This is a genomic window from Arthrobacter sp. TmtSoilC48 (assembly GCF_059739425.1).
This window is the reverse complement of record NZ_AP046049.1, coordinates 3368647-4291392: the sequence shown is the minus strand read 5'-3', so window position 1 is coordinate 4291392 and position 922746 is coordinate 3368647. Positions and strand designations below refer to the sequence as shown.

The 922746-nt window shown below is 62.3% G+C and carries 806 protein-coding genes, 7 tRNA genes, 3 rRNA genes, 5 pseudogenes and 6 riboswitches (2 of these 827 cut by a window edge); of the genes and pseudogenes, 493 read left to right on the top strand and 328 right to left on the bottom strand.

Annotation, left to right across the window (positions count from 1 at the left end; all coding sequences use genetic code 11):
* Positions 1 to 237, top strand: partial view of an MFS transporter gene (locus AC6I97_RS19735; RefSeq protein ID WP_224093599.1) — the end only. The gene continues 1089 nt to the left of window position 1, outside the view; 237 of the gene's 1326 nt are visible here — the last part of the coding sequence; the start codon falls outside the window, past its left edge; it ends in the stop codon at positions 235 to 237.
* A gap of 13 nt (positions 238 to 250) precedes the next feature.
* Positions 251 to 1801 (top strand): acyl-CoA synthetase, encoded by a 1551-nt coding sequence (locus AC6I97_RS19730; protein ID WP_497946247.1) that lies wholly within the window; start codon positions 251 to 253, stop codon positions 1799 to 1801.
* A 152-nt stretch (positions 1802 to 1953) separates the two neighbouring features.
* On the opposite strand, the gene AC6I97_RS19725 is transcribed toward AC6I97_RS19730, so the two are convergent.
* A complete protein-coding gene (locus tag AC6I97_RS19725) occupies positions 1954 to 3216 on the bottom strand; it encodes an IS110 family RNA-guided transposase (RefSeq protein ID WP_497944496.1) in 1263 nt (420 codons plus the stop codon).
* Positions 3217 to 3550: 334 nt separating this feature from the next.
* On the opposite strand from AC6I97_RS19725, the gene AC6I97_RS19720 reads away from it, so the two are divergent.
* The 4 genes from AC6I97_RS19720 (at position 3551) to AC6I97_RS19705 (ending at position 6961) form a co-directional block, all read left to right on the top strand.
* Entirely contained in the window at positions 3551 to 4045 is a 495-nt protein-coding gene (locus AC6I97_RS19720; protein ID WP_224093600.1) for a DUF805 domain-containing protein, read from the top strand.
* A 123-nt stretch (positions 4046 to 4168) separates the two neighbouring features.
* Positions 4169 to 5386 (top strand): L-2-hydroxyglutarate dehydrogenase, encoded by a 1218-nt coding sequence (gene lhgD / locus AC6I97_RS19715; RefSeq protein ID WP_497946242.1) that lies wholly within the window; start codon positions 4169 to 4171, stop codon positions 5384 to 5386.
* A 432-nt stretch (positions 5387 to 5818) separates the two neighbouring features.
* Positions 5819 to 6121 (top strand): DUF4193 domain-containing protein, encoded by a 303-nt coding sequence (locus AC6I97_RS19710; RefSeq protein ID WP_224093604.1) that lies wholly within the window; start codon positions 5819 to 5821, stop codon positions 6119 to 6121.
* A gap of 294 nt (positions 6122 to 6415) precedes the next feature.
* The gene (locus tag AC6I97_RS19705) at positions 6416 to 6961 is read left to right on the top strand and encodes an AMIN-like domain-containing (lipo)protein (RefSeq protein WP_497946240.1); all 546 of its coding nucleotides are present in this window, start codon (positions 6416 to 6418) and stop codon (positions 6959 to 6961) included.
* Positions 6962 to 7059: 98 nt separating this feature from the next.
* Here AC6I97_RS19705 and AC6I97_RS19700 read toward each other — a convergent pair whose 3' ends face one another.
* From AC6I97_RS19700 to AC6I97_RS19690, 3 genes are read right to left on the bottom strand one after another with little or no spacing between them, the layout of a single operon-like run.
* Positions 7060 to 8607 (bottom strand): APC family permease, encoded by a 1548-nt coding sequence (locus tag AC6I97_RS19700; RefSeq protein ID WP_224093606.1) that lies wholly within the window; start codon positions 8605 to 8607, stop codon positions 7060 to 7062.
* Between the two features lie 12 nt (positions 8608 to 8619).
* Complete coding sequence (locus AC6I97_RS19695; RefSeq protein ID WP_224093607.1) at positions 8620 to 9645, bottom strand: agmatine deiminase family protein; 1026 nt, start codon at positions 9643 to 9645, stop codon at positions 8620 to 8622.
* Positions 9642 to 10670 carry a nitrilase-related carbon-nitrogen hydrolase gene (locus tag AC6I97_RS19690; protein WP_224093620.1) on the bottom strand — a complete coding sequence of 343 codons (1029 nt, stop codon included), beginning with the start codon at positions 10668 to 10670 and terminating at the stop codon, positions 9642 to 9644. Before AC6I97_RS19690 ends, AC6I97_RS19695 begins: the two co-directional genes overlap by 4 nt.
* Positions 10671 to 11035: 365 nt before the next feature.
* On the opposite strand from AC6I97_RS19690, the gene AC6I97_RS19685 reads away from it, so the two are divergent.
* A complete protein-coding gene (locus AC6I97_RS19685) occupies positions 11036 to 11257 on the top strand; it encodes a hypothetical protein (RefSeq protein ID WP_224093621.1) in 222 nt (73 codons plus the stop codon).
* 83 nt (positions 11258 to 11340) lie between these two features.
* Here the strand turns inward: AC6I97_RS19685 and AC6I97_RS19680 are convergent, their stop codons facing one another.
* Positions 11341 to 12567, bottom strand: a complete 1227-nt coding sequence (locus AC6I97_RS19680) for an amidohydrolase (RefSeq protein WP_497946230.1) — start codon at positions 12565 to 12567, stop codon at positions 11341 to 11343.
* A gap of 108 nt (positions 12568 to 12675) precedes the next feature.
* Here AC6I97_RS19680 and AC6I97_RS19675 point away from each other — a divergent pair, with 108 nt between their 5' ends.
* Positions 12676 to 13326: a cyclodeaminase/cyclohydrolase family protein gene (locus AC6I97_RS19675; protein WP_497946229.1), complete on the top strand. Its 651-nt coding sequence runs from the start codon at positions 12676 to 12678 to the stop codon at positions 13324 to 13326.
* Between the two features lie 34 nt (positions 13327 to 13360).
* Here AC6I97_RS19675 and AC6I97_RS19670 read toward each other — a convergent pair whose 3' ends face one another.
* Positions 13361 to 14911, bottom strand: coding sequence for an MFS transporter (locus AC6I97_RS19670; protein ID WP_497946226.1), 1551 nt, complete (start codon positions 14909 to 14911; stop codon positions 13361 to 13363).
* Between the two features lie 73 nt (positions 14912 to 14984).
* Between AC6I97_RS19670 and AC6I97_RS19665 the strand changes: the two genes are divergently transcribed.
* The 13 genes from AC6I97_RS19665 (at position 14985) to AC6I97_RS19605 (ending at position 32121) form a co-directional block, all read left to right on the top strand.
* A complete protein-coding gene (locus AC6I97_RS19665) occupies positions 14985 to 15524 on the top strand; it encodes a TetR/AcrR family transcriptional regulator (protein ID WP_224093623.1) in 540 nt (179 codons plus the stop codon).
* A 92-nt stretch (positions 15525 to 15616) separates the two neighbouring features.
* Positions 15617 to 15714, top strand: a riboswitch (glycine riboswitch).
* Between the two features lie 185 nt (positions 15715 to 15899).
* Positions 15900 to 18767 (top strand): aminomethyl-transferring glycine dehydrogenase, encoded by a 2868-nt coding sequence (gene gcvP, locus AC6I97_RS19660; protein ID WP_497946224.1) that lies wholly within the window; start codon positions 15900 to 15902, stop codon positions 18765 to 18767.
* A 12-nt stretch (positions 18768 to 18779) separates the two neighbouring features.
* On the top strand, positions 18780 to 19913 hold the full coding sequence (gcvT, locus tag AC6I97_RS19655) for a glycine cleavage system aminomethyltransferase GcvT (protein ID WP_497946223.1): 1134 nt from the start codon (positions 18780 to 18782) through the stop codon (positions 19911 to 19913).
* A 290-nt stretch (positions 19914 to 20203) separates the two neighbouring features.
* Positions 20204 to 20590: a glycine cleavage system protein GcvH gene (gcvH, locus tag AC6I97_RS19650; protein WP_223935990.1), complete on the top strand. Its 387-nt coding sequence runs from the start codon at positions 20204 to 20206 to the stop codon at positions 20588 to 20590.
* A gap of 434 nt (positions 20591 to 21024) precedes the next feature.
* Positions 21025 to 22443, top strand: coding sequence for an L-serine ammonia-lyase (locus tag AC6I97_RS19645; protein ID WP_497946221.1), 1419 nt, complete (start codon positions 21025 to 21027; stop codon positions 22441 to 22443).
* Positions 22444 to 22481: 38 nt separating this feature from the next.
* Positions 22482 to 23303: a DNA/RNA non-specific endonuclease gene (locus tag AC6I97_RS19640; protein ID WP_497946219.1), complete on the top strand. Its 822-nt coding sequence runs from the start codon at positions 22482 to 22484 to the stop codon at positions 23301 to 23303.
* Positions 23304 to 23535: 232 nt separating this feature from the next.
* Positions 23536 to 23928, top strand: coding sequence for a hypothetical protein (locus tag AC6I97_RS19635; protein ID WP_497946217.1), 393 nt, complete (start codon positions 23536 to 23538; stop codon positions 23926 to 23928).
* A 56-nt stretch (positions 23929 to 23984) separates the two neighbouring features.
* The gene (locus tag AC6I97_RS19630) at positions 23985 to 24857 is read left to right on the top strand and encodes a hypothetical protein (RefSeq protein ID WP_497946215.1); all 873 of its coding nucleotides are present in this window, start codon (positions 23985 to 23987) and stop codon (positions 24855 to 24857) included.
* A complete protein-coding gene (locus tag AC6I97_RS19625; protein ID WP_497946213.1) occupies positions 24857 to 25996 on the top strand; it encodes a peptidoglycan-binding protein in 1140 nt (379 codons plus the stop codon). The genes AC6I97_RS19630 and AC6I97_RS19625 overlap by 1 nt, the downstream gene beginning before the upstream one ends.
* 2 nt (positions 25997 to 25998) lie before the next feature.
* Positions 25999 to 27975: an ABC transporter ATP-binding protein/permease gene (locus AC6I97_RS19620; protein ID WP_497946212.1), complete on the top strand. Its 1977-nt coding sequence runs from the start codon at positions 25999 to 26001 to the stop codon at positions 27973 to 27975.
* Positions 27976 to 28097: 122 nt separating this feature from the next.
* Positions 28098 to 29186 carry a lipid II:glycine glycyltransferase FemX gene (locus tag AC6I97_RS19615; protein WP_497947221.1) on the top strand — a complete coding sequence of 363 codons (1089 nt, stop codon included), beginning with the start codon at positions 28098 to 28100 and terminating at the stop codon, positions 29184 to 29186.
* Positions 29187 to 29292: 106 nt separating this feature from the next.
* On the top strand, positions 29293 to 30606 hold the full coding sequence (locus AC6I97_RS19610) for a peptidoglycan bridge formation glycyltransferase FemA/FemB family protein (RefSeq protein ID WP_309926876.1): 1314 nt from the start codon (positions 29293 to 29295) through the stop codon (positions 30604 to 30606).
* Between the two features lie 27 nt (positions 30607 to 30633).
* The gene (locus AC6I97_RS19605; RefSeq protein ID WP_224093640.1) at positions 30634 to 32121 is read left to right on the top strand and encodes a threonine/serine exporter family protein; all 1488 of its coding nucleotides are present in this window, start codon (positions 30634 to 30636) and stop codon (positions 32119 to 32121) included.
* On the opposite strand, the gene AC6I97_RS19600 is transcribed toward AC6I97_RS19605, so the two are convergent.
* Both AC6I97_RS19600 and AC6I97_RS19595 read right to left on the bottom strand, forming a co-directional pair.
* Positions 32118 to 32957, bottom strand: coding sequence for a siderophore-interacting protein (locus AC6I97_RS19600; protein WP_497946211.1), 840 nt, complete (start codon positions 32955 to 32957; stop codon positions 32118 to 32120). The two genes, AC6I97_RS19605 and AC6I97_RS19600, sit on opposite strands and share 4 nt — an antisense overlap.
* A 52-nt stretch (positions 32958 to 33009) precedes the next feature.
* Positions 33010 to 33777 (bottom strand): uracil-DNA glycosylase, encoded by a 768-nt coding sequence (locus AC6I97_RS19595; protein WP_497946208.1) that lies wholly within the window; start codon positions 33775 to 33777, stop codon positions 33010 to 33012.
* A 108-nt stretch (positions 33778 to 33885) separates the two neighbouring features.
* Between AC6I97_RS19595 and AC6I97_RS19590 the strand changes: the two genes are divergently transcribed.
* The 5 genes from AC6I97_RS19590 to AC6I97_RS19570 all read left to right on the top strand — a co-directional run bounded on the left by AC6I97_RS19590 (position 33886) and on the right by AC6I97_RS19570 (position 38463).
* Positions 33886 to 34221, top strand: coding sequence for a DUF3263 domain-containing protein (locus tag AC6I97_RS19590; RefSeq protein ID WP_396133470.1), 336 nt, complete (start codon positions 33886 to 33888; stop codon positions 34219 to 34221).
* A gap of 48 nt (positions 34222 to 34269) precedes the next feature.
* The gene (locus AC6I97_RS19585; protein ID WP_224093649.1) at positions 34270 to 34890 is read left to right on the top strand and encodes a LytR C-terminal domain-containing protein; all 621 of its coding nucleotides are present in this window, start codon (positions 34270 to 34272) and stop codon (positions 34888 to 34890) included.
* A 189-nt stretch (positions 34891 to 35079) separates the two neighbouring features.
* Positions 35080 to 35283: a cold-shock protein gene (locus tag AC6I97_RS19580; protein ID WP_216926027.1), complete on the top strand. Its 204-nt coding sequence runs from the start codon at positions 35080 to 35082 to the stop codon at positions 35281 to 35283.
* Between the two features lie 313 nt (positions 35284 to 35596).
* Positions 35597 to 37222: a chaperonin GroEL gene (groL, locus tag AC6I97_RS19575; RefSeq protein WP_224093650.1), complete on the top strand. Its 1626-nt coding sequence runs from the start codon at positions 35597 to 35599 to the stop codon at positions 37220 to 37222.
* Between the two features lie 197 nt (positions 37223 to 37419).
* Complete coding sequence (locus AC6I97_RS19570; RefSeq protein ID WP_497946197.1) at positions 37420 to 38463, top strand: RNase H family protein; 1044 nt, start codon at positions 37420 to 37422, stop codon at positions 38461 to 38463.
* A gap of 157 nt (positions 38464 to 38620) precedes the next feature.
* Here AC6I97_RS19570 and AC6I97_RS19565 read toward each other — a convergent pair whose 3' ends face one another.
* The 4 genes from AC6I97_RS19565 to AC6I97_RS19550 form a co-directional block, all read right to left on the bottom strand.
* Positions 38621 to 38911 carry a WXG100 family type VII secretion target gene (locus AC6I97_RS19565; RefSeq protein WP_224093660.1) on the bottom strand — a complete coding sequence of 97 codons (291 nt, stop codon included), beginning with the start codon at positions 38909 to 38911 and terminating at the stop codon, positions 38621 to 38623.
* A 170-nt stretch (positions 38912 to 39081) separates the two neighbouring features.
* Entirely contained in the window at positions 39082 to 40527 is a 1446-nt protein-coding gene (locus AC6I97_RS19560; protein WP_497946191.1) for a sensor histidine kinase, read from the bottom strand.
* A 2-nt stretch (positions 40528 to 40529) separates the two neighbouring features.
* Positions 40530 to 41240, bottom strand: coding sequence for a response regulator transcription factor (locus tag AC6I97_RS19555; protein ID WP_026543233.1), 711 nt, complete (start codon positions 41238 to 41240; stop codon positions 40530 to 40532).
* A 67-nt stretch (positions 41241 to 41307) separates the two neighbouring features.
* Complete coding sequence (locus tag AC6I97_RS19550) at positions 41308 to 41943, bottom strand: LysE/ArgO family amino acid transporter (protein WP_224093663.1); 636 nt, start codon at positions 41941 to 41943, stop codon at positions 41308 to 41310.
* 68 nt (positions 41944 to 42011) lie between these two features.
* Between AC6I97_RS19550 and AC6I97_RS19545 the strand changes: the two genes are divergently transcribed.
* Both AC6I97_RS19545 and AC6I97_RS19540 read left to right on the top strand, forming a co-directional pair.
* Complete coding sequence (locus AC6I97_RS19545; protein ID WP_497946188.1) at positions 42012 to 42917, top strand: LysR family transcriptional regulator ArgP; 906 nt, start codon at positions 42012 to 42014, stop codon at positions 42915 to 42917.
* Between the two features lie 83 nt (positions 42918 to 43000).
* Positions 43001 to 43225: a hypothetical protein gene (locus tag AC6I97_RS19540; protein ID WP_224093669.1), complete on the top strand. Its 225-nt coding sequence runs from the start codon at positions 43001 to 43003 to the stop codon at positions 43223 to 43225.
* 23 nt (positions 43226 to 43248) lie between these two features.
* Here AC6I97_RS19540 and AC6I97_RS19535 read toward each other — a convergent pair whose 3' ends face one another.
* The 5 genes from AC6I97_RS19535 to AC6I97_RS19515 form a co-directional block, all read right to left on the bottom strand.
* Positions 43249 to 45360 (bottom strand): multicopper oxidase family protein, encoded by a 2112-nt coding sequence (locus tag AC6I97_RS19535; protein WP_497946184.1) that lies wholly within the window; start codon positions 45358 to 45360, stop codon positions 43249 to 43251.
* Positions 45361 to 45372: 12 nt separating this feature from the next.
* A complete protein-coding gene (locus AC6I97_RS19530) occupies positions 45373 to 45846 on the bottom strand; it encodes a hypothetical protein (RefSeq protein WP_224166558.1) in 474 nt (157 codons plus the stop codon).
* 186 nt (positions 45847 to 46032) lie between these two features.
* Complete coding sequence (locus AC6I97_RS19525) at positions 46033 to 47691, bottom strand: DNA repair helicase XPB (protein ID WP_224093677.1); 1659 nt, start codon at positions 47689 to 47691, stop codon at positions 46033 to 46035.
* A gap of 10 nt (positions 47692 to 47701) precedes the next feature.
* Positions 47702 to 50173, bottom strand: coding sequence for a helicase-associated domain-containing protein (locus tag AC6I97_RS19520; RefSeq protein ID WP_497946177.1), 2472 nt, complete (start codon positions 50171 to 50173; stop codon positions 47702 to 47704).
* A gap of 87 nt (positions 50174 to 50260) precedes the next feature.
* Complete coding sequence (locus AC6I97_RS19515; protein ID WP_224093684.1) at positions 50261 to 50476, bottom strand: hypothetical protein; 216 nt, start codon at positions 50474 to 50476, stop codon at positions 50261 to 50263.
* A 233-nt stretch (positions 50477 to 50709) separates the two neighbouring features.
* On the opposite strand from AC6I97_RS19515, the gene AC6I97_RS19510 reads away from it, so the two are divergent.
* Together AC6I97_RS19510 and AC6I97_RS19505 are read left to right on the top strand one after the other, a co-directional pair.
* Positions 50710 to 51093 (top strand): cold-shock protein, encoded by a 384-nt coding sequence (locus tag AC6I97_RS19510; RefSeq protein WP_216926040.1) that lies wholly within the window; start codon positions 50710 to 50712, stop codon positions 51091 to 51093.
* An 8-nt stretch (positions 51094 to 51101) separates the two neighbouring features.
* Positions 51102 to 51740: a DUF3027 domain-containing protein gene (locus AC6I97_RS19505; RefSeq protein ID WP_224166560.1), complete on the top strand. Its 639-nt coding sequence runs from the start codon at positions 51102 to 51104 to the stop codon at positions 51738 to 51740.
* An 82-nt stretch (positions 51741 to 51822) separates the two neighbouring features.
* Here the strand turns inward: AC6I97_RS19505 and serC are convergent, their stop codons facing one another.
* On the bottom strand, positions 51823 to 52953 hold the full coding sequence (serC, locus tag AC6I97_RS19500) for a phosphoserine transaminase (RefSeq protein ID WP_497946173.1): 1131 nt from the start codon (positions 52951 to 52953) through the stop codon (positions 51823 to 51825).
* A 304-nt stretch (positions 52954 to 53257) separates the two neighbouring features.
* On the opposite strand from serC, the gene AC6I97_RS19495 reads away from it, so the two are divergent.
* The 10 genes from AC6I97_RS19495 to AC6I97_RS19450 all read left to right on the top strand — a co-directional run bounded on the left by AC6I97_RS19495 (position 53258) and on the right by AC6I97_RS19450 (position 66672).
* A complete protein-coding gene (locus tag AC6I97_RS19495; protein WP_497946171.1) occupies positions 53258 to 53953 on the top strand; it encodes an iron-dependent transcriptional repressor DtxR in 696 nt (231 codons plus the stop codon).
* 199 nt (positions 53954 to 54152) lie between these two features.
* Positions 54153 to 54382: riboswitch (cyclic di-AMP (ydaO/yuaA leader) on the top strand.
* Positions 54383 to 54388: 6 nt separating this feature from the next.
* Positions 54389 to 55219: a M23 family metallopeptidase gene (locus AC6I97_RS19490; RefSeq protein WP_224093692.1), complete on the top strand. Its 831-nt coding sequence runs from the start codon at positions 54389 to 54391 to the stop codon at positions 55217 to 55219.
* A gap of 145 nt (positions 55220 to 55364) precedes the next feature.
* Positions 55365 to 55528, top strand: a riboswitch (cyclic di-AMP (ydaO/yuaA leader).
* 4 nt (positions 55529 to 55532) lie between these two features.
* A complete protein-coding gene (locus tag AC6I97_RS19485) occupies positions 55533 to 56261 on the top strand; it encodes a C40 family peptidase (protein ID WP_263422282.1) in 729 nt (242 codons plus the stop codon).
* Positions 56262 to 56359: 98 nt separating this feature from the next.
* On the top strand, positions 56360 to 57112 hold the full coding sequence (locus tag AC6I97_RS19480; protein WP_224093696.1) for an NlpC/P60 family protein: 753 nt from the start codon (positions 56360 to 56362) through the stop codon (positions 57110 to 57112).
* Between the two features lie 327 nt (positions 57113 to 57439).
* Complete coding sequence (locus tag AC6I97_RS19475) at positions 57440 to 57940, top strand: HNH endonuclease (RefSeq protein ID WP_216926047.1); 501 nt, start codon at positions 57440 to 57442, stop codon at positions 57938 to 57940.
* 42 nt (positions 57941 to 57982) lie between these two features.
* Positions 57983 to 58903 (top strand): NTP transferase domain-containing protein, encoded by a 921-nt coding sequence (locus AC6I97_RS19470; RefSeq protein WP_497946159.1) that lies wholly within the window; start codon positions 57983 to 57985, stop codon positions 58901 to 58903.
* Positions 58900 to 60240: a molybdopterin molybdotransferase MoeA gene (locus AC6I97_RS19465; RefSeq protein WP_497946158.1), complete on the top strand. Its 1341-nt coding sequence runs from the start codon at positions 58900 to 58902 to the stop codon at positions 60238 to 60240. The genes AC6I97_RS19470 and AC6I97_RS19465 overlap by 4 nt, the downstream gene beginning before the upstream one ends.
* Before the next feature lie 57 nt (positions 60241 to 60297).
* Entirely contained in the window at positions 60298 to 62607 is a 2310-nt protein-coding gene (locus tag AC6I97_RS19460) for an FdhF/YdeP family oxidoreductase (RefSeq protein WP_497946156.1), read from the top strand.
* A gap of 1 nt (position 62608) precedes the next feature.
* Positions 62609 to 63475 (top strand): formate dehydrogenase accessory sulfurtransferase FdhD, encoded by an 867-nt coding sequence (gene fdhD / locus AC6I97_RS19455; RefSeq protein ID WP_224093708.1) that lies wholly within the window; start codon positions 62609 to 62611, stop codon positions 63473 to 63475.
* 170 nt (positions 63476 to 63645) lie between these two features.
* The gene (locus AC6I97_RS19450) at positions 63646 to 66672 is read left to right on the top strand and encodes an alpha-mannosidase (RefSeq protein WP_309926932.1); all 3027 of its coding nucleotides are present in this window, start codon (positions 63646 to 63648) and stop codon (positions 66670 to 66672) included.
* Positions 66673 to 66774: 102 nt separating this feature from the next.
* On the opposite strand, the gene AC6I97_RS19445 is transcribed toward AC6I97_RS19450, so the two are convergent.
* The 5 genes from AC6I97_RS19445 to AC6I97_RS19425 all read right to left on the bottom strand — a co-directional run bounded on the left by AC6I97_RS19445 (position 66775) and on the right by AC6I97_RS19425 (position 70739).
* Positions 66775 to 67608, bottom strand: coding sequence for an amino acid ABC transporter ATP-binding protein (locus AC6I97_RS19445; protein ID WP_309926934.1), 834 nt, complete (start codon positions 67606 to 67608; stop codon positions 66775 to 66777).
* Positions 67595 to 68254: an amino acid ABC transporter permease gene (locus tag AC6I97_RS19440; protein ID WP_224093714.1), complete on the bottom strand. Its 660-nt coding sequence runs from the start codon at positions 68252 to 68254 to the stop codon at positions 67595 to 67597. The genes AC6I97_RS19445 and AC6I97_RS19440 overlap by 14 nt, the downstream gene beginning before the upstream one ends.
* Positions 68255 to 69070, bottom strand: a complete 816-nt coding sequence (locus AC6I97_RS19435) for an amino acid ABC transporter substrate-binding protein (RefSeq protein ID WP_309926938.1) — start codon at positions 69068 to 69070, stop codon at positions 68255 to 68257.
* A gap of 242 nt (positions 69071 to 69312) precedes the next feature.
* Entirely contained in the window at positions 69313 to 70020 is a 708-nt protein-coding gene (locus AC6I97_RS19430; protein ID WP_309926940.1) for a hypothetical protein, read from the bottom strand.
* A complete protein-coding gene (locus AC6I97_RS19425; RefSeq protein WP_309926942.1) occupies positions 70017 to 70739 on the bottom strand; it encodes a hypothetical protein in 723 nt (240 codons plus the stop codon). The genes AC6I97_RS19430 and AC6I97_RS19425 overlap by 4 nt, the downstream gene beginning before the upstream one ends.
* Positions 70740 to 71018: 279 nt before the next feature.
* Here AC6I97_RS19425 and AC6I97_RS19420 point away from each other — a divergent pair, with 279 nt between their 5' ends.
* Together AC6I97_RS19420 and AC6I97_RS19415 are read left to right on the top strand one after the other, a co-directional pair.
* Positions 71019 to 72680, top strand: a complete 1662-nt coding sequence (locus AC6I97_RS19420; RefSeq protein ID WP_224166571.1) for an ABC-F family ATP-binding cassette domain-containing protein — start codon at positions 71019 to 71021, stop codon at positions 72678 to 72680.
* A 2-nt stretch (positions 72681 to 72682) separates the two neighbouring features.
* Positions 72683 to 74599 (top strand): ABC transporter ATP-binding protein, encoded by a 1917-nt coding sequence (locus AC6I97_RS19415; protein ID WP_309926945.1) that lies wholly within the window; start codon positions 72683 to 72685, stop codon positions 74597 to 74599.
* A 48-nt stretch (positions 74600 to 74647) separates the two neighbouring features.
* Here the strand turns inward: AC6I97_RS19415 and AC6I97_RS19410 are convergent, their stop codons facing one another.
* The 3 genes from AC6I97_RS19410 to AC6I97_RS19400 form a co-directional block, all read right to left on the bottom strand.
* Entirely contained in the window at positions 74648 to 75073 is a 426-nt protein-coding gene (locus AC6I97_RS19410) for an NUDIX hydrolase (protein ID WP_497946143.1), read from the bottom strand.
* Positions 75070 to 75531, bottom strand: a complete 462-nt coding sequence (locus tag AC6I97_RS19405) for a DUF6314 family protein (protein WP_497946140.1) — start codon at positions 75529 to 75531, stop codon at positions 75070 to 75072. Before AC6I97_RS19405 ends, AC6I97_RS19410 begins: the two co-directional genes overlap by 4 nt.
* A gap of 1 nt (position 75532) precedes the next feature.
* Positions 75533 to 75605: transfer RNA gene (locus AC6I97_RS19400), tRNA-Arg, on the bottom strand.
* Between the two features lie 106 nt (positions 75606 to 75711).
* On the opposite strand from AC6I97_RS19400, the gene AC6I97_RS19395 reads away from it, so the two are divergent.
* On the top strand, positions 75712 to 76503 hold the full coding sequence (locus AC6I97_RS19395; RefSeq protein WP_497946138.1) for a DUF998 domain-containing protein: 792 nt from the start codon (positions 75712 to 75714) through the stop codon (positions 76501 to 76503).
* A 543-nt stretch (positions 76504 to 77046) separates the two neighbouring features.
* Entirely contained in the window at positions 77047 to 77862 is an 816-nt protein-coding gene (locus AC6I97_RS19390) for a DUF998 domain-containing protein (protein WP_497946135.1), read from the top strand.
* On the opposite strand, the gene AC6I97_RS19385 is transcribed toward AC6I97_RS19390, so the two are convergent.
* Positions 77801 to 78427, bottom strand: coding sequence for a hypothetical protein (locus AC6I97_RS19385; protein WP_224166577.1), 627 nt, complete (start codon positions 78425 to 78427; stop codon positions 77801 to 77803). The two genes, AC6I97_RS19390 and AC6I97_RS19385, sit on opposite strands and share 62 nt — an antisense overlap.
* A 33-nt stretch (positions 78428 to 78460) precedes the next feature.
* Between AC6I97_RS19385 and AC6I97_RS19380 the strand changes: the two genes are divergently transcribed.
* From AC6I97_RS19380 to AC6I97_RS19320, 13 genes are all read left to right on the top strand, one after another.
* Positions 78461 to 79306: an inositol monophosphatase family protein gene (locus AC6I97_RS19380; RefSeq protein ID WP_497946131.1), complete on the top strand. Its 846-nt coding sequence runs from the start codon at positions 78461 to 78463 to the stop codon at positions 79304 to 79306.
* Between the two features lie 78 nt (positions 79307 to 79384).
* On the top strand, positions 79385 to 81937 hold the full coding sequence (gene pcrA, locus AC6I97_RS19375) for a DNA helicase PcrA (protein WP_309926957.1): 2553 nt from the start codon (positions 79385 to 79387) through the stop codon (positions 81935 to 81937).
* A 23-nt stretch (positions 81938 to 81960) separates the two neighbouring features.
* Positions 81961 to 82650 carry a hypothetical protein gene (locus AC6I97_RS19370; protein WP_224166580.1) on the top strand — a complete coding sequence of 230 codons (690 nt, stop codon included), beginning with the start codon at positions 81961 to 81963 and terminating at the stop codon, positions 82648 to 82650.
* Positions 82651 to 82914: 264 nt separating this feature from the next.
* Entirely contained in the window at positions 82915 to 84084 is a 1170-nt protein-coding gene (gene sucC / locus AC6I97_RS19365) for an ADP-forming succinate--CoA ligase subunit beta (RefSeq protein ID WP_224093741.1), read from the top strand.
* A 12-nt stretch (positions 84085 to 84096) separates the two neighbouring features.
* Positions 84097 to 84999 carry a succinate--CoA ligase subunit alpha gene (gene sucD, locus AC6I97_RS19360; RefSeq protein WP_224166581.1) on the top strand — a complete coding sequence of 301 codons (903 nt, stop codon included), beginning with the start codon at positions 84097 to 84099 and terminating at the stop codon, positions 84997 to 84999.
* Between the two features lie 221 nt (positions 85000 to 85220).
* Positions 85221 to 85625: a tautomerase family protein gene (locus AC6I97_RS19355; protein ID WP_224166582.1), complete on the top strand. Its 405-nt coding sequence runs from the start codon at positions 85221 to 85223 to the stop codon at positions 85623 to 85625.
* A gap of 162 nt (positions 85626 to 85787) precedes the next feature.
* Entirely contained in the window at positions 85788 to 86807 is a 1020-nt protein-coding gene (iolC, locus tag AC6I97_RS19350) for a 5-dehydro-2-deoxygluconokinase (RefSeq protein ID WP_497946123.1), read from the top strand.
* Entirely contained in the window at positions 86804 to 87775 is a 972-nt protein-coding gene (locus AC6I97_RS19345) for a Cgl0159 family (beta/alpha)8-fold protein (RefSeq protein ID WP_309926966.1), read from the top strand. Before iolC ends, AC6I97_RS19345 begins: the two co-directional genes overlap by 4 nt.
* Positions 87776 to 87815: 40 nt before the next feature.
* Positions 87816 to 89741, top strand: a complete 1926-nt coding sequence (gene iolD / locus AC6I97_RS19340; protein WP_497947216.1) for a 3D-(3,5/4)-trihydroxycyclohexane-1,2-dione acylhydrolase (decyclizing) — start codon at positions 87816 to 87818, stop codon at positions 89739 to 89741.
* A 41-nt stretch (positions 89742 to 89782) separates the two neighbouring features.
* Positions 89783 to 91294 carry a CoA-acylating methylmalonate-semialdehyde dehydrogenase gene (locus tag AC6I97_RS19335; RefSeq protein WP_497946120.1) on the top strand — a complete coding sequence of 504 codons (1512 nt, stop codon included), beginning with the start codon at positions 89783 to 89785 and terminating at the stop codon, positions 91292 to 91294.
* Between the two features lie 85 nt (positions 91295 to 91379).
* The gene (locus AC6I97_RS19330) at positions 91380 to 92297 is read left to right on the top strand and encodes a sugar phosphate isomerase/epimerase family protein (protein ID WP_224093752.1); all 918 of its coding nucleotides are present in this window, start codon (positions 91380 to 91382) and stop codon (positions 92295 to 92297) included.
* A gap of 51 nt (positions 92298 to 92348) precedes the next feature.
* Entirely contained in the window at positions 92349 to 93362 is a 1014-nt protein-coding gene (locus AC6I97_RS19325; RefSeq protein WP_224093755.1) for a Gfo/Idh/MocA family protein, read from the top strand.
* Between the two features lie 10 nt (positions 93363 to 93372).
* The gene (locus AC6I97_RS19320) at positions 93373 to 94245 is read left to right on the top strand and encodes a sugar phosphate isomerase/epimerase family protein (RefSeq protein ID WP_224093757.1); all 873 of its coding nucleotides are present in this window, start codon (positions 93373 to 93375) and stop codon (positions 94243 to 94245) included.
* Between the two features lie 60 nt (positions 94246 to 94305).
* Here the strand turns inward: AC6I97_RS19320 and iolB are convergent, their stop codons facing one another.
* Complete coding sequence (iolB, locus tag AC6I97_RS19315; RefSeq protein ID WP_497946112.1) at positions 94306 to 95199, bottom strand: 5-deoxy-glucuronate isomerase; 894 nt, start codon at positions 95197 to 95199, stop codon at positions 94306 to 94308.
* A gap of 17 nt (positions 95200 to 95216) precedes the next feature.
* Positions 95217 to 95957, bottom strand: coding sequence for a GntR family transcriptional regulator (locus AC6I97_RS19310; protein ID WP_224093760.1), 741 nt, complete (start codon positions 95955 to 95957; stop codon positions 95217 to 95219).
* 309 nt (positions 95958 to 96266) lie between these two features.
* Here AC6I97_RS19310 and AC6I97_RS19305 point away from each other — a divergent pair, with 309 nt between their 5' ends.
* The 3 genes from AC6I97_RS19305 to AC6I97_RS19295 all read left to right on the top strand — a co-directional run bounded on the left by AC6I97_RS19305 (position 96267) and on the right by AC6I97_RS19295 (position 99325).
* Positions 96267 to 97262 carry a substrate-binding domain-containing protein gene (locus AC6I97_RS19305; RefSeq protein WP_224166586.1) on the top strand — a complete coding sequence of 332 codons (996 nt, stop codon included), beginning with the start codon at positions 96267 to 96269 and terminating at the stop codon, positions 97260 to 97262.
* 64 nt (positions 97263 to 97326) lie between these two features.
* Complete coding sequence (locus tag AC6I97_RS19300; protein WP_224166587.1) at positions 97327 to 98385, top strand: ABC transporter permease; 1059 nt, start codon at positions 97327 to 97329, stop codon at positions 98383 to 98385.
* Between the two features lie 13 nt (positions 98386 to 98398).
* On the top strand, positions 98399 to 99325 hold the full coding sequence (locus AC6I97_RS19295) for an ATP-binding cassette domain-containing protein (protein ID WP_224093764.1): 927 nt from the start codon (positions 98399 to 98401) through the stop codon (positions 99323 to 99325).
* Between the two features lie 63 nt (positions 99326 to 99388).
* Here AC6I97_RS19295 and AC6I97_RS19290 read toward each other — a convergent pair whose 3' ends face one another.
* Positions 99389 to 100390 carry a LacI family DNA-binding transcriptional regulator gene (locus AC6I97_RS19290; RefSeq protein ID WP_497946105.1) on the bottom strand — a complete coding sequence of 334 codons (1002 nt, stop codon included), beginning with the start codon at positions 100388 to 100390 and terminating at the stop codon, positions 99389 to 99391.
* Positions 100391 to 100549: 159 nt separating this feature from the next.
* Between AC6I97_RS19290 and AC6I97_RS19285 the strand changes: the two genes are divergently transcribed.
* The 3 genes from AC6I97_RS19285 (at position 100550) to AC6I97_RS19275 (ending at position 103860) form a co-directional block, all read left to right on the top strand.
* On the top strand, positions 100550 to 101737 hold the full coding sequence (locus tag AC6I97_RS19285; RefSeq protein WP_497946103.1) for a Gfo/Idh/MocA family protein: 1188 nt from the start codon (positions 100550 to 100552) through the stop codon (positions 101735 to 101737).
* The gene (locus tag AC6I97_RS19280; protein WP_497946101.1) at positions 101734 to 102753 is read left to right on the top strand and encodes a sugar phosphate isomerase/epimerase family protein; all 1020 of its coding nucleotides are present in this window, start codon (positions 101734 to 101736) and stop codon (positions 102751 to 102753) included. The genes AC6I97_RS19285 and AC6I97_RS19280 overlap by 4 nt, the downstream gene beginning before the upstream one ends.
* A gap of 81 nt (positions 102754 to 102834) precedes the next feature.
* Entirely contained in the window at positions 102835 to 103860 is a 1026-nt protein-coding gene (locus AC6I97_RS19275; protein ID WP_497946099.1) for a Gfo/Idh/MocA family oxidoreductase, read from the top strand.
* 355 nt (positions 103861 to 104215) lie between these two features.
* Here the strand turns inward: AC6I97_RS19275 and AC6I97_RS19270 are convergent, their stop codons facing one another.
* Entirely contained in the window at positions 104216 to 107116 is a 2901-nt protein-coding gene (locus AC6I97_RS19270) for a chitobiase/beta-hexosaminidase C-terminal domain-containing protein (RefSeq protein WP_497946097.1), read from the bottom strand.
* A gap of 127 nt (positions 107117 to 107243) precedes the next feature.
* Positions 107244 to 108047 carry a gamma-glutamyl-gamma-aminobutyrate hydrolase family protein gene (locus tag AC6I97_RS19265; RefSeq protein ID WP_309926998.1) on the bottom strand — a complete coding sequence of 268 codons (804 nt, stop codon included), beginning with the start codon at positions 108045 to 108047 and terminating at the stop codon, positions 107244 to 107246.
* A 74-nt stretch (positions 108048 to 108121) separates the two neighbouring features.
* Between AC6I97_RS19265 and AC6I97_RS19260 the strand changes: the two genes are divergently transcribed.
* Positions 108122 to 109258 (top strand): LOG family protein, encoded by a 1137-nt coding sequence (locus AC6I97_RS19260; protein ID WP_497947214.1) that lies wholly within the window; start codon positions 108122 to 108124, stop codon positions 109256 to 109258.
* 34 nt (positions 109259 to 109292) lie between these two features.
* Here AC6I97_RS19260 and AC6I97_RS19255 read toward each other — a convergent pair whose 3' ends face one another.
* The 3 genes from AC6I97_RS19255 to AC6I97_RS19245 form a co-directional block, all read right to left on the bottom strand.
* Complete coding sequence (locus tag AC6I97_RS19255; protein ID WP_497946095.1) at positions 109293 to 110207, bottom strand: matrixin family metalloprotease; 915 nt, start codon at positions 110205 to 110207, stop codon at positions 109293 to 109295.
* 117 nt (positions 110208 to 110324) lie between these two features.
* A complete protein-coding gene (locus tag AC6I97_RS19250) occupies positions 110325 to 111137 on the bottom strand; it encodes a matrixin family metalloprotease (protein WP_497947211.1) in 813 nt (270 codons plus the stop codon).
* A gap of 144 nt (positions 111138 to 111281) precedes the next feature.
* Positions 111282 to 112445, bottom strand: coding sequence for a VIT1/CCC1 transporter family protein (locus AC6I97_RS19245; RefSeq protein ID WP_497946093.1), 1164 nt, complete (start codon positions 112443 to 112445; stop codon positions 111282 to 111284).
* A gap of 278 nt (positions 112446 to 112723) precedes the next feature.
* Between AC6I97_RS19245 and AC6I97_RS19240 the strand changes: the two genes are divergently transcribed.
* Positions 112724 to 112918, top strand: a complete 195-nt coding sequence (locus AC6I97_RS19240) for a hypothetical protein (protein WP_224093790.1) — start codon at positions 112724 to 112726, stop codon at positions 112916 to 112918.
* 9 nt (positions 112919 to 112927) lie between these two features.
* Here AC6I97_RS19240 and AC6I97_RS19235 read toward each other — a convergent pair whose 3' ends face one another.
* The gene (locus tag AC6I97_RS19235) at positions 112928 to 113227 is read right to left on the bottom strand and encodes a hypothetical protein (RefSeq protein WP_224093798.1); all 300 of its coding nucleotides are present in this window, start codon (positions 113225 to 113227) and stop codon (positions 112928 to 112930) included.
* Positions 113228 to 113242: 15 nt separating this feature from the next.
* A riboswitch (SAM riboswitch) is annotated at positions 113243 to 113362 on the bottom strand.
* A 162-nt stretch (positions 113363 to 113524) separates the two neighbouring features.
* A complete protein-coding gene (locus AC6I97_RS19230) occupies positions 113525 to 115066 on the bottom strand; it encodes a sodium:solute symporter family protein (RefSeq protein WP_497946091.1) in 1542 nt (513 codons plus the stop codon).
* 265 nt (positions 115067 to 115331) lie between these two features.
* Between AC6I97_RS19230 and AC6I97_RS19225 the strand changes: the two genes are divergently transcribed.
* Positions 115332 to 115907, top strand: a complete 576-nt coding sequence (locus AC6I97_RS19225; RefSeq protein ID WP_224093801.1) for a helix-turn-helix domain-containing protein — start codon at positions 115332 to 115334, stop codon at positions 115905 to 115907.
* 34 nt (positions 115908 to 115941) lie between these two features.
* Here AC6I97_RS19225 and AC6I97_RS19220 read toward each other — a convergent pair whose 3' ends face one another.
* Positions 115942 to 117915 carry an APC family permease gene (locus tag AC6I97_RS19220; RefSeq protein ID WP_497946089.1) on the bottom strand — a complete coding sequence of 658 codons (1974 nt, stop codon included), beginning with the start codon at positions 117913 to 117915 and terminating at the stop codon, positions 115942 to 115944.
* Positions 117916 to 118147: 232 nt separating this feature from the next.
* Between AC6I97_RS19220 and speB the strand changes: the two genes are divergently transcribed.
* The 8 genes from speB (at position 118148) to AC6I97_RS19180 (ending at position 128995) form a co-directional block, all read left to right on the top strand.
* Positions 118148 to 119218, top strand: coding sequence for an agmatinase (gene speB / locus AC6I97_RS19215; RefSeq protein ID WP_224166600.1), 1071 nt, complete (start codon positions 118148 to 118150; stop codon positions 119216 to 119218).
* On the top strand, positions 119215 to 120918 hold the full coding sequence (locus tag AC6I97_RS19210; protein ID WP_497946087.1) for a thiamine pyrophosphate-binding protein: 1704 nt from the start codon (positions 119215 to 119217) through the stop codon (positions 120916 to 120918). Before speB ends, AC6I97_RS19210 begins: the two co-directional genes overlap by 4 nt.
* A 140-nt stretch (positions 120919 to 121058) precedes the next feature.
* Positions 121059 to 121541: a MarR family winged helix-turn-helix transcriptional regulator gene (locus tag AC6I97_RS19205; protein WP_224166602.1), complete on the top strand. Its 483-nt coding sequence runs from the start codon at positions 121059 to 121061 to the stop codon at positions 121539 to 121541.
* 75 nt (positions 121542 to 121616) lie between these two features.
* Positions 121617 to 123605, top strand: coding sequence for an MFS transporter (locus AC6I97_RS19200; protein ID WP_497947208.1), 1989 nt, complete (start codon positions 121617 to 121619; stop codon positions 123603 to 123605).
* A gap of 316 nt (positions 123606 to 123921) precedes the next feature.
* Positions 123922 to 125655 (top strand): ABC transporter ATP-binding protein, encoded by a 1734-nt coding sequence (locus AC6I97_RS19195; RefSeq protein ID WP_224091220.1) that lies wholly within the window; start codon positions 123922 to 123924, stop codon positions 125653 to 125655.
* Positions 125652 to 127727, top strand: a complete 2076-nt coding sequence (locus AC6I97_RS19190; RefSeq protein ID WP_497946083.1) for an ABC transporter ATP-binding protein — start codon at positions 125652 to 125654, stop codon at positions 127725 to 127727. The genes AC6I97_RS19195 and AC6I97_RS19190 overlap by 4 nt, the downstream gene beginning before the upstream one ends.
* A gap of 74 nt (positions 127728 to 127801) precedes the next feature.
* Positions 127802 to 128218, top strand: a complete 417-nt coding sequence (locus AC6I97_RS19185) for an acyl-CoA thioesterase (RefSeq protein WP_224093867.1) — start codon at positions 127802 to 127804, stop codon at positions 128216 to 128218.
* Positions 128219 to 128227: 9 nt separating this feature from the next.
* Positions 128228 to 128995, top strand: coding sequence for a copper homeostasis protein CutC (locus tag AC6I97_RS19180; RefSeq protein WP_497946081.1), 768 nt, complete (start codon positions 128228 to 128230; stop codon positions 128993 to 128995).
* Between the two features lie 14 nt (positions 128996 to 129009).
* Here the strand turns inward: AC6I97_RS19180 and AC6I97_RS19175 are convergent, their stop codons facing one another.
* From AC6I97_RS19175 to AC6I97_RS19165, 3 genes are all read right to left on the bottom strand, one after another.
* Positions 129010 to 131598: a GH32 C-terminal domain-containing protein gene (locus AC6I97_RS19175; RefSeq protein ID WP_497946079.1), complete on the bottom strand. Its 2589-nt coding sequence runs from the start codon at positions 131596 to 131598 to the stop codon at positions 129010 to 129012.
* A 125-nt stretch (positions 131599 to 131723) separates the two neighbouring features.
* Positions 131724 to 132929: a NosD domain-containing protein gene (locus tag AC6I97_RS19170; protein WP_497946078.1), complete on the bottom strand. Its 1206-nt coding sequence runs from the start codon at positions 132927 to 132929 to the stop codon at positions 131724 to 131726.
* Positions 132930 to 133108: 179 nt separating this feature from the next.
* A complete protein-coding gene (locus AC6I97_RS19165) occupies positions 133109 to 133291 on the bottom strand; it encodes a hypothetical protein (RefSeq protein WP_497946075.1) in 183 nt (60 codons plus the stop codon).
* A gap of 395 nt (positions 133292 to 133686) precedes the next feature.
* Between AC6I97_RS19165 and AC6I97_RS19160 the strand changes: the two genes are divergently transcribed.
* From AC6I97_RS19160 to AC6I97_RS19130, 7 genes are all read left to right on the top strand, one after another.
* The gene (locus tag AC6I97_RS19160) at positions 133687 to 134967 is read left to right on the top strand and encodes an ABC transporter substrate-binding protein (protein WP_224091232.1); all 1281 of its coding nucleotides are present in this window, start codon (positions 133687 to 133689) and stop codon (positions 134965 to 134967) included.
* Positions 134968 to 135052: 85 nt separating this feature from the next.
* Positions 135053 to 135940, top strand: a complete 888-nt coding sequence (locus AC6I97_RS19155) for a carbohydrate ABC transporter permease (RefSeq protein ID WP_224091233.1) — start codon at positions 135053 to 135055, stop codon at positions 135938 to 135940.
* Positions 135940 to 136893 carry a carbohydrate ABC transporter permease gene (locus tag AC6I97_RS19150; protein WP_224166609.1) on the top strand — a complete coding sequence of 318 codons (954 nt, stop codon included), beginning with the start codon at positions 135940 to 135942 and terminating at the stop codon, positions 136891 to 136893. Before AC6I97_RS19155 ends, AC6I97_RS19150 begins: the two co-directional genes overlap by 1 nt.
* Before the next feature lie 47 nt (positions 136894 to 136940).
* Positions 136941 to 138350: a right-handed parallel beta-helix repeat-containing protein gene (locus AC6I97_RS19145; protein WP_497946065.1), complete on the top strand. Its 1410-nt coding sequence runs from the start codon at positions 136941 to 136943 to the stop codon at positions 138348 to 138350.
* 15 nt (positions 138351 to 138365) lie between these two features.
* Positions 138366 to 139418 carry a LacI family DNA-binding transcriptional regulator gene (locus tag AC6I97_RS19140; protein WP_497946061.1) on the top strand — a complete coding sequence of 351 codons (1053 nt, stop codon included), beginning with the start codon at positions 138366 to 138368 and terminating at the stop codon, positions 139416 to 139418.
* Positions 139415 to 140959, top strand: a complete 1545-nt coding sequence (locus AC6I97_RS19135; protein ID WP_497946059.1) for a glycoside hydrolase family 32 protein — start codon at positions 139415 to 139417, stop codon at positions 140957 to 140959. Before AC6I97_RS19140 ends, AC6I97_RS19135 begins: the two co-directional genes overlap by 4 nt.
* 67 nt (positions 140960 to 141026) lie before the next feature.
* Positions 141027 to 143033: a DUF5107 domain-containing protein gene (locus AC6I97_RS19130; RefSeq protein ID WP_497946057.1), complete on the top strand. Its 2007-nt coding sequence runs from the start codon at positions 141027 to 141029 to the stop codon at positions 143031 to 143033.
* Between the two features lie 103 nt (positions 143034 to 143136).
* On the opposite strand, the gene AC6I97_RS19125 is transcribed toward AC6I97_RS19130, so the two are convergent.
* Entirely contained in the window at positions 143137 to 144873 is a 1737-nt protein-coding gene (locus tag AC6I97_RS19125) for a M23 family metallopeptidase (RefSeq protein WP_497946056.1), read from the bottom strand.
* 189 nt (positions 144874 to 145062) lie between these two features.
* Here AC6I97_RS19125 and AC6I97_RS19120 point away from each other — a divergent pair, with 189 nt between their 5' ends.
* The 3 genes from AC6I97_RS19120 to AC6I97_RS19110 all read left to right on the top strand — a co-directional run bounded on the left by AC6I97_RS19120 (position 145063) and on the right by AC6I97_RS19110 (position 148888).
* Positions 145063 to 147297 (top strand): McrB family protein, encoded by a 2235-nt coding sequence (locus tag AC6I97_RS19120; RefSeq protein WP_497946054.1) that lies wholly within the window; start codon positions 145063 to 145065, stop codon positions 147295 to 147297.
* 79 nt (positions 147298 to 147376) lie between these two features.
* Complete coding sequence (locus tag AC6I97_RS19115; RefSeq protein ID WP_497946052.1) at positions 147377 to 148585, top strand: 5-methylcytosine restriction system specificity protein McrC; 1209 nt, start codon at positions 147377 to 147379, stop codon at positions 148583 to 148585.
* A gap of 57 nt (positions 148586 to 148642) precedes the next feature.
* Positions 148643 to 148888, top strand: coding sequence for a PLDc N-terminal domain-containing protein (locus AC6I97_RS19110; RefSeq protein WP_224091244.1), 246 nt, complete (start codon positions 148643 to 148645; stop codon positions 148886 to 148888).
* A 3-nt stretch (positions 148889 to 148891) separates the two neighbouring features.
* Here the strand turns inward: AC6I97_RS19110 and AC6I97_RS19105 are convergent, their stop codons facing one another.
* Positions 148892 to 150562, bottom strand: coding sequence for a sensor histidine kinase (locus AC6I97_RS19105; protein WP_497946049.1), 1671 nt, complete (start codon positions 150560 to 150562; stop codon positions 148892 to 148894).
* A gap of 100 nt (positions 150563 to 150662) precedes the next feature.
* Here AC6I97_RS19105 and AC6I97_RS19100 point away from each other — a divergent pair, with 100 nt between their 5' ends.
* From AC6I97_RS19100 to AC6I97_RS19085, 4 genes are all read left to right on the top strand, one after another.
* Entirely contained in the window at positions 150663 to 151406 is a 744-nt protein-coding gene (locus AC6I97_RS19100; protein WP_497946047.1) for a response regulator transcription factor, read from the top strand.
* Between the two features lie 104 nt (positions 151407 to 151510).
* Positions 151511 to 152101, top strand: coding sequence for a molybdopterin-dependent oxidoreductase (locus AC6I97_RS19095; RefSeq protein WP_224166630.1), 591 nt, complete (start codon positions 151511 to 151513; stop codon positions 152099 to 152101).
* 10 nt (positions 152102 to 152111) lie between these two features.
* Complete coding sequence (locus tag AC6I97_RS19090; protein ID WP_224166631.1) at positions 152112 to 152849, top strand: ferredoxin reductase; 738 nt, start codon at positions 152112 to 152114, stop codon at positions 152847 to 152849.
* Positions 152846 to 153178 (top strand): DUF6510 family protein, encoded by a 333-nt coding sequence (locus tag AC6I97_RS19085; RefSeq protein WP_224166632.1) that lies wholly within the window; start codon positions 152846 to 152848, stop codon positions 153176 to 153178. Before AC6I97_RS19090 ends, AC6I97_RS19085 begins: the two co-directional genes overlap by 4 nt.
* Before the next feature lie 33 nt (positions 153179 to 153211).
* Here AC6I97_RS19085 and AC6I97_RS19080 read toward each other — a convergent pair whose 3' ends face one another.
* The 20 genes from AC6I97_RS19080 to bioB form a co-directional block, all read right to left on the bottom strand.
* On the bottom strand, positions 153212 to 153445 hold the full coding sequence (locus AC6I97_RS19080; RefSeq protein ID WP_497946043.1) for a hypothetical protein: 234 nt from the start codon (positions 153443 to 153445) through the stop codon (positions 153212 to 153214).
* Positions 153446 to 153651: 206 nt separating this feature from the next.
* Positions 153652 to 154080, bottom strand: coding sequence for a RelB antitoxin-like protein (locus AC6I97_RS19075; RefSeq protein ID WP_224091255.1), 429 nt, complete (start codon positions 154078 to 154080; stop codon positions 153652 to 153654).
* 60 nt (positions 154081 to 154140) lie between these two features.
* Positions 154141 to 155058: an NADP-dependent oxidoreductase gene (locus AC6I97_RS19070; protein ID WP_497946038.1), complete on the bottom strand. Its 918-nt coding sequence runs from the start codon at positions 155056 to 155058 to the stop codon at positions 154141 to 154143.
* Between the two features lie 85 nt (positions 155059 to 155143).
* Entirely contained in the window at positions 155144 to 155446 is a 303-nt protein-coding gene (fdxA, locus tag AC6I97_RS19065) for a ferredoxin (protein WP_497946035.1), read from the bottom strand.
* Positions 155447 to 155452: 6 nt separating this feature from the next.
* Positions 155453 to 156931 (bottom strand): aldehyde dehydrogenase family protein, encoded by a 1479-nt coding sequence (locus AC6I97_RS19060; RefSeq protein ID WP_497946034.1) that lies wholly within the window; start codon positions 156929 to 156931, stop codon positions 155453 to 155455.
* Between the two features lie 28 nt (positions 156932 to 156959).
* Positions 156960 to 157772: an SDR family oxidoreductase gene (locus tag AC6I97_RS19055; RefSeq protein WP_497946032.1), complete on the bottom strand. Its 813-nt coding sequence runs from the start codon at positions 157770 to 157772 to the stop codon at positions 156960 to 156962.
* The gene (locus AC6I97_RS19050; protein ID WP_497946029.1) at positions 157772 to 158737 is read right to left on the bottom strand and encodes a dihydrodipicolinate synthase family protein; all 966 of its coding nucleotides are present in this window, start codon (positions 158735 to 158737) and stop codon (positions 157772 to 157774) included. The genes AC6I97_RS19055 and AC6I97_RS19050 overlap by 1 nt, the downstream gene beginning before the upstream one ends.
* An 82-nt stretch (positions 158738 to 158819) precedes the next feature.
* Positions 158820 to 159626, bottom strand: a complete 807-nt coding sequence (locus tag AC6I97_RS19045; RefSeq protein WP_497946028.1) for an enoyl-CoA hydratase-related protein — start codon at positions 159624 to 159626, stop codon at positions 158820 to 158822.
* Positions 159623 to 160876 (bottom strand): CaiB/BaiF CoA transferase family protein, encoded by a 1254-nt coding sequence (locus AC6I97_RS19040; RefSeq protein ID WP_497946026.1) that lies wholly within the window; start codon positions 160874 to 160876, stop codon positions 159623 to 159625. The genes AC6I97_RS19045 and AC6I97_RS19040 overlap by 4 nt, the downstream gene beginning before the upstream one ends.
* Positions 160873 to 162237 carry an FAD-dependent oxidoreductase gene (locus AC6I97_RS19035; RefSeq protein WP_224166641.1) on the bottom strand — a complete coding sequence of 455 codons (1365 nt, stop codon included), beginning with the start codon at positions 162235 to 162237 and terminating at the stop codon, positions 160873 to 160875. Before AC6I97_RS19035 ends, AC6I97_RS19040 begins: the two co-directional genes overlap by 4 nt.
* Before the next feature lie 10 nt (positions 162238 to 162247).
* Positions 162248 to 163579: an MFS transporter gene (locus AC6I97_RS19030; RefSeq protein ID WP_497946020.1), complete on the bottom strand. Its 1332-nt coding sequence runs from the start codon at positions 163577 to 163579 to the stop codon at positions 162248 to 162250.
* A gap of 163 nt (positions 163580 to 163742) precedes the next feature.
* Positions 163743 to 164342, bottom strand: coding sequence for a helix-turn-helix domain-containing protein (locus tag AC6I97_RS19025; protein ID WP_223936112.1), 600 nt, complete (start codon positions 164340 to 164342; stop codon positions 163743 to 163745).
* An 89-nt stretch (positions 164343 to 164431) separates the two neighbouring features.
* On the bottom strand, positions 164432 to 164812 hold the full coding sequence (locus AC6I97_RS19020; RefSeq protein WP_224091274.1) for an Hpt domain-containing protein: 381 nt from the start codon (positions 164810 to 164812) through the stop codon (positions 164432 to 164434).
* 333 nt (positions 164813 to 165145) lie between these two features.
* The gene (locus AC6I97_RS19015; protein ID WP_224166643.1) at positions 165146 to 165646 is read right to left on the bottom strand and encodes a very short patch repair endonuclease; all 501 of its coding nucleotides are present in this window, start codon (positions 165644 to 165646) and stop codon (positions 165146 to 165148) included.
* Between the two features lie 10 nt (positions 165647 to 165656).
* The gene (locus AC6I97_RS19010; protein WP_497946015.1) at positions 165657 to 166811 is read right to left on the bottom strand and encodes a cytochrome P450 family protein; all 1155 of its coding nucleotides are present in this window, start codon (positions 166809 to 166811) and stop codon (positions 165657 to 165659) included.
* A complete protein-coding gene (gene bioD / locus AC6I97_RS19005; RefSeq protein WP_497946013.1) occupies positions 166808 to 167491 on the bottom strand; it encodes a dethiobiotin synthase in 684 nt (227 codons plus the stop codon). The genes AC6I97_RS19010 and bioD overlap by 4 nt, the downstream gene beginning before the upstream one ends.
* Positions 167488 to 168651 (bottom strand): 8-amino-7-oxononanoate synthase, encoded by a 1164-nt coding sequence (locus tag AC6I97_RS19000; protein WP_497947204.1) that lies wholly within the window; start codon positions 168649 to 168651, stop codon positions 167488 to 167490. The genes bioD and AC6I97_RS19000 overlap by 4 nt, the downstream gene beginning before the upstream one ends.
* An 8-nt stretch (positions 168652 to 168659) precedes the next feature.
* Positions 168660 to 170024 carry an adenosylmethionine--8-amino-7-oxononanoate transaminase gene (bioA, locus tag AC6I97_RS18995; RefSeq protein WP_497946012.1) on the bottom strand — a complete coding sequence of 455 codons (1365 nt, stop codon included), beginning with the start codon at positions 170022 to 170024 and terminating at the stop codon, positions 168660 to 168662.
* Positions 170021 to 170128, bottom strand: coding sequence for a biotin synthase auxiliary protein BsaP (gene bsaP, locus AC6I97_RS18990; RefSeq protein WP_497947200.1), 108 nt, complete (start codon positions 170126 to 170128; stop codon positions 170021 to 170023). Before bsaP ends, bioA begins: the two co-directional genes overlap by 4 nt.
* Positions 170129 to 170262: 134 nt before the next feature.
* Positions 170263 to 171297, bottom strand: coding sequence for a biotin synthase BioB (bioB, locus tag AC6I97_RS18985; RefSeq protein WP_309927112.1), 1035 nt, complete (start codon positions 171295 to 171297; stop codon positions 170263 to 170265).
* Between the two features lie 208 nt (positions 171298 to 171505).
* Between bioB and AC6I97_RS18980 the strand changes: the two genes are divergently transcribed.
* Together AC6I97_RS18980 and AC6I97_RS18975 are read left to right on the top strand one after the other, a co-directional pair.
* Entirely contained in the window at positions 171506 to 173182 is a 1677-nt protein-coding gene (locus AC6I97_RS18980) for a purine-cytosine permease family protein (protein WP_497946009.1), read from the top strand.
* Positions 173183 to 173298: 116 nt separating this feature from the next.
* Positions 173299 to 174312 carry an SDR family oxidoreductase gene (locus tag AC6I97_RS18975; protein ID WP_497946008.1) on the top strand — a complete coding sequence of 338 codons (1014 nt, stop codon included), beginning with the start codon at positions 173299 to 173301 and terminating at the stop codon, positions 174310 to 174312.
* Between the two features lie 65 nt (positions 174313 to 174377).
* Here AC6I97_RS18975 and AC6I97_RS18970 read toward each other — a convergent pair whose 3' ends face one another.
* Complete coding sequence (locus AC6I97_RS18970; RefSeq protein WP_497946007.1) at positions 174378 to 175553, bottom strand: zinc-dependent alcohol dehydrogenase; 1176 nt, start codon at positions 175551 to 175553, stop codon at positions 174378 to 174380.
* A gap of 134 nt (positions 175554 to 175687) precedes the next feature.
* Between AC6I97_RS18970 and AC6I97_RS18965 the strand changes: the two genes are divergently transcribed.
* The 12 genes from AC6I97_RS18965 (at position 175688) to AC6I97_RS18910 (ending at position 186902) form a co-directional block, all read left to right on the top strand.
* Positions 175688 to 175909, top strand: coding sequence for a hypothetical protein (locus AC6I97_RS18965; protein WP_224091288.1), 222 nt, complete (start codon positions 175688 to 175690; stop codon positions 175907 to 175909).
* A gap of 237 nt (positions 175910 to 176146) precedes the next feature.
* Positions 176147 to 176662: a hypothetical protein gene (locus AC6I97_RS18960; RefSeq protein WP_497946003.1), complete on the top strand. Its 516-nt coding sequence runs from the start codon at positions 176147 to 176149 to the stop codon at positions 176660 to 176662.
* A gap of 69 nt (positions 176663 to 176731) precedes the next feature.
* Positions 176732 to 177322, top strand: a complete 591-nt coding sequence (locus AC6I97_RS18955) for an SIS domain-containing protein (RefSeq protein ID WP_497946001.1) — start codon at positions 176732 to 176734, stop codon at positions 177320 to 177322.
* 90 nt (positions 177323 to 177412) lie between these two features.
* Complete coding sequence (locus AC6I97_RS18950) at positions 177413 to 178483, top strand: alkene reductase (RefSeq protein WP_497945999.1); 1071 nt, start codon at positions 177413 to 177415, stop codon at positions 178481 to 178483.
* A 227-nt stretch (positions 178484 to 178710) separates the two neighbouring features.
* Complete coding sequence (locus AC6I97_RS18945; protein WP_224091297.1) at positions 178711 to 179409, top strand: GntR family transcriptional regulator; 699 nt, start codon at positions 178711 to 178713, stop codon at positions 179407 to 179409.
* 181 nt (positions 179410 to 179590) lie between these two features.
* Positions 179591 to 180592 carry a sugar phosphate isomerase/epimerase family protein gene (locus AC6I97_RS18940; RefSeq protein ID WP_497945998.1) on the top strand — a complete coding sequence of 334 codons (1002 nt, stop codon included), beginning with the start codon at positions 179591 to 179593 and terminating at the stop codon, positions 180590 to 180592.
* Positions 180593 to 180595: 3 nt separating this feature from the next.
* Positions 180596 to 182344 (top strand): dihydroxyacetone kinase subunit DhaL, encoded by a 1749-nt coding sequence (gene dhaL, locus AC6I97_RS18935; RefSeq protein ID WP_224091299.1) that lies wholly within the window; start codon positions 180596 to 180598, stop codon positions 182342 to 182344.
* A gap of 2 nt (positions 182345 to 182346) precedes the next feature.
* Positions 182347 to 182829: a ribose-5-phosphate isomerase gene (locus tag AC6I97_RS18930; protein WP_224091300.1), complete on the top strand. Its 483-nt coding sequence runs from the start codon at positions 182347 to 182349 to the stop codon at positions 182827 to 182829.
* A gap of 2 nt (positions 182830 to 182831) precedes the next feature.
* Positions 182832 to 183821, top strand: coding sequence for a 3-hydroxyacyl-CoA dehydrogenase family protein (locus AC6I97_RS18925; RefSeq protein ID WP_224091301.1), 990 nt, complete (start codon positions 182832 to 182834; stop codon positions 183819 to 183821).
* A gap of 19 nt (positions 183822 to 183840) precedes the next feature.
* Positions 183841 to 184605 (top strand): SDR family NAD(P)-dependent oxidoreductase, encoded by a 765-nt coding sequence (locus AC6I97_RS18920; protein ID WP_224091302.1) that lies wholly within the window; start codon positions 183841 to 183843, stop codon positions 184603 to 184605.
* Positions 184606 to 184761: 156 nt separating this feature from the next.
* Complete coding sequence (locus AC6I97_RS18915) at positions 184762 to 186111, top strand: MFS transporter (RefSeq protein ID WP_224166659.1); 1350 nt, start codon at positions 184762 to 184764, stop codon at positions 186109 to 186111.
* Between the two features lie 2 nt (positions 186112 to 186113).
* Entirely contained in the window at positions 186114 to 186902 is a 789-nt protein-coding gene (locus tag AC6I97_RS18910; protein ID WP_497945994.1) for a triose-phosphate isomerase family protein, read from the top strand.
* A 70-nt stretch (positions 186903 to 186972) separates the two neighbouring features.
* On the opposite strand, the gene AC6I97_RS18905 is transcribed toward AC6I97_RS18910, so the two are convergent.
* The gene (locus AC6I97_RS18905) at positions 186973 to 190530 is read right to left on the bottom strand and encodes a TM0106 family RecB-like putative nuclease (RefSeq protein ID WP_497945993.1); all 3558 of its coding nucleotides are present in this window, start codon (positions 190528 to 190530) and stop codon (positions 186973 to 186975) included.
* A 108-nt stretch (positions 190531 to 190638) separates the two neighbouring features.
* Between AC6I97_RS18905 and AC6I97_RS18900 the strand changes: the two genes are divergently transcribed.
* On the top strand, positions 190639 to 191094 hold the full coding sequence (locus AC6I97_RS18900) for a nucleoside deaminase (RefSeq protein ID WP_309927142.1): 456 nt from the start codon (positions 190639 to 190641) through the stop codon (positions 191092 to 191094).
* A 99-nt stretch (positions 191095 to 191193) separates the two neighbouring features.
* Here the strand turns inward: AC6I97_RS18900 and AC6I97_RS18895 are convergent, their stop codons facing one another.
* On the bottom strand, positions 191194 to 193464 hold the full coding sequence (locus AC6I97_RS18895) for a hypothetical protein (RefSeq protein ID WP_497945989.1): 2271 nt from the start codon (positions 193462 to 193464) through the stop codon (positions 191194 to 191196).
* A 338-nt stretch (positions 193465 to 193802) separates the two neighbouring features.
* Here AC6I97_RS18895 and AC6I97_RS18890 point away from each other — a divergent pair, with 338 nt between their 5' ends.
* The gene (locus AC6I97_RS18890; RefSeq protein ID WP_224091308.1) at positions 193803 to 194237 is read left to right on the top strand and encodes a CBS domain-containing protein; all 435 of its coding nucleotides are present in this window, start codon (positions 193803 to 193805) and stop codon (positions 194235 to 194237) included.
* A gap of 53 nt (positions 194238 to 194290) precedes the next feature.
* On the opposite strand, the gene AC6I97_RS18885 is transcribed toward AC6I97_RS18890, so the two are convergent.
* Positions 194291 to 194587: a hypothetical protein gene (locus AC6I97_RS18885; protein WP_223936138.1), complete on the bottom strand. Its 297-nt coding sequence runs from the start codon at positions 194585 to 194587 to the stop codon at positions 194291 to 194293.
* Between the two features lie 90 nt (positions 194588 to 194677).
* Here AC6I97_RS18885 and AC6I97_RS18880 point away from each other — a divergent pair, with 90 nt between their 5' ends.
* Positions 194678 to 197155 carry a Tex family protein gene (locus AC6I97_RS18880; protein ID WP_497945987.1) on the top strand — a complete coding sequence of 826 codons (2478 nt, stop codon included), beginning with the start codon at positions 194678 to 194680 and terminating at the stop codon, positions 197153 to 197155.
* A gap of 92 nt (positions 197156 to 197247) precedes the next feature.
* Here AC6I97_RS18880 and AC6I97_RS18875 read toward each other — a convergent pair whose 3' ends face one another.
* Positions 197248 to 197655 (bottom strand): DUF1622 domain-containing protein, encoded by a 408-nt coding sequence (locus tag AC6I97_RS18875; protein WP_224093875.1) that lies wholly within the window; start codon positions 197653 to 197655, stop codon positions 197248 to 197250.
* Between the two features lie 134 nt (positions 197656 to 197789).
* Positions 197790 to 198704: an MSMEG_6728 family protein gene (locus AC6I97_RS18870; protein WP_497945986.1), complete on the bottom strand. Its 915-nt coding sequence runs from the start codon at positions 198702 to 198704 to the stop codon at positions 197790 to 197792.
* 82 nt (positions 198705 to 198786) lie between these two features.
* Between AC6I97_RS18870 and AC6I97_RS18865 the strand changes: the two genes are divergently transcribed.
* From AC6I97_RS18865 to AC6I97_RS18855, 3 genes are all read left to right on the top strand, one after another.
* A complete protein-coding gene (locus AC6I97_RS18865; RefSeq protein ID WP_497945985.1) occupies positions 198787 to 199818 on the top strand; it encodes an adenosine deaminase in 1032 nt (343 codons plus the stop codon).
* Between the two features lie 155 nt (positions 199819 to 199973).
* Positions 199974 to 200822 (top strand): pullulanase X25 domain-containing protein, encoded by an 849-nt coding sequence (locus tag AC6I97_RS18860; RefSeq protein ID WP_224166667.1) that lies wholly within the window; start codon positions 199974 to 199976, stop codon positions 200820 to 200822.
* Between the two features lie 108 nt (positions 200823 to 200930).
* A complete protein-coding gene (locus AC6I97_RS18855; protein ID WP_497945984.1) occupies positions 200931 to 201245 on the top strand; it encodes an acylphosphatase in 315 nt (104 codons plus the stop codon).
* A gap of 9 nt (positions 201246 to 201254) precedes the next feature.
* Here AC6I97_RS18855 and AC6I97_RS18850 read toward each other — a convergent pair whose 3' ends face one another.
* Genes AC6I97_RS18850 through AC6I97_RS18835 form a run of 4 tightly spaced genes read right to left on the bottom strand, consistent with a single transcriptional unit; the run spans position 201255 to position 203667 of the window.
* The gene (locus AC6I97_RS18850; RefSeq protein ID WP_224166669.1) at positions 201255 to 201647 is read right to left on the bottom strand and encodes a type II toxin-antitoxin system VapC family toxin; all 393 of its coding nucleotides are present in this window, start codon (positions 201645 to 201647) and stop codon (positions 201255 to 201257) included.
* Positions 201644 to 201910, bottom strand: a complete 267-nt coding sequence (locus AC6I97_RS18845) for a type II toxin-antitoxin system Phd/YefM family antitoxin (protein WP_224166670.1) — start codon at positions 201908 to 201910, stop codon at positions 201644 to 201646. The genes AC6I97_RS18850 and AC6I97_RS18845 overlap by 4 nt, the downstream gene beginning before the upstream one ends.
* A 58-nt stretch (positions 201911 to 201968) precedes the next feature.
* Positions 201969 to 202871, bottom strand: coding sequence for a ribokinase (locus tag AC6I97_RS18840; protein ID WP_497945979.1), 903 nt, complete (start codon positions 202869 to 202871; stop codon positions 201969 to 201971).
* Positions 202872 to 202893: 22 nt separating this feature from the next.
* Positions 202894 to 203667 (bottom strand): GntR family transcriptional regulator, encoded by a 774-nt coding sequence (locus AC6I97_RS18835; RefSeq protein ID WP_497945975.1) that lies wholly within the window; start codon positions 203665 to 203667, stop codon positions 202894 to 202896.
* A gap of 133 nt (positions 203668 to 203800) precedes the next feature.
* Here AC6I97_RS18835 and AC6I97_RS18830 point away from each other — a divergent pair, with 133 nt between their 5' ends.
* A complete protein-coding gene (locus tag AC6I97_RS18830; protein WP_497945973.1) occupies positions 203801 to 205231 on the top strand; it encodes an MFS transporter in 1431 nt (476 codons plus the stop codon).
* 94 nt (positions 205232 to 205325) lie between these two features.
* Complete coding sequence (locus AC6I97_RS18825) at positions 205326 to 206324, top strand: nucleoside hydrolase (RefSeq protein ID WP_497945971.1); 999 nt, start codon at positions 205326 to 205328, stop codon at positions 206322 to 206324.
* 86 nt (positions 206325 to 206410) lie between these two features.
* Here the strand turns inward: AC6I97_RS18825 and AC6I97_RS18820 are convergent, their stop codons facing one another.
* Entirely contained in the window at positions 206411 to 207163 is a 753-nt protein-coding gene (locus tag AC6I97_RS18820) for an ArsR/SmtB family transcription factor (protein ID WP_497945969.1), read from the bottom strand.
* 98 nt (positions 207164 to 207261) lie between these two features.
* Here AC6I97_RS18820 and AC6I97_RS18815 point away from each other — a divergent pair, with 98 nt between their 5' ends.
* Positions 207262 to 208113, top strand: coding sequence for a carbohydrate kinase family protein (locus AC6I97_RS18815; RefSeq protein ID WP_497945968.1), 852 nt, complete (start codon positions 207262 to 207264; stop codon positions 208111 to 208113).
* An 18-nt stretch (positions 208114 to 208131) separates the two neighbouring features.
* Here AC6I97_RS18815 and AC6I97_RS18810 read toward each other — a convergent pair whose 3' ends face one another.
* The 3 genes from AC6I97_RS18810 to AC6I97_RS18800 all read right to left on the bottom strand — a co-directional run bounded on the left by AC6I97_RS18810 (position 208132) and on the right by AC6I97_RS18800 (position 209852).
* Complete coding sequence (locus tag AC6I97_RS18810) at positions 208132 to 208488, bottom strand: hypothetical protein (RefSeq protein WP_497945967.1); 357 nt, start codon at positions 208486 to 208488, stop codon at positions 208132 to 208134.
* Positions 208489 to 208623: 135 nt separating this feature from the next.
* Positions 208624 to 209055: a VOC family protein gene (locus tag AC6I97_RS18805; RefSeq protein ID WP_497945966.1), complete on the bottom strand. Its 432-nt coding sequence runs from the start codon at positions 209053 to 209055 to the stop codon at positions 208624 to 208626.
* Positions 209056 to 209090: 35 nt separating this feature from the next.
* A complete protein-coding gene (locus tag AC6I97_RS18800) occupies positions 209091 to 209852 on the bottom strand; it encodes an SDR family oxidoreductase (RefSeq protein ID WP_497947198.1) in 762 nt (253 codons plus the stop codon).
* Between the two features lie 168 nt (positions 209853 to 210020).
* Here AC6I97_RS18800 and AC6I97_RS18795 point away from each other — a divergent pair, with 168 nt between their 5' ends.
* The 4 genes from AC6I97_RS18795 to AC6I97_RS18780 all read left to right on the top strand — a co-directional run bounded on the left by AC6I97_RS18795 (position 210021) and on the right by AC6I97_RS18780 (position 212554).
* Positions 210021 to 210710: a hypothetical protein gene (locus AC6I97_RS18795; protein WP_224091340.1), complete on the top strand. Its 690-nt coding sequence runs from the start codon at positions 210021 to 210023 to the stop codon at positions 210708 to 210710.
* Between the two features lie 75 nt (positions 210711 to 210785).
* Positions 210786 to 210914 carry a hypothetical protein gene (locus AC6I97_RS18790; protein ID WP_263433774.1) on the top strand — a complete coding sequence of 43 codons (129 nt, stop codon included), beginning with the start codon at positions 210786 to 210788 and terminating at the stop codon, positions 210912 to 210914.
* Between the two features lie 147 nt (positions 210915 to 211061).
* The gene (locus AC6I97_RS18785; RefSeq protein WP_224091342.1) at positions 211062 to 211319 is read left to right on the top strand and encodes a helix-turn-helix transcriptional regulator; all 258 of its coding nucleotides are present in this window, start codon (positions 211062 to 211064) and stop codon (positions 211317 to 211319) included.
* Positions 211316 to 212554 carry a type II toxin-antitoxin system HipA family toxin gene (locus tag AC6I97_RS18780; RefSeq protein WP_224091344.1) on the top strand — a complete coding sequence of 413 codons (1239 nt, stop codon included), beginning with the start codon at positions 211316 to 211318 and terminating at the stop codon, positions 212552 to 212554. Before AC6I97_RS18785 ends, AC6I97_RS18780 begins: the two co-directional genes overlap by 4 nt.
* A 72-nt stretch (positions 212555 to 212626) precedes the next feature.
* Here AC6I97_RS18780 and AC6I97_RS18775 read toward each other — a convergent pair whose 3' ends face one another.
* Positions 212627 to 213058, bottom strand: coding sequence for a hypothetical protein (locus tag AC6I97_RS18775; RefSeq protein ID WP_224091345.1), 432 nt, complete (start codon positions 213056 to 213058; stop codon positions 212627 to 212629).
* Positions 213059 to 213330: 272 nt separating this feature from the next.
* Between AC6I97_RS18775 and AC6I97_RS18770 the strand changes: the two genes are divergently transcribed.
* The gene (locus tag AC6I97_RS18770) at positions 213331 to 214068 is read left to right on the top strand and encodes a GAF and ANTAR domain-containing protein (protein WP_224166683.1); all 738 of its coding nucleotides are present in this window, start codon (positions 213331 to 213333) and stop codon (positions 214066 to 214068) included.
* A 27-nt stretch (positions 214069 to 214095) separates the two neighbouring features.
* On the opposite strand, the gene AC6I97_RS18765 is transcribed toward AC6I97_RS18770, so the two are convergent.
* A complete protein-coding gene (locus AC6I97_RS18765; RefSeq protein WP_497945965.1) occupies positions 214096 to 214578 on the bottom strand; it encodes a hypothetical protein in 483 nt (160 codons plus the stop codon).
* A 212-nt stretch (positions 214579 to 214790) separates the two neighbouring features.
* Between AC6I97_RS18765 and AC6I97_RS18760 the strand changes: the two genes are divergently transcribed.
* From AC6I97_RS18760 to AC6I97_RS18745, 4 genes are all read left to right on the top strand, one after another.
* The gene (locus AC6I97_RS18760; RefSeq protein ID WP_497945962.1) at positions 214791 to 216164 is read left to right on the top strand and encodes an MFS transporter; all 1374 of its coding nucleotides are present in this window, start codon (positions 214791 to 214793) and stop codon (positions 216162 to 216164) included.
* 350 nt (positions 216165 to 216514) lie between these two features.
* Positions 216515 to 216871, top strand: a complete 357-nt coding sequence (locus AC6I97_RS18755) for an ArsR/SmtB family transcription factor (protein WP_497945960.1) — start codon at positions 216515 to 216517, stop codon at positions 216869 to 216871.
* Between the two features lie 24 nt (positions 216872 to 216895).
* On the top strand, positions 216896 to 217876 hold the full coding sequence (locus AC6I97_RS18750; RefSeq protein WP_497945959.1) for a TIGR03086 family metal-binding protein: 981 nt from the start codon (positions 216896 to 216898) through the stop codon (positions 217874 to 217876).
* Between the two features lie 43 nt (positions 217877 to 217919).
* On the top strand, positions 217920 to 218258 hold the full coding sequence (locus AC6I97_RS18745) for a YciI family protein (protein WP_224166687.1): 339 nt from the start codon (positions 217920 to 217922) through the stop codon (positions 218256 to 218258).
* A gap of 29 nt (positions 218259 to 218287) precedes the next feature.
* Here the strand turns inward: AC6I97_RS18745 and helR are convergent, their stop codons facing one another.
* Positions 218288 to 220483: an RNA polymerase recycling motor ATPase HelR gene (gene helR, locus AC6I97_RS18740; protein ID WP_497945958.1), complete on the bottom strand. Its 2196-nt coding sequence runs from the start codon at positions 220481 to 220483 to the stop codon at positions 218288 to 218290.
* Positions 220484 to 220751: 268 nt separating this feature from the next.
* Between helR and AC6I97_RS18735 the strand changes: the two genes are divergently transcribed.
* Genes AC6I97_RS18735 through AC6I97_RS18725 form a run of 3 tightly spaced genes read left to right on the top strand, consistent with a single transcriptional unit; the run spans position 220752 to position 223254 of the window.
* On the top strand, positions 220752 to 221744 hold the full coding sequence (locus tag AC6I97_RS18735; protein WP_497945956.1) for an NADP-dependent oxidoreductase: 993 nt from the start codon (positions 220752 to 220754) through the stop codon (positions 221742 to 221744).
* Positions 221745 to 221772: 28 nt separating this feature from the next.
* The gene (locus AC6I97_RS18730) at positions 221773 to 222618 is read left to right on the top strand and encodes an alpha/beta fold hydrolase (RefSeq protein ID WP_497945954.1); all 846 of its coding nucleotides are present in this window, start codon (positions 221773 to 221775) and stop codon (positions 222616 to 222618) included.
* A 27-nt stretch (positions 222619 to 222645) separates the two neighbouring features.
* The gene (locus AC6I97_RS18725) at positions 222646 to 223254 is read left to right on the top strand and encodes a TetR/AcrR family transcriptional regulator (protein ID WP_497945953.1); all 609 of its coding nucleotides are present in this window, start codon (positions 222646 to 222648) and stop codon (positions 223252 to 223254) included.
* Positions 223255 to 223272: 18 nt separating this feature from the next.
* Here the strand turns inward: AC6I97_RS18725 and AC6I97_RS18720 are convergent, their stop codons facing one another.
* Positions 223273 to 223680 (bottom strand): hypothetical protein, encoded by a 408-nt coding sequence (locus tag AC6I97_RS18720; protein ID WP_497945952.1) that lies wholly within the window; start codon positions 223678 to 223680, stop codon positions 223273 to 223275.
* Between the two features lie 234 nt (positions 223681 to 223914).
* Here AC6I97_RS18720 and AC6I97_RS18715 point away from each other — a divergent pair, with 234 nt between their 5' ends.
* The 3 genes from AC6I97_RS18715 (at position 223915) to AC6I97_RS18705 (ending at position 225663) form a co-directional block, all read left to right on the top strand.
* Positions 223915 to 224379: a hypothetical protein gene (locus tag AC6I97_RS18715; protein WP_497945950.1), complete on the top strand. Its 465-nt coding sequence runs from the start codon at positions 223915 to 223917 to the stop codon at positions 224377 to 224379.
* Between the two features lie 210 nt (positions 224380 to 224589).
* A complete protein-coding gene (locus AC6I97_RS18710) occupies positions 224590 to 225216 on the top strand; it encodes a DUF305 domain-containing protein (protein ID WP_497945947.1) in 627 nt (208 codons plus the stop codon).
* A gap of 174 nt (positions 225217 to 225390) precedes the next feature.
* Entirely contained in the window at positions 225391 to 225663 is a 273-nt protein-coding gene (locus tag AC6I97_RS18705; RefSeq protein ID WP_497945945.1) for a hypothetical protein, read from the top strand.
* 28 nt (positions 225664 to 225691) lie between these two features.
* On the opposite strand, the gene AC6I97_RS18700 is transcribed toward AC6I97_RS18705, so the two are convergent.
* The 13 genes and pseudogenes from AC6I97_RS18700 to AC6I97_RS18640 all read right to left on the bottom strand — a co-directional run bounded on the left by AC6I97_RS18700 (position 225692) and on the right by AC6I97_RS18640 (position 235763).
* A complete protein-coding gene (locus AC6I97_RS18700; protein WP_497945944.1) occupies positions 225692 to 226057 on the bottom strand; it encodes a hypothetical protein in 366 nt (121 codons plus the stop codon).
* A gap of 55 nt (positions 226058 to 226112) precedes the next feature.
* A complete protein-coding gene (locus tag AC6I97_RS18695) occupies positions 226113 to 226520 on the bottom strand; it encodes an SRPBCC family protein (protein WP_497945941.1) in 408 nt (135 codons plus the stop codon).
* Positions 226517 to 226831, bottom strand: a complete 315-nt coding sequence (locus AC6I97_RS18690) for an ArsR/SmtB family transcription factor (protein WP_224166700.1) — start codon at positions 226829 to 226831, stop codon at positions 226517 to 226519. The genes AC6I97_RS18695 and AC6I97_RS18690 overlap by 4 nt, the downstream gene beginning before the upstream one ends.
* 71 nt (positions 226832 to 226902) lie before the next feature.
* Positions 226903 to 227088, bottom strand: a complete 186-nt coding sequence (locus tag AC6I97_RS18685; RefSeq protein ID WP_497945938.1) for a hypothetical protein — start codon at positions 227086 to 227088, stop codon at positions 226903 to 226905.
* A gap of 321 nt (positions 227089 to 227409) precedes the next feature.
* A pseudogene (locus AC6I97_RS18680) lies at positions 227410 to 227813 on the bottom strand (transposase); the annotation flags it as partial.
* 52 nt (positions 227814 to 227865) lie between these two features.
* A pseudogene (locus tag AC6I97_RS18675) lies at positions 227866 to 227994 on the bottom strand (IS110 family transposase); the annotation flags it as partial.
* A gap of 410 nt (positions 227995 to 228404) precedes the next feature.
* Positions 228405 to 229415, bottom strand: coding sequence for an SIS domain-containing protein (locus AC6I97_RS18670; protein WP_497945935.1), 1011 nt, complete (start codon positions 229413 to 229415; stop codon positions 228405 to 228407).
* Positions 229416 to 229447: 32 nt separating this feature from the next.
* Entirely contained in the window at positions 229448 to 230224 is a 777-nt protein-coding gene (locus AC6I97_RS18665) for an ATP-binding cassette domain-containing protein (RefSeq protein WP_309927228.1), read from the bottom strand.
* Between the two features lie 9 nt (positions 230225 to 230233).
* Positions 230234 to 231451, bottom strand: coding sequence for an alanine racemase (locus AC6I97_RS18660; protein WP_309927230.1), 1218 nt, complete (start codon positions 231449 to 231451; stop codon positions 230234 to 230236).
* Between the two features lie 12 nt (positions 231452 to 231463).
* Positions 231464 to 232438 (bottom strand): ABC transporter permease, encoded by a 975-nt coding sequence (locus AC6I97_RS18655; protein WP_309927232.1) that lies wholly within the window; start codon positions 232436 to 232438, stop codon positions 231464 to 231466.
* The gene (locus tag AC6I97_RS18650) at positions 232435 to 233421 is read right to left on the bottom strand and encodes an ROK family protein (RefSeq protein WP_309927234.1); all 987 of its coding nucleotides are present in this window, start codon (positions 233419 to 233421) and stop codon (positions 232435 to 232437) included. The genes AC6I97_RS18655 and AC6I97_RS18650 overlap by 4 nt, the downstream gene beginning before the upstream one ends.
* Complete coding sequence (locus tag AC6I97_RS18645) at positions 233418 to 234494, bottom strand: phosphotriesterase family protein (protein WP_309927236.1); 1077 nt, start codon at positions 234492 to 234494, stop codon at positions 233418 to 233420. The genes AC6I97_RS18650 and AC6I97_RS18645 overlap by 4 nt, the downstream gene beginning before the upstream one ends.
* Before the next feature lie 129 nt (positions 234495 to 234623).
* Positions 234624 to 235763 carry a substrate-binding domain-containing protein gene (locus AC6I97_RS18640; protein WP_309927238.1) on the bottom strand — a complete coding sequence of 380 codons (1140 nt, stop codon included), beginning with the start codon at positions 235761 to 235763 and terminating at the stop codon, positions 234624 to 234626.
* 243 nt (positions 235764 to 236006) lie between these two features.
* Between AC6I97_RS18640 and AC6I97_RS18635 the strand changes: the two genes are divergently transcribed.
* Positions 236007 to 237215, top strand: coding sequence for an ROK family transcriptional regulator (locus AC6I97_RS18635; RefSeq protein WP_309927240.1), 1209 nt, complete (start codon positions 236007 to 236009; stop codon positions 237213 to 237215).
* 593 nt (positions 237216 to 237808) lie between these two features.
* Here the strand turns inward: AC6I97_RS18635 and AC6I97_RS18630 are convergent.
* A complete protein-coding gene (locus AC6I97_RS18630; protein ID WP_497945927.1) occupies positions 237809 to 238486 on the bottom strand; it encodes an IS30 family transposase in 678 nt (225 codons plus the stop codon).
* Positions 238487 to 238732: 246 nt separating this feature from the next.
* On the opposite strand from AC6I97_RS18630, the gene AC6I97_RS18625 reads away from it, so the two are divergent.
* Positions 238733 to 240067: a hypothetical protein gene (locus tag AC6I97_RS18625; RefSeq protein ID WP_497945925.1), complete on the top strand. Its 1335-nt coding sequence runs from the start codon at positions 238733 to 238735 to the stop codon at positions 240065 to 240067.
* A gap of 101 nt (positions 240068 to 240168) precedes the next feature.
* A complete protein-coding gene (locus AC6I97_RS18620; RefSeq protein WP_497945922.1) occupies positions 240169 to 243063 on the top strand; it encodes an NPCBM/NEW2 domain-containing protein in 2895 nt (964 codons plus the stop codon).
* Between the two features lie 66 nt (positions 243064 to 243129).
* Here AC6I97_RS18620 and AC6I97_RS18615 read toward each other — a convergent pair.
* Positions 243130 to 243537: pseudogene (locus AC6I97_RS18615) on the bottom strand (substrate-binding domain-containing protein); the annotation flags it as partial.
* 61 nt (positions 243538 to 243598) lie between these two features.
* Positions 243599 to 243844, bottom strand: a complete 246-nt coding sequence (locus AC6I97_RS18610; protein ID WP_497945919.1) for a hypothetical protein — start codon at positions 243842 to 243844, stop codon at positions 243599 to 243601.
* 564 nt (positions 243845 to 244408) lie between these two features.
* Between AC6I97_RS18610 and AC6I97_RS18605 the strand changes: the two genes are divergently transcribed.
* The 5 genes from AC6I97_RS18605 to AC6I97_RS18585 all read left to right on the top strand — a co-directional run bounded on the left by AC6I97_RS18605 (position 244409) and on the right by AC6I97_RS18585 (position 255359).
* A complete protein-coding gene (locus tag AC6I97_RS18605) occupies positions 244409 to 246172 on the top strand; it encodes a hypothetical protein (protein ID WP_497945918.1) in 1764 nt (587 codons plus the stop codon).
* A gap of 8 nt (positions 246173 to 246180) precedes the next feature.
* Positions 246181 to 247635 (top strand): hypothetical protein, encoded by a 1455-nt coding sequence (locus tag AC6I97_RS18600; protein ID WP_497945916.1) that lies wholly within the window; start codon positions 246181 to 246183, stop codon positions 247633 to 247635.
* Between the two features lie 9 nt (positions 247636 to 247644).
* The gene (locus tag AC6I97_RS18595; protein WP_497945915.1) at positions 247645 to 253245 is read left to right on the top strand and encodes an ATP-binding protein; all 5601 of its coding nucleotides are present in this window, start codon (positions 247645 to 247647) and stop codon (positions 253243 to 253245) included.
* A gap of 84 nt (positions 253246 to 253329) precedes the next feature.
* The gene (locus tag AC6I97_RS18590) at positions 253330 to 254826 is read left to right on the top strand and encodes a DNA cytosine methyltransferase (RefSeq protein WP_497945913.1); all 1497 of its coding nucleotides are present in this window, start codon (positions 253330 to 253332) and stop codon (positions 254824 to 254826) included.
* A gap of 134 nt (positions 254827 to 254960) precedes the next feature.
* Positions 254961 to 255359 (top strand): very short patch repair endonuclease, encoded by a 399-nt coding sequence (locus tag AC6I97_RS18585; RefSeq protein WP_497947195.1) that lies wholly within the window; start codon positions 254961 to 254963, stop codon positions 255357 to 255359.
* A 1592-nt stretch (positions 255360 to 256951) separates the two neighbouring features.
* Here the strand turns inward: AC6I97_RS18585 and AC6I97_RS18580 are convergent.
* Genes AC6I97_RS18580 through AC6I97_RS18570 form a run of 3 tightly spaced genes read right to left on the bottom strand, consistent with a single transcriptional unit; the run spans position 256952 to position 258880 of the window.
* On the bottom strand, positions 256952 to 258052 hold the full coding sequence (locus AC6I97_RS18580) for a hypothetical protein (protein WP_497945911.1): 1101 nt from the start codon (positions 258050 to 258052) through the stop codon (positions 256952 to 256954).
* Positions 258049 to 258723 carry an RNA polymerase sigma factor gene (locus tag AC6I97_RS18575; RefSeq protein ID WP_497945910.1) on the bottom strand — a complete coding sequence of 225 codons (675 nt, stop codon included), beginning with the start codon at positions 258721 to 258723 and terminating at the stop codon, positions 258049 to 258051. Before AC6I97_RS18575 ends, AC6I97_RS18580 begins: the two co-directional genes overlap by 4 nt.
* A 1-nt stretch (position 258724) precedes the next feature.
* Positions 258725 to 258880 (bottom strand): hypothetical protein, encoded by a 156-nt coding sequence (locus tag AC6I97_RS18570; RefSeq protein ID WP_497945907.1) that lies wholly within the window; start codon positions 258878 to 258880, stop codon positions 258725 to 258727.
* A 497-nt stretch (positions 258881 to 259377) separates the two neighbouring features.
* Here AC6I97_RS18570 and AC6I97_RS18565 point away from each other — a divergent pair, with 497 nt between their 5' ends.
* The 3 genes from AC6I97_RS18565 to AC6I97_RS18555 all read left to right on the top strand — a co-directional run bounded on the left by AC6I97_RS18565 (position 259378) and on the right by AC6I97_RS18555 (position 262737).
* Positions 259378 to 260769 (top strand): APC family permease, encoded by a 1392-nt coding sequence (locus tag AC6I97_RS18565; RefSeq protein WP_497945904.1) that lies wholly within the window; start codon positions 259378 to 259380, stop codon positions 260767 to 260769.
* Between the two features lie 163 nt (positions 260770 to 260932).
* Complete coding sequence (locus tag AC6I97_RS18560; RefSeq protein WP_497945902.1) at positions 260933 to 261547, top strand: dihydrofolate reductase family protein; 615 nt, start codon at positions 260933 to 260935, stop codon at positions 261545 to 261547.
* Between the two features lie 341 nt (positions 261548 to 261888).
* Positions 261889 to 262737, top strand: coding sequence for an esterase/lipase family protein (locus AC6I97_RS18555; RefSeq protein ID WP_497945900.1), 849 nt, complete (start codon positions 261889 to 261891; stop codon positions 262735 to 262737).
* A 411-nt stretch (positions 262738 to 263148) separates the two neighbouring features.
* On the opposite strand, the gene AC6I97_RS18550 is transcribed toward AC6I97_RS18555, so the two are convergent.
* The 5 genes from AC6I97_RS18550 to AC6I97_RS18530 all read right to left on the bottom strand — a co-directional run bounded on the left by AC6I97_RS18550 (position 263149) and on the right by AC6I97_RS18530 (position 269470).
* A complete protein-coding gene (locus AC6I97_RS18550) occupies positions 263149 to 265569 on the bottom strand; it encodes a hypothetical protein (RefSeq protein WP_497945899.1) in 2421 nt (806 codons plus the stop codon).
* A gap of 540 nt (positions 265570 to 266109) precedes the next feature.
* A complete protein-coding gene (locus AC6I97_RS18545; protein ID WP_497945898.1) occupies positions 266110 to 267354 on the bottom strand; it encodes a flavin-containing monooxygenase in 1245 nt (414 codons plus the stop codon).
* Entirely contained in the window at positions 267344 to 268117 is a 774-nt protein-coding gene (locus AC6I97_RS18540) for an alpha/beta fold hydrolase (protein ID WP_497945897.1), read from the bottom strand. The genes AC6I97_RS18545 and AC6I97_RS18540 overlap by 11 nt, the downstream gene beginning before the upstream one ends.
* Positions 268118 to 268173: 56 nt before the next feature.
* The gene (locus tag AC6I97_RS18535; RefSeq protein ID WP_309927335.1) at positions 268174 to 269037 is read right to left on the bottom strand and encodes an SDR family NAD(P)-dependent oxidoreductase; all 864 of its coding nucleotides are present in this window, start codon (positions 269035 to 269037) and stop codon (positions 268174 to 268176) included.
* Positions 269038 to 269104: 67 nt separating this feature from the next.
* Complete coding sequence (locus tag AC6I97_RS18530) at positions 269105 to 269470, bottom strand: TfoX/Sxy family protein (RefSeq protein WP_224091411.1); 366 nt, start codon at positions 269468 to 269470, stop codon at positions 269105 to 269107.
* A gap of 354 nt (positions 269471 to 269824) precedes the next feature.
* On the opposite strand from AC6I97_RS18530, the gene AC6I97_RS18525 reads away from it, so the two are divergent.
* Positions 269825 to 269971 carry a hypothetical protein gene (locus AC6I97_RS18525; RefSeq protein WP_224093962.1) on the top strand — a complete coding sequence of 49 codons (147 nt, stop codon included), beginning with the start codon at positions 269825 to 269827 and terminating at the stop codon, positions 269969 to 269971.
* Between the two features lie 182 nt (positions 269972 to 270153).
* Here the strand turns inward: AC6I97_RS18525 and AC6I97_RS18520 are convergent.
* From AC6I97_RS18520 to AC6I97_RS18490, 7 genes and pseudogenes are all read right to left on the bottom strand, one after another.
* Positions 270154 to 270423: pseudogene (locus AC6I97_RS18520) on the bottom strand (EamA family transporter); the annotation flags it as partial.
* Positions 270424 to 270707: 284 nt separating this feature from the next.
* Entirely contained in the window at positions 270708 to 271244 is a 537-nt protein-coding gene (locus tag AC6I97_RS18515) for a GNAT family N-acetyltransferase (protein WP_224091413.1), read from the bottom strand.
* Positions 271241 to 271480 carry a type II toxin-antitoxin system TacA family antitoxin gene (locus AC6I97_RS18510; protein WP_497947191.1) on the bottom strand — a complete coding sequence of 80 codons (240 nt, stop codon included), beginning with the start codon at positions 271478 to 271480 and terminating at the stop codon, positions 271241 to 271243. The genes AC6I97_RS18515 and AC6I97_RS18510 overlap by 4 nt, the downstream gene beginning before the upstream one ends.
* Positions 271481 to 271527: 47 nt before the next feature.
* Positions 271528 to 272784 carry a Wadjet anti-phage system protein JetD domain-containing protein gene (locus tag AC6I97_RS18505; protein ID WP_224091420.1) on the bottom strand — a complete coding sequence of 419 codons (1257 nt, stop codon included), beginning with the start codon at positions 272782 to 272784 and terminating at the stop codon, positions 271528 to 271530.
* A 43-nt stretch (positions 272785 to 272827) separates the two neighbouring features.
* The gene (locus tag AC6I97_RS18500) at positions 272828 to 276235 is read right to left on the bottom strand and encodes an ATP-binding protein (protein WP_497945891.1); all 3408 of its coding nucleotides are present in this window, start codon (positions 276233 to 276235) and stop codon (positions 272828 to 272830) included.
* Positions 276236 to 276237: 2 nt separating this feature from the next.
* Entirely contained in the window at positions 276238 to 276828 is a 591-nt protein-coding gene (locus AC6I97_RS18495; protein WP_224091422.1) for a DUF4194 domain-containing protein, read from the bottom strand.
* Positions 276825 to 278267, bottom strand: a complete 1443-nt coding sequence (locus tag AC6I97_RS18490) for a DUF3375 domain-containing protein (RefSeq protein ID WP_497945888.1) — start codon at positions 278265 to 278267, stop codon at positions 276825 to 276827. Before AC6I97_RS18490 ends, AC6I97_RS18495 begins: the two co-directional genes overlap by 4 nt.
* A 300-nt stretch (positions 278268 to 278567) precedes the next feature.
* Between AC6I97_RS18490 and cspE the strand changes: the two genes are divergently transcribed.
* The 5 genes from cspE to AC6I97_RS18465 all read left to right on the top strand — a co-directional run bounded on the left by cspE (position 278568) and on the right by AC6I97_RS18465 (position 285395).
* Positions 278568 to 278771 carry a transcription antiterminator/RNA stability regulator CspE gene (cspE, locus tag AC6I97_RS18485; RefSeq protein WP_011773907.1) on the top strand — a complete coding sequence of 68 codons (204 nt, stop codon included), beginning with the start codon at positions 278568 to 278570 and terminating at the stop codon, positions 278769 to 278771.
* A 253-nt stretch (positions 278772 to 279024) separates the two neighbouring features.
* Positions 279025 to 279573 carry a hypothetical protein gene (locus AC6I97_RS18480; RefSeq protein ID WP_497945886.1) on the top strand — a complete coding sequence of 183 codons (549 nt, stop codon included), beginning with the start codon at positions 279025 to 279027 and terminating at the stop codon, positions 279571 to 279573.
* Between the two features lie 345 nt (positions 279574 to 279918).
* Complete coding sequence (locus tag AC6I97_RS18475; protein ID WP_497945884.1) at positions 279919 to 282477, top strand: helix-turn-helix transcriptional regulator; 2559 nt, start codon at positions 279919 to 279921, stop codon at positions 282475 to 282477.
* Between the two features lie 83 nt (positions 282478 to 282560).
* Complete coding sequence (locus AC6I97_RS18470; RefSeq protein WP_224091431.1) at positions 282561 to 283826, top strand: APC family permease; 1266 nt, start codon at positions 282561 to 282563, stop codon at positions 283824 to 283826.
* 309 nt (positions 283827 to 284135) lie between these two features.
* Positions 284136 to 285395 carry a plasmid pRiA4b ORF-3 family protein gene (locus AC6I97_RS18465; protein ID WP_224091432.1) on the top strand — a complete coding sequence of 420 codons (1260 nt, stop codon included), beginning with the start codon at positions 284136 to 284138 and terminating at the stop codon, positions 285393 to 285395.
* Between the two features lie 13 nt (positions 285396 to 285408).
* On the opposite strand, the gene AC6I97_RS18460 is transcribed toward AC6I97_RS18465, so the two are convergent.
* The 9 genes from AC6I97_RS18460 to AC6I97_RS18420 all read right to left on the bottom strand — a co-directional run bounded on the left by AC6I97_RS18460 (position 285409) and on the right by AC6I97_RS18420 (position 291942).
* Positions 285409 to 285837 carry a MarR family winged helix-turn-helix transcriptional regulator gene (locus AC6I97_RS18460; RefSeq protein WP_224091433.1) on the bottom strand — a complete coding sequence of 143 codons (429 nt, stop codon included), beginning with the start codon at positions 285835 to 285837 and terminating at the stop codon, positions 285409 to 285411.
* On the bottom strand, positions 285837 to 286253 hold the full coding sequence (locus AC6I97_RS18455) for an SRPBCC family protein (RefSeq protein ID WP_497945881.1): 417 nt from the start codon (positions 286251 to 286253) through the stop codon (positions 285837 to 285839). Before AC6I97_RS18455 ends, AC6I97_RS18460 begins: the two co-directional genes overlap by 1 nt.
* An 81-nt stretch (positions 286254 to 286334) precedes the next feature.
* Positions 286335 to 287072 (bottom strand): hypothetical protein, encoded by a 738-nt coding sequence (locus tag AC6I97_RS18450; protein WP_497945878.1) that lies wholly within the window; start codon positions 287070 to 287072, stop codon positions 286335 to 286337.
* Between the two features lie 120 nt (positions 287073 to 287192).
* Positions 287193 to 287498, bottom strand: coding sequence for an Rv3202a family protein (locus AC6I97_RS18445; RefSeq protein WP_497945875.1), 306 nt, complete (start codon positions 287496 to 287498; stop codon positions 287193 to 287195).
* A gap of 49 nt (positions 287499 to 287547) precedes the next feature.
* Entirely contained in the window at positions 287548 to 287769 is a 222-nt protein-coding gene (locus tag AC6I97_RS18440; RefSeq protein WP_497945873.1) for a hypothetical protein, read from the bottom strand.
* Between the two features lie 65 nt (positions 287770 to 287834).
* On the bottom strand, positions 287835 to 288296 hold the full coding sequence (locus AC6I97_RS18435; protein WP_224091446.1) for an Hsp20/alpha crystallin family protein: 462 nt from the start codon (positions 288294 to 288296) through the stop codon (positions 287835 to 287837).
* A 159-nt stretch (positions 288297 to 288455) separates the two neighbouring features.
* Complete coding sequence (locus AC6I97_RS18430) at positions 288456 to 289343, bottom strand: SGNH/GDSL hydrolase family protein (RefSeq protein ID WP_497945867.1); 888 nt, start codon at positions 289341 to 289343, stop codon at positions 288456 to 288458.
* A gap of 86 nt (positions 289344 to 289429) precedes the next feature.
* Positions 289430 to 290779, bottom strand: coding sequence for a UDP-glucose dehydrogenase family protein (locus AC6I97_RS18425; protein ID WP_497945865.1), 1350 nt, complete (start codon positions 290777 to 290779; stop codon positions 289430 to 289432).
* The gene (locus tag AC6I97_RS18420) at positions 290776 to 291942 is read right to left on the bottom strand and encodes a glycosyltransferase family 4 protein (RefSeq protein ID WP_309927365.1); all 1167 of its coding nucleotides are present in this window, start codon (positions 291940 to 291942) and stop codon (positions 290776 to 290778) included. Before AC6I97_RS18420 ends, AC6I97_RS18425 begins: the two co-directional genes overlap by 4 nt.
* A gap of 282 nt (positions 291943 to 292224) precedes the next feature.
* Here AC6I97_RS18420 and AC6I97_RS18415 point away from each other — a divergent pair, with 282 nt between their 5' ends.
* A complete protein-coding gene (locus AC6I97_RS18415) occupies positions 292225 to 293997 on the top strand; it encodes an FG-GAP-like repeat-containing protein (RefSeq protein WP_497945861.1) in 1773 nt (590 codons plus the stop codon).
* A gap of 119 nt (positions 293998 to 294116) precedes the next feature.
* Here AC6I97_RS18415 and AC6I97_RS18410 read toward each other — a convergent pair whose 3' ends face one another.
* Positions 294117 to 294761, bottom strand: coding sequence for a hypothetical protein (locus tag AC6I97_RS18410; protein WP_309927369.1), 645 nt, complete (start codon positions 294759 to 294761; stop codon positions 294117 to 294119).
* Between the two features lie 279 nt (positions 294762 to 295040).
* Complete coding sequence (locus tag AC6I97_RS18405; RefSeq protein ID WP_309927371.1) at positions 295041 to 295478, bottom strand: MerR family transcriptional regulator; 438 nt, start codon at positions 295476 to 295478, stop codon at positions 295041 to 295043.
* A gap of 142 nt (positions 295479 to 295620) precedes the next feature.
* On the opposite strand from AC6I97_RS18405, the gene AC6I97_RS18400 reads away from it, so the two are divergent.
* The 3 genes from AC6I97_RS18400 (at position 295621) to AC6I97_RS18390 (ending at position 297087) form a co-directional block, all read left to right on the top strand.
* The gene (locus AC6I97_RS18400; protein ID WP_224091460.1) at positions 295621 to 296043 is read left to right on the top strand and encodes an Hsp20/alpha crystallin family protein; all 423 of its coding nucleotides are present in this window, start codon (positions 295621 to 295623) and stop codon (positions 296041 to 296043) included.
* A gap of 226 nt (positions 296044 to 296269) precedes the next feature.
* Complete coding sequence (locus tag AC6I97_RS18395) at positions 296270 to 296713, top strand: J domain-containing protein (protein WP_309927373.1); 444 nt, start codon at positions 296270 to 296272, stop codon at positions 296711 to 296713.
* Positions 296710 to 297087: a hypothetical protein gene (locus AC6I97_RS18390; RefSeq protein ID WP_224091464.1), complete on the top strand. Its 378-nt coding sequence runs from the start codon at positions 296710 to 296712 to the stop codon at positions 297085 to 297087. Before AC6I97_RS18395 ends, AC6I97_RS18390 begins: the two co-directional genes overlap by 4 nt.
* Before the next feature lie 29 nt (positions 297088 to 297116).
* Here the strand turns inward: AC6I97_RS18390 and AC6I97_RS18385 are convergent, their stop codons facing one another.
* The 3 genes from AC6I97_RS18385 to AC6I97_RS18375 form a co-directional block, all read right to left on the bottom strand.
* Complete coding sequence (locus AC6I97_RS18385; RefSeq protein WP_216924834.1) at positions 297117 to 297356, bottom strand: NfeD C-terminal domain-containing protein; 240 nt, start codon at positions 297354 to 297356, stop codon at positions 297117 to 297119.
* Complete coding sequence (locus AC6I97_RS18380; protein ID WP_224091468.1) at positions 297349 to 298833, bottom strand: flotillin family protein; 1485 nt, start codon at positions 298831 to 298833, stop codon at positions 297349 to 297351. Before AC6I97_RS18380 ends, AC6I97_RS18385 begins: the two co-directional genes overlap by 8 nt.
* A gap of 311 nt (positions 298834 to 299144) precedes the next feature.
* Positions 299145 to 299615, bottom strand: a complete 471-nt coding sequence (locus AC6I97_RS18375) for a DUF4383 domain-containing protein (RefSeq protein ID WP_497945855.1) — start codon at positions 299613 to 299615, stop codon at positions 299145 to 299147.
* Between the two features lie 128 nt (positions 299616 to 299743).
* On the opposite strand from AC6I97_RS18375, the gene AC6I97_RS18370 reads away from it, so the two are divergent.
* The gene (locus AC6I97_RS18370) at positions 299744 to 301075 is read left to right on the top strand and encodes a cell division protein PerM (RefSeq protein ID WP_224091470.1); all 1332 of its coding nucleotides are present in this window, start codon (positions 299744 to 299746) and stop codon (positions 301073 to 301075) included.
* A 68-nt stretch (positions 301076 to 301143) separates the two neighbouring features.
* Here AC6I97_RS18370 and AC6I97_RS18365 read toward each other — a convergent pair whose 3' ends face one another.
* A complete protein-coding gene (locus AC6I97_RS18365; RefSeq protein WP_309927383.1) occupies positions 301144 to 301593 on the bottom strand; it encodes a hypothetical protein in 450 nt (149 codons plus the stop codon).
* 11 nt (positions 301594 to 301604) lie between these two features.
* Here AC6I97_RS18365 and purN point away from each other — a divergent pair, with 11 nt between their 5' ends.
* Entirely contained in the window at positions 301605 to 302174 is a 570-nt protein-coding gene (gene purN / locus AC6I97_RS18360) for a phosphoribosylglycinamide formyltransferase (protein WP_224166759.1), read from the top strand.
* 420 nt (positions 302175 to 302594) lie between these two features.
* Positions 302595 to 303230, top strand: coding sequence for an endonuclease domain-containing protein (locus tag AC6I97_RS18355; protein WP_497945850.1), 636 nt, complete (start codon positions 302595 to 302597; stop codon positions 303228 to 303230).
* Between the two features lie 61 nt (positions 303231 to 303291).
* Here AC6I97_RS18355 and AC6I97_RS18350 read toward each other — a convergent pair whose 3' ends face one another.
* The 3 genes from AC6I97_RS18350 to AC6I97_RS18340 form a co-directional block, all read right to left on the bottom strand.
* Positions 303292 to 304644, bottom strand: a complete 1353-nt coding sequence (locus tag AC6I97_RS18350; protein WP_497945849.1) for an MFS transporter — start codon at positions 304642 to 304644, stop codon at positions 303292 to 303294.
* 72 nt (positions 304645 to 304716) lie between these two features.
* Positions 304717 to 305676 (bottom strand): N-acetylmuramic acid 6-phosphate etherase, encoded by a 960-nt coding sequence (gene murQ / locus AC6I97_RS18345; protein WP_497945848.1) that lies wholly within the window; start codon positions 305674 to 305676, stop codon positions 304717 to 304719.
* Positions 305651 to 306598 carry an N-acetylglucosamine kinase gene (locus tag AC6I97_RS18340; RefSeq protein WP_497945846.1) on the bottom strand — a complete coding sequence of 316 codons (948 nt, stop codon included), beginning with the start codon at positions 306596 to 306598 and terminating at the stop codon, positions 305651 to 305653. The genes murQ and AC6I97_RS18340 overlap by 26 nt, the downstream gene beginning before the upstream one ends.
* Before the next feature lie 176 nt (positions 306599 to 306774).
* Here AC6I97_RS18340 and purH point away from each other — a divergent pair, with 176 nt between their 5' ends.
* Entirely contained in the window at positions 306775 to 308445 is a 1671-nt protein-coding gene (purH, locus tag AC6I97_RS18335; RefSeq protein WP_497945844.1) for a bifunctional phosphoribosylaminoimidazolecarboxamide formyltransferase/IMP cyclohydrolase, read from the top strand.
* A gap of 102 nt (positions 308446 to 308547) precedes the next feature.
* On the opposite strand, the gene AC6I97_RS18330 is transcribed toward purH, so the two are convergent.
* Positions 308548 to 309549, bottom strand: a complete 1002-nt coding sequence (locus AC6I97_RS18330; RefSeq protein WP_224166765.1) for a trypsin-like serine peptidase — start codon at positions 309547 to 309549, stop codon at positions 308548 to 308550.
* Positions 309550 to 309869: 320 nt separating this feature from the next.
* Between AC6I97_RS18330 and AC6I97_RS18325 the strand changes: the two genes are divergently transcribed.
* Positions 309870 to 312089, top strand: coding sequence for an NADP-dependent isocitrate dehydrogenase (locus AC6I97_RS18325; RefSeq protein ID WP_497945842.1), 2220 nt, complete (start codon positions 309870 to 309872; stop codon positions 312087 to 312089).
* A 58-nt stretch (positions 312090 to 312147) separates the two neighbouring features.
* Here the strand turns inward: AC6I97_RS18325 and AC6I97_RS18320 are convergent, their stop codons facing one another.
* The gene (locus AC6I97_RS18320) at positions 312148 to 313248 is read right to left on the bottom strand and encodes an FAD-dependent oxidoreductase (protein WP_497945840.1); all 1101 of its coding nucleotides are present in this window, start codon (positions 313246 to 313248) and stop codon (positions 312148 to 312150) included.
* 156 nt (positions 313249 to 313404) lie between these two features.
* On the opposite strand from AC6I97_RS18320, the gene AC6I97_RS18315 reads away from it, so the two are divergent.
* On the top strand, positions 313405 to 313845 hold the full coding sequence (locus AC6I97_RS18315; RefSeq protein WP_224091487.1) for a DoxX family protein: 441 nt from the start codon (positions 313405 to 313407) through the stop codon (positions 313843 to 313845).
* A 96-nt stretch (positions 313846 to 313941) separates the two neighbouring features.
* Here AC6I97_RS18315 and AC6I97_RS18310 read toward each other — a convergent pair whose 3' ends face one another.
* Positions 313942 to 315012, bottom strand: a complete 1071-nt coding sequence (locus AC6I97_RS18310) for a Gfo/Idh/MocA family protein (protein ID WP_224166768.1) — start codon at positions 315010 to 315012, stop codon at positions 313942 to 313944.
* Positions 315013 to 315151: 139 nt separating this feature from the next.
* Between AC6I97_RS18310 and AC6I97_RS18305 the strand changes: the two genes are divergently transcribed.
* The 3 genes from AC6I97_RS18305 to AC6I97_RS18295 are packed head-to-tail and all read left to right on the top strand — an operon-like array spanning position 315152 to position 318161.
* Positions 315152 to 316249 (top strand): efflux RND transporter periplasmic adaptor subunit, encoded by a 1098-nt coding sequence (locus AC6I97_RS18305; protein WP_497945838.1) that lies wholly within the window; start codon positions 315152 to 315154, stop codon positions 316247 to 316249.
* A gap of 2 nt (positions 316250 to 316251) precedes the next feature.
* A complete protein-coding gene (locus AC6I97_RS18300) occupies positions 316252 to 316983 on the top strand; it encodes an ABC transporter ATP-binding protein (protein ID WP_224091492.1) in 732 nt (243 codons plus the stop codon).
* Positions 316980 to 318161: an ABC transporter permease gene (locus tag AC6I97_RS18295; protein WP_224091494.1), complete on the top strand. Its 1182-nt coding sequence runs from the start codon at positions 316980 to 316982 to the stop codon at positions 318159 to 318161. The genes AC6I97_RS18300 and AC6I97_RS18295 overlap by 4 nt, the downstream gene beginning before the upstream one ends.
* Here the strand turns inward: AC6I97_RS18295 and AC6I97_RS18290 are convergent.
* Positions 318139 to 318831 (bottom strand): ABC transporter ATP-binding protein, encoded by a 693-nt coding sequence (locus AC6I97_RS18290; protein ID WP_224091496.1) that lies wholly within the window; start codon positions 318829 to 318831, stop codon positions 318139 to 318141. The genes AC6I97_RS18295 and AC6I97_RS18290 overlap by 23 nt on opposite strands.
* 2 nt (positions 318832 to 318833) lie before the next feature.
* Positions 318834 to 320261: an ABC transporter permease gene (locus tag AC6I97_RS18285; protein ID WP_497945832.1), complete on the bottom strand. Its 1428-nt coding sequence runs from the start codon at positions 320259 to 320261 to the stop codon at positions 318834 to 318836.
* A gap of 300 nt (positions 320262 to 320561) precedes the next feature.
* Here AC6I97_RS18285 and AC6I97_RS18280 point away from each other — a divergent pair, with 300 nt between their 5' ends.
* Complete coding sequence (locus tag AC6I97_RS18280; protein WP_497945828.1) at positions 320562 to 322088, top strand: pectate lyase family protein; 1527 nt, start codon at positions 320562 to 320564, stop codon at positions 322086 to 322088.
* 112 nt (positions 322089 to 322200) lie between these two features.
* Here AC6I97_RS18280 and AC6I97_RS18275 read toward each other — a convergent pair whose 3' ends face one another.
* From AC6I97_RS18275 to AC6I97_RS18260, 4 genes are all read right to left on the bottom strand, one after another.
* On the bottom strand, positions 322201 to 323298 hold the full coding sequence (locus AC6I97_RS18275; RefSeq protein ID WP_224091499.1) for a substrate-binding domain-containing protein: 1098 nt from the start codon (positions 323296 to 323298) through the stop codon (positions 322201 to 322203).
* 53 nt (positions 323299 to 323351) lie between these two features.
* Positions 323352 to 324620: a multiple monosaccharide ABC transporter permease gene (gene mmsB / locus AC6I97_RS18270; protein WP_224091500.1), complete on the bottom strand. Its 1269-nt coding sequence runs from the start codon at positions 324618 to 324620 to the stop codon at positions 323352 to 323354.
* A gap of 44 nt (positions 324621 to 324664) precedes the next feature.
* Positions 324665 to 326221 (bottom strand): multiple monosaccharide ABC transporter ATP-binding protein, encoded by a 1557-nt coding sequence (mmsA, locus tag AC6I97_RS18265; RefSeq protein ID WP_224091501.1) that lies wholly within the window; start codon positions 326219 to 326221, stop codon positions 324665 to 324667.
* A gap of 129 nt (positions 326222 to 326350) precedes the next feature.
* Positions 326351 to 327541 (bottom strand): ROK family transcriptional regulator, encoded by a 1191-nt coding sequence (locus AC6I97_RS18260; protein ID WP_224166775.1) that lies wholly within the window; start codon positions 327539 to 327541, stop codon positions 326351 to 326353.
* 254 nt (positions 327542 to 327795) lie between these two features.
* Between AC6I97_RS18260 and AC6I97_RS18255 the strand changes: the two genes are divergently transcribed.
* A complete protein-coding gene (locus AC6I97_RS18255) occupies positions 327796 to 328602 on the top strand; it encodes a carbon-nitrogen hydrolase family protein (protein ID WP_309927426.1) in 807 nt (268 codons plus the stop codon).
* On the opposite strand, the gene AC6I97_RS18250 is transcribed toward AC6I97_RS18255, so the two are convergent.
* Both AC6I97_RS18250 and alr read right to left on the bottom strand, forming a co-directional pair.
* A complete protein-coding gene (locus tag AC6I97_RS18250; protein WP_497945812.1) occupies positions 328599 to 330224 on the bottom strand; it encodes a PucR family transcriptional regulator in 1626 nt (541 codons plus the stop codon). The two genes, AC6I97_RS18255 and AC6I97_RS18250, sit on opposite strands and share 4 nt — an antisense overlap.
* The gene (gene alr / locus AC6I97_RS18245; RefSeq protein WP_497945809.1) at positions 330214 to 331461 is read right to left on the bottom strand and encodes an alanine racemase; all 1248 of its coding nucleotides are present in this window, start codon (positions 331459 to 331461) and stop codon (positions 330214 to 330216) included. The genes AC6I97_RS18250 and alr overlap by 11 nt, the downstream gene beginning before the upstream one ends.
* Before the next feature lie 140 nt (positions 331462 to 331601).
* Between alr and AC6I97_RS18240 the strand changes: the two genes are divergently transcribed.
* Positions 331602 to 333083: an amino acid permease gene (locus AC6I97_RS18240; protein ID WP_497947187.1), complete on the top strand. Its 1482-nt coding sequence runs from the start codon at positions 331602 to 331604 to the stop codon at positions 333081 to 333083.
* Positions 333083 to 334789, top strand: a complete 1707-nt coding sequence (locus AC6I97_RS18235; RefSeq protein WP_497945806.1) for a flavin monoamine oxidase family protein — start codon at positions 333083 to 333085, stop codon at positions 334787 to 334789. The genes AC6I97_RS18240 and AC6I97_RS18235 overlap by 1 nt, the downstream gene beginning before the upstream one ends.
* A gap of 85 nt (positions 334790 to 334874) precedes the next feature.
* Here the strand turns inward: AC6I97_RS18235 and AC6I97_RS18230 are convergent, their stop codons facing one another.
* The 3 genes from AC6I97_RS18230 to purU form a co-directional block, all read right to left on the bottom strand.
* Positions 334875 to 335393 carry a gamma carbonic anhydrase family protein gene (locus tag AC6I97_RS18230; RefSeq protein WP_497945802.1) on the bottom strand — a complete coding sequence of 173 codons (519 nt, stop codon included), beginning with the start codon at positions 335391 to 335393 and terminating at the stop codon, positions 334875 to 334877.
* Between the two features lie 72 nt (positions 335394 to 335465).
* Positions 335466 to 336131, bottom strand: a complete 666-nt coding sequence (locus AC6I97_RS18225; protein ID WP_497945799.1) for a class I SAM-dependent methyltransferase — start codon at positions 336129 to 336131, stop codon at positions 335466 to 335468.
* Between the two features lie 21 nt (positions 336132 to 336152).
* Positions 336153 to 337013 carry a formyltetrahydrofolate deformylase gene (gene purU / locus AC6I97_RS18220; RefSeq protein WP_497945797.1) on the bottom strand — a complete coding sequence of 287 codons (861 nt, stop codon included), beginning with the start codon at positions 337011 to 337013 and terminating at the stop codon, positions 336153 to 336155.
* 35 nt (positions 337014 to 337048) lie between these two features.
* Positions 337049 to 337134: riboswitch (ZMP/ZTP riboswitch) on the top strand.
* A 114-nt stretch (positions 337135 to 337248) separates the two neighbouring features.
* On the opposite strand from purU, the gene glyA reads away from it, so the two are divergent.
* From glyA to AC6I97_RS18150, 14 genes are all read left to right on the top strand, one after another.
* Positions 337249 to 338541: a serine hydroxymethyltransferase gene (gene glyA, locus AC6I97_RS18215; RefSeq protein WP_497945794.1), complete on the top strand. Its 1293-nt coding sequence runs from the start codon at positions 337249 to 337251 to the stop codon at positions 338539 to 338541.
* Between the two features lie 160 nt (positions 338542 to 338701).
* Positions 338702 to 339595 carry a bifunctional methylenetetrahydrofolate dehydrogenase/methenyltetrahydrofolate cyclohydrolase gene (locus AC6I97_RS18210; protein ID WP_497945792.1) on the top strand — a complete coding sequence of 298 codons (894 nt, stop codon included), beginning with the start codon at positions 338702 to 338704 and terminating at the stop codon, positions 339593 to 339595.
* A gap of 104 nt (positions 339596 to 339699) precedes the next feature.
* The gene (locus tag AC6I97_RS18205; RefSeq protein WP_497945789.1) at positions 339700 to 340848 is read left to right on the top strand and encodes a sensor histidine kinase; all 1149 of its coding nucleotides are present in this window, start codon (positions 339700 to 339702) and stop codon (positions 340846 to 340848) included.
* Positions 340845 to 341510: a response regulator transcription factor gene (locus tag AC6I97_RS18200; RefSeq protein ID WP_309931659.1), complete on the top strand. Its 666-nt coding sequence runs from the start codon at positions 340845 to 340847 to the stop codon at positions 341508 to 341510. Before AC6I97_RS18205 ends, AC6I97_RS18200 begins: the two co-directional genes overlap by 4 nt.
* A gap of 150 nt (positions 341511 to 341660) precedes the next feature.
* Positions 341661 to 341981 carry an SHOCT domain-containing protein gene (locus AC6I97_RS18195; protein WP_497945786.1) on the top strand — a complete coding sequence of 107 codons (321 nt, stop codon included), beginning with the start codon at positions 341661 to 341663 and terminating at the stop codon, positions 341979 to 341981.
* Between the two features lie 149 nt (positions 341982 to 342130).
* On the top strand, positions 342131 to 343060 hold the full coding sequence (locus AC6I97_RS18190) for an ABC transporter ATP-binding protein (RefSeq protein ID WP_224093888.1): 930 nt from the start codon (positions 342131 to 342133) through the stop codon (positions 343058 to 343060).
* A 40-nt stretch (positions 343061 to 343100) separates the two neighbouring features.
* Entirely contained in the window at positions 343101 to 343940 is an 840-nt protein-coding gene (locus AC6I97_RS18185; protein ID WP_224167479.1) for an ABC transporter permease, read from the top strand.
* Positions 343937 to 344770: an ABC transporter permease gene (locus AC6I97_RS18180; RefSeq protein WP_497945784.1), complete on the top strand. Its 834-nt coding sequence runs from the start codon at positions 343937 to 343939 to the stop codon at positions 344768 to 344770. The genes AC6I97_RS18185 and AC6I97_RS18180 overlap by 4 nt, the downstream gene beginning before the upstream one ends.
* Before the next feature lie 65 nt (positions 344771 to 344835).
* Positions 344836 to 345402: a hypothetical protein gene (locus tag AC6I97_RS18175; RefSeq protein WP_224091521.1), complete on the top strand. Its 567-nt coding sequence runs from the start codon at positions 344836 to 344838 to the stop codon at positions 345400 to 345402.
* A 10-nt stretch (positions 345403 to 345412) separates the two neighbouring features.
* Positions 345413 to 346246, top strand: coding sequence for an exodeoxyribonuclease III (locus AC6I97_RS18170; protein ID WP_497945782.1), 834 nt, complete (start codon positions 345413 to 345415; stop codon positions 346244 to 346246).
* Positions 346247 to 346267: 21 nt separating this feature from the next.
* On the top strand, positions 346268 to 347392 hold the full coding sequence (gene trpS, locus AC6I97_RS18165) for a tryptophan--tRNA ligase (protein WP_224166789.1): 1125 nt from the start codon (positions 346268 to 346270) through the stop codon (positions 347390 to 347392).
* A 4-nt stretch (positions 347393 to 347396) separates the two neighbouring features.
* Positions 347397 to 348074 carry a 2'-5' RNA ligase family protein gene (locus AC6I97_RS18160; protein ID WP_224166790.1) on the top strand — a complete coding sequence of 226 codons (678 nt, stop codon included), beginning with the start codon at positions 347397 to 347399 and terminating at the stop codon, positions 348072 to 348074.
* Positions 348001 to 349086, top strand: a complete 1086-nt coding sequence (locus AC6I97_RS18155) for a YihY/virulence factor BrkB family protein (RefSeq protein ID WP_497945780.1) — start codon at positions 348001 to 348003, stop codon at positions 349084 to 349086. The genes AC6I97_RS18160 and AC6I97_RS18155 overlap by 74 nt, the downstream gene beginning before the upstream one ends.
* A 25-nt stretch (positions 349087 to 349111) precedes the next feature.
* Entirely contained in the window at positions 349112 to 349264 is a 153-nt protein-coding gene (locus AC6I97_RS18150; RefSeq protein ID WP_224091527.1) for a hypothetical protein, read from the top strand.
* Between the two features lie 94 nt (positions 349265 to 349358).
* Here AC6I97_RS18150 and AC6I97_RS18145 read toward each other — a convergent pair whose 3' ends face one another.
* Positions 349359 to 351575 (bottom strand): hypothetical protein, encoded by a 2217-nt coding sequence (locus AC6I97_RS18145; protein WP_497945778.1) that lies wholly within the window; start codon positions 351573 to 351575, stop codon positions 349359 to 349361.
* A gap of 117 nt (positions 351576 to 351692) precedes the next feature.
* Here AC6I97_RS18145 and AC6I97_RS18140 point away from each other — a divergent pair, with 117 nt between their 5' ends.
* On the top strand, positions 351693 to 352994 hold the full coding sequence (locus AC6I97_RS18140) for an ABC transporter substrate-binding protein (protein WP_497945777.1): 1302 nt from the start codon (positions 351693 to 351695) through the stop codon (positions 352992 to 352994).
* 76 nt (positions 352995 to 353070) lie between these two features.
* On the opposite strand, the gene AC6I97_RS18135 is transcribed toward AC6I97_RS18140, so the two are convergent.
* From AC6I97_RS18135 to sdhC, 5 genes are all read right to left on the bottom strand, one after another.
* Positions 353071 to 353847, bottom strand: a complete 777-nt coding sequence (locus AC6I97_RS18135; RefSeq protein ID WP_497945775.1) for an alpha/beta hydrolase family protein — start codon at positions 353845 to 353847, stop codon at positions 353071 to 353073.
* A gap of 127 nt (positions 353848 to 353974) precedes the next feature.
* The gene (locus AC6I97_RS18130; RefSeq protein ID WP_497945774.1) at positions 353975 to 354757 is read right to left on the bottom strand and encodes a succinate dehydrogenase iron-sulfur subunit; all 783 of its coding nucleotides are present in this window, start codon (positions 354755 to 354757) and stop codon (positions 353975 to 353977) included.
* Complete coding sequence (gene sdhA / locus AC6I97_RS18125) at positions 354757 to 356556, bottom strand: succinate dehydrogenase flavoprotein subunit (protein WP_224091532.1); 1800 nt, start codon at positions 356554 to 356556, stop codon at positions 354757 to 354759. The genes AC6I97_RS18130 and sdhA overlap by 1 nt, the downstream gene beginning before the upstream one ends.
* A gap of 106 nt (positions 356557 to 356662) precedes the next feature.
* On the bottom strand, positions 356663 to 357139 hold the full coding sequence (locus tag AC6I97_RS18120) for a succinate dehydrogenase hydrophobic membrane anchor subunit (protein ID WP_216924882.1): 477 nt from the start codon (positions 357137 to 357139) through the stop codon (positions 356663 to 356665).
* A 3-nt stretch (positions 357140 to 357142) separates the two neighbouring features.
* The gene (gene sdhC / locus AC6I97_RS18115) at positions 357143 to 357523 is read right to left on the bottom strand and encodes a succinate dehydrogenase, cytochrome b556 subunit (protein ID WP_089594138.1); all 381 of its coding nucleotides are present in this window, start codon (positions 357521 to 357523) and stop codon (positions 357143 to 357145) included.
* Between the two features lie 264 nt (positions 357524 to 357787).
* Here sdhC and AC6I97_RS18110 point away from each other — a divergent pair, with 264 nt between their 5' ends.
* Together AC6I97_RS18110 and AC6I97_RS18105 are read left to right on the top strand one after the other, a co-directional pair.
* On the top strand, positions 357788 to 358921 hold the full coding sequence (locus tag AC6I97_RS18110) for a mannose-1-phosphate guanylyltransferase (RefSeq protein ID WP_224091533.1): 1134 nt from the start codon (positions 357788 to 357790) through the stop codon (positions 358919 to 358921).
* Between the two features lie 108 nt (positions 358922 to 359029).
* A complete protein-coding gene (locus AC6I97_RS18105) occupies positions 359030 to 360235 on the top strand; it encodes an amidohydrolase (protein WP_497945772.1) in 1206 nt (401 codons plus the stop codon).
* Between the two features lie 50 nt (positions 360236 to 360285).
* Here AC6I97_RS18105 and AC6I97_RS18100 read toward each other — a convergent pair whose 3' ends face one another.
* On the bottom strand, positions 360286 to 361455 hold the full coding sequence (locus AC6I97_RS18100; RefSeq protein ID WP_497945770.1) for an IS30 family transposase: 1170 nt from the start codon (positions 361453 to 361455) through the stop codon (positions 360286 to 360288).
* A gap of 131 nt (positions 361456 to 361586) precedes the next feature.
* Between AC6I97_RS18100 and AC6I97_RS18095 the strand changes: the two genes are divergently transcribed.
* From AC6I97_RS18095 to AC6I97_RS17990, 22 genes are all read left to right on the top strand, one after another.
* Positions 361587 to 362021: a MarR family winged helix-turn-helix transcriptional regulator gene (locus tag AC6I97_RS18095; protein WP_497945768.1), complete on the top strand. Its 435-nt coding sequence runs from the start codon at positions 361587 to 361589 to the stop codon at positions 362019 to 362021.
* 53 nt (positions 362022 to 362074) lie between these two features.
* A complete protein-coding gene (locus AC6I97_RS18090) occupies positions 362075 to 362506 on the top strand; it encodes an organic hydroperoxide resistance protein (RefSeq protein ID WP_216924886.1) in 432 nt (143 codons plus the stop codon).
* The gene (locus tag AC6I97_RS18085) at positions 362503 to 363528 is read left to right on the top strand and encodes an NADP-dependent oxidoreductase (protein ID WP_224091539.1); all 1026 of its coding nucleotides are present in this window, start codon (positions 362503 to 362505) and stop codon (positions 363526 to 363528) included. Before AC6I97_RS18090 ends, AC6I97_RS18085 begins: the two co-directional genes overlap by 4 nt.
* Before the next feature lie 248 nt (positions 363529 to 363776).
* Positions 363777 to 364883 carry a BMP family lipoprotein gene (locus AC6I97_RS18080; RefSeq protein ID WP_497945767.1) on the top strand — a complete coding sequence of 369 codons (1107 nt, stop codon included), beginning with the start codon at positions 363777 to 363779 and terminating at the stop codon, positions 364881 to 364883.
* Positions 364884 to 365066: 183 nt separating this feature from the next.
* Entirely contained in the window at positions 365067 to 366587 is a 1521-nt protein-coding gene (locus tag AC6I97_RS18075; RefSeq protein WP_497945766.1) for an ABC transporter ATP-binding protein, read from the top strand.
* Positions 366577 to 367938 (top strand): ABC transporter permease, encoded by a 1362-nt coding sequence (locus AC6I97_RS18070; RefSeq protein ID WP_497945764.1) that lies wholly within the window; start codon positions 366577 to 366579, stop codon positions 367936 to 367938. The genes AC6I97_RS18075 and AC6I97_RS18070 overlap by 11 nt, the downstream gene beginning before the upstream one ends.
* Entirely contained in the window at positions 367935 to 369224 is a 1290-nt protein-coding gene (locus tag AC6I97_RS18065; protein WP_497945760.1) for an ABC transporter permease, read from the top strand. Before AC6I97_RS18070 ends, AC6I97_RS18065 begins: the two co-directional genes overlap by 4 nt.
* 2 nt (positions 369225 to 369226) lie before the next feature.
* Positions 369227 to 369640 carry a cytidine deaminase gene (locus tag AC6I97_RS18060; protein ID WP_224091549.1) on the top strand — a complete coding sequence of 138 codons (414 nt, stop codon included), beginning with the start codon at positions 369227 to 369229 and terminating at the stop codon, positions 369638 to 369640.
* A complete protein-coding gene (locus AC6I97_RS18055) occupies positions 369637 to 370947 on the top strand; it encodes a thymidine phosphorylase (RefSeq protein ID WP_497945757.1) in 1311 nt (436 codons plus the stop codon). The genes AC6I97_RS18060 and AC6I97_RS18055 overlap by 4 nt, the downstream gene beginning before the upstream one ends.
* Positions 370948 to 370958: 11 nt before the next feature.
* Entirely contained in the window at positions 370959 to 371627 is a 669-nt protein-coding gene (locus AC6I97_RS18050; RefSeq protein ID WP_309931629.1) for a DedA family protein, read from the top strand.
* A gap of 193 nt (positions 371628 to 371820) precedes the next feature.
* The gene (locus tag AC6I97_RS18045) at positions 371821 to 372528 is read left to right on the top strand and encodes a DedA family protein (RefSeq protein WP_497947181.1); all 708 of its coding nucleotides are present in this window, start codon (positions 371821 to 371823) and stop codon (positions 372526 to 372528) included.
* A gap of 28 nt (positions 372529 to 372556) precedes the next feature.
* Positions 372557 to 373699 carry an adenosine deaminase gene (locus AC6I97_RS18040; protein ID WP_224166802.1) on the top strand — a complete coding sequence of 381 codons (1143 nt, stop codon included), beginning with the start codon at positions 372557 to 372559 and terminating at the stop codon, positions 373697 to 373699.
* Positions 373677 to 374375: a MazG nucleotide pyrophosphohydrolase domain-containing protein gene (locus tag AC6I97_RS18035; protein WP_497945753.1), complete on the top strand. Its 699-nt coding sequence runs from the start codon at positions 373677 to 373679 to the stop codon at positions 374373 to 374375. The genes AC6I97_RS18040 and AC6I97_RS18035 overlap by 23 nt, the downstream gene beginning before the upstream one ends.
* Positions 374376 to 374491: 116 nt before the next feature.
* Complete coding sequence (gene eno / locus AC6I97_RS18030) at positions 374492 to 375772, top strand: phosphopyruvate hydratase (RefSeq protein ID WP_216924896.1); 1281 nt, start codon at positions 374492 to 374494, stop codon at positions 375770 to 375772.
* A 180-nt stretch (positions 375773 to 375952) separates the two neighbouring features.
* Complete coding sequence (locus AC6I97_RS18025) at positions 375953 to 376741, top strand: FtsB family cell division protein (RefSeq protein ID WP_497945750.1); 789 nt, start codon at positions 375953 to 375955, stop codon at positions 376739 to 376741.
* 69 nt (positions 376742 to 376810) lie between these two features.
* Positions 376811 to 377494, top strand: a complete 684-nt coding sequence (locus tag AC6I97_RS18020) for a DUF501 domain-containing protein (protein ID WP_497945747.1) — start codon at positions 376811 to 376813, stop codon at positions 377492 to 377494.
* Positions 377491 to 378447: a Ppx/GppA phosphatase family protein gene (locus tag AC6I97_RS18015; RefSeq protein ID WP_497945746.1), complete on the top strand. Its 957-nt coding sequence runs from the start codon at positions 377491 to 377493 to the stop codon at positions 378445 to 378447. Before AC6I97_RS18020 ends, AC6I97_RS18015 begins: the two co-directional genes overlap by 4 nt.
* Positions 378444 to 379817 carry a S8 family serine peptidase gene (locus AC6I97_RS18010; RefSeq protein WP_497945744.1) on the top strand — a complete coding sequence of 458 codons (1374 nt, stop codon included), beginning with the start codon at positions 378444 to 378446 and terminating at the stop codon, positions 379815 to 379817. Before AC6I97_RS18015 ends, AC6I97_RS18010 begins: the two co-directional genes overlap by 4 nt.
* A 38-nt stretch (positions 379818 to 379855) precedes the next feature.
* Positions 379856 to 381319, top strand: a complete 1464-nt coding sequence (locus AC6I97_RS18005; RefSeq protein ID WP_224166808.1) for an NAD(P)/FAD-dependent oxidoreductase — start codon at positions 379856 to 379858, stop codon at positions 381317 to 381319.
* A gap of 60 nt (positions 381320 to 381379) precedes the next feature.
* Complete coding sequence (locus AC6I97_RS18000; protein WP_497945741.1) at positions 381380 to 382300, top strand: N-acetyltransferase; 921 nt, start codon at positions 381380 to 381382, stop codon at positions 382298 to 382300.
* Between the two features lie 21 nt (positions 382301 to 382321).
* Positions 382322 to 382395 (top strand) — tRNA-Leu (locus tag AC6I97_RS17995).
* Positions 382396 to 382633: 238 nt separating this feature from the next.
* On the top strand, positions 382634 to 383989 hold the full coding sequence (locus AC6I97_RS17990) for an ABC transporter substrate-binding protein (RefSeq protein WP_224166810.1): 1356 nt from the start codon (positions 382634 to 382636) through the stop codon (positions 383987 to 383989).
* Positions 383990 to 384199: 210 nt separating this feature from the next.
* Here the strand turns inward: AC6I97_RS17990 and AC6I97_RS17985 are convergent, their stop codons facing one another.
* The 4 genes from AC6I97_RS17985 to AC6I97_RS17970 are packed head-to-tail and all read right to left on the bottom strand — an operon-like array spanning position 384200 to position 388403.
* Positions 384200 to 384970: an ABC transporter ATP-binding protein gene (locus AC6I97_RS17985; RefSeq protein WP_224091581.1), complete on the bottom strand. Its 771-nt coding sequence runs from the start codon at positions 384968 to 384970 to the stop codon at positions 384200 to 384202.
* Positions 384967 to 386031, bottom strand: a complete 1065-nt coding sequence (locus AC6I97_RS17980) for an ABC transporter ATP-binding protein (protein ID WP_396133576.1) — start codon at positions 386029 to 386031, stop codon at positions 384967 to 384969. Before AC6I97_RS17980 ends, AC6I97_RS17985 begins: the two co-directional genes overlap by 4 nt.
* Positions 386028 to 386996: a branched-chain amino acid ABC transporter permease gene (locus tag AC6I97_RS17975; protein ID WP_216924904.1), complete on the bottom strand. Its 969-nt coding sequence runs from the start codon at positions 386994 to 386996 to the stop codon at positions 386028 to 386030. Before AC6I97_RS17975 ends, AC6I97_RS17980 begins: the two co-directional genes overlap by 4 nt.
* A 9-nt stretch (positions 386997 to 387005) precedes the next feature.
* Positions 387006 to 388403 carry a branched-chain amino acid ABC transporter permease gene (locus tag AC6I97_RS17970; RefSeq protein WP_497945739.1) on the bottom strand — a complete coding sequence of 466 codons (1398 nt, stop codon included), beginning with the start codon at positions 388401 to 388403 and terminating at the stop codon, positions 387006 to 387008.
* Between the two features lie 279 nt (positions 388404 to 388682).
* Between AC6I97_RS17970 and AC6I97_RS17965 the strand changes: the two genes are divergently transcribed.
* Positions 388683 to 389606 carry a Bax inhibitor-1/YccA family protein gene (locus AC6I97_RS17965; protein ID WP_224091585.1) on the top strand — a complete coding sequence of 308 codons (924 nt, stop codon included), beginning with the start codon at positions 388683 to 388685 and terminating at the stop codon, positions 389604 to 389606.
* Positions 389607 to 389698: 92 nt separating this feature from the next.
* Here AC6I97_RS17965 and AC6I97_RS17960 read toward each other — a convergent pair whose 3' ends face one another.
* Genes AC6I97_RS17960 through galT form a run of 3 tightly spaced genes read right to left on the bottom strand, consistent with a single transcriptional unit; the run spans position 389699 to position 393308 of the window.
* The gene (locus AC6I97_RS17960; RefSeq protein ID WP_497945737.1) at positions 389699 to 390937 is read right to left on the bottom strand and encodes an acetyl-CoA C-acetyltransferase; all 1239 of its coding nucleotides are present in this window, start codon (positions 390935 to 390937) and stop codon (positions 389699 to 389701) included.
* Between the two features lie 53 nt (positions 390938 to 390990).
* On the bottom strand, positions 390991 to 392151 hold the full coding sequence (galK, locus tag AC6I97_RS17955; protein WP_497945733.1) for a galactokinase: 1161 nt from the start codon (positions 392149 to 392151) through the stop codon (positions 390991 to 390993).
* The gene (galT, locus tag AC6I97_RS17950; protein ID WP_224166814.1) at positions 392148 to 393308 is read right to left on the bottom strand and encodes a galactose-1-phosphate uridylyltransferase; all 1161 of its coding nucleotides are present in this window, start codon (positions 393306 to 393308) and stop codon (positions 392148 to 392150) included. The genes galK and galT overlap by 4 nt, the downstream gene beginning before the upstream one ends.
* A gap of 81 nt (positions 393309 to 393389) precedes the next feature.
* Between galT and AC6I97_RS17945 the strand changes: the two genes are divergently transcribed.
* Genes AC6I97_RS17945 through AC6I97_RS17930 form a run of 4 tightly spaced genes read left to right on the top strand, consistent with a single transcriptional unit; the run spans position 393390 to position 397582 of the window.
* Positions 393390 to 394373 (top strand): aldose 1-epimerase family protein, encoded by a 984-nt coding sequence (locus AC6I97_RS17945; RefSeq protein WP_497945731.1) that lies wholly within the window; start codon positions 393390 to 393392, stop codon positions 394371 to 394373.
* A gap of 57 nt (positions 394374 to 394430) precedes the next feature.
* Positions 394431 to 395711, top strand: coding sequence for an AI-2E family transporter (locus AC6I97_RS17940; RefSeq protein WP_224166816.1), 1281 nt, complete (start codon positions 394431 to 394433; stop codon positions 395709 to 395711).
* A 3-nt stretch (positions 395712 to 395714) separates the two neighbouring features.
* On the top strand, positions 395715 to 396953 hold the full coding sequence (ilvA, locus tag AC6I97_RS17935; protein ID WP_224091594.1) for a threonine ammonia-lyase: 1239 nt from the start codon (positions 395715 to 395717) through the stop codon (positions 396951 to 396953).
* Between the two features lie 14 nt (positions 396954 to 396967).
* Positions 396968 to 397582, top strand: coding sequence for a rhomboid family intramembrane serine protease (locus AC6I97_RS17930; RefSeq protein WP_497945730.1), 615 nt, complete (start codon positions 396968 to 396970; stop codon positions 397580 to 397582).
* A 135-nt stretch (positions 397583 to 397717) separates the two neighbouring features.
* Here AC6I97_RS17930 and greA read toward each other — a convergent pair whose 3' ends face one another.
* A complete protein-coding gene (gene greA / locus AC6I97_RS17925; RefSeq protein WP_216924913.1) occupies positions 397718 to 398212 on the bottom strand; it encodes a transcription elongation factor GreA in 495 nt (164 codons plus the stop codon).
* 151 nt (positions 398213 to 398363) lie between these two features.
* On the bottom strand, positions 398364 to 398822 hold the full coding sequence (locus AC6I97_RS17920; RefSeq protein ID WP_309927469.1) for a DUF4307 domain-containing protein: 459 nt from the start codon (positions 398820 to 398822) through the stop codon (positions 398364 to 398366).
* Positions 398823 to 398899: 77 nt separating this feature from the next.
* Between AC6I97_RS17920 and mca the strand changes: the two genes are divergently transcribed.
* From mca to AC6I97_RS17905, 3 genes are all read left to right on the top strand, one after another.
* Positions 398900 to 399805, top strand: coding sequence for a mycothiol conjugate amidase Mca (mca, locus tag AC6I97_RS17915; protein WP_497945729.1), 906 nt, complete (start codon positions 398900 to 398902; stop codon positions 399803 to 399805).
* A gap of 109 nt (positions 399806 to 399914) precedes the next feature.
* Positions 399915 to 400214 (top strand): hypothetical protein, encoded by a 300-nt coding sequence (locus tag AC6I97_RS17910; protein WP_497945727.1) that lies wholly within the window; start codon positions 399915 to 399917, stop codon positions 400212 to 400214.
* The gene (locus AC6I97_RS17905) at positions 400192 to 402351 is read left to right on the top strand and encodes a thioredoxin domain-containing protein (protein ID WP_497945726.1); all 2160 of its coding nucleotides are present in this window, start codon (positions 400192 to 400194) and stop codon (positions 402349 to 402351) included. The genes AC6I97_RS17910 and AC6I97_RS17905 overlap by 23 nt, the downstream gene beginning before the upstream one ends.
* Here AC6I97_RS17905 and trhA read toward each other — a convergent pair.
* Positions 402344 to 402985: a PAQR family membrane homeostasis protein TrhA gene (trhA, locus tag AC6I97_RS17900; RefSeq protein ID WP_497947178.1), complete on the bottom strand. Its 642-nt coding sequence runs from the start codon at positions 402983 to 402985 to the stop codon at positions 402344 to 402346. The two genes, AC6I97_RS17905 and trhA, sit on opposite strands and share 8 nt — an antisense overlap.
* 108 nt (positions 402986 to 403093) lie before the next feature.
* On the opposite strand from trhA, the gene AC6I97_RS17895 reads away from it, so the two are divergent.
* Entirely contained in the window at positions 403094 to 403900 is an 807-nt protein-coding gene (locus AC6I97_RS17895) for an isoprenyl transferase (RefSeq protein ID WP_224091617.1), read from the top strand.
* 237 nt (positions 403901 to 404137) lie between these two features.
* Positions 404138 to 405532: an RNA 5'-3' helicase PhoH2 gene (phoH2, locus tag AC6I97_RS17890; protein ID WP_224091618.1), complete on the top strand. Its 1395-nt coding sequence runs from the start codon at positions 404138 to 404140 to the stop codon at positions 405530 to 405532.
* A gap of 125 nt (positions 405533 to 405657) precedes the next feature.
* Here phoH2 and AC6I97_RS17885 read toward each other — a convergent pair whose 3' ends face one another.
* Together AC6I97_RS17885 and AC6I97_RS17880 are read right to left on the bottom strand one after the other, a co-directional pair.
* Positions 405658 to 406302 (bottom strand): GNAT family N-acetyltransferase, encoded by a 645-nt coding sequence (locus AC6I97_RS17885; protein ID WP_497945719.1) that lies wholly within the window; start codon positions 406300 to 406302, stop codon positions 405658 to 405660.
* 136 nt (positions 406303 to 406438) lie between these two features.
* Positions 406439 to 407245, bottom strand: a complete 807-nt coding sequence (locus AC6I97_RS17880; RefSeq protein WP_497945718.1) for a hypothetical protein — start codon at positions 407243 to 407245, stop codon at positions 406439 to 406441.
* 62 nt (positions 407246 to 407307) lie between these two features.
* On the opposite strand from AC6I97_RS17880, the gene AC6I97_RS17875 reads away from it, so the two are divergent.
* The 3 genes from AC6I97_RS17875 (at position 407308) to AC6I97_RS17865 (ending at position 408967) form a co-directional block, all read left to right on the top strand.
* Positions 407308 to 407853: a prepilin peptidase gene (locus tag AC6I97_RS17875; protein ID WP_497945716.1), complete on the top strand. Its 546-nt coding sequence runs from the start codon at positions 407308 to 407310 to the stop codon at positions 407851 to 407853.
* A 129-nt stretch (positions 407854 to 407982) separates the two neighbouring features.
* Complete coding sequence (locus tag AC6I97_RS17870) at positions 407983 to 408486, top strand: META domain-containing protein (RefSeq protein WP_497945712.1); 504 nt, start codon at positions 407983 to 407985, stop codon at positions 408484 to 408486.
* Between the two features lie 4 nt (positions 408487 to 408490).
* A complete protein-coding gene (locus AC6I97_RS17865) occupies positions 408491 to 408967 on the top strand; it encodes an NUDIX hydrolase (protein ID WP_497945710.1) in 477 nt (158 codons plus the stop codon).
* 128 nt (positions 408968 to 409095) lie between these two features.
* On the opposite strand, the gene AC6I97_RS17860 is transcribed toward AC6I97_RS17865, so the two are convergent.
* The 3 genes from AC6I97_RS17860 to AC6I97_RS17850 all read right to left on the bottom strand — a co-directional run bounded on the left by AC6I97_RS17860 (position 409096) and on the right by AC6I97_RS17850 (position 411965).
* Positions 409096 to 410523 (bottom strand): class II fumarate hydratase, encoded by a 1428-nt coding sequence (locus tag AC6I97_RS17860; protein ID WP_497945709.1) that lies wholly within the window; start codon positions 410521 to 410523, stop codon positions 409096 to 409098.
* An 87-nt stretch (positions 410524 to 410610) separates the two neighbouring features.
* A complete protein-coding gene (locus AC6I97_RS17855) occupies positions 410611 to 411225 on the bottom strand; it encodes a carbonic anhydrase (protein WP_224091623.1) in 615 nt (204 codons plus the stop codon).
* Between the two features lie 56 nt (positions 411226 to 411281).
* Entirely contained in the window at positions 411282 to 411965 is a 684-nt protein-coding gene (locus AC6I97_RS17850; protein ID WP_497945706.1) for a DUF4245 domain-containing protein, read from the bottom strand.
* Positions 411966 to 412165: 200 nt separating this feature from the next.
* Here AC6I97_RS17850 and glpX point away from each other — a divergent pair, with 200 nt between their 5' ends.
* Positions 412166 to 413188, top strand: coding sequence for a class II fructose-bisphosphatase (glpX, locus tag AC6I97_RS17845; protein ID WP_216924934.1), 1023 nt, complete (start codon positions 412166 to 412168; stop codon positions 413186 to 413188).
* Positions 413189 to 413348: 160 nt separating this feature from the next.
* Here the strand turns inward: glpX and AC6I97_RS17840 are convergent, their stop codons facing one another.
* The 5 genes from AC6I97_RS17840 to AC6I97_RS17820 are packed head-to-tail and all read right to left on the bottom strand — an operon-like array spanning position 413349 to position 418990.
* Positions 413349 to 414284, bottom strand: a complete 936-nt coding sequence (locus tag AC6I97_RS17840; protein WP_224091625.1) for a lipid II:glycine glycyltransferase FemX — start codon at positions 414282 to 414284, stop codon at positions 413349 to 413351.
* A 3-nt stretch (positions 414285 to 414287) separates the two neighbouring features.
* On the bottom strand, positions 414288 to 415538 hold the full coding sequence (gene manA / locus AC6I97_RS17835; RefSeq protein WP_497945702.1) for a mannose-6-phosphate isomerase, class I: 1251 nt from the start codon (positions 415536 to 415538) through the stop codon (positions 414288 to 414290).
* Positions 415539 to 415590: 52 nt separating this feature from the next.
* The gene (locus AC6I97_RS17830) at positions 415591 to 417231 is read right to left on the bottom strand and encodes an LCP family protein (RefSeq protein WP_497945700.1); all 1641 of its coding nucleotides are present in this window, start codon (positions 417229 to 417231) and stop codon (positions 415591 to 415593) included.
* Between the two features lie 11 nt (positions 417232 to 417242).
* Complete coding sequence (purE, locus tag AC6I97_RS17825; RefSeq protein WP_224091629.1) at positions 417243 to 417806, bottom strand: 5-(carboxyamino)imidazole ribonucleotide mutase; 564 nt, start codon at positions 417804 to 417806, stop codon at positions 417243 to 417245.
* Positions 417803 to 418990 carry a 5-(carboxyamino)imidazole ribonucleotide synthase gene (locus AC6I97_RS17820; protein WP_224166831.1) on the bottom strand — a complete coding sequence of 396 codons (1188 nt, stop codon included), beginning with the start codon at positions 418988 to 418990 and terminating at the stop codon, positions 417803 to 417805. The genes purE and AC6I97_RS17820 overlap by 4 nt, the downstream gene beginning before the upstream one ends.
* 225 nt (positions 418991 to 419215) lie before the next feature.
* Here AC6I97_RS17820 and AC6I97_RS17815 point away from each other — a divergent pair, with 225 nt between their 5' ends.
* Complete coding sequence (locus tag AC6I97_RS17815) at positions 419216 to 419782, top strand: GtrA family protein (RefSeq protein ID WP_224091633.1); 567 nt, start codon at positions 419216 to 419218, stop codon at positions 419780 to 419782.
* 2 nt (positions 419783 to 419784) lie between these two features.
* Here AC6I97_RS17815 and AC6I97_RS17810 read toward each other — a convergent pair whose 3' ends face one another.
* A complete protein-coding gene (locus AC6I97_RS17810) occupies positions 419785 to 420480 on the bottom strand; it encodes a TIGR03089 family protein (RefSeq protein ID WP_224166832.1) in 696 nt (231 codons plus the stop codon).
* A 366-nt stretch (positions 420481 to 420846) separates the two neighbouring features.
* Between AC6I97_RS17810 and AC6I97_RS17805 the strand changes: the two genes are divergently transcribed.
* The 3 genes from AC6I97_RS17805 to AC6I97_RS17795 are packed head-to-tail and all read left to right on the top strand — an operon-like array spanning position 420847 to position 426486.
* Positions 420847 to 421392 (top strand): WhiB family transcriptional regulator, encoded by a 546-nt coding sequence (locus AC6I97_RS17805; protein WP_263422286.1) that lies wholly within the window; start codon positions 420847 to 420849, stop codon positions 421390 to 421392.
* 29 nt (positions 421393 to 421421) lie between these two features.
* On the top strand, positions 421422 to 424796 hold the full coding sequence (locus AC6I97_RS17800) for a glycosyltransferase (protein ID WP_497945696.1): 3375 nt from the start codon (positions 421422 to 421424) through the stop codon (positions 424794 to 424796).
* Complete coding sequence (locus AC6I97_RS17795) at positions 424789 to 426486, top strand: DUF5719 family protein (RefSeq protein WP_497945694.1); 1698 nt, start codon at positions 424789 to 424791, stop codon at positions 426484 to 426486. Before AC6I97_RS17800 ends, AC6I97_RS17795 begins: the two co-directional genes overlap by 8 nt.
* Positions 426487 to 426507: 21 nt before the next feature.
* Here the strand turns inward: AC6I97_RS17795 and AC6I97_RS17790 are convergent, their stop codons facing one another.
* A complete protein-coding gene (locus AC6I97_RS17790) occupies positions 426508 to 427026 on the bottom strand; it encodes a metallopeptidase family protein (RefSeq protein WP_224091639.1) in 519 nt (172 codons plus the stop codon).
* A 141-nt stretch (positions 427027 to 427167) separates the two neighbouring features.
* Here AC6I97_RS17790 and AC6I97_RS17785 point away from each other — a divergent pair, with 141 nt between their 5' ends.
* The 5 genes from AC6I97_RS17785 to AC6I97_RS17765 all read left to right on the top strand — a co-directional run bounded on the left by AC6I97_RS17785 (position 427168) and on the right by AC6I97_RS17765 (position 431879).
* Positions 427168 to 427545, top strand: a complete 378-nt coding sequence (locus tag AC6I97_RS17785; protein ID WP_497945692.1) for a DUF3499 domain-containing protein — start codon at positions 427168 to 427170, stop codon at positions 427543 to 427545.
* A gap of 181 nt (positions 427546 to 427726) precedes the next feature.
* Positions 427727 to 427945 carry a Trm112 family protein gene (locus AC6I97_RS17780; protein ID WP_224091642.1) on the top strand — a complete coding sequence of 73 codons (219 nt, stop codon included), beginning with the start codon at positions 427727 to 427729 and terminating at the stop codon, positions 427943 to 427945.
* A 55-nt stretch (positions 427946 to 428000) separates the two neighbouring features.
* The gene (gene ahcY, locus AC6I97_RS17775; RefSeq protein WP_497945691.1) at positions 428001 to 429479 is read left to right on the top strand and encodes an adenosylhomocysteinase; all 1479 of its coding nucleotides are present in this window, start codon (positions 428001 to 428003) and stop codon (positions 429477 to 429479) included.
* A gap of 146 nt (positions 429480 to 429625) precedes the next feature.
* The gene (locus AC6I97_RS17770) at positions 429626 to 430846 is read left to right on the top strand and encodes a L,D-transpeptidase (protein ID WP_497945689.1); all 1221 of its coding nucleotides are present in this window, start codon (positions 429626 to 429628) and stop codon (positions 430844 to 430846) included.
* A gap of 208 nt (positions 430847 to 431054) precedes the next feature.
* Complete coding sequence (locus tag AC6I97_RS17765) at positions 431055 to 431879, top strand: pentapeptide repeat-containing protein (RefSeq protein ID WP_497945688.1); 825 nt, start codon at positions 431055 to 431057, stop codon at positions 431877 to 431879.
* A gap of 29 nt (positions 431880 to 431908) precedes the next feature.
* Here AC6I97_RS17765 and AC6I97_RS17760 read toward each other — a convergent pair whose 3' ends face one another.
* Positions 431909 to 432712 carry an RDD family protein gene (locus AC6I97_RS17760; RefSeq protein WP_224091645.1) on the bottom strand — a complete coding sequence of 268 codons (804 nt, stop codon included), beginning with the start codon at positions 432710 to 432712 and terminating at the stop codon, positions 431909 to 431911.
* A gap of 114 nt (positions 432713 to 432826) precedes the next feature.
* On the opposite strand from AC6I97_RS17760, the gene AC6I97_RS17755 reads away from it, so the two are divergent.
* Complete coding sequence (locus tag AC6I97_RS17755; protein WP_497945687.1) at positions 432827 to 433822, top strand: stage II sporulation protein M; 996 nt, start codon at positions 432827 to 432829, stop codon at positions 433820 to 433822.
* A gap of 154 nt (positions 433823 to 433976) precedes the next feature.
* Entirely contained in the window at positions 433977 to 435089 is a 1113-nt protein-coding gene (locus AC6I97_RS17750; RefSeq protein ID WP_224166841.1) for a TIGR01906 family membrane protein, read from the top strand.
* A 12-nt stretch (positions 435090 to 435101) separates the two neighbouring features.
* Here AC6I97_RS17750 and AC6I97_RS17745 read toward each other — a convergent pair whose 3' ends face one another.
* Both AC6I97_RS17745 and AC6I97_RS17740 read right to left on the bottom strand, forming a co-directional pair.
* Entirely contained in the window at positions 435102 to 436934 is a 1833-nt protein-coding gene (locus AC6I97_RS17745) for an AMP-dependent synthetase/ligase (protein WP_224166842.1), read from the bottom strand.
* Between the two features lie 10 nt (positions 436935 to 436944).
* Positions 436945 to 438588 carry a dolichyl-phosphate-mannose--protein mannosyltransferase gene (locus AC6I97_RS17740; RefSeq protein ID WP_497947174.1) on the bottom strand — a complete coding sequence of 548 codons (1644 nt, stop codon included), beginning with the start codon at positions 438586 to 438588 and terminating at the stop codon, positions 436945 to 436947.
* 274 nt (positions 438589 to 438862) lie between these two features.
* On the opposite strand from AC6I97_RS17740, the gene rsmI reads away from it, so the two are divergent.
* The gene (gene rsmI, locus AC6I97_RS17735; protein WP_497945681.1) at positions 438863 to 439810 is read left to right on the top strand and encodes a 16S rRNA (cytidine(1402)-2'-O)-methyltransferase; all 948 of its coding nucleotides are present in this window, start codon (positions 438863 to 438865) and stop codon (positions 439808 to 439810) included.
* A 160-nt stretch (positions 439811 to 439970) separates the two neighbouring features.
* Complete coding sequence (locus tag AC6I97_RS17730) at positions 439971 to 441452, top strand: NAD-dependent succinate-semialdehyde dehydrogenase (protein WP_223936356.1); 1482 nt, start codon at positions 439971 to 439973, stop codon at positions 441450 to 441452.
* 172 nt (positions 441453 to 441624) lie between these two features.
* On the opposite strand, the gene AC6I97_RS17725 is transcribed toward AC6I97_RS17730, so the two are convergent.
* Genes AC6I97_RS17725 through AC6I97_RS17715 form a run of 3 tightly spaced genes read right to left on the bottom strand, consistent with a single transcriptional unit; the run spans position 441625 to position 446777 of the window.
* Positions 441625 to 444129, bottom strand: a complete 2505-nt coding sequence (locus AC6I97_RS17725) for a transglutaminase TgpA family protein (RefSeq protein ID WP_497945677.1) — start codon at positions 444127 to 444129, stop codon at positions 441625 to 441627.
* Complete coding sequence (locus tag AC6I97_RS17720; protein WP_497945675.1) at positions 444126 to 445676, bottom strand: DUF58 domain-containing protein; 1551 nt, start codon at positions 445674 to 445676, stop codon at positions 444126 to 444128. The genes AC6I97_RS17725 and AC6I97_RS17720 overlap by 4 nt, the downstream gene beginning before the upstream one ends.
* Positions 445677 to 445688: 12 nt before the next feature.
* Entirely contained in the window at positions 445689 to 446777 is a 1089-nt protein-coding gene (locus AC6I97_RS17715) for an AAA family ATPase (RefSeq protein ID WP_497945674.1), read from the bottom strand.
* Between the two features lie 158 nt (positions 446778 to 446935).
* Here AC6I97_RS17715 and AC6I97_RS17710 point away from each other — a divergent pair, with 158 nt between their 5' ends.
* The 5 genes from AC6I97_RS17710 to AC6I97_RS17690 all read left to right on the top strand — a co-directional run bounded on the left by AC6I97_RS17710 (position 446936) and on the right by AC6I97_RS17690 (position 453035).
* Positions 446936 to 447832, top strand: coding sequence for a TatD family hydrolase (locus AC6I97_RS17710; protein WP_497945671.1), 897 nt, complete (start codon positions 446936 to 446938; stop codon positions 447830 to 447832).
* 294 nt (positions 447833 to 448126) lie between these two features.
* Positions 448127 to 449269, top strand: a complete 1143-nt coding sequence (locus AC6I97_RS17705; protein WP_224091692.1) for a resuscitation-promoting factor — start codon at positions 448127 to 448129, stop codon at positions 449267 to 449269.
* A gap of 26 nt (positions 449270 to 449295) precedes the next feature.
* On the top strand, positions 449296 to 450177 hold the full coding sequence (rsmA, locus tag AC6I97_RS17700) for a 16S rRNA (adenine(1518)-N(6)/adenine(1519)-N(6))-dimethyltransferase RsmA (protein ID WP_497945670.1): 882 nt from the start codon (positions 449296 to 449298) through the stop codon (positions 450175 to 450177).
* Positions 450174 to 451166 carry a 4-(cytidine 5'-diphospho)-2-C-methyl-D-erythritol kinase gene (locus tag AC6I97_RS17695; protein WP_497945669.1) on the top strand — a complete coding sequence of 331 codons (993 nt, stop codon included), beginning with the start codon at positions 450174 to 450176 and terminating at the stop codon, positions 451164 to 451166. The genes rsmA and AC6I97_RS17695 overlap by 4 nt, the downstream gene beginning before the upstream one ends.
* Before the next feature lie 36 nt (positions 451167 to 451202).
* Positions 451203 to 453035, top strand: coding sequence for an ABC-F family ATP-binding cassette domain-containing protein (locus AC6I97_RS17690; RefSeq protein ID WP_497945668.1), 1833 nt, complete (start codon positions 451203 to 451205; stop codon positions 453033 to 453035).
* 683 nt (positions 453036 to 453718) lie between these two features.
* On the opposite strand, the gene AC6I97_RS17685 is transcribed toward AC6I97_RS17690, so the two are convergent.
* Complete coding sequence (locus AC6I97_RS17685; protein WP_224167487.1) at positions 453719 to 454318, bottom strand: TetR/AcrR family transcriptional regulator; 600 nt, start codon at positions 454316 to 454318, stop codon at positions 453719 to 453721.
* A gap of 263 nt (positions 454319 to 454581) precedes the next feature.
* On the opposite strand from AC6I97_RS17685, the gene AC6I97_RS17680 reads away from it, so the two are divergent.
* From AC6I97_RS17680 to sufU, 11 genes are all read left to right on the top strand, one after another.
* Positions 454582 to 454653: transfer RNA gene (locus AC6I97_RS17680), tRNA-Gln, on the top strand.
* 124 nt (positions 454654 to 454777) lie between these two features.
* Positions 454778 to 456277, top strand: coding sequence for a bifunctional UDP-N-acetylglucosamine diphosphorylase/glucosamine-1-phosphate N-acetyltransferase GlmU (glmU, locus tag AC6I97_RS17675; protein WP_497945663.1), 1500 nt, complete (start codon positions 454778 to 454780; stop codon positions 456275 to 456277).
* 2 nt (positions 456278 to 456279) lie between these two features.
* On the top strand, positions 456280 to 457260 hold the full coding sequence (locus AC6I97_RS17670) for a ribose-phosphate diphosphokinase (RefSeq protein WP_159697849.1): 981 nt from the start codon (positions 456280 to 456282) through the stop codon (positions 457258 to 457260).
* Positions 457261 to 457360: 100 nt separating this feature from the next.
* Positions 457361 to 457486, top strand: coding sequence for a hypothetical protein (locus AC6I97_RS17665; protein ID WP_263433777.1), 126 nt, complete (start codon positions 457361 to 457363; stop codon positions 457484 to 457486).
* 76 nt (positions 457487 to 457562) lie between these two features.
* Positions 457563 to 458138: a 50S ribosomal protein L25/general stress protein Ctc gene (locus tag AC6I97_RS17660; RefSeq protein WP_224091717.1), complete on the top strand. Its 576-nt coding sequence runs from the start codon at positions 457563 to 457565 to the stop codon at positions 458136 to 458138.
* A 178-nt stretch (positions 458139 to 458316) separates the two neighbouring features.
* Positions 458317 to 458901, top strand: coding sequence for an aminoacyl-tRNA hydrolase (gene pth / locus AC6I97_RS17655; RefSeq protein WP_497945654.1), 585 nt, complete (start codon positions 458317 to 458319; stop codon positions 458899 to 458901).
* 142 nt (positions 458902 to 459043) lie between these two features.
* Positions 459044 to 461785, top strand: a complete 2742-nt coding sequence (locus AC6I97_RS17650) for a helix-turn-helix transcriptional regulator (protein WP_497945651.1) — start codon at positions 459044 to 459046, stop codon at positions 461783 to 461785.
* 38 nt (positions 461786 to 461823) lie between these two features.
* Positions 461824 to 464487, top strand: coding sequence for an AAA family ATPase (locus AC6I97_RS17645; RefSeq protein WP_497945647.1), 2664 nt, complete (start codon positions 461824 to 461826; stop codon positions 464485 to 464487).
* Positions 464488 to 464955: 468 nt separating this feature from the next.
* The gene (locus tag AC6I97_RS17640) at positions 464956 to 467394 is read left to right on the top strand and encodes an ATP-binding protein (RefSeq protein ID WP_497945645.1); all 2439 of its coding nucleotides are present in this window, start codon (positions 464956 to 464958) and stop codon (positions 467392 to 467394) included.
* Between the two features lie 115 nt (positions 467395 to 467509).
* Positions 467510 to 468838: a cysteine desulfurase gene (locus tag AC6I97_RS17635; protein ID WP_497945642.1), complete on the top strand. Its 1329-nt coding sequence runs from the start codon at positions 467510 to 467512 to the stop codon at positions 468836 to 468838.
* Between the two features lie 59 nt (positions 468839 to 468897).
* Positions 468898 to 469350: a Fe-S cluster assembly sulfur transfer protein SufU gene (gene sufU, locus AC6I97_RS17630; RefSeq protein ID WP_223936373.1), complete on the top strand. Its 453-nt coding sequence runs from the start codon at positions 468898 to 468900 to the stop codon at positions 469348 to 469350.
* 45 nt (positions 469351 to 469395) lie between these two features.
* On the opposite strand, the gene nhaA is transcribed toward sufU, so the two are convergent.
* The 4 genes from nhaA to AC6I97_RS17610 all read right to left on the bottom strand — a co-directional run bounded on the left by nhaA (position 469396) and on the right by AC6I97_RS17610 (position 473212).
* On the bottom strand, positions 469396 to 470694 hold the full coding sequence (gene nhaA / locus AC6I97_RS17625) for a Na+/H+ antiporter NhaA (RefSeq protein WP_497945637.1): 1299 nt from the start codon (positions 470692 to 470694) through the stop codon (positions 469396 to 469398).
* Positions 470695 to 470858: 164 nt separating this feature from the next.
* Positions 470859 to 471080: an SCO4848 family membrane protein gene (locus AC6I97_RS17620; protein ID WP_224166858.1), complete on the bottom strand. Its 222-nt coding sequence runs from the start codon at positions 471078 to 471080 to the stop codon at positions 470859 to 470861.
* Between the two features lies 1 nt (position 471081).
* Positions 471082 to 471579 carry a DUF2505 domain-containing protein gene (locus AC6I97_RS17615; RefSeq protein ID WP_224091751.1) on the bottom strand — a complete coding sequence of 166 codons (498 nt, stop codon included), beginning with the start codon at positions 471577 to 471579 and terminating at the stop codon, positions 471082 to 471084.
* A gap of 49 nt (positions 471580 to 471628) precedes the next feature.
* A complete protein-coding gene (locus AC6I97_RS17610; protein WP_497945633.1) occupies positions 471629 to 473212 on the bottom strand; it encodes an SDR family oxidoreductase in 1584 nt (527 codons plus the stop codon).
* A 57-nt stretch (positions 473213 to 473269) separates the two neighbouring features.
* Here AC6I97_RS17610 and mfd point away from each other — a divergent pair, with 57 nt between their 5' ends.
* From mfd to AC6I97_RS17590, 4 genes are all read left to right on the top strand, one after another.
* Positions 473270 to 476902, top strand: a complete 3633-nt coding sequence (gene mfd, locus AC6I97_RS17605) for a transcription-repair coupling factor (protein WP_497945631.1) — start codon at positions 473270 to 473272, stop codon at positions 476900 to 476902.
* Positions 476903 to 476906: 4 nt separating this feature from the next.
* Positions 476907 to 477716, top strand: a complete 810-nt coding sequence (locus AC6I97_RS17600) for a metal-dependent hydrolase (RefSeq protein ID WP_224166861.1) — start codon at positions 476907 to 476909, stop codon at positions 477714 to 477716.
* A gap of 126 nt (positions 477717 to 477842) precedes the next feature.
* Positions 477843 to 478640 carry a glycosyltransferase gene (locus tag AC6I97_RS17595; protein ID WP_497945630.1) on the top strand — a complete coding sequence of 266 codons (798 nt, stop codon included), beginning with the start codon at positions 477843 to 477845 and terminating at the stop codon, positions 478638 to 478640.
* Complete coding sequence (locus AC6I97_RS17590; RefSeq protein WP_497945628.1) at positions 478637 to 480073, top strand: glycosyltransferase family 4 protein; 1437 nt, start codon at positions 478637 to 478639, stop codon at positions 480071 to 480073. The genes AC6I97_RS17595 and AC6I97_RS17590 overlap by 4 nt, the downstream gene beginning before the upstream one ends.
* Before the next feature lie 123 nt (positions 480074 to 480196).
* Here the strand turns inward: AC6I97_RS17590 and AC6I97_RS17585 are convergent, their stop codons facing one another.
* The 11 genes from AC6I97_RS17585 to AC6I97_RS17535 form a co-directional block, all read right to left on the bottom strand.
* Entirely contained in the window at positions 480197 to 480424 is a 228-nt protein-coding gene (locus AC6I97_RS17585; protein ID WP_224091770.1) for a hypothetical protein, read from the bottom strand.
* Positions 480425 to 480476: 52 nt separating this feature from the next.
* Complete coding sequence (gene deoC, locus AC6I97_RS17580) at positions 480477 to 481169, bottom strand: deoxyribose-phosphate aldolase (protein WP_224091772.1); 693 nt, start codon at positions 481167 to 481169, stop codon at positions 480477 to 480479.
* A gap of 129 nt (positions 481170 to 481298) precedes the next feature.
* A complete protein-coding gene (locus AC6I97_RS17575) occupies positions 481299 to 482174 on the bottom strand; it encodes an FAD-dependent oxidoreductase (protein WP_497945623.1) in 876 nt (291 codons plus the stop codon).
* Between the two features lie 142 nt (positions 482175 to 482316).
* Entirely contained in the window at positions 482317 to 483678 is a 1362-nt protein-coding gene (locus AC6I97_RS17570) for a patatin-like phospholipase family protein (RefSeq protein ID WP_497945621.1), read from the bottom strand.
* Entirely contained in the window at positions 483675 to 484169 is a 495-nt protein-coding gene (locus tag AC6I97_RS17565) for a hypothetical protein (protein WP_497945619.1), read from the bottom strand. Before AC6I97_RS17565 ends, AC6I97_RS17570 begins: the two co-directional genes overlap by 4 nt.
* Positions 484166 to 484648 carry a DUF1772 domain-containing protein gene (locus tag AC6I97_RS17560; RefSeq protein WP_224166867.1) on the bottom strand — a complete coding sequence of 161 codons (483 nt, stop codon included), beginning with the start codon at positions 484646 to 484648 and terminating at the stop codon, positions 484166 to 484168. The genes AC6I97_RS17565 and AC6I97_RS17560 overlap by 4 nt, the downstream gene beginning before the upstream one ends.
* Positions 484645 to 485631: an acetoacetate decarboxylase family protein gene (locus tag AC6I97_RS17555; protein WP_497945615.1), complete on the bottom strand. Its 987-nt coding sequence runs from the start codon at positions 485629 to 485631 to the stop codon at positions 484645 to 484647. The genes AC6I97_RS17560 and AC6I97_RS17555 overlap by 4 nt, the downstream gene beginning before the upstream one ends.
* The gene (locus tag AC6I97_RS17550; RefSeq protein ID WP_497945611.1) at positions 485628 to 486683 is read right to left on the bottom strand and encodes an alpha/beta fold hydrolase; all 1056 of its coding nucleotides are present in this window, start codon (positions 486681 to 486683) and stop codon (positions 485628 to 485630) included. Before AC6I97_RS17550 ends, AC6I97_RS17555 begins: the two co-directional genes overlap by 4 nt.
* Positions 486680 to 488710, bottom strand: a complete 2031-nt coding sequence (locus tag AC6I97_RS17545; RefSeq protein WP_497945609.1) for a hypothetical protein — start codon at positions 488708 to 488710, stop codon at positions 486680 to 486682. Before AC6I97_RS17545 ends, AC6I97_RS17550 begins: the two co-directional genes overlap by 4 nt.
* Positions 488707 to 491439 (bottom strand): GMC oxidoreductase, encoded by a 2733-nt coding sequence (locus AC6I97_RS17540; protein WP_497945606.1) that lies wholly within the window; start codon positions 491437 to 491439, stop codon positions 488707 to 488709. Before AC6I97_RS17540 ends, AC6I97_RS17545 begins: the two co-directional genes overlap by 4 nt.
* Before the next feature lie 149 nt (positions 491440 to 491588).
* The gene (locus AC6I97_RS17535; RefSeq protein WP_224091845.1) at positions 491589 to 492014 is read right to left on the bottom strand and encodes a hypothetical protein; all 426 of its coding nucleotides are present in this window, start codon (positions 492012 to 492014) and stop codon (positions 491589 to 491591) included.
* A 196-nt stretch (positions 492015 to 492210) separates the two neighbouring features.
* On the opposite strand from AC6I97_RS17535, the gene AC6I97_RS17530 reads away from it, so the two are divergent.
* On the top strand, positions 492211 to 492807 hold the full coding sequence (locus AC6I97_RS17530; protein ID WP_224167488.1) for a dihydrofolate reductase family protein: 597 nt from the start codon (positions 492211 to 492213) through the stop codon (positions 492805 to 492807).
* A gap of 160 nt (positions 492808 to 492967) precedes the next feature.
* On the opposite strand, the gene AC6I97_RS17525 is transcribed toward AC6I97_RS17530, so the two are convergent.
* A complete protein-coding gene (locus AC6I97_RS17525) occupies positions 492968 to 493987 on the bottom strand; it encodes a LacI family DNA-binding transcriptional regulator (protein ID WP_497945603.1) in 1020 nt (339 codons plus the stop codon).
* 133 nt (positions 493988 to 494120) lie between these two features.
* Here AC6I97_RS17525 and AC6I97_RS17520 point away from each other — a divergent pair, with 133 nt between their 5' ends.
* A complete protein-coding gene (locus AC6I97_RS17520; RefSeq protein ID WP_497945601.1) occupies positions 494121 to 495569 on the top strand; it encodes a sugar porter family MFS transporter in 1449 nt (482 codons plus the stop codon).
* A gap of 71 nt (positions 495570 to 495640) precedes the next feature.
* Here the strand turns inward: AC6I97_RS17520 and AC6I97_RS17515 are convergent, their stop codons facing one another.
* Positions 495641 to 496315: a haloacid dehalogenase type II gene (locus AC6I97_RS17515; RefSeq protein ID WP_224091862.1), complete on the bottom strand. Its 675-nt coding sequence runs from the start codon at positions 496313 to 496315 to the stop codon at positions 495641 to 495643.
* A gap of 60 nt (positions 496316 to 496375) precedes the next feature.
* Positions 496376 to 497560 carry an N-methyl-L-tryptophan oxidase gene (solA, locus tag AC6I97_RS17510; protein ID WP_497945596.1) on the bottom strand — a complete coding sequence of 395 codons (1185 nt, stop codon included), beginning with the start codon at positions 497558 to 497560 and terminating at the stop codon, positions 496376 to 496378.
* A 167-nt stretch (positions 497561 to 497727) separates the two neighbouring features.
* Between solA and AC6I97_RS17505 the strand changes: the two genes are divergently transcribed.
* The 4 genes from AC6I97_RS17505 to otnC all read left to right on the top strand — a co-directional run bounded on the left by AC6I97_RS17505 (position 497728) and on the right by otnC (position 501352).
* Positions 497728 to 498630 carry a LysR substrate-binding domain-containing protein gene (locus AC6I97_RS17505; protein ID WP_497945593.1) on the top strand — a complete coding sequence of 301 codons (903 nt, stop codon included), beginning with the start codon at positions 497728 to 497730 and terminating at the stop codon, positions 498628 to 498630.
* A 100-nt stretch (positions 498631 to 498730) separates the two neighbouring features.
* Positions 498731 to 499447: an aspartate/glutamate racemase family protein gene (locus tag AC6I97_RS17500; protein ID WP_497945592.1), complete on the top strand. Its 717-nt coding sequence runs from the start codon at positions 498731 to 498733 to the stop codon at positions 499445 to 499447.
* Positions 499440 to 500726 carry a 3-oxo-tetronate kinase gene (gene otnK, locus AC6I97_RS17495; protein ID WP_497945591.1) on the top strand — a complete coding sequence of 429 codons (1287 nt, stop codon included), beginning with the start codon at positions 499440 to 499442 and terminating at the stop codon, positions 500724 to 500726. Before AC6I97_RS17500 ends, otnK begins: the two co-directional genes overlap by 8 nt.
* On the top strand, positions 500723 to 501352 hold the full coding sequence (otnC, locus tag AC6I97_RS17490; RefSeq protein ID WP_497945590.1) for a 3-oxo-tetronate 4-phosphate decarboxylase: 630 nt from the start codon (positions 500723 to 500725) through the stop codon (positions 501350 to 501352). Before otnK ends, otnC begins: the two co-directional genes overlap by 4 nt.
* 12 nt (positions 501353 to 501364) lie before the next feature.
* Here the strand turns inward: otnC and AC6I97_RS17485 are convergent, their stop codons facing one another.
* From AC6I97_RS17485 to nirB, 8 genes are all read right to left on the bottom strand, one after another.
* Positions 501365 to 502900, bottom strand: a complete 1536-nt coding sequence (locus tag AC6I97_RS17485) for a glycoside hydrolase family 32 protein (protein ID WP_497945588.1) — start codon at positions 502898 to 502900, stop codon at positions 501365 to 501367.
* Between the two features lie 35 nt (positions 502901 to 502935).
* Positions 502936 to 503823, bottom strand: coding sequence for a carbohydrate ABC transporter permease (locus AC6I97_RS17480; protein WP_497945585.1), 888 nt, complete (start codon positions 503821 to 503823; stop codon positions 502936 to 502938).
* Position 503824: 1 nt separating this feature from the next.
* Entirely contained in the window at positions 503825 to 504787 is a 963-nt protein-coding gene (locus tag AC6I97_RS17475; RefSeq protein WP_497945583.1) for a carbohydrate ABC transporter permease, read from the bottom strand.
* Between the two features lie 86 nt (positions 504788 to 504873).
* Positions 504874 to 506169: a sugar ABC transporter substrate-binding protein gene (locus tag AC6I97_RS17470; protein WP_497945577.1), complete on the bottom strand. Its 1296-nt coding sequence runs from the start codon at positions 506167 to 506169 to the stop codon at positions 504874 to 504876.
* A 141-nt stretch (positions 506170 to 506310) separates the two neighbouring features.
* Entirely contained in the window at positions 506311 to 507330 is a 1020-nt protein-coding gene (locus AC6I97_RS17465; RefSeq protein ID WP_224091879.1) for a LacI family DNA-binding transcriptional regulator, read from the bottom strand.
* Between the two features lie 183 nt (positions 507331 to 507513).
* Positions 507514 to 508671 carry a uroporphyrinogen-III synthase gene (locus AC6I97_RS17460; RefSeq protein ID WP_497945570.1) on the bottom strand — a complete coding sequence of 386 codons (1158 nt, stop codon included), beginning with the start codon at positions 508669 to 508671 and terminating at the stop codon, positions 507514 to 507516.
* 10 nt (positions 508672 to 508681) lie between these two features.
* Positions 508682 to 509716: a uroporphyrinogen-III C-methyltransferase gene (cobA, locus tag AC6I97_RS17455; protein WP_497945566.1), complete on the bottom strand. Its 1035-nt coding sequence runs from the start codon at positions 509714 to 509716 to the stop codon at positions 508682 to 508684.
* An 8-nt stretch (positions 509717 to 509724) separates the two neighbouring features.
* The gene (nirB, locus tag AC6I97_RS17450) at positions 509725 to 512370 is read right to left on the bottom strand and encodes a nitrite reductase large subunit NirB (RefSeq protein ID WP_497945564.1); all 2646 of its coding nucleotides are present in this window, start codon (positions 512368 to 512370) and stop codon (positions 509725 to 509727) included.
* Between the two features lie 282 nt (positions 512371 to 512652).
* On the opposite strand from nirB, the gene nirD reads away from it, so the two are divergent.
* The gene (gene nirD, locus AC6I97_RS17445) at positions 512653 to 513021 is read left to right on the top strand and encodes a nitrite reductase small subunit NirD (protein ID WP_497945563.1); all 369 of its coding nucleotides are present in this window, start codon (positions 512653 to 512655) and stop codon (positions 513019 to 513021) included.
* Positions 513022 to 513039: 18 nt separating this feature from the next.
* Here the strand turns inward: nirD and AC6I97_RS17440 are convergent, their stop codons facing one another.
* The 3 genes from AC6I97_RS17440 to AC6I97_RS17430 form a co-directional block, all read right to left on the bottom strand.
* Entirely contained in the window at positions 513040 to 514785 is a 1746-nt protein-coding gene (locus AC6I97_RS17440; protein ID WP_497945562.1) for a phospho-sugar mutase, read from the bottom strand.
* Positions 514786 to 514885: 100 nt separating this feature from the next.
* A complete protein-coding gene (locus tag AC6I97_RS17435; protein ID WP_497945561.1) occupies positions 514886 to 516523 on the bottom strand; it encodes a glycoside hydrolase family 32 protein in 1638 nt (545 codons plus the stop codon).
* A gap of 93 nt (positions 516524 to 516616) precedes the next feature.
* Positions 516617 to 518218, bottom strand: coding sequence for a glycoside hydrolase family 68 protein (locus AC6I97_RS17430; RefSeq protein ID WP_224166879.1), 1602 nt, complete (start codon positions 518216 to 518218; stop codon positions 516617 to 516619).
* Positions 518219 to 518721: 503 nt separating this feature from the next.
* On the opposite strand from AC6I97_RS17430, the gene AC6I97_RS17425 reads away from it, so the two are divergent.
* Positions 518722 to 519393, top strand: coding sequence for a hypothetical protein (locus AC6I97_RS17425; protein ID WP_497945560.1), 672 nt, complete (start codon positions 518722 to 518724; stop codon positions 519391 to 519393).
* On the top strand, positions 519390 to 520685 hold the full coding sequence (locus AC6I97_RS17420) for an Ig-like domain-containing protein (RefSeq protein WP_497945559.1): 1296 nt from the start codon (positions 519390 to 519392) through the stop codon (positions 520683 to 520685). Before AC6I97_RS17425 ends, AC6I97_RS17420 begins: the two co-directional genes overlap by 4 nt.
* A 7-nt stretch (positions 520686 to 520692) precedes the next feature.
* On the opposite strand, the gene AC6I97_RS17415 is transcribed toward AC6I97_RS17420, so the two are convergent.
* Positions 520693 to 521493 carry a purine-nucleoside phosphorylase gene (locus AC6I97_RS17415; protein WP_224091904.1) on the bottom strand — a complete coding sequence of 267 codons (801 nt, stop codon included), beginning with the start codon at positions 521491 to 521493 and terminating at the stop codon, positions 520693 to 520695.
* A gap of 128 nt (positions 521494 to 521621) precedes the next feature.
* Here AC6I97_RS17415 and AC6I97_RS17410 point away from each other — a divergent pair, with 128 nt between their 5' ends.
* A complete protein-coding gene (locus AC6I97_RS17410) occupies positions 521622 to 523031 on the top strand; it encodes an NAD(P)H-quinone dehydrogenase (RefSeq protein ID WP_224091906.1) in 1410 nt (469 codons plus the stop codon).
* 28 nt (positions 523032 to 523059) lie between these two features.
* Here the strand turns inward: AC6I97_RS17410 and AC6I97_RS17405 are convergent, their stop codons facing one another.
* From AC6I97_RS17405 to AC6I97_RS17390, 4 genes are all read right to left on the bottom strand, one after another.
* Positions 523060 to 523809: an MBL fold metallo-hydrolase gene (locus AC6I97_RS17405; RefSeq protein ID WP_497945558.1), complete on the bottom strand. Its 750-nt coding sequence runs from the start codon at positions 523807 to 523809 to the stop codon at positions 523060 to 523062.
* Between the two features lie 104 nt (positions 523810 to 523913).
* Positions 523914 to 525479, bottom strand: a complete 1566-nt coding sequence (locus tag AC6I97_RS17400) for an FAD-dependent oxidoreductase (RefSeq protein WP_497945557.1) — start codon at positions 525477 to 525479, stop codon at positions 523914 to 523916.
* On the bottom strand, positions 525476 to 527722 hold the full coding sequence (locus AC6I97_RS17395) for a molybdopterin oxidoreductase family protein (RefSeq protein ID WP_497945556.1): 2247 nt from the start codon (positions 527720 to 527722) through the stop codon (positions 525476 to 525478). Before AC6I97_RS17395 ends, AC6I97_RS17400 begins: the two co-directional genes overlap by 4 nt.
* The gene (locus tag AC6I97_RS17390; protein WP_224091923.1) at positions 527723 to 529135 is read right to left on the bottom strand and encodes an MFS transporter; all 1413 of its coding nucleotides are present in this window, start codon (positions 529133 to 529135) and stop codon (positions 527723 to 527725) included. It lies immediately after the preceding gene.
* A gap of 293 nt (positions 529136 to 529428) precedes the next feature.
* Here AC6I97_RS17390 and AC6I97_RS17385 point away from each other — a divergent pair, with 293 nt between their 5' ends.
* On the top strand, positions 529429 to 530838 hold the full coding sequence (locus AC6I97_RS17385; RefSeq protein WP_497945555.1) for an MFS transporter: 1410 nt from the start codon (positions 529429 to 529431) through the stop codon (positions 530836 to 530838).
* A gap of 83 nt (positions 530839 to 530921) precedes the next feature.
* Here the strand turns inward: AC6I97_RS17385 and AC6I97_RS17380 are convergent, their stop codons facing one another.
* Positions 530922 to 532793, bottom strand: coding sequence for an acetyl/propionyl/methylcrotonyl-CoA carboxylase subunit alpha (locus AC6I97_RS17380; RefSeq protein ID WP_224091928.1), 1872 nt, complete (start codon positions 532791 to 532793; stop codon positions 530922 to 530924).
* A 60-nt stretch (positions 532794 to 532853) separates the two neighbouring features.
* On the bottom strand, positions 532854 to 533510 hold the full coding sequence (locus AC6I97_RS17375) for a Maf family protein (RefSeq protein WP_224166883.1): 657 nt from the start codon (positions 533508 to 533510) through the stop codon (positions 532854 to 532856).
* 155 nt (positions 533511 to 533665) lie between these two features.
* Here AC6I97_RS17375 and AC6I97_RS17370 point away from each other — a divergent pair, with 155 nt between their 5' ends.
* Complete coding sequence (locus tag AC6I97_RS17370) at positions 533666 to 534328, top strand: HAD family hydrolase (protein ID WP_497945554.1); 663 nt, start codon at positions 533666 to 533668, stop codon at positions 534326 to 534328.
* A 166-nt stretch (positions 534329 to 534494) separates the two neighbouring features.
* Here the strand turns inward: AC6I97_RS17370 and AC6I97_RS17365 are convergent, their stop codons facing one another.
* A complete protein-coding gene (locus tag AC6I97_RS17365) occupies positions 534495 to 537020 on the bottom strand; it encodes an MMPL family transporter (RefSeq protein ID WP_497945553.1) in 2526 nt (841 codons plus the stop codon).
* Position 537021: 1 nt separating this feature from the next.
* Positions 537022 to 537741, bottom strand: a complete 720-nt coding sequence (locus tag AC6I97_RS17360) for a TetR/AcrR family transcriptional regulator (RefSeq protein WP_497945550.1) — start codon at positions 537739 to 537741, stop codon at positions 537022 to 537024.
* A gap of 98 nt (positions 537742 to 537839) precedes the next feature.
* On the opposite strand from AC6I97_RS17360, the gene AC6I97_RS17355 reads away from it, so the two are divergent.
* Positions 537840 to 539204, top strand: a complete 1365-nt coding sequence (locus AC6I97_RS17355; protein ID WP_497945548.1) for an HNH endonuclease — start codon at positions 537840 to 537842, stop codon at positions 539202 to 539204.
* A 39-nt stretch (positions 539205 to 539243) separates the two neighbouring features.
* Here the strand turns inward: AC6I97_RS17355 and AC6I97_RS17350 are convergent, their stop codons facing one another.
* The 5 genes from AC6I97_RS17350 to AC6I97_RS17330 form a co-directional block, all read right to left on the bottom strand.
* Positions 539244 to 539696, bottom strand: a complete 453-nt coding sequence (locus tag AC6I97_RS17350) for a YbjQ family protein (protein WP_224166887.1) — start codon at positions 539694 to 539696, stop codon at positions 539244 to 539246.
* Positions 539697 to 539798: 102 nt separating this feature from the next.
* Positions 539799 to 541232 carry a dicarboxylate/amino acid:cation symporter gene (locus AC6I97_RS17345; protein WP_497945545.1) on the bottom strand — a complete coding sequence of 478 codons (1434 nt, stop codon included), beginning with the start codon at positions 541230 to 541232 and terminating at the stop codon, positions 539799 to 539801.
* Between the two features lie 106 nt (positions 541233 to 541338).
* Positions 541339 to 543021, bottom strand: a complete 1683-nt coding sequence (locus AC6I97_RS17340; RefSeq protein WP_497945542.1) for a DUF885 domain-containing protein — start codon at positions 543019 to 543021, stop codon at positions 541339 to 541341.
* A 74-nt stretch (positions 543022 to 543095) separates the two neighbouring features.
* Positions 543096 to 543284 (bottom strand): acyl-CoA carboxylase epsilon subunit, encoded by a 189-nt coding sequence (locus AC6I97_RS17335; protein ID WP_224093913.1) that lies wholly within the window; start codon positions 543282 to 543284, stop codon positions 543096 to 543098.
* 44 nt (positions 543285 to 543328) lie between these two features.
* Positions 543329 to 544912, bottom strand: coding sequence for an acyl-CoA carboxylase subunit beta (locus AC6I97_RS17330; protein ID WP_216925413.1), 1584 nt, complete (start codon positions 544910 to 544912; stop codon positions 543329 to 543331).
* Between the two features lie 216 nt (positions 544913 to 545128).
* Here AC6I97_RS17330 and AC6I97_RS17325 point away from each other — a divergent pair, with 216 nt between their 5' ends.
* From AC6I97_RS17325 to AC6I97_RS17245, 17 genes are all read left to right on the top strand, one after another.
* Positions 545129 to 546037 (top strand): SDR family oxidoreductase, encoded by a 909-nt coding sequence (locus tag AC6I97_RS17325; RefSeq protein ID WP_309927651.1) that lies wholly within the window; start codon positions 545129 to 545131, stop codon positions 546035 to 546037.
* A gap of 56 nt (positions 546038 to 546093) precedes the next feature.
* On the top strand, positions 546094 to 547032 hold the full coding sequence (locus AC6I97_RS17320; protein ID WP_497945541.1) for a biotin--[acetyl-CoA-carboxylase] ligase: 939 nt from the start codon (positions 546094 to 546096) through the stop codon (positions 547030 to 547032).
* Positions 547025 to 547639: a PH domain-containing protein gene (locus tag AC6I97_RS17315; RefSeq protein WP_224166892.1), complete on the top strand. Its 615-nt coding sequence runs from the start codon at positions 547025 to 547027 to the stop codon at positions 547637 to 547639. The genes AC6I97_RS17320 and AC6I97_RS17315 overlap by 8 nt, the downstream gene beginning before the upstream one ends.
* The gene (locus AC6I97_RS17310) at positions 547629 to 548807 is read left to right on the top strand and encodes an adenylate/guanylate cyclase domain-containing protein (RefSeq protein ID WP_224091990.1); all 1179 of its coding nucleotides are present in this window, start codon (positions 547629 to 547631) and stop codon (positions 548805 to 548807) included. Before AC6I97_RS17315 ends, AC6I97_RS17310 begins: the two co-directional genes overlap by 11 nt.
* Positions 548808 to 549578: 771 nt before the next feature.
* Positions 549579 to 555668 carry an Ig-like domain-containing protein gene (locus AC6I97_RS17305; protein WP_497945540.1) on the top strand — a complete coding sequence of 2030 codons (6090 nt, stop codon included), beginning with the start codon at positions 549579 to 549581 and terminating at the stop codon, positions 555666 to 555668.
* Between the two features lie 54 nt (positions 555669 to 555722).
* Positions 555723 to 556694 (top strand): AAA family ATPase, encoded by a 972-nt coding sequence (locus AC6I97_RS17300; protein ID WP_224091994.1) that lies wholly within the window; start codon positions 555723 to 555725, stop codon positions 556692 to 556694.
* A gap of 106 nt (positions 556695 to 556800) precedes the next feature.
* Positions 556801 to 558018 carry a DUF58 domain-containing protein gene (locus tag AC6I97_RS17295; protein WP_497947164.1) on the top strand — a complete coding sequence of 406 codons (1218 nt, stop codon included), beginning with the start codon at positions 556801 to 556803 and terminating at the stop codon, positions 558016 to 558018.
* Positions 558015 to 560534, top strand: coding sequence for a transglutaminase-like domain-containing protein (locus tag AC6I97_RS17290; RefSeq protein WP_497945539.1), 2520 nt, complete (start codon positions 558015 to 558017; stop codon positions 560532 to 560534). The genes AC6I97_RS17295 and AC6I97_RS17290 overlap by 4 nt, the downstream gene beginning before the upstream one ends.
* On the top strand, positions 560527 to 561912 hold the full coding sequence (locus AC6I97_RS17285; protein ID WP_497945538.1) for an RDD family protein: 1386 nt from the start codon (positions 560527 to 560529) through the stop codon (positions 561910 to 561912). The genes AC6I97_RS17290 and AC6I97_RS17285 overlap by 8 nt, the downstream gene beginning before the upstream one ends.
* Positions 561909 to 562811, top strand: coding sequence for a PP2C family protein-serine/threonine phosphatase (locus tag AC6I97_RS17280; RefSeq protein ID WP_497945537.1), 903 nt, complete (start codon positions 561909 to 561911; stop codon positions 562809 to 562811). Before AC6I97_RS17285 ends, AC6I97_RS17280 begins: the two co-directional genes overlap by 4 nt.
* On the top strand, positions 562798 to 564477 hold the full coding sequence (locus AC6I97_RS17275; protein ID WP_497945536.1) for an FHA domain-containing protein: 1680 nt from the start codon (positions 562798 to 562800) through the stop codon (positions 564475 to 564477). Before AC6I97_RS17280 ends, AC6I97_RS17275 begins: the two co-directional genes overlap by 14 nt.
* The gene (locus AC6I97_RS17270) at positions 564474 to 566186 is read left to right on the top strand and encodes a serine/threonine-protein kinase (RefSeq protein ID WP_497945534.1); all 1713 of its coding nucleotides are present in this window, start codon (positions 564474 to 564476) and stop codon (positions 566184 to 566186) included. Before AC6I97_RS17275 ends, AC6I97_RS17270 begins: the two co-directional genes overlap by 4 nt.
* Positions 566187 to 566234: 48 nt before the next feature.
* Positions 566235 to 566939 carry a hypothetical protein gene (locus AC6I97_RS17265; protein WP_224092011.1) on the top strand — a complete coding sequence of 235 codons (705 nt, stop codon included), beginning with the start codon at positions 566235 to 566237 and terminating at the stop codon, positions 566937 to 566939.
* A complete protein-coding gene (locus AC6I97_RS17260) occupies positions 566936 to 571396 on the top strand; it encodes a type VII secretion EssC family protein (protein ID WP_497945532.1) in 4461 nt (1486 codons plus the stop codon). Before AC6I97_RS17265 ends, AC6I97_RS17260 begins: the two co-directional genes overlap by 4 nt.
* 67 nt (positions 571397 to 571463) lie before the next feature.
* Positions 571464 to 573761 carry an NAD-dependent DNA ligase LigA gene (ligA, locus tag AC6I97_RS17255; protein ID WP_497945531.1) on the top strand — a complete coding sequence of 766 codons (2298 nt, stop codon included), beginning with the start codon at positions 571464 to 571466 and terminating at the stop codon, positions 573759 to 573761.
* A complete protein-coding gene (locus AC6I97_RS17250; RefSeq protein WP_497945529.1) occupies positions 573758 to 574582 on the top strand; it encodes an inositol monophosphatase family protein in 825 nt (274 codons plus the stop codon). Before ligA ends, AC6I97_RS17250 begins: the two co-directional genes overlap by 4 nt.
* A 33-nt stretch (positions 574583 to 574615) precedes the next feature.
* On the top strand, positions 574616 to 575824 hold the full coding sequence (locus AC6I97_RS17245; RefSeq protein ID WP_309927700.1) for an AAA family ATPase: 1209 nt from the start codon (positions 574616 to 574618) through the stop codon (positions 575822 to 575824).
* 44 nt (positions 575825 to 575868) lie between these two features.
* Here AC6I97_RS17245 and AC6I97_RS17240 read toward each other — a convergent pair whose 3' ends face one another.
* The 5 genes from AC6I97_RS17240 to AC6I97_RS17220 all read right to left on the bottom strand — a co-directional run bounded on the left by AC6I97_RS17240 (position 575869) and on the right by AC6I97_RS17220 (position 580556).
* Positions 575869 to 577236 carry an LLM class flavin-dependent oxidoreductase gene (locus AC6I97_RS17240; protein ID WP_309927701.1) on the bottom strand — a complete coding sequence of 456 codons (1368 nt, stop codon included), beginning with the start codon at positions 577234 to 577236 and terminating at the stop codon, positions 575869 to 575871.
* A gap of 67 nt (positions 577237 to 577303) precedes the next feature.
* The gene (locus AC6I97_RS17235) at positions 577304 to 578047 is read right to left on the bottom strand and encodes an ABC transporter ATP-binding protein (protein ID WP_224166902.1); all 744 of its coding nucleotides are present in this window, start codon (positions 578045 to 578047) and stop codon (positions 577304 to 577306) included.
* Positions 578023 to 578952: an ABC transporter permease gene (locus AC6I97_RS17230; protein WP_497945526.1), complete on the bottom strand. Its 930-nt coding sequence runs from the start codon at positions 578950 to 578952 to the stop codon at positions 578023 to 578025. Before AC6I97_RS17230 ends, AC6I97_RS17235 begins: the two co-directional genes overlap by 25 nt.
* 2 nt (positions 578953 to 578954) lie before the next feature.
* On the bottom strand, positions 578955 to 580073 hold the full coding sequence (locus AC6I97_RS17225; RefSeq protein ID WP_497945524.1) for an ABC transporter substrate-binding protein: 1119 nt from the start codon (positions 580071 to 580073) through the stop codon (positions 578955 to 578957).
* A 165-nt stretch (positions 580074 to 580238) separates the two neighbouring features.
* On the bottom strand, positions 580239 to 580556 hold the full coding sequence (locus AC6I97_RS17220) for a hypothetical protein (protein WP_497945523.1): 318 nt from the start codon (positions 580554 to 580556) through the stop codon (positions 580239 to 580241).
* A 52-nt stretch (positions 580557 to 580608) separates the two neighbouring features.
* Here AC6I97_RS17220 and AC6I97_RS17215 point away from each other — a divergent pair, with 52 nt between their 5' ends.
* Positions 580609 to 581121 (top strand): GNAT family N-acetyltransferase, encoded by a 513-nt coding sequence (locus AC6I97_RS17215; RefSeq protein ID WP_224166906.1) that lies wholly within the window; start codon positions 580609 to 580611, stop codon positions 581119 to 581121.
* 69 nt (positions 581122 to 581190) lie between these two features.
* On the top strand, positions 581191 to 581583 hold the full coding sequence (locus AC6I97_RS17210) for a RidA family protein (protein ID WP_497945522.1): 393 nt from the start codon (positions 581191 to 581193) through the stop codon (positions 581581 to 581583).
* Positions 581584 to 581596: 13 nt separating this feature from the next.
* Here AC6I97_RS17210 and AC6I97_RS17205 read toward each other — a convergent pair whose 3' ends face one another.
* Together AC6I97_RS17205 and AC6I97_RS17200 are read right to left on the bottom strand one after the other, a co-directional pair.
* Positions 581597 to 582256 (bottom strand): response regulator, encoded by a 660-nt coding sequence (locus tag AC6I97_RS17205; RefSeq protein WP_224092025.1) that lies wholly within the window; start codon positions 582254 to 582256, stop codon positions 581597 to 581599.
* Positions 582249 to 584021: a sensor histidine kinase gene (locus AC6I97_RS17200; RefSeq protein ID WP_497947162.1), complete on the bottom strand. Its 1773-nt coding sequence runs from the start codon at positions 584019 to 584021 to the stop codon at positions 582249 to 582251. The genes AC6I97_RS17205 and AC6I97_RS17200 overlap by 8 nt, the downstream gene beginning before the upstream one ends.
* 198 nt (positions 584022 to 584219) lie before the next feature.
* Between AC6I97_RS17200 and AC6I97_RS17195 the strand changes: the two genes are divergently transcribed.
* The 6 genes from AC6I97_RS17195 (at position 584220) to arr (ending at position 590313) form a co-directional block, all read left to right on the top strand.
* Entirely contained in the window at positions 584220 to 585674 is a 1455-nt protein-coding gene (locus AC6I97_RS17195; protein WP_497945521.1) for a CitMHS family transporter, read from the top strand.
* A 156-nt stretch (positions 585675 to 585830) separates the two neighbouring features.
* Entirely contained in the window at positions 585831 to 586127 is a 297-nt protein-coding gene (gatC, locus tag AC6I97_RS17190) for an Asp-tRNA(Asn)/Glu-tRNA(Gln) amidotransferase subunit GatC (RefSeq protein WP_017199363.1), read from the top strand.
* Positions 586128 to 586132: 5 nt separating this feature from the next.
* On the top strand, positions 586133 to 587701 hold the full coding sequence (gatA, locus tag AC6I97_RS17185) for an Asp-tRNA(Asn)/Glu-tRNA(Gln) amidotransferase subunit GatA (protein WP_224166909.1): 1569 nt from the start codon (positions 586133 to 586135) through the stop codon (positions 587699 to 587701).
* Positions 587701 to 589209: an Asp-tRNA(Asn)/Glu-tRNA(Gln) amidotransferase subunit GatB gene (gene gatB, locus AC6I97_RS17180; protein ID WP_497945520.1), complete on the top strand. Its 1509-nt coding sequence runs from the start codon at positions 587701 to 587703 to the stop codon at positions 589207 to 589209. Before gatA ends, gatB begins: the two co-directional genes overlap by 1 nt.
* Positions 589210 to 589304: 95 nt before the next feature.
* The gene (locus AC6I97_RS17175; protein ID WP_309927721.1) at positions 589305 to 589865 is read left to right on the top strand and encodes a DUF5666 domain-containing protein; all 561 of its coding nucleotides are present in this window, start codon (positions 589305 to 589307) and stop codon (positions 589863 to 589865) included.
* Positions 589866 to 589902: 37 nt separating this feature from the next.
* Positions 589903 to 590313, top strand: a complete 411-nt coding sequence (gene arr, locus AC6I97_RS17170; RefSeq protein WP_309927723.1) for an NAD(+)--rifampin ADP-ribosyltransferase — start codon at positions 589903 to 589905, stop codon at positions 590311 to 590313.
* A gap of 63 nt (positions 590314 to 590376) precedes the next feature.
* On the opposite strand, the gene AC6I97_RS17165 is transcribed toward arr, so the two are convergent.
* Positions 590377 to 591390, bottom strand: a complete 1014-nt coding sequence (locus AC6I97_RS17165; RefSeq protein ID WP_309927725.1) for a formylglycine-generating enzyme family protein — start codon at positions 591388 to 591390, stop codon at positions 590377 to 590379.
* 212 nt (positions 591391 to 591602) lie between these two features.
* Here AC6I97_RS17165 and AC6I97_RS17160 point away from each other — a divergent pair, with 212 nt between their 5' ends.
* The 5 genes from AC6I97_RS17160 (at position 591603) to AC6I97_RS17140 (ending at position 597624) form a co-directional block, all read left to right on the top strand.
* Positions 591603 to 592628 (top strand): ABC transporter permease, encoded by a 1026-nt coding sequence (locus tag AC6I97_RS17160; protein ID WP_497945519.1) that lies wholly within the window; start codon positions 591603 to 591605, stop codon positions 592626 to 592628.
* A gap of 31 nt (positions 592629 to 592659) precedes the next feature.
* Positions 592660 to 593583: a carbohydrate ABC transporter permease gene (locus AC6I97_RS17155; RefSeq protein WP_309927728.1), complete on the top strand. Its 924-nt coding sequence runs from the start codon at positions 592660 to 592662 to the stop codon at positions 593581 to 593583.
* A gap of 69 nt (positions 593584 to 593652) precedes the next feature.
* Positions 593653 to 595311: a type 2 periplasmic-binding domain-containing protein gene (locus AC6I97_RS17150; protein ID WP_497945518.1), complete on the top strand. Its 1659-nt coding sequence runs from the start codon at positions 593653 to 593655 to the stop codon at positions 595309 to 595311.
* 47 nt (positions 595312 to 595358) lie between these two features.
* A complete protein-coding gene (locus tag AC6I97_RS17145) occupies positions 595359 to 596411 on the top strand; it encodes a LacI family DNA-binding transcriptional regulator (protein WP_497945517.1) in 1053 nt (350 codons plus the stop codon).
* A gap of 28 nt (positions 596412 to 596439) precedes the next feature.
* Positions 596440 to 597624, top strand: a complete 1185-nt coding sequence (locus tag AC6I97_RS17140) for a Gfo/Idh/MocA family protein (protein WP_309927734.1) — start codon at positions 596440 to 596442, stop codon at positions 597622 to 597624.
* On the opposite strand, the gene AC6I97_RS17135 is transcribed toward AC6I97_RS17140, so the two are convergent.
* Positions 597621 to 598550, bottom strand: a complete 930-nt coding sequence (locus AC6I97_RS17135) for a LysR family transcriptional regulator (protein WP_497945516.1) — start codon at positions 598548 to 598550, stop codon at positions 597621 to 597623. The two genes, AC6I97_RS17140 and AC6I97_RS17135, sit on opposite strands and share 4 nt — an antisense overlap.
* A 107-nt stretch (positions 598551 to 598657) precedes the next feature.
* Between AC6I97_RS17135 and tdh the strand changes: the two genes are divergently transcribed.
* The 15 genes from tdh (at position 598658) to AC6I97_RS17060 (ending at position 616653) form a co-directional block, all read left to right on the top strand.
* Positions 598658 to 599704 carry an L-threonine 3-dehydrogenase gene (gene tdh, locus AC6I97_RS17130; RefSeq protein ID WP_224092059.1) on the top strand — a complete coding sequence of 349 codons (1047 nt, stop codon included), beginning with the start codon at positions 598658 to 598660 and terminating at the stop codon, positions 599702 to 599704.
* 47 nt (positions 599705 to 599751) lie between these two features.
* Positions 599752 to 600945, top strand: a complete 1194-nt coding sequence (locus AC6I97_RS17125) for a glycine C-acetyltransferase (RefSeq protein WP_309927737.1) — start codon at positions 599752 to 599754, stop codon at positions 600943 to 600945.
* Positions 600946 to 601199: 254 nt separating this feature from the next.
* Positions 601200 to 602297 carry an NAD(P)/FAD-dependent oxidoreductase gene (locus AC6I97_RS17120; RefSeq protein WP_497945515.1) on the top strand — a complete coding sequence of 366 codons (1098 nt, stop codon included), beginning with the start codon at positions 601200 to 601202 and terminating at the stop codon, positions 602295 to 602297.
* Between the two features lie 11 nt (positions 602298 to 602308).
* The gene (hutI, locus tag AC6I97_RS17115) at positions 602309 to 603547 is read left to right on the top strand and encodes an imidazolonepropionase (RefSeq protein WP_497945514.1); all 1239 of its coding nucleotides are present in this window, start codon (positions 602309 to 602311) and stop codon (positions 603545 to 603547) included.
* A gap of 100 nt (positions 603548 to 603647) precedes the next feature.
* Complete coding sequence (locus AC6I97_RS17110) at positions 603648 to 605162, top strand: sensor histidine kinase (RefSeq protein ID WP_497945513.1); 1515 nt, start codon at positions 603648 to 603650, stop codon at positions 605160 to 605162.
* Positions 605159 to 605842 (top strand): response regulator, encoded by a 684-nt coding sequence (locus AC6I97_RS17105; RefSeq protein ID WP_224092072.1) that lies wholly within the window; start codon positions 605159 to 605161, stop codon positions 605840 to 605842. The genes AC6I97_RS17110 and AC6I97_RS17105 overlap by 4 nt, the downstream gene beginning before the upstream one ends.
* Positions 605843 to 605996: 154 nt before the next feature.
* Complete coding sequence (locus AC6I97_RS17100; RefSeq protein WP_224166918.1) at positions 605997 to 607973, top strand: APC family permease; 1977 nt, start codon at positions 605997 to 605999, stop codon at positions 607971 to 607973.
* 18 nt (positions 607974 to 607991) lie between these two features.
* The gene (locus AC6I97_RS17095) at positions 607992 to 608390 is read left to right on the top strand and encodes a hypothetical protein (protein ID WP_497945512.1); all 399 of its coding nucleotides are present in this window, start codon (positions 607992 to 607994) and stop codon (positions 608388 to 608390) included.
* Between the two features lie 93 nt (positions 608391 to 608483).
* A complete protein-coding gene (locus tag AC6I97_RS17090) occupies positions 608484 to 610469 on the top strand; it encodes an APC family permease (protein ID WP_497945511.1) in 1986 nt (661 codons plus the stop codon).
* Positions 610459 to 611940 carry a TrkH family potassium uptake protein gene (locus tag AC6I97_RS17085; RefSeq protein ID WP_497945510.1) on the top strand — a complete coding sequence of 494 codons (1482 nt, stop codon included), beginning with the start codon at positions 610459 to 610461 and terminating at the stop codon, positions 611938 to 611940. The genes AC6I97_RS17090 and AC6I97_RS17085 overlap by 11 nt, the downstream gene beginning before the upstream one ends.
* Positions 611941 to 612142: 202 nt before the next feature.
* On the top strand, positions 612143 to 613060 hold the full coding sequence (locus tag AC6I97_RS17080; RefSeq protein WP_224092089.1) for an SIS domain-containing protein: 918 nt from the start codon (positions 612143 to 612145) through the stop codon (positions 613058 to 613060).
* Between the two features lie 8 nt (positions 613061 to 613068).
* Positions 613069 to 614004: an ROK family protein gene (locus AC6I97_RS17075; RefSeq protein ID WP_497945509.1), complete on the top strand. Its 936-nt coding sequence runs from the start codon at positions 613069 to 613071 to the stop codon at positions 614002 to 614004.
* A complete protein-coding gene (locus AC6I97_RS17070; RefSeq protein WP_497945508.1) occupies positions 614001 to 615002 on the top strand; it encodes a 1-phosphofructokinase family hexose kinase in 1002 nt (333 codons plus the stop codon). The genes AC6I97_RS17075 and AC6I97_RS17070 overlap by 4 nt, the downstream gene beginning before the upstream one ends.
* Positions 614984 to 615838, top strand: a complete 855-nt coding sequence (locus AC6I97_RS17065) for a class II fructose-bisphosphate aldolase (RefSeq protein ID WP_497945507.1) — start codon at positions 614984 to 614986, stop codon at positions 615836 to 615838. The genes AC6I97_RS17070 and AC6I97_RS17065 overlap by 19 nt, the downstream gene beginning before the upstream one ends.
* 23 nt (positions 615839 to 615861) lie before the next feature.
* Entirely contained in the window at positions 615862 to 616653 is a 792-nt protein-coding gene (locus AC6I97_RS17060; protein WP_224092101.1) for a DeoR/GlpR family DNA-binding transcription regulator, read from the top strand.
* Positions 616654 to 616694: 41 nt separating this feature from the next.
* On the opposite strand, the gene AC6I97_RS17055 is transcribed toward AC6I97_RS17060, so the two are convergent.
* Entirely contained in the window at positions 616695 to 617351 is a 657-nt protein-coding gene (locus AC6I97_RS17055; protein ID WP_309927761.1) for a histidine phosphatase family protein, read from the bottom strand.
* A gap of 112 nt (positions 617352 to 617463) precedes the next feature.
* Here AC6I97_RS17055 and AC6I97_RS17050 point away from each other — a divergent pair, with 112 nt between their 5' ends.
* Positions 617464 to 618231, top strand: a complete 768-nt coding sequence (locus AC6I97_RS17050; RefSeq protein ID WP_497945506.1) for a CPBP family intramembrane glutamic endopeptidase — start codon at positions 617464 to 617466, stop codon at positions 618229 to 618231.
* A gap of 177 nt (positions 618232 to 618408) precedes the next feature.
* Here the strand turns inward: AC6I97_RS17050 and AC6I97_RS17045 are convergent, their stop codons facing one another.
* Positions 618409 to 619047 carry a VOC family protein gene (locus tag AC6I97_RS17045; RefSeq protein ID WP_216925364.1) on the bottom strand — a complete coding sequence of 213 codons (639 nt, stop codon included), beginning with the start codon at positions 619045 to 619047 and terminating at the stop codon, positions 618409 to 618411.
* A 187-nt stretch (positions 619048 to 619234) separates the two neighbouring features.
* Between AC6I97_RS17045 and AC6I97_RS17040 the strand changes: the two genes are divergently transcribed.
* Both AC6I97_RS17040 and metX read left to right on the top strand, forming a co-directional pair.
* Entirely contained in the window at positions 619235 to 620590 is a 1356-nt protein-coding gene (locus AC6I97_RS17040) for a bifunctional o-acetylhomoserine/o-acetylserine sulfhydrylase (RefSeq protein ID WP_497947158.1), read from the top strand.
* A 151-nt stretch (positions 620591 to 620741) separates the two neighbouring features.
* A riboswitch (SAM riboswitch) is annotated at positions 620742 to 620856 on the top strand.
* A 14-nt stretch (positions 620857 to 620870) separates the two neighbouring features.
* Positions 620871 to 621992, top strand: a complete 1122-nt coding sequence (metX, locus tag AC6I97_RS17035) for a homoserine O-acetyltransferase MetX (protein WP_224092107.1) — start codon at positions 620871 to 620873, stop codon at positions 621990 to 621992.
* A 6-nt stretch (positions 621993 to 621998) separates the two neighbouring features.
* Here the strand turns inward: metX and AC6I97_RS17030 are convergent, their stop codons facing one another.
* Genes AC6I97_RS17030 through AC6I97_RS17020 form a run of 3 tightly spaced genes read right to left on the bottom strand, consistent with a single transcriptional unit; the run spans position 621999 to position 624554 of the window.
* A complete protein-coding gene (locus AC6I97_RS17030) occupies positions 621999 to 622400 on the bottom strand; it encodes a hypothetical protein (protein WP_497945505.1) in 402 nt (133 codons plus the stop codon).
* A gap of 43 nt (positions 622401 to 622443) precedes the next feature.
* Entirely contained in the window at positions 622444 to 623679 is a 1236-nt protein-coding gene (locus AC6I97_RS17025; RefSeq protein WP_497945504.1) for a winged helix DNA-binding domain-containing protein, read from the bottom strand.
* Positions 623680 to 623708: 29 nt separating this feature from the next.
* Positions 623709 to 624554, bottom strand: coding sequence for an SGNH/GDSL hydrolase family protein (locus AC6I97_RS17020; RefSeq protein ID WP_224092127.1), 846 nt, complete (start codon positions 624552 to 624554; stop codon positions 623709 to 623711).
* 68 nt (positions 624555 to 624622) lie between these two features.
* Between AC6I97_RS17020 and AC6I97_RS17015 the strand changes: the two genes are divergently transcribed.
* Positions 624623 to 625273 (top strand): alpha/beta hydrolase, encoded by a 651-nt coding sequence (locus AC6I97_RS17015; protein ID WP_497945503.1) that lies wholly within the window; start codon positions 624623 to 624625, stop codon positions 625271 to 625273.
* 67 nt (positions 625274 to 625340) lie between these two features.
* On the opposite strand, the gene AC6I97_RS17010 is transcribed toward AC6I97_RS17015, so the two are convergent.
* Entirely contained in the window at positions 625341 to 625568 is a 228-nt protein-coding gene (locus AC6I97_RS17010; RefSeq protein ID WP_224092129.1) for an RNA-binding S4 domain-containing protein, read from the bottom strand.
* A 23-nt stretch (positions 625569 to 625591) separates the two neighbouring features.
* Between AC6I97_RS17010 and AC6I97_RS17005 the strand changes: the two genes are divergently transcribed.
* The 10 genes from AC6I97_RS17005 (at position 625592) to AC6I97_RS16960 (ending at position 637115) form a co-directional block, all read left to right on the top strand.
* The gene (locus AC6I97_RS17005) at positions 625592 to 626596 is read left to right on the top strand and encodes a DMT family transporter (protein ID WP_497945502.1); all 1005 of its coding nucleotides are present in this window, start codon (positions 625592 to 625594) and stop codon (positions 626594 to 626596) included.
* Positions 626597 to 626733: 137 nt separating this feature from the next.
* On the top strand, positions 626734 to 628119 hold the full coding sequence (locus AC6I97_RS17000; protein ID WP_216925355.1) for a glycine--tRNA ligase: 1386 nt from the start codon (positions 626734 to 626736) through the stop codon (positions 628117 to 628119).
* 2 nt (positions 628120 to 628121) lie between these two features.
* Positions 628122 to 629084, top strand: coding sequence for a GNAT family N-acetyltransferase (locus AC6I97_RS16995; protein ID WP_497945501.1), 963 nt, complete (start codon positions 628122 to 628124; stop codon positions 629082 to 629084).
* A 213-nt stretch (positions 629085 to 629297) separates the two neighbouring features.
* On the top strand, positions 629298 to 630671 hold the full coding sequence (locus AC6I97_RS16990) for an FAD-binding oxidoreductase (protein ID WP_497945500.1): 1374 nt from the start codon (positions 629298 to 629300) through the stop codon (positions 630669 to 630671).
* A gap of 54 nt (positions 630672 to 630725) precedes the next feature.
* Positions 630726 to 632198, top strand: a complete 1473-nt coding sequence (locus AC6I97_RS16985; RefSeq protein ID WP_497945499.1) for a YibE/F family protein — start codon at positions 630726 to 630728, stop codon at positions 632196 to 632198.
* Positions 632199 to 632240: 42 nt separating this feature from the next.
* The gene (dusB, locus tag AC6I97_RS16980; protein ID WP_497945498.1) at positions 632241 to 633422 is read left to right on the top strand and encodes a tRNA dihydrouridine synthase DusB; all 1182 of its coding nucleotides are present in this window, start codon (positions 632241 to 632243) and stop codon (positions 633420 to 633422) included.
* A gap of 64 nt (positions 633423 to 633486) precedes the next feature.
* Complete coding sequence (locus AC6I97_RS16975; protein WP_224092138.1) at positions 633487 to 634803, top strand: deoxyguanosinetriphosphate triphosphohydrolase; 1317 nt, start codon at positions 633487 to 633489, stop codon at positions 634801 to 634803.
* A 68-nt stretch (positions 634804 to 634871) separates the two neighbouring features.
* Positions 634872 to 636767, top strand: a complete 1896-nt coding sequence (gene dnaG, locus AC6I97_RS16970) for a DNA primase (protein ID WP_497945497.1) — start codon at positions 634872 to 634874, stop codon at positions 636765 to 636767.
* 86 nt (positions 636768 to 636853) lie between these two features.
* Positions 636854 to 636926 (top strand) — tRNA-Asn (locus tag AC6I97_RS16965).
* A gap of 116 nt (positions 636927 to 637042) precedes the next feature.
* Positions 637043 to 637115, top strand: a tRNA-Asn gene (locus AC6I97_RS16960).
* 46 nt (positions 637116 to 637161) lie between these two features.
* On the opposite strand, the gene AC6I97_RS16955 is transcribed toward AC6I97_RS16960, so the two are convergent.
* From AC6I97_RS16955 to AC6I97_RS16935, 5 genes are all read right to left on the bottom strand, one after another.
* Positions 637162 to 637569, bottom strand: coding sequence for a hypothetical protein (locus AC6I97_RS16955; RefSeq protein ID WP_224166936.1), 408 nt, complete (start codon positions 637567 to 637569; stop codon positions 637162 to 637164).
* 42 nt (positions 637570 to 637611) lie between these two features.
* Positions 637612 to 638895 carry an alpha/beta hydrolase gene (locus AC6I97_RS16950; protein ID WP_497945496.1) on the bottom strand — a complete coding sequence of 428 codons (1284 nt, stop codon included), beginning with the start codon at positions 638893 to 638895 and terminating at the stop codon, positions 637612 to 637614.
* Positions 638896 to 638920: 25 nt separating this feature from the next.
* Positions 638921 to 641419, bottom strand: a complete 2499-nt coding sequence (locus AC6I97_RS16945) for a bifunctional lysylphosphatidylglycerol flippase/synthetase MprF (protein WP_497945495.1) — start codon at positions 641417 to 641419, stop codon at positions 638921 to 638923.
* A gap of 110 nt (positions 641420 to 641529) precedes the next feature.
* On the bottom strand, positions 641530 to 641709 hold the full coding sequence (locus tag AC6I97_RS16940) for a YMGG-like glycine zipper-containing protein (protein ID WP_216925346.1): 180 nt from the start codon (positions 641707 to 641709) through the stop codon (positions 641530 to 641532).
* A 56-nt stretch (positions 641710 to 641765) separates the two neighbouring features.
* The gene (locus AC6I97_RS16935) at positions 641766 to 642995 is read right to left on the bottom strand and encodes a multidrug effflux MFS transporter (RefSeq protein WP_497945494.1); all 1230 of its coding nucleotides are present in this window, start codon (positions 642993 to 642995) and stop codon (positions 641766 to 641768) included.
* A gap of 176 nt (positions 642996 to 643171) precedes the next feature.
* Here AC6I97_RS16935 and AC6I97_RS16930 point away from each other — a divergent pair, with 176 nt between their 5' ends.
* The 5 genes from AC6I97_RS16930 to AC6I97_RS16910 all read left to right on the top strand — a co-directional run bounded on the left by AC6I97_RS16930 (position 643172) and on the right by AC6I97_RS16910 (position 647061).
* Entirely contained in the window at positions 643172 to 644020 is an 849-nt protein-coding gene (locus tag AC6I97_RS16930) for a phage holin family protein (RefSeq protein ID WP_224092165.1), read from the top strand.
* Positions 644021 to 644069: 49 nt separating this feature from the next.
* Positions 644070 to 644693, top strand: a complete 624-nt coding sequence (locus AC6I97_RS16925; protein ID WP_224166941.1) for a CDP-alcohol phosphatidyltransferase family protein — start codon at positions 644070 to 644072, stop codon at positions 644691 to 644693.
* Complete coding sequence (locus tag AC6I97_RS16920) at positions 644693 to 645598, top strand: DMT family transporter (RefSeq protein WP_224092167.1); 906 nt, start codon at positions 644693 to 644695, stop codon at positions 645596 to 645598. Before AC6I97_RS16925 ends, AC6I97_RS16920 begins: the two co-directional genes overlap by 1 nt.
* Positions 645599 to 645709: 111 nt before the next feature.
* Positions 645710 to 646906: a glycosyltransferase gene (locus AC6I97_RS16915; protein ID WP_224092169.1), complete on the top strand. Its 1197-nt coding sequence runs from the start codon at positions 645710 to 645712 to the stop codon at positions 646904 to 646906.
* Between the two features lie 81 nt (positions 646907 to 646987).
* Positions 646988 to 647061 (top strand) — tRNA-Ile (locus AC6I97_RS16910).
* A gap of 65 nt (positions 647062 to 647126) precedes the next feature.
* Here AC6I97_RS16910 and AC6I97_RS16905 read toward each other — a convergent pair.
* The gene (locus AC6I97_RS16905; protein WP_497945493.1) at positions 647127 to 649895 is read right to left on the bottom strand and encodes an AAA domain-containing protein; all 2769 of its coding nucleotides are present in this window, start codon (positions 649893 to 649895) and stop codon (positions 647127 to 647129) included.
* A 213-nt stretch (positions 649896 to 650108) separates the two neighbouring features.
* Between AC6I97_RS16905 and AC6I97_RS16900 the strand changes: the two genes are divergently transcribed.
* On the top strand, positions 650109 to 651299 hold the full coding sequence (locus tag AC6I97_RS16900) for an acyl-CoA dehydrogenase family protein (RefSeq protein ID WP_497945492.1): 1191 nt from the start codon (positions 650109 to 650111) through the stop codon (positions 651297 to 651299).
* A 22-nt stretch (positions 651300 to 651321) separates the two neighbouring features.
* Here AC6I97_RS16900 and AC6I97_RS16895 read toward each other — a convergent pair whose 3' ends face one another.
* Positions 651322 to 651816 carry a M23 family metallopeptidase gene (locus AC6I97_RS16895; protein WP_497945491.1) on the bottom strand — a complete coding sequence of 165 codons (495 nt, stop codon included), beginning with the start codon at positions 651814 to 651816 and terminating at the stop codon, positions 651322 to 651324.
* A gap of 422 nt (positions 651817 to 652238) precedes the next feature.
* Here AC6I97_RS16895 and rpsB point away from each other — a divergent pair, with 422 nt between their 5' ends.
* The 6 genes from rpsB to AC6I97_RS16865 all read left to right on the top strand — a co-directional run bounded on the left by rpsB (position 652239) and on the right by AC6I97_RS16865 (position 657115).
* Positions 652239 to 653081, top strand: a complete 843-nt coding sequence (rpsB, locus tag AC6I97_RS16890; RefSeq protein ID WP_309927806.1) for a 30S ribosomal protein S2 — start codon at positions 652239 to 652241, stop codon at positions 653079 to 653081.
* A 121-nt stretch (positions 653082 to 653202) separates the two neighbouring features.
* The gene (gene tsf / locus AC6I97_RS16885; RefSeq protein ID WP_224092177.1) at positions 653203 to 654039 is read left to right on the top strand and encodes a translation elongation factor Ts; all 837 of its coding nucleotides are present in this window, start codon (positions 653203 to 653205) and stop codon (positions 654037 to 654039) included.
* A 121-nt stretch (positions 654040 to 654160) separates the two neighbouring features.
* Positions 654161 to 654898 (top strand): UMP kinase, encoded by a 738-nt coding sequence (pyrH, locus tag AC6I97_RS16880; RefSeq protein ID WP_224092194.1) that lies wholly within the window; start codon positions 654161 to 654163, stop codon positions 654896 to 654898.
* Positions 654899 to 655015: 117 nt separating this feature from the next.
* On the top strand, positions 655016 to 655573 hold the full coding sequence (gene frr, locus AC6I97_RS16875) for a ribosome recycling factor (RefSeq protein WP_216925335.1): 558 nt from the start codon (positions 655016 to 655018) through the stop codon (positions 655571 to 655573).
* The gene (locus AC6I97_RS16870) at positions 655573 to 656508 is read left to right on the top strand and encodes a phosphatidate cytidylyltransferase (RefSeq protein ID WP_497945490.1); all 936 of its coding nucleotides are present in this window, start codon (positions 655573 to 655575) and stop codon (positions 656506 to 656508) included. The genes frr and AC6I97_RS16870 overlap by 1 nt, the downstream gene beginning before the upstream one ends.
* Before the next feature lie 22 nt (positions 656509 to 656530).
* A complete protein-coding gene (locus tag AC6I97_RS16865; RefSeq protein ID WP_497945489.1) occupies positions 656531 to 657115 on the top strand; it encodes a DivIVA domain-containing protein in 585 nt (194 codons plus the stop codon).
* A 13-nt stretch (positions 657116 to 657128) separates the two neighbouring features.
* Here the strand turns inward: AC6I97_RS16865 and AC6I97_RS16860 are convergent, their stop codons facing one another.
* Genes AC6I97_RS16860 through AC6I97_RS16840 form a run of 5 tightly spaced genes read right to left on the bottom strand, consistent with a single transcriptional unit; the run spans position 657129 to position 661612 of the window.
* The gene (locus AC6I97_RS16860; RefSeq protein ID WP_497945488.1) at positions 657129 to 657797 is read right to left on the bottom strand and encodes a hypothetical protein; all 669 of its coding nucleotides are present in this window, start codon (positions 657795 to 657797) and stop codon (positions 657129 to 657131) included.
* Positions 657798 to 657845: 48 nt separating this feature from the next.
* On the bottom strand, positions 657846 to 659312 hold the full coding sequence (locus AC6I97_RS16855; protein WP_497945487.1) for a sodium/solute symporter: 1467 nt from the start codon (positions 659310 to 659312) through the stop codon (positions 657846 to 657848).
* Positions 659309 to 659671, bottom strand: a complete 363-nt coding sequence (locus AC6I97_RS16850) for a DUF485 domain-containing protein (protein ID WP_224092202.1) — start codon at positions 659669 to 659671, stop codon at positions 659309 to 659311. The genes AC6I97_RS16855 and AC6I97_RS16850 overlap by 4 nt, the downstream gene beginning before the upstream one ends.
* Positions 659668 to 660387, bottom strand: coding sequence for a LytR/AlgR family response regulator transcription factor (locus AC6I97_RS16845; RefSeq protein ID WP_224166951.1), 720 nt, complete (start codon positions 660385 to 660387; stop codon positions 659668 to 659670). The genes AC6I97_RS16850 and AC6I97_RS16845 overlap by 4 nt, the downstream gene beginning before the upstream one ends.
* A gap of 22 nt (positions 660388 to 660409) precedes the next feature.
* The gene (locus AC6I97_RS16840; protein ID WP_309927816.1) at positions 660410 to 661612 is read right to left on the bottom strand and encodes a sensor histidine kinase; all 1203 of its coding nucleotides are present in this window, start codon (positions 661610 to 661612) and stop codon (positions 660410 to 660412) included.
* 242 nt (positions 661613 to 661854) lie between these two features.
* Between AC6I97_RS16840 and AC6I97_RS16835 the strand changes: the two genes are divergently transcribed.
* Both AC6I97_RS16835 and AC6I97_RS16830 read left to right on the top strand, forming a co-directional pair.
* Positions 661855 to 662235: a DUF485 domain-containing protein gene (locus AC6I97_RS16835; protein WP_224092207.1), complete on the top strand. Its 381-nt coding sequence runs from the start codon at positions 661855 to 661857 to the stop codon at positions 662233 to 662235.
* On the top strand, positions 662232 to 663863 hold the full coding sequence (locus AC6I97_RS16830) for a monocarboxylic acid transporter (protein ID WP_497945486.1): 1632 nt from the start codon (positions 662232 to 662234) through the stop codon (positions 663861 to 663863). Before AC6I97_RS16835 ends, AC6I97_RS16830 begins: the two co-directional genes overlap by 4 nt.
* Positions 663864 to 663940: 77 nt before the next feature.
* Here the strand turns inward: AC6I97_RS16830 and AC6I97_RS16825 are convergent, their stop codons facing one another.
* The 5 genes from AC6I97_RS16825 to AC6I97_RS16805 all read right to left on the bottom strand — a co-directional run bounded on the left by AC6I97_RS16825 (position 663941) and on the right by AC6I97_RS16805 (position 667588).
* A complete protein-coding gene (locus AC6I97_RS16825; protein ID WP_497945485.1) occupies positions 663941 to 664960 on the bottom strand; it encodes a PHP domain-containing protein in 1020 nt (339 codons plus the stop codon).
* A gap of 70 nt (positions 664961 to 665030) precedes the next feature.
* On the bottom strand, positions 665031 to 665627 hold the full coding sequence (locus AC6I97_RS16820; RefSeq protein WP_497945484.1) for a hypothetical protein: 597 nt from the start codon (positions 665625 to 665627) through the stop codon (positions 665031 to 665033).
* A 61-nt stretch (positions 665628 to 665688) separates the two neighbouring features.
* Positions 665689 to 666096 (bottom strand): DUF4383 domain-containing protein, encoded by a 408-nt coding sequence (locus AC6I97_RS16815; RefSeq protein ID WP_223936509.1) that lies wholly within the window; start codon positions 666094 to 666096, stop codon positions 665689 to 665691.
* Positions 666097 to 666226: 130 nt separating this feature from the next.
* The gene (locus AC6I97_RS16810) at positions 666227 to 666967 is read right to left on the bottom strand and encodes a hypothetical protein (RefSeq protein ID WP_497945483.1); all 741 of its coding nucleotides are present in this window, start codon (positions 666965 to 666967) and stop codon (positions 666227 to 666229) included.
* Positions 666968 to 667117: 150 nt separating this feature from the next.
* Positions 667118 to 667588: an Lrp/AsnC family transcriptional regulator gene (locus AC6I97_RS16805; RefSeq protein WP_224092218.1), complete on the bottom strand. Its 471-nt coding sequence runs from the start codon at positions 667586 to 667588 to the stop codon at positions 667118 to 667120.
* 194 nt (positions 667589 to 667782) lie between these two features.
* On the opposite strand from AC6I97_RS16805, the gene pdhA reads away from it, so the two are divergent.
* The 3 genes from pdhA to AC6I97_RS16790 are packed head-to-tail and all read left to right on the top strand — an operon-like array spanning position 667783 to position 671377.
* A complete protein-coding gene (pdhA, locus tag AC6I97_RS16800; RefSeq protein ID WP_396133494.1) occupies positions 667783 to 668952 on the top strand; it encodes a pyruvate dehydrogenase (acetyl-transferring) E1 component subunit alpha in 1170 nt (389 codons plus the stop codon).
* The gene (locus AC6I97_RS16795; protein WP_497945482.1) at positions 668952 to 669962 is read left to right on the top strand and encodes an alpha-ketoacid dehydrogenase subunit beta; all 1011 of its coding nucleotides are present in this window, start codon (positions 668952 to 668954) and stop codon (positions 669960 to 669962) included. The genes pdhA and AC6I97_RS16795 overlap by 1 nt, the downstream gene beginning before the upstream one ends.
* Positions 669959 to 671377, top strand: coding sequence for a dihydrolipoamide acetyltransferase family protein (locus AC6I97_RS16790; protein ID WP_497945481.1), 1419 nt, complete (start codon positions 669959 to 669961; stop codon positions 671375 to 671377). Before AC6I97_RS16795 ends, AC6I97_RS16790 begins: the two co-directional genes overlap by 4 nt.
* A 99-nt stretch (positions 671378 to 671476) precedes the next feature.
* Here the strand turns inward: AC6I97_RS16790 and AC6I97_RS16785 are convergent, their stop codons facing one another.
* Positions 671477 to 672349 (bottom strand): NAD-dependent epimerase/dehydratase family protein, encoded by an 873-nt coding sequence (locus AC6I97_RS16785; RefSeq protein ID WP_497945480.1) that lies wholly within the window; start codon positions 672347 to 672349, stop codon positions 671477 to 671479.
* Between the two features lie 323 nt (positions 672350 to 672672).
* Between AC6I97_RS16785 and AC6I97_RS16780 the strand changes: the two are divergent.
* Positions 672673 to 672837: pseudogene (locus AC6I97_RS16780) on the top strand (IS256 family transposase); the annotation flags it as partial.
* Positions 672838 to 672910: 73 nt separating this feature from the next.
* Here AC6I97_RS16780 and AC6I97_RS16775 read toward each other — a convergent pair.
* Together AC6I97_RS16775 and AC6I97_RS16770 are read right to left on the bottom strand one after the other, a co-directional pair.
* Positions 672911 to 674938: an HNH endonuclease signature motif containing protein gene (locus AC6I97_RS16775; RefSeq protein ID WP_497945479.1), complete on the bottom strand. Its 2028-nt coding sequence runs from the start codon at positions 674936 to 674938 to the stop codon at positions 672911 to 672913.
* An 80-nt stretch (positions 674939 to 675018) separates the two neighbouring features.
* Complete coding sequence (locus tag AC6I97_RS16770; RefSeq protein WP_497945478.1) at positions 675019 to 675669, bottom strand: SACE_7040 family transcriptional regulator; 651 nt, start codon at positions 675667 to 675669, stop codon at positions 675019 to 675021.
* 119 nt (positions 675670 to 675788) lie between these two features.
* Between AC6I97_RS16770 and AC6I97_RS16765 the strand changes: the two genes are divergently transcribed.
* Genes AC6I97_RS16765 through AC6I97_RS16735 form a run of 7 tightly spaced genes read left to right on the top strand, consistent with a single transcriptional unit; the run spans position 675789 to position 683724 of the window.
* A complete protein-coding gene (locus tag AC6I97_RS16765; RefSeq protein WP_497945477.1) occupies positions 675789 to 677399 on the top strand; it encodes a carboxyl transferase domain-containing protein in 1611 nt (536 codons plus the stop codon).
* Between the two features lie 2 nt (positions 677400 to 677401).
* Complete coding sequence (locus AC6I97_RS16760; RefSeq protein ID WP_497945476.1) at positions 677402 to 679603, top strand: acetyl/propionyl/methylcrotonyl-CoA carboxylase subunit alpha; 2202 nt, start codon at positions 677402 to 677404, stop codon at positions 679601 to 679603.
* A complete protein-coding gene (locus tag AC6I97_RS16755; protein WP_497945475.1) occupies positions 679600 to 680763 on the top strand; it encodes an acyl-CoA dehydrogenase family protein in 1164 nt (387 codons plus the stop codon). Before AC6I97_RS16760 ends, AC6I97_RS16755 begins: the two co-directional genes overlap by 4 nt.
* Positions 680764 to 680783: 20 nt before the next feature.
* Positions 680784 to 681572, top strand: coding sequence for a CoA transferase subunit A (locus AC6I97_RS16750; RefSeq protein ID WP_497945474.1), 789 nt, complete (start codon positions 680784 to 680786; stop codon positions 681570 to 681572).
* Positions 681569 to 682321, top strand: coding sequence for a CoA transferase subunit B (locus tag AC6I97_RS16745; protein ID WP_275965343.1), 753 nt, complete (start codon positions 681569 to 681571; stop codon positions 682319 to 682321). The genes AC6I97_RS16750 and AC6I97_RS16745 overlap by 4 nt, the downstream gene beginning before the upstream one ends.
* Positions 682318 to 682803 (top strand): MaoC family dehydratase, encoded by a 486-nt coding sequence (locus tag AC6I97_RS16740; RefSeq protein WP_223948528.1) that lies wholly within the window; start codon positions 682318 to 682320, stop codon positions 682801 to 682803. Before AC6I97_RS16745 ends, AC6I97_RS16740 begins: the two co-directional genes overlap by 4 nt.
* 45 nt (positions 682804 to 682848) lie before the next feature.
* A complete protein-coding gene (locus AC6I97_RS16735) occupies positions 682849 to 683724 on the top strand; it encodes an HpcH/HpaI aldolase/citrate lyase family protein (protein ID WP_497945473.1) in 876 nt (291 codons plus the stop codon).
* 70 nt (positions 683725 to 683794) lie between these two features.
* Here AC6I97_RS16735 and AC6I97_RS16730 read toward each other — a convergent pair whose 3' ends face one another.
* The 7 genes from AC6I97_RS16730 to AC6I97_RS16700 are packed head-to-tail and all read right to left on the bottom strand — an operon-like array spanning position 683795 to position 691117.
* Positions 683795 to 684898 carry a Gfo/Idh/MocA family protein gene (locus tag AC6I97_RS16730; protein ID WP_497945472.1) on the bottom strand — a complete coding sequence of 368 codons (1104 nt, stop codon included), beginning with the start codon at positions 684896 to 684898 and terminating at the stop codon, positions 683795 to 683797.
* The gene (locus AC6I97_RS16725; RefSeq protein WP_497945471.1) at positions 684883 to 685584 is read right to left on the bottom strand and encodes a ThuA domain-containing protein; all 702 of its coding nucleotides are present in this window, start codon (positions 685582 to 685584) and stop codon (positions 684883 to 684885) included. The genes AC6I97_RS16730 and AC6I97_RS16725 overlap by 16 nt, the downstream gene beginning before the upstream one ends.
* Positions 685585 to 685641: 57 nt before the next feature.
* Positions 685642 to 686646 carry a sugar phosphate isomerase/epimerase family protein gene (locus AC6I97_RS16720; protein WP_497945470.1) on the bottom strand — a complete coding sequence of 335 codons (1005 nt, stop codon included), beginning with the start codon at positions 686644 to 686646 and terminating at the stop codon, positions 685642 to 685644.
* Between the two features lie 10 nt (positions 686647 to 686656).
* Positions 686657 to 687916: a Gfo/Idh/MocA family protein gene (locus AC6I97_RS16715; protein WP_497945469.1), complete on the bottom strand. Its 1260-nt coding sequence runs from the start codon at positions 687914 to 687916 to the stop codon at positions 686657 to 686659.
* A 42-nt stretch (positions 687917 to 687958) separates the two neighbouring features.
* Positions 687959 to 688864, bottom strand: coding sequence for a carbohydrate ABC transporter permease (locus tag AC6I97_RS16710; RefSeq protein ID WP_497945468.1), 906 nt, complete (start codon positions 688862 to 688864; stop codon positions 687959 to 687961).
* Between the two features lies 1 nt (position 688865).
* Positions 688866 to 689795 carry a carbohydrate ABC transporter permease gene (locus AC6I97_RS16705; RefSeq protein ID WP_224092251.1) on the bottom strand — a complete coding sequence of 310 codons (930 nt, stop codon included), beginning with the start codon at positions 689793 to 689795 and terminating at the stop codon, positions 688866 to 688868.
* On the bottom strand, positions 689792 to 691117 hold the full coding sequence (locus AC6I97_RS16700; RefSeq protein ID WP_224166969.1) for an extracellular solute-binding protein: 1326 nt from the start codon (positions 691115 to 691117) through the stop codon (positions 689792 to 689794). The genes AC6I97_RS16705 and AC6I97_RS16700 overlap by 4 nt, the downstream gene beginning before the upstream one ends.
* 247 nt (positions 691118 to 691364) lie before the next feature.
* Between AC6I97_RS16700 and AC6I97_RS16695 the strand changes: the two genes are divergently transcribed.
* The gene (locus tag AC6I97_RS16695) at positions 691365 to 692450 is read left to right on the top strand and encodes a LacI family DNA-binding transcriptional regulator (RefSeq protein WP_497945467.1); all 1086 of its coding nucleotides are present in this window, start codon (positions 691365 to 691367) and stop codon (positions 692448 to 692450) included.
* Here AC6I97_RS16695 and AC6I97_RS16690 read toward each other — a convergent pair.
* On the bottom strand, positions 692447 to 693934 hold the full coding sequence (locus AC6I97_RS16690) for a lipase maturation factor family protein (protein WP_497945466.1): 1488 nt from the start codon (positions 693932 to 693934) through the stop codon (positions 692447 to 692449). The genes AC6I97_RS16695 and AC6I97_RS16690 overlap by 4 nt on opposite strands.
* A 92-nt stretch (positions 693935 to 694026) precedes the next feature.
* Between AC6I97_RS16690 and dxr the strand changes: the two genes are divergently transcribed.
* The 5 genes from dxr (at position 694027) to AC6I97_RS16665 (ending at position 699012) form a co-directional block, all read left to right on the top strand.
* Positions 694027 to 695211: a 1-deoxy-D-xylulose-5-phosphate reductoisomerase gene (dxr, locus tag AC6I97_RS16685; RefSeq protein ID WP_497945465.1), complete on the top strand. Its 1185-nt coding sequence runs from the start codon at positions 694027 to 694029 to the stop codon at positions 695209 to 695211.
* Between the two features lie 45 nt (positions 695212 to 695256).
* Positions 695257 to 696588 carry a M50 family metallopeptidase gene (locus AC6I97_RS16680; RefSeq protein WP_497945464.1) on the top strand — a complete coding sequence of 444 codons (1332 nt, stop codon included), beginning with the start codon at positions 695257 to 695259 and terminating at the stop codon, positions 696586 to 696588.
* Positions 696589 to 696661: 73 nt separating this feature from the next.
* Complete coding sequence (locus AC6I97_RS16675) at positions 696662 to 696955, top strand: YciI family protein (RefSeq protein ID WP_224166974.1); 294 nt, start codon at positions 696662 to 696664, stop codon at positions 696953 to 696955.
* A 49-nt stretch (positions 696956 to 697004) separates the two neighbouring features.
* Positions 697005 to 698171: a flavodoxin-dependent (E)-4-hydroxy-3-methylbut-2-enyl-diphosphate synthase gene (gene ispG, locus AC6I97_RS16670; protein ID WP_216925300.1), complete on the top strand. Its 1167-nt coding sequence runs from the start codon at positions 697005 to 697007 to the stop codon at positions 698169 to 698171.
* Positions 698134 to 699012: a GNAT family N-acetyltransferase gene (locus AC6I97_RS16665; RefSeq protein ID WP_224167497.1), complete on the top strand. Its 879-nt coding sequence runs from the start codon at positions 698134 to 698136 to the stop codon at positions 699010 to 699012. The genes ispG and AC6I97_RS16665 overlap by 38 nt, the downstream gene beginning before the upstream one ends.
* Before the next feature lie 60 nt (positions 699013 to 699072).
* On the opposite strand, the gene AC6I97_RS16660 is transcribed toward AC6I97_RS16665, so the two are convergent.
* The 3 genes from AC6I97_RS16660 to AC6I97_RS16650 are packed head-to-tail and all read right to left on the bottom strand — an operon-like array spanning position 699073 to position 701194.
* Complete coding sequence (locus AC6I97_RS16660) at positions 699073 to 699684, bottom strand: TetR/AcrR family transcriptional regulator (protein ID WP_497945463.1); 612 nt, start codon at positions 699682 to 699684, stop codon at positions 699073 to 699075.
* Positions 699681 to 700424, bottom strand: a complete 744-nt coding sequence (locus AC6I97_RS16655; RefSeq protein WP_224092267.1) for an ABC transporter permease — start codon at positions 700422 to 700424, stop codon at positions 699681 to 699683. Before AC6I97_RS16655 ends, AC6I97_RS16660 begins: the two co-directional genes overlap by 4 nt.
* Positions 700425 to 700432: 8 nt before the next feature.
* Positions 700433 to 701194, bottom strand: coding sequence for an ABC transporter ATP-binding protein (locus AC6I97_RS16650; protein WP_497945462.1), 762 nt, complete (start codon positions 701192 to 701194; stop codon positions 700433 to 700435).
* A 501-nt stretch (positions 701195 to 701695) separates the two neighbouring features.
* Here AC6I97_RS16650 and AC6I97_RS16645 point away from each other — a divergent pair.
* Entirely contained in the window at positions 701696 to 703507 is a 1812-nt protein-coding gene (locus AC6I97_RS16645; protein ID WP_224092270.1) for a proline--tRNA ligase, read from the top strand.
* Entirely contained in the window at positions 703504 to 704298 is a 795-nt protein-coding gene (locus AC6I97_RS16640) for a sulfite exporter TauE/SafE family protein (protein WP_497945461.1), read from the top strand. The genes AC6I97_RS16645 and AC6I97_RS16640 overlap by 4 nt, the downstream gene beginning before the upstream one ends.
* Here the strand turns inward: AC6I97_RS16640 and AC6I97_RS16635 are convergent.
* The 3 genes from AC6I97_RS16635 to AC6I97_RS16625 form a co-directional block, all read right to left on the bottom strand.
* Complete coding sequence (locus AC6I97_RS16635) at positions 704291 to 705289, bottom strand: aminoglycoside phosphotransferase family protein (RefSeq protein WP_497947152.1); 999 nt, start codon at positions 705287 to 705289, stop codon at positions 704291 to 704293. The two genes, AC6I97_RS16640 and AC6I97_RS16635, sit on opposite strands and share 8 nt — an antisense overlap.
* Positions 705290 to 705338: 49 nt before the next feature.
* On the bottom strand, positions 705339 to 706067 hold the full coding sequence (locus AC6I97_RS16630) for a VIT1/CCC1 transporter family protein (RefSeq protein WP_224166978.1): 729 nt from the start codon (positions 706065 to 706067) through the stop codon (positions 705339 to 705341).
* A 97-nt stretch (positions 706068 to 706164) separates the two neighbouring features.
* A complete protein-coding gene (locus tag AC6I97_RS16625; RefSeq protein WP_497945460.1) occupies positions 706165 to 707223 on the bottom strand; it encodes a DUF4439 domain-containing protein in 1059 nt (352 codons plus the stop codon).
* Between the two features lie 115 nt (positions 707224 to 707338).
* Here AC6I97_RS16625 and rimP point away from each other — a divergent pair, with 115 nt between their 5' ends.
* Together rimP and nusA are read left to right on the top strand one after the other, a co-directional pair.
* A complete protein-coding gene (rimP, locus tag AC6I97_RS16620; protein WP_224092279.1) occupies positions 707339 to 707950 on the top strand; it encodes a ribosome maturation factor RimP in 612 nt (203 codons plus the stop codon).
* Positions 707950 to 708930, top strand: coding sequence for a transcription termination factor NusA (nusA, locus tag AC6I97_RS16615; protein WP_224092281.1), 981 nt, complete (start codon positions 707950 to 707952; stop codon positions 708928 to 708930). The genes rimP and nusA overlap by 1 nt, the downstream gene beginning before the upstream one ends.
* 157 nt (positions 708931 to 709087) lie before the next feature.
* Here the strand turns inward: nusA and AC6I97_RS16610 are convergent, their stop codons facing one another.
* Positions 709088 to 709291, bottom strand: a complete 204-nt coding sequence (locus AC6I97_RS16610; RefSeq protein ID WP_309928041.1) for a hypothetical protein — start codon at positions 709289 to 709291, stop codon at positions 709088 to 709090.
* Between AC6I97_RS16610 and AC6I97_RS16605 the strand changes: the two genes are divergently transcribed.
* The 4 genes from AC6I97_RS16605 (at position 709211) to AC6I97_RS16590 (ending at position 713632) form a co-directional block, all read left to right on the top strand.
* Positions 709211 to 709465: a YlxR family protein gene (locus tag AC6I97_RS16605; RefSeq protein WP_497947149.1), complete on the top strand. Its 255-nt coding sequence runs from the start codon at positions 709211 to 709213 to the stop codon at positions 709463 to 709465. The genes AC6I97_RS16610 and AC6I97_RS16605 overlap by 81 nt on opposite strands.
* Before the next feature lie 152 nt (positions 709466 to 709617).
* Positions 709618 to 712494, top strand: a complete 2877-nt coding sequence (gene infB, locus AC6I97_RS16600; protein ID WP_224092285.1) for a translation initiation factor IF-2 — start codon at positions 709618 to 709620, stop codon at positions 712492 to 712494.
* A gap of 76 nt (positions 712495 to 712570) precedes the next feature.
* Positions 712571 to 713074 carry a 30S ribosome-binding factor RbfA gene (rbfA, locus tag AC6I97_RS16595; RefSeq protein ID WP_497945459.1) on the top strand — a complete coding sequence of 168 codons (504 nt, stop codon included), beginning with the start codon at positions 712571 to 712573 and terminating at the stop codon, positions 713072 to 713074.
* Between the two features lie 75 nt (positions 713075 to 713149).
* Positions 713150 to 713632, top strand: coding sequence for a nucleoside deaminase (locus AC6I97_RS16590; RefSeq protein ID WP_497945458.1), 483 nt, complete (start codon positions 713150 to 713152; stop codon positions 713630 to 713632).
* Here the strand turns inward: AC6I97_RS16590 and AC6I97_RS16585 are convergent.
* Positions 713626 to 714822 carry a pyridoxal phosphate-dependent aminotransferase gene (locus AC6I97_RS16585; protein WP_497945457.1) on the bottom strand — a complete coding sequence of 399 codons (1197 nt, stop codon included), beginning with the start codon at positions 714820 to 714822 and terminating at the stop codon, positions 713626 to 713628. The genes AC6I97_RS16590 and AC6I97_RS16585 overlap by 7 nt on opposite strands.
* Positions 714823 to 714856: 34 nt before the next feature.
* Here AC6I97_RS16585 and truB point away from each other — a divergent pair, with 34 nt between their 5' ends.
* The 5 genes from truB to rpsO all read left to right on the top strand — a co-directional run bounded on the left by truB (position 714857) and on the right by rpsO (position 718100).
* The gene (gene truB, locus AC6I97_RS16580; protein ID WP_224092291.1) at positions 714857 to 715789 is read left to right on the top strand and encodes a tRNA pseudouridine(55) synthase TruB; all 933 of its coding nucleotides are present in this window, start codon (positions 714857 to 714859) and stop codon (positions 715787 to 715789) included.
* A gap of 2 nt (positions 715790 to 715791) precedes the next feature.
* Positions 715792 to 716145 carry a hypothetical protein gene (locus tag AC6I97_RS16575; RefSeq protein WP_224092294.1) on the top strand — a complete coding sequence of 118 codons (354 nt, stop codon included), beginning with the start codon at positions 715792 to 715794 and terminating at the stop codon, positions 716143 to 716145.
* 20 nt (positions 716146 to 716165) lie between these two features.
* Positions 716166 to 716621 carry a hypothetical protein gene (locus AC6I97_RS16570; RefSeq protein WP_497945456.1) on the top strand — a complete coding sequence of 152 codons (456 nt, stop codon included), beginning with the start codon at positions 716166 to 716168 and terminating at the stop codon, positions 716619 to 716621.
* Between the two features lie 67 nt (positions 716622 to 716688).
* Entirely contained in the window at positions 716689 to 717672 is a 984-nt protein-coding gene (locus tag AC6I97_RS16565) for a bifunctional riboflavin kinase/FAD synthetase (RefSeq protein WP_224092300.1), read from the top strand.
* Between the two features lie 158 nt (positions 717673 to 717830).
* The gene (gene rpsO, locus AC6I97_RS16560) at positions 717831 to 718100 is read left to right on the top strand and encodes a 30S ribosomal protein S15 (protein ID WP_144652206.1); all 270 of its coding nucleotides are present in this window, start codon (positions 717831 to 717833) and stop codon (positions 718098 to 718100) included.
* Between the two features lie 47 nt (positions 718101 to 718147).
* On the opposite strand, the gene AC6I97_RS16555 is transcribed toward rpsO, so the two are convergent.
* Positions 718148 to 718342, bottom strand: coding sequence for a hypothetical protein (locus tag AC6I97_RS16555; protein ID WP_224092302.1), 195 nt, complete (start codon positions 718340 to 718342; stop codon positions 718148 to 718150).
* Here AC6I97_RS16555 and AC6I97_RS16550 point away from each other — a divergent pair.
* The 3 genes from AC6I97_RS16550 to AC6I97_RS16540 all read left to right on the top strand — a co-directional run bounded on the left by AC6I97_RS16550 (position 718341) and on the right by AC6I97_RS16540 (position 722572).
* Entirely contained in the window at positions 718341 to 720590 is a 2250-nt protein-coding gene (locus AC6I97_RS16550; protein WP_224167498.1) for a polyribonucleotide nucleotidyltransferase, read from the top strand. The two genes, AC6I97_RS16555 and AC6I97_RS16550, sit on opposite strands and share 2 nt — an antisense overlap.
* 75 nt (positions 720591 to 720665) lie before the next feature.
* Positions 720666 to 722009: a M16 family metallopeptidase gene (locus AC6I97_RS16545; RefSeq protein ID WP_497945455.1), complete on the top strand. Its 1344-nt coding sequence runs from the start codon at positions 720666 to 720668 to the stop codon at positions 722007 to 722009.
* A 101-nt stretch (positions 722010 to 722110) separates the two neighbouring features.
* A complete protein-coding gene (locus AC6I97_RS16540) occupies positions 722111 to 722572 on the top strand; it encodes a DUF1579 family protein (RefSeq protein WP_497945454.1) in 462 nt (153 codons plus the stop codon).
* A gap of 35 nt (positions 722573 to 722607) precedes the next feature.
* On the opposite strand, the gene AC6I97_RS16535 is transcribed toward AC6I97_RS16540, so the two are convergent.
* Positions 722608 to 722874, bottom strand: coding sequence for a MoaD/ThiS family protein (locus AC6I97_RS16535; protein WP_224092308.1), 267 nt, complete (start codon positions 722872 to 722874; stop codon positions 722608 to 722610).
* Between the two features lie 4 nt (positions 722875 to 722878).
* On the bottom strand, positions 722879 to 724003 hold the full coding sequence (moaA, locus tag AC6I97_RS16530; RefSeq protein WP_497945453.1) for a GTP 3',8-cyclase MoaA: 1125 nt from the start codon (positions 724001 to 724003) through the stop codon (positions 722879 to 722881).
* A 204-nt stretch (positions 724004 to 724207) separates the two neighbouring features.
* Between moaA and AC6I97_RS16525 the strand changes: the two genes are divergently transcribed.
* The 9 genes from AC6I97_RS16525 to AC6I97_RS16485 all read left to right on the top strand — a co-directional run bounded on the left by AC6I97_RS16525 (position 724208) and on the right by AC6I97_RS16485 (position 731876).
* Entirely contained in the window at positions 724208 to 724939 is a 732-nt protein-coding gene (locus tag AC6I97_RS16525; RefSeq protein WP_224093930.1) for a response regulator transcription factor, read from the top strand.
* Positions 724926 to 726155, top strand: a complete 1230-nt coding sequence (locus AC6I97_RS16520; protein ID WP_497945452.1) for a sensor histidine kinase — start codon at positions 724926 to 724928, stop codon at positions 726153 to 726155. The genes AC6I97_RS16525 and AC6I97_RS16520 overlap by 14 nt, the downstream gene beginning before the upstream one ends.
* On the top strand, positions 726152 to 727729 hold the full coding sequence (locus AC6I97_RS16515) for a molybdopterin-dependent oxidoreductase (protein ID WP_497945451.1): 1578 nt from the start codon (positions 726152 to 726154) through the stop codon (positions 727727 to 727729). The genes AC6I97_RS16520 and AC6I97_RS16515 overlap by 4 nt, the downstream gene beginning before the upstream one ends.
* Before the next feature lie 58 nt (positions 727730 to 727787).
* Positions 727788 to 729020 carry a molybdopterin molybdotransferase MoeA gene (locus tag AC6I97_RS16510; RefSeq protein ID WP_497945450.1) on the top strand — a complete coding sequence of 411 codons (1233 nt, stop codon included), beginning with the start codon at positions 727788 to 727790 and terminating at the stop codon, positions 729018 to 729020.
* Positions 729008 to 729562: a cyclic pyranopterin monophosphate synthase MoaC gene (gene moaC, locus AC6I97_RS16505; protein WP_224092331.1), complete on the top strand. Its 555-nt coding sequence runs from the start codon at positions 729008 to 729010 to the stop codon at positions 729560 to 729562. The genes AC6I97_RS16510 and moaC overlap by 13 nt, the downstream gene beginning before the upstream one ends.
* Positions 729559 to 730062, top strand: a complete 504-nt coding sequence (locus tag AC6I97_RS16500; RefSeq protein WP_223948552.1) for a MogA/MoaB family molybdenum cofactor biosynthesis protein — start codon at positions 729559 to 729561, stop codon at positions 730060 to 730062. Before moaC ends, AC6I97_RS16500 begins: the two co-directional genes overlap by 4 nt.
* Positions 730052 to 730507 (top strand): molybdenum cofactor biosynthesis protein MoaE, encoded by a 456-nt coding sequence (locus AC6I97_RS16495; RefSeq protein ID WP_224092333.1) that lies wholly within the window; start codon positions 730052 to 730054, stop codon positions 730505 to 730507. The genes AC6I97_RS16500 and AC6I97_RS16495 overlap by 11 nt, the downstream gene beginning before the upstream one ends.
* A gap of 117 nt (positions 730508 to 730624) precedes the next feature.
* Positions 730625 to 731383 (top strand): 4-hydroxy-tetrahydrodipicolinate reductase, encoded by a 759-nt coding sequence (gene dapB, locus AC6I97_RS16490; RefSeq protein ID WP_224092335.1) that lies wholly within the window; start codon positions 730625 to 730627, stop codon positions 731381 to 731383.
* A gap of 4 nt (positions 731384 to 731387) precedes the next feature.
* A complete protein-coding gene (locus AC6I97_RS16485) occupies positions 731388 to 731876 on the top strand; it encodes a hypothetical protein (protein WP_497945449.1) in 489 nt (162 codons plus the stop codon).
* On the opposite strand, the gene AC6I97_RS16480 is transcribed toward AC6I97_RS16485, so the two are convergent.
* Complete coding sequence (locus AC6I97_RS16480) at positions 731852 to 733087, bottom strand: heparan-alpha-glucosaminide N-acetyltransferase domain-containing protein (RefSeq protein ID WP_497945448.1); 1236 nt, start codon at positions 733085 to 733087, stop codon at positions 731852 to 731854. The genes AC6I97_RS16485 and AC6I97_RS16480 overlap by 25 nt on opposite strands.
* Before the next feature lie 71 nt (positions 733088 to 733158).
* Positions 733159 to 733707 carry a TOPRIM nucleotidyl transferase/hydrolase domain-containing protein gene (locus AC6I97_RS16475; protein ID WP_497945447.1) on the bottom strand — a complete coding sequence of 183 codons (549 nt, stop codon included), beginning with the start codon at positions 733705 to 733707 and terminating at the stop codon, positions 733159 to 733161.
* A gap of 76 nt (positions 733708 to 733783) precedes the next feature.
* Here AC6I97_RS16475 and AC6I97_RS16470 point away from each other — a divergent pair, with 76 nt between their 5' ends.
* From AC6I97_RS16470 to AC6I97_RS16440, 7 genes are all read left to right on the top strand, one after another.
* Positions 733784 to 734119 carry a hypothetical protein gene (locus tag AC6I97_RS16470; RefSeq protein ID WP_497945446.1) on the top strand — a complete coding sequence of 112 codons (336 nt, stop codon included), beginning with the start codon at positions 733784 to 733786 and terminating at the stop codon, positions 734117 to 734119.
* Positions 734120 to 734193: 74 nt separating this feature from the next.
* Positions 734194 to 735105, top strand: a complete 912-nt coding sequence (dapA, locus tag AC6I97_RS16465) for a 4-hydroxy-tetrahydrodipicolinate synthase (RefSeq protein ID WP_224166993.1) — start codon at positions 734194 to 734196, stop codon at positions 735103 to 735105.
* A gap of 27 nt (positions 735106 to 735132) precedes the next feature.
* The gene (locus tag AC6I97_RS16460; RefSeq protein WP_224092342.1) at positions 735133 to 736824 is read left to right on the top strand and encodes a ribonuclease J; all 1692 of its coding nucleotides are present in this window, start codon (positions 735133 to 735135) and stop codon (positions 736822 to 736824) included.
* Positions 736825 to 736897: 73 nt separating this feature from the next.
* On the top strand, positions 736898 to 739762 hold the full coding sequence (locus tag AC6I97_RS16455) for an FtsK/SpoIIIE family DNA translocase (protein WP_497945445.1): 2865 nt from the start codon (positions 736898 to 736900) through the stop codon (positions 739760 to 739762).
* Between the two features lie 9 nt (positions 739763 to 739771).
* Positions 739772 to 740374, top strand: a complete 603-nt coding sequence (gene pgsA, locus AC6I97_RS16450) for a CDP-diacylglycerol--glycerol-3-phosphate 3-phosphatidyltransferase (protein WP_497945444.1) — start codon at positions 739772 to 739774, stop codon at positions 740372 to 740374.
* On the top strand, positions 740371 to 740883 hold the full coding sequence (locus AC6I97_RS16445) for a CinA family protein (protein WP_497945443.1): 513 nt from the start codon (positions 740371 to 740373) through the stop codon (positions 740881 to 740883). Before pgsA ends, AC6I97_RS16445 begins: the two co-directional genes overlap by 4 nt.
* Before the next feature lie 138 nt (positions 740884 to 741021).
* Complete coding sequence (locus AC6I97_RS16440) at positions 741022 to 741456, top strand: helix-turn-helix domain-containing protein (RefSeq protein WP_216925260.1); 435 nt, start codon at positions 741022 to 741024, stop codon at positions 741454 to 741456.
* Between the two features lie 120 nt (positions 741457 to 741576).
* Here AC6I97_RS16440 and AC6I97_RS16435 read toward each other — a convergent pair whose 3' ends face one another.
* On the bottom strand, positions 741577 to 742134 hold the full coding sequence (locus AC6I97_RS16435; RefSeq protein ID WP_497945442.1) for a MarR family winged helix-turn-helix transcriptional regulator: 558 nt from the start codon (positions 742132 to 742134) through the stop codon (positions 741577 to 741579).
* Between the two features lie 32 nt (positions 742135 to 742166).
* On the opposite strand from AC6I97_RS16435, the gene AC6I97_RS16430 reads away from it, so the two are divergent.
* The 6 genes from AC6I97_RS16430 (at position 742167) to dapF (ending at position 747819) form a co-directional block, all read left to right on the top strand.
* Complete coding sequence (locus AC6I97_RS16430; RefSeq protein WP_224092350.1) at positions 742167 to 742391, top strand: DUF3046 domain-containing protein; 225 nt, start codon at positions 742167 to 742169, stop codon at positions 742389 to 742391.
* 270 nt (positions 742392 to 742661) lie between these two features.
* Complete coding sequence (recA, locus tag AC6I97_RS16425; RefSeq protein WP_224166997.1) at positions 742662 to 743702, top strand: recombinase RecA; 1041 nt, start codon at positions 742662 to 742664, stop codon at positions 743700 to 743702.
* Entirely contained in the window at positions 743692 to 744234 is a 543-nt protein-coding gene (locus AC6I97_RS16420) for a regulatory protein RecX (protein ID WP_224166998.1), read from the top strand. The genes recA and AC6I97_RS16420 overlap by 11 nt, the downstream gene beginning before the upstream one ends.
* 98 nt (positions 744235 to 744332) lie before the next feature.
* Entirely contained in the window at positions 744333 to 745862 is a 1530-nt protein-coding gene (miaB, locus tag AC6I97_RS16415; protein ID WP_497947145.1) for a tRNA (N6-isopentenyl adenosine(37)-C2)-methylthiotransferase MiaB, read from the top strand.
* 20 nt (positions 745863 to 745882) lie between these two features.
* Positions 745883 to 746788 (top strand): tRNA (adenosine(37)-N6)-dimethylallyltransferase MiaA, encoded by a 906-nt coding sequence (gene miaA / locus AC6I97_RS16410; RefSeq protein WP_224092353.1) that lies wholly within the window; start codon positions 745883 to 745885, stop codon positions 746786 to 746788.
* Positions 746789 to 746850: 62 nt separating this feature from the next.
* The gene (gene dapF, locus AC6I97_RS16405) at positions 746851 to 747819 is read left to right on the top strand and encodes a diaminopimelate epimerase (protein ID WP_224092354.1); all 969 of its coding nucleotides are present in this window, start codon (positions 746851 to 746853) and stop codon (positions 747817 to 747819) included.
* On the opposite strand, the gene AC6I97_RS16400 is transcribed toward dapF, so the two are convergent.
* Entirely contained in the window at positions 747800 to 748414 is a 615-nt protein-coding gene (locus tag AC6I97_RS16400; RefSeq protein ID WP_224092356.1) for a class I SAM-dependent methyltransferase, read from the bottom strand. The genes dapF and AC6I97_RS16400 overlap by 20 nt on opposite strands.
* Positions 748415 to 748904: 490 nt before the next feature.
* Between AC6I97_RS16400 and hflX the strand changes: the two genes are divergently transcribed.
* Positions 748905 to 750467: a GTPase HflX gene (gene hflX, locus AC6I97_RS16395; RefSeq protein WP_497945441.1), complete on the top strand. Its 1563-nt coding sequence runs from the start codon at positions 748905 to 748907 to the stop codon at positions 750465 to 750467.
* The gene (locus AC6I97_RS16390; RefSeq protein ID WP_497945440.1) at positions 750460 to 752517 is read left to right on the top strand and encodes an ATP-dependent DNA helicase; all 2058 of its coding nucleotides are present in this window, start codon (positions 750460 to 750462) and stop codon (positions 752515 to 752517) included. Before hflX ends, AC6I97_RS16390 begins: the two co-directional genes overlap by 8 nt.
* A 9-nt stretch (positions 752518 to 752526) precedes the next feature.
* Here AC6I97_RS16390 and lexA read toward each other — a convergent pair whose 3' ends face one another.
* Complete coding sequence (gene lexA, locus AC6I97_RS16385; protein ID WP_224093932.1) at positions 752527 to 753270, bottom strand: transcriptional repressor LexA; 744 nt, start codon at positions 753268 to 753270, stop codon at positions 752527 to 752529.
* A gap of 356 nt (positions 753271 to 753626) precedes the next feature.
* Between lexA and AC6I97_RS16380 the strand changes: the two genes are divergently transcribed.
* The 8 genes from AC6I97_RS16380 to AC6I97_RS16345 all read left to right on the top strand — a co-directional run bounded on the left by AC6I97_RS16380 (position 753627) and on the right by AC6I97_RS16345 (position 759837).
* The gene (locus tag AC6I97_RS16380; RefSeq protein ID WP_224167002.1) at positions 753627 to 753986 is read left to right on the top strand and encodes a LysM peptidoglycan-binding domain-containing protein; all 360 of its coding nucleotides are present in this window, start codon (positions 753627 to 753629) and stop codon (positions 753984 to 753986) included.
* A 77-nt stretch (positions 753987 to 754063) separates the two neighbouring features.
* Entirely contained in the window at positions 754064 to 755182 is a 1119-nt protein-coding gene (locus tag AC6I97_RS16375) for a histidinol-phosphate transaminase (RefSeq protein ID WP_224092364.1), read from the top strand.
* Positions 755183 to 755228: 46 nt separating this feature from the next.
* Entirely contained in the window at positions 755229 to 755855 is a 627-nt protein-coding gene (hisB, locus tag AC6I97_RS16370) for an imidazoleglycerol-phosphate dehydratase HisB (RefSeq protein WP_216925246.1), read from the top strand.
* Positions 755852 to 756613 carry an imidazole glycerol phosphate synthase subunit HisH gene (gene hisH / locus AC6I97_RS16365; protein WP_309927954.1) on the top strand — a complete coding sequence of 254 codons (762 nt, stop codon included), beginning with the start codon at positions 755852 to 755854 and terminating at the stop codon, positions 756611 to 756613. The genes hisB and hisH overlap by 4 nt, the downstream gene beginning before the upstream one ends.
* The gene (locus AC6I97_RS16360) at positions 756614 to 756772 is read left to right on the top strand and encodes a CG2302 family histidine operon protein (RefSeq protein WP_216925244.1); all 159 of its coding nucleotides are present in this window, start codon (positions 756614 to 756616) and stop codon (positions 756770 to 756772) included.
* A 34-nt stretch (positions 756773 to 756806) separates the two neighbouring features.
* The gene (gene priA / locus AC6I97_RS16355; RefSeq protein ID WP_497945439.1) at positions 756807 to 757550 is read left to right on the top strand and encodes a bifunctional 1-(5-phosphoribosyl)-5-((5-phosphoribosylamino)methylideneamino)imidazole-4-carboxamide isomerase/phosphoribosylanthranilate isomerase PriA; all 744 of its coding nucleotides are present in this window, start codon (positions 756807 to 756809) and stop codon (positions 757548 to 757550) included.
* Positions 757550 to 758479 carry an SseB family protein gene (locus tag AC6I97_RS16350; RefSeq protein ID WP_497945438.1) on the top strand — a complete coding sequence of 310 codons (930 nt, stop codon included), beginning with the start codon at positions 757550 to 757552 and terminating at the stop codon, positions 758477 to 758479. The genes priA and AC6I97_RS16350 overlap by 1 nt, the downstream gene beginning before the upstream one ends.
* Positions 758480 to 758532: 53 nt before the next feature.
* Positions 758533 to 759837 (top strand): MFS transporter, encoded by a 1305-nt coding sequence (locus AC6I97_RS16345; RefSeq protein ID WP_497945437.1) that lies wholly within the window; start codon positions 758533 to 758535, stop codon positions 759835 to 759837.
* A gap of 158 nt (positions 759838 to 759995) precedes the next feature.
* Here the strand turns inward: AC6I97_RS16345 and AC6I97_RS16340 are convergent, their stop codons facing one another.
* Positions 759996 to 760412, bottom strand: coding sequence for a DUF1844 domain-containing protein (locus AC6I97_RS16340; protein ID WP_224167005.1), 417 nt, complete (start codon positions 760410 to 760412; stop codon positions 759996 to 759998).
* A gap of 381 nt (positions 760413 to 760793) precedes the next feature.
* Between AC6I97_RS16340 and infC the strand changes: the two genes are divergently transcribed.
* From infC to AC6I97_RS16315, 5 genes are all read left to right on the top strand, one after another.
* Entirely contained in the window at positions 760794 to 761816 is a 1023-nt protein-coding gene (infC, locus tag AC6I97_RS16335; RefSeq protein WP_497945436.1) for a translation initiation factor IF-3, read from the top strand.
* Positions 761817 to 761935: 119 nt separating this feature from the next.
* Positions 761936 to 762130: a 50S ribosomal protein L35 gene (gene rpmI / locus AC6I97_RS16330; protein WP_059387794.1), complete on the top strand. Its 195-nt coding sequence runs from the start codon at positions 761936 to 761938 to the stop codon at positions 762128 to 762130.
* A 119-nt stretch (positions 762131 to 762249) separates the two neighbouring features.
* Positions 762250 to 762930 (top strand): 50S ribosomal protein L20, sunset domain variant, encoded by a 681-nt coding sequence (rplT, locus tag AC6I97_RS16325; RefSeq protein WP_224092379.1) that lies wholly within the window; start codon positions 762250 to 762252, stop codon positions 762928 to 762930.
* Positions 762931 to 762956: 26 nt separating this feature from the next.
* On the top strand, positions 762957 to 763877 hold the full coding sequence (locus AC6I97_RS16320) for a TrmH family RNA methyltransferase (RefSeq protein ID WP_497945435.1): 921 nt from the start codon (positions 762957 to 762959) through the stop codon (positions 763875 to 763877).
* 92 nt (positions 763878 to 763969) lie between these two features.
* A complete protein-coding gene (locus AC6I97_RS16315; RefSeq protein WP_223936600.1) occupies positions 763970 to 764887 on the top strand; it encodes a cation diffusion facilitator family transporter in 918 nt (305 codons plus the stop codon).
* Between the two features lie 93 nt (positions 764888 to 764980).
* On the opposite strand, the gene AC6I97_RS16310 is transcribed toward AC6I97_RS16315, so the two are convergent.
* Positions 764981 to 766192, bottom strand: a complete 1212-nt coding sequence (locus tag AC6I97_RS16310) for an MFS transporter (RefSeq protein ID WP_497945434.1) — start codon at positions 766190 to 766192, stop codon at positions 764981 to 764983.
* Between the two features lie 134 nt (positions 766193 to 766326).
* On the opposite strand from AC6I97_RS16310, the gene AC6I97_RS16305 reads away from it, so the two are divergent.
* Positions 766327 to 766761 (top strand): (deoxy)nucleoside triphosphate pyrophosphohydrolase, encoded by a 435-nt coding sequence (locus tag AC6I97_RS16305; RefSeq protein ID WP_224092383.1) that lies wholly within the window; start codon positions 766327 to 766329, stop codon positions 766759 to 766761.
* A gap of 20 nt (positions 766762 to 766781) precedes the next feature.
* Here AC6I97_RS16305 and AC6I97_RS16300 read toward each other — a convergent pair whose 3' ends face one another.
* Positions 766782 to 767876 carry an Rv2578c family radical SAM protein gene (locus AC6I97_RS16300; protein ID WP_497945433.1) on the bottom strand — a complete coding sequence of 365 codons (1095 nt, stop codon included), beginning with the start codon at positions 767874 to 767876 and terminating at the stop codon, positions 766782 to 766784.
* A gap of 77 nt (positions 767877 to 767953) precedes the next feature.
* On the opposite strand from AC6I97_RS16300, the gene pcp reads away from it, so the two are divergent.
* Positions 767954 to 768601: a pyroglutamyl-peptidase I gene (gene pcp / locus AC6I97_RS16295; protein ID WP_497945432.1), complete on the top strand. Its 648-nt coding sequence runs from the start codon at positions 767954 to 767956 to the stop codon at positions 768599 to 768601.
* Here the strand turns inward: pcp and AC6I97_RS16290 are convergent.
* Positions 768570 to 769202, bottom strand: a complete 633-nt coding sequence (locus AC6I97_RS16290) for an SIMPL domain-containing protein (RefSeq protein WP_497945431.1) — start codon at positions 769200 to 769202, stop codon at positions 768570 to 768572. The genes pcp and AC6I97_RS16290 overlap by 32 nt on opposite strands.
* Complete coding sequence (locus AC6I97_RS16285; RefSeq protein ID WP_224167012.1) at positions 769199 to 769618, bottom strand: hypothetical protein; 420 nt, start codon at positions 769616 to 769618, stop codon at positions 769199 to 769201. Before AC6I97_RS16285 ends, AC6I97_RS16290 begins: the two co-directional genes overlap by 4 nt.
* A gap of 148 nt (positions 769619 to 769766) precedes the next feature.
* On the opposite strand from AC6I97_RS16285, the gene pheS reads away from it, so the two are divergent.
* From pheS to AC6I97_RS16265, 4 genes are all read left to right on the top strand, one after another.
* Positions 769767 to 770828: a phenylalanine--tRNA ligase subunit alpha gene (gene pheS, locus AC6I97_RS16280; RefSeq protein ID WP_497945430.1), complete on the top strand. Its 1062-nt coding sequence runs from the start codon at positions 769767 to 769769 to the stop codon at positions 770826 to 770828.
* A 2-nt stretch (positions 770829 to 770830) separates the two neighbouring features.
* The gene (pheT, locus tag AC6I97_RS16275) at positions 770831 to 773374 is read left to right on the top strand and encodes a phenylalanine--tRNA ligase subunit beta (protein ID WP_497945429.1); all 2544 of its coding nucleotides are present in this window, start codon (positions 770831 to 770833) and stop codon (positions 773372 to 773374) included.
* A gap of 352 nt (positions 773375 to 773726) precedes the next feature.
* The gene (locus AC6I97_RS16270; RefSeq protein ID WP_497945428.1) at positions 773727 to 774410 is read left to right on the top strand and encodes a nuclease-related domain-containing protein; all 684 of its coding nucleotides are present in this window, start codon (positions 773727 to 773729) and stop codon (positions 774408 to 774410) included.
* Positions 774411 to 774415: 5 nt separating this feature from the next.
* On the top strand, positions 774416 to 775069 hold the full coding sequence (locus AC6I97_RS16265; protein ID WP_497945427.1) for a 4'-phosphopantetheinyl transferase family protein: 654 nt from the start codon (positions 774416 to 774418) through the stop codon (positions 775067 to 775069).
* Here the strand turns inward: AC6I97_RS16265 and AC6I97_RS16260 are convergent.
* From AC6I97_RS16260 to AC6I97_RS16245, 4 genes are all read right to left on the bottom strand, one after another.
* A complete protein-coding gene (locus tag AC6I97_RS16260; RefSeq protein WP_497945426.1) occupies positions 775066 to 776406 on the bottom strand; it encodes a M1 family metallopeptidase in 1341 nt (446 codons plus the stop codon). The two genes, AC6I97_RS16265 and AC6I97_RS16260, sit on opposite strands and share 4 nt — an antisense overlap.
* Before the next feature lie 13 nt (positions 776407 to 776419).
* Positions 776420 to 780376 carry a Pls/PosA family non-ribosomal peptide synthetase gene (locus AC6I97_RS16255; RefSeq protein WP_497945425.1) on the bottom strand — a complete coding sequence of 1319 codons (3957 nt, stop codon included), beginning with the start codon at positions 780374 to 780376 and terminating at the stop codon, positions 776420 to 776422.
* Positions 780377 to 780463: 87 nt separating this feature from the next.
* Positions 780464 to 781429 carry a quinone oxidoreductase family protein gene (locus tag AC6I97_RS16250; RefSeq protein ID WP_497945424.1) on the bottom strand — a complete coding sequence of 322 codons (966 nt, stop codon included), beginning with the start codon at positions 781427 to 781429 and terminating at the stop codon, positions 780464 to 780466.
* Positions 781430 to 781514: 85 nt separating this feature from the next.
* Complete coding sequence (locus AC6I97_RS16245) at positions 781515 to 782603, bottom strand: fatty acid desaturase family protein (protein WP_224167019.1); 1089 nt, start codon at positions 782601 to 782603, stop codon at positions 781515 to 781517.
* A gap of 178 nt (positions 782604 to 782781) precedes the next feature.
* Between AC6I97_RS16245 and argC the strand changes: the two genes are divergently transcribed.
* From argC to AC6I97_RS16200, 9 genes are all read left to right on the top strand, one after another.
* Complete coding sequence (gene argC, locus AC6I97_RS16240) at positions 782782 to 783813, top strand: N-acetyl-gamma-glutamyl-phosphate reductase (protein ID WP_497945423.1); 1032 nt, start codon at positions 782782 to 782784, stop codon at positions 783811 to 783813.
* Entirely contained in the window at positions 783810 to 784976 is a 1167-nt protein-coding gene (gene argJ / locus AC6I97_RS16235) for a bifunctional glutamate N-acetyltransferase/amino-acid acetyltransferase ArgJ (protein ID WP_497945422.1), read from the top strand. Before argC ends, argJ begins: the two co-directional genes overlap by 4 nt.
* A gap of 10 nt (positions 784977 to 784986) precedes the next feature.
* Positions 784987 to 785946 (top strand): acetylglutamate kinase, encoded by a 960-nt coding sequence (gene argB / locus AC6I97_RS16230; RefSeq protein ID WP_497945421.1) that lies wholly within the window; start codon positions 784987 to 784989, stop codon positions 785944 to 785946.
* On the top strand, positions 785943 to 787208 hold the full coding sequence (locus tag AC6I97_RS16225; protein ID WP_497945420.1) for an acetylornithine transaminase: 1266 nt from the start codon (positions 785943 to 785945) through the stop codon (positions 787206 to 787208). Before argB ends, AC6I97_RS16225 begins: the two co-directional genes overlap by 4 nt.
* Positions 787205 to 788209 (top strand): ornithine carbamoyltransferase, encoded by a 1005-nt coding sequence (gene argF / locus AC6I97_RS16220; RefSeq protein WP_497945419.1) that lies wholly within the window; start codon positions 787205 to 787207, stop codon positions 788207 to 788209. The genes AC6I97_RS16225 and argF overlap by 4 nt, the downstream gene beginning before the upstream one ends.
* Positions 788209 to 788745: an arginine repressor gene (locus AC6I97_RS16215; protein WP_497945418.1), complete on the top strand. Its 537-nt coding sequence runs from the start codon at positions 788209 to 788211 to the stop codon at positions 788743 to 788745. Before argF ends, AC6I97_RS16215 begins: the two co-directional genes overlap by 1 nt.
* Before the next feature lie 72 nt (positions 788746 to 788817).
* On the top strand, positions 788818 to 790023 hold the full coding sequence (locus tag AC6I97_RS16210) for an argininosuccinate synthase (protein ID WP_224092452.1): 1206 nt from the start codon (positions 788818 to 788820) through the stop codon (positions 790021 to 790023).
* On the top strand, positions 790023 to 791438 hold the full coding sequence (argH, locus tag AC6I97_RS16205) for an argininosuccinate lyase (protein ID WP_497945417.1): 1416 nt from the start codon (positions 790023 to 790025) through the stop codon (positions 791436 to 791438). Before AC6I97_RS16210 ends, argH begins: the two co-directional genes overlap by 1 nt.
* A 76-nt stretch (positions 791439 to 791514) precedes the next feature.
* Positions 791515 to 792252 (top strand): maleylpyruvate isomerase family mycothiol-dependent enzyme, encoded by a 738-nt coding sequence (locus AC6I97_RS16200; protein ID WP_497945416.1) that lies wholly within the window; start codon positions 791515 to 791517, stop codon positions 792250 to 792252.
* A gap of 647 nt (positions 792253 to 792899) precedes the next feature.
* Here AC6I97_RS16200 and AC6I97_RS16195 read toward each other — a convergent pair.
* Positions 792900 to 794390 carry a DNA-3-methyladenine glycosylase 2 family protein gene (locus AC6I97_RS16195; protein WP_497945415.1) on the bottom strand — a complete coding sequence of 497 codons (1491 nt, stop codon included), beginning with the start codon at positions 794388 to 794390 and terminating at the stop codon, positions 792900 to 792902.
* A gap of 94 nt (positions 794391 to 794484) precedes the next feature.
* On the opposite strand from AC6I97_RS16195, the gene AC6I97_RS16190 reads away from it, so the two are divergent.
* From AC6I97_RS16190 to rrf, 6 genes are all read left to right on the top strand, one after another.
* On the top strand, positions 794485 to 795132 hold the full coding sequence (locus AC6I97_RS16190; RefSeq protein WP_309928040.1) for a DNA-3-methyladenine glycosylase: 648 nt from the start codon (positions 794485 to 794487) through the stop codon (positions 795130 to 795132).
* 99 nt (positions 795133 to 795231) lie between these two features.
* Entirely contained in the window at positions 795232 to 797460 is a 2229-nt protein-coding gene (locus AC6I97_RS16185) for a HelD family protein (RefSeq protein ID WP_309928009.1), read from the top strand.
* A gap of 37 nt (positions 797461 to 797497) precedes the next feature.
* Entirely contained in the window at positions 797498 to 798808 is a 1311-nt protein-coding gene (gene tyrS, locus AC6I97_RS16180) for a tyrosine--tRNA ligase (protein WP_497945414.1), read from the top strand.
* Positions 798809 to 799764: 956 nt separating this feature from the next.
* Positions 799765 to 801287 (top strand): 16S ribosomal RNA (locus AC6I97_RS16175).
* A gap of 575 nt (positions 801288 to 801862) precedes the next feature.
* Positions 801863 to 805018: ribosomal RNA gene (locus tag AC6I97_RS16170) — 23S ribosomal RNA — on the top strand.
* 145 nt (positions 805019 to 805163) lie between these two features.
* Positions 805164 to 805280, top strand: a 5S ribosomal RNA gene (rrf, locus tag AC6I97_RS16165).
* Together the 16S, 23S and 5S rRNA genes form the textbook arrangement of a ribosomal RNA operon.
* Positions 805281 to 805572: 292 nt before the next feature.
* On the opposite strand, the gene AC6I97_RS16160 is transcribed toward rrf, so the two are convergent.
* Positions 805573 to 806772: a hypothetical protein gene (locus AC6I97_RS16160; RefSeq protein WP_497945413.1), complete on the bottom strand. Its 1200-nt coding sequence runs from the start codon at positions 806770 to 806772 to the stop codon at positions 805573 to 805575.
* Between AC6I97_RS16160 and AC6I97_RS16155 the strand changes: the two genes are divergently transcribed.
* The 9 genes from AC6I97_RS16155 (at position 806725) to xerD (ending at position 816080) form a co-directional block, all read left to right on the top strand.
* Entirely contained in the window at positions 806725 to 807591 is an 867-nt protein-coding gene (locus tag AC6I97_RS16155) for a hypothetical protein (RefSeq protein WP_497945412.1), read from the top strand. The two genes, AC6I97_RS16160 and AC6I97_RS16155, sit on opposite strands and share 48 nt — an antisense overlap.
* Positions 807584 to 808570 carry an HAD-IIA family hydrolase gene (locus AC6I97_RS16150; protein WP_224167030.1) on the top strand — a complete coding sequence of 329 codons (987 nt, stop codon included), beginning with the start codon at positions 807584 to 807586 and terminating at the stop codon, positions 808568 to 808570. Before AC6I97_RS16155 ends, AC6I97_RS16150 begins: the two co-directional genes overlap by 8 nt.
* Before the next feature lie 9 nt (positions 808571 to 808579).
* A complete protein-coding gene (locus AC6I97_RS16145) occupies positions 808580 to 808843 on the top strand; it encodes a hypothetical protein (protein ID WP_224167031.1) in 264 nt (87 codons plus the stop codon).
* Between the two features lie 3 nt (positions 808844 to 808846).
* Positions 808847 to 809659, top strand: coding sequence for a TlyA family RNA methyltransferase (locus tag AC6I97_RS16140; RefSeq protein WP_224167032.1), 813 nt, complete (start codon positions 808847 to 808849; stop codon positions 809657 to 809659).
* Between the two features lie 13 nt (positions 809660 to 809672).
* Positions 809673 to 810767: an NAD kinase gene (locus AC6I97_RS16135; protein WP_224167033.1), complete on the top strand. Its 1095-nt coding sequence runs from the start codon at positions 809673 to 809675 to the stop codon at positions 810765 to 810767.
* A 3-nt stretch (positions 810768 to 810770) separates the two neighbouring features.
* Entirely contained in the window at positions 810771 to 812510 is a 1740-nt protein-coding gene (gene recN / locus AC6I97_RS16130; protein WP_497945411.1) for a DNA repair protein RecN, read from the top strand.
* 146 nt (positions 812511 to 812656) lie between these two features.
* The gene (gene pyrG, locus AC6I97_RS16125; protein WP_224167035.1) at positions 812657 to 814402 is read left to right on the top strand and encodes a CTP synthase; all 1746 of its coding nucleotides are present in this window, start codon (positions 812657 to 812659) and stop codon (positions 814400 to 814402) included.
* A gap of 53 nt (positions 814403 to 814455) precedes the next feature.
* Positions 814456 to 815118 (top strand): NUDIX domain-containing protein, encoded by a 663-nt coding sequence (locus AC6I97_RS16120; protein ID WP_224089477.1) that lies wholly within the window; start codon positions 814456 to 814458, stop codon positions 815116 to 815118.
* Between the two features lie 2 nt (positions 815119 to 815120).
* On the top strand, positions 815121 to 816080 hold the full coding sequence (gene xerD, locus AC6I97_RS16115; RefSeq protein ID WP_224167502.1) for a site-specific tyrosine recombinase XerD: 960 nt from the start codon (positions 815121 to 815123) through the stop codon (positions 816078 to 816080).
* Positions 816081 to 816088: 8 nt separating this feature from the next.
* Here the strand turns inward: xerD and AC6I97_RS16110 are convergent, their stop codons facing one another.
* Entirely contained in the window at positions 816089 to 816874 is a 786-nt protein-coding gene (locus tag AC6I97_RS16110) for a hypothetical protein (protein ID WP_224167036.1), read from the bottom strand.
* Positions 816875 to 816948: 74 nt separating this feature from the next.
* Here AC6I97_RS16110 and AC6I97_RS16105 point away from each other — a divergent pair, with 74 nt between their 5' ends.
* Positions 816949 to 817443: an 8-oxo-dGTP diphosphatase gene (locus AC6I97_RS16105; RefSeq protein ID WP_497945410.1), complete on the top strand. Its 495-nt coding sequence runs from the start codon at positions 816949 to 816951 to the stop codon at positions 817441 to 817443.
* 112 nt (positions 817444 to 817555) lie between these two features.
* On the opposite strand, the gene AC6I97_RS16100 is transcribed toward AC6I97_RS16105, so the two are convergent.
* From AC6I97_RS16100 to AC6I97_RS16065, 8 genes are all read right to left on the bottom strand, one after another.
* Positions 817556 to 818695, bottom strand: a complete 1140-nt coding sequence (locus AC6I97_RS16100) for a bifunctional 2-methylcitrate synthase/citrate synthase (protein WP_224089483.1) — start codon at positions 818693 to 818695, stop codon at positions 817556 to 817558.
* Positions 818696 to 818769: 74 nt separating this feature from the next.
* Entirely contained in the window at positions 818770 to 819675 is a 906-nt protein-coding gene (gene prpB / locus AC6I97_RS16095) for a methylisocitrate lyase (RefSeq protein ID WP_497945409.1), read from the bottom strand.
* The gene (locus AC6I97_RS16090; RefSeq protein WP_497945408.1) at positions 819676 to 821196 is read right to left on the bottom strand and encodes an MmgE/PrpD family protein; all 1521 of its coding nucleotides are present in this window, start codon (positions 821194 to 821196) and stop codon (positions 819676 to 819678) included.
* Positions 821197 to 821218: 22 nt separating this feature from the next.
* Positions 821219 to 821860 (bottom strand): GntR family transcriptional regulator, encoded by a 642-nt coding sequence (locus AC6I97_RS16085; protein ID WP_224089489.1) that lies wholly within the window; start codon positions 821858 to 821860, stop codon positions 821219 to 821221.
* A 71-nt stretch (positions 821861 to 821931) separates the two neighbouring features.
* Positions 821932 to 823032, bottom strand: a complete 1101-nt coding sequence (locus AC6I97_RS16080) for a class I SAM-dependent methyltransferase (protein WP_497945407.1) — start codon at positions 823030 to 823032, stop codon at positions 821932 to 821934.
* 147 nt (positions 823033 to 823179) lie between these two features.
* Complete coding sequence (locus AC6I97_RS16075) at positions 823180 to 824805, bottom strand: LuxR C-terminal-related transcriptional regulator (protein ID WP_497945406.1); 1626 nt, start codon at positions 824803 to 824805, stop codon at positions 823180 to 823182.
* A gap of 57 nt (positions 824806 to 824862) precedes the next feature.
* Positions 824863 to 825576: a response regulator gene (locus tag AC6I97_RS16070; RefSeq protein WP_224167041.1), complete on the bottom strand. Its 714-nt coding sequence runs from the start codon at positions 825574 to 825576 to the stop codon at positions 824863 to 824865.
* A complete protein-coding gene (locus tag AC6I97_RS16065; protein ID WP_497945405.1) occupies positions 825573 to 827219 on the bottom strand; it encodes a sensor histidine kinase in 1647 nt (548 codons plus the stop codon). Before AC6I97_RS16065 ends, AC6I97_RS16070 begins: the two co-directional genes overlap by 4 nt.
* Positions 827220 to 827358: 139 nt before the next feature.
* Between AC6I97_RS16065 and AC6I97_RS16060 the strand changes: the two genes are divergently transcribed.
* The 10 genes from AC6I97_RS16060 to AC6I97_RS16015 all read left to right on the top strand — a co-directional run bounded on the left by AC6I97_RS16060 (position 827359) and on the right by AC6I97_RS16015 (position 837122).
* A complete protein-coding gene (locus AC6I97_RS16060; RefSeq protein WP_224167043.1) occupies positions 827359 to 828705 on the top strand; it encodes a cation:dicarboxylate symporter family transporter in 1347 nt (448 codons plus the stop codon).
* Positions 828706 to 828967: 262 nt separating this feature from the next.
* A complete protein-coding gene (locus AC6I97_RS16055) occupies positions 828968 to 829867 on the top strand; it encodes a ParA family protein (RefSeq protein WP_224089498.1) in 900 nt (299 codons plus the stop codon).
* Between the two features lie 8 nt (positions 829868 to 829875).
* The gene (locus AC6I97_RS16050; RefSeq protein WP_497945404.1) at positions 829876 to 830787 is read left to right on the top strand and encodes a segregation and condensation protein A; all 912 of its coding nucleotides are present in this window, start codon (positions 829876 to 829878) and stop codon (positions 830785 to 830787) included.
* 7 nt (positions 830788 to 830794) lie between these two features.
* Complete coding sequence (scpB, locus tag AC6I97_RS16045) at positions 830795 to 831436, top strand: SMC-Scp complex subunit ScpB (RefSeq protein ID WP_497947136.1); 642 nt, start codon at positions 830795 to 830797, stop codon at positions 831434 to 831436.
* A 142-nt stretch (positions 831437 to 831578) separates the two neighbouring features.
* The gene (locus tag AC6I97_RS16040; RefSeq protein WP_224089499.1) at positions 831579 to 832784 is read left to right on the top strand and encodes a pseudouridine synthase; all 1206 of its coding nucleotides are present in this window, start codon (positions 831579 to 831581) and stop codon (positions 832782 to 832784) included.
* 3 nt (positions 832785 to 832787) lie between these two features.
* On the top strand, positions 832788 to 833894 hold the full coding sequence (locus tag AC6I97_RS16035; RefSeq protein ID WP_224089501.1) for a prephenate dehydrogenase: 1107 nt from the start codon (positions 832788 to 832790) through the stop codon (positions 833892 to 833894).
* On the top strand, positions 833894 to 834607 hold the full coding sequence (gene cmk / locus AC6I97_RS16030; protein WP_216922906.1) for a (d)CMP kinase: 714 nt from the start codon (positions 833894 to 833896) through the stop codon (positions 834605 to 834607). Before AC6I97_RS16035 ends, cmk begins: the two co-directional genes overlap by 1 nt.
* Entirely contained in the window at positions 834597 to 835343 is a 747-nt protein-coding gene (locus AC6I97_RS16025) for a lysophospholipid acyltransferase family protein (protein ID WP_497945403.1), read from the top strand. Before cmk ends, AC6I97_RS16025 begins: the two co-directional genes overlap by 11 nt.
* A gap of 10 nt (positions 835344 to 835353) precedes the next feature.
* Positions 835354 to 836904, top strand: coding sequence for a ribosome biogenesis GTPase Der (gene der / locus AC6I97_RS16020; protein ID WP_216922908.1), 1551 nt, complete (start codon positions 835354 to 835356; stop codon positions 836902 to 836904).
* A 141-nt stretch (positions 836905 to 837045) separates the two neighbouring features.
* Positions 837046 to 837122: transfer RNA gene (locus AC6I97_RS16015), tRNA-Pro, on the top strand.
* 181 nt (positions 837123 to 837303) lie between these two features.
* Here the strand turns inward: AC6I97_RS16015 and AC6I97_RS16010 are convergent.
* Positions 837304 to 837750, bottom strand: coding sequence for a MarR family winged helix-turn-helix transcriptional regulator (locus tag AC6I97_RS16010; protein WP_216922909.1), 447 nt, complete (start codon positions 837748 to 837750; stop codon positions 837304 to 837306).
* A 174-nt stretch (positions 837751 to 837924) separates the two neighbouring features.
* On the opposite strand from AC6I97_RS16010, the gene AC6I97_RS16005 reads away from it, so the two are divergent.
* Complete coding sequence (locus AC6I97_RS16005) at positions 837925 to 839133, top strand: MFS transporter (RefSeq protein ID WP_497945402.1); 1209 nt, start codon at positions 837925 to 837927, stop codon at positions 839131 to 839133.
* An 87-nt stretch (positions 839134 to 839220) separates the two neighbouring features.
* Here AC6I97_RS16005 and AC6I97_RS16000 read toward each other — a convergent pair whose 3' ends face one another.
* Positions 839221 to 839802 (bottom strand): hypothetical protein, encoded by a 582-nt coding sequence (locus AC6I97_RS16000; protein ID WP_497945401.1) that lies wholly within the window; start codon positions 839800 to 839802, stop codon positions 839221 to 839223.
* 117 nt (positions 839803 to 839919) lie between these two features.
* On the opposite strand from AC6I97_RS16000, the gene gcvH (AC6I97_RS15995) reads away from it, so the two are divergent.
* From gcvH (AC6I97_RS15995) to AC6I97_RS15975, 5 genes are all read left to right on the top strand, one after another.
* Complete coding sequence (gene gcvH / locus AC6I97_RS15995) at positions 839920 to 840306, top strand: glycine cleavage system protein GcvH (protein ID WP_216922914.1); 387 nt, start codon at positions 839920 to 839922, stop codon at positions 840304 to 840306.
* A 138-nt stretch (positions 840307 to 840444) separates the two neighbouring features.
* Positions 840445 to 840921, top strand: coding sequence for an FHA domain-containing protein (locus AC6I97_RS15990; RefSeq protein WP_224089510.1), 477 nt, complete (start codon positions 840445 to 840447; stop codon positions 840919 to 840921).
* A 23-nt stretch (positions 840922 to 840944) separates the two neighbouring features.
* A complete protein-coding gene (gene ftsR, locus AC6I97_RS15985) occupies positions 840945 to 841661 on the top strand; it encodes a transcriptional regulator FtsR (RefSeq protein ID WP_224089512.1) in 717 nt (238 codons plus the stop codon).
* Positions 841661 to 842164, top strand: coding sequence for a bifunctional nuclease family protein (locus AC6I97_RS15980; RefSeq protein ID WP_224089514.1), 504 nt, complete (start codon positions 841661 to 841663; stop codon positions 842162 to 842164). Before ftsR ends, AC6I97_RS15980 begins: the two co-directional genes overlap by 1 nt.
* A gap of 236 nt (positions 842165 to 842400) precedes the next feature.
* Entirely contained in the window at positions 842401 to 842994 is a 594-nt protein-coding gene (locus tag AC6I97_RS15975) for a MerR family transcriptional regulator (RefSeq protein WP_275965381.1), read from the top strand.
* A gap of 91 nt (positions 842995 to 843085) precedes the next feature.
* Here AC6I97_RS15975 and AC6I97_RS15970 read toward each other — a convergent pair whose 3' ends face one another.
* The gene (locus tag AC6I97_RS15970) at positions 843086 to 843895 is read right to left on the bottom strand and encodes a ParA family protein (protein ID WP_224167044.1); all 810 of its coding nucleotides are present in this window, start codon (positions 843893 to 843895) and stop codon (positions 843086 to 843088) included.
* Positions 843896 to 844199: 304 nt separating this feature from the next.
* Here AC6I97_RS15970 and AC6I97_RS15965 point away from each other — a divergent pair, with 304 nt between their 5' ends.
* Complete coding sequence (locus AC6I97_RS15965) at positions 844200 to 847595, top strand: pyruvate carboxylase (RefSeq protein ID WP_224089517.1); 3396 nt, start codon at positions 844200 to 844202, stop codon at positions 847593 to 847595.
* 70 nt (positions 847596 to 847665) lie between these two features.
* Here AC6I97_RS15965 and AC6I97_RS15960 read toward each other — a convergent pair whose 3' ends face one another.
* Positions 847666 to 849477, bottom strand: a complete 1812-nt coding sequence (locus AC6I97_RS15960; RefSeq protein ID WP_224089519.1) for an AMP-dependent synthetase/ligase — start codon at positions 849475 to 849477, stop codon at positions 847666 to 847668.
* A gap of 187 nt (positions 849478 to 849664) precedes the next feature.
* Here AC6I97_RS15960 and AC6I97_RS15955 point away from each other — a divergent pair, with 187 nt between their 5' ends.
* Complete coding sequence (locus AC6I97_RS15955; protein ID WP_224089521.1) at positions 849665 to 850723, top strand: ROK family protein; 1059 nt, start codon at positions 849665 to 849667, stop codon at positions 850721 to 850723.
* Between the two features lie 30 nt (positions 850724 to 850753).
* On the opposite strand, the gene AC6I97_RS15950 is transcribed toward AC6I97_RS15955, so the two are convergent.
* Genes AC6I97_RS15950 through AC6I97_RS15940 form a run of 3 tightly spaced genes read right to left on the bottom strand, consistent with a single transcriptional unit; the run spans position 850754 to position 852889 of the window.
* Entirely contained in the window at positions 850754 to 851314 is a 561-nt protein-coding gene (locus AC6I97_RS15950) for a hypothetical protein (protein ID WP_309930554.1), read from the bottom strand.
* A complete protein-coding gene (locus AC6I97_RS15945; RefSeq protein WP_309930555.1) occupies positions 851301 to 852104 on the bottom strand; it encodes an alpha/beta hydrolase in 804 nt (267 codons plus the stop codon). Before AC6I97_RS15945 ends, AC6I97_RS15950 begins: the two co-directional genes overlap by 14 nt.
* Positions 852101 to 852889, bottom strand: a complete 789-nt coding sequence (locus tag AC6I97_RS15940; RefSeq protein ID WP_224167047.1) for an alpha/beta hydrolase — start codon at positions 852887 to 852889, stop codon at positions 852101 to 852103. The genes AC6I97_RS15945 and AC6I97_RS15940 overlap by 4 nt, the downstream gene beginning before the upstream one ends.
* 109 nt (positions 852890 to 852998) lie before the next feature.
* Here AC6I97_RS15940 and AC6I97_RS15935 point away from each other — a divergent pair, with 109 nt between their 5' ends.
* Positions 852999 to 853784, top strand: a complete 786-nt coding sequence (locus tag AC6I97_RS15935; protein ID WP_309930558.1) for a lysophospholipid acyltransferase family protein — start codon at positions 852999 to 853001, stop codon at positions 853782 to 853784.
* 72 nt (positions 853785 to 853856) lie between these two features.
* Positions 853857 to 855260, top strand: a complete 1404-nt coding sequence (locus tag AC6I97_RS15930) for a class II 3-deoxy-7-phosphoheptulonate synthase (protein ID WP_224089531.1) — start codon at positions 853857 to 853859, stop codon at positions 855258 to 855260.
* An 82-nt stretch (positions 855261 to 855342) separates the two neighbouring features.
* Here the strand turns inward: AC6I97_RS15930 and pknB are convergent, their stop codons facing one another.
* Both pknB and AC6I97_RS15920 read right to left on the bottom strand, forming a co-directional pair.
* A complete protein-coding gene (pknB, locus tag AC6I97_RS15925; RefSeq protein WP_309930560.1) occupies positions 855343 to 857436 on the bottom strand; it encodes a Stk1 family PASTA domain-containing Ser/Thr kinase in 2094 nt (697 codons plus the stop codon).
* Between the two features lie 76 nt (positions 857437 to 857512).
* Positions 857513 to 858847: a lytic transglycosylase gene (locus tag AC6I97_RS15920; protein ID WP_497945400.1), complete on the bottom strand. Its 1335-nt coding sequence runs from the start codon at positions 858845 to 858847 to the stop codon at positions 857513 to 857515.
* Between the two features lie 269 nt (positions 858848 to 859116).
* Between AC6I97_RS15920 and AC6I97_RS15915 the strand changes: the two genes are divergently transcribed.
* Positions 859117 to 859470 (top strand): Rv2175c family DNA-binding protein, encoded by a 354-nt coding sequence (locus tag AC6I97_RS15915; protein WP_216922937.1) that lies wholly within the window; start codon positions 859117 to 859119, stop codon positions 859468 to 859470.
* Positions 859471 to 859586: 116 nt separating this feature from the next.
* On the opposite strand, the gene AC6I97_RS15910 is transcribed toward AC6I97_RS15915, so the two are convergent.
* Positions 859587 to 860681, bottom strand: a complete 1095-nt coding sequence (locus AC6I97_RS15910; RefSeq protein WP_497945399.1) for a polyprenyl synthetase family protein — start codon at positions 860679 to 860681, stop codon at positions 859587 to 859589.
* Positions 860678 to 861247 (bottom strand): hypothetical protein, encoded by a 570-nt coding sequence (locus tag AC6I97_RS15905; protein ID WP_224089538.1) that lies wholly within the window; start codon positions 861245 to 861247, stop codon positions 860678 to 860680. The genes AC6I97_RS15910 and AC6I97_RS15905 overlap by 4 nt, the downstream gene beginning before the upstream one ends.
* 75 nt (positions 861248 to 861322) lie before the next feature.
* On the opposite strand from AC6I97_RS15905, the gene dinB reads away from it, so the two are divergent.
* The 23 genes from dinB (at position 861323) to dnaE (ending at position 888347) form a co-directional block, all read left to right on the top strand.
* The gene (gene dinB, locus AC6I97_RS15900) at positions 861323 to 862585 is read left to right on the top strand and encodes a DNA polymerase IV (RefSeq protein WP_497945398.1); all 1263 of its coding nucleotides are present in this window, start codon (positions 861323 to 861325) and stop codon (positions 862583 to 862585) included.
* A 237-nt stretch (positions 862586 to 862822) separates the two neighbouring features.
* Positions 862823 to 863191 carry an SCO2097 family morphological protein gene (locus tag AC6I97_RS15895; RefSeq protein WP_224167050.1) on the top strand — a complete coding sequence of 123 codons (369 nt, stop codon included), beginning with the start codon at positions 862823 to 862825 and terminating at the stop codon, positions 863189 to 863191.
* Between the two features lie 446 nt (positions 863192 to 863637).
* Positions 863638 to 864069: a division/cell wall cluster transcriptional repressor MraZ gene (gene mraZ / locus AC6I97_RS15890; RefSeq protein ID WP_216922947.1), complete on the top strand. Its 432-nt coding sequence runs from the start codon at positions 863638 to 863640 to the stop codon at positions 864067 to 864069.
* 136 nt (positions 864070 to 864205) lie between these two features.
* Complete coding sequence (rsmH, locus tag AC6I97_RS15885) at positions 864206 to 865234, top strand: 16S rRNA (cytosine(1402)-N(4))-methyltransferase RsmH (RefSeq protein WP_224089544.1); 1029 nt, start codon at positions 864206 to 864208, stop codon at positions 865232 to 865234.
* Positions 865231 to 865887, top strand: a complete 657-nt coding sequence (gene ftsL / locus AC6I97_RS15880; protein ID WP_497945397.1) for a cell division protein FtsL — start codon at positions 865231 to 865233, stop codon at positions 865885 to 865887. Before rsmH ends, ftsL begins: the two co-directional genes overlap by 4 nt.
* A gap of 42 nt (positions 865888 to 865929) precedes the next feature.
* Positions 865930 to 867726 carry a peptidoglycan D,D-transpeptidase FtsI family protein gene (locus AC6I97_RS15875; RefSeq protein ID WP_224089548.1) on the top strand — a complete coding sequence of 599 codons (1797 nt, stop codon included), beginning with the start codon at positions 865930 to 865932 and terminating at the stop codon, positions 867724 to 867726.
* Between the two features lie 104 nt (positions 867727 to 867830).
* Positions 867831 to 869468 (top strand): UDP-N-acetylmuramoyl-L-alanyl-D-glutamate--2,6-diaminopimelate ligase, encoded by a 1638-nt coding sequence (locus AC6I97_RS15870; protein ID WP_497945396.1) that lies wholly within the window; start codon positions 867831 to 867833, stop codon positions 869466 to 869468.
* Between the two features lie 6 nt (positions 869469 to 869474).
* On the top strand, positions 869475 to 870965 hold the full coding sequence (locus AC6I97_RS15865) for a UDP-N-acetylmuramoyl-tripeptide--D-alanyl-D-alanine ligase (protein ID WP_497945395.1): 1491 nt from the start codon (positions 869475 to 869477) through the stop codon (positions 870963 to 870965).
* On the top strand, positions 870962 to 872071 hold the full coding sequence (gene mraY / locus AC6I97_RS15860; RefSeq protein ID WP_224089553.1) for a phospho-N-acetylmuramoyl-pentapeptide-transferase: 1110 nt from the start codon (positions 870962 to 870964) through the stop codon (positions 872069 to 872071). The genes AC6I97_RS15865 and mraY overlap by 4 nt, the downstream gene beginning before the upstream one ends.
* The gene (gene murD, locus AC6I97_RS15855; protein ID WP_497945394.1) at positions 872053 to 873642 is read left to right on the top strand and encodes a UDP-N-acetylmuramoyl-L-alanine--D-glutamate ligase; all 1590 of its coding nucleotides are present in this window, start codon (positions 872053 to 872055) and stop codon (positions 873640 to 873642) included. Before mraY ends, murD begins: the two co-directional genes overlap by 19 nt.
* A gap of 2 nt (positions 873643 to 873644) precedes the next feature.
* Positions 873645 to 874946, top strand: a complete 1302-nt coding sequence (ftsW, locus tag AC6I97_RS15850; RefSeq protein ID WP_224167054.1) for a putative lipid II flippase FtsW — start codon at positions 873645 to 873647, stop codon at positions 874944 to 874946.
* A 6-nt stretch (positions 874947 to 874952) separates the two neighbouring features.
* Complete coding sequence (gene murG, locus AC6I97_RS15845; protein ID WP_497945393.1) at positions 874953 to 876071, top strand: undecaprenyldiphospho-muramoylpentapeptide beta-N-acetylglucosaminyltransferase; 1119 nt, start codon at positions 874953 to 874955, stop codon at positions 876069 to 876071.
* Positions 876068 to 877438, top strand: a complete 1371-nt coding sequence (gene murC / locus AC6I97_RS15840) for a UDP-N-acetylmuramate--L-alanine ligase (RefSeq protein ID WP_497945392.1) — start codon at positions 876068 to 876070, stop codon at positions 877436 to 877438. Before murG ends, murC begins: the two co-directional genes overlap by 4 nt.
* Positions 877431 to 878291, top strand: a complete 861-nt coding sequence (locus AC6I97_RS15835) for a cell division protein FtsQ/DivIB (RefSeq protein WP_497945391.1) — start codon at positions 877431 to 877433, stop codon at positions 878289 to 878291. The genes murC and AC6I97_RS15835 overlap by 8 nt, the downstream gene beginning before the upstream one ends.
* Positions 878292 to 878507: 216 nt before the next feature.
* Complete coding sequence (gene ftsZ / locus AC6I97_RS15830) at positions 878508 to 879728, top strand: cell division protein FtsZ (RefSeq protein WP_216922971.1); 1221 nt, start codon at positions 878508 to 878510, stop codon at positions 879726 to 879728.
* Between the two features lie 24 nt (positions 879729 to 879752).
* Positions 879753 to 880463 (top strand): purine nucleoside phosphorylase YfiH/LACC1 family protein, encoded by a 711-nt coding sequence (locus tag AC6I97_RS15825; protein ID WP_497945390.1) that lies wholly within the window; start codon positions 879753 to 879755, stop codon positions 880461 to 880463.
* A complete protein-coding gene (locus AC6I97_RS15820; RefSeq protein ID WP_497945389.1) occupies positions 880456 to 881214 on the top strand; it encodes a YggS family pyridoxal phosphate-dependent enzyme in 759 nt (252 codons plus the stop codon). Before AC6I97_RS15825 ends, AC6I97_RS15820 begins: the two co-directional genes overlap by 8 nt.
* An 85-nt stretch (positions 881215 to 881299) precedes the next feature.
* Complete coding sequence (locus AC6I97_RS15815) at positions 881300 to 881833, top strand: cell division protein SepF (protein WP_216922977.1); 534 nt, start codon at positions 881300 to 881302, stop codon at positions 881831 to 881833.
* 107 nt (positions 881834 to 881940) lie between these two features.
* Positions 881941 to 882228: a YggT family protein gene (locus tag AC6I97_RS15810; protein ID WP_223936713.1), complete on the top strand. Its 288-nt coding sequence runs from the start codon at positions 881941 to 881943 to the stop codon at positions 882226 to 882228.
* A 171-nt stretch (positions 882229 to 882399) separates the two neighbouring features.
* Complete coding sequence (locus tag AC6I97_RS15805) at positions 882400 to 883095, top strand: DivIVA domain-containing protein (RefSeq protein ID WP_216922981.1); 696 nt, start codon at positions 882400 to 882402, stop codon at positions 883093 to 883095.
* A 99-nt stretch (positions 883096 to 883194) separates the two neighbouring features.
* On the top strand, positions 883195 to 883800 hold the full coding sequence (gene lspA / locus AC6I97_RS15800) for a signal peptidase II (RefSeq protein WP_224167060.1): 606 nt from the start codon (positions 883195 to 883197) through the stop codon (positions 883798 to 883800).
* Positions 883793 to 884719, top strand: coding sequence for an RluA family pseudouridine synthase (locus AC6I97_RS15795; RefSeq protein ID WP_224167061.1), 927 nt, complete (start codon positions 883793 to 883795; stop codon positions 884717 to 884719). Before lspA ends, AC6I97_RS15795 begins: the two co-directional genes overlap by 8 nt.
* 70 nt (positions 884720 to 884789) lie before the next feature.
* On the top strand, positions 884790 to 888347 hold the full coding sequence (dnaE, locus tag AC6I97_RS15790; RefSeq protein ID WP_224167062.1) for a DNA polymerase III subunit alpha: 3558 nt from the start codon (positions 884790 to 884792) through the stop codon (positions 888345 to 888347).
* Between the two features lie 30 nt (positions 888348 to 888377).
* On the opposite strand, the gene AC6I97_RS15785 is transcribed toward dnaE, so the two are convergent.
* Positions 888378 to 888878, bottom strand: a complete 501-nt coding sequence (locus AC6I97_RS15785; protein ID WP_309930603.1) for a flavin reductase family protein — start codon at positions 888876 to 888878, stop codon at positions 888378 to 888380.
* Between the two features lie 115 nt (positions 888879 to 888993).
* Between AC6I97_RS15785 and AC6I97_RS15780 the strand changes: the two genes are divergently transcribed.
* The 3 genes from AC6I97_RS15780 (at position 888994) to nrdR (ending at position 891602) form a co-directional block, all read left to right on the top strand.
* Positions 888994 to 889524, top strand: coding sequence for a hypothetical protein (locus AC6I97_RS15780; protein WP_497945388.1), 531 nt, complete (start codon positions 888994 to 888996; stop codon positions 889522 to 889524).
* A gap of 4 nt (positions 889525 to 889528) precedes the next feature.
* Positions 889529 to 890902 carry a histidinol dehydrogenase gene (gene hisD / locus AC6I97_RS15775; protein WP_497945387.1) on the top strand — a complete coding sequence of 458 codons (1374 nt, stop codon included), beginning with the start codon at positions 889529 to 889531 and terminating at the stop codon, positions 890900 to 890902.
* 196 nt (positions 890903 to 891098) lie between these two features.
* Positions 891099 to 891602 carry a transcriptional regulator NrdR gene (gene nrdR, locus AC6I97_RS15770; protein ID WP_224089570.1) on the top strand — a complete coding sequence of 168 codons (504 nt, stop codon included), beginning with the start codon at positions 891099 to 891101 and terminating at the stop codon, positions 891600 to 891602.
* On the opposite strand, the gene AC6I97_RS15765 is transcribed toward nrdR, so the two are convergent.
* From AC6I97_RS15765 to map, 3 genes are all read right to left on the bottom strand, one after another.
* Positions 891599 to 892363, bottom strand: coding sequence for an SDR family oxidoreductase (locus tag AC6I97_RS15765; protein WP_497945386.1), 765 nt, complete (start codon positions 892361 to 892363; stop codon positions 891599 to 891601). The genes nrdR and AC6I97_RS15765 overlap by 4 nt on opposite strands.
* A 10-nt stretch (positions 892364 to 892373) precedes the next feature.
* Entirely contained in the window at positions 892374 to 893177 is an 804-nt protein-coding gene (ppgK, locus tag AC6I97_RS15760) for a polyphosphate--glucose phosphotransferase (RefSeq protein WP_275959816.1), read from the bottom strand.
* Positions 893178 to 893249: 72 nt separating this feature from the next.
* Positions 893250 to 894128 carry a type I methionyl aminopeptidase gene (gene map / locus AC6I97_RS15755; protein WP_216922995.1) on the bottom strand — a complete coding sequence of 293 codons (879 nt, stop codon included), beginning with the start codon at positions 894126 to 894128 and terminating at the stop codon, positions 893250 to 893252.
* Positions 894129 to 894236: 108 nt separating this feature from the next.
* Here map and AC6I97_RS15750 point away from each other — a divergent pair, with 108 nt between their 5' ends.
* The gene (locus AC6I97_RS15750) at positions 894237 to 894401 is read left to right on the top strand and encodes an SPOR domain-containing protein (protein ID WP_216922998.1); all 165 of its coding nucleotides are present in this window, start codon (positions 894237 to 894239) and stop codon (positions 894399 to 894401) included.
* A gap of 34 nt (positions 894402 to 894435) precedes the next feature.
* Here AC6I97_RS15750 and panB read toward each other — a convergent pair whose 3' ends face one another.
* Positions 894436 to 895341, bottom strand: coding sequence for a 3-methyl-2-oxobutanoate hydroxymethyltransferase (panB, locus tag AC6I97_RS15745; protein WP_224089572.1), 906 nt, complete (start codon positions 895339 to 895341; stop codon positions 894436 to 894438).
* A 188-nt stretch (positions 895342 to 895529) separates the two neighbouring features.
* Between panB and AC6I97_RS15740 the strand changes: the two genes are divergently transcribed.
* The 6 genes from AC6I97_RS15740 to AC6I97_RS15715 all read left to right on the top strand — a co-directional run bounded on the left by AC6I97_RS15740 (position 895530) and on the right by AC6I97_RS15715 (position 901751).
* Entirely contained in the window at positions 895530 to 896870 is a 1341-nt protein-coding gene (locus tag AC6I97_RS15740) for a glutamine synthetase family protein (RefSeq protein WP_224089573.1), read from the top strand.
* Positions 896871 to 896879: 9 nt separating this feature from the next.
* Positions 896880 to 899891, top strand: coding sequence for a bifunctional [glutamine synthetase] adenylyltransferase/[glutamine synthetase]-adenylyl-L-tyrosine phosphorylase (locus AC6I97_RS15735; RefSeq protein ID WP_497945385.1), 3012 nt, complete (start codon positions 896880 to 896882; stop codon positions 899889 to 899891).
* Between the two features lie 8 nt (positions 899892 to 899899).
* Positions 899900 to 900472 (top strand): GNAT family N-acetyltransferase, encoded by a 573-nt coding sequence (locus AC6I97_RS15730; protein WP_497945384.1) that lies wholly within the window; start codon positions 899900 to 899902, stop codon positions 900470 to 900472.
* 62 nt (positions 900473 to 900534) lie between these two features.
* Positions 900535 to 900750 carry an AsnC family protein gene (locus AC6I97_RS15725; RefSeq protein WP_216923798.1) on the top strand — a complete coding sequence of 72 codons (216 nt, stop codon included), beginning with the start codon at positions 900535 to 900537 and terminating at the stop codon, positions 900748 to 900750.
* Positions 900751 to 900829: 79 nt separating this feature from the next.
* The gene (locus AC6I97_RS15720; protein WP_497945383.1) at positions 900830 to 901099 is read left to right on the top strand and encodes a hypothetical protein; all 270 of its coding nucleotides are present in this window, start codon (positions 900830 to 900832) and stop codon (positions 901097 to 901099) included.
* A gap of 298 nt (positions 901100 to 901397) precedes the next feature.
* Positions 901398 to 901751: a hypothetical protein gene (locus tag AC6I97_RS15715; RefSeq protein ID WP_224089577.1), complete on the top strand. Its 354-nt coding sequence runs from the start codon at positions 901398 to 901400 to the stop codon at positions 901749 to 901751.
* A gap of 156 nt (positions 901752 to 901907) precedes the next feature.
* Here the strand turns inward: AC6I97_RS15715 and glnA are convergent, their stop codons facing one another.
* Positions 901908 to 903332, bottom strand: a complete 1425-nt coding sequence (gene glnA, locus AC6I97_RS15710) for a type I glutamate--ammonia ligase (RefSeq protein WP_216923010.1) — start codon at positions 903330 to 903332, stop codon at positions 901908 to 901910.
* 325 nt (positions 903333 to 903657) lie between these two features.
* Here glnA and AC6I97_RS15705 point away from each other — a divergent pair, with 325 nt between their 5' ends.
* Complete coding sequence (locus AC6I97_RS15705) at positions 903658 to 904095, top strand: RDD family protein (RefSeq protein ID WP_224089578.1); 438 nt, start codon at positions 903658 to 903660, stop codon at positions 904093 to 904095.
* A 120-nt stretch (positions 904096 to 904215) separates the two neighbouring features.
* On the opposite strand, the gene AC6I97_RS15700 is transcribed toward AC6I97_RS15705, so the two are convergent.
* The 3 genes from AC6I97_RS15700 to lipB form a co-directional block, all read right to left on the bottom strand.
* Positions 904216 to 904977, bottom strand: coding sequence for a DUF4191 domain-containing protein (locus AC6I97_RS15700; RefSeq protein WP_224089580.1), 762 nt, complete (start codon positions 904975 to 904977; stop codon positions 904216 to 904218).
* 113 nt (positions 904978 to 905090) lie between these two features.
* Complete coding sequence (lipA, locus tag AC6I97_RS15695; RefSeq protein ID WP_223936751.1) at positions 905091 to 906098, bottom strand: lipoyl synthase; 1008 nt, start codon at positions 906096 to 906098, stop codon at positions 905091 to 905093.
* Entirely contained in the window at positions 906095 to 906763 is a 669-nt protein-coding gene (gene lipB, locus AC6I97_RS15690) for a lipoyl(octanoyl) transferase LipB (RefSeq protein WP_224089582.1), read from the bottom strand. Before lipB ends, lipA begins: the two co-directional genes overlap by 4 nt.
* Before the next feature lie 148 nt (positions 906764 to 906911).
* On the opposite strand from lipB, the gene AC6I97_RS15685 reads away from it, so the two are divergent.
* A complete protein-coding gene (locus AC6I97_RS15685; protein WP_497945381.1) occupies positions 906912 to 908597 on the top strand; it encodes a serine/threonine-protein kinase in 1686 nt (561 codons plus the stop codon).
* Between the two features lie 57 nt (positions 908598 to 908654).
* Here AC6I97_RS15685 and AC6I97_RS15680 read toward each other — a convergent pair whose 3' ends face one another.
* Entirely contained in the window at positions 908655 to 909554 is a 900-nt protein-coding gene (locus AC6I97_RS15680) for a TIGR01777 family oxidoreductase (RefSeq protein WP_497945380.1), read from the bottom strand.
* 97 nt (positions 909555 to 909651) lie between these two features.
* Here AC6I97_RS15680 and AC6I97_RS15675 point away from each other — a divergent pair, with 97 nt between their 5' ends.
* Positions 909652 to 913161, top strand: coding sequence for a S41 family peptidase (locus tag AC6I97_RS15675; RefSeq protein WP_497945379.1), 3510 nt, complete (start codon positions 909652 to 909654; stop codon positions 913159 to 913161).
* 131 nt (positions 913162 to 913292) lie between these two features.
* Here the strand turns inward: AC6I97_RS15675 and AC6I97_RS15670 are convergent, their stop codons facing one another.
* The 5 genes from AC6I97_RS15670 to AC6I97_RS15650 all read right to left on the bottom strand — a co-directional run bounded on the left by AC6I97_RS15670 (position 913293) and on the right by AC6I97_RS15650 (position 919532).
* Positions 913293 to 913721 carry an OsmC family protein gene (locus AC6I97_RS15670; protein WP_497945377.1) on the bottom strand — a complete coding sequence of 143 codons (429 nt, stop codon included), beginning with the start codon at positions 913719 to 913721 and terminating at the stop codon, positions 913293 to 913295.
* A gap of 187 nt (positions 913722 to 913908) precedes the next feature.
* Entirely contained in the window at positions 913909 to 914262 is a 354-nt protein-coding gene (locus tag AC6I97_RS15665; RefSeq protein ID WP_224089587.1) for a hypothetical protein, read from the bottom strand.
* 177 nt (positions 914263 to 914439) lie between these two features.
* Positions 914440 to 916212, bottom strand: coding sequence for a 2-oxoglutarate dehydrogenase, E2 component, dihydrolipoamide succinyltransferase (gene sucB / locus AC6I97_RS15660; RefSeq protein WP_497945376.1), 1773 nt, complete (start codon positions 916210 to 916212; stop codon positions 914440 to 914442).
* Positions 916213 to 916326: 114 nt separating this feature from the next.
* Positions 916327 to 917709 carry a dihydrolipoyl dehydrogenase gene (gene lpdA, locus AC6I97_RS15655; protein WP_224089588.1) on the bottom strand — a complete coding sequence of 461 codons (1383 nt, stop codon included), beginning with the start codon at positions 917707 to 917709 and terminating at the stop codon, positions 916327 to 916329.
* A gap of 299 nt (positions 917710 to 918008) precedes the next feature.
* Complete coding sequence (locus AC6I97_RS15650; RefSeq protein ID WP_497945375.1) at positions 918009 to 919532, bottom strand: leucyl aminopeptidase; 1524 nt, start codon at positions 919530 to 919532, stop codon at positions 918009 to 918011.
* Between the two features lie 334 nt (positions 919533 to 919866).
* On the opposite strand from AC6I97_RS15650, the gene AC6I97_RS15645 reads away from it, so the two are divergent.
* The 3 genes from AC6I97_RS15645 to AC6I97_RS15635 all read left to right on the top strand — a co-directional run.
* On the top strand, positions 919867 to 920805 hold the full coding sequence (locus AC6I97_RS15645; RefSeq protein WP_224089589.1) for a proteasome assembly chaperone family protein: 939 nt from the start codon (positions 919867 to 919869) through the stop codon (positions 920803 to 920805).
* A 35-nt stretch (positions 920806 to 920840) separates the two neighbouring features.
* Positions 920841 to 922202, top strand: a complete 1362-nt coding sequence (locus tag AC6I97_RS15640) for an MFS transporter (protein WP_224089590.1) — start codon at positions 920841 to 920843, stop codon at positions 922200 to 922202.
* Between the two features lie 118 nt (positions 922203 to 922320).
* Positions 922321 to 922746, top strand: the beginning of a protein-coding gene (locus AC6I97_RS15635) for a DUF4192 domain-containing protein (RefSeq protein WP_224089591.1). Its footprint extends 843 nt past the window's final position; 426 of the gene's 1269 nt are visible here — the first part of the coding sequence; its start codon is at positions 922321 to 922323; its stop codon lies off the right edge, out of view.

Here is a 922746-nt window from a genome sequence, read left to right as displayed (position 1 = left end):
TTTGTGTCGGAGCAGTTTGGGACCACGTCCCGCTACACCGGTGCCGCCGTCGGATACCAGTTGGCCACGCTGATAGGTGCCGGCTTCACCCCCGGCATCATCGCAGGCCTGTACAAGGACTCCGGCCAGAGCATCGTCCCCGTGGTGGTGTTCCTGTCAGTCATGGCACTGGTGTCGATTGTGTTCATCCTGCTGACGCGGGAGTCTAAGAATAACGACCTCACTTCGGTCAGTTAGGAGCACTGCAAACATGGACAACAACGGAGTTGGTTCCTGGCTGCACCGTCGCCGGATCAAGTCGGGACCCAAGACGGCACTCATATCCGGGGCACGCACGCTGAGCTACGGCGAACTCGCCGACCGGACAGACCGGCTGGCAAACGCCCTCAAGGACAGGGGAGTGGGCAAGGGAGACAGAGTCGCTTTCCTCGGCGAGAATCATCCTTCCTTCGTGGAGACCTTCTTCGCCTGTGGGCTGCTCGGCGCGATCTTTGTCCCGCTGAACACCCGGCTCGCCGCCCCCGAATTGCAGTTCCAACTCCAGGACTCCGGGTCAAGGGTCCTGGTCAACGCCGAGGCCCTGGAGACCCTGGCGACCTTTGCCGTCGAAGAAACCCCGGTGACCCATCGCCTGGTGGTGGCCGCCGACGACGCCACGGAAGTTTACCCTGCAAAGCTGCCATCCGGCGTCGAACGCTATGACGAAGTGCTTCAAGCGGCGGCCTCGACGCCGCAGGACGAGGCCGTCAGCCTGGACGACGGCGCCATGATCCTCTACACCTCAGGAACCACCGGCAAGCCCAAGGGCGCCCTGTTGACGCACGGGAACATCACCTGGAACTGCATCAACACCGTAGTGGACATGGACCTGAACCGGAACGACGTCGCCCTGATGATCTCGCCACTGTTCCACGTGGCCTCTTTGGACATGGGTTTGCTGCCCATGCTGCTCAAGGGAGCAACGGTGGTGCTGGAAACCAAGTTCGAGGCCGGCAAGGTGCTGGGACTCATCGGGCAACATGGGGTCACCACGCTCAACGGAGTCCCCACCACGTTCCAGATGCTCTGCGACCATCCTGAATGGCCGACGGCGGACCTTGGCTCCCTGGACAAGCTCACCTGTGGTGGTTCGGCGGTTCCTCGGCGGGTCCTGGATGCCTACGAGGAGCGCGGCATTGGCTTCACGAGTTGTTACGGCATGACTGAGACGGCGCCCGGAGCCACCATGCTGCCTGTCTCAAGGTCCAAGGACAAAGCTGGATCTGCCGGCTTGCCCCAGTTCTTCACCGACGTCCGTATCACCGATCCCTTGGGCGGGCCCACGCCTGCCGGGCACGTCGGTGAGATCCAGATCTCCGGGCCCAACGTGATCAAGGAGTACTGGAACCGCCCTGACGCCACGGCGGAAAGCTACGCTGATGCCCGCTGGTTCCGGTCCGGCGACATGGGCTTCCAAGACGACGAGGGCTTCCTGTTCATTTCGGACCGCATGAAGGACATGATCATTTCAGGTGGCGAGAACATCTACCCTGCGGAAGTCGAAGCCGCGATCGCCGAACTCGATTCCGTGGGGAGCGTCGCTGTGATCGGCATCGAGGACCCCAAATGGGGCGAGGTGCCGCGAGCCATCGTCACCCTGCGGGAGGGTGCCTCGCTCAGCGAAGAGCAGCTGCGCTCGCACCTGGAAGGGCGGCTTGCGCGCTACAAGATTCCCAAATCCGTAGTGTTCGTTGACGAAATGCCGCGAACGGCCAGCGGGAAGATCCGCAAAATGGAGCTACGAAAGCAATTCGCGTCCTGACCCCGGGTGTTCTCTCACGTCTTGTTGTATGTGAGAGAACATCGGCTCTAAAGGGTTGGTATGTGAGAGAAGGTTGGCGCAAAAGGGTTGGTATGTGAGAGAACGTTGGCGCAAGAGGGTTGGTATGTGAGAGAGTGCCCCTATGTTTTTCGTCAAGCGGTTGCGGGTGTTTGGGGTTGGTATAGGGTCCCGTCTCTGAGCATGGCGTAGAGGGTGTCGCAGCGGCGTCGGGCGAGGGCGATAAGGGCTTGGCTGTGGTGTTTGCCTTCGGCGCGTTTGCGGTCGTAGTAGGAGCGCGATTGCGGGTCTTTGAGGGCTGCGAAGGCGGAGAGGTAGAGGGTGCGTTTGAGGACTTTGTTGCCTTTGCGGGAGGCGCGGTCTGCCCGGATGGAGGACCCCGAACGCCAGGTCACGGGGGCCAGGCCGGCGTAAGAGGCCAAGTGCCCCGCGGTCGGGAAGTCTTTCCCGGCGACTTCGGTAAGGATCCGTGCTGCGGTCCTGATGCCCACTGCCGGCAGAGACATCAGGACCGGGTAAAGAGGGTGGGCCTCCACAAGGGCCTCGACCTGGGCGTGAACCATGGCGCGTCCTTCATGGAGCCTGGCGAGCATTCCGGCCAGTTCCGGGAGCACGATCGTTGCGGCGTTCGTCCCAACAACCGTGACTGTTTGCCGGCCGAGGGCGTCGATGATCTCATCTGCCAGGCGTTCGCCCATGCGCGGGGCGAGCTTGGTCAGCCGGTTCGCGATCCGGCGCCTGCCGGCGTGACGCAACGCTTCAGGGGTGGGCCAGGTCCGCAGCAGATCCTGGACCGCGGGATGATCCAGCCTGGGACCAAGCACCCGCTCAAGCGCCGGGTGGATCTGGGTCAACAGCCCACGGATCCGGTTGGACGTGGCCGTGGCCTGCTTGGCCAGATCATCATCGAACCCGCACAGCATGCCCAACTCGGCCAACTGCTCGTCAGCGAGCCGGACCGAGCGCAGGGTGTGCGGCATGGTCCGGGCCGCGTCGGCGATGATGAACGCGTCGCGGGCATCGGTCTTGGCCTCCCCGGGATGCAGGTCCGCGATCCGGCGCATCGCCAAACCAGGCAAATACCCCACCAGAACACCGGCGGCCTGGGCCACCGCGACCGGCAACGCACCAATGGTCGCTGGCTGGTCAACTACCAGCAGGATCCGGCCGTGATGCTCCAACTCGGCCAGAATGTCTTGGATCCTGGCCTCGTCGTTAGGCAGCGCCCGGTCCAGCAGCTTCTTTCCCGCCCGGTCCACGGCAACGGCATGATGCTCGCCCTTGCCCACATCCAGTCCGATGAACACCTCAACCGTTTCGTGTTCTGCGATCACGTTGGCACCTCCAGTCGTAGTCAGCTCCCGTGCTGGCCTGTCCGCGGTGTCAGGGCCCGGCATCCACGTTACGCACGACGTTCCCACACTGTCCTGCCCCTATAAGCGGTCTCCCCGACACCTGCCAACCCCGGTGACAACACTCTCAAGATCATCAACAACAGAGGATCACAATCATGCCGGGATCAGCAGGCCAGCACACCCACATCCTGCACCAGGAAACGGGCTACGAAAAAGGTAACGGGATTGGGGCGACATAATCCGTCAACGGACTAAATCCCGGTTAATTTTGTCCATCGACCTGCATAAATACTGCGGAGAGCACTACGATGAGCAACGACTCTTCACAGAGTTTAGGTCTCACTGCATTATTCACACCTAACCCCGGGGGAACACCTTGAGTTACCAGCAACAGCCACAGCAAACCCAGCCGTATGGCGCACAGACCGGCGAACCGCCGCTGTGGGCTCCCTACTATGGCGCACCCATCGGCGCCGCCGTAAAGCGTTTCTTCAAGAAGTACACCGCCTTCACCGGCCGTGCGAGCCGCAGCGAATACTGGTGGGTGGCCCTCGCTTTGGGTGTCATCGGCCTCGTACTGCAGATCCTTACCGGCATCCTCGGTGCTGCAGGTTCTACAGTCTCGGCAAACGGAACGGCAGTTCCCGGCCCGGGCGCAGTTGTAGGACTTATTTTGATCTTTGCGTTCTACCTGGCGGTACTCATTCCGTCCATTTCGTTGCTGGTCCGTCGTCTGCACGACGGCAACTTCAGCGGCTGGCTCGCCTTGCTCGGCCTCATTCCGTTCCTTGGCGGACTCGCAATTCTGGTTCTCGCACTCCTGCCGTCCAACCCGGCCGGCCAGCGCTTCGACCAGCCCAGTGCTGTCTAGCACTTCACGCACTAAGTAAAAGGGGCGGCACGCGACGTGCCGCCCCTTTTTACGTGTCCGGGGAACCACTCCATGGAATGCTGTGGAGTGATGCGGACCAATCCCCAACGACGAGGAGTTCCCATGTCTGCGAACGTAACGCCGAAAAACATCAAACGCTGCGCGGTCATTGGTGGCGGAATCATCGGCGTGGCTGTTGCCCGGGAATTGGCCAACAAACTCGACGGCGTCCAGGTCACCGTTTACGAAAAGGAAGACCAGCTCGCCAAGCACCAGACCGGTCACAACTCCGGGGTGGTCCATGCCGGGCTCTACTATGAACCCGGCGGGCTGAAGGCAACTCTGTGCCGCAGGGGTGTGGAACTGCTTCGCGAATTCTGTGCCACCAAGGATCTGCCGTACGAGGCCTGCGGCAAGTTGGTGATCGCCCAGACCTCCGCAGAGTCGAAGCGGCTGGAGAACATCTTCGCGCGGGCAACCGCCAATGGAGTGCCGGGCGCACGCATGCTGCGCGCTGACCAAATAGGGGAGGTGGAGCCGAACGCCGTCGGGCTTTCTGCTTTGCACTCGCCGGAAACGGCGATCGTGGACTACAGGGCCATCACGAATGCGCTCGCCGACGACGTCCGTGACGCAGGCGGGCAGATCCGGCTTGGGCAGGAAGTCACCTCGCTGGAACAGCAGGGGAGCGGCGTCGTTGTCCACACGAAGGATGGGGGCGAGCATTACGATCTTGTGGTGGCATGCGCCGGGCTTCAATCCGACCGGTTGGCGAAAGCCACTAGAGAGCCCGCAACGCCGCGCATCGTTCCCTTCTTTGGGCAGTACTTCCTCCTTGGCAAGGAAAGCCGCGCAAAAGTCAGGGGCTTGATTTATCCGGTGCCGGACCCCAAGCATCCCTTCCTTGGCGTGCATCTCACCAAAAGGATCGACGGCGAAATGATGCTGGGTCCCAACGCTTTCATCTCCTTCGGGCGCGAGGCCTATTCGTGGAAGGACATCGATGTGCGCGACGTCTTGAATTACACCCTGTTTCCAGGTTTCTGGAATTTTGCCCGGCACAATGTGCCATCGGCGGTCCGCGAATTCCAGACCGTGGTCAGCCGGAAGAAGTTCATTAAGGAGGCCGTACGCTTTGTTCCGTCGTTGGAGGGTGCCACTGTTCTTCCCGGCACGCGCGGCGTCCGTGCGCAGGCCATGAATGCTGACGGTTCCCTGGTGGATGATTTTGTGATTTCACGATGCCGGGACACGGTTTTGGTGCGGAATGCACCGTCACCTGGGGCTACGTCGTCGATGGCGATTGCGGAGTACGTCGTGCAGCAGGCTCTGCAGGACTAAATGCAGAAAAGGGGAAGTTAACAAGCCCGTGACCCTGCAGAAACCGGCCCCACATGACGTGTGGATACCTTTGCCGCATGAAAGCATCATGGTTGGCCGGACATATCGCGAAGATTGGCTCCAGGATCGGCGAATGGATTGAGGCCGCATACGTCCTGGATTGTGTGGAACCCGTAAACGATCCCGGGGGCCAAGGGGCTCAGGGGCGCCCCGCTGATTGGACGTGGTTGCCGGCGCTTAGCGGGGTTACGGTCGCCAGTGCGCAGGCCATTCAATCCCACTCGGGAATGGTCCGCCGTAACCCCTAAAGGTTCGCTTGAAAGCTGCTGAATGTTGTTTTGGGCACACTTTTCGTCCAACGCGGATGCTATGCCCTAAACTGCTTCACTGAGGTGCCTGAAATGGCACTATGCAGCAACGAAAGCGAACCCAATGGCTACTGATTACGACGCACCCCGCAAGACAGAAGAAGAGACTCCCGCGGACTCGCTTGAGGCTCTTCAGGCGTCCCGCGCAGCCGGTGCCCAGATTGCAGTCATCGACATCGACGAAAACGACACCGCGGAAGGTATCGACCTCCCGGGCGCCGATCTTTCCGGTGAAGAACTGACCGTTGTGGTGGTACCCGAACAGTCTGACGAATTCACGTGTTCTTCCTGCTTCCTGGTCCGCCACAGGTCCCAGGTTGCCTTGGAAAAGAACGGCCTTAAGTATTGCAAGGACTGCGAGGGCTAATCCCAGGCACCGCAAAGCGTCGAGCCCCGTCAGGCCAATGGATGGTCGGATGGGGCTTTTGCGTGTCCGCAACTCTTTGTAACGCCCAGGTGTCGTTATCTTCGATTACGAACCTATGCATGAAGACCCACTAACTGGTCCCTGAACCGGCGTAAATGTCCCCTTCCATGACTCTCCTGTGACCACCCCGGAGTCGTTTTAACGGTTGTGCGCCGAAGCGGCCACAACCCATCCAAACAACCCAAGCGACTCCTACTGTTGAAGTATCAACTTCGCCTGAAGGGGGCACAAAAAATGAGGAAATTTGGAGCGGGTTTGGCAGCAGTCCTCGCAGCTGCCGGACTCGGTCTGGTGGCACCGGGGCCGGCCTCGGCATCACCATATTGCGGGATCATGTGGGGCTCGCTGGCCAAGGCCGACCCCGATATGAGCGCCGCCAACGTCACCAACGTCCGTACGGGCCAACAGACCTGTTACGACCGCCTGGTGATCGATATGACCGGCAAGGTGGCCGGCTATTCAGTGCAGTATGTCCCGGTAGTGGTCCAGGATGCCACCGGCTATCCAATCCCCGTGCTCGGTGATGCTGACCTGCAGATTATGGTGACGGCTCCGTCCTATGACCAGAACGGCCAACTCACGTACGCTCCGGCTGCCAAGGCTGAACTGTCCAACGTTTCCGGGTACCAGACGTTCCGTCAGGTGGTTTATGCGGGCAGCTTCGAAGGAACTACGAGCATAGGTTTGGGCGTCCGTGCCCGGCTTCCGTTCCGCGTCTTCACGTTGGACGGGCCCGACGGCGGTTCGCGCCTTGTGGTGGACGTCGCCCACCGTTGGTGATTGGGTAGCCCGGCTAACGCGAGAACGCAGGAAAGCGGCCAGTTCGTCCGGAGATTTCCGGGGTACTGACCGCTTTCCTGCGTCTTCGCGTTGAGGAACTACTCGGGGACCACCAGGGCAGGGGTGTCCTTGCGGATGGTCTCACCGCGGAAGAAGCCGGGACGGACGCGGGACATGATCAGCATGAACACGGCACCCAGGGCAAGGATTCCGATGCCGAGCACGAACACGAGCCCCACTCCGAAGATTTCCGAACCACTGCCAAACTCCGGGGCCCAGCTGTCCACCGCGGTCTGCAGGAAGACAACAAACAGGCCGACCCCACCCAGAAGCGGGCAGAAGAGACGCAGGAAGAAGTTCCGGGCACTGGAGAACACGCTGTTCCGGAAGTACCAAACGCAGGCGATGGCCGTGAGTCCGTAGTAGAAGCAGATCATCAAGCCAAGGGCAAGGATGGTGTCGTTGAGGACGTTCTCACTGATCACGTGCATCACGGCGTAGAAGCCCGCGGACAGGACGCCCGCTGCAATGGTGGCGAAGCCCGGCGTCGAGAACTTCTTGCTCATGTGGCTGAAGCGCTCAGGCAAGGCGCCGTAGTGCGCCATGGCCAGCAGGCTGCGGGAGGGCGAGGTGAACGTCGACTGCAGGGAAGCCGCCGAGCTGGAGAGGACGGCGAGGGACATCAGGATCGCGAACGGACCCATGACCGGAGACGCGAGGGCCGTAAAGACGTTGGCGTGGTTTTCCTCATTGTTCAGGCCGATTCCGGTGTCTCCGACGCCTGCGAACATCATGGTGGCGATGGTGACCAGGAGGTAAATGCCCAGCACGATGACGGCGGTCAGGGTGCCTGCGAGGCCGGCGGTCTTCTTTCCGTTGGCGGTTTCCTCGTTGACTGTGAGGCAGACATCCCAGCCCCAGTAAACGAAGATCGAGAGGGAGATGCCGGCTGCGACCTGGCCGAAGGTCTCAATCTTGGTGACGTCGAACCAGTCCCAGCTGAAGGGAACGGCGGTCTCGGACGTGGACCAGTTGGCGAATGCCATGGCAACGAACAGGCCGAGCACCAGCAACTGGAAACCGACCAAGCCGTACTGCACGATCTTGGTGGTGTGCAGGCCGCGGTAGCTCACCCAAACAGCCAGCGCTACAAAGACGAAGCAGGTGGCAACATTGAGTACCTTGTTCGAGGCGAGGTCGGCCAGCTCGGCCGAGCCCGTAACCTGGGCCAGGAAGAGGTAGAAGAAGTCAACAGCGACGCCCGCCAGGTTGGACAGGACGATAATGTTCGCCGCGAGCAGGCCCCAGCCGCCCATCCAGCCCACCCAGGGGCCGAAGGCCTTGGTGACCCACGTGAAGGTGGTGCCGCTGTCCGGGGAATCTGCGTTGAGTTCCCGGTACGCCAGGGACACCAGGATCATCGGAATGAACCCGATAAGGAAGATCACGGGCAGTTGCAGCCCGGCTTCGTTGACGGTTGGGCCAAGCGCGCTGGTGAGCGTATACGCCGGGGCGATGGTGGAAATGCCAAGAACGACGACGGCGAGGAGCCCCAACTGCCCCGTCTTCAGTCCCTTGCCGCTGATGTCGTGCGACGTGCCGGCCGGGCTGGTGCCTGCGGCCGTGCTACGGATTGTCTGGCTCATGAAGGGCCCTTTCTAGATGGCCGTAGGCTGCTGCTGCGTAATGCAGTGGATGCCGCCGCCCCGGGCGAAGAGTTCGCGCGCGTCAACACTGACAACGCGGCGTCCGGGGTAGGCGTCGGCGAGGATGCGGAGTGCTTTCTCGTCCATGAGGTCATTGAAACTGCATGCGATGACCCCTCCGTTGACCACGAGGTGGTTGATGTAGCTGTAGTCCACATAACCTTCGTCGTCGGTAAGGGTTTCCGGGGCGGGAACTTCGATGATGTTCCAGTCCCGGCCTGCTGCGTCATGGGTTGTGCGCAGGAAGTCGATGATTTCCCGGGAGACGTTGTAGTCCGGGTGTTCCGGGTTCTGCTGGGAGTGGACCAGCAGTGTGCCGGGGCTGGGGATTGCTGCCACAATATCGACGTGCCCGCGCGTGCCGAACTTCTCGGAGTCGCGTGTGAGGCCACGGGGCAGCCACACCACATGCGTGGCGCCGATGGTGCGGGCAAGTTCCCCTTCGATGTCGGCCTTGGTCAGGCCCGGGTTGCGGCCTTGGTCAAGCTGTACGGTTTCGGTGACCAGGACGGTGCCTTCGCCATCAACTTGGATGCCGCCGCCCTCGTTCACGATGCCCGACGGAATGTGGTGGGCATTGGCGCGGCCGCTGACCTCCGCAGCAATGAGCGAGTCCTTGTCCCATGCGGCCCAATCCTGGCCGCCCCATCCGTTGAAGATCCAGTCCACGGCGCCAAGCTGCTTGTTGGCATCGAGCACGAACGACGGCCCGATGTCCCGCATCCAGGCGTCGTTGAGCTCGGCGGTGAGTACCTCGACGCGAGGGTCCAGGTAGCGCGCGGCAGTGTCGACGTCGTCGGGGTGTACCACCATGGTGACCGGCTCGAATTCAAGGATGGCGTTCGCGACGGCGGCCCACGTGGATCGCGCTGCGTGGGCCTCTTCCTCGGTGTCACCCAAGGTGTAGCCGCCGGTCGGGAAGGCCATCCAGACGCGGTCCTGGGGAGCGGTCTCGGACGGCATGCGCCAGGCGCTCATGCGGAGACTGCCTGGTACGGCGAGGCCTCGGCTGTGGAGCCGAGCGGGGCGTTGGGGTTGACCGGTTCGGTGAGGCGGCCGTACGTTTCCGGGCGACGCGTGGCCAGGAAGGGGAAGAGCGTGAGCCAATCCTTGCGCTGGTCCAGGTCAAGATCTGCAACCAGCACGGCGGATTCGTCGCGGGGTGCCTGGACCAGGATGCGGCCGTAGGGATCGGAGATGAAGGATGAACCGTAGAAGTTCAGTGTGCCCTCGCTGCCGTGGCGGTTGGGGGCAATCATGAAGAGTCCGTTGGCGATGCCGTTGCCCACGATGACCTGCTGCCAGAGCGGCTGGGTGTCGAAGTCGGGGTGGTCCGGCTCGGAACCGATGGCCGTGGGGTAGACCAGGATCTCTGCTCCGCCCAGGGAGTACATGCGTGCCAGCTCCGGGAACCACTCGTCCCAGCACGTGGGCATGCCAAGGCGTGCGCCGCCGAGTTCTGCCGGAGCGTGCACTGCATAGGCGTCCTCGGCGGCCGGGCCTTTGCGGAAGAACTTGTCCTCGTAGTAACCGGCCGTGACAGGGATGTGGAGTTTGTGGGTGCGTGCGACGAGTTCGCCAGCGGGGGAGACGAGGATGGCTGTGTTGAGTCCCAGGCCATCGTCCGTGCCGTCCGGGTTTTCGGCACGCTGGTAGAGCGATGCGTGCACCGAGACGCCGTACGTCCTGGCAGCCGCTGCGGCGAACGTGAAGGTTGGGCCCGTGAGCAGGTCTTCGGTGATGTCCGAAGGGCGGATACCAGCGGCCGGGTTGTTCTCCGGCCGGGTGTCTGCAGGGTAGCGGGAAAGAGTCAGTTCAGGCAGGAAAACAACACTGGCTCCCAGCTTGGCTGCGCGTTCGATTCCCTCGTTCAGTTCGGCATGCAGGACTGCTTCATCAGCGTGCCAGCGGTGCTGAACGACGCCGACCCGCAGTGGGGTGCGGGTGGACGGCTCGGTGCGGGCCAGGGAAGTCGGGGCTTCGAGGCGGGTAATTTCAATCATGGGGGCATGTACTCCGGTGAGACGACAGTCACTAAATGAATAGCGTTCATTTAGTATGGCGGTAGTCACGGCTGGATGCAAGGGGGTACCGGATCGAGGTCTCCCCAGATGGCATTTGATGCCAATGTTTCCGGCCACCATTGGCATCAAATGCCATCTCGGCGGGGTTATCGCTTTGGTCGCGCCCTGACATGCATGCGCTCGCCCTGCTGCCCAAAGAGGGTAAGGAGTTCCACGGGTTCCTTTATGGCGACGGCGGCCAGCCGCGTTGAAGGCCTTGTTTCACGGTGAGTTGCATTAATTAGCAGTCGACTTACGGTCCAGGTGCGAGGACGATTAAAGAACAGCCACTAAGGAGGTTGGGTATGTGCTACTCGTACTACGAGGGCTATGAGAGGCGTACGAAGAAGGACTCCGTGCGCACGCCCGAGATGCACAAGCCTGAGACCAGCAAGGATCAGGCACCTGAGGCCCCTGCCGAGAAGAGCCCGCAGACAGAAGGAACGTTGTGGACTTTCCTGGCGCGTCGTCGCAGGGAATTTGAGGTTTCAGAACCGAGGATCGACCGCATCCGCGAGAAGGTCTAGGCGTTTTCGAGCAAGACCCCGTCCAACGGACAATTCACCACCGGGTGCGGCGGTGAATTGTCCGTTAGGCGGGGTTTTTGCTGCTATCTTCCCGAAGTCTCCAGGAATTCGAGGGCCGCAGTAACCAGTGCTTCCGTGCCAAGGGCCAAGGTCGGCTGGATGATCGGGGCAAAGTAGGGCGAGTGGTTCGACGGAACGTCCTCGGGCAAGCGACCCGTCGTCGCCCATTCCTTGAAGTGGGTGGCCTCGATCCCGCCCAGGAACCAAAACACGAGGGGCGCGCCGGCCGCCGTCGCGAGTTCCCCGACGTCTTCACTGCCTGAGACCGGGCCGGGGTCCATGATCCTTGCGGCGCCGAACTTATCGCGAAACGCCGAAGCGATCCTTCCGGCGGCCGATTCATCATTGACCGTCAGCGGGTAGCGCTCCTCATAGTGGAAGTCGGGTTCCTTCAGGGCGCCTGAGGCAGCAGCTTCACTTCGAACGATGCGCTCGATCGAGTTCAGGACTTTCTCCCGTGTGGGCTCGCTGAAGGATCGAATGCTGAGGCCCAGGGTTGCGGTCTCGGGAATGATGTTGTTCTTTGTTCCCGAATGGATTTGCCCAACGGTAACCACTGCAGAATCGCTGGCGGCCAGTTCCCGGGACACCACTCCCTGCAGGCGCATGGTGGCTGCCGCAGCCATGAGGACTGGATCAACGGTGGTTTCAGGCCGGGAGCCATGGCCGCCGCGCCCATGCAACGTCACGTTGAGGGAATCCGCTGAAGCCATGGCCACGCCGGAACGGATGCCGAACCATCCGGCAGGAAAGGGCGCCACGTGCTGGCCGAGGACCACGTCCGGCTTGGGGACCAGGTCAAAGAGCCCATCCGCCACCATGGCCTGGGCGCCGCCGCCCCATTCTTCGGCCGGCTGGAAGACCGCGATCAGCGTGCCCTGCCAGTCCTGCCGCTTTGCGGCCAACGCTTCCACTGCTCCGAGGAGGCAGCTGACATGTACGTCGTGTCCGCACGCATGCATGATCGGCACCTCACGGCCTTCATGGTCGACGCCGACTGCCGCACTTGCGTAGTCCAGCCCGGTGTCCTCCTTGACCGGTAACGCGTCCATATCCGCACGAAGCATCACCACGGGTCCAGGGCCATTGTCCAGGACTCCTACAACCCCCGTTTTCCCCACGCTGCGGTGGACCAGCAGCCCCAAGTCCTCAAGGTGTCCGCTGATGATCCCGGCTGTTCTGACCTCTTGGAAGGAAAGCTCCGGGTTCGAGTGCAGATCACGGTAGAGGGCTTCCAGGTCAATGCTCATGGGGAATTTTCCTTAACAGGTCGACGCCGCAGGGTCTGGCCAGTGTATCGACGTCATCAGGCAACGACGCCGACCCACACCTTTGCGCTTCAGGGCAAACTTGGTTGCATGGAATCTTCACAAGAGATCACTACCCAAGGCTCAACAGTCGAGGATTGGACCAAGGCCCTGGCAGAGTCCAGCGGATCACCGGGTGGAGGCGCGGGAACCGGCGTGATGCTGGCCGTTGCAGCGTCCCTGGCGTCCATGGTCGCAGGTTACACAGAGGCGCCCGGGCGGGAATTGGCCGAGCTGCACGTCCGGGCCCGCTCCCTCCGCGAAGCCGCCCTTAAGCTGGCTGACGAGGACGCAACGGCGTCGAAGGCTTTCGGTGCGGCCTTCCGGCTTGATCCTGGTCCGGACCGGGAGCAGGCAATCCACCGCGCATCCGTCGATGCTGCCAAGGCCTCCGCTGTGCTCGGCGACCATGCCATCGACGCCATCGAGGACCTGGGATGGCTTGCTGCCCACGGGAACCCAGCACTCATTGCCGACGTCGTGGTGGGGTTTGGAGCCCTCAGGGCAGCCATCGCAGGAGCCCGCACCAACGTGAGCTTTGATCTCGGATCGCTCAGATCCGCAGGCGCGACGCTTGATGAAATCAAGGAAAAGCACCCTGGATTGTGGGCAACGGTAGGCCGGCTCAGCGATGCCCTGGACCGGATTGACGAGCTGGTGGCCGCCGTAGATGACAAGGCTGCACCTACTGACGGCCACTGATTCCCGACGGAACGCCGGCCTACTGCACGCTCGCTTACCGCGCCTTGGGCACCCTGCGGAGCACGACGGCGGCAAGCACTGCCGCTCCGGCCATCAGTACCAGCCCAATCGCCGCAGTGATGTGGACGCCGGACTCGAAGGCTACCCGGGCGGCGGCTGTCAGTGCATCGGACAATGGAGCGGGTAGTGCAGCTGCGGCATCCACGGCGCCGGCCAGCGTTTCACCCGCGTTCCCTGCCGCCTGCGTGGACAAGCCCTCCGGGATGACGAGGTTGTGCTGGTAGGACGCGGTGAGGATAGAGCCCAGCACGGCCGTTCCCAGGAGCGAACCCAGTTCGTATCCGGTTTCGGAAATTGCGGACGCCGCTCCGGACTTGTCGGCCGGTACGGAGCCGAGGATGAGGTCGTTGGAGATGGTCTCCGCTGCGCCAACGCCAACGGCCAGGACAGTCAAAGCTGACAAGAGGAACATCGGTCCGCTGCCGTGGTCACCCACAGCCACCACTAAATAGCCTGCAGCGCTGAGGGTAAGTCCGCCGGCCACTACGAATCCCGGCCGGATGCGCTTTACCAGCGGGACCACCACCAGGCCGGCGACGACCGTTGCCAGGAGCGCCGGAATCATTGCAATGCCCGCTTCCATGGGGGACTGGCCTTCAACCAGCTGCAAGTGCTGGGCGAAGAAGTAGATGAAGCCCGTCATGGAAAACAAGGACAGGACGTTGGCCACGATCGCCGTGCTGAACACCCTGTTGCTGAACAGGCGGACATCCAGCATTGGGTTCTCAAGTTGGCGCTGGCGACGGACAAACAGAACGCCCATCACCAGGCCGAAGACCATGAAGGCCGCTGCCGACACCCCGAATCCGTGAACAGCGAATTCCTTGATGCCGTACACGAACGGAGCCATCGTGATCACGGACAGCCCGATACTGGGCACGTCAACGCGGCCGGGGTTGGCGTCCTTGGATTCGGGAATGAGGACCCTGCCGAAGGCGAGGAGCGGCAGGAGCAGGAAGGTCGCCACCAGGAAGACAGCACCCCACCAGAAGTGCTCAACCAGCCAGCCACCGAAGATCGGGCCAAGGGCAGCGCCACCAGAGAATCCGGCGGCCCATACGGCGATCGCGAGCCGCCGGCGGTTCGGATCAGCAAAGATGTTCCGGATCAGGGACAGGGTTGAAGGCATCAGCATCGCGCCGAACACGCCAAGTGCTGCGCGGCCGGCAATCAGCCATTCCGCGGAAGGCGCGAACGCCGTAGCAGCCGAAACCGCAGCGAAGCCGGTGCTGCCGATCAGCAGCAGCCGCCGTCGTCCGATCCTGTCGCCCAGGTTGCCCATGGAAACCAGCAACGCCGCCAACACGAGCGGGTAGGCGTCGATGATCCATAGGAGCTGCACGCCACCCACGTCCAGGGAGCGGGCAATTTCGGGCAGGGCGAACGTGAGCGCGGTGTTGTCGACGGCCACCAGCAGCACCGGGAACATCAGGAGTGCCAGGGCCGTCCAGTCGCGCCAAGGTGCGCCTCCACCCATGACGGGACGAGCGGAACGGGGAGCTTGGGTCGAGGACGGCGTGAACATGACAGCTACTGTACCGTCCAGACGGTACAGTTTCAAATTAAGCGCCGTCGACCCCGTAGGGAATGATGTACACATGCCACGAAAACCAGTTGCCAGGGATGCGGTCCTGGATGCCTACGAAGCCCTCCTCATCGAGGTGGGGGAGCGGGCCGCCACCCTCGATGCCGTTGCCAAGCGGGCGGGCGTCTCCAAGGGCGGGCTGCTTTATCACTTCCCCAGCAAGGAATCGCTGATCAGCGCCCTGCTTGAGCGCCTGGATCGGTTGGCTCAGGAAGACGTCGAGCAAATGAAGGCTGCGCCGGACGGCTCTGCGGTTTACTTCATCCGCTCCTCCCTATGGGCGGGAACCCCCATGGATCGGGCTTTGGTCGCTGCCACAAGACTGGCCGAAGTTGCGCATGAGGAGACCCGCCGCAGGTTTGCCGGAATCCAGCAGCAGTGGTTGGACGTCCTGGCCGAGGATGTTGGTCCGGAGGTTGCCAAAGCCGTCAGTTACATGGGCGACGGCCTGTATTTCAATGCCATGTTCGAGGGTGGCCAGGAAGGCGGCAAGGCCGGGCGGGAGGCCGACGTCGAGATCCTCCTTGGCATCCTGGACCGGCTCCGCAAGTAGCGGGCCATCCATTTGCGGCGACGCCCCCGACGTAGGACAATTGAGCCTTGTGGTGCGTCTTCACAGGGGCCCGCAAAAATTGAATATGCCTTTGATCTGCGGCGGGAGAGTCCCGCAAGCAAGTGATGCGGGCGCCGTAGGAGCAAACCCTCCCCAGGAATCTCTCAGGCCCACGCACCGCCGCGGCGAGGCAACTCTGGAAAGTAGCAGGCCTTTTGCCGCGCCCTCTTGGCGCGGAAGAAGTGCTGTGCTCACCGACGGTGCAAGCGATCGTTGTTCAAGCAACACGCGGAAACTCTCAGGTCCAATACAGAGCGGGGAGGAACCCGAGCCGCTGTGGCGTACCCAACGCCGCCCAAGTAATGGAGTTCCTTCGTGACGGTTAGTTCAGCCTCCACCACCTTCGTCGACCGGCACATTGGCGCCCGCCGCCAGGCCGACATTGAAACCATGCTCAAGACGGTCGGCTACGACACCGTCGATTCTTTGGTTGATACAGCCGTTCCCAACGACATCCGCCAGGACGTTGCCCTCACCCTTGAAAACGCGCTCAGCGAAGTTGAGGTGCTGGCCGAGCTGCGCAAGCTTGCGTCCAAGAACAAGACCGCCGTCCAGATGATCGGCCAGGGCTACTACGACACCGTCACGCCGCCGGTTATCCGACGCAACATCCTGGAATCCCCGGCCTGGTACACCGCGTACACGCCCTACCAGCCGGAAATCTCCCAGGGCCGCCTCGAAGCTCTGCTGAACTTCCAGACAATGGTCCAGGACCTCGTGGGCCTGCCGATCGCCAACGCCTCCCTGCTGGACGAAGCAACGGCAGTGGCCGAAGCCGTGCTGATGATGCGCCGCGCCAACAAGAACAAGGCCGCCCATGACGGCAAGACGGTCCTCGACGCCGACTGCCTTCCCCAGACCATTGCCATCGTGAAGGGCCGTGCCGAGGCACTCGGCTTCGAGGTTGAGGTCGCTGACCTTTCGCTCGGCCTCCCGGAAGGCGCCATCAACGGCGTCGTCCTGCAGCAGCCCGGCGTTTCCGGCCGCGTGTTCGATCACTCCGCCGTCATCGCTGACGCCAAGGAACGTGGCGCGCTCGTCACCGTGGCTGCAGACCTGCTCTCGCTGACGCTCATCACGCCTCCGGGCGAGCAGGGCGCCGATATCGCCGTCGGCTCCGCCCAGCGCCTGGGCGTTCCGCTGTTCTTCGGCGGCCCCCACGCCGCCTACATGGCCGTCCAGAAGGGCCTCGAGCGTTCCATGCCGGGCCGTCTGGTGGGCGTTTCCAAGGACGACGCCGGTGTCCCCGCTTACCGCTTGGCGCTGCAGACCCGTGAGCAGCACATCCGGCGCGAGAAGGCCACGTCCAACATCTGCACGGCCCAGGCCCTGCTTGCCATCGTCGCGTCCATGTACGCCGTCTATCACGGTCCCGAAGGCCTGAAGGCAATCGCCGAGACCGCCCACGGTCACGCGCGCACGCTTGCAGCGTCCCTGAAGGGCGCCGGCGTCGAGGTCCTTCACGGTTCCTTCTTCGACACCATCACCGTCCGCGTTCCCGGCAAGGCTGCCGGGATCGTTGCCGCTGCCGAGGCCAAGGGAATCAACCTGCGCAGCATTGACGCTGATCTGGTGGGCATTTCTGTTGACGAGACCACTACCTCAGAGATTGTCGGCGGCGTCCTGGATGTCTTCGGCGCCTCGGTCACCGAATCCGCTGAAGGTTTTGCGCTGGAATCTTCCGTTGAGCGTACGAGCGACTTCATGCAGCACCCGGTATTCAACACGCACCGCTCCGAAACCCAGCTGCTGCGCTACATCCGCAAGCTTTCGGACCGCGACCTCGCACTGGACCGCACCATGATTCCGCTGGGTTCCTGCACCATGAAGCTGAACGCAACCGCCGAGATGGAAGCAATCTCCTGGCCGGAGTTCGCCTCGATCCACCCGTTCGCTCCGGACTCCCAGACCGCTGGCTGGCGTGAACTCATTGCCGACCTTGAATCCCAGCTGACCGAGATCACCGGGTACGATCAGGTTTCCATCCAGCCGAACGCCGGTTCCCAGGGTGAGCTCGCCGGCCTCCTTGCGATCCGCGGCTACCACCTTTCCCGCGGCGACGAGCAGCGCAATGTGTGCCTCATCCCTGCTTCTGCCCACGGCACCAACGCGGCCTCGGCTGTGCTCGCTGGCATGAAGGTAGTAGTGGTGGCCACCGCTCCTGATGGCACCATCGACCACGTGGATCTCAAAGCCAAGATCGAAGCCAACCGGGACGCCCTTTCGGCCATCATGATCACCTACCCGTCCACGCACGGTGTTTACGACGCCGACGTCCGGGAAGTTTGCGACGCGATCCACGAAGCCGGCGGTCAGGTCTACATCGACGGCGCAAACCTCAACGCACTCGTTGGGCTCGCCCAGCCGGGCAAGTTCGGCGGCGACGTCTCCCACCTGAACCTGCACAAGACCTTCTGCATCCCGCACGGCGGCGGTGGACCCGGTGTTGGTCCGGTTGCGGCAAAGGCACACCTGGCACCATTCATGCCTGGCGACGCTGCTTCCTGGACCGAAGGAAACGACGTTCCGATTTCGGCATCCCGTTTCGGTTCGGCCGGTGTGCTCCCGATTTCCTGGGCTTACGTGAAGCTCATGGGTGGCCAGGGGCTCACCGAAGCCACCAAGTCCGCGCTGCTTGCTGCGAACTACGTTGCCTCCCGCTTGGATGAGCACTTCCCGGTTCTTTACACCGGCGAAGGCGGTCTTGTTGCCCACGAGTGCATCCTGGATCTCCGCGAACTGACTGCCCGCACCGGCGTCACGGCTGAGGACGTGGCCAAGCGCCTCATCGACTTCGGTTTCCACGCTCCCACCTTGGCGTTCCCGGTTGCGGGCACTTTGATGGTGGAGCCGACCGAGTCCGAGGACCTTGCCGAGATCGACCGCTTCATTGAAGCCATGATCACCATCCGTGCCGAAATCGAGCAGGTTGCCACCGGCGATTTCACTGTTGAGAACTCGCCGCTGCGCAACGCGCCGCACACGGCTGCCGCCGTCGTGAGTTCTGCATGGGACCGCGCATACCCGCGTGAGCAGGCCGCGTTCCCAGTCCACCACCTGAAGCAGGACAAGTACTTCCCGCCGGTCGGACGCATTGACGGCGCTGCTGGCGACCGCAACCTGGTGTGCTCCTGCCCACCCCTTGAAGCGTTCGAGGACAACACCGCAGACTTCGAGAACTAAAGGACTGACTCAATGACTGAGAACTACACCGCTCTCTACGAGCAGCACAAAAAAGCCGGGGCCTCGTTCACGGACTTCGGCGGCTGGCAGATGCCGCTCAAGTACGAGTCCGAACTCGCCGAACACCACGCAGTCCGTAACGCAGCTGGCCTCTTCGACCTCTCGCACATGGGCGAAGTCTGGGTGACAGGACGGGACGGGGCAGCGTTCCTGGACTACGCCCTGGTGGGCAAGATCTCCGCCATGGCCGAGGGCAAGGCCAAGTACTCGCTGATCTGCCAGGAAGACGGCGGCATCATCGACGACCTCATCACGTACCGTCGCGGCGAGGACAAGTTCCTCGTGGTGCCGAACGCTGGCAACGCCAAGGTAGTGGCTGAGGCGCTGTTGGAGCGCGCAACTGGTTTTGACGTGGTTGTTCAGGACGCCTCGGCCGAGACCTCGCTGATTGCTGTCCAAGGTCCGCGCGCCGAAGCCATCCTCCTGCGCCTCGTGCCCGCAGAGCAGCACGCGCTGGTCACCGAACTGAAGTACTACGCCGCTGTTGAGGTGCCCTTCACGTTCGACGGCGGTACTCAGGACCTGCTGCTTGCCCGCACCGGCTACACCGGTGAAGACGGTTTCGAGATCTTTGTGTCCAACGACTCCGCTGCTGCCCTCTGGCAGGCCATCGCCGACGCCGCGGAAGAAGGCGAGCTCACTCCCGCTGGCCTCGCTTCCCGCGACTCCCTGCGCCTCGAAGCCGGCATGCCGCTCTACGGCAACGAACTGTCCCGCGAAGGAAACCCGTTCGCCGCAGGACTCGGTCCCGTGGTCGCACTTTCCAAAGAAGGCGACTTCGTCGGCAAGGAGGCACTCGCTGCGCTCAAGGCCGACGGCGCCGGCTCCACCAGCGGGCGCAAGCTCGTAGGCCTCAAAGGCCTGGGCCGCCGCGCTGGCCGCAGCCACTACCCGGTCCTCAAGGATGGTGCAGTGGTAGGCGAAGTCACCTCCGGCCAGCCCAGCCCGACACTTGGCTACCCGGTAGCGCTTGCCTACGTGGATGTTGAGCACAGCGAGCTTGGGACCGCGTTGGACATTGACCTTCGGGGTAAGAGCGAGCCGTTCGAAGTCGTTGCATTGCCGTTCTACAAGCGCCAAAAGTAGGCCGGGTCGGGTCCCGACACGCCTTAAGCCCGGCGGGGCCGACCTCCTCTGCATGCTCGGTCGCGATGGCGCCCGCTGGGCGGACGCGACGCTCCCTTGGACGCATGCTGCCGGAGGCCGGCCCCGCAAGGGGCGTGCACCTCACCAGGACGCGTGGCCACTTTGGCGATTCGTGAACCGCTTAATGCTGGGGGAGTGGCAACCTGCCGGGGGCTGGCCCGCGGGGTAATTCGGTGCCCCACCATCCAACCCAGCCATAGTTTTTTGATCAACCACAGTAAGGAAACAGAATGCCCAAAGTAGCGCCTGAACTTCAGTACTCCGACGAGCACGAGTGGGTTTCCCGCGGGGAGGGGAACCTGGTGTCTGTTGGCATCTCCGAGGTTGCAACCGACGCGCTGGGCGATATCGTGTACGTGGATCTGCCTGAGGTTGGTTCCACCGTGACTGCCGGTGAGACCTGTGGCGAGGTTGAGTCCACGAAGAGTGTTTCCGACCTCTACTCGCCGGTCACTGGTGAGGTCACCGAGATCAACGACGCCGTAGTGGGCGATCCTGCCCTGATCAACAACGATCCCTATGGCGCCGGCTGGCTCTTCAAGGTTGCGGCTGAGTCCGACGGTCCGCTGCTTTCGGCCGAGGAGTACGCCTCCAAGAACGGCGGAGACCTCTCGTAGGGTCAATGGTTGGCCCGTCGGGGCCGACGTCCTCCGCGTGCTCGGTCGCGAAGACGCCCGCTGGGCGGACGTGACGCTCCCTTGGACGCACGCTTCCGGACGCCGGTCCCATGGGCCCGTTCCCGCAGCCGATGAGGTATTGCCAGTCCGTTTCGTGGGGTTGCTGCGGGAGATGCCGTGCGCACGGCATGTTCGGCAGGGGAGCCCCGAAATGGCCGCTGGAGTCCGCGGAGGACGTTGGCTCGAAGCGCCCATACAGCGCCCACTGTGGCGTAGCGTGGGATTGTAGGAACTAAATAATTTGCGACGCCGGGTTGCCGCCTTTGGGGGCCATCCGGCGTCGTGCTTCGGTCGCCTGCCGCCATAAGCGGGGGCCGGCCCTCCGGCAGGACCATCTGCCGGACCGTTTTCAAGCTTTGTTAAGGGATCCAGCCATGGCTGTTGGTGTTTTCGATCTGTTCTCTGTGGGTATTGGCCCGTCGAGTTCGCATACTGTGGGGCCGATGCGTGCTGCTGCGGTGTTCGCTGGCGAGTTGCGTGAGTCCGGGGTGCTGGATTCGGTGGCGGGGTTGCGGGTTGATTTGTATGGGTCGTTGGCTGCGACTGGCCGTGGCCACGGGACGATGACTGCGACGCTGTTGGGTTTGGAGGGTTACCATCCGGAGTTGATCCTGCCTGATGAGGTGGAGGAGCGGTTGGCTGCGATCGCTGAGACGGGTGTGCTGAATCTTGCTGGTGCTGGCGTTGCTGGTGCGGGGGTGCAGTTGCCGTATGCGGTGGAGGATATGGTGTTGCATCCGTTGACGGTGTTGCCGCGGCATACGAACGGGATGAAGTTTGCTGTGGTTGATGCTGAGGGCGCCACGTTGCGGGAGGCGACGTTTTTCTCGGTTGGTGGCGGGTTCATTGTCCGTGAGGGTGAGGAGGACGCGGCGCGGGCTGAGTTGGAGGAGACGAAGGCGGAGTTGCCGTTGCCGTTCCGGACGGCTGCTGAGTTGCTGGGTCGGTGTTCCTCGAAGGGGTTGGGGATCAGCGACATCATGTTCATCAATGAGCGCGCGTCCCGGTCTGAGGAGGAGATCCGGGAGGGTTTGTTGCATATCTGGCATGTGATGGAGGCGTGTGTTGAGACGTCCCTGAAGCGTGAGGGTGTGTTGCCCGGGGGGTTGAGGGTCCGTCGTCGTGCTCCGGACTGGCTGGAGCGGTTGTTGAAGGAGGACAAGGACCGTAACGATCCGAAGTATTGGCAGGAGTGGGTGAACCTGATCGCGTTGGCGGTCAATGAGGAGAACGCTTCCGGCGGGCGGGTGGTTACGGCGCCGACGAATGGTGCGGCGGGGATTATCCCGGCGGTGTTGTATTACGCGTTGCATTATGCGCCGGGCATGGACAAGGCCACCCAAAAGGATAAGGACGATGTGGTGGTGAAGTTCCTGCTGGCTGCGGGGGCGGTGGGTGTGTTGTACAAGGAGCAGGCGTCCATTTCGGGGGCTGAGGTGGGCTGCCAGGGCGAGGTCGGCTCGGCGTCGTCGATGGCTGCTGCGGGGTTGGCCGAGGTGATGGGTGGTACGCCGGGTCAGGTGGAGAACGCGGCGGAGATCGCGATGGAACACAACCTGGGGTTGACGTGTGATCCGATCGGGGGGTTGGTGCAGATTCCCTGTATTGAGCGGAACGCGATCGCGGCGGCGAAGGCGATCAACGCCGCGAAGATGGCGTTGTGGGGTGATGGGACGCACCGGGTGTCCCTGGATGAGGTGATCGTGACCATGCGCGAGACCGGCAAGGACATGTCCTCCAAGTACAAGGAAACCGCGATGGGCGGCCTGGCCGTCAACGTCGTCGAATGCTGAGTCTGTTCGCTGTCTGTCCCTAGTGCCATGCTGTATCCATGAGCGGGGGATACGACAAGGATTTTTTGCGGGCACGCGTTGAACTGCCCAGTCCGTCGGCAACGACGATTCTTTTGGACTACACGCACTTCTCCGTGCGCTTCCGGGCTCCCCGGAAGCTCGCGGCGATCGTGGGTGTCAACATCAGCGGCGGGGAACTGAGCTCTCTGGCCCGGGAAGGGACTTGGCATTTCGATGACAGGATCCCCAAGGAGCAGCAGGCTGGCCCGGACGTCTACAAAAACAATGCGTTCGATCGCGGCCACCTGGTTCGTCGCCTGGATCCCGTCTGGGGCGATCCGGCAACGGCCAAGAAGGCCAACCAGGACACATTTGCCTTTACCAATGCCGCGCCGCAAGTGGACGACTTCAACCAGGGCAAGGAACTGTGGGTTGGGCTCGAGGACCACGTGCTGGGCCATGCGGACGCGCACGATGCCAAGATAACCGTGTTCACCGGGCCCGTTCTTCTCGACGACGACCTCCCGTACAGGGGCGTGCAGGTTCCGCGGAAATTCTGGAAAATCGCCGTATGGACCAACGACGCCAAGCTGGCCGCCGCCGGGTTTGTGCTGGACCAATCGCCATTGCTGGGCAAGGTTGAACTGAAGAAAGCGATCGATCAACGGCTCCTGGAAGGCGAACCGCCGCCCCTGGGGCCGTTCCGGACCTTCCAGGTTCCCATCGGACAGATCGCTGACCTTACCGGTCTGAGCCTCACCCGGCTGGCCAACGCGGACCGCCTTGTGAGCGGCCAGCGGGAACTCGGCAAGGAACCCAAAGCCATCAAGTTGGAGAGCGCTGAGCAGATCCGGCTATAACGGCACGAACGCCCCCTCTATACGTGTCGCTGCCATGAGCTTCGTGACGCCCAAAGATGACTATTTCTGATAATTCTGCAAATATTTCGACTCTGATTGTCAGAATCATCATCCTGATTGACGTTCCATCCTCACGTCGGTATTTTCAGTTCTGCTGGGGGGCGCCATTGTGGAACGAATCGACAATGAACGGGTCACCAGAAATTCACTACTAGAGAGATGGACTGGTGACATGAGGAAAATTGCCAAATTTCTGGCCGCATCGGCTGTAGTAGTTCCCGTTTCAATTGGCGTGGGTGCGGGCGCGGCAAATGCCTGGGCTGATCAGACCTGCGCCAACGGTAAGGTCTGTTTGTTTCAGAGTTCAGTGTGGAACGGAACGAAGTACTCTAACAACTACGCGGCAACTTACGTCGGTGACGCTGCTAATGATCCGACATCAAATATTGTGGGATACACCACTAATCCAGCCTATAGGTACGTCATGTTCTACGAGCACCTGAACTTCGGCGGAAACTCATTTTACATGAAGGAGGGGCAAGCAATCAGCTATCTGGCCGATATTGCCTACCCCGGTGGCGGCAACTGGGACAACCGCATCTCAAGTCACGACGAAGCCTACTGATGCCGCCTAACAAGCGGTACAGCGGTCGCACTAGGTAGAAAAGTTGAGGAGGCAAAATGGCGCGGTATCCACTGGGTCTGATCGTGTTGGTAGTTGCATTGGCCGGATGCAGCGTCAATTCGCAGCCCGCCGGACTGGATGCCGCCTCCTTGCCTTCCGTGGACCGGGCAGCATTTTCCGGCGTGCATGCAAAACTTGATCCGGCGACGGCGACCATTTCTTTGCCCATGGATGCGTATGAAGCGACGCCCGATGAATCAATGCTCATAACGGCAGCCAACATGTACGTCATTGAAGATTGCATGAAAAACGCCGGTGTCATCATGCCGGAGAAGCACGGCGACCTGACAGTTAAGGCTGACCAATCGTATGGCGTTTGGGTTCCTGAACTTGCGGCAAAGTACGGGTATGACAAGCCGATCATCCGTACCATAGCGGGCATTTACGATTCCAAAACGAGGGAATCAGCAGACGCAAATGTGAAGAAGTACTTTGAATGCGATAACGCCACTATGTCCAGTCAGATACCTCCTTTCCGTAGCAGAATCGCGGGTCAGGACTCATTGCTAACGAACATTAGCAACGACTCGAATGCATTATCTGAGCGGGATCCAGAGTGGGGCAAAGCACGCGATGACTGGATTGCTTGCCTCAAAGAAGCCGGAATTTCAATGCGGCAGGATTCACCCGATGCCTGGGTTCCTTCATACCCTTCGGACAAGCAAGGCGAAATCAGGACAGCTGTACAAGACGCGGGCTGCAAGCAGGAAACCAAGGTAATGCAGCGCATCTCGGATATCCGGGCGCAGTATCAATCTGCCCTGATCGCCGCCAACCAAGCCGCCATGAACAGGCTCGCCGTTGATAAAACCGAGGCTCTGGCAAAAGCCAGGACGATTTTGCGGCAACACGGCAAGGGCGGCGCTTGATGCCGATGCAGCAGGACGCGGTAGTCAAGGTGCCGCGGGTTCCTCGATTCCGGCGGATCATTGGCTTCCTGGTCATAGTCATGGCAGGAATGGCAGGTGCCTTCCTTGCCGGAGGTTACATAAAGTCACCCCAGTCTGCAGCCCTCGACTCCATCAACATTCCAGTCCAGGTGACCGCCACGGTGGAGCGCAGGGCTTTGGCGAGCACACTGGTCGTCCCCGGGAGCATGACTCCGGGAACGTCGGTGGGCATCGCAGCATCAGTACCTTCAGGGACTGAACGCGCCGTCATCACGAGCATGCTGGTTGCCGTTGGTGACACGCTAAAGCCCGGCACGATCGTTGCGACTGTGTCCGGGCGCCCTCTTATTGTTATCTCAACGTCCGTCCCCCTGTATCGCGACCTCAAAGATGGTGACAACGGTCAAGACGTTTCCGCGTTGCAAAAGTGGCTTCAATCCATGGGGTATCTGCCCAGCATGACCGGAGTATTTGATAAGTACACCCAAGAATCCGTGGCGGCTCTGTACCGTGACGTTGATCAGCCAGCACCAAAATCCGACGACAAGAAGACCATGGTCCGGTGGAGGGAGTTTGTTCAAATTCCTGGTGATGAGGGCTCGGTGACGAGCATTGCTGCTTCAGGAGCCGTGCTGACGGACAATCTCTTGGTAGCAACAGTGCAAACTGCCCCGGACGTGGTGGTGGGACGGGCGTCCATTACCCAGGCTGAAGCTCTCAAAGCTGGCCAGGCCGTCGCGCTTGAAGCCAGTGGTTACAACGCTCAGGGCGTCATTCAGAGCATCGGGGTTTTCGACCAAGGCAATGCGGAAAAGGGGACGCTTCCCGGAATGGACATCATCGCCTCTGTTCCCGAGGACCCCAACAAGCCAAAACCCGGTCAGCCTGTCTCTATCAACGTGAAGGAGCCGGTCCAGGAGACCTTGGCAGTTCCCCTGACTGCCATCAAACAGGACGACACCGGGACGTACGTGATGGTGCCGAGTTCGAAAAAGGACACTGGTGAGGGCGCATCGGTGGAGAGAATTGACGTGACAGTGACGGGGCAGCGCGATGGCTGGGCTGCTTTGGCCGAGACATCGGACCTCGAGCCTGGAACCGCCGTCGACGTATCGTGAACATGCCAACGCCCGGCGGGATTCCCCTGCTCCGCTTGGAACGCATCGGGCGCTCCTATGGCGGAGCCGATGTACCCACCGCTGCCCTTCAAGATGTCAATCTTGAGATTGGTGAGGGTGAGTTTGTTGCGATCATCGGCCCCTCAGGCTCCGGCAAGTCAACGCTCCTGAACATTCTTGGGCTGTTGGACCGCGCATCAGAGGGCACGTACTTCATCAACGGTGCCGATGTGTCACTGATGGCGGAGAAACAGCGCGACGTGTTGCGATCGCGGATGTTTGGATTTGTCTTCCAAGCCTCGCATGTGATGTTGGATGAATCGTCAGCACGAAATGCGGCGCTCGGCCTCCGTGTTCAAGGTGTCCGCAACGTGGAGCGGGAGTTGCAGGTGACGGAGGCCCTGCGTCGGGTTGGGTTGCTGCACAGGACGGACGTGCCCGGCAAGAACCTCTCTGGAGGGGAAAGGCAACGTCTTGCCTTGGCGCGGGCCCTCGCGACCAGGCCCAGGATCCTGTTTGCAGACGAGCCGACTGGAAACCTGGACAGTGGCAATACGCAGAGTGTCATCGCGGATCTCAAAGCCTTGAATCAGACGGGCGTGACCGTCGTCGTCATAACGCATGATCCGATCGTCGCCGCCGCGGCAGACCGGCAGATCGTTATCAACGACGGACGGTTGGAAACGCCCGATGCACAGAGTTCGCAAGGCTCGGCCCATCATGAGGCCAGGGGTGGACGCCCGGATTCAGCTGAAATTCTCGCCGCAGCGCCTCTTGGGCGACGGCTCAATCTACTGGCGGACGAGATCTATGATGCCTTGGCGTCCCTTACCTCCAGGACAGGTAAAGCAATCCTGCTCATTCTGGCGTTCATGCTGGGATCCGGTGGACTGGTTGCCTCGGTTGGACTTAGCCAAAGCGCCTCCGCGCAGGTTTCCGAGCGCTTGGCCGAAGCCGCATTGGATGAACTGCAAGCCTCGAGGAGTCCCTCGGGGGTTCAACCCGGAAACCCTGACCTCGCAGGTTTGCGGGATCAGCAGAACAAAATAGCGGCCCTTCATGGAGTCGTTGCGGTTGGTTTGCGCGTTGAGATGGCGACTTCCGAATTCCGACCCACACGCTTTCGGCCAAATACAGGCATCCAAGAGGACGACTTCGCGGGATCCCTCTTGGCCGTGGATTCCACGTTTCTGGAACTTAGCGAGGCCGTAGTTGAACCGGCCTCTGCGCTGTCTCTTCTGGGCGAGTCCTTTGGAAAGCCAGTGGCAATAGTGGGACAGGACACGGCCACGCGTTTGGGGATACCTTCTGCGGGTCCAGGCCAGAAAATTTGGATCGGTGGGCAGCCGGTTCCCGTCGTGGGCATACTCAGCCAGACCGGAAGGAACCCTGTTCTGGCAGACAGCATCATCCTGGGGATCGGGGCCTACCCGTCCACTGCTTCTGATAACCCGGTATTTGTGGTCCGCACCCTCCCTGGGTTTCCAGCGCCACTGGCCGACGTGATTCCTTTAGCCCTCGACGCCGCCCATCCCGAGCACTTCACAGTAAACACCGTGGCCGACCTTCGCTCGCTCCGAAGAGGTGTGAACAATGATTTGGGCGTATTGATCAGTGTCATCTCCTGGGTGTTGCTCGCTCTTGCCTGCCTGAGCGCTGCTACATCCATGTATTTGACCGTGCAAACACGAAGATCGGAGATCGCTCTCCGTAGAGCCCTCGGTACGAGTCGCGCCAGCATTGCCCGGATGTTTATCCTTGAGGGCTTGCTGGTGGGATTGGGTGGGGGCCTGGCGGGGGGAGCGGTGGGGGTGCTCGGCGTCCTGGCCTTTTGCCTGAGCCAGGAGTGGACGCCGGTGCTGGGACCTGAATCAGTGTGGACTGGGATCGCTGCCGGCGCAGCCACCGGTGTTCTTTCTGCGGTGTATCCGGCTATTGCGGCGTCCAGAGCGGATCCGGCGCAGGCAATTCGCGCCTAGCTCGAACGGGCAACTCACGGAGAGTCAAGCTATTTTCCTACGCCCGATAGACTTGGGGCTGCATGTCCGCATGCGCACTTGCTTCTGAGCACCGATTTGAACACTGCACCAACCCCCTGAGATTGGACACGGCCACCTTGCGAGAATTTACCGCCCGCTTTGCCACCGCCGAGGAAATCGATAACTGGGACAAGCACGTCACAGCCAACCCCAATGGCGGCAACATGCTGCAGTCGGACGCCTATGCGGCAGTCAAGGATGGCAACGGCTGGTTGGTCCGCCGCTTGGTTCTGGAGACCTCCGAATACTCCAGCTACAACTTGCTTCTTGAGAAGAAGTTCCCTGTCCTTGGCCGCCTGTGGTACCTGATCAAGGGCCCGGACGCCGCCTCTGTGGATGACATCAACCCCATGCTGACCGCAATCGCTGCGCTGGCCCGTGAACAGAAGATGAACGTCTTCACCATCAAGATTGAGCCCGACGTCGTGGACTCGCCTGAGGTGGCGGCTCAACTGAAAGCCGGGGGCTTGGTTAAAGCGCCAAATATCCAGTCCAACGACTCAACAGCGCTGCTGGATATTTCGGCCCCCGCCAACGAAGTGTTGCGGAGCATTTCATCGCGGGCACGCAACGCCGTCCGCAGGGCAGAACGTGAAGGATGCGAAGTTCTCCCAGCTGAGCCTGGCGAGGAGACCTACCGCAAGCTCTACGCACTGATGCAAGACACCGTGAACGCCAAGGGTGCTATGCCGTTGCGGAGTTATGAGTACTACTCCCGTTTCTGGCACGAATTCTGCAGCCGCGGGCAGGGGCACTTCTTCTTTGTCTATGAGGACGGTGCACCCAGCGTCGGTGCTTTCGTTATCAACTATGGCTCCAAAGCAACCTACAAGGATGGCGGCTCCACGCAGAACCGCAAGCAATACGGTGATTCGCATCTGGTCCAATGGGCAGCTATCCAGCGGATGCAGGATCTGGGCTGCGTTGAGTACGATTTCTGCGGCACGCCACCTGCCGCCCGGATCAAGGACAAGACCCACCCACTATTTGGCATGGGCTTGTTCAAAACGAGTTTCACCAAGACCGTTACGGACTTCGTAGGCTGCTACGACCTCGTCCTCGGACGAATCCGGCATAAGCTCTGGCTCAAGGGTGCCGAACGCGTCTTCCGCCGGCTGGAAACCATGCGCACCGGCGGACAGTTCTACTAAGAACCGGCACCAACCCAACACACTTCAGGCCCGCCCCGGCCACCAACGGGTGCAAATCTATCTAGGTGAGGTAATTTCTTTGACTCCGATTGAGGCTGGAACCGGCATGGAATTCGTGATTCTCAATGACGCTGATTTCGAGACATTCGCAAAGGGACACCCGCAAGGCAGCTTCATCCAGTCCGTAGACCTGGCGCGGTTCCAGCGTGCCCGCGGCCAGGAGGTGGAGCTCTTTGGCGTAACCCGCGGCGGCAGCCTGATTGCCGCCGGAAAGCTCGTCTACACAGCCAACCGTTTTGGCTACAAGGTCTGCGACTGCGCAAAGGGACCACTGCTGGACTACAACGACGCCGAAACGGTGCGGTTCGTCGTCGAGCAGTTGAAAAAGCATGCGGCCTCCAAGAAGGCTGCTGAGCTGCGGATCTCGCCAAACGTCAAGTACATCGCCCGCGACGAGGACGGGGCGGAGCACCCGGAGGTTGAGGACAACCGTCCACTGCTGAATGAACTGGCAGGGTTGGGCTTCAAGCACCAGGGCTTTGACATGAATTTCGCGAACATCAATTGGATGTTCGTCAAGAAGCTGGACGGGATCGCCGATTCCGAAGAGCTCATCATGGGCATGAACTACCGCACGCGCAAAGCCATTCGGAAGGCCGAAAAGAACGGCGTTTACCTGGAGCAGGCCACGCTGGAAACGCTGGACGACTTCTACAACGCGCTGAGCACGGCCGGCGACGAAAAGGGCTTCACCTACCGCGAGCGTGAATACTACGAAGGACTGCTCCGCAATACCTCGGATGAGTTCACCAAGCTCATGATGGCCAAGATCAATATCCCCGAATACCGGGCGTCCATCACCGAGCGCCTGGATGCCGAAGCCAAGACTCTCGCGGACCTCAAACGAGAGGTCGAGGAAACCGGGAGCAAGAAGAAGGCCAACCGGGTCAAGGTTGTCCAGGATCTCGTGGACAGCTACGAGCGGAGCCTGAAGGACATCGAACGCTTCCCCGACTCGGTTGGAGTGGCTACGGTTGCGGCAATCCACTTCGCATGCTCCGGCGATGAAATCGTGTGCGTGATCGGCGGAACGGTGCAGGACTACATCTACTTCAACGGGGCAACGTCGCTCTACTGGGGCATGATGCTGCACGCGCTGAACAATGGCTACTCGCGGTACAACTTCTATGGCACGTTCGGCATTCAGGGCCAGGATGAAACCGGTCACGGCGGCTACGAATTCAAGAAGGGCTTCGGCGGCGAAGTGGTCCAACTGGTGGGCGACTTCGTTGTACCGGTGAATCTGCCGGTCTTCACTGCTTACCAGGCGGTCAGGAAGCTTGCAGCTGCCGCCAAGACGGTACTGGCAAAATTGCCGGAGCCCGGAAACCTGCTGAGGAAATTTCGGGTGAAGAACTAATCAACGAAGCCAAGGGAGGAACACTGCGTGACTGAACGCCCTGAGGGCTCCGGCGGCAGGCCTCACACTGACGGCTTGCCCAAGACCCAGCCGATGCGGCCATCGCAAATCCGGCAGAACGCCAATGCCAAACGCATGCTGATGCGCTTGGTGCAAGGCGATAGTCCGCCCACAGCCCCCATGAACATCGTGGACCGGCTCGCGGGAAGTCCGTACGCCAACCCAACTATCCAGGTTGTCGGCGTCGACGCTTCAGCGCGCAAGACCATCGACTTCGCCCTGCATCTGGCCGAAGTCATGTTCCGCTACGGCGCAGGCGCCCTTGAAGTTGAGACCAGCATGATTGCCGTGACTGCCGCTCTTGGCTTGAAGAACGTCGAAGTGGACATCACCAACCAGTCGGTGGCCATCAACTATGCACCGAAGGACCAGACCCCCATCACGTTGTTGCGCGTGGTGCGCTCGTGGACCAACAACTACGCCGGCCTGGCCCAAGTGCATCAACTGGTCACGGACATCGTGGCCGGAGGCGTTGGCCGCGACGAAGCAGTCCGTCGACTCAACGACATCGTCCGGAGCGCCAAGCCCTTCCCTCGCTGGATGGTGACCGTTGCCTTCGCTGTGTTCGCCGCGGTGTTCGTGGGCGTACTGGGCGGTGGTCCGGGCGCATCAGCCCTGGCATTTGGCTCCAACTTGCTCATCAGCCTGGTTGCGCGTCAACTGAGCCGGTGGCGCACCCCGGACTTCTTCATCACCCTGTCGTGCTCGTTCCTGGTTACATTTATCGCCCTCATGCTGCGTTGGGCGGGCGCGGACATCGCTCCGTCCATTGTGGTTGCGGGCGGGATCCTGTTGTTGCTTCCCACAGGCAGGCTTGTGTCTTCCGTTCAGGACGCCATCAACGGCTTCCCCGTCACGGCCGCCGGACGATTCCTCTCCACGTTGCTCACCTTCGGCGCGATCGTCGCCGGTATCGCCGTAGCGGTTGTGGTCGGGACCCTCATGGGCAGCGAAGTCCTGGACGTCACCAAAACATTCCCGGACGCGTATCCTTTGTGGGGCCAAGCCATCCTGATCGCGATCGCCGTAGTAGCTATCGGGGTCACCGAACAGACGCAGATGCGTTTGTTACTCCCGACGGCGGCAGTCGGCCTGGTTGGCTTCTTCGTCTTGTGGGGGGCTACCACAGCCGGGTTTGGCGACCGCTTGTCGCCGGCAGTTTCGGCTGTGGCTATCGGCCTGCTGGCTCGGGTAGTGGCGCTGAAACTTGGTGCTCCCCAACTTGTGGTGGCTGTTCCGGCCGCGCTCATTCTGCTGCCCGGTCTAACCATATTCCGTTCGATGTATGTATTGACCATCGAGGAAGCGGACATTCTGCAGGGCGCCGGGGGCATGTTGAACGCAGGCGCGATCGTCCTGGGAGTGGCAGCAGGCATCGTGCTCGGCGACAACCTGGCAAGGCCGCTTACGAAGGGACTATCCAGCAACGAGCGCCGCAGGGTACGGCGCCGCTAGATCTGCCCTACGGGGAGCTTCTTCTCTGCCTGGAACACTTCCTCTACCCGGCCCTGGGCCCAGTAGCCGGAGAGTGAAACCTGCGAACGCTCCAGGCCGCGCTGGGTGAAGAAGATCTGCCGCAGGCCCTTCATGTAGCCCCTCTCGCCATGCGCAAAGACATCTACGCGGCCGGGCAGCCACTGCACGTCGCGAAGCGCGTCCAGCAACACCTCGCTTGATCCGGCCGGCACTCCGTTGCGCTGGAGCCAACGGAGTTCCAGACCGGCAGGAGCGGCGATAGGCAGGATGTCCTCGGCGCTGTCCACCTCAAGCAACGCATATCCGCGGGCTTCCGGGGCGAGGGCCTCTATGCAGGCTGCAATGGCTGGAATCGCGGCGTCATCGCCGGCGAAGAGGTGCCAATCGGCGTCGGGCGCGGGGTTGTAGCCGCCGCCGGGCCCGGTAAAAATCAGGGAGTCTCCGGGTTCTGCTGCCGCCGCCCAAGGCCCTGCCAGGCCCTCGTCGCCATGGACTACGAAGTCAATCGCCAGTTCCCGTTCTTCAAGGTTCACCCATCGGATGGTGTACGTCCGGGTGTGAGGCCATTGCTCACGTGGCATTGACTCGCGGATTCCCCACAGGTCCAGCGGAAGCCGGTAATCAACGCCGGGCTGCGGAAAAACTATCTTGACGTATCGGTCCACGTATTCGTTGTTGGCGTAGTCGCTGAACCCTGGGCCGCCGGCGACGATCCGCACCATGTGGGGTGAGAGCCATTCTTTGCGCAGGACGGTCAGGTTAACCTGCGGGCGCGTGTTCCGGGTGGCGGACGAGGTAACGGGGAGAGCAGCCATGTAGGCAAGCCTAAGCTAATTCATTGGGTGCCACCTGGGTATGAGTCAAAGGTTACAAGATGGGTAGTTCCCAATTGACGGGCTCTGCGCCCTGTTCCATCAACAGTTGGTTGGTGCGGCTGAAGGGCTTGGAACCAAAGAAACCACGGGATGCTGAGAGGGGACTCGGGTGCACTGACGTGATTGCCGGTGTACCATCCAGCAGCGGCATGACCGCTTCGGCGTCCTTCCCCCACAGAATCGCTACCAGCGGACTACGGCGTCCCGCGACGTCGGTGCGATGGGCTACCGCCCTGACGGCCGCCGTCGTGATTGCCTCCCAGCCTTTGCCGCGGTGTGAGCCGGCGTTTCCCGCTGCGACGCTAAGGACGCGGTTCAGCAGCAAGACGCCTTGGTCCGTCCAGGCTGTGAGGTCGCCATGGATGCGCGGCGGGAGCCCAAGGTCGTCGTGGAGTTCACGATAGATATTTGCCAGGCTCCGGGGGATCGGCCGCGTATGCCGCGAGACGGCAAAGGAAAGCCCGACGGCGTGTCCCGGGGTTGGGTACGGGTCCTGGCCAAGGATGAGTACTTTGACGTCGGCCAGTGGTCGGCAGAAAGCCCGGAGCAGGTTGGTAGCCGGGGGTAGGACCTGGATCCCTTGGGCAACCTGACCCGCAACAAAGGCCAAAGCTTCACGGAGTTGGCCTTCCACGGGTCGCAAGGCGTCCGCCCAATCCGCGGCCATCAGCTCTTCCAGGGGTCGGTCAACAAGCTCGTCGAAGCCCGGATCGGCAACGCCGGCAGGTTCCAGGTCAAACAGTGCATCCTCGCCAGTCACCCTGTCATTGTCCCCTCCATGGCATCGGCGGTGCGAATGACAGCGTTGTTATTCGCCCGTAACATGGGTGTAGGACATTTTCCCCCAACCAGCGTCAAGGAGTGTGCCGTGGCAGAACCAGCACCGGAACCAATGGCGCCGCAGTCTACCGGTTTGGCACTTGAAGACCTGGCGGCAGAGACCCGCAGCGACTCACCTTTAAGTGACCGTGATCAGCAAATGTTGGCCTTGGAGCGGCAATGGTGGAAGTACGCCGGCGCCAAGGAACAGGCGATCCGTGAGCTCTTCAATCTCTCCGCCACCCACTACTACCAGATCCTGAACGCACTTATCGATACCGAAGATGCGTTGGCCCACGATCCCATGCTTGTGAAGAGATTGCGTAGACTACGTACGTCGCGCCAACGTGCGCGGACAGCGCGCCGCCTGGGGTCCGACGCGTAAATCGCCCGGCTGATAGTCAGCAGCAACCAGCAAGGACAAGGCTTCACCATGACCAAATTTGCCAAGGATGAATTCGACCGGGTCCCACAGAACAGCTCCCGGCAGGGTGTTCACCGTGACGCCCAAGAGACAGCCCGCCCCAATTTGTGGCCGGTCTTGACCGTCGGAGCCGTCGCACTGGTGCTGGGACTCGTCGCTTTCCTTATACTTCCGCGGCTTGGCCTGGTTGCCCCCGGTGCGTCCGCAAGCGTTTCGACGCCGGCGCCCCAGCAGAGTGAAACTTCCCCTTCGGCTGCACCTACCGAATCAAGCAACGCGCCCATCGCTTCCGGTGAGCCGAGCCCGGGCACCACACCTTCCGGCGAAGCCTCGGCAACTCCTTCTGCTGCACCGGTGGACAAAACCGTTGCAGTTGCCGTCTACAACGGCACGGCGACGGCCGGGCTTGCGAGCCGCGTCGCAGGGCTGGTCCAAGGCGATGGCTGGACGCTGGGAACTGTGGGGAACTGGGGAGGCCTGCCGCAACAGTCTTCCGTGGTCTTCTACAACGTTCCCGGCCAGAAGGCGAACGCAGAAGCGCTGGGCAAGCTCCTGGGTATTTCCGCCGTTGTTGAATCTCCTGAAATCCAGCAGCCGCTGGTTGTTGTTGTGGGACCTGGCTACCAGTAGTTCCGCCGATCTTCGAGCATTTTCCCGGGGTTCCAGCCTCGAAAGTGGCAACTCGGTTAAGCCTCAATAACAAAAGTCATGGTGGACCCCTCCGCAGCAGCGCGCGGCGAGTGACTGTGGTTACAGTGGATTGATTCCGGTCCGGAGATCCCGGCAACCGGTCTTGGCTACTGTGAAAGTGTGGGCATCATGGCTTTGGGAACCGTCAAATGGTTCAATGCCGAAAAAGGGTATGGATTCATCACTGTGGATGACTCCGGCGACGACGTCTTCGTGCACTGGTCCGCGATTCAGATGGAAGGCTTCCGCGCTCTTGAGGAAGGCCAGCGGGTGGAGTTCGAATTAGGCGAAGGTCAGAAGGGTCCGCAGGCCGAAAGTGTCCGCGTTGCATAGTCCCCTCGGCCGTCGCGTCAGCTAACGGCTGAAACCCCTTTGTTTATAGCGCAAAGTGGCGCTTCTGCTTGCACTCTCCCCGGTCGAGTGCTAATTATTGATTTAGCACTCCTACGCTTCGACTGCTAACTGCGGCCCGGTTTACGCCGGCAGTAGATGGCTCCCGGAACGTCAGGAGGATCAAGAAACACCTTGGTGGGGTGAGGTCCGGAGCGCGGGGCATACAGAGGCCGCAAGCAAAGGACCGTCCGTCGCGGGCACCCTATCTGACAGGTTCCTTCTTAACGACTGTCCCGAAAGGACTACCGCCGTTATGGCCAAGATCATTGCATTTGATGAAGAGGCACGCCGCGGCCTCGAGCGGGGCCTGAACATCCTCGCCGACGCCGTCAAGGTCACCCTCGGCCCGCGTGGACGCAACGTCGTCCTCGAAAAGAAGTGGGGCGCCCCCACGATCACCAACGATGGTGTTTCCATCGCCAAGGAGATCGAGCTGGACGATCCTTACGAGAAGATCGGTGCTGAGCTGGTCAAGGAAGTTGCCAAGAAGACGGATGACGTCGCTGGCGACGGTACCACCACCGCTACGGTTCTCGCCCAGGCACTGGTCAAGGAAGGCCTGCGCAACGTTGCCGCCGGCGCCGACCCCCTGTCCCTGAAGCGCGGCATCGAGAAGGCCGTCGAGGCCGTCATCACCGAGCTGCTCGCCTCCGCCAAGGAGATCGAGACCAAGGAAGAGATCGCAGCTACGGCTTCCATCTCCGCCGGCGACCCGGAAATCGGCAGCCTCATTGCCGAGGCCCTGGACAAGGTGGGCAAGGAAGGCGTCATCACGGTCGAAGAGTCCAACACCTTCGGCCTGGAGCTCGAACTCACCGAAGGCATGCGCTTCGACAAGGGTTACATCTCCGCTTACTTCGTCACCGACGCTGAGCGCCAGGAAACGGTCCTCGAAGACCCGTACATCCTGATCGTGAACTCCAAGATCTCCAACGTGAAGGAACTTGTCACGGTCCTGGAGAAGGTCATGCAGTCCAACAAGCCGCTGCTGATCATCGCTGAAGACATCGAGGGCGAGGCCCTGGCCACCCTGATCGTCAACAAGATTCGTGGCACCTTCAAGTCTGTTGCCGTCAAGGCTCCGGGCTTCGGTGACCGCCGCAAGGCACAGCTCGCCGACATCGCCATCCTCACCGGTGGCCAGGTCATCTCGGAAGAGGTTGGCCTCAAGCTGGAGAACGCTGGACTCGATCTCCTCGGTACCGCCCGCAAGGTTGTCGTTACCAAGGACGAGACCACCATCGTTGAAGGTGCCGGCGACGCCGACCAGATCGCAGGCCGTGTTGCCCAGATCCGCGCCGAGATCGAGAACTCCGATTCCGACTACGACCGCGAGAAGCTGCAGGAACGCCTGGCCAAGCTGGCCGGCGGCGTTGCAGTCATCAAGGCCGGTGCCGCAACCGAGGTTGAGCTCAAGGAACGCAAGCACCGCATTGAGGACGCTGTCCGCAACGCCAAGGCTGCTGTTGAAGAAGGCATCGTTGCCGGTGGTGGCGTTGCCCTCATCCAGGCTGGCGCCAAGGCATTCGCCAACCTCACCCTCCAGGGTGACGAAGCAACCGGTGCCAACATCGTCAAGGTTGCCATCGATGCTCCGCTGAAGCAGATCGCCTTCAACGCCGGCCTCGAGCCGGGCGTTGTTGCAGACAAGGTTCGCGGCCTGCCTTCCGGCCACGGCCTGAACGCTGCCACGGGTGTCTACGAAGACCTGCTGGCTGCTGGCGTCAACGACCCCGTAAAGGTCACCCGCTCGGCTCTCCAGAACGCTGCTTCCATCGCTGGTCTGTTCCTGACCACCGAGGCTGTAGTTGCCGACAAGCCTGAGAAGAACGCTCCGGCTGCCGGTGGCGACGACATGGGCGGCATGGGCGGCTTCTAAGCCTCCTAAGCTGTAGCGTCACGCTTTAGAGCAAACGACGGCGGTCCTCACCATTTGGTGGGGGCCGCCGTCGTTTGCGTCGGCGCCCAAGCAGGTAGCAGCAGATGCCCTTTTCAGCGTTCAAAACGGCATCTGCTGCTACTGAGTTGGGCGCTAGCACGCTTTCAGTGTCTGTGCGGTCTGGCAGGATTGAAGGCATGACGATTATTGCTGCCGCCGATGGCTCTGCCCTCGGCAATCCCGGGCCGGCCGGTTGGGCCTGGTACGTTGACGATTCCTGTTGGCGCGCCGGAGGTTGGCCACACGGCACCAACAACATGGGCGAGCTCATGGCTGTCCTGGACCTGTTCCGTTCCACGGCCCACATACCGCAGGAAGAACTGCTGATCCTTTGCGACAGCCAGTACGTCATCAACTGCATCACCAAGTGGATGCCCGGGTGGAAGCGGAAGGGCTGGCGGAAGGCTGACGGAAAGCCCGTGCTGAACGTTGACCTCCTCAAGGACATCGACCAAGCAATCGTCGGGCGCAAATACACGTTTGAATGGGTCAAGGGTCACGCCGGACATGACCTCAACGAGGCAGCAGACGAGCGCGCACGCGCCGTAGCCACCGCCTTCCAGCAGGGCACGGCAGCTCCTATCGGACCGGGGTTTACGGGCTCACACCAAGTCTTGGCCGAACCTGTTCCTGCCGCAGCGGCCGCCGGCACCGGGGCCGTTCCTACAGCCGGATCCGTACGCACAGTAGGGGCCGTTCCCACGACCACTCCAGTTCCGCCGGCCAGAGCCGGGCGCGGATTCCAATCCCACTCGGAACCCACCCTGTTTGGGGAGTCGGGTATCTTCGGCCAGCCGGATCTTTTCAGTGAACTGGACGAGGATGCGTCCGCGCGGGAATTGCCCGCGGAGGAAGTCGTGGTTGCCCTGGAGCGCGAACTCCTGCGCCCCGATGTGAGGACTGACATCGGCAGGATTGGAGTATTGCTTCATCCCGACTTTGCCGAGATTGGCAGCTCCGGTCGCTTCTGGACCCGGGACGCCATGATGGTCGCCCTCGAGGAGGACCCCGGCGAACCGATTGAACTGGAAGTTCTTAGCGCCGATCGCTTGAGTGAGAACACGATCCTGCTGAACTACCGCAGTTTCGCGCACTCAGGTTCGGCCCTCCGCAGTTCCGTTTGGCTCCTGGACCGAGGCCAGTGGCGGCTCCGATTCCACCAGGGAACCCCCGAAAACTGACCCAACCGGAAGCAAACAGGAAGCACGGCAGAGGAAGTACAGCTCAGGAAGCAACGGGCTTTAATGACCTGCGGGGCGGCTGCACAGGGGGAAGACAGCCGGCCCCGCAGGAGCTTATAGCTAGCTGGACCGTGAATGTAGCTTGATCGTGGAGCCCTTAGTAGGCGAACCGCTGCGTGTTGCCCTGCTCCACTTCGAGGTAGCTTGCGGCTGCCGACGCCAAAGCCATGTTGATGGAAGCCAGTGAAGCCTCGACTTTGTTTTGCGTCAGGGACCATTCAAGGACAAGCGATTGGAAGTTGGTTGCCGCGGAGCCTTTCCACGTGGCTTGGAGCTCGTCCAGTCCTAGTTTCATGGCTTGCACGTCCGTGCTGATGCGGTCAACGGTTGCTTTAACGTTGGACGACTTGAGCTGAAGGAGCTCTGTGTCGACGGAAATGACGCTCATGGGTGATGCCTTTCGACGATGATGTTCCGCTGCTCGCGGCGGTGTGCGTGGCCACAACATCGAGCCTAGGCAGCCGCTTGGGGGCGGGGAACAATCATTCGTCGCTATGTGGATAACCGCTCCGTTGATGAGCCGTCATACAGGTAATGCCAATGCGGGGGACACCCGCGTTACTGCGATATCAGCTCCGCGGGCTCCTCGCGGAACGGGAGGCTGACCACCAAAGTTGCGCCGCCGCCGCCGGTCTCTTTCACCCGGACGCTGCCCCCATGCGAGCCAACGATGGCGGCCACAATGGCCAGTCCAAGGCCACTGCCGCCGGTCTCGCGGGTGCGGGAGGTATCGGCACGGTAGAAGCGTTCAAAGATCTTGTTCGTCTCAGCCTCCGGAATGCCGGCCCCGTGATCCCGTATTTCGATGACCGAAAGCGTGCCCTCAGGACTGCTCCGTACACCAACGGCGAGTTCTATGGGGGTACCGTCTGGCGTGTAGCGCAGGGCGTTGCCCACCAGGTTGCCGATTACCTGCCGGAGCTTGGCCTCATCGCCGTGGACCGGGGCCGGGGTGGGGGACGATCCGTCGAGACCGATGAGCGTGATGTTCCGGTTGCCGGATGAGGCCTTGGTATCCACCACGGCGTCGTGCGCCAACAACTGAAGGTCCACAGGCTTGAGCTGCAACGGCCGCTGCTCGTCCAGCCGGGCCAGGAGGAGCAGGTCTTCCACCATGGAACCCATCCTCTTGGCTTCGCTTTCGATTCTGCCCATGGCGGTGGCGACGTCTTCGGGAGTCGCCAGCGCGCCGTGGCGGTAAAGCTCAGAGAAACCGCGAATGGTGACCAAGGGTGTCCGGAGCTCATGGGAAGCATCCGCAGCGAAGCGGCGCATCCGGGCTTCAGAAGCGGCGCGCGCCGCAAAGGAGGCCTCAATGTGGGCCAACATTGCGTTCAGCGAAGCGCCGAGGCGGCCCACCTCTGTATGGGGGTTGTCGATTTCCACGCGTCGTGAGAGGTCGCCTGCGGCGATGGCTGCGGCTGTCTTCTCCACCCGGGCCAGGGGCCTGAAGGATCGTGCCACAGTCCATGTAGCGATGAAGAACGCCAGAACCAGGGTCAGCAGGCCAACACCAACCACCACCAGTACGGCGTGTTCCATGACTTTGTCCACGGGCGTCAACGGCAGGCCGATAATGACCACGCCGTTCTGCCCGTTGGCCACGACGCCCACGGCGACGACACGCCAGTTGCTGCCGGCGGTGCCACTCACTTGGAACGGGGCATTGCCGCGCGCTTTGGCCTCGGCAGGAGTGATGTTCGCGATCGCCGGACGGTCGCTTTGCATGCCGCCAAAGGGATACGGCGAAAGCCCCGGAACATACAGGGTCAGCGAGTAGTCCGTGGGGACGGCAGGGTTCGGCTCGGACAGCTTGTCGAATGACTGCTGGTCCTGGGCCAGTGCGACGGCGGCCTTGAGTTTGTCATCAACCTGGCCTTGCAGGTAGCTCTTGACGAGCGTCAGCGTGCCGGCGCCCGTCGCGGCCAGCGCGAGGAGGAGCAGTCCCATGATGATGGCGACGAGCTGCGACCTCAGGGACGCCGCTTTCCAGCGTTGCAGCAAGGTCAGCGCTTCTCTGCCGTTCGCAGCACGTAGCCCACTCCGCGCTTGGTCTGGATGAGGGCTGCGGCATCGGGGTCGATGTCCACCTTGCGGCGCAGGTAGGAGATGTACGACTCAACGATCGAGGCGTCGCCATTGAAGTCGTATTCCCAAACGTGGTCCAGGATCTGTGCCTTGGAGAGAACGCGGTTGGGGTTCAGCATGAGGTAGCGCAGGAGCTTGAACTCGGTGGGGGACAGCTCAATGACCGTGCCGCCGCGCCGGACCTCGTGGGCGTCGTCGTCGAGTTCGAGATCGTCCACGCGGATCACGGCGTCGTCATCCTCAAGGGGCTGGGTCCGGCGCAGTACGGCGCGGATGCGGGCCACTACTTCGTCAAGGCTGAAGGGCTTGGTGACGTAGTCGTCCCCGCCCACAGTCAGGCCCGTTACCTTGTCCTCGGTGTCGTCCTTCGCCGTGAGGAACAGGACCGGGAAGTGTTTGCCTGCGGCACGGAGCCGACGCGTCACTGTGAAGCCGTCCATGTCGGGCAGCATGACGTCCAGGACCGCGAGGTCGGGGGCGTGGAGGTCGGCGGCGGCCAGGGCTTCGCGCCCATTGGATGCGGCAACGACCTCGAAACCTGCAAACCGCAGGGACGTGGAGAGAAGCTCGCGGATGTTGGGTTCGTCGTCGACGACAAGGAGCTTGGCTTCGGGGCCGTTCTTTTTCATGACACCCATGATGCTCCCAGTTTCTGTGAGTTATCTGGATGCTTGATGTGAGAAGACTGCGCGCCGCTTAGACTCCGAGGGCGAGTCCTGCGCCGAGGGCTCCCATGGTCACAGCGATCCCGCCGTCCAGGATCCGCCAGGACTTGGGCCGCGCGAAGAAGCCGCGCAGGAACCTGGCACCGAAGCCCAGGGAGCAGAACCAGAGGACGCTTCCCAGCATCGCCCCGGCTCCGAACCACCATTGCAAAGAACTGCCTTGGGCACTGGCCAGCGAACCAATAAGCGCGATGTCCAGGTAGACATGCGGGTTTAGCCACGTCAGCGCCAGTACGGTGGTGAGTACAGCGGCGAGGCCACGTTTGGTGTCGCCACCGGTGGACGGCGTATCGGAAGAATCGAGCGCCTGTGGGCGAAGGGCGCGACGCGCAGCAAGAACCCCGTAAGCCACCAGGAATGCCGCGCCGACAAAGCGCAAGATCACGACGGCGGCAGGAGCGGCCGCGATCAGTGCGCCTGTACCAAGCACGCCAGCGGCGATAAGAAGGGCGTCTGAGAGTGCGCATACTGCGACGACCGCACCTACGTGTTTGCCAAGGATTCCTTGTCGCAGCACGAAGGCATTTTGGGCACCGATAGCAACGATGAGGCCAAGACCGGTCGCAAGGCCGAGGCCTGCCGAGTTGAAGAAGTCAGAGAAAGTCACCCTTGAAAACTATGGGGCGAACGAAACTTAGACCAGCTAATGTTTTTCACGTCGCATAAGATCTTCTTATGCCACAGTTTCCTTCTGAGCAGTTGTTGACGTTCGCCACCGTACTTTCGGAAGGCACACTGGATGCGGCAGCGCGCCGGCTGCACATCACGCCGTCGGCCGTGTCCCAACGCTTGAAGGCGCTTGAGCAATCGTCCGGAAGGGTCCTGCTCCAGCGGAGCAATCCCGCGCAGGCCACGGAAGCGGGCGAAGTGGTGCTTCGCCTTGCCCGCCAAGTAGGCCAGCTGGAGGCAGATGCAGGCGTCGAGTTGGGTTTGGGCGCGGACGGTCCGCAGCTGGCTGTGCCGATCGTGGTGAATGCGGACTCGCTTGCGGTCTGGTTCCTGCAAGCACTTGCCCGTGTGCCCAGCGATCTCAACATCACCTTTGACCTGCACCGCGACGACGAACAACACTCCACCTCGATGCTGCGTTCGGGGACCGTCATGGCTGCGGTCACGGCCACTCCGGACCCGGTGCAGGGCTGCCGGGTGGAGAGCCTCGGAGTCATGCGTTACCGGGCAGTGGCAGCTCCGGTCTTTGTGGACCGCTGGTTTGCGGACGGGGTGGACGGAGGCAGGCTCAATACAGCACCGGCCGTGGATTTCGACCGAAAGGACACCTATCAGTGGGCTTTCGTGGAATCGTGGCCGGGTGCTTCAAAGGCACAACAGAAGGGGCCGCGACACTACGTGCCGGCTTCACAGGACTTTGGCGATGCCATTCGCCTGGGCTTGGGCTGGGGATTGATTCCGGAGGTTCAATGCGGGCCGGACATTGCCGACGGGCGCTTGATTGAACTCGCTCCCGCGCGCCCCTTTGATGTTCCGCTCTACTGGCAGCGCTGGAAGACGGCATCAAAAGTGCTCGACGTCGTCAGCTCCATAGTGCGCGAAGTCTCCGCCGAGTACCTTCGAACGCCCTAGCCCGGGACATCCCCAAGGCTTAAGATCTGAACACGCCCACGGATGCTCCTAAAAATGTCAGTGCCCCATTCCAAACTGGAAGCATGGCAAAAGAAGCAGCCCCCATCAGCATTCATCACAATGAAAAAGCCGCGGACGTCGAGTTCCACGTGACGTACCTGGATACAGACTCGGGCCACATTCGGCGCGAGGAATTTCCGGACCTGGCATCGGCCGAGCGCTTCGCCAGCGCACAGCTCCATGACGCCGACTGCTGGGCAGTAGTGGATCACGTTGCCATCCCGCATGCCAGCCGCATGGTGGCCTGAGGACGAACGCTACACCAGCCGTCCTATTCAGGCCGGTTGTGGGAATGGCCACCGTGTACGAAGTCGGATGACACGCCTTCGTACTTCAGCAGCATCATCATTCCCTCTGCAGCATGGTCCAGGTTGTGGCAGTGATCCATCCAGATGCCCGGATTGTCAGCGTGCAGCAGCAGCTCCCATACGTCGCCCGGCAGCACGTCCACGGTGTCAAGCATCAGCGGCGATCCACTTGGGGCCACGCCGTTCCTGCTGAGTACTTGAACGTGGTGTCCGTGGGGATGCATGGGGTGCGGCTCCGCGGTGCGGTTGACGATCGTCACTTTTACGGTGTCCCCTTCGGCCACTTCAATGGATGGCACCAGGGGATAGGCTGCGCCGTTCACCGTAAACGCGTAGCGCGGAATTCCGTCAACAAAGCGGAACTGGCGATCCAACACCAGCACTTCCTCCCGGACATTTTCCGCGGGTGCCGGTGTGCCGACCATAGGTTCACCGTAGTCCAGGAGATCCAGGACGGGCGTCGTCGCAAAGATGCCCGGCTCGGCCTTCTCAGGGACGCCAACCGCCTTCACAGGGATGTCGGCTTCTTTCATTGCGGCGTCAGAGCTGGATGGAGCAACCACGACGACGGCGCTGGCTGCCGAGTCAGAGCGGACCGTCACCGCGGATTCGGGCATCGTGAACGTGACGTCCATCCTTCCCCCGGCTCCCAGCCGCAATAGCTTCCCCTTGACCTCCTGGGGCTGGTTCACCTCCGTTCCGTCCACGGCTGCAACCTTGAACGCCGTTCCATCCAGAAGGTAGCGCTGCGGCAGGGAATCAGTGTTGATGAGGCGCACGCGAACGCTCGAGCCGGGGACGGCCGCGTGCACACTGCTACGGTCTGAGGAGCCCAGCAACCCCAGACCGTCGAGGTCGTGTCCTGCCACCACAATGTCGGTATCCGCGCGAGGCAGTGTGGGGCTGTGCACGACGAATGTGCCGTAGAGGCCCTTGCGGACACCTTCGGCTGAATCTTGGTGCGTGTGGTACCAATACGTGCCGGCCTGCGCCGCAAGGAACCGGTAGGTCATGGACTGCCCGGGCATGACGGCGTCCTGTGTTGCCCCGGCCACGCCGTCCATGGCGTTGGGGACGTCGTAGCCGTGCCAGTGCAGAGTTACGCCAGCGCCCACGTCCTGGTTCCTCAGCTCAACTTCCATGACCTCGCCCAGTTGGGCTTCGATGCCAGGGCCCGGGAGGCTGCCAAAGGTCCATGCATCAGTAGACTCCCCGGAGGGCAGGGTTATGTGTTCGGTGCGGGCAGTGAGTTCGTAGCGCCGGACCACGGCATTGTCAGGGAGGTCGCCCACCAGGCTGGTTACCGGAGTTGGGGCCACCACTGGTGCAGTGGTGACACCTCGGTGATGACCGATTGCGGCTGCAATCACCGCGCCATCAGCGGAACGGCTACCCAACCAGGCAAAGACTCCCGAGCCCAAAGCGGTGCAGGCCATGAGTCCGGCGACTGCAGCAGCCGCCGTCCTGCGCCTGCGAACCATGCGGCCCCGGCCGGGTGAAACGGTGCCGCCGGGCGGAGCGGCAGGAGCGGACGGGCGCGGGAAGTGAGGGACCAGCGCGTGCCTGGCCAGCATCACGGTCCCAGCAACCAGGAACAGGAGAACCACCAGCGTCCAGGGGGCGGGAAATGGGCCGAGGACAAAGGTCAGCGCAAGTGAAGCAATTGCCGAAGCCGCGGCGGACACCATGGCGAGGACAGCCCATTCCTGGGTTCGGCCAGCGCGTCCGGGTAGCTTGCCCGAACGTGGTGGGCCGGTGTTCCGCCTCCTCAGCAAGTACGGAACACCGGCCATCGCGGCCCAAGCCGCGGGGATGGCGGTCAAAGGCAGGCTGATGGTTGTGCGTTCGCTGGCAAACCACCAACTGCCCGCCACCAAAGCGGGGAGCAAGGCATAGCGCGCCGCAGTGGCAACGACGGCCAGGCCCAGCAGAAGAAGCGCCAAGTCGACACCGCGTGGCTTGACTGGCCTCCTGTCAGCTGTTGAAGAAATGGCCATCCAGGCGGCGGCCATCCAGGCGCCGGCGGCGAGGATGGCCAGCACCAAATCGACGGCCAGTAGCTGTGAAATATTCACAGCCGCCGCTCATCACGCCGTAGCGGAAGAGGCGGAAGCATCCGAGGCTGCTGCCTTGGGTGGAAGGGGCTGGGGATTAAGTGCAAGGGCGCGGGCACGCCTGAACAACCAGTAGGACATGAAGATGATCAGCAGCCCCGTGATGGGGTGAATGGAAGCCACCCACGAGCCGGAGGGCGTGATGAAATCCTCCGACGAGCCAGTGAGCATGCCGCCGATAATAAAGATAAACAGTTGCACCCATGTCATTAGGAAGATTCCGGCGGCCAGCCAGATGGTCCGGGATCCGGCCTTGGCAATTGCCGCGACGATCACGGCCAGCAATGCCGAATAACGCAGCACATATTGGCCGTTCATGACGTGATAAACGCCCGCTTCGCGCTGGGCTTCAATAGTGTTTTGGAAATGGAAGTAGCCGGCGAAAAAGAGCTGGGCAAGGCCTGATAGCAGGATGATCGCCGACAGGACCAGGAGGGTTTTACGCATAAGGAGTCCTCTGGTAAAAAATCACAGATTCTTCAAGGCCTTCGAATCGCCGGCACCCTGGCTGCGGGATTCCCCCGTTACCGACGACTGGCCGCCAGGCTGCCTGGACCAAGGGCAACCCTAAAGGGCGGAGAGCTTCACTTGGAATCCTAAAATTGCTGGAGATAAATAGCAATGGCCCGGCGATTATTCCTCTGCGGGGGCGTCTTTACCCACATCCTTGGCGTCCATGATCCGGTAGGCATACCCCTGTTCGGCGAGGAACCGCTGGCGCTTGGCCGCGAAGTCCTGGTCCAAAGTGTCGCGGGCCACAAGGGAGTAGAACCGGGCCGAACGGCCGTCTTGCTTTGGCCTGAGCAGGCGGCCCAGTCGTTGCGCCTCCTCCTGCCGGGACCCGAATGAACCCGAAACCTGGATGGCGACTGAAGCCTCCGGAAGGTCGATGGAGAAGTTGGCCACTTTGGACACCACGAGAGTCTGGATCTCGCCTTTACGGAAGGCATCAAAGAGTTTCTGCCGGGCTTTGACGCTGGTTTCCCCCTTGATCAACGGAGCATCCAGCCGCTCGGCGATCTCGTCCAGTTGGTCTATGTACTGGCCGATGACCAGCAGTTGCTCGCCCTTGTGCGCCGCCACGAGCTGCTCCACCAGTCGGGTCTTTGTCTCGGAGGTTGCGCACAGCCGGTATTTGTCGGCGTCATCGGCCATGGCGTAGGCCACCCGCTCGTCGCGGGGTAAATCGACGCGGACTTCAACGCAATCCGCCGGTGCGATGTAGCCCTGCGCTTCGATGTCCTTCCATGGAGCGTCGTAGCGCTTGGGCCCAATCAGGCTGAAGACTTCACCCTCCCTGCCATCCTCGCGCACCAGTGTGGCCGTCAGTCCGAGCCTTCGCCGGGCCTGCAGGTCCGCCGTCATTCGGAAGATCGGGGCGGGCAACAAGTGCACCTCGTCATAGATGATCAGGCCCCAGTCATGACCGTCCACGAGTTCAAGGTGCGGGTAAAGTCCACCGCGCTTGGTAGTGAGTACCTGGTAGGTGGCGATGGTGACGGGCCTGACTTCCTTGACCGCACCCGAATATTCGCCGATCTCATCTTCGGTCAAGGACGTCCGCTTGAGCAGTTCGTCCTTCCACTGCCGTGCCGAAACCGTGTTGGTGACCAGGATCAGCGTTGTAGTGGAGGACGTCGCCATGGCGGCCGCGCCCACCAAGGTCTTTCCCGCACCACAAGGAAGAACGACGACGCCGCTGCCGCCGGCCCAGAAGTTCTCCGTGGCCAACTTTTGGTAAGGGCGCAACTGCCAGCCTGTTTCATCGAGCATGATCAGGTGCGGCTGCCCGTTGACGTATCCGGCAAGGTCTTCGGCCGGCCATCCCAACTTGAGGAGCAACTGCTTGAGCTGGCCTCGCTGCGAGGAATGAACCACCACAGTCTCGCCATCGATCCTGGGCCCAAGGAGCGGGGAGATCTTCTTGGCGCGGATGACTTCCTCCAGTACGGGGTAGTCGTCAGTGCGCATCACCAAACCATGCTGTGGATCCTTTTCGAGGCGAAGCCTGCCATAGCGGGACATGGTCTCTTCGATATCGATCAACAATGCATGCGGGACCGGGAAGCGGGAGTACTTCAGCAGCGTATCCAACACCTGCTCGGCGTCGAGTCCGGCGGCCCGGGCGTTCCACAGCCCAAGAGGCGTCAGCCGGTAGCTGTGCATGTGCTCGGGAGCGCGCTCCAGTTCAGCAAATGCCGCAATGGCGTGCCTGGCTTCCGTGGCGAGCTCGTGGTCGACTTCCAACAGAATGGTTTTGTCGCTTTGTACGATCAGTGGACCGTCGGTCACTCTTGCATCCTCACTTGTGCAGCTCTCCTGCTGGTTCTACATCGATGATCCGGTGGATGGACAGTACACGCTCAGTTTCCTTGCCGGGATCGAAGACCCGCACGCGGCCACCGGAGACGGAGACAGGGACCACTGTTTCGATGTTCGCATTGCCCAGGCTGTCCACCACGTTCATGGTGACCGCCTGTTTGAGGCGGATGGCCTTCTGCAGCGTTTCCAGGCCGAGCTGTGTGGAAGCTTCGCCTGTCGCATCAGCCGGGACGCCACGGTGCTGCCGCAAGACCGAAAGCTGGGCTTCGACGTCGTCGTCCGGTGGGGCCGTCCGCGGTGCCGTATAGACCGGACGCGCGCTGCCCGGCACTGCCGCTGTCCGTTTAAAGCGGACGACGGCGGGTTCCGCGTCCTGGACGGCAGGCGAAAGTCCCAGCTCGCGCAGCACACGTGCAGTCTCCTTGGGGCTGGCAGAGGACGTCAGCACGGTCGGAGCGATCCGAACCAGGCTCAGTGCAGACGTGCGGGCCTCCTGCAACAGGTCAGTGATGGCGGATTCGTCGTCGCTTTGGATGAAGCTGGCACTGGAACCGATTCGCAAACGTCCGTGTCGGGATGCTGTGTCCTGCACCAGGTACTCGAGCGGTTGCGGTACGTCCGTGGCTGAATGCTCCCGGAGGAACGTCAACAGCGATTCCGCATCCTGGCCGGCGTCGAGGGCCCTGCGGATGGTTGCCGTGGAAAAACGGTAGATTGACGCGGGGCCCTGGCCCTCGGCGTCGGCCATGAGCAGCAGCGTTTCGCTGAGTTCGGGCGCGAGATAACCGGGTGCCACGGCAGTGAGGTCCGCCTGCAGGAGGATGTGGTTGACCGCGGCTGGCAGGTGTTCACCGAGGAGGGTCATTGCCTCCTCCGGATGGCCGAGCGCGATGGCAGACCCCAACTGTGTGAAGGCCCCGGAGCCCATCAAGCCCAACAAAGTGGCTTCTTCCAGGATCCCCCTCACCAGGGAGCTGAACCGGCGGGACATGCGGGGCTGCGTCCATTCCGCGCGTTGCAGCACCGCGCGCGCGTCAAGGACAGGTGCTTTGCCATCCGGAGCGGCCGCCTCAGCGGTCAGTTCATTGAGGATCTCCAGGATCCTGCGCCGGACCACTGGAGCGTCGGGCCTTTGAGCCTCGGCGGACAATGCATTGATGGTGCTGCCGGCGGAACCTGGATGGGATGGCGAACCGGACGTCGACCCCGGGAGGGGCTGGCCCACCATCGAAGGTGCCCGCTCGCTGGCCAACCAGGCGTTCACCAGCCAGAGCCACTGTTCCTGTCGCGGCAGGGAAAGCCATTCCAACGACGGCGGCTGGATCCACGTGGAACTGTCAACGTCCAGCCGCAGAAGGCCGGCCAGTGCGCAGAACTCCAGCAGGAGGGCAGTTTCGTGGACGCCGCACCGGATGGATTCTGCAAGTCGCCGCAGCTCACGCACGCCTACGCCGCCGCTCCGGAGGGTTGCCAATGGCTGCTCACGAACCGCGAACAGCACCTCGCTGGTGAGCCGTAGTGTCTCGGCGATGGCGCCCATCGCGGCGTTGCGTCGGAGGGCAGCACTCGTGTGGCCCAGTTCCGGAACCGGAGGGGTCAGGGTGAAGTCGTCAATGATCGCACCACCGCGCAGTGCTATGCCGACACTGTGCGGCAATTCGACGTGGCCGGCGTCCAATGGAACCAACAGGCCGCGGGCCAGCAGCCAGTCAACAGGCCCGACGTCGGCGCTTTCGTGGGTTACGGAGGCCCGGCGTTGAGCTTGGGGGACCGCGCCCATGGCCCAACTGCCGAACTTGTCCAGTAAGCCGACGGTCCTTTCGGGCGCAGTGGCCAGAATGGCGCGCACATTCTCTGCACTTGACGTCCAGCGTTGCAGGGACAAGGCTGCGTCCATTGGCGTGCTGGCGGGGTGGATGTCCAGGCCGCACTGATGGAGCTCGGCTACGAGCTGGACCACGCGTTGGGCGAAAGCCGGCTGCAACCTGACCAGCTCTGTGTAGCTTCGGCCCAGGCCGGCCGGATAGATGCCGATCACGTCCTTCAGGCTTCCAACTGGAAGGTAGAACCGTTGCCGGGAACTCGGTTGTGAGTTTGCTGCCGCAGGAGGATCGGCCCGGTGGATAAGCGCCAACTCCTGAAGCTTTGCGAGAATCGGTTCCAGTGCAGACAGCGTGGAACCAGCAATGACCTTCTTGAGCCCGGCAGCGGAAACACTGTGCCCGGTATCGGCATTCGTGCACAGATGAAGCGTTTCCAAAACCTGCATTTCGGGCTTCGTCAGCCGCTCCAACGCCCGTTGCACGCTGACCCGCGCACTTGCCCGGGCTGCCAAGGCAGCGAAGTCCGGGGCCATGGGAGAAATCAGGTCGGGTCGCGCGGCAAACAAGGCCCGCAGCGAATTGTCGCTGCGCGCTTCCAGTTCCTTGCTGAGCGCGCGAATGAGGGACATCAATCCAACGTTACCGCCACCGGGCCGCTCGTGCGTGGCCAGGGCAAAGCTGCCCCGGTTGATTTGCTATTGACGGTGCTTCATTCGCTACTGCCGGCGCCGTTGACGGATGGCGTCCAACACCAGGACCACTGCAAGCATGAAGGCAACCGGCAGCCCATAGAGGGCGGTGGACGTGATCCACACCGGCGCAACTCCACTGTTAAAGGCGATGGCCATGACCGCGCCCACTGCGGCCAAGGACAGGACGGCGATCATGGCGGCAACGATCATGAGGGGGCGGCGGTAACCCGGGGAAGTCATGCGCCTAACGCTAGCAGCAGGGCCACACGGACCAGGCCCATGGGCAAAGGCACCGCAAGCGTGAAGCAAAGGCGCCGCAAAGCGGCGGCAAAGCATGAATAGGTGGTCCGGCAGGATAACCTTGAAGTAACAGACCAACACGGACCGTGCTGTCTCCCTCGATCCCGCAAATCCCTGCGGATGCGGTGGCGGCACGACGTGTCTCCACAGCAAGAACGAAGAAGGTTGATTACGTGCCCACCGGCAAGGTCAAGTGGTATGACAAGGAAAAAGGCTTCGGATTCCTCGCGGCTGAGGACGGCCAGGAGGTATTCCTGCCCAAGACGTCACTGCCCGCAGGCGTAACCGAGCTCAAAGCCGGTACGCGTGTGGAATTTGGCGTGGCAGATGGCCGTCGCGGTGCCCAGGCATTGGGCCTTCGGGTCCTGGACAAGACGCCCTCCATCGCCAAGGCCAAGCGGATGAACGCCAAAGACCTGGCGCCGTTGGTGCAGGACCTCGTGACCGTGCTGGATAACCTGTCCGGTACTTTGTCTTCCGGCAAGTACCCCGAAGGCAACAAGGCCAAGGCCATCGGTATGGCTCTGCGCAAGGTTGCCGACGAGCTGGAAGCCTAGGAACCGCCATGACTTCGGAATCCGCACAGGACACACAGGCCGGAAGGGACGCACAGGCCAGCCCTGGGGCCGTCACTTCTGCCGCCGACGTCCCTGTCACCGGGGGGAATCCTGTCAACGGGCAAGCCCCTGAAAACAGCGACACCCCTGCGCGGAAGCCGGTCGCAGCGAAGCCGCGGGCAGGCATCCCGGTGTGGCGCACTGGCAAGCCGGATGCGTTCCTGGCCGCCGCCGTCGACGTCGCGCGGGAAGCGGTGGAGACTATCGCGAACCCGGGCGAGGTAGGTGCCCACGTAGGCGCAAAGTCCGAGGGCGACCGCGTGGTCACGCACTTGTTCGAGTCCAAGCTTGCCGGATACGGCGGGTGGCAGTGGTATGCCGTGATCACGCGCAATTCCCGGTCGAAGATCGTCACAGTCAGCGAGCTGGGGCTCCTGCCCTCCGAGGATTCCATCCTTGCCCCGGAATGGGTCCCGTGGGCAAAGCGTGTCCGCCCGGAAGACGAGACACCCTTGGTGGAGGAGACGGTGGAGGAAGTGTCCGAGGAAGCCGTGCAGGCCGAGGAAGACGCTGCCGCCGAAGCCGCCGATCCTGACGCGGTGGATAACGACGACGATGACGACGACGTCGCCCGCCTGGGCGATTAACGGCAGCGGCGCCGTCCGGGAAGAACCCTGACGACGCCGTTTCCTGCCTTGCGCGGAATTCCGCGACAGTTACTTCTTCAGTTTATTTCTTGAGTTCGCCCACGACGTAGTCGATGCTGGCGAGCAGGGCCGAGATGTCGTCCGGTTCGATAGCGACGAACGTGGCAATGCGAAGCTGGTTTCGTCCAAGCTTGCGGTACGGCTCGGTGTCCACGACGCCGTTGGCCCGCAGGATCTTGGCGATTGCCGCGGCGTCGATGGAGTCATCGAAGTCGATCGTGGCGATGACGTTGGAGCGGTCCTCAGCCTTCGCGACGAACGGTGTTGCGTACTCGGACGCCTCGGCCCAGGAGTAAATGCGGCTGGCAGAGTCTGCCGTGCGCTTGCTGGCGAAGTCCAGTCCACCATTGCTGTTGAGCCACTGCACCTGCGCATCCAAAGTCACCAGCGTGGACAGTGAAGGTGTGTTGTACGTCTGGTTCAGTTTGGAGTTGTCGATAGCGGTCTGCAGGTCCAGGAAGTCCGGAATCCAGCGGTCGCTGGCCTTGATCCGGGCCGCGCGCTCCAACGCTGCCGGGGAGAACAGGCCCAGCCACAGGCCACCGTCAGAGGCGAAGTTCTTCTGCGGGGCGAAGTAGTAGACATCCGATTCGGCGACGTCGACGTCCAGCCCGCCGGCGGCTGAAGTGGCGTCCACCAGGACGAGCGAACCGTCATCGGCGCCTTCGACGCGCTTTACAGGGGCTGCAACACCGGTTGAAGTCTCGTTCTGGGGCCAGGCATAGACGTCAACCCCGGCCTCCGCCTGGGAGACCGGCCGCGTGCCGGGCTCGGACGTGATGATGGAGGATGCATCCAGGAAGGGGGCTTTGTTGGTGGCCGCGGCAAACTTGGAACCGAATTCACCGAAGGAAAGGTGCTGGGCCTTTTTCTCAACGAGCCCAAAAGCTGCTACATCCCAGAAAGCAGTGGAACCGCCGACGCCGAGGACAACCTCGTAGCCCTCGGGTGCACGGAAGAACTGGCTGAGTCCTTCGCGGACCGAACCCACCAGGTTCTTGACCGGCGCCTGACGGTGGGACGTGCCAAGAATGGTGGTCGATGCGGCAGACAGGGCCTGGACCTGTTCCGGGCGGACCTTGGACGGTCCCGCGCCGAATCGTCCGTCCTTGGGCAGCAGGTCGGCGGGAATAGTGATGCTGTTGTCGCTCACGTGTGGCTCCAATGGGTATCGGTTAGAGAGGGGGAGGTGGGCAGGTGGCATCGGCTGCCCCTTCGACTCCCTCATTCTGCCTGACCGGACCCAGCGTCAGGAATCTGCGGGTGTCATAGTCCGCCACGTGGAATGCCGGATCACCACAGGCATTTCGACCCAGGGAAAAATTATCCAGAGTAATTCCAAATAAGCTAGGCTTGGATTGACGTTCCGGAGGTGTCGGTTGCACACCGTCCACCTTGGCTGGGACGCGGTACGGTGGAGATTACGCAAGAAATGCGTTCGAGGAGAGCTGAGCTGGATGACGGATCTGATCGATACCACTGAGATGTATCTTCGGACCATTTTGGAGCTTGAAGAAGAGAACATCGTGGCTCTTCGCGCACGCATCGCGGAGCGTCTGCGGCACTCGGGTCCCACGGTTTCCCAGACCATTGGACGCATGGAGCGTGACGGCCTGGTGATTGTGTCCAACGACCGCCACCTGGAGCTGACCGAAGTCGGGCGCAAGCGGGCCACCGAGGTCATGCGGAAGCACCGCCTTGCCGAGAGGCTCCTGGCGGACGTCATTGGTCTGGACTGGGCGTACGTTCATGACGAAGCATGTCGCTGGGAACACGTCATGAGCGAACGGGTGGAACGGCGGCTCTATGAGTTGTTGCAGCACCCCACAGAGTCACCATATGGCAACCCTATTCCGGGCTTGGAAGCCCTTGGCGGCCTCGCCAACCAGCCTCTTTCCCGCCTGGACGTGAACCTGCTGCATGCGATGGACGGGTACGCTGCCGATTCGCGTGTAGTGGTCAGCCGGCTTGCTGAACCCATCCAGGTTGAGCCCGAGCTCCTCACCCAGCTCGATGAAGGCGGAATTCGTCCTGGCGCAACCGTCTCCTTGGAACGGGTGGGGGAGTACATCTCCGTCCGCGTTCCGGGCATTGAAGGAGCACTGGAGCTGCCTCCCGAGGTCGCTGCGCACGTCTTCGTCGCCGTCAGCTGACTCTGACTTGCCCTGACCACGGGAGTGTCGGATCTCACTTTGTGGTGGTTGGCGCGCGTATGACCTGCGGCTTTCCGCGACTGATGATATGGAGCACCCGCAACACGGTCGTTTTGGAAAGATAACGAATTTATTACTGCGGGCTTTAATCACCTATAGTTATCTACTAGCGCCGATACCAAAGCGTTACCTGATCTGGAGCCGAGCTCTGCCAGCAGATCAGGTGTGTCATCAACTACTGGCAGAGGCGGGGGAACCACAAGCGGCTGCCTAAAGAAGCAGCCTTGGGGTGAAGTCCGCAGCAGAAGTGCCTACTAACGCAAGTCCTTCCGGGGATACCTGTGTGCCGTTTGCGCTTCGTGCGGACCGGGTCTTTGAACTCTCTGACCCGAATCCGACAGCTAACTTCGCAGGCTTTCCAGAGAGGAACAGAGTTTGACATCGCAGAACGTCAGGGGCCGTCGCCGTGCGTCCGGCCCCACTGCTGAGCTGCGGCCAGCCCGCGCCGCAATGGAGATCCGGCCACGCGACACCCCGCGTCAGGTGCGCCGCCGTAAGAGCCCGTTGCGCCAGGTAGCCGACTTCGCGTCAGCCAGTGGTGTAGGGCAGAAGGCCGGTGTCGCGCTTGCAGCCACCGGACTTGCCCTGACTGTAGGTCTGCCTGCCACAAGCCCCGTCATGGCCACGTCGGAATCGGGCCAGACCGAGGCGGCGCTCTCCGTGCCCGGTGGCAGCCAGCCCGAAGTTTCTGCAGCAGCCTCTGCCAAAATCGATTTCAGTCGTGCCGCAGTGGCCACCGCCGCTGACCCGGACGGCAAGCTCAAGCAGCTGTTGAGCGCCCAGTCAGCGGGGAGCATTCAGCGTGCTTCCTCACTTGGCACCTTGGGAAGTCCTCTGGACAAGCTGGTCACGGCATCGCCGTTTGGCTACCGCGTCAGCCCCCTTACCGGCGGCACCGGTGACTTCCACCGTGGCCAGGACTTCGTGGCCCAGTGCGGAACCGCCGTCCACGCCGCCGCTGCAGGCAAGGTCACGTTCGCCGGGTGGCATGAGTACGGCGGAGGCAATCGCGTTGTGATTGATCACGGCAACGGCCTTGAGACCACGTACAACCACCTGTCGTCCTTCAACGTCAAGGTGGGGCAGACTGTCAGCCGCGGCGATACCGTCGCGCTGAGTGGCACCACAGGAGCATCTACCGGCTGCCACCTCCACTTCGAGGTCCAGGTAAACGGCGAAGTCGTAGATCCCATGGGCTGGCTCTGAGCAATTTGATGGTTGTCTCTCGCATCCATGACACGCCCCGTGACCTGAATGTGACATTCACGAACATCTGTTGTACCGTCTAAAGCGCATCGGCTTTTTAGGGGGCCGGTGCACTTGAGTGGATTGCCTAGCTCTGCCACCACTCGAGGTCCGTTCGCAAAAATCGTCTGGCAGGGGCGGGGGAACCAATTTTGGTCTTCGAGTCAGAAGACCTTGGGGTTAAGTCGCAGAAGCTTCCTTGAAGCCGCGCGGCCGGATGACTCCCATCCGAATCCGACAGCTCACCTCGCAGGCATTGGGAGAGGCTACCTTCGTGTCATCACGCACTACCCCTGCGCGCCATCGCGCCGAATTGGTTCGCACGAACCCGTTGAACACCCTTTCCAAGGCTGTCTCAACCAATGCAGGCACCGTAGGCCGCCAAGCCGCCGTTCTGGCCGCAGCCTCGGGGCTCGTTCTCAGTGTTGGACTCCCGGCCCAGGCCGCTGACACCGACGTTTCGAAGTCGGAATCTTCCAGCACCCAGCAGTTGGTCGCCACCGCAGTTGTTACCGCGGAGCCCACCGCAACGGTTTCCTTCGAAAGCCCCGTTGTGGTCACCAAGGAAGCTCCCAAGGTTCAGCGGGCCTCCCAGCGCACGTCGACCGAAGACCAAGCGAACAGCACCCTCGGTGCCCTGTCCTCCAAGGCCAAGGATGCTGCTTCAAGCGCGGCAGCCTCCGGACTTGCAGCAATTGCCTACACCGGCATCGGCCACCCCTACGTTTGGGGCGGCACTTCCCCCAACGGCTGGGACTGCTCCGGATTTACCCAGTGGGTTTACGCCCAGGCCGGCATCAGCATCCCCCGCGTCAATGCCTGGACGATCATGACCCCCACCAGCACCCCTGCCCCTGGCGACCTCGTCGTTCAGAACGGCGGAGCCCACGTGGGCATCTACGTCGGCAACGGCATGATGATCAGCGCTTTGAACCCCAGCCAGGGCACGCTCCTGCACTCCGTGGCCTCCACCGGCACATCCTCGTTCTACACCCTCCGCTAGGAAATCCCATTCGGGGTAAGCCAGCATGCCCCCCAAGTGCTGGCAGCCCATAACCCGCGTGCGGTCCCAGCGTGCGCGGCTACGAAAAGAGAGTAATCATGACCAGTGCAAACAAGGTTGCACGGCATAGAGCTGAGGCCCCCAAGACCAGCTCACTTGCCGTCATTGCCAAGGCTGTCAGCGACAACGCCGGTGGCGTTGGCCGTCAGGCAGCAGTGATCGCAGCTGCGTCGGGCCTTGTCCTGACCAGCGGAGTTGCTGCCAATGCTGCGGACACCAACGTTCAGCGGGAATCTACGTCTGCTTCCACCCTTGACGTGCAGTCGGTTGCCCAGGCCACCATTGCTGCTGATTCCAGCGTTGCCATCTCCTATGAGCGCCCTGTGGTCAAGACTGAGGAAGCCCCGGCTCCCGTCGTCCAGAAGGCGACCGCCAAGGAAGCTCCGGCTGCCGGTGGCACCGCAACTTTGGCGGTCAACGCTGACGCGTCCGCAGCCAAGGCGCCCGCTGCATCCAGCGGCCTCGGTGCAGCTATCGCTGCAGCGGCCTACGCACAGCTCGGCGTCACACAGGACTGCACCATGCTGGTGACCAACTCGCTGGCCGCGGTCGGTATTCACTTCCACGACTGGCCGGCCGGCTACCTCTCCCTCGGCCGCACGGTCAGTGCAGCTGAAGCCCAGCCTGGCGATCTCGCTTACTACGCCAACGGCGGCTATGGCGGAATGGCACACATCGCTGTTTACGTCGGCAACGGCATGGCAGTCCACGGTGGATGGAACGGATCCACCACGGCACTGTTCAGCGTGAACGTTGGCTCCGGCCCCGTTTTCATCCGCGTCAACGGCTGATCACTTACTTCACGGAACACCCCGCAGGCTCAGGTCGGCGGGGTGTTCTGCTTTAATCACCGGTTTTCGTGGCAGCCAGAGAAGCGGGCTGCCGACACCCAAATCCGGGGGGGCGCAAGTCCGATTCCGTGGCCTCAGGGAATGTGCGCGTCCTCTGCAAGGTGTCCCGCGCATGAATTTTCGCCAACACCACAGCCGAAACGACAGAAAAATTCGTTGATACGGCATACAAGTGCTTACCCTTGTGTTGTCGATCCACAGCCCGTACAAGCAGAGGGCAGCCGGCCCTCGTGCCCCTGACGGGTGCGGCCGTGAAGAGGTACGTGCATGCGCACACTCGTTCTGAATGCTGGATATGAACCGCTGGCGGTAGTAACCTTCCGCCGGGCGCTGGTCCTTGTGCTGACTGGAAAAGCTAGCGTAGTGGCCGAAGGCGACGAGCCTGTCGTCGGGCCACAGGAGATTCTCGGACGACCATCCGTGATCCTTCTTAATCGCTACATCCGGCCCCGGTACAACAGGATCACCGCCGTGAGCCGCCGCGGGGTACTCCGCCGCGACGGCCATCGCTGCGCCTACTGCGGGAAAACAGCCCACACCATAGACCACGTCCACCCCAAATCCAGGGGCGGCGCGGATTCCTGGGAAAACCTGGTTGCGGCGTGTTTGAAATGCAACAACGCCAAGAGTGACCACACGCTCGCCGAGATGGGTTGGAAACTTCGTTTCAAACCCGGCGTGCCCACAGGAACCATGTGGCAGATCAAAGAACTCGAGAAACCTGCGCCGGACTGGGACCCGTTCCTGTTGCCGGAATCCGCCGCCTGATCGATTTCTGTTGCCCTCCCGCCGTCCGGGTACTCTGGGCGGATGGAGTTCAACGCTGTGATTCTGGCGGGTGGCAGGGCCACCCGCCTCGGTGGCGTGCCCAAGCCCGGATTGACGTTCGACGGCGCCAGCCTCCTTTCGCATGCCCTGCAGGCCGCACGAGGAGCCTCCGCTGTGGTTGTGGTTGGTCCGGACACCTCTGGTATCGGCGGTGTCCTGCCTGATGGAGTTCTTAGTGCCCGGGAGGAGCCGGCCTTTGCTGGCCCTGCCGCTGCGATTGCTGCCGGTCTGGCGGCCCTTCATGAGGCGGCGGCTCTTCGGCAGGCAGTCAACCCAGCGCCATGGACGCTCGTCCTGGCTTGCGACATGCCGCACGCCGCCAGGGGCATTGCGCCCCTGTGGGAAGAACTGCGTGCGCACCCCGAAGCGGAGGGCGCCATGGCCGTTTCAGCCGATGGCCGGCAACAGCCTCTCCTGGGGGTTTACAGCACCCGGGCTTTGGAAAGGGAAGTTTCCGCAGCTTCTGCAACTTCGGGGTTAACGAACTCTTCAGTGTTCCGGCTGCTTGCTAGGCTGAACCTGCTGGCCGTTACTGTTCCCGATGGGTCTACCGATGATGTGGACACATGGGAGGACGCTGCGGCCCTGGGCATACACAACGAGCAGGAGGCGGACATGAAGAGCCAGGAAGAGACGCTCGAGGACTGGTGCCGCACACTGTTGCAGGCCTTTGAGCTTGAGGGCGTTGAAGTGGATATCAATGAAGTCCTCGCAGTGGCAGGAGTTGCCGCCCACTCCGTGGTGCGGCCTGCCGCGCCCCTGACTACGTTCATCGCCGGTTACGCTGCTGGTATGGCCAGGGGGATCGGCCAGGCGGCGGACGACACCGCCATGAGCGCCGCCCTTGACCTGGCCCGCCAGGTTGCCAAGCAATACCTGGAGCCCGGGACTGAGGCGGAATGACCGAGGCCCCCGGACAGGGCCACCACGCGGCACACACATGGCATGAGGCCCGGCAGCGCGCCTTCGACGTCGCTGCTCCGATCCCGCCAAGCCCGGTGCCACTGAAGGCCGCCTTGGGAAGGACGCTTGCCTCGGACGCGGTCGCCGTACAGGACATGCCGCACTACGCGTCCTCCGCCATGGACGGCTGGGCCGTCAACGGAACAGGTCCTTGGATTCTTGTTGAGCCCGGACACAGGCTTGCTCCCCACCAGGCCAGTCCCATCGTTACCGGGGGACTCATTCCGCCAGGCGCGAAGGCTGTTTTGCGCACCGAGAGCGGGGTCATTACCACCGACGACGACGGCCTTCCAATCCTTGCGCTTGGCGGGGCAGCGAAGCCGGGGGAGCCCCGCAATGGCCAGCACATCCGCAAGGCTGCCGAAGAAGCTGCAGAAGGGGACGTGCTGCTCAAAGCCGGAACCATCCTCAATCCTGCGCACATCGCCTTGGCTGCCCTGGCCGGCCTGGATGAGCTGGAGGTCCTGGGGAAACCCTTGGTTCGGTTCCTCCTGACGGGCTCGGAAGTTGTGACGCAGGGCGTTCCCGTACCGGGCAAGGTCCGCGATACCTTCGGACCCCAGCTTGGCGCCGTCGTCGAACTCTTGGGTGGCATTCCAGGGGAGCAACTTAAGGTAGGCGACAACTACGACGACTGGCTTGCGGCTTTGCAGGACACCGAGCCTGAACCTGCAGAACCATATGCCACAGCGGAGCCGCCGGCCGACGTCGTTATTACTACGGGCGGGACCGGACGCTCGGGGACGGACCATTTCAGGAGAGCCGTGGCTGAACTGGGTGGCCGGCTGCTGATCGATGGCATTGCCATGCGTCCGGGGCACCCTGCCGTATTGGCGGAGCTTCCGGACGGACGCTTCGTGCTGGGCCTGCCCGGGAATCCGCTTGCCGCCATGATGGCGCTCTTCACGGTTGGCGGGCCGCTGCTCGCAGCGCTCGGCCACAGGAACCTGGAGGACGTTGGTGAGGTTCCCAGCGGTGCGATGATCGACGCCGATCCTGGACGGACGCGCCTGATGCCTTTCAAACTGGTCTACGGATTGGCATCGCCCGCGCAGCACGCAGGTCCTGGAATGATGCGCGGGCTGGCAGGAGCGGATGGCGTCCTGGTGGTCCCGCCACACGGTGTCCAGATGGGGGAGCTGGTCCCCGCCTTTCCCTTGCCTTGGGGCAAACCCCTGCCCATGCCCAAAGCGGGTGAAGGGAAACGAAAGGCGCCGGCCCGGCAACAAAAGAAGGCCCCTTCCGGTCCCGTTGACTGGAGCGCGCTGGAATCCTGAAGGTCCCCGGATGGACGCAGGTGGTAACGGGGTGCCCGGGCTTGCAATGATGGACCCATGAACAGGCATGCTCCCGAACAGGACATCAATGAAGATGACCTGCAAATCCACCCGCCCAAGAAAGCTGCGGCAGGCCTCAAGGCTGTCACTGTCGCCCTTGAAAGGGGCTACTCCCAGGCAGGAGTAGCCCGCACGGTCCGCTCCATGCTCAGGGTTAACCAGCATGACGGCTTTGATTGCCCGGGCTGCGCCTGGCCGGAATCCATCACGGGACGCCGGAGTCCCGCTGAATTCTGCGAGAACGGCGCCAAGGCAATCGCTGAGGAAAGCACCACGCGGACGGTGGGGGCCGAATTCTGGGCAGCACATTCCATCGCAGATCTTGAAGACAAGACCGAATACTGGTTGGGAAGCCAAGGACGGATCGCCGAGCCCGTAGTCCTCAAACCGGGGGATACCCACTATTCCCCGATCAGTTGGACTGATGCCTTTGCCTTGATCGGGGAGCATATCAATGCCACCACGCCCGATCGCTGTGTTTTCTACACCTCCGGCCGGACGGCCAATGAGACCGCGTTCATGTACCAGTTGTTTGCCCGCAGCCTGGGCACCAACAACCTGCCGGACTGCTCCAACATGTGCCATGAGTCCTCGGGCAGCGCGCTGAACCCGACCATCGGAATCGGCAAGGGAACTGTTTCGCTGGAAGACATCCACCACGCTGAACTGGTGTTCGTGGTGGGCCAGAATCCCGGGACCAACCATCCCCGCATGCTGTCCGCGTTGCGTGACTGCAAGAACAACGGCGGAAAGATCGTTGCCGTGAACCCGCTTCCGGAAGCGGGACTGCTGAACTTCAAGGACCCCCAGTCCCTCAACGGCGTGATCGGGGGCGGCACTACTATCGCCGATGAGTTCCTCAAGATCAAGGTCGGTGGCGACCTCGCTCTGTTCCAGGCGCTGGGCCACTTGCTCCTGGAGGAAGAGAAGCGGAACCCGGGGACGGTGGTCGATAAGTCATTTATCGGAAAGCAGACCGAGGGCTTCGAAGCGTACGCGAAGGCACGGTCCCAGCTGGACTGGGATGAGACTGAGCGCGCAACCGGCTTGTCGCGCGGGGAAATCGTCACTGTGGCGGGGCTGATGGCCAAGTCCAAGGCAACCATTATTTGCTGGGCGCTTGGCTTGACCCAGCAGCCGCACTCCGTGGATACGCTGAAGGAGATCATCAACCTGCTCCTGCTCCAAGGCAACTTCGGTAAGCGTGGAGCCGGCGCGTGCCCTGTGCGTGGCCACTCGAACGTCCAGGGTGACCGCACCATGGGTATCTGGGAGAAGCCACGCGAACCCTTCCTTGCCGCGCTGGACAAGGAGTTTGGATTCCGGATGCCCCGCGAGCATGGATATGACTCCGTGGAGACCCAGCACGCCCTGGAAAAGGGGGAGGTGGATGTCTTCGTTTCCATGGGCGGAAACTTTGCTGCAGCCGGTTCTGACACATCAGCATTGGAAGCCGGGCTCAAAACAGCCGGCCTGACTGTCCACATCTCAACCAAACCGAACCGGGCCCACGTGGTGCACGGAAAGACATCCCTGATCCTGCCCACGCTTGGACGCACGGACACGGACGACAAACACCCCAAGGGCAAGCAGTTCCTCTCCGTAGAGGATTCGATGTCGGTCATCCACAAGACGCAGGGCAGGCTGGCTCCGATCTCGGAGCACCTCCTGAGCGAACCCGTCATCGTGGCCCGCATGGCGCAAGCGACACTCGGGGATGACCACGGCGTTGACTGGCGCGCCATGGCTGAGGACTATGACGTGATCCGGGACCACATCTCACGCGTTATTCCGGGGTTCGAGGACTTCAACGCCAGGGTCCGCACGAAGAACGGTTTTGTCCTCCCGAACCCGCCACGGGATACCCGTACCTTCGCCACTGACATCGGCAAAGCACGGTTCACGGTTAGTCCGCTTGAGTATCTTCAAGCTCCAGAGGGCCACTTGATCCTGCAGACGGTTCGTAGCCACGACCAGTACAACACCACGTTCTATGGCCTTGACGACCGCTACCGCGGAGTCTCGGACGCCCGCAGGGTGATCCTGGTCCATGAGGAAGACCTCGCTGGCCTGGGTTTCAAAGACCGTGACCTGGTGGATGTCATTTCCACGTTTGCCGGCACGGAGCGGCGGGCCAACAAGTTCCGGCTGATCGCATACCCCACAGCCAAGGGCTGCGCGGCCGCATACTTCCCGGAAGCCAACGCCCTGGTGCACCGCGAGCTTGTGGCCCGCGAATCGAACACGCCCGGCTACAAGGCCATGACTGTGCGGTTCGTAAAACACCCAGAGGAGAACGGATCCTGACATGGGACGTGTGACCCAGCGCCGAAAGCTGCATAAGTTCGTTCTTGACGGATCGCCCCAGGCCCTGGAACACCCTGTCCGGTACAAAGAAGACGTCCTCGCGGTCGAGGAGCCCCTGGAGATCCGCCTCGGCGATATGTCGTTCTCGGTGACCATGCGGACCCCCGGAGACGACTTCGACCTGGTGGCGGGGTTCCTTGTTTCCGAGGGCATCATCTGGGAGCCGGGGCAACTCGTTTCCGAACGTTTCTGCGCAGGGGAGGACGAGAACGGCGTACAGACCTTCAATGTCGTGGACGCACAGCTGCGACCCGACGTCGAACGTCCGGATACGGGCCGTAACGTCTACACTTCAAGCTCCTGCGGCATTTGCGGCACCGACTCGATCGACGCCGTCCGGAAGTCCTCGCGGCACAGTCCTGCGGACGACGACGTGACCATCCCCGTAAAAGCGCTGGCTGCCCTCCCGGACCGGTTGCGTGAGGCGCAGGCGGTCTTCGCCAAAACAGGCGGCGTCCATGCCGCGGGCCTTTTCAGGGTTCACGACGACGGTACTTCCGAGCTGTTGTGCCTGCGGGAAGACGTTGGCCGCCACAACGCCGTGGACAAAGTGGTGGGTTGGGCTTTGCGGGCAGGCAAGCTGCCGCTGAAAGGAACAGTTCTTCAAGTATCCGGCCGGGCGTCGTTCGAGCTCGTCCAGAAGGCTGCCATGGCGGGCATTCCCGTCCTTGCAGCGGTCAGTGCTCCATCGAGCCTGGCGGCCGAGCTCGCGGACGAAACGGGGATCACGTTGGTGGGCTTCAGCCGCAGTACCAGCCTGAATGTGTACGCGGGGAGGGACAGGATCGTAGGGGTGGAGGCCGGCTGAGGCCCCATTCGTTGCGGATAGTCCTCGATCACTTGGCTATTGAGCTGGAACAACGTAGATTTTATCCATCGATTGGAATCGCCGTGTCCTCTAATAACGCCGTCCATCACGTACCGGCCCGCCAGCCGGCCATGACGCTTTGCCACCAGCCAATGCCTAAGGGGTTTTAATTGCACGACGACCGCCGGATCACTGAACAGCGTCTCGATCGATTCGTTCGGGAACGTCTTCTTCCGGCCATTTACGGTAGGTCCGTCCCGCTGCAGCTGAGCAGCTGGGACGCGCCCGGAGAACCCGTGCCCGCAGCGGAGGCCATGCGCCAGCTTTTCACGCCCCAGGAGCCGGGGGCACCTTGGGGTAAGCCGTGGAGTACCAAGTGGCTCCGGCTCCAGGGTGAAGTTCCGGAAGGCTGGGGTTCAGCCGAGGGGACGGCGGTGGAAATCATCGTGGACCTCGGTTTCAACAGCGACGTGCCGGGGTTCCAATGTGAAGGCACGGCCTGGCGTGCCGATGCCAGCATCATCAAAGCGATCTCGCCGCGTAACTACCACGTTCCGCTGAAGCTGCTCGGCGGCGGATTGTCCGTTGACTTCTATGTTGAGGCGGCAGCCAACCCGGATGTGGCGCAGGGTTGGTCATTTGCGCCTACCCTTTTGGGGGATAAGGCGACCTCGGGCGGGGAACCCCGGTATCGCCTGGGCCGGATTGCCATTGCCGAACTCAACGAGACGGTGTGGGAACTCAACCAGGACGTTTGGACATTGAGCGGGCTCATGCACGAGCTCCCCATGGACCTGCCGCGCCGCCACGAAATCCTTCGGGCCCTGGAACGGATGCTGGACATCATGGATCCGGATGACGTCGCGGGAACGGCTGCCGCAGGCCGCGAGGCATTGGCAGAAGTGCTGAGCCGGCCCGCCTATGCTTCGGCCCACGAACTTGTGGCAACTGGCCATGCGCACATCGATTCTGCATGGTTGTGGCCTGTCCGTGAAACCATCCGCAAGTGTGCCCGCACGTTTTCCAACGTGGTGGCCCTCATGGACGAGGACCCCGACTTCGTCTTCTCGTGCTCCTCAGCCCAGCAGATGGCCTGGATCAAGGAATTTTATCCCGAGCTCTTTGTCCGCATCCGGGAAAAGGTCAGGGCCGGGCAGTTCGTTCCCGTCGGTGGGATGTGGGTTGAATCGGACACCAACATGCCCGGTGGCGAGGCCATGGCGCGCCAGTTCGTGGAAGGCAAGAGCTTCTTCCAAAAGGAATTCGACGTGGAGTGCCAGGAAGCATGGCTGCCCGATTCCTTCGGTTACTCGGGAGCACTGCCACAGATCGTCAAGTCGGCAGGTTTGCGATGGTTCCTTACGCAGAAGATTTCCTGGAACAAAGTGAACCTGATGCCGCACCACACCTTCACCTGGGAAGGCATTGATGGCACCCGGTTGTTCACTCATTTCCCGCCCGTAGACACGTACAACGCAGAGCTCCACGCCCGCGAGCTTGCGCATGCGGAGCGCAACTACCGTGAGCACGGCCGCGGAACCATGTCACTGGTTCCCTTCGGTTATGGCGACGGCGGTGGCGGTCCAACCCGTGAGATGGTGGCCGCAGCACGCCGCACCGCAGATCTTGAAGGTTCGCCCAAGGTCCGGATGGGCACGGCCAAGGACTTCTTCACGGCGGCCGAAGCCGAGTACCGCAACCTCCCGGTGTGGGTGGGCGAGATGTACCTGGAGATGCACCGTGGAACGTACACCAGCCAGGCGAAGACCAAGCGCGGCAATCGGCGCAGCGAACACCTATTGCGTGAAGCAGAACTGTGGTGCTCCACGGCCGCAGTGCGCCTTGGCGAGGCATATGCCTATCCCGAAACGGAGCTCAAGAGGCTCTGGCGGTTGGTGCTCCTGCAGCAATTCCACGACATCCTGCCGGGCAGTTCCATTGCGTGGGTCCACCAGGACGCCGAGCGGAATTACGAGGCGATCGCCCGCGATCTCGAGGTCATCATCGGCCAGGCCGCCCAGGCGCTTGTCGGCCAAGGAGACAAGCAGTTCCTGCTCAATGCGGCCCCGCACAAGAGGGGCGGCGTGCCGGCACTGGCCGTTGGGGAAGCGGTGAAACCGGAGGCAGGTGTTGATGCCGGCGAGAAGGGTGGCGGCTACATCCTGGACAACGGAATCATCCGCGCTGTCGTGGACAGCGACGGCTTGCTGACCTCGCTCATGGACCATGCCACTGGCCGTGAGGCGATGGTGCCCGGTCAGCCCGGCAACCTGCTTGAGCTGTTCAGGGATACTCCCAATGAATGGGACGCCTGGGACATCGAGGAGTTCTACCGGCGCAACGTCACCCAACTGACCCAAGCGGAAACCATCGATCTTGAGCGCACGGAGGAAGGCGCCGTCGTGGTGGTCAAGCGTACGGTTGGTGCCTCCACCATCACGCAACGGATAACGCTCGACGCCGGTGCGGAGTCGCTGGGGATCTCCACCACAGTGGACTGGCAAGAACGCGAAAAGATGCTCAAGATAGCCTTCCCACTGGATGTCCGCGCGGACCGCTCGGCCTCCGAGACCCAGTTTGGCCATGTGTTCCGGCCGACCCACACGAACACATCATGGGATGCTGCGAAGTTCGAGATCTGCGCGCATCGCTGGATCCACGTTGCCGAGCCTGGTTATGGCGTAGCCGTCAGCAACGCTTCCAGCTACGGGCACGACGTCACCAGAGCTGTCCGCGGAGACGGGGGGACGACCACCACCGTCCGTGTCTCGCTGCTGCGCTCCGCCAGGTTCCCGGACCCTGAAGCAGACCGCGGCGAGCACACACTTGAGCTGTCCCTTAGGCCTGGAGCAGGGATCGGGGATGCCGTGGAGGAGGGCTACCGCACCAACTTGAAGCCCCGCTATGTCACTGGTGCCAAGCCAGTGGAACCTCTGCTGTCCGTGTCCAACCCTGCCTTGGTAGTGGAGGCAGTGAAGCTGGCTGAGGATGGCTCCGGAGACGTCATTGTGCGTCTTTACGAATCCTTGGGACAACGCTCAGCCGGTGTTGTCAGGGCCAATTTTGAAGCTCATGGCGTCCTGGCCACGGACCTGCTGGAGCGGCCGGTAGAGGCCCCTGGAGTGAGTGTGGGGCAGGACGCAGCCGAGCTGGTCCTGCGCCCGTTCCAATTGGTCACCTTGCGGTTCGCCCGATAAAGGCTGGGCGCGCCTGAAGGCCGGGCGCGCCTGATGGCTGGGTGGCCTGATGGCTGGGTGGGCCTGGTGGCTGGGCGGGCCGGGGCGACCGCGCGAAGAGCTTTAGACGTCGTGCTGGAGCCGCTTCACGAACAGCTTGGTCCGTTCCTGCCGGGGTGCGCGCAGCACTTCGGCAGCAGGGCCCCGCTCCACCACAACGCCGCCATCCATGAAGATGACCTCATCAGCCACATGTTGGGCGAAGGCCAACTCATGCGTCACGATCACCATGGTCCAGCCTTCCTCGGCGAGTTCCTTGATGACGCCCAGGACGTCACCGACGAGCTCGGGATCCAATGCCGAGGTTGGCTCGTCGAACAACAGCAGCTGGGGCTGGAGCGCCAACGCACGGACGATGCCCACGCGCTGCTGTTGTCCGCCGGAGAGCTCGAACGGATAAGCATCCCGCTTGTCAGCCAGGCCAACCCGCTCAAGCAATCGCTCGGCTTCAGCGATGGCCTCTGCCTTCGGGCGCTTCTGTACCTGGACCGGACCCTCGATGATGTTCTTCAGGACAGTCATGTGCGGGAACAAGTTGTAGTGCTGGAACACCATGGCACTGCGGTCCCGCAGCGCAGCGATCTCCCTCTTGCCCACTTTGGCGCCGAAATCGATCGAGAGGCCGTCAGACGTCTCGCTTGCAGGGCCGGAGCCGGGGCCCGTGCCGCCAAAGGTGACAGTACCGGCGTCGGGAATTTCAAGGCCGTTAAGCGAGCGCAAGACAGTGGTCTTGCCCGAACCTGAGGGACCGATGAGGGCCACCACCTGGCCGCGCCGGATGTCGATATCGATGTCGCGGAGCACTACGTTGTTGCCGAAGGCTTTAGCGAGGTTCCGGGCCTTGAGGACCGAGGTGACGCGTGGTTCGCGCTGTTGAGGTGCATCAGTGGGCGACATAACGGTCCAATCTCCGTTCCACGGCGGACTGCGCGGTGGAAAGGACCAGGCAGATGACCCAGTAAACCAGGGCTGCCTGCAGGTACAGGGCCATGAACTCCTGGCTGAACGCAGCGATTTGCTGGGCGTTGCGGAAGAGTTCAGTGACCAGGATGAGTGAAGCGAGCGAAGTGTCCTTAACCAGGGAAATGAAGGTGTTGGACAAGGGTGGAACGGACACGCGTGCCGCTTGCGGAAGGATGATGCGCACCAGCGCTTGGGGGCGGGACATCCCGATGGTGTGACCGGCTTCCCATTGTCCCTTGGGCACTGAAAGTATCGCAGCCCGGATGATCTCGGCAGCGTAGCCGCCCACGTTCAAGGAGAAGGCGATGATGGCGCTCGGCCAGGGATCCAGTCGGATGCCAATGCTGGGAAGGCCGAAGAAAATCACGAACAGCTGCACCAGCAGAGGAGTACCCCGGATAACCGAGACGTAGAAGCGACCTATGCCGGACAGCAGCCAATTCGAGCTCAGCCGCAACAGCGCCACCACCAAGGCCAACACCAGGCCCACAGCAAAGGAGGCCAGCGTAAGGGGGATGGTGCCCGTTACGGCACCGCTGATGATCGGCCCGAAGGAACTCCAGATGAGGTCCCAGTTCATTTATTTGGTGACATCCGCACCGAAGTACTTTTCGGAGATCTTCGTCAGGGTTCCATCTGCCCGGAGGTCATCCAGCGCCTTGTCTACAGCCTTGGTCAGCTCTGTGGAACCCTTCCGGAACACCATGGCGCTCTCGGTCTTGTCCGGCGCTTCGGCGGCCACCTTCAATCCGGAATCGGGTGTGGTTTTCGCGTAGTCCAGGTAGGTGAGTTTGTCGTTCACCGTTGCGTCCACGCGTCCCTGCTGTACGAGGGTGGCCGACTGGGCCCAGCCTTCCACTGCCTGAACGTTGGCGCCGGCCTCTACGGCCATCTTGTAGAAGTTGCTGGTCAGCGACTGCGCGGTGGTCTTGCCCTTGAGGTCGGCGAAGCTGTTGATGCTGGAATTGTCCTTCTTGGTCACTACAACGCCGGTGGAGACGGTGTAGGGCTTGGAGAACTCGTACTTGGCTTTGCGCTCGGCATTGATGGAGATCTGGTTGGCGATGGTATCGAAGCGCTTGGCGTCCAAGCCCGCAAAAATGCCATCAAATTGCGTCTCTTGGAAGCTCGCCTTCACGCCCAGCTTTTCAGCCACCGCTTTGGCAATCTCGACGTCGTAGCCCGTCAGTTCACCAGCGCCCTCGGCATGGAAGCTGAACGGGCGGTAGGTTCCTTCCGTTGCGATGACGAGTTCGCCCTTGGATTTCACATCGGACAAGGATGTATCGCCACCGGACTGGGCTGGAGTGGGACCGCCACCGCAGGCAGAGAGCGCAAGGGCGGCGGCGGCCAGGGTAGCGGCGAAAAGAGAACGGCGGGAGCGAAGGCTGGTCATGGAGCCATCTTAGTCGCGGGCCAATGCGGATTCCCGGCAGGGAAGGCTTGGAGACTTGTGGAAGGGGTGGTTAAAAAGGCTGAGTGGGGGCGGTCCCCAACAGCCCGCCACCACTCATCCCCCCAATTGTGATCACGTGGGCGCCACATTCACCGGAAACCCGTTCTCTGATTCCGGTGCCAGGCTGCAACCGCGTTCACACATTCATGATTGTGCCACGATCTAATGGTTTTGTGAAAGTCTTACGCTGTGCGTCTTGCTTTGCGTCTGGCAAATGCCTTGGAAAACCAGATCCCGGCGAGCCCAATGGCCGTGGCCAGCACGGCGGAGTAGTTAATCAGGGAACGCAGCCACAGGTGCACCAGCGGGATCAGTGGGAAGAGCTGGGACAGCAACAGCAACGCCAGCCCAACAAACAGGAGGGCCGAGGCGGCACGCAGCAGCGCAGGGTAGCGGCCTACGACGGTCCGCCAGATTGCGGGCAACAAACAGGCTGATACATATCCGGGATAGAAGCGGCCCAGAGCCGCGTAAGCCTCCATGGATGGTCCCCAGGTCAGCCCTGTCATGCCCACCGTGGAACCGCGCGTGTCTGTGATGGCAAAGAAGAACGTGGTCAGTGCCACCGTGATTCCCAGGACCGTCAGCCCCCAAGGGCCACGAATAGCCCGTTCCGCTGATCTGGAAGCGAAACCCATGGCAATCTTGATGCCCATCAGCAGGAAGGTGCCGTAGAGCAGGAACCGCAGAATCAGGTTCGTTACGTTAACGCCGCCGAGCAGGGCATCGATGGCAAGGTACGGGCCTTCGATGCTGAGGAGGATATCCAGGGTGATCAGCGCGAAAATGTAGAAAACCACCCGGTTCTCACCCCTGAGCAGGCTCGGAATCCGCGCGATGGTGATCGCCAGGCACACAATCAGCGTTGCCCAAGGCAGGACAGCCGTCATCCGAGATTCTCCCAAATTCGTTCAGTTCGTTCGTGGTCTTGTTCCTGACGGCGCAGCGTTTTGCCCAGCGCCTGGAGTCGTTCGCCTGCCAGGGTCACCAGCTCGCCCAGCGTCATCCGGTCGAGTGCTTCCTGGCGTCCGTTGGGCGACCAGCCGGCTTCGGCTTCGGTGATCAGCCCTCCGGCGACCAGCCCGCCCGCCGGTCCGACGCCGGCAGCCCGCGACGTCGCGATGGCCAGCTCGGGAGGAAGCCTGTTGGCTGTCAGGTGGGCGGAGAAGTTCTGTGGTGCGATCCCGGTGGCTTCGCTGACCCGGTGCCGCAACTCGCCGTCGTCGATTGCATCCACCCAGTTGCGCACCGCGGTGGGGTGCGGTGTTGGCGATAGTCCCGTGACGGAGACGGACCCCGGCTCACTGCGTTCCACCACCGCGCGCAACAAATCCATGGTGGCTATCTGGCTCACCAGTTCATCAGGCGTGGGTGGGACGGGATCGCCCCGAAGGTCTGCGTAGAGGTCAAACGTGGCCAGGGCTTGGACGGGACTGATGTGGTAACCCCGGCTGATGCTGACCAGCGTTGACTCCGCCACCTTGCCGCGGACCAGCTGTTGGGCCAGCGTTGTCCGTTTTATCCCGGAAATCCTGCAGACGTCCGCTGTGCTGGCGTTGGGTGCAACGCCGTGAAGCCAGCGTTGGAACGCCTTGGACGGTAAGGGCATGGAGGGCTTTCTGGGGTATTTCAAACGGGCAAGTCCGGCATCTTCCAAAAAGGAACCGGAGCGAAGGTACGGATTGATTTTACGCCGACGCCACATTGAATTATGCTTGATGCTTGAACCCGTTGGTCCGTACACCCCCCAAGTCCGGACCAGCGGGTTTTTCCATGCCCTTGGGAATCACGGGCATGGAAGCCGCGTTTGATAGATGAACCCACGCTTGTTTGCCGTGCTGGTGATGTAGACGCGAGCGCCGTGTTGGCGCTGCGAGAGGAATAGAGAATGACTGCAACCTTGGTGGCCAAGGATCTTGCCGGTGGCCACGGCCACCGCACGCTCTTTTCGAAGCTTTCCCTCACCGTTGCGCCGGGTGATGTGGTGGGCGTCGTCGGAGCGAACGGCGCTGGCAAATCCACGCTTCTGCGCATCCTCTCAGGCGTGGACCAGCCGCAGGAGGGGACCGTCAGCCTGGCTCCGTCGGACGCCTTTGTGGGCTGGTTGCCCCAGGAACACGAGCGCACCGCGGGCGAAACCATCGCAGCATACATTGCGCGCCGCACGGGCTGTGCACAGGCCACCGCAGAAATGGAGGCCACAGCCGAGGCACTCGGTTCCGGTGCTCCAGGAGCAGATGATGCATATTCTTTGGCCTTTGACCGCTGGATGGCATCCGGTGCAGCAGACCTGGAGGACCGCATTCCTGCTGTATTGGCGGATCTTGGGCTTGAACTTGGCACCGATGCCCTCATGACAGGGCTCTCCGGGGGGCAGGCTGCCCGGGTTGCTTTGGCTGCGCTGCTGCTCAGCCGCTTCGATGTTGTTCTTCTTGATGAACCCACCAATGACCTGGACCTTGATGGCCTGGCCAGGCTGGAAGCGTTCGTGCAGGGCCTGCGCGGAGGAGTGGTTCTGGTGTCCCACGACCGTGAGTTCCTGGCCCGCTGCGTCACCACCGTAGTGGAACTGGACCTCGCCCAGAACTCCGTGGCTGTCTACGACGGCGGCTACGAAGCATTCCTCGAAGAGCGCGCCGTCGCCAAGCGCCACGCCCGCGAACGCTACGAAGAGTTTGCCAACACCAAGGCCGATCTTGTGTCCCGCGCACGGACCCAGCGCGAGTGGAGCTCCCAGGGCGTCCGCAATGCGATGAAGAAGAACCCTGACAACGACAAAATCCGCAGGGCAGCGAGCACGGAGTCTTCCGAAAAGCAGGCACAGAAGGTCCGCCAGATGGAGTCGCGTATCGCCCGCCTCACCGAGGTGGAGGAGCCGCGCAAGGAATGGCAACTGCAGTTCAGCATCGGTCAGGCACCCCGCTCAAGTGCCGTCGTCGCCACTCTTCGTGACGTGGTGGTCCGGCAAGGCGATTTCACGCTGGGACCGGTCAACCTGCAACTCAACGGCGGTGAGCGCATCGGCATCACCGGGCCCAACGGCGCCGGTAAGTCCACTCTCCTGCGCTTGCTGCTGGGCACCCGGAAACCGGACGACGGCGAGGCCTCCATGGGCGCGTCTGTCGCCATCGGCGAAATCGACCAGGCCCGCGGACTGCTCGACGGCGGACGGCAGCTTGGCGACGCCGTCGAAGCTGTGCTGGTGGACTGGAATAGTGCCGACGTCCGCACGCTCCTGGCCAAGTTCGGCCTCAAAGCGGACCACACCTCGCGGACAGTTGACTCTCTGTCCCCGGGGGAGCGTACGCGCGCCGCGCTGGCCCTCCTGCAGGCCCGGGGCGTGAACCTGTTGGTGCTGGATGAACCCACCAACCACCTTGACCTCCCTGCGATCGAGCAACTTGAAGAAGCGCTGGAAAGCTACGAAGGCGCCCTCCTGCTGGTCACCCACGACCGGCGACTGCTGGAGAACGTTCGGCTCGATTCGCGATGGCACCTGGAAAACGGCCGTGTCCAGGAGCTTCACCACATCCCCGGCCAGGAGAAGTAACCATGAGCATGGATGGCGTTGCCTGGAGCTCGCTGCACAAGATCACGCGTGCCCAGAGCGGCTCGCAACCGTTCTCGAAGGAAACGCTGAAGCGCGTGCTTGGCTTTGCCGCGCCCCACAAGGGCAAGCTCACAGCCTTCGTCATCGCCTCGATTGCGGGAGCCTTCCTGGCCGTCGCCACGCCAGTGCTTGCCGGGCAAGTGGTTGACGCGATCATTGCCAAGGCAGGCGTGGGCACGGTGATCTGGCTGGCCGTCCTCATTGCGGTTGTGGCTGTTGGCGAGGCTGGAATCGGACTCGTGACCCGATGGCTGTCCTCCACCATCGGCGAGGGCGTCATTGTGGACCTCCGTACCCGCGTGTTCGACCATGTGCAGCGTATGCCCATCGCTTTCTTCACCCGGACACGGACCGGCGCGCTGGTCAGCCGCCTGAACAACGACGTCATCGGGGCGCAGTCAGCGTTCGCAGGCACCTTGTCCGGCGTGGTGAGCAACGTCGTGGCGCTCGCCTTGACCCTTGTGGTCATGCTCAACACGTCCTGGCTGGTCACCGTCCTGGCCATGGTGTTGCTGCCGATCTTCCTCATACCTGCCCGACGCATGGGTTCCAAACTGGCGGACCTCCGACGCGAGGCAGCGGCACACAACGCTGCCATGGGTACGCAGATGACCGAAAGGTTCTCCGCTCCCGGCGCCACATTGGTAAAACTTTTCGGCAGGCCGGACGAGGAATCCCGGGAGTTTGCTGCCCGGGCCGGCCGCGTGCGTGACATCGGCATCCGCACCGCCATGCTGCAGTTCACCTTCGTCACCGCGCTGACGTTGGTCTCGGCCTTGGCTCTGGCCCTCGTTTACGGATTGGGCGGCTGGCTTGCCCTCGGTGGACAACTGGCGCCAGGCGATGTTGTGGTCCTGGCCCTTCTCCTTACGCGTCTCTACGCTCCGCTCACCGCGCTCTCCAACGCGCGCGTGGAAATCATGAGCGCACTTGTCAGCTTCGAGCGGGTCTTCGAGATCCTGGACCTGCAACCCCTCATCACGGAAAAGCCGGACGCGGTGGCCCTTCCGTCCGGACCTGTCGCCGTGGAATTCCACGACGTCCGCTTTTCCTACCCGTCGGCGGACAAAGTGTCCCTCGCCTCCTTGGAAGACGTGTCAACCTTGGACACGCGCGGCGGCGAGGAAGTGCTGCACGGTATCAGCTTCCGCGTTGAGCCGGGCCAGACAGTGGCATTGGTGGGCTCGTCCGGCGCAGGAAAGTCCACAGTGGCCCAACTGCTGTCCCGCCTCTACGACGTCGATTCCGGTGCCGTGCGTCTGGGTGGGCGCGGACCTGGCACCGGCGTGGATGTCCGGGATCTCCGCTTTGACTCCCTGCGGGACACCCTGGGAATGGTGACCCAGGACGGCCACCTTTTCCACGAAACCATTGCCTCCAACCTGCGCCTGGCCCGGCCGGATGCCACGGAAGAAGACATGTGGGAGGTGCTCAGGCGTGCACGCCTGGAACCCATGATCCGATCCCTTCCGGACGGCCTGGAAACAGTTGTTGGGGAGCGTGGGTACCGGCTCTCCGGTGGAGAAAGGCAACGTCTCACCATCGCACGTTTGCTCATCAAGCAGCCGCGCGTGGTGATTCTTGATGAGGCAACCGCAGCGCTGGACTCCACCAATGAAGCCGCCGTCCAGGCAGCCTTGGGGGAAGCGCTCGAGGGGCGTACCGCCGTCGTGATTGCCCACAGGCTGTCCACCATCCGTGCCGCGGACGTCATCCTGGTGGTAGAGGACGGCAGGATCGTGGAACGCGGCACGCACACGGAGTTGCTTGTTGCCGACGGCCGCTATGCCGAGTTGTACCGGACCCAGTTCGCGGAAGCCACGGCGGTGGCCGAGGAAGCTGTTCCGGAGCCCAACTGAGTCGCATTTGTGCGCGTTTTGAGTGCTCAAAACGCGCACAAATGCGACCTACTTGGGTGACCTACTTAGGCGAGGCGAGGCGAGGGCAGGAAGGACGTGGTCCGTCAGCAGTGGTGCGAGATCCCCGGGCAGAGATGCTGTGAGGTCCAGCCAACGGACCTCGGCGATCTCGGCGGAAGGGTGCGCTTCCCAGGTTCCAGGAGCCGTGAAAACTGTGGCCTCAATGTTGGTTGCGGCCTCGTTGGCAGCCACCGCGAGCCAGGCGCCCAGGGGTTCAAGCTCCCACGGGGCGATCTCGATGCCCACTTCCTCGAGCAACTCGCGGGACGCAGCCTCGGCAGCTGTTTCACCGGACTCGGGTTTGCCGCCCGGGTGCATGAATTTGTCCGTGCCCCGTTTGCGGACGGTCAGAAGCTGGCCCTCCTTGTTGTAAACGCACACGGCGCTGACCACGATCACATCAGTAATGCTCATGCTTGCCTCCCGGCGTTCGTTCGGACCAGATGCGATTCCAGCAGCAGATCCTTTGCGGGACCGCGGACATCCCAGGTGAAACTGAACGCATCCGGGCCTTCCCAGGTGTACTTCACGTAATAGTCATCGGGATCGCACCAATGTTTGTCCTGGTTGGCCTGCTCCGCAAAGCTCATCACATGGAATGGCCGGCCATCGGGGAAGAAGACGTCCATGGAATTTGGTCCAGGGCCTGGCTTGAGGAGATACTCGCGGAACGCCGGGCCTGTGTGGGTGGGCCAGTGCATGGTTCCGTCTTCGCGGTAGTGAAGGCCATCGCCGTCGGGCTCTTCCGTGTACTGCACGACGCCGGTAAAAGTTCCGCGGGTGCCGGAGGCCCTGTCCAGGAGAGTCCGCTCCACATTCCACGTGCCGGCCAAATAGGCACGCAAGTCCTGGATGGGCTGCTGCTGGTTCAAGTGCCCTCGATTGGAATCGAACCAACGACACCGGCTTTAGGAGAGCCGTGCTCTATCCACTGAGCTACGAGGGCCTGCGTGTCCATCCCCGGGAGTACCGTTACGGAGCTCCTTGGCCGGACACGACTACAAGCATACAAGCTGCCGGGCCAGTGCCCGAACACGGCTAGGCTGGCCGTCATGAGAGGGCATGCGACACCACCGGAAACCACCGGCACATTCCTCCCGGATGTCCGCGCGACACGGGCAAACATTGGCGGCTGGGCCCAGTTGAGTGTGGTCCAGTATTTCGTTGCCGAGGCTGCTGTCATCGAGGCCTGGGCCGGTCCTGAACCCTACAGCAGAGCTACCGGGTTCATCAGCGACCTCGGCGCAGTATCGTGCGGGGTCTACGAAGACCGGGCAGTCTGCTCCCCTTTACATGGGCTGATGAACGCCTCTTTTGTAGTGCAGGGCCTGGCATTGATCCTTGGTGCGGTGTTCCTGACAGCAGGGCTTTTGTGCGTGGCAGCGCGTCCAGGTGTGCATGCCCAGCGCTTCCACACCGCCACAGCCGACAAAGAGCCCCGGACCCGGGTCTTGGCCAAACCATGGATCATGGCTGTGGCCATCCGAATACTCACGGGTGTTTCAGGCGCCGGGACGGTCATCGTTGGCCTGGTTCCAGAGGATGTGGGCTCCCCATGGCATTTTGCCGGCGCCCTCATGTTCTTCGTCGGCGGTGGCTTCGCATTGCTTCTGCTGGGCATCCTCTGGTTCCGGCAGACCCCGATGAGCTGGTTCATCGCCGCCTGCGGCGCCCTCTGTATCGGGGCACTCATCGTTGGCGGGATCACGGGAATGGAGGTGCCCCAGCCCGGAACACTGGAGAGACTGATGGGCTACCCGGTCACCATTGGCTTGGCAGCTGCCGGCCTGGTCATCGCCCAGCGCGTGCAAACGGTGCGGAAAGCGGCGAAGGCCCTGCGGTAAATCCGGTCCTGCGGTAAAACTGCCCTGGGGGGGCAGGAGCGGGACGGTGACCGTGGACGGATGCCACAGCCACCGCTCCCGGTTAGGGGATGCTCTGCCAGAACCAGCGGATCAGGTCAACCGAAAGTCGGATGACATTCACCATAAGGTTCAAAGCGCCCCAAGGCTTCTCGCGCTTTCGCTTCGAAGTCATCGGACACCTCCTCCCGTAGGAAAAGGTGCAATCACGGACCATAAGAATGCCACTTGCCCAAATTCTGCAAGCGCGTCATTAGAGAAAATCCGCTCGGGGGCCTAGTCTTGATGTGTGAGCACCAAGGACTAGACCCTTGATCGCACAACATAGGTGCCCTGCGCCTAAACAATGACCCGCTTGCCGGCGGGTCAATTGTTTTAACGAAGGGGTGGGCGGTTGGCCCACTGGGATAACACTATCGTTTTTATTTTGCCCGCTTCCTCCGCCTTGCGCATCCGGCGTCAGCCGTCAGCCGTCAGTGCCGTTGAAAGCGTGCGTCCGCGGGACTCCGGGACTATTCTGACGCTATGACGACGGCGGGTGGTCCGCTCGGCAGGGACCGGGGACTTCTGCCTGACCTCGCTGGCCGGCGCGAGCTGATTGGGGGTTGGGCCGCGATTACCCTCATCCACTATTTCGTGGTGGAAGCCATGGCGATGGCTGTGTGGCAAGGCAATCCAGGCTATGACCGGCGCGCCCACGTCATCAGTGATCTTGGCGCGGCCCACTGCGGTCCCTTCAACGGTTACGAGGTGTGCTCGCCGCTTAATTGGCTGATGAATGCCTCGTTCGTGCTCCAAGGGGTTGCCATGGTCCTCGGGGCGGTGCTGTTGAGCTCGGCTGTCCTCTCTGTGGCGGCTGAATCCGGTGCCCGGGTTATCCGGCCGGGAATGGCATCACCAGCCGCGGCATTTCCCTGGATTGCGGCCGGGGCAGTCAGGGTGCTGGTCCTCGTAGCGGGCATCGGCCAGGCAATGGTTGGCCTGATCCCGGAAGACACCGACCTGGCGCTGCATCTGACCGGCGCGGGACTGTACTTCATCGCCGGACCCCTGTCCTTGGTGATACTGGGTCTGGTATGGCGGGGGCACACGCAGATGTGGGGGATGGTGCTCTTGTTCGGGGTTGTTTCCCTGGGAGCAACCATCTACGTCCTTGCGGTGCAGTTGCGCGTCGAGGAGCCGGGCGCCATCGAGCGCACCATGGCGTATCCGATCATCCTGGGGTTGTCCTTGGTGGGCCTGATAGTGGCTCACCGCGTCACAAGGGAACGGAAAGCTGTCAGGGCTGTTTCGCGTTCTTCCGTCCAAGGAACACAGCCGCCACGCCGCACAGCAGGCTGATCAGGAACAGTACCCACGACGCAATGGTGACGGCGGAGGCCAGGGCAACCTGACCGGCGTCGGGCGTTTCCGTAGCCAGCATCGAATCAATGGCGACGTTGGACCACAAGTGAGCCACGGCGAAAAGCAGGGGAGCGGCCCACAATGCCCAGCGCCACGACTTTCGGGCAACGTTGGTGCCGATGAGCAGGAGCCAACTGAAGCCGAAGATCAGCGGAAAGAGCGTGCCGGCAGTCTTATGGACGTAGTTCAACTGGCCTCTGGCGGCCTCGTCCATCGCGGCGCGAAGCTGGGCGACGTAGTCCTGGGAGAACCCGCCGATCAGCGAATCCGGCATGGCGAGCCCGCCTGAAAGCTGCGTCATTTGGTTCAGCGTCAACAAGTGCAGGTACCAGAACAGGAACAAGCTGGCCACAACTCCTGCGATGACAATCAGCTTGGAGTTGCTCTGCGCCTTCTCGGGGGTCCGCCGCGTGGTGGGATTGATCACGGGTGGGAGGGTGTGCTCAGGGACCACCGCCTTGGCTCCGTGCTTCTTGATGCGCTGCGCTGGTGTCTTGGCCATGTCATTCATTATCCCGCCACATAAGCTGGGACCATGACCACCGGCAGGCACACCGCAACTGAACTCGATCCATCACTTGATGACTACCAATTGGCCACCGCGCTGGTCCGCGAGGCAGGGCAACTGGCGCTGCTCATGCGGATGGGCGGACTACAGGGCACGCGCAAGACGTCAGTGTCCGACGTCGTCACGGCAGCCGACCATGCGGCCGAGGCTTACGTCTTGGAACAGTTGCAACGCTGCCGCCCGGAGGATGGCATCCTGGGCGAGGAAGGCACTTCTGTTGCCGGTACCAGTGGCCGGACCTGGGTGATCGATCCTGTGGATGGAACCTACAACTTCCTGCATGGCTCCACGTACTGGTGCTCGGCCATTGCCCTTAAACGCGACGATTCAGATCACGGCGGCAATCCCGTTGCTGATCCCTCCGTAGTGCTCGGGGCCATCTACCAGCCCGAACTGGACAAGCTCTGGCTAGGCGGCGAAGAGCATCCGGCCAGCCTGAACGGAGAACGCATTTCAGGTTCCGGAGACCTCTCTGTTGGCCAAATCTGCGCAGCAACCTACATCCACCCCACCTGGTTGGCGGACCCCCGCACTGCCATGCCCTGGCATGCCGCTGCCGTCTCCGCCGCATCACTGCGGATGTTCGGTTCAGGCTCGTGCGACCTCGGCCGTGTGGCTGATGGCGAACTCGGCTGCTGGTTCCAGCACAGCTGCCCGGAATGGGACTGGCTCCCAGGCAAGGCGATCGTCCGCGCTGCAGGCGGCGACACCGCCGTCGTGCAGGTCAACGGGATTAACTGGTTCATCGCAGGAGGCCCGACGGCGGTCCGCGAGCTGAGTGGGGCCCTCACCTCAGTACCGCAGTTTGCGTAGTTTTTTGATCGCCTGGGCGGTGCTCTCGTTGGGGGTGGCCCTTGAGTGTCAGAGGCACCGCCTAGACTGGTAGTCACCATGGATATGTTGTTCGACCCCTACGCAGACGGCCCCTTCAACGCAGGCTCCAAAGCCGCTACCAAGGCTGCCCCGGAGCTTTCGCACGCGGGCGGCGGCGCATCCCGTGCCCGGTTCGGTGAGGGCAGCGGTGGGTCCAGCACTGGAACAAATGAACGTCCTGCCTCCGGTGGTTGGGGTAACCAGGAGGCCGGTAGGCTTCCGTCCGCCGACGCCCTCCTCCAAGGCTTGAACCCACAGCAGGAAGAAGCCGTGAAGCACGCCGGCAGTCCGTTGCTGATCGTTGCGGGTGCGGGCTCAGGCAAAACCCGTGTGTTGAGTAACCGGATCGCCTACCTGATCGCCACCAAGCGTGCCCACCACGGCGAAATCCTGGCAATCACCTTTACCAACAAGGCCGCCGCGGAGATGCGCGAACGTATCGAAGCCCTGGTGGGTGGGCGGGCCAAGGCCATGTGGATCTCCACGTTCCACTCCTCCTGTGTTCGCATCCTGCGCCGCGAGGCTGCAAATGTGGGCCTGAACTCGAACTTCTCCATCTACGACTCCGCGGATTCCCTGCGCCTGATCACACTTGTGTCCAAGAACCTGGACCTTGATCCCAAGAAGTTCCCGCCCAAGGCCATCCAGCACAAGATCTCCGCTCTTAAGAACGAGCTCATCGACGCCGACTCCTATGTCTCCTCGGCAAACCACAACGACCCCTTCGAGCAAGCCGTGGCTGACGTGTTCAAGGGCTACACCCAGCGCCTGCGCCAAGCCAACGCCATGGACTTCGATGACCTCATCGCGGAGACCGTCTACATGTTCCGGGCCTTCCCCGCGCTCGCCGAGTCGTACCGCCGTCGCTTCCGGCACGTGCTGGTGGATGAGTACCAGGACACCAACCACGCCCAGTACGCCCTGGTGAGGGAAATCGTTGGCCTGGGCACTGATACTGACGTGGAGCCCAGCGAACTCACGGTGGTGGGAGACTCCGATCAGTCCATCTACGCATTCCGTGGTGCGGACATCCGCAACATCGTGGAGTTCGAAGCCGACTACCCCAATGCGCGCACCATCAAGCTGGAGCAAAACTACCGCTCCACGCAGAACATCCTCACCGCCGCCAACTCCGTGATTTCCCGGAACCCCAACCGCCAGGAAAAGCGGCTGTGGACGGCAGAAGGAGACGGCGAGAAGATCGTGGGCTACGTCGGAGAGAACGAGCACGACGAAGCCCAGTTCATCGCCAAGGAAATTGACCGGCTTCAGGACGAGGAAGGGCTGCGTCCTGGCGATGTCGCCATCTTCTACCGCACCAACGCCCAGTCAAGGTCCATTGAAGACGTGCTGGTCCGGGTGGGCCTGCCGTACAAAGTTGTGGGCGGCACGCGGTTCTACGAACGCAAGGAAATCAAAGACGCCCTGGCTTACCTGCGCGTCCTTGTGAACCCTGACGACGACGTCAATCTCCGCCGTGTCCTGAACGAACCCAAACGGGGGATCGGCGACCGCGCCGAGGGTGCCGTCGCTGCCTTGGCTGAACGCGAGCGGACGTCCTTTATGGCTGCCGCCCGTCGTGCTGACCAGGCGCCCGGCATGGCAACGCGTTCGGTGAACGCCGTCCTTGGCTTTGTGAAGCTGCTGGATGACCTTGCTGAGGTGGCTTCCGGGTCCGGTGCTGCCGCAGCCCTGGAGGCTGTCCTCGAGCAGACCGGATATCTTGCCGGTTTGCGCGCGAGCAACGATCCCCAGGACGAGTCCCGCGTGGAGAACCTCGCCGAATTGGTGGCCGTAGTCCGCGAGTATGAACGCGACAACCCGGACGGTTCGCTGGGCGAATTCCTGGAGCAGGTTTCCCTGGTGGCCGACGCCGACCAAATTCCTGATGCTCCCGGCGGGGACATTGACGCCGCGGTGGCCGAAGCCAAGCGCATGGGCGTTGTCACGCTCATGACGTTGCACACGGCCAAAGGCCTGGAGTTCCCGGTGGTCTTCCTGACCGGCATGGAGCACGGGATCTTCCCGCATCAGCGCTCGGCCACGGACCCCAAGGAACTGGCCGAAGAACGCCGCCTGGCCTACGTGGGCCTTACCCGTGCACGCAAACGGCTCTACGTCACGCGCTCCGAGGTGCGCAGCATGTGGGGCCAAAGCCAATACAACCCCGCCAGCCAGTTCCTGGAGGAGATTCCCTCCGAGCTGGTGGACTGGAAACGTGAAGGCATGAGCCGGCAAGCGGCAGGTGGCGGTTGGGGAAATGCTCCCATCGGCTCCAATCGCTACGGCGGCTCTTTCTGGGGTGCAGGCACGTCACGCGGGGTTGCCGCCAGCCCAACTGCCGGTTTCGACGCCGACGTCCCGGCCGCCGTCGCACGCAACCGGGTGCAGCCGCAAAAGGAAGTCATTTCCGTGGTGGTGGGGGACAAGGTCAACCACACAAGCTTCGGCAACGGCGTTGTGCTCGGAGTCGAAGGCTCGGGTGACAAGACAGTCGCCAAGGTGAAGTTCGACGTCGGTGAGAAGCGCCTGCTGCTGCGGTACGCGCCCCTGACCAAACTGGATGCCTGACGCCTCACGGCATAATTGGTGGCATGCGACGGACTGTATTGGGGATTCTTGCCGCTTTGCTCCTGGTGTTGGCCACGGGCTGCTCGTTCGCCACGAAGGACCCTGACTACGTTCCGCCGGCGCCGTTGCCTCCGCTGGAACAGCTCAAGGAGGTCCCGGTTACCGAGCAGACCGCTCTGGCCGCCGGCGAGGGCGTCACCGCGTTTGTGACGCCGGACCGCAACATCGTGTGTGCCATGACCTCCTCCAGGGGCGGCCACCTCAACATCCCCTATGAGGCGAACACGTATTCCGATGCGGCCAACAACAAGTTCGCCGTGGTGCCTGTGGTCCATTGCGAATTGGCGAAGTATGCCAAACCTGAGCCAACCGACGTCGCAGACGACTGCGGTGGCACAGGGCTGGGTTATCTCGGTGGCACGGTTCTCCTGACGCCGGACAAGGCCGTCTATGGCTCATGTCGTTCCGGCGTAACACAAATGGAGTCTGAGTTCGGGCCCAAGGGGAGCCGGAGCGGCCCCATCTCCAAGCTGCCTGAGCTGGCCGACGGCCAGAACATCGAACGCAACGGCCTTCGGTGCTCGGCCTATAACGACGGCGTTGCCTGCGGGAATGTCTCCGGTGGCGTGGCGTTCTTTGTCAGCAGGCAGGGCTACCAACTGATTTCCGACGGCGGCAAAGAGGTCACGGGGAACCTGAAACAGGCGTCGTGATCGCCGTTGAACAGACGATGAACGGCCAAAAAACCGCGTCATTCTGCGAGTTTTCTACGCGCGATAGAAGTGTAAGGTTACTCACTTAACCGGTAGTGTGTAGCTGGCGGGACTCCTCAAAGGGCTAAAGTTCCGAGAGGACCTTACGCAATGTGACCGGCTTCAATCCTGGTTGTTACCGCGTACTTTCCGCAGCTGGCTATCGCGGTCATCGCGGTTCCCGGCTGAACAGAAAACTACTTCGACGTAGAAGGACACTAAACCGTGGACCTGTTTGAATATCAGGCGCGCGATATGTTCGAAGCGCACGGTGTACCCGTGCTCGCCGGCATCGTGGCGCACACTCCTGAAGAAGCAAAGGCAGCTGCCGAGAAGATCGGCGGCGTTACTGTCGTAAAGGCACAGGTTAAGGTTGGTGGCCGCGGCAAGGCTGGCGGCGTCAAGGTTGCCAAGACTGCCGAAGAGGCGCTTGAGCACTCCACCAACATCCTGGGCATGGACATCAAGGGCCACACCGTTAATAAGGTGATGATCGCCCAGGGTGCGGACATCGCCGAGGAATTCTACTTCTCGGTCCTGCTGGACCGCGCCAACCGCAACTACCTGGCCATGTGCTCGGTTGAAGGCGGCATGGAAATTGAGCAGCTGGCTGTTGAGCGTCCCGAGGCCCTGGCCAAGATCGCCATCGATCCCGCTGTGGGCATTGACCAGGCCAAGGCTGACGAGATCGTCGCAGCCGCAGGTTTCGCTGAAGAACTGCGCGGCAAAGTGGCCGACGTCATTCTGAAGCTCTGGGACGTTTTCAAGAAGGAAGACGCAACCCTGGTTGAGGTCAACCCACTGGTGCGCACCGGCGCAGGTGACATCATTGCCCTCGACGGCAAGGTTACCCTCGACGAAAACGCGGACTTCCGCCACGTGCACCACGCACTGCTCGAGGACAAGGAATCGGCTGACCCGCTCGAGGCCAAGGCAAAGGCGCAGGACCTCAACTACGTCAAGCTGGACGGCGAAGTAGGCATCATCGGCAACGGCGCCGGTCTTGTGATGTCCACGCTGGACGTCGTTGCTTACGCTGGTGAAAACCACGGCAACGTCAAGCCCGCCAACTTCCTGGACATCGGCGGTGGAGCTTCCGCCGAAGTCATGGCCAATGGCCTGGACGTCATCCTGGGCGACTCCCAGGTCAAGAGCGTGTTCGTCAACGTCTTCGGTGGCATCACCGCTTGTGACGCTGTGGCAAAGGGCATCGTGGGTGCGCTTGCAGAGCTGGGATCCGCTGCGAACAAGCCGCTGGTCGTTCGCCTCGATGGCAACAACGTCGAGGAAGGCCGCCGCATCCTGACCGAGGCCAACCACCCGCTGGTTACCCTGGCCGCCACCATGGACGAGGGCGCCGACAAGGCCGCCGAGCTCGCCAACGCAGCTAAGTAAAGGGACGCGACAATGTCTATCTACCTCAACAAAGACTCCAAGGTCATCGTTCAGGGCATCACCGGCGGCGAAGGCACCAAGCACACCGCACTGATGCTCAAGGCCGGCACCAACATTGTTGGTGGCGTCAACGCCCGCAAGGCCGGCAGCACGGTCCTGCACGGCGAAAAGGAAATCACCGTCTTTGGCACCGTCAAGGAAGCCATCGCTGAAACCGGCGCAGATGTCTCCATCGTCTTCGTTCCGCCGGCATTCACCAAGGACGCCGTGGTTGAAGCCATCGAAGCCGGCATCGGCCTCGTTGTAGTCATCACTGAAGGCGTTCCGGTTCAGGACTCCGCCGAATTCTGGGCACTCGCCCAGTCCAAGGTTGACGCCGACGGCAACCAGATCACCCGCATCATCGGGCCGAACTGCCCCGGCATCATCACCCCGGGCGAAGCCCTGGTCGGCATCACCCCGGCAAACATCACGGGCAAGGGCCCCATCGGCCTCGTGTCCAAGTCCGGTACCTTGACCTACCAGATGATGTACGAGCTCCGCGACCTCGGGTTCTCCACCGCCATCGGCATTGGTGGCGACCCCATCATCGGCACCACGCACATCGACGCCCTGGCTGCGTTCGAAGCCGACCCGGAGACCAAGGCAATCGTCATGATCGGCGAAATCGGTGGTGACGCTGAAGAGCGCGCTGCTGACTTCATCAAGGCCAACGTCACCAAGCCGGTTGTTGGCTACGTTGCAGGCTTCACCGCTCCTGAGGGCAAGACCATGGGCCACGCAGGCGCCATCGTCTCCGGCTCCGCAGGAACCGCACAGGCCAAGAAGGAAGCCCTCGAAGCTGCAGGCGTGAAGGTCGGCAAGACGCCGTCCGAAACTGCCAAGCTGCTGCGCGAGGTTTACGCAACCCTCTAGTACCCAAAGCAACGCGGGGTCACTTACGGCCCATTCCTGACTGTGGAATGGGCTCAAAGTGACCCCGCGTTGCTCTTTAAAGCACGACGGCGGCTCCGCACCTTTCCCACGGAAGGTGGCGGGGCCGCCGTCGTGCTTTAACGCGCGTTGTGGGCCTATACCTTCCCGCCTGAATCTTTGTTAGTATGTCAGGACAAACTACTTCCAAGGAGCGCGCAAACATGCCATTGGTAAGAATCGACGTCAATCAGGGCAGGTCGGCGGACGAATTGGTCGCCATCAGCCGGGCCATCCACGATGCAATCGTCTCTGAGTATGAGATCCCTGAGCGTGACTACTTCCACATCCTCACTGAACATCCGGAGGGGCAAATCGTGGCCCAGGATGCCGGGTTGGGTTTTGGGCGGAGCCTTGGCGTGATCATGATCCAGATCTTCACCCAGGGCGGCCGCAGCCAGACGGCGAAGAGCTCGCTCTTCGAGGCCATCACCGAAGGGCTTGGTGGGCTTGGTGTCAAGGGTGAGGATGTCTTCATCGGCTACATGGAGAACTCTCCTGGCGACTGGTCTTTCGGCTTCGGGCGCAGCCAATATGTCTCCGGAGAATTGGCCATCCCACGCAAGTAGATACAGTCCGTGTCATGTTGTAAATATGTCAGTACAAACCTTTGACAGGACATGAAATCTGGGGCAAAGTAGTCATGTGGCCCCGCTCACTGAGGGGTGGCAAGGCATTGGGGCCCAGCGCTCAAAGGTTCAGAGTTCACAAGAGAAAGGTCAACGATCATCGTGACCCACGAACTGCTTACGATCGGGCGCATCAGCGTTGATATCTACCCGAACGATATTGGGGTGGACCTGGAGGATGTGACGTCCTTCGGCAAGTATTTGGGAGGTTCGCCCTCCAACGTGGCGGTCGCTGCTGCGCGCCACGGCCGCCGCGCCGGTGTCATCACCCGCACGGGCGACGACGCGTTCGGAAGCTACCTGCACCGGGAACTGCGCAAGTTCAATGTTGATGATTCGTTCGTCTCCCCGGTCAAGGAGTACCCCACAGCGGTGACTTTCTGCGCGATCAAGCCGCCGGAAGATTTCCCTCTCTACTTCTACGGACGCTTCCCCACGGCACCGGACTTGCAGATCAAAGCCGAGGAGTTGGATCTGGCTGCTATCAGGGACGCGGGCATTTTTTGGTCCACGGTGACAGGCCTCTGCCAGGAACCCAGCCGCAGCGCGCACATCGCCGCCCACGAGGCCCGGCCCCGGACTGCTTTGAAGGAAGGCCAGTTCACCATCCTGGACCTGGATTACCGGCCGATGTTCTGGGATTCGGAAGAGGAAGCCCGCGCACAAGTTGCCAGGATCCTCCCGCACGTCACAGTCGCGATCGGCAACGACAAAGAGTGCGCGGTAGCCGTAGGTGAGGGGACGCCGGATGAGCAGGCAGACCGCCTGCTGGCAGCCGGCGTCGAGATCGCGGTGGTGAAGCTCGGCCCGGAAGGCGTCATGGCCAAGACCCGCACTGAGCGTGTCGTCTCAGCCCCTGTTCCGGTGGAAACCGTCAATGGCCTGGGCGCCGGGGACTCCTTCGGCGGCGCTTTCTGCCATGGCCTGCTGTCCGGCTGGCCGTTGTCCGAGGTGCTGGATTACGCAAATGCCGCGGGTGCGATCGTTGCCTCCCGCGTATCCTGCGCGGATGCGATGCCGACGCCGGATGAGGTCACCTCGCTGCTCGCGGAACGCGGCCGGCGGATCCCGGGAGCTTCCACGCCGGCAGCACCCACGTTCGCAGAAGGAGCAGTCCGTTGAGCCTGAACGATGACCCCCGCCGGTACGAGCACTTGAGCCGCATCCGGCTCGAGGACCCGGAAGCCGTCGCACGCGCGGCTGCCACCCGGCGTCGCCACCCTGGGTTGAAGCACGGGGTCCAGAACTTCATTGTTGCGGCGGACCATCCGGCCCGTGGTGCCCTGTCGGTTGGGCCGGAGCCGATGGCAATGGCCGATCGCCGGGACCTCCTGGACCGGCTGCAGATCGCCCTCGCCAATCCGGCCGTGGATGGAATCCTTGCCTCACCGGACATCATGGATGACCTGCTGCTGCTGGGTGCTTTGGATGGCAAACTGATCTTCGGTTCGATGAACCGTGGTGGCCTGGCTGGCCTGGTCAACGAGTTCGATGACCGGTTCACCGGCCACACAGCTGCCGCCTTGCAGGCACTCGGTGCCGACGGCGGCAAGATGCTCACGCGTATCTGTCTGGGAGACCCGGACACGGTGGCCACCCTTGAAGCGACCGCAAAAGCCATCGATTCGTTGGCCGAACGTAAGCTCATCGCCATGGTGGAGCCGTTCCTGTCGGTGCGTGACGCCCATGGCAAGGTCCGCAACGACCTCCGCGCGGACGCCGTGATCAAGTCCGTTGGTATCGCCGAGGGCCTGGGTTCCACGAGTGCCTATACGTGGATGAAACTGCCCGTGGTGGCCGACATGGAGCGCGTCATGGCCTCCACCACCCTTCCTACTGTGCTGTTGGGTGGTGACCCCGACGGCTCCCAGGACGAAGTCTTCGCCAGTTGGCAGGCCGCCCTCGCGCTCCCGGGCGTCCGCGGCCTCACGGTGGGCCGGACGCTGCTCTACCCGCACGACGGCGATGTGGCGGGTGCGGTGGCGACAGCCGCCTCGCTGTTGAACAGCACTGCACCTTCGACCGGGCCTGCACCAGCTGCGGGGGAGCACACCTCGTCAGACCGTATTCCAGTGAAAGTATCGGAGTAGCCCCGCCATGCGGACCTCAACAGGAACAGCAACCCGTCGGATGACCGTGGCGCAGGCCGTGGTCGAGTTCCTTTCCAAGCAGTACACGGTGGATTCCATCGGTGGCCAGGAGTACCGTGAGCGCCTCATCCCGGGCATGTTCGGTATCTTCGGGCACGGCAACGTTGCCGGCGTTGGCCAGGCGTTGAAGCAGTACCAGGCCACGGACCCGTCCATCATGCCTTACTACCAGGGCCGCAACGAACAAGCCCAGGCACACCAGGCAGTTGGCTACGCACGGCACACGCGTCGTCGCCAGACCTTCGCGATCAGCACTTCCATCGGTCCGGGTTCCTCGAACCTGCTGACGGGGGCTGCCTTGGCAACCACCAACCGCCTGCCTGTGCTGCTGCTGCCGAGCGACACGTTCGCCACCCGTGCCGCGGATCCCGTGCTGCAGCAGTTGGAGCTGCCGTACGCATACGACATCACAGTCAATGATGCCTTCCGCCCGCTGTCCAAGTTCTTTGATCGGGTGTCCCGGCCGGAGCAGTTGTTCTCGGCGTTCCACCACGGCCTGCGTGTCCTGACTGACCCGGCCGAGACCGGTGCAGTCACGATCTCCCTGCCGCAGGACGTCCAGGCCGAAGCCCTCGACGTTCCGGAAGAGTTCCTGGCCGAGCGTGAGTGGCGAATCCGCCGTCCCGAGGCCGAGGACGATGACATCCGACGCGCTGTTGAGGCCATCCGTGCAGCCAAGCGCCCGTTGATCATCGCCGGCGGCGGCGTGCTCTACGCCTACGCCAACGAGGAACTCGCAGCCTTTGCCGAACTCACCGGCATTCCGGTGGGGAACACGCAGGCGGGCGTCGGCGTCCTGCCATGGGACCACAAGTTCTCCCTTGGTGCCATTGGCTCAACGGGCACGACGGCGGCCAACGCCATCGCTGCCGAAGCGGACCTCATCATCGGCATCGGCACGCGCTACGAAGACTTCACCACTGCGTCCCGCACGGCGTTCCAGAACCCGGACGTGAAGTTCGTGAACATCAACGTCGCCCCGATCGATGCGTACAAGCACGGCACCACCATCCCGATAGTCGCTGACGCCCGCAAGGCCCTCGGGAAGCTGAACCAGGCGCTGGGCGGCTACCGCGTTGGTGCTGATCTGGAAGAGAAGGTCGCAGCCGAGAAGAAGCGCTGGAACGCGATCGTGGACGAGGCCTTCGACACCCGGTACACGCCGTTGCCGGCCCAGAACGAGATCATCGGCGCCACGAACAAGGCCATGGATGACCAGGACGTCGTTATTTGCGCTGCGGGCTCGCTTCCTGGTGACCTGCACAAGATGTGGCGCGTCCGCGACCCGTTCGGCTACCACGTGGAATACGCCTACTCCTGCATGGGCTACGAAATCCCGGGCGGGCTGGGCGTAAAGCGCGCCGCTCTGGCCGAAGCCGCTGCCGGCGGTCCCAACAGGGACGTCGTCGTGATGGTGGGGGACGGTTCGTACCTGATGATGCACACCGAACTGGTCACCGCCGTCGCCGAACGCATCAAACTGATCGTGGTCCTGATCCAGAACCACGGCTACGCCTCCATCGGTTCACTGTCCGAGTCGCTCGGTTCCCAGCGATTCGGGACGCAGTACCGGGTCCTTGACAAGGAACAGCACAGTTTCGACGCCGGTGAGCACCTGCCGATCGACCTGGCCACCAACGCCGAGTCCCTGGGCGCGAAAGTCATCCGGATCGAACCGTGCGAGAACGTCATCGAATCCCTCGGCGCTGCCATCAAGGAAGCCAAAGCAGCCCCCGAAACCGGCCCGATCGTCATTCACATCGAGTCCGATCCTCTGCTGGACGCCCCCGGCTCGGAGTCCTGGTGGGACGTTCCCGTCTCCCAGGTCTCGGACCTCGAATCCACCCAGCAGGCCTACGAGACCTACACGCAGCACAAGAACCGCCAGCGCAAACTGCTCGGCTAACCTCCCCCAAGCTAACGTCCCACAGATCAAAGGAAGTCCGCATGTCGACGACGACCACACTGACCACCATTAACCATTTCATCAATGGCGCCGAGTCCACGGGCGAGGGCGACCGCACCCAGCCGGTGTACAACCCGGCCACCGGCCAGGTGTCCGCTGAGTTGCGCCTGGCGAACGAGGCTGACCTGAACACTGCGGTGGCTGCTGCGAAGAAAGCTGCGGAGTCTTGGGGTGATATTTCGCTGGCGAAGCGCACGGGTGTGTTGTTCAAGTTCCGTGAACTCGTGGCCGGGCACGTGGATGAGCTTGCTGAGTTGATCACGGCCGAGCATGGCAAGGTCCTCTCGGATGCGAAGGGTGAGATCGGCCGTGGCCTGGAGGTGATCGAGTTCGCCTGTGGGATCCCGCAGCTGCTCAAGGGTGACTATTCGGACCAGGTCTCCACCGGAATCGATGTCTTTTCCTTCCGCGAACCGTTGGGTGTCGTGGCGGGTATTACGCCGTTCAACTTCCCGGTGATGGTGCCGTTGTGGATGGCCCCGATGGCTATCGCCACGGGTAACGCGTTTATCCTCAAACCCTCCGAGCGGGACCCGTCCGCGCCGATGCTGCTCGCGAGCCTGTGGAAGCAGGCGGGGTTGCCTGATGGGGTGTTCCAGGTCCTGCACGGCGGGAAGGAAACAGTTGACGGGCTGCTGACCCACCCGGACGTGGACGGCATTAGTTTCGTGGGTTCCACCCCGATCGCGCAGTACGTGCATGAGACGGCCACGAAGCACGGCAAGCGTGTGCAGGCCTTGGGCGGGGCGAAGAATCATGCCATCGTGATGCCCGACGCGGACCTGGACAACGCCGCGGACCACCTCGCGGCTGCCGCGTTTGGTTCCGCGGGGGAGCGGTGTATGGCGATCTCGGTTGCCGTGGCTGTGGGGGATGCTGCGGAGTTGCTGGTGAAGAAGGTTCAGGAACGTGCGTTGGCGGTGAAGGTCGGCAACGGTACCGAACCCGGCGCGGAGATGGGTCCGGTCATCACCCCGGCTTCGAAGGAACGCATCGTCGGGATTGTCACCGAGGCCGAAACCGCCGGTGCGGCGATGGTGGTGGACGGCCGTGACCTGGTGGTCCCGGGCCATGAAGACGGGTTCTGGGTCGGCCCCACCGTGATCGACCACGTCAAGACCGAAATGAGCGCCTACACGGAGGAAATCTTCGGACCCGTCCTGGTGGTGGTCCGCGTCGCCGACCTGGAGGAAGGCATCGCGCTGATCAACGCCAACCCGTACGGCAACGGCACCGCGATCTTCACCTCCTCCGGTGCGAACGCCCGCAAGTTCCAGCGCTCGGTCACGGTCGGGATGGTGGGTATCAACGTGCCCCTGCCCGTCCCGGTGGCCTACCACTCCTTCGGCGGCTGGAAGAACTCCCTCTTCGGTGACAAGCACATCTACGGCCCCGAAGGCGTCTCCTTCTACACCCGCGGCAAAGTCATCACCTCCCGCTGGCCCGAACCCACCCACGCCTCCGAAGCCTCCTACAACTTCCCCTCCAACTAACCCATCCCCACCGCCACCCTCGCCTCGCAAGCTCGGCCAGGGAACCCTGGCGGTGTGGGCCCTGATAGAGAAAGACACCGCTGTCATGACTGACGTCGAGAACAAGCTCATCATCGGCACCGCTCCCGATTCCTGGGGTGTGTGGTTTGCGGATGACCCCCAGCAGACTCCGTGGGAACGGTTCCTGGACGAGGTTGCTGAATCCGGATACAAATGGATCGAACTGGGTCCGTACGGCTACCTGCCGAACGACCCCACCCGCTTGGCAGAAGAGCTCAAGCAGCGCGACCTCCAGGTCACTGCAGGAACGGTGTTCACTGCCTTCCACCGTGGTGCCAGGCAGTACGACGAAGCCTGGGAGCCGGCACGCAAGGTGGCCGAACTGACTGCGGCAATGGGTGGCGAGCACATTGTGGTTATCCCGGCTATGTGGCGCGACGACGTCACGGGTGAGGCCGTAGAGAATGGCGAACTGACCGACGAGCAATGGGCTGATCTCTTCGCAGGCCACAACCGGATGGGCAAGGTCCTGTTGGAGGACTTTGGCCTGCACCAGCAGTTCCACTCCCACGCTGACTCGCACGTTGGCGCGCAACAGGACATCGAAACCCTGTTGGCAGCAACAGATCCGCAGTACCTGAACCTTTGCCTGGACACGGGCCACGCGGAATACTGTGGCGCTTCTAGCCTTGAGCTCATCAAGAATTACCCGGACAGGATCGGCTACCTGCACCTCAAGCAGATCAACCCGGAGATCCTGGCAGAGGTCAACGAGAAGAACATGACCTGGGCTGCTGCCAACCTGGCCGGCGTCATGACCGAGCCGCCCAACGGGCTTCCGGACTTGCGCGCCGTTATTGAAGCTGTGGAAGGCCTCAACCGGCCGATCTTCGGCATCGTGGAGCAGGACATGTACCCGGTAGCGTTCGATGTACCGATGCCCATCGCCAAGCGAACACGCAACTACCTGCTTTCCTGCGGCTCGCGCACGCGGGTCCAGTAGCTCCCGCACGCGGGCCCTGTAACAAGAACGAACCTCACGAAGGATAGAAAAGTGACAAAGATTCTCCGCGTTGCCGTCATCGGCGCAGGCCGTATGGGTGCCGACCACATCAAGCGCCTGAACACCCGCATCCACGGCGCTGAAGTAGCCGCCGTCGTCGATGTTGACCTTGCCCGCGCGCAGGCTGCCGTTGAAGGAATCGACGGCGCCGTGGCACTGTCCAGTGCCGATGAGGCGCTGAACAATGGTGACGTCAACGCCGTCCTGATCGCCACGCCGGGCTTCCTGCATGAGGAAATCCTGTACAAGGCCTTGGAGAAGGACTTCCCGATTCTCTGCGAGAAGCCGCTGACACCGGATGCAGAAAGCGCGTGGAAGGTTGTCCAGGCTGAACTGGCGTTGGGCCACAAGCGCATCCAGGTGGGTTTCATGCGCCGCTTTGATGCCGAGTATTCGGCGCTGGGTTCGATCATCCGCAACAGCGAATTGGGGGAGCTGTTGATGTTGCACCACCAGCACCGCAACCCCACCACGCCGGAGGGCTTCACCAACGAGATGCTGATCAACGACTCCGTGGTCCATGAGTTCGATGCCATCCGCTACTTCACCGGCGAGGAAATCACGTCGGTGCAGGTCCGTCTGGGTAAGCCGACGCGCAACGCCCCGAATGGCCAGCACGACCCCCAGCATGTGTTGCTTGAAACTGAATCGGGAGTCTTGGCCGACGTCGAGATCTACGTCAACGCAAAGTTCGGCTACCAGGTTGCCACTCAGGCGTCCTTCGAGGACGGCATAGTGAGCATCGGCGGGGACAGCGGCCCGTACATCCAGACCTCTGGCAAGTGGGGCGGGAGCGTCACCCCGGGCTTCGAGGAGCGTTTTGGAGCAGCGTACGACGTCGAGGTGCAGGCTTGGGTGGACGCCGCCCTCCGCGGCGAAATCGGCGGCCCCACCGCTTGGGACGGCTACGCCACGGCCGCTTGCTGCGAGGCCGGCGTCGAAGCGCAGAAGTCGGGCGAAAAGGTCAAGGTCCAGTTGAACACCAAGCCGGATCTCTACAAGTAGGGACACGGACATGAAGATTGCCCTTGATCCCACACCGTTCCATCACACGCACAGCCTTCTGGAGTTCCCGCGCGTCGCCGCGGATCTCGGCTACAAGTACCTGCAGATGACGCCGCATGCGGACCTCATCCCGTTCTTCAACCACCCGAAGGCTGATGACGAGCTCGTGGGCAAGTTGAAGGCAGCGTGCAAGGACACTGGCGTTGAAATCGCCTCCGTCCTGCCCGTCCTGCGGTGGTCCGGACCCGATGAGGACGCCCGGGAAGCTGCGGTCCGGTACTGGAAGCGGGCCATCCAGATCGCCGTGGACCTCGGCGTCCAGACCATGAACACGGAGTTCAGCGGCCGTCCGGAGAAGGCCGAGGAGTCTGAACGCGCCTTCTACCGCTCCATGGAGGAACTCCTGCCGATCATCGAGCGCGAAGACATGGACGTGCTCATTGATCCCCATCCGGATGACTTCGTGGAAGACGGACTGGCCGCGCTGCGCGTGATCCGGGGCGTGAACTCCCCGAACATTGGCATGGTCTACGTTGCCTCCCACACGTTCCACATGGGCAACAAGCCGTTGGAGATCATGCGGGCGGCGGGCGACAAACTCCGCTTGGTGCATGTATCCGACACGATGAACCACCACGCCTCCCACGGCCTCAGGTACATCACCAACCCGCCGGGCAACGCTGTCCGCGTCCACCAACACCTCAAGATCGGTGACGGGGACGTGAACTGGGACGAGTTCTTCGGTGGCTTGAAGGAGATCGGATTCCTGGACAAGGAGAACACCGTGATGGTCTCCAGCGTCTTCGCGGAAGACGAGAACGCCGAGGACGTTTCCAGGTACCAGCTCAAGACGATGAACGACTACATCGCCCAAGCCAAATAGTGCTCAACACCAAGAATGCCCCTGTGACCAAGAGTCACAGGGGCATCTGTTATCCATGCGTCAGGCCGTAAAAGGGAGCCTGGCATCCACGTCCTGGCCTTCCCAGGTCTGGCGGATCCAGCCGTGGTGCGGGTCGTCGCTGATGAGCCAGTCACGGACCCGTCCGGGGCCGGCCATGACGTTGAGGTAGTAGAGGTCGTAGCCCGGAGCTGCCATCGCCGGCCCATGCCAGCCGTAGGGAACCAGGACAACATCACCGGTCCGGACTTCCGCGGAGACGTCGATGGGCCGGTCGTCAGAGGCGTAGACCCGGGCGTAGCCGATTGCGTCTGAATCCGCGGGGGCTGGGGAGTCCGGGGCCACCCGCGTTTCGAAGTAGTAGATCTCCTCCAGGCTGGTCTCGCCTTCCTTCTCCTCATCGTGCTTATGCGGAGGGTAGGAGGACCAATTGCCGGCAGGTGTGATGACCTCGCAAACAATAAAGCGATCAGCTTCCAGCGCTGCCGGTGTGCCGAAGTTGTGGACCTGCCGGGAGCAGTTGCCGGCGCCCCGCAGCTCCACGGGGGTCTCGGCCGCCGTGATCAGGCGAGTAGGGTAGTCAGCCTTGGCCGGTGCCGTCGCAACCGCAACCCGGCCGCCGTCGTGCGAACTGATGGTGACGGCCCTATTGATGCCTGTGTACAGGACGTCACTTGGCCCGTGGAAAACCGACTGCCGGCCCGCGAGGCTGTACTCGCCGTCGTCGACCGTTACGGTGAACGAACCGCTCAACGGAACCACAATGCGCTCTTCTCCAGCGGAAGGAAGCTCGACGGCGGCACCCGCCGCGAGCGTCGCCACCTTCAGTCCCGTATGGGCCCAGCCGTCGATCGCGAGAGTGGAATCGGAAGCGCCGAGCGAGATGTCCCATTTGCCGTCAGTGGCTGTTCCCAGCGGGTAGACCCAGTTGGCCATAAGTTTGTGTCCTTGCGTTAGCGCTGTACGAGTGTCATTTCAAAGCTGTAGGAATCGGCGCGGTAAACGTGGTGTCCGGTTTCAACCATGCGTCCGGTATCGTCCACCGCGGTACGTTCCATGGTGACCAAGGCTGATCCGACCTCGGCTTCGAGGAGTGGGGCCTGGTAGTCATTGGCGATCATGGCGCCGATGCGCTGGGATGCCAATCGGAAGTTCACGCCACCGCGGCGAAGGATGGAATAGAGTCCCTCGCTGGAGAGCTGGGCTTCATCCATGCTGGTGATGTCATCACGGACCCAGTTCTCCATGAGCGCCAGGGGCTTGCCGCCAACTTTGCGGAGGCGGGTGAAGTGGTAGACCTTTGACCCAGGAGGCAGCTGAAGCGCGGTGAGCGTTGCGGCGTCGGCCTCCACGTGGGAGAAGCTAAGCACGTCCGTGGTGGGCTTCTTGCCGTTGTTACTGAGGTCATCAAAAAGGCTGGAGAGCTCCAGTGGCCGCCGGACCTGGCTTGAAACAACCTGCGTTCCCACGCCGCGCTTACGGACCAGGAGGCCCGAACGGACCAGTTCGTCCATGGCCTTTCGCATGGTGGGGCGGGACAGATTGAGCTGTGCAGCAAGGTCGATCTCGTTGTCCAACCGGCTGCCCGGCTCCAGGACGCCGCTGTGGATGGCGGCTTCGATTCCCTGGACCACTTGGTGGTAGAGCGGCACCGGGGACGAACGGTCGATGCTGAGGCTGAGTTGGTTCGCCACTGGTTTCTCCTAGCCTGCGGAAGCCCGGCCGGGAAAAGCAGTATCCCGGCCGGATGGATGAGTATGTCCGCTCATGTTCTCTTGATAGGACATACTGCCTTTTTCTGATAATAGCAGCCGGGCTGTGCTGGTCAAGGAAATGGCTTCACGTCCTGTCGTGGTGCCATCTACTCGAGGAGCTTACGTTAAAACATCCTAATGTCAGGACAAAGTATTGACAAAGTGTGAGGCGAGTCACCATGATCGAGGTAGCAGGCGATCCGGGCACGAGTCCCCGGACGCCCGAAGCTGACATCAAAGGAGATAACGGTGGCAAAATTCTCGTGGCGCAAAGCGGCGGTCGTCGCAGCAGTGGTTCCATTGGTGGCCCTGAGCGCCTGTTCGAGCCAGGGCGGAAAACCGGCAGATTCCGGCGGAGGTGCAGCCGCCGGGCAGGTGGCCAGCACGGCGCGCATCAAAGTAGCCCTTATTACGCATGCGGCGGCCGGGGACACGTTCTGGGATATTGTCCGCAAGGGCGCAGAAGAAGCATCGAGCAAGGACAACGTAGAACTCCTGTACACAAGCGATCCCGAAGCCGGACGCCAGGCGCAGCTTGTTCAGCAGGCCATCGACCAGAAGGTGGACGGCATTGCTGTCACGCTGGCAACCCCGGACGCCTTGAAGGATGTCCTGAAAAAGGCCACCGCTGCGGGCATCCCGGTTGTGAGCCTGAACGCCGGTGAATCCGTTTCCAGCCAGCTGGGCGCTTTCACTCACTTCGGATCGAACGAGCAGCTTGCAGGCGAAGCGGTGGGCACCCGTCTCGCTGCAGAAGGCTACAAGCACCCCGTTTGCGTCATCCAGCAGCAGGGTCACGTCGGCCTGGAAGCGCGCTGCGCCGGCGTGAAAGCAAAGGTGCCGGCAACAGAAATCCTCTACGTCGATGGCAAGGACATGACCGCGGTCCAGTCGACGGCTACAGCGAAACTCCAGGCGTCCAAAGATGCCGATGTGATCATCGGTCTTGGCGCCCCCATCACCCTCACCCTGCTCAAGTCCGTCACTGACGCAGGCAGTTCGGCCAAGGTGGCCAGCTTCGACCTCAATGCCGATCTCGCCCAGAAGATCGTTGACGGCCAAGTGATCTTCACCGTTGACCAGCAGCCATGGCTTCAGGGCTACATGTCTGTCGATGCCCTGTGGCAGGCAAAGCGCGGCGGTTTCAAGATCGGCGGCGGCCAGCCTGTTCTGACCGGGCCAACCATCGTGGACAAGACCAACGCCTCAGATGTCCTCAAGTTCGCCCAGCAGGGCGTCCGCTAGATCCAGGCATCCGGCTGCGCGGCGGGGAACCGTCGCGCAGCCTGACCAACAAGGAGTCATTCCTATGGCAAATACAACAACTCTGCCGCCGGCGGGGGCCAAGGCCCCTGGCGACGAACGGGTCGGACGCCGTAGTCCGATCCAAAAGTTCCTGGCGAGACCCGAGGTCGGTGCACTGGTCGGAGCCGTAGTTCTTTTCATTTTCTTCGCCTCCGTTTCCCAGACGTTCACGCAACCGAACGCGCTGGCCACCGTGCTCTACGGTTCATCGACCATTGGCATCATGGCAGTAGGGGTTTCCCTGTTGATGATCGGCGGTGAGTTCGACCTTTCCACAGGTGTGGCCGTGATCTCCTCCGCCCTCACCGCCTCGCTCTTCAGCTGGAACTTCTCACTGAATGCATGGGTTGGTGTCACGTTGGCACTGGTTGTCTCGCTGGGCATTGGATTCATCAACGGCTGGATTCTCGTCAAGACCAAACTTCCGAGCTTCATCGTCACCCTGGCGACCTTCCTCATGCTGACAGGCCTCAATCTGGCACTCACCCGCCTTATCGGCGGCAGCGTCTCCTCGCCGTCGATCTCCAAGCTGGACGGGTTCGAATCGGCACGGGCGGTCTTCGCCTCCTCCATCAGCATCGGCGGAGTGGAAGTCAAGATCACGGTGTTCTTCTGGATCATCCTGGTGGCAGTGGCATCGTGGATCCTGTTGCGCACCCGCGTAGGCAACTGGATCTTCGCCGTGGGCGGCGACGCCAATGCTGCCCGCGCCGTTGGTGTCCCGGTGACCAAGACCAAGATCGGCCTCTTTATGGCTGTTGGTTTCTGCGGCTGGATCCTGGGCATGCACAATCTCTTTGCCTTCGATGCCGTGCAGTCCGGTGAAGGTGTTGGCAACGAGTTCCTCTACATCATTGCTGCCGTCATCGGTGGGTGCCTCCTGACAGGCGGCTACGGCTCGGCCGTAGGTGGCGCTATCGGTGCGTTCATCTTTGGCATGGCCAACAAGGGCATCGTGTACGCACAATGGAATCCAGACTGGTTCAAGTTCTTCCTGGGCTTGATGCTCCTGCTGGCCACTATCGTGAACCTGATCGTCAAGCGCCGGGCAGAGCTCAAGTAAAGGGGCCGGAACAATGAACGCACAACAGATCGACCAGCAGACATTGCTGAAAAACGAGAAGGACCCGTTGACGCACACACCCGTGCACCTGCTTTCGCTCGAGGGAGTAGGCAAGCACTACGGCAACATCATCGCCCTGCGCGATGTAACCATGGCGGTGGACAACGGCCGGGTCACCTGCGTCCTGGGAGACAATGGGGCCGGAAAGTCAACGCTGATCAAGATCATCGCGGGCCTGCACCAGCATGACGAAGGCACATTGCAGGTGATGGGCGATGACCGGAAGTTCAATTCACCAAGGGACGCCCTCGACGCCGGTATCGCCACCGTGTATCAAGACCTGGCAGTGGTTCCACTGATGCCCATTTGGCGTAACTTCTTCCTTGGCTCGGAACTGATCAGCGGATTCGGTCCGTTCAAGAGCATGGATGTCCAGAAGATGAAGGACATCACGCTGAAGGAGTTGGCGGAGATGGGCATCGACCTCCGCGACGTTGACCAGCCCATCGGCCAGCTCTCGGGCGGCGAACGCCAGTGTGTCGCCATCGCCCGGGCCGTGTACTTCGGCGCGAAGGTGCTGATCCTGGATGAGCCCACAGCCGCCCTTGGCGTGAAGCAGTCCGGCGTGGTGCTTCGGTACATCCTGCAGGCCCGCGACCGCGGCCTCGGCGTCATCTTCATTACCCACAACCCGCACCACGCCTTCCCTGTGGGGGACCGCTTCCTGCTGCTCAAGCGGGGCAAGTCGATCGGCTATTACGACAAGAAGGACATCACCTTGGATGAGCTGACGGCCCAGATGGCCGGCGGTGCAGAGCTGGCGGAGTTGGCCCATGAGTTGGAGCAGCTCGGCGGGCATTCCGATGCGCTTGAAGAGGTCAAGGCCGAAGTGGCGGGTGTGGCTGATGCTGCCCCGGAGGGTGCCACGAAGCGGCACTAGGCTTGTTCGGCGGACTTCTGCCCGGAGCGCCTGATGGCTCCGGGCGGAGTCGTGTCCGGTTCGTTAGCGAACGGCCGACGTCGTGCCGCGAAGTACAAGCGTCGGCTCAATGAGCTTCCGCTCCGGCTCCAGCGTTGGATCTTCGATACGGGCCAGCAGCCTTCGCGCTGCGTCCACGCCCACAAGGTCGCTTCGGTTATCGATGGACGTGAGGTCCAGGAAGCGCGACTTGGCCAACGGGGAGTTGTCGTACCCGATCACTGAAATGTCCTTGGGGACTGAAAGTCCGCGGGCCTTGATGGCGGCGAAAGCGCCGAGCGCCATGGTGTCGTTGGCGGCGAAGATTGCTGTGGTGTCCGGGTGGTGGTCCAGAAGCCAACAGGCGGAGCCGTATCCGTCTTCTTCCGACGTTCCTGCAGACTCGCCGATGACGACTTCGACGCCGGCAGCGTCCAGGGCGCGTTGGTAACCGGCGCGCCGGTGTGCTGACGCGCCGTCGGACCCTGAAAGGTGGCCGATGCGGCTGTGGCCCAACCCCAGCAGGTGGTCCGCTGCCATGGAGCCCCCGCGGTCGTCGTCGTTGGTTATCAGGTCCACACCTGTCGGGATGCCATTCCGCCATCCGGCAACCACGGTGGGGACCCACGTTTTGGTGAGCATGGACTCGCTGGGTTCGGCCGCAAGGACCAGGGCATCCACGTGCATGGCCAGCAGGCCGTCCGTCGCTTCCTTGATGCGGTTCTCTCCTGGCCGCGAGTCCGCGAGCATGACCTGGTAGCCGAGGTCTGAAAGAACCGATTCCATCCCACGGAGGAGGTCTACAAACCAGAGATTCCGGTAATCGTCGATCACCAGGCCAATGCTCTTGGTGCGGTTGCTGGCGAGGGTTGTGGCAGCGCGGCTGGGCCGGTAGCCAAGATCGTGGATGGCCTTTTGGACGGCGTCCCGACGCTTTTCGCTGATCTTCCCCGGGTCCTTGAGGAACAAGGAAACCAACGACGGCGAGACTCCGGCCTGGGTGGCGACGTCGTAGAGGGTGGGGCGTCGGGTCTGTGCGCTGTTCAACGGAATCGGTGTGCCTTTCTTGTCTGTCCTTGAGGATAGTCGGTTAAGGATTGACAGGACATATAGACATAGTTACGCTCAAACCCAGTGCAAAAATTGTAGCGCTACAAAATGCCGTCCTGCGCCCCGCGCGGCGGCGAAATTTCAAAGGAGAAATCAATGGCTGAAAGCCTCGGCGTCGCCGTCATCGGTGCAGGCATGGCGGGCAAAGCCCATGCTGCTGCATACCGCACGGCATCTGCCCTCTACAGCCCCGTGCTGCCCCCGGTCCGCCTGGTCTCGATCGGTGACGTCAACGCCGAATTCGGTTCCCTCGCTGCCCGCCGTTTTGGCTACGAGCGCAACGACACGTCCTGGCAGGCCATCGCAGAAGCTGACGACATCGACGTCGTCAGCGTGGTTATCGCCAACTCGCTGCACCGCGAAGTGGTGGAAGGCCTGCTCGCTGCCGGCAAACACGTTCTCTGCGAAAAGCCCCTCAGTGACACGTTGGAAGACGCCCGCGCCATGGCTGACGCTGCCCGCGCTGCTGAAACCCGTGGAACACTGGCCCGTATCGGCTTCACGTTCCGCCGGACTCCGGGCATCGCCTACATCCGTGACCTGATCCGCAGTGGCGTCCTGGGTAATGTCCTGCACTTCAGTGGCCGGTACTGGACCGACTACGGCTTCAGCCCTTCGGCTCCCATGAGCTGGCGCTACAAGGGCGGCCCCGGCTCCGGTGCGCTTGCCGACGTCGGAAGTCACCTGACGTATGTCTCCGAATTCCTGTGTGGCGACATCAAATCCATCAGCGGTGGCCGGCTCGCCACGGCGATCGACAAGCGGCCCCTGCCTCTCGCGGCCGTCACGGGCCACGACCACGTTGCCGTCAGTGACACGTTCGAGGCCGTCGAGAACGATGACTACGCGGCCTTCAATGCAGAGTTCGCGAATGGTGCTGGAAGCTTCGAAGTTTCCCGCGTCGCAGCCGGTCACGCCAACGGCCTCCAGTTTGAGGTCTTCTGCGAGAACGGCGCCGCCAAGTTCGACCAGCGCCGGCCGTCCGAAATCCAGCTGTTCCTCAACGATGGTTCCGGAAATGAAAACGGCTACCGTCAAGTCAGCCTCGGCCCCGGCCACCCCTACATCGCCGGCGGCCTCGCCATGGACGCCCCGGAAGTTGGCTTCGGCCAGAACGACGCCTTCGGCTACCAGGCACGGGCATTCCTCGAAGAGGTCGCAGGCCTCAACGAAGAATCATCCCTGCCCCGCTGCGCCACCTTTGACGAAGGTGTCCGCAACATGGAACTCCTCGGAGCCGTCACCGAATCCGCCCTTAACAACGGAAAGAAGATCACGCTATGAAGCTCGGCGTCTACAACGCGATCCTGCACGACCGTCCGCTCCCGGAAGCACTGAAGGTCATTGCCGATCTGGGCCTCACGGGCATCGAGATCAACACCGGCGGGTTCCTGCCTGCCGTGCACGTCCCCACTTTTGACCAGATCCTGGAAAGCGACGCTGCGCGCGACGACTACCTGGCGATCTTCGAGGGCACCGGCGTTTCCATTGCGGGACTGAACTGCAACGGCAACCCGCTGCACCCCAAGCGTGAGATCGGCGAAAAGCACGCGGAAGACATCCGCCGCTCCATTCGTTTGGCCCACCGCCTCGGCCAAAACCGCGTGGTCACCATGTCCGGCCTGCCAGGCGGAGAACCAGGAGCCACCACCGTCAACTGGGTGGTCAACGCCTGGAACTCTGCGGCCCTGGATGTGCTGGATTACCAGTGGGGCGTGGCTGCTGAGTTCTGGAAGGAAACCGACCGCCTCGCTGCCGACCACGACGTCAAGGTGGCGCTGGAACTGCACCCGCAGAACATCGTCTTCAACACCGCCGATGTCTACAAGCTGATCGAGCTCACCGGCGCCACCCATGTGGGCGTTGAACTGGACGCTTCCCACCTGTTCTGGCAGCAGATGGACCCGGTGGCCGTGGTCCGAGAACTCGGGCCTCTCGTGTTCCAGGCCGCTGCCAAGGACGTCCGCGTCAACAAGGAAAATGCTGCGCTCTACGGCGTGCTGGACAACAGCTTCCGCCGGCTCTCACCGGATGAGCCCCGCACCAACCTGGGCGGCGACGAGTGGGCCAACGAATGGCCCAAGAACTCCGCCTGGGACTTTGTTGCCTTGGGCCGCGGGCACGACACAGCGTTTTGGACCGAGTTCCTCCGTGCCCTTTACGAGGTTGACCCCAACATGCTGGTCAACATCGAACACGAGGACGTTTCCCTTGGCCGCATCGAAGGACTTGAAGTTGCGGCAAAGGTCCTTAAGGAAGCCGACGCGGCACTGAACGCCTCTGCGGCTAGTGCCATTTGACAGGACAAACTGACAAGGTTTAGTGTCGCCTCAAGAATCCCTCTTAAGACTCAACTTCTGCTGCACTGACGGAGACAGATAATGATCAAGCAAGTGACCCTTGGCCTGGTGGGTGTTGGCCGGATCGGTGTAATGCATGCCAGGAACATCACCTCGCTCAACCAAGTCCTGAACCCGGAAGGTGTCCAGGTCCAACTCAAGCTGACCGACGTGGCGGAGGAGCACGCCCGTTCTGTGGCCGCTGACTTTGGAGCGGAATTCGTGGCTTCAGTGGCGGAGCTGATCTCTTCGGGGGTGGACGGGCTGGTCATCGCAACCGGAACGGCGACACACCCGGACCTCATCCGCGCGGGCGTCGATGCTGGAATCCCGGTGTTCTGTGAGAAGCCCGTGGCCGTGAATGTGGCGGATTCCTTGCCAGTCCTTGAGTACATCCGCGACAAGGATGGAACCGTGCAGATCGGCCACCAACGCCGATTCGATGCCGGCTACCTGGAAGCCAAGCGCGCCTACGAAGCCGGGGAGTTGGGCTGGATCCACTCCGTCCGCGCCCTCACCTGCGACATGACCCCGCCGCCCGTTCAGTTCCTGGCAACCTCGGGCGGGCTGTTCCGGGACTGCTCCGTCCACGATTTCGACATCCTTCGCTGGCTCACGGGCAAGGAAATTGTGGAGGTCTATGCCAAGGGCTCCAACAATGGCGACCCCGCGATCGGTGAGGTGGGCGACGTCGATACCGCCCTGGCGGTAGTAACGTTCGACGACGGCACGGTGGGTACGGTTTCGGCCAGCCGTTACAACGGGGCCGGGCATGACGTGCGGCTGGAACTTCAAGGCTCGGAAGGCTCGGTGGTGGTTGGCATGGATGACCAGATGGCTGTCCGTTCAGCTGAGCCAGGGGTTGCGTTCCCGTCCGGCAAGTCCCATCAGACCTTTGCTGAGCGCTTCGACCAGGCGTACCGTTCCGAGATGGCTGCGTTCGTGGAATTGGTCCTGGGAGAGCGCAAGAATCCATGCACGCCCGAGGACGCCGTCGCTGCTTCCAAGGTTGCTGACGCCGCCCAGGAATCCCTCGAAACCGGCGTCCCGGTCCGCGTCGCCCCCTGATCTTCTCTCACATCCTGCGGCCTTTTTACCATCGTTCTCTCACATCCTGCGGCCTTTTCCCATCGTTCTCTCACATCCTTGGGGATTGCCGGCTTTCCTCTCTCCCTTGCTTCAGGAAAGCCACGACGCCGGCACTTGGCCCTGGTGCCGACGTCGGGTCCTACCGCGCGCGGGAGCTGAGCGAGGATCGGCCAAAAAGGGGTCCGATGTGCGAGAGGATCGGCCGGAAGGGGGCCCGATGTGCGAGAGGATCGGCCGAAAGGGGGGCCGATGTGCGAGAGGATCGGACGTAGCTGACGCGGGCCGGATGAGTCTGGGGGAAAACTCCGACCCGCGCCAGGTCTATGGGGGCTGATCAGGCGATGACCTTCATTGCCTGCCAGCCCGAGCCGAGGCTGACGGGCGGAACGTTGCTGAGCGTTCCGCTTCCCGATCCGGGATAGAGCCACAAAGTGTCTCCGATGCGGCCTACGACGTCGTTCTTGCCGTCGCCGTCAAGGTCCCGTGGTCCGGCCAGCGCAGTGCGGGTTCCCCAGCCCGTCCCGATCTGCGTCCATTGCAGCCAGCCCCCGGAACCATTGCCCGGATATAGCCATAATGCGCCTGTATCGGTGCGCCGCGCCAGTACATCTGCCTTGCCATCACTGTTGAAATCGCCGGTGCTGAAGATGGCATTCATGACGCCCCAACCCCAGCCGACTGTGTAGGGAGTCCGCTGTCCTCCAGCACCATTTCCTTCATACAAGCGGAGGTCGCCATTGCTGCGGCGTCCCATGAAATCGGGTATTCCGTCACCGCTGAAATCCCCTGGTGAGAAGAGCTGTGTCATGGTGCTCCAACCGGTGCTGACTTGCTTCCGTGCGCCAAAACTGCCGGCACCGTCACCGGGGTAGAACCACAGCACGTCCCCGGATCGTGCCAGGACGTCCGGTTTTCCGTCGCTGTTGAAGTCGCCAGGGGTGATGGTGTCCGTGTTGGTTGACCAGGCCGGCGCAGGCAAGGCGAGTTGCCTGGGGGAGAGCCCGCCCGCGCCGTTGCCCGGGTACAGGTACAGGTTGCCGGCGGTGTCAGCCGCAAGGACGTCAGCGCGGCCGTCGCCGTTGAAGTCATGGGCCGACGGCGGTCCGGCTATGGGAACGGTGTACGTCTGGGTACCGACGGAGGACGTGTTGCCTGCCGCGTCCACGCCTATGTATTTCAACGTCAGGGTGGAGCTGCCCATCACGATCGGGCTGGAGTACTTGATGTTGGAAGCAGACTCCGTCGCCGTTGGGGTGCTGCCGTCGGTGGTGTAGTAGATGGCCGCCCCAGGCTCGTTGGCTGTCAGCGTGATCGTGGCGCCGCTGGCCAAGGCCCGCGAGGTGGGATTGGCCGTCACCACCGGAGCTGTCGTGTCCGGCGGGATCGTGTAGGTCTGCGTTGCGATGTCGGACGTATTTCCGGCCGTATCTTTGGCAAAGTACTTCAGGGTCATGGGGTCCGGCCCATTGAACGTTATCGGCGCGGTATACAGCAGGCCGGCGGTGAGGGGATCGGTGCCGTCCGTGGTGTAGCGGATTTCCGCCGGTTCGTTGGCGGCCAAGGTGATGGTGGTACCCGCTGCGTAGGCACCGCCCACAGGGCTGGCTGTCACCACAGGCTTGGTGATATCAGGGCCTGTCGAATACGTCTGGGTGGCCACGGCAGACGAATTATTCGCGCCGTCAACGGCGAAGTACTTCAGGGTCATCGGGCCGTTCAGCGGGATGGGACTGGCGTACTTGCCGCTCGCCGTGGTGGGGTTGCTGCCGTCCGTGGTGTAGTAGATCGTCGCCGTCTCATTGGCGGAGAGGGTGATGGACTGGCCCACCGCGTATGTTCCACCCGGAGGTGTTGCCGTGACCACGGGGGCGACGTTGTCCGTTCCGAGATAGGCCTCGAACTCGGCCAAACCGGCGTTGGTGGTGGTGGAGCTGACTGAAGTGATGTTCAAACGGACCGAGCTCACGGTCTTGGACGGGAAGTTGATGGTGAGCCCGGAACCGTTGTTGGGAAGCGCCGGGACTGCCACAGTGCTTCCATCCGAGAACAACAGGTTTCCTCCGGTCACTTGGTCGGAGAGGAGCGGCCGGTCGAACAAGGTCACCGAGTTGATGGTCCTTGTGGGGGAGAAGTTGTATTGAATCCAGCTGCCCGCCTTTTCAGCGGCTGTCACCCATTCACGCGTTGCGTCCATGGGGGTGCCCCACGCATACCCATCCCGGGCTTTTTCCGGGCTCTGGGCTGTTGCTTTCTGGGATGACGCCGTGACGGTGGTCCCTGCCGATTTCGCAGCGTTGCCCACCCATTCAATGGCTGTGATGTATTGCCGTTTCAGCCACTCATCGTAGGGGGAATCGGGGCAGCCTTCCCCGGGACTGCTGCAGATGTACATGTCGAAATCCGCGAACCGCACGAAGGTGTCCACTTTCGTGGTGAGTTCGGCACCGGTCACGTTCTGGGGGTACTCGTCAATCACGTAGGCGTCGTAGGCCAGGGAGGTGTGTGGGCCGGTGTAGCTGCGCGTAGCCAGTTGGGCGAATTTGGCGGTTGCCCAATGGTCGCTGTGATCGTAGGGGCTGTTGAAGTTGCCGGTCCAGTCCTGCGTGCGGAACGTGGTCGGTTGGAAGTTGGCCACCAGCCGGTTCAGTGCGGTCTGGAACTGCGACTTGGTAAAAGTGGCTGCGTTGTCCACGGGCCTGATGGAGGAAAGCCGTCCGTCCCAGAGTTTGAGGATGCTTTGGTCGTTGTACGCCGCACTGCCGTCACCGTTCGGGAAACCATCGGGAAGGCGCATGAACACCACCGAGATATTGGGTGCGCCATTGAGGGTTTGCATGGTCAGCGGACGGTTGGGAACCCCTGCATCCGAGGTGGTCCACGAATCAGACACTCCTGCCATCTTGGAGTAGCTGGCCCTGATTCCAGCTTCCAGGCTCTTCCAATACACGGCACCCTCGCCAGCCTCGCCCGCCGTGGTGAATACCGTTTGGACGCAGCGTTTGGCCTGGATGTCCCTCATGAAGTCCGGACTGAGGAAAAGCAGGTCATCGTCCGTGTGAGCCACGATCTGCATGGCCCCGCCGGTTCCTGCGCACGGCGGAACGGCCGCCGACGCAGGGGCGATGGAAAATGCGACGAGTCCCGCGAAGGCCAAAGCCGGAGCAAGCATCAAGCCCAGGAAGCTGAAGAGACGGGGTTGCCGATTCGGACGACGGACGTATTTTGGACGGTCCACAACCATGCTCCTTTGAGCAGATGTTGGGCCCCCCAGCCGGCAAACTTACGACGCCCACGGGACGTCATTCGAATGGAGTTATGCGCTGGCCGAGCTTTCAGCAGAGCTGAAAGCGATGCAGTGAGCGCTACTGTACTCCTCCAGGCCGGGCCTGGGTAGGGTTCCGGCACACTTCTACGAACGCTTTAAAAGGTGCCAGCCGCTCGTTATCGGGAAGCTGGGACGCCTCCGGATGCCATTGCACCGAGGCAACCCAACGGGAAGGATCTTCAAGCGCTTCCACGGTGCCGTCGTCGGCGATCGCTGTAACCACCAGCCCTTCGCCCACCCTGGCCACCGCCTGGTGATGCCCCGAAGCAATCTTGATGGAAGTCCCCTCCGGAGCGCCATAGAGTGCGGCGGTCTTCGATCCTGGTGCAAGCACAACGTCATGCCATGCCCACTCACCGGCACTGGGGTCGTCCGGATCCAGGCCATTGTGGTTCACGGCAGACGGTGCCATGTCCTGGATCAACGTCCCGCCGTAAAGGACGTTCAACAACTGGTGGCCGCGGCAGATCCCCAGCAGCGGAAGGCCGGCGTCGATCGTGGCCCGTGCGACGTCAATGTCCAGGTGATCCTGTTCCGGGTTGACGTCATACACCGAATCCTCCGGGTCCTGGCCATAAAGACGCGGTTCCAGGTCCCCGCCACCGGGCAGCAGCACGCCGTCGAGCGTTTTCATGACAGAAGCCAGACGCCCGGCACTGTCGGCCGACACAGGGGTCAGCAACACCGGCTGCGCACCCGCTTCACGGAGCAAATCCACAATAAATGTGAAGAGTTGGTTGGCTTCGCCCACGCGGGCGTCGGGATTGTCCGAGCTGCTAAGGCGAATCGGAACTCCGATACGCGGCCGGGCGCCAGCGCCGCCCTCATCTGAAGTCTTCATGCTTCATCATGCAACGGAACATCGCCCTGCGCGTAAACGGGACTCAAGCCGTTGAGCACTACTACGCTGATGCCATGAATCCCTCCGGTGCCTTGAACCCAAGTCCGCGGACGCTCGACGTCGAAAGCATCGTTCATTTCGACAAACTGGTTACGTCCGGGGCGGGATCCATGCACGGCTGGCACGCGCAGTCGCTGGACCTTCGCGGACGCTCGCGGGAATTGAAAATGCTGGACCCGCAGGGCGCGATCTTCCTCGGATGCACTTTCGACGACGGCATCGAGGAGAGCCTTCGAAGCCGCGGCGCGCTCATCTTTCCCAAGATGCGCGGCGTGCCCTTCAACCCCTATCGAGGCACCCTCTACACGGCCAGGGAACTTTACGAGGACATCTCCACTGCAGAGTATGAAGCCACCCTGGATGCGAGGATTTACCAGTGGAGCATCCTTCCGGGAAAGCGGGCAAGCCTTGACGCAACGCTCGCCGCGGCCCTGCACGACCACGCGATCGGCGACGCCCTGGACGAGCTGCTGCAAGACGGGGACCTGGCAGGCACCAAACTCGTGGGCGTCATGGGCGGACACGCAGCGCAACGCGGAACCAAGGAATTCGCCGACGCCGCGCGGCTGGGGCGCTTGCTCGCGCAAGCCGGATTCACAGTGGCAACCGGCGGTGGCCCTGGCGCCATGGAAGCAGCCAACATGGGCGCCTACCTCAGCGGACTGCCCGACGCCGATTCCACCACAGCGCTGCACACGCTCGCTTCCATACCGGGGTTCAGGCCCTCGGTGACGGCTTGGGCGCGGCAAGCAGCCGCCGTCGTCGAACGTTACCCGGAAGGCACAGCGACGCTGGGGATACCCACCTGGTTCTACGGCCATGAGCCACCCAACCTGTTCGCCACGCACATCGCCAAGTACTTCGCCAACGCAATCCGCGAAGCGATCCTCCTGGAGCTTTGCAACGGCGGAATCGTGTTCCTGCCCGGTTCTGCCGGAACCGTGCAGGAGATCTTCCAGGACGCGTGCGAGAACTATTACGGTGCCCCCGAAACCATCACTCCCATGGTCCTGGTGGGCCGCGAGCATTGGGAACGGACCTACCCGGCCTGGCCGATGCTGCGAAGCCTCGCGGCCGGGCGGCCCATGGCGAACAGAATCTTCCTGGTGGACACGGTGGAGGACGCGCTCGCGGTCGTGGCCGCGGGCTAAAAGTCCTTGCTGCGGCTAGAAGTCCTTGCTGCAGCTAGAAGTCCTTGCTGCAGGGGCCTGAGCCGAGTTGGGCAAGGCCCGTCTTGTCCCCGGCAGCGTACTCGCGAACCCACGAGGCTTGGTCGTACATCAGCTGGCGGGGGTCATCCACATGGTCCAAGCCAAGAACGTGTCCAAGTTCGTGCATGATCACGGCCGTGCCCACTTCCTTGCCCTGGGGTGTGTCCATGATCCCGGCAAACTGCGGTGCATCCAACGACACCGACCCGGTCACGTAGGCCTTATAGCCGTTGCTCAGGCCGATGGAGGAACTTCCGCCCAAGCCCACCGTTTGTCCGGTCAGCCGCGGCACCTGCTCCGGTGTGGTCCAGGCAATGAGCACCGGCGCCCAGCGGTCCCCGTATGTGGTGGGCTGGTACCCGGCCCTGTTGGTGCTGGGGATTTCGGACGTCGGACCGTCATAAATGAACTGCAGCCCGGAGGCGAGGCTGGCCTGCCGAACTGCTTCCTCCACCATCGAATACCAGCTTGTTGGGGCCAGGTTTGAGTTCACGACGTAGTGAATCGGCCGGCAAGGGGAGTAGGCAAGGGGAGTGCCGTCTTCCTTGACGACCAGGAATTTGTAAGAAGTGCTGGTCCGTTGCAACGGCGCCGGCGTGCCCAGGGGAGCGTCTGCTTCCTCAAATCCGGGCAGCGGATCCTGACGCTGGCCAAAAGGAACCAGCCCGGGCCGCGGCGCCTGGCTCTGCGTCGTGGAATCGGACCAGAACCTTTGAAGTTCGCCGCTGAAGTAGGCGCCGGCGCAGACCAAACCAAGGATGCCGAACAGGAACAGGATGGCCGCGATGCTGCTGTGCTTGATGGGAGGCCTGGGCGGCGGCTTGGCTTCCGGGTGGTAAGGCGGCGGGGGATAGGGGTCTGGCCACTCTGGCGACCCATAAGGTTCCATCGAACCCCCTCACGGGACGGCCCAATCGGACGGTGGGGCGCCGCCGTCGGCCGCTTCCGTCAGGATAGAACCCATGGGACCGCGAGTCCATGCCGATTCCTGGGAAGCTGCGCTGCTTCAGATGTCCTTGCGGCAAGGAGCCGAGGCCAGGAGGTGAAGGCCGTTCAGGTCGCCGGCAGCCAACCCGTCAGGGGCGCCGATCTCCGGGTACATCAGCTGAACCGGATCATCAACATGATCCAAACCCATGACGTGCCCCAGTTCGTGCTGCATGACCGCCAGCACGTAGTCCGAACCGCCCTCCTCGGCCAGAAGCTCCGCCACTTGCGGGGTGTCGAGCTCCAGGCTGCCCGTGATGTAGCTCTTGGGACCGTTGTTGAGTGAGTACATGGTGCTGCCGCCCGTACCGATGACGGTCTCAGCCAGCGCCGGAGCGGCCTCGGGCGTGGTCCACGAAATGAGCAAGGGTGCCCACCGGTCACCATACTTGGACGGTTGGTAGGGTTCCCGTTTAGTGGTGGGCAACTCATCGGTGCTGCCATCGTTGATGAACTGGATTCCGGACGCCGCGGAAATATTGGCGATTGCGGTGGCAAGCAGTGAATCCGTACCCTCAGGCGCGGTGGCGTCGTTCACCACGTAGTGCAGGGGACGGCACGGCGAGTACCCAACCGGAGTGCCGTCGTCGTTGGTTGCCAGGAACTTATATGAATCGCTGGCGTTGGCTGGGGGCGGCGGCGATGCCAGCGGGGCGTCCGCCTCGTCGATTCCTGGAGGCGGCGCGTCCAGGGCGCGTGCCGGGGTCTGTTGGATCGGCTCGCTTTTGGGCGAATTGGGCAGGGCCACGCCCGGAAACAGCCCGATGATCCGGGGATCGCCGTGGAGCAAACCGCTGACAAGGACGGCCACCACCGCGGCGACACCGGCCATGAGGACGCCGCGAAGAATTCGGAGGGTTGTGCCCGCACGACGGTGTTTTGGCGCGCGCAATGGCGGCTGCTCCGAATCCACGGTTCTCCATTCCCTACGCCCCGGTCACGCGGGGCCGCGCGGAGGACGAACCAACATTACCGCCTAGACGATCATCGTTCCGAACGCGAGGCCAAGCCCGTAGGTGGCGGCCGCGGCGCCCAGGCCGATCGCCAGCTGCCGGAAGCCACGGCTCAGCGGTGAGGTCCCGGACAACAGCCCGACGACGGCGCCGGTCGCCAGGAGCGCGATCCCCACCAGCACACCGGCTACTATCAGTGCCGCCACACCCGTGATGCCGAAAATAAACGGAAGGATGGGCACGACCGCACCCGAGGCGAAGAAGCAGAAGCTGGACATCGCAGCGCCCCAGGCAGACCCCACGGTTTCGTGGTTGTCAGCGGGTTGCTCCTTCTCCGGTTGCAAGGAGAGGCTGGGATCGCAGTCGCAGCTGAAGAGTCCCATGCGTTCGGCGGCACGGTGCTCGGCTGCCTCACGGGTCATGCCGCGGGCCAAGTACACCAGCACAAGCTCGTTGTGCTCGATGTCCAAAGAAGGGGCGGCTGTGAGGGTTGCCTGCGTGGGCAGCGTGGCGCTGAGCAACTCCCGTTGCGAGCGGACCGAAACGTACTCGCCAGCACCCATGGACAGGGCGCCGGCCAGCAAACCGGCCACGCCACTCATGAGGACCACCGGGCTGGGAACGCCGGTTGCTGCCATACCCATAACCAGTGAAAGGTTGCTCACCAGGCCATCGTTGGCGCCAAAAACAGCGGCACGGAAGGTACCGGAGAGCCTGTTGCGGCCACGCGTGGCAAGGCCCCTGACAACTTCTTCGTGGATTTGTTCGTCGGCAACCATGGCTGGAGTCGCGGCAGGTTCGGCTCCGTAGGGGGAGCGGCCTTCCGCGCGCTGCGCCAACGCGAGGACGAACACGGAACCAAAGTGCCGGGCCAGGAAGCCCAGCAGCTGGCTGCGGGTGGAAGCTCCCTTCGGCATTCCGGCGTGTTCTCCCAAGAGCTTGAGCCAGTGTGCCTCGTGCCTTCCCTCGGCCTCGGCCAGGGCGAGCAGGATCTGCCGTTCTTCGCCGTCACGACGCTGGGCGAGTTCCCGGTAGACGGCGGCTTCGGCACGCTCGTCGGCCAGGTATTGACGCCAGCGCCTGATGTCCGCCGGTGTGGGCCGGGCTGGTTGGGACGGTGTTCCGGATCCGGGGGCGGGGTCCGGAGCGGGGCTCGACGAACCGTGGGATTCCTGGTGCTTCTGCACTTTTTCTCCTGTGCTGGGTGGGGTAGTTGCGGCCCCATTGCACGCCCACTGTACCGCTTATTGGCGGGGATTTTTGGCCGGTATTCCTTAGCTGGAATGTTCGGCATGCCTTAATTTTCGAAGCTGCAATCCTCTGCCTGGAGCCTTTCCCTGGGTCCATGTGGGCCGTTGCCTTGACCCTCTTCAGGCACAGTGCTCAGATGGAAGGACAGGGGCGGGGGCCCTCCCCGCACTCGGTCAGCAGGCTGCTTGCCAGCCCACCAGACGGAGGTTGCAGCATGGACACCACCGAACCGCACGCCAACCACCCCGAACGGGAGACCATCGAGTCGGATCCCGCCTACGATTACAGCGATGACCAGGAAGTCGACGAACCCTGGGTGGAGGAAATCGACGTCCCGGATGACGACGAGCGGGTTGTCCCCCTGGATGAAACCGAAGAATTCCGCGGGGAAGAAGACGAGGAATTCTAGGACCGTTTCTTAGGCAGGGCCATCTTCACCGAAGGTGAAATGCCGCTCCAGTCCCGCCGGACGCCCGAGCGCTGCAACAGTCACCGTCAACGTCCTCGACGATTCACACCACCGCGATGGACGCACAGCCTGGGCAAGGGCATGCGCCAACAGGCGCGCTTCGGGGTGCCGGAACCGGGCCAGGCCACCGTTCAGGAACAGCGTCACCGTCCCAAGGACAAGGTCGACGCCGGGAATCACCGGAACAGTGGGCGCTTCGGTTTTGGTGGGGCTGCTTTGGCTTGGGGTGGTAACGCCTTGGTACGGCAAGGACTGCTCCTTTGGGGAGTGCTCTTGCCCGCTCGGTTGTCTCTGGTCCGGGGCGGGCCGCTTCCTCATCCGAACCACCCGTGAACATGGGGTTGGTGTGTGGCCAGTCGGAGCTTGGCGCCACCTCTCTTGAAGCTGGGACCACTGTACTGGAGGAGTGCTGTCCGGGAGAAGTGTGGCCCTCGGATCCGCTCGCCCCCGCACAGCGCAACGGCGGCGCTGCCCCGGGAAGGGGCGGCGCCGCCGTCGAACATTGCTTTGTTCAGTTCTTATCTGATGCCTTGCGGCCCTGGGCCGTTAGCTGGCGTTGTGGCTGCTGACGGGGTGGGCTTCCAAGGGCAATTCGTCAGATACCGCTCCGGCCACGCGCTTTTCCCAAGCGGCCCGGACTTCGGGTTCGGTGGGCGGCGTGAGGAGGGAAATCACCACGTAGGCGACGAACGAGGCCGCGAGGCCGTAGTAGATGGGCTCGTTGGCGTAGACGCCATCGACGCTTGGAATGACTCCAGTGGCGAACAGAATCAACAAGGCCAACGTCAATACCGAGCCCACTGCCATGGACCATGCAGCAGCGATACCAGTGCCGCGCTTCCACACCAGGCCGCCAAGAATCGCGACGAGGAGGCCGCCCACAAGGATGTCGTAAGCAATGGTGAGGGCAACAACCACGTCCTGCGCGGCCATGGAGATCAGCACCGCGACGATGCCCAGGCCAAGAACCCAGTAACGGTTGGCCTTGACGTCGTGCTCGGGGTTTTCGGTGTCGTCCGTGTTGATGGTCTTGCCGAACCAGCTGGCCACGAACGGAACAACATCTGCGCGGGCCACCGTGGCGGCGGCAATCAGGGCACCCGAAGCGGTGGACATCATGGCTGCAACAGCTGCGGCCATGACCAGGCCGCCGATGCCGATGGGCAGGATGTGGGTTGCCACTTCGGCGTAGACCACGTCCTTGCCGAGGTTGGCGACATCGATATTGGGCAGTGCTACGCGGGCGGCCAGGCCGATCAATGCACCGGCCACACCGTAGAGGATGCAGTAAACGCCGGCGGTCGCTCCACCCCAGCGTGCAACCTTGGGAGTCTTGGCCGTGAAGACGCGCTGCCAGATGTCCTGGCCGATCAGGAGTCCGAGTGTGTACACGACGAAGTAGGTGATGATCGTCTGGACGCCGATTCCGTCGATCTGGAAGAAGCTCGCATCGACACGCTCACGGATGCCGTCCAGTCCTCCGGCCGCGTTCATGACGAACGGGAGCATCAGGAAGAAGATGCCTACGGTCTTGATGATGAACTGGACCTGGTCGGCCAAGGTGATGGACCACATGCCACCGATGGTCGAGTAAACAAGCACAATTGCACCGCCGACGGCGATCGCCATCCAGCGTTCCCAGTCGAAGAGGACCACAAAGATGGTGGCGTATGCGCCGGTGGATGTGGCACAAAGCATGAGGGTGTAGGCCAGCATGACGATTCCGGAGGTCTGCGTGGCCTTGCTGCCGTAGCGAAGGCTCAGCATTTGGGAGACCGTGTAGATCTTCAGGCGCTGGATAGTGCCGGCGAAGAGCAAGCTCAGGAGGAGCACGCCGGCGCCGATTGCGACTACCAGCCACATACCTGAGATGCCGAACTTGTAGCCCAGGCCGACGCCGCCGACGGTGGATGCCCCACCGAGGACAACTGCGGCCATGGTGCCGGTGTAAAGGAAAGGTCCAAGGCGGCGGCCGGCCACCAGGAAGTCGCTGTTGTTCTTGGTGCGGGACTTGCCCCACCAGCCGAATGCAAGCATGGCAAGCAGGTACACCACCACAATGGCGATGTTTATGAACGATGAGTCCATGAGTGGCTCCTTGGAGCTGGTGCACGGAGGTTGGGTTTTCGACGATACGCCTGGGAAGCGTCGAAGTCTCCGTGCTGGTGATGGGAGATTGGGGATCGTGTTGTGCCTCACAGACAACACTTGTTGCCTATGAGGATATGTTGTGATGGGAGTAACAGTCAAGGGGCTTTGGTCATCCTCGGGCTGTTGAGGGCTCCAGCGGCCCCTGGTCCCGCTACTATTGCTGCAATGACAGGGCCGAATGACAGGCCTGAAAGGTTCGTGAATGAAGGCTCTCCCCGTTGAACCAAGCAACGTTCCCGTTGCCATTGGTTCCAGAATCCGCGCAGCCCGCCAGGCGCAGCGCCTCACCATTGAGCAAGTGGCGGACGCAACTGGTTTGACCAAGGGCTTCCTCAGCCGTGTCGAGAGGGATCTGACGTCACCGTCGGTCGCTTCACTTGTAACCCTTTGCCAGGTCCTGTCCGTGTCGGTAGGAGACCTGTTTGCCGCTCCCGAAACGCACCTGACCAGGCGCGACGACGGTCCCCGGATTTCGCTGGGCGGCCAGGGCATTGTGGAGCGTTTGTTAACGGCCCGTTCGGAGCGGCGCCTGCAGATCCTTCAGGCCACCATCGAGCCACGGGGCCGTGGTGAGAACGAGCTCTACGCCGTGGACTGTGACGTTGACGTCCTTCACGTGGTGAAGGGACGCATCAAGCTCATCCTGACCAACGAGGAGTACGACCTCGAAGAAGGGGACACCCTCTCCTTCCCGGGCAGGGAACCCCACACCTGGGTCAATCCCACGGACGAAACCGTCGAGGTCCTCTGGATTCTGGTGCCCGCAGCCAGTAAGTAGCTCTTGCCCGCTCCTGCGGGGTGCTGCGGCGGGGTCAGCCCACGTGGACCCAGGGGCGCCGGGTGATGTCGGGCTCAGCCTCACGCAGTACCTCGCGGGTCACCGGCGCGATCTCGCCCTCGCCAAAGAAAAGGAACCTGCTGAGGTTGGAGATGGGGTTGCCCTCGGTCCAGCGGAAGTAAATGTGCGGCATGAAACCCGTAACGTCGCGGATGTGCAGCAGGACAGCGGCAAGGGTGTTGGGCACGTTGTTGCTGTGTACTTCCAGGATCTTGAAGCCGTGCCGTTTCTTGCCCACAACCTGGAGCTCCTGCTCGAAGTCCGAGCTGTCGTCAACAATGATCTCGATGAATACCGCATCGCAATCCAGCGGCAGGTGGTTGGCCTGCTGCGCGTGTTGGAGCTTCTCCCGGTACCGTCCGGCGCTCAGGTGCTTTGGTTCATGGGCGATGATCCGAACAGGGCCGTCTGCGTTGTTTGCAGTGAATTCGAGTGCAGTCTGGTCCATTTTGATATGCGTGGCACGGAGCTCAAAGGCACGCCGGATCCTGGAGATGAAGCTCACCACCATGATGCCCAGAATGAACAGCGCGGCGATCTTCAGGCCGTCCGGGCGCTCGATCGAGTTGACCACGGTTGTGTAGATGAAGACCAGGGAAACCACTCCGAAGCCGATGAACTGTGCCCGTTGTTTCTTTCTCCGGGCGGACAGGGTCACGGCGATGGAGGCGGACGTGATCAGGACGAGTACACCCGTGGCATAGGCGCCACCCTGGGCGTTGACGTCGGCTTGGAAAATAATCGTCACGATGAAGGCGATGACTGTGAAGACCAGGACGAGTGGGCGCAATGCGCGGACCCACGCTGGAGCCATGCCGTAGCGCGGCAGGTACCTGGGGACCAGGTTTAGGAGGCCCGCCATGGCCGAGGCTCCGGCAAACCAAAGAATAGCGATGGTACTGACGTCGTACACCGTGCCAAATCCGTCGCCCAGGAACTTGTGGGCGAGGAAAGCCAGGGCACGGCCATCAGCCTTGCCGCCGGGTTCGAATTCAGCTGCCGGGATCAGCATGACGGTGGTGAAGCTGGACGTTATGAGGAACGAACTCATGATGATGGCGGCGGTGGTCAGGAGCTTGTGGGCGCCCTTGATCCGTCCCGCCGGCTTGGCTTCAGTATCGGAAGGATCTCCCTTGATCTGCGGCATGACTGCGACGCCGGTCTCGAACCCTGAGAGGCCAAGGGCCAGCCGCGGGAAAACCAGCAGTGCAAGGGCAATCATCAGGATGGGATCACCGTGGGATGTGTTCAGTGCGGTCCACCAGTCTGAGATGACCCGGGACTCGGTGAAGACATGGCTGATGGAAACGATGACGACCACAAGGTTCAGTGCCAGGAAGGCGGCGACCAGGACGACGGCCACGTTGATGGCTTCCTTGAATCCGCGCAGGAAGACGATGCCCAGTCCTGCAATCAGGGCCAGGGTGATGACAACCTGCTGGCCTTCCAGGAAGTGTGGAGCGAACGGGTTCTCAATGAGGTGGGCGGTGGCGTCGGCGGCGGAGAGCGTGATGGTGATCATGAAATCCGTGGCCGCAAAGCCGAGGAGTGCCAGGACGAACAACTTGCCACCCCACCGGGGGAGCAGACGCTCGAGCATGGCAATGGAACCCTCGCCGCGAGGACTTTCCCTGGCGACTCGACGGTATACAGGCAGTGCGCCAGCCAAGGTGACGAAGACCAGCAGCAGCGTTGCCAATGGCGACAGTAATCCCGCAGCCAGGGCCGCGATGGCAGGCTGATAGCCCAGCGTTGAGAAGTAGTCCAGGCCTGTCAGGCACATGACCTTCCACCAAGCTTGCGGTTTGTGGGCTTCCGCAGGCTTTCCGTGGGGACCCTGCCGCTTGCCCGAGGTATCCGGCATTCCTTCAAGCAGCCATGATTTGAGGTGGAATGCCTTTTTGTGCCGGTCGGCAGGGTCGGCTGGCGGCCTCGTCAGGGTGGTCACGTTGTCCTTCCGGGCAGCACGGTGCTGCTCACGCAAAGGAGCGTATGGCCGCATTCTGCGCCTGGACCCCGGTTTTTATGGAATCTTTACGCCGGATGTGACCGGCATCTCATAGGGCCCGGACCGTGAAGGAAACTTGTAAACATATGATGCTTATTAGGAAACTTTGAGTGTATGATGGGTGTCACAGTTACTGATTCATCTCGACCTATCCACTAAGGAGTGGCGCATTTTGGAAGAGCTCCGTATTGAGGCCAACGGGAACCTTGGTCCCATCGATTCGTCCCGCATCCCGCGCTACGCCGGTGCTGCCACCTACGCCCGCCTGCCCCGCCTGGACCAGGTCTCCAAGGCTGACGTCACCGTTGTCGGCGTGCCCTTTGACTCCGGTGTTTCCTACCGCCCCGGCGCCCGCTTCGGCGCGAACCATGTGCGTGAGGCCAGCCGCCTGCTGCGCCCGTACAACCCTGCCTGGGATGTCAGCCCCTTCGAGAACATCCAGGTGGCGGATGCCGGCGACATGGCGGTGAACCCGTTCAACATCAACGAGGCCATTGAGACCATTCAGCAGAACGCGCTTGACCTTACGGCCAGCGGGAGCAAGCTGGTCACCCTGGGTGGCGACCACACCATCGCCCTTCCGCTCCTGAGGGCAGCAGCGGAGCGAGCCGGTGAGCCAGTGGCCATGCTCCACTTCGACGCACACCTGGACACCTGGGACACCTACTTCGGTGCGGAATACACGCACGGTACGCCGTTCCGCCGCGCAGTGGAAGAAGGCATCCTGGACACGGAGGCCATCAGCCACGTGGGTACCCGCGGTCCGCTGTATGGCAAAAAGGACCTCGACGACGACCACCGCTTTGGCTTCGGAATCGTCACCTCCGCTGACGTCTACTACCAGGGTGTCCTGGAGACGGTGGCCAAGATCCGCGACCGCATCGGAAGCCGTCCGCTGTACATCTCCGTGGACATCGACGTCCTGGATCCCGCACACGCCCCCGGCACCGGTACCCCCGAAGCAGGCGGCATCACCAGCCGGGAACTCCTTGAGATCATCCGTGGCTTCCGTGGCATGAACCTCGTTGGTGCTGACATTGTGGAAGTTGCCCCGGCTTATGACCACGCGGAAATCACGGGCGTGGCCGGCAGCCACGTTGCTTATGAACTGGTAACCCTCATGGCGGACAACGCAGTGGAAGGCGACCGTCTCGGTGCGCCAAACGGCTACGCCCAGCAGGCCCTCGGTGCCCGCATCGCGGAACTCGCCCAGGCAACCGGCACCGCAGGAGAAACGCGATGATCGATTTCGATCCAGGCACTGCGGCGCCAACCCGGGGTACCGATCAGCGCAACGGTGGGGACCTCGTCGTCGAGACCCTCGAGGCGCTGGGTGCCAAGACGGTCTTCGGTATCCCCGGACAGCACGCTTTGGGCCTCTTTGACGCCATGGGCCGCGGCAACCTGCACTTCGTGTCTTCGCGTGTGGAGAACAATTCGGCGTTTGCGGCTGATGGCTACTCCCGCGCCACCGGCGAGGTGGGCGTGCTGTTCCTGTCCACCGGTCCGGGTGCGCTCACCTCACTTGCTGGTTTGCAGGAGGCGTATGCCACCGGTGTTCCGATGGTGGTTGTTGCCAGCCAGATTCCGCTTGAGGGCCTGGGTGCTCGCCGCAAGGGCATGCTGCACCAGTTGGACGACCAGAAGGCTTCGGCCGCGAACGTCACCAAGAGCCAGCGCCTGATCCAGCATGCCTCGGGCATCCCGTCCGCCATCCAGGACGCCTGGACCGAGGCCATTTCCTCGCCGCAGGGGCCGGTGTGGATCGAGATTCCGCAGAACGTCCTGCTGGATCCCATCATGGTCCCGCCGGTGGAGGACGCGCTCGCCGAGGCAGCAGACAACCCGCCGCGCGTCGAGCTGATCCGCGAGGCCGTGAAGTGGCTTTCGACGGCGGAACGTCCGGCGATCATCGCAGGCGGCGGTACGCGCCGTGGCCGGGCTGAGAAGTCGCTGCTGTCCATTGCCGAGCAGCTGCGCGCCCCCGTCATTTGCACCCCTGGCGGCAACGGTGCATTCCCGTGGAAGCACGAGTTATCGCTGCAGTCGTGGATCGAGGACCGGTACATGACCGATGTCCTTGAAGATGCCGACGTGCTGATCGTCATCGGTTCATCCCTCGGTGAGGTTACGTCCAACTACTTCACGTTCGAACCCCGCGGCCGCATCATCCAGATCGACGCCGAACCGCGCGTCCTCGAATCCAACCGGCCAGGCTTGGGCATCCGTGCGGACGCCGGCCAGGCCCTGGCAGCCTTGGACGAGGCGCTGGCAGCAGCTGGTGCCGCGGACACTGTGACTCGGTCCTGGCACGGCACCAGCCCGGAAGATGTGGTCAAGGAGTCCCTGGCCAAGGTCAAGGCACGCCTTGAATCCCAGGATCTGGCCAAGGAATTGAAATTCATGTCGGATATCCGCGAAGCGGTTCCGGCCGACATGCAGACCTTCTGGGACATGACCATCTCCGCGTACTGGGGATGGAGTTGCTGGGACGCCCGCGAGGGCCAATTCCACTCAGCCCAAGGTGCCGGCGGCCTCGGCTACGGCTTCCCGGCAGCCATCGGCGGTGCCGTGGGCCTGGAAACCACCGGCAAGCCCGGCAGGGTGCTTGCTGTTTCCGGTGACGGTTCCTCGATGTACTCCATCTCGGAGTTGGCCACGGCGAAGCAGCACAATATCCCGGTCACCTGGCTGATCGTGGACGACGGCGGCTATGGCATCCTCCGCGAATACATGGTGGGTGCTTTCGGAAAGGCCACGGCCACTGAGCTCGCACGCCCGGACTTCGTGAAGCTGGCCGAGTCGTTCGGTGTTCCGGCGCGCCGGGTTTCCCCGGAGGAAGTGGGGGACGCGCTCAAGGCGTCCTTCGAGGCGGATGGTCCCAACGTCGTCGTGGTTGAGACGCTGCTAAAGATGTTTGGCCCGACCCACCTGGACCACTAAGAACCCAAAGCAATCAAGCCCCCGCACGTTTTCCGTGCGGGGGCTTGATTGCTTTAACAGCCCAGGCTCTTCTTTAGTTTCCCAAAGCAATCAATATGGGTTATAGTTGCTCTAGGCAAACAAAAAAGGGGTGTTCTTCCATGTCAGTCGGTTCTGCCACAGCAACCGATCTTGTGCATCAAATCTTCGACCTCCAGCGCACCCTGCGCTGCGTGGTGACCGCCCACATGGCCCGCGTTCCCGACGTCGGGATGGCAGTCCAGGGCGTCATGCGCTTTATCGGCGAGGGGGAGACCCGGGCAACGGCGCTGGCTGCGCGCCTGGGTGTCAGTGCGCCGGTCCTCAGCAGGCATATCGCCGAACTCGAGGATCTTGGCTTCGTCGCCAGGCGGCCTGATCCGGCGGACGGCAGGGCCCAGCTCCTTGCCCTGACGGAGGATGGCGCGGCCAAGCTGCGCGACTTCGAAGAACAACGCAGCGTGAGGCTGCGGGATTACCTGGCGGACTGGAGCGAGGCGGACGCTCTCGAGGCCTCCCAGGTCATCAACAAACTCACGACGTCCCTCAAGGACTCAATCCGGGCAACGGCGGCCGGCTCCACGACGACTACTCACACAGCTTAGGAGCCACGCATGGCCACACCAGTTCAGAATGCCACCCCACTTCAGAATGCCACCCCGGGGCAAACCGCCGCACCCATGACGCACCGGCAAATCATGGAAGCCCTCACAGGTCTCCTCGCGGCCTTCTTCACGGCGATCCTCAGCAGCACAATCGTCGCCAACGCGCTGCCAACCATCATGTCCGAACTCAAGGGCACGCAAACCGATTTCGCCTGGGTCATCACCGCCGCTTTGCTGGCGAACGCCGCCACCACGCCCATCTGGGGAAAGCTCGCTGACCTCTTCGACAAGAAGCTCCTGGTCCAGCTGAGCATCATCATTTTCGTGGCGGGCTCCGTCATGGCCGGCTTGTCCGAGACGATTCCGCTGCTGCTTACTGCGCGTGTCATTCAGGGCATCGCCATGGGTGGCCTCACCGCCCTGGCCCAAGCAATCATCGGTTCCATGATTCCGCCGCGCGACCGCGGCAAATACTCCGGCTACATGGGTGCCGTCATGGCGGTGGGCACTGCCGGCGGCCCGCTGCTGGGTGGCTTCATCGTGGACAGCCCGCTCGGCTGGCGCTGGACGTTCTTCGTCTGCGTGCCGCTGGCCGTCGTTGCGCTCATCCTGCTTCAGGTGACCCTGAAGATCCAGCACATCAAGCGCCCCGCCAAGATCGACTGGCTCGGCTCCATCCTCTTGACTTCGGGCGTGAGCCTGCTCCTGATCTGGGTTTCGTTCGCCGGCAACCCGGACTACTACGACTGGTTCTCCTGGCAGTCAGCACTCATGGTGGGCGGTGGCGTAGCGCTGCTGGCGCTCCTGGTACTGGTGGAAACCAAAGTTGCCCAGCCGATCATTCCACTCAAGATCATCTCCGAGCGCACCACGGCACTTGCCATCATCGCTTCCATCGCGGTCGGTATCGCCATGTTTGGTTCGTCCACCTTCCTGGGCCAATACTTCCAGGTTGCCCGTGGCGCCACGCCGACTGAGGCAGGGCTGCTCACGCTGCCAATGATCGCCGGCAACCTTATTGGTTCTGTGGCATCGGGCATCCTGATCAGCCGCTTTGGCAAATGGAAGCGGTTCCTGATCGCCGGCTCCGTGCTCCTGATCGGCGGCCTCGCATTCGCCGGCACGATGGACCACACCACAGAACTCTGGATCGTAGCCATCTACACCGGTGTGTTCGGCCTCGGCTTGGGCATGCTGATGCAGAACCTGGTGCTCGCCGTGCAGAACACCGTTCAAGCGAAGGACATCGGTACGGCCAGCGCTTCGGTTGCGTTCTTCCGCTCTGTAGGCGGCGCAATCGGTGTGTCCGTCCTGGGTGCCATCATGTCCAACCACGTGAAGGACCTGGCCGTTGAGGGGATGGCCGCCGCGGGCATTCCGGTCCAAGGCGGCGGGTCCGGTGCCAGCATGGACCTGGCTGATATGCCGGCGCCCATCGCGGAAATCATGCGCGCCGCTTACGGCGACGCCACTGCCCAGATCTTCCTGATCTCCGCCATCATCAGTGTGGTGGCACTCCTGGCTGTGCTGTTCATCAAGGAACGCCCCCTGCGGCGCACCGTTGACGCGGCGCCCGAGTCCGAACTCATGGCGACGGCGTCCGGAGATGCTGCCATGTCGTTGGATACAGCTACCTTGGATGCGGGGAAAGCGGACGACGGCGGCGCCCGCCTGGGTGCCGATCGCTCCGTCCCTGGGGCCAGCCGCCAGGTTCGGTCCACGGACTCCGGATCCGATCTTGACCTCGAATTTGCGCGGATCCTGACCCAGGAACGCCCCCACGCCACGGTTGACGTCAAGGAGGTCCAGGAGCAGCTGTCCCGCACCCAGTACGTCCTGGCGGAACAGCAATTGCAGCTCAGCCGGGCCAACGTTGAGCTGCAGGCACGGTTGCGGGAGCAGCAAACCATCGCGGCGCAGCAGGCGAGCACCGCAGAGGAACTCGCCGCGATCCGTAAGGAACTCAAGCGCGAACGCAGGCAGCAGGAGCGAATGGCTTTGCTGCTCCTCCAAGGCGTCGAAGCGCGGGAGGCGCGGCCGGACCACGGCAGGCACGCGGGCTAGACACCACGGATCCTGCCCTTGTTCGAAACTCCTGGCGTACTAAGCAGGCTGTGGCGAACGAGGGCGGGACCGAAGCGCCGGCTGTGACCAGCCGGCGTTTTTGTTGCCTACAGCGGCTGATCCGGCCAGCATCGGCTGTGATGGCTGCGCCAGCGGGAGCAGATCCGACACGGGACATACTCCGCTGGGATGATCTTTTCCCCGGGTTGTTTCGCCGAGGCAACGGATTTCGTAGAGTAGGGAGGCTAATACTGTCAGCCCTTGCTGCAACACTTCTCTTACTTCATTCACGCACTCTTTCTAAGGACCCGTGGGCATGCTTGTCACCCTTATACGGCGCTACTCCAAGCCGTATTTGCCGCAGATAGTGGCCGTCCTCATATTCCAGTTGGCGTCCACTATTGCCACGCTCTACCTCCCAAGCCTCAACGCCAAAATCATTGACGAGGGAGTCTCCCGCGGCGACACCGATTTCATTTGGCGCACGGGCGCCATGATGCTCGCCGTCGCACTCGGCCAGGTGCTCACCGCTGTCGCAGCCGTGTACTTCGGTGCACGGACGGCAATGGCGATCGGCCGGGACCTCCGGCGCAGCGTCTACCGTCAAGTGAGCAGCTTTTCCGCACAGGACGTGAACCGTTTTGGTGCTCCCACACTGATCACCCGTGGCACCAATGATGTCCAGCAGGTCCAGATGCTGGTGCTGATGGGCCTGAACTTCATGGTCTCCACACCCATCATGTGCGTGGGTGGCATCATTATGGCCCTCCGCGAGGACCTCAGCCTGTCCTGGTTGGTCTGGGTTTCCGTGCCCATCCTGGTGGCAGTGGTGGGCTACCTCGTGGTCCGGTTGATGCCGCTCTTCCGGTCAATGCAGGCCAAGATAGATGCCATTAACGGTGTGCTCCGCGAGCAAATCATTGGTATCCGTGTTGTCCGTGCCTTTGTCCGTGAACCCTATGAGGCCAAACGTTTCGGTGATGCCAACCAGGATCTCACCGCCGTCTCCGTGAAGATCGGCAATCTCTTTGTCCTGATGTTCCCCGCGATCGGCATGATCCTGCACCTGTCCACTGCTGCGGTGCTGTGGTTCGGCGGTCAGCGTGTGGACTCCGGTGATATGCAGGTAGGCTCCCTCACGGCCTTCCTGCAGTACCTCCTGCAGATCCTGATGGCAGTCATGATGGGCACCTTCATGGCCATGATGATTCCCCGTGCTTCCGTCTGTGCAGACCGCATCGGCGAGGTCCTGGACGTGGAGCCTTCCATCCACAACCCGGCTTCCCCCGTGGTTCCGGCGGAAAAGAAGGGCCACGTGGAGTTCCGCGATGTCACCTTCAAGTACCCCGGGGCCGAGGCACCGGTGCTGAGCAACATTTCCTTCACCGCTGAGCCGGGCAAGACCCTGGCCATCATCGGTTCCACGGGCGCAGGCAAGACCACCCTGGTCTCCCTGCTGCCGCGGCTTTACGATGTCGCTTCAGGTGACGTCCTTCTCGACGGCGTCCCCGTCACCGAACTGGACGCGTCGGAGATCACCAGCCGCGTCTCGGCTGTTCCGCAGAAGCCGTACCTTTTCTCCGGCACCATCGAGCACAACCTGCGCTTTGGCAAGCCCGAAGCTACCGACGAGGAACTGTGGGAGGCGCTGGAGACGGCGCAGGCCAAGGGCTTCGTAGAGGAAAAGTCATCCGGCTTAAACCGGCGCATCGCCCAGGGCGGCACCAACGTCTCCGGCGGCCAGCGCCAGCGCCTTTCCATTGCAAGGGCCCTGGTGACCAAGCCGAATGTCTATCTGTTTGACGATTCCTTCTCCGCATTGGACGTCGCTACCGACGCCCGGCTCCGTAAGGCCTTGAAGGCCAAGACGCAGGACGCCACAGTGATCATCGTCGCGCAGCGAGTCTCGACCATTGCCGATGCGGACGAGATATTGGTCCTGGATAACGGCCGGATCGTGGATCGCGGAACGCACGATGAACTGCTGGAAACCTCTCCTACGTACCAGGAAATCGTTGAATCCCAGCTGAGTGTAGAGGAAGTCGCATGAGCGAGCAGGACCAGCAGAAGAAGCGTAGCTGGGCTGCCAAGGCAGAGGCCGCGAAGAATGCCAAGGCCACGGCCGAGGCAGACGTGGCAACCGAGGCACTTGACGATGACGTCGTGGAGGAGGAATACGTCCCGTCCGAGGCAGATGGCGGTATGTTCGGCAATCTTCCAGCCAAGAAAGCCAAGGAGTTCTGGCCATCGGCCAAGCGCCTCATGGGCCTGTTGAAGCCTGAGAGGGTTGGCGTTTATGTCGTGATCGGCCTTGTGGTGGTCTCGGTGGTCCTGAACGTGATTGCCCCCAAGGTTTTGGGCACCGCGATGGACGTGATCTTCGGCGGCGTCATGGGCAAGCAGCTCCCGCCAGGCGTCTCGCAGGAACAGTTCGTAGAGCTCATGCGCCAGCAAGGCCAAGAGAACTTTGCGGACATGGTCTCCAAGATGGAACTCACCAACGGGATCAACTTCCCCAAGCTGACGTTCCTCATTTCGATCGTCCTCCTGATGTACTTTGTGGCCAACATCTTCCTGTGGGCACAAGGCTGGCTGCTCAACAGGATCGTCATGCGCGTCATCAAGCAGCTCCGTAATGACGTCCAGGCAAAGCTCAACAGGCTGCCGTTGAACTACTTCGACACCCGTCAGCGCGGCGACATCCTTTCCCGCGTGACCAATGACGTCGACAACGTCCAGCAGGGCCTTCAGCAGGCGTTCGCACAGTTGGTTAGCTCGGTGCTCACCGTAGTGGGAATCACCGTGATGATGTTCATCGTGTCCTGGGAACTGGCATTGATCGCGTTGATCGCCTTGCCGCTTTCCGGTGTCATGGCTGGCTTCATTGGTGCCAAGAGCCAGAAGCTCTTTGCTGCACAGTGGAAGAACACCGGCTCGCTGAATGGCCAGATCGAGGAATCATTTTCGGGACACGATCTCGTCAAGGTGTTCGGCCGCGATGCTGACATGCTGGTGCGCTTCGATGAACGCAATGAGGCCTTGTACAAGGCGTCCTTCGGCGCCCAGTTTGTGTCGGGTGTCATTTTCCCGGCCATGAACTTCGTGTCCTACCTGTCCTACGTCGGCATTGCGGTGGTTGGTGGCCTGCGGGTTGCCTCCGGCTCCATGAGCCTTGGCGACGCCACAGCGTTCATCCAGTACTCGCGTGAATTCACCCAGCCGCTAGGCCAGATCGCCGGTATGGCCAACATGCTGCAGTCCGGCGTTGCCTCGGCCGAGCGCGTCTTTGAATTCCTTGACGCTGACGAAGAAGTTGAAGAGACCGGTACACGCCATCTGCCAGCCAAGACCGACGGCCATGTGGAGTTCGAGCATGTCTCGTTCAGCTACGTGGAGGACAGGCCCCTCATCGAGGATCTCTCCTTCAGTGCGGAGCCTGGGCACACGGTAGCGATCGTCGGGCCTACGGGAGCTGGAAAGACCACCTTGGTGAACCTGGTAATGCGCTTCTACGAGCTCAATGCCGGTCGTATCACCTTGGACGGCGTGGACATCAAGGATCTCAGCCGCTCCGAGCTGCGATCCAAGGTGGGCATGGTTTTGCAGGACGCATGGCTCTTCGGCGGGACCATCTACGACAACATCAAATATGGCAACCTTGACGCCACCGAGGAACAAATCATGGAAGCGGCCAAGGCCACTTACGTGGACCGCTTCGTCCGGGCTCTGCCGGACGGTTACCAGACGATCATCGATGAAGAAGGCAACAACGTCAGCGCCGGTGAGAAGCAGCTCATCACGATTGCCCGTGCTTTCGTCTCCGATCCTTCGCTGCTGATCCTTGATGAAGCTACGAGCTCAGTGGATACACGTACTGAGCTGCTGCTACAGAAGGCCATGGCTGCGCTCCGCACGGACCGGACGAGCTTCGTCATCGCCCACCGGTTGTCCACCATCCGCGACGCCGATACCATCTTGGTGATGGAGAACGGGCGGATCGTTGAGCAGGGCAACCACAACCAGTTGCTGACGCTCCAAGGTGCCTACTACCGCCTGTACATGTCCCAGTTTGCCGGTGAGGAAGAGACCGCCGTGGATGACTCGACGGCGGTGCACAGCTGAGCGCGAATTCCCTGAGTACCGGATTGCACTCCCGGGATTCCGTGGAACCCCAGCGCATCGAGGTACTCGTACCCATGCGCTGGGGTGACATGGACGCCTACGGGCACATCAACAATGTGCAGATCGTTCGGATGCTGGAAGAAGCCCGAATCGCGGCTTTCGGACCACCCCGGGGCGCTGGCCTTCCGGGCGTTGAACCACCGGCGGCCCTCTTCAATGATGTTGAGGAGGGCACCATGACGTTGGTTGTGGAGCACAAGGTCCGGTATGTGCGGACTTTGGAATACCGCAACATCCCGGCCGTGGTGGAGATTTGGGTTGGCGCCATCAAGGGGGCCAGCTTCGATCTTCACTACGTCATCAAGGACCCCGTCACACAGGAAGAATGCGTCAAAGCCAGTACCCACCTGGCCTTCGTGGCAGAGGCTACCGGCAGGGTCCTCAGGCTCACTCCGGACCAGAAGGAAAAGCTGGAGCGGTACCGCGCGTAGAGTTTCACCATGAAACTTGAAATCGCGGTGGTGAGCGCGACGGGTGCCGGTACGGCCGCATCCGAAGGTGCCGATCGGATTGAGCTCTGCAGCAGTCTGGAACTTGGCGGCATCACGCCAAGCCAGGGACTACTGGAGGCCAGCATTGAACATGTTGACGGACGCCTTGAGATCCACCCGCTGGTGCGTTGCCGCCCCGGCGATTTCCACTATTCCGCCTCGGACGTGGACACCATGGTGCACGAAGTACGTCACCTGCTGGCTCAGGGCGCCCACGGGGTAGTAGTGGGCGCCCTGACCGCAGAAGGCGATATCGATGTTCACGCGGTCCAACGGCTGGTGGATTCTGCCCGGCAGGCGAGCCCTGAAGCGCAGCTGACCTTCCATCGCGCGATCGACCAATCACGGGACCCGTTGGCGGCCCTTGATCAACTGCTGGAACTCGGGTTCACGCGGGTACTCACGTCTGGCCACGAGGCCACAGCAGGTGCAGGCCTTGCCACCCTTTCCGAGATGGTGGAGCGGGCGGGAGGAGCACTCGAAATCATGGCAGGAGGCGGCTTGCAGCTCGGCGATATTCCGGCGATGCACGCGGCCGGCCTCTCAGCAGTTCATATGTCCGCCAAGAGAACCGTCTCTACGCTGGGCCAGCGAACCATATCCCTTGGCACGCAGGACGGCGCCGACCCCACCGCCTATACCGTGACAGACCGGGAAACGGTCCGCATGGCGCGGGCCGAGATCAACGCGCTGGAACTCGGTGCTCCTCCGGCATAGTTTCCACTGCTGGGTCAGCCTCCCCACATTGCCTGGTTCAGGGGAGTTACCGTCAGGCTTTCGAGCCGTGCGGTTCCTCCTTCCGAGAAAACCGAGATGCTGGTGGCCCCAGCGCTTGGAAAGACCTGGTCCGTGATGGTGGTCAGGCCGTCCTGGGCGAAGAGCTCCACTGATGCACGGTCCACGTACAGGCGCAGGCGGAGCCTGCCATTGATCAACTCGACCCGCGGATCCTCTACTGAGCTGAAAGCTGGATGGAATCCCTCGTTGCCCGAGTTGGTCCTGTCGACGGAGAGCCGTTTTGTGGCCGGAACGTAGCCGATGCGGGTTGCTTCGGTTCCGTTATCGAGGACTTTCACGCCAAACGCCGATGCCGTCCCCGGAGAGAACTCGGCGTCAATCTGCACCACGTCACCTGTAATGGGAAGTGTGGTTGTTCCTGACGCGATGTCCTGGGCTGACGCCGTGTATGCGGCCGCAGTGTTCTTCAATGCATCGGCCTGGGACACCACCTGCTGTCGCAGCCGCGGACCCGCGGACATCTGGGTTAGTACCACTTCACGTGGCAACGCCATGGTTCCGCGCCACGTGGTGGTGGGAGTGTCCTGACCGTAGTCCCAGTTGTTCATCCAGCCCAGCATGATGCGCTTGCCGTTGGGAGCATTGTTGAAGGACACCGTGGCGTAGTAGTCCCTGCCCCAGTCCAGCCAATCGTGCTGCTCAAGATGGGAGGCATCGGAGGAAACGAACTCGTCGGCCAGGATGTGTCCCCAGCCGCCGCGGTTGTTGTCCACGATCTTGATGGTGGCCTGGCTGCCCTTGTAGGCGCTGACGTCCCAGGCTTTCCACTCCAGATGTTCGGAATCGCTGCCGGTGGCGGTACGGACGGTCTGGCCATTGACCACAAGGTTCACTGTGGTTTCAGCGCTCCTGGGCTTCGCCTGCTCCGAGCCCAACACCATGTTGTCCAGAGTGAGGTGGCCCCAGGGCCCCGTTGCGTTATCAACAATTCGGATGCGGGCGATCTGGCCGTACCAGGGGGAAACGTCCCAATTCTGCCAGTTCAGGTCCCCTGAATTCGTACCGGTGGCAGTGCGCACAGGCACGCCGCCAACCAGCAGCTCAACCTGGAGTCCGCCGCCGCTGCGGTTGCCGCCGCCCAGGAGGAAGCCGATGTTGGTGTTGGTCAGGTAAAACTCAGGGGACGTGATGGTGCCGACGTTGTTGTCCTGGTACGGGCCGCCTTCGAACGTGTTGATCCGTTTTCCAATGGCGAATTCACCGCCCGACGTCGAGGGGTTAAGTGCCGCCTGGAAGTCACCCGATAGCTGCCAGCCAGCTTGCGTGAGCGTTCCGGGGTAGTCGAAGCCGTCGAAGAGCAGATAGCCCGGAGGCGCCTGGTTTCCTGACTGCTTGCCGGCTTCCTGCGGGTGTTTACCGCCGCCGGCGAGGAAGTTGAGGTAGTCCTTGTCCAGCATGAAAGGTGCTGATTCCATGGTGCCCACGGGAGCATCTCCACCGTGGAAGCCGTTAACCAGCCCGGCTCCGATGTTGCCGGTAACCGCCATCTGTCCAGAAAGACTTCCGGAGGCGGGGGCGCTTCCCCAAGGCCCGGAACTGTTCGAAGGATCGTTCTGGATGTTCCAGCCGCTGTAATTGCCACTGTTGAAACCGGCAAGGACGTTTCCGGGGGGAAGCTGGCCCGGGGGATCGATATTTTCGGCGGCGAAGGAAGTGCCGTTGAAGGTTCCTACGAAGTATTGTCCGCCGCTGCCGCCTGCGACGGCTCCGGGGTTGAAGTTCACCGAGAGGACCCACTTGACGTTGTTCGGGTCACCATCGACGGCGAGTGGGAACAGATCAGGGCATTCCCACTGCCCTCCGGTGGCATTTGCGGGACCGAAGTCATCCAGATAGTTCCATTGCTTCAGGTCATTGCTTTTATAGAAGAGGACGCGGTGCTCGTCGGCTTCAACGGCTGCCATGACCCAGTAGTCCGGGCCGGTGGGGGAGTCGTACCAGAAGACTTTGGGGTCGCGGAAGCTTGACGTGTTCCTGTTCAGGACCGGGTTGTTGCCGTACTTGGTCCAGGTCTGTCCGTCGTCGGTGCTGAATGCCAATGACTGGGCCTGTTTACCGGCGAGGGTGGGGTGGGCCGCAGTGTAATTGCTCGTGTAGATGGCCACCAATGGCGGATTCTGGACACTCCCCAGCCCGCTGGTGTTCTGGGTGTCCACCACTACTGATCCGGAGAAGATTTCCTCGACCACCTGGCCGGATGCGTTGAAACCCCGTGGAATGGCGAGTGGTTGTTCCTCCCAATGGATCAGGTCGGTGGAGGAAGCGTGGCCCCAGCTCATGTCTCCCCACCGTGTTCCGTTGGGGTTGTACTGGTAATACATGTGGTATTTCCCGTTGTGGAAGACGAGTCCGTTGGGATCGTTCATCCAGTTCGCTTCCGGAGTGTAGTGCAGGTACGGCCGGTATTGCTGGGTGGCCGGATCAGGATCGGTGGCCTGGGCGGTGGTGGCAACGGAGAATGAGGCAGCGGTGAGTGCCACGGCCGCCCCAATCGACTTGAGGGCTTTGGTGCGTCTTGTCATCGTTGACAGACCTTTCGTCAGGGGCTTGCGTTGCAGGATGACGACGGCCGGCCCGCCTGATGGGGCGACGCCCGCCGTCGTGCTATTCGCTATTCATATTCACGTCGTGCGATGACGCCGTGCAGTTACGGCGTTGCCCTGAACGCGTAGTTGGACGCGTAGCGAACCACCTGGTTGCTATCGCCGCTGTCCAACACTTTGGACCCGGAAGTCGATGCGTCCAGGACCACTGTGTGCACCGCGATGGCCGAGACGGTGTTGTTGGTGGCGATGTAGTTGTTGTTACCGGATGCCACCAGGATGATGGTGGGCGTCTGCCCCGACGGCGTGACCGATCCCGAGGCGACGTCGTAGCTGAAGTGGTTTCCAATGACGGTGTTGTTGCTGCCCGCTATGTGCACCAGGCCGAACAGATCATCCAAACCGTTGTTGTAAGGCTTGAGGGGATCGAACGGTTCCATCTGGCGCAGGAAGTGGTTTGCGCCAACGAGGTTTTCGGTGCAGCTGCCCTCGAAGTTCACCATGCCGGGGTAGAAGGCATGAAAGCGGTTGGACGTAATGGAGGAGCGCGTGCAGTCCTTGAAGTGCACGCTGCTCTTACCCCGGGGGAAAACGTTGTTGCCCGTGACCAGCAAGCCCATGTGCCCCTCGGCGAAGATCGAGAATCCCACGAAGCCTGCGCCAATAAGGTTGTCGGTGACTTTCGAGGCCTGGCCCGATCCTGTCAATTCCACGCATGATCCACATTCAGCAAGGAAGTTGCTGCTCACGCTCAGGGCATCTGTATCCCTCACCACAAGCCCGTGCTCGAGGTACACCATTCCCATGCGCTCCACCCGGCAGGAATCGTTGGCAGAATCGAAGCGGATGCCTGTTTTCCCGTTGGTGTAGTCGTTCTCGTTGGAGCCGAAGGAGACTCCGTCAAGGCAGAAGTTCTCGAACACCACCCCACTGATTCGTGGATCACCTGTGCGGTAGACCCGGAAGGCGTCCGTGTTCCCGTCAGTGTTTTCCACCCTGACGCGGCTGGCGCCGGGGTTGATCTCGTGCCAGCCCGATGTGTTGCCGGCGTTGTAGCGGATGCTCAACGAAGTGAAGCCATGGCCCGATCCACGGATGGTCAGGAAGCTGATGTCCACATTCACCCTGGTCTTCAGGGAGTAGTCTCCCGGCGGGATGTAGATGACAGCACCTGGCTTGGACGCCTGGCTGGTCTGCTGGCTCTTGATGTCAGCGATGATGCTGTTGATGATGAGCCCGATGTCGTTGTACGGGGTGGCGGACGGATTCCCTGGAACGCTCCAGGTGGTGACGTCGTAGACGGTGGTCAAAGCTGGTTCTCCTCACATCGTTGGGGGACTGAACTGTGCTGCTTCTCTTCAAGTGCGTCCGGAACCGCCGGCGCCGCGCTCTGCATGCTCGCTCGTGCCTCGCTTAGACGCATGCTGCCGCACGCCTCCGGTGGTTCCGGGTGGTTCTAAAGGCGGGTGGTTCTACAGAGACGGTTGCTTTACAAAACGCCGATCAGGTGGCGGTGCCCTTGGGGCTGAGTACCGGCGTCGGGCGTTGCGGCCACCTGCCCTGGTGCCGCGGAAGCAGCGCTGCCCGTGGCTGCCATGGCGAAGGCAACTGCTGCCGATGCGGTAAGCGCGCGGAGTACACTTCGTCGGCTGATGTCCGGGATGGGTTTCATGCGTTCTCCTGTGAATAGGGTCCCCAAGCGGGGAAGCTGGCGAGAGGTGGGACGAGAGGTAGGAAGGGACCGGACCAGGGGTGGAAACCGGCGGACGGTATAACAATCTGCCTAAAGAGCTGGCGTCGGCCTAAAGAACAGGCGTGAGCCGGAAGAGGCACAACGGGTGCCAAAACCTGCCCACATCAGCCAAAATGTGCCAAAACGGTTTAGCTGCCTGCGACGATGACTCTAGGGGTGGGCCATCAAGCTCGTCAAGAGCTTGGGGGAGCCAAAATGTGACGCTTGACATACCCCGGAAATCGGGCCTATGGTGTTGCCAAGTCGTTTTGGCAAAACGATTCTTCATCCCCACAGAATCTTTCACATCCCGTTCAAAGAGAAAGTCGACAGCGATGTCCACTCGAAAGACCATCTCCAGACTCGTCACACTCGGCGGCCTCTGCACTGCCGTCGCACTAGCAGCTACGGGTTGCGGTGCCGGGGGCCCCGCACCAACATCCGGAAGCGCGTCCAGCACTGTCAACGTCCTGGTGGAAGCAGGCGGCCACGCCGAGCTCACAGGCGTTGCCGAGCAATGCAAGAAAGACACCGGCCTCAACGTCAACTTCGTCGAACTGCCCTATGACGGTATGTTCAACCGGCTCTCCAGCGAGTTCTCCTCCGGCAACGTTTCCTTCGACGTCGCGGCGTTGGACTCCGTGTGGCTCCCCAGCTTCAAGGATGCAGTCCAGCCAATCGATGAACTGTTCACAGATGAAGCGAAGAAGGACATCTTCCCCGCCCTCGTGAAGGAAGCCAACGTTGATGGCCACTTCATCGGCATGCCTGCCTGGACCAACGCAGAGATCATCCTGTACCGCAAGGATCTCTTCGAGGACGCCAAGAACAAGGCAGATTTCAAGGCAAAGTACGGCTATGAACTGGCAGCTCCCACCACGTGGAAGCAGTACCAGGACATTTCCGAATTCTTCACCAAGGACGGCATGTACGGCACGGACGTGAAGGGCGCCGTGGAAACGGAATGGCTCGCACACGTCCTGCAGGCAGGCTCGCCAATGGTCCTTGATGCGAACAACAACGTGGTCATCGATAACGCTGCCCACAAGGAAGCGCTCGACTTCTACGTCAGCCTCACCAAGTCCGCCCCTCCTGGTGCTGCACAGGTTGACTGGGCGGCGGCACAGAACCTGTTCAACCAGGGCAAGACCGCTATGACCCGCTTCTGGGCACACGCCTACCGGCAGATCCCCAAGGACTCTCCCGTAGCAGGCAAGGTTGGAGCTGCAGCGATGATTGGCGGCAGCGCCGGCGTCGCGGGTGTTCCGGGCCCGTGGTACCTGTCAGTACCCAAGGCGACCAAGAACGCTGATGCCGCCAAGAAGTTCATCAAGTGCGCGTACGACCACAACAGCATGGGTGTGGAATCCAGCCTTGGACTCGCCTCCCGCATCTCAGCATTTGAGAAGTACCAGAACCAGCCAGGCTACGAGAGCTTCAAACCGCTGATTGAAACGCTCAACGGCAAGGCAACCGCAACGCGTCCGGCAACAGCCAAGTGGCAGCAGATTGTGGACACCGTGCTGGTGCCGCTCCTGCAGAAGGCTGTGGCCGGCGGCGACTCCGCCACCCTCCTGGCTGACGCCAAGAAGCAGATCCAGGACCTCCTCAAGTAAAGGCTCCGCGGCCGGCACCAGCAGACTCAGCCGGTGCCGGCCGCGGCCCCAACCAACAGAGCCCCAACAAACAGAAGAGAAAATCGTGCGTATCTCCGATCGCCGCTTCGCCCTATACCTGATGACCCCAGCGGCGCTGTTCCTGGCCGTGTTCGTGGCCTACCCGCTGTTCCGCCTCGTCGCGGACAGCTTCTTCAAGATCTCGCCCATCGCGGGCGGCCCGCGTGACTTCGTCGGATTCCAAAACTATGCGGCAGCGTTCGCCTCCGAAGCCTTTATGGGTGCCGGCTGGCGGACCCTGGCTTACACAGTGGTGGTGGTGACGCTCGAGTTCGCGCTCGGCCTTGGGATGGCTCTCCTGTTCACCACGCTGGGACGCAAGTCCCAGATTTGGCGAACGGTGTTCCTTTACCCGCTGATGATTGCGCCGATCGTGGCCGGCCTGCTCTGGAAGTTCCTGATGATCGATAACTTCGGCCTCATCGGAACCCTCCTGCACCAAGCGGGCATCCTCTCAAACCCAAACCAGATCGGCTGGCTCTCGGACCCGGATATCGTGCTGTTCTCGGTAGCCGTCCCGGATATCTGGCTCACGACGTCCTTTATGTGCCTGGTGCTGTTCGCCGGCCTCCAAAACATCCCCGGCGACCTCATCGAGGCAGCCCGCCTGGACGGCGCCAAGGCACCGGCGCTCCTGTTCCAGATCATCCTTCCGCTCCTCCGCCCGGTGATCGCCGTGGCACTGGTGGTCCGCGGAATCGATGCCGCCCGGGCCTTTGACACAATCCTGATCCAAACCAACGGCGGCCCGCAGTCCGCCTCCGAAACCATGAGCCTGTTGATCTACCGGACCATGATCCGCTTCGGCGATCCCGGCCTGGCCAGCGCCATGGGCACTATCTACCTGCTGGCGATGCTCGCCGTCGCATTCTTCGCGGTGGCCACCATCTGGCGGCCAGGAAAGGACAACTGATGCGCGTCGCCGAACGAACAAAGCCCGACGGCGGGAAGGCGCCTGCCGTGAGTGCCAGGAGTTCCGTTTCAACCGCCACGCATGTTGCCCCGCGCAAGCGCCGCGGCGTCAACCGCGAAGGCCTGGAAGCCGGCCGCCGCAGCACCAGGACCATTCTGTGGATCCTGCTGGCCGCGGCCATGGTGCTGTACGGATTCCCGTTCCTGTACCTGCTGTTTACGTCTTTCAAGACCCCGATCGACACCATCGCCGTTCCACCTACCATCCTCCCCAAAGAATGGACCCTGGAGAATTACGCGAACGCCCTTGGCCGTAGCGGTGTGCTGGCTTCATTCATCAACAGCATCCAGACCGCGATCATCAGTACCCTGTTGTCGTTGGTCCTGGCTGTCCCGGCGGCCTATGGCATCACGCGCTACAAGACTCCGAGCGGCCGGGTGTTCATCATGGCCGCGCTGGTCACCCGCATGGTGCCGCCGGTAGCAATCGGCATTCCGCTGGCATCCATGATGGCTTCGGCTGGTTTGGCGGATACCCCGATCGCATTGTCCATTGCCCACACCACCATTTCCTTGCCGCTGTCCATCTGGCTGATGTCCAGTTTCTTCGAGGCCGTTCCCCGCGACCTGGAAGAGGCAGCAACGGTGGATGGCTGCAGCAGGCTCGGCGCGCTCTGGCGGGTAGTGATCCCGGTGGTTTCCGGAGGCATCGCCGTCACCGCGATCTTCGCCTTCCTCGCATCATGGAACGAGTTCCTCTTCGCACTCCTGATGACCGCCATCCGATCCCAGACGACCCCAGTGGTCATCGCGAACTTCCAGACCCAGTTCGGCCTGGACTGGGGATCCATGACGGCGCTGGCCGCCGTTTACTCCATCCCGGTCATCCTTCTCACCCTTCTCTTGCAACGCAAGATTGTCGCAGGCATGACGCTCGGCGCCGTTAAGGGCTGAGAAACCGTCAAGGGCTGGGAAACCACACCACAAAAAGGGCAGAAGCTATGTCAAGCAACAACTACTACGACGTGACTACGTGGCCGGTCGGCAACCCGTCCGAAGACGTCGGCGAGGTCATCAACAGCATCATCGCCGATATCAAGGACCGGCAGGCAGCTACCGATGTGAACAACGGAGGAAAGCCGGGAGCGGTGATCTACCTGCCACCCGGGGACTACCACCTCCGTACGCAGGTGGTGATCGATATCAGCTTCCTCAGGATCCAGGGCTCGGGACACGGCTTTACGTCTTCGAGCATCCGGTTCAACGTTCCCGAAGAGGAGTGGCCTGATCTGCATGAGCTGTGGCCCGGAGGAAGTCGCATTATTGTCGATCTTCCGCCCGCTTCGGACGGGGAGGGCGCGGACGGGGAGGGCTCGGACGAAGCCAAGGGGGCGGCCTTCTACATTGAGCGAAGCGGGAGCCCCCGGATCAGCTCGGTGGAGTTCTCCAACTTCTGTATCGACGGCTTGCACTTCACCCCCGACGGCTCGGGGCTGCCAGCGGAAAACACTTACGTGAATGGCAAGACCGGTATTTATGTGGCGAGCGCCAACGACTCATTCCGCGTCACGGGGATGGGGTTCATCTACCTTGAGAACGCCCTCACGATCCATAACGCCGACGCGCTTTCCATTCACGATAACTTCATCGCCGAGTGTGGAAGCTGCATCGAGTTGCGCGGTTGGGGACAGGCGTCCAAGATCACCGACAATTTGATCGGGGCAGGTTTCAAGGGCCACTCGATCTACGCCAGGAACCATGGCGGGCTCCTGATAACCTCGAACAACATCTTCCCCAGGGGTGCGAGCAGCGTCTATTTGGACGGCGTCACGCGTTCAAGCGTCACCAACAACCGTCTGCATTCGTTCTACCCCGGGATGGTGGTGCTTGCCGCGAACAGTTCCGAGAACCTGGTGGCAACGAACCATTTCCTGCGTGACCATGAGCCCTGGACACCCTTCCTGGGAGTCGATAACGGGCTGGACGATCTTTACGGGCTTCTCTGCGTTAGCGGGAGCAACAACTCTGTGGTGGGCAACCACTTCTCCGAGGTCATCGACGCACAGAGCATCCGTCCCGCAGGTGCGACGCCGGTCATCATCCGTTTGCTGGAGGGGGCTGGAAACTTCGTCTCCAACAACCACGTGGTGGCGATGGACGTTCACTCCACATCCAGTGATTCCTGCTTCTCTGCCCAGGTGGACGCCCTGCTGACCACAGGTGCTTCCGACGGGCTCGCCGTTACGGCCGTCCTGGTCGAATCCGGATCCGCCCGGAATACGGTCCTGGATTCCGGGACTGACGCGCAGGTTATTGCAGACAGGGCTGTCAACGCCTTGAGGGCCACACCGACAGTCGGTTTCCAGGCGGCACATGCTGATTCGATCGCAGGATCAGCACCAACATCATGAGGACGTGGGGGACCAATGACCAATAGATCAGTGGGTATCAAGGATGTGGCGGCAGAGGCCGGGGTTTCGGTCACCACCGTCTCCCACGTCCTGAACGATGTTGCCTACGCCCGGGTGGGCGCCAGAACCAGGGAGCGGGTGCAGGAAGCCGCACACCGTCTGGGGTACGGCCCTAACCGGCTGGCACAAGCCCTGCGGACGCAACGTTCAGGAATGATCGGGTTCATCAGCGAGGAAATCGCTACCACGCCGCATGCAGGCAGGATCATCCTCGGCTCAGAGGAAACTGCCAAGCGCCGGGGCTACAACATCATGATCATCAACTCCACCAGCACCAGCTCCCAGGAGTCCAAGGAAAGCCAGGTGGCGGACCTGCTGGACCGGCAAGTGGACGGCATCCTGTACGCCACGATGTATCACCGGAAGCTGGCTGTGCCCAGGAATCTGGCAGGACTGCCTGCAGTCCTGGTGGACTCCGAAGACATCAGCCACACTGTTTCCTCCGTCATCCCCGACGAGGTGGGCGGAGCAAGGTCGGCCGTGCAGACATTGATCGACGCCGGCCACACCCGGATCGGGATGCTGAACAACACCGACGACGTGCCTGCAACCCACTCCCGGTTGCGCGCCTTCAAGGAAACGTTGGCAGACGCAGGGCTGCCGTTCCACGAAGAACTGGTCCAGTCCGAGCATTCGGAGATGCCTGGTGGCTACCAGGCGGCGCTGCGCCTGCTGAAACCGGAGAGCCGGCCAACGGCCGTGTTCTGCTACAACGACCGCATGGCCATGGGCGCCTACCGGGCCGCTGCGGAACTCGGTCTCAGGATTCCGGAGGACATCTCCTTCGTCGGTTTCGACAACCAGGAGCTCATTGCCGAAAACCTTTACCCTGCGCTGACAACGGTGGCACTGCCGCACTACGAGATGGGCGCATGGGCAACGGAAAACCTGATCGATGCCATCGAAGGGAAAACCGACCTGCAGCTGTTCGCCACCCACCCCACAGTTCTTCCCTGCCCCATGGTTCTTCGCGATTCCGTCGCATCCCTCCCGAAAGACCTCCGATGACTGAAACAACAACCCACCGTGCCGGTCCCGGCGAAGACGCCGCCCCATCGGTGCGCCCGATCCTTCACTACACGGCCAGGAACACCTGGCTGAACGACCCCAACGGACTGGTTTGGCACGGGGGCCTCTACCACCTCTTCTACCAAAACAACCCGTTCGATAACGTCTGGGGCAACATGTCCTGGGGGCATGCCACCTCAACAGACCTCCTGCACTGGACTGAACACCCGGTTGCCATCGCCTGCGACGATGAAGAAGACGTGTTCTCCGGCAGCATCGTGGTGGACCACGGCAATACGTCGGGCTTCGGCACAGAGGAAGATCCGGCGTTGGTGGCCATCTACACGAGCGCCTTCAAGGAAGGCTCGACGCATCAGGGGACACAGGCACAGTCCCTCGCGTTCTCCACAGATGGCGGCATAACCTGGAGCAAATATGCAGGCAATCCGGTGCTTGGCCGGGGCTCGGCCCATTTCCGGGATCCCAAGGTTTTCCGCTATGAGGGATCTGCCGGGTCCTGCTGGGTGATGGTGGCCGTGGAGGCCCAGCATCAGCAGGTTGTTATGTACCGCTCGGACAATCTGAAGGACTGGGAATACCTGAGTACTTTCGGCCCCGCGAACTCGTCGGAAGGCGAATGGGAATGCCCGGACTTGTTCCCGCTCCCCGTCGATGGCAATCCGGAGAACGTCAAGTGGGTCCTGGTGGTTAACGTCAATCCTGGTGCCGTGGCCGGTGGCTCGGGAGGGCAGTACTTCGTGGGCCACTTCGATGGCGTGCGGTTCACTGCCGATCCTGATTCGCTCGTTTCACCGGACGCTGACGGGACCATCGATCTCAGGCAATGCCTGTGGCTGGACTGGGGACGCGACTACTATGCAGCGGTCTCCTTCAGCGACACTCCGGACAACCGCCGCATCATGATCGGTTGGATGAACAACTGGGACTATGCCAACTCCTTGCCTACGGCCCCGTGGCGCTCGGGCATGTCGCTTGCCCGCGAGGTTGAACTCGCGACTGTAGAGGGCTTGCCGCGCCTGGTGCAGCAGCCGGTGCTTCCGCCGGTGTTGCCGCTGGATTCCGGGACGCCGGCCAACATTCTTCAGGATGCCGAACTTCACGACTCCGCGGTGCAACTGCCCGACGCCATGACCGGATCAGCCCAGCTGATCGAGGCTGAGATCCTGCCCGGCTCGGCCCGGACCATTGCGTTCAGGCTTTTGTGTGCCCCGGACGGCAGCGCCGCAACGGTTCTCAGCTTTGATGCCGTAACGAGTCAGCTCATCCTGGATCGCCGCAATTCAGGCAACACTGCTTTCCACGAAAAGTTTGCGTCGGCCGAGTCGGCGCCAGTGAAGCTCGACGGCGGTGTGCTAAGGCTGCGTATTATCGTGGACCAGTCGGTGGAGGTCTTCGCCCAAGACGGCAGCGTTGTCCTGAGTGATCTTGTTTTTCCCCTGCCCGGGAGCCTGGGCACAGATCTGCGCGTGGAAGGCGGCACGGCCACTGTCCGGAAACTGGCCGTCAGCTCACTGTCCTGATCCCGAGGCTCCCCGAACGGTAGAGGGAGGTCTGGCGCCGGCTGCCCGGTCCGAGGAGACTGTGGGTGTGGACGTTGATTCCTCACGAACGGATACGGACATGGCCGCCACGTCACCTTCCCATCCCACTGTCACCACCATTTCTCTGACGATGGCCGATATTGGCCCACTGAACCCCTTGCCCGTGGTGGCCGCGGAGCTCGATCAGCCGTACACCGTGGGCGAGGGAGTGCCGGAAGAACTTCAGGCGGCCGCCCGCTACGGTGTAGTGCCCAATGTGTTCCCGTACCTCATGCAGGATGGCTATAGCCGGGAGGCGGCACCCAAGGAGCTGCCCGCCGTCGTGCTTGAGAACAGCAAACTCAAGGCGACCGTCATACCGTCCCTGGGCGGCCGTATTTGGGAATTGTTCGATAAAGCGACGGGAAAGCAGCTCCTCCACACGCACGACGCGCCCCAGCTGGCCAACATCGCGCTGCGAAAGGCGTGGTTCGCGGGAGGCTTGGAGTGGAACATTGGCACGCGCGGCCACTCGCCCACCAGCTGCGATCCACTGCACACGGCGATCGTCCACACCGCCGACGGAAAGCACATCCTTCGCGTGTGGGAGTTCGAACGGCTCCGGGAAGTGGTGTTCCAAGTGGACATATGGTTGCCTGCCGAATCGGAGGTGCTGTTCGCGGCGGTGCGCATCCGCAACCCGAATGACCATGACGTTCCCATGTACTGGTGGAGCAACGCAGCCATTCCGGAGACGGACCGCACCCGGGTGATCGCGCCGGCCGAGGAAGCATTTGGCAGCGACTACGCCACGGACATCACCCGCGTCCGGCCGACAAACCACAACGGCTACGACGGCACGTGGTTGGTCAACAGCCCGCATGCCGCCGATTTCTTCTTTGATATTGATCCATCCGAACGTCGCTGGGTTGTGGCTGCGGACGACGACGGCGATGGGCTGGCGATGCTATCCACGAGCCGGCTGAGGGGCAAGAAGCTTTTCGTCTGGGGACAAGGCCAGGGCGGTAAACGGTGGCAGCAGTGGTTGAGCCCGGGTGCCGGCCCTTACGCCGAGATCCAGGCTGGCTTGGCGAGAACCCAGTTTGAGCATTTGTCCATGCCGGCGGGTGCGGAATGGTCGTGGGTGGAAGCGTACGGGAACGGGCATCTGGACCCGGAAACGTCCCACGGATCGGATTGGGATGCGGCCGTGGCCCATGCCGGCCAGCGGCTTGAGGAGCTCCTTGCGCACGAGGACCTGGAGGCAATGCTGCCCGCCGCCGTCACCGATGCTGACGTCCCGCCATCCACCATGGTGCTCCGCGGCAGTGGCTGGGGAGTGGTGGAGCGAGCGCGGCGCCGCAGGACGGGCAAGGGCTGGATTGACGAGAGCGGCACCCCGTTCGTAGATGAAAGCATCACGGCGGAGCAGGAACCATGGCTGGAACTGCTGAAGGGAAAAGCGTTCGACGGCGCAACCACCTTTGTTGCCGGTGCTGACTGGGAGGAGCTGCTGGCGGGACAGGAAAGTCCTGAGGCGCGCTTCCACGTGGCCACCATGAGGCATGCCAGGCAGGATCTGGAGGGAGCCAAGGCGGCCTACCGTGGGGTGCTTGCTGCCGGGGGCGTTCAGCAGCGGACTTTGGCGCTCGCACATCGCGGATTGGGGTTGGCGTTATTGGCCGACGGCATCGATGGCGAGGGTCTGGATGAACTCAGGAGCGGTGTTCAGGCCGACCCCTCCAACAGGGCATTACTCACCGAGGCGGTGACACTCAGCATCCGCCATGACCACCCGGCCCAGGCGCTGCAACTGCTGGAGTCCGAGCCCAGGCTGGAGTCCGAGCGCAAGCTGGAGTCCGAGCGCAAGGAGGGCGCCGCCGTCGGGCGTTTGAGGTTCCTCAAGGCCCTGGCGCTGGCCCGCGTGGGCAAGGCAGGCGATGCTGCAGCCATCCTGCGCGAAGGGGTAGAGATACCGGACCTCCGCGAGGGCGAGGATGCCATAGCGGCGCTGTGGGAAGAAGTCTGTCCCGGTGAGCCAGTGCCCTTCGACTACCAATTTGGAATGCACTAGGGGACTGCTTTCGCGCCATTCCAAAGGGAAGGCGCTATCCCGTCTTCGGCCTGAAAATGCCGGGCGGGGGGAGTAAGAAATCAACCCTTGACGGGCGGACACGCTACGGAGTTAGTGCCGGGGTGGGCGTAGCCGTGATGGTTGCGGTCGCTGTGGGGTCGGTAGTTGGGGTCGCTGTGATGGTTGCGGTGGGAGCGGCCGTAGCTGTTGGCGTGGGTGAAGCTGTGGGTATAGGCGTTGGGGCGGGTTCAGCCGTTGCTGTCGGAGTGGGTTCTGCGGTTGCCGTTGGGGTCGGCGTTGGGGAAGCGGTCGCTGTTGGGGTCGGTGTTGGTGAAGCGGTCGCTGTTGGGGTCGGTGTTGGTGAAGCGGTTGGAGTCGCGGTCGGTGTTGGTGAAGCGGTTGGTGTCGCGGTCGCTGTTGGGGTCGGTGTTGGTGAAGCGGTCGGCGTGGGCTCAGCAGTTGCAGTGGGCGTCGGCGTCGGCGAAGCGGTTGGGGTAGCTGCGGGTGCTGGAGGCGGCGCAGCCGGCTCGGGAGCCGACGTCTCCGGCTCGCCAAGTGCGATCCCGAGCGACCACACCGGAACCTCGCCAACCGGCGTCGTTCCTGTTGCAGGTGAGAAGCTTGTGAGCCTGAGCAGATCCACGGACGACTCTCCATCCAGCGGGATCAGGCTCCACGACGATGGATCCACCAGCACGCCATTCACAATCGTTTCAAAGTGGAGGTGGCATCCGGTCGACGAACCAGTGGAGCCGACCAAGCCGATGACGTCCCCGGCTTCAACTACCTGCCCCTTGCGCACGGCGCTCGCCTGCAGGTGGTTGTACGTAGTGATAAGCCCGTTGCCGTGATCGATCTCTATCCGGTTGCCTCCGCCCCAGGCATGCCAGCCCACCTCGCGCACGTAACCGTCATCGGCAGAATGAACCGGTGTGCCACAGGCCGCTGCGAAGTCCTGCCCGGTATGGAATTCCCCAGGAGCACCCGTGATGGGACTGGTGCGCAGTCCAAAAGGTGAACTGGGACGCAGGTTCAGCAGGGGTGACATCAACATGCCTGGTCCTGGCCGCACATGACGGGACGCGGGATTCCCAACCGATGTTTGCCACGAAGCAGCGCCGGAACAGGGGAGTGTCAGCGGACCCTGGGAACTCAGGAAGCCCACGATTTCCTGGGCCAGCTGCCGGTACTTGGTGTAGTGGTCCGAATCCTGGTTCCGCTGTACCTGATGGATGGCCAGGCTGGAAGGCAGAAGCTGCCAGTCCTTGATGCCCTTCAGGGCAAGGAAGAAACTGGTTGCGCTAACGAACGGATCCATTCGATCGGCATAGGAGCCCCATGCCCCGTTGGCGCGCTGCTGGAACAACCCGCGGGAGTCCGGCCCTGCGGCGTCGCCGTAATCCTTGCTTTCAAGGGAAGATTCGCCAAGCGCGGCTTGTACCCCAAGAATTTGGGCATCGGATGGCAGGCCCAGCTTTTCCGCAGCCACCATGATGGCCGAAGCATTACGGAGCTGGACGTCTGAAGGGGCGCCGGTGGTGGATGCCGGTCCAAACCCTGTCTGTTGACACAGCGTAGTGCCCAAGGGGTTGGCAGCCGCAGGCTCAACAGTTCCCGAAGGGTTGGTGGCTGGACTCGGAGTGTCGTTCGTGGACCAGTTCGCTGCTGAGGGCGCATCGCCGGATGAATCTGCCCGGATCTGCTGGACGGCTGGGGGCGCCGGGGTGACCGCTCCGGATTGGAAGCAGCCAAGCATGACAGCGGCCGCGATAACCGCTAACGGAAAGCGGGCGTGCCCACGGAGCCGCGCCGGGCCTTTGTCAGGAGTCTTGCTGTTCACCAAACCCGCTCCTGACATGGATCCGTGCCCGGCGAAAAGTGTTGGAGGTCCACACCATTGTCTGGATCCGATCACTGCATGTTACGGGTACTGCATGTCTATGGGAATGACACGCCCACGTCAAGGCTTTGCGCATACTGCAGTGCTCCAAATCCAGATGCTTGGCTAAGTCAAACAAGGTAAGTTGGCATGGTGACCCCCTCCGTGAAGCCTGCCATTGACCGCGCCCCCGGAATCTCCAAGGAGATCGAGGACGCGGCCTGGTATGTGCTGGGCCCGGCACTTCAAGGGAGACCTTCAGCGCTGGACGGGCGCACGCTGACCTGGACGGCAGACGCCGCCGGGGAGCTGCTGGAACGCCTCGAGCGCGGGGTGGAAGATTCCAAAGCGCCCATGATGACCAACCTCCGGCAAAACCTTGAAGGCGCCTCCCGGGAGGCCAAGCTGCTGGCCGTGGAGTTGCTCTTCCTTCAGTCCTTGCCGCTGGCCCATGAGGTCAAGTCGCTCAGAGTGAAGCGTGCCCGTGTGGCCGAGGCTGCCTCCTGGGTAGAGCCGCCGATCGAGTTGCCGGAACAGCTCTACGAGGGCATGACGGACCACGGCGTGATCCGCGACCGTACCGCCGAGTTCAACTGGACCATTTGGGACCACCTGAAATGGCTGTGCCGCTTTGTTGCGCACGTTGACAGCCAAAGCACGGAGACCATCAACCAGGCGCTCGCTGATCCTTTGAAGTTCCATGAACTTGCGGTCGGAACACCAGAGGACCAGCCGGCCCTGCGCCGCAGTATTGAGTATTTGGTATGGCCCAGCTACTTCGAGCCTGTGGTGGCTGACGTGGAGCGCCGGGAGATTCGTGACGCTTTCGCCTCACTCGTTGGTGGCGCCGGGGGCGATACCGAAGAGGACGTGACTGCGGACATCCATCGGATCCGGCTGCACCTGGACGAACAAGCCGGCCAGCGCATTGACTGGTACGCACGCCAGCTGGTCAGCCAATGGCGGAAGGTGGGGGACCCCGGCCGCCGCTCCTGGTTGCTGCGTACCCATCACGACAACGCCGACCTGCTGGCCGCCTGGGTTGCTGAAGAGAAAGCCACCCTGGACGTTGAGCACCTCCGCTCGCTAACTGCAGGAGTCACTGCCGGTGTGGTCCAGCATGCCGTGGACGAGGATTACAAGCACCTGGGCTATGTGGAGCGCGAGGACACCAAGACGGCGGTCTTCGCCTTCCTCACGGTGATGAAACCCGGTGACCTTACGCTCTACCAGCACGCCGGACGTGTCCGGGTGGGAGTCGTCCTTGGCGAGCCCGAACACCACGAGGACAACCGCCGCATCCGCCGCAAGGTCCGCTGGTTCGATGACAGTTACGCCATTACCGAACTCCCACGCCATGCGCAGCGGCAATTGTCCACGCCCGGGATCATCGTGGACGTCACAAGGGTCATTCAGGCGTTGCAGGAACTCCTTCCGGTAGAAGCCGAAACCGATGGCGAGGACGAAGCGCCGCCCACCGCCGTCGTCGAGGTTGTCCAGCAGGGTTTCCGGCCGTTGACGGAAGAGTTCGCAGCTTCCCTTCACATGGACCTCGAGCCGCTGAAGGAAATCGCCGAGCTGCTCGAAGAGAACCGCCAACTGGTTCTTTACGGACCTCCAGGTACCGGCAAAACGTACCTTGCCAAGCACCTCGCTGCCGAGCTCGCCGGCGACAGCACCGATGAACGCGTGAAGCTGGTGCAGTTCCATCCGTCGTACGCGTACGAGGATTTCTTTGAGGGTTACCGGCCGGACAAGACCGACGACGGCCAGGTCTCCTTCAAGCTCGTGGCCGGACCGTTGCGTCGGCTCGCGGAGGAAGCTGCCAAGCCGGAGAACGCGCACAAGCCGTACTTCCTGATCATCGATGAGATGAACCGTGCCAACCTGGCCAAGGTCTTCGGCGAGCTGTACTTCCTCCTTGAGTACCGTGACGACCGCATTTACCTCCAGTACAGCCCCAACGAGCCCTTCAGCCTGCCGGACAACCTGTACATCATCGGCACCATGAACACAGCTGACCGTTCCATCGCCATGATGGACGCCGCCATTCGTCGTCGTTTCGCGTTCATCGAACTGCATCCCAAGGTGGAACCGGTCAGGGGCTCGCTGCGGCGCTTCCTTCAAGCCCGCGGCCTGGGCACGCTCAACGCGGATCTCCTGGACGCCCTCAACGACGCCATCGATGACTGGGACCGGGACCTGATGATCGGGCCGTCCTACTTCATGAAGAACGCTGCCCAAAACCCCACAGGGCTTCGCCGGATTTGGAAGTACGAGCTCATGCCGTTGCTGGAGGAGCACTACCACGGGCAACTGAACCGCGCGCAGTTGGAGGAACGCTTCGGCCTGGACCAATTGCTGGGACGACTTGCTGCCCGCTAAGGCCGTCCCGCCACGCCCGCGGCGGCCACCGGCAAGTGCCGGTACGGCGCGTACGGCTGCCGGGACCCGGCACATCGTCATGGACGAGCTCTCACGGGGAGTCGTTGACAAGCTCGACCCCCCAACCGCTGCGTTCATCAACGCCAGCGGGCTGGCGAAAGCGTCACCGATTGGCATGGGCCTCTACAGGATCGAACCCGTCGGCAAAGTCGGCTCGGTAAGGACTTCCACCGTCCAGCTCGAGGTTCGCCCCAAGGACCGGCTGGGCCTCAGCCGCTTGCTTTTCCTCCTCAGCTACGCCGGCGATCAAGGCTTCCGCGACCACTCGGTGGAAGCCGTTGAGCACCCTGATCTCTGGAGTGCCCTGGCCGAATCGCTGGCCCAGCTGGCTGACCGTGCGCTGAGCCGCGGCGTCCTTCAGGGCTATCTCACCATCGATGAATCGCTGCGGACCGTGAAAGGCCGCATCCGCATCTCGGACCAGATCTCCCGCAGGCCCGGAATGATGGTGCCCTTGGAAGTGTCCTACGACGAATTCACCGAGGACATCGCCGAAAACCGCATCCTTCGCGCTGCCTTGGAACGGATGGGGAAGGTGCCAGGCGTCCGGGCCGATGTCCTGAGCCGCTTGCGCCAACTGAAGGGAAAGCTCGACGCCGTCACCCGCCTTCAGTCCGGAGCCCCCCTGCCGCCCTGGCGGGCCAACCGAATGAATCTCAGGTACCACGCCGTTCTGCGGCTCTCGGAGGTCATCCTGCGCAATGCCTCGGCCGAGGCCGGAGAAGGGAAGCAGCAGACCGCTTCCTTTGTGGTGGATATGGCACAGGTTTTCGAGGAGTTCGTGGGCACGGCTTTGCGGCATGCGATGAATGCCTATCCTGGGGAAATGCGCCTCCAGTATGGGGCGCTGCTCAATGAGGCTGTCCGGGACACGGATCGCCTGATAGTCCGCCCCGACGCCGTGCACTTCCTCGGTGGGAGGCCCGTGGTGGTGTACGACTCCAAGTACACGGCGGCAGGAGATGCCGGCGCTTCACTGAACGCGGACCATTACCAATTGCTGGCGTACTGCACCGCACTTCGGGTCCCCACGGCATGGCTTGTCTACGCTGGACCGGGGGAGATGAAGCTGCGCAGGATCCTGAACACGGACATCGACATCGTGGAGTATCCGCTGGACCTGTCCCGGCCGCCGTCGGAGATCCTGGCCGCCGTGGCCGACCTCGCGGAACAATCGTGGGGCGAGGTAGTGCGTCAGGCTGTGGCGGGAAGAACGGCCTCAGACTAGCCTGAGATCGTCGGCTCAATGAACTCCGGCGCAGTGGAAATTTTCGAGGGAGGCATCATGGCTCGCAGGAAATCGTGGCGCGATATGAGCAAGGGCCAGCGGATCATGCTCATTGTCAGCGGAGCCATAAACATGGCCCTGCTGGGTGCAGCGCAACGGAGCATCGGAAAGACCCCCGACTCCAGAATCAGGGGGAAGAAGGCGGTGTGGCGCGCTGTTTCGTTCATCAACTTTTTCGGACCGGTGAGCTACTTCCTCTTCGGCCGCCGTCGTGATGCCGCAGTAGCAGGCACAGCGCGCTAACGCTCAGGCGGGCATCTTCACGAGGAAGGTTGTGCCCCGGCCCGGTTCGCTTTCCAGCGTGATGGTTCCGCCGTGCGCTTCAACGATCGCCTTGCTGATGGGCAGTCCAAGCCCGACGCCGGGAATGGTGCTGTTGCGTACGCCGCCGGCCCGGAAGAACTTGGTAAAGGCCTCGGACTGCTCTTCTTCCGTCATGCCCATGCCGGTATCGGAGACGCGGCAAAACACAAAATCCTGGTCCTCCCACGCGGCAACTTCCACGTCTGCGCCTTTGGGGGAGTACTTGATGGCGTTTGATACCAGGTTGTCCAGGACCTGGGCTATTCGTGAGGAGTCCACGTGGGCCTCCAAGGACTCAGGGACATCCATGGACAACCGGATGCCCGCTTTGGCTGCCCGGGGACCGGCTGAGCTCACGCTTCCCCGGACCAGCTCAGCCACGTCCACCGTGTGCGGCTGAATGACCATTTGGCCCGAACGCACTGCCAACAAATCCGATACCAGGGTAAGCAGCCGTTCGGCGTTCCTTCGAACGATGTCGAGTTGCCTCCGGGACGACGGATCCAGGGAACGGGGATCATCCAGCAGGAGCTCCACGTAACCAAGGATGGACGTCAGCGGCGTACGGAATTCATGGGAGACGTTGGCGACGAAGTCGTCCTTGGCGGCCAGGGCGTTGACCAGATCAGTGACGTCGCTGAAGACAACAACCGAGCCGGCGAAGTTCCCGTCGTCGTCAACCATGGGGCGGGCGCTTGTGGTGAAGGCACGCTGGTCTGCTCCGGAACCAAGCCACACTAGTTGATCCGTGAACCTTTCCCCCAGGACCGCGCGTCGGACTGGACGGCGGTCAGTGGGCAGCGGCGTGGTCCTGTCCTGGTCGAAGACGAGCAGTTCGGATTCGTTCGGATCGTCATTGCCTGGAGGTGTTGCCAGCGAGTGGGTCTGGCGCTGGCGGCGGTTCATGAGGACGTCATGACCTTCGCCGTCCACTGCCACCACACCCAGCGGCAGGGCTTCCATGACCGTGTTGAGGAGCCGCTCCTGTTTGGTGGTGACGTCCAGCGCTTTCTTGAGTTCCTCATCCTTCTGCTCCAAGGCCCGTTGTTGGCGCACCATGCTCAGGGTCAACACGCTCACGGACACGCCGATGCCAAGTATCAGGATCGGGAAGAGCAGGGGTTTGGTGAGGTCCTGCTCGGTGAAGGATCCCTTGACGAACAAGGGAGCCCAAACGATGCAGAGCGGACCCACGAATGACAAGGCAATCGCCAGCCTTGGATACAGGCCGGACGCACACAGCCAAATGACGGGCAGGACCACCAGGACACTGAGCCCCGTGAGCGCTTCCTGCCCGCCTTCCCTGCCGAAGGAAATCGACACCATATCCAGGATCGGTATCACCAGGAAGCTGGGGAACGGCAGCCGGTGCCACGGCACGATGACGCACATCGCCAACAGGAATGCCTGGCTGAGCAGGAAGAGGAGGAACAGGGGATTCTCAAGGGTGGCAGGGAAAAACAGCCACACCAGAATCGCCGAAATGCACACACAGACGGACAGCGGCAACTGGCTGAGAACCACCCTCATTCGCAGGGTGTGTTCGTGGAAAGAGCGCCGGAAAACCAGGAGCTTTTTCTTCTCGCCAAGATCCCAGGTGCTTGGGCGGGTCACGGCGCAACCACCTGGAATGGAGAAGAAAGTCGGTTCATGAGATCAGCCTAACCATAATGGTTATACTTCGAAGGGTTATCGAAGGGGCTGAGGGGCAGCGATGAGTGAAGTACGTGTGGGGCTGGTCATTGAAGATGACCAGGATATTCGCGAATTGGTGCGTGTGGTCCTTTCCCAAGCGGGATTTGATGTCCATGTTGCATCCACTGGATCCGCGGGCGTCACGTCAGCCCGCGAACTGAATCCAGACGTCATAACCCTGGACCTGGGGCTGCCCGACATCGATGGTTTCGAGGTGGCACGCCAGATCCGGAAGTCCTCGGACGCCTACATCATCATGCTCACTGCCCGTGCGGAGGAACTGGACACCCTCATGGGCCTTGAGGCCGGCGGTGACGATTACCTCACCAAGCCCTTCCGTCCCCGCGAACTTCGCGCACGTGTCGAGGCCATGATGCGGAGGCCCCGCGCGTCGTCGGAGTCCAAAGCCGCCGTGGAAGCAACAGACCCTGAAATGACCCACAACGGCCTTGCAGTTTCGGCCGGCTCCCGGACGGCAGTCCTGCACGGCAAGGAACTGAGGCTCACCCGCACCGAGTTCGACCTCCTGCTTGCCCTCCTCGAAACCGGCCGGATTGTGCGGACAAAAGCAGATCTGGCGCGGCGCCTTCGCAACGAACCCTACGACGTCGGCAGTTATGTCAGCGACGCCGACGAGCGCGCCGTTGAGGTACACATGGGCAACCTGCGCAAAAAACTTGGCGACAGCATCCAGAACCCGCGCTGGCTCGAGACCGTGCGCGGCGTTGGATACCGGCTGGCGCCGCTGGCACAGGGCAACTAAGGATCACTGCCCACCCTGTGCCGCTGGACCGCGCCCGGAGGTTGCCCTATGGTTGGGGCATCAACGGTCGTTGGCCGGTGGAGCTCCATCGCGGAGGGTGCATCATGGGTATTATTTCTTCCGGTTTCCGTGGGCGACGGTCCGAAAACCCTGCGTTGCCTCCGGGACAGCATGAAACGCAGGATTTTCCTGTTCTGACCGCTGGACCCGCCCCGCTCATTCCCGTTCAGGAGTGGGAGTTCTTCATTACTGCGGAGGATGGCCAGCGTCTGGCATGGTCCTGGGATGAGTTCATGGCCTTGCCGCAGGAGGAGATCACCGAAGACATTCACTGCGTAACCAGTTGGTCAAAATTGGGAACAGTGTGGCGTGGAGTCTCAGTGGACACGCTTTTTGAAAACGTGGAGACCACCCGTGACTTCGCCACTGCCCATTCCTTCGGCGGCTACACAACCAATGTTCCGCTGTGGGACCTCCTGGGCGGTAAGGCTTGGGTGGCTTGGGAGTTCGACCACGAACCACTTGAACGGGCGCATGGCGGTCCGGCGCGGCTTTTGGTGCCGCACTTGTATTTCTGGAAAAGCGCCAAGTGGATTCATGGTCTGGAACTGACGGAGGAAGACGTTCCCGGCTTCTGGGAGTCGAACGGGTACCATCTTCACGGCAATCCGTGGAGCGAGGAGCGGTACTCGTGAGGCCTTTGCCGTGAGTTCTGTATGGCGGGTCGCTGAAGTGGTGGGCGGGGAACCGGAAAACGCCACTGCCCGGACCATTAGGCTGCGCGTGGATGGTTTGATGGGATATCTGGCCGGCCAACACATTGACATCCGCCTCACCGCCGAGGACGGGTATACGGCCATCCGGTCTTACTCGGTGGCATCGGCAAGTGCCGACGAGCATCTGGAAATCACCGTTGACGAACTGCCCGACGGCGAAGTGTCGCCTTACCTTGTCCGGGACCTGGCGGTCGGAGACCGGTTGGAAATCCGGGGACCGGTGGGTGGCTGGTTTGTCTGGCGGCAGGGCAACGCGAACCCGGTGCAGCTGATCGGGGGAGGGTCGGGTGTGGTGCCGCTGATGTCGATGATCCGTGCCCATCAGGCATCCGACAGCGAAGCCCCTTTCCGGTTGCTCTATTCCCTCAAGGCTCCGGAAGCTGCGCTCTACCGTGACGAGCTGCATCGTTTGGATCGGGAATCAGCCAAGCTGATGGTCGATTATGTCTACACGCGTTCGACGCCGGAGGGCTGGCCGGCAGCGCCAGGCCGCCTTACCTCCGAGAGCCTTTTGGGCAAGATCTTCCCAACAGAGGAGAAACCGGATGTTTTTGTTTGCGGCCAGACAGTCTTTGTGGAGACCGTTTCGGACTGGCTTGTAATGGCCGGTTATCGGCCGGAGTCGATCAAGACCGAGCGGTTTGGCGGGACGGGAGGTATCCGGTGACCAGCGCCGATGACTTCCCCGTCCCCGGGTCCGAAGACCCGGACATTGCAGCAGGATCCCATGACCCCATTCCGTATGTGGACGGCAACGCCGCTGCCGGCGCCTTGTCCGAAGTCTTCCGGATCGACATCATCGCGGCGCTCGGGCGCTGCAGGCATTGCGGTTCCATCAGGGCTTTTGGCGAGGCCATGGTCTTCACCGACGCGCCCGGCATTGTGGTCCGGTGCCGCGACTGCCAGGGCGTCCTGCTGCGATTGGTCCAGACACCAACGCGTTATTGGCTGGATCTGAGCGGCCTCAGCTACTTGGAGATCGACCGCGAAGAATAAGGGTTGCCCAATCCCGAAGACGTGGACTTGGGCCTATTTCCCGGGCGTGACGGTTGAGGTCCAGTAGGCGTTCATTGCCTCTACGGCTTCTTCCTTACTCATGGTGGCAACAGTCGCCTCAGGGATCTTGGCTGTCTTGGTCAGGAGTATGACAAGCTCGAGAGGCAAGGCCGTAGTCGGCGCTTCGGGTAGGCCGCGGTCTGGCAGATCACCGTCCTTCACGCACCCCCAGAACTCGTCCGGGGTGACGTCCAGTTGATTCTTCAAAATTTCACCCCAGAGGGAAGGACCATAAGCGGTCCGGTCCACTGGCCGTGAGATGCGAGTCCGAAGAATTCTCCCGTCATGTAAGGCGAGCTCATAGGTGGCGTGGTGACGGACCTTCTGGCCCTTGGCGTTGAGCACAGGTTGCCATTCCTCCGTCCTGCAGAAAGTCTCGTGATCATCTCGGGTGCCTGGGGGATATTTTTGGCTCACTTCTTGCTACCGGTCAGCCATGCGGCCAGTTCCTCATCAGTGGAGGAGTCAATCAGTTGTACTAAAGCCCAGTTGCCTCGATGGTTTGATGCCATGCGGAGGTGGTCCTCCCAGTCTTCAGCGTATTCACGAAGAGCGTCGATTAGATCAATGGTCGCTTCTTCCAACGTCGTCCCCTCGGCTGCCAGGGGCAAGCCGGGCAGGAACATGGCCCATGCCCCGTCCTCGTTGACGACCTGCGCTTTTGCCGGAAGGTTATTCACTAAGAATTCCTTGAACAAGCTGGTGTTCACGACAGAGGCGGAGCTCTCTCCACGCTCAATGATGGACAGGCCGCCGCGATCGCTAGTATCCAAAATTGTCTTGAAGGACTTGCGGGCGCCGGCGAAACCGAAAGTCCGCCGCTCGTGTGTAGGAGTGCTCATACATACAACGATGAGCCATGTACATGATGTACGTCAACTCTAACGTCTGGATCGTGTCCCCTACCGACGCATCTGGATGATCGTCTTCCCATTCCGGCGTGCGGCCGGGGTAAGGGCATTGATCGCGTCGTCGAATTCCCCGATGTTTCCGATGTTTGTCCGAAGCCGTCCGTCTCGGATTCGCTGGACGATCTCACCCAGTTGGGCACGATCCGACTCGACAACGAAATCCACTGCCAGACCATCTTTAGGGCGTGCTTCAACCGGCCCGGTGATGCTCACCAGCGTTCCGCCGGGCCGGATCAGGGCCGCTGACTGCTTCTGGATATCGCCACCGATCACATCGAATACCAGGTCAACCGCGCTGATATCCTGCAAGGTGTCGTTGGCGAGATTGATGAACTCGTGCGCTCCAAAGTCGAGGGCCTTCTGCCGATCGGCAGTTCGTCCGGTGCCGATGACGTAGGCGCCCGCTTCACGTGCCAGCTGTGTCACCATCGTTCCGACTGCCCCAGCGGCGCCGTGCACGAGCAGGCTCTGCCCCGACTGGATGCGGCCATGGATAAACAAGCCCTGCCAGGCGGTCAGGCCAGAGATGGGCAGGCTCGCGCCAACTGTGAAGGGGACGTCGCCCGGCAGCGGCGCAAGGTTACGTGCTTCCATCGCCACGTACTCCGCCAGGGTCCCATCCCGGTGCCAGTCCGCAAGGCCAAACACGCGTTGACCCACAGTCAATCCTGTCGTCCCATAACCGAGCGAGGTTACGACGCCGGCCACCTCGTGCCCAATGATGGAGGGTGTCCGGTCCCGGCCGGCTCTATCAGTCCAGGTCGAGGGCCATTCCACCTCGGTTGGGACGAATCCCGAGGCATGAATCTCAACAATGACATCATTTATGGCCGCCGCCGGCCGCGGCCGTTCGGCCATCTTCAGCCCGGCCATTCCCGCAGACTGATCCGACACAATAACTGCTTTCATCAAAAACTCCTGTCCTCGATCCTGGCCAACACCGCGGATTCACATTTAACAGCCCCGGACAACCGGGCACCACAACCGGCGCCGCCTAACTGCCCACCCGCAACGGCTCCGCCATCACCACAGGATGATCGCGGCCCACGTCCTCGCGGAAATCGGCCTCGAAGAACTCCGCGTTCGCCCTGACGTAATCCGACCATTCGTCAGGGACATCCTCCGCATAGTAGATCGCCTCTACGGGGCACACGGGATCGCATGCCCCGCAGTCAACGCACTCGGACGGGTGGATGTAGAGCGAGCGTTCACCTTCGTAGATACAATCCACCGGGCACTCGTCAATGCACGCCTTGTCCTTCACATCCACGCAGGGCTGTGCGATCACGTAGCTCATGGCGCACTAAATACCGGTGTAGACGGTCTTGCCCCAGGTGTAGAAGTCCAGGGCGGACCTGCCTTGCTCGCGGAAGGTGTTGGTGGAGGAATCCTTCACGCCGCCGAACGGAACGTTCAGGTCCAGCCCGGCAGTTGGGCGGTTGATCTTCACGACACCTGCCTGCGCGCGGGCTGCGAAGTCCGTGGCGAGGGCCAGGGAGTCCGTGCAGATGCCGGCGGTGAGCCCGTAGCGGGAGTCATTGATGGCTGCGAGGCCGGTTTCATAGTCTGCCACTTCCAGAACGGCCACCACTGGCCCGAAAATCTCATCGGTCACGGCTGCGTCGTCGAACGGCAGTCCGGTGAGGATCGCCGCCTGGAAGAACAGCGCGCCGGTGGGGTCGCCGTCGTACTGTCCGTGCAGGAGTGTGGCCCCGCGTTCGACGGCGGTGCGCACCGCTGCCTGGTCCTGCTCGAATTGCTGCCTGCTCACTACGGCACCCATCCGGACCTCGCCATCAAGCCCGTCACCGGTGGTGTAGGCGGCGGCCTCCTGAACCAAGGCATCGAGGAAGGCGGAGCGGATGCCGGGTGTCACGTAGACGCGGGACGTCGCGGTGCACGCCTGTCCCGTCAGGCCGAATGCACCGGCAGCTACTACCTGCGCAGCTTTGCGGGGGTCGGCGTCATCCAGCACCAGCACGCCATTTTTGCCGCCCATTTCGAGTTGGACCCGGGCGCGCCGGGCATTGAGGATCTCCTGCAGCCCAAGGCCAACATTGGTGGAGCCGGTGAACGACAAGCCGGCGATGCGGGGATCGCGGGCCAGGGCGTCACCCACCACGCGCCCCTTGCCGTGCACCACGTTGAACACCCCGGCGGGCAGCCCGGCGTCCTGCAGTGCACGTGCCAGGTGGGTAGTGGACAACGGAGTGAGCTCGGCCGGTTTGATGACCACGGTGTTTCCGCTGATCAGTGCGGGGGCTGTTTTCCATGCGGGGATGGCGATGGGGAAGTTCCACGGCGTAATGAGTCCCACCACACCCAAAGCCTCACGGCGCGTGGTGATGGTGGTGTCCGGCAGGCCGCTCGGCAGGACTTCGCCCGTTGCCGCCCAGCCCAGCGAACCGAAGAAGCGCAGCACGTCCGAGGCGCGCCTGACCTCCCCCTTTGCCTCCGCGAGTGTTTTTCCTTCTTCACGGACAAGGTCCTCGGCGATCGCGTGTTGGCGCTCGTTGAGCAGGTTTCCAGCCGCGATGAGGATGGCGCCCCGGGCTGGTGCGGGCAGGGCCGCCCATGACGGCTGGGCTGCGGCGGCCGCGGTAATAGCGGCGTCCACGTCCTCGACGGTGCCGCTGGGTGATAGCGCTGCGAGTTCGCCTGGCCGGGCCGGATTCATTCGCTGCGTGTCCGCGTCTCCGAGCCACTGGCCATTGATGAGGTGCTGTGCGGTAACCCTCTGCGGGTCGGTGATCGCCTGGGGGTCAACTGCTGTGGAAGTCATGATGTTCCTTAGGATTTCGGGAGGGAGGCTAGAGGCTGCGGATCAGTCCGCCGTCGCACCTGAGCGCGACGCCGGTGATGTACGACGCCGGCGCGCTGCACAGGAAGGCGGCAGCGGCACCGAACTCCGCAGGTTCTCCATAGCGTCGGGCGGGGATGGTCTTGCGGGATTCGAGCTGGATGTCTTCCAACGTGGTCCCGCGTCGCTTGGCGGCGGCGTGGTCAAGTTGCGTGACCCTGTCCGTGGCGATGCGGCCCGGCAGGAGCAGGTTCACGGTGACCTCGTCCAGGGCAACTTCGGCAGCGAGGGTCTTGAGGTAACCGGCAAGGGCAGCACGTCCAGTGTTGGAGACGGCTAGGTTGGGCAGCGGGGCTGTCACGCCGCTGGACCCGATAGCCAGGATCCGGCCCCACCGCCGTTCCCGCATCCCGGGAAGCACCTGGGAAACCAAAGCGTGCTGCGGTTTGACCAGGAGATCAAACGCCGCCGCAATGTCATCGGAGCTGAGCGTGGCTGCGGCACCGGGTTTGGGGCCAGGGCCGTTGAGGACGAGGATGTCGATGGGTCCCAAATCCGCGACCGTCTGTTCGACTGCCGATTCGATGCCCTCGGGCGTTGTGAGGTCTGCTTCGATCGCCACGGCGTCGAAGCCGCTCGGACCCAGTGAGCCGGTTCCGTACGCGGCCTGCAGTTCCGCGACAATCTCCTTTGCACGGTCCCGACGGCGGCCCACGATCGCCACGCGAACGCCTTCGGCAGCCAGGGCACGCGCTACAGCCAGGCCCAGCCCACCCGTGGAGGCGGCAACCAAAGCGGTCTTGCCCGCGATTCCGAGATCCATCACAGGCTCCTTGCAAGGGTCGTAGCATTTTCAAGGGCTGCAGCTGCCTCACCAAGATGTGTGCCCATACTCCCGCGCAGGGCTTCGGGAAAGCCCGCTGCAGGGGCACGAACGCCCGAGTCCTTGATGAGTCCCCGTTCGCGCAGGCACTCCTTGCGAATAGCCAGCGCCACCTTCGCCTGCTGCTCAAAGTTGATCAGCGGCAGGTAAGGGAGCAGTTCGCGCCGGGCTGCTTCATAGCCGTCCTGCTGCCACGCCCGCACACAAGCTATGAGGGCTTCAGGGTAGGAGAAACCAGTCATTGCGCCTGCTGCGCCGGCCATCAGTTCATCCAGCAGTCCCTGCCCGCCGAGGCCACCAAAGACTGAAACCCCGACGCCGGCACTCAGTTCTGCGATCGCGACGCTGGTGGGAGGTGCTTCAGCCTTGACGGCTATGACGAAGTCACAAGAGGTCACCACCCGGATCAGAGCGGGGGCGGGGATGCTGACGCCACTTGCCAACGGATAATCCTGAAGGACAACCTTGGCGCCAGTAGCCTTGTGGATGGCATCCAAGTGCGCAATCACTGTCTCGGGCTTGGCCGAGTTAGCCTGCACCATCACAGCTGCCAGGCGTTTTCCGGCAACATCCTGGGCGGCCCGGACTTCCTCAATGGCAGGCCGGGTGGCCAAGGCGGTCACGCCCACCACCAACGGCAGCCCGGTGCATTCGACGACGGTTTCCAGGACCTGGCGGCGCTCCTCGGCGGTCAATGCGGCTGCTTCGCCGAAGACCCCCAAGACCGTGAGCCCCGTGGCGCCAATGGACTCGTAGTGCTCAACGAGTTCGGCCAAGCTGTCCAGGTCCACGTCCAGCGTGCTGCCTTGGAATGGTGTGGCAACAACGCCCCACACTCCAGGAGCCAAAGATTCACGGCGCGGTACAGGGTGTTTTAGGGATTCGCGCGCGACTGATGACGGCATCGGTATCTCCTCTTGTTCGTTCGAAAATGGTGTTCTGCTGGCGAAACGGGCCAGCACTAGAGCCGGATCACAGAGCCGACGATCAGCGCCCAGGCCAGACGGGCGAGCGCTTTTCCTGGAAAGCGCGCACTCCCTCGGCGGAGTCTTCGCTGTCCAGCGCCGCCATGAGAGCGGGCAGGCGCAGGCCGCGGGCTTCCTTGGCCGTCAGGTGGGAAGTCTGGGTGACCATCTGCTTCACGGCCCGGACTGAGGTGGGGGCGCACGCAAGGATCTGGTCCACCCAGCGCTGCACCGCGGCGTCGAGCTCTTCTGCAGGAACTACTTCGTTGACCAGCCCCATGGACTGCATCTCGGCAGCGTCTGCCTTTCGGCCCGTCAGGAGCATTCCCATGGCCTGGGTGTGGGGGATGCGCCGCACCAGCTGGTGGATGCCGCCGTCGAGCGCCAATCGCCCAACCCGAGGTTCCGTCAAGCCGAACTTCGCTGTGTCGACTGCCACCACGATGTCGGCACCCAGCACAATTTCCATGCCGCCGCCCAGGGCGTAGCCGTTGACCCGGGCGATGACGGGGATATCCAAGGTGGTGCGCAGGCTCAGCCCGCCGAAGCCGTTGGGGTCCAGTCCGGCCCAATACTCCAGGCCGGTTTTGTCCACGGCCGACGCCGACATGTCAGCACCAACGCAGAAGGCGCGGGACCCGGCACCGGTAACAACAACTGCACGCACTGAAGGATCGTTCTCCAGCTGGGCCCAGATCTCGTTGAGCCGTGCATGCGTGGTGGCGTCGACGGCATTGAGGACGTGCTGGCGGTCGATGACCACCGTGGCCACGTGGTTCTGGATGGTCAGGGTGACGGTATCCACCTGAGCTTCAGCCACAGCGGTCATCGCAGGACTCCCAACTGCTGCAGGCGCTCGATCGTCGCTTGATCGAAGCCGTTCTCCAGCAGAACCTCTACGTTGTGCTCGCCAAGCCGCGGTGCGGTGCGGCGAATAGTGGGAGGGGTGGCGGAAAGCCGGATCGGCGCATTCAGCATCCGCACCGTGCCCACAGAGGGGTGTTCGGCTTCCACGATCATGCCGTTGGCCTCGGTTTGTGCATCAGCCAACGCCTGTTCCAGGGTGTGCACCGGAGCATTCAGCAGCCCCTGTTCCTCAAGCCGGTGTGTCCAATACTCGGTGGTATTGGTGGCGATGCGCTCGCGGAAGATGGCCTGCAATGCCGGCTTGTTCTTGAATTGCTGCTCAAGGTTGGAGAATTCGGGCCGCTGGGTGAGGTCCTCGTCCAGGCCAAGTGCTTCAGAAATCCTGGCCAGGGGATCGGGCGTGAAACCACCCACCATGCACACGGCGCCGTCGGTGGTTTCGAAGACACCGCTCAGCGGCATGGCGCCCCAGTTGACCTCGTAGCCGCGGTTGAGCTGCATGCACGCTTCCTGCATTTGCAGGTGCAGCATGGAGTCGTACATGGTCACCTCCACCTTCTGGCCCACCCCCGATGCCTCGCGTGTGCGCAGTGCCAGAAGGATGCCCTGCATGAGGTGCATGCCGGTGATGTAGTCGCACAGGGTGGTGGGATAGATGGAGGGCTTGGTGTCATCGGATTCCCTACGCCACATCACTCCGGAGTAGGCCTGCGCGATGGCATCCTGGCCGCCCTTGTGGGAGTAGGGTCCTTCGGGGCCGAAGCCGGTGCCGGAGGCCCAGATGATCCCGGGATTCTGTTGCTTGAGGTCCTCGTAGCCGAAGCCCATCCGTTCCATGACTCCGGAGCGGAAATTGCTGACCACTACGTCGGCATCAGCAATGAGCCGGTGCAGCACCTCGCGCCCTTCCTCAGTGCGGGTGTCCACGGAGACGCTGCGCTTGTTCCGGTTGATGGACAGGAAGATCGGGTTGTCCTGGCCGTCCTGGTCCGGGAAGGAATTGCGCGAAATGTCGCCTGCGCCGGGACGTTCCACCTTGATGATGTCCGCACCGTAATCGCCCAGCAGCTGGGTGCATGACGGGCCCATGAATACTTGGGTGAAGTCCACGATTTTGATGCCGTCCAGCGGAAGCGGCGTGGGTACCGGAGCCCCGGCGGCGAGTGCCGCCGTCGTGCTTTCCGCTGTCTGTTCCAGAATTACGGTGCTCATGCCGGCACCGCTGCGGTTGCGTCGACGGTAGCGTTCGACGACGGGACGTCGCCTGGGTCAGCACCATGCCGGCGCATGCCCTGCTGGATATCCAGCGCGGAGACGTCGCGGACCAACACGTTGTTTTCCACGGCGAGGGCCGCTGCAACGCCGACGGCCTGTCCCATTGCCATGCAAGGCGGGATCTCGCGCGACATTTTCTGTGCCTCCGGAGTGGCGGAGTAGTGGCGGCCGGCGACCAGCAGCTGGTCCACTTCCTTGGGGAGCAGCGAGCGGTATGGGTAGTAGTAGTCACGGCCGCGGGCAACGGTGTCCGCGAAGTGGCGGCGCTGGGTGACGTCGTCCTTGGTCATGACGTACTCGCCCTGCAGGAGCCGGGTTTGGCGGACACCCATTTGGGAGGCGACATCGAGCATGTAGCAGTTTTCGAAGCCGGGCAGGTTCGCGCGGACGTACTCCACGGCCTCGGAGATCCGGTCCCGGGCCGCGAACTCCGCGGCAGTCATGTCGGCGGGATCGACGCCGTCGAAACCGGACATGTGCGGGGCGTTGCACCAGACCACGCCGTCGATGGGTGTCTTGAGCCACCACAGTTCCCAGGCGCCGCCGAGGAGGCGCTTGATCTTGCGGTTGATGGCGCGGGCTTCCTTGGGGTTGGCCTGTTCGAAGGCTTCGGCAGCGTTGGTATCCACGTTGCCCAAACGGAAGACGAGGGTGGTGAGGTAGTTGTCCTTGGCATAGCTGGCGCCGGCGCGGGAGGCGACGTCGATGTCGCCGGTGGTGTCGATCACGACGTCGGCCATGAAGGCCTGCGGGCCGAGTTTCGTTTCGCAGATGACGCCCTTGATCACGCCGTTGTCCACGATGGGACGGGAGAACCAGGAGTGCAGGCGGAGGTCCACGCCGGCCTCGCGGACGAGGTCGTTGGAGACGCGCTTCCAGCCGTCGGGATCGAAAGCGGCTGCATAGCAGATGGGCTTCGGGTTGGTGTGGGAGTGGAAGTCGAAAGTGCCGTAGCGGCCCCATTTGTTCCAAAGTTCCTCGGAGGTCTTGCGGTCATCGGCGGGCGGGACGATTGCCAAGCCCAGCTTCTGGAGGCGCTCCACGTATTCGGAGACGATGCCGGTGACGGTGATTTCCTGGCCGTTGATCATGTCATCGAGAACCAGGACCATGCCGCCGGAAGCGAGTCCGCCCAAGGATGAGTAGCGTTCCAGGAGCGTGACCTTTGCGCCGGAGCGGGCGGCGGTAACCGCTGCAGCGACGCCTGCGGGACCACCACCGACTACCAGGACGTCGGACCGTGAGATGACCGGGGCGGTGAGGTCCGCCGTCGTAGTGCTGAGTTCAAGCGAGTTCATGATGAAGTCCTTACTTTCCGACGAAGATGCCGTTGGAGCGGCGTGCGGCGAGGTAGAAAACGATGCTGAGGATGGAGAGGACGGCCACGTAGACCGGGAAGACCCATGTGAGGTTCAGGGATTGGAACCAGACCAGAAGGTAGGAGGCAGTGCCGCCGAAGAGGGCGACGCCGATGCCGTAGCCCAGCGCAACGCCGGTGCCGCGGATGTTCTTGGGCATCAGGGATGAGCTCACCACGTTGTAAAGGGTCATGTTAAGGACCAGGACGATCGAGCCACCCAGGAGGACTGCTGCGAATCCGCCAATGCCCGGCTGGACGTACATCAGCATGAGGAACACGGACGGGATGGCGAGGATGCGGGTCACCAGGAACCAGCGGGACATTGCTTTGCCGTCGGCCAGCTTGCCGATGACCCAACTGCCCACTACGAGGATGATGGCCAGGATAGTGGTGAGGGCGAAGACCGCGGTGGGATCTTCCTTGAAACCGCTGCGGGCTGCGGTGGGAAGGCCAACGTTCCAGGCGTAGTTGTAGGCCTGTGCTGCACCCACCACGAAGATGATGGCAAGAACGGAGAGCCAGTGCTTTCGGACTCCGGACCACACTGTGCCGGGGGTGTTGGTGGCCATTTCCTCGGGCTTGAGGGTTTCCGGCAGCGCACGGCGGAGGTAGAGCACCACGAAGCCGAAGAGCGCGCCGATGATGAACGGGACGCGCCAACCCCACTCGGCCATTGCGGCTCCGCCCAGGACCAAGCTGCACAGGAAGCTGATCAGGGAGGCCAGCAGGATGCCGATGTTCACATAGAACGACATGATGCCGGCTACGTAGCCTTCGCGGCCTTCCGGAGCGAGCTCCACAGCGTGGGAGGTGGAGAGTGGGGCTTCGATTCCTGTGGAAATACCCTGCAGGATGCGGCACACCAGCAGGATAATGCCGGCCCAGGCGCCGATCGTGGCGTAGTTGGGCGTGATGGCAATGATCAGCGTGGTGCCGGCCATGAGCATAATGGACAACAGCATGACCCGACGCCGGCCGATCCGGTCTGCGAGCGTCCCCAGCAGTATGCCGCCAAGGGGGCGGAAGGCGAACCCGACGGCGAACACGGCCAATGCATTCAGAGTGGCGGAGAGTGGCTCGGAGTTTGGGAAGAAGTTCGGACCGATGAAGGCTGACAGGAGGCCGAAGACCATCCAGTCGTACCATTCAAGGGCGTTGCCGAGGCCCAACCCCAAGAGTCCTTTGCGGACCTGCGGAGTGAACTTTGGGTTCTTTGTGGGGGAGGAGTGGCTGGTGCTTGGTGACGGGACGGCGTTGTCCGTCGTTTGGGTGTTGAGCATGGAAGTGTCCTTACGCTGACGCCCCGGAGGGCGTGGGAGGGTATGACGCAGGAACGCCTGTTGGAGGAGGCGCTTCGTGCGAAAGTGGCAAGGATTGTCTGCGGCCACGGTTCGTGTCCGGACAGTTAAGGGAAAACGCTGGCGCCGTTAAGGGGCAGCAGTGTTACCACGCGTGTGGTGCGTTGACCCAGATGGCTACGCATACCTCTTCGTAGCTGTTTTTGTACCAGTGGGGGATCTCTGAGGAGTAGGTGATCGAGTCGCCCTCTTCCAGGCTGTAGCAGACGCCGTCCAGATAGACGTCCTTACGGCCGGAAATGATGTAGCAGAACTCTTCACCACTATGGGTAAAAGGGGTTGCGCTGGTGTCGTGCCCTGGGGGCGTGCTGATCCACTGCGCTTCAATGCTTCCGTCGCGGTTGGGAGTCAGCAATTCATGTACGGCTTCGCCCACGGATTCACGGGTGACGTTCTTGAGGTTGCGTCGCTCGGATCTGCGGACCACAGGTGAGGTGGACTGGTCCTGGCCAATGAAGAATCTCCCTACAGGGATGTCCAGGCCGTGGGCCAATTGGGCGAGGGTGGTGAAGGAAGGGTTGGCCATTCCGCGTTCGATTTGGCTGACGATCGCCTGGCTGAGGCCGGTGATGTCCGAGAGCTGGGCGAGGGTCATGCCCTTTGCCTTGCGCATGGTGCGCACCTTGTTCCCCACAGTTGCCAGCAGTTCGCTGGTGGCTGGCGGTGCAGGAGTCTCGGTAGTCATTGCCGCATCCTTCGTTGGTGAGCTAACTCACACAACTATAGTGAAGATTTTCAGCGAGTCAATGGTTTTCTTTATTTTCGTGAAGATCTTTACGAGATCGAGGGTTGGAGTTCGCAAATCGTACCGAACACGAAGGCCTCGATCGTCTGCACTTGCTCCCTCAGTTCCTGAAGGTGCCCGGCATTGGGGAGGAGCCTGATGCTGATTTCCAACTCCGTGGCCAAACGGCGCATGCAGATGGCCCCCACCATGTGGCTTGAAGTCTTCAGGCTCAGTACAGCGTCCATGGCGTCTTCAATGTCCAGGTTGTTCAGTGCGTGATGCAGGCGGCCAACCCGCCACGGCAGGAGATCGATGTAGTTGCGGACGAACCTGGTGACGATGGACCGGTCTCCGCCAAGCTCTGCCTGGAGTTCGGTGAGGACGGTGGGATCAACCAGTGAGTCTGTGCACTCGTCATACTCAGACACCAAACCCCTCCCGCCTCCGAACAATAGATGCACGATTCAACAGTAGGTCCCGGGGAACTATCGAAATGCCCCAATGCGAAAGCTTGATCCAATCTTGAGCGGACTCAGAGGGAGTCTTGATCGAAGTCGCTGAAAGTAAGTAAAGGAAATGGAGTAATTGCCGAAGCGGGGGGATCAAGGCGTGGGTAAAGGATTGGAAATCAGCATGAACGGTGATGTTCGACCCTCAGCGGGGCTCATGGTCATCATCGTGTTGTGCCTGACGGTGCTGCTGGGTATTGGTGGAACGTCGGCGTATGCGTTGTGGGAGCAAGGGTCACACAACAGCACTAATCAATCGGACTCCGCTGGGTCCGCCGGGAATGCCGGGCCGAAGGCGCCATAGGGCGAATGGCCCTCCAACGGCCCCTCCAGGAACCCCGTCAGGCGTTCTTCGAGGACTGAGCTGTCCCGCAACTCGCACTCCCACACCGTCAGGACGTCCCAGCCGGCAGCGCGCAGCTGTTCCCTCTGTATCTGATCGCGTTCACGGGTCCGCGTGCGCTTGGTTTCCCAGAAGGCCGCATTGGCAGTGGGGGAGTGCAGGCCGACCTTGCAATCATGGAAGTGCCAGAAGCAGCCGTTGACGAAAATGACCTTACGACGGCCGGAGAACACCAGATCCGGCCGACCCGGCAGCTTGGTCCCGCCGGCTTGCCCATGCAACCGGTAGCGGTACCCCTTGGCATGCAGGAGTTTGCGGACCAGTAACTCGGGCTTGGTGTTTTTGCCCCTGATCCTGGACATGTTTCGGCTACGCTGCTCCGGCGTCAGCAAGTCCCGGCTCTCGCCCATACAGTCCAGCCTACCCAGGGATTACTGTCACGGTCCGGGGAGCCTGGAACGATAGCAAACGGAGCCATTCGGGGTTGGGGTCCCCGAGCCGGATCCCCTTCAGCGCCGCGGTGGTTTCCTGAACCACGACGACGGTCTCCAGCTCGGCGAGTTTGGCACCAAGGCATCGATGGATTCCGGAGCCGAAGGCCAAGCCGTAGGGCGTGGGTCCCTGATGGTCGGTGGCTTCCCCGGCAGACTCACCGCTGCCTTCACCGGCCGCCCAGGGAAAGCCGTGGTTCCCGGTCAGCTCCACCAGGATTTCTTCCCCGGCGAGCACTGGCTCGCCATTCAGCTCGGTGTCGCGGGCGGCCACCCTCCGCCAAGTGGGCACGGAAGACTCGGTGGCCAGCACATGACGAACAATCCCGCGGGCTTTGGCGCTGGAAGAGGCTTCGTCCCAGGAGATTCCGCGCGAGCCCTCGGCCAGACGGAAGAGCGTGGTGCTGATGAGCTGCGTAGTGGTCTCCTGGCCTGCGATGAGCAGGAAGTAGCCCAAGGAACAGATCTCCGGCGTGCTGAGGCCGTGGTCTGCAAGTGCCCTGAACAGGTTTGTTGTACCGGGAACTACCGGTGCCTCCACCGATTCCAGGACCAGCTCGCGCAGCCAGCTGTAGAAGTCCGCAGCGGTCTGGGCCAGCTCGAGCTGCCGTTCAGAATCCGGCCAGCCCCAGAACAACTCAAGGGAGTCCAGGCTCCACGCTTTCAACCGGGGGAGGTCGCGAACGGGAAGCCCCAGCATCTCCAACATGATGACTGCCGGCGGATACACGGCCACTGCCTGCACCAAATCAACATTTCCCGCAGAATCAAGGACCTGGGCTGCGGCCGCGGCCGACTCCCTGGAGAGCTGCCGGATGCGCGGTTCCATGGCGGCCACCTTGGCAGGCGTGAAGAAGCCCGCCACTACCTTGCGGATAGCTGCATGTGAGGGGGAGTGGTTGCTGGCCAGAACGGGTGGAAGGGCGAAGCGCGCCTTCTGCAGGACGCGGAGAGCCTGACCGCTCAGGGGTGTCACTGCCAGAAGCGCATTGGCAGGGCTGAAGTCTTCGGGCCGGTGAAGGACCTCGCGGACGGTGTCCGGATCGCGCAGCACCTTATAGGGGCATGCAGTAACGGTGCTCATGCCGGCACCCCGGCAAGCCAGGAGGGCGCGTGATCGCGGAACTCGCCCGGGTCCATTCCGGCGGCTTCCTGCCGGATGGCACCCAGCAGCGGCACCGGCCAGTCGGAGATGGTGGCGCGGTTGCTGCGCTCCACAGCGCCAGGGACAGCAGGCCAGCTGCCAAGCACAACACCGACCACCGGTAGGCCCCGCCGATCGAGGGCTTCGAGCGTCAGCGCCGTGTGGTTCAACGTGCCCAGCGACGGCCGTGCCACAACGGCGAAGCCAGCCGAATCGCCCAGGAGGGTGCCCAGGTCAGCCAGGGTCCCGCCGTCGTGGTCCAACTCAACCAGCACCCCGCCTGCACCTTCCACAAGGACGTGGTCGTGCGTGTTGGCCAGTGCACGGATTCGCCGGGCATGCGAAGCAAGCTGCGGCAGCACCACCTCATCACAGGCAGCCGCGGGGACGGGAGCCAACGGCTGTTCGAGTACGATGCCGGCCTCGGCCGTAAGCGGGCCGGCAAGCCGCACTACTTCCGCGCAGTCCGAATCGCCGTCCCCGTTGCCGCTTTGGCAGGGCTTGTAGACCGCTACCGAGCAGCCGCGTTGCTTCAGCGCCGCGGCGAGTGCCGCCGTCGTGATGGTCTTCCCGACGCCGGTATCGGTACCGGTCACCAGGATGATGCGGGGAAGTTTCATGAGGTTCGCTCCAGGATGTCGCGCAGCACTGCGCAGGCGTGGTCGAGGTCGGTGGGGGTGAGGTTGGCACGGGCCGTGAGTCGCAGGCGGGAGATTCCGTCCGGCACCGATGGTGGCCGGAAACAGCCCACCTGGACGCCGGCAGCGTACGCGGCCTGGCTCGCAGCCAAGGCAGCTTCCGCTGAAGGCATGGGGATGGATTGCACCGCTCCGGCACACCGCTCGACGGCGGCTGGGAGTTCCAGCGCGGGTTGCAGTCGGGCGGCGAGAGCGGCTGCGTTGTGATGGACGGCCGCGGCGCGCCAAGGTTCCTGCCGGATGATCCCGACGGCGGCCACGGCAGCAGCCGCTGCGGGCGGGGCCAACGCGGTGTCGAAAATGAAACTCCGCGAGCGGTTCACCAAGTGCTCCCGCAGCAGGCTGGAGCCGAGCACCACCCCGCCCTGGCTCCCCAATGCTTTGGACAAGGTGGCCGTGCGGACAACGCCCGGATGGTCCGCGAGGCTGGTACCCGCCACCGCGCCCCGCCCCTGAAAGGCGCCAACGCCGGCAACGCCCAGGCTGTGTGCCTCGTCGATCAGCAGCACGGCATCGTGTTCCTGGGCCAGGCTGAACAACTCCTGTAGGGGAGCGGCATCCCCGCCCACACTGTAGATGGACTCCACAACAACAAGGGCCCGCGGCTGTGTCCGTTCCGCCAGGAGGCGTGCCGCATCCGCAGCGTCATTGTGCTTGAATTCCCGCATCTGGGAGCGGCTCAGCCTCAAACCATCGATCAACGAGGCATGGCAGTACTCATCTGCCACAATCAACGTTCCGGGACCACCCAAAGCCGTGGTGACACCCAGGTTGGCGAGGTAGCCGGAGGAGAACACCAACGCAGCTTCCGCTCCGGTGAACAGGGCAAGGTGGTGCTCCAACTCAAGATGCAGCTCCGTGGTGCCGGTGACCAACCGGGACGATGCAGCGCCAGTGCCCCAGCGCCTGATCGCGTCCATGGCAGCCGCCGCCAGGCGTGGATCCGTGGACAGGCCCAGGTAATCGTTGCTTGCGAGGTCGATCATCCGGCGAGGTCCGCCCTGCGGGCCTCGCACTGTCGGCCTCCGCACGAGTCCACGGCGCTCGCGGACCTCTGCCTGTTGCTCCAGCCAGGCGGTCATGGAGAGGCTCATGCTCTGGCCCCCAGCCTGTCTGCGGCCGCGGAGACTGCCGCCACCATGCCCGCGGTGATGGTCCTGATCTGGGAGGTTGAGCTGATGTACGGCGGCATCGTATAGACCAGGTTGCGGAACGGACGGATCCACACTCCCTGCCTGATCGCAGCCCGGGTCACTGCAGCGACGTCCACCGCGTCCGCCAACTCAATGACGCCCACAGCGCCGATAGTACGGACGTCCCTCACGCCGTCGAGCCCCACCGCCGGGGCCAAGCCCTCCGCGAGGCCTGCGCCCACGCGGTCAACGTCTGCGCGCCAATCCCCGTCCCGCAGTAGTCCGAGGCTCGCGTTGGCCACGGCACACGCGAGCGGGTTGCCCATGAATGTGGGACCGTGAAGTAGTGCACCAGCACCACCATTGGAGACCACCCGGGCAACCTCACCCGTGCACAACGTTGCGGCCAGCGTCATGTACCCACCCGTGAGCGCCTTGCCGACGCATAGCATGTCCGGGACAACGCCGGCATCGTTCGCCGCGAACAACTCGCCTGTTCGTCCGAAACCAGTGGCGATCTCGTCCAGGATGAGCAGCAGGCCATACTCGTCAGCCACCTCACGGAGGATTCGCACACACTCTGCCGGGTAGATGAACATCCCTCCGGCCCCTTGCAGGACAGGTTCCACAATGATCGCGGCGAGCTCGTTGGAATGCTCACGTGCCAGCTCCTCAACTGATGTCCGCCACTCACTGATAACTGCTGGGCTGGCCGTCGCCGCGGCTGGAGGACGCGGCGCGAACACGTTATCCGCCAGCAAACCAGGGAACGCGGAGTGCATACCGTCAACGGGATCACACACGCCCATCGCCGCGAACGTGTCGCCGTGATAGCCGCCGCGGACCGTCAGGAAACGCTGCCGTTGTGGACGCCCGGACGCTGTTTGGAACTGCACCGCCAGCTTCAGGGCAACCTCCACTGAGATGGAACCGGAATCAGCCAGGAACACGCGCTCCAACCGACGGCCGGGCTCGCCTGGTGCCAGCGCCAGCAGGTTCTCCGCAAGATCCACTGCAGGCTGATGCGTCAGCCCACCGAACATCACATGGCTGAAGGACTCCAACTGGCGCTGAACCGCGGCATCCAGCACAGGATGGCGATACCCATGGATCACCGACCACCACGACGACATTGCATCCAGTACCTCATGCCTTCGGCCGTCCTCGTCCCGAAGCCGCAGCGCCACGCCGTCGGCCGCTTCAACTTCCCAGAGCGGCAGCGTCCCGGACGCCGGAGCGTAAGGATGCCACAGGCTCGCCCGATCGCGCTCGATCAAGGAACCTCGCTCGATCAGGGACTCCCGCTCGATCAGCGACGTCATCGGGACAACCGTCCGTGACGCGAGCACTCTGCCGACCATCCCAGCGGCGTCACCTGGACCTTCATCCGGCGGCGGCACTGCGCACAATACCTGGGCGGTTCCATCGCCAACCGTTGGTTGCAGCCCTGGTGGGGGTCCGACGTCGGGTGGGGGTCCGACGTCGGGCGCTCGCCTTGGGTGCCGGCAAGCGCGCCCCCGCAATGCCCGCAGTAGTCCGCCGTCATTGCGCCAACCGCGGTCATAGTGACTTCTGGAGTTCCTTGATGGGCATGTTGAGCTCCACCAGGAGGTTCAGGTCGGCGGTGGCGGGGCGGCCCAAGGTGGTGAGGTAGTTGCCCACGATCACGGCATTGATGCCGCCGAGCAAGCCATCGCGGGTTCCGAGATCCCCGAGGGTCAGTTCGCGGCCGCCAGCGTAGCGGAGCACTGTGCGGGGCATGGCGAGCCGGAAGGCGGCGATGGCGCGGAGGGCGTCCTTGCCGTCCATGATGCCCTGGTTTTCCAGCGGCGTTCCAGGGCGCGGATTGAGGAAGTTCAGCGGAACTTCGTGCGGTTCCAAAGCCGCCAGCTGGGCGGCGAGTTCGGCCCGCTGCTCCAGGGTTTCGCCCATGCCGATCAGGGCGCCGCAGCACAGTTCCATGCCGGCGGCCTTGACCATGTTGCAGGTGTCCAGCCGTTCCTCGTAGCTGTGTGTGGTGACGACCTCGGGGAAGTAACTGCGGGCGGTTTCGAGGTTGTGGTTGTAGCGGTGGACGCCCCACTCGGCCAGCTGGTCGACCTGGCGTTGGGTCAACATCCCCAGGGAGCAGGCGATGTTGATCTCAACTTCCTCGTTGATGCGGTCAATCGCGAACTTGATCTGGTTCATGAGCTTGATGTCCGGGCCACGCACAGCTGCGACGATGCAGAACTCCGTGGCGCCGGTGGCGGCTGTTTCCTTGGCGGCCTTCACCAGCTCGGGGATATCCAACCAGACGCCTCGGACAGGGGAATCGAACAGGCCGGACTGGCTACAGAAGTGGCAGTCTTCAGGGCAGCCGCCGGTCTTGATGGAGATGATGCCTTCAACCTCGACGTCCTCGCCGCAGTGCTTCAGCCGGACCTCGTGGGCGAGCTGCATGGCCGCGGGTATCGCTTCGTCAGGAAGTTGGAGGATCTCCACAAGCTGGGCTTCGTTGAGGCCTTCACCACGCTCAAGGACCTGCTCGCGTGCGATGTCCAGGATGGCGTAGGCAGCGCCTGCTGGGGTTCGATCAGTTGTTTGGGTCGTCATGGACTTGACGGTATCCGTGGGCGCGTTACGCGATTTTGTGGGGTCCGCACAAAGTGGACTCACGGTTTTTGGAGCGCCCTTATGGCTTAGGGGTGAAAGAGCTGGTGCAGAAGTTACAGCTGTGAAACATCGTTGTGACTGATTTGACCCGCCGCGTGACTAGCGTCGTTGGCGAAGCACCGACCACGAATCTTGAAAGTGAGCCCGGATGAGCGACGTTCTGACAGACACCCAAAGAGCTACGACGGCGGGGAACGCCGATGCGATGAGCGCGGCGAAGGAGAGCCTGGAAGACTACACGCTCCGGTTCGCCCCGCGCTCCTACCGGAAGTGGAGCGCGGGTGTGGTGGCGACCAGTGCGCTGGGCGGGATCGCCTACCTGGCTGACTTCTCGATCGGGGCAAACATCGGCATCGCCTACGGCACCGTGAACGCGATCGTCGGCATCATCGTGGCCGCAGTGATCATCTTCGCCACGGGCTTTCCGCTGGCGTACTACGCCGCCCGCTACAACATCGACCTCGACCTCATCACGCGCGGGTCAGGCTTTGGCTACTACGGTTCAGTGGTCACGAACATCATTTTCGCGACCTTCACCTTTATCTTCTTTGCGCTCGAGGGTTCCATCATGGCCCAGGGCCTGCAATTGGGGCTTGGCGTCCCGCAATGGCTTGGCTATGCCGTGTCCACCATCATCATCATTCCGTTGGTGATCTACGGGATGAAGACCCTTGCTACTTTGCAAGTGTGGACCACGCCCTTGTGGCTGCTGCTCATGGTGGTTCCCGTTGGCTATCTGCTGCTGTCACACCCGGAGAGCATCGACGTCTTCTTCGCGTACACCGGTGCTTCGGGCGGGGGCGGCACCAATCTCGCCTCCGTGATGCTGGCTGCCGGTGTTTGCCTTTCGCTGATGGCCCAGATCGCCGAGCAGATCGATTACCTGCGCTTCATGCCACCCAAGACCGCGGAGAACAAGGGCGCTTGGTGGCGTGCCGTAATTCTTGCCGGACCCGGTTGGGTTATTTTCGGTGCCATCAAGCAGGTGGTGGGCATGTTTATTGCCATTTATCTGATCGCCCGGCTGGACCCCGCCGCGTCCGTGCACGCCAACGAACCAGTCCACCAGTTCCTGGGCGTGTACCAGGAGATGATGCCTGCGTGGCTCGCGATGTCCCTTGCCGTTGTGTTGGTGGTCATCTCGCAGATCAAGATCAACGTCACCAACGCCTATTCCGGCTCGCTTGCCTGGACCAATTCGTTCACCCGCATCACCAAGACCTACCCGGGCCGCATGGTGTTCGTGGTGGTCAACCTGGTGATCGCGTTGGTCCTCATGGAATCGAACATGTTCGAGTTCCTCAACACGATCCTTGGCTTCTACGCCAACTGCGCCATGGCCTGGGTGGTCACAGTCGCCTCCGATATCGCCATCAACAAGTACCTCCTGAAGATCTCGCCCAAGGTTCCTGAGTTCCGCCGGGGCATGCTTTACGCCGTCAACCCGGTCGGTTTCGTTTCCATGCTGGTGTCGGCGGGGGTGTCCATCGCGGTCTTCTTTGGGGCTTTCGGTGCCGCAGTGCAGCCGTACTCGCCAATTTTCGCCGTCGTCCTTGCTTTGGTACTTCCCCCGGTCCTGGCTTTGGCAACACGTGGCCGTTACTACCTCCGCCGCACCGATGACGGGATTGACCTTCCCATGTTCGACGCCGACGGAAACCCCAGCGACGAGAAGCTCCTCTGCCACGTCACCGGACTTGAGTTCGAACGCCCGGACATGCTCCGCTCAGGCCAGGACGGTCCCGACGGCGAACCCCGCTTCATCTCTTCCCTTGCCTTGTCCACGGATAAGTCAGGCGCACTGGTGCTGCCGGCCCAAAAATAGGCCCGCTGCCCCAAGTAGGTCGCATTAGATGTCGTTTTGGGCCCTCAAAACGGCATCTAATGCGACCTAGTTGGGCTGACGCTGTGTGCGAATAGTCAGGGTGCTTAGAATGAGGCATGGCACAGGATGAGCGGAACGAAGAGGCCGGGCAGGGCGAGGAATCCAGGCAGGTCGAGTCAACAACCGACCTCGACGAGGACATCGTGATGGCGTTGGAAAACCACGTCCTTAACCCGGCGGAGGATCCTGAAGACGCGTCAGATCCACGGACGATGTATCCGTCGGGGGAGTTCGAACCGCAAACCCAGGACTACCCGGGCTGGACCGAGGCAATGATCCCGCGCCCGGATCACGGGGAGCAAAGCTACGTGGGCCATCACCGGATGATGGGATTCCGGACCCTGATTACTGGCGGCGATAGCGGGATTGGGAAGGCCGTAGCCATTGCCTTCGCCCGTGAAGGCGCAGATGTGGCGTTCACGTATTTGCCGGAAGAGGAACAGGACGCCGAATTGACCGTCCAGTTGATCGAGGCCGCGGGCAGCCGTGCCCTCGCGCTGCCGGGAGATCTGCGGGACGAGGAATTCTGCCAGGAAGTCATCGCCCAAACCATCGAGGAATTTGATGGGCTGAACGTTCTGGTCAACAATGCAGGTTTCCAAATGACTACCAGCGAGGGGATCGAAGACCTCAGCAGCGAACAGTTCGACCGGACCTTCAAGAGCAACGTCTATGCGCTCTTCTGGCTTACCAAGGCGGCCTTGCCCCATTTGCAGCCGGGGTCCTCGATCATCAACACCTCATCGATCCAGGGCTACCATCCGAGTCCCTCGCTCATCGATTACGCCGCCACCAAGGCAGCCATCAACAGCATGACATTCTCGTTGGCAGAGTCCCTCGGTCCTAAGGGAATCCGGGTCAATGCGGTAGCTCCGGGGCCGGTGTGGACCCCATTGCAGCCACCAACCCAGCCGGAGGAAAAGATCGTAAAGTTCGGGCAGGACACACCCCTCGGCCGGGCCGGTCAGCCTGCTGAACTTGCCGCGACGTATGTGCTCCTGGCGACAGAGGAGTCCAGCTACATTTCCGGCTCGGTTATTGGGGTTACCGGCGGGAGGCACCTCGCATAGGGAGCCTCCTGGTATCCAGCCGGTATAGCCAGCCAGGCAGTTCCACCGCCAGGTCCTTCACGAGATCAGGGCTTGAGCACCACTTTGATGCAGCCGTCCTGCTTCTTCTGGAATTTCTCGTACAAGTCAGGTGCATCGTCCAGGCCACCAGTGTGGGTGACCAGATGCATGACTCCCAGCGGATCGGCGTCGTCCTCTACCAAGGGGAGCAGCTGGTCAGTCCAGTTGCGGACGTTGCATTGCCCCATGCGGAGTTGGACTTGCTTGTCGAACATGGTCATCAGCGGCATGGGATCGGCCTGGCCACCGTAAACGCCGCTGAGTGAAACGGTGCCGCCGCGCCGCACCATATCCACAGCTGTGTGGAGGGCAGCAAGGCGGTCCACGCTCATCGTTTCCATGGCTACCTGCGCCGGCTTGTCAGGGAGCAGGGAAACCGCCCGGTGCAGGAATGATGCGACCGGGGAGCCGTGGGCTTCCATGCCCACTGCATCCACTACCGCGTCGGGGCCCCGGCCGAGGGTCTGTTCGCGGATCCGGGCGGCAACGTCCGGGCCGTAGTCCATCGTCTCCACCCCATGTTCTTCCGCCATGACCCGGCGCTCGGGAACGGGATCTACGCCAATGACACGGAAACCCTTGTGGACGCCAATTCTGGAGGCGAACTGGCCCACGGGGCCGAGTCCCATAACCGCCAACGTGCCGCCCTCGGGGACGTTCGCGTATTCCACGGCCTGCCACGCAGTGGGCAGGATGTCCGAGAGGAACAGATAGCGCTCGTCCGGGAGGTCTGAATCTACTTTGATGGGCCCATAGTCCCCGAAAGGCACACGCAGGTACTGTGCTTGGCCGCCCGGGACAGAGCCGTAGAGTTCGGAGTATCCAAAGAGTGCGGCCCCTGTGCCCTTGGCTTTGACCTGCGTGGTTTCGCACTGCGACTGGAGGCCTTGGTTGCACATGTAGCACCGGCCGCAGGAGATGTTGAAAGGCACAACTACCCGGTCGCCCTTCTTGAGCCGGTGGACCTCCGGACCCACTTCTTCGACGATTCCCATGGGCTCGTGGCCGATGACGTCGCCCTTGTGCATGTAGGGGCCGAGGACTTCATAGAGGTGCAGGTCCGAGCCGCAAATGGCTGAAGATGTTATTCGGACGAGGACATCCGTGGGTTCCTGGATGGTGGGATCGGGGACATCAATAACGCTCACTGAGCGTCTTCCTTGCCACGTCACTGCTTTCACAATCGCTCTCCCTGCTTTGGGGGCTGGAGGTGTCCCGCGCTGCAGGAGACCTTCCCAGCGAAGCAGAGTTGGCAGCGGCGCACAAGGTCTTCGGTAGCCTCGACAGCCCCGGATGCCCGGCCTAGATTGAGGCTATGAGCGAAGCATCGAGCGAACCGGACCAAACGTCTTCCGAAAGCGCAGCGCCCTCTGAAGCCTCAAAGCCCGCGGTACCTGCCGACGTCGAGCATGAGGGCAGCAGCGCCGGGACGGGTGACTTCACTACCGAAGTGGACCCTACCTTCATCCCTGATGAAAGCGGCGAGACGCCGGAGGAGAAGCGCGCCCGGGAGCATCCAGAGCCGACGGGCAGCTAAACGCGCCTGATTTTGCAGCAGTAGAACGACGGCGGTCCGCGGCGACCGTCCCGGGTCATCTGCGCGCGCCACTTAGTAAGTAACCTGATAATTGGTGTTAAGCTGAGAGGAGATAGCTGTCTACGTGATCAGAAAGCGTTTGGAACGAGCACGGGATGGGTACAACTTTGGGTACTAAGCACAGCATGGGCTAGGGGCGGCGCCCAAACAAAGCCGTTCGCGAGGGAGGCAATCCACATGGACACAGGACAACTGGTATTGATCATCGTGTTGGCCGTCGTCGTAGTCGCAGCTGTGATTATTGCGGTAGTAGTTGGGCGTAAGAAGAAGACGGAGCTCAATCGCCGTCGCGCAGGGGAACTGCGCGAGAAGGCAGACCAGGAGGCCGTCGGCGCACACCAGGCGAAGGCCCAGTCGGCACAAGCCGAGGCTGCTGCCGTTCAGGCAGAAGTCGAGGCCAACCGGCTCCGGCGCGAAGCCGATCGGCACGCGGAGAAAGCCGAAGAAGCCAGTGGCCGCGTTGAGGAGCACCTGCGCCATGCCGACAAGGTGGACCCCGATGTCAGGACCGGCCGCGACCGGGAGAACGACACCGATCGTGAACGTGACCGTGACATGGGTTCGCGTGACGAACGGCTAACACGGGATCGCTCGGCACGGGAAAGTGTCAGGGAAGAGCCTTTGCGGGACGACTCTGTGGGGGACGCATCCAGGCGGGACAGTTCCAGGCGGGACGGAGATAGGAACGTGTAAGTTCCTACGGTGAAACGGAGGCAGGAAGTGAGCATCGTGGTAAGGCGACCGGGACAGGTGGTGCGCCCGATGGATTCAAGGCAAAACAGGCATGCAGTTGACGTCGTTCTTGGCCATTTGGGCGAGATCGGCCCAGCGGTAGCGGCCCTGCGCCGTGAATCGTCGCGGCTCGCTGAATGGGGTGAGGAATTGGCCCGTGTCCGTATTCGTGGCGGAAGCGTTTTTGCTGCCGGCAGCGATGGGTCTGCCCACGAGGCACAGAGATTCACCTCCGAACTGGCGGCCCACGATGCTAATCATGGTTCGCCTGGCGATGGTTCTGCCTTCAAGGCCATATCTGTCAGCAATAGCGCCAATGACGGCGACCGCGCAAGCATCAGCGACCAGATTCGAGGGCAGGTTCGCCGCGGCGATATCGTGGTGTTGCTCGCTGCGAAGGGAATCACGGATGATCTCCGGGAGGCCGCTGCCGCTGCCAAGGCCGCCGGAGCACGTGTTTGGGCGTTGACCGGCAAGGAGTCCAAAGACCTTGCCCAGGCGGTCAACGAGGCGATCTGCATCGACACTGATCCGCCGCATGCTGAAGAAGCGCACCTTGTTGCCGTGCTGGCCCTTTGCGAATGCTTCGACGACGCCATGAAGCTACGGGGCCAGGGCTAAACAGCCTGTGATCTGCCTCTCACCAGGAATAGTTGCAGACGCTGCACAGTTGCCCAGAATGAACCTGATTCATTCTGAAAGGAACTGCGCATGCTGTTTTCCCCCTTGGCCCTCGGTGAGCTTGAACTTCCCAACCGACTCGTGATGGCGCCTTTGACCCGGCTGCGGGCCGGTGCTGAGGGAGTCCCGGGGTCACTGATCGCCGAACACTACCGGCAGCGCGCGTCCCTTGGTTTGATCGTCAGCGAGGGAACATACCCGACGCCGGCCGGTCAGTCGTACCCGGGCCAGCCTGGCCTGGTGACGGAAGCGCAAATTGCAGGGTGGAAGACGGTCACCGACGCCGTTCACTCGGAGGGTGGACGCATTTTCGCCCAGATCATGCACGGTGGCCGCGTTTCGCACGCGGACATCACAGGCGGCCACGAAATCGTGGGCCCGAGTGCTGTTGCCATCGAGGGCGATGTCCGCACGCCCAATGGCAAGCAGCCTTACCCGGTGCCCCGCGAACTCCGCACCGATGAGCTGCCGTCAGTCATCCAGGAGATCGTCACTGCTTCCAAGAACGCGATCGAGGCAGGATTCGACGGCGTGGAACTCCACTCCGCCAACGGTTACCTGCTGCACGAATTCCTTGCGCCCAACTCCAATATCCGGACCGACAGCTATGGTGGGTCCCCGGAGAACCGCGCGCGCTTTGTAATCGAGACCGTCAATGCGGTGGTTGAGGCACTGGGTGCAAACCGCGTGGGCATCCGCATCTCCCCGGAACACAATGTGCAGGGCATCGCCGAGACGGATGCAGCCGACGTCCGCGCTACCTACGAAGTCCTCGTGGAGACTATTGCGCCGCTCAACCTGGCGTACCTCAGCATCCTGCACCACGACCCCAAGGGCGCCCTGGTCCAGGATCTTCGCGAACGCTTCAACGGCACCTTCCTGGTGAACACTGGATTCAGCCAAATCACGACGCGCGAGGAAGCTCTTGCATTGGTGGCCGATGGCCTCGCGGACGGTGTTGTGGTTGGCCGCCCAGCCATTGCCAACCCGGACCTCGCGCGCCGCTGGCGTGAAAGCCTTCCGCTCAACGAGCCGGATGCGTCCACGTTCTATGCCGAGGGCGCAAAGGGTTACACGGACTACCCGTTCTACGCCAACTAACCCCGCAGAACCCAGCAAGACCGCGACGTCGGCACTCACGCGAGTGCCGGCGTCGTGCTTTAACGTGTGCCTGCCCAACTAGGTCGCAGCAGCGCGCGTTTTGACGGCTCAAAACGCGCGCTGCTGCGACCTAGTTGGGGGAGTGGGGGCGGAATGTGACAGGGTGAGATAGCTGGTGCGGGAGACGTCCCGGGCTTGTGCGCGCCCGTTCCTATAGGATTTGTGGCATGTCTGAACCTTCGCCGGCTCTTGCCCGCCCCGGCTTTCCCGTCAGCCGCCAGGTGTTGGCCGATCACGTTTATGAAGCCCTCCTCGAATGGCTCATGGATGGTCGGCTCGAACCCGGGGCGGCCGTCAGCATTGACGGAATGGCGCGGGAACTGGACGTTTCCCCCACTCCGGTACGTGAGGCGCTGGCGCGACTGGAGCATACGGGCATGGTGCGGCGCGTGGCGCTGAAGGGGTATCGCGTTGCCCCCGTGTTCACGCGGGAGGACTTTGCGGAACTCATGGAAGCACGGCTTTCGATTGAGCCTGTGAATGCCCGCCTGGCGTGCGAGCGAATGACTTCGGAAGGCTTGGACGCATTGAAGCAGGCTGTTGAGGATCTCAAGACGGCACCCAGGGGCGGTACGTTTGCCGAGTACCGCAGCTACCTCGAGGCTGACGAGCGTTTCCACCAGTTGATCGCAGCGCAAGCCAGGAACCAGTTCCTCCTCGCCGCTTACAACACACTGGGCGGTCAGATCCAGCGCTTCCGGTTGTTTGGGGGAGTGGGCATCACGGATGCGGAGCAGGCTATCGCCGAACACCAAGCCGTGCTCGACGCGATGTCCAGCGGAGATCCGGGGAAAGCGGCGGAGGCAATGATCCAGCACGTGGAAAAGGTGCGGGGTAGGGCCATGGCTGACGCGCCTGAAGACTGAACAACCACCGATCCGTAAGGGCTCGCCGCGAACGCGGCGGGCCTTTTTCATGTGCAGCGTGACCGCTTTCACAGACATATGTAAGACATATAGGATCTAGGAAGTTTCGCGAAAAGGGTTGACAGCTTTGCTTGGTTCGTAAATCCTATAGGAAACAGGATTTCACGAAGGAGTGTTCACCATGGCGTATACCGCCGAGAATTGGCCCATCACCGCGGCCCTCCTGCAGTTCCCCGGCACCGACGCTGCGGGGCGGCACATCAACGACGCCGATGCTTCCGTGTGGGCGGGCGTCCTCCAGGAAGTGAAAGAGGCGGGCTTTGCCAACGCGGACCTCACCGACAGTTGGGTCCGTCCGGGCGATCTCAGCACGGATCGGCTGACCGAGTTCAAGCAGACGGCTGACGAAGTGGGAATCGGAGTGCCCGTCATCTCGGCAATCCGCCGAAGCGTCATCCACCAGACGGACTGGGCCGACAACCTCGCCTACAGCCACCGCACCATCGATGCCGCTGCGGAGCTCGGATGCGAGGTTGTCTCCTTCGGACTTCACCAGGCCATCACGCCGGAGCAGCAGAAGCAGTTGTGGTTCTGGACGGTGGAGGGTTACAAGGACCCGGTAGGGGACAAGGAGCTGTGGGGCAACGCCGTGACCCGCCTTCGTGAACTTGGCAAGCACGCAGCAGAAGCCGGAATCCTCATCTCCCTGGAAATGTACGAGGACACCTACCTCGGCACCGCTGATTCCTCCGTACAGTTGGTCCAGGACATCGGTCTGGACAACGTCGGCCTCAACCCGGACCTGGGTAACCTGATCCGCCTGCACCGTCCCATCGAGGACTGGCGTGAGATGGTGGCCAAGACCCTGCCGTACTCCAACTACTGGCACATGAAGAATTACATCCGGGACGAAGATGTGGCCCGTGACAGCTACATCACCATGCCCGCACCCATGGAAAGCGGCCTGATCAACTACCGCGAGGCATTCAAGTTCGCTCTCTCGGTCGGCTTCCAGGGCATCCTCTGCACCGAGCACTACGGTGGCGACGGGCTCAGCGTCACGGCCAGCAACCAGGAATACCTGCGCCGCCACGTCCTGCCGAAGACCGAGGGTTACAAACTCGGCACGAGCCAGGTCGCGCAAGGCCGGCAACAGCCCGCGACAGAATTCGCAGGAGTCTAAGGAATGACACAGATTTTCGACAACCCGGCAGACTTTGCCGATGAGGCCCTGGACGGCTTCGTGGCTGCCAACCGCGGCTATGTTGCCAGGGTGGATGGCGGCGTGGTCCGCTCCACCGAAGTACCTGCCGGGCAAGTGGCGTTGGTGGTCGGCGGCGGTTCCGGGCACTACCCGGCCTTCGCCGGATTGGTCGGCCCCGGACTCGCAACAGGCTCGGCCTGCGGCAATATGTTCGCCTCCCCGGCGGCCGGCCAGGTATACCGCGTGGCCAAAGCGGCCAATGCCGGAGGTGGGGTTCTGCTGAGCTACGGCAATTACGCTGGCGACGTCCTGCACTTCGGGCAGGCACAGCTCCGCCTCAACGCCGAGGGCATCGAAACGCGCACTGTCACCGTCACTGACGACATCGCCAGTGCACCCATCGATCAACTAGGGAAGCGCCGCGGCATCGCGGGCGATCTGACAGTCTTCAAGATTGCCGGTGCCGCCGCCGAAGCGGGACTGAACCTTGACGACGTCGAGCGTTTGGCCATCAAGACCAACTACCGGACCCGGTCCCTCGGCGTGGCTTTCGACGGTTGTACGCTGCCTGGTGCCAAGGATCCGCTGTTTCACGTCCCGGCCGGGCAGATGTCCCTGGGCCTTGGAATCCACGGTGAGCCCGGCATCTCTGAACTCCCGATGCCCACCGCGTCCGAGCTTGCACAACTTCTGGTTTCGAAGCTGCTCGCGGACAAGCCCGAGGACGCGGGGGATCGCGTGGTGGCGATCGTCAACGGCCTGGGCACTGTGAAGTATGACGAACTCTTCCTGCTGTTCGGTAAGGTCGAAAAGCTGCTCATCACCGCTGGCCTCACCGTTGTTGAACCGGAATGCGGCGAGCTGGTGACCAGTTTGGACATGTCCGGACTGTCCCTGACGCTGCTCTGGCTGGACGATGAACTCGAACAGTACTGGGCCGCGCCCGCCGATACTCCCGCTTTCCGCAAGGGCAGCATGGCACCCCGCGCAGCACGCGCCGAGGCAGCGATCGTCGACGCCGAAACCGCCGACGTCGAACAGCCCACCCCGGCCGCGGCGGAACTTGGGCGGCAGGCCGTGGCGGTTCTCGGCCAGGTCCGCGATGTCGTCGTCGAACACGAAGACGAGCTCGGCAAGCTGGACGCTATCGCCGGCGATGGTGATCACGGAATCGGCATGCGTCGCGGCGTCGACGCTGCGGCTGCTGCGGGCGAGGCCGAGTCGGGCTCATCGGTAGCGCGGGTCCTTGCAGCGGCCGGCGAGGCCTGGAGCGAACGGGCAGGCGGAACATCCGGCGCGCTGTGGGGTTCGGCGGTCATCGCGGCCGGCCAAGCACTCGGCAACCGCGAATCGTATTCGTCCCGCGACGCCGCCGCCGCGGTGAAGGCCTTCGTCCTGGCCATCACCGAACTCGGCAAGGCCGAGCCCGGAGACAAGACCATGGTGGACGCCCTCCTGCCATTCCGGGACGCCTTCCTGACAGAGCTCGACGGCGGTGCTCCCGTTGATCGGGCACTGGCAGCAGCCGCTGCGGCTGCTGAATTGGCCGCCGCGCAGACCGCTGAACTGCGGCCGCTCAAGGGCCGGGCCCGCCCACTTGCCGAGAAGAGCCTCGGCCATCCGGATCCCGGCGCAGTCTCCTTTGGCCTGATCGCCACAAGGATCTCCCAACACATTGATTCACTACTGGCCAGCGCTGCTTCAGCGTCTCCGGCCGGAAACGGAGCCTAAGAATGAGCGACACACAAGGCTGGCGCATCGTCGTCGGCAACGACGAAGCCGGAGTGGAATACAAGCAGGCACTCCTGGCATTGCTGGAATCCGACCCGCGCGTTGCAGCAGTGACCGATGCCGGAGTCGGTGCCAACGATTCAACGGCCTATCCGCACGTTGCAGTCGATGCCGCCCGCAAGGTAGCTGACGGTGAGTTCGATCGGGCCCTCCTGATCTGCGGCACCGGGCTGGGCGTGGCCATTGCGGCCAACAAGGTCCCCGGAATCCGTGCGGTGACCGCCCACGACAGCTACTCGGTGGAACGCTCAGTGTTGAGCAACAATGCGCAGGTCCTCACGCTCGGGCAGCGGGTGATTGGCTTGGAACTGGCCAAGAAGCTCGTAGGGGAGTGGCTCGGCCACCGCTTTGACCAAAACTCATCCTCCGCCGCGAAGGTGGACGCCATTTGCTCCTACGAGCCCAACTACACGAAGGCAGTTTGATCATGACCATTCCTGAAGCAACCGAGGGCACCGCGAAGAACGCAGCCCGGAAGATCGCCGTCGTCGGCTCCGGTTACATGGGTGGCGGCATCGCCCAGGTCCTGGCGCTCGGCGGAGCGCGCGTGGCTTTGGCTGATGTCTCTGCCGAGATCGCGCAGAAGAACTTCGACCGCCTCCTGGTTGAGTCTGACCAGTTCATTGCCGATGGCCTTTTCCCTGAAGGTTCCACGGAGATCCTCAAGCAGAACCTGTGGGCCGCGAAGGACATTGAGGAAGCCGTTGCGGACGCCGACTTCATCGAGGAATGCGTTCCCGAGGTCTTGGAAATCAAGCACCAGACGCTCGCCCGGATCAGCGCAGCTGCCCGCCCGGATGCCCTGATTGGCTCCAACACCTCAACGATTTCCATTGCCTCCCTGGCAGAAGCCGTGACCAACCCCGAGCGGTTCCTGGGCGTTCACTTCTCCAACCCGTCGCCGTTTATCCCCGGCGTCGAGGTCATTCCGCACGCCGGCACCGACGCCGCCACGGTAGCCGCTTCCCGCGAGCTGGTCCACGCGGCCGGCAAGCAGACCGCCGTCGTGAAGGACGTTACGGGTTTTGTGCTCAACCGCTTGCAGTACGCGCTGTTCCACGAAGCTGCGCAGCTGGTGGAGCAGGGCATCGCAACAGCGGACGACGTCGACACCCTGGTGCGTACGACGTTCGGCTTCCGCTTGCCGTTCTTTGGTCCGTTTGCGATCGCGGACATGGCCGGTTTGGACGTTTACAACTTCTGCTACAAGTCCCTGCAGACCGGCTTCCCGGAGCGGTTTGCGACGCCGAAGATCCTCTCGGACCTCGTGGAGGCAGGCAAGCTCGGCACCAAGACCGGCGCGGGCTTCCTCAACGTCCCCGCCGAGCGCACCCCGGAACTCATCGCATACCGGAACAAGGCCTACGTCGCCATGCAAAAGCTCATTGAAGAGCTCGGCCCGGCACCCATCAACTAACTTTTTCAGGAGAAAACACATGTCTTTCCCCGCTGAACGCACCGCCATCGTCACCGGCGCCGTTTCCGAGCGCGGCATCGGCCGCGCCACAGTGAACTACCTGGCCGCCCAAGGCTGGAACATCGGCATCATCGATCTGGATGACGCCGCCTGCAAGGCTGCAGCCAAGGAAGTTGCTGCAGAATACGGGATCCAGGCCCACGGAGTCGGCGCGAACGTCGCCAGCGAAGCCGAAGTCCGGGCCGCCATCGATGACCTGGAAGCGGAGCTGCCGCAGATCGTCGCCCTGGCCAACGTTGCCGGCGTCAGCTCGCCCATCGGATATCTGGAACTCGAACCTGCCGAGTGGGACCGCGTGCTGAACATCAACCTCAACGGTGTCCACTACGCCACCCGCCGGGTGGCCGAATCCATGGTCAAGAACCGGATCGGCCGCATCGTGAACATCTCGTCGGTCTCCGCCCAGCGCGGTGGTGGCACGTTCTCCAAAACCCCCTACTCGGTTGCCAAAGCCGGTGTGATCGGCCTGACCCGTGCCACAGCCCGGGAACTGGGCGAATACGACATCACCGTCAACGCGATCTCACCAGGCCCCATCGACACCGACATCATGGGCGGCACGTTGAGCCAGGAACGCAAGGACGAACTGACCAAGGACCTCGTGGTGAACCGCGTGGGCTCCACCAGGGACATCGCCGCCGCCATCGCCTTCCTCATCAGCGAGGACTCCGGATACATCTCCGGCCAGACGCTGAATGTGGATGGCGGGCTGTACATGCACTAGGGCGGGTCATGAAGACCTGGACCAGAGAACGCAAGATCTACCTTGCCGTGGGCATCCTTGCCTGCGCAGTGGGCATGGTGCTCATTTTCTTCCCGCGCTGATGGCGCGCTTCTAAGCCATCGCAACCCCAACTGAATTGCTCAAAGAGGAGTTTCAATGTCCGTTGCCTCAACTTCCACCAAGGAGTTGCTGGATTCACCGATTCTGAAGTCGGCCATATCCAAGGCTTCGCTACGGCTGATGCCGATGCTCGTCATCCTGTACGTGGTGGCATTCCTTGACCGCACCAACGTGGGCTTCGCCGAAGCTGCCCTTGGGGTGGACAAAGGTATCACCGCAGGTGCTTACGCACTGGGTGCCGGTATCTTCTTCATCGGCTACGCATTGTTCGAGATCCCCAGCAACCTGCTGCTCACCAAGTTCGGCGCGAAAGTCTGGCTCGCGCGCATCGCCATCACCTGGGGCGTAGTGTCCGCGTGCTTCGCCTTCGTCCAAGGTGAGACGTCTTTCATCATTCTCCGCTTCCTGCTGGGTGTCACCGAGGCAGGTCTCTTCCCGGGCGTCATCATGTTCCTCGCCGCCTGGTTCCCCAACAAAGTGCGGGTGAAGATGTTCGCCATCTTCTATCTGGCTCAGCCTCTCTCCCAGATGCTGGGTGCTCCGCTGTCCGGCTGGCTCATCAACATCGGTGACCAGGTTCCTGGCGTCGCAGGCTGGCAGGTCATGTTCTTCGTTGAAGGTTCGTTGGCCATCGTGGCCGGCATCGCGTCCTTCTTCTTCCTCATCAACAGCCCACAGGACGCCAAGTTCCTGAGCAAAGAAGAGAAGGTAGCCCTGACTGATGTCATGGCACTGGAAGACACCGTCAAGGAAGAATCAGGTCCGCGCGGTGTGCTGGCTTCCATGCGTAACGGCCGGGTCTGGTACTTCACCGTCATCTACTTCTGCCTGCAAGTAGCTGTCTATGGCGTCACGTTCTATTTGCCGCAGCAGGTGTCCCAGCTCACCGGCCAAAAGGTGGGGCTCGCCGTCGGACTCCTTGCCGCTATCCCATGGTTCTTCGGCATCTTTGCCTGCTACTTCGTTGGCAAGGCTGCAAACACTGTGGCACGCCGCCGCCGCTGGGGGACCGCATTGTTCGTCTCCACAGGCCTCTGCATCTTCGGTTCCGCCTGGGCCGGCGCCAACCACCTTCCGGCGTTGGGCATCATCTTCATCACGCTGGCGGTGTGCAGCTTCCTGTCGACCGGTCCTATTTGCTGGTCGTATCCGACCGCGTTCCTCACCGGAACTGCTGCGGCTGCCGGTATCGGGCTGATCAATTCCCTGGGCAACCTTGGCGGTTTCGTCGCACCGATCCTTCGCACCACGGTCAACCAGGTCACGGCCTCGGACACGGGCACCATGGGTGTTTACGCCCTGGGTGTCCTGCCCTTCCTGGCCGCGCTGATGATGTTCGGCACCCGGGCCTTCACCAACAAGGCCGACGAGTTGCTGGACAAGTAGCCGTGGACAAGACTGCCTTTGATTTCCTCGATGCTCCTGTCGGGGCCTTGTTCATCGGTGTCAGTACCAAGATGTACATGGGCTACGCGCAAAGTTTGGCGTGGCTGGAGCAGTTGCTGGCAGAAGTGGACGCCCGTCCGGCCCTTGCGGCCGGGCGGGTAGTCCCGTTTGTGATCCCTTCATTCCCGGTGCTGCCCGCAGCGTCCGCGAAGCTTCAGGGGTCGAGAATGGTCCTTGGGGCACAGAACTGTGGTTGGTCGGAAGGGCCGTGGACTGGCGAAGTCTCCCCGTCGATGCTTGCCGAGCTTGGTGTCGGCCTGGTGGAGATCGGCCATGCGGAACGGCGCCGCCACTTTGCCGAAGACGATGCCATGGTGGCCCTGAAGGTTCGTGCCGCCGTCGACGCTGGCCTGACGCCATTGCTGTGCGTCGGAGAGAGCGTGGTAGATGAACCTGGAACTGCCGCCGAGGCCGTGTTCAGGCAGGTTAAGGCGGCCGTGTCCGGGGACTGGTCCGTCGCTTCCCAATTGGTGATCGCCTACGAACCCGTGTGGGCGATCGGTGCTGCAGAGCCGGCGTCGGCTGCCTACGTTTCCCAGGTTGTGGCTGAGCTGCGGGTATTGCTCGCTGCCCACGGGGTGAAGCAGCTGCCCATCATTTACGGTGGCTCGGCGAAGCCGGGTCTCCTGCCACAGCTGGAAGGGGTTTCCGGGCTCTTCCTGGGCCGCTTCGCGCACGACGCCACCAACTTCGGCCGTGTGCTGGACGAGGCCCTCTCCCTGCCCAAGTAAGTCGCAGCAGATGCCCTTTTGAGCCCTCAAAACGGCATCTGCTGCGACTCAGTTGGGCGGGACGAAGCGCTTAGGTGACCCCGCGCTGGCAAAGGGCCACAAAGCCGCCAAGGTTCTCCAGACCCTCGGGATGCGTCGGGAGGTAGTTGGTGAGTTCGGGTGAACGCACGACGACGGCACGCCACTGCCCGCGTGACACCGCCACGTTGATCCGGTTGCGCAGGAGCAAGAATTCCATGCCGCGCGGTACCTCCCCTGCGGCTGATGCGGCCATGGAGACGATAACCACCGGCGCTTCCTGGCCTTGGAACTTGTCTACCGTTCCCACCCGGACCTTGGTGAGCCCGGCCTCGCGGAGCTGGTGCTTGATGAGCTGGACCTGGGCGTTGTAGGCGGCGACCACGAGGACGTCGGTCTCCATGAGGGGCCGCGGGCCTTCCTCCTCTTCGGAGGGGTCTAGCCACTGAAGACCCAGGTGGGCCCGGACCTGGCGAACCACTTCTGTCGCTTCCTCGGGCGAAGAGCTCGAGTTCCCTGTGTGGTCAACGTAGACGCAGGAAATCCCGGGCCCTGCTCTATCCAGCTGACGCTTCGAAGCCGCGGGGGCCGCTTCCAGACGGCCGTCGTACGACAAGTCCGAAACAGCAGAGCAGAGGGCCGGATGCATGCGCCACGACAAGGCAAGGAAGTAGCCAAGCTCCGGTGGAAGGGTGTTGTAACCATCGGACAGCCAGCCCAGCGCGGACTCGTCAACCGGTTCAGGGTGTATTCCCTGGGTCACCTGGGGAAGCTGCTGGGGGTCTCCGAGCAGCAGGAGGCTCTTTGTGGCCCGGCTGACGGCCATGGTATTGGCCAAGGAAAACTGTCCGGCCTCGTCAATGACCAGCAGGTCCAGGGAACCCGCGGGAACGGAACTTCCCACCATGGTCCAGGACGTTCCACCGATCAGGGCTCCGCCAGGCTTGGATAGGATGTCCTCCACGTCGCCCTTGGCGCACCCGTTCCACGGCACAGGTTCGTTGTGCTTGACTTCCTTGGCCACCCGCAACGGATCCACTCCGGCTTTCTCCACCGCTGCACAAAGCATGTGTTCCACCACGGCGTGGGATTGCGCCACGACGCCAACTTTCCAACCATCTGCTACAAGCCGGGCCAAAACGCGGGCACCAACATAGGTCTTTCCGCTGCCGGGAGGGCCTTGGACTGCCAGGTACGAGTTGTCCAAATCCTTCACAGCAGCGGTGATGGCGTCGATGTACCCATCGGGACCCGGTTCCACGGCGGGCAGCGACGCGAGCGTGCGAAGCTTAGGTGGTTGTCGTCGAACCAGATCCAGCGAACAATCCCGCGGCCACAACGGCAGGGAGGCCCGGAGCTTTGTTGCCAGTGCTGCCAATGCGGCTCTCTGCCCGGTGGTGTAGAGGGGCTCGTCAGGCGTCAAAGCAATGGGCAGCTGCTTGAACTCGGTGGAGTCGTTGCGCAGGCTTTCCTCCATGATCACGGACTCAAGCTCGCCTTCTTCGCCCACCTCAATGACCTCGGTCTTGCTCCAACCAGCCCTACCCAGCACTGATGATTCCTTTCCGACCAAGGCGTCAGGCAGCGGGGGACCATACATCCGGAAGTACGTCTTGCCAGGCTCCAACCCGGCACCGTCACCGGAACGGCCAATGAGTTTCACTGTCCGTACGCGGTTCCGGCGAGGCGGGCGCTTGGCCCAGTCCTGCAGCACTTCCGCATGGTCAACCGTAAAGATGTCGCGGCCGTCTTCCCACTGGGAGGTTGGCTTTTCCAAGCGGTCGAAGTGCCCCCACCAGTGCTGTTTGTCCTCACGACGGTGGTACCCAACGCCCGCTGCCACAATTGCTATCGCCCGGGAAGCCGCTGATGCCCTTTCTTCCCCAGGGAGCCCGTCAAGGTAGTCGAACAGCGCTTTTTCCTCCGGCGCAGCCTGGTACTTGTCCTCCTCAGGCGTGGGCTCCTCCTGCGTTATGGAGCCTGGCACGATGGATCGCTCGGCGGCGCGGGCTAGAAGCCAATTGCGCAGCTCCAAGGTTGAGAGACAGTCGTACTCGTTGTAGTCGCGGATGCTTTCAAGGATGGCTGCGGCCTGCTCAGCCTGCCCGGTGTCCCTCGCCGTGCAGAAGTCCGCGTAGGCAACCACGGAGGCACCGGCGTCGGTCACGTCTCCGGACCGGAGGTGCTGGCCCATATAGAGGGGTTCAAGTTTCTTGATGCTGTACGAGTTCTCGGAAACGCGGATGCTGTGGCGGACGGTGTCGTAAAGGTCCACCAGGACGCCTTGCTTCAGGAGGTCGTCGACGGCGGTTTCGCCCACCACGTGCGTCAAGGAAAGGTTGCGAAGGGCCGTCTTCTCGTAAGCGGCGTAATGGTAAATGTGCATGCCCGGGTACGTAGCCCGGCGTTTGGCAACGTACTCCAGGAAATCAACAAAAGCCTGGCCCTCCTCCTCCCGGGAATGAGCCCAAAATGGACGAAACACCGGTTGGGCGCCGGGCTCTGCCGGGTTTTCGATGACGCCGAAAAGGTACTCGAGGCCCCATTTGCCCGTGACGGGATCCTGCCACAAAGGATCGCCCTCGAAGTCGAAGAAAATATCGCCGGGATCCGGTTCCGGGAGCCTGCCGAGGGTGTTCTCCGGCAGGATCTTATAGCTGACAGTTTTGGCTTCGCCTGCTTTGTCCGTGTACTTCACTGTCCCGTCCGGAGTCCCTACGCCGGTCTGCAACTGTGCTTGCTCGCGCAGCCGAAGCAAGGTGGGATCAGGGGCATCGGGGAGTGCCGCGAGCTGGTCGATCGTGGTGACTCCGGCCTCTATCAGCTTCTTACGGCGGCTTATTCGCATTCCGGCAACCATGAGGAGGTCCCGATGCAGTTTTACTTGCTCGGCACAGTAGTCGCAGCGGCCGCATGCGGAGAAGCGGGAGTCGCCCCATTCGATGGGTCCTGAAGCAGCCCGATGGGCCGTGGTCATTCCAAGAAAGCGTTCGCGGCGTTCCTTGAAGACTGGCAAAATCTCCGCGAGCGGGTGATCGCTGTGCACGCGGTTGCCCAGGACCAAGGTGACTGTGGGATCCGGCGTAATACCTGCCTGAAGAAGTTGATCGCCATAGGCAGCCAGCTGCAAAAGTGCAGTGACCTTGGCATGCCGTGCAAGCTTTGTGTCGAAGACGGCGTACTGACCGCCGGGACGCTTGACCAGGAAGTCGGAACGGCCGTGGAATTGGCCGTCAAAGAACGCGGCCTGGAACACGATGTCCGCTCCGGAACGCAAGGCCTCGATGGATTCCGCATGCTTGGCCAAAAGGGTGGCGCGGTCCATGGCGGAGGCGGGAACGACGTCGTAAACGCCCTGTCCTGTTGCTGGGTCCCAGGGCCCGAACTCGGCCACGAACTCGTCCAAGACCCTGTGCTCATGGACATCGCCGAGCTTGGCCGTGCGATCCAACATGGCATCTGCCGCGAACTCAGCTTTGGGGGAGCGGCCCAGTTTTTCGTCGAGTTTCCGGAGCAGCTGGTACTCACAGGTGGCAGCGATGACCAGATCACTGGCTGAGAACACCAAATCCTGCGGCGCGCCAGCTATCTCCGAATCGAGAAAGAACACCGTGACCTACTCCCTGTTGCCGGATGAACCCCTGTTGCCGGATGAACCACTCCGAAGTGGACCATGAAGCCAAGCTATCAGCGGCCTCCGACAATTTAGACTGCACCCATGACTGAAACAGCACCGACCACCGTCGATCCCGCTTTCGAAGCCGCCTACGAGGCCGCACAAAAGAGTCTCAGCGAGGGCGGGATCCCTATTGGCGCCGCCTTGGCCCGCGGTGGGAAGATCATCGCGAGCGGGCACAACGAACGTGTCCAGCATGGCGATCCGATCGCGCATGGCGAGATGTCGGCGTTGCGCGCTGCCGGCCGGCAAAAGACTTACCGGGATACGACGCTTTACACCACGTTGGCGCCGTGTGCGATGTGCACCGGAACCATCATCCAGTTCAAGATTCCGCGCGTGGTGGTGGGCGAAGCGAAGACGTTCCCGGGGGAATTCGATCTCCTGCGTTCGCGTGGTGTTGAAGTGGTGGTCCTCGATGACCCCCGGTGCGTGGAGATGATGCGTACCTTCCAGGATGAACACCCGGAACTCTGGGCGGAGGACATCGCGGAGTAGACACGAAGGGAGCGACGGCGGCACCCATCTTTTCGAGCGATGGAGCGTGCCGCCGTCGCCGGCTGCGGAGGAGCCACATGCCAAACGGTCATCCGACGACTATTTGGCAGGCTTCCTCGGAGCCGACCGGCGGGAACGGGCCGCCGGAGTTGATGGGATCAGTTCCTTGACCTGTGCCAGGACGGTGGGGTTTACGCCGCGGGCGCCCAGGTCTTTGGCGAGGGTTTCCACTTCTGACTTTGCGGCCGCGGTGTTGTCCGCCTTCACGTGCAATTCCGTCCGCAGTTCCACGAGCTTCCTGTAGGCCAGGTTGTTCGCTGCGCCGCTGCCCTTCTGGTAACTCGCCAGCCCGGCATCCGTCAGCGCCAGCGCCCGTTCAGGATCGGCGCTATGGTGTTTCACCATTTTGTCTTCCTTGCGGCGATAGAAGTCATCACCAACGGATTGCGCGACGGCGGTAGCCGCCTTGACGCCCAAAGGTTCACCGCTGAATCGCTCGGCTGCCTCGCTCAGGGCGTCCAGCCCTTTGCTCAGGTGGGGTGACATGGACCCTTCGAAGGCGAGCGTGAGTCCTACTTCCCGCGTGAAGAACTCCGGTGCAAACCGGTCCTCCTCCCGTGTGACCGGGAAGCCGACCCGCAAAGGCAAGGTGTTGGACGCCTGGACGATGCCCTCCGTTGAATAGATCGCGCGGACCAGGTACTGGCCGGGCTCGTCGAACGCGAAGCCTTGCACTCCAAATGCCAGCTGGACCAGTTGGCTGTAGCGGTCGCTGCCATCACTCGTGGCGCCGGCGGCAGGCTCCAGGGTCACCGGTTCAGGGAGGCCATAGAAGCAGACCACTGATTCATGCAGTACCACCGTTCCGTCCGGCTTCTGCACGTAAACAGTGGTGTTTCCGAACCTGGGATCCAGCCGCCCGTCCACCACTACTGGTACATCGCTGGTGTTCCGCAAGCGGAATTCGATGGACACAGGCTCCATGTAGTCGAAGTGGCTCTTGGCTGAGAGGGTCAGTTCAACATCGCTGCCCGGCCCGGAGACGGTCATGGAGCCGGCAGGGGATTCCAGATGCCCACCGGAAGCCCAAGGATCTCCACCCATAATCACGGATGCACGGTCGCCATGGCGCATGTGGAGCAGTTCGTCGTCGTCGAACCGGAACCGGAAGTTGCCCCAGAAGGTATCGGCGCCGTTGCGCTGATCGTATTTCCAGTCGTAGTTCATCCAGGACAACGAATCCGGCCTCGCCTTGTCCCAGGCATGCAGGAAGTTGAAAGCGTGCCCTGCCTCGTGGACCCACGTGTACAGGAAGTGGCGCATGGCCCAGGCCTGGTCCTGCGTGGTGGGGTTCGAGACAAGGTTGGTGAACCAGGAGTGGTTGCGGAAGACTGCAAAACCCTGGCGATCCGGACCGCGGCCCGCGCCGCCAAAGCCTGCAGCGGCGTCGAACATGATGCCACCAACTCCGGCGCTGTCGAAGAGGCCGGCCTGCACGCCCCAAAGGTTCCAGGCAGGCCATCCGGAGTTGAACTTGCCGAAGGAGGTTTCCATGGCGTCGTGAAGTTCACCGACGTTCCACGAGGCGAAGCCGGCTGCACTGTCATCGATCACTGTGTGGACCGGATCGATGGTGACGGCGATTCCCGCGTCCAGGTACGAGGATTCGATGGTGATGGTGCGCTCAGCCAGGTCTGCTGGGCGGTTGTTATGTGAATGGCTGTTGTAAACGGGCGCCTTGGGTTCGATGTCCACGGACGTGCAGTAGTCGAGTTCAAGGTTCATATCGCGGAAGCAGCCCGAACGGTAGGCGCAGGCGTATGGCTGCCCGGCAACGCCGCCCGCCGTGAACGTGGCCACTGCGCCGGTGATCGCGCCGTGGGACCAGGACACATCGATTTCCACTGTTGTGGCGGGGTGCGTGCCTTTCCAGTAACGGACCGTTCCAGTGATGTGTGCATGCGCACGGGTCATGGTGACCACCGGGGCGTCCACGATCCAGGACTCCACATACGTCTTCACGAGTTGGTTGAGCCCACCTGCTTTGACCCAGCGGGTGCTGTATAGATCGCCACTGACTTTGTTCAGCACCGGGGATTCCACGCTCTGGCGGGGATCGACATCCAAGCGGAGGTCCAGCGCGCTGCCGACAGGACCGTTGCCTGCCTGGTTGCCTTCATAACGACCGCTCACGGGAGCGGAGCGCCAGCACCTCCAAAATTCTTCGGAGGGCCATGCCAAGGTGCTGGGCTGGGGGCCATAGGTGTGGGGTCCAAAAGCGTCAGCCCCACGAGTGGGTGGGAACGGGATTTCAGAGGGGTTGCCGGGGACAGGGTTGTAGTGGGTGCCGGGGACGTTGGGGGTGTCCATGTGAGGATCTTTCTCGCTCTGCAAGCAGTCAATATGCGTTCGCCCATCACGGGATGTACCGGATGGACGGCATGACGGTTCAGGGCGGGGCGATGCAGGTGAGGAGTCCCAAAGGGGTGAAAGTGGCCATGCCCAGAAGCCGTGTGTAACCCAAAATGAGGATACTCCAACGAATGGATTATATCTAGGGAGGCGTCTTAATTTTCTGCCCGGCAACCTGCCGGATCGCCTAGTCAGCCGCAGCCGCCAAGCGTAGGCTGGCAGCATCGGCGTCGGTGCCGAAAGGACCATCCCGGAGGACCCCGCGTCGATGAACCCCATTCGATGAAGGAGGACCCATGAGTGTCGTACGTGAATTCATGACCACAAATGCCCAGTGCATCCCGGAGGACCAGACTCTCCAGGACGCCGCCCGCATGATGAGGGATCTGGACTGCGGTTCACTTCCCATCTGCGGCAATGACGGCAAGCTCACCGGCTTCATCACCGACCGCGACATCGTGGTCAAGTGTCTGGCCGAGGGAAAGGACGCCCGCGAAGTCCGGGCCCGCGACCTCGCCACTGGTAAGCCGTATTGGATTGACGCTGATGCCAATGTTGACGAAGCCATCGCCATGATGGAAGAGCATCAGGTTCGCCGTCTTCCCGTCATCAAGGATCACCAGCTCGTAGGCATCATCAGCCAGGGAGACATTGCCCGCAACCACTACGCAGAACAGCGCGTGGGCGAAATGGTGGAGCACATTTCCGCCAAGGAGCATATGTCCCACTAGCGGCCGACCAGCCACAGTAATCCAGGTAATCCAGCCGCCGCGAAGCGCTCCCGTTAGAGGAACGCCTCGCGGCCCGTTCCTTCGCGCAGCACGAGTTCGTCATTTTCTATCGAGACGATCAGGCTCCTGGGTTTACCAGCGAGCTTTTTCGTTGCGCTGAGCTTTCTGCTTCGGACTTCAACTCCCACCGTGGCGCCTTTCGCCGGCAGCTCCACCGTGATTTCGTCGGCCATTCCCAACAGCATCTTGGTGGACACATCCCGTTCGGACACAGCTTCCTTGCCGTTGACGGTCACGCTCACGTCATCGGAAACAAACCCGTCCTGAAGGATGATGAGCAGTTCCTGCATGGTCCAACTACAGCACTAACAACGCTCCCGGCATAGGCCTTGCGGAGCCCGGACCTGAAAACTGTCGGTCATGTGAGGCAAACTGTCAGGGTGACTCAATCTCTCCAGCACCAGTCAGCCGATTCTGCCATCCATCAACTCATCGCCAACGAACTCGGCGTGAAGGCCTGGCAGGTCAAGGCCGCGGTGGAACTGCTCGACGCCGGATCCACCGTTCCCTTCATCGCCCGCTACCGTAAGGAAGTCACCGGGACGCTCGATGACACCCAGCTGCGCGATCTTGAGGAGCGCCTCCGGTACCTGCGGGAGCTGGAAGAGCGGCGCAAGACCGTCCTGGAGGCGATAGCAGCCCAAGGCAAGCTGACCCCGGAACTGGAAGCCGCCGTCGTGGGTGCTGACACCAAGGCGAGGCTGGAGGATATCTACCTTCCCTTCAAATCCAAGCGCCGCACCAAGGCCCAGATAGCCCGCGAAGCCGGGCTGGAACCGCTGGCCGACGTCCTGCTCGCCAACCCGCAGCTGGACCCCGAAACCGAGGCCGCCAAGTACCTCAACGCCGAGCACTCCATTGAGGACGCGGCAGCAGCGCTCGCCGGCGCCCGCGCCATTCTTGTGGAGCGCGTTGCCCAGGATCCTGACCTGGCCGAGGACCTGCGCGAGCGGCTCTGGAAGCAGGGGCGCATGGTCTCCCGCGTCAAGAAAGGCATGGAGGCCGAAGGCCAGAAGTTCAAGGATTACTTCGAGTTCACGCAAGTCCCGTCAGGCATGCCGTCGCACCGGGTGCTCGCCCTGTTGCGGGGTGAAAAGGATGGCGTACTTGAGCTGGACCTGGCCGAAGCAGACCCCGCCGACGACGACGCCCTGGCCGCCGCCCGTAGCCGCTACGAGAACGCTGTGGCCAAGTGCCTTGGGGTCGCCAACCACGGCCGTCCCGCCGATCTCTGGCTCACCCAGACTGCCCAGCTCGCCTGGCGCGGCCGCATTCTGGACCGTCTCACCACGGATCTTCGCGGACGGATGTTTGCAGACGCCGAGGATGAGGCTGTCCGCGTGTTCGCCGCAAACCTGCGCGACGTGTTGCTCGCTGCGCCTGCAGGCAATCGCTCCACGCTCGGCCTGGACCCGGGACTCCGCACGGGAGTCAAGGTGGCAGTGGTGGACGGCACGGGCAAGGTGGTTGCCACGGACACCATCTATCCCCACGCGCCGGCAAAGAAGTGGGACGAGGCTTTGGCCACGCTCGGCCGCCTGGCAAAGCAGTACAACGTGGAACTCGTGGCAATCGGCAACGGCACGGCGTCGCGGGAAACGGACAAGCTGGCCACCGAGCTCATCAAATCCCTTGAAGCCGCGGGTTCCAAGGGTGTCCAGAAACTCGTTGTTTCCGAGGCCGGTGCTTCCGTTTACTCGGCATCGGCCCTGGCAGCTTCCGAGCTCCCCGGCATGGACGTTTCACTCCGTGGTGCGGTCTCCATTGCGCGACGACTTCAGGATCCGCTGGCCGAACTGGTGAAGATCGAACCGAAATCCATCGGCGTGGGCCAGTACCAGCACGACGTCACCGCAGCGAAACTGGACCGCTCACTGGATGCCGTGGTGGAAGACTGCGTGAACGCCGTAGGCGTCGACGTGAATACAGCGTCGCCCGCGCTGCTTAGCCGAGTGGCCGGCGTCGGGCCTTTGCTGAGCGAAAACATTGTGGCGTACCGCAATGAGAATGGCCCGTTCGCCAAGCGGAGCGACCTCAAGAAGGTACCGCGACTGGGCGCGAAGGCGTTCGAACAGTGCGCCGGCTTCCTTCGGATCACCGGGGGAGCGGAGCCGTTGGATGCTTCCAGCGTGCACCCCGAGGCCTACTCCGTTGCGCGCAAGATCCTCGTCGCGGCCGGAGGCGAGCCCACCACTTCACTGGATCCGCAGGCATTCGTGGACGGCACGTTCGGACTGCCCACCGTCAAGGACATCATGTCCGAGCTCGAGAAGCCGGGCCGCGACCCCCGTCCCGCGTTCAAGGCGGCGTCATTCTCGGAGGGGATTGAAAAGATCTCCGACCTCAAGCCGGGCATGATCCTGGAAGGCACCGTCACAAATGTTGCCGCTTTCGGTGCTTTCGTGGATGTCGGGGTGCACCAGGACGGTCTGGTCCATGTGTCCGCGCTGTCCAACAAATTCGTCTCGGACCCCCGCGAGATCGTGAAATCCGGTCAGGTGGTGCGGGTCAAGGTGCTTGAGGCCGATCCCGAGCGCAAGCGCATCTCCCTGACCTTGAGGCTCGACGACGAACCCGGCACTGCGGGCGGCCGGCATTCCGGTGGACGTTCCTCGGGTGGAGGCAACCCCGGTGCGCGGGATGCTGGAGGCCAGCGCTCGAGTGGGCAGTCCAATCAGCGCGGCGGCGGCCAGCCCGGTCAGCGAGGTGGCGGGCAGCCAGGCCAACGTTCGGGTGGTCCGCGGGGTAGTGGGCAGCCGGGCCAGGGTGATCGTCGCCAGGGCAAACCCCAGCAGTCTGAAGCTCCAGCCAACACAGCCATGGCCGAAGCACTTCGTCGGGCTGGGCTCGGGAAGTAGCCGGCGACCAATGTCCGATGGACGGCACCCCCTAACGGACTATTCACCACCGCGTGCGCTGGTGAATAGTCCGTTAGTGGGTGACAAGTGGGCTAGGGGGTTGCTGAGGGCGTCGGCTCCCGCAGGTGGGCATCGCCGTCGTGCTCTTTTTCCTTCTGCCACGGCCAGCGGCCAGTGATCTCCAGCTCGAGGGAGAAACTCAGGAATGTCCGGATCAGCACGATGATCGCCAGGACGCCCACGCTCTCGAATGTGGGGGTTACTGCGACGGTGCGGATGATGTCGGCTGCCACGAGGAGTTCCAGGCCCAACAGGATGGACCGTCCCAGCAGTTGCCGGTAAGCGCGATAAGGCGAAAACGGGGCGAGGCCGCTGGCTCGTTTGGGCTGGTAGCCGCGGAGGGCAAGCGGAATCGAAACGAGCGCTCCAACAACCATGACGGCCACGCCGGCAAAGTCCATGTACCGGCCAACTACTTCGATGATGTGCTGGAAATCCATGGTCCTCCCCGGATGGTGCGCGCCGTGTGCCTCCACCGTCTCATACGGCGCCACGAAATCGACCCATAACAACGACGGCGGCACCTGGGTTCCGCGTAAAAACGAAACCCACGTGCCGCCGTCGCGCGTTGGTGTTACTGTGCCGGTGCGGGGACCGGGAAGAAGACCCGGGGATCCTGCAGCAGTGCCGGGTAATCGAAATCGGTGCGCTTGACCACGTCGGTGACTTCGAAGTTGCGGGCGAACTTGCCTTCAACCGTGATAGGCCTTCCATGGATCAAGCCGACAGCGAAGATCTGGCCGTCATCGAACGGGACGGCGATCTCGGTCTTGCCGGGAAGCGTATTGAAGGCCGCTTCCTGGGCTTGGCGTTTCCGCGTGGGCTTCTTCTCCAGCACCTTGGCGGGACGCTTCTTGGGGCCCTTGAGTTGGCGGCGGGACTTCTCTTCCGCGTACACGAATTGGTACTCATCGGATTCCGAAGCTGCGGCAGCCTTGGCCTTGCCATGCGGCGGCATGCTCACGGTGGTGAGCTGTTCAGGACGGAGTTCCTCCACGTTGGCGCGCAGGATCCAGAGACGGTCCTCTTCAGGGTCTTCGGGGTGGAACTCGTGCTTGGCCTCGGGCCAGATGTATTCCAGTTTCTCTTCGACGCCCGGGAAGAGCGGTCCGTAGAACTTGGGGTCTTTCCCAAGGAGCTTGGAACGGTGGCTGAGGTGCAGGTCCTCGTAGCCCAGCCATGGCGGCATGATGATCCTGGAGGCGTAGTCCGGGTGCGCGGCCTGGGGTGCGAACTCCGCGATGTTGTTGCGGGTGTTGTCCGGGTGGCCGCGCTGGATCCACTCGTCGGCCATCGCCAGGCCATACATGGTGAGCGCGGGGACGTGGCCCATCCACATACGGACGGCGGGGTGCTGCTGCCAACCGTACTCCGGGATGACCAGTGCGCGGAGGACCTGGAGGGCTTCGACGCGCTGTTTGCCGAGCCTTGAGGTGTCGAGCGCCGCGGCGCTCTCACGGAAATCGGCGAAAGGGAGGAAAGTCTGCATCCTTTCAGTTTGGGGGTCCCGCGGCGAAGAACCAAGTTGAGTGCTCCGGGACACGTGCACGGATGGGGCCTAGAGTTGTCGAGTGGAAACTTTTGGCGAGAAAACGACGACGACGGCGCCCCCGGTTGCCGAACTGCACCTGCACATCGAAGGGACTCTCCAGCCAGAGCTGATCTTTGCCCTGGCCGAACGCAACGGCATTGAACTGCCGTATGAAGACATCGAAGAACTGCGTGAGAGGTACGAATTTACGGATCTGCAGTCCTTCCTTGACCTGTACTACGAGAACATGGCCGTCCTGCAGACCGAGCAGGACTTCACTGACATGACCCGCGCCTACCTTCAGCGCGCCGCAGCCGGGGGAGTGCGCCACGCGGAAATCATGATGGATCCCCAGGCACACGTGTCCAGGGGTGTGCCGCTTGAGGTGTGCGTCAACGGTGTCGCGAATGCGCTGGCGACGTCGGAGGAAGACTTCGGCGTTTCGACACTCCTGATTGCAGCGTTCCTCAGGGACATGTCCCAGGCATCCGCACTTGAGGTGTTGGACCAGTTGCTCGCGATGCACGCCCCCATCGTCGGCATCGGGCTGGATTCAGCGGAGGTGGGCAATCCGCCGTCCAAGTTTGAGCGCTTGTACCAGCGTGCCGGTGACGCCGGTTTGCGCAGGATCGCCCACGCGGGCGAGGAAGGGCCGGCCGCTTACATCACCGAGGCGCTGGACTTGCTGCACGTGGAGCGGATCGATCACGGTATCCGCTGCATGGAAGACACGGAGGTGGTGCAGCGGCTCGTCGCGGAGCAGGTGCCCCTGACCGTTTGCCCGCTATCCAACGTTCGTTTGCGTGCGGTGGACAAGCTGGCTGATCACCCACTGCCGGAGATGCTTGCCATCGGTTTGAACGTTTGCGTGAACTCGGATGACCCTGCCTACTTTGGCGGCTATGTGGACGACAACTTCGAGCAGTTGGCCAAGGTCCTTGAGTTCTCGGTTCCGGAGCAGGCCACTTTGGCGGCAAACTCGATCCGATCCTCGTTCGCCAGCGACGCCCGGAAAGCCGTATTGCTGGATGAAGTGACCGAGTGGGTCAAGGCGTCTGCGCCTGCCCAATAAACCCTGAATTGGCGCCGGAGGCGAGACTCGTCGATCACTTCCGGCCCTTGGAATGTCATACTCGGTCACGACACACGGTGTTTACCAATATCAGTCGCGCGAATTAACAATTCATTGGCAAACTGCAAGGGATTATCCACCGTAGAAGGAGAAGCATGGGCGCGAACACCGCCGAGAACACCAACCTTCGTCTGAAGGCCGTACTGGACATCCTCGCTGAGGGCGTATGGTCTGGAGCCACGCTGAACGCAGGGGAAGTCCTGGCAGAGGCCATCGGACGCGTTCCTTTCAACGATCATGAGGCTGAACTTCTCAGTGGGGGCATTCCCCGCGGCCACAAAACCCTGACGTCGGCTTCGGCCAAGCTGGTCAAGGCCGGTTGGCTGGTCAAGGGACGTTCGGGCTGGACCATCCCGGAAGACGGCTTGCGGGCGACGGTCGCCTTCCCTGACGTTTCGGCTTTTGCAGAGGCCCTCGACGCCGGAACACCGGTACCAGCCGATGTTCCCGTGCCTACGGCCCCTCCCGCCAAGGCCAAGACGAAGCGCGCGGCAACGTCGAAGAAGGCCGCAGCTCCGAAGGCTGCCGCTAGCAAGGCTGCCACCACGAAGGCTGCCGCTACCAAGGCTGCGCCGGCCGCGAAGAAGGCTTCCACTCGTAAGGCTCCTTCGAAGGCAGCGGCGGCTCCCGCCGTCGAGACCCTGCCGCAGCCGGACGCCGTCGCGATCGCGGGTGACTTCAACAAAATCCTGGGCGCTCCGGAAGACTGGGCTCCCCAGTACGACGAAGTCCAGATGGAGTTCAACCCGCTGGTTCAGGTATGGACCCTGACCGCAGACCTGCCGGCCGGTTTCTATACCTATAAGATCGCGCTGAACCGTTCGTGGGACGAGAACTATGGTGCGTTCGGCGTCCGTGACGGCGCCAACCACGAGCTAAACCACGACGGCGGCCCTGTCACGTTCACGTACAGCCACGCAACGCACGACATCGTGACGGCCTAGTTCCAGGTTCCTCCAAGTCCCAACTCCAAATTTGCTCCACGTTGGAGTTGGGACTTGGAGCAACGGGTCGCCCTGACGCAGGGTGACGCGCGGGGTTACATTAGGTCCATGGCTGAGTCCCCAGAAACGCACGCCGGTCCTGCCAACGATGCTGTGAGGCTCACGGCTCGCGTGAGCGGCGTGGTTCAAGGCGTCGGATTCCGGTACTGGACCGCGCGAAAAGCGGACGAACTCCTCCTCACCGGTACGGTGCGCAACCGTTACGACGGCTCTGTGGAACTCGTGGCCGAGGGATCCACGGCGCATGTTGGCCGCTTCCTGGACTGGCTTAACTCACCACGCGCTCCAGGCAGGGTGGAGAACGCCGAATCAGACGTTTCCCCGGCGACGGGGGAGTTCGACGAGTTCCGCATAGTGGGCTAAACCTTCTAGTCAGGCCCCGGGAGAGGACGTTGTGAGCCCAGACTCCACTCCTGCCAGCAGCAGTTCCTGGTCGTAGGCGACCAGACTGTCGACTTGGAGCCTGATGGCTGTAGCAAGGTGGATTGCATCAGCGCTCCGAAGTCGTCTGGGCGAGGCCGCGGCATACATGAGGTCCGAGCGCGTCACGTCGACCAGATTAATACCTGCGAGGACGCTATTAACCACTTCGAACGGCAGGTCCCTACGACGGGCGGCGCAATGGAGTTCCGTATATAAGAGCATTGAGGCAACAAGCTGCCCTCCGGCAGCAGTTATGTCCGAAAGGTGAGCGGCTGCCATAGCTGACTCACGCTCTTCCACTACGAGTTTTAGTACGGCTGAAGTGTCAACATAAACGATCACCGATCCCCCCGCAGATCCGCCAAAATCCCCGCAGTATCCATCTCACTGGCACCACGCGGAAGAATCTTGAAGTCGACGGGACTCGTGGTGGCTGGCCGCACGCTGCCAGCTTGCAGCAAGCGTTCAAACGGCGAAGCCGACGGCGGAATCAGTGTTGCGGCAACTTCACCATTATTGGTGACATCGATGATTTCGCCGTTCTTTACCCGCTCCAGGATCTTGCTGCTCTGATTGCGTAGTTCACGGTGCGGAATTGTTGTCATGGTTGACCTCCGTAGCAATCGTAGCACCTCCCCACAGGAAGCCGCTGGACTGCACAGCTCAGGCGGTCTGCGCAGTATGTCCTGTCGCCTCGATGTAGTGCGCCAACGTCTTCAACGCAGGCTGTGACGAAGCATCCCGCACAGCGTCCGCACCTACGGCGTTGGCCACTGCCAGGGCATGGCTGTGCTCAAGTCCGGAGCGAAGGGCCAGGACCAGCGCGGCGCAGAAAGCATCGCCGGCTCCGATCGTGTTCGCGATGTCCGTGACCCTAACCGCAGGAGCTTCGGCTACCCGTTCGCCGTGCTCGAAGATCGCCGAGCCCTCGCCGCCATACGTCACCGCAACAAGGGGTGCCGTGCGAAGGGCGGGGATCAGGGCGTACTCGGTTTCATTGACGATCACCAGGTCGCAGCGTTCCAGGAGTTCCGGGAGGATGGGCGCGGCGGGTGCCGCGTTGAGGGCAAAGTAGCCATTGGTTCGCCGGGCGGCTTCAAGCACTACGCTCTGGTCCACTTCAAGTTGGCACAGCACGGCTTCCTCGTCGGCGAACGAGACTCCATGCACGGACACTTCCCCATTCGCGCCGGGGCACACAACGATCTGGTTCTCGCCATCGCCGTCCACCAGGACCAGCGCCGTGCCCGTGGCAGCATCCACCTGCGCGATGTCCTGGACGTCGACGCCGGCACTCGCCATTGCTTCGAGGAGGCTGCGGCCTGCTTCGTCCCGGCCTACTGCCCCCACCATGCGGGAGGCGCCGGCGAGCCGGGCTGCAGCCACGGCCTGGTTGGCGCCCTTGCCGCCGGGCTGCTGGCGGAGGACGGCCCCGCCGACGGTTTCGCCCGGCGTCGGGAGGCGGTCTGTGGTAGCCGTGATGTCGAGGTTGATGCTGCCTACAACGGTGAGTGCGGTGCTCGCAGGAGTCAAAATGGGCGCAGAAGACTGAGGGGAGGAGCTCATGGATGGACCTTTTCGGGAGGATTCAGGAGGACTGGATGACGGAGAGGTGACCGGCCTTGGCGGCCACGAGGCATTTGGCCAGGTAGAACGGAGACCCGTTGCGGCGGACGTACTGAGTTAGGACCAGGACCGGCTCGGACGGGCGAAGGTCCAGCAACTTGGCGCGGCTGGGACCGGCGGTGCTCAGGCTGATTTCGCATTCGCCAGGTCCAAGTGACGCCCCCGGAAGCCCGCTAAGGACCTCCAAAAGGGTGGAAGCCGAAAGGGTGGGAGCTTCCGCCGCTTCTGAGAGGGCCTCGGCCTCGGGGATTCCCTGGGCGACGTTTTCCTGCAGGTGTGCCACGGGCTCGCCATTGCGGATCAGCACGCTTTCCCAAAACCAGCAGTCTTCGCCGGGCTGAACGCCGATTCCGGGCGCCACGAATTCCGAGGCAGGCTGTTTGATCGCCGCAACGCGCTTGACCTGGATGTCCTGGTCCGTCCCGCCAAGGAGTTGATCGAACGGGCGGATGTGTTCGATGCCGATCCGTGGCAGCGAATCGGCCACGAATCGTCCGACTCCACGCCGTGCCCTGGTGAGTCCGTCTTCCTCCAGCAGCATCAGCGCTTCCCGGATCACGGTGCGGCTGACGTCCATCATGGCCCCCAGCTCGGTCTCAGTGGGGAGCAACGAGCCGGGAGGGAGGAGTCTGGTCCTGATTGCCTCGGCTATGCGTGAGTATGCCGCAACGCGCAAAGGCTGGCCGGGTTGCGGCGCAATGGGTCGGGACAGGAACTGGACGGCATTGTCGGTCAAGGGTGCCTCACTTGGTTTGGTTACGGACACTGTACCGGAAAAATGTGATAGGTTGCACAAGCTCGTAATACATGCTTGTATAACAACTCACATCTCGTGGCGCCGCCAGCGCCCTCGGACAAGGGAGTTTGATGTGAATATCCCCAACACCGCGGTAGAGGCGCAGCCTTCCGAAACCGCAGCAGCGACGACGGACACCCGCCCCGGCGGTCGTGCTGCAGCCCTGCTGATCACCACGCTGGTTCTCGCCGTACTGTCGTTCCAGCTCAACGCCAGCATGATCACCCCGGCACTCCCGCACATCGGTTCCTTCTTTGGCGAGACGCCCGAGGCAGTGGCGCAGGTGCAGTCCATGTTCTTCCTTGCGGGCGCCATCTCCGGACCCGTGATTGGACGCTGGAGCGATTTCATCGGCCGACGCACCGCACTGCTCTTGGTCCTGGCCATCATGGGCGCTGGAACTGTGCTGTGCATCTTCGCCCCGAACCTGCCGCTGTTGGTCACCGGTCGCTTCATGCAGGGTGTTTCCAGTGCCATCTTCGCGCTCTCCTACATCGTGCTCAACGAATACTTGCCTGCCCGACTCTTCGGCACGTCCATCGGCATCATCGCTGCCATCAACGGCGGTGTGGGCGGTGTTGATGGCTACTTCGGTGGACTGATGGCTGAAACGCTTGGCTTCCAGTCGATCTTCGTTGCCGTGCTCGCCCTGGCCGCGATCGCCGTCGTCTGCGTCATCAAAGTAGTCCCGGGCGGGAAGTCCGCTGTGGCTCCGGGCCGGATGGACTGGTGGGGTGCAGGCTCGCTGTCTGTGTTCCTCGTGTTCATCACGTACTTCGTTTCTACAGGTTCTTCGGCCGGTTGGACCTCGCCTGCCGCGCTTGGACTGCTCGCAGGTAGCATCGCGTCCTTCACCGCGTTCTGGCTCATCGAGAAGAAGCGCTCCACGCCGCTGGTCGCAGTGCACCACCTCCGTTCGCGCCAGGTATGGCCGGTCATCGCCACCACTGTGCTGACGCTCGCTGGCATCTTCGCGATCATCAACTTCACAGTGGTGCTTCTCAGCCAGGACAAGGACAACGGCTTCGGTTTGTCGGCCTCGGTCGCAGCATTGCTGTTCCTGACTCCGGCAGCCCTGATTGGCGTGTTCGCGGCCCCGCTCGCCGGCTGGATTGCCGACCGCCGCGGCTGGATCAAGACGGTCCGCGTCGGTACAGCCACCAGCCTGGCCTGCGCCATCGCGGCAGCCCTTTTCGCCGACAACCAAGTAGCCGTCCTCATCGCCATTGCAGCCTTGGGCATCTTCTACAACGGATTCTTCCTCACTGCGATCAACGGACTATCCGTCCTGCTCTCGCCCAAGGAGGCACCGGCGGCACTGCCGGGAATCAACGGCGCCTCCTTCGGCATCGGGGCGAGCCTCGGCGTCGTGGTTGTTGCCCCGTTCGCTGGGCAAGGGACCGCAGCCGGGTACTCGGCGGCGCTCTGGATCTCGGTATCCATCACCGTCCTCGCCTTCCTTGTCAGCCTGTTCATCACGGCACCCAAGGGCGAAAAGATCTAACGCCCGACGGCGGCACGCGACACCGCGCGTTCGCCACGTTCCTCTTCAGACGCTCCTCTTCACAACTGCCCGCATCATCCTGAAACGAGAGACCATGATCCAGACCACCGCAGCTCCCTTCTACCTCGACTGCGATACGGGAATCGACGACGCCCTCGCCCTCGCCTACCTGCTCGCAACCCCGCGGGCGGAACTCGTTGGCATCGGCACCGTGAGCGGCAATATCAGCGCCGCCGGTGGTGCCCGTAACACCCTGGACCTACTGAAACTGGCCGGGCATCCGGACATCCCCGTGGCGATCGGTGCGCATGATCCGCAGGTCGGCAGCTTCCACGGCGGTGCACCGCACGTCCATGGCGACAACGGAATCGGCGGGGTGGAGCTGGTTCCGTCGGATCGTGAGCCCGTTGAGGCGACTGCTGCTGAGCTGCTGGTGCAGCTGGCACACAAGCATGCCGGGGAGCTGCGTATCGTGGCGATCGGTCCGCTGACCAACATCGCCGAAGCACTCCGGCTGGAGCCGAAGCTGCCGGAGCTCATTGCTGAAATTACCATCATGGGCGGCGCCGCCTTGGCCCCGGGAAACATCACTCCCGTTGCTGAAGCCAACATCGCCAACGACCCCGAGGCTGCGGCCGAAGTACTCGCCGCCGAGTGGAACGTGACCCTGGTTCCGCTGGACGTCACCATGACCAACGTCCTGGAGGAAACCCACCGGCAGGAGCTGCTGGAATCCGAGCACTCCGTTTCGAAGGCACTTGGCGAAATGCTTGGCTACTACTTCGGCTTCTACGTGGACATCTTCGGGCGGGCTTGCTCAGCGATGCACGATCCCCTGGCTGCTGCCATTGCCGTCAGGGGAGTGGAGTTGACGGTGGCGCCTACCGTTCGCGTGGAGGTGGACACAACAAACGGTCCCAGCCGGGGACAGACCGTGTGCGACCTCCGTGGACGGTACCTCGGGTTCCCCGACCAGCGTGGTGGGCGTTGCCGCGTAGTGCTGGAAATTGGCGAAGACTTCGCTCCGCACCTGCTGGGCACCATGCAGGCAGCCTGGCTCTCCGAAGAGGAGCTCACCGCTCCCGTCGCCTAACTGACGGGAGGCAATACGTAGCGACGACGACGGCGGGAAGGTCCCGCCGTCGTCGGGGTTTAAGCAGTTCCCATGGTTTAACGTGCCTAGGCGTACATGAGTGAGCCGGGCGTTGTCAGCGTTTCGCCTGTTTCGAGCCACGTCTTGAGCCCGGAGAGGATCATGGGCCAGCCGCCGTAGAGCTGCTCGTTGGCGCCTTCGCGGAGTTGATCGTGCGTAACGGTGAGGTGGCAGGAATCGCCTACGGGTTCGATTTCCCAGGTGATCCGCGACGTTCCTTCAGCTTTGACGTCCTCGCCCCACAACGCTTGCATCGTCTGGACCAGCCGCCGCGGGGGATCGACCTCGATGTTCTCGCCTTCGCCCAGGGGCTCCTCCGCTTTGACGTTCCGCATTTCAAACCGGCCGCCGGGAGTCCAGTCCGCCGTGAACGTGTTCCCGAACTGGTACTTGCTGCGGATTTCGCTGTTGGTGATGGCTTCCCAGAGCCGTTCCGGAGTGGTCTTGATGTAAATCTCGAAGATCTTTTCCATGGGACTTTCCAATCTGGATTTGAGGTCGCTGAGTGCAGCGGCCCATGGTTCTGCGTATTTGCTCACCCAGCGGTCATGGATGAGCCTGATGGGGACGGGGTTCAGGAAATGCAGCTTTTCACGTCCTCGGCGGCGCGTGACCACCAGTCCGGCATCCTCCAACAGTTTGAGGTGCTTGGCGATGCCGAAGCGGGTCATCTCGAACTGGGCTCCGAGTGCGGAGGCGGATTGCCCGTCCTCCCGGAAGAGTTCGTCGAGCAGTTCCCGCCGGGTGGGGTCTGCCAGTGCCTTGAACACGGCGTCCATGGGTTTAGAATAGGTGACCATTTAGTCACGTGTCAACGGTTTTGGACTTGCCGTCTTGTTTCCGCGGACAGAGTCCTGGACCGTGCTTGGATAGTCGCATGCCTGCTACTCCGAGCGTTGCCGTCTGCGGCCCGGCCTCGTGGAACCAGCTCATCCTCCTGGATCACCTCCCCGAGCCCGTCCCGCACATGCAGTTCGCGCGACGCGCCTGGGAGACAGTCGGCGGAACGTCGGCGGGGAAAGCGGTGCACCTTGCGGACCTGGGCATCGGCGTGCAGTTGTGCTCCCCACTTGGAGCGGACGACGACGGCGGGCGGATCCTCCGCGCGCTCACCAAGGCCGGCGTCACCGTAGAGGAGATTGCCTCCGACCGAACGGAGCGCCACGTCAACCTCATGACCGACGACGGCAGCCGCGTATCGCTCTACGTCTCGGTGCCTTCCGCCCCGGCCGAGGAGGATCTCGCGACAGCGGCCGCGGCGGTGGCTGCAGCTGATCTTGCCGTTATTGACCTCAGCGAATTTGGGGTGCTGCTGCTGGAGCGCGAAGAGGTTCACCAGACGCCTTTATGGGTGGACCTTCATGATTACGACGGAACCTCGGCGTTCCATGAGCCGTTCCTGAGCGCGGCCGGGGTGGTGTTCATGAATGACGACAGGACAGATGATCCCTGGGCGCTGATGCATTCCTGCCTTGCGCGCGGGCCCCGGTTGGCCGTGTGCACTCTCGGTGCGGAAGGTGCTGTCGCCTTGGAAGCTGACGGTACTCAACATGAGATTCCAGCCGTTCCCGCGAACGTGGTGGATACGAACGGCGCCGGCGATGCGTTCATGGCCGGCTTCCTCGCTGCGACCCTGCGCGGCGCACCGGTTTTTGATGCCCTCGAGGCGGGGGCGGTTCAAGCCCGCGTCGCGATTGAGAGTGAGCATCTGCATCCGGTGCTGGGGTAGTGAACTTAACGACCGTCACTATGGTTCGGTCTTGCTATCCCCGTGAACCGCGCGGATCCCACCCGGCTCCTTCACGAGCACGTCGGCCCCCTCTTTGGCCGTCATGACTGCCTCCAGCAAGTGGATGCTAAACAACCTCAAGGACGCTTCCTCAACAGAGACGTCCGGCCACAAAGCATCCCTATCCGACTCGGGCAGTTGAATGCGATCCCACAGCTCATCCGGCTGAATCGGCATCCTGAAAGGCCTGGAGCTTCCACGGTCATCGGTAAAGACAATCTCGAATTGCCGGTCGACTTCGTTGAAATTGGCCGTCAGCTCGCGGTCGTTCATTTTCGATAGCAGGGCAATTAGGCGCTCAGCTGGGGTAGTCATCAAGCTCGTCCTCGAAGGCTCATGGGCAGGATATGCCGCAATATTTCGCTCGTTTCAGGGCCCGAGGCGAAGGGTTTGGTACGGCCCGGGCGTCGTGTTTGATGACGTCGTCAGCGAAGGTCGGCGGGAAGACGCTCATCCGAAAACCACCGTGCCGTCGTCGTCGATTCTCCAGCCCGGGTTGTGCGCGATTTCCCAGATGATGCCGTTCGGATCCTTGACGTGGCCGTGGAAAATGCCCCCGAAAGCGCTGGACTGGGCAGGCTTCAGCAGGGTTGCGCCGGCAGATACCAGTTGCTCGATGGTGCTGGAAACTTCGGCTGCGGAATCGACGTTGTGCGAGAGCGTTACGCCGCTGACACCGTCGTGTTGGGCGCTGCCGGCCAGGTCCTGGTCGAACTTTTCCGCATCGAATAACCCGAGCACCAACCCCGGTCCAACCTGGAAGAAGATAATCTCCCTAGGCACGTCCATGAGCGGATCCCAACCGAGCCCGTCCTTGTAGAACGAACGGGCACGGTCGAGATCCGCGGTGGCAAACGTGATGAAGTGCAGTCGCTGGTCCATACGGCCATGCTAGCGACAGGGTACGACGGCGGGACTTAGCTCAGGTGCTGACGGGCGCCGTTGAGGTGGGAAGCCGGCGCTGCGAAGAGAGCAGAGACATGGTCGCCTAGCTCGTTGACGTGGGTGTAGCCCGGAAACTTGCGGTGCGGAGCAGCTGCCTTCATGGCATCGTCAAGGAGCGCCTTGACCACGAACACCACTGCGGCCGACGTCTGTTCTTTGGGTTCAGTCTTGTGGCCGGACTGGGCTGCCTCGAAGCCGTCTGCGACACCGAGAACCCATGCTTCGGAGGCGGCCTTAATTGCGGCATAGCTGGCGCCCGACGCTGTGGGCTTTGCCGCAGCGACAGCCGAAACAATGGCCAGGCGTCCACGCGGCGATGCTTCCAAATCGGAGTAGAACGCGCGCGAGGTGTTGCGGAGGGTCGTCATGATGCTGGTGTGCAGGACGTCCCAGTCCGCGTCCTTTTGGCCAACGATTCCTTCGCCGCCACGCCATCCGCCCACAAGGTGGATAAGACCATCCACGGATCCGAACTCACTCCTGACGGAACCTGCCAGGGCCTCTACCGATTCGGGGTCCGAAAGGTTGCAGGTGTACGGCACCACACCTTCGTGGGAGGCCGCGAGTACTTCAAGGCGGGCAGCGTCAAGATCCACGGCGGCCACACGGGCTCCAGCAGCAACCAGCGAGCCGACCACGGCTTGACCCGCGGCACTGGTGGATCCCGCAACGACGACGTTGAGGGGCTGAGTGGATGGGGTGCCGGATGCCACGTCGTTGTGGTCATTCGTGATTGGCAATGTGTGTCCTTCCAAAGGAAAAAGTGGTCAGAAGGAGCCTACCTAGTGATGAAGCTGACTTATCAATAAACGGCCTGAGCATAAGAATCTCTCATGCTCGCGTAGCTTTGACTCTGTCTGAGCGCACGGACGAGGTTGGCTCGGAAGTGGGAGGATGAATCTGTGGAACCCCTCTTCGACTTCCTGGGCAGTTACTGGTGGCTCATTTTCCCTATCGGCGGGATGGCCGGCGGGTGGGCAAGGTCATGGTCCAAAGCCAGCGAAGAGCGCCATCGCCGCAAGGTGGAGTTGTACAAGCTGAAGAACCAGCTTGCGGTGCACGAGCAAGCCAACCAGGCCGAGGTTGTCTCGTTGATGGCAACTCACGATGCCGTGAACCATAAATGGTTGGACTACGAGCTGGACGTTGGGAAGCTCATCGACTACCCGCTGATGACTGACGTCCGCGAACCTCTGACTGTCGCATTCCTCCGAGCCAAAAAGGAAGCGGACGGACTGCGGCCAGCCGCGGCAAAGGACATAACGACGCCGGCTCGGCTGGCTGAGTATCGGGCCGCCGTCCACAGCTTCGAACTCGCTTTCGATGTGGCCGAACGCGAAGCCAGGCGCATCAAGGACAGCAACTTCACTGGCCCGGAACGTCAAAGACTGGCAACGGCGCGGAAGCTGCTGCGTATTGCAGAAGACTCCGCAGCTACCCCGGCAGAACGTCAAACGGCGTACAAGCGTGCGCGCAAGGAACTCGATGGCCTGATCGTCCTTCCGGAGGCGACCGTTGCTGCCCTCGAAGGCAGAATCGCTGGAATGCTCGGCGCGCGGCAAGACCCTGACACGGACGCACGGATCGCTTGACGGGGACAGCGTCTTCGCTTTCTGACCTTCTTTGAATCCCGGGCGGCCGTCTTGCATGGGCAGCCCGTGGTGCAGATGGCTGAGACGGCTATGCGGGCGCTGCTTCGGCATCTTGAAGGCGACGAGGAGTTGCCGCAGCGGATCGAGCTCGGAACGGAGCTTGTGGTGCGGGGTTCCACCGCGGCCCCACGTCCGGGCAAGTAGCCCTAACGTCTGTTTTCGGTTTCAAAGCCCTGCCTCGGGAGAGCGGCCTGGGGGCACGACTATGTCCCAGATATTGAACAACAGACCGCTCATCAGTAAATGTTCATTATCATCAACATTTCTTGAAAGGGCCGATATGGTGAATATATGCAACATTCTGAGGAGACGCCCTTCTTTCGAGCTATTGATGCCAAGTCCTTTGGAGCGGCTATCCGTGGTGCCCGTCAAGAACGCGGATTGACCCAGGGTGAGCTGGCCACGGCCATCAAGGCCAGTCGGCACACAATTGTGCGCCTGGAGCAGGGCGAGAATGTCTCCTTGGAGACGGCCATGGCCGCCGTGCGAACGCTAATGCGGGACGTTGCTTTAATTCCACGCTTCGCAAGACTGGACGTGAAGAGGTGAATGCAGGGAAGCGTCTGGCGGTTTGGCTCCATGGGCGACACATCGCCTGGCTGACGGGCACATCGATGCGGCCCAAACTGGAGTATCTTCCTGAGGTTGTCGCCGAGTACGGCGCGGGGGCGGCACTACTCTCCCTGTCCCTACCACTCCGGCGGGAAGCGATGGTGGGGCCTGAGGTCTACAACTTCTTCGACGGACTGCTGCCCGAAGGTCAGGTCCGGGCGCATCTTGCGTCCATGGCAAAGTCTTCCACCACTGACATTAAGGCGCTCTTGGCGAAGGTGGGTGCCGACTGCGCTGGAGCGGTCCAAGTACTGCCGGAAGGGGTGGATCCCTCGGGCGTTGGCGGGCTGCTCGAAATGTCGGACGCGGAAGTCGTAGCCGCCGTTGAGTCCCTTCCCACCTGGGACCTACCGGACGACTTTGCCATCTCAACATCGCTGGGAGGTGTTCAGTCCAAGGTTCTGCTAACTCGGCAAGGTGACAAGTGGTGTTGGCCAGCCAATGGAGCGGGCTCAACCCACATCATAAAGCCGGACCCCCTGGATTCCCCCATTCCACATCTCCTTGCCGCAGAGCACTGGGCGCTGGAGCTGGCCAGTACTGCTGGATTGGCATCAGCAAAAACATGGATCCAGCATTTCGGAAGTCGGGATGCATTGATTGTTGAGCGGTATGACCGTACGGCCGAAAGCGTCCGAATTCACCAGGAGGACTTTACCCAGTTGTTAGGCCTCTCCTCGGCGGCGAAGTATGACCAATCGACCACCGCGCCTTCGCGCTTGACCAAGGTTGTCGAAGTGGCGGCATTTCACTCAAGAAGTCCTGAGGTTTTCATGACTGATTTGCTGAAAGTGGTTACCTTCAACGTCCTCATTGGCAACGGCGAAGCGCACTCAAAGAACTATTCCATCCTCATTGGCGAATCAGGTGAAGTTACTCTAGCGCCCGTGTACGACGCGGCGCCCACCTTGTTGCTGTACGCGCGTAGCTCGAACGCCGGTCACTCCATCGCGGGGCAGGCGCGGCTCAACTACATCACGCTTGATCACCTGCGGCGGGAAGCTGCAGCCTGGGGTCTGGATATGGACGTTGCGCGTGGAGTCATCGAGGAAACCGTGAAGGCTCTCGCGCAGGCCGGGGTTCCTGCACCGCAAGCAATCCAACACTTGCCTGACCTTATAGCCAGACGTGCCGACGACCTTTTGGCGGGCAAGTCGGCCAGGCGGGAGTAGCAAGTCGGCCAGGCGGGAGTAGGTGCCCACACGGCGATTGGTCGTTGACGTCCCGGGCGTGGTGCTTTCGTCTCAGCCCCGGCCCATGCTCGTCGATGGGTCCTGGTCACCCTCGGACGGGTCTGCCCGGAGTTCGTCCGGGGTTCCATCAGGCAGGCCTGCGGGTCCGGGGACGTCGCCGGATGCGGCGGGTACGTCGCGGTCGCCTTCCCGGTCCTGGTTCATGTCGCTGTCTGTTACTCCGGCAGTGCGGGCTGAGGGTTCCTCGTGGGCCTCGCCGTCGCCGGCCACAGCGAACGAGCGGCCCGACGTTCCCTGCGCCTGCTCTTCAGGCGTGTCCGAGTCCATCGCGTTGGATCCTTCGCTGATGGAGGAGTGGACATGGATGTCGTCGTCCTTCTCGTTTGGCTCCGGAACCTGCCCTTTGTCAACGGGATCGGACGTGCCGGCCAGGTCTTCCATCGCGTTTTCGGCGGCTTTACGGATGCTGTCTTCAACGCCCATCAGAGGTTCTCCTTTTCACGATTGGGTCCGGTGGCCGGACTCGAATAATAAAGTAAGCCTACTTACTTTCTGTTCGATGTGACACCCCGCCCGGATTGACAAAGTGGGCCCCGGTTTGATTCATGTATGTGCAGGTCAGCGCATGTCGTGCCGCACTTTGTACCGTTGAACGTTGGGCGATATGGTGTCTTCAGACCGTTTTGCAGAGGGCGGCAATATTCGCTCCTTTGCTGTCTGCTGGGGACGCTTTTCAGTCAGTAGGAACGTGCCACATGGTCAACCCCCGCCCCGAGCAGGAAGCTCTCCAGAACGGATATTTTCTGGATCTGGTCCTGGGCAGTGAAGACGTCGAGGCTTTTCTCGGCGATCTCGCTTCTTTCTCGGCAGAGAGCCTCTCTCACCGCAAGTCTCCTGTTTATTGCGGCATTACAGTCCTTCGTCGCAAGAAGTCGGCCACGGCCGCAAGCAGTGATGACCGTGCCCGCGTCATGGACGAACTCCAAAACACCTTCGAAGGCCCTTGTCTTACGGCCATGGACAAGCTGACCTCAGTTTTGGTCCCGGATCTTCTTCGCGAACACCGTTGGCCGGAGTATGTTCAGGCCGCCTCCCATCAGGGGCTTCGGTCCATCTTGAGCGTGCCGCTGCTGGTCGAGGGGGATACCCGCGCTGCCCTGAACCTCTATTCAGAGCGGACCAATGCATTCAGTGACGATGATGTGGAACGCGCCGAAGTATTCGCTTCGCACGCTTCGAAGTCTCTGCGGCTCGCCTTGAAGATCGCGCAACTCAGCGATGCGCGGAATGATCTCGCCGCTGCGATGCAGTCTCGCACGGTGATCGACCTCGCGGTGGGTGCGATCATGGCGCAGAACCACTGCAGCCAGGAAGAGGCCTTCACCATCCTGCGGACTGCCTCCAGCAATCGGAACATCAAGCTGCGGCATTTGGCCCAGTCGATCATCGCCGCCGTGTCCTCGGGGAAGATTACGACGCACTTCGAGGAGTAGGGGGACGATGAGTTTGGGGGTGGTGTTTCACCCCACCCGCGTCCACGGATTGGCTGTATTGACTGCCTTGCACGGGACGCAGTCTCCGGAAACGTGTTTCAACACAAGCATCTTGCCTTCGACGGCCCACTCATATACCTCTTGGGCCGGCTGACCCTTCGCAATTGTCATTCGATTGCCATCAGTGGACCACGTGTCTTCAACATGCGCATTCGCGGGTGCCGGGCAGTCTGGCAGAGGCTTCTGATCAATCGCGAATTTGCCATCTTCCTTGAATTCCCAGCTGAACGTCCCAGTGTTGTCACACAGGAATTCCTGCTTGAAATCGGGCACGACCCGTAGGGCATCCTCCTTCGTGACTGTGGAAGCCCATGTTCCGACCAATGCATGTTTTTGATCCGGTGTGGCTGCTGGTGCACAGGATGCAAGCAGGATGGTGACCAGAATCGCAACGGCGATTCCGGCTGTGGAGATCGCAGTTTCCTTGGCGGCGCGTGTCTTGTGGTTCATGATTGCTCCGCTCCTCCGCGTCGCCAATTTGTCTCGAGCCCAGTCAGACGCAGATTTTCCTGGAAAGAACGCTACTCCCGACGGTTCCATGGCACCAGAGCCTGCATTGACGTGAGTGCAGCCGCCATACTGGTTGCCCTCAGACGGTCTTCTCTGTCCGCCCCGCGAACGTGTTTCGTAACCCGAAGCAACTATGGAGCAGACTTGGGTGGGTGACGACGAATAGACCCCGGCCCGGCCTCGCCATTGCTGCGTTGAGCCTTGGGACGGCGCTGAACCCGCTGAACTCGTCGATGATCGCGGTCGCGCTGGTAGTGCTGCGGCAGGATTTCGCGCTCGACGTCGCCACCGTTACCTGGGTGATCACGTCGTTCTACCTCGCGTCCGCGGCCGGCCAGCCGCTCATGGGCAGGCTCGCTGACCGCTTCGGCCCCCGACGCTTGTTCACTTTCGGCATGGCTCTGGTCGCCGTCACCTGCGCCATCGCGCCGTTCCTTCCCAGCTTCGCTTTGGTGTGTGTGGCCCGCGCGCTGATGGCGGTGGGGACCGCGACGGCGTATCCCTCGGCCGTCGTGATGGTCACCGAACTGAGCAAGCTGGCTAACTTACCGTCCACCCGGCCGCTGGGCAGGATCCAGATGGCAAACACATCAGCTGCTGCCGTGGGTCCGGTGGTCGGCGGATTGCTGGTGAGCTTGGTCGGTTGGCAGGCGCTGTTCGCGATCAACGTGCCAATCGCGCTGCTTGCGCTGATTGTGGTGCACAAGGCTGCGCCGGCCGACTCTGGACGGGAAACGGGCAGGCTGTTGGCTCTGATCCGCGACTCCGACATCCCCGGCATCCTCGCATTCGTCACGTCACTCATGCTCGCGATGATGGCGTTACTGAACGTGATGCCGGCCTACCGTTGGTGGCTCTTGGCCGCTGCGACTGTGATCGGTGCGCTTTTCGCCTGGCGCGAGCTGCGCTTCCGCCCGCCGTTCCTTGACCTCCGCCTGCTGGGCAGGAACCGGCCACTGTTGCTGGTGTACTTGCTGTTCGTGGTGTTCAGCGGCGTCTACTACTTTGCCTTCTTCGGACTGCCGCAATTGCTGCAGGAGGCAGGTCATTACGACGCCGGTGTAGTAGGCCTGCTCATGCTGCCCCTTGCGGCATTGTCGGTTGTGGTGACGCCACTGACGGTGCGGCTGATGGAGCGGTTCGGCGTCCGTTCCGTCCTGATCGCCGGTGTGCTGATTCTGACTGTTGCTGCAGCCGGTCTTGGCGCGCTCACGTTGTCGCTGTGGGCGCCTTTGGTGTTCGTGCTGACCGCAATGATGGGCATCCCCTATGGGTTGGTGAGCACGGCCTCGAACCAAGGGCTCTACGTTTCTGCCCGCCCGGAAGAACGGGGGGTAGCTGCCGGAATCTTCCAGACCTGCCGCTACCTTGGCGCGATCACTGCAACCGTGCTGATCGGCGTTCTATATGGCTCGGGCGTGAATCAAGCGAACTGGGGACTCATGGTCCTGGTGATGCTGGGCCTGAACGTGCTGGTGTTGGTGCTCGCCGTGATGTGGCGGAAGCCCACCGCGGACACGCGATAAAACAACTGACCCAAAGAATCGGGCCTTCCGCGACACGTTCCGGCATTCACTCGTACTCAGCACTGCAATAGTTACGCCCCGGATTGCAGGAGAAGTAGATGCTTGGACTCGAAAATACCCCGGAAATTCCCAGTGGCTCGCCAGCGCCCGAATTGTGGCTGCTGCTGGTCACAGTTGCCATTCTTGTGACCCTGGTGGCTCTCGCCGCAGTGGTCGTTTCCCGTTTGGCGTTGCCACTCTCTGCCTTGTTGCAACGAGGACGTCGTGGGAGGGGGCCGCGGCATCGCAGCTCCCGCAAGCGGGAGCTGCCCCGGGGGAGGCACTAGCCACATGCCTTGCTTAATACGTTAGTGACCACTAACGTATTACTTGTGTTGGATGCCCTGGAGATAGCTGCCGAGCCCAATCGGCGTCGGCTGCTTCATCTCCTGGCAGGCAGCGAGAAGGCGGTCAGTGATTTGGCGGCTCATTTCGAGGTCAGCCGGTCCGCGGTTTCACAGCACCTGTTGTTGTTGGAGAAAGCGGGCCTGGTGATGGCCCGCAAGGAAGGGAGAAACCGGTACTACAGGCTCGATCCCCAGGGGATGGGCCGGCTCCGTGATCTTGTTTCCCAGTTCTGGACCAACGAACTGGACCTGCTGGCTTCCGATGCCGCCGCTCTTGCCCAACGGCGGGGCGACCAGCATCAACAACACCCAGACCACTAATAACTTCCAAAGGCGAGGACGCACATGAGTTTCGACAAAACCATCCACCTGCCGGTCACAGCCGACGAGGCCTTCGCCCTCATCACCCAGCCCGAGCGACTGCGGCGCTGGCAAACGGTCGCAGCCCGGGTGGACCTCAGGATCGGTGGGGATTTCCGCTGGACCGTTACCCCCGGCCACCATGCCGCCGGAACGTTCCAGGAAATCGAACCGGGCAAGCGCGTCGTCTTCACGTGGGGCTGGGAAGGCGGGGGCGATCTGCCTCCGGGTGCCTCGACCATCAGCATCACCTTGGAGCCGGATGCCGACGGAACGTCCCTGCGGTTGCTGCATGAAGGGCTCACCGAGGAGCAGGAGACATCCCATGCGATGGGCTGGAACCACTATCTGGATCGTCTGCTGGCTGAGGCTTCATCGAAGGACGGCGCTGGCCGCGACGACTGGGCATGGGCACCTGATCCCATCAACCAGCTGAGCTCAGCTGATGCGTCCCTGGCGATCCTTCTTAGCGTGCTTCGCAACGTCACTCCCGGGGACACAGCGAAAGCCACGCCCTGCGAGGAGTTCAACGTCAGCGAGTTGCTGGACCACTTGGCCGCATCGCTGAAGGGCATCGGCCGTGCGCTCGGTGCAGCATCCGTGGACCGCGCGGACGCGTCGCCCGAGGTGCGGATCGCTGAATTGGCCCAGCCCGCGCTGGAAGCCTTCAGCAAGCGCGGTCTTGAGGGAACCGTAGACATGAAGTTCGCCGAATTGCCGGCAACCACGGTCGCCGGGATCCTGAACCTCGAACTGCTCGTCCACGCCTGGGACTTCGCCAAGGCGACGGGACAGCAAGTGGAGGTGTCCGACGTCGTCAGCGATTACGTGACGGAACTTGCCCGGCAGACCATCTCCGAGCAGGTCCGCTCCGGCGGCAGCTTCGCGCCAGAGCAGCCGACGGCGGAGACAGCCAGCAGCCTGGAACGGCTCGTAGCCTTCACCGGCCGCACAGTCACCCTGTAAACCTCCTTAACCCCAAAACAAACAGCAGGAAAGAAGGACCATCATGTCCAAGTATGTTTTCATCTACCACGCACCGATGACCCCCGCAGAGGCAGCCCCGCCGTCACCGGATGACATGGCAGCCGTCATGGGGGAGTGGAATGCGTGGGGTGCCAAGGTGGGCGATCGCCTGGTGGACTTCGGCACGCCGCTGGCCAACGGAGTCCGCGTGGCCTCCGACGGCAGCACGTCGCCCAGCAAGCGTGAAGTGGCCGGCTACAGCATCCTCGAAGCCGACAACCTCGACGCCGCAGTCGAGCTCGCCAAAGTCCACCCGCACCTGAACATGCCCGGTGGCTGTGAGATCGAAGTCCACGAGGCGCAGGAAATCCCTGGAATGTAGCTCGCGTTCCTCAGCGATTGGCGCGTTCCTCAATGATTGGTCAGGGCCGACCCGGCAGTGGTGAGAATGATCAGCTGCTGGGTGGCCCTGGTCATCGCGACGTAGCGGTCTACGGCTCCTTCGATGCCTGTGCCGAAATCCTCTGGATCGATCAGGACCACGAGGTCGAACTCCAGTCCCTTCACTAGTTCCGGCGCCAGCCAACGCAGGCGCGCCGACGCTGGGAGCGAGCCGCGTCCGACGTCGTTCTTGCTGATGACGCAAGCGATTCCTTCGGCGTGCGCATCAAGCCATGTGGTGAGGATCGAGTCCAGCTCTGCAGCGGATCCGTGGATGACAGGGAGGTCGCTGCTTCGGATGGATGTGGGGACGTTGGCGTCGGGTAGGGCGGCCTTGATGACAGGTTCGGCCTCGGCCATGACTTCCTCGGGCGTGCGGTAGTTGATGCTGAGATGCGTCAGGTTCACGTTGGTCAACCCGACGCGCTCCAGGCGTTCCTGCCAGGACTCAGTGAATCCGTGCCTGGCCTGCGCGCGGTCACCGACAATGGTGAAGCTCCGGGACGGGCAGCGTTGCAGGAGCATCTGCCACTGGGCGTCGGTCAGTTCCTGGGCCTCGTCCACCACCACATGGGCGAACGGGCCGGCGAGCTGGTCCGGGTCCACGATCAATACTGACTCGTCCATGAGCTTCTCCTGCATGTCCTCGCCGCGCAGCATGGACATGACCAGCATTTCGGAATCGTCAGCGGCTACGAGGTCTTCCACAACGCGATCCATGAGTTCACGTTCGGCGGCGGCCTCGGCCTTCTGTCGACGCCTTCGTTTGGATGCTTCAGGATCGCCCAGCCGTTGCCGGGCTGCGTCCAAGAGGGGCAAGTCCGACACAGTCCAGGCGTTCGGATCGGCCCGCTGAAGCCTTCCCGCGTCCTCAGTACTGAGCCAAGGGGCGCACAGACGCAGGTACGCCGGCACCCGCCAAAGATCGGCCACGAGATCCGTGTAATGAAGCAGCGGCCACGCCCGGCTGAACGCTTCCACCAGATCCGGATTCCGGGCGAAGGACCGCCGAAGCAAGTCCTCCGGAACCTCGTCCGTATCGAACTTGTCCACCAAAATGGTGAGCAGTTCCTCCCAGACTTCCTCGCGCGCCTCATTGTGGGGAGTGCCTGGTGCTGGCACGTCGAAGGCCTCGGCCCAGTCGTCTGCGCTGAGCCAGACGTCGGCCCAGGGCGTCTCGACTTCCAGGCCCTCCTTCGGCGGTGACTCGTAGAACCTCACGGCCGGCTCGATCGCCTTCACCAGGTCCGCCGAGGATTTCAGACGGGCAACTTCGTCGTCGGCTTCAAGGGCAGCATCGGCTCCCTCAGGCACGAGGTCGCGCAGGGTGCAGGTCTGCACGCCCTCCTCACCAAGGCTGGGAAGGACATCGGCAACGTACGCCAGGAAGGGCCGGTGGGGGCCGACGAACAGGACGCCGCCCCTGCGGTGACCGAGCCGGGGGTCCGAGTAGAGGAGATAGGCCGCGCGGTGCAAAGCGACCACAGTCTTACCTGTACCGGGACCGCCGTCGACCACCAAAGCACCCCGGGAAGATGCGCGGATGATGGCGTCCTGGTCCGCCTGGATAGTGCCGAGCACGTCCCGCATCCGTGCCGAGCGGCTGCTGCCCAGGCTGGCGATGAAGGCTGAAAGGTCCTCAAGCGCAGCGGTGCCGCCGGGCAATTCCGCCGAGGCCGGGTCTTCCGTGAACGCCTCGTCCCAGTAGTCAGTAACCCGGCCACGGGTCCAGCGATAACGACGGCGGGCCGCCAGACCCATCGGGTTGGCGTGGGTGGCTCCAAAGAAAGGCTCGGCGGCGGGCGAACGCCAATCGATCAGCAGCCTGCGGCCGTCACTGTCCGTGAGGCCGAGTCGTCCAATGTAAAGGGGCTCCGCGTTGTCCTTGCTGACGATCCGGCCAAGGCAAAGGTCCAGGCCGAAACGACGCAGTGCACGCAGCCGACCGGTCAGCCGACGGGTTTCAACGTCCTTCTCCACGGCCTCCTGGCCGAAGCGGCTTGGGGCTTTGCGTATGGCATCGAGCTGATCGGATAGCTCGGAGATGGTCTGCTCAAGGCTTTCAGCGATGGCTGCGAAATGCTGCTCATCGGCAGCGATCAGGGCTGGATCTGCTTTGGGTGCGAGGTGCTCGGGAAGGTTGAACGCGCTGGTTGTGAGGGGCACGTTGTCAGCTCCTTTCTGGGCTGATGACGCCGGAACCGCGCGTCTGAAACAGCGCGTACTCCCGGCGTCGGCTCTCAATTTTGCAGCAACCCCTGGGCCTTGCGGCAAGCCCCCCAGTGCCGTATAGATTGAAAGTGAGGAGACACAACGTGTCTCCTTTTTTCGTGCCTTTTGCTGGGCTGTTTAGGGGTCTCGGCCTTCTCTTGACTTAAGAACTGAGTAAGCTCAGAATTGAGTCAACTCAGTTATTTAGTCAGGAGCACCCCCCATGAGAGCCTTCGTCCTCAAAAAGTACAAAGAACCCCTGCAGGAAGTTGACGTTCCGGAGCCGTTGGTTGGGGAGCATGACGTGCTGGTCCAGGTGAAGGCAGCCGGTCTGAACCAGTTGGACGAGAAGATCCGCCAGGGGGAGTTCAAGCAAGTTCTCCCGTACAGGCTGCCCCTGATCCTAGGCAATGACCTCGCCGGCGTGGTGGTCAGTGTTGGTGCGAAAGTCCGGTCCTTCAAGCCGGGCGATGAGGTGTTCGCCCGCCCGGACAAGGATCGCATCGGCACCTTTGCCGAACGGATCGCTGTGGCCGAGACGGACCTTGCCATCAAACCGGCGTCGATCAGTATGGACGAGGCGGGATCCCTTCCACTGGTGGCCTTGACCGCCTGGCAGGCGCTCGTTGAACGCGGCAAAGTTGGCCCGGGCCAGAAGGTCCTGGTCCATGCGGGGGCCGGGGGAGTGGGCTCCATCGCGATCCAGCTGGCCAAGTACCTTGGGGCCACCGTTGCTACAACGGTCAGCGCCGCAAACGCGGACTTTGTCCGCGAGCTCGGGGCCGACGTCGTCATTGATTACCGGACGGAGGACTTCGCGGAAATCCTCCATGGCTACGATCTCGTTCTGGATAGCCTCGGCGGTGAGAATCTGGAGCGGTCGCTGAAGGTCCTCAAACCGGGCGGTAAGGCCATCGGCATCTCAGGCCCGCCGGATCCCGGCTTTGCCCAGGAGCTCGGAGCAAACGCCGTGATGAAGGGCGCTGTCGCGCTCATTAGTGCCGGCATCCGGCGTAAGGCCCGTCGTCTCGGCGTTACCTACGAGTTCCTCTTCATGAGCGCCAACGGCAGCCAGCTGCGCGAGATTGCCGCGCTGATCGACGCCGGGGAAATCCGCCCCGTGGTGGGCCGCGTAGTTCCGTTTGACCAGACGCCGGACGTCCTTGCGGAGCTGGACAAGGGCGGCGTCCGTGGCAAAACAGTCGTCAGGCACTAAGTAAATCCACTAGTCAGGAACAAACATCATGAGCAATGTCATCACCGCCTACAAGGACGCACCGGTCAGCACTGTTACGGCCGGCGGCGTCACCTACAGTTACCGTGAGCTGGGCCCGAAGGGTGGAATTCCCGTCGTCTTCCTGGTCCACCTCGCTGCCACGATGGACAACTGGGATCCGCGCATCATCGACCCCATCGCCCGGAAGCACCACGTGATCACCTTCAGCAACCGCGGTGTCGGTGCCACAACCGGCAACGTTCCGGGCACCATAGAGGAGATGGCGGAAGACGCCGCGACCTTCATCAAGGCGCTCGGGCATCAGAAAGTCGACCTCTTTGGATTCTCGCTCGGGGGCATGATTGCCCAAGCTTTGGTGCTCAAATACCCGGAGCTGGTGCGCAAGCTTGTTCTTGCCGGCACTGGTCCTGCAGGTGGGAAGGACATCGACAAGGTGGCCCGCGTAACCTACTACGACGTCCTGCGAGCAACACTGACCCGGCAGGACCCCAAGGAATTCCTGTTCTTCAACCGCAATGCTGCAGGCAAGCCCGCCGCGAGGGCATTTATCCAGCGACTCAACGAGCGCACCGCCAACCGGGACGCACCCATCAAGACCAAAGCCTTTCAGACGCAGCTGAAGGCCATCAAGAAGTGGGGCCGCACGGAACCGGCCAACCTGGGCGCGATCACCCAGCCGACCCTCATCGCCAACGGCGACAACGACCGCATGGTTCCGTCCCGACTCTCCGACGATATGCACCTCCGGATTCCGGGCAGTGAACTGGTCATCTACCCGGATTCAGGGCATGGCGGCATCTTCCAGTACCACCAGGAGTTCGTGCCCGTCGCCCTCGAATTCCTGGGCCGATGATCCAGCAACCGCTGATACGGTATTTGAATGCAGGCTGTGCCCCAGACCCTTGGCCGACGCGAGCGGAATAAGCAGGAGAAACTTGACCGCATCACCGCTGCGGCCCGCGAGCTCTTCACCCAGTACGGCGTAGACGAGGTCACCACCCAGCAAGTGGCTGAAAAGGCCGACGTCGGATCGGGAACCTTGTTCTTGTACGCCAGGACGAAGGCGGAGCTGCTTCTCCTTGTCCACAACGTCAAATACGCTGAAGCGCTCAACTCGGGCGTCGCCGCCGCGGAACAGGAAGAAGCTGTCCTTGACGGGATCATGGCGATCATTCGACCCATTATTAAATGCAACCGGGTCCAGATCGAGAACGGCCGGACCTACCTGAAAGAGATCGTCTTCGGCGATCCCAGCGAACCGCATCACGCTGAGGCACTTGCCCTGACTATTCGCACGGAAGCTGCCATCGCAGAGGTGTTGCGGCGGGATGAGCAATTGACGGCCCGGGACCCAGCGAAAATTGCCAGGGTCATCTCGGCGATCATGTTCGTCAGCATGAGCTCCTCCGCCAATAGCGGTCTCACGGACGAGCAGGTCGGAGATGAGATCCGCGATCAGATCAACGTGGTTTTGGCCGCAGGGAGCTAGCGGCCGCAGACGCAGTCTCTAGTGGGAGTGCCCGTGCCCGTGGTGGTCGTGGGCGCCTTCGGTCGTCATTCCCGTAGCCGCGGCAAGATGGTTCCAGCCGGCGTCGCTCAGTGCGTGGTAGGCGATATGGAGTTCCTTGGCAGGCTCGCCAACGGAGGCCGTGTCGCGCCTTTCAAGGACAGCGATCAGCTCGTCTGCCGCATGGGTGAACCGGCTGGCAGCGGCCTGCAGATCCGGCGGCCAAGTGATCGCTGCGACGGCGATGTGTGCGTTGCGGATCAACGCAGCCCAGTTCCGGTCGATCTTTGGGTCAGGGCCGGTGAGGGTGGTTGCGATCCCGTGGAATCCGACGTTGTCGATATAAGTCAGTGACGCCAGCAACCCGGCCGGTGTCACCGGCTGTGCGCCTGCATCTGATGGGTCCATGGCAGCCTCCAACGGGTCCTTCCTCCAAGGATGCCTTCAATGCTTCACCTGCTCAAGGGCATCGGCGCGGCCTGTTTGGGAGATGCAAACGAGTCCTTCCAAGAAGCCGACGCCGATCACACCTTGCGCAGGTTGGGGTGCCAGTTGACGGGTAGGCTGAAACCGACCATCGTTGACCGTCATCATCGTTGACGCGGCACATCGTTGACCCGGCACGCGCAAGGAAGGACTGTTGTGGAACCACGCCCGACCATAACCAGGTTCTTCCTCAGAGCAGGCCTTCTGGCCGCGGTCCTGGCATTGATCGCCGGACTGTTGGGCATGCACGTCATGGTCGGCCCCCACTCCCTGCACACCGCCGTCATCACCACTGCGCCGGACACAGCCGCTACGGCCGTCCCAGCCCCTGGCGATGCCGCAAAGCACACCGGCCATGCGGGCGCGTCGCAGTCTGTGAGCGGAGACACCGGAATGGCGCCGCTGGCGCTGTGTTCCTGCTCCGGGAACTGCTCATCTGCGCATGTGGCGGGCGGTTCCTGCATCCCTTCAGTCGGGCCCGGCGGTCTGGCTGCGCCGGTTCGGGACAGCACAACCACAGCGCCGTCCACCTTCCAGATCCAGGCCCATCCTTCCGGCACACTGTGGTCTTACCAGCCCGGAAGTCCTTCACCGGGTGAATTGTCGATCAGCAGAACATAATCGGTCGCCCGCGCCGAGATCAGCGCCGCGCCAAAATCAGCGCCGCGCCAAGATCAGCGCGCCCGGATGACTGGGCTGCCCGAATACTTGGGCAGCGGCTCTCTTCTGCTGCCCCAGGCAGTGCCACTGCCCAGCGGCTTCTGCTGGGCATCGCCAGAACCTTTCCGAGTGGACGCATCGACGCCCACCCCTCCTTGTGAAGGACCACTTATGAACACCCAAAAACTCTTGCCCCTGTCCGCAGTTGCCCTCGCGGCGGCCTTGGCCCTTGCCGGTTGCAGTACCGGCACCCCGGGTTCGACCGGGACCTCCATGCCGGGGATGGATCACGGCTCCATGGGCTCCTCCAGCCCCGCTGCGTCAACGTCATCGCAAGCTGCGGGAGACCACAACGGAGCGGATGTGATGTTTGCCCAGATGATGATTCCCCACCATGCGCAGGCCGTGGAAATGAGTGACATGATCCTGGCCAAACAGGGCATCCCCAATGAAGTCAGCGCCCTCGCCACCCGCATTAAGGACGCCCAGGGACCGGAGATCGAGAAAATGACTTCCTGGTTGTCCGGCTGGAACCAGTCGACGCAGATGCCCGGCGGCCACAGCATGGAAGGCATGATGGGCGCCGATGACATGGCGAAACTCCAAGCAGCCCAAGGTGTCGACGCCGCAAAGCTGTTCCTAACCCAGATGATCGCCCATCACAAGGGTGCGGTGGTGATGGCCCAAACTGAAACCAGCAGCGGTCAAAATGCCGATGCGGTGCAACTGGCCAAAGACATCGTGACCGCGCAGGAAGCTGAAATCAAGGAGATGCAGCAACTGCTGACCACCCTCTAAGCAAGGCTCTGGCTGTCGGCCCGAACAGGGCCGGCAGCCCCTTGCAGCCTTGCTCCTCTACCGCAACCACGGTTCGGACGTCGTGAAAATGCCTAGATAACAATGTCCAAGTCACCAGCCCGCATATCGCATCGCGGCCTTCCGGACGGCAGGTAAATGTGAAATCTTCAGACCATGACCGACGATGATTTGACCGAGCTTCGGGCCCAGGCAGACCAGGGCAGCCAGGACGCCATTGACCAGCTTGTGGAACTGGCCGCTGAGCGCGGCGACCTTGAGGAGCTGCGTCGTTTTGCCGCGCGGGGGAGTACCGACGCCGTGGACCTCCTCATTGAGCTTGCCTCAGAACGTGGCGATGTGGAGGAACTTCGACGCCTCGCCGACGGTGGAAGCCGGACAGCAGCCGAGGTCCTCGCGGAACTCGAAGAAGAATACGGCACGGAATGAGAGCCCTTGGCGTCAGACTTGCCTGGGGCTACGGCCGAGGCAATTTGCGGTCAACGAGGTATGCGGAGAACACGAGGACGCTCAATCCCACGAGTACCGCACCGTAGTAGAAGAGGACGCCGGGAAACCCGAAGTGCACCTCTAGCACCCCGCTGAGAAACAGCTGCGCGGCGATGCCGACCAGAATGAAAACTGCGGCGATGCGTCCAATCTTCGTGCCCTTGGACAGGCCGGTGCCGCGGGGAAAGCCCGCCACGAAGTCAGACACACTGAACTGATCGCCCAGGCTCAGTCTCTTTTCATTGGCTTCCTTGAGGAGTCCGGGAATCATGCTTTCAGCGACTCCCCGTCGCCTCAATGCGTAAACAAGATCTTGTTGTGTGCTGGTTTCCATCGACTTACTCCATTCCGGCGTGATGCGGTTAGACAACATCCTTGGTGCACGCGCCCTAACTAACGCTGGCCAGGACTTGGTCGATGCGCGCCAGGAGACCCGGCCAGCCGTTGCCCATACCTTCAATAGCTTGCCGCCCCATAGGGCTGTCCAGGTTGAAGCCGGCGTGCTCGAAGTGAAAGATGGTGCCGGTTTCGGTGGCTTCCAAGGCCCAGGTGATGGTGGTGTCCAGAACGCCCTCTGCGAAGACGAACGTGATGGAGGTGCCGGGTTCGACGGCGGTGACTTCGCATTGCTGCTGGCCCCAGCCACCCATGTCCATCGTGAAGCGGTGGCCCATCACGGGTGCGATGTCGCCGGCAGCCCACCAGCGGGCGAGCAGTTCCGGGGTTGTCAGGGCAGCCCACACTGCCTCTTTGGCGTGCGGGAACGTGCGCTCGAGTTTGATGGCATTTTCGGTCATGGAGTGTTTTCCTCATCCAGTAGTTCGGCCAGGGCGTCGAGCCGCTGGTTCCAATATTGCTCGTAGTTCTTCAGCCAGTTGCTGGCTTCTCGCAGGCCCTGGGCCTCAAGGTGGTAGATCCTGTGCCGGCCTTGCCGTTCCTCGCGGATCAGGCCAGCTTCCCGCAGGACCGCCAAATGCTCTGACGCCGTAGATCGACTGAGGTCCAGGCGGCCCGTGAGATCGCCCGCCGTCAAGGGACCCTCACGGAGGCTATCGAGGATGGTGCGCCGCGAAGGGTTCGCGAGGGCGCCGAAGACGTCGGGTAGCACCCGATGATGATATGTCGGAAATTTCCGAAATGACAATCCGGGCTGGACTTGCCGGGCCAAAGATAGGGAGATCAGACCAGAGCCGTCATGATGTTCCAGCCTTCGCCGATCTGTTTCCGGGGTTCCAGATGGCGGCTTCCAATGCCGGGATAGAGCCAGAGGATGCCGTTCGTATCCCGGGCAATGATCTGCGAGTATCCCTCGCAATTGTTCTCGAAGTTGCCGGTGGCGATGATTGCTGGGCGGTTTCTAACCAACGTCGCAACAGATCTGAGACGAAACTAGCAGCCACGAGATGGTTCGAATGCCAGTTCGACAGGCCTGCCATGCCTGGCGGGTAAGAGACCCGCATCAATAAGCGTGTGGTTCTACATCTTGGTCGCAACACCAATGTTGAATTAGGTAGGGAAACCGGTGTTTACGCTTCTGGTCCAGCCGGACAGTTCGTGCCGATGACAAAGACCGTATTCCTGCCGTTTTCGGTTTGGGTCTTCAGGGTTTCAGTCAGTTTCATCTCCGAAATCGGGGTTGGTTGCTCACCGTCTGCTCCGGAGGGCTTGGTTACTGCTCCGATGCGGTCAATAACCGCATTGGCAGGAACTGATGGGGGTGTCCCTCTGTTTTTCGTCAAGCGGTCTGGGCGGTTTTTCTTCGTAGAGGGTGCCGTGTTTGAGCATTGAGAAGATGACGTCGCAGCGGCGGCGGGCCAGGCAGATGACCGCGGCGTTGTGTTTCTTTCCCTGGGCCCGTTTCTTTCGTAGTAGTCCTTGGACGCCGGGTGGTGGCAGCTGGCGATCCAGGCGGATCTGAAGGGCACGTTCTTGAGCTGTTTGTTGCCGGGACGGGCAGGGAATTCCCCGCGGATCGAGGTGCCTGAACGCCGTGTGACGGGTGCGATGCCTGCGTAGGCTGCAAGGCGGCCGGCGGAGGCGAAGGTGCTTGCGTCGCCGATGCTCAGGAGTACGGTTGCGGCGGTCTTGATGGTCAACGATCACCAGCACCCTGCCGTGTTGCTGCAGGCGGGTGAACAACTCACGGAGCGTGGTCTCGTCCTGCGGCAAGGGCTTGTCGAAAATCCGCTCGCCCGAGCGGTCCAGGGCGGTCGCGTGATGTTCGGATTTCCCAACGTCCAGCCCGCAGAAAACAGCGAATTCCTCGTCCATACGCGCCTCTTCGCGTCCTCTGGCCGCAGTCACGACACCCGATGCTGGCACCCACGTTACAAAGAGACCTCTCCCTCAAAAAGGGCCGGCCCTGTCCCTATCAGCAGTCAACGCTTGTCTCCGGATCCGGCGACAACACCCCCCGGATCATCAGTGACAGGGCAAGAAAGTCATACCGGGTCCAGCGACCAAATCCCCGGCTCTCGGGGACTCAATAAATGTAACGGGGGGAGTTGCCGGCGCTGCTGCGCATCCAGCCAATGTAGTCGTTGTTATAAGTGCCGCTGCAAGGAAAACTTTGTTGAGGGCTTTCAATAAGTGAGATCCTTCGATGGTCGGACGAACGCTGTTCGGCGTGATCGCGGCAGGCGGAGGCCTGCCGCGACCGGCATGGGAATCCTGGTAAGTGGCTATACCGTTTTAGTGACTTTCTTCAGCCCTGCGGGCCGATCGGGGTCTATGCCGCGTGCAAGGGCCAGTTTCAGGGCCAGTTGCTGGAGTGGGATGATTTCGATGAGAGGAATGAGAGCGGGATCGATTCGCTTGGAAGCGTTACCCGCGGGGGTTTCAAGATCGATGACGGTGCCGCCCAAGGCGCGTGAGGCCTGCATGAAGCTATGTACGGATTCGCGTCCGCCTGGAGATGCTGTTAGGGCTATTACCGGCGTGCCTGGCACGACCTGGCCCATCGGTCCATGGGTAGCATCGGCTGCACTCCAGCCTGATGCTGCAATGGAGTTGGTCTCCATAAGCTTGAGTGCACCCTCTTTCGCCGTGGCCATTGAGTAGCCACGGCCAACGATGAGGATCCTCTCGGCGTTGGCGATGACTTCTGTGAACTCCTCCGCGGGGCCTCGGTAGTCGGCTATGACGCCTGCAGCTACTTCTGCTGCTGCTTCTACCTTGTGGGCGATCTCCGCCCAGATGCCCCCACCGGCAAGGCTCAACGTCAAAAACAAGGTGAGCAGTTCGGCGGTGTAAGTTTTGGTGGCGGCGACCGATAGCTCAGGGCCAGCGCTCAGGCAAACATGAACATCAGCCAGGTCAGCGAGAGAACTGCCATTGCTGTTGGTCAATGCGATAACTGGGACGCCGTTGTTTTTCGCTGCGGTGACGGTATGCAGCAAGTCCGGTGATTCGCCGGATTGCGACACCGCTATGACCACCGAGTTGGGATACCGCAGCTGGGTTCCAAAAGCAGTCACGGTGCTTGGAGTTGAAAGCATAGCGGGGATTTTCAGAAGGTTGTGCGCTAGATATTGACCGTACATGGCGGCATGGTCGCTGGATCCGCGAGCAACGAATACCAGCAGTTCCGGTTGGGAGCGGCGCAGAAGCGCTGCTGCTGCGGTGATGTTGTTCTGCTGGTGGTCAATAAGATCCAGCCAGCGTGCAGGTTGCTCTGCGATTTCGGAGCGCATGTGTGCGCCGGGTTGCAGTCTGTCTCCAGTGATCACGATGCCAGCCCGGTGATCATGGCGACAAGCTCGTTGTGTGACGTATCTGCCAGTGTCCGCGTGGCCACCTGGGTTCCGCGCCGCAGGACTGTGACACGGTCAGCGATCCGGAAGACCTGGTCCATGTTGTGGCTCACGATGAGCACAGCGGCGCCGCGGGCCTTCAGTTTGAGGATTACCTCTTCGACTTTGGCCGTTTCGGCCACCCCGAGGGCCGCTGTGGGTTCGTCCATCAGCACCAGTCCGCTGGCCCAATGGGTGGCCCGGCAGATGGCTACGCCCTGGCGCTGGCCGCCGGAGAGATCACTCAGCGTCGCTTTCGCTGATGGAATACGGACATCGAGTGTGTCCACGAGCTCCTGGGTTTGCCTGGCCATGGCCTTGCGGTCCAGAAGCCGCAGGGGGCCCTTCGTCAGTTCCCGTCCAAGGAACATGTTCATGTAAACAGGCTGGTCCTCGACCAATGCAAGGTCCTGGTACACAACTTCGACGCCTTTAGCCCGTGCGTCGGAGGCGTCACGGAAGCTGACCTGCTCGCCGTTCAGCCATATCTCGCCCTCGGTGGGCTGATAAAGGCCTGAGATGATCTTGACGAGGGTGGATTTGCCCGCGCCGTTGTCGCCGACCAAGGCGACGATTTCGCCGGCCTGGACTTCCAGGTCGAAGGTCTTGATGGCCACGACACCGCCGAAGCTTTTATGGATGCCTTTCAAACGCAATGGCGGGGTGGATGTAGGAACAGTGGTTTCCGCTGCTGACGGCGTGAGTGTCATTGTGGTGTCCTATTCTGTGGGGGTCATAGCCGAGGCAAGGGTCAAGGGGGCGGAGCCGTCTGCGGCCCATACACCTTCGACGTGGGGTTTTCCGGCGGAGATTCCCGAGATGGCTGCGGTCAGTGCGCGGGTCACGAAGACCTGCGGCCGGAAACCGAAGATGACGGTGTCTCCTTCGGCGATATGTTTGTCAGCCGTCGGGATGGTGGCGTAGTAGTCGATGGCTTCCGCTGCGGGCATGTCGACGGGAAGCGCTGGCGCTGCGCTGACGTCGTCTCCGCGGCCGACAACGAGCGCCGGGGTGGTGCTCTTCCCCAGCACGGGGTCAACGTAGAAGCCTCCGCCAAAAACGTAAGCTTTGTTGTTCCACAGATGCGAGACTTCGGTGACGTAGGCGATGGCAGGTTCTTCGACGAGGTCCGTCACAGCGTGCAGGGGTGTTGTGCCGGTAAGACCATGACCTGGTTCGACCTGCGTTGCCCCGTCCCGCGCCAGGCCCTCCAAGACAGACACGGAGGTTGTCCCCGGGGCGTTGATCTGAAACCCAACCCGACCGGAGGCGGTCAGGAGCTTGGCGGCCCTCATCAGGGTTCCCCGGTTTGGTGTGGGCATGGCCGTGCCGGTGTCCGGGTCAAACAAGGTTGCCGGGAAGGTCGTAATGCCTCCGAAGCGAACGCCCGGAATCGAATCGATGAGGTCTGCAGCCGCCACAATTTGTTCTAGGGCGAAGCCGCCTTCGTGGCCGGTGTAGAACCTGTCACCGGGTGCCGCTACCCGCAGTAGAACGTCCTGCGTACGGCCGCGTTTGAGGGCCGCAGCACCAGCTTCCCGGGCCTTGGCTTCACTGAAGACGGTCCAGTACAAAGGTTCCAGGGAAGCGGCCTGGTCCGCCTCGTGCCGTGGAATCTGCACGAGGTGTCCGAGGTGCCCGATACGCAGGCCTCCGCTGGCGGCGGCAATGGCGCATTGAAGATCAACACCGACAGCATGCGTCAACCCCACCCGGACCAGGGCACGGGAGACGTCGGGATTCCTCCCGATCTGTTTGGTCATGGCGAAAGCTGTGAGTCCCAGCCGGGCTGCTTCGGAGGCGAAGGCCTTGGCATTGCGTTCCACGGCGTCGAGGTCGATGGCGTAGCAGTTTACGGGCAGCTCGCCAGCTGCATGAAGTTGGGCGACTGCACGGAGAAATTCCGGGTTGCGTCGTCGTAACAGGTCAAGGAACATCTGTCAGCCTTTCTAGCTCTTTTTGCCGCGCAGGGAGAAGGACACAGCGATGAGGATGATGATGCCGCGGACGATCATCTGTTGGGAGACGTTCAATCCGGCGAGGATGAGTCCGTTATTGATCATGCTCATGAGGAGGCTTCCGATCAGGGCACCAACTACGGTGGCCTTGCCCCCGAAGAGACTGGTGCCGCCTACAATGACAGCTGCGATTACCGTCATTAGATCGGTTTCGCCGAGTGTGTAGCGGGCACCGTGGAGGCGTCCGGCGTAGAGAAGGCCTGCGAGGGCTGCAGTCATGGCGCTACCTACGAAGACCATCATTCGTACGCGGTTGACCTTGATGCCGCTGACCCGCGCGGCTGAGGCGCTGTTGCCGACGGCAAGTACATGCGCCCCGTATCGGCGTTGCCTCAGCAGGTGCCAGCCCACCAGAACGGCTGCAGCCGTCCACCACAGCATGATGGGGAGCCCCAGAAGGTCACCGCCGCCAAAAAGCCAGACAAAGGCCTTATCGGTGACCGGGACGGACTGGAGGTCAGTGAGCTGACGGGCCAGTCCTGCCAGAAGGCCCATGCTCGCAAGGGTAACCAGGAAGGATGGCAGCCTGATGACGGTGACAAAGAAGCCGTTGACCAGACCGACTGCCAGGCCGATCGCCAGTCCCGCCAGCGCAGCAATCCACCATTGTCCGGTGCCCTGAAGTACTACCGCTGTCGTGAGTGCAGAAAGGGCAACTGTCGATCCGACGGACAGGTCGATTTCTCCTGTTCCGAGGACGAAAACCATGCCGATCGCCATGACTGTGATGGGCGCAGCCTGGATCACGATATTGAACAGATTCGTTGAGTTGAGGAAGACGCTGCTCTGGGTCACTGCGAAGAACAGGAACACGATGGCGAAGCCGATGTAGACAACGTAGTTGTTCCACGCCACCCCCTTGACCTGATCCAGTAGTTTGGGTTTTTCGAGAGTTGGGATGCTCATCTTGCTTGTCCTTTCTGGGTAGTGTCCGGCCATGAGGCGCCGACACGTACGGGCACGGTAGAGGCCGTGCCTCCGGCTTGGAGGGCGAGTTGGAGGGCTCCGGCCAGTGGTGCCCGTTGTCCGAGTTCGCTTGTGTAGATGTTGAGGGAAGATCCATGGCGCTGCAGCCAAGTCCTGATGAAAGGCAACAACTCTTTCCTGCCGCCGATACCGCCTCCGATGACAAAGATCTCCGGATCGAGAACGGCATTGACCGCCACCAAGGCTGCTGCCAGCCAGCGGCTTTCGGTATCAAGGGCTTCGATGGCTGCCGCGTCGCCCTTTGTGGCAAGGGCGAATATTTCCGGGGTTGTAAGACGTCGGCCTGATGCTGCGAAATAGCGGGCGTCGAGACGGTCTCCGGCTACGACCTCCTCAAGCGGACCGCGAACATGGTTTTCCGGGGCGAGGGCGTCCGTTCCCATGGGTAGGTAGCCGATTTCCCCGGCCGCTCCGCTGGATCCCCTCACGAGCCGTCCATCTGCTATAATCCCCATCCCGATTCCGGTTCCGACTGAGACGAACACAAAGTCGGAATGACCCCTTCCGACTCCATAGTGGAGTTCCCCCAAGGCAGAGATGTTGACGTCGTTTTCCAAGACCACTGGATGTTTCAACCGCTCGGAAAGGGCCGGGCCGAGGGAGACGTTGCTCAGTGCCGAAAGATTCGGCGCTTGGGACAGGTGATTCCCTTCGCTGTCCGGTACGCCGGCGGCGCCAATCCCGGTCGCCAGGATCTGATCTGATGTGGCGCCAATGTCGGCGCAAAGTTCCTCCGCGAGCCTGGCAATCTGTTCCACAACGTCAATGCCACCGGCGCTGGTAGGCGTTCTTCTTTCCGCCAGGATCATTCCGCTGGAGTCGGCGATGCCGGCGCTGAGCTTCGTTCCGCCCAGGTCGACTCCGAGGACGTACCCGGGGTGCAAGTAAGTCGGGGCGCTCATGCGCTCTGTCCTTGAGTCAGAACCCGCAAGGGGTTTGCGCGCAGTATCTGATCCGCGTCCGTGGCAGAGAGCCCGTGTTCCATGGCCATGGGGATGAAGACAGCGCCCAGATAGTTGTATCCCCACTCACCATGAGTGGAGGGGTTCAAGTAAACCTCAGCACCCGTAAGGTCCTGGGAAAGGAAGATTTGTCCTGCATATCCGCGCGAGGTGAGCTTTGCGAGGTTCGCTGCTCTGTTGGCGTCGCCGCGGTAGTAGGCGCGCTTGGTGAATTCGCCTTCGTGCGGCTGCGCTGGCCCGGGTTCCAGAACGAAATCCCAAAATTCTTTGCCGATGGTGTCGAAGGCTATGTTGACTCCGGTGTCGAGGACGCGTAGTAGGTAGTCGAATTCGGGCTGGATGTCCATGTGCCCAATCACGACGCGGCTAAGGTCGGCGCCCTCCTCCTGAAGGATGGAGAGCTGTTCAAGGGCCATGGTCCCGTGAGTGGTGTGGGTTGTGAGAGCCACTCCGGTGGATTTGTGAGCCCGTGCTGCTGCTCGAAGACACTTCTCTTCGTGGGCTGTGATTTCGTTGAGCCCTGTGGCTTGCTCACCGAGGATGCCCGCCTTGACCGTTGTTGAACCGATGCCGGAGGTTACGTCCAGAATGAACCGCTCCGTCATTTCATTAACCGATGCTGCGGTGGTCCACTCTGGGCTGTAGGGCTCCAGATACACGGAGCTGCCGGCCACGATGTGGACCCCGGACTGCTTCGAGATCTCCTGCAGGATCGGCAGATTCTCACCGAAAGCGGACCTGCCCACGACGCTGTAAGGACTCAAATCAACGATTGTGTCGAATCCCAGCCTGCTCAGGCCGCTAAGGGCCCGGACTCCGTGGGCGACCTGATCACTGCAGTAGCTCTCGTCTGTGGGTTCGACAACCAACGCACGGGGATCGGCAAGCGTTTCTGGACGCCCACCGGAAAGCCAGGGCCCCGGGACCAGGGAGGTCAGATGTTCATGGTGGAGAATTTTGCCAAGATGGCCCGGGTCCACTGGCCCCAGCACGGTCTGCACAAATTGTGGCAAGTACGTTTCCTTCAGGAGGGTGCCCAGCGGGCACGGTTATCGAGAGGGTGGCAGGTGGTTCAGGAGCGTTCCTGCCCACCCGCCTGGTGCCAACAGCCGCTTAGCTGGTCGCGGTGCTGGCGAAAGAATTTACTTACCGGTGACGCTTTGCGGAGGCTCGACGCCGTAGTCGTCCTTCCATCCCTGGACAAGGTTGTCTTTGGTGACCTTGGTCGGCGTCGTGGCAACAAGCGCGGGGGCAGTCTTGCCCAGCACACCGTAGGCTGATGCAGTCGCCAGGCCCTTACCGAGGGAAATCGAGCTGTTTCCAACGAGTCCCACGGCGTTACCATCTCGCGCCATGTCCGCTGCGAGGGTTGCATCCAGGTCGTTGGTTACGACTTTGACGTCGGAACGACCGGCGTCCCGAAGAGCGGCGAGCACGCCTTGGGCAGCGGTGGCCCACGGGACATAGATGCCCTTGATGTTCGGGTTGCGAGCGATCATGGCTGCAGCAAGCTCTTGAGTTTTGGCTTCATCAGTGAACCCCACCTCAGCGACGATCTTTTCGCCCGGGTAGAGGAACTGGGTCCAGGACTTGAACGCTTTGTCGCGCTGGTTCGTGAACCAGAAATCAGCATCGTGATACATGTAGCCGATGTCGCCCTCACCACCCAGCGCATCCCCCAGGATCGTGGCGTTCATTTTCCCTGCGTCAGTAAGGGATTCAGTCACAATCGATACAAACTCGTTACCTGCGTGGTAGTTGGCCGGCGGTGTCGTCATAACAACGAGCTTTGTGCCCTTGTCCACGGCTGGTTTGAAGGTTGCTTCGGCAGAGACCGGATCGACGGCAATGGTCACGATGATGTCGGGTTTGAGAGCCAACACCGTTTGCAGGTTGTTCGCCTGGGTTGCAGCGTCGAAGTTGGCCTGTGTGCTGGCTACGACGTCGATGCCCAAGGCCGTGAACTCTTCCCGGGCGCCCTTTTCGACAGCAGAGACGAACTCAGACGAGGTGTGCCACACGAACGCAGCTTTGAACTTGCCGCTCTTGACCTTGGCTTTCTCATCGTCCGTCAGCACCAGATCCGTGATCTTGCCTGGCTTTTCACCATTGGGACCTGCAAACTCCAGGCTCGGCTCGGAGACCTGGGCGGCCGTGCTGGAGGAGTCACTTGGTGAACCGCCCTGGGCCGAGCACCCGGATAGAGTCAGCGCCAATGCGGACAGTCCAACAGCGAGCCAGCGTACGCCCTGGGCGCGTGCCGTAAACCTTGAAGATTTCATGAAGTTCCAGACCTTCCTTGAGCTTTGTCGTAGGGAAGCCGGCCGTCCAGTTGCCGGCTCCCGCCAACAGCATTGGGACGGAAGCGTCCTCGACTTGATACACATCAGTTTGATTTCAAGCTGCAATCAAAGTCAATGGTTAGGGTCAAAAAATTTCAAAAACGGCCCACGTTGGCCCGTTTTTGGAGGGCGTCCGGTATCTTTGGCTTCAAGATGATTTGAATTCCGGAAGGAGTTGGCTGCGTGCAGAGTCCCAAAGCCACGAACCGAAGCGCGGTACTTGCCGAAGTGCTCAGGGCTGCCCCGGCCAGTCGAAAGCAAGTCGCCGAGGCGACAGGTATCTCCTCGGCCACGGTCACCCGCGTGGTGGATCAACTCCTAGCCGAGGGCGTCCTACGTGAGGGATCGGAAATAGTCTCGGAAAACAGGGGCCGACGGGCAGTGCTGCTGGATCTGGTGGCAGACCGATCCTATGTGCTTGGCATCGACCTCGGCGCCTCGAACACCCGCTTCATCCTCGCCGACCTCAATGCCAGACCAGTTCTCGTCTGCGAAGTCCAAACACCATCAGACCTGGACACACTCAGACTGGCAGACTGGCTCGCCGGTGAGGTGCGCAGCGCCTGCGGAAAAAAGTGGCCACTGGTGGATTCCATTTGCATGGGACTTCCGGGTGCTGTCAGCCGCGTTGATGGCTCTGTCTCCAACGCGACCCATTTGCCCCAAGTCGACGGGACCGTGTTCCTCGAAGCATTTGAGGGCACGGTACAACTGAAATTACTAACTGACAACGATGCGAACCTGGCTCTGCTAGGGGAACAACGCTTTGGTGCTGCCCGCACGTCACCCACCGCAGCCATGCTGACCCTGGGGACGGGCCTTGGTGCCGGGCTCGCGATCGATGGCAACGTCCTCAAGGGTTCCCACGGACTCATCGGCGAGTTCGGTCAGCTGCCCATTGGCCCACTTGGCGGGAGACTCGAACATATGGTCACCGGCCCCGGCATATTGCAGCGTGCACACGAAGCCGGACTGCCGCTGAACACACCAGCTGACCTATTCGCCGAAAACGCCGGGCACCTCCATTCCCTGCGCGCACACTTTGACCACGCGCTTATGATCGTCCTCACCGCGATTTCGGTGTCGTGTGACCCTGAGACTATTGTCCTTGGAGGCGGAATTGCGAAGTCGCTGACTACCAGTCTTAGCCGATACCAAGCCACCTTGGAGCGAAACCTTCGCGTCTCTCCCACGCTCGTTCCAGCTGAGCTTGGAGACTTTTCGGGGGCAGCAGGAGCCGTCGTTTCTAGCCTGCGTGCCATCTACGCCGACTTGGGAATTCAGCCGGAATTTCTCGCCGATCTGCCGGCAACCCAGGCCCTGACGCCGAGCAGCATAGGCAAAGCCCGTATGATTTCACCTCAAAAAAACGTTCATCTTGGTTCGATATAGGCCAGGGTCAGTGAACCCGCACTCTTGTCTTTGCTGAGTCCGTTCAGCGAGGACTCGTTGAACTCTTCCGCCCATGGGTGCCCGGCTGTGCTGGGCGTAAGCTGGCGCCCCAGCTCACGCCTTATCCGCATCGACAAAACGTAGAGCGGCCGACGCAACTGCCCGTCAACCCGCAGTAGGCCGCTCCCGCGGCTTGTTCGCCTTAAGAGAGGACTAGTGCACGGTTTGCAGTCCTCTTACTTTGTTGTCGACTCTTCTTTGCGGCACGGCTCATACTGCCCAGCGGGAAGTCTGGGGAGTACCTGGTGCGGGGTAAAATTCGTAAGACCGCTGCTTGGCATGCCCAGGACTATTTTCGGGGCATTTGCTTTCGGTATGAAGCCGTCGCGGGACCAAGTTCAGCCAGTGATTATCGGGCGGCATCAGTCGCCGCCGTGCGGTGGAATCTGAAACAGTCCGTTGCGCTGGACCAATCGAGAACTGCCCGCGGCCGGCTGTTGATCTGATCGGCGGCGAAATCGACCTCCTCCGGCCCTACGGCGCTCAGGTCCTCTCCCTTTTGGAAATACTGGCGGAGCAATCCGTTCGTATTCTCATTCAATGCACGTTTTCTCATTCAATGCACGTTGCCATGGGCTGGCTGGATCACAGAAGTACACCTGGATCCCCAACGCCGAGGTCACTTCTGCATGCTTGGCCATCTCGGACCCACGGTCCCATGTCAGCGTCCTCCGCATGCTTGCCGGCAAAGCCGCAAGAGCCTCGATGAGTTGGTCCCGCATGTTCTCTGATCGACTTTCCGGCCGGAGCGTGAACGCGATCAAAAAGCGTGATGTACGTTCTACCAACGTGACAATCGCTGATCTATTGGCCTTGCCCATGATGAGATCGCCCTCCCAGTGGCCGACCTCCTCCCGCCCGGCAATATGAGCCGGACGATCCCCGATCTTCAGGGCATCCGTGATGTATTGGCGCGACTTCACTTTCGTTCTCGATCGGGGCCGTCGACTGAACTTTCCGGAACGCAACAGTCGAGCCGAGCCTGACGGCATGGGACGAATACTCAGGACCATCTTGAACCGGGGCTTCTTCCAGCCGCCAAGGCCGTCACCGGGATACACCCAGAGATCGCCTGCTGTGTCACGGGCAAGAACGTCGTGAAAGTAGCTCGTATTGATGCTGACGTAATCCCAGTTGTTGTTGGGGACGTTCAAAGCCCGCGTCGCTTGCGCAGGAACCACTGCGAGCCCCAGGAAAAAGGCCGCAACCATGGCCGCAGCTGTACCAAGGAAAAGTCCGTGTCGGCGGCTTCCAACCCGTCGCGATAAACGAGTTATGCGCCGTGCACTTGTAGTCGACCCTGATCGGAACATCACTGTTACCCCCATTAGCAACATAGCCATCACGCGATGGACCGGAGCCTAGCCGGATCGCCGAAGTTTTGTTAGGGGCTGGCGGAAAGCCCTGTCATCCTAGAGACATTCAGGTTTCACCGGTCGGGACGGAATCGAGGAGCTATGAAGCGGGTTCGCTACTTCACAGCGGCAGCAGCGGTTGCCGTCCTGCTACTCACCGGATGCACGGCCACAGCGGACCCCAGCTCACCGCCGTCGGGCGCGTCAGCAACCCCTACGGGCGCTGCCTCATCGACAGGCTCGCCATCCGCAACGCCTCCGGCGGCGCTGGCAAAGCTCGCCAGGATTCCCTGGGACGGTGGACCTGATTTTTACAAGAAGTTCAGCAAGGCCGACGCCGCAGGGTGGGATGACCCGGGCTTCTTCCCCATCGGAGTCTGGTACGCATCCGCGAACGGCGAGCAGATGCAGTTCGACAAAGCTCATGGCATCAACTTCTACGTCCAATTCAACCCTGACACTGACTATTCGCTGTTCGACCAGCACGGCATGTTCTCGCTGATGAAAACGAAAAACGCACCCGATAACTGGGCCCAGCTCCCGGGCAACTACGTCGACGACGAGGTAGATGGCCGGTTCGGTTGGGATGAGGGCGTCGTGCACATGAACCAGACCATCAAAGAGTTGAAGGCCAAGGAGGAGGGTCGGTTTACCTACGCCAACTGGACTCCGTCCCTCATCAGCTACGACGCGCCCATGGACATCACCAAGCGGTACTGGGAGACCGTGGACGTGTCCTCGACGTCCAACTATTACTACGCAGGTGCCTGCCGCGATTGGCGGCTGCGCACACCGCAGGGATACAACCCGACGACGACGGCCACCTGCCAGACGTCGTCCGCGTACGCGAAAGCCATGCAGGTCATGCAGGAGGTCAACGCAGCGAGGGGTGTGTACTCGCCCATCTGGATGGTCCCGACCGTGCTTAGCCCGGAAGGGGAGCACGACCTGTCCGACCAGATGACGCCGGACAGGGTGAAGGCGCAGGTGTGGGCGATGCTCATCCACGAGTCGCGCGGCATTGTGTGGTTTACCCAGTCGCCCGGCGGTGGGTCCGATAACCCGTGCATGTCGGGGGATGCGCTCGCCGATGTCCGCATCCACAACACCGCCTGCTCCCGGGACCAAGTGCAGGCCATGGGTGAGATCAACGCAGAAGTGAAGGCCCTGGCACCCGTTCTGAACACGCAAAGCTATGTATGGAACTTTGGCGACGGGTTGGACACCATGCTGAAAAGCTACAACGGGGACGCCTACATTTTCGCGATGACGCAGGACGCGCTGACCGGGCAGCGGACCTTCACCCTGCCAACGGGTGTCACTCCCAAGACGGTTGAGGTTGTGAACGAGAACCGCACCATCGCCGTGAAAGACGGGAAGTTCACGGATGATTTTCCCGTTGAATCCACGCATCACGTCTACAAGGTGAGGCTGTAGGGGCGCTGCGCCCGGCCTGTTCAGTCCTGTGCATTTCGTTGCCCTTCGCAGTGCAACCGCAAGAAACTCCTTGAGGAAACCCACTCAATGAGGAGCCTCACTTGCACCCACGAACCTTGGCCAGAAGTCTGGCCGCAACCACCGCATCCGCAGCGCTCATAGCTGCCACGCTGGTAGCCGCCGGAGTCGCAGCCAGCCCCGTAGCAACCGCAGCCGAGCTGACTCCGCCGCCTACCGGCGTCGTGTATGCCAGTGACGTTCCATGGTCCAGCATGACGAACGGTTGGGGGCCGGCCGAACTGGACATGAGCAACGGCGGCCAAGCGCTCGCGGACGCCAATCGCGCGCCGCTGACGATTGGCGGCACCGTGTACGCGAAGGGTCTGGGCACCCACGCGGCGTCGTCCATTACGTATAACCTCGGCGGGCAGTGCCGGCAGTTCCTCGCCCAGGTGGGTGTGGACGATACCCAGGGTGATCGCGGCCGGGTGGACTTCAAGGTCCTGGTGGATGGACTGGAGCGTTTCGCGGGGGAGCGGAAGGGAACGGACGGAGCTCTGCCAGTCAACGTGGATCTGAGGGGCGGCACCTCGCTGCAGCTGAAGGTGGAGGCCGGCCCGGAAGGGAACGGCAACGATCACGCCGACTGGGCTGAGGCCAAGATCAATTGCTCCGACGCGTTCCTCGCCGCGCCGCTGCGTATCGAGGGCTCAGCCGGGACGAACCTCAACTCGCTGGTCCCGGGGACCCCGGCTACCGTCGTCGTGCGTGACCTTCAGCCGTTGAGCCCCGTCAGTCTCAGCCTCCGGGGCGAAAACGTGGCCGACGCCGTTGCTGACGCCACCGGCGTTGCGATCATCACCTTCGTGGTACCTGCTGGAGCCGGAGGCGGGACGACTGAACTGGTCGCCACCGGCACTGGCCCCTTCGACGTGGCCACCACGGGCAGGATCGGCGCGTTGATCGTGCAGATCAGCGATGCGAAGTTCTATGTCGACTGCTCCGCGGCCACTCCCGGTGACGGCAGCCAGGCCAGCCCGTTTAACTCGATCGCCCAGGTCAACGGCCACGGCGCGTTCAACGCCGGCGAATCGGTACTCTTCCGGGCTGGCACTGACTGCACCGGAGCGCTCACGCCCGCGGGCACCGGCGTCGCGGACCACCCGATCACATTGTCCGCTTATGGCGATGGCGGCAAGCCCACCATCAACGGCAACGGCGCGATGGCAGCCATCCAGATCACCAACGCCAGCCATTGGACGGTCAGCGGACTGCATGTGGTGAACCCGTCGGACACTCCGGTGCGCAGGGTGGGCATCCTCTTTGAGAACAGCGGAACGGCACAGACTGCCGGGATCGTGGTCACGGGAAACCATGTGGAAGACGTGGCCGGCTGGCGCAACAAGGCCACGAACGGCGCCGGGTTCGCCCAGTCTGCCGGCATTATGGTGCGCACCTGGGGCAAGGGCTCGGTGGACGGCATCACCATCACTGACAACGAGGTGAACGATGCCGCCGGCGGTGGCGTGAAGATCTCCGCCCCGGACACCACCGAGCGCTACAACACCAAGGTCTACGTAGCGCGCAACAAGATCCACGACGTGGGCGGCGACGCGATCGTGATCCATAACTCCGACGCACCGCTCATCGAGTACAACAGCGGACTCAACCTCGGCCAAGGCGCCCACCCCTATGAAGGCGGCAACTTCGCCGGCATGTGGCCGTACAACTCCAAGAACCCTGTATTCCAATTCAACGTTGTGGGCAACAGCAGCACCTCTGTGTACGACTCCACGGCATGGGACTGCGACATGAAGATCGTGGGAACCTGCCTCTTCCAGTACAACTACTCGTACGGGAATGCGGGCGGCTTCTACCTGAACTGCGTCTCGAACTGCGGCGGTGGTGTCACTGCGGCAAACGTGGTGCTGCGGTACAACATCGCTCAGGACGACTGCCGGTTGGGCGGCAGCAGCAGCGGTACGGGCAAGCACTACATCTACAACAACACCTTCTACTGCCCGTCGCGCGTCTTCCTGGACGACATGACCGGCCCGCGCGAGGTCCGCAACAACCTCTTCGTGGCACCGGGCGGCGGTTTGAAAACCGCGTCGGCTGTTTATGCGAACAACGCGTACTTTGGCGGTATTTTGCCTCCTGCTGGTGAGACTGGTTCGGTGCTGGGGGATCCTCGGTTGGTTGCTGGCGGGAGTGGGCAGACTACGCTTTCCGTTCCGGGTTATCGGCTGCTTTCCGGGTCGCCTTTGTTGGGTGCTGGCGTTGCGATTAACGACGACGGCGGCAGGGACTTCTTCGGTAACGTCACCTCTGGTGCGGCTTCCGTTCCGAATATCGGCGCTTACCAAGGGCCGGGCGTTGCTCCCGCCGCGTTGCCCTTTGGTTCGTTGGTGAATCAGACGTCCGTGGCGAATGCGGCCAACCCACGGAACGGTGCTGTTACTGCTGACCGGCGGACGTTCTCGGAGGAGGCTCTGGCGGAGGCTGGGCTTGGCTCGGGCGAGCGGTATTCGGCGTTTGGGGTGTCATCCGTTTGGCATCCGACGGCTGTGGGGACGCCGGATACCTTGAAGGCTGCTGGGCAGGAAGTTGCTGTTTCTGGCAAGGGGCGGACCTTGTTGGTGACGGGGTTCTCCACGGGGAACGTGTCTTCGGGTGTCGCGACGGTTCATTTCACGAATGGGCAGAAGCGTGACGTGGTTCTGTCGTTGCCGAACTGGCTCTCGGGAGTCCCCTCGGATACGAGCGTGGTTGTTGCTACGTCGGCCTATCACCAGCGGCACACGCAGGCTTACATTGGCGGGCCTTCGACGGTTGTGCGGGTGGATGAGCCAGCTCGGGTGTTTGCCACGAAGATCGACATTCCGCCGGCGTTCGAAGTGTCTAGCGTGACGCTGCCGCAGGGGAGTGCCCTGGTGGATGAGGGGCTGAACATCATGGATATCGCGGTGGGGAATCTGCCGGTGGGGTTGGGGTGATTCTGGCTGGTTCGGTGAGGTAGGGCTTTTGTGGGATCCGCTGGGGAGGCGGGTCCTGCGCCTGACGCACAGCGTGTTCAGCCTGTGTCCGCTTCTTCGAGTGGCTGGCGACATTTGACTGAGCGGAGTGTGGATGTAGTGGAAGGTTGAGGTGTTGTTGAAGGCGAGTGGTCGGACGTCCTCAGGAATGTGCCTGCCGCGGCCTGGGAGCTCGTTGACTACGGCTGTGCCGATTCGTCGCTCACGGCGAAGATGGCGGTCTTTCGTATGCTGCTGACAGTGTGCGCCGCTTCCGTAGGAGAAGCTGCCCGTGGCGGTGACGGGAGGGCATTGGGCTTCGGTCATAGCGCGGAGGTAACCGCGTTCGCGTGGGTGGGCGTGTAGACAGAGCTGGGGTCGCCGACCTGGAGCCCGATGACCCGGTGGCCGAGGGCAGCTTTTCAGAGCGCCGAGGCAAAGCCGTATCTGGAACACAACCTTGCGTGAGCGCTACGGCAACTACATAGCTGAGCCTATCGGCGTTCGGCTTGCGTTATCAGGGCTGCTTCAGCTCAGGGAACGTGCGAAGAATCAATTTATAAAGCTCCGCCGCCGCATGTTGGTCGAACTGAATAGTCTGGCTGACCTTCCCGGCAATCTTTCTTTCCTGTGATCCATACGTGTTCAGTGTCAAAAGCTTTGCGCCGTCATCCGAATACGCTAGATGGAACGTGCATTCGGTTTCAGTCGGATGCTGACGAGAATTGCTTGCGCCCTCCTCGATTCTGCGTACAAGAGCCATTCCTTGATCGTACGCCTACCGCGAGCTGAAGACTTGCTTCCCGCCTAATTGATAGCAGGCACGCTAGGTACGTGCTTGCTGTGAGTTCTGCGCCATGACTCTTCGATGTGACAGGTTCAGACCGATGATCCGACTAATCTCGCTTCGTCGATGTAGGTTATTTAGGACACGGGAATCTGCCCGTGCGTTGGTCGCTCCTTGGGCCTGGACTGGTGAGGATCCAACCCGTCTTCTGTTGTCGAACCAGCAGGGCACGGAAATCTCTATTGAAGGGACTAAAGCATGGTCGTTGCGCACGATTCCCGTTATGCCCTATGGGAAGTCCTCGGTAGTCTTTGGGACCGTGCAACAGGCGGAGCCGACGTAGCGGCCAGACCCGACAAGAAGGTTGACGAAGTCTGGCCTTCCGCTACCAGACCGCCGGGCGTAAGCGCTGCTCTTTCCTGGTTGTCGTCGAAATCGCCGAGCGCCATCCCACGGATACTCCTTCTGGTCGGAGGACCAGGCGCCGGCAAGTCCCACGCAACGTCGACTGCCGTGGAGGGCATGACGAGGACCTCAACTGTGGAACGCGGTCTGGCCCAGCGCACGTATGAATATACCGATGGCAGCCGCAATCTCTTAGTAGTTAACGATGCCACCATCAGTGATACGAGACACGGCACTCCACTGGTAGCGGACATTGACGGTGCTTTGGCCGGTGACCTCCGTGAGGGGCTTCGCACTGACGTTATGGCCTGTATTAACCGAGGGATATTGATTGAGGAACTTAGCCAGCTGCCAAGCGACGAAGAAAGCGCCGGAGCGCTAGTCGTCTCCTGGCTAACCCACGATCGACTTCGACTTGGTGCTTTTACGCTCGATTCCAGTGTGCGGCTGCCATACGGGCGGTCGGCCGAACTCAAATACGGCGGCTCTCCTCTTGCGCATGTAGTCGTCGTTTTCGTTGATGAGTGCTCACTTTTCGAGGCGAGCCCCACGATGTCTATCGTTGACAACGAGCTGCGGGAAGTTTCGGGTTACAGGATTCGACGTCTCGCCGACCGAACTGGGCTCTTAGCCGAGGATGGGCAAGTACCTGCTGCGGATCTCCTGGATGCGGTGGTTGCATCCATTGACAGCCGTTTAGAAACTATGGATGAGGTTGTAGACATTCAGGCCGATCCACTGGCCGGTAACTTCGAGTCCCTAAAGTCCGCGGGCGTGCGCTCATCCCTGTTGACTCTTGCCCGCTCGGCCGAACTGGCAGGTTCGACCCGAATGACGTACCGGGAGCTTTGGGGATTTATCGCGCGCGTCCTCGTCGGGGCCGCGCCGGACTGGTTGTCGAGGCACCAATTGGCAGGCTTCATCCTGCAGAACCAACCGAAACGGATGAATCGCCTAGAAGACTTTGAAGCGCTCCGTCGCCTTTCCGCCTTGCGCTTCACGCAGGGAATATTCGGTGCGGGCGCTGAGTCGTTGGCGAGTGCCAGAGCTGGTAATGATCCGGTGCTCCGGCTAACTATAGCCATTGATCCAATTCTTGATGCCCTTCCTGGAACTAGTCCATACAATCCCCGGGCAGGGTGGGCCGATCCAATTCACGAGGCCTTTGCATCCCAGTCGATGACTATCACGCCGCTTACCGCCCTTATCGCTAGCACTGCGGGGGACGAAGTCCCGGAAGGAGCTGCCAAGTTTTCTGAAATCGTATCCGAGTTTGACTGGCAGGTTGATGCTGCTTTTGCCGCCCTCGTTTCCAATGAGACTCTTCCGGACAACGATCGCCTCCAGGCATCGTCATGGTATGGCGCTTATCTCACACGACTGTACGCAGTAGCCCTTGGGATTCCGGCATTCAGACGTGAAATTGATGCGCTCATCGAAGCCATTGTTGCAACTCCTAAGCTGCCGGATGTGCTACGAAAGCCGATGGAAACCCTCCTTAGACCAAAGCGACAGCTTCGGGATGGCGAAAGCGAGGCACTCCTTCCGCTATTTGACAGCCGGACAGAGCCTATTGTCGGCCACCTGATTGAGCCCAAGATGGCTCTAAGAGTGGAAGATGGGAAGCTGGGAACAAAGAGAGGGGGCAGCGACGAGGTCTTTCTCGAATTGCGGCGGGAGGGCGAGCTGCAAGGTCGCATCAACGTTGACTTCGCCCTTGTGCGGGAAGCACTCGCGTGCGTCGATGACCATTCAGGAGTCACTAATCTTGTAGACGTGACCGCACCAAGGCTCGAACGCGTGAGGTCATCGCGGCTTCGAAGCAAGCTCCTAGACGGTGCGGAGCTACGCATCGCATCCGGGGTCGAGAGCCACCTTGTCACGTTTAGCAGCTACTAGGGGTAGTGATGCAAAAGCCATCTGCAAGACACCTGTTGCTACCGTTCAATCGCCCAGAATACTTCTCTGTTCCCGAGGCGCTTGTGTCAGCTCTGGCGTGGAAGGCTTATGAGCCGGCGCCTGATGCCAAATTCGATAAACCCTTGTCGCGTCTCGGGTTTATGTATAAAGCTGAACCTCAAAGCCCGACGACTTTCGATTTCCGGGTTACTTGGCCCGGTGGGATAAGGGCGAAGGCGTTTGGCGACATCCTTAAGGACACCGGAAATTTCTCGACAGAAGCGACTAGTGCACTTCTGGGCGATGCCGTCGCGCAGAGTGTACTTGGAATTCGTAGTGAGAAATCAGGTAATCAGCCCGCTAGTCCAATGACACCTGGATTGGCGCTAATGCAGAATTCGCGTGGGGTCATGGTCAAACCGAGCCCCCCGGACTATGGAACAATCATCGAATCTATGTACTCGGTGGGGCTAACCGCGCTTTCGCACGACGGCACCACGGAGTCCGCAACGCAACGGTGGGTGGCCGCCGTGGATCAACGGCTGGAAGACGACAAAGTTCTTTACGCCATTGATAAGGCTTTGATGGACTTAGTTCACGGCGGCGCCTTTGTTCGCCGATCCAGTTTCCCGTTAAATGAGAAGGCGGCCGATTGGGCTGGACTCTTAAATGGGACCCCATTCGAATGGCTTGCCACATCCTGGAGGAGACTTACTTCGAAGGAATGGGTGGAAGCACTTCCCGCTCGAGTGTGGGTTGACTGGGCAACGACTGTACTCCGGCTTGGCGTTGGACTTGGATACCTTTGGGAAGCGGCTTGGTACGAGCGCATTGCAGAGGCAGTCTTAAATGAAGAACGGATGCCTGTTTCATTTGCCGAGCTCGTTCGCTCCGTTCCCGTTCCCCTTCCCTGGAAATCGAGTCAGGAGTCAATATCTGTTAGAGAAGTAGGCTCGATGATGAAGCTACGGCTCAACCGCGGTGAACAGATTCGTAAGTTTCTGGACAGTAAACTCAACTTTCCGGATGATGGTGCCCACAGTGGGTCAAGGGCTCAGAATCCGATTGACTTTCTCAGTGATCTTTCGAAAAACTCCCGTGCTGAACTGCGATCGGCCCTCAACTACTCTGGCGAGCCGGCTCGTTTGACCAATGAAACCGTCAAATATGGTCTTTCAATTCGCGAGTCGACTGGACCTTTTACCGACTATTACGGTTTACTCAGATCGCGGGGACGAAGGTGGGTTGTGATTGACCCGGGAACTGAATGGATTACGGTAGTTGCTAGTTTGGCCTGCGAGAAACCAGAAGAAAGCTGCAATGTCGGCAAAGTACTGGATGATTTGGCCGTATTAGGCATCCGGCCAGAACTCGGCGACGTTGTGCAACTCCTAGAAAAGGCCGGGCTGGCAAGAGGTAGCGCAGATGCAGACATAGCCGTCATCGTTGAAAGTGCTTATTAAGGAGACATCTTGGATTATCCCATTTCCGTAGCTCTTGGGAAAGCTTTCTCGAGCGCCAAAGATCTGGCATATGTACACGTTCCTGACGGCATCACGAAGGCAGAAGCTCTGGCGATGGTTGAGTCGGCGAACAAAGCTACTGGATTCGATCCTCCATACGCATTTCTTGTGTGTGAGGAACCTGAAGATAATGGTGACGATCTTAGGCGCGAAGTTTCGCCCAAGGAAGCGATTCGGTATCGGGAGGACCGGCATGTTGCCGTTGTTCACGGTCGGAAGCCGGATATTCCGTCATTTCACAATACCTTTCAAGAGATCGTCGGTCAGAGCTTTCCCGATGTCACCTCAGGAAGTCTCACACTGAGGCGACTATCGGAGCTCGTAGTGGATGACGTTCTCCACCAATTCAACTTGCTCGACCGGGACAGGCGAATAGCTGGCATTCTTGAATCTTGTCTAACTGAAGTCAAGGATCTGTACATTGAAGGTCACTCAGATGTAAGTACTTGGAATAGCGTGTGGTTTCGCCATTGTAATGTCAGCATTCAGAATCTTCAGGCACTCCTTAGCGAAGCGCAGCGCGACAGAAGTCCTTTGAGTCCGTACGAGTTCTTTGGGCAATTTGCTCATGCATCATTCGGATTGCCCAGGCCTGTCCGGTTGTGGTCAGAAAGACGCTCACGAATTCGGGATGCGAAATTGCTAAACGATGCCCAGGAAGAGTACTGGAGTCAAGCGGAAAGTATTGAGAACGCCCTCCGAATCCTTAGTTTAAATGGAAGGGAAGGCCATGAAGGGCTGCTTCAAATTCCGTGGGAAGAATTTGAGCAGAGTTCACTTGTCTCACCAAACTTATGGCTATCTCTGGCAGAATTCCTTGGGGCCGACCTAACCAGGATCAAGGCGTTCTCAGTGTTGCCAGAAAAGGACTTCGTCAATCCGGGGGGGCAAGCTGAGTCGAATGTGCCGCTGAGGTTGACCAGTGCGCAGGGTACTAGCTTAGCCCTTCAGCCTGAGATCGATGCTTCGCCCGTGCTTGTACCAATGACGCGAGACATAACTCTTCAAGATGGTTATTGGTCGGAGTCCGTTTGTCTCGTTGTTTCCCTCGTGCGGCCCGCCGACACTCTCGAGCTAGATGGGAGCGAAGTCCGAATATCGCTGTCTCCGGTCTCTCAGGCTGAGTGGAGTGAGAGTGAATTAATTTGGACTGAAAGTGAAATAGTCGTCAAAGGGCGGATCAAATGGAAGTCTGGTACCGGAAAGAATGCGTCCAAATTCCGCCAGCTCAACTTGACCGCCAGTTTTCCGTCCGGGACAGCCGCTGCTCCGCACTTGCCGCTCAAAGCGCAGACGCTGAGCGTACTATCGTTTGATGCTGCAGGTGAATTTCTTGCACTGGCTCCAAAGAAGGCGAAGGGAGCTGTCGGACGTCCGACTGTCCTTGGTCGTTGGGCCGGGGACGCTGATGTGGTTGATCTGGCGACGGACCTCAAACCAACGACGCAGGGCTTTGCGGCTCTCTTATGGAGTGCAAACGAAAGTAGCTGCTACTTGGACGGAAAAAAGATCGAACGCCACGGTCTTTGGAGTCAATTAGCTTTTACACACTTCGTGCCCACAGGAATGCACGAATTTAGTCTGGGAGCGTTGTCATTTCGAGTTAGCAGTATGGAAGTTGAATCTGGCCAACAGTCTGCAATCTTGGCGGCTGCACTGAAGCAGCAGGTATCTCCCAATCGGCCCAGTGCGCCGACTGTGGATTCCGTGAGGGGGCAGTATGAGGCTTTTGCGGCCGAGGCCCTCTCTTCTCCTGATCATCAAGAACAATTTATGCTTGCGCTGGGGCATGCGGCCTTTCCTGCAGAAATGCAGGCCACCATGGCTGGGATGTTACCTCAGGACGGCGGTGCAATCCTGATGAATGGGCGTGCTCGTCAGGCGCTCCGCGACCATGATTTCATCGATTTTGAATTTCCAGAATTTATACTTGGACCCGCTGCGGAGCGGTTTCGTAACGCAGCTAAGCAGCTTGGATTCGATAAGCGTCTTTTTGTCGAGGGTGGCGGGGACGGCGTAACCTTCGAATGGCCATCGCGGATTTCTTGGCGGTCGCTTTGGCAAGCAGCTGAACTTACCGAGTACCTTGAGTCATACGTTGAGTTGTTGGAAAGTGCCAAGTCTACAGAGAATGCGGCACTTATATTCTGGGCAACGTATCCATTCTCCATAAGCATTTGGGACGTTGATAACGGTTCGGGCTGTAGCGCTGTTCTCCTGAGTCCCCTTCATCCCATCCGACTTGCCTGGCTCGCGGGAGTTGAAGATGTTCTAGCATCGGCGACAGAACCACTTGCATTCCTTGGATCCATCGAAGGGTGGAACTTCCCTATATCAGGGCCGGGTTCCGGAACAGGCCACCGCTTGCTGGCCGTCCCTTGCGACACTGGCGAAGGCCAGCTATTCACGAGTTGGGGGATGCTCGTCAGGGCGTCCACGTCGGACCCGCTGCCATTAGTTTCACCTATATCCATAGGAAGTTTTGATGCGCCCGGAACGGCAGTTAGTGGTCTCAACGCGCAAGCCGTGAATGCCGCGTTGCGATCCTTCCGGAAGATGCATCCACACGTGACTACTTTGACAGTGGATCTCAGTGCTCAAAAGAAGCAGCCCAGACTGAGTGAAATAGACTCCGCAGTTTTGAAGATGGCCGTTAATTGGAAGGAATCCCAATTGGACGGTCTTCTAGGAGGCATCCGCGTGTTGGACTCAGTTAACCGACTCGGCGTTCCACCACGGGGAGAGCTCACGAAACTTGTGCGTGACAATCCCAGATTGCTTTTCACATGGTCCCGGTACAACCCCCGGAAAGTGTTTGATCGAGCCTGCAGTATTCGTTTCCTACAGGACTCGGGCAGCGTGCTTCGCGTCGGAAACAGTCGAATGTCTCATGGAGTCGTCGGTCTAGTGCCGCTCCGTCGTTTTGAGGCTAACGATGGCCGGCTGTCAGGCTCTCATGTCAACGATTCCCACCCGGGCATCGATCCAACGTGTGGTTGGCACCCATTCACGAATGCGCTTTCTGCGGTTGAAAATCTTCCGGTTGTTTCCTCGGGAATCTCACGTGGCAGCTTGAGTGATAAATCAGCCAATTGGACTGTGATGGGCGAAACGTATCTAAGCCCGTCCACTATTTCCACCCTTATGGGCAATGTACACGGTGGCGAACAGATGCTGTGGGAATGGCGGCCTCCCGTATTGGACGAGCGTGTCGGCCGTGCTCTATTGGAAAAGCGCCCGTTTGTCTCGGTCGCCCGTGTACCACGGGCCTTCGGAAATGAACTAGATAAACTCCTGCGACGTGCAAGTCCCGAAGAAGAGACGGACAGGCTCCGCCAGAGTGTCATGACTACTTTGGGATCCCGTGGGGTTGGGTTGTCCTCGCTTCTTGCCATGGGTGGAACACACGTCGCAGGCGCCGTTGGTTTTTATTTGGCTTTAAGCCTCTTCGATCAAACCAGAAGTGAAAATACCAACCGTCTGATAATCCCCATCGATGCCGCCGACTACTTTCTTCGTACGCTGGCCGATGGAGCCGCGCACGGTGACTTTCAGCATCGTGCGGATCTTTTGGTCATGGATCTTTCAGATTCCGGTCTGACCGTTACTCCGGTCGAGATTAAGGCGTACGGGCTCCAGAGCCAAAGACAACACAACAAATTGCCGGAACCCGATTCTTTGGAGCTGGCACCAGCCCTCAACCAGTTGAAGGATAGTCAGGAACTGCTCTCCAAAATCCAAGGCCTTTCCAGGAGCTTGCGCGGCGCCGATGCTCGGCTGTGGTGGAACAGCTTGACCACTCTTGTTGAAGTCGCGGCAAAATTGAGTCCGCAGACTCTGGGCGACTTGAACGACTTCGTGCGGCGGATGGCAGCGCTTGTGAATGGCCAGACCGACTTCAGTGTTGGTCGCCCAATTTTGATGTATTTCTTGCATAGTGCCCAGTTCGTAGATGGTAAAAAGTTCTATGCAGGCCCGGTGGGCGGGCACGGCTCCGAGTCGTTGGGACTTGTTTGTGATATGGAAAAGGCTTTTCAGGCCATTCGGGGGATTGGGGTCGAACCAATCGTGGACGCCTGGCAAAGTCTGGTCCGCACGGCATTAAACGACCCAATTCCTGAGACATCTGTGGCCGTTGCGTTTGAGACCCCGAGTACGAGCGGGGCGGACCATTCACCTACTGAGGCCAACATTCCTGCGCAGCTAGGGTACGCCGAAATTGACCGACGCGGTGGGCCCGACCCCGCCGATACCGACCAAGAGTCCGATGCTTCTGTGGCCCCGCTAGCAACGGTGCTGGACTCTGGGCCAGAGCTGCCCCGCCGACGCCCTCTGTTGCCAGACAATGCACACCACTCGCTCAGTTCTCAAGGACCGAGTTCACTTGTTCCGGAACGGGAAGGTCGTGGGCCCATCTGGGGTATTCGGGATGAGGGCGTAAGGATCAATGTTGGAACAGTGTTGGATTCAGTAGGAAACGCTCCGGTTGATTTTTGGCCCAGCAATACTGGCCTTAACCAACCAAACATAGGGATCGTTGGCGACCTAGGGACTGGAAAGACCGAACTCATTAAGGCGCTTATCGCTCAGATTCGAGACCAAGCGAGAGTTGTTCAGCCGGGCCTACCGACTTCAATGCTCATTTTTGATTACAAGGGCGACTTTCAACAAGAGGAGTTTCTGGAACGCGTTGGGGGCGTGGTTTTAAATCCCTATAGAATTCCGTTGAACGTCTTCCTTCCCGTTACTGCGGAATATTCTCGTAAGCCTTTTCAGCAAGGGGCAGCCCTTGTCGACACTTTCAAGAAAATCTATTCCGGGATCGGACCCAGACAGATGAGCCTCCTGAACCAGGCGGTTAGGGAAGCATTCCAAGACCGGAATGACCTTCCCCCCACGATCGCTGACGTTCGCAGCCGATATGAGGCACTGGTCGGTGATCCAGATTCGGTGACTTCTATCCTGGACACTTTCGTTTTCGGCGAAATCTTTAGCGCCGATAGGGATGAGCTTTTGTCATTCGACGAACTTCTCGAGGGCCGCGTGGTTGTGGTGGCTCTGAACAAACTTGGACAGGACTCGAATACTAAGAACTCTCTCGTGGCGTTGTTCTTGAACCTCTACCATGACTACATGCTTCGAGCAGGATTGTTGCCGTTCGAAGGGAAGGCGCCCGTGCTCCGGTATCTGAGATCGTTCTTATTGGTTGATGAGGCCGTGAACATCATGCGCTACGACTTCCAAGTCTTGGAAGACATCATGCTGAAGGGGCGAGGTGCCGGAATTGGGGTGATGTTGGCATCACAGTACCTTTCACACTTTAGGGCAGGGAAGACCGACTACGGGCAGCCACTGAGGACGTGGTTCATCCACAAGGTCCCAAGCGTGACTGCCAAAGAACTTGCCGCGCTAGGAATAACGGAGGTTTCAGAGGATGTTGCCCAGCGCATCCCTGCCCTTGGTAACCATCAGGTCCTGTACAAGTCGTTCGGTTGGGACAGAGGTCACTTTGTCCGGGTGACGCCGTACTACGAGTTGTATGGGGAGTAGGATAGTGTTTTTGTCCGACGCCTGGACACCGATCGCCCCCCGCGGCATACTTGAGATTGTGATTTTCGTAGATATGTTCGAACTGTGAAGTTTATTGATCTTTTTGCTGGGTGTGGTGGACTGTCCCTAGGGGTGGAGCGGGCAGGTGGCAAGCTTCATTTCGCCGTGGAAAAGTCCGAAATGGCGGCGAGGACGTTCTACCACAACAACATCGCGAGTGCTCGCTCTGATTCGGACTGGGAGCGATACCTTGCACGCGAGATTGCAGAACAAGCCGCGGCCGGAGTTATCGTGCGTCCCCTAGCCGACGTGCTTGAAGACGGTCGGGTCATGGCTGATGCCGCTGCGCACGAGCTTGACCTAGTGGTGGGAGGGCCACCATGTCAGGGATTCTCCATGGCAGGACGACGGAACAAGGACGACGTCCGAAACAAGCTGGCTTGGGAATTTCTCAGCTTCGTTGAACAAACGTCGCCGAAGATGGTAGTCATCGAGAATGTAGTTGGCATGAGCCGAAGCTTCGTTGAAGGCGAAGATTCGTCTTTCCAACAGTTACGGCTTGCGTTGGAGCTGAACGAACGCGGCAAGTATAGGTATGTGGTGCAACCTGTTCTGGTAAACGCCATGCATTTTGGCGCACCGCAGCACCGACCAAGATTGATGCTTATCGCTCTACGAAAAGATCTCGCTGTTCAACTAGGCGTTGCAGCTACCGAGAACATATGGAAATCCGGGTTCAAGGACCAGATAGAAACGGGCGACATTCCCGAGCTTGCTCCCAAGCCCTCCATCGCTAGCGACGATAAGCTGTTAATTCGCGACGCCATCGCGGATCTTGATACATGGCCAGCTCATCCCCCAACTCAAAACAAAGAATATATCAAGAAACTTCGCAATTTCGAGTCCTTCGTCGTCAGGAGGAGCGAAGTTCTCTGGCGCCAGAACCACAATATGCGACGTCACTCACCGCGTGTAATAAAGCGCTTCTCTTTCTATAAGCTGTTGCTGGAACGTGGCATCGATCAGGGACTACTGTCTGTTATGGGTCAACTCGACGAGGATTTGGCGCTGCGTCACGCACTCGTCGAGCTTAGGGACATTAAGTTTCCGGTTAACATCCAGGTGGATTTGGATGGAAGCGCCGAGAGTATTGATAACGTGGAAGACTTGGCAGCGCTCGCGTGGGTGCTCAGGACCAAGAAACACAGCCAAAAGGTACTAGCAGCAGATGCACCGTCGCGAACCGTCGTCACTCTTCCAGACGACTACGGTCACCCTATCCATCCCCGAACGTTTACAGTGCGAGAACTAGCCAGATTTCAGGGCTTTCCTGACAATTTTGAATTCATGGGCAAAGAAACCACTGGAGCGGAGCGTCGTCGGGTCGAAGTTCCCCAATACACTCAGGTTGGAAACGCGGTGTCTCCATGGCAGTCGTACGCTGTGGCCGCGCGTGTTAGGGAAATCTTGGACAGAATCGAGCGCGCGAAGGACAAGCAGGATGAACCGGCATATCTCAAGAGTTGCGAGATTTCAGAGGGCCTGAATCTGTCGAAGACAACGATTGCAGCCGCTGTCTAAACCTGTCAGAAACTGGCGTAGCGGGAAGGTCGTCAAGGTTACGGTAGCCGGACGAGCTGGCTTGGTGGACCAAGGCAGCGACTTTACGTTCAATGCTCCGTCCTCGGGCGTAGCATTGGACTGTGGTGGACTTCATGACACCAGCGAATAGAAGCGCCCACATGGCGAAGATTCGTTCATTCGACACGAAGCCGGAGCTACTGCTGCGGCGAGCGCTACATGCTGCTGGGTACCGCTACCGCTTACACGACCGAAGGCTTCCGGGGACGCCCGACCTGGTCTTCGCCAGCCGCAAGAAGGTCATCTTTGTGAACGGTTGTTTTTGGCATGGACACAGTTGCGGCGTGGGCAGCCGTCTTCCGAAATCGAACACGGATTTCTGGAAAGAAAAGCGGCGACGTAATAGTGTTCGAGATACGCGTCAGAGATCGCAGCTGACTGAGATGGGATGGTCCTACTTGGACGTTTGGGAATGCGAATTGTCGACGAAAGATGAGGCTGAAATAGTCAAGGTTCAAGAATTCCTAGGGTGACTTTACGTAGCAATCGGGAATCTGTGTTCATTGCCATCTATTGAAGCTATTCAATAAGAATTATTGACGCTGCCACGCGCCATGCTGAGTCATCTGGTGCCAAGCAGGATTCTTCCCACGGCGGCTTTTAGGGCATTTATTGAAGTAGTTAGAGTCGGCACGCGCAGGGCCCGGACACACCAGTCCGGTTGTCAGCCGTAACGTCCATGCCTGCGTGTTCTCCGAGCGACATCCAAAGCTGAACCAGGGGCCCGGGGAATGACCAGAGATGCAACATCGAAGCTCCCGAGAGCCTGTGTCAACGGCTCCGACCAACGTTCAGCAAGCGGGCCCTTTCGTGTGGGTCTACTGCCCGAGGTGGATTCCTTTCCACGCAAGACTCCCATGAAACCGTGAAGGAAGGATTCTCAGCGGGTCGATTTCATTTCCTAGCTGGTCAAGTGGCCTTTCTATTCCCATTCGGACTGCCAGGCTGAGACCGCAGACTTGAGCCTGGGGCCCGGAGAGAAGTTTCAAGGGAGAGTCGGTCGTTTCGGCAGGCGCAAGCCATCGGAAGGATCCAGGAAACCACAATCTCGGTTGTCGGCTAACGTCTCGACCGAGTCTTGTGGCGTCGACTGATGAATCACTTATTGAAGTCAGGAACAGCAGGCCACCAAGCCCGAATCCAACGAATGCTAGGTATTGATTTCCGGGCTGGATTCGAATGGATTGGTGACTCCCTGCCTCCCATAGATAGGTTGTGGATACGCCAAGTTGAACGTAGCACCCCGGTGGCACGGACCGGCTGCTATACGCTCGCTCAAAGACTGAGTGTGGGACACGTCCTTGAGGACTGACGTGCGTCAAAAGCAGCGAGCGTACCAAGGCCCAGAATCCAAGTAACTGGATTTGGTCCGCAGTTAGACATCTTCCGTGGGTGCTCTCGAGAAGTTTGTAGATAATCGGCTCAGCAGCGCATTCCAGATCATTCAGCCAACCTTGATTGCATTCTCTGCAGACATTATTCACCGTCATGTCAAACTGCGTAATGGGTCGTTCGATGAGTTCCGTGCCAGAACTCGACATATACGAAAAGGAAAGGCTTGGGACACGGGGAAACTTGTCCTTGAACGATTTGCGGAGCACATGCTCGCGTGAGCGCTTCCCGGAGGTGGTGCGGCAAAATAGGCAACGGGGTGGATCGGGGGTTCGCTGAGGGATGCTTTGATGAGGTTTTGCGTTGCCTTCTGGTTGTGAGACTTCCGATGAATTCATAATTGTTGACTTCGATTCTTTAGTCAGTGGTCCAAACCCGGATGGGAATTGAGCTGGCCTTAAGTTGAACGAGCCTAGGTTTATGTCTCCCGGTTCGTTGGGTAACATCAAGGCTTCTTCGCGGTAAGCCTATCTGGCGAGTCCTTGCTAGGCTTGCCGCGGAGAAGCTCAAAGCCATCCGCCGCCAGCGACTCCCGCTTGAAGGTTGGAGGACAGAAGAGCCTGATTCATAATCGCTTGCTGTGGCGTTGGTGTCGCGCTGACGACCTGGCTGGGGGATATGACCGAAATTGGTTAGGCTCCGCTCATGCGCCCCACCCAGGACCGGGTAACAGTCAATCGATAGAGTCTACGACTGATGTTCGGACGGAAGTCCAAGTTGTGGTGGTGCCCGCGGGGACGATTGAGTTTCCTGTTTCGTTCACCGCGCGCATGCCGATGAATAGCCCGCTGGCCGGGTCAAAGATGACGTCCGTGCGCACCCCGTCCTCTGTTCTGCCGACGGCTGTCCCGGAGCGGCCATCCAATGCGGTCTGTTGTTCCGTGACGATGGCGCCGGGAACCAGGGCTGCGGCCCGGTAGAGCGCTGCCCTCCACTCGGCCGGCACGACGCCGGTGGCCAACTGACCTGCAATGAAGCTCCAAACGCTGGCGTCGGTGCCTTTGATCTCGGCCTTGATCCAATCCACCAAGGCCGCAGGTTCCCTCGGAATGGTCGCTTCCTCCGCTGGGCTCAGATTCCCAAATGTCACGGAATTCGCGCTGAAAACCACGCTGCCACCCAGACCGCGTAGTTGTCGACCGGGCTCAGGGCTTTGGAGCCCTTTGGACCTATAGTAGTTTTCGATTTTTTCCTTGGTGGCGGTGCCGAAGTATTCAGCCGGCTCAAGAGGACCAAGATTAAGGACCCATTCACCGTTCCGGTCGTACGGAACAAAGAGCTGGTTGTCGGAGCGCGCGGTCCACATGAGACCGTTTTCGGAGGCATTGATTATTGATTCGGCTATATCGAGCCTTAAGTACTGTCCCGGACCAACCGCCGGATCCGTCGTTGCGATGACGGAGTCGGCTGCCCTGTTCAACAGCTCTGCAGCATGAGCCGTTGCCGGAATGGTGTTTCCTCCAAGATGAATTACGTCCGATGCGACGAGGCCACCAGCCAGCACCGCTGCCGCTGCGGAGACAAGGATTGTCCTCCGGATTATCCTTTTCGGCTGCGAGAGCTTTTGCGCTTGGGCTTCGCCGTTGCTTTCGGCGCGTGAGGCGGAACTTCCATGTTGGGCGTCGGCCCCGAGGGGCTGCAGTGTTCTGGCCCGTATCCCGGTGTTTTCTAGCCAGTTACGAGCGGACCGGGATGTCCGGTTCGCTTCCTCGACGAGAAGGATCTGGACGCGGTTTTTGGTGTCCTTCGGATAAGTCACTTCAGACAGGTTCATGACAGTCTCGTTTCAACGATTTTCGTGTCGGTTTGTTCGATGCGCTCTTTTGGCCTACTGAAGGCGGTCAGCTTAACTCGGGCGCGGTGAAGTCTTGACTTCACCGTCCCGGCGCGGATGCCTAGTGTTGTTGCAGCTTCGTCCTGACCGATTCCGTTCAGTAGACACAGGATCACTACGTCGCGTTCGCCGTCGCTTAGTCCCGCCGTCGTGGCCAGCAAGTCTCGGACGGAACGTTCGGCGTCGAGCCTCGAAGCGATCGCTTCCGCATGGTCGGCTTCGTGTTCCCCATGACGTGAATCCGAGTGCGGCAGCCTGGCAAGAAAAGCGGCATGCCGTTTGGCTGCCCTGGCACGGTTGCGGTTCGCGTTTGTTGCGACCCCAAGAAGCCAAGGCAAGACACTGTCTCGTTCCAGTTTGAGCCTGTCCCGTTGCCGCCATGCCTCTAGAAAGGTGATTGAAGCGAGTTCTTCGGCATCATGCCAGGAACCGCAACGGCTCAGGCAGTACCGGAAGACAGCATCCGCATGCCGGTCGAATAGGGCACCGAATGCGTCAGCGTTGCCTGCGACGCACTCTTGCCACAGGTCTTGATCGGATTCCCCCGTTTGCCTCATGCCTTGTAGTGTCCGCAGCTCCGCAAATGGTTCCCGGAAAGCCAGGTCTTCCAAGTTAGGCATTTTTGCCCGCCACGTACTCCGCGTCCAGTTCCACGCCGCCGAGGATCGACGAGTAGTGCCGTGTCAGCCACGGAAGCCCCACCGCGTACAGGCTGGGCTGTTCGGTGACGCCGGCCTTGTGCTTTGGGTAGAGCGATTCGTCGACCACCGGGATGTCGATGAAGGACAGGTCGAGTTTGTATCCGGTGGCCCACAGGACTGAGGTGATGTTTGCCTGGGCCAGGTTCAGCCGGGCCGGCTCGGAGGGTAGCCAGTCGTCCTCCGGTGTTGGAGGCTGCTCTTCTGCAGGTGCATGCCGCGCCGACCGAGTTCGCGGAGGTGGATGTCGTGGCCGCCGTCGGTGCTTTCATGAGAACGCGGCCGCGGCCATGGCCTTCGAGATCTGTGTGCCCGGCACCGCGATAGGGATTGTTGCAAAGGCCCGACTGGTCCGTCACTCCTTCACATATTGACTGTGAGCCGGCTCACCGCCACAATAAATGAACGCTATTCATTTCTAGCATGAGGCTCGTGTCCTTAACGGTAGAGCTCGAGCCAATCCAGCACTTCAGGATCGCGGGAACCCCGCAGGTCCGGTCGCAGCTAGGAAGTTTCGGCAAGGCCGGAAGCTTCGTTAGTAACCCAGCATGACGACTTAGGATCCCCATGACCCCCACATTCAATACAGATACACCGGCAGGCGAGAAGCCTGTGGGGCCAATTTCCGCTCAGACCGTAAACCAGGGTTGGCGCCGTGTTCTCGGTGTTCCGTCGCTGGTGTTGCTGGGCTTGGTTTACATGGTGCCCCTGACGATCTTCAGCACCTACGGCATCGTGGTGGAACTCACGGGTGGGCGACTATCGGCCGCCTACGCCGTGACGCTCGTGGTCATGCTCTTCACGGCACGCTCGTATGGTCGGATGTCGCAGGCGTTCCCGTTCGGTGGTTCCGCTTACACGTATGCGACGCGGTCGTTCGGCGCCGGCTTGGGATTCATGGCCGGCTGGTCGCTCCTACTCGACTACCTGTTGCTGCCGATGATCAACTACCTGCTCATCGGCATCTATATGGAGGCTGCCTTCCCGGCTATCCCTGCTTGGGTGTTCATGATTGTCTCCATCGTCGCTGTCACAGTGCTAAACGTCATGGGCATCACGGCGATTGCGAAGGCCAACTTCGTAGTAGTGGGGCTTCAGGCGCTCTTCATCGTTCTATTCGTCGCACTGGGACTCTCATCCATCACGGGCACCGGCAACCTGGACTTGATGGCGCCTTTCACCGGCGCCGTGGGTGCCGAAGGTCTCTCACCGATCTTCGCAGGCTCCGCCATCCTCTGCCTTTCCTACCTCGGGTTCGACGCCGTCTCCACCTTCGCCGAGGAAACAAGGGACCCGAAGCGCAACCTGCCCAAGGCCATCATGCTGACCACCATCCTGGCCGGCGTCATCTTCCTCGGTCTGGCTTACATCAGCCACCTGGTTCTTCCGGTCAGCAGCTTCAACGATGTGGACTCCGCTGCCATCGAGGTCATCGACAAAGCAGGTGGGGAGCTGCTCGTCGCCTTCTTCACGGCTGCCTATGTCGCGGGCAGCCTCGGATCGGCGCTCACCTCGCAGGCTTCGGTCTCACGCATCATCCACTCCATGGGCCGCAGCGGCGTGTTCCCGCCAGCTTTGGGAAGGCTTCATGCTCGATTCCAAACGCCCGTTCTTCCGATTCTGATCACATCGGGCGTCTCACTGCTGGCCTTCGTGCTCGACCTGTTGACCATCTCCTCGCTCATCAGCTTCGGAGCGCTGGTCGCGTTCTCCATCGTCAACCTGTCGGTCATCAAGCACTACTACTTTGACCGGAAGGACCGCGGCACCAGGGGAGTGATCTACAACCTGATACTGCCGGGAATCGGCTTTGCGCTAACTATCTGGTTGTGGACGAGCCTGAGTGGATTGTCCTTTACCTTTGGGCTTGCATGGGCTGGCGTGGGCCTCGTCTACCTCGCCATCCTCACCCGCGGCTTCCGGCGGCCGGCACCGCAGCTTGATTTGAAGGAAGCGTAGAGGGCTTCCGTAACTCAGCCCCATGTCGGCGACGGCGACAGCGCAATGTGCTGTCGCCGTCGTCGTTCTTCTCTGGTGACCATTGCCACGCGGGGGTTCGTGTGGAAGCCTCGACATGATCCTGTCGCCGGGGTGACGACGGGCAGCAGGGAAGGAACCCGACATGGGACTGATCCATATTGACCTGTTCACTACGCTCGACGGCGTCGCTCAGGCGCCCGGTGGCCCTGAGGAAGATCCAGAAGGCGGTTTCGAGTTTGGCGGCTGGCAGGCGCCTCTCTTCGACGATGCCGTTGGTGAACAGGTCGAATCAGGGATGGTGGGGATGGACGCGCTGCTGCTCGGGCGCCGGACCTATGACATCTTCGCGTCGTACTGGCCACACCAGGACAATGGAATCGCACGGTTGTTCAACCGCATACCGAAGTACGTGGCATCGCGTCAGTCGCTGGACCTCGAGTGGGATGGTTCCTCCCAGCTTGGTCCCGATGTGGCGGCTTCCTTGCACGAGCTCCGCGGCAAGCACGAGAACATTCACGTGATCGGCAGCTTGGACTTTGTGCAGACCCTGTTCGCGGAGCGGCTCTTCGACCGGCTCAATCTGTGGGTGTATCCGATCCTCCTTGGCCGTGGGAAGAAAGTCTTCGCCGATGGCGTCGTACCGACGAACCTTCAACTCATCGAGCCGGTGGTCGCCTCGCCAAAGGGTGCCGTGATGCAGCGGTACGCCCTGGTTGAGGGGACGCCCGGGGTGGGGGATATGACCGAAATCGGCTAAGGCTCCGCTCATGGGGCCCAGCCTCGAGGAGAAGTCGGCTCGCCTTTGGACCATCATGATGAAGGGAGGCATCCTGGCAGCCTATGCAATGGCCTTCGCTGCCTTGATCTTGGTCGGCCGAGGCCGGCGCTAAGGACTTCCACTGGACCTTGGTCCGCTGCGGATTACTGCGCCGCCCAGTGAAGATCGACTTACGAGCGCTTGTGCGGCAAACCCGGTCCGCGTGCAGGTGCACGTTTTCTCAATATCTTCGCACCCTATTGCAACCCGCCGGTAAGTTACTGCAAAGTAACTAGGAATGCCGCGGACATAGGGGTTCGCGGCCCAGAGAAAGGCAGGCCATGCGCCGATTCCGACTCACTGCCGTCCTCGCCGCTGCGGCGCTCACGATTGGACTCTTCGCCGCACCCGCGGCTCAGGCCGACTCGATCTCGCCGGACCCGCCCGGAGCCAATGACTGGACGTGCAAGCCTTCGAGCGTGCATCCATATCCGGTGGTCCTCGTCCCGGGGACGTTCGAGACAATGTACAAGAACTGGGCGCTGCTTTCGCCAGTGCTCAAGGACCAGGGGTACTGCGTCTTCGCGCTCAACTATGGGGTGGCCAACGGTGTCCCCGCCAGCGGGGCAATTCGGAACTCCGCAGCTGAGCTTGCGACGTTCGTGAAATCAGTTCTCGGCGCGACGGGTGCGAAGAAGGTCGATCTGGTCGGGCACAGCCAAGGCGGGATGATGCCGCGGTACTACATCGGCTTCCTCGGCGGCGCCAAGTATGTGCACCACCTCGTCGGCATTGCGCCGTCGAGCCATGGCACTCAAGGTCTCATCGCGCCGTCGCCCGCGGGGATGATTCTCGACACGACCGCAACGAGCACCCTGTGCCAGGCGTGCGCGGACCAGCATGCCGGGTCGGCGTTCATGGCCGAGCTCAACTCGATCGGCGACACCGTACCCGGCCCGTCCTACACCGTCATCTCGACCCGTTACGACGAGGTCGTTACCCCTTACACGAGCCAGGCTCTTGTTGGGCCGGTGAAGCAAGTGTCCAACCTTGTGCTTCAGGACTACTGCCCACTCGACACTTTCGAACACGATCAATCTCCTAACGATCCGAACGTGTGGTCCCTCGTCTCCAACGCGCTCCTCCAAAGCGGCCCCGCCGATCCAACGTATCGCCCGCACTGCGTGTAGCGGGCAGTATCCCTCCTTCGCAGTATCGGTCCCCACCGATAGGTCCGCAGATTTGCCGCACCCACAACCGATGTTGGTGGTGTCCCATTCCTTCGAACGAGGACAGTCACAACCTTGGGGACACTTCCCCAAGGTTGTGACTTGATCCCACCAATTGAGTTTGAGATCGCTCGGTATAGCACCGGGCGCACGTAAGACGATCCTTTACCGTTCGTTGCTACTGCGACAGCGGTGGCGCGGGCGATCCAAGTCGGCGATCCAAGTCTTGGGGCAGCTACGCCCAGACGACCAGGTGATGCGGACCCGTATGTCCAGAAGCCCTGATCAGGCAGTCGAGGACGGGGTTCATACGGTCAAGTCGAGATTGAGATCGTTGGACGCAATGGGTTGAGGAGATCGATGCTGCCGGCGTCAGGCCGGATCCTGTCGGCGCTGACGAGCGCGTTGAGCCTTCCGTTGCGCTTCATCCATGTTGGAGGACAGTCGAGCGCCCTGAATGTTCCAGTCGAAAGCAAGCGAATCCGGGGCAACAAAGGACTCCCAGACTCCATCGAGATATGACTTGAAGACTTCCGCCCGGGCCAGCCTATCTTCGATGCTCCTCGAGTCTATAAGGGCTGATCTAACACTGGGGTCCAAGATTGGGGTATCGACTACCATTGCGTCGAGGTACGAGAATTGAGTGATCATCTCCTTATGCATGTAGGCCCCTACGTTCGTGATTCTGAATGGCCCGCTGGATTCTTGTCCCGGAGCAGTTTCAAGAAGCCTGTGCGCGACCGCACGGCCCAACTGCCATTGAATCTGTTCCGGCAGGAAGTCCCATTTTTGGGCAACCTCGAAGATGTCCTCTGCGTTCACGTACCCCTCGTTCAGTCGAGGCTGCCCCGTCGTATGAATGTAACCAAGAAGCAGGGGGAGCAGAAAGTGCTCTCTTTCATCTCCGATAATGATGTCAAACAGATTAACAATTCGGCTTGATGACGGGTCGTAATAGTCGTTCTCACCAAAAAGTATGGAGCGGAGGAACTCATGTGCCGGGATGACGTAGCTGTTTCCGTTTGCGGCTACTTCTAAGACGCGAGCCGTGTCAACGTAACCACTGCCGATGAAGGCCGAGAGAAACTCCAAGGCAAGTCGAACGTTGCCCCCGCTGAGATTTTCCAGGAGCTCGATCAGTATCTTGTCTCGGGTGAATCCGAGTTCGAGTGCGTCAAGATACACCAACAGGTCTTCCGTGCTGACGCTTAACCCACTCATTTCCAAGTCTTGATCAACGAGCTTTTTCCTAGCGAAGGCGAGCCTTTTAGCGATGACCTCCGAGACTCGGGGAGGAGCCACGAGAAATGCTCTAGGTTGATACGCAGCTAAGACGCCTCGCCGCTTTGAATCATAAAAAGTCGCTGGCCTCAAAGAGACAAACACGGTGGCACCAAGTGATGAACTGAGTGACTGCGCGATAACGAAAATCTCGTTCTGGAAGTCAGTCGATCGTTGATCGATGTTGTCGAGAACGAGTACGGACTTCCTTCGCGCGGTAGCGTCTAGATGCTTTAGTGAACGCTCAAGATGTCTCGCCTTGTTAGCGATGAGCTGGGAGAGATGCTCAAGTTCCCGTGATGCATACGTCGCTGGGTCGGCATCAGCTAGCGGGCCATAAATTCCCCTTCGAAAGCGGTTCAGTTCTGGGTTGTATACGGCTCTTACAAAAGTGTTCTCCAAGAGGTCTATACCGTGGTCAACCTCCAATTGCTCAATGACGGTGTCGACTATATGTTGCTGCAACTCCGTCTGGAGGGCTGGCTGTCGACCGAAATCGACGTAGAAGACCAAGCTAGTCTTTAGCTCCTGTGCAGCTTCAACCCGCAGCAGGTGCTTGATGAACATCGTCTTGCCGACGCCTACATCACCAAGAAGGACTATAGGCTTGCTGCTAACAGCGCCAGCTACGAGATCATGTTTGAGCGACGGAGCAAGGCCCTTCTTGCTCCGAACGCCCTCCGCTTCGACGCCGAGCAGGTCCGGCAGAGCGGAATAGCGATTTCTCAATATCTCTTTGCTTACCAACGAGTACTGTGAAAGCGTCCCGCTCTCGTAGTAACACTCTCTGAGGAAGTCATCAGAGACGTGTGCGTCTCCTTCGATGTCCTGAATGAAAACGGTTGAAAGAATCTTCAGATCGGTCTCCCGAGCGGAGCGACGGCGGAAACCTGGATAATTGAGAAGACTTGCCGACATTTTCGGTGGTGGTTGCTCGTTTGGGGAGCCCGCCATCAGAACTTGCACGAGCTTTCGTTGAACGAGAGCCTCTCGGCTCAACATGTCCCAAAGCGCCCTGAATCTCTCCACCATGTCTTTGAAGGATGCGAAAACCAGGGCATCTCCTTCGTATGGTGATTTGCCGTCCGTCCGAGAGCCCAGAAACACCGCCAGCTGATGACCGTTCGCAATACCAGCTAAGGGGATGCCCATCCTTTGCGCATATCCGAGTACTTGCTCGACGGCCTCTTTAGCCATTGGGTCTCCGCATAGGGTTTGCATTGATACCGTAGTTCGGCCTTCGAGCCCGACGGGAAGCTCAAAGGCTTTGCCCTCCCTCTTTGCTTCGATTACAAGGGAACGGCCTGGGGCGGAAATAACGTAGTCTGCGAAGCCGGGTTTTGCGTGTTCCTCAGTTACGAATGAGCTGCGAGGATGCCCGAGGCACTCGACCAAAAGAGCATCGATAAGCTGAAAGCGAGTCGTGTCTTCGTTCCGGCCACTGTAGTCGGACTTGGCCAGTTCCTTCATCCGTTGGAACCCCATCTGGTAGGGGTCTGCGCTTAGCTTCATTCCCATATACTAAGTGCCCATTGCGGATCGCCTCATCAGCAGATGCGGCGAAAAGTTAACGGGAAAGTTATTTTGGACCGAAAGAGAAACTGCAATACCAATTACTCTTTTACTTTTCTCTTTCCAGACCGGGTGCGGTCCTCGTCTGTTCCTCGTTGTGAACCTTGTGCTGGGTGGTGAACTTGCGCGCCCGTAAGCCGGTCGATCATCGTGCCGATGGAACCACTTACACGTTCCATGCTGTTGCTGGCTTGGATCACGTACATAAGACCGCACGATGAGATGCACTATGAGGGGAGATTACCGCAATCGTGTTCCTTATGTATGACTGGAATGAAAATCGGCGCGTCTCAACGAGCGATCAGGATCTCGCTGCCCAGCGTCGTTTGACCCAACGTCCTGCGAAGGCCGGAGCATGAGCTGCCCGGGCCCACTCAGGTCGGTAACGCGCTCGAATACCAAGACTCCCTACGGCAATGACAGATATGAGGTCCCTATCGCTAAGTTCTGTTCCGCGGCGGTGTGTCCTTAGGCCATTATTCACGCGGCAACGCGCCCCGCCACGTACTCCGCGTCCAGCCCCACACCGCCGAGGATCGATGAGTAGTGCCGTGTCAGCCACGGGAGGCCCACCGCGTAAAGGCCGGGCTGTTCGGTGACGCCGGCCGTGTGCTTTGGGTAGCCCCATTCGTCCAGGACGGGGATGTCGATGAAGGACAGGTCGAGTTTGTATCCGGTGGCCCACAGGACTGACGTGATGTTTGCTTGGGCCAGGTTCAACCTCGCTGGCTCAGCGGGCAGCCAGTCGTCCGAGGGCAAGGGGGCCTGCCCTGGAGCATCAATCCCCGCCGCTGCAATGTAGGCGTCAATGGCTTTCCGCATGCGTTGGTTGAAGCTGGATTCGACTGTTGCGAGGCGTTCGGGGAGGTCGTCGCTGAAGGTGATGTCGCCGTCGTCGACGTTCTCCAGGCGGCCGTGCAGGTGCATGCCGCGGCGGCCGAGTTCGCGGAGGTGGATGTCGTGGCCGCCTTCGGTGCCGGAGAGCAGTGGGTTGCAGGCGAAGCGGGCGGCGGGGGAGGGGAGTGCTTCGCGGGTGAGGGCGTTGATGCCGTAGTCGGGGCCGTGCTTGGCGGTTTCGAGCATCCAGTAGATGAGGTCGTGGCCGCGGTAGCGTCGGGGTGCTTCGGGGCAGGTGGAGACGGCAAGGTGGACTTCGCGGCCGGCGTCGTGCAGTTCCTCGGCGATCTGACCGCCGGACTGGCCTGTTCCGACGATGAGGACGGCGCCGTCGGGCAGCTGGTTCGGATTGCGGTAGTCGTGCGTGTGGAGCTGGACGATCTCCTTGGAAAGGCCGGCGGCCACGGCCGGGACCTTGGGGACCTGGTACGCGCCGGTTGCCAACACCACCTTGCGGGCCTTCATGTGCCCGAGCGACGACTCAATACTGAATCCGCCGTCGGGGGAAGCGGCCAGCCGCGTTACGTCCACGCCCGTGTGGACGGGAGCGCCGATCACCTCCGCGTAGCGCCTGAAGAGGTTGACCACAGCGTTGCGGGGAATGAAGGCCTCAGGCTCGTCGCCGGTGTAGGGCATGCCGGGCAGGTCCAGGCTGAAGTTCGGCGTGTTCATATAGAACCCGTCCCAGCGATCCTGGAATGCGCCACCCAGGGAATCCCGACGCTCCAATATCCGATGCTCGACGCCGGCCTGGGTGAGCCAGTAGCTCGTCGCGAGTCCCGCCTGCCCTGCGCCGATGATGACCGTGTCTATTGGCTTAGTCGGCATTGTTGCTGCCCTCGGCTCGTTGCCAATGCTCGCGCAACATGCCCGCGAGCCTCCCGGGTTCAATCCGGTGCGGGGGATCGAAGTGGTGGCGTTCCTCAAACACCTCCACACGGTAGTCCCGGAAAACAGTGGATAGGCGATCGGCGATGTCACCGTACTGGTCCGGGTTGCTCAGGCCGCCCAGAACGTACAGCACGGGACGTTCAAAAGAAGCCAGGCGCTCGCGGTCCAGATGATAGTTCCGGAAATCCTTCAGGAACGCCCTGATTCCGGCAGGCCGCTTGGCCATCCACGGCGGCGGGTCACCCGCCGGCGGAGGCGGCAGGACGACGTCGGGCCTCACCGACAGCCTCATGAACTCCGGCATGAACTGCTCCGGAGGCAGCGACTCGAGCGCGCCCAGCTGCTCCCAGAAGCGGGCGTGGGCCTGGCTCCAGCCCCAGTCTCCCGCCCATGCGGGTTCCAACAGTGTGAGGCTAAGCAGGCGCTCGGGATACTTGGCAGCGAAGGCGAGGGCCGCGGCCCCGCCGCCCGAATAGCCCACGAGGTGGAACATGTCCCATTGTTTGGCGCCTGCCTCCCGCAGGACGCCGTCGACTTCGGTGTCGAGCGTCCAGTCCGACGGCGGTTGGTCGCCCTCATAGAGATCCAGGTCCTTGGCCACGGCGTCGACGTCCGGCCCCAAGGCCTCAAGCAGCGCACCATAGGCGGGCCCCGCAGGAAGGACACTGCCCGGAAGGAGGACCACTCGAATGGGTTCCATGGCTGCACTGTACGCCTGGAGATGCGGCTTCGGGAGGGCTGTTCAGGGGCGGAATGTCACAGGATCTTGGCCAGGCGGGTGCACTCTTCCCACAGCCGCTTCCGCGCCGCCGGATCAGAGCCCATGCCGGGCGTCGGCAGTTCCTTGCGTTTCGCCCAGAGCTTCCCGGACACAGCGGCAGTTTCTGGAGCGGTGGCCAGCCAGACGGGGGTATCGGCAGCTTTCTCAGCAGTCGCGCCGAAGGTGTTCGTCATCCAGCGGAAAGGTCCGCCAACGTCCTGGAGTAGCGCCGTGTGCTTTACCAGGCCCGGGTGCACGGCGTTCACCACCACGTTGGATCCGCGAAGGCGCTCCGCGAATTCCTGCGTCAACAGGACCCGACCGAGCATTGTTGGGGGAGTGGCGCGAAGGTAACTGTAACTGCCCTTGGCGGTTTGCAGATCGTCGAAGTCGATCTTGGTGGTGGACGGGCCTCCCGAATACTTGGAGGCGATGTTAACGATCCTCGAAGTCCGCGCCCCATCTGCGCCGGCGCCGCGCTTGAGCGCGTCCAGGAGCAGGTTCGTCAGCAGGAAGTAGCCCATCACATTCGTGGCGAACGTGAGCTCAAGCCCATCCGGGGTCACGTGACGCTCCTTGCGGAATACTCCAGCCGCGTTGATCAGCACGTCCAACTTGTCGTGGCGCGACAGGAACCCGTCTACTGCCGACCGGATCGAGGCCTGGCTTGAGAGGTCGCAAGCGAGCGGTTCGAGAACCGCGTTCGGTTCTTTGGCCCGGATATCGCGGATGGCATCTTCTGCCCGCGCTGCTGAACGTCCAACCACGACGACGGACGCTCCTTCGCGTGCAAGTGCAGTGGCGATGGCCTTACCCAGGCCGCCCGTGGCCCCGGTCACGAGCGCTGTTCGTCCATTCATCGAGGGCATAGCTTGATCTCAGCACTTATTGGCTGGTTTGGCGAGGGTCCGTCGAGCTGAAGAGGTCCTAGTTTTTGGAGCCCTTTTTCTTGGGTGCCTTCGGCGGCAGGGCTGCAACATGGTCAAAGGCCTTGGCCACCCAAGGCTCGGCCTGCGCGGCGTCCTCGTTCCACGCTTCGGGCAGACCAACATAACCGCCCATGGGGCGTTCTTCGGGGCCGAAAGGTTGAGTCTCGTGATCCGACTCGAGCTCGGCCTTGTCGGCCTCGGAAAGGCGGACGCCGATAGTAGGCCCGAACAGACCGGCGAACATGTTGCCATTCACGAAAGCGCCGAGGTTGCCGAACATTGGTTTGACGACGACGTCGGGATGGTCGGGCAGCACTGAACGGAAACGTTCCTTGTCGGCATCCGACGGCTTGGGCATCTGCATTGCTCGTCCTCCTGGTTTAGGCGTGAGAAGAGATCCGTCTGCAGCTTACGGCCCGGGCGGTTCGATAGTCACCATCTGGTGGATTGGACGGCAGACGCGATTTGGCTCTGCGGCGGGGATGCCAATGTTCGTTAGCTCTTCACGTGGTTATCGGGGGCCCGTTTTGTGTCTGCCCAGATGGCCAGAACGGCGCATCCGGTAAGAATAATCAACCCCGTGAATTGACGGAGATTCAGAAGTTGATGAAGGGCCACGGCCCCGACAGCCGATGCTAAGGCCGGATCCAAGGCCGAGATCATCGCGAATGGGAGAGGCCGCAGACGCGCCATTGCAAACAATTCCAAGGAAAACGGAATGATCATCGTCAAAACCGCTACGGCGATTGCCCCGGACGTGAACGGAACCATGGTTGGGGGAACTGACGATGGGGACATGAGCTGGGCCGCTACGACAACCGGCAAGGCAATCCAAAGGGCCTTGGACAGCATCACCAACGGGTGAGTTCCGGGTGGCATGTCGGTCCCGAGCTTGATGTAGATGCTCAGGAGGACGCCCGTCAGTAGGGCCCACAATGCCCCAGCAAGGCTTGAGCCTCCGCTGTAATCGGCAATAAGACCTAGCCCGAGCATGGCTCCAACCGCTGGCAGCTTGGTCCGAGGGGACCGTGAACGCAAACAGCCCACGATGAGTGGGACCAGGAACTCTATGGAAACAGCCAGTGACAGCGTGATGTGGGAAATTGCCTGGTAGAAGGAAACCTGCATTAAGCCCAACACAATGCCATACGCCGCGACCTGCCTTGGGCGAGAGCGAGGGCGAGGAGCTATCGAAGACCCATTGAGCAGGAGTGCTGGCAGAAGCAGCAGCGCACCGATGCCCACCCTTAGTGTCGTCGCCATGCTGGGGCCCATGGCTTCGATCAGTCCAACGGCCAATCCATTGCCCACTTGCATGGAGGACAAGCTGACCACGACCGCCAGCAAACCCGCCCGAGTGCGATTCGACTGCAACACGGCGTACTTAGAGCCTCCGTGCCGGGCGCGAGATGCTGTTGAACGGCAGTAGTCCGAGCTTGGTTCCGCTGGCTCCGTGTTCGTTGTCCATCTAAATGTCCCGCCTCAGCTTTCGCGTTTATCCCTTCATCAGGTGTCTGCTGGGGGCGAAACGTGACGGCCGTGACTGGATTCGTTGTGTTGGCGGGCGGTTTAGCCGTTGGGAGAAGGCGAGATCTAGAAGATCAGGCGACGGCGTTCATCAGGTACTTCCGGGCGGTCGAGACTTTCATGTACAGGCGTAGATCGTCAGCGCCCGTCGCTGTGAAGCCATGACGCGTGTACCACCCGACCAGACCTGGGTTATCAGCATCAACGACGATAACTTGCCCTCCTCCGACGGCTGCGGCTTCAACCAGGGTCTCTAATGCCACGCGCAGTAGCTGTGAACCCCATCGTTTCTCCTTGTCGCCCCGAAGCGTGATGTCGAGGGCGAGTTTGGCCAGGAGCCAGCCGGGAGTGTTTCGGAGCATATTACGTTGTACAGGTTTAGGCATGTCATCCCGGACGACAAGCGTTGGGCAGATGGCGAAGTACCCAGCTACGCGGCTGTCGTCAGTGGCTTTGTTCTCAAGGAGAAGGTAGACCATGCTTGCCCCCGAATCCATTGACTTCAATGCGTACTCGGTGAGCCACTCGTTGTAGCTTGCTTCACCGCAATCGAAGGCCCCCAGTTCGATGCCGGGGGCCAACTTCACAACGTCGTAGGTAGGTTCATTCATCGACGGATAAGTCTAGGGAGCCTGGAAAGCGCCTCAAGCCCTGCTGACTCGTCAGGAACATCCAGTGAAGCCATCATTGAGTCAAAAACTTCCGGAGCCATGAGGGTGACATCTGCGCGCGCGATGACCCGCTGTGCGGCTTGTCGGGCTGCGTCAGTTACAAACGCAGTCTTTGAAACATGGAGAAGCTCCGCGGCTTCAGCGATTAACCGGTCCGTGGATTCGTCAGTGCGCAACTCTAAGCGTCGCGATTTGGTGATTGCCAAGGTCTTACCTCCTTGCTCTAGTGTACGGCAAATGTACGGAAAGGTTTAGTGTTCATTCCACTCTCAAGCCTCTCCATCGCCCACTCCCAGCCAATCAGCTCCTGTTCCAGTCGCACGCCGTCGCCGTAGCTGCCCGTCTGCAAAGCCTCGTAGAGGCGGGCTTCTTCAGGAGTCAGCCTGCCCAGAGAAGCGCGGGACTGGGTTGCCTCCACGCTCCAAGCATCGCGATGTGCCAGCAGGGTCTTCTCGTCCATGAGCACGCTCGACACATGCGGATGGACGGAGCGGAGCTGATCCAGGATCCGGAAACCGTGCGTGTCCAGATCCCCCCAGTACAGAACGTCGCACTCCTGCAACCAGGAGGCCTCCCGCAGAGAGGAAAATCCATAGCCAGCACCAAAGATCGCCACTGTGTCCGGCCGCTCCGGAAGAGCCAAGAAGTTCACGAGGTTTTCGGTGATGATCACGTGAGTGACGGGCAGCCGAAGGGTCCGGAAGGCTGATGCTGTCACAGTGATGTCCCGGGCATCACCCAGCAACGGGATTGCCGGATCCAGAAGCCGGAAGCGCACTTGTTCCGGGGGATGGAGAAAGCCGTGGCGGACCGCGAAGCGTGCAGCCGGGGTTCGGGCGGCGGATCGTCCTAGCAAGGCCTCGCCGGCGTCAGAAACCGCGGGCACGTCCAGCAGCTCGTCCTCGCCTGAAGCGACGGGCGGTGCATCCTGGGCCTGGGAGCTCTGAAGCACCAATGCAATCTCGTCAATCGTCCGCCGATGCGTCTCGATGAACTTCGTGTGCACCCCGGGCAGGCTCAACTGCCGAACATGGATCCCCGGAGTGGGATGATCGCGGAGCCACAAAGCCACCCGCGCAGCAGTCAACGCTGCATCGCCCAACTCCAAGAGTGCGAGTGGTCGCTTCAGCGCCCACGCCTTCAACAAGGGATCAAGATCCACCAGTGAAGCAGTAAGAGTTCGGAACCGGGCTAACTCCCGCAATTTACCAACGAATCCAACCTCGTCCTCCACCGACGGAAACACAGCCACAGCGGGAAGGTGGTTTGAACCGATAGTGGTGCGGCCGACGTCGAGCGTTTCCAGACTGAACGGGCCTGCGGCGGCGAACAGCTCCGCAGCCCATTCACGGGCAGCCGAATAATTGTCGCGAAGCTCCGTGGCAGAGGGCCGCTTTAAAGCACGGCGCCGCGGATACGTGCCGGAGGGTTCAAGAGCCTCCCGCAACAGCTGTCCGCGGTCCCACGCAGTTAATGACATCGCTCGCAGCGAGGACAGCGACGTCCAGCGGGACCGCGCAGACTTACCCGGCACGCTTCTGCCGTTCTTCGCGGTACTCCGTGATGGTCATGTTCCGAAGCTGGGAGTCGTTCCCGTTGGTGTTGGCTACGAAGCCCACGTGCGCCACAAAAGGTTCGATGACGTTGATCTTCTGCAACGGTGTGACGATCAGCAACTGCAGCTTCATGCGTTGGAACAGCTCCATGCCATACCGTGCGGACTCGTCGGAGCCCCGGCCGAAGGCCTCGTCAATCACTACGAAACGGAAGCTTCTGCCCTTGCCGGCGCCGCCCGAAGCGCCCCGGGCAGCTCCCTTCCCAGCCGCCAACCCAAACTGGAACGCCAAGGCCGCCGCCAGGATCGTGTAGGCCAACTTCTCCTTCTGCCCACCGGACTTGCCGCCGGAGTCCGTGAAGTGTTCGAATTCTTCGCCGGTCTCCGTCCACCTCTCCGAGGCCGAAAAGGTAAACCAGTTCCGCACATCAGTGACCTTGGCCGTCCAGCGTTCGTCCAAGCTGCTGTAGCCCTCGCGACCCCGGAAGCGTTCGATCAGCCGCTCCACCTGGAGGTACTTCTGTTCCGAGTACTGATCGTCATCGCCGATGGTTCCTTCAGAGCAGGCTCGCAGGTCAATGCCGAACTGCCTCACATCAAGATCCGTGGAGCTCTGGTGCTCCAACTGGATGTGCCGGCCCGGGTTGTATTCGATCTCCGCCAATGATTGGTTGATCTCGCTGATCCGGTTCACGATGTCTTGCCGCCTGCTGTCCAGGAAAGCATTGAAAGCGACCACCTCGTGGATGGTGTTATGCGTCAGCGAGTCCTTGAATCGCGCCTCGAACCGGGGCAGGTCATCGCACTCCAGCTGTTCAAGGAGCCGGTTGAACTCATCCGCGGCTTCCAGGGTTGCATCTATGTCCGTGGTTTCGTTGGGGTACTTGCTGCGGAAGTCAGCCATGAGCCGCACGGTGGTGGCGGCAGCATTCGCGATGCGCTTGGTCAGCCCGTCAATCCTCGCCGTCAGCCCCGATCGAACGGAACTCTCAGCGGCACCCGTGTTCCGGTAGGTGAGTTCCTTGTCACCGAGTGCCGCTGCGGTGAGCTGGGCTACTGCCGCCAACACGCCGTCGTCGTCCGTTAGCGGTTGATCCGTCAGCGTCAGCCGGCATTCCTCAATAGCTGCCGCGATATCCCGCGCCGCATTCTCGTTGGCGCCGAGCCTCTGCTGGACCTTGTCCGACCGCTCTTGCAGCCGCTCAATGCGGCCGGAAACCTCCGACTCCTTCGCGGTGAGCTGCTGCAATACGCTGCTGCCCGACTGGAGCTCGAGCTTCTCGTCCTTCAGTTCCTGGACCTTGCGGGCGGTCAACTTCCAGCTGATCTCGGAAAACTCAGCCACGGACCCGACGTTGCCCAGCAACTGCCGCAACCGGCCCACGTCACCAAGAGACGTATCCACCTTCGCCAACTGGGTACCGACGCTGCGGTGCTTGCCATCGACGTCGTCGCGTTCGGCACGGATCCGGACAATTTTTTCGTGGTTGTCCCAGCCCAGCACGAAAGTGCGCCGGTCCATGAGACCCTTGCGGTCATCCTTCTCATGCCGGCCGCGGGTGCCCTTCAACTGCCCGTTGATGGTGAGCGCCTTGGGATACCTGCGGAAATCCTCCATGGTGTCGCAGCACATGTAGTCGAACCGCGTGCTGAGCTCATCCAGCAGAAAATCGCGGAACGGCGTGCCCTGCTTGATGGCGATCTTCGCCCCCAAGGTCCCCGGTGCAGGCGGCCGTGACGAGTACGAGTCACCCACCTTCCGGTAGACAAGCCTGCCCTTGAGATCGTTGGCGTCAACCCACGAGCTCACCGCAGCGTAGTGTTTCGCCGAAACCAACAGGGACAGCGCAAAGCCCCGCAGCGTCCGCTCAGCGGCACCTTCCCATTCGGCTTCGCCTTCGCGGACGCGCAGCAGCTCGGCCGCATAGGGGAGTGCGGACTCGGCAATGCCAGTGCCCTCGCAGATACGACGCCGAAGCTCCAGCTGCGGGCGCTCAAGCAACGTGGGCCGGGAACCAAGGCTCGCCAACTCGGCGTCGATGTTCTCCCTGCGCGCCGCCAGCTCGTTGAGTTCTGAATGGAAGGCGGTGCGGCGCTCCTGCAGCTCCGCCGCCCTGACCGCGAGGCTCTGTTCCACCTCGCCCAGCCGGGCCCGGTTCGCATCGAACAGAACCCGGTCTTCAGGAGCGTTCAACCCAAGCTCGACGGCGGCAGCTGAGTACTGCTCGAAACGCTTGCGTTGCGTCTGGGCCGTCTCTTCAAGCTGCGCGACTTCGGCGTCGATGGCGGCCAGCCTGCCGCCGCCACTGGTGCGTATATCCTCTTGGACGATTGCGAGTTCGTGGCGAAGCCGGGCCATGTCCGAGGCCAATTGGGTGCTGTCCTCGCGGAGCTTCTGACCTGTCTGCTCCAGCTCAGCCTGGTGTTCAAGGCTCAGCCTGAGCTGCTGGTCGGTGAACCATGGATGCAGCTGGTCACGTTGCTGGCGGGCCTGGTGTTCTTCCGAGCTCAGCTTCTGATGGGTGGCTGCGCTTTCCCGGATCGGCTTGAGCATCTCGATCTGGTCCTTTGCGCGGACCACGGCTTCATGTGCCTTCTTGAGATCGTCGAAATGGCTGATCAGCTTGGTGATCCGTGCCTCCACGTCATCGTCCTCCAACATGTTGGTGCGGACGAAGTGGGTGATGTTCTCCACCTGCTTCATGGAAACCGTGCGGTGGAACAAATCCATGGCCTGGTTGCCGCTGATGCCAAAGTGCCGCTTGAAGGCCGCAGCGTAAGGGTCGAAGGTATCGTGGACGCTCACCCCGGCCGCGCGGAGTTTCTTCTTCAGCTTGGCCGGATCCTGGCCGAAGTTGGAGAAGTCCTCGGCGATTGATTGCTCCGTCTCGGCCAGGGAATAGAAACGCGTGGGCTGGCCGGCTTCCTGCATGGTCCACAAGGTGATGCCCAGCGTGATCGTCTTGTCCACAACGTCGTTGTGGAAGACGCCAAGGACCACCGTGAGCGTGCCCGGCGCTCGCAGCGCAACAGGCTTGGAGTACTCGCCGCCCGTACTGCGGGTGCTCTTGTGGAAGCCCCTGACGTAGGACATCAGCGTGCGTTCACGCTTCTGGGCACCTGCGGCCTTGTTGTACTCAATCCGGTTGGCGGGGAGCAAAAGCGTGGTGATCGCATCCACCACCGTGGACTTACCCGAGCCGATGTCGCCTGTCAGCAGGCTGTTCGCCCCATCCAAACGGAACGTGCGCACGCCGCCGTGGAACGTGCCCCAGTTGAGCAGCTCCAAACGCTGCAGCCTGAACCCGGGCGGTAGAGCGCCGTCGTGCGCTTGTTCCTCCAGCGTGAAGAGGCTGTCCTGAACATCAGTGCTCATGGTCATTTACTCCCGGTGAGTGATTCGCGATAGTCGGCCAGCCGCGCGTCGAACTCTTCCAGCCACTGCGCATCAACGTACGCCTTCAAAATCCGCGCTACCTCGTACGTGCCCGTTTCGCCGCGGAGCCTTCGCAGGAAACCGAGCTCCACCACCTTCTTGATGTTGGTGCTCAACCGGTCCAGAATCCTTGCCTCGTTGCTCGATTCCGGTAAGAACACCGAGACCATGTCCCTCAGCTCCTCTTCCGTCATGATCAGGCGGAGTTCGCTGCTGTTCGTATCAAATTCCAGCAGCCGCTTCCGGAGCAAGGCGAGCAACAGGCTGACATCGAAGGTGAGTTGCCTGCGGGGGATAAGCCGGGGGAGCGTGCCTTCGGGATCCTCACGCGATTTCAGGAAGGCGTAGCCCTCCGACTCATCAAGGATCAGGTTCAGCCCCAGCACGGCCACGTAATCGCGCACCTGCGATGTCAAGGTGAGCAGCGACTGCCACACCTTCTCGTCAGTTTCCGCATACACAACGCCCTTGAACAGCTTGGTCACAACCGCCGGCAGCTCGTCCGACGTAGTGGTTTCGCTTGCAATGTTCATGCCGGCCTCACAAAGATGATTTGCTCGATGGTTGCTTCCCGGGTGCTGCCGTCTTCCAACTGCCACGTTAGTTGTTGCGTGCTTTCGGGATCGATGCTTGCCCAGTCCGACTCTGCAGCAAGCTGGTAATACGCCACCACCTCCGCGAGGCCCTGCGATAACGGGTGTGCGGCTGTGATATCTGCCAGCGTCGCTTGGTCCGACTCCTCAAGGACACTTTCGATGTTGGACTTCAGGCGCTCCCTGTCAACATGGAACTGGCTGAACAGCGCGCTGGCATCCAGCTCCTGGTCATCCGCAGCTACCACCTCGTCCATCACCATCACGCGGCTGCCCGGCTCATAAAGTGGCCGCTCGAACGGCAAGGCGACGTCCACGGACGGCGCCTCAATCTCCATGACAAAGTTCGACGGCGGCTGGTCCCGTTGGTCCAGCGCGCTCGCCTCGATGCTGCGGATCAGTTGCATGATGCGCTTGTTTTCAAGGAAGACTTTGTCGTCCAAAAGTCGTCGCATTTGCTGCGACAGTTGCCTGACTGTGCTTTGGGTCTGCTCCACTGCCGGCAGCCAGTCCTGGTGGAGGTTGGTGATGGTGTGGAGGTTGTCCATGCGGGACAAGGCCTCAATCTGCGTGGCCCTGTGAAGGAGGTCGTTGAGTTCCCTCCTGAGCTGCGGGGACATCAGGTAGTCCCAGAAACCCTGGAAGGTGCGGCCCTGGAGTGAGCTTCCGATGTCCTGCTGGTTGGCAAAGATCGAGTCGAGGAGTTCGCCCTGGCTGCCGTCCCACGTAGCAATTTGCTCGCGTACTTGGCGGTCCAGTTTCCGGAAATTCTGCTCGACTTCCCGGAAGTCCGAGAGCAGATCTTTCGCCAAAGCGGTTAGCTGCTGGAAGTGGTCCAGGGCCTCCGGCGCAGTCATCACCTTCACGTTGCCGTCCCGGATCTGCTGCATCTCTTTGTCGATTTGGTCCCGCTGCTGTTGAAGTTCAGCAAGACGCACTTCCGGGTCTGTCTCCGACTGCTGTACCAGGGTCTTCAGGACCGCGAAGATACTCGTCAGCCTGGACTGCGTGGCCACGAACTCGCGGCCCTTAAGGCTCTCGACCCATCTCACCACGTCCTCGGCCGCAGGCGTGAGATCGTAATGCGGCTCGTCTTCGCCCTGGACGTAGTACTTGCGCAGCCAAGCACGTTCCGGCGCCGCCCAGTCGTCCAGGTACTCCGCTGCATTGCGCGGGAACTTATCCTCGCCATAAGACTCCCGCACGCCGAACAGGACATCGTCCAGAACGTCGACCAACTGCTGACGGCCGAGGTTTCGTTGATTGGGATCAGTGAAGGCGGACATGAAGAAGTGCAGGGCGAGGGGCGCGTTTTGCGCTCGGAGGAGTGCCCAGCCTGCATGGCTTTCACGCAGAGTGTTGATCGCGTAGTAGTCCATTTGGTCCTTCGATGATTGGTCCGTGCTGGCTTTGAGCTGGTTTCCTGCTTCAAAGGCTAAGCCAGATGTCCGACAGTTTGTTCTCGTCCTCTGGCCCATCGGATTGATTAATCTGACGTCCCACTAGCTATCTGCTCAGATCTATGTAAACTTGACGGTGTTGTTGTGTTTGGCATTTGGTAGTTCAGGCAGTCCCCGTGATCCATCTGGATCGCGACCTTCTGAAGTAACGGTGGAGAACACCCCACACCGGAGACCCGAAAGTCGGGAGCATCTCCACCTTCAGTAAGGACTGAAAAAATGGCTACAGGTACCGTGAAATGGTTCAACTCCGAAAAGGGCTTCGGCTTCATCTCTCCTGAAGATGGCAGCCAGGACGTTTTCGCTCACTACTCTGCGATCAACTCCTCGGGCTACCGCTCCCTCGAAGAGAACCAGAAGGTTTCCTTCGACGTCGAGCAGGGCCCCAAGGGTCCCCAGGCAGTAAACATCCAGGCTATCTAGTCTTCGGATAAACGAAAAAGCAGGGCCGGTCATTGACCGGCCCTGCTTTTTCTTGTGCCTTGGGGCCATCTCAGCCCCGGGGCCCTTGCCCTTCGCACGCCGCCCGCCATAATTACTGCTAGCTGCAGAATGATGGGTCGGGTTTGGCTTGTTTGCCAGCCTGTCCTGGATAAGAGGGTGCTGCATGGGCAACGAAAGATTAGGAACCCGCTCCCCATGGGTCTTTCCTTTACTATGGCTCCTCACTACGGCCTTGAGCGCAGTGCTGTCGGGTGTCCTGTTCCATTTCCCTGGCGCCCTGCCGCCCAATAACGGTGACTCCTTCAACTTCAACCCGGCCGGAGCGCTGGTGAACGGCATTGCCACCGGGCTCTTAGTTGGTGGTCTCCAAGCAGTGCTGTTGAGGCGGTCCGGACTACGCGCCTGGCGGTGGATCCTTGGGGCCACTGTGTCCTTGCTGGTGGCGCACAGTTTTGGAGACATGCTTCCAGACGCCGTGGGGTGGCCGCTCATGGCAGGTCTAGGAGGCTTGGTACTCGGCCTGGGGCAATGGTGGGCCGCCCGGTGGTCCGCCAAAGTTGGGATTATATGGACTGCAGTCACGGGCGTCGCCTGGGCCGTCAGTATGCGGTTGTCATATCAGGCTGGCAATGCGCCGGAGGACTGGCTTACCGAGCACCTTGTCGTGGCCGCGGTCGTCGGCATCTCGATGGGTGCCTGCACACCAGCAATGTGGCGATGGCTGCCGCTGCGATCTGAGCAGGCTGGAGCCTCCGCCCGCTCGCGGTCATCGCGTTTGTAGTAGATATATTCTCATCCAGAAAAGATGCTTAGAACATATATCCACATAGCGAATTACACCCCTGTAACTCACCTTCGAACGTCCGTAGCGTGGTTGATATCAACTACGAAACCGAGGGCCTTCCATGGACGAACAGACTGCCAACGACTCTTTCCCAATAGCTCATTCGAAGCAGGCTCAGCACCTAGGCGAGTCGCGGGAGCACTCATTTTTGCCAGAATCGCCACCTAGACGGGCCTTAAGCGGCCTGTGCAAGGCTGTTTTGCCACCTAGTCCCGTTTCCGAAATCTAACCTGCGAAGTGAGCCGCATGTCGGTCATCCACAGAAACAGAAGGTTGGATCGAGTGTTCGATTCTGAGGTTCAGCGCATCCTCGATTTCGTTGGCCGCGGCATAAGCGTGCGGATTATTGGAGCCCCCGGAAGCGGCAGGACCACGGTGCTGCAAAATGTCGTGGCCAACCTGGAAAAAACCGGCATCGCAATCCACTTAGTCAGCGGCCTTCGGACGCATCGCTCAATTCCGTATGCAGCCATCAAGAGCCTGGGTTTAGAGCTTCGGCCCGGCCGCAGCGGAGTTATGGATATGGCAGATGCGCTCTCAAGCCAGATATCCAAGCCTGGAAAGCACGTCCTGATAGTGGACGACATCCATCTGCTGGACATCGAATCGCTGGCGGTCCTGGAATCCGTTCGGCGCAGGTCCGATTGTCCGCTGATCGTCACGGCTCCGGACAGCGGCTCGATCTCAAGAGGTCAACTGGCCGTCATGAACAGTGGCCGCGAAGCTTTGCTGCAACTGAACCCACTCCATTTTGAGCAGGTACACACTTTGGTGACGCAGGTGCTGGGGGCTGCTGCAGATGCCGACACAACAGCCAGAATCCTGACCAAGTCCGGCGGCAACCCTCGGCTCATCGTCCGCATTACGGAGACCGCGGCCTTAAGCGACCTGCTGGTTATGCGTGGCCGGCAGTGGCAAATGACAGGTGACAGCCTCTGGAACGAGCATCTGCGAGGAACCCTCGAAGAGCTACTGGCGGACCTGGAACCGGAAGAAGTCACTGCCCTGCACACTATGGCAATCCTTGGCACCGCCCGTGTAGACGTTCTTCAAAAGGTGGTTCAGCCCGATGTGCTGGAAGGCCTTGAACGGCGGGGATTCCTGTCAGTCATGGACGATCACCACAATGGACCGATCGCGGCGATAAGCCCGCCAGTCATCGCAGACTATTTCCGGGGCCAAAAGACGCTCAGGGACCGGCACCTCTTGCGGAACAAGATTGCTGGTGCACTTGAGGGCGTGCCTCAAACTGCGCAGGGCAATTCCACCACTGCTGACTGCCTATCCCGGGTGCTGGGGTCCTTGCGGCTCGAAAAGGGAAACGATGACGCCGTAACCGCCCGGCATTTTCACGATCACAGTGCGGGCCGCGAACGCACGCGCTATGAACGATGGCAAGCGAACAAGTCCGCGACCAATGCTGCCGCTCTGCTCAGGGTTTACTGGGGAGCGCCGGTGAACGTTATGCGGGCAACCCGCGTCTGCCAGGAGACGTCAACGCTCAACGGCGACCCCAATGACGTTCTCTTCCTCGCGATCACCAAGGCTTTCCTTGCAATCTACTCAGGGCAAGGCGTGAGTGCGGCAGTGGACATCCTGAATGGATTCGCCGAGCAGAACCCGGAACAGGCCTCTACGGCCGAGGCCGCGATCCTCTTCATCAACGCCTCGCATGGTCGGATTCCGCCAAGTGTCGAACCTTCCGCCGAGGGCTCTGAGCATGAACCGCTGGGCCTGGAAGGACTCGTCAAAAGCTTGCTTGAGCTGTATCGCTTTCAGCCGGGTAAGGTCCTCGACGTGACAGAGAAGGCTGAGGACGACGACGCCTTCCCGCATCTTCGCCCGTTTCTTCACGGTTTCGCGCTTTTTGCAGCAGGCAGGATCGAGGACTCCTTGGTCTTCGCGCTGGATTGGCGTGCCGAGGCCCGCCGAAATCTCGATCAGTTCGGAGTCGTGGCCAGTAGCTATGTTGCGGCGCACGGTCTGCTGTACCGCGGCTACTTCGAGGAAGCCGAGTACCTCATGAGCAGCGTCTTTGCCATGGGCCGTCCCGGCTTCGTCGTCGATGTCCTTTACGACGCCATGCTGCGGCTCGCAGGCCTACGGCATGCGACCACGGCGATCTCGCCAGCGCTGTCCATCGCGTCGCAGGCGCGGAGTGAGGTTCCTGATGTTGGTCCGTTGCCCGGTATCGGCAAGGGTGTACATGAGCTCGTTTCCGCAGAAACTACCCAGCCGTCGGTTTTTGACCGGCATGCAGTCAAGCTCATCAAACGCCAGATGAAGAGCGGCTACATTCTGGAAGCAACCATGACAGCACTCCTATGTACATGCCTGTGTCCCGGTGCCCCGGTACTGGATCTGCTGCGCAAGATCCTGCGGGACAGCGGTGTAACGGCTCACGACCAGATGATGGCCGTTGCCACCGCCGTTGTGGAAGGCGATCACAAGCTGCTTGGTCTCCTCCTGAAACACTACGAATTGGATGCCGACAACTATCAGATCGGCATGCTCCTTCGAGGTGCCCTCAAGCGCCACGTCCTGGAGGGAAACACCGCGGCGGCCGAGGCCATGGCCGAAGCTTCCTCGATGTTCGCGGCAAGATTTCCCACAACCAACGAGCAACTCTCGTTCAACACTTTCAGGACGACGCCACTCACCGAACGTGAAATTGAGGTCGCTGCGTTGGCAGGACATCGCTCAAACGTTGAGATTGCTGAACATCTTGGGATCAGCGCGAGAACAGTGGAAAACCACATCTCCAACGCCCTGCGAAAAACCGGCGCAACCTCACGTAATGGCCTCTTCATCCTCGTGGGCAATTCAATGGCAGCACGCTGACTCACGTTAGGCTGAACGCATCTTTCAGTACGAGTCTCCGGTGACACCGGCAGAGCTCAGACCTTGATGCGTGAAGGGTTCTCGTGAGCAATTCCCCGGCCTTGGCCCGCCGCCTCGGCACCTTCGATGCTTCCCTCATTGGCTTAGGCTCCATGATCGGCGCCGGGGTTTTCGCGGCCTTCACACCAGCCGCGGCGGCTGCAGGATCCGGGCTGCTGATTGGCCTGGTTGTCGCGGCCTTCGTGGCCTTCTGCAATGCGACGTCCTCCGCGCAACTGGCTGCCAGATACCCCACCTCCGGCGGAACATATGTCTACGGACGGGAGCGGCTTGGGCCCTGGTATGGCTTCCTGGCTGGATGGGGATTCGTAATCGGCAAGACGGCCAGCGCCGCGGCCATGGCGATGACCTTCGCGGCCTATGCCGCACCGGCAGGTTGGGAGCGCCCGGTGGCGATTGCCGCCGTCGTAATTTTGACGGCTGTGAACTATCACGGGGTGACTCGAACGGCGGGACTTACCCGAATCTTGGTGATCGCGGTCCTGACCGCTTTGGCGATAGCCCTGGCCGCCGTTTGGGGTGGTTCGGGACCTGACTTCAGCAATTTTGTGGGGGAGGGTCTGCTGGCACACGGTTGGTACGGCATCTTGCAGTCGGCCGGGCTGTTGTTCTTTGCCTTCGCCGGCTACGCAAGGATTGCCACCATGGGGGAGGAAGTTCGCGAGCCTCGCCGCACCATTCCCAGGGCAATCACGATCGCCCTGGGAATCACCATCGTCATTTATGCCCTCATAGCGGTCACGTTGTTGGCGGCGCTGGGACCCGAGGGTGTTTCCGGGACCCCGACACCCCTCGCCCACGCTGTCACGGCTGGTGCGATGCCTTGGGCAGCTCCGATTGTTCGGATCGGAGCCGCAGTCGCCTCTTTGGGGGCCCTCCTCGCGCTGATCGCAGGGCTGGGCAGGACGAGCCTGGCGATGGCCCGCGAACACGACCTCCCGCACTGGCTCGCGGCCGTTCATCCTCGCTACAAGGTTCCCCACCGGGCCGAAACGACGCTCGCCGTAGCAATTTGCCTGATTATTGCCGTGGCTGACCTCAGGGGCGCCATCGGTTTCTCGTCGTTCGGTGTGCTGCTGTATTACTTGGTTGCAAATATCGCGGCCTTCACCCAGCCTGCCGAGGACCGCCGGTATCCGAAAGCACTTCAAGTGGCTGGAGCTGTTGCCTGCGTGGCGTTGGTTGCGACACTGCCGCCGCTATCTGTCGGTCTGGGTGTGCTGATGTTCGTGGTGGGCATCGTGTTCAGGGTGATCCGGTTGCGCCGGAGTTCCTCCAGCCTTCGATAGGCCTACGCCGGAAACCGGCTGGGCACGACTCCACCTGGGGGTTCTTAGGTGGAGCCGTGCCGTTGTGCCTCCTTCGCCTGGGACGAGTGGGGTTCCCGCCGGACACCGGGTTTCCCGTCCCGAAGGCACAAGAGGAGACTATGGCCGGGAATAGCGGCCTAGGTGTTCTTTCGTTCGCTCTAGGTGCTCATATACGGGCAAATTCAGGGTATCGAGGGTGCCTCAATCCAAAAATGAGTGTTCGCAGGGACGGACTAGGTGGTGTGACGCGATTGCGCCCCGCTCAAAGACCACTGGCAGAATTGGCGCATGGAGTCACCCATCCAAGTCCCCGCCGTCGAGCTTCGTATTTCCCTTAGTGAGACGGACCCGCTGATTTGGCGGCAGCTCGTTCTCCCGGAGAGCGCCACCGTTGCCGATCTGCACAGCGCGATTCAATGCGCATTCGATTGGAAGAACGCACATCTTTACGCCGTGGCCGGCCATGACCGGGCGGGCAAGAAACGGATCATCACCAGGATCGCCGAAGACGACGACCCACTTGAAGGCTCGGAGGAGGCCAGCGGCGTAGAACTGGGCGAGTTGTTCGACTCAAGCCAGCCTGGGAAGTCGTCCTTTGAATACGACTACGACTTTGGCGACAACTGGACTCATGAAATCGAAGTCGTGGGACCCGCATTGGTTCAGGAATCGACCATCACGTGCACCGGCGGCGCAATGCGTGGCCCAATCGAGGATTCAGGGGGAGTGCATGGCTACGCCAACGTTGTGCGGGTGGTCGGAGATCCAAAGCACCCAGAGCATACGGAAGCTGTTGAGTGGCTTGAGCTGGTAACACAGGAGAAGGCATCAAAGTTCGACGCCCACGCTTTCGACCTTGATGCTGTTAATGGGCAACTGACTCGTTTGGCGCAGCGGCTCTGGCCAGGTGAGGTAGCCCCTGACGAGATGGAATTTGTTCTGGGGCCAGCTCTTTGGTTCTTGAAGGAGGCGGAGCTTGACGGATTCCCGCTGACATCGGCTGGCTACCTGAAGCCGATTGTGGTCAAGCGGGCAATGGCTGAATTGGGATGGCAGGAGGTCTGGCACGGAAGTAGTTCCACGGAGTACAACGTGGCCCCAGTACGCATCGTCCGCCAACACTTGCAGGAATGGAAACTCCTGCGAAAGAACAAGGGCAGGCTCGTCCTGACCCCAGCGGGTAGAAAACTGGTAAACAGGCCAGCAATGTTGTGGCACTACATTGCTGACCGTTTGGCATCACCTGACGGTGCGGGACTGGATGTCGTTACCCAACTCAAACTGCACTGGGAATTATCCGGTAATCGCCCACCACGGAACCTGAGTGCCCAAGTAGTCCAGTTGGCGCTCAACGAGCGCGGCCTCCGGTTGATGAACGGCGCCGATATACCCATTGAAGTAGCTCGCGAATTGGAGCAGGTCGTCCAAAGCGCATTCCACTGCCTAAGGCTTTGGGGCTCCGAAAAATGGGGCCAGTATGAGCGTGAATTGTCCGACGCCGGCACCAAGTTCCTCCTCGACGTCCAGCGCCGTCTGGGCGAAGGCTAGCCAGGGTCCGCGATCAATCGCTCGGGTGCGCCAGCTTTTTCAGCAGCGCCACCAGGTCACCGACGGGCGCCGGCTCGAAGAATTGGGCATCGGCGAGCTCCACGGCGGCGATCGCACGTGGAGCCAATTCGGAGCCCGCTTCAGTAACACGTAGCCGTTTTGCCCTGGTATCCGAGGGATCGACTTCCCGCTCAATGAGACCCTTCACCTCCAAGGTCCGGAGCACCTGCGAGGCCATTTTCACGTCGGTACCGGCCTGGCGGGCAACGGCGAGCTGATTGGGATGCTCGCCTTCTTTGTTGAGCCACCAGGTGCAGGCGAGCAAAACGAACTGAACGTGAGTGAGGCCGATCGGAGCCAACGCCGCAGCAACCTCGCGTTGCCAGCGCAAGGTTGCGTGCCACAGCAGGAAACCGGGACTCTCGCCCGGGTTGAGCGGCATCAGCGCTGGGCGAGTTCGACGAGTGAAGCCATTGTCTCCGGCCAATCGGCAGTAATGGCAGGCCCGATCTCGGGGCCAACCTGGTCTGCACCCGCACCGGTGATCTCCATCCTGTAGACCAGCCGGACTCGACCGCCGTCGAGCCTGTCCAAGCGGTGGGCGGTTCGGATCAGCAGCTCATCAAAGCGAGCTTCGTCGACGAACAGCTCGCCGTTCACCACTTCAGCGATTCGCAACTGGATGGGTTCATCCCCGGGTGGCGTCATAAGGATTTGCGAGCCCACCGCGAAGGGGCCATCGATCTCAACGCGTTCAATTTCGGCGTTCCAGGAACCCCAGTTTTCAACGTCGGCCCAAAGCTGCCAGAGCGCCTGGGGTGCCGCGCTGGTTTCAACGCTGTGTTCGTAGTCCCACATGATTGCCTCCCAAAGCTAGATGATCTACGCACAGACTATCTATGCGTAGATCATCCTGTCCAGTGGCAGTTTCAGAAGCTCCTACTCACAGCCGATGCCGTCATGGTCGTTGTCCAGGCCATAAATGTCAGACCCAACCACTGTCACCGGGCCTCGGACATAAGCAGGTCCGTTGCCTTTGCCTCCGGCACAGTCGACGTCGGACGCAACAGGCACGCAGGCACCGGCGTAGTTCGGGTCGCAACCACTTTGAATGGCAGGGGCTGGGGCAGGCTTCGCAGCCGCAGCGGCAGCAGCCTGATCTGCCGCGGCTTGATCGGCGGCTGCTTTGGCAGCGGCCGCTTGGTCGGCGGCGAGCTTGTCTGCGGCAGCCTTATCAGCCGCTGCCTTGTCCGCTGCAGCTTTCGCGACTGCGTCCGCTGCCGCCTTCTCTGCCGCGGCTTTTGCAGCAGCGTCGGCCGCGCGTTGATCAGAAAGCTTTGTTGCTGTTGCGGAGTCCAGCCAGGCGAGTTTTCCGGATAGATCGACGGTGCAGATGTATGTTTCGCCGGCCACAGCTTGGGTGTTCTTCTCGGAGGTGCAGGCTTTCCCGGCTATCTGGCTTGGCGTTGGACTAGGCGTAGGCGAGGGAGATGCCGACGTCGATTCCTTGGTGCTGCTCACCGATCCAGCAGCTCCCATGGACCCCGAACCGCAACCGGCAAGCAAAATCATCAGTGACCAGATGGCCGTGATACCGAGTGCTTTACTGCGAAAATCCCGTGACGATTTGCCGCCGAAAAGCGAGTGTTTTCCGGCGCGCGAAAGTTGTGCGTGCAATGTGTTGCCCCCTTAGAGTGCGCCCATGCGAAAGGCGCGTGGAGCGACAGTAACACCGGTCACATGGGCCCCAACAGGAGAAGTCTTCTATGACTTATCGCACGGGGTGGGGGACTGCTTCTAGCCGACCTCCTCGTTGTCCTCGCGGTAGTCGTCATCCTCTTCGAAGGAGGGCGCCAGGGCCTGCTCGATATAGTCTGCTTCCGCAGCCTCTGCTTCAGAGACGCCTTCGAGCCGCGTAAACGCTGAACCGCCAGGAAGCACATCTGTCCGCTGCTCCAGAACATCGGCCTCAGGGGCATCATCGGGTAGCGGTTTCGTTAGTTCGAACTCCTCGGAAACCTCCGGGAGGACGGGCGTTTGTTGCTCAAGGGCATCGGCCTCCGGCACTTCACGAGGCGATTCCGGCTCCTGTCCGATGTTCATCGTTTTCCTCCTTCTCATTAACGGACTCGCTAATAGACCTGTATGGCTCCTAACCTGAGCCCAACAACCACGATGGGTCAGTTTGGGTTTCCTTCGGGTGCCGGCGCAGTTTCCGGATCAGCAGTTCCAGTGGCCACACCACCACCCGAAGAACCCCGGCTGCCAGCAACAGAATCACAAACAGCACTATGGCTGGCAGGCAAAAAATGAACACCGTGATTGCCGTTATGAGATAACCGGCGATATAAGCCGTCATCACTCCGGTGTCCACCGTGAGCTCCCGAAGATTGAATTACCAATAGAGGATCTTGCCCGGTGTACGCACCAGGCTACGGACTAACGGGTTTCGGTGGGAGCCGAGCTGGTATTGGTGCCGGCGCCCGAAGAAGCGCCCCGCGTGATGGGTATCTTCCGTGACTGTTTCTCCGATTGCTCCGGCATCGGAATCCGCACTTCGAGGACGCCATCTGTATAGGAGGCATTGACGTCTTGTTCGGAAACCGCCATCGGAAGTTTCACTGTTCGGGAAAAAGTGCCGTAGCGGAATTCTGAGCGGTACCCCCTCTTATCCTTGTGCTCGGACTTTTCCTCATGGCGCACATTGATCTGAAGTTCGTCACCAGACAGAGTGATATCGACGTCCTTTTCAGGATTGATGCCAGGAACCTCGGCTTTGACTACCATCGATCCACCGTCCCGGTATTCCTCCACCCGGAGCCAGGAGCCGGTCTCTCCTTCAAGGAACCGACGGACAGGATCGGCAATGTCGCTGGCCGACCAACGAAGTAGATTGCTCATCGTGGTGCCTCCTGCTTGTTACCAGGCCCCGCGGACCGACCCCGGGCGGGGCCTTAATCGGATCTACACAAATAAAATACGCCGAACACGCAACGTTGTTAAGACGCTCCTTGGCTCATGAATCTTGCCGGATCAAGCCTCCGAGGAGGCTGCAAAAGGCTATCCCTCCACCATGGCCGCGGACACTCCTGAAGCGTTCTCGCTTTCGAACACAGGGCCTGCAGACGGTCGTTTCGCCCGGCGTTCCTCTCCAGGACCGTGCGGACGAAGCTGCTTGAACACCCAGGGAACGAAGTACGCCTTTGCCCATGCGAGGTCACCAGCTCTGGCTTGACGCCAGCTGCGTTCGGGCAGCTCTTTGGGTTCCAGCGGCTTCAGGCTATGCGGCACATTGAGCGTCTCCAGCACGGCGATGGCCACGGTGTGATGACCCAGTGGGGAGAGATGCAGCCGGTCAGGGTCCCACATCCTCGGATCCCGGAGTTGCCTCAGCGCCCAAAGATCTGTGATGAGTGTGCCGTGGCGGGCAGCAATAGCGTGTACGTTCTCGTTAAAGATGGCCACTTTGCCCCGGTTGCGCCCCAGCACAGGGGTGGACGCCCAGTCCGGTCCCGTGAACAAAACAATCGTTGCGCCTGTCTCAGCCAAGAGGCTCACGCCGGTCTCAAGTTTGCCGGCCAGCTTGTCCGGATCACTGCCGTGGAAAACCATGTCGTTCCCGCCTGCAGACAAGGTGATCAGATCCGGCTTCAGGGTTAGCGCCCGTCCGACCTGCTGGTCGAGGATCTGCTGCAGCAGCAAACCCCGCACGGCCAGGTTGGCATAGGCAAAATCCGGATGGTCGGCTGCCAGCTCTTCGGCAACACGGTCAGCCCAGCCGCGCAGCCCTCCGACGCTTCCTGGTTCCGGATCCCCAATCCCTTCGGTGAAGGAATCACCAAGCGCCACATACCTGCTCCATGGGTGCGAGGGGTCTTTGATACTCTGCCCAGCACCCGCTTTGAGATCAACAAGGCCTTCGGGGGTTACCCGGCCACGCCACCTCATTGCCCTACCTCCTTGTAAGGAAAAAGGTTTCTTACAATGTGGATAACGGCAGCACTTGTCGTGATGTTCCCGGAAGTACCGGCCAGCTAGAGGAACATTTCCTCCGCCACCACCGACGCCCCTGTCCCCAACCCGCGGACGGTCCACCCCGCACTTCGCCAAGCCTCGGCGTCCAGTACGTTCCGGGCGTCCAGCACCATCCGGCGTCGCACCAGCGAGCCCGCAAACGACGGCGAGAGGGACACGTATTCGTCCCATTCGGTGAGCAGAAGCACCAGCTCAGCACCCTCAAGGGCACGCTTGGTTGAGGCCTCGAAACGGATCTGCGGGTAGCGGATCCAGGCGTTGTTGATGGCTTTGGGATCGGTCACGGTTATATGTGCGCCGGCAGATGCGAGCTGCTGCGCGACGTCCAGGGCCGGGGAGTCGCGGATGTCGTCGGTGTCCGGTTTGAATGCTGCGCCGAGGATCGTCACCGTTCTGCCGGACAGGAAACCGCGGCACATTTCCCTTGCCACATCCACTGCTCGGCTACGCTGGTCCAGGTTGATGCTGTCCACCAAGGCCATCCATCGGTCCACGGACGGTACGGAAAGCTCGCGCGACTGGGCGCGGAACGAACGGATGTCCTTGGGCAGGCACCCGCCGCCGAATCCAAGCCCGGCATGCAGGTACCGGTTGCCGATACGCGGGTCCAAACCCATCGCTTCGCTGAGCTCGCTGACGTCAGCACCCGAGGCATCGCACAGTTCTGCCATCGCGTTGATGAAGCTGACCTTCGTGGCCAGGAACGCGTTCGACGCCGATTTGATCAGCTCCGCCGTCGCAAAGTTGCAGACCAATCGAGGGATACCCGCGCTGATCAGGGGCTCGTACACCGCGTCCAGAACGGCGGTCACCGGAGCCCCGGCGGCGGCGCCCTTGCCACCGGGAACGCCGTAAACCAGGCGATCAGGAACCAAAGAATCCTTGACGGCTGTGCCTTGACGCAGGAACTCCGGGTTCCAGCCGAGCAGGACGTCCGAGCGTCGGGCCAGGACCGCGCGCAGCGTCTCCACAGTGCCTACCGGCACCGTTGATTTACCCACGACGGCGGCACTCTTGGCCAAGTGGGGCAGGAGGCTCTTCGTGGCGCTCATCAGGTAGGAGAGATCGGCCGTGTCAGAGGTCTTGGACTGCGGCGTGCCCACGCAGAGGAAATGAACTTTGGCGTCGGCTGCCGCTGAGAAGTCAGCGGTGAACTTCAGCCGGCCCGTGGTGCGTCCATCACTGAGAAGTTCGTCCAGGCCAGGTTCGTGGAAGGGAGCCAGCGCCTTGTTGAGCTGCTCAACCTTGTGGGCGTCGACGTCGATGCCCACTACGGTGTGGCCCATGGACGCGAGTGTTGCGGCGTGGACTGCGCCGAGGTAGCCGCAGCCGATCACGGATATTTTCATGCCGAGGGTCCTTTGCTTGAGGTCAATTCGGTGGGGCCGGCTTCGCTGGGAATGCCGGCGACAACTTCGTTGTAATGCCGCACCAGATCGGCGCTGAGCACGGGCCACGTCCGGCCTTGGACCGAAGCGGTTGCAGCCGCAGCGAACGCGCGGCGCTTGGCGTCGTCGCCCATCAGGTCCTGAACGTAGCTGCGCAGTTGAGCGAGGTTCCCCGGCTCGTACAGCCAACCGGTGCGCGAGTTTTCCACGAGGTCCAAGGGGCCGCCGCGGCCGGTCGCGACCACAGGAACGCCCGAAGCCATGGCTTCCTGGATGGTCTGGCAGAAGGTCTCGAACTCGCCGGGATGGACGAAGAGATCGAAGCCCGCCACAGCCTGCGCCAACGAATCCCCACCGAGGAAACCAGCAAAGTGGGCGCTCGGCAGGGCCGCTTGGAGTGCCTCCCGTTGCGGGCCATCACCAACGATCACCAGCTTGGTATCCGGCAGGTCCGCCAGCACGGCGAGGTCTTCCACCTGCTTTTCCACGGCGAGGCGGCCGACGTAGCCGATGATCCGCTGACCCTGCGGCGCTACCGATCTGCGCCACGCCGTCGAACGTTTCGCAGGGTTGAAGCGCGCGGTATCCACGCCGCGGCGCCACATATCCACTCGCAGGATGCCGCGGCCGCGCAACTGGTTCAGCGCGAACGTGGACGGCACGAGGGTCCGGGTGGCCAGGAGATGGATGTTGTCCACACGGTTCCACGCCCAGTTCTCCAGGAACGGCACCCCGTAGCGGGCGGCGTAGCTGGGAACCTCGGTCTGGTAGATCGCGACCGTCGGGATGCCGAGTTGATCGGCAGCCTGCACAGCCCGCCAGCCCAGCACGAATGGCGAGGCGAGATGAACGACGTCGGGGGCGAAATCGGCAAGGATTCGCTTGACCCGATTCACACCACCCAAAGCAACCCGCACATTCGTGTAACCCGCCAGCGGCACGGACGGAAGCCTGTGCACATACGCACCTTTGACGACGCTCGAAACATCAGTGTCCGACGTCGACGGCGCGATCACCATCACCTCGTCCCCGCGCTCCTGCAGATGCTCCAGCACCCGCAGGATGGAATGGGTTACCCCATTCATCAGTGGCAGGAATGATTCGGCGACGATTGCGATCCTCACGCCTTCAACGGTGGTCGGGGCGGTTGGCTTTGCGGGTTCGAACGGGTGGCCTGTGGAGGAAGAGTTGGTTAACAGGAGGGTGTCCTGTTTGTCGGAGCCGCCCGGTAGACTCCCGTTCAATGACGCGCTGCCGCGTCTCGACTTTGGGGGTTCAAAATGGGTGCTGTTATTGATGATTCGCGCGCGCTTGGGGGAGTAAGCGTACGACGCCGGCGCCGGGCGGCGGCGCGGACAGTCGCCGTCGGATTGGGCCTGGCTTTGTTGCTGGGAACGCTTGGTCCATTGACAACGACCGTCTCGCCGGCTGTTGCAGATGCGGTGACGAATGTTGTTCCTGTGGGGGACCAGCCTGGGAAAATTGCCGTAAACCCTCTGACGAACCAGGCGTATGTTGCCACGTTTGAGGGCGTGTTCGTCATCAATGGAGCTTCTGGCGGAGACGTCTTGTATTCGGGAGACATGCCCGTGGACGTTGCTGTGAACACTGCGACCAACAAGATCTACGTCAGCGAGATTGGTGGGTCCGTTGCAGTGGTTGACGGCGTGACGCACGCCGTAACGTCTTTGCCCGTGGGCTCCGGGGCTGGCGTGGTGGCTGTGAACGAAACGAGCAACAAGATCTACGTCGGTATCGCTTCCGGCGTTGCCATCATCGACGGTGTTACGAACGCAATTTCCACTGTTCCTCTCTCGGGAGGTGCACAGGACATCGTGGTCAACCCCGTCACGAACAAGGTCTACGTAAACTCCAGCGGAACTATCAGAGTCATCGACGCTGCTGGCAGCGTTACCGGCGACATTATCATCGGCGCTGGGTTCATTCGCGCCCTCGCAGTCAACCAGGCAACCAACAAGATCTACTACACCACGCTGGGAAGGTACGGTGCCGGAGTTGGCGTGATTGACGGCGCAACCGACAAAACCACGGATAAGATCGAATCTTCCAGCAAAGTGGGGATGTTAGCCGTCAACCCGGCCACCAATAGGATCTACGTGGCTGCAGACAGCAACTCCACGGACGGCTACGTCAAAGTCATTGATGGGGCCACCCTGACTGAGATTGTGCAGATCATCACCCCATCGCTTGTCAGCGACATAGTGGTGGATCAAACGAGCAACAAGATCTACGTCCCTATGTCCGGCCGGGGAACCACCGTCATCGATGGCGCCGACAACAGCGTCTCGGCGGTCTTCACGGGGCAGAACCCGGTTTCAGCGGCTGCGAACCCGTCTACGGGAAAGGCGTACGTGGCTAACAATGGCAGCGACTCCGTGTCGGTGATCGATGGGACGGTGCCGGCTCCTGTTAAGAATGACTTCAACGGCGATGGCTTTGCTGACATTTTGGCTCGGGAAGCTTCCGGCGTGCTGTGGCTTTACCCCGGTAACGGCGCGGGTGGGTGGCTGCCTCGCCTCCAGGTCGGGCAGGGGTGGAACGTCATGACGGCACTGGTTGCTCCGGGCGACTTCAACGGCGATGACCACGCTGATGTGCTTGCCCGTGATGGAGGGGGCCTCCTCTGGCTGTATCCGGGCAACGGTTCAGCAGGCTGGAAACCGCGGGTACAGGTCGGCAGTGGCTGGGAAGGCATGAGCGCGATCGAAGGGATTGACTTCCACGGCGAGGGGTTTGTAGACGTTGCAGCGCGCGACCGCGGAGGTGCCCTTTGGGTTTATCGGGGAGATGGCAGCGGCGGCTGGTTACCCAGGATGTGGGTCGGTTCAGGGTGGTCGGACATGTCCGAGATCACTGGCGTCGGCGACTTCAACGGGGACGGCCTGTCCGACATCGCTGCCCGCGACGGCGCCGGTGCACTGTGGCTCTACCCACCCAACGGTTACGGCAGCTGGCTGCCGCGACAGGCAATCGGGCAAGGCTGGAACGTCATGAACTCCCTGGTTGGACCCGGAGACTTCGACGGCGACGGGCGCGCGGATATCCTGGCCCGAAACGGCGCCGGAGAGCTGTGGCTGTACTCGGGGCAAGGCGGATCCTGGTGGCCTTCGGCTTCCCGTGTTGGGACTGGGTGGAACGGGATGACAGCGATTCTTTAGGCGAACGTCGATAAATAGGAAAGATCCACACTTCATGCGAGGCGAGTTTCTGACACTGAGCCCTTAAAAATGCGGCCGGTCCCAGACTAATTCTGGAACCGGCCGCTCAATGGAAATCGCTAGCTGATGGGGTACTCAAAGAACGGGCCGGTGTATGCGCCGCCCGTGTAAACGAGGGTGCCGGCACCCGGTGGAAGGTCGAGTACAACGCTGGCCGACACCTTTTCAGCGGGTCCCATGCCACCGCTCGGGAATTCAAGTGCATCGTCGATGCAAGAGTATGTTGCCGTGGTGCCCAGACTACCGTTGAAGGTCGTGCCATTGGCTGCAATGAACTTGAAATCGTGCGCGGACACCAAGTGCTTTGGGAAGGAATCTTGTGCGAGTTCCGGGGTGGTCTCTACGGTCATGGCAACGGCGATAATCCGGCCATTCTCCGCAGGCCGGGAATACGGCTCAGTGCAGACTGTGTCGAGGATGCTGTCCACAGTGAATTTGGTAGTGACCTTCTTGCTGCTCTGGTTGCTGAACGTTCCAATGTCGCCGAGACCAGCGATGAAATTGCCACGTGCAGACTTGGCGTTGCCTGTCGGCGAGGGCGTGGACTTGGGAGTGGCTACTGGTGTGGCAGTTGGAGCGGTGACCGGCTCGTCGGACGCTTTGGCCGATTCTGATGGGGTGTTTCTTGCGATGGCGCCACCGCAGGCGGTGAGCGCCATCGTGATCCCGAGAATAAGGGAAGCCCCCATGAGTGCTTTACGCATTGCTCTTCCTTCTTTAGATGCGAGTTGGAGTGATCTCCGCACTCTGCCCTGGTCTCGAACCAACACCGTCTGCCGACGACAGAGTCACCGCGAATCAGTCATATCATTGGCAACTTTTCCGCTGAGGATCACCATATCTGCGGTCTTCCTAGGATTATGGGAACCCGCGCTGAGCCACGCTTTGTTACGTGTGCAAGTGGTCCGGACGTCGGAAGACCCTTTGATTGCACGGGGGTGTTGATAGGGCTTACGCCTTGGAATAGGGCGGATAGGTTGCGCCTATCCAGCCTGCCCACCCCGCGCCCGCTTCAGATCCTTCCGTAGCCCGCGGTTGTCCGCCCGGAGCTCGCGATTGTCGTCGGCCAGGCCCCGGTTGTCCTCCGTCAGTCCCCGGTTTGCGGCCTCCAGCTCCAGCACGCGCTTCACCCCGGCCAGGTTCAGGCCTTCGTCCAGGAGCGCGCCAATCCTCCGGAGGGTCTCAAGGTCCTGTTCGCTGTAGCGGCGAGTGCCGCCGTCGGTCCTTTCAGGAGTGAGGAGCCCTTTGCGCTCGTACTGCCGAATGTTTTGCTGCCCGGTGCCTACCAGTTCGGCCGCAACGGAAATGGCGTAGACGCCACGACCGTCCCGGTCCGCAGCGTCACGTGCGGCAGCGCCGTCCGCCTCCGCGGGCGTACCGCCGTCGTGATCCAGACGCTCGGTGTCACCATCGCCAGCCATGCAAACCTCTCAAAAAATCTTTGAAAAAACCTCTTGCACCACTCTCTCACCAGTGCTATAAAAAATCTATACCAGCCAACACAGATCTGGAAGGCTGGCAGAACAACAAAACCGCATCAAGATCTGAAGGAGTGAGAACCAAATGCTGATGCGCACAGACCCGTTCCGCGAATTCGACAGGCTCGCCCAACAGGTTTTTGGCACAACAGCAAGGCCTGCCGGCATGCCGATGGATGCTTGGCAGGAGGACGGGCAATTCATTGTTGCCTTCGATCTGCCGGGCGTCACGCCTGATTCGGTGGAACTGGACGTCGAAAGCAACGTCCTGACGGTTAAGGCAGAACGTAAGTCGCCTGCGGGCGAGAACACCGAGATGATTGCCGCCGAACGCCCGCAAGGCGTCTTCAGCCGGCAGCTCATTCTGGGTGACACCCTGGACACCGAAGGCATCCAGGCCAGCTACGACGCAGGTGTGCTGACACTCCGCATCCCCGTCGCCGAGAAGGCAAAGCCGCGGCGTATCGAGATTTCTTCCAATAGCCAACGGCAGGAGATCAACGCCTAACCAAAGCTGCCCCGTTGGAGCTCCACCCGGGGGTGGCTGACCAGCGGGGCGTCAGGCCGGGAGCTTCAGACCGACCGCATCGGAACAGATGGGCGCAGGCTTCGCGCCACGCCACAGCACTTGTCGTGCAGATGAAACGCGGTCCCCGACGTTGTCTCCCGATTGATGGCCCCCGGCCCATGCCGGGGGCCATCGCCAAATCCGCAGCACTTATCCGGAACCAGCAGTGAGCACCAAACAACCCGACTACTACGCGATCTTGAACGTGGCTCCCGGCGCGACAGCCCGTGAAATCACCCACGCCTACCGCTCGCTGCTCCGCACGCACCACCCCGATACCCGCAAAAAGGCCGACGACGGCGACACCACCAAGGCGGCCGACCTCCAGAAACTGCACGCCATCATGCAGGCGTATGTTGTGCTCTCGGATCCGGCGAAGCGGAGTGCGTACGACCACAGCCGGAGAGCGGGTAGCTCGTCGGCCGGCTCGTCAGGGCCCAGCGGTTCCACCGGGAAGCCGGTAAAGGTCCGCGTCCACAAGACGCCGGCTACTCCCGCTGCCAGTCAAAAGGATCAGCAGCCTCTCGTGTTCGGCCCGGTCCACTGGGAACCACTGCCCGGGACGAACCCCGGATACCCCTCGCCCAAAGCCCGAAGGAGATACTTATGAGTGCCTGGCGCTCGTACGACAGCCATCTGATGCCCGCGTTCTACGAGCGATTCGAGAATCGTTGGGGAAAGGGCACCGCGCCGTTCCTGGACCCGGAAGTCCACGAGCAGCCCATGCCGCGCGCTCAATGGATCAATGTTGATACTGGTGCGGCTGTGGCCGTGGTTCCCATTTGGACGGACGATCCCGAACATCGGTCCTTCGGCGTCTTCTACCTTCCGCCGGCCGGGGATATTTGGATCCTCCGCCCAGGGCCAACTACGTTCATCGAACCCGGAAAGGGTGGGAGCAAAGAGCAGGTCTCGTTGCGTAACGACGCCTTCAAGAAGGCAGTCCATCACGCCAAGGAATTCATCTACGGACCGCAGCCCTAGTATTTTGCATTGTCGGCCCAGTCCCCACGTCAGGATTCCCGAAGTACATCCGGAAGCTCGTCGACGTAGACGGTCTGGGGCGGCTCGAAATAGATCACCAGTACCTTCTCGCCCACAGGAAAGACGCTGGTCTTGTCGAATGGGTAGGCAAAAAATGCGCTGGTACCGCCATGGAAGGGGAGCATGACTTCGCCGATAGTGCCCGGGGCGATGGTCCCGGTCACCCTGCCGATCTTGCCGGTGAGGCTTCGATTGACCTCTCTATGCATCTGACGCCGCATCTGACGCCTTCGCCGGCGGGGACTTCACGGCCGTGGGCCGGGTGGGCGCCGCAGTCGGTCGGTTGGCTCCGTTCCCCTTCAAGGCCGAAGCCAGGGATGGCAGGAAGCTCCCAACCTGGGACAGGATTCCTCCCACCATGCTGTTCAGCCCGTCGCCGCCGTTGAGCACCGTCAGCTGACCGATGCGCGAGAAAGGCTCTGCCGCAGCCGAAACGATGGCGGGCATGTTCTCGGCGATTTGCTGGTTGATGACGGCTTCCTGGTTTGTCTCCAACGCTTCACCGCGGGCCTTGATGCCTTCCGCCTCAGCCAACGCCTTGGCCTTAACTGCGGATGCTGCTGCATTTCCTCGGGCCGTCGTCGCAGCAGCCTCGGCTTCACCTGTCACGCGGGTTGCGCCTGCCATTGCCGCTGCAGCTCCAGCATTTGCTTGGGCCTCGAGTTCAACGCGCCGGGCGTTGGCTTGCGCGTCGAGTTCGATGCGCTTCGCGAGGGCCTCGGCAGCACTGATATCAGCGGCCTTCTTCGCTTCAGCCTCGGTCCTCTGCGCGTAGGCCTTGGCATCGGCAGGCTTGCGGATGGTTGTCTGCAACTTCTGCTCTTCGCGGTCGGCCTCGAGCTTTGCCACCTCGGTCTCCTGGACCACCACCTGCTGCCGGGCAGTAGCATCGGCCAACGGTCCGGCTTGAGCAGCGTTGGCCCGGGCCTGTTCAGCATTCGCCTGCGCAGCGGATTGCTTGATGGCGGACAGGCTTTGGGCATCGGCAATCAGTGCAGCAGCTTCCGCTTCCTTCTCAGCCGCCTCACGGTTGCGTGTGGCCTCAGCGATCCGGGCCTCCATCTTGACCTGGGCAATGTGCGGCTTGGCAAGGTTCTGGATGTACCCCGTGGGGTCCTGCAGGTCCTTGATCTGCAGCGAATCCACCACGAGGCCAAGCTTCTCCATCTCCACGCCACTGGCACTGCGGACGAGTGAGGCGAGCTTGTCGCGCTCGCGGATGATTTCCTCAACAGTCATGCTGCCGATGATCGAGCGGAGATGCCCTTCAAACACGTTGTAGACCTGGCTCTCCATCTTCGGCTGCTGCCCCAGGAATCTTCGCGCAGCGTTCGCGATGAACGGGGGAGCGTCGCCAATCTTGTAGATCACCACGCCGTCCACAATCACCTGGATGCCCTGGGACGTCACACAGGAAACCTTGAGCTCCGTCTCATTCAGCGTCAGCGCCAGGGTTCGCACGGTCTGCAGTCCCGGAACCACCAAGGCGCCCTTGCCCGTGACGATCTTGAAATCCATGCCGTCCGTATTTTCGAGCGTGCCACGGGTCAACCCTGAAATGATCAGGGCCTCGTTCGGTTCCGCCACCTTCCACATCGCCTTGGTTGCCAGCCACACGAAGCCGATGACAACAACCACGCCAAGGATGCCGGCGATCAAGGGGAAAAATGCCGAGAGGTCGTTCATTGACCTTGTCCCTTCAGACGATGTGAACCGGCCTCATCCGTTGACCCCCATAGGCCATGTGCCTGTTCGTGTACACAGTCTCGTTGGGCTGCAGCAGGGAAGTCCAGCACTTTTGTGCGTCATTTGTGCCACGACCCCCAGCCAGGCTGGAGCCTGCCCCGTAACGCGGCAACCCGCCGTCGAGCCTTAACAAAGAAGGCTGGTGCAACCTTTGGAGAGAATCCGTAGGTGGCTGCACCAGCTGCTAGTACGACTTTCTGTTTATTAGTTGTGACACCTGTTCATTGGCCGCTCCTAGTTCCCGGCTTCTATTATTTCCGGGCCTTTTTATCGTCTGTGAAGTACTGGGCAAACATCCAACCGGCGGCGATCATCAGGATGCCCAGCACCATATGAGACCAGTTGTCCACAGAATTCAGCGACAGGAAGTTGGCTGCGGAATCGACTCCGACGCTCAGCCCATAGATGCTCAGCACGATGTACAGGGCGCCGAAGCCCATCAGGAAGTTCCTCGCGCCGTGTGCTGTGCGGGACATGGCCCAACCCGTCGCACCGATGGCCATCTGTACGAGGTTGAGCAGCACGGATACCTGGAATACGCCAAAGAGCATCGCATGCGAGTCCGGGCCGAAGAATTGCAGCTCCGGGTACTGCATGGTGATGCCTGGAATGAAGCCCAGGATGCCCACCAGCCCAACGATGACACCCACACCCAGACCTACCACCTGGATGTCTTGCCGTCCGAAATGGACACCGCGTGCATGTGAAGCAGACGTACTCATGTCGTCCTCCAGTCACCTTTGCGAACATCTCCCATTTTACGGCCGGTTCATGCAAAAAGCGCTGGAATTGGCGGTATTACAGGGCGCCTGCCGGGGGAGCGCTGCCTACCGTGGCACGATAGGACACGATGAAACTGCGCGCTGATCAGACCGGAAACCGTGGCCTCCCGATGCCCCTTTGGCTACAGGGCGGTTTGGAAGCGGCACAGGCAGCCTTCATTTCGGCCATCGTTGTTGTGCTTCCCCTAGTGGGAGTGTGGGCCACCGACGGATTCCAGAACCGGAACGTGGACTTCCTGGCGCGCCTGGCCGGGCAGGCCTGGCTGCTGATCCACGGTGTTCCGCTGACCTTGGCACAGGTCAACGTGGGCACAGCCGGCCAGCCTGGAACTGGTCTTCTTTCGCTGATTCCCTTGGGCCTGACGCTCATTCCGTTCCTGCTTGCATGGCGGGCGGGACGACGACTAGCCCGCGCTTCCTACACGGACCAGCTGTGGCAGGCGTTCCTCGGTGCCTGCCTTGTTTACGCCGCGTTCGGGACAGCGACAGGATTCGTGTGCCGCACCCCCGAGGTGGTCATCAACCTCTGGTTCGCCATGACCATCCCACTGATCTCCTTCGCACTGGGCCTGGTGGTCGGCGCCCGGCGTGAGGCAGGCTCCTGGAGCAGACTTATCGGTGTGGACGCCGTCGCCTGGATCGCGAAGACCAGCCAACACTCACGGTGGGCGGGCTCCTACGTCGGCTCAGCGCTGAAGGCCGGATTCGTTGCGACCATGGCCGCTGTTTGCCTTGCCGCCGTCTTGTTGGCCGTGGACATCGTGTGGCACTGGACGGACATCATCGCTGTTTACGAAGGCCTCCAAGCCGGCGCTCTGGGCGGGGCGGTCCTCACGATCGCGCAGCTCGGTTTCCTTCCCAACCTCGTGGTCTTCGCTTTGGCCTGGTCCTCCGGGGCTGGCTTCTCGCTCGGCGTCGGCTCGCATGCCGGGCCGCTGGGCACCGCCGTCGGACCCCTGCCTGCCGTCCCCGTTTTCGGTGGGCTTCCCGCCGGACAACTCGACGCCGGGGCCATGGCTCTCGCCCTCCCCGTAGTTGCAGGGATCATGGCCGGCTGGTGGTTCCTCCGCGAAGGCGAAAACCACTTCGACGAATGGCTCTCCATCAAGATCAAGGCCCGCTGGTTCACCGCCGCGGCGTCCACGTTGTTCCTGGGGGCGTTCGTTGGAGCTGTCGCCGGTGTCCTGAGCGGTGCGCTCGCATGGGTCGCCCGTGGTTCAGCAGGTATCGGCCGGCTCACGGAAATCGGACCCCACCCATTGTGGACGGCAGTCTGGCTGGCCGCCGAAGTGGGCATCGGCGTCGTGATCGGTTACGCAGTGGGGCCGTGGCTGGAACGCCGCCAGAAGCTGCGCGAGGCGAACCTGGACGAAGTAGCGTTCGACGACGAACACGCCTGAGGTTGCCGGCCGGGCATTTGGTTGGGCTCGGGTTTTGGTTGGGCTGGGCTCGCTTGGCTGGGCTCGCTTTAGCGGACCGGGCCCGGCATCGAGTCCTCAAGCTGCGTGAGGCACTGTGTCTTGGCGGATTCCGTCAGCGCCGAGCGAGCGCAATCCTGATAAGTGGTGACTTGTTTGAAGAAGAGCACAGACGTCAGAATCAGCAGGCACATGATCGCCGAGACCACGAGTCCCGAGATGGTGCCGAACAACACCAGCCGAGGGTGCTTGTACTTCACCGACCGGACCAGGACCACGATCCCGAGCACCAAACCGGCGATCGTCAGGATGGCGCTCAACCACACGTAGTTCACGTTCAGGGAGAACACGAAAAACGATCCCAAAGCCGACAAAAGGAAAGCGCGGAACAGGATCTGTGTCACGCCGAAGGCGGACTTTTCCGCGGCGGTGCGGGGTTGCTGGCTCGGCTTGCGACCGACGTCGGGATTCATGTTTTCCAGCCTACGCGAGCCGCCCATAAGCTAGTGCAATGCGCATTGTTGTCCTCGTGTCCGGTACTGGTTCCAATCTTCAGGCTGTCATCGACGCCGTGAAGTCGGGTGAACTGGATGTTGAGATCGCCGCTGTGGGCGCCGACCGCCCCGATACGTACGGTGTGGAGCGCTCGGACGAGGCCGGCATTGAGACCTTCGTGGTGAACTTCAACTCGTTCGAAACCCGCGCCGAATGGGACGCCGCCCTCCGCGACAAGGTCCTTTCCTATAACCCGGACGTGGTGGTGTCTTCAGGATTCATGCGGATCGTGAGCGCCGACTTCATCGAAGCCTTCAACGGCAAGTACGTCAACACACACCCGGCGCTGCTGCCGTCCTTCCCCGGTGCCCACGGTGTCCGCGACGCCATGGCTTACGGCGTGAAGGTCACGGGTTGCACGGTCCACTGGGCAGATGCAGGCGTGGACACTGGACCCATCATTGCCCAGGAAGCAGTATCCGTGCTGCCGAATGACACCGAGGAAACCCTCCACGAGCGCATCAAGGTAGTGGAGCGCCGCCTGCTGGTCCAGACTCTGGCCGACCTCGCCGCTTCTCCCAACTAGGTCGCATTTAAGCGCGTTTTGCGCCCTCAAAACGCGCAGTGCTGCTACTTAGATTCCGGTTGACGTCCTCTGCCTGTGGATAACGCCGCACGCCCATAGGGAAGTTTGTCAGCATGGGGCATGAAGACTCCGCGACCCCTTCCTGAATCACTCGCTTCGTTGCCTTTCACCTGGCAGGAAGCCGTTGCAGCGGGAGTATCCCGACGGCGGCTGAGTCACCGAAGCCTGGTCTCACCGAGCCGGGCGATTCGGATACCTCAGTCGGATGCTCCGTGCGCCCTTGCTGAAACCGTTCGTCCGGTGACCCTTGTTACTCCGTTCTCAGCCGCGTCCCACGCGACTGCCTTTTTGTTGTGGGGGTTTCCGGCGTTCTTGCCAGGCAGCAACGACCCAAGAATCCACATCGCACGCCTTCACACCATGGCAATTCCTCGTCGCCGAGGCGTCATTGGCCACCGGGGCCAGTTCTTTGAAGACGAAATCACCACGCTCAACGGCCTGTACATCACGAGCAGAGCCCGAACATGGTTGGACTGCGCGCGGAAAATGGACATCGACGAGATCACTGTGGTGGCGGATCACTTGCTGCGCATACCGAGGCCGGAATTCGAGGGCCGCAGCGCGCCTTACTGCACGGTGGATGACCTGGAAGAAATGTTGGATCGCCACTGGGGAACACCGGGGATCCGCAAAGCCCGCCTTGCTTTGGAACAGGCGTGCGTCGGCGCCGACTCGGCCCCCGAAACGCGGCTTCGGCTGGCACTGGACCGGGCGGGGCTACCGACTGCGGAAGTCAACGTGCCCACGGAGTTGGGTCCCGGCGTCGTGCGTCAATCGGATGTAACTTATCGCGAGTGGCGGGTGGCGGTCGAATACGACGGGGAGGGCCATTCGGAGGCCGAGCAGATCGTGCGGGATATTGCCCGTGAGGAGGAGTTCAGCCGGGCAGGGTGGATCCTGGTCCGGATCTCCAAGCGTCACATGACCACCGGCGCGAGGTCCGCAGTGGCCAAGGTGAGGCGGGCGCTCGAGCAACGCGGTTGGTCACCCAAGTAAGTCGCAGTTGTGCGCGTTTAGCGGCCTCTAAACGCGCTTAAGTGCGACCTAGTTGGGGAAGCTAACGCAACACGCGCTGCTTCGTCTCGGGAGCGAAGAACGCCATCCACAACACAGAAAGCAGCACAAGCCCGCCGGCCATCGCAAACGACTGCGCCAAGCCGAACTCGGGCCAGAAGAACGAAGCGAACACCAAAGGCCCGAAGCCTGCGCCGATGCGGGAGAACGTCGAGGCCCAGCCGAAGCCTGAGCCCCGGAGTTCCGTCGGGTACAGCTCGGACACGTAGGCGTAGAGGACCGGGATTGCCACCTGGACCACGAAGCCAAACACCAACAGCCAGAACACGGCGGCTTGCGGCACGTCCACCACAAACGCGACGATCACCAACGTCAGCGCGGAAAGCGGACCGGTGATGGCGAGGATCCACTTGCGGCCCACCCGCTCCACCAGCAATGCGGCGACCACCACGCCCAAAAGCCCGACGGCGGCCATCCCGGCTGTGGTGACGAAGGCTTTGTACTCCTCGAAACCGGCGCCAATGAGGATCCGGGGCATCCACGTCAGGGACAGGTAGTAGACCAACAGAATGCTGAAGAACAGGGCCCAGGCTGCAGTGGTGATTTTCCAGTTGAATGTCCAGATTTTGCGGAGCTGTTCCCAGGCGCTGCCGGGGGAGAGCCTGGGGGCGGCGTGGGGTTCCGGCAGGCTGTACGCCCGGGGTGAGGCGCCCGTTGCCTCCACCAAACCATCAATCACCGCCGCGGCCTCAGCCCGACGGCCGGCCCGAATCAGGAACAACGGGGACTCGGGAACACTGCGCCGCACCCAGAAAACGAGGAGCGCAGGCAGAACCATAATCAGCATGGTGAGCCGCCAGTCACCGAAGGCAGCAACGAGTCCAGCGGAAATGAAGCCACAGAGAGCCGCGCCCACGGGCCACCAGCCATCCATCGCCGTGAGGACTTTGCCCCGCTGCCTGCGAGGCGTGAACTCACCCACCAGGGCATAGTCCACCGGGATGCAGCCGCCCAGCCCAAACCCGGCCATGAAGCGGAAGATGCAGAACCACACGATGTCCGGGGCGAAGGCGCCGAGCACGGTGAAGATGCTGAAGATCAGGAGGGTGGCCGTGAACGCCTTCTTGCGCCCGATGGTGTCGGCGATGGTTCCCCACGCAAACGCGCCCAGAGCCATGCCGATCAGGTTGGCCGTACCGATCCACGCAGCGTCAGCGGGCTGCAGGGACCAATGCTTGGACAGAAGGGGAATGAGGATGCCGTTGAGCGTCACATCCCAGGCGTCGAACATGAATCCGAGCCCACCGATCACGAAGATCCTGCCTTGGACCTTCCACCGCCACGGCAGTTCCTGCACGACTTGTTCGCCGCTGGGCACGGCTGTGTATGTATTCATCTGCCCTCCTGCATGCAACTTTATGCGCTCGGGCCAACACCGCCGTTCGCTCGGGCCAAACCGATGTTCGCGTTACTTTTGGTTTTCAATCGCCCTTCGCAGGTAACCACCGGCTTCTTCGAGAGCTCTCTTGGCCTGAGCTGGTTCGATGCCGGTGAGCAGTACCAGGATGGCGGCTTTTACCGAGCCGTTGACCGAGTCCAGTGTTGCCACGGCTTCATGCGCGTCCACACCGGTGGCGTGCTGCACTGTCCGTTGCGAGCGGGCCAGGAGTTTTTCGTTGGTCGCGCGCAGGTCAACCATCAGGTTCCCATACGTCTTGCCGAGCTTCACCATCACCAGCGTGCTGATCATGTTGAGGACAAGTTTCTGGGCCGTGCCCGAGTTCAGCCGCGTCGAGCCCGCAATGAACTCCGGACCCACCACAACCTCAATCGCCACATCCGCAAGATGACTGACGGCCGAGCCCTTGTTGCAAGCCAGCGACGCCGTGAACGCACCCTTTTTCCGGGCCTCTTCCAGCGCGCCGATCACGTACGGTGTCCGGCCGGACGCCGTAATACCCACGACGGCGTCCGCTTCCGTCACGTTGATATCGTGCAGGTCGCGCGCGCCTGCGGTCGCGTTATCTTCGGCGTACTCAACGGGTTTCTGTATCGCTTGGACGCCACCTGCAATAAGTCCGACGACGAGTCCCGGCGGGGTGCCGAACGTCGGTGGGCACTCGCTCGCGTCGAGCACACCCAGGCGCCCGGCCGTTCCAGCCCCCACATAGAGAAGGCGACCCCCACGCTGGAGTCGCTCCGCAACGGCGTCGACCGTTTGAACAATCGCAGGGCTCGCCGCCTCAACCGCGGCGTGTACTCCTGCAGTGTGGGCAAGCATGGCCGCGACGAGTTCCTCGGTGCCCATGATGTCCAGGTCGCTCAGGTTCTCGGCCGCGGCTTCGGTCTCCAGCCCGGCGAGTTCCGTGCGCAGGCCCGCGAGCCTGTCCGCGTCAGTGGGGCTAGTCGGGCCAGTTTGTTCCGTCACGGTGGATGTACCTTTCCTGGATGAGCCCGCGGCGCGTCGCAGCGAGGGCAGCACCGTCCAAGCCATCGCCCAGCGGGGCCACCACCTCAATCCCAGCCGAAGCAAGGGACTTCCGCAAGAGCTCCGCGAAGAACCCGGAGCTGACCACTCCGCCCAGCAGCGCAACACGGCGTGAGCTCCCGGAGTCGCCGCCGGCGGCCAGCTGCACGGTCTTGGTCAGGATGCGGCAGGCCTCGTCAACAATGACATTCGCGACGGCGTCACCCGCCTCCGCGGCGTGCAGAACCAGCGGTGCGAACCGGGCCATGGCGCGGTACGGGTTTTCGATGGACGCGAGCCAGCCCGGGAGCATTTCCGGGGAATCGACCAGAGCTCCCGCCGCAGCCGAAAGCGAAGTGGCGGGGCCGCCGTCGTGCGCTTCCAAAACGGCCTGGAGCCCCCGTTGGCCGATCCAACGGCCGCTGCCACGATCGCCCAGGTAGGGTCCCCAACCGTCGGCGCGATGAAGGACGCCGGCTTCATCGAAACGGAAGGCCACCGCCCCCGTCCCCACGATCAGGGTAGTGCCCGGGGCGCCTTGGAGGGCTCCAAGTTGGGCTGCGGTGGCGTCCGAAAGGACAGCTGCCGGGACGCCGAAGCGTTGGGACAACATGGAAGCCAGCTCACGGGACTTCTCCGCAGAAGCCTCGACGCCGGCCACTGCCGCGCCGATTCCTGTCAACGTGCTCACAGGCAGGCCGGGCGGAAGCATCGCGACCGTCTCAAGGAGGAGGTCGAAAGCGATCGTGGGGCCGTTGTCCATGTGGACTCCGGGGAACCCGTGCTGGTCCGCCGCGCCAAGTAATTCGATGCCGCTGCGCAGCTCCACGCGGCAACGGCTCTTCCCTACATCGGCGGCGAGAACGACATCGGTGGCTTCCATGGCTCAACCCTATGTTGTGGGGCCTGTTGTGCGTGGCAAACGTGGGGCATGGGGCGCAGCGCGGGCCCCGCAACGCAAGACCAACCAGGACCCGAAACGAGCGCGCCAACGAAACACGATAAACTCTCCATATCCCACCACCCGCGACATCTACGCGAACTAAGACGGAGACTTTTGTGAGCTTGACGCAGCTTGACCGTGTTCCCATCCGCCGTGCACTGATCTCGGTTTACGACAAGACGGGACTGGAGGAGCTCGCGAAGGGCCTGCACGCAGCCGGCGTCGCCATTGTTTCCACCGGCTCCACCGCCAAGAAGATCGCCGCCGCAGGCATCCCGGTCAAGGAAGTCGAAGAAGTCACCGGCTCCCCGGAAATGCTGGACGGCCGCGTCAAGACCCTGCACCCGCGTGTGCACGGCGGCATCCTGGCTGACCGTCGCGTCCCGGCGCACATGGAAACCCTCGCCGGTATGGAGATCGAGACGTTCGATCTCGTCGTGGTGAACCTGTACCCGTTCGTCGAGACCGTGAAGTCCGGCGCAGCACAGGACGAGGTGGTTGAGCAGATCGACATCGGAGGCCCCGCGATGGTGCGTTCGGCCGCGAAGAACCACGCCGCCGTCGCCATTGTCACGGACCCGAACTTCTACGGCGCAGTGGTTGCTGCAGCACAAGAAGGCGGTTTCGACCTGAACACGCGTCGCCGCCTCGCTGCCAAGGCGTTCGCGCACACGGCCAGCTACGACAACGCTGTGGCAACCTGGACCGCCAGCCAGTTCCTGGATGAAGACGGCGACGGCGTCATCGACTGGCCTGCCTACGCCGGTCTGTCCTTGGAGCGTTCCGAGGTCCTCCGCTACGGCGAGAACCCGCACCAGCAGGCTGCACTCTACGTGGACAAGGCTGCTCCGGCCGGCATCGCGCAGGCTGACCAGCTGCACGGCAAGGCCATGAGCTACAACAACTTCGTCGACGCCGACGCCGCCCTCCGTGCTGCGTTCGACTTCGCCGAGCCCGCCGTTGCGATCATCAAGCACGCCAACCCGTGTGGTGTCGCTGTCGGTTCCGCCGACGCTGCCGATCCGATCGCTGACGCCCACGCCAAGGCCCACGCCTGCGACCCCATTTCCGCTTTCGGTGGCGTGATCGCCGCGAACCGCACCGTCACCGCTGGCATGGCCCGCACGGTTGCCGACATCTTCACCGAGGTTGTCATTGCTCCGGATTTTGAGCCGGAAGCCGTGGAGATCCTTTCCAAGAAGAAGAACATCCGGCTGCTTGCCCTGCCTGAGGGCTACGGCCGCTACCCCTCCGAAATGCGCCAGGTCTCCGGTGGCGTGCTGGTTCAGATGAGCGACAAGGTGGACGCTGAAGGCGATAACCCAGCCAACTGGACCCTCGCAGCGGGTGAAGCCGCCGACGAGAAGACCCTCGCGGACCTCGCCTTCGCTTGGACCGCCTGCCGCGCAGCCAAGTCCAACGCCATCCTGATCGCAGATCACGGCGCCGCTGTGGGCATCGGTATGGGCCAGGTCAACCGCCTGGACTCCTGCCGCCTTGCCGTCGAGCGCGCCAACACGCTGGGCGTCACGGTGGAGTCCGACGTCGAAGGTGCTGGCGGCGCTTCGAACGCCGACGCGACCAACGCACCAGAGCGCGCACGCGGTGCCGTGGCAGCCTCGGACGCGTTCTTCCCGTTCGCTGATGGCCTGCAGATCCTGATCGATGCCGGTGTCCGCGCCGTGGTCCAGCCTGGCGGTTCTGTCCGCGATGAGGAAGTCATTGCCGCTGCCAACGCTGCAGGCATCACGATGTACTTCACCGGTGCACGCCACTTCTTCCACTAAACAACGGCGGGCAACAGCCCAAAGCCAGTGAAACGCAACGGCGGCCGCCCCCGAAAGGGGACGGCCGCCGTCGTTGTTAACAAGGTCGCGCTAAGAAGACTGCTACGAAGCCGCCGCCGTGGTGTAGGTGGACTGAATGACGGAGCCCCAGTACGGGCCATACATCGTGTTGGAGTTGCTGCCGTAGCCGTAGCTGTTCACCGAGTTCTGGTAACCGCCGGAGCTGTTGCCGATGAACCAAGGACCGCCCGAGGAACCACCGGTCATGTTGCAAGGGATTCCCTGGGTGGCGAACTGCGGGTTGTAGGGATCGTTGGTGGCGGTGCCGGAGCAGCTCTTGAGCGATTCGCCGTTGAACGGAGCAGCTGCCGGGTAGCCGAAGGACTTGTAGCTCAGGCCGCGGGCGGCGTTGAACTGGACACCGGAGGAGCCTACGACATCGGCGAGCCGCTGGCCGTTGAGGGTGTTCATGACGGCGAAGGCGGTGTCGTACTGCATGTTGCCGTTGGATGCCCATTGGGTGGGGGAGTACAGCGCCCTTGCTGTCCACTTGCCATAGGGTGCGGAGCCGTTGAGGTAGGCGGGTACGAACACGAAGTTGGTGGCGTAGGCGCCGGGTCCCTCGTTGACGCAGTGGCCTGCAGTGGACACGGTGCTCTTGTTGGCTGCTGTCACGGAGTTGCCGGAGCAGACGTAGTTGGAGCCGCCGAGGGTGAAGAAGATCTTGCCGATGTGCTTGACGGGCGTTTCGCTCTGGTTCACCTTCCGGTCGATGGTCTTGGAGTCGGTGGAGGCTTGCTGGCCCTCTATGCTTTTAAGGGCGCCCGGGGCTTCGGTGACCGGGGCTTTTCCGAGGTTGAGGAGCCGGCCGCGGTCAAGTGCCTTGTTGGCGAGGATGTCGCCTGACTTGGCGTTCTTCATGCGTTCCGGGGTCCAGTAGTCTGCGGCGCCGTTGTCCGACGCTACATGGCTGCTGACCGCAACGCCGCTGGAGTCGATGTCCTTGGCGGGGGCCGCATTTGCGCTGGTGGTTCCAACCAGGGCAAGGATTGCGGCAGCGGACAGACTCAGCAGGCTTGTGGCCAGGGTCTTGGTTTTTGTCACGTTCTTCCAACCTATCGAGGGAGTGGGGCGGCCAGTGATGGCGACCGCCGACTGACGGAATCGAAGCTACCCAACGTATGACAAGTTTGTAAAGAGTTCTTTCATAGTTTGTGATATTTTGCTTTCACTTCTTGTCACACGGCGGGGAGCGATGCACGACGCCGGTCGGCAGCTCGGGCGGCAAGGCCGCCGTCGGGCGTAAATCGCTTTCCCGCGCGGTAACGAACACGTGATCCCGGACACGAAGGGCCGCCAATCCGGCCCACTCGGGTAAGTTTAGAGATGTTGAAATCTGCAGACTTTCAGGGAGAACCCCGCCAATGGCCAAGATTATCTATACCCACACAGACGAAGCGCCGATGCTGGCTACCTACTCATTCCTGCCGATTGTGGAAGCGTATGCCTCGACCGCAGGTGTGGAGGTCGAGACCCGCGATATTTCGCTGGCAGGCCGCATCATCGCCGTTTTCGGCGATTTCCTGACTGAAGAGCAGCGCACGGGCAACGCCCTTGCTGAGCTTGGCGAACTGGCAAAGCAGCCGGAAGCCAACATCATCAAGCTGCCCAACATCAGCGCCTCAGTGCCGCAGCTCAAGGCTGCCATCGCCGAGCTCCAGGCCCAGGGCTACGCCCTCCCGGACTACCCGGACAACCCCTCCTCGGACACCGAGACGGACATCCGCTCGCGCTACGACAAAATCAAGGGCTCCGCTGTGAACCCGGTGCTGCGTGAAGGCAACTCTGACCGCCGCGCACCGCTGTCGGTGAAGAACTACGCCCGTCAGAACCCGCACTCCATGGGTGCATGGTCTGCCGATTCCAAGACCAACGTTGCCACTATGGGCCAGAACGATTTCCGCTCCAACGAGAAATCCGTTGTGCTCAAGGCTGACGATTCCCTCAGCATCCAGCTGGTCCGCGAAGACGGCACCACCAAGGTCCTCAAGAAGGACTTCCCCGTCCTGGCCGGTGAAGTTGTGGACGCTACCGTTCTGCGCGCAGACGCCCTGGACGAGTTCCTGAAGGCACAGGTTGCCCGTGCCAAGGAAGAGGGCATCCTCTTCTCCGCACACCTGAAGGCCACCATGATGAAGGTCTCGGACCCCATCATCTTCGGCCACGTGGTCAAGGCTTACTTCTCGGAGCTTTTCGATACTTACGGCAAGCAGCTCGCAGCCGCAGGCATCAGCCCGAACAACGGTCTCGCAGCCATCCTCAGCGGTCTGGAAGACCTGCCGGAAGACGTCCGCGAAGGCGTCAGGGCAGCCATCACCAAGGGCCTCGAAGACGGACCTGCGTTGGCAATGGTGGACTCGGACAAGGGCATCACCAGCCTGCACGTTCCGTCGGACATCATCGTTGACGCTTCCATGCCGGCCATGATTCGTTCCTCCGGCCACATGTGGGGCCCGGACGGCAAGGAAGCGGACACGCTCGCCGTCATCCCGGACAGCTCTTACGCCGGCGTCTACCAGGTAGTCCTGGACGACTGCCGTGCCAATGGCGCGTTCGACCCCACCACCATGGGCACCGTTCCCAACGTGGGCCTCATGGCGCAGGCAGCCGAGGAATACGGCAGCCACGACAAAACCTTCGAAATCGAGGCAGCCGGAACCGTCCAGCTCGTGGACAGCAAGGGTAACGTCCTGACCGAGCACCAGGTATCCCCGGGCGACATCTGGCGCGCATGCCAGACCAAGGATGTCCCGATCCGCGACTGGGTCAAGCTGGCCGTTACCCGCGCCCGCGCTTCCAAGACCCCGGCCGTTTTCTGGCTGGACAAGGGCCGTGCGCACGATGCCAACCTCATCGCCAAGGTCAACGAGTACCTGAAGGACCACGACACCGAGGGCCTGCAGATCGAGATCATGTCCCCGGAGGAGGCAACAGCCTTCACCCTGGAGCGCATCCGCAAGGGCGAGGACACCATCTCCGTCACCGGTAACGTCCTCCGCGATTACCTCACGGACCTGTTCCCGATCCTCGAGCTCGGCACCAGCGCCAAGATGCTCTCCATCGTTCCGCTGATCAACGGTGGCGGCCTGTTCGAGACCGGCGCCGGTGGCTCCGCTCCCAAGCACGTCCAGCAGCTGGTCAAGGAAAACCATCTTCGCTGGGACAGCCTGGGTGAATTCCTTGCCCTGGCCGTCAGCTTCGAGCACCTTGCCACCACCACGGGCAATGCCCGCGCCCAGGTCCTTGCCGACACGCTGGACCGCGCCACGGGTACCTTCCTGCTGGAAAACAAGTCCCCGCGCCGCAGCGTTGGCGAGCTGGACAACCGTGGAAGCCACTTCTACCTGGCCATGTACTGGGCACAGGAACTGGCCAAGCAGACTGAGGATGCTGAGCTGGCCAACGACTTCGCAGCCATCGCTGAAGCCCTGACCTCCAACGAGGAAGTCATCGTCGGCGAGCTGAACGCAGTCCAGGGTCCCGGCGTCGATCTGGGCGGTTACTACCGTCCGGACGCCGCCAAGGCTGCTGAGGTCATGCGCCCGTCGGCCACGTTCAACAAGGTCGTCGCGACCCTGAGCTAGTCATTACAGATAATGCCCCTGAGACCCGGTCTTGGGGGCATTATCTGTCTACATATTCCTAACGGTCGGCCAGGAAACGCTGAGGCGCCACACCGCCGTCGACGATGTCTTTCAGCACCCGGCCAATAGCCGGCGTGAACTTGAAACCATGCCCGGAGAACCCGGCGCCCACCACCAGCGGGCCAAAACGGTCCAGCACAAAGTCCTCCGTGGGCGTGGTGGTGTACGTGCAGCTGATGGGAACCGCTGTTGAAGGGTCGACGCCGGGAAGCCACTCTTGCGCGTAACGCATCAAGGCGTCGAGCTGCTCGGGTATGGGCTGGAACGTGCGCTCGTCCGGATCCATCACGGGGCCGACGCCGTGCCAGCCCGCTTTGACGCCTTCGCCGGGGGTGAGCATGCCGTAGACGGGGCTGTACCAGTACTCGTACGCGGGATCGTCCATGTCCGGGTTGTGGTTGAAGCTTGGCCACACGAGCGTGTTGTCCACGGGGGTGAAGTGGGCAGGCTGCTCCTGGGTAACAACCAGCGGCGGTAGCTTCGCGTGGTCGCCGAGGACCTTGTTCGTCCAGGCGCCGGCGGTGACCACCACGCGGTTGGCTGTGTACTCGGTCTCGTCCGTCACGACCACCACGCGTTCGGCACCGTCGACGCGGATGTCGCGGACCGGCGTCGAGTACTTGAAGATGGCGCCATGGGACTCGGCGGCCGTTCGAAGTGCCACCAGTGCATTGGCTGAACGGACCCGTCCGGATCCGGGAACGAAGAGCACATCGGTGGCGAAGTTCATGCCTTGCCACCGGTCCATGGCCTCATCGGCTGAGATGAAGTAGCTTTCGATGCCGCGTTCCTGATGGGCCGCATGGACGGTCCGGAGCCGCTCGACGTTGCCGTGGTTCGCCAGCCCCACCAGGTCCAGCAGCGGCGCCCCTGTTTCCGCAGCAAGCTCATCCCATAGGGTCTTCGCCTCGGCGACGAGGTCCAGGTAGTCGGCCTCGGCGTAGGCGGTGTTGAAGTTGCGGGTGGCGCCGTGGGAGGCACCGATGTGGTGACCGGCCTCGAACTGCTCCAGCAGGACCACGGACTTACCGCTCCGGGCCAACTGCCACGCGGCGGCCGATCCCATTGCTCCTCCGCCAACAACTACGACGTCCACCATGCCAGCTCCATCCACCCTCGGCCCACTATCAGGTTCCATTCTGCCCCCACCCGTGCAACTAGGTCGCAGCAGATGCCCTTTTGAGCGCTCAAAAGGGCATCTGCTGCTACTTACTTGGGTTGGCGCTCGTCGCAAAGGCATGGAAGATTGGGACCCGTGAAATTCCTTCACCCGTCTCCCAAGTCCTCTGCCCGCGGCGTCACGATCCTGCGCGTGGTATTCGGCGCACTGATCATGGTGCATGGCATCCAAAAGTTCGTGGCCGGGCACGCCGCCTTCGCTGCGTCGGTTGCTGCCATGGGCGTGCAGAAGCCCGAGATCGTTGCCTGGCTGGTCATCGCAGGGGAGATTGGACTGGGGCTGCTCCTGGTCCTCGGGGCCCTGACCAGGGTGGCCGGTTTCCTTGCGGCAATCATGTTCGCCGGCATCTGGTTCGTCACGGAAGCCGGCAAGCCGCTGCTTACGGACAAGTCCGGTGTCAACGCCGAACTCCTGATCGTCTACGTCGCGATTTCAGTGGCGTTCGTGTTCCTCGGTCCCGGCGCATGGTCACTGGACCGGAAGCTGGCCAGGCAGCCGATCGGCCAGCGTCGCTAAGGCCAGTGGCGTCAAGGCCGGCAGCGTTAATACAGCCGGGTTAACTCCCGACGGCGGCACGCGCCGAACGCTGTAACCTCACCGCGCAGCGCAATCTCACCGCGCGTCGTTCGGGTACCTGATCCCCAACTGGGACCGGACGCCATCGAACAAGCGCATGACGTTGATGGAGTCCTCCAGCGGCATGACCGGGCTCTCCAGCAGGCCCTGTTGAATGCAGCGGGTCACTTCGCGGAGTTCGTAGGTGTAGCCGACGCCCACCACATCGAATCGTTCATGCCGCGGCTCATCCCAACCAACACGGATCAGCAGTTCCCGGGGGTTGTTCACCGAGCCCACCGTCTGCAGATACCCGAGCCCGCCCGCCACAGTGGCAGTCCGAGGTCCATGGGCCGTCAGGGAAGAGGTTAATTGTGCCTGGGCACCGCTGGCGTAACCGAGCGTCAGCGCATTCTGTGTGTCCACGCCGTCCTCGTTCAGCGTGCCGATCGCGGTAACTGACTGTGGGAAGCCCAGTGTTCCCAAAGCCCAGAGCAACGGGTAGACGGTGATGTCCAGCAGGGCCCCGCCTCCGTCGTTGAGTGCCCAGATGCGGGCGGACGGATCGTAGGGTGCAGGGAAGCCCAGGTCCGCGCTGACCCACTGGGTGTGCCCGATTTCTCCTGACGCCGCAATGGAAAAGGCGCGCTGCATGCTTGGCAGGAAGCGGCTCCAGACTGCCTCCATGAAGAACACCTTGTGCTCGCGGGCCAGCCTCACCAGCTCGGTGGCTTCGCGGGCGTTGATGGTGAGTGCTTTCTCGCAGAGCACATGTTTGCCTGCACGCATGGCCGCCGCGGCGATCTGGAAATGCTGTGCGTGGGGTGTGGCCACGTAAACCACGTCGACGGCGGGATCCTCGAACAGTCGCTCGTAGCCGGGGACACCGGCGTCGTTCCCGTACGCCTTGGCGAAACCAAGTGTGTGCGCAAAAGCGTCCGCGGCAGCTTGGGTCCTTGAGCTCACGGCGTAGAGTTCGGCGTCCTCCAGCAGGGAAAGGTCCAGGGAAACACTGTTGGCGATGTTGCCTGTGGACACGACTCCCCATCGCAAACGCTGGCCGGTTGCAGCACGGGGATCCTGGTTGGTCTGGGTGGACAGCCACGGCTTGGCGATAGGGAGAGTCATGCCTGTCATCCTCTCATTTCCGACACTGTAAGCATTCTGTCGAGTCGCCCGAATGTCAGGCCAAACTATATTCCTCGCCTAGGCTGAGGGAATCATCCCTCGCAGAGGTTCTGTGGGGAGTTACCGAAATGGAGCAGGGATGGGTATTTTTCGGCGCGTCATTTTGCCGGTTTCCTGGCTGGTGGTTTTCGCAATAATTGCGGTGGCTTTGGTCAAGATCGCTTTCGTAGACGGCCTTAAGCCGTCTGATTCCGGGCCCGCGCCCTTGGCGCAAGTGGACATACCGGTGGTCCCGGCCACTCGTGCAACTGTCACTAATACCGTGGAAATCAAGGGCACTGTCCAGAGCGACGCAGCTGAGCCCATCCGGAGCACTTCTGCGGGCAAGGTCATTAAGGTTTTCGTCGAACAGGGCGCCACGGTTGCCAAGGGCGATGCCCTGTTCCAGGTCAAAGCCGAGCGCGCAGTGACGTCTTCGCAGCCGTCCAAGGATGGAATGTCCTCGGCGCCGAAGCCTGTATATGACTACTTCGATGTCCTGGCACCCAGCAGCGGTACCCTGCAGTCCTTAACCACGCTGATCGACCAGCAAGTGAGCGTCGGGGAAAGTGTCGGCAAGACCGACCCCGGAACGTACACCGTGGCCGGCTCGGTCACGGCCGCCCAGCAGTACCGCCTGCTCGGCAAGCCCGGGCCGGCCGAGATCGCTTTGGTGGGTGGGCCGGCGCCGTTCCAGTGCACCGAAGTGACACTCAAGAACAACGCGTCCGACGACGGCGGAGGCACCTCGGGTGGTTTGTCGTCCACAGGCGGAGGTGCTGGCATGGGTGTCGGCGGGGCAGTCGCAATCCCCGGTGGGGGCGGCGGCCAGTCGCAGGACGGTGGCACGCCCACGGGAACGCTGAGCTGCGCCATCCCGGCTGGGCATGAAGTCTTTGCCGGACTTGGCGCGACCATGACCGTCAGTGCGGGCGTCGCCGCCGATGTGGTGACGGTTCCGCTGACCTCGGTGAAGGGCAGCGTGAAGGACGGCATCGTCTGGATTGCGGGCGCAGGAGGGAGCGGGGCTGCCCCGGAGGAGCGCACCGTACAGCTTGGTTTGAATGATGGCAACGTAGTTGAAGTGACGTCCGGCTTGACCGAGGGCGAGCAGGTCCTCGAGTTCGTGCCAGGCGCTCCGGCTGCCCCGGACCCCATGATGGGGCCTGGGCAGGGCACCTACATTCCGGCGGGTTAAGTATGGACGCGATAAGCACCAGGGAAACCCTCGTCAGTCTCCGCTCGGTGACCCGTTCCGTGACGCTGCCGGACGAGCAGCAACTGCATATCCTCCGAGGCGTCGATCTTGAGGTCCAGAGCGGTGACCACACGGCCATTGTCGGCCGGTCAGGATGCGGAAAGTCGACACTGCTCAACCTCTTGGGGCTCCTGGATGTCCCCACGTCCGGTGAACTGGAATTCCTCGGCAACCCTGCGGACCGATTGAGCAGCAACGCCCGCGCCAGCCTGCGTGGTTCCACAGTTGGCTTCGTGTTCCAGCAGTTCAATCTGCTGCCGGGACGCAATGCTTTGGACAACGTCATCACTCCCTTGTTTTACGCCAAGGGCAGGGAGTTTTGGCGCCGCCGCGAACTGGCCATGGACATGTTGGACCGCGTTGGATTGGCCGCCCGAGCCAACACCATGCCAAACATGCTGTCCGGCGGTGAGCAGCAACGCGTTGCCATCGCACGCGCCTTGGTCCGCAGGCCACGGCTCATCCTTGCCGATGAACCAACAGGCGCATTGGACGTGGAAACCGGTCAGGCTGTCATGGCCTTGCTGGATACCGTGGCCACGGAAACAGCGGCCGCACTGGTGACCATCACGCACGATACCAATGTGGCGGCACTGGCCCGTGCCTGCTATCGACTGGACACCGGAGTGCTGACCCCGCTGGCACTTGCCGAAACAGCAGGAGTCAGCGCATGACCGGCTTCATGTCCACGCTGGTGGAAGCCTGGCAGGAACTCCGGATCAACAAGGTGCGTATCCTGTTGGCTCTCCTTGGGGTCGCCTTGTCTGTTGCTGCGCTGACATCCGTGGTGGGCCTCGGCAGCCTGGTACGCGAGGGGATCAAAGTGCAGTCCGAACGCGATGGAGGCCGCGTGGCAACGTTGACGCTGGGCGTCAACGGCCCGAACGCTCCCGATGCCGAAAAACTGGAGAAAGCCTACGAAGGAATCCAGCAGCGTTACGGCATCACCACGTCTGCACATGTGGGCCGCACCCAGGCGGGCTTCCAGTTTCCCCGCGGCGTGACCACCGTGAACATGACCATCGTGGACATCGGGTATGGCACCATACACCGCGTGCCCCTCACGCAAGGGACGTGGTTCGCCGCCGACGACGACCAAAGGCTCGCACCCGCCGTCGTGGTCTCCGAAGGCTTTTACAACCAAGCGGGCAGGCCCAACCTGGCCACCAATCCCACCGTCACCATCCCAGGTGACCAGCCGGCAACGGCGGTGATTATCGGCGTCGTTCCCGATACCTGGCCCGACTCTCCTCCGTCCGCGTTCATCCTCACCAACGCTGCGGCAATGACCGGTATGCAAGCTGATATGTCCGAGTTCAAGATCTGGGTGGGGGAGGAACAGGCCGCCGCACTGACCGCCGCCATCTCGGCGGACCTGCAGGGCCAGTTCCCGGGATACTACGTCCAAGCCCAACGCGTCGACTTCGCCGCCTACGGTGATCCGCTGGGACCGGCCCAGTGGATTGTGGGCGGCGTAGCCGGACTGGTGCTCCTGCTCGGGGCAGTGGGAATGCTCAACATTTCCATGGTCACCGTGCGCTACAGGGTAAGGGAAATCGGCATCCGGCGCAGTTTCGGTGCGACGTCCGGCCGGATCTTCTTCGGCGTCATGATGGAATCCGTCGTAGCCACGGCGGTTGCCGGAATCGCAGGCGTCATGCTGGCTGTCGCAGTGGTGAAGAACCCTTGGATCGAGTCAAAGGTAGCGCCCGGCCTGACCGAATATCCGTCCTTCCCCGTAGACGCAGCGCTCCTGGGCCTTGGCGCGGCTGTCCTTGTGGGCGCACTCGCCGGAGCCATCCCGGCGCTCGTGGCGGTGCGCGTCAAGGTCATCGATGCAATCCGCTTTTGACCTCCTCCGTGAGCCGGCCCTGCTGAAGCCGGAAGCAGCGTTCCGTTTTTTGCGCCAGGCTGCGGTCGTGGGTGACAACCAGGATGGTGGTGTTATGGTCCCGGCTCAGTGAGCTCAGCAGCTCAATGATGTGCTCGCCGGTCTGCTCATCCAGGTTTCCCGTGGGCTCATCGGCAAGGATCAGCTTGGGCTCGTTGGCCAGTGCCCGGGCGATCGCGACGCGTTGCTGCTCGCCACCGGAAAGGCGGTTGATCCGGCGCGACTGCTTTTCCGGATCCAACTGCACCTGCTCCAGCAATTCCTTGGCGCGCTTCAGCCGCGCAGCCTTCCGGACCCCGGCGAACTCCATGGGCAGCATGACGTTGTCCACGGCGCTGAGGTTCGGGATCAGGTTGAATTGTTGGAACACGAAGCCGATATCACGACGGCGGTACTCGGTCAGCTTGCTGTCCGGCAGTCCCGCCAGGCTGACGCCATCCACGACGACGTCTCCGCTGGTTGGTTTGTCCAGCGCACCCAGGAGCGACAACAGCGTGCTTTTGCCGCTGCCGCTCTTGCCGACGATGGAAGCAAGAGATCCCTTCTCCAGCTGGAAACTCACACCATTGACAGGCTTGATGGTCCTGTCACCGGACTTGAACTGACGGACCAGGTCCTTGACTTCAATCACGGCTATTCTCCTCGGAGTACTTCGATGGGACGGATGCGGGCGGTCAGCAAGGCCGGGACCAATGCGCCGATGATGGCCACCGCGAAGACCGCGGCGATGCCTGCAGCGATGACGCCGGGGGAGGCGCTCGCAGTGACGGAAGTGAGCAATTGGGAGGCCCCGCCGAACGGACCGCCCTGGCCACCGGCGAAACCTCCACCGGCGAACCCTCCACCGCCGAAGCCGCCCGCGCGCTGGGTGGCTGGGGCCGCCGTCGTGCTTGTGTTGGAACTGATCAGCGCGGACGCGATACTGCCGCTGGCGAGCGATGCAATGGCGGCACCCACCACGCTGCCTAAAGCCACGAGTACCAGCGATTCCAGGACGAACTGGAGGCCGATAGTGCGGTTCCGGGCACCGATGGCCTTCAGCACGCCAATTTCGCGGCGGCGTTCACGGACCAGCATCACCATGATCAGCAGGATGATGAGTCCGGCGGTAGCGAGTGCAGCAATGAACGCGACCAGGGAGATGTTCTTGACGCTGTCCAGCGAACTGACCGCGGTTTCGAGGTTGCGTTGGCCTTGCGTGACGTCTGCTTTGCCGGTTCCCAACGCGGCCTGGACGGCCGTCTTGGTGCTGTCGACGTTTTCCATGCTGTTGACCGTGACGATCATCGTGGAGAGCTCGTCAGGGGTACCCGCCAGCGTCTGGGCCTCGGGCAATGTCACGTACACGGCGTTGTTGCCGAAGGCGGTTCCGGCGTCGAAGATGCCCGCCACCGTGAAGGTCTTGTCCTGGATGGTGAACGTCGAGCCGACCGTAAGGCTGTTCTTCTCGGCCAGCGTCGTTCCTACCAGCGCTTTTGCCTGGGCCGTGGCGTAGTCGCCCAAGCCCGTGCCGCTGGTGATGTCCAAGGCCTTGCCGGTGCTGTCGACCTCGGCGCCGATGCCCGTGGCCGTAATAGGAAGGGTGCGAACCCGTTGGGCGGTGCCCGCACCTCCGGTGTTGGTGGTGGAGCCGTTGCGGTTGCCGAGGGTGCCTGCATCGATGGCTGCCGTGAGGTTGGTGGTGACGCTGGCCTGCTGCCCGCCGGGACCGAAACCGCCCTGAACGGCTTGCTCGGTGGTGCCTGTTTCTGCCGTGGCCGTTTGCAGACGCAGCGCCTTGGTACCCACCACGGACGTCACGTTGGTGACCGAAGCTGCCGTCTGCGCTTGAGCAGTGGTGAGCGGTTCGCCGCCACCTTCGAAGCCCTGCCCACCAGCCGGATTCACTGTCAGGGTGGTGCCCACGGAAGCATTGAGCTCCTGGACCTTGGCACCCACGGCCTGGTTGGCAACGAGCATGGCCAACGCCAGGCCGATCGCTACGGCCAGCACAGCGACTACCGCGGCCGTTCTGATTTTGTTGCGGAAGGCATTGCCTACGCTTCGGGCAAGGACGCTCACGTTTCTCCTTTGGACCTGCTTGGTTCCGCAGACCGCTGGCTCGCGGGCTGCAGGTCCAACACTGCTGAGCGCTGCTGTGCGGGAAGCCTGCCGAAGCTATGCGTGGGCTGTGAAATGTGCGGAGGTCAGGCAGGTCCGGATTCCGAACGACCTCTTGACAGCGTGACGAGCTACAAAGGCATAATAGGACAGCCCCTTGAGAAAGCGCTTTCTCGCAGTGAGGGCAAGGAAAAGCTGTTAGTCGAATCGCCCATTCCCGCTACCAGGCATGTGCTCTTTGGCGTGCCGGAAAACAGGCCAATGACGTCCACAACATCCCCGAACAACCTTCACTCCCGATTCCCGAACCGCCCGTTACGGCGACTTCCAGCCACGGTGGCAGCAGTAGCAGGCATCGCGCTGGCGGCAACGCTGGCAAGCGCGCCCCCGAGCAGCGCCGAACCGGTTGATCTGCACGGTTCGCCCACAGTCTCAATACACGATTCAGCTCCCACAGGTTGGGCCTCCGTTGGCAGCACCCCGGCCGGCCCGGGGACCAACGGTGGGTCCGACGCCCCGTCGGAGAACGTTCACGTGGTGAGCACCTTGGCAGAACTCAAGGCAGCCACGCTGAATAACGGCGACCCCAAGGCACCCAAAATCATCTACATCCGGGGGATTATCAACGGTAACGAAGCCCCTGACGGAAAGATCCTTGGCGAGCAGGACTACGCTCCCGGCTACAACATCCAGAAGTATATGAGCTGCTTTCTGGACAATGGCAAGACCTGGAGCGACCAAGCGTTCCCGTACTGCAAGCAAATGAGGCAATTGCGTCAACAGGGCAGCAACGCCATGAAGCGGCAGATCGAGGTGAACCTTCCGAGCAACACCACGCTGCTGGGACTGGACGACGACTCCGGGCTGGTGGGAGCCAACGTGATCATGAACGTTGCCAGCAACGTTGTGATTCGGAACTTGAGCATTGAATCCCCCGTGGACTGGTTCACCACGTGGTCTCCCGACGACGGTGACGGGGCCTGGAACGCCCGCTTCGACTGCTTGTCTGCCGTGACCTCGGACCACATCTGGATTGACCATGTCCTGGTGACAGACGGCCGCTATCCTGACAGCGAGGCGCCCAAGGACTTCAAGAACGAGCCCGTCATCCGCCACGACGGCCTGCTGGATTTGAAGGACGGAACAGACTTCGTCACGATCTCCAACAGCCAACTCAAAGACCACGACAAGACGAGCCTTCTGGGATCCGGCGACGAGCATGTAGACAAGGACGGCGGAAAGCTCCGCGTAAGCTTCATTTCGAACCTCTTCGAGAACACCCAACAGCGTGGTCCCCGGGTCCGCTTCGGCCAGGTGCACGTTCTGAACAACTACTTCGTTGGCAGTAGCGAGGACCCGGACTATCCCATGATTAGTCAGGAGCAGGGCGGCACCAGCTACTTCATCGGCGCGGGCTACGATTCCCGGATCTTCTCCGAGTACAACGCCTTTGACTACTCCGGGCCGGACGCCGATGAATCCATAACCGTCACCAGCTACAACGGCAATATGTTCAGTGATACCGGTTCCTGGTTCAACGGTGACCCCGTCAACCTGGAAGCCATCGCCCAAGACTCCTTTGACGAACGCAAGGCGGAAGCGGTAGCCGCCGCGGCTGAGTCAGGCACCGACGGACCCGAATGGGCCCAGCGTGACTTTACGTCCGACGTTGGCTGGTCACCTTCGGATAACTACGAGTACCGGACGCTGAAATCGCCGGACGCAGTCCGCAAGGCAGTGCTGAACTTTTCGGGACCCGGGGTGATCAAGGTCCAAGAGGGGAAGTAGCCCTACAGTTCAGGCAAAGCGAGAGCCCCGGCCCGCCTGCTGGCGGACCGGGGCTCTGCTGTTACTTGGAGCTAGCTGTTACTTGGTGCTCGGTGCTACTTGGTGATCGGTGTTACTTGGTGATCGGGCCGAGTACCGGATCGTCGACGTAAGCCGTCTTGACGTTCGCTGCCGTCACGATCTGCGGCGGGAGCAGGTAAGCCGGAACAGTCTTGACACCGTTCTTGTAAGAATCCTTGTCATTGATTTCCAGCTGCTTGCCGGCCTGCAGGTCCTTCACCATGGTGATGGCGTGCTCAACCAGCTTGCGGGTGTCCTTGTTGATGGTGGAGTACTGCTCGCCAGCCATGATCGACTTGACCGACTCAACCTCGGAGTCCTGGCCGGTGATGACCGGCGTCGGCTTTCCTGCGGCCTTGACCGAGTTCAGGATGTAGCGTGCCAAGAGGTCGTTCGGGGACAGTACGCCGTCCAGCGGGGCCGAGGTGTAGCTGCCTGCCAAGAGGGTGTCCGCACGCTTCTGCGCGTTTTCGCCCTTCCAACCCTGGGTAACAGCCTGCTCGAAAGTGGTCTGGCCGGAGAGTACCTTCAGGGTTCCGTCGTCGATCTTCGGCTTCAGCACGCTCATGGCTCCGTCGAAGAAGACCTTGGCGTTGGCATCATCCGGGGAACCGGCGAAGAGCTCGATGTTGTACGGGCCGGAAGCTTTCTTGGCCTTCAGTCCATCCAGCAGGGCCTGGCCCTGCAGCACACCGACCTTGAAGTTGTCGTACGCCACGTAGTAGTCCACGTTCTCCGTGTTCAGGAGCAAACGGTCATAAGCAATGACCGTGGCGCCGGAGTCCTTGGCCTGCTTGAGCTGCGTACCCAGCTGGGCGCCGTCGATTGCGCCAACGATGATGACCTTTGCACCCTTGGTGACCATGGCGCTGATCTGGTTCTGCTGCTCGGACACGCCGCCGTTGGCGAACTGGACGTCGGGCTTGAACCCGGCGCCGCTGAGGCCGTCGTTGAACAGCTTCTCCGCGAGGACCCAGTTTTCACTGGTCTTCTGCGGAAGGGCGACGCCGATCATCGAGTCCTTGGGGAACGCTTCCCCGCCAGCAGTGCTGCTGCTTGAGCCGCTGTCAGAGCGGCCGCAGGCTGTCAGCGCCAGTGCCGCGATGGCAGCGACTGCTGCTGCCTTTCCTGCTTTACCAAACATTCGCATATCTTGGTTCACTTTCTGTGTGGGTGGGGTGGAGCGAGTCAGGCGGAAACCGGTCACGCTTCCTTGGAGATGACCTCTTTGGTGGACGTGGTCTCGTCCGGCTTGATGTCGTTGTTGCGCTGGAAGTTCTTCATCAACAGGCCGGTGATGGACCGCTTGCCTTGGATCTTGTTGTAGACGTCGAAGGCTACGGCGGCCAGGAGCACCAGGCCCTTGATGATCTGGGTGAGGTCGGCGCCTACGCCCAGGAGCTGGAGGCCGTTGTTCAGCACGGCCATCACCAGGCCACCGACGATCGAGCCGATCACGGTGCCAACGCCGCCGGTAACTGCGGCGCCACCGATGAACACGGCTGCGATTGCGTCCAGTTCCCAACCGACGCCGTCAAAGGGGCCGGATGCGGTGGATCGGCCAACGAAGATCATGCCGGCGAGGCCTGCAAGGACGGACATGTTGAGCATGACCATGAAGTTGACCTTCTTGGACTGCACACCGGACAGTTCTGCTGCGTGCCGGTTACCACCAACAGCGTAGACGTGGCGGCCAAGGACGGTCTTGTCAGCGATGAAACCGTAGATCAGGACCAGCACGGCCAGGATCAAACCGGGGATTGGGAAGGAGGTTCCGGGGCGGCCGGTGGCGAAGAGGTACGTGGCGTAGAGGATGGCACCGCAGATCAGCACCAGCTTGGTGACCTCAACCCAGAGCTCGGGAACGTCGGCGCCGAGGGCTTTGTTGGTAGCGCGGGCCCGCAGGGACATGATGACAACAAACGCCGCGGCCACGATGCCCAACAACAAGGTGAGGTTGTTGAAGCCCGTGTTTGGCCCAATTTCCGGCAGGTAGCCCGAGCCCAGGTACTGGAAGTCGCTGGGAACAGGGATGGTGTTGGATTTGCCTACGAACTGGTTGAAACCACGGAACAGGAGCATGCCTGCCAGCGTCACGATGAAGGCGGGGATGCCCACATACGCTGTCCAAAATCCTTGCCAGGCACCGATGATTGCACCGAGCACCAGTCCGAACAGCACACCCATGTACCAGGGGATGCCCCAGTCCCGGATCGCGAGGGCTACGGAAACACCCACAAATGCGGCCACGGAACCCACGGACAGGTCAATATGGCCGGCGATAATCACCAGGACCATGCCGATGGCCAGGATCAGAATGTAGGAGTTGCCGTTGAACAGGTTGATCACATTGCCCGGGGTCAGCGTCCGGCCCTCGGTGAAGATCTGGAAGAAGACGATAAGTGCCACCAGGGCGAAGATCATGCCGAACTGGCGGGTATTGCCACCAAATAGCTTCTTGAGCGCGTTCATTGTTTTGGTCCTTGTGTCAGGAAGGGGTGAGTCTGGGCCAACGGTCAGGCCGTCTTGCGGGCGGAGGTCATGAGTTTCATCAGGCTTTCCTGGCTCGCTTCGTTCTTGTCCAGGACACCGGTGATGGCGCCTTCAAAAATGGTGTAAATGCGATCGGACAGGCCCAGGAGTTCAGGAAGCTCCGAGGAAATGACAATCACTCCCTTGCCCTGGTTCGCCAGCCGCTGGATGATGCCGTAAATCTCATACTTGGCGCCGACGTCGATTCCCCGCGTGGGTTCATCAAGAATCAGGAGATCCGGATCGGTGAACATCCATTTGGCCAGCACCACTTTCTGCTGGTTTCCGCCGGAGAGCTTGGCGACGCCTTCCTCCACTGACGGTGTCTTGGTACGCAGGGATTTTCGGTACTCCTCTGCAACCGAGAACTCCTTGCGGTCGTCCACCACTGTGTACTTGCTGATCGCCCGGAGGTTCGCGGCTACCGTGGTGGTCTTGATGTCATCCAGCAGGTTCAGGCCGAGGGACTTCCGGTCTTCCGTGACGTAACCCAAGCCGGCGTCGATGGCCGCCCGGACGCTGCGGAGGTTGACCGGCTTGCCGTCCTTGTAAACCTGTCCCTTGATGTAGCGGCCATAGGAGTGCCCGAACAGGGATCGGGCAAGTTCTGTTCGGCCGGCCCCCATGAGTCCTGCGAAGCCCACGATCTCACCGCGGCGTACGTAGAAGTTGGAGCCTTTGCAGATCAGGCGGTCCTGGATCTGCGGGTGGCCGACGGTCCAGTCCTTGACCTCGAAGAAGATCTCGCCGATCTTGGGCTCATGGTCCGGGAACCGGGACTCGAGCGTCCGGCCCACCATGCCTTTGATGATGCGGTCCTCGTCAACGCCATCCCGCTTGACGTTCAGTGTCTCGATCGACTTGCCATCACGGATAATGGTGATCTCATCGGCAATCTGTTCGATCTCGTTGAGCTTGTGGGAAATGATGATCGAGGTGATGCCCTTGCCCTTCAGGCCCAGGATCAGGTCCAGCAGGTGCTGGGAGTCCGATTCGTTCAGGGCCGCTGTGGGCTCGTCCAGGATCAGCAGGCGGACGGACTTGTTCAGCGCCTTGGCGATTTCCACCAGCTGCTGCTTGCCGACGCCAAGTTCCTTGATGGGGGTGTCCGGATCCTCACGGAGGCCAACCCTGGCCAGCAGTTCAATGGAACGTTTCCGGGCTTCTGCCCAGTCGATGATTCCCCACTTGCTGGGCTCGTTGCCCAGGAAGATGTTCTCGGTAATCGAAAGCTCCGGGATCAAGGCCAGTTCCTGGTGGATGATGACGATGCCCGCGGCTTCGCTTGCGCGGATGTCCTTGAATTGCTGCGTTTCGGCCATGTACACGATGTCTCCCGTGTAGCTGCCGTAGGGGTAGACCCCGGAAAGAACCTTCATCAGCGTGGATTTTCCGGCGCCGTTTTCGCCACAGATTGCGTGGATTTCGCCGGCCTTTACGCGCAGGCTCACATTCGACAAAGCCTTCACGCCGGGGAATTCCTTCGTGATCGAGCGCATCTCCAAGAGGATGGGTTCGTCCTGCGTGTCAGGGGTTGTCATCAGCCCTTACGCCTCCAATGCATGACTTCGTTGTCGCTCCCCAAATGGCGGAGCTGTCTGATGAAAAAGTAAACTGGATCACCTATCTTGTCGTCAAGACTTGAACACAAGAACCAGCTAACGATTTCGTTACCTACCCGTAATTCCAGCTTGTTGGAACACCAAGGCAGCCGCGCCAAGCGCTTCGGCACGTGCTCCCAAGGACGACATTGCGAGGTGCGTTGTTTCGCCCACCACAGGTACGGCGTGACGAACAAGGCCCCTGCGGATGGGGTTGAGAAGGAGGTCGCCAAGGCCCGCCAGGGGCCCGCCGACGACGATCACTTCAGGGTTTATCAGGTTGGCCACGTTGCCCAAGGCGCGCCCCACGGCAAGGCCGGCATCATCCACTACGCGTTGGGTTGCGGAGTCACCTGCGAGGCAATTCCGGACAATGTCCTGGGGCGTCAGCGATGTCTCTTTGCCCCTGCCCAGCAGCTCGATCATGGTGGTGGTGGAGGCGATGGTTTCGAGGCAGCCGCGGTTGCCGCACCGGCACATCAGCCCGTGCTCGTGGATGGTCGCATGGCCGATTTCTCCCGTGATGCCCACGTTCCCGTAGTAGGGCACGCCGTTCAGAATCAGGCCCGAACCAATACCGGATCCGATCTTGAGGAACATCAGGTTGGAGACGCCGCTATGAGGTCCCCACGTCACCTCCGAGAGGGCGCCAAGATTGGCGTCATTATCAACAAATACGGGACAATTCAGGGCTTCCTCAAGCCTATGCAGGATATCGATCCCCACCCATTCGGGCAGGATGGCACCTTGCGCCACCGTGCCCGATCTACGGTCGATCGGACCAGGGATACCCGCGCCGGCTCCCACCACAGCGCTTGGATCGATGCCGTTTTCGGCGAGCAATCTCCCCAGTAACCGGACTGCGGCGGCGATACCTTCCTCCGCATGGTGGCCCAGTGGAAGTTCGATGAAATCCTCTGCGATGACGTGATATCCGAGGGAGGCCAGAACCACCCGCAGGTGGCGTCGGCCGAAGTCGATTCCGACGGCGACCGCACCGTTGCTGTTCAACCTCACGTTGGTTGCCCGGCGTCCGGAGCTGGTGGTTGGCTCGGTGGAAACGAGGCCTGCGTCCTGCATGATTTTCACAATGTTGGACACCGTGGCAGTGGAGAGTCCGGTCTGCCTTGAAAGCTCGGCCTGCGTAGACGGCCCGCTCAACAAGCACTCGATAATCCGTTGCTGGTTCAAGTGCCGGAGCGCGGACTGCGAGCCGGGTTTTCGTGGTTGGCTCTTCGTTGAGCGCTGCGTAGCGGGCATGACAAGAAGATTGCCCCAAAAGCCACCTTGTAGTCAAGAAGTGAACACAAGCAGTCAAGCTTCCCCGACATACTCCAACGCAAGAAGTCCCACATCCCTCTGGTTGTGTGGCCTGATCTGCGTGCAATGCGTCCCGCTTCGCCCGCCTCCGGGTCTAAATGCCCCGCTCCACGTGTAAGACCACAGGCCTACTCTGGAAACAAAGAAGACTTCCGGCCCTCACCGGTCCGGTACCCGGTGCAACCAAGGTGGTAATGATGCTGCTATCCGTCCTGCAGGCCAACGCTTCAGTCCTGGACGTCGAGGCGAACCTGCGCACGATCGACGACGCCGCCCGGCGCGCAGCACAGGCAGGGGCCGGGTTGCTCCTGACGCCGGAGCTCTTCCCCGTGGGCTACGCACCGCTGCGGCTTCACGCCGAGTTGGACCCGGCAACACTTCCCGGCATCCGCGAACGCCTCGCTGGCATCGCCCGCCGGCACAATATCGGACTTGTGTACAGCCTTCCGGCGCCATCTCCCGAGGACAACGCCTGGCACATCACCGCCACCCTCGTGGACGGCAGTGGCGAGGAACTCCTCCATTACGCCAAGGTCCACCTCTTTGGCGCGGAGGAGCGCAAGGCGTTCGTCGGCGCCCAAGCACCTCCCGCCGTCGTGGATTTCAACGGGATCCGCACGTCGATCCTGATTTGCTACGACGTCGAATTCCCGGAGGCAGTCCGGGCAGCGGCAACCCGCGGGGCTGAACTCCTGCTGGTCCCCACGGCGTTGTCAATGGGGTTCGACAACGTGCCGCAGGTGCTCATCCGTGCCCGCGCGGTGGAGAGCCAGCTCAACGTTGCGTACGCCAACCACAGCGGGCACGAGGACATCTACAACTTCCTCGGCGGCAGCGTCGTTGCCGGCCCCGATGGCTCGTTACTCGCGGCTGCGGGGGAGTCGGCAGCGCTCCTGTTCGCGGAAGTGGGCACGGAGACGGTGAAAGCCGCACGCGACGAAGTCCCGTATCTGCGCGAACGACGCCCTGAGCTCTACCGGAAATGGGAGGCGGGCGCCTAAACCGCGCCTCCCTCGGACCCCGTCAACCCGGCAACAAGCTCGTCCGCGTACTGCAGCGCGATCCATAGTTCTGCCCGGACCTGTGCCTGGTTGAGGTCCTTGTCCAGCAGCTCACCGAGGACGCCTATTTGCCGGCGGACGCTGTTGCGGTGCAGGCCCAGCAGTTTGGCCGAACCGTCCCAGCTTCCGTTTTCGCTGAGCCAGCCGCGCAGCACTGACAGGAGGGAATCACGGCGGTCAGGTTCCAGGGACAACACGGGGGCAAGGAGGCGCTCGGCCAGCATGGTCCCTGCCTCGCGTCCCAGAAGACCGGTAACAGACCACTGCACTTCGTCCACGCGGACACTCTTTCCGCTGGACAACACCCGCCCGCGCAGCGAACTTACCCGCTGATACGCCGTCGCAAGCCCGGTGAGTTCGGTGGGCTCGCCGATCGCCAGCCTCCAGCCAAGCTTTTCGACGTCGGCAAGCAGCGTGTCATCCACCTTCAAACGGGTAATGGCCGCGAAGCCGTAGTCGGTTATTTCCACGAGCTTGGTATCGAACAGCCTGCGCCACTGCAGCAGCTCACGGACCGGGCCGTCGCCGGCGGGCCAGTCGGGGGATTCGGCCTTGATGCCCTGCACTACCCGCATCTGGCCCGAACGCGTCGAGGAAAGGCTCTGCGCCAGCAGGTCTTTGAGTCCGTTGACGTGCTTGGTAGCGCCGGTGGACAAGGTGTCCGGATGGAGGAGCAATGCCGTGGCAAGCTGGCTCGGAGCAAGTGACCCGCTGGTTCGTTGACGGACCAGCAACTCCAGCAAACCCACCGCGGACTGCACCACATTGTTCTGTGCAGGTGTCAGGGGAGCGTCCGAGCCAAGAATCAGCGCCCCAAGGTTCGCGTCCTTGGTACTGCGCAGAGGATGACCGAACACCAGGGCAGACCCAGGCTGCTCGAAACCATCCATTTCCACGCGCGGTCCGCTGCCGGTCAGCAACCGTTCCAGCAGCGGCGCCAACAAGGAGTGCTCGACGCCGGTGCTGCCGCCGGCATTGTGCCCGCGCGCCCGCACGCGTCCGTCCGCCCCGACCAGCACGGCCCACACGGGCACGCGCTGGACGAGGGCTGCCAATAATTCATGCTCCGGTCTGGGGGAGAGGACTGCCCGCATGAGTTGGCGGTTGGTTTCGGCCAATTGCCGGAATACGCGGGCGTTGTCCGATTCCAGGAGCTGGGAGAACTCCAGGCCGATCGCGGCGAAGGGCACGGACTCAGGGACCTCAAACAGGGTGAGGTTATGCCTGCGGCAGGCGTCGAGGAGGACGTCCGGGACGGCGTCGAAATAGGGCCTGATGCCGAATCCGAGGGCGGCCACCTTCGCCCCCACCAGTCGCCGAACATACGCGTCCACGTTGGCCGCTGAGCCGCCATCCCCAAGGAAAGGCAGGCCGGCGGTCAGCAGGAACTCGCCCTCTGGAAGGTACGGGGTGGGATCTTCGAGCTCGCTCGGTTCCACCCACCGCAGCAGCGAGGCGCCGCTGCCGCCGTCGTGAAGCATTTTCAACTCGGGCGGCAGCTGCTCCAGGAACTGTTCCAGCGTGACGAAACTCAGGCGGGCGGTGGCGGGCTCAGGCAACATGGTCCTGCCCGGCGGCTGCCGGCTCCTGGTAGTCGGGGCACTCGTAGGCTGCGTCTTCTTGGGTAAAGGAGGCATATACGCGCGGCAGTCGCGGCGCAATCCTGTTGATGATTTCATCCCCGTGGCTGCCGATCGCGGCGCCCCAATCGTCGGCGCTCGCCGCACCGGTGGCCGGGTCGCCGAACAACACCGCAGTATCGCCTACGTCGATCCCGGTCGCGTCGGGTCCGAGGTCCACCATGAATTGATCCATGCAGACCTTGCCGATGACCGGGACGCTGCGTCCCCCGATGTTCACCACCGAGCGGCCACTGATGCCTTTCGGGATGCCGTCCGCATAGCCGAGCGGAATGAGCCCCAGGTAGCGGGGTTCATAGGTGATGGCCTGGTGCTCGTAGCTGACGCCAGTGCCTGCGGGGACCTTCTTGACCATCACCAGCGGGGCCGTGACGCTGAGGGCCGGCCGTAATCCGAAGTCGGTCGGATTGAGGTGATCTGCGGGGGCGAGGCCGTAAATTGCCAGTCCCGCACGGACCATGTCGAAGTGGAATTCCGGCCGGTCCAGGATGTTGGCTGAGCTGGAAACGTGCCTCAGTTCAGGTTTCAGTCCGGCAGCGCGTGCCTCACGGACGGCGTCTTCGAACTCAGCAACAGCGCTGGCATTCCCAGGATGGGCGGGCACATCGGCCCACGCCAAGTGGGTCCAAATGCCGCGGACAAGAACGGTGCCGTCCACTTCCGCTTGCCGGGCATGGGCTACAAGTTCGGCCCAATCCTCCTTTCGCGCCCCGCCGCGGCTCAGCCCGCTGTCCAGTTCAAGATGTACGACGGCGGGACGGCCAAGGCGTTCGGCGATGCCTGCCAGCACCTGGAGTTGGTGGACGCTTCCGAGGGAGACGTCGATGTTGTTTTCGAGTGCTTCCAGGATGGTGTCGCTCGTCTGCGATGCCAGATACAACCACGAAAGGATCGGTGCTGTGATGCCGGCTTTGCGCAGTGCGATGGCTTCGGTGAGCTGCGCGGTTCCCAGCCAGTCGGCGCCGGAATCAACGGCCGTACGGGCTACTTCCACGAGCCCATGCCCGTAGGCGTTGCCCTTCACTACGGCCATGAAGAAGGGTGCCTTGGTGCGGTCCTTAAGGGCCTTGATGTTGTCTGAAATGGCGGACAGGTCCACTCTGACCTGCCCGGAGAGGGCCAGCGGACCGCCCTCTTGGTACTGTGCAATACGTCTCATGGTTGAACACTATAGGTCATTTTGCACCATTGTGTGAGGTGGCTTACATGCCAGTCTTGTGGAGGGGAAATCGAAACTACTTTGAAGGGACGTCAAGGGTGACTGTGCCTGTGAACACTCAGAACTCAACGGCGGCGAGCATGGCCAGGCCAAGCCTCGGTGCCCAACTCCTGCGCCGCAAGCCGATCGGGCAGATGGTCAACGAGGCCGGAACCGGCGAAAGCGGCACGCCGCTGGTGCGCAGCTTCGGAGTCCTGCAGCTGACCATGATCAGCGTCGGTGCAACGCTGGGCACCGGCATCCTGGTGATCCTTGGCGAGTCCGTGCCGCTGGCCGGCCCGGCCATCTGGATCTCCTTCGTGATCGCTGGTTTGGCTGCGCTCTTCTCCGCCGTGTCCTACGCCGAAATGGCAGGGCTCGTCCCGGTGGCAGGCTCCAGCTACTCCTACTCCTACGCCACGATGGGTGAGGGCATGGCGTGGATCTGCGGTTGGTGCCTGGTACTGGAATACGCGGTGTCCGTGGCCGCTGTTGCGGTAGGTGCGGGACAGTACGTCAATGAGACACTGGCGGCGTTTGGGCAGGTCCTGCCTGATGCCATGAGCCAGCCGCCGGGCGATGGCGGGGTGGTGAATGTTCCCGCCATGGTGATCGTGGTTCTTGCCATGATCCTGCTGGTCCGGGGCGCCCGTGAAAGTGCCTGGATCAACACGGCGATCGTCATCATCAAAGTAGGCATCCTGATCTTCTTCTGCGCCGTCGCTTTCACCGCTTTCAATGCCGGAAACTTCGAGCCCCTCATGCCGATGGGTGCAGCCGGTGTCTCTGCCGCAGCATCAAGCGTCTTCTTCTCCTACATCGGATTCGACGCCGCCTCCACCGCCGGCGAGGAAGCCAGGAACCCCAAGCGGGACCTGCCACGTGCCATCATGCTCTCCATGGTGATTGTCACCAGCATCTACGTCCTGGTGTCCGTAGCCGCGATCGGTGCCCGTCCGTGGGGCTGGTTCGATGGCACGGAAGCTGCCCTGGTCCAGATCCTGCACGAGATCACCGGCCAGCCGTGGATCGCTTTGGTCTTCTCTGCCGGTGCAGTGCTTGCCATCGCCAGCATCGTGCTGACAGTCCTCTACGGCCAGACCCGCATCCTGCTCTCAATGTCCCGCGATGGCATGGTGCCCAAAGTCTTCGGCCGCGTCTCCCGCCGCACCGGAACACCAGTCGCCGGGACCCTTATAGTGGGAACCGCCGTCGCACTCACCGCTGGCTTGGTCCCGCTGGGTGCCCTGGCCGACGCAACCAGCATCGGCACGCTGTTCGCCTTCGCACTGGTCAATGTCGCCGTGATCTATCTCCGGCGCAACCGTCCGGACCTTGACCGGAGCTTCCGGGTCCCGCTGTACCCGATCACCCCAATCCTGGGCACGCTGATGTGTGCCTTCCTGATGCTCAACCTGGGCGAAGACACCTGGATCACGTTCGGTGTTTGGATGCTGGTGGGCATCGCCATCTACTTCGGCTATGGACGCCGGAATTCCAAGGTAGCCGCGCTCAGCGAACAGGACTACCGTGAACTGACCACCAGGGCCGTGAGCCCGGAACCCGTGAAAGCCGCAAACTGATGACCATCGCTACCGAACTTCCCACAGCCGACGTTGCCGCTTCCGCGGCGGAGGCAGGCGAAGCCCCCATCACCATGCTGAACCCGGACTTCCCGTTCAGCTATGACCAGTACCTGGCACACCCGGACGGACTCGGAAGCATTCCGGAGGAGCGCTACGGCACGGAAGTAGCCGTCATCGGCGCCGGCCTGTCAGGGCTGGTCACCGCCTATGAGCTCATGAAACTTGGCCTCAAGCCCGTGATCTACGAGGCAGACCAGATCGGAGGCCGTCTTCGCACCGCAAGCTTCCCCTCTGCGCCCGGCGTCGTAGCCGATCTTGGTGGCATGCGTTTCCCGGTCTCCGGCAAAGCCTTCTACCACTACGTGGACCTTCTTGGCCTGGAAACACAGGACTTCCCCAACCCGATGGCCCCGGCGACGTCCAGCACCGTGATCGAACTTGCGGGCAAAAAGCACTACGCCACCACAGCAGATGAGCTGCCGGAATTTTTCCAGGAAGTGGCCGATGCCTGGAAGGCCGCAGTCAACGATGGCGCTGTATTCGCTGAAATGCAGGAAGCCATCAAGGCCCGCGATACCAAGCGGATCAAGGAACTCTGGAACGCACTCCTGCCCGAACTGGACGAGCAGACGTTCTACGGATTCATCGCAGCCAGCAAGTCCTTCAAGGAAGCCGGCTTCGCCCACCGCGAAGCTTTCGGCCAGGTGGGATTCGGAACCGGCGGTTGGGACACCGATTTCCCCAACTCCATCCTGGAGATCCTCCGGGTTGTCTACACCGACGCAGACGACCAGCACCGGCTCATCTCGGGAGGAGCGCAAAGGCTCCCCGAGGCACTGTGGAACCACGCGCCGTCGGACCTTAAATACTGGCCGGCCGGCACGTCACTGTCGTCGCTGCACTCCGGCTCCCCGCGTGGAGCGGTGGACAACATCCGCCGGGCAGACAACGGTGACCTGGTGGTCCGCGAAAACTGGGGACGCGAAGCCACCTACCGGGCGGTGGTAACCACTTGCCAGTCGTGGTTGCTGTCCACTCGCATCCACACCGAGGAGGCTTTGTTCCCGGCCGAGCTGTGGACGGCGATCGAGCGCTCGCACTACATGCAGTCGTCCAAGACATTCGTGATGGTGGACCGGCCCTTCTGGAAGGACATCGATCCCGAAACCGGACGCGAAGTCCTGTCCATGACGCTCACCGACCGCCTGAACCGGGCCACATACTTGCTCGACGACGGCCCTGACAAGCCCGCTGTCATCCTCCTGTCCTACACATGGAACGATGACGCGCTGAAATGGCTTGCGCTCACTGCCGAAGAGCGCGTCAAGCTCATGCTGCATTCGTTGGAGCAGATCTACCCCGGTGTGGACATCGCCAGCCACATCGTGGGGCAGCCGATCACCGTGTCCTGGGAAGCGGACCCCAACTTCATGGGGGCCTTCAAAGCCAACCTGCCGGGGCATTACCGGTACCAGCAGCGGCTCTTCACCCACTTCAAGCAGGATCAGCTGCCGGAGAGCCAGCGGGGCATCTTCCTGGCCGGTGACGACGTCTCGTTCACCGCAGGCTGGGCCGAAGGCGCCGTGACCACCGGCCTCAACGCCGTGTGGGGTGTGGTGAACCACCTGGGCGGATCGTCCGTTGCCGGCAACCCGGGCCCGGGCGACCTGCTGGACGAGTTCGGTCCGATCAGCCTGGACTGAATTTCCCTCGACCAGATGCGTTGCGGGGCCCGCCCTGCGTCCCAAACCCCGGGTTAGGGCACAGGGCAGGCCCCCGCATTCGCGCCTAAGCGTGCATGTCCCGGTGCGCCGCAGCGAGATCCTTGTAATGGGCGGCGTTGTGTTTGACACCCTCAAACTCTTCGTCGGTCAATTCGCGGCGCACCTTGGCGGGAACCCCGGCCACGAGTGATCGCGGCGGGATGACTGTGCCTTCCAGGACCACGGCGCCGGCTGCAATGAGCGAGCCCGTGCCGATCACTGCGCCGTTCAGGATGGTGGCACTCATGCCGATGAGGCAGTCGTCCTCCACAGTGCAGCCGTGGACCACTGCGCTATGCCCGATGGAGACGCGCTCGCCCACCGTGCAGGGGAAACCGGGATCGGCGTGCAGGACCACGTTGTCCTGCAGGTTCGATCCGGCACCGACGCTGATCGCGGCCGTATCTGCGCGCACGGACACACCATAAAAGGCGCTGGAGTCCTCGGCCAGCGTGGCCCTGCCGATGATCGATGCGGTAGGTGCCACGAAGGCGGATTCATGAATGGCCGGGGTGTCCCCGGCGAAAGTGTAAGAGGGAGCCATGGAGCCAGCTTAGTTCCCAACTGGGTAGCAGCAGAGCGCGTTATGAGCGCTCAAAACGCGCACAAATGCGACCTAGTTGGGTGAGGGGGTGCGCAGGACCAGGAATTGGTAGTGCTGCGTCCAGTTGCCCGCTCCCGGCCCGGACTCGACCCCGATGCCCTCCGGCCAAGTCCTGAAATGCTCAATCGAGCCGTGCTCTCCGAAGATCCGGCGCACGGTGTCGTCGCTGCGGCGGCTGAAGAAACGGCGGGGTTCTTCGAGGTCCTCCGGGTTGAGGACCTCCACATCCTCACCCGACCAAAGCCCGACGGCGATCGGCGCGCCAGCCGCGCTGACCCGCACAAGTTCGCTGACGACGTCGTGAATTCTGCTGTTGGGGACGTGCAGGAGGGTGCTCATGGTCCAAACGGCGGAGAACGTGCCATCAACAAAAGGCAGGCTGCGTCCGCTGGCCACTGAACAATCCAGCCCATGCGCCCGGGCCATATGAACGCTCTCCGGTGAGAGGTCCACGCCCGTGTAGTGCAGGCCTGCACGGACGAACTCCAACCCTTCCACACCCGTGCCGCAGCCCAGCTCGAACACGGAGTGCCGGTGTTCCTCCTTCAGGAGGCGGGTGAACCATTCCCGGCACTCGACCCGATGCGGTGTCAACGCGCGCGTGTTCCGGACAGGCGCCTGGCGGTCGTAGAAAACTGCGAGGTCAGCTTCGTGGTCAGCTTCGGGGACGCCATGCATACCCCCAGCTTAGGAGTGGCGCTAGTTGAACACCACGGTCCGGGTGCCATCCAAAAGCACGCGGTGTTCAGCGTGCCACTGGACTGCCTGGGCCAGGGTGCGCCCCTCCACGTCGCGGCCCATCTGGACGAACTGGGCGGCAGTGCGGGCGTGGTCCACACGGATGACTTCCTGCTCGATGATTGGCCCCTCATCGAGGTCCGCCGTCACGTAGTGGGCCGTTGCGCCGATGATCTTCACACCGCGGGCGTGGGCCTGGTGGTAGGGCTTGGCCCCCTTGAATGAAGGCAGGAACGAGTGGTGGATGTTGATTGCCTTGCCGTTCAATTCCGTGCAGAGCTCGTTGGAAAGGACCTGCATGTAACGCGCCAGGACCGTGAGTTCGACGTCGTGCTCCGCAATCAGTTTCAGGAGTTCGGCCTCGGCCTGCGGCTTGGTCTCCGGCGTCACCGGAATGTGGTGGAAGGGGATCCCGTAGAACTGGGCCAGCTCTTCAAGGTCGCGGTGGTTTGAAACAATCGCCGGAACCTCGATAGGCAGCGTTCCCGTGCGCTGCTGGAACAGGAGATCGTTCAGGCAGTGCGCATCCTTGGAACACAGGATGATCGTGCGGACCTTACGGCCTACAGGATTGATCTGCCAGGTCATGCCAAAGGACTCAGCGACCGGCCGCAGTGCGGCGGCCAGCTCGTCCTGGGAGGACGACGTCGTAGCCTCCACGCGCATGAAGAAGTTGCCGGTGGTGGGGCTTCCGTACTGCTGGGAATCGGCGATGTTGCAACCCGCCTCAAGTAAGGCTCCAGCTACCGCGTGGACGATACCGGGGCGGTCGGGGCAGGAGAGTGTTACAACAAAAGCGGCAGGCAAGGCGGATTCAGTCACGCGGATAAGCCTACCTGTGCTGCCTTGTTGTACTGTTAACGGGTCGCAACTGGCGTTGGGTGGACTACCACCAGGGAGCGGCAATCACGAAGACCACGGATCGTACGCCTGGGCCGAGGGTCATGTCTTACCGCTGCATGCACGTGACCGACGCCTCCGTAATCAAGGGGACGCGGGAATGCTGCTGCCGGTAGCCTGACCTGTAGCACCACCGTTGCCTAGCCAGGAGATCTCCGTGCCTACCACCACTTCCGCGTCTGTCAGCAACCAGTCGCTCGCTGAGCTCGATCCCGAGATCGCAGCAGTCCTCGACCAGGAACTCGGCCGCCAGCGCGGCACCCTGGAAATGATCGCCTCCGAAAACTTCGCCCCGCGCGCCGTCATGGAAGCGCAGGGCTCCGTCCTGACCAACAAGTACGCCGAGGGTTACCCGGGCCGCCGCTACTACGGCGGCTGTGAATACGTCGACGTCGCGGAGCAGCTGGCGATCGACCGCGTCAAGGAACTGTTCGGTGCCGAGTACGCCAACGTCCAGCCGCACTCCGGTGCACAGGCAAACGCTGCGGCGCTGTCCGCCATGATTACCCCGGGCGACAAGATCCTGGGCCTGTCCCTGGCACACGGTGGCCACCTGACCCACGGCATGAAGCTGAACTTCTCCGGCAAGCTCTACAACGTAGCTGCTTACCAGGTTGAAGAAGACAGCTTCCGCATCGACATGGACAAGCTGCGCGAGCAGGCCATCGCCGAGAAGCCGCAGGTCATCATCGCCGGCTGGTCCGCTTACCCGCGCCACCTCGACTTCCCCGCCTTCCGCTCCATTGCCGACGAAGTTGGCGCACTCCTGTGGACGGACATGGCACACTTCGCCGGACTGGTTGCAGCAGGCCTGCACCCGAGCCCGGTCCCGCACTCCGACGTCGTCACCTCCACCGTGCACAAGACCCTCGCAGGTCCGCGTTCCGGTGTGATCCTGGCCAAGCAGGAGTGGGCCAAGAAGCTGAACTCCAACGTCTTCCCGGGCCAGCAGGGTGGCCCGCTCATGCACGTCATCGCCGCCAAGGCTGTTGCCTTCAAGATCGCCGGCAGCGAAGAATTCAAGGAGCGCCAGGAGCGTGTCCTCGAGGGTGCCAGGATCATCGCTGACCGCCTGAACCAGTCCGACGTCGCCGAAGCCGGCGTCTCGGTCCTCACCGGCGGTACCGACGTCCACCTGGTCCTGGTTGACCTGCGTAACTCGCAGCTGGACGGCCAGCAGGCCGAAGACCTCCTGCACTCCGTGGGCATCACTGTGAACCGCAACGCTGTTCCGTTCGACCCCCGCCCGCCGATGGTCACCTCCGGCCTCCGCATCGGTACGCCTGCACTGGCTACCCGCGGATTCGGTGCCACCGAGTTCACCGAGGTTGCCGAGATCATCGCTACGGCGCTGAAGGCCGGCTCCGCAGCGGACGTCGAAGCCCTCCAGGCACGCGTCGACAAGCTGGCTGCCGACTTCCCGCTGTACCCGCAGCACGAGCAGTGGTAAACAGCGGTTCCCGCGACAACAGGCGCTGAAAAACGCATTACCCGGGCACTGAACCGGAGCCAACGGGATCCGCGGCCACACCCTCGGCGGCGGGTCCCGTTGGCATGAGCCTGCTCGAAGGCTTTCGAAAATAGGTCACCCACCAGAAAGAGCAGATGGAATGACACAGTCCACAGCACAGATCCTTGACGGCAAGGCCACCGCCGCAGCCATCAAGGCCGAACTGACCGAACGCGTTTCCGTCCTCGCAGCAAAAGGCATCGTCCCGGGCCTGGGCACCATCCTGGTGGGTTCGGATCCGGGCAGCACCTGGTACGTCGGCGGCAAGCACAAGGACTGCGCCGAGGTGGGCATCCAGTCCATCCGCCGTGACCTGCCCGAGGACATCACCCAGGAAGACCTCCTGAAGGTTGTCCGCGAACTCAACGAAAACCCGGAATGCACGGGCTACATCGTTCAGTTGCCGCTGCCCAAGCACATTGACCAGGACGTCATCCTGGAGGCCATGGATCCGAACAAGGACGCCGATGGCCTGCACCCCATGAACCTTGGCCGCCTGGTGGCCAACGTCAGTGGCGAAATGAAGTCCCCGCTTCCTTGCACACCCAAGGGCTGCGTGGAACTGATGCGCCGGCACGGAATTGATCTCAACGGCAAGCGCGTCCTGGTAGTGGGCCGCGGTGTCACTATCGGCCGCCCCATTGGCCTCCTGCTCACCCGCAGGGAAGTCAACGCCACGGTCATCCTGGCGCACACGGGAACCGTTGACCTGCCTGCGGAACTCAAGCAGGCCGACGTCGTGATTGCCGCTGCAGGCGTGCCGCACATGATCAAGGCTGCAGACCTCAAGCCGGGCGCAATAGTGCTCGACGTCGGCGTCAGCCGCGTGGAGGACGCCAACGGCAAGGCTGTGGTCACCGGAGACGTGGACCCCGCAGCTGCCGACGTCGCCGCCTGGTTGTCCCCGAACCCGGGCGGCGTGGGTCCGATGACCCGCGCCATGCTGCTCGCCAACGTCGTGGAGAGCGCCGAGCGCGCAGCTGGCATCGCCTGAGGCGTACCAGCAGTCGAAAACGCAGGGCGCTTACTCCTCCGGGAGTAGGCGCCCTGCTCCGTTAATCCGACGACGAACACCCGGAGCAAAGCTAGGCTCGGTGTATGCAACCCCGTTTCCCTGGTGGCCGCCGTTTTGCAGGCCCACCCACGAGCTTCATCGTCATCACGGTGGCGCTCATCCAGGTGGCGGGGACGCTTTTTTCCGCGAGCCATCAGGACGCCCCACGGCCGTTGGACGCGCTAGCGATCCTGTTGCTGCTGGCCGGGCCCGCTGGACTGGCGTTCCGGAGGCGGGCGCCTGTGGTTATGCTTCCCGTCGCCTTGGTGGCCACGGGTGCCTATGTTGGCCTTGGCTATGCCTGGGGTCCGATTCCGCTCTCGCTGGCGTTGGCCATAGTTCTGACGTCGTCGGCGGGTTTGCGGTGGCAGGCGTGGGTGGGGGCCGGAATCGCCGCTGCCGCGGTCGTGTTCGCGACCGCACTCGGCGGCGATCCCAACTGGCCCCTCCGTGCTTCAGCAGGGGTGGCATGGGCCGCCATTCTGGTGCTGATAGGACAGGGATTCCGACGCCGGCGCGAGCGGTTCGCGGAATACCGACGTCGCCGGGAGGCCGCCCGGAAGGCCGAACGCGATGAGTACCGGCTCACCCTCGCCCGCGATATCCATGATGTCGTGGCTCATTCGTTGTCCATGATCAACGTGCAGGCATCCGTGGCGTTGCACGTGGGCTCGGATGATCCCCAGAAGCTTCGGCCTGCACTGGAAGCCATCAAAGCAGCCAGCAAGGAATCCCTCACCGAAGTCCGGCAACTCCTGGGCGTGTTGCGGGAGGACGTGCCGCTTGCCCCTGCGGCCCGCCCTACGCTTGCCAGGATCCCCGAACTTGTGAAGAACGCGGAGCTGGGTGGCTTGCAGATGCACTTTGAGGACCACTCGAACCATGAGCTCGTCGGCCCGGCGCAGCAGGAAGCGGCGTACCGGATCATCCAGGAAGCCCTGACCAACGTCGGCAGGCACTCAGGTGCCCAATCCGCCGTCGTGAGCGTCTCCAGCGGTGAGGGGCTGCTGACTGTCCGGATAGACGACGACGGCGCGGGCATGGGCGGGGCGCTCCCCGGCAACGGCCTCACGGGGATGCGCGAGAGGGCGGTCGGCTTGGGCGGGACGGTTACGCTACACGAACTCCGGCCCGGGCTCCGCGTAGAGGCGCTGTTGCCCATAACAGAGCAGGCAGAAGGAAACCGCCCATGATCCGCATCCTCCTCGCCGACGACCAAACCCTTATCCGGGCAGGCTTCCGTGCCCTCCTGGACGCTGAACCGGACATGGAAGTGGTGGCCGAGGCCGGCACCGGAAGGGAGGCAGTGAGGCTGGCGGCGCGCGACAAACCGGACGTCATCCTCATGGACATCCGGATGCCGGACGACGACGGCCTCACCGCCACCCGCAGGATTCTCTCGGACCCAACCCTGTCCGGCACACGCATCATCATCCTGACAACCTTCGAGCTCGACGAGTACATCGCCGAAGCCGTCCGCGCAGGCGCAGCCGGCTTCCTGGTGAAGGACACCGAACCCGCAGAGCTCATCCGCGCCGTCCGGGTCGTCCACGACGGCGATGCGCTCCTCTCGCCCTCGGTCACCCGGCGGATCATGGCACAGATGGCATCGCAGAGCCGGGCGGCAGGAAAAGTGGTTCCCCTCGAGCAGGTGACGGAACGCGAACGCGAAGTCCTGGCCTTGGTGGGGGAGGGCCTGAACAATGCAGAGATCGCCGAACGCCTGTTCATCACCCCGCTGACCGCGAAGACCCACGTTTCGCGCATCATGACCAAGCTGATGGTGAGGGACCGCTCGCAACTGGTGGTGCTCGCTTACGAATCGGGCCTGGTCCGGCCAGGATGGAGCAGCTGACCGCCGCCCGGCCACTCCACACGGAGTAGCGGGCCGCTTCCAAGTGACTCCCGACGGCGGACGTCCCGCCGGCCGTCCGCGGGCAGACTCGAATCAGGGCCGAAAGACGGTTCGCGCCGGGAAACGGCGGAGAGAGTTTGGATCACTGACATGTTCACCGCATTGGCTTCAATCGTCGGGGAGACCACCGCGCCCGGGGGAGCGCTGGCACAGTTGCCGGCCACCGTCGTCGCGCATGGTCCCTGGGGAGACGGTCCGTACTGGCCGTTCTTCCTGCTGTTCCCGCTGTTCTGGATCCTCGTGATCTTCCTGTTCATTTTCGTCGGCAGGCGGGCTTGGCGCCGCAACCATCACTGGGTAGCAACCCAGGGTGCCGAGGGCGTGCTGCGCGAACGCTATGCACGGGGCGAAATTGATGAGACCGAGTTCCGGCAGCGGCTGGAGGTATTGCGCTCGCAGCCACCGTCCTGACCTGGACGAAAGCGAAAATGAGAGGGCTCTTGCAAAAATATCTGCAAGAGCCCTTTCACATATTCGTTGGCGCTACTAGTCTGCTGAGGGTGCACAATGAAGCAACCGGCTCTGCAACACACTCCGAATCGTGGCAAACCAGCTTCGACATGAACCCACCCACCGTCATCAGCGCGCGGAACCTCACCAAAACCTATGGCGAGCTCACAGCCGTGGACAACATCTCCTTCGATGTTCCGGCGGGAGAGTCCTTTGGGCTGCTCGGCCCCAACGGTGCGGGCAAATCCACCACCATGAAAATGATCGGCGGCGTCTCGCAGCGCACTTCGGGAACGCTGAACATCATGGGCCTGGACCCGGAATCCCATGGTCCCGAAGTCAGGGCACACCTGGGCGTCGTTCCGCAGCAGGACAACCTTGACGAAGAGCTGAAGGTTCGCGAGAACCTGATCGTCTACGGCCGCTACTTCGGCCTGCCGCTGAGCTACCTGCGGCCCAAAGCGGACGAGCTCCTGGAATTCGCGCAGCTCACGGACAAGGCCAACTCCAAAGTGGATGCGCTGTCCGGTGGCATGAAACGGCGGCTCACCATCGCGCGGTCGCTCATCAACGAACCCCGCATCCTGCTCCTGGACGAGCCCACCACGGGCCTTGACCCGCAAGCCCGGCACATCCTCTGGGACCGCCTGTTCCGGCTCAAGGAAAACGGCGTCACACTGATCCTGACCACCCACTACATGGACGAGGCAGAGCAACTCTGCGACCGCCTGATCGTGGTGGACAAGGGCAAGATCATGGCCGAGGGATCGCCGGCCAGCTTGATCCGCGAGCACTCCTCCCGCGAAGTACTTGAATTGAGGTTCGGATCCGAGCGGAACTCGCGTATCGGCGTCGAACTTCAGGGCATCGGCGAGCGGCTCGAGACACTTCCTGACCGGGTGCTCATCTACGCGCACGACGGCGAGGCCGCACTGGAGCAGGTTTCGGCGCGGGGGCTGCGCCCGATGACGTCCCTGGTGCGCCGTTCCTCCCTGGAGGACGTGTTCCTCCGGCTCACGGGCAGGAGCCTCGTTGATTAAGGATCCGTTGGGACCTTTCGGTGAAGGTACTGCCAAACCAATCACGACGGCGGAGCAGCCGTTGCGTGCACACCCGCCTGCCGTCTCGGCGGCCAGGGCGCGTCGTTGGGGTTCCTTCTTCTATGCGGAACAAGTGCTCCGGGTCATGCGCAATTACGGCTGGTCCGTGGTGCTCTACAGCGTGGGGCAGCCCGTGGCCTACTTGTTCGCCATGGGAGTCGGGCTGGCAAGCCTGGTTGATGCGAACAGCGAATCCGTCTTCGGGGGCGTCAGCTACCTGGAATTCGTGGCACCAGCGCTGCTGGTGTCGGCGGCAGTCATGACGGCTTCCGGAGAATTCTCCTACCCCATCATGGACGGCTTCAAATGGCGGCGCGTATTCTACGGGCCGCACGCCTCGCCCCTGGTACCACAGCAAATAGCGAGCGGCCACATCATGGCAAGCACGCTCAGGTTCCTGCTGCAGTCGCTGGTCTACTTAGCGGTGGTGGCCATGTTCGGGGCCTCGCCGAGTCCCTGGGGATGGGCGTCCGCACTGGTTGCCACCGTGGCGGCATTGTCCTTCGGCCTGCCCCTCATGGCCTATGCCGCCAGCATCACCCAGGACAAGGGGCAGTTCGCGTTAGTGCAGCGATTCATCGTCATGCCACTCTTCTTGTTCTCCGGGACGTTCTTCCCCCTGGACACGCTGCCGTGGGCTGTCCGTTGGATCGGCTGGATATCGCCAGTGTGGCACGGAACCGAGCTGGGGCGGGTCTTCACTTATGGCATGGACGAGAACCCCTTGCTGACCATTACACATGTGGTGTACCTCCTGGCGACCGCCACGGCCGGCTGGCTGCTGGTCAGGCGCCAGTTCGTGAAGAGGATGGGCTCATGAGCATCCTGACCGGCGGCCACAGCGCCACGGATATCGCCCGGGAACGCAAGTTCGGACCGCTCTACTCCCGAAATGCCAAGGCCGTGGTGGCCCGTGGCCTCATGGCCGCGAAGTCCAGTACCTGGCTGGTGTTGCTGTCCGGGTTCTTCGAGCCGGTCCTCTTCCTGCTGGCAATGGGCGTAGGGATGGGCTCGATCGTGGGCACAGTCCAAGGACCCGGTGGCGCGGACATCAGCTACGCGGCCTACATAGCGCCGGCACTCCTGGCGGTCTCCGCCATGAACGGCGCCATTTACGATTCCACCTGGAACGTCTTCTTCAAGATGAACTTCGCAAAGCTGTACCAGGGGATGCTCTACACATCCCTTGGCCCGCTGGACGTTGCCATGGGCGAGATCTTCCTGGCGCTGTTGCGGGGTCTCCTCTACGCCACGGGTTTCACGGCAGTGATGGGAGTCATGGGGCTGATTACTACCTGGTGGGCCATCCTGGTTATTCCTGCGTCAGTACTGATCGCTTTCGGCTTTGCGAGCTTCGGCATGGGTATTACCAGCTTCATGAAGACGTTCCAGCAAATGGACTGGATCAACTTCTTCCTGCTGCCCATGTTCCTGTTCAGTGCCACGTTCTACCCGCTCAGCGTCTACCCGCAGGTCATCCAGTGGTTTATCCAGGCCATGCCCCTATGGCACGGGGTCGAGTTGCTGCGACAGATCAGCGTGGGCTCATTCAGTCCTGCCACTGCCATCCACGTTGGCTACTACCTGGTGATGATTGCCTTGGGGATCACGCTCACCACCGGACGGCTGCGTCAACTGTTCCTGAAGTGATGGCTTTGTGTTCGCCATCCGTGGAAGCGGCACAGGCACCTTCAGGGGTTTGCGACAATTGACTCATGCAATCTCTCGGCGACCCGCACCCGTCCACGTCCTCGTCCGGTAAAGGCCTTTTCAAGGGCTTCCGCATCGGCGGCCTGGGGATGACCGTAGTCATCATCGCTTTCGTGGTGGCTGTTATTTTCGCGGCCAACCAGAACGATTTTGTGGGTTGGGTAGTTGCGGTGGTCGCCTTCGGCTGGCTCGCGCTCGCCGCCTTCGTGGTGTTCAGCATTCGAAGGGCCGCGCGGCGCGCCGGAGCAAAATTGAGCGAAGCGCAAGCCGCCTTCAACTCGGCAACCGGCCGCGCGCCGTCGTCGTCCTCGGCTGACAGCGGCGGCACCCGCGTTGTCGCTGAACGCAGCCAGGCCGATGAAGTACGGGACCTAAAGCTGGACCACTCCTTCAAGATTGTCCAGGTGCAGGTGCGCGTTGTGGACGAGGAACGTGCCAAGGGTGCAGCGGCAAACCAGGACACCATCAACCGCGCGCTGGAAACCATCGCGATCACGGCCACCAATGCCCGGGACATGATCAAGTCCTCAGGTGGCTCGGACGAGCCCGTGGCCGGCACCATCATCGACTAGAGTAGACCGGGTGAGTACGGCATTGAAGAAGGACTTCCTTCGCATCGCATCGGTCAACGTCAATGGCCTTCGGGCTGCCTACAAGAACGGCATGGCGGAATGGCTGGAGCCACGCGAAGTAGACATCCTCTGCTTGCAGGAAGTCCGCGCTCCGGACGCAATCGTCAACACGCTGCTCGGCGAAGGTTGGTACATCCTCCACGCCGAGGCTGAGGCAAAGGGTCGCGCAGGCGTTGCCATTGCTTCCCGCGAGGAACCCACAGCCACCCGGATCGGAATCGGCGATGACTACTTCGCCACCGCCGGCCGCTGGGTTGAAGCGGATTTCATCGTCAGGAACACCGGCGGCGAAACCTCCACGTTGGCCGTGGTCAGCGCTTACGTTCACTCCGGTGAGGCAGGTACGCCCAAGCAGGATGACAAGTACCGCTTCCTGGACGCCATGACCACCCGCCTCCCCGAGCTCGCCAAGCACAGCGATCACGCGCTGGTAGTTGGCGACCTCAACGTTGGACACACTGAACTGGACATCAAGAACTGGAAGGGCAACGTCAAGCGTGCCGGTTTCCTGCCGGAGGAGCGCGCTTATTTCGACCGCTTCCTGGGTGAAGAAATCGGATGGAGGGATGTCCACAGGGGCCTGGCAGGAAATGTTGCCGGCCCCTACACCTGGTGGTCCCAGCGCGGAAAGGCCTTTGACACTGACACAGGCTGGCGCATCGACTACCACCTGGCTACTCCCGGACTTGCAGCAGCCGCGTTCTCGGCTGTCGTGGATCGGGCGCCTTCGTGGGACACCCGCTTCTCTGACCACGCACCGCTGGTAGTGGACTACCGGCTTTAAGCTTCACGAAAGTATTGCTCAATGACTAGCTCCATCACGACTGAAACCGGCACCCCAGCCGCCACACTGCCCAGCGGGAGTACCGTGACCTCCACCAAGCTTGCCGTTGGCGCCAAGCAGCGCGTCCTTTCAGGTATGCAGCCCTCTGCTGATTCCCTGCACCTTGGCAACTACCTTGGCGCTTTGGTCAACTGGGTTCGCATGCAGGACGAGTACGACGCCGTCTTCTTCATTCCGGATTTGCACGCCATCACCGTTCCGCAGGATCCTGCCGAGCTCGCCCGCCGCACCAGGGTTACGGCTGCCCAGTACATCGCCGGCGGCGTGGACGTGGAGAAGTGCACGCTGTTCGTGCAGTCTCAGGTCCCCGAGCATGCCCAGCTTGCGTGGGTACTGAACTGCATCACCGGTATGGGTGAAGCCGGCCGCATGACGCAGTTCAAGGACAAGGCACAGAAGCAGGGCTCGGACCACGCCAGCGTCGGCCTGTTCACCTATCCCATCCTGCAGGCTGCAGACATCCTCCTCTACCAGCCGCACGGCGTACCTGTCGGCGAAGACCAGCGCCAGCACGTGGAGCTGAGCCGGGACCTCGCCAACCGCTTCAACAGCCGTTTCGGCGAGACGTTCCAGGTGCCCGAGCCCTTCATCCAGAAGGAATCGGCAAAGATCTACGATCTCCAGAACCCCACGGCCAAGATGTCCAAGTCCGCTGAATCACCCGCAGGCCTCATCAACCTGTTGGATGATCCCAAGACCGTGGCCAAGCGCATCAAATCCGCTGTCACTGACACTGAGACCGAGATCCGCTACGACCGCGAAAACAAGCCGGGCGTCTCCAACCTGCTCACCATCTACTCGGCCATCAGTGGTACCCCGGTGGAGAAGATCGTGGCCGACTACCAGGGCAAGATGTACGGCCACCTCAAGGTAGACCTCGCCGAACTCGTCTCCGGACGCCTTGCCCCCATCCGTGAGCGGGCCAACGAACTTCTAGCGGACCCCGCAGAACTGGACCGTCTCCTGGCTCACGGTGCGGACAAAGCGCGTGAGATCGCCTCGGCGACGCTCGCCGATGTCTACTCCAAGGTAGGCTTCCTGCCCTACCGCGGGGATGCCTACCGCAGCGAGCAAGGAGTCCGCTAAGTTCATGTGCGCAGCTGGCCAGCTTAACGTCAAGACCGATACCCCCCAAGGCGTCGGTCCGGACGAATCGCGCCAGCCTGCTGTCACCGGCACCGATTGCGGTGCCGGTGACACCATGTGCGTTGGGGTGATCCTCGGCTTCCCGCCGGAGATCGCGCGTGAACTGCAGGCCTGGCGCGCTTCCTTTGGGGATCCCATGGCCGAAGTCATCCCAGCCCACATCACCCTCATCACCACCACGCCCACCCAGGATTGGGCAGCCACCCGGGACCACGTGCGCGAGATCGCCCGCTCACAGGAACCGTTCACCATCACCATCTCCGGTACCGGTTCGTTCCGGCCCGTTTCGCCCGTGGTTTTCGTCAACGTCGAAGAAGGCTTTGAAGAGTGCGTGCAACTGCACGAAAAGCTCCAGACGGGTCCGCTTGAGCGTTTGCTTCCTTTCCCGTACCACCCGCATGTCACCGTGGCCCATGATGTGGCCGAGGAAAATCTGGACGAGGCCGAAACGGTCCTGAGAGATTACCGGGCGACCTTCCCAGTGGTTAGCATGGGACTTTACGAGCACGACACCAATGGAATTTGGCAGCTACGGGAAGAGCTCGACTTTGGCGGCGACACTGACGAAACGCAGCAGGCGGAATCAACATCCACCGGCGGGAAGTCCTCCGCTGCCAACTGAGCTGGCAAAGCTAAAACTTCAACTTCTTCACAAGCGGCAGGACTGGGGCCATGCCAAACGTGCCGGAGAAGGCCTGCCGAAGAGGGCCGGAGCCCTTCTCGCCCTCCTGATTGCCAGGCTGAACACCAACCGGGCCATGCGCTCCTTCCAGAACTACACCCGGCAGCATGGGCCACTTCTGAGTGCGGGCATCGGCTTCAACATGTTCTTCTCCATCACGGGTCTGCTCACCACCGGTTTCGCCGTCGCCGGAATCGTCCTCGGCGGCAACCCGGTCCTCGAAGACGCCGTCATTGGCAGCGTTGCCTCTGCAGCTCCGGGACTCCTCCAGGTCAACGGCGGCGAGGGACTGGTCGATCCGCAAACGCTCCTCAATCCCTCAGGGCTTGGATGGACTGCGGTCATCGCGGCTGCGGTAACCATCTTCACGTCCCTTGGGTGGATTGCCAGTGTCAGGGAAGGCCTGCGTGGCGTGATGGATGCTGATCCGCTCCAGCGCAGCCCCATCCTGCAGAAACTGATCGACGCCGGCACCCTCCTGCTCCTTGGCATGATCCTCGTGGTCAGCGCCGGCGCATCCCTGATCTTTGGCACGGCTGCTGCCTGGATCTTCGACCTCCTCCGGTTGGACGAAGCAGTGGCGGCTCCCGTGGCGGCCGTCGTCAAGGTCGTCGTCCCCCTCCTGCTGAACTGCGCGACGGCGGCAGTGTTGTTCCATATCGCCGGTGGCCTAAAGCTGGGGCGCCAGGCGTTCATCGAAGGGGTTGCGCTGGCTGGCATCGGGACCACCGTGCTTCAGCTGTTCAGTACCGAACTCCTCGCCCGGGCAGGACAGAACCCTGTCCTCGCCTCGTTCGCCATCATCATCGGCCTTCTGATCTGGTTCAACCTGGTAAGCCAGGTGTACCTTGTTTCGGCTTCGTGGGCCGCCATCCGCGAAGCTGACCTGCAGGCAGGGGAGACCCCGCGCAAGAGGCTCCTCGGTTCACGCCGCACAACGCCCCAGACGTAAGAGTTGCTTTCTTCCAGGAGGTTTCATGAACAACCAGTTGTGGATCGCTTGCCTCCTGGGAACCGCTGCAGGGCTGGTGGTTGGCCAGCTCGTCTTCAACTCTCCATTTGTGGGAATCCTCGTTGGCCTCGGCCTGGGCGCCTTGGTTGGAGCGGCTGTAGGACCCCGCCGCGAATAGAGGACCCCGCCGCGAATAGCAACGCGGGGTCACTTACGGCCCATCCGGAGGGGGATTATGGGCCGTAAGTGACCCCGCGTTGGTTCCAATCCGGCTATGGTGCCCGGACCAGACCTTCCCACCTGACGGTCCAGTCAGCCGGGAAACCTGGTGCGTGGCGGTCCGGTCCGTTGTCCCAACCAGCGGCCATCAACGCGACGGCGGCGAGCAGCCCACCATTCCCAGGCAGATATAGCGGAAGCGAATCCGTTTGACGGTTGTGCCCGTTTGTCAGCACGGTGTTTTTTCCGGCGTCCAGCAGAAGGGCGTCGACGGCGGCCTCCGGGTCCTCCAAACGGGCGGCTGTCATTGCCATTACTGGATAGTCCCAACCCCAAGTACTGCCCCAATCCCAGTCCGCCAGGACATCCGACAGGGTTGCCCGCATGATGTCCGGATCAATCAGGTCCGTCAGAGGCAGGACGCCCAGCGCGCACAGCATCGAAGGGTGGTCCGTGCGGATGGTGAAGGGCTCCACGTCGATCGCAGCGTAAGCGCCATTCACCACGCGTGGCTTTACCAAAGCGTCCGCAACGTCAGTCCACGCTTCCACGGGTTCCAGACCCAGCCGCTCACGCCAGGCAGCTGCGGTCCGCAGCCCCCACTGCCAGTAAGCCAACTCAAATGTGGGATTGGTGACCCTGGCCCGGATGGAGCCGTAGCTTTCCTGTGCAGGAATCAAGGGTGGCCCCAGCTCGAATCCACGCTGCGTTGGATGGGCGAAGCTGGCCATGAAGGCAGCTGACTCGAACACAATCTCCGCGAATTCTTCCAACACCTCACGGCTGGGATTTGCCCGGTACGCAAGCTCGGCCAAGTAAATGGGGTGTGGCTGCTGCCAGATCAGGAATGTTCCGATCGGACTTGGGCTTTCACGGCCGTCCGGCCCGATCTGCTTGGGCCAGCGCACGCCGTCGAATCCTTGCGCGTTTGCCGTTTGACGCGATACCTCCAGCACTGTGGAGTACCACCGTAGCGATGGCAGGAGCAGCTCCACCCGGTTCCAGTGGGCAAAGTGCGCAGCATGCCACCAGTGCATTTCCAAGTGGAAGCGGCCGCGCCAGGAGTTGCACACGAGTCCGGTTTCCTGCGGAGGCAGCGAACCTGAGCAATTGATCGCCGTCAGATACTGCGAAAGGACAATCCGGCGCTCAAGTTCCTTTGCTCTGGGATCGTCGGTCGCATCAAGTTCGATCGCCCCGCCGGAGGACCAGAACCCGGGCCAATAGGCCTCCGAAGCTGCGGTCACGCTAAGGGCAAGTGAAAGCCCGACGCCGGTCTGGCCAATGGCGTCAGGGCTCACCGCTGGCGTCGTGGCTGTTGGCCTGTTGTTGCCTCGAGGGATGCAGTCGCCATCTCCGGCGGACAGGAAGGCGACGGTGAAGTCCAGCATCTGGTTGGTTTCCGGACGCCCGGTCATGGCGTGAGCTACTCGGAGTTGGTGCTGTCCGGTCTGTTCCACTGTCAGGTTGTCGCCGGTGATCACCACCTGATAGCGGGCCTCATCCAGTTCCCGGTGGACTGTCCATGTTGGACAGCCATCATGCTCTTCGGACATCACGGGACCGTCTACCGAGGTGGTGTGGGCGTCCGGACTGTTCCAGTCAGCCGCGTCGTGCCAGGCCTCGGAACCGTAGGGAAAGCTGATGCCAACAAGCAGACCGGCGCCCAGTGCTGGCGACTCCACGCGGAAGCCGAGTTCGTCGTGGTCCGGGTGGCACGCCGTCGTGACCTTGACGGGGTGTCCGGCCAAGGTGAAGCGGCTGATGATTACTCCCGACCATAAATCGAGTGTTTGTTCGGTGTCGGTGATTTCAGCCTCAAGGATGGAGCGCGCCGTGCCATTCTCCAGCCACCGGAAGCCGATGCGCCCCAGGTCCAGCCGGTGCTGGTTCGCCCGGAGCCAGGTTTCAGCCGTGGATGTGTCTGTCTCGCGATCATTGACGATGCCACCCACCATGTCCACGTAGGGCACTGGGCCGCGGGGGGAATCGTAGAGGACTATCGAGTCGGCAAGGTCGTACGGCTGCGGCGGCGGCACGGAGTGCCAACCCCATTGTGACTGGGTTCCCAGAAGCGTGCCCGGCGGGAGGTCATCGCGGGCGCCCACAGGGTAAGACGCCGGCAGGGACTGGAGTCCGGTGACGTCAACGGTGAAGCCGAACTCGCCATTGCCCACGGAGAGCGGGCTTCCGGGATCGAGACGACTCTGATGGACGTTGTGCCGCTGAACGAGAGCCTTCCGGTCGATTTTTCCGGCTATTGTGTGCACTCCGCACGCCCTCCCAGTTTCGTGATCGAAATAGTTAATGCTCATAACTATTGACGAGCATAAACCCTCTTGATACGTTTCAGGAACCGTTTTCTCAGACTTGAAGGAAGTTACCCAATGACGCGTAAATCTGTCCGTCGCATGCGAAAGTCAGTAGCAGTTTTGGCTGCCGTCAGCCTGTTGGGGCTCACCGTGGCATGCTCCAGCCCCTCATCCAACCAGTCCGGGGACGGGCCCGTGGAAATACGGTTCTCGTGGTGGGGCAATGCCACCCGCGCCGAACTGACCAACAAGGCCATCAAGGAGTTCGAGGCCGCCAACCCCAACATCAAGGTCAAGCCGGAGTATGGCGACATTGGAGGCTACTTCGACAAGCTGGCAACCCAGGTGGCAGCCAACGACGCCCCCGATGTCATCACCATGGGAGGTGCCTACCCGGCCGAGTATGCAAACCGCGGCGCACTGCTGGATCTGTCCAAGGTGGAGGGCTCACTCGACCTCTCCAAAATGGATCAGGGAGCCCTTGAAAACGGCCAGGTCAAGGGCAAGCAGTACGGCATCTCAACCGGTGCCAACGCTTTGGCCATCGTGGTGAACCCCGCTGTTTTCCAAGCGGCAGGCGTTTCCCTGCCGGATGACAACACGTGGTCATGGGATGACTTCGCAAAGACCGCAGAGGACATCACGGCCAACAGCCCCAAGGGAACGTACGGTACAGCCACAGTCCTCACGCATGACTCGCTGGACGCTTTCGCCCGTCAGCGGGGCAAGTCGCTTTACACAGAAGACGGCCAGTTGGGACTGGACAAGGAAACCGTGCAGGACTACTTCGATTTCTCGCTCAAGCTCAGCGAGTCAGGCGCGGCCCCCAGCGCTTCGGAGACGGTAGAAAAGCTCAACGTCAGCACTGAGCAGACACTTATGGGCATGGGGCAGGCCGGCATGATGCTCACCTGGACTAACTCCCTGACCGCACTGAGCAAAGCCTCCGGCGCTGAGCTGAAGTTGCTGAAACTGCCTGGGGAGACGCCCACGCCCGGCATCTGGCTGCAGTCTTCGCAGTTTTACACCATCTCAGCCCGCAGCAAGCACACGGATGCCGCTGCCAAGCTGGTCAATTTCCTCGTGAACAATGAGGCCGCAGCAAAAATCATCCAGAGCGACCGTGGCGTACCCAGCAACTCCGGCATGCGTACGGCCATCCAGGATCTGCTGACTCCGCAAGGCAAGGCAGAGGCCGCCTATATCGACCAGATCGGCAAGATGGATTTCGCGCCCACCTTCATCGGTCCCACGGGCTCCACGGCAGTCTCCGAGATCACGGCGCGCATCAACACCGAAGTCCTCTTCAAGCGGCTGACGCCGGACAAAGCCGCCGAGCAGTGGCTTAGTGAGAGCAAAGCGGCCATCGGCAAATAGGGAACACCAACGCGGGGTCACTTAGGGCCCATCCGGAAGGGGATTATGGGCCCTAAGTGACCCCGCGTTGCTTTAATCAGTGGGCGTCCCGGACTTCCAAGTAGGGATCAGCCCAAGCGCTGATGATCCGTGCCACCCGGGCGGCTTGTCCCTTGCCCGTCAGGAGGTGCTCGCTGCCCTCCAGCGAAATGAAGCTGCGAGGATGCCGGGCCGTCCGGAAGATTTCGCTGGCGTTGTCGATGCCCACGGTGTTGTCAGTGGGGGAGTGCATCACCATCAAGGGCCTATGGAGCGTGCGGATGCAGTCGCGCAGGTCAGCGCGTTCCACATCCTCCACAAAGTGCCGGCGGATTTCCATGGGCCTGCCGCCCAGGTCAACCACGGCGCTGCCGTCGCGCAGGATGGAATCTATTTCGGCGTCGAACATGTGCTCGACGTGCTTTGGCTCGTAAGGTGCGCCCACCGTCACAACGGCGTTGAGGCCGGGGATGTCGCGTGCAGCAGCCAGCACCGCGGCGCCACCGAAGGAGTGGCCCACCAGCAAGGAGATCCCCCTGCCCTGCTCCCGCATGAAGTCGGCAGCGAGAATGGTGTCGGCCACTTTGACGCTGAACGAGCCTGCGGACCATTCTCCGGCAGAGCCGCCCAGGCCAAGGTTGTCGAACCGGAGCATGCCCACACCCTGCTCCGCGAGCCCTTTGCAAATCCGGGAAGCAGCGGGGCTGTCCTTGCCCAGGGTCAGGCCGTGCGAGTACACACCCCAGCCACGGACAGGGCCCTCAGGCACGTCTACAATGCCAGCGAGGGCATCACCCGTACTTCCAGTGAAAGTGATCTTCTCAGGGCGTGACACGCTGGTCTCCTTGCTTTTGCACTATCGGGCCGGAGCCGGACTGGTGAAGTGATTAACGACGACGGCGCCACTCACCAACAGGGGTGGGCGGCGCCGTCGTCGTTTGGTTCCTAGGGGGACCGGCGAACTAGATCTTGCGGGCCAGGATGGCCTGCTTGACCTCGGCGATTGCCTGGGTCACCTGAATGCCGCGGGGGCATGCTTCCGAGCAGTTGAAGGTGGTGCGGCAACGCCACACGCCTTCTTTGTCGTTCAGGATTTCCAGGCGCATGTCGCCGGCGTCATCACGGGAATCGAAGATGAAGCGGTGTGCGTTGACGATTGCGGCCGGACCAAAGTACTGGCCGTCGGTCCAGAAGACCGGGCAGGACGAGGTGCAGGCAGCACAGAGGATGCACTTGGTGGTGTCGTCAAAGCGCTCACGGTCGTCAACGGACTGCAGGCGTTCCTTGGTGGGCTCGTGGCCCTTGTTGATCAGGAACGGCATGACTTCGCGGAACGACTGGAAGAAGGGTTCCATGTCCACGATCAGGTCCTTCTCCACGGGGAGGCCCTTGATCGGCTCGACCGTGATGGGCTTGGTGGTGTCCAGGTCCTTCAGCAGCGTCTTGCAGGCGAGGCGGTTACGGCCGTTGATGCGCATGGCATCCGAACCACAAACACCGTGTGCGCAGGAGCGGCGGAAGGAAACGCTGCCGTCGATCTCCCACTTGACTTTGTGCAGGGCATCCAGAACTCGGTCCGTGCCATACATGGTCAGCTTGTAGTCATCCCAGCGGGCTTCTTCCGAGATTTCGGGATCGTACCGGCGGACGCGCAGGGTGATGTGGAAAGTGGGGATTTCACCGTCGCCGGCGACACTCGCCGGAAGCTCGATCTTGGAAGCGGGCTCTGCCATTTCGGTAGTCATTAGTACTTACGCTCCATCGGCTCGTAACGGGTGAAGACAACGGGCTTGGTCTCCAAACGGATGCCCGCAACGGATTCGGCCGACGAGTCGACGGTAACGGAGGAGTCCAGGTAAGCCATGGAGTGCTTCATGAACTTTTCGTCGTCGCGGTCCGGGAAGTCCTCGCGGTAGTGGCCGCCGCGCGACTCTTCACGGTGCAGTGCACCGACGGTCATGACCTTGGCCATGTCCAGGAGGAAGCCCAGTTCCACGGCTTCCAGCAGGTCCAGGTTGAAGCGCTTGCCCTTGTCCTGGACGGTGACGTTCTTGTACCGCTCTTCGAACGAGGCGATGTCGCTGAGCACCTTTTCCAGGGATTCCTTGGTGCGGAACACCTGCATGTTCGCGTCCATGGTGTCCTGCAGTTCCTTGCGGATCTGGGCAACACGCTCGGTGCCGCTGCCGTTAAGCAGGCCGTCAAGGATGCCTCGCGTCATGGCCTCCGGGTCCTCGGGCAGCTCGACGAAGTCGGCCGTCTTGGAGTACTCGGCGGCCGCGATGCCGGCGCGCTTGCCGAAGACGTTGATGTCCAGGAGCGAGTTGGTGCCCAGACGGTTGGAGCCGTGGACGGATACGCAAGCAACTTCACCGGCTGCGTAGAGGCCCGGAACGATCGTGTCGTTGTCCTGGAGGACTTCGGTAGTGATGTTCGTGGGAATGCCACCCATGGCGTAGTGCGCAGTGGGGAACACCGGAACCGGGTCCGTGAACGGTTCCACACCAAGGTAGGTGCGGGCGAACTCGGTGATGTCCGGAAGCTTGGCCTCGATGTGGGCAGGCTCAAGGTGGGTCAGGTCCAGGAGGACGTAGTCCTTGTTCGGACCACAACCACGGCCTTCACGCACTTCATTCGCCATGGCGCGGGCCACGATGTCACGGGGTGCAAGGTCCTTGATGGTGGGGGCGTAACGCTCCATGAAGCGTTCACCCTCGGAGTTACGCAGGATGGCACCTTCACCACGTGCACCCTCGGTGAGGAGGATGCCCAGGCCTGCGAGGCCGGTCGGGTGGAACTGGAAGAATTCCATGTCTTCCAGGGGGATGCCACGGCGGAAGGCGATGCCCATGCCGTCGCCTGTCAGGGTGTGGGCGTTGGAGGTCGTCTTGAAGACCTTGCCTGCACCGCCGGAGGCGAACACTACGGACTTGGCCTGGAAAACGTGCAGTTCACCGGAAGCAAGATCGTAGGAGACTACGCCGGCGACACGCTTCTGCTTGTACGGGGTACCGTCTTCGCGTACTGCGTCTTCTTCGACGATCAGCAGGTCAAGGACGTAGTACTCGTTGTAGAACTCAACGTTGTGCTTGACGCAGTTTTGGTACAGCGTCTGCAGGATCATGTGGCCCGTGCGGTCGGCAGCGTAGCAAGCACGGCGGACAGGAGCCTTGCCGTGGTCGCGGGTGTGGCCACCAAAGCGGCGCTGGTCGATCCGGCCTTCGGGTGTGCGGTTGAACGGCAGACCCATCTTCTCCAGGTCCAGCACGGCGTCGATGGCTTCCTTCGCCATGACCTCGGCTGCGTCCTGGTCAACCAGGTAGTCGCCACCCTTGATCGTGTCAAAGGTGTGCCACTCCCAGTTGTCTTCTTCGACGTTGGCCAGTGCTGCACACATGCCACCCTGGGCTGCACCGGTGTGCGAGCGGGTGGGGTAGAGCTTGGTCAGTACCGCTGTGCGTGCGCGCTGACCGGATTCGATCGCGGCGCGCATGCCGGCGCCACCTGCACCGACAATGACGACGTCGTACTTATGGACCTGCATACCAGATGCTCTCTCTTTCAAAAATTCAGATGGTCGGCGGAGGCTGTTCCGCTAAGTCGGGCGCAACCGGTTCCCTGCGGGGCCGGCCGGCTGCGCCAGGAAGCCGCTACGGGGCCGGGCAGAAGCCGCCAGGCAGCTGAACGCCGTCGACGACGGGGCACGGGTTGAACGTGAAGATCACCAGGGTGCCGAGAATGATGATGACAGCCGTGGCTGCATAGAGGACTACCTTGAGCCAGAAGCGCGTGGAGTCCTTTTCAGCGTAGTCGTTGATGATGGTGCGGACGCCGTTGGTTCCGTGCAGCATGGCAAGCCAGAGCATGGCGAGGTCCCAGAACTGCCAGAAGGGATCTGCCCACTTACCGGCAACGAAACCGAAGTCGATGGCGTGGATACCCTCACCCACCAGCAGGTTCACGAAGAGGTGGCCGAAGATCAGCACCACCAGGACGATGCCGGAGAGGCGCATGAAGAGCCAGGCGATCATCTCGAAGTTGCCACGGCTGGAGCCGGTGCGGTTGTACTTCGGAGCAATCTTGCCCGAACCGATTTTTCCGCTGCGGGGGGATTCGATCGTCGTCATGGTTTAGTGGCCTCCCAGCGCGAGGGAAAGGTGGCGGATAGCGAAGCCGGCGAACGTAACGAGCCACAGCGCAAGCACGATCCACAGCATTTGGCGCTGGTACTTCGCGCCTTTCTTCCAGAAGTCGATGGCGATCACACGAAGGCCGTTGAAGGCGTGGAAGATGATCGCGGCGACCAGGCCCGTTTCACCCAGGGCCATGAGGGGGTTCTTGTAAGCACCAATGACGGCCGTGTAGGCCTCGGGGGACACGCGCACCAATGAGGTGTCCAACACATGGACCAACAAGAAGAAAAAGATCACTACACCGGTAATACGGTGTCCAACCCAGGACCACATGCCTTCACGGCCGCGGTACAAGGTGCCAGCTGGTTTTGTCGGCACTGATTAAACCTTCCTGCAACACAGCGGCGCTGGCATGGGATCCATGCGGGGGGAACGCCTGCTGCGAGAGCACTCGTAGCTCACGCCTAAATCTAGGCTTCGCTACCAGCTTATTCAATTTAGGACGCGCTTCTCTGGTTGTTAATTCCATGTTTCCTGCCCGTATTTAGGCGATATTTCGGCGATTTCCCGTACTTCGTGAGACGAAGGCCACATGTGTGGAGGCCTGCGGGGCTTCGCAGCCGCGTCGGATAAAGTGTTGCGGTGAGTACAGAAGACGCGACATTCCCGGAATCTCCATTGAACCGCTTCCACGCGGTTATTCCGGCGGGCGGTGTGGGGACCCGGCTGTGGCCACTCTCGCGTGCCGCTGCGCCCAAGTTCCTCCACGACCTGACCGGCTCCGGCAGCACGTTGTTGAGGGCCACCTATGACCGCCTTGAGCCGCTGGCCGGTGAGCGGGTGCTTGTTGTGACCGGCGAGGCACACCGTGCCGCTGTATGCCGGCAGCTCCCCGAGGTGGGCGATGACGAGCTGGTGCTCGAGAGCGAGCCCAAGGACTCCGGTGCTGCCATCGGATTGGCCGCCGCGATTCTCCACCGCCGCGACCCGGAGACCATCATGGGTTCGTTCGCCGCGGACCAGGTGATCAGCCCTGACGACCTCTTCCAGGAGACCGTGCGCGAGGCAATTTACACCGCTGCCACGGGCAAGATCGTCACGATCGGCATCAAGCCCACGCACCCCTCCACCGGCTTCGGCTACATCCGCTCCGGTGAAGCACTGAACGTGGAAGGCGCTCCGAACGCGCTTGCCGTGGCTGAGTTTGTTGAGAAGCCCAGCGAGGAAGTCGCGAAGAAATATGTAGAAGCAGGGGACTACGTCTGGAACGCAGGCATGTTCGTGGCTCCCGTAGCGCTCATGCTCCAGCACCTCGAAGCGAACCAGCCGGAGTTGTTCAAGGGCCTCCAGGAAATTGCCGAAGCCTGGGATACGCCACAGCGCGCTGAAGTTACCGCGCGTGTCTGGCCCACACTGCCCAAGATTGCGATCGACTACGCGGTTGCCGAGCCGGCAGCGGCAGCCGGCGATGTCGCCGTCGTGCCTGGTACTTTCCGCTGGGACGACGTTGGCGACTTTGCCGCGATCGGCCGCCTGAACAATGCGGGCGACGTCGATGAAGTTACCGTTCTTGGCGAAGGTGCCCGGGTGTTTGCCGAGAATGCGAGCGGCGTAGTGGTGTCCGATACCAAGCGCGTGATTGCCCTCATCGGCATCAAGGACGTGGTCATCGTGGACACGCCCGACGCACTCCTGGTGACTACCAAGGAACATGCCCAGTTGGTCAAGGGCACTGTCGACGCCCTGAAAGCCAGTGGCGATACGGACGTCCTGTAGCAATCCCTTATACCGTGAGCCACCTCTTTGGTTGTCCTGCGCCTGAACGCAGCGTAACCAAGAGGTGGCTTTCGTTCTTCGGAGGCCGCGGATGGCTAGAGTTGTGACGTGCGCAATTACACGACTGAAACCGAGCCGACCCCCGTTGTAAGTCCGTGGGTGGATGAGCTGCTGCCTGGACTCATCGATTTCAGGCGGGACCTGCACGCGCACCCTGAACTTTCCTTCAAGGAATTCCGCACCACCGACAAACTCGCGGAGCGGCTCGAAGCTGCAGGATTGCAGCCGCGCCGCCTTGAAGGAACCGGACTTACGGTGGACGTGGGCGAAGGCCCTATTGCCACTGCACTGCGCGGTGACATCGACGCCTTGCCCATCATCGAGGAAACGGGCCTGCCGTTCGCTTCCAAGAACCACGGCGTCACGCACGCCTGCGGGCATGACGTCCACACCACCACCATGCTCGGCATCGCCTTGGTGCTGCAGCGGATGCACAAGAACACCCCGCTGGGCGGGACTGTCCGCATTATTTTCCAGCCAGCCGAGGAGACGATGCCCGGCGGTGCTTTGTCCTGTATCGAGCAGGGCGTGCTGGAGGGCGTTCCCCGGATCCTTGCGTTGCACTGCGATCCCAGGATCAACGTGGGCAAGATCGGCACCCGGATCGGGGCCATCACCTCGGCATCGGACACCATCAAGATCGAGCTCACGGGCCGGGGTGGCCACACGTCCAGGCCGCACCTGACGGAAGACCTCGTCTTTGCCCTGGCGCAGATTGCGGTCAACGTACCAGCCGTGCTCTCCCGTCGCGTGGATGTCCGCAGCGGCGTGTCAGTGGTGTGGGGCCAGATCTCGGCAGGTTCGGCACCCAACGCGATCCCGGGCACTGGCTACATGGCGGGCACCATGCGCTGCCTTGACCGCGATGCCTGGCACAGTGCCGGGGAGCTGCTGGACGACGTCGTGAAGCAGGTTGCCGCTCCTTACGGCGTGGACGTGCACCTGGAGCACACCCGCGGCGTTCCTCCAGTGGTCAACTCCGAGCATGAGACGGCCCTGATTGAAGCGGCGGCGCGAGCCGAACTCGGCGAGAACGCCGTCGTCCTGACACCCCAGTCCATGGGTGGCGAAGACTTCGCCTGGTTCCTGGCAGACCTCCCGGGAGCCATGATGCGGCTCGGCACCCACACGCCCGGGGGCGAGGAATATGACCTTCACCGTGGCGACTTCATCGTGGATGAACGCGCCCTTGGCTACGCCATCCGCGTCCTGACCGCAGCCGCCCTCCGCACCATCCGCGACCTCCAGGACTGAACCCAACTGAGTCGCAGTTAAGCGCGTTTTGAGCTGGCGGTTTCTAGCGGTTATCGCAACAGGAAGGTTCTGATCATCTCATTTGGGGTGCAGAAGTCGAAGCGTTGGCGGGGTCTGTCGTTGAGTTCGTGGGCGACGTAATCGAGGTCTGTTTGGCTGTAGATGCTGAGGTCTGTGCCTTTGGGGAAGTATTGGCGCAGGAGTCCGTTGGTGTTCTCGTTCGAGCCGCGTTGCCAGGGTGAGTGGGGATCGCAGAAGTAGATGTCGATATCGGCTGCGATCTTTACTTCCTTGTGCCTGCTCATCTCGGTCCCTTGGTCCCAGGTCAGCGAGAGCCTCAGCTCGTCGGGAAGGGCGCTCATTTTGCTGATCAGCCCGTCCCGGACGGACTCGGCACGGTTTTGATCTGCGGGTACGTGGACGAGCATCACGAACCCGGTGGTGCGTTCCACGACGGTGCCGATGGCGGTTTTACCGTCCTTGCCTATGATGAGGTCGCCCTCCCAGTGGCCTGGTACCGCACGGTCTTCGACCTCGGCGGGGCGGTCGGCGATCATGACCATTCCCTGGATTCTGCCGCGGCGTTCGTCCGGGCGGCGTTGGGGTTTGCGCAAGGTCCGGCCGGTGCGCAGGTTCTTCACCAGTTCCCGCTTCAGTCCGCCCCGGGACTCAAGATAGAGGGACTGGTAGATGGTCTCGTGTAACACCCACATCTCCGGGTTGTTCGGGTGGTCCTTGCGGAGCCGGCCGGCGATCTGGACCGGCGAGTCTTTCTTACCGAGTCGCTTTTCGACTTCCTTGCGCAAGGCTTCGTTGCTTTTGAGCTTAGCGGTCTTGGGCCGGGCCGCCCTGGCATGGGCCCGGGCATGGGCAGTGGTGGCCCGGTAGTAGTAGACCTCATCGGCGTTCCGACGCAGTTCCCGAGATATCGTCGAGGGCGACCGGCCCAACCGCCGGGCGATCTCACGGACGGATTCCTTGCCCCTGAGCAAGGCAATTTGCTCGCGTTCATCAAAGGACAGCGAACGCCCCGAAAGGGTCCGACCCCTACGGGGCCGGACCCCTCCCGAGGACCTCAGCTCACGCCGAACGGTCGTTACCGACCATCCGACAGACTCTCCCGCTTCTTCAAAACGGGAACCGTCCGCTACCTGCTGCCAAAACGACTGAACAACCTCAGCAACCAAACGACTTGAGAACTTCACCACGGCAATCGACACCCTTCAATAATCAGGTGTTGCGATCACCGCATGATTCGAAGCTCTCAAAACGCGCTTATCTGCGACTTACTTGGGTACCAGCACGGGAAGATGAGTTGTGCACAATTGAATTGTGCACTATCGTTTTCTTCATGAGTGATGCACCCCGACTCCGCCACCAGGTCTGCTTTGCGTTGTATTCAGCGTCCAAAGCGGCGACGGCGGTCTACCGCCCCGTGCTGGACGAGCTGGGTCTGACCTATCCGCAGTACCTGGTGATGCTGGTCCTGTGGGAGCAGGAACCGCGCAGCGTGCGGGAACTTGGCTCCGAACTCGGGCTGGACTCCGGTACGTTATCGCCCCTCCTGAAGCGCCTTGAAGCCCTTGGTCTCGTTGAGCGCCACCGATCCGTTGAGGATGAACGCCGGGTGGATGTCGTCCTGACCGACGCCGGCAGGGAGTTGAGCACCCGCGCCCAGGCTGTCCCCAAGCGCCTCGCTGATGCCGCGGGCCTGTCCCCGGACGAAATTGAGCAACTGCATGCGACGCTCGGCAAACTCACGGCGGCACTGCAGAAGTCACTCTGACACTTCCAAAGCCACCCACAAGCCCTTTGATATCCAAGAGAAAAGGAATATTCGTGAAGACTCTCTACACTGCCGAGGCTTTGGCCTCCGGCGAAGGCCGCGACGGCAACGCCCGCACCAACGACGGCAAGCTCGACGTCGCCCTCGCCAGCCCGGTTGAGCTCGGAGGCAACGGACAGGGCACCAACCCCGAGCAATTGTTCGCCGCCGGCTACGCGGCATGCTTCCACTCCGCCCTGCGTTTGGTGGGCCGCAAGGAACGCGTTGACCTCAGCGATTCCGCCGTTGCCGCCAAGGTCCACTTCGGTGCACTCACCGACCGCGAGGGTTACGGCTTGGCCGCCGAGCTGGAGATCGCGCTGCCCGCCTTGGATCGCGACACCGCCGAGGAACTGATGGCCAAGGCCCACCAGATCTGCCCGTATTCCAACGCCACCCGCGGCAACATGGCAGTGGACCTCAAGCTCGTGGAGTTTGCAGCATGAGCACTGCGACAACTGTCCTGCCAGTGGAAACCCGGGAAATCCAGCTCACCTCGCGTCCTGTCGGCCGCCCATCGCCGGAGAACTTCCGCCTGGCCGCCTCCGGGCTGCCGGACCTTCAGGACGGGCAGATCCTGGTCCGGAACCAGTTCATGTCCGTGGACCCCTATATGCGCGGGCGGATGAATGACGTCAAGTCCTACTCGGCACCTTTCCGCCTGGATGCAGCGCTCGACGGCGGTGCGGTAGGTGAGGTGATCGCGTCCAGGTCCGACGCGCACAAGGTGGGTGACGTCGTCGTGCATCAGCTGGGGTGGCGTGAGCACGCGGTGGTGGACGCGGCCGCGACAACCACCGTTCCAAGCGGCCTTGCTCCAACATCGGCATTCCTTGGTGCTTTGGGCATGACGGGCCTGACCGCGTATGCGGGCCTGCTCAAAGTTGCCGAGTTCAAAGAAGGCGATGTCGTCTTCGTGTCGGGAGCAGCGGGTGCTGTGGGATCCATGGTGGGCCAGATTGCGAAGGCGTCGGGAGCCGGCAAGGTGATCGGCAGTGCCGGTTCTGCCGGGAAGGTCGCCAGGCTGCTGGAGCTCGGTTTTGATGCCGCCTTCAACTACAACGATGGTCCCGTTCTTGAGCAGTTGCGTGAAGCTGCGGGGGAGCGCGGCATCGATGTGTACTTCGACAATGTTGGTGGCGAACACCTTGAAGCCGCCCTGGCTACGCTCACCGTGGGCGGGCGCGTTGCCATGTGTGGTGCCATTGCCCAATACAACTCCACCGAGCCGCCGGTTGCACCAAGGAACCTGGCCGTGGCGATTGGCAAGCAGCTGACACTGCGTGGATTCCTCGTTGGTGGCCAGCGTCAGCACGCGGCGGAATTCGCGGAGAAGATGGCCGGTTGGCTGGCGGACGGAACAGTTCGCTACGACGAGACGATCGTGGACGGCCTGGAGAACGCACCACAGGCATTCATTGATTTGCTGGACGGCGCAAATACCGGAAAGATGCTCGTCCGGCTGTGATCTGCTGGGTGGGCCGGGTGTGACTTGCACACCCGGCTACTGCTTGGTAACAAAAGGTCAACAATCTGCCCTCGGGGACCGGATTGTGCTACCTGCGTGTGGTCTGCGCCACTAGTGTTGGGGGTATCAAGGCGCTTCGGCGCAGTGCTGCGAACTTCAGTGAAAACAGAATTTCTGCCTCGGGTATTCGAAACGGACACTCATTGACCATCCGTCGTAGCGCGACTCACTTTCTTCCTGGAGGAAAATTGAAGAACCCACTGCGTTCCACCCTTAAGCGCGGTTCAATGGCCGGAATTGCAACCGCAGGAGCCGCAGCGCTCTTGCTCAGCGGTTGCGGACAAGCTCCCGACGCCGGTTCGGGCGCCGCCACCAAGAGTGACTACATCGGCTGCATTGTGTCCGACTCCGGCGGATTCGATGACCAGTCCTTCAACCAGTCCTCATTCGAGGGTTTGCAGAAGGCCGAAAAGGACCTTGGCATCACCATGAAGTCGGCTGAGTCCAAGGCCAACAGCGACTACGAGGCCAACCTCAACGGTATGGTTTCCGCTGGGTGCAACCTGACCGTCACGGTGGGCTTCCTCCTGGACGGCGCCACCAAGGCTGCCGCGGAGAAGAACCCCGACAAGCACTTCGCGATCATCGACTTCTCGTATCCGACCCCCATCCCCAACGTGAAGTCGGTGGTTTATGACACAGCCCAGGCTGCCTACCTCGCAGGCTACGCCGCAGCCTCAGCAAGCAAGACCGGCAAGGTGGGAACCTTCGGCGGCATCAAGCTCCCTACAGTCACCATTTTCATGGACGGTTTCTATGACGGCGTCCAGGCCTACAACAAGGCCAAGGGCAAGTCTGTACAGGTTGTCGGCTGGGACAAGGCCAGCCAGGATGGCTCGTTCACGGGTGACTTCGAGAAGCAGGACACCGGCAAGCAAATCACCAAGAACCTGCTGGACCAGGGCGCGGACATCATCATGCCCGTAGCAGGCCCGGTGGGCAAGGGTGCAGGTGCAGCCCTAAAGGAAGCCAAGGCCGCCGGCAAGGACGTCAAGCTCATCTGGGTTGACTCCGACGGCTACCTCACTGCTCCTGAGTACAAGGACCTTATGCTGACCTCCGTGGTCAAGCAGATGGGTCAGGCTGTTGAAACCGTGGTGAAGGACGACAAAGACGGCAAGTTCAGCAACGAAGCCTACGTTGGCACCTTGGCCAATGAGGGTGTGGCCATCGCACCGTTCCACGACCTCGATTCCGCAGTTTCCGCCGAGACCAAGTCCGAGCTCGACAAACTGAAGGCGGACATCGTGTCCGGCAAGCTGGTTGTTGAATCAGCGTCAAGCCCCAAGAAGTAACAACTCCCGGACGCGCCGCCAGTACCGAGTGCCGGTACTGGCGGCGCGTTTTTGCCCTGACCTGCGCCTATTTTGCGGACGCCAGCGCCTATCTTGCTGGCCCTCGCAAGAATAGGCTTCTGCTCAAAGCCAATGGCTTTGAGCAGTACAGCCGTCCCTCGGACTCAAAGAACGGTGGGAGTTGTGAAACTCGAATTGAAGGGGATCTCGAAAGCCTTCGGGACCTTCTACGCCAACCAAGACATCGACCTCGTGGTCGAATCCGGCCAGATCCATTGCCTCCTCGGCGAAAACGGCGCCGGAAAATCAACCCTCATGAACGTGCTGTACGGACTCTATGAACCGACGGCCGGACAAATCCTCGTTGACGACAAGACGGTCAACTTCCGCGGCCCGGGCGATGCCATGGCTGCCGGTATCGGCATGGTGCACCAGCATTTCATGCTGGTGCCCGTCTTCACTGTCGCCGAAAACGTGGCCCTCGGGGCAGAACCGACGTCCTTCGGCGGCGTCCTCAGCATTGATGAAACCCGGAAGAAAATCCGGGACATTTCAAAGAAGTACGGCTTCGACGTCGATCCGGACGCCTTGGTGGAGGACCTGCCCGTGGGCGTCCAGCAGCGCGTCGAGATCATCAAGGCCCTGGTCCGGGAGGCCAAGGTGCTCATCCTGGATGAACCCACAGCAGTCCTGACACCGCAGGAAACGGATGAGCTACTGGACATCATGCGCCAGCTCAAGGCAGCTGGCACATCGGTTGTGTTCATTTCGCACAAGCTTCGCGAAGTGAAGGCCGTCGCGGACGTCATCACGGTAATCCGCCGCGGCAAGGTAGTAGGGGACGCCCCGCCCACGGCCTCGGCCACGGAACTCGCCTCCATGATGGTTGGCCGCCCCGTTAGCCTGACCTTGGACAAAGCCGCCGCCCAGCCCAAGGAAACCACGTTCGTGGTGAAGGACCTGACAGTACGCGCGCCCAATGGAACCAACGTGGTTGACGGCATCAGCTTCGACATCGCCCAAGGCGAGATCCTCGCCGTCGCGGGTGTCCAGGGCAACGGCCAGACGGAACTTACGGAAGCCATTCTCGGTATCCAGCCGCACGTTACGGGATCCGTGACGCTGGACGGCAAGCAGCTCCTGGGCCTCCCGGTCAAGGACGTGCTGCGCTCCGGCGTCGGGTTCGTCCCGGAAGACCGCACAGTGGACGGCTTGGTGGGTCCCTTTTCTGTCGCCGAGAACCTGGTGCTGGACCTTTACGACCAAGCACCGTTTGCCAGCGGCATCAGCATGAAGCCCTCCAAGGTGGCAGAAAATGCCGAAGCCAAGATCCAGGAGTTTGACATCCGGACGCCGTCGGCGGGAGCCGCGGCCGGAACCCTCTCCGGTGGCAACCAGCAAAAAGTGGTCATGGCGCGCGAGCTATCCCGGCCGTTGCGGCTGTTCATCGCAAGCCAGCCCACGCGTGGCGTGGATGTTGGCTCCATCGAATTCCTGCATAAACGCATAGTCGCCGAGCGGGATGTGGGAACACCGGTGATGATCATTTCCACGGAACTCGATGAAGTGATCGAACTCGCGGACAGGATCGCCGTGCTTTACAAGGGGAAGCTCGTGGGCATTGTCCCTGCCGGAACTCCCCGCGACACGCTCGGCCTGATGATGGCCGGCGTTGGCCCGGAAGGAGGCTCCCATGACGAGTAACGACCAGACCCCCAGTAAGGACCAGACCCCCAGTAAGGACCAGACTCCCGAGGAATCTGCCTCGGAAGTACGCGCGGCGGACGTCGCACTCGATACCGCTGGTGGCACGCTGGAACCGTCCATCGTTCCCGTGTCCTCGCAGAGCGGGGGCACCAGTCACCAGCAAGGCAGCACGATGCGCAAGATCGTCACGGGCAGCGGCTTTGTCTCCGTCCTGGCGGTTATCGTGGCGCTGTTCCTGGGCGGTTTGCTCATTGCCAGCACGGACAAGAAGGTTGCCGAGAGCGCGGGTTACTTCTTCGCGCGGCCAACGGACTTCCTGCTGGCGCTGTGGAATGCCATGACAAAGAGCTACGTCGCGTTGTTCCAGGGCTCGGTCTTCAACCCCCGCCAAGGTTTCATGCCCCTGCTTGAAACCATGACGGTGGCCACGCCGCTGATCTGTGCAGGCCTCGGCGTTGCCCTGGCCTTCCGCGCAGGCTTGTTCAACATCGGCGCCCAAGGCCAGATCATCATCAGCGCCACGTTCGCTGCCTATGTCGGCTTCACGTGGCACTTGCCCTTCGGGCTCCACTTGCTGCTCGTCATCATCGTGGGCGTCCTCGGAGGCGCTGCCTGGGGTGCGATAGTTGGCATCCTCAAAGCCAGGACCGGGGCGCACGAGGTCATCGTGACCATCATGCTGAACTACGTTGCGCTGTTCCTTTTGGACTTCCTCCTGAACACCGCGGCTTTCCGGCGACCGGGGGACAACAGCCCCATCTCACCCCGGCTGGATGACACTGCCACCTACCCCGTGCTCATTCCAGATTCCCGGCTCCACCTGGGCTTCCTGGTAGCGGTGCTGCTGACGTACGGCGTGTGGTGGATGCTGAACCGCTCCACCATTGGCTTTGAGTTCCGCGCAGTCGGCGCCAACCCCGTGGCCGCGCGGACGGCCGGGGTCAAGGTACCCCGTGCCACCATCCTGGTGATGGCCTTTGCCGGCGCGCTCGCAGCCTTCGGCGGAGTTGCCCAGGTGGCCGGTACGGAAAAGGTGCTGACTGGCGGCGTAGCGGGCCAGATCGGCTTCGATGCCATCACGGTTGCCCTGCTTGGCCGAAGCACTCCGTGGGGCACGTTCTTCGCGGGCCTGCTCTTCGGTGCGTTCAGGGCGGGCGCGGTCCAGATGCAGATCCAAACGGGCACGCCGATCGACATCGTGTTGGTGGTTCAATCGCTGATCGTCCTGTTCATCGCAGCACCGCCATTGATCAGGTCGATCTTCAGGCTTGAGCCCAAGAAGAAGACCAAGACGCCTAGGGCTGCCCGGAAAGCTGCCCTTGCCAACGCCGCCGGAGGTGCCAAGTGAGCGCAACATCCACCGCCCCCATGGCGGGAGCAACAGCATTGCCCGGACTTCGCCCATCCTTGAAGGTCCCGGTTTCGCTCGGCGTCCTGGCTCTCATTGCGCTCGTCTTCTTCGGCCTCATGGGTCCGGACCAGACGGCCGAGATGAAGATCAGTGATCCCGGCGACGCCTTTGTCGTCCCGGCGCTGGCGATTCCAGGCCAGGTAGGTGGCATCGTCCTGGCCATCGTGCTCCTGGCCATGGCCGCTTACTCCATCTTCCTGTGGACGCGGGGAGAGCGATCACCCAAGTGGTTGCCCATCGCGTTTGCGGTGGTCTTCGTCTTCGCCTTGCTGGTATGGATTGTTGCCGGTGCGCGCCAGCCCTCAATCTCCCTTGCCGGCCTGGTTGCGGGTTCGGTGACGTTGGCTGTTCCCTTGGTGTTTGGCTCCCTCTCCGGCGTCTTGTGCGAGCGGGTTGGCGTGGTCAACATTGCTATTGAAGGCCAGTTGCTCTTTGGAGCCTTCACCGCCGCCTTGGTGGCAACGGTGACCGGCAGCCCGTACGTCGGCCTGATTGCTGCCGCAGCCGCCGGCGCAATCGTGTCCATGGTCCTCGCCGTCTTCAGCATCAAATACCTCGTCAACCAAATCATTGTGGGCGTTGTCCTGAATGTGCTGGTCTCCGGCCTCACGGGCTTCCTGTTCGGCACCGTCATGGTTCCCAACAAGGAGCAGTTCAACACCCCTGGCCGCCTGGATATCCTGCCGATTCCGTTCCTTTCGGACATTCCCATCATTGGGCCCATCCTGTTCAAGCAGTCCATCGCGGGCTACCTGATGTATGTGGCCGTGGCCGTAGTTTGGTTCGGCCTGTTCAAGACCCGTTGGGGCCTGCGCGTCCGCGCTGTCGGCGAGCACCCGCAGGCTGCGGACACCCTGGGCATCAACGTCAACGCCACCCGTTTCTGGAACGTGACGCTTGGCGGTGCGATCGCCGGCATCGGCGGTGCCGTGTTCACACTGGTGACCATCGACTCGTTCACCAAGGAAATCTCCGGTGGCCGTGGCTTCATCGCCCTGGCAGCCTTGATCTTCGGACGGTGGAATCCGATCGGAGCCTTCCTCGCCTCCCTGCTGTTCGGTTTTGCGTACAACCTGCAATCGATTCTGGGCATCATTGGAACCCCGGTTCCGAGCCAGTTCATGGCCATGCTGCCGTACCTGGTGACCATTTTCGCCGTCGCTGGTTTAGTGGGTAGGTCGCGGCCACCTGCCGCAAGCGGCATACCGTACGTGAAGGGTTGACGATGCCGACTCTTCATGAGAGGCGCGTCGATTGGCATGCGCTGGAAGAAGCTGCAGTACAGGCCATGGAGCGGGCCTATGCCCCGTATTCCAAGTTCCCGGTGGGGGCTGCGGCCCTCACCGAGGACGGCCGGATTGTCAGCGGCTGCAACGTGGAGAACGCCAGCTATGGACTGACGCTCTGCGCTGAGTGCGCGTTGGTGGGCCAGCTCCACATGACCGGTGGAGGCAGAATAGCGGCTTTCTACTGCGTCGATGGCGAAGGGAACGTCCTCATGCCGTGCGGGCGTTGCCGGCAGTTGCTCTACGAATTCCGGGCGCCCGGCATGCAGCTCATGACGACGCAGGGAATCAAGTCCATGGACCAGGTGCTGCCTGACGCCTTTGGTCCCGAAAACCTGGAGGAAAGCACGTGAGAAGCACCGAAGCCTTCGACGCCGTTCAGATCATTTCCATCAAACGCGACAAAGGCACGCTCACACCGGAACAGATCGACTGGACCATCGATGCCTACACACGCGGCGTGATTGCCGAGGAGCAGATGGCGGCGTTGAACATGGCGATCCTGCTCAACGGCATGAACCGTGAGGAAATCTCCCGCTGGACTTCGGCGATGATCGCCTCGGGGGAGCGGATGGACTTTTCCGCGCTGACAACGCCCGACGGCGGCCGGAAACCTACCAGCGATAAGCACTCCACCGGTGGGGTAGGGGACAAGATCACCCTGCCATTGGCTCCGCTGGTGGCAGTTTTCGGCGTCGCCGTTCCGCAGCTGTCCGGCCGCGGGCTCGGCCACACGGGCGGCACCTTGGACAAGCTCGAAGCGATCCCCGGGTGGCGCGCGAACTTGAGCAATGAGGAGATCATGGCCCAGCTCCAGGATGTGGGAGCGGTGATTTGTGCTGCCGGATCGGGTCTGGCACCGGCTGACAAGAAGCTCTACGCCCTGCGCGATGTCACGGGAACCGTCGAGGCAATCCCGCTGATCGCATCTTCGATCATGAGCAAGAAGATCGCGGAAGGCACGGGCTCGCTCGTGCTTGACGTGAAGGTGGGATCCGGTGCGTTCATGAAGGATGAGGCGCGGGCACGTGAGCTGGCGGAGACCATGGTGGCCTTGGGGAAGGACGCGGGTGTTCACACAGTGGCACTGATGACCGATATGTCCACGCCGCTGGGCCTGACAGCAGGCAACGCTATCGAGGTGGAGGAATCCGTGGAGGTGCTTGCGGGTGGCGGTCCGGAAGACGTCGTCGAACTGACTGTCCGCCTGGCCGAGGAGATGCTGGCCGGGGCCGGCATTCACGACGCCGATCCTGCGGCTGCCCTCAAGAATGGGCGCGCCATGGATGTCTGGAACCGGATGATCGAAGCACAGGGTGGCGATCCGCGCGCTGCGTTGCCGGTGGCGAAGGAATCCGAGGTTGTCTACGCCCCGGCCGACGGTGTCCTGGTGGAGCTCGATGCCCTCTCCGTTGGCGTTGCGGCGTGGCGCCTCGGAGCCGGCCGGGCCCGCAAGGAGGACAAAGTCCAGGCCGGAGCCGGTGTACGGCTGCACGCCAAACCGGGCGCGCTGGTCAGGGCCGGCGAACCGTTGATGACCCTGTTGACGGACACTCCTGAAAAGTTTGACAGGGCCAAGGAAGCACTGCAGGACGCCGTGGTGATTGCGCCTGAGGGCTCGAGACCGGCCCATCAGCTGATCATCGACAGGATCGCCTAGGCTTAGATCCTGTGCAGGCCATCAACGATTTCATCCTCGCCGCGGCCGGGCAGCCGTGGGTGTTGTTCCTTGTGTTGGCCTGCTGTCTGATCGACGGTTTCTTCCCACCGATTCCCAGCGAGTCAGTGGTGGTCGGCTTGAGTGCGGTCTCCGGCGGCGGAGGCTCACCCAACGTGTGGCTGCTCGGTGTGGTGGCTGCAATTGGCGCTTTCTCAGGCGACAATATTGCCTACTTGATCGGCCACCGCATCGGGATCCAGCGTTGGCGCTGGATGCGCACCCAGCGCATGCAAGGCGCGTTCCGCTGGGCCGGCAAGGAACTTCGACGGCGTTCGGCCTCACTCATCATGGTGGCGCGCTTCATTCCGATCGGACGGGTGGCGGTCAACCTGACGGCCGGTGCCACGCATTTCAACCACCGCCGCTTTATTGGGCTCACCGCAATGTCGGCCATCCTGTGGGCCAGCTATTCGGTGGTTCTGGGGTACTTCTTCGGGGTCTGGTTCGAGCACAACCATCTATTGGGTGCCGCGATTGCGATTGTGGTGGCGGTGATCCTGGGAATCATCATCGACCGCATCATCAGCAAGGTCCGGGGATCGGTTCCGCTGGACCGCAAGAACATCGCCGAAGGCACGAATGTCGCTGGGGAAGAAGCGCCGCCTCCACCCACGGTATGACACGGACGACGCCGGACGATCAGTCCGGCGGCTGAGGCCGGAACGCGGGGTCCACGAGTAGCGTTAAGTCAGTGATCCCGAGGCTGGGGCGTAGCGAACGACGTCCCGGCCATGGGACACTAAGAGCGACTTCCGTCACAGTGTCAAGTCATATTCGCCTAGGAGCTACCGCCGCGTGGAGTTTTTGAACCAAATGCTCGAGCATGCAGCAGGGCAGCCCTGGATTTATCCGGTCCTTCTGGTCTTCTTCTTCATTGACGGATTTGCCACCATCCTTCCCAGCGAAACAGCCATCGTTGGCCTCTCGGCACTGTCCCTCCACAATGGACAGCCCAACCTGTGGATCCTCGGCGGCACCGCATTGGTGGGTGCCATGGCAGGCGACAACATGGCCTACATGCTGGGCCGCAAAATTGGCTTGAACCGTTGGAAGTGGATGCGGCGCCCCAAGGTCCGGAAGATGTTCGCCTGGGCCCAGTATGAGCTCGACAAACGTGGGGCTGTCCTGATCTTCACGGCCCGGTATATTCCCTGGGGACGTGTGGCTGTGAACTACGTTGCCGGACAGACGGGATTCCGTCACAGGACATTCTTCTTCCTGGATGCCTTTGCCTGCGTCACCTGGGTTTGCTACTCCATCGGCATCGGACTCCTCGCAGGGCAATGGGTGCACAACAACCCGCTGCTTGGCGTGGGCATTGCAGTGGCGTTCGCGGTGATCCTGGGCATTGTCGTGGACCACGTCCTTCGCTGGTGGCACAAGTACCTGGAAAAGAAGGACCTGGAGAAGAAGGATCAGGCTGCCGCCGCTGCGGCAACTGCGATGGCGCCCACGACGAACCCGCAGGAGATGACCCCAAAGGCGGCCGCCGGCGTCGACCTCTCCAAGCCTGCTGGCTAAGCACCTGCGGTCCCCCTACAGTTAGTACGTGACTGAGCCCATTGTTGACGCTGCCCCTGCCCTCGACTTCGATTTGAAGAGCCTTCCCAAGGTTTCCCTCCATGACCACTTGGACGGGGGACTGCGGCCTGCAACCATCATTGAACTGGCGCACGCCGTCGGCCACACGCTGCCTTCCACTGATCCTGTTGCCTTGGGCCAATGGTTCCGGGAATCCGCGGACTCCGGTTCGCTGGTGCGGTACCTGGAAACGTTCGACCACACGATTGCCGTGATGCAGACCAAGGAGGGCTTGTTCCGGGTCGCCAAGGAATTCGTGGAAGACCTCGCCGAGGACGGCGTCGTCTACGGTGAAGTCCGGTGGGCCCCCGAACAGCACCTGCAGAAGGGCCTGACCCTGGATGAAGTGGTGGAAGCGGTCCAGGATGGCCTCGAAGCCGGCGTGGATGCGGCTGAAGAACGCGGCCAGCAGATCCAGGTCGGGCAACTCATCACTGCGATGCGCCACGCTGACCGCGGCCAGGAAATCGCGGAGCTGGCTGTTCGACACCGCGCCAACGGCGTTGTCGGTTTCGACATCGCGGGGGCCGAGGACGGCTTCCTGCCCTCACGGTTCAAGGACGCCTTCACCTACCTTGCCGAGAACAACTTCCCGGCCACGGTCCACGCCGGTGAGGCCGCAGGCCTGGACAGCATCCAGTCGGCGCTCGTGGACGGACGGGCTTTGCGGCTTGGGCACGGGGTGCGTATTGCCGAGGACATCGCGGTGGAGTTTGAGGACAACTCCGACGACGACGGCGAGGACACCATCGGCATGGTGACACTCGGCGGCGTGGCCGCCTGGGTGCGCGACCGCGGAATCGCCCTGGAAATCTGCCCGTCATCGAACCTCCAGACCGGTGCTATCTCCAGCTTCGGCGAAGGCATCGAGAGCCACCCGTTGGACATGCTTTTCCAGCTCGGTTTCAACGTCACCATCAACACGGACAACAGGCTCATGAGCGGTGTCACGTTGACGGACGAGTTCGAGCTCCTGGTGGAGACCTTCGACTACGACCTCGATGATTTGCTCGAACTGACGCTCAACGCCGCAGAGGCCGCCTTCCTACCATTGGACGAGCGTGAAGCTTTGGTCGAGTACATCAACGATGCCTACGCCAACCTCGGCTAAGGAGTCCGGCAACGGCATTTCGGAGCTGATCCGGACCATAGCCTCATTGCGCGAGCATTGCCCTTGGATGGGTGCGCTGACGCATGAGTCCCTGGTGGAGTACCTGATCGAGGAAGCTTACGAGGTTGTGGACTCGATTGAGGCCGGGGATTCGCCCGCCAGGGACGAGGAGCTTCGCGGCGAGCTGGGCGACGTACTGCTTCAAGTGGTGCTGCATGCCCGGCTTGCCGAGGAGCGCGGCAGCTTCGACTTTGATGCTGTGGCCCGCGGCATCAACGCGAAGATGGTCCGCCGCAATCCACACGTCTTCAAGCCGGACGGTTCGCTGCAGGCCACGTTCCCGGCGACGGTCGAGGAAATCATCCTGAAGTGGGATGCCGTGAAGCGTTCCGAGAAGCCCGGCGGTGCCGATCCGTTCGAGGGAATTCCACCGCACTTGCCTGCCTTGGCAGGGGCGCAAAAATCCCTGGACCGTGCTGCCCGTGCGGGTCTGTCGGTCGACGCCCAAAGCCGGGCAACCGCCGTCGGGCTTCCTGCGGTTCCAGACTCGGAAGAGGCGCTCGGTGAGCTGTTGCTCGCCGTCGTTGCCGGCGCCCGGGAGCAAGGGCTCGACGCCGAGCGTGCCCTCCGCGCAGCAGTTCGATCGTTTCAGAACGGGAAGGCCCGGCCTTCATGACGTGAGGAGTTTGAACCCGTTCCGTAACCTAAGCCACTCTCGACTACGCTAGTAGCGACGAGGACGTTGAGAATTTCCCTCCACATTCCTGTAATTTGCCCATAAGGAGCACATCCATGGCGCTTATCGATGCCATCCACGCCCGCGAAATCCTTGATTCCCGCGGAAACCCGACCGTAGAAGTTGAGGTCCTGCTTTCCGACGGCCAGATCGGCCGCGCAGCAGTTCCCTCCGGCGCCTCCACCGGCGAACACGAAGCTGTTGAACTCCGCGACGGCGACAAGGGCCGTTACCTCGGCAAGGGTGTCCAGAAGGCCGTTGACGCGGTCATCGACGAGATCTCGCCGGCACTCATTGGTTTCGACGCAACGGACCAGCGCAGCATCGACCAGGCCATGATCGACCTCGACGGCACCCCGAACAAGAGCAAGCTCGGCGCCAACGCCATCTTGGGTGTTTCCCTGGCCGTTGCCAACGCAGCCGCTGCTTCCTCGGACCTGCCGCTGTACAAGTACCTCGGTGGCCCGAACGCACACGTCCTGCCGGTTCCGCTGATGAACATCCTCAACGGTGGCTCGCACGCCGACTCCGATGTTGACATCCAGGAATTCATGATCGCCCCGATCGGTGCCGAGACCTTCTCCGAAGGCCTCCGCTGGGGCGTTGAGGTGTACCACAACCTCAAGGCTGTCCTTCAGGAAAAGGGCCTCTCCACGGGCCTCGGCGACGAAGGTGGCTTTGCCCCCAACCTGCCGTCCAACCGCGCTGCACTGGACCTGATCCAGGAAGCCATCAAGAACGCCGGCTACACCCCGGGCACGGACATCGCCCTTGCCCTGGACGTAGCATCCTCCGAGTTCTACAAGGACGGTGCATACCAGTTCGAAGGCAAGGCACTGACCGCCTCGGAAATGAGCGCCTACTACGCCGAGCTCGTTGCAGACTACCCGCTGGTCTCCATTGAAGACCCGCTGGACGAGAACGACTGGGAAGGCTGGAAGACCCTCACCGACACCATCGGTGACAAGGTCCAGCTTGTTGGCGATGACCTCTTCGTCACCAACCCGGTCCGCCTGCAGCAGGGAATCAGCGCCGCCACGGCCAACTCCCTGCTGGTCAAGGTCAACCAGATCGGTTCCCTGACCGAGACCCTGGACGCCGTTTCCCTGGCCCAGCGTTCCGGTTACACCACCATCACCTCGCACCGCTCCGGCGAAACCGAGGACACCACCATTGCTGACATCGCCGTTGCCACCAACGCGGGCCAGATCAAGACCGGTGCCCCGGCCCGCTCCGAGCGCGTCGCAAAGTACAACCAGCTCCTGCGCATCGAAGAAGAACTCGACGACGCCGCACGCTACGCCGGCCGCAGCGCGTTCCCGCGTTTCAAGGGCTAGCATTCCGCGAAAACAGCTGACCGGTGGCTATGGTGGAAAGACCATAGCCACCGGTTCTGTTTAACGCTTGCCTGCGGAGCCGCGGGCACAGCAGGACCTACGCAAGTTCCCCACACGTACGTTACGCGCAGGGCAAGCGCAGCAACCAGCCAGGCAAGCACCGGGCATTACAGGAGTGTCATGGCCACCCGTCGTCCAAAGGTTCCCAGGGCCGACGCCCTCGGAAGGCCAAACAGCGCAGGAAGGCCGAACAGCGCAGGAAGGCCAAACAGCGCAGGCACGGCCAACGGCCCGGCACGGCCCGCTACGGCAGGCAAGCCAAACAGTGCAGGCCATGCCGACGGGGACGTCATCGAGGCAGAGTTCGGCGCCTCCCGCGCCCCTGCGGAATCCTCGACGCCGGCAACGGCCGCCAGAAAAACCCGGGCTCCCAAAACCCCGGGCAGCGGCAAGAGCCCAGCCACCAAAACCACGGGCAGCGGCAAGAGCCCAGCCACCAGGACGAGCCCCGCCGCGTCCACGAAAGCTTCAAGCAAGGCCTCCGGCAACAGTGCCGGTGATGCCCAGGACCTCGATCCCGTACCGGCCAAGGCGTTCTCGGGCAGGATGCTCGCGCTGGCCGTCGTCATGATTGCCATCACCATCATGCTGGCGCCCACGGTCCGGATTTTCCTGGAGAAACGGGCCGAAATCTCAGCGTTGGAGGCCGAGATCGCCAGCAAACAGGCAGAGCAGGCGGAGCTGAACAAGCAGCTTTCCCGGTGGCAGGATCCCAACTACGTGAAACAGCAGGCCCGCGACCGCATTAACATGGTTATGCCGGGTGAAACGGGTTACTGGGTATTTGGCGGGGAAGAAGCCGCCGGTACCCCTGGGGGCCGCACCGGCTCCGGCTCATCCGCAAACCCGGCAAACCTGCCCTGGGTGGATGCGCTCTGGGAGTCAATCAGACGATCGGCAACAGACTAGACGCGGTGCCCGCCGCCGTCGTGTTCCTTCCGGGACATGGCCAAAAGGGCAGGAAGGTTGGCAGCGCAAGTGGAAGAGAACACGGCAGCCATGCCGCAGGAATCCCGCCAGCCATCAGCACACGACCTCGATGTCCTCAGCCGCCAGCTGGGCAGGCCGGTGCGGGACGTGGTGGAGATTCCCGCACGCTGCGTATGTGGGAATCCGCTCGTGGCGGCCACGGCGCCCCGGCTCAGCAACGGGACACCATTTCCCACGACGTTCTACTTGACCCACCCGGTCATCACGTCCGCTGTGTCGCGCCTGGAAGCGGGCGGGCTGATGAACGAGATGAATGATCGGCTTACCGCGGACCAGGAACTTGCGGATGCCTACCAAGGTGCCCACGAGGCCTACCTGCAGGCGCGCAACGAGATCGCTGGACGTTCCGGGACCGGTGCCGTGCCGGAAATCGACGGGATCTCCGCTGGCGGCATGCCCACCCGCGTCAAGTGCTTGCACGTCCTGGTTGGCCACTCGCTGGCTGTCGGTCCCGGGGTCAACCCGCTGGGCGATGAGGCCCTGGAAGCAATTTCGGAGTGGTGGACCAAGGATCGTTGCTACTGCGATGGCGCCTGGGACACTGCGGGCGAGGCGCCCTCGAGGGATCTGAGCCGTCATGGTCCTCAAGGTTTGCCTGACATCGTGGGTCGCCTGGCACCGGTCCGTAAACCCAAGGCCGGGTCCGTCAGCGAAGTGGTGGAGGACGCATGAGCCGCGTTGCTGCCATTGACTGCGGAACCAACTCCATCCGTCTCCTCATTGCCGATGCCTCGGCGAACGGGGCACCCGGGCCGCTGACCGACGTCGTGCGTGAAATGCGTGTGGTGCGGCTTGGCCAGGGCGTGGATGCCACCGGAGAACTTGCTCCCGAGGCCTTGGAACGCACCTTCTCCGCCACAGCGGACTATGCAGCGCTTATCCGCGAACACGGTGCCACGCGCGTGCGCTTTGCCGCCACCTCGGCCACCCGCGACGCCAGGAACCGCCAGGTTTTCGTTGACGGGATCCGTGAGCTTCTGGGTGTGGAGCCTGAAGTTATCTCGGGTGATGAGGAAGCTGCGCTGTCCTTCGCAGGGGCAAGCAGTGTTTTGCCGGTAACGGGGGATGACGCCGTGCTGGTGGTTGACCTGGGCGGTGGCAGCACCGAATTCGTCCTCGGCGATGCCCATGGCGTGATTGCTGCGCGTTCGGTGGACATTGGCTGTGTACGGTTGACCGAACGGCACCTTCGCAGCGACCCGCCTACGGCGGCGCAAATTGCAGCGGCAGAGGCCGACGTCGACGCCGCACTCGACCTCGCCGCTCAGACAGTCCCGTTGGACCGTGCCACAGCCGTGGTTGGCGTCGCGGGTTCCATCACCACCATCACTGCGCACGCCCTGGGCCTCAGCGAATATCAGCCGGACCGGATCCACGGCGCCTACCTGGACATTGAAACCATCAGCGACGCGTGCACCAGCCTGCTGGAGATGACCCGCGACGAGCGGGCGGTCCTTCCCTACATGCACCCGGGCCGCGTGGACGTTATTGGAGCTGGAGCCCTGGTGTGGCGGCGCATCCTGGAAAGGCTTGCTGCCGTGGGCAACGGTGCCATCGGCGGTGCAATTTCGAGCGAGCACGACATCCTGGACGGGATTGCCCTGAGTATCCGGGACTCCGCATGACCCTGCGATGCCACCGCCTGCTTTCTGCTGCCCTGGCCACGATGCTGGCCGGGGGAGCGTTGGCGGGTGCGCTGTTGACTGCACCGGCAGCGATGGCGGACGCCTGGCGGGACAAGGAGTACTGGCTCAAGGAATCGGGAATCACGAATGCCTGGCAGGTCTCCAAGGGTGCAGGAGTCAAGGTCGCCATCATCGATAGCGGCGTTGACGGGAACCACCCTGACCTCAAGGGCGTCGTCGTGGGCGGAACGGACGTTTCCGGAGCCGGGGCGCCCAACGGACAGAAAAGCATAGGCGCCAAGACAGAGCACGGAACCCTTGTGGCCACCATGCTTGCCGGGCGCGGCCACACCACGCCCACAGCTTCCCCGTCGCCCTCAGCCTCACCGACGGTTCCTCCTGCCGGGGGACCGGACGGGATCATCGGCGTCGCGCCTGAAGCGGAGATCCTGGCAGTGTCCACCTGGCTGGGGTCACCTAATCCGGGAGGCAAGACGGACCAGGAACAGATTCCGGACGCCGTGCGCTGGGCCGTGGACAATGGCGCGAAGGTCATCAATATTTCCCTGGGCAGCACCTCACCGGTTTGGCCTCAAAGTTGGGATGCCGCCTTCCTGTATGCCGAGCAAAAGGATGTGGTGATCGTCGCCGCCGCGGGCAACCGGGTGGGTGGCAACGTGCAGGTTGGCGCTCCTGCCACCATTCCCGGCGTGCTCACCGTGGCAGGGCTCGACGGCGATGGCCGGGCCAGCGTCGACTCCTCCTCCCAGGGGATCAGCATTGGCGTTGCAGCACCGGCAGAAAATCTGTTGGGAGGCCTTCCCGGGGGCGGATACGCGCAATGGGCTGGAACGTCCGGGTCCGCGCCCATCGTTTCCGGCGTGGCTGCGCTCATCCGGTCCAAGTGGCCTGACATGAGCGCGAAGCAGGTCATCAACAGGATTGTGAGCACGGCCAAGGATGCCGGTGCCCCGGGCAAGGACCCCCTTTACGGCTACGGCGTGCTCAACGCAGAGGCAGCGCTGAAGGATCAGGTAGAGACAACAAGCACCAATCCGCTCGGCTCGATCGCGGACTGGATCCGCGTCCACCGGCGAGGTGACTTCAGTACGCCCTCCGAGGCCCCTGTGGCCAGTCCTACAAGCGCTGCACCCACCTTGGCAGATCCGACGGTTCCTGTCGCCGCCACTCCTGCACAAGTGGATGATGCCCTTCCGGCCGCTGTCGTACTCGGATTCGGCGGCATTTTCGCAGTGATCATCGTGGGCGCATCCATTCAGCTGCGCAGGGTCGCCAAGAACCCTTCCACTGCCGGGGAAGAGGCAGAAACTGGAACGCTGGAAGCGGTGGATCCACCCACCCGGAAGTAGCTAGTGAAGATTTTCACAAAGTGCTGTACTCTGGTTTCATGGCAACCACCCCAGAGCTCATTGACCGTCCCCGGGTTCTCGTCGTCGGCGGCGGCTACGTCGGCCTGTACGTAGCCCTTAAACTGCAGAAGAAGATCGCGAATGCAGGTGGCATCGTCACCGTCGTAGATCCACTGCCCTACATGACGTACCAGCCGTTCCTCCCCGAGGTCGCTGGTGGCAACATCGAGGCACGCCACGCCGTCGTCTCCCACCGTCAGCACCTCAAGCAGACCGAACTCATCCAGGGCCGCGTCACCAGCATCGACCACGCAAACCGCACTGCGGTCGTGGCTCCTGCCAATGGTGAAGCTCCGTTCGAGGTTCCGTACTTCGACGTCGTCATCGCAGCCGGTGCCATCACCCGCACGTTCCCCATCAAGGGCCTCGCCGACAAGGGCATCGGCCTGAAGACCATTGAGGAAGCCGTAGCACTTCGCAACAAGGTGCTGGAGCGCATCGAAGCCGCTTCCACCATGACGGACCCCGCAGAGCGCGCCAAGGCCCTCACCTTCGTGGTTGTCGGTGGCGGTTTTGCAGGCATCGAATGCCTCACCGAAATGGAAGACCTCGCCCGCGCAGCGGTCAAGAACAACCCGCGTGTCCGCCAGGAAGAAGTCCGCTTCATCCTCGTCGAAGCCATGGGCCGCATCATGCCCGAGGTCACCGCATCCCAGGCCGAGTGGGTCGTAGAGCACCTGCGTAGCCGCGATATCGAGGTCCTCCTCAACACCTCCCTGGACAGCGCAGAGGGCAACCTCAAGCTGATCAACCTCCCGGACAAGACGTCCGCCGGTGAAGTCGAAGCTGACACCCTCGTGTGGGCTGCCGGTGTGCAGGCCAACCCGATGATCCGCTCAACGGACTTCCCGCTGGAACCGCGCGGCCGTGTCCGCGTCCTCCCGGACCTCCGTATTGCCGGCGACGAAGGCATTGTCGAGAACGCTTGGGCAGCCGGCGACATCGCCGCTGTTCCGGACCTCACGGGCAAGGGCCTGCCGGACGGTACCTGTGTGCCGAATGCCCAGCATGCGCTCCGCCAGGCAAAGAAGCTCGCCAAGAACCTGTGGGCTTCCCGCTGGGACAAGCCGCTGCACGACTACAAGCACAAGAACCTTGGTGCTGTTGCCGGCTTCGGCGAGTGGAAGGGCGTTGCCAACATCAACCTGCTCGGCCGCATCGGCCTCAAGGGCGGCCTCGCATGGCTGGCACACCGTGGCTACCACGGAATGGCGATGCCCACGGTTGAGCGCAAGTTCCGCGTGATCTTCGGCTGGATTCTGGCCTTCTTCGCTGGCCGCGACACCACGCAGCTGATTGACCTGGACAACCCACGTGGCGCATTCGTTGCAGCTGCAACCCCGGCCCCCAAGCCGGCTGCTGCACCTGCACCTGCTCCCGCGCCTGCTGTTGCGGAAAAGCCTGCCGAGGACAAGACTCCGGTATCGGCTGACGCCAAGTAGTACACGTCCGACGACGGCTGCTCCCTCAGGGGAGTGGCCGTCGTCGTTTAAGCTGTTGCCATGCTTGGCGAAACCGATCTGAAGACCCTCCTGGAGTCCCTGCATCCTGTCATCAGGGATGGTGACTATGTGTACGCTCTCTGGCCGCACGGCAAACCGCTGGAAGGCGACATCGAGGCCGCCGTCCGGGAGGCCGAAGGTTTGACCGTGGTGCTGCGGCGCGACGAAGCGGACAGGCTTGGTCTTTCCTACGATTTCGTGGCCGCCTGGATCACGCTCCAGATCCATTCCGCCTTGGAAGCCGTGGGTTTGACGGCGGCCGTGAGTGCGGCGCTGACGCACGCAGGCATCAGCTGCAACGTCCTGGCGGGCTTTCATCATGACCACTTACTGGTCCCCGTGGTGGAAGCGGACCGCGCTGTGGACGTGTTGCGTTTGCTGGCCCGGGGAGTGGTCCTGCGGACGGAGCGGCCAGAAGACCGTCCTGAAATCCTGGAACTGACCGCCCGGACCTTTTCGGTGTCTCCAGTGACCGGCGAGCCGGTCCAGGGGACGCCCTTGGAGGTTGGATTGCTGCGCGAGCTCTTCGAGTGCGACGAGTACATTCCAGAGTTGAGCATCGTAGCTGAGATCGGCGGGGACATTGTTGGCCACGCCATCAGTACCCGTGGCTGGATCGGCGACCTGGAACTTGTGGGGTTGGGTCCCATCGGAGTGCTTCCCCAGTTTCAACGACGCGGCGTCGGCTCGGCCCTCATGCGTGAGACCGCCGCGCGTGCCACGGCGGCAGGGGAGCCTGCCATAGCTTTGTTGGGCAGCCCCCTGTACTACCCGCGCTTCGGCTACGTTCCGGCCACCTCCCTGGGTGTGGAACCGCCCGAGGCTGCCTGGGGCGATCACTTCCAGCTGCTGCCGCTTCCGGCATGGCCCGACGGCGTTCGGGGGACCTTTCGCTACGCGGCGCCATTCGAACGTGTGTAGCTGGGATACCATGGTGCGGGCGCCCCAGTAGCCCAATTGGCAGAGGCAGCGGACTTAAAATCCGCGTGTTGTGGGTTCGAGTCCCACCTGGGGCACAAATGGAAGGGGAGGAGGTTACCTCTCCTTCCATTTTCTTGCCCCAGTTTATTGGCCGCATTCTTCATATACTTTTCCCAGCAGGCTCGTAGATTCCCCACAGGCAACGAGTGTTATAGGGATGTGACCTGAATCACTTATCTTCCCGGATCAATTGCACTAGTTTGAGTCTTAATCAGGAACACCTGAGTTATCGCATCAAAGGCAGTTCGCACCTTTCGATCGAGGAGACAACGAATGTTTGATCTTTCCCAAGCGGCGCCCCGAGCCGCCAAGCTTACAGCGCTTGGCATTGGGGTTGCCCTCCTGGCCACAGCTTGTGGTGGGTCCTCCACGCCAAGCCAGACCGGGTCCAGTTCCGCCGCCGCTGCAGGCATCTCCTGCCCGGCTCCGAGTGCAGGGGCGGGAGCCGGCAACAGCCAGGCTGCTACCAACACGGGACCCGTACCTCCCTCGACCACCACTACCGCCACTCCTCTCAAGCTTGGATCGCTGCTGCCGACGACGGGGTCGCTCGCGTTCCTCGGCCCACCGGAAATTGCTGGCGTCAACCTCGGTATCAAGGAAGTCAATGATGCCGGCGGCGTCCTGGGCGCTCCTGTTGCCGTTGTGCACCGTGACTCCGGTGACACCAAGACCGACATCGCAACCCAGTCCACCACCGCCCTCCTGGGCCAGGGCGTGAGCGCAATCATCGGTGCGGCTTCGTCCGGTGTTTCCAAGACTGTTATCAACCAGATCACGGGCGCTGGGGTCATCCAGTTCTCGCCGGCGAACACGTCCCCTGACTTCACTACATGGGACGACAAGGGCCTGTACTGGCGTACCGCTCCCTCCGACGTCCTGCAGGGCAAGGTCCTGGGCAACTACATGGCTACCTGTGGTGCCCAGACCGTGGGCATGATCGTCCTCAACGACGCCTACGGCACGGGCCTGCAGAAGAACGTCAAGGAAGCCTTTGAGGCCGCTGGCGGCAAGGTTGTAGCCGAGGAACTCTTCAACGAGGGTGACTCGCAGTTCAGCAGCCAGGTGGACAAGGTCATCGCCGCCAAGCCCGACGCAATCGCACTGATCACCTTCGACCAGGCAAAGAGCATCGTCCCCCTGATCACCGGCAAGGGAATCAAGCCCACGCAGCTGTTCATGGTTGACGGCAACACCTCGGACTACAGCAAGGACTTCCAGGCCGGCACCTTGAAGGGCGCACAGGGAACCATCCCTGGTACGTTCGCCAAGGACGCCTTCAAGCAGAAGCTCCTCGCCATCGATCCTGCACTGAAGGATTACAGCTACGCAGGCGAGTCCTACGACGCCGTGAACCTGATCTCGCTGGCCTCTGAAGCTGCCAAGAGCACCAAGGGCACGGACATTGCAGCCAAGCTCAAGGACGTTTCCCAAGGTGGCGAGAAGTGCACCGACTTCGCCTCCTGCGTAACCCTGCTTCGCCAGGGCAAGGACATCGACTACGACGGCCAGTCGGGTCCGGTAACGTTCTCCGACGCCGGTGACCCCACCGAGGCGTACATCGGTATCTACGAATACCAGGACAACAACACCTACAAGCCGGTCCGCGAAGAGTTCGGCAAGCTCTAAGCCAAATCCTGACTCGACCGCAACCGGAACAGGTCCCCTTCCTCTCGGAAGGGGACCTGTTCTGCTTCATAGGGGTGTGTTGTGGGGCTGGTATGCGTGGGCGTAGAGCAGGCCTGGCAACGGGCATACGAAGGAGGGCCTCGCAACGGCCGCACATGAAGGAGGGCCCTGGGTATACCCAAGGCCCTCCGTGCGTGCGTGATGCGGCTCCTAGACCTCGTCGGCCAGGGTTCCCAGGTACAACTGGATGACCTTGGGGTCCTTCATGAGTTCGCGACCCGTGCCCGTGTAGGCGTCCTTCCCTTGGTCCAGGACATAGCCGCGGTCGCAGATCTGCAGGCAGCGCCGCGCGTTCTGTTCCACCATGATGACTGAGACGCCAGCGCGGTTGATCTCATGGACCCGCAGGAACGTCTCGTCCTGCTTGACGGGGGAGAGGCCCGCCGATGGCTCGTCGAGCAGGAGTACCGCGGGATCCATCATGAGTGCCCGCCCCATGGCTACCATCTGACGCTCACCGCCTGAGAGGGAACCGGCCCGCTGGGCACGTCGCTTGGCCAGTTCGGGGAAGAGGCTGGCAACGAAGTCGAACCGCTCGGCGAAGTCCTTGGGCCGCTGGAACATGCCCATCTGGAGGTTCTCTTCGATGGTGAGCGTGGCGAAGACGTTGTTGGTCTGGGGTACAAAACCGACGCCCTGCGTGACAAGCTTGTTGGCCTTCAGACCGGTGAGATCCTGCCCTCTGACCACCACAGTGCCGGAGTGGACCTTGACCAGGCCGAACATGGCTTTCAGCAGGGTGGACTTACCGGCGCCGTTGGGGCCGATAATTCCAATCAGTTCACCCTTGCGGGCCTCGATGGAGCAACCGTTGAGGATGTTGACGCCAGGAATGTAGCCAGCCACGAGGTTGGTGACTTTGACGACGGAATCGCTGGCGGGTGCATCTGCTGAGGCGGGCATTGCGCTGGTGCTGCTCATTTCCCGTCCTCCTTCTTGGTTTCTACGATGTCGGAGAGGATACCTGCGTCTTCCGTTCCCACCACCGACTCTTCGTCGGCCTCGAGTTCTGCTTCGAGCACCTTGATGCCTTCTGCGTCGCCGAGGTCGACGTCGTGGTGTGCGCCAAGGTAGGCGTCGATCACGGCAGGGTTCTTCATGACCTCGCCGGGAGGCCCTTCGGCCACGATCTTTCCTTCTGCCATGACCACTACCCAGTCTGCGATGTGGCGCACCATGTTCATGTCGTGCTCCACGAACAGGACCGTCATGCCTTCAGCCTTGAGGTTCTTGATGTGGTCCAGGAGGGACTGCGTCAGTGCCGGGTTCACGCCGGCCATCGGCTCGTCGAGCATGACGAGCTTGGGCCTGACCATGAGGGACCGTGCCATTTCCAGGAGCTTACGCTGGCCGCCGGAGAGTGAAGCGGCGTAGTCATCCTTCTTGGTGTCCAGCTTGAACTTCTCCAAGAGCACGTGTGCCTGTGCTGTGATCTCCTTCTCGCGGCCACCCCAGATGCCCTTGAACAGGGCTTTGGAAAGACGCTCGCCTGGCTGGTCCGCGGCACCGAGCCGCATGTTTTCCATGACTGTCAGCTTGCCCATGACTTTGGTCAGCTGGAATGTCCGCACCATGCCCATGCGTGCCACTTTGTAGGACGAGACGCCGGCAATGCTGTTTCCTTCGAACTGCCACTTGCCCGTGTTTGGCGTGTCGAAGCCGGTGAGCAGGTTGAACAGTGTGGTCTTGCCGGCACCGTTCGGCCCGATCAATGCAGTGATCTTGTGGCGCGGGATCTCCAGGTATTCCACGTCCACGGCGTTGATGCCGCCGAAGGAACGGGTGACGTTTTCGGCCACGACGATCGGATCGCGCTTTTTGCAGCCGGGGGTGTTTTCCCCGACCGCAATGGGGCGGGAATCGGTCATGTAGTCGATGCCTGCCTCGTCGCTTGGCGTAGCGCGGTGGGCAGAACTACCACTGCTGGAAGGCGTAGCTGGGTTCATTGGGTTGTTGCTGTTGTGTTCGTTGGTCTCACTCATGCGAAAGCAAGCTCCTTCTTATTGCCGAAGACGCCTTGCGGGCGGAAGATCATCAGGAGCATCAGGGCCACACCAACAAGGATGTAGCGCAGCTGGCCGGCCTGAACGGTGGTCAGCCAGGTGATGACTCCGGATTCGATGAGCCCATAAAGCAGGCTCTGCGTCAGCGAGAGCACTACCCAGAAGATCATGGCTCCGATCACCGGGCCCAGGACGGTTGCCATGCCGCCGAGCAGGAGACAGGTCCAAAGGAAGAACGTGAGCTCCGTGCCGTAGTTGGACGGTTGGACGGCGCCGCGGGGGAGGGTGAAGATCATGCCTGCAAGGGCACCCAGGATGCCGCCGATGATAAGGGCCTGCATCTTGTAGGAGTAGACGTTCTTACCAAGTGACCGAACGGCGTTCTCGTCCTCGCGGATGCCCTTCAGGACGCGGCCCCATGGGCTGCGCATCAGCAGCCAGACAAGCAGGCAGCAAATAATGACCAGGCCCCAACCGACAACGCGGATGAAGAAGTCACGGTTGTTCATGCCCATGTAGGACCCCTCGGGGAAGGGATTCATGGAGTAGAAGCCACCCTCGAACGCGGCCAGTCCGTTTGCCGAACCCGTGACGCTGGTGAGCTGGTTGGTAGTGACAACGTAACGCACAATTTCTGCTGCCGCGATCGTGACGATAGCGAGGTAGTCCGCCCGCAGGCGCAGGGTCGGAATGCCCAGGATAAAGGCGAAGATCACCGAACACAGGACCGCGATAAGCAGCCCGATGAAGAACGGCGTCTTGAAGGTCAACGTGGAGATGGCGAAGCCGTAGGCTCCCACTGCCATGAATCCGGCCTGGCCGAAGTTCAAAAGGCCTGAGTAGCCGAAGTGGACGGCGAGGCCCAGAGCAGCAAGTGCGTAGGCCGCCGTCGTCGGGCTGAACAATTCGCCAAGGGCGCTGGAAAGAATAAATCCGAAGTCCATGGCCCGCTCCTAACCCACACGCTCACGCCGGCCGAGGATACCCTGCGGTCGGAACAGAAGGACAACAATCATGATGAACAAGGCGCCAACGTACTTGAGGTCGGCAGGGAGGCCAAAGACAGTCGTCAACTCCACGAAGATCCCGACGACGATGGAGCCGATCAGGGCACCGAAGACAGTTCCCAGGCCACCGAGCGTCACGCCGGCGAAGATGAGCAGCAGGATTTGCGAGCCCATGTCGAAGGTCACGCCAGGCCGGTAGTAGGCCCACAGGATGCCGCCGAGGGAAGCGAGGACGCCGCCAACAATCCACACGAGCCGGATGACCGAGTCGACGTCGATGCCGGAAGCAGCCGCCAGGGCAGGATTGTCTGCCACCGCCCGGGTTGCTTTACCCAGACGGGTCTTCAACAGGACGATGCCGATCAGGGCAATCACCACGGCACTGATCAACAGGGACCACAGGTTGTTCGGAGAGATGGAGATGGGCCCGATCTGGACTTCGGCGCTTTGGGCTCCGGGCAGCTGTTGGGTTGCGCCGCCAAAGAAGAACTGGATGACGTAGCGGATAGCCAGTGCCAGGCCGATGCTGACAATCATCATGGGCACCAGGCCCGAGCCGCGCCGTCGCAGAGGCCGCCAGAGCCCGGCATCCTGGACATACCCGAAGAGCCCGCCGCCGATCAGCGAGAGCAGGATGGCCAGCCAGAACGGCAAACCAAAACCGTTGAACATGAACACCAAGACAGCGCCCATGGTTACCATCTCGCCGTGGGCGAAGTTGGTAAGGCCTGTGGTACCGAAGATGAGGGACAATCCCACGGAGGCAAGTGCCAGGAGCAGGCCGAAGCTCAGTCCTGCAACGAGGCGATTGAGGAGGTTTTGGCCGAAGTCCTGCTGCTGGACGACGATGCCTTTGCCGAACGCGAAGATCACCGACAGGTTGGACGTTTGGTTGAACGTGACATCGCGGGGATTCTCCTGGCCGTCGGCCAGCTTGATGCCCTCCGGCAAGGTGGAGGTATCCAGCTCAACCCTGTACGTGCCCTGCACCGGGACGCCAATGCTCCAGGCGCCGTTGGCTCCGGAGGTTGCTTCGCCTTCGAATCCGTTGCCCGAGGCCTTGATCTTCACGCCCGGTATGGGAGCACGGGCGTCGTCGCGGAGGAAGCCGCTGATATTGTTCTGGAAATTCGTTGGGGATGGCGAAGGCGAGGGGGTGGTAGCCTCCGCCGAGGGGGCGGCGATCAACAGAGCGGCAATGAGGGCTGCGAAGAACGCCCCCACGGCTCTCTGCAGTCCCTTGGACCGTCTCATGGACGGGTCGCGCAGTGTGCTTCTCAAAATGGAAACCTCCACAGTGGGGGTGGTCCCGGCTGCGCCATTGCAGCCGGTGCGAACGGTCATGGGGCTTGTGAACAGTTCTTGCCTAGCTGCCTCGATTGTGATCTAAGTCACCCATGTGTGGCCTATGTTACCGCTCGGTGCGGCTAAAAAATGCACAGCATAGAGGTCAGAAGATCGCGATCGGATAACAACTGTGAAGCTATAGGCAACAAGCAATCTTCCACATTCGTGTCACGGTTGAGTTTCGTCTGGGTGAACAAGGGAACTTTCCCTGCCTTGGGCGCGTGGTAATTGGTACCGTGAATTATCACTTAGCCCTTTTTCAGGAGGACACCCGCAATGGCACTTGGCGGAAACCCTATCTTCAACGGAAAGAATTTCCGTGGAGCCAAACAGGCACCGCCTGTTCCGCAAAATCCGTACTCCAACCCGTACGGCCAACAGTTTAACCAGGCACCTGGCCGCGCGCCCGGACAGGTCCTCGACGCCCAGTCAGCTTGGTCCGCTCCGCAGCAGAACATGACCAACGAACAACTGCAGCAGATGTACAACCAGCCTGCAGCAGGACCCGCCGAAACCGGGCGGATGACCTACGACGACGTCATCATGAAGACCGTCGCGTGCCTTGTGGCCCTGGTCGTCGGCGCCGGCATCACGCTCTTTGTGGCTCCGGGCCTGTCCACGATGCTCATGATTGTCGGTGCACTGGGCGGTTTCGTCCTGGCACTGGTCAATACCTTCAAGAAGCAGCCTTCTCCCGCGCTGATCCTGGCCTATGCGGGCCTTGAGGGACTCTTCCTCGGTGGCCTGACCCGGATTCTTGACGGAATGTTCCCGGGCGTGGGCCTCCAAGCGGTCATCGGCACGCTGGCCGTCTTCGGCGTTACGCTGCTGCTGTTCAAGAGCGGTAAGGTCCGGGCAACGCCCAAGATGGTGCGCTTCTTCATGATCGCCACCATCGGCTACGCGGTCTTTGCGCTGATCAACCTCGTCATGATGTGGACCGGCGCGGTCCAGGAACCGTTCGGCCTGCGCACGAGTATCACGATTGCAGGCATCCCGCTGGGTGTCTTCATCGGCATCCTGGCGATTGGCTTGGCAGCTTTCTCGCTCATCATGGACTTCACCAGCATCGAAGAAGGCGTCCGTGCCGGCGCCCCGGAGCGCTACTCCTGGATCGCTGCCTTCGGCCTGACCGTCACCCTGGTTTGGCTCTACGTCGAAATCATTCGGCTCCTGGCGATTCTGCGCGGCGACGACTAAGTCCGCCCGGGTTCAGGAAAATGCCCCCGAAATTATTTCGGGGGCATTTTTTGTCTAAACGGGTTCAACCATGGGCGCCGTCCCAGAAGGCCTCAACCCAGGCGTTCGAAAACAACAGCCATTCCCTGGCCGCCTCCCACGCATAATGTGGCCAGGCCAAGGGTTCCGTCGCGTTCTTTCAAGCCATTGAGGAGCGTAGTGGTCATGCGTGCTCCAGTCATGCCGAAGGGGTGGCCCAAGGCAATGGCGCCGCCGTGGACGTTGAGCTTCTGTGGGTCGATGCCCAGTTCACGGGCGCTGGCAACCACTTGGACCGCAAAGGCTTCGTTGAGTTCCACGAGGTCGATATCGTCAATCGTCAGTCCTGCCAGTGCCAACGCCCGCCGCGTTGACTCAACTGGCCCCATGCCCATGAGCTCGGGTGAGAGGGCTGAAACGGCGGTGGAGACAACGCGCGCGAGCGGTTGTAGTCCAAGCTCGCGCGCACGGGAGTCACTCATGACCAGGACGGCGGCGGCACCATCGTTCAAGGGGCACGCATTGCCCGCGGTTACTGTACCTTGGGGCCGGAAAACGGGCTCAAGGGCGGATACGGCTTCCAAGGTCACTCCTGCCCTCGGGGAGTCATCCTGCTCAACCAGGGTCCCGTCCTTGCGCGTGTATGGTGTGATTTCGCGGGCGTAGAAGCCCGAGGCGATGGCAGCTTCGGCGCGATTCTGGCTCAGCACGCCCCACTCGTCCTGCTCTGCCCGGCCTATTCCGTAGCTGGTGGCCACATTCTCGGCTGTCTGGCCCATGGCGATATAGATATCGGGAAGCCTCCCGCCAAGCCGCGGATCCGTCCAGGGAATGTTCGACGCCGCCCGGGCAGCTGTCCGCTGGGCTGCTGATTCGAAAAGTGGGTTGTGGTTGCCGGCGTCGGTCTGTCCGGCCCCTGCCCAATTCTGGTATCTCGAGACACTTTCCACGCCGGCCGAGACGATCGCGTTCGCTTCACCGGCCTTGATGGCGTGGAATGCCATGCGAAGAGTCTGGAGGCTGGACGCGCAGAACCGGTTGATGGTCGCCGCCGGTACGCGGTCCAGTCCTGCAAGGACAGCGACGACGCGGGCCATGTTGGAGCCCGCTTCGCCGCTGGGTTCGGCGCATCCCAGCAGGATGTCATCAAGGCCGCCTCCATCTTCGGCGGCAGGATCGAAACCTGGAACTTTCGCGAATGCGGCCTGCACCATGGCGGTCGCAAGGTCGTCGGGGCGTTCGTCCTTGAGGGAGCCTTTGAAGGCCCGCCCGATTGGACTTCTGGCAGTGGAAACGATGACAGCCTCAGTCATGGCCCCAGCTTACGCCCGGCATCTGGAATGAAGACGGGCGTAAGCATGGGCGGTCAAGCCAAGCGAAGGGCGCCTGCTGCCGGAGTCACCGTGAAGATGTCAGGGGCGGTAAAGCCGCTCTCAGTGAAGGAACGCACGACGGCGTCGCGCACCTGCTGCTCCCGGCCTACCGGAGTCAGGGCGATGGCAGAGCCGCCGAAACCTCCGCCGGTCATGCGGGCGCCGATCGCGCCGTTGGCCCGGGATGTCTCCACCGCGAGGTCCAGCTCGGGGCAGGAGATCTCGAAGTCGTCGCGCATGGACATATGGCTGGCGTCCAGCAACGCACCAATGCTGGCCGGGCCTTCGCTGTTGAGGGTTTCCACGGTCTGGAGTACCCGGTTGTTTTCGGTGACGACGTGCCGGACCCTGCGAAGGGTTGTCTCATCCAGCAAGCCAGCGGCTTCCTCCAAGGATTCCACGCCGACGTCGCGCAGTGCTTTGACGCCGAGAATTTCGGCACCCAACTCGCAGGAGGCGCGCCTGGAGGCGTAACCGCCGTCGGCGTGTGAATGCGACACCTTCGTATCGATGACCAGCAGGACCAGGCCCGATGCCTCGGCGTCGAAGGGGACAAGGTCAACGTGCTGGTCCCGGCAATCCAGGAACACGGCATGACCCTTGGCTCCGCGCAGTGAAGCTGACTGGTCCATGATGCCGGTGGGTGCGCCGACGAACACGTTCTCAGCGCGCTGGGTGGCAAGCACCAGATCCTCTGCGCCTAAACCTGCCCCTGTGAGGTCGTTGAGGGCGGAAATGACGGCACATTCGATTGCGTGGGAAGACGAGAGCCCGGCACCCAGCGGCACGTCCGAATCGAGCAGCAGGTCAAAACCGGGAACGTCGATGCCACGCTCTTTCAAAGCCCAGGCAACGCCGAGCGGGTAGCGCGACCAACCGTTGCCGGATCCCGGCTCCAGGTTTGAGAGGTCCGCCTCCACCAAGCCGTGGCCACCGAACAGGGACAGCAGCCGCACCGTGGAGTCCGTACGAACCCGAACAGCCACCTTGGCCGTCTTATCAATGGCGAACGGCAGGACGAAGCCCTCGTTGTAATCCGTGTGTTCACCGATCAGGTTCACGCGCCCCGGTGCCTGCCACACGCCGTCGGGAACTGAGCCGAAAGTTTCCTGGAAGCGGGCCGAAAGCACGCTGGTGTCAGTGGTGGTGCTCATGCTCGGGTGCCTTCCAGGGTGTCGGTCAACTGTGTGGTGTCGGCGGCTGCGGCGACATCGCGGAGTCGCTGCGCCACAGCTTCGGGGGTGGTGTCATTGATGAACGCGCCCATGGCTGCTTCGGAGCCTGCCAGGTACTTGAGCTTATCGGCAGCGCGGCGCGGTGAAGTCAGCTGCAGGTGCAACTGGCCGGCGGGGCGCAGGGCCGGGTCCAGCGGTGCCTGGTGCCAGGCGGAGATATACGGCATGGGCGTGGGGTAGAGGGCATCAAGCCGCTTCAGCAGGTCCAGGTAGACGTGGGAGAGCTCGTCGCGTTCTTCACCCGTCAGGGCAGCGAGGTCAGGGACGCTGCGGTGGGGGACCAGATGAATTTCCAGAGGCCAGCGGGCGGCGAAAGGCACGTAGGCACTGAAGTGCTTGGCTTCGAGGACCATGCGGCTGCCATCCTCGCGTTCTGCTTTGAGCAGTGACGCGCCGAGCGTTTCTTTCGCGTCGACGTCGTCGTAGTATTTGCGGGCTATCGCGCCCAGAGTGGCAGCCCGGGGCGTGACGTAGGGGTAGGCGTAAATCTGGCCGTGGGGGTGGTGCAGCGTGACTCCGATATCGGCGCCGCGGTTCTCGAAGGGGAAGACCTGCTTGATGCCGGGCAGGGCACTTAACGCCTCTGTACGTTGCGCCCATGCCTCGATGACGGTGCGGGCGCGGGTCTCTCCCAATTCGGCGAAGGATCCGGTGTGCTGCGGCGTGAAGGCCACAACTTCGCAGCGACCGAAGGCGGGCCCGGTGACCCCGTGGCCGGCGAGTCCGTTGCGGGGGATCTCCGGGATGTCGCCCAGTGCCGGTCCCAGTGAGGGGAATCGGTTTTCGAACACCACGACGTCATAATCCGGGGCGGGGATCTCGGATGGGTTATCAGCAGTGGTGGGGCAGATAGGACATTGGTGGGCCGGGGGGAGGTGGGTGCGGCTTTGGCGATGGGCGGCCACTGCTACCCATTCGCCGGACAGGGCGTCGTATCTGACCTCTCCGGGCTCGCCACGTGCCGGAAGCCCGCGGTGGTCCACCAGCGAGTCCGGTGTGCGCTCGGGAGTTCCGGGGTCGTCAAAGTAGATCAACTCACGGCTGTCAGCGAGGCGGGTGTGGGTCATACGGATCATGGGTCCATCATCCCACAAAGTAATCAAAAACGCATAGTTTCAAACAAAAGTTAACAAGTTGATCCGGGGAAGTGAGCAGGCATGCAGTACGGTATTGCCATGCCTGCCTCTCCGCCCCCTGCATCGTTGCCAGACGCCCAAAGCCCGGCCGAATCAGCACCCCGCCGCTTCGCCACAGGCCGCCAATTCGAGCTTCGGCGGGACGATGCGCTCGCCGTCGTGACCGAGCTTGCTGCAGGCCTTCGGCTGTACTCCCGCGGAGGCGTCCAACTCACCGAAAGTTATGGTGATGCCGAGATTCCGCCAGGCGCCACAGGCATCACGCTCGCCCCGTGGGCCAACCGGGTGGAGGATGGCGTCTGGTACCTCAACGGCAAGAAGCAGCAGCTCGATATCACCGAGGTCTCACGCAACAACGCCAGCCACGGACTTCTCCGGAACACGGGCTACACCCTGGTGGACGAGTCCGAGTTCTCGGTGACACTGGAAGCAACTGTCTTCCCCCAGCACGGATACCCTTTCCTTGTCCGGCACATCGTTCGGTATGAGCTCGACGAAAACCTGGACCTTCGTGTCTCACAGACGATGGTCAACGATTCCCAGGACGATGCTCCCGTGGTCCTGGGCGCCCACCCCTATCTCCGGCTGGGGGAGGTGGCCGCCGAAGATTTGGTCCTGACCGTCAAGGCAGCCACCCGCCTGGTAGCGGACGAGCGATTGATTCCCCGCAGCGCCGCTGAGGTGGAGGGCGATTTTGACCTTTCTGCAGGTCGGGCGCTGGGCAGCTTGGACATTGACGTCGCCTTGACGGACCTGACGTTCGACGACGGTGTGGCCCGCCATACGCTGACCGCGCCGGATGGACGCAGTGTGTCGCTGGAGCAGGACAAGAACTGCCAGTATGTCCACGTGTTCGTCACGGACACCTTCCCTGGGCGATCAAAAGTAGTCGCTATTGAGCCCATGACCGGTCCAGCCAACGCCTTTAACAGCGGGGATGGCTTGCGTTGGCTTGCGCCGGGGGAGACCTTCACCATGGCGTGGGGGATTACCGCCTCCATCTAGGCCACCTGCGCGGCGGGCCGGTTTCCCATACTGGGCGGGCTGCGGAATTATGGGTTCATGACGCCAACACCGGACGCCAAATCACGTTCTGACCGACAAATAGCCCAGGACATTCCCTACGGGGTGCGCATTGCGGCCGCATGGTCGTGGCGCATGGGCCTGATCCTGCTGATGATCGGCGCTCTGGTCTGGCTGCTGGGCAAGGTCAGCTTCCTCATCATTCCGGTGATGGTGGCGGCCCTCCTGGCCGGACTCCTCTACCCGGTGGTGCTCTGGCTACGGAAGCGGAATCTGCCCAACGGTGCGGCGGTGGCCATCACAGTGTTGGGTTTCATCGGGGTTATCGGGGGTGCCCTTGCGCTGGTCGGCAGGCAACTTGTCTCAGGATTCGGGGAGCTTTGGACCGAGGCGCTGACGGGAATCCAGCAGATCCAGGACTGGCTGTCTGCCGGCCCCCTGCACCTGACAGCAGACCAAATTGACCAGTACATTTCCGACGGCGTCACAGCCCTGCAGGACAACAGCAGCAGCATCCTTAGCGGTGCCCTGTCCTTTGGCAGCACGGCCGGACACTTTGCCGCCGGATTGGTCCTGGCCCTGTTCATCCTGATCTTCTTCCTGCTCGAAGGCAGCCGTATCTGGGGCTTCCTGGTCCGGCTCCTGCCCAAGACAGCCCGAAGGGCCGCTGATGGTGCAGGACGGCGCGGCTGGACCTCCATGGTCAGCTATGTGCGGATTCAGATGTTCGTTGCCTTCGTCGACGCCGTGGGCATCGGAGCCGGTGCCGCGATCATCCAGGTTCCGCTCGCGCTTCCGCTTGCAGTCCTGGTGTTCATTGGTTCGTTCATTCCCGTGGTGGGTGCGCTGGTCACCGGTGCGATCGCCGTCCTGCTGGCCCTTGTGGCGAACGGACCCGTGAATGCGCTGATCATGCTGGCCATCGTCCTGCTGGTCCAGCAGCTTGAAAGCCACATCCTCCAGCCGCTGGTCATGGGTAAGGCTGTGGCCCTCCATCCCGTGGCAGTGATCCTTTCGGTAGCTGCCGGATCCTATCTCGCGGGCATTCCCGGAGCATTGTTCGCAGTTCCGCTGCTCGCCGTAGTAAACACGGCGGTTCGCTACATTGCCGGCCGGACGTGGGAACATGATGAAGGATTGGGCGCGGCCGAGCTGCAGCCTGGAGACGCATCGTCGGAAACTGATGGCGACTCCAACTTCAAGGAAGTCCACCTTCCTGGAGCCGGATCCCGCAGCGGCAGCAGCGCTGCCGGCAAGACCAAGGCCGCAGATAACACCTCCGTCCAGGAGCCTGCAGTTGACACCAACAAAGGAGAATAGTCAGTGAATACCCTCGATACCCTGCCCGTCACGCTGGACGATGTCCTCAAGGCGCAGGAGCTGCTCGAGGGCATTATTACGAAGACTCCAGTGGAGTCGTCCCGTGCGCTGGGCAGCCTCGTGGGCGGCAATGTCTTCTTCAAATGCGAGAACCTGCAGCGTGCCGGATCCTTCAAGGTCCGTGGCGCCTACGTACGGATGGCACGCCTGACTGATGCCGAGAAGAAGCGCGGAGTGGTGGCTGCCTCTGCAGGCAACCACGCCCAGGGCGTAGCCGTAGCCGCAAAGAGCCTTGGCATCAACGCGCGCATCTATATGCCGCTCGGTGTCGCGCTGCCCAAGCTTGCTGCAACGCGCAGCCATGGCGCCGAAGTCATCCTTCACGGCCACAACGTGGATGAGGCTTTGGCTGAAGCCCAGCGCTACGCCAACGAAACAGGCGCAGTCTTTGTGCACCCCTTTGACAACGTGGACGTCGTCGCCGGCCAGGGCACCATCGGACTGGAGATCCTGGACCAGATCCCCAACGTGGACACCATCCTCATGGGCGTCGGCGGCGGCGGACTGCTTGCAGGCGTCGCAGTGGCCATCAAGGCACGGGCCAAAGAGCTCGGCCGCGAGATCCGGGTCATCGGAGTGCAGGCCGAAAATGCGGCCGCTTATCCTCCGTCCCTCGCTGCGGACGCCCTGGTGCCGCTGAAAAAGGTTTCCACCATGGCTGATGGCATCGCCGTAGGCCGGCCGGGGCAACTTCCTTTCAGCATCATCCGCGAGCTCGTGGACGATGTTGTGACCGTGAGCGAGGATTCCCTTGCCCGGGCCCTGATCTTCCTGCTGGAACGGGCCAAGATGGTCGTGGAGCCGGCAGGCGCGGTGGGAGTAGCCGCCCTGATGGATGGCAAGATCGAAAACCCGGGGAACACCGCCGTCGTGCTTTCCGGCGGCAACATCGATCCGATGCTGATGCTCAAGGTCATCCAGCGCGGTCTGTCGGCGGCGGGCCGGTTCATGACGGTTCGAATGATGCTGGATGACCGCCCGGGCTCACTGGCGACGATCGCCCGAATCATTGCCGAAAACGACGCCAACGTCACAGGCCTGGACCACACGCGCCTGGGTGGTTCCATCAGCATGGGCGATGTCTCCATCACCATCAACCTGGAAACGAAGGGCCACGAACATGGCGAGCAGGTCCTCGGCGCCTTGAGGGCCGAAGGCTTCCAGCCGATCGTGGTGCACTGACGGGAGTCGCGGACATGGTGCTCGAAACGCCTGATGGATCCAAGGCCGAGGCCAAGGAGACACTCGCGGGCCGAGCCAAGGGCGGCCTGCTGTTCATGGGCAGCTTCGTGATCCTGCTGTACGTCATCGAGTTCCTGAACACGCTGATGAGGCATGGCCTTAACGGTACTTTTGGGCTTCGTTCCCGCAGCATGGACGGAGTGCTGGACATCCTGACGTTCCCGCTGCTGCACGCGAACCTCAACCACTTGCTGTCCAACACCCTGCCCCTCATCATCTTCGGTTTCCTGGTTTTCCTGGCCGGTATCAGGGTCTTCCTCACAGCCTTGGCCTTCAGCTGGCTGGGTTCAGGCCTGATGGTATGGCTGATTGGTGGAGGAGGAGTCACGGTGGGAGCGTCGGGGCTGGTGTTCGGGTTCTTCGCGTTCCTGCTGGTCAGGGGATTCTTCAACAGGAACTGGTGGCAGATTCTGCTGTCCGTGGTCCTCTTCATGGCGTACGGCAGCATCCTCTTCGGGGTGCTGCCCACCGTCATGGGCTTTATTTCGTGGCAGGCCCATTTGGGCGGAGCCTTGGGAGGGATTGTCGCGGCCATCCTGTTGCGTCCCAAGTCCAAGCTCGCAGCATGAGCCAACTAGGTCGCAGCAGAGCGCGTTTTGAACGCCCAAAACGCGCTTAACTGCGACCTAGTTGGGGAGGCAGGCACGAAAAACGCCGGCCCACCCTGCGAAGGGGTGGACCGGCGTCGGGCTTTTTGGCGCTGCTTAGGCGACGTACGGCTTGGCGGAAACGATCTCCACCGGAATTTCCTTGCCGTTGGGGGCGGTGTAGCTGAGCTTGTCGCCCTCCTTATGGCCGATGATGGCGGCACCCAGCGGAGACTTCTCGCTGAAGACATCGAGGTCGGAGTCGCCGGCGATCTCGCGGGAGCCGAGCAGGAACGTCTCTTCGTCCCCGGCGATGCGGGCAACAACCAACATGCCAGGTTCTACGATTCCGTCATCGGCAGGAGCTTCGCCCACCTGGGCATCGCGCAGGAGCGCGGTGAGCTGACGGATGCGGGCTTCAATCTTGCCCTGCTCTTCCTTGGCTGCGTGGTATCCGCCGTTTTCCTTGAGGTCGCCTTCCTGGCGGGCGGCTTCGATCTTCTGGACGATTTCCGCCCGGCCAGCGCCGGAAAGGTGGTCCAGCTCAGCCTTCAAGCGGTCGAAAGCTTCCTGGGTAAGCCAAGCTGCTGTGGCGCTGTTGGTGGTAGACACGGATTTCTCCTCTTGATCTGACAAAGCAAAGACCCCGCCGAGGTGGCCACTCGTGAAACTCAGTAACCAACTTAACGGGGTGAAGGTTTCATCCATTGTAGTAAATCCTCTGGACGAACCCAAACTGGTTGAGTTGTGGGTCACACGATTGTTATTTCCCGCTGTCCACGATCCAGCAATTATCCACTACTCCTGAGACGGCAGGGGACTCGGTTCTCAACACTGTGCGTTGGATTGTTGTGCTGCCGCCATCGGCACCGTCCTTGGGGTCATTGGGGCCGATCTCAACCACTTTCCAGCCCACCACCGCAAACTTGGAATCCATGGCCTTCACGGCGCATTTGGCCGTGGCTCCCGGGTATTTAGTGACCTGGTAATCTACCTCGGCCCGTGTGCCATCCACGGTGCTGTAGCCGATGTCCTTGAAGGTCACGGGGGCTTGTGCTGAGGACGTTGCCACCCATGCTGCGAACACAATTCCAAGGACCAGGGCCACGATGACGATGTTCCGCTTCGATGTGCGGGTCAGGCCGCGCTTTTGACCACCGTAGCGATTGGCTAGGCTGTTGCTTGCCGGTAGTTCGTTGGCCAATTGGTCCTCTGAAGTCACCTATCCAGTTTAGTGCGGATCCCGGCGCCTCCTGCACAGTCCTGATTTTGCACCATCCATGAAAGAGGAGCCGTCAAGTGACAGCGTCCAGCAGTTCCGAGCAGCAGCTGCGGCTGCTCGCCGTCCACGCTCATCCGGACGATGAATCCAGCAAGGGTGCAGCCACCATGGCGATGTATGCCGCTGCAGGAGTAGACGTCATGGTCGCTACCTGCACTGATGGATCCAGGGGGGATATCCAGAACCCTGGCATGGTGGACGCTCCGCACCCCAAGCGCGACATGGCAGGTGCCCGCCGCTTGGAAATGGCTAGTGCGGCCGCCGTGCTTGGGATTCGGCAGCGATGGCTTGGCTTTGTGGACTCCGGCCTGCCCGAGGGCGATCCCCTTCCACCGCTTCCCCCGGGATGCTTTGCCCTGCAGCCATTGGAGCGTGCCACGGCACCGCTGGTCCGTCTGGTCCGCGACTTCAAGCCGCACGTCATCATCAGCTATGACGAAAACGGTGGCTATCCGCACCCGGACCACATCATGGCCCACAAGGTTGCCGTCGAGGCGTTTGAGGCAGCGGGTGACGCCGCGCGCTACCCGGGAACAGGGGAGCCGTGGGCGCCCAGCAAGCTCTACTACGACCGTGCCTTCAGCCCGGAGCGCTTCCGCGCGCTGCACTTTGCGCTGGAGGAGGCTGGGCTGCAGTCGCCCTATGCTGAGCGGCTGGCGGCATGGCTTGAGGCAGACGCCGAAGGCCACACTCCTCCTGCTCCCGCGCACCAGACCACCACGCAAGTGGACTGTGGCGATTTCTTCGAGGCCCGCGATGACGCTCTTCGGGCGCACCGGACACAGATCGATCCGATGGGTTTCTTCTTTGCGGTCTCACCTGACCTGCAGCGGAAGGTATGGCCTTGGGAGGACTACACGCTGATCAAGTCCAGGGTGTCCACCGATCTGCCCGAAAAGGATCTGTTTGCGGGGATAAGATAGGTGTTGCCACCAGTTTCTATCGTTTGTAGAAATCGGCGGCGGCCATCGAACAGCCCAGTTCCACGCTGAAGCCAGTCGACATGCATCAGCTCCCATAGAAGGTTTGAACGTGCACCACTTGATCCTCGCCTTGACCGTCAGTCCGTCGCCGGACCCCACCGGGACGCTGCGGCCTGGCCTGTCCGAGGACCAGGTGACTCCCGGAACCTGGGGCTTCGTCCTCACGGCCTTCATCGTGATCCTCACGACGTTCCTCATCGTGGACATGGTTCGCCGTATCCGCCGGGTTAGGTACCGTGCGCAGGTTGAGGCGGCGCGCTTGGCTGCGGAAGGCGGAACGCTTGATAGTGCGGGCGGCGACGCCGGCACCACGGATGAGAACGGCGATGCCGCTCCCGGAAGCCGCTAACCCACGCGGAAACAACTGGCCCGGGGCTGCGAATGTCCTGGGTTCGGAGCCCTCTGCCTATTTGCGCCAACACGCAGGTAACCCGGTCTTCTGGCGTCCTTTCGGCGACGAAGCGTTTGCCTTTGCCGCTGCCCGGGATGTCCCCGTCTTCCTCTCCATCGGATATGCGGCCTGCCACTGGTGCCACGTCATGGCCCATGAGTCCTTTGAGGACCAGGAAACTGCGGACTACCTCAATGCGCACTTCGTGCCCGTGAAGGTGGATCGCGAAGAACGGCCGGACGTCGATTCCGTCTACATGACGGCCACGCAGGCCATCAGCGGTGAGGGCGGCTGGCCAATGTCCGTTTTCCTGACGCCGGAGGGCCTGGCCTTCCATGCGGGCACGTACTTCCCGCCCGTGCCCTTGCCTGGCCGGCCGTCCTTCCGGAATGTGCTTGAAGCGGTCCATGAGGCGTGGGTTGAACGCCGCGAAGCTGTTGAACAGAACGCGAGGGGACTGGCCACGAACATGGCCAACGCCCAGCTGTCCTCTGCCGTTCGGCTTGACGGGCCGCCCGAGGTGGTGGATGCCCAGCTACTTTCAGATGCGGTAAGGGTTTTGGCCCGCTCTGAAGACCCCGACGCCGGTGGGTTCGGCAGCGCTCCCAAGTTTCCGCCGTCGGCGGTTCTTGAGTTCCTGATCCGCCACGCCGCGGCACTGTCGGAGACTGCGGAGGATGCGCAGGACATGGCTGGGCGTGCGCTGGCCGGGATGGCACGTTCGGCATTGTGCGACCAGCTCGACGGCGGTTTCGCCCGGTACTCGGTCACGGCGGATTGGTCCGTGCCGCACTTCGAGAAGATGCTCTACGACAACGCCCAGCTTCTGCGCGTCTATGCCCACTGGGTGCGGCTTGGAGGCAATGAGGTGTTCCCGGCTGAGGAAGCTGCGGAGGTAGCGTCCAGGTGCGCGGACTGGATGCTGGCTTCGCTGGGGCTGCCTGGGGGTGGCCTGGCTTCGTCGCTGGACGCCGATACGGTGGTGGACGGTGCCCACCACGAGGGGGGATCGTACCTCTGGACGCCGGGGTCGTTGCATGAGGTCCTCGGCCCCGCTGATGGCCAGGACGTGGCCCGCATGATGAATGTTGGCGCCCAGGGGACCGTCTCGGAATTGGGTTCGCCGCTGCATCCCGGACGGCCCTTATCCGCCTCAGAGTCCAGGCTCTGGCAGCGGGTGAGGCCTGCACTCCTGGCTGCCCGCGATCTCCGGAACCAGCCTGCGCGGGACGAGAAGGTCGTGGCCGGCTGGAACGGGCTCGCGATAGCGGGCCTTGCCGAGGCGGGAGGCGTATTGGACCGCCCGGATCTCGTGGCTGCCGCCGGGGAGGTTGCTGCCTATCTTGAGAGGGTGCATTGGAATGCCGAAGACGGGCTGCTGGTCCGGGTCTCGCACGATTCCAAGGCCCGTGGCATCGGGGGACTCCTGGAAGACTACGCGTTCTGCGCAGAGGGCCTGTTTTCCCTGTACTCGGTTACGGGGACAAAGCACTGGTACCGTCTTGCGGAACAACTCATCCGGGCCGCTGAAACGCGTTTTGTGGACGACGGACACCTTGCTGATTCGGCGGGGGAGTCAGCGCAGGTGTTCAACGCCCAGGGGCAGCGTGCTGCCCTGGATCCGTTCGACAATGCCACGCCCAGCGGGGCAGCCGGGTTTGCCGGGGTACTGCTGACGTATTCGGCGTACTCGGGCTCGCACGCGCACCGGCTCATGGCCGGGAACATCCTGGGCCTGCTCCCTCCGCTGGCCACACGCGCACCCCGGGTTGCCGGTTGGCTCCTTGCTACGGGGCAGGCGGCGCTGGCGGGTCCGGTGGAGGCCGCCATCGCTGGTTCCGACTCATCCCTGCGGCAGGAACTGCACGGCGCGCTCTTGAAGTCCGCCAGCCCGGGCATGGTGGTTGCCGTGCAAATGGACGACGCCGGGTCCCCGGCTGGTGAGGGTGAGGTTCCGTTGCTGATTCATCGCACGGGTGCGCCAGATGGCTCGCCACAAGTGTATTTGTGCCGGGATATGGTGTGCGGGAGGCCCGTGGGGACTGTCGCCGAGGTGCAATCCATGCTGGCGCGGATGGCCTCCGGCGCTAGCTGAGGACGGCCATCATGATGGCAACGAAGTGGGCCGCGAACGCCAGGACAGTGAAGGCATGGAAGAGTTCGTGGAACCCAAAGTGCTGGACACTGAAATTCGGCTTCTTGATGGCGTAGAAGACCGCCCCCGCGATATAGAGGGCGCCGCCGATGCAGATGAGCGCGGCAGAGGAGGCGTTCGCTGTGAAGAACTGGGGGAGGTAGAAGAGCGCCCCGCAGCCCAGCGCAATGTAGATCGGGACGTATAACCAGCGCGGAGCGTCGGTCCACAGAACCCTGAACAGCACTCCGGCTATGGCAGCGGACCAGATAATCCACAGCAAGGTGACGGCCTGGGAGCGCTCCAGAAGCGACCAAGCCAGCGGCGTGTAGCTTCCGGCGATCACCAACATGATGTTCGTGTGGTCCAGGCGCTTGAGCACCAGCCTGGTCTTCGGGGACCAGTTACCGCGGTGGTAAACGGCGCTGACACCGAACAGCAGGACGCCTGTTACCGCATAGATCGTGGAGGTGATTTTTCGGTCGGTTGTGGGGGCAAGCGCCACCAGGACGATTCCGGCCGCGAGGGCGAAAGGGGCGGCGACGGCGTGGATCCAACCGCGCCATGCGGGCTTGATAGTGAGCAGCTCGGCCATCATTAAAGAGTAACCTCCGCTCCGGTAAGTTACTGAAGAGTAAGTCTGGCTGAATGTGAATGCGACCCGGCCCTGCACCTGCGAGGCAGTTCGGGAAGGTAGCCTTGGATGTGCGCCGTCGTCGTAAAAGCAAGGAAGTCAGGTGAGAGTCCGGTGGAGCTGCCCGGTTTCCTCTATGGCTTCTACGAGCGCCAGCTCCTTCGCTCCCTGAAGCAGGACCGCATCCCCAGGCACATCGGTGTCATGGTGGATGGCAACCGCAGGTGGGCCCGCCAGTTCAATGCGCCGACAAGCCAGGGACACCAGGCTGGCGCGGACAAAATCCACGAATTTCTTGGCTGGTGCCAGGAGCTTGGCGTCAAGGTAGTGACGCTGTACATGCTGTCCACAGACAACATGAACCGCTCCGGCGAAGAGCTTGACCTGCTCATGGGCATCATCGCCAACACCATGGACCGGCTGGACGAGAATGAGGACGTCTCCGTGCACGCCATGGGTGCGCCAGAGCTTTTGCCGGACTACTTGGCCGAACGCCTGAACAAGCTAACGGCCCGCACTCCGGTCCACGAAAAAATCCATGTGAACGTGGCAGTGGGCTATGGCGGGCGGCGTGAAATCGTCGATGCCGTGAAAGAACTCCTCCGCGACGCCGTCGCCAAGGGGCGGACCATGTCCGACGTCGCAGATGAACTTTCGGTGGACGACATCTCAAGGTTCCTTTACACGCGCGGCCAGCCGGACCCGGACCTGGTCATCCGCACGTCCGGTGAGCAGAGGCTCTCCGGATTCCTGATGTGGCAGAGCGCCTACAGCGAGTTCTACTTCTGCGAAGCCCTCTGGCCCGCATTCCGCAAGGTCGATTTCCTCCGGGCGCTCAGGGACTATGCCGGGCGCCAACGCCGCTACGGAACCTAGGTGCGCTTCGGTTCACCAAAATTTTACGATCCGGACATGCGACTTGCCGATGACACATTACGGAAATGAATGTGCCGAGGATTACGTTAATCCCATCAGCAGGCAAAACCGCCCGCTGATCGGGGAGGCCAGTAGATGGAGCGAACTATCGCACCAGTTACATGGGAGGCCACGCCCGGCCTTCCGGCCGAGCCGCTTCACCATTAGGCCGGGCGACCGCCCGGGGCTGGAGTCGATGTGGCTATTTCTGAGCAACTGCCCGCAATGGTTTCCGACGGGGAAAGTGCAGCTACCTCTCGCGCCAAGAGGGTCTCACAAAAAGCGCGGACCGCACCATCCGCCACAGGCCGCAGCTATGTGATCGATACATCCGTCTTGCTCTCGGATCCGCACGCATTGCTGCGCTTCGCTGAGCACGAAGTCATCGTCCCGATCGTGGTCATCAGTGAACTGGAAGGCAAACGCCACGATCCCGAACTCGGGTATTTTGCCCGCAAAGCCTTGCGCCTCCTGGACGACCTCCGCATTGAACATGGCGGACTGGACCACGCAATACCTATCGGTGCCGACGGCGGCATGCTCCGGGTAGAGATGAACCACATTTCCACGGAGGTCCTGCCCGCAGGCTTCCGTGGAGGCGACAATGACAGCCGCATCCTGGCGGTAGCCAAGAACCTGGCCAACGAGGGCCACAACGTGACTGTGGTGTCCAAGGACCTCCCCATGCGTGTCAAAGCCTCGGCCATGGGATTGCACGCAGACGAATACCGCAACGAACTGGTCAAGGATTCCGGCTGGACCGGCATAGCCGAAGTGGAAGCCAGCGAAGACGAGATCACCACGCTTTACGGCCACGAACCCGTTTTCATCCCTTCCGCCGCTGAACTTCCCGTCAATACCGGGCTTGTCCTCCTGTCCAACCGTGGCTCCGCACTGGGCCGCGTAGGGGCCGACAAGCAAGTCCGGCTCGTCAAAGGCGACCGCGATGTCTTCGGCCTGCATGGCCGTTCGGCGGAACAACGGCTCGCCATCGACCTCCTCATGGATCCCGCAGTGGGCATTGTCTCCATCGGTGGACGGGCGGGCACCGGCAAATCAGCCTTGGCACTCTGTGCGGGCCTCGAAGCCGTCCTGGAGCGGCGCGAACACCGCAAGGTGGTCGTCTTCCGGCCCCTGTACGCTGTAGGCGGCCAGGAACTTGGATACCTGCCCGGGTCTGAATCGGAAAAGATGAACCCTTGGGCGCAGGCCGTGTTCGACACCCTGGGAGCGTTGGTCAGCCAGGAAGTCGTGGAAGAAGTCATGGACCGCGGCATGCTCGAAGTGCTGCCTCTCACCCACATCCGCGGACGCTCACTGCACGATGCCTTCGTGATCGTGGACGAGGCCCAGTCCTTGGAGAAGAACGTCCTCCTGACGGTGATGAGCCGCATCGGCCAGAACTCCAAGATCGTCCTCACCCATGACGTCGCCCAGCGCGACAACCTCCGTGTCGGCCGGCACGACGGCGTGGCCGCCGTCGTCGAAACCCTCAAGGGACATCCGCTGTTTGGCCACATCACCCTGACCCGGTCCGAGCGGTCGCCGATTGCGGCCCTGGTGACGGAACTCCTAGAAGGGGCCGAAATCTAACCCCATCGACCAGGTGCCATAGCGGCGAAGGCCAGGCATCCTCTGCGTGCTAGCTCGTTCCTCGCTTTTGACGCACGCTGCCGGATCCCTGGCCTTCGCCTTGTCAGGCGGCCCGCCGGAAGTTGCTAGATGGCTATGTATTGGGAAAAGGCTTCGTGGCCGTGGACTTTTAAGGTCCAGTTGGGGCGGTTGAAATTTTCCGGGGTGAGGCGGACTCTTTGGACTTCCTCGACTTTGTCGCCCCAACCGTCGCGGACGAGGCCGTTGAGTTCGTAGCCCAGACTCAGGGAGACGCCCAGGGATTGCTTGTTCCAGACGGCAGCCTCGGACTCCGCAACTTCCGCTTTCAGGTAGTCGAAGGCATAACTTACGACGGCGGCGCGCATCTCTTTGCCGAAGCCCTGGCCTTGCGCGGACCGCTTGAGCCAGGAGCCCGTGCCCACGGTCTTTAGCGTCTTGAAGTTCTTGGCGCCAATGTCCTGAACGCCCAGGAAGTCGTCGTTGTGCCAAACGCCAAGGAGGAGGGTCCAGGAGTCAGGCGTGAATCCGGCCCTGCAGCGCCAGTACCACTGGGCCATGTTGGGAGCGAGTTCGTCGTCCGGGAGTTCTGCCCACGGCGTGCTGAACGGGCTCTTGCCGGGCTCATGGACGCCGGAACGGGCGGCCGCGACGGCAGCCGGGATATCGGCGTCGAGAACTGGACGGAGAGTCAGCCGGGGCGTCGTGAGCGTGAGTCCGAAGGGCGGCCAGATTTCCGTGAGCGTGGTCATCGGTGCAGCTTAGCCCGGCTGTCGAGGGCATGCGAGTCACAGGGCTGGTGCCAGCCTCATGAGTGGTGAACCCGCTATTCCGTTGTTGGCCAACCAAGGAATAGCGGGTTCACGACGTTTGCGGATCCTGGGGATGTCAGGCTGCTGGGCCGATGTCCCAGGAGATATGGCGCCGAACGTCGGTCAGGTTCATTGATTCGGCAAGGAAAAGATCGTCCAGCATGTATTCGTCAACGGCCAGAATCTTCAGCCAATGACCTTTGCCGGCCGTATCGCCGTCCAGGCTTTGGCTGGCCACGCAGACGCCCGTCCCGGCATCCACGCGGATCAGCGTCCGCCCCGGGTGGGCCAAAGGTTGGGAAGGATCCAAGGGCACGTAGGTCCGGCCACGGGTAACCACCGTTTCCAGAGCCAAGCGTCCCTCATGGTCAACTTCCCGGGGCTCTTCCAGGGATACGGGATTGGAATCCGGGAACTCCAGCGGGACGGGCGCATTGCCGGCAAGTTCCACCGGATCCAGTGCTGCAGCCAGCCGTCCGTTGCCGAAGGACGGTTCGCCGTAGGCCGCCTCCGGGCGCCTCCGGACCAAGCCAGCGCCATCATAGACCGGGGTCACCAGGTGGGCAGGAAGCAACCATGAGCGTCGCGTCGCACTGACGTAGAAGTCGTCCCGGGAATCGTTGATACCCGTCGTGCTGTGCAGCAGCTTTCCGTCAGGAGTCTCCAGCCGCAGCGCGCCGGGCCGCCTGAGCCATGCACGGACCAGATTGGCGCCCGTCCCAGGCCGTTCGAGGTACTCGAAACGCAGACTCGTCCATTTCCACGGGGAAGAACGGCAAAGGTTGCGGAATGTGGAGGACAAGTCCTGCTGTTGCCCGTTGTTGCCGTTGGCCGGGCCAAAACCTGTTCCGAAACCTGATCCACCTGCACTGTATCGGCCCATATCCACAGTTTACCTACGCGTTCAACCCGGCCCTTTGAGCAATCCGGGATAGCATCTGCAGGGTGATCCGACGACTCGCCGACCTCTGGGACGCCAGCCCACTGGGCTTCTGGCTGGTGGTTCTTGCCTGTGCGTACTTTGTGGTGATGGCCGTTCGCCTGACCATTATTGATATCCGGAGCCATCTGCTGCCGAACCGAATTGTCTTTCCCTCGTATGCGGTGGGCGGGGTACTGCTGCTGGGCGCTGCTGTCCTGGTGTTCTTTGGCGGCCCGGATGCTGCGCTGGATGCCTCGATGTTCGGTATCCCCGGGCTAGGAGTGCTGGCCGGTGGCGGCGTGCTGTGGCTGTTCTACTTCCTGCTCCGCCTGGTCTATCCCCCCGGTATGGGGTTTGGGGATGTGAAGCTGGCCGGAGTGCTTGGGCTCTACCTCGGCTACCTTGGGTGGGCCCATGTCTTCGCCGGCACCTTCGCTGCTTTCTTGCTCGGCGGGTTGTGGAGCCTGGTGATCCTTGTGTCCAGGCGCGGAACGCTGGGTTCGGCCATCCCGTTCGGGCCCTTCATGCTCGCAGGAGCCTTGGTGTGCATGGTGCTTTTGCCTGCTTGATTCTTCCAGTCGCACCCGCAGCCAACTGCGGCCGAACTGCAACGCTTCCCGTATTCTCAGCGTTCACCGGGCTGCGGCATGCTTAGCCCAGATGGTTTGATCGCTCAGGAACGCCTGAAGGGGGCCAGGGTGCAGCGGAGTGGATTTTGGCCCGTTCCGGGTGTCACAGTGGCCTGCGCATTGCTGCTCTCCGGATGCGGGCAATCGGGCAACGTTCCCGGTGCAACCCCCGGGCCCAGCATTCAACCGCTCATAACCCAGAAGCCGGAGCCTTTCTGCGAGGGCGGTCCGCTGGGTTGCTCCACGTTTACGTCGGTACACGGAAGCGATGCCACCGGAGATGTAGCCTGGCTCGGCACACGACCGCTGCAGATCAGCGCGACGCATATCAACGGGGCATGGACCCTACTGGTGAAGACGCCGTGCAACGTGCTCAATGTGGAAATCTCGGTCCAGGACGATACCTGGGCCATGCGCTCGATGGCCGCCTCTGCCATGGGCTGCCCGGAGCTTGAGGGCAGCTACAACGCCTGGACCGCCAAGCTCTTCGAGCAACCTGTTCAATGGAAACTCAATGGCGGCGTGCTCACGTTGAGCAACCCGCATGCCACGATCGAATTGAAGGAAAGCTAACGCCATGGGCGCACCGGAATTTATCCTCAAGCTTCGGGAGAAGATCGGGAATGACCCCCTGTGGTTGCCGGCGGTCAGGGGAGTGGTTTTCGACGACGATGGCCGGGTGCTGCTCTGCCAAAGGGCGGACAATCACCACTGGACGGTGATCACCGGCATCCTTGAGCCAGGCGAGCATCCCGCACCCGGGCTGGTCAGGGAAATCTTCGAGGAAACTGCGGTTGTGGCAGAAACTGAGCGGATCATCGCCGTCGGGGTTGTAGGTCCGGTGACCTTTCCGAACGGCGACATCTGCGACTTCCTGGACATCACTTTCCGCTGCAGATATGTTTCCGGCGAAGCCCAGGTAAACGATGATGAATCGATCGCCGTCGGCTGGTTTGGCCTGGATGAATTGCCTGACATGAGCGAGGGAAACCTTCAAGCCATCCGGCTTGCCACGGAGCCCGAAGGCCCCGTGGCGTACCAGGTGGAGGACTAAGCTATTTGGCGCCGGCGTCAGCCGGTGCCCGCCTGCGCTCCTGCCCATGGCCCGGGAACGCCAACGGCCGGCACCCTTTTCGAAGAAAGGTGCCGGCCGCCGTCGTGCTTTGGGTTTTAGGCCAAACGTCAGGCCTTGTGCGCCGGGGACGTCATGGTGGTGACGTCCAGGGCCTTGTCGAGTTCTGCCTCGGAGACCTTGCCTTCGCCTTCACCCACGAAGCCGAGCTTCTCGGTTGCCTGGCGGATGGTGAGGCCCTCCTTGACGGCGATCTTGGCAATCTTGGCGGCGTTCTCGTAGCCAATGAACTTGTTCAGCGGCGTCACGATGGACGGGGATGCCTCAGCCAGGAAGCGGGCGCGCTCCACATTGGCGGTGATCCCGTCGATCATCTTGTCGGCCATCACGCGGCTGGTGTTGGCCAGCAGGCGGATGGACTCCAGGAGGTTGGCGGCCATGACGGGGATGCCTACGTTGAGTTCGAAGGCGCCGTTGGTGCCGGACCATGCGATCGCGGTGTCGTTGCCGATGACCTGGGCGCACACCATGATGGACGCTTCGCAGATAACGGGGTTGACCTTGCCCGGCATGATCGAGGAGCCCGGCTGAAGGTCCGGGATGGCGATTTCGCCGAGGCCCGTGTTTGGGCCGGAACCCATCCAGCGGAGGTCGTTGTTGATCTTCATGAAGGAGATCGCGATGTTGCGCAGCTGGCTGGAGCCCTCGATGAGGCCGTCGCGGTTAGCCTGTGCTTCGAAGTGGTCGCGGGCTTCGGTCAGCGGCAGGCCGGTGTCGGCTGCGAGCAATTCGATGACGCGCTCCGGGAAACCGGCAGGAGTGTTGATGCCGGTGCCAACAGCGGTGCCACCAAGGGGGACCTCGGCGACGCGGGGGAGTGCTGCGTTGATGCGCTCGATGCCGTAACGGACCTGGGCGGCGTAGCCACCGAACTCCTGGCCGAGCATCACCGGCGTGGCATCCATGAGGTGCGTGCGGCCGGACTTGACGACGTCCTTGAACTCCACGGCCTTACGGTCCAGGGAATCGGCCAGGTATTCCAGGGCCGGGATCAGGTCATTGATCAGGGCCGAGGTGGCGGCAACGTGCACGGACGTCGGGAACACATCGTTGGAAGACTGCGAAGCGTTCACGTGGTCGTTGGGGTGGACCACTTTGTCGCTGCCCGCAGCTGCGAGGGCACGCGAAGCGAGCTCTGCGATGACCTCGTTGGTGTTCATGTTGGAGGAAGTGCCCGAGCCGGTCTGGAAGACGTCAATCGGGAAGTCGTCGTCGTACTTGCCGGTCGCTACCTCATCGGCAGCTGCGGCGATGGCCTCGGCGAGCTCACCATCGAGCACCCCCAGTTCGGCGTTCGCCAGTGCAGCGGCCTTCTTGACGCGTGCAAGGGCTTCGATGTGAGTGCGCTCAAGCGTCTTGCCGGAGATGGGGAAGTTCTCCACAGCACGCTGCGTCTGGGCGCGGTACAGGGCGTTCACGGGGACGCGAACTTCGCCCATCGTGTCATGTTCAATACGGAACTCAGTGGTGGAAGTCATGGGGCTAGCTTAGGGCGACTTAATGGTTCACAGAAAACCCGGAATGGAGTGCTACGTGCTCCGGCCTGACGACCGGAGCACGGCCGACTAGAGCTTGCCGATCCCGGAAACGAGGGCCGCCCGGCCCTCATCGAGCTTGTAGGACAGGCCCACGACGGCGACGCGGCCGTCGTCGATGGCGTCGGAAATCACACGCGAACTGTCGGCCAGCCGGGCCGCGGTTTGCTTGACGTGCTCCACCACCATGTCGTTGACGTCTTCCTGGTCATTGCGCTTGGCAGTCAATACCGACGGCGTGATGCGTTCCACCAGGTCACGAATGAACCCAATTGGCATCTCACCCGTTTCCACCGCGGCCTTGGTGGCCTTCACGGCTCCACAGCTGTCGTGGCCGAGAATGACGATCAGTGGAACACGGAGTTCGGCAATGCTGTATTCAAGCGAACCAAGGACGGCGTCATCAATCACCTGCCCCGCCGTGCGAACCACGAAGGCGTCGCCCAAGCCGAGATCGAAGATGATCTCTGCGGCAAGCCTGGAATCCGAGCAACCGAAGATGACGGCAAAGGGATTCTGGTTCTCCACCAGGGAGGAGCGTCGCGATGCATCCTGGTTGGGGTGCAGGGATTCACCGGAAACAAAACGTTCATTGCCCTCTTGGAGGCGGCGCCAAGCAAGGGCGGGAGTCAGATAGGTAGGCACCTGATTACTTTACGGCCCGGAGGCGGCGGCTCGTAAAACTGTTGCGCTGCGTGTGCTTATGAGGTCGGCGCTGCAGAGGCCGAAGCTGCAGCGGCCTGGTCCGCGGACTTAACCACAGCGGCGGCGAGGGAAGCGAACTCTTCAAGGTTCGCCGTGCCGCTGAGAATGATGGTGGTTCCGTGGTAGTCGAGCACCATGCTGCGCTTGTCCTTGCCGGAATCGTGGAGCTCCCAGTCCTGGCCACCTGCGTTACGGGTGCCGGTCAGGGGCAGGTTACCTGTCTGCTGCAGGACCCACGTGGGATTCGCCTTGTTGGTCTGGGTGAGGCCGATGAAGGACTCCTTGGGAGTCAGGTAACCAACTTCCCAAGTGGGCACGCCCGTCCCGGTGCCGGATTCCCAACGGGCGTAGTTCGGCTTGAATGTGTCGCCGGTTTCCGGCGTGACAGGTGTGAATCCCGCCACATCGGCAGCGTTGCGGGCTATGGAAGCAACGTCAACGGCGGGCCGAAAGCCCTCACCCTTGGGTGCAGGGTTCATCAACACAATAGGAAGGAATGCGAGGACACACAGCACCAGCGCAATGATCATGCCAATGACGGAGGCATTGGCCCGCTTGGCGGCTTTTGCCGGAATGACGGGTTTATAGGGGGCATCCATAGCGTCCGGGACGCTGCCGGGGATTGCCTCTGCAGCCTGGGGCTGGTTGCCGGCGGCGGGCTTGTCCTGCGTTTCACTCACACCTCCATAGTCCCTCATCCCGGCTATGAACACACAACCGGGAACCTCACCACAGGAACTGCCCGCCGTGGTCATCCAGCGACTCCAAACGCATGCGGCGACTATGATCGTTCATAGAGGGACCCCAGGTTGCCTCGTGCAACCGTGTCCGGTCCCGTGAATCGTCACTCGAAGAAGAGGTTCAAGTGTCTCCTGCACCAATGACCCAGCAGTATTCCACGATTTCGCCGTCGCTCGCCGTCGGCACCGACGAACCCGACCGCAACCTGGCGCTGGAACTCGTCCGTGTCACCGAGGCCGCGGCAATTGCCGGTGGCCACTGGGTAGGTTTCGGCGACAAGAACAAGGCAGACGGCGCCGCCGTCGACGCCATGCGTTCGTTCCTTCACACCGTCCACTTCAATGGAGTCGTGGTCATCGGTGAAGGCGAAAAAGACGAAGCCCCCATGTTGTTCAACGGCGAGCAGGTTGGTGACGGCACCGGCCCCGAGTGCGACGTCGCGGTGGACCCGATCGACGGAACCCGCCTGACCGCCCTCGGCATCAACAACGCCCTTGCCGTCCTGGCAGTAGCCGAGCGCGGCTCCATGTTCGATCCGTCCGCGGTCTTCTACATGGAAAAGCTGGTCACAGGTCCCGAAGCTGCCGACATGGTGGACCTGCGCCTGCCCGTGAAGCAGAACCTGCACCTGATCGCCAAGGCCAAGGGCGTCAAGGTCAACCAGCTCAACGTCATGATCCTGGACCGCGACCGGCACCGCCCGCTCGTGGAGGAAATCCGCGAAGCCGGTGCACGCACCAAGTTCATCATGGACGGCGACGTCGCAGGTGCCATCGCCGCAGCCCGGTCCGGAACCGGCGTGGACGCACTGATGGGCATCGGCGGAACCCCCGAAGGCATCGTTGCCGCCTGCGCCATCAAGTCCCTCGGCGGTGTCATCCAAGGCCGCCTGTGGCCCACGTCGGACGACGAAAAGCAGAAGGCCATCGACGCCGGACACGACCTCGACCGCGTCCTTTCCACCAACGACCTCGTCACCTCGGACAACTGCTACTTCGCAGCCACCGGTATCACCGACGGCGACCTCCTCCGCGGCGTTCGCTACCAGAAGGACCGCGTCCTGACGCAGTCGATCGTGATGCGCTCGAAGTCCGGAACGGTGCGCTTCGTTGATGCCGAGCACCACGCCAGCAAGTGGGAGACGTACGCGCGCAAGCCGTAACCTTCCCATGGCGTAACGCGCCTTTGGACGCAAATAGCGCCCCATCGCTCTGCGGCTATCTCCTCGTACCTCGTCGATTTGATGCCGCTCCCGCGATGGGGCGCTTTTTGCTATCCGGAGGCGTTAGTGCCGCGGCTTCCGGCTTCGCGCTGTTGTGGGATCAGCGGAGTTTGTCGCGGAGCTTTCGGGCCAGTTGGTAGGCGCCGTAGCGGAGTTTGTTCACTGGGAGGTCCCAGGTGCCGGGGTAGGCTACTTCGCGGCCTCCGAAGGACTTCTTGAAGGACGTGAAGCCTGCCCACTTATGGTCCGGCTGGTCTTCAGGGGCCACACCCCAGAGGTCCACGTGCTTCAGGCCCTTCTCCTTGGCATCTGCCATGAGGTTGACCAGGAGTGGAATGCCGGCGCTGAGCTTGCGGTGCGTGTCGTCCAGCGCGGCATGGGCATAGGTGCGCGTGTCCGAGGAATCGTAGGTGAACGCGGCAGCGATCGGCTCGCCCTCCAGCTCAGCTATGAACAGCGTTCCGGCGCCGGAGGGTAGCAAGCATTCAGCCACCTGGGTGAGGTACTCATCGCTTTGTGGCTTGAAGCCGTTGCGTGCTGCTGTCAGGTGGAGGAAATGCAGGAGAACCTTGATGTCTGCAGGATCCTGGGATGCCCGGAACGTTACGCCCTTCTTGTGGATGTTGCGGTAGAGGTTCCGGTTGGTCGGCTTCATTCCGCCAAGAACGTCCTTGAAATCGCCCTCAAGGTCCACGATCCAGCTCAACTCCGGCTGCAGGTTCACGGGCGCCGGCTGGAGGCCACGGGCACGGAGGAGTGCATCGGCCTCGGACGCTGTGAAGCCTGCTGACACAGGTTCCATGCGCACGAAGACAGCACGTTCCTTCTTCGCCAATTCCACCAAGGCAGCCGTCGCGGCGTCGAAGGCGTCCACGGACTTTGCCACGGGCCCATAAGGGGCGTAGATGACCTTGCCAGCCGGGTTCTTTTCCTCAATGGCGAGGAAGCTCCAGCCGGGGCCGGACTGCTCATGGACCCGGCGGCCGAGCGAACGCTGGACGTCAGCCCAAGCGGGCGACTGCAGAAAAAAGTCCACGGCTCAGTTACCCAGTCCTGTGGTCACGGCGAAGGCAATACTTGTTTCGGTGGCGCCTTGCACAGGATGAACATTCACCGGGTTCTCCACCTCAGGGATGAACGCAGCGCCGCCGCGCTGCAGCGGGAGGTCGCTCTTGGGCGAATCGAGCACCACGGAACCGGCAACAACCACGACGACGGCGGGACCGGACTGTGCCAGCGGCACCGGTTCGGCGCCCGGGCCGAGTTCGATCCGCTGGAGTTGGAACTCCTTGAAGGGTGGGCGGTACAGTTCCTGGCCAAACTCTGTTCCACTGGCCTCAACGCGGGGTACGCCCATCGATTCGAAGCGGATGGTCTTGATCAGTTCCGGGACATCCACATGCTTGGGCGTGAGTCCGCCGCGCAGCACATTGTCCGAGGAAGCCATGACTTCCACGCCCAGGCCGTGCAGGTAGGCGTGAACGTTGCCGGCCGGCAGGTACACGGCCTCGCCCGGTTGAAGGGAAAGGTGGTTGAGGAGCAAGGAAATGAGCACACCGGGATCGCCGGGGAAAGCTTCATTGATTCCCAGCATTGCGGCCAGCGCATCTTCGTGGGGCTCTTGGGGTGCGCCTGCACGCAGGACGGCTTCTACCTCATGAATGGCATCCGAGACGTCGCTGCCGCCCTCAATCAGGCGGGTGAAGGCAGCTTTGAGGGCATCGGATTCGTTGGGAACGCTGAGGTCGGAGATGACGTCGCTGATGATTGCGGGGACCTCCACTGCGGCGGAATCCAACACCGAGGCAAGGTGCTCAAAAACGCTTTTGGCTGCTGCAGGGGAGCGGAACCCGCACAATGCCCGGAACGGCGTGAGCGCAAAAATCATCTCCGGCTTGTGGTTATCGTCCCGGTAGTTGCGTTCGGGGGAATCCGCGGGGATCCCTGCGGCGTTCTCGCGGGCGAAGCCTTCGCGAGCTTGCTCCAGGCTCGGGTGCACTTGCAAGGAAAGTGGCTGCTCGGCGGCCAGGATCTTGGTGAGGAACGGTAGCCGGGGCCCGAACTCGGCCAGGCTGTCGGTTCCCAGGAAGTGGGTTGGGTTCGATGCGATCAGGGCATCGAGCGGTTGGGTAACCCCATTCGGATGAATGGCTGTGGACGGCGAATCGGGGTGGGCGCCGATCCACATTTCTGCCTCCGGGCCACCTGACGACGGCCGCCCCAGCAAGCCGGCGATCGCCGTCGTCGAACCCCACGCGTAGGGCCGCAAAACATTCTCAATCTGATACACGAAGGAAAGTCCTTATCGTCGCGCTGAACGTAGGGTGGTGGTGCTGCTGGGGCTACAGCGGGGCGCATTGCCCATTGGTTGCCACGAGGTCCCGGATGCCTTGCTCGTCGCCCTGGGCCTTGAGGCCGTTGAGCAGTTCTTCGGTGATGGGCGTACCGTCCGGCGTGGTGGTCACCGGCGTGAAATCAGAGGACGACGGCGACGGCTGCTGGCCCGCCGGCAGTCCGGCCGGGAGGCTGCCCTGGACCGGGCCCGCTGCCACGACATGAGAGCCCGCCTTGGCGTCGTTGGACACCATGGAGTCATCGGCCTTGGGACTGTCCTTGGACGTCAACAGCTCCTGGACTTTGGAGTGGATCAGATCGAAGTCCGGCACCGTGGAGAAGGAGGCATCGAAATCGGGAGGACCAATAGTGAGGCGCTTGACCGGTTGGCTCTTGGACTTCAAGGCAAGGTCCACAAAGCTTCCGAGCTGCGCGGAGGAGATGTTGGATTCCACCACCTTGGTGCCTGCGTTGGCGATGTCCTCGAACTTGGTCAGCAGCGTGCCGGGGTCCAGCTGCTTGAGCATGGCCTGCTGTACGCATTGCTGGCGTGCAATGCGGGCGTAGTCGTCAACGAACTCGCGGGAACGGCCGTACCAAAGGGCGTGGAAGCCATCCAGGTGCTGGTCGCCAGCCGGGATCCAGCCATCGGGCATGCCGTGGATCCCGTTGGCCTCGTCAGTGACGGGACCACTGATGGGTACCCAGCCGCCAGCCTTGATGCGGATGCCGCCCATGGCATCGATGAGCTTTGCGAACCCGTCCATATCCACCAGCACATACGCCTGCACGGTGATACCCAAGGTCCCGGAGACAGCTTCCAGGGTGGCCTGTGCGCCAGGATCGGCAACCCCCGGGTACAGGTCCTTGTGATTGTTGGTGACCTCGGTGTTGACGGCATTGATGAGGCATTCATCGCCGCAGTTATAGCCGTCGGGGTAGATCTTCCGCATGGGGGAGTCCTCGCTGAACTGGGCGTTCTGCAGGTTCCTGGGCACGGAAATTATGGCACTTTCACCGGTTTTGGCGTCGACGCTGATGACCGAAAGGCTGTCCGGACGCCTACCCGTACGGTCATCACCGGCGTCGCCTCCCATCATCAGGAAGTTATAGCGACCATCCACGGGATCGATGGCTGGGCCGGCGTTGAAGATGCTGCCGATCGCGTTGCGGCTGACATTCAGGACATACGCGAGGTAGCCCAATGACCCGCTGGCCAGAACTGTTGTCATGGCAAGTACGACGGCAATGATGGGCCGCATCCCGGGTGCCAGCAGGTTGGGCCTGATGATCCGCAGGGTGTTCAGGAACAGGTAGGCCCAGCCCAATGCAAGGGCCACGAGGACAACGATGATGAACAGCGATCCCACCGGATGGGTGACGATGCTGAGCAGCATGCTCCGGTTCACCAAAGCGATCAAGAGCGTCAGCAAAGCCAGCGCCCACACAGTGAGGGTGATGCGCAGGGCGAGGCGGCCCAGCTTGCGGTCACCTGCCACGATCTGGGCGCTCCCGGGGATGAAGAGCGTGAGGAGGACCAGCACGAAGGCGCGTTTGGTCCGCACCGGGGCGCTGGCCCCGGCTGGATAGCGGACTGGATCAGTCAGCGCGGCGCCGGACTGATTCGAATTCTTGTGCATGGTGGTCATCCGCTGCCTTCCTAGCGGCTGCTCCGGGCGGACGCGTTGGCAGGGGAAAAGACCTCTTCCACCTTGTGGCGCAGGTTTTCGCCCTTCTTGGTGGCGACGTCGTTCAGCTCCTGCGCGAAGCGGAGCAGGTCCTCACGAAGACGGACGGCAAGGTCATCCGTGCCGGAGGCGAGCATCCGTACAGCCAGGAGTCCTGCGTTGCGGGCCCCCGCGATGGAGACTGTGGCAACCGGGACCCCGGCAGGCATTTGCACGATGGACAAAAGTGAGTCCATGCCGTCCAAGGTCTTCAACGGAACGGGGACGCCGATCACGGGCAGGGGAGTGACCGAAGCCAACATTCCGGGAAGGTGCGCTGCGCCGCCTGCTCCGGCGATGATGACGCGCAGGCCGCGCTCGTGCGCAGTCTGGCCATAGCGGATCATCTCGGTTGGCATGCGGTGCGCCGAGACGACGTCCGCCTCAAAGGGGATGCCGAACTCAGCCAGGGCGTCCGCGGCGGCTTCCATGACGGGCCAGTCGGAGTCCGAGCCCATGACGAGACCTACGAGTGGGGCTGTTGATGCTGATGTCATTCGGTCTCCTCAGGGGTGGTCTGTGCGGGCATCCGGCCGTCGCGGATGATGTTGGCCACTGCAGTGGCGCGTTGGCGGACGGAATCTACCTCCGAGGCAGACGTGCCGGCCAGGTTGACATGGCCGATCTTCCGCCCTGGCCGCACGGACTTGCCGTAGCAGTGCACTTTCGCTGCCGGCTCATAAGCCAACGCCATGGGAAAGGCTTCGAAGAGGTTCTGGTTGTCCCCGCCCAGGAAATTCTTCATGACAAATACCGGCGCCACAGCATCCGTGGCGCCCAGTGGCAGGTCCAGAACCGCACGCAGATGCTGTTCGAACTGGCTGGTGATCGATCCGTCCTGCGTCCAATGCCCCGTATTGTGGGGGCGCATTGCGAGTTCGTTGATGAGGAACCCGGCACCAACCCCAGGGGTCTCGAAGAGCTCAGCAGCCATGACGCCCGTAACACCGAGTTCGTTGGCAATCCGTAGTGCAGCCCCCTCGGCAGCCGCGGCAACCTCGAGTGGAATGTTCTGGGCGGGGGCGATAACTTCATCGCACACACCGTCAACCTGGATGGTGTGAACTACGGGCCATGCGCGCGATTCGCCGCTCGGCGTGCGGGCTACAAGGGCGGAGAGCTCGCGGCTGAAGTCCACCTTTGCTTCTGCAAGCAGGGGACTCATGGCCTGGAACCAATCCGCAGTACCAGCGGCATCATCGGCGGAGTCAACAATGCGGACGCCCTTGCCGTCGTAGCCGCCACGCGGTGTCTTCAGCACTACGGGCCAGCCGATCTTGTCGCCGAATGCCACCAGTTCTTCCACTGAGTCAACGGCGGCCCACTCCGGGTTGGGCAGCCCGAGGCGATCGATGGCCGCGCGCATCACGAGTTTGTCCTGCGCATTCACCAGGGCGTCGGGTCCGGGCTGCACATTGACGCCGGCGTCGATCAAGGCACGCAGATGTTCCGTGGGAACGTGTTCGTGATCGAAGGTCAGGACGTCCACGCCCTTGGAGAACTCAAGGAGGGCGTCCAGGTCTTTATAGTCGCCAATGGGGGCGTTGGCCACAGCGGGGACAGCCGAAACGTCCTCGCCCTCAGCCAAAACCCGTAGTTCGAAGCCTAAAGCGGTAGCAGGCGGGGCCATCATGCGTGCGAGCTGGCCGCCGCCAACAACACCAATTACTGGAAAAGTCACAAGGTTCAGCCTACCGAACCAGTGGCCCGAACACTGATTCAGCCGCTGTAACGTCCCCTGGGTAGATGAGGGAGATCTGGTTTCCGCCGTTGGTTTGGTCCGGTTTTCACAGTGGCGCAGGCCCCGGTATCGGCGTTCTCACAGGGGACTCAAAGGGAACGGTTGGAAATGGGCGCTAAAATGGATGTGGCCCATCGGCCCACTTTTCAACGGCCATGGAGGGTCATGATCACCACACTTGCAGATCGCATCCGCGGACTTGCCTCGCTTTTTTGGCGCGAGGTAGCAAAGTTCGGCGCCGTAGGCGGTGTTGCTTTTGTCATTGACTCGGCAGTTTACATCTGGCTGTTTTCGGGCCCGATGCACGGAAGCGAAGTCTGGGCCAAGGCCATTGCGACGATCGTTGCAAGCGTGTTCTCCTGGGTAGCCAACCGCTTCTGGACCTTCCGCCACCGCAAACAGGCGAACGTGGTCCGTGAGGCCGTTCTGTTCGCCGTCATGAACTTCGTCGGGCTGCTGATTGCTTCCGGTTGTGTGTGGTTCGCCAAGTACGTGCTGGACTTGAATGACAAGCCGTCGCTGTTTATCGCAGGGAGCGTCGTCGGACTCGTGCTGGGCACCATTTTCCGGTTCTTCGCATACCGCTTCTGGGTCTTCAACGAAGAGCTGGATGCCGAGCCGGCTTACTCCCACGACCACGAGATCCTGGAGCTCCATCACAAGGAGAAGTCAGTTGCCGAGGCGGGCACCGGAGGTCCTGCAACCGGCGAATTGCCCTCCATCAAGAACTGATCTCAGGATCGGCTGACGCGCTCATTCTCAAGCAGGTGCGCGGTCACTTCCAGGTCGGGATGCACCAGCACCACTGAGCCGTCTTCTTTCCACGCGCCCAACGCTGCTGCCAGGCCCGGCTCCAAACCATCGGCCGCCCGAACCAGAAGCCGGACGCCCGGTTCCTGGGGAGCGGCGAATCCGTCCAGAAGGCTGTCATGGGTGTGGCCCGCGCTGCCGCGGACGGCCGGAAGGCCGGCTTCCGGTTCGTTGTGTGCCATGAAGACGTCACCGTGGGACCGGACTTCCGCAGCAAAATCCACGACGCCGGGCGGCAACTCGCCGGGCCAGCGCATCGCAAGTGCCGCGAGGGGTACGGCGACGACCGCGTCAAAGCCGGCCGCGGCGCCGTCGTCGGGAGTATCTGTCACCAGCAGGTCCGCTGCCGTGCCGTCGAAGACTACTTCCATGCCCAACTGCCACGCGGCAAGCGCCCACACGAACGATTTCCAGTGTGCCGGGAGGTCCAGCCTGATAGCCTTGCCCGGCTCGGCGTCCAGTTCGTCCTGCAGCAGGTTGCTGGTTTTTGCAACCCAGTTGTCCAAAACCCGCCCGGAGAGCTCTACGCGCTCGGAATCAGGGCCGTACCAGGTCAGCCTCGGGGATGTGGAATGGCCGGATCGCAGGGTGGTCATCAGGTTCGCTGCCGGGATGCTCATGCATCAATCCTGCCACGGTGGGGACGTCGAGCCGCAGGAGAATGTGAAATGCAACACACCTCCGTTAAGTCCAGTCGATGGACATCCTGCGCCGGTCTTGGGAATTCCGCGGAATGTCAGGAGTTGTTCATCCAAAGTGATGCGGGGCTTCCGTTTTAGCCTCAGCCGGCCCGCGCCACGGCGGAAAACGTTGGGCGTGGCGCATCCCACGTTTCTACAGATTCTTGATTATTATCCCGGCGCGGCTTGACTGGTGGGTAGTTACACGCGTGTAATTAGTAATCAACGCCGCTGCACAGATTCCCGGAACACCGCCGGAAATCGGAAACACATCCAAGCAGCAGCTGCAAAATCAGGAGGGACGCCATGGGGCAAGCGTTGCGTATCCAGGAAGATGCAGTCGTCGCAGAACATGCGTCGGTGAAATACCGTTCGCGGGAAGTGCCAGGGGACTGGTACGTGGACCCGGCGGACCCGGAAGCGGCAGACCGATACAACCAGAACGTGCAGCAGTCGTTGGAGGATCAAGCAACTGCCCTCCTCGCTGCGCACGAAGCGTTGATCGGGGACCTGCCTGCCGGGCCGGACGAAGACTTGGACGACCCTCCCATGGAGTTGCGTCGTCCCCAGGAAATTCCAGGACAGCCGGTGTGGATCGGACTGCCGGGCCAAAGTGACTTCGATGACGAGGGCGAACTCGGTTGGCAGACTGACGCCCTGTGCGCCCAGACAGATCCGGAAGCATTCTTTCCGGAAAAGGGCGGATCAACCAGGGACGCAAAAAAGGTCTGCGGAGCGTGCAACGTCCGGTCGCAGTGCCTTGAGTACGCCCTCGCGAACGACGAACGATTCGGCATCTGGGGCGGGCTCTCCGAGCGCGAACGTCGCCGGTTAAGGAAGCGGGCAGTCTAATTCTTAAGGAAGTACACGTTACCGCCGTCGTGGTTGCCCACGACGGCGGGAGCTATCTCCCCAGGACCTTGGCGGCACTGTCGAACCAGACGCGTTCGGCAGATGCCGCCATTGGCATTGATACAGGATCCACAGACAACTCCCTCGACTTGCTTCGTGAGGCCTTGGGTCAAGCAAACGTCACCACATTCGTCCAGCCCAAGTCTGGCTTTGGCGCCGCTGTCCAGGCCGGCCTGGACGAGCTTGCTCCCAGGGATGCCGCCAGGAATGAGGACGTTGCCAAAAGCGCAGAATCGGCCGGTGCTGTCCCATGGATCTGGCTCCTTCACGACGACGCCGCTCCTGCTCCTGATGCCTTGGCCGAGCTTCTCCACGCAGTGGAACGGACCACTTCGGTAACAGTTGCCGGCTGCAAGCAGCTTGGGTGGCAGGACGACCGTCATCTGGTGGACGTTGGATTATCCACCAGCCGCTGGGCCGAACGCCTCACGCTGATCGACGCAGACGAAGTAGATCAAGGGCAATATGATGCCCGCTCTGACACTTTTGCCGTGAACTCTGCCGGAATGTTGATCCGCAGGGACGTCTGGGAGCAGTTGCAGGGCTTTGACCCTGCCTTGCCCGGCAGCGGCGACGACGTCGATTTCTGCTGGCGCAACTGGCTTGCGGGAAACCGTGTGGTGGTGGTGCCAAGCGCGCGCATGTTCCACGTGGAGCACCGCCCGCACGGTCTTGGTACGTCCTCCGCGGCGCGCAAAGCGCAAATTCACATGCGCCTCAAACACACCCCGTGGTGGAACCTGCCGTTCCAGGCAGTGGGGGCGCTCCTGGGCGCACTTGTCCGTCTGGTGCTGAGCATTCTGGTCAAGGAACCGGGCTACGGATTCTCCCAGTTCACGGCCACTATCGCCGGCTTGGTGCGGCCCTTGGCTATCGCAAGAGGCCGCCGGATTGCGGCGAGGACCCGCCGCGTTCACCGTTCGGTGGTCCGGGGCCTCCAAACGTCCTCGCGTGAAGTCCGCGCCAACCGGCGTTCCCTGCTGGAGGCCATCCGCCCAAGCGAGGAAACTACCGTAGCCTCCGATCTTCTCGCCCCCGAACCCAGCGGCGATGCCTCTGACGATTTCGAGGCGCTGGCCACCAACGAACGCGGGTGGGTTGGCACTGGTGCAGTTGCTGCTGCCCTCATCGCGTTCGCCGCTTCTTTCGTTGGACTCTTCGGCCTCCTTCGCACAGGAACCGTGGCCGGAGGAGGACTCCTCCCGTTGTCCGGGTCACCCTCCGAGATCTGGGCCAACGCCTCTACATGGTGGATTTCCCTCGGTGCGGGACTGCCTGGGCACGCCGATCCCTTCGCTTACGTGTTGTGGCTTCTTTCCTTGTTTGGGGGTGGCGATGGCAACTCGGCAACCGTGTGGTTGCTGATCCTGGCCATGCCACTCTCTGCGATCGGTGCCTGGTTCGCTGCCGGGGCCTTGACCGCCCGGCGCCGGTTCCGGGTTGTTGCCGCTCTTGCCTGGTCCGGGGCACCTGCCCTGCTGGTAGCCATCAACCAAGGCAGGCCGGGAGCCTTGGTGGCCCACGTGCTGATGCCTTTGCTGCTGCTGGCGCTGATACGCGCGTCCGGTTCTGCGATAGGCCGGGCCAATGCCGCAAGGGCGCCTTTCACGCGTCGCCCCTCGCCCGTGCTCGGTAAACCGGGAATTAACGGCACGCCGTCCTGGACCGCAGCGGCGGCTGCCGGCTTGGCGATGGCTGCAATCACTGCATCCGCGCCGTCGCTCCTGGGGCCACTGACGGTGGTCGTCGTCCTTGTGGCCGTGGTGCTCGGAACGCGGGGAAAGACACTCTGGTGGTCGCTTTTGCCCAGCGCCGCGCTGTTCATTCCCTACGGCATTTCGGTTCTTGACCGCCCCCGCTCCTTGCTTGCCGATCCGGGCCTGCCGCTCAGTTTCGACGCTGCACCACTGTGGCAGCAGTTCCTGGGCCAGCCCCTGGCTTTCGACATCGACGGCGGCCTTACGGGTCTTGGGATGTTCGGACCGGGCGCTGTGCCTTGGGCTCTGGTGCTTGCTCTGCTGGTGAGCGTCCCTGTCCTTCTCTTGGCCGTAGCGGCACTGTTCCTTCCCGGCAAGCGCACCGCCCTTGTCCGCGTCTTCTGGTTGGCCGCGCTGGCTACGTTGGCCAGCAGTTGGCTGATGGGCCATGTGGCCACCGGAGTCAACAACAACGTGATTGTTGGTCCGTTCACCGGCCCGGCGGTTTCTGCAGCCGGAATCCTGCTGCTCGGTGCGGCGTTGCTCGGTGCCGATAAGCTCTTTGCAGTTCCCACCAGGACTTCTGATGCTGCCCGCTGGAAGTCGCCCTTGCGGCGCGTGGCGTCGGGTGTTGCCCTTGCGCTGCTGCTGGGCGGACCCTTGGCCGGGATTGCGGCATGGGCGGGACAAAACGTCCTGCGGCCCGTCTCTGAGGCCCCGGTCGCTGCCGATACAGCTGACGCCCCTGGATCAGAGGCGGGTAAGAAGCTCTCCTTGGGCGCTGCACGCCAGGTGCGGCCGGTGGACAACGGCACCTTGCCGGCCACCGCCGTCGACCGCGGAGAGGGACCGGAACGTACGCGGACGTTGGTCATCACCAGCGGCGAGCAGGGCGCCTTTACGTCCTCTCTGATGCGTGGTGCCGGGACTACGTTGGACAGCCTGTCTACCATCGCCTCGGCCAGGACCATTATTGGGGCGCCCGGCCGTGAAGAGATTGCTACCGACGACGCCGCTACCGCGTCCCTCCGCAGGGCAGTGGCCACTATCGTGGCGAGCACAGGTGTGGACCCCCGCAACGATCTGGAGCAGCTCGGTGCCGGTTTTGTTGTGCTCAAGGCGGCTGATGACGCCGCCCAGCTGACCGCCAGCAGGATCGACGCCGTTCCGGGCCTCGTTGCTGTTGGACAAACCGACGCCGGGTGGTTGTGGCGCGTAACCCCGAGGAATTCCTCTGCCGCCACCGCTGCAGACACGGCCCACAGGGTTCGCATTCTCAACGCCCAGGGTGAGGCCATCGGCTACCTGCCCTCAGCAGAGGTGTCCGTGGACGCAGCTGTGCCGGCGGGCGACGAAGGCCGCCGGCTGGTCCTGGCTGAACGGTCCGATCCTGGCTGGAGTGCTTGGATGGATGGGCGCCAGCTGAAGTCGACCACCTCCGGGTGGGCGCAGGCTTTCGAACTTCCGGCCACTGGTGGCGACCTGGAAATCCGGTACACCAACCCTTGGGGTCTTTGGCTTGGCATCCTGCAGGCCGTGGTGTTCGGCCTGACCGTGCTGTTGGCCGTTCCGATGCCCGCACGCCGCTCGCGAACCGGCATGTCGAGGGACGAAGTCTCCCTCCGTAAGGAGTACAGCAGTGTCTGAGGACCCAAAGAAGCAGGTGGACGATAACGCGACGCGCGGTTCCACGAAGAATGCCCGCAGTTCCACCAAAGATGCACCCAACTCCACCAAAGATGCCCGTTCCGGCAAGGGCGCCCGCAGTTCCAACAAGGGCATCATCACAGGGGTTTTGTCCGCAGCGGTGATCCTTGCCGCGGGAGGCGGAGCGGTTGCGGCCACCTCGATGGTTCCAGGGCCCTCAGGCGGATCTGCAGCGGACATCCGGCAAGCCGACGTTCCGGCGGGCCGCTCCCTGGGCGTCTGCCCGGAACCAGCGCGCCTTGTCACCGGAACCGATGTGGACACCGATGCTGAATTCAGCCCGGTTTCCACCACCGCCACCAGTGCGCTCAACGCACTGGTCCTGAGCAATCCCGCAGGCACCATTCCGGGCAGTAAAGTGACGTCGTTGGCAGGCGGCGCAGTTGCTGAAATTGCAAAGACCCCCACGAGTACCCCATCGCCCACTTCCGGTCCACCGGTTCTGACGGCAGCGGCTGCGACCATCAGCCCGGTGACAGCTCCTACCGTGGTGGGTGCTGACCCGCTCGGAAACGAACAAGCCTCCTTGGCTGCGAACCTGAGCTATTCAGCCAACGACGGCGACCTCCGTGGCCTTGCGGCGGCTCCGTGCCAGCAGCCCGGAAATGATGCTTGGCTGTTGGGTGCGGACACCGCGCTTGGCCGGACCGCGGTCCTGAACCTCAGCAATGCATCCGAGACGCCTGCCACCGTCAACCTGGACCTCTTCGGCGCCCAGGGGCAGATCCAGGCGCCGGGCGCACGGGGTCTTCTGGTGGCTCCCGGGACAACGCGTTCGGTAAACCTTGCCGGCCTTGCCCCGGGCGAATCCCAACTGGCAGTGCACGTACGCAGCTCGGGCGGACCCGTTGCAGGGACCATTCAGCAGAGCGTGCTGCGCGGACTGGTGCCGGGCGGGGTGGAGTTCCTGGCCCCGGGTTCCGGGCCGTCCAACCTCCAGGTGATGGCCGGCGTCGACATCCAGGATGCAGCGGCGATCAAGGCACTTGGCAGTAAATCCGGCTTTGCCGACGCCGTTCCTGCGCTTCAAATAGCCGTACCCGGGTCCACGGACGCCGTGGTTCAGGTCCGGCTGTACGGCGCGAACGGTGAGCGCCAGCTCCCCAATGGGGGAGTAGTCACGGTCAAGGGCGGCACGGTAGCTACGTTGGACCTGGACGGCGTTCCGGCCGGCAGCTACACCGTGAGTGCGAGTTCCGATGTCGCGTTCGTCGCTTCAACCCGGATCACACGGGGGGCCAAAGCGGAGGATCCAACGGATTTCGCGTGGTCGCCGTCTTCGGCCAGGCTGGGAAGCCAGCATGTGGTGGCCGTGCCCCGTGATGGGCAGAACTCCTTCAGCTTTGGCGTTCCTGAGGGACGCGCAACTGTTAGCTACGCACCGGTGACAGCCGATGGGAAGGTGGGCAAGTCGGTGGACGTGGACATGTCCGGTGGCACAACATCGCTGATCGAGCTTCCAGCAAAATCCGGACAAGCAGTGGTTGCCGGGTACGTGGTTTCAGCATCCGGGGACCCTGCGTATGGGGCACTTATCCTGGGTAGGCAGGACCGCGCCGACGTCTCGGTGCTGGGCATCCAGGATGCTGCTGCGGGGCTCGAGAAAGTTCCTGTGACGGTGGGCTACTAGGTGGGTTGGGACCCGCGGGCGCTACTGGTAGCGACGCCGGTACACCGGATCCAGCGTCTCCGGCGGTACCCCGAGCATTTCCGCGGTGTACTCCACCACGACGTCGTGAACGAGGTCCTGGAGCTCTTCCCGTGTTCCGGCTGTCTGTTCGACGACACGGCGGTACACAGCGATCATGGGTGCTTCGCCTCGGCTGCCCGGAGTGTAGGAGCCCATGGGGGCTGCCGCGCCTTCGGCGACCAATTGCTCCAGGTTCGGCGGGATTTCGTCGACGGCGAAGAGCACGCCATCCAACTGCTTGCCCCACATATCCTGGAGGCGTTCGGCTGAGTCCAGCACCATGTCATCGAAACGTTCGGCGCGGGTCCGGAAGCCGGGAAGACTTGGGAGCATGAGTTCCCCACGCAATCCTCTGCCGTGACGGTTTCTCCGGCGCCGCCGGAAACCGCGGACATCCGTGCCGGTGTGTTCCTTTGCCTGATCGCCTGCGGCGTCAGTCCACCGGATTGTGAAGCCAGGAACATGTGGCTGTGACTGCATATATCGACTTTAGTCCCGAGGAACCGCCAACGCGACATCATGGCGACCAGCGCGCCGTGACCGGCGCTGACTGCACCTTCCGGGTGGGCACGGCCAGCCAATGCGCAGGTTATGGGCCAAGGGGCGCTAATCTGGGATGTTGTGGGTGCTATTCGTCAGTGTTCAAGGTCCGCCTGCCGCCAATCCGCGGTGGCTACTTTGACGTACGTGTATGCCGAGTCCACAGCGGTCCTCGGCCCGCTGGCCATGTACGCCGAACCGCATGCGTACGATCTTTGCGCCCAGCATGCGGAATCCCTGACAGTCCCGCGGGGCTGGGAAGTGCTGCGCCTGGCTATGCCAACGACACCTCCGGAGCCTGGCCCCGATGACTTGCTGGCTCTTGCCAACGCGGTGCGGGAAGCAGCTTCAGCGGCAACGGACACCCCACCGCGTTCCAGTCGGCCGCATGTGGAGCCTCCCGCCATGGTTGAAGGTGCGCGCCGCGGCCACTTGCGGATACTGCGCGAACCGTCCTAGGTCCGTCCTGACCCTGCCACACACGGCGACCCCGGACACGTACGACCACCCCGGACACGCACGGCAATCCCGGACTCAAATCTTCGTCGGCTCCTTGGTGGATGGTCCTGCGCTGTAGGCTGGAATCTGCAGATAAATCCGCCAGCGGCGCCATGCCCGCGCCATCCAGGGAGCATCATTCATGCCAAAGGTCAGTCCTGAACTGTTGTCCATCCTGCGCTGCCCAGTGACGGGTTCATCGCTGGTCCAGGAGGGGGAGGACCTTGTGTCAACGGCTACCGCCGAGAACGGTGAAAAGGTCCGTTACGCGATTGAGGACGGCATTCCCCTGCTTCTGCCGCCGGAACTGCTGGCTGCTTCCAACGCCGCAAGCTCCAGCCAGCACAACGCCAAGGCCTGAGTACTTCCAGAACAGCAATCCCGCACGGTACGCCTAAACATCCATAAGGACTTCCATGACTTTCGACTACAAAGTGGCTGACATTTCCCTTGCCGAGGCAGGCCGCCACCAGATCCGTCTCGCTGAGCACGAAATGCCGGGCCTCATGTCCCTTCGTGCTGAGTTCGGCCCGTCGCAGCCGCTCAAGGGCGCCCGCATCGCCGGTTCGCTGCACATGACGGTCCAGACAGCCGTCCTCATCGAAACCCTCACCGCCCTGGGCGCCGAAGTTCGTTGGGCCTCGTGCAACATTTTCTCCACCCAGGACGAAGCCGCCGCCGCCGTCGTCGTCGGTAAGGGCACGCCGGAAGATCCGCAGGGTGTTCCCGTGTTCGCGTGGAAGGGCGAGACCCTCGAGGAATACTGGTGGACTGCAGAGCAGATCCTTACCTGGCCCGGAGCGGACGCCAACCCGGAGCTGGGTCCCAACATGATCCTGGACGACGGCGGCGACGCCACCCTGCTGCTGCACAAGGGCGTCGATTTCGAGGCTGCAGGCGCCGTTCCCGCAGCCACCGAGGAAGATCCTGAAGAGTACGTCCTCATTCTGGACCTCCTTCGCCGGACCCTGGCCGCGGACCCGCAGAAGTGGACACGCGTGGCCGCCCGGATCCAGGGTGTCACGGAAGAAACCACCACGGGCGTGCACCGTCTGTACCAACTCGCCGAACAGGGCAAACTGCTGTTCCCGGCCATCAACGTCAACGACTCCGTCACCAAGAGCAAGTTCGACAACAAATACGGCATCCGCCACTCGCTGCCGGACGGAATCAACCGTGCAACGGACGTCCTCATGGGCGGCAAGGTTGCCGTGGTTTGTGGCTACGGCGACGTCGGCAAGGGTGCGGCAGAAGCACTACGCGGCCAGGGTTCGCGCGTTGTAGTTACCGAGATAGACCCCATTTGTGCCCTGCAGGCCGCCATGGATGGCTACCAAGTGGCCAAGCTGGAATCTGTCCTTGCCCAGGGTGACATCTTCATCACCACCACCGGCAACAAGGACGTCATCATGGCCGAGCACATGCTGGGCATGAAGAACAAGGCGATCGTGGGCAACATCGGCCACTTCGACAATGAGATCGACATCGCAGGTCTTGCCAAGGTTCCCGGCGTCAAGAAGGTGGAGATCAAACCCCAGGTTCACGAGTGGGTCTTCGACGCCGGCTCCGACTCCGAACGGTCGATCATCGTGCTGTCTGAAGGCAGGCTCCTGAACCTGGGCAACGCAACGGGCCACCCGTCCTTCGTGATGAGCAATTCATTCACAAACCAGACGATCGCGCAGATTGAACTCTGGACCAAGAAGGACCAGCCGGCCGGGGAACGCGAATACCATAAGCAGGTTTACGTCCTGCCCAAGATCCTGGACGAAAAGGTAGCCCGCCTGCACCTGGATGCGCTTGGCGTGGAGTTGACGGAACTGAGCAAGGATCAGGCGGATTACCTGGACCTGGATGTTGCAGGTCCGTACAAGCCGGAGCACTACCGCTACTAGGCCAAGTTCAGTTTTGGGGTGCCAGTAACCTCCAAGCGGCAGCCCCAAGCCGCAGTGAAAGGCCGGACACGTGACCAGCGTGGCCGGCCTTTCGGCTAGAATTGGGTGTTCAGTATTGCTTGCCGGGGGACAGGAAGACGGGAACCATGACGGAAGTCGCCAAACGGAAAACGGGCAAGATCCTTGCCATTGGAGGGGTCTTTGCGGCCATCGTCGTGGGCGGTATTGGCGTTGCCACTGTTCCTGGATTGCTGTCCGGTTCCACCCCCAACGGCGTGGCCACAACCCGCTCCACTCCGACGCCGGAGGCCAAACCCGTCGAACTGGGCATCACACCGCTGGATGGCGCTGTGGAGTGGAATCCAGTGGTTGGCCCGCAGATCAAGGCCGTCAACGGCAAGGTCAAGGATGTTGTGCTGGCGCCGGTTGAAGGCGGTACACCTGTGCAGGGGAAGACCAGCGCGGATGGCAGCACATGGACAACCCTTGAGGTCCTGAAGTTCAAGACCCAATACAGCTATTCCTTCACCATTGTGGACACCGCAGGTAAGGAAACGAAGAAGACGCAGACCTTCACCACGGTTTCTGCCGCCTACGAGGCCGATGCTTCCATTTATCCGCGTAACGGCACAGTTGCCGGCTCGGGCCAGCCGATCGAAATCAACTTCAGTGAACCTGTGGTTGACAAGGCCGCGATGGAAAAGCGCGTTGCCATCACCGTTTCATCGGGCCAGCCAGTGGCGTGGCATTGGTACTCGGACAAGAAGGTCCGCATTCGTCCGGAGGCCTTCTGGGCGTCGGGAACCACGGTCACAGTGGATATGAAGCTCCTGGGCGTCGATTTCGGCAACAAGATGATCGGCAACGGCGATGTCGTTTCCACTTTCACTACGGGACCGCAACGCGTGGCTGTGGTGGATGACAACACCAAGACCATGAACGTGTACTTCGATGGCCAACTGATGCACACCGCACCCGTATCGCTGGGTGGCGAAGACTGGCTATCGCCCACCGGCTATGCCGTGATCCTTGAACAAGAACGCAAATCCAACTTCAACGCTGGAAGCATCGGCCTCAAACCCGGGGACAAGGGCTATTACGCTCCAATGGTGGTGGACTATGCCAACCGCCTCACGTGGTCCGGCGTCTATGTCCACCAAGCCCTGGAGTCCGCTTGGGGCGCCATTGGACGCGTGAACGTTTCCCACGGCTGCGTTGGCTTGCTGCCCGAGGATGCTGCCTGGTTTTTCAACAACATGAAAACCGGTGATGTGGTGCAGATCCTGAATACTGGTGCGCCGGCTGTGGAGCCCTTGGAGGGGTTCGGCGACTGGAACATCCCCTGGGCCAGCTACGCCCAGCGGTAGCCTCCATCTCCAGCCGGGGACAGAATTGCTGTTAATATCGAGGCAGTGATTATTTCTTGCGGTCTTTGATTCTCCTTTCCGGTTCCGGCACCTGGCCGGACCTGTTATTTGTGCTGCCCTCCGTGGTGATTACGAGTCTTCCCTAGGGGAACCCGCGCAGGGTTCCCGGCTCCTTCCACCGGATTCCATTTCATCGCTTGGAGCACTAATGACTATTTCGCCAACCCTTCGCCCGGACTGCAGCAATTGCTTCGCCCTCTGCTGCACCGCCCTTGGCTTTGCCCGCTCAGCCGATTTCGCCATCGATAAACCGGCTGCTTCAGCCTGCCCGAACATGGCCAGCGACTTTTCCTGCACCATCCATCAACGTTTGCGGCCCCGCGGATTCAGCGGATGTACTGTCTTTGACTGCTTCGGCGCAGGCCAAGTGGTTTCCCAACGCACGTTTGGGGGTACGAGCTGGGTCCAGGATCCGGAGTCCAAGGCCTCGATGTTCGCTGTCTTCAAGATCGTCAAGCAACTGCACGAAATGTTGTGGTACTTGGCCGAAGCTGAACAACGCGCTTTCGATCCCGAGCTGGCGGCCACCGCCCGCGGGCTTTCCGCAGATATCGAAACCACATCCCAAGGCGAGGTGTCCGCAGTCCTGGCTGCCGACGTCGGACATTTACACGCCCGGGTGCGCGCCCTTTTGATGGAGGTCAGCGAGGAGGTGCGCGCTTCATATGCGGCTGAGGGCCGTGAAATGCCCGACGGCAGAATCCACCCGGGTGCCGACCTCATGGGTGCCAATTTGGCAAAGCGGCAACTATGCGGCTCGGACCTCCGCGGTGCCTACCTGATAGGGGCAAACCTGGAGCGCAGTGACTTAACCGCCGTTGACCTCCTCGGCGCCGATCTGCGCGATACCCGTCTCCACGGCGCCAACCTAGCAAGGTCCCTCTACCTCACCCAACCGCAAATCAACGCCGCCCAAGGAAACCGGGAAACGCGCCTGCCTGAAAGACTCGCTACGCCTGCCCATTGGCACTAGGAACATCGGCGAAAGGCTGCGACGTTGTCTCAGCCCTGGGTAAACGGCAGCTTGCGGAGCCTTTCGCCGATGGCGGCGTTGCGCTGTTCCGCCGTGCGGAGGCGGGCAAATTCGCGGTTGCGTCGCTCACCGAGGACTGCCCCTATGTAGTCCTCGGGAATCGTTCCCGCTGGCGGTGGCGGCGCGACGTAGTTGGCCAGCTCGGAGGCCAGCGCTGCGGCCATCCTGGCGCGTGAGGATGGTGCCATGAGGTACGCCTGCTGAACGAAGGTTCCGGCCCGGCGGGCTGTGGCGTCGGGGATCCGGCCTATGTCCGCTAAGGCCACCCATGGTTGGAGGTATGGCGGAGCGCCGGGAAAGATCCTCGGCTCGGAGGGCACGCGCTGCCGCAGGGAGTAAGTGCCTGCTACGACGTCGCCGAGGCGCTTGGACTTGTCGTTGAAGAGCGCCACTCCGATAGCGAGGCCACCGAAAGTCATGTAAATCTCGAGGAACCCGAGCAGCCCACGGATGACCGCGTGCCGAAACCGGATGGAGCCGCCGTCGTCCCTGACCACACGCAGGCCCGCGGCCAGCTTCCCCAAGGAGCGGCCGCGGGTGAGCGTCTCCACACCGACGGGAACGATGACGAAGGAGAAGACGACACAGGCCAGGACCATGGCCCGGACCGCGGCTTCATCGAGATCCCGGGCGGCGGAGAGGACCAGGATGATGAGGAGGATCAGGAGCAGGACGTTGGCAATGACGTCCAGAATGAGCCCCAGCGCGCGGGCGGCGAAGGACGCCGGGCGCAATTCCAGGACCACTGCCTCGCCTGTGATGATTGAACTCAAATCCGCCCCCGGTGGCCAGCAATCGCGGCGGGCGCATCATGTACCCGCATCAACGAGTCTAGCCGCGACCATCAGGGCAGACAGGAATAGGGCAGGCAGGGATAGGGTGGTGCCGTGGACATCGATGCCTTTTCGGCCGTGCATGGGGACAAATGGTCGCGGCTGACGTTTTTGGCACATAAGCGGCGGCTCACTGGGTCCGAGGCCGACGAACTATTGCGCCTGTACCAGACTGTCTCCGCACATTTGTCCCTTATCCGCTCGGTGGCTCCCGAGACGGCCCTGTCCTCATCGCTGTCTGCCGCGCTTGCCCAGGCTCGAACCAGGTTCACCGGGGCACGTTCGAACTTCATGGAAGACCTCGCCCGTTTCTTCGTTATCGCCTTGCCGGCGGCGTTCTACAGACTCCGATGGCTAACAGTGTGGTGTGGGATGTTCTTCGTGCTGGTGAGTGGGGCGTACGCCCTGTGGATCGGGACGTCGCCCGAGGCGCTGCGGGCCGCGTTTGGCAGCGATGACAGGGTGCGTCAGTACATTGAAGACGACTTCATCGACTACTACTCGGAGAATCCGGCGGCGTCCTTTGCCGGCGCGGTCTGGACTAATAACGCCTGGATTTCAGCCCAAGCCGTTGCGTTCGGAATTACGGGGTTTTGGGTGCCCATGATTCTCTTCCTCAACGCCCAGGGCGTGGGTGCGGCAGCCGGCGTGTTTGCCTCCGCGGGAAAGTTGGATGTCTTCTTCAGCTACATCCTTCCGCATGGGCTCATGGAATTGACCGCGGTGTTCATCGCCTGCGCAGCCGGGCTGAAGATTTTTTGGTCGATGGTCCGGCCCGGACCCCGGACCCGGATGCAGGCCGTGGCGGACGAAGGACGTTCGCTCATCACGGTTGCCCTCGGGTTGGTCCTCGTTCTTCTCATCTCGGGCCTGGTGGAAGCATTCGTGACACCAAGCCCCTTGCCTGTCTGGATGAAGATCGCGATCGGGGCGCTGGTCCTGGTGGCCTATTGGACGTACACCCTGGTTGTGGGTGGACGTTCATTCCGCTCGGGCGCTACCGGCGATCTTGACAGCCATGACGCCGGCTACCGGGGGATTGCTGTCTAGGCGGACACGCCCGCACCTTACAGTTGCGTTTCGATCTTGCCCAACGCGGGGTGGCTCCTCGTCTCCGCCCAAAGCCGGACTGTAGGCTCGAATGCAGACAAGAGTGCCGGCAGCATGGTCAGGCCGGTGGGATGCCTACGGAAGTGAAACCGCTGTGAGTGACAAGAGCCCAAAACCACAAGATCCGGGGACGGACGTCCACGAGGACCCCGACGAGCCGGCCTTTGACTGGATGAAGCCCAAGGCGCCTGGTGGTTCTTCTGCTGCTCCCTCAGGTCCGGTCCCCGTTCAGCCAGAGAGCCGCGCTGACCGGAAGGCCGCCGAGGCTGCGGACGTTGAGCCGGAGCCACCGCTTTTCGCGGAGACGGTGGCAGATGCGCCCGCAAGTCGCCAACCGGCACACTATTCGGAACCGTTGCCGACGTCGGCCCTCCAGGTTCGTCCGCCGGAGGACGAAGTTGCCAGGCGTAATGCGGAACGCGAACAGGCTGCAAAGGTCAAGCCGATCGGCCCCCGCATTTTCCAGGTATTGCTCGCCGTCTTCTTTCCTGTGATCCTCTTGGTGCTGGCTGTCCGCGCAGTGACCAGCCCCCTCTTCCTCTGGGTTGAATACAACCGGCCGGGTTTCCCCGGAGACGGTTACGGGTTCAGCACGGACGATCGCATGACTTACGGCTCCTATGCTGTGGACTACCTGAGCAATTGGTCCGGGCCCAGATATTTGGGTGGCTTGGTAAACCAGGACGGTGCCAAGCTTTTCAAGGACAGCGAAGTCGCGCACATGGCGGACGTGAAGATGGTCATTCTGTCCTCGTTCGGTGCCGGCCTGCTGCTCATTCTTTTGAGCATCATCGCCATTGCCTACTTGCGTAAGCGCAGTACAGGCGGTGTTCGGCGCGGGCTCTTCGCCGGCTCCATCGTCACCTTGGTCATCATCATCGGCCTTGGAGTGCTGGCAGCCCTGAGCTGGCAGCAGTTCTTCACGGAGTTCCACCGGATCTTCTTCGCCAATGGAACCTGGACATTCTCGCTGGAAGACACGCTCATTCGTCTCTTCCCGGGACAGTTCTGGGTGGATGCCGGAATCGTCATTGGAGCGCTCGTGTTCCTGGCCGCAACGATCACCTTCATCCTCACCTGGCCAACGCGTCGTCGTCGTGGTTTGGACGCAAAGTCAGCGGCCGAAGAAGAAGCATCCTCAACGGAGATCGACGACGAAAGCGATACCCCTGGTGTCCGCAAGGACACCGGCGAAACCGTCGCATAAACGAGCGGGGCGCTACTTTTCGTAAAGCTTCTCCACCAACGAGGAGAAGTCCTTAACCACCGCGGCCCGCTTCAGCTTGAGCGACGGCGTCAGGTGCCCGGACTCGACGCTGAGATCCGCAGTGATAAAGCCAAACTTACGGATGGATTCGGCCGAGGACACCAGAGTGTTCGCTTCGTCCACCGCAGACTGGACTGCTGCACGAACGCGCTCGTCCCCGGCGGCTTCACTGGGGGACATGGCGTCGCGCTTGTTCTCGGCGCACCAGTCTTCAAGCCCTTCAGGATCCAGGGCCACCAGTGCTGCGACGAACGGCTTGCCGTCGCCCACCACCACGGCCTGTCCCACAAGCGGGTGCTCCCGCAGTTTCTCTTCGAGGGGACCGGGTGCGACGTTCTTGCCCCCTGCGGTGACCAACAGGTCTTTCTTCCTGCCTGTGATGGTGAGGAACCCGTCCGGGTCAAGCTCGCCAAGGTCTCCTGTGCGGAAGAAGCCGTCGACGAAGGCCTCAGCGGTGGCGGCCTCATTGCGGTGGTAGCCCTTGAACACGCCGATCCCCTTGACCAGCACCTCGCCATCCGGGGCCACCCGGATGGTGGTGCCGGGCAGCGGTATGCCAACGGTCCCTATGCGGGACATGCTTGGCGTGTTGACGGTACAGGGCGCAGTGGTTTCGGTGAGGCCATAGCCTTCAAGGACAGGGATCCCGGCACCGTGGAAGAAATGGTTTTCCCGGAGGCTGAGGGGGCTGGCCCCGGACACGGTGTACCCGATGGCGCCGCCGAAGACCTCCCGCACCTTGGGGTAGAGGAGTTTGTTGAATGCCGAATGCTTGAGGTTAAGGAACCAACCCGGACCGGGCCCCTGCCCGCGGGCGGCGAGCTCTACCGCCGTCGAATATTCGACGGCGGCCGCGGACGCAGCGGCGAACAGCCGGGACTTGCCTGACATTGCCGCTTTGTGTCCGGCGCCGGCGTAGACCTTTTCGAAGATGCGGGGAACTGCGAGCAGGAAGGTCGGTTTGAAGGCGCCCAGGTCCGCCATGAGGCCGCTGGCACCCGGACTGTGCCCCAACGTGACGCCTGCGGTGAGGCAGACCACCTGGACTGCCCTTGCCAGGACATGTGCCAGCGGCAGGAACATCAACGTTCGCGCGCCGTGCTGCATCAACAGTTCGGGGAGGAACGGGATGACGTTCCGGGCAACGAGCACGAAGTTGCCATGCGTGATTTCGCAGCCCTTGGGTTTGCCGGTTGTGCCGGAGGTGTAGACGATCGAGGCTACATCGGACAAGTTGGCGGCGCTGCGCTGGCGCTCAAGCTCGGCATCCATAATGCCAATTCCGACGGCGGCAAGGCTGGTCAGGTTCGGCGCCTCACCGTCGTGCTCCATGCGGATGATCGTCACCGGGTCCTCACCCAAAGCTGTGGACTTCTCAACGAGGGCGTGAAGCAGGTCTGCTTTGGAGGTGTCTTCCACAAAGATGCGCCGGGCACCGGAATCGGCGAGGATCCACTCGATCTGGCTCGCCGAAGACGTTTCATAAATGGGTACGGTAACTCCGCCAGCCATCCAGATGGCGAAGTCCACCAAGGTCCATTCGAAGCTTGAGCGGGAGAGCACAGCTACGGGATCGCCGGGGTTGACGCCCCCTGCAATGAGGCCCTTGGCCAGTGCCTGGACGTCCGCGAGGAAGCGTGCAGCAGGCACGTTGAGCCACCCATTGGCTGTCTTGTGGGCGTAAAGGTTGCCGAACGGGTCCTTGGCGCATCGTTCCAGAAGGAGGTCGGTCACGTTGGTATTCTCGTCGGCCTCGACCAGAAGCTCCGTGCTTGCCTCCCTCACGATCCTCCTCCTAGATCCACGATGGCATCCACATCCTCATCCGCCACTCCTGGTAGCTGATGACTTCGGCGGTCAGTACGGGGTAGAAAAACGCTGTTGCCAGCACGGCCAGCACCACAACCGAGCCCACTATGTAGAGTCCGTATCTCCGCCTCCAAGGAGGATCGGTGGTGCGGCCCAGCACCAACCCCAGGACATACGTCAGGGCCAGCACCAGGAACGGTTCAAAGGAAACTGCGTAGAAGATGAACATCGTGCGTTCGGGATACATGAACCACGGCAGGTATCCAGCCCCGACTCCAACGAGGATGGCCCCGGCGCGCCAATCCCGTCGGCCTGCCCACCAGAAGAGCAGGATCACCAGGGCAATGGTGCCGCCCCACCAGACAACGGGGTTGCCGACGGGCAGGATGGCCGAGGAACACGTCTCGGCAATGCAGCCGGCAGTGCCCTGCTTGGGCGATTGGTAATAGAACGAGGTGGGCCTGCCCATGACCAGCCAGGTCCAGGGGCTGGATTCGTAGGGGTGGTCGGCACTGAGGCCCTGATGGAACTTGTACGCTTCAAGGTGGTAATGCGCCAGGGAACGCACGGAATTGGGCAGCCAATCCCACCCGGGCGCCGGATTGGTGGCCGCCCACTGGCGGTAGTAGGCATCCTTGGAGAGGAACCAGCCGGTCCACGTGGCGACGTATGTGGCCGCCGCGATCGGGACAATGGTCAGGAAAGCCGGAAGTCCATCCTTGATGACCGCTGCACTGGGCCAGCTGCGGATCCCGGCAATGCGGCGGGCGCTCATGTCCCAGAAGACGGTCAACAAGCCGAACGCGGCGACGAAAAACAGCGCAGACCATTTGGTGCCCACAGCCAGTCCGAGGCAAATCCCGGCAACCAGGCGCCACCAACGCATCCCCAACCAGGGGCCGGCCAACAGTTGCTTGGCCGGGGGCCGGCCGTCGGATGAAGCAGCCGCACGGGCGGCCAGCCTGGCAGCAAGGCGACGCCGGCCGTCGTCGCGGTCCAAAAGCAATGCACCAAAGGCGGCAAGGATCCAGAACGCAAGGAAGATGTCCAGCAGGGACGTTCGCGACAACGCCAGGTGGTGGCCGTCAACCGCGAGCAGCAAGCCGGCCACTGCGCCAAGCGTGTGGGAACGGAAGAGCTTCAGCGTGATGAGTGAGAGCAGGAAGACCGTGAGAGTCCCGGTCAGGGCGGCACCAAAACGCCAGCCGAACGGATTGTCAGCCCCAAACAACCACATGCCGAAGGCAATCATCCATTTCCCCACCGGAGGATGAACCACGTACTCCGGGGTATTGAGCAGGATCTCGGGATTGCCGGCGTTGAAGGAATCGTTGGCGTTGGCTGGCCAGCTGCGTTCGTATCCGCTGACGAGGTACGAATACGCGTCTTTGACGTAATACGTTTCGTCGAAGACCAGGCTGTGGGGGACCTCAAGACGGAAGAAGCGCAGGATTCCTCCGATGGCGGCGGTAATGGCGGGAATCAACCAGAACCATAAACGCAGCGACGGCGGGTAATCCCGCCAGCTTTGGATCCCGCCGATCAAACGCGATGTCAGGGCGTCCACTGAGAAGGCCGCAGCAGGTCTGGCGATCCAGCGGTGGCCTTCGAGCCCGCGTCCGGGAGGCAGCTTGCTGTTGCTGCCAGCGGGGTCGTCCTGCCTGGACGGAGGCCGCCATGAGGTAGTTCCCCTGGCCGCTGTTTCCTGGGCCGGCTCTCCGGAGCCGTTGCTTGCCGCCACGTCCGTGGCTCCGGAAGGTAATGCCGACACTGCGGGGGTTCCGGAATCGGTGGTGGGAACGGGGGACTGGCTCACCCGCCCATGCTACCGTTCCATCCTTGCTGCGGCGTTGAAGTGCGCTCTTGCTGCGGCGTTGAAGTGCGCGCGGCATTAGGCTTGGCAGGTGGACGAACAACACAGCACCCCGGACGAAGCCCCCTTTGATGATGCATCGGCGGTTGATGAACCGGACGCGGCCCAGGAACCCGAAGCCGCTGCCGACACGGGCGCAACCACGGCAAGCGGCAGGATTGTGCTTGCTGCCACTCCCATCGGCAACGTGGGCGATGCGTCCTCCCGCTTGATCGAACTCCTGGCGACATCGGACATCGTCGCAGCCGAGGACACCCGTCGCCTGCATCGGCTGGTCCAGGCGTTGGGCGTGGAGGTGTCCGGGCGCGTCATCAGTTATCACGAACACAACGAGGTAGCCAAGACCGGTGAACTGCTGGAGTATGTGCGGGCCGGCAAAACCATCCTGATGGTCAGCGACGCCGGAATGCCGGCGGTTTCAGACCCTGGCTTCCGTTTAGTGGAGGGAGCCGTTGCCGCGGGCCTGACCGTCACTGCCGTGCCGGGACCTTCCGCCGTGCTGACGGCCCTTGCGCTTTCCGGACTGCCCACAGACCGGTTTTGCTTCGAAGGCTTCCTGCCACGGAAGTCGGGGGAGCGGAATTCCCGCCTGGCGGACTTGGCTGACGAGCGCCGCACCATGGTGTTCTTTGAGGCTCCGCACCGGCTTGAAGTGATGCTTCGGGCGCTGCACGAGCGCTTCGGACCGGAACGCCGGGTGGCTGTTTGCCGGGAATTGACCAAGACCTACGAGGAAGTCATCCGCGGAACGCTGCGCGAACTCCTGGAGTGGGCAGAAAACAATGAAGTCCGCGGCGAAATTGCCGTGGTTGTGGGTGGCGCTCCCGAGCAGGCTCCCGGCAAGCCGGAAGACCATGTAGCTGCCGTGAACGAGCTCATCTCCCAGGGAATCCGGTTGAAGGAAGCCGTCGCCGCCGTGGCCGATGACGCCCGTGTCAGCAAGCGGGAGCTGTATTCGGCGGTGCTTGCAGCACGCTGATCATCCCTGTGCAGGTGCACAATTTGGCGGGCGCATGGCAGTGCGTGAAGGCGTAGACACTGCTTCTTGCATGGCAGTACCGTGGCAGTAATTCAAGCCAATTCTGGCAAGGAACCCTAGTGGTGCAACCCTCCAATGCACCCAAGACGAAGGAGTCGCCATGACTGTTACGGTTGAACGCGAAAGCGAACTGCTGGCTTCCGTCCCCACCGGCCTGCTGATCAACGGTCAGTGGCGTCCGGCGGGATCCGGAAAGACTTTTGATGTTGAGGACCCGGCTACGGGCAAGGTCTTGCTCAGCATCTCCGACGCCGGTGCTGAAGACGGTGCCGCGGCCTTGGACGCCGCTGCTGCCGCCCAGGCTGACTGGGCACGCACGGCACCGCGCGAACGCGGTGAGATCCTGCGCCGTGCCTTCGAACTCGTCACCGAGCGCGCCGAAGACTTCGCGCTGCTGATGACCCTCGAAATGGGCAAGCCCCTGGCCGAAGCCCGCGGCGAGGTCACCTATGGCGCCGAATTCCTGCGCTGGTTCTCCGAGGAAGCTGTCCGTGTTTCGGGCCGCTATTCCGCAGCACCGGACGGCAAGAACCGCCTGCTCGTTCAGAAGAAGCCGGTTGGACCCTGCCTGCTCATCACCCCGTGGAACTTCCCGCTGGCCATGGCCACCCGCAAGGTAGCCCCGGCCGTCGCCGCTGGCTGCACCATGGTGCTCAAGCCCGCCAACCTCACCCCGCTGACAAGCCTGCTCTTCGCGCAGGTGATGCAGGAAGCCGGCCTTCCCGCAGGTGTCCTGAACGTCATCCAGACCTCCACGGCCGGTGCTGTCACCGGACCGCTGATCAAGGATGACCGCCTCCGCAAGATCTCCTTCACCGGCTCCACCCCGGTTGGCCAGGCCCTGATCCGTGAAGCCGCGGACAAGGTCCTGCGCACGTCCATGGAACTTGGCGGCAACGCACCGTTCGTCGTCTTCGAGGATGCTGACCTGGACAAGGCCGTTGAAGGCGCCATCGCCGCCAAGATGCGGAACATGGGCGAGGCCTGCACCGCAGCAAACCGCTTCATCGTGCACGAGTCCATCGCCGACTCCTTCGCCGAGAAGTTCGCCGCCAAGATCGGTTCGCTCACCACAGCCCGTGGTACCGAGCCGGAGTCCAAGGTTGGTCCGCTGATCGACGGCAAGGCCCGCGACGGCGTGCACGCCCTCGTCACCGAAGCCGTAGCAGGAGGTGCCACAGCAGTCACCGGTGGTGCCGCCGTCGACGGTCCCGGCTACTTCTACCAGCCCACTGTGCTGAAGAACGTCGCCGCCGACTCCCGCATTCTCCAGGAAGAAATCTTCGGACCCGTGGCCCCGATCGTCACGTTCTCCACCGAAGACGACGCCATCCGCCTGGCCAACAACACCGAATACGGCCTGGTTGCCTACGTCTTCACGAAGGACCTCAACCGGGGCCTGCGGGTCAGCGAGAAGCTTGAGACCGGCATGCTCGGCCTCAACGCCGGTGTCATCTCCAACGCCGCTGCACCGTTCGGTGGCGTCAAGCAGTCCGGCCTGGGCCGCGAAGGCGGCTCCGAAGGCATCGAAGAGTACCTCTACACCCAGTACGTAGGTATCGCCGACCCGTACGCCGACTAGGTCCTGTACCCCGACTGAGTCCCGTACCCTGACCAGGTCGGTACCCCGACCAGTCCAGGGGTTCCGTCCACCGCTCTCGCAACAAGAACGGTAGAGACAAGCAGAGGACCCGACCCCGGAGCCATAAGTTCCGGAGTCGGGCCCTTTGCTGTTCCCACGTGGGATCGCGGTCTTAGCGGCGTTGCGGGAGAAGTCCCCTGAGCGCGCGCCATGATCCGGCAATCCCTTGCCCCGTCCGCCGGAACAGGGACCCCACAGCGCGGGAGGGGGCACCGAGTGCGTGGAACCAGCGGCGCATGAGCGACGGCGGCAGCCAGTTCGCACGGAAGCGAACCAGCCAGTTGGCATTGTTCCGTAACGAGTCACGAACAACAGCGATCCTGGCAGCAGCCGGAGCGGCTGCCTCCATCGGGCGACCATAACGTTGCCGTTCGAAGTCCGTGGTGAGTGAAGCGACGGCGGCATGTGCGGCGTCGTCGAGACCCCCGGCCTCACCCAGAATGGAACTTGAACGGAGCCGGGACGAAAAGTGCCTTGGTGTTTCACTGGGCGTGGACGGTACACCATAGTCACTGGCGAGGTCCTGCAACTCTGCCCATGCGAGGGCTGCAGAGTCGTGGTAAGCGTCAGGCGATCCACGATCCGCTGGTTCCTTTGGATTGAGCCGGCGGCGTCGCACGACTACCCTGCTCAGCCTCGGCGAGCCAAGGAAAGCAGCGAGCAACAGCACGGCCGCAATCGTGGCAATAACCGTTGGCAGCGGGTCACGTGGCGCAGAGCCGGCAGTTTGCGCATCGCCTCCCGGCAGCGGAACGGTGGTGGGAGGAGGCGTCACGGCGGTGCCTGGAACGTCCTTCTCGTCAGCATTGGTGCTCAGGCTGCCCGGGACTGAGGACTCGGTGGCATATTCCGGAACAACGCCACGGGATGGAGTCGGCTCAAAGGGCACCCATCCCAGTCCTTCGAAGTAGAGCTCGGGCCACGCGTGCGCGTCACGGGCATCTACTTCATACTCAGGGAACGATCCCTGGCCAACCAAAGCCACGGTCTCGCCCGTCAGCCGCCCGGGTGCGTATCCCACCGCAATGCGGCTGGGGATGCCCTCCACGCGGGCCATCACCGCCATGGCGGAGGAGAAGTGGACGCAATAGCCGCTCTTGACCGCCAGGAAGTCCGCCAGGACCGACAACCCGTTGCCGTCATACCCGTTTTGCACCGGCGCTTGAAGGGAATACGTGAATTCACTGGAGCGCAGGTATTTCTGGATCGCCAGCGCCTTGGCGTAGTTGTTGCCTGCCGACGACGTGACCTGCTCCGCCGTCTGGCGAACAATGCTTGGCAGGTTCCCTGGAACGCGGAGGAAGTCCTCCGAAATGGACTTTGGCTTACCTGTTGCCTGCGACAGGGCCTGCGCACTGATCTTGGGTGCCGCCGAGAAGACCACATAGCGTTGGGCCAGCGTGCTCGTCTCCGTACTCATGATGCTGAGGGTGGCCGGATCCCAGGTCCAACGGCCGTTCAGCCCGTTAACGGACACGGGGGCGAACGGCGCCGGTAAGTACGGGCTGGTGAACAAGCCCGCGTTGATGGACGTCACCGCATTCACGACTTCTCCCTGGATGGAGTAACCCGGCTCTATCCGGTCCACCCCGGCCCGCCGTGTGGCGGAGCGGTCATCCGGTGCCCAGGTTTCGCCGTCGAAGTGGTCAATGGTGACGGACCTCAGGTAAGTGGCTGCGCTGGAACTGGTGGAGTACGTGATGCGTCCTGCCCCCGTGGGACTGCGAAGGCTGTTACCCAGCGTGATCATCGGATTGAGGCCGTTCGAGGTACCCCAGGGGCTCAACCGCGAGCCTTGCGGAAAGGTGCCTGTTTCAAACCCTGGAATGGCCAGCGGAACAACCAATGCCAAACCCAGTGCCAGCGCCCCCGTCACCAGGGAGCGCCTGATCTGGCCGGAACTTCGTGGTGCTCCGGACTGCAGCCTGGCGTCAGGGGCGAACCAATGGCTGCAACCAAGAATGAGCAGATATCCCACCGTGGCCCCAACGAATCCAGCGACACCTACGCTTTGCGGCTTGATGGTTGCAGGAACCACCATGACCGCAAGGAGTCCGATTCCACTGGCCGCCGGCATCGATAGCGGGACGGCCAAAGCATCGATCAGGATCACCAGAAGTCCCAGGCACGCACAGGTGACGAAGACAATCCCCGCGTTAGGGGCCACCGGAGCGCTCTCGGACACAACCGTCTCGGCGGCCCGCTTGATGAGCCGGCCTACCGCGGCAAAGGTCCCGGTAGTGGGGATGAAGCCCAGGAAGCTGTCCTGCCGGCAGAACGTAAAACTGAGTATGCCGGCCAATGCTGCCAAGGCACCCAGCGTGGTAACCAAGGGCTGGATCCGGAGGGTCCGGAGGATGGCCAGGGTCAGGGCCACCACTACAACAGTGGTGATCAGCGGCATGAACCAGGCCCAGCCCCTGAACACTCCATTCAGGGATATGGCCGCACCAAGAACGGCCACGGCAACGGAACCAGCCATGATCCACGGGTAGGGGCCGGGAGCCTGCGGCCGTTGTTGAGGTGAAGCGGGGGCGGGCCCGTCTCCGCTGGCACCCTGCTGGGGAACGCCCCGCTGGAATGTTGCAGGGGACCCACGATGGGACGTTGCGGTCATCGCGGCACCGCCGCTCCGCGCCGTACGTCCATTGCCGCGCTCGCAGCAACCAGCAGGCCGCCTTCGTCGAAGCCGGACCAGGCCGCTGTCAGTGGTGTCTTCGAGGTGACGGAAACAGCCTTCCAGCCGCCCTGCCTCAAGGTTTCCAGGACATCATCCTTGTTTCGAAAGTCCGGGTTCCGGGAGTCATGGTTGCGGGACTCGTTGCTGCTTTGAGGGTCCGTGACTACTATCGCGAAGGCGTTGGCACCATAGCCGGCCGCCGGAGCAAGGGCTTTGGCCTCGGCAAGGGTCAGATTGCCAAGCAAGGCAAGAAGCGGCCCGCGCAAACGATGCGCAGCGAGCTTGTCCATGAGGCGGTCGTCGAAGACCGAATCAACGCTCTCCTGGCCCGGCACCTCCAAGACCCCACTGCGGTTAGGCACGGAACCGGTAGGTTCGGGGGAGCGCCGGGCATGCCCCGGACTATTTTCTCCGGCCCTGTGATGTTCAGTCCTGTGGTGGTCAACCCAGTGGTGTTTTGGCCCGCTCAACTCAATCGCGGCCAAACCTTCGGCAATGGCATGAAGGCCGGCAACGCCACTGAACTCTTCCACGCCCGGATCCGGTGCCGACGGCGAGCGAATGAAGGCCGGGCTACCGAAGGCGTCCAGGACGCGCAGCGAGTAGTTCCGTTCGGCCAAGTGCGCGCTGATGGACATTGCCGCTGTCACAACCCACTCAAAATTCGGGCTGGTCACCAGGTCCGAGTCGTCGTCGTGCGAGCTGAAAACCGAGGCGCTGCCGGAGGCGAACGCCGCGAATCGTTGGTCAAGGATGATGGTGGCTTCCGGAGTGGTGACCGATTCCTCCTGGCGGACCATAAGCTGTCCGTGCCGTGCAGTGGCGGGCCAGTGAACGCGGCGCATCGGATCGCCATGCCGGTATTCGCGCGTCATGATGTCGTCGTCGCTGGGGTTCGCCCTGATCCGGGTGGCCGTTACGCCATCGTTCCCACGCGCGCCGGCGAGTCCTGTTACGGGAAGTTCGACGGCGGCCGGCGTCACGGTGAGGAGGTCGCCGTCGTCGATGGCATGACGCCGCAACGACAAGCCGAACGGGTCGCTGAACTCGGCAGTAACAGGACCTATGCGGAACTGTCCCCGCTTGCCGGATCGCAGATGATATTCGTAGCGGCTGGTGCCACCTGCTGCAGACCGGGCCGGAAAGCGGAAAGCCGGCGGATCACCGAACCGTGGAGGCAGTTGCTCCTCCATGATCACGTGGCCGGTGGAAAACGTGGATCGGGCGACCGCCAGGCGAACGGTGGTGGCGGTGGACGTTTCCACGGTGGAGGGATTGAATTCCCGGTACACCTGGAACTTGGGTTTCCAGACCCGGACACCAGCCAGTGCAACCAAAGGAAGGATCAACAAAAAGACGGCCAGAGTCAGGAGATCACGTCTGCCCATAATGTAAGCGCAGACCAGCGAGGCCACCCCGGCGGCGAGCAATCCCCATCCGCGGCTGGTGAACAAATGCTTGGGGAGCCTATCCACGAGTGCCATGCCCGCTGTCTCCTATGCGCTTTGCTTGTCCCTGCGCCACGCGCCAGGCGGTTCCTGGGCAACCGGGAGGGAAGCGAGGATGCCCCGCAGGACTGTTTGGGGCGTGTCGCCGGAACTCGCAGCCTTGCGGTCCAGGATGATGCGGTGCGCGAGTACTGATTCGGCCACGTCCACGACGTCGTCGGGAAGGACAAAATCGCGTCCGTCCAAAGCTGCCGTAGCCTTCGCGGCGCGCAGCAACTGCAGCAAGGACCGCGGGCTGGCACCGAGTCGAAGGCGGGCACTTTCACGCGTGGCACGGCCAATGGCAACGGTGTATTCCTTGATGGCCGTGGACACGTAGACCTGCTGGACGGCTGCAATCATGGCTGCCACATCGGCTGCCGTGACCACTGGGGTTACCTTGATCAGGGGAGAGGCCGCCTGATGCGTTTCCAACATCTCGATCTCGGCATCCCGATCCGGATAACCCATGGAAATCCTGGCCATGAAGCGGTCGCGCTGGGCTTCGGGCAGCGGATAAGTGCCCTCCATTTCGATGGGATTCTGCGTTGCCACCACCATGAACGGCAATCCCAGCTGGTACGAATGCCCGTCCACCGTCACCTGGTGTTCTTCCATGCACTCCAGGAGCGCGGACTGGGTCTTGGCTGAGGCACGGTTGATTTCGTCGCCGATCACGATGTTCGCGAACACCGCACCGGGCCGGAACTCGAACTGCCGCGAAGACTGGTTGTAGATGGACACGCCCGTCACGTCCGATGGCAACAGATCCGGAGTGAACTGGATACGGGACACCGTGCAGTCCACGGTGCGGGCCAGTGTCTTCGCCAGCAGGGTCTTGCCAACGCCGGGCACATCCTCCAGCAGGAGGTGGCCTTGGGCCAGGAGAACTGTCAGGGCCAGCTTCGCAGCGTCCGCCTTGCCGTCGATGACCTTGCCGATGGATGCCAGGATGCGCTCGCTGGCATCGTGGAAACGTTCAGCATCCATGACCTGCGGCTTGTGTCCATTGAGCAAGGCGGCATCCCGGGGCAGCGCGCTGTACGCCTCGCCCTGGAGTGGGGAAGGCTCAACGGTGACTTGTCGCTTGGACTCCATGGATTGCCCTTCAGCCGTGGCCAACGCCGGTGTCGGCCGTCTGTCCGTTCCAGACTACCCAGACTTTGGCCGTCCCTGACATAGTGCTCCGCGAATTTATGTGCCAACTGGAATTTGTCCCGCAGCACGGGGGACCGCGGTCCGATTAAGGTGGGAACATGTGCAATTCCCTCGCCCCCGCTCCCTACCGCGCGTCCTCCGGTGCAACAGGAGCCTCGGATTCCCGCAAAGAGTACCCTCCGGCCCCGGAACCGCTTCCCGTCCCGGTGATGGACAACCACACCCACTTGGACTTTCGGCACGGTTTGCTCGAAGTCGGCGTTGCGGACGCCATGGATGCCGCCGAAGCTGTTGGTGTCCAAGGGGCGATCCAGGTTGGCTGCGACCTGGAATCGTCGCGCTTCACGGTACAAGCTGTCCAGGCCGATGCCCGCTTGCTGGGAGCGGTTGCCATCCACCCCAACGACGCACCCATCTACGCGGGGCGGGGGGAGCTGGAATCGGCGCTGGCAGAGATCGAGGAACTGGCCGCCCACCCGCGGATCCGTGCCATCGGCGAAACAGGGTTGGACTTCTTCCGAACCCACGGTGAAGGCCTGGCACATCAGCGGTACTCCTTCCGAAGGCACATCGACATCGCCAAGCGGCTGGGCCTCACTCTGCAGATCCACGACCGCGACGCCCACGCTGACGTAGTGCAGGTATTGAAGGAGGAAGGGGCCCCGGAGCGCGTGGTTTTCCACTGCTTCTCCGGTGATGAGGAGCTGGCACGCATTTGCAATGAGAACGGCTGGTACATGTCCTTTGCGGGCACCATGACGTTCAAGAATGCCGGCAACCTGAGGGCAGCGTTGTCTATTGCGGAGCCCAGCCGGATCCTGGTGGAAACAGATTCGCCATTCCTCACGCCACACCCGTACCGTGGGCGGCCAAATGCGAGCTACATGGTGCCGTACACTGTTCGCTCGATGGCTGAAGTGACAGAAGATGACCTTTCGGAACTTTGCGCCAGGCTGGCTGAAAATACCGTAAATGCCTACGGATCGTGGGGCTGATCGTGGGTGTTCAAACCTCTCTGGCACCGTCGGCGATGAATACCCGGTATGTAGAATTCTTGGTCCGTTTATAACAGATCGGTTACTGTGTACAACAAGTAGCCGGGGTCGGGGAAGGCCTTCGGAAAACTGGTCCGGATTCGTCCGGGCTCTTTAGTTGAATGTATTTGGCGGCGCAGATGCCGGCAGCAGAGGGTGGGACCAGGCTTTTTTGCCTGGCCCCTCAGTTTTGCGGCTGGCATTATTTTTTGCGCTTTTCCCCGTGCCCGGATGGTCTGAGAGTTATGGGCAATCGTGATCAAGTTCTTCACAACGGATGGCAAGTTCAGCTTTCTCAAAGTCGGTGCCCAGTTGCTGGTTGTTGCAGCGCTGGTGGTCGGTGTAGTCGCCTTCGTCGGCAACAACAAGACAATCACCCTGAACGTAGACGGCAAGGTAAGCTCCATCCAGACCTTCGGCGGCACCGTTGACCAAGTGGTCAAAGCAGCCAAGGTCGAGCTGAAGGACGCAGACCGCGTTTCACCGGATCTTGATACCCAAGTGGAAAACGGCTCGGTGGTCAACATCAATCTCGCTAAAGCCGTCTCCATCGAATTGGACGGCGCCCGCAAGACCGTCAACACCAACGCACCGGACGTCGCCGGCCTGGTGAGTGAACTGGGAGTCGCGAGCTCCTCCGAAATCTCCCAGCCGAAGGACGCCTCGCTGGCTGTCACAGGCTCCTTCGTTTCCATCTCCACACCCAAGACGATCAGCCTGGTAGCTGACGGCAAGGACACCAGCACCACCACGACGGCGCCCGACGTCGCCAGCGTCCTGAAGGACGCCGGAGTCACCCTGGGCGCCAGCGATCGCGTCTCCCAGCCCGGAAATGCGCCGGTCATCCAGGACATGGTGATCAAGGTCTCCCGCGTGGACACCAGCAAGACCGCTGAAGCTACTGAGGAAGTACCGTTCGATAGCGTCAGCACCGATAGTGCCGAGCTCTACAAAGGCGACGAGAAAGTGACCCAAAAGGGCGTCGCAGGTTCCGTCGTGAAGACCTTCAAGCTGGTATTGGTGGATGGCCGTGAAGCTTCCCGCACCCTTGTATCCAGCAATGTAACCACCCAGCCCGTCACCGAAAAGATCATGGTCGGAACGAAGGCCCGCCCCGTCGCTGCCAAGGCTGCCACTTCCAGTGGTCCCACCGGCGCCCCGAACGAAGCTATGTGGGACAGGATCGCCCAGTGCGAGTCCGGCGGAAACTGGTCCATCAACACCGGCAACGGCTACTACGGCGGGCTGCAGTTCTCCAGCCCCACCTGGTTGGCCAATGGCGGCGGCGCCTACGCCCCCACTGCAAACCTTGCCACCAAAGCACAGCAGATCGATATCGCCAACCGCCTCTACGCCAGGAACGGCCTCAGCGACTGGGGCTGCGCGCACGCAGCGTGACCCCGCACAGGCGATACGATACCTAGGTGACTGAACCGAATTCCGAACCCGCCGCCGTCGTGCCTTTGATGGGCGCCACCGACATCCGACGGTTAGCCGAGGAAATCGGTGTCCGCCCCACCAAGACGTTGGGCCAGAACTTTGTCATTGACGGTAATACGATCCGCAGGATTGTCTCAGCCGCCAACGTCGACGCCGGCGAAACCGTGCTTGAGGTGGGCCCGGGCCTTGGCTCCCTGACGCTTGGGCTGCTGGATGCGGCCAAGACTGTTGTGGCCGTTGAGATTGATCCCGTGCTCGCCAGGAAGCTCCCCGAGACCGTTCGTGCGTGGCGACCCGAGGCTGAAGACAACTTCCACCTCGTCCTTTCGGACGCCATGAGGGTCACGGAACTGCCCGTGCAACCGACAGCACTGGTGGCCAACCTCCCGTATAACGTGGCCGTCCCCGTGGTGCTTCACCTGCTGCAACACTTCCCGAGCCTGCAGCACGGACTGGTCATGGTGCAGGACGAGGTCGCGGACCGCCTGGCAGCAACTCCAGGCAGCAAGATCTACGGTGTGCCCTCGGTCAAAGCTGCCTGGTACGGGCACATGCGCAAAGCCGGCGTGATCGGCATGAACGTGTTCTGGCCTGCTCCGAAAATCCATTCCGGACTCGTTGCCTTTACGCGCCATGACCCACCCGCCACGCACGCCACCCGGGAACAGGTGTTTGCTGTCATTGACGCCGCTTTTGCCCAGCGTAGAAAGACCCTACGCGCGGCGTTGGCCGGATGGGCAGGCAGCGCGGCAGAGGCCGAACGGTGCCTGGTCGCCGCAGGCGTTGATCCCACAGCCCGGGGCGAGGTCCTGGACATCTCTGCCTACGTCCGGATCGCCGAAGCCCGCCACTCAGCGGACGCATGAGTCCGAACACCCGCAAACCCAGCAGCCTGCCATACGTAGGCGATCGCTTCCATGCCAGGACGGTCCGGGTCAAAGCGCCGGGGAAGATCAACGTCTCGCTAAGTGTTGGTCCGCTGCGCCCCGACGGCTACCACTCCGTGGCAAGCGTCTACCTGGCCGTTTCCCTGTATGAGGAAGTGGCGGCCACCAGCACCGAGGCTGAAGGGATTACCGTCAGCATCAGCCCCAACAGCACGCTGGACCTGGACGGCGTCGATATTCCCCTGGACGAACGCAACCTGGCCTACAAGGCGGCAGCCATCATGGCTGAGCTATCCGAGAAACCAACCGGCGTCCACCTTGAAATCACCAAGCGTGTGCCGGTCGCCGGAGGTATGGGTGGGGGCTCCGCCGACGCCGCCGCTACCTTGCTCGCGTGCGATGCCCTGTGGAACAGCGGCCTTTCCCGCGAGGAACTTGCACACCTGGCAGCCGAGTTGGGCGCAGACGTTCCGTTCTCGCTTCTGGGCGGGACCGCCGTCGGACTCGGTGTTGGCGATAAATTGTCGCCCGCACTGGCAAAGGCACAAATGGACTGGGTGCTGGTATTTGCCGACTACGGGCTCTCCACACCTGACGTATTCCACACCCTGGACGGACTCCGAGACTCCGAAGGCGTCGAAATTCCGGAGCCCGTTGACGTTGACCCCACCATCCTCCAGGCCCTGCGCCACGGCGATCCCGAGGCCCTCAGCCGGGTGCTGATCAATGATCTCCAGCGGGCATCCATTGCGCTTGCCCCACGACTGAGGGACACCATCGGGCTAGGCGAAGCCCGGGGCGCATTGGCAGGCATGGTGTCAGGCTCCGGGCCCACCATCGCACTGCTTGCCAGGGACTCGGTGTCCGCCAGCGTCCTCGCTGAAGAGCTGACCCATCGAGGCCACACTGCAGTGGCCGTCCACGGACCCGTGCCCGGCGCCCGGATCATCTCCGATACCCTCCTTTAGTAGCTCCCGCATTCCAGCAGTAGAAAGTAGTACCCATTGGCCCACCTGCTCGGCGGCGAAAACCTCACCGTTTCGTTCGCGACCCGCACTGTCCTCGACGGCGTTACCCTCGGCTTGGAGGATGGCGACCGCATCGGCATGGTCGGCCGCAACGGTGACGGAAAATCAACCCTCATGCGTTTGCTCGCCTTACGCTCCACGCCGGACTCCGGCCGCGTCACCAAACGTGGGGACGTCAACGTCGGCTACCTCGACCAAGGCGACGTGCTCGACGGCGACCTGACAGTCGGCGCAGCGATCGTCGGCGACCGCGCGGACCACGAATGGGCCGCCAACCCCAAGATCCGCGAAGTCATGGGCGGCCTGGTTGGTGACGTCGACTGGCACGCCAACGTGCATGCACTCTCCGGTGGGCAAAAGCGTCGTGTCGCGCTGGCCAAGCTCCTCATCGAAGACCACGACGTCATCATGCTGGACGAACCCACCAACCACCTCGACGTCGAAGGCGTGGCTTGGCTGGCCAAGCACCTCAAGACTCGCTGGCGCGCCAACCAAGGCGCGTTCCTTGTGGTCACCCACGATCGCTGGTTCCTTGATGAAGTCTGCAACTACACCTGGGAAGTCCATGATGCGATGGTGGACATGTTCGACGGCGGATACGCTGCCTACGTTTTGGCTCGCGCGGAGCGGGACCGGATGGCCGCCGTCGTCGAAGGTAAACGCCAGCAGCTCGTCAAAAAGGAACTCGCGTGGCTTCGCCGCGGTGCCCCCGCCAGAACCGCAAAACCGAAGTTCCGGATCGAAGCAGCCAACGACCTCATTGCCGACGTGCCGGATCCCCGTGACTCCGTGGCCCTCAGCAAGATGGCCACCGCCCGACTGGGCAAAGACGTGCTGGACCTCGAGAACGTGACCCTCGATTTTGTTGACGGAGCGGACGGGCAGAAACTCTTCGACAACATCACCCTGCGGCTCGCACCTGGCGAACGGCTCGGTTTGGTGGGCGTCAACGGGGCCGGCAAGTCCACACTGCTCAAACTCCTCAACGGCGAAATCCAGCCCACCTCCGGCAAGGTCAAGCGCGGCAAGACGGTGGTGACGGCTGTCCTCACCCAGGACGTGAAGGAGCTCGACGACGTCTCGGACCTTCGCGTCATTGAAGTCATTGAGCGGGAAAAGCGGTCCTTCAGCGTAGGCGGTAAGGAATTCACGGCCGGCCAGCTCGTAGAGCAGCTCGGATTCACCAAGGAAAAGCAGTGGACACCCGTCAGGGACCTCTCCGGTGGTGAGCGCCGGCGGCTCCAACTCCTGCGCCTGCTGGTAGGGGAGCCCAATGTACTGATGCTCGACGAGCCCACCAACGACCTCGATACCGACACCCTGGCCGCCGTCGAAGATGTCCTGGACGGTTGGCCCGGAACGCTGGTTGTGGTGAGCCACGACAGGTACCTGCTTGAGCGCGTCACGGACAACCAGATGGCACTCCTTGGCGACGGCAAACTCCGTGGCTTGCCCGGCGGCGTGGACCAATACCTGGAACTGCGTGAAGCGGCACTTGCTTCCGGCGCTGTTGGCGGCGGATCAGGTGCGCCGACTTCTGCGGGTGGCGCTACGTCGTCAAGTGCCGCTCCGTCCGGTGCCAGCGAAGCCGAAAAGCGTGAAGCCCGCAAGGACCTCAACAGGATCGACCGCCAGCTCGGCAAGATAGCCCAGCAGGAGGAAAAGCTCCACACCCAAATGGCCGCGAAGTCCGAATCCGGGGACTTTGACGCATTGGGCGAACTCAATGCCAAGTTGCAGGAACTCCTTGAGGAGAAAGAAGGCCTGGAGCTCGAGTGGCTCGAGGCCGCCGAAATCCTCGGCGAATAGGGCGCGGCCAGCGGTGTTGCCTCGCGAGTGGCGGCTGGCGAGTGACAGCTTGCGGCGCAGCGGCTGGCGAGTGGCGGCTGGCGGCGCAGCGGCTGGCGAGTGGCGGCTGGCGGCGCAGCGGCGCGCATCCTCCGCGTGCTGGCTCGTTCCTCGCCTTTGACGCACGCTTCCGGACGCCCGCCGCTGCTGCAACGCTCTCTCACATCCAGCGGGTAACTGCGGGATGTTCTCTCACGTCCAGCGGGCTTTTTCCGGACGTTCTCTCACGTCCAGCGGGCTTTTGCGGGACGTTCTCTCAGGTCCAGAAGCGTTTTAGCCGTTGCTCTATCACTTCCGCAGGGCTTGCCCTCGCCCGGGCGGGAGTGTCTGGACAACGGTGGATCCGGGGTTGGCGTTGATTTTTTCCTTCGATGTTGAAGGAAACCCGGGCCGCTTGGTCGCTCGGGATGTGAAAGCACGTTGTGGCGGGCATCCGGCAGCCTCTTTTTAGTGTCCGCAGAAGTTTCGGTCAGGGGCTGATTTAAGGACCCGGATCGTTCGGATGTGAGCGCGCATCGCCCGAGAGGCGGTAGGGATGTGAGCGCGCATCGCCTGGAAGGCGTTGGGATGTGAGCGCGCATCGCCTGGAAGCCGTTGGGATGTGAGAGCGCATCGCCTGGAAGGCGTGGGGATGTGAGAGCGGATCAGGGGTCGGACCGGAGCCCGGGCTCCTTTTGCAGCCCGGTCAGTCCGTTCCAGGCCAGGTTCACCAGGTGGGCGGCTACCGCGCGTTTGTCCGGCTCACGACTGTCCAGCCACCATTGGCCTGTCATCGCGACCATGCCGACGAGCATCTGGGCGTACATGGCGCCATCTGCGGCGCTGAATCCACGGCGGGCGAATTCGTCGGAGAGCAGGTGTTCCACACGCGCTGTGACGTGGGAGAGCAAGGTTGAGAAGGCGCCCTCGGGCTGGGACGGTGGTGCGTCGCGCATGAGGATCCGGAAGCCGTCTGTGCGCTCCTCGATGTAGCCAAGGAGTGCCAGCGCAGCGCGCTCCACCAGGACGCGGGGTTTGGCATCGGTGCTCAATGCCTCGGTGATGGAGTCCAGGAGTATCCGGAATTCGGTCTCGACAACCTGCCGGTAGAGGCCTTCCTTGGACCCAAAATGCTCGTAGATCACCGGCTTGGAGACGCCCGCGCTGGCGGCAATTTCTTCAATGGTCGTGCCGTCCAGGCCTTTGGCTGCGAAGAGCGACCGGCCAATGCCGATGAGCTGGGAGCGGCGCTGTTGTCCGGTCATCCTTGACCGTATCGGGCGGTCTCCCAGAGGCTCGACGGCGGCTGCGGGCCGGGAAAGTTCAGTGCGCTTGCTCACGTGTCCATCATGCCCTAACCCGCCGCGCGGCTGATCGGGGCGGGCCGTAACAGGGCATCCGGAGACCCGTCAGAGTGGGTCAAGTCGCGAACCATGCAAAGGTCATGGCAAACTAGATTCTTGTGTGTGCATCCCGGTGATCCGGGATACCGCCAGGCCCTGCCGCCTGGGGGTACAAGCATGCACGGTCCGCTCTGGTGTAATGGCAGCACCCCGGCCTTTGGAGCCGTGGAGTATAGGTTCGAATCCTATGGGCGGAACGGTCGGAAAATGCGCTCCACTCTGTACCTGGAACAGCTCGAACGGTGCCTGGGTCCACAGTTGGAATGGCAGCATTCCGAAGCCGGGTTACCCGGGACAAAACCGAGCAAGGAGAGCCAGTACGTGAGCCCCGAAACCACCGGTCCCGCAGCAGTCATCGTCTTGGCTGCAGGTGCCGGGACGCGAATGAAGTCGCGGACTCCCAAGATTCTCCACGAAATTGGCGGCCTCTCCATGGTGGGCCACGCACTCCTCGCCGCCCGCTCCATCAACCCCCTGAAACTTGCCCTTGTTGTCCGGCACGAGCGCGATCGCGTGGCAGAACACGTCTCCGCGCTGGATCCGGAAGCCGTGATCGTTGACCAGGACGAGATCCCGGGCACGGGACGCGCTGTGCAGGTCGCCCTGAACGCCCTCGACGCCGAAGCGGAGCTCACCGGCACTGTGGTTGTCACTTATGGAGATGTGCCCCTGCTGACCGGCGAATTGCTGGGCGAACTCGTGGCCACCCATGAAGCCCAGGGCAACGCCGTAACGGTGCTCACAGCAATATTGGACGACGCCTCGGGCTACGGCCGCATCCTGCGTGCCGAAGACGGCACGGTCACCGGCATTCGCGAGCACAAGGATGCAAGCGAAGCAGAGCACACCATCCTTGAGGTCAACTCCGGCATTTACGCTTTCGACGCCGCTGTGCTCCGCGACGCGCTGACGCAGGTCACCACTGACAACGCGCAGGGCGAGATGTACCTCACCGATGTCCTCGGACTGGCCCGCGACGCCGGTGGCCGGGTTGCCGCCGTCGTCACCCAGGACCGCTGGCAGGTTGAGGGTGCCAACGACCGCATCCAGCTGTCCGCGCTCGGTGCCGAACTTAACCGCCGCATCGTCGAGTCCTGGATGCGGGCGGGCGTGACGGTGGTGGATCCGTCCACTACCTGGATCGACTTCACGGTCAGGCTCGATGAAGACGTCCGGTTGCTTCCCAATACGCAGCTGCACGGTTCCACCACTGTGGCGAGGGACGCCGTCGTGGGTCCTGATACGACGCTGACGGACGTCAACGTTGCCGAAGGTGCCAAGGTGACCCGCACGCATGGCTCGGGTTCCATCATTGGAGCCGGGGCCACCGTTGGTCCGTTCACCTACCTCCGCCCTGGCACGGTACTGGGAGAGACCGGCAAGATCGGCGCCTTCTACGAAACCAAGAACGTGACCATCGGCCGCGGTTCAAAGCTGTCCCACCTCGGGTACGCAGGTGACGCTGAAATCGGCGAGGACACCAACATCGGCTGCGGCAACATCACGGCCAATTACGACGGCGAGAAGAAGCACCGCACGGTGATCGGCTCGGGCGTGCGGACTGGTTCAAACACCGTCTTTGTAGCTCCGGTGACCGTGGGTGATGGCGCTTACAGCGGCGCCGGTGCCGTCATCCGCAAGGATGTCCCGCCTGGAGCCCTCGCCATTAGCCTGGCCGCGCAGCGAAACGCCGAAGGCTGGGTACTGGCCAACCGCCCCGGTACCAACTCAGCGAAGCTGGCCCAGGCCGCGCAGGAGTCCATGCTGACCCCCGCCTCCACATCCTCACAATCTCCAGCAACCACAGAAGAGGGCAAATAGGCATGAGCGAAATTACCGCACACGGCGAGAAGAAATTGATTCTCGCCGCCGGAAGGGCACATCCGGAGCTGGCGCAGGAAATCGCGAAGGAGCTGGAGACTGAGCTCCTGCCCATCGACGCCTATGACTTCGCCAATGGGGAAATCTACGTCCGTTCCGCTGAGAGTGTCCGCGGCACTGACGCGTTCGTCATCCAGGCGCACCCGGCCCCGCTGAACAACTGGCTCATGGAGCAGTTGATCATGATCGACTCCCTCAAGCGCGCCTCTGCCAAGAGGATCACGGTTGTTTCACCGTTCTACCCATACTCCCGCCAGGACAAGAAGGGCCGCGGCCGCGAGCCCATTTCCGCCCGCCTGGTTGCGGACCTGTACAAGACCGCCGGTGCGGACCGCATCATGTCCGTGGACCTGCACACCTCCCAGATCCAGGGCTTCTTCGATGGCCCGGTTGACCACCTGATGGCGATCCCGCTGCTGGCCGACTACATCCGCACCAAGGTGGAGGCGGACAACATCACCGTTGTTTCGCCGGACACCGGCCGCGTCCGTGTCGCCGAGCAGTGGGCGGAACGCCTTGGCGGTGCCCCGCTGGCGTTCGTTCACAAGAGCCGCGATCTCACCGTGCCCAACCAGGCTGTCTCCAAGACCGTTGTTGGCCAGGTTGAAGGCCGCACCTGCGTGCTTATTGACGACATGATCGACACCGGTGGAACCATCTCCGGTGCCGTCCAGGTCCTGAAGAACGCTGGCGCCAAGGATGTCATCATCGCTTGCACGCACGCCGTTTTCTCCGACCCGGCAGCGCAGCGCCTCGCTGATTCGGGCGCACGCGAAGTGGTTGTCACCAACACCCTGCCCATCCCGGCAGAGAAGCGTTTCCCGCAGCTCACGGTGCTGTCCATCGCACCGTTGATCGCGCGTGCCATTCGTGAAGTGTTCGACGACGGTTCGGTCACCAGCCTGTTCGACGGCAAAGCCTGACGCCGGACTACTGGCATGACGGGCCATCCGCCGCCTCCGGGCGTGTGGATGGCCCGTTTTCAGTAATGAAGGTATCCGCTGGTAAACTCTTGGGGATACCTTGGCGAGGGAGAGCACATCCGGTGCGCGTTTTGAACCGGAATTGCGGGTCTCCGTTATCGACTGGGTCTGCATCTCCTTCGACACAGGCGGGCTGCTGCTGGACAGCAACGGTCGCCGGGCGTAGAAGGTCCACAGACCTCCGCCCTTGCTGATCGACTTGTCCGGAGTTTCCCGGACGCCACAGTAATCAAGGAGTACACATGTCTGAGCAGAAGCTCACCGCAGAACTGCGCACCGAATTCGGTAAGGGTTTTGCCCGCCGTGCACGCATGGCCGGCCAGATCCCGGCTGTCATCTACGGCCACGGCGCAGAGCCGATCCACATCAACCTGCCTGGCCGCGCCACCACGCTGGCCGTCCGCGTTTCCAACGCCCTGCTGGCGATCGACGTCGACGGCGAGAAGCACCTGACGCTCGTCAAGGACATCCAGCGCGACCCGGTTAAGCAGATCATCGAGCACGTTGACCTCCAGACCGTCCAGGCCGGCGAGAAGGTTACCGTCGACATCGCCATCCACGTTTCCGGTGAAGTTGCTCCGGGTGCTGTTGCCAGCCTCGAAGCCACCACGGTTTCCCTTGAAGCTGAGGCAACCCACGTGCCCACCGCCGTCGAGGTTGACATCGAAGGCCGCAAGGCCGGCGAGAACATCCACGCATCGGACCTCGTCCTGCCGAAGGGTTCCACCCTGCTCACCGAAGGCGACACCCTGGTGGTCCGCATCGCCGAGACCGCTTCTGAGGCTGAAGAAGAAACCACCGCAGCAGCGGCTGAGTAGTCTTTGACTGCATAGGCAAACGCCTTTTGAGTGGCCGGGTCCCCTTGGGTCCCGGCCACTTTCTTCTTTCACTCCCGCGTAATCCCGCGTTCCTTCGCGATTCCGATACCCGGTCAGGCAAAATCGCCCAGCAGATTCGCTGACCGGATTTCCTGACCAGATTCCCTAGGATGAGACCATGACTGACACCTGGCTGATAGTTGGCCTTGGCAACCCCGGCAGCGAGTACAGCAACAACCGGCACAACGTGGGCCAGATGGTGCTTGACGAGCTGGCGTCGCGGATGGGCGGCAAGTTCAAGACCCACAAGGCCAGGGCGCAGGTGGTGGAGGGCCGGCTGGGGATTGGCGGGCCCCGCGTAGTGCTGGCCAAGCCGATGACTTATATGAACGTTTCCGGAGGTCCTGTGGCGGGCTTGAGCAATTTCTTCGACATTGCGCCTGACCACGTGATTGCCGTCCACGATGAGATCGACATCCCCTTCAACACGGTCAAGCTCAAGATAGGTGGCGGCGAGGGTGGTCATAACGGCCTCCGCGATATCTCCAAGGCGCTGGCAACAAAGGACTATCTGCGCGTGCGGGTGGGCGTGGGCCGACCTCCGGGACGTATGGATACCGCGGACTTTGTCCTCCGGGATTTTGCAGCGCCCGAGAAGAAGGAATTGCCATTTCTGCTGGACGAGGCGGCCGACGCGGTGGAACTTCTGGTCAGTGAGGGGCTCCTTGCGGCGCAGCAGAAGCATCATGCGGCAAGAACTTGAGCAAATCTTGAGGAAAGCCTGAGGAAAGCCTGATGATACGAGGCGCCCTTAGCCCTACAAACTGTCGGCGCCCGGAGGTAGTGTGCATGGTACGCAGGTAAGCGGTGGGGGACTGTCGCGGATGTTGTAGCGAAGGATGCGAATGTCGGCGGAGTTGCTAAACAAAGGCGGTGGAGGCGCAGCGAGGGCTGCGGCTCCGGACCTTGTGGGCGGTCCATCCGATCGGCAAACATGGTCATTGTTGGCCCGGAGCCAGGATCTGTCCCGGGCAACCAAGCATCTGGAGTCCCCGGAATCGTACGGTGTGGTGCTCACGGGCGAACGGGGAATCGGCAAGTCAGGCCTTGCCCGGGCAGTAGTTTCCTCGCTGGGCCCCAAAATTCACAGCCTGCAATTGCGCAACACGGTCGCCAATGGCCAGACTCCCTACGGGTGCCTCGGATTCCTCCTGGCGAGGCTGCCGTCCGAGGCCGTCAGTTCGCCCACGGGCATTCTGCACGCGATTACCTCCCTGATCCGTAAAGAAGCCGCGGGCCGCGAGACTGTCTTCATCGTGGACAATGCCGGCGGTATGGATCCCATGAGTACGGGCGTGCTGCTGAATCTGATGGCCACTGGAACGGCCAAGGTGATCGCCACTGTTCAACGCTCCAGTGATCTCCCCGCTGATTTTCATCGGCTGGTCCTTGAAGAGCAACTGGGCGAAGTCCATCTGAACACGCTGAGCGAAGAACAGACCAAGCAGGTTCTCGGCTCGGTGCTGGGCCACTACGTTTCTTCGACCCTGGTTGGCTCACTCCACTCCGCTGTCGGCGGGAACCCGATGCTGCTGCACGCGCTCCTGGACGAGCAACGCCATTCCGGCAACCTCGTTCTCAACGATTCCGTGTGGACGCTCAGGGACCGGATCAAGCTTGAAGGCGCCACAGTTGTGGAGGACTTTGTCCGTTCCAGGTTGGCGCGCGAACCGCAGGCCAACCGGACCGTCGTCGAGGTTCTGGCCTGCGCGCAGCGCGCCACCCTGGTGGATCTTGCAGCGATCTTTGGCACGGAAGTGCTTGTGGAGATGGAGGAATCCGGGCTCCTGAGCGTTGACCGCAGCGGCGAGCACTGGGTGTCCCTTCGGGATGCCTATGTGGGTGAGGTTGTTCGGGGCTGGCTGAGTACGCGGCGTCGTCGCGAGCTGAGGTTGATGCTTCTTGGACCCAAGGAGCCGGAGCTGGCTGGGTTGGCTCCACAGGATTTGTTGAGCTATGCCGCGTGGATGCATGCCTGTGAGGATGAGCCGTCACCGTCGCCCGCGCACGCCCTGGCAGCAGGCCGGGCGGCCCTGGACGATTACGACCCCAACTTTGCCATCCAATGCACACTCTCCCTGGATCCGAAGGACCCCGAATGGGTGCCGGGGCAGCGCCTGAAGTCAGCTGCCTACCTCATGCTGGACCTGCCCCTGCACGCGGCCCAGGCTTTGGATGAGGTTTCCGAGGCACACATTGCGGCTTTGGACCCAATGGAGTTTGCAGAAGTAACAGCGGCCAAGTGCCAGGCCATGACATGGATTGACGGCCGCTCGGCTATGGTGCCCGGAGTGATCGCGGCGGCAAATGAAACCTTGGACTCCATCGTTTCGAATCCGGAGAAATACACGCCGGAGATGATCACGCGGGCCCGGAACCGGCTCCTGCTTTGCAACTACGAATACCAGACGTACATGGGCGAATACACAGCTGTGGCCGAGGACCTGGAAGAGGAACTGGCCAAGGACCCGGCCGTGGACCGGGAACACTGGCTCAAGTCCGCCTTTTGCCTCATTGAAGCCCGTTGCGTGATGGGCCGGGAACTGGAAGCGCAGCAAATGGCACGCACCGTGTCCCGGCAGCTGGGAAACAATGACAGGCCGGCGCAGTTGGAGGAGTCTTTCGCGCGGCAGGCTTTCGGAGTGCTGCTGCTGTCCGGACAATGGCGGAAATGCATCGAGCTCATGCGCCGGACGCCCTCCACGCCTTCCCGCCTGCAGTACCGGGGTGCGATCACCGAACTGGGCGTAGGCCTCGCCTACGCTTACGCAGGGAAACCCGCCAGCGCGATCGAACCGTTGCGTTCCGCCGCCGCGCAGCTGGAGCTCCGCCCCGCCATGAACATGGTCAAGGTTGCCTACGCAGCTACCGCCTTTGCCTATGCCCAGTTGGGGAATTCACTCGAAGCCGGACGCTACCTTGACCTGTACCGCACCTGCCGGGGTGTTGGAACATATTTCTCCGAATCCGTCGCCGAGTTCTGCGCTGAAATGGCAGGGCGATGGATGGGGGACCCGGACGTCAAACAGCGGCTGCTTGCCCGGGTCCATCAGGACATCGCCAAGAGGCGCTTTACAACAGCGGGCATCTGCCTTTTCGGCGCCACTGTGGAGGGCACGGACGCCGAGTACAAGCTGCTGGAAGAAGTTGCCACTAACCGTCAAGGCCCCTTGGCACAGATCGCCCGCGACCTCGCTCGCGGATCCCTGAACAAGAGTTCCCGTTCCCTTCTGGCGGCCGCCGATGCCGCAGCTGCACTGGATTTGTTGGTGGTCGAAGCCAGGTGCGTTGCCATGGCCTTGGACTTTGCCCGTAATGCAGGTGAAACCACGGCTGCCCGGACCGCGCAGCTTAGGCTTGAGCGTCTGGAACAATCAGTCGCGGCGTTACCGATCCAACCACGAAGTGACGCACCGGTATTGACCGAGCGTGAACGGCAAATTGCCAAACTGGCCGGAAAGGGTGTCAGCAATCGTGAAATCGCTATGGATATTGGGGTGTCTGTGCGGACCGTTGAGGGACACCTGTACCAAGTGTTTACCAAGCTCGGCGTTTCATCCCGAGGCGAGCTCAATGGTCTCCTGTGAGTTGAGGAGCGTAGTTTCCGTCAACCGGGTGCGTGCCCATGCAGGCTGAGTACCTTGTTGGCAGGGACGCGGAGTTGGACCTCGCGACCGAAATATTGAGGCAGGAGGGCGCGGGCGCTGTCCTGCTCCTTGCCGATCCCGGCATCGGCAAGACGGCCATGGCCGCCGAGATCGCTGCCCGCCTGGCCGGCGAAATGGTAGTGATGCGGATCCATGGAAGTCCGGCACTGTCCGCTGTTCCTTTCGGTGTCCTGGCGCCCTACCTCCTGGACCTGCCTGTGGAGCAGGCCACCTCGCCGGTGGCGATTCTTCGCGAGTTTTGGTCCCAGTTCGAGAAAAGACGCGGAAGCGAAGGCGCACGGCTCCTTCTGGTTGTAGACGACGCCCATGACCTCGATGAGGCCAGCACACAGATTCTGGCCGAACTGGTGACGGCTGGCTGGGCGAGGCTAGTAGCGACCAGCAGGCCGCGGCCAGGACTTCCTCCTGCCCTGCTCCAGCTCTGGTACGACGGCCTGGCAGAGCGCTTCGAACTCCACCCCCTGGAAAAGGAAGAAGTGGCCGAGCTGGCCGGGAAAACCTTGGGCGGGTCGGTCATGGCAAGCACCACTGATGTTTTGCATGCTGTTTCGGAGGGCAACCCCCTGTTGCTCCGTTGCCTCCTGGAAGACTCAAAAGCTGACGGAAACATGGTGCGTCGAAATGGTGTCTGGTTCCTCACCAGGGCCCTCTCCGGCACCGGCGAGGGCCTCTCTGAAGTGGTTCGGAACAAAGTCCTGCGAACCAGCGAGGCTGAACGGGAAGCGATGTACATCATCGCCTTGTCCGAACCCGTCCCCGCCGCCGTACTCGACGCGCTCGTGGGCAGGGATACGTTGCGGTCGCTGATGGACAACAGGCTCGTGATTTCCAGTAACGGCGCTGGTAGTCCGCTGAAAATGTGGCACCCGATGTATGGTGAGGCGCTTCGCCACATTGTTTCGCCCGCGCGTAGCCTCCAGATCCGCCAGCGTATGGTTCAGCACCTGCCCGCGGAACCATCAACGGCAGAGGGTCTGCTCCGAATGGTGAGTTGGGCGCTGGATTGTGGTGCCGACGTCGACGACGAACAGCTGCTGCGGGCGGCCTTCCTCGCCGCGAAACTCCTTCAGAATCCGCTCGCGCTGGAGGCCGCTGCCAAGGTTCGCTCCGAAGCGCTGCGCCCCCGAGCCCGTGCCGTGATGGCAATGGTCAAATACAACGACGGCGACTACCGCAGTGCCGTGGAGCTGCTCGAGGAAGATGCCGGGTTCCTGGACGCCGATCCGTCCGGGCCCCTGGGCGCCGGACTGCTGTGGGGAGCTGCAAGGTCCGCGATGGGGGACAGCTCCGGTGACATCCTGGCTGACGTCCACTCTGCCGCCGACGCACTGGTGGCGGGCCGCAACGCGCAGGACCCTGTGGTCGAACAGATCCGACGACACGCGGCGGCTCTGGAATTGGCGGCGCTGGCCCATGACGGCCGCTATGGAGAGCTTCGTGAGGGACTTGCCACGTTCCAGGCCGGTCTTGCCGCGGACGAGCCCGATTTCGTCATGAACCAGCTTTTCCTGTTGGCAATGCAGTGCGAGCTCCTGATGGTGGAGGGCCAGGCGGTGCAGGCATTGGAGATGGGCAGGGAAGCTCTGGTGTTGCTGGATGAACACCACGACGACCTCCTGTACTTCACGGACTTCATCCTGGTCCGCTATGCCTTGGCTGCGCTGGAGTCGGGGGATTGGGCGGCCGCCGAGACGGCCCTGAACCGCTACGCCGCCAGCTCCGCCATGGGGTTAATAACGTTCGGTGGCGACATCCAGACGCTCAAAGGATTGTCCTTGCTCCGGCAGGGTCGGTTGGAACAAGCCAGCGCTGTGTTAATTCCCGCAGTGGAGGCACTCCGTGTGAAGGACCCGCAGAGGTTGCGCCGCCTGGGCAACGCGCTGGCGTTTTACGTTGCGGCCCGGTCAGGAAACCATGAACTGGCCCAACGCCTCTCCATGGACACGGTGGTGGTCCCGGCTGCCGGTGGCGCCTATGTTGAAGCCCTGGCCGAGATCTTCACCCTGGCCGCCAAGGAGCTTTTGAATAAAGGAACAGGGCTGGAGAAACTGCGGAGCCTCCCTGATTCCACGCATCTGCATCAACTTCCGGGCGTCCTGCTCCAGAACCTGGTCCTCAGGGCAGAGCTGGGGGACGGGCAGGTCATGGAAGCCATCCAGGAAACTGCCTCGTCAATGGCTGGGGCATGGGCAGGCGGCTGGCACATGCTGGCGACCGCCCAAGTGGACGGCGCCGGCGATGCGTTCGTCAACGCCGGCAACCTGCTGGCCGCCGGAGGCATGCCCGGGCCAGCGGCGACAGCTTTCGACAAAGCCGCCGTTGCCTTTGACGCGGAGGGCAAACGGCCCGAGGCGCGGCAGGCGGCCGTGTTGCGTGACGTCAGCGAGGCCAGCCTGGGCGACGCACAGCTCCACGACCCCCACACCGAGGTGGACCGTTCCGTGCCCCTGACCCGGCGCGAGCAGGATATTGTGGCGCTGGCCGTTTCCGGACTCACTGACCGGCAGATCGCGGAGAAACTCATGGTCTCCGTCCGCACGGTGGAGGGCCACTTGTACCGCAGCTATGCCAAGCTGGGCATCCGCCGGCGCGAGGACCTTGGGGCTGCTGTCCGCAATTGATGCACGGCGTTTGAGTAGCTCCGGGGGCCTGTAAACACCACCTGGTTGCCGTATTGCACCAATTATTACCAATCATTGGACTAACCCGCGCCCTTTCCCTGCCCGGACCAAGTAGTGCCCCTCCAAGGGACTGAGTACAACAGAGTATCGGGGCCCGGAAACCGCCCTACTAATCGAGTACCGATTACTGGTGTTCTGATTTCCGGCACACGGTTAACTGATCTTGGAAGGAAGGAAAGCCCCAAGCATCCCCCGAATTCCACATCGAAATACCGCATCGGTGGTCTCTTTGAGCCGATGCTCCGGCCACCGAAAGGCGGTCCGGCCCTGGACGAAGCCGGCGGCGACAGAGTCTTCTGAGACCGAGACTCTCCCCCCAGCCGTCGCCGGCTTCTAGGCCAGGGATCCCGCAAAATCGCGGAAGCCTAAATTCTCCCGGACCAAGGGACTGCTGCTATTGGAGTGTGCATGTTGCCGGACCCCTGGCTGGACGAAGACGCTGTCACAGTCAGGCTGAGGCCGTCAACATTCCCGGACCGGAAGCAGATCCTGGATCTGATCCTCGCGGCAGTACCCTCTCCTTCCACCAACGGCATAGTTGTGATCGGCGACAGCGGATCTGGAAAGAGCCATTTGTTGCTCTCCATCAAAGCAGGACTACCGGACACCATGGATGTCCGCACTTTCGCCGGCAAACCGGAACTCCAGACAACCGTCTATGGTGCGTTGAGCGCCGCAGTGGAGCCCCCAGGCGAACAAACGGCCCTCCCTGGACTTCATGTCCTGCGGGCGCTCACCCAAAGCCTCGGTCCAGCAGAATACCTTTACACGCCCCCGGTTGCCCGGCGTCGAAGTAAGCGCCACCCCGGGCCCCAACGGCCTCCACTGGTCCTCCTCGTGGACGACATCCACTTCGTCGATCCTGCGTCACTGGCGGTTTTGCTGCAGCTGATGCCGGGATTCGGAGCCACCTTGGTAGCTACGGCCGACAGCCGCCGCCCGCTACCGCCGGATCTGTACCAGTTGTGGGAGGAGGGCTTCCTGGAACAGTACGTCCTGGCTCCCTTTACGTTCAGTGAGGCACAGGCTCTGTGCGAGGACGTACTGGGCGGAAAGGTTCAAAGGCGCGCCAGCAGTCTTCTGGCGGCGATGTGCGGATTCAACGTGGGACTCCTTTGCCTGGCGATCCAGGATGCACGCAACGCCCATCTCCTGGTCCAGCGCGACGGATACTGGACCCTCGACGTACGGGCTCATTGCCAATGGCCCGGGGTGGTTGAGCACGTCCGGGCCGATATCTCCCACCATGCTGCAGAGGAACTGAAGGCGTTGGAGGTCATTGCGCTCGCCGAGCCTCTGGCCCTGGATGTTGTTGAACACAGCTTCGGCCAGAAGGCCGTGGAACACCTTCTTGACGCCCACCACATCAGGGTCCTCCCCGGAAGGCCTCCGCTTGTCCGTACGAGTTCATGGCTGCGGGGCGAGGGCATCCGGCTGTCCGTTCCCCGCTCGCGCAGCACGGCGCTCCGGCTTGGCATCGAGGAGCCGGGACTCACAGCGGATTCTGCGCCCGCCATGCTGCGCTGGATGACGTGGACCCTCGATTGCGGGCTGAGCCTCTCCGATGAACTCATCCTGGCCGCAGCGCCTGCCGCTGACAAACCCTCCACCGCTGAGCTGGCTATCAGGGCTTCCATGGGTATCAACGGTCCAGGCCACCGGGATGACGCCAGGATGATCCGGGCCAGGGCGCTCATTGCCGAAGGCCAGCTCAAGGAAGCAGCACCGGAGTTGCGCGAGTTGGTGGGTGGATCGCAGGCGGATGTGCAGGCGGAGGCTGCACGTCGGTTGATGGCACTGGGTCTTTTGGGGGCGGCCTCTCCCATGCCGCCCGACGGCGTGGCTCAGGAGCCGCAGGAACCGTCGGATGCAGCCGCCCGGGTCATGTGGAATGTCCACAAGGCCGAACAGCTCCTGTTGTCCGGGGACGCTCCCCAAGCGTTGGAAAAGTCTTCCGCTGCCCTGGCTGCCATTGATGCCGACCCTGCGCTGGAGATGTTCCGGCCAGGGGTGCTCCTTCGCCACGTTTTCCATCTGCGGCACAACCTGTCATGGAGCAGGCTGGACTCCGTCCTGGATTGCCCGTGGACCTATGCAGTGCCAGCGCACCTGGCATGGTGCCTGGATGTAGCGCGGGGTTATGCGCAGCTCAGCCAAGGCCTGCCCCGGGCCGCATTGCGAACGCTTGAACCCGTTGTGGCTGAACTGCACGACGCCGGCCTGCCGCCGGTTCTGCAGCTGGCAACGGCGATGCTGGCGTACTCCGCGGCGCTGTGCGGTGATTCGGAGCAGGCAATGGCAAGGGTGCGGAAGAGCTTGATGGCAGCGAAGGAAGGGGCCGGCCTAACTGGAAATGGCCTGTTGTCCCAGTTCAGCTCCCTGTTCGTGGCGGCAGCCCAGGACAAGGTTTCGCGCAAGCCCGGCCACTTGTTTGCGGTAGCCGAGGCCTTCCATGACCAGCAAAGTCCTTTGATGGAAGCCGAGGCGTTGACCCTCATGATGCTCAACGCAAGCAGGTCGGCCGTCGAGGACCTTGTGGTGCAGCGCCGCCTTAACGAGCTTGCCGCCTCATTGCGGGGCGCCGGCGCTGCGGCGACGGGAACTTTCGCAACGGCTTTGTTGGGTAATGACCCCAAGGTGCTTGAATCTGCGGGCAAGAGCCTTTCCGGGGACCGGCAGTTCGCGCAAGCGGCCCTGTGTTACGCCCGGGCGGCCAGTGGCTACGAAGCGAGGACCCGCAGCGCGGCGAGCCGCCGCGCCTGGACCTTGATGGAGCGGCTGCATGGGGCTTTCGACAGCGATGTTGCTCCGCCGCTGGGATGGCTGCCTGGTACAGCGGGACATTGAAGTACAGCGGGGAACTGAGATACTGCAGGACGCCGACGTGCTGTACGGCACATCTCCGGGGACGTCGCGCCGTGGGATAATTGAGTGTCCCTGAAGGATTTCCAAGGAGCGCCCCTTGACAGTCGTATCAACTCCCGCCTCGCTGCAGCAGTCCGTGGTTCCTGCCATGGACAATGCGGAGGTGCTGCGGATCCGGAACGACTTCCCCGTCCTGGACCAACTGGTCAACGGCAAGCCGTTGATCTATCTCGATTCCGGGGCCACCTCGCAGAACCCTTTGAGCGTCATAGAGGCCGAGCAGGAGTTCTACGAGCAACGCAATGCCGCGGTTCACCGTGGCGCACACCAACTTGCGGTGAGCGCGACTGAGGTCTTTGAGGACGCCCGCCAAACTGTCGCGGATTTTGTTGGTGCCCAGTATGAGGAAACCGTGTGGACGTCCAACGCTACGGAGGGCCTGAACCTCATCAGCTATGCGTTGTCCAACGCCGCTTTGTGGGCTGCTCAGGGCCGCGGCAGTTCGGCGTTGAAGGATCTGGCCATCGGTCCCGGGGACGAGATCGTGGTCACGGAGATGGAGCACCACGCCAACCTGATCCCCTGGCAGGAGCTCGCTTTCCGCACCGGCGCCACACTGAAGTACATTCCCATCACGGACGAGGGCGTGCTCCGGCTCGATGCCGCGGCAGAAATTGTGGGGGAGCGGACCCGCCTAGTGGCTTTCACGCACGCGTCCAACGTCCTGGGAACAATCAACCCGGTTGCCGAACTGGTGGCTCTCGCCCGACGCGTGGGTGCATTGGTGGTTCTTGATGCTTGCCAGTCGGTGCCTCACATGCCCATTGACGTCAAGGACCTGGATGTCGACTTCGCGGTGTTCTCGGGCCACAAGATGCTGGCTCCCACGGGCGTCGGCGTCCTGTACGGCAAGCAGGAACTCCTGGACGTCCTCCCGCCGTTCCTCACCGGTGGGTCCATGATCACCACGGTCACCATGGAGCGCGCCGAATACCTGCCGGCTCCGCAGCGCTTCGAGGCCGGGACACAGCGCATCTCCCAGGCGGTTGCCCTTGCCACTGCCGTGAACTACTTGTCCGAAACCGGGATCGACCGCATCCATGCCTGGGAGGCCACGCTGGGTCAGCGCCTGGTCAAGGGACTTGAGGGCATCGACGGCATCCGCGTGGTGGGTCCTGCTTCCGGCGCGGAACGCATCGGGCTGGCTGCTTTCGACGTCGCCGGTGTCCATGCCCACGACGTCGGCCAGTTCCTTGACGATCGCGGCATCGCCGTCCGCGTCGGCCACCATTGCGCCCAGCCGCTGCACCGCCGCTTGGGGCTGACCGCTACTACCCGGGCCAGTACGTACCTTTACAACACCACAGACGACGTCGATGCCTTCCTTGACGCCGTGTCTGGCGTCCGGGCCTATTTCCAGGCCTGACCCAGGGCGTCTGCCTTCGGGCGCTCCCCACACACTTCCACGAACGGGTAACCAGCACCATGAGTCTTGACCAGCTGTACCAGCAGATCATCCTGGACCACTCCAAGCAGCGGCACGGTAGCGGGCTCGCGGACACAGAAGCCCCTACGGGCACGTCAACCGGCCAATCCCACCAACTCAACCCGGTCTGCGGGGACGAGGTAACGCTCCGTCTGGCTGTTGCCGATGGAACTGTCAAGCAGATCAGCTGGGATGGTGCGGGCTGTTCCATCTCCATGGCGTCGGCCTCAGTGTTGACCGACCTTGGCGAGGGAATGTCCGTAGAGGAACTGCACGCCGTGATCGACAACTTCCGTGAAGTCCTCCGCTCGCGTGGAAAAGTGCAGGCGGATCCGGAGATTCTGGGAGACGCCGCCGCATTCGAAGGCGTGGCCCGCTACGCCGCCCGGGTCAAATGCGCCATGATTTCGTGGGTTGCCGCGGAGGACGCGCTGAACCAGGCGACGGCCTAACAGCCCGCAGAGCAGTGTGCCGGGCAGCCGCCTCGCAGCCGGCCGCTAGGTGCGGCTGAAGACGTCAGGCACGCCGTCGCCGTCGTCGTCCCGTTGTTCTTCCACCTGAACCAGGCGGTAGCGCCGGTTCCTGGCCCTAAGTACGACGGCGGCCAGCAGCGCCGCGATCAGGGAACCGGCCAGGATGGCCACCTTGGCGTGGTCGTTGTGTGCGGATCCGGTGCCGAAACTTAGCTCGCCGATCAACAGGGAGACGGTGAATCCGATCCCGGCCAGCAAAGCCAGCCCAAAGAGGTCGATCCAGGCAATGCTGGAATCAAGGCTCGCGCGGGTGGTTTTGGTCACCAGGAACGTGGTGCCGAAAACACCAATGGCCTTGCCCAGCACCAACGCCGCAACGATTCCCACGGCCACCGGATCACTGAGCGCCGCCCGCATGCCATCCAACCCGCCCAATGCCACGCCTGCGGAGAAAAAGGCGAAGACGGGTACTGCGAACCCGGCGGAGAAGGGGCGTAGCCGGTGTTCGAAGTGTTCGGCGAGCCCTTCGGCCGGCTCGCCCTTTCTTCCGCTGTTGAAGACCGGAACCGCAAAGCCCAAGAGGACCCCGGCCACTGTGGCGTGGATACCGGACGCATGGACGAGACCCCACATGGCCAGGGCAAGGGGGAGCAGGAAGTACCAACTGCGGATCCGTTTCTGGACCAGGAAGGTGAAGAGCGCCAGCGGTACCAGGGCGGCCAGGAGCATAAGGGGCTGGATGCCCGTGGAGTAGAAGAAGGCGATGATGCCGATGGCGATGAGGTCGTCAACTACTGCGAGGGTCAGTAGGAAGGTCCGCAGGGCTGCGGGAAGGTGCGTGTTGATCACGGCAAGGACGGCCAGGGCAAAAGCGATGTCCGTAGCCGTGGGGATGGCCCAGCCCTTGAGTGTCTCCGAGGCGGAGCCGAGGTTGAAGAGGACGTAGATCAGGGCGGGGACCACCACTCCACCGACGGCCGCAGCCACGGGTACAACAGCGCGGGCAGGTTTGCGGAGTTCCCCGGCGACGAACTCCCGTTTGAGTTCAAGGCCCGCCAGGAAGAAGAACACGGCCAGCAGGCCATCGGAGGCCCAGTGCCCCAGGCTCAGCTGCAGGTGCCAGGGTTCATAGCCTATTTTGAGATCGCGTAATGCGAAGTAACCCTCAGCGGCGGGGGAGTTGGCCCAAATCAACGCAATCACAGTGGCGGCCAGAAGGAGGGCGCCGCCCACGGTCTCTGTTCGGAGGATCGAGAGGATCCGGCGGTACTCGGGGTAGCTGGAGCGGCTGAAAACGGTGGTGGTCAGGGGTTGTTTGGCCACGGAAGCTCCTGTGGGTCGAGTGGTCGAAGGGCGGGCATCGCAAAGACACCGCCGACCAGACTTCCCGGCACACCAAAGCCCAGTCTACCCAACTGGGTCGCAGTAGAGCGCGTTATGAGGGCTCAAAACGCGCACTACTGCGACCTAGTTGGGTGGGACGAGAGTTAGGAAACGAGCCCTGCAACCCCTATGGCCGCCGTCGCGAGTCCCAGCACCATGGAAATGGAGACCAGGACGACGTGGACAGTGAGGAACCTGGTGGCCTTGCCGGCGGCGTCGCGGGCCCGGGGGTCCTTCATGACACGCTTCAGGAACTGCGGCCATACAACCAGGGACCACACTCCGGCAACGATCAGGACCCAGCCCAGAATGGCGGGGAGCTGCATGCTAGTGGCTTTCGAGCCAGGCCTGCGCCTGCTGCGACTGGATGTTCAGGGCCTTGCCAACCATCGGCTCAGCAGCATCGGCGATCTTGCCGCCCAGGAACGGAACCGACGAGGAAACGTTGCCCTCAAGCTCGATCCGGGTGTTCCCGCCTTCAGCCACGAGGCGCTGGACTGCCGTGACGTCGAGCGGAGCGCCGGAGACCTTAAGGGCAATCTTGCTGGCGCGGGAGCCGTCGGCTGCCGGTGCCTCCCACTGCTCGGTCTGCGTGACAGTCAGGCTCTCGCCGACGAACTTGCGGGCGATATCCGGCAGGCGGGTAGTGGGGAGCGTACGAACCGTGGTGGTGCTGAAAGCGCCGGCGGGGTCGCCGTCGATCGTGAACGATTCCAAGGAGCCGCCCACCAGTTCACTCGTGTGGCGCAGGAAGTCTTCGTCGACAAATACGGCCGCAACGCGGTCAACGCTGTGGGGCAGGGTGGTGGATGCACTCAGGGCCATGGGTCCTCCGTGGATATGTTGGTGGTGAAGCTTTTTAGCTCCCAACATCCTACGGGGTGTCCGTGGCCACGCCGGAACCCTGCTCCTGTTCCTGCGACTGTTCCTGCTGTTGAAGCGCGGTTGCTGCCGCGGAAATGTTCCGTGCCATGGACGGGAAGATGATCCCGTGGAACGGGTACACGCCCAGCCAATAAAGTCTGCCCGCCAAACCGCGTGGAAAGAAGATGGCGCGTTGCTTGTAAAGGCTCCCGCCGCCGTCGGGCTCCACCGCCAACTCAAGCCATGCACGCCCGGGTGCCCGCATCTCGGCCCGGAGACGCAGCAAATGTCCGCGGTCTATGGCTTCCACCCGCCACCAGTCCACCACCTCGCCGCTGCCCAGCCTCTTTGGATGCCTTCGTCCCCTCAACAGGCCCGCGCCGCCGGTGAGCTTGTCCAGCCATCCACGTACCCGCCATGCCAGCGGAAGTGAGTACCAGCCGTTCTTGCCACCGATGCCCTCAATGATGGTCCACACATGCTCAGGCTTCGCGTCGCTGTGGAAGGTCCGCTCGTCCAGGAAGACCTTGTAACCGGCCCAATCGGGATCGCTGGGAAGAGGGTCGGCGTCGATTCCGGCATTTGCCCAGGTGGTCTCCACCTGCCCGTCGCGTTCCTTGCCCAAAGCCAAGCCGACGGCACGGCGGTACGGCGTCAGGCCGCCGTCGGGCTGGGGAATGTAATGATCGACGTCGTACTCCCGCGACACGGCATCGTGCTGCAGTGACTGCACCAGCGGCAAGGACATGGAGAGCGGAATGGGCGTGACCAGTGCAACCCAAAGCCCGGCGAGTTTGGGCGCCGGAACCGGAAGGGCGATCACCAAACGGCGGGGCAGGCCCCGCTCCAGGGCGTACTCGTTCATCATGTCCTTGTACTTCAGGACGTCCCGGGAGCCGATATCGAACGTCCGGTTCAGGCCGTCCGGGAGCGTTGCAGCAGCCACAAGGTAGTGGAGCACATCCCGCACTGCGATGGCTTCGATGCGGTTATTGACCCAGCTGGGCGCCGGCATGACGGGCAGGGTATCGGCCAAGTGGCGGATCATTTCGAACGACGCCGAACCCGAACCGATAACGACTCCGGCCTGGAACACGATGGAATCCACCTGGGAATCAAGGAAGACGCGTCCCACCGTCTCGCGGGAACGCATGTGCGTGGAGAGCTCTGCGTTCTCCGGGTGCAGGCCGCCGAGGTAGACGATCCTTGTGACGTGTGCCCGGGTGGCTGCGTCCGCCACGAGGCGTGCCATGGCATCTTCCTTCGCCTCGAATCCACTGCCCGAAGCCATGGAGTGAACCAGGTAATAGAGCACATCCACACCCTGGAGTGCGTTCTCCAGGCTTCCGGCGTCGGACAGGGAATCCGTGATGATTTCGACGTCGTCGTGCCATGGAACATCGGCGATTTTCTGCGGGGAGCGGACCACCACCTTCACGCGGTGGCCAGCCTCGAGAAGACGGGGGACCAGGCGGCCTCCAATGTAACCGGTGGCGCCCGTGACGAGGACTGTCTTGGATGGCTGGTTTGGTGATGGCTGCAAAGGAACTCCTGGGCTGGAGGGAGGGGTAGGCTGGAATGACCCGGCATTCATTTGAATTTCCGGGCATTTGTGTTGCCTGCCCTTGGACCCACCCTAGGAGTTTCAGCCATGAGCCTCAACGGTCTGCGCCGCGCACTGGCGGAGGACAAGACTTTTGCGCGCGTCCGAACGGAAGCTCAGCGGCCCTTTTCGGCCCGGAGCACGGACTACCAGATCAGCGCCCCTAACGGGATGCGGGCAGTGCTGCTTGCGGAAATGGCCGATGGCCTTGCTGCCCTGGAAACTGAAACCGGGAGCACGCCTGTTGTGCTGGCGGTCACCGCCACCGGGCGTGAGGCGGAAGACCTGACGGCGGCGCTCGCCTCGTACTTGCCCGCGGAGTCTGTGGCCACCTTTCCCAGTTGGGAAACCCTCCCGCATGAGCGGCTCTCGCCGCGGTCGGACACCGTGGGTCGCAGGCTCTCGGTCCTGCGCCGCCTGACCCACCCTGAAACCTCGACGGCGGCACCCCTGCGTGTGGTGGTTGCCCCGGTTCGCGCCGTGGTCCAGCCGATCGTGGCCGGTTTGGGTGACCTCGTCCCCGTCACGCTGCAGGTAGGGCAGGAACGTTCGTTCACCGATGTTGTCCGCGCCCTCTCCGACGCTGCCTATGCCCGCGTTGACATGGTGACCCACCGAGGCGAATTCGCGGTTCGCGGCGGCATCCTGGACGTTTTCCCGCCCACCGAGGACCACCCCATCCGTGTGGAGTTCTTCGGCGATGAAGTTGACCAGATGCGCTGGTTTGCCGTGGCCGATCAGCGCTCTCTATCTGCACCCGGGATACACCACCCGACGGAACTGCATGCACCGCCGTGCCGCGAAATCCTGATCACGCCCTCCGTCATGTCCCGTGCTGCCAAGCTCAAAGCAGATATGCCGGCGGCGGCTGACATGCTGGAGAAAATCGCGGGTGGGATCGCCGTTGAGGGCATGGAATCCCTGGCCCCGGTGCTGGTGGATGCCATGGTCCCGTTCGTGGACCAGCTTCCGGCCGGTTCCCTGAGCGTGGTCATCGAGCCGGAAAAAGTGCGCACCCGTGCGCACGACCTCGCTGCTACCAACGAAGAGTTCCTGGAAGCTGCTTGGTCAACGGCGTCCGACGGCGGTTCCGCGCCACTGGATCTGTCCTCCCAGGCCTCCACCGACTTGCACGCCGCGAGCTTCCGTTCGCTGACTGACACCCGGTCTGCCGCTTTGGAACACGGGGTGTCCTGGTGGTCCATCACCTCGCTCGCAACTGACGAGGACCTGGTGCTGGACATCGACGTCCTCAACCTCCACGCCCGGGAACCCCGCGGTTACCAGGGCGAGGTGGCGGAAATGCTGGACTTCATTGGCTCCCGTGTCCGGGAGCAGTGGCGCCTGGTGGTTGTTACTGACGGGCCAGGACCTGCCCAGCGCCTGGTTGAGCTGTTCCATGACGCCGATATTCCGTGTGCACGCGTGGACTCGCTGGATAAGGATCCGCAGCCGGGCATCATCGAGGTGACCACTGCCGCCGTCGGACGTGGTTTTGTCCTTGACGGCCTCAAACTGGGTCTTTTGACTGAAGCGGACCTGCTGGGGCGCGCCACCGCCAGTTCCACCAAGGACATGCGGCGCATGCCGTCCAAGCGACGGAATGCCGTGGACCCGTTGCAGTTGCACGCAGGCGACTTTGTGGTCCATGAGCAGCATGGAATCGGCCGGTTCGTGGAGCTCATCCAGCGCAAGGTGACGGGTACGTCGTCGTCCGATGCCGGGCTGCGCGAGTATCTGGTGTTGGAATATGCAGCCTCCAAGCGTGGCGCTCCGGGGGACCGTTTGTTTGTCCCTACGGACCAGCTGGACCAGGTCACGCGCTACGTCGGCGGGGATACCCCGGCGCTCAGCAAGATGGGCGGCGCCGACTGGGCGAGTACCAAGTCCAAGGCACGCAAAGCCGTCAAGGAGATCGCCGGAGAACTCATCCGGCTCTACTCGGCCCGGATGGCATCCCGCGGACACGCCTTCGCTCCGGACACCCCATGGCAACGCGAGCTCGAGGAAGCCTTCCCCTATGTGGAAACCCCGGACCAGCTGACCACTATCAACGAGGTCAAGGCGGACATGGAGCGGGAAATCCCCATGGACCGCCTGGTTTCCGGCGACGTCGGATACGGCAAAACCGAGATCGCCGTCCGGGCGGCCTTCAAAGCCGTCCAGGACGGCAAGCAGGTAGCTGTCCTGGTGCCCACCACGCTGTTGGCCCAGCAGCACTACGAGACCTTCACTGAGCGTTTCTCGGGATTCCCGCTGCGCGTAAAGCCCCTTTCCCGGTTCCAGAGCGGCAAGGAAGCCAAGGAAACCGCCGAGGGCGTCAAGAGCGGTGCGGTGGATGTCGTGATCGGTACGCACCGGCTGCTGTCCAAGGATTTTGAGTTCAAGGACCTGGGTTTGGTGATCGTGGATGAAGAGCAGCGCTTTGGTGTGGAACACAAGGAAGCGCTGAAGAAGATGCGCACCAACGTGGACGTCCTGGCCATGAGTGCCACGCCGATTCCCCGAACCCTGGAAATGTCCTTGACGGGCATCCGGGAGACATCCACCCTGGCAACTCCGCCGGAGGAACGCCACCCGGTACTGACCTATGTGGGTCCCTTCACGAACAAGCAGACGTCAGCGGCCATCCGCCGTGAGCTCATGCGTGAAGGGCAGGTGTTCTTCGTGCATAACCGTGTGTCCTCGATCGAACGAATTGCAGCGCAGATCCGCGAGCTGGTCCCCGAGGCCAGGGTGGAAGTGGCGCACGGCCAGATGTCCGAGAGCCGACTCGAGAAGATCATTGTGGACTTCTGGGAGAAACGGTTCGACGTTTTGGTCTGTACAACCATCATTGAGACCGGGCTGGACATCTCCAACGCCAACACACTGATTGTGGATGGTGCCGACAAGTACGGACTTTCGCAGCTGCACCAGCTCCGTGGCCGTGTTGGCCGTGGCCGTGAACGCGCCTACGCGTACTTCCTCTATCCCTCGGAAAAGCCGTTGGGCGAGGTGGCGCTGGAAAGGCTCAAGGCTGTGGCCGCGCACAACGAACTCGGCGCGGGCATGCAGCTGGCCATGAAGGACCTCGAAATCCGTGGTGCAGGCAACCTGCTGGGCGGGGAGCAGTCCGGCCACATCCAGGGCGTGGGCTTCGACCTCTACATCCGGCTCGTCGGTGAAGCTGTTGCCGAGTACCGCGGTGAGGCCGAAGAGAAGGCCGCCGAGATGAAGATCGAACTGCCCGTCAACGCCCACCTGCCGCATGATTATGTGCCCGGTGAGAGGCTGCGCCTGGAGGCCTACAGGAAACTGGCCGCGGCGGTGACCAATGAAGCTATCGACGAGGTCCTCGCTGAACTCGTGGACCGCTACGGTGAGCCGCCCTTGCCGGCGCAGAACCTCATCGCCGTGGCCCGCTTCAGGGTAGGGGCCCGCGAAGCCGGGCTGTCCGACGTCGCGCTCCAAGGCAACTTCATCCGCTTCTCGCCGGCGCAACTGCCTGAGTCCAAAACCATGCGGCTGAACCGCATGTACCCGGGTTCCCAGGTCAAGCCTGCCTTGGATGCTGTCCTGATCCCCAAGCCCAAGACAGCCAGGATCGGCGGCCGTGATCTCCAGGATGCCGAGATCCTCCAGTGGGCCAACAACGTGATCGAAGCGATCTTCTCAGATGTACCCGTAAAGGCAGGCTAAACGAATGATGGGAGGACACCACGCCGCGTCAGGAGCCGCGGCGTGGATTGCTATTGCCTCTACCGGCCCTTACGCCTTGGGCTGGTACCCGCTGGACTCCACTGGCATCCTCATCGGAGCCATGGCGACGGCGGGCACCGCGTTGGTGTGCGACTGGGACCACCGGCACAGCACCATAGCGAATTCGCTGCCGCCGCTGTCCAATGTGATTGCGGTGGGAATCGAGAAAGCCAGTGGCGGCCACCGGCAAGGGACGCACTCACTCTTGGGAGCCTCGGCCTTCGTTGTGCTGGCGGCCATGGCAGCTCAATTCCAGATGGTCACACCGGTGGGGAAGCTCTCCGTCGGCGCGGGTTTGCTGTGCATGTTCATGATCAACCTTGCCGCCAAGGCTTTGAACCTGTTTCCCAAATCGGGGTGGATCACCAACTGGGTGTTCGCCGTGGTGATGGCTGGCCTGGTGACCTGGTTTGCGCCGGATCAGTGGGGATGGCTGCCGCTGTCAATGCTGACGGGAGTCGTGGTCCACATCGTGGGAGACATGATTACGGTGGGCGGTGTGCCGTTGCTGTGGCCTATCGTCATCAAGCCACCTAAATTCCTGCGGAAATCACTGATCAGTGGCATCTGGCGGGCCAACGGGGCCTTTTCGATTCCGCTGCTGGGCAGGGCAGGATCACGGCGCGAGTGGCTGGTTCTGATTCCTGTCAGCGGATACGCCATGGTGGGCATGGGCGTGGCTGCCTGGGCTCTGGCGGGGCAACACTGGCCGGGTATTTTCTCGGCGCTGGGCGGGATGCTGCAGCTGCCCTGACTCGGTCGGCGCACGGTCCGCATGCACGTCGATTGAAGCTTCCATCAAACCAGCGTCACGACTTGCGGCCTCCCTCCACTTCCAGACGGGCACTTGTACCCAGTTTGGAAAAAATGGAGGGTTTTGATGGATTTGGTCCGTTCACACGGCATCCACACCGGCAGTAGGCAAAGTCTGCCCACACAGGGGCGCGCAGCATCGTTGCGGCGCTCGCACGTTGATCTTGAAGTCATCATTCCGGCGTATAACGAGGCCGCGAGGATTCCCCGCACACTGATCCAGACCACCGACTTCCTGTCCGCCCAGCCGTGGTCCTCGCGGATCGTCGTAGTGGACAACGCCAGCGTGGATGAAACGGGAGCCGTAATTCGTCGTCTCTTCCCTGATGGAGGAACCGCCGTGCCGATTTCGGTGATTGGCTGTTCGCGACGTGGCAAGGGTGCCGCCGTCCGTCGGGGTCTCCTCAGCGGAACGTCGCGGTTCACGGGATTCTTTGATGCTGACATGGCTACTCCGTTGGAAACGCTGACATCCGCAATGTCGTATCTCCAGGAAGGTGCGGCCGCTGTGATTGCTTCCAGGCACGCGCCGGGATCCACCCTGGTACGGCCACAACAGCTTGGGAGACGGATGGGAGGGAAAGTGTTCCGCGCGCTCACCCGAACAAAAGTCAAGGGCATTTTCGATACCCAGTGCGGTTTCAAGTTCTTCGAACGGGACGCGCTCACTGCTGCCATGGTCCAGTGCCGGGCCTCCGGATTTGCCTTCGACGTTGAACTGCTTCTTCGACTTCAACATCAAAACGCCAGGATCATCGAGTTGCCCGTGGCATGGACGGACGGGGCTGAGTCCACTTTCCGGCCCATGCACGACGGCATAGCGAGTTTTGCGTCAGTTCTCCAGCTACAGAAGACCATGCCATGACCGGGGTACTGGCAGCCGAAGCCGCCATCACCGACCTCGCTGGGAAACATGTGCTTGTCCTGAACTGGCGGGACGTCAGGCATTCGCAAGCGGGCGGGGCCGAGCAATATATGCACCAGATTTCCAGGAGATGGGTTGAAAGCCGGACCAAGGTCACGTGGTTTACAGGCCGGGAGCCTGGCCAGTCGGCCGAGGATGTCATCGACGGCATCCGCATCCTCCGGGCGGGAGGGCCTTTGGCTATCTACGCGCAAGCAGCCCGCAGGCTCCTGAAAACAGGCCAGAACTTCGACGCGATTGTGGATTGCCAGAACGGAATCCCCTTCTTTGCACCCTTGTTTGTGTCCGCTAAGACCCCAATAGTCCAACTGGTACACCATGTACACCAGGAGCAATTCAGCACCAGGTTCTCCCCGCCACTTGCGGCCTTGGGACGGTTCCTGGAAAACAGCGGTGCCAAGGCGGTGTATGGCCAGCGGGCCATTGTTGCCGTATCGCCGTCCACGCGGCTGGAACTGCGAAAACTCGGATTTACGGGACCCATTCACGTGGTGCCCAACGGATCCATCGACGTTCCGGCGACCATCGGACCCAAGGATGCGGACCCCACCATCGCCGTGGTCAGCCGCCTCGTGCCGCACAAGCGGCTGGATGTGCTGCTGGGTCAGTTCGCCGCTGCTGCACGGAGCGTTCCCAAGCTGCGCCTGGAAATTGTGGGCGACGGTCCGGAGAGGCCCCGCTTGCAGCAGTTGGCCATGGATCTTGGCCTGGACCATGTGGTGACGTTTCACGGATATCAGCCCAACGCATTCCGCGACAGCCTGCTTAACCGTGCTTGGCTCACTGTGTCGACGTCGGCCTCTGAAGGGTGGGGCTGCTCGGTGATTGAAGCTGCGGCCTGGGGCGTTCCCTGTGTTGCACTGCGCGTTCCAGGTATCAGGGATTCGGTAGTGGACGGAAGGACGGGCTGGCTCGCGGAAACCCCGCAGGAATTTGGCACTGCCCTGGTGACGGCCCTTGAAGCCTTGCTCGATCCCGATACTGCCCTTGAGGTTTCTGCGCAGTGCCAGGAGTGGGCGCGCTGCTTCACCTGGGACCGCAGCTCCGAACTGCTGGCCGCTGTGCTGCTGGAGGAGGCGGAACGCCGGACGAGCACCGAACCGGGCGTCTTTAGCTCGGACATGTCAACGCTCGCACGCTTCGAGCTTCCCGCCGGCGCAGACCTCCGCAGCGTGCTTCGGCGGACAGATGAAATCCGGGAAGTCCGGGGCGAAGTAGAGGTCCTGATTAAGGGGCGCGATGAATTTGAGGCCTCTGCCCTCTTGAATCGCATCTGTGTTGTCGCCGCAGAACTGCGCCCAGCAGGGCCGGGCACCTTGCTGGCAGGGCCGGGGAGCGGTTTCACGCCTTCTGATGCGGTTGACGACCAGTAGGATCGGTGCCCGCAGCGGGCTTCCTGGCGTTGGCTACCATCGCCAAAGGTGCAGACTTCCTGCTTGTCGGAGAAAACAGGATGGCCCGGGCATTAGCCGGGCCATCCCATGTTGCGTGAAAGTTTAGCTTTCGCCGGCTGAGTCCGAGCGGCCAAGGATGGTTTGCGGAATCCAGAATGCGAGGGCGAACAGGCCCAGGCACACGGCCATCGGCCACGGGTTGTCCAGGCTGAGGAAGGACAGGGAGTAGATGGCGCCCAGGAAGAGCACGATCATAATCACGAACAGGACAATGCTTACGCCGAGGTTGTTCTCTTTTTCAATGGGCGCGCTTGTTGCGTTCTTGGACATTCATTCCTCCTCGGCCCCGCAGGGCTCAAAATCTGTGGCTGTCGCGGACGCCTCAGTAATCCGATGAACCTTGTTCACCTTTGACAATGGCTATTCCGGAACTCGCTCCGATACGTGTTGCACCAGCAGCAATCATAGCCTGTGCGTCAGCCAGGGACCGCACTCCGCCTGACGCTTTGACCCCAACATCGGGCCCTACCGTCTTGCGCATCAAGGCAACATCCTCAACTGTGGCTCCGCCGCCATTGAATCCGGTGGAGGTCTTGACGAAGTCGGCTCCTGCTTCCACGGCGGCTTCGCAGGCAATGACCTTCTGTTCATCGGTCAACATGGACGTCTCGATGATGACCTTCAGGATTGCCTCGCCGGCGTGGACAGCTTCGGCGACGGCGGTGATGTCATCCACCAGGGCGCCTTTGTCATTCGCACGGGCGGCCGCCATGTTGATCACCATGTCGATTTCATCCGCGCCGTCCAAAACTGCGCCTCGGGCTTCGAACGCCTTGACGTCGCTGGGCGTGGCGCCGAGGGGGAAAGCGATGACGGAGCAGGTCAGTACGCCCGAGCCTTTGAGGGCCTTGGTGACGGTCTTGACCCAGATCGGATTGACGCAGACGGACTTGAATTTGTACTCGACGGCCTCGGCGCACACCTTCAAAACCTCGGCCTCGCTGGCCTCGGGCTTCAACAGTGTGTGGTCGATGTACGAGGCGATGCTTGCAGGCGCGACGGCTTCGTTGCTCATGGGATCCTTCCGTGCCGGGCGTGGCCGGCCCGATGGCCGCAGGGTTGTCACTGCCCGTCAAAGGACCATCTTGCCACGATCATGTTCCCTCGTGGCACTGCAGCGGTACCACCACGCTGGAGGCAACGGCTATGCCGCCTTCGCGGCCTGCTGGCTGCTGCCCCATGCGCCCAAGAGCATCCCGGAAACGCACAGCATGGCGGAGGACTCGGCAGAGAGGAGAAGGCCCAGGCGAAGGCCGTCGCAGGAAGCGGCATCGCCGATCGCCCAGATGCCCGGAACCGAGGTAGCGAGGTCGCGACCTACTGCGATGCCGCCGTCGGAAGCTATCTGGAGGCCCGCGCTTTCCGCGAGTTCGGCGCGCGCCGTACGTTCTTCGGCGAGGATCACGAGGTCGCCGTTCATGCTGCTGCCGTCTTCGAAGACGATCCCGGTGGCAGGCACTGCGGAATCGGATACAAGCGTGTCTACGTTGGAAGAAACGACGGCGGCTGGGCGGAGGGTGGTGCGGACGGGACGGACTCCGCGGGCCCGGAGCACGGCCTCTGCCTGGCCCGCTGCGGGACCATTGCCCACGAGGATTCCCAACGGCCGCCGGCCAACGATTCTGGTGACGTCCTTGACCGCTTCGCCGATGTTCGCGGCGTCGTCGATAGTGGAGTAGCTGAGGCTGGCTTCGGCTCCGACAACCGGCGGGAGGCTGGGAGCCGACCCCGTGGCGATCACCAGTTGGTCGTAGGAGAACTCCATGCCATCCACCGTGGTGACGATTTTCGCTTCTGCGTCAATGAAACTTGCGGCCTGCCCGAACCGGACCGAGACCTGCGGCAGTTCTGCCAGCTTCAGGAGCGCGTCGGGGCATTCGTCGCGGTTGCTGAGCACGGTGATGGTGCCATCGAAGGGGCGTTGCCGGGAGCCTGATCCATCACCGGCCAGCCGCCGCACCAAAGCCTGGGCGGCCGGACCTGCGCCTGCAATGACAATGTGAACGGGGGTGGAGGACATGTTTGGCCCTTTCGCTGGCGTGACCTGTTGATCATCAGCGTAGAGTCCCGGTTTTTCGCGGGTGTTTCCCCGTTGTTGCCATCTTTTGCAGATCCGTAGTGCACTGTTTACCCGCCGGTAATAACGTGGATCACAGTGGCGGTCAGTACCGTGCCAGCAACTCCCGTAAACCGTTGGCAGCGAAGCTGGCCACTGCCTCTGCCCGGTCAACGAAGCCGTGGGCACCCACGGGCTCTACCGAGGCCAGAAGCCCTGCGGCGTCGGCAAGGCTCATGGTTAGTCCGGCAGTCAGTTTGTCCACCTGCATGCCGTGAACGTGCAATACTGCCTGGCGCGAGTCGGTCCAGGCATCCGGACCGGGATCGTCCCGCAAGGTGCGCGTCAGGGACACGTCCTGCCACCCGCCGTCGAGCCTGATCCGTGCACGGTAGGTGACGTCGTGGCCTTCCGTTTCAACGCGTCCATCCGCGAAAAAGACGCGGCCGCCGAAGAGCGGGTTCTCCAGGTATCCCGTGAACTGCGCGGGCGCACCGGACCCGGCCGTGGGCAGCATGACGGTGGCTTTGAACGTCAGGGGTGAGCCATCCAGTTCTCCACGCAGGGTGTCGTTGAAACGGACGCCCGCAGCCGGTTCTGTCATGGCGGTGCAACCCGCGTCTTTCGGTACGCCGGCTGGTGTCATGGTGTCCAGGTACGCCCGGGCGTCACGGTAACCCATGCCGATCAGGGTGTCGGCGTCGATCCTTCCCAGATAGAACTCGGGGTCAAGCGGGAGCGGATGTTCAGGACGCACCACATGCAGGACAAACTCGCGTCCAGCCGCGCTTGCAACCTCGAAATCCGCAAGGAGGGCTCCCATGGCGCTCATTTCGATCATGTGGACGTACTGCTCCAAGGGCCCGTCGCCCCAATATGGCGAGTTGCCGATGCACCAAATCAGCCACACTTCCTCGGCTCCCCGGCGCAGGGCTTCGGCTACATTGGCGTCACGCATCCAGACCGCATCCGTCCAGATCTTCCCGTCCCGCCGCAGCGGTGTCAGGAAGAGGGGAAGCGACATTCCTGCGGCCATGAGCTCCGCGTCAATCGCTGTGGCATCGATGGCGTGGCATTGCTTCCCGGTGAACTCCACCACGTTGAAGGAACCTTCGACGGCGCCCTGTTCCGCCGTGCGGCTACGGATAGTCGCGTCGTTGATCCCCAGGGCGGGAAAGACCTTGTTCAGGATGCCGTCCGCGTCACCAATAGCGGGCAGCGCCCATGGGCCCTTGAGGTAGTCACCGATCGGCAGTGCCGAGCCGAAGTCCTTAACGTCCACGCCGGACCAGCGCGTGCACATTTCCTTGGGTGTCACCCCGGACAGCAGCATCCCCGCCGTCAGGATCCCTCCGGAACTGCCGTCAACATGCTGGAACTCCAGGCCTTCCTCGGCGAGCGCCCGCATGACGCCGGCCTGCCAGGCTACGCGCATTCCGCCACCGGCGAGCACCAAAGAACGCTTCACAGTTCGGTTCCTGCTGCCATGGCTCCACTGATCCTGCGCCAATAGAGGAACAGGAGCACCGCCGTCGCGAGGTCAAAGAAAGCCACCAGCAGCGCGATGGGTGAGAAGACGCCGTTCAGTACCCCGATTCCGACGGCTCCGAATGCCCCGGTTTTCTGCAGCCCGGACCAGAGCACCACCTCGGGGGAGGGCACGGCGTTGAGCAGTGTGTGGAGGAGCAGTCCGCCCACCACCACCATGAACATGCCCACTGTGCCGAAGAGTTGCCGCATTCCGGGCGTGGAGTCGGCCCCGATCAGTTGCAGGACCGTGCCGCCAAAGGGAACCTGCACGGCACCGGTCAGGACCGTGATGACAGCAATCGCTGCCAGGACGGCGCGCAGTGGATCGGCGGTGGCCCAGGCCATCAGGCCGGGGCGCCGGGCCTGGTGGTGAGGCTGGTTATGGGGCTCGTGATGGTGGGCCGGCTGTGCCGGCTGATGGGCGGTCATGCGAAGGACTCCAGCAGGCGACCGCGGTCAACGAGCAGCCACACCATCGCGGCCCATGTCAGTGTTGAGACGTAGAAGCGGATGTCGTTGAGCATCATCCAGCGTTTGAGCAGGGAGCGGAGTTCGGCGTCGTCTGCGAAGTCGCCGCCGCGGATGCGCTTGTTGATGGGGATGATGATGCCCTGGCCCACCCAGGTCAGGACGATGATGCCCACCAGGCAAATGATGGCTGGTATGACGCGGATGGTGCCCCACTCGGACCACACCAGGATGCCGCCGGAAATGAACATGATGGGCACAACGATGGTGAAGAACTTGGTGGCTGCGCGGGTGGGGATACCGAAGTGCATGTCTACGTTTTCGCGGGCCAACGAGCGCCATGTTGGGTACAGGAAGAATTTGAGGACCCACATGGTGCCCACGTACATGGTTGCGCCGAACAGGAAGTAGAGCGCGTTTATGAGGAGTAGCCAGTTCATTGGATGCTTCCCGGGGTAGCGCGGGGGATGGCGCCGGAGCCTGGTGCCGTGCCTGCGGTCCTGCTCCGGTCCGGCGGTGCCAGCCATTCCTGGCTCTGGCCCAGGTTCACGACGCTGTCCAGCATGTCGCCTCCCCGAAGGGCGGCGGCAGCGGATTCTGAGGGTGCCGTGAGGAACCAGGCTTCGTAGTGGTCGTCCAGGACACCGTGGGCCTGCGGCAGCCAGGCGGTGAAGACCGGCTTACTCTCAACCTGCAGGTTCTTCAAAGGCTCGACGCCGGGCGCGTCACCGAGGATGAGGCGCGCCTTGGCCTGGGCGCCCAGGGCGATGTCTCCGGTGGCTTCGAAGTAGATGTCGGATTTCCAGAGCATGTTCCGGAAGACGCAATAGTTTGAGGCTGCCAGTTTCAGCGGCAACGCCAGGGGTTCAGGACGTTCAATTTCGATGTAGCAACCCAGTTGGCCGTCCTTGTCATATTGTGCTGACACGGTGGAATCAGTGACCACGAAGTCCAGGTTGGCCTGATGCTTGGGCATGCCCCAGATTCCCTTGCCTCCCTTGACGGAAACCTCGGAACTGACGGGGAGGTCCACCACGAACTGGCCCAGCTTGAAGGTTTTTTGGAAGATCAGCGGGAGGATGGGTGGGGCCGGCCTGCTGCCGTGCGTGATGGCGATGGCCAGTGAGTATTCGATGTACTTGCCGATGTCCGTTGACTTGTAGTTGACCACCGTGACCACCAACAGCCCTTTGCCGCCCAGGCTGAAGGGCCGCATCTCCGTGCCCGGGAGTGCTGCCGCCGCGGCTTTCTTGTTGATGGGGAAAGCGGCCATGAGCACGGGGGAGTCGTCGGAATTGACCGGCATGACGTACTTGATGCCATCGGCCAGTGCGTGCTGGCCACGGAGCCGTTCCTGGCGGCGGGGAACCGGGGACGGCATGAGCTTGAGCAGGGGAGTAACCAGTTCGGTGAGTGTTTTCATGAGTTCGGTTCCTTGGTTCCGTTGAGCTCCTGGACGATGACCGGAAAGGTGTCCTGCCATGCGTGATCGCCGAAGAAGACGTCCAGATGGCCATAGCCGGGGATGAGGTGGAGGGAGTCCTTTCCGGGCCGGTGTTGCTGGAAGAATTCGAAGGTGCGTTGCTGGCTCTCGGGAAGGAAACAGAGGTTGTCCAGCCCGGCGATGAATGCGAATCGTGCATCGGTTTGGGGAGCCTCGGCCACGAAGTTATCCGGCAGTTCAGGATGGTCTCCGGCAGCCACCATGTGCCCGGCTTTGATACTGCCGCCCATCTCCTCGAAGAACGTCACCGGGACCTCGGCGAACTCACCGCTGAGCCATTGGTGGGTGGCGTCGTCGAGGTTTTCGTGCGCCCAAAGGGCCGGGCGGCCGCTGCCGTAGGTGAAGCTGACCATCTTGCAGACGATGTTGTCGCACTCGCGGTGCGTGGCTTTGACCAGGCCCCGGATGGCCCGCGTGAAGTAGCCCTGCGATTTATAGCCCCACGCCGGGGACAAGTAGGGGGTAAAGACCTTGACCACCGGCGTCAGGTAGTCGATCTTCAACCGCGAGAACGCCGGCACCACGGGATGAAGGGAGACCGCGTTGGAGACGATCGTGTCCACCTGGGGCAGGAGACCGGCCACCGCGGACATGGTGAACGACGTCGATCCCTGGCAGTGGATGACGGCCTTCATCGTTTCCGCGCCGGTGGCGTTCAACACGTGCTCGACGGCGGCCGGGTGGTCGTACACGGCGGCGTCGGCGAGCGTCCAGGACAGGGGATCGAGATCAATGGATGCCCGCCAGTTCAGCATCCACACGTCCCATCCGTCCTCCAGCAGGACGTCCACTATGGTGGTCCGGACCGGAGGCCTGAACAGCTCTGCCCGGACGCCGGAACCGTGGACCAGCATGACCGGCCCTTTGGTCACCTCCACGGGCGATGTCACATGGACCAGGCTCAAAGGGGTGTTGTCCCGGGCCCGGAAAGGGATGACCTCGGTCCGGTGCTCGGCACGGGTGATGATCATGGTGCGGTTCCTTTCCGCGTGATGGTGATGGGTTCTTCAAGCAGCCGCACGGCGGGCAGGCCGGACTCCGGAACCAGCCGCGCGCCGTCGTCGTTCCGGGCCAGCTGCCAATCGCGGCAGACTGTGTCCACCACCAGCGGGTAGACAGTGAGGGTGCCGTCGGCGGCGAGGTGGAGGCGCAGGAAGCCTTTATGGTCTTCGATGGATTGGCCGGACATTTTCCAGGTAGAGACCTCCCCGCTGGGCGTCGCCAGGATGAACAGGGCGAAGGCCTCACTGCCAACGGCCCAGCCGCCCAGGTACACCGCCGCAAGCGCCAGCAGCAGGATGACGACGTCCGGCCAGCCGTTCGGCCAGGGAAGCAGGATCACGACGGCGGCACCCACCGCGAGCGCGGACAGCTGGTAGAGCGCGCCGCGGGTGAAGACCACGATTCCTGCCTTGGCAAGCCCAAGTAGCCGTGCCACCAGTGAGAGGACTGCGAGCAGGAGCGGCACCGCAAGGATCAGGATCACGATGAGGAGCAGCGTGTTTCCACGGGTCAGGCTGCGGAGGCTGTCCACGAAGGATTCCCCGCGGAAGGCGCTGAAGACTGTCCAAAGCGTTAGTGCTGCGATCACGTGCACAATGCCCAGGGACAAACCGAAGCCAGGGTTGCGGATGGGAAGCCAATATTGCGAGAAGGGGTTCGCGAGCCGGGGACCGAGCAACTGGGAATCTCCCTGGTCCGGGTAGAGGGTAGGCATGCGGGTGAAATGGCGGGGTGGGGGTTCCTGGTCCTTGCCGCCGTGGGCGTTTCCGGTTTGGGTGACGCTGGAGGACAGGCCCGGCGCGTTGTCGTGGCAGGGAAGGACGAGGTGCTCCGGGAGCCAATGGGCGTCTGAAAGGTACGCGCCGCCCAGGCCGCAGGTGATCATTTGCGTTCCGTCAGGAGAGGTTTGCTCCTCGTAGCGGGAGTAGTGGTGCAGGTCGCCGGTGAGCCATAGCCGGACGTTTGCGCCGGTGGGCTCGAACAGGCCCGTCACGGGATTGAACCGACGGCGAAGGTAGTCCTGCTCGAAAAAGTTGACCTGCCTGAACTCATTGGGTCCCGGGTGCCCGGCGTCAACCCAAAAGGGAGCTGCCACGCACAGGATGATGGCGTCTCCGGGTTGGAGCCGGAGGGTGACGTTCCGGTAAAAGTAGTCCAGTTGTGGTTCGTCGATGTACTGTCCGAGCTGGCTGTCCAGGCCCAGGATCCACCAGCCGGGCGTGCCGTCCTGCCGTTCGCCGGAAGCCTCCGTGGGCGATTGACCCGTGAGCCGGACCGCGAAGTAGCTGCGGGTCTGGATGGTCCGCCAGCCCCCGATGCTCCGTTGCCGGGTGAACATCCGGATGAACGAAGTGAGGCCGTCGTACCAGTCGTGGTTGCCGGGGAGCGCGAGCATGATGGGTGTCTCGTTGTGGGGCCCACTCTGCGTGCTTGGCACGGGTTTTAGGGCGCTCAGCGGGCCCTGCAACGCAGGACTGGGGAGCGCCATCCGGTATGGTCCTGCCATCCGGTTCTCGTAGGCGGCCGGTGAGGCAACGGGGTACACCTCATCGCCGCCCAGGACCAGGACCCTCCCGCGGGGAAGATCATGGCCGTCAACCGTTAGCTTGTCCTCGGCAAGCAGCAGCGCGACGGAGTAGGTCGCGTCGAAGCCGTCTCCAAGATCGGCGGTGTAATCGAGCCATAGGTCCACGGGCGCCAAGGGCTCGCTGGGCTTTGCGGTGCGGGACGCTTCAAGCTCCCCGGGCGACGGGAGCCCTCGGCTTGTGACCGGCGGCTGGGCCGGTTGGCCAGGGACGGGGAGTTTGTCCAAGCGCAAGGGATCCCCAGGGAAGCTCCCCTCGAGTTCCCTCTTGTCGCCGAAGTCCGCGAACACAGTAGCTGCCATGACCTTCAATGCCGTCCGTGCCAGGGACATCGGCGAGAGCCAGCGAACCGCTGCCTGGGGAGTGAAGCCCAGGACAGCACGATGCCTCGCAAGCTCCCAGCTCTTCATCTGCGTGGCCGTCGCAGTGGGCTCCGGACCGGGAACGGAACCCGTTTGAGGCCCCGCCCGTAGACCTGCCACAACTCACCGGCGAACAATTTCATGAAGGACGCCAAACCCGCGGCCAGCGCCGGACCCTCGGCACGGAAGGTGGTCAGCTGCTTGGCGAAGTCCAGCGGGCGGATGTACAGAATCCCGGCACCGAAGACGTCCTCCTCGCCGGGCTCTTGGACGTCAGAGGCTTCCGACGGCGGAACGTGGCCACGCAGGATTCTCGCGTACAGCGTTGTGGTGTCCTGCCAAATATCCAGCCCTGCCTCGTTATGGATCAACTTGTACCCGGTGAACGTGAACGGTGTCCCGCCCGGGTCCCGCAGCCACAACCGGTACAGCATGCGCCTGGCCGGCCTGCCGTCGTCGGAAGCGTCCTCCACAAAGAGGTTGAACCAGCCGCGCTCCACAGGCATCCGGCCACCGAAAAAGTCTGCGAGCACATACCCCTCCGCCTTCGCAGGGTGGCTCGGATCCTCCACAAACGCGTCCATGTCCTCTGCGGTAATCGTCAGCTCGAACATGATCCTGCGGCTCCGGTCCCTGCCCAGGCTTCGCCCCTTCTCCGGGTCAGTGATTCCCGGGCTGAACCAGCCATGCATCTGCTCCGTGAACCGTACAGACGTCCGCGCGTCTCTTGCAGCCGGTTGCTGGTCCGGCAGTTGCGGCAACCCCAAACCACGGCTCCTGGTTCCCGTCGTGGCAGCTGCGCCATCCTCAACTGCGCTCGCAGGCCGCTCCTCCCGCGCACCCTTGCCCTTGGTCGCGTCCGGCGCCAATTCGCGCGGAACCGAGGCGTCGACGTCGTTCGCAGTGTCGTCAGCGCCAAGCAGATCATCACTGGTCCAGTCGTCACTTCCGGCAGTATCGGCAGGGGAAATTCCCCTGTGTCCGGCACTGTAAGTGTCTTTAAGGACGTGGCCGTCCTCCAGGATGTGGTGGCATGCGCGTTCGGCGAAAGCGGAAATGGTCAGCGAAGGGTTGGCGCCCACCGGGCCAGGCATGGCTGCCCCGTCCATGACGAACAAGCCGGGATAACCGAACACCTCACCATAGGAGTCACACACCGCCTCGCCGGGATGGCGGCCGGATGGTGCGCCGCCAATCGGGTGGACCGTGATGACGCGCTTGGCCCACCACAGGGGGTTGTCGATGAAGTCCCCGTCGAGGTCCTTGGCGATCTCGGACATCGTTCCGCGGACGCGTCCGAAGTAGTCCTTGGACGTGGCCATGGTCCATGCGATAGCGAGCCTTCCGTCGCGAAGGGTCATGACGCCGTCGGGGATATCCCTTCCCATCCCGAGCAGCGGCACGGAACTGGAGGATAGGCGACCGTCACCCAGTGCGGCGGCGAGGTCGGCCGAAACGTTGGACCGCCCGGCGTCGAACAATCTGTCCTTCAGCAGTTGACGGGCAACCTTGGCTGTCCGCTTAACGGTGGTGCTGAGCTGGGCGGTCTCCATGAGCCAGTTCATGAAGGCCGGATACCCGGCGTCCTCCACGTAGTAGCCGCGGCCATCGCCGTCGTCGTCGTTGGAATCGGGAATCCGGATCGCTGTGGTGATGACTGGCCCGCGGCTGCCGGTGAGTGTTCGCACTCCCGGTGGCGAACCATTCGCGCCAGGAGTTTTGGCGCCCATGATGAACGTCAGCAGATCGCCGTTGCCGCTGAAACGGGTGCCCAGGGCGTCGCTCAGGGCGGGCAGTGAGCTTCGGTTACGCAGGAGCAGGAAGTTGGTGCCGAACGTGCCGGCGCCAAGGATGAGCCGGCGGCAGTGAATGATTCGTTCCTTGAGGAGTTCGCCTTGGCGCTCAGGATCGTGCACCACATAGCGGACCTCGTATCCTCCCCTTGCAAGTGGCCTGATCCCGCGGACATCGTGGAATGTGCGGATATCCGCCCCCTGATGAGCGGCTGCCGAGATGTAGTTGTGGTCCAGCGTGTTCTTGGCACCGGCGTTGCAGCCTATGTCGCATTCACCGCTGAGCGTGCACGTGGTCCGGACGGTGTTTGGACCGTGGATGCTGCCGTACTCCGGGAGGGGGAGTGGCCTGTTGGTTTGAGGTTCCTTGGTGGGCTCCGTGGAAAACGTGACGGCAATGGGTGGCCTGCTGATGGGTAGGCCGAGGGTTGCGGCTGTCTTCTCCATGGCCAGGGTTTTGGGCGTGTCATGGTACGGATAACGGACCGGTTGGAGCATGTCTTCTGCGGCCTTGTAGTACGGGTCAAGGTCCGCCCGCGTGAAAGGCCAATTCTCGTAACCGCCGCCAGGGATGGGGGACTCGTTGACGAACCATTTCTCGTCCTTGCGCAGGAGGACGTTGGCGTAGATTAGAGAACCGCCGCCCAGGCCACTGGACACCAGGCCCTCCGTGCCCCGGAATGTCCAGGCATCAAAAAGCCCATACAGACCGCGGTCCGGGTCCCAGAAATTCCGGCCCATCTCCGCGGGCGAACGCGCGAAACTACCGGGCGGATAGGGCTTGCCACGTTCCATGAGCACCACGGATTGTCCGGCCTCGGCCAGGCGAAGTGCAGCCACCGAACCACCGAACCCGGAACCGACCACCACGGCGTCAACTTCTTCGATGTGGTGTCTTTCGATGTCCTGTGCACTGTGGCGTGCCGGATCGGGTGCGGGATCCGCACCCGTATTCCCGCTGTTCCCGGTCCCCAGACGACCCATGGCCGTTCCTCTCAGAGGAAAGCTGACATGAAGGCAGCTCCGGCGTGACCGGGCGGTGCCTCCGGACTATCGCCCTTATGTTCCCACCGGGCCGGGGATCTGTCCATGAGGTGGAGTTATTCCTGTGATCCAGCGCGGCCGGCCGGATGTCACGCGATGATCCGGGTGAAGTTCAGGTCGAAGTCGTGCTCAAGCGGTGCACCGAGGTAGTTTCCCCGTTCCCAGCGGCCTGTGATGGTGTTCCCGTCCTCGCTGATGTGGCCAATGTAGCGTTGCGGCCAATCGGGGCCATCCCGGAAAAGGGTCCACACATTCCCTTCCAGGGTCATGTCCAGGACGCGGGCGACTCCTCGGGAATCAAAGTAGTGCTGCTGGAGTGCGCCGTCTGATCCTGTAGCGCCGATAGTGCAGATAGCATTCGGGAATTCCGGCCTCTCCACAGTGGAGCGTTGGATCAGGAAACCGCCGCCCTGCAGCCATTCGAACGTTGTTCGGCCCACAGCGTCCATGCCGGGGGCAGTAGTCTCCCATTCACCGACCAGGATGTTGAGTCGCTCCAACAGCACGGATGTCATGTGGTCCTCCTGAGATGTGTAGCCCCAGTTTCCGCCGCGGGTGGGGATTTGGCGAGGGTGGCCACTGGCTTCCTGACCCTCTTTGGCTGTCACTGGCCCACAAATCACCCAAAGGAGGTTGATTATGGCGGTACTCGTCGCCAAACAAGGTCAGGAAGCAACGCCCTATCGGGTTTCCCAGTGGCATGATGGGCAAATGAGTCGAGTGACGTGCGATCTGACCATCTCCCTGGACGGCTTCGTCGCCGGTCCCAACCAGCGAATGTCGGAGCCACTGGGCGACGGCGGAGAGCTGCTGCACCGATGGATGTTTGAAGAGGCCGAAGCCAACGCGGCCCAGGTTGAAGAAATCCTCGCTGCAGGTGCCTTCATCATGGGCCGGAACATGTTCGCGGGCCCCGGGCCGGACATGTGGGACGAGGAATGGCGGGGATGGTGGGGTGAGGAACCGCCCTATCACGCGCCGGTTTTCGTCCTGACCCACCATCAGCATGAGCCGTTGGAGATGCAGGGCGGCACCACCTTCCATTTCGTGACCGACGGGATCGAATCCGCCCTTGCCCAGGCACGGAAGGCCGCAGGAAGCAAAGACGTAGCCATCGCCGGCGGAGCCCGGACAGCCCGCCAGTACCTGGACGCAGGGCTGATGGACGAGTTGCGGCTCCACATTTCGCCCATGATCCTGGGCGGAGGCGAGCGGTTGTTGGACGGCGTGGGCAATCTCAAGCTTGAACCCACGGAAGTGGCCGGCACCAAACTCGTCACCCATGTGCGGTATAGCGTGGGCCGTTAAGAGGCCGCGTCACGGCCGCTAAGACGTCCCGTCAGCGCTGGAGCTTGCACCCACATCCAGCCCATTCATCATTCACCTTGAGCCTTTCATCAACCTCGCCGACCAGCAGGTCGCTGGCGAACCCATTCACGGCTGACCCCGACCCACACGTAAAACTCAACTAACCGGCTGCGCCCCTGACCCGCGCCGTGGAGTTGCGCACCACCAACTGCGGCATGAGGCGTTCGTCGGCGATAGGGGCATCCGGATTATTGAGCCGCTCCAGGGCTACTGTGCCGGCGGTCCGGCCCAATTCAACGGCATGCAAATCCACGGATGTGAGGTCGATGCCGTGCAGGTGTGCTGTCCTGGAATTGTCGTAGCCCACAAGGGACAAATCTTCGGGAATCGAGAGTCCCCGTGCGTAGGCCGCTTCACGGACGCCGAGGGCCAGCTGGTCGTTGTGGGTGAAGATTGCCGTGGGCCGGTGGTGCTGGTTCAGTATTTGTGCGGCGGCCCGCTCTCCTGCGTCCGGCGTGAAGTCCTCTGCGGCAACCGTCTGCGGCGTGAGTCCGGCGGCCCGCATTGTCTGCTCGTAACTCTGGCGGCGGACGACGTGGCCGTCGTAGACCGGGCCAGAGAGATGGGCGATGCGCGTATGCCCGAGGCCAAGTAGATGTTCAGTTGCCGCCCGAGCCCCCGCAAGGTCATCCGAGTAGACACTGTCCACGCCGGGCACCGGCCGGGTCACACTCACCAGCGGGACGATCCGGGCCATCTCCTGCACGTGTTCGTCCGAGTCCAGCAGCGTCGCGGCGATGATAATTCCGACCCGGGCCTCAATCAGCGATTCCAGCGCGCCGGGATCCACACCATCCACGGACCGCGAAACGCTCAGGATGAGCCGGTTGTTGTCTTGGGGGAGCGCCGTGCGGACGCCGCTGAGGACATCAGCGTAAATCTCGTTGCGGATATCCAGCAGATAAAGCCCGACGGCGGAACGGTGCTTGCGTGCCAGATCGGCTGCTACCGCGTTGGGCCGGTACCCGAGACGCTTCGCGGCCTCGAAGATGGCCTGCTTCGTCTCGTGGCTGACACCTGGCGCGCCGCGAAAGGCGAAGGACACCAAGGTGCGGGACACGCCCACTTCGCGCGCGACGTCGCTTTGCGTGGCGGGGCGGTGTTGAGGGTCAGGAGCCATAGTTCATCCTCCCACGGGCAAAGCGGGTAAATTCATCATTTGTTAGTTTGACCTTACATTTAAGCCTTTCGCGCGTTAGTCTGGATTCAGCGCGGGCGAGTATGGCCCGCAACACACTGACAAAGGAGTCCTGATGTCTGCTACGCAAACGCAGAGCAAAGGAACCGGCAATGCCGCCCTTCCCCCGCTAACCAATGGCCCACACCGTAAGCGGCTGGGCCTTGTTGCCTTGGTGGCAACGTTCGGCGGCCTGCTGTTCGGCTACGACACGGGTGTCATCAACGGCGCACTGAGGCCAATGACGGCCGACCTCGCCCTGACGCCGCTCACGGAAGGAATCGTCACCAGTTCGCTTTTGTTTGGCGCAGCTGCCGGAGCAGTCGGAGGTGGCCGCCTCTCCGATAGCTGGGGCCGCAGGAAGACGATCATCCTCCTGGCCGTGCTGTTCCTCACTGGTACCTTGGCCTGTGTCTCGGCGCCAAGCTTCGAGGTAATGGTCATTGGGCGCATTATCCTCGGCCTGGCCGTAGGCGGTGCTTCCACTGTGGTGCCCGTCTTCCTTGCCGAGCTGGCGCCCTACGAAATCCGTGGTTCCCTGGCCGGGCGGAACGAACTCATGATCGTCATCGGCCAGCTGGCTGCGTTCGTTGTCAACGCCATCATCGGCAATGTCTGGGGCGAAGTTGACGGGGTCTGGCGGATCATGCTCGCTGTTGCCGCCCTTCCCGCCATCGCACTGTTCTTTGGCATGCTGCGGATGCCGGAATCTCCTCGCTGGCTGATCTCAAAGGGCAGAAACCCGGAGGCCTTGGCGGTGCTGAAGACCATTCGTTCGGACGATCGCGCCGAGGCAGAAATGGCAGACGTAAAGCACCTCGCGGACGAAGAAAGGGCATCGAGGGCTACCTCATGGGGTGCACTGAAGGACAAGTGGATCCTGCGCATCATTCTTGTAGGCATCGGGTTGGGTGTGGCTCAACAGCTGACGGGCATCAACTCGATCATGTACTACGGCCAATCCGTACTCGTTGAGGCCGGATTCGACTCCAACGCCGCCCTCATCGCCAACATCGCGCCCGGTGTGATCGCCGTCGTCGGGGGTGTCATTGCACTGACGCTGATGCAGCGCGTTAACCGCCGCACCACGCTGCTCCTTGGTTTCACCTTGACCACGGTCTGCCACTTCCTCATCGGCATCGCGTCGATCGTCCTCCCCGTGGGCAATGCAGCCAGGCCGTTCGTGATCCTTTTCCTGGTTGTGGCGTTCGTGGGATCGATGCAGACGTTCCTGAACATTGCGGTCTGGGTGATGCTGTCCGAGATCTTCCCGTTGCACGTCCGCGGCTTCGCCATCGGCCTGTCCGTCTTCTGCCTCTGGATCGCAAACGCCCTGCTGGGTCTCTTCTTCCCCACACTCGTTGCCGGGATGGGTATCACGGGAACGTTCTTCCTGTTTGGTGTTGTGGGCATCCTCGCCCTGGTCTTCATCTACACCCAGGTCCCGGAAACCCGGGGACGTACGCTGGAGGCGCTCGAAGAGGACGTGACCACCGGCGCCATCTACCTGGTGCACAAGAACTAGCCGGTTTTCCAAACCGCCGGAGGGGAGCGCCGCTTAATGCGTCGTTCCCCTCCGGCGGTTTTTGCGAATATCTACAGACCGAGGTGCCTATTGAGCTCGTCCAGGGACTTCACAGTGGCGATGTTGTACCCGTCGGCGAAGGGTTCAGCACCACGGTCCAGCATGACAAGGTCCCGGAAGCCCAGGTTGTACATCGGGATGTGGTCATACAGGGGATGCGAGGAGACGTGCAGGAAGTCCTCCGGCCTGGCATCCAGGGTATCGAGCATGTACTCGAACGCTTGAAGACGCGGTTTGTAGGCCCGGGCCTGCTCAGCGGTAAACACAGCGTGCCACTCTGCACCGAGCTTGGGAATGCTGATGTCCAGGAAACTGTCGTCGGCGTTGGACAGGGCCACCAGCTTGTAGTTGTCGCCTTGGAGCTTCAGCGCAGCCGGCACATCCTCGTGGGCGACGGAGCTGCGTACCGCTTCAGCAAGCTCTGCGCCGGCACCCGGGGTCGGTCCAATGCCAAACCGCTTGCACGCGCGGTCAAAGGCACTCTGAAGGATCTCGACGTAGGGCTTGTAGTCGCCATTGACCTCGTCGAACCGGTACGCGCGGAATACCTTCTTGAAGGCAAGCCACTGTTCTTCGGGGATGCGATCGGCGAGCAAGCGCTGGGTGGTGGGGTAAATGTTGAAATTGATCAGCGTTCCGTAGACATCGTAGGAGATGTACTTCGGCCGAAAGTTCGTGTCTGCCATGATTCGTCCGTTCTTAAGGATCTTGTATTTTTTTGGGGGTAGAGGAGGGGATTCTTAGGCTCAACCCAGAGCCAGTGAGGAGAGCCGTGCGTCTGGTCCGAGGAACCTCGCGGGGTTCAGGAAACTGACGTCTGTGGCCGTTGTTCCGTCCAGCACAAGGTCTGCGGCAACGGCTCCCAGCGCGGAGGCCATCTTGAAGCCGTGGCCGGAGAAGCCGGCGGCGGCCACCACGCCTTCCATTCCGGGAACCAGCCCCAGCAGCCCCGTCGCGTCAGGCAAATGACCATCCGCGCACACGGCAACCCGAAGGGGTTCCGGAACCAGTCCGGGAATGAACTCCCGGACCCACGCCCGGATGGTGTTCAAATGCCGGGGATCCCAGGTAGGAGGCTTCTCCATGGACTCAACCTCATCCAGGAATATGCTCGCGACGACTTTCACCGTCCAACCGTCAGCACTCGGGAATCCGTAGAACTGGGCTTTGTCCGGCCTGCCGTCTTCCTCGGCCCTCCTGAGGAAGACCGGCATGTCTTCCCTGCAGAATGTTGCCGGGTCCGCAGCGGGGAACCAGGTAAGGATTTGCGGCAGGACGGAAAGGTGGACGCCGAGTTCTTTGCAGAGTGCTCCCGCACCGTTGCCTTGGGAGATGATCACCCGCGAGGCAATGATTTCTTCCTGGTCTGTCCGGACGAGGTATCGGTCACCATGCTTCTCAACGCTGTGTGCTTTCCGGTTTCCGAGGAACCGGGCGCCAAGGCGGGCGGCCTCTGCCAGGGCCACCGTCACGGCCTTCTCCGACTTCAGGTAACCGCCCTCCGGATCAAGGATTGTAACGTCCGTGTCCCTAATCACGTGTTCGGGATACTTTGCCCTTGCTTCTTCGCCCCGGAGAAGCTGGTAGTCAAGGCCGTTGTCTTTCCCCGCTGCAAGGAGGGATGCCAGCCGCGGGTTGTTGTCGTCGTAAATCGTGACAGCGCCGGTGGTGGTGAGTAGCTCGGTACCGGTGGCTTTCTCCAGTTCACGCCAAAGGTCCTGTGACCTCTGTAGGAGAGGGGTGTAGTGCCCGCCTTCTGCGTATACCTTGCGGAAGATACGGGATTCCCCGGCGTAGGCGGAGAAGGGGCCCGGGATTGAAAACCTGTCAATTCCGATGACCCGCTGACCGCGGGAGGCGAGCTGCCAACTTGCCATGCTTCCTACGGAGCCGACACCGACGATGACGACGTCCGTTTCGAGTGCAGTCATGCTTTACCTTGCTTTCCCTTATTGCGCGCCGTTGTTCCGGTTTCGGGTTCAGTTGGAGAGCTCCACCGTCGGCTGTGCTTCCAGTCACTCGAGCGTACGACACAAAAAGAAGCCGATTAAGGGGCTGTGAGACAATGCATTGTTTCCAAAAACGAAAGAAGCAGGAGATGGACCTTACATCGATCGATGATTTGGAGTTTTTTGAACAGATCTCCCGTTCCCAGAGCCTCACTGAAGCAGCCAGGAACTGGGGAAAGTCGGTGTCAGCCGTCAGCAAACGCCTTGCTGCGCTGGAGTCACGGCTTGGGGTAGCGCTGGTCCGGCGCAGCACCCGCCGACTGACCCTCACCGAAGAGGGACAACGTTATGCGACAGGTGCCGTGGCCATCCTGCAGCAGAAAACAGATCTCGAAGACGCGCTGTCCGTGCAGCATGGTGAGCTCAAGGGGCGCCTCCGTGTGCACTCGAGCCTGGGCATTGGACGCAAGCACATTGCGCCGCTGCTGGGGGAGTTCGTCCGGCAGCACCCCCTGATTCAGATAGACCTGGAGCTTTCGCCGCTGCCTTTGAACATAGCCGGCACGAATTTCGACATCGCGGTCCGCGTTGGAGGATTGTCGGACTCCAGGCTCAAGGGAAAACTCCTCGCGCCGAACCGGAGGATTGTGTGCGCCGCGCCGGGCTATATGAAAGGTGCCCCTCCGCTGCGGACCATCAGGGATCTGGAGCGCCACAACTGCATCGTCCTGCGGGAAAACAATGCCGACTATTCGCTGTGGCGCTTTGGCGGACAGGGGCAGGATTACGTCGATGTCAGAGGCAGCATGATCAGCGACGACGGAGACGTAGTGACCGACTGGTGCATCCAGGGCCTCGGGTTGATTATGCGCTCTACGTGGCACGTCAACCCGCTGATCCGTCAGGGAGTACTCCAGCAGATCCTCCCGGACGTCCCGACCCCAAGCGCCGATATTTTTGCCCTTTACCCTGCCACGGCCAAAACACCCCGCCGGATCACCGCGGCCATTGACCATCTGCGCCAGGGGCTGGCGGCGAGGTTGGGGTCCTAGCTTTCCTCACTACAAGGGGACCACTTCTTTCGTTTTCAGAAAGAATGGGTTGTCCGATGCGCTGATAATCATTGGCTTTTTGTGCCATACGCTCGTTTGCATGACTAACCCCCCGGTACTTGCAATGTTGCACACCATCCCCGGCTTGGTGAAGGACATGGAAACCCTCGCCTCCGAGGTAGTCCCGGGCCTTCGTGTCCTGCACTACGTGGACGAATCCCTGCTCCAGGACACCATTGCCATGGGAACAACGCCAGGACATGTTCGACGACGGCTGGTCAACTATGCGCGCTACGCCGAGGAATCAGGTGCCCAGGCATTGTTGGTGAGTTGCTCCTCCATCGGCGAAGCCGCAATTGCCGCCAAGGACTTTGTCTCCATCCCCGTTCTGCGTATCGACGCTCCCATGGCCGGGGTCGCCGTCGAATCGGGTGCCAGGATCGGAGTGCTCGCGACCCTGTCCGCAACCCTCGGACCAACCACCCGCCTTGTCCGGGACTCCGCCGAAAGGCGGAACAAAAAGCCCGACATCACCGCCAGAATGGTCGACGGCGCTTTCCAGGCTCTGCGAGCAGGTGACCGTCAGCTGCATGACAGCTTGGTGCTCGCCGCGTTCTCGGAACTGGCAGCGGAGTGCGATGTGATCGTTCTCGCCCAAGCGTCGATGGCCCGCGTCGTTGACCACACCCAAGGAGAGCTGGGAGGACCTCTTGTGCTGGCTTCGCCGGATTCTGGAATGAGCCAGCTCAGCTCTCTTTTTCCTTCCCACGACTCATCAACAGCGCCGGTAACCGAGAAAGATCCGAACCATGTCTGACATACCAACGCAGGCCAATGCCCCTTGGCTGGGCGTTATCGCCGATGACTTCACAGGAGCCTCGGACGTGGCCGGCACCCTTGCCAGCGCCGGAATGCGGGTAGTGCAGTCCTTCGGCACGCCTGACCCATCAACGAACCTGGACGATGTTGACTGCATCGTCATTTCACTGAAGACCCGCAGCGTGCCGGCCGCCGCGGCCGTAGAACAGTCTCTGGCCGCGGCGCGTGCCCTGAAATCCCTCGGCGTGCAGCAGCTCTACTTCAAGTACTGCTCCACGTTCGACTCAACTCCGGAAGGCAACATCGGCCCAGTGGCAGATGCCCTACGCGAAGAGTTAGTCCCGGCCGGCATGGTCACAGTCGTTGCTCCAGGAACTCCTGCATTACGACGGACCGTATACAACGGCGTTCTGTTCGCCGGTACGGACCTCCTGCAGGAATCATCCATGCGTCACCACCCGCTGACCCCGATGACGGATTCGAACGTGCCACGACTTCTCCAGGCCCAAACCAGCAACCCCGTGGGTCACATCGGCCATGGAGCAATAGAGGCAGGAGCATCCGCGGTTGGCGCGGAACTCGAAACCCTGGGCAGTCAAGGTGCCGGGTACGTGGTCGTCGACACACTCAGCGACCACCACCTCACCGTGCTCGGGGCTGCACTCCTGGATCACCCGCTCGTCACTGGCGGATCGGGACTGGTGGGAGGCTTGGCGGCGGCGCGTGGGCACCGTGTCACACCGGACTTGGGGAATGCCAGCCGTCCTACCGGTCCGGCCGCAGTGGTCGCGGGCAGTTGCTCGGAGATGACGAACGCCCAAATCCAAGTGTTCCGCCAGATGCACCCCTGCTTCCAGGTGGATCCTGTCGCCATCGTCGAAGGACGGGACGTAGTGGCCGAAGCGCTGATATTCGCCCGGGAAAATCTGCCCGGCGGGCCCATCCTGATACATTCCACTACTTCTCCAGAGGAAGTCCTGAGTGCCCAAAGGCATCTTGGCAAGGCCCGGGCTGCCGAAATAGCCGAAGACGCCCTATCCGCGATCGCGGAAGGACTCGTCGGGATGGGCTGCCGCCAACTCATAATCGCCGGCGGAGAAACCTCCGGCGCTGTGGTCCGCAGGCTCGGCATCACGACAGCCCGCGTCGGCAAGGAAGTCTCACCCGGGGTGCCATGGCTGGAAACCGAAACCGACCCACGGCTGTCCATCCTGCTCAAGTCCGGAAACCTCGGAGACCCGCGGCTCTTCCTTGATGCATGGGACCATGGCCGATGACCGGCATGGACAGCCGCCAGGAGCTCGTCCGGTTGGCCAGGTCCCTCCACCAAAGGGGGCTGACCCGGGGAACATCCGGAAACCTTAGCCTACGGGTGGACGGCGGAATGCTGGTCACCCCCACAAACGCTTCCCTGGGCGAACTCAGGACCGAAGATCTGGCCATGGTCTCCGGCACCGGAGAACACCTGTCCGGGGGCCGCCCCTCCAAAGAGGCCTTTCTTCACCTGGCGATGTACAAGGCAAGGCCGCAGGACCATGCCGCCGTCCATCTGCATTCCACCTACGCCACCGCCCTTTCGTGCCTGGCGGACCTGGATGACGAAGACGTTCTGCCACCATTGACGGCCTACTTTGCCATGAGGGTTGGACGGCTGGTCCGGTTGCCGTATTTCGCGCCGGGCGACGAGGGCTTGGGCGTGACGGCCCAAAAAGCTGCGGCATCGAGCCGTGCCCTGCTGCTGGCCAACCACGGACCGATCGTTTCCGCGCCCTCCCTGCCACAAGCGGTGGACGCTGTTGAGGAGGTAGAAGAAACAGCACGTCTGTTCTTCCTCCTTCAAGGCCACGCGACACGACCCCTCCAACCCGCCCAGGTGGCCCGGCTTTCCGCACCCCGCGTGTAGTTGGTGCTGCCGTTACTGCACGACGGCGAAGCTCACCAGGTTGGCCCCCTCACCTTCTGCAAGGAGGGCAAGGGCCGTACTGGAGTCCGCCGGAAAGATTTGATCGGTGATGGTCGCCCTGCCGTCCTGGGCGAAGACCTCCACGGAACAGCGGTCCACAAAGATGCGAAGCCGTATCCGGCCATCTTCCAGAGGTACAGCAACGCGATCCACTGAAGGAAATGCCTCGTGGAATCCGACGTTGCCGGATTCGGTGCGGTCCAGGCTGAGTTCCCCCGTCGCCGGGTCGTAGGCCAGCACTGTGCACTCCATACCTGCGGAAAAGCCGCCCGGTGCGGCCCCTTGCCGGGGGTCGGCCCGCAGCACGATGCCGACCCTTCCGGCATGCCCGGGCTCGAACTCGGCATCGATCCTTAGCACGTCCCCGGATACCTCTTCGGGAAGCCACGTCAGGCCGGGTTCCAGCCGTTGCCCAGCCAGTGCCAAATTCTCCGTCGCATGGTCTTCAAAGGGGTCAATTGCCTCCTGTAACAACACGGGACGCCCGCCTCGGGAAACCAGCTTCACTTCGCGAACGAGCGACATGGCGCTGCGCCAGCCGTCTGAGGGTGTCTCAGCGGCGTACTGCCAATTGTTCATCCAGCCGATCATGAGCCGGCGTCCGCCGGGTACGTTGCTGAAGGAGACGGCGGCGTAGTAGTCCCGGCCCCAGTCGAGCCAGCCGTACTCGGCCATCCGGGTGTCATCGGCCTGGAGGCCTTCGGTGACGGTTGTTTCGGAATGGAACGTCACGCCGTCGAACGTTCCGAGGAAGTACTGGCCGCCGGAGCCGCCGGCGATACCGCCCGGGCTGAGGTTTACCACCAGAACCCACCGGGTGTTGGAGGCGTCGCCATCCACTGGAAGTTCAAACAGGTCCGGACATTCCCACACGCCTTCTGTGGCGTTCGCCGGGCCGAAGGTGCTGAGGTATTCCCAGGACAGCAGGTCCGGTGAGCTATAGAGCACGACTTCACGACGGGCTGCTTCGACGGCGACCATGACCCAGTAACTGCCGGCGTCGCCGTCGTACCAAAAGACTTTCGGATCACGGAAGTCCGGGGAGGCCCTGTCCAGCACAGGGTTTCCCGAGTACTTCGTCCAGGTGGCGCCGTCATCCGTGCTGTAGGCAAGGGACTGCGCTTGAAGGCCGGCCATGGGCGAGCCGGAGGTGTAGGCGCTCGTATAGATCGCCACGAGGGGCGGGTTGTCTGCGGTGCCGAGACCGCTCGTGTTATGGATATCCACCACAGCGGAGCCGGAGTAGATGGCTTCCTCGTCATCGCAGGGGATGGCAACTGGCTGCTCATCCCAACGCAGCAGGTCCACCGAGGTGGCGTGGCCCCAGGACATGTTGCCCCACGTATCGCCGTCCGGGTTGTGCTGGTAGAAGAGGTGGTAGACGCCCTTGGAGTAGAGAAGTCCGTTGGGGTCGTTGAGCCAGTTGCGCTGCGCGGAGTAGTGCCACTGGGGCCGGTACCGGCAGTCGAGGTCGGCGGTTGTGTTCATGGGAGTATTTCCCTTTCGCATGAGGGACAAGATGGTCAGCCCTTGACGCCGCTGGAGGCGATGCTGTTGATGAAGGAGCGCTGGAACGCGATGAACAGCACTACCACCGGGACGGTGATGAGGGAGGCATAAGCCATGACTTCGCCCCAGGAGACGTTGAGTTGGAAGAAGTATTGGATGCCGATCATGACGGGCCGGAGCTCCTCGGACTGGACCACCATGAGCGGCCAAAGGTAGGAGTTCCAGGCGGGCAGGAACGTCAGGATCGCCACCGTGGCTGTAGCTGGGCCTGCCAGGGGCATCACCACCAGGCGGTAGATCCTGAACCAGCCAGCGCCGTCAATCCTCGCGGCCTCATCCAGTTCCTTCGGGATCGACTCAAAGTACTGGTGGTACAGGTAGATGGAGAACGCATTGGCGATGAACGGGATGATCTGGACCTGGTACGTGTCCAGCCAGCCCTTGGAGATCTCGAGGCTGAACCCGTTGAGCTCAAAGAACGGCAACTGGTTCACCCACCACACCAGCGGCAGCGCCAGCGTCTGGAAGGGGACGATCAGCGTGGCCAGGATCGCGGTGAACACTATGCGCTTGCCGCGGACCTCCATCCGGGACAGGGCGAAGGCGCAGAGGCTGTTGATGAAGATCCCCAGCACCACTGTCACAGCAGAAACGCCGATGGAGTTGATCAGGAAGCGGGCGGCTGGCACACGGTCAAACACAGCAGCGTAGTTGTCGAACGAGATATTGCCGATGGGCAGGAAGGCTGCCACCGAGGTCATGTCCCCGAAGATCTGATGGTCCGGCTTGAGTGAAGACACCAGCATGAACACGAGAGGGAATGCGGCGACGACGGCGAACAGGATCCGCACCAGCATGGTCCCTGCACTGCTGAGACGCTTGGATGTGAGTGTCTCTTTCATGTCAGTCCTTCTCTCGGGTCAGGTAGCGCTGCACTGCGGAGATCAGCAGCACAAGGACGAAGAATACGAGGGAGATGGCCGATGCATAGGATGTTTCCTGCTGCTTGAAGCCGGAGCGCACCGCCTCGAAAATAATGGTGGTGGTGGAATCGAGCGGCCCGCCCTGGGTCATGACGCTGACTTGGTCGAAGAGCCCGAGCGCCTGGATGGTGATGGTCACCAGGATCAGGGTTCGGGTATGTCTGAGGCCCGGCCAGGTTACGTACCGGAACTGGTGCCAGCGGCTTGCCCCGTCAAGCTGGGCTGCCTCGTACAGTTCCCCGGAGATGCTCTGCAGGCCGGCAAGCCAGATGATCATGTGGAAGCCGGCGGCCTGCCAGATGGACAGGATGATGATGGCAGGCATGGATGTGGCTGGATCGTTGAGCCAGTCCGGGCCGTCGATCAGGCCGAAGCTGGCCGCGGACAGGAACTCATTGATCAGCCCGTCCTTGCGGTACATGAACAGCCACAGCAGGGACACCACCACCATGGACGTCACCACCGGAAGGAAGTACAGGGTGCGGAAGAAGTTCACCCCGTGGAACTTCTTGTTGATCAGGAGCGCCATCGCCAGGGCAAGGCCGGACTGGACGGGCACCACTACAACCGCGAAGTAGCTGACATTCAGCAGTGCGCGCCAGAACGTGGGATCCGTGAAGAGGCGGACGAAATTGTCCGCACCCACAAACTCAACGGGTCGCGGTGACACAAGGCGGGCATTGGTGAAGGCCAGGCCGAAGCCCAGGATCGCGGGGAGGAACACAAAGAGCAGAAGCAGGGCTGCGGCGGGGGCAATCATTGCCCATCCGCTCAGCTGCTCGCGCAGGTAGCGCGGCCGGCGGTGGGGTTTGCTGGGCGGTGCCGCCGGGGCGGGGGCCGCCACGCGGCGGCCAGGACTTGGGGGAATTTGGGTGGTTGTCATGGGATTCTCCGTAGACAGTCGGGGGCCGGGAGGTCCGACGACGGCGGCAGGGTGAGTGCCGCCGTCGCCCGTCCGGCTGCCGCCGGCTAGTTCTTGTAGCCGCCGTTGGACTTGATGTTGGCGTCAATCGCCTTGACCGCCTTGTCCAGGGCCGCCTTGGGATCCGCGCCGGCAAGGATGTCCTGGACAGCCTTGCCATATTCGGTGGCGATGAACGGGTAAGCCGGGGTTTCGGGCCGCAATACCGCGTAGTGACGCGAGAACTCCATGAAGATACGGTTGGCACCGCCCTCGGCGAATGCGGGAATCAGGGCCGCGGCTTCATTGGTGGCCGGGATGCCTCCAGTTGCCTTGATGACGGACGCCACGTTTTCAGGCTTCAAGGAATAGGACAGATAGTCCATCGCGGCATCCATATTGTTGCAGCCGCTGGTGACGCCCCACTGCCAGGAAGCTCCGCCGATCTTGGGACCGTTGCCCAGATCCACGCTGGGCATGACCACCAGCTCATCTCCCAGGGCAGCCCGGGCCTTGTCCCCGGCCCAGGAGCCGGTGTAGAGGAGGCCGCTCTTGTTGTTCAGGAAGTCCTGGGTGGAATCTTTCCCGCTCTTCGTCGCCATGAAGCCCTGATCCGCCAGCCCGCGGAACCACTTGGCCCATTCGACAGCCTTATCGCCATTCAGGGCTCCGTCGGCAGACTGGTAGTCCCCGCGGTTGATCAGGTCTCCGCCGAAGGACTGCAGGAACGGCGAGTACGCATAGGGCAGCCACTCGCCGGTTCCGGCAGTACCCATGTCCAGTGGGTAATCCCATTTACCCAGTGCCTTGAGTTTGGTCAACGCGTCCTGGAACTCGTCCTTCGTCCATGGCTTCTCTATGGTGGCGACCCGGACGCCCGCCGCTGCGAGATCGGATTTGCGGGCAAACATGGACAAAGCGACGTCGCCGTACCCAACCGCATAGGTCTCGCCCTGCCACTTGGCAACAGTGCTGGGGAGGTTCTTGGAAAGGTCCGCGGACAGCTTCAGCGGCGCCAGGTACTTGGCCCATGCCCAGTTGGGAACGTTGGGCCCGTCAATGTCCACGATGCAGGGAAGTTTCCCGGCTGACGCAGCCCCCACGACGGAATCGTTGTAGGACTCCTGCGGGAAGGCCTGCACCTTGATCTGCGCCTTCGCGCCACTGCTTTTGTTATAGGAGTCAACGATCGCCTGGGTCGCCGCCAGTTCCTCCGGGTTTCCGGCGGCGTGGGTCCACATGGTGATCTCTTTGGGGCCATCGCCTGTGGACGAGGAACTGCCCTTGCCGCAGGCGCCCAGACTGCCGACGAGGGCCGCCGCAGCTATGCTGGTTGCCAGGATCCGCGTGAATCGTTTGTTCATGATTCTCAATCTTTCTGCTGATTTTGGGTGTGGATGATTGGCCCGGGTCCTTCGGGGCGCAGCCGCTGCAACGGCTGCGCCCCTCTTCTTGCGGAATTCCGGTGTGGTGACGTGGTGTTTCGTGTGGGTTGGTGGTTTATGTCAGCGTGGCGGTGCCACCGAACCCCGTTCGATGACGGGGCAGATGAGTTTTTTCTGCCCCGGCGGCGTGCCGGGTTTTTCAATGTCGTCCAGGAGCCGGGTAACGGCCCAGCACCCCATCTCGTAATGCGGAAGGGCAACGGTGGTCAGCCCTGGCCACAGCGCATCTGCGATGAGTTCGAGGTTGTCCATTCCCACCACTGAGAGGTCTTCCGGGATGCGAAGGCCTGCTGCCGAAGCCGATTGGTAGGCGCCCATGGCCATGCGGTCGTTGAAGCAGAACAGGGCAGTGGGCCGATCAGGTAAAGACAGCAGTTGTGCCGCTGCCTGCCTGCCGCCGACAGTGTCCGAGACCGCGGAGGCGACGAGCCGGGGATCTTCCGGCAGCCCGTTGCGGAGTAGGGCGTTTCGGTAGCCCTCCAGCCGTCCGTGCGTGGCCGGGATGTCGTCAATATTGTTGATCATCCCGATCCTTGTATGCCCTGCAGCAGCCAGGATTTCCACCGCACTTTCCGCGGCGGCGATTTCATCCGGGACCACTGAGGAGATTGAACTGTCAGCGGAGGCCGCGTCCAGCAGGACCGTGGGGACTTCGTAAAGCTCCTCGGGAACCGTGACGCCCTGGTGGTACATCCGGGCGTAAACGATCCCGTCCACCTGGTGTTGCTGGAGGGTTTGGATTTCGTGTTTCTCAAGATCGTTGTCAAGCCCCGAATTGAGCACCATCAGCAGGTAGCCCCGCTGATACGCGGTTTCCTGGGCGCCACGGATCATGGCCCCGGCAAAGGGCGTGGTGGTGATTTGATCACTGACGAGGCCAATTATCTGCGAACGCTGGTTCCGCAGTCCGCTGGCCAAACGATTGGGGGCGTAGCCCAGATCCTTGGCCACCGCCCGGACGTGTTCTTGCGTTTTGCGGTTCACGCGATCGCTGGTGGCGTCGTTGAGGGCATGGGAAACAGTGGTGATTGAAACGCCGGCAGCCTTCGCCACTTCGCGGATTCCTACCTTCGTCGTCATCGACAGCCCTTTGCAAAACGTTTTGAATGTTGTCTGGATCACACTACCTAAAACGTTTTGCAACTGTCAAGGCAAGGGGCACGCCCTTAAAAGCGAAAGGCACCGCACGTCCTGGACGTTGCGGTGCCTTGTTGAGCAAGGGTCTGCAGGCGGGCTTGCCCCGGGCTAGCGAGCCCAGGGAACTTAAGCCCGCAGCCGGTACCCCCGCTTCACGACGGTTTCTATGAGCTTGCCGTCCGGAAGCGAGGAGCGAAGCCGGCTGACTGTCATGTCCAGGGCGTGCACGGAACCGCGGAGGTCCAGGAGGTCCGAGAGCGATTCACGGGACAGCACCGCACCACCGGCGCCCAGCAGGGCCCGGAGCAAGAGCAGGGGCGCCGGAGCGAGTTCCACTACTTCGCCATTGATTCGCAGGCAGCGCCCGCGGAGTTCGATGGTGGCGCTCTTGGTTTCCAGGCGGCGCACGTGGTTCAAGGACAGGTGCTCCGTCACCAGGCGAATGAGTGCGCCCATGCGGTAACGGTCGGGAATGAGTGGCGTCAGGCCGGCGTCGACCAGTGGCTGTGCCGTGACGGGCCCGACGGCGGCAACCGTGACGGGCCCCTTGAGCGCCTCGATGAGCTGACGGTACAGGCCCATCTCGTGCGCGGTGCTCCACATCGCGTCCACTGCGGGGGCGCTGGTGAAGGTCAGGACGTCAAGGTTGCCGTTGCACACGGCCTCGATCAGGCGCGGGAGTTTGTCCTCGCCGTCGGGCTTGACCCAGCGGTATGGCGTCACCGTCAGGACCGTGGCGCCGGACATCCGGAGGCGCTCCAGCTGGCGCACATCGGTGTACCCGTGCAGCTGCACAGCAACGGTCTTGCCCCGGACGCCCTCCGCCAGGAGCATGTCCACAAGTGTCGCCGTGGTTTCGTCACTGCTGATTCCGACGTCGGCAAGGCCGGCCGCGCGGACGGCCCCCCGGGCTTTGGGTCCCCGAACGAACATGCGGCAGGCCGAGAGTGTTTCCAGGAGTTGCTCGCCGATGCCGAAGGAGTCCGCCGCCTCGCACCAGCGGCGCATGCCATAGGCCGTGGTGGCGATGCAGATATCCGGCTTGGCGGCGATGATGGTGCGGGTGTCCTCGATGAGGACCATGTCCTCCTGCACGGGCGCGATTTTCAAGGCCGGGGCATGGAGCACGCTCGCACCGCGCCGTTCCAGGGCCTCGATGAGGTCCCTGGAACGGCGATGCGAGGTAACGCCGATGCGGAACCCGTCCAAGGGCGCTTCGGTAGCTTCTGAAACGTCCGTGGCGGTTGTGACGTCTTGGATTTCAAAGGCACGTGCAACAGTCATTGATTTACTTTCAGGCTTCAAGGAGCGAAGCCGCGAGTCGGCTCAGTTCAGCGGATGCTTCGGCATGATTACGGTTGGCTTCAGCCACCCGGACCACCTCGCCTATGACCAGCACGGCCGGGTTGCTGCAACCGGTGGCTGCCGTTTCGATCGTACCCAGATCGGCGATGGTGGTGCGTTGGCCCGGGCGGTAGCCGCGCTCCACTACGGCCATCGGCATGTCGGCCTCCATGCCCGCCCGGCGCAAACCGGCGGCAAGCTGCGGGAGCGTTCCGATGCCCATAAGGACCACGATCGTGCCGCCGAGTCCTGCCAGGTGCGTGTGTTCCTTCTCCGTCAGCGGGGCGTGTCCGGAAACCACGGTGAACATGTGGCTGACCTCGCGGTGCGTTACCGGAATTCCCGCTGCAGCCGGAACGGAGATAGCACTCGTAACGCCGGAGATCACGCGGACGGGAACGCCAGCGGCAACGCAGGCTGCCACTTCTTCGCCGCCGCGGCCAAAGACGTATGGATCGCCGCCCTTGAGCCGGACCACGTTCTTGCCCAGGAGCGCAGCTTCCACCATGAGTTTCTCGATGTCACGCTGCGTGACCTTGTGGTGCCCGGGCTGCTTTCCAACGTCCACCAACTCGCCGGACGTCAGGTCGGCCAGCTCCTGGTACGGGGCCAGGCGATCGTAAAACACGACGTCGGCATCGCGGAGGGCGTCCACCGCACCAACCGTGAGGAGATCCAGGGCGCCCGGACCACCGCCCACCAGGGTCACATGCCCCTCGATGCCTGGTGCCGGCTCGAAAGCTACCGGAATACCGGCACCGCCGCAGCGTTCAACCAAAGGCTCCCAGCCGGCGTCGCCGTCGTCCACCACTGCTACCAGGAACGGACGCTCGGGCAGCGGTCCGTCGCCGGGTGCGCCGGCAGGCGTGCTGAGGCGGTAAACGTTGGCCCCGGCAGCCTCGTAGCGGCGGACGGCCTGGCGGGCGGCTTTTTCGGATCCCGTGACGAGGACGTCGCGGCCTGTGAGATCAATGGTGAGCTGCATGGGTTCCCCTACTTCTCTGCGCCGACGGGTTCTGCGCCGACAGTTTCGCGGCGGACCGGGATGGTGGAGGCGATGAGCACTCCGCCCTTTTCCTCGTTCGTCGCAGGGCGGATCTGGCCCCGCTCCGGAACGAAGGAGATGGACTCGTCCTTCTGGTTGGGGGCGTTGACGAAGGAACGGAAACGGCGGAGGCGCTCCGGGTCCTTCAAGGTCTCAGCCCACTCGTCCTCGTAGGTGTCGATGTGCTTGGCCATGGCCGCTTCAAGCTCCTCGGCGATGCCAAGCGAGTCGTGTACCACTACTTCCTCGACGTGCTTGATGCCGCCGTCGAGCTCTTCCTGCCAACGCGCGGTGCGCTGCAGGCGGTCGGCGGTACGGATGTAGTACATGAGGTAGCGGTCGATGTACTTCAGCAGTGTTTCGTCATCCAGGTCCTTGGCAAGCAACTGTGCGTGTGCCGGGGTAGCACCACCGTTGCCGCCGACGTACAGGTTCCAGCCGTCAGCCGTGGCGATGACGCCGACGTCCTTGCCGCGGGCCTCCGCGCATTCGCGGGCGCAACCGGACACGCCCATCTTCAGCTTGTGCGGGCTGCGCAGGCCCCGGTAGCGCAGTTCCAGGGCGATGGCCATGGCTACGGAATCCTGGACGCCGAAGCGGCACCACGTGGACCCAACGCAGGACTTCACCGTGCGCAGGCTCTTGCCATAGGCCTGGCCGGATTCGAAGCCGGCATCAACCAGTTCCTTCCAGATGTCCGGCAGCTGCTCGAGGCGCGCACCGAACATATCGATACGCTGGCCGCCGGTGATCTTGGTGTACAGGTTGTACTTTTCCGCGACCGCTGCGATGACACCGAGACCCTTGGGAGTAATTTCACCACCGGCAATACGCGGTACCACCGAGTAGGTGCCGTCCTTCTGCATGTTCGCCAAGGCGCGGTCGTTGGTGTCCTGCAGGGAACCACGGCCGGCATCCAGGACGTAGGCGGAGTGCTGGCTGGCCAGGATGGAGGCGATGGTCGGCTTGCAGATATCGCAACCAGCACCCGTGCCGTACTTGGCCATGATGTCTTCGAAGGAGGTAAGTTCCAGGACACGGATGGCGTCGAACAGCTCCTGGCGGGACAGGCTGATGTGTTCGCACAGGGCCTTGGAAACCTCGATGCCGGACTTCTTCAGTTCGCCTTCGAGGAGCTTCTTCAGCATGGGGACGCAGGAACCACACTGGGTGCCGGCACGCGTGCAGGCTTTGACCTCACCGAGTTCCTGGACCGGGGCGTTGCCTTCGCAGGCACCGCACCCATTGATGGTGTCGCGAATGGTTCCGGCGGACACGTTGTTGCAGGAGCACAGGATTGCATCGTCAGGCAGCTCGGTTTCCGGAGCCTCTCCGCCACCGGCAGCGCTCAGGAAGGCGCCGGGCTCGGCAGGCAATTCACGTCCCAGCAGCGGACGCAGGCTCATGTAAGGCGAAGCATCGCCGACGAAGATGCCGCCCAGGAGGGTCTTGGCATCGTCAGTGGTGACGATCTTCTGGTAAACGCCACGGGCGGGGTCTGCGTAGACGATTTCGAGGGAGTGCTCAGTCGTGGCGAAGGCATCGCCGAAGCTCGCCACATCCACCCCGGACAACTTCAGCTTGGTGGCCGTGTCGAAGCCCGGGAACGTCGCCTCGCCGCCGTGCAGGCGGTCGGCAACGATCTCGGCCATGGTGTTTGCCGGAGCAACGAGGCCCAGGCACATGCCCTCGAAGTTGGCCACTTCACCGATAGCCCAAATACCGTCCACCTCGGTGGCACAGAAATCGTTGATCACCACGCCGCCGCGCTGGCCCAGGCTAAACAGCTGCTCTTCGCCCTCAGCTGCGCGGAAGAGATCATCGCGCGGCTTTACACCGATAGCCACGATCACGAGGTCCGCATCAATAATGCGGCCATCTGCCATCAGGACGCCGGTGACCTGGCCGTCGTCGTCCGTCAGTACCTCGGACGGGAAGACACCGCCGTGGACTTCGAAGCCCTTCGCCTCGATCAGGCGGCCAAGTGCCTGGCCGGCGCCTTCATCCAACTGCGTGTTCATGAGCCACGGCGCACCGTTGATGACGATCGGCGTGGCGCCCAGCTGCTCGGTGCCTGCAGCGGATTCAAGGCCCAGCAAGCCACCGCCGATGGTGACCGCGTTAACCTTGCGGCCCAGTTTTTCGCGGAGCTCCGCAATGGCCTTGTTAATCGCCCAAACGTCCTCGAGCGTGCGGTAAACGTGGGTGTGCTCGGAGCCAGGGATGGGGAGCCGGGCTGCATCCGAACCAGAGGCAACCACCAGGTGGTCGTATTCGTACTTGTTGCCCGCCGCGGTGAGGACACTCTTGGCAACGGAATCAATCTTGACTGCGCGCTCGCCGGTCTTCAGCGTCAGGGCCTCGTGGTCCCACATGGCAGCATCGCCCAGGGTGAGGTCCACGTCGGTTTCCGTCAGCGCCTTGCTCAAGGCAACGCGGTCGTAGGGGAGGTGCGCCTCTTCGGTCAGAACCGTAACCTGCCAGCCTTCAAGACCGCGGTTGTACATTGCGTCGGCGAAACGGTGGGCCGCAGGGCCGCCTCCGACGACAACGATGCGGCGCGGGTTCTCTGTACTTGAAGTGTGTCCGGTCACTGGTGGGCCTTTCGCAGATGTTGCAGACGGATCTCCGCAACTTGTGCTTCCAGCCTAGGGACGGGCAGTTTCGCTTCAGTTTCCCCTTTGTTTCGTGATCTTAACTTCTGCATCACGAACGCATTTCGCAAGGTGTGAGGTCTCTTTTACGCACCGGACACAAATGCGGACCCCCGATGAAACACCCGCGCCCTAGCTTTGAAGAGTGGCCGCAAGCGTGGCCCGGTCCGGGGGAGTGAAGGTGGAAATTGCCAGCGCCCGGACACAGTGAGAGGGGCTGAAATGACCGTAATTCTGGACCGTGCCGACGAGCTGACTACTACCGCCGTTGGCGAATGGCACCGTGTGTGCGCAGTGGATGAACTCGAAGTGGCCTGGGGCGAAGCGGCATTGATCGAGGGCCGCCAGGTAGCGTTGTTCCGCATCGCACCCGGCGAAGTCTTCGCCGTCGCACAGCAGGACCCGGCCACCCTGGCCAACGTCATGGCCCGCGGCATTATCGGGTCCCGCGGCAGCCGGCCGACCATTGCGTCGCCGCTGCACAAAGAGGTTTACGACCTCGAAACCGGTGAGTGCTTCACCGACCCCGACCTTAAGCTCGCAACCTTTGCCACCCGCCTTGTGGATGGCTATATCGAGGTTGAACTCTAAAACGCCGGACTCCGGCGGCTACAAACCCAACGCCTCGCGGACATCCCCAAGGACATCGTCCAGGGATGTCCGCGCTGCTTGGCGTGCTGCAGGAAGCTCTGCCGCCGACTCCACAGCCTGGATCACCTCCAGGTAACACTTGAGCTTTGGTTCGGTGCCGCTGGGCCGGATGATCACGCGGCTCTGGTCCCGTGTGAGATACAAAAGCCCGTCCGTGGGCGGCAGGGATTCGCTGCCTTCGGCAAGATCGGTGAAAACCTCGACGGCGGAGCCTCCAAACGCTTCCGGCGGGTTGACGCGTAATCGGTTCATCATGGCGTCCAGGAGACCCAGGTCCGCCACGCGGATGCTCAACTGGTCACTCGCATGAAGCCCGTGCACCAGGTACAGCTCATCCAGGGTGTCGAAGATCGTCTTGCCCTCGGCCTTTGCGGTTGCCGCCAATTCCGCGATCAACACCGCCGCCGAGATGCCGTCCTTGTCCCGGACCAGATCCGGCGCCACGCAATAACCCAGCGCTTCCTCGTAACCATAGGTGAGTCCTGGAACGCGCGAAATCCACTTGAAGCCCGTGAGCGTTTCCTCATGGGCATATCCCGCCGCAAACGCAATGCGCGACAACAGCCGCGAGGACACGATCGAGTTGGCGAAGACGCCTGCCCTGGGTTCTTCGCCGGCACCGGCGGCCATCCGTGCAACGATATGGGCGCCCAGGAGCGCACCCACTTCGTCCCCGCGCAGCATCCGCCAGGCTCCCGTTGCAGGGTCAACCGCAGCGACCGCCGCGCGATCGGCATCGGGGTCATTGGCCAAGACGATGTCGGCACCCAGGTCCGCAGCAGCCGCGAGAGCCAGGTCCAGGGCGCCGGGCTCTTCCGGGTTGGGGAATGCGACCGTGGGGAAATCAGGGTCCGGCTCGGCCTGTTCCGCCACGAGCGTGACATTTGCGAAGCCGGCTGCATTCAGCACGGATACGGCTGTTTCACCACCCACGCCATGCATGGGGGTCAGGACGATCTTCAGGTCCCGGGCGGGGAAGTGCTCTGCATCCACCAAGCCTGCCATCGCGGCTTGGTAGTCAGCGGTGATGGAGGTGGGCAGGACAGTCCAGCCATCGTCTGCCAGCGTGATCGACTCCAATGCGCCCACGGCCTCAATCTTTTCGGCAATCTGAGCATCGTACGGGGCCACGATCTGGGAACCGCGCCCGCTTTCAGATACTGCATGGCGTCCCAGGTAGACCTTGTAACCGTTGTCCTGCGGCGGGTTGTGGCTCGCTGTGACCATGACACCGCCGTCGCAATCCAGTGACCTGACCGCGTAGGCGAGCAACGGCGTCGGAAGCGCTGCCGGCATCAGGAAGGTTTCAATGCCTGCTGCCGTAAAGATTGCAGCCGTCTCTTGCGCGAAGATGTCTGAGTTGTAGCGGGCGTCAAAGCCGACGACGGCGCGCGGCCGGGTACCCGGTGCAGCTGCGGCCACCACTTCGGCCAGGAAAGCAGCCAAGCCGGCCGCTGCCCGGCGGACCACCACCCTGTTCATCCGGTTGGGGCCTGGTCCGAGGGCAGCTCGAAGGCCGGCGGTGCCAAACTGCAGGGTGCCATTGAAGCTGTCGCCCAGTTCCTGGACTGCTCCTGCGTCACCGCCGCTGGCGAGGTCGGTGAGCTCAAGGAGAGCTGCCGACGTCGTGGGGTCCGGATCGTGGGAAGCCCATTCGCGGGCGTCGGTGAGCAGCTGGTTAAGGGCGGCATCGCTTGATGTCATAGGGACAAAACTATCCTCATTGCCCACATCAAAGGCAACGCGGGGTCAGATACGGCCCATAAATCTGGTCGTAATGGGCCGTATCTGACCCCGCGTTGCTTTAGAGCGAGCGGGATTGGACGGTGAAGTCCGTGTTCCCATCCATGCTGAACACAGAAGATCCCGTGTTGTCCCAGTCCGGGAAGAAGATGTCGGAAATAACTGCCGCACCATCCTGGGCGAAGACCTCCACGGACGAGGAATCCAGGAGGATACGCAGGTGGACTTTGCTGTCGCTGCCGGAGGAGGGAAGGGCAACCTCGTGATAGGGGCTGAATTTCTCCGAGAAATTGCTTGTCCCGGCCTTGGAACGGTCAACCTTTACCGTGCGCTTTTCCTTGTTGTAGGAGATACGCAGGCTGGCGCTGCCATCAGCCGATCGACGAAGGAGAATACCTGCTTCCCGCGCGGAGGTAAGGTCCATTTCGAGGTCAATGAGCTGCGTACGGGCGGAGAAATCGGCGCCAAGATCCTGCGCGTCCGGCCCGACGGTGAGGTTTTTGCTCTTCACCTCACCACCGGAACTGTCAGCCATGGTGTTAAGGGCCTGGGTGGCGATCGCCGAGCGGAGCTCCAAGCGCTTTTCGCCCCGTACCAGGGTGAGTTCGCGGGGGATTGCCATGGACCCGCGCCACGGCGTGGTGGGAACGTGTTGGGCGTAATCCCAATTGCCCATCCAGCCAAGGAGCACTGGCTTGCCGCCGGGTGCTCCGGAGATGGAGTTTGCCGCGTAGTAGTCGGCGCCATGGTCCAGCCACTGGGATTCGGTGAGCGGAGCATCGGCGGGCGCGGCGTTTTCAGCCGTAAAACGGGTGCCGTCGAATTCGCCGACGAAGTACTGCATGCCTGAGCCGCCCGCGATGCCGCCGGGGTTGATGCTCAGCAGCATGACCCACTTCTTCGCTGTGGAGCCCTCTACGTCCATCTGGACGAGTTCGGGCACCTCCCAGAGTCCGCCCTGGGCGCCGACCCCGGAGAAATCACTGAGGAAGTCCCAGTGCAGAAGATCCGTGGATTTGAACATCTTCACTACCTGCGCGTCCGCCACGACCGTGGTCATCACCCAGTATCGGCCGGGCTCGTACCAAGTGATCTTGGGGTCGCGGAAGTTGTTGTTGGTAGGCGCCAGGTTCAGGACCGGGTTGCCCTTGTACTTCTGCCAGGTGCTTCCGTTGTCCAGGCTGAAGGCCACGGACTGTGCCTGGGCACCTTGGGGGAGTGCGCCGTTCTTTCCATATGCACTGGTGTAGAGGGCCACCATGGGTGGGTTCTGCGCGGACCCCAGCCCGGACGCGTTGTTCTTATCCATCACGATCGAACCGGAGAAGATTTCCTCCTGCGGGCTTGCCTCCATGGCAACAGCCTGCTGTTCCCAGTGCACCAGGTCCGTGCTGGTGGAGTGGCCCCAGGACATGTTGCCCCACGAGTTTCCCCGAGGGTTGTACTGGTAGAAGGCGTGGTAGGTCCCATTGTGGTAAACGAGGCCGTTGGGATCGTTGAGCCAGTTCTTGTCAGCAGTCAGGTGGGCTGCCGGCCGCCATGGATCCGAAGCCGATGGCCGGTGCCCGCCCGTGGCGGGGGCCGACGTCGGGCTTTCAGGTGCTGGAGCAGTGCAGGCAGCGGCGGAAAAGGCGACCACGACGGCGGCACTTGCGGCCAGCAGATGACGGCGGGACAGGCGGGGATTGGGGTAAGTCATGGGGAGAGATCCTGGGGTTGGGGAGTGGCAGGGGTGCCGGCCCTTATGGAGCCCGCACCCCTGCCGTGGCCTTAAGGCCGGGGGTGTTGCGGCCTACTTGTAGAGGCCTTCGCCGCCAACGCGGAGGTTGGTGGGCAGGTAGCCGAACGGGCCGAGGCCGTTCTTGCCGAAGGTGCGGTCAACCTGCGTCACGCCACCCTGGAAGTTCATCTTCACGGTGGGGGACAGGGAGCCGCCGCGGACGCCGTCCACGTTGTCGATGAACGACTGCACGAGGCCGCCAGGCTGTACGTAGTGCGAGTAAGCCTGGAACTGACGGCCGTTCTGGCGCGGGTCCGGACCCTCCGGCGCATTGGCCGGCATGTTCAGGTCCGTGGGGGAGCCCAGGGCCAGGCCGCTGTTGTTCACCGGCTGGAAGTCGGAGCGAACGCCGTTGCCCACGAAGCCGTAGACGCCGTCCGGGCCGCGCATGCCATCCGCGTAGGTGAACTGGTGGCTGATGGTGAACAGGTAGTACTTGTTCTTGCCGTTTTCGTTCTGGATGTAGATCTGCGGACGCTCAGTCTGGTCGTTGACGCAGTTGGCGGACAGGATCGGGGGCAGGAAGCTCCACTTGGTGAGGTCCTTGTTGTCTGCAACTGCCAGGCCCACGTTGGCGGTCTGGTACCAGGCGCCGGTGGTGGTGTTGACCTGGTTCACGGTCTCGGCGTGAGGATCGCCCGGACGGTAGCCGAGGTCTTCCTGCTTGCACTTGTAGTCGCCGCGGTTGCCGCCGGTGTTGCCTTCGAAGACCATGAAGGTTTTGCCCGGGTGCGCCGGGTCCGCGAAGGTGTACGGGTCACGGAAGGCGAAGCCCGGGTTCTGGGCCTTGTTCTGGTACATCTTTCCGTCCGGCTCCAGCAGCTTGGTGTGCTCGAAGCCGTCGAAGGTCACGCCGTCCTGGTTGGCGTGGATGTTGCCCAGGGCCTTGGCGATGACAGCATCCGGAGCGATGCCGCCGCCACCGGCGTTGCGCTCAGCGACGTCGTAGAACGTGGTGGCCGTGTAGAAGACGTTGATCTTGTTGCCCTGCATGAGGCGCGTCGAGCCGGACCACTCGGTGTTGCCGATGGACGTGTTGTCCAGGAACAGGTGTCCGCCGTAGTTCCACTTGTCCTTGGCCGGATCGGCGTTGGTCTTGCGGAAGAAGTACCCGATCCGGGCGTTCCAGTGGCGCTGGTCGAAGCCGTAGCCGGCGTGCCGGTCAGCTACCAGGGAGAAGATGACGTCCCAGCCCTTGTAGCTGATCTGGTTCGCGTTCTCGTCTGTCAGGGACCAGGTGTCCCAGACCCAGACGTCGTCGTTCATGGCGGGGAAGTCCTTGGGGATTTCCGGCATGGTGACGTCCGGGCTCATGGAGTTCTGGCCCGGAGCAACGTTGGTGTTGCTCTGTGCCATGATCTGCTTGGCGTCTGCCCGCGTCCATTTGGACGTGAAGTCGGCGGCGGGGTCGTACGCCTCCTGCGTGTGGACGGAGGGCAGTGGGAAGCCGGGCGTGGGTGCCGGCATGGTGTTCGACGGCGGGTCGGCCGGCAGGTTGGCCTGCGCGGCCGGGGTCACCAGCAGGATGCTGCCGGCAACGCTGGCTGCGGCTGCGAGGGCGGCTGCCTGTCGCAGACGGCGGCGCGGCCGTGTTGGGGTTGAGTGCGTGTTCATGCTTGCTCTTCTCGCGGAGTGTTGGACTTCGTGGAGTGCTATCAACTCCGGCGTCCGTCGATCCGCTGAAGGCGTCTTCGAGGGACGCCATCGTTTCGAGGTGCGGCGATCCCTTATGGGGTTCTCGCCGCGGTGGTTCCAGTACGTCGACTTACCGGAACGACTCCCACGCTAAACACGTGTGAGGGGTCAAATCAAACAACATTTCACGGCCTTAAATCACTTGTCAGACATATGTGTGCAAGCGTTTACATTCTCCAATGCGCGCGCGTGCCACAACCCAGCGCCTCGATCAAATATGTCGAAATAAAACTGACTTATTCTGAGAATTAACTGTGCGTTTACGCGGGGTCCGTTTGACTTGACGCCCCGCATTTCCTGGCTTATGCGGCAGTCCCCAGCGGGAAACTCCTTCTAAAAGTCCAATCGGTGGACGTAAAATGTGGTAGCGATTCCGGCGCACCCCTCCGAGCCGGACCCCGCCTGGTGTGAGCTGGTGCAGCATGTGTGAGTTACCAAAGCGGCGTTGGCGGTCCTCCCTGACTCCACTGCGGCTGGTCCTCGCCATCCTTGCGTTGGCAGCGATCGTGGCAGGCTGGCTGGTTCCGGATCTTTTATCCGCCGTCCCCATCGGGGCAGGCCTGTTGACCCTGGCCGTTGCCGTCCTCATGCCCGCCATCCGGGAAATCGAACTGGGGGCTTCCCCCAGCATCAAACTCGCGCCCGCCCTCAAAGACCGCGAAGACGAGCTCCGCAGCGTCTTCGAACGGCAGAGGGGGGACATGGAGTACTGTGCCCACTTGCTCTGCGACAACCCGGAAACGGCACGCCGCTTGCTGGAGGCGGCGTGGTCCCAGTCCACCAATGCGTGGAAGGGGCCGGTGACGCCCCAGTTGCGCGTCTACACGCTGTGCGTCTTCGTGGAGCTGCTGAAGAAGCACGAACATTGGCTGCAGAGTCGTGCCGGCCAGACTAAGAAGCCTAAGGCCGGCAAGTCTCCCTTGGCGCGGTTGCCGTACGACGAGAGGGTCGCCGTCGTGCTTCATGTCTTCGCGAACCTGACCGTTGGCGAGATTGCGGGGATGACTGATCGTCCCGCCCTGGAAGTGGGCAAGTCCTTGGCGGCCGCCGAAGAGAAAACCAACCGCCTGGCGTTGGAAGAAGGCCGGCCGTGAGGGACGCCCTGCGGGAGCGGTTGTTGTCCGAGGCTGCGCTTCATGCGCAGACCCACCCGGCCGATCTGGACCGGGCGTTGGGCGAAGGCATGTCCACGATCCGGCGAAGGCTGGTGCGAACCTGGGTGGTGGTGATCGTGGCCGCGGTGCTCGTGGCGGCCGGGCTGGTGGCTGTCCGCGTGCTCCTTGACAGGCAACCAGCAGTGCTGGAATCCATCGCGGTGAGCGCTCCGGCGAGCTCGCTCCAACCCGGGGCCATTCTTCAGTTGTCCGCGGAAGCGACCTACAGCGACGGCACGCGGCGCCCGTTACAGGATGGCGTCGAGTGGGCCTCGGACAACCTCGCGGTGGCCGAAACCACAGCCGATGGCCAGGCGACGGCGGTCGCGCCGGGTGTCGCTGGCCTGACTGCGACGGTCGACGGCGTCTCCGGACGCTTCGAGCTCAAGGTCACCACGCCGGGAACGGCCTCGCTCACGGCCCTGCGCATCACTCCTGGTGACGCTGAAACAAATCCTGGAGGCAAGGTACCGCTCGTCGCCGAGGGAACGTACAGCGATGGGTCACTCGGAAGGCTCAACGTCACAGCTATTTGGGGGTCCCGTGATCCTGGCATTGCGACCGTGGACGGCGACGGCCTGGTCACCGCCGCAGCTCCGGGCACGGCCATCATCTCCGCATCGCAGGATGGGTTCGAAGCCACCGCACGCATCACCGTCAACCCGGCACCGCCGGCCAAGCTCTCCGGCCTGGCGATTGAGCCCGCCGAACTCACGATCAAACAAGGGCAGACGCACCAAATGACCGCAGTAGCCTCGTACACGGACGGGTCCACCAAACCCGAGTCCAACGTGACCTGGTCCACCAGCAACCCGAAGATCGCAACAATCTCCGCCTCCGGACTCCTGACCGCGCAGGGCATAGGGCAAGTGCTCATCGAAGCCAAGCACGTGGACGCGGATGGCAAGGAATGGAAAGCGCAATCGAAGGTGACCGTGGAGCATGCGGTGATTCGCGTCGTCGTGGGTCCTGCTGGCCCGCACGCACTCGAGCCCGGCGCCACTGTCCAACTGACCGCCACCGTCACGTACAGCGACGGCAAACCCGGGAAGCCGGTCATTGCATGGGCGTCAAGCCGCCCGGTCATCGCCACCGTCAGCAATGGGTTGGTTCGGGGAGGCCCCGTGCAAGGTCAGGTGACCATCACGGCCACGGTGGAAGGCGTGTCCAGCAACGGGGTGGTGGTCAGCGTTGGTCCCACGCTTCCGACCCAGGGGCCGGTAAAGGGCTAGCGCTGCCTTAGAGCTTCGCGATGATCTCCGCCAGCAGCGTGGAAATACGCTTGCCCGCCGCTTGGCCGGCTTCGAGGACCTCGGCGTGGCTCAGCGGAACCGGGCTGATGCCCGCGGCAAGGTTGGTGACCAGCGAGATGCCGAAGACCTCCATGCCTGCATGGCGTCCGGCGATGGCTTCCAACGCCGTGGACATCCCCACGAGGTCAGCGCCGATGCGCTTGGCGTACTGGACCTCGGCAGGCGTCTCGTAGTGGGGGCCGCTGAACTGGGCGTAGACACCCTCCTGCAATGAAGGATCCACCTCGCGGGCCAGCTGCCGGACACGTGAGGAGTAGAGGTCCGTGAGGTCCACGAACGTGGCGCCCTCAAGCGGGGACGTAGCGGTCAGGTTGATGTGGTCGCTGATGAGAACAGGCGTGCCCGGGGTCCACTCCTCGTTGAGGCCACCGCAGCCATTGGTGAGGACCAGCGTCTTGCAGCCCGCGGCTGCGGCGGTGCGCACGCCATGGACCACGGACCGGACACCCTTGCCTTCGTAATAGTGCGTCCTGGCTCCGAGGACCAGGGCGCGCTTTCCTTCCTTGGTCAGGACGGAGCGGATGGTTCCCACATGGCCCACAACGGAAGGCTGATGGAAACCGGGAACCTCCGAGGCATTCAAGGTGGCGGTGGTTTCGCCAATGAGATCGGCAGCTTCGGCCCAGCCGGAACCGAGCACCAAGGCTACGTCGTGGGACTCTACGCCGGTCTCGGCGGCGATGAAGTCCGCCGCGGCCCGGGCAGCTTCGAAGGGGTCTGTGTTCATCAGCTCAGTGTTACTCACTGGTACAAGCTACCTTGCGTGTGCGGCAATTTGGTAGGGACCCGTCCGCGCCGGCGGGTGAGGCTTGGCTGACTGGCAGCCTGCCGTGCAATGAGCGAGAATTGAGGATTGTGACCACCCAAGTTGACTTCAGTTCCCCCCGTATCGCGATTCTGGGAGGTGGTCCCGGAGGATATGAAGCCGCCATGGTGGCCGCGTCCCTTGGCGCAAAAGTCACCATCATCGAGCGGGCAGGCCTTGGCGGCTCCGCCGTGCTGACCGACGTCGTGCCTTCCAAAACCCTTATCGCCACCGCCGACCTCATGACCCGCGTCGGTGAAGCGGACGAGTTGGGCGTCAAATTCGACGGTGACGGTGGCGGCTCCAAGCCCCGCGCCGACCTGAAGCACATCAACGATCGCGTCCTGGATCTGGCCCGTGGACAGTCCCACGACATCCGCACGGGGCTGGAGCGCCTCGGCGTTGAGATTGTGATCGGTTCCGGCAAGTTGCTGGACAACAACACCATCGAGGTGCTGACCCTTGAAGGCGTCCGGACCATCGACGCCGATGCCATCCTGCTGGCCGTAGGCGCGCACCCGCGCGAGCTCCCTACCGCCAAGCCCGACGGCGAACGCATCCTCAACTGGGCCCAGATCTACAACCTCGACGAATTGCCCGAGGAACTGATCGTGGTGGGCTCCGGTGTCACCGGCGCGGAATTCGCCTCTGCCTACAACGGCCTCGGTTCCAAGGTCACGCTGATTTCCAGCCGCGACCAGGTCCTCCCCGGTGAGGACACGGACGCTGCCAAACTGCTGGAAGGCGTGTTCGAGCGCAGGGGCGTACGCGTGTTGTCCCGGTCGCGCGCCAACGCAGTTGAACGGACGGACGACGGCGTGAAGGTCACCCTGGGTGACGGATCGGTGGTTACGGGCTCGCACTGCCTGGTGTGCGTTGGTTCCATCCCCAACACAGCGGGAATCGGGCTTGAGGAAGCCGGGGTGACTTTGACGGAGTCCGGGCACATCAAGGTGGATGGTGTTTCGCGCACCACTGCCCCCAACATCTACGCTGCCGGAGACTGCACCGGCGTGTTCGCGTTGGCCTCCGTCGCTGCCATGCAGGGCCGCATCGCGGTTGCCCACTTCATGGGTGATGGCGTGAAGCCGCTCAAGCTCAACCAGGTGGCGTCCAACATCTTCACCTCCCCGGAAATCGCGTCCGTGGGCGTGTCCGAGGCCGACCTCGCCTCCGGCAAGTACCAGGGCGATGTCGTGATGCTCTCGCTGCTCAGCAACGCCCGCGCCAAGATGCGCAACACCAAGGATGGCTTCGTCAAGATCATCGCCCGCAAGGGTTCCGGCACTGTGATCGGTGGCGTGGTGGTTGGCCCCAACGCTTCCGAGCTCATCTTCCCGATCTCCGTGGCCGTCACGCAGAAACTGCACGTGGACGACGTCGCCAGTGCTTTCACGGTGTACCCGTCACTGACAGGGTCCATCTCGGAGGCAGCGCGGCGCTTGCACGTGCACATGTAGCTGCAAGCCCCTTGGGCGTTCTGTGTTCTTAGGTGCGCAGGGCGGCGACGGCTTCCGCCAAGGACATGCGCAGCGCTGGGCCGTGCCCCGGCAGGATCACATTGGCTTGGATCTTACCCAATGAGCGTGCCGCTGCGAGGGCGGTCTCCGGATTCGAGTGGTACATCCGGTGCAGCATCTGTGGGCCGGACTTCGAACTGATCGGGTGGCCACTGGCAAATGTGTCACCTACGGCGATGGCCTGCGCCCCGGGGATCAGTAGGGCAACGTTGCCTGGGGTGTGACCGGGCAAGAGGATCGCTTCCGGCTGGCCAGGCAGGCTCCGGAGCCTGTCCTCATCCCATGCCTCGGCACGCGTTGCGGGCTCGGCTTGGAGGGCTTTCGCTTGGATGACATGGAGCAGCCAGCGGAAAACACGTGGCCGCCACGCCCGTGCCAGCACCTGGCCGATGGTGACCTGATGCTTTTCCTTGCCCTGCACGTGGGCCAATTCCTCGGGGGAACACAGGATGGGCGTGCCGAACGTCCTGGAGAAGTACGCAGCCGAGCCCGTGTGGTCCACGTGGCCGTGCGTGATGAGCATGGCTTTGGCATCAGCAGGCTCAAGCCCGAGCCCGGTGATCGATTCGAGGACCAGGTCCCTATCGGCAGGGTATCCGCCGTCGATCAGTAGGAAGGCGGACCTGTCCGCGGAGGCCGGGGCATCCCGGAGAATGACCCAGTTGGACGCAGGTCCTTCAACAAAGTGGACGCCGGGCGCGGGTTCGGAGATCTTCACCCCGAAAGTCTAGAAGCCCCGGCAACGAATACGCGGGAAGTATGCGTGCACGCAGGGAAACTTCCCACGAACCCGCAGCTTTCCCGCGAAACCGAGCGAGCTACTCAGGCGGCAGCCGCTTGGAAATGTTTTTCGATGAGCCCCTTGATGTCCTCGTGGCATCCTCCGCAGCCTGTGCCGGCGCGGGTGGCCTTGGAGACCTCGCCCACAGTGCTGCAACCTTCCAACACGGAATCCTCGATGCTGGCGGCACTGACCCCGGCACAACGGCACACCGTGCGCTGGGGATCGTTGCTGGTGGCGCTGCCGGAACCCAACTGGTCAGGGCCGTCCAGGCGAAGCAGCAGGGAACGGTCCGCCGGTAGCTCTGAGGAACGTTCGAAAAGGACGACGAGCTCTGCAGCGGTCCGCGGCATGCCCACGGCTACCAAACCCTCCAACACGCCGCCACGGGTGGTCATCTTGACGTAGCGGCCGTGCTCGGGATCGGCCCACTGGGAGATTTGGCGGCGTGCCCGGCCGGATGCGGCCCCGGCTTCAAGCAGCTCTTCGTCCCACGGATCGGCCTGGTTGTCGCCGGCAAGGGCAAGGTTGATGCCCCGCGCCTTCAGGACCACAACGCCCGGCTTTTCCGTTGGCAGGGCTTCCAGCGCATCCGCGGCTTCCTGGCCGTCTTGTGCCAGGACCACCAAATATTCAGCCAGCCACTCGGCCTGACGCCAGCCCGGGCCTATCAAGCCGGAGGGGCCGGTGGCCGTCCGGCAATCAAGGCAGGAAGCGTCAAGGCAGCGGACCTCTGCACAATCGCCGATCGCGAACATGTGCGGCTCGTGGTACGTGCGGAGATGGTGGTCCACCAGGATCCCAGCGCCGGTCGGAAGGCCACAGCCTTCAGCCAGCTCGATCCGCGGGCGGACTCCACAGGAGAGGACCAGCAGGTCGCCGTCGATCGCCGAGCCGTCTTCCAGCAGCAGCGCAGAGAAGCTTCCGCCGGGGCCAGCGGTTTCCACGCCGGTAGACCTGGCATTGCCGGCCATCCGGACGCCGCCCGCACGAAGGCTGCTCGTCAGGACGGAACCGCTGCCGCGGTCAATGCTGCGGCCCAAAGGGAAGGGGCCGTTATGGACCACCGTTGCCTGGGCGCCTTCCTCCGCGGCGGCGAGGGCGGTTTCCAGGCCAAGGACGCCACCACCCAGGACCACGACGCGCTTGCCGCCGGCCACAGCTTCGCGGAGCACCGCGGCATCGCGAAGATCGCGCAGGGCAGTGACACCTGCCGGAAGCACGGGGCCAGAAGGATCGGGGTTCAACCCGGTGAGGTTGGGAATGACGGGCCGGGAGCCGGTGGCAAACACCAGACGGTCGTAGTGTTCATTGGTGCCGTCGGAGAGAATCACCTGCTGGCGTGCGCGGTCAATCCTCTTGACCTTGACACCCAACCGCACGTCAACGCCGTCGGCCTCCAGTTCAACAGCGTCGGCCATGGCCAGGGCTTCAGGAGTGGTCCGTCCGACGCCGAGTTCTGCAACCATGACACGGTTGTAAGCGGCCTCAGCTTCCTGTCCGACCACCAGAAGTTGCACGAGTCCTGTACGGACCGCGGGAAGCAGTTCGTCCACCAGTCGCGCAGCAACCGGACCGAATCCAACAACAACAATGCGCTCGCTCATGATGCCTCCTTGGCGTGCAGGGGCAGCCCGGATCCGGCAGGCACAGCGACTGGAGCCGCTGACACTGTGGTGGACGCTGCCCGCCGGACCCATACCCGGCTGGTCTTGAACTCCGGCATGCCGGAAATGGGATCGGTGACCGCCTCCGTGAGGCGGTTGGCGTTTTCCTGGCCCGGGAAATGGAACGGCAGGAACACAGTGTCCGGGCGGACCGAATTGCTAAGCTCCGCCCGGCACAGGACCTCGCCGCGCTGGTTGGTCACGGTTGCGTAATCGCCGTCGGCAATGCCACGCGCCGCGGCCGTGCCAGGGTGAATCAGGAGTTTGGCCTGTGGCTGGGAAGCCAGCAGCTCGCTCACGCGGCGGGTCTGGGCGCCGGACTGGTAGTGCTCCAGGAGGCGGCCAGTGGCGAGTGCCAGGGAGTCGTCCGCAAACGAACGTACAGCACGCTTGGAAGGGGTAACCGGGACCATCACGGCGCGGCCATCGGCATGGGCGAATCCGTCAGTGAAGAGGCGCGGCGTTCCCTGGCTGCCCACGGGGTACGGCCAGTAGGCAGCCTCGCCGCGATCCAGCATGTCGTAGTCGATACCGGAGTAATCAGCCAGACCGCCAGCCGAGGCCAAGCGCAGTTCCTCGAACACTGTCTCGGGGTCGTCACTGAACGTGGAGGGTGCTTCCAGCATCCCGGCGAGCCGGGACATGAGCCACAGTTCGTTGCGAACACCCGGGGGAGGGGTGAGTGCCCGGCGGCGGCGGATCACGCGGCCCTCGAGGTTGGTCAGCGTGCCCTCTTCCTCGGCCCACTGGGTGACGGGGAGAACGAGGTCGGCTTCAACGGCCGTCTCGGACATGAAGAAGTCGCACACCACCAGGAAGTCCAGGCTGCGAAGTCCCTGGGTCACCGCGTTGGTATCCGGCGCCGAAACCACAACGTTGGCGCCATGCACGAAAAGGCAACGGACGCCGTCGGGCTGTCCCAGGGACTTAAGAAGCTCGACGGCGGGCAAGCCGGCTCCCGGGATCAGTGACTCGTCGACGCCCCAGACCTTGGCGACGTGGGCGCGTGCGGCGGGGTCGGTGATCTTGCGGTAGCCGGGGAGTTGATCGGCCTTCTGGCCGTGCTCGCGGCCACCCTGGCCGTTGCCTTGGCCGGTCAGCGTGCCGTAGCCGCTGCGGGCCGAGCCCGGCAGGCCAAGGAGCAGGCTGAGGTTGATGGCTGCGGTTGCGGTGTCAGTTCCATCGACGTGCTGTTCCACTCCACGGCCGCTGAGGATATAGCTCCCGCCGTTGCGGGCGCCCTGGGCCAGACGCCGGGCGGTTTCGCGGATGAGGGTGGCCGGGACGCCGGTGATGGACTGGACGCGCTCGGGCCAGAAGGCGTTGAGGCTGCGAACCACGGCGGCATAGCCCTTGGTGTTTGCCTCGATATAGCTCGTGTCAGCCAGGCCTTCGTGGACCACAACGTGGCTGATGCCCAAAAGGAGGGCCAAATCTGTGCCGGGCGTTGGCTGCAAATGGATGCCCCCGCCGTCGCCCGTGAACGCTGCCGTCGCCGAACGGCGCGGATCCACCACGATCAGCCCACCGGCGTCGCGCGCGCCCTGAAGGTGCTGGACGAACGGAGGCATGGTCTCGGCGACGTTGGAGCCGAGCATGAGGATCACGGAAGCGGAGTCCAGATCAGTGACGGGGAAGGGGAGGCCGCGGTCAACGCCGAAGGCGCGGTTGCCTGCCGCTGCCGCCGAAGACATGCAGAAGCGGCCGTTGTAATCGATGCGTGAGGTGCGCAGTGCCAGCCGGGCGAACTTGCCCAGCATGTACGCCTTCTCGTTGGTGAGGCCGCCGCCACCGAAAACTCCGACGGCGTCGTTTCCGTACTGCTTCTGGGTGTCCTTCACAGCAGCGGTGACAAGCATGAGGGCCTGGTCCCACGAAATCGGCCGGTGGACGCCGTCGGATCCTTTGAGCATTGGTTCGGTGACGCGGCCGTTGTGACGCAACAACGACGCCGATGTCCAGCCTTTGCGGCACAGCCCGCCCCGGTTGGTGGGGAAGTCGCGCCCTGAAACTTCCAGGGGCACGGCAACTTCACCGCGCATCGCGGGTGTGGCAGGGCTTGCCGGTGCTGCCTCGGACGAGGACGCCGGCGCTGGGCCGCCGGCTGCCGAAGCAGCCGGGGCCAGCGTCATGGCGCACTGGAGCGCGCAGTACGGGCAGTGGGTATCGGCGCCGTTGGGCATCTAGATGTGTCCGATCGTGTTGCGCTTCTGGGCGGGGCGGATGTAGCAGGCCCAGCAGACGGTGAGCATCAGGACGTAGGCTCCAACGAATCCGTAGAACGCCGGGGTGTAAGAGCCGCTTGCTGTGTTCGATGCGTTCAGCACCTGGGGGATCACGAATCCGCCGTAGGCACCGATCGCCGAGATCAGGCCCAGTGAGGAGGAAGCCAACCGTGCCGTGGTGGTGCTCGGGGCACCTGCGCGGGCTGCCCGGCTGGAGGTCGCGAAGATCACCGGGATCATGCGGTACGTTGCACCGTTACCGAATCCGCTGGCTACGAAGAGCAGCAGGAACAGGGTCAGGAAGAGCCAGAAGTTCTTCAGCGGAAGGGTCCAGATCATGGTCAACGTGATGACGGCCATTGAAGCGAACGAGGTAATGGTCATCCGGGCGCCGCCCATGCGGTCTGCCATGCGTCCGCCGTAGGGGCGGGCCAGGGAACCGACCAGCGGGCCGAGGAATGCCAGGGACAAGGCCACCGCACCGACGTGGATGGAGGAGAAATCGGGGAAGTAGTCCTTGATCAGTTTCGGGAAGACGCCGGCGAAGCCGATGAAGGAACCGAACGTGCCGATGTAAAGGAACGCCATGATCCACAGGTGCGGTTCTTTGAGGGCCGCAACGGATCCGGCCACGTCACCCTTGGCGCTGGTGAGGTTGTTCATGTACTTCCAGGCACCGAAGGCCGCGATCAGGATCAGCGGGATCCAGATGATGCCGGCCATGGGGAGGTTGACCGTTCCAGCTGCAAGCAGGGTGATGGCGATGGGAACCACAAGCTGGGCGATGGCGGCACCCAGGTTTCCGCCCGCGGCGTTCAGCCCGAGGGCCCAGCCCTTTTCGCGTGCCGGGTAGAAGAAGGTGATGTTGGCCATCGAGCTGGCGAAGTTGCCTCCGCCGAAGCCAGCGAGGGCTGCAACCAGGAGCATGACACCGAACGGAGTTTCCGGATTGGAAACACAGATCGCCAAGCCGCTGGCGGGAATCAGGAGGAGCAGTGCCGAGACGATGGTCCAGTTGCGGCCACCGAACTTAGGCACCATGAAGGTGTAGGGGATTCGCAGCGTGGCGCCTACGAGGCTGGGGATGGAGATGAGCCAGAAGATCTGGTTGGTGTCGAACTTGAATCCTGCTGCGGGGAGCTGGACGACAACGATCGACCAGAGCTGCCATACGACAAAGCCGAGGAATTCGGCGAAGATCGACCAGTACAGATTGCGCTTGGCGATGGACCGGCCTTCGGCTTCCCACTGGCCCTTGTCCTCGGCATCCCAGTTGGCGATCCAGCGCCCGGGGCGGTGTTCAAGGGTGGGAACGGCGGTAGCAGTGGACTGGGTGGGGGCCAGTTCTTCTGCAGTGCGGTCAACAGTCACGGAGTGCCTCCTTTGGGGGACGTTGTTCTTCCAAGGTAGGTTTCACGCGTTTCGCGGACCGTCGCCCTTTGTAAACGTGCTGTGACATTTCCCTATCGGCGGGGTCACCAGCGCGTGAGGCAATGGTGAGGTAGTGTGGCCCGGACCACAGTGTGAGACTTTTCGACTAGTCCGCATAGTGGACTTAGTTGTCCAGTCAATGGACTGCGGGAACTATTATTGAACTCTCGAATAATCCTTCGCCGGGCAGGCTCCCAGGGCCATCGGCCGGTGTGAACGAAAGCTGCTACTACATGTCTTCGACTGCTACGTCCAAGGAAGGCGAGTACACCAAGCCAGTGAACTCGCGGGGCAAAGTGATCTTCGCCAGCCTGATCGGCACGACGATCGAGTTCTACGACTTCTACGCCTATGCCACTGCGTCAGTGCTCGTCTTCCCCAAGCTCTTCTTCCCCGACGCCACTGACATCAATGCGCTGCTCAGTGCGTTCGCCATCTTCGGTGTTGCCTTCTTCGCCCGTCCCATCGGCGCCGTCGTCTTTGGCCACTTTGGTGACAAGATCGGCCGCAAGGGCACCCTGGTTGCCTCGCTGTTGACCATGGGTATCGCAACGTTCCTGATCGGACTCCTGCCCACGGCATCCATGCAGGGGTGGGCGATCCTGGCCCCGATCATGTTGGTAATCCTGCGCTTCTTCCAGGGCCTGGCTTTGGGTGGTGAATGGTCCGGTGCAGCTTTGCTGGCAACCGAGAATGCCCCCGAGGGCAAGCGTGCCATCTATGGAACGTTCCCGCAGCTGGGTGCCCCTATTGGCTTCATCATCGCCAACGTGATCTTCATCTGGATGAACGTTGCCCTGTCGGCCGAAGAATTCCTCGCTTGGGGTTGGCGTGTTCCGTTCATCCTTAGCGCAGTCCTGGTCATCGTGGGCCTCTACGTTCGCCTGAAGCTGGTGGAGAGCGTGTCCTTCACCAAGGTGATCGAACAGGAAAAGGTCCAGAAGCTGCCCCTCGCCGCGACCCTCAAGAGCCACTGGCGTCCGGTCCTGGCCGGCACTTTCATCATGTTCGCCACCTACGTGCTCTTCTACATCATGACCACGTTCACGCTGTCCTACGGCACCAAGCCAACCCTGGCCGGCGCCCAGGCCGCGGCCGAAAAGGCCGGCAAGCCCATGACGGCGGACCAGATTGCGGCGTTTGTTCCCGGTCTGGGCATCACCCGGTCCGACTTCCTCTGGATGCTGATCATCGGCGTCGTGTTCTTTGGTATCTTCACCGTGGTTTCCGGCCCTCTGGCCGAGAAATGGGGCCGCCGCAAGTTCCTGCTCGGCGTCACCGCCGGGATCTTCGGATTCGGTGCGCTGTGGTTCACCATGTTTGGCCCCGGCCAGGCAGCAGCCATGGTTGGCCTCATTGTGGGCTTCACCCTCATGGGCCTGACCTTCGGCCCCATGGCAGCCATCCTGCCCGAGCTGTTCCCGGCCAACGTCCGTTACACCGGTTCTGCTGTGGCGTACAACCTGTCTTCCATGATCGGAGCGGCCCCCGCCTCGTTCGTCGCCATCGCTCTCTGGTCGGCAGCCAACGGCAGCACCTGGCTGGTGGGCGTGTACATGGCAATCGCCGCCATAGTCACTTTCGTGGCGCTCTGGTTCACTCGCGAAACCAAAGACATGGACTACGAGAACAACGTCGCCTGACCTTGGGGACATTAACGACGTCGGCCCCGCACCGGAAGGTGCGGGGCCGACGTCGTTAAGCTGGCTTAGTCCTCGATGCTCGCTTAGTCCTCAATCGTTGCGATGACAGCGCCTGCAGCGACCGTCTCACCGGCGCTGGCTGCGAGGCCACGAACTGTGCCGGACTTATGGGCCGTCAATGGCTGCTCCATCTTCATGGCTTCCAGGACAACGATCAGATCGCCCTCGGCCACGACGTCGCCGTCGGCAGCTGCGACCTTGACGATGGTGCCCTGCATCGGCGAGGTCAGCGCATCCCCGCCGGCGGCAGCGGCTGCAGCCCCTGCCGAGCGGGAACGCTTCTTGGACTTGCCCGATTTGGTGCCCGAGCCGCTGGAAACAGCGGCGACGCTGGCGCCCAAGCCGGACGGCAGAACGACCTCAAGCCGCTTGCCGCCAACCTCGACGACGACGCGCTGGCGCTCACCGGCGTCGGGCGTTTCCGCACCCGCGCCGCTGGCCGTCCACGCGGGGATGTTGTTGACGAACTCGGTCTCGATCCAGCGGGTGTGGACCTTGAACGGGCCATCTGCCGGTGCGAAGTCGGGATCGGTGACCACTGCCAGGTCGAAGGGGATGACGGTGGGAATGCCTTCCACCACCATCTCCTCAAGGGCACGGCGCGAGCGCTGGAGGGCTTGCTCGCGGGTGGCGCCGGTGACGATCAGCTTGGACAGCATGGAGTCGAAGTTTCCGCTGATGACGTCGCCCTGCTCAATGCCGGAGTCCACGCGGATGCCCGGGCCAGTGGGGTTCTTCAACGTGCTGACCGTGCCGGGCGCGGGCATGAAGTTGCGGCCAGGGTCTTCGCCGGTGATGCGGAACTCGAAGGAGTGGCCGCGGACCTCGGGGTCCTCGTAGCCAAGTACTTCGCCGCGCGCAATGCGGAATTGTTCGCGTACGAGGTCGATGCCCGTAACTTCCTCGGAAACACAATGCTCCACCTGGAGGCGGGTGTTGACCTCGAGGAAGGAGATGGTGCCGTCCTGGCCCACGAGGAACTCGCAAGTACCCGCGCCGAGGTAGTTGGCTTCTTTCAGTATGGCCTTGGAGGATTCGTAGAGCCGCTTGTTCTGCTCCTCGCTGAGGTACGGAGCCGGGGCTTCCTCGACGAGTTTCTGGTTGCGGCGTTGCAGTGAGCAGTCGCGGGTGGAGACGACGACGACGTTGCCGTATGCATCCGCCAGGCACTGCGTCTCGACGTGGCGCGGGGCGTCCAGGAAGCGCTCGATAAAGCACTCGCCGCGGCCGAAAGCTGCAATGGCCTCACGGACTGCGGATTCGTACAGCTCCGGAATTTCTTCCATGGTGCGGGCAACCTTGATGCCGCGTCCGCCACCGCCAAAAGCAGCCTTAATGGCGATGGGCAAGCCGAATTCCTCGGCAAACTTCAGGATCTCGTCCGCGTCCTGGACGGGGTCGGCGGTGCCGGGAACCAATGGGGCGCCCACCTTTTCGGCGATGTGGCGCGCCTGTACCTTGTCTCCCAAGGCAGAGATCGCCTCGGGGGAGGGGCCGATCCAGGTGATGCCGGCCTCGATCACTTTGGCAGCGAACTCTGCGTTTTCGGCGAGGAAACCGTACCCGGGGTGGATCCCATCAGCGCCCGCCTGCTTGGCGACGTCGATGATCTTGTCCATGACCAGATACGACTCAGCCGCGGTGTTGCCGCCAAGGGCATACGCTTCGTCGGCGAGGCGGACATGCAGGGCGTCACGGTCCGGGTCTGCGTAGACGGCTACGGAGGCGATGCCTTCGTCCCGGGCGGCTCGGATGATGCGGACCGCGATTTCGCCGCGGTTGGCAATCAAGACCTTGGTAAGAGGGCTGGAAATGGGCTGCGCCGGGTTAGCTGACAAGTTGTTGACTCCTTCTGTCCTTGAGGAGCCTAGCGTGATTGTGAGGGTTCCGCCCATATTGATGGGGGATTCCGTGTGTGAGGCGATGTTCCTTTGTAGGGTTGCTACAAATCGCTTCTACTGGTGCGCGTCCCACAGTTCGGTGATTCCAACGTTCGCGTGGACCAGCAGTTCGCGCAGGGTAGAGATGGAAAGCCCGACGACGGCGTGCGGGTCGCCGTCCACCTTGCGGATAAATGCGCCGCCCAGGCCGTCGATGGTGAACGAGCCCGCGCAGTGCAGCGGTTCTCCGGTGGCAATGTAGGCGTCGATGTCGTCCGCCGTCATCTCAACGAAGTGAACCTCGGCACTCGACACAGAGCCGACCGTCGCTCCCGTTCCGTCCGCGGGCTCGTTCTCGTCCACGTCGGCTGCGGTGTCCCGGCAATCAACAAGCCAGTGACCCGTGTGCAGCACACCCTTGGAGCCGCTCATGCGCAGCATCCGCTCGCGGGCGACCTCCGCCGTGTAGGGCTTGCCGTGGGACTCGCCGTCGAACTCGAAAACCGAATCGCAGCCGATCACCAGGGCGCCCTCGGCCTCGGGTAGCGCGGCCACGGCTTCAGCCTTTGCCCGGGCCAGCAGCAGCGCAGTGTCGTGCGCGTCCGTGACGCCGTAGTGCGCCTGCACCGCGTCCTCATCCACGTCCGAGACGAGGATGTCGTGCTGGATTCCCGCTTCCCTCAGCAACTTGGTGCGGGCAGGGGATTGCGAGGCAAGGATCAATCGGGTCACCGTCCCAGCCTAATACGTTGTTCTCTCACTTCCTGCCCGTTTTCTGCGGATGCTCGCTCACTTCCTGTCGGTTTTGGGGGGATGCTCGCTCACTTCCTGTCGGTTTTGGGGGGATGTTCTCTCACATCGCCTACGCTGGTCGAATGCTGCTGCTCGTGGACCTGGACAACACCTTGGTCGACAGGACTTCGGCTTTCGCTTACTGGGCTACGAATTTCGTGCGCTCGCTTGGCAGGCCGCATTCTGATGCAGCATGGCTTATCACTGCAGACCGGGATGGTTATGAGCCGAGGGGATCCTTGGCTCTTGCCATCAAACAGCGTTTTCGCATGGACCTTGGAATCGAAGCCCTGGTAGACACCTTGCTCTTTGAGCATGTGGAACTGATGACCATGGATCCGCGTACGCGCATCGCACTGAGGGAGGCGCGGGAGGCCGGCTGGAGGATTGGCATCGTCACGAATGGGGCCACGGCTCAGCAGACAAAGAAGATCGAACACCTAGGAATTGAACCCTACGTCGATTGCGTCGTGATTTCCGAGGCTGTTGGCATGAAGAAGCCTGATGCTGGGATTTTTCGGCTGGCGGCGCAGGAATTGGGTTGCGATCTGACTGATGGCTGGATGGTGGGAGATCATCCCATCGCCGATATCTCGGGTGGACGCGCGGCGCGATTAAAGACCGGTTGGGTCTCCCGCGGGCAGGAATGGCCCAACGACGTGCCGCCGCCGACCCTCACTCGCCGCACGGCTGCCGAGGTTATCAATGCTCTGATTCGGCTCGACGCCAGAAACGCCCGACGTCGGCTCCAAGGTTGAGCGCCGACGTCGGACGTTCTGCAGGATGTGAGAGAGGCACGGTCAGATTGGGGGTGGATGTGAGAGAGGGCCGGTCAGATTGGTGGTGGATGTGAGAGAGGGACGGTCAGATTGGGGGTGGATGTGAGAGAGGGCCGGTCAGATTGGTGGTGGATGTGAGCGAGGATCAGTGGACCAGTTCCTCGGAGCCGGCCGTGCGGCGGTCGCTCCGGTTCAGTTTGGCGCCTTCGACGTCCACATCCGGCAGGATGCGCTGCAACCACTTGGGCAGCCACCAGGCCTTCTCGCCAAGCAGGTACATGACGGCGGGAACGATTGTCATGCGGACGACGAACGCATCGATGAGCACACCGAACGCCATCGCGAAGCCCAACGGCCGCACCATGGTGAGGTGGCTGAAAATGAAGCCGGAGAACACACTGACCATGATGATCGCGGCTGCGGTGACCACTGCTGCGGCGTGGCTGAATCCGGTGCGAACGGCGTGTTTAGCGTTCTCACCATGCATAAAGGATTCACGCATGCCCGATGTTATGAACACCTGATAGTCCATCGCGAGGCCAAACAGCACGCCGATCAGGATGATCGGCAGGAAGCTCAGGACGGCGCCCGGGTTGGCGACGTCGAAAATTGCTCCCAACCAGCCCCATTGATAGACGGCCACGACGGCGCCGAATGCGGCGGCCAGTGACAAGAGGAACCCGCCGGTGGCGAGCAGAGGAACCACAATCGAGCGGAAGACGAGCAGCAACAGGATCAGCGAAAGTCCGACGACGATCGCCAAGTACGGCGGCAGTGCAGCCCCGAGCTTTGCGGAGACGTCGATGTTGCCGGCAGTCTGGCCGGTGAGGCCGATGCTGACGTCGAGGTTCTCGCGGATTTGAGTGCCCCTAGCCCGGATGTCGGAAACTACCTGGACTGTGCTGGCGCTGGCTGGGCCTTCTTTGGGAATGACCTGGAAGACGGCCGTGCGGCGATCTTCGCTCAGGGCCACAGGCACGGCCGCCGTGACGTTTTCCACGCTACGCAGCTGTTCCGCGACGTCGAACTGCTTGTTCTTGGCATCGGTTTCGCTGAGCCCCTCCGGGAATTCGGCGACGACGACGATCGGTCCGGTGACGCCTTCGCCGAAGCTGCTGCGCGTGAGGTCGTAGGCTTTGAAGGCTTGCGAATCGACTGGCTCGGATCCGCCGTCGGGAAGTGCCAGACGAAGCTGGGAAGCCGGCAGCGCCAGGGCGCCCAACAGAACCACGCTGGCTACAAGTGAAACCCAAGGATGCCGTGTGACCAAGCCGCCCCAGCCGCTGCTGCTGCGCTTCTCTTCCAGGGCCCGGTCCGCGGCTTCGTGGCCCGGCTCGGCATTGTGCTTCGCGGCCTTGGCCCATGCTCGCTTGGAGATGAGTTTGGGGCCGATCAAAGCCAGAACGGCGGGCGTCAAGGTCAAAGCAACGACGACGGCGACGGCAACTGTCGCTGCGGCGGCAACACCCATGACAGCCAGGAAGGGCAGCCCCGGGACCACGAGTGCCGCCAGCGCGATGATGACGGTGAGACCCGCGAACAGTACGGCGTTGCCTGATGTTCCGGTGGCGAGGGCTGCGGATTCCTCGCCGTCCATTCCGGCGAGGAGCTGGTTGCGGTGGCGGTTGACGATGAACAGGGAGTAGTCGATGCCGACTGCAAGCCCGAGCATCAGGGCAAGCATCGGGGAGATGGAGCTCATGTTGATCACGCCGGTTAGCGCGAATGTTCCGCCGACGCCCACCGCCACGCCGATGAGGGCCATGACGAGGGGCAGGCCGGCTGCGATGAGCGTGCCCAGCATGAGGATCAGAACGAGGGCTGCCACTGCGACACCGACGATCTCCGCCACTCCGAAGATCTGTGAGACGTCTTCGGTGATTTCCTTGCTGGCGTATGCCGTGACACCGGCCGAGGAGACGCCCTGAACAATGTCCTGAACTTGCTTGCGGACGGCGGGATCAACGGCATTGATGGAAGTCTTGAATTGGACCTGGGCGATGGCGGCCTTGTTGTCAGTGGACACGAAGCGCATGCCTTGGGAGGCCTCCAGTTGGCGCTTTCCCAAGGCCAACGCGGTGGCTCCGTCTGCTGCTTCCTTGGCACCGGCGTCGAGCTTTGCTTTGTTGGCGGCGAGTTCGGCACGCTGAGGCGCAAGTTGGGCCTCGATTTGTGCCGGCGTGAGGCCTGTTGCGGTCATCTGCTGTTCCGCACCGGCAAGCTGGGCTTCGCCCGCTTCCAGCTGGGCACGGGCTGCGTCCAGCTGGGTCTTGCCTTCGGCAGCCTTCGCTTCGCCATCGGCGATGTCGGCCGCGGCCTTGTCCAGCTGCTCCTGCGTGGTGAACGGATTCACCGTTCCCTGCACGTCCGGCATGGCTTCAAGCTTGGTGAGCGCAGTGGCAACGGCGTCCTTCTTGGCTTGGTCAAAACCGGAGTCGCCGGCGTCGAAGGCCACGCTCGCCGAGCCGCCGGACGCGTCGGGCAGGGCTTCTTTGAGTTTGTCGGCCATCCTCTGCGTTTCCGTGCCGGGGATGCTGAAGTTGTTGGACATGGTGCCGTGGAACGCGGCGGCCGAACCTCCCACGGCCAGGAGGACTGCCAGCCACAGCGAGATGACGAGCCAGCGGCGGCGGTAGGAAAACTTGCCGAGACGGTAGAGGAACGAGGCCATGTCAGAACCGATCTGTGGAGTAGGAGGATGATGCTTGTGCAGCTGACGCCGCTTGCGGAGTGGCTTCCGACGACGGCGCGAAGCCGGCTCCCAGCAGGCCCATGGCGTCGATGAGGTACTGGCGCAGAACCGCCAGCGATTCGGCCGATAGGTCAGGACCACGTTCGGCGAACCAAACTGTCATGGCTGCCTTGCCGCACGAGATGACGGATCCGGCCAGGGCATGCAGGTAGAGCTCGCTGGTGTCCGGGCCAAGCCTGCCGCGGGCGGCGTCGATAATCTGCCCCGTGCAGTACTCCCATGCTTCGAGTTCGGAACGGGCCAGGGAACGGTTCTCGTGGGTGAGGCTGAAGAGTTCGGCCATGGGTGCTACGGACATGGGGTCAGCGAGGGCCATCAGCGCGGCCTGTGCGGATTCGAGGATCGACTCGTCCGCTGGCCTCAGGCGGAATTGCTCGAGGGCGCGATCCATGAAGCCGTCGGCCACGGATGCGAGGGCAGCCTCGAGGCTCGAAAAGTAGTTGAAGAACGTGCGCCGCGAAACGCCAGCGCTGGCAGTGATGTCCTCGACCGTGAAATTGCCCGGGCCGCTGGTGCGCAAAAGGTCAAGGGCTGCGGTGGTGATGGAGGCCCGGGTTGCCGCCTTGTTGAGCTCGCGCCGTGAAGGTCCGGCGGGTTCGGCCGACTCCACGGTGCTCGGCTCGCTGCTGATGGAAGTCACATACTTACACTAAGTGCAAGTTTGCACTCTGCGCAATATTTCATCGGGCCTGCCGGTCTTTACTAATAATTGTCGTACCCCTTTGGGGGAGTTGAGGCATGGACAAGATGCAGGAGCAGCGCGGGAGTACAGTCGCGGCGCTCCCGCCTGTTCACCCGGGCAACGCTGTCCGGGCAGGCACGATTGCAAGTGACCTGATTGACCAACTGCGTGTGTTGGAGGACATGAAGTCCGCCATCTCCGGTCTGCAGGCCAGGATTGCCGTGGCCTTTGATCGGGCCGAGCGTCAGGCGCAGGCGGAGGCCGGCGTTCCCGCCTCGGAGCAGGGCAAGGGAGTGGCCGCGCAGGTGGCGTTGGCCAGGCGGGAGTCGCCGAACCGAGGATCCCGGTTGCTGGGCCTGGCAAAGGCTTTGCTGATTGAGATGCCACGCACCCTGGCTGCGGTGGAGGCTGGCCAGCTCAACGAGTGGCGGGCGACGCTGCTGGTAAAGGAAACAGCCTGCCTCTCCTCGGAAGACCGCTGCGCGGTCGACGAAGAACTCGCCGCCGACACCGGAACCTTCGACTGCGCCGGAGACCGCGCCATCATCGCTGCAGTCAAAGCAGCCGCTTACCGCCGTGACCCGCGTTCCGTCACCCAGCGCGCAGCCCGCGCAGCCACGGAGCGGCACGTCAGCCTGCGCCCTGCACCGGATACGATGACCTACCTCACCGCACTGCTGCCCGTAGCCCAAGGCGTTGCAGCTTACGCAGCCCTCAGCCAATTCGCTGACACTGCCAAATCCAGCGGAGATGACCGCTCCCGTGGGCAAGTCATGGCTGATACTTTGGTTGATCGGCTTACCGGTACCGCTGACGGCATTTCCAAGGTGGAGGTCCAGCTCATTATGACCGACCGCACCCTCTTCCAAGGCGACACTGAGCCCGCACGGCTCAAGAGATACGGGATTGTTCCTGCCGGCTGGGCGCGGTCACTCATCGAAGCAGGTGAGGGCGTGGCTACGGCCAGCGGGCAGGACCCTCGCGGGCAGACTTCTCAAGAACCGGGCATTGACGTGTGGCTTCGCAGGCTGTTCACAGCACCTGGTACCGGTGAACTTGTGTCGACGGACTCAAAGGCGCGCCTTTTCCCTGTCGGAATGCGGCGCTTCATCGAAGCAAGGGACAATACCTGCCGAACACCATATTGTGACGCGCCCATTCGGCATATCGACCACATCGTTCCGTGGCAAAATCGTGGACCAACCGATCTGGCCAACGGGGCTGGACTCTGCGAGCAGTGCAACCACACCAAGGAAAACCCCGGCTGGACGGCAAAGCCGCTGGCTGGGAAGCCCGGCATGCACACACTGGAAATCATTACGCCTACCGGACACAGATACCGGTCCAAGGCCCCGCCCCTGCCGGGGACGCGCGGGAACGGCGTTGGCAGTAAGGATCCCGATCTTGTTCGCCAGTCCTGACCTTCAAGGTAAGGATCTGCGAACAAGATCGAGTCAGGGTCAGAACTGGTGCGGAGGTGTGGGCTGCTGCTGCGGGGGAGCCGGGGGAGTGTTCTGCTGCGGCTGGGCGGCCTGTTGGCCTGCGTTCTTTGTCAGGTACACCGACTGTCCCGTGGCGCCGGGCTCGCCCTCGCCGAGCGGAAGTACGTAGACGGCCGTGCCATAGGCGCAGACTTCCGTCCAGTTGGTCCCCATTTCGGAGGTGTCGAAGCGCATGGCGACAATTGCGTTGGCGCCGCGCTGTTGTGCTTCGTTGACCATGCGGGCCATGACTTCCTGTCGGCTTTCGTAGAGCGCCCTGGTCATTTCAGGCAGCTCCCCGCCACCGAGGGAGCGGAAGCCAGCAAGCATCTGCGAGCCAATATCGCGCGAGCGGACGGTCAGGCCCATGACTTCGCCGAAGACGGCATCAATGCGGTGGCCGGGTATCTCATTGGAGGTGACGATCAACATGGACCCGAGCCTACCCAGAATTTCACCTTTAAACGGACAAATCCCCCGGGGATTCCCGGGGGATTTGTCCGTGAGGCGGTGATGAACCGGCCAGTGCTCGGATCAGGCCTTGGAGTCGGCCAGTTCGCGCGCCTCTGTTGCGGCAGCAGCGGTGTCGTTGGCGAACTCGTCAGCGAACGCGGCACCATTGCGGGGCGCGTTGTAAAGGGACTCGTCCAGGATGCCCTGGCGCTTGGCCACGATGGCGGGGACCAGGGCCTGGCCTGCCACGTTGACGGCCGTCCGGCCCATGTCCAGGATGGGGTCGATTGCAAGCAGGAGTCCGACGCCGGCCAGCGGCAGTCCCAGCGTGGACAGGGTCAGCGTGAGCATGACGACGGCGCCAGTGGTACCTGCCGTGGCAGCGGAACCAAGCACGGAGACCAGGACGATCAGCAGGTACTGGCTGAAGTCCAGGTTGATACCGAAGAACTGGGCCACGAAGATCGCTGCGATGGCGGGGTAGATCGCCGCGCAACCGTCCATTTTGGTGGTGGCACCGAGCGGCACGGCGAACGAAGCATAGCCGGACGGGACGCCAAGGTTACGCTCGGCGACGCGCTGCGTGAGCGGCAGCGTACCGATCGAGGAACGGGAAACGAATGCCAACTGCACGGCCGGCCAAACACCGGAGAAGTACTGCTTGATGGAAAGGCCGTGGACGCGGACCAGGATGGGGTAGAGCACGAAGAGCACAAGTGCCAGGCCAATGTAGATGGCGGCAGTGAACTTGCCCAGGGAGCCGATGGTGTCCCAGCCGTAGATGGCAACGGCGTTACCGATCAGGCCGATAGTGCCCAGCGGAGCGATGCGGATGATCCACCACAGGACCTTCTGGATGACGGCCAGTGCGGAGGCGTTGAAGGTCAGGAACGCTTCTGCCTGCTTGCCGACCTTGAGAGCAGCGATGCCTACGGCGATCGCGACCACCAGGATCTGGAGTACGTTGAAGCTGACGGAGGTGCTGACCGTGGTGGCAGCGTTGGCGCTCTCCGTGACAGTGGAGCTTGCGCCGAGTCCGAGGAAGTTCTTGGGGAACAGTCCGATCAGGAATGCCCACCAGTCACCGGTTTTGCCGGCGTACTCGGCCTTCTGAGTGATCCCGGTAGCTGCACCAGGCTGCAGGAGCACACCCAGGCCGATGCCGATGAGCACAGAAACCAGCGAAGTGATGGCAAACCAGAGCAGCGTGTTCCAGGCCAGGCGGGCGGCGTTGGAAACCTGGCGAAGGTTCGCGATGGAGCTCACCACCGCGGTGAAGATCAAAGGAACGACGGCGGTCTGCAGCAACGAGACGTAGCTGGAGCCAATCGTTTGAAGAGTTGCGCCGAGCCCGTTCGGGGCGGCCTTGGTGCTGCCGGTGTACTTTGCGATGAGGCCAAGTACGAGGCCAATGATGAGGGCCGCGATGATCTGGACGCCGAAGGATCCTGCCCACTTGGGGAGCCGGAGGCCGGTCTTTCCAGCTGACGGGGAAGTGTTGGTTGAGGTGCTCACGGGAACACGCTAGGTGCACTTCAAATAACATACCTAACGAACGTTTAGAAATGTTACCTAGCTGTGAAGTTATTCCCGAACCCGGTGTGGCGTGCGTCTCGAAGACTCACCCGAGCAACGCCCGCCGCAGCACGTCCAAGCCGACCGAGCCAATATTTAGTGCCTTGCTGTGGAACGATTTCAGGTCAAACCCTTCGCGGGTTTCAAGCTCGGCCCGGATCTGCTCCCAGAGCCGCTGGCCCACCTTGTATGACGGTGCCTGCCCGGGCCACCCGAGGTAGCGGGTGAATTCGAACTGGAGCTGGCCTTCGCTGATGTCGAGGTTGGATTTGAGGAAGCCAAAGCCCTTCTCGGGAGTCCAGGTTCCGGTGCCCCAGCGTTCGGGGACGGGCAGTTCCAGATGGACGCCAATGTCGAACACAACGCGGGCGGCGCGCATGCGTTGCCCGTCCAGCATGCCCATGTGGTCGCCGGGGTCTTTGAGGTAGCCCAGTTCCAGCATGAGCTGCTCAGCGTAGAGTGCCCAACCCTCGCCGTGTCCGGAGACCCAGCAGGCGTTGCGGCGCCAGTTGTTCAGGAGTTCGCGGCGGTAGGTGGCGGTGGCGACCTGCAGGTGGTGGCCGGGCACGCCTTCGTGGTAAACCGTGGTCGTTTCGGACCAGGTGGTGAAGGTGTCTTCGCCGGCGGGAACGGACCACCACATGCGGCCGGGCCGGGAGAAGTCGTCGGACGGGCCGGTGTAGTAGATGCCGCCTTCGTCGGTGGGGGCGATCATGCATTCGAGGGTTTTCATGACATCCGGGATGTCGAAATGGACGTCGGCGAGCTCGGATACTGCGCGGTCCGAGAGCTCCTGCATCCACGCCTTCAGGGCGTCCGTTCCCTTGATCTGGCGGGCCGGATCGTTGTTGAGGATGCTTTTGGCTTCTTCGATGCTGGCGCCGGGCTTGATCTGCGCGGCTACCTTTTCCTGTTCGCTGATGAGCCGTTCCAGCTCCTGGACGCCCCAGGCGTATGTTTCCTCGAGGTCTACGGCCGCGCCCAGGAACGAGCGGGAAGCCAGGGCATACCGTTCCCGTCCCACCGCGTCCTTTTCCGGGGCAACGGGGAGAAGCTCGTCCTGGAGGAAAGTACCCAACGATTCGTAGGCTGATCGCGCCGCGGAGGCACCGGCGTCGAGCTTGGACTGAAGGTCCGCCGGGAGCGGCGAACCAGCCAGCGTGGCTCCGGCCGCCATCTTGGCGAAGAAGCCGTCCTTGGCGGCGTACCGGCCGGTTTGCTCGATGACGATCCGAACTTGGCGGGCTGCGGCTACTTTGCCGTCTTCTTTGGCGGCGCGAAGCGAGGAAATGTAGCCTTCGATTGCGCCGGGAACGTTGGCGGCACGGCCTGCGATGTGTTCCCACTGCTCAACAGTGTCCGTCGGCATGAGGTCGAAGATGGCGCGGATATCCTGCGCGGGCGAGGCGATGTTGTTGAGGTCGGCAGCATCCCAGCCGGTTTCATGGATCTCCAGCTCCAGGCCGAGCCGCTCGCGCATTGCGTCCAGTGTGACGACGTCGGATTCGTCGGTCGGTTCCAAGGCCGCCAGCGATTCCAGCGCCTGCCGGGTGGCCTGCGCATGCGCCTCGGCACCCGCTGGCGAGTAGTCCTGATATTCAGTCTCGTGCCCCGGCAACCCCAGCGTGGTGGCAAAGCTGGGATTGAGTTCGATCAGGTTTTCCGTGTACGCGTCAGCAACGGAATCGATGGCGGTCTTGGGTCGTGCAGGCGTGTTTGCATTAGTCACCCACAGAGCCTAACCGGGAGTCGGCTCACGTGAAAGGGTTGTTGCACTTTTTCCCCCTACCGGGAGAAGCGAAGCTATCCGCGGCTGCGCTTCCAGGCGCCCGGACCCGGCGTGGGGTCAAGGCGCAACTGTTGACGGCGCACCCAATGACGAACATTCGGCTTTGCAGGCGCCGACGTTTGGGGTACTCCCACGGAAGCGACGACGGCGGCAAGCGCCGCGAGCTCTTCGGCCGTGGGTTCTCCCTTGACCACGGAGAACATGGGAGCAACAGGTTCGGGCGCCGCAGCGCTCTCGTGTGCCGGGCTCACAGCGGGATGTTTCCGTGCTTCTTGGTGGGCAGGCTGGCGCGCTTGTCGCGGAGGGCGCGCAGGCCGCGGATGATCTGGAGGCGTGTGTCGGAGGGGGCAATGACTGCGTCCACATAGCCCAGCTGAGCTGCCTGGTAAGGGTTGAGGAGCTCTTCCTCATAGCCTTGGATGATCTCGGCACGCTTGGCCTCGACGTCGCCGCCGGCCTCGGCAACCGCTGCGAGGTCGCGACGGTAAAGGATGTTCACTGCACCCTGTGCGCCCATGACACCGATCTGGGCGGTGGGCCAGGCGAGGTTCAGGTCCGCGCCCAGCTTCTTGGAGCCCATCACGATGTATGCGCCACCGTAGGCCTTGCGGGTGATAACGGTGAGCTTGGGCACCGTGGCCTCAGCGTAGGCATACAGGAGTTTGGCGCCTCGACGGATGATTCCCTGGAATTCCTGGTCCTTGCCGGGGAGGAAGCCGGGCACGTCAACCAACGTGATGATGGGGATGTTGAAAGCGTCGCAGTGCCGAACGAACCGGGCGGCCTTCTCGGACGCCGAGATGTCCAGGGTTCCGGCGAACTGCATGGGCTGGTTCGCAACGATGCCAACGGTGTGGCCTTCGACCCGCCCGTAGCCAATGATGACGTTGGGGGCGTAAAGCGACTGCATTTCAAGGAAGTGGGCGTCGTCCACGATCTGCTCAATGACCTTGCGCATGTCGTAGGGCTGATTGGCCGAATCCGGGATCAGCCCATCCAGGGCGAGGTCGTCGTCGTCGAGTTCCAATTCCTGGTCGTGTTCTACAACCGGGGCCTCCGAGAGGTTGTTGGAAGGCAGGAAATCCAGGAGTTCGCGGACGAACTCGATCGCGTCGGCTTCGTCGGAGGCAAGGTACGTGGAGGTTCCCGTGGTGGCATTGTGCTGGCGGGCACCGCCCAGCGTTTCCATATCCACGTCCTCGCCCGTGACGGTCTTGATCACATCGGGGCCGGTGATGAACATATGGGACGTCTTGTCCACCATGACGACGTAGTCGGTCAGGGCGGGGGAGTAGGCAGCGCCGCCGGCGCACGGGCCCATGATGAGCGAGATCTGAGGGACTACGCCGGATGCGTGCACGTTGTTGCGGAAGATATCCGCGAACATGGCCAACGAGGCCACACCTTCCTGGATGCGCGCGCCACCGCCGTCGTTGATGCCGACTACCGGGCAGCCATTGCGGAGGGCGAATTCCTGGACCTTGACGATCTTCTCGCCGTTGACCTGGCTCAAGGAGCCGCCGTAGACGCTGAAGTCCTGGCTGTAGATGGCAACGAGGCGCCCGTCTACCGTGCCGTAACCGGAGACGACGCCGTCGCCCAGGGGCTTCTTTTTCTCCATGCCGAAGGCGGTGGAGCGGTGGACGGCCAAGGCGTCGAACTCAACGAAAGATTCGGGATCGACCAGAAGGTCAATGCGTTCGCGGGCAGTGTTCTTACCGCGCGCGTGTTGCTTTTCGATCGCTTCCGGACCGGAAGGCTGTTCTGCACGGGCCTGGCGGTCGCGGAAGTCTGCAATCTTTCCCGCTGTCGTTGTCAGATCGTGGCTCATCAAGTGTCTCCGGCTCTGTAGCTGATTTTCGCTGGCGCAGTTCTGATGCAAACAAGTAGCTGACTTAAGTAGCTTCCGTACAAAGAACAGGCCCCGCTGGCCAGTCTAGTGACGCCATTGCCGCGAACCGCTGTAGAAACCCTACAATTTTCAGCGCCCAAGCCAAAGCTGCCAGTATGTTACCCGTCAGTAACATACTTGGGTTAGAGTGTCTCCATGACTCCAAGCAACGATGCTTTCCCAGCTTCCGAAGAGAGTAAGCCGAAGGGCAGCACCCCTTATGTGGCCAGCGGTTCGCTCAAGGGCCGCACCGTCATCATGTCCGGCGGCAGCCGTGGCATCGGATTGGCCATCGCCACCCGCGCGGCCCGCGACGGCGCCAACATCGTACTAATGGCCAAGACCGGGGAACCCCACCCGAAACTTGAGGGGACCGTCTTCACCGCTGCCGATCAACTCGTCGCCGCAGGTGGCCAGGCGCTGCCCCTCGTGGGCGATGTCCGCAATGACGACGACGTCGCCGCAGCCGTGAGTGCCGCCGTCGAGCGCTTTGGGGGAATCGACGTCGTCATCAACAATGCGTCAGCCATCGACCTCTCGCGCACGGACGCGATTGACATGAAGCGCTACGACCTCATGCAGGACATTAACGTCCGGGGAACCTTCCTGCTCTCCAAGCTGTCCCTCCCTGCACTGCGGGAATCCGGGAACGGGCACATCCTCACACTGTCTCCACCGCTGAACCTCGATCCAAAATGGGCCGGGATGCATCTGGCCTACACCATGGCCAAGTATGGAATGAGCCTCACCACCCTGGGGCTCGCCGAAGAGCTTAAGGACGACGGCGTTTCGGTCAACTCGCTCTGGCCTTGCACGCTGATCGATACCGCGGCGATCCGGAACATGCCTGGTGGGCAGCAGATCGTGAAGGCCGCCCGCGGACCGGAGATCATGGCCGATGCTGCGCACGCTGTTCTGACTGGCGCCAACCTTGCCGACGGTGTCACGGGTTCGGGGAACTTCTACACTGACGAAGAAGTCCTCCGGGCTGCTGGCGTGAAGGAGTTTGCGCCATACAGCCTCGGTGCGCCTGAAGACCGTCTGGTGCCGGACATCTTCCTCTAAGCGGATTCCCATGTTTCGGGCAGGTTCTGTGGGCCGCAACTGGATAGGATTCAGCTATGGATGCCGAACAACCTGCCAGCAGCGAACCCCTCGTCCCCAGGCCCGGGGCGGACCGGCCCTCACTGGACCGCGAGGCGCTGGACCGTGAGGCATTGCTTGAGCCTGATTTCCTGTCGGCAACCGGCATTTCGCAATTGAATATTGTCGAGTCCACGGGATCCACCAATCAGGATCTCGTTCGCGCCGTAACCGTGGAGCCTAAGAAATGGGCTGATCTCGCCGTCTTGACGGCCGAACACCAGACGGCGGCACGCGGACGGCTGGATAGGCACTGGGAATCTCCGGAGCGCTCTGCCGTTTCAGTGTCAATGGTGCTGCGTCCCGTCACAGCCGAAGGCATGCCCGTGCCGACGCAGAGTTACTCGTGGCTCTCACTGCTCGCCGCCGTTGCCCTGCACGAAGCCTTGCAGGAAACGGCTGGCGTTACGGCAGAAATCAAGTGGCCCAACGACGTCCTGGTTAATGGACGGAAGATCGCCGGAATCCTGGCCCAAATGACGCCACTGGGTGACGGATCGGTCCCCGCAGTGATCCTGGGCGTTGGGCTCAACGTCTCGCTGTCACAGGATGAATTGCCGGTACCAACCGCTACATCCTTGGCGTTGGAGGGGGCCACGACGACGGACCGCACCGCGCTGCTGAAGAGCTACCTTTCACGCTTCAGCCGGCTTTACCGCAGCTTCTGCAATTCGGAAGGCGACCCCGCGGCAGGGTTGGCAGGCGGGCCCTCGCTGCATAAGCGCGTTGAGTCGGCAATGGTCACGTTGGGACGCGAGGTGCGCGCGCACCTGCCCGGTGATCATGAAGTGGTGGGCCATGCCTCCCGGTTGGACGAGCACGGCTCGCTCCTTGTGGTGGACCACGGCGGCCGGGAACATGTTGTGACGGCTGGTGATGTGGTCCATTTGCGGGCTACGGAAAGCGGTTATGCGTAAAGAGTTGCTTCCGGGGGAGCAGGTCATCACCATCACGCGGCAACAGGCCCGCTCGCTGTTCTTGCCAACGCTGGCCTTCATAGTGGTTCCTGCCCTGGCAGCCTACGCGTGTGCGTGGATCATCAAAGGAAATCCGCAACGTCTGGCCCCATTCATTACAGTGGAATGGACGCCGTGGCTTGTCGGCGCCTGTGTGGCCGTAGCAGGGTTCGTGCTGGTGGCCTACAGCCTCAGGCGGGTGTTGAAGTGGCGTTCAGTCAGGTTCATCCTGACAAGCCGCCGGATAATTGCCAAGTACGGAATGTTTCGTCGCGGCGACTGGCAGGTGTCGTTGATGGCGGTCCGCAGCGTGGGGGTCCACCAGAACCTGCTGCAGCGGACATTGCACTCAGGGAATATATCCTTGGATACCGGGCCCTCTGGCGAAGCGGTCTTGACGGACGTACCGGAGGTAGGAAAATTCAGGGGCTACATTCTTGACGCCATGGATGAACTGCCCAGTGCTGGAACTTTAGAGGCCAACGGTGGAATTTTTGAGGGTGAAGTCCTGCAGGACGTTGATGGGTTGCCGTGGGAATTGAGAGAAGGTGGAAGAGATGAGCGTTGAGGATCAGCAGTCCGGCGAGGACCTGGACGAGGAGTTCGACGCCGTACCCGAACCTTCAGTGGACGAGGACACGGAACCCGCGCCCGCCCAGGCGCCGGTGACTACCGGCCCGCCGACCGGCGTGATGTCGGCAGAGCGCTTGGCCATCAAAGCCCTTGAGGCGAGGCTGCTTGGCGGCGAACGCAAGCTCCGCCGTCGTGAAGTTGCCGCAGGTGCCGGTGTCTCCATTCTTTCCGCACGGAAGTTGTGGAGGGCTTTGGGCTTCCCCAATTTCGGCGACGACGACGTCGCGTTTACTGAGCGTGACCAAGCAGCGTTGTCCACCATCCTTGACCTTGTCCGTGCCGGGATCCTCACCGAGGAAGCGGCGATATCCGTCACCCGATCGATCGGCCAGATGACGGACCGCATGGTGGTGTGGCAGATCGAAGCACTGGTTGAGGACATGGTCCAGGAGCAGGGAATTCCGGATGCCGTGGCCCGCAAACAGCTTGTGGGTCAGCTGCCGGCGCTGGTGGATTCCCTGGAAGAGATCCTGGTCTACTCGTACCGCCGCCAACTCAATGCCGGCGTTCAGCGGCTTGCCGTCCGTGCCGAGGCGGGCTTGCAAGCGAGCGAAGAAGGACGCGAAGGGGACGAAGACGATTCCCCCTTGCCTTTGGCCCGTGCCGTAGGGTTCGCCGATCTCGTCTCCTACACAAGCCTCTCGCGGCGCATGAACGAGAAAACCCTCGCCCAAATGGTCCAGCGCTTCGAGAACAAATGCGCCGAGATCATTTCCGTGGGCGGTGGGCGCCTGGTGAAGACCGTGGGCGACGAAGTTCTCTACATTGCCGAGACCCCGGCGGCTGGCGCGGAAATCTCCCTCGCCTTGGCGCAGGCCTTCACGGAAGACGAGATCCTGCCCCAGGCGCGCGTGTCCATGGTGTGGGGTCGCATCCTGTCCCGACTCGGCGACATCTATGGCCCAACCGTGAACCTTGCTGCGCGGCTGACCACCCTTGCCCAGCCTGGGACGGTCCTGGTTGATGCGATGACCGCTGCCGCGCTCGGGCAGGACGAACGCTTCGTGCTGGTCCCGCAAAAGTCCGAGAATGTCCGTGGTTTCGGTGAGATCCACCCCGTGATGCTCGCGCGTGGCCGCGGCAAGGGCTTGGTGCTGGACTAAACCCTCTCCCACATCCTGCGGGTTGTTGGTGATCGTTCTCTCACGTCGTGCGGGTTTTTGGTGATCGTTCTCTCACGTCGTGCGGGTTTTTGGTGATCGTTCTCTCACGTCGTGCGGGTTTTTGGTGATCGTTCTCTCACGTCGTGCGGGTTTTTGGTGATCGTTCTCTCACGTCGTGCGCTGATCGGAGATTGTCGCTGCACGATGAGGCCCGACGTCGGCACTTACCGTGGGTGCCCAACGTCGAGCTACTGCTGCGCGGCCTTCCCCCGAAGAGGACACGAGGTGAGCGAGCATCGGCTGAATGCTGGTGGGATGTGAGCGAGCATCGGGCGGAAACGGGTGGGATGTGAGCGAGCATCGGGCGGAAGCGGGTGGGATGTGAGCGAGCATCGGGCGGAAGCGGGTGGGATGTGAGCGAGCATCGGGCGGAAGCGGGTGGGATGTGAGCGAGCATCGGGCGGAAGTGGGTGGGATGTGAGCGAGCATCGGGCGGATATTACAATTCGATGGAATAACCTAGAATTCTGAAGAGCGGTCGAGGGGAGTTCTCCCCATCGCCGCGTCCCCGGGGAAGGCCATAGGCTGTCAAAGCCAATGGAGAGTCCAATCTCGGGTTCCCTTGGCTCCTCGTTCGGTGCGTGGGATAGTCTTAGGGACTGAAAATTCCGCCGCCGTATGGGGGTACTGCGGAATGCAAGGCTGCCGGCACATGCCGGTTGGTCTGGACGCCGCCTGGGGGCGGCTGTACAACAAGGGAATTTTGGGGCTGTGACATCTTTCTTCGGCAAGCTGGGGCTGAAAAAGCGTCGAAACAGGAAACTCGTATCTGCAACTGCCGTGACTGCGGCCGGTGCCTTGCTGGTAGCGGGCGCAGTCCTCTACCCGGGGTTCAAGACGGCCGAGGTCGATTTGAACGATGGCGGCGTGTGGGTTGTGAGCAAGACCAAGAACGCCGTGGGACGGTTGAATTATCCCTCCCGGGTTCTTGATGGAGCTGTGACACCGGCCACCACCACCTTCGATGTCCTGCAGCATGACGGCAATGTTTTTGTGGACGATGAGTCCGGCTCCACTATCAACCAGGTCTCTGCGGCGAACCTGAAGCTGGGCGGCGACAAACAACTGCCCTCGTCCTCGCAAGTCAGCTACGGTTCCAGCGTCCTCTCAGTCACGGACCCCGCCCGTGGAAAAGTGTGGGCGCTTTCGCCATCCACCGTGAACGGCTTCGACGAAGAATCCACCGAACCCGTCCTCACTGGCTCGCAGAACATGGTGTCGGCCGTCGGACAGGACAACCGCATTTACACGGCGGACCCGGGCAAGGGCGAAATCACCATCACCACCGTGGACGCCAACGGCGAACGGACTGCCTCGGACGTAACCAAGGTGGACGAGCTCAAGGGCGCCGGTGACCTGCAGATTGCTGTTGTGGGCGACAAACCAGTGGTGCTCGATGCCGCGTCCGGAAACCTCTTCCTTCCCGGTGGCCGCAAGCTCCAGCTGCAGGACGCCCGGGAAGCCAAGCTCCAGCAGAGCAGCGAAGACAGCGGCTATGTGGCCATCGCTACGCGCAAAGCCCTCCTGAAGCAGCCTTTGGACGGGTCCACGGCAGCCACCGTCAACGTGGACGGTGAGGGAGTTCCCGCCGCGCCAGTGCAGGTCAGCAAATGTGTCCACGCAGCGTGGGCAGGGGCCAACAAATATGTCCGCGATTGCGATAACGACGCAGACGATAAGAAAAACGACGTACCCAAGGCCAGTGCCTCGCCCAGCTATGTCTTCCGCGTGAACCGGGACCTCGTGGTCCTTAACGACATCAATTCCGGCAGTGTGTGGCTGGTCAACCAGAACATGCAGCTCGTGAACAACTGGGACGATGTTGTCCCGCCAAAGAACCAATCCGATGACCAGGACCAGGAATCCGCGGACAACAACACCATCAACGTCCGCCCGGACCGTACCAAGCCGAACCGTCCGCCCGAGACCAAACCGGATGAGTTCGGCGTACGTCCCGGCCGTACTTCCGTCCTGGGCGTCCTGGACAACGATTCGGATCCCGACGGCGATGTCCTGACCGCCTCGGTTGGCGCCAACGGCCCCAAGTCGGGTGCGCTGGAGAGCATTTACGGTGGCTCAGCGTTCCAGATCAAAGTCCCTCCCACCGCGAAGCCTGGCACGGAGGTCTTCGACTACAACGCCTCGGATGGCCGGGGTTTGTCAGCCGGCGGGAAGGTGACGTTGCACGTCGTCGCTCCGGAAGAGAACAAGCCTCCACTGTTCAAGCGTGCCGAGCCCACCACGATGCTCGTGGAGCAAGGCAAATCCGTTAGCCAAAACATCCTTACGGACTGGATGGACCCCGACGGCGATGACCTCGTCCTGCTGGACGCCAAGGCTGACAATGACCAGGACCAGGTCAAGGTCCGCCGGGATGGGTTGCTCACGTACCAGGATTCCGGCGCGGCGCCCGGAAAAAAGAACGTCACCATCACCGTCTGGGATGGCCGCGCCACCATCACAGGCCGGGTGGTTGTGAACGTGCAGCCGCCGGGAGCCTTGGCGCCGGTGGTAAACGCGGACCACGTCACAGCGGTGGTGGGCCAGGACCTGGTCATCTCCCCGTTGAAGAACGACGTCGACCCAAACGGTGGCGCCTTGCGCGTGGCCCATGTTGAGGCTGCAGGCCCGGCAGAGCTGGGCCCGGTCACTGACGGCGGGACCTTCACGTTCCGCAGCAACACGCCCGGTCCCGTGTATTTGAGTTACATTGCCAGCAACGGACCACAAAGCAGCCAGGGCTTGATCCGCGTGGATGTGGAGTCCGGGAAGGACGCCGGGGCCCCGGTTGCCGTCCACGACGTCGCCCTGCTGCCTGTGGGCGGAAGCGTGTTGGTTGATCCGCTGGCCAACGACTCCGATCCTTCCGGCGGGGTCCTCGTCCTCCAGTCGGTTACGGTTCCCGACGGCTCCTCGGCATCGGTCAGTGTGATCGACCACAGCGTCCTTCGCATCACCGACGTCCTCGGGGCCAAGGAACCTTTTGTGTTCAGCTACACCATGTCCAACGGCCGCGCCTCGGCCACCGGAACGGTGGGCGTCGTCCCGGTGCCGGCCCCCGCCGTCGTCGAGGCTCCCCAGCCGAAACCCGACGAGGTGAACGTACGCGTCAACGACGTCGTCACCATTCCTGTCCTGGACAACGACACACATCCGCAGGGCGAAAAGCTCTCTGTTGATCCTGTGTTGGCCCAGCCCGTTGCCGAAGAAGACGGCAAGGCGTTCGTTTCCGAAGACACGCTCCGCTTCATCGCTGGTCCTGTCCCCAAGACGGTGCGCGCCATCTACAACGCCGTGGATCCGCAGGGGCAGAAAAGCGCCGCTGCAGTGACCATCCATATCCTCCCGTTGGAAGACGCCCAGAATTCGCGGCCACAGCCCAAGAACCTGACGGCGCGCGTAGTGGCGGGCGGCAGCGTCCGCATTCCGGTTCCGTTGGATGGCATAGACCCCGACGGCGACTCGGTCCAGCTCACCGGCATCGACAGCACACCCAGCATGGGAACCGCGACGGCGGGAAGCAACTTCATCGATTTCGTCGGCGCAGGCGACGGCGCAGGTACCGATACGTTCCGATACAAGGTGATTGACCGCCAAGGAGCCGTCAACACGGGAACTGTCACTGTCGGGGTTGCGCCGCGCGGTGAAGACAACCAGAAGCCGGCTCCGGTGGATGACGAAGTCAAGGTCCGTCCGGGCCGGCAGATTGCCGTGGATGCTACTGCCAACGACACTGATCCGGATGGTGACCTGATCCGGATCGTGGCCGATGGTATTGAAGCTGACGCCGGTTTGGATGCCCATGTGAGCAAGACCAGTGGGCGCATCCTTATTACGGCGCCTGCTGCCGAAGGGACGGTCAACGTCCGCTATTCTGTGGCCGACGACCGCGACGCCGTGGGCCAGGCCAGCATCCGGGTGATCGTCAAGAACGATATCCCCCTGCAGGCCCCGATTGCCCGCGATGACCGCGTGACATCGGCCCAGACTCTCGGGAAGACAGCCGTGGACGTCCCCGTCCTGAAGAACGACGAAGACCCTGATGGTGTGGGGGAGAACCTCAAAATCAGTACCGGGTTGGAGACGGCCCGGCCCGGGTCTGAGGGCAACGTGGTTGTTGACCTCACCGAGCAGCCGCAACTGGTTCCCTACACGGTGGAGGACGTGGACGGACAGAAGTCCACGGCCGTCATCTGGGTGCCGGGCATCGGCCAGCAGGTTCCCACCTTGGCCAAGGATGAGGTGGTGGAGCTGGTATCGGGCCAGTCCGTCACCGTAAATTTGGCCGACTGGGTCAAGGTCCGTGATGGACGTTCCCCCCGGCTGACGCAGGCAGACCGCATCAAGCTGATCGGCGCCGATGGCAGCGACCCCATTGCCAACGGTGGTACTGCGATCAAGTACACGGCAGGCGCAGAATACGTGGGCCCTGGATCCATCAGCTTTGAAGTCACGGATGGAACCGGCCCTGACGATCCCAACGGCTTGAAGTCCACGCTCAGCATCCGTACCAAGGTGCTCCCGGACCCCAACAAGAACAATCCGCCCACGCTGCTTGGCAGCCAGGTTGAGGTTCCCAAGGGGGACTCGGCGAGCCTGGACCTGGAGAAGCTGACCTCGGATCCTGATGCCGACGACGTCCAGAACATGAGCTACGAACTGGTGGGCGCGGCACCCGGCGGTTTCCGGGTGAACGTAGATGGCAAGACACTCAAGGTGTCCGCCGAAGATTCAGTGCAGATCGGCCAGGGCGGCACAGTCCAGGTGAAAGCCAAGGACCGCCGCGGACTGGAAGCCCTTGCTACGTACAAGCTCTCCCTGTCTGCATCCAACCGCCCTAAACCCGTTGCCAATGATGACGTGGAACCTGATGCCCAATCGGGCAAGCCGGTCACAGTCAATGCGCTGGCGAACGATTCGAACCCATTCCCGGATACGCCGCTGAAGATCGTCTCCGCCGTGACGGAAACCGGCCAGGGGACGGCGGATTCCAGTGGTGGCAACGTGACGGTGACGCCCGCAACGGGCTTCACCGGAACACTGGTTGTGGCATACACGGTGCAGGACAAGACCGGGGAGCTCTCGCGGTACTCCACGGCACGCATCCGGCTCACGGTGAAGGATAAGCCGGCTGCTCCCACGACTCCGCTTGCGCAGAGTGTCGGCGACCAGACAGCCTTGCTGACCTGGAATGCCCCTGCCGACCGTGGTTCGCCCATCACCAAGTACACGGTGTACGGCGAGGGCGGCTTCAAACAGGACTGCCCTGCCAACACCTGCACCCTGACGGGCCTGACCAACAACGTGAAGTACCACTTCGCAGTGACGGCCACCAACGCCATCAATGAGTCCGATCGCTCGCCAGTGTCCGCGGAGGTTCGACCCGACGTCAAACCGGACACCCCCGTGGCGCCCACGCTCAAGTTCGGGGACAAGCAGGTGTCCGTAGCCTGGGTCCCGCCTGCCAGCAAGGGCTCGCCCATCAAGTCATACGATCTTGAGATCTCCCCGGCTCCTGCGGGCCAGAATCCCCAGATCCAGAACCTCACCGGCGCAAGCTACGTCTGGAAAGGCCTGACGAACGGCGTTGCTTACAAGGTCCGTGTCCTGGCCAGGAACGACGCCAAAGAACCCTCGGAGTGGAGTCCCTACTCCGCCGCGGAAACTCCGGCAGGGGTACCGGCAACACCGGCTGCTCCCTCTGTGTCCGGCGCCGGATCAGTTGGCAGCCAGAGCCAGTTGAAGGTCAGCTGGGCAGCTCCCAACAACAATGGCGACCCCGTCTCTGCCTACACGCTGACCACCTACCGGGGTGGCGCCGTCGTGGGTTCCCAATCCGTAGCCGCCACCTCGCAGAATGTCACCGTGGCAAACGCGGAAGCTGACTACACCTTTACGGTTTCGGCTACCAACAAGGCCGGTGTCAGCGGAGTCAGCCAGCAGTCGGCGGCTATTCGTGCTGCAGGCAAACCCGGCACGGTGGGAAGCGGTTCGGTCACTGCAACCGGCACCAGTGGACAGCTACGGGTGACGTTTACCCCGCTGACCGCCGCGGAACGCAATGGTTCGCAGGACAACGAAATCACCTACCGCTGGCAGACCGCCTACGGTTCGGGCCCGATTGGCCGCGGCGGCGGAGACATCGGCGGCCAGCCAAACGGCGACAACGTGGTGGTTAACATCATTGCCACTTCAGTGAAGAACGGCATGTCCGGCGATGCCAAGGCGATCGGGACGGGGAACCCCTATGGGCCTCCGAACGCGCCGAATGTCAACGGTGGAAAGTCGGCCAAGGGCGATGGCCAGGTGCACTGGACGTGGAACAACCCATCCATGAACGGCCGGCCTTTGGATCACTACGAGGTCAGCCTGGACGGTGGCGGCTGGAGCGGCGTGGGTAAGGCCACGAGCTTTGATGCCTCCGGTGGTGGTTGGAACAACACACGCAACCTGAAGGTCAGGGCAGTGACTGTTGTGGCCGGTCCGGCCGGAAGCGCCAACTCCACCAGCGGCGACGACCCCACGCCACCGCCGCCGGCTTCACAGATCCAGGTGGACGCCAGCAGTGTCCGCACGTGCCCGGGTAAGCCCGGTCTGCCTGACTCGTACACTCCGGGCAGCCCTGCCAGTTGCGGCGTCGGCTGGGTGGAGCGCTCCTGGGGCAAGATCACCATCAATTGCACCAAAGACATTTACGGCAACGGCACCCCCTGGTACCGGCTCCAAGGCACTGCCAAGGACGGCTGGTTCGTCAAGTCCACCACGGTGGATCTCTACGGACCCCGGCCCGGCGGTTGCTGAATTGCCCACCACACGTCATCCCAACCCGTCATACCCAGATAAGGAATGAACCCCATGACCATGACAAACGAGCAGGCCGCGTGGTTTGCAGAAACGTTCGAGAAGCTCGTTGCCAACGTGGGCCAGGCCGTTCTGGGCAAGGACCATGTGATCCGCCTCACCTTTACGGCGATGCTGGCTGAAGGCCACGTCCTGTTCGAAGATGCCCCTGGTACTGGCAAGACCTCGCTTGCCCGTGCCTTGGCCGCGACAGTCCAGGGTTCCCACAACCGCATCCAGTTCACTCCCGACCTACTGCCTTCGGACGTCACGGGTGTGACCATCTATGACCAGAAGACCCAGAAATTCGAGTTCCACAAGGGCCCGGTCTTCAACAACATTGTCCTGGCCGATGAGATCAACCGTGCCTCGCCGAAGACCCAGTCGGCGTTGCTGGAGGTCATGGAGGAATCCCGCGTCACCGTGGATGGCACCACGTACGAGGCAGGCCGTCCGTTCATGGTCCTGGCTACGCAGAACCCGATTGAACAGGCCGGTACGTACCGCCTGCCCGAAGCGCAGTTGGACCGGTTCCTGATCAAGACGTCCATAGGCTACCCGGACCACGCTTCCACTGTGAGGCTCCTGGGAGGGGCCAACTTGAAGGACCGTTCCAAGGACCTCACTCCCATCATCACCACCCAGGCCGTGGCTGACATGGCGGATCTCGCCGCCACCACCCATGTGGACACTGCAGTGCTGGAATACATTTCTCGGCTCTGCGAAGAGACACGCAACGCTTCCGAGACCCGCCTTGGCGTCTCCGTCCGTGGTGCTTTGGCCATGGTTCGCGCGGCGAAGGTTTGGGCCGCCGGGCAGGGACGCAACTTTGTTCTTCCAGACGACATCAAGGAACTTGCTCCCGTGGTCTGGACTCACCGTTTGGTGATGGATCCCGAGGCTGAATTCTCCGGTGCGACGCCGGAGGTGGTCCTCGCGCGTGTCCTGGCCGAGGTCGCGGCCCCGCAGCAACGCGCGAGCGCATAGGGCTGTGCGGACGCTTGGCAAAGTAGCCGGTGCCTGGCAGCGCAAACCAGGCATCCAGAAGCCTGGCAAGCTCCACCCCTCGGCCGTATGGGCTGAAGCTGTGGGAATGGCAGGCGAGTTTGTCGCACCGGCATGGACCAAGGTGCGGGACCTGTGGCTTCGTTTCGCCTGGCCTGTCCTTTCCGTGGTGAGTGTGCTCGGCTGGGTTGTCCTTGCTGCGGCTATTGGACTATGGATCGCCGGGCAGTCCTGGGGTTGGCAGGAGGCGAAGTCTGCCGCGATGGTTGCTTTCCTGCTGTTTGTGTTGGCCGTCGGCTTCATCGTGGGCCGTTCGGCTTACGGCGTGGTCCTGGATCTGGCCCGGACCCGTGTGGCGGTGGGGGACGACGCAGTGGGCAGCATCGCAGTGTCCAACGTTTCGGCCAGGCCGCTGTTGCCTGCCGCATTGGAGTTGCCGGTGGGCGCCGCGACGGCTGTCTTCCATTTGCCCCGCATGAAGCCGGCCCAGGTGCATGAGGACCTTTTCACTATTCCGACGGCGCGGCGTGCTGTGATTGTTGTCGGTCCCGTACGCTCCGTGCGTGCGGATCCGCTCCATCTGCTGCGGCGGCGCGTGCTCTGGACTGAGCCGGTGGACCTTTTCGTCCACCCGCGCACCGTACCGTTGGGAGGCTCGGCTGCCGGCTTCATCCGCGACCTTGAAGGCATGCCCACCACGGAACTATCCAGTGCCGATGTGTCCTTCCACGCACTGCGCGACTACGTTCCCGGGGACGACCGCCGTCACATTCACTGGAAGACCACGGCCCGCACCAACAAACTCATGGTCCGGCAGTTCGAGGAAACCCGCCGTGCGCACCTGGCTATTTCCCTGTCCATCAATACGGATGAATACGAATCGGATGGCGAGTTCGAGATGGCGATTTCCGTCGCCGCGTCAATCGGCCGCCAGGCTATCAAAGAGCAGCGTGAGCTGGACGTCCTGACCCAAAAGGGACCGCTCCGCTGTGAAACGGGCCGCAACCTGCTGGACGACATGACCAGGATTGTGGGGACACCCCTGCGGAAGACCGCCGTCGACCTCGCCCGGAACCTCTCGGACACGGTTCCCAACGCATCGGTGGTGTTCATCGTGGTAGGGAGCCACGTCACGGCTACCCAGCTTCGCACCGCGGCCGCGTCCGTTCCGCCGGGCGTTCGCAGCCTGGCCGTCCGCGTCCAACCCGGAGCGGCGCCGTCGAGGGCCAATATTGCAGACCTGACGGTCCTCACCGTTGGCGACCTCGATGACCTGGCAATCGTGCTGAGAAAGGCGGCAGCATGAGCACCGCACCAAATCTTCGCGCACGCCGCAGGGAAACCAACCGCAGGGACACCAACCGCAGGGACACCAACCGCGGCGCCAGGCGTGCCAGCGCAGGCTCGATATTTGCCGACGCCCGGCCCCTTTGGCATTTTGTGGTGGACTGCGGCGCCCTGGTGGTCCTGCTGTTTTTGGGTGTGCTTGGCTTCAGCCTGAGCTTCGGTGGCGATCCGCGCTACATCATCGCCGGGCTGGGCGGCATTTTCCTGGGACTCGGCATAGCGATCCTGAACGCGCACCTTCGTTTGGGACTGCTGATCACCACCGCTCTGGGATTCGGTGCGTACATGCTGTTCGGTTCTGCCTTGGCAGTGCCCGACCCAGCTGTCTTCGGGTTCCTGCCGAGCCTGGAATCGCTGCGGACTTTGCTGCTGGGGATCGTCTTTGCATGGAAGGACATGCTGACGGTCGGCGTGCCCGTGGGCACGGCCAACGGCATGCTCATTGTGCCGTTCCTCAGTTCCATGATCACTGCGCTGGCTGCGGGTTTGTTGACGTGGCGCCTGAAGAGTCCCTATTGGCCGCTGTTGCCGGTACTGGTCCTTTTCGTTACCGGCGTCGCCTTCAGCACCAGCGCGGGTTTCCTTAATGTGGAGCGCGGCGTTTCCTTGACCATTGTCTCGATCGTCTGGGCGGCGTTCCGCCGCGACGCACTCCGGCAGAGCAGCACCAAGACCGTTTCGGCCAACAGGGCGGAGTTCGACGCCGGTGCGGCCCGCCGCGGGAAGTTCCGGCGCCTGGGGACTGCTGCTGCCGTGGTGGTCGCGGCCGTCGGGATCACCGCAGTCGCTTCGCCGCTGGTGACAGCCAGCGACGACCGGAAGGTACTGCGCAACACGATCGTTCCGCCGTTCGATCCCCGCGACTACATCACGCCCCTTGCGAGCTTCCGGAATTTCGTGAAGGACGAGAAAGACCACACGCTGTTCACGGTGAAGGGCCTACCCAAGGATGCACGCGTGCGACTGGCGGCGCTGGATGCCTTTAACGGCCTGAACTACACCATGGATCCCAACAGTTCCGGCAACTTCAGCAAGGTGGGTGACGCCCGTTCGCTGAACACGCTGGCCGATACGGGAAGCCCTGTTGCCGGCACCAATTACACGCTGGAAATCAACATCGAGGATTACCAGGGATATTTTGTCCCGGGAGGCCGCCACACCACAGGCATGAGCTTCCTGGAGAGCTCCGGTGCGGCGTCGGGACTGTACTTTAACGCTGGCACCGATACGGCAGTGACCACCAAGGGCCTGGCAAAGGGCGACAACTACACAGTCCAGGTGTCTGATCCGGGAACCCTTGAACATGGCCAGCTGACGCAGTACGACTTCGCCAAGCTCACGTTGCCCGAAGCCCAGGAAGTACCGCCGATCGTCGCCTCGCAGGCGAACGAGCTCTCGGCTGACGCTCCCACGGCCATCGACCGTGTACGGCAGATAGAAGCCCATTTCCAGAAGAGCGGGGCGTTCAGCAACGGCCTGGTTGCTGACGGCCAGTTGCCCAGTTTGCCTGGCCACAGTGCAGCACGCGTTCGCAGCCTGCTCTCCGCCAAGCAAATGCTGGGTGATGACGAACAGTACGCCGTCGCGATGTCACTCATGCTGCGTCACCTCGGCATCCCTTCGCGCGTTGTCATGGGGTTCTATCCGGATCCCAAGAGCCCGGAAAACGGTGCAGGGGACGTCAAGATCATGGGTAAGGACGTGCACGCGTGGGTGGAAGTGGCCTTCGACCGCGTCGGCTGGGTGTCCTTCGATCCGACTCCGCCCAAGGACAACGTGCCCATCCCGCCGGATCCTGAGAACAAGTCCAAGCCCAAGCCGCAGGTGCTGCAGCCGCCGCCCCCGCCGCAGGAGCCCGCGGACCTCCCGCCGGACTCCACCCCGGATGCCTTGGATGCCGATGAGAAGAAAAACAACCCCTGGCTGTTCTGGGGGCCGCTGCTTGCCGCGATCGGCGTGGCGATGATTCCGCTGGGAATTCTCGCAGTGCCGCTGCTGCTGATACTTCTGCTGAAATCACGACGCCGGAAGGCACGTTTTCGTGATGGCCACCCCGCCCAGCGGGTCGGCGGTGGGTGGAACGAGGTGTTGAGCCTTGCCACTGACATGGGCGCCTCGATTGACCCCAAGTCCACGCGGCGGGAATCGTCTGCCGTCATTGCGGATGCGTTCCCGGTGACCGGAACCACCACCACAATGTTGGCGCACAGGGCTGACGCCGCAGTTTTCGGGGCGGGGCAACCCAGCGAGGAGGAAGTCAAGGACTATTGGGAGATCGTGGATTCCTCGCTTCAGGACATCACAGGAAGCGTTGGTTTCTGGAAGCGGCAGCAGGCCCGGTTCTCGCCGAGGTCTTTGCTTTCCGATGGCCGGGCCGCACTGCGCCGGCGCGAACAGACACCCAGGGTCTCCAGGAAGGGTGCCATCTTCACCAACCGCACCCTGTTCAAGAAGAAGGGCAGCGTTGATGAGTAGTGAAGCTGAGCTGTGCCCGGCCTGCAAACACCCGGTGCGTCCCGGCGCAGTCTTTTGTACTCATTGCGGATCGCCGCTGACCAATCGTGGAGCCCGGAAGGAACGCAACGTCAACCGTGCCCAGGCTGCCGCCCTTGACTTCGCCACCCGGCAAGGCCTGCCCGATCCCGGTAGTATCTCGGTAGTGCCGGCGTCCACAGCACCGATGCAGCCGGGACGTGAAGCTGCTGTAAACGTACATCCGGGGCCAGGGGGAGGGACCACAATGACTGCACAGCTCGAGCTGGTACCGGCATCCGTCGGAAAACGCCTCGGCGCGGCAGTGCTGGACTGGTTGGGACCTGTTGCCGTCCTGACAACCGCGTTCGCACTGGGCATTGCCGGTATCACCCAAACCCGGCGGAACGGCTTTATCGTCTATGACACCGCTCTGCTGGTCCTCTTGGGGAGCATCGGCCTCGGTGTCACCGTCCTGTACATCTTTGTGCTGCTGGGAATCGAAGCCAGGTCCGGAAATACCATTGGTAATCAACTGATGGGAATCCGCAGCTCCGATGCCGACGGCTACGCGCCCGGCGCCGGCGTCGTTTTTGTCCGTGGCATTCTCACGGGCGGGCTCCTCCTGCTGGCGGCAATCCTCGGCGCGGTGCTGTTGGGCGTTGGGTTGCTTGGACTGGTCCTGTGGATCGCCCTCCCTCTTATGGTCCTGGGCGTGGTCTGGGCCGTCCTGGTGGTTGTTTCCAGTGCCTGGGACAGGAACGGCAAGCTGCGTGGATGGCATGACAAAGCCGCGAAGTCCTTGGTGTTCGACGTCCACGCGGGCCGCAACCCGGTTGCCACTGGAGGTATCCAGGGGCCCTACAGCTTCGCGCCCGTGGAGCTACCGCCCGTGCAGCCGGTGGTGTCACCGGTCCCGTCAATGTCGGCTGCCCAGCCCGTGTCCGCACCGCGGCAGGTATCCAATCCGCGGCCAGCTCCTGTTGCCCCCGCACACCCTGACGATGACGTCGAGAGGACGCAGATGCGGCCCGGAACTGCACGGGCGGAAGCCGTGCTCCGGATCCGTGTTGACGACGGCCAGGACGTCGAACTGGGTGGAACCGTCCTGATTGGCCGCAACCCAGCACCCCAGCCCGGGGAAGCTGCCGAGCAATTGTTGAGTGTCTCGGACCCCGGAAGGTCCATCTCCAAGACCCACTTGCATCTCCGGGTTGATGGCGATGGCGTGTGGGTTACGGACCGCAACTCAACCAATGGAAGCGCTTTCACTACGCCCGACGGCCTCCAGACCCGGCTTCATCCGGGGGAAGCAGTTTTCGTCAGACCAGGTTCCACCGTTCACTTCGGGGACCGTTCCTTCCACCTAGGACAAGCATGAACTCACAGCCGGCCAGCCCCGCCGACCCGGATGCCAACGCCGCTGGATCCGCCTTTCAACTCAGCTACGGATACGGGACGGACCGTGGACTGCGTCGCGAACTGAACGAGGACTCGTTCATTGCATCGGATCCGGTCTTCGCGGTGGCCGATGGCATGGGGGGCCATGAGGCAGGCGAAATCGCCAGTGGCGTGTGTGTGCGGACCCTTGGCAGTTCCCCTGTCCTGGCGGCAGGGGTCCGTTCGGCTTCGGCAGCGGACCTGCAGGAGTGCCTGTTAAAGGCCGATGCCAGCATCCGCGAAGCCACGGGAGGGCGCGCGGGCACCACACTCTCCGGCGTCGTGGTGGTGGAACAAATGGGCGTGCCCTATTGGCTGGTCATGAACATTGGGGATTCCCGGACGTATCGCCTCAGCCAGGGTGATTTCGCCCAGGTCAGCGTGGACCATTCAGAAGTCCAGGAACTGGTGGACTCCGGTGACATCACGGCGGAGCAAGCGGCCGTTCATCCGCGCAGGCATGTGGTCACCCGCGCTTTGGGCACTGGCGACGAGACCGAGGCGGACTTCTGGTTGCTGCCCATTCAGGAGGGGGACCGGATCATGGTCTGCTCCGATGGGCTGAACGGCGAACTGGGGGATGACCATCTGTTCCGCATCCTCAGCACCGTGGCCCATCCGCAGGACGCGGTGGATGCCTTGATCCAGGCTGCATTGCGCAGCGGTGGGCGGGACAACGTCACGGTCATTGTGGTGGACGCCAAGAACGTCCTTAACGACGCCGGCATCGCCACCACGGCGCCGCGCCCGGAGACCGAATCCGAGGTGGAGGAAGACACCCTCCCCAGGGCCTGGGTGACAGGAACGGACCAGGAGGAGGGCGTAGATGGAAAGCAGTAACAAGCCACCCCACGCCCGATACCAGCGTGGTGACTGGTTCGGCGTCATCCGTCAGGGCACTGTGGTGCTGCTCGGCCCCGATACCCCGCCTGCCCTGATCGATTCGGTGTGGGAACTTCTGGCGTCGGCGCCCGAAGCCCATGAGGTCCTCCACGAAGTGACCGAGGCTTTCGGGGTTTCCCTCAGCCGTATTCCGCCCTTTGGCATCATCGATTCCAAGGACGCCCTGCGCGTGTTCCTTCGCGGCGACCTTGAACTCGTTGTGAAGATGTCCGCCGGGGAGGAGACGCTCTCTGGACGGGACGTGACTACCTGGACGGAACGCCGGCTCACCGCGGCTGATTCCTACGTCCTGCGGATAGGCGCGGGAACCCGTTCCTCCTCCGTTCCGGCAAACCTTGGTATCCCGGCAAGACCTGGTGAAACCTCGACGCCGGACGGCAGCCTGCCGCTGGGGGAGGGTGTGGTTCTCCTGTCCTCCCTCGAGGTGGTGCTCCAAGCCGGCGCTGTGAATGTTCCGGCGCCTGCTGCGGTTTCCGATGAAACCATGATTGGCTACGACGATGCGGACCTGGGCCTCACCATGGCGCCCGGACATTCCGAAGGTCATGTGCATACCGAAAGCGCTGAAGAATCCTCGGGCGTTCCCGTCCACACCAGCACCACGGATCCCGTAGTTCCTGCGCTGGAGACCACCACCAACTATGACCACCTGTGGGACAAGACGGTGATGCGCAACATCGAGGACGCTGCTGTGCGCGCGGACGAGGAATCCGAGGATCGCGATGCTCCGGCGGCCCATGCCCCTGCGCCACAAAATCCGGTATCAGAAACAGCGCCGTCGGCAACACCCACAGCAGTGCCTGCACTGATCGAGTCCGTTCCCTGGCTGCGCAGCCCCGGCGAGGTGCCTGCCTCTGGGGGACGGGCCGAATCGATTGCTCCGCCGCAAGCCCCTCCCGCTTCAGCGAAGGGCAACCGCCCTGCGCCTCAGGTTCCGACGGAATGGGAGTCGACGCCGGTGGGTTTGGCGTCGATGCCCGCGCCTGGACCCAGCATGCCAACGAATGGTCCGTTCATGGATGGTGTCCCCGCGGAGGTCGATGCTGACCATGACGGGCAGACGATCATGAAGAGCAGCATCGCCAGCCAGGACGCCCAAGGTCCTGGGCCCGGGGTTGCACCGAAGGATGCCCCGGCCGGCAACGGTCCAAGCGTTTTAGCGCGGGTGTGCTCCCAAGGTCATGCCAACCCGCCGACCTACGCTCAATGTGCCACGTGTGGTTTCGCGCTGTCCGGTGATTCGCTTCAGGTCCCGCGACCCCGTCTGGGCAGAATGCGCTTATCCACTGGTGAGCTGATCGATCTGGACCAGTCACTCGTCATCGGCAGGCAGCCGTCAGTGTCCCGCGTGCAAGGCGGCATCATGCCGCGGCTGGTGCAGGTGGAGAGCCCCGGAGGGGACATTTCCCGCTCACACGTCGAGGTTCGGTTGGAGGGTTGGCACGTCATGCTGTGCGACCTCAAAGCGACGAATGGAACCGTGCTCATTCGAGAAGGCCAAGCACCCCGCAGACTCGCCCAAAACGAGATGGCCATCCTTTTGGACGGCGACATAGCTGAGTTGGGCGACGACATTTCATTGCGTTTCGAGGAGATTCTTTGAGTTCCAAGAGGCCCCCCGCGCCGCCTCCACCCATTCCCGGTTTCAAGTACATCAGCCTGCTGGGCTCCGGTGGCTTCTCCGACGTGTACCTCTACGAGCAGGACAGGCCGCGCCGTAAAGTAGCAGTCAAGGTGCTGCTGTCCGACTTGAAGACCGAAGGGGCACGCCGCCGTTTCGAGTCCGAAGCGAACCTGATGGCACAGTTGTCCTCGCACCCGTACATCGTGACGATTTTCGAGGCGGAAATCACGGAGAGCGGCCATTCCTATTTGGCGATGGAATACTGCTCCCGGCCCAGCCTCGATGTCCGCTACCGCCGTCAGCGCTTCAGCGTCGATGAGGTCCTGGCCGTCGGCATCCAGGTGGCATCCGCCGTCGAGACCGCCCACAGGGCCGGCATCGTGCATCGCGATATTAAGCCCGCCAACATCCTGGTCACCGACTACAACCGTCCCGCCCTCACCGACTTCGGCATTTCCGGGACCATTGGGGCCGATACCGAGGACGACGCCGGAATGTCCATCCCGTGGTCACCGCCGGAGCAATTCCGGGGCGGGGCAGTTGACGGCGTTCCGGTGGACATTTGGGCCCTCGGTGCCACCCTGTACACGCTCCTTGCGGGCCGTTCACCATTTGTTCTTCCCGGCCAGGACAACTCTCAGCGGGAACTGATCTCCCGCATCACCAACTCGCCCCTGCCCAGGCTCGGCCGCGCCGATGTTCCGGAGTCGCTGGAACTCGTCCTGTCTACATCCATGGCGAAGTCACCGGAATCCCGCTACTCGTCGGCCCACGCTTTTGCCTTGGCGTTGCAGCGGATCCAGACCGAGCTGAATTTGTCCGTGACTCCCTTCGAGGTGCTCGAGGAACCGGGCCACGGAGACGAGCAACACCCGGACGACAACTTCGAGGAAACGCGCGTCCGCAGTATCGCTTCGATCGATCCGGACGCGTCGGGAACCGCTACCACTGGTTCGGCTCCCACGTTCCCGGCACGGACCTTCCCGTCCACTGTGCCGGGCGCCACCCAGACTCCTCCCCAGCCAGGCCAGGCTCCTGCCCAGCCAGCCCAGGCTCCTGCCCAGCAAGCCCCAGCGCAATTCCAAGCGCCGGTTTGGGACTACCGGCAGGTTGGCCAACCGGACGTGGCGGAGTCGACGGTACTCCGAGGCTGGCAGCCTTCACGTCCACAGGACGACGTGGGCGCAACAGTCCGGCGCTCCCAGGCGCCTGCAGGGGCATCGCCGGCGTCCCAAGCCGCTGCTCCCGGCGCGGATCATGGCAAGCGCAATCTGTGGCTGGCGGCGACGGGTGCCACGGTTTTGGTGGTCGCCATTGTGGTGGGCGTGGTCCTGGGTGCCCAGGCGCAGCCGAAGGTTGCGCCCACGGAGACGGCGAGTAAGCCGGCGGTCGACGCCTTGGGCGATGGTGGGGTTCCGGACGTGGAAGGTTTGGTCGGCAAGCGCAGGCCGGGCAAACCCGACTTCGCAGATTTCGAGTGGAAGAACCCGCAGCCCAAGGAGGGCGACACGTACAAATGGCGCTACAAGACGGTTGTCCTCAGCGAAAGTGAATACAGCAACTCCGAACTGGAACCACGTGCACTGGCCTATGGTACGGAGTCGCCGCTCTGCATCCAGGTACTGATAGTCCGTGCTGACGGCAGTGCCTCGTCCGGGGGCGAGGGTTCTGTCGCCTGCGTGGACTAGCTGCCAGCACATGAAACTCTTTTACGGCCATCTGAGGAGGCACAGATCATGGGGGATCTAGCAATAGATTTCTGTGGCGAATGGTACGAACCATCCGACGAAGACGTCTTTGACATCGGCAGGGAAGGCGACCTGGAGGTTGACGACAACCCTTACCTGCATCGGCGCTTTTTGCAGATTGCACGGTATGACGGCATGTGGTGGCTCAGCAACGTAGGCAGCATGCTCTCTGCTACGGTCGCGGACGGATCGGGCGGCATGCAGGCCTGGCTGGCTCCCGGCGCGCGGATTCCACTCGTTTTCAGCCACACCAACGTCATCTTCACTGCGGGGCCCACCACGTACGAGTTCGCCGTGCATTTGAAGACGCCGTCCTTCCGGCATGAAGCCAGGGACGAGGACCAAGCGGGGGACACCACCATCGGGCCTGTGGTCTTTACCGACTCGCAGAAAGCCCTGATCGTCGCCCTCGCTGAGCCCATGCTGCGCCGTGATGGCACCGGCTTCAGCGCTATTCCGTCGTCGGCGGAGGCGGCCAAGAGGCTTGGTTGGGCCCTGACCCGCTTCAATCGCAAGCTGGACAACGTCTGCGACAAATTGGACCGCGTGGGCGTAGTGGGCCTGCGTGGTGGCGCCGGCAAACTCGCCACCAACCGCCGTGCCCGCTTGGTGGAGCACGCCGTGACCTCGCACCTGGTAACAGCCGCGGACCTGTACCTTCTGGAATCCATGTCTGGAGTAGACGAAGCATGAAGTTCCGCTTGACCCTGCGGCGAGACCCCGCGGAAGCGAAGGACCTCGCCGTTACGGTGGATGGTCGCGCCACCGTGGCGGACATCGCCACCGAACTTTGGGTTGCCGACCCCGCGCGCAAGGGCACCGAACCGCCGTCGAACCTGTCCATCAGCGTGGACGAAGCGTTCGTGGGCGGCGGGCTTTCCGGCCATGTCCTCAGGCCCTCGGACAACCTGCTCGAGTCCGGACTGCGGCCCGGCTCCAAGGTTTCGCTCGCGCAGGTGGGCGAGCAGTTCGCGTCGAACGGTAACGGTGGTACCAACGGCCAAAACCGGGGACCAGCCGCGGCGACGTTGCGCGTCATGTCAGGGCCCGACGTCGGACGCGAATTTTCGCTGCCTTTCGGCACCAGCTACATCGGCCGGGACAGGGACGCGGACATCCGTCTCTCGGATCCGCTGACGTCCAAGCGCCACGCACGCATCACAGTTGGCGAGACCGTGGAGATCGTGGACACGAACTCGGCCAACGGACTCCTCATGGAAGGTTTGCCGGTCACACGGGCAACGCTTGAATCCTCCGATACGGTGACCTTGGGCGATACCACCGTTGGGGTTGTGTCACTGTCGCGGAACCATGGCGGCGGCCCATCATCGCCGCTGGTGGACTTCAACCGCTCGCCTCGTGTGCTGCCGAGGTTTGAGTCTCCCAAACGTGTGCCGCCGGCCGGGCCGAAACGGCCTGAACACCAACCATTCCCGTACATCATGTTGATCGCACCGCTGCTGATGGGTGGCGTCCTCTTCGCCTTCACCCAGAACCTGCTCTCGGTGCTTTTCATGGCCATGATGCCGCTGTTCATCGTTGGCCACTATGTGGACCACAAGATGCAGGGCAAGCGCCAGGCGAAGGAAGGCCATAAGCAGTTCCAGGCTTCCATGCTTGCGTTCCGGGAGGACATTGACCGGCAACAGAACATTGAACGGGCCGTGCGGCTGCAGGAAGCACCATCGGTCAGCGATACCGTGGATGCGATCTACAAACTCGGCCCCCTCCTGTGGACCAACCGTCCTGAGCATCAGCATTTCCTTGGTGTCCGGTTCGGACTCGGATCTTCGCCGTCGCGGATTCAGTTCGAAGAACCCGGTGCCAACGAAACCGAACCCCGGTACATGAGGGAAATCCAGGAATGCCTGCAGCAGGTCCGTGTCATTGATGGCGTGCCGATCGTGTCCCAGCTGCGCACTTCGGGTTCGTTCGGCGTGGCAGGGGACCGCAACGTGGTGGACGATGTCGCCCGGGGCATGGTGCTTCAGCTGGTGGGACTCCACTCGCCTGCGGAGGTGGTGCTGACTGCATTGACCTCGGCCCGCTCGCGTGAGCGCTGGGACTGGTTGCAGTGGCTCCCGCACGTTGGTTCCGGTCACAGCCCGCTCTCCGGCGACCATCTGGCCGCCGGCCCTGCTGCCGGTGCCTCGCTGCTCTCGCGCCTGGAGGACTTGGTGGAGCAGCGCGAGGCCCAGGCCAATGAGCCTGGTCCGCAGCCACGCCCCGCGCTCAAGGACGAGCACGAAGAGATTCCAGGCCCCGTGGTACCTGCTGTCCTGGTGGTCGTTGAGGACGATGCACCTGTGGACCGGGGACGGCTGACGCGGCTGGTGGAACGCGGCCCGGACTTCGGGGTGCACGTCATGTGGGTGGCAGCGAATGTGCAGTCCCTGCCTGCTGCTTGCCGGGACTTCCTCTCCGTCGACGGCGATCACGGCACCACTACCGGCCAAGTACGGCTTGGCCGCCACACCTACCCTGTGAGCTGCGAAAGCCTCGACGCCGGTCTCGCCACGCAGCTGGCGCGCATGATGTCGCCGTTGGTGGATGTCGGAAATCCGCTCGAGGACGATTCGGACCTCCCGCGTGCCGTTTCCTATGCCACTTTGATCGGCAAGGAACTCATGGACAACCCGCAGGCCGTTGCCGAACGCTGGCAGGAGAACAATTCAGTCCATGCCACGGCGGTGCCCAACCGCAAGGACAACGGAAGCCTGCGTGCCTTGGTGGGCTCCAAGGGCGTTGAACCGTTCTACCTGGACCTTAAGAATGAAGGACCCCACGCGCTCGTGGGCGGAACCACCGGCGCAGGTAAATCGGAGTTCCTTCAGTCGTGGGTGATGGGAATGGCAGCGGCCTACAGCCCGGACCGCGTCAGCTTCCTGTTCGTGGACTACAAGGGTGGTGCCGCCTTTGCGGACTGCCTGCACCTGCCCCACACCGTGGGGCTCGTCACCGACCTGTCTCCGCACCTGGTACGCAGGGCCCTGACCTCGTTGCGGGCCGAACTTCACTATCGGGAACGCCTGCTGAACCGTAAGAAGGCCAAGGACCTGCTGGCGCTGCAGCGGGAAGCAGACCCCGAGGCGCCGCCGTACCTCATCATCATCGTGGACGAATTCGCGGCGCTTGCCACCGAAGTCCCTGAGTTCGTTGACGGCGTGGTGGACGTTGCTGCCCGTGGACGTTCGCTGGGTTTGCACCTGATCCTCGCCACCCAGCGCCCCGCGGGTGTCATCAAGGACAACCTGCGTGCAAACACGAACCTCCGGGTCGCGTTGCGCATGGCTGATGAAGTGGATGCCGTGGACATTCTTGGCGTCCCCACGGCGGCATACTTCGACCCGTCCATTCCAGGCCGTGGTGCGGCGAAAACCGGCCCGGGCCGCATCCAGGGGTTCCAGACCGGATACGCGGGTGGCTGGACCACCGAGAAGCCGCAGCGCCCCCGGATCGACATCGTGGAGATGGCCTTCGGATCCGGTCCCTCCTGGGAGCCGCCGCCTGCCACAGCTGTGGAGGAAGAACCTGCGGGCCCCAACGACATCGCCAGAATGACAGGCAACATTATCCGGGCCGCGGACTTCCTGGCGATTGAGCCACCACGCAAGCCGTGGTTGAACGAACTCGCCATGACCTACGACTTCTCCAAATTGCCAAACCCGCGCACGGACGAGCGGCTCCTGCTGGGCGTGGCCGATGACCCCGCACACCAGGACCAGCCCACAGTGTTCTATGAACCGGACAAGGACGGCAACATGGCCGTCTACGGTACGGGTGGTTCGGGCAAGTCGGCGGCGCTGCGCGGAATCGCGATCGCCGCCGCCGTCACACCTCGTGGTGGGCCCGTCCACGTGTATGGCATCGACTGTGGGTCTTCAGGTTTGAAGATGCTGGAGGGACTCCCGCACGTGGGGGAGGTCATCAACGGGGACGATGTGGAGCGGGTTGGCCGCCTTCTGCGCTGGCTCAAGGAAATTGCCGATGACCGCGCCGCCCGGTTCGCCGAGGTCCGGGCCTCCACCATTGTTGAATACCGGCAGCTCGCAAACCGTCCGGACGAAAAGCGTATCTTCATCCTGGTGGACGGCATGTCCGCCTTCCGTGAAGGCTATGAGTACAGCAACCTGTCCGCGCTGTGGGACATCTTCCTCCAGCTGGCAACGGATGGACGTCCCCTTGGTATCCACCTGGTAGTGAGCGGTGACCGAACCAACTCCGTGCCGGCGTCGCTCCTTGCCTCGATCCAAAAACGCCTGGTCCTGCGTCTGAGCTCCGAAGACGACTACATGACGCTCGATGTGCCCAAGGACGTCCTCAACTCAGCCTCGCCCCCCGGCCGCGGTTTGCTCGATGGCCTGGAAGTCCAACTAGCCGTGCTGGGTGGCAACTCGAACCTGGCGCTGCAGGCCCGCGAAGTGTCCAAACTCAGCCAGGCCATGGTGCGCCAGGGCCTGGAGCAGGCGCCAAAGATACAGCGGCTTCCGGAACTCGTGGATTTGGATATCCTGCCCACGGGCGCCCCGGACAATCCTGTTATTGGCGTGGACGATGAGACCTTGGGTTCGGCCACCATCGCTGCAAAGGGTTCGCTTCTGCTCGCGGGACCGCCGGGTGCCGGACGCACAGTTGCCTTGGTCACGTTGGCGTATGCCCTGCGGCGGTCCAACCCGCGGACGGACCTTATCTACATCGGCTCCCGCCGCTCTGCGGTTGCCTCCCTGAACATCTGGAGCAGGTCCCTGGTGGGGCCTGACGAGGTCTCGGACGTGGTGGATGATCTCATCGACAAAGCCACGGACAACCCGGGCACCATGGCCATCTTCATAGAGGGCCTGACGGAGTTCACGGACACGTTGGCGGAATCGGGCGTGGGACGGTTGGTCACGGCTGCCATCAAGGCCGATCAATGGGTTGTTGGCGAATCCGAAACGTCCACGTGGTCCCAGGCATGGTCCTTGGCCCAGCCCTTCAAATCGGGCAGGCGTGGACTGTTGCTCAACCCTGGGGATGTGGAGGGGGATACCCTCCTTAACACCTCGCTGGGCCGGATCAGCAAGGACTTCATCCCTGGCCGCGGGTACATCGTGGGACGTGGAAAGGTACGCAAGCTGCAGGTCGCCATGCCGCCGGAGAACCGTAGCTAGGAACTGGCTGGTACGGGCCCCACTCCGCCAGGACAATAATGTCCGCGGCTTGCGGCAAGATAGACCTGTGAGCACACCAGAGAATCCAGATCCGGTCGACACCACAACCCAGGATGCCGCTGCGGCCATCGTCGCAGAAGAGGGAGCACCTCCGTCGGAAAGCCTGCGGGATGAGTATGAGCAACTTGCGGACCTCGTTCGCAAGTACCGGTATGCCTATTACCAAGAGGACGCGCCCACGGTTTCCGACGCCGAGTTCGATGAACTCTACCGTCGCCTGGAAGAAATCGAAGCGCTGCATCCGGAACTCGTTTCCAATGACTCGCCTACGCAGGAAGTCGGCGGCGAAGTCTCTGCCGCCTTTACTGCCGTCGCGCATCTACAGCGGATGTACAGCCTGGACGACGTCTTTTCCCTTGAGGAGCTCGAAGCCTGGGTACGTAAGGCTGAAGCTTCCGTGGCCAAGCTCGGGGACAGCGTCCCGCCCATTGCCTGGCTGACTGAACTGAAAATCGATGGACTCGCCGTCAACCTGCTGTACAGGGACGGGAAATTGGTGCGCGCTGCCACCCGGGGTGACGGCACAACAGGTGAGGACATCACTCATAACGTGCTCACCATCCGGGAGATCCCGCGTCAACTCAGCGGCTCGGGTTATCCTTCGGAAGTTGAAATCCGTGGGGAAGTATTCATTCCTTCCAAGGCGTTCGTTGAGTTCAACGAAGCCCTGGTTGCAGCAGGCAAGGCCCCACTCGCCAATCCACGCAATGCGGCTGCGGGCTCGCTCCGCCAGAAGGACCCGGCCGAAACAGCAAAGCGTCCACTGAGCATGTTCGTTCACGGCATCGGTGCCCGGGAGGGCCTGAATGCCATGAGCCAATCCGAAACCTATAAGTTGCTGGCTGACTGGGGGCTGCCTGTCAGCCCCTATTTCAAGGTTCTGGATTCCTTTGAAGGCGTCCTGCAATTCATCGCCCATTATGGCGAGCACCGGCACGACCTCCTTCATGAAATCGATGGCATCGTGGTCAAAATTGATGACTTTGCCACACAACGCGCCCTCGGCTACACTTCCCGCGTCCCCAGATGGGCAGCCGCCTACAAATACCCGCCGGAGGAAGTCCACACCAAGCTTTTGGACATCCTCGTCAACGTGGGCCGCACGGGGCGCGTCACGCCGTTTGGAATGATGGAGCCGGTGAAGGTCGCGGGTTCCACCGTGGGAATGGCCACTCTGCACAACCAGGATGTGGTCAAGGCCAAAGGCGTCATGATCGGCGACATCGTGATTCTCCGCAAGGCCGGTGACGTGATCCCCGAGATCGTTGGACCCGTGCTGGCGCTGCGAGACCAACAGGACCCACCCGTGCGCGAATTCGTGATGCCCACCGAGTGCCCGTCCTGCGGTACGCCATTGGCACCGGCAAAAGAAAGCGACGTGGACATCCGTTGCCCCAATGCCAAGTCCTGCCCGTCGCAGCTGCGTGAGCGTGTTTTCCATCTGGCTGGCCGCGGTGCGTTCGATATCGAGGCCCTGGGCTGGGAAGCAGCGATCGCCTTGACGCAGCCGGCAGAGCCGGAGACTCCTCCGTTGACCAGCGAAGCCGCGCTGTTCACGTTGAAGCCTGAGGATCTGGCGAATGTCATGATCCGCCGGGAGAAGAGGTCCAAGGGCGTAGGCACGGGCCAGTATGAGCTTGTTCCGTACTTCTACTCAAGGGGAACGGCCAAGTCGCCTTCAAAGCCAACGGCAACCACGGAAAAACTCTTTGCCGAGCTGGAGAAAGCGAAGAAGCAGCCTCTGTGGCGTGTCCTCGTGGCATTGTCCATTCGCCATGTGGGACCCACAGCCTCCCGTGCCCTTGCGACGGCCTTCGGCAGCATGGACGCGATCCGCAACGCCAGTGAAGAGCAGCTTGCGCATGTTGACGGCGTCGGACCCACCATCGCGGCGGCCCTGAAGGAATGGTTCGCCGTGGACTGGCACAACGAGATCGTGGACAGCTGGGCAGCTGCCGGAGTGCGGATGGAAGACGAACGCGATACCAGCGTGCCGCGAACCCTTGAGGGCCTCACCATCGTGGTTACGGGGACCCTGCCAAACTTCAGCCGGGACGAAGCCAAGGAAGCCATCATCATTCGTGGCGGGAAGGCCTCCGGCTCGGTGTCCAAGAACACCAGCTACCTCGTGGCTGGTGAAAGTGCCGGGACCAAGCTGGATAAGGCCGAGCAACTCGGTGTTCCGATTTTGGATGAGGACGGCTTCCGCGAGTTGTTGGAGAAGGGCCCGGCGAACACCGAGGCCGACGCTGACGCTGCAGCCGAGGCCGATGCTGCAGAGACAGTGAAAGCAGAAGCAGAATGACCGACGCCATCGAGCTGCTCGCCGTAGCGAAACACGCTGCTGCTGCGGGCGCGGCTGTCCTGTCCCGGAGGGCTGCCGCGGGCACAGGCGGCGTGGGATTGGGAATATCCAACAAAGGCGATGCCGGCGATTGGGTGACCGAGTTCGACGTCGCAGCAGAGAACGCAGTCCGCGAGGCTATCCTTGCGGCCCGGCCGAACGACGCCATCACGGGGGAGGAGCACGGCACCACCCGGCCCCAGCGAGCCTCGGGTTACCGCTGGTCCATTGATCCCCTTGATGGCACCACCAACTTCATCCGCAACATCGTCTATTACGCCACGTCGGTGGCCGTGGCGGATGCCGACGGCGTCTGGCTGGCGGGAGTAGTTCATGCGCCGGCCCTGGGTCGGGTCTACTCGGCCGCCCGGGGCGGGGGCGCCTGGTTGGAAGTCGCGGGGGAGACTACCCGTTTGGCGGGCCCCGTTCCCGGACGCACCGGCCTCATCCTTGCCACGGGATTCAGTTACGATCCCGATACCCGTGCCAATCAGGCAGAAGGCCTCGCCGAACTGATGAACGGCTTCGCGGATGTTCGGAGGCTGGGGTCCGCGGCGTTGGATCTGTGCCTGGTGGCAGATGGCACCTACGACGCCTTTGGGGAGCGCGGATTGAACGAGCATGATTTCTCTGCCGGCGCCCTGATCGCCGAAGAAGCGGGCTGTTGGGTGCGAAGGCCACGGCTCGCGAGCCCACTCGACGGCGGTCCAACACTTGAGGATCGCCTGGCCGCGTGGACGTGCGCAGGAGCCTTGGAGCTGTCCGGCAAATTTCCCCTGTGACCTTCCTGTACCCATGACCAGCATCCCCTCGCCGTGATCAAGACCCTCGCCATCGCCAACTACCGCTCCATCCGCGATCTTGCGATTGAGCTGCATGGCCTGGACGTGGTGACAGGGGCCAACGGCAGTGGCAAATCCTCCCTGTACCGTGCGCTGCGCCTGCTGGCCGAATGCGCCGGTGGCGACTCCGGAAACGTGGTGGGATCGTTGGCCAGGGATGGCGGACTGGCATCGACGCTGTGGGCCGGTCCTGAATCAATCAGCGAGGCAATGCGGCGGGGCGAAGTTCCGGTCCAAGGTACCGTCCGCCGGGATTCCGTCAACCTGAAACTGGGGTATTCGGGTGACGACTTCGGTTACCTTGTGGACTTGGGCATGCCCGTGTCCAGTGGCGCCGGCTTTGACCAGGAAACAGGCAGGCCCCGCCCTTCGGCTTTTAGCCTGGATCCCGAGGTCAAGCGCGAGCAGATCTTTTCCGGACCGATCGCAAGGCCAGGTTCCCTGTTGGTGGATCGCAAAGGAAGCCTTGCGAAGCTCCGTGGGCCTGACGGTGAATGGACCGAACTCTCGCGCCGGCTGGATACTTTCCAAAGCATGCTGACGGAAGTTTCGGACCAGGACCGGGCTCCTGAAGTACTGCGGGTCCGGGACTCCGTGCGTTCCTGGCGGTTCTACGATCACTTCCGGACAGATGCCGAAGCCCCGGCCCGGCAGGCGCAACTCGGCACCCGCACTCCCGTGCTGCACCACAGCGGGAAGGACCTGGCCGCGGCGCTGCAGACCCTGCGTGAAGTGGGATTTGAACGGCAGCTGGACGCAGCGATCGATCACGCCTTTCCGGGAAGCCGCCTCGAAATAGCCGTAAGCGACGGCCGCTTCACCGTTGAGTTGCGGCAGCCTGGGATGCTGCGGCCCATGAAAGCGGCCGAACTCTCGGATGGTACGTTACGCTTCCTGCTCCTGACCGCCGCGTTGCTCACTCCCCGGCCTCCGGAATTGATGGTTCTCAACGAACCCGAGACGAGCCTCCACATCGACCTGATGCCGGCACTGGCTGGACTTATCATCCAAGCCAGTGCCAACAGCCAGATCATCGTGGTGACACACTCCGAAGCGCTGCTCAGGGCGCTCCGGGAAAGCGGAGCGGCCCATGAGCACGAGCTTTACAAGGATCTGGGCGAGACCAGGATCAAGGGACTCGGATCCCTGGAAGGCCCATTGTGGAGTTGGCCCAAACGCTGACCTCGAACCACAGCGCCAGGCACGCGGCCGGGGCCAGCCAGTCATCAGAAGGCCGAACCGATGGATGTGAGCTGCTGCGCCGCGGAACCGGAGAAGCGGTTCCCTGGGCGTGCCAGCCCGTAGTGTCCGCGCAGCGTCGACGCGGTGTATTCGGTGCGGAACAGGCCACGCTGCTGAAGGATCGGCACTACCTGGTCCACGAAGACCTCCAGCCCGGACGGCAGGACGGGCGGCATGATGTTGAAGCCATCGGCGGCGCCTGCCTGGAACCAGTCCTGGATGGCATCGGCCACTTGCTCCGGCGTCCCTGAGAAGGTGCGGTGCCCACGTCCGCCGCCCAAACGGCCGATCAGTTGCCGGACCGTAAGCTGTTCACGGCGGGCAAGCTCCACGATCAGCGTGTACCGGCTCTTGGCTCCCTCAATCTCGTCCTCGGAGGGGAGGTCCGCAGGCAATTGCTGGTCCAGCGGAAGGTCCGCGGGTGCCACCCGCAGGGTCCTTGCCAGCTGTTCGCGGGCGTATTCAGGCTTGATCAGCTCGTCGAGTTCACGCTCGAGCTTCAGCGCTTCTGCCTCAGTGGAACCAATGACCGGGACGATGCCGGGCAGGATCTTGATGCCCTCGGGATCGCGCCCCACGGCCAGGGTGCGGGCCTTCAAATCGGCGTAGAAAGCCTGCGCATCCTCCACTGTCTGGTGGGCTGTGAACACGGCCTCGGCGTACTGGGCGGCGAGCTTCTTACCGTCTTCCGAGGACCCCGCCTGCACGATCAGCGGGTGGCCCTGCGGGGAACGGGGGACGTTAAGGGGACCACGTACGCGGAAATGCTTGCCTTCGTGCTCGATGGTGCGGATCTTGGTGTCATCACCCCAGACTCCCTCCGCTTTGTCGGCCAGCACGGCGTCGTCTTCCCAGCTGTCCCACAGCTTCTGGGCTACTTCGATGAATTCGGCCGCCCGCTCGTAACGGACGGCATGCGCAGGCTGGTCATCCACGCCGAAGTTTCGCGCAGCGTCCGGCCCCGCCGTCGTGACGACATTCCAACCGGCGCGACCACCGCTGACCCAGTCCACCGAGGCGAAGCGCCGTGCCAGGTTGAAGGGGTCGTTGTAGGTGGTGGAGGCTGTGGCGATCAGGCCGATCTTCCGGGTTGCCGCCGCGATGGCGGTCAGCAGCACCGTGGGTTCCAGCTTGCCGGCAGGGCGACGGCCCACCTCGCCGAAGAGGACGGGGGAGTCCGCGAAGAAGATGGAGTCGAGTTTTCCGCGTTCCGCCGTGCGGGCCAGATGCTGGTAGTGCTCCACCTTGGTGGAGGCGAAAGGATCACTTTCCGGCAGGCGCCAGGAGGCCTCGTGATGGCCAGTGCTCATCAGGAAGGCGTTGAGGTGGAGTTGGCGTTGTGGGGCGGGCATGGGTTTCTCCTTGATTCTGGTGAGGGGTTATTTCTGGTGTGGGTTGGGTTCTGGTGTGGGTTGGGTTTCAGGCACCAACGTGGACGCCGAGGGCAGCGAGCAGCTCGCCCCTCAGCGATGAATGCCCGACGCCGGTTCCGGCCTGGCGCTCGAGGGCCACACGGCCGTCTTGAAGGACGATCACGCGGTCGGCCAAGGTGATGGCCTCGTCGACGTCGTGGGTGACGAGCAGGACGGCGGGGCGATGCGCGGCGACCAGTTCCTTCAAGAGCGCGTGCATCTTCAGACGGGTCAGGGCGTCGAGGGCGCCGAAGGGTTCATCGGCAAGAAGCAGCCGGGGCTCCCGCACCAGCGACCTCGCCAAGGCAACGCGCTGTTGCTCACCTCCGGACAGCTCGTGCGGCCAGGCCTTTTCGCGGCCGGCGAGTCCCACCTCGGCGAGTGCACGGCGTCCGCGGGCATCGGCGTCGTCATATCTGAGGCCCAACGTGACGTTGCCCAGGACGGTGTCCCAGGGAAGGAGCCTCGAGTCCTGGAACACCACCGACACCTGGTCCGGGACCTTGACGATCCCACTCCCGCGGACGTCCCGGTCCAGGCCGGCAAGGGCACGGAGCAGTGTGCTCTTACCGCAGCCGCTGGGGCCAAGCAGGGCAACGAATTCGCCCGGAGCGATGTCCAGGTCCACCCCGTTGAGCACGCCCTTGGGACCGAAGCTTCGGATGAGGTTGCGTACGGAGACCTCGTGGGAAGGTGCCGTGCGCGGCCCGACTCCCTGCGAGGCACTCAGCCCGCCAACGTGCGTTGCCATGACAATGCCTTTCGTTCCAGGAGCCGGACGGCTGCGTCGGAAAGCAGGCCCAGGACGCCGTAGACGGCAAGGCCCAGGACGATGATGTTGGTTTGGCCGTACGTGCGGGCGAGCTCCATCATGTAGCCGATGCCGCTGGTGGAATTGATCTGCTCCACCACCACCAAGGACACCCAAGCGCCAGTGACGGCGAAGCGGAGCCCCAGGAAGAATCCGGGCAGCGCCCCGGGGAGCACCACGCGACGGATGAACCCGGACCGGGTTAGCCCAACTGTCTGTGCCAACTCGACGTATCGCAGGTCGATTCCGCGCAGTCCGGCGTGCGTTTGCAGGTAGATCGGCACGAACACCCCCAACGTGATGGTGAGGACCTTCATGGTTTCATCGATGCCGAACCAAAGGATCAGCAGGGGGATCAGGGCCAGGCCGGGGATGGCGCGCTTGATTTGCACAGGACCATCGATCAAGGCCTCACCCACCCGGCTCAGCCCAGCCAGGAGAGCCAGCACGGCTCCCACCACAATCCCGAACAACAGCCCGAAGCCTGCACGCTGGGCAGAGATTGCAAGGTTCTCCTGGAGTCGGCCGTCCGCGATCAGCTCGCCCGCCGTAGACACTACGGTCCACGGCTCGGACAGGATCCGGGGATCCAGGAGGCCTGTAGCGGCCGAAACCACCCAGAGCAGGATCAGGGCGGCGGGGCCCACCAAACCGGCCAGGCGGCGTCTTGGTCCAGGACCCAGGCGGCGGCTGCCGGGCCTGACATCGGGGCGGCCCGTCAATGCCGGGTCGAGGTGAGGTTCGACGACGGCGCCCGGTTGGGTGCCGACGTCGCGCGTCTGCGGGGGAGCCGTGCGGGTTCGCGCGGTAGCGGCATTCGCGTGCTGGGCAGCAGTTGTTGTCATGGCTAGGCGCCCCCTGCCGCAGCGTAGGCCGTGCCGGCTATAGCTTCGAAGCGCAGGTCGTACAGCTTTGCAGCGTCCAGTTTGGGCTTCTTCTGCTCGCGTGCCAGCAGGTCGATGGTTTGCTGGTGGCGGGCAATGGCCTCCGTCCACGAGGCAGGGAGATCGCGCTCGCCGGCGGCATCGATCAGGTACTGGCCGTCCTCGCGGGACAGCCCCTGGTTCTTGACATAGTAGCCCTCAAGCCATTCCCTGGGGTGGTCCTGGACCCACCGCTGTGCCTGTCCCCAGAGCTTCACATACTCCGCAAGTGCGGCAGCCTTGGCCGGATCCTCCAAGACCTTTGCCGGCGCGTACAGGTGACCGGGATCGTCGCGGAGGCCGTGCCGGAGAGTGGTTCCGCCGTCGGCGCCGTACTTGGCCAGGTATCGCTTGATTTGGACGCCTCCCAGTGGGGCAGCATCAACCTGCTTGCTGGACAGGGCGGTGGAATACGTGTCCCCGGTGCTGGGCAGTTCCACGAGCTTGACGTCCTTTTGTTCCAGGCCTGCCTTTTCCAGGATGCGCAGGACAAGCGCGCCCTGCGCCTGGCCGGGACTGTAGGCGATCTTCTTGCCACGAAGGCCCTGGAGTTCCGTAATCCCGGCGCCCGGGGCCACACCCAATTCATAAAGTGGGTGGTTCACGGCGTCTTTGCGAAAGACGCCCGCAATGATCCGGACATCCAGGCCGGTCCACGTGGCATGGATGGGAGGTATGTCGGCCACGGAACCGACATCCAGGGCGTTGGCCCGGAACGCTTCGGTGGTGGCCGGGCCGCCGGAAATGTTGGCAAACTTCACCGGGAAGCTGAGCTTCTTGTCCAGGCCGGAGAGTTCCAAGGCGACCTGTACCGTGGGGTCGCCCACCACCAGCGTGGTCCCTTCCGGGACGGAGGTGGCCAGCGGTGCCGTGACCTGCGCGGCCTGTGTGGCGTCGCCACCAGCCGTGGCTGAACCGCCGCAGGCAGTCAATAGGCCGAGGGCGGGGAGGGCGATGAAGGCGCCGAGGACTTGGCGGCGGTTGGGTGCAGTGCGTTGATGATTTGTGTTGATCCGTGTTCGAACGCGGGGGGACGCGGACATGTAAAGCCTTTCAGGTGCGGGTGGGTCGCCGCAGCCCGGAGCCAAGGGCTCATACGGGCGGCGGTGGTGCGGATCGCTTATTTCTGAAGGCAGGACGGACAGCAGGTGCGAGCCTGCGTCGCGCTGAAATGGGCCTGGGGCATCGTTCCTCCTGTTCTGTATTTTTTAGGGATCGGTGTTTCCTGGTGATCGGTATTTCTTAGTGATCGGTATTCCCCAGGGATCTCCAATCCGCAGCTTGTTTAGCGCGGTGAAGGGCAATGTGCGGTTGCCGTGTGGCAACTCAAGCACGGTCCCCGCACCCTTCGCCAGCTCTTCGACACGTGCCCGCAACAGCGGGAAACCGGGCTTCACGGCACGCCACAGGACGCAATCCAGGGCCATGGAAAGCAACACAAAAGGGTGCCCAAGGACTGGCAAGGGGACAACGTGACGCAACAATCCGCCGTCGGAAATTCCGCGGCTGACTGATAGTTCGGTCACGGAAAGGGCTGTTTGGCGTATTGTGCGGTGACCGCGCCACTACCATTGATAAGTGCATTCGTCGATTACTGTCCGCCCAGCCCTGCCCGAAGACTATGACGACGTTGCCCGCATCACGCAGGATTCATACGTCACCGCGGGGTACTACGGCAGCGCGGACCACCCGTACCTGCAGCAACTCCAGGACGTGGCAGCGCGCGCGGAGCACGCCGAGATCTTCGTCGCGGAACGCAATGGCCAGGTGATCGGTTCCGTCACGGCAGCACCGGCCGGTGGCGGATTCTCTGACATCGGCCTGGAAGACGAACTGGAACTGCGCACCCTGGTGGTAGATCCCGCTGTACAGCGTTCCGGCGCCGGACGGGCTTTGGTGCAGGCCGTCGTCGAGCAAGCCAAAGCGATGGACGGCATCGGTGCTGTCTCCCTCACTACGGGAGCCACGTGGGAGAGTGCCAATGCCCTCTATGCCCGGACCGGTTTTGCCCGCGCTCCGCACCGCGACTGGTTCGTGCCCGGCACCGACATAAAGCTGTTCGTTTACAGGCTGGACCTCCAGCAGCCATAAAGTTTCCTTTCGTAAACCCCGCCGGGTTTGTACAACCGGAACGGGCACAGCGATCAGGAAAGGCGCGGCATGCGCAAGACATATGGCACGGGTTCCGTCTGGGAACAGACCCTGGGGTACTCCCGCGCGGTCCAGGTGGACAACACACTCTTCATTTCTGCTACGGCGGCTTCCGGCGTCGTTGATGGGCAGGATGCAATCGTCGGCGATGACTTCTACTCGCAGACCAAATACATCCTTAAGAAGCTCGGAGCGGTCCTGGAAGAAGCGGGGTTCTCCTACGAGGACGTCGTTCAGTCCAAGCTGTACCTGACGGATATCAGCAAGTGGGAAGACGCCGGCCGCGCCCACGGCGAGGTTTTCGGAGAGATTCGTCCCACCCTGGCACTGGTGCACGTGCTGCCCTTCCTGGATTCCAGGATGCTGGTGGAAATCGAGCTCGTCGCGCAGAAGTCCGCGTAAGGCCCTGCTTGGGTTAGCCCGGGATGCCGTAGCGGTGTTCCGGGCGGCCCGTGCTTCCGTAGCGTAATTGGATTTCGACGGCGCCATCGTCGGCAAGCGAGGACAGGTACCTCTGCGCCGTCGCCCGGGAAACGCCCACCCGGTCCGCGACTTCGGCGGCCGAGTACTGTTCGCCCGGAAGCAGCGATTCCAGGACCGCCGCTTCGGTTGCCGAGCGTGGTTTTTGAGCGGGCGTCACGTCACCTGGGATCAGTGCCCGCTTGGCACGTTCAATCGTGGTCTGGTCAACGCCCGTTTGCTGTCCAAGAATCCGGCGATACCGGGCATAGGACCTCAGCTGCTGGGACAAGGATTCCGCGGTGAATGGCTTTAGCAGGTATCCCAGCGCGCCGCGCCGCATGGCAACCCTGATGGACGGGGCATCAGAGGCCGCTGTCAGCATGATGGCATCGATGTCCAGCTGGCCCAGCAAATCAAGACCTGAACCGTCGGGCAGGTAGACGTCCAGCAACACCAGGTCAGGACGCAGGCTGTGGATCGCCTGCAAAGCCTGCGACGCGGAACCGGCCGGAGCGAGCGCCATGAATCCGGCCACTGAGTCCACGTAGGCTGCATGCAGCCGGGCAACGTGGAAGTCGTCGTCCACAATGAGCACCCTCAAATCCTCAGCCACTGCTGTCCTCCCGCATTGTTGTTCCGGCCTCCCGGCCAGCTTCCCTTCCAGCCGCCGTGCCGGTTGGGGCTTCAGCGCCGGCGTCGGCCGATCGCCCCATCACGCCAGGAATTGTGGCCATGAAGACAGCTCCGGGGCCGCCTTTCCTGCCGACCTCCAGGACGCGGACGTCCCCACCCCTGCGCCGGGCCAACTGCCGCACCAAAGCCAAGCCCAAACCTTGTCCGGCCCCCTGGCGCACCGGTTGTTCCGACGTCGTGAATCCTTCAGCGAAGACTTCCTCAGGTTCCAGGTTCCCCAAACCGTCTCCGGAATCGCCGACCACTATGTGCAGGATTCCGTTGTTCTGGCCGGCATCGTCAAGCAACTCAACTTCCACCCAGCGCTCCGAAGCGGAACCGGCGACGGCGGCACTCACGGCGTTGTCGATCAGGTTGCCGAGCACTGTGGTGACGTCCTGCGGATCGGCCACGTGTCCCCGGACCAACGTTTCCGGTCCGATCCTCAGCGCCACTCCGCGTTCGGAGGCCTCCACGCTCTTGGCGCCGACAAAAGCCTGCAAGTACGTGTCCTGAAGGAGTTCCGCCTGCTCCACAGGGAACTTGAGGGGGCCGGTGGCGGAGATCCTTGCCAGATATTCCTTGGCTTGCTCGTGTTGGCCGATGCTCATGAAGCCGGCAATGGTGTGGAGTTGGTTGGCGAATTCGTGGCGCTGGGCACGCAGGGCGGTGGACATGGTTCCCACGGCGTCCAGCTGGCGGGTCAATTGCTGCAGTTCGGTGCGGTCGCGGAGCATGACCACCCAGCCGAGGTCTTCCTTGCGGTGCCAGGCTTTTCGGGCGCTGGCCACCAGGACCCGTCCACCGGCTACCAGTTCCACGGCTTCGGCGTCACGGGCTGCCGGCTGGGTGAGCTGCTTGAGTTGACCGGGAACGTTGGCTGTAGCCCAGTCCTGTCCGGTGGCGTCGGGCAGGTCCAGGAGCCTGGCGGCAGCGGCGTTGAACACGGAGATGCGTCCATCGGCAGCGATACCGATCACGCCCTCGTCCACGCCCTGGAGTACTGCCACTTGATCGTGGACCAGGGTGCTGATCTCCTCTGGTTCCAAGCCCAACGTGAGGCGCTGCAGGCGGCGCCGGAGCAGGAATGAAGCCAGGACGCCAGCCAGGAGTGCGCCGCCGGCGGTCAGGGCAATGGGCACAATGTCCTGTGCCAGGCTCTTGCTGAGGGACTCCATGGAGTAGCCCACACTGACTTCGCCCACGATTGATCCAGCCGTGGCTGTGCCCTCAGTACCTTGGCCGTCAGCCGAGGGTGCGTACACCGGCACCTTGGCGCCCGCTGATGGACCCAGAGTGCCCGTGTTGCGGGTGGTGATTTCCCGGCCTGCCAACGCTACTGAGGGGTCTGTGCTGACGCGTTCACCGAGCCGCGCAATTTCCGGGTGGGCCAACCGGAGTCCGGTTTCGTCCGTGATGACTACGAAGAGGGCCCCGGTGCGGACCCGGGCCGCTTCCGCTGCTGCCTGCAAGGGGCCGGCCGCCAGAACGCTGGCTGGCGGGGTTCCTTCTTCTTTGCTGATGGCCTGGACGTCTTCCCTGATGTCGGGATCCGCCGCAACTGTGCGGGCGAGGGTGAGTGCTTGGTTTTCGGCTTCGTCGCCGATCCGTTCGTAAACCAGCCAAGCGTGGACTGCACCGCTCAGGAGCACTACAAGCAGAACTACCCCCAGTTGGAGGAGGAGCGTCTGGGTGGAGAAACGCATACTGACCCTGCTAAAGCGCGGCACCGTTACTCCTTTCCTCCAGCTCCATTGAAGCACTGAGCACAATGCGCAAAACGCTCGCAATGATCAGTATTCCCAACAATTCCCCGAAACCCCAGCCCGTGACGGGCGCCACTATAACGTCTGTAGTGCGCATCACATCGAAGTGGTGCCCTTCACAGTAGTAAGGAGCCGGCCGTGCTGGTTTTGCTTGGATTCGCAATGATTGCGGTATTCATGGTCCTGATCATGACCAAAAAATTGACGCCCGTCTTGGCGCTGATCATCGTCCCCACCATCTTCGGTCTCTTCGCGGGGGCCGGCTTGGGCATCGGTCCCATGGTCATGGACTCGATGAAGTCCATGACCTCCACGGCCGCGCTCCTCATGTTCGCCATCATCTACTTCGGCCTGATGATCGACGTCGGGCTCTTCGACCCCCTGGTCAAGTTCATCCTTCGCAAGCTTGGCAACGACCCCGCCAAGGTAGTCCTCGGTACCGCGATCCTCGCTGCGGCAGTCTCCCTGGACGGGGACGGCTCAACCACCTTCATCCTCACCACCGCCGCCATGCTGCCGGTCTACCTGCGCCTGAAGATGAGTCCCGTGGTCCTCACCTGCGTGGCCGGCCTCGCGAACGGCACCATGAACATCCTGCCGTGGGGCGGGCCCACAGCCCGCGCCGCTACAGCACTGAAGCTGGACGTCAACGACGTCTTCGTCCCCATGGTCCCGTCCCTCATCGTTGGCCTCATCGTAGTGCTCGTCTTCTCCTGGCTGCTTGGCCTGCAGGAACGTAACCGCCTCCGCACCACCGCGCCCGAAATCTGGGGCGACGTCGCCGATCCTTCCGACGCGTTCGACGGCGGCAAGGGCCGCGGCGGCTTTGGCCGCACCGGCTCAACCACAACCGCGCCCAAGCCGGTAACCGGCGGAGGCGCCGGCGTCGCAGTTCTTGAACGTACTGAAGAGCTGGTGGACGATCACGACACCGCCATGGCTGATACCGCGCTGGATCCCAACCGCACCACGCTGCGCCCCAAACTGTTCTGGTTCAACCTTGGACTCACGGTCGCCGTCATGGTCACTCTGGTAGCGAACATCGTCCCGCTCCCGTTCGTGTTCATGGTGGGCTCGGCTATCGCACTGCTGGTCAACTTCCCCAAGGTCAAGGACCAGGGTGCCCAGCTGATCGCCCACGCGCCGTCGATCGTCGCCGTCGTCAGCATGGTCATGGCCGCTGCAGTCCTCACCGGTGTCCTCAACGGCACCGGCATGGTCAAGGCAATGTCCGAGTGGCTCGTCCAGATCATCCCCGCGGACATGGGTCCCTTCATGGCAGTCATCACCGGCGTGTTGAGCATCCCCATGACCTTCTTCATGAGCAACGACGCCTTCTACTTCGGCGTACTTCCGGTCCTCAGTGAAACCGCAGCACACTACGGCGTCGGCGCAGCGGACATGGCCCGCGCCTCCATCACCGGCCAGCCCTTCCACCTCCAGAGCCCGCTGGTCCCGGCCATCCTGCTGTTGGTATCGCTGGCCAAGGTAGACCTGGGCGACCACCACAAGAAGGTCCTCTGGCGCACGGCAGTCATCTCGATCGTCATGCTGGCTGTCGGAGTCCTGACCGGAGCAATCGGCATCGGCTAAACAACCCCATCAAGCAACGCGGAGTCACTTACGGCCCATCCAGACACCTTGGATGGGCCGTAGGTGACCCCGCGTTGTTGTGCTTGGGCGTACGGCGGCTCACCCAAGCCAAGTAGACTGGTTCGGAAAACCATTTGAACTTTGCAGGGGAGATCCATGGCTGCGATCAACCGTGACGACGTCGCGCATCTTGCGCGTCTCGCTCACATTGAAATGAGTGCCGAAGAGCTGGACAGGATGGCGGTCGAGCTTGCCGTCATCGTGGATTCGGTGAAGTCCGTCAGCGAAGCCGCCGGGGAAGATGTCCCGGCCACGTCCCACCCGATTCCGTTGACCAACGTGTTCCGCGAGGACGTCGTGGGCCACACGTTTACGGCTGAGCAGGCGTTGTCCGGCGCTCCGGATGCTTACGAGAACCGTTTCAAGGTCCCGGCAATCCTGGATGAGGACTAATTACCATGACTGAGCTGAAGAACGAACTCATTCGCCACTCCGCTGCCGATCTTGCTGCGAAGCTTGCCGCCCGCGAGGTTTCCGCTGTTGAAGTGACGCAGGCGCACCTTGACCGTATTGCTGACGTGGACGGCCAGATTAACGCGTTCCTGCATGTTAATACCGAGGAAGCCCTGGCTGTTGCGGCCGAGGTTGACGCTGCGCGCGCCGCTGGTGGCGCCGCTGCCGGGGAGCTTCATGCCCTGGCCGGTGTGCCGATCGCTGTGAAGGACTTGATCGTGACGATTGGCCAGCCGACGACGGCTGGTTCGAAGATCCTTGAGGGCTGGCACAGCCCGTACGACGCCACGGTGATCAAGAAGCTCCGTGCTGCGAAGATGCCGATTCTTGGCAAGACCAACCTTGACGAGTTCGCCATGGGTTCCTCCACGGAGCATTCGGCGTACGGGCCCACCCGGAACCCGTGGGACCTGGACCGCATTCCTGGTGGTTCGGGCGGTGGCTCGGCTGCCGCCGTCGCCGCTTTTGAAGCGCCGCTGGCGCTGGGCACTGACACCGGTGGATCCATCCGCCAGCCCGGTGCTGTCACCGGAACCGTCGGCGTCAAGCCGACATATGGTGCAGTTTCCCGTTACGGCGCGATTGCCATGGCGTCCTCGCTGGACCAGATTGGCCCGGTGTCCCGCACGGTGCTGGACGCGGCTCTGTTGCAGGAAGTCATCGGCGGCCATGATCCGTTCGATTCCACGTCCCTGACCGATCCGTTCGACAACCTGGCTGCTGCTGCCCGCGTAGGCAATGTTGCCGGCATGAAGATCGGCATCATCAAGGAACTGCACGGCGAGGGCTACCAGGCCGGCGTCGAGAACCGCTTCAACGAGTCCCTTCAGCTGCTCAAGGATGCCGGCGCGGAAATCGTTGAGGTTTCCTGCCCCAACCTGAAGTACGCCCTGGGCGCTTACTACCTCATCATGCCGTCCGAGGCGTCCAGCAACCTGGCCAAGTTCGACGGCGTTCGGTATGGCTTGCGTGCCCTGCCCAAGGACGGCCCCCTGACGATCGAGCGCGTCATGGGTGCAACCCGTGCCGCCGGCTTTGGTGATGAGGTCAAGCGCCGCATCATCCTGGGCACCTATGCCCTGAGCGCTGGTTATTACGACGCCTACTACGGTTCGGCGCAGAAGGTCCGCACGCTCATTCAGCGCGACTTCGACGCCGCGTTCTCGAAGGCGGATGTCCTCATTTCGCCTACGGCTCCCACCACAGCGTTCAAACTGGGGGAGAAGGCGAACGATCCCCTGGCCATGTACCTGAACGATGTCGCAACCATTCCGGCCAATATGGCTGGGATCCCGGGCTTGTCGCTGCCCGGCGGCCTGGCTGACGAGGACGGTCTGCCCGTTGGCGTACAGCTGCTGGCCCCTGCCCGCCAGGACGCCCGCCTCTACCGTGTGGGTGCTGTGCTTGAGTCCATTCTGGAAGAAAAGTGGGGCGGCCCGCTTCTTGCCCAGGCTCCTGAATTGAAGACACCCGCTCTCGGTGCCGCTTCCAACTCCGCCGGAGGTTCAAACTAATGTCCGTCGACGCAACCCTGAGCTTCGAAGAGGCCATGGAGAAGTACGATCCTGTTCTGGGTTTCGAGGTCCACGTGGAGCTCAACACCAAGACCAAGATGTTCTCCTCCGCCCCGAACGTCTTCGGCGATGAGCCGAACACCAACGTCAACGAGGTGGATCTCGGCATGCCCGGCGTCCTCCCGGTGGTGAACAAGACGGCTGTGGAGTCCTCCATCAAGATCGGCCTTGCCCTGAACTGCAAGATCGCCGAGTACTGCCGTTTCGCCCGGAAGAACTACTTCTACCCGGACACCCCGAAGAACTTCCAGACCTCGCAGTACGACGAGCCGATCGCCTACGACGGCTACCTCGACATCGAGCTCGAAGACGGCACGGTCTTCCGCGTCGAGATCGAGCGTGCCCACATGGAAGAGGATGCCGGAAAGCTCACCCACATGGGTGGCTCCGCAGGCCGCATCCAGGGCGCCGACTACTCGCTGGTGGACTACAACCGCTCCGGCGTGCCGCTCGTGGAGATCGTCACCAAGCCGATCCAGGGTGCGGGAAGCCGTGCCCCTGAACTGGCCAAGGCCTACGTTGCCGCGGTCCGCGAAATCGTGAAGAACCTTGGGGTTTCGGACGCCAGGATGGAACGCGGCAACGTCCGCTGCGACGCCAACGTTTCCCTGCGCCCGCACGGCCAGGAACGCTTCGGCATCCGTTCGGAGACGAAGAACGTTAACTCGCTGCGCGCCGTCGAGCACGCCGTTCGTTACGAGATCCAGCGCCACGCTGCCGTCCTGGACTCCGGCCAGCCGGTGATCCAGGAGACGCGCCACTGGCACGAGGACACGCGTTCGACGACGTCGGGCCGCGCCAAGTCCGACGCCGACGATTACCGCTACTTCCCTGAACCGGACCTGGTTCCCGTCGTCGCCTCCCGTGAGTGGGTGGAGGAGCTTCGTGCCACCCTTCCGGAGCCGCCGGCCGAGCGCCGCAAGCGGCTCAAGGAAGACTGGGGCTACTCGGATCTGGAGTTCCGCGATGTGGTCAACGCCGGAGTCATGGACTCGATCGAGGAAACCATCGCGGCAGGTGCCAGCGCAGATGTTGCCCGGAAGTGGTGGATGGGTGAGATTGTTGGCCGCGCCAAGGTTGCCGACGTCGATCCTTCCGCTCTCGGTGTCACGCCGCAGGTCATCGTCGAGCTGAACAAGCTGGTCGAGGACGGCAAGATCAACAACAAGATGGCCACCCAGGTCCTGGACGGCGTACTTGCAGGCGAGGGTACACCCGCCGAGATCGTTGAAAAGCGCGGCCTTGCGGTGGTTTCCGACGACGGTCCGCTTCTGGAAGCCATCGACGCCGCACTGGCAGCACAGCCTGACGTCGCGGAGAAGATCCGTGGTGGCAAGGTCCAGGCCATCGGTGCGATCGTGGGCGGTGTCATGAAGGCCACCCGTGGCCAGGCCGACGCCAGCCGTGTACGCGAACTGATCCTGGAAAAGCTCGGCGTACAGGCCTAAGTACCCAAGTAGCTGGCAGTTGTCGTTGTTTTGAGGTGTCAGAACAACCGCAACTGCCAGCTACTTTTTTGTCCGGCCAGGAGCAGAATGGATGCATGGCCACCATTACACCGGGCCTTCGCAAGGCCTTTATCGCCAGCGGCATTGCCGTCGCCCTGACCGGCGGCGCGGCAGCCGCAGTGTGGGCAGGCACCCAACCCAGCCCATCGCCGTCGAGCGCTACCGCATCACCAAGTCCCACCACGACTGACGGCGCCAAGCGCCCTGAAGGGCGAGCCCATGGGATCCATGGCGAGCACGTTGTGAAAGAGCCGGACGGCACATTCCGCACTGTGGTCACACAGACAGGCAAGATCGAGTCCGTGAACAGCACCTCGATCACGGTGAAGAGCGATGATGGCTTCACGCAGAGCTACGCGATCACTTCAGATACGCGCATCTCACGGATGCCCACTAAACTTTCGGAGCTCCGGAACGGCAAGGGCAAGCCTACGCTGCCTTCGGCTACCGCAGCGGACCTTAAGACCGGCGACACCGTCAGGATAGCCGGGTCCAAAGACGGCGACACCGTGACGGCGCAGCGCATTGTGGCCGGTGAGCTTCCGGCCGCGCTCAAAGGTCACGGCCTCAAGGGGCGCGGACATCAGGGACTATGACCAGTCGCCCCTCGCGTTCTGCGATTAGGGTGTAACTGTGAATCCACCGTTGGACGAGGGTCCGTTCTTTCATGGCACGAAGGCCGACCTTCGGGAAGGTGATCTCCTGAGCGCGGGCTTCAGGTCGAATTACCGTCCCGAGGTCGTGATGAACCACATCTACTTCACAGCTCTCCGGGATGGCGCGGGACTGGCTGCCGAACTCGCGGCCGGGGACACGGAGCCGCGCGTTTACGTCGTCGAGCCGACCGGCGCATTCGAGGACGATCCCAACGTGACGGACAAGAAATTCCCAGGCAATCCCACCCGGTCATACCGCAGCGCGGCCCCGCTCAGGGTCCTCGGCGAAGTCACCGATTGGACGCGACTGGAGCCCGGGGCGCTGCGGGCGTGGAGAGAACGCCTGGCAGCAATTCTGGCTGACGAGCGCGGCGAAATCATCAACTGACTGAGATCTCTGCCGGATCCAGGGACCCTCGCCGGACCGGGGACCCTCGCCTGACCGGGGGCTTTAGAGCGCTACGGTCCTGAATCCGAGGTTGGCGCTGGCCGAGTCAGGCGTGTTGGAACTCCGCGCGGCCAGCCGGTAACGGTTGCAGTAGGAGTCGTGGCATAGGTATGAGCCGCCGCGCATGACCCTTCCGCGGCCAATTGTTGGGCCTTGCGGGTCGTTTACGGTTCCGGCGCTCAGGCACGTCTTGTAGTACTTGGGCAGGAACCAATCGTTGCACCATTCCCAGACGTTGCCGCTGGTCTGGTAGAGCCCATAGCCGTTGGGGGCGAAGGACCTGGCCGGCGCTGTAGTGAGGTAGCCGTCCTCGACGTCGTTACGCACGGGGAACTCGCCCTGCCAGATGTTGCAGTTGTGCCGGGCGCTGCCTTCGGCGCTGTCATGGTGAAGTTCGTTGCCCCATGGATAGCGCTGCCCGGCCGCGCCGCCCCGGGCCGCATACTCCCATTCCGCTTCGGTGGGCAGTCGTCGGCCAGCCCATGCGCAGTAGGCCAAGGCGTCGTTGAAGGACACGTGCGTCACTGGATGGTCAGGGATGTCCTTCCAGTGGGAGAGGGGTCCGGCCGGGTGGGCCCAGTCGGCGCCACGGACATTGAGCCACCAAGGGACGTTGTTGACTCTGTTCAGGATGTCGTGCGGCTCGGCCTTGACTGCAAGATGGAACACGGCAGAGGTCCCGAACTCTTCAGACTCCGTGCGGTGCCCTGTGGCATCCACGAACGCCGCAAACTCCGTGTTTGTGACCGCGGTGGCGCTGATGGTGAATCCGGAAACGGACACTTCGTGGACTGGAGTCTCGCCGTCTCCGTCGTAGCCTTCACCGAAAGGATCGCCCATGGCGAAGGTCCCGGACGGGATCTGGACGTCGCCATGACCCGCTGCCGCGGCGTCGTGGCCCGAACGTACGACGCCGGTGGTCGGGTTCCGGTGTCCGCCCGCCGCGCGTAGTGGGAGCGTCAGTCCGGGTGTGGTGTGTTCCCGGGCGCCGGCGCCCGGGCTGCAGCAATCTGCCATGTCAGCCTTCCCTCTGCGGTTCTCCATCAATCTTAGTGGGGTGGGCCACACCGCCAAGAATGATCAAAATTGATTTCTATCCTCAGTTTCAATCATGATCTTGCAAACATGATGGTCGTCGTTTATCGTTTGTTAAACGGTTAACGAGAGTGTTTTGAATCACACTCTTCAATCAACACTGATAACCCTTGCCCCAGCACTGAGGAGACAGCATGAACTCGACGACGCAACAAGCTCCGGCTTTGCCGGAAGCGCGCCGCGTCCCGGAGCCATTGCCGGGAAAATCCGGCACGGGGAGGCGCAAGGGCAACAGGGCACCCCAGCAAAGCTTCCGTTCAAGGCTCAGGCGCGACAAGCAGATGCTCCTGATGATGTTCCCGGGCATCGTTTTCCTGCTGCTGTTCTTCTATATCCCCATCCTGGGCAACGTCATCGCGTTCCAGGACTACCAGCCCTACCTCGGCATCGGGGACAGCCTCTTTGTTGGCTGGCAGAACTTCGTGGACCTGTTCGGCAATCCCGACTTCATCCATGCCTTCTGGAACACGCTCTACCTGGCGGCGTGGCAATTGGTTTTCCTTTTCCCGGTGCCGTTGGTGCTTGCACTGATTGTTGATTCTCTGATCAGCACGCGGATCCGCAGGATTTTCCAGAGCATTGCCTACCTGCCCCACTTCCTGTCCTGGGTCCTGGTGATCGCATTCTTCCAGCAGATGTTGGGCGGTGCGGGCTTCGTCAATAACCTGCTCCGCGATATGGGCATGGATCCGATTCCGTTCATGACCAATCCAGAAACCTTCCCCCTGATGGTGGTTGTCCAGATGATCTGGAAGGACGCCGGCTGGGCCATGATTATTTTCCTCGCCGCCCTGGCAAGCATCGACGCCTCCTTGTATGAGGCAGCGGCCGCTGACGGCGCGGGACGTTGGCTCCGGATGTGGCACATCACCCTGCCTGGGCTAAGGCCGGTGATCGTGCTCCTCCTGATCCTGCGCATTGGCGACATTCTCTCTGTCGGTTTTGAGCAGTTCATCCTCCAACGCGATGCCGTGGGTGCCGGGGCAGCGGAAGTGCTGGACACCTTTACCTACTACACGGGCGTGGTCGGTGGCGGCTGGAGTTCAGGTGCCGCAGCGGGCCTGGCGAAGGGTGTGGTCAGTGCCCTGCTGATCTACGGCGCCAACAAACTTGCCCACCGCTTCGGCGAAGACGGAATTTTTGCAAAGCAAGCACGCTGAGCCCACGCGGCTGCTGCACAAGGAGAACCCTATGGCAACAACATTTTTCACGAGGAAACCGCGGGAATTGAGCTACAGCCCTAAACGACCCGTCTGGAAGGAACGCCCTTCTCCTCTGTACCAAACGGTAAAGGCCGTGGTCCTGGTCCTTTTCAGCCTGTCGATCCTGACCCCGATCCTCCTGGTGGTGTCCACGTCCCTGGCGGACACCGAACAACTCGTACAGGCCGGCGGATTCGTGCTCTGGCCGGAACGTCCCACCTTGGAGGCTTACGCCACGATCTTCAAAGGCCCCATGGTCCTGCAATCCCTGGGGGTGAGCATGCTCATCACCGCCGTGGGCACCATCCTGGCGCTGTTCGTCACCATCACCATGGCATACGCCACCAGCCGGTCAGTCCTCTTCGGCCGCCCCGTGGTGCTTGCGGTGTTGTTCACGCTGTTGTTCGCGCCGGGCCTCATCCCGTCCTTCCTCATGATTCGACAGCTGGGGCTGCTGGATTCCCTGTGGTCGCTGATCCTCCCGGGCATATTTGGCGCCTTCAACTTCGTGGTGATGCGCTCGTTCTTCATGAACATCCCGGGCGAATTGATCGAAAGCGCCAGGATCGATGGCGCCAACGACTGGCAGATCCTCTGGCGGATCGTCATGCCACTGTCCAAGGCCGTCATCGCCGTCGTCGGCTTGTTCTATGCCGTTGGATTCTGGAACTCGTTCTTCAACGCACTGCTCTACATCAATGACCACAGTAAATGGCCCATCCAGTTGCTGCTCCGCAACTTCGTAGTACAGGGCAGCGGGGCGGCAGACCAGCTCGGAATTACCACCACACCGCCTCCGCAATCCATCCAGATGGCCGTAGTAGTGGTGGCCCTGGTTCCCATCCTGATGGTTTACCCGTTCCTTCAAAAGCACTTCGCCAAGGGCGTCATCACCGGCGCCGTGAAGGGTTAGCCGTTCCCACGGCACGCCTGCAACTAGCACAGCATCAACTACCAGCAAACAACCAGAAAGGCTTATGCCATGACGAGCACTACCTCACAGGCTGGATTCAGCCGCCGCGGTTTCCTTGGCCTCGCGGGCCTGGCCGTGACCGCCGTCGGCTTGTCCGCCTGCGGTGGTGGCGGAGCCGCAGGCACTGGAGGCGCCGCAGCCTCCGCTTCGGTCAAGCTGCCCACCTACAAGGAATTCACCGGCGTGACTCCAGACCTTGCCGGCAACGCCAAAGGCCTGCAAGCCGGATACTTCAAGCTGCCCACCGCCGTGCAGTCGGTGAAGGCTCCGCCGCTTAAGGGCAAGGTGACCGGTCTGACGGAAACCTTCGACACCATGAGTCCCGGTCTGAAGGACAACCCCTTCTGGCAACGGCTCAACGCCAAGCTCGGCGGCGACCTGGAACTGCAGATTGCCGAGGACATCGGAGACGGCTATCCGGCCAAGTTCGCCACCGTCCTGGCCAGCAATGAGCTGCCGGACATGATGTGGGTGCCACCGAACCAGGGAATTCCCAATGTTGGCCCCATGCTCGAGGCGAAGTTCCAGGACCTGACGCCCTACCTCTCCGGTGACGCAGTGCTTGAGTACCCCAACCTCGCGGCGCTCAAGCCCGATTCCTGGAAGACCGCCGTCGTGAACGGCAAGATCTGGGGAGCGCCCATCCCGAGCACCCCGTTCGGCCAGGTTTACCTGGGCAACCACGACGTATGGGCGCAAGTAGGTGGTTTTGAGGCCGCGAGCGCGGACGAGTTCCTGGACAAGGCAAAGGAGCTGACGCGTCCAGGCGATCAGAAGTATGCCCTTGAGCCGGCCTATATCAATGCCTTGCACATGGTTACCGAGTGGTTTGGCGCTCCGAACAGCTGGGCCGTCAACAAGGACCGCACACTAACGCATTTGTACGAAACGGACGAGTACATGGCCGGCGTTGAATTCACGGCCAGGATGTTCGCAGCCGGCGTTTTCTACCCGGATTCCAAGGCCACGGACATTCGTTCCCGGGTTGCCAATGGCAGTGTGGCGGCACAGGTGGTGGTGGGTCCCCATGACCTCCGTAGCTACCGGGCACTGAACAAGAGCGCAAAGTTCGACATCCTTATTCCGTTCAGCGCCGACGGGAAGGTCAAGCCAACCTACGACATGGGCTATGGGACGGTGGGTTTCACGCCGTTCAAGAAGGCCGGGGAAGGCAAGATCCGTGAACTCCTGGCCCTCATCAATTACCTGTCGGCACCTTTCGGCACGGTGGAGTACATGCAGAAGAACTTCGGCGAGCTCGGCCAGGACTACACACTGGACGGCTCGGGCAACCCCGTGCGTACGGAGACTGGAACCACCAATGCCCCCGGTTTGGTTTCTGCGTTGAACATCATGTCCAGCCCGGAGAACGTCATTTTCAATCCGGGATTCGACGACGACACCCGCTATGTCAGCCAGCAGGAAGAAAAATTGCTGGAGCTCGCATGGCGCAACCCCACCAATGGTTCCTACTCGGATACGAACGCCAAGGTGGGGGCGAAGATCACCAAACAGCTCCGCGACAAGGTGGTGGACATCATCACCGGACGGGCCAGGATCGATGAACTCAAGGATGCGGTGAAGCGCTGGAAGAGCGAAGGTGGTGACAAGATGCGCGACGAATACCAGGCCGCGTTGGATCCCGCTGCTCCCGTATTCAGGAGTTAGCCTCAAAAAACAAGACGGCATCAGAAACGAACAAGCAGGGGGAACTCATGGCAAAAGCGGGTAACACAGGCGTGCGGCCCACCATCCGTATGGTGGCCGAACTCGCGGGCGTTTCCACGGCCACGGTTTCCTATGTGTTGTCGGGTCGCCGCGGTGATGCGGGACCCGGAGTTTCGGACCCGACGGCGGAGAAGGTCAAGGCTGTTGCGGAGCGCCTGGGCTACCGCCCCAACCAGGCTGCCCGGGCTATCCGGACAGGGCGGACGAACACCGTCATCCTGTCATTGACGATGCTCTCCGATCCTTGGTCGTTATCCGTCATCGAGGCGGTGCAAAAGGCGGCAGCTCCCTTGGGAATCACGCCGATGATCCTCGGCGACGCCGACTGGGTGAAGGTCCTTGGCACCCATAACGCCGATGCCGTCTTCGTGGATGCAGTCCGTCCCGACCAGCGGGATGCCTTGCGGAAGCTCGCGGAGCATGGGACCACGCTGGTGGTTTTCGACGAAGGGCTTGAACCCGATGGCTTTGACGTCATCAGGTCCATTGCGGGCCCGGGTTGCCGCATGGCCGTAAAGCACCTCCTCCACGGCCACCGGCGGATCGCCTGCCTCACCCCGGCCACGGCCGCCGGCGCCCCTGGCGGCACCCGCTTCCGGGCCTACGCAGATGCCTTGGCGGAAGCGGGCATCCCGGATAACGAGGATTATGTGGGCCTCTTCGATGGCACATCTGCCGGTGCGTATGCTGCCACAACGCGGCTGCTCAGCCTGCCGGACCGGCCTACTGCCATCTACGCCACCACGGACTTCGCCGCCGTCGCAGCCATCAATGCGGCTCAACGGATCGGGCTCGCCGTTGGTGTGGACGTGGACATCATCGGTGTGGGCAACACGGTGGAGGGGGAGCGGATGTCGCCGTCGCTCAGCACGGTGGGCCCCGTGGATTTCTTCGGCAAGCTTGCCAGGCTTCTTTTGCAGAGGGCAACGTCACCCGCTGCGCCTGACGCCAGGCGTGAGCCTGCGGTCCTGGACTTCCCATGGCACTTGTTCGTGCGCGAATCGGCACCTCACCGCAGCTCCGCAACCAGACATTATTAGACGAACCAGCAGAAGGAAATTGCACCTCATGGAAAAGGATTTGAAGGTCGGCATCGTGGGTTTCGGTCTGCGCTCCGGGTTGTGGAGACACGCCCACAAGCCGGGCAAGGGCTCTGAAGTCACCATCGTCTGCGACGTGAGCGAGAGGGGACGGGCGGATGCCGCGGCGGCCATTCCCTCGGCACGCATAACCAGCGACCTCGAAGAAGTGCTCGCCAGCGACCTGGACGCCGTCCTGGTGTTAACGCCCGATAACCAGCATGCCGCCGTCGCGGTCCGTACGCTTAAGGCCGGCATTGCGACCTTCTGCGAAAAGCCGCTGGATATCACTTTGGAGGCAGCGGACCTGATCCTGAAGACGGCGTACGAGACCGGAACGCGCCTCTACGTTGGGCACAACATGCGGCACATGCCGGTTGTAGTACAGATGCGCCACATCATCCAGGAGGGCAGGATCGGTGAGGTCAAGGCCGTCTGGTGCCGGCACTTTGTTGGCGATGGTGGGGACTACTACTTCAAGGACTGGCATGCCCAGCGCGCCAATGTCACCTCGTTGCTCCTCCAAAAGGGCGCGCACGATATCGACGTGATCCACTGGCTTGCCGGCGGGTACACCAAGCGGGTTGCCGCCGTCGGCGATCTTGCGGTCTATGGCAACGTCAGCAAGCGCAGTAACAATTCCGGCAAGCGCATGGGCGAATGGTTCTCCGTGGAAAACTGGCCCCCCACGGAGCAGAAGGATCTGGCGGAGGTGATCGACGTCGAGGACATTTCCATGATGAACATGGTCCTGGACAACGGTGTGCTGGCCTCCTACCAGCAGTGCCACTTCACACCCGATTACTGGCGCAACTACACGATCATCGGCACCAAAGGCAGAATCGAGAACTTTGGCGACGGTCCAGGGCAGACCATCAACGTCTGGACCAGCCGGACTTCCGGCTACGCTCCACCGGACGAGGTGCACACGATCCAGGACGGTGACGGAGGCCATGGGGGCGCAGACCCGCGCCTGATTGAGGAATTCCTGCGCTTCGCCTCCCAGGGCGGCCCCACGCAAACCAGCCCGGTGGCTGCACGGCAAGCAGTGGCGGCTGGCATCCTCGCCACCGAATCGCTGCGCGGCGACGGCTGCGCGCGGGAAGTCCCTGCCCTGCCTGCCGGGCTCGTGGCATACTTCGACGCCGGCCAACCCGCCTTGGTCCGCGACTAGCCAGCGGGGCTGGATAGCTCGATAAGTTCGGTCATGACGGTTTGAAGTGACTCGCAAACCGTCATGACCGATTTCCGTTTCAGCGTTTCCGGGCGTGCGAGGATGTCGATTTTCCGCACCGAGTTCACGCCGGAAAGGGGCCGCAGCACAACGCCGGCATCCAGGACGCGCCGTGCCGTGAACCTTGGCAGGAGTCCGATCGCGCCGCCCGCCGCAACAAGCGCGGCGACAGTTGAGTAGTCGTTGATGCGGTGCAGCACTTCGGCGGGCCGTCCACTCACGGCAACGACGGCGGCGAGCACGTCCGCGGGGGAGTAGCCGTCGCGGCTGGTCACCCAGGTTTCACCCACGACGTCGGACGGCTTCAGTTCGCGCCGGGCTGCCAGCGGGTGGTCCGCGGGCAGGGCGACGTCCAGGGGCTCGTCCGCCAGCGGGATCACGGCCACTTTGTCTTCGGGCCAGGGCGGGCTGTTGTCCATCCTGTGTGCCAGGACGAGGTCGTAGCGTGCAACCAGCCCCGGGAAATCTTCCTGCGCCACATCCTCATCCGAGAGTCGAAGCCTTGGCGACCTTCCGCCGTCGGACGCCAACAGCGCTGCCAACGGCGCAAACAGCGCTTGCCCCGCGCTGTGGAAGGCGCTGACGCTCACAGGCGCGTCGGGAGCGTCGTGATAGGCGCCGATCGCCGCCCGCGCATCCGCCATGGCGTTCACGACGGCGGCCCCGGCCTCGGCGAGGACCTTTCCGGCGTCGGTCAGCACCAGGGCGCGTCCCTCCTTGCGAGTCAGCGGAACGTCCACCGATTTCTGCAGGAGTGCGAGCTGTTGCGAAACGGCCGATGGGGTGACCATAAGAGTCTCAGCCACAGCTTTTACACTCCCGAGGTCACCGAGTTCACGGAGCATCTGCAACTGATGTATTTCCATTAGTAAATCCTAAATCGTTGATTGAGAAGAATCTAGTTGTGCTAAATCGTTGGCGGCGCTCTAATGGAGTCAGCAGCAGCGAAGCAGCCCCAGCAGTGAGGAATCCCATGAAGGCTCTCTACAAATCCGGACCACACGCAGGGTTCGAACTCGTTGACCGCCCCGAGCCCGAAACGGGACCCAGCGACGTCAAGATCCGTGTCATGACCACGGGCATCTGCGGTACCGACCTCCACATCCAGAGCTGGGATGCCTGGGCTCAAAGCATCATCGAAACGCCGCTCATCGCGGGCCACGAGTTCTACGGTGAAGTGGTGGAAGTCGGCGAGGACGTCCGTGACGTCAAAGTAGGGGACCGCGTTTCCGGCGAAGGCCACGTCGTCTGCGGAATCTGCCGCAACTGCCGTGCAGGGCGCCGCCAGATGTGCATCCACACCGTCTCCGTTGGAGTGCAGCGCGATGGTGCTTTCGCCGAATATGTGGTTATTCCGGAGACCAACGTCTGGGTCCACCACGACGAATCCGTCACGCCGGAACTCGGCGCCATCTTTGACCCCTTCGGCAATGCCGTCCACACCGCGCTTAGCTTCCCCTTGGTGGGCGAAGACGTCCTCATTACCGGTGCGGGACCCATCGGGCTGATGGCCATCGCCGTCGCCCGCCACGCAGGCGCCCGCAAGATCGCCATCACTGACGTATCCGCTCCGCGCTTGGAACTGGCCCGTCAAATGGGTGTTGACCTCGCCGTCGACGTTTCCAGGATGCGCGTCCGCGATGCACAGCGGGAGCTGGGTATGCGCGAAGGATTCGATATCGGCCTGGAAATGTCCGGACACCCCACCGCCCTGCCTGAGATGATCGACAACATGAACCACGGCGGGCGGATCGCCATGCTGGGACTTCCCAGCCAGTCCATCGACATCGACTGGGGCAAGGTGGTCACCCACATGCTCACGCTCAAGGGCATTTATGGCCGCGAGATGTTCGAGACCTGGTACGCGATGAGCGCCATGCTTTCTTCCAACCCCGTGTTGCACCGGAACATCTCCGCAGTCGTCACCGACAAGCTGTCCGCAGCCGACTGGGAAAAGGGCTTCGAGATCGCCCGCGCCGGCACCGGCGGCAAAGTGGTCCTCGACTGGACCGAACTGTAACCCCGCTGCCGCCACCGAACCCTTCCCGACGTACTCAGGAGCACCCCATGTACTCAGCCATCAAAAACCAACTCCAAGGCGAACTCGACGAGATCCGCAGCGCGGGCCTCTTCAAGACCGAACGCCACATCGATTCCCCGCAGGCCAGCCACATCGCCGCAGGCCAACTCGGCCAGCCAGCCAACACCGTGCTGAACTTCTGCGCCAACAACTACCTTGGCCTTGCCGACCACCCTGACATCATCGCTGCAGCCAAGTCCGCGATGGACGAGCGCGGCTTTGGCATGGCCTCTGTGCGCTTCATTTGCGGCACCCAGGATCTTCACCTGGAACTCGAGGCGCGTGTCTCGGCGTTTTTGGGCACCGAGGACACGATTCTGTTCTCCAGCTGCTTCGATGCCAACGGCGGCGTGTTCGAGTCACTCTTCGGCCCTGAAGACGCGATCATCTCGGACTCCCTCAACCACGCATCCATCATCGACGGCATTCGCCTAAGCAAGGCCAAGCGCTTCCGCTATGCCAACCAGGACATGGCTGACCTTGAGGCCAAGCTCGTTGAGGCCGAGGGGTCCCGTCGAAAGATCATCGTTACCGATGGTGTGTTCTCCATGGACGGCTACCTCGCGCCGCTTGAAGCCATCTGTGACCTCGCCGAAAAGCACGATGCCCTTGTGATGGTGGACGATTCCCACGCCGTCGGCTTTATGGGCCCTACGGGTGCCGGCACTCCTGAGCATGCGGGTGTTTCCCACCGCGTCGACATCTTCACGGGTACCTTCGGCAAGGCCCTCGGTGGCGCCTCCGGCGGTTACGTTTCCGGCCGTGGCGAGATCGTAGCGATGCTGCGCCAGAAGGCCCGCCCCTACCTGTTCTCCAACTCCCTGGCGCCCGCCATCGTGGCCGCCACCATCAAGGCGATCGAGCTCGTGCAGGAATCCGGTGAACTCCGCACCCGCCTGTTCGAGAACGCTGCCCTCTTCCGTCGCCGCATGAGCGAGGAAGGCTTCGAGCTGCTCGACGGCGAACACGCCATCATTCCCGTGATGTTCGGTGACGCCGTCGTGGCCGCAAAGGTGGCCGACGAGATGCTCGGTCACGGTGTGTTCGTCACCGCCTTCAGCTACCCGGTGGTGCCGAAGGGAGCGGCCCGCATCCGCGTCCAGCTTTCCGCCGCACACAGCGCGGACGACGTCGAAGCTTGCGTTCAGGCGTTCGTGAAGAGTCGCGCAGCGGTTGCGTAAGCTGCCCTGCCCCCGATGTTCTCTCACATCCTGCCCCTTTTGACCGGATCCGCTCTCACATCCTGCGGGCTCCCGGCGGATGTTCACTCACTTTCTTGAGGCAAGGGAGAGAAGATCGGGCCGTTTGGGGGTGGATGTGAGAGAAGATCGGGCCGTTTGGGGGTTGGATGTGAGAGAAGATCGGGCCGTTTGGGGGTTGGATGTGAGAGCGCATCGATCTGGGCACCCGTCATGCCTTCTGACAGGATGGAGCCATGGCTTCGAATTATGACGTGGTAATCGTTGGCGGCGGCATTGCGGGGCTTTCCCTGGCGTCCGCGCTCGCAGGGAAGTGCACGGTTGCACTGGTGGAGGCGGAGCAGTCGTTGGCCTTCCATACTTCTTCGAGGTCGGCCCGCCAGTTGATCCCAAGCTACGGTCCGCCCGTGGTGCAGGAGTTGACTGTCCGGACCTTGGAGATGATGAGGGCGCGCGACGCCGAACTTCCTGAGCCCGTCCTTACCCCGCGCGGCTTCATGCTGGTGGGCGATGAGGAAACTGTCCAGGCAGAGGCCAGCGGCAACATGCACACAATCACCCATGCAGAAGCCATGCAGCTCTGCCCGGTCCTGAAGCCGGACTCGTTCACGGCGGCAGGATTGGACAATGGCTCGTTTGGTTGCGATGCACCCGCCTTGTTGGAAGATCACCGGACGAGGGCCGAGGCCGCCGGGGCCGACATCATCACCGGTGCGCGCGTTCACTCGGCCCAGCGGCTCGGAAGCGGCTGGCAGGTGGGTGCCGGAACGGAAGGTTTCCAGTCCGCCGTCGTGGTTAACGCCGCGGGTGCGTGGGCGGATGAGTTGGCCGTTATCAGCGGTGTGGAGAAGCTGGGATTGCAGCCGTATCGGCGGACTGCGGCGATTGTGAACGTCGAGCATTCGCTGACCCGGCAAACGCCAATGGTGGCTGCGGCCGATCACTCGTTCTACTTCCGCGCCGAGGGTGACCAGGTGCTCATCTCTCCGTCGGAAACCGTGCCCAGCGGTGCCGAAGACGCCAAACCCTATGCCGGCGATGTGGACAAACTCATCAGCAGGCTCAACTCACTGACATCCTTGGGCATCCGTTCAGTGGACCGGGCGTGGACGGGGTTGCGCACGGAAGCCGCGGACGGAATCCCCGTGGTTGGTTTCGACGCCGAAGCGAAGGGCTTCTTCTGGCTGGCAGGACAGGGCGGCTATGGATTCCAGACGTCCTCGGCCATCGCTGAACTTGCCGCAGACCTCATCCTGGGAAACGTAGAGGCCGACAGTCCGGAATCCCGGACAGCTGAGCAGCTTGCGGCCGTCCGCTGGTCCATCCGGCGCTGAACAATAGGGACATGAGCGGAATCAGCAGTCCAGGACAAAACAGCACTCTCATCACCAACATCGGCGAGCTGATGACCCAGGACCTGGAGCATCGTGTCCTCAAGGACGCCGCGATCGTGTTCGAAGGCGAGCGCATTGCCTGGATCGGGTCCAGCAACGATGCTCCCGTGGCCGATACAAAGATCGACGCCGAAGGCCGCGCCGTCCTGCCCGGCTGGGTCGACTCGCACTCCCACCTCGTTTTCGCCGGTGACCGCACAGCCGAGTTTGAGGCCCGGATGGCCGGGCAGAGCTATAGCGCCGGCGGGATTGCCGTCACCACGGGTGCCACGCGCAGCGTCAGCGACGACGACCTCGCCCGCCTGGTGCAGGAGCGGGTGGAGGAAGCCGTCTCGCAGGGAACTACTTACCTTGAGAGCAAGACCGGCTACGGCTTGGACGTGGAGAACGAAGCCCGGAGTGCACGCATCGCCGCGGCCCTGGTGGACGAGGTCACCTATCTCGGCGCGCACCTGGTGCCGGCCGGCTCCGATCCGGAGGAGTATACGGACCTGGTCTGCGGTGAAATGCTCGACGCCGTCCGGCCGCACGTGCGCTGGGCGGACGTGTTCTGCGAGCGCGGTGCCTTCACGGAGGAGCAGTCGCGCCGGGTCCTGACGGCTGCCCGGGATGCCGGGTTGGGACTGCGCGTGCATGGCAACCAGCTGGGTGAGGGGCCAGGTGTGGCGTTGGCCGTGGAGTTCGCGGCCGCCAGCGTGGACCACGTGAACTATCTTTCGGACAAGGACATTGACGCGCTCGCGGGAACCTGGGCGGGCTGGGACCCGGTTACGGGCAGTGGCGTCCGTGGGACCGTCGCAACGTGCCTGCCTGCCTGTGACTTGTCCACCCGACAGCCGCTCGCGCCTGGCCGGGAGCTGATCGATGCGGGCGTCCAGATCGCCCTGGCCGCCAACTGCAACCCCGGCACTTCGTACACGAGTTCCATTGCCTTCTGTGTGACCACGGCGGTCCTGCAGATGCACCTCAGCGTCCATGAAGCCGTCCGGGCGGCGACGTACGGCGGCGCGCTGGCGTTGGCTCGGGAGTCAGGGAACGACGTCGACGGCGAACGGGCGGTGGGTTCGCTCGCCGTCGGTCATCGCGCGGACCTTCACATGCTGAAGGCGCCGTCGGCAACGCACTTGGCGTACCGGCCAGGGATTCCCCTGACGCATTCTGTGTGGCGGGCGGGCGTTCGCGCCGTCTGAGGCAGGTTGAAAGCAAGGTAGGGCGGCGTTCCGGTGGGGACGTCGCCCTTTCTGATCCAGCATTCAGCCAGAACGCTGGCACAGCTGACAGACTGTGGACATGGCAAGGGGAATTCTTCGGATACGCTCAGGAGGGCTGGGCCGGGCCAGGACCACGGCGGGGTTTATTTTGGCGGTACTCATCCCCGTTCTGGCCACGGCGGTGATGTCCTTTGCCCCGGATCTGAACTTTGCCACCCATGTACTGGTGCATTTGACCGGAGTGATGGCGGTGGCGTTTATCGGTGGTCTCTGGCCTGCCGTGCTGGCCGCGATTCTGGACTCGTTGTTGCTGAATTATTTCGAGACCGAACCGGTCGGAACTTTCAGAATCAATGACCCGCAGATTCTGTTTGCCTTGTTCGTGTTTTTGGGGGCGGGGATTGCTGTGTCCTTGGTCGTAGGCCTCTCGGCCAAGCGGGCCCAGGAGGCTATTCATGCCCGTGCCGAAGCGGGGACACTGTTGGAGTTGGCGAGGGACGCCCTGATCGAGAACGACACCATTGCGGCATTTCTGGATAAGGTCCGGGAGACCTTCCAGGTCCGCTCGGTGGGCTTGTTTACCAGGACCCCCGGAACAGGCGAGGGCTGGGAACTCCAGGCCCAGTCGGGTGAACCGCAGCCAAAGCCTCCGGGCTCGGCTGAATCAGGCGGCGGTGCGTACGAGATGGCAGATACCGGGACGGCCCTTGTGGTTTCCGGCAGGACCCTCACCGCCGGAGAGCGGCGGCTGCTGGCGGCACACGCGACCCACCTGCTTTTACTCCGGCAACGTCATGCACTCCAGCTCCGGCTGAAGGCGACCACGAAAATGGCTGAGGGCAACAGCATACGGACGTCCATTCTGAATGCCGTCAGCCACGACTTGCGGACACCATTGGCCGGAATCAAGCTGGCCGTGACCGCCTTGCAGCGCCAGAAGGGACGGCTTGCCGAAGACGTACAGGACGAGATGCTCCATACCATTGACTCCTACGCGGACCGTCTTGACTCCTTGGTGGGCAATCTGTTGGACATGTCGCGGATCTCCAGCGGATCCACCGCCCCGCTCACATCTTCGGTGACCTGGCGTGATGCCATCGAAGATGCGCTGCGGGGTCTGCCGGCAGGAGCGATCCGGATCGATCTGGCTCCTGACACGCCAGCCATTGATGCCGACCTCGGCATGCTGGAACGCGTCATTGCCAATATCGTCGAGAATGCCCTGAAATACGCGGCGGGCTCGGATATCGCCATCGTGGGACCTGCCAATGGACCAGCCAATAGGCCAGGGGTTGCCACGATTGAAGGACGCCCCTGTGGAGAACTGAGGATTGTGGACCACGGCCAGGGGGTGGCCGCCGCGGATGTGATCGCGATGTTTGAGCCGTTCCAGCGGCTGGACGACGCGCCGGCGGGCCTGGGAATAGGACTCGGACTGGCCGTTGCGAAAGGATTTACCGAAGCGATGGGCGGCCAACTAAGGGCGGAACCGACACCAGGAGGGGGACTGACCGTTGTCATCCGCCTTCCTCTTTCCACCGGGGACGGAAACCCACATCACGCACCCGGCACCCCGGAACGAAGGGAGCCATGAGGACTGTACTCGTCGTAGACGACGAACCCCAACTGCTGCGCGCTTTGCAGGTAAATCTGCGTGCTGAGGGATATCAAGTGCTCACGGCACTGGACGGCACCGCTGCTCTGCAGCAGGCCACGGCCAACCACCCGGACCTCATCGTTCTGGATCTTGGACTTCCGGACATTAATGGCGTTGACGTCATCACTGCGATCCGCCGTTCCAGCAGTACCCCGATCATTGTCCTGTCTGCCCGGCAAGGGTCCGTGGACAAAGTCCGCGCTTTGGATGCCGGCGCGGATGACTACGTCACGAAACCGTTTGGCCTGGATGAGCTACTGGCACGGTTACGCGTGGCCGAACGCCGTCTGGGCACGTCCGACGGCGGCGAACAAGTTGTGATTGTCGACGTCGGGGACTTCGCAGTGGACCTCGAAAAGAAGAAAGTGACACGCGATGGCTCACCAGTACGGCTGACCCCGCGGGAATGGGCCATCCTGCAACTGCTGGTCTGCAACCCGGGACGGCTCATCACCCAGCAGCAGATGCTTGCCAGGATCTGGGGCCCGGGTTACGACGGAGAAACGCATTACCTCCGCGTCTATATGGGACAGCTGCGACGCAAACTTGAAGCCGACCCTGCCCGTCCCAGGCATCTGCTCACCGAGGCTGGAATGGGTTACCGCTTCGAGCCGTAACCGGCAGCGACGGGCATGTCTTTAAGGGACAGCCGGGGCGTTCCGGAGGGGCGTAAATGATTCGTAAATAGAAATGCCTATCCCGTTTCAATGCCTTCTGTCGGTGTTAGCTTCGGCTGTGACCGCGGTGCATTGACCGCGCGGAAGGGAAACCATGACCACGTTGAGCAGGCCCCCGGCTGACCCGTCGGCGCCCAAGCCGGGCGGCAAAGCCGCGCTGAAAAACTGGTTGTTGTTCGGGCTCCAGGACAGCAAAGGCACGCACCAGGGTCCCGGCGGACTAACTGCGGCCAATGAGAAGAAGCATCCGTGGTGGCAGGTCATGTGCCTGACCGGCGTCGATTACTTCTCCACCTTGGGTTACCAGCCGGCAATCGCGGCCCTGGCCGCCGGTGTGATCTCACCATTGGCGACCATGGTGCTCATCGTCGTCACCCTGTTCGGCGCCCTGCCCGTCTACCGCCGCGTGGCCCGGGAAAGTCATCGCGGCGAAGGCTCCATTGCCATGCTTGAACGCCTCCTGCCACGCTGGGGCGGCAAGCTCTTCGTCCTCATCCTGCTCGGATTCGCCGCCACCGACTTCATGATCACCATGACCCTCTCCGCCGCGGACGCAAGTGCACACCTGATCCAGAACCCTGTCGCCCCAGGTTGGTTGCAGGGCCAGAACATCCTCGTCACGCTCTTCCTTCTGGCTCTGCTGGCTGCGGTCTTCCTCCGAGGTTTCAAGGAAGCCATCGGAGTGGCCGTCGTCCTCGTCGTCCTTTACCTGGGCCTGAATGCCGTGGTCGTGGCCGTAACCCTCGCCCAGGTATTCACGCACCCGGTGGCCATGGGCGGCTGGTGGAACGCGCTCTGGACCTCGCACGGGGACCCGGTCATGGTGGTGGGAATCGCCCTGCTCGTCTTTCCCAAACTTGCCCTCGGCCTGTCAGGCTTCGAAACAGGCGTCGCCGTCATGCCCCAGGTCCGCGGAGACGACACCGACACAGAGGAAAACCCCGAAGGCCGCATCCGCGGAACCCGCAAAATGCTCACCACCGCAGCTGTCATCATGAGCGGATTCCTGGTCACCACCAGTTTCATCACCGTCGTACTGATCCCGGAACAGGAATTCCAACCCGGCGGACAAGCCAACGGCCGCGCCCTGGCCTTCCTCGCCCACGAGTACCTCGGCGTGGGATTCGGCAGCATCTATGACATCAGCACCATCGCAATCCTGTGGTTCGCCGGAGCCTCCGCCATGGCCGGACTGCTGAACCTCGTCCCGCGATACCTGCCCCGATACGGCATGGCCCCAGGCTGGGCCAAAGCCGTCCGCCCCCTGGTGCTCGTCTTCACCCTCATCGGTTTCCTCATCACCTTCCTCTTTGAAGCCGACGTCGATGCCCAGGGCGGCGCCTACGCCACCGGCGTTCTTGTGCTCATGACCTCGGCAGCCGTTGCCGTCACGCTCTCTGCACGCCGGCGCAGGCAGCGAAAACGCACCATGGGCTTTGGCATCATCTCCCTGGTGTTCACATACACCACGATCGCCAATATCTTCGAACGGCCCGAGGGCATCAGGATCGCCGGAGTCTTCATTCTGGGCATCATCGTGATTTCCCTGCTCTCGCGCATCCGCCGCTCCTTCGAACTCCACGCCACACGCGTCCATCTGGATCGCCAGGCCCTGGAATTCATGTCCGACACCCTCGAAGGCCCCATCGCAATCATCGCCCACGAACCGCTGCGGCTCACCGCCGAAGCGTACCGGGACAAGCTCACTTCAGCGATCGAGGTCAGCCATCTGCCGCTGGAACAGCAAGCCATCTTCCTCGAAGTGATCGTCGACGATTCATCTGACTTCGAAACGGAACTACAAGTACACGGCGTGACGCGGCACGGGTACCGGATCCTGGAGGTCCACGGCCCCGTGGTACCTAACACGATCGCGTCCGTCCTGCTCCATATCCGGGACGTCACCGGGCTCATGCCACATATCTACTTCCGGTGGACCGAAGGAAATCCTTTCACCAATCTCCTGCGCTTCCTGTTCCTGGGCGAGGGCGAAATCGCTCCCGTCACAAGGGAAGTGCTGCGTGAGGCAGTGCCCGATGTCACCCAACGCCCGTGGGTCCACGTCGGCTGACCAAGGAGGTGTTCCCGCATGGGCCCGCATCAAGGCGATACCGACGGCGGAGTGAGGTTCGCTGCACCGCCGGACTCAGTGGAGGGTTACGGAGGACGCGGTGTAGACGGAGCAGCGTATCGCCCTCCGGGGGGCTACCTCTTCAGGGACAATGCCGGCGATACCTGGTGGATCATTTTCCAGGTATCCTCTGACCCGGCTTCTCACGGACCCAACGTTCGTGGAGACGTCCTCGGCTGCAGCGAATCCTACGAGGAGCTTGTTCACGTACGGGTGCTGGCCGCCGACGTGCTCCGTGTGGACGCTGATGCCGCCTTCCGCCAAAAGTTACCCTCCAGCTATGAGGAGGCTGCAAATGTTGCCGCGGGCATCCCGCGTGCTGGAACACCATTCCGGCGTGAAGGGGGCGGGGCGTAAAGGAACCGTAAAGGATCCCCGATTTTCCTGTTTCCACGTTTTCTCCGGTGCTACGCTCCCCGGGATCACGTCGGCAGACAGGAAGACGAGGCAGTGACAACATCGGCCCGGAAGGACATTCCGGACAGCATCCCAAACCCTGAACGCAAACGGCAATCAGGAAATCCGCTGGTGCGATGGTTGTTGGAACACCGTGTCCATCAGCCCGTCGGTCCTGAATCCGTTGAGGACCATGCCACCCAACAAAGCTGGTGGAAGGTCATGTGCCTGACGGGTGTCGATTACTTCTCAACGTTGTCCTACCTACCCGGCATAGCAGCCCTGGCAGCGGGTGCGCTTTCGCCGCTGGCGACCCTGTTAATCGTTGCTCTGACATTGCTGGGCATGCTGCCGATGTACCGAAGGGTGGCAAAGGAAAGTCCCCACGGACAGGGATCCGTGGCCATGCTGGAGAACCTGCTGCCTTTCTGGCGCGGCAAGATTTTCGTACTCGTCCTTCTCGGCTTTGTTGCGACATCGTGGATCATCACCATCACACTGTCCGCGGCCGACGCAACAGTACACCTTCTGGAGAACCCGTTCCTTCCGCCTTTCCTTGAAGGCCAAGCAGTCGCCGTGACGGTGGTTCTCCTCCTGATCCTGGGCGGGGTGTTCCTGATGGGCTTCAGCGAGGCCGTGGCCGTGGCGATCCCGCTCGTAGCCGTGTTTTTGGGACTGAACGCCATCATCATCGGCGTTGGGATCGTGGACATCGCAGCTTCTCCGGCTCTGTTGTCCTCCTGGTCCGAAGCACTGACTGCCGCGTCCGGTGGAGGCTTGGGTGGGCTGGTCCTGCCTGCCCTTGTCGCCTTCCCACTCCTCGTATTGGGCCTTTCAGGATTCGAGACCGGCGTCAGCATGATGCCACTGGTCTCGGCGAACGGTACGACACCCGGGGAACGGCTCGCCGTCCGTATCAGGAACACCCGCAAACTCCTTACGACCGCTGCTGTCATCATGAGCGTCTATCTGATCGGCAGCAGCTTCGTCACGACCGTTCTGATACCCGCAGAAGCTTTCCGGGAAGGCGGGGCAGCAAATGGCCGTGCCTTGGCCTACCTGGCACACCAAAGGCTCGGTGAAGGATTCGGATCGGTATACGACATCAGCAGTATCCTCATCCTCTGGTTTGCCGGGGCATCGGCCATGGCGGGACTGGTCAACATCGTCCCGCGCTATCTTCCGTCCTATGGCATGGCTCCCGATTGGACCCGGGCAGTGCGCCCCGTCGTCCTCGTCTACACAGCCGTAAGCATCCTGATCACCATCGGCTTCAAAGCAGACGTGAACGCCCAGGCAGGAGCTTATGCCACGGGGATCCTCGCCATGATGGTTTCCGGATCGGCTGCCGTGACGATCTCCGCCCTTCGCCGAAAACGACGGCGGGCCGCCAGCGGCTTCATAGTCCTGACTCTCATTTTGCTTTACGCCCTGATAGCGAACGTCATTGAGAAACCTGACGGACTCACCATCTCCGGCTTCTTCATCCTGGGCATCATCGTGGTGTCCCTCGTTTCCAGGGTCAGCCGGACGACCGAGTTGCGGGTGGATCGAATCCAATTCGACGAGAATGCGCGTCGTTTTATCGCAGATTCCCTCGACTATGACGGCCGGCTCAACCTCATTGCCAATCGCCCTCAAGCACGGGACGCTGCCGAATACGCGGCCAAGGAAACCGACCAGCGCGAATTGAACCCGGTACCTGGCTCCGCCGACGTCATCTTCCTCGAAATCGATGTTAGTGACCCGTCCAGCTTCAGCGATACCCTCACCGTTACCGGCGTCGAAGTTGCCGGTCACCGCGTCCTGCGGGCCCAAAGCCCCGCCGCGCCGAACGCGATCGCTGCGATCCTCCTGGCTCTCCGCAACGCCACAGGCGTTCGTCCCCACGCCTATTTCGAATGGTCCGAAGGCAACCCCCTGGCACACCTGATGCGCTACCTGCTGCTGGGCCGCGGCGACACCGCTCCTGTGGTCCGGGAAATCATCCGCGAAAACGAACCCGACCCCGACCTTCGGCCAGGCATCCATGTCGGCTAACCCCAAGCCGTCGGCTAACCCCAAGCCGTCGGTTAAACCCAAGCCGAACCGGACCCCTGGACCACCCCAGGCTGGGAACGGCAACACACGCCTGCGGTGGAAGCGCCGGGACCCACAGACACGGCGTGAGAACGTCTTTGGGCGCGCCCTTTCGCACCCAGTCCGCTCAGTACCCCTCGCTTTCCTGGCGGTCATCCTCCTCGGCGCAGCCCTGCTGATGCTGCCTGTCTCACGCAACGGCACTGATCCAGCCACGCTCATGACGGCCCTGTTCACCGCCGTGTCCGCGACGTGTGTCACGGGCCTGATTACCGTGGACACGGCAACCTATTGGACACCTTTCGGGCATGTCGTGATTCTGGCATTGATCCAGGTTGGCGGGTTCGGCATTATGACCCTCGCGACCCTGCTGGCCCTGCTGGTTCGCAAAAGCATCGGCTTGCGCGGCCAGCTTGTTGTGCAGTCGGAAACGCACACCCTCAATCTCGGGGATGTCCGCTCGGTGCTGTTCCGGGTTGCCCGGATCATGGTCGTTTTTGAGGCGGTAACGGCTGCAGTCCTGGCTGTCCGGTTCTGGTTCGCCTACGACTCCAACCCAGCTGTTGCGCTATGGCATGGGGTCTTCCACGCAGTGTCTGCCTTCAACAACGCCGGGTTCGCGCTCTACAGCGACAACCTGATCAGTTTCCGCGAAGATCCTTACATCCTGGTCCCCATCTGCCTGGCCATCATTTCAGGTGGTCTCGGCTTCCCCGTCCTCATCCATTTGCTCAACGGCGGGGGACTGCGGGTCCGTAACTGGACGGTTCATTTGCGCCTTACAGTCTTCGGTACGGTCTTCCTGCTCATTGCCGGCTTCGTTTTGTTCGCCGCGTTCGAATGGAACCGGGCCGAAACGCTGGGGCCGCTGTCCCTCCCGGGGAAGATCGTCGGTTCCTTCGCCGGAAGCGTGTTCCCGCGCACCGCGGGATTCAACAGCATCGACTACGGGGTGGCCTCACCGGAGACGCTGATGGTGAGCGACATTCTGATGTTCATCGGAGGGGGTAGCGCTGGGACTGCGGGTGGAATCAAGATCACCACTTTCCTCCTCCTGGCGTTCGCCATCTGGAATGAAGTCCGCGGCCGGGACGATGTGACCATCGCCCACCGGTCCATTAGCCCTGCCTCGGTTCGGCAGGCCCTTTCGGTAGCCCTGCTCGGCATTGGTGCGGTTATTACCGGAACCATGCTGCTGCTCATGTTCACCGACTACAGCCTGGAGAAGGTCCTGTTCGAATCCATCTCGGCGTTCGCCACGGTTGGCATGAGCACAGGAATCACGTACAACCTTCCTCCATCGGCTGAGTGGGTACTCATGGTTCTGATGTTTACGGGCCGTATCGGGACCGTCACGGTCGCTTCCGCACTGGCCCTGTCCTCCCGCCCCCGCCTGTTCAACCTGCCCGAAGAACGGCCGATCATCGGCTAACAGGGACAGGCTGGACGCTCGCTGCTCCGCTTCACTGTTTCCTTCACTGTTTCCGCTCGCCGGACCGCACGAGCGTTCTGACTACTGGCGCGCCCAATTGCCTGATCCACTCCAGTAGATGATCCTTGTGAGATCGAAATTGATCGTTTAGTGTTTCTATAGATCATAAAACGTCACTGGATGAGCAGGAGCGAAACACACGATGAGCGAGAACACACTGGGCGCCTTCATGGAAGAAGAGCTGGTATCACAGCCCGATGTCTGGCAGCGGGCCATCGACCAGGCCGGTGCTGAGAAGTTGCTTCCCGCCGACGGTCAGCGGATCGCCGTCATCGGCTGTGGCACCTCCTGGTTCATGGCCCAGAGCTATGCAGCCGCCCGTGAATCCGCGGGCAAAGGCGTGACGGATGCCTTTGCGGCGTCGGAGGCTTTCCTGAACAGCAACAGTGCGGATCGCCAGTACGACGCCGTTGTGGCCATTACGCGGTCCGGCACCACCACTGAGGTGCTGGAGATCCTGACGGGGCTGAAGGGCATCGTCCCCACTGTCGCCATCATTGGCGATACGGCGTCTCCAATCGTTCACCTGGCCGATACCGTGATCGGACTCCCGTACGCAGATGAGCGATCCGTGGTGCAAACCCGCTTCGCAACCTCGGCACTGGTGTACTTGCTCGCCAGCCTTGGCATTGACCTGAAGCAAGCTATCGAAGACGCAAGGGACGCAGTGACAGGTCCCGTGCCGCAGGAACTCCTGGATGCTGAGCAATTCACCTTCCTCGGTACCGGATGGACGGTTGGCCTGGCCCACGAGGCAGGACTTAAGATGCGCGAAGCCGTGCAGGGCTGGACCGAGTCCTACCCGGCCATGGAATACCGCCATGGTCCCATCTCCATCGCTGCGCCAGGACGCGTGACCTGGCTGTTCGGCGCACAGCCTGAAGGCCTTGACAAGGACATGGCCGCTACCGGCGCCCTTTACATCCACACGGACAAGCACCCGCTGGCCGAACTGGCCCGCGTCCACAAAGTGACCCTGGAACGTGCGCGCGTCCGTGGCCTGAACCCGGACCTGCCCCGTAACCTGACGCGCTCCGTCATTCTCGACCCCTCCGCCTAGGCCCCGTCATGGTTCTTGGGCAGGCAGAATCAGCGGTCCTGGCCTTCGACGTTGGCGGTACAGACGTCAAGGCCGGACTCGTGGATGCCTTCGGAAACGTCCTGGGCATGCGCCGGGTACCCACGCCCCTTGATCCAGCGCACCCAGGGGAAGCGGTGCTGGACAGGCTCGCAGGGCTCGCTGATGAGCTCGCATCCGAGTTTCCGCACATCCCGGCCAAAGCAGCGGGCGTCATCGTCCCTGGCATCGTGGATTCCGTAGGAGGAATCGGAATCTACTCCGCGAACCTCGGGTGGCGTAACTTCCCGTTCACTGCTGAGGCCGAGAAGAGGCTGGGGCTTCCCGTGGCGTTCGATCACGATGTGCGCTCCGCCGCTGCCGTGGAACACGCTTTCGGCGGATCCAAGGAGTTCAACGACGTCGTGGTCATGGTGGTGGGCACTGGAATCGCCGCGGCAGTCTTCTCCGGTGGTGTGGCCGTCACCGCCGGTGGTTTCGCCGGCGAACTCGGCCACGCCCAGGTACCGGACCCCGACGCCGGAACTGAGGCAACAGGGGCCACCATCCTCGAGGCCGTGGGTTCGGCAGGCGCCATCGCCAAACGGTACAGCAGGAAGTCGGGGAATGCCGTGGACGGTGCCCGCGACGTCCTGCTCCGGTCCCAAAAGGGAGATGCCGTGGCTGCCCGTGTGTGGGCAGACGCCGTGGACGCCCTGGCCTTCACGATCTGCCAGTGCGTGAACATCATCGGCACAGAAGCGGTAGTGATCGGGGGAGGCCTGGCCGAAGCGGGCGAGGACCTTCTCGAGCCGCTCCGTGCCCGGGTTGACCAAATCCTGGACTTCCAACGACGCCCACGCCTCATCCAGGCCCAGCTTGGCCAGGACGCCGGACTCCTTGGAGCGGCATTGAACGCACGAGCGCTCCTGGACGGTGCGCGATGACCGGTCACGACGCGGCCCGCAGCGGCACGTCCCCAAATGCCGGAACCCGCGTTGTCACCGTGACACCCAATCCGGCCATCGACATGACCTACACAGTCCACGGAATCACCGAAGGCGCCAGCCACAGGGTTCCCACACCCATCAGCCGTGCCGGGGGTAAAGGGCTCAACGTTGCCAGGGTGGTTCACCAAGTAGGCCATCCCGTGCTGGCCATCGCTCCTACCGGAGGAGCCGCGGGCCAGACCCTGGCCGCTGAACTTTGGACGAGCGGGGTGCCACATGCGCTGGTGTCTGTCGCCGCCGAGACACGCCGCAGCATCGCGCTCGTGGACTCCCTCGCCGGCGAAACCTCCATTTTCAACGAGGAGGGCCAGGCACTCCTGCCGGACGATTGGCGCTCGCTGACCGCCGCCGTCGTGAAAGCCCTGCACGGCGATGACGGAGAAGGTCCGGCCGCTGTGCTGGTGGGGTCCGGCAGCCTGCCGCCGGATGCACCCGCCGATTTCTACCCGTCCCTGGTGAAGCTGGCACACGACGCCGGCATCCCGGCCATCCTTGACACCTCGGGACCCGGAATCATCACCGCAGCCCAGGCGGGTGCCGATGTCCTGAAACCCAATCACCACGAGCTCGCGGAAGCCACGGGGGAGGCGAGTGTGGAAGCCGCCGCGCTCTCGCTGATTGCCATGGGCGCCCGGACGGTCCTTGTCAGCGCCGGTGCGGAGGGAATGCTCGCCTTCGACCACGCATCGCCCGGCGGGTACTGGAGTGCCCACCTCCCCGGGCCCCTAAGCGGCAACCCCACAGGGGCGGGCGACGCCGGTGTGGCGGCTGCCGCCGTCGCCCTCGCCGAAGGCATTACGGAACCCCGCGAGATTCTGCGCCGGGCCACAGCCTGGTCCGCCGCGGCAGTGCTCATGCCTGCAGCAGGCGAGATTTCGCCGAGGTACCAGGAACTTGAAGAACAACTCATCGTGACATGGAAGGAGACCCGGTGACCCTTGTCAGCACGCGGGAATTGATGGACAAGGCCGCGGCCAACGGTACGGGCCAAGGCGCGTTCAATGTCATCCATGTGGAAACGGCGGAGGGACTGGTGACGGGTGCCGAGACAGCGGGAGTTCCACTGATCCTGCAGATTTCGGAAAACTGCGCGAAATACCACGGTGGACTGGAACCGATCGCGGTGGCGGCTTTGGCGATCGCCCGTGAAGCATCAGTGCCCGTCGCGGTTCACCTGGACCATGCCGAATCCGAGGACCTCGCCATCGCGGCCGTGGACCTGGGCTTTGGCTCCGTGATGTTCGACGGCGCGCACTTGCCCTACGAATGGAACGTCGAAGTCACACAACGGGTAGCCCGTTACGCCCACGAGCGAGGCGTTTACGTGGAGGCCGAACTCGGCAAAGTGGGAGGCAAGGACGGCGCCCATGCACCCGGTGTCCGTACCGACCCCGCGGAGGCGCAGGCGTTTGTTGAAGCAACGGGTGTAGATGCGCTCGCCGTCGCCGTTGGATCCTCCCACGCCATGACCGAACGCAGCGCTGCATTGGACCTGCACTTGATCACGCGGCTGAAGTCTGCGGTCGGAAAACCACTGGTCCTGCACGGCTCTTCAGGCGTCACAGACGACATGCTCGTAGCCGCAATCGGGGCAGGTATGACTAAGATCAACGTATCCACACATTTGAACGGGTTCTTCACCCGTGCCGTCCGTGAGTACCTCGATGCCAACCCCGCAGTGGTGGATTCCCGGAAGTACATCAAGGCCGGCCGGGACGCACTGGCGCTGGAATCCGCACGTATGCTCACGCTGTTCGCCAAAGCGAAATAGCCAGACCCCGCGAAAGGCTCGTCATGACCCGCACCGATCGGCTGACCGCCATCCTTGACCTCCTGGCCGAATCCGGCCATGTGGAAGTCGAGGACATCGTGACGCGGCTTGGCGTGTCACCGGCCACGGCACGCCGGGACCTGGACAGCCTTGCGAAACAACGCCTGCTGAGCCGTACCCGCGGTGGCGCCACCACCGGATCCGTTGCATACGATCTCCCGGGCCGCTATAACCGTGACGACCACGCCCTGGCCAAGCAGGAGATCGCCCAGGCGGCATCGGCCCTGATCCGCCCCGGAGCCGTGATCGGCTTGAGCGGGGGAACCACCAACACGGCGCTGGCGCAGCTGTTGTCCACCCGTGAGGACCTCAACGCACCGTCCAACAGGCCCACCCTCACGGTGGTGACCAACGCGATCAACATTGCCTCGCAGCTCGCCGTTCGTCCGAACATCAAGATCATGGTTACCGGGGGCATCCTGAATCCGCGTTCCTACGAGCTCGTGGGGCCCTACACCGACGTGATCATGCAGAAGGTTGCCCTGGACATTGCGTTCATCGGGGTCAACGGTGTTGACCCGGACCTCGGCCCCACGATCACCGATGAAGGCGAAGCAATGGTGAACACCGTCATGGCGCGCCGGGCCACCGAATCCTACGTGGTGGCTGACTCCTCGAAAGTAGGCCGCCGCTCCTTTGCGGCCATGGCAGGGTATGACTTCCGGCACCTCATCACGGACGCCGGGATCAGCGCTGAAGATAAGGCCGCGTTTGAAGCCAAGGGCACGGAAGTTATCGTCGCACCTGCCAACTAACCGGTCCTGCAACCCACCGTTCCCGCAACTAACCGTTCCCGCTAGAAACGCATTCTCGGCGCGTGAAGCACTGAATCGTCAACATCCCGTGGCACCCACTGGCTGAACGGTTTGTCCAGGCTGTACTGGCCGTCGTCGGTCCTTACCAACGTTCGGAGTTCGGCATTGTCCGGGTTGTTCAGCGATTCGAAATACTCAACAGTCCAGTGGAACCAGCGCATGCAGAACAGCCTCATGGTCAGACCGTGGGTGACCATGAGGGTATTTGGGGCATACGTCGGCTTTTCCCAATGGCGGTAAAGGGTCTCCATGAATGAGGACACGCGGTCGTAGACGTCCGAGCCTGACTCGCCTTCGCGGAACCTGTAGAAGAAGTGGCCGTAAAGGTTGCGCAACTCCTTCTGGTCCTCGATCTCCCCGGCAATCTGAAAATTGGCCCAGTCCTGCTCACGCAGCCTAGGTTCTTCGATGACGCGCTCGATCAGCGGTCCCAGGTCCAACGCCTCAAGAGTCTGGTATGCCCGCAAATAGGGGGACACATAAACGCAGACCTGCTCGCCGTCGAGCTTCTGCCGGAGGGCCTCACCAGCTATCCGCGCCTGTTCAATTCCACGTTCGGTCAGCGGAATGCGGTAGTCCGGCACACGGTTGTAGATTGACGTGTCGGCATTGGCGGCGGACTGGCCGTGCCGGATCATGAAGATTCTCCCTGGGGCACTCATCCCACCAAGCATAGGGTCTGCCTACGGATGGAGCGGGAACGTGCACAGTTCACGGCAAAGTGGCAGGAACTGCAGGCAAGATAGGTACATGCTCCTTGCTTCCCGCCGCCGCCTGCGCGCCGAAGTACTTATCGTACTGGGCCTGTCTTTGGGCCAATCAGCTGTGTATTCCGTGGTGCAGCTCCTGGACAAGATGACGCGGGCGCCGCTGTCCGAGGCAACCTCCACTCTTAACAGGTCCCAAAGCACCCGCGAGTACTTCGACCTCACGTATCAACTACTGGACATTGTCTTCGCTTTGGTGCCGGTGGTCCTGGTGTTCTATTTCCTGTCATCGCATGCCCAGGGTGGGCGGGAAGGCGCAAGTGGCTTTGCCCGGCTGGGGTTCAACTTCGCACGCCCCGGCAAGGACCTTTTGCACGGATTGGGACTCGCAGCAGTCATTGGCATCCCGTCACTTGGCTTGTACGCGGCCGGCCGTGCCCTGGGTATCACCACCGCCATTGTGCCCAGCGGCCTGGAGGCTTACTGGTGGACAGTGCCTGTGTTGATTCTCTCCGCGATTCGCCACGCGATCGTTGAGGAAGTGATCGTCGTGGGATACCTCATGGACCGTTTCGGAAAATTCGGTTGGAGCACGCCGCTGGCCATTGTCGTGAGCGCGGCCCTTCGCGGCAGCTACCACTTGTATCAAGGCTTCGGGCCGTTCATCGGCAACTTCGCCATGGGCTTGGTCTTCGCCGGGATCTATACCAAGACGAAGCGGGTGATGCCTTTGGTCATTGCGCATGCGCTGCTGGACATCGTCGCGTTCGTTGGCTTCAGCCTCTTCGGCAAGGCGATAGGCCTGGGCTAGACAGCCTTGAAGCCAGGGGACCCTTAAAGCCAGGGGACCCTTAAAGAGAAATCCGGCCGCCATCGGTGGGTGACGTCGTTGGCACCCGCTGATGGCGGCCGAAGCTTGACCGGACACACTGGACCTGTGACCCAACATGCTGGACTGGAGGGGACCAGGCCCCAGGGAAGGTGTGCGTCAGATAGTGACGGCGCCGGATGCGGTTTCGAAAGTGACGGACATGATGCCAGGCGTACCGTGCGGGGCCATCCACTGGACAGCGACGTCCTCAAGCGGCTTCTCGACGGGCTCGCCCAGCCATTCGGTAACGCGCTCCGCCGAGCCTGCAATGGTGAGGCTGGACATCTTGACGTCACTCTCATAGACCTTGGACGGGTGCAGTGAGGGATCGCCCTCCCACTTGAGCAGGTAAGGCACCTGGGGATCGGCGATCAAGCCGAGAATGCCGATCTGCTGCCATACGAGTTCGCGGCCATCCGGGAACTTGCGGTTGCCCGGAACTGCGGACCGGCCGAGGCGTTCCTCGAAGGGGGCGAGGTCGTCAACGGCGACGCACCAGCCCATCCAACCGCCGCCAGCCGCCGAGCGTGCGCGGACTGCCTGGCCAAAGGGTGCCTTGTCGGAAGCAGGGTGGTCCAGGACCTCTACGACTTCCAGGTATTTGTTATCCGCCAAGGGAATGATCATGTTCCGGGTACCGAAGCGCGGGTGCACTCCGCCCCGGACTGCGTCCACTCCCAGAGCTGCGGAAATTCGTTCGGTGGTGGCCAAAAGGCCATCTCGTTCACAAGCGTAAGAGACGTGATCCATGCGCATGGCTTCATCTTGGCACTTTGTGATCGGGGTCTCAGCTAAGGGAAGCCTTACTAACATGGGATGTTATTGTGCGCCGCTGGAACGCTTCACGCCGGGTCGCGTAAAGACTGAAAAATACTGCCTTCGTCACAATGCTGTCCAAGTACCCGGGCGCTTCCTAGACTGGCCCCAGCCCACGCCTACAGCGATCAACGGCAAACCCGCGCGCCACGAAGAGGAGAACCCAATGTCCCAAGGATGGTCTTTCGAAACCCGCCAGATCCACGCAGGGCAGGAGCCCGACGCTGCCACGGGGGCGCGGTCGCTTCCGATCTACCAGACCACGTCCTTCGTTTTCCCGAGCGCAGAGAGCGCAGCCAACCGCTTTGCACTGGCCGAGCTCGCCCCGATCTACACGCGTATCGGCAACCCAACACAAGACGCCGTGGAGCAGCGGATCGCCAGCCTCGAAGGCGGGCTGGGCGCGTTGCTCCTTAGCTCAGGACAGGCCGCGGAAACCTTCGCTATCCTGAACATTGCCGAGGCCGGAGACCATGTCGTCGCGAGCCCCAGCCTCTACGGTGGCACCTACAACCTGCTGGCGCACACTCTGAAGAAGTTCGGCATCTCCGTGACGTTCGTGGAGGATCCGGACAACCTGGACCAGTGGCGGGACGCCGTGCAGCCCAACACCAAGCTGTTCTTCGGCGAGGTTGTGTCCAATCCGCGCCAGGACGTCCTGGACATCGAGGGTGTTTCACGCGCCGCGCACGAGGCTGGCGTGCCGCTCATCGTGGATAACACGCTCTCAACCCCCTACCTCATCCGTCCCATCGAGTGGGGTGCGGACATCGTGGTGCACTCGGCTACCAAGTATCTGGGCGGCCACGGCGCGGCGATCGCCGGCGTGATCGTGGACTCCGGAAACTTTGATTTCGGCAAGGACCCGGAGCGCTTCCCCGGATTCAATACTCCGGACCCCAGCTACAACGGACTCGTTTACGCCCGGGACCTTGGCAAGGATGGCGCGCTCGGAGCCAACCTCTCCTACATTCTCAAGGCGCGCGTGCAGTTGCTGCGCGATCTGGGTTCGGCGGTTTCCCCGTTCAACGCCTTCCTCATCGCCCAGGGCCTGGAAACCCTGAGCCTGCGCGTCGAGCGTCACGTCTCGAACGCCACCAAAGTGGCTGAATGGCTGGAAGCCCATGACGACGTCGAATCGGTTGCCTTCGCGGGCCTGCCGTCCAGCCCTTGGTACGACCGCGGCCGTAAGTACGGGCCGAGGGGTACCGGTGCAGTGGTGGCATTCAACATCAAGGGTGGCGTCGAGGCCGGCAAGCGATTCGTCGACGGCCTGGAGTTGCACTCCCATGTTGCCAACATCGGTGACGTCCGCTCGCTGGTTATCCACCCGGCGTCGACTACCCACAGCCAGCTCACGGTCGAACAGCAGCTGGTTGCGGGCGTGAATCCAGGCCTCGTCCGCCTCTCTGTGGGAATAGAGCACGTGGACGACATTATTGCTGATCTGGAGGCCGGTTTCCGGGCTGCCAAAGGCGCTTAATCGCGCTGCTGGGAGAGCGGCCGCCCGCCGTCGAAAATTCGCCGGGCGGCCCTTCGCGGTGCGTGTTCCTGAACGAAGCGGCGCCAAACCGTCACACAGCTGTCACATTCTTCGCCAAGACAGCGGTATTTTTCCTAGACTCTACGTATTAGGTCATGAGTGCCAGCGACAGCCCCGGCTTGCTGGCCGGCAACCCTCCTCCGCGGTGGGGTGCCCCGGGTGAAGACCTGGCCTGTCGCACGCAAGGCGGCAGGCAAGCGCGAGGTTAGGTGTCAAAGGAATGACCATTACTGCTACAGCACCCCCCAAACCGGGCAAAGAAGACGGGACGGTCAAGTACGCCGGCGTAGGTTCGCTGGAACTTGAAGCCGGCGGTTTTCTCCCGGATGTTGTGCTTGCCTACGAAACCTGGGGGCAGTTGAATGCGGATGCGTCCAACGCAGTCCTGGTTCAGCACGCACTGACGGGCAGCACGCATGTGGCCCGCGGTGCAACTGATGAGGAAGGCTGGTGGGAGCAACTCGTTGGTCCCGGCGCGACGATCGACACCAACCGGTTCTTCGTTATCTCCATCAACATTGTGGGCGGCTGTTACGGTAGCACGGGCCCATCGTCAGAGGCGCCGGACGGACGGCCCTGGGGATCCCGCTTCCCGCTGATCACGTTGCGCGACAGCACGGTGGCTGAAGCCCGGCTCGCTGATGCTTTGGGGATCAAGGCATGGCACGCAGTCCTTGGCGGTTCCATGGGTGGGGCGCGGGCACTTGAGTGGGCGGTCACCTTCCCTGAGCGTGTTCAGCGGTGCGCGGTTATTTCTGTGGGCGCCTACAGCACAGCCGAGCAAATCGCTTTCGCCCAGTCGCAGACGCTCGCCATCCGCCAGGACCCGAACTTCAACAACGGCGATTACTACGGTGGACCAACTCCTGAGGCAGGCCTTGCCCTGGCCCGACGGATAGCGCACATCACGTACCGGTCAGCGCTGGAGCTTGATGTCCGCTTCGGCCGGGAAGCCCAGCACCAGGAGACGCCCCTGGCCGCTGCGGTCCTGGGGGAGCGTGGCCGCTACCAGGTGGAAAGCTACCTCGATCACCAAGGCACCAAGCTGGTGCGCCGGTTCGATGCGAACAGTTACATCGCCATCACCGAGGCGCTGATGTCCCACGACATCAGACGGGGCCGGGGCACCTTGAAGGAAGCCTTGGCCGCGGCCACTGCTGAATTCTTTGTGGCAGCCGTCGATTCCGACCGCCTCTATTTTCCGGCCCAGTCAGTGGAACTGGCGCAAAACCTGCCAGGCAATGTGCCTGTCCACGTGATCGAGGCCCCCATCGGCCACGATGGCTTCCTCACCGAAATCGGGCAACTATCGAAGCAGCTTCGCGAGGCCTTCTTCGCCTAAGCCGGCTCAGCCGTTCATGATGTCGCCGCGCTGCTTCATGTAATCCTCCATGGCAATTTCGCCGTTGCTGAACTTGAGGTCCAGTTCGGCCAGCTTGCGCGCGCGGAAGCCTTGCTGCTCAGAGCCGCTGTGGCTCGGAAACGTAGGTGAAGAAGCGTTCGACGCCGGTCCTGGCGGCGGTGGGGCATCGGCAGGGCGGATGGTGGTGGGCTGCGTGGGATAGCCCGGATAATTCGGCTGCGGGTAACCCGGTCCCGGAAGATTCTGCGGGGGATAGCCGGGGCCCGGATAATTCGGGCCCGGGAAATTGCGGTCCTGGAGCCGCCGCGCCCGGGACTTGTTGTACATGCGTATCCCCATGGGAATCAGCCACGAGCAGACGATGATCCAGAAGATCAGATTGTTCACGGTGCAGGCCTCCTAGGTCTTAACCCAGCTTAGTCCCGCAGTTTCACACCAGCTTTGTCTCCATGCCCAGGAACTTCCCGTAGCGTTCCACTTCTGCCTCCAAGGCTTGTTGTTCGGCTGTTGTGAGTGGCCTGTTCATTCTGATGTCGAGTTCGCAGATCCCATCCGAGAAGCTGTGGCGCCACCATCCGGTCAACCTGCCATCCAGCAACACCACGTGAATTGGAGCATCGCCCTCGGGGAAATAGGGCGCCCTGCCGCCGAGGTAATGCCTCGATTGTGAATAGCCCATCACGTACTCGTCGTAGCACTGGATGAGATCGACACGGGGAAGTCCTGGCCCATCGTCACCTGGTGGGGGAGTCGCTGCAAGTGCCTCCACATCTTCTGCTGGCAAGTAGAAGTCCAAGCCGTCCACCGCCACAGTTGCCAACGCGCCCGGAACGGACTCTTCAGCTACCTGCAAGCCAAGCCGTACATCCTTGATGGTCAGTCCGGACCACGCGGCACAGTCCTTGATGGTGGCAGGTCCCCGGCTGCTGAAGTACCGCAGGGCCAGCTGGCCCAAGGCCCATTCGCGGTCGCCGTCCTCCGTCAGGGACATATTGCCGTCGGGCACACGTTCCTCGAACAAGGCGTATGTCTGTTTCAGTGCACCCCCTGCAGAACGGACCGGGCTGCCGCTCACCAGGATTTTGCTGATCTCGGCGTGCATGAGGTGGTAAACGAAGCCAAGGCCTTTGCCGGGGAGCCCCGCCTTTTCCAGAATTCCGGCTAGTTCTTCGCGTGTTTTGTGGGCTCCACCGGCCACCGCTTCGGCAAGGATGTGCCCGCTGCGGGCGGCTGCGTGCTCATCAACTCCCGCCTGCCGGTACATGCCCTTGTTGCCTTGATGAAGGCGATCTGCAGACAAACCCATCAACCAGCCGAGGTCGTCACGGTGCACAAAATGCCACGTCGGCCGCAGGATATGCGTCCGGAGGATCCTGCCATCAGCCACCGCCTGCTCCACCTCATCGGCAGTGCTCCCGACCGCCCTTTGGGCAGTGCTCCCGACCGCCCTCTGGGCAGTTCTCCCGACCGCCCTCTGGGCAGTGCTCCCGACCGCCCTCTGGGCAGTGCTCCCGACCGCCCTCTGGGCGAGGCTCCACCTGGCATACGGAAATTCCTGCGACTGCACCGCCAGGAGGTTGCGCAGAACATCATCAACGTTTTCGCCGTAGGGAGCCCGCAGCTGCTGACGGCGAAGGCGCAGGGGGACAACATTGTTAGGCTGCATCGAATCCTCCCGGCCGCAGTCGCATCAGCTCAGCCGCGCGGCAGCATGGTGCCGTTGGGGCCGAAGACCGGTCCCGGCGTCGGGCGTTTGGGGGTGATGCCGTCGCCGGAGGATCGATGCCGCAACCTGCGGATAACCCACGGAACAAAGTACTCGCGGGCCCACACCAGATCCGAGGATCGGGCCTCGCGCCAGGTGCGGACCGGCAGGGGCTTGGGCACCAGGGGCTCGAGGGTGTGCTGGACGTTCAGCGCTTCAAGGACCATCATCGCGATGGTGTGGTGTCCCAGAGGTGAGAAGTGCAGGCGGTCTTCGTCCCACATCCGCGGATCGGCCAACTGCCTCAGGGACCACATGTCCGCGATGATGGCATCGTGCCGTGCAGCTACAGTCCTCAGGTTTTCGTTGTAGATGGCCACCTTGCCACGGATGCGGCCCAACACCGAGGATGCAGTGTCCGGTCCGTTGAACAGCACCACAGTCGCCCCACCGGAGGCCAGTTCCTGAACAGCAGCGTCCAGCTTCTCCGCCAAGAGGTCCGGGTCGCCACCGGGCCGGATGAGGTCATTGCCGCCAGCCGAAATCGAGACAAGGTCCGGCTGGAGTTCCAGGCAAGGGCCAATTTGTTCATCCACGATCTGCTGCAGCAGCCGCCCACGGATAGCAAGGTTGGCATAAGCGAAATCCTCATGACCGCGGCCCAGTTCCTCCGCTACACGGTCAGCCCATCCCCGGAAGCCGCCGGGGTTCCGGGGCTCCGGATCGCCGATGCCTTCCGTGAACGAATCCCCCAGTGCCACGTAACGGCTCCAAGGGTGTGTTTGAACCGGTTCGCCCGGCTTCACCAATGAATTGACGTCACTCACGCTTTCCATCCTGCCTTGAACCTGCGAACCTACGCCACCGTAGGTTGTTACTCATCAGTAACTGCAAGAATAGACCCATGACTGAAGCCGTTGCATTCCCCGCGCCCGTTGTCCTGTGGTCCCATGAAGAAGCTGAACGGGAGGGCAAGCCGCTTCTGGTGCTGCTGCACGGCTACGGCTCCAATGAAGACGATCTCTTCAGCCTCGCGGGCCTGCTTCCCGAGGGCTTTGTGGTGGCTTCCCTGCGGGCGCCAATGCCCATGGGCCCCGGCTTCACCTGGTTCCCGCTCACTGCGTCAATCGACTATTCGCTGGAAGCAGTAAAGCTTGCCGCGGAGTACGCCCTTGAATGGTTGGATACGGTCAAAGCCAATCATTCTTCAGTGACGCTGCTCGGCTTCTCCATGGGCATGGCCATGGCGACCACCATGCTCCGGTACCGTCCCGCGGACTTCGCTGCCGTCGTCGGGCTTTCGGGTTTCGTGGTGGACGCCGGCGATGACCCCGCCTTCCGCGATGCCGAACTGGACGGCACCTCGCCGATGTTCTGGGGCCGCGACCAGCAGGACCCTGTCATTACTCCGGACAAGATCGAATACACCATGGGGTGGGTGCGCAAGCACGTGGACCTCACCAAGGTGCTCTACACAGGCATGTGGCATGGCATTAATCAGCAGGAAATCGGCCACGTAGGCGAATTCCTGACGCACAAAGTCCTCGCATCTTAATGCAACGCGGGGTCACTTACGGCCCATAAATGGCGTCACCATGGGCTTTAAGTGACCCCGCGTTGCTTCAGGCGGAGATAATCCTTACGGTCTGGCCGTTGACGGTGACGGTGTCGCCGGCGTGCAGCTGGCGGCCCCGGCGTTCGTCGATCTCGTCGTTGACCTTCACCAAGCCATTCTTAATGAGCTCGGTGGCCTCCACGCCGTCCTCCACCAGGTTGGCCAGCTTCAGCAGCTGCCCGAGGCGGATCATGTCGTCGCGGATGGGGACCTCTTCGATTTCCGGGTTGCTCATAAAGCAATGATGCCTGACGTAGTGTGGTGTCAGTGCCGCAGTCTTCCCGTCGTTCCACCCTTCCGCTCGCCATTGGCCTCCCTGTTGCAGTAGCAACTGGCTTGGTCATTCCGCTTCAAGGAAGGATCAACGGGGCCCTCGGGGCCCGGTTGAACGATGGCATCGCCGCAGCTGTGGTGAGCTTCACCACAGGCCTCGTCCTCATTGCGGCCATTTCCCTCGCCACACCCAAAGGCAGGGCAGGCCTTCGGCGCATCGTCCCGGCGGTCCGCAGCCGTAGCTTTCCCCGCTTCTACGTCATGGCCGGTGGGATCGGCGCCCTCTTCGTCATCGCGCAAACATTCACTGTGGGCCTGCTGGGGGTTGCGCTGTTCACTGTGGCGGTGGTCACCGGGCAGACCCTGAGCGGCCTCCTTGTGGACCGAATGGGCATAGGTCCCGGCGGCAAACGGTCCATTACCGGAGTGCGGATCCTGGGCAGTGTGCTGACGGTCGCCGCCGTTGCGTGGGCTGTTTCCCCGCGGTTCGGGGGCAATACCGACATCGCCTCCCTGGTGCTGCCCGTACTGTTGCCACTGGCTGCAGGGTTTCTCATGAGTTTCCAGCAAGCCATGAACGGAACCGCCACTGTTCACTACGGGACCCCTGTCGCAGCCACGCTGGTCAACTTCATCGCCGGTGCCGTCATCCTCTGGATTGCCTGGCTGATCAAGCTTTCCGTGGCAGGCGCGGGCAACCCGCTTCCGGGTGAATGGTGGTTCTACCTGGGCGGCCCCATGGGCTGCCTTTTCATTGGGCTTGCGGCGCTCCTGGTCCGAAGCCTCGGCGTGCTGGTCACCGGTCTGGGCATGATCGCCGGGCAGCTGGTGGGTTCTTTAGTGCTCGACGTCGTGATCCCCAGTCCCGGTGCGGTGGTCGCCTTGCCCACGGTGTTGGGTACGGTATTGACGCTCGCGGCGATCGTCGTGGCCACGCTGCCCTGGCCCAGGGGAGCATTCGCACGAAAGGTCCCGGGCAAAGGCCGGTAGGCTAGGACACGCAGCTTTTCTGCACAGTTATTATCCGCACCAATTCCCCAGCCCACCCCGCCGGACAACCTCGTTCGGAATCCGGGGCAACCACCGCGGACCGCACCCAGCGGCCCTGTAGAACAAATGGAGTACCCATGGCAGCAAAATCCGTCCTTGACCAGGTCATTTCCCTCTCCAAGCGGAGGGGCTTTGTCTTCCAGGCCGGTGAAATCTATGGTGGTTCCCGTTCGGCGTGGGATTACGGACCCCTTGGTGCGGAACTGAAGGAAAACATCAAGCGCCAGTGGTGGCAGAGCATGGTCCGCGGCCGCGAAGACGTCGTAGGCCTGGACTCCTCGGTCATCCTGCCCCGCCAGGTCTGGGAAGCCTCCGGCCACGTCGAGGTGTTCTCGGACCCCCTGGTGGAATGCCTCTCCTGCCACAAGCGCTACCGTGCCGACCACCTTGAGGAAGAGTACGAGGAAAAGAAGGGCCGCCCCGCCGAGAACGGCTTGAAGGACATTGCCTGTGCCAACTGTGGCACCCGCGGCCAATGGACGGAGCCGCAGGAATTTTCCGGCCTCCTGAAGACCTTCCTTGGCCCGGTGGCCAACGATGAGGGCATGCACTACCTGCGTCCGGAAACGGCCCAGGGCATCTTCGTGAACTTCAACAATGTCCTCACCACGTCCCGGAAGAAGCCACCGTTCGGCATTGGCCAGATCGGCAAGTCCTTCCGCAACGAGATCACGCCGGGCAACTTCATCTTCCGTACCCGCGAGTTCGAACAGATGGAGATGGAATTCTTCGTCGAGCCCGGCACGGATGAGGAATGGCACCAGTACTGGATGAAGGAGCGCATGTCCTGGTACACCAGCCTGGGCATCCGTGAAGAAAACCTCCGCTTCTTTGAGCACCCGCTTGAGAAGCTGAGCCACTACTCCAAGGGCACCACGGACATCGAGTACCGCTTCGGTTTCCAAGGCTCCGAGTGGGGCGAGCTCGAGGGTATCGCGAACCGCACGGACTTCGACCTCTCCACGCACGCCAAGGCTTCCGGGACGGACCTGAGCTACTTCAACCAGGCCACCAATGAGCGCTACACCCCATACGTGATCGAGCCGGCTGCCGGGTTGACCCGCTCCTTCATGGCGTTCCTGATTGACGCCTACACCGAAGACGAGGCACCCAACGCCAAGGGCGGCGTCGACGTCCGTACGGTCCTGAAGCTGGACCCGCGGCTTGCCCCGGTCAAGGCCGCTGTCCTGCCCCTGAGCCGCAACGAGGACCTGTCCCCGAAGGCAAAGGCGCTGGGCACCCAGCTGCGCAAGAACTGGAACATCGACTTCGACGACGCCGGCGCCATCGGCCGCCGTTACCGTCGCCAGGACGAGATCGGTACTCCGTTCTGCATCACCGTGGACTTCGATACCCTCGAAGACCAGGCCGTGACCATCCGTGAGCGCGACACCATGAGCCAGGAACGCGTGTCCCTGGACAAGGTTGAGGCTTACCTGGCAGCACGACTGATCGGCGCCTAACCGTGGCCTTGGAATACCGCGAGTGGAAGGAAGGCGACGACCTCGCCCTCCTGGAAATCTGGGGCGGCCCGGAGACCCTCCCTGCAGAACAGTTCCGTGCTGCTTTGGCGCCTTCGAGCAACCAGCCTTGGCGCCGCTGCATCGTTGCCGAAGACGTCGTTGACGGCGTTCGCATCCCCGTTGCGGCCGGCGTGGTTCACGAAGCGTCCCTGCACCCGGAACGTCTCTGGGCTTACATCGAGGTTGCCAAGGACCATCGCCGGAACGGCGTCGGTGCCACCCTGCTGACCATGCTGCGCCGCGAAGCCGGGAACTCGCCGTCGGGCGTTTCCAAGCTCCGCAGCAAGGTTGAACCGGGCACCCCGGGGGCTGCTTTCGCCGAAGCCGCACGCCTGGGACCCATCCAGCGTTCCCAGTTGGTAGTAGTGGAGCCTGAGCCGCTGAAGCTCCCGCGGTTCGGCGACGGTTCCGAGGAAGCTGCCTCGGAGCGCGTGGAGGACCTCGCCACCGGATCCGTGGAACTCAGCGAAGTGGTGGGCCGCTACTACTCAGCTGTCCATCACTGGGACAGCCCGGGCGAGCTCAGCATTGCTACGGTGCAGCGGCTCTTCCTGCACGATCTCACCGGGGCGCACGGAGCCATTGTGCTTCGTGCTCCGAAGGCAAGCGCCTTTGGCGGGGGAGTGCCGGCCAGCCGAAAAGGAAAGATCCAGGCCTTCGCCATCAGCTACGCCCAGGGGAACTCCGAGGAGCCCTCGGATGTCTTCCTGGGTCACGATCCCAAGCTGTCCGCCGACGACGCCGAAGCTGCCGTACGGGATCTTCTGGCGCTTATTGCGTACCAGCACCCCGTGCTGTTGGAAGTGGACGAATCCATGACGGCGCTGCGCAGCGTTCTGGCACCTTTGCTGGAGTCGGGCAAGGCCCACGTTCGTGGCGCTGACACACTGATCGTGAGCGACTGACCACGTACTTTCATGTCCGGATCCCGCCCTGCCCATCGCCGATGGGCAGGGCGGGATCCTCGCTTTAAGCTCAGCCCGCATTCGTGGTGGAAAAGTCTTGACTCGGCCATGGCGCAGGAGTAGGAAGGCGACGTAAGCCACGCGCCGGCACACTCGGAGGGAAGCGGCGTCTGTGGAATAGCTCCGGTCTCCTCTGAATCGGCGGTAACAACAATGAACGGAACGACCTTGGACGGGCTGCGGGATCAGCTGCGCGGACAGCTCATCACTCCCGAAGACCCTGAATATGATTCGGCACGGGCAGTCTTTAACGCCATGGTCGACAAACGTCCGGCGGGCATCGTCCGGGTGGCCCAAGTTGCGGATGTGATTGCGGGGGTGAACTTCGCACGGGAGAATTCCATGCCCCTGGCCATTCGGGGCGGCGGACACAGTGCTCCTGGATATGGAACGGCGGATGACGCCCTGGTGCTGGACTTCGTCAACCGAACCGGGGTCCGGGTGGACCCGGAGACCGCCACTGCGCGGGCCGAAGGCGGCACCACCTGGGCTGACTTCAACCACGCAACGCACGCCTTCGGATTGGCGACCACTGGCGGGATCGTCGGATCCACGGGAGTTGCGGGACTGACCCTGGGCGGGGGAATAGGCTACCTTGCCCGAAAGTACGGTCTCTCCTGCGACAACCTCGTTTCAGCCGATGTGGTCACGGCTGATGGAAAGTTCCTGGTGGCCAGCGAGGACCAGAACGAGGACCTGTTCTGGGCGCTCCGGGGCGGTGGCGGCAACTTTGGCGTGGTGACCTCGTTCGAGTTCAAACTCCATCCTGTTGATATGGTCCATGCCGGAGTCATCCTCTACGGCGCAGAACATACGGACACAGTCGCCCGCTTCTACCGCGATTACATCGCGAACGCGCCCGAAGAGTTCGGCGCTTTCCTGGGATTCCATCAGGGCCCGCCAGTCCCGTTCCTACCCGAAGAGTGGCACGGCAAGCCCGTCTGTGTGGTGGTTGGGATGTGGACGGGGGATTTGGGAGAAGGCGAAGCGCGGTGGCAGCCGTTCCTGGACGCAGCCCCTGTTGCGGGCTCACTGGTAGCTCCCATGCCGTACCCAGCCCTGAACGTTGCCTTCGACGCGCTCAACCAGAAAGGAATGCAGGGCTACTGGAAGGCGAACTTCCTCCCCGAGCTCAACGACGGCGCCATCCAAGCCCATGCCGAACATGGCGCGACGGTCACGAGCGTCAATACGTCTGTCCATATTTACCCCATCGACGGCGCCGTCTCACGCGTTGGCGTCCATGACACAGCCTTTGCGCACCGTGACATGAAGTTTGCGCCCGTCATTGCGGCCCAATGGATGGAACCCACGGACAACGAAGCCAACATCGCCTGGGCGCGAGGGTATGCGGCGGCCCTTGCACCGCACTCGGCGCTGGGCGGGTACATCAACTTCATGGACGCTGAAGACCAGAACCGGGTCACTGACAATTACGGCCCCAATTGGGATCGCCTGGTGCAGGTCAAGAGCAAGTACGATCCCGGCAACCTTTTCCACGTGAACCAGAACATCAAGCCAGCCTGAGGAAGGGTTTGCGTTTGACCCCGCTAGGCTTGAAACCATGAGGTTTTGCAGCTGATGGGTCACGGACACTCCCACGGTCACGGTCATTCTGAAAGTTCCGAGCCAACCCCGCAGGCGATTGCGTCCCGGAAGCGCGCCAACTGGCTCCTGGCTGCGGTGCTGGTTCCACTTGGGGTGCTCACTGTCATTGCCATGATGGTCATGTGGCCCTCGGGCAGCCGGGAGGGAATCTCCTTCGCGAGTCCCTACCAGGCTGCCCCGGGGGTGACTTTCGATACCGGAAAGATCCAGAGCGTGGTGCAGGAAAGCTGCACACAAACCGGACAAACCGGTGCAGGCCAAACCGATCCAGGCCAGTCCGGCGGATCCGACTGCACTTTCGCCTTCACGCAGCCGGACAAGGGCGGGGAAGCCGTCAAGGTGGTGATCAACCCCGACGTCGCTAAATCCCATGGCGTGAATGTGGGGGATTCGATCCGCTATCTGAACCTTTCCGGTGTCCAGGGCGCGGCGCAGGCCAACGGCTCGCCGTCGTACGTTTTTGTGGATTTCGTGCGGAGCCTGCCGATTGCGCTGCTGGCCGTGCTCTATGCGGTGGTAGTGATCGCTGTGGCCCGCTGGCGCGGCTTCCGGGCACTCCTTGGCCTGGTTGGCGCTTATGCGGTGCTGGTCAGTTTTATCCTTCCGGGGCTTGTGGAGGGGAAGCCGCCACTCATGCTGGCTTTGGTGGGTTCCACGGTGATCATGATCGGGGTCCTGTACTTCGCCCACGGTTTCTCGGCGAGGACGTCCACGGCCCTGCTGGGAACCATCTTCGGGTTGGGCATCACAGCGCTGTTGGCGGCGTGGGCCACGGATGCTGCCAACCTTGCAGGCGTCGGTGACCATGACGCTGCAACGCTGATAAATATGTCGGACAAGATTTCAATCTCCGGCATCATCTTGTGCGGCCTGATCATCTCAGGCCTCGGCGTCCTCAACGATGTCACCATTACCCAGTCATCTGCCGTGTGGGAACTTTACGAACTGGCCCCGAACACCAGCGCCCGGAAGCTATTCTCCTCGGCCATGCGGATTGGCCGGGACCACATCGCCTCCACGGTTTACACGATTGCCTTCGCGTACGCTGGTGCCGCCCTTCCGATCCTGATCATTGTGATGCTTTACGACCGCCCACTTGCCGAGGCCCTGACCAGTGCGGAGTTGTCCGAGGAAGTCATCCGGACATTGGTCGGCTCCATCGGACTGGTGCTCGCCATCCCTGTTACCACGCTGATAGCCGTCCTGGTGGTCAAGGCCACAGGCGTGAAGGGTGCCGTCCCTGCGCCCGCGCTGTCCGTGAATCCGGAGGACGTGGACGATACCGGTACGCTCGCTGCTGCGGCCGCCGTCGTGGGTTCCGGCAGGGCCGAAACGCTCGACGGCGGCCGGTCTTCCCGCGCGGCCGGCAAGCCTGCCCGCCCGGGGAGCCGCCGTGCCCAGCGTGAGGCGGAGCGCCGGGGCGACGGGGAAAAACCGATTCCGTAGGGCGCAAAGGGTCGATTTGCCCTGATTTGCAACAATGGATGGGTGACTGTAGTAGCAACGCCCCCTGCCCCAAAGCTTGAGCTTCCGCCTTTGCAGCTCGGTGGGATCACCGTGGACACTCCCGTGATCCTTGCCCCCATGGCGGGCATCACCAACTCGGCCTTCCGCAGGCTCTGCCGTGAATACGGTGGTGGCCTGTACGTGGCCGAGATGGTTACCTCGCGTGCGCTGGTGGAACGGACCCCGGAATCGTTGCGCATCATCTCCCATGATGAGGACGAGAAAGTCCGTTCCGTGCAGCTCTATGGTGTTGACCCCGTAACGGTCGGCGCGGCTGTCCGCATGCTCGTCGAGGAAGACCGGGCTGACCACATTGACCTCAACTTCGGCTGCCCGGTGCCCAAGGTCACCCGCCGCGGTGGTGGTTCCGCGCTGCCATGGAAGATCGATCTGTTCACGTCTATAGTGCAGACCGCGGTGAAGGAAGCCTCCAAGGGTGGCATCCCGCTCACCATCAAGATGCGCAAGGGCATTGACGAGGACCACCTGACGTACCTCGACGCCGGACGGATCGCCCGCGATGCGGGAGTGGCCGCCGTCGCCCTTCACGGCCGCACCGCCGCCCAGTTCTATTCCGGCCAGGCTGACTGGTCCGCAATTGCCCGCCTTCGTGAGGCGCTGCCTGACATTCCGGTGCTGGGAAACGGTGACATCTGGTCCGCAGAGGACGCTGTCCGTATGGTCCGGGAAACCGGTGTGGACGGCGTGGTGGTAGGCCGTGGTTGCCAGGGACGCCCGTGGCTGTTCGGTGACCTGCAGGCGGCGTTCGAAGGCAGCGATCAGCGGCACCGTCCGGGGCTGCGGGAGGTCGCCGAAGGCGTCTACCGTCACGCAGAGCTCATGGTGGAGACCTTCGGTAACGATGAGTACAAGGCACTGCGGGAAATCCGTAAGCACATGGCCTGGTACTTCAAGGGTTACATAGTTGGCGGGGAGCTTCGCGCCAAGCTGGCCACCGTTCCCACCCTGGAGGTCCTGCGCGGACTCCTTGATGAACTGGACATGGATTTGCCGTATCCGGGCGTCGATTCCGAGGGCCCGCGCGGCCGTGCCGGATCACCGAAGAAGCCTGCGCTGCCCAAGGATTGGCTCATGAGCCGTCAGCTGAACGCGGAACAGAGTGCCGAAATCTCCGCAGCAGAGCTGGACGTGTCAGGAGGCTAGCTTCACACGTGTAAGACTGGCTCAAGAGGCACCACACAACGGCGCTTGAAGGAGGCAGATACCCATGGGAACCGAAGCGATGCTGGGCCGCACCGGAACGCCGCACGACTACGTGCAGGCAATTCCGGGCTACACCGAAGCGGATTCTGCGCGGTGGGTGGAAGAGCCGCGAAAAACCAACTACCGCTCCGACTTTGAACGCGACAGGGCACGGGTCCTGCATTCCTCGGCCCTGCGGCGGCTCGGCGCGAAAACGCAGGTTGTTGCTCCGGACACGGACGATTTCGTTCGCACCAGGCTGACGCACAGCCTGGAGGTTGCCCAGGTAGGCCGCGAACTTGGCCGTTCACTGGGCTGCGACCCGGACGTTGTGGATACCGCATGCCTGAGCCATGACCTTGGCCATCCACCCTTCGGCCACAATGGTGAGTCAGCACTCAACGAAGTAGCACATACTATTGGCGGCTTCGAAGGCAACGCGCAGACGCTGAGGTTGTTGACGCGCCTGGAACCGAAAGTCCTTGCCGAGGACGGCAGGCCCGCCGGGCTCAACCTGACCCGCGCCAGCCTGGATGCTGCGTCCAAGTACCCGTGGTCCGCCGTCGACGCCCCCGTCATCCATGGCCACCGCACCAGCAAGTTTGGCGCGTATGAGGACGATCTTCCCGTGTTCGAATGGCTGCGTGAGGGCGCTCCGGGTAACCGCTCCTGCATTGAGGCCCAGGTGATGGACCTCGCGGACGATATTTCCTACTCGGTCCACGACGTCGAGGACGCAATCGTCGCAGGCCACTTCCAACTGAAGTGGATGGAGAATCCGGACCACCGTGCCCGCGTTGTGGGCTACACCAAGCAGTGGTACCTCCCACACAACGATCCTGCTGACATCGATGCTGCCCTTGCCCGGCTGGAAGCCACCAAAGTGTGGGTCCGCGAGGCTGACGGGAGCCGGAAATCCATGGCCGCGCTGAAAGACATGACCAGCCAGCTCATCGGCCGGTTCTGCCAAAGCGCCATGGAAACCACCAGGGACCATTTCGGCCCTGCCAACCTGACCCGCTATGGCGCCGAGCTGATGGTCCCGGAGGACACCGTGACCGAAATCGCGGTCCTGAAGGGCCTGGCTACTACATTCGTCATTTCCACGGACCACCGCCAGCCCGTCTACGAACGCCAGCGTGAAGTCCTGCACGCGCTCGTGGGCGTGCTGAATGCCACGGGCGACCGCCACCTCGAGCCGATGTTCGCTGCTGACTGGCGTGACGCTGCCGATGACGGCGCCCGGCTGCGGGTAGTGATTGACCAGGTGGCGTCTTTGACGGATGGTTCCGCGCTGGCCATGTACGAGCGCCTGGTGGGGAGCCTGCCGTCGCTCTGGTAGCACTATCAGCCTGTTGCTCCGCCAGCCTTCAGCCAGGGCCGTCAAGGCGGAGCGGCTAGGATGGTCACGTGGCTGGCTTGATCAAACGTGAAGATATCGACGAAGTACGCCAGCGCACGGATATCAAGGAAGTCGTTGACGGTTACGTCACCCTGAAGAGTGCTGGCTTGGGCAGTTTCAAGGGCCTGTGCCCCTTCCACGATGAACGCTCACCATCCTTCACTGTGCGCCCCCAAGTGGGCAGATATCACTGCTTCGGTTGCGGCGAAGACGGGGATGCCATCTCCTTCGTCCAGAAAATGGACCACAGCTCCTTCCACGAGGCAGTGGAAAAGCTGGCCGCCAGAATTGGCTACGAGCTTCGGTACGAGGACGGTGGCAGTGGTCCGAGCCGCGAAGAAGTGGGCAAGCGCCAGCGTCTCCTGGATGCCCATAAGATCGCCGATGAGTTCTTCCGTGCCCAACTGCTGACCCCCGGAGCGGCCGAGGGCCGCAACTTCCTCGCTGGCAGGGGCTTTGACCGTGCGGCAGCAGAGCACTTCGGCGTGGGCTATGCGCCCCAGGGCTGGGACTCGCTCCTTAAGCACCTGCGTGGCCGCGGGTTTACCGATGCTGAACTCAAACTTACGGGCATGTTTTCTGAAGGAAACCGGGGCATCTATGATCGCTTCCGTGGCAGGCTCATTTGGCCCATCCGGGACATCGCCGGCGACACCATCGGGTTCGGCGCCCGGAAGCTCTACGAGGACGATCAGGGTCCAAAGTACCTGAACACGCCTGAAACCACCCTCTACAAAAAGTCCCAGGTCCTCTACGGGATCGACATCGCCAAACGCAACATCGCCAAGGACCGGCAGCTGGTGGTGGTTGAGGGGTACACCGACGTCATGGCTTGCCACCTTGCAGGAGTCACGACGGCGGTCGCCACCTGCGGCACGGCGTTCGGCACCGAACACATCAAGATCGCGCGGCGCCTGCTTTCGGACGACGGCACCGGGGGAGAGGTGGTCTTCACCTTCGACGGAGACGCCGCCGGCCAGAAGGCGGCCCTCCGCGCCTTCGAGGAAGACCAACGGTTCGTCGCGCAAACGTACGTCGCGGTGGAACCCACTGGCGCTGATCCGTGTGATCTTCGTCAACTCAAGGGCGACGCCGCGGTACGTGAACTCATCGATAGCAGGAAGCCGCTCTTCGAGTTCGCGATCCGTGCCTCGCTCCGCAGGCACAACCTGGACACGGTGGAAGGCCGGGTCGCAGCGCTGCGGGAAGCGGCGCCCGTTGTGGCACAAATCCGCGACTCCGGCATCCGCCCCGCCTACATACGCGAACTCGCTGGCTGGTTGGGGATGCCGATTGAGGAAGTCAGCCGCTACGTTGGGGCGGCAGCCAAGCGCGCGGCATCCGGTGCGAGTCCGTCCGGTGCTGCGGAACAAACCACGACGACGGCAGCATCGTCGAACGGTCAGGCGTCGAGCGGTCAGGTCTTCAATCGTCCCGATCCGCGGGACCCCGTGGCAGGGATGGAGCGCCAAGCGCTGGAAGTCGTCCTCCAAGAGCCCTCAGTCCTGGGCGACGGGGCATGGGAGCGCTTTGAGGCGTCCCATTTTGCTACTCCTGCATACGCGGCGGTGCATGCAGCTGTGCGTGCCACAGGACTGGCCCACGCGGCTGATCCGGTGGCATGGGTGGAGCACATCCGGCAGGAAGTCCCGGAGCCTCTTCGGCCCTTGGTTTCGGAGTTGGCTGTAACTCCTTTGCCGGCCAGTACCCCGGAGGCCATGCAACGTTATTGCCGGGACATTTTGGCGAGGCTTTTCGAACTGCAGATCACCCGCATTAAAGCGGACAAGATGGGCCAGCTGCAGCGCCTTGACGCAGCTGCATTTCCCGAGGAATTCCAGCGGCTGAACCGCGAACTGATGGTGTTGGAAATGCAGCGTCGAGCCCTGCGTTCAGACTCCTGAGGGTCCCTGCCGAGGGCCGTCGGAAGCGGCCTGGAGGCTCGATTTCGTTTTCCGGCGGGGCCCTGTTAAGCTAGTAACCGCTTCATTCCTCCGTAGCTCAATTGGCAGAGCATTCGACTGTTAATCGAAGGGTTACTGGTTCAAGTCCAGTCGGAGGAGCGCACAATACCCCCGTTCCGGAGTCTCGGAACGGGGGTATTTTTTATACCCCCAGGGGGTATCTCCGTCCGATTCGCATTCGCCTAAAACCTTTGCTAAAGTCATAACCGCTTCATTCCTCCGTAGCTCAATTGGCAGAGCATTCGACTGTTAATCGAAGGGTTACTGGTTCAAGTCCAGTCGGAGGAGCGCAAGGACCCCGCACCGGTTTCGTACTGGTGCGGGGTCCACTTTTTTACACGAAATCCATCTCCACCTGGAGGAACCGTGCGGCTTCGGCCACGGCTGCCAGGAAGGCTTCCTGTTCGGTCGGGGGTGTCCGCGGTTCGCGCGGATGCCACTCGTGGGGAGCGGAGTACACGCGGGTGAACCCACCACCCGGCGGTGCATAGAAGATTCCAAAGCGCTGGACCGGCCACTCAGGTGAGGTCTCGGGGGCAACCAGCAACGCGGCGTCGGCTTCGGGGTTGTACCACTGGGCGATGGGCCGGCGCCGGTCATCCGTGAAAAGGCCTGCCGCATAGAGGGCAGCGGACTGGGGACTGGTCACGGAGCACAGCCGGTCCCACCACAGCGGCAGGATGCGTTCATCCCGACGCTGCCAAGGTGCCGGAAGCGGCTGCAGCTCTTGCCAATGTGGCACATCTCAACTTTATCGCCGGGGACGGGCCGGCAACAGGGCTGCCTAGGGGGACAAGCCGAGTCTCGGATACAGCACCTCAAAGCCCTTTGTCAGGCCGGCGTTCAATGCGATGCCTACATGCCCGCCGTTTGGCACCTCGTAATAGGTCACCGTCATTCCGGAAGCTTTTGCAGCTGCCGAGACAGCCTTCGCAGCTGCAACATAGGTCACATCATCCGAGCCGACGGTGAAAACGGCAGTGGTGTCTGGAAATTGCTTGCCCTTCATGATGTTGATGGGCTTCTGGGCGTCATAGGCTGCCTGGTTGCCGCCAAAGATCTCTGCAAGGTTGCCTGCAGGGTCCTCCGCCCCGGGAAACTCCTCGCCGGAGATATCCACCACATTGCCCCACATCTTCGGGTATTTGAGCGCAAAGGAGATGGCGCACTGCCCGCCGTTGGAGTATCCGGCGATGGTCCAATGATCGCGGTCCGGGAGGATGTTCAGGTTCGCCTTGGCCCAGTTCACCACGTCAACGTTGATGTACTTCTCCACGTTTCCGTACTTGGCCGTATCCAGGCATAGAGTGTCGTCCTGATCCGGTCCGATCTGGTCGGCCACGATCGCGATGGGCGCCAAGCCATTGTTCTTCGCAGCAAATTCGTCCAACGCGGCCGAAACGTACTGGGGGTCAGGCAGGCCCGGCTGGCCCATCATGAGGACAAACAAGGGCAAACGGGGTGGGTTCTCCGTCAGGGCAGCAGGCGGCAGGTAGATCCCGGCAGGGCGGGCATTGAAACCCGAGGCGGTGGGTGGAATGACCTGCGTTCCCACTTCGCCTTTTGCTGGCATGTTGGTTGGCGGTTTCCAGTTCTGCCAGAGGGGCCCGGAAGGGACAGGAGCATCCGGGTCCGGCTTGCTCAGTTGGATGGCTTCCTCGGTGGAAATCCCCAGCGCTGACCCCAGGGTCCTGTTGAGCCCGAACTCCATGTTGACGCCCAGCGCAGTGACCAGGAGGAACACGGGAATCGATATCGCCGCCACGGCCTTCCGCCACCGGGGACTGTGGCGAAAACTAGCCGCGGCCAGGCCAAGTGCAGCGAAGCCTGTGATGACCCAGAACCACACCCGGGGTGTAAGGCCCACGTGGAAGACGTCCAGGACATCCTCCACGATCCAGACCGTCAACCAACCCAGCGCTGCTGTCACCACAATGCCAACGACCGCTGTGATGACCCAGCGCGAAGACGGCCTGAGGAACAGCAACAGGAAAAGCCCGACGCCGATAATCACCGCTATCGTCATGACCACAGGGCCGCTGATCTCGATTTCCAGGAGGCCCTTCATGACTGCCGCGTCCGTCCGGCGGCAGTCATGCGGCGGGTTCCCGGGCAACTATTTGGCGTAGCAAACCGGCGCTCTGTGCGGGGGACAACCCCGGCAAATACGCCGACCCAACGGCAAGGCCTATGGACGGCAGGGCCAACGGATCCCGGTAATACATGTACAGAGTGCGGTGCTCGGGCTGGAACCGCGATTTGAAAGCTGCCAGGGACTTGAAGCCGTACATGGGCTCCAGTGCATTGCCCAGCATTGCCAGGACCCGGTCCAAGGCACTGTGGTCACCATCGTCCGTCGCTGCCCCCGTGTTGGCCAGCGGGGAGCCTGACAGCGAGATGCGCGGAACGTCGTCCTTGAAGTGCGTAACAGCGGAGGCGATCAGGAATTCCATGACCCCTTTGAAACCAGTGGTTCGGCGGCGCATGAAGTCCAAGGTCCAACCCGACACCACGCCGTCGGTAAAGACCGGCAGCCAGCTTGTGACCCCATGGACCAGGCCGTCGTCGTCCACCGCGACGCAACACATGACTTCGGGATCCTTCAGTTCATCGAGTCCGCCCAACGTGAACCCCATCTCGGGGAGGGCCTTGTCCGCTACCCACTCTTCCGAGATTTCGGCAAGTTGTGCCCGGATCCCCGGAGGCATCTCCGCGTAGTGGTACCAGTGGTCCTTGATGGACAGCTTCTCCGCCCTGTTCAGCGCGGTCCGGACGTTCTGCCATTCCTTGCCTTTGAACGTCATGGCCTGGACGTTCAGCAGGGTTTCTTCCGCCACCTCCAGTTTGCGGAAGCCGCGGGGGAGGAGAGCTTCGTCAAGCTCCGCCGTGGCCGAGTAGAAGCACGGTGTGAGGCCCAGTGCTGCGCAATGTGCCAGAAAGCCTGTGGCAGCCTCGGTGTGGTGTTGGCGGGCTCCGAACGGACCCGCCACCGTCAGTGCCACCCCGTTGTGCACCTGGTAGGCGAGGCCAGCCCTCCTGTCCGGCGTGAACCAGTACTGGTTGTTGTCCCACAGGGCCATCCAGGACAAGGTACCCCCGCCGTCATGAAGCAGTTCACGGGTGTGTCCCAGATCCGCAGCAGGGTCTTTCGCCAGCGCCCGGAACCGCTGGAAATTGTTCAGGACCATCAAAAGGATGCACAGCCAGATGGCGTCCCCGCCCAGTCCGTAAAGAACTGTGCTCAGCAGTCCCTGGGGCAGTTCAACGACGAACGGAACGGGGAAGGGGACCAGGATATGGGTCAATTGGCCTGCGAGGTCCCACAGGGATGAGCGGCTCGGGTTGCCCTCCAGGAACCAGAAGACCACGTAGAGGGCCGCCGCCACTGCAGCCATGATGAGGGTTGTCCTGCCCAGGACGCGATATCCGGCGTCGCTGGATTCCACCCGGAATTTGTGGCGGTTGACCACCAGCAGGACCGCGACGATCAGCGGCGCCAGGATAGCGGGCACGGCGTAGAGCAGGAGGTAGCCGATGTCGTCATTGCCGAGTGTCACTTCCGGATCCGTCACGTACTGCAGGATTGCCACGCTCGTCACGAACGCCAGGTAGAGCTGGATGACCAGGGTCAGCCTAAACGCAAGGCGGCGACCACGGCGCAGCCCCTCAGCACAGACAAGTAGCAACAGCACCGGGATCAGTGTGAGGATGGTGGCACCGAAACTCTGCACGCCCACAACACTTTGCAGCGTGACGCAGCTCTTGTCGTTGTCGCATGCTTCGTTGACTTCGTCCACGCTGGGGCTTGCCTGCAGCATCACCTCGGAAACCACAGAAAGCGGCCCGACCTCCAACGTGCCCGTTAGCTGCGTCAGCAAGGGACCCAGGGCGAACACACCCACCACGGTGCCCACAAGGAACCGGGTCTCACGAAGGCTAGAAGAATGAAGGGAGCCCGCACGCCGCCGCAGCACGAGGGCCTGGACGGCCCAACCGGCCAGAATGCCGATGACAGCGCCGGCAAGGGCCTGGAGTGTTTGTGCGACGCCTACAAACAACGCGAACATGAGCGTGGCGGCCAGCAACCATGTCCGGAGGCGACGACGCCACAGCGCCTCCAGTGCCGCCGTCGAACATCCCAACGCAGCGGCGGCACCACCGTAAGCGCCCACAACGTACTCGCCACCGAGGAAACTCAGCCATTGGTCGCTGTTGTCTGTTCCAAAAGCAACCAGCCCCATCAGCACCAGGGCGCTCAGAGCGGAACCAAAGATGAATGCTGCCAGCGCCGGCCATGGCCCAATGGTGCGCTCGGCGATACCCACGCCCACCAGGATCAGAACGGTGCATGCCAGATAGTCCAGCAAGGATGAGGCAAAGAAAGATGATGTGAAGATGGACCAACCCGGTCCCGGATCCAGCGCCAAACCCAGCCCGACTTGTTCCAGGAGTGACTCGTTGGGACCGGCGACAAGGCTGCCCGTAACTGCGCCGACAACCCAAAGGAACAGCACGAGTCCCAGGGTCAGGGGCAGCCGCCGTATGGCCGCCAGGCCGTAAACAGTGCCCCTGTATCCATCAGCCGCACTCATGTGATGTCCCCTTCACCGGCGAAGCAGGGGAAACCCCCGGCTGGCCACCATTCTGCCCTGCCAGGCGCCCTAAGGGGAGGGCTTATACGGGCCGATAGACCCGGTTACGGTTAGTCCCTGTTCCAGGGGCCCGGGTTCACCCGGTACAGCAGGGCCGCTCCAATGACGGCACCAAGTATCGCCCCGAACAGTGCACTCCCGGCCAGACGGCCCAACAGCGCCCCGACGACGGCGCCAAGCACGGCCCCGAGGAAAAGGCCCCTACCGTTGCGGTGCGGTTTCTTGGTCATGGTCACTGCCTTTGGTCGGGTCAAGGTGAAATGCCGAATTAGTGGATTGAGGGGACCTAATGAATTGACGGGACCGTCCGCGGCCGGACCACCAGCCACAGTGCGGCAATGGCTCCGGTGATGCAAACAGCCTGGACCGCGCCCATGGGTACCGCTGAATCGACACCGAGCCAGCCGACAACGGGGGGAACGATGCCCGCCATCATGAATTGCGCTGCCCCCAGGAGCGACGCCGCCGTCCCCGCCTGGGCTCCATGGTTCGCCAGGGACAGGACCTGGACGCAGGGGAACAGGAAGCCTGTGGCGCAAATGTAGAACCACAGCGGAATCAGGATGCCCCACAGACCCACGTGGAGGAGATCGAGCACGATAATCAGGGCCGCCATAAGCAGCATGAATACCGTGGCTCCGGCCACGATCCACTGTGGAGCGACGCGTCGGATCAACCTCGAACTGATCTGTACGCCCGCCACGATGCCCAGCGAATTGACCCCGAAGAGGAGGCCGTATTCCTGGGGAGAGAATTCATAGACGTTCTGGAACAGGAAGGTGGAGGCGGAGAGGTAAGCAAACAAACCACCGAAGTTCAGGCTGCCAACCATCAACATGCCCACGAATATCCGGTCCGTCAGCACCGTTTTGTACCGCTGCCGCACCGTGACTGTGGATTTCCCGCGCCTTTCCGCCGGGAGGGTTTCGCGAATAAAGAAGATCGCGGCCACTATCACCAACGTGCCATAGCAGGCCAGGAAGTAGAAGATGCCGGGCCACGGGAACACCAGCAGCAATTGGGAACCGATGATGGGGGCCAGGATCGGAGCCAGCCCGTTGACCAAAGACATCCGGGAGAACATGCGGACCATCGAATAGCCATGGAACAGGTCCCGGACCATGGCCATGGCGACAACGCCGCCGCCCGCGGCACCGATACCCATGAGCACACGGAAAAGGGACAGGAACCCGATGTCCGTAGCCAAGGCAGCGCCCAATGACGATCCAATATGCAGGGCAGTGGCGAGGATCAAGGGCAGGCGACGGCCAAACTTGTCGCTGAAGGGACCAACCACCAACTGTCCAAGGCCAAACCCAACCGTGGTGCCGGTCAGCGTCAGTTGGATCGCCGTGGCTGATACGCCAAAACTCTCCTCCAGCGCAGGGAACGCAGGAAGGTAGAGATCCACTGTGAAGGGCCCCAGAGCGGTCAGGGCACCGAGAAGGACAATGTAGACAAGCTTTTCGCGTCGGCTCAGGGAATCGCCCGGAGCATTTGGATTGGTCACGATCATCTATCCTATGGCCGTCACATCATATTTATGCAGCTGCGTCAGGCGCGCCGCGGTGTCATCGGCGAAAGTTGAGCCGGAACCTGAATGATAGTTTTGAGGACAGGTGCCCGCGGCGATCTTTTTCCGGCCGCGTTCGCCCGACACGATGCCCAGAGGAAGCAGTTAGGCGGAACCCAATGAGTGGACGTCACACCGGCCGGACCAGCACGAGACCAGCCATCCGTACTTTGCCGAAGACCCTCAAGCTCGTTGCCCGTTTGGCTCCCAGGCAACTCAACGATGAGATCGCCCTTGCCAAGGTCGAACTCAAGCGAAAGGCCACCCAGGTTGGGGTGGCCGGCGCGTTCTTTGGGGTAGCCCTTGTCTTCATGTCGCTCCTGGTGATCGCCTTGGTGGTGGCCGCGATTCTCGGTTTGGCTACCATCATGCCGGGCTGGCTTGCGGCGTTGATCGTTGCAGCGGTCTTTCTCGTGATCGTCGCGCTCGGAGCGTTGATCGGTGTCTCCAAGTTCAAGAAGGCCATGCCTCTGATCCCTGAAGACACCATCCGTGGACTCAAGCACGATCTTGGAATTGCGAAGGAGGGCTCGGCCTTCGACGAATCGATCCTCGATCCCAATTCGCCCGCTGCCAAGGCGGAGAAGGCTGCCAAGGAAGCTGCCGCCGAAAAGGCGAAGGCAGAAAAGGCTGCAAAGGAAGCTGCCAAGGAAGCGGACGCAGCCAAGGCGCCCACGGAGGCAGAACTCCGCCTGCGCCTGAACAAACGGCGCGAACACCTTACCGGCGTGCGCGATGAGCTTGGCGAGCAGTTGGACGTCAAGAAGCAGAGCCAGGCTTTGCTTGGGGCAGCCACCGTGAAACTCCAGGAGGGAAAGGACTTTGCTTCGGCCAAGTTCGCTGACCTTGGGGAGGCCGTCCCCGAGGACCTCGCCGGGCGCCTTGCGTCCCGGTGGAAGGACCTCGTGGCTTTCGCCGCCGCGGCTGCAGTCTTCGTGGTTGCCCTGCGGAAGCTGCTGAAGAAGTAGCAGCCTGACGCGGTACCGCACACACTGGAGGAGAGGAAAGGGGGACACCATGAGGTTCATCGGTGCTGGTTCGCATCCGGACCGTCCCCAGGTGGACCACGACCTCGTCTTTACCGTTCCCAATGTGCTCACCGTACTGCGCTTCATGGGCGTCCCGCTCTTTGTGTGGTTGGTCCTGTGGCAGAAGGAATATGGCTTCGCTGTGCTCGTGCTGGTCATCATGGGCAGCACGGACTGGGTGGATGGCTATATCGCCCGCCGCTATGACCAAACCTCCAAGTTGGGCAGGATCCTGGACCCCTTGGCGGACCGGGCCGCGCTCATAGCCGTTGCCGTCACTTTGGCGATCGCCGGCGTCGTGCAGTGGTGGTATCTGGCCGCGCTGGTGGTGCCTGACGCCATTCTGGCCATTGCCTCGCTGATTTACTTCCGCAGCCATCCAGACCTTCCCGTCAGCATCATCGGCAAGATCCGCACCGGGCTGCTGCTGGTGGGCACGCCGTTGCTGGTCCTTTCCAAATTGCCGATTCCCTACACCGACGCCTACTTCGCGGCCGCTTGGGTCTTCCTTGGCCTCGGCCTGCTGGGCCACTGGATTGCGGCCTACAACTACTACTGGGCCATCCTGCGCAAAGGCAAAGAACTGCGGGCCAACGACGGCGGACACGGCTGATGGTGTGGCTGGCGGTTTTCCTTGCCGTACTTGGCGCCTTTTTCCTTGCCATCGGTGCACAACGCCAGGGAAGCGCAGTAAAAGCCGATACCGGCGGGCTTGCACTGAGTTCCAACGGGTTCCTGCGGCTTCTGCGCAACCCACGATGGATGCTTGGGCTCTTGCTGTTGTGCCTTGGCATGGTGATGAATGCGATCGCCCTTGTATCGGCACCCCTGACGGTGGTGCAGCCCATTGGCGCGATCGCACTGGTCATTACCACCGTGGTCAATGCCAAGGACCAGGGCCTGAGTATCAACCGCGCCACCGTGGTTGCCATTACCGCCTGCGTCACCGGATCGGCATTGTTCGTACTCCTGGCAGTTAACGTCACGCAGGAAAACCACCATGTTAACGCTGAAGACGAACTGACAATCGTGCTGCTCCTGGCCCTGGCCGTGGGCCTTTTCGGCACTCTTGCAGTGCTGTTCAAACACCGCATGAGCGCCTTCATATACATCCTGGGAGCGGGTGTACTGTTTGGCTTCGTGGCCGTCCTGACCCGGATCATCGGCAAGCACCTCCTGGACCCCAATGGCCTGTTCCTGCTCAATGTGCAGTGGTACACCCTCATTGCCATCGCCGCCGCCGGCGGCCTTGGTTCCTGGTTCGTCCAGAGCGCGTATTCAGGTGGCCCTCCGGATCTGGTTATTGCCGGACTGACCGTGGTGGACCCCATGGTGGGCATCGCCATCGGCATCGTTATCCTTGGTGAGCTTCGTCCCGATGTCCATGCCGTGATGGCAATCAGCATGGCCGCCGCAGCTTCCCTTGCTATCGTGGGGGTTATTGCCTTGAGCCGGCACCATCCGGAAGTCACCAAGCGTAAGAAGGACGCGAAGGCGGCTGCAAGCCGGAAGGCCTAGGCAAAGTTTGATCCTTGCGCCACCGCTTCCCAGCGGTCCGGCAACCCGGCGACACCGCAGCATTGACCCGTTCAAGGCTGTTCCGCACCGTGACCATCAGGAGTTCTCCACGTGACCATTCCCGACACCAACAAACCCCTTACCATCCTGATCGCGGCGGACACCTACCCGCCGCACGTAAACGGTGCTGCGCAGTTCGGCTACCGCCTGGCCAAGGGAATGACGGCGCGCGGACACAACGTGCACGTGTTGGCTTGCCGTCCGGACACGGGCAAGAGCTACACCGAGTTCCGTGACGAGGCAACCGTCCACCGCCTCCGCTCCCATGGGGTGTTCACCCACGAATACTTCCGCATCTGCTTCCCTTGGGAAATCAAGAAGGAAATCAGTCTCCTGTTCGACAAAGTCCAACCGGACGTGGTGCACATCCAAAGCCACTACATGATTGGCGAACACGTACTCTACGAGGCCGTGAAGCGTGGCATCAGGATTATTGCCACCAACCACTTCATGCCTGAAAACCTGAACCCATTCCTTCCGTTCCCGCAGTGGTTCAAGGACATCGTGGGGCGCATCTCCTGGAAGGACATGGGCAAGGTGATGGGCCAGGCGGACGTCGTCACGACACCCACACCCCTTGCCGCCAAGGCCATGCACCAGCACGCGTTCCTCCGTAAAGTCCTGCCCCTGTCCAACGGCATTGATTCCGCAGCGTACGAGCTTCAGCCTGGCGAGACGATCGAGCCCCATGCCAACCCCACTGTCCTTTTCGCCGGACGGCTTGCGGAAGAGAAGCACGTCAATGTGCTGATCGACGCCATTGCCAAGACCCCGCGCGAACTCAACGTCCACCTGGAGGTCGTGGGTGGCGGCGAAGTCCGCCCGGCCTTGGAGGCACAGGTGGCCAGGCTTGGATTGGGGGATCGAGTGAAGTTCCTGGGGCTGGCAAGCGATGAAGAGCTGCGCGAGGCCTACATCAAGGCCGATATTTTCTGCATGCCCGGCACTGCGGAACTTCAGTCGTTGGTGACGCTGGAAGCCATGTCCGCCTCCACGCCCGTGCTGTTGGCAAATGCCATGGCACTGCCGCACCTGGTCCGCGACGGCGAAAACGGGTACTTGTTCACACCCAACGACAGCACGGAACTCGCAGCGAAGATCACCAAGCTGGTGGAGCTTCCTGAAGACCAACTTAAAGCCATGGGCAAGGTCAGCCGCGAGATGGTGGAGCCGCACAGCATCAACGGCACCCTTCAGACATTCGAGGACCTCTACCGCGGTGCTTCCTACGAGGACATGGTGGTGTGACAAAAGCACTCTTAAGTAGCTATTAGTATTGCTAGAGTGCATTTGCCCCAACTGTTGCTTTCTAGCGGCCTGGGGCGTCACGGGGCTATAGCTCAGCTGGTTAGAGCGCGGGACTCATAATCCTAAGGTCCTCGGTTCAAGTCCGAGTAGCCCTACCTTTGCACGGGAGCCGTGGCTGGCGTTTCATACGTCAGCCACGGCTCTCTTGCGCTTCGGCTGTTCAACCCACTGCCGCTGACAATTCCGAGCGAATGCGGGCTTCCTCCCCGCTTCCCGTCGTAGGCAAACGCAGGAGACGAATCCCATGCGCATGGCAGATGGCATCTTTGAGTTCATCCCGGACGTGTTGAGCGGAATTGTCTTCGTGGAATGCGAAACCGTCAACTTCAATGGCCAGGACCGGCAGGTTGGTGATGCGGTTATAGACCACGAAGTCCAGGCTCGCCCGGTTCTGGACAAAAGATGCCTGTTGGGATGTGAGCATCGCAGGATCGCGAAGCAAATTCTTCAGCAAGACCTGTGGGGCCACAGCCAAGTCGGAGAAGTCCTCTTCCTCGAGGACCTCCGACAAGAGAGTCCAGATAATGTTCTCCGAAGCGAATGTGGAGCCGTTTCGGAGTCGGCCGGCCAAGGGTCGTAGCAACGCTGAATACTCTCGGTACAGGAGGTCGAAGACGGACAGGACGCTGCTGTCGAAAACACCATCCTCCGGATTTCGGTAGCGAATAAACTGCACGAGGTCTCGAAGGTGCCGGCTTTTTGGCAGCATCTCATTGTTCGTTACAAGTACGAACCGCTTCACTGCCCGGGAGACGGCGACATTGACGAGGTGCGGGTCATCGACGAAGCTGACGCCTTGGTGTCCGCTGCTTGTCTCGTCCAGGACTGTGCTCATGATGATCACGTCCTTCTGCCGCCCTTGGAACTTGTGGACTGTGTCGGCGTGGATGCTACTGAGCAGGGCTTTAGCTACTTTGTCCACTTGCCGTCGATACGGGGTCACCACGCCAATCTGGTCATTGCTGATACCTGAGCAGTATCGCCCGAGGACCTCCTTGGCAATGACGTCCGCCTCACGCTGGTTGGTCCGACCCCCGCTGCTGTGCTGGCGCATGTGGTTACCCTCCACCGTCCGGACTACCACCAACGGCTGACCGCCCGGCCCGCTGGAGGTGTAGGGGACCAGCCTCCCGCCGTAGAACTTCCTGTTGCAAAAGTCGATGATCGCCGGATCGCAGCGGTAATGCTCCCGAAGCATAGTGCGGGGAAGGTCATCGCCGAACTGCTCGATGATTGAGGACAGAATGTTGTGCTTCCTGTAGTCCACGCTGGTGGACGGGGCTCGCGTGGAGTTCCTTGAAGCCTTCTCATCGGCGATGTGCTGAAGTTGCTGAAGGTCCCCGACCACGATGACGTTCCGGGCGCGGGAGAGTGCCAGTCCAGCGGCGAGTAGATCGACCTGGGAGGCCTCGTCAATGATCAGATAATCGAGGAGCTGGCCGGTGGGAACATTTCGTCGCAGGGAGTGGCACGTGCTCAGAATTACCGGATAGTCAGCGGTGAAGCCTGCAAAGTTTGACTTGTAGGTGGCCTCTGAATGGATCCGCTTGCGGGTTCGGCTGTAGCGGCGGTGGAGAGATGCTTCCAGGGTCTGTCTGGAAGCCCGCCGGTGGTCTTCCTCAAGACGCCCGTAGTCCTTGTTTGCCAGCAGCCGCTCCGCTTGATCGATACGCTGTTCAAGCTCCCGTATCTTGCTGTCGTAATAGGCTCGCTGAAGCCGCACCACGACATCGGTGTCGTGGGGATCGATTCGTCCGAGTGGTCCATATCGGAGGCGAAGTCCAAGACGCTGGAAAAGTTTACGGAGTGGCCCAGATCCGACGGGCGTGATTGCGGTCTCGGCCAGGAATTCCAGGATCCGACCGGATGGGCCACGCAGTAGCGGGACGCCTTCCAGGGCGGGCACCTCACGGGGGTCTGCCTGCAGCAGGAAATGACGCCTCTCGAGTTGGTACGCGTCCAGCTCCTGCTTCAATATGGCCAGCTGTCTTGCGGTCCCTTGCAGGGTCTGCAATTGACTGTCGAGTTCGGCCACATACTCTGACGGCGGCGCCTCGCCGCATGGCCTGCCGACCAATTGATCGACCCTGGCGTTCCTGGATTCCTGCTTGGCGAAGAATTCGGTAATTTTCTCGTTCCGGCCGAGGTCCGCCACGAGGTATCCGTAGCCTTCCTCGGCGAGTTTGTCCCGGACATTTTCCACGGCGGCGTTGTTGAAGGAGACGATTCCAACCGTCTGCCCCGGAACTGTCACGATGTTGGCCACAAGGTTCAGTATCGTTTGGGTCTTTCCCGTACCGGGTGGGCCGTCGATCACCGATATTCGATGGCCGAGTCCTCTCAGGAGAGCCTCTCGTTGGCTGATGTTTGACGAGAAAGGCAGTATCGGGTGCTGTTGAACCAATTCCGGGGAAACCAGGGGCTGGCGCTGGAGCAGCACATCCAGCGCGCTTCCTTTGGGGACGCTCCTGAAGTTCTCGTACTGCCCGCGCAGCGGATCGTCTGCGCTCAGCTTCGATGCAACATCCCGCCAATAATCAAGCACGACCTGGGCTTGTATTTCTTCCTCGGATGGCCGGGAGATTGCTATCTCACTGTCACCACAAGCTTGAAAGCAGGGCCCTGGGCCGTCCATATGAAAAACGCGCCACCATGGCCCCTGAGGGGAATCGAAACGGAGGACCTCTGTGACGGCTTTGAGAACCTTGCCACGCACGATGACGGTGTCGTGGGGGCTGAGGAATATGGGTGTGGGATTTCGAAGAATAATGACGTTGTCCGCCGAGTATCTGTATGTCTTCCCGGAACTGAAGGTTACATACGTGAACGCGCCCGCGGCGCGGTACTCCACCAGTTCCGCGGTCTTGTCATCAAAGCCGTTCCGGCTACGATTGCGGACCAAAATGGCTTCGCTCCGTGGATTGATCATCTGCACTTCCCCCAAACTCGTGTGCGGCGTTGCACTAGCGACGTTACAGAAGTGTCCCGTGCGATCAGATGATTTGGAATCGGGTGAGGTGACTCCAGCGTTGCGGTAAACCGTGGAGCTGCGGTATGTTACTCATCAGTAACTTACTACTCGCCGGTAACTTCCGGGGCCGTGACGTGGTGGCAGGTGACCACCACCCTTGAAGGAGCGCACATGTCCAACGCTGCATTTGATGCCAACAACCTCCCCTATGCTGATGGTGACTTTTACGCCTTTGAGCAATTGCTGACGGGCAAGGAGCAGGATCGTCTGGCCGAGGTCCGCCAGTTCCTGGCCCGCGAGGTCAAGCCCATCGCCGTGGACTGCTGGAACCGCGCCGAATTCCCCATGGACCTCATTCCCAAGCTCGCCGAACTCGATCTGGTCAGCCCGGTGCGCCGGCAGGGGTACTCCAATCTGTTTGCAGGCATCCTCCACGCCGAAGTGACCCGTGCCGATGCGTCGATCGCGACGTTCATGGGAGTGCATGATGGGCTATTCACGGGCTCTATCGAGGCCCTGGCTTCCCAGGAGCAGAAGGATGCCTGGCTTCCGGACATTTACTCCCTGAAGAAGATCGGCGCTTTCGGCCTGACTGAGCCTCTGGGTGGTTCAGATGTGGCCGGCGGTACCCGGACCACGGCGCGGCGCGAGGGGGACCACTGGATCCTCGACGGGGCCAAGCGATGGATCGGCAACGCCACGTTCTCCGATTGGGTAGTCATCTACGCCAAGGATGTGGAAGACAACCAGGTCAAGGCATTCCTCGTGGACACCTCGCTCCCCGGATACTCGGCACGCAAGATCGAGAACAAGATCTCCCTGCGTACTGTTCAGAACGCGGACATCGTCCTGGACAACGTGGTGGTTCCGGACTTCTTCAAGCTGGCCAACGCCAACAGCTTCCGCGATACCAACAAGGTGCTCAAGGTCACCCGCCTTGCCGTCGCCTGGCAAGCCGTGGGGCTTCAGCTCGCTACCTTCGATGTGGCCCGAGCGTACGCAGTGGAGCGCCAGCAATTTGGCAGGCCCTTGGCGGCCTTCCAGCTGGTGCAGAACCAGTTGGTTCAGATCCTGGGCAACGCGGTGGCGTCAATGGGCATGATGGTGCGTTTGGCCCAGCTTGAGGATGCGGGGGTTGCAAAGGACGAGCAGTCAGCATTGGCGAAGGCGTTCACTACCGCACGCATGCGCGAAAGTGTTGCCCTTGGCCGCGGCATCCTGGGCGGCAACGGCATCGTCACGGATTACGAAATGGCCAAGATATTCTCCGACGCCGAGGCCATCTACTCCTACGAAGGCACCCACGAGATCAACACCCTGGTGACCGGACGCGCCATCACCGGCGTTTCCGCGATCGTCTAGGTGGTCCTTTGGCGGTGAGGACCTAGTTCAAGGGCAGCAGGATGGAAGGCCGCAGGTCTTCCACGAATCCCAAAGGGTTCACGTAGTCCTCGCCGCGGCGGACGCCCCAATGAAGGCAGGGGGTTCCGCTGCAGTGCCCCAGCGCCAGGGAGCCAATGGACTGGCCCTTGCGAACGTGATCTCCAGGCTTCAGGTCACTCGTCATGGGTTCAAAGCTGCTCCGGAGTCCGTCGCCATGATCGATCGTGAGGACCGGACGGTCAACCACGACGCCGGCAAAGGTCACCACGCCGTCGGCAGGCGAGGCGACCAAAGCGCCGTCGAGCGCTGGCCCCAGGTCTACGCCGCGGTGCCCGCTGAGCCACGGCTTCTCTGGCGGATCGAACGACCGAACGACTCCGGGTTTGGGGGAGAGGGGCCAGCTCCACCGCTCGCCTGTGGGTGTGGATGCGCCGGGGCCTCCAACCACAGTCGCGGCGAGGATGAGCAGGGAAATGGAAAGCTTCAAAATGGCCATGTAGCAAGGCTTTCCGGTCGCGCCCTGCCGTGCCATCCCTGGACTGTCCTATGTGGACAATGTCCACGACAACATCCGGGTTCGGGAGGTCAAACGAGTGGTGCCGCTGTAGTACACTTGGTGGAGCAGTTTGCTGTGCCCTCAAGCTAATTCAGGAACATGTCTCATTCAGATATGTGAGGGTCCAGAGCTGACTACGCGTATCCAGCCCTCCACCAGCGAAGCCGCTTGGCTTTAGGCTGCGGAGGATTGTGCCTCTTGCGGTCCGGTTGAGCCTTTGCGGCTCCATTCCGGATGAGAAGCGCAATGGATGCCAGGAGCCGCGCCCGTCCGGGCAAAGGCTAAACAACCGTCAACTATTGGCAGGGTAAGAGCAGCCCCATGGGCTCTCTCATGAATGACCTGCCGGAAGGAGCGTCGGCATGCCCGTCGTAACTATGCGCCAGCTGCTTGACAGCGGCGTCCACTTTGGACACCAGACCCGTCGTTGGAACCCGAAGATGAAGCGCTTCATCTTCACGGAGCGCAACGGCATCTACATCATCGACCTCCAGCAGTCGCTGTCCTACATCGACCGCGCCTACGAGTTCGTCAAGGCTACTGTCGCCCACGGCGGCACCGTCCTGTTCGTCGGCACCAAGAAGCAGGCTCAGGAAGCAATTGCCGAGCAGGCTACCCGCGTTGGCCAGCCGTACGTCAACCAGCGTTGGTTGGGCGGTATGCTCACCAACTTCCAGACCGTCGCCAAGCGTATCCAGCGCATGAAGGAACTCGAAGAGATCAACTTCGAGGACGTCGCCGGCTCCGGTTACACCAAGAAGGAGCTCCTGCTCCTCAAGCGCGAACTCACCAAGCTTGAGTCCAACCTCGGTGGTATCCGCAACCTGACCAAGGCCCCGTCTGTTCTGTGGGTTGTTGACACCAAGAAGGAACACCTTGCTGTCGACGAAGCCAAGAAGCTGAACATCCCGGTTGTTGCCATCCTGGACACCAACTGCGATCCCGACGAAGTTGACTTCCCGATCCCGGGCAACGACGACGCCATCCGCTCCGTCAACCTGCTCACCCGCGTTGTTGCCGACGCCGTTGCTGAGGGCCTCATCGCCCGCAACCAGCGCGCCACCGGCACCACCGAGGCTCCGGAAGAGCCGCTGGCCGAGTGGGAGCGCGAGCTCCTCGAAGGCAGCAAGACTGAAGAAGCTCCGGCCGCCGAGGCTGCCGAGGCTCCTGAAGCTGCAGCCGGCGAAGCCGAAGCAGCCAAGTAAATCTGGACCTTCCCTGAGGCCGGAAACGGCATCGGGGGCATCTGACAGGATGGCGGCCCACATGGTGGGCTGCCGTCCTGTCAGTCCGTAAACACACAACTTTCTAGACAGAGGGGTTCACATGGCGAACTACACTGCTGCTGACATCAAGGCCCTGCGCGAGCGCACCGGCGCCGGCATGATGGACGTCAAGAAGGCTCTTGACGAGGCCAACGGTGACGCCGAGAAGGCCATCGAGATCATCCGCATCAAGGGCCTCAAGGGTGCTACCAAGCGCGAAGGCCGCTCCACCGCAGAGGGCCTGGTTGCTGCCAAGGTTACCGACGGCGTGGGCGTAATGATCGAGGTCAACTGCGAGACCGACTTCGTCGCCAAGGCTGACAAGTTCATCCAGCTGGCTGACAAGGTCCTCAACGTTGCAGTCGAGTCCGGCGCTGCCGACCTCGAAACCCTGCTCGCCACCGAGGTCGACGGCAAGCCGCTGTCCGAGATCGTCATCGAAGAGGGCGCTGTCCTCGGCGAAAAGGTTGTTGTCCGCCGTATTTCCCGCGTTGAGGGCACCACGGTTGACGCTTACCTGCACAAGACCTCCAAGGACCTTCCTGCACAGGTCGGCGTCCTGTTCGCTGTTGACGGCGAAGGCGAAGCCGCTGCCACCGCAGCACACGACATCGCCGTCCACGTGGCAGCCATGGCTCCGAACTACCTGACCCGCGAAGACGTCCCGGCCGAACTGGTCGAGTCCGAGCGCCGCATTGCTGAAGAGACCGCCAAGGCTGAAGGCAAGCCGGAAGCTGCACTCGCCAAGATCGTCGAAGGCCGCGTGACGGGCTTCTACAAGGGTGAGGTCCTGGTTGACCAGGCATTCGCCAAGGATTCCAAGAAGACCGTTGCACAGGTCCTCGAAGAAGCCGGCGTCAAGGCAACCGCAGTATCCCGTTTCCGCGTCGGAAACTAGTAATTCATGAAAAGGGGTGGTCACTTCGGTGGCCGCCCCTTTTTCATGCACCCGTCCGGGTAGTATCTGCGCGGACCCACAGCACGATAATCTAGCCAGAGTCCACCAACGGGAAGGCACCATGGAAACCGTCAATACTGCAATCCAGCCCGAGAAGACCCGCCGCCGTGTACTTCTGAAACTTTCCGGCGAGGTCATCGGCGGAGGCAAGCTCGGCGTCGATCCTGAAACCGTCCGCGCTATTGCCAAGCAGATCGCTGCTGCCGTCGCTGACGTTGAAGTAGCCATTGTGGTTGGCGGTGGAAACTTTTTCCGCGGAGCCGAACTATCCCAGAGCGGCATGGACCGGTCCCGTGCGGACTACATGGGCATGCTTGGCACGGTCATGAACTGCCTCGCGCTGCAGGACTTCCTGGAGCAAGCAGGCGTGGAAACCCGTGTCCAAAGCGCCATCACCATGGGCCAGGTGGCAGAGGCGTACATTCCGCGCAGGGCCATCCGCCACATGGAAAAGGGCCGCGTGGTCATCTTCGGTGCAGGAGCCGGCCTGCCGTACTTCTCCACGGACACGGTAGCTGCCCAGCGCGCCCTCGAAGTCCACGCCGACGTCGTACTGATGGCCAAGAGCGGTGTGGATGGCGTCTACACCGCAGATCCCAAGAAGGATTCATCCGCCGAAAAGCTTGATGTCCTCAGCTATGACGACGCCCTGCGCCGGGACATCCGTGTCATGGACCAGACAGCCATGACCATGTGCAAAGACAACAACCTGTCCATGGTGGTCTTTGGCATGGAGGGCGAGGGCAACGTTACCCGCGCCATCCTGGGTGAAACGCTGGGAACGCTGGTTACTCCCTAGCAGCGGCTAGGATATTTCTAGGACCGTCCGCCCCTCGTGGCGGATCTTTACTGTGCATTCCTGTAACGTGCATTGCCGCCCGCAGTTGGGCAGCGACTATTTTCTGAGGAGAAACCCGTGATCGAAGAGACCTTGCTCGAAGCCGGCGAGAAGATGGACAAGGCGGTTGAGGTAGCCAAGGAAGATTTCGCCTCGATCCGTACGGGCCGGGCAAACCCAGGGCTCTACAACAAGGTGATCGTGGAGTACTACGGCACTCCCACTCCGCTGCAGCAGCTCGCATCCTTCGCAGTTCCGGACGCACGGACCATCCTCATCACGCCGTACGACAAGACGGCCCTGCGTGACATCGAGAAGGCCTTGAGCGATTCCGAAGTTGGCGCCAACCCCTCCAACGACGGCAACATCATCCGTGTCACCATCCCGGAGCTCACCAAGGAGCGCCGCAAGGAGTACGTCAAGATCGTCAAGGGCAAGGGTGAAGACGCCAAGGTCTCCATCCGCAGCATTCGCCGCAAGGCCAAGGACGCAATTGACAAGTTCGTCAAGGATGGCGACGCCGGCGAGGACGAAGGTTCGCGCGGCGAGAAGGAACTCGACGCCATCACCAAGCAGCACGTCGACAGCATCGATGAACTGCTCAAGCGCAAGGAAGCCGAGCTGCTCGAGGTCTAATGAACCAGGCAGAGCCGGCACCCGCTGGGAGGGTCCCGACACGCGATACGAGCAAACGCGTCAGGCGTTTGCGAGGTAACCCGACGCCGAAGGCAGGCCGCAATCTTCCGGCCGCCATCGGCGTCGGGCTTGCCATGCTTTTCGCCGTTCTTGGGGGATTGCTTTTCCTTCCCCTTGGCTTCGTCCTGCTCACCACATCGTTTGCGGTGCTGGGTGTTTGGGAAGTCTTCAGGGCCCTTGAGGCCCAGGGAACCAGGATGCCGATCATCCCTGTGATGATCGGAACGCTGGTGATGCCGGTTTCCGCCTACTTCGGCGGTTTGGAAGGCTTGCTGTTCACCATGACCGCAACCTGCGTCGCGGTTCTGCTGTGGCGCTCCATCGAGAGTGCTGCAGGTGCTCCCCGCAGCGTTTTCGCGGGTGTCTTCACTCTCGCCTGGATACCGTTCCTGATCAGCTTCGCGGCGCTCCCACTGCATGCAAGCGGTGGCGCGACTCCAGTCGGCCTATGGCCGGACGGGATTCCAGAGGGAGCCTGGCAGATTGCCACCATGCTGCTTCTGGTCGTTTCGAACGACACGTTCGGTTACATCGTTGGCGCTTCCTTCGGGAAGCACCCCATGGCACCGAAAATCAGTCCCAAAAAGTCGTGGGAAGGATTTGCGGGTTCTGTCGCGGGCGCCATGATCATTGGCGTTCTCGCGTGTGTCCTCATTTTGGACAAACCGTGGTGGGTTGGCCTGGTGCTGGCTACCGGCATGGTTGCTGCTTCGACGGCGGGAGACCTCGCCGAGTCCATGGTCAAGCGCGAACTGGGCGTGAAGGACATGAGCAGCATCCTCCCTGGCCACGGCGGCGTCATGGACCGTTTGGACTCGATCGTCTTCGCGGCTCCTGTAGCCTATGTTCTGTTCGCGCTGCTGAGCGGCGTCTGACAACCCCGATGAAGGAAAATTAGTGGCTTTGGATATTCGTCGCCAGATTCCCGCAACGTTCGATCGCGTTGAGCGCAGCAAGTACGGCTACAACGCCAAGCAAGTGGATGCGTTCCTTAGCCGCGCCAGGACTTCTTTCGAGAACCCTGTGGGTGCCGCCGATCAAGTGTCCAGCGCGGACGTGCGCGATGTAGCTTTTGACCCGGTCAAGGGTGGTTATGACGCCAACAGCGTCGATGCTGCCTTGGACCGGCTTGAGGACGCCTTCGCACGCCGGGAACGCGACGACCTCATCAGCCAGCAGGGCGAGGAAGCCTGGCTGCGCCAGATCGGTAAACTTTCCGGCATCCTTCGCGGACGGCTGCACCGGCCCGACGGCGAACGGTTCCGCCGCCCGGCCAAGAAGAAAGTCCGCAGCTACAACGTCCAGGATGTGGACGCACTCTGCGCCGAACTTATCGGTTACCTGGAACACGATCAGCCCCTCAGCGTGGACACCGTTCGCCGTGCAGTCTTCCGTGCGGCCAAGGGTGACGAAGGCTATGAGGAAGCCCAGGTGGATGCATTCCTTGACCGTGTGGTTGAACTGATGGCGGCCATCGACTAAGAAGTCCGCAAAACTACCGTGGCGTTGGAGAGATGGGTGGGTTGTTCTTCCACGCTTCGAGGTAGCGGCGCCTTCCACGGGCCAGCGCTGTAACGAAGAATGCCAGTGCTGCCACTACGGCGACGCTCACCGCTACAACGGCCGGCAGTCCTGCAACCAACAGCGCCGAGCCCACCAACAAGGCGATCAGGGCTGCGTTTACGGTCGCCATGAACACCATGCTGCTACCGGCAACCTGACTGAAGTCCTTCCTGCCGCCGAAGAAGTAGTACGTACGTTTCGAACCTTCCTCGTCATCGTGGGATCCAGCCATAAGGTACCTGGCAATGCCGGGGTCCAGATCCACATATGCGGCGCGCAACCGGTTCATGGCGATGACGTACATCAGATCCTCCATCCCGACGCTCATGACGCGTATGTGGGTGAGGAGCCCCACCATAAGGTCAATGGTGAGGATGGTCAGCGCGAATGCCCTGAAGGCGTCGGAGAATTGCGTAGCCTGACCAACCAGTGCCACACTCAGCAGGCTGGCCGAGGTGAAGGTCAGGAACATGCTGATACGCGTGAGGACCTCACCTTGCGTGGTGCTCCTTGAAGCAAGAAGGCTCCAGTGTTCGGTGGCCAGCAACTGGGCCCGGATGCTAAGGGAAGCCGGGCTGGCGGCATCCGGTTCTTCGGACATGGCGTCATTGTCCACCTTGCCCAATGCATGGACAACAGGTGCTGGCCGTTACCGTTCGGTAGCCACTGGCCGTTCTGGAACGTGCAGGCGGGACATCACGCGGTTCACGGAAGCCGGCACGCGGTTCTTTGTCCAGACCGAGACCGCCAGCGTCACTGCGAACGCGGCCGGGACCGTCCATGCAGCCGGTTGGGCCAGCCAGGCAGGAGCGTTGCCCTGACCCATTACAGTGCCGATCACCATGGCCCCGCCGCACAGCAGCGCGCCGGTCACCATCCCTGCAATTGCCCCGGCATCAGTCAGCCCGCGCCACCAGATTCCCAGCAGCAATACGGGACAAATGGTGGACGCAGTAAAGGCAAAGACGAGTCCAACACTCCCCGCCAGGGCCAGGGTGTCAGTCATGAAGGCAAAACCCAAAGGCACGACGGCGGCAAGCAGCGCTGCGAGGCGGAATCCCCGGACGCTTCCTCCGAAGAGGTCCTGGCTGATGACGCCCGAGAGCGAAACCACCAGCCCTGACGTGGTGGAGAGGAACGCGGCGAAGGCGCCGGCGACCACGAGCGCTGAGAGGAGTTCACCTGCTGTTCCTCCCACGAGCTTGCCGGGCAACAGCAGGACCAACGCATCGGCTTGGCCGGACTGTGCAAGTTCCGGGGCGAAGATTCTGCCCACCGCACCGGAAAGCGTGGGGAAGAGGTAAAACACGGAGAGAAGCCCCAGCACGATCAGTGTGGTGCGGCGTGCAGACTGTCCATCGGGATTTGTGTAGAAGCGCACCAGGACGTGCGGCAGGCCCAGTGTCCCGAAAAGCAATGCCACCATGAGCGAAATGTTCTGATAGGCGCTGGCCGCTGGCTGGGCAGTGGGATTGACCGGGAGCTGGGCTTGCTGCGGGGTGCCGTTTCCAGCCAGGACCAGGAGCACGAAGATCACAGGAACAGCCAACGCAGTCAGCTTGAGCCAGTACTGGAAAGCCTGAACGAACGTAATGGAACGCATCCCACCAGCCACCACCGTCAGGCACACCACCAGCACCACCGCCGTCGAACCTACCCACGATGGCAGTCCCGTGGTGATGCGGATGGTGAGCGCAGCGCCATGAAGCTGGGGCACGATGTACAGCCAGCCGACGGCCACTACCACGAGGCTTGTGACGCGTCGAACCATCCTGGAATCCAGCCGCGCCTCGGTGAAGTCGGGGATGGTGTACGCGCCGGAGCGTCGCAGGGGAGCGGCAACGAAAAGCAACAGCATGAGGTAGCCCGCGGTGTAACCAACAGGGAACCACAAGGCATCAGTACCGGACAGCAGGATCAGTCCCGCGACTCCCAGGAAACTCGCAGCCGAGAGGTATTCGCCGCCAATCGCTGAGGCGTTCCACCACGGCGGGACTGTCCGCGAGGCAACATAGAAGTCACCCGTGGTGCGTGAGATGCGCAGTCCGTAGAAGCCGATGACCGCCGTCGTGATCGAAACTGCCAGGAAGGCGACCAAGCCAACAGCAGGGTTCACTTGTCCTCCACAAGGTCCTTATAGCGCGCTTCATTCCGGGCGGCCGCACGGTTGTAAAGCCAGGCGCTGAGGCCGATCACGGGATAGATCCCCACCCCCAGTAACAGCCAGTCGAGCGGAATGCCCAGGATCCTGGTCTCAGCAACCCCTGGTCCGAAGACCAGGAACACCGCGAACGAAGCAAGGATCAGCAGGAAGCCGCAGGCCACCACCAGGGCAAGCCGCAACTGCGAGCGGATAAGGGAGCGGACGAAAACACGTCCCACGTCCGAATCCTCGGCGACTTCGCCACCATAGGGGAAGCGCAGGGGAGCCGGTTTCGCTGATTGGCGTGGTGCTGTGACCCGAACGCGCGTCATCCTTGTGGCCGGATGCGCGTGGATTGCAGCTTGTCCCGCACCGATGGCAGGTGGCGCCGGCTGATGGGCAGTTCCGCACCGGCAACTCTTACGCTGGGGGAAGTGGCAGAGAGCTTCAGATGACCCACATGGTTGAGCGCAATCAGGTAGCTGCGGTGGATCCTGATGAAACCAGCTTCCGCCCACTTCTGTTCCAGATCGCTGAGGGGGACACGGATCAGGTAGCTGGCTTCGGCCGTGTGCAGCCTGGCGTAGTCGCCCTGTGCCTGCACATAGCTGACATCATCGCGACGGATCATGCGGGTGGTGCTGCCCAGGTCCACCGTGATCATTTCGGGAGCAGGAGCCCCGTCCTTGATCAGCTCGCTGATCCGGTCAACGGAACGTGCCAGCCTTTCGGCACGCAGCGGCTTGAGGAGATAGTCAATGGCAGCGAGGTCGAACGCCTCCAACGCGCAGTCTTCGTCAGCAGTGACAAAGACGACGGCGGGCGGGCTGCTGCTGCGCGCAATGGCGCGGGCGATGTCCAAACCGGAAAGGGCCGGCATATGGATGTCGAGGAACACCGCGTCAACGGATTCCCGTTCCAACGTCCGCAAAGCCTCGGCCCCGGACGACGCCCGGTGGATGGTGCCGATGCGCGCATCCTGCCCCAGCAGGAAAGCGAGCTCCTCCACGGCAGGCAGTTCGTCGTCAGCGACGAGCACGTTGATCATGATTAAAGATTAGCCCGGTGTGTCAGGCGTCATGTCCGGGCTGGGATTTGGGAACCCGCATGGTGATCAGCGTCCCCTCGCCCGGGGCCGTTTCGATGACGAGGCCGTGCTCGTCCCCATAGACCTGCCGCAGGCGGGCGTCGACATTCCGCAGGCCTACGTGCTCACCGTCCGTATGTCCGGCAAGCACGGACCGCAGGTGCTCCGGGTCCATCCCCACGCCGTCGTCCTCGATAGTGACCTCAGCGAACGCGCCGGAATCGTTGGCACAGATGGTGATGTGTCCAGGGCCTTCCTTCGCCTCAAGACCGTGCCGGACCGCATTCTCCACCAGTGGTTGCAGACTAAGGAACGGTATGACCGTGCTCAGCACCTCGGGTGCGATCCGAAGGCTCACCTGCACGCGCTCGCCGAACCGGGCCCGTTCCAGAAGAAGGTAGCGGTCGATGCAGCGCAGTTCCTCGGCCACGGTGGTGAAGTCGCCGTGCCTTCGGAAGGAGTACCTGGTGAAGTCGGCGAACTCCACCACTAGCTCCCTTGCCCGGGCCGGATCGGTATTGATGAAGGAAGCGATCGCGTTCAAGGAGTTGTAAATGAAGTGCGGGCTGATTTGGGCACGAAGAGCCCGGACTTCGGCCTCCATCAGCAGGGTCCGGGAAGCCTCCAACTCAGCCAGTTCAAGCTGGGCGGCAATCCAGTCAGCCACTTCGCCGGTGGCCCGTACCAAGCCGGCTCCGGCCGCAGGCGCCAGTGCTGCCACCGAACCGACAACTTTGGAGCCGGCACGTATGGGGGCAATGACGGCACTGAAATCGTGGTGGCCGTGCTCGGATCTTGCGGAGGCCGAATGGCCGGCGTGGGGCACCACGGCAGTCCGGCCCGTCGCCAGCACTTCCGCGGCGAGGCCCATGAGGGAAGGCCGCAGCTCCTCGGCAAACCCGTCCCATGCAAGGACCGAATCGGTATCGGTAATGGCCAACGCGTCGCAGCCCAGGAGCATTCGCAGTTGTTTGCTCGCCTTGGCCGCGCCGGCCGCCTGCAGCCCGCCACGCAGATGCTGCCCCGCACGCGAGGCGGCGTGGAGTGTGTTGTACGTGGCCCGTTCAGCATCCGTGCCCAGGTCCCGGAAGGAGCGGATCACCTTCAGCCCAACACCCACGACGACGGCGACGGCCAGCACGATCACGGCGATCGCGGCTGCGGTGAAGAGGGGGGAGTCAGGCATAGAGCCAGCGTAGCCGGATGCCCGCTCACATCCTGCGCCGTTTTCCCCAACGTTCTCTCACATCCCACCGGGTTTTCCCCAACGTTCTCTCACATCCCACCGTTCGGCGCAGCATCCTGACCGCTGGGCGACGGTGGCCGCTGGTTCTCTGGCACCGCTGGCACAGCCCGTTCGATAGTGATTGCAGTCACATTGGCAAAGCGTGTGGAGCTGATGTGGACACATCACAATCAGGAGGAACCATGGGTAATGAGGCCCAACCCCAAGACGCAACAGCGTCCGTGGACTTCCAGGAAGTCCAGCAGACGGAACGGTTCAAGACGCTGCGCAAGCGGCACCGCAGTTTTGTCTTCCCGATGGCAGTGGCGTTCCTGCTCTGGTATTTCGCCTACGTCCTCTTGGCCGACTACGCCGTCGGCTTCATGTCCATCAAAGTTTGGGGCAACATCAACGTCGGCCTGATCCTCGGGCTGCTCCAATTCGTCACCACTTTCGGCATCACTGCTTGGTACGTGAGCTACTCCAACAGGAAGCTGGACCCCATCGCGGCATCGATCCGCAATGAGATCGAGGGCCACCAGTTCGATAAGGATGGCAACATGATCCGCGGGGCAGCCAAATGAACACCAACCACATCAGCACCGTTGTCCCCGCGGTCAACGTCGCAGCATTGAAGGATACGACGCTCCTCAATATGGGCATTTTCGCCCTCTTCGTGGCGGTCACCATGGTGATCGTCTTCCGGGCAAGCAGGAACAACAAGACCGCGGCCGACTACTATGCGGCGGGCCGTTCGTTCACCGGTTCACAGAATGGCACCGCGATTGCGGGCGACTACCTTTCTGCGGCCTCGTTCCTCGGTATCACGGGCGCCATTGCGATCAACGGATATGACGGGTTCCTTTACTCCATCGGCTTCCTTGTCGCCTGGTTGGTGGCATTGCTCCTCGTGGCCGAGCTCCTGCGCAATACCGGCAAGTTCACCATGGCCGATGTCTTGTCCTTCAGGCTGCGCCAGCGGCCGGTCCGCATAGCGGCTGCCCTCTCCACCCTCGCGGTTTGCTTCTTTTACCTCCTCGCGCAAATGGCAGGCGCCGGCAGCTTGATTTCGCTCCTCCTGGGCATCAGCGACTGGGGCGGACAAGCTTTGGTGATCATCGTCGTCGGCGCATTGATGATCATGTACGTCCTCATCGGAGGCATGAAGGGCACCACGTGGGTGCAGATCATCAAAGCCATCCTGCTGATCGCAGGGGCCGCAGTCATGACTGCCTGGGTACTGGCGATCTACGGATTCAATCTCTCCAACCTGCTCGGTTCCGCGGCTGAGGCAGCCAACAACCCTGCCGTTCTCAACCCAGGCCTGCAGTACGGCAAGACGGAGACGTCCAAGCTTGATTTCATGTCCCTGGGCTTGGCGTTGGTCCTGGGCACAGCTGCCCTCCCACACGTTTTGATGCGTTTCTACACGGTTCCCACCGCCAAGGAAGCAAGAAAATCCGTGGTCTGGTCGATCTGGCTGATCGGCCTGTTCTACCTGTTCACGCTGGTGCTGGGTTACGGTGCTGCAGCTTTGGTTGGAGCAGACACCATCAAATCGGCCCCAGGCGGCGTCAACTCTGCCGCGCCCCTACTGGCCTTCCACCTCGGCGGGCCGCTGCTGCTCGGCTTCATTTCGGCCGTTGCTTTCGCCACCATCCTTGCCGTGGTGGCCGGACTGACTATCACCGCGGCAGCGTCCTTTGCCCACGATATCTACGCCAACGTCATCTCAAAGGGCAAAGCCGATGCAACCACAGAGGTCAAGGTGGCCCGGCGCACCGTAGTAGTGATCGGCATCCTGGCCATCCTCGGCGGTATCTTCGCCAACGGCCAGAACGTGGCCTTCCTGGTGGCTCTCGCCTTCGCAGTTGCAGCTTCGGCCAACCTGCCAACCATCGTTTACTCGTTGTTCTGGCGGAAGTTCACCACGCAGGGCGCCGTATGGAGCATGTATGGCGGATTGGCCTCGGCCATCCTGCTCATCACGTTCTCGCCCGTGGTCTCCGGTGCTAAGACGTCCATGATCCAGGGAGCCAACTTCGCGTTCTTCCCGCTGAGCAACCCAGGCATCGTATCGATCCCCCTCGCCTTCCTGCTGGGCTGGCTGGGGACCGTCCTGGACAAGCGCCGTGAGGATCCAGCCAAACAAGCGGAGATGGAAGTCCGCTCGCTGACAGGTGTCGGTGCAGAGAAAGCAGTGGAGCACTAAGGTCACCAAGGACCAGGCCAAACACGGGGGCTCCTCTGCCATACGGCGGGGGAGCCCCCAGGCGCGCCAGCACTAACTCACTTCTTGAGGCTTAGCCATTCCTTCAACTGCTCCAACGGCCACGTGGTGACGATCCGTTCCTTAGGCACGCCAAGCGCCTCGGCACGTTCGGCGCCGTATTGAAGGAAATCGAGCTGGCCGGGGGCATGGGCATCACTGTCAATGCTGAACAGGCAGCCGGCATCAAGCGCCATCTTGATCAGCGCGTCCGGAGGGTCCTGCCGCTCCGGCCGTGAATTGATTTCGACGGCGACACCCCACTCGGCACATTCGGTGAAGACCTTGGCGGCGTCGAATTCGGACTCGGGCCGGGTGCCGCGGGATCCTTGGACCAGACGGCCAGTGCAGTGCCCCAGGACGTTCGTGTGTGGATCACTTATTCCACCAAGCATCCGCTTGGTCATGGTCTTCTTGTCCGAGCGCAGCTTCGAGTGGACACTGGCCACCACCACGTCCAGCCGGTCCAGCATTTCCGGCGATTGGTCCAATGTCCCGTCCTCAAGGATGTCCACTTCGATGCCTTTGAGCAACCGGAAGCCGTCCTGATTGGCGTTGATCCCTTCCACCACACCCAGCTGTTTTTCAAGCCGTTCCACGCTGAGGCCGTTGGCGATGGTCAGGTTGGGGGAGTGGTCAGTGAGGGCAAGGTATTCACGGCCCAGGGTTTTGGCAGCAGCCACCATGGTTTCAATCGGTGAACCGCCGTCGGACCAGTTGCTGTGGCTGTGAAGGTCGCCGCGTAACGCTCCCTTGAGCGTGTCGCCGCCGGATGCCAACGATTCCGCGCCACGCGTGCGAAGGTCGGCCAGATAGTCGGGCACCCTGTCTTCCATTGCCTGGGTAATGACTTCCGCGCTTCGGTCCCCAACACCTTTCAGGCTGGTGACTCTTCCATTTCGGACGAGCCTGGCCAGCTCGTCGGGCGGAAGCTGCCGCACGGCGTCGGCCGCTTTCCTGAAGGCCTGGACCTTGAAAGTGGGGGCTTGGCCGCGTTCCAGCCAAAAGGAGATTTCTTCGAGCGCCTCAACGGGATCCATGGCTCCATGATCCACGAACCGGGCGCACCATCAACAGAGGGCAATGTTGACGGTGCGCCGGTCCGGGCTATTACTTCTGGTGGTGGCCGCCTGGAACCAGTCCGGGAGGTGTTCCTTCCGAGGGCGCCAGTCCATGCTCCCCATGGGGAACGGCGTGCTGGCCGGCCATGGATGCGGCCAATCCCGGCGTGGCCACCGATGCAACAACGACGGCGGCCCCGAACGCGGCTGCCAGAAGCCGCCCGGTCCTTGGCAGGCCGTGGGCGCCGCCGTCGTTGGTCTTTTGCTGCCGGCCCACCCAACCGCCTCCGGCAAGTGCCATCAGAGTTAGTCCCAGGGCCGCAAGATGGCTCACTCCAAGCGAGCCTTCACTGGCCGCCAAACCCCCTGCAAGGACAGTGATGTGGGCAGCGGCGGCAACCAGCAAAGCTGGAAAGGCAAGCCGGCGCAAGACAAGGGAGTTCCGGTGGAGTCCCCACAAAGACCACGCCAGGAAGGCCAGCCCGGCTGCGAGGGCCACCACGCCGGCAAACACCATGCCAGGTGCGCCGGCTTCCGTGAGGTAGCCGGCCGCAATGGACAGCTCCACTATCCCGCCGGCCATGGCTGCGAAGTAGACGAACAACAATGCAGCGGCGTTCAGCGTGGGGTGATATTTGGCTGCCATGGCGCTGTCCTCGGTCTCGATGGGTCTGTGATCAGGGGCTCTGTGATCAGGGGTTCTATGATCAGGCGCGGGCTGAGGCTACGACGGCCTTGTCCTGGGACAGGGCAACGCCCAGAAGCACCACAGCGCTGGCCAGGTGCAGCACGTTGTCTGCCCCGTTCAGGGCGATGATGTTCAGCGAAGTTCCCACCAGGAACAGCCCGAGGATACCTACCAGCAGATAGACACCGCCCACCGCCGTGTTGACGGATTTGGAAAGCGTGACACTGTTCATACCTGCATAAAGAAGGGCGGCACCAATGGCCAGGTGAATGACGTTGTGCAGGGGGTTCACCGCGAAGATGATCAGGTTGGCACCTTCAGTGGCGAAGAAGCCGGTTCCTGAGGTGACGAAGAATCCGAGCACGCCTACCAAGAGGTATACGGCTCCGAAGATGGTGGCGATCAAGCGATTGGGCGAAGTACGCATTGGTCCGAACCTTCCGGTGATGGCCGGGTGTTCCCGACCGTCCTGTGGAGCCCCGGGCGGGGCTCTCAAGCAGTGATTCGGACCATGCGTTGCTGCGGATGGGTGGAAACCGGAATATTTTTTCCCGCCCTTATGGACGGAGGCGGATGCTGCTCATTTTGAGATCGTTGGTGCCCTCGAAAACGTACTTGAGATCGATGGTCTTGCCGGTGCACTGCAAGGTTCCCGCGATGTCCGCTTTGTTATTCCCGTTATCCGAATTCACGCTGACGGAGTTGTAATTTGGCTTGCAGGAATCATCAAGTTCCAGGCTGGCAATACCGTCGATGAAGGACTGCTTATCCAGTTCTTCCTTCAAGGCCGGGTGCAGGTAGTTGTCGTAGGCCTGCTCTGTTTGCCCTGAAACCACCAGATTGGTGAACTCGTCAGCCAAAGACCTCGCCTTCGACGTCGCGCCGCCCACAACGTTCACCAGCACCAGGATGCCCACCACGGCCAGGACGATCACTCCTGCCACAATGCCGAGGACAATCCAAAGCACCTTTTTGCGCTTGGCCGGCGGCGGAAGCTGTTGGCCGTACTGGCCGGGTAGATACTGGCCGGGTGGGTACTGCCCGGGTGGGTACTGGCCGGGCGCATACTGCCCCTGGGGGTACTGGCCTTGCGGGTACGGGTTTTGGTCAGGCGGATATTGTCCCGGTGCATACTGGCCTTGGGGACCCGGGGACGACGGCGGCTGTTGCCACTGCGGTGGAGTCCCGTTTGGTTGGGGGTACCCGGGGCCGGGTGGGACGGGTGGTGGGTTCTGGCCGTATTCGCTTCCGCTGTGTCGGGTTTCGTCGCGACCATTCGGTTCTTGCGGGTTGCTCACTGTAGTGCCCCTTTCGGCAGCCTGCGGCAGCGCCACCACGTAGCCAGGAACCGCTGGCCGGCCCCCGATGCGTCCACCTGAATCAAATCGCATCCGCAGTTCCACAGGCAAGGGCCAAAGGGTAGTAACAGCAGGTGAAAACGGGGGGTGTCAGCCTTCGGAGCGCCGGCCCAGCAGGGGTTGCACCCGGTACGGAATCATTTCCCGCATCGCCAAGGCAGTATCGGTGCGGTCAACGCCGTCGCATGCAAGGATCTTGCCGTTGATCCGGTAGAGGTCTTCGGCGTCCAGCGCCACCACACGCAAGAGCAAGTCGGCTGATCCGGTCAGCCCGAAACCTTCCAGGATCTCCGGGATGTCCGCAAGATCCTTCGCGAGCGAGGCGAGTTTCTGTTGCTGGACATGCACGGTGATGAACGCCGTAAGGGGGTAGCCGAGGGCAACCGGATTGATTCGCCGTTCAAAGGAGAGGAAGGCATGCTTCTTCTCGAGTTGGGCCATGCGCGCCTGAACAGTATTGCGGGACAAACCAAGTTTCTGGGCGAGAGCCACAACGGTCCCTCTGGGATCCTTTGCCATCGCTGAAAGGAGCCGGGTGTCAGTGCCATCCAAAGGTTGCATAATGCGCAAGATTAGCACGGCTCGGCCACTCCCAACATGGCAGAATGCTCAAGTTTTTCAACGGTAGTTGTACCCGATGCGTCTTGTGAGTAGGGTCACAATTAACGCTGGCGAAGGAGCCAGGGGGCCGGTCTGCGCTTGGATCACAAGTCCAGCAGGGTCGGCAAAACCTAGCCGGAAGGTTGCGATCACCTGTGTTAACGGATAAGGCGGGCAAGGGAGTGCAAAATGACGCTCCGCGCCCCGGACAAAGTGCACAAAATCCTTTGCGGACGGGGGGCAACCTCCTTCAGTTGGTGTCGCCGGAAGGCGAACGGATCAGCCACCCGGAATTTGATCTTTGGATCAAGGACATCGGCGATGAACAATTGGGCTCCTTGTTTGAGGACATGACAGTCATCCGCCGCATCGACACCGAGGCCACAGCCCTCCAGAGGCAGGGCGAACTGGCCCTGTGGCCGCCGCTGCTTGGGCAGGAAGCAGCCCAGATCGGCTCAAGCCGCTCCTTGCGCGACGACGACTTTGTCTTCCCGAGCTACCGTGAAAGCGGCGTGGCGTACATCCGCGGCGCGCACGTCTCAGAGATCGCCCAGGTATGGCGCGGAAACGCCTTGTACGCCTGGGATCCCCAACGGATCAACATGGCGACACCCCAAATCATCATTGGTTCCCAGAGCCTCCACGCCACTGGTTACGCCATGGGCGTCCAGTTGGACGGCGCCAGCACGGCGGTGCTGGCCTACTTCGGGGACGGCGCCACGAGCGAAGGCGACGTGAGCGAGGCCATGGTGTTTGCGGCAAGTTTCCAGGCTCCCGTGGTCTTTTTCTGCCAGAACAACCATTGGGCTATTTCCGAACCCGTGCGCGTGCAGTCCCACGTTCAACTGGCCGACAGGCCAACAGGGTTCGGCATCCCCAGCCTGCGCGTTGACGGAAACGATGTCCTCGCCGTCATGGCTGCTACCCGCTGGGCTTTGGACCGTGCCCGCAGCGGCGGCGGCCCAACCTTTATCGAAGCGGTCACCTACCGCATGGGCCCGCACACTACGGCCGATGATCCCACGCGATACCGTGACCCGAACGAGCTGGAGGACTGGGCTGCCAAGGATCCTATCCTCCGTCTGCGGCGGCTCCTTGACGCCAAGGGCCTGCTCACTGAAGAACTGGAAGGCAGAGTCAAAGCCAAGGCCGACGCCGTCGCAGCCGAGCTCCGAACCAGTTGCGTCAATATGCCCGATCCCCAGCCGTTGGACGTTTTTAACCACGTCTACAGCACACCCAACTCCTGGATTGAACGCCAGAAGGATCACTATTCGCGCTACCTGAGCAGTTTCAACCAGCCCGTCGAGGAAGGTGCACTCTGATGTCCAAGCTCACATTTGCCCGGGCAATCAACGCCGGCCTCCGCAAGTCCCTGGAAAACGATCCCAAAGTCATCCTCATGGGCGAGGACATTGGTTCCCTCGGTGGTGTCTTTCGTGTCACCGACGGACTCCAGAAGGACTTTGGAAAGCACCGGGTGATCGATTCGCCGCTGGCCGAGTCCGGCATCATCGGAACCGCAGTGGGCCTGGCCTACCGGGGCTACCGCCCAGTGTGCGAGATCCAGTTCGACGGCTTCATCTATCCTGCCTTCGATCAGATCGTCAGCCAGGTGGCCAAGATGCACTACCGGACGCAGGGGCGGGTCAAGATGCCGATCACCATCCGCGTTCCTTTCGGTGGTGGCATTGGCTCGCCGGAGCACCACTCGGAATCGCCGGAAGCCTACTTCACCCACACTTCAGGGCTTCGGGTAGTGGCGGTGTCCAACCCGCAGGACGCCTACACAATGATCCAGCAGGTCATTGCCTCCGATGATCCTGTTCTCTATTTCGAACCCAAGCGCCGCTACCACGACAAGGGTGACGTCGATGAGTCCATCGACCTCTCCCAAGCGATGCCATTGGACAAAGCGGCAGTGGTCAACGCCGGATCGGACGTCACCCTGGTGGCTTACGGCCCCCTGGTAAAGACCGCCAAGGCTGCGGCACAGGCTGCAGCTGATGAAGGAATTTCCGTGGAAGTCATCGACCTGCGCTCGTTGTCCCCGGTTGACTACCCGGTGGTGGAGGCATCCGTGCGCAAGACAGGCCGGCTGGTCATCACGCACGAGGCCGGCCAAAATGGTGGCGTCGGAGCGGAAATTGCGGCCAGCATTACCGAGCGCTGCTTCAACTACCTGGAATCCGCACCCGTCCGCATTACTGGCTTTGACGTTCCCTATCCCTATTCGAAGCTTGAGATGCATCATTTGCCGGACCTGGACAGGATTCTGGATGGCGTGGACCGCACGTTGGGCCGCCACAACTCCCTGAGTGGACTGGAAGGATGACCGCTACCATGATCAAGGAATTCAGGCTGCCGGACCTTGGCGAAGGCCTGACCGAGTCGGAAATCCTTAGCTGGAAGGTCGCAGTGGGGGACACCGTCACCCTCAATCAGGTCATCGCGGAGGTTGAGACGGCCAAGGCAGTCGTCGAGCTGCCGTCGCCTTTCGCCGGCGTCGTAGCGGCACTGCACGAGCAGCCCGGTTCCGTGGTGGAGGTCGGCAAGCCGATAGTCTCCTTCGAAGTGGACGACGCCGGGGCCTCCAACGGGGGCACCGCCAACGGCGGTGGCAACCCGACCGCCGTCGAGACCAAGGCTGCAGCGCCACAACCTGAAATGGCGCAATCTCAAACGCCACAATCTCAAACGTCACAGGCCGAGTCGCCTGAGGCTGACGCGACCCCCGCCAAGAGGGAGCCGAACCTGGTGGGCTATGGCGCCGTCGTCGAGGAGACCGGGCGCCCGGTCCGCCGTGCCCGCGGCCTTGTGCAGGCTGCGGCAACAACAGTGCAGGCAAGGCCCAAATCCGACGATGTCCCTGCAGAGCGTCCACGTTCCACACCGCCGGTCCGTAAGCTGGCGCGCGATCTTGGAATTGACCTCCAGCTGGTTCCCGGCACTGGCCCAGGGGGACTCATCACGCGGGAAGACGTCCAGAACTTCACAGGTGAGCCGGAAGGCACAAGCGCAGTACCAACGGCGCCGGCAGCCACCGGCGAGCGTGAAACGCGCACACCTATCAAGGGTGTCCGGAAGTTCACGGCCGCTGCCATGGTGCAGAGCGCTTTCACCGCACCGCACGTGACGGAATTCCTGACGATCGATGTCACAGCCACCATGGAATTGCTCACGCGGCTCAAGGCAAGCAAAGCGTTTGAGGGCTACAAGCTCACTCCGCTTACCGTTGCGGCCAAGGCGGTCCTGATAGCGCTACGAAACAACCCAACGTTGAATTCCCGTTGGGACGATGCGCGCCAGGAGATCATCCAGTTCAACTACGTCAACCTTGGCATCGCGGCCGCTACGCCGCGAGGCCTGACGGTACCGAACATCAAGGATGCCGATCGCCTGACACTGCGGGAACTTGCCACTGCGCTGTCGGAACTCACGGAAACAGCACGTGCCGGCAAGACGTCTCCGTCAGATCTTTCGGGTGGCACCATCTCCATCACCAACATTGGAGTATTTGGGATCGACGCCGGAACGCCCATCCTGAATCCGGGCGAGGCGGCCATTGTGGCCCTGGGTGCCGTGAGGAAGGCGCCGTGGGTGGTCGATGATGAGATCGCCGTACGCCAGGTGATGTCCCTGAGCTTGTCCTTCGACCATCGCTTGGTGGATGGGGAACAGGGTTCACGATTCCTGGCCGACCTTGGCGCTATCCTGTCCGACCCCGCCATGGTGTTGACTATGGTCTAGCTTCACGAATGTAGGAAGCTGCGCCGGCCCGCCCCTTTACGAGTGCTTGCAGGAAACTGCGGCTAAGGGGTGGGCCGTTGCGCGTTCAAGCCCGCGAGTTCAGTCCTCTGTGGGCGTGGTCCGGTTGGAGTGGTAGTCGCGCCAACTGTGTTCCGGCTCAAAGCCAAGGAGCCGCCGGGCTTTGTCGATGGACAGCATGGTTTCGTGCCGGCCCAGTTCCTTGACAACCTCGACGCCGGGAAAGACTTCGGCGGCAAGTTCTGCGCTGCTTCGGCTCATCACGGTGTCCGAAGCGGCGATGATGAAGGTTTCGAAACCGGCTGCACTTTTCTCCAAGGCGTGAACCACTGCCTGGGCGCCGTCGCGGGCATCAATATAGCCCCACAGATTCCACTTGCGAAGGGTGGCGTCCGAGTCGAAGGACGGGAAGGCGTCGTAATCCTCGGGGTCCATCACGTTGGAGAACCTGAGCGCGGTGATGCTCAACGCCGGGTCCCAGCGCGTGAGCTGGATGGCCATCTGCTCCTCGAGGTGTTTCACCAGGGAGTAGGTGCTCTCAGGCCGCGCCGCGTACTCCTCATCTACAGGAATGTAGGGAGGGTCGATATCGAAAGGGAGCCCCAGGACTGTCTCGCTGGAGGCATAAACCACTTTCTTGATGCCCGCTCGCCGGGCTGCCTGGAAGACGTTGTAAGTGGAGAGCATGTTGTTTTCAAAAATTGCGGCGTCCGGAGCCAACCCCGGTGCGGGGATGGCGGCCAAATGGACGATCGCGTCCAAGCCGCTGTGTTGGTCGTCCAAACCAAGGACGACGTCCAGGACCTCGCCATAGTTGCGGAGGTCTACGTTTACGTAGCCGTGCCCCCTCTTGCCTGCGCGGTCCATGTTGAGCACGTGGTGGCCGTCCTGCGTCAGCCGGCGGACCACGCTCCTGCCCAATTTTCCGCTTCCCCCAGTGACAGCAATCCTCATGATGCGCTCCTCGCGTTATGTAATCCGCTCCAGCCTATGTGCCGCAGGAGGACCGCACAGCCCCTGAAACTGGCCCTGTGAGTCCTAGGAATACTGGAACAGCCCAAGCACATACGGGTAGCAGGTTGCGGGTAGGGGCGGTCAGGCAACTGACGCAGGTAGAGCCAGGGGCCCGGCGCTCGTCTGTGCACGCGCGCGGCAACCACTGTGCACGCGCATTGACACTCGTCTGTGCACGCGCGCGGCAACCACTGTGCACGCGCACTGACACTCGTCTGTGCACGCGCGCAGGCACCCGGCAACCATCTGTACATCGCATCCGGCACCTTCCGAACGAGAATGCTGCCCTGAAATGCCTGTATCTGGTCACTAGATCCCTTGATCCAACGGGCGGCGGAAGAGCACGCTGGACCATGAGGTGGAAGCCCGCGCTCAACGCGTTCGCGATAACGTTCGCCGGACGGTTCGAAAGAACCATCAAACAATGAAAACCGCCGGAGCCCACACACCGTTTATCGGACAGTCCCCCCGTGACGCATCCGGCACCTTTGTCGGGCAGGTTTATGTTCTCCGGGGTGTGTGGTGGTGGTTGCGTCGGGGCGTTTGTTTGGGGTCGATGTGGGGTGGCGGGATGAACCACGGAACCCCTGTTGTGATGTCGATGCGCCAGTCTTCTTTGTGAATGAGGTGGTGGTGGTGGCTGCAGAGCAGGGTGCCGTTGTTGGTTGACGTGGTGCCGCCGTGTGACCAGTAGGTGATGTGGTGGGCTTCGCACCAGGGGGCGGGCATGCTGCAGTCGGGGAACGCGCAGCCTTGGTCCCGGGCGGTGATGGCTTTGCGGATGTGGGGCGGGAAGATCCGGGTGGTGCGGCCGATGTCCAGGATGCGGGAGTCGGTTCCGAGCAGTACGGGGAGGATATCGGCGTCGCAGGCGATTTTGCGGATGGTGTTGGCGTGCATCGGTCCCTGGAACGTTGCTGTGCCGGTGCTGAGTCGTTGGTGGCCCGTGAGTCGTTCGAAGAGGTCGCGTTCGTCGATGGTGACGGCGAGTTGGGGGCGGAGTCCGCCGTTGGAGGGCAGTTTCCCGGTGGTCATCGCGACAGCACAGGCTCCGACGAGGCCGTTGAGGAGTTTCTGGGCCCGCGTGCGACGGTCCAGATCCGGTCCGCCTGACGAGTGTTCTGGTCCGGGGTGGAGGGCCGTTCCGGTGCCATCGTCGGTGCTGGTGCTGGTGCTGGTGCTGGTGCTGGTTCTGGTGCTGGTGCTGGTGCTGGTGCTGGCGTCGGGCGCGATGGCGGGCTCGGCGTTGTGGCCCATGAGTCGTGGGTTGGTGGCGGTATTCATGGCGGTGGCCAGGGTTTCGTATTGTTCTGCGGTGGCGAAGATTTCGATGTGGTGGAGCCCGTTGCGGCGTCGTCGGCGGAGGAACGCGCCTTGGATTTGGCGGAGAACTTCTTCGGACGGTTCGGGACCGTCTTGGTCGATCGAATCGACCCAGCGTTTGGCCATTTTGGTGACGAAATCCGGGTCGGATTCACTGGCCGTGGCGGTGAGGGCGTGTTCCATCCGGGCGATGGTGCCGTCATCGGCGAGCTGCCGGACTTTGTCCAGTGCGGTGCTGATGATCGTTGCGGACCGGGAAGGCACCAGAGCTGAGGAGAGGGCTTCGGCCAGCACTTCGCGCCGGGCCGGGATCTCCTGCCCGGCCATTCCGGCCTGAGGAAGGACGTCGGGTGCGAGGGCGAGCCTGCGCCGGGCTTCCCCGATGCTGATCCGCAACCGGGCCCGAAGGAACTCAGCGGCATTCCGGTACCCGTCATCCAGGACGCTGCCCGTTCCCGTAACGCTCGCATCCGAGGCTGGTTCGGTCCAACCGGTCCGCCACCCGGGCGCGCCAGCCGACGACCCCGGTGACGCTTGCTGTGCTTCCTTCCGCGTCCTTTCCACCGCCTGCGCCGCGACAACCTGCAAGTACTCCAACGACCGGGAGATCTCCTCGATCCTGCCGGCAAAGTCAGCGGCCTCAACAAACCCACACAGCCGCGCGGCGTCGGCCGCTGCGGACACCCGCAGGGGGTCCGAAAGAGCCGCACTGTCCTCAAGAAGAGCCGCCAGATCCCCTCCGGTAGCTGCAGGATTGGGATGCCTAATTTCGAAATGGGGGCTCGGCTGAGCAAGCTCCGGGCCATGGCCGGTGCGAGCTTTCCCATCTGAGTCACGGATCTTTCCGGCGGCGGGGGCCGAGGCGTCTACCATCGGAGCGTCTGTGGACCCGGTGTACGTAGATCCGGTGTCCGTGGATCTGGCGCCTGTTGACCCGCTACTCGTGGCTATCTCGCCCGCGGGCCCTGAAGCCCGGGCGACCTTGGCCTTGCCGTTGCCCAGCCCAGCGTCGTTGCCCAGCCCAACTCTGTTGCCCAGTTCAGCGTGGAAATGGCTGATGGCGGTGATGGACGCCGTCGAATCCTTGAACCCGGCCTTGACCAAGTCCGGCATGCTCAAGAAGCGTTGTGACCGGATCGCGGCCAGGGCAGCGACAACAGGGGACGGTTCCGTCCGAAGTGCTGTCAGCTGCACGGTGTCTTCCATGATCAAAATCATTACATCGGGGTCTGACATTTTAAGATGCACTTGGAAGACGGTCACGATCTCCCGGAAAGAGTAAACAGTCAGGCTGCTGTCAGCGCAGCCAGGGCCATCTGTTCCAGGATGGGCCTGGCCGACTTGACCGCTATCTTCCGCCCGTGATGGCGGACGGAGTGGGGTGTGGAGTTGATAAGGCCGAAGGCCGCATGCGCCCGGACACGGAGGCCGGCGACATCCGCATCGGAGTGGATGCGTGCCAGGACGTCCACCCACGTTTCAACGTAGGCGCGTTGCAAGGACCGGACTTCGGCTTGGTCGGTGCTGCTGAGGCTCCCGAAGTCGCGGTCTTGGACACGTATGACGTCCGGGTTGCTCAACGCAAAATCCACCTGGAACTGGATCAAGCCCTTCAACGCATCCATGGGGTTCCCGGCTTCCGCGACCACGCGGAGGCCGCCGTCGAGCAGATTGCGGCTGACGCTGAGGAGAAGCTCGGCGAGGACAGCCTGCTTGCCGGGGAAGTGCCGGTACACGGCAGGCCCGCTGACGCCTGCCGCCGCCCCAAGATCCTCCAGCGAAACCCGTGTGAAGCCATTCTCCGCAAAGAGTCCCGCGGCCGCTGAAAGCAATGCCAACCTGCGGAGTTCCTTGGCCTGGCCTCGCTGCGTTGCTGGGGCTGGATTGCTTGCTGGGGCTGGGCTGGCGACAGTTCCTGTTTCCGGGCCTCCGGTCACGTTCTCCTCCTTGGTGAAGTTCCACCGTGCTGGACATCACAGTTAATACAGACTAACCTAAATTTCAGTTACGTGGCACTAACCGAAATGGCCTGGGGCCGGGAATGGAACAGTGGTCAATGGAGACAATCGCCAGCGTGGCAGGACCCCACAGCGGCACCTTTGAAGCCAACCAGGAAGCGCAGCTGGCCCTCGTAGGGGAGCTGAAGGAACGTCTTGCCGCGGCAGCCCTCGGGGGGCCCGCGAAATCCAGGGAGCGGCACGTCGCCCGAGGCAAACTGCTGCCCCGCGAGCGAATCGACTACCTCCTGGACGAGGGCAGCCCCTTCCTGGAGATAGCGCCCTTGGCAGCCAACGGCATGTACAACGACGATTCGCCGGGCGCAGGCGTGATTGCCGGTATTGGGTTGGTTCATGGCCGGCACGTCCTGGTGATTTCCAACGATGCCACGGTCAAGGGCGGCACTTACTACCCCATGACGGTAAAAAAGCACCTCAGGGCTCAGGAAATTGCCTTGGAAAACAAGCTTCCGTGTATCTACCTCGTGGATTCCGGGGGAGCATTCCTGCCCAAGCAGGACGAGGTTTTCCCCGACAAAGAGCACTTTGGCCGGATCTTCTACAACCAGGCCAAAATGTCAGCGGCCAAGATTCCGCAAATTGCCTCGGTGATGGGCTCGTGCACGGCCGGCGGTGCCTATGTCCCGGCCATGAGCGATGAGACTGTCATCGTAAGAAATCAGGGCACCATCTTCCTCGGCGGCCCGCCCCTGGTGAAGGCAGCGATCGGCGAGATCGTCACCGCCGAGGAACTGGGAGGCGGCGACGTTCACTCCCGGATTTCGGGCGTTACGGACCACCTCGCCGAGAACGACCAGCACGCGCTGGAGATCGTTCGGGACATCGTGGCGACGTTGCCCAAGCCGGCGAAACCGGCATGGGACGTGCTCGACGTCGTCCTGCCGCCCGTCGTCGACCCCTCCGGCATTTATGGCGTGGTGCCAACGGACGTCAACGCCCAATACGATGTCCGCGAAGTAATTGCCCGGCTCGTGGACGGTTCCCAATTCCATGAGTTCAAAAAGAACTATGGCACCACGCTGGTGACCGGATTCGCCCATCTTCATGGGCACCCGGTTGGCATCGTTGCCAACAACGGGGTCCTGTTCAGTGAGTCCTCGCTCAAGGGCGCCCACTTCATCGAACTCTGCGATCAACGCGGGGTCCCGCTGATTTTCCTGCAGAACCTCTCGGGTTTCATGGTGGGCAAGGACTACGAGCAAGGCGGCATCGCCAAGAACGGCGCAAAGATGGTCACGGCGGTCGCAACAGCGAGGGTCCCCAAGCTGACAGTTGTCATCGGCGGCTCCTTCGGCGCCGGAAACTACTCCATGTGCGGGCGGGCCTACTCGCCGCGTTTCCTGTGGATGTGGCCAGCTGCCCGCATTTCAGTGATGGGCGGAAACCAGGCATCCAGTGTCCTTGCAACGGTAAAACGCGACCAGTACGAGGCCGCCGGCCAGGAATGGTCTGCCGAGGAAGAAGAAGCCTTCAAAGCTCCCATTAGGCAGCAGTACGAGGAACAAGGCAGCCCTTATTACTCCACCGCCCGGCTTTGGGATGACGGCATCATCGATCCCGCAGACACCCGACGGGTCCTGGGCTTGGCTTTGGACGTCGTCTCCCGCCAGCAACTGCCCGAGACCTCCTTCGGTCTCTTCAGGATGTGACCATGACTCTGCCAACCACCACCACACCGGCCGCCACTGCGGCATCCCGTCCGTTCAGCGCCGTCCTCGTTGCCAACCGCGGTGAGATCGCCTGCCGCGTGATCCGGACCCTGAGGGACATGGGCATCCGCTCCATTGCCGTCTATTCGGACGCGGACAAGCACGCCAGGCACGTGGCCCTTGCCGATACCGCAGTGGCGATCGGGGGCACGGCGCCCTCGGAGAGCTACTTGAAAATCGAGGCCATCATCGATGCCTGCCGCCGCAGCGGTGCGGAGGCCGTCCACCCCGGATACGGCTTCCTGTCCGAGAATGTGGAGTTCGCCAAAGCCCTTGACGCGGCGGGGATAACGTTCATCGGACCGGGCATTGACGCGATCGAGGTCATGGGTGACAAGATCCGTTCCAAAAACCACGTCATGGCCTACGACGTCCCATGCGTACCCGGAATCGCAGTACCCGGACTCACGGACCAGGAACTAATCGACGCTGCGCCGTCCGTAGGTTTTCCTTTGCTCATCAAGCCTTCGGCAGGCGGCGGCGGCAAAGGGATGCACATCGTGGAGCGGCCTGAAGACATGGCCGCCACACTGCGGACCGCACGGCGCGTGGCAGCTTCGGCGTTCGGCGATGACACCCTGTTCCTGGAGCGGCTCATCAAGGCACCCCGCCACATCGAGGTCCAGGTCCTCGCGGATAACCACGGCAACGTCATCCACCTGGGCGAGCGCGAATGTTCCCTCCAACGCCGCCATCAGAAAGTGATCGAGGAAGCTCCTTCGGCACTCTTCGAATCGCTGGCGGACGGCCCGGCCGAACGGGCCCGCATTGGAGAAGCAGCCTGCAACGCAGCACGCTCGGTCAAATACAGCGGTGCCGGCACCGTGGAATTCCTGGTGTCCGACGAACATCCCGATGAGTTCTTCTTCATGGAGATGAACACGCGCTTGCAGGTGGAGCACCCCGTCACCGAAATGGTCACCGGGATAGACCTCGTTGAATGGCAGGTGCGGATCGCCGCCGGTGAGGTGCTCACCGTTGCGCAGTCCGACGTCGTTCTTGAAGGCCACGCCGTAGAGGCGCGCGTCTATGCAGAAGTACCGGAACGGAACTTCATGCCCTCGATGGGGCGCATCGTTGCGCTCGCCGAGAATGGCGGGGCGGATCCCAAGGTGCTCGGAGAGCAACGCTCCAACGCGAACGTCCGGATCGACTCCGCTATGCGCGAGGACCTTGAGATCACCGGCGACTACGATCCCATGCTGGCCAAGGTCATCGCCTGGGGCGATAACCGCGCCGCTGCGCTGGACACCTTGGACGCTGCCCTGGGCAGGTACACGCTCCTGGGCTTGGACACGAATGTGGAATATCTCCGGCTGCTGATCAATGAGCCTGACGTCCGGGAGGGCCACCTGGACACGGGGCTGATCGAACGCAAGCTGCCGTCCATGGAATTCAGGCACGTCGGCGCCAACGAGTTGATCGCTGCAGCCCTGGCGCTGTGGCTCGAAAAGAAGGAAAACTCCGGTGCTTCCATGCTCGCTGGTAGCGCCTGGAGTTCGCCGGACTCGTGGCGCATCGGCCGGCGGGCCGCTTGGCGAGCCAGCTTTGGACTGCCCGGAACCGGCACCGCCACAGTGGCGTTGACGGAGGACTCCGGCACTTTCGCGGCAGTCATCGACGCCGGCCCTGAAGCCGGCCGGGCCGCCAAGGTCACGGTGGTGGAGCGCACCGGTGACGGCATCGTCCTGGAGCTCGACGGCGGCCGGGTCACCTACGCGGTTGGCACAGCGACCGAGGGGGTCAGCGGGACCCGGGACATCTACCTCGGCAACGACGGCTGGTCCTGCCGCCTGGAAGTCCTGGACCGGGCCGAACGTCTTCAGAGGATGCTGGCAGGCATCCAGCGCGAAGAAGGTGCTGCGGACCCGGAGGTGCGCTCGCCGATGCCCGGAACGGTGGTTTCGGTGGCAGTTGCCAGCGGCGACATGGTCCAGGAGGGACAGCCGCTCCTGTCGGTCGAAGCCATGAAAATGGAGCACCAACTAGTGGCATCGGTTGCCGGAACCGTCCACCTCACCAGCAAACCGGGCGACCTGGTCAAAGCCGACCAGGTGCTCGCAACTATCCACGCGGCGGCCCCTCTTGAGGGGCCCGCAGAGACTGAAAAGCCCGCAGAAACAGACAAGGAAGTCCAGCTATGAGCAGTTTTGACCTCAACGAGGAGTACCAGGACCTCAGTGATTCCGTCCGCGAATTCGCCGACGAAGTGGTGGCACCCGTATCTGCCAAACACGATGAAGAACACAGCTTCCCCTATGAAGTCATCAAGCAGATGGGGGAGATGGGGCTGTTTGGCCTGCCGTTCCCCGAGGAGTTCGGTGGAATGGGCGGGGACTATTTTGCCTTGGCGCTGGCTTTGGAGCAGTTGGGCCGGGTTGACCAGTCCGTGGCAATCACCCTTGAGGCCGGCGTGTCCCTGGGCGCCATGCCGGTGTACCGGTTCGGCACGCAGGAACAGAAGGAGCGCTGGCTTCCGGAGCTGGCATCCGGACGATCCCTGGCCGGCTTCGGGTTGACTGAGCGGGAAGCCGGTTCCGATGCGGGCGGTACCAAGACCCACGCCCACGTGGACAACGGGGAATGGGTCATCAACGGCAACAAGGAGTTCATCACGAACTCCGGCACGGACATCACCACCTTGGTCACAGTCACCGCCGTCACGGGCAAGACGGAAAACGCGGACGGCAGCGCCAGGAAAGAGATCTCCACCATTCTGGTTCCCACCGAAACCCCGGGCTTCAAGGCAGAGCGGGCCTACAACAAGGTGGGCTGGAATGCGTCGGACACGCATCCGCTGACGTTGGACAACGTCCGGGTTCCTGAGGCGAACCTCCTGGGCCAGCGGGGCAGGGGGTATGCCAACTTCCTGTCGATCCTTGACGAGGGCCGCATTGCCATTGCCGCCTTGGGCACGGGCGCGGCCCAGGGTTGTGTGGACCTTTCGGTGAAGTATGCCAAGGAACGCACCGCCTTTGGCCAGAACATCGGAAAGTACCAGGCCATCCAATTCAAGATCGCAAGGATGCAGGCCAGGGCCCATACGGCTCGTTTGGCCTATTACGATGCCGCGGCAAGGATGCTGGCCGGCAAGCCGTTCAAGACTGAAGCGGCCATCGCTAAGATGGTCGCAGGCGAGGCAGCCATGGACAACGCACGGGACGCCACCCAGGTGTTCGGTGGCTATGGCTTCATCAACGAATTCACGGTGGCGCGCCATTACCGCGACTCCAAGATCCTTGAAGTCGGGGAGGGCACCACCGAGGTGCAGTTGATGCTCATCGCCCGCGAGCTGGGTCTGTAACCGTACGGGAAGGATCAAGGATGATTGACAAGGTTGTTGCCAGCGCCGCGGAAGCGGTGAAGGACATACCGGACGGCGCCTCGCTCGCCGTTGGCGGTTTTGGCTTATGCGGTATCCCCGTGTCACTCATCGACGCACTCCACAGCCAAGGCACCACGGACCTCGAAACCGTCAGCAACAACTGCGGAGTGGACGACTGGGGCCTGGGCATCCTCCTCAGGGACGGACGTATCCGCCGTACCATCAGCTCGTACGTGGGTGAGAACAAGGAATTCGCCAGGCAGTACCTCGCCGGTGAACTGGAGGTGGTCCTCACGCCGCAGGGAACCCTCGCCGAGAAACTGCGGGCCGGCGGTGCAGGCATTCCCGCTTTCTATACGAAGGCCGGTGTGGGCACCCAGGTGTCCGAGGGCGGCTTGCCGCAAAAGTACGACGCCGAGGGGAACGTTGCGATCGCCTCCTCGCCGAAGGAGGTGCGCACCTTCAATGACGCCGACTATGTGCTGGAAGAGTCGCTGACTCCGGACTTCGGCTTGGTCCATGCGTGGAAGGGGGACCGCCACGGCAACCTCGTTTTCCATGCAACAGCCATGAACTTCAACCCGCTCTGTGCCATGGCTGCCAGGACAACAATCGCCGAGGTCGAAGAGCTTGTGGAAACCGGCGAGCTGGATCCGGAGCACATCCATACCCCTGGCATTTTCGTCCAGCGGGTGGTGGTGGCTCCCACAACGGAGAAGCGGATTGAGAAACGGACGGTGGCCCTGACCACCAGCCAGGCAACCGGGCAGGCAGGAGCAGCACAGTGAACGACAACTCGTATCATGACATCCCGCCCCGCCCCGAAGCCGTGAGGCACGAGTACCGGCGTGCCGACGTCGACCATCACGAGGCCAAAGGCTGGAGCCGCAACGAACTTGCCGCACGGGTAGCCCGGGAACTCACCAACGGTCAGTACGTGAACCTGGGGATCGGGATGCCCACCCTGATCCCCAACTACATTCCCGCGGGTGTGGAAGTGATCCTCCATTCCGAGAACGGCATTCTGGGCGTTGGCCCGTACCCTGCCGAGGACCAGGTTGACCCGGACCTCATCAACGCCGGCAAGGAAACTGTCACCACCAAACCGGGGGCTGCATTCTTCGATTCGGCCTCGTCCTTTGGCATGATCCGGGGCGGCCACGTGGATGTGGCGGTCCTGGGGGCCATGGAAGTGGCAGCCAACGGTGATCTTGCCAACTGGATGATCCCCGGAAAAATGGTCAAGGGCATGGGTGGGGCCATGGACCTCGTGTTCGGCGCCAAGAAGGTGATCGTCATGATGGAGCATGTGGACCGCAACGGCAGGCCCAAAATCGTCAAGGACTGCACCCTGCCCCTCACGGGCAAAGGCTGCGTGGACCGGATCATCACCGACCTTGCCGTGATCGACGTCGTCAAGGACGAAGGGGAGCCGCGGTTGGTCCTTCGTGAGCTCGCCCCCAACGTCACTTTGGACGATGTAGTGGCTGCCACCGGGGCTGAACTCTTCGAAGAGGACCAGGAACTCACCGTATGACGCGTGTTGTTGAGCAGCGTGGACTGTACTTCGATGAGCTTGAAGAGGGCGTGATCTACGCCCACAAGCCCGGACGAACCGTGACGGAGACGGACAACGTCCTTTTCACTACTTTGACCATGAACACCCAGGCGCTGCACCTGGATGCAGCCTGGAGTTCCGCGCAGCCATTCGGGCAGCGGCTGATGAACTCGATGTTCACCTTGTCCACAATGGTGGGGCAGTCAGTGACCCAACTGACGCAGGGCACCATCATCGCCCAGCTGGGGCTGACGGATGTCACCTTTCCCCACCCGCTCTATCACGGGGATACCCTGTACACGGAAACGGTGATCACCGCCAAAAGGTTGTCGTCCTCGCGTCCTGGCCAAGGTGTGGTGACCATGCAACATACTGGCAGGAACCAGGACGGAGTGGTGGTGGCACTTGCCACGCGTACCTGCTTGATGTGGACCCAGGAAGCACACGCCGCACAGTCCTAGGCTGTTTTCCACATTTGTCAGCATTCCAGCAGCAAGGAACCGTTCATGCCTTCTTCCGACTCGTCACTCCACGGAGCCGTCACGCCGTTCACCATGGGGCCGGCACTCCTGTTTTGCCCAGCTGACCGGCCAGAGCGTTTCGGCAAGGCGGCGGAGCGCTCGGATGCCGTGATCCTTGACCTCGAAGATGCCGTGGCTCCGGGGGACAAGCAGCGGGCCCGGGGCGCGATCCTCGCGCAGCTCGGATCCGAAGGAGAGACTGCTGAGCTGGACCCCAGCCGGACGATTATCCGCGTCAACCCGGCGGGCTCCGCAGAATTCGAGAAGGACCTGCACAGCCTGGCGCACACTCCTTACCGCACCGTCATGCTCGCCAAAGCGGAGAGTGCTGAGCAGCTCAGGACGCTTGAGGGCTACCGCGTGATTGCGCTCTGCGAAACAGCGGCCGGCATCGTCAATGCTGCAGCCATCGCCGCGGAACCCAACGTGGTTGCCCTGATGTGGGGCGCGGAGGACCTGCTGGCTTCCCTGGGTGGCCTCTCCAGCAGGAACGACGACGGCGGCTACCGGGCCGTGGCACTGCACTCACGGTCCGCTGTGCTGCTTGCTGCCAAAGCCGCCGGCAAGGAAGCCATCGACTCCGTGTATGTGAACATCCCCGATCTCCAGGGCCTGTCTGTTGAATCCCTTGACGCCGTGGCCAGTGGTTTCGGTGCCAAGGCGTGCATCCACCCCAGCCAGGTGGCAACCGTACGGGAAGCCTACGCTCCCACGCCCGAAGCCGTGACCGAGGCCGCCGAGCTTCTCGATGCAGCATCTGCGGCCGGATCGGGCGTCTTCCAGTTCAAGGGCAAGATGATCGACGGCCCTATTCTTAAGCACGCCGAGGCAACACTGCGCCGGGCCCGCCACGTGAAGTGACAGTTGAATCCACGCGTTCGTGGGAAAACCGAACTGTGGGTTCAACTGTCACCTCGGCGTGCCCTCAGCGCTAGGCGCGTACCGGCGTCGTGAGTTCTGCCAGTTCCACCATGTCCGGACGCTTGACCGTGCTCTGGATGGCTACCGCCTGTCCGGTCTTGGCGGATTCCAGCACAGACTCCATGACCTCAAGGGCATGGAAGGCGAGTTGGCCACCCGCGCGGGGCTCTTGTCCCGCCGGAGTTGCTGACAAATCGGCGATGCCGAAGCCGCGGCCGGCGTCGACGTAACCCGCGGATACGGGGAGGGTTTTCCAGTCGTCGGCTCCCAACTCGAACAACTGCACGTCGCCGTCGAAGTGGTTGGGATCCGGAACAACGAGCGACCCCTTCTCCCCATGGATTTCGATGTTGGGGCTCTTGGTCTTGACGGCGTCGAAGCTCATGAACAGCGTCGATAGGGCGCCGGATGCGTGCACCAGTACACCTGTGACATGGGAATCGATTTCGACCGGCACTTTTTGCCCCTCGCGGGGACCGGAGCCAATGGTTCGTTCGCTGCGCGTGTGGCTGGCCGCGCCCACCACGGACACTATGGGGCCAAGCAGCGTGACCAGAGCGGATACGTAGTAGGGGCCCATGTCCAGCAGCGGACCCCCGCCGGGCTGGTAGTAGAAATCGGGGTTGGGGTGCCAGCGCTCATGCCCGGGCGTTGCCATGGTGGCGGTCGCCGAAACCGGAGCACCGATCAGGCCGTCGTCGATCGCTTTGCGCGCTGTCTGAATGCCGGTACCCAGCACGGTGTCGGGAGCGCAGCCGACAGCCACGCCTGCCGCGGCGGCGGCGTCGAGTACTTGCCGGGCCTCGGCGGTGGTCGCTGCCAGCGGCTTCTCGCCGTACACGGACTTGCCCGCGGCAATGGCCTTGAGCGCGACGTCGGCATGCGCTGCAGGAATGGTCAGGTTCAGGACGAGTTCGACGTCGTCTGCGGCCAGCAGCTCGTCCACCGTCAGAGCACGGACGCCGTCGTAAGAGTCGGCAACTGCTTGCGCCCGGGCGGGATCAAGGTCCGCGACGGCCACGAGGTTGATCGCATCCAGTCTGCGGAAGTTCGTCAGGTACTGGGCGATGATGGCGCCACAGCCAATGATTCCTACATTTAGCGGGATGCCCACAGCATGCCCCTTTCGATGATGGTGCGGACGTTGCTGTCCTGGAGGATTTCGACTCGGTGGCCGGGAGTGGAAACGAAGATTCTTCCCTTGCCCCATTGCCTGGTCCAGATGGCGGGGGAGGTCACTTCACGGTTCCAAGGGTCCCATTCGCGTACTTTTTGCGTAGTGGTCGCCAGGACATCGATGTAGTCGTCGGCCAGAACCCAATACTGCTCGGTGACGAGGTCAAAGTCTGCGATTCCCTGGGTAATGGGATGCTCTGCTGCGGCTGGGAGCATGTTCACCGTGTAGGGAACATAGTTATCTGACTGTTCCCCGGTCCGTTCGTCTTCATGCTTGCCCGGGTGGCAGGCGAACTGGCCCCCGATCAAGTGCAGGTAGTCCGAAGTGTTGCGGTAGGAATCGGCGATCCCGCCATGCCAGCCGGCAAGCCCCGTGCCATTTTCGACGGCGGTGCGGAGCCCCTCGAACTCGTCCTTTTCGATGGTGGACATCGTCATGCACTGCACGATGAGGTCCACTCCGGCCATGTATTCAGCGTCCGCGTAAATTTTGGGGGATTCCTCCACCCTGACCTCATAGCCGTTCTCTTTGAGGAAGGGGAGGAACAGTTCGGTGGCTTCTATCGGCTGGTGTCCGTCCCAGCCGCCCCGAACCACAAGTGCGGTCTTACTCTTGGTTGTCATGTTTTCCTTTGTATTCTTAAACGTCCGGGTGAGTCTGTTGGGTGTTCGTAAGCGGGTTCAGCGGGCGGCGAAGGCGGCATCGAAAGCCGCAGCCGGGGGACGGATGGCAGCCAACCGGCGGACCATGTCCAACGCTTCCGGAGCGCCGATCAGCCGGTCCATTCCGGCGTCTTCCCATTCGATGCTGGTGGGTCCGGCGTACCCGATCGAGTTGAGCATGCGGAAAATGGGTTCCCAGTTCACGTCGCCATGGCCTGCGGTGACGAAGTCCCAGCCGCGGCGGGGATCCGCCCACGGCAGGTGGGATCCAAGGCGGCCGTTGCGTCCGTTGAGTTGGCGTACGGATTCCTTGACATGCACGTGGAAGATCTTGTCCGCGAAGTCCTGGAGGAACATCACGGGGTCAAGGTCCTGCCAGATGAAGTGGGAGGGGTCGAAGTTCAGGCCGAAGTTCTCCCGGTGCCCGATGGCCTCAAGGGTGCGCTTGGCGGTCCAGTAGTCGTAGGCGATCTCCGAAGGATGGACTTCCAAGGCAAACCGGACTCCTACCTCGTCAAAGACATCCAGGATGGGATTCCAACGGTCTGCGAAGTCCTGGTAGCCGCGCTCGATCATGGCTTCGGAAGCCGGCGGGAACATTGCGACGCACTTCCATATGGACGAGCCCGTGAACCCCGTGACGGTCTTGACGCCAAGCTTTGCCGCCGCAAGAGCAGTGGTCTTCATGGCTTCAGCGGCACGCTGTCGGACGCCCTCAGGACCGCCGTCGCCCCACACGTCCGGTGCCAGGATGTCCCGGTGACGTTCATCGATGGGGTCATCGCAAACTGCCTGCCCGGTGAGGTGGTTGGCGATCGCGTGGACCGATAGGTGGTGCTTCTCCAGGATGTCCAGCCTGCCTTGAAGATACGCGTCGTCCTCGACGATGCGCTGCGGGTCCAGATGGTCGCCCCAGCAGGCTATCTCCAGGCCGTCAAAGCCCCAATCGCCAGCCAGGCGCGCTACTTCCTCAAACGGCAGGTCGGCCCACTGGCCGGTAAAAAGGGTGATGGGTCGGGTCATGTTGGTCCTCTCAGACGTTCTGCCAGCGGCTCGCGTTGCCCGCGCTCGCCTCAACGGCGGCCAGCACCTTTTGAACCTGCAAGGCATCAGCAAACGACGGCGAGGGCTGCTCCCCAGCGCCGATGGCATTCACCAGGTCCACCACCTGGTGGGTGAATCCGTGCTCGTAGCCAAGACCGTGCCCGGTGGGCCACCAATTGCCTGTGTACGGATGGGACGGTTCGGTGACAATGATCTTCCGGAATCCGGCGTCAGGTTCCAGCGCCGAATCGTAGACCTGTAGCGAGTTCATGTCCTCGAAGTCGAAAGCCAGCGAGCCCTTGGTCCCGTTGAGCTCCAGGCGCATGGCGTTCTTGCGGCCAAGGGCAAAGCGAGTGGCTTCGAAGATGCCGATGGGCCCTGCCATAGTGCTGGAACCAGTGCCGGAAGGAGTCCCGTCGGCGGTGCCTTCCGTGGCGGTGGTGGCGGCAGCGCCGTCGTCGTGCTTTCCGGCAAAACGGGCGGTGAACAGCGCGGCGTCGTCCACCGTGACCGGGCCCTTGGGAGCGTCCGAACCGCCGCGGCCACCGAGGCCCACGAAGTCACCGCCCACAGGCCGTTCCTTCACGAAGGTTTCCAGCAGTGCCGAGACCCCGGTGATTGTGGAACCCGTGATCCACTGCGCGGCGTCAATGCTGTGGGCACCGATATCGCCAAGGGAACCGGAGCCGGACTTGGACTTGTCCAGGCGCCACGTGAGCGGCGCATCCGCGTCACTGAGCCAGTCCTGCAGGTATTGCGCCCGGACGTGGCGGATATCGCCCAGGCGCCCTTCCTCCACCATCCGCTTTGCCAACGCCAACGCGGGAGTGCGGCGGTAGCTGAAGCCGCACATGGACAGCACGCCGCGCTCTGCTGCCGCCTGGGCGACGGCTGTCATTTTCTCCGCCTCTTCCACTGAATTGGCCAGTGGCTTTTCGCAGAGCACGTGCTTGCCCGCTTCCAAGGCGGCGATGGCGATCTCGGCATGCGTGTTTCCGGGGGTGCAGATATCGATGAGGTCAATATCATCGCGCTCGATCAGCCGGCGCCAGTCGGTTTCCACGGAATCCCAACCGTACTTGCGTGCCGCAGCACGGACACCTTCTTCGTTGCGGCCGGCGACGGCAGCCAATTCCGGGGCGAGCGGAAGGTCGAAGAACCGCGGAGCAGTCCGCCAAGCGTGGGAGTGGGCGGCACCCATGAAGGCGTAGCCCACCATGCCCACGCGCAGGGGTTTCGGTTCTGACATGTGAAAGTCCTTTCTTGTCTGAATTCGCACCTGGGGCAGCTGCTATTTGCTGAAGCCTGCGGTGAGGCCACTGACCAGCTGACGGCGTCCAAGGACGTAAATCACCAGGATTGGCAGGGTGCTCAGGACGACAGAGGCCAGTACGGCGGGGATGTTGACGCTGAACTCGCCTTGGAAAGTCCACAGTCCCAAGGGGAGGACACGGAGTCCGGGGCTTTGGGTGAGCACCAAGGGCAGCAGGAATCCGTTCCAGACATGCAAGCCGTTGTAAATTGCCACGGTTACTATCGCCGGGCGGGTCAAGGGCAGCGCCAACCTCCACATCGTCTGCCAATCACTGCAGCCGTCCAGGCGCATTGACTCGAACAATTCGTTCGGCACATCGCGGATGAAGTTGGACAGGATCAGGACCGTCAACGGAATGGCGAACGCTACGGAGGGAAGCATGATGGCAAGGAGGCTGTCATACAGATTCAGCCGGATGATCATCAGGTAGATCGGAATGATGGTTGCCTGGAGCGGAATCGCCAGGCCCATCAGGAACATGCCGTTGACAAACTTCAGGTACCGGCCGCGACCACGAACGATCGCGAAGGCAGCCATGAAGGAGATCAACACCGTGGGGATCACGGAGCCAAGTGTGACGATCACGCTGTTCATGAAGTACGTCGTGAAGTTGGCCTCGAGAACCAGTTGATAGTTCTCCAACGTAGGAGCCGTAGGGAGGGCCAGCGGATTCTGCCCAAAGTACCCTTCGGAGGTCTTCAGGCTGGTGATGACGATGTAGTAGATCGGCACAATGATGATGGCCAGCCATATCCAACCGCCAAGGCCTCCGGGAAGGTTCAGCCGCCTGACCCGTGAACCGAGGCTCTGCTTGGCCTTCATGGAATGGCCCGGGGGAGTGGCCGGAGCGGTTTTCGAATCGCTTTGAAGGACAGTGCTCACCTTACAAACCTTCCAATTGGCTGCCCTGCTTGTCCTTGCCTCCAAGGCGCTGGAGGAACAAGGCAAGGACAAGGCCTATAACGACGAGGATGACGGCGATGACACTTGCCGGGCCCATCAGGTTCGCGCGGAAGCCGCGCAAGTACATGTCCAGGGCCAGGATGCGGGTGGAATTACCCGGCCCGCCACCGGTGAGGACGAAGATGAGGTCGAAGTATGTCAGCGATCCTACGACCATCAGGGTGGACGAGGTGATGATGGTGTATTTCAACTGTGGAAGCGTGATGTGGAAGAACTGCTTAATGATTCCCGCACCATCGATCTGTGCTGCCTCGTACAGTGATTTGGGGATTTGCCGGACGCCACCTTGGTAGATGAGTGTGTGGAAGGGCACGAACTGCCAGGCGATCACGAAGATGACCAGGCCCAATGCCAACTGCGGGACGCCCAGCCAGTCCTGGGCCAGGATGGGTAATCCCAGTCCCATGGCCAGGCCAAAGTTAGGGTCCAACAGTGCCTTGTATGCGATGGCAACTGCCGCGGAGGAGAGGAGAAGCGGCAAGAAGTACAACACTGCCAAGGCAGCCCTGTAACGCTGTGTACCTGCCGTGAAGACTCCCAGGAGAAGGCTGATGGGAGTCTGAACCAGCCAGGAGACAATCATGATCAGGAAAGTCAGGCCCAGTGCGTTGTACAGTCCGGGGTCGGTGAGTACTGAGGACCAGTTCTCCAGGCCGGCCGCTCCGATGGCGCCGATGCCGTCCCAGTTGGCGAAGCTCAGCACCAGGACACCTACCAGCGGCACGAGCGCAAACACCACGAAGAAGATCAAAGCCGGCACTGTCAGCCAGGCGAGTGCGGATTTTTGCTGCCCGGCCTGCTCGACTTTCCGCGATCCAGTGGCAGCCCTGTGAGTGGTTGTTGAACTCATTTGCCCAGGGTGGCATTCATGTTCTCGGCGAACTGCTGTGGCGTGATCGACTTGAGGAACAGTTGGTCGATGTTGTTGAGCAGGGCCTCGGCCGCGGTCGGGCTCAGGGCTTGATCCCAGGACTGCTGGAAGTTCGGGGCGTTCTTGGCCATGTCATAGACGAAGTTCAGGAAGTCCTTGTCCGGCGACGTTGCGAGCTTGTCTTCAATTCCGTTGACGATCGGGACCGATCCGGAATTGATGTAGGCGTCGATGACCGTATCCGTCATGATGCCGTCCTTGAAGAACTTCTTGGCCGTTTCCTTTTCTTTGTCGGTGGCCTTGGCCGAAATCGACATGTACTGGGCAGGGTTGCCTACGCCATTCTTAGGATCTCCCTTGCCTCCCGGGATGGTCGGGAAGGTGACGAAGCCCAGTTTTCCGTTCTGGACGAAGTTCTGGCCTTCCTTCTTCATAGGTCCGTAGACCCAGGAACCTTGAAGCAACATGGCGGCTTTGCCGGTGAACAACAGCGCCTGGTCTGCCTTCGAATCTGCCGTGATGGAGGAGAAGCCCTTGATGAAGCCGTCGGCGGATACCAGTTCCTGGATCCTGGTTCCCGTTTCGATCACGGCCGGATCCATCCAGGCGTTGGGCTTGCCTTCGAAGATCGCCTTGAACACCTCGGCCCCTCCGATGCGGTCCAGCAGGTATTCCAGCCACATCATCGAGGTCCAGCGGGATTGACCGCCCAAGGAGAACGGAGCTACGCCCATGTCGTTGAAGGTCTTGACCAATGACATGACGTCATCCCAGGTCTTGGGTGGCTGGACCCCGGCCTTTTCAAAGAGCTCTTTGTTGTAGAACAGGACAACAGGGGCCACGTACTGGTTGGGGAGGGCGTAGATCTTGCCGTTGACGGTGGCTGCACCGAACGAAGCGGGGAAGAACTTGTTTTTCAGGTCCGGGTTGGCCTCGAACCAGCTGGTCAGGTCTTCCACCTGGTTGGCCTCGGCGTAGGTCTTCAACGTTCCGCCGCCCCATCCATAAACAATGGTTGGGGCCTGGCCGGCGCCGATCGCGGTTTTGATCTTCGTCTTGTAAGCATCGTTCTGGAAGTACGTCACAGCAATCTTGTTGTCGGGATTCGACGAACCAAAAGCATCGACGGCCTTCTGGATGGTGGTCTGGTTCGGCTCACCGGAGAGGAACCACATGCTGGCTCCTCCTCCGCTCGCGCTGCCCGGTCCGGACGTACCGCAGGCACTGGTTGCCATGACTGCGAATGGTGTAACTGCCGCCAGAGCCAGAAAAGAACGCCGTGATGATTGGAACTGCTTCATTGCTTCTCCATGTGTAGTCGCCTCGTTGGGCACTGCGTGCCCATCTCCCAAAGGAGTGACCGTGTCTCGAAAAATACCGAAATATTTCGCGAATGCTGTTTAGGTCACGGTCTAAACTAAAGTGCATTCGATCACACGTCAAGGCTTACTTCAGCGACGAGTCGCCTGCAGTTGCGGCGGTCTTGAGCTTTCCGCGGGCATCCCGCATACTCGAACCAAGCCGAAATATTTCGAAAGCAGGGGGACTATGAAACGCGAGCAACGTCCGCTCAAACTCACACTGGCTGCCGTGGCCAAAGAGGTGGGGGTTTCAGCGCCTACGGTTTCCAAGGTGGTGAACGGCAGGGAGGACGTGGCCGAGGAAACCCGGGCGCGCGTGCTTGAGGCCTTGCAACGAACCGGATACAAGTCGCCCCTCCAACGCAAAAGCCTTCCGCTCCGGCAGTCGGTTGAAGTGGTTTTCGACTCCCTGAACTCGGCCTACTCCGTGGAAGTCCTCAACGGGGTGATGGAGCATGCGGCGGTCTCGGACATGGAGGTCATCCTCTCGGTGACCAGCAGGCAAACAGCGTCACCCTTGGGACCCGAGGAGCGGGCCCAACGCATCATCGACGAAGGCCGCAGCGGAATGATCGTGGTCACTTCCGCCTTTGGCTCCGCACAGCTGGAAGCGTTCCAACGCCGCCGGATCCCCATCGTGGTGGTGGACCCCCTCAACCCGCCGCCGGCAGACGTCTTCAGCGTTGGCGCAAGCAACTGGGCCGGAGGCAAGGCCGCGGCTACCCATCTGCTCGGGTTGGGACACCGCAAAATCGCCTATATAGGCGGACCTGCCACGGCTGAATGCAGCCAGGCGCGGCTACACGGCTACATGGCGGCACTCATGGCAGAGGGCATTGCCGTGGACGACGACTATGTCTCCTCCGGCCCGTTCCGGCCCGAGAACGGTGTGCGGGGCATGAAGGCCCTGCTTGCACTTGAGGATCCGCCCACGGCAGTATTCGCTGGAAGTGACAGCATCGCGCTGGGTGTCCTGGCAGAAGCGCGAAGGCAGAACATCCGGATCCCGGAGGACATGAGCCTCGTCGGTTTCGACGGCACACACCAAGCGGAAGAATCCGTTCCACCCCTGACGTCCGTGTCACAGCCATTGCAGGAGATGGGCCGCTCTGCCCTGCGGTTCATCCTGCGCCAGGTCCGTGGCGAGGACATCGACTCCCGCCGCGTGGAGCTGGCAACGCATCTGGTGGTCCGTGAGTCCACAGCACCACCGCCTGCGTCCCACGCCAAATCCGCGCAGGCCAAGCCCGCATCCCAGGCCAGACAACACTAAAGGAGCCGCCGCCGTCGAGGCGTAAGGGAGACCGGCGGAATGGCGTCATACAGGAACACCCGAACCCAACGCCCACCCGTTTCACGGAACTCCTCACGGCCGGCGAAACGGTAAAGATAGCTGCGCGCACGCACCCAACGTGGGCGTTCGCCGTCGAACGGGTCATGGCGAAGCAGGCCAAGCGTGGGCTTGTCTGCCTCCAACAGCTTCTCCAGGAAGGCGTAGAACCACCCTTCGTGGACGGTCCGCAGGGGCAGGAACCACATGAGCCAATCAAGCCTGAGGTGGTATGGCGCCCACTGCCGCGGGAGGCGGCGCACGTCCCCGGGTTTGCCTTTGAAGCCGTACTCCAGCCACTGCTCGTCAGCTGCATCGGGCTCTTCAGCCAGGGTGCCTTCGACGACGATCTCGATCCGCTGCTTCGTCACCGTACCGAACGCACCATAGGCATTGACGAGGCGCCAGCGGTTGAAGCTCGCATTCATGAGTTGCTGGCGCGAGAACAGGTTCACAAGCGGCCGGTAACTCAGGACCAGCAACAGGAGCGTCACCGCAAGTACGACGACGAACCACCACGCCGGGGTTTCGGCACCTGCATGCCACTCGAGCGGGATGACGGGAAGAACCGCATGCGCCACCGGATCACTCACTGCAGCGAAGGCGAGGACGATTGCCATCCAGTTCAGCCAGGCAAAATTGCCGCTGCCCACCAACCAAAGCTGCGTCACGACGATGATTCCTGCCGCGATACTGGCCAGCGGTTGCGGCGCGAACAGGAAGAACGGAACCACCAACTGCGCGAAGTGGTTTCCCACCACTTCCACTTTGTGCAGGGGGCGGGGGAGGAGATGGAACTGCCGGCTCAGCGGCCCGGGCATCGGCTGCGTCTCGTGGTGGTAGAGCATCGCGGTGAGGTCGCGCCACTCTCGGCCGCCCCTGATTTTGATCATTCCCGCGCCGAACTCGAGCCGGAACACCAGCCAAACAATCAGGACCAGGATGGTGGTGGGCGGTGGAACCTGGTCCGAGCCAAGGAAAGCTACGGTGAAACCGGCTTCCAGCAGCAGGATCTCCCAGCCAAAGCCATAGAACGTCTGGCCCACATTCACGATCGACATGTACAGGAACCAGAGGCTGAGGAACGCCAGCATCGGCAGCCACGGTGGCCCCAGCTGCGGCATGCCCAACACCAGCAAGGCCGAGACGGCAATTCCCACCCAACAGACAGCACGGAGCAGGGCATCCGAGTACCGCCACGAGAAGAGAGTGGGCCGGGCCAGACGGCGTGCCATGTCAAGGAATGAAGGGACGGGAAGCAGGCCGTGCTCGCCAAGGAGTGCAGGAAACTGGTTCATTGTGGAGAGGAACGCAACCAGATAAAGGGCGGCAGTTCCGCGTTGCAATACCTGGCGCGCAAATTCGTAGTCCTGCGCGTCAAACCAGTCCTGCGCGTCAAACCAGGCCAGCCACTCCACAAATTCCACGTTACGCCCGGGAAAGAAGTGGTCAAGCAGGGTTTTCCACTTAGCCCGAGGCTCCGTTCGCAGCCTTCTGCACGTGCTGGGATACTTAAGCAATGCAGCCGCGCAAGATCGTCATCCTCGGGTCCACCGGTTCCATCGGCACACAGGCGATTGACGTCGTCGACGGCGCCCCGCACCTTTTCGAAGTTGTGGCACTGAGCGCCGGCGGCGGGAACCTGGAATTGCTTGCCCATCAAGCTGTGCACACGCGGGCGCAGGCAATCGGCATTGCCCAGGGCGATCCGGAAGCATTGCAGAACCTGATTGACGCCGCCGCGGCCCGAAGCGGCCTGCGCAACTTTGCACCGGAAATTTTCGTTGGACCCGGCGCGTCCACCCGCATCGCAGAAGTGGAATGCGACGTCGTTCTCAACGGCATCACCGGTTCCATTGGCCTTGCGCCAACCCTGGCCGCGCTGGCATCCGGTGCCACCTTGGCGCTCGCCAATAAAGAGTCGCTGATTGTCGGTGGTGCCCTGGTGAAAGCAGCTGCCGGACCCGGCCAGATTGTGCCTGTCGATTCCGAACATTCGGCCATCGCCCAATGCCTGCGTTCGGGTACTGAGCAGGAGGTCGAGAAGTTGATTCTCACGGCGTCCGGCGGACCTTTCCGTGGCCGCAGCCGCGAGCAGCTGCACGATGTCACACCCGCTGAGGCCCTCGCGCACCCAACATGGGATATGGGCCTCATGGTCACCACCAACTCTGCGAGCCTGGTCAACAAGGGCCTTGAAGTGATCGAGGCACATCTGCTCTTCGACGTACCCCTGGACAGGATCGACGTCGTGGTCCATCCGCAGTCGGTGGTCCACTCGATGGTCCAGTTCGTGGATGGGTCCATCATCGCCCAGGCGTCGCCGCCTGACATGCGGCTTCCCATTGCCTTGGGCCTGGGCTGGCCCGGGAGGGTTCCACGGGCTGCACAGCCATGCGACTGGACCCAAGCCACAAGTTGGACGTTCGAACCACTGGACTCAGTTGCGTTTCCGGCCGTGGAGCTCGCCAAGGGGGCAGCGAAGCAGGGCAGCACCTATCCTGCCGTCTTCAACGCGGCCAACGAGGAAGCCGTGGAGGCTTTCCACGCCGGCCGCATCCGCTTCACGGACATCGTGGACACAGTGGAGTCCGTCCTCAGCGAACATTCAGGTTCTTCGGAGCTTACGGTGGAGTCCGTGCTGGATGCTGAGAGCTGGGCACGCACGCGCACCCATGATCGTTTAGCCAACAGCTCCGTATAGCAGAGATACCGTTTAAGAAACCCCTATGGAAGCAGTCCCGTCGGCATGAGTCCCGTCCTTCTTTTCATCCTCGGAGTCGTCTTCGTCGCCATTGGCGTCGCAGTGTCCATCGCTTTGCACGAGGTTGGCCACCTGGTCCCCGCGAAGCTCTTTAAGGTGCGCGTGACCAAGTACATGATTGGTTTCGGGCCCACTTTGTGGTCCAGGAAGAAGGGCGAAACGGAGTACGGCTTCAAGGCCCTTCCTTTGGGCGGCTATGTGGCCATGATCGGCATGTACCCGCCCAACAAAGAAGATGGCGGGGTACGTCCCTCCAGCACGGGCATGTTCCAGACGCTTGCCAGCGAAGCCCGTTCCCTCGCCCACGAAGAAGTTGGGCCCGGGGACGAAGGCAGGGTCTTTTACAAGCTTCCGGTCTGGAAGAAGGTCATCGTCATGCTCGGCGGTCCGGCCATGAACATGCTGATCGGTTTGGTTCTCCTTGCCATCCTGCTCATGGGTTTTGGCGTTGCCACGCCCACCACAACCATCGCGGACGTCTCAAAGTGCCAGGTGGCTGCGGGGAAAACGGTGGACCCGGACTCGGCGGACTGCAAGCCAACACCTGCTGCGGCTGCCGGGCTGCAGCCGAACGACGTCGTCAAGACTTTCGACGGCAAGGCTGTCACCAGCTGGGATGAACTCACCGGCTGGATCCGGGCCTCCGCCGGCAAACCAGTACCCGTCACCGTCGAGCGCAACGGCTCGGAAGTTTCCACCACAGTTACTCCAGTTTTGTCCTCGCGGCCGGTTGTGGGTGCCGATGGACGCCAGGAGCAGGACGCCAACGGCACGCTGAAGTACCAGGAGGTGGGCTTCCTGGGAATCGGCCCGCAGAGCGCCTTGGTTCCCCAGCCGGCGTCGTCGGTTCTTCCCATGGCGGGGGAGAACATCAAGCAGATATCCGGAGTGATCCTTAACCTGCCCGCCCGTGTGGTTGGTGTGGCGAAGGCCGCCTTCAGCGAGGAACCCCGGGATCCCAACGGCCCCATCAGTGTGGTTGGCGTCGGCCGTGTGGCCGGCGAGGTTGCTGCGATGGAAGAGGTCCCCCTCCAGGCGCGTATTGGAACGTTGGTAGGGCTGCTTGCGGGCCTGAACTTCGCGCTGGCCATCTTCAACCTTGTGCCCCTGCTGCCTCTCGACGGCGGCCACGTGGCGGGTGCCCTGTATGAGGGGGCCCGGCGCCAGGTGGCCAGGCTGAGGGGAAAGCCGGATCCGGGTGCGTTCGATATCGCAAAGCTCCTTCCCGCCACGTATGTGGTGGCCGCGCTGCTGATGGCCATGGGAGCCCTGCTGATTTACGCGGACATCGTCAAGCCAGTGAATATCTTTGGCTGAGATTCCCGCAGGGACCACTCAGTGGGCTGGAATGGATGGCGGATCATCGGACGCGGCGGGATAGGCTAGCTCCATGACTGTTTTCGCTGTTGAGTATGTATACGTCGCCGAATCCGGCGCCCTCCGCGACGAAGCCCGCCCGGCGCACCGCGCCTGGCTCGGCGACCTCGCAGAGGACGGCACCCTGCTTGCCAGCGGCCCCTACGGTGACGGCGCCGGCGCCCTGCTCATCTTCAAGTCGGCTGATGAAGCCGAACTCAACGACCTCCTGAAGCAGGATCCGTTCGCCGAAGCCGGAGTCATAGCCGGCATCCGCACCACGGAATGGGACCCCATTATCGGCGTCCTGGCTGCCCACGCATCCTAGCTCCCGCGTCCTCCACCACAACGATCCACCCCAAACCCAAGGAGTCCACGTGACCTCGGTCAGCCTGGGAATGCCAGCAGCCCCACCCCCCGTCCTTGCCCCTCGCCGCAAGACGCGGCAGATCAAGGTTGGGTCCGTTGGCGTTGGTTCTGATTCACCCATCAGCGTGCAGTCCATGACTACGACGCCCACCACGGATATCAACGCCACGCTTCAACAGATCGCTGAACTGACGGCCTCCGGCTGCGACATCGTCCGTGTTGCCTGTCCGTCAGCCGACGACGCCGAGGCGTTGCCAATCATTGCCCGCAAATCCCAGATCCCCGTGATCGCCGATATCCACTTCCAGCCGAAGTACGTTTTCGCGGCCATTGAAGCGGGCTGCGCAGCGGTCCGTGTGAACCCCGGCAATATCCGGAAGTTCGATGACCAGGTCAAGGAAATCGCCGCAGCCGCGAAAGACCATGGGACGTCCATCCGCATTGGCGTCAACGCCGGCTCCCTGGAACCGGGCATCATGAAGAAGTACGGCAAGGCCACCCCTGAAGCGCTGGTGGAGTCTGCGGTCTGGGAAGCCTCGCTCTTCGAGGAGCACGGTTTCCACGACTTCAAGATCTCCGTGAAGCACAACGACCCCGTGATCATGGTGGCCGCCTACGAGATGCTCGCCGAAAAGGGCGACTGGCCCCTGCACCTTGGCGTGACTGAAGCGGGTCCGGCCTTCCAGGGAACCATCAAGTCCGCAACTGCTTTCGGGGCTTTGCTGTCCCGCGGGATCGGCGACACGATCCGCGTTTCCCTCTCGGCGCCGCCCGTGGAGGAAATCAAGGTTGGCAACCAGATCCTGCAGTCATTGAACCTGCGTCCGCGTAAGCTTGAGATTGTGTCCTGCCCGTCCTGTGGCCGTGCCCAGGTGGACGTGTACACGTTGGCTGAGCAAGTAACCGCCGGCCTTGAGGGGATGGAAATCCCCCTCCGCGTTGCCGTCATGGGTTGTGTGGTCAACGGTCCGGGCGAAGCCCGCGAAGCGGACCTCGGTGTGGCCTCCGGAAACGGTAAAGGCCAGATTTTCGTGAAGGGCGAAGTCATCAAGACAGTGCCTGAAAGCGAAATTGTTGAGACACTGATCGAAGAGGCCATGCGTATCGCTGAAGAGATGGGGGAGGCCGATGGCGAAGATGCTGTCAAGGGTAGCCCCGTGGTTAGCGTCTCGTAACGAGACAGGCCTGGGGGTCAGGGTGCTCGGCAGTGCCGACACCTTGGCCCTTCGCGCGCTTGCGAGCGAAGATCCCGTTGCCAACGTCTTCATCCTGGCGCATCTGGACAGCGTGGGAACGGCAGCGCCCACCAGCGGCGGCGCCAGCGTCTTTGGCGTGTTCGACGACGACACCCTCCTTGGAGCCTGTTGGGCCGGGGCCAATCTGGTCCCGGTGCAACTCGACCCCGGGCTGACCGGATATGTGGCTACGGCGGCCCACCAGTCCGGCAGGCGGTACGCCTCCATCTTCGGGCCGGCGGAAACAGTGCTGGCGCTTTACTCCCGCTTTGAGCAGTTGGGCCACTTCGCGCACGAAGTCCGTTCCAGGCAGCCCCTCTTGACCATTTCCGGTGGCCCGGCCATCGAAGCCAATCCCTTGCTGACCTTCGGCACGATGGCGGACTTCGAACGCATTCTGCCTGCCTGCGCCGCCATGTTCGAAGAAGAAGTTGGCTATTCGCCCTTCCTGGGAGGCCAGGACTTCTACAGCAGGCGCGTTGCGGGGCTCATCCGCCAAGGGCATTCCCTGGTCCACATCGACGCTGCCGGGACAGTTGTCTTCAAGGCAGAGTTGGGTGCAGTTACCCAGGACGTCACGCAGGTCCAGGGCGTATGGATGAATCCGGACATGCGTGGACACCACCAGAGCGCCGGCTACATGGCCGCCGTCGTAAATCTCTCACGTACCTTTGCGCCAGTAACGAGCCTGTACGTCAATGACTACAACGCCAAAGCGCGCGCCACCTACGAAAGAGTCGGCTTCGAGCAAGTCGGTACATTCGCAACGGTCTTGTTCTAGCAGGCAATCCAAGTAGCAGCTGATGCCGTTTTGGCGGCTCTAAACGGCATCAGCTGCTACTTACTTGGGCGGGTTCAGGTTTCCGGTGAGATACCGCTGGATGGTCGGTGCCACCAGGCTCACTACTTCCTCCTGGTCTGCACTCGACAGGGGTTCGAGCCGGATCACGTAGCGGAGCAGCATCAGTCCCACCACCTGTGTGGCCACCAGATTGCCACGCAGGCGGACTTCCTCAGCAGGGCCTTGCACACCCACCATGACCCGGGACAGGATGGTCCGGTTCACGGTCTCCCGCAGCAGTGCCGTTTTGGCCTTCGATCCGATGGTGCCCCGAACGAATGCCACCAAGCCGGGTTGCGCCGGGCCCTCCCACAACCGGACAACCGCACGGACAAGTGCTTCTGCCCTCGCCTCCGGTTCCAGGGTTTCAACGCCTGCCAGGACCTGTTCAGGATCGGCAGGCAACTCCACGCTGGAGGCGAACAATTCGTCTTTGCCCTTGAAGAAGTGATGGACCATCGCCGGATCCACTGAGGCTTCCCGCGCCACCTGGCGAAGACTCGTGCCGTCGAACCCATGCTCTGCGAACAACTTCCGGGCCGCCACCAGAATGGCTTCGCGCGAATGGTCGCTTCCGCTTCGACGGCCGCGGCGCAGGGGTTCCAGGCTCATGAGGTCTGCCGCCTCAGCGTCAACGAGGCAAGGACAAGGACTCCCACCACGATTCCGCCCATCACCAGGGTGTCTTGCCACAGGGCGTCAGTCGCATCGATGTTTCCTGCGATCTCCTGAAGGGCATCAACAGAAAACGTCAGGGGAAGGACACCGGAGATGGCCTCGAGGACGTCGTTCATCTGCTCCCGGGCAACGAACAGTCCGCAGAGCAGGATCTGCGGCACCACCACTACGGGCATGAACTGGACAGCCTGGAACTCGGTGCGTGCAAAGGCCGAACACAGCAGCCCCAAGGCCACTCCAAGGACAGCGTTGATCACCGCGATCATCACGACGAACCCCGGACTTCCCTTGATGTCGAGATTGAAGATCCAATATGCAACTGCCGTCGCCACCAGAGACTGCAACGCGGCCATGATGGAGAACGCAATGGCGTAGCCGAACAAGAGGTCTGCTTTATGGATGGGTGTGGTGAGGAGCCGCTCCAAGGTTCCGGAGGTTCGTTCCCGCAGCATGGTGATGGACGTGACCAGAAACATGACGACGAACGGGAAGATCGCCAGCATCATCAGGCCGACGCGGTCGAAAGTGCGTGGAAAGCCCGGGGGCAGTGTTTCGTTCTCGAAAAGATAGTAGACGGCGGTGAGCAGCAGCGCCGGGACCACCATAATGAGCGCCACGCTGCGGTGATCGTGCCGCAGTTGACCAAGGACCCGGGCTGTGGTGGCAAAGGTCATCCGAAGATTCATGATGCCACCTGGCTTTTCTTTGCTGGCTGACCGCTGTCCGGACCACGTTCGGCGTCTTTGATCATGTTCAGGAACGCGCGCTCAAGGTCATTGCTGCGTCCCCGCCTGGCAAGCTCGGCGGGTGTGAGCTGCGCCAGCAGCAGGCCGTCCCGCAGAAGCAGCAACGAGGAACAATGCGACGCTTCCTCCATCACATGGCTGGAAACCAAAAGCGTTGTTCCGCCAGCTGCCATGTCAACGAACCGCTCCCACAACTCCGCACGCAGTACCGGGTCCAGGCCCACTGTCGGTTCGTCCAGGACCAGCAGCTTGGGGTGTGCCACCAGCGCGCATGCGAGGGACACGCGGCTGAACTCCCCGCCCGAGAGGTTCCCGGCTTTCTGCTTTGCAAACGATTCGAGCCCGACGGCGGCAATCGACTCCGCTACGTCCGTCGCTGACGCCTTGTGCATGGCACCGAAGTACCTGACGTTGGCTTCGACACTGAGGTCCGCGTAGACGCTGGCGCCTTGGGTGACGTACCCGACGTCGTGCCTTAACGGTGCGCTGCCCGCGGGGCGGCCGAGAACGCTGATGGATCCGCGCGTGATTCGCTGGACCCCCACGATGCCGCGCATGAGTGTTGTCTTGCCGCTACCTGACGGGCCGAGCAGTCCCGTGATGCGTCCGCTGTCCACGGCGAAGTCCAGGCCCCGCAAAATTCTTGTCCGGCCCCGGGAGATGTGCAGGTCCGTAGCTTCTATTGCTGCTTGTGACATGGCTGCCTCCGGCGCCAGCGAGTAATTCACCAAGTGATGAATTAACGCTAAGTCTGGTAAACGGTGCGGTCAATAGGCCTTTGCCATCAAAATCCTTGAAAACGTGTCCGCTATCACATAGGTTTTTCCCAAGCCGTGTCGATGGGGCACGGGTGGTTACAGGGGGAATTATGGCAAAGACCTTGAAGGCTGCTTCCGGCAGCCGCACCATCCGTGAGCTCGGCAGTCACCAATGCTTCCCAGTCGCAGGCGATCCCGTTCCGCTGGAGGGAACGGGGGACTAGTCCCCGGACAGAGTCTGCGGCCGGCCGGCCGCTGAGCCACGCCATCGCAGGATGACCAGCCGATCTTTGGCCAGGGGCTTCCAGACGCGACGGCGTGGCTCTTCTCTGTGCTGGCCGTTCCGTGCGAAGCAGCACTGTGCGGAGCGGCGCGCTGGCAGCCGGTAGATTAGTAGACAGTTGTTTTTGCCACATCTGCCATAGAAACGGATACGTACCCGTGGTCCTTCGCCTTTCCCAGTTGTTCCTGCGCACCCTGCGTGAAGATCCCGTCGACGCCGAGGTCGCCAGCCACAAGCTCCTGGTCCGGGCCGGTTACATCCGCCGTGCCGCGCCGGGCATCTACACGTGGCTGCCGCTGGGACTCAGTGTCCTGCGCAAGGTGGAGGAAATCATCCGGCAGGAAATGTCCGCCATTGGCGCGCAGGAAGTCCACTTCCCGGCACTGCTCCCGCGCGAGCCCTACGAGGCCACCAACCGCTGGACGGAGTACGGAGAGGGCCTGTTCAGGCTTCAGGACCGCAAGGGTGCCGATTACCTCCTGGCTCCGACGCACGAGGAAATGTTTACCCTCCTGGTCAAGGACCTGTACTCCTCGTACAAGGACCTGCCGTTGAGCCTGTACCAGATCCAGAACAAGTACCGCGATGAAGCGCGACCCCGTGCAGGCCTCCTCCGTGGCCGCGAGTTCATCATGAAGGACTCCTACTCGTTCGACGTTGACGACGCCGGCCTGGACGCAAGTTACGCCGCCCACCGTGCTGCCTACCTGAAGATCTTCGACCGCCTGGGTCTGGAAGTCATTCCGGTTGCTGCCACGGCAGGCGCCATGGGCGGCTCCAAGAGCGAAGAATTCCTCTTCCCCACGGAGATCGGCGAGGACACCTTTGTTCGCTCGGCAGGAGGCTATTACGCCAACGTCGAAGCAGTCACCACGGTTGTCCCTGAGGATATTGACTTCACGGACGCACCGGCTGCCCAGGTTCTGGACACACCGAACACCCCCACCATCGAGACCCTGGTTGACGCAGCCAACCAGCTGGCACCCCGCAGCGAGGCCGACGGTGGCGCCTGGACTGCCGCTGACACGTTGAAGAACGTCGTCCTCGCCGTGACGCTGCCCACCGGTGAACGCCAGATCGTCGTCCTCGGCGTTCCTGGTGACCGCGCCGTGGATCTCAAGCGGGTGGAAGCCAACATTGGTTCGTTCCTTCCCATCGCGGGCGAGATCGGCCTGGAAGCAGCCAACGAGGAAGACCTCAAGAAGCTGCCGTGGCTGGTCAAGGGCTACATCGGGCCTGGTTTGTCCCTGGATGAAGCAGTTCTGGGCCTGGAAGGATCTTCCAAGCTGCTGTACCTTGTGGATCCCCGCGTCGTCTCCGGCACAACCTGGGTGACGGGCGCCAATATTGATGGCAAGCACGTCTTCGGACTGGTAGCGGGCCGCGACTTCACGTGGGACGGCGTCATCGAATGCACAGACGTCCGGGCAGGGGATCCGGCGCCCGACGGCTCCGGACCCCTTGAAACTGCCCGCGGCATCGAAATGGGCCACATCTTCCAGCTCGGACGCAAGTACGCCGAGGCGCTGGACCTGAAGGTACTTGACCAGAACGGCAAGCAGGTTGTTGTCACCATGGGCTCCTACGGCGTTGGTGTCACCCGTGCTGTCGCAGCCCTTGCCGAGGCCAACCATGACGACCGCGGCCTCGTGTGGCCACGCACGGTGGCCCCTGCCGACGTACACGTTGTGGCTGTGGGCCGCGGTGACGAAATTTTCGAAGCCGCAGAGAAGCTATCGGCGGAACTCGAGGCTGCAGGCCTCGACGTCATCTTTGACGACCGGCCCAAGGTTTCTCCCGGCGTCAAGTTTGGCGATGCCGAGCTCGTCGGAGTGCCCACCATCCTGGCCGTCGGCCGTGGGCTCGTGGACGGCGTTGTGGAGATCAAGGACCGCCGCAGCGGTGAAGCCGAGAACATCTCGGTGGAAAAGGCCGTGGATTACGTGGTCAACGCTGTCCGTAACCGGTGATTTCCGGCTTCGAGACTATCCAGCTCACCACCATCATCCTGATTGTGGTGGCTGGATTCGCAGCCGGCTGGGTTGACGCGGTAGTAGGTGGCGGGGGGCTGATCCAGCTCCCCGCACTGCTGCTGGTGCCTGGCATCACGCCCGTCCAGGCCCTGGCAACGAACAAGATGGGTTCCATCTTCGGCACCACCACCAGTGCCGCCACCTATTACCGGCGGGTGGGACCGGACCTCAAGACGGCAATACCCATGGCGGTGATTGCACTGGCGGGGAGCTTTGGCGGTGCCATCCTCGCTGCATCTTTGCCGGCCAGCGTCTTCAAGCCCATCATTGTCCTGGCGCTGATCGCCGTCGCGATTTTCACGGCACTGCGCCCCAGCGCGGGCGAGCTGACTGCTCTGCGGCACGACGGGCACAAGCACTACGTGGTGGCCTGCCTGATTGGTGCCGTGATCGGTTTTTACGATGGCCTGATCGGGCCCGGTACAGGATCCTTCCTGGTGATCGCCTTGGTCTCGGCCATGGGCTACGCGTTCCTTGAAGCCAGCGCGAAGGCCAAGATCGTCAACATGGCCACCAACGCCGGTGCCCTCATTTTCTTCCTCCCCCACGGCTCCTTGTTGTGGGGAGTGGGCCTGGTGCTTGGCCTGGCAAACATGGCGGGCGGATACCTTGGCGCCCGCACAGCTGTAGCCAGGGGGAGCAGCTTTGTGCGGATCGTGTTCCTGATCGTCGTCGCGGCACTGATCATCAAGCTCGGCGTGGACGTCTGGAACGACAACGTCAGCTGACTGCGTCCCCGGGCTCGGGCAAATCCCTTGCTGCTGGAAGTCCTTCGAGCGTCCTGCCCGCCAGTGTGCTCGCCACCCATAGGGAACGGGCCACATCGCCTTCATGACCCCGCTTTCCCGCGGACCACAGGGCATTGTTGACTTCGCGGGCGATGCTCCATTGTCGCGCGACCTCCGGATCAAGGCCGGCGGCGAGGCTGAAGTCCCGGCATCGCTCCCGCAGGGCAGCCGCCGGATCGCGATCCGGCAAATCCTTGATCCGGTTCCACAGAACAGGTGCCACCGCAAATTCGGCTTCACCGATCTGCGGCTGGGGGTCGATGGCCAGGTAGCCTCGACGGTCCGCGTCCAAGGTGGCGAGGATGTTCATGAAGTGGAGATCGGTATGCACCAGGACGTCCCTGCCGGATCGTCGGCCAACAGCACCGCGGGTCTGGCACACTTCCAACGCGGCCTCCAGTAACCATCGCGGGAAGGGGCGGTCCTGCTGCTCCCACTCCAAAGGCATTTCGTCGCTCCAGCGCTCGGCCGTGGCGGCGATGTGATCGAAGCCCCGCCACTCGGGACGATCATCCGGCGCAATGGAAAGCCCGCGCATGATGTCACCCCAGACCTGCCGGGCTTCATCCATGGGGGCATCCTGCAGCCAACGGGACGCGTCAAGGCGTTCCAGCAGCATGGAGCAACTGGCGGCGTCGGCAGCCAGGAGCCGGACAGCTCCGTGGCCACCCCACAGGGCCAGGGCATGGCGCTCTACAAGGGCTTCCTCATGCGGATAGGCGATCTTCAGCGCAGCCTGCCTGCTGTGCTGGAGAACGGGCACAACCAAGGCTCCATGTCCGTTCCACGGCTCTTCACCGGGTGCGAGGTCCACGGACAACTGCCAACGGTCCAAAGCCTCACGGATAAGCCCCGGAAGGCTCGCCAGCCAGTCCCGCCCCGCGGAATCGCGGTTGTATCGGGCGTGCAGGTCGCCCGGAATCGGAATCATGGCGTGAAGGGTCACGCCATCAGCCTAGCTCTGCCCGGCGGCAGTACCCTCAGAAAACGCCGCTGGCGCCCAAGAGGCTTCCGATCGAGAACGTGGCTGCAAGCGCCAACGCTCCGCCCAACACCACCCGGGCTGCGGCGCGGAACCTGGGCGCCCCACCAATCCAAGCCCCCACGGCTCCCGTGATCGCGAGAGCCAGCAGGACGGCAACGAACGTCAGCGGAACGCGCATCGCCGGGGGAGGGAGCAGGATGGCCAGCATGGGGAGCACGGCGCCAAGGGTAAACGCCACTGCCGATGCAAGGGCGGCGTTCCACGGACTGACGATGTCGTCCTCGTGGATATTGAGCTCCGCGGACAGATGGGCGGCAAGGGCATCATGCTTCGTCAGTTCTTCGGCCACTGTCCGGGCGGTACGCGCGCTGAGCCCCTTCGCCTGGTAGATCGAGGTGAGCTCTTCGAGTTCTTCCTCCGGCTGCTCGGCGAGCTCCCTGCGTTCCTTCTCAATGAGCGACTTTTGCGTGTCGCTCTGGCTGCTGACGGATACATATTCGCCCAACGCCATGGAAATGGCTCCACCCACCAAGCCCGCCGTTCCCGCAGCAAGGATGCTGCCGGTGTTGGTCGTGGCACCGGCCACGCCGACGACGATTGCTGCGACGGAGACAATGCCGTCGTTCGCACCCAAAACGCCGGCGCGCAGCCAGTTCAGCCGATGGGCAAGGTCATCACGATGCGGTTCGTTCTCATGTGTGGTGGCAGTTTCTGCGGAAGCCATGCTTCAAGCCAAGCACCGGCGGGCCGCCTTGACCAGCATGGCTAGGCTCGCCTATCCCATGCGCCGCTTTACTCACTACTGGGGGTGTGGGATTTACTCATTGGGGGGTGGGCGTCGGCAGCGGAGGCAAGTCATCGTCATCGACCTCCAAACCCGGCAACGCCGCAAGCGTGGCACCCCAATCCAGGCTCCTGCGGACGGCGGCCAGCAGGCTGCTGGCAGCCCAGTCCCGGGTCTCTCCTGTTGAAAGCGCGATGAGGTCGCCAAATCCCTGCAGGGAGTCCGACTCCAAGGCCCCCAAGCCGGCAGCCGGGTCTTCAGCGAACTGTGCAGGCAGCCTGTATCCGGCCTCGCGGGTGGGGACGTCGCCACAATTACGGCGGGTCAGGGCTTCTGCTTGTTGAAGGAGCCGCTCGTGTACTGCAAGGTACTTGGCGGCTTGGGCAGTTGCGCCAGCGTCCAATCGCTTCAGCGCCACCTGGTAGACGTAAATGGCTTCCTGTTCGGAACGGACAGTCGCCGCAAGAGCGGCATCGGTAGTGGCAGCGGTTGCATCCGGGGTGGGGCTGACTGAAGGGCACTGGTGCGGAGCCGGTGTTGTTACGGCAGGTGTTGTGGCAGACGGGTTACCGCTCGACGTCGGCAACGGCACCGGCACCTGCCACGCAGCAGCCAGTTTTTCGCCCTGGAGAAGTTGGGCGGATCCGACGGCGGCCAGCAACCGGGCGGTCCCGCCGTCGGCCTCGCGTGCGTCGTCCAGCCGTTGCCGGCCGCTGGCGATCAGGCCGGCCACGACCGAGGCAGGCGTAGCTTCCGTGGCCGTGTCTTTTTTGTCGCTTGTCGTTGAAGCTGCGGGAGAAGGCGGAAGGAGGGCCCGGGACTGTGTTGTCAGCAATGTCACAGCATCGTCCAGGGCGGCCGTTTGGGAACCGGATCCTGCAGCTGCCATCAGTCCAGCAGCAGATTCCTGCAGCTTCCTGGTATCGGCGAAAGCGTCGGCGAGGGCAGATACGGAGAACGAAACTGTAGGAGGAGTCCCGGAATCCCGCGGTAGAAGGACGATTCCCGTGCCCGCAACGAGCAGCGCAACCACGGAAATGAGAAGGAGCCGGCCCCACGCTGGTGATCGTCGTTTTTCACTTGTCTGCTCGTCCACAACACACCATGGTGTCACGTGGACGGGCGGACAAGGGAAAAGCCGTGCACCATGTGCTGCCGAAAATCGTTAGGCTAGTAGTCACAACAACATCTATCGGGAGGCGGCGGGCAACGTGAGTGACTCGGAAGCCACGACTTCAACAGACCGTACTGAGTCGAATTCAACGGCCACCATCCACAACCCGGAAGAGCGCAGGCTAAAGGCACTGCTCGAACCGGCAGTCCTTGCCAACAGGCTCTACCTCGAGGATGTTTCCATCCACGTCGCCGGTTCACACCGCACGGTCCACGTCGTCGTGGATCTTCCGCAGGAGGAGACCGGGGGCGTCAGCCTTGACGCCATCGCAGATGTCTCGCGTGGGTTGTCCGATATTCTGGACAACGATCCCCACGACGACGGCCGTCCCTACGACCTCGAAGTTTCTTCGCCTGGAGTAGGCCGTCCTCTGACGGAACCGCGCCACTGGCACAGGGCGCGCGGCCGCATGGTCAGGGTCAACGTCATCCAGGGTGAGAACGTCCTTGGCCGGATTGCGTCAGTAGATGACGCCGGCGTGACCCTCATTCCGGAGCACGAGGTCAAGAAGGGCATGAAGCCCAAACAGGGCGACCCCATCACTATTCCTTTCGACAGGATCCGCCACGGAAAAGTCGAGATTGAATTCAGCCACCTCCACGAGGCCGGGCTGGCAGACGAACACAATGGACCTTCCGAGGAGGCCTAATGGATATTGACATGAGCGCACTGAGACTCCTGGAGCGTGAGCGTGAAATCCCGCTGGACCTCCTGATTCCCACCATCGAGCAAGCGCTCCTGGTGGCCTATCACAAGACGCCCGGTGCCTTCGAGAAGGCCCGCGCCGAGCTGGACCGCAAGAGCGGCCACGTGACCATCTGGGCAACGGAAATCGACGACGACGGCGAGGCGATCGGGGAGTTCGAGGACACCCCGGCCGGTTTTGGCCGCATCGCCGCAAGCACGGCACGCCAGATCATCCTGCAGCGTCTTCGTGACGTCGAGGACGATAACGTATTGGGCGAATTCAAGGGTCGCGAAGGCGAACTGGTCGCCGGCATGATCCAGCAGGGCAACAACCCGCACATGATCCAGGTAAACCTCGGATCGGTGGAGGCCCTGTTGCCGCCGCCGGAGCAGGTTCCTGGCGAAAAGTACATTCACGGCAGCAGGCTTCGTGCCTTCGTGGTGGATGTCCACCGTGGGGCGAAGGGCCCGTCCATTACGTTGTCGCGTTCGCACCCGGGCCTGGTCCGCAAGTTGTTCGAAATGGAAGTTCCGGAAATCGCGGATCGTTCCGTCGAGATCGTGGCACTCGCCAGGGAAGCCGGCCACCGCACCAAGATTGCCGTCAAGGCGAACACCCCGGGTGTCAACGCCAAGGGCGCCTGCATCGGCGAAATGGGCTCCCGGGTCCGTGCAGTCATGACTGAGCTCAACGACGAAAAGATCGACATCGTGGACTTCAGTGAGGATCCTGCGACCTTCATCGCCAACTCCTTGTCACCGTCCCGGGTGAATTCGGTCACTATTACGGACGAGGCAACGCGCTCGGCCCGGGTAGTTGTGCCGGACTACCAGCTCTCCTTGGCGATTGGCAAGGAAGGCCAGAACGCACGCCTCGCTGCGAAGCTGACCGGATGGCGGATCGATATCGTGTCCGACGCCGCCCCGGCCAAGACCGAATAGCGATCGTTCCGGCGGCTTGGCCGACGGAACCGCGCCGCGCTTACAGTGCGGCCGGTTTCGGCTGTCCGGGGCCGGGGGGCTAGAATAGATGGAACCGGGCTTACGTCCGGTATCCGCGCGCTTTGACGTGCCTTATCTGCATGTGCAGTGTCGGTCGTCAGCGCAAGTTTGCAGAGGCAGGTAAGGACACGTCGTGGCTGAACTGCTTGAACGCGGCCATGGCCCTGTTCGTACGTGCATCGGATGCCGGAAGCAAGGCTCCCGGTCCGAGCTTGTCCGGCTGGTCGCCCAAGGTAGTGGTTCGTCCACTGTCCTTGTCGATGTTCGACGCCGGATGGCCGGCAGGGGTGCGTGGCTGCATCCCAGCGAAAAGTGCTTGGCATTGGCAATCAAGCGGCGTGCTTTCGGAAGGGCCCTCGCGGGCGCTGCTGAAACAACCGCCGTCGAAAGCTACTTCATGTCAGGCGCGCCACTTGTGGAGGCTCCGGCCGCCACAGGAAAACCGTCCAAACCTGAAAGCGGGTCAGAAAACTGATGGAAACCCGATGAGTTCCCAGCGATGAGTGCGTAACGATGACAACTTTGTTGCGCTCTGCAATGGGCCTTTCAGTCGCGCTAGCGGCAGGGGCCCGCAGTAAGAAGTAGACGGTTCGTGCCTGGCTCGGTGCGGACCGAGACAGGAGAAATGTGGCCAAGGTCCGCGTACATGAGCTCGCCAAAGAGCTCGGTATTACTTCCAAAGATGCAGTAACAAAACTGCAGGAATTGGGCGAATTCGTTCGCTCCGCCTCTTCCACCATTGAGGCCCCCGTCGTGAAGAAGCTTCGCGACGCCTACCCCGGTGCAGGCGCTGCAAAGGCAGCTGCCCCCGCACCTGCAGCCGCCCCCAAGGCTCCGGCTGCTCCCGCAGCATCCCGTCCGGCAGCGCCGGCTCCGGGCCCCGCTGCACCCAAGGCTCCGGCTCCGGCAGCACCGGCCGCGGCGGCACCTGCCCCCGCAGCACCAGCTCCCGCGGCGCCTGCTCCGGCAGCGCCGTCGGCTCCCGTTGCATCCACGCCGTTTTCGGCAAAGCCCGGTGCCCGTCCTGCTCCCAAGGCAGAGACTCCGGCTCCGTCCCGCCAAGGCGGCCAGGCCCCGCGTCCCGGCGGTCCCCGTCCGGGCAACAACCCCTTCGCCACGTCCCAGGGCATGCCCCGCGGCCGTGGTGGCGACGGCGAACGTCCGCCGCGTCCGGGAAACAACCCGTTTGCAACCTCACAGGGCATGCCCCGTGCAGGTGGCCGCAATGATGGCGAACGCCCCGGTGGTCCCCGTCCCGCAGCAGGTGCGGGTGGTCCCCGTCCTGCAGCAGGCAGCGGTGGTCCCCGTCCGGGTGCTCCGCGCCCCGGTGCACCCCGTCCCGGTGGTGCTCCGCGTCCGGCTGGTGGCCCCGGTGGAAACCGGCCTACTCCGGGCATGATGCCCAACCGCACTGAGCGTCCGGCTCCCGGTGGCGCAGGTCGTCCCGGTGGCGCAGGCCGTCCGGGTGGCGGACCGGGTCGTCCCGGTGGCGCACCAGGTGCAGGTACCGGTGGCGGCGCTCCCGCCGGCGGTGGCTTCGGCAAGGGTGGCCGCGGTCGCGGTGGTACCCAGGGTGCCTTCGGCAAGGGCGGCGCCGGTCGTGGCAAGCAGCGCAAGTCGAAGCGTGCAAAGCGCCAGGAACTGGAGCAGATGAGTGCTCCGTCGCTGGGCGGCGTATCCGTACCCCGCGGCGATGGCGAGACCATCATCCGTTTGCGCCGTGGTTCCTCCATCACGGACTTTGCAGAGAAGATCGATGCGAACCCCGCGTCGCTCGTGACCGTTCTCTTCCACCTCGGTGAGATGGCAACGGCTACGCAGTCCCTCGACGAAGACACCTTTGGATTGCTCGGCGCCGAACTTGGCTACAAGCTTCAGGTTGTTTCGCCGGAAGACGAAGAGCGCGAGCTGCTGGACCAGTTCGACATCAACATCCAGGACGAGCTTGACGCCGAAGGTGACGATGTCCTTGAGGCACGTCCGCCGGTTGTCACCGTCATGGGTCACGTTGACCACGGTAAGACCCGCCTGCTTGATGCCATCCGCAACTCCAATGTTGTGGCCGGCGAGCACGGTGGAATCACCCAGCACATCGGTGCTTACCAGATCAGCCACATCCACGAGGGCACGGCCCGCGACATCACGTTCATTGACACCCCCGGTCACGAGGCCTTCACGGCCATGCGTGCACGTGGTGCCAAGGTCACCGATATCGCGATCCTGGTTGTTGCAGCCGACGACGGCGTTATGCCGCAGACGGTTGAAGCACTCAACCACGCCCAGGCAGCCAACGTGCCGATCGTCGTCGCAGTGAACAAGATCGACAAGGAAGGCGCCAACCCTGACAAGGTCAAGGGTCAGCTCACCGAGTACGGCCTGGTTCCCGAGGAATACGGTGGCGACACCATGTTCGTTGAGGTTTCTGCCCGCCAGAACCTCAACATCGACGAACTGATCGACGCCGTCCTGCTGACGGCCGATGCCGCACTGGATCTGCGCGCCAACCCGGACAAGGACGCTCGAGGCATTGCCATCGAAGCGAACCTGGACAAGGGCCGCGGTTCCGTCGCCACCGTCCTGGTGCAGTCCGGTACCTTGGCCGTGGGTGACACGATCGTGGCCGGTACGGCCCACGGCCGCGTCCGTGCAATGTTCGACGAGAACGGCGAGGCCCTCGATGTCGCACTGCCGTCGCGTCCGGTCCAGGTCCTCGGCCTGTCCAACGTACCGCGTGCAGGTGACACCTTCCTGGTGACGCCGGACGAGCGTACGGCCCGCCAGATCGCCGAGAAGCGTGAAGCTGCCGACCGCAACGCCGCACTGGCCAAGCGTCGCAAGCGCATCAGCCTGGAAGACTTCGACCAAGCCGTTGCAGAAGGCAAGATCGACACCCTCAACCTCATCCTCAAGGGTGACGTCTCCGGTGCCGTGGAAGCCCTCGAAGATGCCTTGCTCAAGATCGATGTCGGAGACGACGACGTTCAGCTCCGTGTCATCCACCGCGGTGTGGGTGCCATCACGCAGAACGACGTCAACCTGGCAACGGTGGACAACGCCATCATCATCGGCTTCAACGTCAAGCCGGCTGAGCGCGTCGCTGAACTGGCTGACCGTGAAGGCGTGGACATGCGCTTCTACTCCGTCATCTACGCAGCAATCGATGACATCGAGATGGCCCTCAAGGGCATGCTCAAGCCGGAGTACGAAGAAGTCCAGCTCGGTACTGCGGAAGTCCGCGAAGTCTTCCGTTCCTCCAAGTTCGGAAACATCGCCGGTTCGATCGTCCGCACGGGCATCATCCGCCGTAACACCAAGGCACGCGTTAGCCGCGACGGCAAGGTCATCGGTGACAACCTCACCGTTGAGACGCTCAAGCGCTTCAAGGATGACGCAACCGAAGTCCGTACTGACTTCGAGTGTGGTATCGGTCTTGGCTCGTTCAACGACATCTCCGAAGGCGACATCATCGAGACCTTCGAGATGCGCGAAAAGCCGCGCGTCTAGGTTCCGCTTGGAGCGGGTCCGTCGGGTAGCCCCGGCGGACCCGTTCCGTACCGTTTCTACTTTCCAGGAGGAAGTCATGGCCGATCCGGCACGCGCTGCCAAGTTGGCGCAGCGGATAAAGGTCGTCGTCGCCGAGGCCCTCGGCCGCAGGGTCAAGGACCCGCGCGTCGAGTCCATCACGATCACCGACGCCCGCGTCACCAACGACCTTCAGCACGCCACCATCTACTACACCGTCTTTGGTGACGACATAGCCCACGCAGATGCCGCCAGGGCATTGGAGAAGGCCAAGGGTGTGCTCCGACAGGAAGTCGGCCGCAATATCACCGTACGGCTTACTCCCACCCTTGAGTTCGTTGCTGACCAGATTCCGGTCAACGCATCCAACCTTGAGGAGCTGCTCCGTGAAGCAAAGCGTCGCGACGCCGAGGTAGCCGCTTTGGCTGCCGGCGCCAAGCACGCAGGCGAGGCTGACCCCTACAAGGGCGAGGGCCCCGAAGAAATCGACGAAGACGACTTCGACGAAGAAGACATCGACCTCGCGGACGATGACGAACTCGACGAAGACGCCAACCGCTAGAAGTTTTCTTGTCGAAAGGCCGGTTCCTCATGAGGAACCGGCCTTTCTGCCGTCCATGCTCGCTAAGATCGGAGCATGTCGGCGCACAGTTCTCAGCAACGTGATGAATTCCTGAACCATGCGATTCGGCTCGCGGTGCAGAACGTCTCCGACGGCGGGGGGCCGTTTGGCGCTGTCGTCGTCACCCCGGATGGGCGAATCCATGAGGGGGTCAACCGGGTCACACGGGACAACGATCCCACCGCGCATGCGGAAGTGGTGGCCATTCGCCGGGCCGCAGCCGACATCGGCAACTTCGATCTCAACGGCTCAGTGCTCTATGCCAGCTGCGAGCCATGCCCGTTGTGCCTCTCGGCCACGCTCTGGGCCAGGATCGGCCGGGTGTACTTCGCCGCGGACAGGCACGGAGCCGCCCGGGCCGGCTTCGATGATGCGGTGTTCTATGAGTACTTTGCCGGCGGGAGGCCTGAGCTGCTTCCTGTAGAACACGCGCCGGTTGCCGCTTCCGAGACGCCTTTCGAGGCTTGGCGCAACAACGCGGAACGCACCGACTACTGACGCTCCCATCGCTGCGCCGGTTGCGGCGGGAGTACGTGGGCCCGGGCAGGAAGCCGATGCACGCCGTCGAGCAGTTCCTGCTGATCGCCGCACAGCGCAATCCGGATCCAGCCTTCGCCGATGGACCCAAATGCAGTGCCGGGCGCGAACGCAACTCCCGAATCGGCCAGGAACGCGTGGACCCAGGCCCGGACATCGCCGCCACTGACGTGGGAGACATCAGCCCACAGGTAGAAGGCTCCCTGCGCGCCAAGGAACGGAATGCCCTTGCCTTCCAGGACGACGGAGGCGGCATCACGGTTGCTCCTATAGTGGTTTCGCGCATCCGTCACGTAGTCCTGGGGGCCGGTCAACGCAGCCAAGGCGGCATACTGCGATGGCGAGGCAACGCAGGAAACGATCGCTTCCATGACATTGTTCATTTTCTTTTCCAAGCCCGGCGGGCAGATCAAGGCTCCGATCCGTAGGCCGGTGAGCCCGTACGTCTTGGACAGCGTCAGGGACGTGAAGACGCGCGACTCGCCGGGGATGTCGCTATCGAACCGGGCCGGGCTGACATGCGGGACGTCAAAGGTGAAGGCTTCATAGCACTCGTCCGAGAGGATCCAGAGATCGTGCCGGACGGCCAGTTCCACAAGTTGGCGGACGGCATCCTCGCTGATGACGGCCCCCAAGGGATTGGACGGCGAGTTCAGCACGAGAACGCGGGTCTGCGGCGTGATGAGGGCTTCAATGTCCGCAATGTCCGGCTGGAACCCGTTATGTGGGTACAGGGGATACCGGACGGGCACTGCGTTCAGGAGCCGGCTGGTCATGGCAAACGTGGGATAGCCGGGGTTGGGAATCAGGATTTCGTCGCCGGGGGAGAGGAGCAGGCTCATGGCGAAGTGCAGGCCCTGCTGCGCTCCGTCCACCACGTAGACCCGCTCGGCACCGATTTCCACGTGATGATGCTCACGGAACCTCTTGGCGAAGGCTTCGCGCAGCGCGGGGATACCTGCGTTTGGGGTGTAGTTGGTTTCGTCCCGCTCAAGGCATGCTATTCCGGCGTCGAGGACGTGCCGTGGGAGAGCAAAGCCTGGTTCGCCGATGCTCAGCACGATCGCTCCCGGGGTCCTCCAGGCGGCCTCGGTGATTTCACGGATCTGGTTCACGGGGACGTCGCGGACGTGCGCGGCAAGCTCAGGCATGGGAGCTATCCTAGCCACCCATATACTGGTAAGCGTGCTTTCTGGACTGGTAATCGTTGACAAACCGCAGGGATGGACCAGCCATGATGTGGTTGGCCGGATGCGGCGGCTGGCCGGCACCCGGAAAGTGGGGCATGCGGGCACGCTCGATCCCATGGCCACCGGAGTGCTGGTCCTTGGGATCAACAAGGCCACACGGCTCCTGACCTACATTGTGGGAACGTCCAAGACGTACACAGCTACCATCAGGCTCGGCGAGACCACCATCACCGATGACGCAGAAGGCGAAGTCACGGAGGCGCGCAGCGCAGTGGACATTACCGACGACGCCGTTGCCGCCGGCGTTGCCGCCCTCACCGGGCCCATCCAGCAGGTTCCCAGCAGCGTCAGCGCCATCAAGGTCAACGGCGAACGCTCCTACGCCCGTGTCCGCTCCGGCGAAGAGGTCAAGCTTGCGGCCCGGCCGGTAACCATCCACCGCTTCGACATCCACGCCATCAACAGGATCGACGGCGGAAGGGTGGTCGACGTCGACGTCACGGTCGAATGTTCCTCCGGTACGTACATCCGGGCCCTGGCCCGCGACCTCGGCAACGCCTTGGGCGTCGGTGGACACCTCACGGCCCTGCGCAGGACGCAGGTTGGCCCGTACTCCCTTGACCAGGCCCGGACGCTGGAGGAGCTCGCAGAAGAGCTCGAGGTTCTGGAGATGTCCCTGGCAGCACGCTCGCTGATGCCCAACCGGGAGCTCACCGAAGAAGAAACTACCGAGATCTCCTTCGGCCGGCGCATCGCCGCGGGGCCAGGAGCAGGAACGCCGGACGCCGCCACGGCCGAAAAGCCTGCCGCAGCGTTCGCGCCGTCGGGAGAGCTGGTAGCCCTGCTGGCCGATACCGGGAGCTTCGCGAAGCCTGTACTGGTCTTTGCCCCCGGAACCGGAACCGCCACGGTCGGCGAGGAAAAGTAGGCATGGACGGCTATTTCTACTCCATCCTTATTGTTGGTTTGGTATCCACGATCGCGTGCGTCGTGGCAGGTTTGATGAAGAAGGCCCCAAACGACGTCACCATCTTCTCCGTGCTGGCCGTAGAGCTGGCCCTGCTGGTCTACCTGGTTGGTTCGATTGTCCGGGTTGCCGTGGGTGAACGGATGGCCGGTGAAGCCTGGGAGTTCTGGGGATACCTGATCACAGCGTTGATGATCCCGTTGGGGGCCGTGTACTGGGCCATCCTTGAGCGGACCCGCTGGAGCAACTTCGTCCTGGCGGCGGTGGGCGTCACAGCGCTCGTCATGGCTGCCCGCATGAATCAGATCTGGTACTGACCTTGAAGGAAAAACGAAACATGACTGGAACCGAGACTGAGGCAAACCCCGGCCGGACACCCCAAAAAGACACACGGAACACCGGCCCTGGGCGCTTGCTGATCGCGGTCTATACCGTCTTCGCACTCTCAGCCACTGCCCGGGCCGGATATCAGATTGCCACCAAGTTTGCCGAAGCTCCGCTGGCGCATATCCTCTCTGCGTTCGCCGCCGTCGTCTATGTCGTAGCCACCATCTCGCTGGCAAAACCGGGCCGCACCTGGTTCAAAGTGTCGTTGGCCGCGGTACTTGTGGAACTGCTCGGCGTGCTGGTGGTTGGAGCCATAAGCCTCTTCGATCCTGTGGCTTTCCCGCATGACACTGTGTGGTCGCTGTTTGGACGCGGTTATGGTTTTGTCCCGCTCGTGCTGCCCGTCCTCGGACTCCTGTGGTTGAACAAGAGGCGGCCGTCCAAAGCGAATAGCCACAGCGGGTAACCTTAGAATGTTCCGGCGCCGGGAGGTTGCCGGGCGGAACGAATATCTGCAGTAAAAGGCGAGGTTGATGGTCCACATCTGGAACGATCCCACCGAAGTCCCCAGGGACTTCGGACCAACAGTCGTTACCATCGGGAACTTTGACGGCGTCCATCGTGGCCACCAGCATGTTCTCGCGCAACTGACGAACACCGCCAAGCGTCACCACATCCCGTCAGTGGCCGTGACCTTCGATCCCCACCCCGCCCAGGTCCACCGCCCGGAGTCGGCCCCGGAGCTGATCATGGGCCTCCAGGACAAACTGGACGCCCTGGGCGAAACAGGGGTGGACGCTGTCCTGGTCATGAAATACACGCTGGACCTCGCGTCCATGACGCCCATCGAGTTCGTCCGTCAGGTCCTCCTCGAGTCCCTTCACGCTGCGCACGTCGTGGTTGGCCACGATCTCCGCTTCGGCGCAGGGAATGTGGGAGACGTCGTCACCATGCAGGAACTCGGCGAGCAGTTGGGCTTTGGCGTCCAGGTTGTCAATGAGTATGGCGCAGGAGGCTTCCCGGTCCACGAAGACGGGGATACCGACCGCCGTTGCTCCTCCACCTGGGTGCGGGAAGCTTTGTCCGAAGGCGACGTCGTAACGGCAGCCGCCGTCCTGGGACGTCCCCACCGCATGCGCGGCGAGGTGGTACATGGAGCTGCCCGCGGGAGGAACCTCGGTTTTCCCACCGCCAACCTTTCGCATGATTCCACAGGGTACGTACCAGCCGACGGTATCTATGCAGGCTGGTTGATAGACCAGTCCGGAACGCGGTGGCCCGCCGCCATCTCTGTTGGCTCCAACCCCACGTTCGACGGTGTGAGCCGACAAGTGGAGGCCCACGTTATTGACCGTCCCGAGGAGAACGTGGAGGACTTTGACCTCTACGGCCAGACTGTGGCGGTCGAATTTACCCAGCGGCTCCGCGGAATGGTGGCATATCGCGGGCCCGAGGCCCTGGTGGAGCAGATGTGCCTGGATGTAGCCCAGGCACACGAGCTGCTGACCCGGCGCTAGCGGTATTTCGACAACAATGCTGACCTGCCGGTAAACTATTAGTGGATCCGGCTGCAGTCCGTGGCGGCTGGACCTGTTTTTGTGTGCGGAGACGCATCGGAAGCAACCCGTCAGCGAGGCGCTGCACCGGGAGGCACGGCACAACTCTAGGAGTTCACGTGGCACTTGACGCCGCTGTAAAGCAGTCCATCATCAAGGAATACGCAACCTCTGAAGGCGACACCGGTTCGCCCGAGGTCCAGGTTGCAGTCCTGACCCAGCGGATCAAGGATCTGACTGAGCACATGAAGGAGCACAAGCACGACTTCCACACCCAGCGCGGTCTGCTGGCCATGGTTGGTCGTCGCAAGCGCATGCTTTCCTACCTGAAGAACACTGACATCGCCCGCTACCGTTCGCTCATTGAGCGCCTCGGCCTGCGCCGCTAGTCTGCCTTTGGGGGCGGCCCGATCCCTCGCGGAACGGGCCGCCTTCTTCAAAAACAACTAAAAAAAGGAATCAACCGCATCGCGCATTCGCGGTCCTCGGTAGTGATTCCCGGGAAGAAATCGGCGACGATTTGCCCGTGGATCTCGATCGATGACCGGGTGTCGTACAGGCCAGGAATAAAGAAGAGGCCTGGGTTGATGCGGCGGACTTCCGCTAAATCAGAAACGGAGGTGACTCTCATGGAGGGTCCCGAAATCCAGTTCTCCGAAGCGATTATTGACAACGGCCGTTTTGGCAAGCGTGTCATCCGCTTTGAAACCGGCCGCCTTGCCAAGCAGGCTGCCGGCGCTTCGATGGTCTACATCGACGAAGACACCGCACTCCTCTCGGCAACCACCGCAGGCAAGCAGCCGCGCGAAGGCTTCGACTTCTTCCCGCTGACGGTTGACGTCGAAGAGCGTATGTATGCTGCCGGCCGTATCCCGGGCTCGTTCTTCCGCCGTGAAGGCCGCCCCTCCACGGAAGCCATCCTGGCTTGCCGCCTGATGGACCGCCCGCTGCGCCCGGCCTTCGTGAAGGGCCTGCGCAACGAGGTCCAGATCGTTGTGACCGTCCTGGCGATTAACCCGGACGAGCTCTACGACGTCGTGGCCATCAACGCGTCTTCCATGTCCACGCAGCTCTCCGGCCTCCCGTTCTCCGGCCCGATCGGTGGCGTCCGCGTTGCCCTCATCGCCGACGAACAGGGCTCACAGTGGGTTGCCTTCCCCAAGCACTCCCAGCTTGAGAACGCCGTGTTCAACATGGTTGTTGCCGGCCGCATCGCAGGCGACGACGTCGCCATCATGATGGTTGAAGCCGAAGCAACCGACAACTCCTGGAACCTCATCAAGGAACAGGGCGCAACTGCTCCCACCGAAGAAGTTGTTTCCGAGGGCCTCGAAGCCGCAAAGCCATTCATCAAGGCTCTCTGCGAAGCCCAGGCCGATCTTGCTGCCCGTGCAGCGAAGCCGACCGTCGAGTTCCCGGTCTTCCTGGACTACCAGGACGACGTCTACGCTGCCGTTGAGGCCGCTGCCGCTGACAAGCTGGCTGCTGTCTTCCAGATCGCTGACAAGCAGGACCGCGACAACGCCTCCGACGAGCTCAAGGATGAGGTCCTTGGCTCACTTGCCGGCCAGTTCGAAGGCCGCGAGAAGGAGCTGTCCGCAGCTTTCCGCTCGGTCACCAAGCACGTTGTGCGCCAGCGCATCCTCAAGGACCAGGTGCGCATCGACGGCCGTGGCCTGACGGATATCCGCCAGCTCACCGCAGAGGTCGAAGTTCTGCCCCGCGTTCACGGTTCGGCCATCTTCGAACGTGGCGAGACCCAGATCATGGGCGTCACCACGCTGAACATGCTCAAGATGGAGCAGCAGATCGACTCGTTGTCGCCGGTAACGCGCAAGCGCTACATGCACAACTACAACTTCCCGCCGTACTCCACCGGTGAAACCGGCCGCGTCGGTTCCCCGAAGCGCCGCGAAATCGGCCACGGTGCCCTCGCTGAGCGCGCCCTGGTACCGGTTCTGCCTACCCGTGAAGAGTTCCCTTACGCCATCCGCCAGGTATCCGAGGCCCTCGGTTCCAACGGTTCGACGTCCATGGGTTCGGTGTGTGCTTCGACGCTCTCGATGCTCAACGCAGGTGTCCCGCTGAAGGCAGCTGTTGCCGGTATCGCCATGGGCCTGGTTTCCGACCAGGTTGACGGTCAGACCCGCTACGCAGCCCTGACCGACATCCTCGGCGCCGAAGACGCCTTCGGCGACATGGACTTCAAGGTTGCCGGTACGTCCGAGTTCGTCACGGCCATCCAGCTGGACACCAAGCTCGACGGCATCCCCGCTTCCGTGCTGGCAGCAGCGCTGAAGCAGGCCCGCGAAGCCCGCCTCCACATTCTCGAGGTCATCAACGCAGCGATCGACACCCCGGATGAGCTCTCCGAGTTCGCCCCCCGCGTCATCGCCGTGAAGATCCCCGTAGACAAGATCGGCGAGGTCATTGGCCCCAAGGGCAAGATGATCAACCAGATCCAGGAAGACACGGGCGCGGACATCTCCATCGAAGATGACGGCACGGTCTACATTGGCGCCACCAACGGTCCGTCTGCTGATGCAGCACGTTCCGCCATCAACGCCATCGCCAACCCGCAGGTACCGGAAATCGGTGAGCGCTACTTGGGCACGGTCGTCAAGACCACCACGTTCGGCGCTTTCGTTTCCCTTACCCCGGGCAAGGACGGCCTGCTGCACATCTCCGAGCTCCGCAAGCTCGCCAACGGCAAGCGCGTGGACAACGTTGATGACGTCGTCTCGGTGGGCCAGAAGGTCCAGGTCGAGATCACCAAGATCGACGACCGCGGAAAGCTTTCCCTCTCCCCGGTTGTCGCCGAGGAAGAAGGCGCAGCCTCCGAGGAAGCTGCAGAAGAAGCCGAAGTTTCCGCAGAGTAGTCTGTAAGCAGTACCCGGAGGGGCCGGTGGGCTGAAAGGTCCACGGGCCCCTCTGGCTTTACCCGAAAGGTCTTAATGACTGTCGTACCCTTGCCGTTGGAGCAGACACTTCCCGGCGGCGACCTCATCCATGGTGCCGAGGGCGGTTCCGTCGTACGGCGTTCGGTCCTGCCCGGCGGCGTCCGCGTCCTCACCGAGGCAATGCCCGGGCAGCGTTCGGCCACCATCGGATTCTGGGTGGCAGTCGGTTCCCGCGACGAGGCCGATGGTCAGCACGGTTCTACGCACTTCCTGGAACATCTCCTGTTCAAGGGCACCAAGCGCCGTACCGCCTTGGAAATTGCTTCAGCCTTTGATGAGGTTGGTGGCGAGTCCAACGCTGCGACTGCCAAGGAGAGTACCTGTTACTTTGCCCGGGTCCTGGACACGGATCTGCCCATGGCCATCAATGTCATCGCTGACATGATCACCGGTGCTGTCCTGGATCCGGCGGAGCTGGAACAGGAACGGGACGTCATTCTTGAAGAAATCGCCATGGACAGCGATGACCCAACAGACGTAGCCCACGAAAAATTTGTTGCAGCCGTGCTCGGCAGCCACCCGCTCGCGCGTCCTATTGGCGGAACTCCGGACGCCATCAAGGCGGTTGCAAGGGACTCGGTCTGGGAGCACTACCAGCGCTACTACCGTCCGGAAGAACTGGTTATCACCGCGGCTGGCGGCTTGGACCATGACGTCGTCTGCGATCTCGTGCAGAAGGCGTTGGAAGCAGCAGGCTGGCAGCTGGATCCGGAAGCAGCTCCGGTAGATCGTCGGGCCACCAACCGAGCCGTGATCACCGGCACATCCGGCCTTCACGTGGTCAAGCGTCCCGTGGAGCAGGCAAACATCATTATGGGTTGCCCCACTATCGTGGCAACGGATGATCGCCGATTCGTCATGAGCGTGCTCAATGCCGTGCTCGGCGGGGGAATGTCCTCCAGACTTTTCCAGGAGATCCGTGAGAAGCGCGGCCTGGTCTACTCGACGTACTCTTTCACCGCCGCGTACGCCGATGCCGGCTATTTCGGCATGTATGCAGGGTGCACGCCGTCAAAAGTGCGCCAAGTGCTCGATCTTCTTGGTGTTGAGTTGGACAAGCTCGCCAAGGAGGGCATTACAGAGGAGGAACTCCGGAAGGCCGTGGGACAACTCAGCGGCGGCATTGTCCTCGCCCTCGAGGACACGGGCTCACGTATGTCCCGACTCGGCCGGGCGGAACTCGTATCCGGGGAGTTCCAGGATATTGACGAGACACTGGCCCGGATCAAGGCAGTCACTGTGGACGAAGTCCAGGAACTCGCCCGGGAACTTGCCGCAGCTCCCCGCACCATCACCGTCGTCGGGCCGTTTGAAGAAAGCGAGACCTTCGGTCTTTAGGACCCAGCGCATTCAGCTGGTCCTCCATCTCTGGACTCCCGCACTGTAAACAGGGCAGCATGATCACACGATCATGCTGCCCTGCTCACATTGGAGTCGTGATGGATGTGCCCCCAAAAGGACATGCCGCAGAACTGCTGAGGGACTTTATTGGACACTGGCGGGGGATCACCGAGATGGCACAGTCTCCATGGGGCGCAGCGCGGACCGCAGAGGCCGAAGCCGTTTTCACGCAAGCTGCGGGGGGCTACGCCGTTGTGCAGAGCTACCGACACCGCGAGCCGGATGGAACGCACTTCGAAGGGCACGGGATGTTCACAGTGGATCCGGCCCATGGGGATACGCTCTGGTATTACGTGGACAGCATGGGCCGGCCACCAAGTGCCCCGGTGCGCGGTACGTGGCATGCAGGGACGCTGACGATGGACCGGCGAACGCCGGAGGGCGTAGCCCGGCACGCGTTCCGTGTTGAAGATGGCGTCCTGGTGCACACCGCGGAACTGCGGCTCGAGGGCACGGCCGAGTTCACTCCTTTGCTCAAGAGCGTGTTCCGGAAAACCTGACGGCGGCATAAATCCGGGTTTGTTGCCTCTTCCCCTTAGCCGCCTGCGAACGGAGGAAGGACGTCGATAACATCCTCGGCGCCCAGGGGAGCAGAAGGGTCTCGAACCGCTACCTCATTCCTGAGGAAGCTGCTGCGGGCCACGATGCGGGCAAGCGTTGGTGTCCCCTCCGGAGGCAAAGGACGTTCGACGGCGAGGGCAGCTTCCAGCAAGGCCTCGAGGCTGGATCCTTCCGGGAGTGGATGGATTTCCTCTTCGACACCTGCAGCGGCGCGTGCGGCAGCGAAGTAACGTACAAGCAAGGGTTCAGCCTCCGATTGCGCTCATGCTGCGGTCCGGCTGCACGAAGTCCGGTGCGCCGAGGCCAGTGTGGTCCATGCCGTGGGCTTTGGGTTTGACCCACATGGCGTCCTGCCAACGCTGGGCAAGCTCCTCATCCGTTGCGCCTTCCCGAAGCAGTCCGAGGAGATCGAACTCCTCACGGGAGAACAGGCAGCTCATGATCTTGCCTTCAGCCGTAATGCGGGTGCGGCGGCAGTCTGAACAGAACGGTTCGGTGACCGATGCGATGATCCCGACTGTACCGAGGACCGCCCCTTCAGCTTCACCCGTTGCCTGGTTCCGGCGTCGTACTTCAAATCGTTCGGCAGGGGCGCCGTCGCGTTCCCGCGGGTCCGGACCGAGGACAAAGTCCTTTGACAGCAAATCCCGGATTTCAGCCGCAGTGATCATGTTGCGCCGGGTCCACCCGTGGTCGGCGTCCAGCGGCATCTGTTCGATGAAGCGAAGTTCGTAGCCACGGTCCAAGGCCCAGGCGAGGAGGTCAGGAGACTCGGCATCGTTGATGCCCCTCATCAGCACGGCATTCAACTTGACCGGACCAAGACCGGCAGCCCATGCGGCGTCCACGCCGGCGAGGACACGGTCCAGGAAAGGCCGGCGTGTGAGCTTGGTGAAGGTTTCCTCGTGGAGCGAATCCAGGGAGACGTTGATCCGCGTGAGTCCTGCGGCTTTGAGGGCGGCCGCTTTCTTGTCCAGGCCCACGCCATTGGTGGTCATCGAAATGGGAAGGTCAGGGTGCTCGTTCCGGATGCCTGCAATGACGTCAACCAGATCAGCCCGGACCAACGGCTCACCACCAGTGAGGCGCAGTTCCCGCACGCCCAGGGCGCCAACGCCTACACGCACAATGCGAATGATTTCGTCTTTGGTCATCACCGCCTGCTTGGAGAGCCATTCCAACCCTTCCGCAGGCATGCAGTACGTACACCGCAGATTGCACTTGTCTGTCAGGGAAAGGCGCATATCAGTCGCGCGCCGTCCATAGCGGTCCCACAAACCGGCGGGCGTGCCAGCTGGACGCGGCGGCGGAACCGGGCCGCCTGCAGCGCTGCCCAAAGGAGGCACAGGCATGCCAAGCTGAACACTCATGAATTCAGGCTACGCCACCGTGGGCTGAACAGTGATACCGGCTACATTTCGTTTCACTCAGCGGACATTGGTTCGGCTGATCCTGAAAACGTCGCGGCCATGTCCGGTGCCCTCGGCAGTTCTTACGGAATGCGTACATTCACCCGGAAGTGACCCGTATCCGATGCCGGGCAGCTTCGGCGTACCTATGCTGAAAGCGTGAGCATGCAATCGGCATCAACAGCGGCAGAGCCCGGCAATCGCCGCATCCTTCTCGTCGAAGACGAGCAGACCATCGCTGATGTCGTCCGCGACTATCTCCTGCAAGCCGGGTTCCAGGTGGACGTGGCCGGGGATGGGTTCTCGGCGCTCAGGCTCGCAGCAACCCGACAGCCGGACCTTGTGATTCTGGACCGCATGTTGCCGGGGCTGGACGGCGTGGAAGTGTGTCGCCGGCTCCGCCAGAGCATGAGCGTGCCGGTCATCATGGTTACGGCACTGGGAACCGAAGATGACCGCATCCTTGGTTTGGAGATGGGCGCGGACGATTACGTCACCAAGCCGTTCTCGCCGCGGGAGCTTGTCCTTCGCGTCAAGTCCGTCCTTCGCCGCAGCGTGAAGGAATTCTCCCCCGAACCACCTGTCGAATTGGCAGGCTTTGAATTGGATCCCGCATCCCGGACCGTCACGCACCGTGGAACGCCGCTGACTTTGACGGTGCGTGAGTTCGATCTCCTGGCCTTCATGCTGCGCAGGCCAAACCAGGTCTTCAGCCGGGAAGAACTCATCAAGGCAGTCTGGGGCTGGGACTTCGGCGATCTTTCCACTGTGACCGTCCATGTGCGGCGCCTCCGCGAGAAGATCGAAGTCAACCCCACCAAGCCTGAGCTCCTTAAGACGGTTTGGGGCGTTGGCTACAGGTTCGACGCCAAGGGGGATGGCCATGGAGGGCACTGAGCTTGCAACCATCCTTGCCTGGGTGCTCCTGTGGGCAGTGGTCATCGGTGCCATCACGCTTGTGCTGCTACGTGTCCTTCGCCGGGCTTCGGTGTTGGCCCAGATCTGCCTGGTTGTGGTGGCTACCGTGGCTGTCCTTGTGGCAGGCATGGTCAGTGCGTTCAATGCCATGTTCATTTCTGCCAGGGACCTTGAGGTCATGTGGTACATCCTGGCCATGGCTTCGGCAGTAGCAGTGGCCTTATCGCTCGTGCTGGGAGCCGGGGTATCCCGGAACGCGGCGCGCCTTGTGGCGGCGGCCAGGAGACTGGGCCGGGGCGAAACCCTGGACCAACCCACTAAAAACGGAAAGCGGACCGGACCTGCCATGACCTCGGAACTCGCTGAACTGGCACAGGAACTGGAGGCCAGCAGCCGTAACCTTGCGGAGTCGCGGGCCAGGGAAGCCGCCATTGAAACCGCGCGGCGCGAGCTCGTCTCGTGGATTTCACATGACCTCCGTACTCCACTTGCCAGCATGCGCGCCATGACCGAAGCCCTTGAGGACGGCATGGTGGCCGATATCCCGGAGTACTACCGGAAGATCATCGGGCAGACCGAACAAATGACTGCCATGGTCAACGACCTTCTGGAGTTGTCCAAGATCCAGGCTGGAAGCCTTCGCTTGCGCGCCGAGTCCCTGGACCTCTATGACCTTGTCAGTGATGCTCTGTCCGATCTGGCGCCGCTGGCCGCCCAACGCGGCATTACGCTCACCGGCGGAGGAGACCGCGAGTGCATGGCCGTGGCCGACGGACCCAGCATGGCCAGGGCGATCCGGAACGTGCTGCTCAACGCGATCATTTACAGCAGGCCGGACACGGACGTTCACACCAGCGTGGGGCGCGACAACGGAAACGCCGTGGTCGCAGTTCAGGACCACTGCGGGGGCATCCCGGAGGAGGACCTTCCCCACCTGTTCGAAACCGGCTGGCAGAAGGACCCTTCAAGGGGGAACCCGGCGGGATCGCAGGGAAGCTACAGCGGAGCAGGAATTGGATTGAGCATGGTGGCTGGCATTGTCAAGGCGCACGGGGGAGCGGTGAAGGTGGAAAACGTCGACGGCGGTTGTCGGTTTGCGCTGTCACTTCCGGCTGGTTCGCTTCCTTCTGGTTCCCTTCCGGCAGGATCTGTTCAAACAGGATCTGTTGTGGATCGCCAAGGAGGCGCAGCATGAGAAAGCCCGGATTCTGGGCTGCGGTTGCCGGTGTGGCGGCCGGGGGAGCAGGCATTGCGGCAGGCGAGCTGAGCGCGGGCTTCCTTAGCCCCCTCGTTTCGCCAGTGACGGCACTGGGCGGCGCCGTCATCGATTCCGTTCCTCCCGGAGTGAAGGACCTCGCCGTACAGCTCTTCGGGACGGCGGACAAGATCGTGCTGGTCGCTTCCATCCTGGTTGTGGCCGTGGTTCTGGCTGCCCTGGCCGGGATTCTGGAGCGCCGTCGAACCGGACTCGGACTTGTTCTGGCGGCCTTGGCCGGCGCGGCGGGCCTCAGCGCTGTCCTGACCCGGGCCCAAACAACACCGCAGGCCGCCATCGCACCCATCGTGGCCGCCGTCGTCACCATGCTGCTGCTCCGCACGCTGATTCGCCGCCTAGGCACGTGGGTCCCGCTACGTGAAGCGTCATCCGGCGTGGTGCCGTCAGATCCGGCCAGTGCCTCACCTCCGCCGGAACCTGCCCCTCTGGCACGGCGGAGCTTCCTGAACGCCGTGGCGGCCACATCGCTTGCGGCAGCCGTGGGTGGAGTGGTCACCAGTATCCTTACGCGGGCCACCACCGTGGCTTCCGGTTTCAGGGGCACTTTGACGCTGCCGGCTCCATCGACGGCGCAGCAGGCTATCCCTGCAGGGGCATCGCTGCCGCTGGAAGGGATCAGCCCCCTGGTGACACCGAACCCCGACTTCTACCGGATCGACACCGCTTTGACTGTGCCGGCCATCGATCCTCCACAGTGGAAACTGAAAGTGACCGGAATGGTGGATCGCGAGGTCGAGCTCGACTTCGCGACGCTCCTCACAAAGCCCATGACGGAGCGGCACATCACCATCGCGTGCGTGTCCAATGAAGTGGGCGGCGACCTCATCGGTAATGCCCTGTGGCTTGGCTGGCCTGTACGGGAACTCCTGGCCATGGCCGGTCCCAAACCAGGGGCAGACATGGTGCTTTCCACCAGCAACGATGGCTGGACGGCAAGTACGCCCCTCGAAGCGCTCACGGACGACCGCGACGCCCTCCTTGCCGTTGGCATGAACGGCGAGCCGCTGCCCCTGGAACACGGATTCCCGGTACGGATGATCGTGCCGGGACTCTACGGCTTCGTCTCGGCAACCAAATGGCTCACCGAACTCAAGGTCACCCGGTTTGCGGACGACACCGCTTACTGGACTCCCCGTGGCTGGAGCGATCACGGCCCCATCAAGACGCAGTCCCGCATCGATGTACCGCGTAGTGGGCGCACGGTCAAAGCAGGCAACGTGCAATTTGGCGGTGTGGCCTGGGCCCAGCATCGTGGGGTGGACCATGTGGAGCTCCGCATCAACCGTGGCCCCTGGCGACAGGTGATGCTTGCACCAGGGATATCCGCGGATACCTGGTACCAGTGGCAGCTGGGAGTTGACCTCTCACCCGGCGACTATGAAGTCCAAGTGCGTGCCACCGACTCTTCGGGCAAACCACAAACCGAAGACCGGACCCCCGTAGCTCCCGACGGCGCCACCGGCTACCACACCATCAACGTCAAGGTCACATAAGGCCCTACTCTGGGTACGTCCTGATAATCTCCGGACAGGAGCGTGACCACACAGGAGGATGTCCTTGCCCAGATCCGTTGCTGCCCATCGCGACGCCGTGGTGGAACTACTGAGCGGTCCTGCCGCCACCATGGCCACTGAACAGCTGCCACTGCTTGACGCGCTGGGCAAGGTGCTGGCCGTGGACCTCCACGCGCCACTTTCCCTGCCGCCATTCGCCAATTCCCAAATGGACGGCTTTGCCGTCAACTCTGCCGGGATTCCCGACGGCGGCGCGAAGCTACGGGTGGCGGCACCTGTTCCGGCGGGGGCGGCTCCGGAGGTGCTGAAGCCAGGCTTTGCCGCGCCCATCATGACCGGCGCCATGATCCCCGAGGGCGCCGACGCCGTAGTCCCCATTGAGCGGGCACGCCCCAGCACCTTCCCGAATCCCGAGGCAAGGGACGTTGAGGTTGAACTCCCCGCCGTTGCTCCCAATACCTATGTTCGGCACGCGGGCAGCGACATCAAAGAAGGGGACCTGGCCCTTCCCGCAGGTACCTGTCTAGGACCCGCTCAGCTTGGCCTGTTGGCCGCGCTGGGGTTGACCGCCGTCGAAGTCCGCAGGCCATGGCATGTCCTGCTGGTCACCACGGGCGATGAAGTCCTGGAACCGGGCCGGAATCTCACGCCCGGCAAGATCTATGACTCCAACGGAACCCTCCTGGAAGCATCCATGCGCCAAGCAGGCCTTGACGTCGCGCGAAGCCGGATCTCCGATGATGATCCCGCGCAATTGCTCGACCTGCTACACAGCCACCTTGGCAGCGATGACGGCAGGGGCCCGGTAGACCTGATAGTTACCACGGGCGGCGTCAGCAAGGGGGCATACGAGGTCGTCCGGCAAGCCATGGCCGCCCAGCACGTGGAATTCCTGCCCGTGGCCATGCAGCCAGGAGGCCCACAAGGAATCGGCCGCTTTGAAGGCGTTCCGTTCCTCGGCTTTCCGGGCAACCCTGTCAGTTGCCTCGTTTCCTATGAAATGTTCCTGCGCCCTGCCCTTTCGCTGATCCACGGCGTCCCGGCAATGAGGCCGGTACAGCGGGCGCGTTTGGTGGAACCGCTGCATTCACCAGAGGGCAAGCATCAAGTCCGCCGCGGAACGGTGCTGCCTGACGGCTCCGTCCGCATGGAGGGTGGCGCGGGAAGCCACCTGGTGCATGCCTTGGCACGCTCGAACGCATTGGTGCAGATCCCCAGCGACGTCACGGAACTCGCTGAGGGAAGCGAAGTGGAAGTATGGATGCTGTGAATGAAACTCCCACGAACACGTCCGGCAACACCGGCGGCCTGACCCATCTCCGTCAAGACGGTACCGCCCAGATGGTGGATGTCTCAGAGAAAGCAGTCACCACCCGTGAGGCGACAGCCACGGCCACGGTCCGCAGTACTGCCGAAGTCCTGGCCCTTCTCGGCGCCGGCGAACTTCCCAAGGGCGACGCGCTCGCAGTGGCGCGCGTGGCAGGGATCATGGCCGCCAAGAAGACACCCGAACTGATCCCGCTGTGCCACCCGTTGCCGATTTCCAAGGTCACGGTCGATTTTGAGCTGGGAGCCGACTCGATCGAAGTACTGGCGACTGTGAAGACGCGTGGTGTCACCGGCGTCGAAATGGAAGCTCTCACCGCTGCCTCTGTAGCGGCCCTGAGCGTCTACGACATGATCAAGGCCGTGGATAAGCACGCAGTCCTGACGGATATTCAGGTGCTGGCAAAAAGTGGTGGCAAAAGTGGGGATTGGAAGCACGGTGACTGGAACCGGGGCAGTTCGGCGCCGGAAAGAGCCCAAGCATGAGTGCGTGCGAACCAAACGCCCACGGGCCGCGGAAGGCCGGCGTCGTCATAGCGTCCACGCGTGCGGCAGCGGGAATCTACGCCGACGAAACCGGCCCCGTCATCCTGGACTGGCTCAAGGAGCACGGCTTTGATGCCTTTCCCACCATGGTGGTGCCGGATGGCGAGCCCGTTGGCGCGGCTTTGAGGGCGCTCCTGACCCAGCAGCCCGCAGTCGTCATCACCAGTGGCGGAACGGGCCTGAGCCCGGACGACAGGACGCCGGAAGTAACCTTGCCGCTGCTGGATCGTGAGATCCCGGGCATTATGGAAGGCATTCGGCGGGCGGGCGCTGCAAAGACGCCCATGGCAATGCTGAGCCGTGGGCACGCAGGAGCAGCAGGAAAGACATTCATCATTAACTTGCCCGGTTCCCCGAAGGGCGTCATGGACGGCTTGACCGTCCTGGATCCGGTGATCGGGCACCTTTGCGATCAATTGGAAGGAAGCCATGGGCACTGAAACAGACTTTGAAGTTGTTAGCGCGGTCCTGAGCGCTGAGCCCATCTCCGTGGACCAGGCAATTGCGGCGGTGGAGTCTGACACCGCCGGGGCAGTAGTCAGCTTCAGCGGCGTCGTGCGCAACCACGATTCGGGCAAGCCCGTGGACCGCCTGAGCTACAGCGCGCATCCCACAGCGCACCGGATCATGGCCGACGTAGTCGCGCAGTTGGTGGCCGAGCACTCCGGCGAAGCAGCGCAGCCCGTCAGGATTTGGGCCGCACACAGGATCGGGATGCTGGAGATAGGTGACCCCGCGTTGGTGTGTGCCGTGGCGGCCGCCCATCGGGGCCAGGCGTTTGCCGTTTGTTCGGAACTTGTGGACCGGGTCAAAGAACAGGTGCCCATTTGGAAGGAACAGTTCTTCAGCGACGGCACCGTGGAATGGGTCGGGGCCGGGGAGTAGGGGGTACGGCCCGGGGACTAGGGGGAACGGCCCGGGGCGTAAGGGGGAACGGCCCGGGGGAGTGTTTGCGAAGTCACGGTTCCTGCCGCACCCCGGCCCGGCGGTAGGGTTAAAGGCATGACCGAACAACTTGCTGTTGCAGTGCTGGGCGCCTACGGGCGCATGGGAATTGAAGCCGTGAAGGCTGTTGAAGCAGCCGACGATATGAAGCTGGTAGCGGCTCTCGGTCGCGGCGATTCCCTGCAGACGCTGCTCGATGCAGGTGCCAAGTATGTTGTGGACCTGACTGTTCCGGACACTACCGAGGCCAACGTCCGTTTCGCGGTTGAACATGGCATTCATGCAGTGGTCGGGACCACCGGTTGGGATGGGCAGCGCCTTGGGTCGTTGCGGACGCTTTTGGAGCAGAAGCCGGAAACGGGCGTCCTGATCGCCCCGAACTTTGCTTTGGGTTCCGTGCTGGCGTCGGCGTTTGCGGCGAAGGCTTCGCAGTACTTCGAGTCCGTGGAGATCATTGAACTGCATCACCCGAACAAGGTTGACGCTCCTTCAGGTACGGCCGTGCGTACTGCACAGCTGATTGCCCAGGCCAGGCAGGAAGCGGGTGTGCCGGCAAGTCCTGACGCCACGGAAACGTCCCTGGACGGCGCCCGGGGCTGCGATGTGGAGGGTGTACGTGTCCACAGCGTGCGGCTCCGCGGGCTGGTGGCGCACCAGGAAGTGCTGTTCGGCGGGCCTGGTGAACAGCTGACGCTGCGCCATGACTCCTTCGATCGTGCCTCGTTCATGCCAGGTGTGCTGCTCGGGCTTCGCAAAGTTGCCGAGCACCCAGGCTTGACCGTGGGCCTGGATGGCTACCTGGACCTGGGGCTTTAGGATCATGGGAACTCTTTGGGAGTCTGTGAAGAAAAACCGCACCAAAATCTGGGTTGGTGCCATCACCCTGCTCTTGGTGTTGTATCTGGTGGTGTCCCTCCAGCGTTCCATCCTGTTGCTTGGTGATCCCAATCCGGTGGCAAAAGGTATCGGCGCGGCTTACCTCGTTTTGCCTGTGATTGGCGCTTGGGCGCTCATTCGTGAGCTCTTGTTTGGGGCGCGGACCGAACAGATGGCCAAGGTCCTGGAGGCCGAGGGAGGCCTTCCTGTGGATACCTTGCCGCGCACGCCCGGTGGCCGGATTGTCCGGGCTGCCGCTGACGCCGAGTTCGAAAAGTATCGTGCGGAGGCCGAGGCAGCACCCGGGGATTGGCGTTCCTGGTTCCGGCTGAGCTGCGCCTACGACGCCTCCGGCGATCGCAAACGTGCCCGCGCTTCAATGCGCGACGCCGTGAAGCTCTTCCGCTCTCAGCCCACGGTGGCCGGGCGGTAACTGCCCAGGCGCGACGCCTGGTGGGCCAGCCACTCCAGTGGTCCCCGCCAGCGCAGGAGGGCAAAGCAGACGCCGATGCCTACAGCGGCCAGGGCCTGCGTCCAATACATTCCTTCGTCGGTCCACCCCGCTGGCAGTGGCTTGTTGTGGAAACCGGATACCACCCAGACGTGGAGTGAATACAGCGTGAGAGTCATGGCGCCCGGACCGCTGAGGAGAATGAGGAAGTTGACCTTGATCCGTTGGGCAAGGGTGCCCAGCATCAGGAACAAGCCGACGACGGCGGCAGCCACGCCACCGGTGTGAAGCAGATCCAGGGTGGTGCCGGCATGCGGTGCCGCGCTTGCCAGCCACCACCACGAGTCCACCTGCTGCAATCCTGTCAGGTTCACTTGGAGCATGCTCTCCAGCGGGTATCCCCGTGTTCCCGGCAGTGCTTCCAGTGCGGCGCGGCCGCCCCATACCTCCATGGCCAGGGTTCCTACGATTTTCGCCAAAGCGGCCACCGCGAATCCGCAGGTGAACAACAGCAACTGGACGTTCGCCGTCGTGAGCGCCAAACGGCCGATCGCCAGTCCGATCAGCAAATAGGTGATCCATTGGAACACCGGGTAGTAGCCCGTGAAGAACAAGTCGGCGACCAAGCGCCCCGGTGTCTCAAGGTCCTCGCTGTTTGGGTTGTGCCCCAACTGCAGGGGAGGGTTGGCGTCGAGCAGCCAGGGCCGGACGAGGTAGGCGATCAGGGGTGAGACCAGTACCCAGCCGAGCGCCCACAAGCAGAGTGCTTTCAGTCGCAATCCCAGAAACGGCAGGATGCACAGGAACAAGACGGCATAGTGCACCAGGATGACCGCGACGTTGACGTCCAGACCCCCAAGCGTCAGCCCGACGACGGCAATCACCAAGGCGCGCATCGCGACACCGCTTCTCGCCGCCCAGAGGTCCAGGCCCTGACGCGGCTCCTGTTTTCCGGTGGTGAGTGCCAACCCGATTCCGGCGAGGACTGCGAACAGCGCAGCGGACCTGCCCGAGAAAACCAGTCCGACCCACGTGGGTTCCCACTGGGGCGAGGGGCCGAACGTCGGCATCAGATGGGTGGCCATCATTCCGAGCAAGGCCAGGCCGCGGGCGGCATCTATGCCCGTAAGGCGGGTGGAGACTTTGCGTCCCCTGGGCACCTTCCGGGCTGGCGCCGTCTCTTGCGAAGTCATGCTGCGATCGTCTCACAAGGGACTGTGGCCCTGCTGTGAAGCGGGCTGGAAGCATCGTTGCAGCAGATGGCTCATTGCGGAAATGATTCCACGAGACGGGCGAGCGGTGGGGGTGCCTGTCCCGCCGGCAGTGCGCCGACGAGCAGGGAGGCGTACCGGATTTTGTTGCCGCTGCGTCCCCCGAAGAAACGGCGCAGCTGTGCCGGTGCCGGCTTGCCGCGCTGTGAGGGCTGGCGTTGGAGGAGCCGGAACGAAGCAAGCTCACCTTGGGCCGCAATGACGTTGAGCACGGCATCGACGCCAAGGCAGCGGATGAGTTCGTCCTCCAGATCCGCTTGGCACACGTGGAAGCCGCTCCCGGACAAGGAGCCGGAACCAAGGCCTGCCCGACTGAGTGCGCGGGCGATGCCCTGTGCTTCGCCTGCATCGCAAAGTCCGAGTAACCGGTGGTCCGTGCCTTTCGGGCCGTAGCGGTCAAGGAAGCGAACGATGTTGGTCGCGCCTCCCATCGGCACCACAGTGACGCGCTCAGCCTTCAGGTCATGGCCAAGGCGAACGGCCAGTGTCTCCACCGCAAGCCGGTCACTTTCGCCCTCCACCAACACAGTCGTCACCCGCATGGAACCAGTATGAAGGACACACGCTGCCGGCCCACAGGCCTTGTCTTCGAATATATGTTCGAATAACATGGCCTTCATGAACGATGCTCCAAAGCCTCCGGAAGGCCTCCAAGGACCCATGAGGGCGATGAGTCCAGGTGTTGTCGACTTCCTTTTCAGGCAACTCGTGGCAGGTGAACCGCCGGAAGATGTCCAGTGGCGCAGCGAGGGAACGGTCCTCGCCGAGCAGGCGCCAGGTGCTGAGCTTGCACGTCGCCTGGCTGAAACGGACCTTGAGGCCCTCACGCCAAGGGAACTCTTCGACTATGTTCGCGCGTCCCAGGGTTTGGTTGCCTGGGCGGAACAATTGAAGGAAAAAGCGGTGGCGCAATATTGCTCTGAGGGCACTGCGAGGACGCCCAAGCCCGCATAGTCAGCAGGGTCGATGACGACCATCACGCGGAACCCATTCCCGGAACATGGCTGTGACAGGGTAACGTTTTTCTTATGTCTGACTCCCGCGCCCACATTCCCGCACTTGGTACCCTGCTGACCGCCATGGTCACCCCGTTCACCGAGGATGGCAAGGTCGACTACGACCAAGCCGCGGCGTTGGCGGAGAAGCTGGTCCAGGACGGTTGCGACGGACTCGTGGTCACCGGTACCACTGGAGAGACCTCAACCCTTACTGACGAAGAAAACCTCGGCATGTTCCGTGCGGTCAAGGAAGCCGTGGGGGGCAAGGCTGCCATCATTGCCGGAACGGGCACCAACGACACCGCGCATTCCGTGCATCTGTCCCAGCGCGCGGCCCAGATTGGCATCGACGGCCTTCTGATCGTCACTCCTTACTACAACAAGCCCAGCCAGGCCGGCGTTCGCGCCCACTTCGAGACGATTGCGTCCTCTACGGACCTGCCGGTCATGCTCTATGACATCCCCGGCCGCTCGTCCATTGCCATTGCGCCCGAGACCATGATCGGGCTTGCCAAGCACCCGAACATCGTGGCCGTCAAGGACGCCAAGGCGGACTTCGCCGCAGCCACCCGCGTCATGGCCGAGACCGATTTGGTCTTTTACTCAGGCGACGACGGCCTCACGCTGCAGTGGATGGCGCTGGGGGCAGCAGGCCTCGTGGGCGTGACCACGCACGTGGCCACCCGCCGATTCCGCGAACTCATTGACGCTGTCAATGCCAATGACCTTGCCACGGCGCGGGCCATCAACTTTGAACTGGAACCCGTGGTGCGCGCAACCATGACGCGGGTCCAAGGCGCTGTAGCCGCCAAGCAGATTCTCAAGTGGCAGGGAGTCCTGCCCAACTCGGTTGTCCGTTTGCCCCTCGTGGAGCCGGACGAGGCCGAGATCAAAACCATCCGCGGGGATTTGGCGGAAGCCGGAATGGACTTCAACGTCTAGGACGGCACCGCCGGAAAGAAGCACAATATGACCCAAACAGCCCTTCCTGGACTGGTTACTCCGCCGAAACTGCCGCAAGGCACACTGCGGATTGTTCCGCTAGGTGGACTGGGGGAGATAGGCCGCAACATGGCGGTCTTCGAAATCGACGGCAAGTTGCTGATCGTTGACTGCGGCGTACTTTTTCCCGAGGAAACGCAGCCCGGCGTTGATTTGATCCTTCCCGACTTCTCTTACATCGAGGACCGGCTGCAGGATGTTGTTGGGGTGGTGCTCACGCATGGCCACGAAGACCACATCGGTGCTGTTCCGTATCTGCTGCGCCTCAAAGCTGACATCCCGTTGATCGGTTCCCAGTTGACGCTGGCCTTGGTGGAGGCGAAGCTGCAGGAGCATCGGATCAAGCCGTACACGCTGACCGTCAGCGAGGGCCAGGTGGAGCAGTTCGGCCCGTTCGAATGCGAATTCATCGCAGTGAACCACTCGATCCCGGACGCCTTGGCCGTCTTCATTCGCACAGCGGGCGGCACTGTCCTGCATACGGGCGACTTCAAGATGGACCAACTGCCTTTGGACGGCCGCATCACCGACCTCCGCCACTTCGCCCGCCTGGGCGAAGAAGGAGTGGACCTCTTCATGGCTGACTCCACCAATGCCGACGTTCCCGGGTTCACCACCGCCGAGAAGGAAATCGGCCCCACCCTTGACCGCTTGTTTGGGCAGGCGAAGAAGCGCATCATCGTGGCTTCCTTCTCCTCCCACGTTCACCGCGTCCAGCAGGTCCTCGACGCCGCAGCCAAGCACGGCCGCAACGTTGCGTTCGTCGGCCGTTCCATGGTTCGGAACATGGCTATCGCGGCCAAGCTGGGGTACCTTGACGTGCCCAACGGGATCCTGGTGGACATCAAGAACATTGACAATCTCCCCGATGACCGGGTGGTCCTGATGTCCACCGGTTCCCAGGGCGAGCCCATGGCAGCACTCTCACGCATGGCCAACGGCGACCACCGTGTAGTTGTTGGCCAGGGCGACACCGTGATCCTGGCCTCCAGCCTTATTCCAGGCAACGAGAATGCCGTGTTCCGCATCATCAACGGATTGTTGAAGCTCGGTGCCGATGTCATCCACAAGGGGACGGCCAAGGTTCACGTGTCCGGGCACGCAGCTGCCGGCGAATTGTTGTACTGCTACAACATCCTTGAGCCCCTCAACGCGATGCCTGTCCACGGTGAAACCCGGCACCTGATTGCCAACGGAAATATTGCCGAAGAGTCCGGCGTGCCTTCCGAAGGCATCATCCTCAGCGATAACGGCACTGTCATTGACCTGAAGGACCACAAGGCCAACATTGTTGGCCAGGTAGAGGTCGGCTTCGTCTATGTGGACGGTTCCAGCGTTGGTGAAATCACCGATGCGGATCTGAAGGACCGCCGTATCCTGGGCGACGAAGGCTTCATCTCCATCATCACGGTCATTAACCGGACCACCGGCAAGATCGTCTCCGGACCGGAGATCCATGCACGCGGTGTGGCGGAGGACGACGCCGTCTTCGACGAAATCATCCCCAAGATCAACGCTGCGTTGGAAGAAGCCGTGCTCAACCACGCAGACCACACCAACCACCAGCTGCAGCAGGTCGTGCGCAGGATCATCGGAACGTGGGTGAACCGGAAGCTTCGTCGCCGTCCCATGATCATTCCGGTGGTCCTGGAAGCGTAGTCCACCGGCAACATGCATCCCAGGGGGCCTGAAATCCGCGGATTTCGGGCCCCCTTGGGGTAGCGTGGCAATCATGGCGACCCGTACTTCCTCCACGCCACGAGGCAGCTCCAGCAGTAAATCCGGCGGCACAGGCCGGGGCGCAGCTGCATCCAAAAGCAGTGCAGCCACGTCCAGGAACGGCCGGGGCAGCAGTGCACGCTCCAAGCAGCCGGCCGCCGTCGAGCCCCACGCGCCGCTGCCGTTGCGCATGCTCGCAGGCGCCTGGCAGGGTATTGGCCACGTTGTGGGCGCAGGAGTCCGCCGGATCGGGTACGACGTTAGCGACCTCGATCCCGCCGATCGCCGCGACGGCGCAGCCCTGTTCAACCTGGTGCTGGGAATCGGCATTGCAACGTTCGCCTGGTGGGGTCTGACAGGATGGCTGCCTGACGCCGTCTACAGCGTGGTCAACGGCACGTTCGGCTGGATGTCGCTTGTTTTGCCTTTCATGCTTTTCATCTGCTCTTTCCGCCTCTTCCGCAATCCGCAGGATGGCCGCGGCAACAACCGCGTTGGCATCGGCTTCATGATCATGACTTTTGCCGGCTCCGGCTTGGCCCACATTATTGGTGGCCAGCCCACCGTGGCTGATGGCTTTGATGGTCTGCGCAGGGCGGGTGGAATGCTGGGCTTCCTTGCAGCGTCTCCGCTGGCTGCCATCCATGCCATTGTCCCGGTGATCGTCTACAGCCTGTTGGCCTTCGTATCGGTGCTGATCGTCACGGCCACGCCGTTCGGGGCGATCCCCTCCAGGATCCGCTCTGCCTACGAGCACCTCATGGGCGTGGACCTCATGGACGCCGAGTCCGGCAAAGATGCCCATGATCGCAGTTACCTCTATGAAAACGGGGCTGTTGCACAGCCCAAGAAGAAGAAGCGGATGCGTCTCTTCGGCAAGGATGAGGACACCGATGCCGGTTTGGAAGGCTACGTCGGTGACGAGGCCTTTGAGCACGCAATAGTCGACGACGACGAAACTCCCCAACCGTCTGCACCCCGCGTTCCGCCGGGCGTACGCCGCCCCACCCAGGCCGAGATAGCGGTGGGTAAGATCAAGGCTGCCCAGGGCCTGGGTGCTGCTCCCGTCATCGACAACCCCACCGAGGCCATTCCTGTCCTCACCCCGGAGATGACCGCACCCACCGTGGCGCAGGTTCCGGCCAGGCCGGCAACGCCGCCTCCGCCGCCCACGCCCATTCCCCAGCGCACGGAGCAACTGTCCCTGGCAGGGGACGTCACCTATACCCTGCCGGCTTCGGACTTCCTTACTCCAGGTTCCATTCCGAAGGAGCGCACCGAGGCCAATGACGCCGTCGTGGCCGCCCTCACGGACACTCTGACGCAGTTCAACGTCGATGCCGCCGTGACCGGCTTCAGTCGCGGCCCCACAGTGACACGCTACGAAATCGAGCTGTCTCCCGGCACCAAGGTGGAGCGCGTAACGGCGCTCTCCAAGAACATCTCTTACGCGGTGGCATCCAGCGACGTACGCATCCTGAGCCCCATTCCCGGTAAGTCCGCGATCGGCATCGAGATTCCCAACACGGACCGCGAAACGGTCTCCCTGGGTGATGTGCTGCGCAGCCAGAACGCACGCCGGACCGACCACCCCATGGTCATGGGTGTCGGCAAGGACGTCGAGGGTGGTTATGTAGTGGCCAACCTTGCCAAGATGCCCCACCTCCTGGTGGCCGGTGCTACAGGCGCTGGTAAATCAAGCTTCGTGAACTCCATGATCACGTCGATCCTGATGCGCGCTACGCCTGACGAAGTCCGCATGGTCATGGTGGACCCAAAGCGCGTTGAACTGACTGCGTATGAAGGCGTTCCACACCTGATCACACCCATCATCACCAATCCCAAGAAGGCTGCCGAAGCCCTGCAATGGGTGGTTCGCGAGATGGACGCCCGCTATGACGATCTCGCCAACTACGGTTACAAGCACATCGACGACTTCAACAAGGCGGTCAGGGCAGGAAAGGTCACTCCGCCGGTTGACTCCAAGCGTGTCATCAAGCCCTATCCGTATTTGCTGGTCATCGTGGACGAGCTCGCGGACCTCATGATGGTGGCGCCTCGCGACGTCGAAGATTCGATCGTTCGCATCACGCAGCTGGCCCGTGCCGCGGGCATCCACCTGGTGCTGGCTACGCAGCGACCTTCCGTGGACGTTGTTACGGGCCTCATCAAAGCCAACGTGCCCTCCCGCATGGCGTTCGCCACCTCGTCCGTCACGGACTCCCGCGTGGTGCTGGACCAGCCGGGCGCCGAAAAACTTATTGGCCAGGGTGATGCGCTCTTCTTGCCGATGGGCGCTTCCAAGGCCATGCGTGTGCAGGGTGCCTGGGTGACGGAATCCGAAATCCATAAAGTTGTGGAACACGTCAAAGGTCAGTTGCAGGCCGTGTACCGCGACGACGTCGCCGCCGAGGCTCCCAAGAAACAGATCGACGACGACATCGGAGACGACCTCGAGGTGCTGCTCCAGGCCACCGAACTGGTGGTCACCACCCAGTTCGGTTCCACCTCCATGTTGCAGCGCAAGCTTCGTGTCGGTTTTGCCAAGGCCGGACGCCTTATGGACCTCCTGGAGTCCCGCGGCGTCGTGGGTCCCTCCGAGGGATCCAAGGCCCGCGATGTCCTGGTCAAGCCGGATGACCTCGCTGCCGTGCTTGCTGCCATGAAGGGACAGGAATCCCCGGCTGCGCCTGACGCCCACACTGCGGCCCTGAGCGATAACGCGAACTCCAACATCGCCGTCGGCGGTTATGCCGAGGACCTGGTGGCAGCGGATCTGGACAACCGGACCCAGGCTGTTGAATATTTCGACGGCGCCGATGGCTCCGATGACGAGGACGAGGATGGCGAGGACGCCTGGTCGCTCACCGGACGGTAGCCTAGAGGGGTGACTACAGCCGAAGGTGACAACGCCTCTTCCAGCAGCTCCGACGTCTGGAACCTTCCCAATATCCTCACGATGCTCCGCATCGTCCTGGTTCCGTTTTTCGTCTGGTTCCTCGTGGCAGATGGCAGCCATCAAGGCATTTGGCGGTGGGCGGCAGTCGTGGCCTTCGCCGTAGCGATCTATACCGACAAGCTCGACGGCGATATCGCCCGCGCGCGTGGCCTTATCACCAACTTCGGCAAGATCGCGGACCCCATTGCGGACAAACTGCTCATCGGTTCAGCGTTGGTGCTCTTGTCCATCCTCGGGGAACTGCCCTGGTGGGTGACTATCCTCATCCTGGTCCGCGAGTGGGGCATCACGGCACTGAGGTTCTTTGTGATCCGCTACGGCGTCATGCCGGCCTCACGCGGCGGAAAGCTGAAAACAGTCATCCAGACAGTGGCCATCTTCCTGTACATCCTGCCGCTCGAGGCGATCGCACCGTGGTTGGTCATTGTGGCCTTCTGGGTCATGATGGCCGCCCTTGCCATCACGCTATGGACCGGAGCGGAATACGTCGTCCAGGCGCTCCGGCTTCGTGCCGCTGGCCGCGGAGCATGAGTCGCCCCGGAGACGCAGGCGAAGCGGCAGCGCTGGCGACGGCGGCAGTGGCCCTGTCGCTGGGAAAGAGCCTGACCGTGGCGACGGCGGAGTCGCTGACAGCCGGAATGGTGGCGGCAAGCCTGGCCAACACTCCCGGTGCGTCCGGAATGTTGCAGGGCGGCGTGGTTGCTTATCAGAACTCCGTGAAGGCCTCCGTCCTCGGTGTTGCAACGGAACTGCTTGATGCCGTTGGTTCAGTGGACGGCGCAGTAGCTGAGGCGATGGCCGAGGGCGCCAGGCGGGCATGCATGGCCGACGTCGGAATATCCACCACCGGGGTGGCCGGTCCGGAGCCCCATGACGGCAAACCCGTGGGAACTGTTTTTGTTGGCGTCGCTACGGGAACCGGCACGGGGTCGTTTGAATTCAGTTTTTCGGGGGACAGGCAGAGTATCAGGCAACAAGCCTGTGAAGCTGCGCTGGCGCGCCTGCTTGATGCGCTGGAAGGGGTTGGTTACCGTTCGTAAAGTAGCCGGGAACAAAAACTCATTGCCAATAGTTGTGTCATTGTGTCGCTTCGGAACAGCCGGGGCGCCTAGGATGTAGAAAACCACACCGGTCCGCCAGCCAGCGAACCGGACGAACGAGGGAGCAAGGCGATACAGATGGTAAAGCAGCCCGTATCCGTAAACGGCGTTGTCCGCTGGAAGGATGTGGGCTTGGCTAAGCAGGCACAGAGCGAACAGAAGGAGCGCAAAATGGTTGTACTACGCCACGAAATCGGTGATGTACTGCGCGATGTCCGCCAGCGTCAGGGCCGTACCCTCCGCGAGGTCTCGCACAGCGCCCGTGTCTCACTTGGATACCTGAGTGAGGTTGAACGCGGCCAAAAGGAGGCTTCTTCCGAGCTCCTGTCCTCTATCTGCACCGCCCTGGACGTTCCGTTGTCCAGCATGCTCCGCGAAGTCAGTGACCGCGTGGCTGTTGCGGAGGGCGTAGCTGTTCCGGACACCGTTCCGCAGGAATTCTCTCAGCGTTACGGTCGCGATCTTGACCTGACCGACGACTTCCCGCAGGGCATGCTCTCCGGAGCCCGGTAACGGTCACACCCACATCAGGAATTATCACGAAAGGTCCCCAGCCTACGGCTGGGGACCTTTCGCGTCCGGCGACATTTCGCATGTGCTGCTGCGCGGCCTAAAGCCGCGTTTGGAGGCGCGTTAATCCTCCGTGGGATTGGCGGTCTCCCCGGACTCGGTCTCCTTCAGGGTGGCGTCCCTGATGATGCTTTCACCGTAGACGGCGTTGAGCCGGCCCATGTAGTCGGCCAGGGTTTGGACATCCTCCAGCGGCCACTCACCGAGTCGCTCACGGAACACCTGCCGGCGGGCGTCCTGGACCTGGTGCATCTTCTCTTCGCCTTTTTCCGTCAGGCGAATGGACTGGGCGCGTCCGTCCTGCGGATCTGCCTCCTTGTAGACCAAGCCGATACTTTCCAGAAATGCGATCTGGCGGCTCACTGAGGGCTTGCCCACTCCGATGCACGAGGCAAGGTCCGTCAGGCGGATGGGGCCCTCGCGGCGAATGATCGTCAGCAGTCCGTACGCGGCAGGCTCCATGTCGGGATGGACCTGGCGGGACAACTGATGCGAGATGGAACGGGCACGGCGCCAGAGCAGGCTCAGCTGGTGTTCCACCTGCTGAAGGGCGTCGTCTATGGTTTCGCCTGGCACGGCCTCGGGGGGCGTGCTCTGGAGAGGATTGCTCATGGCAACCATTCTAGAGTCCGGCGTCGTGAGAGACTCTATCCGTGAGGGCAAGTGACTTTTGGCGATTAATGGACGATGAATTTGGGGCAGGCTATTCCCGCGTCCTGGCCAATTCCCTGGTGCTGGCCGGGGTGGGAGGGCGGACTGCCGTAGAGGCGCTGGCTGCCGGCTACCAGCCACGGGAAGTCTGGCTGGCTATATGCGAAGTCCAGGATGTCCCTTTGGAGCGCAGGCTCGGCAGGGATATCAAGCCTGCGGCCAACTGAAGTCTCCGGCCATGTTTGCCGGGGGACTTCCAGCCCTGTGGTGGTGACACGCCCGCGCGCGTTGTTCGAATATCTGTTCGGACAGGGATATGCTCCTGTGAGAGGAAAATTGTTCCTGAAGGACGCATTCCACAGGCAATCCGAGGGTTGGTTATCCACATAGCCCACATCGGCTTCAAAAAATGTCAGGGAGCCGTAATAGCGTCTGACATGACAGGAAAGCGGCCATTCAGGCCACTCCACAGCGAGAAAGCATCAGAGGTGTGAACCATGGCGGCAACCCCGGATCGTGAAAAGGCGCTCGAAGCAGCGCTTGCCCAGATCGACAAGCAGTTCGGCAAAGGCTCCATCATGCGCTTGGGTGATGACACCCGCGCCCCGATCGAAGTCATTCCTACTGGATCCATCGCACTGGATGTCGCCCTTGGCATTGGCGGCCTGCCCCGTGGCCGCGTCGTGGAGATCTACGGCCCGGAATCCTCTGGTAAAACCACAGTGGCGCTGCACGCTGTAGCCAACGCACAACGTAACGGTGGCATCGCGGCCTTCATCGACGCCGAGCACGCCCTTGACCCCGATTACGCAGCCAAACTTGGGGTGGACACGGACGCACTGCTCGTGTCGCAGCCGGACACTGGTGAGCAGGCCCTGGAAATCATGGACATGCTTGTGGGCTCCGGCTCCCTGGACATTATCGTCATTGACTCCGTGGCTGCCTTGGTCCCACGTGCTGAAATTGAGGGCGAGATGGGCGACTCCCACGTCGGCCTTCAGGCCAGGCTCATGAGCCAGGCCCTGCGAAAGATCACCGGTCGCCTGAGCCAGACCAAGACCACCGCCATCTTCATCAACCAGTTGCGTGAGAAGATCGGCGTCTTCTTTGGATCGCCCGAAACCACCACCGGTGGTAAGGCCCTGAAGTTCTACGCCTCAGTGCGCATCGACGTCCGTCGCATTCAGACGCTGAAGGAAGGTGCCGACTCCGTCGGTAACCGGACCAAGGCCAAGATCGTCAAGAACAAGATGGCCCCGCCCTTCAAGATTGCTGAATTCGACATCATCTACGGCCAGGGCATCTCCCGCGAGGGAGGCATCATTGACATGGGCGTAGAGCACGGCATCATCAAGAAGTCCGGCTCGTGGTTCACGTACGACGGCGATCAGCTGGGCCAAGGCATGGAGAATTCACGGCGCTTCCTGCGTGATAATCCGGAGCTGGCACAGGAACTTGAGCGTCTCATCAAGGAAAAGCTTGGCGTGGGTGTCAAGCCGGAGGCAGATTCCCCAAAGCTGAAGGCCGTTGACGGCTAGAACCGGGCCGGACCCGGAGTCCTCCGTCTCAGGCGATCCTGAGCCTGATCCCGAATCCGTGGCCCGCGCCATCGTCTTGCGGCAATTGACGATGGCGCCACGGAGTCGGCTGCAGCTGTCCCGCAAGCTGGCCGAGCGGAATGTCCCTCCGGATGTTGCTGAGGCTGTGCTGGACCGCTTCGAGGAAGTCCAGCTCATTGACGACGCTGAGTTTGCCAGAATGTGGGTGCGCAGCCGCTCCCAAAGCAGAAAACTGGCCAAAGGTGCCATTCGCCGTGAGCTGACGGAGAAAGGTATCGAGCTCGATGATGCCGAGGAAGCACTCTCACAGCTCAGCGATGAAGACGAGGAAATCGCCGCCCGTGAGCTCGTTGAGCGCAAACTGAGGCCAGGCGTGGATCTCTCCGATCGTGCAGAACGTGACAAGTACACCCGTAGGCTGGCATCCATGCTGGCCCGGAAGGGCTATGCCCCTTCGATGGCCTTCCGGATCGTCGGTGAGGTACTTGCCCAAGCCGGTACCCTTGAGTAGTGAGTTTGACCATTCCTTCCCCCTCAGCAGAAACCACGCCTTCGGCTGTAGCATTGGCAACCAATGCTGATGCCCAAGTGACGGATGTCCGTGCCCCGATGGAATCTGCCACGTTTGAACCTGCGCCGTCTGAATCTGCCCCGTTTGAACCGAGGACGTATCAGGTCCGTACTTTCGGCTGCCAGATGAACGTCCACGATTCCGAACGTATGGCTGGCCTCCTTGAGGATGCTGGTTACGTGCCCGCGGAGGGTGAGGTTGCGGACATCGTGGTGTTCAACACGTGCGCCGTTCGGGAAAATGCGGACAACAAGCTCTATGGAAACCTTGGCCAGCTTCGGCAGGTCAAGGCAGCCAACCCTGGCATGCAGATCGCCGTCGGCGGTTGCCTCGCCCAGAAGGACCGGGAAACCATCGTCAAGAAGGCTCCTTGGGTGGACGCTGTGTTTGGCACCCACAATGTAGGAGCACTTCCGGCACTGCTGAAGCGGGCGCGGCACAACAACGAGGCCCAACTCGAAATCCTGGAATCCCTGGACGTCTTCCCGTCCACCCTCCCCACCAAGCGCGACTCCGTCTATTCCGGCTGGGTTTCGATTTCAGTAGGCTGCAACAACACCTGCACGTTCTGCATCGTGCCATCGCTCCGCGGCAAGGAGAAGGATCGGCGTCCCGGAGAAATCCTGGCCGAAATCCAGGCCTTGGTGGACGACGGCGCCGTGGAAGTTACGTTGCTGGGCCAGAACGTGAACTCCTACGGGGTTGAGTTCGGTGACCGCTTGGCCTTCTCAAAGCTTCTGCGTGCCTGTGGTGAGATCGAAGGCCTTGAACGCGTACGCTTCACCAGCCCGCATCCGGCAGCGTTTACGGACGACGTCATTGATGCGATGGCCGAGACACCCAACGTGATGCCGCAGTTGCACATGCCCCTGCAATCGGGCTCGGACAAGGTACTCAAGGATATGCGGCGCTCGTACCGTTCCAGCAAGTTCCTTGGCATCCTGGACAAGGTGCGTGAGCGGATTCCCAATGCGGCCATCACTACGGACATCATTGTTGGCTTCCCCGGAGAAACCGAAGAGGATTTCCAAGCGACGCTCGACGTCGTCGAGAAATCGCGGTTTGCCTCAGCCTTCACCTTCCAGTACTCCAAACGGCCTGGTACGCCTGCTGCCGAGCTCCCGGAGCAACTTCCCAAAGCAGTGGTCCAGGAGCGTTTCGAAAGGCTGACCGCCCTTCAGGACCGAATCGCCGCGGAGGAGAACGCAAAGCAGCTGGGTCGCCGTGTGGAGATTCTGGTGACAGCGCAGTCGGGCCGCAAAGCAGAGGAAACGCACCGGTTGTCCGGCCGGTCCAAGGATCAGCGACTCGTTCACTTCTCGGTACCTGATGGTGCGGAAACCCCCCGCCCAGGTGACTTTGTCACCGTGACCATTACCGAAGCCGCGGCATTCCACCTGGTTGCCGATCCTGCCGGCCTGGACGATTACATGTTGCGCCGGTCAAGGGCTGGTGACGCCTGGGATCGTTCGCAGGCAGATTCCTGCGGTGTTCCGAGCGCGGGTGCGGCGTCGGACAGGAAAGGCGTGTCTTTGGGCATGCCGTCGCTGCCTGTTCGCGGCGCCTGACGCCCATTATTCGAGGTCGAATGGCTCCCTCCCATGCCGCGCCGCCGGTCATCGCAGTCGTCGGCCCCACCGGTTCCGGTAAATCGGACCTGGGCGTCGAGCTGGCCCTTGCCCTCGATGGTGAGGTCATCAACGCTGATGCCTTGCAGTTCTATCGGGGCATGGACATCGGGACGGCCAAGATCACTGTGGACGAGCGCAGGGGTGTGCCACACCATCTGCTGGACACAAAGGATGTCACGGAGGAAGCCAGCGTGGCGGACTTCCAGGCGGAATGCCGCGCCGTCATTAGTGACGTGCACGCCCGCGGCAAGCGCGCCATCATGGTGGGGGGTTCTGGCCTCTATGTGCGGGCCGCCCTGGATGTTCTGGAGTTTCCCGGCACGGACCCTGTCTTGCGAAAACGGCTTGAGGACGAATGGGAAACGTTCGGTCTGGCGCCGTTGCGGGCCCGGCTTGAAAAGGTGGATCCCATCTCGGCGGGGCGTCTGGGGGATGCCCGGCGGGTGATCAGGGCCTTGGAGGTCTACGAAATGACGGGACGGCCGTTCAGCTCGTTCATGCCGCAACGCGAGTACTTCCAGCCGGCCATACAGATTGGCCTGGCTGTGGAACGGGAGGTTCTGCGGGAGAGGCTGGCGCTCCGCGTACACCGGATGGTGGATGCGGGGTTGCTCCAGGAAGTGGAACGCCTTGATGCGGCTGGGCTGCGGCGCGGCAAGACGGCCTCGCGTGCCCTGGGATATGCGCAGTTCCTCAGGGTGCTCGACGCCGAAGCCAGTGTCCCGGAGGCAGCTGAGGAAACCATTGTGGCCACGCGGCAGTTCGCCCGGCGGCAATTGACCTGGTTTCGGGCCGATCCCCGCATCGCCTGGCTTGATTGGCAGGACCCGGACCTTGTGTCCAAGGCATTGGCGCTGGCCTAGCCGGGCTGCCACTCCCATACAGCAATTTCTGACCGAACCTGCCCGGCGGGTAGCCTAGTCCCATGGATCAAACCGCCGCAGTTCCCGCCCAGCAGTCCGCCGCTGCCGGTGCCACCGTGTCCACTGCCAGCCTTTCCGGTTTGGCGTTTTCCAAGGGCCATGGAACGGGTAATGACTTCGTCCTGATTGCTGATCCGGGTGCTGTCCACGAGATCTCACCAGAGCAGGTAGCACAGCTGTGCGACAGGCATCGGGGAATTGGTGGTGACGGTCTTATCCGGGCTGTCCCCTCGCGGTATTTGCCCGAAGGCCGCATCCTGCTTGAGCAGGACGCCTCTGCCGAATGGTTCATGGACTACCGGAACGGCGATGGTTCGCTCTCCGAGATGTGCGGCAACGGTGTTCGAGTGTTCGTGCACTTCCTGATCGACCAAGGCCTGGTTGAGCTCGGGCCGGGTCAGTCCTTGACCATCGGAACACGTGGCGGCATCAAGAAGATTGTGCGCACGTCCGGCGGTTATGCCGTGGATATGGGCCCATGGGAATTCATCTTCCCTGCAGAAGCACAAAGCAAAGCCATGGATGCTTTGGTCAGCGCAGATGGTCTGGAGGTGGCCCGGCCCGGGCTGTCGGTCAGCATGGGCAACCCGCACACGGTGGTAGCACTTGCTGAGCTCAGTGAGCTCGCCGCCACGAAGCTGTTCACAGCTCCGGTCGTGGATCCCAAGCCTGCCAATGGCACCAACGTCGAGTTCGTGGTGCCCGCTGAACCGCTGGTCCACGACGGTGTGGGAAGTATCACCATGCGCGTCCACGAGCGCGGCGTAGGCGAGACGCAATCGTGTGGCACCGGTGCGTGTGCGGCTGCCGTCGCAATACGTCACTGGGCTGGCAGCAGCGCCCCCAATGCCTGGCACGTCAACGTTCCCGGCGGCGTAGTGGAAGTGAAGTTCTTCCCCGGCGAGGACGGCCGCGAACACGTTGAGCTCAGCGGGCCGGCGGTCATTGTGGCTAGTGGGACGCTTTCCTGACCCGAAGGATCCTGAAGGACTTGGAAGTGCTTTCCCGGGAGACTGTGTAGGACTTGTCCAGTTCGTTGGCCAGCCAGCGTTGGAGTGAGTCCGAGCCCAGGTTCTTCTGGACCACCATCCATGCGTTGCCGCCCGGTGCCAGCCGGGGCAGCCATGTCAGGAGAAGCGAGTGCAGCTCGTCTTTGCCGATTCGGATGGGCGGGTTGGACCAGATCGTGTCGAATTCGACGCCGGGATCTACCTCTTGCGGGAGGCTGGCCTTGACGTTGTTCAAGCCCAGGGAAACGGCGTTCTCATTGGTCAGGGCGATGCAGCGCTCGTTGACGTCCACGGCATAGACCTGTGCCAGGGGCGCCATGAGCCCCATGGTGAGGGCAATGGGGCCCCAACCGCACCCGATATCCAGCAGGTTGCCCCGGGGCGAGGGCGGTGGAACCTCAGCCAGAAGTACCTTGGTGCCTTTGTCCACACCGTCGGGGCTGAAGATGCCCGACGAGGTCTGCACATGACGGGTAGCTCCAGCCAGTTCCACAGTGAGGGGCTTGCGGGTAAACGGACCGGCCGGTTGGGCGCTGAAATAGTGTGCAGACTCCATAATTTGCCAGATTAGTTGGCTTCCGGCGGCTTGGGAAACTGCCCTCGGGCCGGGACGGTTTGACAGTGCTGCTAATGTGGAAGGCATGTTCTTGATCTTTGAGTAATCAGCCCGAGCCGGCCAAACAGTCGGCAAGGCACCTGCCCGCGATGCAGGCCCGCTTGGCACATCAGCCCGGCGCATGGCCATTCCGCCCGCAGGTTCCGTCCGGCAGACTCCGCATCTCCCGTTGTTGGTGGATCGCGGTTGCTCAGTAGAACATGTCCACCCAGCTGTCGCGAAAGCAGTGGCCCAGCCATCTGCCGTTAGGCCTGGCTTATGGATTGGCGATGAATTCTCCTGCAGGACAGGACCTCCCGCGGACCAACCCGCTCGATTCAAGCACCACAGGAGGCCCTATATGGCCGAAGCCCGTCAGCCCACCGCGAATACCGTCCCATTGGACACCAAACAGCACTATTCTGGATATGCCGAACAGTCTAAGGAGACCATGACCACCCAGAAGCACTCCGGATCCGATTCCGACGCCCAGGACATGAGTCCTGAACAAATCCAGGCCGTCATTGACCGGATTCTTTCCAAGGATGTACCCGCACAGGCATCCGATGACAATGATGCCAAGGGCGTTTTCGGCAGGGCACAAGCGATCTCCACGCTTGACCACGAACACAGCATTTACGACGGCGACCAGGAAGACCTGGCCGAGCGCCGTGCCCTTCGTCGTACAGCGGGCCTTTCCACCGAACTCGAAGACGTCACAGAGGTCGAATACCGGCAGCTGCGTCTGGAACGCGTTGTCCTGGCTGGCCTGTGGACAGAAGGCACCTTGGCTGACGCCGAGAATTCGCTTCGCGAACTCGCAGCACTGGCAGAGACTGCCGGATCAGAGGTCCTTGACGGACTGGTTCAGCGCCGTACGAAACCGGATCCCGGAACGTTCCTGGGGTCGGGCAAGGCCCAGGAACTCAAGGACATCGTGGCTGCCACGGGAGCCGATACCGTTGTGGTCGACACCGAGCTTTCCCCCTCGCAGCGACGCGGACTTGAGGACATCGTCAAGGTCAAGGTGGTGGACAGGACCACGCTGATCCTGGATATCTTCGCGCAGCATGCAAAGAGCCGTGAAGGCAAGGCACAAGTTGAGCTCGCACAGCTTGAGTACCTGCTCCCCAGGCTTCGTGGTTGGGGTGACTCCATGTCCCGCCAGGCCGGTGGCCAGGTGGGTGGAGCCGGCGCCGGTATGGGTTCCCGTGGACCCGGTGAAACAAAGATCGAGCTCGATCGCCGCAGGATCCGGACGCGCATGGCCAAGCTGCGTCGGGAGATTGCCGCCATGAAGCCTGCGCGCGAGACCAAGCGGGCCAACCGCCGTCGTAATGCCGTACCTTCGGTTGCCATTGCCGGCTATACCAACGCTGGTAAGTCCTCGCTCCTGAACCGGCTGACCGATGCTGGAGTGCTGGTGGAAAACGCCCTGTTCGCCACCCTGGACCCGACGGTCAGGAAGGCGCAAACGCCGGACGGCATCGGCTACACGCTGGCCGACACCGTTGGGTTCGTCCGCTCGCTGCCTACGCAGCTGGTGGAAGCCTTCCGTTCCACGCTGGAGGAAGTAGCGGACGCAGACCTGATCCTGCATGTCGTGGACGCCTCCCATCCTGATCCGGAAGGGCAAATCGCGGCAGTGCGTGCTGTCTTCACCGAGGTCGACGCCCGCAAGGTCCCGGAAATCATCGTCCTGAACAAAGTGGACGTGGCTGATCCTTTCGTAGTGGAACGCCTGAAGCAGAAGGAGCCGCGGCACGCCGTGGTTTCCACGCGCACAGGCCAAGGCATTTCTGAGCTCCTGGAAGAGATCAGCCGGTCCATTCCCCGGCCGGGAGTCCGCCTCGAAGTGCTGATCCCGTACGACCGCGGTGACATGGTCAACAAGCTGCACAACTCCGATTCGGAAATCCTGAGCCTCGAGCACGAGGAAAACGGAACCCGCGTGGTGGCCATGGTCCGTGAGGGATTGGCGGCCGAACTGGAGTCATTCGTCAGCAATGGTTGAGAAGGTGGCGGCGGACGTCGTCGAGTCGGTGGGGGAGAAGTTCACCCTCGAACTGTTGGACAAAGCTGTTGCCGGGATGGGCGGTCAAAGCCGTTCAGGCCAGCACGAGATGGCCAGGCAAGTCACCAAGGCCATCGAGTCCGGTGAACATTTGTTGGTCCAGGCGGGAACGGGTACGGGTAAGTCCTTGGCGTACCTGATTCCGTTGATCGCCCATTCCATGGACAGCAACAAACCGACGCTTGTGTCCACCGCTACCTTGGCCCTGCAAACGCAGATTGTTGGCAGGGACCTGCCCCGGCTGTTGGAGACCATAAGCCCGGCCCTTGAGCGTCCCGTGAACGTGGCACTCGTTAAGGGCCGGGCAAATTATGTTTGCCTGCAAAAGCTGGAGGGCGGCTTCCCCAGCGAAGAGCCGTCCGAGGGGCAACTTTTTTCCCTGGGTGAGGACACCAGCGTGCCGCATTTCGCAGCGGCGGTTGGCGGCCCGTCGTCGCAATTGGGCAAGGAAGTGGTCCGGCTCCGTGAATGGGCCGAAAAGACGGCCACTGGCGACCGCGATGAACTGATGCCGGGTGTTACCGACCGCGCCTGGAGGCAGGTCTCCGTGACGTCCATGGAGTGCCTGGGAGCGCAAAAATGCCCTCTTGCCGAGGAATGCTTCAGCGAGCAGGCACGGGCCCGGGCGGCTGAGGCTGACGTCGTGGTGACCAACCATGCCATGCTGGCCGTCAGTGCCTTCGAAGGCCTTGCTGTCCTGCCCGAGTACGACGTCGTTGTGGTTGACGAAGCACATGAGCTGCAGGACCGGGTCACGGGAGCCGTGACAGGTCAGCTGTCCGTGGCAATGGTGCATGCTGCGGCTTCGAGCGCGCGCAAACACACCGCTATCACCGTAGACGCCCTGAACGCGGCCGCCGATCGATTGGACATGGCCATTGCCGGTGTCCCCAACGGACTGCTGCCCAATGGGCTCAACGACGAACAACTGGACTGCCTGGACCAGCTGCGCGATGCCACACGCGCCGCATTGTCCGACTCGAAAACCGACTCTTCAAACGCGGTCGACGGCGGGAGGCAGCTTGCGCGCTCACGGCTCATGCTCATTCTGGAACTGTGCGAGCGGATGCTCGCAGCCAAGGAGAACCGTGAAGTTGTGTGGTTCTCCAGGAACAGCACCTTCGATCCCCAGCAGGGATACTCACCCCCGGACGAGACCGCGCCCGCACTGATCAACATCGCGCCGCTTAGCGTTGCCGGCCGCCTGCGGGAGGGCCTTTTCGCGGGGCACACAGTGGTGCTTACTTCTGCCACGCTGGCCATTGGATCTGCCTTTGAACCCGCAGCCGGTGGCCTGGGGCTTATTGGAGATGGGGCGCCAAGCTGGACCGGGTTGGACGTCGGGTCACCTTTTGATTATCCGAAGCAGGGTGTGCTCTACGTGGCCAAGCACCTGCCCAAGCCCGGCAGGGGCACTTCACCCGAGGCCCTGGATGAGCTTGAAGACCTCATCCGTGCATCCGGTGGGGGAGCCCTGTGCCTGTTCTCATCGCGTCGGGCGGCCGAAGAAGCTGCAGATGCCATGCGCCCGCGGCTGGATGTGGACATCCTCTGCCAGGGGGAATCCACCATGGCAGCACTGGTGAAGCAATTTGCCGATGAACCGGACACCTGCCTCTTCGGCACCATGTCCCTGTGGCAGGGCGTCGACGTCCCTGGCGGTTCATGCCGCCTTGTGGTGATTGACCGCATTCCGTTCCCGAGGCCCGATGACCCGCTGATGACCGCACGCTCACGCGCCGTTGCACAGTCCGGGGGCAACGGGTTCATGGCGGTGTCGGCTACGCATGCGGCAATTCGTCTTGCACAGGGAGCGGGACGCCTCATTCGTTCCACCGGCGACAAAGGCGTGGTGGCCGTCTTGGACTCGCGGCTTTCCACCGAACGGTACGGCGGATTCCTGCGTGCCGCTTTGCCGCCATTTTGGGCAACGACGGACCGCAACGTTGTGCGCGGCGTCCTGGAACGCCTGGGCGCAAAGAAAACGTAGGCGAACTCCCTAGAGGGAGCGCAGTACCGAGACGACCTTGCCCATGATGGTGGCCTGGTCTCCAAGTATCGGTTCGTACTGCGTGTTCTGGGGGAGCAGCCAGGTGTGGCCGTCCCGCTGGCGGAAGGTTTTTACCGTGGCTTCGTCATCCAGGAGTGCTGCCACGATGTCACCGTTGATGGCGTCATTCTGGCGACGGACAACCACCCAGTCACCGTCGCAAATTGCGGCATCGATCATTGAGTCCCCAGCGACCTTCAGCATGAACAGTTCGCCGTGGCCCACCAGTTGCCGGGGCAGGGGCAGGACATCCTCAATAGTCTGGTCGGCGAGGATGGGCCCACCTGCAGCGATGCGTCCTACGAGGGGTACCATCGCGGTGTCGCTGGCGCTGGCCAGTTCCGTCACGGCGAGTCCGCCTGCGCTGCGGAGTGTAGTAGCTGCTTCCACTCCGGGAATTGTCCCGCCGTCAAGGGTCAAAGGCATGAGTACTTCCATGGCGCGGGGGCGCTTGGGATCTCTGCGCAAGTAGCCGAGCTTCTCCAACTGGGAGAGCTGGTGCGTGACGCTGGAGAGGCTCGCGAGACCAACGGTGTCGCCAATTTCGCGCATGCTGGGCGGATACCCGTTGTCATTGACGGACCGCTGGATGGTTTCCAGGATTTTCTTCTGCCGGACAGTCAGGCTTTTGGGACTCTTTTGAGGCTGCTGGCTCCGCAGGGGTGCCCCGCCGCCGGTGGCTTTCGCTGCCATGTTCGCCAATGCCCTTCCGTTCCGCCCGGTCACGGTCTGAAGTGTGCCCGGGGATGTGGGATCCGAAAAAATGTCAGACCCTCCTGTTCCACTGAAACAGTGCCTGTTTCTTCACTCAAACCTAGGCCAGGCACAGGCGTTTATCAAACATTCGTTCTAGCGAGTCTCGACACCGTTCGTTGATAAGTGCTAAAAATGTCATAGCAAGGTTCGAATATGTGTTCTATAAAAGTTGAGCGCGGTTCGGATGTTCGAAGAAAGTGTTCGAACATTCGGGGCCGGGCTCGGCGAACACAAGGAATTGGCAGCCGGCAACGGGCATCCGATGCAGGCAATCGCTCAGAAGGGCTCAGCTCATGTCCGCAATCTCTACGTTCCACGAATTCCGCAACACTCCGGCTCCTGCGCGTCTCCGGCTTACCCAACGCGGCAGGATCGTCTTCTTTGGAATTCCCGTCATGCTGCTCCTTGCCGCGCTGCTGAGCCTTGCCGGCTTCATCAACTCCCCGGCCAAAGCTTCTGATTCCCAAGCCCAGCTGCAGCCGCCGGTGGCAGTTACGGTTACTGTCCAGCCAGGGCAGTCCCTGTGGGGCATCGCCGGTGCGGCCGCGCCGGAGCGGGACCCCCGTGATGTCATCGCGGAAATCATCCAGTTGAACGATCTCCGCGGGGGACGCATCCAGCCCGGCCAGCAGCTGTTCGTTCCCGCCAATTGAGCGGCCAGGGGGCGAGGGGCCAGCGTCTCTGGCGTCACAGTTACTCCGCAGTCGCACCGGCACCTTAAACTGTCTTGGTGAGTGACCAGCTTGAGCGACTTGACCGACTTCCCCTTCGGACCAACCTGCGTGGATTGAGCCCCTATGGCGCGCCGCAGCTTGACGTCCCCATTTTGCTCAACGTCAACGAGAACACCCATGGCGTTCCGGCAGATGTGCAAGCGGCGATTACCCAGGCTGTTGCCGCCGCGGCCACTGGCCTGAACCGGTACCCTGACCGCGAATTCACGGAACTCCGTGAATCCCTTGCCGATTACCTCGGACACGGGCTTTCCGCGGAGAATATCTGGGCAGCCAACGGCTCCAACGAGGTCCTGCAGCAGATTTTGCAGGCTTTTGGAGGTCCGGGGCGTAAGGCGCTGGGATTCCCTCCCACGTATTCCATGTACCCGTTGCTTGCCAGTGGCACGGACACTGAGTATGTCCGTGGGGTGCGGGCTGATGACTATGGCCTGGATGCGGCTTCTGCGGCTGCCCAGGTGCGGGAGACCGGAGCGAATATCGTCTTCCTGTGCTCGCCGAACAACCCCACGGGAACGGGACTGGGCCTGGACGTGGTCGAAGCCGTGTACGAAGCCGGCGAGGCCAGCCAGGCAATCGTCATCGTGGACGAGGCCTACCACGAGTTCGCGCACGACAACACCCCGAGCGCACTGACGCTGCTTCCCGGGCGGGAACGTTTGATCGTCTCGCGCACCATGAGCAAGGCCTTTGCCTTGGCAGGTGCCCGGTTGGGCTACATGGCTGCCGCGCCTGAGGTCACCGATGCCATCAGGCTCGTTCGGCTGCCCTACCACCTTTCAGCCGTCACACAAGCCACGGCCCTGGCCGCCCTGAACCACCGCGAAGCGCTCATGGCCGACGTCGAAGACATCAAGGTCCAGCGGGACCGCATTGTGACCGAGCTCCTCCGAATGGGACTCAAGCCTGCGGCCTCGGACTCAAACTACGTGTTCTTCGGTGGGCTTTCGAACCCGCACGCAGTCTGGCAGGGCTTGCTGGATGCGGGAGTCCTGATCCGCGACGTCGGTATTCCAGGGCACCTGCGGGTGACTGCGGGAACAGAAAAGGAAACAACGGCCTTCCTTGAGGCCCTGGAAGCCCTTCTGGACAGCGCTGCGTCCCAGCCCAACTAAACTTGTCAATAGACCCACCCCATTCTTCGTGTATAAGGACGTCCCAATGAGCGAAACCGGCGCCAAGCCGTCCGCTGACCGCACTGCGCGCATGGAGCGCACCACCAGCGAATCCTCCGTCCTGGTGGAGATCAACCTGGATGGCACCGGTGTCTCGGACATCAGCACCACGGTTCCCTTTTATGACCACATGCTGACGGCGTTGTGCAAGCACTCCCTGATTGACATGACCGTCAAGGCCACGGGTGACACCCACATTGATGCCCACCACACGGTGGAGGATGTGGCCATTACCTTTGGTGAGGTTTTGCGTACCGCCCTGGGCAACAAAGCCGGAATCCGCCGCTTCGGCGAAGCAACGGTTCCTCTGGACGAAGCCTTGGCGCACGCTGTCGTGGATGTTTCGGGACGCCCGTATCTGGTGCACGGAGGGGAACCTGCAGGGCAGGAGTATCACCTGATCGGTGGCCACTTCACAGGTTCGCTGACCCGTCACGTCTTTGAGGCCATCACGTTGCACGCCGGTATCTGCCTGCACATGAACGTCCTCGCAGGCCGGGATCCCCATCACATCGTCGAGGCCCAGTTCAAAGCCTTTGCCCGGGCTCTTCGTTCTGCAGTGGAGTCGGATCCCCGCGTGGAGGGCATTCCATCCACCAAGGGGGCGCTATGAGCGGGCAAATCCTGAAGGACGGCGCGGTTACCGACGCTTCGGCAACCGTCAAGCCGGAGTCGCCCGAAGGCAAGCCCACGGTTACGGTGCTGGATTACGGTTCGGGCAACGTACGTTCGGCTGTTCGCGCCCTTGAGCGTGCAGGCGCCCAGGTGGTTCTTAGCTCCAAGCCTGAGGACGTACTGAATGCCGACGGGCTGCTGGTCCCCGGCGTGGGTGCCTTTGAAACGGTGATGAGGGAACTCAAGGCCGTCGATGCCATCCGCATGATTGGCCGCCGCGTCGCGGGTGGCCGGCCTGTCCTGGCGATCTGCGTTGGGTTGCAGGTCCTATTCGAGGCCGGAGTCGAACACGGAACCGAGTCCGAGGGGATGGCCGAATGGCCGGGCAAAGTTGAGCTCCTTCCCGCCCCCGTGGTTCCCCACATGGGCTGGAACACGGTGGACGTGCCTGAAGGATCCAAGCTATTCGCGGGCGTCGAACAGGAACGTTTCTACTTCGTGCACTCATACGGCGTGCAGGAGTGGAACTTCGACGTCGTCCAGCCCCGGATGGCCCCACCTTTGGTGACGTGGTCCGAGCACGGAGCCCCCTTTATCGCTGCTGTTGAAAATGGCCCCCTGTGCGCCACCCAATTCCACCCCGAGAAATCCGGAGATGCCGGGGCACGCCTCCTGCGCAACTGGGTGGACGGGCTTCGCAAACCTGAAGCCAAGGTGGCACAAGGTCCGGCAGCGGACGATCGTGGTGCAGCCTAAGTGTGGTCGGTAGTGCTTATGGGCCTTGCCGGCGTGCTGGTGGGTGGAGGTATCTCCTTCCATCAGCAGAAGAAGCCACTGTGGGTTTCCGTTTCCTTCTATGTGCTGGCGGGGATGTCCCTGCTTGCCGCCTATCTCCTGACGCTGCCGGGCAACTGAACGCCTCGCGTCCCCATCAACTCCTAGGACACACATGACCACCTCTGCCCAGTCCGTTCTGGAACTCCTCCCCGCCGTCGACATCGTTGATGGCCAGGCAGTCCGCCTGCTGCAAGGCGAGGCAGGCTCGGAAACCAGCTACGGTACGCCTCTGGAAGCTGCCTTGAACTGGCAGAACGCCGGTGCTGAGTGGGTGCACATGGTGGACCTCGACGCCGCTTTTGGCCGTGGCAACAACGCGGACCTCATCAGCGAGGTCGTCTCCCAGCTCAACGTAAAGGTTGAGTTGTCCGGCGGTCTGAGGGATGACGAGTCGCTGGAACGCGCCCTGGATTTGGGCGTGGAGCGGGTAAACCTCGGTACGGCAGCACTGGAGAACCCTGAGTGGACACGGCGTGCCATTGACCGCTTCGGTGACAAGATCGCCGTCGGCCTCGATGTCCGTGGTACCACCCTGGCTGGTCGCGGCTGGACCAAAGAAGGCGGCGACCTCTGGGAAGTTCTTGCCCGCCTGGAGGACGCTGGCTGCGCACGCTACGTGGTCACCGACGTCACCAAAGACGGAACGCTGCAGGGCCCGAACGTTGATTTGCTGCGTCAGATGGTGCAGAAAACGGGTAAGCCCGTGGTGGCTTCAGGCGGTATCTCCAGCCTTGAGGATCTTCGCGTGCTCCGCGAACTCGTGCCCTTGGGCGTCGAGGGTGCCATTGTTGGCAAGGCCCTTTATGCAGGTGCTTTCACTCTGCCCGAAGCCCTGGATGTAGCCGGTCGCCGCTGATGGCTGCTTCACGTCCCACAGATTCCGGCCCGGAGAACCACCCGGGCAGCCGCGATGCCGGACGACGCGAACTTCCGGGCCACATTGCTGCTGCCTTGGCTGGCGCCGGGGGAGCCGCCGACTCCGCGGGGCAACCTTGGGAAGGCCGGAGCCTGAGTGGTGACGATGCCAGGATCCACAATTTCGAAGACGACGACGGCACGGCTGATGCCGGTTACCTCGCCGCCGTTGCTGCACTGCTGAACGGTACGGGCAGTGAGGCAGAGGTCCTGGCTTCACTCGCTACCGCCAGGGTCTTCGTTCCAGTGGTGGCCCAGCTCGCCGTGGAGGCCGAAGGCGTTGGCGGGCTGCACGCGGACAAGCAGGCCGACATGGCATTAGTCACACTTAAGGCGCCTGATGGCCGGAAGGCAATGCCGGTCTTCACCACGGCCGCCGCTCTTGAATCGTGGCATGCAGAGGCCCGGCCCGTAGCTGTTTATGCGGCAAGGGCGGCCCTTTCGGCCGTTTCCGAAGGCGCTCAATTGCTGGTGTTGGACCCCGGTTCAACGTTCACTTTCGTGGTTCGGCGGCCAGCCATGTGGGCGTTGGCTCAGCAGCGGGACTGGACGCCGTCATACCTTGATGATCAACTGGAGTTTGCTCTCGCTTCACAGGCCGAGTCGTTTCCGGCGGTGCGCCGGCTCGAAACACAGGCCGGTGGTGGCGTCGCCTCCCTGACTGCGGACGGCCGCACGGTCCCGGGCGGAGGCGCTGGCCCGGAACTGCGGATAGTGCTGTTCCTTGAGGACGGACTCGACGCCGCTGCCGTCCAATCGCTGGTGGCTGACCTGAACGAGGCGTGGGCGCAGCTGGAATCCTTTGCCGAGGGCGTCGATTCCATTGAAATAAAACTGCAACGTGCGGCGCAGGAGCCTGGGCGGCACTAACGGCAGTACCCGTCCACCGGGGACTGCCCCGGGGGAACAAGAGGAATTAGCCCGTGAACTTCGCTCTCTACAAGGAGATGCTTTCCATCCGCCCTGTCCGGCGGCTCCTGCTGGTGGGCATGGTCGCCCGTATTCCGCATTCAGCGGCTGGCGTGCTCCTGACGCTGCACATTGTCCTGTCGCTGGGGCAGGGCTACGCCGCCGCGGGCGCTGCTGCCGCCGTCATGACCATAGGTATTGCCTTGGGGGCGCCTTGGCGTGGTCGGCGCGTTGACATGGTGGGCCTGCGTAAGGCGCTGATCCCTTCCGTCATCTCGGAAACAGTGATCTGGTCTCTTGTTCCGCATGTCCCGTACGCCTGGCTGCTTCCCTTGGTCTTCGTGGGGGGCTTGTTCACATTGCCTATCTTCAGCGTGGTGCGTCAATCGTTGGGCGTCATGGTGGACGGAGACCAGCGACGCTCCGCGTTTGCGCTTGATTCCATCGCCACTGAGCTCGTGTTCATGATAGGTCCCGCTGTTGGCGCGATCGTCGCAACGAGCGGCTTCTCGGCCGTGGGACTTACCGCGGTGGGCATCTCTGTCTCCGTGGCCGGCCTGTTCTTGATCTGGTTCAACCCTCCGACCCGCAGTGATGCCAAGTGCACTCCGGAGGAATCCGCGGCACGGGCCGCTGCGGACCTTGCCGCCGCCGAGGCAGCCATGGTCGCCTCCGCACCGGGCCACGTGCAGGAGGCGGCGTCTGAAATGGCACCGGCAGCCATCTCCCGTACAGCCGGACTTCGGAACCGCATGGCCCGCAATTTCACCTGGTTTACGGTTTCCGTTGCAGCGCTTTTCGCCGTAGCTGCGGGATCGGGGATGGTACTTAGCGGTTCGGACGTCAGTATTGTTGGCCTGTTGGAGCGCGGCGGACACCAGAACGAGATTGGCATCGTCTTCTTCTTCTGGTGTGCGGCATCAGTTGTGGGCGGCCTCATCTACGGTGCCATGAATCGTCCGGTCTCTCCCATGCTGCTGTTGTTGGGCATGGCCGCGCTCACCATCCCCATGGGTTTCGCACACGATACCTGGACGCTGGCGGTGCTCTCGATTCTCCCCGGCCTTCTTTGCGCTCCAGTGCTGTCTGCGTCATCGGAGAAGGTGGCGGACCTCGTCGATGAGGAACGCCGCGGCGAGGCCATGGGGTGGTACGGATCCGCGCTGACGGCCGGGATTGCGTTCGGCGCACCCCTTGCCGGGATATTTATTGACAATGTAGGGCCGTCCGGAGGTTTTGCCTCCGTCGGCTTCGCCGGAGTCGTACTCTGCATCGCGGGCTTCGCCCTCATGTCCCGGCGCCGCCGCGCCCGGGTGTAGCTCCAGCATTGCCAGGGTCTAGCTCCAGTATTGCCAGGTGTAGCTCCAGCATTGCTAAAACTTCGCCGTAATCCCGGTGTCGGCGGCATTAACGACGACGGCGGCCCGGCCACATGTGTGGTCGGGCCGCCGTTGTAGGTACTTTGGGCAGTTCCTGGCTAGTTCACCGGCCCGGTGAACTTCTCACCCGGGCCTTTGCCCGGCGCGTCAGGGATAAGGGAAGCTTCGCGGAATGCCAACTGGAGGGAGCGCAGTCCATCACGCAAGGGCCCGGCATGCTGCGAACCGATTTCGGGGGCGGCCGCCGTTACGAGGCCGGCCAATGCAGTGATGAGCTTGCGGGCCTCGTCAAGGTCTTTGAGGTCTTCTGCGTTGGGGTCATCGGCGAGGCCGACCTTCACAGCGGCGGCGCTCATCAGGTGGACCGCACCGGTGGTGATGACTTCTACAGCCGGAACTTCCGCGATGTCACGGATCTGCTGGGAGACCCCGGAATCGGCCGCAGGGGCCGCGGCTGTGGTTGTGTCGGCGTCCTTGGAGTAGGAATTGCGCGAATTGCTGTCTTCAGTGCTCATACTGGTAAGCTTGTCACAGACCGACTGGAAGTCGTTATTCGCATTAAATGCTCCCGCCCCGTGCAATGTGCGCTTGGCGGGTTATTTCTGTAGAATTGATTTTCAGTTTGCAAGCGGAGTTCTCTCCCACCCGCGTCAGCCGTTTTCCCTCCGGGGAGCAGGATTCCTTCACGGAACAAGAGGTTGCCGGGTACTGGTCGGACACACCGAGGCGTAGCCTCTGGAGTGCGTGCCCCCTTCAAGGGAGCACACCCGATCCTTGAGGCCTTCGATTGCACCAGCAATTGGAGGCCTTCTCTATTTGCCGGTGAAACTCACCACAACCACAGGAGCTTTAACATTAGCGAGCCAAGAATCAATGAGCGTATCCGCGTCCCCGAGGTGCGGCTGGTCGGCCCTGCCGGCGAACAGGTAGGAATCGTCCGCATCGAGGACGCCCTGCGTCTTGCTGCCGAATCCGATCTCGATCTCGTTGAAGTTGCCCCGCAGGCTAAGCCTCCTGTTTGCAAGTTGATGGACTTCGGCAAGTACAAGTACGAAGCTGCCGTGAAGGCGCGTGAGGCCCGCAAGAACCAGACCAACACGGTTCTGAAGGAAATCCGTTTCCGCCTCAAGATCGACAAGCACGACTACGAAACCAAGCGCGGACATGCACTTCGCTTCCTCGGCGCCGGTGACAAGGTCAAGGCAATGATCCAGTTCCGCGGCCGCGAACAGCAGCGTCCGGAGATGGGCATCCGCCTGCTTCAGAAGTTTGCTGAAGACGTCGCAGAGGTGGGCATTGTTGAGTCCAGCCCACGCATCGATGGCCGCAACATGGTCATGGTGATCGGTCCGCTGAAGAACAAGGCCGAAGCCAAGGCTGAAGCCCGGCGTGCAGCCCAGCGTGCCGAAGCCAAGGCCCAGAATGAGGCCAAGGCATCCGGGCGCGTGGACACGACAGGTGACCAGGCTCCGTTGACGCAGACCTTGGGCGACCTTCTTCCGGCAGGCCTGCTTGCTTCCGAAGAAGAGCCCAAGCAGGAGGCTGTCGAGGCTCCCGCAGCTGAAACCCCCGTTGCTGATGAGGCACCGGTTGTTGAAGAAGCCGAGGAAGCGCCCGTAGCTGAAGAAGCTCCCGTAGTCGAGGAGGCTCCGGTTGTTGAGGAAGCTCCTGTAGTCGAAGAAGCACCCGTGGTTGAGGAAGCCCCGGCTGTGAAGGCTGCACCGGCGGAGAAAGCACCGGCCCCCAAGGCAGCAGCCCCTGCACCCGCAGCTCCGAAGCCAGCTGTTCCGGCAGCTGCCCCGAAGCCTGCAGTTCCCTCGGCTCCGAAGCCCGTCGCCAAGCCGGCAGCTCCCAAGCCGGCAGCTCGGCCCGCAGCCCCCAAGGCTGCGCCGAAGCCTGCATCACGCAAGACCAACTAGTTCAACGCCCCGGAGGCCCTGGCCTCCAACGGCAAGCAACCAGCACGCCAGCCCTTGTAGGCCGGCTGCACGAAAGAACTGCGGACTTTGTCCGTGGATACGTAAGGAGATCGGTTCCCATGCCGAAGATGAAGACCCACAGCGGTGCTAAGAAGCGCTTCAAGCTGACCGGCACCGGCAAGCTGAAGCGTCAGCAGGCCAACCGCCGCCACTACCTGGAGCACAAGTCCTCCACGCTGACCCGTCGCCTCGCCGGCGACAAGATCGTCTTCAAGGGCGATGCCAAGGTCATCAAGAAGATGCTCGGCGTCTAAGTTCCAAGTTCTTTGGTTGCTGCCATCCGGTAGCGGCCGACTACACCAAAAGCCTTCTCAGGCCGGCCGGATCTCCGGCAGTAGCAGCTTGGGATAAAGATTTCTGAAGGAGTACGCACGTGGCACGTGTGAAGCGGGCGGTAAACGCCCACAAGAAGCGCCGGGTTATCCTCGAACGCGCCAAGGGTTACCGCGGTCAGCGTTCGCGCCTGTACCGCAAGGCCAAAGAGCAGCTGCTGCACTCGTTTGTGTACAGCTACGGCGACCGCCGTAAGAAGAAGGGCGACTTCCGTCGCCTCTGGATCCAGCGCATCAACGCTGCATCCCGCGCCAACGGCCTCACCTACAACCGCCTGATCCAGGGCCTGAAGGCCGCTGAGGTTGAGGTTGACCGCCGCATGCTGGCCGAACTGGCTGTTTCGGACGCCAACGCATTCGCCGCTCTGGTGAACATTGCCAAGGCCTCCCTGCCTGCCGACACGTCTGCTCCGGCTGCCAAGGCCGAGGTTGCTGCACCGAAGGCTGCCAAGGTTGCTCCGGCTGCTGCGACCGCAACGGCTGTCAAGGCTTCTGTCTCCGAGAAGCCGGCCATCGATGGCGCTATTGCTGCCGTTGAAGGCGAAGGTGCCCCGGAAGGCCACGCCATCAAGGGCAACGCCGAGTCCAAGAAGTACCACGTACCGGGTTCCACTTGGTACGAGAACACTGCTGCTGAATACTGGTTCTCCACGGTTGAGGCTGCAAAGGCTGCCGGCTTCGAGCCGGCCGGCGGCGAAGCCCGCCAGCAGATCAAGAACTAGTCGCAACTGCCACTAAAGTTCTTTATATGAACCAAACCGGGCGCCCGCAAGACTTTTCGATGACCAACCCCCGAGCAGATCGGGTAAGGGACGTTGCCAAGCTTGCCGGGCGCCCGGCCCGTTTAAAGCGCGGCCGTTTCCTGGCTGAGGGTCCACAGGCGGTTCGCGAGGCTTTGACCCTTCACCGGGAGCGCATTGCGGCAGGGGGTTCCGCCGTCGTGCATGAAGTCTTTGCGAGCGAGGCATGCCTGGAGCGGCTCCCGGAACTCGCAGACCTTGCAGAAGGAACACAGCTTCGGCTGGCCAATGACGACGTCCTGGCCGCCATGGCGGACACCGTCAACCCGCAGGGCATCGTTGCTGTCTGCAGTTTTGTGGATGTCAGCCTTGAATCAGTGCTCGACGCCGGTCCTCGCCTTCTTGCGGTCATGTGCCAGGTCCGGGACCCCGGCAATGCAGGCACAGTTTTGCGCGCGGCCGACGCCGCTGGTGCCGATGCGGTAATCCTGACGGGTTCCAGCGTCGATATCTATAATCCCAAGGCGGTACGGTCCACGGCCGGTTCCTTGTTCCACCTTCCGGTGGTCCTGGGGGCTGATGTTGAAGATCTCGTCGCGCGCTGCCGGGCACTGGGTATAGGGATCCTGGCCGCCGACGGATATGGGACGGTAAACCTTGACCAGCTCCAGGACGAGAATGCTGCCCGGCGGCTCGGAAACAGCGATGTCGCCTCTGATTATGCCCTTGAGGCGCCCACGGCCTGGTTGTTCGGCAATGAGGCACAAGGATTGTCCGATGCCGAATTGGCGCTTGCGGATCACCGCGTAGCCGTTCCTGTCTATGGGGCGGCGGAGAGCTTGAACCTGGGTACAGCGGCCACCGTTTGCCTCTATGCAAGCGCCCGTTCGCAGCAAGGCGCCCGGGTCGGGAATGCAGAAATAGCCTGACGCCCGGTACGGTGTTTCTTGCAAGATCGTCACGATGACGACTCTTCTTGGCCCATTCCAATCTTTCCCAAAACCGAAGAGGTGAAGCTTTCGTGGCTGCAAGTGGCGGTACCAAAGCGATCGTGGCGGCCCTCGCCGCGAACCTGACCATCGCTGTCCTGAAGTTCGTTGCGTTCGTCCTGACGATGTCATCGTCCATGCTCGCTGAGGCCATTCACTCAGTGGCTGACTCCGGCAACCAGATCCTTCTCCTGGTAGGAGGCAAGCGAGCACAGCGTGCGGCAAGCCCCGAGCACCCCTTTGGCTACGGCCGCGAACGGTACATCTACGCGTTCATCGTGTCCATCGTCCTCTTCAGCGTGGGTGGCCTCTTCGCCCTGTACGAGGCGTGGGAGAAGTTCCAGCACCCGCATGGCATCGAAGGCGACTTCTGGTGGGTGCCGTTGGCCGTCCTGGTTGGCGCCATCATTGCCGAGTCGTTCTCTTTCCGAACCGCCATCGTGGAATCGAACCATATCCGTGGCAAGCAGACGTGGGCCAAGTTCATCCGCAATGCCAAGCAGCCCGAACTGCCGGTCATCCTCCTTGAAGACTTCGGCGCCTTGCTGGGCTTGGTGTTCGCCCTGTTCGGCGTCAGCATGACCCTCGTAACCGGCGACGGCGTGTGGGACGCCTTGGGTACGGCCATGATCGGCCTGCTGCTTGTCGCCATCGCTGTCATCCTTGCTGTGGAGACCAAATCGCTCCTGCTGGGTGAATCGGCCACTAAAGACGACGTCGCACGCATCACCGAGGCACTGCAGGCGGATGGCACCCGGATCATCCATCTCAAGACCATGCACCTGGGGCCGGAAGAACTGCTGGTCGCCGCCAAGATCACCATGGGTGCAGCCGATACCGGTCAAGCAATTGCCCGTGTGATTGACGACGCCGAGCAACGGATCCGGGCAGCCGTTCCGATCGCGCGGGTCATCTACCTTGAACCCGATGTTGAGCGCGTCCAGGCTTAGCCAGGTCAGCACTAACCAAAAGATGGGCTCCTCAAACCGAGGAGCCCATCTTTTTTGTTGCGGTTTCGAGCAGTTGGATTATCCGCTAGCGATTCATGGGGTAGCCAGCGGCTTCTTGCGTTCCAGCAGCCCGCTGATGATGGCAACTCCCAGCCCGAGGATGGCGAGGACTGCGCCCACAAGGGCCGGAGCCACGTAGCCCCAACCCCAGGCAATCACGGTCCCGCCGAGGAAGGCTCCCAAGGCATTGGCAATGTTGAGGGCGGAGTGGTTCAGTGACGAAGCGAGCGAGGCGGCGCCGGGAGCGGCATCCAGGAGACGGGTCTGCAACGCTGGTGTGAGCATGGAGCCTATGCCGCCGACGACGAAGGCCATGATGAAGGCGGACCAGGCCCAGTGGGCGGCAATGGCGTAAACCACCAATGCTGCGGCGATGCCGGGCATGACCCAGTAGATGGTGCCCATGACGGACTTATCCGCGATGCGGCCCCCGATGATGTTGCCCGCAACCATGCCTAGCCCGTATAGCGCCACCACTGCCGGAATGAGGCTTTCGGGTATGCCGGCCACGCCGGTCATGGTGTGCGCGATGTAGGTGTAGACGGCGAAGAACCCGCCAAAGCCGATGATGCCGATCAGCAAAGCAAGCCATACCTGAAGCCGCTTAAGTGCACCGAGTTCGCGTCGAATACTCGCCTCTGGGTGCGCTGCTTCGAAGGGGACGAATTTCCAGACCATGGCCACGGTCAGCAGGCCGATGGCTCCCACGATGATGAAGAGGAGGCGCCAGCCGAAGGTCTGCCCCACCCAGGTGGCCAGTGGCACTCCGATGACGTTGGAAACTGTGAGGCCAGCCATGACCATGGAGATGGCCCAACCCCGTTTTGTGGGGGCCACCAAGCCGGCGGCAATAACGGCAGCCACACCGAAGAACGCGCCATGGGGGAGCCCGGACGCGAAGCGGGAGAGCAGCATGAAACCGTAGTCGGGAGCAATGAAGGAGGTCAGGTTGGCGATGGAGAGGAACAGCATCAATCCCAGGGCCAAGCGCTTCCTGGGAAGTTTGGCTCCGAATGCAGCGAAGATGGGGGCTCCGATGACAACGCCCAAGGCATAGGCGGAGATGAGGTTGCCGGCCTCGGGCGTGCTGATGCCCAGTCCTTCCTCGATTTCCTTGAGAAGTCCCATCATCGCGAATTCTGTGGTGCCGATGGCGAACCCGCCCGTGGCAAGCGCCAGGATGGCCAGGCCCAGGTGGCGCCTTGCTGTTGTGGAGGCGGCGGGTGGGGACACGGTGATAGTCATGAGCCTGCTTCGTGAGGTGCCTTGAGGGCTGGGAAAAGGTGGAGAAAATCCGATAACAAGCTTAGACCCGTAACCCCGACTTGACGTTGCTATGTGACGATGCCCATGATGCGCGGCACCCATAGACTGTTTCAGTGACTGGACTGATAAACGTTGTGGGCGCCGCCGTCGTCGACTCCCTGGACGCCCCGGCCCGACTCCTTGTAGCACGTCGCACTGCGCCCCCGCAGTTCGCCGGAATGTGGGAATTTCCCGGCGGCAAAGTAGAAGACGGCGAGTCGGCCGAAGCTGCCCTTCATCGGGAGCTCGCGGAGGAGTTGGGAGTTACGGTTCAGCTCGGGGCGGAGCTGGAGTCCGGTGAGGTCGCCGGGTGGCCCCTCAATGAGCGCGCGGCTATGCGTGTCTGGTTGGCGGAACTCGCTGAAGGCACACCTCGTGCCCTTGAGGATCACGACGAGCTGCGCTGGGTATCCCTGCTTGATGACGAAGAAGCTCTTGGGCTTGCGTGGATCCCGGCTGACTTCCCGATAGTCCGGGCGTTGCTGGAAAGAGTGACTGCAAGGGCCTAGGCCTCTTCATGGGCGTCAGTTCAGAAAAGTGGTTCTTGCCCTGGCAGGGGCGTCCCGACCGCAGGCTCCGTGCCCGAAGCTGGAGCGGTGGCTGGCCGGGCATTGCGGTGGCTGAAGCCATGCGTCCCGGTAAAGCCATGCTTGGCTTTAAAGTGATTAATCCTCCCCGATAACCAGGTCCGGTATTCCTTGGAGGCATAAGAACCCTGCCCGTACAGGCGACGGTACCGTCCTACAAGTTCGGGATGGTGGGCGGCGAGCCACTTCATGTACCACTCACGCGTACCCGGCTTCAGGTAGAGGGCTCCTGCAGTGACGCCCGTGGCGCCGGCCTTGGAGAGTTCTGAGAACAAGGACTCAAGGGCCTCGTCTGAATCCGTGAGCCAAGGCAGGATAGGCATGGCCATCACTCCGCAACCCAGACCTGCCTCACGGAGCCGCGCAATAAGCTTGAGGCGGGCCCTCGGGGAAGGGGTGCCGGGCTCAACAATCCCGGCAAGATCCTCATTGGTCATGGCCAGTGAGATGCCCAGGTCCACCGGGACCTGGGTGGCCGCGTGCTTGAGCAGGGGAATGTCCCGGGCCAGCAACGTGCCTTTGGTCAGGATGGAAAACGGGGTGCCTGAATCTGCAAGGGCCCGGATGATCCCTGGCATCAGCGCGTATCGGCCTTCGGCGCGCTGGTAGGGGTCTGTGTTGGTTCCCAAGGAAACCTGGTGCCGCTCCCAGGAGGGTTTGGCCAGTTCCTTCCGCAGGACCTCTGCCGCGTTGATCTTGACCACCACCTGGGAGTCGAAGTCGCGCCCGGCGTCGAACTCCAGGTAGGTGTGCGTCTTGCGGGCGAAGCAATAGACGCAGGCATGGCTGCAACCCCTGTAGGGATTCACTGTCCATTCGAAAGGCATATTGGAACCGGAAGGCACCTTGTTGAGCACTGACTTTGCGGTGACCTCATGGAAGGTGACTCCGGAGAATTCGGGTGTTGAGATGGAGCGCACAAGCCCGGCCAAGGGCAGCAGGGCGTCCAAGGCCGGGGCAGGGCCAGGAGCCATACTGTCAAGGCTTTCGGACGCCGGTCCACGCGTTGGCGAAAGTGCTTGTGCGTCCCATCTCATGCACTCTATTCGAATGTATGTTCGAATCAATGTCAAGGACCACGAATGCCGATTCAGGACCTTGCTAAGGTTGGCCCATGATTCTGCTGACTGGGTTCGAACCGTTTGGCGATCAAAGTGTCAATCCATCTTGGACGGCTGCCCTGCGTGCACGTGACATCCTTCGCTCCGAGGGATACAAGGTTGAAGCAGTAGAGCTTCCCTGCGTGTTCGGTGAGTCAGCGTCTGTCCTGCTGGCCGCCGTCGAATCCCTGGCGCCGGACGTCGTACTGTGCGCGGGGTTGGCTGGAGGAAGGGAGAGACTCTCCCTGGAGCGCGTAGCCATCAATTGCGATGACGCCCGCATCCCGGATAACAAGGGCAAGCGGCCCATCGATGAGGAAGTGGTTCCCGGTGGCCCGGCAGCTTACTTCTCGACGTTGCCGATCAAAGCCTCCCTACGGAACCTGCAGATCGCCGGCATCAAGGGTGAGATCTCACAGTCTGCCGGAACCTACGTCTGCAACCATGTGTTCTATGCACTGATGCATGCCCTCGCAACCCGGGGCGGCGTCCGCGGAGGATTTGTCCATCTTCCCTACCTTCCGGAGCAGGTGCCCGAGGGGAGCGCGACGCCGTCCATGCCGCTCGATGCCATGGCTGCCGGCATCGCAGTGGTGGTGCGGACGGCAGTCCAGGCGCCGGTGGATGGACCTAAGGCTTCAAAAGTTCCCATTCCACGGTGACGCTTGCCGCCACGGACGACTCGCCGGCCTCAAGGGGAAGTGCTTCAACAGCAGCTGCCCTGACCAGTCCGCCCATCGGGATAGGGGAGCCCGGCAGGGGCTGCTGGGAAATGGAAAGCACGGAGCCCAACCGGGCGGACGCCAAGGACGCGTACTGCTCCGCCCGCTGAAGCGCGTCCTGCCACGCCGCTTCCTGGGCCTGCCTCATGACCTGGGAGGCGTCCGCAAAGCCCTGCTCTATCCCGTTGATCCGGATGTCGTCCCCACCGGCGGCCACCGCCGCAGCAATGGTGGCAGGGGCTTCCGTGTGTGAGCGGATGCCGACGTGCACGTTGGTGGATGCCACATAGGCAGCGACCTTCTGTCCTTGCCCCTCCACCCACACCAGGTCTGCCCGAAGGTTCAAGCCGCTGGTGCGCAGATCCGCATCCTGCACGCCAGCCGCCCGCAGACTGGTGGCGACGGCGGCGGCCGCCTTGCCGGCGTCGTCGTATGCCTTGGACGCGGTCTCCCTTCGCGTCTCGACGCCCAGCCTCAGTGTCACCAGGTCCGGCACTGCCTTGGCGCTCGCCGTTCCCGTAACGGTAATGGTGCGTTTCATGCTTCGGCCTCGATTCGATGGTCAATGTAGCCGCCTGCTGCGAGTCCAGCCTGCCGTTCAAAGAAATTCCTCGACGCCGGATTGCCCGCGCGCAGCATGGACCAGCCGGCGGCGACACCGTAGAAAACGAGGAACGGCAACCCCAGGCAGTAGGCGTACTGGGTGCTGTGCCGTTCCTCGTGGGCAAGGAGCAGCTCATTGCGTCCTGCCACGTCGTGCGCTGCACGGTAGAGGACGACGTTCCCCACCGTGAACGCTCCGGCGTGTGGAAGCTTCCACGCATACCCTGCCGCTATCAGCAGGCCCCGGGGCCCACGCGAAATGCGTGATCGGGAGGCGCGCGCGACCAACAGCCCCAAGGGTGTTGTCAGGTTCAGGAAGTTGGCGACTTGCCTTAGTCGCTGCCCGGGAGTCATGAAGACATGCTAGACCTGTGGAGTTAAATGGCGCCTGTGAGCTTCAACTAGACTGAAGGGTAGTGCCTGCCGTCCGCGGTGAGCACTGCCCTTTCGTTTTGCAGGCCAGCCATGCCGGCCGCTCCCGACTCGTAGCTAAGAACAGTAGATGACTGACACTTTGCCAGGCGCTGCCATCCCGAATCCGCTGGATGAAGCCGCCATCAACGCCGCCGTTGAGGATGCGATCGCCGCGATAGCGGCTGCCTCCTCCCTCGAAGAACTCAAGGCTGTCCGCCTCGCCCACACAGGCGAGAAGTCGCCCCTGAGCCTGGCCAACCGCGAAATCGGTGGCCTCGCCAAGGAGCACAAGGCTGCCGCCGGAAAGCTCATGGGATCCTCACGGGGCCGGGTCAACCAGGCGCTCGCCGCCCGGACCGAAGTACTCGAAGCCGAGAACGACGCCCGGATGCTGGTGGAGGAAACCGTTGATGTCACGGCGGCGCCGCGTCGACGCCGTGCCGGAGCGCGCCATCCGCTGTCCACGCTGCAGGACCGTGTTTCGGACATCTTCGTGGGCATGGGCTGGGAAATTGCCGAAGGTCCCGAGGTGGAATCCGAGTGGTTCAACTTCGACGCCCTGAATTTCAAGCCGGACCACCCGGCCCGCGAAATGCAGGACACGTTCTTCGTGGAACCTCCCGAGGCACACCTGCTCATGCGCACCCACACCTCTCCGGTTCAGGTCCGTTCCATGCTGGAGCGCGAAGTGCCCATCTACGTCCTGTGCCCGGGCAAGGTGTTCCGCACGGACGAGCTCGACGCAACGCACACCCCGGTCTTCCACCAGTTCGAGGGTCTTGCGATTGACAAGAACCTGAGCATGGCCGACCTCCGTGGAACGCTGGAGCACTTCGCCCGCCAGATGTTTGGCGACGAAGCCTCCATTCGCCTGCGCCCGAACTACTTCCCGTTCACCGAGCCGTCAGCTGAACTCGACATCTGGCACCCCGGTGCCAAGGGCGGTCCGCGCTGGATCGAATGGGGTGGCTGCGGCATGGTCAACCCCAACGTCCTCCGGGCTGCCGGCATCGATCCGGACGTCTATTCAGGTTTTGCCTTCGGCATGGGCATCGAGCGCACGCTCATGTTCCGCAACGAGGTCGGCGATATGCGCGACATGATCGAGGGCGATGTACGTTTCAGCGAGCACTTCGGGATGGAGATCTAACAGTGCGTATCCCACTTTCCTGGCTGCGTGAATTTGCGCAGGTTCCGGCCGATGCCACGGCCGAAGACGTCATGGCGGACCTGGTCAAGGTCGGTTTTGAAGAAGAGGAAGTCCACCGTCCCACGGATGAACTCACGGGTCCCATTGTGGTTGGCCAGGTGCTGAGCCTGGTCAAGGAACCGCAGTCCAATGGCAAGACCATCAACTGGTGCCAGGTCCGTGTTGTCCCCGAAGGGCAGGAACAGACCCTCACTGGCGAGGGAATCGATCCTTCCGGGGTGCAGGGCATCATTTGTGGCGCCCACAACTTCGTGGAAGGCGACAAAGTTGTTGTCACGCTTCCCGGAGCTGTGCTGCCCGGCAATTTCCGGATTTCGGCGCGGAAAACTTACGGTCACCTGTCTGCGGGCATGATCGCTTCGGTCCGCGAACTGGGCATCGGCGATGACCATGATGGAATTTTGGTTCTCTCACGGATCGGGTTGGATCCGGAAATCGGCACGGACGCGATGAAACTCCTTGGTCTCTATGACCAGGCTGCGGAAATCAACGTCACGCCGGACCGCGGCTACGCTTTCTCCATCCGTGGTGTGGCACGCGAGTACGCCCATGCCACCGGAACATCCTTTGTTGACCCGGCTTCCAAGGTCAACGCTCCGGCCAGCCTCCAAGGCGGGTACGGCGTAAAGCTCAACGACGACGCCCCCATCTACGGCAAGCCGGGCTGTGACCGCTTCGTGGCACGTACAGTGCGTGGCGTGGACGCTTCCCGTCCCACCCCGCCGTGGATGTCTGCACGTCTTCGTCTGGCCGGCGTCCGTTCCATCTCTCTGCCGGTTGATATTTCCAACTACGTCATGCTTGAGCTCGGCCAGCCGAACCACTGCTACGACCTCGACAAGCTTGCGGGCGACATCGTGGTTCGCCGCGCTGTGGCGGGGGAAAAGATCACCACGCTGGACGACAAAGAGCGCACGCTCGATGTCGAAGACCTGCTGATCACCGATGACTCCGGAGCTATCGGCATCGCCGGGGTCATGGGCGGTGCCCACACCGAGGTTTCGGATTCCACCACGAACATCCTGGTGGAAGCCGCGCACTTCGACGAAGTATCGATTGCCCGTTCCCGTCGCCGCCATAAGCTTCCGTCCGAAGCATCCAAGCGCTTCGAGCGCGGGGTTGACTGGCACGTTGCGAACATCGCCGCGCAGCGCGTGGTGGACCTCTTGGTTGAACTTGCCGGAGGCACTGCGGACGAGACAGGTACCGACGTCGGAACCGCCCCTGACGCCGTCACCATTGACCTGCCCGCAGAGTTCGCCGCCGCCCGTATCGGTATCGACTTCACGGCAGAGCAGATCACTACGTCCCTGGTGGATCTTGGTGCTGCTGTGGAAAAGACTTCCACCGGCTATCTGGTGACGGCTCCGAGCTGGCGCAACGACCTCGAAACCAAGGAAGACCTGTCCGAGGAAATAGCCCGCCTGGTTGGTTATGACAACATCCCGGCAACGCTGCCCGTGGCGCCTCCGGGCCGTGGCCTGAGCCGCAGCCAGCAGCAGAAGCGCCGCGTCGTGCAAGCTCTGGCGGACGCCGGACTAACGGAGGTCCTGTCCTATCCGTTCGTCTCCAAGGCATCCAACGACACCTTCGGCGTGCCAACGGAAGGTCAAGAACGTCCGGCCTTGAAGCTGGCCAACCCCATCAGCGAGGAGCACGGTTACCTCCGTGCGTCCATCCTGCCGGGACTGATCGAGGTTGCCCGCCGCAACCACTCCCGCGGTTTCCGTGATCTGGCACTCTATGAGGCCGGCTCGGTGTTCCTTCCCGGCGAAAAGCTCGGTACTGAATCCATCCCGCCGCTGGGCGTCAAGCCGTCCGATGAGGTACTGGATGCACTGTACGACGGCGTCCCGCACCAGCCGCTGCACATCGCAGCTGTCTTGACTGGCCACGATTCTCCGGCTGCGGCGACGCACACGCCGCGTGCCTGGGACTGGGCCGACGCTTTGGATGTCGCGCGGCTCATCGCGGATGTTCTCGGCGTTGAACTTGTAGTCAGCCAGGGGAGCCACCAGGCCTTCCATCCCGGACGTGCTGCACAGCTCGCGCTGCGGTCCGGCGACGTTGTGGGCTACGCCGGTGAGCTCCACCCGAAGCTCCTCGCAGCCCACGACATGCCAGCACGCTCTGTGGCGGTTGAGGTCAATGTTGAGGCGCTGTTCGAAGCAGCCGCCGACGTCATTGTGGCCAAGCACATCTCCGGGTTCCCCGTGGCGACGCAGGATGTCGCCTTGGTGGTTCCGCAGGATGTTCCGGCTGACCAGGTGCTTGCCGCGTTGCGTGAAGGTGCCGGGGAACTCCTCGAAGACGTCGCATTGTTCGACGTCTACGTTGGTCCGGGTATCGAGGAAGGCAAGAAGTCTCTCGCGTTCGGCCTACGCTTCCGCGCAGCTGACCGCACGCTGACTGCCGACGAAGCTTCGGAGGCCCGCGCCGGCGCTGTGGCTGTTGCTGCAGAGCGTTTTGGTGCAGTGCAGAGGTAGCGCCTTCGCATGCGATGAAATCCCCGGAACCTCCTGGTTCCGGGGATTTTTTTCAGTTGCCTCCGGAATCAGCGACAGCTCGGTCCGTTTGGCCAGACAATGGAGGCTCGGAATACTTTGGGGAGGATTGAGCCATGGCAAAGCGTATCCGCGGTCTAACCGCCGTGATTTATCAACCGGTTCGGTCCGTGCCGACGATGAACCACGTAACCTCGTGAAGCAGATGCGGCTCCGGTACGCCGGAGTGTGCCGGGAGTGCGGTGCATCTCTTCCGGCCGGGACAGCGGCAATCTACGAGAGCGAGACCAAGACTGTCCTCTGCTTGGAGTGTGCCACCGAGGCTACGGAAGCTATGTCCTCCGACACGGAACCGCCTGGTGCGGAGGGTGCGGTCGCAGATCCCGGAGTAGCCGGTTCATCGGCCCGACGTGAGTACGTTCGCCGAAAGGCGAAGGACGAGGAGAGGCTGCGCGGGAAGTGGGGTCGTTTCGGCGGCCTCGCCGTCGCGCTCTCTGACGAGCGACCGCACACCAAGTCCTGGGATCGGGGCGCGGTCGGTGAAGAACGACTCGGCGCCAGGCTAAGTGCCCTTGCCACCGATGGTTTGGCCGTCCTTCATGACCGCCGCATCCCCGGCTCGAAGGCCAACATCGACCACATTGCCATCACTCCGGGTGGAATCTGGGTGATCGACGCCAAGCGGTACAAGGGACGGCCCGAACTGGAGATCGAGGGTGGCATCCTTCGCCCACGCGTGGAGAAGCTGCTGGTCGGCCGGCGCAATTGCACGAAACTGGTCGATGGGGTGCTCAAACAAGTCGATCTCGTCCGAGACTTCGTAGGGGATGTCCCGGTCACCGGCGCGTTGTGCTTCATAGAGGCCGATTGGCCCCTCATCGGGGGTGGGTTCTCCATTCGTGGCGTTCACGTGCTGTGGCCGAAACGCCTAGCCAAGGTGCTTGCAGCGGAGACAGCCGGCGATGTTGATGTGGCGGCTGTGCGGGAAGCGGTGGCCGCCCGATTCAGGTCAGCGTGACCTTAGTGCAGAGCCCCGTGTTCGAGTTGCTCAGACTCGACGAAGTGCTTGTTGCGGGCGCCCGCCTTCAGGAGCTCGGGCGGCCCGCCCAGGACCGGGCGCTCCGTTTCGCCAGCGCCAAGGACCGGCAAGAATTCATCGCGGGCCGACTGGCGTTATGGCACTTCGCTGCCTCGCTCCTCGACGTGGATCCGGCCCGGCTAGTGCCCGACTACAGCTGCCCACAGTGCGGGCCGGCCCAGGACCACGGCCGTCCCGGTTTCATGCTCGACGGCGTCCCCGCGCCTCTCGCGCTAAGCGCATCCAAAGCCCAGGGCTGGGTGCTGCTGGCCGGCGTCGTGCATCCACCCGAGGGCGCCCGGCTGGGAGTGGACCTTGAAGCTATTGACCAAGCAGCGTTCCAGGGCTTTGATGATGTTGCCTTGACCCCGGGGGAGAAGCACTTCCTGAAGAGTGTGCCGGGAAATCAAAAGACCGTACAGCGGGCACGCTTGTGGGCACGCAAGGAAGCCTGGCTGAAGATGACCGGGGAGGGCCTGCGGAGGAACCCCGCGGAAGTGGACGTATTGGACCGGCCCGGCCTATGGGACATCACCAGCATCAACGGCGAAGGCCAGGAACTGCCGGAGGGATTTGTGGCGGCGGTGGCTATTTCCTAGCCCTGCGGCAGCGGCGGGAGGGCGGCCTCGTACAACCAAGGCCGGAGAATCGCACCTGCATTGAACCCTGGAATGAAAGAGTCGGCGGCTTCGATGAAGGACGCTGTGGAAATTGAGCCGTGGCGGTTGACCGATGTCCAGTGCTGGAGGAGACCGAAGAACGCTTCGTCACCGGCTGCCACCCGGACGGAGTGGAGCGCCAGGGCGCCTCGTTTGTAGACGCGGTCATCGAACATGAGCTCCGGACCGGGATCGCCAACGAGCAGGTCCTGCGGCCCGGCGTCGAGCTTTTTCCAGGCGGCGAGGGCACGGGCTGCAACTGGCATGGTTCCGGACTCCTCGGACCACAACCACTCGGCGTAGCAGGCGAATCCCTCGTGGAGCCAGATGTCCTTCCAATTGCTGACGGTCAGGGAGTTACCGAACCACTGGTGGGACAGCTCGTGAGCGATCAATCGCTGTGCATCCCAGGCATCACGCATGTGGTTGCGGCCAAAAATGGAGACGGTCTGTGCTTCCAGCGGGATTTCCAACTCATCTTCGGTGACAACCGAGGTGTAATCGCTGAACGGGTAGGGGCCGAAGCAGTCCTCGAAGGTCTTCATCATGTCCGGCTGTCGTTGAAGCCCCTGGCGGGCGTCGTCAGCCATGTCCGCAGTAACCGCGGCGAACTGCGGAACCCGGTGATGGGTGTCTGCAGGGTTGAGCGGCACCATGACATACCGGCCGATCTGCATCGTGGCGAGATATGTGGCCATGGGTTCGGAATGCTCGTAGACCCAGGTCTCGCGGCTCGATTTTCGTGACCGGGACACTAGCTGGCCGTTGCACACCGGACGGTAGTTGTCATCCGTGGTCACGGAGATCCGGAACGATGATTTATTGCGCGGATGATCGTTACAGGGGAACCACGACGCCGCGCCGTTGGGCTGGCCAGCCACCAGGACGCCGTCGTTCAGTTCTTCCCAGCCGACCTCGCCCCACAAGCCGCGACGTGGTTGCGGGTTACCCTCGTAGCGGATCTCAAGGACGAAGGGCTGACCGGCCTTCAACGGGGACACAGCAGTGATCACAAGGTGCTCGGCCCGTTGGCTGAACTTTTGGACCTTCCTGCCATCCAGTTGGATCTTGGACACCCGCAGGCCCACCAGGTCCAGGACTATCTGCGAAGCCGGCTCCAGGGCCGTGCAACGCAGCACTGCTTTGCCGATCAGCTTGTTGCTGCCCAGCCTGACATCGAGGTCCAATTCGTACCGATCCACACGGTAGCTGGTGCTGCCGTGGTCCAAGGTGTATGGGTCGGCGTTGGTCGCAGTAGTAATTATCGGTGCGGTCATGGTCTGCCCCAATCTACTTGAGTCGGGCTGCCGGTGCTGCCGGACCCTCCCAAGGACTCACGGGGTTTCCCATCCAATAGGTCCCTGCCGGCACGGTTTCGCCGCGCATTACCAACGACGCCGGACCAACCGTGCCGCCGTCGCCAATCCTTGCGGCAGGAAGGATGACGCCATGGGGTCCCATGGTTGCCCCGTTGCCCAACGTCACAGTATCGATGCTCATGACGCGGTCGTGGAAGAGGTGCGTCTGGACCACGCAGCCGCGGTTGACCGTTGAGTTCTCGCCGAGCGTCACGAGGTCCGCTTCAGGGAGCCAGTAGCTTTCGCACCACGTTCCATGCCCGATCTTCGCGCCCAGGCCCCGGAGCCACCACACCAAAGCGGGAGTTCCAGCGGCTGAACGGGCGAACCATGGAGCGCTGACCATTTCAATGAAGGTGTCCACCACCTCATTGCGCCAAATGAACGAGCTCCACAAAGGGTGCTCACCGGCGCGAATGGTGCCCACAAGGACCCACTTGGCAATGATGGAACTCAATGCCGCCACCGCTCCGGCAGCCAAAACCACCACACCGCCTAGAAGTGCGGCCAACCAGTAACTCCAGCCCCGGGCGATCGCGTCCAGAACCAGCATGACCCCGACGCCGATTGCCACCGTGAGGATGACAGGCACCAGGCGGCACAGTTCCCAGAGACCCCTTGCCAGCTTCAGCTTCAAGGGTGGCTGGAACGTGAGGCTCTGATCGGCGTCGACGGCGGTGCGGCGCAACCTGACAGGTGGGCTGCCGAGCCAGGAGGTGCCGGACTTGGCTTTGGCCGGCGTAGCGGACAGCACGGCGACGAGAGAGTTCTTGGGCACGTTGCGGCCCGCTGCCGTCATACCCGAGTTGCCCAGGAACGAACGCTTCCCGATCTTGGCAGGGGCGATTTTCATCCAGCCGCCGCCGAGCTCGTAGGAGGCCACCATCGTGTCGTCGGCGAGGAATGCGCCGTCGCCGATCGTCGTCATCCTGGGCACCAACAGCACAGTCGATGCCTCCACGTTCCGTCCAACCTTGGCTCCCAGAAGACGGAGCCACACGGGGGTAAACAGGCTCGCATAGATGGGGAAGAGCAGGTCCCTTGCCATGTCCAGCAACCGCTCAGTGGCCCAAACCTGCCAACCGATGCGACTCCGCACCCGGTAGTACCCTTCCTTGAGTCCCAAGCCCAGGAGCCGGGCAACAACCAGGATCAGGATGAGGTTGCTGAAGAACCATGCGAGGGCGGCAAGCGGCAACGCCATGCTGATCTGCGGCAAGGCTTCTCCGAGAGACTCATGCCCACGGACAAATGCGAAGATGACCAAAGCACCGGCGAAGGCAGACACATATGGGATCAAGGCCAGAACGGCGGAGCCGGTGGCGAATGCCGAGAACCACAAGCGGGCCGCGATGGGGCTTCGGCTGCTGGGCTCAGGCCAGTCGTGTTTTGCTTTTCCCCGGCGTCGGGCCGGGGAGCCCGACACCAGGTGCCCGGCCTTCACCTTGCCCAGCACTGCGGACCCTGCCTCGACGCGCGCGCCAGCGCCGATGGTGGCTCCGGGCATGAGGGTACTTCGGGAGCCCACTACTGCTCCCGCGCCAACATGGATTTGGCCGATGTGGACAGAATCGCCGTCCACCCACCAGCCGGAGAGGTCCACTTCCGGCTCGATATTGGCCCCGGTTCCCAAGGACAGCAGACCGGTGACCGGCGGCAATGAATGCAGGTGGACGTCCCTTCCGATCTTTGCGCCGAGGGCCCGTGCGTAGTAGGGAACGAACGGTGCGCTGGCCAGGCCAATGGCACCGGAGAGGTCCTGTATTTGCTCAGCCAGCCAAAGCCGCAGGTGCGTCTTGCCGGACCGCGGATATGTTCCGGGTTCAACCTTGCCCAGCAGGATGCGGGCAGCCACCACCGAGATCGCCATGCGGCCCAGTGGACTGACAAAAATCAGCCAGGAAGTCCCGATCCACCACCAGGAAACCACGGGGGCTGCGGTGAATCCAGCGAAATCGGCCAACAGCCTGTTGGCAGCCATGAGGTAGGTCAACCACCGCATGCCCACCAGGATATGCAGGGGTACGCCCATGAGGACCTGGAAAACCTGCGACTTAAGGGCTGTGGGCCGTACGGTGCGCTCCGCAGCGGGACCCGGCATGCCGCCGTCGGGAAGCGACTGCCGCGCAGCCTCTATGAGTGCGCCAACCCGCGGCGTCGCATAGATGTCCGCCACCGTGATGGTCGGGTACCGAACGCGTAATGCGGAAACAAGCTGCGCGGCCGCCAGCGAGCCGCCACCGTACGCGAAGAAGTCCGCGTCAAGGGAGCTGACAGGGCTGCCGAGGACCGATTCCCACTGCTCCACAATCCATCGGGCGTCGTCCGGCAGATTCAGCGGTGCTTTGCCTGCCTCCTTGGCTACAGCGCCGGCAAGAGGCCACGGAAGCGAGTGACGATCCACCTTGCCGCTGGTCTTTGTCGGCAGCGAACCAACAACCGTCAGGAGGGGGACCAATGCTGCAGGAAGGCTCTCGCCCAACAGTCTGCGGGCCTCGTCCAGATCCAGTACGCAGCCCTCGGTGGGCGCCAGGTATCCGACGAGGATCTGGTTACCTGCCGCCGTCGTTTGCACCGCGGCGGCCGCACCTCCCACCCCAGGCAGAGACTGCAGTGCGGCATCGACTTCCCCCAGTTCGATCCGTCGCCCACCCAGTTTGACCTGTTCGTCGGCCCTCCCGATGAAGACCAGACCCTCGGCTTCGAAACGCACAAGGTCACCGGACCGGTAGGCGCGTTCCCAGGCCAGGGTCGGCATGGCTGCATACTTCTCAGCATCCTTGGCCGGATCCAGGTATCGGGCCAGGCCCACTCCGCCGATAATCAATTCCCCAATTTCACCCTTAACCACGGGAACGCCGGCCGAATCGACGACGGCGAGGTCCCAGCCGTCCAGCGGCAGTCCGATGCGAACAGGGCCAGGTCCGCCCAGGGGAGCCGCGCAGGCGACCACCGTGGCCTCGGTGGGTCCGTACGTGTTCCAGACTTCCCGGCCGTCGACGGCGAGCCGTTCGGCGAGTTCAGGCGGGCAGGCCTCCCCACCAAAGATGAGTAGTCGCACATTCTCGAGGGCTTCGACCGGCCACAAAGCAGCCAGGGTTGGCACTGTCGAAACAACGGTGATGCCGTGGTTGATGAGCCATGGGCCCAGATCCATGCCGGTCCGTACAAGGGCGCGCGGAGCCGGTACCAGGCAGGCGCCGTGCCGCCAGGCCAGCCACATCTCCTCGCAGGAAGCATCGAACGCGACCGAAAGGCCGGCCAGGACCCTGTCCTGCGGGCCGATGGGATCGGATTGCAGGAAGAGACGGGCTTCGGCGTCCACGAAAGCGGCCGACGAGCTGTGCTTGACGGCAACGCCCTTCGGCGTACCCGTGGAACCGGAGGTAAAGATGATCCACGAGTCGTCATCCAGCCCAGGTTTCTGCGGCTCCGTCACGGCCTTCCGCGCCTCGCCTGCCACTTCAACGGACAGGCCGGCACCAACGACGGCGGCCACCTTGGCTTCGCCAAAAACCAGCCGGGCGCGCTCCTCGGGGTCGTCGGCATCCACGGGGACGTAGGCTGCCCCCGCCATGAGGATTCCCAGGATGGCGACATAAAGATCACCGGTGCCGGATGGGATGCGGACGCCGACCTTGTCCCCTCGGCCAAGACCAGCGGCGTTCAGGACCCGCGCGAACGCGCGGACTGCTCCAAGCAGTTCGGTGTAGCTCAGTGACTTCCGGCCATCGTCCAATGCCGAGGATTCCGGAAAAGCTGCCGCAGTCGCTTCGAGCATATCCACCAGGGTCCGCTGAGGAGGTGCTGCAGACGCCCCCGGAAACTGGGGGCGGTAGGTGGCCAAGGCATCCAAGTTCCCGGCCACGGCAGATTGTTCTGTGCTCACGCAGTCAGCTTTGCCCAGAAAGGTGAACAAAAGGTGTCGGCGGCTTCCTGCCGTTCACGGTTTGTTGCACGAATGATCGCTTTGCCGTTACGGCAGCAGAAGGACCTTCCCCGTGGTGAGGCGTCCTTCGAGGTCCCTGTGTGCCTGGGCCGCTTCGGCCAAGGGGTAGGTAGCGCCGACCCGAACCGCCAGCGTGCCGTTCGCTGCGGCCTCGAAGATCTCGGCTGAGCGCCAACGCCGCTCGTGCGTGTTCTGGACGAAATGGCCCATCGTGGGGCGCGTCAATGTCAGGGAGCCGCCGGAGTTCAGGCGTTGGGGATCGAACGGGGGGACGGGACCTGAAGCGGCTCCGAAGAGCACCATGGAACCCCTGATGCGCAGGCTCCGCAGGGAGTCGTCGAACGTATCCTTGCCCACGCCGTCGTACACCACATTGACGCCCTCGCCGTTGGTAAGTTCGCGGACCTTGTCCGCGAAGCCTTCATAGCGGAGGACTTCGTCGGCGCCGGCGAGCTTGGAGAGGTCGGCCTTTTCGTCTGAGGAAACTGTGGTGATGACCCGTGCCCCACGCGCCTTCAACAGTTGGGTTAGAAGCAGTCCCACACCGCCGGCTCCCGCGTGCAGCAGCACCGTGTGGCCAGGTTCCACGCGGAAGGAGGAGTTCATCAGGTAGTGGGCGGTTATTCCCTGCAGTGGCAGGGCGGCTGCGGTGTGATCATCGACGCCGGCCGGCACGGGGAGCGCCTTCGCAGCTTCCACGATTGCGTAGTCAGCGTAGGTCCTGGAACCTTCGGCCGTGGCAATCCTGTCACCTACCGAGAAGTCCTCCACGCCCTCACCCATTGCTTCGATGGTTCCGGCGGCTTCCGCGCCGGGAGTGAAGGGGTACTCAACCTTGTAGATGCCGCGGCGCTGGTAGGTCTCAATGAAATTGACCCCGGCAGCTGCGACCTTGATCAACAGCTGCCCGGGACCAGGTACGGGTGGCTCCACGGAAGCATATTCGAGGACTTCAGGTCCTCCCGGCTCCTTGGCAACAATCGCGTGCGTCATGGTGGCTCCTTACTCCGGGACGGTCCTTCCGGTGCCCGGTTCCAGAACCCATCCTATGAAGGATGACGCCTTTGGTTGTGGAGGCCTAGAAGCGTCCGTGCGTCGAAGCGACGGGGCAGTCGAAGCCACGACCAGCTGCCAGGCCTACCTCGTTGAGGTAGCTGACCACTATCCCGTAGGACTGAATCAGCGTGGTTTCCGTGTACGGGATGGAATGCTTCGTGCAGAACTCGCGGACGATTCCTGCGGCCTTGTGAAGGTGGGGCCGGGCCATGTCAGGGAACAAATGGTGTTCCACCTGGCGGTTCAGTCCGCCCAGCAGGAAGTCCATGAAGCGTCCGCCCGAGATGTTGCGGGAGGTAAGGATCTGCCGGTTGAGGAAGTCGACTCGGCTGTCCTTGGGAAGGACAGGCATGCCCTTGTGGTTGGGGGCAAACGAGGCGCCCATGTAGAAGCCGTAGACCATGATCTGGACACCGAGGAACGCAAACGCCATACCGATGGGCAGGAAGGTGAAAGCGAGGACCGGAAGGGCGGCAAGACGGGCCACCAGGATAGGCGTCTCCACCCAGCGGTGGCGCACCTTCTGCTTGCCGAAGACAAAGCGAAGCGAGTCGAATTGCAGGCTCAGGCCAAGGAGCGTGAGGAGCGGGAAGAAAAACCAGCCCTGCTTCTTGGTCAGGAAGGCCAGGCGTCCTTTGCGTTCGGCGGCTGCATCTTCGTAGAAGACCAGCGCGTTGTTCCGGATGTCAGGGTCCTTGGAAATGACGTTGGGGTGGTTGTGGTGGGCACCGTGTTTTTGCTCCCACCAGGAGTAGCTGATGCCTGCGATTCCTGTTGCCAGGAGGCGGGCTGACCAGTCGTTTGCGCGACGGGACGCGAAGATCTGCTTGTGTCCGGCCTCGTGTGCCAGGAAGCTCAATTGTGTGCAGAAAATACCCACGGCGGCAGCGATCAGGAGCTGGAACCAGGAGTCACCCAGCAGGGCGAAGCCTGTCCAGGTGGCGGCCATGAGGATCATGAGGGCTACGAAGAGCCAGATGTAGAACCCGCTGCGCCGTTCGAGAAGACCGGCAGCTTTCACGCTCTTAAGGAGCTCCGAATAGCTTTGAACAACGGGGTTTGGCTGAATTGCGCGTGTCTTGGGGCGCTCAGCGGTGGACGTGGGTGCCATTTATGTGCCCCGTATCGCTAACGGGCAACGCTGCAGCCGACGTTCGGACTGCACGGTCTGGATCACCCTCCACTAAGCATACGCCGTCCGCACTAACTTATGTGACGCCGTGCACTTGCCAGAAGACGGCGTGCATAAATATCGGCAACCATGAATAGTTTTGCTGTACAGTGGAGCTATGACTATTTCTGTTGCCGTCTCCGGTGCCAGCGGCTACGCCGGGGGAGAAGTGCTGCGCCTGCTTGCGGGCCATCCGAACGTCACTATCGGTGCGATCACTGCGCACAGCAACGCCGGTTCCAGACTAGGGGAGTTGCAGCCGCATCTCCACGGTTTGGCAAGTCGGATTCTTGAAGACACCACTGTGGAGAACCTGTCCGGGCATGATGTCGTCTTCCTGGCGCTCCCGCACGGCGCTTCTGCGGAGATCGCTGCCCAATTGCCGGAAGGCACAGTAGTCATCGACGCCGGAGCGGACCACCGCCTGCAGGATCCGGCTGCCTGGGAAAAGTTTTACGGCTCGGCCCACGCCGGGACCTGGCCGTATGGGCTCCCTGAACTGCCGGGACAGCGCGACGCCCTCAAGGGTGCCAAGCGCATTGCGGTCCCCGGCTGCTACCCGACGTCGGCCCTGCTCGCCTTGACGCCGGGGTTCGCCAATAACCTCCTCCTGACGGACGACGTCGTAATTGTCTCGGCCTCTGGTACCTCCGGTGCGGGCAAGGCGGCAAAGGTCAACCTGATCGGCTCCGAAGTCATGGGATCCATGAGCCCCTATGGAGTTGGCGGCGGGCACCGCCACACGCCGGAAATCGAGCAGGGGCTTTCCAATGCCGCCGGCGAGCCGGTGACGGTGTCCTTTACTCCAACCCTGGCTCCGATGAGCCGCGGTATCCTCACTACGGCCACTGCGAAAGTCGGGCACGGAGTTACCTACGCCGAACTGCGCCAAGCCTGGGCGGAGGCTTATGACGACGAGCCGTTCGTCCACCTTCTCCCCGAGGGCCAGTGGCCCAGCACCAAGTCAGTGCAAGGTTCCAACCACGCAGTCATGCAGGTGGCCTTCGACCAGCACACCGGCCGCGTCATTGTCACGTGCGCTATCGACAACCTCACCAAGGGAACAGCCGGCGGAGCCGTGCAGTCCATGAACATAGCCCTCGGCCTGGACGAAACCGCCGGCCTGAACCTGCAGGGAGTTGCACCGTGACCATTACCGCACCCAAGGGATTCCGGGCTTCCGGCATCAAAGCCGGCATCAAAGCTTCCGGCAACCCGGATCTGGCCCTCGTCGTCAACGACGGTCCGCGAAAGTCCGCTGCCGCCGTCTTCACCTCAAACCGCGTAGCCGCTGCTCCGGTTCACTGGTCACGCCAGGTGGTCAGCGATGGCCGTGTGGACGCCGTGATCCTGAACTCCGGCGGAGCCAACGCCTGCACTGGCCCGCAGGGATTCCAGAACACGCATGCCACGGCCGAGAAAGTGGCCGAAGTGCTGGGAGTCTCAGCTTCCGACGTCGTGGTTTGCTCCACTGGCCTGATCGGCGAGCAACTGCCCATGGACAAGATCCTTCCGGGCGTTGAAGCCGCGTTCGGCGAGCTTTCGGCAGACGGCGGTTCGGCCGCTGCCACGGCGATCATGACTACTGACAGCGTCTCCAAGGAGGCCGTCTTCACTGGAACCGACGCCGAAGGCAAGCAGTTCACCGTTGGCGGCATCGCGAAGGGTGCCGGCATGCTGGCCCCCGGCCTGGCAACCATGCTTGTTGTCCTCACCACCGACGCCGAGGTACCGGCGGACGAGCTCGACGTCGTCCTCCGCGATGCCACGCGTGTCACGTTTGACCGCGCCGACTCTGACGGTTGCATGTCCACCAACGACACCGTGGTGCTGATGGCCTCGGGTGCCTCCGAAGCACTGCCCTCTGCGGAACAGCTGAGCGAGGCCATTACGAAGGTGTGCGCCGAGTTGGCCCGTAAGCTCATCGGCGACGCCGAAGGTGCAAGCCACGACATCGCCATCCGTACCTTCAACGCGGCAAGCGAACGCGACGCCGAGATCGTTAGCCGCGCCGTTGCGCGCTCCAACCTCTTCAAAGCGGCCATCTTCGGCAAGGACCCCAACTGGGGCCGGGTACTCTCTGCCGTGGGCACCACCGATGCCGTGTTCGAGCCGGACCAGCTCAACGTGTCCATGAACGGCGTGCAGATCTGCCGCAACGGCAGCATCGGCGAGGACCGTAACCTGGTGGACCTTGAACCGCGTGAGGTGCGCGTCGACATCGACCTGCAGGCCGGCGACGCCGAGGCAACCATCTGGACCAATGACCTCACGCACGACTACGTGCATGAGAACAGTGCATACTCGAGCTGAGCGGATGACTATGACTGCGCACACCCGGGAAACCACGTCCGCGAGCCACGTCTCGGCCGAAGCAGCCCAGGACAAAGCGGGCACGCTGATCGAGGCCTTGCCCTGGATCCAGCGTTTCGCTGGAACCACCATGGTGATCAAGTACGGCGGGAACGCCATGGTCAACGATGACCTTCGGCGTGCCTTCGCCGAGGATATCGTGTTCCTCCACCACGTGGGCATCCACCCTGTGGTGGTGCACGGCGGCGGTCCGCAGATCAACTCCATGCTGGGCCGGCTTGGCATCGAGTCCGAATTCAAGGGTGGGCTGCGCGTCACCACTCCGGAAGCAATGGACGTGGTGCGCATGGTCCTCACCGGCCAGGTGGGTCGTGAACTTGTGGGCCTCATCAATTCCCATGGTCCGTATGCGGTTGGCATGTCCGGCGAGGATGGCGGCCTGCTGCGCGCAGTCCGCACCGGAACCGTGGTGGACGGCGAGGAAGTTGACCTCGGCCTGGTGGGCGAAGTCGTAGGCGTCGATCCCGCCGGCATTAAGGACATCCTCGACGCCGGCCGCATCCCGGTGATCTCGACGGTCGCCCCGGAAATCCTCGACGACGGCAACGGTTCCGGTCCCACTACCGGCCAGGTCCTTAACGTCAACGCAGACACGGCGGCTGCAGCTGTCGCTTCTGCGCTGGGCGCCTCCAAGCTGGTCATCCTGACCGACGTCGAGGGCCTCTACGCGAACTGGCCGGACAAATCGTCGCTGATCTCTTCGCTGACTGCATCCGAACTCCGCGAGATGCTGCCCAAGCTCGAGTCGGGCATGATCCCCAAGATGGCTGCATGCCTGAAGGCGATCGACGAAGGCGTGGAACGCGCGCACATCGTGGATGGCCGGCTGCCGCACTCAATGCTGCTGGAAACCTTTACGACCGCGGGCATCGGCACCCAAGTAGTACCTGACGAGGAAGTGAACGCATGACCGCGAACGAAGCAGAACTGGTGGAATCCCCAACAGACGCCATTACTGGCCACAGCTCAGGCGCTGACTGGCTGGCCCGCTACAACTCGTCGCTTATGGGTGTCTTCGGCACGCCCCAGCGGGTCCTGGTCCGCGGCGCAGGTTGCCTCGTGTGGGACGCCGACGGCAAGGAATACCTGGATCTCCTCGGCGGCATCGCCGTGAACGCGCTGGGCCACGCCCACCCCTTCGTCACCTCCGTGATCTCCAGCCAGCTCGCCACGCTTGGACACGTTTCCAACTTCTTCACGAGCCCCACGCAGATCGCGTTGGCTGAGAAGCTCCTGGCCATCACCAATGCTCCCGCGGGATCCAAGGTTTTCTTTGCCAACTCCGGCACGGAAGCCAACGAGGCAGCGTTCAAGCTGGCCCGCCGGAACAGCGACGCCAAGCGCAGCAGGATTGTTGCCCTCGAAGGCGCTTTCCACGGCCGCACCATGGGTGCCCTCGCACTCACGGCCAAAGAGGCCTACCGGACACCGTTCGAGCCCCTGCCCGGCGGTGTGGTCCACATTCCGTTCGGTGACATCGAAGCCCTGCGCTCCGCCGTCGACGAATCCACGGCAGCCGTCTTCCTGGAACCAATCCAAGGCGAAGCGGGCGTCCGGCCGCTGAGCGCCGAATATCTGCAGGCAGCCCGCGAAGCCACCACGGCGGCCGGCGCCTTGTTGATTTTGGACGAGGTCCAGACCGGCATCGGCCGGACCGGCAAATGGCTGGCCAGCGAAGACGCGGGGATTGTCCCCGACGCCATTACGCTTGCCAAGGGACTTGGCGGCGGCTTCCCGGTCGGTGCGTTGATTACTTTCGGAAGCACGACGTCGGCCCTGCTCACCGCCGGGCAGCACGGAACCACTTTCGGTGGAAATCCCGTGGCCACGGCTGCCGCCCTTGCCACGCTGCACGCGATCGAGAGCCAGGGTGTCCTCCAGAATGTTCTGAGTGTCGGGGCACACCTCCGCGAGGGTCTTGCCCGGGTGGACGCCGTGACTGAGGTCCGCGGTGAAGGTCTCCTTATCGGATTCGACGTCAATGCCGATGTAGCGCCTGCAATGGTTACTGCAGGCCTTGACGCCGGGTTCATCATCAACAGCCCGGGGCCAAGGACCATCCGGCTGGCACCGCCGCTGATCCTCACCATCGAGCAGGCAGACCGTTTCCTGGCTGCACTGCCTGAGCTCATTGCAACGGCTACCGCCCAAACTGCTAAGGACGCACAGTGACTACACCCACCACCCGTCACTTCCTCAAGGACACCGACCTGAGCCCTGCTGAGCAGGCCGAGGTTCTTGAGCTCGCAGCCCGCATGAAAGCGGCGCCGTACAGCGTCCAACCTTTCGCGGCCGATGGCAATGGCCGGAAGACCGTCGCCGTCATCTTCGACAAGACCTCCACCCGTACCCGTGTTTCCTTCGCCACCGGCATCGCGGACATGGGCGGCAACGCGCTCATCATCAACCCCGGCGAAGCACAGATCGGGCATAAGGAATCCGTGGAGGACACCGCCAAGGTCCTGGAGCGCATGGTCTCCACCATCGTGTGGCGGACCGGGGCCCACTCGGGCCTGGTTGCCATGGCGGAAAACTCCAAGGTCCCGGTCATCAACGCCCTGTGCGACGACTACCACCCGTGCCAGCTCCTCGCGGACCTCCTGGCGGTCAAGGAGCACAAAGGTGAACTGAAGGGCCTGAGCATGGCCTACCTCGGTGATGCGGCCAACAACATGGCCAATTCCTACCTTCTGGCTGGCGTCACAGCCGGCATGCACGTCCGTATTTCCGGTCCCGTTGGCTACTTGCCGGCCCCGGAGATTGTGGCTGCCGCAGAAGAGCGTGCCGCCGAGACAGGCGGCTCCGTGCTCATCACGAGCGACGCCGCGGAAGCCCTCAAGGGCGCCGACGTAGTGGCAACGGACACTTGGGTGTCAATGGGCCAGGAAGCCGAGAAGGAAGCCCGGATGCAGTTGTTCCGCGACTACTCCGTGGATGAGGCCGCCATGGCGCAGGCTGCGCCGGACGCCGTCGTTCTTCACTGCCTTCCGGCGTACCGCGGTTATGAAATTTCTGCGGGCGTCATTGACGGCCCGCAGTCCATCGTCTGGGATGAGGCGGAAAACCGGCTCCATGCCCAGAAGGCACTCATGGCCTGGCTGATGCACCGTTCCGGCCTCGCGTTCGTGGACGGTCTTTCTCCCGTCGAGGGCACCGGGGAAAGCACGTTCTAGTGTCCACCAATCCGTCGGCTCCGGGCGCCAGCCCGGCCACCAAGACTGCCCGCCAGGCGCGTATCACCGCGATCCTGACGGGTGAGTCCGTGCGTTCCCAGGCAGAGCTTGCAGCCCTGCTGGCGGACGACGGCGTTCAGGTCACTCAAGCCACGCTGTCCCGCGACCTTGTGGAACTTGGCGCGGTGAGAGTTCGCGGCAAGGAAGGCGCACTGGTCTATGCCGTTCCGGGGGAGGGCGGTGACCGCAACGCTAAAAGCGGCGTCACACAGGAAATCCTGGACGCGCGGCTCTCCCGGCTGTGTGGTGAGTTGCTCGTAACTGCCGAGGCTTCGGGCAACATTGTTGTCCTGCGAACACCTCCGGGGGCAGCGAACTTCCTGGCACTGGCCATCGACCACTCCGTAATGCCGTCGGTATTGGGTACGATCGCAGGCGACGACACTCTGCTGTTGGTTGCCAGGGATCCCGACGGCGGAGCCGAACTGGCGGCCCGTTTCCTGCGGATGGCCGAGGAAGCCGGACCGGGAAACTAGCCCGCGGTGGCAACAACCGATTTACGCAGCATTGATTTCAAATGAACCAAGCAACAACAAAGGAGCACTCTCGTGACTGAGCGCATTGTTCTGGCCTACTCCGGTGGCCTCGATACGTCCGTAGCCATCGGCTGGATCGGTGAAGCCACCGGCGCCGAGGTCATCGCCGTGGCCGTCGACGTCGGACAGGGCGGCGAGTCCCTGGAGACCATCCGCCAGCGCGCCCTCGGTTGCGGCGCCGTCGAGGCCTATGTTGCCGACGCCCGCGACGAATTCGCCAACGAATACGCCATGCCGACGCTGAAGGCCAACGCCCTCTACCAGGGCCACTACCCGCTGGTGTCCGCCATTTCGCGTCCGGTGATCGTCAAGCACCTCGTGAAGGCTGCCCGCGAATTCGGTGCCACCACCGTCGCCCACGGCTGCACCGGCAAGGGCAATGACCAGGTCCGCTTCGAAGTTGGCATCCAGACGCTCGGCCCGGACCTGAAGTGCATCGCACCGGTCCGCGACCTCGCCCTGACCCGCGACAAGGCGATTGCCTTCGCCGAGGAAAAGGGACTGCCGATCGAGACCACCAAGAAGAACCCGTACTCGATCGACCAGAACGTCTGGGGACGCGCCGTCGAGACCGGCTACCTTGAGGACATCTGGAACGCACCTACCAAGGACATCTACGACTACACCGCCACGCCGGAATTCCCGCCGGCGCCGGACGAGGTCACCATTTCCTTCGAAGCCGGCGTGCCGGTAGCCATCGACGGCGTGAAGGTCACCCCGCTGCAGGCCATCCAGGAACTGAACCGCCGTGCCGGCGCGCAGGGCGTTGGCCGCATCGACGTCGTCGAGGACCGCCTCGTTGGCATCAAGTCCCGCGAAATCTACGAGGCACCGGGTGCAATGGCGCTGATCACCGCCCACAAGCACCTCGAGGATGTCACAATCGAGCGCGAGCAGGCCCGCTTCAAGGCCACCGTTGGCCAGCGCTGGGCCGAGCTGGTCTACGACGGCCAGTGGTTCTCCCCGCTGAAGCGCTCCCTGGACGCGTTCATCGAGGACACCCAGAAGTACGTCTCCGGCGACATCCGCATGGTCCTCCACGGCGGCCAGGCAATCGTCAACGGTCGTCGCTCCGAGACTTCGCTGTACGACTTCGACCTCGCTACCTACGACACCGGCGACACCTTCGACCAGTCCATGGCGCGCGGCTTCATCGAGCTGTGGGGCATGTCCTCCAAGGTTGCCTCCGGCCGCGACCTGCGGGTCTCGGGCGAATAATGACGTCCGCAACAAACGAAGGCGCACTGTGGGGCGGCCGGTTCGCCGGCGGCCCCGCGGATGCGCTGGCAGCATTGAGCAAGTCCACGCACTTTGACTGGCGGCTGGCCCGCTATGACATCGCCGGCTCCAAGGCGCACGCCCGCGTGCTGGCGAAGGCCGGATTGCTGGACGACGCCGAACTTGAAGGCATGCTTGCCGCCCTTACCCGGCTGGACGAGGACGTCGCCAGCGGCGCCTACCTCCCGGCCGAGAGCGATGAGGATGTTCACGGTTCCCTTGAGCGTGGCCTGATCGAGCGTGCCGGAACCCAGTTGGGCGGCAAGCTTCGTGCCGGCCGTTCCCGCAACGATCAAGTGGCAACGCTCGGCCGCATGTTCCTGCGCGACCATGCCCGGATCATCGCGGCTGGCGTCCTCGCCACCATCGACGCACTCGTGGAGCAGGCAAAGGCTCACCAAGGTGTGGCGATGCCTGGTCGGACGCACCTGCAGCATGCGCAGCCGGTGTTGCTGAGCCATCACCTTCTGGCACACGCCTGGGCGCTGCTTCGCGATGTACAGCGACTCCAGGACTGGGACAAGCGTGCTGGCGTTTCGCCGTATGGGTCGGGTGCCTTGGCCGGTTCGTCGCTGGGGCTGGATCCTGAGGCCGTTGCAGCTGATCTTGGCTTCTTCTCGGCTGTCCACAACTCGATTGATGGCACCGCCTCCCGCGATGTCTTCGCCGAGTTCGCGTGGGTCTGCTCCATGATTGGCGTTGATCTTTCCCGGATCTCCGAGGAAGTCATCTTCTGGGCCACCAAGGAATTCTCCTTCGTGACCCTGCACGACTCGTACTCCACTGGGTCCTCGATCATGCCGCAGAAGAAGAACCCGGACGTTGCCGAGCTCGCGCGCGGCAAGGCAGGACGCCTCATCGGCAACCTGACCGGACTGCTGGCAACGCTCAAGGGCCTGCCGCTCGCGTACAACCGCGATTTGCAGGAGGACAAGGAACCGGTCTTCGACGCCGCCGACACCCTGGAGCTGTTGCTTCCCGCCGTGTCCGGCATGATCGCGACCCTCAAGTTCAACACCGAGCGTATGGAGTCCCTGGCTCCCCAGGGCTTTGCGCTGGCCACTGACATCGCAGAATGGCTCGTCCGCCAGGGCGTTCCCTTCCGTGAAGCACACGAGCTTTCAGGTGCTGCGGTCAAGCAGGCTGAAAGCCGTGGGGTTGAGCTGTGGGACCTGACGGATGAAGAGTATTCAGCGATCTCGGAGCACTTGACTCCCGAGGTCCGCAGCGTGCTCAGCACTGAGGGTTCGCTCAACAGCCGCAACTCCCAGGGCGGAACTGCACCGGCCGCCGTCGAACGCCAATTGGTGGCGCTCACGGCAGAACTGGATGCAGCACGCAGCTACGCCAGCTAAACGCATCATCAACCCTGTGGGATGGCACATCACGTGCCGTCCCACAGGGCTTTAAGGGGTGCGTTAGCATGTCGCTATGACTCAGATCACCACTGGGGCGCTGCCCGCAGAGCTTCACAAAGCCGCCGACATCGTTACCCGCCTCCTCACCAAAATGGACGAGGCATCCGTCCCGAAACCGTCCGAGCTCCCGGGCTGGACCCGTGGCCACGTCCTCGCCCATATTGCCGGGATTTCGCGCGCCATGGCCCGCCAGCTCGAGTACGCCCGGCGCGGTGAGGCCGTGGAACTGTACGACGGCGGCATGGACGGCCGCAACAAGGCCATCGAGCTGGCCGCCGGACACAGCCTCGCAGACCATAAGGAGTCCGTTGACACCGCGCTGTCTCGTGCCTTGGCGGCGTTTGACGCACTGGAACCAGCCGACTGGGAGGCGCGCATCAGCTACCGGGACGGAACAGTCCTCGACGGCGGTCTGGCACTGTGGCGCGAACTCACCATCCATGCATCGGATCTTGGACTGGGATATGGGCCTGAAACCTGGAGCCGGCCCTTCTGCGAGCACCTGTTCACTTTCCTCGAAGCACGCGTTCCGGAGAAGTACAAATTTGTCCTGCAGCCCACAGGACTGCCGCAGCGGGTCATTGGCCACGGGGGCACCTCGATTGCCATTACGGGCATGCTCACGGACATCGCGGCATGGCTCGCCGGCCGTGAACCGAGCTTGGGAAGCCTGCGAGCTACCGCGGCGGCCGACGGCGTTGACCTGCCCGAGCTGCTCCCATGGCCGGCGGCACAACCCGCGGCCCGCTAGGCCGTCCTTCTCTCACTTCCTGACGTGTTTCGGCCGGTGCTCTCTCACTTCCTGACGTGTTTCGGCCGGTGCTCTCTCACTTCCTGACGTGTTTCGGCCGGTGCTCTCTCACTTCCTGACGTGTTTCGGTGGATGCTCTCTCACTTCCTGACGTGTTTCGGCCGGTGCTCTCTCACTTCCTGACGTGTTTCGGCCGTCCTTCTCTCACTTCGTGCCGTTTTTTGGGTCGTGGTCGCTAACGTCCTGATGCATCGGGGGAGCGGTACGACGTCGGCACGCGGCGGAATGCCGATGCGGGGTTATGGGAGACGAAAGGGAGCTGCGAGTCCTTGTCCCTTGGGGATGTTCTCTCAGATCCTGAGGCTTTTCCGGCGACGCTCTCTCACTTCCCGCGGCGTTTTCCCCTTTCCTCTCTCACTTCCTGCCGCGTTGAGATGTGAGAGAGGAAACGGCGAAAGGCGTTGGGATGTGAGTGAAGGATGGCGGAAGGGCGTTGGGATGTGAGTGAAGGATGGCGGAAGGGCGTTGGGATGTGAGTGAAGGATGGCGGAAGGGCGTTGGGATGTGAGTGAAGGATCGCGGAAGGGCGTTGGGATGTGAGAGAAGGATCGCGGAAGGGCGCCGGGATGTGAGAGCGGAAACGGGAGCTACGAGTCTTTGGGCTTCGTTGCCGCCCGCCACAAATGCATGGTGGCGTAGGACCGCCAAGGACTGACTTCCCGGAATTCAGGGGTGAGGCCGGGACCATGAGGGAGGACCCGCAACCCGTTTCGAACGGCCGCGTCATTGCTCAGGAAAACGTCGGGCGCTCCCAGCACGCGCATGGCGACATACCCTACGGTCCAAGGCCCAATTCCTGGTAATGGCAGCAACTTTCGCTCCAGTCCTGCAACGTCGTCGCCGTAGCCGAACTCGAGGGTCCCTGTGGCCATCGCTTCGGCCACGGCAACCACTGACTCGATGCGCCGCTGCGGTCCCCGCAGCAGGATGCGGGCGTCTTCGGCGAGTTCCGCCGCGGTCGGAAACAGGCGATCCAGGCCGGGGACACCGCCGTCGATCGGGGAGCCGAGAGCTGATAATTGGGTCAGTGCCGTCCAGGCAGCAGCAACGGTGATTTGCTGGCCGATCAGCGCCCTGACCAGCAATTCCTGGGGGTCGACTGCTCCTGGCACGCGAATTCCGGGAACCTCCTTGATGCTCCCTTTGAGCCGGGGGTCCATCGCCAAGGCGTCGTCGATCGCTTCTGGGTCGGCGTCCAGATCGAACAACCTGCGGACACGACTCAACAACACCGGGAGGTCGTGGAGGTCCACCACCGTAGCCGACAACTGCAAGGGCTTGCCCTGCCTTGAGGGGCTGTAGGCCACCGAGAACGTGGCGTTGCCGCGCGGGAGGCGGAGGGTTCGGGCATAGGTCCTGGTTCCGTCGTGTCCGGTGCTTGCCGACTCGATGCCCGGCACAGCACGAACCGCCAGGAAATCGAAGATTCCCGGGTCGAAGGGCTCCCGATATGGCAGATTCAACGTCAGAGCGGCTGGTGTCCCGTCGCTTACCTCCCCGGCACCCCTGCGTACTCCCGATTTCGCACCGGTGGCTCGCAGCGCCGTCGGGGTCATCGCAAAAACCTCGCCGATGGTGTCGTTGAATTGCCTCACGCTATTGAACCCCGAGGCAAAGGCGACATCGGCGAGGAGCATCTTCGTTGAGACCAACAGCGTCCTTGCTGTCTGCGCCCTGCTGGCCCGTGCCAGTGAGAGCGGGCCGGCGCCAAGTTCGTGGCTAAGGATGCGGTTGAGCTGGCGCGCGGAGTAGCCAAGGCGGTGCGCAAGGCCGTCGACCCCCTCGCGGGTGATAACGCCGTCGTTGATTAGGCGCATTGCACGGCCGGCAACGTCGGATCGGATGTTCCAGGCCGGTGTTCCGGGGACGGCCTCGGGCAGGCATCGCTTGCAAGCCCGGTACCCGGCTTCGTGGGCAGCGGCCGACGTCTCGTAGAACGTGACATTCTCGGCCTTCGGCGTACGGGCTGGGCAGGACGGCCGGCAGTAGATACCAGTCGAGCTGACGGCCGTGAAGAATTGTCCGTCGAAGCGGGTGTCGCGGGCGTCAATTGCCCTGTAGCACTGCCAGAAGTCCATTCCTTTATCCTGTCAGGAGACCACGTCCGCTGCTAGCGGAAATCGGACATGGCCGTTTCACGATTTTTGCTAGGGTCTGGGCATGAGCTCGTCCATGGAGAAGGGAGTCAGCGATCCCGAAAAAGTGCGTAAGTTCCTCGAAGGCGACCCCCGTGTCATCGCTCCACTGGTCCTTGGCGCGGTGCTCACCCACTACTCCGAAGCCGGTCCAGTCGCGGTGAGACTCACTGAAGTGGAGGCCTACATGGGGCCCCGCGATTCCGAACACCCCGATCCCGGATCGCACACTTTCGGCGGTCCCACGGCCCGTAACGCGCCGATGTTCGGACCACCGGGTTTCCTGTACGTGTACTTCACCTACGGCATGCACTACTGCGCCAACATCGTCTGCGGTCCAGCAGGCTCCCCGTCGGCGTTGCTTCTGCGGGCCGGCGAGATTGTAGAAGGCGAGGGGCTTGCCACCGTAAGGCGGCCTGCCTCCAAAACGCACAAGGACTTGGCCAGTGGACCTGCACGCCTGGCATCGGCGCTGGGACTTACGACGGCGGACACGGGCCGTGACGCGCTCGCCTCACCGTTCAGCTTTTGGCTGCCTAAGACGCCGGTAGCGGCCGTGGCCAGCGGACCGCGGGTTGGGGTAGCTGGTCCCGGTGGAAGTACGGACTACCCGTGGCGCTTCTGGATCGAAGATGATCCAACGGTGTCACGGTACAAAGCAGCGCGGCCACGCAACCGGGCGTGAACTTTGGCCGCTGGTCCGCCATATGACCTGGACCCAACACGTTTACCAAAATCGCTGTAGAATGGACGGTCTGTCTTTTGCGATAGGGGTTACGGTTCGATGCACGACGCTGATTTGGTCCACGAGCAGGAATACGTTGCTGGGCTGTACGCCCGGCTCGATGAGCTGCGCGAAGAAAAGCGTGCCCAGCTGGCCCAGGTGCGCAAGGCCGGTGCAGTGGGAACCATGCAAAACGTGTCCGAACGTGACGCGTTCGCCGCGCTGTATGAGGACCGCCTTGCCCAGCTCGACGCCGTCGATGACCGTTTGGTCTTCGGGCGCCTCGATCTGGACTCGGGGGAGGCCCAGTACATTGGCCGTATCGGGTTGTCTACCGCCGATCTCCAACGGCTCATGGTTGACTGGCGCGCCCCGGAAGCCGGCCACTTTTACCAGGCCACCGCTTTCGACCGCCAAGGCGTGCGCCGCCGTCGACACCTGATCCTGCAAGGCCGGGACGTGAAGGCGATCGAGGACGACGTCCTGGATGCCGGCATGCTCGCGGACAACGATTCCCTGCAAGGCGAGGGCGCGCTCCTTGCGGCCCTGAATTCCAAGCGTACGGGCCGCATGTCGGACATCGTGGGAACCATCCAGTCGGAGCAGGACAGGATCATCCGTTCGTCGATCTCGGGCGCGCTCGTCGTACAAGGTGGTCCAGGGACGGGTAAGACGGCAGTGGCACTGCACCGCGCCGCCTACCTCCTTTACACGCACCGTGATCGGCTCAAGAGTGCCGGCGTTCTGCTGGTGGGACCGTCGTCGTCGTTTATGCACTACATCGAGCGTGTACTGCCCTCGCTGGGCGAGACCGGCGTCGTCATGGCCAGTCTTGGCCGGCTTATGCCCGGAATCCACGCTGTTCCCGAGGAAGATCCGGACGTTGCTGCGCTCAAAGGCAAGCTCGACATGGCCACGGTGGTGGCCAACGCCGTGGCGAACCGGCAGCGCACGCCTGTAGAAGACCGCATTCTCGAAGTCGATTCCCGCAAGCTGACGCTGACCGTCCGCCAGGTCCGCCGCGCACGGGAAAAGGCCCGGGCCACGGGCAAGCCGCACAACGAAGCGCGGCTGACGTTCGTCAAGATCCTTCTGCGTGAGCTCACGGAGCAACTAACGGACCTCGTCGAGGAGTCGAACATCGGCAATAACGCCGATCGCGCCTACCTCGCCGAAGACGTCCGGTCCGCCCGGGACGTCCGCATCGCACTGAACCTGTGCTGGATGCCGATGACTCCGGAGAAGCTGATCTCCGAGCTCTTCAGCAAGCCCGCCATCCTGGAAGCCTGCACGCCACACCTCACACCGGAACAGCGATCCCTTCTGCAGCGGCCAGCGGATGCGCCCTGGACCGAGGCGGACGTGCCGCTTCTTGACGAAGCTGCCGAACTGCTCGGTGAGCTGGATCCTGCCGCGGGCAGGGGACTGGCCCAGCAGGAAGCCGACCGCGCCCGCGATCTGGCCAACGCCAGGCAGACCCTGGCCAACATGGAAGCCATGGGCGTGGATGTCCTGGTGAGCGCCGAAGAACTGGCAGACCAGAACCAGGAACGCGAGAACCGGCTCACCGCAGCCGAGCGCGCCACGAGCGATCGTTCCTGGGCTTTCGGCCACATCGTGGTTGATGAGGCACAGGAACTTTCGGCCATGCAGTGGCGGCTCCTCGTGCGTCGCTGCCCGCTGAAGTCCTTCACGATTGTGGGGGACATCGCCCAAACGAGTGCAGCGGCAGGCGCCAATTCGTGGCAAAGCGCGCTCGCGCCGTCGTTCGGTGACCGCTGGCAGCTCGAAGAACTGACCGTCAACTACCGCACGCCGTCCCAGATCGCGGAAGCCGCTGTTCGGATGGCCAACCGCGCAGGCCTGGTGGTCTCGGCTCCGAAGGCCGTGCGCGAAGGCAAATGGTCGCCCATCGTGGACCGCGTCGAAGCGGACGGAATTATCTCCCGCCTGGTCGAGGTCCTGCCTGAGGAAGTGGAAGCAATCGACGGCGGCCTGCTGGCTGTCATCGCCGATGGCCCACTGCTGCCGCAGGCGGCCGCCGCGCTGCGCGGGATCTACGGCCGCCGCATCGGCTCGGGAGCCGGAAGCTACGAGCAGGACATCGTGGTCATCAGCCCCAAGGAAGCGAAGGGCCTGGAATTTGATGGCGTCATCGTCCTGGAACCGGCTGCCATGCTCAATCACGAGCACGGCAAGGTGGGCGACCTCTACGTCGCTATGACCCGACCCACGCAGCGGCTCAGGCTCATCGCCGCGGCACCGCTGCCCGCCGGCATCGAACGCTAGGAAAAGTGAACCCAACAATCCTGCTAACTTAGAACTCGTGTCACACGTAAACAACATCGAGTCCCAGCACAACGATCCCGCCTTTGCCAACATCTGGCAGGAGCTCAAATGGCGCGGCCTGATCCACGTTTCCACCGACGAAACGGAACTGGAAAAGCTGCTCGCCGGGGACCCGATCACGTATTACTGTGGCTTTGACCCCACCGCTCCGTCCCTTCACCTGGGTAACTTGGTGCAGCTCCTGCTGATGCGGCGCCTGCAGTTGGCTGGCCACAAGCCGCTCGGCCTGGTTGGCGGATCCACGGGCCTTATCGGTGATCCGCGTCCGACGGCGGAGCGCACCTTGAACACCAAGGACACGGTTGCGGAGTGGGTCGGCTACCTCCAGGGGCAGGTGCGCCGTTTCCTCAGTTTCGAGGGCGATAACGCGGCACGCATGGTCAACAACCTGGACTGGACGGCGCCGCTGAGTGCCATCGACTTCCTCCGTGAGATCGGAAAGCACTACCGGGTGGGCACCATGCTTCGCAAGGATGCTGTCGCCTCCCGTTTGAGTTCCGAAGAGGGCATTAGTTACACCGAGTTCAGTTACCAGATCCTGCAGGGCATGGACTACCTCCAACTGTTCCGCGACTACGGGTGTGCACTGCAGACCGGTGGCTCGGACCAGTGGGGCAACCTCACCAGCGGTACCGAACTCATCCGCAAGGTGGAAGGCAAGAGCGTCCACGCCCTGGGTACGCCGCTCATCACCAACTCGGACGGTACCAAGTTCGGCAAGAGCGAGGGCAACGCCATCTGGCTGGACCCCGAAATGTGCAGCCCGTACGCGTTCTACCAGTTCTGGCTGAACACGGCCGACGCTGACGTGGTGGACCGGCTCAAAGTCTTCACGTTCCTTTCACGTGCGGAAATTGAAGAGCTTGGCCAGGCTGTTGCGAAGCGTCCCTTCGCACGGGAAGGCCAGAAGAAGCTTGCGTTCGAAGTCACGTCCTTGGTGCATGGCATCGATGCGACTGAAAAGGTCATCGCCGCTTCGGCAGCACTCTTCGGCAACGGCGACCTCACCGTCCTGGACGAGCGCACCCTGGAAGCAGCGACCGCGGAACTTCCCTCCGCGAAGATCAGCGCCGACGGTCTTGGAATCATCGACTTGTTGGTGGCCGCCGGTTTGTCCGACAGCAAGTCGGCAGCCCGCCGGACCATCGGGGAGGGCGGCGCCTACGTGAACAACACCAAGGTCTCCGATCCGGATGCCGTTATCGCGCGGGATGAACTGCTTCATGGCCGGTACCTGCTCCTTCGCCGGGGCAAGAAGAACCTGGCGACGATTGAGGTTTCGGCCTAGTTCGCCGTACATCGCAATACCTGAAAGGGCCGGCAACCGTTGTGGTTGCCGGTCTTTTCTGCGTTTAAGCGTGTTTGTGCGTGGTTGGCGCGAAGGCGGTTGGGAGGTTGGCGCGTGGGTGGCTGGGTGGCTGGGTGGCTGGGTGGTTGGCGCGGCGCGAATGTGGTGGTCTTCCTCTGCGCGCTCGGTCGTTCCTCCCTTGGACGCGCGCTGCCGGATGGCCGCCGCCTTCTTCGGATGTTCTCTCAGATCGTGCGGGGTTTGGGGGATCGTTCTCTCAGATCGTGCGGGGTTTTGGTGGGTGGGGTGGAAATGTTCGACGGCGGTGGTTGGCTTGGGTGTTTGGCGGCGGGATTGTGGGGTGTGGTTGGTGTGACGGGCTTCACTGGGGTTGGTTTTTGGGGTTTTGGGGTGGTTTTGGCGGGTCTGTGGCGTTGTTTGGCCTGTGTTTGGGCGGTTTTGGCCGGTTTCTGGGTGGTGTTGGGGTGGATTTGTGTGGGGGCTGGTGGGCGTGTAATGTCTTCTGAGTCGCCGCGAGTGAGACAGCCTGGTGCTGGGAACCGCGGGGGCCGACCCCCTTTGATAACAGCCTGGAATATGGTGCGCTTTTGGGCGTGCTGGTTGCCGGGTGGGGCCGGGGCCTGGATCGGGAATCGCGGAAACGTTGATTTGCCAAGAGCGGGTTGATCGGGTAAGTTTGAAAAGTTGCTCCGGAGCGATCCTGTGGCCCTGTTGGGGTTGTGGGTGGTGCCGGTAAGTGTCTGTTGTTTGAGAACTCAATAGTGTGCCAAGTTTGTTGATGCCGATTGTTTTTTTGATTGGTTGAAATTATATGCCGGATCGTCATGCACCCCCGTGTGTGGTGGTTTGGTTTTCAGCTGGTTTCGAATTTTGTGCAGCCGTGTTCGCCGTTATTTCCGGTGGGTGTGGTTGTGTCTGTTTGATTTTTTTTGTTTTCAACGGAGAGTTTGATCCTGGCTCAGGATGAACGCTGGCGGCGTGCTTAACACATGCAAGTCGAACGATGATCCCTGGCTTGCTGGGGGGATTAGTGGCGAACGGGTGAGTAACACGTGAGTAACCTGCCCTTGACTCTGGGATAAGCCTGGGAAACTGGGTCTAATACCGGATATGACCATCTGGCGCATGTCATGGTGGTGGAAAGCTTTTGTGGTTTTGGATGGACTCGCGGCCTATCAGCTTGTTGGTGGGGTAATGGCCTACCAAGGCGACGACGGGTAGCCGGCCTGAGAGGGTGACCGGCCACACTGGGACTGAGACACGGCCCAGACTCCTACGGGAGGCAGCAGTGGGGAATATTGCACAATGGGCGAAAGCCTGATGCAGCGACGCCGCGTGAGGGATGACGGCCTTCGGGTTGTAAACCTCTTTCAGTAGGGAAGAAGCGAAAGTGACGGTACCTGCAGAAGAAGCGCCGGCTAACTACGTGCCAGCAGCCGCGGTAATACGTAGGGCGCAAGCGTTATCCGGAATTATTGGGCGTAAAGAGCTCGTAGGCGGTTTGTCGCGTCTGCTGTGAAAGACCGGGGCTCAACTCCGGTTCTGCAGTGGGTACGGGCAGACTAGAGTGCAGTAGGGGAGACTGGAATTCCTGGTGTAGCGGTGAAATGCGCAGATATCAGGAGGAACACCGATGGCGAAGGCAGGTCTCTGGGCTGTAACTGACGCTGAGGAGCGAAAGCATGGGGAGCGAACAGGATTAGATACCCTGGTAGTCCATGCCGTAAACGTTGGGCACTAGGTGTGGGGGACATTCCACGTTTTCCGCGCCGTAGCTAACGCATTAAGTGCCCCGCCTGGGGAGTACGGCCGCAAGGCTAAAACTCAAAGGAATTGACGGGGGCCCGCACAAGCGGCGGAGCATGCGGATTAATTCGATGCAACGCGAAGAACCTTACCAAGGCTTGACATGAACCGGAAAGACCTGGAAACAGGTGCCCCGCTTGCGGTCGGTTTACAGGTGGTGCATGGTTGTCGTCAGCTCGTGTCGTGAGATGTTGGGTTAAGTCCCGCAACGAGCGCAACCCTCGTTCTATGTTGCCAGCGCGTTATGGCGGGGACTCATAGGAGACTGCCGGGGTCAACTCGGAGGAAGGTGGGGACGACGTCAAATCATCATGCCCCTTATGTCTTGGGCTTCACGCATGCTACAATGGCCGGTACAAAGGGTTGCGATACTGTGAGGTGGAGCTAATCCCAAAAAGCCGGTCTCAGTTCGGATTGGGGTCTGCAACTCGACCCCATGAAGTCGGAGTCGCTAGTAATCGCAGATCAGCAACGCTGCGGTGAATACGTTCCCGGGCCTTGTACACACCGCCCGTCAAGTCACGAAAGTTGGTAACACCCGAAGCCGGTGGCCTAACCCTTGTGGGGGGAGCCGTCGAAGGTGGGACCGGCGATTGGGACTAAGTCGTAACAAGGTAGCCGTACCGGAAGGTGCGGCTGGATCACCTCCTTTCTAAGGAGCTGCTAACAACCGTGTCGGTTCCCGTGCATGCGGGGGCTGGTGGTTGTCAGTGTTGCCCATTGCGCAGGCGTATGTTCTGCGGTGGGTGCTCATGGGTGGAATATCAACGAATCAAACGTTTGTTTGGCATGGCCTGACCGGTTGTGTCCTGGTGTTAGTACGGCAGTGCGTGCCCCTTTTTTGGGGGTGTGTGGTGTTGGGAACGTGCCGGGGCGTGGTTTGTGTGGGTTGTGTTTGGCGCACTGTTGGGTCCTGAGGCAACAGGACCTTTTTGCAGCAATGCAGGGGGACACAGTTCTGGTGTTTCTTTTGTTCCTGCTTCCGGTTCGTACCGGCACCCGTGTGGGTGTTGGGGGTCTGGTTGACGGGGTTGTTGTTTGAGAACTACATAGTGGACGCGAGCATCTAGAACATGCATGGTGCCGGCTCTTCGGGGTTGGTGGGTGTGTGTTCTTACAGCAATTTCTTATGAATGAACCTGGCCTTTTGTGGTCGTGGTTCTCTCGAATAGATGATGCATCGTGAACCGGTGGGCCCCTTTGTTGTGGGTTTGCTGGTTTGTGTGTGGTCAAGTTTTTAAGGGCACACGGTGGATGCCTTGGCATTAGGAGCCGAAGAAGGACGTAGGAATCTGCGATAAGCCTGGGGGAGTTGATAACCGAGCGTTGATCCCAGGATGTCCGAATGGGGAAACCCCGCACAACGCTTTTGGGTGATTGTGTGACCCGCATCTGAACACATAGGGTGCGTGGGGGGAACGCGGGGAAGTGAAACATCTCAGTACCCGCAGGAAGAGAAAACAAGAGTGATTCCGTTAGTAGTGGCGAGCGAACGCGGATCAGGCTAAACCGTTTCCATGTGTGATAGCCGGCGGGCGTTGCATGGGCGGGGTTGTGGGACTTTCCGTACTGGTTCTGCCGGACCGGTGGGGTGTGTAGTGCAGGCATAGGTGAACGGTCTTGAAAGGCCGGCCAGAGAGGGTGTGAGCCCCGTAACCGTAATGTTGTGTACCGCCTGGAGAGGATCCCAAGTAGCACGGGGCCCGAGAAATCCCGTGCGAATCTGTCAGGACCACCTGATAAGCCTAAATACTTCCTAATGACCGATAGCGGACCAGTACCGTGAGGGAAAGGTGAAAAGTACCCCGGGAGGGGAGTGAAACAGTACCTGAAACCGTGTGCTTACAATCCGTCGGAGCAGTCGTGAGTAATCACTAGTAACTGTGACGGCGTGCCTTTTGAAGAATGAGCCTGCGAGTTAGTGTTACGTCGCGAGGTTAACCCGTGTGGGGTAGCCGTAGCGAAAGCGAGTCTGAACAGGGCGAGTGTAGTGGCGTGATCTAGACCCGAAGCGGAGTGATCTACCCATGGCCAGGTTGAAGCGACGGTAAGACGTCGTGGAGGACCGAACCCACTTCAGTTGAAAATGGAGGGGATGAGCTGTGGGTAGGGGTGAAAGGCCAATCAAACTCCGTGATAGCTGGTTCTCCCCGAAATGCATTTAGGTGCAGCGTTGCGTGTTTCTTGCCGGAGGTAGAGCTACTGGATGGCCGATGGGCCCTACAAGGTTACTGACGTCAGCCAAACTCCGAATGCCGGTAAGTGAGAGCGCAGCAGTGAGACTGTGGGGGATAAGCTTCATAGTCGAGAGGGAAACAGCCCAGACCACCAACTAAGGCCCCTAAGCGTGTGCTAAGTGGGAAAGGATGTGGAGTTGCGAAGACAACCAGGAGGTTGGCTTAGAAGCAGCCATCCTTGAAAGAGTGCGTAATAGCTCACTGGTCAAGTGATTCCGCGCCGACAATGTAGCGGGGCTCAAGTACACCGCCGAAGTTGTGGATTTCACACAGTACCCTAGCCTTCGTGGTTCAGGGGTGTGGAGTGGTAGGGGAGCGTCGTGTGGGCAGTGAAGTCGCGGTGGAAACCAGCGGTGGAGCCTACACGAGTGAGAATGCAGGCATGAGTAGCGAAAGACGGGTGAGAAACCCGTCCGCCGAATGATCAAGGGTTCCAGGGTCAAGCTAATCTGCCCTGGGTAAGTCGGGACCTAAGGCGAGGCCGACAGGCGTAGTCGATGGACAACGGGTTGATATTCCCGTACCGGCGAAAAACCGCCCATGCCAAGCGGGGGATACTAACCGCCCGGAGCCTGCCCGCCCACCCTTGTGGTGTGTGGGTTTTGGCCGAGCGCGGGACCTGATCCCGGGAGGTAAGCGTATTAACAGGTGTGACGCAGGAAGGTAGCCGGGCCGGGCGATGGTTGCCCCGGTCCAAGGATGTAGGGTCAGGGATAGGCAAATCCGTTCCTGTGTGTTTCGAGCACGATCCTGAGATCTGATGGGACTCCCGTTCGGGGGGATCCGGTGATCCTATGCTGCCTAGAAAAGCATCGACGCGAGGTTTTAGCCGCCCGTACCCCAAACCGACACAGGTGATCAGGTAGAGAATACCAAGGCGATCGAGAGAATTATGGTTAAGGAACTCGGCAAAATGCCCCCGTAACTTCGGGAGAAGGGGGGCCTGCCCCGTGATGGAGACTTGCTCTCCGTGAGCGGGTGTGGGCCGCAGAGACCAGGGGGAAGCGACTGTTTACTAAAAACACAGGTCCGTGCGAAGTCGCAAGACGATGTATACGGACTGACTCCTGCCCGGTGCTGGAAGGTTAAGAGGACCGGTTAGCCCCTTGTGGGCGAAGCTGAGAATTTAAGCCCCAGTAAACGGCGGTGGTAACTATAACCATCCTAAGGTAGCGAAATTCCTTGTCGGGTAAGTTCCGACCTGCACGAATGGAGTAACGACTTCCCCGCTGTCTCAACCATAAACTCGGCGAAATTGCAGTACGAGTAAAGATGCTCGTTACGCGCAGCAGGACGGAAAGACCCCGAGACCTTTACTATAGTTTGGTATTGGTGTTCGGAGTGGCTTGTGTAGGATAGGTGGGAGACGTTGAAGCCCGGACGCCAGTTCGGGTGGAGTCATCGTTGAAATACCACTCTGGTCACTTTGGACATCTAACTTCGGCCCGTGATCCGGGTCAGGGACAGTGCCTGATGGGTAGTTTAACTGGGGCGGTTGCCTCCTAAAAAGTAACGGAGGCGCCCAAAGGTTCCCTCAGCCTGGTTGGCAATCAGGTGTCGAGTGTAAGTGCACAAGGGAGCTTGACTGTGAGAGAGACATCTCAAGCAGGGACGAAAGTCGGGACTAGTGATCCGGCGGTACATTGTGGAATGGCCGTCGCTCAACGGATAAAAGGTACCTCGGGGATAACAGGCTGATCTTGCCCAAGAGTCCATATCGACGGCATGGTTTGGCACCTCGATGTCGGCTCGTCGCATCCTGGGGCTGGAGTAGGTCCCAAGGGTTGGGCTGTTCGCCCATTAAAGCGGTACGCGAGCTGGGTTTAGAACGTCGTGAGACAGTTCGGTCCCTATCCGCTGCGCGCGCAGGAAATTTGAGAAGGGCTGTCCTTAGTACGAGAGGACCGGGACGGACGAACCTCTGGTGTGTCAGTTGTACTGCCAAGTGCACCGCTGATTAGCTACGTTCGGATGGGATAACCGCTGAAAGCATCTAAGCGGGAAGCTCGCTTCAAGATGAGATTTCCATACACAATACGTGTGAGAGGCCCCCAGCCAGACCACTGGGTTGATAGGCCGGATGTGGAAGCGAGGACCAAAGACTCGTGAAGCTGACCGGTACTAATAGGCCAACAACTTACACCACACACAACACACTGCACGCGTCCACTATGTGGTTCCCGAACAACAACCGTTCCAGGAACCAACAACTAAATACACAACACCACAGTTGTAACCACACAGTCTTCCCACCCCACACCCGAACAGGTGCGCGGGACGGGTAACAAGGTTACGGCGGTCATAGCGTGGGGGAAACGCCCGGTCCCATTCCGAACCCGGAAGCTAAGACCCACAGCGCCGATGGTACTGCACCCGGGAGGGTGTGGGAGAGTAGGACACCGCCGGACACACATTAGGTAGAGACCCCCAACCCACACCGGGTTGGGGGTCTCCCGCATTAAGCGACTGCATTCAAACGAGAAAAAACAGACCAACTCAAGACAAGCCCCGACCACCACAGCCGGGGCTTGACCCATTTAAACCCCGGAAGACACAGCGCCAATAACGCTGTGAGACTTGCCACGGGACACCCCTGGAGCTGCTCTGACGTTCGGCGACTGAGGTGCTGTCGCCTAGAATTGCATAAGACATACGAGTCGGCAGCCCCGTGCTGCAGACGGCGTGACAACGAAATAAGGGTTATGAGCGACTACGCACGCGCCAGTGGTCGGCTCGCAACAGGAGGAATCCACCATGGCTGAGCACAACGGCGGCAATCGCGACGGCAACCGCGGAAACTTTGGCGGGAATCGCGGCGACCGCGGTTCTTTCCGCCCCAACAATAACTCCGGTGGAGATCCTCGCGGATTCCGTTCCAGGGAGAATCGCGACGGCAATGAGCAGGGTCGTTCCTTCGGTGGCGATCGTGATCGCAGGCCCTTTGGTGACCGCGGTGACCGTGGCGATCGTCCGGCGCGTGATGGTGAGCGTCGCCCATTCAACAGCGACCGTGGCGAGCGTAAGCCCTTCGGTGACCGCCCGCCCCGTGATGGCGAGCGTCGTTCCTTCGGTGGCGATCGTGACCGTAAGCCCTTTGGTGACCGCGGTGACCGTGGCGACCGTGGCGATCGTCCGGCGCGTGATGGTGAGCGTCGCCCATTCAACAATGACCGTGGCGAGCGTAAGCCGTTCGGTGACCGTCCCGAGCGTGGTGGTGAGCGTCGTTCCTTCGGTGGCGATCGTGACCGTAAGCCCTTTGGTGACCGCGGTGACCGTGGCGATCGTCCGGCGCGTGATGGTGAGCGTCGCCCATTCAACAGCGACCGTGGCGAGCGTAAGCCCTTCGGTGACCGCCCGCCCCGTGATGGCGAGCGTCGTTCCTTCGGTGGCGATCGTGACCGTAAGCCCTTTGGTGACCGCGGTGACCGTGGCGACCGTGGCGATCGTCCGGCGCGTGATGGTGAGCGTCGCCCATTCAACAGCGACCGTGGCGAGCGTAAGCCCTTCGGTAGCCGTCCTGAGCGTGGTCCGCGGAACTTTGATGGTCCTCGTCGTGATGGCGAGGAGCGTCGTCCGTTCAACAATGACCGTGGCGAGCGTAAGCCCTTCGGTGACCGTCCGGACCGTGGCGGCGACCGTCGTCCCTTCAGCAATGACCGCGCCAACTCTTGGGAAGACCGTCCGGCCCGGGTTCCCAACGCGAAGGACATTCGCAGCGCCAACCGCCCTGACCGCGAACGTTCTCCCGAGATCGATGAGGATGTCACGGGTAAGGAACTTGACCGCGCCACCGGCCATCAGATCAAGACCCTCGAAGAGCAGAGCGCAGGCTGGGTTGCCAAGCACCTGGTCATGGCCGGTCGCCTGATCGACATCGAGCCGGAGTTGGCCTTCCAGCACGCTTTGGCTGCCAGCCGCAGGGGTGGCCGGCTCTCGGCTGTCCGGGAGGCTGTTGGCCTGACGGCTTACGCTGCGGGTCACTATGGCGAAGCGCTCCGCGAATTCCGTACGTACCGCCGCATCAGCGGGTCCAACGTTCACCTGCCTGTCATGGCGGACTGTGAGCGTGGCCTTGGCCGTCCTGACCGTGCACTGGACATGGTCCGTTCTCCGGAAGCGCAGGACCTGGATGCTCCGGGCAAGGTAGAGCTGGCGATTGTGGCTTCGGGCGCACGCGCTGACCTTAACCAGCTTGACGCTGCTGTTGCCGAACTTGAGATCCCGCAGCTGGACATTAATCGGGCATTCTCCTACAGCCCCCGTCTGTTCCGCGCGTATGCGGAAGCACTGACGGCTGTGGGTCGCACCGAGGAAGCCGAAAAGTGGGCCCGCCAGGCAGTGGTTGCCGAGAATGCCTTGGGTGTTGGCGACTTCGCTGAACCGGAAATTCTTGATCTCGGCTGGGACGAGCAGGAAGAAGCAGCAGCGGCGCGGAAGCCGCGCTTCGAGAAGCGCGGCGAGGATTCCGACGTCGTTAGGCCGGAAAGCGAATCGGTGATCGCCGAGGCGGCTGCTGCAGATGCCGAACACGACGACGTTGACATCGATGATGCCGAATCGGATTACTTCGAGTCGGACGATGCCGAATCGGATATTGATTCAGCAGAAGAGTCTGACGAAGCCGAAGAAGAAGCAGAGGCTGACGAAATCGTGTCCCACGCGGAATCCATCGATGAAGAGGCTACCCACGAACAGGGCACTGACTCCCAGCATGGCTGATTCACTCATTTCGTCCTTTGACGCGGTTCTTTCCGATCTTGATGGTGTCGTTTACGCGGGTCCCCACGCCATTCCCGGAGCTGTAGAGTCGCTGCAGCGCCTGGAGACGGTAGGCGTCGGGCTGGGTTACGTGACGAACAACGCCTCGCGTACTCCCGCCCAGGTTGCAGCGCACTTGAGGGAATTGGGAGCGCCTGCGGAGGATCACCAGGTGGTCAGCTCGTCGCAGGCCGCGGGGGAGTTGCTTGCTTCCATGCTGCCTGCGGGGGCTCACGTGCTCATCACTGGCAGTGCGGCGTTGGCTCACGAGATTGAGCTCGTGGGCCTCAAGCCCGTGCATAGTGCGGCGGAGTCGCCAGTTGCTGTTGTCCAGGGCTTTAACCCGGAGATCGGCTGGAAGGACCTCGCTGAGGCATCCTATGTTGTTGCCGGTGGCGCCCAATGGTTCGCGACCAACACGGATATGTCCATCCCGCAGGCGCGCGGTATGGCTCCTGGCAACGGTACTCTCGTTGCCGCTGTTGCGGCCGCAACGGGCAAGACGCCTATGGTGGCCGGTAAACCTGAAGCACCGTTGTTCCACGCTGCGGCCAAGCGCTTGAAGTCGGACCGTCCTTTGGTAGTGGGGGACCGTTTGGATACGGATATCCTGGGCGGTAATCGTGCGGGATTTGCGACGGCGGCGGTACTCACCGGCGTCGATACCACGCTGACGATTCTGGCTGCACGGACGGAAGAGCGCCCGGATTACCTGTTGGCGGATCTGGGTGATCTTTACAATCCATACCCCGAAATCGTCAGCGACGGCGGCACCTACCGTTGCGGTGCAGCTTCTGCGATTGCCGAGGACGGCAAGGTCACGCTAACAGGGCACAAGGATGACCTCGACACGTGGCGGGCGGCGTGCGCTGCCTGGTGGGCTGCGGTTCCGGACACGGCTGTGGCCCAAGCGCCGAAGCTGGAATGGCGAACTCATTAGACTGGTGCGATGACTGAGCCCATCAATCTCCCGGAAGCTGAGGCTGAACGTACCGCTGTTCACTGGCCGGAGGCTCTCGATTCCACCGGCGATGCTCCGGTGGACCGTGCCCTCAGTTTATTGGAGGGCGTTCATGGCGCTCCGGTGGCCGAGCATGCCGGGCTGTATTCAGCACTTCATGACTCTCTCCTGGAGGCGCTGGATGCTGAGCCTGGCCTCCCGCCGGCTTCTGACCGGCATGCCAGTCCTACCCGCCCGGAAGGCGACAAATAGCGGATGGCAAGACTTGATCAGGAACTCGTGACGCGTGGGCTGGCGAGGTCCCGGACGCATGCTGCCAAGCTCATTAGCGACGGCAAGGTGAGTTCAGACGGGGTCGTTTTGGCCAAAGCGGCCCAGCAGGTGGACGCCGGTACAGACCTGGACGTCCAATCCCACCTTGAGGACATCTACGTGAGCCGCGCCGGGCATAAGCTGGCTGGCGCGTTGGCAGCGTTTCCGGGGGTCGCAGTTTCCGGGAGGCGGTGTCTCGACGCCGGAGCCTCCACTGGTGGCTTCACCGACGTGCTGCTTCGGCAAGGCGCCGCGCAAGTGGTGGCGGTCGACGTCGGGCACGGCCAACTGGTGCCGCTCCTTCGCGATGATCCCCGCGTGGTGGTCCATGAGGGGCTAAACGTCAGGTACGTGACGCCGGACCAGATCGGCGGCACCGCGGCCCTCACAGTTGCAGACCTGTCCTTCATTTCCCTGACGTTGGTCCTGGGCCCCCTTGCTGCCTGCACGGAACCCGGCGGAGACCTTGTCCTGATGGTCAAGCCGCAGTTTGAAGTCGGCAAGGAGCGGCTGAGCCGCACCGGCGTGGTGTCTTCCGAGAATGAACGACGCCGGGCGGTGGCCCAAGTGGCCCGCGCTGCACTTGATGCCGGGCTGGAACTTCATGGCCTGGCAGCAAGTCCACTCCCGGGCCAGGACGGAAATGTTGAGTACTTCCTGTGGATGAAGCGCAGGATGTCCGCTGTGTTGCCTAAGATCGAAGAGCGGGACGAGGACGTTGCTGCGTTGATAAAGAACCTCTGGCCAAACGACTAGAAAGCAGAACCCGATGAGCAGGCATGTACTTGTCCTTGCCCACACAGGGCGGGAGGAATCGCTCCGGGCGGCGTGGGATGCCTGTACGCAGCTGCACTCCTCGGGCCTGGTTCCGGTCCTCCAGAAGTCGGAATTGGCAGATGTCGAGCGCTTTTTTGGTGCCGTTGACACCCCCATTGAGATCCTCCACGACGACGTGAGTTTGGAAGACGTGGAATTGGTGATGGTTCTGGGTGGCGACGGAACCATCCTGCGCGCGGCGGAACTGGTCCGGGAGGTGGACGTTCCCTTGCTGGGCGTGAACCTGGGCCACGTGGGCTTCCTTGCCGAGAGCGAACGTGCTGACCTGGCCCAGACGGTTGAGTGGATCGCGAGCCGCCAGTACACCGTCGAAGAGCGCATGACCATCGATGTCCAGGTGTGGATCAAGGGCCAGAAGATCTGGCATACCTGGGCCCTGAACGAGGCCGCCATCGAGAAAGCCAACCGGGAACGGATGCTCGAGGTCGTCACTGAGGTGGATGAACGCCCGCTGACGTCGTTCGGCTGTGATGGCGTGGTCCTCGCGACGCCAACGGGATCAACGGCGTACGCATTTTCGTCTGGTGGGCCGGTGGTGTGGCCTGAAGTGGAAGCGCTCGTCATTGTGCCGATCAGCGCCCATGCCCTTTTCGCGAAGCCTTTGGTGGTCTCTCCGCGTTCCAAGCTCGCCGTGGAAATCATGAACAGGACGGATGCCCTGGGCGTCCTTTGGTGCGATGGCAGGCGTTCTGTTGATCTGCCTCCGGGTGCGCGTGTCGAGGTGACCCGCTCAGCCACGCCTGTACGACTGGCACGGACGCACAGGACTCCTTTTTCGGCGCGGCTTGTGCGGAAGTTCCAGCTCCCCATCCACGGCTGGCGCGGTCCGGCTCCCCGGTCGGGGGAAGTCCACACTGGCCCAATCCCCGTGATCCGAACCCTTTCACCGGCTCCTTTGCCCACTCCCCGGGAAGCGAATGATTCCCGGGACTCGAACGATTCCCGGGAGCCGAACGATTCCCGGGCCGCCGAAACATCCCTGTACCCGGGGCACGGTGAGCCATCCGACCCCACGAATGCGAAGTGAAGCATGCTTGAAGAACTCCGAATCCGTGACCTCGGTGTCATTACTGATGCCGCCCTGCCGCTGGGCCCCGGCCTCAGCGTGGTTACCGGCGAAACCGGTGCCGGCAAGACCATGGTGGTGACCGCCGTCGGGCTTCTCCTGGGTGCCCGTTCAGACGCGGGTGCCGTCCGCAGCGGCGCCAAATCTGCCTCCGCCGAGGCAGTCTTGAAGCTTGATCCAGCCCACAGCGCGGTGGAGCGGGCCAAGGAGGCCGGCGGTGAGGCGGAGGAGTTCGACGGCGTCGCTGAACTCCTGCTGGCCCGGACCGTTGGTGCCGATGGCCGCAGCCGGGCTTACGTTGGGGGACGGGCGGCGCCGGTGGGGGTTCTGGCCGAACTTGGCGAGAGTTTGGTGGTGGTGCACGGCCAGTCGGACCAGATCAGGCTGAAGAGCGCTACCGCGCAGCGACACGCCCTGGATCGCTTCGCGGGTGCACCTTTGGCGAAGGTCCTGGGGGAATACCAGGATCTGTACAACCATTGGAAGTCCATTCAGGCCGAGCTGGAGACCCTTCGCAGCGAGGCGCGGGAACGGCTTCGTGAGGCGGAGTCGCTGGACGCTGCGCTCAAAGAGATCGATGACGTGGATCCCCAGCCGGGTGAGGATGAGACCCTCAAGGCTGAGGCCGTGAAGCTTGCCAACGTTGAAGAACTCCGGCTCGCAGCAGCGGCGGCACATGAGTCGCTCATCGCGGAGGAATTCGGGGATGCCGGCGATGCCACATCGATGGTGGATGCGGCCAAGCGGACGCTGGAGCATGTTGCAGAACATGATGAGGCGCTGGGGGCCGCTGCTGCACGGCTTGCCGAAGTTGGCTTCCTGCTGAACGATATCGCCGCTGACTTGTCCAGCTACCAGGCCGCATTGGACACCGAAGGCCCGGAGCGGCTCTCCGAAATCGAGGAACGCCGCGCCGCTTTGGCCAAACTGATCCGCAAGTACGCCCCAAGCATCGATGAAGTGCTGGAGTGGGCGGCCACGGCCCGTGTGCGTTTGGACGAGCTGCAGGACGATTCAAGCCGCATCGAATCCTTGGATGCCGAGGTGGCTTCGACCGAAGCTACCCTGCGCAAGCAGGCCGCAGCGATCAGCAAGGCCCGTCTCAAGGCGGCCAAGGACCTCTCGGCCCGTGTGAGTGCAGAGTTGAAGGCGTTGGCCATGGCGGATGCCACGTTGATCATCCAAATAGAGGACAGCGGATCGCTTGGCCCCTGGGGAACGGATGAGATCGCCTTCCTCCTTCAGCCACACTCCGGCGCTCCTGCGCGCCCACTGGGCAAGGGAGCCTCCGACGGTGAACTCTCAAGGGTGATGCTGGCTATCGAGGTAGTGCTCGCTGCGGTGGATCCTGTTCCTACGTTCGTCTTTGACGAGGTGGACGCCGGAGTAGGTGGACGGGCGGCCGTCGAGATCGGGCGCCGGCTGGCCATGTTGGCCCGCCACGTCCAGGTCCTCGTTGTGACGCACCTGCCTCAGGTTGCGGCCTTCGCAGACCAGCACATCCGGGTTACCAAAACCTCAGTGCGGGGCGCCGACGGAAAAACGTCCACGGGATTCACCTCCAGCGATGTGCAACTGCTGGATGACGACGAACGCGTGAAGGAGCTTGCCCGTATGTTGGCCGGGCAGGAAGACTCGGAATCTGCCCAGGCACACGCGCAGGAGTTGCTGGACGACGCGAAGTTGCTTCCCCAGCGGGCGTAGGAAATTCCGGGGACGCGGCCGGTGCCGGACTGCGACCACTATCACATCCGTGCACTTGGTCCCGCCCGGCTCTTGATTGCAGGCATGGTCTTGGGCAACTATTGACCATTTGGGGAATCCGGACGGACGCTTGGAAGGCGTAATTGATGATAAGCTCGAATTCCGTGGTGCAGCGATCAAATTCCCGTGTAAATTCCCGGTTCCCGGGCTCGTCCAAGACGACCAAACACATCTTCGTCACCGGTGGTGTGGCGTCCTCGCTCGGTAAGGGTCTGACGGCTTCCAGCCTCGGCCACCTGCTGCGGGCACGCGGTTTGTCTGTAACTATGCAGAAGCTCGATCCTTATTTGAACGTGGATCCGGGCACGATGAATCCCTTCCAGCACGGCGAAGTTTTCGTGACTGATGATGGCGCCGAAACCGACCTCGACATCGGACACTACGAGCGCTTCCTCGATGAAAACCTGGAAGGTTCGGCCAACGTCACAACGGGCCAGATTTACTCCACGGTCATCGCGAAGGAACGCCGTGGTGAATACCTCGGAGACACCGTTCAGGTCATCCCGCACATCACGGATGAGATCAAGCGCCGCATGCGCCTTCCCGCCGAAGGCAAGAACGCTCCGGATGTCATCATCACCGAAATCGGTGGCACGGTTGGCGACATCGAATCGCAGCCCTTCCTCGAGTCGGCCCGCCAGGTGCGCCAGGACATCGGCCGGAACAATGTCTTCTTCCTCCATGTTTCCCTGGTTCCGTACATCGGTCCCTCCCAGGAACTGAAGACCAAGCCCACGCAGCACTCCGTGGCAGCCCTTCGTTCCATCGGTATCCAGCCCGAAGCCATCGTGATCCGTTCGGACCGCGAAGTGCCCGAGGCCATGCGGGAGAAGATCGGCCGCATGTGCGACGTCGACATCGACGCCGTGGTCAACGCTGCGGACGCACCCAGCATCTATGACATCCCCAAGACGCTGCACTCGCAGGGCCTGGACTCCTACATCGTTCGCGCACTGGACCTGCCGTTCAAGGACGTTGACTGGAGCAAGTGGGACAAGCTGCTTGAAGCGGTCCACAACCCCAAGCACGAGGTCGAGATCGCCCTGGTGGGTAAGTACATCGACCTTCCGGACGCTTACCTCTCCGTCACCGAGGCCCTCCGCGCCGGTGGGTTCGCCAACGAGGCCAAGGTCAAGATCCGCTGGGTCCCCTCGGACGAGTGCGAAACCCTTGCCGGTGCCACCAAGTCACTTGCCGGCGTCGACGCCATTTGCGTACCTGGCGGCTTCGGTATCCGTGGCCTTGAAGGCAAGCTGGGTGCACTGAAGTTTGCCCGTGAATCCAAACTGCCGGTCTTGGGCCTGTGCCTTGGCCTGCAGTGCATGGTGATCGAATACGCGCGAAACGTGGTTGGCCTGGAAGGCGCCTCGTCCAGCGAGTTCGAGCCGGACTCCAAGTACCCGGTCATCGCCACCATGGAAGAGCAGCTGGACATTGTGGAAGGCAAGGGAGACCTTGGCGGCACGATGCGCCTGGGGCTCTATGAAGCCAAGCTGGACGAGGGCTCCGTTGTCGCCGAGACGTACGGCACCACTTCAGTGAGCGAACGCCACCGCCACCGCTACGAGGTTAACAACAAGTACCGTGACCAGATCGCGGCGGAGGGCCTCGTCTTCTCGGGTACCTCGCCTGACGGCAAGCTGGTGGAGTACGTTGAACTTCCCCGCGAAGTGCACCCGTATTACGTTGCTACGCAGGCACACCCGGAGCTTAGCTCCCGCCCGACGCGCCCGCACCCGCTCTTCGCGGGCCTCGTGAAGGCAGCCTTGGAGCGTCGTGAAGGTGCCGTTGTGGGAACCAAATCCGGTGCCGGTGCGGTAGCTGCCAAGTAGCGCGGTGGCCGCCAAGTAAACCGTAAACGCAAGCACTAACGAAGGACGGCGCGATGCCCGGCATTTCCGAAACCCCCAGCACCTCAAGGCAGGTTTCGGATGCGCCGAGCCCGCGCCGTCTTTTGTCTACGAGCAAGGTCTATGAAGGCCGCATCTGGGATGTGGTCAGCGACGCCTTCCAGCTCAGCGAGGATACGGACACCCTGGTTCGCGACTACATCGACCACCCCGGCGCGGTGGCTGTGCTGCCGATGAACGTTGACGGTGAAATCCTGCTCCTGAAGCAGTACAGGCACCCTGTTGGTATGGATCTCTGGGAAATCCCGGCCGGGTTGCTGGACGTTGAGGGCGAGGATTTCGTGGCGGGCGCTGCCAGGGAGCTCGCTGAGGAAGCTGATCTTGTTGCGGCCACGTGGAATGTCCTGGTGGACTTCTTCAACTCTCCGGGATCCTCCAGCGAGGCTGTCCGGATATATCTGGCTCGTGGGTTGAGCGCTGTTCCCGAGGCTGACCTGCATGTCCGCACGGACGAAGAGTCGGAAATCGAGTTCCACTGGATTCCGCTCGACGATGCCGTGAAGGCTGTCCTTGAAGGGCGCCTGCACAATCCGTCCGCGGTCCTGGGAATCCTGGCTGCCGCCGCCGCGAAGGCCGACGGCTTTTCCAGCCTGCGCCCCGCTGACGCGCCGTGGCCCGCGCACCCGAGCCAGCGCTAAGAATGGCCGAGGCCGCCACCCGTCCTGCCAACGGCATCGATCGAGGAGTTACCGACTACCTCCAGCACGTGGGCGTGGAACGCGGCCTGGCAGCCAATACCTTGGCTGCCTATCGCCGTGACCTTGCCCGTTATTCGAACTTCCTGGCTGGCCAAGGCGTGGAACGCCCCGGAGACGTCACGCGCCATCACGTCACCGGCTTTGCCCAAGCCTTGTCGGACGGCTCCGATGGCGCTGCGGCCCTCGGCGTCCGCTCCGCAGCCAGGACCATAGTGGCCGTGCGCGGACTTCATAAATTTTGGGCCCTTGAAGGAACCACGACGTCGGATCCCGCCAGCGATGTCCACCCGCCGATGCCGGGCAAACGACTTCCGAAAGCCATCAGCGTTGGTGAAGTAACGCGGATTCTCGAAGCTGCGGGTTCGGACTCTGCGACCGGGCTAAGGGACCGGGCCTTGCTTGAATTTCTCTATTCCACCGGCGCGCGCATCAGCGAGGCCGTAGGGCTGGACGTTGACGATGTATCCCTGGAGCACGCAGGCGGCGAACCAGCAATAGTCAGGCTCTTCGGCAAAGGTTCCAAGGAGCGGCTGGTGCCTTTGGGCTCTTACGGTGCACGCGCGGTCGGAGCCTATGTGGTCCGCGGAAGGCCGTTGCTGGCTTCCAAGGGCAAGGGCACTCCCGCGTTGTTCCTGAACGCCCGTGGCGGCCGAATCAGCAGGCAGAGTGCTTGGACAATCCTCAAGGCTGCTGCAGAGAAGGCAAACATCACCAAGGATGTTTCGCCGCACACCTTGCGGCACTCTTTTGCCACGCATCTCCTGGAAGGCGGGGCTGACGTGCGTGTAGTCCAGGAGCTGTTGGGGCACGCATCGGTTACCACCACCCAGGTCTACACGTTGGTTACCGCCGACACCTTGCGCGAGGTTTACGCTGCTGCCCATCCCCGCGCGCTCGGCTGATGCTGCAGCTAGTCCAATACACTGAACGTCAACTCCACGGCATCGACGAACAATGCCAGCAGCGACGTCCCCAAACCGGCCACGAGCAGAAGGCCTGGGTGGGCCAGTCCCACCACCACCCGCTTCAACCGCGGCTGTCCCTTGAGGAATTTTTTGGGTACCCGCGTCTTCAACGGTATTTGCCGCCAACCGCGTAGCCGGCGAAGGAACCAGGCGCACCGCACGATGAACGCCATCCACAGGACAGAGAGCACCAGCGGGACCGACGCCAGCATGAGGTTGAAGCCGAGTGCGGTCACCTCCTTTTCGGAGTCGCCGATGACGGTCTGCACCGTGGTCGAGATGGAAGCACTCATCACCACGGAGGCAGCCCACACCACGAAGGCGACCACCAGGGCCAGGAAGCGGACGAAGAAATGGCCCAGGACAGTGGCGTCCACTGCCTTGAGGTGGCTGCGAGGGGTGGCATGCAGCACGGCCAGCGTGGACAGCAGCGTTGGCAGGGCAGCGATGAGGACCAGCAGGTACCACGTCCAACCAGCCAGGTCCACCACCTCATCCAGAACAATGAGCCCGGCCCACACCACCGTCCAAGCCCAGCCGGCGTAGAGCGGATGGGCCACCACCAAGCGGGGCAGCCAGGCGTCGCGCTCCTGCCCGGCTCTGGTGGCTGATGGGGCGTCGGCCAGAGGGGCAGTTTCGGCATCTTCCCCGGCCTGGGCCTTCACCTCTTGGTTGATGGCTTGCGCTTGTGCCTGTGTCCCGGCATGCACTTCGCCCCCACCTTCGTTCATGGGCTCACTGTAGCAATTGGGCTGACTGTGGCAATGGGACCTCAGGTGCAGGAGATCGGGTTAAGGTAGGCAGCATGACAGCAGCCCATGTGACACTGTGCTTCCTCCTCCGTGACGACGTGGACGGGGAACACGTCCTCCTCGGTACAAAGAAGACCGGTTTTGGGCGTGGGAAAGTGGTGGGCGTGGGTGGGCATGTGGAGCCGGGGGAGACGGCGCTGCAGGCGGTGTGCCGCGAGGTCATGGAGGAAATCAGCGTGGTGGTCCAGGCCGCGGACCTCATCCCCGCCGGCATCATCGACTTCGTGTTTCCTGCCCGACCCGAATGGAACATGTACACCACTGTGTATCTGACGCGTTCTTGGGCAGGCCAACCGTCGGAGAGCGACGAGATTGCGCCCGAATGGTTCCCGGTGTCCAAGCTACCGGTGGAACGCATGTGGGCCGACGCCGAGCATTGGCTGCCCGCGATGATTTCGGGGCAGCGGATCGCAGTTCGAGTCGATTTGGCTGCCGATAACGAGAGCGTGGCTGAAGTGCACACCATCGATTGGGCCGGAACCGACTAGAAGACAGGTTTTCCAGCATACGACGGCGGGTCGGTCGCCTTTTGGTGACCGACCCGCCGTCGTATGCTTCCTCCGCCATCGTGGGCTTCCGGCGCGGCCAGAAGCCAAGAGGCTACGGCACGTGCCGCTCTTCCGGCCCGTTGTATTCGCTCAGCGGACGGATCAGCGAGTTAGAAGCAAATTGTTCCATGATGTGCGCTGTCCAGCCGGTGATCCGACTGGCGACGAACAGCGGGGTGAACGTCTGGGTGTCAAAGCCCATGAGGTGGTACGTGGGGCCCGCGGGGTAGTCGAGGTTGGGCTTGATGGCCTTGGCCTCGTCCATGGCCTGTTCGAGGCCGTTGTAGAGCCCCAGGAGTTCAGGCCGTCCGTAGTGGGCGATCATCTTATCCAAGGCGGCCTTCATGGTGGGCACGCGGGAGTCGCCATGCTTGTAGACGCGATGTCCAAAGCCCATGACCTTCTTCTTCTGGGCCAGGGCGTTTTCCATCCACGCCCGGGCGCGGACCGCGGCTTCCTCCATGGATTCTTCGCTGCGGATGCCGATTTCGTCGAAGGTGTGCATCACGGCCTCGTTGGCGCCCCCGTGCAGAGGGCCCTTCAGTGCACCGATCGCTGCCGTCACGGCGGAGTGCAGGTCAGAGAGCGTGGACGTGACCACGCGGGCTGTGAAAGTGGACGCGTTGAAGGAGTGCTCCGCGTAGAGGATCATTGAGACGTTGAACGCCTCCACCACTTCGGGAACCTGCTCTTCGCCGAACGCCATCCACAGGAAGTTGGACGAGTAGTCCAGGTCCTCCCGCGGTTCCACGGGCTCTTGACCCCGCCGGCGGCGCTGGTCGTAGGCCACGACGGCGGGCATCGCGGCCCAGAGGTCGATTGCTTTCTTCATGTTGGCATCGGGGGATGAATCCTCCGTCAGTTCGTGCCGGGCTCCCAATACGGAAGCTGCCGTACGGCAAACGTCCATGGGGTGTGAGGTGGTGGGCAACGTGTCAATGACTGACTTGACCACTGGATCAAGCGCACGCCCTGCCCGCTCGCGGGCAACAAATTCGGCCAGTTGGGCATCGTCGGGCAGTTCGCCGTTCCATAGCAGGTAGGCGACCTCTTCAAAGCTGCACTTGGCGGCCAGTTCCTGCACCGGGTATCCCCGGTACAGCAGGGAGTTGGTGTCCGGGTTGACCTTTGAGACGGCGGTGTAGTCCACCACGACGCCGGCAAGGCCTTTTTTGATGTCTTCAGCAGCCATGCTGAACTCCTTCGTTCATTATGCAAGAGCCCCGTTGGCCGGAGTGCTTGCTTTCCCCTTGATGATTCCCGGACCTAGCGGATGCCAGGAACCTGGAAGTTAAAAACGCCGGTATCGAACTGGTTATATGCCTCGTAATCCACGAGTTCGTAGAGGCGCGCACGCGTGAGCATGTTTTCCACCTGTGCCTCTTGGGTCCCCGCAGCCTTGATCGATTCCAGCGTACGCTCTGCAGCGCCCATGGCAATGCGGAGGAGGGTGACGGGGTAGATGACCATGTTTACCCCGACGTCTTGGAGTTGGTCCACGGTGAAGAGCTCGGACTTTCCGAACTCGGTCATGTTGGCCAGGATGGGCACGTCCACGGCGTCGCGGATGGCTTGGAACTCGGTCAGATCAGCCATGGCTTCGGGGAAGATCGCGTCGGCGCCGGCGTCGACCAAAGCGCGGGCACGGTCTTGTGCGGCTTGGATTCCTTCGACGGCGCGGATGTCGGTGCGGGCCATGATGAGGAAGTTCGGGTCGCGGCGGGCGTCGGCTGCGGCGCGGATGCGTTTGGTGGCGGTGTCGATGTCCACGACGTTTTTGCCGTCCAGGTGGCCGCAGCGTTTGGGGTTGAACTGGTCTTCGATGTGGCAGCCGGCCAGGCCGGCGTTTTCGAGTTCCTGGACGGTGCGGGCCACGTTCATGGGCTCACCGAAGCCGGTGTCCGCGTCCACGAGGGAGGGCAGATCGGTCATGCGGGCGATTTGCCCGGCGCGGGTGGCCACCTCGGTGAGCGTGGTCAGGCCGATGTCGGGCAGGCCGAGGTCGTTGGCCAGGACCGCTCCGGAGATGTAGACCCCGGCGAAGCCCTTTTCCTCGATCAGCCGGGCCGAGAGCGGGTTGAACGCGCCGGGGAACTGCTGCACGGTCCCGGAGGCCAGCAACTCCCGCAGTCGCAGCCTTTTCTGTTCGGGCGTGGTTGTGGAGTACAGCATTTAGAACAGTCCCTTCGGAGCTGCGTCGAGGTTGATCACGCCGGGGGCCGCGGTGATGTTGAGCTGGTCCAGTTCGCCGGGGCCGAGTTCGGTGACGCGTTCGACGGCGGTGAGGAACCGTTCGATTTCGGTCTCCTCCACGAGACCGGCAGCGAGGGTGCGGAATTTGTTGATGTATTGCTCGCGGGCGAACGGGTGGGCGCCGAGCGGGTGGGCGTCGGCCACGGCGATCTCATCGGTGATGACGGTGCCGTCGGTGAGGGTGATTTCCACGGAACCGCCGAAGGCTTTCTCTGCGATGTCCAGGGAGTGGTAGCGGCGGGTCCATTCCGGATCCTCAACCGTGGTGACCTTGTGCCAGAGTTCTACGGTGTCCGGGCGGGCGGCGCGTTCGGGGGCGTAGGAGTCTACGTGGTGCCAGGCGCCGTCCTGCAGGGCGACGGTGAAGATGTACGGGATGGAGTGGTCCAGGGTTTCCCGCGATGCGGTGGGGGAGTACTTCTGGGGATCGTTCGCGCCTGAGCCGATCACGTAGTGCGTGTGGTGGCTGGTCTTGATCAGCACGGATTTCACGTTGGCCGGGTCCGTGGTTTCCGGGTGTTCGCGGTTGAGTTTGCGGGCGAGGTCGATCCACGCCTGGGCCTGGTACTCGGCCGAGTGTTCCTTGGTGTAGGTGTCCAGGATGGCGCGTTTGGCTTCACCGGGCAGCGGCAGCGGGACTTCGTAGGAGGCGTCCGGGCCGTCCAGCATCCACGCGATCACCCCGTCTTCGCCTTCGTAGATCGGCACGGGAGAGGTCTGGCCGCGCATGGACCGGTCCACGGCTTCGACGGCCATCTTGCCCGCGAAGGCCGGGGCGTGGGCCTTCCAGGTGGAGATCTCGCCCTTGCGGGACTGCCGGGTGGCGGTGGTGGTGTGAAGTGCCTGGCCCACGGACTGGAAGATCGTCTCAACATCCAAACCCAACAGCGTGCCGATGCCGGCAGCGGCGGAGGGGCCAAGGTGGGCGACGTGGTCGATCTTGTGCTTGTGCAGGCAGATCGCCTTGACCAGGTTCACCTGGATCTCGTAGCCGGTGGCGATGGCCCGGACCAGGTCAGCACCGCTGGCACCGACGTGCTGCGCGACGGCGAGGATCGGCGGGATGTTATCGCCCGGGTGCGAGTAGTCCGCGGCCAGGAACGTGTCGTGGTAGTCCAGTTCACGCACGGCCACCCCGTTGGCCCAGGCAGCCCATTCAGGGGAGACCCGCTCGGTGATGCCGAAAACGTGCCCGCCCTTGCCGTTCGCGGACGGCCCGTGGGTCAGTGCCTGGGCGCGGGCCGCGACGATCGGTGCACGGTTCAACGAGGCGATCGCTACGGAGGCGTTGTCGATGATCCGGTTGATCACCATATCCGTGACCTCGGGGGTTACGTCGACGGGGTCGGCGGCGACCACGGCGATCTTGTGCGCCAACTGCTCCTCGCGGGGGAGATTCTCTTCGGACTTGTAGACGCGGACGTGGTTGTTCTTGACCATGGTGCTCCTTCTAATGAGGGTCTTAGCGGGCCACATGAGCGGCCTTGACGTGGGTGAGGCTTCGGTGCAAATGAAGTGTGGTGGCGGCTTCGGCAAGCCGTGGATTCCCGGCGGCGATCGCTTCAGCAATGGCGGCATGCTCGGCCGCAGCGGCCTGGAGCCGGGCGGCGTCATCGGCCGCCAGGCGGCGAACCCGGACCAAATGGACCCGGAGGCTGCGCATGGCCTGGGCCAGGTAGGAGTTGGAGATTGCGGCATCGATCGCCTCGTCCAGCCGGCCAACCAACGCGTAATACTCGTGCCGTGCAGGATCCTCCTCGCTGAGCAGCTCCGGCGCCCGGAGCAGCTGCGCCTGCAGCTCGGCAAAAACGCCCGGCTCTCCGCGCTCTGCGGCCAGGGCTGCGGCCCGGACCTCCAGCGTTTCGCGAAGCTCGAACAGTTCGTCGATGCTGTCCAGCGAAATATCGGTGACGACGACGCCGCGTCCGCCTGCCGCCGTCGTCAATCCCTCAGCGGTGAGCCGGCCCAGCGCCTCACGGACAGGCGTGCGGGAGACACCCAGCCGCTCGGACTGTTCTACTTCCGCGAGGACCGTGCCCGGCCGCAGGCGCCACTCAATGATGTCTTCACGAAGAGCCGCGTAGGCCCGATCACTGGCGCGCATGACTCCAGTGTATACATAAAGCCTGTGTTGTACAGGAAATAGCTCATAATCACATGACTATGTATACATGCCTAGCATGTGGCCACGTAGTACGCGTTGAACGGATCTTCCTCGAGTTCCTTGACTTCCACGCTGGTGAAGCCGGCTTCGCGGATCATGGCCGCTGCCAATTCCTTGCCCCACACGGTTCCCAAACCCTCCCCGCCCTGTCCCAGGGAGACGGCCATGCAATGAAACGTGGAGATGGTGTAGAGGAAGGAGGCCCACGGCAGGTCAGCGTTCTTTTCCAGGTTGCTGGAGGCGTTGATATCCACCATAAGGAACGTTCCACCGGGTTTGAGCGCCTTGTGAATATTCTTCAGGACCTGGGCAGGATGCGCTTGGTCGTGGATGGCGTCGAAGGCAGTCACAAGGTGGTAGCGGCCTTCTTCCTCAAGCATCGTTACGTCCCTGGACACGAACCGGACGTTGGAAAGTTTCAACGCTGCCGCTTCGGCCCGCGCCACAGTTAGCGCCTCGTCAGCGAAGTCATATCCCGTGAAAGTGCTGTGGGGATAAGTGCTGGCCAGCAGGTTTACCGCATGGCCTTCGCCGCAGCCGATATCGGCGACGGCGATTCCTGCCTGCAAGGCTTTTTCGCAGCCGGTCAAGGGGAGAATCGAGTCCAAAAGCGAGGCGTCATTCACTGCGGCACTTTCGGAAGCCATGATGTGGTGGAACTGCGGGTAATCACTGTAGTTTGTTCCACCGCCCTCCCGGAACGCCCTGACAATCTTGGGGGACACCTCGCCCATCAGCGGGAGATACTGCAGGGTGCGCGCCAGGTTTTCCGTTCCGGTTCCGCACAGAACAGGAACAAATTCAGGACGAAGGCAGTAGGTTGAATCGCCGGGTTCGAAGTCCACGATTCCTGCGGTCGTCATCCCTCCCAACCATTCGCGGACGTAACGCTCTTGTGCTCCAGCGGCATCCGCCACAAGTTGGCTTGTCGCAGGAGGCAGCGAGGCAAGCGTCTCAAACAAGCCGGTTTGATGGCCCACGGCAATGAGCAGTCCGATGGATGAGCTGTTCAGGATGTCAATCAGCCTGCCGGTCGCTTCCTGCACCGCTTCTTCAAGTGCTATTCCGGGCATCGTCGCCGTTTCATACTTTCCGGACTGGGTGCTTTCCATGGCTTTTCCTTGGTCTTCGGGGACCGGTGGCTCCGGCCTGTTGCCCATATCCCACGGTAAGTTCAGACCCCAACGAGCCTCTTCGGGCATTTTCTGCATTTTTTCTGTAGTCGTGGGGCGAACCATGCAGGGCCCCTGGATCGGCAACTACGATCCGGGCCGCTCCGGGATGCCGTGCTGATGGGCCCAAGCAGCGGCGGCCGTCCGGGAAGTGACCCCGATCTTGGTAAAGATGTTCGCCAAATGACGTCCGGCTGTTTTCTCTGAGATAGTCAACGACCTGGCAATTTGACGATTACTGGAACCAGCCAGGACGCATCCCAGTACTTCCACTTCCCGGGAGGTTAAGCCGCCAGGTTCCTGGGCGGGACGCGTCCAGGAAATGTTCTTGGCGCCGAGCTGGTTCCGGATGGCGGCCGCAGTGGCACGCTCGGCCTCAGCACGTCCGGTTTCACCCAGGGCAGCCCGGACAGTTGCCAGGCGTTCGTGGATCCGTGCCAGTTCGTAGCGCATGTGTTGGGAGCGGTAGGCCTGTGCTGCGGATTCAAGCTCATTGATCGCCTCAGTCCAACTCTGCTCCGCCATCAGCACGGCGCCACGCGCATGGTGGGCCCAGGCCAGGAAGCCGGGGGTCCTGTAAAAAGCGGCGGTCTGTTCAAGTTCCATGCAATGGGTGGCCGCCGCACCGGGATCCCGGGCAGCCAGCAGTTCCACCAGGGGCAAGAGAAGGCTGGCCCTCCCCAGGGTGCCGCGGTCCGCCAAGGCAGCCTGAAGGGCCTCTATGGCGGACTCTGTCTTTCCCGCATCGGCAAGTAGCAGGGCACGTCCTGGTTGCGCATCCACGCCAAGCCCGCGGGCCAACTCAAACGCGGACCCAGCCCCGGCAACATCGCCCCGGCGCCGACGGATCTCACCCAGCTCACAGTAGCCGTCCGCGGCGATCCAGCCGTGGGCATTCCTAAGGCGCTCGGCTTCGTGGGGCATCTCAGCCTCAACCTGTCCCCAATTGCCCTCAGTGCCGAGCAATTGAAGTTCGTGAACGCGCGATATCCCGCTGTACATGAAGGACCGGGAAAGTCCGGCGCACCACGTGGCCAGCGCGTCAGTCCAAGCGCGCATCCGGGCGAAATCAGCCATCTCATAGCAGAGGTGGATGATGGAGCAGTAAATATCTCCGCCCCACTCTGCCGGAACCTGCCCCGCCATTACGGGCAGCATGGCCTCATCCAGGTCCTGGAATCCTCGTGCGGACTGTCCTGTCCGAACCGCCGCCAAGCCGGACAACATGTACGCAAAGCTGGCCAGTTCGGGTGATTCGTGCCTCCGCGTCATCTCCTTGAGCGAAACTGAGGCGGCGAGGGCCGGAACCGGGTCGCCTTCAAGGTTCATGGCGTCATTGGCCTCAAGGTAGAGCAGGTAGCCGTGTTCGGGCACCTCGGGCATATTCTCCAGCAGCCGGCGCGCCCTATTGAGCCACGCCGAAGAAACGGCGAGGTTGCCGCGGATGCCCCACTGCATGGACAGCGTCAGTGCCGTCCGGGCCGCGGCCTGCCTCTGGTGGTCGTCATCCAGGCGATGGAAGATCTCCTCTGCGAGGGACATGGAGCGTTGAACGTCTCCCAGCCACCAGACGGAACGGGACAGGATCTCAAGGTCCGCGGAGCTGAGGGGAGCGTCCACGGCTGCACGTTCCAGGCTTCGGCGCGCCACGTCCCATTCCCCACGGGCAAAGGCTTCGCGGGCCTCGGAAAGTTGCTGCAGCTGCTGGGACATGGGCTCTCCACGGGTTCGGCTCCAGCATACTGCGGGAGCTGTTCCTTCGGCAGAAGGCTAGCCCCGGTTCCAGCCGTACTCGTTCTCCGGACGGCCCGGTGTTCCGTATCGCGGCGCCCTGGTGACCGTCCCGGCGTCGGCCAGGTACTCCAGGTACCGGCGGGCCGTTACCCGCGACATTCCCAACGCATCCATGACTTCACTGGCGGACACGGCTTGTTTCCGGGCGCGGACGAAATCCTTGACCGACTCCAGGGTGGAACCGGACAAACCCTTCGGCAGCGGTAGCTCCGTTGGTGCCCGAAGACTCGCGAAGGCCTGGTCAACATCGCTCTGGGAAGCTCCGGCCTTGGAGATGCCGGACTCCGAGCCCGCCAGTTGATCACGGAAAGTGCGGTAGCTGTTCAGCTTGTCGGCAAAGGTTGCGTAGGTGAAGGGCTTGATCAGATACTGCACGACGCCGATGGAAACGGCGCTGCGCACGATGTTCAGTTCACGCACGGCTGTGATGGCAATAATGTCGGCGAAGACTCCCGCGGAGCGCATGCGCCGGGCAACATCCAGCCCATGGAGGTCCGGCAGGTTCATATCAAGGAGGACCAGGTCCACGGGCGAGCCGGACCCAGCGAACTCGCCAAGGATGCGCAGTGCTGACTGACCATCCGGAGCCGTTCCCACCAGCGTGAACCCTTGGAGCCTGCCCACGTAAATGGAGTGGGCGTCCGAGGCGATGGGCTCGTCCTCGACCACCAGGACGCGGATGTCTGTCATGCCTTCTCTTCCTCGGGGATGGGCGCGGGCAGCACAACATGGAACTGGGCGCCGCCTGGATTGCTGATCGTCATAGTACCGTTCAGCCGCTGGACCGCCTGCCGGACCAGGGCAAGGCCGACACCCCGGCCATGGGCTCCCCGCGGACCCTCCTGCGTGGACTTGGTGCTGTACCCGTACTGCAACACGTCATCGATCGAACCGGGATCGATACCGGCCCCGGAATCCCTAACGGTAAATCCAACACCGGCCGCACTGGCTTCGACGTCCAGTTCCACCTTTCGGGGCATCCCACCGGACGCCGCCGCATCAATGGCATTGTCCAGGAGGTTTCCCAGGATCGTCACGAGGTCCTGGATTTCCAGACCCCGGACACCCGAACTCCCTGATGTCCGAACCACCAGTTCGACCCCGCGCTCATGGGCCTCGGCGGCCTTGCCCATCACCAAAGCACTCATCACCGGTTCATCCACCGAAGCAAGCATGTCGTCCGTGAGCTGCTGGCTGAGCTCCAGGTCCTTGGTGGCGAACTCGAGCGCCTGGGGCGTGCGGCCCAACTCAAGAAGGGAAACGATCATATGCAGGCGATTGGCATGTTCATGGGTCTGGGCCCGCAATGCATCCGAGAGAGTCTTCATGGTTTCCAGCTCGGTTCCCAAGGACTCAATCTCAGTGCGGTCGCGAATAGTGGCCACGGTGCCGTAGACCGACGGCTTTTGCCGGCTGCGGGCAGGAACCGGGCCCACGGCCGGAGCTTGGTTTACCACCAGGATCCGTGAACCAGTCAAATGGATTTCGTCGTGGGCTGGCCTGCCGGATTCGAAAAGCGCTCGCAGGCTCCCGTCAAAGGGGAGGTCGGACAGCTTGGGAGCGTCATCGGGGGAGCGATCGGCCTCGGAAGGTTCCAGTCCCAGCAACTCCGCGGCTTGATCGTTGTACATCACTGCTTTTCCCCGGGTATCGATCAGGATCACGCCTTCACGAACGGAGTGAAGGACTGATTCGTAGTAGGCGAAGAGCTGCGCGAGCTGTTCCGGACCCCATCCGCGCGTCACGGACCGCAGGTAACGTCCGAGCAGCCACGAAGCTATGGAGCCAAAGAACAACACCACCAGCGCGATGCCGCCAATCACTCCCAGCCTTTCGGCCACATCGGTATCCACGGTCCTTACGGTGATGCCTGCCGCCACCAAAGCTTTGACGGTTCCACCGGAGTCCTTCACCGGCGCGATGGTCCGGACCGAGGGCCCCAACGTACCAGCAGTGACTTCGGTGAAAGTCTCACCCCGCAGGGCAGGTTCGATCGTGCCGATATAGGGCTTGCCCAGCTCTTCGGGACGGGGATGGGTCCATCGGGTCCTGTCGGGAGCCATGATGGTGATGAAATCCGCGTCCGCGTCCTTCATGACCTCCAGCGCATAGGGCTGCAGTATGGCCGCCGGATCAGAGGTTGCCGCCGCCTGCAACACCAAGGGGTTGTTGGCAATGGACGTTGCGATCGCAAGCATCCGGCTGCCCGCATCCTCGTATGCCCTGTCCCGGGCCTCCAGCACCGAGAACGCGCCGAAGACAGCTGTCAGCACCAGCACGAACAGCAGGTTTGCCACAAACAAGCGGCGGGCGATGCTCCAGCGATGAAACAAATAGGCCTCCCATGACCAATATGACCGCAAGGGTGATGTGTGTCACCCGCAGCTGAATGATGGATATCACACAAGGGCAGCGGATTGGACACAAGTGCAGGACCGCAGCGCCTTACACAGTATCCAGAAGGAGAATCCCATGACCTCTCAACGAGGAGAGTCGGCAGTAGCCGCCACCGGTGGACGCAGGGGGCTCGACAAGTCGCATTACCTGTACATCGCGGTCATCCTGGCCGTAGTGCTTGGTGCCGTGGTCGGCCTGCTGTTCCCTGAGGTTGGAAAATCCCTGAAGCCGCTCGGGGACGGCTTCATCAAGCTCATCAAGATGATGATCGCTCCGGTCATCTTCTGCACCATCGTCCTTGGCATCGGCTCCATCGCCAAAGCTGCCACCGTCGGAAAGGTCGGCGGACTCGCACTTGGCTACTTCGTGGCCATGTCGACCTTCGCATTGGCTATCGGCCTCGTCGTCGGCAACCTCATCCACCCGGGTGAGGGCCTGAAGCTGACTCCGTACGATCCCAACAAGAAGGCGGCCACGGACAGCACGGTGGACTTCCTGCTGGGCATCATCCCCGGCGACATTCCCGTCCTGCCCACCCTTCTTGCAGCCATCCTGGTGGGCTTCGCACTCCAGAAGATGGGTAAGCAGGGCACCCCGATCCTCACCGCAATCGGCCACGGACAGCGCCTTGTCTTCCGGATCCTCATCATGATCATGTGGCTGGCTCCTGTGGGCGCTTTCGGTGCGATCGCCGCCGTCGTGGGTGCCACTGGCGCCCAGGCAATCCTCAGCATGTTCACACTGATGCTGGCCTTCTACATCACCTGCGCTGTGTTCATCGTGGTCATCCTTGGCTCCCTGCTTCGTGCTGTGGCAGGCGTCAACATCTTCAAGCTGATGAAGTACCTGGCCCGGGAATACCTCCTCATCTTCTCCACGTCCTCCTCCGAGGCAGCCCTGCCCCGCCTCATCGCCAAGATGGAACACCTGGGTGTCTCCAAGCCGGTTGTCGGCGTGACGGTACCCACCGGCTACTCCTTCAACCTTGACGGCACGGCCATCTACCTCACCATGGCCTCCTTGTTCGTGGCCAACGCCATGGGGACGCCGCTGGACCTGGGTGCCCAGATCTCGCTGCTGGTGTTCATGATCATCGCTTCCAAGGGCGCCGCCGGCGTCACCGGAGCCGGCCTTGCCACCCTTGCCGCCGGCCTGCAGGCACACAAGCCCGAGCTCCTGGGCGGCGTGGGCATGATCGTTGGCATCGACCGCTTCATGTCAGAAGCCCGTGCTCTGACGAACTTCACCGGAAACGCCGTTGCCACCGTTTTGATCGGCACCTGGGTCAAGGAAATCGACAACGGCCAGGTGGAGCGCGTTCTCTCCGGCAGCGAACCGTTCGACGAGACGACAATGATCGCCCACGGCGCAGAGGCTGAGACGGCTCCGGAAACTGAAGCCCGCGACAAGGCAACCATCTAGCAGGATCAGCTTCGCGGGATACGAAGCAACGAGGACCGGCACCCGTACAGGGGTGTCGGTCCTCTGCCGTTCGCGCGGATGCCAAAGAATCATGGCCCAACTTCCTAACCTTCGACCTCAACTAGAGGGTAAAGGCTCAAAGATCGGCGAAAGTCAAGTTCCCCGAAATGCCGTGTCGGGGGCTGTAGCCTAGGTGGGTAGCAGCGCTGTACCCAGGGGAACAGCGGCAGGGAAGATCGTCGTCGAAAGAGTGGTTAGATACGTGAGCAGCGAACGGGGAACAGCTACGCTGGGAGACACCGAGCTCGATCTGGAAGACGCCATCATGGGGCCTACGGGCCGTCCTCACCGCGACTTTCCGGAACCGGCTCCGCTTGCCTCCCACGGCCCTGCAAGGGTCATTGCCATGGTTAACCAGAAGGGCGGCGTGGGCAAAACCACGTCCACCATCAACCTTGCGGCGGCGCTCGCGGAATACGGCCGGCGCGTGCTCCTGGTGGACTTTGACCCACAAGGTGCCCTTTCTGCCGGTCTCGGCGCCAATCCGCATGAACTCGACCTCACTGTCTACAACGTCCTCATGGACCGCAAAGTGGACATCCGGGATGCCATCCAGCAGACCGGAGTGGAAGGCGTGGACCTTCTGCCCGCAAACATTGATCTCTCCGCGGCTGAAGTTCAACTGGTCAACGAAGTCGCCCGCGAGCAAGTCCTGGACCGCGCGCTCAAGAGCGTTGAAGATGACTACGACGTCGTGCTGATCGACTGCCAGCCATCGCTCGGCCTGCTCACGGTCAACGCGCTGACCGCCGCCCACGGCGTCATCATTCCGTTGATCTGCGAGTTCTTCGCACTTCGCGCCGTAGCACTCCTCGTGGAAACCATCGAGAAAGTGCAGGACCGTTTGAATCCGCGGTTGCAGGTGGACGGTGTCCTGGCCACCATGTACGACGCCCGCACCCTGCACAGCCGCGAAGTCATCTCGCGCCTCGTGGAGGCCTTCGGGGACAAGGTTTTCGAGACCGTCATCAAGCGTTCCATCAAATTCGCGGACGCAACCGTGGCCGCTGAACCTATTACCAGTTATGCCGGCAACCACATCGGTGCAGACGCCTACCGCCGCCTCGCAAAGGAACTTATCTCGCGCGGCGGCGCACCGTAGCCAACGGCGTGGGACGGTCACTCGCCCCGCCCTCCGCGGTGGTCATTCCGGAAGAAACGCCCGACGCCGATACCTCCGACGCCGGCCCCTCTGACGCCCGCAAGCCGGGTTTTGAGGTTCGGCTCGCCAACTTTACGGGGCCGTTCGATCTCCTGTTGGGCCTGATTTCCAAGCACAAGCTGGACATAACGGAGGTGGCGCTGGCCACCGTCACCGATGAGTTCATCAAGTACATCCGCCGCCTCCAGGAACTGGGGGAGGATTGGGCGCTGGACGAGGCCAGCGAATTCCTGGTGATTGCCGCGACGCTCCTGGATCTCAAAGCTGCCCGGCTCCTTCCCGCCGGCGAAGTAGAGGATGAGGAAGATATCGCCCTCCTGGAAGCCCGGGATCTGCTGTTCGCCCGCTTGCTGCAGTACAAGGCGTTCAAGCACGTCGCAGGTCTCATCAGTGAGACGCTGGAACAGGAAGGCCGCAGATACCCTCGCCAGGTGGCGTTGGAAGGCCATTTCGCGGCGCTGCTGCCGGAACTCGTGTGGCGGCACACTCCCGAACAATTTGCGGAGCTTGCCGCCAAGGCGCTCAAACCGAAAGACTCCGTGCCCTCTGAGGTGGGATTGGATCACCTTCACGCACCGCCGGTGAGCGTCAAGGAGCAAGCCGAGATCATGGGATACCGCCTGCAACTCGGAGCCCCGCTCTCTTTCCGCACATTGATAGCGGACGCCGGGACAACCCTGGTGGTCGTGGCCCGTTTCCTGGCCTTGCTGGAGATGTTCCGGGACAAGGTTGTGGCCTTCGAACAGGCAGGTCCGTTGGCGGAGCTGACGGTTAGGTGGACCGGGGACGTGGCCGAATGGGACAGTTCGAACCTGAGCGAAGAGTACGAAGAATCGAGCGAAGGGACAGCCAGTGACTGAGCAGGACATGGCCGAAGCCGGCCTTGCCGAGCTTGAAACTTTGCCTGGCGGGGCACGGGCAGCGTTGGAAGCTGTGCTCATGGTCATCGACGAGCCAGCCACCTCGGAGGAGTTGGCCGCGGGATTGAACGTAACGGTCGCCGTCGTCGAGGATTTGCTGCAGGACCTGCAGCGGGAGTATAGCGGCTATACTGTTAAAGCCCCGGACGTGGATGCTGTCGGCTTTGCCGTTGCCAGCGCTGCCCCCCGGGGTTTTGAATTGCGGAATGTCGCCGGTGGGTGGCGGATCTATTCACGGTCTGATTTTGCGGACATCGTGGGCAGGTTCGTCCTCGAAGGGCAGACCACCAGGCTCACTCAGGCAGCGCTTGAGACTCTGGCGGTCATTGCCTACCGGCAGCCGGTCTCCAGGGCCCGGGTGTCCGCAATTCGAGGCGTCAACGTCGATTCTGTGGTCCGGACTCTAACCCAGCGTGGTCTGATCGAAGACTCCGGGAACGATCCCGAATCCGGGGCTGTGCTGTACAGGACAACCTCCTACTTCCTGGAACGGATGGGCATCGGCTCGGTGGCGGAATTGCCCCCGCTCTCGCCGCACCTGCCGGGTTTGGAAGGGATCGACGAGTACTACGACGCCAGCCGGATGTAAGCCGGCACCGCACGAGAACTACATACTGATTCACGGCACCGCATGGACGGTGCCACGGCAACAAGGGGCAGACGATGTCTGCCCGGCTGGCTAGTGTTGATTGCAGCACTGAATGCCGGCCATTACTACACAAGGACGGGTCATGACACAGGCGGGACGCCAGGGTTCACCACGTAACAGTTCGGGACGCAACAGTTCTGGACGCAATGAGGCAAGGGGCGGCACGGGCCGCTCCAACGCCGGCGGCTTCTCCGGCCGCGGCGGAAGTGCCGGCGCTGGAAAGCGCAACTTCAATCAAGGCGAAGGCCGCCCGTTCAAGGCTTCAAAGCCACGGGAAGCGGCCCCCTTCGATCCCGATAACCCCACGACGGCGGGCGATTACGATCGCGGCCAGGCCGCCAGGCCTGCAAAGCCTTTCCGCAAGCCCGGCTCCAACAAGCCCGGTTACGGCAAGGCTCCCGGAACACCCGGTGCGTTGAAGCCCAAGGCCAAGCCCGCAAGGCAGTACGGCTCCAAGGCCTTCGGCAGCGAGCGCTTCGGCCAGAATCTGGGCCCCATCCGCAAGCCTGCCCGCAACCGCGGTCCGCGCCAGGAAGTCCCGCAGTCGGACCTCCATGATGTCGACGGCGTGCGCCTGCAGAAGGTCATGGCGCAGGCCGGCGTGGCCTCCCGCCGCGTATGCGAGGAAATGATCCTCGAAGGCCGCGTCGAGGTCGATGGCCAGGTCACCACAGAGCTCGGCATGCGGGTCGACCCCAAAACCGCCGTGATCCACGTTGACGGTATCCGCATCCAGCTCGACGAAACCCTCGTCTACATGGTCTTCAACAAGCCCAAGGGCGTTGTCTCCACCATGGAAGACCCCGAGGGCCGGCCATGCATCAGCGACTTCCTGAAGAACGCCAAGGGTGAGCGGCTCTTCCACGTCGGGCGCTTGGACGTCGCCACGGAAGGCCTGCTGTTGTTGACCAACGACGGCGAACTCGCCAACCGTTTGACACATCCTTCCTATGAGGTGCCCAAGACGTACCTGGTTCAGGTTCGTGGTCCGTTCCCGCAGGGCGTCGGCGCGCAGCTGAAGTCCGGCGTCGAGCTTGAAGACGGCCTGGCAACCGTGGATTCGTTCCGCCTGGTTGACTCCACGCCCGGGCACGTCCTGATCGAGGTTGTCCTGCACTCCGGCAAGAACCGTATTGTGCGCCGCATGTTCGATGCTGTGGGTTTCCCGGTAGAGCGTCTTGTCCGTGTCAAGATCGGTCCCATTGGCTTGGGAGACCAGCGCCAGGGCAGCATCCGCAACCTCGGCAGGCAGGAAGTCGGTCACCTCCTGGCATCTGTGGGGCTCTAGGGCATGTCGGCATTCCGCACGCACGGCCGCGGCCATCTTGATGGCCCGGTCGTGGTTCTTGGTACAGGCCTGCTTGGAGCCAGCATTGGCCTTGGCCTGCGCGGACGCGGCGTTCCGGTTTTCCTTTTCGATCCGTCGCCGACCAACCAGGCGGTCGCTGTAGACATTGGTGCTGGGCGGCCCTTGGCTGAGCTTGACGGGCAGCCTCAGCTGGTTGTGGTCGCTGCACCGCCGGACGTGACGGCCGACGTCGTGGAGAAGGCCCTGGCGGACTACCCGTCCGCCGTCGTCGTTGATATTGCCAGCGTTAAGGCCACTATCCAATCCCAATTGCGGGAGCGCGGCGTGGACCTGGCGAGGTACGTGGGGACCCATCCGATGGCCGGCCGCGAAAAGTCGGGGCCGGTCGCAGCCAGGGGCGAACTTTTCACGTCCATGCCATGGGTGGTTTGCCCAACGGAGGAAACCGACACCGACGCACTGCAAACGGCACGTGCGCTGGCGGGGGACCTGGGGGCAATCGTCTCCCAGTTCACTGCCGACGAGCACGATGAAGCGGTGGCCTTGGTCTCGCATCTGCCGCAGATCATGTCTTCGCTGCTGGCGAGCCGCTTGCAAGGAACACCCCTGCATGCGCTGTCTTTGGCCGGTAACGGGTTGCGGGACACCACCCGCATCGCTGCCAGTGATCCCACCCTGTGGGTGCAGATACTGGGTGGCAACGCGGAAAAGGTTGTTTCCATCCTGCACGGCGTTCGTGAGGACCTGAATCGCTTGATAGGGACTTTGGAAGCGCCGGCTGCGCCCGGAGCGCGGTTGGATCTCGCCCAGCTCATCAGTGAAGGCAACGCCGGACAGGCCCGGATACCGGGCAAGCACGGCGGACCTCCGCAGGCGTATTCCTGGCTGACTATCCTGGTGGATGACAGGCCGGGCCAGATCGCGCAGCTTCTGACCGAAATTGGCGAGATCGGCGTGAATGTCGAAGACCTCCGGCTTGATCATTCATCGGGTCAGAACGTTGGCATGGTGGAGCTTTCAGTCCTGCCGAGCAAGCACGACCTCCTTGTAGAAGCCTTGACCGACCGTGGATGGCGGGTACTCCAGTAATGACGCGTGAATTCTTTGGGCCGGAGACAGTTGCCCGCCCCGGCAAGCCGCTCGTGATCGCGATTGACGGCCCCTCGGGATCGGGTAAGTCCAGCGTCAGCAAGGAAGTAGCCCGGCGCTTGAAGCTGGCGTACCTGGATACAGGTGCGATGTACCGCGCACTCACGTGGTACTGCCTGAAGACCGGCCTCGACCTCCAGGACGGCGCTGCTGTGGAGCAGGCTTCCAAGGTCATGCCCCTGGAAATCAGCACCAGCACGGCCACCGAGTACGTGGCAGTGGACGGCACGGACATTACCGATGAAATCCGCGATCCCTTGATTTCGTCTTCCGTGAGCGCCGTTGCTACTACGCTGGGCGCTCGCACGGAGTTGATCCGCCGCCAGCGCCAGCTCATCGACCAGCACCATCACCGGATGGTGGTGGAGGGACGCGACATCACCACGGTGGTTGCCCCCAACGCCGAGGTCCGCATGCTCCTGACCGCAAGCGAAGAGGCCAGGCTCCGGCGTCGTGGAATTCAGTTGGGTGGGACGCAAAGCAAGGAACAGCTTGCCGCGCAGGTGACGCAGCGTGATGCCAAGGACTCCACGGTGGTGAACTTCACCCAAGCGGCTGACGGCGTCGTGACCCTCGATTCCTCGGACCTGGACTTTGAGGAAACAGTGGAAACTGCCCTGGCGATCGTTAGCAAGGTCATCTATGGCGACTAACCAGCCTCCTGCGCTCCGCCTCCCAGCCAAGTGGACACGCATCTGGAGCCGACCCGTTGGCTGGGTCCTGGATCATGTCATCTACCGGACGGTCGTGGCGGGCAAGAGCAACATACCCGCTGCTGGTCCGGTGATTTTTGCAGGCAACCACATCAGCTTCCTGGACGGTCCCGTGATGTTCGGCGCCTCGCCGCGCCCCATGCACATCCTCGTCAAGAAAGAGATGTTCCGTGGGTTCCTGGGGCGCGTCCTCAGGGGATCAGGGCAGATTCCCGTGGACCGAAGCGGTGACCGCAGCGCACTGCACGTGGGCAAGCAACTGCTCGACGCCGGCCGTTGCGTTGGGATCCTGCCCGAAGGTACCCGGGGGAGCGGCTCCGCTGACAGCATCAGCAATGGTGTCGCCTGGCTGGCCATCAACTCCGGGGCCACCGTCATACCAGTCGCGATCCTCGGAACCCGTAAGGGCGATGAGCACCGCGACCATATTCCCAAACCCCGCCGCAGGCTGTATGTCAGCTTCGGCGAACCCCTCACGGTGCAGCGCCGGAAGGGCGAACCGGGGCGTGTTTCAATGGACAGGGCGGCTGCGGCAATCCGCGATGCACTGGCAGGACACGTCCAGGATGCAGTCAGGACTACAGGGCAGGGCCTTCCCCAGGAACCTCCGTCCGGACCATCCGCACCGCAGCACCGCCAAACAGAAGTAGCCGGGACGCCGGCAGACCACCATTAAGGAACGTGCAATGAGCGATACGACTCAAAAATCCGGCCTCCACGGAGCCGGCGACGACGAATACACGCCCACCGGCACCGACCAGGTGGCTGAAAACCTGGCTGCCCTGGACGATGAAGAGGCCGAACTCCGTGCAGCCACCCTCCGGGCGGGCCTGGATGATTACGACCTCGACGAAGACGACGCCGCGCTGCTTAGCGGCGACTACGACGACGAAGGCGATGAAGGTCCCCTCAAGCTGGATCCCGTCCTTGCCATCATTGGCCGTCCGAACGTGGGCAAGTCCACCTTGGTCAACCGCATCCTGGGCCGCCGCGAAGCTGTTGTCGAGGACACCCCGGGTGTTACCCGCGACCGCGTGATGTACTCCGCGCGTTGGAATGGCCGCAACTTCACGCTGGTAGACACCGGCGGATGGGAACACGACGCCAAGGGCATCCACGCCCGCGTTGCCGAGCAGGCCGAGATGGCTGTTGAGCTTGCCGACGCTGTCCTCTTCGTCGTGGACTCCGCCGTAGGCGCGACCGCCACGGATGAAGGCGTCATGAAGATGCTGCGCAAGAGCAAGAAGCCGGTCATCATGGTGGCCAACAAGGTGGATGACTTCGCACAGGAAGCTGACTCCGCAGCATTGTGGGGCCTCGGTTTTGGCCAGCCCTACCCTGTGTCCGCCCTTCACGGCCGCGGCGTAGCGGACCTCCTGGACCACGTCATGGACACCCTGCCCGAGTTCTCCCTGGTGGAGGGCGTGGAGCGTTCCGGTGGACCGCGCCGCATCGCCCTGATCGGCCGTCCGAACGTCGGAAAGTCCTCGCTGCTGAACAAGCTGGCGGGCTCCGAGCGCGTGGTCGTGGATCCACTGGCGGGCACTACGCGTGACCCCGTGGACGAGTTCATTGAACTTGGCGGCCGGACCTGGCGCTTCGTGGACACCGCAGGTATCCGCCGCCGCCAGCACATGGCGCAGGGCGCAGATTTCTACGCATCACTGCGTACGCAGGCTGCGCTCGAAAAGGCTGAGGTCGCCGTCGTGCTCCTCGCCGTGGACGAGGTCCTCAGCGAACAGGACGTCCGTATCCTGCAGTTGGCCATTGAATCCGGCCGGGCCTTGGTACTCGCGTTCAACAAGTGGGACCTGCTGGACGACGAACGCCGCCGCTACCTTGAGCGTGAAATCGAGCAGGACCTGGCCCACGTTGAGTGGGCTCCGCGGGTCAACATTTCTGCGAAGACCGGCTGGCATAAGGACCGCCTGGTTCCTGCCTTGGATACCGCGTTGGAAAGCTGGGACCGCCGTATCCCCACTGGCCGCCTGAATGCCTTCCTGGGTGAACTGGTTGCTGCACACCCCCACCCGGTTCGCGGTGGCAAGCAACCGCGTATCCTCTTCGGCACCCAGGCCTCCAGCCGCCCGCCGAAATTCGTGCTGTTCACCACCGGCTTCCTGGATCCCGGATACCGCCGTTTCATCACGCGTCGCTTGCGCGAAACGTTCGGCTTCGAAGGCACGCCCATCGAGGTCAACATGCGTGTCCGCGAGAAGCGCGGCAAGAAACGCTAAATGAGACGGGCATCACAGCCGAGTTTGGCTGTGATGGCGTTGGCACCCTCCAACTTCGTGTAAGCTTTTGGAGGTGGTTCGGCCGGACTGCTTAGGTGGGACTCTTCGGAGGAAAACCTGGGCGGAGAACGGTGGAACCAGCGGGCTGTAGCGCAGCTTGGTAGCGCACTTGACTGGGGGTCAAGGGGTCGCAGGTTCAAATCCTGTCAGCCCGACCATAAAGGCCGGAACCACGCGGAAACGCGGGGTTCCGGCCTTTGGTCGTTAACGAGTTGGTGGCCTCGGTTCAGGGCTGTAGGCAGCAAGGCAAGTCAGGGCTGTAGGCAGCAAGGCAAGGCCTTGTTCGCTGAACTGGACGTTGTAGGGCGTTCAGCGAACAAGGACGGACCTTGTGCCTGCTTAGGCCTTCTGCAGCGCTCCGAGCGCGCGAACCAGTGGTTCGAGTTCCGGAACCTGCTCAGCGGCCTCCAATGCCGACGCCAGGGTCTCATCGTGCACGGGCTTTGCTGCCTCAAGCAGCTTTTGGCCGGCGACCGTGAGTTCGGTGTAGATCCCGCGGCGGTCATCGGCGCAGAGGATCCGCGTTAGCAGCCCCCGGTCCTCGAGGCGGTTAACCAGGCGCGTCGTGGCGCTGCTGGAAAGGGCCGTGGCGCGGGCAAGCTGCTGCATGCGCATGTGCCATCCGTCCTGGCGGCTCAGGGCGTCAAGAACCGTGTATTCCACTACCGACAGCTCGGTGGAAGCCTGGAGTGCTTTTTCGAGTTCCGCCTCGATGCTTCCGTGCAGGGCGGCGAGGGTGCGCCAACCCTGTGCCCGTACTTCTACGGCGTCATCCTTGATGCCCATGCCTGTTGTGCTCCTGCCTTGGTTTGCGTATCTGCGCAGTCGCCGAAAGTAGTTGCTTGCGCAATTATCTAGCGTGTGCAACTATATATACAGCGTCTGCAACTATTATTCTACGGGTTCCCGAAGGCGCACATCCACTTTGCTTTCAGGAGCCACCCACTTAAGGAGTTCCACATGCCCGCAGGGTTGATAGCCCTTGCCCTTGGCGGATTTGGCATCGGACTAACCGAATTCGTCATCATGGGCCTTTTGCCGGAAGTAGCGGCAGATTTCCAGGTGAGCGAAGCCTCGGCAGGCTGGTTCATTTCCGGCTATGCACTTAGCGTCACGGTCGGCGCCCTCCTGGTTACCGCCGCCGTTACCAGGCTTCCGCGAAAGCCGGTCCTTGTCGGATTGCTTGTTCTGTTCATCGCCGGCAACTTCCTCTCCGCAATCGCGGACTCGTACATGGCCATGCTTGTGGGCCGGATCATTGCGGCGTTGTGCCATGGTGCGTTCTTCGGAATCGGTTCGGTGGTGGCAGCCAGCCTGGTCCCTGCGCACAAAAAGGCCGGTGCCATTGCCATCATGTTCACTGGGCTTACAGCTGCCAACGTCCTTGGTGTTCCTTTCGGTACTCTCCTCGGCCAGAACCTGGGCTGGCGTTCAACGTTCTGGGCCATCACCGGTATCGGCGTGGTGGCACTGCTTGGCATCGCGTTGATGGTCCCGAAGGGGAGTACGCAGCCGGCCAAGGGTCTCCGCAGCGAACTGGGTGCGTTCACATCCGGCCAGGTTTGGCTTTCCATCCTGGTGACGATTTTGGGTTTTGGTGGCATGTTCGGTGCTTTCACCTACATTGCCTTCACGCTTACCGAAATCTCCGGGTTTGAACCGGGCGCCGTCCCATGGTTGCTGGTGCTGTTCGGCGGCGGACTGTTCGTCGGCAACTTCCTGGGCGGGAAGGCGGCCGACAAAAACCTGGACGGATCGCTCGTCAAGATCCTCGCCGGCTTGGTGCTGGTCCTGGGCTTCTTTGCCCTGACCGCGGCCAGCAGCATCGCAACTTTGTTCTCACTGGCACTGATGGGCGGCTTCGGTTTCGCTACTGTCCCGGGTCTGCAGATGCGCGTGATGCACTATGCATCCTCCGCGCCCACGCTGGCATCCGGTGCCAACATTGGCGCCTTCAATCTGGGTAATGCTCTGGGCGCCTGGCTCGGAGGGGTCACCATTTCGGCCGGCTTGGGCTACACCTCGCCCATCTGGGCAGGGGCCGCGATTACTTTGGCCGCGTTGCTGGTCATGCTGGCTGCCGCTGCAGCAGCCAAGCGCAAGGAAGTTTCGGCAGCAACGGCCAGGCCCGACGTCGAACGCGAACCCCAAGGGGCGGCCGTCTCCTGACTCTCCTTACGTCCGACCGGGAAAGTGAGAGCCCGCGTGGAACGGTTCAACCGTTCCACGCGGGCTCTTCAGCGTCCCAGGGGCCGCTTAGGGCTTGGGCGTACTGTCGCGGGCTTCCTGCTCTGCTCTCTTAGCAGCCCTGGTTCGTTCGCTCTCTGCCTGCTTCAACACCTTCATCTGCTTGCCCCGCCTGCGCCACAGGGCCCAAAGAACTGTAACCACCACAAAAACCACTGCAGCCGCTACGGCCGAGATCGCGGTCCAGGTGGTGAAGAATCCGGCATCCACGCTCAAAGTGCGCTGGCCGGCGTGCGCGGACTCGGTGGAACCGAACACTATGCCTGCCGTAAGCAGGTTGGGCGTGGCGATGGCGACGGCCGCCAGCACGATGACGATCTTCCAAGGCCAGGAGACAGCCTTATGGGTTGCCTGCCATGCCACCGCGAGGGGAATGAACGTAAAGACGAAGCCGTAGAACATGCCCACCAGCACGCTCGCGCCGAGGTCCCGCCGGATCTGCCCCGCCACGACGTCGGACCACCAACGCGGCAGGATGGCCCCAAGGATAAAGTAGGCTGCCACAGCGACAAGCAATGCCACCAGGATCAGAATAATTTTGACGCCCCAATTGCGTTTTTTCCGAGCCGGTACTTGTGCTTGTTCAGTCATGGGTCAATCATGGCAGAGACCTCATCAGGCACAGGGGAATTGTGCCTATACTTTCAGCGGTGGCCGGATGCCCGGGCCGCCGTCGAGATCCGTAAATGTCCCGATGAAAGGCGACCCATGAGCAATATTCCAGCCGATCTTTCCTACACTGCAGAGCACGAGTGGGTTTCCGCTCCTGACGCCGATGGCGTGGTGCGGATTGGTATCACCGACTTCGCACAGGACGCCCTGGGTGACGTTGTCTACGCCCAGATGCCGGAACCCGGAACCAAGATCACCGGGAATGAAGTTGTTGGCGAGGTTGAATCCACCAAGAGCGTCAGTGATATCTATGCTCCCGTTAGCGGTGAAGTCATTAACCGGAATGACTCTTTGGACCAGGATCCGGCACTGATCAACTCTGATCCTTACGGCGACGGTTGGCTTTTTGAAGTAAAGCTGGCAGAAGCCGATGCAGTGGATTCCCTGCTCAGTGCATCGGAGTACGAACAACAGGTAGGCTAAAGTTATCTGGCCCGCCCGGCTGCATTCTTTTAGCCAAGGACGCGGGAAGGCGGGCCAGCAACCGATTTGCCCGGCGGTACCGGGAGGCGGAAGTGGCTGGCGGGGTTTGGAACTGCCAGCGGATGAGGAGGAAATTCCATGGTTGGCGGAGAACAGAATCAAGCCAATGTCGGAAAGGGCGCGGAAGAGCAACCCACGTCGGAGACCACCTCGATCAGCATTACGCCAACGTGGGACGAGCCCAGGGTTGCACCCAGGCTTGCACCGGAAGAGCGCGCGTCCGTTGAAGCCCTTCCGCCGGACTCCGCCTTGCTCATCGCACATAGCGGACCAAACGCAGGAGCCCGCTTCCTTCTGGACGCCGATACCACTACTGCGGGCAGGCACCCCGACGCCGACATCTTCCTGGATGACGTCACGGTGTCCCGTAAGCACGTGGAATTCCACAGGACCCCAACGGGCTTCGAACTCGTGGATATGGGCAGCCTCAACGGAACCTACGTGAACCACGACCGCGTGGATCGGGTGCAGTTGAAGAGCGGCAATGAGGTCCAGATCGGCAAGTTCCGGCTGACCTACTACTTGAGCCCTGGCCGCCCGGCGGGCCAAGTCTGACCCCGGGGTACCTGCCTGTGGCAATGGCCCAGCCGGAACGTCGCGGACCGCAGGTCCTGAACATCGGGGAAGTCCTGGCTCAATTGAGCGACGACTTTCCTGGCATGACCGCGTCCAAAATCCGCTTTCTTGAGGAAAAGGGCCTCATTAACCCCAAGCGGACCCCTGCCGGGTACAGGCAGTACACGGACAGCGACGTTGAGCGCCTCCGATTTGTTCTTGCCCTTCAGCGCGACCAGTACTTACCACTGAAAGTGATTAAGGATTACCTGGACGCGATTGACCGCGGGGAGCGGCCTGAGAACCTGCCTCCGGGCGTCACGGTGTCACCCCGGGTGGTTTCCGCGGAGATGGCTGCGGAAATCCAAGGCCGTGCGCGCGCCCTCAGCGAGGAGCAACTCCGGGCCGAATCGGGTGCCAGTGTGCCCTTGCTGGAGTCGCTCCTGAGCTTCGGGCTTATCAGCCACGTTGGCGGCAAGTTCGATGAACACGCCCTCCAGGTTGCGCGTGCTTGCGTTCAGTTGGAGGGTCACGGCTTGGAACCCCGCCATCTCCGGCCGTTCCAGGCCGCAGCCGAGCGTGAGTTCGGACTGGTGGAAAGAGCGGTTGCGCCCCTGACGTCCAGGCGCGACGCAGCCTCCCAAGCACGGGCTGCCGAGGCGGCGCGTGAAATCAGCGAACTGTGCCTTACGCTGCACAGGGCGCTCGTCCACGACCGTATCTCCCGGATGGACACCTGATGATCGAAGTTGAAATTGTCGGCGTCCGGATCGAACTGCCGTCCAACCAACCCTTGGTCCTCCTTCGCGAAATCAAGGGGGAGCGGCATGTACCCATCTGGATTGGAACACCCGAAGCCAGCGCCATCGCCCTGGCCCAGCAAGGTGTTGTCCCACCGCGACCCATGACCCACGATCTCCTGATTGACGTCGTGGAGGCCCTGGGGCATTCGATCATCAGCGTTAACATCGTGGCGGTTGAGGACAACATCTTCTATGGGCAGCTGCAATTCGACGACGGCACGGTTGTCAGTTCGCGCGCTTCTGATGCGTTGGCGCTTGCGTTGCGGGCCAAGTGCCGCATTTGGTGCGCGGATGCAGTGATGGAGGAAGCCGGTGTCCGGATCACTGAGCACGATGAAGGCGAAGATTCAGAGCCGGATCCCAGCGTGGACGAAGAACGCGAAATGCGGCGTTTCCGCGAGTTCCTGGACGACGTCGAACCTGAGGATTTCGAAGGCTGAATCACCCTAAGCCTAAAGTTGAGGGTGAAACTTTCGACACGACCGGATTTTGCGTCCGGGGTCTTTGACCTAGGGCCCTCCCGGGCCTAACGTCGAAGGTATCAAGTTCCCGTTGCATACACTGCCCGCGCAAGTCACACTGGAAGGTGCGGCTTGTGGGAATTACACGGCTGAATTTCGGCGTTGTGATCAGTGGTACGCACCGTCCCCAAGGGAACTGAGAACAAGGAGGTCACGTGAGTCCGAAAGGCGAAGCAGGCGAGCTGAAGCAGGCCTCGACCGGCATTGCTGCGCCCGCATCCGGCGCCCAAGGTTTGCTCTTCACAGAGGACCTTCCAGTGCTGGACGAGGACGCGGGCTACCGCGGGCCGACTGCCTGCAAGGCTGCAGGTATCACGTACCGCCAGCTGGACTATTGGGCACGCACGGGCTTGGTCGAGCCGGCCGTCCGTGGTGCTGCGGGTTCAGGCTCGCAACGTCTCTATGGATTCCGCGACATCCTGGTGCTCAAGGTGGTCAAGCGCCTGCTTGATACCGGCGTTTCCCTCCAGCAGATCCGCACCGCGGTTGAGCATCTTCGCGAACGTGGCGTTGAAGACCTTGCGCAGATTACGCTGATGAGCGATGGCGCCAGCGTTTATGAATGTACCTCTGCCGACGAAGTGATTGACCTCGTGCAAGGCGGACAGGGTGTCTTTGGCATAGCGGTCGGACGTGTATGGCGGGAAGTCGAGGGAAGCCTTGCCGCGCTTCCGAGCGAGCATGCCGCCGAGCAGTCCTTTCCGGACGACGAATTGAGCAAGCGGCGCGTTGCACGCCGCATCGGCTAAGAACGCCCCCACTGGATCTCTCAGCAACGGAAGAAGCCGCCCCTGGATACAGGGTGCGGCTTCTTCCGTTGTATTGCTGTTGAGTTGCGGGCTAGCGCTGCTGCCGATTCCGCGAAACGGGTTGGCTTTGCAGCAGGCTCTGCAAGAGTGCATCGAAAAGTTTTGCGGAGTTTTTGGCGGAATCGCCTGGCCAATGATGTACCGAATGCGCTGCGCCCTGGATCTGCTGCCAGTTCGCCTGTTCCGGAATGTGCGGAGTCAGGAGCAGCTCGCCGAACATGGACTCCATCTCGGACAGCCGGAAGGTGTGCTCGGCTGATCCGGAACGAACCCGGTTGGCGACGATTCCCGCTGGCGCCAGATGCGGAGCAAACTCCTGCCTGAACAACTGGATGGCGCGCATGGTTCGTTCGGTACCGGCCACGGAGAACAGGCCGGGTTCGGCCACGAGTACTACGCGGTCGCTCGCGCTCCATGCCATCCGTGTGAGCCCGTTCAGCGAAGGAGGGCAGTCCACAAGAATCAGTTCGTAGTTGGTGGTCCCTGCAAGAACGGCCGAGAGCCTGCGAAGGTCACGTCGGCCGAGGTCCGGGCGATCATAGATGCCCGTGAAAGCCGATCCGACAGCAACGTCAAGCTTGCCGCCGCTGGAACCGTTGGAGACCCAGCTGCTGCTGGCGACGTTCTCGGGGAGTTTGGCTTTTCTGGGACTCTTGAGCATGCGGCCAATGTCCAACTGCCCGCCTCGCTGGACGCCGAGTGCCGTCGTCGCGTCCGCATGGGGATCGAGGTCCACCACGAGGGTTGGAATGCCGGCCGCGAGGGCCGCGGACGCCAGGCCGGTGGTCACGGACGTCTTTCCCACTCCGCCTTTGAGGCTGCTGATGCTGACTACTTGCACTTGAAAACCCAAAACCTAACGCCGGTTGCCGTATCGCGCTGTTTTCCGCTTCGGGACCGCCGAAGCCGGGGCTTGCCGAAGCCCCTCCAACATCATATGGGGCGGGGCGGTGGAATCCCGCTTTCTACGCGCCCGGGCAGCGTTGGATGGTGCGGGCATTAGCACGGCAGGGAGTCGCGCGCACGCATATACAGCCCAGATGACGATTCCATTGTGATGGTTGCCACAAAGATTTGTGTTTGATGCTGGCGGCACTACACACTGTGACCACCGACCGATCCACCCGCAATGATGCAGGAGAAGTATGTTTTCGAAAATTCTGGTGGCCAATCGCGGCGAAATCGCGATCAGGGCGTTTCGCGCTGGTTATGAACTGGGCGCCAAGACCGTAGCCGTCTTTCCGCACGAGGACCGTAACTCGATCCACCGTCAGAAGGCCGACGAAGCTTACCTGATCGGCGAGGTGGGCCACCCTGTCCGCGCCTATTTGGACGTAGAGGAGGTTGTCCGCGTCGCCAAGGAAGCCGGCGCTGACGCCATTTACCCGGGTTACGGCTTCTTGTCCGAGAACCCGGACCTCGCGCGCGCTGCCAAGGCCGCGGGCATCACCTTTGTGGGTCCGCCAGCTGAGGTGCTTGAGCTTGCGGGAAACAAGGTTGCTGCCTTGGAAGCTGCCCGCAAGGCCGGTGTCCCCGTGCTGAAGTCGAGCAAGCCTTCAAAGGACCTCGACGAGCTCATTGCGGCAGCCGACGAAATCGGCTTCCCGATCTTCGCCAAGGCCGTTGCCGGCGGTGGTGGACGTGGAATGCGTCGCGTGGAGACCCGCGAAGCCCTCCCCGAGGCCCTGCAGTCCGCCATGCGCGAGGCCGATGCCGCGTTTGGCGATCCCACGATGTTCCTCGAGCAGGCGGTGCTGCGCCCGCGCCACATCGAAGTGCAGATCCTGGCGGACGCCGAAGGCAACGTCATGCACCTGTTCGAACGTGACTGTTCCTTGCAGCGCCGCCACCAGAAGGTAGTGGAAATCGCGCCCGCGCCCAACCTGGATGAGAACATCCGCCAGGCGCTATACCGTGACGCCGTGGCCTTCGCCAAAGCCCTGAACTATGTCAACGCCGGAACGGTGGAGTTCCTGGTGGACACCGAGGGTGAGCGGGCCGGCCAGCACGTTTTCATCGAAATGAACCCCCGCATCCAGGTTGAGCACACTGTGACCGAAGAAATCACGGATGTGGACCTCGTGCAGGCGCAGATGCGTATTGCCTCGGGGGAGACCCTTGCGGACCTTGGCCTGAGCCAGGAGACAGTATCCATCAAGGGCGCCGCGTTGCAGTGCCGCATCACCACGGAGGATCCGGCCAACGGCTTCCGCCCGGACGTCGGAAAGATCACCGGCTACCGTTCCGCAGGTGGCGCAGGCGTGCGTCTCGACGGCGGTACCGTCTACTCCGGTGCCGAGATCAGCCCGCACTTCGACTCCATGCTCGTCAAGCTGACCTGCCGCGGACGCGATTACCCGGCTGCGGTTGCCCGTGCGCGGCGCGGCCTGGCAGAGTTCCGGATCCGTGGCGTGTCAACCAACATTCCGTTCCTGCAGGCCGTGCTGGCCGATCCGGACTTCAATGCCGGCAACGTAGCCACGGACTTCATCGATAAGCGGCCGGAGCTGCTCAAGTCGCACATCTCCGCGGACCGCGGCACCAAACTGCTGACGTGGTTGGCCGATGTCACGGTGAACAAGCCCAATGGCGAGCTGACGGTCCACTCCGATCCCGCCAAGAAGCTGCCCGTCGTTGAGGGCCCGGTTCCCACGTCAGGATCGCGCCAGAAGCTGCTGGAACTCGGTCCTGAGGGCTTTGCGAAAGCGCTGCGCGAGCAGCAGGCAGTCGCCGTTACGGACACCACGTTCCGTGACGCGCACCAGTCCTTGCTGGCTACCCGTGTCCGTACCCGCGACCTCGTGGCTGCCGGCCCGGCCGTCACTGCCTTGCTGCCGGAGCTTCTTTCCGTGGAGGCCTGGGGTGGTGCGACGTACGACGTCGCGCTCCGCTTCCTCGGCGAGGACCCTTGGGACCGCTTGGCTGCTTTGCGCCAGGCGCTGCCGAACACCTGTATCCAGATGCTGCTCCGTGGACGGAACACCGTTGGTTACACGCCTTACCCGGAAGAGGTGACCGAGGCTTTCGTCAACGAGGCCGCGGCTACCGGCATTGACATCTTCCGCATCTTTGACGCCCTCAACGACGTCAACCAGATGGCCCCGGCTATACGGGCTGTGCGTGCCACCGGAACGGCCGTCGCAGAGGTGGCGCTTTGCTACACAGGCAACCTCCTTGACCCGAACGAGGACCTGTACACCCTCGACTACTATCTGGACCTTGCCCAGAAGATCGTCGATGCCGGTGCCCACATCCTCGCCATCAAGGACATGGCAGGTCTCCTGCGTCCTGCTGCGGCTGCCAAGCTCGTCTCGGCTTTGCGGGAACGCTTCGATCTCCCGGTGCACCTGCACACGCATGACACCGCCGGTGGCCAGCTCGCAACAATTCTGGCGGCCGTGGATGCCGGAGTCGACGCCGTCGATGTCGCTTCTGCTTCACTGGCGGGCACTACCAGCCAGCCTGCTGCATCCGCCCTCGTTGCGGCCTTGGCCAATACACCGCGCGACACCGGGATGAGCCTTGCCAATGTCGGCGCACTGGAGCCTTACTGGGAAGCGGTCCGACGCGTGTACGCGCCGTTCGAGTCCGGGCTGCCAGGTCCCACAGGCCGTGTCTACCAGCACGAAATCCCTGGGGGCCAGCTGTCCAACCTTCGCCAGCAGGCCATCGCCTTGGGGCTGGGGGAGCAGTTCGAAGCCATCGAGGACATGTACACGGCGGCAGACCGCATTCTGGGCCGCCTGGTCAAGGTGACGCCGTCATCCAAGGTGGTGGGTGACCTTGCCCTGCACCTCGTTGGACTGAACGCGGATCCCGCAGACTTCAACGAGAATCCGCAGAACTATGACATTCCGGATTCTGTCATCGGCTTCCTCTCCGGCGAGCTCGGCAACCCTCCCGGAGGCTGGCCGGAGCCGTTCCGTACCAAGGCCCTCCAAGGCCGCAGCATCAAGGTCCGGGACGTTGAGATCAGTTCAGAGGACAGCGCCGCGCTGAAGGGTGATTCGAAGACCCGCCAGCACACCCTGAACAGGCTTCTCTTCGCAGGTCCTACCAAGGACTACCTCAAGAGCGTGGAGACCTACGGCAACATCTCCGTGCTGGACACCCGTGATTACCTCTACGGGCTGCAGCGCGGTGCTGAGCACGTCATCGAGCTGGAGAAGGGCGTACGGCTGATCGCCCAGCTCGAGGCTGTCTCCGAAGCCGACGAGAAGGGCATGCGTACAGTGATGTGTACGCTCAACGGCCAGTCGCGTCCGGTGGTTGTCCGCGACCGTTCCGTGGTGAGCAACGTCAAGGCCGCAGAGAAGGCCGACCCCGCACAGCCCGGGCAGGTTGCAGCCCCGTTCGCGGGGGCGGTCACTGTTACGGTCAAGGCAGGCGATGTGGTCAACGCCGGCGATACCGTTGCCACGATCGAGGCAATGAAGATGGAAGCATCCATCACGACGCCGGTGGCCGGCACCGTTTCCCGCCTCGCCATCTCCTCGGTGGAGCAGGTCCAGGGCGGCGATTTGCTGCTGGTGATCGGCTAACGATCCATCAACGAAAAACCCCTTCCGGAGGAATTCCGGAAGGGGTTTTTCGGTTGCGGTGGCGCCTTGGCTACTGCGGCCGGGGCGCCGAATACATCTCTTCAATCACGGCGTCAAAGTCCTTCATGACCTGCGCGCGCTTGACCTTCAGCGACGGAGTGAGGTGGCCTGAGGCCTCCGTGAAGTCCGCCGGGACTATCCGGAAGGATTTGATCGCCTCCGCTTGGGAGACAGACTGGTTGGCTTTGCTGATGAGGTCCTGGACGGCAGCCCGTACTACCGGGTTCCCGGCAGCTTCCTCCAGGGTGGTACCGGACGGGAGCCCATGGCGCTCCAGCCATCCCGGCAACGCCTCCTCGTCCAGGGTTACCAAAGCGCCGATGAACGGACGGTTGTCGCCCACTACCAGGACCTGGGAAACCAAGGCGTCTGCACGGATCTGGTCTTCCAGCAGGGCAGGAACCACGTTCTTTCCACCTGCCGTGACGATGATTTCCTTCTTGCGGCCGGTGATCTTGAGGAAGCCGTTGCTATCCAGCTCGCCGATGTCGCCGGTGCGGAACCATCCGTCGGCAAAAGTTTCCTGCGTGAGATCCTCGCGCTTGTAGTAGCCACGCATGACGCAGACGCCCTTGGCGAGAATTTCGCCGTCGTCCGCGATCTTGACGGCATTGCCGGGAAGTGGGGCGCCCACGGTGCCGATCCTGATCATCGAGGGTGTGTTGACGGAGATGGGTGCCGTGGTTTCCGTCAGGCCGTATCCCTCCAGGATCTGCAGGCCGATGCCCTGGAAGAAGTGGCCCAGGCGTTCGCCCAAGGGGCCGCCACCGGAGACAGCGTGTGCCACATGTCCGCCCATGGCGGCGCGGAGCTTTCCATAGACGAGTTTGTCGAACACCGCATGCTTGAGCTTCAACCCCAAGCCCAGGGAACCGGCCTGGCGCGCCTTGGAGTACTCGATCGCCGTGTCCACTGCACGGTGGAAGATGGCGCCCTTGCCGCTGTCCTCGGCTTTTGTCAGTGCGGAGTTGTAGACCTTCTCGAAGACACGCGGGACGGCAAGGATGAACGTTGGCTGGAAGCTCTGCAGATCGGCCAGCAAATGCTTGATATCCGGCGTGTGGGCAACTTTGACGCCCCCTGCAACGGCAAGGACGGAGATGAAGCGCGCAAAGACGTGGGCCAGAGGCAGGAACATGATGGTCTTGGCCGACTCGTTGATGATTTCGCCCAGCGCCGCACGGGCGTTCTCGGAGAGCTCCACGAAGTTTCCGTGGGTCAGTTCGCAGCCCTTGGGCCTGCCTGTGGTTCCGGAGGTGTAGATAATGGTGGCCAGGTCTTTCAGGCCTGCAGCGGAGCGGCGCTTTTCAAGTTCTTCATCGGTGACGCTGGTGCCGGCGGCGCGAAGGGCATCAAGGCCGGCACCCTCAAGCTGCCAAACGTTGGCCACTGACTGTATGTCTTCGGCAGCGACAGCCTGCCTGATGATGTCCTCGTGGTGTGCGGCTTCACCGAAGGCGGCCACAGCGCCGGAGTCGCCCAGGTTCCAAGCCACCTGCGAAGGGGAAGAGGTCTCATAAATCGGGACAGAGACAGCGCCTGCGAACCAGATGGCAAAGTCCACCAGCGACCACTCATAACGGGTCCGGGACATAATGCCGACGCGGTCGCCAGCGCCCACTCCACTGGCGATAAGGCCCTTGGCCAAGGCCTTGACGTCGGCAAGGAAATCCGTGGCCCGGATGTCCTGCCACTCTTTGTTGCTGTCCAGCTTGGCGAACAGGGCCGGGTTCGAAGCCTTGGCGGCTTCCCGGACGACGAGGTCCGTGATGTTGGTTTCAGGGGCAACGTTGACAAGGGGCGGAACACTGAATTCACGCACGGTAGCTCCTTTGATATGCACGGGCCGCGTGGGGCTGCTTTCACTCTAGTATGCCCACCCGCGGAGGTGTGTCCTATTTCACCTACTGGCGAGTAACTTTACGGATGACCCTCCGTTTCGGGCAACTTGGCGCTGTCCAATCCTTCCGATGGCTACCTGCCTTGCCCCGGCAGAATAGGATGTTGGGATGCCTTCACTACGGTCCAGTTCCCGTGCCCGGCCCCGGCCACCCGTCGCTGCCTTGAAGGACGTTCCCTGGGCTGGGCGCAGGAGCCATTTGGGCCGACGGGGGCTGGCCATAGGCATCGATATCGGCGGCACCAAGGTAGCTGCCGGCGTGGTTGACGCGGAGGGCAGGATCCTTGCAGAGGCACGCAGGTCCACGCCTGGCGCCGACCCCCGGGCCGTGGAGCGGACCATCGTGGAACTGGTTGACGAACTCAGCGCGGACCACCGGATTGCCTCCGTGGGTATAGGCGCGGCCGGTTGGATGGACCTCGACGGCGGTACGGTCCTCTTCAGCCCGCATCTTGCGTGGCGCAACGAACCCCTGAGGGAAAGCCTGCAGAACCTGTTGAGGCGGCCGGTATTGCTAACGAACGACGCCGATGCGGCCGCCTGGGCCGAGTGGCGCTTTGGCGCCGGCCAAGGTGAGAGCCGACTCGTGTGCATCACGTTGGGCACAGGCATCGGCGGCGCAATGGTGATGGACGGGAGAGTTGAACGCGGCCGCTACGGTGTAGCCGGCGAATTTGGCCACCAGATCATTTTCCCCGGCGGGCACCGCTGTGAATGCGGCAACCGTGGCTGCTGGGAGCAATATGCGTCAGGCAACGCCCTCGGCCGTGAGGCCCGCCAATTGGTGCGAACCAACTCGCCTGAAGGCCGCGCACTCCTTGAGCGGGCCGGCGGTGTGGCGGAGAGCATCACCGGAGCTGCAGTTACCGAATTGGCGCTGGCCGGGGACTCCACGTCAAGGGAACTGTTGGCGGACCAGGGTGAATGGTTGGGCTTGGGGCTGGCCAACCTGGCCGCGGCACTGGATCCCGGTATGTTCGTGATCGGAGGCGGATTGTGCGATGCAGGGGACCTGCTCGCCGGACCGGCCCGTGAGGCGTTCGCCAGAAATCTGACGGGGCGTGGATTCCGTCCGATGGCAAGGATTGAGCTTGCCGCTCTCGGACCCCGTGCAGGCATGATCGGCGCTGCTGATCTTTCGCGGGTCAGCGGGCGTGCCCACAGCTAGGAAAGCCCACAAGCAAGCGGACCCGTCCAACTAGATGCGGGCGCCGTCGTCGTCCTCGTTTTTCTCGTGCGGTAGCCGCATGATCAGGTAGACCACGGAAGCTGCAAAGGCCACCACTATGCCAAGGATGGCCAGCAACGGTGCGGAACGCCAGAACATCGCCGTGAAAAGCAGGGCGAGGGGGCCGCCCACAGCGCCGATCCACGCCAGCATGGTCAGCGGGTCTGTTCCCACCAGGCTGGGAGGCTCCTCAGGCACAAAGGCGCCGTCGTCGTCGTCCACCTCGAAATCGCGGGGACCCAGGGGCCCGCCGTTCAATTGTTCCTTTTCTCCTGGTGTCGTGCCGGCATCAGGCGCTGCTGCCGTGGCCGGAGTAGACAGTCCCAGCGGATCAAAGTCCCTGAAGGCCTTCGGAGCGTCCTCCCTGGCTGGCCCGGCTCCTGCCTGGTCCCTTTCCTGCCGACCCGGCTCGGCGGTCTCTCCGAGCGGTGAGGATTCCGTCGCTTCCAGCCGTGCCACCAAATCCAACCAGACGGCGTCGTCATCTTTGTTGGCACTCTGATCGGCAGAGTTGGGATCAGGCCTGTTCATCGGCTTTGTCCTTTTCGAGGGAAGGCCCGTTGCCGGCCAGTGCCGCCAAGGTCTTTTGGATGAAGTCGACAGTTCCCGCGAAGATTTCAGGGGCGTCGTTGTCCAGTGTCGCAACATGATGGCTGTTGCTGAGGTAGGTGACTTCAACGGGCGCCTGGACCCGTGCACGGAGGAACTCAAGGCTGGCATTGGAGATGACATTGTCCACTGTGGAGCGGAAGACGCGGACAGGCGAACCAATGCGGGGCAGCAGCCCCGCCGTATCCTTGTACATCTTCTTCAACTCGTGGGCCGCGGCAACCGGGGTGCGGGAATAGGCCCCTTCGTCCTGGTCCGGCTTCAAAATGTCATTGGCGATCGCCGGAGTGCTCTTTATGACGTACTTGAGGGCGGCAACAATGACAGCCCGTGGGTCATCAAGGACCAGGCCAGGGTTGACCACAATGGTGCCGGCCACGGGTCGTGTCGCCGCGATGCGCAGTGCCAGTGTTCCGCCCATGGACAGTCCGGCCGCGAAGACGAAATCGCATTCGCCTGCCAGTTCCCTGTAGGCATCGTCAACGGCCCGGTGCCATTCGCGCCATGAACGCGTGGCCATATCCTGCCAGGTAGTTCCGTGCCCGGGGAGCAATGGAACCCTGACGGCATATCCTGCCGCTGCCAGATGCTCGGCCCAGGGCCGGACGCTGTGCGGGCTTCCCGTAAAGCCGTGGGACATAACGACGCCAACCCTGGGGCCTGAGCCGGTCCAGTTGCTGAGGAACGGGGAGAAATCGGGAAGCATTTTCATGATGACTCTGAGGCTACTCTGTCCGCGGCATGCTGACGGAAAAACTCCGCCGATTCTTCAAAGATGGTGGGTGCATCCACATCCAACGTGGCCACGTGGCCGCTCGCCGGGAGGGTCACCACCTTGAGCCGGGACGGGTCCATATGCCTGCTGATCATAGCTACGGAACTGGGCGGGATGACACCGTCCACTGAAGATTTGAAGACAAGCGCCGGTGCTTGAATCTGTGGGAGGGCGCGGGTTGCCTGGCGGAAGAGCTTCTTCAGTTCGTGCACGGACCTCAAAGGCGTCTTGGAGTAGTCACCATCCTGCGTGGCGGCCGCCGTCGGCTTTTCTTCCTCAATGGGTGAGGTGGTCCGCATGACGTACTTGAGTGCTCCGACGTACCTGACCCGGCGATCGTAGAAACTCAAACCCGGGTTCACCAGGACCAAGCCCGGAACATCATGCAGTGAAGCCACGCGGAGGGCAACGGCACCGCCCATGGACAGGCCTGCCACAAAACATGATTCCGTCCGCGCCGCGAGATCCAGATAGCTTCGTTCGAACGTCCTGTACCAATCCTGCCAGCGTGTGGTGGCCAGATCGTGCCAGCTGGTTCCGTGACCGGGAAGCAAAGGCACTGAGACGGAAAAGCCCTGCCCGGCCAGATACTCGGCCCACGGCAGGACGCTCAGCGGGCTACCCGTAAACCCGTGGCAGATGGCCACTCCGGTGGAAGCGTTCGCTCCATGGCCGGGGTGGTGGAAGGCGAGCGGCGCGGCTGGTTGGTTGCGTTCCGTCATGGCTCCATCGTGTCACTCTTCCCGACATTTCTCACTGGAGTAGGGTTGCTGTTGAGTGCCGCCGGCTTGACCGGATGGACGCCCGTAAACCGGCCGTGAGAGGACAAACGTGTTCTATTGGGTCATGAAGAGGATCTTTCTTGGTCCTGTTCTCAAACTCCTGTTCAGGCCATGGGTGAAGGGGTTGGACAACGTCCCCGAAAACGGCCCAGCGATACTTGCATCCAACCATTTGTCCTTTTCGGACTCCATCTTCCTCCCCCTGATGGTGGACCGGCCGGTGATCTTCCTGGCCAAGGCCGAGTACTTCACCGGCAAGGGCATCAAGGGCCGCTTGACGGCGTTGTTCTTCAGGTTGACCAACCAACTGCCCATGGACCGTTCCGGCGGAGCCGCGTCGGAGCTATCGCTGCAAGCCGGGAAGGACGTCCTGAATTCCGGCGGCCTCTTGGGAATCTACCCCGAAGGCACCCGCAGTCCGGACGCCAAGCTTTACCGCGGGAAGGTCGGTGTCGCCAAGCTGGCACTCCAGACCCGTGTCCCCGTAGTGCCGGTGGCCATGATTGGCACGGAAAAGGTCCAGCCCATTGGCAAGAGGCTGCCCAGTATCCGGCGTATCGGTGTGATCTTCGGCCAGCCCATGGACTTTAGCCGCTATTACGGCATGGAAGATGACCGGCTCATTCAGAGGGCCGTAACTGACGAAATCATGTACGAGCTGATGCGGCTTTCCGGTCAGGAGTATGTGGACGAATATGCAGCTGTGGTCAAGGCCCGGATGGATGGCAAAGGACCCGGGACGGTTGGAAAAGTCAAAGAAGCCGAGGAGGTTCCTTCGGACATCGCTGATGACAAGGACGGGCCCAAGGAAAACGGGGGAGCAACCAGCGGGTGACTGTGACGCATCCGGCAAGGACAGTTACGCCTGCAGTGCCCCAACCTTGGCGGAGGCTACTACTCTTGAAGGGTGACTGAGCTAACCGCGAACACCGCACCCCCTGTAGTAGACCCACTCGCCAGCACCGCCCAGAGTGGGGCTGCAAATTACCCCGGTCTCGACGCCTGGCGGGACCTGCCGATTTCCCAGCAGCCCACGTGGTCTGACTCTGAAGTCTTCAAGGCCTCCGTTAAGGAACTTTCCGTCGTTCCACCTTTGGTATTCGCCGGCGAAGTTGACGTTCTTCGGGAGCGCCTGGCTGCGGCCGCCCAGGGCAAGGCTTTCCTCCTGCAGGGGGGAGACTGCGCAGAGACCTTTGAAGCCGCCACGGCGGACAAGATCAGCGCACGCGTCAAGACGATCCTCCAGATGGCCGTCGTGCTCACGTACGGTGCGGCGATGCCGGTCATCAAGATGGGTCGCATGGCAGGCCAATTCGCCAAGCCACGCTCGTCCAACGATGAAACCCGCGACGGCGTGACGCTTCCCGCGTACCGCGGAGATATCGTCAACGGCTACGACTTTACGCCCGAGTCCCGCGCGCACGACGCCGGCAGGATGCTGCAGGCGTACCATACGTCCGCATCAACACTGAACCTGATCCGGGCATTCACCCAGGGCGGTTTCGCGGACCTGAGGCTGGTCCACCAGTGGAACAAGGGCTTCACTGAGAACCCGGCACATGCCCGGTACGAGTCCCTTGCCCGCGACATTGATCGTGCCATCATGTTCATGGACTCGTGTGGTGCTGACTTCGAGGCCCTCAAGCGGGTTGAGTTCTTCGCCAGCCACGAGGCGCTGCTGCTGGACTACGAGCGCGCACTGACCCGCATCGACTCCCGGACGGGCCTGCCGTACGACACTTCCGCCCACTTCCTCTGGATCGGCGAGCGGACCCGCGAACTCGATCATGCGCACGTGGACTTCCTCTCCCGTGTGCGGAACCCCATTGGCGTCAAGCTAGGCCCCACCACCAGCGGCGACGATGCCCTGCGCCTTATCGACAAGCTGGACCCGAACCGCGAACCCGGGCGCCTGACATTCATTACCCGCATGGGGGCCAAAAACATCCGCGAGAAGCTGCCTGCCGTCGTCGAGCGTGTTACCGCTTCGGGCGCCCAGGTCCTGTGGGTGACGGACCCGATGCACGGCAACACGGTGACCTCGCCCAACGGATACAAGACCCGCAACTTCGACGACGTCATTGACGAAGTACGTGGATTCTTCGAAGTACACCACTCCCTGGGTACGGTTCCGGGCGGCCTGCATGTCGAAATGACCGGCGACGACGTCGCCGAGTGCCTCGGTGGCGCAGATCCCATCGACCAGGACGCTTTCCTGGACCGCTATGAGTCTGTCTGCGACCCGCGCCTGAACCACATGCAGTCACTTGAGATGGCCTTCCTGGTCGCAGGAGCACTATCCAAGCGGTAGGTATGGTGGACTCTACAGAAGAGGGGCGGTCCGGATGAATCCGGACCGCCCCTTTTCCGTGTACGCCTGTGTACGTCCTGGATCAGACCACGGTCAAGGTGACGACCGAGCCTTCCGGGACCTCGGTGTCTACGGGATTCTGGTCTCGCACAGTCCCGAAGAAGCCGCCCAGAATTGCATTGATTTTCACGTCGAAACCCAGTTTTTCCAGGTCCTTCTGCGCATCTTTGGCTTGCTTGCCAATAAAGCTCGGCACCCTCACAAGCTTGGGTCCCTTGGAGACCGTCAGGGTCACTGATTCGCCGCGGACGAGCGTGCCGTTGCCAGGCGTCTGTGCCACCACGGCGCCTTTGGGCACGGTTTTGTCATTGACAGTCTCAGGGGCAATGACTGCCTTCAGGCCAGCGTCCTGAATTGCTTTCACGGCAGCATCCTGCTGTAAGCCGCGAACATCGGGAACGGGGATGGGCTGGGGTCCCTTGGAGACGACGAAGGATACCGGCGTGCCGTGGCGGACTTCTTTACCCGGCGCAGGGTCCTGGGAGATGACAATGCCCGCAGGGATCTTTTCGTCGAACGCCTCCGTGACATTTCCGAGCGTCATTTGGGCGGCGTTCAGTGCAGTCTTCGCTTGATCAAGGGTTCCGCCTGTCAGCCCGGGCAGTGCAAAGAGCTGTGCGCCTTTCGAAACGAAGAGGGCGATGGGTTGAAATTTCCGTACCACTTCCCCCGATTTTGGTTCAGTCCCGACGGCGAGACCGGCCTGGACGTCGTCGTCGAATACGTCCTGGGGCTCAGACTGGAATCCTGCCGTTCGCAAGAGCTGTTGGGCCTCGGCCACTGTCTTGTTCTTGACATCGGGAACCGTGCCTGGAGATCCAGGGCCCATGCCGAAGAACCAACCGGCAGAACCTGCCAGCAGGGCCAGGATCACGATCACGACTGTCCAAATCGCAGCGCGTCGGCGGGGATTGCCTTCACGAAGGGGGCGCACAGGAGTAGCAGCAGCCCGGGCTTGGTCTTTAGCCTGTTGCCGCTCCAGCTTTTTTTGCTCCCGTTTGCCGGGCTGGCGCGGGTCATCGTTCGCACCGGGAAGGGCGAGGCCGGCGTTGTGTGGTTGCCGCGCTGCCATGACGGTTGTCGGGTTGCTTTGATGTGGAATGAATTCCGTGGGCGATGCTGTAGTGGCAAGGGCCTCGGTGGGATTCTCCTGCGGGGTTGCGCCGGAACCGGGGCCCGCGGAAGCAGCTGCCCCAACGGAACCAACTGCCCCGGCAGCAGCTGCAGGGGAGAGAGGGCGGGAGGACGGCTGCCTGTGGTCCAGTTGCTCGTCGCTGAGTGTGGTCCGGATGTGGCGCAGTTCCGATAGCAGGGCGGAGCCGTCCACGGGCCGGTTTTCGGCGTCCACGGCAGTGCACCACTGCACAAGTTCGTCGAGGTCTTCGGCAAGACCGGGGGCAGCCTCGGAGGGGCGGCCAACCACGGCGTTGACGTGCTGGTAAGCAACTTGAATCGGGGATTCACCAGCATATGGCTGCTTGCCTGTGAGCATTTCGTAGAGCATGATGCCCGCTGAGTAGACGTCGCTGCGGGCGTCAGCGGGTTTGCCGAGCACCAATTCGGGGGCGAGGTACGCGACCGTGCCGATCAAGGCGCCAGTACTTGTGGTGGCCGTGACAGCCCTGGCCAATCCGAAGTCCCCTACCTTGATCCGGCCGTCTTCCGCTATGAGCACGTTCTCGGGCTTGATGTCCCGATGAATGAGTCCGGATCCGTGGGCTGCCGCCAGGCCTTCGATGACCGGATCGATCAGGGCGAGGGCCAGGCGCGGCGGAAGTGCACCCTGCTGGTTGATGACGTCGCGGAGCGTATGGCCTTTGACATACTCCATCACCAGATAAGCGATATGCCCGTCTTCGCCCTGGTCCAGCACGCTGACAACGTGGGGATGGGACAGGCTCGCGGCGGCCTTTGCCTCGCGGCTGAGCCGTGCCAGGAATGTTTCGTCGTTGGCCAGGTGCGGGTGCAGGACTTTGAGGGCCACGTCGCGCTCCAGGCGCTGGTCCGTGGCCAGGTAAACGGTGGACATTCCACCTCTGGCAAGGCGTGAGCGGACGTGGTAGCGCCCGTCCACCGTGGTCCCGATGAGGTGGTCCTGCGTTGGTTCCTGCACCATACGATCCTAAACGAGGCAGGGAAGAGGCCCGAATCCGCGGGGAATCCGGGCCTCGTCCAAAGGTGCTTGGGACGGCCTAGCCGAAAGTGCGTTGCCGGGCTTTGATCGATTCGACGTAGCGCTTCGTGTCGTCGTACATGCCGTACTTGCTGACCGAGTACTGCCCTTGGTAGTAACCGGCGATGGCGTTGTCAAGGTCTTTGCTGGTGGCGATGAGTGCCCTGATGATGGCGACGCCGGCCGTCGCATTGTCATATGGATCCAGGAGGTTGAGCTTGCGGCCCACCAAATCCGATGCCCATTGGCCCGAGGAAGGAATGACCTGCATGGTTCCAATGGCGTTGGCGGGGGAGACCGCGCGCTGGTCAAAGCCGGATTCCTGCTCGGCGAAAGCGAGTGCCAAGGAGGGGCTGACTCCCATGCGGCGGGCGGTATCAGCCACGATTGACTTCATTTCATCCCGGCTCGGGACCGGCAAAGCGTTCAACAGCGCCTTGTTTTCGTTCGCAGAGCTGACAACAGCGGGCGGGTACGTAAAGCCGAGGAAGGTGCTCGGCACCAGTGGCTTGGTCTCCCCGGCGGGCTGCAGCGACGAAGTGCCGGGGATGGTGAGCTTCTGCCCGGGATAAATGACGGTCGTCGCCGAAACTGTATTCACGCTCATCAGCGCTGACAACGAAACGTTGTGACGCGATGCAATGGAGCTGAGGGTATCGCCCGCTTTGATGGTATACGAGCCTGTGCTGGCGACAGGAGTGGCCGCAGGTGCCGGGGCGGGGGCAGGAGCAGGCGGAGTCGAGGGCGAAGAGCCGCCACTGACCTTGATCTTCTGGCCAGGGTAGATGATGGAGCTTCCACTGAGATTGTTCCAGCTGAAGATGCTGGACAGCGGGACACCGTGCCGGGCGGCGATCGCGCCCAGCGTATCGCCCGGAACCACCGTGTAGGTGGTGGCATTCGAAGGTGCCGCAGGCGCCGGCGTCTGTTCAGGGGCGGCCGGGGCGGTGCCGGTGAGTTTGATGGTCTGGCCAGGGTAGATCAGCGTTGTTGCCGTGAGCTTGTTCAGCTGCAGGACAGCGGCCGTGTCCAGGTTGAAGCGGCGTGCAATGGCACTGATGGTGTCTCCGCGGACGATCTTGTAGGTGTCCGGGACAGCGGGGGCCATGGGCCTCAGGGCGGCAGGAAGCGTTGCCGCAACCGCTTGGGCGGGAATCACGTTGCCCGCTTTGGTGGCCTGGGCCTTCATGGCTGCCGCGAGGGTAGCCGGAATCTTGCGCGGTTGGGGTGCCGGTGCAGCCGTGGCTGGCTGGGCCAAGGCAAGCGAGGACAAAACCACGGCGGGAAGCGCAGCCGTGGTTGCCGCAATTACCGGCATGCTCATGGTTCGTTTCGGCGAGCGGGGCGTCGTCATGGAGTGTGTCCTCATCTCAGCAGCGGGAATAGTTTGTGTTGCCGCTGTTACCAGTGTTGCCAATGTTACTGATGTTATCAATGTTATCAATGTTGCAAGTGTGATCAGTGTGAATCTCTCACACTTATTCATTCGGCACAACAATTCCTGCACTATGGAAATCCCGTCGCTGAATTCATCCCCCTGAAAAGGCGACTTTCTCGCGCATGGAGGGACCGTCGTCGTACTCCGGCTAGGCGACTGGCAGCCCGGCGTGGCAACCTAGTTCCGTGAGTAATGTAGAAAGCCTTGTTTCCGACTGGTTGCCGCTGCCGGATGTCGCCGAGCTGTTGGGAGTTTCCATCACCAAAGTCCATGGACTGTTGGATGAGCGTGCGCTGGTGGCCATCAGGCGGGGAGAGCGGAATATCCGCTCGATCCCGGCGCTGTTTATTCAAGATGGACACGTCGTAGACAGCTTGAAGGGGACCATCGCGGTTCTTAGCGATGCTGGTTATAACGACGAAGAACTCATCGTGTGGTTGTTTACGCCTGACGATTCATTGCGGGGACGGCCTGTCGATGCGTTGCGCGAAGGACGCAAGACGGAGATTCGGCGTCGCGCCCAATCGCTCGCCTGGTAGAACAGTCGCTCGCCTGGTTGCCGGCTAGCCGGCGCTCAGACTCCCATAAGCAGTTAAACAGTGGACGACGGCGGTTCTTGACCGCCGTCGTCGTCTCAACGTCTGGAAATGCCCGGTCAGGCGGCCCGGCTGACAGCTGCCTCGGCCAGTTGGCGCAATGCTGTGAGCGGTAATTCTTCCAGCGGCAGCTGTTCCAGGGCAGCGAAGGCTTTGTCGCTCAGCTCGTCGATGAGGGATTCCGTGGCATCAAGCGCGCCGCACTCGACCATGATGTTGCGGATTGTGGAAACTTCGTCCTCACCCAGATTCGGTTTCCCCAACATTTCGTCCAAATACTTGGCTTGATCTGTGGGAGCCAGATTAATGGCAAACCCAACGAGCACTGTCCGCTTGCCCTCCCGGAGGTCATCGCCGGCAGGTTTTCCCGTTGTCTCCGGATCGCCGAAAACGCCCAGGACGTCATCGCGCAATTGGAACGCCTCGCCCAAGGGCAATGAAAATGCCGAATATGCCTTCAGCAGGTCCTTCGATGCGCCCGCCAATGCTCCACCCAGGGCCAAGGGGTGCTCGGTGGAATATTTGGCAGATTTATAGCGAATAATCGAGGTGGCGCGCTCCACGGAACCCGCGCGATCGCGTACCGGACCGGCTACTTCCTCGAGAATGTCCAGGTATTGCCCGGCCATTACCTCGGCCCGCATGAGGTTGAAAATACGGCGCGCTTCACTTCCTGCGGCTGCCCTGGGGCCGATTTCCGTGAAGGATTCCTCGCTGAAGGAAAGGCACAAATCGCCGGTCAGGATCGCCGCGGCGTGGCCGAACCGTTCATTGTCCAGCGCCCATCCGTTGGCCTCGTGGAGTTGGCTGAAGCGGCGGTGCACACTGGGGCCTCCGCGACGCGTATCGGAACGGTCAATGATGTCGTCATGGATGAGGGCCGCGGCTTGGAAAAGTTCCAAAGCGCAGCCGGCCGTCAGGATGTCCGCGTCACCCGCGGGACCGCCCGCACCCCGCCAGCCCCAGTAGCACATCAGTGCACGAAGCCGTTTTCCGCCTGTGACGAGGCTGGATATTGACCCCATGAGGGGAGCGACGTCCGGGGAAATCGTAGCCATCATGTCCTGCTGGACCGCCAGGAACCCATTCAGCTTTCCGGCGACGCCGGCAATAAACTCAAGTTGCTCCGTGTGGAGTCGGGAAACCGGCGTCACTTGACGGACCCGGCCGCCACGTTGGCGCCGATGGTGAACGTGGAAACGCCTTCCTTTTGCCTCACCGACACGTTGACCGTCTCACCGTCACCGCGGATGAAGTCGATTGATGTGACGTTTCCTACGGCTTCGGGGCCTGGAACAACCTTGAATCCTTGTGCTTCAAGCGAGGTCTTGTAGTAATCCACCACGCTTTCCGGTGGAGCTTTGACCGTTCCTACGAGGGCAACCGTGGCAGGAGATACGTTCTTGTCAAAGCTGCTGGAGCGTACAGACGTCTTGGGCATCACCGGGATGAGCTGTTCCGGAAAGCCCGGGACCAAAGCGCCAACTGTGGCCGTCGCGCCGGGCACGGGTCCGGCTGACGCGGACGTGTCAGGAGCCTGTGACGACGATGGGTCGGAGGCCGGGGAAGAGGTCGTAGCCGTGGAGGAATCAGGGGAGTTCCCGGATGCGGGTGTGGCAGCCGGGCTGCCGGGGGATGGAGTACAGGCGGAAACCGCCAGGGCGACACTCGCTGCGAGCAGGGTAAACCCTCGCGATTGAGGAGTTCCAAAGAGCTTCACAGGGGGTATCCTTCCTTGGGCTGACGGGGGACTGTGCCTCCAGTTTAGTCAGTGGCCGGGCATAGTATTGCCGTTGTGAGGCAGGAAGCATTCGGTGGCGCCCAAAGCGCCGGCAGCGAACCAGCCCGCAGCGCGCACGACGCCCTGCGGGAACAGCGGCGAACCAGCATCCTGCACGTGGACATGGACGCCTTTTTCGTTTCCGTGGAACTGCGCAGCCGGCCGGACTTGCGCGGAAAGCCGGTGATCGTCGGCTTCCCTGCTGAACGCTCCGTCGTCTTGTCCGCGTCCTACGAAGCCCGGGCCACAGGTGTGAAGTCAGCGATGCCCATGGCCATTGCCATGCGGATGTGCCCCGGCGCTGTCATCATCCACCCGCGCCACAAGCTCTATTACGAGGTTTCTGCACAGCTCATGGAGATCTTCGCCTCCATTACGGACCTCGTGGAGCCCTTGAGTGTTGACGAGGCTTTCCTGGACGTTGGTGGGGCAATCCGACGTCTCGGATCTCCCTTGGACATCGGACATCTCATCCGCCGTCGTGTTCGGTCTGAACTTGGTATCACCGCTTCAGTGGGGATTGCCGGAACCAAGTTTGTGGCCAAGATCGCATCCACCCGGTGCAAGCCGGACGGCATCCTCCAGATCGACGCCGAGGACACCATCGCGTACCTTCACAGCTTGCCGGTCAGTGCCCTCTGGGGCGTCGGCGGCAAGACCGCCGAGGTGCTGGCACGCCTCGGCATCCGGACGGTGGCCGACGTGGCGGCTACGCCGGTGGCATCGCTGAAAAAAGTCCTTGGCGCCAGCGGAGAGCACGTCCACAGGCTGTCGATGGGAATAGATCCCAGGCCGGTCACTCCTACGAGGCTGGAAAAGAGCATCGGCGCGGAGGAGACTTTCGCCACAGATTCGGCGGACGATGCCCTGCTGCACAGGGAGCTACTCAGGCTGTCCCATCGCACGGCGGCGCGGCTGCGCAGTTCCGGGATGCTGGCCCGTACGGTAGCTTTGAAACTCCGGTACGCCGACTTTTCCACGGTGACCCGCAGCCGGACGGTGCATACTCCCGTTGACAGCGCCCAGCTTATTTACCAGGTTGCCGTGCAACTGCTGGAGTCCTTGGGGGCACGATCCATGAGCGTTCGTCTCGTGGGTGTCCGTGCGGAGCAGTTGGAACCGGCCGGCCAAGCGTCCATGCAGCTCAGCCTTGACCGGCGCGATGACAACTGGCGGGCCGCGGAGCAGGCCCTTGACCGCGTCGCCGAACGCTTCGGCTCCAAAACATTGCTCCCGGCCAGGCTCCTGGATCCGGGCAAGACTCCTGACGTGAAATGACCGCTGCGATGCCACGCAGGCGCCTTCCGCGCGTCTTTCAGAACAGCGCCTGACAAACTATCCTAATTAGTACAGATATTTAGATCGTCTGGACAGCTGTTTCCTGAGCAGTCGGTCCCAGGATGTCCGCTAACAAGGCGGAAATTTTTGGGGAACGCTTTTCGTGGCCCGATCGTTTTGGAAACAGACGCACAGGCCGCGATTCGTCCAGACGCTGGCTGACTAAAGGAGGTCGCGATGCCCCTCTCGGAGCATGAACAGAAGCTGCTTGAGCAACTTGAGAAGCAGCTTCATGAGGACGATCCGAAGTTTGCCAACACCATGGGTTCGGATCCCATCCGCAGCTGGTCAACCCGGCACGTGATAATTGGTGTCCTTGGTGCCATCGCAGGCATCCTTTTGCTGCTGGTCGGCGTGTCGCTTCAACAAATTTTTGTTGGCGTCCTCGGCTTTGTGGTGATGGGCGCAGGTGTCTACTTTGCGACTCTTAGGGGCGCGGCGTTCGGCAAGGCCCGGAAAGGGAAAGCCGGAAAGTCCAAGTCCAAGAGTTCGTTCATGAGCAATCTAGAGGAGCGCTGGGACGAGCGCCGCCGCGACGACAATTGAGCGTGGCCGCAAGCATTAGCCCGGAACCGGATCCCTTCCACGCGACGATTCCTGAATAACCTGCGCCTATACCTGGTGCATGCCCCTGGGTGGCAGGGGACACAAAGGACCCTTTACGGGTCTTTTTGCGTTTAACCCCTGTCCTCCACTTTCCACCCCTTCGACGTTGGTAAACCGCTGTAGACGCGAAGCGCTGCAATCCCTGCGCCCGATTCCAACAGGGGGCATGGGGCATGCCCCAGGCCTTCCTCTGCCCTCCACTTGCCCTCCACTTCCCACCACGCCCTTGAATCCGCGCATTCACGCGCCTTCGGAAACTCAAAGTGGTGGAGAAACGGTCCGTGGTGCGTTGACTGTGGGGCTTTGTGGAGTAAAGTGGAGCGCATAAGAGGGTATTGGCAGGGTTGGGTTTTGAACGGGCACCTTGACTGAGGGGCGGTGGGCCGGTGTTTCTTGGCACCCATTCCCCACGCCTTGATGAAAAGGGCCGGATCATACTTCCCGCGAAGTTCCGTGAGGAACTTGCCGAGGGCCTGGTTCTCACAAGGGGTCAGGAACGCTGCATTTACGTCTTCAGCCAGAGGGAATTCGAGCGCATTCACGAATCGATGCGGGAGGCACCACTGTCCTCCAAGCAGGCTCGTGATTACATTCGGGTTTTCCTGTCTGGGGCCTCTGACGAGGTACCTGACAAGCAGGGGCGCGTGACGATTCCGCCGGCGCTCCGGGCCTATGCAGGGCTCGGCCGGGAATTGGCAGTTATCGGTGCCGGTACCCGCGCGGAGATCTGGGATGCCGAGGCTTGGAATGAATACCTCGCCGAGAAGGAAGCAGCCTTCTCGGAAACCGACGATGACAATCTGCCCGGGTTCATCTAACCGGGGGATGGGGCCTTGGCCCCGGTCCTTGGATGGGATCTCCAGCCGCCCATCGAACTGTCTTCCTGGCTCAACTTCCCCTGGGCCAGGCCGGCGGAACGATAGGCGCGGATGGGGATCCGATCCAAGGAACTGAATGCAAGCGATTGAGGAAAGAGGAGGCAACGTGGAAGAGCAGGACGCGGCAAAGCCCACATCTGAGCGCCACGTGCCCGTCCTGAAGGACCGCTGCATCAACTTGCTCGCCCCGGGCTTCGAAGCAGCCCGGTCCAGGGGTGAGACCCCGATTGTTATTGATGCCACCTTGGGCATGGGCGGCCACTCCGAGGCCATGCTGCAGCGATTCCCGGACTTGCACCTCGTGGGGATCGACCGCGATGAGGAAGCGCTGGCCTTGGCTGGCGCGCGGCTGGAGCCCTTCTCCGACCGCACGGACCTGGTTCATGCCGTCTATGACGAAATCGAGGACGTCCTTGCCGATCTCGGCATCCCGGAGGTCCATGGCATCCTCATGGACCTGGGTGTTTCGTCCCTGCAGTTGGACGAGCGCGAACGCGGCTTCGCCTATTCGTATGACGCGCCACTGGACATGCGGATGGATACCAGCCGCGGACAGACAGCTGCGGACGTCGTCAACAACTACAGCGAAGAAGACCTGGTTCGTATCATCCGCAAATGGGGTGAGGAAAAATTTGCCGGCAGGATCGCCAATCGCATTGTGAACGCCCGCGCCGAGAAGCCCTTCGCCACTACCGGAGAACTCGTTGAGCAAATCCGCAGTGTAGTACCTGCTGCTGCCGCCAAGAGTGGTGGCCACCCGGCTAAACGGACCTTCCAGGCACTGCGTATCGAGGTCAACGAAGAACTCGACGTCCTGGAGCGGGCTATTCCAGCCGCCGTCGCAGCGACTGCCGTGGGTGGGCGGATTGTCGTCATGTCCTACCACTCCCTGGAGGACAAGATCGTAAAGTCCGTTTTCCAGGCCGGATCCAAGTCCTCAGCACCGCTCGGATTCCCCGTTGAACTCGAAGAACACAAACCCGAACTGAAAACACTGACCAAAGGCACGGAAGTGCCTACGGCCGCAGAAATTGCCGAGAACCCGCGCGCGGCGTCTGCCCGACTCAGGGCCGTGGAGCGCATCAAGCCAAGGAGAGTCGCATGAGAACCGCCGCAGCGAAGACACTGCCCTCCGTGGTAGGCAACACGGCCAGGGCACTTCCGGCTCCAGCCGGCAAGCCCGACGCCGGTCGAAAGGCCCGTACGCCGCTTTCGCTTGTGCGCAGCGCCCCAGGGAAGCGGCGCACTCCCTTTGTCGTCCTGTGCTTCGTGGTGATGGCGGCCGCCCTGCTGACAGTGCTCGTCCTTAACATTTCTGTATCCACGGCCCAGTACCGGTTGGTGCAGCTCAAATCAGAAGCAGCCACCCTGAACAAGGAAAACCAGGATCTGACACAGAAGAAGCAGAACTTCGAGGCTCCCCAGAATCTGGCTGCAAAGGCTGCAGAATTGGGAATGGTACAGTCCACCGTCAAGGGCCAGATCGATCTGAACACCATGACGGTCACCGGAAAGGCGACCCCGGCTGTAAAGGGTGACAACCCTGCGGCCGTGATCGCCCCTCCCGCCGTTGCCGGCCAGCTTGATGTGGTGCCCTCGGTGACTACCAAGGATCCGTTGGAAAACCTCAAACCGGCAACACCCGTAGCGCCTGCGGCCACACCGGCTGCGCCCGCCGCCAAGCCCGCAGCCCAGGCGCCTGCAGAGCTTCACGGGGGATCCGTTCCCGCTCCCCGGCAGAAGGCACCAGGGCAATAGCCCGCAAGATCACCGACGCAAGGCCAGCAGCAAGGAATCCACGTGGCGCAAAACCCCGGCAAATCAAAAAAGACGAAGGTGCCGGCGGCGAGGAAGCGGCTCCGGGTTGGTCTTGGCATCATGCTGACACTGCTGTTGGTGGTGGGCGGGAAACTCTTCATGGTGCAAGGCCTTGATGTCGGTGGCATGGCCGAGGCGGCCCTTGCGAACCGCCTCACGCCGCAGGTACTGCCGGCCGAACGCGGCAGGATCCTGGACGCCAACGGCACTGTCCTGGCCAGCAGTGTCATCCGCTACAACATTGTGGTGGATCAGGTCCTGAACACCGCCACCGCTGAGTTCAAGCGCTACAACGAGAAGACCGAAGAAGTAGAGACCATCCCGCGGGACCAGGGTATCTCCGAACTCGCTTCGCTCCTCGGGGCCGATCCCGCCAAGGTCAGGGAGTCCCTCACTGGCGACAAGAAGTACTTCACGGTGGCCAAGGATGTGAAACCCGAGCTTGAAGACCGCATTTCCAAGCTGCATATTCCCGGTGTTGCCGCCGAAGGCGTCAGTAAGCGTGTCTATCCGAACGGCAGCGTGGCAGGCGGGGTGGTGGGTTTCCTCCAGGACGGCACCACAGGCCAGGCAGGCATCGAGCAAACCCAGGACCAGGTCCTCCGCGGTACCGAGGGCAAGCGTGTTTTCGAGATTGGCGCCGATGGCCTCAGGATTCCCGTGGCAACTGATGAACTCACGCCGGCTGTTGATGGAAGCGACGTCAAGCTGACGCTCAACACGGACATCCAGTACTTCGCACAGCAGGCCATCCAAAGCCAGGTCAACAAGATGAACGCCGAGTGGGGTTCCATCATTGTGATCGACACCAAGACAGGCAATCTCATTGCCTTGGCCGACACGAATGCCCCGGACCCCAACGATCCCGGGAAAGTTGATGCCAAGGACAGGGGTGTGCGTTCTGTAACGGCCGCCTACGAGCCCGGATCCGTCGAGAAGATGATCACTGCCTCTGCCGTGATCGAGGAGGGTAAGTCCTTCCCGCTGGACCATTTCACTATCCCGCCGTCCTACACCATTGACGGCCAGACGTTCACCGATGCGTTCGAGCACGGCACGGAAGAACGCACGCTGGCCGGAATTCTGGGCTGGTCCATGAACACCGGGACCGTGATGGCGGGAAGCAGGCTGACCAAAGAGCAGCGCTATGAATGGCTGAAGAAATTCGGCGTCGGCGAACAAACGGACATCGGCCTTCCCGCGGAGGCTACGGGTATCCTCGCCAAGCCCGATCAGTGGGATGAACGCCAGCAATACACGGTGCTGTTCGGTCAGGGCGTATCGCAGTCCACGCTGCAAACCGTGCGGGCCTTCCAGTCGATCGCCAACGACGGCGTGATGTTGCAGCCCAGGCTCATCGACAGCTACATCACCCCGGAAGGCGAAGAGCAGAAGGTTCCCGCCAAGGAGTCCCGGCAGGTGGTATCCAAGGAAACTGCCCAACAAATGCGGGACATCCTGGAAAGCGCAGTGACCGAGGGGCAGATCAAGGACGCAGCCATTGATGGCTACCGCGTAGGCGCCAAGACGGGAACCTCACAAGCACCCCGCGAAGATGGGCTCGCCGGCTTTGACGGGTACACGGCCTCGATGGTGGGCATGGCGCCCATGGATGATCCCCGGTTCATCGTCGAAGTTGTGCTGCAGCGGCCCAGGGGAAATATCTACGGCATCACCAATGGGCCCGTGTTCCGTTCGGTCATGTCGCAGGTTCTCAGGACCTACAACGTGGCGCCATCCACCGGGACCCCCGCGCGCCTGCCGCAGTTCGTCAAGTAAGCTTCTTGGGCGTCTGTTTCGGCCAAAGAATTTGATCCATCACTACCGGCTGGGCGCCGCTGGCCCCAAGCCGGTCGTTCCACCGAGCATCAACGGAGAACCACGTGTCAGAGCACAAAGAGGCCGCTTTCCATGCCGAGACGCCGGAGACCGGCACATCCGGCTTTCGTCCGGCGTCTGTGGCTGCAGTGCCTTTGTCGACCATTGCAGAAGCCCTGGGTGTCGCCGTCCCGGCGGACGGCGGAACCAGGGGAGTGACGGGGATCTCGCTGAACTCCCGGGCCGTTGAACCCGGTGACCTTTACCTGGCCCTGCCCGGCGCTTCGCGCCATGGTGCCGACTTCGTCCCCCAAGCGGTCGACGCCGGCGCGGTCGCCGTAGTCACGGACGACGCCGGGGCACGGCAGCTTGCCTTGGCAGGCGAGCAGCCCGTACCTGTCCTTATCGTCGAGGAGCCGCGCACCGTCGTCGGGCGTTTGGCTGCCCTGATCTACCGTAGCCAGCCGGACGACGGCGGGTTCCCGACACTGTTCGGAGTGACCGGGACCAACGGTAAAACGACCACAACGTACTTCATCAACTCCTTGCTCCGTGCCCTGGGTAAAACCCCGGGGCTCATCGGAACAATCGAAATCCTGGCCGGGGGAGATCCCATTCCGAGCTTGTTGACGACGCCGGAATCCACCGACGTCCATGCACTGCTTGCCTTGATGCGGGAACGTGGGCTGGAGGCGGCCTCCATGGAGGTGTCCTCCCACGCCGTTGCTTATCACCGCGTGGATGGCGTGATGTTCGACGTCGCCGGGTTCACGAACCTCACCCAGGACCACCTGGACCTGCACGGCAGCATGGACGAGTATTTCCGCACCAAAGCTGAGCTGTTCACCCCCGGACGGGCACGCCAGGCAGTGGTGATGGTGGACGACGAGTGGGGCCGCAACCTGGCGCGAACAGCGGACATTCCGGTCACCACACTTACTGTCACGGCAGGAGGCAGCCCTGCCGATTGGTCCGTGGCCTCAACCACGGCCCGTGGACTCGGCACCGATTTTGAACTGCGGCACACGGATGGCCGTGTCCTGCGCGTACACACTGGCTTGCCGGGTGACTTCAACGTGGCGAACGCGGCCCTGGCCACGATCATGGTCCTTTCATCAGGCGTCGATGCAGAGACCCTCCAGGGCGCACTCGACGCCCACGATCCCTTTACCGTGGCCGTTCCCGGACGAATGCAGCTCATCTCCACCGCGCCGGCCTCCGTGGTGGACTTTGCACACAACCCGGATGCCCTGGCCCGCGCGCTTCAGGCTGTGCGGTCCCGCGAACAAGGCTCCCGTGTGATCGTGGTGTTCGGGGCCACCGGGCAACGGGACCAAAGCAAGCGTCCTACGATGGGCGCCATCGCCGCACGCTTGGCAGACATTGTCATCGTCAGCGACGACGACCCCCACGATGAGGATGCAGCAGCTATCCGTTCAGAGGTGCTGGCAGGTGCCTATGCTGCCCGTGAGGCCGGCAACCTGACCAGTGAAATCATCGAATCCTCGCCGCGGGATGCCGCCATCAGACGTGCAGTGGAGTTGGCCACCCCGAAGGACACCATCCTCATCGCAGGTCGCGGCCACGAGGTATGGCAAGAGGTCAAGGGCGTCAACCTCGCCCTTGACGACAGAGTGGAATTGCGGGCCGCCTTGACATCCAGGGGATTCAGCGTTTCAACGGACCAGCGGATAGAGTCCTAAACCGAGATGATTGCACTTACTGCGGCGGAGATCGCCCACATCACCCATGGCCGTTTAACCGGAGACGGGGACATCGCGCCCACTTCCGTCGTCACTGATTCCCGGGAAGCTACACCTGGTTCGCTCTACGTGGCGAAGCCCGGCGAACACGCGGACGGTCATGACTTCGTCGACGCTGCCTTCGAGCGGGGTGCCGTCCTGGTGCTGGCCGAACGCGAGGTCACCGATGTCGACGGCAAGCCGTATCCCGCCGTCGTCGTCGATGACGCCGTGCTCGCCATGGGAGCCCTTGCTGCCGAAGCAATCCGCCGCATCCGCTCCGCCAGGGAACAGCGCGGCGAGGAATTTACGGTCATCGGCATTACCGGGTCCGCCGGCAAGACCACCACCAAGGACTTACTCGCCGGCGTGTTGTCCCAAGCCGGGCCCACGGTGGCTCCGCGCGGCTCATACAACGGTGAGGTCGGCGTCCCGTTGACAGTCTTTGCCGCCGATACGGACACTCGCTTCCTCGTCATTGAGATGGGAGCCACCGGCATCGGGCACATCAAGTACCTCGCTGGGATGGTGCAGCCCGATATTGGCGTGGTGCTGGTGGTCGGCACCGCGCACGCCGGGGAATTCGGCGGTGTGGAAAACATCGCCACGGCCAAGGGCGAACTCGTTGAAGCGCTCAGTGAGCACGGTACGGCTGTCCTGAACCTGGACGATGGCCGGGTTTCCGCCATGAAGAGCCGCACCACGGCGAAAGTCCTGGGCTTTAGCGCCTCTCCAGCGACGAACGAAGACGTGGAAGCGCGCAACGTTGTGGTCAACGCAGAGGGCCACCCCGAGTTTGATCTTGTACTGCCCGACGGCGGCCCTTCCGTTCGCGTCCGCAGCCGCCTGATCGGCGGCCATCACGTGACGAACCTGCTGGCTGCCGCAGCTGCGGCATTTGCCGCGGGCATCCCGGCGGCAGACATTGCTTCCTCGCTCAGTTCCCAGTCCGCCGCCAGCCGCTGGCGCATGGAACGAACCGAACGCCCTGACGGTGTCACCATCATCAACGACGCATACAACGCCAATCCTGAGTCGATGCGGGCAGCACTGCGCACACTCGCTGATCTTGGACAGGGCAGACGGACCTGGGCCGTGCTTGGGGCCATGCTGGAGCTCGGCGAGGATTCCATCCGCGAGCACACCGCCGTGGGAACACAGGTGGTTCGCCTGAACATCTCCAGGCTCGTGGTGGTGGGACGCGAAGCGCGGGCCCTTTACATATCGGCCATCCAGGAAGGTTCGTGGGGGGACGAATGTTCGTTCACGGAGACTGCCGAAGAAGCTTACGAACTCCTGCAACGGGAGCTGCAACCCGGGGACCTGGTTTTGTTCAAGTCCTCCAATGGGGTGGGGCTGAGGCATTTGGGTGATCGGATAGCATTACCCCCACGGGCCGAGTCCACCGGGGAAAGCGCGGCTGAAGATGCCGCAAGCGAAGGGAACGAGCTGCTGTGATTGCACTTTTGATCGGCGCCGGCGTCGCCCTTCTGGTGGCCCTGATAGGGACGCCCCTGTTCATCAGGTTCCTGGTGGCAAAGAGCTATGGCCAGTTCATCCGCGACGACGGCCCAACCTCGCACCACACCAAGCGAGGCACGCCCACCATGGGCGGGACCGTGGTTGTTGCGGCGGTCCTGATCAGCTACTTCGTTACCCACTTGATCATGTGGATGATGAATCCACGGTCCGAGGGGCCCTCCGCGTCCGGGCTGCTTCTGCTGTTCCTCATGGTAGGAATGGGCTTCGTTGGCTTCCTGGATGACTACATCAAAATTTCCAACAAGCGCAGTTTGGGCCTGAACGCCCGTGCCAAGCTGATCCTGCAAGCCGCCGTTGGCATCATTTTTGCCGTTCTCGTGCTGCAGTTTCCCAACGAGGACGGACTCCGTCCGGCTTCCACGCAAATTTCCCTCGTCCGTGACATCCCCTGGCTGGATCTCGCCTTTGGCGGGACCATCCTGGGCGCAATTCTCTTTGTCATTTGGTCCAACCTCATTATCACTGCGGCTACGAATGGCGTGAACCTGACAGACGGCCTGGACGGCCTCGCGTCGGGAGCATCCATCATGGTGTTCGGCGCCTACACGATCATGGGGATCTGGCAGAACAACCAGGCCTGTGGTTCGCCCCGTGAGGCGGGCAGCGGTTGTTACCAAGTACGCGACCCCATGGACCTGGCGCTCCTGGCGGCAATCCTGAGCGCCGCTTTGGTGGGCTTCCTCTGGTGGAACACATCACCGGCCAAGATCTTCATGGGTGACACTGGTTCCCTGGCAATCGGAGGCGCTGTTGCCGCCTTCGCAATCCTCTCCCGCACAGAACTTTTGCTGGCCTTCATCGGTGGTTTGTTCGTCCTGATCACCCTTTCCGTCATCATCCAGGTGGGCTTCTTCAAGCTGTCGGGTGGCAAACGGGTCTTCAAGATGGCCCCACTGCAACATCACTTCGAACTGAAGGGTTGGGCAGAGGTCACGGTTGTTGTCCGCTTCTGGATTCTTGCCGGGCTCTTCGTGGCCGCAGGCCTTGGAATCTTCTACGCTGAATGGGTGGTGCTGCTGTGAACGCAAACCAGGAGAGCTCGCAGTCGGCCAACGACCGCCTCAAGGATCTCACCAGCTGGGATGCTGATTGGCGTGGCTTGCGGGTGGTGGTGACCGGAATCGGCGTGTCGGGTTTTGCTGCCGCAGATACCCTCATCGAACTTGGCGCAAAAGTTGTGGTGGTGGATGCCTCGACCACGGCGAAAGCAGAGGCGCAGGCCGACACCCTGAAAATCGTGGGTGCGGTGGATGTACTGCTGGGCGAAGAGGCCGTTAAGGTCCTTCCCCTCATCGACGGCAACAAGCCCGAGCTCATTGTGACCTCGCCGGGATGGCGCCCGGACCAAGCCTTGCTGGCCGCCGCCAAACGCAAGCACATTCCCGTGTGGGGCGACGTCGAATTGGCGTGGCGCGTCCGCGAACGGGCTGGCCGGAAGACCGCTGATTGGCTCACCATCACCGGCACCAACGGCAAGACCACCACGGTTGGGATGACAGAGTCCATGCTGCAGGCGGCCGGACTCAAGGCCATTGCGGTGGGCAACGTAGGCACGCCCATCCTTGACGCGCTCAGGGATCCGGTGGAGTACGACGCTTTTGCGGTGGAACTCTCAAGCTTCCAGTTGCATTGGAGCCATTCGCTGTCACCGGTGGCCAGCGTATGCCTGAACGTCGCCGAAGACCACGTGGACTGGCATGGCTCCTATGCGTCGTACCTTGCAGACAAAGCGAAGGTCTACGAGAACACGCAGAAGGCTGCCATCTACAACGCCGATCAAATTGAAACCGAGCGCATGGTGGAGAACGCGGACGTCGTGGAAGGCTGCCGCGCGGTCGGATTCACCACGGACACGCCTGGCATCAGCATGCTGGGCGTCGTGAATGGATTGTTGGTTGACCGGGCGTTTATCGAAGAGCGGAAAAACTCAGCCGCCGAACTCGCGTCCATCTCCGATCTTGGGCCAGTGGCACCGCGCCATATGGTGGCCAATGCCCTGGCCGCAGCTGCCCTCGTCCGTGCTTACGGGGTTGAGCCTGCCGCCGTGAAGCAGGGCTTGGTCAACTATCTGCCCGGTGCACACCGTATCCAGCTCGTAGCCAAACACGACGACGTGCTGTGGATCAATGATTCAAAGGCCACCAACCCACACGCTGCCTCGGCCGCTCTTTCGGCTTTCCACAATGTGGTGTGGATCGCAGGGGGACTCTCCAAGGGCGTCAATTACGATGACCTCGTCAAGGAGCACGCTCCCCGTTTGAAGTCGGTTGTGCTCATCGGCACTGACACGGAGGCCTTGGAAGCGTCGCTCCAGCGACACGCACCGGATGTCCCCGTGATAGCCCAGCCCAAGGGCGACACTGAAAGTGTGCAGACCGCAGACGGTAACGCCTCCTCGCCGATTTTTGGTGAGACCATCATGGCCCAGGCTGTGAGGGCAGCGGCCAGCGTGGCGGAGCCAGGTGACACCGTGCTCATGGCTCCAGCGGCTGCATCCATGGATCAGTTCTCTTCCTACGCTCACCGTGGCGACGCTTTCGTCCAGGCAGTACGCGAGCTCGTGGAAGGGCAGGCAAAGACCACCGAGGAGTAACAATGGTCAGCACGCCCACCCGCAGCCGCGGCAAGGTTTCCGGGGATGTCGGAGCCCAGGCTCCGTCGGCTGCCCGCAGGAAGCCCGCCCGGCTTCGGGGCCACGTTCGCTCCTTCTGGGAAGGCCTGGAGGGCAAGAGCAAAGCTCCCAACAGCTCCACGTATTACCTCATACTTGGATGCGCCCTGGCCCTGACCGCCATCGGTGTGATGATGGTGCTCTCCGCATCCAGTGTGGAAGCGATCTCCGAAGGCAAGTCGCCCTACGCCGATGCATTGAAGCAGGCGATGTTTGGCGTCGTCGGACTGGTGGCGATGTACCTGATCTCGCGGACCAACGTCAGCTGGATGAAAAGGTTGTCCTGGTGGGGCCTCGGTGCCGTTGTGGTCCTGCTGATACTTGTCCAGGTTTTCGGTCGCAGCACCCTGGGCAACCAGAACTGGATCGACATCGGCGGCATCAGCATCCAGCCCTCGGAAGTTTCGAAGCTGGTCCTTTGTGTTTGGATCGCTGCAGTCCTGGCACGCAAGGAGAAATACCTGCACCGCTGGATGCACGTGATCATACCGGTGGTCCCAGGGGCCGGCCTGGTCCTTGGGCTGATCCTCGTGGGCAATGACCTGGGCACCGCGATCGTTGTCATGGCCATCGTCGCCGCAGGGTTGTACTTCGCCGGGGTTCCCACAAAGATGCTGGCAATTGCCGGCGTCGCCGGAGCCATTGGCGCTACAGCCATGACAATCATCAGTCCAAACCGGATCTGCCGGGTGACGGCCTGGCTGGGCATGGCAGGGGATTCCTGCACTGCAGACTCCGACTTCACCTACCAGTCCACCAACGGCATGTATGGATTGGCGCAGGGCAGTTGGACCGGACTTGGGCTGGGGCAAAGCCGGCAAAAGTACAACTGGCTTCCAGAGGCCCACAATGACTTCATCTTTGCCATCATCGGCGAGGAACTGGGCCTGGTGGGCACCTTGGTGGTCCTGGTGTTGTTCGCCATCCTCGGCATCGCCATTTTCCGTGTCGTTGTACGGCAGACCGATCCGTTCCAGCGCACGCTCGCCGGTGGCATCATGGTGTGGCTCCTGGGCCAGGCAAGCATGAACATGGCAGTGGTGACGCAGCTGCTTCCCGTGATCGGTGTCCCGCTGCCTTTCATTTCTGCAGGTGGCTCGGCCTTGGTGATGTCGCTGTGCGGCGTGGGCGTAGTGTTGTCCTTGGCCCGCGGACAGTTGCCACCACAACAGCGTCCCCGGCTCTTGCCGCGTCGTTTGTCCAAGACCGCACGAAAGCGTAAATAGCACTTCATGACTTCAGATTCCTCCCACGCGTCCAAGCCTTTGTCCGTCGTGCTTGCAGGCGGTGGTACGGCTGGCCATGTCAGTCCGTTGCTGGCCATCGCGGACGCAATCAAGGAAAAGCGTCCGGAAGCTGCCATCCTGGCTGTGGGCACGCCGTCGGGCCTGGAAACCAGGCTTGTCCCAGCGGCCGGGTACAAGCTCGCCACGATTGACCGGGTCCCGTTGCCACGAAAACCGTCCCTGGATCTCCTGAAGCTTCCGGGACGGTTGCGGGGAGCCGTCAAGCAAGCGGAACGAATCCTCCATGAGGCCCAGGCAGATGTCCTGGTGGGCGTGGGCGGCTACGTTTGCACTCCCATGTACCTGGCAGCCCGCAGGCGCGGTACGCCCATCGTGATCCATGAGGCCAACATGAAGGCTGGGCTCGCAAATCGCGTAGGTGCACGGTTCAGCCGCCATGTTGCCGTGGCGTTTGCCGGTACGCGCCTTCGCGGCGCCCGCCATGTGGGCATGCCCATGAGCCGGGCAATCTCGGGACTGGACCGCCCCGGGGCCGCGCCTGCTGCCAAGGCTTCGCTGGGCCTCAATCCGGACCGTCCTGCCCTGATCGTGACTGGTGGGTCCTCCGGAGCCCTGAGCATCAACAGTGCTGTGGCTGCCGCCTTGCCCGCGCTGGCAGCTGCGGGGATCCAAACACTGCACATCACCGGTGCCGGCAAGGCAGTCCTGGATAACGACGGCGGACCCCTCGCCGCTGATGGGTACCGGCAGGTGGAGTACGTGGATGGAATGGAGGATGTCTACGCTGCTGCCGACATCCTGCTCGCCCGTGCCGGAGCCGCAACGGTCAGCGAAGTGGCAGCAGTAGGGGTTCCTGCGGTGTTCGTGCCCCTGCCCATCGGCAATGGTGAGCAAGCGCTTAATGCAGCCGCGCTGGTGGAGGCCGGCGGAGCGCTGATGGTCCAGGACAAAGATTTCACCCCGGAATGGCTCAAAGAAGAGCTCATTCCGCTCGTATCGGATCGCGGGAGGCTGGACGAAATGGCCCGCAGGTCCGAGGCCCTTGGCATCAGAAACGCCGATCAGCGCATGGCTGATCTTGTCTTGGAAGCGGTATCCGCATGACGCACGCGATTGCACCACTTGAGTCCCTTGGACGAGTACACTTCATCGGCATCGGCGGGGTGGGAATGTCTGCCATCGCCCGGATCATGGTGGCCCGCGGTGTTCCTGTGAGTGGTACTGACGCCAAGGACCTTCCCGTCATGCATGACCTGGCTGCAGCAGGTGCCCGCATCGCAGTGGGATACGATTCCGGCAACCTGGGTGATGCCCAGACTGTTGTTGCCGGCTCCGCAATCCGTGCAGACAATCCTGAGTTGTCGGCGGCCCGCGAGGCCGGTTTGCCCGTGCTGCATCGTTCCGAGGCATTGGCTGCGACCATGGGCGGCCACAGGGTTGTCACCATCGCCGGCACCCACGGCAAGTCGACCACCACGTCCATGGTTGCGGTCCTGCTCAAGGAAGCAGGATTGGATCCGTCGTTTGCCATTGGCGCGAACGTCCCGGCGCTGGGGGTCAACGCGGCCCACGGATCCTCGGACATTTTCGTGGCTGAAGCGGACGAGTCGGATGGCTCGTTCCTCAACTACCGTCCCCTCATCGCCGTCGTCACCAACGTGGAAGCCGACCACCTGGACCACTACGGAACCGCGGAAGCTGTTTTCGCCTCCTTCGATGACTTCGCAGCGCTCCTGCCGCCCCACGGAGTCCTCCTGGCATGTGTGGACGACCCCGGCGCCCGCGCGTTGGCGGAGCGGACAGCCGCCAAGGGAACCACGCGTGTGCTGACGTACGGGACAAGCCACGACGCCGATATCCGGCTTGGCGATGCTGGTCCGGGTGATGTGTCCGTAGCGGTGGATGGAGCCAGCTACACCTTGAACCTGCAGGTCCCCGGAAGGCACAACGCCCTGAACGCCGCAGCCGCATTCGCCGTCGCCTTGGAGCTTGGCGTAGCGCCAGTGACGGCAGCTACGGCACTTGGACACTTCACCGGTGCGTCCCGGCGCTTTGAACTTAAGGGGCAGGGGAGGGGCGTGCGTGTGTACGACGACTACGCCCACCACCCAACCGAAGTGCGTGCAGCCCTGTCCGCAGCCCGCTCCGTGGCTGGCGGCAACAAAGTCCACGTTCTCTTCCAGCCGCATTTGTTTTCCCGGACCCGGGAATTCGCTGCGGAGTTTGCATCGGCGCTGGATGCTGCGGACACGGCGTTGGTCCTGGACATCTACCCTGCCCGTGAAGACCCCATCCCCGGTGTCACCAGTTCGCTGATTGCTGACCGGCTCTCCCAGGGACGACTGGTCTCCGGCGACGAAGCTGTGGAAGCCATTGTGGCGGCCGCTGGTGAGGGTGACATAGTGCTGACCGTGGGAGCCGGAGATGTCACTGCATACGGCCCGGTGATTGTGGAGGCGTTGGGTGGCTAGCACCCGCAAGCCAACCTTCAAGCCCGCGGCAGATTCCGGTCGGGAGAATAAGGGCCGTCCGGCGGGTGGTTCCCCGGAAAGCGTCATCAGCGCCCAGAGGTCAGTTGAGCCTTCTCCGAAAAACAGCCCGGACAATGTCATTGCTTTTCCCGAGCCGAAGGGCAAACGCAAGCGCCGGCTCCTGCTGTGGACTTTCGCCATCGTTACGGCTTTCGTCGCGGTGCTCATAACGGGTGCCATCTATTCACCCGTGCTCGCGGTCCGGACCATCACGGTGGACGGAACCAAGCTGCTGACGCCTGAGGACGTGCAGAAGGCCTTGACAGCCGTGGAGGGCAAGCCGCTGCCGCAGGTGAGCGGGCAGGAAGTCAATGAGCTCCTGAAGCCCTTGGTCCAGGTACGTTCGGCAACCGTGGAGGCAAGGCCGCCGTCGGAATTGCTGGTGCACGTCAATGAGCGCGTACCGGTGGCCCTGTTGAAGCAGGGTGACACGTTTGTGATGGTGGATGTGGATGGTGTTCAGCTGGGGGCCACGCAGGATCAGTCTGCGGTGGCGCTGCCCTTGATCGACGCCGGTGCAGGTGCCACCAACACCGGGCTGTTTAAAGCGATTGCGGCTGTCCTGAACACTTTGCCGGCCGATGTGCTGGCCAGGATGTCCACGGCATCTGCTGCGTCGCCTGATGCCGTCGAGCTAAAACTGGTGGACGGAAAGACGGTAGTGTGGGGCAATGCCGAGGACAAGGAACTGAAGGCGAAGGCACTTGAGGCACTGCTGAAGATGCCGCCGGATCCTAAAGTCCCCGTGAACGTCTACGACGTCAGCGTGCCCCGGCATCCATTCACCAAATAAAGAGCATTGAGCACGTAACCTGCGGGCTTCGGTGACCTTATTTCGCGACAATCAAGCGACACGCGCAAGCGGTCATTGCATGTGCGAAGCCAAGGAAATACCGTCGCAGTAGAGTTACTTGACATAACTATAACCTTCAACTAGAGGGTTAAGGTCCAAGGATTCAAGTTGGACTCGATCAGTTTCGCTATAGGACACAAGCAAGGGGCACGAAACGTGGCAGCACCGCAGAATTACTTGGCCGTCATCAAGGTCGTCGGCATCGGCGGCGGTGGCGTGAACGCAGTCAACCGCATGATCGAGGTCGGCCTCCGGGGCGTCGAGTTCATTGCCATCAACACTGACGCGCAAGCGCTCCTCATGAGCGATGCCGACGTCAAGCTCGACGTCGGTCGTGAGCTTACGCGCGGCCTCGGCGCCGGAGCCAACCCCGAGGTCGGCAAGCAGGCCGCTGAAGACCACGCTGACGAGATCGAAGAAGTTCTCCGCGGCGCTGACATGGTCTTCGTGACGGCCGGCGAAGGTGGTGGCACCGGAACTGGCGGAGCCCCTGTAGTCGCGCGCATCGCCCGCTCCCTTGGTGCGCTGACCATTGGCGTGGTGACCCGCCCCTTCACTTTCGAGGGCCGCCGTCGTGCGGGCTCCGCCGAAGCAGGTATCGATGCGCTGCGTGACGAAGTTGACACCCTGATCGTGATCCCCAACGACCGACTCCTGTCCATCAGCGATCGCAACGTCTCCGTCCTGGACGCTTTCCGCTCAGCTGACCAGGTACTGCTCTCCGGTGTCCAGGGCATTACGGACCTCATCACCACCCCGGGCCTCATCAACCTCGACTTCGCCGACGTCAAATCTGTCATGCAGGGTGCGGGCTCCGCGCTCATGGGTATCGGATCCGCACGTGGCGAAGACCGCGCCGTGAAAGCTGCCGAGCTGGCCATCGCCTCGCCACTCCTGGAAGCCTCCATTGATGGCGCGCATGGCGTGCTGCTGTCCATCCAGGGTGGTTCAGACCTCGGCCTGTTCGAAATCAACGAGGCAGCCCGCCTGGTGCAGGAAGTCGCGCACCCGGAAGCGAACATCATCTTCGGTGCGGTCATCGACGACGCCCTCGGCGACGAAGCCCGTGTCACCGTCATTGCCGCCGGGTTCGACGACGTCAAGGCAACCTCTCCGTCCATGGACCAGTCGCGTCCCGCGCAGAACCCCGTGCCCGCCGAGCGTCCTGCTGCACCGAGTACCGCTCCCTCCAACGCAAACGCGCCGCAGCATGCAACTGCAGGCATCGGCGCCGCAGGCCTGAGCAACTGGGGCCAGCAGCGTCCGTCGGCGCTCCCCGCGGACTCCGGCTTCGACGTCGACCTTCCGGCCGTAGTGGAGCCGGACCTGTCGGGTAGCCGCTCGGATGACCTCGACGTTCCCGATTTCCTGAAGTAAGCGGGCTTCGAGAGTCGATATCCCGTGTTTTGGTGGCGCAATGAAGTACGGCCCGGCGTTTCTGTTGCCTTCACGGACACAGGCGCCGGGAACCTGGCCCTCCATGTGGGGGACAACCCCGGGGATGTGACTGCGCGTCGTTCCCGGTTGGACGATGCCGCAAGCCTGGGCAACCGTAGCTTTCAGTACATGGACCAGGTCCATGGCAATGAGGTCGCGCTTATTTCAAGCTACGGTCCCGGTCCCACCGCGGATGCAATGGTCTCAGTGCCTTCGGGTGGCCAGGCTGCCCAGCCATTGTCGGTCATGGTGGCTGACTGTGTCCCTGTGGTCCTCATTGGAGATGCAGGCGATCGCGGTCCCGTCATCGCTGTTGCGCATGCAGGCCGGCCGGGCGTAGCCTCCGCTGTTGTCCCGGCAACCGTCAACGAGATGCGCATGCTCGGTGCCCTGAACATCAGTGCCTGGCTGGGGCCTTCTATTTGCGGCTCCTGCTATGAGGTTCCCGAGCAGCTTCGCGAAGAAGTTGCCGAGGTGGCACCTGCCGCCTGGTCGAGCACATCGTGGGGAACGCCGGCTTTGGACCTTCCCGCCGGTGTTCGCGCCCAGCTGGCCGAAGAAGGCGTCACCGTTGAGTACTCAGGGGAATGCACCCTGGAAAATGACTTCCTTTATTCCTACCGGCGGGATGCCCGTACCGGGCGATTCGCAGGTTTGGTGTGGACTCATGACTAGCCTTGGGCAAGATAACGCGGTGTCCGGCGTTGCAGGTTCTGATGCCCGCACCACTGAACTCGCCCGGCGGCTTGAGATTGTTCAGACGCGGATTTCCGCGGCGACGGCTGCGGCGGGACGCGTGGATCTGCCAGGGCTGATCGTCGTGACCAAGTTCCACCCGGCAGCTGATGTCCGGCGACTATCCACGCTGGGTGTCCGGGATTTCGGCGAGAACCGGGACCAGGAGGCTGCAGGCAAAAGCGCCGAACTCACGGACCTGGACGTCCGATGGCATTTCATTGGCCAATTACAGAGCAAAAAAGCGAAATCAGTGGCTAAATACGCCCACTCGGTGCAGTCTGTGGATCGTCCCCAGGTGATTGAGGCACTTGAAAAGGCAGTCGCCCGCGAACAGGACGCCACAGGGCGGAATGACCTTGAGTGCTACATCCAAGTCAGTTTGGATGACGACGCCGGGGCGCACCGTGGTGGGGCGCGGCCCTCGGACGTGGAATCCTTGGCGGCAATGATCGCTTCCGCGCCAGGACTGAGGCTCGCCGGGGTGATGGCTGTGGCCCCGCTGGGTGCAGATCCTGAAGCGGCCTTTGAGCGGCTTGCGGGTGTTTCCGCTGAACTTCGGACCAATCATCCGGCTGCTTCAGGGATATCAGCGGGGATGAGCCAGGACCTTGAGGCCGCTATCAAGTTTGGGGCGACACACCTGAGAATTGGCTCCGATATTCTCGGTTCGCGTCCGGCCGTGGGGTAGCGTCAAAGTATTGGAATGACGGGCCGGGGTTCCAATATGTCAAGTCATGGCGGCCCGCCTACTGCAGAAACGATAGGAGTGCACCATGGCTGGCGCTCTGCGCAAGACAATGATCTATCTTGGGCTCGCCGACGGCGATGAACACTACGAATCTGAGCAGGCCGTCGCGCACCACGACGAAGAACGCCCCCAGGCACAGGACCGGGAAGAGCGCCGAGCGCCTGCACCCGTCCGGGAAGTTGTCCGTGAAATGCCCACTGTTGACGCCGAAGAGGAATACCGCGCACCCGTGACACCCATTAAGCGTGCGGCGTCGAGCCGCGAAGATGCCTCGGGTTTGAGGCAGATCACCACAGTCCATCCGCGTTCTTATAACGACGCCAAGATTATTGGCGAAAGCTTCCGGGATGGCATTCCCGTGATCATGAACGTCACTGATATGGGCGAGGCAGATGCCAAGCGTTTGGTGGATTTCTCGGCCGGTTTGGTCTTTGGCCTCCATGGCAGCATCGAGAGGGTGACCAACAAGGTCTTCCTGTTGTCGCCGTCCTATGTTGAAGTCATCGGGGACGACAAGAAGGCCAGCGAAACGCAGGCCAGCTTCTTCAACCAGAGCTAAGAACGATCGCTACGATGATGCCAGGCGGGTCAACCTGCCTGGCATCTGTGTTGCAATAGTAAGGACCGATCGGCATTCCGGAACAAGTGGGAGATCTGAGCTAACTCGTGGGCATTGTTTTCGGCCTTATCTATATTGTGTTGTTGCTGTTTTTCATTGCCCTTATCATCAGGCTGATCTTCGAATGGGTTCAGATGTTCGCCCGTCAATGGCGTCCCCGCGGTGTGGCGTTGGTAACAGCCCATGTTGTCTACTCGGTGACAGACCCGCCACTGAGGAGGCTTCGCAGGTTGATACCTCCACTGCAGCTGGGTGGAATCTCCCTGGACCTGGGCTTCCTGATCCTGATTATTGCCGTGAGCATTGCCATGGCGGTGAGCAGCAGCCTGGCGTAGCTGCGCAGTGATGCTGTACCGCGGAACCGGGGGCTCGCGATGGGTCTGAAGGCCGCAAATTCTCCAATTCAACACGATGGTGTTGAATTGGAGGAACCAGATGATATTTAGGTACCGTAGTTTTGAACGGCCGGAAGGCCTACTGACTAACTAGACCAACGAGGTGACCAGATGGCTTTGACGCCAGAAGACGTTGTCAACAAGCGCTTTCAGCCGACCAAGTTCCGCGAAGGCTACGACCAGGACGAGGTAGATGACTTCCTCGACGAGATCGTGGTTGAGCTGCGCCGCCTGAACCAGGAGAACGACGAACTTCGCAAGAAGCTCGGCGAAGCTGGCTCGGCTGTGCCCGCGGCAACTGCTGCGGCTCCGGTCGTCGAGAAGGTTCCTGCCCCGGCCAAGGTGGACAAGGAAGCCGAGGCCAAGGCGGAAGCCGAAGCGAAGGCTGCTGAGGCTGCCAAGAAGAAGGAAGCCGAGCAGGCCGCTGCGGCTGCCGCAGCCAAGGCACCGGCTCCCAGCAACGGTGTTACGCCTACCGCTGAGTCCGCTGCAGGCCTGCTGGCCATGGCGCAGCAGATGCACGACAAGCACGTTGCCGACGGTGCGCAGCAGAAGGAAAAGATTATCGCTGAGGCGCAGATCGAGGCTTCCAGCCTGGTCAACGACGCCCAGGAGAAGTCCCGTAAGATCCTTGGTGCCCTTGAGCAACAGCGTTCGGTCCTGGAGCGCAAGGTTGAACAGCTCCGTGGTTTCGAACGTGACTACCGCTCACGCCTGAAGGCATACATCGAGGGCCAGCTGCGCGACCTGGACGCCCGTGGTTCCGTCGCTGCCCCTGAGGTCGGCGAAGCAACCGCTGACGTTTAGCAAGTATTCTGAAAGCCGGTGGCTGGGGTCTCCTCTGCCACCGGCTTTTGCTGTTAACACCCTGACAGCAGCCCCCAACGCTCCACGAACGAAAGCACTATGACCGACGACCTCACCGACGACGCATCCCGGCCGGAACTTCCCGTCCGGAAATGGCGTCCTGCAATGCTCTGGCTCTTTGCCGGCTTTGCGGTTTTTGCCTATGTCTTTGACCAGCTCACCAAGCTCTGGGTGACCAGCACCATGACAGAAGGTGAGCGCATTCCAGTGCTGCCACCACTGCTGCACTGGTACTACATCCGGAATTCAGGGGCAGCTTTTTCCATCGGTGAGAACGTCACTTGGATCTTCACGATCGTCATGGCCGGGGTGTCTGTAGCCATCCTTTTGCAGTTGCGACGGCTCGGCTCCGCCTGGTGGGCATTGTCGCTTGGGCTGCTGCTTGGCGGTGCATTGGGAAACCTGACCGACCGCTTGTTCCGTGAACCGTCCTTCGCCATGGGCCATGTTGTGGATTTCATCCAGGTACCAAACTTTGCGATCTTCAACATCGCCGACTCCGCTGTTGTGTCGGGCGTTGTCATCATTTGCCTGCTGACCCTGCGCGGGGTGGGCATGGATGGCACCCGGCAAGTGGCTGCACCGAAGTCAGCGAAGCCAGCCAAGCCGGCTCCGGGCTCCAGCGGGGAGACTGTCGGTGAGTGAGTCGGTTGTAGTACCTGAGGACCTTGCAGGAGCGCGGGCTGACGCCGGCCTTGCAAGGTTGCTGGACATTTCGCGTTCTGCTGCGGCGCTGCTTATCGCCGAAGGAAACGTCACCAGCGGCGGTGCGGCTCTCGGCAAGTCAGCAAAGCTCATTGCGGGCGCGGTGCTGGACGTCACGGTTCCCGAGCGGCCGGATCCCTTGGAAGTCGTGGAGGAAGTTGTGGAAGGCCTGAAGATCCTGCTGGATGACGAGGAATTCGTTGTCATCGACAAACCCGTGGGAGTGGCGGCGCATCCATCGCCTGGTTGGGTGGGGCCCACGGTGGTCGGAGGCCTGGCTGGAGCAGGCTACCGGATTTCGACGTCGGGAGCACCGGAGCGTGCGGGCATTGTCCACAGGCTCGACGTCGGCACTTCCGGCGTGATGGTCGTGGCCAAGACCGAGCATGCCTACACGGTCCTGAAAAGGGCTTTCAAGGAACGCACGGTGGACAAGGTCTACCACGCGGTTGTCCAAGGACTTCCGGATCCGCTGGAGGGCACTATTGATGCCCCGATCGGCCGCCACCCCGGCCACGACTGGCGCTTCGCGGTGATCGAAGACGGCCGGCCCTCAGTGACCCACTACGAGGTCCTGGAAGCCTTTGGTAAAGCTACGTTGGTGGAGGTGCACCTGGAAACGGGCCGCACGCACCAGATCAGGGTCCACTTCTCTGCGTTGCGGCACCCTTGCGCCGGCGATCTCACCTATGGTGCTGATCCCCGTCTCGCAGCAAACCTGGGACTGACACGGCAGTGGCTTCATGCACGGCAACTGGGTTTCACACACCCGCGGACCGGCGAGTGGGTGGAAGTCACCAGCGACTACCCGGCGGACCTTCAGTACGCCCTTGACCTGCTGGCCACGGGCTCAGCCTAGGCAACCGTTCCGGGCCTGCCCGGTCCAAGGGCTCCGCATTTTGTCGGGGGCGGGACGGTAGACTGTCGTGGTGACTTCCAGCAATGATTCGTTCGTCCACCTGCACACCCACACCGAATACTCCATGCTGGATGGAGCGGCCCGCCTGGGTGAGCTGTTCGATGAAACCGAACGCCTGGGGATGCCCGCCCTGGCCACCACTGATCACGGCTACCTCTTTGGTGCCTTCGATTTTTGGCGCAAGGCCACCGACAAGGGCATCAAGCCGATCATCGGTGTAGAAGCCTACGTAACCCCTGGTACGGCCCGGGGGGACAAAGAACGTGTCCGGTGGGGGGATGAGAGCCAGCGCAAGGACGACGTCTCCGGTGGTGGTTCCTACACCCACATGACGCTTCTGAGCTACAACAACGTTGGCATGCGGAACCTGTTCCGGGCTTCGTCCATTGCTTCATTGGATTCCGTCTTTGGCAAGTGGCCCCGCCTGGACCGGGAATTGCTCAATACGTACTCCGAGGGGCTTATTGCCACCACAGGATGCCCGTCCGGTGAAGTCCAGACCCGCCTTCGGCTTGGCCAGTACCGTGAGGCGCTGGAGGCTGCGGCAGAGTTCAGGGACATCTTTGGCGCGGAGAACTATTTCTGCGAACTGATGGACCATGGCCTGGACATTGAACGCCGCGTCACCGGGGACCTCCTGCGCCTGGCCAAGGACCTGAATCTTCCCCTGGTGGCCACGAACGACCTCCACTACACGCACGAGCACGATGCGAAGGCGCACGAGGCACTGCTGGCCATTCAGTCCGGTTCCACGCTCCTTGAGCCCACGTACGACAACGGCGGATCCAGGTTTGCCTTCTCCGGCAGCGGCTACTACCTGAAATCCCCGCAGGAAATGCGTGAGCTTTTCCGTGATCACCCGGATGCCTGCGATAACACGCTGCTCATTGCAGAACGTTGCGAGGTGTCCTTCAACACCGACGCCAACTACATGCCGCGCTTTCCTTGCCCGCCGGGCGAGGACGAAACCTCCTGGCTGGTCAAGGAAGTGGACAAGGGGCTGGCCTACCGCTATCCGCAGGGCGTGCCGGACAAGGTGCGCAAGCAGGCTGACTACGAACTCGGGGTCATCACCTCGATGGGCTTCCCCGGGTACTTCCTCGTGGTGGCCGACTTCATCAACTGGGCCAAGAACAACGGGATCCGCGTTGGTCCGGGGCGTGGTTCCGGTGCAGGCTCCATGGTGGCCTACGCCATGCGTATTACCGACCTTGATCCGCTCCAGCACGGCCTGATCTTCGAGCGCTTCCTCAACCCGGACCGTGTCTCGATGCCTGACTTCGACGTCGACTTCGATGATCGCCGCCGCTCCGAGGTGATCGACTACGTCACGAAGAAGTACGGCGACGAGCGCGTGGCGATGATCGTCACCTATGGAACCATCAAGACCAAGCAGGCGCTCAAGGACTCCTCCCGTGTGCTTGGCTACCCGTTCAGCATGGGCGAGCAGTTGACCAAGGCCCTGCCGCCGGCCGTCATGGCCAAGGACATCCCACTGGCCGACATCCAGAACCCGGAGTCCAAGCGCTACAGCGAAGCAGGAGATTTCCGCCAGCTGATCGCCACGGACCCCGAGGCTGCCAAGGTCTTTGAGACTGCGCTGGGCATTGAGGGCCTGAAACGCCAATGGGGTGTCCATGCCGCCGGAGTCATCATGTCCTCGGACCCCATCATCGATGTCATTCCGATCATGCGCCGTTTCCAGGACGGCCAGGTTATTACCCAGTTCGACTACCCAACGTCCGAGGGCCTCGGCCTGATCAAGATGGACTTCCTGGGCCTCCGGAACCTCACGATCATTTCGGACGCCCTGGAAAACATCAAGATGAACCGCGGTGTCGACCTGGACCTGGAAAACCTCGCACTGGATGACGCCGCCTCCTACGAGCTCCTGGCGCGCGGTGACACCTTGGGCGTGTTCCAGCTCGACGGCGGGCCCATGCGGTCCCTGCTCAAACTCATGAAGCCTGACAACTTCGAAGACATCTCCGCTGTCCTTGCGCTGTACCGGCCTGGACCCATGGGCGCCAACGCCCACACCGACTACGCCCTGCGCAAAAACGGGATCCAGGAAGTAATTCCCATCCACCCGGAGTTGGAAGAACCGCTCAAGGAAATCCTGGGTGGGACATTCGGCCTGATCGTGTACCAGGAACAGGTTATGGCGGTGGCGCAGAAGCTTGCCGGCTACTCGCTGGGCCAAGCCGACATCCTGCGCCGTGCCATGGGCAAGAAGAAGAAGTCGGAGCTGGACAAGCAGTTCGCCGGCTTCTCCCAAGGTATGCAGGACAACGGCTACTCCATGGCCGCCGTCAAGACGCTCTGGGACATTCTGCTTCCGTTCTCCGACTACGCCTTCAATAAAGCGCACTCGGCCGCTTATGGGGTCATTTCTTACTGGACTGCCTACTTGAAGGCACATTATGCGCCCGAGTACATGGCTGCCCTGCTGACGTCCGTCGGTGATGACAAGGACAAGTCTGCGATCTATCTCAACGAGTGCCGCCGGATGGGCATTACCGTTCTTCCGCCGGACGTCAATGAATCCTCGTTGAACTTCACCCCTGTGGGAACGGACATCCGCTTCGGCATGGGGGCCATCCGAAACGTCGGCGTGAACGTGGTGGAAGCCATGGTCTCCGCACGGGCCACGGAGGGCAGCTACACATCGTTCAAGGACTTCCTGATGAAGGTCCCGGCCGTTGTCTGCAACAAGCGCACGATCGAATCCTTGATTAAGGCTGGTGCCTTCGACTCGCTTGGACACCATCGCCGTGCTTTGGCCATGATCCACGAGGAAGCCATTGACTCCGTCATCACGCTCAAGCGCAACGAGGCAATCGGCCAGTTCGATCTCTTCGCCGGCTTCGAGGACCAGGAACCTGAAGCTTCGCTGACTACGGAAATTCCGGACCTTCCCGAATGGGAGAAGAAGGACAAGCTGTCCTTCGAGCGCGACATGCTCGGTCTGTATGTTTCGGATCACCCCTTGCAGGGCTTGGAAGGCGTCCTCAGCCAGCATGCGGAGCAGTCCATTACCTCGATCATCGCCGAGGACGGACCGCACGACGGCGCGATAGTCACCATCGCGGGCATGATCACCTCGTTGAGCCGCAGGATCGCCAAAGCCAGTGGCAACGCCTACGCCCGTGCCGAGATTGAAGACCTGGGCGGCTCCATGGAGGTCATGTTCTTCGGCCAGGTGTACGGGCCGATCGCCTCCGTCCTGGCTGAAGACCTGATCGTGGTGGTCAAGGGGCGCCTGCAGCGCAGGGACGATGGCGCCGTGACGCTGAACTGCATGGAACTCTCGGTGCCGGACCTCAGTGAGAGCGTGAACGGACCGGTGGTGATCACGATTCCGACGTTCAAGGCCACCGAGGCGGTGGTTACTGACCTTCGGGATGTGCTGCGGACACATCGGGGCAACTCAGAGGTCCGGCTCAAGCTCATGGGGGACACCAAGGTTGAGGTCATGGGGCTTCCCGTGCACATGCGGGTCAACCCCAGCCCATCGCTCTTTGGCGACCTGAAAGTCCTGTTGGGTCCGGCCTGCCTGGACAATTAGCTCACAGGATGGCCGAAAGCGTGGAGAAGGCTAGATTTCGTAGTCCAGCGGCCTCGGCTGGCTGTAGCCGCCACCGTGATAGAGCAGGGGAGCGCCGTCGTCGCCCACCTGGCCGTCCACGACCTCCACGACCACAACAGCGTTGTTCTCAAACGACAACCGCATTTGGATCTTTCCCACCAGCCAACCTGCGACGTCCTTGAGAATGGGGACTTCGTACGGACCTGGCTCCCAGTGGTCTCCCTCGAAGCGGTCCCGCGTCTTGGCGAAACGATCTGCCAGCGCCTGGTTCTCCAGTCCGAGCATGTGCACGCCAATGTAGCTGGCATTGGCGATGGCCGGCCAGGAGCTTGAGCTTCGGGCCATGTTGAAGGTGAAACGCGGCGGTTCGGCGGACAGGGACGCAACGGAGGTGGCCGTGAAGCCGAACGGCTTGCCATTCAGGTTTGCTGTGATGATGGCCACCCCGGCGGCATGGCGGCGAAACATTTCCCTGAACGTCTTTTCGAAGCCGGATAGTTCGCTTGCCACGTTGATGAATCTCCTGGAACTGGGGTCGGGGGCGTCTTTCTCTCAGGGTATTCCTCCCTGTGCCCCACTTCCGCATTTTAATGAGCACACGTGAACCTTTGTTAATGTGAGTTCCATGACTCAGCCCACTGTGCACGTTCCCGCGGAAACCCAACCCGACGCCGCAACTCCCTGGCGTTCGCGGGACGCCCTGTGGCTTGTCCTACCTGCGGCGGCGGGGGTAGCCGTAGGCGTTCTCTGGTGGATCCTGGCGCCGGGCGGGGGAAACCTGATATCGGGAAACCCCGAACTGGCAAATCCTGCCAGCCCTGATTCGTGGTTGCCGCGCGACTTGGTCCTTGCCGGGCTGATGCTGGTGGCCGGGTGTGTCACGGGCCTCATTCTCGACGGAAAGCTCCAGGGGAGCGGGGCCGGCAGGCGGTTGGCGCTGGCGCTGGCAGGGGGCGCTGCAGGCGCAGCGATTGCCTGGGTGGTTGGCTTGGTTGCGGCGCAGCTATGGGGCCCCGCTCCGGACCCTTCCCTGGGCGCGGACTACGGTTTCACCCTTCGTTCCTACGCCGTCCTCTTCCTGTGGCCCGGTGCTGTCGCCTTCGTGACGTTCGTACTTGCGCTGTTCGGGGTTCTTTCCAGGAAGCCCGTAAAATAGCCGGGTGACCACTTCTTCGGATACTTCCGCCCCTGCCGCTGCCTCCTTGAATTTCCGCAGTATCGATTTCCGCGGCCGCCACCTCTCGCTGGCTGAGCTGCGCGCTGCGGTACCCAGGGCGAAGCATCAGACGATGGCGGATGCGGAGCAGAAGGTCCTGGACATCATGGGAGCCGTCCGCAGCCGCGGTTTTGCCGCTCTGGCGGAACTTGCAAGGAATTTCGACGGCGTTGAACAGTCCCACCCGCGTGTACCGGCGGAGGCACTTGCCAAGGCCCTGGCCGACATTGATCCGACTGTCCGCGCCGCGCTGGAAGAGTCGATCAGCCGGGCAAGGCAATTCGCCGACCAGCAGCGTCCAGCCAATGTTGACGTCGCTTTGGCTGATGGCGCGGTTGTCAGCCAGAACTGGATTCCCGTGGGGCGTGTTGGACTGTATGTCCCCGGTGGTCTGGCGCCCCTGGCCTCCTCGGTGATCATGAACGTTGTTCCCGCCGTTGCTGCAGGTGTCGAATCCATCGCCTTGGCGTCGCCGCCTCAAAAGGACTTCGGCGGACTCCCGCACCCCACCATCCTTGCCGCGGCAGCGCTGCTGGGAATCGATGAGGTCTATGCAATTGGCGGTGCCCAGGCAGTCATTTCGTTTGCCTACGGCATCCCCGGTTCGGAGGGAGTACCTCCCATCGAGCCCGTGGATCTCGTCACGGGGCCCGGCAATATCTTCGTCGCCACTGCCAAGAGGCTGGTGAAGGGAGTCGTTGGCATCGATTCCGAGGCAGGAACTACCGAGATCGCTATCCTGGCCGATTCCACTGCCCACCCCGCGCTGGTGGCTGCCGATCTCATCAGCCAGGCCGAGCACGATCCCAAAGCTGCTTCTGTCCTGGTGACGGACTCCGCAGACCTGGTGGACGCCGTCGTGGGTGAATTGGCACGGCAGGCAGCGGCCACGAAGCACAGCGCACGTGTCCTTGAGGCACTTTCCGGTCCACAATCGGGTGTAGTGCTGGTGGATGACCTGGAACAGGGGATTGCGGTGTGCAACGCCTATGCCGCTGAGCACCTTGAAATCATGACGGCGGATGCACCGGCCGTGGCGGCGCGGATCCGCAACGCGGGCGCCATTTTCGTGGGGGACTACAGCCCGGTGAGCCTCGGCGACTATTGTGCCGGGTCCAATCACGTCCTGCCCACGAGCGGTACGGCTGCCTTCTCCTCGGGGCTGAACGTCACCACCTTCCTGCGCGCAGTGCAGGTCATCAACTACAGCCGTGCGGCTCTGGAGCAGGTCAGTGCACACATCGTGAGTTTGGCCGGGGCGGAGGATCTTCCGGGCCATGGGGATGCGGTCAGGATCCGCTTCAGCGGTCGAAGCTGAGGTCGAAGACCGCAGGTGCCCGGGGCGACCTGACCACAACATGTACGGGTCAACACCACTACATGTAGTAATTACAAGCTTGTCATTAGGGTGTCATCGAACGTAAACTGGTGCCGGAAGAGAATCTTCCGGCACCTTTGCGTTTCCGGCACCCTGCCGGTCGGACGTGGGCCGGAGCTGATCAGGGAGGCCCAGCGTGTACTGTCCGTTCTGCCGGAATCCTGACTCGCGCGTGGTCGACAGCCGCATGGCTGACGACGGAACTTCCATCCGGCGCCGCCGGCAATGCCCTGAATGCGGGCGACGCTTCACCACGGTGGAAACCACCAGCCTGTCCGTCATCAAGCGTTCAGGAGTCGGGGAGCCGTTCAGCCGCATCAAAGTCATCAGCGGCGTCCGCAAAGCGTGCCAGGGCCGCCCTGTCACCGAAGACGATCTCGCCATGCTGGCGCAGGAAGTCGAGGAGAACATCCGCTCCTCGGGTGCCGCCGAAATCGACGCCCACGAAGTAGGCCTGGCCATTCTCGGTCCACTGCGGAAACTGGATGAGGTGGCGTACCTGCGGTTCGCCAGCGTCTATCAGGCATTCGAGTCGCTCGAAGACTTCGAATCCGCCATATCCTTGCTCCGGCATGAGGCCGAGGCCCACGCGAAAGCCGGCGCCAAGGAAGCCAAAGGCTCCGGGAAAAGCCAGCTCTAGCGGCCGCCGGATACTGGGAGGACTGCCCCAGTAATGTAGCCGGCCTCGCCGGACATTAACCACATCACAGCCGCGGCCACCTCTTCAGGTTCAGCGCCCCTGCCCATGGGAATGGTTGGATTGAGCCTCTCCACGCGGTCGGGCATTCCTGCAGCTGCGTGGAGTCCGGTGTTCGTGCTGCCGGGAGCGACGGCATTGACGCGAATGCCCTGCTTGGCCACTTCCGCTGCCAGGCCAACCGTCAGAACGTCCACGGCACCTTTCGACGCCGCGTAGTGAACCCAGGTGCCGGGGGAACCGGCCTTTGTTGCTGTCGATGAAATGTTGATGATGGAACCACCCCGACCGCCGTGGTCGGTAGAGAGTCTGCGGACAGCTTCCTGGCACATGAAGATCATGCCGGAGACGTTCACGTCCATGACGCGCTGCACGGTCGCGGCAGGGACCTCCGCCAGTGTTCCAATCAGGTTGCCCGTGATGGCCGCGTTGTTGATGACCGCTGTTACGGGACCCCATGCGGCGGCCGCGTCGAACAAACGCCCGACGTCGGCGGGCTGGCTGACGTCGGCCTGCACGGCCAGCGCCTGACCCCCTTCGGCGAGGATCTTCCCCACAACGTCATCGGCGCCGGGGGCGTCCGAGGAGTAGTTGACGACGACGCCGTACCCTTTCCGGGCGGCAGCAAGCGCTACGGCTGCTCCAATGCCCCGGCTGGCGCCGGTGACGATTGCGGTTTCACGTACGGCGTCGTTGTCGATCACGGGGTACCGGTTACTTTGCCAGCTTGTGGTGCAAGGCGACTTCAAGGGCGGCACCGACAATGCCGGCGTCGTTCTTCAATTTGGCGGTGACAATGTTGGTGCGCAATTGCAGGTGCGGGAAGTATTCATCCGAACGCTTGGAGATGCCGCCGCCGATGATGAAAAGTTCGGGGGAGAACAGGAACTCGACGTGCTGCAGGTAGCGGTTAAGCAGGACGCCGTACTCGTCCCAGCTCAAGCCATCGCGTTCGCGCGCCACGGCTGATGCCTTGGTTTCGGCGTCGAATCCGTCCACCTCAAGGTGGCCGAGCTCGGCGTTGGGAACCAATTGACCGTTGAAGATGAAGGCGGAGCCGATTCCGGTGCCGAGCGTGATGACCAGGACGGTGCCGTCCACGCCCTCACCCGCGCCGTAGCGGGCCTCTGCGAGACCGGCGGCGTCGGCATCGTTGATGACTTCGACGGGTCGGCCCAGTCGCTCAGTAAACTTCTTGTCGATGTCGGTGCCCAGCCAGGACTTGTCCACATTTGCGGCAGAGTTGACCACACCGTGCTGGATGATGCCCGGGAAGGTGACACCCACAGGGGAATCCGCCGCAGGAGCGTCAGGGCGGCTGGAAAGTTCTTCGACGATTTCTGCCACGACTTCGGCAACTGCTTCGGGGGTGGCTGGCTGCGGCGTGGGAACCCGGAAGCGTTCGCCGATCAGCTTGCCCTTCTTGAGGTCGACGATGCCGCCTTTGATACCCGTGCCGCCGATGTCGATTCCGATCAGCGGAGCGTTCTTGTGGGTCTTCTCATCCTTCTTGGACAATGCAATTCCGATCATGGCAGGAGGGGTGGGCATGGCGCAGCCGCCCGGGGCTGCGATGGACCTTCCGGAAAGCTAGGGAAGGGTCAGGATTTCCGCGCCGGTCTCGGTGACCAGCAGGGTGTGCTCGAATTGGGCCGTGCGCTTGTGGTCCCTGGTAACGACGGTCCAGTCGTCGGACCACATATCCCATTCGATCGTGCCAAGGGTCAGCATGGGTTCGATGGTGAAGACCATGCCTGCCTCGATCACGGTGTTGTACGCCGGGGCTGCGTCGTAATGCGGGATGATGAGGCCCGTGTGGAACGCCTCACCAACACCGTGGCCAGTGAAATCCCGTACCACGCCATAGCCGAAGCGCTTGGCGTAGGACTGGATCGCGCGGCCGATTACGTTGATTTCGCGGCCGGGGGCCACGGCCTTGATGGCCCGGTTGAGCGACTCCTGCGTACGCTCAACCAGCAAACGGGATTCCTCGTCCACGTCGCCAACCAGGAAAGTGTAATTGGTATCTCCATGCACTCCACCGATGAATGCGGTGATGTCAATGTTCAGGATGTCCCCATCCTGAACCACCGTGGAATCGGGGATGCCGTGGCAGATAACTTCATTGAGGGAAGAGCAGAGGGACTTCGGGAAGCCCCGGTAGCCCAGCGTGGACGGGTAGGCATTGTGGTCCACAAGGAACTCGTGCCCAATCTTGTCCAACTGGTCCGTCGTCACGCCGGGCTGGATGTGCTTGCCAACTTCAACGATGGCCTGGGCAGCAATCCTGCTGGCGATACGGATCTTCTCGATGGTCTCCGCAGACTTCACTTCGGAGCCGGTGAACTTGCTGGGTGCCTTCTTGCCGACGTACTCGGGGCGGGGGATCGACGCCGGGACGGGCCGTTCGGGGCTGATGATTCCCGGAGTGAGCGTGCCGATGGGTGCGGTCGAAGCAAGAGAAGGCATAGATTGATCATATAAGGCACACAAGAGACGCAAGTAACAAAGCGCGGCTGGGCCCACGTGACTCCGCCAACGTTACGCGCTTGAGGGCAAACGGGACGAGGAGGAGACGTGACGGAGTACTGGTACAACGTCAAGACGCATGAGATCGAAGAGGACGCCATGTCCGATTGGACACAGCTGATTGGTCCTTACAAGACCAGGGAAGAAGCCGAGCACGCGCTGGAAAAGGTCAAGCAACGCAACGATGCCTGGGACGCCCAGGACGATGACTAGGGCGCCCGGGTCACCTTAGAAGGCCCGGAACACCTTAGAAGGAATGCTCAGGTCCGGGGAATCCTCCGGACCTGACGTCCTCTCCAAAGGCTGCGGCGGCATCCGTGAGCGTCGTGCGAAGGTCTGCATACTGCTTGACGAACTTCGCCATCTTGCCCCCTCGCAGTCCGGCCATGTCCTGCCAGACCAGCACTTGGCCGGTGGTGCTCTTGCCGGCTCCGATGCCTACCGTCGGTACGCGCAACGCTGCATCGACGGCAGCAGCAGTATCCGCGGGCACCATTTCCATGAGGACGCTGAAGGCGCCTGCGTCCTGCAACGCCACTGCGTCCTCGATCAGCCGTTGGGCGTCATCGCCCCTGCCTTGGACCCGGTAGCCACCCAGGGAGTGTTCACTTTGAGGAGTGAATCCAATGTGGGCCATGACAGGAATGCCTGCCTGGACCATGGCCTTCACAGTCTCCGCATAGTAGGCAGAGCCTTCAATTTTGACCGCGTGGGCCAATCCTTCCTTGAGGAAACGCACGCCGGTGGCGACTGCCTGCTCGGTTGAAACCTCGTAGCTGCCAAACGGCAGGTCAGCCAGGACCAGGGCGCGCTTGGCTGAACGGCTTACCGCCCGGCACAGGGGCAGCAGCTCGTCCACAGTGACGGGAAGGCTGGTCTCGTTGCCGAAGACGTTGTTTGAGGCGGAGTCACCCACCAGGAGGACTTCGATCCCTGCTTGGTCGAAGATCTCAGCGGTGTATTGCTCGTAGGCGGTGAGCATAGCGAAGTGTTCGCCGTTGTCCTTGGCCTGCTGAAGGTGATGGATGCGCACCCTGCTGACCTGTTTCTTGGCGCCCGTTGACGGTGCCTGGACTGCCGCCGCTGGACCGTTGCCATAGGGCGCGGGGACTTCGGCGGGCGTGGTGGACTCAGGAAGGTTGCTTGGGGCCATGGATAGAGCCTAAGCCGTGCCGGCGACGCCTGCCAGCAGAGTGTCAAGGGTCACTGTTTGTAAACGCTGTGTTACGCGCAGCTACTGCGGCGGCATTCGCACCGAATGCTTAGTAGAGTGAAGTCTGAGCTGCCGTGGCTTCAATGATGGGAACTGCGGCATGGACACCGAACCGGAAAAGAGGCCCTATGGACCGCCAGCAAGAGTTCGTTCTGCGGACGATCGAAGAGCGTGACGTGCGCTTCGTACGCTTGTGGTTCACCGACGTCGTGGGTTCACTGAAGTCTGTGGCTCTTGCGCCGGCAGAAGTTGAAGGTGCCTTCGAAGAGGGCCTGGGATTCGATGGTTCAGCGATCGAAGGCCTTGCACGGGTTTTTGAATCCGACATGCTGGCACAGCCTGACCCCTCAACCTTCCAGATCCTGCCTTGGCGCGGTGAGACCGAACAAACGTCCAGGATGTTCTGCGACGTCCTGACGCCGGACGGGGAACCCTCGGCAGCAGACCCCAGGAACGTCCTCAAGCGGACCCTTGCCAAGGCCGCGGATATGGGTTTCACCTGCTACACGCACCCTGAAATCGAGTTCTACCTGCTCAAGTCAAAGGAGCTTGGCCCCAACGGTGCGCCGGTCCCTGTTGACGAAGGCGGCTACTTCGACCACGTCCCGGGTGGTGTTGCGCAGGACTTCCGGCGTACCGCCGTGACCATGCTGGAATCCGTGGGTATCTCGGTGGAGTTCAGCCACCATGAGGGCGGGCCGGGCCAGAACGAAATTGACCTGCGGTATGCGGATGCCCTGCAGACCGCGGACAACATCATGACCTTCCGCACGGTCATCAAGGAGGTTGCCCTGCAGCAGGGTACCTACGCAACGTTCATGCCCAAGCCGTTTACGGACCACCCCGGCTCCGGAATGCACACACACTTCTCGCTCTTCGAGGGGGACACCAACGCATTCTTTGAAGCCGGTGCGGAGTTCCAGCTGTCCAAGACTGCCCGACAGTTCATTGCCGGTATCCTCAAGCACGCACCCGAATTCACCGCGGTTACGAATCAGTTCGTGAACTCCTATAAGCGGCTCTGGGGCGGCGGTGAGGCACCGAGCTATCTGAGCTGGGGCCACAACAACCGCTCCGCGTTGGTGCGCGTGCCGTTGTACAAGCCCGGCAAGGGCCAGTCGGCGCGCATTGAGTACCGCGGCATCGACTCCGCAACCAACCCGTACCTGGCCTACGCCGTCCTTCTGGGAGCCGGTTTGAAGGGTATCGAGGAAGGCTACGAACTTCCGGCAGCTGCCGAAGATGACGTTTGGTCGCTGACCACCGCGGAGCGCAAAGCCATGGGCCACGCTCCGCTGCCGGCCAGCCTCCACGATGCCATCCGTGCCATGGAGGAATCGGAGCTGGTGGCCCAGATCCTGGGTGAGCAGGTCTTCGAACACTTCCTGCGCAACAAGCGCGCGGAATGGCAGGACTACCGTCTCCAGGTCACGCCGTACGAGCTGCAGCGCAACCTCGGCATTCTGTAGGCAGGGCCAATGAGCCTTGCACGTCGGCTCATCTCAGCCGGATTCAGCGACCTGGAAAAGGGCGAGCGCTTTCTTGCTGCCCCCGAACTGGAAGGCATCGAACAGGATGCCCTGTTCGCCGGACTCTCCTTGGCGGCGAGCCCGGATACAGCGTTGCAGTCACTCGTCCGGCTGATTGAGAAGAACCCCGGCCTCAAGAAGTTGGCGGGCGCCGACCCCGACACGAGCGAATCCCTGTACCGGCTGTTGGGGGCATCGGAGGCGCTGGGTGAGTTCCTCATGCGCAGGCCGGAGCACCTGGACGTTTTCGACGCCCGGGTAAGCCCGGAGCCACTCCCGGCATCAAGCGAAGAACTCAGGTCCCTGCTGCTTCGTTCGGTCAAGGCCGAGCCAGGTGCGCAGCGCCCGGTGGCTGGGTTGACGGGGCTTCCGGCGTACGCGGCCTTGCGGACGGCGTACCGCCGCGGCCTCACGGAGCTTGCCATCAAGGACCTCTGCGCTGCGTCGCCGCAAGACTTCATGCCCGCCGTGGGTGCAGAGCTTGCAGACCTCGCTGGTGCGGCCATTGAAGCCGCCCTTGCCGTTTCCCGGGCCGAGGCGGCGGCCCAGTTCGATGCCTCGGAGGTCGCCGACGTCGGACTCGCTGTCATTGGGATGGGCAAATGTGGCGCCCGCGAGCTGAACTACATTTCCGACGTCGATGTCATTTACGTCATCGAGGCAGAGGAGCTTGACGACGCCCGCGCCGCGACTATCGGGACCGCCGTGGCATCGGGCATCTCGCGGGCGATTTCCTCCTCCGCACCCGAGCCGGGTTTGTGGGAAGTGGACCCGAACCTCCGCCCTGAAGGAAAATCCGGGCCGTTGGTGCGGACCCTCCCTTCGCATCTGAGCTACTACGCCCGATGGGCTGAGAGCTGGGAATTCCAGGCGTTGCTGAAGGCCCGCACGATTGCCGGCGACAGGGAACTGGGCCAGCGCTATGAAAAGGCCGTTGAGCCGCTCGTGTGGGCTTCCGCCGGCCGTGATGGCTTCGTCGAGTCCGTCCAGGCCATGAGGCGCCGGGTCACGGACTACATTCCGGCCGCCGAGGAACAGCGGCAGATCAAACTTGGCCGCGGCGGACTGCGCGACGTCGAATTCACCGTGCAGTTGTTGCAGCTGGTTCATGGCAAATCGGACGAGTCTCTTCGCTGCCGCGACACCACTTCGGCCATCGCGGCATTGTCCGCCGGCGGCTACATCGGACGTGCCGACGCCGCCGGTTTCGATAACGCGTACCGCTATCTCCGGCTTCTGGAGCACAGGATTCAATTGTTCCAGTTGCGCCGGACGCACCTCATGCCAACGGCGGAAGATGCCCAGCGGGTGTTGGCAAAGGCCGTCCTGGGGCCCTTCTCGCTCGAACGCCCCCATCCTGACCAGCTGATGGCGACCTGGCAGAAGACCAAGCGGTCTGTTCGGGAACTGCACGAGCGTATTTTCTACCGGCCGCTGCTCAATACCGCCGCTAAACTCAGCAGCGAAGACGCTAAACTGAGCCCGGAAGCAGCACAGGGCCGTCTTGCAGCCCTCGGTTACCTCGATCCCAAGGGCGCAATGCGTCACATTGAGGCGCTGACTGCCGGTGTCAGCCGACGTGCGGCACTGCAGCGGCAACTGTTGCCCATTCTTCTTGGCTGGCTTGCCGAAGGCGTGGACCCCGACGCCGGGCTGCTTGCATTCCGAAGGGTCAGCGAAGCGTTGGGCACCACGCACTGGTATCTGGGGATGCTTCGTGATTCCCAGGCGGCAGCCGAACGCCTCTGCCAGGTACTTGCCAATTCCCGGCTCATTTCGGACCTCCTGGAAGTTTCACCGGAGTCCGTGGCGTGGCTTGGCAGCGACAAGGACCTGGCTCCCATCTCCTTTGAGGCACAATGGCAGGAAATCCAGTCCAAATTGTCCCGGCATCCGGATCCGGAGAGTGCCATGCGCCTGATCCGGTTGATCCGTCGGCGGGAGATTCTGCGGACCGCGATTGCCGATAGTGCGGGTTTGCTTGACCAGGACGCAGTGGGACTGGCGTTGGCCGAAACAGACCGGGCGGCCGTGCTCGGAGCCCTGCATGTGGCAGAAGCCATAGCTACCCAGTCCGAGCCTCTGAAAACCGAGGTTCTGGTGGTAGCGATGGGCCGGCAGGGTGGCCGCGAAATTGGCTACGGCTCTGACGCTGACGTCATGTACGTTCACCGCGCCCGGCCTGGATTCAGTGACGAGGAAGCGCAGGAGCAGGCGACGGCGATCGTCGCCAAGGTCTCCAGCCTTCTTACCCAGCCGCTCAAGCCCGCAATCATGGCCGAGCGGGTGTTGATGGTGGATGCGGACCTGCGGCCCGAAGGCAAGAACGGCGCCATGGTCCGGTCCTTGGAGTCCTATGCCGAGTACTACCGCCGGTGGTCATTGATATGGGAAGCGCAGGCGCTGCTGCGGGCGCGTCCCATGGCCGGTTCAGACGATTTGGCTGTGGACTTCCTTCGGCTTGTTGATCCCATCCGCTACCCGGCTGAGCTCTCCGAACAGGATGTCAGGGAAATCCGGCGCATCAAGGCCCGCGTGGAATCGGAGCGGCTGCCTCGTGGGGCTGATCCGGCCCGCCACGTGAAGCTTGGCCGCGGTGGATTGAGCGATGTCGAATGGCTTGTCCAGCTCATCCAGTTGCAGCATGCGGGCAAGCAGCCTGCGTTGCGCACTACGTCTACCTTGGAGGCACTTGCCGCGGCCGAGAACCTTGGCCTTCTTGGCAAGGACGACGCCGGGCTCCTGCGGGAGGCGTGGAAGCTCGCCAGCCGCATCCGGTCGGCGAACGTCATCGTGACAGGCCGGGCCTCGGATGTACTTCCATCGTCGCGGAGGGACCTTGAAGCTGTGGCACGTTGGTGTGGCTATGCGCCCGGAGCCGCAGGTCAGTTCGAGGAGGACTACTTGCGCCTGAGCCGCCGCGCCCGGGCTGTCTTCGAAAAAGAGTTCTACGGCAATTGAGGACTGGAATGCCCGATGATGACCCGGAGCTGAATCTCGTCCCTCGTGATGGTCGCGCGTTGGCGAGCGTTTGGCTTATACCGCTCAAGATGCTGGACGATGACGCGCGCGCCATCCACTTGGGGGCGGTGGCCGAAATGGCCGTGGCGGCGAATCAAACGGACTTCGTCGGCGACCCGCTTCGCATGATGCTGATCAGTCTTGAAGAGGAATCCCGCTCTCCCTATGTGATCGAGGCCAACGGGGTGGGTGTGGGAGTCCTGACACTCCAAAGTGGAGCGGCGCGCCTGGCTGGATGGCGGGATGACGATTCCGCGTGGCTTCTCAGGGGTTTCCTCATCGACTCGAAATCCCAAGGCCAGGGCCTCGGGGCTCTGGCGGCAAGGGCTGCAGTGGGGGAAGCCCGCAAACTGACGGCCAGGCAGGGCGGCGGCCAGGCCGGCGCCGTGCTTTCCGTCAACGAGCGCAACCCTGCGGCCATTGCGGCTTATGCAAAGGCTGGTTTTGTGGACACTGGCCGCTACCTGGGCGGGAACTCCGGTCCGCAGCGCATTATGTACAGGGCCTTCGAGGGCGCTTAGGTCTCTCGGGTTGCCGTCAACGTAGGTTGACGGCAACCATGGCGTCAACTATGGTTGACGCCATGGAGGTGGACAGAATGAAAACACTTGTTGGATCGATGGACGGCATGGGGCCCGCGGAGGCGCTATACGCCGTCGCTGAACTTCACAAGGAAGTTGGCAGGGCCGAGGCTTCCCTTGTACGTGCAGCCAGACAGGCCGGTTTGTCGTGGGAGGCGATCGCACTTTGCCTCGGAGTCACCAAGCAGGCGGTACATAAGAAGTACGGGAAGCAGTAGGACCAGTTCCGGCGACCAGCGTTGGGGAGCATCCCTTGGGGTCTGTTCGTTCGGGCACGATGTCCTTTAGGATTCTCGCGTGACAGTCAAGCGGGATTCGGAGGGGGCGCCCTTCTCAGATGCGACGTGCTTCCGGTGTGAACAGGCGGGGCCGCACTGGGCTTCCCGGCACGGCAGTGGCGACGTCTATGCGTGCCGGCGCTGTTTCGCCACTTTTGCTGACGCCGAATGGTGGCAGGATGACGGGGGAGCGCAGGGCCTTTCACTCATGTCTGCTGGCGCCCCTGCTTCTGGCTCTGTCGTCGGAGAGGTCGCCGCGCCGGAGGTGCTGGGCCTCGAAACCAAGTAGTTTGCTGTGCCGGAAGGGTAAAAAACGAGTACACACTACTCGTGCGCGGAACTGCGGCCGGTAGGCACCATATCTGCTATGACAACCTATGTGATTGAACAAGCGGCATTGATTCACCGCTGTCAGTGCTGCGGTGAGGAAACTGATCGGGTCTTTTGTACGGACTGCGCAGCCCCGCAGCAACCTGGGGAAGTCCCGAAAACCACGCACTGAAGACCAAAGGCGAGATGCTGGTTCATCCGTTGAAGAGCCTTATAGACTCGGTTCCGTAACTACTCTCGATGCTTAGGAGAAGTACATGGAATACAACGGAAGTTCGTTTGAGAAGGCTATTCCCGCCGGAGAGTTGGATCGCCGCCACGTGGGTCAATCCATTAGCTTTCAGCCCAACGATTTCACGGTTGTCTTCGGGACGATCGCTGGCATCGCAAGAACTGAGGCGCTCGTATATTTGTCGCTCGATGGCGTTTCCGGCGGCACGCATCTGAAGGACGAGTACGACCTCCCGATCGATCAGCACGTCTACCTTCAGCTCGATCCCCTGAGCACTGCGGAAAAGGGTCTTGCGGATGCCGCGAAGGCTGTCAGGGAGAAGCTGGACGAGTTCGGGAAAAACATCCGGGACCGTGATCAGGGGAAGGAATCCGAATAGGGCCCAGTTCGCCAGAGCCTGGGGATCTTGCCGACTCGGGCTGCAGCGGGAGCAAAAAGAAGGCCGGCAACAGGTACAAACCTGTTGCCGGCCTTTCTTAACCGGGAACCTCGATGGGTTCCGTGCGGACTAAACGTGGTTTAGCCGCCGGTGTTGCTAGACGCCGTAGTAGAGCTCGAACTCGTACGGGTTCGGGCGCAGCGACAGCGGGCGAATCTCATTCTCGTACTTGTATTCGATCCAAGTATCGATCAGGTCCTGGGTGAAGACACCGCCGGCCTGCAGGAACTCGTTGTCCTCGCGCAGGGCCTCGAGGGCTTCTTCCAGGGAACCCGGAGCCTTGGGGATGTCCTTGGCTTCCTCGGCCGGGAGCTCGTAGAGGTCCTTGTCGATGGGAGCCGGGGGCTCGATGCGGTTGCGGATGCCGTCAATGCCGGCCATCAGCTGGGCAGCGAAGGCCAGGTACGGGTTGGACGAAGGGTCCGGAGCGCGGAATTCGATGCGCTTGGCCTTCGGGTTGGAGCCAGTGATGGGGATACGGATACCAGCAGAGCGGTTGCCCTGCGAGTAGACCATGTTGACCGGAGCTTCGAAGCCCTTGACCAGGCGGCGGTACGAGTTGACCGTCGGGTTGGTGAATGCGAGCACTGCCGAGGAGTGCTTCAGCAGGCCGCCGATGTACCAGCGGGCGGTGTCGGAGAGGCCAGCGTAGCCCTTTTCGTCGTAGAACAGCGGGTCGCCGTTGCTCCACAGCGACTGGTGGCAGTGCATGCCCGAGCCGTTGTCACCGAAGACGGGCTTCGGCATGAAGGTTACGGACTTGCCCCATGCGTCTGCAGTGTTCTTGATGACGTACTTGAACTTCTGGAGGTCGTCAGCAGCTGCAGTCAGCGTGGTGAACTTGTAGTTGATCTCTGCCTGGCCGGCGGAGCCAACTTCGTGGTGGGAGCGCTCGACCTCGAGGCCGGCCTTGTCCAGTTCAACGCACATGGCGTCGCGGAGGTCAGCCTGCTTGTCGGTGGGGGAAACCGGGAAGTAACCGCCCTTGACGGGGGTCTTGTAGCCGAGGTTTCCGCCTTCTTCCTTGCGGCCGGTGTTCCAGTGGGCTTCTTCGGAGTCGATCTTGTAGAAGCTGCCCTGCGGGGAGGACTGGTACTGGATGTTGTCGAAGACGAAGAACTCGGCCTCGGGAGCAAAGAATGCCGTGTCTGCGATACCGGTGGAGGCCAGGTACGCTTCAGCCTTCTCCGCTACGCCACGGGGGTCGCGGTGGTAGGGGTCGCCAGTGCGGGGGTTCACGATGGAGAAGTTCAGCGCAAGCGTCTTCTCAATGCGGAATGTGTCGATGAAAGCCGAGGTCACATCCGGGATGAGCTGCATGTCGGACTCAGCGATGCCCTGGAAGCCGCGGATGGAAGATCCGTCGAAGAGCTGACCGTTCACGAAGAAGTCGAGGTCTACGCTCTTCGCCGGCACGTTGAAGTGCTGCTGGACGCCCGGAAGGTCGGTGAAGCGGATATCGACGAATTTGACGTCTTCGTCTTTGATGAACTTGAGGACTTCGTCCGCAGTCTTGAACATCTATGCTCCTTATGCATATCAAGTAACAGGCCCGGAAGGCCGCGTGAGCCAGCCCATGCCGGAGGCCCGGAGACACAAAAAATTCCCCTTGCCGCGGTGGCTGGCAACTCATACCACCATAGGGAGATGGGATTTCCCGGGAGTGTCAGTATTGTTTCGGGCAGGTTACAGAATGATCTGTTGTGTAAACGGTAGTCGGCTTTCCGGTGTCAGGTCCATGCGGGTCCAGTGGGCGAACACTTTGGCGCCATACAGGCGCACAGGCGGGCACGAAAGGCGGCCGTCGTCGTCGGACTGTCGGTCCGCCAGCCGTTAGGCTTGGAGAGTGGTTGATCGAAAAGACATAGGCTCCTGGTTGAGCGGGCCGGACACGTCCGGCATCTCCAAATATCCGGGCGAGAGACTCGGACTTCCTGAATCCGGACCAGGCTCCATGGCACGTGCCGGGCGACGCATTCTGGGCATCGTGATCGACTGGACGATTGCACTCGTCATTAGCAACTTCGCATTTGGGGGCAACCAGTGGGCAACGCTCGCAGTTTTTGCGGCTGAGCAGATTCTCCTGATCGGCACCCTCGGCTACAGCATCGGCCACAGGATAGCGGGCATTCATGTGGTCCGCTTAGGGGGAGGTCCCGCAGGCCCCCTGGCCGCTGTTGTGCGCACCTTGCTCCTATGCCTGGTTATCCCGGCAGTCATCTTTGATCCGGACCAGCGTGGACTTCACGATAAAGCCATGAACACCATCCTCATTCGGATGTAGGATCTTCAGTCCTCACCGGTTGGAACCAACTCCAGAGCAAGCGCGCACCAATAAAAACCGCCCCAGTCTCCTTTGAGACAGGGGCGGTTTTCGTAGGGGCAAACAAGCGCCTACGGACAATCAGCGTCCGCGTGCAGCCTTGCGGTCCGGGCGGGCCTTGTAGGGATCGATACCCTTGGGGATCGGCAGGCGGGTACCAAGGGAGTTGATGCGCTTGGACACAGCGTTGACCTCAACCTTGGTGAGTTCGTTCTTCATCTTGCCCATGGTCTTGGCGAGTTTGTTCAGAGGCACCTGGCCCTCGCCGCGACCGGATTCCAGCACGTGGATGGTGACGTTGGGCAGGATGCGCGTGAGGCGCTTGCGCTCCGCTTCCACCAACGGCTTGACGCGATGCGTGGGTCCTTCGGTAACCAAAACGACGCCGGGACGACCAATTGCCATGAATACGGCGTCCTGAGTGCGGGGGTTAACCGCGACAGGCTGGTCCTGGGTGACCCAGCCGCGACGTAGAGTACCCAAGGCCGCTCCGGACGCACCGGGCTGGTTCTCGATCTGCGCGAAGGCAGCCTTCTCTGCGCGACGGGAGAGGATGAAAACGGCGGCCAGGAGACCCAACGGAATACCGATGATGAGACCGGTAACCCAGTTTTCCAGGAGGTAGCCGATGAGGAAGGCCACGGCAACTACCGCCAGGAATGCCAGCAGCATGATCCACACGACCTGGGGATCATTGCGCCGCGTCATCTTGAAGACTTCAGCGATCTGCTTCAGCTGGCTCGGCTTCTTGGCCTTGGCTTCCTTGGGCTTGCGCTGGAACAGCCCACGCTTGGGGGCGTCGGCCGAGGGGGTCGATTTGCTGGAATCAGAGGAATTCGCCATAGTGCCTTAATTCTACGTGATGGACGCCGAAGGACCGGACGCCATTACGCCTGGCATCCGGCCCTTCGATACTGCTTCATGGTGTTGCTGGTGAAGTGTTTGCCGACCCGGGCTTAGGCGTGGGCGGCGAGGATGGTGGACGCTTCCTGGCGGGTGGTGCCGGAGGACTCGATGTGGGCCAGGGCGGCGGGGATTTCCCAACCCTTCTTGCGCATCGCGGTGGCCCACAAACGCCCGGCCCGGTAGGAGGAGCGGACCAGCGGCCCGGACATGACACCGAGGAACCCGATTTCCTCGGCCTCGTGCTGGAGGTCCACGAACTCCTGCGGTTTGACCCAGCGGTCCACGGGCAGGTGACGTTCGGACGGGCGCAGGTACTGGGTGATCGTGATCAGGTCACACCCGGCCGCGTGCAGGTCCCGCAGCGCTTCGGAGATTTCCTCGCGGGTTTCGCCCATGCCCAGGATCAGGTTGGACTTGGTCACCATGCCAAGGTCCCGGCCCTGGGTGATGACATCCAAGGAGCGTTCGTACCGGAACGCCGGGCGGATCCGCTTGAAGATCCGGGGCACGGTTTCGACGTTGTGCGCGAACACCTCGGGCTTGGAATCGCAGATTGCCTTGATGTGTTCGGGTTTGCCGGAGAAGTCCGGGATGAGCAGCTCCACCCCGGTGCCCGGGTTCAGTTCGTGGATCTTGCGGACCGTTTCGGCGTACAGCCACACGCCTTCATCGGCGAGGTCGTCACGGGCCACCCCGGTGACCGTGGCGTAGCGCAGCTGCATGGCCTGCACGGACCGGGCCACCTTGGTGGGTTCGAACATATCCACCGGGGAGGGTTTGCCGGTATCGATCTGGCAGAAATCACAGCGGCGGGTGCATTCGGACCCGCCGATCAGGAACGTCGCTTCCTTGTCTTCCCAACACTCGAAAATGTTCGGGCAGCCGGCCTCCTCACACACGGTGTGCAGGCCTTCCTTCTTCACCAGGTTCTTCAGACCGACGAACTCGGGCCCCATCTGGACCTTGGCCTTGATCCACTCGGGCTTGCGTTCAACCGGGACAGCCGAGTTGCGCTGCTCAACGCGCAGCAACTTACGGCCTTCAGGTGCCAGGGTCACTGGAGTGCTCCTTCTGGGGTGGAAACGAGTGCTTCTTCATGCTTGCGGAACTCTTCCACGAAGCGGTCAACGATGTCTGCCGGGTTGATGGTCCGGCCAGTCTCCAGCGACATGGTGGTGACGCTGGCGTCGGTGATTCCGCACGCGATAATCTGCGCATACGGCGCGAGGTCGTTGCTGCAGTTGATGGCGACACCATGCATGGTGACGCCGTCAAGGACGCGGATGCCGATCGCGGCAATCTTGCGGTCCGGGCCCTTGTCATCCGCGAGGATCCATACGCCCGCCCGGCCCTTCACGGTGACTGCCGGGATTCCGTAGTCCGTCATGACGGCGATCATGGTGGCTTCGAGCCGCTCGACATAGTCCCGGATTCCCGCGCGGTTCTTGAGTTTGAGGATCGGATAGGCGATAAGTTGACCCGGCCCGTGCCACGTTAACTTGCCGCCACGATCCACGGGGACCACGGGGGTGCCGTCAAAGGGGCGTTCATGGTCTTCAGTGAGCTTGCCCGCCGTGTAGACGGCGGAGTGCTCAAGGAGCAGGACGGTGCTGTTTTTCTCGCCGGCAACAACTTTGTTGTGGATCTCGCGCTGTAGGTCCCAGCCCTGCACGTAATCAACGAAATCCGGGGCAAGACCCAGTTGTGAAAACTCAAGAGTCATGGGTTCAAGCTTAGACCCAGCAAGTCACTCACCATGATTTTGTGGTGAACCTCTCAGTCGCATCCGTCGGCGTAGCCCTTGCCCCGCAACCTGGACCTGCCTGTGGATAACTTCTGCGGGAAATCGGATCATCCGGTAGACCTTGGATATGGAAACTACGGCTGCTCCCGCCCCCTTGATCCCGCACATACCGGGATACACGCCATTACGCCCACTGGGCAGCGGTTGCTCTTCGACAGTCTGGCTTGCCAGCAGGGACAAGGACGGCGCCCGATTCGCCATCAAATGCGTCACTGGCGGTCCCGGCAAGGGTTCCGGTGGTTCGACGGGACCAGATTCCGAACATGGCTTCCGTGAGGGCCGGATCCTGTCCGGGCTCCAGCATGAGCACCTTATCCGCCTTCACGACGTCGTGAAGCTGCCCGGCGTGGGTACGGGCAGCGTTGGCCTCGTCATGGACTTTGCCGCAGGAGGTTCCCTTGCGAATCTGGTGGGCGGCCGGCGCAAGCTTGAGGTCGGAGAAGTCGTGACGATTCTGACCCCTGTTGCCCAGGTCCTGGCTTACCTGCATGCCCAGGGAACGGCCCACGGGGATATTTCCCCGGGCAACGTGCTGTTTACGGCACAAGGGAAGCCCCTTGTGGCAGACCTTGGCGTGGCCGGCGTCGTGGGTGAGGAGAATCAAAGCCTCGACGTCGGCACGGACGGCTTCGTTGATACGTCTGTCAGCGCCCGGGGCGCCCCTGGTAATGGTGCCAGAGAAGCCTTGCAGCCGGAACGGGATGTGTATTCGCTGGCGGCACTTGGGTGGTATTGCTTGACCGGCAGGGCGCCGGAAATCGCCAAGCACCGCCCACCACTGCCTCTCTTGGTTCCCGAGGTCCCCAAAGGGCTCGCCGCTGCCCTTGAAGCGGGACTGGACCCCGATCCCCGGGCGCGTCCCACCGCCCGGGAACTGGGAACAGCTATATATCGCAGCGCTGCGGCGCAGCCCGTGGACCTGGCTGGTTCCGTCCATTCCTCCGTGATTCCGGAGCTGCTCACGCGGCGGCAGGCCGGGGGCCGACCCCAGCGGAGGAATCCACTGAGCAGGAATCCACTAAGTAGAAGTCCCCTGGGCAGGATTCCACAGACGGACGCTGTGTCGCGGCTTTGGCCCGGGCGGACAGCAATAACACCGCGCCCTGAACGCCGAAAGCGAAAAGGGCAACCGCAGCGGAGAAGGCAACCGCAGCGAGGGCTACGTTTAACTATCCGGGTCGGCTTGCTGGTGGCTGGCGTGGTGTCGGTTGGTGCGGTGGGGTGGGCCTTCTGGCTGGGGATCCAGGAGCCCGCGTCGGGTTCGACGTCCTTGGTAAATCCAGGGACAACGACCCAGGCCACGCAATCTGCCCAAACCAACCAAACCAACCAGCCCATTCCGGCAGCGCGTTTGGATGCGCTCCGCTCCGAGGATCCGACAATCGCCGTGCACGCGTTATCGGCCGTGCGCGACATGGCGCTGGGACTGGATCGTCTTGAATTGCTCGCAAGCGTTAACGCAGCAGGCTCACCTGCCCAAGCGGCAGATGAGACGTTGGGGGAGCAGCTAAGGGCTGACGGTATCCACTTTGCCGGACTCACCACCAGCTTGAGCAATGTATCGGTGCTGGGCCCACACGAGGTTGATCGCGCCGTCGTTGCCCTGACCGCCACGACCTCCGGCTACGAGGAGCGCGACCGGTCGGATCGCCTGGTGAAGTCCCGGCCCGCCGGGGAGCCCCAGCAGTTACGCCTGGTCCTTGTCAGATTGGCTGGGCAGTGGAGCATCTCGGAGATCCTCGGTCCTGGTTAGCGGCATTGCCAGGGAGGTTCTTTGACGTGGGGGTTGCCGTCCTGGGTTCGGAACGGTTCAGCTGGAAGGCTTACCCGTCAGCCACTCCATGGCTTCATCGAGCCCGGGGTGTTTCCAGTGAAAACCAGCGGCGGCAAGCTTTGCCGGCTCCATTCTTTGGTTCGCCAGGACGAGTTCGTCAGCAAGCCGGCCAAGGACAAGCCGGAGGGCGGGCCGGGGGACGCGCACGAAGGCCGGGCGGTGGAAGGCTTTCGCAAGCCGCCCGACGATGGTGTTGACGTCTGCGCTTTCCGGGGCGCACACATTAACCGCACCTTCCAGATCGGACTTGAGGAGGAAGGCCAGTGCAGCGGCTTCGTCGGCAAGGGTGATCCACGGCCAGAATTGTCGCCCATTTCCGAAGGGTCCACCAAGCCCAAGCCTGAGCAGCGGAAGCATCGGTCCTAGCGCGCCGCCGGAAGTGCTCAACACCACTCCGGTCCGGGGTGTCACTACCCTCACGCTGGAGGGAGCGGTTCTGGCGGTTTGCTCCCATTCGACACATAGCGCGCCCAGCACTCCTTGACCTGGACCCGAGTCCTCACGGAGCAGGCCTTGCCGGGAGGCGCCGTAGTAGCCGGACGCTGACTGGCTGACGAAGGACAACTCCGGCTGGCCAAGGCGACGCATGGCCGCCGTCAGTGTCCGGGTGGCCTGAAGGCGCGAGTCACGAATGACAGCAATCCGGTGCCTGGTCCAGGGTCGGTCCCCTATTCCGGCGCCGGACAAGTTGATCACAGCATCCGCGCCTTCCAGGACGGCCTCGTCCAAGTCTCCCGTGGCTGGATCCCATGTCCTTTCGTCCTCAGTCTTTGCAGGCCGGCGCACCAGCCGGATGACGTCGTCGCCTGTACTTTTCAGATGCTCGGACACTGCGGTCCCGATCATCCCTGAGGCTCCGGACATTACGATTCGCATGACTCATCTCATCACGACCCAAGCATGAGGCAGAAACGGCGTGCGAAGCGCGGGGCGGGTGCCTCTTGCCACGGCGCCTCTTGACTATGATCGAACAATGACCTCCTCCAGCTACCTCCGTTTCCCGCATGTGCATGGCGAATTGGTCACGTTCGTGGCCGAAGACGACATCTGGATCGCCCCCGTCTCAGGTGGCCGCGCCTGGCGTGTCTCGTCCCAGCAAATGCCGGCAAGGAACCCCCGCTTCACTCCTGATGGCAAGCGGCTGGTGTGGACTGCTGTTGTTGGTACCTCACCGGAGGTTGTCACCGCGGACGTCGACGGTGGCGGGTACAAGCAGCTGAGCTACTTTGGACACGCCACAACCCGGGTCAAGGGTTTCACTCCTGCGGGGAACGTCCTGGTGACCAGCGCGTTCCAGCAGTCCGAGAGCCGGCACACGTACGCCTATAGCCTCCCCCTGGAGGGAGGTGCCGCCGTCGAACTTCCCTTCGGACCGGTGGAGGGCGTTGCCTTTGGACCCGAAATCGGTGATGAGAAGCCCGTCGTCCTGGCGAGCGTCCTTTCCCGGGAGCCGGCTTGGTGGAAGCGTTACCGGGGTGGCACTGGCGGCAAGTTGTGGATCGACTCAGATGGCAACGGTGAGTTCGAGCGCTTGATTCCCGACATTGAGGGCAACCTGACGGACCCGTTGTGGATCCAGGGGCGCATCGCCTTCCTTTCAGACCACGAAGGCTACGGAAACCTCTACTCCGTTCTTCCTGACGGGTCAGGACTGCGCCGCCACACGGACCATGAGGATTTCTATGTTCGTCATGCCAGCACGGACGGACAGCGGATAATCTTCGAATCCGCCGGTGAACTCTGGATTCTGCCCTCGCTTGATGCCGATGCTGAAGCGGTGAAGCTGGAGATCACGCTCGGCTCCGCATCACCGGCGCGGCGTCCCGCCCCGCTGAAAGCATCCGCGCATTTGGGCGATGTATTTCCGAACGTTGCAGGAACAGCCAGCGCCGTGGAGTCACACGGCACTATCCACTGGCTCCGGCATAAGGACGGGCCATCGCGGGTGGTCGAAGCGACGCCGGGAGTCCGGGCCCGCCTTCCGCGTCCTTTGACGGATGGCCGGATCGCCTATGTGGCCGACCATGGGGGAGTGGAGGCTCTGTATGTCAAGCGCATCGCCGCACGCTTGTCCGGAGTTGTTCAGGTGCCGAAGGCCACCGAACCCGCTGTTGTTTCCGGTGAAGCCGACGGACTCCCCAAGCCGGTCTCTGCATCCAACGTCGTGGGGGCAAGTTCCCCCGCAAACCAGCCAGCCACCCAATCCGTTGAAACGGGCAAGGCGGCCGGACCCTCCGACGAAGCCGCCCACGCAGATCCCTCACCCGACACTGTGGGGGGAACGGCCGTAGTTGGCGCACCGGGCGGAGATGATCAAGCGGGCGATCTCCGGCTGGACTTCCCCGCACCTACAAGGACGAGCGCACTGGAGGCCAGCCCCGATGGCCGTTGGCTGGCCATCGGCACGGCTTTCGGCGACGTTTTCGTAGCCGACACCGCTTCCGGGGCATTGACTCGTTTGGTCAGTATTGGCGAAGGAAGCGTCGATCAATTCTCGTGGTCCGCTGATTCGCAGTGGCTTGCCTGGTCTGAGCCTGTGACGTCCTTCGGTTCCCGCAGCAAACTTCGCCTGGCAAGGCCCTCGGCATCCGACGCCGGAATCATCGATGCCACCGACGGGCGCTTCTGCGATGAATCACCCCGGTTCACCCCCGACGGGAAGTTCCTTGCGTTCCTGTCCAACAGGAGCTTCGACCCCGTCTATGACGGCCATTCGTTCGACCTTTCCTTCCCGAGCCCGATCAAGCCGTACCTGCTGGCTCTGGCCGCTGATACACCGTCTCCTTTCGGGCCGTCCGTGGACACCCTTGAGGACGCGCAGGCTACAACAGCAAAGCACGACGACGACGACGCGCCAGTTGTGCGGGTCGACGCGGAAGGCCTTGCACACCGGGTCATTACGGTTCCAGTGCCACAGGGAAACTACTCCGGACTCGCTGCCGCCGACGGAGCGCTGCTATGGCTTGATACTGAGCTATCCGGTGTCACCGGTGAAGGAAAGGGCACTCTGCAGGACAAGAAGACAGCCCCGTCGCTGGTGCGTTTTGACCTTGCCAAGCGCAAGGAGACCACCCTCGTCCCTGCTGTGGACAGCTACCGCTTGTCGGGTGATCACAAGAGGGTTGTCTACGTCCTTGATAAGCAAATCATGTCAGTTCCCTCAGACAGCAAGGTGGACGAGGAATCCGGGGAACTGGTCAAAGTGGACCTGAACAGGATCCGCGTGATCCTGGATCCCGTGGCTGCCTGGGGCCAGGCCTTTGATGAAGCATGGCGCCTGCAGCGGGACTTCTTCTGGGCGCCGGACATGGCTGGGCAGGATTGGGATTCCGTCTACAAACGCTACCGTCCGATCGTGGACCGCCTGGGGTCCCACGACGACCTCGTGGACCTGTTGTGGGAGATCCACGGCGAACTGGGAACTTCGCATGCTTATGTGCGGCCCGCCGCTGTGACTGAACCTGGCCGCAATGGTCAAGGCAGGCTGGGCGCTGAGTTGCAGCTCGGCAGCAAAGGCTGGGAGATAACCCGGATCCTGGCTGGAGAGTCTTCCGATCCCCTAGCAACCTCGCCCTTGACGCGTCCCGGCGCGGATGCGAAGGTGGGCGACGTCCTCCTGGCGATTGACGGCGTCGAGCTTTCCGCGGCGCTGACGCCTGCCATGCAATTGGTGGGTGCAGCAGGGCGAACTGTTGAATTGACACTCTTGAATGGGCCAGGACATGGCGGAGCTGCGGGTGCCCAGCGCCGCGTTGCCGTTGTCCCCATCCCGGACGAGGAGCGGTTGCGCTACCAGGACTGGGTCCGGGCCAACCGGCGCACGGTGCGTGAGGCATCCGGCGACAAGTTCGGCTACCTGCACATCCCGGACATGATGGCCAATGGTTGGGCACAGTTGCATCGTGACCTCGACACCGAAACGGCCTTGGACGGGTTGATCGTAGACGTACGGCGTAACCGTGGGGGCCACACCTCGCAACTCGTGGCTGAGCTCATTGGCCGGAAGGTCACTGGGTGGAGTATGCCGCGTGGCGAGAAGCCACGGACTTATCCCCACCATGCTCCGCGGGGTCCAGTGATTATCCTGGCAGACGAATTTGCCGGATCAGATGGCGACATCATCACCCAAGTGTCCAAACTGAGGGGCATCGGTCCCGTCATTGGGGTACGGACATGGGGTGGCGTGGTGGGCATTGACAACCGTTTTGCGCTGGCCGACGGCACCGGGGTGACGCAGCCCCGCTACGCTACGTGGTTTGGCGGTGGGATCGGCTGGGATGTTGAAAACCGCGGTGTGGAGCCGGACATCGAGGTGGTCTTCCCGCCGCACGCCTATGCCGCAGGCAGCGATCCGCAACTCGAGTATGGCATTGGTGCCCTTAAGGAGATGATCCAGGAGCTGCCTACTGACCGCCCGCCGCTGCGTGAAGGCTATCGTCAGGTGCGGCCCGCGCCGTTGCCCGCCCGTCCGCAGGAGGGCTAGCAGCGCGCTGCTAGATCCGGTTGGCTTTGCACTAAGCCGGCAACAGCAAAGGCCTCGCAGCCTTCCCTGAAGGGAGGTCGCGGGGCCTTTGCTTGTAATGAGGTTTTTGTGCTGTGAAGCGAAGCCCGAGGCTATGCTTCGAGCGTTGCGTCCAGCGTGATGTCGATGCTGGCCAGCGCACCGGAAACAGGGCAACCGGTCTTTGCCGCTTCGGAGATACGGCGGAATTCCTCTTCGGAAATGCCGGGGATCCTGGCGGTCATCGTCAGGTGGCTGCCGGTGATACCGGTGCCGGGAACGAAGGTCACGTCGGCCTTGGTCTGGATTTCCTCAGGGGTAAAGCCCGCCTGTGCGAGCTCGTTGCTGAAGGCCATGGAGAAGCACGCGGAGTGCGCTGCAGCGATCAGTTCTTCCGGGCTGGTCTTGCCGCCGGACTGCTCGGTACGTGCCTTCCAGGTGACATCGAACGTGCCCAGGCCTGAGCTATCCAGCGTCGTGTTTCCAGCACCCTCGATCAGGTTGCCGTTCCAAACCGTGTGTGCGGTGCGTGTTGCTGCCATGTCCACTCCTTGGGGTCGTTTGTGCGTCGGCAACCAGCCATCGCCGGGTGCCACCGGGATCAATCCTATGGATTTGCCGGCTGCGCTGCACTGTCATTCCGCTGAGAGTGGATTGTGACCCCTGGCTTGCCTTGAAGAAAGCAGCCTACCCGCCCGACAAAGGCGGGCAGGCTGCTTCTGCGTAGGTTCAGTTCCAGAGTGTTGCGATGGCGATGTTCACCAGGGCCAGTCCGCCAACACCGTGAGCCAAGCCGGTGGAGACGGGTTCGCCGTTCTTGACCTTGCGGGAGCCGATCACGGCAAGAACAGCAACAGCCACGCCGATGGCGAACTTGATGCCGAGCTTGAAGTAGTTGGGATCCGCATCCGGCATCAGTGGCAGGAGGCCCATCATGGCAATGCCTGTGAGCAGCTGAAGGAATGCGCCATCCCGCTGGCGGGGGTGGACGGTAGGTGTCTTGATGGTGGCAATCCAGTAGCCCACAATCATGGCTGCGCCGACGATGTGCAGGAACACCAGGATGCTGAAGAGAATACTCATGGCCCCAGCTTATCCAGTTGGTTCTACGTCCCGTAGCAAAGCCACGCTTAGGTGGGCAAACAGCGCGACTGACACAACGGACAACGAAGCGGGGCAGGCCGCCGGGTTTCCCCGGAGCCTGCCCCGTTTGGTTGATGGGGCGCCCTCCGTACGGAGGGCGCCTGCTAACGCTTTGGCCTAGAGGCCAAGATCTGCTTCGAAAGCACCTTCCTCAAGGCGGGCCTTGAGTGTCTGGAGGAAACGGCCGGCGTCCGCGCCGTCCACCAGGCGGTGGTCGTAGGTGAGGGATAGGTACATCATGGAGCGGATGGCAATCGAGTCGTCGCCGTTTTCATCGGCCACCACTACTGCGCGCTTGACGATTGCGCCCGTACCCAGGATGCCTACCTGCGGCTGGTTGATGATCGGGGTGTCGAACAGTGCGCCAACAGAACCGATGTTGGTGATGCTGAACGTACCACCGGACAGCTCATCCGGGCCGATCTTGCCGTCGCGGGTGCGTCCTGCGACGTCGGCGATCTTACCGGCGAGGCCTGCGAGGTTGAGGTTGCCGGCGTCGGAGATGACCGGAACCAGCAGGCCCTTGTCGGTGTCTACCGCAATGGCCAGGTGTTCGGCGTTGTGGTAGGTGATTTCCTGCTTGGACTCGTCGTAGGCAGCGTTCAGCTTGGGGTGCTGCTTCAGTGCTTCAGCCACAGCCTTGGCGATGAACGGCAGGAACGTCAGCTTCACGCCGTTCTGGGCCTGGAACGAGTTCTTGGCCTTGAGGCGGAGCTTGGCGATCTTGGTCATGTCGACCTCGTGCACCTGGGTCAGCTGGGTGGAGACTTCCAGCGACTCGCGCATGCGGCGTGCGATGACCTGACGGATACGCGGCGCCTTTTCGGTGGTGCCTCGCAGTGAGGAAGCAACAACGGGTGCAGCAGACTTGGCGGCAGGAGCTGCAGCAGGAGCCGCGGCCGGCGCTGCTGCGGCGGCCTGCTTGGCTTCGGCAGCGGCCAGAACATCCTGCTTGCGGATGCGGCCACCGACGCCGGTGCCGGACACGGACGCGATGTCCACGCCCTGCTGGTTTGCCAGCTTGCGCACCAGGGGAGTGACGTAACCGGACTCGGAGGACGAGCCTGCTTCTGCCGGTGCAGCAGCAGGTGCCGGTGCGGCGGCGGGAGCGGGTGCGGCAGCTGGTGCCGGGGCAGCAGCCGGAGCGGGTGCAGCGGCAGGTGCCGGTGCGGCGGCAGGTGCCGGTGCGGCGGGTGCGGCCGGAGCTTCAGCGGCAGGAGCGGCGGGAGCCGGAGCCGCAGCGGGGGCTGCCGCGCCGGAACCGATAACTGCCAGAACCGATCCCACTTCGGCGGTTTCGTCTTCGTTGACGCGGATCTCCTGCAGGGTGCCTGCAACCGGGGAAGGAATCTCGGTATCGACCTTGTCAGTGGAAACCTCAAGAAGCGGCTCATCGACCTCCACGGTGTCGCCAACAGCCTTGAGCCAGCGCGTGACGGTGCCTTCGGTAACGCTCTCGCCCAGGGCAGGGAGGGTTACTTCGTGGCCTTCGCCACCGGAGGCGGCAGGAGCTTCAGCAGTGGCTTCCTCAGCAGGGGCCTCCTCAGCAGCCGGCGCAGCCGGAGCCTCTTCGGCGGGGGCAGCCTGCTCGGCAGCAGCGGGTGCTTCCTGAGCGGCGGGTGCTTCCTCAGCAGCCGGTTCGGCGGAGCCGGAGCCGTCGCCGATGCGTACCAGTGGGGCACCAACCTCTGCAGTCTCGTCTTCAGCGACGAGGATTTCTTCGATGACGCCTGCGATCGGAGAAGGGATTTCGGTGTCTACTTTGTCGGTGGAAACCTCGAGCAACGGCTCGTCGATCTCTACCCGGTCACCAACCTGCTTGAGCCAGCGGGTGACGGTTCCTTCGGTGACACTCTCACCGAGGGCGGGCAAGTTAACGGATTCAGACATGTCGTCCCCGTTCTCCTTATTGATCTTTTGTGCGGATGAATTCTGCTGGTCCGGGCAGGGTGCATGCGGCAGATTCCGCCGCATGCACCCTATCCGTTTGTCTTGGGTAAAGACTTAGCCGTGGAGCGGCTTGCCCGCGAGGGCGAGGTGGGCTTCGCCCAGGCTTTCGTTCTGGGTGGGGTGGGCGTGAACCAGCTGGGCCACGTCCTCCGGGTAGGCTTCCCAGTTCACGATGAGTTGGGCTTCACCGATCTGCTCACCCATGCGGGAACCGATCATGTGGATGCCGACGACGGGGCCATCCTTCTGGCGGACGAGCTTGACGATGCCACCGGTACCGAGGATGGAGCTCTTGCCGTTGCCGGCCAGGTTGTATTCCTGCGTCTCCACTTGGTCGTCGCCGAACTTTTCCTTGGCGCCCTTTTCGGTGTAGCCGACTGTTGCGATTTCAGGCTCGCAGTAGGTGACCTTGGGGATGTTGATGTCTTCGACGATCGCGGGGTTCAGGCCGGCGATTTCCTCGGCAACGAAGATGCCCTGCTGGTAGCCGCGGTGTGCGAGCTGGACGCCGGGTACGATGTCGCCGACTGCATAGATGTTGCCTACGCCTGTGTGGAGGCGCTCGTTGGTAATGACAAAGCCGCGGTCGATGGTCAGACCTGCTTCTTCGTAACCAAGGTTCGCGGTGACGGGACCACGGCCGACTGCAACGAGCAGGAGTTCGGCTTCGAACGTCTGGCCGTCCACAAGGGTGACCTTGACGCCGTCGTCGTTCTGTTCCACGCCCTGGAAGAAGATGCCGGTGGTGAACTTGATGCCGCGCTTCTTGAAGGCGCGTTCGAGGTTCTTGACGATCGAGGCGTCCTCGTTGGGAACCAGGGACGGCAGGCCTTCGATGATGGTGACGTCCACGCCGAAGGACTTCCAAACGGAAGCGAATTCGACGCCGATTACTCCGCCGCCCAGGACGATCGCACTCTTGGGGATGTAGTCCATGGTGAGGGCCTGGTCAGACGTAATGACCCTGCCGCCGATTTCCAGGCCCGGGAGGGAGCGTGAGTACGAACCGGTTGCCAGGACAATGTTCTTGCCCGTGTACGCGGTGCCGTTCACGACGATGGTGTTGTTGCCCTGGAGCTTGCCTTCACCCTCGATGACGGTGATGCCCTTGGACTTGATGAGTCCCTGGAGGCCCTTGAACTTGCCGGCAATAATGCCGTCCTTGTACGCGTTCACGGCCGACATGTCGATGCCGTCGAGCGTGACGTTCACGCCATACTTGGCGGAATCGCGTGCGTGATCGGCCAGTTCAGCCGAGTGCAGGAGTGCCTTGGTGGGGATACAGCCGTTGTGCAGGCAGGTTCCGCCGAGTTTTGCCTTTTCCACAAGGCCAACGGTGAACCCAAGCTGTACGGCCCGCAAAGCCGTGGCGTAGCCGCCGCTGCCGCCACCGAGTACCAGGATGTCGAATTCTTGCGCAGTTGCCTGATCGGCCACTAAAACGCTCCCTCGCGTGAATGATGACACGGGACTGCGTGTCATCGGGTCTTTGGAACTTGTTCTGCCGTGATTATGCCAGCACCTAAGTTCTCTTGCATTTGTGACTATCGAGTTCACCTTAGCGAACCACCTACCCATGCTCCACCCTCCACGGGCGTTTGTGGAGCGCTTGTGTCCAGACTCACGTTCACTTGTGACACAGCGCTACACACCGCATAATTCCGGGGTTGTGCGGGTAGCGCGGACCCATCCGCCCTACCCGCACTGTCCGTCTTAACCGCAGTGGAGTGGGTTGCTTACGCGGAGGCTGCCAACAGATCCTCTGCGTAGGCCACCAAGGTACGGACTGTGCATCCGGTTCCTTGTTTCGGGGTGTACCCGTAGGGGCTGCCGTTGTTGAACGATGGGCCGGCAATATCGACGTGGGCCCAGGGGATCTGCTGGCCGTCGCCGTTCTTACCCACGAATTCACGCAGGAAGACGGCGGCCGTCATCATTCCGCCGTTACGTTCGCCGATGTTGGCAAGGTCCGCGACCTGGGAGTCCAGGCTGGGGCGCAGTTCCTCGGGCAGCGGCATCGGCCAGACAAGCTCGCCTGCCCTGTCAGCGGCGGACTTCAACGCTGATGTCACGGAATCGGAACCCATCACTCCTGCCGTGCGCAATCCGAGCGCGATGAGCTGGGCACCTGTGAGTGTTGCGACGTCGATGATTGCGTCCGGCATTTCCAGGCTCGCGGCCACCAGGCCATCGGCCATGACCAAGCGGCCCTCGGCATCGGTGTTCAGGACTTCGACTGTCTTTCCGCCATAAACGGTGAGGACATCGGCGGGCCGCTGGGCGGCGCCGGAGGGCATGTTCTCCGCAATGCAGAGCCACGCGGTCGCCTTGATGGGCAGGCCGAGCGAGGCGATCGCAAGGACCGTATTAAGAACGACGGCGGCGCCGGCCATATCGCTCTTCATGTCACCCATGCCGAGGGCGGGCTTGATGGAGATACCGCCGGTGTCGAAGGTAATGCCCTTGCCAACGAGCGCGATCTTCCGGGTGGCCTTCGCCGGAGCGTATTCGACCTTGACCAGGCGTGGCTGGCGGGTTGAACCCTTTCCAACGCCGAGGATGCCGCCGAAGCCTTCCTTTTCCAGGCGCTTTTCGTCCCAGACGGTCACCTTTACGGGAAGACCCTTTGCGAGTTCCTTGGCAGATTCGGCGAACGACTCGGGGTACAGATGGCTGGGCGGCTGGTTCACGAGCGTACGCGTTGCGTTGACGGCCCTGCCCAGTACTGATGCCCGGTCAAGTGCAGGTTGGGCAGTTTTGGCGTCAACGCCGGTGAAGATCAGAACCTTGGCAACCGGGTCCTTGAGCCCGTCCTTGCTGGAACGGTGTTCGGTGTAGGAATAGGCGCCCATGGCGGCACCTTCGGCGACTGCTGCGACGTCCGTGACGGACGCCGTCGGGAACGCCAAGGTAGCTGAGGGGACTCCGGCAAGTTGCCTGACCGCGGACCCTGCCGCCCGGCGCAGCGCTTCTTCCGGGATAGTGCCGTCCTCGGACAATTTGCCCACACCTGCCAGGACCAGGATCCCCGAGCCCGTTTCCGGCAGACCCGGAAGGCGGTGCGATTGGTCGGGGGCACCCGAAACTCCAAGGAGTTTCAGTGATCCCTGCACGGATTCGGCGGCCTTGGCACTCAGCGGGTTCTCCAGCAGCACTGGCCCGTCCGAGCCCTGGGCAACTCCGATCACAAGTGCGTCGCTGGGTGACTTTTTCAGGTCCTTGGCGATGACGCCGAGGATGATGTCAGTAGTCTTGACCACGAGGATGTTTCCTCACTTCTCTCTGCATTGCATGGCGGGGCCGCATGTTTGGCGGGCCTGCCCCGGTACGCGCCCGACGTCCTGTACCGACGGCGGCCTTGGTCTTCAGGTCCAGCGTCGCAAAGGACGTCGGCCCGTTTCGATCGTAGTCTCTCGCAGGCTGCTGACAGCAATTAAATGAGAGCTGCGGCACACCAAGGGCAGGAATGCCTACTGGAGGTGCAGCGTTGTACAAAGAGACACAGAGTCCCCACACCACATTCATGGAGTCAGCGACGCCATGACCAGTGGCGCATGGGGGCACCGAACTTTGCCACTGCGAAAGGAACATGCCGTGTTTGAACGGATATCCGGCTCCCTCCTGGACCCCGAGGCGCTCTACGCGAGCAACATCGAGATATTCCACAGCCCGGAACTGCGGGGGCTGAATATGGTCATGGGTTTCACGGGCTTTGCCGATGCCGGTCATGTGGTCAGGCAGATCAACGCGGAACTCCTGGACCAGCTCGACGCTGAAGTGGTAGCCATGTTCGACGCCGACCAGCTCATCGACTACCGCTCGCGGCGTCCCCACATCAGCTTCGTCGAAGACCATTTGCAGGACTATCAGGCACCCAAGCTGGCGCTCTACAAGCTCGCCGACGGGCTGGGCCAACCGTTCCTCCTGCTCGCCGGTTTCGAACCCGACTTGCAGTGGGAGCGGTTCTCCCGTGCCGTCGTCGGAATCGTGGAGAAGCTCGACGTCAACCTGGTCACGTGGATTCATTCCATTCCCATGCCCGTACCGCATACGCGGCCAGTGGGAGTCACCGTCCACGGCAACCGGCCCGAACTTATCGAAGGCATTTCGAGTTGGAAGCCAACGGTCGAAGTTCCGGCCGCCATTGGCCATATCCTCGAACTCCGGCTCACCGAGGCCGAACGCCATGTGGCTGGTTACGTCATTCACGTGCCCCACTACCTCGCCGAGGCCGAATATCCTCCAGCGGCGGTGGCGGGGCTGGAGTACCTCGGGGCGGCAACCTCCCTGATGCTTCCCACTGACCGGCTCCGGGAGGCCGGCAGGGAAGTAGGCCGCCAGATTGCGGAACAGATTGAAGCCTCGGAGGAAGTGCAGGCTGTCGTCGCCAACCTGGAGGCCCGGTACGACGAGAAATCCGAGGGCATCGTCCGGCGTTCGCTGCTCGCCGATGAGAACGACGAACTGCCCAACGCGGAGGACATCGGGGCGGCAGTGGAGGCATACCTGGCGCGTAAAGACTCGCCTCAATAAATCAGCTTTGAACCGTTGGCGGGCATAATTGAGGAGTGACTGCTCCCCGCGCCTGGCTCATCTGGACGATCGGCGTCTTTGCCTATCTGGTGGCCGTAGCACAGCGAACCTCATTTGGTGTCGCGGGTTTGGAAGCAACAGAACGCTTCCATGCCAGTGCTTCGGCCATCTCCTTTTTCACCGTATTGCAGTTGCTTGTCTACGCCGGCTTGCAAATTCCGGTAGGCGTCCTGGTGGACAGGTTTGGATCACGGGTCATGATTGCCGGCGGTGCCATCCTGATGGGACTGGGGCAATTGCAGCTCGCTTTCGCCGACAGCATCCCTGGAGGTGTTTTGGGGCGTGTCCTTGTGGGAGCCGGGGACGCTATGACATTCATCTCCGTCATCCGTCTGGTTCCCTTGTGGTTCAGTCCGGCCAGGGTCCCCGTGGTTACCCAGCTGACCGGAATGTGCGGGCAGTTGGGCCAGCTCTTCAGCGTGGTGCCTTTCGCCTTGCTTCTACACTCTGCCGGCTGGACGCCGGCATTCATGTCACTTGCGGCGATGTCCGTGCTGGCTGTCATCCTGGTCCTCGTGCTGTTGCGGGACCAGCCTCCCGGTCATCCGCCGCGGGAAACCGGGCAGGGTCTTCGGGCTACCGGAGTTTCCCTTTCCCGCGCTTGGAAGCAGCCAGGCACCCGGCTTGGCTTGTGGAGCCATTTCACCGTCCAGTTCAGTGGCAACCTCTTTGCGATGACATGGGGTTATCCGTTCCTTCTCTCCGCCCAGGGACTTGATGCGGGAACGGTCTCAGCTTTGATGGCTTTGTTCGTAGCAACCGCCATCGTCTCGGGGCCTGGATTTGGGCGGTTCGTCTCCAAACACCCAATGCGCCGCTCAGCTATGGTCCTGCTGATCACGGCGTCCACTGCGCTGGCTTGGGCGGCAGTCCTCATCCTTCCTGACCGGGCGCCGCTGTGGCTCCTCGTGATCCTGGTGGTGGTGTTGGCAGTTGGCGGCCCGGGCTCCATGATTGGCTTCGACTTCGCGCGGACCTTCAATCCTTCCCACCGTATTGGTACCGCGACAGGGATCGTCAACGTGGGTGGGTTCATCGCTGCCTTGGTGGCGATCTACCTCATTGGCCTGGTCCTGGACGTCCTGAACGCGAGCGGATTCTCAGGCGGGGATTTGTACGGCCTTGATCCCTTCCGTGTAGCCCTCAGCGTCCAGTTTGTCCTGCTGGGCATCGGGACGGTCCTCATTATGCTGACCCGCCGGAAGGTGCGCTTGCAGATGGCCGAGCAGGGCGTCCATGTGCCCCCGCTGGCTGCAACCCTGGCCCGGCAGCGCCGCGAAAGGATTGAGCGCCGGCGTGCCGCCCGTGCACAGCCGGATGAAGGAAACAAGGCATAACGGCAAGGACCAAACTACGGTACGGGGCAGCTTTGTGTTTGCCCGGATGTGGCCACCTTTATCCACATAAGCGTGATGGTCCCTGTTTTCAACCATTGGCGTTGCCCAAGCTTGAACCATGACCACCAAAGAGACGCTGAGCATCCATCAACCAGAGGACATCCTGGGTTACATCCCGCATTTGTTGGGCTATTGGCCCGAGGACAGCCTTGTGGCTATCACGATGCAGGGGAATACGCTCGGGGCCGCTCTCCGCGTCGACCTGCCGGCCCGGGCTTCGGGCCGCGTGCTTGCTGCCTTTGCGGAGCATGTACGTCGTTACCTGGCGTCGGACACCCTTGCCGACGGCGTGGTGCTTGCCCTTTACACCGACGACGGTTGGGACGACGGCATGGTTGTCCACAGAACACTCCCGCTGCTGGCTGAACTTCACGAAACACTTGACCACGCTGATTTGCCTGTCCGGGATGCGTGGTTGGTTGGTCCTGAGTATTGGCGCGGCGCATTCTGCGCCGACCAGGAGTGCTGCCCGGTGCCGGGCCTG

What these genes read in the sequence shown, in the direction of transcription:
- AC6I97_RS19730 (WP_497946247.1), top strand. Translation starts at nt 251, where the DNA reads ATGGACAACAACGGAGTTGGTTCCTGGCTGCACCGTCGCCGGATCAAG.
- AC6I97_RS19725 (WP_497944496.1), bottom strand. Translation starts at nt 3,216, where the DNA reads ATGCCGGGCCCTGACACCGCGGACAGGCCAGCACGGGAGCTGACTACG.
- lhgD (WP_497946242.1), top strand. Translation starts at nt 4,169, where the DNA reads ATGTCTGCGAACGTAACGCCGAAAAACATCAAACGCTGCGCGGTCATT.
- AC6I97_RS19710 (WP_224093604.1), top strand. Translation starts at nt 5,819, where the DNA reads ATGGCTACTGATTACGACGCACCCCGCAAGACAGAAGAAGAGACTCCC.
- AC6I97_RS19705 (WP_497946240.1), top strand. Translation starts at nt 6,416, where the DNA reads ATGAGGAAATTTGGAGCGGGTTTGGCAGCAGTCCTCGCAGCTGCCGGA.
- AC6I97_RS19700 (WP_224093606.1), bottom strand. Translation starts at nt 8,607, where the DNA reads ATGAGCCAGACAATCCGTAGCACGGCCGCAGGCACCAGCCCGGCCGGC.
- AC6I97_RS19695 (WP_224093607.1), bottom strand. Translation starts at nt 9,645, where the DNA reads ATGAGCGCCTGGCGCATGCCGTCCGAGACCGCTCCCCAGGACCGCGTC.
- AC6I97_RS19690 (WP_224093620.1), bottom strand. Translation starts at nt 10,670, where the DNA reads ATGATTGAAATTACCCGCCTCGAAGCCCCGACTTCCCTGGCCCGCACC.
- AC6I97_RS19685 (WP_224093621.1), top strand. Translation starts at nt 11,036, where the DNA reads ATGTGCTACTCGTACTACGAGGGCTATGAGAGGCGTACGAAGAAGGAC.
- AC6I97_RS19680 (WP_497946230.1), bottom strand. Translation starts at nt 12,567, where the DNA reads ATGAGCATTGACCTGGAAGCCCTCTACCGTGATCTGCACTCGAACCCG.
- AC6I97_RS19675 (WP_497946229.1), top strand. Translation starts at nt 12,676, where the DNA reads ATGGAATCTTCACAAGAGATCACTACCCAAGGCTCAACAGTCGAGGAT.
- AC6I97_RS19670 (WP_497946226.1), bottom strand. Translation starts at nt 14,911, where the DNA reads ATGTTCACGCCGTCCTCGACCCAAGCTCCCCGTTCCGCTCGTCCCGTC.
- AC6I97_RS19665 (WP_224093623.1), top strand. Translation starts at nt 14,985, where the DNA reads ATGCCACGAAAACCAGTTGCCAGGGATGCGGTCCTGGATGCCTACGAA.
- gcvT (WP_497946223.1), top strand. Translation starts at nt 18,780, where the DNA reads ATGACTGAGAACTACACCGCTCTCTACGAGCAGCACAAAAAAGCCGGG.
- gcvH (WP_223935990.1), top strand. Translation starts at nt 20,204, where the DNA reads ATGCCCAAAGTAGCGCCTGAACTTCAGTACTCCGACGAGCACGAGTGG.
- AC6I97_RS19645 (WP_497946221.1), top strand. Translation starts at nt 21,025, where the DNA reads ATGGCTGTTGGTGTTTTCGATCTGTTCTCTGTGGGTATTGGCCCGTCG.
- AC6I97_RS19640 (WP_497946219.1), top strand. Translation starts at nt 22,482, where the DNA reads ATGAGCGGGGGATACGACAAGGATTTTTTGCGGGCACGCGTTGAACTG.
- AC6I97_RS19635 (WP_497946217.1), top strand. Translation starts at nt 23,536, where the DNA reads ATGAGGAAAATTGCCAAATTTCTGGCCGCATCGGCTGTAGTAGTTCCC.
- AC6I97_RS19630 (WP_497946215.1), top strand. Translation starts at nt 23,985, where the DNA reads ATGGCGCGGTATCCACTGGGTCTGATCGTGTTGGTAGTTGCATTGGCC.
- AC6I97_RS19625 (WP_497946213.1), top strand. Translation starts at nt 24,857, where the DNA reads ATGCCGATGCAGCAGGACGCGGTAGTCAAGGTGCCGCGGGTTCCTCGA.
- AC6I97_RS19620 (WP_497946212.1), top strand. Translation starts at nt 25,999, where the DNA reads ATGCCAACGCCCGGCGGGATTCCCCTGCTCCGCTTGGAACGCATCGGG.
- AC6I97_RS19610 (WP_309926876.1), top strand. Translation starts at nt 29,293, where the DNA reads ATGGAATTCGTGATTCTCAATGACGCTGATTTCGAGACATTCGCAAAG.
- AC6I97_RS19600 (WP_497946211.1), bottom strand. Translation starts at nt 32,957, where the DNA reads ATGGCTGCTCTCCCCGTTACCTCGTCCGCCACCCGGAACACGCGCCCG.
- AC6I97_RS19585 (WP_224093649.1), top strand. Translation starts at nt 34,270, where the DNA reads ATGACCAAATTTGCCAAGGATGAATTCGACCGGGTCCCACAGAACAGC.
- AC6I97_RS19580 (WP_216926027.1), top strand. Translation starts at nt 35,080, where the DNA reads ATGGCTTTGGGAACCGTCAAATGGTTCAATGCCGAAAAAGGGTATGGA.
- groL (WP_224093650.1), top strand. Translation starts at nt 35,597, where the DNA reads ATGGCCAAGATCATTGCATTTGATGAAGAGGCACGCCGCGGCCTCGAG.
- AC6I97_RS19570 (WP_497946197.1), top strand. Translation starts at nt 37,420, where the DNA reads ATGACGATTATTGCTGCCGCCGATGGCTCTGCCCTCGGCAATCCCGGG.
- AC6I97_RS19565 (WP_224093660.1), bottom strand. Translation starts at nt 38,911, where the DNA reads ATGAGCGTCATTTCCGTCGACACAGAGCTCCTTCAGCTCAAGTCGTCC.
- AC6I97_RS19555 (WP_026543233.1), bottom strand. Translation starts at nt 41,240, where the DNA reads ATGAAAAAGAACGGCCCCGAAGCCAAGCTCCTTGTCGTCGACGACGAA.
- AC6I97_RS19545 (WP_497946188.1), top strand. Translation starts at nt 42,012, where the DNA reads ATGCCACAGTTTCCTTCTGAGCAGTTGTTGACGTTCGCCACCGTACTT.
- AC6I97_RS19540 (WP_224093669.1), top strand. Translation starts at nt 43,001, where the DNA reads ATGGCAAAAGAAGCAGCCCCCATCAGCATTCATCACAATGAAAAAGCC.
- AC6I97_RS19530 (WP_224166558.1), bottom strand. Translation starts at nt 45,846, where the DNA reads ATGCGTAAAACCCTCCTGGTCCTGTCGGCGATCATCCTGCTATCAGGC.
- AC6I97_RS19520 (WP_497946177.1), bottom strand. Translation starts at nt 50,173, where the DNA reads ATGTCCCTCATTCGCGCGCTCAGCAAGGAACTGGAAGCGCGCAGCGAC.
- AC6I97_RS19515 (WP_224093684.1), bottom strand. Translation starts at nt 50,476, where the DNA reads ATGACTTCCCCGGGTTACCGCCGCCCCCTCATGATCGTTGCCGCCATG.
- AC6I97_RS19505 (WP_224166560.1), top strand. Translation starts at nt 51,102, where the DNA reads ATGACTTCGGAATCCGCACAGGACACACAGGCCGGAAGGGACGCACAG.
- AC6I97_RS19495 (WP_497946171.1), top strand. Translation starts at nt 53,258, where the DNA reads ATGACGGATCTGATCGATACCACTGAGATGTATCTTCGGACCATTTTG.
- AC6I97_RS19480 (WP_224093696.1), top strand. Translation starts at nt 56,360, where the DNA reads ATGACCAGTGCAAACAAGGTTGCACGGCATAGAGCTGAGGCCCCCAAG.
- AC6I97_RS19475 (WP_216926047.1), top strand. Translation starts at nt 57,440, where the DNA reads ATGCGCACACTCGTTCTGAATGCTGGATATGAACCGCTGGCGGTAGTA.
- AC6I97_RS19470 (WP_497946159.1), top strand. Translation starts at nt 57,983, where the DNA reads ATGGAGTTCAACGCTGTGATTCTGGCGGGTGGCAGGGCCACCCGCCTC.
- AC6I97_RS19465 (WP_497946158.1), top strand. Translation starts at nt 58,900, where the DNA reads ATGACCGAGGCCCCCGGACAGGGCCACCACGCGGCACACACATGGCAT.
- AC6I97_RS19460 (WP_497946156.1), top strand. Translation starts at nt 60,298, where the DNA reads ATGAACAGGCATGCTCCCGAACAGGACATCAATGAAGATGACCTGCAA.
- fdhD (WP_224093708.1), top strand. Translation starts at nt 62,609, where the DNA reads ATGGGACGTGTGACCCAGCGCCGAAAGCTGCATAAGTTCGTTCTTGAC.
- AC6I97_RS19445 (WP_309926934.1), bottom strand. Translation starts at nt 67,608, where the DNA reads ATGTCGCCCACTGATGCACCTCAACAGCGCGAACCACGCGTCACCTCG.
- AC6I97_RS19440 (WP_224093714.1), bottom strand. Translation starts at nt 68,254, where the DNA reads ATGAACTGGGACCTCATCTGGAGTTCCTTCGGGCCGATCATCAGCGGT.
- AC6I97_RS19435 (WP_309926938.1), bottom strand. Translation starts at nt 69,070, where the DNA reads ATGACCAGCCTTCGCTCCCGCCGTTCTCTTTTCGCCGCTACCCTGGCC.
- AC6I97_RS19430 (WP_309926940.1), bottom strand. Translation starts at nt 70,020, where the DNA reads ATGACGGCTGTCCTGCCTTGGGCAACGCTGATTGTGTGCCTGGCGATC.
- AC6I97_RS19425 (WP_309926942.1), bottom strand. Translation starts at nt 70,739, where the DNA reads ATGCCCTTACCGTCCAAGGCGTTCCAACGCTGGCTTCACGGCGTTGCA.
- AC6I97_RS19420 (WP_224166571.1), top strand. Translation starts at nt 71,019, where the DNA reads ATGACTGCAACCTTGGTGGCCAAGGATCTTGCCGGTGGCCACGGCCAC.
- AC6I97_RS19415 (WP_309926945.1), top strand. Translation starts at nt 72,683, where the DNA reads ATGAGCATGGATGGCGTTGCCTGGAGCTCGCTGCACAAGATCACGCGT.
- AC6I97_RS19410 (WP_497946143.1), bottom strand. Translation starts at nt 75,073, where the DNA reads ATGAGCATTACTGATGTGATCGTGGTCAGCGCCGTGTGCGTTTACAAC.
- AC6I97_RS19395 (WP_497946138.1), top strand. Translation starts at nt 75,712, where the DNA reads ATGAGAGGGCATGCGACACCACCGGAAACCACCGGCACATTCCTCCCG.
- AC6I97_RS19390 (WP_497946135.1), top strand. Translation starts at nt 77,047, where the DNA reads ATGACGACGGCGGGTGGTCCGCTCGGCAGGGACCGGGGACTTCTGCCT.
- AC6I97_RS19385 (WP_224166577.1), bottom strand. Translation starts at nt 78,427, where the DNA reads ATGGCCAAGACACCAGCGCAGCGCATCAAGAAGCACGGAGCCAAGGCG.
- AC6I97_RS19380 (WP_497946131.1), top strand. Translation starts at nt 78,461, where the DNA reads ATGACCACCGGCAGGCACACCGCAACTGAACTCGATCCATCACTTGAT.
- pcrA (WP_309926957.1), top strand. Translation starts at nt 79,385, where the DNA reads ATGGATATGTTGTTCGACCCCTACGCAGACGGCCCCTTCAACGCAGGC.
- AC6I97_RS19370 (WP_224166580.1), top strand. Translation starts at nt 81,961, where the DNA reads ATGCGACGGACTGTATTGGGGATTCTTGCCGCTTTGCTCCTGGTGTTG.
- sucD (WP_224166581.1), top strand. Translation starts at nt 84,097, where the DNA reads ATGTCTATCTACCTCAACAAAGACTCCAAGGTCATCGTTCAGGGCATC.
- AC6I97_RS19355 (WP_224166582.1), top strand. Translation starts at nt 85,221, where the DNA reads ATGCCATTGGTAAGAATCGACGTCAATCAGGGCAGGTCGGCGGACGAA.
- iolD (WP_497947216.1), top strand. Translation starts at nt 87,816, where the DNA reads ATGACCGTGGCGCAGGCCGTGGTCGAGTTCCTTTCCAAGCAGTACACG.
- AC6I97_RS19335 (WP_497946120.1), top strand. Translation starts at nt 89,783, where the DNA reads ATGTCGACGACGACCACACTGACCACCATTAACCATTTCATCAATGGC.
- AC6I97_RS19330 (WP_224093752.1), top strand. Translation starts at nt 91,380, where the DNA reads ATGACTGACGTCGAGAACAAGCTCATCATCGGCACCGCTCCCGATTCC.
- AC6I97_RS19320 (WP_224093757.1), top strand. Translation starts at nt 93,373, where the DNA reads ATGAAGATTGCCCTTGATCCCACACCGTTCCATCACACGCACAGCCTT.
- iolB (WP_497946112.1), bottom strand. Translation starts at nt 95,199, where the DNA reads ATGGCCAACTGGGTCTACCCGCTGGGAACAGCCACTGACGGCAAATGG.
- AC6I97_RS19300 (WP_224166587.1), top strand. Translation starts at nt 97,327, where the DNA reads ATGGCAAATACAACAACTCTGCCGCCGGCGGGGGCCAAGGCCCCTGGC.
- AC6I97_RS19295 (WP_224093764.1), top strand. Translation starts at nt 98,399, where the DNA reads ATGAACGCACAACAGATCGACCAGCAGACATTGCTGAAAAACGAGAAG.
- AC6I97_RS19285 (WP_497946103.1), top strand. Translation starts at nt 100,550, where the DNA reads ATGGCTGAAAGCCTCGGCGTCGCCGTCATCGGTGCAGGCATGGCGGGC.
- AC6I97_RS19280 (WP_497946101.1), top strand. Translation starts at nt 101,734, where the DNA reads ATGAAGCTCGGCGTCTACAACGCGATCCTGCACGACCGTCCGCTCCCG.
- AC6I97_RS19275 (WP_497946099.1), top strand. Translation starts at nt 102,835, where the DNA reads ATGATCAAGCAAGTGACCCTTGGCCTGGTGGGTGTTGGCCGGATCGGT.
- AC6I97_RS19265 (WP_309926998.1), bottom strand. Translation starts at nt 108,047, where the DNA reads ATGAAGACTTCAGATGAGGGCGGCGCTGGCGCCCGGCCGCGTATCGGA.
- AC6I97_RS19260 (WP_497947214.1), top strand. Translation starts at nt 108,122, where the DNA reads ATGAATCCCTCCGGTGCCTTGAACCCAAGTCCGCGGACGCTCGACGTC.
- AC6I97_RS19255 (WP_497946095.1), bottom strand. Translation starts at nt 110,207, where the DNA reads ATGGAACCTTATGGGTCGCCAGAGTGGCCAGACCCCTATCCCCCGCCG.
- AC6I97_RS19250 (WP_497947211.1), bottom strand. Translation starts at nt 111,137, where the DNA reads ATGGCCGGTGTCGCCGCGGTGGTGGCCGTCCTTGTCAGCGGTTTGCTC.
- AC6I97_RS19240 (WP_224093790.1), top strand. Translation starts at nt 112,724, where the DNA reads ATGGACACCACCGAACCGCACGCCAACCACCCCGAACGGGAGACCATC.
- AC6I97_RS19230 (WP_497946091.1), bottom strand. Translation starts at nt 115,066, where the DNA reads ATGGACTCATCGTTCATAAACATCGCCATTGTGGTGGTGTACCTGCTT.
- AC6I97_RS19225 (WP_224093801.1), top strand. Translation starts at nt 115,332, where the DNA reads ATGAAGGCTCTCCCCGTTGAACCAAGCAACGTTCCCGTTGCCATTGGT.
- AC6I97_RS19210 (WP_497946087.1), top strand. Translation starts at nt 119,215, where the DNA reads ATGATCGATTTCGATCCAGGCACTGCGGCGCCAACCCGGGGTACCGAT.
- AC6I97_RS19205 (WP_224166602.1), top strand. Translation starts at nt 121,059, where the DNA reads ATGTCAGTCGGTTCTGCCACAGCAACCGATCTTGTGCATCAAATCTTC.
- AC6I97_RS19200 (WP_497947208.1), top strand. Translation starts at nt 121,617, where the DNA reads ATGACGCACCGGCAAATCATGGAAGCCCTCACAGGTCTCCTCGCGGCC.
- AC6I97_RS19195 (WP_224091220.1), top strand. Translation starts at nt 123,922, where the DNA reads ATGCTTGTCACCCTTATACGGCGCTACTCCAAGCCGTATTTGCCGCAG.
- AC6I97_RS19190 (WP_497946083.1), top strand. Translation starts at nt 125,652, where the DNA reads ATGAGCGAGCAGGACCAGCAGAAGAAGCGTAGCTGGGCTGCCAAGGCA.
- AC6I97_RS19185 (WP_224093867.1), top strand. Translation starts at nt 127,802, where the DNA reads ATGCGCTGGGGTGACATGGACGCCTACGGGCACATCAACAATGTGCAG.
- AC6I97_RS19180 (WP_497946081.1), top strand. Translation starts at nt 128,228, where the DNA reads ATGAAACTTGAAATCGCGGTGGTGAGCGCGACGGGTGCCGGTACGGCC.
- AC6I97_RS19175 (WP_497946079.1), bottom strand. Translation starts at nt 131,598, where the DNA reads ATGACAAGACGCACCAAAGCCCTCAAGTCGATTGGGGCGGCCGTGGCA.
- AC6I97_RS19165 (WP_497946075.1), bottom strand. Translation starts at nt 133,291, where the DNA reads ATGAAACCCATCCCGGACATCAGCCGACGAAGTGTACTCCGCGCGCTT.
- AC6I97_RS19160 (WP_224091232.1), top strand. Translation starts at nt 133,687, where the DNA reads ATGTCCACTCGAAAGACCATCTCCAGACTCGTCACACTCGGCGGCCTC.
- AC6I97_RS19150 (WP_224166609.1), top strand. Translation starts at nt 135,940, where the DNA reads ATGCGCGTCGCCGAACGAACAAAGCCCGACGGCGGGAAGGCGCCTGCC.
- AC6I97_RS19145 (WP_497946065.1), top strand. Translation starts at nt 136,941, where the DNA reads ATGTCAAGCAACAACTACTACGACGTGACTACGTGGCCGGTCGGCAAC.
- AC6I97_RS19140 (WP_497946061.1), top strand. Translation starts at nt 138,366, where the DNA reads ATGACCAATAGATCAGTGGGTATCAAGGATGTGGCGGCAGAGGCCGGG.
- AC6I97_RS19135 (WP_497946059.1), top strand. Translation starts at nt 139,415, where the DNA reads ATGACTGAAACAACAACCCACCGTGCCGGTCCCGGCGAAGACGCCGCC.
- AC6I97_RS19120 (WP_497946054.1), top strand. Translation starts at nt 145,063, where the DNA reads ATGGTGACCCCCTCCGTGAAGCCTGCCATTGACCGCGCCCCCGGAATC.
- AC6I97_RS19115 (WP_497946052.1), top strand. Translation starts at nt 147,377, where the DNA reads ATGGACGAGCTCTCACGGGGAGTCGTTGACAAGCTCGACCCCCCAACC.
- AC6I97_RS19110 (WP_224091244.1), top strand. Translation starts at nt 148,643, where the DNA reads ATGGCTCGCAGGAAATCGTGGCGCGATATGAGCAAGGGCCAGCGGATC.
- AC6I97_RS19100 (WP_497946047.1), top strand. Translation starts at nt 150,663, where the DNA reads ATGAGTGAAGTACGTGTGGGGCTGGTCATTGAAGATGACCAGGATATT.
- AC6I97_RS19095 (WP_224166630.1), top strand. Translation starts at nt 151,511, where the DNA reads ATGGGTATTATTTCTTCCGGTTTCCGTGGGCGACGGTCCGAAAACCCT.
- AC6I97_RS19075 (WP_224091255.1), bottom strand. Translation starts at nt 154,080, where the DNA reads ATGAGCACTCCTACACACGAGCGGCGGACTTTCGGTTTCGCCGGCGCC.
- AC6I97_RS19070 (WP_497946038.1), bottom strand. Translation starts at nt 155,058, where the DNA reads ATGAAAGCAGTTATTGTGTCGGATCAGTCTGCGGGAATGGCCGGGCTG.
- fdxA (WP_497946035.1), bottom strand. Translation starts at nt 155,446, where the DNA reads ATGAGCTACGTGATCGCACAGCCCTGCGTGGATGTGAAGGACAAGGCG.
- AC6I97_RS19060 (WP_497946034.1), bottom strand. Translation starts at nt 156,931, where the DNA reads ATGACTTCCACAGCAGTTGACCCCCAGGCGATCACCGACCCGCAGAGG.
- AC6I97_RS19055 (WP_497946032.1), bottom strand. Translation starts at nt 157,772, where the DNA reads ATGGATCTCGGAATCGCGGGCAAGACCGCTTTGGTTGCCGCCTCCACG.
- AC6I97_RS19050 (WP_497946029.1), bottom strand. Translation starts at nt 158,737, where the DNA reads ATGCCGTCATCAGTCGCGCGCGAATCCCTAAAACACCCTGTACCGCGC.
- AC6I97_RS19045 (WP_497946028.1), bottom strand. Translation starts at nt 159,626, where the DNA reads ATGACCGCTGTGGCTGAAGCTCAGGTGGATACCGTCACCCTGACCATC.
- AC6I97_RS19040 (WP_497946026.1), bottom strand. Translation starts at nt 160,876, where the DNA reads ATGAGCACCGTAATTCTGGAACAGACAGCGGAAAGCACGACGGCGGCA.
- AC6I97_RS19035 (WP_224166641.1), bottom strand. Translation starts at nt 162,237, where the DNA reads ATGAACTCGCTTGAACTCAGCACTACGACGGCGGACCTCACCGCCCCG.
- AC6I97_RS19030 (WP_497946020.1), bottom strand. Translation starts at nt 163,579, where the DNA reads ATGCTCAACACCCAAACGACGGACAACGCCGTCCCGTCACCAAGCACC.
- AC6I97_RS19025 (WP_223936112.1), bottom strand. Translation starts at nt 164,342, where the DNA reads ATGACTACCGAGACTCCTGCACCGCCAGCCACCAGCGAACTGCTGGCA.
- AC6I97_RS19015 (WP_224166643.1), bottom strand. Translation starts at nt 165,646, where the DNA reads ATGGGCGAGAGCCGGGACTTGCTGACGCCGGAGCAGCGTAGCCGAAAC.
- AC6I97_RS19010 (WP_497946015.1), bottom strand. Translation starts at nt 166,811, where the DNA reads ATGAGCACCGTTACTGCATGCCCCTATAAGGTGCTGCGCGATCCGGAC.
- bioD (WP_497946013.1), bottom strand. Translation starts at nt 167,491, where the DNA reads ATGAAACTTCCCCGCATCATCCTGGTGACCGGTACCGATACCGGCGTC.
- AC6I97_RS19000 (WP_497947204.1), bottom strand. Translation starts at nt 168,651, where the DNA reads ATGACCGCCTGGCTGGAGCAACAGGCAGAGGTCCGCGAGCGCCGTGGA.
- bioA (WP_497946012.1), bottom strand. Translation starts at nt 170,024, where the DNA reads ATGACGTCGCTGATCGAGCGGGAGTCCCTGATCGAGCGAGGTTCCTTG.
- bsaP (WP_497947200.1), bottom strand. Translation starts at nt 170,128, where the DNA reads ATGGAACCGCCCAGGTATTGTGCGCAGTGCCGCCGCCGGATGAAGGTC.
- bioB (WP_309927112.1), bottom strand. Translation starts at nt 171,297, where the DNA reads ATGACGACCCAAACAACTGATCGAACCCCAGCAGGCGCTGCCTACGCC.
- AC6I97_RS18980 (WP_497946009.1), top strand. Translation starts at nt 171,506, where the DNA reads ATGAGCGACGTTCTGACAGACACCCAAAGAGCTACGACGGCGGGGAAC.
- AC6I97_RS18975 (WP_497946008.1), top strand. Translation starts at nt 173,299, where the DNA reads ATGGCACAGGATGAGCGGAACGAAGAGGCCGGGCAGGGCGAGGAATCC.
- AC6I97_RS18965 (WP_224091288.1), top strand. Translation starts at nt 175,688, where the DNA reads ATGAGCGAAGCATCGAGCGAACCGGACCAAACGTCTTCCGAAAGCGCA.
- AC6I97_RS18960 (WP_497946003.1), top strand. Translation starts at nt 176,147, where the DNA reads ATGGACACAGGACAACTGGTATTGATCATCGTGTTGGCCGTCGTCGTA.
- AC6I97_RS18955 (WP_497946001.1), top strand. Translation starts at nt 176,732, where the DNA reads ATGGATTCAAGGCAAAACAGGCATGCAGTTGACGTCGTTCTTGGCCAT.
- AC6I97_RS18950 (WP_497945999.1), top strand. Translation starts at nt 177,413, where the DNA reads ATGCTGTTTTCCCCCTTGGCCCTCGGTGAGCTTGAACTTCCCAACCGA.
- AC6I97_RS18945 (WP_224091297.1), top strand. Translation starts at nt 178,711, where the DNA reads ATGTCTGAACCTTCGCCGGCTCTTGCCCGCCCCGGCTTTCCCGTCAGC.
- AC6I97_RS18940 (WP_497945998.1), top strand. Translation starts at nt 179,591, where the DNA reads ATGGCGTATACCGCCGAGAATTGGCCCATCACCGCGGCCCTCCTGCAG.
- dhaL (WP_224091299.1), top strand. Translation starts at nt 180,596, where the DNA reads ATGACACAGATTTTCGACAACCCGGCAGACTTTGCCGATGAGGCCCTG.
- AC6I97_RS18930 (WP_224091300.1), top strand. Translation starts at nt 182,347, where the DNA reads ATGAGCGACACACAAGGCTGGCGCATCGTCGTCGGCAACGACGAAGCC.
- AC6I97_RS18925 (WP_224091301.1), top strand. Translation starts at nt 182,832, where the DNA reads ATGACCATTCCTGAAGCAACCGAGGGCACCGCGAAGAACGCAGCCCGG.
- AC6I97_RS18920 (WP_224091302.1), top strand. Translation starts at nt 183,841, where the DNA reads ATGTCTTTCCCCGCTGAACGCACCGCCATCGTCACCGGCGCCGTTTCC.
- AC6I97_RS18915 (WP_224166659.1), top strand. Translation starts at nt 184,762, where the DNA reads ATGTCCGTTGCCTCAACTTCCACCAAGGAGTTGCTGGATTCACCGATT.
- AC6I97_RS18900 (WP_309927142.1), top strand. Translation starts at nt 190,639, where the DNA reads ATGACTGAAACAGCACCGACCACCGTCGATCCCGCTTTCGAAGCCGCC.
- AC6I97_RS18895 (WP_497945989.1), bottom strand. Translation starts at nt 193,464, where the DNA reads ATGGACACCCCCAACGTCCCCGGCACCCACTACAACCCTGTCCCCGGC.
- AC6I97_RS18890 (WP_224091308.1), top strand. Translation starts at nt 193,803, where the DNA reads ATGAGTGTCGTACGTGAATTCATGACCACAAATGCCCAGTGCATCCCG.
- AC6I97_RS18885 (WP_223936138.1), bottom strand. Translation starts at nt 194,587, where the DNA reads ATGCAGGAACTGCTCATCATCCTTCAGGACGGGTTTGTTTCCGATGAC.
- AC6I97_RS18875 (WP_224093875.1), bottom strand. Translation starts at nt 197,655, where the DNA reads ATGGATTTCCAGCACATCATCGAAGTAGTTGGCCGGTACATGGACTTT.
- AC6I97_RS18870 (WP_497945986.1), bottom strand. Translation starts at nt 198,704, where the DNA reads ATGCAGACTTTCCTCCCTTTCGCCGATTTCCGTGAGAGCGCCGCGGCG.
- AC6I97_RS18860 (WP_224166667.1), top strand. Translation starts at nt 199,974, where the DNA reads ATGGGCGCGAACACCGCCGAGAACACCAACCTTCGTCTGAAGGCCGTA.
- AC6I97_RS18855 (WP_497945984.1), top strand. Translation starts at nt 200,931, where the DNA reads ATGGCTGAGTCCCCAGAAACGCACGCCGGTCCTGCCAACGATGCTGTG.
- AC6I97_RS18845 (WP_224166670.1), bottom strand. Translation starts at nt 201,910, where the DNA reads ATGACAACAATTCCGCACCGTGAACTACGCAATCAGAGCAGCAAGATC.
- AC6I97_RS18840 (WP_497945979.1), bottom strand. Translation starts at nt 202,871, where the DNA reads ATGAGCTCCTCCCCTCAGTCTTCTGCGCCCATTTTGACTCCTGCGAGC.
- AC6I97_RS18825 (WP_497945971.1), top strand. Translation starts at nt 205,326, where the DNA reads ATGATCCAGACCACCGCAGCTCCCTTCTACCTCGACTGCGATACGGGA.
- AC6I97_RS18820 (WP_497945969.1), bottom strand. Translation starts at nt 207,163, where the DNA reads ATGGACGCCGTGTTCAAGGCACTGGCAGACCCCACCCGGCGGGAACTG.
- AC6I97_RS18815 (WP_497945968.1), top strand. Translation starts at nt 207,262, where the DNA reads ATGCCTGCTACTCCGAGCGTTGCCGTCTGCGGCCCGGCCTCGTGGAAC.
- AC6I97_RS18810 (WP_497945967.1), bottom strand. Translation starts at nt 208,488, where the DNA reads ATGACTACCCCAGCTGAGCGCCTAATTGCCCTGCTATCGAAAATGAAC.
- AC6I97_RS18805 (WP_497945966.1), bottom strand. Translation starts at nt 209,055, where the DNA reads ATGGACCAGCGACTGCACTTCATCACGTTTGCCACCGCGGATCTCGAC.
- AC6I97_RS18790 (WP_263433774.1), top strand. Translation starts at nt 210,786, where the DNA reads ATGGCTGAGACGGCTATGCGGGCGCTGCTTCGGCATCTTGAAGGCGAC.
- AC6I97_RS18785 (WP_224091342.1), top strand. Translation starts at nt 211,062, where the DNA reads ATGCAACATTCTGAGGAGACGCCCTTCTTTCGAGCTATTGATGCCAAG.
- AC6I97_RS18775 (WP_224091345.1), bottom strand. Translation starts at nt 213,058, where the DNA reads ATGGGCGTTGAAGACAGCATCCGTAAAGCCGCCGAAAACGCGATGGAA.
- AC6I97_RS18770 (WP_224166683.1), top strand. Translation starts at nt 213,331, where the DNA reads ATGGTCAACCCCCGCCCCGAGCAGGAAGCTCTCCAGAACGGATATTTT.
- AC6I97_RS18765 (WP_497945965.1), bottom strand. Translation starts at nt 214,578, where the DNA reads ATGAACCACAAGACACGCGCCGCCAAGGAAACTGCGATCTCCACAGCC.
- AC6I97_RS18750 (WP_497945959.1), top strand. Translation starts at nt 216,896, where the DNA reads ATGAGTTTCGACAAAACCATCCACCTGCCGGTCACAGCCGACGAGGCC.
- AC6I97_RS18745 (WP_224166687.1), top strand. Translation starts at nt 217,920, where the DNA reads ATGTCCAAGTATGTTTTCATCTACCACGCACCGATGACCCCCGCAGAG.
- AC6I97_RS18735 (WP_497945956.1), top strand. Translation starts at nt 220,752, where the DNA reads ATGAGAGCCTTCGTCCTCAAAAAGTACAAAGAACCCCTGCAGGAAGTT.
- AC6I97_RS18730 (WP_497945954.1), top strand. Translation starts at nt 221,773, where the DNA reads ATGAGCAATGTCATCACCGCCTACAAGGACGCACCGGTCAGCACTGTT.
- AC6I97_RS18725 (WP_497945953.1), top strand. Translation starts at nt 222,646, where the DNA reads ATGCAGGCTGTGCCCCAGACCCTTGGCCGACGCGAGCGGAATAAGCAG.
- AC6I97_RS18720 (WP_497945952.1), bottom strand. Translation starts at nt 223,680, where the DNA reads ATGGACCCATCAGATGCAGGCGCACAGCCGGTGACACCGGCCGGGTTG.
- AC6I97_RS18710 (WP_497945947.1), top strand. Translation starts at nt 224,590, where the DNA reads ATGAACACCCAAAAACTCTTGCCCCTGTCCGCAGTTGCCCTCGCGGCG.
- AC6I97_RS18705 (WP_497945945.1), top strand. Translation starts at nt 225,391, where the DNA reads ATGACCGACGATGATTTGACCGAGCTTCGGGCCCAGGCAGACCAGGGC.
- AC6I97_RS18700 (WP_497945944.1), bottom strand. Translation starts at nt 226,057, where the DNA reads ATGGAAACCAGCACACAACAAGATCTTGTTTACGCATTGAGGCGACGG.
- AC6I97_RS18695 (WP_497945941.1), bottom strand. Translation starts at nt 226,520, where the DNA reads ATGACCGAAAATGCCATCAAACTCGAGCGCACGTTCCCGCACGCCAAA.
- AC6I97_RS18670 (WP_497945935.1), bottom strand. Translation starts at nt 229,415, where the DNA reads ATGCGCTCCGAAATCGCAGAGCAACCTGCACGCTGGCTGGATCTTATT.
- AC6I97_RS18665 (WP_309927228.1), bottom strand. Translation starts at nt 230,224, where the DNA reads ATGACACTCACGCCGTCAGCAGCGGAAACCACTGTTCCTACATCCACC.
- AC6I97_RS18660 (WP_309927230.1), bottom strand. Translation starts at nt 231,451, where the DNA reads ATGTTCCTTGACCTGTTACGACGACGCAACCCGGAATTTCTCCGTGCA.
- AC6I97_RS18655 (WP_309927232.1), bottom strand. Translation starts at nt 232,438, where the DNA reads ATGAGCATCCCAACTCTCGAAAAACCCAAACTACTGGATCAGGTCAAG.
- AC6I97_RS18650 (WP_309927234.1), bottom strand. Translation starts at nt 233,421, where the DNA reads ATGAGCGCCCCGACTTACTTGCACCCCGGGTACGTCCTCGGAGTCGAC.
- AC6I97_RS18640 (WP_309927238.1), bottom strand. Translation starts at nt 235,763, where the DNA reads ATGAAATCTTCAAGGTTTACGGCACGCGCCCAGGGCGTACGCTGGCTC.
- AC6I97_RS18630 (WP_497945927.1), bottom strand. Translation starts at nt 238,486, where the DNA reads ATGGTTGCGGCCTTTTTCCTGGGGCTCGCAGTGGTTCCTGCGCAAGCG.
- AC6I97_RS18625 (WP_497945925.1), top strand. Translation starts at nt 238,733, where the DNA reads ATGAAGCGGGTTCGCTACTTCACAGCGGCAGCAGCGGTTGCCGTCCTG.
- AC6I97_RS18610 (WP_497945919.1), bottom strand. Translation starts at nt 243,844, where the DNA reads ATGGCTCTTGTACGCAGAATCGAGGAGGGCGCAAGCAATTCTCGTCAG.
- AC6I97_RS18600 (WP_497945916.1), top strand. Translation starts at nt 246,181, where the DNA reads ATGCAAAAGCCATCTGCAAGACACCTGTTGCTACCGTTCAATCGCCCA.
- AC6I97_RS18585 (WP_497947195.1), top strand. Translation starts at nt 254,961, where the DNA reads ATGACACCAGCGAATAGAAGCGCCCACATGGCGAAGATTCGTTCATTC.
- AC6I97_RS18580 (WP_497945911.1), bottom strand. Translation starts at nt 258,052, where the DNA reads ATGAACCTGTCTGAAGTGACTTATCCGAAGGACACCAAAAACCGCGTC.
- AC6I97_RS18565 (WP_497945904.1), top strand. Translation starts at nt 259,378, where the DNA reads ATGACCCCCACATTCAATACAGATACACCGGCAGGCGAGAAGCCTGTG.
- AC6I97_RS18560 (WP_497945902.1), top strand. Translation starts at nt 260,933, where the DNA reads ATGGGACTGATCCATATTGACCTGTTCACTACGCTCGACGGCGTCGCT.
- AC6I97_RS18555 (WP_497945900.1), top strand. Translation starts at nt 261,889, where the DNA reads ATGCGCCGATTCCGACTCACTGCCGTCCTCGCCGCTGCGGCGCTCACG.
- AC6I97_RS18550 (WP_497945899.1), bottom strand. Translation starts at nt 265,569, where the DNA reads ATGAAGCTAAGCGCAGACCCCTACCAGATGGGGTTCCAACGGATGAAG.
- AC6I97_RS18545 (WP_497945898.1), bottom strand. Translation starts at nt 267,354, where the DNA reads ATGCCGACTAAGCCAATAGACACGGTCATCATCGGCGCAGGGCAGGCG.
- AC6I97_RS18540 (WP_497945897.1), bottom strand. Translation starts at nt 268,117, where the DNA reads ATGGAACCCATTCGAGTGGTCCTCCTTCCGGGCAGTGTCCTTCCTGCG.
- AC6I97_RS18535 (WP_309927335.1), bottom strand. Translation starts at nt 269,037, where the DNA reads ATGAATGGACGAACAGCGCTCGTGACCGGGGCCACGGGCGGCCTGGGT.
- AC6I97_RS18530 (WP_224091411.1), bottom strand. Translation starts at nt 269,470, where the DNA reads ATGCAGATGCCCAAGCCGTCGGATGCCGACAAGGAACGTTTCCGTTCA.
- AC6I97_RS18525 (WP_224093962.1), top strand. Translation starts at nt 269,825, where the DNA reads ATGATCATCGTCAAAACCGCTACGGCGATTGCCCCGGACGTGAACGGA.
- AC6I97_RS18515 (WP_224091413.1), bottom strand. Translation starts at nt 271,244, where the DNA reads ATGAATGAACCTACCTACGACGTTGTGAAGTTGGCCCCCGGCATCGAA.
- AC6I97_RS18505 (WP_224091420.1), bottom strand. Translation starts at nt 272,784, where the DNA reads ATGTCATTAACTGCGTGGGACCGCGGACAGCTGTTGCGGGAGGCTCTT.
- AC6I97_RS18500 (WP_497945891.1), bottom strand. Translation starts at nt 276,235, where the DNA reads ATGAGCACTGATGTTCAGGACAGCCTCTTCACGCTGGAGGAACAAGCG.
- AC6I97_RS18495 (WP_224091422.1), bottom strand. Translation starts at nt 276,828, where the DNA reads ATGAACATTGCAAGCGAAACCACTACGTCGGACGAGCTGCCGGCGGTT.
- AC6I97_RS18490 (WP_497945888.1), bottom strand. Translation starts at nt 278,267, where the DNA reads ATGGACTACTACGCGATCAACACTCTGCGTGAAAGCCATGCAGGCTGG.
- cspE (WP_011773907.1), top strand. Translation starts at nt 278,568, where the DNA reads ATGGCTACAGGTACCGTGAAATGGTTCAACTCCGAAAAGGGCTTCGGC.
- AC6I97_RS18465 (WP_224091432.1), top strand. Translation starts at nt 284,136, where the DNA reads ATGGAGTCACCCATCCAAGTCCCCGCCGTCGAGCTTCGTATTTCCCTT.
- AC6I97_RS18460 (WP_224091433.1), bottom strand. Translation starts at nt 285,837, where the DNA reads ATGCCGCTCAACCCGGGCGAGAGTCCCGGTTTCCTGCTGTGGCACGCA.
- AC6I97_RS18455 (WP_497945881.1), bottom strand. Translation starts at nt 286,253, where the DNA reads ATGTGGGACTACGAACACAGCGTTGAAACCAGCGCGGCACCCCAGGCG.
- AC6I97_RS18445 (WP_497945875.1), bottom strand. Translation starts at nt 287,498, where the DNA reads ATGAACATCGGACAGGAGCCGGAATCGCCTCGTGAAGTGCCGGAGGCC.
- AC6I97_RS18435 (WP_224091446.1), bottom strand. Translation starts at nt 288,296, where the DNA reads ATGAGCAATCTACTTCGTTGGTCGGCCAGCGACATTGCCGATCCTGTC.
- AC6I97_RS18430 (WP_497945867.1), bottom strand. Translation starts at nt 289,343, where the DNA reads ATGAGGTGGCGTGGCCGGGTAACCCCCGAAGGCCTTGTTGATCTCAAA.
- AC6I97_RS18425 (WP_497945865.1), bottom strand. Translation starts at nt 290,779, where the DNA reads ATGAAAATATCCGTGATCGGCTGCGGCTACCTCGGCGCAGTCCACGCC.
- AC6I97_RS18410 (WP_309927369.1), bottom strand. Translation starts at nt 294,761, where the DNA reads ATGCGTAAAGCACTCATGGGGGCTTCCCTTATTCTCGGGATCACGATG.
- AC6I97_RS18405 (WP_309927371.1), bottom strand. Translation starts at nt 295,478, where the DNA reads ATGGCTGGCGATGGTGACACCGAGCGTCTGGATCACGACGGCGGTACG.
- AC6I97_RS18400 (WP_224091460.1), top strand. Translation starts at nt 295,621, where the DNA reads ATGCTGATGCGCACAGACCCGTTCCGCGAATTCGACAGGCTCGCCCAA.
- AC6I97_RS18390 (WP_224091464.1), top strand. Translation starts at nt 296,710, where the DNA reads ATGAGTGCCTGGCGCTCGTACGACAGCCATCTGATGCCCGCGTTCTAC.
- AC6I97_RS18385 (WP_216924834.1), bottom strand. Translation starts at nt 297,356, where the DNA reads ATGCATAGAGAGGTCAATCGAAGCCTCACCGGCAAGATCGGCAGGGTG.
- AC6I97_RS18380 (WP_224091468.1), bottom strand. Translation starts at nt 298,833, where the DNA reads ATGAACGACCTCTCGGCATTTTTCCCCTTGATCGCCGGCATCCTTGGC.
- AC6I97_RS18375 (WP_497945855.1), bottom strand. Translation starts at nt 299,615, where the DNA reads ATGAGTACGTCTGCTTCACATGCACGCGGTGTCCATTTCGGACGGCAA.
- AC6I97_RS18370 (WP_224091470.1), top strand. Translation starts at nt 299,744, where the DNA reads ATGAAACTGCGCGCTGATCAGACCGGAAACCGTGGCCTCCCGATGCCC.
- AC6I97_RS18365 (WP_309927383.1), bottom strand. Translation starts at nt 301,593, where the DNA reads ATGGGCGGCTCGCGTAGGCTGGAAAACATGAATCCCGACGTCGGTCGC.
- purN (WP_224166759.1), top strand. Translation starts at nt 301,605, where the DNA reads ATGCGCATTGTTGTCCTCGTGTCCGGTACTGGTTCCAATCTTCAGGCT.
- AC6I97_RS18355 (WP_497945850.1), top strand. Translation starts at nt 302,595, where the DNA reads ATGGCAATTCCTCGTCGCCGAGGCGTCATTGGCCACCGGGGCCAGTTC.
- AC6I97_RS18350 (WP_497945849.1), bottom strand. Translation starts at nt 304,644, where the DNA reads ATGAATACATACACAGCCGTGCCCAGCGGCGAACAAGTCGTGCAGGAA.
- AC6I97_RS18340 (WP_497945846.1), bottom strand. Translation starts at nt 306,598, where the DNA reads ATGGAAGCCACCGATGTCGTTCTCGCCGCCGATGTAGGGAAGAGCCGT.
- AC6I97_RS18325 (WP_497945842.1), top strand. Translation starts at nt 309,870, where the DNA reads ATGGCCAAGATTATCTATACCCACACAGACGAAGCGCCGATGCTGGCT.
- AC6I97_RS18320 (WP_497945840.1), bottom strand. Translation starts at nt 313,248, where the DNA reads ATGGTGGACGTCGTAGTTGTTGGCGGAGGAGCAATGGGATCGGCCGCC.
- AC6I97_RS18310 (WP_224166768.1), bottom strand. Translation starts at nt 315,012, where the DNA reads ATGACTCTCCCTATCGCCAAGCCGTGGCTGTCCACCCAGACCAACCAG.
- AC6I97_RS18305 (WP_497945838.1), top strand. Translation starts at nt 315,152, where the DNA reads ATGGGTATTTTTCGGCGCGTCATTTTGCCGGTTTCCTGGCTGGTGGTT.
- AC6I97_RS18300 (WP_224091492.1), top strand. Translation starts at nt 316,252, where the DNA reads ATGGACGCGATAAGCACCAGGGAAACCCTCGTCAGTCTCCGCTCGGTG.
- AC6I97_RS18295 (WP_224091494.1), top strand. Translation starts at nt 316,980, where the DNA reads ATGACCGGCTTCATGTCCACGCTGGTGGAAGCCTGGCAGGAACTCCGG.
- AC6I97_RS18280 (WP_497945828.1), top strand. Translation starts at nt 320,562, where the DNA reads ATGACGTCCACAACATCCCCGAACAACCTTCACTCCCGATTCCCGAAC.
- AC6I97_RS18275 (WP_224091499.1), bottom strand. Translation starts at nt 323,298, where the DNA reads ATGCGAATGTTTGGTAAAGCAGGAAAGGCAGCAGCAGTCGCTGCCATC.
- mmsB (WP_224091500.1), bottom strand. Translation starts at nt 324,620, where the DNA reads ATGAACGCGCTCAAGAAGCTATTTGGTGGCAATACCCGCCAGTTCGGC.
- mmsA (WP_224091501.1), bottom strand. Translation starts at nt 326,221, where the DNA reads ATGACAACCCCTGACACGCAGGACGAACCCATCCTCTTGGAGATGCGC.
- AC6I97_RS18260 (WP_224166775.1), bottom strand. Translation starts at nt 327,541, where the DNA reads ATGCCCGCTACGCAGCGCTCAACGAAGAGCCAACCACGAAAACCCGGC.
- AC6I97_RS18255 (WP_309927426.1), top strand. Translation starts at nt 327,796, where the DNA reads ATGATGCTGCTATCCGTCCTGCAGGCCAACGCTTCAGTCCTGGACGTC.
- AC6I97_RS18250 (WP_497945812.1), bottom strand. Translation starts at nt 330,224, where the DNA reads ATGTTGCCTGAGCCCGCCACCGCCCGCCTGAGTTTCGTCACGCTGGAA.
- alr (WP_497945809.1), bottom strand. Translation starts at nt 331,461, where the DNA reads ATGAGACGTATTGCACAGTACCAAGAGGGCGGTCCGCTGGCCCTCTCC.
- AC6I97_RS18240 (WP_497947187.1), top strand. Translation starts at nt 331,602, where the DNA reads ATGGCCAGGCCAAGCCTCGGTGCCCAACTCCTGCGCCGCAAGCCGATC.
- AC6I97_RS18235 (WP_497945806.1), top strand. Translation starts at nt 333,083, where the DNA reads ATGACCATCGCTACCGAACTTCCCACAGCCGACGTTGCCGCTTCCGCG.
- AC6I97_RS18230 (WP_497945802.1), bottom strand. Translation starts at nt 335,393, where the DNA reads ATGGCTCCCTCTTACACTTTCGCCGGGGACACCCCGGCCATTCATGAA.
- AC6I97_RS18225 (WP_497945799.1), bottom strand. Translation starts at nt 336,131, where the DNA reads ATGCATGGCGTCCCCGAAGCTGACCACGAAGCTGACCTCGCAGTTTTC.
- AC6I97_RS18210 (WP_497945792.1), top strand. Translation starts at nt 338,702, where the DNA reads ATGACACAGTCCACAGCACAGATCCTTGACGGCAAGGCCACCGCCGCA.
- AC6I97_RS18205 (WP_497945789.1), top strand. Translation starts at nt 339,700, where the DNA reads ATGCAACCCCGTTTCCCTGGTGGCCGCCGTTTTGCAGGCCCACCCACG.
- AC6I97_RS18200 (WP_309931659.1), top strand. Translation starts at nt 340,845, where the DNA reads ATGATCCGCATCCTCCTCGCCGACGACCAAACCCTTATCCGGGCAGGC.
- AC6I97_RS18195 (WP_497945786.1), top strand. Translation starts at nt 341,661, where the DNA reads ATGTTCACCGCATTGGCTTCAATCGTCGGGGAGACCACCGCGCCCGGG.
- AC6I97_RS18190 (WP_224093888.1), top strand. Translation starts at nt 342,131, where the DNA reads ATGAACCCACCCACCGTCATCAGCGCGCGGAACCTCACCAAAACCTAT.
- AC6I97_RS18180 (WP_497945784.1), top strand. Translation starts at nt 343,937, where the DNA reads ATGAGCATCCTGACCGGCGGCCACAGCGCCACGGATATCGCCCGGGAA.
- AC6I97_RS18175 (WP_224091521.1), top strand. Translation starts at nt 344,836, where the DNA reads ATGCAATCTCTCGGCGACCCGCACCCGTCCACGTCCTCGTCCGGTAAA.
- trpS (WP_224166789.1), top strand. Translation starts at nt 346,268, where the DNA reads ATGACTAGCTCCATCACGACTGAAACCGGCACCCCAGCCGCCACACTG.
- AC6I97_RS18160 (WP_224166790.1), top strand. Translation starts at nt 347,397, where the DNA reads ATGTGCGCAGCTGGCCAGCTTAACGTCAAGACCGATACCCCCCAAGGC.
- AC6I97_RS18150 (WP_224091527.1), top strand. Translation starts at nt 349,112, where the DNA reads ATGAACAACCAGTTGTGGATCGCTTGCCTCCTGGGAACCGCTGCAGGG.
- AC6I97_RS18140 (WP_497945777.1), top strand. Translation starts at nt 351,693, where the DNA reads ATGACGCGTAAATCTGTCCGTCGCATGCGAAAGTCAGTAGCAGTTTTG.
- AC6I97_RS18130 (WP_497945774.1), bottom strand. Translation starts at nt 354,757, where the DNA reads ATGACTACCGAAATGGCAGAGCCCGCTTCCAAGATCGAGCTTCCGGCG.
- sdhA (WP_224091532.1), bottom strand. Translation starts at nt 356,556, where the DNA reads ATGCAGGTCCATAAGTACGACGTCGTCATTGTCGGTGCAGGTGGCGCC.
- AC6I97_RS18120 (WP_216924882.1), bottom strand. Translation starts at nt 357,139, where the DNA reads ATGACGACGATCGAATCCCCCCGCAGCGGAAAAATCGGTTCGGGCAAG.
- AC6I97_RS18095 (WP_497945768.1), top strand. Translation starts at nt 361,587, where the DNA reads ATGAGTGATGCACCCCGACTCCGCCACCAGGTCTGCTTTGCGTTGTAT.
- AC6I97_RS18085 (WP_224091539.1), top strand. Translation starts at nt 362,503, where the DNA reads ATGAGCACTGCGACAACTGTCCTGCCAGTGGAAACCCGGGAAATCCAG.
- AC6I97_RS18070 (WP_497945764.1), top strand. Translation starts at nt 366,577, where the DNA reads ATGACGAGTAACGACCAGACCCCCAGTAAGGACCAGACCCCCAGTAAG.
- AC6I97_RS18060 (WP_224091549.1), top strand. Translation starts at nt 369,227, where the DNA reads ATGCCGACTCTTCATGAGAGGCGCGTCGATTGGCATGCGCTGGAAGAA.
- AC6I97_RS18045 (WP_497947181.1), top strand. Translation starts at nt 371,821, where the DNA reads ATGCTCGAGCATGCAGCAGGGCAGCCCTGGATTTATCCGGTCCTTCTG.
- AC6I97_RS18035 (WP_497945753.1), top strand. Translation starts at nt 373,677, where the DNA reads ATGCCTACGCCAACCTCGGCTAAGGAGTCCGGCAACGGCATTTCGGAG.
- eno (WP_216924896.1), top strand. Translation starts at nt 374,492, where the DNA reads ATGGCGCTTATCGATGCCATCCACGCCCGCGAAATCCTTGATTCCCGC.
- AC6I97_RS18025 (WP_497945750.1), top strand. Translation starts at nt 375,953, where the DNA reads ATGGCCACCCGTCGTCCAAAGGTTCCCAGGGCCGACGCCCTCGGAAGG.
- AC6I97_RS18015 (WP_497945746.1), top strand. Translation starts at nt 377,491, where the DNA reads ATGAGCCGCGTTGCTGCCATTGACTGCGGAACCAACTCCATCCGTCTC.
- AC6I97_RS18010 (WP_497945744.1), top strand. Translation starts at nt 378,444, where the DNA reads ATGACCCTGCGATGCCACCGCCTGCTTTCTGCTGCCCTGGCCACGATG.
- AC6I97_RS18005 (WP_224166808.1), top strand. Translation starts at nt 379,856, where the DNA reads ATGGCAACCACCCCAGAGCTCATTGACCGTCCCCGGGTTCTCGTCGTC.
- AC6I97_RS18000 (WP_497945741.1), top strand. Translation starts at nt 381,380, where the DNA reads ATGCTTGGCGAAACCGATCTGAAGACCCTCCTGGAGTCCCTGCATCCT.
- AC6I97_RS17990 (WP_224166810.1), top strand. Translation starts at nt 382,634, where the DNA reads ATGTTTGATCTTTCCCAAGCGGCGCCCCGAGCCGCCAAGCTTACAGCG.
- AC6I97_RS17985 (WP_224091581.1), bottom strand. Translation starts at nt 384,970, where the DNA reads ATGAGCAGCACCAGCGCAATGCCCGCCTCAGCAGATGCACCCGCCAGC.
- AC6I97_RS17980 (WP_396133576.1), bottom strand. Translation starts at nt 386,031, where the DNA reads ATGAGTGAGACCAACGAACACAACAGCAACAACCCAATGAACCCAGCT.
- AC6I97_RS17975 (WP_216924904.1), bottom strand. Translation starts at nt 386,996, where the DNA reads ATGGACTTCGGATTTATTCTTTCCAGCGCCCTTGGCGAATTGTTCAGC.
- AC6I97_RS17970 (WP_497945739.1), bottom strand. Translation starts at nt 388,403, where the DNA reads ATGACCGTTCGCACCGGCTGCAATGGCGCAGCCGGGACCACCCCCACT.
- AC6I97_RS17965 (WP_224091585.1), top strand. Translation starts at nt 388,683, where the DNA reads ATGGCACTTGGCGGAAACCCTATCTTCAACGGAAAGAATTTCCGTGGA.
- AC6I97_RS17960 (WP_497945737.1), bottom strand. Translation starts at nt 390,937, where the DNA reads ATGACTGAGGCTGTCATCGTTTCCACTGCCAGAAGTCCAATCGGGCGG.
- galK (WP_497945733.1), bottom strand. Translation starts at nt 392,151, where the DNA reads ATGAGCACCACCACTGACACCAGCGTGCTTTCGGCCCGCTTCCAGGAA.
- galT (WP_224166814.1), bottom strand. Translation starts at nt 393,308, where the DNA reads ATGATCCGTATGACCCACACCCGCCTCGCTGACAGCCGTGAGTTGATC.
- AC6I97_RS17945 (WP_497945731.1), top strand. Translation starts at nt 393,390, where the DNA reads ATGCAGTACGGTATTGCCATGCCTGCCTCTCCGCCCCCTGCATCGTTG.
- AC6I97_RS17940 (WP_224166816.1), top strand. Translation starts at nt 394,431, where the DNA reads ATGACGCCAACACCGGACGCCAAATCACGTTCTGACCGACAAATAGCC.
- AC6I97_RS17930 (WP_497945730.1), top strand. Translation starts at nt 396,968, where the DNA reads ATGGTGCTCGAAACGCCTGATGGATCCAAGGCCGAGGCCAAGGAGACA.
- AC6I97_RS17905 (WP_497945726.1), top strand. Translation starts at nt 400,192, where the DNA reads ATGCCGCTCCCGGAAGCCGCTAACCCACGCGGAAACAACTGGCCCGGG.
- trhA (WP_497947178.1), bottom strand. Translation starts at nt 402,985, where the DNA reads ATGGCCGAGCTGCTCACTATCAAGCCCGCATGGCGCGGTTGGATCCAC.
- AC6I97_RS17895 (WP_224091617.1), top strand. Translation starts at nt 403,094, where the DNA reads ATGTGCGCCGTCGTCGTAAAAGCAAGGAAGTCAGGTGAGAGTCCGGTG.
- AC6I97_RS17885 (WP_497945719.1), bottom strand. Translation starts at nt 406,302, where the DNA reads ATGACCACGCTCACGGAAATCTGGCCGCCCTTCGGACTCACGCTCACG.
- AC6I97_RS17880 (WP_497945718.1), bottom strand. Translation starts at nt 407,245, where the DNA reads ATGGGCCGATACAGTGCAGGTGGATCAGGTTTCGGAACAGGTTTTGGC.
- AC6I97_RS17865 (WP_497945710.1), top strand. Translation starts at nt 408,491, where the DNA reads ATGGGCGCACCGGAATTTATCCTCAAGCTTCGGGAGAAGATCGGGAAT.
- AC6I97_RS17860 (WP_497945709.1), bottom strand. Translation starts at nt 410,523, where the DNA reads ATGACTTCCACCACTGAGTTCCGTATTGAACATGACACGATGGGCGAA.
- glpX (WP_216924934.1), top strand. Translation starts at nt 412,166, where the DNA reads ATGACCCAGCAGTATTCCACGATTTCGCCGTCGCTCGCCGTCGGCACC.
- AC6I97_RS17830 (WP_497945700.1), bottom strand. Translation starts at nt 417,231, where the DNA reads ATGACCACCATGCACAAGAATTCGAATCAGTCCGGCGCCGCGCTGACT.
- purE (WP_224091629.1), bottom strand. Translation starts at nt 417,806, where the DNA reads ATGACATCAGCATCAACAGCCCCACTCGTAGGTCTCGTCATGGGCTCG.
- AC6I97_RS17815 (WP_224091633.1), top strand. Translation starts at nt 419,216, where the DNA reads ATGATCACCACACTTGCAGATCGCATCCGCGGACTTGCCTCGCTTTTT.
- AC6I97_RS17810 (WP_224166832.1), bottom strand. Translation starts at nt 420,480, where the DNA reads ATGAGCATCCCGGCAGCGAACCTGATGACCACCCTGCGATCCGGCCAT.
- AC6I97_RS17805 (WP_263422286.1), top strand. Translation starts at nt 420,847, where the DNA reads ATGGGGCAAGCGTTGCGTATCCAGGAAGATGCAGTCGTCGCAGAACAT.
- AC6I97_RS17790 (WP_224091639.1), bottom strand. Translation starts at nt 427,026, where the DNA reads ATGCAGTCACAGCCACATGTTCCTGGCTTCACAATCCGGTGGACTGAC.
- AC6I97_RS17780 (WP_224091642.1), top strand. Translation starts at nt 427,727, where the DNA reads ATGCCAAAGGTCAGTCCTGAACTGTTGTCCATCCTGCGCTGCCCAGTG.
- ahcY (WP_497945691.1), top strand. Translation starts at nt 428,001, where the DNA reads ATGACTTTCGACTACAAAGTGGCTGACATTTCCCTTGCCGAGGCAGGC.
- AC6I97_RS17770 (WP_497945689.1), top strand. Translation starts at nt 429,626, where the DNA reads ATGACGGAAGTCGCCAAACGGAAAACGGGCAAGATCCTTGCCATTGGA.
- AC6I97_RS17765 (WP_497945688.1), top strand. Translation starts at nt 431,055, where the DNA reads ATGACTATTTCGCCAACCCTTCGCCCGGACTGCAGCAATTGCTTCGCC.
- AC6I97_RS17730 (WP_223936356.1), top strand. Translation starts at nt 439,971, where the DNA reads ATGACTGTTACGGTTGAACGCGAAAGCGAACTGCTGGCTTCCGTCCCC.
- AC6I97_RS17725 (WP_497945677.1), bottom strand. Translation starts at nt 444,129, where the DNA reads ATGACCGCAACGTCCCATCGTGGGTCCCCTGCAACATTCCAGCGGGGC.
- AC6I97_RS17720 (WP_497945675.1), bottom strand. Translation starts at nt 445,676, where the DNA reads ATGGCACTCGTGGATAGGCTCCCCAAGCATTTGTTCACCAGCCGCGGA.
- AC6I97_RS17715 (WP_497945674.1), bottom strand. Translation starts at nt 446,777, where the DNA reads ATGGAGTCCAAGCGACAAGTCACCGTTGAGCCTTCCCCACTCCAGGGC.
- AC6I97_RS17710 (WP_497945671.1), top strand. Translation starts at nt 446,936, where the DNA reads ATGTGCAATTCCCTCGCCCCCGCTCCCTACCGCGCGTCCTCCGGTGCA.
- AC6I97_RS17695 (WP_497945669.1), top strand. Translation starts at nt 450,174, where the DNA reads ATGAGTCCGAACACCCGCAAACCCAGCAGCCTGCCATACGTAGGCGAT.
- AC6I97_RS17685 (WP_224167487.1), bottom strand. Translation starts at nt 454,318, where the DNA reads ATGACCGGACAACAGCGCCGCTCCCAGCTCATCGGCATTGGCCGGTCG.
- AC6I97_RS17670 (WP_159697849.1), top strand. Translation starts at nt 456,280, where the DNA reads ATGAGCGAAATTACCGCACACGGCGAGAAGAAATTGATTCTCGCCGCC.
- AC6I97_RS17660 (WP_224091717.1), top strand. Translation starts at nt 457,563, where the DNA reads ATGTCTGAGCAGAAGCTCACCGCAGAACTGCGCACCGAATTCGGTAAG.
- pth (WP_497945654.1), top strand. Translation starts at nt 458,317, where the DNA reads ATGACTGACACCTGGCTGATAGTTGGCCTTGGCAACCCCGGCAGCGAG.
- AC6I97_RS17650 (WP_497945651.1), top strand. Translation starts at nt 459,044, where the DNA reads ATGTCGGCGGAGTTGCTAAACAAAGGCGGTGGAGGCGCAGCGAGGGCT.
- AC6I97_RS17645 (WP_497945647.1), top strand. Translation starts at nt 461,824, where the DNA reads ATGCAGGCTGAGTACCTTGTTGGCAGGGACGCGGAGTTGGACCTCGCG.
- AC6I97_RS17640 (WP_497945645.1), top strand. Translation starts at nt 464,956, where the DNA reads ATGTTGCCGGACCCCTGGCTGGACGAAGACGCTGTCACAGTCAGGCTG.
- sufU (WP_223936373.1), top strand. Translation starts at nt 468,898, where the DNA reads ATGAGTCTTGACCAGCTGTACCAGCAGATCATCCTGGACCACTCCAAG.
- AC6I97_RS17620 (WP_224166858.1), bottom strand. Translation starts at nt 471,080, where the DNA reads ATGCAGCTCCCCGCCATTCTGGGCTGGGTCCTGATCGTTGCCGGAGTG.
- AC6I97_RS17615 (WP_224091751.1), bottom strand. Translation starts at nt 471,579, where the DNA reads ATGGCCCTGAGTGCATCCACCACCCTGCCCCACAGCGTTGACCGCGTT.
- AC6I97_RS17610 (WP_497945633.1), bottom strand. Translation starts at nt 473,212, where the DNA reads ATGAATGCCGGGTCATTCCAGCCTACCCCTCCCTCCAGCCCAGGAGTT.
- mfd (WP_497945631.1), top strand. Translation starts at nt 473,270, where the DNA reads ATGAGCCTCAACGGTCTGCGCCGCGCACTGGCGGAGGACAAGACTTTT.
- AC6I97_RS17600 (WP_224166861.1), top strand. Translation starts at nt 476,907, where the DNA reads ATGATGGGAGGACACCACGCCGCGTCAGGAGCCGCGGCGTGGATTGCT.
- AC6I97_RS17595 (WP_497945630.1), top strand. Translation starts at nt 477,843, where the DNA reads ATGGATTTGGTCCGTTCACACGGCATCCACACCGGCAGTAGGCAAAGT.
- AC6I97_RS17590 (WP_497945628.1), top strand. Translation starts at nt 478,637, where the DNA reads ATGACCGGGGTACTGGCAGCCGAAGCCGCCATCACCGACCTCGCTGGG.
- AC6I97_RS17585 (WP_224091770.1), bottom strand. Translation starts at nt 480,424, where the DNA reads ATGTCCAAGAACGCAACAAGCGCGCCCATTGAAAAAGAGAACAACCTC.
- deoC (WP_224091772.1), bottom strand. Translation starts at nt 481,169, where the DNA reads ATGAGCAACGAAGCCGTCGCGCCTGCAAGCATCGCCTCGTACATCGAC.
- AC6I97_RS17575 (WP_497945623.1), bottom strand. Translation starts at nt 482,174, where the DNA reads ATGTCCTCCACCCCCGTTCACATTGTCATTGCAGGCGCAGGTCCGGCC.
- AC6I97_RS17565 (WP_497945619.1), bottom strand. Translation starts at nt 484,169, where the DNA reads ATGACCGCCCATCAGCCGGCACAGCCGGCCCACCATCACGAGCCCCAT.
- AC6I97_RS17560 (WP_224166867.1), bottom strand. Translation starts at nt 484,648, where the DNA reads ATGAACTGGCTACTCCTCATAAACGCGCTCTACTTCCTGTTCGGCGCA.
- AC6I97_RS17555 (WP_497945615.1), bottom strand. Translation starts at nt 485,631, where the DNA reads ATGAAAACACTCACCGAACTGGTTACTCCCCTGCTCAAGCTCATGCCG.
- AC6I97_RS17550 (WP_497945611.1), bottom strand. Translation starts at nt 486,683, where the DNA reads ATGATCATCACCCGTGCCGAGCACCGGACCGAGGTCATCCCTTTCCGG.
- AC6I97_RS17545 (WP_497945609.1), bottom strand. Translation starts at nt 488,710, where the DNA reads ATGAAGAGCTGGGAGCTTGCGAGGCATCGTGCTGTCCTGGGCTTCACT.
- AC6I97_RS17540 (WP_497945606.1), bottom strand. Translation starts at nt 491,439, where the DNA reads ATGGGTCGTCTGGGGACCGGGAACAGCGGGAATACGGGTGCGGATCCC.
- AC6I97_RS17535 (WP_224091845.1), bottom strand. Translation starts at nt 492,014, where the DNA reads ATGACATCCGTGCTGTTGGAGCGACTCAACATCCTGGTCGGTGAATGG.
- AC6I97_RS17530 (WP_224167488.1), top strand. Translation starts at nt 492,211, where the DNA reads ATGAGTCGAGTGACGTGCGATCTGACCATCTCCCTGGACGGCTTCGTC.
- AC6I97_RS17525 (WP_497945603.1), bottom strand. Translation starts at nt 493,987, where the DNA reads ATGGCTCCTGACCCTCAACACCGCCCCGCCACGCAAAGCGACGTCGCG.
- AC6I97_RS17520 (WP_497945601.1), top strand. Translation starts at nt 494,121, where the DNA reads ATGTCTGCTACGCAAACGCAGAGCAAAGGAACCGGCAATGCCGCCCTT.
- AC6I97_RS17515 (WP_224091862.1), bottom strand. Translation starts at nt 496,315, where the DNA reads ATGGCAGACACGAACTTTCGGCCGAAGTACATCTCCTACGATGTCTAC.
- solA (WP_497945596.1), bottom strand. Translation starts at nt 497,560, where the DNA reads ATGACTGCACTCGAAACGGACGTCGTCATCGTCGGTGTCGGCTCCGTA.
- AC6I97_RS17505 (WP_497945593.1), top strand. Translation starts at nt 497,728, where the DNA reads ATGGACCTTACATCGATCGATGATTTGGAGTTTTTTGAACAGATCTCC.
- AC6I97_RS17500 (WP_497945592.1), top strand. Translation starts at nt 498,731, where the DNA reads ATGACTAACCCCCCGGTACTTGCAATGTTGCACACCATCCCCGGCTTG.
- otnK (WP_497945591.1), top strand. Translation starts at nt 499,440, where the DNA reads ATGTCTGACATACCAACGCAGGCCAATGCCCCTTGGCTGGGCGTTATC.
- otnC (WP_497945590.1), top strand. Translation starts at nt 500,723, where the DNA reads ATGACCGGCATGGACAGCCGCCAGGAGCTCGTCCGGTTGGCCAGGTCC.
- AC6I97_RS17485 (WP_497945588.1), bottom strand. Translation starts at nt 502,900, where the DNA reads ATGAACACAACCGCCGACCTCGACTGCCGGTACCGGCCCCAGTGGCAC.
- AC6I97_RS17480 (WP_497945585.1), bottom strand. Translation starts at nt 503,823, where the DNA reads ATGAAAGAGACACTCACATCCAAGCGTCTCAGCAGTGCAGGGACCATG.
- AC6I97_RS17475 (WP_497945583.1), bottom strand. Translation starts at nt 504,787, where the DNA reads ATGACAACCACCCAAATTCCCCCAAGTCCTGGCCGCCGCGTGGCGGCC.
- AC6I97_RS17470 (WP_497945577.1), bottom strand. Translation starts at nt 506,169, where the DNA reads ATGAACAAACGATTCACGCGGATCCTGGCAACCAGCATAGCTGCGGCG.
- AC6I97_RS17465 (WP_224091879.1), bottom strand. Translation starts at nt 507,330, where the DNA reads ATGACGACGAAGGTAGGAATCCGCGAAGTGGCGAAGGCTGCCGGCGTT.
- AC6I97_RS17460 (WP_497945570.1), bottom strand. Translation starts at nt 508,671, where the DNA reads ATGACTGTTGCACGTGCCTTTGAAATCCAAGACGTCACAACCGCCACG.
- cobA (WP_497945566.1), bottom strand. Translation starts at nt 509,716, where the DNA reads ATGCAGCTCACCATTGATCTCACAGGCCGCGACGTCCTCGTCACGGGA.
- nirD (WP_497945563.1), top strand. Translation starts at nt 512,653, where the DNA reads ATGACCGTAATTCTGGACCGTGCCGACGAGCTGACTACTACCGCCGTT.
- AC6I97_RS17440 (WP_497945562.1), bottom strand. Translation starts at nt 514,785, where the DNA reads ATGACATCAAGCGATGCCGCCCTTAACCAGCTGCTCACCGACGCCCGC.
- AC6I97_RS17435 (WP_497945561.1), bottom strand. Translation starts at nt 516,523, where the DNA reads ATGACTTACCCCAATCCCCGCCTGTCCCGCCGTCATCTGCTGGCCGCA.
- AC6I97_RS17430 (WP_224166879.1), bottom strand. Translation starts at nt 518,218, where the DNA reads ATGAACACGCACTCAACCCCAACACGGCCGCGCCGCCGTCTGCGACAG.
- AC6I97_RS17425 (WP_497945560.1), top strand. Translation starts at nt 518,722, where the DNA reads ATGTGTGAGTTACCAAAGCGGCGTTGGCGGTCCTCCCTGACTCCACTG.
- AC6I97_RS17415 (WP_224091904.1), bottom strand. Translation starts at nt 521,493, where the DNA reads ATGAACACAGACCCCTTCGAAGCTGCCCGGGCCGCGGCGGACTTCATC.
- AC6I97_RS17400 (WP_497945557.1), bottom strand. Translation starts at nt 525,479, where the DNA reads ATGAGCGAGCGCATTGTTGTTGTTGGATTCGGTCCGGTTGCTGCGCGA.
- AC6I97_RS17395 (WP_497945556.1), bottom strand. Translation starts at nt 527,722, where the DNA reads ATGCCCAACGGCGCCGATACCCACTGCCCGTACTGCGCGCTCCAGTGC.
- AC6I97_RS17385 (WP_497945555.1), top strand. Translation starts at nt 529,429, where the DNA reads ATGTCTTCGACTGCTACGTCCAAGGAAGGCGAGTACACCAAGCCAGTG.
- AC6I97_RS17380 (WP_224091928.1), bottom strand. Translation starts at nt 532,793, where the DNA reads ATGGGCGGAACCCTCACAATCACGCTAGGCTCCTCAAGGACAGAAGGA.
- AC6I97_RS17365 (WP_497945553.1), bottom strand. Translation starts at nt 537,020, where the DNA reads ATGGCCTCGTTCCTCTACCGTCTCGGCAAGTTTTCCTACCGCCGCCGC.
- AC6I97_RS17355 (WP_497945548.1), top strand. Translation starts at nt 537,840, where the DNA reads ATGGACAAGATGCAGGAGCAGCGCGGGAGTACAGTCGCGGCGCTCCCG.
- AC6I97_RS17350 (WP_224166887.1), bottom strand. Translation starts at nt 539,696, where the DNA reads ATGTTGATCGTCACCTCCAATGAGATACCCGGCCACCGCATTGATGCC.
- AC6I97_RS17335 (WP_224093913.1), bottom strand. Translation starts at nt 543,284, where the DNA reads ATGTTCTCCGTGGTCAAGGGAGAACCCACGGCCGAAGAGCTCGCGGCG.
- AC6I97_RS17330 (WP_216925413.1), bottom strand. Translation starts at nt 544,912, where the DNA reads ATGAGCCACGATCTGACAACGACAGCGGGAAAGATTGCAGACTTCCGC.
- AC6I97_RS17325 (WP_309927651.1), top strand. Translation starts at nt 545,129, where the DNA reads ATGACTCCAAGCAACGATGCTTTCCCAGCTTCCGAAGAGAGTAAGCCG.
- AC6I97_RS17320 (WP_497945541.1), top strand. Translation starts at nt 546,094, where the DNA reads ATGGATGCCGAACAACCTGCCAGCAGCGAACCCCTCGTCCCCAGGCCC.
- AC6I97_RS17315 (WP_224166892.1), top strand. Translation starts at nt 547,025, where the DNA reads ATGCGTAAAGAGTTGCTTCCGGGGGAGCAGGTCATCACCATCACGCGG.
- AC6I97_RS17310 (WP_224091990.1), top strand. Translation starts at nt 547,629, where the DNA reads ATGAGCGTTGAGGATCAGCAGTCCGGCGAGGACCTGGACGAGGAGTTC.
- AC6I97_RS17300 (WP_224091994.1), top strand. Translation starts at nt 555,723, where the DNA reads ATGACCATGACAAACGAGCAGGCCGCGTGGTTTGCAGAAACGTTCGAG.
- AC6I97_RS17295 (WP_497947164.1), top strand. Translation starts at nt 556,801, where the DNA reads ATGGCAGGCGAGTTTGTCGCACCGGCATGGACCAAGGTGCGGGACCTG.
- AC6I97_RS17290 (WP_497945539.1), top strand. Translation starts at nt 558,015, where the DNA reads ATGAGCACCGCACCAAATCTTCGCGCACGCCGCAGGGAAACCAACCGC.
- AC6I97_RS17285 (WP_497945538.1), top strand. Translation starts at nt 560,527, where the DNA reads ATGAGTAGTGAAGCTGAGCTGTGCCCGGCCTGCAAACACCCGGTGCGT.
- AC6I97_RS17280 (WP_497945537.1), top strand. Translation starts at nt 561,909, where the DNA reads ATGAACTCACAGCCGGCCAGCCCCGCCGACCCGGATGCCAACGCCGCT.
- AC6I97_RS17275 (WP_497945536.1), top strand. Translation starts at nt 562,798, where the DNA reads ATGGAAAGCAGTAACAAGCCACCCCACGCCCGATACCAGCGTGGTGAC.
- AC6I97_RS17265 (WP_224092011.1), top strand. Translation starts at nt 566,235, where the DNA reads ATGGGGGATCTAGCAATAGATTTCTGTGGCGAATGGTACGAACCATCC.
- AC6I97_RS17260 (WP_497945532.1), top strand. Translation starts at nt 566,936, where the DNA reads ATGAAGTTCCGCTTGACCCTGCGGCGAGACCCCGCGGAAGCGAAGGAC.
- AC6I97_RS17250 (WP_497945529.1), top strand. Translation starts at nt 573,758, where the DNA reads ATGACCGACGCCATCGAGCTGCTCGCCGTAGCGAAACACGCTGCTGCT.
- AC6I97_RS17240 (WP_309927701.1), bottom strand. Translation starts at nt 577,236, where the DNA reads ATGCCCGCCCCACAACGCCAACTCCACCTCAACGCCTTCCTGATGAGC.
- AC6I97_RS17235 (WP_224166902.1), bottom strand. Translation starts at nt 578,047, where the DNA reads ATGGCAACGCACGTTGGCGGGCTGAGTGCCTCGCAGGGAGTCGGGCCG.
- AC6I97_RS17230 (WP_497945526.1), bottom strand. Translation starts at nt 578,952, where the DNA reads ATGACAACAACTGCTGCCCAGCACGCGAATGCCGCTACCGCGCGAACC.
- AC6I97_RS17225 (WP_497945524.1), bottom strand. Translation starts at nt 580,073, where the DNA reads ATGTCCGCGTCCCCCCGCGTTCGAACACGGATCAACACAAATCATCAA.
- AC6I97_RS17210 (WP_497945522.1), top strand. Translation starts at nt 581,191, where the DNA reads ATGCGCAAGACATATGGCACGGGTTCCGTCTGGGAACAGACCCTGGGG.
- AC6I97_RS17200 (WP_497947162.1), bottom strand. Translation starts at nt 584,021, where the DNA reads ATGCGTTTCTCCACCCAGACGCTCCTCCTCCAACTGGGGGTAGTTCTG.
- gatC (WP_017199363.1), top strand. Translation starts at nt 585,831, where the DNA reads ATGGCTGCGATCAACCGTGACGACGTCGCGCATCTTGCGCGTCTCGCT.
- gatA (WP_224166909.1), top strand. Translation starts at nt 586,133, where the DNA reads ATGACTGAGCTGAAGAACGAACTCATTCGCCACTCCGCTGCCGATCTT.
- gatB (WP_497945520.1), top strand. Translation starts at nt 587,701, where the DNA reads ATGTCCGTCGACGCAACCCTGAGCTTCGAAGAGGCCATGGAGAAGTAC.
- AC6I97_RS17175 (WP_309927721.1), top strand. Translation starts at nt 589,305, where the DNA reads ATGGCCACCATTACACCGGGCCTTCGCAAGGCCTTTATCGCCAGCGGC.
- AC6I97_RS17165 (WP_309927725.1), bottom strand. Translation starts at nt 591,390, where the DNA reads ATGGCAGATTGCTGCAGCCCGGGCGCCGGCGCCCGGGAACACACCACA.
- AC6I97_RS17160 (WP_497945519.1), top strand. Translation starts at nt 591,603, where the DNA reads ATGAACTCGACGACGCAACAAGCTCCGGCTTTGCCGGAAGCGCGCCGC.
- AC6I97_RS17155 (WP_309927728.1), top strand. Translation starts at nt 592,660, where the DNA reads ATGGCAACAACATTTTTCACGAGGAAACCGCGGGAATTGAGCTACAGC.
- AC6I97_RS17150 (WP_497945518.1), top strand. Translation starts at nt 593,653, where the DNA reads ATGACGAGCACTACCTCACAGGCTGGATTCAGCCGCCGCGGTTTCCTT.
- AC6I97_RS17145 (WP_497945517.1), top strand. Translation starts at nt 595,359, where the DNA reads ATGGCAAAAGCGGGTAACACAGGCGTGCGGCCCACCATCCGTATGGTG.
- AC6I97_RS17140 (WP_309927734.1), top strand. Translation starts at nt 596,440, where the DNA reads ATGGAAAAGGATTTGAAGGTCGGCATCGTGGGTTTCGGTCTGCGCTCC.
- AC6I97_RS17135 (WP_497945516.1), bottom strand. Translation starts at nt 598,550, where the DNA reads ATGGAAATACATCAGTTGCAGATGCTCCGTGAACTCGGTGACCTCGGG.
- tdh (WP_224092059.1), top strand. Translation starts at nt 598,658, where the DNA reads ATGAAGGCTCTCTACAAATCCGGACCACACGCAGGGTTCGAACTCGTT.
- AC6I97_RS17125 (WP_309927737.1), top strand. Translation starts at nt 599,752, where the DNA reads ATGTACTCAGCCATCAAAAACCAACTCCAAGGCGAACTCGACGAGATC.
- AC6I97_RS17120 (WP_497945515.1), top strand. Translation starts at nt 601,200, where the DNA reads ATGGCTTCGAATTATGACGTGGTAATCGTTGGCGGCGGCATTGCGGGG.
- hutI (WP_497945514.1), top strand. Translation starts at nt 602,309, where the DNA reads ATGAGCGGAATCAGCAGTCCAGGACAAAACAGCACTCTCATCACCAAC.
- AC6I97_RS17110 (WP_497945513.1), top strand. Translation starts at nt 603,648, where the DNA reads ATGGCAAGGGGAATTCTTCGGATACGCTCAGGAGGGCTGGGCCGGGCC.
- AC6I97_RS17105 (WP_224092072.1), top strand. Translation starts at nt 605,159, where the DNA reads ATGAGGACTGTACTCGTCGTAGACGACGAACCCCAACTGCTGCGCGCT.
- AC6I97_RS17100 (WP_224166918.1), top strand. Translation starts at nt 605,997, where the DNA reads ATGACCACGTTGAGCAGGCCCCCGGCTGACCCGTCGGCGCCCAAGCCG.
- AC6I97_RS17095 (WP_497945512.1), top strand. Translation starts at nt 607,992, where the DNA reads ATGGGCCCGCATCAAGGCGATACCGACGGCGGAGTGAGGTTCGCTGCA.
- AC6I97_RS17085 (WP_497945510.1), top strand. Translation starts at nt 610,459, where the DNA reads ATGTCGGCTAACCCCAAGCCGTCGGCTAACCCCAAGCCGTCGGTTAAA.
- AC6I97_RS17080 (WP_224092089.1), top strand. Translation starts at nt 612,143, where the DNA reads ATGAGCGAGAACACACTGGGCGCCTTCATGGAAGAAGAGCTGGTATCA.
- AC6I97_RS17075 (WP_497945509.1), top strand. Translation starts at nt 613,069, where the DNA reads ATGGTTCTTGGGCAGGCAGAATCAGCGGTCCTGGCCTTCGACGTTGGC.
- AC6I97_RS17070 (WP_497945508.1), top strand. Translation starts at nt 614,001, where the DNA reads ATGACCGGTCACGACGCGGCCCGCAGCGGCACGTCCCCAAATGCCGGA.
- AC6I97_RS17065 (WP_497945507.1), top strand. Translation starts at nt 614,984, where the DNA reads ATGGAAGGAGACCCGGTGACCCTTGTCAGCACGCGGGAATTGATGGAC.
- AC6I97_RS17060 (WP_224092101.1), top strand. Translation starts at nt 615,862, where the DNA reads ATGACCCGCACCGATCGGCTGACCGCCATCCTTGACCTCCTGGCCGAA.
- AC6I97_RS17055 (WP_309927761.1), bottom strand. Translation starts at nt 617,351, where the DNA reads ATGATCCGGCACGGCCAGTCCGCCGCCAATGCCGACACGTCAATCTAC.
- AC6I97_RS17050 (WP_497945506.1), top strand. Translation starts at nt 617,464, where the DNA reads ATGCTCCTTGCTTCCCGCCGCCGCCTGCGCGCCGAAGTACTTATCGTA.
- AC6I97_RS17045 (WP_216925364.1), bottom strand. Translation starts at nt 619,047, where the DNA reads ATGCGCATGGATCACGTCTCTTACGCTTGTGAACGAGATGGCCTTTTG.
- metX (WP_224092107.1), top strand. Translation starts at nt 620,871, where the DNA reads ATGACCATTACTGCTACAGCACCCCCCAAACCGGGCAAAGAAGACGGG.
- AC6I97_RS17025 (WP_497945504.1), bottom strand. Translation starts at nt 623,679, where the DNA reads ATGCAGCCTAACAATGTTGTCCCCCTGCGCCTTCGCCGTCAGCAGCTG.
- AC6I97_RS17020 (WP_224092127.1), bottom strand. Translation starts at nt 624,554, where the DNA reads ATGGAAAGCGTGAGTGACGTCAATTCATTGGTGAAGCCGGGCGAACCG.
- AC6I97_RS17015 (WP_497945503.1), top strand. Translation starts at nt 624,623, where the DNA reads ATGACTGAAGCCGTTGCATTCCCCGCGCCCGTTGTCCTGTGGTCCCAT.
- AC6I97_RS17010 (WP_224092129.1), bottom strand. Translation starts at nt 625,568, where the DNA reads ATGAGCAACCCGGAAATCGAAGAGGTCCCCATCCGCGACGACATGATC.
- AC6I97_RS17000 (WP_216925355.1), top strand. Translation starts at nt 626,734, where the DNA reads ATGGCAGCAAAATCCGTCCTTGACCAGGTCATTTCCCTCTCCAAGCGG.
- AC6I97_RS16990 (WP_497945500.1), top strand. Translation starts at nt 629,298, where the DNA reads ATGAACGGAACGACCTTGGACGGGCTGCGGGATCAGCTGCGCGGACAG.
- AC6I97_RS16985 (WP_497945499.1), top strand. Translation starts at nt 630,726, where the DNA reads ATGGGTCACGGACACTCCCACGGTCACGGTCATTCTGAAAGTTCCGAG.
- AC6I97_RS16975 (WP_224092138.1), top strand. Translation starts at nt 633,487, where the DNA reads ATGGGAACCGAAGCGATGCTGGGCCGCACCGGAACGCCGCACGACTAC.
- AC6I97_RS16950 (WP_497945496.1), bottom strand. Translation starts at nt 638,895, where the DNA reads ATGAAGGGCCTCCTGGAAATCGAGATCAGCGGCCCTGTGGTCATGACG.
- AC6I97_RS16945 (WP_497945495.1), bottom strand. Translation starts at nt 641,419, where the DNA reads ATGAGTGCGGCTGATGGATACAGGGGCACTGTTTACGGCCTGGCGGCC.
- AC6I97_RS16940 (WP_216925346.1), bottom strand. Translation starts at nt 641,709, where the DNA reads ATGACCAAGAAACCGCACCGCAACGGTAGGGGCCTTTTCCTCGGGGCC.
- AC6I97_RS16935 (WP_497945494.1), bottom strand. Translation starts at nt 642,995, where the DNA reads ATGATCGTGACCAATCCAAATGCTCCGGGCGATTCCCTGAGCCGACGC.
- AC6I97_RS16930 (WP_224092165.1), top strand. Translation starts at nt 643,172, where the DNA reads ATGAGTGGACGTCACACCGGCCGGACCAGCACGAGACCAGCCATCCGT.
- AC6I97_RS16925 (WP_224166941.1), top strand. Translation starts at nt 644,070, where the DNA reads ATGAGGTTCATCGGTGCTGGTTCGCATCCGGACCGTCCCCAGGTGGAC.
- AC6I97_RS16920 (WP_224092167.1), top strand. Translation starts at nt 644,693, where the DNA reads ATGGTGTGGCTGGCGGTTTTCCTTGCCGTACTTGGCGCCTTTTTCCTT.
- AC6I97_RS16905 (WP_497945493.1), bottom strand. Translation starts at nt 649,895, where the DNA reads ATGATCAATCCACGGAGCGAAGCCATTTTGGTCCGCAATCGTAGCCGG.
- AC6I97_RS16900 (WP_497945492.1), top strand. Translation starts at nt 650,109, where the DNA reads ATGTCCAACGCTGCATTTGATGCCAACAACCTCCCCTATGCTGATGGT.
- AC6I97_RS16895 (WP_497945491.1), bottom strand. Translation starts at nt 651,816, where the DNA reads ATGGCCATTTTGAAGCTTTCCATTTCCCTGCTCATCCTCGCCGCGACT.
- rpsB (WP_309927806.1), top strand. Translation starts at nt 652,239, where the DNA reads ATGCCCGTCGTAACTATGCGCCAGCTGCTTGACAGCGGCGTCCACTTT.
- tsf (WP_224092177.1), top strand. Translation starts at nt 653,203, where the DNA reads ATGGCGAACTACACTGCTGCTGACATCAAGGCCCTGCGCGAGCGCACC.
- pyrH (WP_224092194.1), top strand. Translation starts at nt 654,161, where the DNA reads ATGGAAACCGTCAATACTGCAATCCAGCCCGAGAAGACCCGCCGCCGT.
- AC6I97_RS16870 (WP_497945490.1), top strand. Translation starts at nt 655,573, where the DNA reads ATGAACCAGGCAGAGCCGGCACCCGCTGGGAGGGTCCCGACACGCGAT.
- AC6I97_RS16860 (WP_497945488.1), bottom strand. Translation starts at nt 657,797, where the DNA reads ATGTCCGAAGAACCGGATGCCGCCAGCCCGGCTTCCCTTAGCATCCGG.
- AC6I97_RS16850 (WP_224092202.1), bottom strand. Translation starts at nt 659,671, where the DNA reads ATGACGCGCGTTCGGGTCACAGCACCACGCCAATCAGCGAAACCGGCT.
- AC6I97_RS16845 (WP_224166951.1), bottom strand. Translation starts at nt 660,387, where the DNA reads ATGATCAACGTGCTCGTCGCTGACGACGAACTGCCTGCCGTGGAGGAG.
- AC6I97_RS16840 (WP_309927816.1), bottom strand. Translation starts at nt 661,612, where the DNA reads ATGCCTGACTCCCCCCTCTTCACCGCAGCCGCGATCGCCGTGATCGTG.
- AC6I97_RS16835 (WP_224092207.1), top strand. Translation starts at nt 661,855, where the DNA reads ATGGGTAATGAGGCCCAACCCCAAGACGCAACAGCGTCCGTGGACTTC.
- AC6I97_RS16830 (WP_497945486.1), top strand. Translation starts at nt 662,232, where the DNA reads ATGAACACCAACCACATCAGCACCGTTGTCCCCGCGGTCAACGTCGCA.
- AC6I97_RS16825 (WP_497945485.1), bottom strand. Translation starts at nt 664,960, where the DNA reads ATGGATCCCGTTGAGGCGCTCGAAGAAATCTCCTTTTGGCTGGAACGC.
- AC6I97_RS16820 (WP_497945484.1), bottom strand. Translation starts at nt 665,627, where the DNA reads ATGGCAGCCAAATATCACCCCACGCTGAACGCCGCTGCATTGTTGTTC.
- AC6I97_RS16815 (WP_223936509.1), bottom strand. Translation starts at nt 666,096, where the DNA reads ATGCGTACTTCGCCCAATCGCTTGATCGCCACCATCTTCGGAGCCGTA.
- AC6I97_RS16805 (WP_224092218.1), bottom strand. Translation starts at nt 667,588, where the DNA reads ATGCAACCTTTGGATGGCACTGACACCCGGCTCCTTTCAGCGATGGCA.
- AC6I97_RS16795 (WP_497945482.1), top strand. Translation starts at nt 668,952, where the DNA reads ATGTCCAAGCTCACATTTGCCCGGGCAATCAACGCCGGCCTCCGCAAG.
- AC6I97_RS16790 (WP_497945481.1), top strand. Translation starts at nt 669,959, where the DNA reads ATGACCGCTACCATGATCAAGGAATTCAGGCTGCCGGACCTTGGCGAA.
- AC6I97_RS16785 (WP_497945480.1), bottom strand. Translation starts at nt 672,349, where the DNA reads ATGAGGATTGCTGTCACTGGGGGAAGCGGAAAATTGGGCAGGAGCGTG.
- AC6I97_RS16775 (WP_497945479.1), bottom strand. Translation starts at nt 674,938, where the DNA reads ATGGAAGACACCGTGCAGCTGACAGCACTTCGGACGGAACCGTCCCCT.
- AC6I97_RS16765 (WP_497945477.1), top strand. Translation starts at nt 675,789, where the DNA reads ATGGAGACAATCGCCAGCGTGGCAGGACCCCACAGCGGCACCTTTGAA.
- AC6I97_RS16760 (WP_497945476.1), top strand. Translation starts at nt 677,402, where the DNA reads ATGACTCTGCCAACCACCACCACACCGGCCGCCACTGCGGCATCCCGT.
- AC6I97_RS16755 (WP_497945475.1), top strand. Translation starts at nt 679,600, where the DNA reads ATGAGCAGTTTTGACCTCAACGAGGAGTACCAGGACCTCAGTGATTCC.
- AC6I97_RS16750 (WP_497945474.1), top strand. Translation starts at nt 680,784, where the DNA reads ATGATTGACAAGGTTGTTGCCAGCGCCGCGGAAGCGGTGAAGGACATA.
- AC6I97_RS16740 (WP_223948528.1), top strand. Translation starts at nt 682,318, where the DNA reads ATGACGCGTGTTGTTGAGCAGCGTGGACTGTACTTCGATGAGCTTGAA.
- AC6I97_RS16735 (WP_497945473.1), top strand. Translation starts at nt 682,849, where the DNA reads ATGCCTTCTTCCGACTCGTCACTCCACGGAGCCGTCACGCCGTTCACC.
- AC6I97_RS16725 (WP_497945471.1), bottom strand. Translation starts at nt 685,584, where the DNA reads ATGACAACCAAGAGTAAGACCGCACTTGTGGTTCGGGGCGGCTGGGAC.
- AC6I97_RS16720 (WP_497945470.1), bottom strand. Translation starts at nt 686,646, where the DNA reads ATGACCCGACCCATCACCCTTTTTACCGGCCAGTGGGCCGACCTGCCG.
- AC6I97_RS16715 (WP_497945469.1), bottom strand. Translation starts at nt 687,916, where the DNA reads ATGTCAGAACCGAAACCCCTGCGCGTGGGCATGGTGGGCTACGCCTTC.
- AC6I97_RS16705 (WP_224092251.1), bottom strand. Translation starts at nt 689,795, where the DNA reads ATGAGTTCAACAACCACTCACAGGGCTGCCACTGGATCGCGGAAAGTC.
- AC6I97_RS16700 (WP_224166969.1), bottom strand. Translation starts at nt 691,117, where the DNA reads ATGAAGCAGTTCCAATCATCACGGCGTTCTTTTCTGGCTCTGGCGGCA.
- AC6I97_RS16695 (WP_497945467.1), top strand. Translation starts at nt 691,365, where the DNA reads ATGAAACGCGAGCAACGTCCGCTCAAACTCACACTGGCTGCCGTGGCC.
- dxr (WP_497945465.1), top strand. Translation starts at nt 694,027, where the DNA reads ATGCAGCCGCGCAAGATCGTCATCCTCGGGTCCACCGGTTCCATCGGC.
- AC6I97_RS16680 (WP_497945464.1), top strand. Translation starts at nt 695,257, where the DNA reads ATGAGTCCCGTCCTTCTTTTCATCCTCGGAGTCGTCTTCGTCGCCATT.
- AC6I97_RS16675 (WP_224166974.1), top strand. Translation starts at nt 696,662, where the DNA reads ATGACTGTTTTCGCTGTTGAGTATGTATACGTCGCCGAATCCGGCGCC.
- AC6I97_RS16665 (WP_224167497.1), top strand. Translation starts at nt 698,134, where the DNA reads ATGCTGTCAAGGGTAGCCCCGTGGTTAGCGTCTCGTAACGAGACAGGC.
- AC6I97_RS16660 (WP_497945463.1), bottom strand. Translation starts at nt 699,684, where the DNA reads ATGAGCCTGGAACCCCTGCGCCGCGGCCGTCGAAGCGGAAGCGACCAT.
- AC6I97_RS16655 (WP_224092267.1), bottom strand. Translation starts at nt 700,424, where the DNA reads ATGACCTTTGCCACCACAGCCCGGGTCCTTGGTCAACTGCGGCACGAT.
- AC6I97_RS16650 (WP_497945462.1), bottom strand. Translation starts at nt 701,194, where the DNA reads ATGTCACAAGCAGCAATAGAAGCTACGGACCTGCACATCTCCCGGGGC.
- AC6I97_RS16635 (WP_497947152.1), bottom strand. Translation starts at nt 705,289, where the DNA reads ATGATTCCGATTCCGGGCGACCTGCACGCCCGATACAACCGCGATTCC.
- AC6I97_RS16630 (WP_224166978.1), bottom strand. Translation starts at nt 706,067, where the DNA reads ATGGCTTCCGCAGAAACTGCCACCACACATGAGAACGAACCGCATCGT.
- nusA (WP_224092281.1), top strand. Translation starts at nt 707,950, where the DNA reads ATGGATATTGACATGAGCGCACTGAGACTCCTGGAGCGTGAGCGTGAA.
- AC6I97_RS16610 (WP_309928041.1), bottom strand. Translation starts at nt 709,291, where the DNA reads ATGCAGCCACGCACCCCTGCCGGCCATCCGGCGTCGAACATCGACAAG.
- rbfA (WP_497945459.1), top strand. Translation starts at nt 712,571, where the DNA reads ATGGCCGATCCGGCACGCGCTGCCAAGTTGGCGCAGCGGATAAAGGTC.
- AC6I97_RS16590 (WP_497945458.1), top strand. Translation starts at nt 713,150, where the DNA reads ATGTCGGCGCACAGTTCTCAGCAACGTGATGAATTCCTGAACCATGCG.
- AC6I97_RS16585 (WP_497945457.1), bottom strand. Translation starts at nt 714,822, where the DNA reads ATGCCTGAGCTTGCCGCGCACGTCCGCGACGTCCCCGTGAACCAGATC.
- AC6I97_RS16575 (WP_224092294.1), top strand. Translation starts at nt 715,792, where the DNA reads ATGGACGGCTATTTCTACTCCATCCTTATTGTTGGTTTGGTATCCACG.
- AC6I97_RS16570 (WP_497945456.1), top strand. Translation starts at nt 716,166, where the DNA reads ATGACTGGAACCGAGACTGAGGCAAACCCCGGCCGGACACCCCAAAAA.
- AC6I97_RS16565 (WP_224092300.1), top strand. Translation starts at nt 716,689, where the DNA reads ATGGTCCACATCTGGAACGATCCCACCGAAGTCCCCAGGGACTTCGGA.
- AC6I97_RS16550 (WP_224167498.1), top strand. Translation starts at nt 718,341, where the DNA reads ATGGAGGGTCCCGAAATCCAGTTCTCCGAAGCGATTATTGACAACGGC.
- AC6I97_RS16555 (WP_224092302.1), bottom strand. Translation starts at nt 718,342, where the DNA reads ATGAGAGTCACCTCCGTTTCTGATTTAGCGGAAGTCCGCCGCATCAAC.
- AC6I97_RS16545 (WP_497945455.1), top strand. Translation starts at nt 720,666, where the DNA reads ATGACTGTCGTACCCTTGCCGTTGGAGCAGACACTTCCCGGCGGCGAC.
- AC6I97_RS16540 (WP_497945454.1), top strand. Translation starts at nt 722,111, where the DNA reads ATGGATGTGCCCCCAAAAGGACATGCCGCAGAACTGCTGAGGGACTTT.
- moaA (WP_497945453.1), bottom strand. Translation starts at nt 724,003, where the DNA reads ATGAGTGTTCAGCTTGGCATGCCTGTGCCTCCTTTGGGCAGCGCTGCA.
- AC6I97_RS16525 (WP_224093930.1), top strand. Translation starts at nt 724,208, where the DNA reads ATGCAATCGGCATCAACAGCGGCAGAGCCCGGCAATCGCCGCATCCTT.
- AC6I97_RS16520 (WP_497945452.1), top strand. Translation starts at nt 724,926, where the DNA reads ATGGAGGGCACTGAGCTTGCAACCATCCTTGCCTGGGTGCTCCTGTGG.
- AC6I97_RS16515 (WP_497945451.1), top strand. Translation starts at nt 726,152, where the DNA reads ATGAGAAAGCCCGGATTCTGGGCTGCGGTTGCCGGTGTGGCGGCCGGG.
- AC6I97_RS16510 (WP_497945450.1), top strand. Translation starts at nt 727,788, where the DNA reads ATGTCCTTGCCCAGATCCGTTGCTGCCCATCGCGACGCCGTGGTGGAA.
- moaC (WP_224092331.1), top strand. Translation starts at nt 729,008, where the DNA reads ATGGATGCTGTGAATGAAACTCCCACGAACACGTCCGGCAACACCGGC.
- AC6I97_RS16500 (WP_223948552.1), top strand. Translation starts at nt 729,559, where the DNA reads ATGAGTGCGTGCGAACCAAACGCCCACGGGCCGCGGAAGGCCGGCGTC.
- AC6I97_RS16495 (WP_224092333.1), top strand. Translation starts at nt 730,052, where the DNA reads ATGGGCACTGAAACAGACTTTGAAGTTGTTAGCGCGGTCCTGAGCGCT.
- dapB (WP_224092335.1), top strand. Translation starts at nt 730,625, where the DNA reads ATGACCGAACAACTTGCTGTTGCAGTGCTGGGCGCCTACGGGCGCATG.
- AC6I97_RS16485 (WP_497945449.1), top strand. Translation starts at nt 731,388, where the DNA reads ATGGGAACTCTTTGGGAGTCTGTGAAGAAAAACCGCACCAAAATCTGG.
- AC6I97_RS16480 (WP_497945448.1), bottom strand. Translation starts at nt 733,087, where the DNA reads ATGACTTCGCAAGAGACGGCGCCAGCCCGGAAGGTGCCCAGGGGACGC.
- AC6I97_RS16475 (WP_497945447.1), bottom strand. Translation starts at nt 733,707, where the DNA reads ATGCGGGTGACGACTGTGTTGGTGGAGGGCGAAAGTGACCGGCTTGCG.
- AC6I97_RS16470 (WP_497945446.1), top strand. Translation starts at nt 733,784, where the DNA reads ATGAACGATGCTCCAAAGCCTCCGGAAGGCCTCCAAGGACCCATGAGG.
- dapA (WP_224166993.1), top strand. Translation starts at nt 734,194, where the DNA reads ATGTCTGACTCCCGCGCCCACATTCCCGCACTTGGTACCCTGCTGACC.
- AC6I97_RS16460 (WP_224092342.1), top strand. Translation starts at nt 735,133, where the DNA reads ATGACCCAAACAGCCCTTCCTGGACTGGTTACTCCGCCGAAACTGCCG.
- AC6I97_RS16455 (WP_497945445.1), top strand. Translation starts at nt 736,898, where the DNA reads ATGGCGACCCGTACTTCCTCCACGCCACGAGGCAGCTCCAGCAGTAAA.
- AC6I97_RS16445 (WP_497945443.1), top strand. Translation starts at nt 740,371, where the DNA reads ATGAGTCGCCCCGGAGACGCAGGCGAAGCGGCAGCGCTGGCGACGGCG.
- AC6I97_RS16440 (WP_216925260.1), top strand. Translation starts at nt 741,022, where the DNA reads ATGGTAAAGCAGCCCGTATCCGTAAACGGCGTTGTCCGCTGGAAGGAT.
- AC6I97_RS16435 (WP_497945442.1), bottom strand. Translation starts at nt 742,134, where the DNA reads ATGGTTGCCATGAGCAATCCTCTCCAGAGCACGCCCCCCGAGGCCGTG.
- recA (WP_224166997.1), top strand. Translation starts at nt 742,662, where the DNA reads ATGGCGGCAACCCCGGATCGTGAAAAGGCGCTCGAAGCAGCGCTTGCC.
- miaB (WP_497947145.1), top strand. Translation starts at nt 744,333, where the DNA reads ATGGAATCTGCCACGTTTGAACCTGCGCCGTCTGAATCTGCCCCGTTT.
- miaA (WP_224092353.1), top strand. Translation starts at nt 745,883, where the DNA reads ATGGCTCCCTCCCATGCCGCGCCGCCGGTCATCGCAGTCGTCGGCCCC.
- dapF (WP_224092354.1), top strand. Translation starts at nt 746,851, where the DNA reads ATGGATCAAACCGCCGCAGTTCCCGCCCAGCAGTCCGCCGCTGCCGGT.
- AC6I97_RS16400 (WP_224092356.1), bottom strand. Translation starts at nt 748,414, where the DNA reads ATGGAGTCTGCACACTATTTCAGCGCCCAACCGGCCGGTCCGTTTACC.
- hflX (WP_497945441.1), top strand. Translation starts at nt 748,905, where the DNA reads ATGACCACCCAGAAGCACTCCGGATCCGATTCCGACGCCCAGGACATG.
- AC6I97_RS16390 (WP_497945440.1), top strand. Translation starts at nt 750,460, where the DNA reads ATGGTTGAGAAGGTGGCGGCGGACGTCGTCGAGTCGGTGGGGGAGAAG.
- lexA (WP_224093932.1), bottom strand. Translation starts at nt 753,270, where the DNA reads ATGGCAGCGAAAGCCACCGGCGGCGGGGCACCCCTGCGGAGCCAGCAG.
- AC6I97_RS16380 (WP_224167002.1), top strand. Translation starts at nt 753,627, where the DNA reads ATGTCCGCAATCTCTACGTTCCACGAATTCCGCAACACTCCGGCTCCT.
- hisB (WP_216925246.1), top strand. Translation starts at nt 755,229, where the DNA reads ATGAGCGAAACCGGCGCCAAGCCGTCCGCTGACCGCACTGCGCGCATG.
- hisH (WP_309927954.1), top strand. Translation starts at nt 755,852, where the DNA reads ATGAGCGGGCAAATCCTGAAGGACGGCGCGGTTACCGACGCTTCGGCA.
- priA (WP_497945439.1), top strand. Translation starts at nt 756,807, where the DNA reads ATGACCACCTCTGCCCAGTCCGTTCTGGAACTCCTCCCCGCCGTCGAC.
- AC6I97_RS16350 (WP_497945438.1), top strand. Translation starts at nt 757,550, where the DNA reads ATGGCTGCTTCACGTCCCACAGATTCCGGCCCGGAGAACCACCCGGGC.
- AC6I97_RS16340 (WP_224167005.1), bottom strand. Translation starts at nt 760,412, where the DNA reads ATGAGCACTGAAGACAGCAATTCGCGCAATTCCTACTCCAAGGACGCC.
- rpmI (WP_059387794.1), top strand. Translation starts at nt 761,936, where the DNA reads ATGCCGAAGATGAAGACCCACAGCGGTGCTAAGAAGCGCTTCAAGCTG.
- AC6I97_RS16320 (WP_497945435.1), top strand. Translation starts at nt 762,957, where the DNA reads ATGAACCAAACCGGGCGCCCGCAAGACTTTTCGATGACCAACCCCCGA.
- AC6I97_RS16310 (WP_497945434.1), bottom strand. Translation starts at nt 766,192, where the DNA reads ATGACTATCACCGTGTCCCCACCCGCCGCCTCCACAACAGCAAGGCGC.
- AC6I97_RS16300 (WP_497945433.1), bottom strand. Translation starts at nt 767,876, where the DNA reads ATGAGATGGGACGCACAAGCACTTTCGCCAACGCGTGGACCGGCGTCC.
- pcp (WP_497945432.1), top strand. Translation starts at nt 767,954, where the DNA reads ATGATTCTGCTGACTGGGTTCGAACCGTTTGGCGATCAAAGTGTCAAT.
- AC6I97_RS16290 (WP_497945431.1), bottom strand. Translation starts at nt 769,202, where the DNA reads ATGAAACGCACCATTACCGTTACGGGAACGGCGAGCGCCAAGGCAGTG.
- AC6I97_RS16285 (WP_224167012.1), bottom strand. Translation starts at nt 769,618, where the DNA reads ATGACTCCCGGGCAGCGACTAAGGCAAGTCGCCAACTTCCTGAACCTG.
- pheS (WP_497945430.1), top strand. Translation starts at nt 769,767, where the DNA reads ATGACTGACACTTTGCCAGGCGCTGCCATCCCGAATCCGCTGGATGAA.
- AC6I97_RS16270 (WP_497945428.1), top strand. Translation starts at nt 773,727, where the DNA reads ATGTCCTCCGACACGGAACCGCCTGGTGCGGAGGGTGCGGTCGCAGAT.
- AC6I97_RS16260 (WP_497945426.1), bottom strand. Translation starts at nt 776,406, where the DNA reads ATGACCGCACCGATAATTACTACTGCGACCAACGCCGACCCATACACC.
- AC6I97_RS16250 (WP_497945424.1), bottom strand. Translation starts at nt 781,429, where the DNA reads ATGACGCACGCGATTGTTGCCAAGGAGCCGGGAGGACCTGAAGTCCTC.
- AC6I97_RS16245 (WP_224167019.1), bottom strand. Translation starts at nt 782,603, where the DNA reads ATGGCACCCACGTCCACCGCTGAGCGCCCCAAGACACGCGCAATTCAG.
- argC (WP_497945423.1), top strand. Translation starts at nt 782,782, where the DNA reads ATGACTATTTCTGTTGCCGTCTCCGGTGCCAGCGGCTACGCCGGGGGA.
- argB (WP_497945421.1), top strand. Translation starts at nt 784,987, where the DNA reads ATGACTGCGCACACCCGGGAAACCACGTCCGCGAGCCACGTCTCGGCC.
- AC6I97_RS16225 (WP_497945420.1), top strand. Translation starts at nt 785,943, where the DNA reads ATGACCGCGAACGAAGCAGAACTGGTGGAATCCCCAACAGACGCCATT.
- argH (WP_497945417.1), top strand. Translation starts at nt 790,023, where the DNA reads ATGACGTCCGCAACAAACGAAGGCGCACTGTGGGGCGGCCGGTTCGCC.
- AC6I97_RS16200 (WP_497945416.1), top strand. Translation starts at nt 791,515, where the DNA reads ATGACTCAGATCACCACTGGGGCGCTGCCCGCAGAGCTTCACAAAGCC.
- AC6I97_RS16195 (WP_497945415.1), bottom strand. Translation starts at nt 794,390, where the DNA reads ATGGACTTCTGGCAGTGCTACAGGGCAATTGACGCCCGCGACACCCGC.
- AC6I97_RS16190 (WP_309928040.1), top strand. Translation starts at nt 794,485, where the DNA reads ATGGAGAAGGGAGTCAGCGATCCCGAAAAAGTGCGTAAGTTCCTCGAA.
- AC6I97_RS16185 (WP_309928009.1), top strand. Translation starts at nt 795,232, where the DNA reads ATGCACGACGCTGATTTGGTCCACGAGCAGGAATACGTTGCTGGGCTG.
- AC6I97_RS16155 (WP_497945412.1), top strand. Translation starts at nt 806,725, where the DNA reads ATGGCCGGTCGCCTGATCGACATCGAGCCGGAGTTGGCCTTCCAGCAC.
- AC6I97_RS16150 (WP_224167030.1), top strand. Translation starts at nt 807,584, where the DNA reads ATGGCTGATTCACTCATTTCGTCCTTTGACGCGGTTCTTTCCGATCTT.
- AC6I97_RS16145 (WP_224167031.1), top strand. Translation starts at nt 808,580, where the DNA reads ATGACTGAGCCCATCAATCTCCCGGAAGCTGAGGCTGAACGTACCGCT.
- AC6I97_RS16140 (WP_224167032.1), top strand. Translation starts at nt 808,847, where the DNA reads ATGGCAAGACTTGATCAGGAACTCGTGACGCGTGGGCTGGCGAGGTCC.
- AC6I97_RS16135 (WP_224167033.1), top strand. Translation starts at nt 809,673, where the DNA reads ATGAGCAGGCATGTACTTGTCCTTGCCCACACAGGGCGGGAGGAATCG.
- recN (WP_497945411.1), top strand. Translation starts at nt 810,771, where the DNA reads ATGCTTGAAGAACTCCGAATCCGTGACCTCGGTGTCATTACTGATGCC.
- pyrG (WP_224167035.1), top strand. Translation starts at nt 812,657, where the DNA reads ATGATAAGCTCGAATTCCGTGGTGCAGCGATCAAATTCCCGTGTAAAT.
- AC6I97_RS16120 (WP_224089477.1), top strand. Translation starts at nt 814,456, where the DNA reads ATGCCCGGCATTTCCGAAACCCCCAGCACCTCAAGGCAGGTTTCGGAT.
- xerD (WP_224167502.1), top strand. Translation starts at nt 815,121, where the DNA reads ATGGCCGAGGCCGCCACCCGTCCTGCCAACGGCATCGATCGAGGAGTT.
- AC6I97_RS16110 (WP_224167036.1), bottom strand. Translation starts at nt 816,874, where the DNA reads ATGAACGAAGGTGGGGGCGAAGTGCATGCCGGGACACAGGCACAAGCG.
- AC6I97_RS16105 (WP_497945410.1), top strand. Translation starts at nt 816,949, where the DNA reads ATGACAGCAGCCCATGTGACACTGTGCTTCCTCCTCCGTGACGACGTG.
- AC6I97_RS16100 (WP_224089483.1), bottom strand. Translation starts at nt 818,695, where the DNA reads ATGGCTGCTGAAGACATCAAAAAAGGCCTTGCCGGCGTCGTGGTGGAC.
- prpB (WP_497945409.1), bottom strand. Translation starts at nt 819,675, where the DNA reads ATGCTGTACTCCACAACCACGCCCGAACAGAAAAGGCTGCGACTGCGG.
- AC6I97_RS16090 (WP_497945408.1), bottom strand. Translation starts at nt 821,196, where the DNA reads ATGGTCAAGAACAACCACGTCCGCGTCTACAAGTCCGAAGAGAATCTC.
- AC6I97_RS16085 (WP_224089489.1), bottom strand. Translation starts at nt 821,860, where the DNA reads ATGCGCGCCAGTGATCGGGCCTACGCGGCTCTTCGTGAAGACATCATT.
- AC6I97_RS16080 (WP_497945407.1), bottom strand. Translation starts at nt 823,032, where the DNA reads ATGGAAAGCACCCAGTCCGGAAAGTATGAAACGGCGACGATGCCCGGA.
- AC6I97_RS16075 (WP_497945406.1), bottom strand. Translation starts at nt 824,805, where the DNA reads ATGTCCCAGCAGCTGCAGCAACTTTCCGAGGCCCGCGAAGCCTTTGCC.
- AC6I97_RS16070 (WP_224167041.1), bottom strand. Translation starts at nt 825,576, where the DNA reads ATGACAGACATCCGCGTCCTGGTGGTCGAGGACGAGCCCATCGCCTCG.
- AC6I97_RS16060 (WP_224167043.1), top strand. Translation starts at nt 827,359, where the DNA reads ATGACCTCTCAACGAGGAGAGTCGGCAGTAGCCGCCACCGGTGGACGC.
- scpB (WP_497947136.1), top strand. Translation starts at nt 830,795, where the DNA reads ATGGCCGAAGCCGGCCTTGCCGAGCTTGAAACTTTGCCTGGCGGGGCA.
- AC6I97_RS16040 (WP_224089499.1), top strand. Translation starts at nt 831,579, where the DNA reads ATGACACAGGCGGGACGCCAGGGTTCACCACGTAACAGTTCGGGACGC.
- AC6I97_RS16035 (WP_224089501.1), top strand. Translation starts at nt 832,788, where the DNA reads ATGTCGGCATTCCGCACGCACGGCCGCGGCCATCTTGATGGCCCGGTC.
- cmk (WP_216922906.1), top strand. Translation starts at nt 833,894, where the DNA reads ATGACGCGTGAATTCTTTGGGCCGGAGACAGTTGCCCGCCCCGGCAAG.
- AC6I97_RS16025 (WP_497945403.1), top strand. Translation starts at nt 834,597, where the DNA reads ATGGCGACTAACCAGCCTCCTGCGCTCCGCCTCCCAGCCAAGTGGACA.
- der (WP_216922908.1), top strand. Translation starts at nt 835,354, where the DNA reads ATGAGCGATACGACTCAAAAATCCGGCCTCCACGGAGCCGGCGACGAC.
- AC6I97_RS16010 (WP_216922909.1), bottom strand. Translation starts at nt 837,750, where the DNA reads ATGGGCATCAAGGATGACGCCGTAGAAGTACGGGCACAGGGTTGGCGC.
- AC6I97_RS16005 (WP_497945402.1), top strand. Translation starts at nt 837,925, where the DNA reads ATGCCCGCAGGGTTGATAGCCCTTGCCCTTGGCGGATTTGGCATCGGA.
- AC6I97_RS16000 (WP_497945401.1), bottom strand. Translation starts at nt 839,802, where the DNA reads ATGACTGAACAAGCACAAGTACCGGCTCGGAAAAAACGCAATTGGGGC.
- gcvH (WP_216922914.1), top strand. Translation starts at nt 839,920, where the DNA reads ATGAGCAATATTCCAGCCGATCTTTCCTACACTGCAGAGCACGAGTGG.
- AC6I97_RS15990 (WP_224089510.1), top strand. Translation starts at nt 840,445, where the DNA reads ATGGTTGGCGGAGAACAGAATCAAGCCAATGTCGGAAAGGGCGCGGAA.
- ftsR (WP_224089512.1), top strand. Translation starts at nt 840,945, where the DNA reads ATGGCCCAGCCGGAACGTCGCGGACCGCAGGTCCTGAACATCGGGGAA.
- AC6I97_RS15980 (WP_224089514.1), top strand. Translation starts at nt 841,661, where the DNA reads ATGATCGAAGTTGAAATTGTCGGCGTCCGGATCGAACTGCCGTCCAAC.
- AC6I97_RS15965 (WP_224089517.1), top strand. Translation starts at nt 844,200, where the DNA reads ATGTTTTCGAAAATTCTGGTGGCCAATCGCGGCGAAATCGCGATCAGG.
- AC6I97_RS15955 (WP_224089521.1), top strand. Translation starts at nt 849,665, where the DNA reads ATGCCTTCACTACGGTCCAGTTCCCGTGCCCGGCCCCGGCCACCCGTC.
- AC6I97_RS15950 (WP_309930554.1), bottom strand. Translation starts at nt 851,314, where the DNA reads ATGAACAGGCCTGATCCCAACTCTGCCGATCAGAGTGCCAACAAAGAT.
- AC6I97_RS15945 (WP_309930555.1), bottom strand. Translation starts at nt 852,104, where the DNA reads ATGAAAATGCTTCCCGATTTCTCCCCGTTCCTCAGCAACTGGACCGGC.
- AC6I97_RS15940 (WP_224167047.1), bottom strand. Translation starts at nt 852,889, where the DNA reads ATGACGGAACGCAACCAACCAGCCGCGCCGCTCGCCTTCCACCACCCC.
- pknB (WP_309930560.1), bottom strand. Translation starts at nt 857,436, where the DNA reads ATGGTGCAGGAACCAACGCAGGACCACCTCATCGGGACCACGGTGGAC.
- AC6I97_RS15920 (WP_497945400.1), bottom strand. Translation starts at nt 858,847, where the DNA reads ATGACGACGCCCCGCTCGCCGAAACGAACCATGAGCATGCCGGTAATT.
- AC6I97_RS15895 (WP_224167050.1), top strand. Translation starts at nt 862,823, where the DNA reads ATGCCCCTCTCGGAGCATGAACAGAAGCTGCTTGAGCAACTTGAGAAG.
- rsmH (WP_224089544.1), top strand. Translation starts at nt 864,206, where the DNA reads ATGCAAGCGATTGAGGAAAGAGGAGGCAACGTGGAAGAGCAGGACGCG.
- ftsL (WP_497945397.1), top strand. Translation starts at nt 865,231, where the DNA reads ATGAGAACCGCCGCAGCGAAGACACTGCCCTCCGTGGTAGGCAACACG.
- AC6I97_RS15865 (WP_497945395.1), top strand. Translation starts at nt 869,475, where the DNA reads ATGATTGCACTTACTGCGGCGGAGATCGCCCACATCACCCATGGCCGT.
- murD (WP_497945394.1), top strand. Translation starts at nt 872,053, where the DNA reads ATGGGTGGTGCTGCTGTGAACGCAAACCAGGAGAGCTCGCAGTCGGCC.
- ftsW (WP_224167054.1), top strand. Translation starts at nt 873,645, where the DNA reads ATGGTCAGCACGCCCACCCGCAGCCGCGGCAAGGTTTCCGGGGATGTC.
- murG (WP_497945393.1), top strand. Translation starts at nt 874,953, where the DNA reads ATGACTTCAGATTCCTCCCACGCGTCCAAGCCTTTGTCCGTCGTGCTT.
- murC (WP_497945392.1), top strand. Translation starts at nt 876,068, where the DNA reads ATGACGCACGCGATTGCACCACTTGAGTCCCTTGGACGAGTACACTTC.
- AC6I97_RS15820 (WP_497945389.1), top strand. Translation starts at nt 880,456, where the DNA reads ATGACTAGCCTTGGGCAAGATAACGCGGTGTCCGGCGTTGCAGGTTCT.
- AC6I97_RS15815 (WP_216922977.1), top strand. Translation starts at nt 881,300, where the DNA reads ATGGCTGGCGCTCTGCGCAAGACAATGATCTATCTTGGGCTCGCCGAC.
- AC6I97_RS15805 (WP_216922981.1), top strand. Translation starts at nt 882,400, where the DNA reads ATGGCTTTGACGCCAGAAGACGTTGTCAACAAGCGCTTTCAGCCGACC.
- lspA (WP_224167060.1), top strand. Translation starts at nt 883,195, where the DNA reads ATGACCGACGACCTCACCGACGACGCATCCCGGCCGGAACTTCCCGTC.
- AC6I97_RS15780 (WP_497945388.1), top strand. Translation starts at nt 888,994, where the DNA reads ATGACTCAGCCCACTGTGCACGTTCCCGCGGAAACCCAACCCGACGCC.
- map (WP_216922995.1), bottom strand. Translation starts at nt 894,128, where the DNA reads ATGCCTTCTCTTGCTTCGACCGCACCCATCGGCACGCTCACTCCGGGA.
- panB (WP_224089572.1), bottom strand. Translation starts at nt 895,341, where the DNA reads ATGGCCCCAAGCAACCTTCCTGAGTCCACCACGCCCGCCGAAGTCCCC.
- AC6I97_RS15740 (WP_224089573.1), top strand. Translation starts at nt 895,530, where the DNA reads ATGGACCGCCAGCAAGAGTTCGTTCTGCGGACGATCGAAGAGCGTGAC.
- AC6I97_RS15735 (WP_497945385.1), top strand. Translation starts at nt 896,880, where the DNA reads ATGAGCCTTGCACGTCGGCTCATCTCAGCCGGATTCAGCGACCTGGAA.
- AC6I97_RS15730 (WP_497945384.1), top strand. Translation starts at nt 899,900, where the DNA reads ATGCCCGATGATGACCCGGAGCTGAATCTCGTCCCTCGTGATGGTCGC.
- AC6I97_RS15725 (WP_216923798.1), top strand. Translation starts at nt 900,535, where the DNA reads ATGGAGGTGGACAGAATGAAAACACTTGTTGGATCGATGGACGGCATG.
- AC6I97_RS15715 (WP_224089577.1), top strand. Translation starts at nt 901,398, where the DNA reads ATGGAATACAACGGAAGTTCGTTTGAGAAGGCTATTCCCGCCGGAGAG.
- glnA (WP_216923010.1), bottom strand. Translation starts at nt 903,332, where the DNA reads ATGTTCAAGACTGCGGACGAAGTCCTCAAGTTCATCAAAGACGAAGAC.
- AC6I97_RS15700 (WP_224089580.1), bottom strand. Translation starts at nt 904,977, where the DNA reads ATGGCGAATTCCTCTGATTCCAGCAAATCGACCCCCTCGGCCGACGCC.
- lipB (WP_224089582.1), bottom strand. Translation starts at nt 906,763, where the DNA reads ATGACTCTTGAGTTTTCACAACTGGGTCTTGCCCCGGATTTCGTTGAT.
- AC6I97_RS15685 (WP_497945381.1), top strand. Translation starts at nt 906,912, where the DNA reads ATGGAAACTACGGCTGCTCCCGCCCCCTTGATCCCGCACATACCGGGA.
- AC6I97_RS15680 (WP_497945380.1), bottom strand. Translation starts at nt 909,554, where the DNA reads ATGCGAATCGTAATGTCCGGAGCCTCAGGGATGATCGGGACCGCAGTG.
- AC6I97_RS15675 (WP_497945379.1), top strand. Translation starts at nt 909,652, where the DNA reads ATGACCTCCTCCAGCTACCTCCGTTTCCCGCATGTGCATGGCGAATTG.
- AC6I97_RS15670 (WP_497945377.1), bottom strand. Translation starts at nt 913,721, where the DNA reads ATGGCAGCAACACGCACCGCACACACGGTTTGGAACGGCAACCTGATC.
- AC6I97_RS15665 (WP_224089587.1), bottom strand. Translation starts at nt 914,262, where the DNA reads ATGAGTATTCTCTTCAGCATCCTGGTGTTCCTGCACATCGTCGGCGCA.
- sucB (WP_497945376.1), bottom strand. Translation starts at nt 916,212, where the DNA reads ATGTCTGAATCCGTTAACTTGCCCGCCCTCGGTGAGAGTGTCACCGAA.